This window comes from Lactiplantibacillus plantarum (assembly GCF_014131735.1).
In the GTDB taxonomy this organism is placed as follows: Bacteria; Bacillota; Bacilli; order Lactobacillales; family Lactobacillaceae; genus Lactiplantibacillus; species Lactiplantibacillus plantarum.
This window is the reverse complement of the sequence record NZ_CP039121.1, coordinates 634,385-1,557,130: the sequence shown is the minus strand read 5'-3', so window position 1 is coordinate 1,557,130 and position 922,746 is coordinate 634,385. Positions and strand designations below refer to the sequence as shown.

Sequence of the window (922,746 nt, the reverse complement as noted above, 5' to 3'; positions counted from 1 at the left end):
CCCATCGTGAGCACCACTGTCCCAACCACGCCACTCAGGGCAATCACAACTGCGCGCCACTGTTTTAACAACAATTTCAGATCCATCAACGTCCCCATATGAACCAATAAAACGGCTTGGGTAATTTGAATAAAGGCAGTGCCAAATGAAGCAGCAGGGACAATGTTTTTGGGAACAATTGTCCAAAAACCCACTAGAAATAAGAGTGCCGTAATAAATACGGATGGAACATAGGCCCGACTGCGCGTGGAAACCCACTCGCCAAGCATCATAAAACCCATGACAACCATTAGAGAAAGAATTGCTACCATTACCATCACTTCCATTAGCTTAATTTACGATCGGCTTTTTCTAATCGTATTATCATAATCTAACAGAAAGCCAATCGTAAAACGAGCCGTTCAATCAGATTTCGTTTAAATCTAATCTCATTCGCAACGACACAAACGATTCTAAAGTATCGCACCTAGTTCCGATAAGATTCCAAATACTAGATTGACTGAACTAACTAAGCAAATTTCAATCAAAATTTAAATCCATGGGACAATGGACTGGGCGTTCATAAATAAATTGACGCCCCAATCGACCATCTATGCGGCGATGCGTATCAGTGAAACCATGGGTCAGGTATAAATGTTGCGCCACATGATTGGCATGATTGACCGCTAATAATATTGTTTGAATCATCGGATAATGACTGGCAAGATAACGTGGTAATTCGGCAAGCGCGTCAGACGCAACCCGCTGATGCTTAAAGCGATCATCAACAGATAAAGCTCGCAACAAAATCGTATTCACTTCCGTTTCACCGTAACTGAGCGGTCCTTGACCAACATGCAAACAGAAAAAGCCCACTAATTGGTTGCCATTCATAATCATAACGGCCGTTCGTTCTAAATCAGATTTGCAAGCACGAATAACTTGTTGTGGCGTCGCCGTGTACATCACATTAACCAGTTGATACTGTTGTATTTGCTTCAGTGCTCCCCGTGTCGTCGAATAACGTACTAATTGAATCATGACCATCACACTTCCATTTGACCGATTTAGCACTTAGTGTAACAGTCCGTGGTCATGACTGGGAATTTTAATAATTCAATTGTTGAATTGACTAACTGGCGCTCGATTCAGCCTGCACTACTAATCCACCACAAAAACGGCATCGGAAAAACTGCCCGATGCCGTTTGGTGATATTCGATTAAACCAGTTAATTTCAAATACGATTCAAGTACTTCATGGGCGCAATAAAATCTTGCCAGCAACTTGCCCGGTCTCAAGGGCCCGGTGCGCAGCGGCTCCTTCTGCTAATGAATAGACTGTCGCTGGTCGTATCGTCACGCGATGCGTGAGCACATCATCAAACAATTGATTGGCACGGCACTGACGAGCAGCCGCGCTGTCCAAATAATCCCATAAATCACCAGTCATCAAACTCTTGGATTCGGACATTAGCTTGACTGGATCAATTACTGGTGGATTGCCAGCTGCCATGCCATAAAAAATGACCCGCCCACGGTGCTTGGTAGTCGCCAGACTAACTGGTAGTGTCTTACCGACCCCATCAAATACCGTATCAAAAAAATTATGATGGGTCGTGTCCCAAGGATCATGGCGCATAAAAACGGTGGTTGCGCCAGCTTGATAGGCCAATTCAGCTTTCGCCGGTGTTGACGCCACACCATAAACAGCCACCTCATTGGCCACGAGCAGTTGCGTTAATAGCTGCCCAACACCACCGCTGATGCCATGAATCAAGACTCGATCGTGCGGTTGGTTTTGTGCCAAGTCATGGACTAAGAACTCCGCAGTCATGCCCTGCAATCCAATGCTAGCGACCTGCTGATCATTGATTGCCCGTGGTACTTTAATCGCCTGATCAGCTGGAACCGCGACAAGGCTAGCGTTGGCAAACGGCACGTCAACGAATAACACCCGATCACCGCGTTTAAAATTCGCCACTTGCTTACCAACTGCCACAACCGTTCCCACGCCTTCATAACCATCAATGTACGGTTGATGCTTTTCCAAATGATAGGTACCACGACGACGATAAATGTCGGCAAAGTTGAGCCCGATATACGTTGTTTTAACCAATACAGTATTTGCAGTAACGATTGGGTCCGCCACCTCACCGTACTGTAGGACCGACGCATCGCCAAAATCATTAAAAAATAATGCTTTCAACTAATCACCCGTCTTTTCTAACAAATCGTCAATACGGCCCGATGCTGTTACCAACGTCAAGAAACGGTGGTTCCAAATCCGATCTTGATAAAAATCAATCGTTTGTTGCGCACTCATCATGGAATTGGCCGTCGTTGTCGTCAGCCCCCGAACCATTTCGAGGTGGTAGCCTAACCCATGAGCCATTTTAACCGTCGTATCCACACAAAACTCGACTTGCGCACCACAGATTTCAAGTGTTTGACATCCAATCACCGTCAATTGGGCTTGTAAATCCGTGTGATAAAAAGCGTTGGCGTGCGTTTTCTGGACCACAATATCGGTTGCTTCAATTGGCAACTCTGGTATCATCTGCCAATCGGCAGAACCAGTGACTAAGTCAGCATCGTGATGTTGCACAAACACGATTGGCTTATTTTGAGCCCGATAACTCGTAATGCGTTGTTGAATACCCGCAATCACGGTTGCCAAATTGGTAACCGGTTGGGACCCGCGACAGACACCAACTTGCATATCAATAATAATCAGTACATCCGCCATGTTGACCCCTCCGTAAATTAATTTAACTGGCTTGGTTAGCGTCAACTATTATTAACGACGCCCACAAAGCAGTAAGCTGTTTTTAGACTAGCACATTATCCGAGCGTTTCCCAGCATTTAATCGAAGTAGCCCGGCACAACAACATCGTAACAAATAAGATCAGTCAACTGTATCAGCCGTGCGACCATCCAATGCGCGCCGCATCCGTCGCGTATAGTCCCTTAAGACTGCTGTCGCTGGTTGGTGCGTCGCAATCAAATGCACGACTGCACTACCAACGATGACCCCGTCCGCAATTTGTGCCATGGCCTGGGCCTGAGCTGGCTCATGGATACCAAAACCAATTGCGACAGGTAACGTAGTCGCATGGCGAATCTTCGCCACCAGTGTTGCTAAATCAGTCGTGATGTGTCGCCGGGTCCCCGTGACACCTAGTGATGATACGACATAAATGAAGCCCCGCGCCTGCTGGGCAATCGCTGCGATGCGTGCATCATCACTCGTTGGCGCAATCAATGGAATCAAAGCAATACCATAGTGGTCTAAGGTTGGTCGAAGTTCACCAGAGGCTTCTAGTGGCATGTCGGGAATAATCAAGCCTGCGACATTCAAACTTTGACACTGCTGGGCAAAGGCAGCATAACCAAACTGATAAACAATGTTCGCATAGGTTAAAAACACGAGTGGAATAGTTGTCTTCTCTCGAATTGCCACCACCAATTCAAAAACGCGTTGGGGTGTGATGTGTTGGTCAAACGCACGGAGATCAGCGGCCTGAATTTCGGGACCATCAGCCACAGGGTCTGAGAACGGAATGCCAATCTCAACGAGATCACAACCCGCTTCTGCTAACGCAACAACTTGGTCAACTGTCGCTTCAAAATTAGGATCACCGGCCACTACAAAAGCAATAAACGCCTTATGATTTTTAAAAATTGTTGTTAAATCAGTCATCAATTGTCACCCCTCGATACTTTGCAATTGCCGCCACATCTTTATCTCCACGACCGGATAACGTACAAATAATAGTTTGGTCACGTCGCATCGTTGGTGCTAATTGTTGTACGTAGGCGACTGCATGGGCACTCTCAATCGCACAGATCACCCCTTCGACCTTAGCAATCAGTTCAAATGCTTGTACTGCTTGGTCATCGGTGATCCCCACATATTGCGCCCGGCCACTCGCAGCCAGGTAGGCATGTTCCGGTCCGACGCCCGGGTAATCCAGCCCAGCCGAGATTGAATAGACCGGGGCAATTTGTCCGGCTTTATCTTGTAAAAAGAGTGACTTCATGCCATGGAAGATACCAGTCCGACCACGTTCAATCGTCGCAGCCGTCAACGGCGTTTGAACACCCTTACCCGCTGCCTCACAGCCAATCAGCTCAACTGACGTATCATCAAGAAAAGCCGCAAAACTTCCAATGGCGTTACTGCCGCCCCCAACACAAGCCACGACGGCATCCGGCAAATGACCTGTTTGGTCCAGGATCTGCTGTCGGGCTTCTACACTGATGACACTTTGAAATTCATGTACCATCATTGGAAATGGGTGTGGTCCCGTTGCAGAGCCCATGATATAAGCTGTATCATCACAGCGCCGCGTCCACTCTTGTAAGGCCGCATTGATCGCATCCTTTAGCACCATTGAACCAGTCGTGACCGGGTGGACCTTGGCCCCTAATAGTTGCATCCGGTAAACATTCAATGCTTGACGATCCGTGTCTTTCTTACCCATAAAGACGTCGCATTCCATCCCGAACAAAGCAGCAATAGTTGCAGTTGCGACCCCGTGCTGTCCAGCCCCAGTTTCAGCAATCAATCGCTTTTTGCCCATCTTCTTTGCCAACAGTGCCTGCCCCAAGACATTGTTAATCTTGTGCGCACCCGTATGGTTCAAGTCCTCACGTTTAAAATAAATCTGAGCACCACCTAATTGATCTGATAATCGTTGTGCATGGTACAACAACGATGGCCGGTTCGCATAGTTATTCAACAAGTCAGTCAACTCTTCTTGAAACTGCGCGTCCTGTCGGTAATGTTGAAAGGCGCGATCCAACCGCTGTAGCTCGGTCATTAATGTTTCTGGAACGTACTGACCACCAAAGTCGCCGTAACGCCCCGCCTGTGATTGATTTTTAATCATACTAATTCCTCCTAATTTCTGTTAATAATGGTGTTGACACGCCCGTTTGGTGCGCCCGTTGGACCATCAGATTGATTTTTTCACGGTCTTTATTGCCCGCCGTCTCGACGCCACTAGCCACATCGACCATTGCCGGGCACACCTTGTTGATTGCCGTTACGATATTCGTCGGTGTTAAACCACCAGCCAAGATAAACGGCCGGACGGGACGCTGTGATTGTAATTGATTCCAATCCAACACCTGTCCACTACCTGGACGGGCATTATCCAATAATAAGTAATCCGCTTGACATTGCGTAGCATTCGCTGGCGTCATCGCTTGAATCACCGGCACATGGGCGGCCATTAAGGACGCAATCCGAGGATCATCGACGGTAGCGTGTAGCTGGACCACCTGAATAATGTGCTGTTGCACGAGAGCTAAAATTTCCGATAATTGATTAGTTGTAAACACGCCAACACGCCGGATACGCGGATCTAATTGCTGTGACAGTTGGCGCGCGGTCGCCATCGTAATCCGTCGTCGTCGACCGGGGGCAAATACCATCCCAATTGCGTCTGGGAGCGCTTGATTAACCATCACGACATCCGCTGGTTGCATCAAACCGCAAATTTTAATTTGTGTCATCCACGCACCCCCGCCCGCAGTTGTCTGACAGCTTGCTGCTTATCTGGCGCACGCATCAACGTTTCGCCGACTAAAATAGCGTCAAAGTCGGCGGCCGCCAACGTTTGTACTTGCGTCGACGTTTGAATGCCAGACTCGGCAATCACATAACACTCAGCCGGAACCGCTTGCCGCAACTGGCGACTCGTTGCAAAATTGACACTGAAATCTTTCAAATTCCGATTATTAATGCCAATAATCCGGGCCCCAGCCGCCACCGCTTGCTTAATCTCAGCCGTTGTATGGACTTCAACTAGCGCACTTAAATTCAGCTCATGAGCCAACGTAATGAAAGCCTGCAGTTGAACCGGTGTTAAAATAGCAACAATCAATAAAACCGCACTAGCACCAGCAATACGAGCACTCGCAATCTGACTAGCAGCTACAATAAAATCTTTACGTAATGTGGGTACCGAGACCGTTTGCGCAATGGCTTGTAAGTAAGACAACTGTCCTTTAAAATACCGGGGTTCGGTCAACACTGAGATGGCATCGATCCCAGCAGCAACATAGTCTTGCGCAATCTGTAAATAGTCAAACTCAGCCGCAATCAGCCCCTTAGAAGGTGACGCCCGCTTAACTTCACCAATAAGCTGTAAGCCCGGCTGGGCCAGCATTGCTTCAAATGATAAAACGGGGGTGGTCATTTTTCGAGCTTGTTGAATGCGCTTCACACGCTCCCTAACTGGTACCTTCTGAACCCGTTGCTGACTCGCCTGGACGAGTTGATCTAAAATCATGAGGCCATCACCGCCTGACTACTCTGAATTAATTGGGCCAACTTAGCCGCGGCCGCTCCTTGATCGATTGTTTGCTGGGCCAACTCAAAAGCGGCCGCTAGATCCAACTGTGGCTTGGCAATATGCAACGCCGCGGCGGCATTCATCAACACCACGTCACGAGGGGCCCCCGGTTCTCCAGCGAGTACTGCTCGCGTGATGGCGGCATTAACTTGGGCACTACCACCAATAAGAGCCGCATGGTCACAACGCGTCAGTCCAAACTGTTCAGGCGTCAGGGTTCGCGTTACTTGCTGCCCATGATTAATTACGATCACATCCGTAGGGGCTGCCGCTGAAATTTCATCTAAGCCGTCCCGGCTATGCACGACCATGGCATGTTTAACACCTAAACGCGTCAACACTTCGGCTAATGGGGCCATCAAAGCTTGCCGATATACCCCTAGTAGTTGCATCTCAGCATGAGCTGGATTGGCTAAGGGACCCAGTATATTAAAAATGGTTGGAATCTTGATTTGTTGCCGGGCCGGGGCGACGAATCGCATCGCCTGATGATATTCGCGCGCATACATAAAGGCAAAATTGGTCCGCTCTAGCAATGCTAGACTCTGAGCAGGTGTTAGATCGATTTTGATACCGAGTGCTTCTAAAACATCCGCCGCACCACTCTTGGACGACGCCGCACGATTGCCGTGCTTGGTCACTGGTACACCCGCAGCGGCGACCACTAGCGCAGTGGTCGTCGAAATATTAAACGAATTCGACCGGTCACCGCCCGTCCCAACGATTTCTAGCGTGGGCCGTTTAACTTTAAAAGGTAACGCCTGGGAACGCATCGCAGTTGCTGCACCAGCAATTTCATCGATAGTTGCCTTTTTGATGGCTAAGGCGGTCAAAAAGCTCCCAATCTGTGCGTCGGTGGCCTGACCTTTCATAATTTCCGTAATGACTTGTTGGCTCATTGTAAAGTCTAGATTTTCTTGGTTAGTGAGTTGTGCAATCGCTGTTTCAATCATAAGTATTCCTCCACTCTCGTCTGCTTAATGTTTAAGTGCTAAAAAATTACGGATCAGTTGCTCACCAACGGCGGCTGGCGTCATGATTGATTCTGGATGAAATTGAACGCCGTACAGCTGACGGCCCACATCTTCCACTGCCATGATTTCCTGATCATCGCTTGTCCCAATGATTCGAAAGTTAACGGGCAAACGGCCCGCATCAGCTACCAACGAGTGGTAGCGCGCTGCCATGAACTGCATCGGACAATCTTTAAATAGTGATGACGGCTGCACGTGCATTAACGTGGCTTGCCCGTGAACTAAATGCTGGGCGCCTTGCAGCGAACCGCCAAAAGCGGTGACCATCACTTCTAATCCCATACAAATCCCCAATATGGGGACCTGACCAGCTAATTGTTGCACGACTTGTGGACTAACTCCCGTGTGGGCTGGCGTCCCCGGCCCTGGTGATAAAATGATATGGTCAGGTTGTAATGCCTTGATTGCAGCAACCGTCAAATCGTCATTTTTAATGACCCGTACATCGGGCGTCAGACGACCAATTAGTTGATACAAGTTATAAGTAAAACTGTCATAGTTATCAATTAATAATTCCATCTTTAACTCGTCCTTTCGCGTCTTGTACTGCATTAACGATCACTCGTTGTTTATTCTGGCACTCCTTAAATTCTTGAGCGCCGATACTGTCAGCAACAATGCCCGCACCCGCTGGAATCACTAACCGTTCATTCATCCGGTAGGCCAGCCGGATGCCAATCGCCATGTCCAAATTACCGTTACAATCCAAGTAACCAAAACAACCACCATAAACACCCCGCGGCACCTGCTCATAATGATTAATCAGGGTCATTGCTTCAATCTTAGGCGCGCCAGCTAACGTCCCAGCTGGAAAAGTAGCGGCAAGCACTTGGAGTGCTGTAGTAGTCGGCGCCACTTCTGCGGCCACCCGAGACCCTAAGTGCATGACTTGCGAATAACGAATTAATCGCCGTAAATTAGTCACCCGGACACTTTTAAACTTTGCAACTTGTCCTAAATCGTTACGTCCCAAATCAACTAACATATTGTGCTCGGCAATCTCTTTAGGGCTGGTTTGTAATTCATGAGCCAACTGCTGATCCTCGGCAGGTGTTCGACCACGGCGTCTCGTCCCGGCCAATGGATACGTCGCGATTTGTTCCCCATCCTTCGTCACTAACGTTTCTGGTGAGGCCACCGTCATTTCGAAATTAGCCTGTTTAAAATAACAGGTATACGGGGCCGCTGTTTTTTGAAGTTGCTGATAAACTGCCAGCAATGACCCGCTCATGGTCCCCAAACATGGATTAGCATATATCATTTGGAAAATATCACCAGCGTAGATGTGTTGGCGAATTCGGTCAACCTGACGCGCATAGGTCGCTTGGTCCAGTTGCATGTGTAATGGTTGCTGCAAGTCAAATGGTGGCAAAGCTATTGATTGCTGCAATTGTTCAATAATGGCGGCTAACTGTTGCGTTAGAGCCGTTTGAGTCACGGCGTAAGTTGCCGCTAAATCCGCAGTTGGAATCAGCTGTGTCAACCCAAGCTCATGATGTCGATGATCATAGACGAGCACACTCGTAACTAAGAATAAACCTAAGTCATCGAGATCTGCGGTTGCTGGTGATTTCAAATGCAACTTGGGTACAAATTGTTGAACATACTCATAGCCGAAGTACCCTATCAAGCCCCCCGTAAATGGTGGTAATCCTTGAATTCGTGGTGTTCGATATTGGTTTAGAATGGCTTGGAGTGTCTCATTAGCTGGTCGTTTGTGCTTGGCTAGTTGCCGGCCCGTGAGACTTCGCTGTGGTTTAAAACTAAAATAGCTATATCGTTGGTGCCGATCAATCGTCAGCGCGAAACCGTTCCCCATCTGGTGGACAATTTTAGCAACCGCAATGGGGTCAAATGTGGCGAGTGGTCGTTTGACCATCACTGGTACGTAGGGATAACGATCCTGATAAGGAATCAAGGTTGGTAATGTTGGATTCATATTGAACCACTCCTCATTAATAAGATAGTTTTACTTGAGTTGTGGTTAATTGCCATCGTTGCTGCATTGAACTGCCCCCTATCAAAAAAATCCGTCCATGACTAATGACAGTCAAGGACGGATTTTTCCGCGGTACCACCTTGGTTGGACACCAAATTACCCCATTCAGGTTAGACTTGGGTCCCAGCTTAGCGAAATGCAAACACATTCCCGGGAATTGACGGCTCCCTATCGTCGCGAGGTAGTAGAACAAAGCTGTTCGTTAGTCGCGCCCTCAGTGGTCCATTTAATAATTTGCGTTCGATCGCACTCTCAGCAACGGCGACTCTCTTTACGGGCATCATTATCTTGATCTCCACTTCATCGGTTTCATGGACGAATATTAAGTTGTCATTAACATTAAAACTCAATGAGCAATTTGTCAACACTTTTATCTTAATTTAATATTATGTGACTGTGAAATTAACACTTATTAGTCAAGTTGCTGCCAAAAAGTCTTGTAGTAATGCCAGACCAAACCAGCAGAAATAATTCCGACGCCAACTAATACAATGATATTAATCAGCATAGCTGCCGCCGCGAACAGCTGAATCAGCACACTATAGATCACAATTGTCAGCACACCCACAATACTGCAGGCCAACAAGTTAAGCATCAAACCAAGATTACCGCCGCCCCGATTAAACAATTGGGTCACATTAGTCCAATTCGTCAGCCGTAGCTGATAATCACGCTTAAAGTAATGTTGGGCAGCTAGGTACGTCCCCCAAGCAGCGCCCAATATTAGAGCCAAATCTAGGGCTAATGGTGCTCGCCCAGCGATACCCACCACTAGAACCATCACGCCATTAATCATGATCTGGAACCAATAACCCAAGTAAAACTTTTGTCGTAAGTAACGGGACATTGGGATTGGCAGTGCACGCACAAAGTCAAAGTTCATTTTATCAAGTGAAATGAGATTACCGACTAATGAGGTTTGATTAACATTGACGATCGCACCGGCCATCCCACTGACAAACCAGACACCGAGCCAGTTCAGCGATAGCCGACTAAAATTAGGAGCGGTCCCCGAAAAGAAAACGGTCCCGACTAAAATCAATGGCAGCAGGATTGAATCTGTGAATAATTGTAAGGCTAAACTGGGTTCTTTCAGTAACTGAAACTGGTAGGTACGCAAAATTTTATTGCGGTTATGTTGTCGTGAATGTCGACGCGGTGGTGTTGCCACTAACACTGAATTGACTTGCGTAAGCTGTTCCGCTAAGTGGGTCAAAACAAACCGTCCTGTCAGTGCGAATAAAATCAGCGAGATGACAATTAAACTCGCCCAGGTTAGCAAACTCGTCATTGTCAACGGCGTCGTGAAAACTTTAAAAATCGGTATCAATAGGGGTAATGCTGCGCGGTCAACCTGCGTTCCGGTGTCAGATGATGAGCCGCGATTCATGAAGTAGAGCCCGACTAGCACTAAGACAGCGTTAAGGCCTAACATGACGTTCATCACCATTTTTTGATGGGCGCGAAACACGGTTAGCTTGGTTAAGCCAAAAACTATTAGGGCGCACAAGCATAGTAACAGACTCAGTATTAGGCCATACATCAAGACGGCCATCAGCACGCCTAACACCACAAAGATTCCTGCCCGTGTTGCGGTCATGATAAAAATTAAGAGTAACGGAATGGTAAAGGGTACCGTGTTGAATATCACGACCAAAATCTTACTCATAAAAATTTCTTGATTGCGGAAAGGTAACGGTAAGTATTCAACAAGATCATTGCCGGCAAAAAAGACGTTATAAATACCCGAGATACTCTGTGAAATTCCCAATAAGATAAATAACGCCACATAGAACGTAAACATGCCTGGCAACTTGCTAAAATCAAAGGCCAACATCGTCAAGCCATAAATGCCAAGAAACATCAAAGCATTCAAGTAAAATTGCCGCATTAGCTTCTTACTCAAGGCTGGCCCCGAAGCGCCCTTTTTACGTAGCCGATCCGTTAGTTGCGGATTCAACAACCTGAGATTAACAGCCAACAAAACACGCAACTGACTTTTATGCATCATGCTCACCCTCCAGCGCATCGACAAGGTGATCATCCGTCAACCGCCCGGCCATTTGTAAATATATCGCCTCAAGTGATTGTTGCGGATGTTGAGCTAGTAATTGTTCAACCGAACCGGTATAAATCAATTGCCCCTGCTTCAAAATTGCTAATCGGTCACATAACTGCTGCGCCGTATCCAGATTGTGGGTGGAAAAAATGACCGTCTTGCCTTTGGCAGCATGGGCCTTCATCAAATTTTTTAAATCAAAAGCAGCTTGGGGGTCTAACCCTTGCAGCGGCTCGTCTAAAATCCAAATATCTGGATCGGGAAGCAACGCCCCAATCAAAATGGCTTTTTGCCGCATCCCGTGTGAATAACTAGCCATGGGTTCGTCAACGTGTTCAGTCATATCGAACAGTGACACCAGCTGCTGTCGCCGTTGCTGAACGGCTTCCTCTGATTGCTGGTAAGCGGCAGCTATCAAGTCCCAATATTCCATCGCCGAAAGTTGAAGAAAAATATCGGGTGTGTCCGGTACGTAAGAGATCTTTTCTTTGACGGCTTGTCGTTGCTGTTCAAGGTCTAAGCCATCGACCGTAACCGTGCCACTCGTCGGTTTAATGATACTGACTAAGTTTTTGATCGTCGTTGATTTACCCGCCCCATTGTGGCCCAGCAAACCGAAGATTTGTCCTGATGCGATGGTTAAAGTAAGCTGATTCAATGCTGTCTTATCCCCATAACGTTTTGTTAATTCGTGAATTTCAATCATGTGATTATCCCCCTAGTCATCAGTTACGGTTTATTATACCGGAATCGTCTGAAAATTCGAAACCGGAGCGGTACGTTGCTCATTGATTAACGCTTCTGTCGCCAATGACTAGTTCCATCATGAAACTAACGATTTCACCGATCCAGAAGCATCAGTTAACCTCAACTTCTAGGGCAAGTTTCATCAGACTGTTGATTAAAAACATATTGCAACCAAGAACCGTTAAATCACCTGCCCCCAAGATACTTATGATTCTAGTTCGATCAGGGACCGTCTTATTTTTAATAATTGTCATATACAAGCAAATCATTTAGGAATTTTCATCGCCATAAATCAAGCACAATTTATCCGCTGGCATTCCCATGTTAGGCCTTTTTGTTACTTACAATTCTGAAAGAACTCCACTAAGTCCAATTAAGAAGCTGGTACCGTTGCTGTAACGCCAAAAAGTTCTTCTCTGACAAGGCATCAGGCCCTCTCAAGGAAGAACTTTAATTTACACTTTGTTATTTAAATAACGGTTTTCCATCGCCTGGCGGGCAAGAACAGCGTCCTCAAAGTGCTGAAACGGTTTGTGTAACAGGTAGCGCCCCTTGTAGAAAAATGTCGCCACCCATTTCTGAGTATTGCTATCCCAGCTGACACCGATGACACCACTCTTATTACGCTTAGACATAATCTTTGACGGTAAATCAGTGTGATGATCATGAATTTTCAGATTGCTTAACCGCCCCATACTGGCAGCCGTTTTGGGATTACGTCGAATTAACTGCGACCGACTTTCTCGTGTCAAACACCCACAGCTTCTTGCTCGCCCATGCCGCAACGCGTACGAATCAGCTTTGGTCTGATTGCCACAGCGACACTGACACAACCAGAGGGCATTGCCATTTTTGGCAGTTCCACAACGTCTAATGACTGTTAAGCGGCCAAACTTCTGACCCGTGATATCGATTAAAGTAGTCATATTAACGCCTCCATTTAACGGCTAATTATGACGTTTCTTCAAAATTGCACTCACACCAACTAGTAAGGTTGCTGCAGTCAAACCAAGTAGTTCCGCCGCAACACTAGCTTGCCGATCATCATTGGTTTGCGGTAAAGTCGCTTGTTTGTGGGTGGCTGATTGATGAGCCGCGGTTGGCTTAACGGATTTAGTCGTCTTCGCCAGTTTAACCGTTTTTACATTGGCTGGTCGTGTCTGAGCAGGCTGTTCAACAGCCTGTGCTTGTTTGAGATCCACTGACCGCTTGACGCTAGCTTGTTTAGCAGTTGTTGTTGCGACGGTCTGAGCCTTATCCGGCGTCTTGACCGTTGCGACTTTATCTGGCGTGTCAGTCGTCTTAATTTTATCCGACTTATTAACTGTCACCGTCTTCACTGGTGTTTTTGGTGTCTCACCGGTTGAAAGCCTATCGGTAACGTAACGAATCGTTTGAACATCATCCACGCTAGCTGGCGTAACCATGACTGCCTGAGTACCCGTTACCACCGCATGATAGCCCGGAATACTGAACGCCGCGACGCGCTCAAAAGTGTGATCCGCCTGATTAGTCGACCAATTGCTATACGTTACGTCCCCGGTGACCTGATCAACCCGTTTAGTACGAGTGAATGTCATCGCTCTGACCGTATCATCGTGCAACTGCGTGCCAGTCGTACTCTGATAATGTACGGTTTGCGTGATCGTCTTGGTCTCGGTTGTCGCAGTTGTCACATGTGCAAGCTGAACCAGATAGCTGTGAACAACACCATCATCATTGAAAATAGCTCCTGAAACTGGATAGCTATCGCGGACAAGCACGTAGCCCTGATTACTGTAATCAGCAATTGTGTTAGCCGTGCGGTAATCGGATGATGTCTGATAATCGCCAGTCAAACTGACGGTCGCGAGCGTTTTATCCGTGGTGACATCAACATAGGTGACCGTCGCCTTTTCTGCGTTAAGCGCATACGTCACAATAATGTTGGTCGGTTGCGCCGCACTAGTTACTGCATCGTTTCCCGTGACCCGCGCCCGGTCAGCCGTATAGCCAATAATAACGGGTGACGTCACGGTGGTATAACGACCAGTAGCTGAAGTCCCATCCAGCCAATCAGTATAAACTACGGTAGGCTCAACTTCATCAATCGTGGCATCCCGATTAAACGTAATCAGTTGAACGCTGTCAGTGCCAGCCGAAGCCCCATTTTGATACCGATACTTAATCGTTTGACTGACTTGTTTCGTCAGATCTTGGGCGGTCGTTCCTACTGGATACTTCGGTCCGTCTGGATTGTCTGGATCAATTGGTTGGCCCGGCGTACCCGGATTACCTGGTGTAACCGTGACTAACTTATGCTTCAGTGTCACGGTATAAGTTTTAGCAAAATCATCGACATCGAACAGCATCCCCGATACGGGATAATTATCACGTACCAGTTCATAACCGTTTTTAACATAACCTGCAATGGTTTCAGCGGTCCGATAATTGGATTGTGTCCGATAGTCACCAGTCAAATTGGCCGTAGCGAGCGTTTTACCCGCCGTGACATCCACATAAGTGACCGTTGCTTTTTCAGGTTTGGCCGCATAGGTGACGACCACCTGTGTGTCTGAATCTGTATTAGCAACTGAATCACGACCAGCAACCTGTGTTTTATCAGCCGTATAGCCAGTAATGACGGGTGACATCACGGTGGTATAACGACCGCTAGCTGAAGTGCCATTCAACCAATCAGTATAAACTGCGGTAGGATCAACTTCATCAATCGTGGCATCCCGATTAAACGTTATTAGTTGAACGTTATCAGTGCCAGCCGAAGCGCCATTTTGATACCGATACTTAATCGTTTGACTGACTTGTTTCGTCAGATCTTGAGCGGTCGTTCCTACTGGATATTTCGGTCCGTCTGGATTGTCTGGATCAATTGGTTGGCCCGGCGTACCCGGATTCTCTGGTGTAACCGTGGCTAACTTATGCTTCAGTGTCACGGTATAAGTTTTGGCAAAATTATCGACGTCGAACACCGCCCCTGAAGTGGGATAGTTATCACGTACGAGTTGATAGCCATTCTTGACATAGCTCGCAATCGTTTCAGCCGTCCGGTAACTGGACGTAGTCTGATAGTCACCAGTCAAGCTTTTTATAGCGAGCGTTTTACCCGTAGTGACGTCTACATACGTGACCGTGGCGTTCTCTGGCTTAGCCTGATACGTGACCACGATGTTCGTGTCAGCATCCGCATTGTGCACCTCGTCATTACCCGCAATACGCGTTGAATCAGCAACATAGCCTTTAATTTCCGGTGAATCGACTGGCATGTAACGACCAGTCGTTGCCGTACCAGTCAACCAATCGGTATAAGTTAGCTTATTGTTAACCTCATCGACCGTCACGCTGCGCTTGAAAGTGATTGTTTGCGTATTAGCGTCGGCAGCAGTACTTTTATCCTGATACTGATAGTGAATGGTTTGATCAACTTGCTTAATCAAGTCTTGCACAGCCGTACCCGCTGGATATGTGGGTCCGTTTGGATTATCAGGGTCGATCGGCTCGCCTGGCGTACCCGGGTTCTCTGGGGTGAGCGGCAGGAGTTTATGTTGCAATTTGACAGTATAAGCCTGAGTACTTCCGTCTTTATCAAACACAGCACCGGATGTTGGATAATCATCACTGACCAGTTCATAGCCCATATTAAGGTACTGAGCGATTCGATCTGCTGTCCGATAATTCGAGACGGTCTGATAATCACCAGTTATCGGATCTGTCGTCAGCACCGCTCCCGTTGTCATATCTTCATAGGTCACCGTGGCTTTTTCAGGATTAGCCTGATAATAAACTTGTACATCTGGACTGAGATCCGTCCCACTCACCGTATCACGACCCGCAACACTGGTTGGGTCAGCCGTATAACCAGTAATCGAAGGTGAATCAACAGCCTCAAAACGACCAGTCATGGTCCCATCATCAGTCAACCAATCCGTGTAGACGACTGTGCCATTAACTTCATCCACCGTGACGTTACGACTAAAATTAACCGCTTGAACATTGTTCGGTTTAGCAGTGCGACCATCCTTGTATAAATACTGAATGGTTTGACTGACTTGCTCAGTTAAATCCTCAAAGTCAGTCCCCACTGGATATGTGGGTCCGTTTGGATTATCGGGGTCGATCGGCTCGCCTGGCGTACCCGGATTATCTGGCGTGCGTGTTACAAATTTATGAACAAGTGTAACCTGGTACTTTTGAACACTGCCGTCTTGGTCATAGACTACCCCGGCTGTTGGATAGTCATCACGGTACAATTGATAGCCCGCATTCTCATATGCGGCAATCGTATCAGCTGTCCGATACGCATCCGTTGTCCCGTACGCTCCTTGTAAGGGTTCCGTCTTAATGACCTTGTTATCAGTTTGGTCAAAATACGTGACCGTCGCATACTCTTTGTTCACGGTATACGTCACAGGAATCGTCGTGTCATCATCCTGCCATACAACGGCGGGATTGCCGGCAATACTGGTTGAATCAGCCGTATAACCAGTAATCAAAGGTGAATCAACAGCCTCAAAACGACCAGTCACGGCCCCATCATCAGTCAACCAATCTGTGTAGACGACTGTGCCATTAACTTCATCCACCGTGACGTTACGACCAAAATTAACCGCTTGAACATTGTCCGGTTTAGCAGTGCGACCATCCTTGTATAAATACTGAATCGTTCGACTGACTTGCTCAGTTAAATCCTCAAAGTCAGTCCCCACTGGATATGTGGGTCCGTTTGGATTATCGGGGTCGATCGGCTCGCCTGGCGTACCCGGATTATCTGGCGTGCGTGTTACAAATTTATGAACAAGTGTAACCTGGTACTTTTGAACAATGCCGTCCTGGTCATAGACTCCCCCGGCTGTTGGATAGTCATCATCGACCAGGTCGTAGCCCGCATTCTCATACGCGGCAATCGTATCAGCCGTCCGATACGCATCCGTTGTCCCGTACGCTCCTTGTAAGGGTTCCGTCTTAATAACCTTGTTATCAGTTTGGTCAAAATACGTTACGATCGCCGTTTCAGTCTTGGCCAAATAACGATACGTCACGGTACCGCCCTGATCAGTTAACGTGCCATTATAGGCTAGTCCAGTATTGGGTGCTAACACATAGCCCGTCTTGGGTTTGGCTGCCGTCGTGTAGGTCAAATAGTCCGTGGCCGTTGCGTCCGTAGCATGTGTCGCCGTACCAGTTTCCGAAGCATCTACCTGAGTCTCACCATTAGCATCTACATGTTCGTAGAGGTACTTAACCGCAATATCACCAATTGTCAAGGTGCCAGGAATGACTGAAATGGTATAGTTTTTATTCACCGAATCATCAGCATCAGGAGTGGCCGTAATTGTCTTAGTTCCAACCGCACTCATGCCGTTGGTCACACGATACTTTAAGGTCTCACCATTAACTGTCCCAGTAACCACCGCCGCCAAATTCTTTTGCGTCCCATCCGACCAATAAATCTTGTTGGGAATCGTAATTGTTGCTTTGGCTGGATCAATTGTCAGCGTTCCATTGACATACGAAATTTTATAATTACTGGTATCGGCTGCCGTAGTCCCAGTCATTGCATAAGTGCCGACCGTAGTATAAGTCGTCGCACCACTGCCATCTGCTGCAACTGCGGTAAATACTAACTGATCATAATTGGTCCCGCTAGTAACAGTGGCAGTCGTGCCATGTGATCGGCCGTCATAAACTGCATTATCATCCTTGACCGTGACTGTCAGATCTGCTGGCGTGATCACCAACGTCCCATCCGTCGTGGTAACGGTATAGTTTTTAGCCAAAATCGCCGCTTGCGTGGGATCCGCTAACGCGTATGTCAGGTCGTCATAGGTACCGACGTTCGTGTCAGTCGTCGTGGTAAAGTCAAAATGATCATACACGGTTCCAGTCGTTACGGATGTCCCCTGAGGCTTGCCATTATAGGTCACTGTACCACTAGCTATCTTTAACTCGAGACCAGCAGCCTGCACCGCACCAGTCGTGGTGAAAACGGCCGCATCATCCAGAATATAATTCGACCCCAGCGCAGCTTGAACTGCCTTCCGACCAGCGTCATTAAGGGTGATTGCATATTTGCCAGTGTCCGCACCGGTCAAGTTAGTTTCGGTGCCTTGATACGTATAAGTAAAATCTGCCAACGTTAAAACACGTTGACCGACCTTGCCGGCTACGCCTGGTTTAGCATCGCCGATTTCGCCGTTACTAATTTGAAGGATATTTTGCTTTGTTGCATTTTTAACGGTGACTACCGGCAACATTGTCAATGATCCCGTATACAACTGTGAAGGCCGAAGTATAATTAGCCCATTCTTACCAGTGGTGGCTGTGATTTTTACAGGGACAATGTTAATTGTAAAGGTATAATCGGAGGCCCCAGTCGAAAAGGTTGGGACAAAGTCATCCAAATCACTGGTCGAGGTATCGTAAGCATTATAGTCTTGCATAACCCGGCTCATCCCAGCTTTACCCGCTGCATTGATCGTCACTGAGTAACTACCAATTTGGTCGAGCGTTGAAAAGTCCGTATCTCCGGAATATTTCGTGACCTGCCCATGTTCATCCGTATACACAACATCAACGTAATCATTGACATCAGCAGAGTCCAGAAAAAGTGCATATAGCAAATTGACCTTGTTGCCGTTTACATCTTCTAAGTAATTGCCCGCTGCATCTTGAATGTAGTAGGCGACGTCGTTAGCCGGCGTCTCATCTGGAGAACTAATATGAGATTCTAGATCCGCCAGCGACGCCTCGCCATAGTCCATCGACACGGTCCCCGTAGTTACTAACGATACGGTCGGCTTCGTTTCAGCTTCACTGGTGATAGCTGAAACCGCCTGTACTGCAGACTTAGTGACCGGCGTGTTTGCTGACCTGCTCGCTAGCGCACCCGTCAATGGGAGTGCCCGACTTGTCACTGCAGTCGTAATGGTCGGTGCTTCAGCAGTAGGTATGCTGGCTGTTTTCCCAGTTTCCGTACGCGTTTGGCTAGCTGTCGTAGCATCAGTGAGATCATTTGCCACTGATGAACTTGTCGTCTCAGTGTTTAGCACATCTGTGTCAGCACTCGTAGTAGCCGTTTTAGTTGCGGATGCTGATGTGGCTTCCGTGTTAGTAGATTTACTGGTGACACTTGGTGCACTAGCACTTGCGCCATCAGTACTTGATATGCTAGCACTTGAGTCAGCGCTACTTGAAGCAGTACCGACTTCGGCAGCTGGCTTCGTAGCTGCTGTCGACTGGCGATTACTGGAAGCTGAAGTTGCCCCAGTTGAATCAGTAGTCGCTTTAGTATCCTGAGTCGCGGCCGTTACATCAGTAGCAGCTTTTGCATCCTGAGTCGCGGTCTTAGTAGCTGTCGCCGTACTAGCTGATTTTAGTACGACGGCATTGCTCGGTTCTGCCATGTCGGAACTAACGCTAGCGCTATTGTCGGCCGTGTCAACCCCCGTACCCGTTGCGGCTTTCACTTGTTCAACTTGGCTAAAAGTCAAACCGATGCCAACTGAAAATACTGTGATACTAGCAGCCACCCAGCGCCGCCCCGATTTATAAAGCTTATAATGAGACTTACTTTCCAATCCCAACCTATTTAAACGATTCCGCATAATTCTGCCCTCCAAAGTTCAACCGTACCTGGAGCAATCAAGTTATTTAGCTGAGTAATATTTGGTGCGTTTCGTACCGTGCCGAAACGATTGTGTTAATCATCAAACTATCACCTAATTGACCCCTTCAATCATTAGTATACGTTCAAATAAGTTGAAATAACAAGTGCATAACAAAAAATAGACGAAATTATTTTTGAGATTATTTAATTGTAGTATCAGTTCACGCTATAACACTGCATTAAAATACTGATATAACCAACATATTGACACACTTATTTTGAATCTGGCTCATCCGCATCCCAGTTCGGTACTTATCAAACAATGTATAGCATTTGTTCTACGGCTGAAATCGTTTACCAGCTATTTAGCAGCACCAAACAATTTTTATCGCCCGCCAACCACATCACCTAATATTGTTAAGACGCGCAGATCATGAACTGTTTTTCCACACCAAAAAGCCCCTCTGAATGGGTTTCATTCAAAGGGGCACGGACATGCCGCACGATGTTCTCATTTAAGCTGTTATCAATACACTTCCGATGACGCCCGGCCGCTTACGTTCAAAAACCATCGTCAGCCGACTGGAGACGGTCTGGTTTCGCTAGTAACTTCATCACTGACACACCCTAATCTAAATAGGTACTATGCATCCCAATATAGCCTAAATTCGTTCCCATTGGTTTGGCCGCGACTAATATTGGATAAATCTGATCATAAAAGTTTGAAGCAGCCTTCGAGAGGCCCTTGTTGCGTAGCGCCTCCATTTGAAAACTGACCACTAATTTATTTAACACAGCAATTGAATAGCGATGATGCTCCAAATCGGCTTTGGCCATCAACCCGATCTTACGTTCACGGTCGGTAAGATTAGGGTCGAGAACGAAGTCAACCAATTGACTCAATAACGCCTGTTCATCGACCTGATGTTTCCCCGTACGTCCAAACATCGGCTTTCACCTAACTCTCTTTTATTTTATCGTGCTCGCTTTGAGCAATCTCCCGTTTAGTTAACCCGGCCGCCAGCTTAGCACTAGTTATACACGTCAGGTACGCGACAACCCTGTTCAAATAAATCAGTTTAGTCTGATATCAAGTGATTCATATTCAGCTAATTGACGCATCCCAAGAAGCATTGCGTACTCGTATTACTATCATAATACTTCAAATTAGGAATTACGAGCTATCTCGTAAGATTGTTAAATTATAAATCCAAGCACAGCATGCTCACATTGTGAACCGACCTAAATTGGTCGATGATTTGACGATTGAGCGTGTCACTAACTTCGCCAATAAAAAAAGCTAGCTAATCATTAAAAATGATTAACTAGCTTTCCATCATCAGCTCAGCCTAAGCTGCAACCGATGACTGTTGACGTTGTGATTTAGCCACGACGACGTTCTGGGATCCGAGCAGCCTTACCATGTAAGTTACGTAAGTAGTATAACTTGGCACGACGTACACGACCTTGACGAACGACATCAATTGCGGCAACGCGTGGTGTGTGTAATGGGAATGTCCGTTCCACACCAACACCGTTACTGATCTTACGAACAGTATAAGTTTCGCTGATACCGGAACCATGGCGCTTGATAACAACACCTTCAAATAATTGGATCCGTTCGCGAGTACCTTCAACAACTCGTGCATGAACACGAACTGTGTCTCCAGCACGGAAATCAGGGATGTCCGTACGAAGTTGTTCATTGGTGATCTTTTCGATCAATTGGTTTTGACGCATAATGTATTTCTTCCTTTCGCCGACATTCGTGACAACCTGGTCAGCGGAACATCGTTAATGGGCACAATAGCCAATAAATAGAATACCATATTCGAGGGTGGGCACGCAAGTTTTTTTGAACTCTTCACGACTAACTTGTCCTAATTAACGGCATAGCCTAGACTTCCGACTCATCCGCCTTGATATCTGCTAACATCTGTTTAGCTTTTCCTGACAATGATAGCCCCGTCAACATGTCCGGGCGCCGTTCATAGGTCCGTTTCAGTGCCTGTTCTAAGCGCCAATCATCAATTTTTCCATGATCACCACTCAGTAAGATATCTGGTACCTTCATACCACGAAAATCAGCAGGACGCGTATATTGTGGGTATTCCAGGAGACCGCTCGAAAAAGAATCCCCCGGAGCCGATTCCGAATTGCCAAGCACACCTGGTAAGAGCCGCACCGTCGCATCAATCATGACCATTGCACCCAGTTCACCACCAGTTAAAACGTAATCACCTAGCGAGACTTCATCGGTGACTAATGACCGAATCCGCTCATCATAACCCTCATAGTGGCCGCAAATAAAGGTCAAGTGTTCTTCCTGAGCAAAGTCTTCAGCAACGTGTTGATTGAACTGGACTCCCGCCGGATCCAATAAGATCACGCGACCGGGTGCCGGGTGTTTTTCCTGAACGCTGGCCAAAGCATCAAAAATTGGTTGTGGTTGGAGTAACATGCCCGCACCACCACCATACGGATAATCATCCACATGGTTATGCTTGTCGGTCGTAAAATCCCGAAAATTAGTGACATCAACATTGATGACGTCATTTTCAATGGCATTGCCAATCATCGACTCATGAAGCGGCCCCGCAAACATCTCTGGAAACAGGCTTAAAATATCGATTTGCATTAATCAATCAGCCCTTCCATTAGTTCAACAGTCACCACGCCCGCATCCAAGTCAACATCTTTAATGACCTGGGGAATCTTAGGTAGTAAGACGTCAGACTGACCATGATCCCGTTTGACCACCCAAACATCATTCGCACCAGGTGACAGAATCTCTTTAATAGTCCCTAAAGGCTCGTCAGCGGTCGTCACAACTTGTAGGCCGACAATTTGGTGATAGTAGTACTCACCCGCTGGTAAGGCATGTAATGCTTCAGCAGGAACTTTGATCGTCCACCCCTTATAGCGCTCCACATCATTGATGTTATCGAGCCCTTCAAAGGTAAGAAAGTACAGTCCCTTTTGCTCACGGGCCTTCGCGATTTTGACAGTAATCCCGCCAGTCGTTTCATCTGGGGTTTTAAATAAACTCAATTGTTGCCCTACTTTAAAGCGTTCTTCTGGAAAATCAGTCACGACAACGACTTTCACTTCACCACGAATGCCGTGGGTGTTAACTAGGGTGCCAACACGATAGTAATCCATTAGCTTCCTCCTCTTAATTAGCTTGATTGTTATTCGTTTTAAATGTCATCAACATGTTACAACTAATCTACTCAACGACGGTCATCGAGATACTTTGACTCGTCCTCAAAAACCGGAACAAGATATAAAAAAACTCTTAAACAAAACATCACTGCTTCGCTCAAGAGTTTTTTTGTTGTCCGTCTTCGATCGTAAGCCGGACACGTTTAGGTCCTGAAACTCGGACACTATACACAATTGTCCGAATTGCCGAAGCAACCCGTCCCTGCCGACCAATGACCCGGCCGATATCTTCGGGATTAACCGTTAAGTTGTATTCAAGATAACGCGTGGTTTCCTTAAAATCAACTTTAATATCGTCTGGATATTGAACTAACGGGGTGACAACCGTGGTGATTAAAGCTTTAATATCTGCCATGATCTATTACCGCTTTATTATTTAGTGAACTTAGCTTCGTGGTACTTCTTCATGATACCGGCCTTAGATAAGATATTCTTAACCGTATCTGAAGGTTGGGCACCATTGTTCAACCAACCGAGGATATCTTCCTCTTCAAGTTTAACTTGGGCTGGTTCTGTAAGTGGGTTGTATGTGCCGACTTGGGCGATAAAACGACCATCACGTGGTGAACGTGAATCTGCGACAACAATCCGGTAAAATGGATTTTTCTTAGAACCCATCCGCTTTAGACGAATCTTGACTGACATTTAAACACCTCCCGAATTCTTTAACAGGTAATAATATACCAGTAAATCAATAGCTTGTAAAGGACTTTTTCTTGACAGGCTAAAAAAACTTATAAATTAGCGTTTGCGACGCCGCATTGCTTTGGCTAAGCGCTTTTGTTTTTTCTTCTTAGTTTGACGAACCATTCGCTTCATGGCCATTTGTTGCATCTTACCACCGATACCACCACCGCCATTGGCACCACCCATGAGACCTTCCATACCAGCAAAGTTCCCTTTGGACATTTGATTCATCATCTTTTTGGTCTGGTTGAATTGCTTGATCATCCGGTTGACTTCATGAATTGGCCGCCCGGAACCAGCCGCAATCCGTCGACGCCGAGATGGGTTCAACAAATCCGGATCTGCTTTTTCGGCATTGGTCATCGAATAAACGATTGCCCGGATATGGGCAATGTCTTTCGGGTCCATGTTGATATTTTTCATCGCTGGATTGTTAGCCATGCCGGGAATCATCTTCATGATATCTTCCATGTTCCCCATCTTGTCAACTTGGTCTAATTGGTCGATAAAGTCATTGAAGTCAAAAGTGTTTTCCTGAATCTTCAGGTTCATTTCTTCGGCTTGTTTTTCGTCATATTGCTGTTGCGCCTTTTCAATCAGCGTCAGCATATCACCCATACCAAGAATCCGATCCGCCATCCGGTCTGGATGGAAGACATCAAGATCAGTCATCTTTTCGCCTTGACCGACAAACTTGATTGGCTTACCAGTGACGGCCCGGATTGATAGTGCAGCCCCACCACGAGTATCACCATCTAACTTCGTCAAGACGACCCCGGTCACATCCAGCTTATCGTTAAAGCCCTCCGCCGTATTAACGGCGTTTTGACCAGTCATCGCATCGATCACTAACAAAATTTCGTCAGGATGAACGAGATCTTTAATATTGGCCAACTCGTTCATCAACTGCTCATCGATTTGTAACCGACCAGCCGTATCAATAAACACGTAATCATTGTGGTTTTCTTGCGCCTGTGCCATCCCTTGACGCACAATCTCAACGGGATCGACATCGGTTCCTAGTTGGAAGACTGGAACGTCGATTTGGCGACCAACTTGTTGCAATTGTTCAATCGCGGCTGGCCGGTAAACGTCGGCCGCAATCATTAATGGTCGGGCATCCTGTTCGTTCTTTAATTTGAGGGCTAATTTTCCGACCGTCGTCGTTTTCCCGGCCCCTTGGAGCCCAGCCATCATGATGACCGTTGGAATCTTCGGCGATTTGTTCAGTGGAACTGCCTTTTCACCCATTGTTTTCGTTAATTCTTCATCAACGATTTTAACGATTTGTTGGGCTGGATTTAAACCTTCCAGCACCTTTGCGCCGAGCGCACGTTCGCGAACCGTTTTAACAAAATCCTTGACCACCGTAAAGTTAACGTCGGCTTCAAGTAATGCTAACCGAATTTCACGCATGGTTGCTCGAAGATCACTTTCCGAAATCTTCCCCTTGCGCCGTAAATTGGTCATTGCTTTTTGTAAACGTTCCGTTAGGCCTTCAAATGCCATTAGTGTCACCTAACCTTTATTATTATTCTGAGTCAGCTTCCAAGTTGACTAGTTGTTGAATCATCTTAATTAACTGGGTATCCCCATGGTAATTTTGCTTAATATAGTCAGAGATCGCGTCAACTTCGTGATTACGTTCCACAAAGTCGTGGTAGAGATGCAGCTTAGCCTCATAACCTTCTAAAATCTTTTCGGTCCGCTTGATGTTATCATAGACGGCCTGGCGCGAAACTGAGAACTCCGCTGCAATCTCGCCTAAGGAATAGTCATCAGCGTAGTACAGTTGAATATAGGCTTTTTGCTTATTCGTTAATAACGGTTCATAAAACTCGAATAACGAATTGATTCGATAATTTTTTTCAATTTCCATGTGGGGACTCCTCACGCTTATCATACAGACTACACACTAAATAAGAGTACCGATTTTATCGCCATTCGTCAACTATCAGTCGCTATTTGTGGTAAAAATAAATGGTAATCGTCCTCGTGCTGAGAACAATTACCATTCGTTAACTGGCTTTCAATTTAAGACCATCATCAACTGATTTAACCCGTGATAATATCTTTAAATAACCCGTAGACAAAGTCATTGGCATTGAATGGTCGTAAATCAGTCACCTTTTCACCTAAACCAACGTACTTTACAGCAAGATGCAATTCATTACGAATAGCTAAGACGATCCCACCACGTGCCGTACCATCAAGTTTAGTTAACACAATCCCACTGACATCCGTCGACTGTTTAAACAATTTGGCTTGGTTCAGCGCGTTTTGCCCAGTCGTGGCATCCAGCACCAGTAAGACCTCATGTGGTGCATCAGGGATTTCACGGGTGATGACCCGCTTGATCTTTTCCAATTCATTCATCAAGTTGACTTTGTTTTGAAGCCGACCAGCAGTGTCCACAAAGAGCACGTCATAATCTTCGGCCTTAGCCTTCTTAACCGCGTCAAAGCAAACGGCCGCTGGATCACTTTTTTCGGCCTTAGCGACCACGTCAACCCCGTCTCGTTGCCCCCAGACTTGCAACTGCTGGATTGCACCAGCTCTAAACGTATCACAAGCCGCCAACAAGACCTTCTTGCCTTGCTGCTTGTACATGTTCGCCATCTTACCGATTGTAGTGGTCTTACCAGCACCATTGACCCCGACAAATAAAATAACGGTTGGACCACTCTTAGCCATGTGAATCGAGTTATCCTCGCCTTCACCAGCTTCACCGTACATATCAACGAGCTTTTCGACGATGACGCTTGAGATTTCTTTCTTGCTCTTCGCGTTCTTTAATTTAACTTCGTCACGTAGCTCGTCACTAATTCGCATCGCGGTCTCATAACCCACATCAGATTCAATCAGCGTATCTTCCAAATCATCGAAGAACGCTTCGTCGACATGGCGGAAATTAGCCAAGAAGGCATTGATACGATCACCAAACGTTTTCCGCGACTTTTTCAGTCCTTCATCATAACGTTCTGCCTCAGTTGGCTCCGGCTCAGCCGATTCCGAATCAGCCGCCGCATTAACAGTCGGTGCGGCGGATTCAGTCGCAGTCGTCGCTGATGACTTGACTGCTGGCGCCGTACTGGCTACTGATTCTGACATAGCGTTGCCTTCAACTACCGCATCAGACTTAGTCGCTAACGCCACGTCGCTCGCGGCCGCTTGACTAACTTGTGCCGCACTCGCACTTAATGCAGCTAGTGACTGGGCAACCATTGCACTGGCTGTGAGTGGCGCTTCCGACACCGTCGCCGATTGCAGTGATGCTTGTGAACCAGACTGTGCACTCACTGCCGCCGTGCTATCGGCCGGGGCTTCACTAGTAGCTGCCGATTTTACTGTCGCTGGTTCGTCCGCAGTGCTTGTCGCTTCGCTTACGGCTGTACTGGACACCGGTGTCGCAGTTGATTCAGTTGTTGCGCCCTCCGAGCGAGCTGGCTGTTGTGACGAAGGGGCCCGGTCGTCACTGACCGGTGCGTTAGCTTGACTTGTCGTTGCTGGCGCTTCACTGGCAGCTGACGTTGTTTGAGCGTCATCTGATTCTGGTAAACTAAACGCTTTTTTTAACCGACTAAATAGTCCCATCTTCAACACTTCCTTTAATTATTTTTGTTCATCTTTTAAATCTGCCAAGGAGACTGAGACCATCTTGGAGACACCTGACTCTTCCATGGTTACCCCATAAAGTACGTCAGCGTGCATCATTGTTCCTTTTCGATGAGTAATGATCACAAACTGCGTTCCCGTTTGAAAATCATTCAAATACTGACTGAACCGATCCACGTTGGCATCGTCTAACGCAGCTTCGGCTTCATCTAAGATACTGAATGGCACGGGGCGCACTGCTAAAATGGCAAATAATAACGTAATAGCCGTTAACGCCCGTTCCCCACCAGAAAGTAAGCTTAATCGCTGAAATTTTTTGCCCGGTGGCTGGGCCATGATATCAACCCCACTGGTCAATAAATGTTCTGGGTCGGTCAAGATCAATTCAGCCTTACCGCCGCCAAACATCTGTTCAAAAATCGTACTAAATTCGCTAGCGACTTGATCAAATGCCGTTTTAAAGCGGGTGGCAACGGTCGTATCCAAATCAGCCATTGTTTGCAGTAAGTGTTCCTTGGCTTCAGTTAAATCGGAAGCTTGGTTATTGAGAAAGTCAAAGCGTTCCTTGACCCGCTCGAATTCGTCAATCGCGCCGAGGTTTACCGTTCCAATCTCATCCAAGCCCCGTTTAAGCAGTTTCAACTGTTCTGTAATCGCAGGTAACGCTAAGTCACTGACGTCAGCTTGTGCTGCGGCAACTGTCAACTGGTACTTTTCAGCCAGATCAGCCGTGGCGTGGTCGACTTCGCCAGTCAATTTTGTTTGGCTTAATTCCAAGCGACGGTAATCATCCGTTGCGGCCGCTGCGAGTTGTTGCAACCGAACTTGCTGGGTCGATAATTCTTCAACCTGATCATTAAGCGTTGCTAGCTGTTGTTCACACGTTTTCCGTTGTTCTTCAACCGCAGCCTGTTTAGCCTTAGCTGTTTTCAAGACCGTATCGCGTTCTGCGACCGACATTTGCTGGCTCGCTAACGTTGTTTTAATTGCTGTTAAATCCGCTTGAATTTGCTTTTTCGTCTCTTCATTTTGCGCCAAGGTCGCCTGACATTGTTCTAATTGTCGTTGCGTTTGTTTCACGTGTTCCTGCAACGTAATCAGTTGTTCACGCTGGGCTTGTAATTTCGTCGTTTGAGTCTGTTGATAACTTTCGTAATCCGTTTGCTGTTGTTGGACTGTTTTCATTTGGTCCTGATAGTCTTTAAGCTTAGCCGCATTAGCCGCTTGCGCTTGTTGATTACGAGCCACTAAGTCTTCATAGCTATCATCAGCTTGCGTCTGTTGCTGCTCATAAGTTAAAGCCTTAACTTGACGACTTAGCTGCGTTTGCTCGCTCTGTGCCGCCTGTAACTGGGCCTGTGTCTGACTAAGGCGATCCTTAAGTTCACTTAGTTGTTGGCGGGTCGTTTCAACCTGAACCGTCAAGTCTTGGTTAGCTTTTTTAAGGTCTGCTAGCCCTTGTTCATAGGTTACTAATTCAGACTGCATCTGGGCAACATTAGCTGCAATTTTTTCCGCGGATTGTTGCTGTTGGAGTAGCCCATTATCATCATGGCGAGTCGCACCACCGGTGATGGCCCCACTGGCCGCAATCGTTTCACCATCAATGGTTACCAATTTGCACCGAAAACGTCTGCTCCGTGAAATTGCCATCGCGTGGTCTAGCGTGTCCACAATCGCCGTTGTTCCTAACAAGTAACGTTTGATTGCCGTCAATCGTGATTCACAATCGACCAACTCGCTAGCCACGCCCAACACACCAGGTTGTTGTGATAAATCGCGCTCAGTGTTAACGGGAAGTTGACGAGCTGTGATCCGCTCGATAGGCAAAAAGGTTGCCCGACCGGCGTGATTTTGTTTTAAGAAATTAACAACAGTTTTAGCCGTCTGTTGTGTGTCACAAACAATATTTTGCAACTGTCCGCCCAGCGCAACTTCGACCGCCTTAGTATACTGATCAGGAACGGTCAGGAGTTCTGAAACGGCCCCGGCAACGCCACTAAACTGTTGGCGATGTTGTAAGACCATTCGAACGCCCGCATAAAAGTTCGTATAGCGTTCCTGAACAGCTTGCAACGCCTCTAGCCGTGACTTTTCACGCTGCATCAAGCCAGCCGCGTCTAACCAACGTTGCTGTTGCTCGTCGATCCGCTCTGCATTCGTTTTTACTTGGGCTTGTTGGGCTGTTAGCGTGGCCTGCTGCTGATTAACTTGATTTTCTAAATCACGTTGCTCACGATTGTGCACGTCTACGGTCGTCTGCACCCGTTTCAAGTTAGCCTGAGCCTGTGCTAGCCGTTCTGCTAACGCTGTGCTCTGACTGCCAGACTGTTGATGTTGCTTAACGAGGTTCTTCGCTTCGTTATTCAGTTCAGCCTGAACTTGTTTTTCATCAATATAAGCATTGCGTAATTTTTCCAGCTCATCAGCCAACTGCTGACGGCCGGCCGCACTCGTTGCCGTCGTTAACTCGGCAACTTGCGCTTTGACTGCCTTAACTTGGGCTTGCTGCTCAGATAATGTTTGTTCTAATTGGGTTTGTTGCTCGGTTTGCGTCGCAATCTGTTGCTCAGTTGCGGTCAAACTGGCCGTCAGCCGTTCCTGCTCAGACTGTTGGTTTTGCCGCCGTTCAGCGTCAACCCCTTGTTGTCCTTGCGTGTTTTCGATGGTCTTAATCAGCTCAAGATTTTGTGCTACCAGCTCATCTTTTTGCTTTAATTGAGCTGTCTGCTGGGTTTTTAAATTAGCTAGCTTGGTTGCACCAGCATCAACTTGTTGCTGATACTTAGCCACTAACGCCTTGGCACTAGCTAACTTTTCATTGACACCTTGTAGTTGATCACGAGCAATCGTCAACTTCTTAACGAGCCGCGAACGGTCCAAATAATCAAATTTTTGTTTTTGATCTTGATAATCCCGGGCAAGACTCGCCTGTTCTTCCAACGGCCCCTTTTGCTGATTCAATTCAGCAATGATATCGTTCACGCGGTCTAAATAATCCGTCGTTTCCGCTAATTTATTCTCCGTCGTGAACTTATCCTTTTTGTACTTTAAGACCCCAGCGACATCTTCGATAATGCTGCGGCGCTCTTCTGGTTTCGCATTAAAGACCGCCTCAACACGACCTTGAGAAATCACTGAAAATGAGTCTTTTCCCAGACCAGTATCAATCATCAAATTCGTAATATCTTTCAACCGGCAACTCTGATTATTAATTAAATAATCGCTGTCACCGTTACGAAAGAGTTTCCGCGTAATACTAACTTCTGCGTAATCCAAAGGTAAAAAGTGGTCACTGTTATCAAACGTGATCGTGACTTTAGCCATATTCAACGGTTTTCGATTAGCCGAGCCGGCAAAAATGACGTCGGTCATCTTAGTGCCGCGTAAACTTTTGACGGCCTGTTCTCCGAGGACCCAGCGAATAGCTTCAATAATGTTACTCTTACCACTACCGTTTGGGCCGACAATCCCCGTCATTCCGGCTTGAAAATCAATTTTGGTTTTATCAGCAAATGATTTAAATCCGCTGATTTCTAATGATTTAAGTTGCATTCGACACAAACTTCCTGTAATTATTAATGGTTACTTTTGCTGTAATTGTGAATAAGCTTGCCGAGCAGCGCTCTGTTCGGCTTCCTTCTTGGAATGCCCCCAGCCCTCACCGATTTTTTGACCATCGGCAAGTACGGCAATCTCATAAGACCGCTCATTGGCTGGACCATCTTGTTCAATTAATTGATAGTCGATTGCGACATCGCCATCCCGTTGCAAGTATTCTTGCAAGGTCGTCTTATAATCAAAAACGCCATCAAAACGACCCTCATCCAGCTTAGGAAAAATTACTTGATGAACGAACTTCAAAACAGGTTCCCGTCCTTGATCCAGGTACAGTGCCCCGACAAATGATTCAAAAATATCACATAAAAGTGAATCTCGTTCCCAAGCATGCGCTTTTTGTTCGCCCTTGCCTAACCGGATGTACTGAGGAAAGTCACATTCACGGGCAAAGCTTGCAAAACTTTCTTCACAAACCATGGCGGCCCGTAAACGAGTCAACTTACCTTGGGGCATGTCTTTATAACGTTTGTATAAATATTCGGACACCACTAACTCCAAGACGGCATCCCCCAAAAATTCGACCCGTTCGTAATACTTCAACTGTTGGTCCTGATGTTCATTGACATACGAGGCTTGTGTAAACGCCTCCGCCAATAAATCGGGATCGTTAAACACAATGCCAAACCGTTCCTTCAACATTGCAGCTAATTCTGTAATCATTTGAAACTTCCTTTCGTTATCATTCTATCGACTAACCCCATTGGATCAGCCAGTTATCACAATCTGTTACTGGTGGTGCCTAACTTAGCATGAATCATTATTTAAGGTGGTCATTCATCTGCCGTTCGAGTGCTTCCGACATGTATTCAGTGCTACTCTTACACGCAATGTTCAGTTTCACCCAGCCGTGGCAATCGACCGTGGATGATCAGAAGCCAACAATATAGAAACACAAGTTAAAAGTCCGCTTAAGTAAGGATTCATCTGATAATCAGTCAGTCAACAGGTCACACATTGCATATCATAACATTATACTATGATTTAGTGGTCAATAACAATGATATCGGTACTTTCGTAGTCAGACAAGCAAAAACAGGTAACCATGTTGGCTACCTGTTTTTGCTTGGTCAATTAACTTATTTTGCTTGGTGCGCTGCCACGTAATCGACGACTTCGCCGACCGTTGACAATTTTTCGGCATCTTCGTCTGAGATTTCGCTACCAAAGGTGTCTTCTAATTCCAGTACAAACTCAACAAAATCGATGGAATCAGCATCCAAATCGGTTTGCAAGTTCATTTCGTTGGTAATCGTTGCTTTATCAACTTCGAACCGATCAGCAATGATATCCGCAATTTTATCGAAAATTTCTTCTTTCGTCATGTAAAGATCCCTCACTAACTTGAATTCACTAAAGTATTCTAATCGTTTTCAGCAGGAATGTCTACACTTGCTTGCTGATTAGCTTGTTGATTAGCAAAATATTCCGCAACTCCTGGGACGATATCCGTACTGACCATCTGGCGAATTTGGCGGATAGTATTCACGATTGTTGGCGCTTTGCTGGAACCGTGCGTCTTAACGACCGGCGCCTTCAATCCTAGTAAGACCGCGCCACCGTACTGAGAATAGTCCATTTGAGACCGGATTTCATTAAACCCATTCTTAAGCAATAGGCCGCCTAACTTGCCACTGATACCGGTGTCATAGACGGCATCTTTCACTAAACCGAGCATGGAACGCGCCGTACCTTCAATGCTCTTCAAAACGGCGTTACCCGTAAAACCATCCGTTACGACGACATCAGCAACCCCGTTCAATAAGTCCCGGGATTCAACATTACCGACAAAATTGATACCGTCAGTCTGTGACAAGAGTTCAAACGCTGCCTTATGGACCTTATTTCCCTTGTCATCTTCCGTCCCGTTATTGAGTAAGGCAACCCGTGGATGCTTAGCTTGCATCATCCGTTCTGCATAGTACGTCCCTAACACACCGTATTGTTGCAAGTTCAGTGGCTTACTATCAGCATTAGCACCAATATCCATCATCACAAAGTTCGATTGGTTAGCATTGCGTACCACTGGCAATACCGTCACTAATCCCGGTCGGTCGATGCCTTTGATCCGGCCCACGATAAATAACCCGGCCGCCAGAACGGCCCCCGAATTACCGGCAGAAAAGAAGGCGTCCGCCTGGCCATCCTTCACGGCCTGAGCCGCCATTACGATTGATGAATGCTTCTTACGGCGAACGGCACGTACGGGTTCATCCTCCATCGTAATAACTTCATCAGCATTGATGATTTGAATCCGATCACGGTTCTTCAGTTGCGCGTTAATCACATCGCGTTGACCATATAATAAAAAGACCGTATCCTCAAATAAATCACGAGCCTGTTCGACCCCCTCGATCACAGCGTTAGGGGCGTAATCGCCACCCATGGCATCAATCGCAATTTTAATCATTGTGTCACCATTCCTCTCATCACAGTACTGTATTTAGGTTATTAATCGAGCGTCCCCACCGCAGCCAACTTCTGGCTCAAATAGGCGGCTAGTGCCCGATTATCCGGTTGACTTTGCCAATCCGGTTGCTGTACGATTGCGTGGGCATCTTGCTGGGCAACTTGTAGCACGGTCAAATCCGCAATCGGATCACCCACTTTAAATTCCGGCATTCCCGATTGCTTGACACCCAGCACATCACCGGCTCCTCGTAATTCTAAGTCTTTTTGTGCCAAAACAAAACCATTTGTTGTCTGCGTCATGATCTGCATCCGCTCAATCCCTTGCTGGTTCTTGGGATCAGCCACCAAAATACAGTATGAAGCCTTGGTCCCACGACCGACGCGTCCGCGTAATTGATGTAGTTGCGCCAAGCCAAAACGGTCAGCATCATAAATCATCATGATTGTGGCATTCTTGACGTCAACACCCACTTCAATCACGGTCGTGGAAACAAGTAACTGAATGTCTCCCGCCTTAAAAGCCGCCATGACCGCGTCTTTTTCCTCAGGTTTCATTCGACCGTGCAACAGTCCAACTTTAACACTCGCCCCAAAATACTCTTGTAAATTAGCTGACAGAGCCTCGGCGTTTTTAACATCCAGCGTCTCGGATTCCTCAATCAATGGTGTCACCACATAGGCTTGCGATCCATTGTCAATCTGTTGATGAACAAAGCTTAACGCCGAATTAGCTTGGTTGCTCCGTACCCAAGTGGTTTGAATCGGTTGCCGACCAGCCGGTAATTCATCAATTTCAGAAACGTCCATTTCACCATACGCCGTAATCGCCAATGTCCTTGGAATTGGTGTTGCCGTCATGGCTAGTGCATCAGGTTGCCCGCCTTTTTGACGAAAGGCGGCCCGTTGGTTAACCCCAAAGCGATGTTGCTCATCGGTAATAACTAATCCCAAATTAGCATAAGTCACCCCGTCCTGGATCAGGGCGTGCGTGCCAATCAATAAGTTGATCTCACCAGCAGCCAGCGCTGCTAACAATGTCTTGCGGGCAGCTGGCTTGGTCGCACCCGTTAACAGTGCGACGTTGACATCCGTGTCGGCAAAGACCTGGGCCAAGTTATTTGCGTGTTGTTCAGCCAAAATTTCGGTTGGCGTCATCAACGCGGCCTGATAACCAGCGGTAATCGCCGCATACATGACAATGGCAGCCACAATCGTTTTCCCGGACCCCACGTCACCTTGAAGCAACCGATTCATATGCTTCGGTGACTTCAAATCCAAACAAATTTCATTGACGACACGTTTTTGGGCGTGGGTCAATTCAAATGGCAGTGTTTTAATAAACGCCTTTAGTCGGTCATTGTCATAAGCGATCGCAATACCGTTCGTCGTCGCGTCCGTTTGCTTCAGAACTTGCATTTGCATTTGAAACAACAAGAACTCCTCGTAGGTCGCTGAGCGTCGAGCGGCCGTTGAATCGGCTTGACTAGCTGGGAAGTGCATATCATGAATCATTTGGCGCCGCGGTAACAGTCGGTATTTAGCACGTAAGTTAGCAGGCACAATGTCCGTAATGACTGGGGCATATAACTCATATGCTTGTTTGATCATCTTCTGAATCGTCCCCTGCTTGACCGTCTTGCTGGCCGGATAAATCGAACCAAACGCTGAATCCGCATTATTGGGATTGATGATCTTCATTCCCGTCAAGCTACTGCGCGTGGCGTCCCACTTGCCATAAACGGCTAAATCTTGGCCAGTCTCAATCTGTTTCATCAAGTATGGTTGATTAAAAAAAGTCACCATATAGACGTCATGGTCGATTAACAAGCGAAAATTCAGGCGATTCTTCTTACGGCCAAACCGTGCTAGCACAGGTTCAGAAGCCACAGTACCCTTTAGTGTCACCTTTTCTTGATCGGCGATTTCATTGACGTCTTTGACCTGTAGATCTTCATAGCGAAAGGGATAATAGGTCAATAGATCTGCAATCGTATTAATCCCAAGCTCCGCTAAACCTTTTTGGCGGGCTGGGCCGACACCACTTAAAGTTGCAACCGCGTCACTCAACTGTTGTCCCATGCCTGACCACCGCCCTTTCTAAAATAATTGCCTTTACCAATATTAATTATACCAAAAAAACGTTTCAATCCCGCGGGAAGTATCCGTCCGTACAAAAACAGGCCCCAGCATCACTGCTAAGCCCTATTTTTAACGGTTAGTCCTATTCAACTGACACAAGGAATGGGTAAACTGGTTGGTCACCTTCATGAATTTCAATTTCTAATTCATCATCCAACTCTTGCACCTTAGCTGCCAAATGATCAGCGTCAGTTTTAGTTGCATCCTTGCCGTAAATAATCGTTACGAGTTCGCTATCTTCGTCGAGCATGGCTTTGACCATATCCAAAGCAGCGGTATCGCGATCTGGATTCGTAATTACGATTTTGCCATCAACTAAGCCCATGTAATCATCTTTCTTGATTTCAAGGCCATCAATCGTCGTGTCGCGAACAGCATGTGTGACTTGACCACTAACAACCGTACTCAAGGTTTCTTCCATCGCGGCCTGATTATCGTCTAAATCAGCTTCAGCATTGAATGCCAACATTGCAGTCATGCCTTGCGAAATCGTCTGACTGTGGATAATTTTAACTGGGACATCGGCAACTTCCGCAGCTTGTTCAGCTGCCAAAAAGATGTTTTTGTTGTTTGGCAATACTAATGCTTGTTGGGCACCACTGTCATTAACAGCTTTGACGATATCCGCGGTACTTGGATTCATCGTTTGACCACCAGCAATGATGTCGGTGACACCCAAGCCCTTAAATAGCTTGCCGATCCCATCACCCGATGACACAGAGATGATCGCATAACCATGCATGTCAACTTGTGGTTGTGAAGGTAAGGCGGGCTCAGCAGCGGCTTGCGCTTCGTCTTCCTTATCATGTTCCATGATGGTTTCTTGTTGTAGACGCATATTATCAACTTTAACTTTGATCAACGCCCCAAAACGTTGGCCCCACGTCATGACATCGCCAGGATGTTCCGTATGAACGTGCACCTTAACGATTTCATCATCGTTGATGACAAGTAATGAATCGCCCAATTTTGCTAAGTACTCATAGAAAGTGTCATAGTCGAACTTGTGATCAACTAACTTACCATCGCCGATTCGCACCATAATTTCGGTACAGTAGCCATACTTGATATCATTCGGGTCTAATTGCCCCTGCACACTTTGATGGTGGGCAGCATCAATCATCGAATCCATTTCAGCATCGTCCGGAACATAGTCCTGTGATTCGTCGACCTTGCCGCTTAATGAGTCACTAAAGGCTTCCAGCACGAAGGTCAGCCCCTGACCACCGGAATCAACAACCCCAACTTGTTTTAAAACGGGTAACAAGTCCGGCGTGGACTTCAATGCAGCTTCAGCAGCCGTAACGACGGCATCCATAACTTCACAAATATCATCGGTCGTTTTAACAGCTTCCTTACCGGCACCAGCAGCTTTGCGGATGACAGTGAGGATAGTTCCTTCAGTCGGCTTCATAACGGCCTTGTAGGCGGTCTGAGCACCGGCTGCGAGGGCGGCTGCTAAATCGTTAGCGGTTAAGCTCTCCTTATCCGCTACGGCTTTAGAAAAGCCCCGAAAAATTTGTGATAGAATCACACCAGAATTACCACGGGCCCCCATCAAGAGTCCCTTGGCTAAGGCTGACGCTAGGTCGCCTACTTTTGTACTGGTTTCTTCACGTTCATATTTGGCACCGCTGGCCATCGATAAGCTCATATTAGTCCCGGTATCACCATCTGGTACCGGAAAGACGTTCAAAGAATTAATAAATTCAGCACGTTGGTTCAGCTTTTGTGAAGCAGCCTGCACCATTTTGCCAAATTCAAGATTAGTAATCGTGGTGATTTTCAATTTCAAAATTCCTCCTTGGCTTCCACCAACATCAATTTAGTCGTTCATTACCCGGACACCTTGGACAATGACGTTGACCGAATTGGCCGTAACGCCAAGCATGTTTTGTAAGTTATATTTGACCTTGGCTTGGACATTGCGTGAGACTTCTGAAATTTTGGTCCCATAACTGACGATAATGTTGACATCAATAGCCACCCCATTATCCTCTTGGCGAACAACCACACCGCGCGCATAGTTTTCGCGGCGTAAAATTTCATTAACATTATCACGAATCTGGTTCCGACTCGCCATACCGACAACCCCGTAGTTATCCGTTGCGGCGCCACCGACGACCGTCGCGATAACATCATTATCAATATCAATGGTTCCAAATTGCGTTTTGATTTTGACAGCCATGAAAATAGCCTCCTTGTTTTAACGCGTTCATTTACGATAGTTTATCATAGCACAACCACTCTTGAAAGAAAAATTAAGCGACTGCTTAACAGAAGCCCGGAAACTGGGAATTTAGCAGTAAAGTAAAATTACTTGATAGAAATGTATTGCAACCTTTATTAATCTATGATAAATTATTCTAGTGAATGATAAAGACGACCTTTTATCAATGAATTACCGAAGGAGGCAGATCAACATGGCAAAAGACTACGTTACAGGCAAACGGACGCACTTTGGTAACACGCGTTCTCACGCTTTAAACCACAGCCGCCGCAGCTGGAAAGCTAACTTGCAAAAAGTTCGCATTTTAGTTGATGGTAAACCAAAGAAGGTTTGGGTTTCAGCTCGGACTTTGAAATCAGGTAAAGTTACGCGCGTTTAGCGCAGCAAATCGCCAGCACATTTTTTTGTGGCTGGCGTTTTTTGTTGTCTAAAATTACTAATTTCTCGTCAACTTTTTATAAAGTTTATAATTCAGCCTTGACCAGCCCATTATGATGACCTGAATCATTGAGGGTGCTTGCCGTACCATCGTCGGAAACAACCAGCTGGGTCTGACCAAAAAGTTCTGCTTCAACATAAGCTTTCCGGTTAGGTCTACTAACGACCACCGACCTAAACATCAGCACGTTTCACCAACAAGCTCCCCGATGATACGTCGTTACTGCATATTAAAAGACCGGTTGATGAGTTTATGACTCACCGACCGGTCTTATTTTAGCTGAAACCTTTGGGTACCCTACGCATCCGCCATGCTGTCATCACGACTTTGAATAACAGCTAGAACCCCCGCATCAAAGCTAAAGTGACCAGTATTGCCACTGAATTCGTTACTGGCCCATGAAATCGGGTACGCATTATAAGCAGCGTCCAACTGATACTTCTCATCGGGTAACGTGAGATGCATCGGCATCAGCGGTACAAACGCCAAATAGCGTTTATCCGCTTCCTTCGTAATCTGGTAGTCCCCTGGTAGAAAGAACCGAACCGAATTTTGCTTATCAATCAGTTTGATCTGCGGAGCCCACTGACGAAATACCGGATCAAGTACTAACCACATATTGGCCAGTAAATGGTCTAACCGACCACCCGTGGCACCATATAGATGCACTTCATCCGGTTGCAACTGCTCGAAAATGGATTTAATCGCCAATTGTGTATCCGTATGGTCTTGGTCGGGTTTGACAACGACAGCGCCCACCAACGCATCTTTGACAGTCTGGAGTTCAGCCGCATCAATTGAATCAAAATCACCTACGACCATCACGGGCTGGATACCACGTTTCACCAAACGCAACGCGCCACGGTCAGCGCCGACCCATGGTCCTGGAATCGTCGTTAAATCTGCTGGATAATTAGCGGTCGGTCCGCCAACCAGTAAGTTTACGATGGTTGCCATTAATTGGTCGCCACCTTCAAATCTTGAATACGTTGCGCTGGGTCCGCACTGTCATAGACATACGAACCAGCAACAGCGACCGTAGCACCAGCGTCATAGCACGCCTTGACGGTCTGGTCGTTGATTCCACCATCAACTTCAATCTCAAATTGATAACCGTGTTGTTGCTTCAATTCGTTCAACGCCGCAATTTTAGCAACCATTTGGTCCAGAAAATGTTGACCACCAAAACCAGGATTGACGGTCATAATCAAAACTTGATCCACTAGTGGCAATAATTCACTAATCATGCTGAGTGGTGTTCCGGGGTTCACGACCACTTCGGCTTTCACACCAGCATCTTTGATTAATTGTAAGGCGTGATAAATGTGACGGGTACTTTCAACGTGCACACCAATCAAATCTGCACCGGCCTTTGCAAACTGCCCAACAAACCGCTCTGGGTCCATAATCATTAAATGACAATCTAACATTAATGACGTTACTGGCCGTAAATCCGCCACAGTACTCATTCCGAATGACAAGTTGGGGACAAACTGACCATCCATCACGTCAATATGCAACGCATCGGCACCGGCATTTTCAGCCATCTGAACGTCACGTTGAAGGTTCGCAAAATCTGCACTTAAAATTGAAGGGGCAACTTTAATCATTAGTCTCACTCACTTTTTCTTATTATAGATTACTCTTTTATTTTTAATGGTTTCATAGAATTGTAAATAATTATCATAGCGACTTGCTAACAGCTCCCCAGCTGCCAATGCCTGTTTAACCGCACATTGCGGTTCGTTAATATGCACACAGCCTCGGTATTTGCAATCAGCGCTAAGTCGCACAAACTCTGGAAAATAATGGGGCAACTCGTTAGCGGCAATATCGAAAACTTCATAGGATGAGAAACCCGGCGTATCAGCGACCAACCCATCCGCAATCGGGATCAAGCTGACTTTACGGGTCGTATGTTTCCCACGATTCAGCGCCTGCGAGATTTCACCAGTCGCTAACGCCAGCCCTGGTTGTAAATGATTTAGCAGTGTTGACTTACCAGCACCAGTTTGGCCCATGACAACCGCCACATGACCAGCCAGAGCCGTTTTAACTGCGGCTAAGGCGGCCGGTGAAAATGCGGTTCGTTCGCAGATGACCTGGTAACCAATCTGCCGATAAGCGTCCGCTAATGTTAATCGTTGTTGGTACACCTCATCGGTTAGTAAATCAGTCTTCGCAAAGTAGAGTAATGGTTCAATACCTGCCACTGCCAAAGCTACCAGTTGTCGATCCAATAAATTCGTTGAAAATTCTTGTTCCGTTGTAGCGGTTACCACGATACCTAAATCAACATTAGCCACTGGCGGCCGTACCAACTGGGTCTGTCGATCAAGAATATTTAACACGTAGCCCTCTTGTGGGGTCGCCGCATCAAACTCCACATTGTCGCCGACAAGTGGCGTAATCCGCCGCTTCCGGAAATTCCCGCGTGCACGGGTCCGATACATTTGGCCATCAGCATAAACGTCATAAAAGCCGCTTAGCGATTGCCGAATTTGTCCAATTTTCAAATTAGCACCACCTTTTATATTATTTGGTACGGTCCACTTTTCTCTATTGTACCAAAAAAGTCATGCATTGCGCATGACTTATCTTTATTTTGTTGCATTTTTGCTTGTAATATTCTTCTTTTCCATGATCGTAACCCCGTTACGCACGATTCGGTAATGCCCCTTCGTATTACCGGTCAGCTGAAACGGTAAACTAATCTTAGTCGACCGCATGATTGCAATATCGCGATAAACGGTCTCAATCATATGGGTATCATCATACAAATAAATCTTAACATCGTTGGCCTGGGCAGTGGTGGCCGATAACGCTTTGTATGGCACCGTTAGTTTAACATAAAAATTCTGTGGTGTCGTCACGTTATTATCACTGCCCCTTGACATGGTCACCGTAATAGTCGACCCAGTCCGGACATTGCCACCGCCATCTGGATCTTGATCATAGGAATAACCTGCCTTCTGTTCCGAAGAGTAGCCCTGCTTAAAGTTAACATTAAGATCATTTGCCTCAGCATAGTCCAGAATATCGCTCTTGCTCTCACCAGTTAAATCTTTTAGCTCGACGTAGCGGCTACCAGCGCTGACCGTAAACGTCACCGTCGTATCTGTCGGCATCACGCGACTACCAGCGACAACATCCTGACTGATGATTTGTCCTGCTGCAACCGACGACGTACTGTAAGTTTCCTTAACTTTGAATCCCGCCGATTTAAGCGTCTGTCGAACATCATGGTAATTATCATTGACATAATTACCAAAGCTCATAACCTTGGCACCGTTACTGATAACCAAATTAATGCGAGCACGTTCTTGGACCCGCGTCTTAACACTGGGCGTTGATTTGATCACCTGATTTTTGGCTACCTGATTACTTTTAGCATGTTGAACAGTCCCGACCGTGAGATGGTGTTTTTTGAGGACCTTAGTTGCGGCACGCTGACTTAAGCCCGTTACTTTCGGCACCGTCGTCATCTGTGGCCGACTTAATTCCAAACCGACGATCACGGCCACGACTAATAACAAAATAATACCGCCCCAAAAGAGGAGCCGACGCCGCAACGGATGTCGTTTGGACCAAGAACGTGTTGGTAACGGTTCTTCATCAGCATCTGTCTGACTCTCAGTCGTTTCAGCCGGGCGCTGGAGTGTTGGTTGCTTGCTTTTATGCGCCACGACCTGGGTCTTACCGTCTTGATTGGCCGCAATTGCTGCTTGAATATCCGCACTGGGCATGATCTTAGTCTCATCATTACCGACATCTTGCGGTACAAAGCGCTTTTCGCCCGCACGGTTACTAGCAAGCACCGTCAATAAGTCAGCGGCCATGTCCTCGACCGTAGCATAACGTTCCCGTGGATCTTTCGTTGTCGCCTGCAAGACGACGTTTTCAAGTGCCTGCGGAATATCCGCATCAAACTCTCGCACGGATGGCATTGCATTTTGAAAATGCTTTAACGCAATGGAAACTGCCGTCTCACCCTTGAAAGGAACTGAGCCTGTTAACATCTCATATAAAATAATCCCTAACGAATAGATATCCGATTGTTTTGTCGCCATGCTACCGCGGGCCTGTTCCGGTGACAAATAATGGACCGAACCTAAAATCGTGTTAGTCTGCGTCATGGTATGTTCAGATAACGCGACCGCAATGCCGAAATCAGTGATTTTAGCATTGCCCTGCTCATCAATTAAAATATTTTGTGGTTTTAAATCCCGATGAATAATATTATGCGCGTGGGCCGTTGCCACGGCACTTAATATCTGCTCCATGATGTCGATTACTTGCTGTAACGGTAACGGAAAGTTCTCTTTAATATAATTTTTAAGATCCATCCCTTTGACGTATTCCATGACCAAGTATTGCATGCCATTTTCTTCGCCAATATCGTACAAACTGACAATGTGGGGGTGAACAAGTTCCGTCGTTGCCAGTGCCTCACGTTGGAATCGCTTGATGGTCTTAGGATCATCACGTAAGTCTAACCGGAGCAGTTTGACCGCAACATCACGATCTAATATTAAGTCATGTGCCAAGTAAACGTTGGCCATCCCACCTTCACCTAAGGACCGAACGATCCGATATCGTCCGCTAAGGGTATAGTTGGGTGTCATTTACTGGCCACCTCACCATCAAGCGCCATCAGCAGCGCCGTAATGTTATCCTTACCACCAGCTGCATTGGCTAATTTGATCAACGTCTCACACTTCTGGGTCGAAGTCTGCGTCGTTGCCAAAACCGTCGCAAGCTGTTGGTCAGTCACCATATTCGTCAGCCCATCTGAACATAATAACAATTGGTCCCCAGGTTGTATCTGGTAAAGGTTCGTATCGATATCCGCATCTGGTGAGATGCCTAGTGTCCGCGTAATAATATTTTTCTGCGGATGTTGTCGGGCCTGTTCGGCTGAAATCTCTCCTCGCTTGACCAACTCATTGACTAAAGAATGATCCTCCGTCAGTTGGTGGAGTTGCCCATCGCGAAAAAGATAGCCCCGACTATCACCAATGTTAGCCATCAAAAACTTTTGATCAAAAAGCAAAGCGGCGACCATTGTCGTACCCATGCCGTTTAGATCTGAAAATTCACGGGCCTTTTCAATAATATGCTGATTTTCATCTTGAACTTCACTTGCTAGCCACTTGACGGCATCATTGGGTTCCTTGAATGTTGTATTTTCAAACCGAAAACCCATGTGCGAGACTGCCATCTCGGAAGCGACATCGCCCCCCTGGTGGCCACCAATACCGTCCGCAACAATTGCAAAATTGATGCCCGCTTTATTTTGAAAAAAGCCGACATAGTCCTCATTTTCTTCACGTTGTTGGCCAATATCCGACCGGTATGCAAAATCCATTGTTTACCACTCCACCATTATTTTTTTCGCAAACAAGCAATGAAAAAGCCGTCGGATAAATAATCATCGGGATAAATCGACAAAGTCTTTTCCGTTCGATCAGTTTTCAAGTCTCGTTCAGTTGGCGTTGTTTGCAGCTCAAAATCTGGGTGATCCGCTAAGAATTTGGTAATCACATCCTGATTTTCCTGTTGCAAAATCGTGCACGTACTATACGTCATGATACCACCTTTTTTCAAGGTTGGGGCGACCGCTGTCAAAATTGCCAGCTGAATTCGTTGCAAGTTCAAACTATCCTGCAACTGTTTCTCATAGCGAATCTCAGGCTTCCGGCGCATCAATCCCAGTCCCGAACACGGAGCATCGACTAAAATTCGATCAAAACTTTCAGCATTAAACTGCGTCTCAACTTTACGGGCATCGAGTTCGGTGGCCTCAACGCGATCAGCAACGTGCATGCGCGCCGCATTTTGACCGATCAGTTTCACTTTATTGGCATGAATATCAAGGGCAACGACTGTGCCACCCTGCTCAGCATCTAAACTAGCCGCAATCTGGGTCGTCTTGCCCCCGGGGGCCGCACAAGCATCCAAGACTCGATCATTCGGCTGCGGATTGAGTGCTGGCACAACTAATTGTGCACTTTCATCTTGAACTGTGAACATGCCATACCGCATCGCTTCAGTATTAATGGCCTGACCATCCGTTGCAATCAGCCCTAACGGTGAGATTTCACTCGGCGTAATTGTCAAACCATCATTAATCAGCGCCGTTGTCACATCTTCAACCGTCGACAAGGCCGGGTTGACACGTAAGGCTTGCTTAGCTGGTTGGTTCAATGATGATAAGATTCGCTCCATCTTTTCAGCACCTAATTGACGCCGCAATTCTTGAATCAACCATATTGGCATGCTATAAGTCACACTCAACCGTTCATCAGGATCTTTAATCGCATCAAAACTCGGTAGTCCTGAGCGATCCATTTGATGTAAGACGCCGGTTACAAACCGCCGAATGCCAGGGTGACCTTTGACCTTAGCAATTTCAATCGTTTCGTTGAAAACGGCCCGTTGTGGAATCTTATCCAGATACTGCCATTGATACAATGCGCTCAATAAGAGCTCCCGTACCCAGGGGTCAATCTGGTGCGGATGTCGAACAAACGGGGTCAACCAGTATTCGAGAGTCAACCGATGTTGAATGACACCGTAAACCATATTTGTCAGCAGATTAATGTCACGCCGATCCATCTGATGATCATTGATTAACTGGTTTAATTGCAAATTTGAATATGCACCGTTCTTAATCTTCGCTAAGGCGGCGACCGCTAACCAGCGGGGGGTATTACCAACTGTACTCATTTATTAATAACCTGCTCTCCGGTAGCGAACTTATCTGCCGCCCCATTTAAATAGTCTGTAATTGTCATCTTCGGTTTACCAGCTGGCTGCAACTGATTGATTGCAATCGCTGTGTGGTCAGCAGCTGCAATCACAAGCTCATGTTTCGTCTTGCGAACCACTTGTCCAGGAGCTTGCGTGACCACTTCGTCAGCTAAGGGGGTCACATCCCAGAACTTCGTGCGCTTTCCATCCAAGACCGCATAGGCGATTGGTGCTGGCCGCATGCCCCGAACTTGATTATCAATTTCAACGGCCGTTTTTGTAAAGAAGTCTAAAACCTCTTGTTCTGGCCGAATGTTCGGTGCAAAGGTCACTTGGGATTCATCCTGTGGCACCGCCGTAATTTCGCCAGCAATCAACTTGGGCAACGTTTCCAGTAACAAGTCGCGACCAACTAAGCTCAACTTATCAAACATCGTCCCGGTGTCATCGTTTTTTTCAATTGGAATCGCACGCTGCGCCAGCATATCGCCCGCATCCATCTTTTTAACCATGTAAATGATAGTAATTCCAGTTTCAGACTCACCGTTGATAATTGAATATTGAACAGGCGCGCCACCACGATACTTAGGCAACAACGAGCCATGGACATTAACGGCACCAATTTTGGCAGCTTTCAACAATTTTGTTGGTAAAAACTGTCCAAAGGCGGCCGTCACAATTAAATCGGGCTGCAAGTCAATAATCTGTTGCATTTCAGGACTACCACTAATCTTTTCCGGTTGGAAGACGGGAATATCATGGGCAACCGCGACTTCTTTGACTGGCGAAGCTGTTAAGACGTGTTTGCGACCAACTTTTCGGTCTGGCTGGGTCACAACGCCTAGTACCTGGTATTGTTCTTTAATTAAACTTTCGAGAATCGGTGCCGCAAACGCGGGCGTTCCCATAAAAACGATTGATGTCATTGTCAAACTTCCTCCTAATCCCATTACATGAAATGTAAGGGTTCCACGTCAATTCCAATCTGTAGCCCTTGTCGTTGTTGCGCCTGCGTCTCATGCAGTAGCGTTGTCAGCGTCTGAGCTAAATTGGGTTCTTGTTTATATTTAATCACGATTTGATAATAATAACGGCGATTGACTCGTGCGATCGGCTTGGGCGTTGGGCCTAATAGAATCGTTGACGGTGCCAACCGCGGGCGTAACCATTGCAGTAACTGATACATGCGCTTGGCTGCTACCCCTTCATCTAAGTCACTCGCTGTAATTTGAACCGTAAAGTAGTACGGCGGATAACCACCCCGGTGCCGCATCTGCATCTCATACTTGAAAAAGCCTTCGTAATCGTGGTGTTGTGCAAACCGAATCGCATAATGATCCGGATTAAATGTCTGAATATACACGTGACCACTCTTTTCCGCCCGTCCAGCTCGACCACTCACCTGGGTTAATAGTTGGAAGGTCCGTTCACTGGCGCGAAAATCCGGCAATCCTAGGGCCGTATCGGCATTCAAGACACCGACCAAGGTCACATTAGGAAAATCCAGTCCCTTCGCAATCATCTGGGTACCAATCAAAATATCAGCTTCACCACTCCCAAACTGTGCTAAAAGCTTGGCATGGGCGCCCTTTTTACGGGTCGTATCATTGTCCATCCGAATAATGTTAGCGTCCGGAAGCAAGTCTTGCAATTCTTCTTCGACTTTTTCAGTTCCCGTCCCATAATAACGGATCTGACGACTATGACAGTTCGGACAATTCCGCGGAATGGCTTCTTCGTGACCGCAGTAATGGCACTTCATCGTGTGCGTATCCATGTGTAGCGTGAGTGAAATATCACAATTAGGACACTTCAAGACAAAACCACAATCTCGGCACAACACAAACGATGAATAGCCCCGCCGATTGAGCATTAGAACACTCTGCTCATGACGTTCAAGCCGATCCTGCAAGGCAACTAACAGTGGTGCTGAGAAATTGCTTTCAGCGTGTTGTTGCATTTCCTTTTTCATATCAATAATTGAAACCTTAGGAAGGGGCCGTCGATTGACCCGATCCGCAAGCAGTAAGCGCTGATAAACGCCCTTTTCTGCGCGGGCGCGCGTTTCTAACGATGGGGTCGCCGAACCCAGTACGACTGGACAGTTATGGTAACGACTACGCCATAAAGCCACTTGCCGAGCATGATAACGCGGGGCATCATCCTGCTTATACGTGCTCTCATGTTCTTCATCCATCACGATTAAGCCAAGATTTTTTAGCGGGGCAAACACCGCTGAGCGTGCGCCAACCACCACCTGAGCCTCACCTCGTTGGATTCGCCGCCACTCATCATACTTCTCACCACTGGACAATCCACTGTGCAAAACGGCAACAGCTTTACCAAAGCGCCCCTTCACGCGTTGAACCATTTGGGGTGTCAGTGAAATCTCCGGCACTAACATCAACGCCGTTTTTCCTTGTGCCAATGCGGCCGCCATCGATTGCAAGTACACCTCAGTCTTACCGCTCCCCGTCACACCCTCTAACAAGAACGTGGTGGTTGCGGCTTGGTCAACGGCTTGCGTAATCTGATCGACGGCCACTTGCTGTTCATCATTCAATTGTAACGCCTTGGTAGTCTTAATATCACTAGTTGCGTAGGGATCACGATAAACCTCGACGGCCACTTTTTTAAGCCAGCCTTTCTGTACTGCTGTACGAATGGCACCGTCCGTGACATCAAAACGAGTACAAAACGCCTTTTGCGAGAGCTGTTCACCATTTAAAGTGAGCAACCCCTGGAGCACCGCCAATTGTTGTGTAGCCCCGGCGCGTACCTGGTCCACTGCAGCCTGTAGCGCTTCGTTAGTTAAGGCCGCTTTCACCGCCGTTTGCGTTTTACGCCGTGCTTGATTTTTAACTTGGTAGTACACATCGACTTGCCCAGCCGCCTGCAGCCGTAATAACTGGCTGACGATTGCCGGCGTCGTGGCGACGTCATCAAACGGCACCATCGATTGGTCCCCAAACAGCGTCGTTCGAATCGTCGCGGGCGTTGTTGCTGTTGTTCGCAACTGTTTTTCATACTTTGCACGCATGACCGCCGGCAGCATGGTCTGTGCACAGGTAATCTGAAATGAAAACGTGCTGGCAGCCAACCACTTGGTCAGTGCTAAGGCTTCAGTATTCAGAACCGGTGCTAGGTCAACGACCGCGTCGATTGGTTTCAGCTCACCATCAAAGTTAGTAACGTCATCAAGAGCTAACACAAACCCCTGCACCCGCCGTTTACCACGGCCGAACGGCACCACGACGCGCATGCCGGGTTGCACTTGTGATTGCCAGGCGGTTGGAATTCGATAACTATAAGGTCGATTTGTCTGCATAGTGGGCACATCGACTAATACTTGGGCAATTTGTGCCACACAACTCTTCCTCTCTACTTAATCATGCCTGTGTTCCTGCACCATCCGCAATTGCCGTCATCAAGATCTGTTTGGCAATTGCAGTTTTCGTTGTCAATTCCGTCGTAACTGGTTGTTGCTCAGGCCGCAACAGTGTGACCTGATTGGTATCACCATTGAACCCAACTCCCGGTTTGGAAACATCGTTAGCAACAATTAAATCTAATTTTTTACTAGTTAACTTACGATTGGCATTGGCCAGCAATGATTGAGTTTCAGCTGCAAAGCCAATCACATACTGTTGGTGCTTCCGGGCCGCTAACGTTTTTAAAATATCCGGTGTTTCTGTCAATCGTAACGTTAAGTCAGCATGGTCAGCTGGCTTTTTAATCTTCTGATCAGCTAATTCAGCCGGCCGATAATCAGATACGGCCGCCGCCATGACCAAGATATCCGTATCATCAAAAATATCACTGACTGCCGTCAATAAGGATTGAGCCGAATCAACCGTCACGACCTTAACACCACTAGGCGCTGCTAAATGAGTCGTGGCGCTGATCAGTGTCACAGTTGCACCTAACTCCCGTGCGACTTGAGCAACTGCGTAGCCCATCTTCCCCGATGAACGATTCGTGATAAATCGTACCGGATCTAAGGCTTCTCGGGTTCCGCCGGCAGTGACGACAACTCGCCGTCCTGCTAATGGCAAATCAGGTGTCAACTGAATCAGTTGATCTGTCAACCAGGCCAAAATCACCGCTGGTTCCGGCAAGCGTCCTTGACCACTGTAGCCTTCCGCCAACATACCCGTAGCAGGAGTTAAGACGTGTAACCCATCCGTCGTCAGCTGCTTCAAATTGCGCTGAGTTGCTGGATTAGCGTACATATGTGAATTCATTGCTGGCACCACAAACTTGGGTGCGGTCGTCGCTAAAATTGTCGTCGTTGCGGCATCATCGGCTAGACCGTTAGCCACCTTAGCAATCAAGTTGGCGGTAGCCGGAACGAGAATCATCACTTCAGTCCAGTCAGCTAACGCGACGTGGACGACGTGATGCGGGTCAGTCGTTGTGAATTCATCAATGACCACTGGCTGCTGCGTTAAAGTTTGAAAGGTCAATGGCGTGATAAACTTTGCCGCATGGGTCGTCATCGCAACTCGCACGACGGCGCCCTGTTTCATCAAACTACGAATCAATACTAACGCTTTATAACTCGCAATCCCACCACTAACGACTACCGTTACATGGCGTTTTGTCCATATACTCACTTCTTCACGTCCTTTGAAAAATCTCGCAACCGTGCCAGCGAGATTTTTACACTTTAATAAAACAATTGTATCAAGAATCGACAGTAACGTGAAGCTGAACGTCCGCGTCATTCTTCATAAAAAAAGTGCCAAGCCCCAGCTGGCTCAGCACACCGTTTTGTTACTAATCTTTGTCAGTTTCATCTGGATCGATCATTAAGTCACCGGCCGCAATTTCTTCCATGGCCCGACCAATCGTTTTAACCGATTTGTATTCGCTAAGCATTGGTGCTGCACCAGCGTCCAATTCATGGGCCCGCTTGCTAGCTAACATAATCAATGAGTAACGCGAATTAACTTGCTTCAGTAAGTCATCAACTGATGGATATAAGATCATGATTCCGCATCTCCTAACATTTCTTCATACTCGGGCATGACCCGTTTAACACTAAACCGTTCACTACGAATAATAGCCTTGATTCGTTCAGCAGCTAGCGGAACTTCATCATTGATAACCGCATAATCATAATTACGCATCATCTTGATTTCATCAACCGCTTTTGCCATCCGCTTGTTGATCACACTCATATCATCAGTCCCACGACCAATGATGCGGTGCTTCAATTCCATCAAATCCGGCGGCGTCAAGAAAATGAAGACGCCATCAGGCATTTTTTCGCGGACTTGCATGGCCCCGTTAACTTCAATTTCTAAGAAAACGTCTTTGCCAGCCGCCAACGACTGCTTAATATATTTTAAGGGCGTCCCATAGTAATTGTCAACATACTTGGCATATTCAAGCATACCGCCGCTCTTAATTTCATCCTCGAACTCTTCTTTGGACACAAAATAGTAGTCCTTGCCATCTACTTCGCCCGGACGCATTTGCCGCGTCGTCATCGAGACTGAATATTGAAAATCGTTATCATCTGAGTCAAAGATTTCCTTGCGGACGGTACCTTTACCGACACCCGAAGGACCTGATAAGACGATTAACATGCCTTGTTTCGCCATGATCACAAATTCCCCTTAATTAAAATATGTTTTAAAGTTTATTTTGCACTTTTTAACCCTATATTGCAAGTATTATCAAGGTTACACAGCTTTTTTTCATTTTTATTCGTGAATTTTCTCAAATTTTAGGCTTGCTTTTTAGAACGCCTGTTCGTATAATGGAAACACAAACAAATGTTCGAGGTGGCTAATATGCAAAATCAACAATCTAATTTGAAACTAATTTCCAAGAACTTACACGCTTCCTATCGCCAATTTATGGATGACTTTACTGCTGCCCCGACCGTCGTTGCGCCGTTACTGCCAATGATGCCGGCTTTCCAGCGGGATTTGTTCTTAGCTCAAGCGCACACGGAACACTATCAAATCATGCTCCAGATGCAGCCTCAGCTCACTGAGTCCCGACCATATAATATTCACGGAGTGTTAAAAAACCTCGCTAGTGGTCAGTTGGTTCTAGTTAATCGGCAGTTACACCTGACCCACTTGGTCGACCCGGACGCCATCCGTTATATCAAACGCGTTTAGTTTAATCATTAATACTTGCATCAAAAGGTGAAATCATGTTCAATACAACCTTGCGTATTCTCATGGTGTTTTTGATGCAAATCAAAAAGATTGATGTTACAGCTCCACTGACTTCCCTGAATGAGTGAGTACGGAGTACCTGTAAATCAATCTTTTTTAGTAACTTAATTTTTATATTGCTTCTTTTACTTGTCGCTCACTGACGTTATTTTTGAGTTGGATCAGCACGCTTTTCAATCCAAGCCAAGACCGTATCAGCAATGATTGCCATTAAAGCTGTTGGTAACGCCCCGGCCAAGATAATGGCACCACCATTCGTAGCATTGGTTCCTCGAATAATGATATCCCCTAAACCGCCGGCACCAACGAAGGTCCCAATGGCCGTAATCCCGATAGCCAACACTAATGCGTTCCGGAGTCCAGCCATAATGACGGAAAGTGACAGTGGCAACTCCACCATTCGTAACAGTTGCCAACGCGTCATCCCCATCCCCTTACCGGAATCTAAAATACTAGCACTCACATTTTGCATTCCAGTATAGGTATTCTTGATAATCGGTAGCAATGCGTATAAAAAGACCGTGACGATTACCGTGTTCACACCTAGTCCCAAACCAATCATGATGATTGATAACATCGCTAGTGACGGAATCGTTTGAATCACATTGGCAATCGCGATCACTGTCGCACTCAACCGACTATGATGGGCAATGAAAATGCCAATTGGAATCCCAACAATTGCCGCAAACAGCACGCCATAAATTGAAATCAAGAAGTGACGTGAGAACTGGCTTAACACGTACACACCGTTTTGTTGGTAATAATATATCAACTGTTGCAGCAAGTTCATCTGAGCCATTATTTGTCACTCCCTTCAAAGTAATTATGTTTTTCAAGGAACTGTTTAGCCACAACTTCCGGTTCCACTAAGTTATTATCAACTTGATAGTTCAAGTTTTGCATCGTCTTTAAGCTGATTTTACCGTTTAATCGATTCAAGATTGGCTTCAACTTCGGATGAGCTTTCAAGATCTTGTTCGTTGCAACCGCACTCGCATTGTATGGTGGGAAGAAATTCTTATCATCCTTTAAAATCTTCAGATCATAACTACCAATCCGACCATCAGTCGAGTATCCGAGGATGGCATCCATTTTACCTGATTCCAAGGCATCATAAACTAAACCAATTTGCATTGGATAAGTCTTCCCAAATTGAAAGCCATACAACTTCTTAAAGGCAGGATAACCGTCACCTTTTCGTTCAGTCCAGATTTGATCCAAACCGACCGTCAGCTTCGAGGCTACTTTTTTCATATCACTAACCGTATTTAGATGGTATTTTTTAGCCGTCGCTTTCGTCACCATAAAAGCATAGGTATCTGCGAACCCATAACTTGGGAAATAGGTCATTTGATACTTGCTGTTGAACTGTGAGCGAACTTTTTGGTCAATCGACTTGATATTACTCCGATCCATCTTTTCGCCCAGAATCGTCGTTAAGTCCGTCCCAGTGTAACGAATCGCTGAAATATCAGCCTGATCATTCTTCAAGGCATTGAAACTAACCGTCCCAGAACCTAAATTGTTAATGATCGTCGTATTCAAATTAGAATAATGCTTAATCATATCTTGAATCATGTACGCCATGATTTGTTGTTCAGTCGTGTTTTGTGACGCAATCCGGATCGTATCGGATGAAGTTCCTGACAAACCCGGAAAGCCACAGCCGGCCAATAATAACGCACTGGCGACCGTTGCGAAAACACCTAACAACCACTTTTTAATTTTCTTCATCTTTAATCCCCCTTACGCTTGTGTGGTTCTTGGGGTAACCGCTGCTTCTAGTTTACCCAACAGCCAATCAACGATGAGGGCTAAGATAATCACCGGAATTGAACCGCCTAAAATTAAGTCAGTTCGATAGAGGTTTAACCCATTAAAGATAAAGTCCCCAAGGCCACCGGCACCAATGTATGATGCTAACGCGGCCCAGGCAATAACGTACGTTGCGGATAATCGAATACCAGCCATAATAACTGGGGCTGCCATCGGTAACTCAACTTTAACAATTGACTGCCAACCGGTCATTCCCATTCCCTTAGCCGCATCGATCAAGGCTGGATCAACGTCTTCCAGTCCAAGATAGGTATTGCGGAGAATCGGTAATAAAGAATAGATGAACAGCGCAATGATAGCTGGAATTGCACCAATCCCGAAAAACGGGATCATCAATGCCAACAACGCTATCGCTGGGATCGTTTGTAACATACTAGCGATTGACATGACCACATTCGCAATCGGCTTCACCCGCGTAAGCAGAATTCCAATCGGAACCGCTACGATAATGCCTAAGAACAATGAAAACGCCGAAATATACAAGTGTTGCCACGTCTTAACCAGCAGCTGCATGCCGTAGTTTTGTAGGAAAGTTATCATGCCTGTTCACCGCCTTCAGCGGGCGCATCGTCCTCCCCATGATGAATATTATTTTCAGCTTCATCTTCGTCTTCATCACCCCAGAGAGCATCATAAACAATATCGACCAGGGTGGCCCGCGTTACAATTCCGACCAGGCGATGTTGTTCATCTACGACTGGAATGTTCTTCAAGCCGCGTTTCAAAATACGTTCGACCGTATCCCGAATCAATGAATTTGACTGAACATAGAACAAATCAGTCTTCATAATGTCGCCCACACTAGTAGCCGAGTTAAAGTTGTAATCAACGTCTTCAATGCCGATCACACCCTTCAAGATGCCGGCTTCATCGGTGACTAACAACGAGTCAACGCGTTTATCATGCATTTGTCGTAATGCGACCGTCAATGACTTTCCTGGTGTGGTGGCAATTGGGTCTTTCAACATCACTTGCCCAACAGTGGTAATACTTGGCCGTGCTTGAATCAAACGATCCTTACCAATTAAGTTCTCAACGAATTCATTAGCTGGATGACGTAAGATACCGTCTGGCGTATCCACTTGCATAATGTCGCCACCATCCATGATTACGATTCGGGTCGCTAATTTTAACGCCTCATCCATATCATGGGTTACAAAGACGAACGTCTTACCTAAGCGTTCCTGCAAATCCTTAACGAGATCTTGCAAAGATTCACGGGTAATCGGGTCTAACGCCCCAAATGGTTCATCCATCAATACTAAATCTTGGTCTGCTGCTAACGCCCGAACAACCCCGATCCGTTGTTGTTGCCCACCGGAAAGCTCCGACGGGTACCGATCCAAGTAATCTTCTGGCAATTCCACCAGCTTGATCATCTTCTTAGCACGTTCATTCATTTTATCTTGGGGCCACTTTAGCAATCGTGGTACCAAAGTGATATTGTCTCGAATCGTCATATGGGGCATTAGCCCAATGTTTTGAATCACATAACCGATTTGTCGCCGTAATTTAACCGGGTCAATCTGGCTAATATCCTTACCATTAAGTTTAATGGTACCGGAAGTCTGACTTAACATCCGATTAATCATCCGCATCGTGGTCGTTTTACCTGAACCAGACGTCCCGATGAAACAAACAAATTCACCTTTTTCGATTTCCAAATTAAAATCTTCAACGGCTACTTTGCCACCAGGATACGTTTTATTCAAATGTTCCATTGTCAGAAACAACCTCATCACTCCAATCATTTACTCAGTTTATTTCGTTGCCGAATAAACTGTACTGTAATTAAGCATAACTTATAACGAAAGCAAAATGCAAACGTCATGACATGTAAACTGAACATTTTATCGTTTTAACGGTATATTTTGGTAGTCGGAGCTTCAGATTAGCCACCCACTACCAACCAGCCCGACAGTTCATTAAAACGTGTCCGTTGACCCATATTTCGTCTATTTGCGTTTTATATTGTAAAGAATTATCGTCGCCTTGGCAATAATACCGAAACCTCACTCGACACCATCGTCACTAATTAACACCATCAAAAAAGGACCGACCATAGTTGTCCGTCCCTTGTGGTACCGATCAATTAAACTTAATCGTCTTTTTCCTCATCGGCCAGTCGCAATAACTCTTCCGCATGCTCAAGCGATAACTTAGTGACCTTAGTTCCCGCCAGCATGCGTGCCAATTCTTGAACCCGGGCCGCATTATCTAGCTTAGTCACACTCGTTTTCGTGCGCTTACCAGTAATCTTCTTGGCAATGAAGTAGTGGTGATCACTCATCGCCGCAACCTGTGGCAAATGGGTAATACAGAGCACTTGTGAAAAGTGTGCAATGCCGTTGATTTTCTCAGCAATCGCTTGAGCGACCCGACCGCTAACACCCGTATCAACTTCGTCAAAAATGATACTGGTAATTCCCTGTGATTCAGAAAAAATGGTTTTCAAAGCCAGCATCATCCGTGAGAGTTCCCCACCAGACGCAATTTTGGCCAATGGCCGCATGCGCTCGCCAGGATTAGTCTGAATATAAAATTCAACACTGTCCAGACCACTCCGATAGATCTGACCCTTAGTCGGTTTGAATCGTACTTCAAAGATTGCCTTATCCATATACAGATCTTTGAGTTCTTGATGGATCTGTCGTTGTAACACTTTCGCCGCAGCCCGCCGTTTATCGGACAACGCTTCGCCCGTCGTAAGTAGTTGTTGTTTCAGGTCGGCGACCCGCTGGGCCAGATCTTCACTATTTTCTTCAGAGTCAGTCATCTTAGCTAACTCAGCCGCGATTTTTTGGTAATAATCTAAGATTTGTTGTTCAGAGTCCCCATACTTACGTTTTAACTGGGCCAAGATGTCCAGCCGCTGTTCGATTTCATCCAAGCGACCCTCGTCGAATTCTTGCAAATCGAGCTGATTAGAAATCTGACCGGCCGCATCCTGCAGCCCATAAAAGGCATTCTTGACATTCACGGTAATCTCATTAAAGGCGGGGTCCAAATTGGCAATCGGTTCTAGTGCATTCATCGCCGTACCGACCATATCAACCGCACCAGTCGTCTCTTCGCCTGCAGCTAACAATGTGTAACTCTGTTGAAGCGCTTGATTGATCATTTGGTAATTATCCAAGCGGTCACGTTCCGCAGTCAAGCTGGCCTCTTCACCCACTTTGACTTGTGCTGCTGCGATTTCGTCCACTTGAAAGTTCAGCATATCTAAGCGTTGAGCCCACTCTTTTTCATTCGCATTCTTTTGCCGTAATTCAAGGTTTAACTGCTGATAACGATCATACTGTTGCTGGTAACGCTGCTTCAATTTACGAATTTTAGCGGCGGCAAACTCGTCCAGCAATCCCAGGTGTTTTTCAGGTTGCATCAACTCTTGATGTTCATTCTGACCATGAATATCAACAATTGTTTCACCAATCTGTTTCAAAGTCGTCGTATTGACCAGCATACCATTGATGCGACATGTATTACGGCCACTTTTAGTAATCTCGCGCTGTAGAATGACGGTATTATCCGCATGTTCGATCCCCGCTTCGTCCAACAATTGGGCCGTCACGCCGTCAGCCGGCAAAATAAACATGCCTTGCAAAACGGCTTTATCAGCACCGGTCCGAATAAACTCTGCCGAGCCGCGGCCACCCGCTAATAAACCGACTGCATCAATAATAATTGACTTACCAGCACCGGTCTCACCAGTTAAAACCGTCATGCCGGCTTCAAAAGCAATGTCTAAGTGTTCGATAATTGCAAAGTTCGTAATTGATAATTCTTGTAACACTGCAAGCCCTCCTTAAAAGCAATTGGTTACCAGCATCCGTTAGTTAATTTTGAAAAAAAGCGACCTGACACACATGTGAGCAGGTCGAAGATAGCTTACTAATTAGTGATCACTCAGTAAGCGTTGAATTTTTTGTTGTAGCTCTAAAGTCATCGCTAACGACTTGCAAATAATCAGAACGTGAGCATCATCGCCTAGCGTTCCAAAAATTTCGTCATAATGCATTGCTTCAATCAACGTTGCTAGTGCTGGTCCGTTACCCGGCAACACCTTGATGAGGACAAATTTATCCTGAGTCGCATACGAGACATAAGCATCTTTCAGTGTCCGCTTGAGCTTTTTCTCCGTATCCATTTGTTTCTGAACTGGCATACTATAGTGGTAACCGCCCGTTGCCGAGGGAACCTTGACCAGCTGCATATCTTTAATATCGCGCGAAATGGTTGCCTGTGTCACGTCAATATCTTCAGCACGTAACAGCTTGACAAAGTCTTCTTGACGTTCAATTTCGTTCGAACTCAATAATCGTTTAATGTAGCGTTGGCGCTCTTGCTTCTTCACCCGATCACCCCCGGTAGCTATTCATACTTATTTAAACACATCATAAGCCAAAATGCATAAATATGAAAGTCCGGATTTCAATTTTAAGCTTGATTTAATTGTTCATAAGCGGCCGCCTGAGTTTTTTCAATCGACACAGTCGGCGCAATCCGTGGTGTTTCATCGGTAGCTTGTAGATGAATTAGAAACTCAATATTACCTTCACCACCCTTGATTGGTGAATAATCAAGCCCTAGAACGTTATAACCATTCGCTTGCGCAAATTCCACGATATCTGTCAACACCGCCTGATGAACAGCAGGATCACGGACAATTCCGTGTTTGCCGACATTCTCACGACCAGCCTCAAATTGTGGCTTGATTAGGGCAACGACTGAACCACCGTTTTCAATAATCGCGTGTAATGGGGGCAAAATTAAGTGTAGTGAAATAAATGAAACGTCGATGGACGCAAAGTTAGGTTGCCCCTGCGTGAAATCTGCCAGTTTACTATACCGAAAGTTAGTATGTTCCATCACAACCACGCGCGGATCTTGGCGTAACTTCCAGACCAACTGATTACTACCGACATCCAAGGCGTAACTCATTTTTGCCCCATTTTGTAAAACCACGTCGGTAAAACCACCAGTCGACGAGCCAATATCTAGGACCGTTTTGTCGGTCACGTCAATTTCAAAACTTTTGAGTGCTTTTTCAAGTTTGAGACCGCCACGTGAAACGTAGGGCATCGGTTTGCCTTTCAAATGTAATTCAGTTGCCACTGGGATCTTCATGCCCGGCTTATCTAAGCGTTCTTCGTTGACACCTAAGATTTCACCGGCCATTACGGCACGCTTAGCCTTTTCGCGGGTATCAAATAATCCTTGTTGTACTAATAATACGTCAACTCGTTCTTTTTCCATCTAAATTTAAGTCCTTAATCTGTAAAATACGTTAGAAAAGCTGCAAGCAAGCCCATGCCTCGTTGACTAGCAGCACTAGCTTTTACTAACGCCGTTTGAGCAGCTGTTACCGCTTGTTCTAACGCTGTTCGTGCGCCTGCAAGCCCCAGCAAACCTGGATACGTATTCTTATGCTCATCGGCATCCTTATGCGTAGCTTTTCCTAACTGAGCAGGCGTACTCGTCACGTCTAAAATATCATCGTAAATTTGAAACGCCAATCCATAGGCATCAGCATATTGTAATAGCAATTCCTGCACGGCTGGTTGCACTTGAGCTTGAATCAACCCTGCCTGGACAGCGTAGTGAATTAACGCCCCCGTCTTCTCGCGATGCAGCTGTTGTAAGGCTGGCAAAGCCAGATGTTGTCCCGCTCCAAGGACATCAGCAATTTGACCAGCCACCATCCCGCGAGGTCCGGTGGCCTGCGCTAATGCTAAGGTTTGATTAGCGACGATCGATGCCGGTAACCCACTATCCGCAATCCATTCGAAAGTCAACGGTTGTAAAGCATCCCCTGCAAGAATGGCAACGTCTTCCCCAAACTTAACATGGTTAGTCGGTTCGCCACGTCGTAGCTGATCATTATCCATCGCCGGTAAATCATCGTGAATTAGCGAATAAGTATGCATCAACTCAACGGCCACACTTGCCCGCAAGTTTGCAGCCGTCGTTGTGATATCAAAAGTATCTAAAATGGCTAACGTCAATAACGGCCGTAACCGTTTGCCACCTGCTAGTACCGAATAACGCATGGCGTCAGTCAGGGTTGATTGGTCAGAACACGCTTGAAGCTGCTCATCTAAATACTGATTAATCTGAGGACGCCACTTGGATTCAAATTCAGTTAATAATTGCTTATTCATTGGCGTCAGCTTGCTCAAATGGAACTTCGTCGCCATTTTCATTCATCATCTTAGTGAGCGTCTTTTCAGCACCTTCAAGGGTTGCTTGCAACTGCTTGCTAAGTGCCACGCCCTTTTGAAATTGATCCAAGGCTTGTTCTAAAGGAACATCACCCTGCTCTAATTGGTTTACGATCGTCTCTAATTGTGATAAATTCTGTTCAAAAGTTGGTTGTTCAGCCATTATTTTCCTCCATCAATCTTCGTAATCTGTGCCTGAGCCTCACCATCAGCCATGTGAATTGCAACCGTTTGTTCTGGCTGCAATTGTTTGACCCCGTGAACCACCTGTTCATCCGCCGTCACAAAGGCGTAACCACGCGTCATGATTTTAAGCGGACTAAGTAGATCCAACGATTGGACGGTCTGCGTCAGTTGTTGCCGTTTTTGCCGCACGACTAACTGGGTACCCCGATTCAGCCGTTGCTGCAAGTTAAGCAGTTGCGTTTGTGCCTGGCGAACTTGGTGAATCGGCGTTTGCTGTCGTAATTGTTGAAAAACACGCTGGTAGTGCTGGCTTGCCAGATTAAAGTTATTTTGACCAGCCTGTTTAAGTCGCTCATTTAAGAAGTCTAACTTCTGCAAATACCCTTCGTACAAGCGGTTCGGCTGAGTAAACACGTACGACGTTTGTAATTTATTAAGTCGTTGTCGATCGCGTTGAACGAAATTCTGAAATGCATTGAACACGCGGGTCTGGTCTTGCTTTAATTGTAATAAAACATCGTTATATACTGGTACCGCTAATTCGGCAGCCGCAGTTGGGGTGGCCGCCCGCACATCTGCGACCAAGTCAGCAATTGTCGTATCCGTTTCATGCCCCACGGATGAAATAACTGGCAGTTGACTCTGTGCGATTGCACGCGCAACCACTTCTTCGTTGAATGGCCACAGATCTTCGATTGAACCACCACCACGCCCAATAATTAATGTATCAAAATCACCTTGCGCATTGGCACGTTCGATCTGCCGACTAATTTCGGCCGCAGCCGCATCACCTTGAACTTGAGATGGAAACAAAACGATCTGCGCAATCGGAAAACGGCGCCGAGTAGTCGTGATAATATCGCGAATCACTGCGCCACTGCGACTAGTGACCACTGCAATTCGCCTTGGAAAGCGCGGAAGCGGCTTTTTGGGTGCACTAAACAAGCCCTCAGCCGCTAATTTCTTTTTAAGTTGTTCGTAGGCTTGATACAACGCACCCACGCCGTCTGGTTCCATGCGTTCCACATAAATCTGGTAACTACCACTGGGCTCATACAGACCAATCCGGCCCACGACCAGAACCTTCATACCTTCTTCAGGCTGAAATTTGACCTTGGCAAACGCCGACTTGAACATAATGGCTGAAATCTTGGCATGGTCATCTTTCAAACTGAAATATTGATGCGTATTAGGCCGGGGACGATAATTAGAAACTTCCCCCGTTAGGTACACTTTACCTAAATATGGATCAACCTCGAATTTACGTTTTAAATACTGAGTTAAAGCTGTCACTGTCAAATATTGTTGACTTTCACTCACTTACATCACTCCACTTTGCAAGTTCCACCGTTGTCTGCATCAAGGTGGCAATCGTCATTGGGCCCACACCACCAGGAACGGGCGTAATCAACCCTGCGATGCCTTGAGCAGAATCAAAATCGACGTCACCCACTAGTTTACCATTTTCATCACGATCCATGCCAACATCAATGACCGTCGCGCCTGGTTTGATATCAGCACCAGTGATCAGGTGTGCAATCCCCGTTGCAACCACCAAGATATCCGCCGTCCGGGCGACCGCCTTTAGGTCAGCTGTTTTACTATGTGCAATCGTTACAGTTGCGTTAGCATTTGTTAACAAAGCGGCCATCGGCTTACCAACAATGGTACTCCGACCAATAACAACCGCCGTTTTACCAGCCGGATCAACCCCATAGTCAGCCAACATCGTCATAATACCGCGAGGCGTATTTGCTACAGGATAATTACCTGGAAAATTGGTGATCAACTTACCAACGTTCGTCGGGTGAAAACCATCGACGTCCTTTTTAGGATCAATGGCCATCGTGATCAATGGTTCATTAATTTGGGCTGGTAGTGGCGACTGCACCAAGATGCCATGAATGCTGTCATCCGCATTGTATGCCGCAATAATGGCTAACAGTTCGTCCTGACTAGTAGTCGCTGGCAACTGCCGCACCACGGAGTGCATCCCCAACTTAGTGGCTTTACGATTCTTATTTCGAACATAGATTTGACTGGCTGCATCGTCCCCAACAATAATTACAGCAATCCCTGGTTGAATTCCCTGAGCAGCCAATTCCGCTACTGCCGTTGCCGTCTGCGCGTTAACTTTCTTAGCTACTGCCTTACCATCAATAATCTTCGTCACAAGTGCCACACTCCTCTTTCTCTGTCTGGTCTTATTTTAGCATATCACCACAATGATTTATGACCGGTTTACTAATAAGTTATTAAAAAAAGTCTGGCAAATCGCCAGACTTTTACGGTAGAACATAAGATTGTTCGGTTTTAGACTAATTGGCTTGGTTTTTAACCACTTTACCAAGCACCCCGCTAACGAATTTCCGAGAGCGGTCATCACTGAACGCCTTTGTCAATTCAATTGCTTCATTAACCGCGACCTTAGCTGGAACGTCGTCAACAAATTGCAATTCAAAGAACGCGATGCGTAAGATAATCAAATCGGTCTTAGCCAGTCGGTTCAACGACCACTTCTGACTTAAATAAGGCTGAATTTGAGCGTCTAATTCAGCTTGATGTTCACGAACACCAGTTACTAACGTACTTAAATATGCGGGAATTTCAACTGCATCCGCTTCTTCAGGGTTGAGTAACTGTTGGAACAACTGATTTTCATCAGCGTCTGGGTTAGCATTCAACGCGAATAAAGCTTGAAATGCTTTTTCCCGGATTTCATGACGCGTTAAACTCACGATTCTTCACCATCTTCATTTTCATCGGTCTGGGTATCTTCATCACCAAACAAGTTGTTTGGATCAATGGCACTTTCAGTCTTCTCAGTCACGATACCAGTGATGTGGACATTGACTTCACTTAAGGCGAGGTCGGTCATAAATAAGATTTGTTGCTTGACCTTATCTTGAATCGCTAAAGCGACTTTTGGTACCGAAACACCATAGTCCAAGTATGCGAACACATCAACACTAATCTGATCATCGACGATTGTTAACTTGACACCCTTACCAAGATTCTTCTTGCGACCGAACAACTCATTTACACTGGAAGAAATCGTCCCTTGCATCCGGTTAACGCCATCAATTTGACTTACCGCGATACCAACGATTATTTCAAGCACTTCTGGTGCAATTTGAATTTGTCCTAAGCTGGGTTCTTTGCTTTGTAACGTAATATTGCTACTGTCAGCCATTTTGACATTCCTCCAATTCCATGTTTGCCGGTATTAGTTTTTCTAAAAATTAAGCCCGTGAAACGTAAGTGGAGTCAACGGTGTTAACAATCAGCTTGTCACCGGCCTTAACGAAGAATGGTACCTGAATAATTGCACCAGTTTCCAACGTAGCTGGCTTGGAGCCACCGGAAGCAGTATCACCCTTAATCCCTGGTTCAGTTTCAGCAACTTCCAAAGTAACCGTGTTTGGCAAATCGATTCCCAACACTTCACCCTTATAAAGCGTTACTTGAACTTCCATGTTTTCCTTCAAGAACTTCAATTCGTCTTGAATGTGGTCGCCAGGAATTTCAATTTGTTCATAAGTTTCCGTATTCATGAAGACATAGCTGTCACCATCGGCATAAAGGTATTGCATCGTACTCTTTTCAATTGGCGCTTGTTCCATCCGCGCACCGGCACGGAAAGTCTTGTCTTGAACGGCTCCTGTCCGTAAGTTCTTAAGCTTTGAACGAACAAACGCGCCACCCTTACCAGGCTTAACGTGCTGGAATTCCACGATGCGCCAAATTGCGTTGTCTACTTCAATCGTCAAACCATTTTTAAAATCTGCAGTTGAAATCATTTTTAAAAATCCTCCTCAAATATATCTTTATAACTATAACAAGACCGAGCCGCTGTGGCAACTGTCTTAACTATAAAATCAGTAAATCACGAGTTGCAGTCGTCAGTCGTTCATGGCCCTCAGCAGTCACTAAGACATCATCTTCGATCCGCATTCCGCCTAAATCTGGGAAATATACCCCGGGTTCAACAGTAATCACACTGTTTGCAACTAAGGTGCCAGTCGTGTTTTTTGAGATCAACGGGCCTTCATGAATGGCAAGACCAATGCCGTGACCCATACCATGATTGAAGGCGTCACCATAGCCCGCTTTTGTCAGCAAATCGCGGCCAACTGCATCCAGTTGAGCAGTGGCTGCTCCTGCTTGGACCTGATCGATCACAGCCTGTTGAGCGGCCTGCACCGCCTGGTAGGCCGTAACCAACTTATCATCCGGAGTACCTAAAGCAAACGTCCGTGTCATATCTGACGTGTACCCGTCCAAAAAGTAACCAAAATCAAGAGTAACAAGTTGCCCGGCCGTCAAGAGCGCTTTAGAAACCGTCCCATGCGGCAAAGCCGCTCGTGCACCACCAAGTACGATTGTCGTGAACGACGGCCCACTTGCACCGTGCGTCCGCATAAACGCGTCTAACAGGTTGCTAACGTCGATTTCACGCATGCCTGGTCGCACGATACTCGTTACGTATTCGAAACCAGCATCCGCCAAACGTGCACTCGCTCGTAGCCGGTCAATCTCATCAACACTCTTGGTGATGCGCAACTCATCGACCACGTCTGGTAACGCAACCAAATCACTGACCAAGTTCTCATCTAAGTAACTGTAGGCTGTATATGGAATCTCGGCCTCGAAGCCCATGACCCCAGTACCGGTTTTGGCAATAATATCACAAACGGCCCCCAGATAATCACGTGTAATGACTAGGTGCTGGTCATCATAGTGACCGGCAAAAGCTGTCTGATAACGGGCATCCGTAATCAGATAGGCTTCCTGTGCCAGTACTAGCAGATAACCATCGCCGGCCATATCAGCCATTCCTGTTAAATATTGAAGATTAGCTCCATCTGAAACTAAGAACGCATCAATTTTTAACTGATCAAACTTATTTTGTAACCGTTCAACTCGACTCATTATTTCGTCACTCCCATCATTACCTCACGCTTCATTATACCAAACTTTCCAAAAACTGAAGGTAATGATTTATTGAAGGCCATTCGTCAATCAATTACGTTTACGGCTAAGCGGCCCGTGAACCAATAATAGTCGCAGGTATCCCTAGATTGCTTCACAAAAAAAGAGCCTCCCTGCAGAGGCTCTTCAAAAATTATTTTGCTGGGTAAACAGATACTTGGCGCTTGTCGCGACCTTTGCGTTCAAAACGAACGACACCGTCAGCCATTGCAAATAATGTATCGTCGCCACCACGGCCAACGTTTACACCTGGGTAAATATGGGTTCCGCGTTGACGATAAAGAATGTTACCATTCTTAACAGTTTGGCCGTCAGCCCGCTTAGCGCCTAAACGCCGACCAGCTGAATCCCGACCGTTGGCAGTTGAACCGCCACCTTTATGGTGAGAGAAGAATTGCAAGTTCATTAACATAGTAAAGTCCACCTCCGAATGTGGTTATCGTGTTTGTTCACGAACTCGGATGTAATCTCCGTAATTCGTGGCCACATCGTTCAAACCAAGTGTGAAACTTTCAAGTAAGGTTTGTAATTGTGTGTTCGCCAAGTCCAGCTTAGTGAAATCTGCAATTAATAGCCCACCATTGGTTTCATCACTTTGTACTACGGGTTGCAAGCGGGCAACTTGTTCAATCCCATTGATTGTACTAATTGCTAACACCGAAACCGCTGCACAAACGATGTCTTGTCCATAAGCACCTGAATCAGCATGTCCCGTCAACTTAAAAGCGGTCACTTGACCGGTCGCATTACGAGAAATGGTTGCCTGAATCATAAAGAATGCCTACTTTCTTAATTATGCATTAATTGTGTCGATCGTTACCTTAGTGTATGGTTGGCGATGACCCTTCTTAGTATGTTGGCCCTTCTTGGCCTTGTACTTGAAAGTAACCACTTTACGGTCACGGCCTTGCTTTTCAACAGTACCTTCAACCGTCGCACCATCAACAGTCGGCGTTCCAACCTTAGTTGTGTCACCACCAACAAAGACTACTTGATCAAAAGTAACCTTGTCGCCAGCAGCAGCGTCAAGTTTTTCAACGTAAATTGCTTGGCCTGCTTCAACTTTATATTGTTTACCACCAGTTACAATAATTGCGTACACGTTTGTGCACCTCCTTAAATTATAAATCACTTAGACTCGCCGAATGTAAGTGCCATTGCTGAACTTAAGACTCAATCCGTGCGGTTGTAGCTGTAGAAGTCCACAAATACAACAGGAAAATATTATCAAATTTTTTCATAATAGTCAAGGATTGATTTCACTTCACAAAAAAGTCCGTGAAACTAATGCTCCCTACCGTCATCAAATGGTGCATTTTTTTAATACACTTGGTTAAGTAATGTGGCGTGTAGATCATATCATTAGCTAACCAATCAGTAATCAGGCCGACTGTCGCAGAAACGTAATACGCGATTTGAATGCTGACCGGTACTTCCAAATCAGCAAATTGATCCTGAAAATCACGGTGAAATTTCGTCATCCACGTCGTCATCTGCTGATTGATCCGTTGATTGACCGCTAACTGGCGCTGATCTAACAATAGCGTCTCAAAGGCTTCCGCGTGCTGACTGATGTAACCGAGTGCCTTTGATAAGGAAAAAACATGCACCCGCTGTAACGGGTCAGCCGGATTGGTTATAATATCATCCACTGAAACCGTCACGATGGCCGTTTCAAACAATTCACTTACCAAGTCATCTAGGGCCTGATCAACAAATGCTGGCTTGTCTTTATAGTGGAGATAAAATGTTCCGCGGGTAACTGCTGCCGTACTAGTCAGTTTTTGCACGGAAATGTTATCGACTGTTTCTGTCTGTAATAGTGTAATTAATGCTTGTCGCAAGCGCCGCCGAGTTTTATCGACACGCGGATCAACTTCATGACTCATATCTGCTCCCTACTTTCATTTCATAATTAATATAACATTAATTGCTAAGAGCGTCTAACAGATGATAATCAGCCGGACAAATAGTTAGATTACGTCTAAGATGGTTCTCAGTGATCTATCTGGCCCATTCATTCGACTGACACATGATTGATATGGGGCTCACCTATCTGCCACTATCATACTAGCTGGTTAGTCCTTACATGCCTTAGCATCAATTCAAAGCTAAATTGATCTTTAGGAACGCTGTAAAGGATTTTATCTTGACAACCGACCAAAATAACCGTTATACTAATAATGCAATTTTTGGGAAAAGTCTGGCTTTTCCTGTTAATTCGGTTGCAATGTACACTATTCTTGTTTAATATAGTCGTTATTGGACTAATCAAAGGAGGGACATACTCTTATGACTGTTGTTGCAAAACCATATAACACATGGGCATCACGTCGGCCAGTTGCTGGGAAGCAAAAGCGCATTCGTCGCGAAAAAGAAGTTGCTGCTATCCAACGTTGGGCTGCCGGCAAGACTGACACCATCGAAAAAACACCAAAAATCAAGTAATTAAAAAAGAACTGCTCATCTTGAATGAGCAGTTCTTTTTTAATTGATTGATTGTATAATGCCAATGTGCAAGATAAGAACTCCCGTTGACTAACGGTCATTACGGGAAGCAGTGAAATGCTTACTGCTTGCATTTTCTTTGGCAACAAAGTTTGAATAATATTGAATGCCACCAGCGATGGCGATGATACCGACGATTGCAAATACTGAACCCATAAGAATTCTCCTTCCTTGTTACATGATTATTATCGTTTTGTTACAGTAACATTTCAAGCGAAATAAACTATTTTAGTCAGTTTTGTTAGTTTCTTTATCTTTTCTTAAGTATTTTAGGAGATATTGGTTCTTCGCCGTCGCCATTTAACAACCCCGCCTTGCAAAGATTAAATTAATGATGACCGGACTTAGTTACCGCTATTACAGCGTTTATATTGTGTCGTTCTTCAAGCATTAATTGGTATTCATGAAAACAATTTCCTCGTTCACCAGGCTAACTTCATTTTTGACTTTCACCATAATGACCAATTATCTCAGCAAAATGTGCTTACTGTAATTTAGTGCTTTTTCATTACAAATATTACATTTTCAATTTCTGTTTACATATAACTGTACTAATGCCTAAAGATATTACGCGAGAATAACTGCGCGTTAATAATAACCTGCATTTTTCTATAGACAACAAAAAAATCCCTGTGAACAGGGATTTTTTGTGTCAAGCCTATTTCAAATATGTCACGAGTGAGACTTGAACTCACAACCCTCCGCTTAGAAGGCGGATGCTCTATCCAGTTGAGCTACCGTGACAACAACAAGACTAATTATAGATAAGAAGCTGAAGCGTGTCAATTTATTATTTAAAATTCGCACAATCAATCGCTATTCAGATTCGTTTAGGCGCCTGGTAAATAACCCGACATAATTTGATGTCCATCATTAAACAGGTAATAATTGAATAAGTTACTGAAAGGAGATTCCCACCGATGAAACAGAAAGCCTACTTTGTCAGTTGGCATCTATTTGTACTGCTGACAAATTATTATATCAACCAGTCTTATTTCCAATTGCCATGGTATCTCAACTCAACTATCAGCAGCTTGGTCACGCTAATTGTCGCATCCGACTTGCCGATTAAACACATCAAGCATACCAGTCAGCGCAAGCATCTGCACATGCTCAATCATTGGACCCTGCTCCCACTCTTAATGGCCGAGTTGATCATTAATTTTGACTTTTTGACCATTTCCAGCTTTGAAATGGTTAGTTTACTCTTTAAATTGATGAGCTGGTTGCTAGCTATATTCATCACTCATATCACCAGCCATTATTTTAATTATGAGTGCATTATTTAATTCCCCATAAATTGCGCACCAACCTGAACTTCGTGTTCATTCAACCAATTTACAATCAAGACACCGTCCAATCCACCACAACCTTGGTGTAGTACAATCAACGTATCTAATACTGTCTGGGGGAATCAACAATGCTTTTACGCCATGGCTTAACCAGTAACATTTATCTGAACGATTACTTAACGTTTATTCAGCAAGGGCGTGACACCTTTGAATTTCATCATAACTTATTAGTCGCACAGCACCATTACCACCTAGTCATCAACGCCCACCATGCCTTTAACGCTTTCTACGCTGAACAGAAGCGGCTGGCCGAGCAGCTGATGGACTAAATCAATTCTCGCATCCCATCCTAATAGTGCGTATAATATGTTTTGAGGTGAAACATATTGAAACTTGAAGCAATTGCCGGAAATATCGCGCATGCCATCAAAGATCGTTCAACTGACGGGCCCTACGTACTCGCGGTCGAGTTTACGGACAAAGCCACCAAGGGAAAGTCAGCCACTGGTTGTGTCATCGTCCGGATGCCAGATCACCAGCACTATACGATCACCAGCAATGACTTTCGGTATATGGATGCGGACAAAGATACTTTAGCTGAGGAACTCGGGGCCTTCTTTGAATGCGACGATGATCTTGATCAACGACAAACATTGATCGACCAAGTTAATGACTTAGTTGCACAAGACGCCGATAATGACGCGCAATTAATGACAGCCGCTTAAAAAATAACCTAGTTACGTGATCAAATCGCGCAATTAGGTTATTTTTTTAATAGTTATTTGCTTGTCGTTGCTCATTGACATGATTTTTGGCCGTAAACGCCGTTTGTATCTCGTCCTGAGTAAAACCAAAATCAACTAGCCCAATCTTCAAGAAAACGTGCCAAGCGTGCTGGTAGCTCTCCTGACGATGGTTAAAGTAAGCATCATAGAGGAGGTGCTTGATCGCCAAGTACTGTTTATTCAAATCAGTCGCCGGCTTAGCCGCAATCGTAGTCAATTGCTCAGGCGTTACTGGAATCAAATGCGTCCACTGTTGAATCGCTGAGACAAGGAATAAGAAGTCCATCGCATCTACGTATTCGTTCAGCAGCGTTTCGCGGTGTGTCTTATCAGGATCCGCTTTGCCACGATGAATCTTCCAAACTTTGAACCATTCCGACGTATTAGCCATTTCTGCCAATTCGACGTCCAGTGAGACCATCGCATTTTGCAACCGTTCTTGTGGCCGCCAATGAATCTGTTGACGGGCCGTAATATCGCGGTCTAAACGAATCGACTGTTGTAATAACGTTGTTAGTTCTAACATCTAATACCCCCGTTACTTAAGCAAATACTAATGGATCCGCTTTTATTTCTAGCGAATCGATATTTTCTAAGTACCAATCACGCATGAACCCAAAGTGTAACAACACGTCAAACCACGAAACTGCTTGATCAGGATCATGAACAGTCAGGACCCATTGTTGACTACCGCCAGCTTCAGCTGCATCAAAGATATCAACTGTCAAACCAGCCCGCAGTTCAATTTGGGCACCATGTCCTTGCTGTGAATTACGCAACATGTGCTCATTCTTAGCCGCACTGACAAACAATTTGTCAACGATTGCCCGATCTAAATTAGCCGACCGCAGTTCATATTTAGCCGCGTTAGCAACGTCCAAAATATTAAAGTCGACGTTAAAGCCAAAATCATCTTGTAAGCAATGTCCAAATTTAATTAGCGTTGCGAGAACCGTATTAATTTGGTCAACCCCAGTTCCCTTCAACAATAATTTATTAATAAATAAATTCGTAAACGCCGAACTATTAAACCGTAACAAGCGCCGTTCTAAATGAATATAAAACAAGTTTTCGCCAGTTGTTTGTTCACGATAATATGCACCACCGTTGCCGTTGTTCACCACTTGATACAAGAAGGTGTAATCATCCGTTAGCGCCCCGTAAACGTGATACAGCGCTTCAGTATGCCGTTGAGAATTCAGCACCGCTTGTTCATCACCATGCATGCCCAATAACCGACTCATGAAGATCAAATAATAATCGGCATTCTGATATTGATGGGGAAACGTCACGTAAGCCGTATCCAGTTTAAAGTCTGCTAGCTGTTGTGCCGCTGCTAACAGTGTCTCTCCGTCAGTTGTATCAATCAGTTGGTCCATCAAGGCCGTAAATTTTTCACCATTAGCGAGTCCTTTTTTTAAGCCCTCATTGAACGTACTCAGCTTACCGTGAGTGCTCAGTGTTGCCGTGTCCATCTGCTTGTCCGTATTATTCGCCATCAGCCGCTACCTGCGCCTTCCCAATCAGCGTGGTCAAGTAGTCAACATAAAGACTACGGTTACGCTCATTAAAATTCTCAAAACTCTTAAAGGCGTTTTCAATCGCTTGTTTCTCATAAGCTAAAATCGTATCTTCCTTAGAAAGCGTTAAAATCTTAGCTTCGTTATCCTTCATGGTTGCATGGGCATTATTAGCTTGTTCGTCTTCATCGGCCAACTTAGTTAACTGGTCAATAATTTGCTGCCGTTCTTCTTTGATCCGACCAGAATCAAATAGTGAGTTACGTTGCCCATTTTCCTTTAGTTGCTGCCGCAATTCTTCTTTTTGCGCATCACGGTCTGATTGCGCGTCAATCAGTTTCTGTAGCTGATCGCTACCAGCTGAGATCTGCTGAATACGATCTGTATTGAAACGTTTGTGCGCGGGAGCCAGTTCAAACGTCTTTTGTAATTTATTGTATTCTTCCGAACTAAATTCAAAGGCGACTTTCAAAACGTTCAATTTACCAAACCGGCGCCGATCCCACCAGTTACCAAAGTAAATCTGAAATTCGCCGAGTTGGGTTTCTTCATAATAAAAGAATGGGTACTCATGAGCCAAATAATCAATTAACTTGGTACTCAAGTAGTGACTGATTGCCGGATAGACATCCGTAATTAAATCCACTTGGGCGTTACGGGTTGGATCCGGTTCCTCGTTAAGTAAGGCTTGGTGATAGTGGTCACCATCGATCAATTCGTAGATCAACCGGTCGTCACCAGCCGTAATTGCTTGGCGCACCGTAGTTACATAGTCTAACTTTTGTTGAAGTCGCTTCGTAAGCGCGCGCGTAGGTTGATCTTGTTTTTCAAGATCAGGCTGATTTTGTTTTTCCATAATAATCTCCTTGCAATCAATAATAATTGAAAACTTGCTGAATTGCATTGCTGTTCCTAATGTTACCGAAAATTAGTGCATTAATAAAGGTTAACACCACTAATTTACCAATTTTATAACAAAAACGGCTAGTTCGCCATTTAAGGTGCCCTAACCGTCGTATTTTTATCTCAATTAATGGTTTAGTACAATTCCATGTACTGATCACGTTCCCATTCACTAACTTGTTGACGGTATGAAGCCCATTCAAGCCGTTTAGCTTCCAAGAAACTCTGATAAATATGTGGCCCTAACGCCTTCTTCATCGTCGGATCTGTCTGGAACTCTTTCAGCGCATTGTGTAACGTTGACGGTAAGTCAGCGATACCAGCTGCAGCCCGTTCATCTTCATCCATAACATAGATATTACGATCAACACTCTTTGGTGGTTCAATACCGTTCTTGATTCCGTCCAAGCCAGCTTCAAGAACCGCTGCAAAGGCCAAATATGGGTTAGTTGAAGCGTCCACACTCCGTAATTCAAGGCGCGTTGACAAGCCCCGTGCACTTGGAATCCGAATCATTGGTGACCGGTTAGATGCTGACCAGGCCACGTAAACGGGCGCTTCATATCCAGGAACCAAGCGTTTGTATGAGTTGACTGTCGGGTTAGTGACAGCAGTGTATGACCGGGCATGCTTCATCAAGCCACCTAAGAAGTGATAAGCGTCTGATGATAATTCTAAGCCATTCTTATCATTAGCATCATAAAAGGCATTGCCTTGATCATGGAACAAGGACATGTTCACATGCATCCCAGAACCATTGACACCGTTTAACGGCTTAGGCATAAAGGTTGCCCACAAATTGTATTTCCGTGCGATGGTCTTAACGACCAATTTGAACGTTTGGATATGATCGGCTGCAGATAAAGCATCCGCGTACTTAAAGTCAATTTCATGTTGACCAGGTGCAACTTCATGATGACTGGCTTCAACGTTAAAACCAAGTCGTTCAAGTTCAAGTGCAATGTCCCGGCGGCAATTTTCACCCAAGTCCATTGGTGATAAGTCGAAGTAACTTCCCTTATCATTCAATTCGGTCGTTGGTTCACCCTTTTCATTCATCTTGAATAAGAAGAATTCAGGCTCAGTCCCACAGTTAAATGACGTATAACCTGCTTCGCGCATATCGTTCAAGACACGAATTAAGTTGTTCCGTGGATCCCCTTCGAACGGCTTACGGTCAGACGTGTAAACTTCACAGATAATCCGTGCAATTTTACCATGTTCCGTGTTCCAAGGCATGATCAACCAAGTTGATAAGTCAGGATACAGGTACATGTCACTTTCTTCGATCCGAACAAACCCATCGATGGATGAACCGTCAAACATCAACTTGTTATCCAAGAGTTTGTCGAGTTGTGAAACTGGAACTTCAACGTTCTTAATTGTGCCGAATAGATCAGTAAACATTAACCGTAAAAAATTAACGTTTTCTTCTTTGACGATGCGGCGGATATCGTCTTTTGAGTAGGACTGTTTTGCCATGAAAATCGCTCCTTAAATTGATTGACTAACGAATGCAAACATCTTAGTGTGCCGGATAATTGGGGCCCTTGTCGGACTGCAAGCCTCCGAGATTCAGGAATTCATCATGAAGGATTCGGCGCACATCGCGATCAGTTAGCGGCTTAGCCAAGTCAGCTTGCTTCTGCTCAGCTCGCTGTTTTTGGAGCGCATATATTTCTTTGATTCCAGCCATATTGATGCCATCTGCTAAGTAATCCTTGATTTCAAGCAAACGATCAACATCATTCAACGAAAATATTCGCCGATTACCGGCATTTCGTTCCGGCGTAATCAATTCTTGCTCTTCATAGTAGCGAATTTGTCGCGCAGACAAATTGGTCAGCTTCATAACCGTACCAATTGGCAAGACGGCCAACGAGCGACGGAGTTCCTTTTCCTTCATAACGACCCTCCTCTTTAATACAGACTTAATATTAGCAATGTTATCATCGAATGTCAATCATTCATGTTAGAAAATATCACACGTTTTATCATAGGTATACCAATTTATAATTTAGCTTAACCAACTAGCTAGCCGTTGGTCAATCGAGGCCCGTAATTCAGGGTGTTCCAATAGATTGATCCAGTCGACCGACATCTTGTTACGGAACCAAGTCAACTGACGCTTCGCATAACGACGTGAGTCCTGTTTGATCTTAGCAATTGATTCGTCACGCGTCTGCTCCCCATTAAAGTAAGGGAACCATTCGTGATACCCGATCCCCTTACCAGCCGGTAACATGGCGCCACCTTGGTCAAATAGCCACCGCGCCTCTTGTTCCAATCCGGCCGCTACCATTTGATCGACACGTTGATTGATCCGAGTATACAGCAGCGCTCGCTCCGCGGTCAGACATAAGGTATAAGCATCCAGTGTGTCACCGTGCGTATCCGCCTGCTCAGAAAAAAGCTGACCAGTTGTATGCACGTACTCCAACGCCCGTACGACCCGTACCAAGTTAGCGGGCGCAATTGCGGTGGCCGCCTGCGGATCACGCTGTTTCAACGCCATCCACGCCACATCCGAACCTTCGACAGCGGCACGATCAAACCAAGCTTGACGATACGCCATATCAGGTTCATTATCCGCTGGTCCAAACTGATAGCCCGCCAACAAGGACTGCAAGTAAAAGCCAGTTCCACCCACAATAATAGGCAGTTTACCCCGAGCACTAATATCAATGATCAACGCCGTCGTCCGACTGACAAATTCAGCGACTGTAAAACGCTGATCAATATTTTTGATATCGATTAGATGGTGGGGAATGCCCGCCTGCTCTTCCGGCATTATTTTAGCCGTACCAATATCCAAGTGACGATAGACCTGCATTGAGTCTCCTGAAATGATTTCACCATTCAGCTGTTTAGCCAGCGCTAGCGATAATGCCGTCTTACCGACTGCTGTTGGTCCCGCGATTAGCAATACTTTATGTTTAGTTACTGTTGTCACTCGTTTAACCTCCTTGTACCTGCTTACGAATTCTTCGTGCTAATCCAGGGTAGTCGGTAATCAGTCCCGCAAACCGATGACGATAACAGAACCGCATATCGCGTTCCGTGTTGACCGTCCATGGCCGCAACTGCACTTTTGGCAATAAGAGCCAGTGAACTCGCACCCAACGAATATCCGGATGATAACCGAGAACAATGTGTTGCGCATGAAGCCGCTTCGCAGTTTGAACCTTAGTCTTGAACAGGCTATCCGATTCGACCTCGGGCTGTAAAATATGCAACCGTTCGATCGACTTTCCGTAGAAGCTCGAATAAATTAGCGTAAACGGAACTTGATGATGGTTAAAATAATCCGCTACCAAGTCTTCGATCCCCTCATAATGAATCTTATTAGTTTTGATTTCCAGATTAAAAATACCAGTAAAGTTGTATTGAATCAATAATTGAACCACTTCATCTAAAGTCGGAATACGCGTTCCCGCATAGGCTGATGCATACTTAACACCAGCGTCCAATTGCTTTAACTCGGCCAACGTGTGATCCACAATCCGACCCGTTCCGTTAGTCGTGCGGTCGACGAGCTCATCATGCATAATAATCAGTTGCCCGTCTCGCGACAAGTGTACGTCAGTCTCAATGCCATCCGCACCATCCTCGATAGCCGCAATAAACGCTGGTAACGTATTTTCCGGCCTGGTCCCCTTGCTACCACGATGAGCAATAATTTGAGTAAGCATTGCGTTTCACCCCACTTTTTTAAAAATTAGATTGAATTGATTGCTATCTCCGCATAAAACAAGCATAATAAAACTAACAATTGCTAGGAGGTTTTACTAATGAAATCATTTACCCGTGGCTTCTTGTTTGGGGTCGTCGCAACTGCTGGTGCCGTAATTGGCTCCGTCTTATCATTTAAGAAGCAAGTTGTTGATCCAATCGAAGACCAAGAAAACAAATTCGAAGAAAACCGGAAAAAGGCGATGCGCAAGAGCCGCTCAGCTCACAACGGTTAATTAAATAAAAAATGGTGGCCGAACAAGTTGTTGTTCTAGCCGCCATTTTTTAATACTTCGCTTTTTTCGTCTTACCTTCCCAACGTGCGTAACCGGGTTTTAAAATGTATAGCTGTGAATAACCATTCTTAGCTAATGTGACGACGGCCCGTGTACTTAACGTATGGGTTTGATCGTAAACGTAGATTGGCATATCCTTGCGAAGTTCGTTCATCCGAACTTTCAAACTGTTGAACGGAATATTCCGAGCCCCCAGAATATGACCAGCGTCAAACTCTTTCTTTTCACGCAAATCAATCACTTGCGCCTTACGCATTCCCGCCTGAAACGCTTCTTCGTCCAACATCGTGGACACCTGACGCCGTCGAATGTAACTATACAACTCATAAATAAAGTAGGCCGCGATTATGATAACTAACACGATGTTAACATACGCCATGCCGCTCAATGCACCTAAAACCACGTTATCCCTCCTAATTTCTACTTATCTATTTTACACAAAACCGCTTACTTTTACTAGGGGTAAGCAGGAAAAGCCGCGATTAAACTGCTGACTAATCCTGAAGTCCCACTGATTGCTTTATGGCCGTACTCACCCACAGTTTAAAGGCATCCATTAAAACGGTCGGGGGCCTGAGACCCGCATTTAACCACGCTGTTAATTCAAAACCAAGCATCGCGGTATCACATTTATGAATCCGAATCGATCATCTTAATCTGACTACCATGCACCAGTAATCCCTGATTGTTAGTCAACCGTTTGACCGTAACGCCCGTCTTATGTTCCCAGTCGGTGATCAACTGCGGCAATTGCGGCTTTACTTCACAATGAACATCATAATGCGGATAAATACGGATCGTCGTCGCATTGATGGCTGTTGTGCTTGCCAGTTGCTCGGTGTTGTCCTCCGGGTATAAATAGGCGTACAGGTCTAAATCCGGGCCTAACAAGATGGCCCCGGCGCTAATACCGTAGATTGGCTTGCCCGCCAGCGCGAGAGTCCTCAGTCGTTCCAGCACGTGCGTTTCACGCAGATTCTTCAACAGTAAAAACTCGTAGCCACCATTCAAAATAATGACCGTTGCCGTATTCAATGCGGCCAAATCATCCGTCAATACATCTAGGAGCTGCACGTGCGCATATCCAAGCTGCTGAACCGTTTGTTGTAGTGCCACCATTTGGGGGTGATTTTTACCCGTGCTGACCGAATTGACAATAATCACAATTCTCGCACTGTTCTTAGCCACCGGCGCCACTAAAGTGAAAAAGGCGTCCGTTACGGCCACAGTGCTAAACGCCCGTGAAGACAATAATAACTTTACCATCCTGCTTCTCCAATCAATTCTGTCATCTAATTCAATTCACGCTAGTCGATCCGTATCCCTTGCGCCAAATCGCGTAACAGTTCATACGCCGTTACAACAACATACCGACATGAAACTAAAATCGCGCATAGTCTGAGGACATGAGCCCAAATCAGCATCGGCAATTGGCGCTCAGTTTTTAACCACAACCTAATCAGCACAGTTTTTGGAGCTTAGTATAAAAAAGAAGCTCGGACATTACTTCCAAGCTTCTTGACGATTGATTTTAACTTAAATAAACCGTTGGGCCAATGAACCTGCTCCGATAACACCAGCGTCGTTACCTAAGACCGCTAACTTCAAAGCAGTCGTGTCGCGAATCGTTGGGAATGTGAATTGGTTAAAGTAACTGATGACTTGATCTAATAAGAAATCACCAGCAGCTGAAACCCCACCACCGATAATGATTGAAGATGGGTTCATCGTGTTCCCGACATTAGCTAATGCCAAGCCTAAGTAATAAGAAACCCGATCAACAACGCGTTTAGCCAAGACATCGCCTTCTTTAGCTAAATCGAAAGTGATCTTTGAACTAATTTCTTCACCGTTGTCTAATAATTGTTTCAACTTAGAAGCACCAGAGAATTCTTCTGCCATATCGCGAGCAACGTGAACGACACCAGTTGCAGAAGCGTATTGTTCCAAACAACCTTTCTTACCACAAGTACACATGTAGCCGTTTGGTTCAACCGTTACGTGACCAATTTCACCGGCACCACCGGCAATACCATGGAGTAAACGGCCATCGGCGATGATCCCACCGCCAACACCAGTTCCAAGCGTTACAAAGACAACGTCACTACCGTTTTCGCCAGCGCCCTTCCAACGTTCGCCAAGTGCAGCAACGTTAGCGTCGTTATCCAGCGTAAATTTGATGCCAGTTCCCTTTTCGATTTGAGCCTTAACTGGTTGTAAGGTCTTCCAGTTTAAGTTGTAGGCACCGATAACCGTACCATTATCCAAATCAACGGTCCCGGGAGTCCCCATTCCAATTCCGATAAATTGAGAACGGTCCATCTTATATAACTCAATGTGGTGGTTGATGGAATCGATGATGTTAGGCACAATGTGGGCCCCTTCATCTAAAATCGTGGTTTCAATACTCCACTTTTGTTGAATATCACCATTTTCTGTTAAAATGGCAAACTTAGTTGTCGTCCCACCAAGGTCGACTCCGATTAACTTACGCTCCATGTTGCTAAATCCCTCCATTAGTCATGCGCCGCGTCTTCACGGGCGCGTTCTGCTTCTATCCGGTGCTCATGGCTCAATACGAGCTTGACGCGGGCATACATCTTCGGGTCAATGACACCAGCTTGATAGAGATGATCGATCTCAATGGCCATTAACTCAATATCCCAAATTCGCTTGCCTACGTACACGTACACGCCAAATTTTTTAAGTAATTGTTGGACGTCGTAAAGTGTTTTCATGTGCATATCCTCGATTAATTATACAGTTAAATTAGCATTTGTAAAACCCATTTTTAATAAAGCTAACCAGCCAATGACTAGAATAACCGTTGCCACAATTCGTTTCAGCGGCGCAATCTTGCCAATTCGTGGTACACCCAGCAGATAGCCTAACAAAAAGCCACCAACTAGACCCCCGACATGTCCCCAGATATCAATGCCATTCGAGAACATATCGAATACTAAATTCAAAACGGTTAGTAGTAAAAATTGGTTCGTGAGCTGGCGAATCACTGGATTTTCCCAGAACGATTCCCCAATCGTCAAAAAGGCACCAAAGAGTGCGAAACACGCCGTACTGGCCCCTACTGACTGATTATTGGATAACGCGAAACTCATAATGTTACCACTAATGCCACCCAAAATATAAATTGCCAGCATCCGCCAATGACCATACATTGCTTCAATTTGCATGCCCATAAAATAAATAACGACACCATTCAGTGCAATATGGGTAAGTCCCATATGTAAAAACATCGGCGTCACCAATCGCCACCACTGGCCGGCCGCAATTGCTTGATTGTTCTTAGCACCTAGTGAATTAAAAACCAGCATGGCGCCGTCGCCCATCAGCCACTCGACTAAGAAGACTGCCACAGTAATTCCAAGTAGCACCTGCGTGATAGCCGGTTCAGTTTGCCACCAGCGTTTAATTCTCATCATGTTGTTCATCCCCTGCTACCAAGAGTTCGTCTAACAAGACGTCATATTGATCAACCGGCCATTCAGCGTGTTCAAAAGCCATCTCGTCATAAGCCAGTGTCAACTTCTTACCCGGATAATCAGCGAGGTAACGATCGTAGTAGCCACCACCAAATCCAATCCGGGCGTGCCGGTCACGGCTGTACCCAAGACCAGGAACTAAGATCAGATCGATCTGTTGCTTGGCGACTGGTTCACCCGTGACGGGCTCTGGGATTCCAAAAGACGTTCGCTCAAGTCGATCAGTCGCTTGGTAAGGATAAAAAGCCATTTGACGATGCGGCAGCGTTTTTGGAATAACCACCATTTTGCCCTCCGCCCAAGCTTGTTCAATAAGTGGGCGCGTCGCTACTTCGATGTCACTACTAATTGTCATGGCAATGACCTGGGCAGTTTGCCATGTTGGGCTTGCAAATAATTGAGTCTGTAACGCCTGGTTTTGCCGTTGCCGGTCAGCCGGCGTCATTTGGCTTAATCGCCCAAGCTGTTGCTTACGAAATGCTTTTTTCTCCACGTACGGCACCCCCGAAAATAAAATTGGTATAAAAAAATCTCATTCATTAACATGTCAAATTGAAAAATCAATTTGGCAGTTGCCAACAAATGAGAAACCCATTGTCTGATGACAATGTTACAGAAAAAACAACAGGAGTCCCCGTTGTTATTTTGTTTCACGATGTAATGTCACTTTGTGTTCCCGTGGACAATACTTCTTAAATTCAACCCGGTCCGGATTGTTCCGGCGGTTCTTTGAAGATAAGTAGTTGCGTTCATGGCATTCTGTACATTCAAGTGTAATGTGTACCCGCATGTTGTTGACCCTCCAAACTCATTCGCATATTACAGGGCCGGAACCCTTAACTTGAACTACTATACCATTAATGATTAAAAAATACCAGTATCAATTAAGATACTGGCACGAAAAAAGCTGATTTTTTACTTGTTATAATACTTCCAGAACGCTGCATAAATTTGCTTAGCAACGACCATATTATAATCACCACTAGTAGCAGTAATTCCTGGAAAGGCAACCGCTATCACTACTTTAGGGTTCTTATAAGGCGCATAAGTCACCAAACTTAACGTTTCAGTAGATGTCGTTCCGTGGAATGTCTCGGCAGTCCCGGACTTAGCTGCAACCGCTGGTGATAAACTAGCTAGTGCACTCCCCGTCCGCTGCGTCATACTCCCATGGACCACATCCCAATACCCTTGGTGTACGACATCAAAGTATGAGGATGGGACGTCAATGGTATTCAGGACACGTGGCTTAACATTAGTCTTAACAGCCCCTTGGGACCCGTTAGATTTAGTCCCAGTAATAGCGGAAACGATGTGTGGTGCAATGCGTTGCCCACCATTTGCCATTGTCGCAATGTATTGCGCCAGCTGAATAGTCGTGTAAGCATCGTAGTTCCCGTAGGACAAGTCTAACGCTTTACCAATATCCTTCTGTGCCGAAGAACCTTGGTAACCTGAGGCTTCACCCGGCAAGTCGATCCCGGTCTTAACACCTAAGCCAAACTCGTTAAAATAACCACGAAGTTTAGAGAAGACCGAATTAGACATCGTCAAGGCTTTCCCAGACGCATAGCTGAAGTTACCTTCCTTCATGGCTAATTGCATCATATAGGAGTTAGAAGAAACTTCCATGGCAGTCGAAGCGTTAAGACTCAGACTAGTTCCACCATTCTTGTTAAACCATGACGACTTGGTGGCCGTTCCGGCTAACTTGATCGGCGTATCGGTCAAAGTACTATTCGTGGGTGTAATCACACCATCTTGCAAGGCACCCATGACCGTAGCACCCTTAACGACCGACCCCATAACGAAGGATTGGTTGATGGTTCCCAACGCATTTTCAGTCACTTTACCAGTGGATAGATTCCGGCTGGCACCTGCTAACGCATAAATGGCACCAGTGCTAGGGTTCATTACAACAGCATAGGCTCCTGGCGAGTAGGCATTGCTACTCCCCACCGTTTTGGCTTCAGACATAATGATACTTTGAACCTTTTTCTGGAACTTCGAATTAATCGTCAGCTGAACGTTGTCACCCTTCTGGCCACCGTACTTCTTAATCTCCTTTTGAATGACCCCATCCTGCGTCTTGACCTCAGTCTGTGACTTGGTTCCACGAAGGACATTTTCGTACTGCTTTTCCAATTGGCTCTGACCAACCGAATCATCACGAGAATAGCCTTCTGCCAGCAAGGTTTTAATGCTATCACTCGGTAGCCCTTGCTTTTCGGTCGTAACTGTCCCGAGCACACTACTCAAGTCAGTCCCATTAGGATAACTCCGAGTCCAACTCGTTCCGACCTTAACTCCTGGCATTTCGGATTGGTGCTCACCGATTTCAGCAAGCTCCGTACTCGTCACACCAGTCGATTTGATATTGACCGTTGACAGCGAGTACGCCGAACTCATCTTATAATAAATCGCCGCCGCATTCTTTTGCGTAGACGTTAAATTATTAATGATATGTTTTTCCGCATAGGCGACTTCCCGTGCGTACAAAACATCATCGTCGCTAGACGTTTTAACCTTCTTAGCAACCGACTTTAAATTAGCCGCCCCCGCTAAGTAATAATCAGCCAAGTTCCGATCCGTTAATGTATCCGTTGGAATGGTTAAGTACTCACCTAACTTATTCGCCACTTCGTACATCTTAGTCGACGCAACTGACAGCCCCTTCGTGTATTGAATCGCTTGGTGGGATTTGTTTCCCACTAAGACCCGACCGGTTGAATCATAAATCGATCCCCGTTGAACGTTTCCCGTTGCCGTCGTATTATTGGCTGAATTCACTGTACTTCGGAACTTCTGTCCGTAGTCAACTTGTAAGTAAGCTAACTGCGCAATCAACGCAGCAAATAACAAGAAAACGATGAAAAACAAGAAGTTCAGCCGAAATGGAATATGCGACTTGTTGGGATCACGATTTATCGTAATTTTCTTAAACAATTTCAATTCTCAGGCGCTCCCATTCTTAATTTGGTAAACATTTCGCAAAAATTTACCAGATGATACTAGCAATCCTAGATAAATACCATACTTATGTTATTCTAAACGATAGACATAAAAATTTCAGCCGTTATTACGGATTTTAATGTTTTTTTGATTATTTTTCTGTTTGGCTGTGAATTATTAGAGATTGAGGTGGCAATTTTTGAAACTCCGTCGTTTTTTTGACAAGCGCACATGGCCATTATGGATCAGCTTTTGGTTACCTTTACTGATCATGACCGGTTATTTTATTTATCGGCACATGGCTCCCTTTGGATCAAGCAGTCTGTTAACGGTCGATTTAGGCCAACAATACGTTGACTTGTTTTCCTATTTCCGGCATACCCTACTGCACGATCCGAGTGCTTTCTTCTATTCCTTCTCCAAAACGATTGGTGGCGAGATGGTTGGGGTCTGGGCTTATTACTTAATGAGTCCCTTTAATTTAATCTACTTACTATTCCCTGGTCAATCAATCACTACCGGCATTTTTATCGTCACTGTACTAAAGTATGGTTTCGCAGGGCTATCCTTCGCCTGGCTACTAACTAAAACGCAGACGCAAAAGGGTTGGTTGGTGCCAACTTTCAGTACCGCATACGCACTGATGGGCTGGATGGTCGCCAATCAGCTCAACATGATCTGGTTAGACACGGTCGCCATTTTACCATTGGTCATTTTGGGACTGGAACGCTTGTTTACAACTGGTAAAGTCCGTTACTTCGCTGGCTGGCTGGCCGTCATGCTAATTGACAACTATTATATGGGCTACATGGTCATTTTATTCAGTTGTTTATACTGGTTGTATGGCGCAACTAAGTATTGGCAAAACGTGAAGACCTTAGCAACTCACGCCCTCAAATTTGCTTGGGGTGGTCTGCTAGGTGTCGCATTCTCCGCATGGTTGCTATTACCAACTTTCTGGGCGCTCATTCAAAGTAAGGCTCAATATAATGTGACCAAGGTTCATTGGAAACTTGAATACGCGCCCTGGAAAATGTTAGCTAAGTTCGTCACCGGTACTTTCAACTTCGATCAGATGCCATCCGGTCAACCGAACTTTTACGTGGCATGGTTAGCAGTTCTCGCCTTTGTGCTCTTCTTCTTACGGCGCCAGTTCAAATGGTCCGTGAAGTTGAGCGCCTTGATTGTAACCGCGACGCTTATCTTATCATTTTGTTACGAACCACTTGATTTATTGTGGCATGCGGGCCAATTTCCAGTTTGGTACCCTTACCGCTTCTCCTTTGTCTTTTGTTTCTGGGTCGTCTGGATTGGTGCCCAAGCACTGACAGACAAAATAACGATCAAACTGTGGCAAGCGCTAACGATGCTCGCATTGCTGGTCGGTTTGTTTACAACCATTTACTTGAACATTAAGAAAGTCACCTACGTCACCCAAGCTAATCTCTTAATTACAATTGGCTTGGCAGCAATTACATTGATTTTCTTAACGTTGCCTAAGGAACGACGTCTCATTTATCAAATCGTCGCGTTAATTTTAGTTGCGACTGATATGTCGATCAACGTGGTCGCTTCATTAAATAATATTTCCTACGTGTCACAAAGTGAGTTTGGTAAATACACGCAAGTCCTTGACAATGCCGTCAACAAAATTAAAGCTAGCAACAATCGTTTTTATCGAATTGGTAAGACGTTTACACGAACTAAAGACGATCCGATGCAGGCGGCCTATAACGGTGCTGATCATTTCAGTTCGACCTTCGAAAGTATTATCCCTAACTTTTTCGGTTCAATTGGTCAGCCGGATGGGGACGGTGTGGTCGCCTACACCAACGGGACCATGATTACCGATTCGTTACTGGACATGCAGTACTTTATGGATAAAACAGTACCGACATCCCAGACTGATAACGCGAACTATCGTAGCTACATTCCGGTCACCAGTACCAAGAAAGATCTGACGAATTACCAAAAATCGGCAAAGCTCAGCACTAACAAAGTCACGACCTACAAAAATCCATACGCCCTGGGTCTTGGTTTCGCAGCGTCTGACAAGATTACTAGCTTGAAAGTCTCCAAAACAACTGGCGATCCGATTGCCCGGCAAGAGTTGATTTACCAAACCTTAGCAAATCGTTCAACCAGCGGCTTGATCAGTGCCGAAAACTTTAACGAAGTGGTCTTCCAAAACGTTAAGAAGGTCACGACGTTAACTGGCGCCGTCTTGAACAAACAAAATTTAGCGAAAACGGGGTCGGTTTACTTTAAGTTCACGCCGACAACCAATGATTCCTACTACATCACACTCGGGCAAAATCTAACTACTTCGAATGCGAGTTACTACATTAACGGTAAGGAACTCAAGCAGTACCCAACTTACCGGCACACGATCGCTGTTAACGTTGCATCAAATAGCAAGGGCAAGACCGTGACCTTCGGGATTCAGATGAAGAAGACTTCTCTCTGGTTACAAAACTTCACCCTCTACAAGTTGGATAATACCCAATTCAAGAAGTCGGCGCAGAAACTCCAGCAATCCCCTTGGAACATTACGGCCCACTCAAGTCGTAAGATTACTGGTACAATCAACATCAAGCATCGTCACCAAGTTTTGATGACGACCATTCCTTACTCCAAGGGTTGGCATGCCACTGTTGATGGAAAATCCGTCGCAACTAAGAAAGTGATTAATACCTTTGTTGCTGTCCCATTAAGTAAGGGCAAGCATACGGTCACCTTGACGTATCGACCGCCATTCTTAATCACTGGTAGTCTGATTACTGGGATTAGTGCCCTCGCAACGGCTGGTTGGTTTATCGTCCGGCGTCGACGCCACCACGCCTAGCCCGGTTCACAGTCAAAGATGTGGTCAGCAAAAATCAGCGTTACCTGAATTGTTAATTCAGGTAACGCTGATTTTTTGTCCAAATATTAATCGCTATTGGCAAGCACTCACCAGAACTACTCGTTATTGGGCGTGTAGTCATACTTCGGGCCGTCATTTTGTTCATCATAATCAACTGTGAGATCATAGCCCTTAAAGAACCATTCATCACGGTCGTTGACATAGTAATTGACACCATCCTTTTCAACCATGGCAATCGGTTGATGGGGTTCGTCATCACGCATGATCCCGATTGAGAAGCCACTGTGAACTGCTGTCTTGCCATAAGTTTTGCCGTAAAAGCGCACCCCATTACCAGTGGTTACACCCATGTCATCATGAAACCACTTACTGGCCAAATCTGTAATTGTTATTTTCATTACTAACACCTCATCATTGAAATCGTTTACAGTAATTGTGCCCTTTTTGCCCATAAAACGCAACATTGACAGTCGATGAGCAAGCCAATGACCAGTTGCGTTCCTGAAATGACCGCTAAGGGAGTCTTTATTTACAGCGTCATTGTTTTGTGGTGTACTTAAACTACTTAAGGAGGTGAAACCCATGCAAGTGAACATTGAAACGGAGCCCGACACCTCAATTCCAACCGTCACACTGCATGTTCCAGTCGACTACCCCGAAACGGCCGCCCTCACTGCTGCTCTCAAAAATCTTTCAATTGAGGCCGCTACGTTAACCGTTTCACAACGTGGTCAACTCGTACAGTTACCGCTTACTTCGATCCTATTCATCGAAGCAACTGGTCACCAGGTCGCCGCCCATACGCTGGATAATGTTTATCGTGTTCCCAAGTCGCTGACCGCTGTGGGCACAGGCTTACCTGCTTACTTTCTTCGCGTCTCCAAATCTGCCATTGTCAATACCAAACAAGTCTATTCCTTAACCAAGACATTGACCGGGAACTTGATTGCGTTTCACCACTCACCTAAACAACTGTACGCTTCAAGACGCTACTATCGCCAACTCAAAATAAGTCTTGAACAGAAAGGACTGTTATAAATGCATAAAAATTGGTTTTGGCCCGTCTTCTTAATTGCCAGCGCCGTTGTTCTTATCGTTAGTCAACTCGGTCTCTTCACGCTCCACGTCAGCATCTGGAGTCTCTTGTTAACATTGATTCTAGTTGCGGCTTTAATTAGTAGCCTTCGTTACTTGAATATGCCGGGCGTCGTCTTCGCTATCGCATTCTTAACCATGATCTATGCGCAACCACTTGGAATCACTAAGCTCGTACCATGGACAATTTTAGGGGCTGCCGTATTACTCAGCATTGGTTTGGGTCTTTTGATTCATCCCCGTTATCAATATCATTATCGCTATCACAACCATGATCATGCTCATTACAATCATCATAACCACGATGACGTCCATGAATCAACGAGCACAATCAACGATGACCATGTTAATTTAGATCTCTCACTAGGCAACAGTATCCGCTACGTTCACAGCGAAAATTTTCGTTCTGCGGATCTGAACGTATCAATGGCTGGTGCCAAAATCTACTTCGATGACGCTGACATCAAAGAAGGCCGAGCAACCATCAATGTCGACGTTTCATTAGGTAGCCTTGAGTTATACCTCCCTCAAACTTGGCAGCTACAGGAAAATCTCAGCAACTCAATGGGCCACATCTCATCGACAGGTACACCGACCACTGCTGGCCCGGGTGTCATACTAACCGGCAGCGTCTCGCTTGGTGAATTACGAATTATCTATATCTAACCCTACTTTGCTGTCGGCCATATCCTGATCAATCTGTCATAAATCATGATTAAAACATGCCAGTTGGTTGGATTACTGTTCATCAGCACTTGCGCGTCCTATTCCGACCTCCGGGGCTGGGTGCCAATTGCTGGAACGCAGCCGACGTCGATTTGAGCTAACGCATAACCCGCGTCATCTCAAATACGAGTCTTATTCTAAGCCGGAAGCAACCCACTTCCAGCTAAGAATAATTTGGCTACTGAGCATTGTCACCCAGCCCCTCCGGTCTCAAGCCTGTGAGGGGTCACGGGTTGAAGCCGAGCATTGCCTAGCCATCGGATTAATGCGGTTTTGGCATTAGTCCGTTGGCGTAGCACGCACAGGCTTCAGTGGTACCGAGCACATTTCGGAAACCCGCTCGAATGGCTGATAAACGGCCACTTAACTTGGTGCAATTGGTCGTCGACTATTTTAATACTGGAACCTTAAGTACAATATCACTCTCAGTCTGACAGTTGATTGACAAAATTACCGTTTTTGAAAAGCAATGGCCAATTTATCAAAAGTTGGGTACCTCACCGTCTGCCATTCGAATACTATCCCGACTGGAAGGCGTTTCTGACAATGCCCAGTGGTGAAATTTCACTTAGCAAGCGTCCTTTGCTTGGTTAGTGAAAGGCCAGTATTTGAGACGTGGTGTTTCGGCTCAAATCTGTGCCCACCACGTTCCGGCAATTGGCAGAAATGCCTGGAGGTCGGCGTAGGACGAACCCACAACAAAAGTCTACGCGAGTTCGAGCTGTTTCCAGCGGGTCTAAGCTGGCTGTTTTCGAACCTACACAACTGGCATGTTTTAATCATAGTAAATGCTAAAAAAATGTAACACGTCCAATTTACTCACCCGTTTACCTGCTTTGTGCAGATAAGCGGGTGTTTTGCTTGAATTCCGAACTCACACGCAAACGTGCTTGTTCAGTAACGTTCGTTAAATAGTGGCTGGTAATCAGTAATCGCGCTTCTAAACCACCAAAAAAGACTGTTTCAAGGTATCCGCTACCTCAAAACAGTCTTAAGCATAAAATTACGCGTTTTCAACCTTCAAAATTTTAACCGTCATGGTACCGGCTGGAATGTTGATGGCAACTTCTTCATCAACGTGATGCCCAATCAAGCCCTTGGCGATCGGGGAATCATTAGAAATCTTGCCAACCATTGGATCAGCTTCGGCAGCACCAACAATGGTGTAGCTTTCTGGTTCTTCATCAGGTAATTCTTTGAACGTCACGATTTTACCAACGGAGACTTCCGTTTCGTCAATCTTGTCACTATCGATGATTTCAGCATATTGAAGCATGTGTTCAACCGTCTTAATCCGGTTTTCTAGCAAGCTTTGTTCATTCTTTGCTGATTCATACTCAGAGTTTTCTGATAAATCACCGTAGCTACGTGCGATCTTAATACGATTAATAATTTCTGGACGTTGATTAATTCGAAGGTCTTCAAGCTCTTTTTCCAGCTTGACCTTGCCTTCTTCTGTCATTGGATATGTCTTATCTTCAGCCAATGTGTTTCACTCCTCAAATACGCAATATAGTTATCAAAAACCAGCCTACCATTTCAGATTTTAAAAGTAAACTCTTAAATCTAAAATAGCGCTGGTTAAGACGTTATTTTTTATAAAATTGAACGAACTTTAGTTGTCAATAAATCAATGGCAACTTCATTTTCGCCACCTTCTGGCACAATTAGATCGGCATAACGTTTCGTTGGTTCCACAAACTGATGATACATTGGTTTGACCGTCGCCAAATATTGACCAATCACAGAGTCTAGTGTCCGGCCCCGCTCTTTGATATCACGCTGAATGCGCCGAATGATTCGAATATCATCGTCGGTATCGACGAACACCTTAATATCCATCAGGTCGCGTAAACGCTGATCATCTAGGATCAATACCCCTTCGACAATGATCACATCACGCGGTTCTTGATGAATGGTCTTGTCGCTACGCGTATACTGCTCGTAATCATAGACCGGCTTTTCAATTGGTTGATAGGCCAGCAACTGCTTGATTTGCTTAATCATCAAATCTGTATCGAAAGCCAGTGGGTGGTCGTAATTAACGGCATGGCGCTCAGCCATTGTCATTTCACTTTGATCATTGTAATAGGAATCCTGTTGTAAGATCAACAATGATTGACCAGATAATTGGTTGTAAATTGCATTGCTGACCGTAGTTTTACCACTACCGGAACCACCAGTTACCCCGATGACTACTGGTCGGCGATGTTTATTTTCAGTCATTTAAGTTACGCCTCATTCTTATTTTTCAGCGGCTTCGTTGTGCTTCGAAACCTTCTTGATGTTTGCCGCGTGACCCGCAGCATCCTTTGCATAATAGACATCACCAGTCTTCAAATCTGCTACGAAATACATGTAACCCTTGCTCCGTTGTGCAGGATCTAAGACTGCCTTGATCGATGTTAAACTAGGACTGTTGAACGGTCCGGGGCCGTAGCCTAAGTTCAACCGTAAGTTATACGGTGAATCAGTCTGCAAATCTTTATTCGTTAACGTTGACTTGTTAGAATTGATCGCATAGAACACTGAAATATCAGAATCCAAGCGCCACTTAGCATCTAACCGATTCAAGAAGACGCCAGCAATCAACCGCCGATCTTTCGTCGTACTGCCTTCACGTTCAACTAAGGACGCTAAGGTCATTACTTCTTGCACGGACATCTTCGACTTCTTAATTTGCGCGTAGTATGGTTCAAGCTCATCATTAGTCTTCGAAACCATCTGCGTTACTAATTGTTTCAAAGTTGTTTTCTTACCAACAACATAAGTTGCCGGGAACAAATAGCCTTCTAAACGATAGCGAACTTGCTTAGCACTCATCGCTGAATTCAACAATTGTGGATACTTCTTGGCCAATGATTTGATGAATGTTTGATCCTTCATTAAGGCTAGAAATTCTGCCGACGTGAAATCAGTTTGTTTTTGAACCGTCTTCGCAATCGTCTTAATCTGACTACCTTCAACGATTAGGACTTTACCACTAGAACTCTGAACCGGTTCCGATGAACCACCTTTATTCAAGGCCTTCGCGATTTGAGCAAGTGACATCGAAGGCTTCAACTGATAGTAGCCCGCGTGAAAGTTTGATAAGTTGTGTGCTTTCGTCCAGTATTCAAAGACAAAACCACTCTTGATCACCTTTTCGCGCTGTAAAATATCGGCAATTTTCTTACCATTAGCACCGTACGGGATATCAACTTGAACGACGCGATTGTCGCTACTGTCATATGGTTGCGTCGCATTATCAAAATATCGATAACCCAATACCCCCACAATAATTAAAAGTACGACTAAAATACCAACAACGCCACCAATAACGTGTTTCGAAAATGATTTCCGCTGTTTTTGTTCTGAACGATTAGGTTCATTTACCCCACGATCTTGTGAATCGTTTTGATCCTTCTGATCTTGGTTATCCTGGTTGTTATTCAAGACTCGCCCCTCCATTTATTGATTAATCTTATCAATTATACAAAACTGTTGCCCAGTTTGCACTAGTTCGCCATTAGTTTTATGGTTTTTTAGGATCTTGGACACACATTAAACGCCGAATGACTTCAAATCATTCGGCGTTTAACAAGACTATCAACAAACTAACGAATTTCAGCACCTAATTCATCCGTTAAGGCTGTCAGTACTTTTTCAAATGCTGTCGTAACATCATCATCGACTAACGTTGCGTTTTGGTCTTGATACGTTAACGTATAAGCTAGCGACTTTTTACCCGCTGGCACGTGACTCCCATTATAAACATCAAAGAGTTGAACGTGCCGTAAATGCGCGCCGCCCTTCTTGTTGATCAAGGCAACTACGGTTGCGTTGGTCACATCGTCATCAATCAACATCGCCACGTCCCGGGTGATACTTGGGAACTTGGAAATTGGTTGATACTGTTGACGCGCTTTTGGTAAGGCAATCAACGCCGTTAAATCCAGTTCAAAGACATAAGTTTCCCGAATCTTGTAGGCTTTGGCAGTCGTTGGATGAACTTCACCGACGAAACCGACTAACTGGTCACCAACGTAAATATCAGCTGTCCGACCAGGATGCATCTCTGGATGTTCGGCCGTGGCAACGTAACTAACGGCATCTTGCAACGCCAGACTCTTCAGATAACCAGCCACGATACCCTTAATCTGGAAGAAATCAACGGGTTGTTCGGCAACGCCCCAGCTCTTGGGAACCATGGAACCCGTAATAGCTCCGGCAATGTGTTCAATTTCCTTCGGCCGGACTTGTTCAGGTTGACTGTAAAAGACCCGTCCTTCTTCATACAATGCCACATTGTGTTCCTTACGAGCATTGTTATAAGCTAAATCATCCAGCAAACCAGAAACTAGACTCAAGCGTAGCGTGGTCCGTTCTGAACTCATTGGAAAGTCTAATTTAGTGACGTCACTAGCATGAAGCGCAAAGGCCTTCGACTTAGTCTCCGTGGTCAATGAGTAACTGATGGCTTGCGTGAGGCCAGCACTTTCCATTAACTTACGTGAGTCACGAATCACCTGTTGGATCTCATTAAGCTTACCGATTGTTGGTTGGCCCGTTGGTAGGGTCGCTGGTAAGTTATCATAACCGTATAGCCGGGCGATTTCTTCGATAAGGTCAGCCGGAATATGGATATCCCAACGCCGTGATGGCACCGTAACCGTGAACGTTTCATTAGCAACGACCGTTGGAAAGTCCAATCGTTTAAAAATATCACTGACCGTGTCCAATGACAACTCAGTTCCTAAGACGTGGTTGATCCGTGCTAAGTCAATGGTTACTGTCGTTGGTTGCACATCCTCGTCACGACCGATGACCATACCACTAGCAACTTGACCATCACCAAGTTCTGCAATCATGGCTGCGGCAGCGTCTAAGGCCGTTGCGGTCATGCCGTGGTCAATGCCCCGTTCGTAGCGCATTGAAGCTTCGCTGTGTAAGTCATGATTATGGGCAGTTTTACGAATCTTAACTGCATCAAAAACCGCACCTTCCAACGCAATGGTCGTAGTCTGATCAGTGACTTCGGTCGCTAGGCCACCCATCGTCCCAGCCAAACAAATTGGTTGATCGCCACTACAAATCAACAGATCACTCGTTAGTAATTCGCGATCTTCACCATCTAACGTCGTTAAATGCTCGCCAGCTTTCGCCAACCGGACGTTAATTTGACCGTCATTCAATTGATCAAAGTCAAAAGCATGTAGCGGTTGTCCATATTGCATCAAAATGTAGTTCGTTGCGTCAACGACGTTATTGATTGGCCGCATACCAGCATTCCAAATTCGAATTTGGAGCCATAACGGACTTGGCTTAATCGTAACGTTTTTAATTAGACGCATTTTGTACATTGGGACATCATGTTCGTCGGCAGCGACAGCCACATGTAGATCATCCGCAGCCACCGTCGTAGCATCTTCATGCAAATCAACTTTCGGCATCGTTGGTTGTTGGTCGTAAATGGCAGCAAGTTCATGCGCCGTACCATTCATACTAAGCATGTCACCACGGTTAGGGGTAACGGACATGTCAATAATTTCATCATCCATCCCTAGGTATGAAAAGACCGGATCACCTGGCGTGGCATCGTCAGGCAGAATGAAAATACCATCCGCAACTTCTTTTGGAACTAACTTTTCATCAAAACCAAGTTCGTCTAAGGCGCACAGCATCCCATTTGATGGAACTCCCCGCATCTTACTCTTCTTGATCTTAGTGTGACCACCAATCCATGAATTGGGTAACGCCACGATCACCTTTTCGCCAGCCGCAACGTTAGGTGCCCCACAAACGATTTGCAAGGGTTCTGATTCGCCTACGTCCACTTGACAAACGTGGAGATGATCAGAATCTGGATGTGGCTCACACGTTAAGACGTGCCCCACTACAACTTTTTTCAATCCTTCACTGGGACGAATAACACCGTCAACTTCAACGGCCGTCCGTTCAATCTTTTCTGCTAATTCATCGGCCGGAATGTCCAGCTTCAAATAATCGCGTAACCATGTCGTAGAAATTCTCATGTGGACGCCTAACCTTTCTTATAGAACTGTGACAAGAACCGCACGTCATTCAAGTAGAAGTTGCGGATATCGTCAACACCGTATTTCAACATTGCAAAGCGGTCTGGTCCTAACCCAAAGGCAAAACCACCATATTCTTCTGGATCAATGCCAGACATTTCTAACACGTGGGGGTGAACCATGCCGGCACCCAGTACTTCGATCCAACCCGTTTGCTTACAGATTGCACAGCCCTTGCCATTGCAATTAAAGCAAGTTACATCAGCTTCTACGGATGGTTCCGTGAATGGAAAGAAGCTTGGCCGTAGCCGAACATCGAATTGATCGCCAAACAAAGTCTTGGCAACCAGAATTAAGGTGCCCTTCAAATCAGCCATCGTAATATGCTTGTCCACGACTAACCCTTCAATTTGATGAAATTGATGGGAATGGGTTGCATCATCCGTATCACGCCGATAAACGCGGCCAGGTGACAAGACCTTCAGCGGTCCTTTAGAAAAATCGTGATTTTCAAGTGACCGCGGCTGATCAGCAGACGTCTGCGTGCGTAGTAGCACGTCTTTGGTAATATAGAACGTGTCTTGCATGTCACGGGCGGGATGGTCCTTCGGTAAGTTCAACCGTTCAAAGTTGTAGTAATCTTCTTCAACTTCATCACCATCAACAATTTGATAGCCCATTCCCATAAATAGATCTTCCAATTCAGTAATAATCTGGGTAATCACGTGAGGCTGACCTTGTGGAACTTCCCGACCCGGTAACGTCACGTCCAGTTTTTCGGCAGCCAATTGCTCATTAACGGCTGCTTGTTCCAGTTCTTCACGGCGTTCATCAATCGCAGCCTGAATCCGGTCACGAACTTCGTTGGCATAAGCGCCCACCTTTGGCCGTTCTTCCGGGCTTAAGTCGCGCATTCCGCGCAATACTTCTGTAATCGGACCCTTTTTGCCAAGTAAATCAACTTTGACTTGGTTAACCTTTTTCAAAACATCGGCGGATTTAATATCGGCCAAGCCTTGATCGCGTAATTCGGTTAATCGATCTTGTAAACTCATATGCTGCCTCCAATTTTTAGTTGCGTTGCGGACAAAAAAAGACCCCATCCCTGAAAAGGGACGAGGTCATCGCGGTACCACCCTTGTTTGCATAGCAGTCACTATGCACACTCACTACCCGTCATAACGGTCGGGATACCGGAAAATTATTTGTTTACACAAACGCCCAATTTCAGCTCAGAGAGTGAATTCGTCAATCTTGGTCGCCAGGGTGCTTTCAATCGGTGACACCCGTCCCTACGACGCCGTAACTAACTACTATTTCTCGTCAAGGCTTTTATCTACATTGTCAGTTTATGGCAAAGTGCCCTGCACGTCAACCCCGTATTAGGATTCGGCCGGGCTGAACCACTTATCAGACCAGTTATGGACCGTATCCATGACCTGTCGTAAATCTTGCCCCTTCGTAGTCAAGCGATACTCAATCAGGGCAGAGTCACAATGGGTTACCCGACTCACAATGCCGTTTTCTTCCAATTCCTTGAGACGAACGACCAGCACCCGATCACTGCACTTAGGAATCCGGCGTGCCAGATTCTTAAAGCGTTGGGGACCGTCTTCCAGTAAAACATCGATAATTAAACCGTTCCACTTTTTCCCTAGAATTGAGAACGTCTTTTCAAATTTTGGACACAGTTCGAAATCCACGTTGGATTCTGTTACCGTGTCAGCTAGCATTTCTGACATGCAATGACCCCCAATTATTGAATTAACCGGCGGAGACCTTGCCTCGGAACCGATCTAGTTGTTTGGCCACTTTCATACGTAATGGTCCAAAAAATTCATGTTCTGCTTCATAATCATCAACTAAAGAGACGAGCAAACTTTCACGATATTTAGGCACAGCTAAAGTTGCACCAAACATATGCTTCAAAATGATATCTTTTTCCATCGGCGTTAATTTCGTTAACTTTTCAGCGTTACGTAACGCTACCCGCGGATGAATAAATGCGTGCGAGCCGAGATCAAACTTGGTTTCACGCCAGTCATAATAAAACAAATCATGCAATAATCCACCACGCGCCACTGCCGTCGTATTTAGATGCCATTTCTTCGCTAAAACATAACTATCATATGAAACTGCAATCGAATGATCCAATCGATTTGAATGGTGGTGCTGTGTAAACTCAGCAAGCCGCTGAACGGCCGGCTGTGCTAATAAATCTTCGACGATCGCCACGTATTCAGAATCTTGTTGCCACGCATTATTAGTTTTCATCTAAAGCTCCCTTTGCTAATATCTACGGCTATTCTACTAAAAAGCCAGTCATTTTGAAAGTATTTTACCTGGATTTTAGCATTTTCTTACTAATTGTAAGTTAGCGATATAAACCGAACATTAAAACGCCAGCAGCCACGGCTACATTTAACGATTCTGCTTGCCCCTTGATGGGAATGTATAAGTTTTGGTCTGTCCGTGCCAATAATTCCCGACTCATTCCATTACCTTCGTTTCCCATGATCAAGCCAAAACTAGCCGGCGCGTCAATATCTAAATACCGGGCTGCCTGTGGATTTAACTCTGAACCGTAGACTGGTGAACCCTGCGCCTGCAATTGGTCAACCAACTTGTCGAGATCAGTACTAATCAGTTGTAAATGAAACTGACTCCCCTGCATAGCTCGTTCAACTTTGGGTTGATGGATGTCCACCGTCCCGGTACCGAAAGCGACGCCGGCAAAACCCGCAGCATCCGCAGTCCGTACCATGGTTCCAATATTTCCGGGATCTTGAACATTATCGAGCAGTAACCAAGGCCGCGTTAAATCTAATTGTGATAGATCTTCAATTGCAGCAGGCAGGGTCGCCAGCGCAAACACCCCCTGCGGCGTCACCGTCGCACTGATATGTTTGGCGACTTCATCAGAGATTTCAATGACCGCTGGAAAATGAGTCAAATCCGGTTCGGTCGCCAGTTGCTTGGCAGTAATGAGCAAGGTCTGAATCGCGACGTGTGCTTTAACTGCTTCGTTGACTAAATGCCAACCATCTAGCAAGTATTGTCCCTGTTGTTTGCGTCCCTTCTTTGTTTGGAGCTTTTTCCACGCCTTGACGTGCGCATTTTGTAATGAATTAATTTTTTCCATCGTCAACTTCCTTTAATTAATCGGTTGAAACATCAGCCGGTCTTGTCAATTCGGGGCACCCTGTATCATTCGAAAGTGTCCGTTTTATCCCAAGTATAGCATATCGCCCGTTGAACATTTCCATGCTATTATATAAGTAATACAGATTGTACTAATTATGCTAACACAATACAATCAAGATGCTAGTCACAGGTTAGACTAGCTGAACAAGTTAAGTAAGGAAGTGACACAATGCGTGCAGTAACATTAAAAGCAATCGGCCGGGTCCAGGGGGTGGGCTTCCGTTGGGCCACTAAAGTTGCCGCTGACAAATGCGGCGTGAACGGAATCGTTCGTAACCTGATGGACGGCTCAGTCTTTATTGAAGCCGAGGGTGAAGATCAACGAGTGCAAGTCTTTATCGACGTTGTTCGGCAGTCGCCAACCGATTTTGGCAAGGTCAAGCACCTCGAAGTGCATGAAGTTGAACCACAAAACTATCACGATTTTCGGATAACCAATTGAATTCCCCCGACATCTTTAGTATCATCATCATTATATGACTTTAACAAAGGGGATTATTAACTAGTGAAATCAAAAAAAGGCCTTACGCTCACCATCACCTTAGGAACGTTAGCACTGTTTCTAAGCGGTTGTGTGCAAACGACCAAAGCTGGTAAACCATACGGGTTTGTTTACGAGTACCTTGCAAAGCCAGGGCAAAACGTGATGGAATGGTTGTCACAACTATTCGGTAACAACTACGGTTGGGCAATCATCGGCTTGACGGTCATTGTGCGACTCGTTTTACTGCCAATGATGATTAATCAACAACGTAAATCAACCTACCAACAAGAAAAAATGTCCGCGGTTCGGCCACAGATGGAAAAAATCCAGGCACGGCAAAAAGCAGCGACGACTCAGGAAGAAAAAGCCGCAATCAGTAATGAGCTCATGCAACTTTACCGTGACAACGGTATTAGCATGACTGGTGGTATTGGCTGTTTACCACTACTGATTCAACTGCCAATTTTCTCCGCCTTGTACTACGCTATTCGCTATTCGCCTGAATTATCTAAGGCGACCTTTATGGGGATCTCCCTTGGGAAATCCAGTCTGATTCTAGCCATTTTAGCCTTTTTATCCTACTTGGCACAGGGTTACCTATCCATGATTGGTTTACCTGAAGAACAGAAGAAGACGATGCGTCTCATGCTCATTATGAGTCCGGTCATGATTTTATTTGTTTCCATGTCCGCTCCCGCAGGTTTAGGACTTTACTTCTTCGTTGGTGGTTTGTTTGCCTGCTTGCAAACACTGATCATCAACTTCTTCCGGCCACGTATTCGGCGTGAAGTTGAAGCAGAACTCAAAAAGCACCCCATCAAAACACCAACACCGACGCAACCAAAGCCGATTAATGCAACTGAATCCAAGCCTAGTCATCCTCGTCCGCAAAATAATGCGGGGCGTGGTCGGAATGCCGGTAAACAACAACGACACCGTAAATAACCACTGAAGCTTAATCAACACTAAAGCACCGTCATGAAAATTCTCATGGCGGTGCTTTTTACGTTGCACCTAACCGGCACACAGCCGTCACCTTAACTGATTTTGCAAACATTACCACGGGATGCCAATTAACGCTGCCAGGCCCGATCAGATTAATTTCTTACTTAACCGGTAGGAATAACCCACGGTCAAAATCACGACCAACACGATAATCGTAACAAAGGCATTGAGAAATGAGTCTGTTGACATCTTTCCCATCGCTACTAACAGCGGTCCTGAGATTCCAAATAATCTGCCTGCTAGCACGTTAGTCCGATGCCAGTTTTCTTCTGACAAATAGGTCCACGGAATCCGGATTCCAACCAAGCGATTACGAGAAGTATATGCCATCGGTAATGCGACAATCGAGATGATTATCGCAATCAGCGCAAAGCCAAGCGTGGAAATCCGGTTGAAATCAATAAGTAACAAATAAAATAAAACGGTCAAGTTAATATCAGCACCGAGATACGTTCCCTTGCGCCAGTTGGGATTCTGTTTACAGATCAAAATTAAACTAATCCCAATTAAAAATAACCCACCAACCACGGCCAACGGTGCATTACGAACTCGCCACACGGGCGCACCACTGGCCAGTTTGATCACTGCTAAGATGACCAAATTGATTAAATTTACCATGATAAACAATTTAACCCCAAGCGTCTGTTGCCATTTTTCTGGAATCATGAGTAAGCCCCCATTTTAAACTGCTAACCCAATGAGATTGCAGCACCATAATTATTCTAATACCGAGTCCGACGTTATGCGTGATGCGTGACTAAAACACGCAATCGCTGAGAGCAAGGATGACCAGCAAATCACTCACCCGTATGTTGCAATCAATAATTGCTCAACTAGTTAAGCGCAATTATAGCTGAATTGCATAATAAGGGGTAGAACTTGCCCACTTTCAAGTTTGTCCGCCAACATTCCAAACTAAATCAAACGTATTTCGTCAAAATTAATCTACTTTGGGCAGACGACACTTCGAGACCTGAAATTTTATGTAAATATGCGATAATGGAAATTAACAATTCAAACTCAAGGAGGAACTCCCATGAAGTTACTACATACAGCGGATTGGCACATCGGCCGGACGCTTAACGGTTATTCTTTGTTAGATGAACAGGAAGCAGCGTTCAAGCAAATTCTAACGATTGCATTGGCTGAAAAAGTTGATGGTATCGTGATTGCTGGGGACATCTACGACCGGGCCGTTCCGAGTACCGATGCGGTCACTTCACTCGACCACATGCTGCAGGCTATTAATATCGAGCATCACCTACCAATCTATGCCATTGCTGGCAACCATGATGGCGCCAAACGTCTCAACTACGGTCGTGAATGGCTAGCCTATAATAATTTTCATATCAATACGTTACTAGCCGAGGCCTTCACGCCCATCGAGACCCCAACGGCACAAATCTTTATGTTACCGTTTTTTGACCCCATTGACGCGCGGGTCTACTATCAGCAACAAGGTTTGCCCGAAAAACAAGTCAAGGCGATTCACACCATTCACGATGCGATGCAACGCGTGGTTAGTGACCTCGTTACCACCTTTGATCCTGAAAAACGGCACTTGTTGATTACTCATTTTACCGTTACACCCAAAGCAGATGACGACTTGGAATTAACAAGTGAAACAACTTCCAAAGTGGGCGGTTTGGCGACGCTGACCACCGATTTATTCGCAGACTTCGACTACGTGATGCTGGGCCATATTCACACTCGGTTAGCCTCACCCGACAAAGATCGAATTCGTTATGCCGGTAGCCCCGTCAAATTTAACGTCAAGGAAGCCAACCCTAAGTTCCATGGCAAAGGTGTTGAAATTGTGACAATCACACCCACTGCGATCACCCATGAATTCAAGCCAATTCAGCCGCAAACTGACTTGGTTACGTTGCGTGCGCCTTGGGAAACGTTACTTGATCCCAACTTTTATCAGCAACAGCCGTTAAAGCAGGCTTGGTTTGCGATCACCGTCCAGGAATTCGACCGTAGTAAGCATCTGAACGTCCGGGCGCAACTCGAACAAATCTACGGCACAATTGTCGAACTGGACTACGAATCGAACCACCAAGCCACCGCCATTAGTGGCCCAAAAAACATGAACGAACTGAGTCCTGATGCCATTGTTGGGCAATTTTTCCACGCGATTACTGGTAACCAGCTCTCAACGACACAACAACAACTCGTTGACCAGATTTTCGTCAACTTAAGAAAAGAGGATTAGCCGTGAAACCCGTTTATTTAGCCATGAACTATTTTGGCCCCCACGAACATTCAATTATTGATTTTAGCAAGCTAGAAAGTACCCCGATTTTTCTGATTAGTGGTGATACTGGGGCCGGTAAATCAACTATTTTCGATGCCATGACTTTTGCCCTCTTTGGCAGTACGACGAATGATGGGACGGATGGTCGGGCAGCCAAAGAGATGCGCAGTCAGTTCGCCCCCGCTGACCAACCGACAAGCGTCACCTTCTACTTTGAGCAAGGCAATCAACTCTATAAGATTGCGCGCTCCCCTGAACAATACTTAGCTAAGAAAAAAGGATCTGGACTGACGAAAAAGAATAGTACGGCCAAATTAGCTGTCGTTGATCACGTTGGTGGCGTGGAGATTGAGAGCATTGCAACCAAGCCGGCCGACGTTGGTCCCGAGATCACGACCATCTTGAATTTGACTGCTGATCAATTTAAAAAAATCATTCTACTCCCCCAAAATGACTTCTCGGAATTCTTAAAGTCAAAAACGACTGACAAGGAAAAAATCCTTAAAAAGATTTTTGGACCGCAACTTTATTCAGACTTTACTGCGGAACTTAAAGCGGAGTATCAAACCGCCAGCAAGACTGGTGATCAGTTTGTCGCCGATTTGCGGGTCGCACTAGCCTCAGCAACTTGGAATGATGCGGAACAGGCTCAACTTCAAGCAGTTCCGGACGATCAAAAAATTCCACTACTACGAGCATTTGTTACGACGCGTCAAAGTGTTTTTGACCAAGCACAGCAAACGACTAGTAAAATCAATCGGTCTGTTAAAGCGGCCGAAACGACCTACCAGCAAGCACGCGATCGCCAACAACAATTTGACCGGCTCACACAGGCGCAAGCTGATTATCAAACTAAAGTTGAAGAACAAACACCGGCAATTACCATAGCCAAGCAACAGTTGCACGCGTTAACTTGGGCCCAGCCCCTACAAGCCACCATGCAAGCCCTCACTCAACAAACACGTGACCAAAAGCAATTGACACTTGACCAGCAAGCAGCTATGGATAACGTGCAACAAGCGCAGGACGACTATCGCCAAGCGCAAGCTGCAGTTCAACAATTACATGACCAAAGTGAAGCTAACCATCAGCACCAGCAGCGCTTGGAACAATTGGCCACGTTGATTCCACAAGCGCAACGCGTTGAAAGTCTCATCGCACAGCTCGCAAAGCTCAAGCCGAGTGTCGCTGATCTGAAGGCGACTTTTGAACAGCACCAAACCGTAATAAAGACATTAACAGCCAAAATCACCACCCAACAAGCGAACTTGCCATCTATTGATGACTTACACGCCACTAAAGATTTGCTGATTAAACAACGAGAACAGTTCGTCGACACCCTGACACCACTTGATAGTCAATGGCGAGGTGCGCAACAAGAACAGCAGCGCGTCACCAAGCAACTGACTGATTTACGGGCGCAGCTTGCCCGCGATGAACAGAATCAGCACAATGCGCAAGTCCAATTTGAACAACAACGTGGTCAACGCCAAAGCTTAATGATTGCCCAATTACAACAAGAACTCGTTGACGGCCAGCCCTGCGTGGTCTGTGGATCAACCGATCATTCACAGATGCCGTTCACAACCATCGTTGCAAATGAAGCTGACTTACGACAATCCATGCAAGCCGTTGACGACGCTCAAAACGCGCTGGCGGCAGCCAACAAGCAAGTGGAAGCAACTCAACAACGTGTCGAACAGGCTGAAAAAGAAGTTGACCAGGCTACGCAGCAAGTAACCACCGCCCAAACGCAACTAACTTCAACTTACCAACAGTTGATTGAAACCAACGGACTAGCACTAAAGTCACCCTACGATTTGACCGCAGTCAGGGCTTTTTTCGCTGAGCAACTCGCCACAATTACGAAGAAGCTTGAGGCAGCCCAACGAGTGGTTCAAGCTATTGAGAAATATACTGCTGAACTGGAAGCACAACAAAAACAGGCCCAACAAACGGAGTTACAGTTAGGCGAACAACGGGCCTTATTGCGCAATAAAACAGCCGATTTGACGGTAGCTCAGGCAGCCATTGGTACGGACTTACAAGTCACAAGCGCTGACCTGCTGGCCGAAAAAGCGCATCTCAATCAGATCGTCGCGACCTACCAACAACGCCTAGAGGCCGCCCAAGCCACCGTTCAAACCAGTCAACTTACTTTATCAAAACATCAAACTAAGCTCGATGATTTAAACGACCGGTTGAAGACAACACAGGCCACGCGCACGCAGCTTGAGCAAACAATCGCACAGGCCTTAGCTGCTCCAGAAGCACCGACTCATGACCAAACTGTACTTGAAAATTGGTTAGAAGAACTCGCCAATGGTCGACTGACCGCCCTGCAAGTCCAAATTGCCACCTATCGGCAAGACAAGGAGCGTCTGACAACCGAAATCAAGCAACTGCAAACCGCCTTAACGAACGTTGAACGACCGAATATTACGGGTATCCAAGCTCAGCTGGCCGACCTGCAAGCTCATAAGGATCGGGCACTGCAATCCCAAACCGTGGCGGAACAAGCCTTAACCGACGCGCAAAGTTGTCTCGAAAAAGTCCAACAAATCATGCACCAGCAAGGCACATTTGCAAAGCGGTTCGCCGAAATTACAAGCCTGTATAATATCATGACTGGTAAAGATGGCAACGATCACAAGCTCAAGTTAGAGACCTACGTTGTCCAAAACTACTTGCAACGCGTCTTAAACTACGCCAATGATCACTTTATCAACCTGCTTTCCAATAACCGCTACACATTTGAACTAGCTGCCGAAGCGAGTGATAACCGCAGTGACCACGGCCTCGATATCAATGTTTACGATAATGAAACCGGCAACTCGCGTTCATCCAACACGTTGTCCGGTGGTGAAACCTTCATTGCTGCTCTGTCGATTGCACTCTCGCTCAGTGAGGTCGTTCAATCTTCGGCTAATGGCGTCCAAATCGACGCACTGTTTGTCGACGAAGGCTTCGGCTCTCTGGATGATGAAACTTTGGAAAAAGCGATGCAGGCACTCGAAACAATTGGTGAAAACCGAATGGTCGGTGTTATCAGTCACATTGAATCAATGAAACGAACGATTGGCCAACAAGTTCTCATCAAAAAGATGGGGGGTGGCCGCAGTACCGTGCGGTTGATCAGTAAATAGCCGCCGAAAACAACCGCAGTACATGACTAACAAGGTCTAAAAAACAGCGACACAAAAAATGGCGGCCGTCATTCAGCAATTATGCTGGATGACGGCCGCCGTTTTTGTGAACCATCCCAATTAATCAGACCGGATTAAAAGAAAATACCCAGGATCAGTCCAAGTAATTGCATGCCTTGAAACATCATCAAATTTTGTGGTGCCGTATTAAAGGTGGTTTCTTTCACTTGCACCGCGTTAAAGGCCCGAATATTCTTCAAAATTTTTGGTAAAACGAGCAACACTGCCAGCTGATAAATCGGTAGTATTTGTAAAACAACACTCATCAGCACTGGCAAATAACCTAACAGCGCTAGCGTATCGTAGACCCGTAGTGACCAACGATGACCAATATAGTACGGAACCGTATAACGTTCATTGCGAATATCCTGTTGTAAATCTGAAATATTATCAGCTAACATGATATTCGCAACCAAGAAAATCCCTGGTAGCCCCACTAAAATCATGACCAATATGTTCTCTAAGTTCCCCACAATCGCAAACTGCGGCCAAGCAAACTTAAAGCCCGCCAGTACGGGGGTCGCGACGTTCATATAAACACTCAGAAAGAAAACGCCAAATCCTTCGACACATCCTGACAGTAATTCACCCAACGGGAAGCGCGAAAACGGCACCGGGCCATAGGTATAGAAGATAGCCACACCAATCGCTGCAGCGCCCATGAACAGTAACAATAGGTTTGTTCTGACGACTAGCACTAATCCTAAAATAATTGCAGTTGCTAACATCGCTAGCATCAAATTCAATGATCGTCGTGGTGATAGGTGCTCACGGCCAACAATGTTATAAGTATCCCGATAATGTAAATCCTTAGCCAAGTAGTAATCCTGCACGTTATTAAACCCCGTCACAAACAATGCAATCGCTACTTGTGCAACTAAGTAAATTAACGAATTGATCCAATTAAACGCATGAAAATAATAGATTGAAAATAAAATACCAATAAAATACGGCACCACACTAGCTGCCTTGGCATTTAGCCGAATGAATTCCAAAAAAATTTTGAACGTCATTGGCCGATAAGTTGGTTCGTTCGTCAACAACTTCGCCCCCTGATTAAATTAACTACTCTTCCACTATACCAAAAAAGGTTACTTGTGAAAATGGTTTCATGATGAACATACCAACAAATATCGGTCAGCTTAAATATATTTCGAGTCGGATCAATCTGAATCAGGATTAAACCCAGCCTGCTGGTGTACAACCTATTCGTCGTTTAATCAGCATCTTACTGCGCCCTATCGAACTGTCAGTCGATGCTCAATATTGATCCAGGCCTCCCTCAAAATCACGATATGATCCCATAGGCCGCGGCTTTAAAATTCATTACAGCGCAATTATCCATACTGAAAACGCACATTCAAGTTAAATTAACTTGAATGTGCGTTTTAAATTCATAAATGACTCGATTACCTAGTGGTCGTGCTCATGATCATCCAAGGGCGCTTCATCTTCATCACGAGTAGCTGGTCGGATTCCGGCTGGCAGTTCCGACTTGGCAATCTTTTCAACATCATTCGTTTCAGCCTCGGCCTTAGCTAAGAGCTTCGCGTCCCGTAGAATCGGTAACTGGAACCGAAAGATCGAGCCCTGGCCCACCACAGATTCAACACTAATATGACCATGGTAACCTTCAACTAACCGTTGCGCAATGGATAATCCTAACCCGTTACCACCCTTATCACGGCTACGCGCCTTATCAACCCGATAGAAACGGTTGAAAACCCGATCGAGATTGTCCTTAGAAATACCCTCACCAAAGTCTTGGACGGCGACTTCAATGTAGCGATAATCCGTGGATAATGATAAATGGATTTCTTTACGTCGTGTCGAGTACTTGACCGCATTATCCAATAAAATAATCAGAATTTGCTCGAGGTGATTACGGTAAATCTGAGCATACACCGGCTTTTTAACATCATCATCAAACGTAAAATGAAAGTCGGGATGAATCATCGTAAAATCGTTAAATGCTTGCGTCACTAACTTCTGAACGTCCGACGTCTCATGGCTAAAATTGATTTCCAATTGTTCAGCACGCGATAAGTCCAACATTTCTTGAACTAAGCTCTGCATTCGCTTGGTTTCTGACAAACTAGCCGCCAATGATTCCGACAACACTTGTGGATCATCCTTGCCCCATCGATTCAGCAACTCCATATGGCCCTGGATAATTGCCACCGGGGTCCGTAATTCATGGGAAACGTCTTCAACAAATTGCTGCTGTTGATTAATATAGCGTTGCATCTGATCAAGCATATCATTGAATACAACTGCTAAATCCGACAATTCATCATTGCGTTTAAGATCGGGCACTCGCGAGTCAGTTTGCGGATCATCATTGACCGCATTAATCGTCTGTTTGATTTTACGCATTGGCCGTAATAGAAACGCAGCTAAGAAGTAGCCCAGTAGCGTGGCACCAAAAATAGTGATCATTGTCATTACAATAAAGATCCAGATCAAATTCTGAGTCGTTGAATGGTATTCCGCCAAATTATCAGTGACCTGGGTGTAACCGATCAAACGGTGATTGCTAGCCGCATAAATGGGCGCCCGCCCAACTAATTCAGCATCACTTCCTCGGCCAATCAACACCACCTGACGCGTCTTATTCTTAGAGAACTCATGTGCATCCTTGCGGGATAGATAGAGTGTGTTCCCGTGTGGATCATAAACCGTCACAGCTAAGTTTGTGCGGGATAAGGCTGTTAAATCGGAATCTGAAAAGATTTTACTTTGCAGCACACCATGCTTACGTTCACTCATGGTAGTTGCCGGTTCAACGCTCGCCTCGGGTTGCAATTTAGCGGCCACCGACTTAATGGTCAGCCCTTTCGACTCCGTTCGCAACGATTGTTGCACCGTTGTAACAGCACTAGCCACGTTCCGTTGTTCTTGGTGCAATAAGAGGTTCGTGAAACTCTTATAGACCAATAATGAAAAACAAATAAAAATGAGCGCGGACCCAATTGCGGTCCCGAGCGCCCATTTCCATTTTAATGACCAACGGCGCCGTGGTTTAGGCGTCACTTGATTCGTATCAGCGTCAGTCATTAAGAACGAATCACGTATCCAGTCCCACGAACAGTTTGGATGTAACTCTTTTCTCCTGGTCGGTCAATCTTGTTCCGTAAGTAACGAATATAAACGTCGACGACATTCGTTTCAACTTCTGATTCGTAACCCCATACTTTGTTTAGTAAGACATCACGAGCGAGGACAACGTTAATATTTTCCATTAAAGTTAATAACAGTTCATATTCACGCTTCGTCAAGTTGATGACTTCGTCGCCACGTTTAACGACTAAGTTTTCCTTTTCAATCGTCAAGTCTTTATAAGTGACGGTCGTTTGTTTAGTGCTTTGTTGTTCACTTTCCAAATCGATTCGCCGCAATAGTGCTCGTAAGCGGGCAAGTAATTCTTCGATAGCAAATGGCTTAACAATGTAATCATCTGCCCCATGATCCAGGCCGGAAACTCGATCAATCACGGAGTCACGGGCCGTCATCATAATGATCGGCGTGTTCTTGACTTCACGAACCCGCCGGCAGACTTCCAAACCGTTCAGTTCTGGTAACATCAGGTCTAATAGGATGGCATCAAAATCTTCAGCTAACGCTGCGTCTAACCCTTTACGGCCGTTATATTCGACTTGAATATCATAGCCTTCGTATTTTAATTCTAATTCAACGAAGCGTGCGAGGTTTTTTTCATCCTCAATAATTAATATTCGACTCATTTACTTTTAGTCACTCCTAATATTCAACTTATCTAAAAACCGTACGAATCAGTGATTTATCACCACTAACCTGCATTAAGCTAGTACAACATGTTATTTTAACATGAAAACGCTGAATTTCCTACACCCCAACCAGGGTCTGCTCCTCACCCAAATCTAATTTTAGTGAATTCTCATTAAATTGCAATCTTTATGTCTCATCATCTGACGGTTCGGTTTGCGGATGTTGCTGGTGCCACTGGCGAATAGCAGCTAGGCGCTGTTGCCAGGCTTTCTCCTGTCCCTGGCTAGTCGGCTCATAGTACCGGTGCTGTTTTAACTCAGGTGGCATCGTCGTCATCGTGGTTAATTTGGCCGCTGTATCATGGGCATATTTGTAATCAGAACCATAACCTAAATCTTTCATTAATTTTGTCGGTGCGTTGCGAATCTGTAAGGGGACCGGTAAATTACCCGTCGCTTTGATATCTGCTTGCGCTGCCGATTTAGCCGCGTATAATGCATTGGACTTCGGTGCTAAGGCTAAATAAGTCACTGCTTCCGTCAAATTCACGTCACACTCAGGCATACCGATCAACTGGCACGCCTGAAAGACTGCTACCGTCAGTGGCAATGCCTGCCGGTCAGCTAGCCCAATGTCCTCACTCGCAAACCGAATCAAACGCCGAGCGATATACAGCGGATCTTCACCGCCGGCTAGCATCCGCATCAACCAGTAAATCGCCGCGTCAACATCACTATTACGCATTGATTTATGTAACGCGGAGATAATATTATAATGCTCCTCGCCATGCTTATCGTAGCGCAACGACTTAGTATTGATCAGTTGCGATAACCCGGCCGTAGTAATCGTAACGTGCTTGCCATCGCGGTCACCGTTCAAAACAGCCATTTCTAACGTATTGAGCGCCATACGAGCATCACCATTAGCAAATTCTGCGATCAACCGTAGTGTATCAGGCTGCATCGTAATCTCAAGATCCGGAAACCCCTTCGGATTCTGCAAAGCGCCCTGTAAGACAGCTTCTAATGCATCAGGCGTCAATGCCTTTAAGACCAATACTTTGCACCGTGATAATAGGGCCGCGTTAATTTCAAATGAGGGATTTTCCGTCGTCGCACCAATTAACGTGATACTGCCGCGCTCAACATATGGCAAAAAGGCATCTTGTTGGGCTTTATTAAACCGGTGAATTTCATCAATAAAAACAATGGTCTTTTCACCAAAATCTCGATTAGCCTCCGCTTCATCCATGATTTGCCGAATTTCTTTAATGCCACTCGTCACCGCGCTAAACGTAATAAAGTGCGACTGGGTCTGTTGCGCAATAATTTCGGCCAGCGTGGTCTTACCGACTCCCGGTGGTCCCCAAAAAATCAGGGATGGTAACTGATCTTCTGCGATTAATTGTCGTAATAGTTTACCCGGGCCAAGTAGATGCTCTTGGCCCTTGAAATCCGCCAGCGTCACTGGCCGGACCCGGTAAGCCAACGGACTACTACTAGATTTATCCGGGTTAAATAATGATTCTTGTCGCATGGCGACCCCCACTTTCGCGTTTATTCATTACTCTCAATTTTAACGCAAACGTACGTTCTAATCCACTCAAACCAACGATCATTACCGCACAGCCACCCACAGCACAAAAAAACTGCGCCTAATCACGCGTAACGTCATTAGACACAGTTTAGTTCATTCAAAATGATTTTATTGTTCTTCGTACCAACTGTAATGGTATAACCCTTCACGGTCAGTCCGTTCATACGTATGCGCACCAAAGTAGTCCCGTTGCGCTTGCAACAAGTTAGCAGGTAACACTTCGGCCCGGTATGAGTCGTAGTATGACAATGCCGCACTAAATGATGGTACCGGTACACCAGCTTGGATTGCTAAGCTAAGCACTTCACGTGTTGATTGTTGATACTTGGCGGCGATGTCGGCAAAGTAGTCGTCCATCAATAAGTTATTTAAATCAGGCTTCTTATCAAAAGCATCCGTGATGTTTTGTAAGAATTGGGCCCGGATGATACAACCAGCACGCCAGATTTGGGCAAGTTCACCGAACTTCAAGTCCCAACCATAATGTTCAGAAGCGAAACGAAGTTGTTCGAAGCCTTGCGCATAACTCATAATCTTACTGAAGTAGAGGGCTTGACGAATCTTCTCAACCAATTCTTTCTTGGCTGGCAAGTCAACGTCAGCGGTTGGGCCAGCTAATTTCTTAGAAGCGGCAACCCGTTCGTTCTTCATCATTGAGATGTAACGCGCATAGACCGCTTCCGTAATAACGGATTGTGGCACTTGAACGTTCAAGGCATCTTCGGAACTCCACTTACCAGTTCCTTTGTTGTTCCCACGGTCTAAGATCATGTCAACGATTGGCTTAGTCTTATCCGCACCTAAATCATCCTTACGTGACAAAATGTCAGCGGTGATTTCGATCAAGTAACTGCTCAATTCGCCTTTGTTCCAGTCCGTAAAAATATCGGACATTTCATCAACGGACAAGCCCGCGACGTTGCGCATGATATTGTATGATTCATCGATTAACTCTTCATCACCGTATTCAATCCCGTTGTGGACCATCTTAACGTAGTGACCAGCACCGTTCGGGCCGATGTAAGTCACACATGGTGCACCGTCTTGAGGCGCTTTAGCAGAAATCTTTTCCAAGATTGGGGCAACTAAATCATAAGCTTCCTTTTGACCACCAGGCATCAATGAAGGGCCTTGTAAGGCACCTAATTCACCACCGGAAACACCCATACCAATAAAGTTGATTCCGGATTTATCTAAGCGGGCGTTACGCGCCATCGTGTCATTAAAGTTGGTGTTCCCACCATCAATCAAGACGTCGCCTTTATCTAATAGTGGTAATAATTCATCGATAACGGCATCGGTTGGCTTACCAGCCTTAACCATCATGATAATCCGTCGTGGCGTTTCAAGTGAAGCCACGAAGTCTTCGATCTTATAACTTGGTACTAATTGCTTGTCAGCATGGTCCTTAACGACCTTTTCAGTTTTGGCACCAGTCCGATTAAAAATCGCAACCTTGTAGCCGCGGCTTTCGATGTTCAACGCCAGGTTCTTACCCATGACGGCCATCCCAATGACACCAATTTGTGGTTTTTCATTACTCATTAGTTTATTGCCTCCCAATTTTTAATACGCAACTATCGTACCAAAAAACACGCTGTTAATAAAGTAAATGACCGCAAATTTTAAAATTAATTTCATATAATTTATCGCGGGAAGAAATTAATTTTCATAGAACCATCCAACAAGGTTACTTGCTTTTCAAACAGCACCAACTGACAAAGTTAAAAACACCGTGCTAGGCTTACAGTAAAATAAACGGATAACCTTCATAGATCGGTTCGTGGTGTTTAGGCTAGTGTCCTCATTGTTATTATGACGTTCCGCACTTTTTTTATTCGTACATGCCCGCTGGTGGCCACTTTTACCAGAGAGACACCCTAGCACCACTAATCCTGACCAGCAGTCCAATTCAAGATAAGTAAGGAGGCCCCTAATCATGTCTATCCAACGACTGCCAGATTGGCATCAAATTGAACAACCCGTTGTTATTTCGCTTAAAACGGCCCGTCACCATCTCTGGGGCAACGTGGCCGTTTATTTGGGCTTATTTATTATCGAGCTTCTAGGGGCACGCTGGGGCCACTCACAGGCCCTACGTGCGGATGCCTTTAATAATTTATCTGGAATTTTTTCGACCGGGCTACTCATGACTGGTCTATTCATCGCCAGTCGCACGCACGATGACGATTTATTTGGCGCACCCATCGCACCCACGGAGCAGCAGCAATTAGGACCCCGAATCCAGCAATCCCGCTTTCGTTTTGAGACGATTTTTAATTTACTAGCCGGCACCATCATGGCTGCCATTGGAATCGACATTATTATCAAAGGCGTAATGACATTCGCCACCCGTACCCCCTTCAAAAACCTCAGCAGTATCGCCGGCTTGGCCGCCGGGTTTTCCTTCGTGGTGCTACTGGTCTTATGGGCCTTCAATCATTATTGGAGTCGCAAACTTAACAATGCTGCCCTGACCGCAGCGAGCCGTGATACCTTCACGGACGCGTTGACCAGTCTGACTACCGTTCTTACGATCCTTGTCACGGTCAAGCTCCACCTTCAGTGGTTCGATAACCTGATTAGTATCGGCTTAGGGCTATACATCCTCAATACTGGCACCAAAATTTTTCGAGAAAGTAGTCTGAACCTAGTTGACTATTTCGACCCTTACCTTGAAGGTCGCTATCAACGGCGAATTGCTGATTTAACTAGTGTCCGCAAAGTCATTTTTCTCAAGGCTCATTATGATGGTAATCTCATCATGCTGCGAGCCACGATCGTTGTGCCACCTCGGATGACGGCGATTGAAATCACACGTCTGATTGAAACCATCAATCAAATCATGTGGCAAGAATTCGGTGTGATGGAAACGGACGTGATGATTACGACTAGCTATTGATCAAATCAGTGATTTACAAAATAGGCGATACGTTTAGCCGGCTGACCATTTCAAGACTAGTTGCTGACAAAATGAGGCTACATACCGCCCCTTTTCACCAGCAACCACGTGGTACTAATCGTCGTGCTCAGTTTCCAAAATATGACCTTCATAGGCATCAATCTTAATATCGACTTGCTGCTTTCCTTGATGTACCTGGACCTCCCAGTAAGTGGTGCCATTGTCCTTATCGAGCTTGAGTTCGCTAGCATAGCCACCGTTACGATCATGGATGGCAATCGCCACCGCTTTACTAGGACTGATTACCTTGTTAAGATTCAGCCGGTCACCCTCAGCGTCAGCTTGATCATCTTGATCCAGCATCTCAGACTGCTTACTGATGACCTTCCCGGTTCGCCCATTGAGTTGTAATTCATGTTCCTGGGTGCCGCCAACGCCTTCCAGCGTGTAAACCGGTCGACCGAGTTGGTCTTCTAACTCAATACTCGTCACACTGGCGTCCGGATATTGTTGCTGAAACTTTTTGATGGCTGCGGCTAATGACACTTTCGTTTTGGCTGTCACACTTTTGGTCGAATTACTTTGGCTGCTAGTTGATTGGCTTGTCGCCTTATTTTGCGTCGACTGTTGGGTGCCACATCCAGCTAACAGAACCACGGTGAGCAGTGCTAACCCGATCCCATATTTTTTGCTCATCATCTCCATAACCCCCTTGTCGCTGCGTCAGTAACACTTATTATGAAGCCGTACCCATTATTTGATAGTCTTAGTATACGGAAGGGAGACGCCTCATCGCAATCAATATGCAAGGCCACTCGCTTGACCGCGCTGGCAGCTCAGTCAAACCTTATTTCAAGAAGTGCTGGTCCCGACTCAAACTTAATTGAAGACAACAAAAAAAGCCCACCTAAGCGGGCTTTTTGATCGTATTATGGTAACGAAAAGTTCCATGCGCCATGGCCGCAATGCAACTTTTCACCAACTAACAATTAGTTGTTTACTTTTACGACTTGCTTGCCGTTGTAGTATCCACAACTTGGGCAAACACGGTGTGATACACGTAATTCGCCACAATTTGGGCATGGTGCCAAATTTGGTGTAGCCAATTTAATATGACCACGACGGTTGCGTTTACGCATCTTAGATGTTCTTCTTGCTGGTACAGCCATCAACCTACACCTCCTTCAAGTGAATTCACATAATGTGTGTTTTGATACGCCTAGCTAACTTAATCCTTGTCTTCCTGATCAGGGAACAGGTTTTTTAACTTAGCTAAACGCGGATCAACAGTTTTAAGTTCTGCAGCTTGCAACGCTTGGTCGTCCTCGGAGAGAACTTCCCAGCCCTTACCAGTTGGCATCGGGGCGCCGTCTTGTTCAGCTTCAGAAAGAATCTGCATGGGGATGTGAATTAAAATATTATCCTCCACAGCGACATCAAAATCTAAAATATCATCTTCAGGTAAAATAATTACCGTATCAGTTTCTTCGTCAAAACGACTCAGATCGGTTCCCTGAGGAACATAATATTCCGTCATTTGAAAAGCCAATGGGACATCCACTGGCGTCAGCGAGCGACTAGACGGCAATGTTAACATTGCGTCAATCTTCGCCGTGATTAACACATTATCCTTATCATAACTCGCTAACCCAGTTGCGTGAACTGACTTAACATCGATAATTTCTGGATAACGGCTCATCAAGGAGTGTTTTAAATCCAATGCTTCATCAAACTGAAGTGGCGTTTCACGGTATGTTTTAAGCTGTGAAAGTGACCATTTCATTTAAAAACCTCCTAATGCAACGTGATAAATTATACCTGTGTAAAAATCCTTTGTCAATGTTTTTTCCTTGACAGTCCAAAATGCCCGTCATTAGACCTAACCATATCAAGAAAGCCCGCCGCGGTCAACCAATTGTTACCGGTAACCGCCATGGTTGTCGATATAAATCTTGCGATTGCCCATTAATTAATTGATAGACGCGCCCCGCCCGATAATCGAGATTCAGAGCATGCTGGCGTAAGTCTTGATTGATTTTCGTATACAGCGGCAACGGGAGCTGTTTCTTCACTTGATGCAAATAAGCCTGCCCCTTAGGTGTGAAGCCTAAGACGCGCAGATAATTATGTGCCTGTGCTTTCTGGACTTCTGCCTGAGTAAGTTGTAGTAGTGCGGCTGTCGCCACCCGCTGCAATCGTGTATACGTATAGCGTTTTGACTTGACCTGATGAATAAAGTCATCAAAAGTCGTGGCGTGTTGGGCCATCGCCTGCATCCGGTATTCCAAGCCTTCCGCCATCTGATCATACTGTCCACTACGGGCAACGTCAACGGTCAGCAATTGATACTGTAAAAACGGCCAAAAGTCGCTCCAGCGCTGCAGTCGTTGCGTAGTCAGCGCCGTGAACGTGTCGGCCGGGACAACTGGTTTCAGCGCCGCCCAATCCTGTGCAAGTGCCGCTTGGCGCACCGCTGTCCCACTGGCGTAGCGACTATCGGCCGCAATTGTCGTCGTCGCGTGATCCGCTTGGCGACGCTTGATCGGCAGTAACTGCATCGGATGTGCCAGGGTCTGATTGGCAGCGTAATAACAGAAGCTCAGCATATCATTGGCTGCCGTCAACGTCACGCCCGTGGCAGCTTGCAAGGCCGCGTTAAACTGAGTGGCAAAAGTCTCATTATAATGGGTAAAGTCGCCCTGTTGCGCCGCAATTGCCGTGGCCAACCGTTGAAAGTCCAGCTCAGGATGTTCCGCACCAAAAACAACACTCGTACAGTCCAGTGCACTGAGTAGTTCAATACCACCCCGTGCAAATAAATGGGCAGGTTGGGTCGCAAAAAACACGGGCAGTTCAATTACTAGATCCGCCCCATTTTCCAAAGCCAGCTTCGCACGTGTCCACTTGTCTAAAATGGCCGGTTCACCGCGTTGCAGCCAATCACCACTCATCACAACAATAACACAGTCGGCATTGGTCAACTGTTGTGCTTGCCGCAAATGGTAGCGATGCCCATTATGCAACGGATTGTATTCAGTTATTAACCCGACTGCTTGCATTCTTGTTCCTCCTACTACTTACGACACTTGAAGAACCACCGCGTGGTCTGATCATCCGGTTGTTGGCGGCCAAAATCGGCGCTGACCGTGACATGATTAAAACCGGCTGCCTGCAGAGCTTGTTGATAATCAGCCAACACATAAGTTTGTTCTTGATGTAATTCACTGACCTCGTCGAAGGCCTGCTTATCATCATTATAAATAAAGAACGTTAAATCGTGCTCAGCACTGTGCGGCTGTTCACCGGCATAGCTTGTCCACATAAAAGCCCGATCCTCATCGCGATAATTGTACATATAACCAGGATAGACCTCATCCGTCTGATAAGGTGTAATGACGTCGAATAAAAATTCGCCGGCCGCTGTCAAATGTTGAGCCACTTGTTCAAATGCACGTTGGACTGTCGTAATATCGGGCAAATAGCAGAACGAATCAGCAAAACAGGTAACCGCATCAAAGGTCCCAACTTCAGATAAATCGAGCATATCCCCTTGTAATAGCGGTAAGGTCACGGCTGCCTCGTCCGCATGGCGCTGTGCCAGTGCTAACATGTTCTCCGACAAATCTAAACCGGTGACCTGATAGCCGGCTTGGGCTAACAACACCCCTAAGCGTCCCGTCCCACAAGCTAATTCGAGCAACTGACCATCTTGGTTAGGATACTCACGACGGACAAAATCCAGCCATTGCTGGTACATGGCTGGATCAAAAAGTTCGTCATAAAGTTCGGCAAACGTCTGATAAATCATGCGTTTACCCATTGTGCAACGTCGACGATGGGCGCATCAGACCATAATTTTTCCAAATTATAGTGTGCCCGCGCATCCTTTTGGAAGACGTGCACGATGACGTCACCGGCATCGATCAAGACCCATTCGCCCGAAGTCCGACCTTCGACGCTCTTAACGTCCGAACCGGCCTTGCGCACAAAGTCCACGATATTATCAGCAATCGCTTGAACTTGGCGCTTGGAATCCGCGGATAAGATGACAAAATAGTCCGCCATCAAACTGACTTCCGCGACGTCTAAGGCCACGATATCGTCGGCACGCTTATCGTCAGCGGCCTCAACAGTTAATTGTAAAAGTTCCTTGCTATCCATAAAACTCTCCCTTAAATTTAATTGGCAAATTGAGGGGCCACACCGCCGACCCACGCGTTATAGGTTGCTAACGTTTGTGGGTAGACTGGCGCACCCTTCTGAATCAGATAATCTAGTGTATGTTGAATCTGGAAACGAACACCGTCAGCCAACGACTTGGCCGTCGCTTCACGAGCCGCTTCAACACCGGGGAAGTCCCGGGCTGGTTCAATAAAATCGGCCATGAAGATGATTTGGTCCAGTTTAGTCATATAAGGCGCACCGACCGTGTGTAACCGCACCGCATTCAAAATTGGCTCATTGTAGATGTGCAACTCATCTTTGATCAGTTCAGCGCCAACATAGCCATGCCAGACCCCGTTCCCATACGAAACCAGGTTGGGGTCCATGCCATGCGTCTTAATGAGCTGAATAAATGTTTGATCATCGCGTTGCTTGGCGTAGTCGTGTAATAACCCCGCAATTCCAGCTAACTCGACATCAACACCGTTGTCAGCAGCTAACTGCCGCGCAGTCTCCTCGACCCGTAAGCAGTGTTGATAGCGTTTGTCAGTCAACTGGGCGGCAACTTTTGCCATTAGCTCCTCGTGACGATATGGAACAATCGCTTCAGTATACTCAATCGTTTTGCTCATACAAATGATGCTCCTTAATATAAGCGGCCACGGCTTCCGGAACCAGATAACGGACCGAATGCCCATGGCTGATTTTTTGACGAATCTGAGTGGAACTAATATCGATCAACGGTGCGTCGACCCAAATAACCGGATATTGACTCGTCGTTGGGTACCCGGTGCGTTTGATACCAACAAAGGTGACTAATTTAACTAGCTCGTCAATGTGATACCAAGTATGCAAATAATCGACCATGTCGCCGCCAATGATGAAATAGTACTGCGTGTCCGGATGCTTAGCTTTCAAAAACTTCATCGTTTCGTAAGTATAGCTTTTGCCACCCCGCTCGATTTCCGCCGTCTCCAACCGAAATAGTGGATTATCAACAATGGCTTCTTGGACCATATTCGCACGATCTTCCACCGCAATCGTCTTCTTTTCGTCGACATGCGGTGGTTGAGCGTCCGGCATAAAGCGAACTTCATCCAAACCCAGTTGATCACCAACTTGCTGGGCCATGATCAAATGTCCCAAATGCGGTGGGTTAAACGTGCCACCTAAAATACCAACACGGCGATGCGGAATTGCCGTCACCGTTTCCGTCAGAACTTTTGTCGCTGTTTGATTAACCGTCTGCACCCGTCATTCCTCCTATAACTTAGCAACTTCCAATGAATAGTGCTGGTCTTCTTCATGACTAGCTGGCAAGTATAAGACTAACACCCGGCCAATTGTTTGAACGACCGTAATCGCGGTTTTCTGTTCAATTGCAGCTTTAACTTCAGCCGTTGTCACATCAGCATTTTGTAAAATGTTGACTTTAATTAATTCTCGCTTATCCAGCGCACCCGTTAATTGGGTCAACCATTCGTCAGTCAAGCCGTTTTTCCCGACAGCAAATAGTGGCCGCATGTGGTGGGCTTCACCACGTAAATAGTGTTTTTGTTTTCCACGTAAGTTTTCCATTAAGTTTGATTTACTCCTATAATTTTCTGTTTGATAATCGCGAATCAGATTCTACTCCGACCACAACTCATCAACGCTTGTTGATCATAGCTGGGCGCGTCAAGACTGCAACACCCTTTGGTGCCCAGGCCGCTACACGCGTATCCGCAGCCACCGTGACCCATCCGAGGCCTTCAAAGACAATATCACTGATTTCCGTCACTTTGAATTCGTGGCGAACTAATGGTGGAAAGTCAGCGACAGCATCGCCAGTTGGGGGGGTAATCAGTTCACCCACATGCTTGGTATAAAAGTTGTCCGCATTCTCGGTCCGGGTTCGGTGCAAGGTCAAGTTATTATCAACGTAGACCGTCCCAGTTGCTTTTAACGTATCAACAATATCTAACCGTGCCACCCCACCTAAGAACAAAGTTTGACCGTTGCCTAATTGGAAACCCTTTGGGCGAATCTCGCGTTGTGGTGAGACTAACTTCAGGTCATCGCCTGATAACACGTGGGCCATCTGTTCAGGATGAATAATTCCGGGTGTATCAACCATCATATGACCATCATCCAACGGAATTTCAATCTTGTCTAACGTGGTCCCTGGGAACCGGGATGTCGTGATCAAGTCCTTCAAACCAGTATTATTGGCAATAATCCGATTGATCAACGTTGACTTACCAACGTTCGTGACCCCTACGACATAAACATCGCGGCCACGACGATATTTTTCAATCATCGCCAAGAGCTCATCAATGGAATGCCCCTTCTTGGCACTCGTTAACGCAACGTCAACCGGTTTGATTCCCTGTGCACGAACTTGTTGATTCATCCATTCCCGCAATTTCGTCCGGCGTAACTGACGTGGCAACACGTCTTCCTTATTACCGACTAACAAAACGGGATTATCCCCAACAAAGCGCTGGAGACCAGGAATGATGCTTCCATTCAAATCAAAAATGTCGACAACGTACACAACCAGTGCGTTCGCATCTCTAATCGTGGCTAACAAATGACGAAAATCATCATCCGTTAAGCCAACCGGCACGATTTCGTTATAGTGCCGAAGCCGAAAACAACGTTGACAGTATAAATCCTGTGCGTCACTAGCTAATGATTTTTGTAACGCACTGTTCGGTGTGTAGCCGGCCGCCTTAGGATCGGTCGTTTGAATCGCCGCACCACACCCAATACAGTATAAAGTTTCTTCTGATGTTTCACTCACTTATTAAGGTCCTCCTGAAAATGCATTTCTGGATAAACATGTGCTAATCGTAATTTGATAAATCGTTCAAAGAAACGGTTTATCCGGGTATTCCACGCGTCCGTCTTCACGATTGGCTGTACTAAGATACTGGGCACGCCCGCAAGATGGGCCGCCCACATGTCGGTGATATACTGATCGCCAACCATGACCACTTCATTTTTGTGTAAGCCCAGGTCATGACGCGCCTTACTGATCCCCAGCGGTAGTGGTTTCAGTGACCGCGAAACAAATGGCAGTTCCAGGCTTTGCAGCGCCTTAGCAATTCGCGCTTCGGAATTGTTCGACACCACCACTAACGGAATGCCCGCGTCTTGTAACGCGTGCAGCCACTTTTTCAGTTCCGGGGTGCCATCCGGATTGTCCCATGCGATCAACGTGTTATCAAGGTCGGTAAATACCGCCTTAATGCCCTGCGCTCGTAACTGCGCCGGTGTCACATTGTAGATTGCTGGTATCATCCAAGTTGGTTTAAATTGCTTAATCATCGTTATCCCCTTCGCTTCTCACTGGATTTTTTGGTTATTGGCATAACCCCACTAGCCCATTTTATCATACTATTGGTGAAATACCGGACTAAATCAGGTCTGGAGCCGGAGTTCACTAGGCAATTGTGCTAAATTTTAGTCATCATTATATAATAATTTGTTTTTTGAAAATAAGCAACGAAAATCCTTCCAAGTTGTCGTAACTTGATGACACCACCTGGATCAAATTTGACTAAGTTGATCGCACCCGCATTTATTTGATAGGTTGGGGCCCGAGTAAGACATTGAAAATAGCACTAAAAGTCGCCAGTAAATTCAGCGCTGTTTTGCCGGTTGCCCTTTTCTCGCCAGTTTATTTGCAATGGCTAAACCACAATCTGACATTCAATCGGCGCACTGACCGTTTTGTCAAATTAGATTAACAAAGTATCCCATTAAGTGTATATTAATTAAAGATACGTGGCTTTTACTTATATCATGATACTGATATGTATATTGATTGCACATCAATGCAATCCTCATGTAAGCTTATTGACATGGTTAAATGTTCAGATTGTTCTAAAACTGTTCATCGCAGTTAATGTTAGGCACCCTGGTGTTGTTCTATGTCGATAAACTGACAATATCAGTAATGATATAAACTATATGATCCGCACGATCACTAAACAATATGTCATCTCGGAGGTTCGTTTATGGAGAAAAAAGATGTTATGAAACAATACGTTACCGATAAATATTTTTCCAAGGAGCACTGGTGGACGAAACTTTGGCAAACCCTAGTCGCAATTATTACTTGGATCTGCGTTGCCGTACCTGTCTACTGGACTATCTCGTCAACGTTACTTGCGAATAATCCCCAGTTCATTCACGCCTGGAAATACGAAGAAGGTAAGACGCTGTTCTACTTTTTTGACCGGTTCTTTATTATTGCGTTTATCTTAATCGCCATTGTGGTCATTGTCTCCACGATTCACAATAATCACCGGGTCAAGCAGCATATCAGTAAAGAACGGCAATACAACGAAGACCTGTTAGATATTCGGAAGCGGCAACTAAATAACTTTTATACCCAACGATTCGGGCAGGCCACTTTCCGGCAACACGTCAAGCACTACACGGTTGACCCCGAACAAAATCTCGATGTTAACGAAATCCACAGATTGTATGAGGACTAGCCAATGGAAATAATGCAAACACTTAAGCCCTTCGAAAGTATCTGGAACTTTGTTCTATTATTATTAGTCTCCTACCCGATTCTCGGTGCGTTTGCCTGGTTTATCGGCGTTCTCTGCTACCAGCTGATTTACCGTCATCGCCACAAAGACGATATTGAATTTCAACCGCTAACGCCTGAAGAACAACCCTTTATCACGATCATGATTCCAGCGCATAACGAAGAAGTCATGATTGAACACACAATCAACTATTTAATGAACAATTTAAATTATGAAAAATATGAAGTGCTGGTCACAGACGATGGTTCGACTGATGAGACCCCAGCTATTTTAGAACGTCTCCAGAGCGTGTACGACAACCTACGCGTGGTAACAATCAAGAAAAATCAGGGTAAGGCCCACGCGTTCAACGTCGGTGTCGGCTTTGCCCGTGGTGAATTCATTTTAAGTAATGACGCTGATTCCATTCCAGAACCCGATGCACTGTGGAAATATATGAGTTACTTCATGGGCGAAGAACACGCCAATACGGCAGCGGTCACGGCCAACATGGACGTTCAGAACCGAAGCACGATCATCGCTAAGTCGCAAACCGTAGAATTTTCAAGTATCGTTGGTGTTATCAAGCGGAGCCAAGTCAGTGCTTTAGGTAACATGTATGCCTATAGTGGTGCCAATACAATGTACCGTCGTGACGCTCTGATTGACGTCGGCTTATTCCGGCAAGATCGCGCGACCGAAGATATCAGTATTGCTTGGGATCACCAGTTGAATGGTTGGACGACCGTTTTCTCGCCAGACATTCTATTCTATATGAACGTCCCCGAGAATCTAGACGCCCTTTATCATCAACGCAAACGTTGGGCCAAAGGTGGTACCGAAGTGCTGTTGACCAACTTTAAACGGGTTGTCAGTCATCCCGGTAAGTATTTGAAGCAATGGGCTTTTATTACTGATCAAACACTGAGCATCATCTGGTCCCTATTCTTCTTTGTCTCAACACTGATCTTCCTGATCTCGCTCGTCACCTTCTTCTTTACTGGCAATTACGAGCGCGTCTATCATATGTTCTGCATGGCCTTCATCTTCGTGACCTTCGAAATGTTCGCCGGCGTCTTGCAGCTATTGTCCGCATTGATCGTTGACGACCGTGGCCGCAAGTTTAAATATCTGATTTTCATGCCACTCTACATGCTGATTTACTGGCAGGTTAACGCCCTCGCTCTGGTCACTACGCTGATTCCAGCCGTTAAAACCATCCTGGGTTACGGCAGCGGCACCTGGGTCAGCCCAGTTCGGAAGCACCACACTGAATAATCGAGAACACAAAGCGAGCCTTCAATTGAAGGCTCGCTTTTTTGTTGTGCGGGACTGTGTGGAGACGGACCCAACCTTGCATGTGCGAGAATAGGCTAGTTAGCAACGATTTGAGCGCTTACAATTTTACTATTCTTCATGTATACGAAAGTGGTGTTATAACAGCTACAATCACACGTACTAAATAGATCAAAAATCATTTTTATCCAGTTACCTGCACCCTCCTACCGCCTAATCGATGGCCGCCGACGAAGTATCAACGCTGGCTTAGTTGCCTGTGCGCGTTGGACGGTTGCTCGAGCTAGTTCATACTGTGCGTCAATAATTCGTTCAGAATCATATGGCGCAGCATCCTGAGCCACCGACAATTCGGTGCAGCCGAGAATGACGGCGTCACAATCAGCAGCATTCAATAATTGATCAATTAAGCCATGAAATTTGACCCGATCTACAAAATCACGTTGCTTGATGTCGTCATAAATTAAGGTCATCACTTGAGCTTGCTGCTGCTTATTGGGTATCACAGGAATATGTCCATTAGACCGAATAAGTTGTTGATAAAGTTGCGACTCTAGTGTTCCCGTTGTCGCTAAAATACCGATTCGTAACGGTCGCGGTTGCTGTGATCGACAGGCTGCTGTTACCGCTAAGGCCGGCATATTCAAAATTGGCACGTTAGAAAGCGCCGTCAATGCGGGAATGAAGTAATGTGCTGTGTTACACGTCATCACAATAAACATGACCCCTAATTGATTAAGTAGCTGCACATCCGCTTCCAATGATGGTAACGGGTTGGCACAGTTATGATCCAAAATATATGCGGTGCGATCTGGTATCTCAGCATCATTTAAAATGACGTAGTTTAAATAATCCTGGTCACGATGGGTAACGGTCAGCCGGTTCACGGTATGCACAAAGTCCTCCGTCGCCATTGTTCCCATCCCACCAATGATTCCAAAGCAATTTTTCATAATGGCACCCCCATTTAGCGAACGAGATTCACGGCCATGCTGCACTTCATTAAGTTGTTAATAATTATCTAACATGCACCTCCTAACAAGCAACTAATCCACAACCTATCTCAGACTTAATACGGTATCATTGCTTACTGCAAACCCATGATTATTCAAGAAATGCTGCCAAACAGTGATCTATCGGTGTACTTTTTACATCAGACTCCCGTTTTATTAGATTAGAAAACAACTAGGCTAGTAAAAAATCACATCAATTCTTTACTAGCCTAGTTAAACAGTCACTATTAATGCGAGCAAGGCACCAAGCACAATCGCCCCTAACAAAACCGACAACAATTCCTTGAAACTCACACTATGCCCGTTCTCACATTCCTATTGACGAGGTTTTCCATTCACTGAATTATACTGTCGGCCCCACGTCTCCATAGCCATAATCACCGGTTTCAAGGTCTGACCAAATGGCGTGATCCAATACTCCGTTTTCGGTGGCACGACCGGATAAACTCGTTTTGCAATCACCCCGTCTTGAACCAATTCTTGTAACTGGCGAGCTAGCATCCGCCGCGAACAACCCGGCAGTCGTTTTTGCAAAATGCTGAACCGGCATGTTCCTGCCGTAAATAAATGATACAAAATCACGCTCTTCCACTTGCCGGCAATAACTTGCAAGGTACTTTCAACCGGACAACCCGGCGTACAATCGTATACTTGTCGCTGCATCTAACTTCCCCTACCTTAATTAAGTGTCTTGATTGTAGCACAACTTTGCCGTCAGACCGGACTAATAGGCGTGACAAATATGTCCCTATGTGGCAAATAATTCACGTCTTGTTTATTCCTCACTGGTAACCTATAGTAATGTCATGAAAGGGGTTTGATTAATAATGCATGCAATTGGTTTTACCGACCACTTACCTATTGAAGATCCTGCTAGTCTACGAGACGTGACGATTTCAAAACCTAGCGCTCAAGGTCATGACTTACTTGTTCAAGCTCAAGCCGTCGCTGTCAATCCTGTTGACGTTAGCGTTCGTAAAACGGGGCATGAGCACCTCATGCGACCCAAGATCCTCGGTTGGGACGCCACTGGTATTGTGACCGCTGTTGGAGAAGCTGTCACCCTGTTTCAACCCGGCGACCACGTCTTTTATGCTGGCTCATTTAGACGTCCCGGCTGCGACAGTGCTTATCACCTGGTTGATGAACGCCTTGTCGGTCACGCCCCCGCGACATTAACAACCGCTGCCCGTGCGGCCATGCCACTTACTTCGCTGACCGCATACGAGGCATTATTTGAACAACTTCACATTCCTTTTGACCCAGCTAAACCTAATTCCGAAAAATGCAATCAAACCATTCTCATCATCAATGGCGCTGGTGGTGTCGGTTCAATTGCTACTCAGTTAGCAAAATTAGCGGGACTCACAGTTATTAGTAGTGCTTCACGACCTGAAAGTATCGCTTGGACGCAGCAACACGGCGCCGATTTAGTCGTCGATCATCATCATGATTTGGTTAGTGAAGTACATGCTTTAGGTATTAAAGATGTCGATTACATCCTCGGATTAAGCGATCTTGACAGTCACTGGAATGAGATATGTACGCTCATTAAACCCGGTGGCCACATCGCATCAATTACCGAAAATCGGCGTCCAATCGACCTTAAAAAACTAACCAAGAAACGCGGGACATTTGCTTGGGAATGGATGTACTCAAAATCCTACTACCACACGGCCGACATGATTAGTCAGCACGATATCTTAGAAACCATTGCGGATTTACTTGACCGTGGCTTGCTTCAAAGCACGCTATCGCAGACACTACGGCCAATCAACGCGCTTAACTTGCGGCAGGCCCATCAACTTATCGAGCAACATCATATGATTGGCAAGGTAGTTATTGAAGGATGGAAATGAGTTGACGGGTATTACGGCTCGCGCGATAATGATCAACTTTAACTCGCCAAATACGCTGTCCTTTTCTGTCTTTTAGTGCTTACAACTGATGTTGCACTCCCCGGGATTCGTTTAATCTGTTTTCCGTATACACGGGGGGTAATTCCAAGCTATTAATCTCCCCAAGCTGACTCAATACCATCTACGAAACAATATCGCCTTTCTCATTCATCAACAAGCATGAAAACTTAAATCAATACGCCTTCAACCCATCACTCGAGCCAACGTCAAACCTATGGTATCAGACTCACTCATTTCAGCATCGTTCCCCGCTAACCTGCCAAACTTTCTTTTTCAGTTTCCAAAATATTAGTGCTATGATGATAGCATCAATTTGACTAAAACACTTAATCAGAAAGGACTTTGAAATTGGCATTTAAAACACCACTGGCTGATCAAATGCGCCCGCAATCACTGGAACAGATGGTCGGGCAACAGGATCTGTTGAAGGCAGGCCAGCCATTACGCCAGATTATTGATCAACATGTTAATATTCCCCTCATTCTGTGGGGGCCGCCGGGAACTGGCAAAACTAGTTTGGCGCAGATTATTGCGAGTCAAGACGATTATCCATTCGTGGCTTTTACTGCTTCGACCGAAAATAAGGCACAGCTGACGAAAGCCATCGCACAATACCCAGAGCAATCGTTTGTTCTATTAATTGACGAAATTCACCGAATGACTAAAACATTGCAGGATTTTTTGTTGCCCTACTTAGAGAATGGGCACGTGATGCTAATTGGCTCAACGACCGAAAATCCGATTATGTCAATCGTTCCGGCCATTCGTTCGCGCTGTCAAATTTTTGAGTTTCAACCACTGAGCGATACAGATATCGAGATTGCTTTACGCCGTGCGGTAACCGACATTTACAACCTAACCGACGATCAGGTGGATGCTAAAGCCCTCAACCTGATCGCTATTTCGGCCGAAGGGGATCTGCGAATTGCGTTAAATATCTTGGAAACGCTCCACGCTATTGACCAGAAGCAAATCACTGTTGCTGCGGTACAACACTTTGCCCAGCAACAGCATTTTAGCTACGACCGGAAGGCAACTAAGCATTATGACTATCTGTCGGCTTATTCGGATTCGATGGCTGGCTCAGATACTGACGCGGCGCTCTACTACTTAACCATTTTGTTAAAAAATGATGACTTACCCTCAGTGGTCCGCCGGCTACGTGAAATTCCATACACTTATATCGGCTTAGCTAACCCGGAACAGGTCACACAAATTGTGGTCGCTGCCAATCAAGCCGAAAAGATTGGCATGCCCAAAGCAAAATATCCACTAATGTTTGCCACCATGCTGATGTGCATTTCACCCAAGTCTGGTTCGTTTGACCAATCTTGGGAAAAACTAGACCAGGACACACAAAATCCAAGTCAGCACCCCATGCCCCGTGGATTGCGCGATATGCACTACAAACACTCCGAGAAAATTACAGGTGGTGGTCTGATCGATAATCCATTCCAAATGCCACATCAGATTGCCCAACAAAACTACATGCCTAAAGGATTGGCTGGTCGTCGTTATTATTACCCTAAAGATAATGAAAATGAACGCAAACTCGGTGCACAATACCTAAAACTGCATCGCTTTATTTATAACGAAGATTATCACGAATAGACAATGGCAGACTGGCTTAACCAATCAGAAATCACACTCGATTTTCATAAATCAGAGTCGCGCACTAAATGGCTCACTTAGGCCGTTATCCACGTATACTCCAAGCGGCATCAAAAAATGGACTCAGTCAAATGACCAAGTCCATTTTTATTTGGCATCATCTTTTATGAATCAGTGCACGCCAGAGACCAAGTCAATTCGCGTCACACTATTATGCCAAAGTTCTTGGGCCGTATAAACATCCTTTTCGAACAACACGACAGTGCCATCCGGTTCAATCCGAGCATTGGCACCCAACCATTCCCAAGATGGCATTAACCACAAATTGCGCCGCTTCCCCTTACCCTTTTTTGGTGACCACGCAGAAACATAGTCATCAATGAAATGTGTACGCATGTATCGAAACTCCCCATTATCAAACTCAATCTGCAAGATGTTGGCGCCCATCCAGACCTTAACTGCTTTAGGTAAAACTGTTGCCATGATGACACCCCTTCTCCAAAGCTCCCAGCCAAATAATTAATCAACACATAAGTAAGCGCTTACATCGTTACTATATCACAATAATGTGTCAAATCAATCTCAAGATTCAGTAAGGACGTCAACACACCGAACCATCTTGTCCAGGAATCGTGTTCCCTTAATCAAGCGTCAAAAAAACGGCCGCCACCCATACAGGATGACGGTCGTTCAAACATTAGAGCAAGCCCTAATTAAGTTTTAAATTAAGCAAGTGCCTTTTTAGCAGTGTCAACCAATGCCTTGAAAGCATCAGCATCGTTAACAGCTAAATCAGCTAACATCTTACGGTTAACGTCAACGTTAGCTAACTTTAAACCGTGCATTAATTGACTGTAGCTGATGTCGTTAATCCGGGCTGCCGCGTTGATCCGGGCAATCCAAAGACGACGGAAGTCACTCTTACGCCGGCGACGATCGCGGAAGGCGTATAGGTATGACTTCATTACTTGGTCCTTAGCAACCTTAAATTGGATGTGCTTAGCACCACGGTAACCTTTAGCTAATTTTAAAATCCGTTTGCGACGTTTACGTGTTACAGTTCCACCTTTTACTCGAGCCATGTTATTTCCTCCTAGATTTAACTAAAACGTTGTGAATTATTTTTGTAATAACTTGTGGTATGTCTTGACCATTGGCTTTTCGATAATAGCCGTACCACGTAATTGGCGACGTTGTTTCTTAGTCTTACCATGGAAACGATGACTAGTAAAAGCGTTGGCGCTCTTAATCTTACCCTTAGCAGTTACCTTGAAACGCTTTGCAGCAGCGCGGTTTGTCTTTTGTTTTGGCATAATCAATAATCCTCCTAGAAATTACTTATCTGTTTTTGGTGCTAGTACTAGGAACATACTCCGACCATCCATCTTAGGATAGGCTTCGACCGTAGAAAATTCCTTAGTAGCTTCAATCATTCGATTTAAGACTTGCCGACCAATATCCTTATGGGTAATAGCGCGGCCCTTAAACCGGATGGAGACGCGAACCTTGTCACCTTTTGACAAGAACTTTTCAGCATGTTTCAGCTTCGTGTTAAAGTCATTGGTGTCGATAGCTGGGCTCAAGCGGACCTCTTTGATGCTGACCACTTTTTGCTTCTTACGGGCTTCCCGATCCTTCTTTTGTTGCTCGAAACGGTACTTCCCATAATCCATAATTCTGGCCACGGGTGGTTTCGCTTTCGGCGCAACCAATACTAGATCTAAACTAGCGTCTTCAGCAATCTGCATTGCTTCTTGTCGTGACTTGACACCTAATTGTTCACCATCGCTGGCGATCAAACGTACTTCGCGAGCACGGATGCCGTCATTAACCATTGAATCTTTAGCTATGGTAATTCACCTCCGAAATATTTTAGAGAAATTCACAAAAAGAGCGGGCGCATAGTACGCCCGCTCAACCCCGTTAATGGGAATCAATTCATCGTTCATCTGCCCGATGACTCTGGTCACCAAGGCGAGAAGCGGGTGCTTCTGCTTTTTTTCTCAACTCCAATATATTAACAAGAACCACGGCCCTTGTCAACCCATCAATCAATATTGATGCCATTGGCTGTTAATTATTTGCTTGCACCACGACTGTAATGCTTGATTTCTTGCGTGATGGCACCAATGAACATGTCAACGGCTTCGGATTCAGTCCGTTCTTCACCGTACTTCCGAACTGAAACACTCCCGTTAGCAACTTCTTGATCACCGACAACTAACAAGTATGGAACCTTCTTCGTTTGTGATTCGCGAATCTTGTAACCCATCTTTTCGTTACGGTCATCGATACTTACCCGAACACCTTCAGCTGCCAAACGACGACGAACGGTTTCAGCGTAGGCACCGTGCGCACCATTGTTAACTGGGATGATTGTTACTTGCTTAGGTGCTAACCAGGTTGGGAAAGCACCCTTGTAAATTTCAGTTAAGTAAGCGACGAACCGTTCCATCGTTGAAACAAGACCACGGTGAATCATAACTGGACGATGTTCTTCACCATCAGCACCAACGTACTTCAAGTCAAAGCGTTCTGGTAACAAGAAGTCCAATTGGATAGTTGATAAGGTTTCTTCACCACCAAGGGCCGTCTTAGTTTGAACATCCAACTTAGGACCATAGAAAGCAGCTTCACCTTCAGCTTCGAAGTAATCCAAGCCCATATCATCCATAGCGGACTTCAACATCTTTTGACTGCGTTCCCACATAGCGTCATCATCGAAGTACTTTTCCTTGTTTTCAGGATCACGGTAGCTCAAACGGAACCGGTAATCAGAAATGTCAAAGTCTTCGTATACTTCAACCATCAAACTCAAGATCTTTTTGAATTCTTCTTCAATTTGATCCAACGCAACGAAGGTATGACCATCGTTCAAAGTCATTTCACGAACCCGTGATAATCCAGTTAAGGCGCCAGACTTTTCGTAACGGTGCATCATGCCGAGTTCAGCGATCCGCAATGGTAATTCACGGTATGAGCGAATGTGATGGTTGTAAATCTGGATATGTGATGGGCAGTTCATCGGCCGTAATTCCAATTGTTCGCCGTCACCCATGTCCATTGGTGGGAACATGTCCTCACGGTAGTGGTCCCAGTGACCAGATTGCTTGTAAACGTCCAAGTTAGCTAAAACTGGCGTGTATACATGTTGGTAGCCATTTGCAACTTCCTTGTCGATAATGTAACGTTCGATTTGGCGACGAATCGTTGCACCATTTGGCATCCAGTAAGGCAAGCCATTCCCGACCTTAGGATCAACGAAGAATAAGTCTAATTCGTTACCAATGACCCGGTGATCACGTTCGCGGGCTTCTTGACGCCGCTTGAGGTCAGCATCTAAGTCTTTTTGCTTTAAGAAGGCCGTCCCGTAGATCCGTTGTAACATTGGATTGCTGGACTTACCTTGCCAGTATGCACCGGCAACGGATAATAACTTGAAGACCTTGACTTTCCCCGTTGAAGCTAATTGGGCCCCGTCAGATAAATCAACGAAGTCCCCTTGCTTGTAAACAACGACTTGATCATTGTTGGCAGCGGCACGTTCGTTAACTAAGTCTTGTTGGTAAGGGTTGTCACCAACTAAAGCTAAAGCGTCAGCCTTTGATAAGACTTCGCGTTCGATTGGTAAATCTTGTTTGATAATTGCAGCCATCTTATCACTGATGGCTTCCAAATCATCTTCACTGACTTGTTTACCGTCTTCGTCAGGATTGTCGGTATCAAAGAAGAAACCGTTGGCATTCCCTTCACCACTCCCAAAATGAATGTTAGGGAATAATTGTTTAACCGCGTTAGCTAATACTTGGGCAGCCGTTTGCCGTAAAACATTGAGGCCGTCTTCACTATCAGCAGCGATAATTTCGATACTACCATCGGTTGTCAGTGGTTGGCGATAGTCCACGATCTGATCGTTGAACTTACCAGCAACCGACCGTTTAGCCAATGAAGGACTAATTGACTTTGCAATTGCTTCCGTCGTTACGCCGGCATCAAATTGCTTTTCAGCACCATCTGGGAACTTAACATTAATACTTGCCATATACTTGACACTCTCCTTAAAATTTACCCACTCACCAAAACACCGCGCCGGGACGACAAAAAAGTCCCTAATGCCAGACTGAACTAGCATTAGGGACGTCATTGACGTGGTTCCACCCGATTTTTCAGTGTCATCAAAGACACTGACTCATTAGCGCTAATAACGGAAGCGTTCCGGCTCAATTGAGCATGTTCACAAAAGTGGTATCTTCGTAAACCCGGTCCAAGACTTCCAGAACAAGGTCTTGGTCTCTGCAATCCATGGTAAACAAAGCGTGTCTTTTGCATCTGTTTTCATTAAACCACTTTTAAACTAAAAGTCAACTCTTGATTTTAAGCATCGGGATTGAGTCGTCGATTACGACCGACCATCTCAATCTCACTCGCAAGGTAACGTACCCGTTGCATGATTCGCTGCGCTTTGACTGGTTCTTCATCACCCTTTTGTGAGAGCGTCAAATAACCATCTTGCAATTCTTGCATCGAAAAATTAGACGAGAAACAAGTTGGCAGTTCCTCCTGCATTCGATACTCCAGAATAACCCCGAGCACATCGTCCCGAATCCAAGTCGACGAAGCATCCGCACCGATATCATCAATCATGAGAATCGGTGCCCGTTTAATCGCATCGACCTTATCCGCCGACGTATTGTTACTAATCGAGCGCTTCATCTCGACCGCAAAACTCGGAAAATGAATCAAGGTCGTATTGAAACCCTTAGCTGCCAACGCGTTCGCCATCCCACCGAGTAAATAAGTTTTACCGACACCAAATGAGCCGTAGAGATATAAGCCCCGGTGAAAACGCTTGGGCGCTTGTGTATAGGCATCAATAAAATCAAGTGCTGCCATTAATGCTGTCGCCCGGTCACCATCTTGATCATACATCTTTAAGTCCGCCGTCTGAATATTTTTCGGCATGCTGATTGATCGAACCCGCTGTTGCAATGCGTGAGCAGCTTGCTGTTCTTGCATTTGTGGTGTTGGCTGATAAGCAATGTCAATCAAGTGATTACTCATCACTAATGTCGGCTGATACCCAGGTGCTTGAGTTGGCTCGTGCCGCGCAATTTTACGTTTCTCTTCACAAAATTCATATAATTTAGCCGCTGAACGTTCTAGCGCATCCGAAGATAATTCGTTTTGATGAGCAGCTAAAAACTGGCGAACATCTGGATCTTGGTACACAGCTGTCATTAACGCCTCATACCGATGATTCAAGTTTTTCCGATTCATTAACGTCCGGAGTGTTTCTGAGATATTCTCCATGTTTTAGTCCTCCTTTTCCGAATTTGTCTCAAGCTTTGCTAGTCGATCAGCAAGCTGTTTGCGTTGGGCAGCAGTAATTTGTTTACCGGTCTGAGCTGGTTGCTTACCACTCTCAGTCTGTTGCTGTTGTTGGGCCCACTTTGGCATAATCTCCTTACGCGTCGGTCGATTGTTCTTGCGCCGTGTTGGTGTTGATTTCGGCTGTTTACGTTGCTTCAAATACATCAAAGCCGCTTCCGGCGTCGTAATGCCGTGTTGTTGCCAATCATTGGCGACTGTTTCTAGCAAATTACGATTAAGGGCAGCTAACTCCCGATTTTGCAATAAGTAGTAGATCACCATGTTGATGACGGCATTGGGTAATACCCCCCGACCAATTAAATCATGAACTAGTCGGTTCTCACCGCTCGTCACAAAACCATGTTTCTCCTGCTTCAAAGCTGATAAAAAGTCATACGGCGCTGTCTGCTTAGCATACGTCACGAGTTGCTGCTCAGCCGTTGAGAGCTGTGCTGAAGCCTTGTTATCCTTAGTGGTCGTCGTTGCAACCGTTGCTTCCGTAGCGACCTGCTGACTCGAAACTGCGGGCCGTTCATAGCGCCGCGCAATCAATAATTTCAATTGATTTTCATCAAACTGACCCGTTGTTAAACTAGCCACTTCACTGATTAACTTAGCCATCTCAATCTCACTGATGCCGTAGACCCGACTTTCCGTAATGATCAGTTGCCGTGAACTCGCAACCTGTTTGAGATCAACATAGTTCTGCTTCAAAATTTGCCCCAACAGTTGCCAGTCAAAGTCATCGTCACTGAGCACGGGCGAGTGATCCTCGGCCGGTTCATTGGCCGCCAATTGGGCGCGCACCTTTTGCACTGAAAGAGGTGGCGTCGTAACTTTTTGACTATCAACGTGAAACACATCTAAGATATTTGCCGTCACGTCTTTGGCAGCCGTCAAGTCAATCGGCTGTGCTGCAAAATCGCCAGCAAGTTGTTGATAACGTAACTCACCGACCGTATCTAACAATAGGACACTCAATAGATCATCCGCAAAGAATTGTAACGCCAGTAATGGTGCTTGTAATTGATAAATGTACATGGCACCCAATTCATCTTGTTGATAATAGCTGCGCAACAAGCCAGTTGCTTCAAGTTTACGCCGAGCCGCTAACACCGTCGGCAAGTCCACATTTAGGATGCCCAGCAGTTCCGCGTGACTGCGTCGATTGCTCAGCTCATTCTCGCTACTCTGTAAGCTACGTAACGCCGCGTACAAGCTATATGCCAATGGCCCCATCAGTGGCAAGTATAATTCCGCCAATACAGCTTGTTGCGCCGCACTGAGCGCTGGTGCTTGCGGGACCACTAACCCAGTTTTGGGTGTTAAGGGTTCATCATTTGGCATGTTGTTCACCATTCTTTTTAACTAATCTTTTTTTCGTTTAGGTGCGTGGGTCGTCTTCGCTGACGGTTTTGCCAGTTTGACCTTATCACGCTCCATCATATCTTGGAGTTCATTCAAGAAGACGTGCATATCCTTGAATTGCCGGTAAACACTGGCAAAACGAATGTACGAAATTTCGTCAATATCTGCCAATTGCTCCATGACATACTCGCCGATAACTTGGCTTGAAATTTCATTTTCGCCCAGTGACCGGACCTTATTTTCAACATCATCAACGACGCCCGTCATGGTTTCCATGCTAACGGGTCGTTTCTCGGCCGAGCGAATAATTCCGCGCAAGACTTTTTCACGATTGAATTCTTCGCGGGCACCATTTTTCTTAATGACTAATAATGGCGTGGCTTCGACCCGTTCAAATGTTGTGAACCGGAACCCACAGTTTTCGCATTCCCGGCGCCGTCGAATCACGCGACCATCATCAGTTGGTCGACTGTCAACCACGCGGGAGCCATTATGATGACAATGTGGACATTGCATAGACTTCTCACCCCTTGTAACAACTAACAATCAGTTTTTCTTTATTTAGTAATAGTTTTCAGCCATTTTAACACGGCTGCTTTAGTTTTATCAATGTTGGCCCCGTTATCAATGACAACGTCAGCCCTTGCGACCTTCTGTGCAAGTGGCATTTGGCTGTCAATTCGTGCCTGAGCCGCCTGTTGCGATAAGTGGTTACGCGCCATCAACCGCTGCAATACTACGGCGGGTGATGCCGTCACAACCAACACTTGATCACAAACATGTTGCCAGCCACTTTCAAATAACAACGGCACATCTAAAATAATTGCGTCGGGCTGTTGCTGGTTTGCCGCGACAATCGCTTCGAACATCGCGTACTGAATCGGTAACCGTGTAATTGCGGTTAAGTCTTGTAAAGCTTGAGCATCGTTAAAAACCAACTGGCCAAGCCATGGCCGATTCAGTCGCCCGTCTGCCAGCACTGCTTGCTGACCAAAGTGCGCCACAATCTTTTGGGTCGTCGGTTGGCCTGGCCCTTCAACCTGCCACGCGATTTTATCCGCATCAACGATTGGTAACTTAGTTGCCAGCAGCTTAGAAACAGTCGACTTACCAGTGGCAATGCCACCAGTCAATCCAATCAACTTTGTCATCTTGATCACCTACAACCGTTGTTCTAACGGGCAAAAATGGGTCCCTCGCTGTGCCACTTTGATTTTCTCAATAATTGTGCCACACCGTTCGCAAGGTTCCCCTTCACGACCATAGACGTGTAAGTGATTTTGAAACTGACCGGCTTCACCAAATGCCGTTGAAAATGAATGAACAGTGGTGCCGTGACCTTTAATTGCCATCGCCATTTCATCAATAATGTTTTGGCGCAATGTTGCAATCTCATCAGTAGTTAGTGAATTAGCAGGCCGCATTGGATGAATCTTACTCATCCATAGCGTTTCGTCCGCGTAAATATTCCCAATGCCCGCAATCTTACTTTGATCCAACAATAGTGGCTTGATCATCTTTTTCGACTTGCCAAAAGTGGCCGTCATATAAGCCAGTGTTAACTGTTCAGCAACGGGTTCCGGGCCAATTGTCCGCAATCCCGCCACCGTGTTTTCTTCACCGGTCGGCACGAGCGTCATTCGCCCGAACTTACGCGTATCGTTGTACAGCAAATCACGATCATCGGTCAGATGGAAGATCACGTGCGTGTGTTTACCTTGATCTTCACCACGCGGTACAACATTATACTTGCCTTCCATCCGCAAATGCGACACCATCGTCAGACCATTGCTAAAGCGAAACAACAAATACTTCCCCCGCCGATCAATGGTCTGGATCGTTTGGTTGGCTAAACGCTGTTTGAAACTATCGACATCATTATTAATAATTTTCGGCCAAAAAACCTCGATACTAGCAATCGTTGCCCCGCTAACCAGACGATTTAAGCCGCGACGAACAGTTTCAACTTCAGGTAATTCAGGCATGGTGGTTCCCCCTATTTTGCATCGTACCAAGTATCACCGTAGTGGCTCTCAACCTTTAACGGTACGGCTAACTGTACGGCGGAATCCATCACGCTTGGCACTAATTTTTCTAAAACTGGAATTTCTTCTTTTGGCGCTTCAAAAATCAATTCATCATGAACTTGTAACAGCATGGTTGCTTTCAAACCCGCAGCCTGTAACTTATCTTGCATCTTAATCATCGCAATCTTGATAATATCAGCCGCACTCCCTTGGATGGGGGTATTCATGGCTGTCCGTTCAGCGAATGAGCGTTGGTTGAAGCTCTTGGAATTAATATCTGGCAAGTACCGGCGTCGATGTGAAATGGTTTCCACATAACCTTGTTTTTTCGCCGTTTGGACAATTTCATCCATATACTTTTTGACACCCGGATATTCTTTGAAGTAAGCGTCAATAAAGCTGCGAGCCTGTTTACGCGTAATGCCGATATTTTGTGACAAGCCGTAATCACTAATTCCATAGACGATTCCAAAGTTAACCGCCTTGGCTTGCCGTCGAATATTTGGCGTCACCTCTTCAGCTGAGTTCAAATGAAAGATTCGCATGGCCGTTGCGGCATGAATATCATCACCCGCTTTAAAAGCGGCCTGCATATTTTCATCATCAGTAATATGCGCGAGAACCCGTAATTCGATTTGCGAATAATCAGACGAGAAAATCTGCCAACCTTCATGACTAGGAACAAAGGCTTGTCGAATCTTACGTCCTTCTTCCAAGCGCACCGGAATGTTTTGTAAGTTTGGATCAACGGACGATAACCGGCCAGTTTGGGTCAACGTTTGCAAGTAGCGCGTATGCACTTTTTGATCAGCAGAATGAATGGCATCTAACAAACCGATAACGTAGGTCGATTGAATCTTCGAGATCTGCCGATATTGTAAAATATTAGCGACGATTGGTGCTTCCGGTGCTAACTTTTCTAGAACGTCTACGGCGGTAGAATACCCTGTCTTGGTCTTCTTGATTACGGGTAATTTCATTTCTTCAAACAAGATGTGACCTAGTTGCTTAGGTGAATTAATATTGAACTCTTCACCGGCTTCTTGATAAATCGTCTGTTCAATTTCACTCAACCGTTCTGTAAACTGACTGCCCATGGCTTTAAGTCGACTGCTGTCGACCGTAATGCCGGCGATTTCCATCTGAGCTAAGACATTAGCCATCGGTTTTTCGATATCATCGTAAAGTTGATCCTGCTCATTGGCTGCCAATTCCTTTAATAACTGTGGCTTCAAACTAGCGATTGCGGCCAATTTCCGGGCGAGATGACTAAAGAAGACGTCATCATCTTCAGGAATGGCACGCTTAACGCCCTTACCATAAACGGTCTCGTCACTCGGCAAGTCAGTGTACCCGTGTTGCTCAGCTAAACTTCCCAAGTCGTTACTGTTATCATTTGTATCTAATAAGTATGAAACGAGTAAGAGATCAAAGTCGACTTTACCTAGCTGAATACCCAAACGATTAAGCCCGACCGTCGTGCGTTTCATATCAAAAACGTCCTTGGTAATCGTTGTGCTACTCAAGAGGTCAGCCACAGTCGGTTGCATTAATAATTCCACATCCCGACTGATGTACCAGTGATCATCCGCTCCGATGGCAAAGCCAGCAAAGGCCGACGTGTGGTAGTTTGGCGTTGGCATCTCCAAGTAAAAGTCCACGTGGTCGGTAAATTGTTGCAATTCCGTCAGGTTAGCTTTCGTCAAGACGGTATAATCAATGGGCGTTGCTGGTTCGTCCGACTGTAGGTGTAATTTCTTCAAAAATGATTGAAAGTCCATCTTCTGATAAAACGCGGCCAGCTGGTCAAGATCCGGGCCATCATAGGATAAATCAGCCAATTGAACATCAATCGGCGCATCCCGCTTGATTGTTGCTAGCACCTTAGCTTGCGCCGCTTGTTCGCGATCCTCAATCAGATGTTCCTTCATCTTGCTCTGCTTCATGGCATCGATGTTTTCATAAATGCCTTCCATCGTACCATACTGTTTGAGTAATTTAAGGGCGGTCTTCTCACCAACCTTGGTGACACCCGGATAGTTATCCGAGGTATCACCTGTCAACCCCTTCATATCAATAATTTGTGCCGGTGTGATGCCCAGCTTTTCTTCAACGTGCGCCGGCGTATAGCGTTCCACTTCAGAAACACCTTTAACGGTCACGGCCACCGTGGTATGCTCGGTCGTCAACTGCGTCAAATCACGGTCACCAGTGACGACCGTCGTGGTGTAGCCGGTTTGATCCGCTTGACCGGCCAGTGTACCAATAATGTCATCGGCTTCGTAGTCTTTTAATTCATAATGTTTGATACCATATGCGTCTAATAGCTGTTTGATATACGGCATTTGTTCAGAAAACTCACTGGGCGTCTTAGCCCGGCCACCCTTGTAATTATCGTACATGGCTGTTCGAAACGTGGTCTTACCCGCATCAAAAGCCACTAACATATCCGTGGGTTCGACTGCCTTGATCATGTGGTCAAGCATTGTGTTGAAGCCATAAATGGCGTTGGTATGCAGGCCGTCTGGATTTACGAACCGTTCCAGTTGACTATGCAACGCAAAGAACGCCCGAAATGCCACACTGTTACCATCAATCAGTAATAATTTTTTTGCCATTAGTTTGCTCCCCATCTCTTAATTTAAATCATCATTTTTATGAAAATCCGTCACTCAGACCATTAATACCACTCGATTGACGGTCTGATTCGCAGCGCCTGTCAGTACAGGCTGAACGACTAATTATTTACCCTTATAATTGTACCAAACAATTAAGTAAAACGGGAGTTCGGTCCACCGAAAACCCGTGAAATAACTCATTTTCGGTAAATTAAAAGGATTATGACATCTTGGTCATAATCCTTAATAATTATCTTAATGATTAGTCGCGGCTTGAGCCACCGAAGATTTGGACGAAGTAGAGGAACAAGTTAACGAAGTCCAAGTATAATTGTAAGGCCCCAGTAACGGCCAAACCAGTCGATGAAACCTGGTCACCATATTGTAAATACATGTTGCGCATCCGGTTAGCGTCCCACATGGATAAGCCGGCGAAGATCAATACACCAATGTATGAAAAGATGTAACTAATCATGGCACTTTGTAAGAACATATTGACCAGTGAAGCGACAAACAACCCGATTAAAGCTGCAATCAAGTGCGTCCCAATACGTGAAATATCACGCTTAGTCGTCGTCCCAATCACCGCCATGGTCGCAAATACAGCTCCAGCTGCAACGAACGCACCGGTGATAACGGCACCCGTGTATAAGGACAAGGTCACTGACATTTCAACCCCAAAGATGATGGCAAAGAGCATCAGTAAGGTGAAGCTCATCGCTGGATTGCGTGTCGCGTTGACTTGAATCCCACCAATCATCACAAACATGCTGACAATGAAGATCATCAAGAAGATGAATGGGTGTTGTGAAAAGGCGGCATTAATTTGTGCTTGGAACGTGGTCATCGCTAAGTAAACGGTAAAGGCCGAAACTAACACGGCGATTGTCATAAACCCATACATTTTAGTTAGGAAACTACGGAGGCCAACTTGTGTGTTGATGGTCCGTGGTTGTGGGTCATTTTGAAAATTGTTCATAAAATCCCTCTTTCACCTAAAAATTGACTACTCGTTACTTTTTCCGAGTTAAGATTAAAAATTGAGTTTGTGCATCGTTACTAACGCGGACTGCGCTAGTAACAACACCACACTAGTTTGTCAATCATTTGCCTATGACTAGCCATCTCAATCAGTCACCTCAACTTTCTTAACTTAAGTCTATCAAATTAGTCAAAGAAGGTAAAATAGTTTGTGCCTGTGAATTTAATAAGAATTTCTTATGTCTAAGTGAATTCCATTCAATCATTGTCTTTAATGGATTACCGCTACATTAGGATTTTCCGGAATGGGACACCATAAGCGTTTATAATAGAACTTCAATCGGTAGGACTTTTTGCGGGACATCCGGGGAAGATTTTTTAGGGGCGGGCGGCGTCATACATAACTTTCTAAATAAGAAGTCCCACACTAGTATTGACTTGCTAGTGTGGGACTTCTTATTATTTAATGTACAAAGCATTGATTAGTTTTAGCATGTTGGAAACTACAATAAAACACTAAATCTAGCCATTGTCTTGTTAATTGTTTTCTGAAGCAGAAATACCCTGCAAATATCGTTGTCGCAATGCAGCTACCTTAACCTCAACAACTTGATTATGATTAATCCGTGCAAAAGCTTCTGTTTCACTCATTAACCGCTTAATCAATTTATCCGAAAGTTGTTGCTTAACAGCATTCTCGGTCGCTAAGTATTTCAATCTTGGTAAGTAATACGTGACATGTTCATCTGAGCAAAGCGCTACCCCATCATCTATTAGACGATTACTTGTGACGAAATCACCACTAATTGCGTAATACTCTGCCGTATAAAAGATTAGGGTTAACAGCCGTAAGTAATCATTTGCATATCCTGATGAGCCAGCGTGCTCGACATAGTATCGTACTCTCCTGAAATAAAATTGAGCTTTCTCAGGCTCAGCTAACCGGCCATACATGACACCCAGACCGACATAAGCTAGCGGTGTGAAAATTGTTTGGTGAGCCCTATCCAAATCATCAACGATTTGCGAGAAGGAAAAACAAATATCACTGGCTGTTCCATTAATCAACGAACTTAGCATGCCACATAAATAGTAATATTGCATCCGTGAAGGTACCGCATCAATTTGCTCAACTTTCAGGTCTACCAATGATTGCAGGACTGATTGATAATCTTCCATCATCAGTCGTCGCTCAATCTCATCAAGTTGCTGTCGAATTTGGGTCACTGAATTAGCCTGGTTTTCACTTAGATCATCAACTGTCAATCCCAGACGAGCGCAGAGCTGATTTAAAATTGCTAATGCTGGTACTCGCCCACGCCGTTCAAACTTACTTAAAGTCGCCTGCGTACAAATTCCGTTTGATAATTTGACTTGTGAAATTTTTAAAGCTTTTCGCCGGGCAATAAACTTTTCAATATCCATCGCACACCACCTTGTCTCACCCGTTAGCCATGAATGCCAAGGGCAACCTTAGCAAAACGACTCATTTTATCAATTCCCCAAGCAGGTTCCCAGACCAAGTCAAGTTCACAATTCTTAACACCATCCACACTCATAATTGCTTGATTAATTTGACTTGCCAATAAATTTCCTAATGGGCACCCCATCGTCGTCAACGTCATCGTTACCGTGCAGCTACCATTATCGTCTACGTCAACACCATAGATCAAACCAAGGTTAACCATGTCAACGCCCAGTTCTGGATCAATCACCTGCTCTAACGACTTCATGACCGCGTCTTCAACGGGTGAGAGGGCCTTATCCTCGCCAAGTTCGTCTGCCATTCTGCCACACTCCTGTCTGTTTAAAACTGTTTTTAATTATACCATTGTTAGAATATACGTTAATAATCCTAATTTATAATAAAGTACGTCGCCAATATTAACGAAAAGGCGAATCAGCATGATAAAAACACTAACCGAGATACAATTTTAAATTACTACAATTATCAACCATCCTAGCTGGCACGATTATAATGGCTAACATTCATCAACAATCATTTAACCAAAAAACTCGAATCGCAATCTCGCATGCCACTCAAGTTTTATTTTAACATCAGCTTAACCAATCCCCCTTACTACCCGATTGAACCTTCCATCTCAAAGCTGATTAACCGGTTTAATTCAACAGCATATTCCATCGGTAATTGCTTCGTAAATGGTTCTACGAATCCCATGATAATCATTTCGGTTGCCTTAGCTTCTGAAATTCCTCGGCTCATCAAGTAGTAGAGCTGTTCTTCTGAGATTTTGGACACCTTAGCTTCGTGTTCCATCGCGACGTTAGCACTGTCGATTTCATTATACGGAATCGTGTTGGAAGACGACTGGTCATCCATGATGATCGTATCACACTCAACATGTGCTTTGGAACCGTCTGAATGCTTGGCAAAACGCACGGTTCCACGGTAATCAGTCGCACCACCAGTCTTAGCGATGGACTTCGAAACAATCGAACTGGAGGTATTCTTAGCATTATGAATCATCCGAGCACCAGAATCTTGGTGGATGCCATTGCTGGCAACCGCGATCGATAACATGGTCCCGCGGGCACCTTCCCCATTCAAATAAACGCTTGGGTACTTCATCGTAACCTTCGAACCTAAATTCCCATCGACCCATTCCATCGTGGCATTTTCGGCCGCTGCAGCTCGCTTAGTTTCCAGGCTATAAACATTGTCAGACCAGTTTTGAATCGTTGTATAACGGCAGTAAGCGTTGGGCTCAACATTGACTTCAACAACGGCCGCGTGCAAACTATCTGAAGAATAATTAGGGGCCGTACACCCTTCGACATAGTCGACACTGGCACCATCTTCCACGATAATCAAAGTCCGCTCAAACTGACCCGAGTTTTCAGCATTTAACCGGAAATATGACTGAATTGGCGTCTTCGTCTGGACACCCTTAGGCACATAAATGAAGGACCCACCTGACCAGACTGCCGCGTTTAAAGCCGCAAACTTGTTATCGGTTGGTTTGACGAGTTTCCCAAACCACTTCTTGAACAGTTCTGGATAATCGTGAAGCGCCGTATCGGTATCGGTAAAAATAATACCTAACTTTTCAAAATCTTTACGCATATTGTGATAAACGACTTCAGATTCATACTGCGCCGATGAACCGGCTAAGTATTTCCGTTCAGCTTCAGGCACACCTAACCGGTCGAACGTCCGCTTCAAGTCAGCTGGGACTTCTTTCCAGTCACGGAACTTTTTATCGGTCATCTTCTGATAATACAGCATGTCCTTCAAGTCGAGTTTCGTGAGATCCGGGCCAAACTTAGGCATCGGCATCTTTAAATACTCATGATAGGCATTTAACCGATAATCCAACATCCATTGTGGCTCATGTTTTGCCGCGGAAATTTCGCGCACCGTGGCTTCCGTTAATCCTCGCCCAGTTGAATATGCTGGTTTGACATCGTCATGAAATCCATATTCATAATCACGGTCATTTTTGACCACGTCAGGTACTTCACTCATACTTCTGATTCCTCCTCATTGCCATTTTCAGCAAGCAATGCCCGTTGCAAAGCCCACCAAGCTAGCGTGGCACATTTGATTCGTGCCGGAAATTGCATAATATTCGATAAAATTGCGGCGTCTTCTAAGGCATCCATATCGGCCTGCGGGTGTTGCTTGCCAATCGCCATATCCGAAAATGTCTTAGCCATTGCCAATGCCTGTTCTTTCGACTTACCCATCACCGCATCCGTCATCATACTGGCCGATGCTTGACTGATGGTACAGCCCTCACCCGTAAATCCAATATCTTCGATTTGATCATGCGCATCCAATTGAATAGCCAAATTGATGACGTCGCCACAAGTTGGATTTTTCAACGTAATGGCATGTGTTGCGTTTGGCAACGCATTTTTATGATGCGGATGATCACCATGATCTAAAATCACTTCGCGATATAAGCCACTTAATTTAGACAGTCCCATGTTCGAAAAACTCCTTTGTTGCTTGGAGTGACGTTAATAATTGATCAGCGTCCGCTTGTGTATTGTAAATGTAAAAACTAGCCCGTGCAGTTGCTACTAAGCCGAGCGCTGCCATCAGGGGTTGTGCACAGTGATGACCCGCGCGAACGGCGACACCTTCCATATCCAACGCGGTAGCCGCGTCGTGCGGGTGCAAACCGTCGATATTAAAGGCGATGACGCCCGTATGATGTTGGGGATCTTGGGGACCGTAGACCGTGACACCAGGCATTGCAATCAACTTAGGCAATAAGTAATTGACTAATTGCTGTTCGTGTTGCTGAACTTGATCCATACCGAGTTGCGTCAAATAATCAACCGCCGCGCCCAAGCCGATCGCACCGGCAATGTTCTGAGTGCCCGCTTCAAACTTCCACGGTAGTTCCGCCCAGGTACTGTCATCACGGTGAACAAAGCCAATCATCTCACCACCAAATTGATACGGTGGCATCGTAGCTAATAAATTCTCACGACCATATAGAACGCCAATGCCGGTTGGTCCCAGCATTTTATGCCCCGAAAATGCGTAAAAATCAACATCGAGTGCCTGGACATCGACCGGCATATGAGGGGCTGCTTGCGCCCCATCCGCAATCATCAGGGCACCGTGTTGATGCGCCAATCGTGCTAACGCCTTGATTGGATTGACCGTTCCCAATACATTACTAGCATGGGTCACTGAAACGATTTTTGTTCGATCCGTAATCTTGTTGGCAGCATCGGCCATGTCCAATTCACCAGTCGCCGTTAACTCAATATATTTCAAGGTGGCGTGCTTACGCAATGCTAACTGTTGCCACGGAATTAAATTACTATGGTGCTCCATAATGGAAATGACGATCTCATCACCCGCTTGAATATTGGCTTCGCCATAAGTACTGGCAATCAGATTGAGACTATCCGTCGTCCCTTTGGTGAAGACGATTTCATCCGTTTTTGCAGCATTGATGAACCGTTGCACCTTGGCGCGCGCAGCTTCGTATTGACTAGTGGCCCGCTCTGCTAAGGTGTGCACACCGCGATGAACATTGGCATTATCGTGTTGATAAAAGTGAACGAGCGCATCCACGACTTGGTTGGGGCGCTGAGCAGTCGCCGCATTATCCAGGTAGACAAGTCGTTCATCATTCACTTGTTGGTTTAGAATGGGAAAATCTGACCGTAACGTCTCAAAATTGGATTCCATCTTCAAGCTTCCTTTCAATCGTGTTCGTTAAGCGAGTCCGGACAGTCTTCGATGGGATCGCACCAATCACGGTACTTAAGAAGCCCCGAATAACCAACCGTTGGGCCTGTGGTTTATCAATCCCGCGACTCATCAAATAGTACGTTTGATTTTGATCAATTTGACCAACACTTGCTGCATGTCCAGCTAACACGTCATTTTCATCGATCAATAGAATCGGGTTCGCGTCACCATGGGCATCATCAGACATCATCAAAACCCGATTTTCCTGTTCAGCATGTGCACCGGAGGCCCCGTGAATAATGTGACCGATTCCGTTAAAAATCAGGTTAGACTTTTCCATAATGACCCCACGTTGTACGATATTGCCGTCAGTCTTCTTACCACGGTTAGTGACCCGCGTATTAACGCAGACATCCTGGGCCTTAGTCGTCACTGTGATGACCTTGGCATCGGATTTGGCGCCTTCACCGATCAGTTCCGAGTCAAAGTCCCCGAAAGTGTTACCATTATTCATCATCCCGATAGCCCAATCGACTTTGGCTCCCCGACTGATTGCGGCCCGCCGATTCAAATAAGCAGTCGTGTTGGCCCCGAGTTCATCGAACGCTGAAAAATGCACTTCACTGTCAGCCCGTGCCAAAATTTCTACAACACAGTTGGCGATATTATCGACGTCACCCTTCGTTGTCAGGTGCTGAGTTACTGCGAAATGACTGTCTTGTTCAGCCACAATCAAGACATGACTAATTAACGGTTGCACTCGGGTACTATCCTGGATCGTGGTGATCTCGATTGGTTCTTTGACAGTAACCCCTTTAGGAACATAGAGGAAGACCCCGGCGTTCAAAAACGCGGTATGGTAACTGGTCAATCGGTCCTCGTCAGTTTTGACGACTTTGTCCATAAAATGTTTTTCAGTTAGTTGCGGATGTTCGCGAAAGGCCGTGAACATATCGGTCAAAATGACGCCTTGATCATCTAGTTCATCAGGCAAATTGACGGTCACCGTTGTCTGCCCAACTTGTACGATTTGGATATGACCAGCTTCGGCCGTTACATCAGTTGCTAAAGTTCGATCCGAACGACTGAACTTTAGTGGTTGGTCGGTGGGCGTCAGTGGCCAGTCGCGAATACTAAAGCGATCAGCTTTGGGAACCGCTAGGCCTTGCATCGCATCTAAAGCCGCTAAACGGCGTTCAACGAGCCAGTGCGGTTCACCATGTTCGTTAGCAGCCGCAGCTAGCGTTGTTTTGATAGTTTCATAATCAGCAGTTGCTTCCATTACTGCCACCCCCTAATCTTCGTCGTCAACAAGTTTGACATCAATGTTCAAATCGTCACGTAAACCAGCATAACCTTCTTTTTCAAGGGTCTTTGCTAAGTCGGCGTTACCAGTCTTCACGATTCGACCACCCATCATCACGTGAACGACATCGGGCACAATGTAGTTTAACAGCCGTTGATAATGCGTGATAATCAATGAGCCGAAATTATCGCCCCGCATCGAATTAACACCCTTAGAAACCACTTGTAACGCATCGATATCAAGCCCGGAATCAATTTCGTCCAATAAGGCGAATGATGGCTTGATCATCAATAATTGCAAAATTTCGTTACGCTTCTTTTCACCACCGGAGAAACCTTCGTTTAGGTAACGTTCCGTCATGGATTCGCTCATATTAAGTAGTGCCAAGTTCTTGTCGAGTTCTTTAAGAAAGGCCATCACTGAGATTTGATCATCGGCTGGTCGGCGTGCGTTCATTGCTGCCCGTAAAAATTCAGCGTTGGTGACCCCTTGAATTTCAGCTGGATACTGCATGCCGAGGAAGAGTCCCTTACGTGCACGTTCATCAACTGGCATGTTTACGATACTTTCGCCGTTCAACAAGATATCACCCTGAGTAACGTGATAAGCCGGTTGGCCCATAATAGTTTGTGATAAAGTGGACTTACCAGTCCCATTTGGTCCCATAATGGCATGAATTTCACCAGTTTTCATAGATAAATTGACGCCTTTTAAAATCTCACGAGACTTTTTTTGCTCATCATCCGTCACTTCAACGTGTAAATCTTTAACTTCCAAGGTTGCCATTTAAATCATCCTCCAACAATTGAATTTATTACCCAAGCCGTTATTCCTTCCGTATATAATGATTAGTCAACGGCTTCAACAAAAATAGCGTAGCATCGGCCTTTTTGTATTCTATACTTAGAGTATAACCGTTTTCATTTCAAAAGAAAATAAGGCTTTTCCCCATATTAATAAAAGCCCTTTCATGCTATGATGTAGGTATAATATTTTTGATGAATTATTCACTATTGGAATATTCAGAAAGGACTGAGCCTTATGCTAAGTCAATCCGTTACTAATACATCACAACTACATATTCAACAATTCACAGGTTTGGATAATCAGACCGTTCAACGATTGCACAGCTTAGGGCTACATGTCGGCAGTCCGCTGGCCGTTGTCCGCTACTATCCGTTTCACGGACCAGTAATTGTTCAGATTGATCAACAACGGATTGGGATTCGGTACACCGTATTTCAAACGTTGATTGGAGGCCATTAAGATGACGACGGTTGCATTGCTCGGAAATCCCAATACTGGTAAGACCACGCTATTCAATGAACTGACGGATAAATACGCGTACGTCGGTAACTGGACCGGCGTGACCGTTGAGAAGAAGATGGGCCGGATTCGGCACTCTGAAGTTGAAATGGTCGATTTACCCGGAGTCTATTCACTTAATCCAATCACCAAAGATGAAGCAGTCGTCACCAACTATCTGCTACATAACCACCCTGATCTAATTCTGAACGTGACCAACGCGAGTCAGCTCAAGCGTAACTTACTACTGTCGATCGAAGTGTTGGAATTTGGCGCACCGGTGATTATCGCACTCAACATGATTGATGACCTCAAACGGACGGGCCATTATTATGATTTTGACACGCTAGCTGAACAACTTGGCTGTCAGATCAAAGCGACTAACGCCCGCAATAAAGAAGGGCTGCATCAGCTACGCGAAGACTTATTGGCAGGTCCCCATCCGGCCGCGACACCGCTCAAACTCAACTATCCTTTCATGATTGAGCAAGCCATTCGTCAGGCTAGCCAACAGCTCATCAAAAAATTTGATTTGACAGCAGACTTCGCACGGTGGCTGACGATTCAATTTATTAATCAAAATAAGCCAATTCGAGCCTACGCGAAACACATGGGATTGACACCACTCACTAGTCAAGCCGCTTATTACGACGCTCAAAAATTCGACGAGCAGATTTTCCAAACCCGACTAGACTTTATTGAGCAAACCTTAGCCAGCGCTAGTCAAAACTTGGCAAGCACCAGCCACGTCGAGATGACTGCTAAAATCGACAAGTGGGTCACCAATCCGTTCTTAGGGCTACCCGTCTTCGTGGGAATCTTCTACTTGATGTTCAAATTATCCTTTGATTGGGTCGGCACGCCCCTGTCAGATTTGTTAGATAGCTTCGTCTCCGGACCACTATCCACCACCGTGAGTCACTGGTTGACCATGGCTGGAGCCATCCCGGTCTTGCGCTCACTGATTGTTAACGGCCTAATTGCAGGGGTCGGTGGCGTGCTCGTCTTTATTCCCCAAATTTTTGTCTTGTTTGCCTGTATTTCAATCTTGGAAGATTCAGGTTACATGGCACGAGCAGCACTAGTTACGGACCGCTTGATGCAGATGATTGGACTCAACGGGAAGGCATTTATCCCCCTAATTATTGGATTTGGATGCAACGTCACTGGTATTATGGCCGCCCGGACAATTGAACAACCTAAAGAACGCTTAATTACAACGCTGATTTCCCCATTTATGAGTTGCTCCGCCCGTCTGCCAATCTACAGCCTATTTGTGGCCGCTTTTTTCCCGAAAAATCAGGCCCTAATTGTCTTGTCGATTTACTTTCTTGGCATTGCGGTCGCCCTCGGTATGGCTAAATTTTATCAACTGATTTTCAACGTCGATGATAGTTCCGTCTTCATCGTTGAGTTACCACAGTATCATATTCCCCGGGCTGACATTATTTGGCGTGGCACCTGGGATAAGGGTAAAGGGTTCATCAAAAAGGCAGGTACTATCATTTTTGCCGGTACGGTCTTGATTTGGTTACTTTCCTCATTCGGCACTAGCGGCTTAGTCAGCGACATCGACAACAGCTTTGCCGCGACACTTGGCAAAACACTATTACCGCTGTTCGCGCCACTCGGTGTGACTGCTTGGCAAGTTATCTCAGCCCTCTTTACTGGGATTCTAGCCAAAGAAGTCATCAGCTCTAGTATGATGGTAATGTTCCACAGCGCAAATCAGGCCGGCTTGATTGCCATGATGGGGCGCTTTTTCACACCGTTATCCGCATACGCGATGCTCGTCTTCATCTTGCTATATGTCCCGTGCTTCGCCACGATTGGGACCATCAAGTCCGAGACTGGATCGACCAAGTGGGCTGTTTACGCCGTCTGCTCGAGTTTGGTCATTGCTTACACCTTGGCCTTCGTCATTTACCAAGTTGGTCAATTATTTATCTGAAAGGAGTTTGATTCACATGGCATTATTCGTTAATTTCTTAATTATCGCACTAATTATTGGGGCTGCTGGCTATCAGATTTATCGCGTGGTCAAACGTGCTAAAAAGGGCAAATGTGCGGCCTGCGACTATGATTGTGAAGCTAAGAAAATGTTAAACAAAGCCCAGAAGCAACAAAACTAAGACTACTGCACCTGCCTCACTAACCACGTGGTTAATCCTTAGAAATCATACACACTAATAAAACACCAATGACGGAGATTCTAGTGAATTATCCTCATTGGTGCTTTATTTATCGACTGCATAAGTTCCATTAAAACTTGTAAGGTCAAAATAGGTCGCACAACTGTTGTCTAGCAATAATCTAACATCTCTCATAGGGTTTCATCTTGGATGCTAACGCCGGTTTACGCTAAATCAATTTAAAGACGGACTAAAAAAGCGGCCCTGCTGGGGCCGCTTTTTTAAGAATTATTTCATTTGGTCTTCATAAATTTTTTCGTACTTTTGAATGTCACCAGCACCCATAAAGACAGCGACGGCATTGTGGTAAGCCGTTAAAGCAGACATGTCATCGGTCGTGATAATTTCACCACCATTGGGTAACTTAGCAGCTAAGTCTTTGGAGGAAACATCACCAGATTTTTCACGGGCAGAACTGAAGATATTGGTCAAAAAGACGTGATCTGCCTTGCTTAAGCTGGCTGCAAAGCCATCCATCAATGCTTTCGTCCGTGAGAACGTATGTGGTTGGAATACGGCCAAGATTTCCTTATCCGGATACTTTTGGCGTGCAGCATCCAATGTTGCTTTAATTTCTGATGGATGATGTGCGTAGTCGTCGATCATGACCATATCGCCAACTTGATGTTCTGAGAAACGTCGTTTAACCCCACTAAAGTCGAGGAGTTCCCGCCGAATTTCGTCCAAGTTCACCTTTTCAAAGTAAGAAACCGCAATGACAGCCGTGCTGTTTAAGACATTGTGTTCACCAAACAATGGGATTTCAAATTCCCCTAACGATTCATCGTGATACTTCACTTCAAATGAAGACCCCTTAGTCGTTCGTTTGATATTAACCGCTTGAAAGTCGTCACGGTCATTCGTCCCGTAATAGTAAATTGGGGTATCAACATCGAGGTGTCGTAAACTTTCATCGTCACCCCAAGCAAAGATGCCCTTCTTCACTTGATTGCCAAATTGTTGGAAAGCGGATTGAACGTCAGCTAAATCCTTGTAGTAATCAGGATGGTCAAAGTCAACGTTCGTCATGATGGCATAATCGGGATGGTAAGCAACGAAGTGCCGCCGATATTCATCCGCTTCAAAAACGAAGAAACGCGCGTCAGGGGTGCCTTTACCGGTCCCATCACCAATCAAGTAACTGGTGGGAGCGATATGACTCAAAACGTGGGACAACAAACCAGTTGTCGACGTCTTCCCGTGAGTCCCGGCCACACCAATACTCGTGAAGCCTTCCATTAATTTTCCAAGAAATTCATGATAGCGATAAACGGGCAACCCCATTTCACGCGCCTTTTTGATTTCAGGATGGTCATCAGTAAATGAGTTCCCCGCAATCACTGTGAGGCCTTCGCGAATGTTATCTTCGGAAAACGGTAGCATCTTAATGCCAGCTGCAGCTAGACCTTTTTGCGTAAACGTATATTGTTCAATATCTGAGCCTTCAACTTGGTAACCCTTGTCATGTAAAATCAAGGCTAGTGAGCTCATCCCAGAGCCCTTGATCCCAACAAAATAATAAACCGTTGCTTTATCCATTATGCTAATAATCTCCCATATTCACAATTCATCAATCATGAGGTGAATCGCTTTATTTTTAATTATGAATTGGCTTGTAATTTAGTTAAATCTGACGCTGTGAAATAAACATCTCGTGGTTTGGAACCCTTAGCTGCTGAAACGTAGCCGCGACTTTCCAAATCATCAATAATATTGGCCGCCCGATTATAGCCAATCGAGAAGTTTCGTTGCAACTTCGATGTCGACATGGTATCTTCATCAGCAATGTAAGCCAATGCTTCAGGCATCAAGTCATCTTCATTGCGTGCTGCTTCCTCGTGCTTCACTAGGCTGTCTGGTTGAAATTCATAGTGCGGTGCTGCCTGATCACGGACAAACTGAGTGATACTGTCGATCTCACTGTCCACGAACGTCCCCTGCAACCGAATCGGTGCGGGTTGACCGTTGCCAAGATACAACATATCACCGCGTCCCAACAGACGTTCCGCCCCACTCGCGTCCAGAATCGTCCGCGAATCGATCTGGCTGGCAACCATGAAGGCCACCCGCGTTGGGATATTATTCTTGATCAAACCAGTGACCACATCAACACTTGGCCGCTGAGTCGCAACTAATAAATGAATCCCTGCCGCACGGGCTTTCTGGGTGATTCGGGCAATGTAATCCTGGACCTCACTAGAAGCAACCATCATCAAATCAGCTAATTCGTCGATTACAATCACGATATACGGCATTTTTAGAGCCGGCTCGTCATGTTCGTCGGCCAGTTTGTTGAATTGCTCAATGTTCCGGGCACCACCAGCGGCAAGTTTATCATACCGGTTGTCCATTTCATCAACGACCCATTTCAGCGCTGCCGAAGCGGCTTTGGGTTCTGAAATCACGGGTGCTAATAAATGTGGAATCTCGTTGTATGGTGCTAGTTCTACGGCCTTCGGATCAATTAACAACAATTTAACTTGTTGTGGGTTCGCTTTGTACAGAATCGAAACCAAGATACTATTGATGAAGACTGATTTTCCAGAACCCGTAGCCCCCGCAATCAAACCGTGCGGCATCTTCCGCAGGTCAGTGACTTGTGGTTGCCCGAATAAATCGACACCGAGTGCGACCGTCAATGGTGACTTACTGTCGCGGAATTTGTCAGAATCTAAAACTTCAGACAGCATCACCGGCCGCGATTTCGCATTTGGAATTTCAATCCCAATCGTATTACGGCCAGGGATCGGCGCTTCAATTCGAATATCTTTTGCAGCCAAGGCCAATTTCAAATCATCATTTAAGTTGGTAATCTTGCTGACCTTGACGCCACGAGCAGGTTTTACTTGGAACTGAGTCACAGTTGGTCCAATCGTCCAATCGACAACGTTGGCATTGACACCAAATGCGTCCAGAGATTCATCTAACGCACTGGCCTTCTGCTCGATCCAATCATCCATCTCAGATTCATTGGCCACGATCGGTGCTTTCAACAGATTCAGCGGTGGCAAATGATAAGCCGCTAATTCTTTATCCTCAAGGACGGGGGCCGCTGAACCGCCACTATGAACTAACTCAGGTTGTGAAGCCACTGCAGATGTCTCTGACAAAGCGGGACTAGTTGTAACTGCAGAAGTAGCCGCCTGTGACGGTGCCATAGTCACACTAGTCGCTTCCCCACTTTCTTGTGAAGGGACCGTGGATGATGCCACAACGCTGACTGGCGTGGCCGTTGCTGACGTCACAGCAGGACTTGTGCTAGTTGGCCGCATGCCAACCGGTTGATAAGGTTCTTCGTTAACGTGTGAACGAGTCTGCGCAGTACTTGACTGTGGTGCTGCAGAAGCCGCCGTTGTTGGCTGATCCTTAAATAACGCTAAGTCCGCCTGGGCATCGTGCTCAGCGGTCATAATATCCCCTAAGGATAGTCCTAGCCCATGTGCTGACTTGGGTGTCGCACTAGTCGCAGCAGATTCTATTTTATCATGATCAGCAGCCGCATTAACAGTTGCAGCAGATTCAGCAAGCGCGGGATCAGTTGGTTCAAACACTTCTGTCGGCCCTGCCGATACTGCCAAACTTACCGCGCTAGGCGCATTTATGGCGGCCGCCGACGCTGCTAAACTTGGGTCAGTGGGCTCAAATACTTCCGTGGGGCCTGCCGATACTGCCGAGCTTACCGCGCTAGGCGCATTTATGGCGGCCGCCGACGCTGCTAAGCTTGGGTCAGTGGGCTCAAATACTTCCGTGGGGCCTACCGATATTGCCGAACTTACCGCGCTAGGCGCATTTATGGCGGCTGCCGACGCTGCTAAACTTGGGTCAGTGGGCTCAAATACTTCCGTGGGAGCCGTCACTACCACTGAATCATCGGTTTTAGGCGTATTAATTGCCGCAGCCGACACAGCTAATTCAGGAGTGGTAGGTTCAAACACTTCCGTTGGTCGCACAACCGTCGCCGAAGCTGCGGACACCGTGGAATCACTGCCGGTCTGTGACGTGTTAGCCACGACCGTTTGAGCAGCCACGCTCGATGCTGCCTGACTAGTTACCGTTGTCGGGTCAACACTTGAAGCCATCTTCCGTTCCGCTTGACTAAGAACTGCCGAATCACTCGGGTGTTCAACTTGACTCGTGTCCGTCCCACTATCAGAAAGCGGTTGTTGCAAATCAACAGCCGGTAAATCATTAGCTGCTGCATCCGCAAACAATAAGAAGGTCTCGGGCCGCTTATGCAAGCTCGCTTCAATTTCTAAATAATTACGGTCATCGTGATCCTGAATGATACCGCCATTTGTCAGCGCCGCACTAAGCTGGGCTGGTACCCGGGATGGGTGAAAAGTCCCATGGGTGCCACCGTTAAAGAGGGTCGCACTAGTTGCAGCACTGCTACTCGAAGTAGTTGCCTGACTCGTCACCTGCTTGGCGCTAGTTTGACTGGCTGGCCGTTTTGGCGCCGCACTAGGTGCACCAGCAGTCGATTGTGGACTAGCCGATGCCGCTACAGGAGTTGATTGACTGGCCGCTGAATTATTCACTTGTGGTTTGTTAAATCGATATTTCCGGAAAAATGCCGGGCCATCATAATGGTTCATTTTCAATCATCCTAGTTTTTAATATCTGCAAATTAAGCGGTAAATAACGTCTGAGCGCGTTTGAAATCAAATGGCGCACCCACTGGCTGATAATCGGCGGGCAAAATCAAAGCCCCTGGCCGTTGTGGCGCGTTCGGTAATTGTAATTCTCGGCCTGAAACAATCATGCCATCACTCTCAACGCCCCGTAATTCGCCCGGCCAAATAATTAAGCCACTGGGCATCATTGCACCGACCTTGGCAACAACAACCACAATATCCGCCTGCATATTAGGTGAACCACTCACGATTTGAAGTGGTTGATCCAAACCAACATTCGTCTTGGTAATCTGTAAATGATCAGACTTCGGATGTGCTTCGGCTGATTCCACATAGCCGACCACAAACTTAGGGTCAGTGTCTAAAACTAATTCAGGTTCAAAATCATTGGTTTTTAATAAATTATTTAATTGCTCAACTTGTTCGGCCGTTAAGTGAACTTGACCATTGGCATCTAAGTCGCCTAACGTCTTGGAAACGTCAAAGAAATTATAGCCCAAGGTTTCCCCACTGTCAGCATCGCTAATACGCGTCACATTGGCATGTGTTTCAATCGTTTGGGTGGCCGCATCTGGTCGTAAAATGGTGATTAACGTGTCACCTAATTCGGATGGATTATAACTTGTAATTAACATGTGAAACCCCTTTACTCTCATTTTAGCGTTCAACACTATATTATAGCGTATTTTACTTAAATCATACTGATTAATTATGACTTTTCTTTGTATTCTCGTCAATCATTGGTATACTAAATTTAAATAAAACATTTCCTAGTCAAGTTAGCTGAAAGGAGACGCAACATCATGAATAAACAATTACAATATGGCGGCTTGTTAGCGGTTGGGATGGCTGGTATCGCCGGGGGCTTTTCCGTTGGCGGCCTGTTCAAGCGGTTGCGCCGCCCCACCCCTAACCAAATTCTTAGCCAAGTCAAGCGCGCGTTTTTGAAGGAAGCACCGATTGAAGGCTCGTGGATTGAAATGAAAAAATCCCCATTACAAAAGTTCGCATTGCGCACGGATGTCTACTATGGCGGCATTACCCGCTATGAAGATGGTCAGCTGGTACAGTACGAGTTTTTGGCCGATGCCAATACTGGTAGTATTTTAGACATTTACCGGCTTTAATAACTCACAATTGACTATCCGCATCAAAAATCAAAAATGAGCTTCTGGAATTAAAATTCTGGAAGCTCATTTTTGATGTTTCCGACAATTACACTCAATTAAAAAACAGCGATCGCCGACGCGTTTCGCTGTTCTCATTCAGTCTATTTTGCTGGGAAAGTTGCAATAATCTTATAAATTGGGCCCGCCGCACTGAACTTCTGTTCATATTCAGTCTCGACGTTATCCTCAGGTGTGGCAACTGCATGCAAGTCTAACCAAACTTGTTCAAATTGCATCCCAAAGTTATTCATGCTCGTTAATGAAAATTCGAATAGCCCCCGGTTATCAGTCTTAAATTCGATCTGACCGTTGGGTTTTAAGACTTCCCGGTAACTGCTCAAAAACGACTTGTAGGTCAAACGCCGCTTTTCATGACGCGACTTCGGCCACGGATCAGAGAAGTTCAGATATAAGCGATCAACTTCATGGGGTTCGAAAAAGGCAGTCACCGCTTGACCGTCCGCATGTGCCAATTGCAGGTTAGGCAACGGGGCCTCGACTAGCTTTTTCAAAATAATCGCAATCACCGAGGTCTGAATTTCAATGGCAACGTAATTTATCTCAGGATGACGCTTAGCCATTTCAATGATGAACTGGCCCTTTCCACTCCCCACTTCAATCTGGAGTGGCTGGGGTTTGGCAAAACGGCTTTGCCAGCGGCCTTTTAGCTGAGTTGGATCTTCGGTAATAAGTTCGGGATGGGCGGCAATTAACTTTGGCGCCCACGGTTTATTTCTGACACGCATCTTGATTGACTCCTTCTTCATTTGCTTACTCAACAAAATCGCCGCGAATTCCATCTGGGACTCGCGGCGATTTTGTTGCTCGTCGTTACACTTCGTACTGCGATAATTCTTCTAAAAAGATAATTTCATGGTTCATCTGATGGTACTGATTCCGATAATAATTATCTTTGATATTCAATAGTAAATTGATCTTAGCATACCAGACCACTCGCGTCCGTAAGGCGGTCGTCATAGTCTCACCGTATTCACTAAGCCACTGTTGCCAATCACTTAACGGGACATATTCGCATAGTAGCATACTAATATCTGACGCCGGATCCGCAAATCGTGCGGAATCCCAGTCAACCAAGTACAGTTGTTGGCGATCAGATAGTAACCAGTTCTTGTGGTTAAGATCACCGTGACAAACGCGATAATCAGTGGCCGGTAAAGTGGGTGCGGTTCCTCTTAATTCATCCAGAACCCGGGCCATTAACGGATGGTGCCGTAAATCATCTGGTAAATCTTGTAAGTATTGCTGAATAAAGTCTTGTGGGCGGACACTCTGACCACCGACTTTTCTTAACATCCGGTGAAGCAACTCGGAATTGTGCACACGTGCCAATAAATGCGCCACTTCAGGCAGCCGCATTTGTTGCTTCGTTAAAGTTTGACCATTCAACCACTCTTGGGCTGTCAGCGTATCCCCGCTTGAGATACGCTTCGTCCAGATTAATCGCGGGGTAATTTCTTCCATCGACAGCGCCGCTAGGAACGGCGAGGCGTTTCGCTTTAAGAACAATCGTTGGTGATTTTTTTTGCCCATGAAAGCTTTATTCGTATTCCCATAGATCGGGTAAACGTCCCAGCCATCATCAAGTTCGAAATCCATCAGCCCCACTCCTCTCAAAATTTATTTAATGACTCATTATTATTTGACTTAACAATCACATTTTATAGACGAAAGTTGAATCCGTCAAGTCCTTTTTAACCCTTGATACATCAAGGTTTTAAGCTAATCTTAATTTTAAATACCAAGTAACTAAGAGATAGATTTCAATCACGTTAATGATGAGCAAAATCCCAACTTGAGCTAACGGTGCGTTGCTTAACCAGAACGCAACTAAAAAGATTAATCCCGTCAAACTTAACACGTTTCGCAATAACCGCTGAAAGTTTTTCAACCGCTGTTTAGTTGCCAGCGGATAAATGTGCGTAAAAACTATATTATCGTATTGCTTGTAAAACGGCAACAATTGAAACCCAATCAAGTAAATAAATAAGGCGTCCAACGCCATCGCTAACCAACCGTGCCCACTAAAGTACAGTAGCACCGCACCAATAACTGTCAAACGAACCACTAACCCGCTAAATTCCGTGCCGCGCAACATGCCACGTGTATATAGGTAGCCAAACGCATGCTGCTGGTCCTTAGGTAACCACCGTAGTAACCAATCCAGGTACCGACGACGTTTGACACTGCCTTGCACCATTGGTACATCCGTAAATAAATTAAAGAATCGATAAATCCCTAACATACGGTTGGCTTCGGCTTTGATGTCGTCACGCCAAGCAATCACCGTGGTCGACCAAATTCGTTGGTGCAAATAACGTTGTCCCACCGCAATCGCGATGGCCATTGCGGCACTCAACCACGGCGTCACTAATAGTCCCACTGCCAACGTGACGAACGCGCCGGCCCAGTTCAGGGGGCGCAACCACCGCTTCATGCTTGGCTTCACTTGATAGAGATGCGTCACGCTCAGCGTTAACTGGGCATCCTTTAACGCCAACTGGGTGATGAGTAACGCCAGCAACGACCAGCCCGTCATCTGATCAACGATCATGAGCAACGGCACGGTCAAGCCAACAAAAATCACTTGGACTGCTTGCGCCAACCACCAACTGTAGCGCCACGCTTTCACGAAGTACGCATGCATATCCCGTTCACGTGGTAACAGGAAAACGGTATCGGCCGGTTCTAATAACGTTGCGATATGACTGACACTTAGGCCCGCCCATAATAAGAGACCGAGCACCCAGACGATCCACGTCTGCTGAGGGCCAAGCGTCTTGAGCCAATTGGAGTAAGCCAGCCCGAGTCCGCCGACAAAAAACATCAATGCAATGACAAAGTGATCATTGAACACCAATCTTAGGTAGCGCAACATCCGACGCAGATGCCGCTGCAACCGCGTTTGAAATAACTCATTCATCACGGGTCACCCCGGTCAATGAAAGATAAATATCGTTTAACGACTCACCCGCATCCGGATAATTCGCTTTGATTTCAGCAAAAGTCCCCTGTGTCTGTACTTCACCAGCATGCAATAATACAAACTTATCACAAGCTTTTTCAGCCGTGTCCAAAACGTGCGTCGACATAAGGACAGCGGCTCCCTGTGCTTTGACTGTCGCAATCAATGCCAACAAGTCGTGCACCGCCAAAGGATCCAGTCCTAAGAAAGGCTCATCAATAATGAACAACTTAGCGTTAGTGATGAACGCACAAACAATCATGACTTTCTGTTTCATTCCCTTTGAGAAGTTCGCGGGGAACCAATCCAACTTGTTAGCCAATCGGAAAGTTTTCAATAAGTCATGAGCCCGTTGCCAAGCCTGTTCTTGGTCTAAACCATACGCCAGCATCGTCATTTCTAGATGTTCTTTTAATGTTAACTCTTCATATAAGATAGGTGTTTCTGGAATGTACGCAATTTGGCTTTTATAGCTTTGAGGATCTTGTGCTAATGTCACGCCATTGAGCGCAATTGATCCTTTCATGGGCGTCAACAAACCGATAATATGATTAATGGTCGTTGACTTACCGGCCCCGTTAAGTCCGATCAAGCCCACTAATTCACCGGGCTCAACTTGAAAACTAATATCTTTTAAGACGGGAATTTGCGAATACCCACCAACTAAGTGTTGTACCGCTAATGTCATAACGTTAACCTCTTTCTGTGTTGGTATAAGTGCTCCCATTATAGCATAGCCATCACGACACCCTCTATTTGGTTGGCTCATTGATCCCCGACTTTACCGAAACTTCAGTAATTTGTCGTCAATCAAGCTACCTAGTTTTGATTGCCGCAACATCGATAGTGTATAATGAACCCAACTAATAAATAAAGAAGGTTATCACATGACAGCTTTTGAACCAAAACTCGATGACGATTGTATCTTTTGTAAAATAATTAAGGGCGATATTCCGAGCTATACCGTTTATGAAGACGACATGGTCAAAGCCTTTCTTGACATCTCGCAAGGTACTCCTGGTCACACCTTAGTCGTACCGAAGACGCACGTTGCCGATATTTTCGGTTACGATCGTGATCTTGCCAGCATCGTGTTTGCGCGGATTCCTGAAATCGCCCGCGCTATCAAAGCAACTGACGAGAATATCATTGGCATGAATATCGTTAACAATAATGGTGCGGTCGCTTATCAGTCCGTCTTCCACTCCCATTTTCACCTCATCCCCCGCTACAGCGATAAAGATGATTTTCGGATGATCTTTAAGGACAACGCCAAAAAATATGACGAAACCGACTACACTCGCTTACAGAACGCCATTAAAACTGAATTAGCTAATTAGGAGGTCTCCCATGGCAAAGTTTATTCGTAACAGCCTGATCGGTCTGGGTCTCAGTGCTGCTACCTACATGTTGATCAATCAGAAAACACCTAAAGCGCTCTACACAGACATCAAAAGTTACGTGCAAGACGTTTTAGATGCTGCTGATAACTTACAAGACGCACGTGAAGAGTTTAGCGATGCCCAGAGCAATCTCAGTGTTCAAATGGCCCACGCTGCGGAAGTTTTTGATGACATTCAGACTGAATTGGATAAATTTCAATTTAAGATTGAACCCCACGTAACCATCATGAAAAAACGTGCGGATCACTTACAAGACACTTTAGACCATTTAACCAAGACAACCGACTGAGCAAGTAATCGTGAGGTCGCATTAGGCCCACGATTCTTTTGTTTGCTATCTTAACAAGCTGATTTCGTTTAAATTCACTGACGCATTAGGTAGAATTTATGAAGAGGCTGTGAAATCTCTGAAAATTTTGTAAAGATTTCCATATGCATGCAGAAGCTTTAATAGATATGGTATAGTAGTCGTTGAAGTCTGCTAACGCAGAACGATTTCAAGAATAGGATGTGTTTTAGGAATGAAGAAATGGCTCATTGCCCTTGCTGGTGTCTTACTAACCTTCACCTTAGCTGGTTGTGGTAGCAAGACCGTTGCATCAACTTCCGGTGGTAAGATTACCGAAAGCCAATATTACAGTAGTATGAAGGGAACCTCTTCAGGTAAGCAAGTCTTGCAACAAATGATCCTGAATAAGGTGCTCGAAAAGGATTACGGCTCAAAAGTTTCGACTAAGCAAGTGACGAAGCAATATAATACTTACAAGTCACAATATGGTAGTTCTTTCTCAACCGTCTTATCGCAAAATGGTTTGACGACCAAGACCTTCAAGGAACAATTACGTTCTAACTTATTATTGAAGGAAGCCGTTAAAGACAAGGTCAAGATTACTGATAAAGCTTTGAAGAAGCAATGGAAGTCTTACGAACCTAAAGTCACGGTTCAACATATCCTAGTTGCCAAATCAGCAACTGCTGACAAAGTCTTAGACGCTTTGAAGAAGGATTCTAGCCAAGCCAACTTTACGAAGTTAGCCAAGAAGTATTCAACTGATACAACGACTAAGAATGATGGTGGTAAGTTATCAGCCTTTGATAACACTAACACGAGCTACTCATCTAAATTCTTAACGGCTGCTTTCAAGCTGAAGAACGGTGAATACACGACTTCCGCTGTTAAGACCAGCAACGGTTATGAAATCATCCGGATGATCAAGAACCCTGGTAAGGGTAAGATGTCTGATCACACCGCTGATTTGAAGAAACAAATTTGGGACAATGATATGAGCGACTCCACTGTCTTACAAAACGTTGTTTCTAAAGTGCTTAAGGGTGGGAACGTTTCAATCAAGGATAACGATTTGAAGGATATCTTATCGTCATACCTTTCAACCTCATCTTCATCAAGCTCTAACTAATTAAATTAATTAAGCCACCCTGACGTTTAACATGTCAGGGTGGCTTTTTTTGCGTCGTACTAAGTCTAGCGCGTCAAGCATGAATTATTATTGCGCTAGAAATATACGTCTCTATTTAGCAGATCAATCAGCTGACAAGTTAATTATGATTAATCATTTCACGCACACTTCGCTAGTCAGTCTAATTATTCAAAGTCATCAATAAAAATTTATGATTTTATTATCCCCTATCGCCAGCATTGGCGCAAATATCAGTGCTATCACAATAAATTCAGAACCCCCTCGGAACATAATAAGCTAAGACTAATTGCTAATCATTAAATATATGCATAAAAATAGCCGCAACCTAATAGATTATGCTAGCCTTATAGCAACGATAAACGCAAGACAATCTTCTGGCCAGGAGTTGATTATCGTTACCAAACATTTGTTGATCACCGCAGGCACGGACAACCAAAAAGGAGCGATCCATCATGAAAAAAACAGTGCTTACCGCGACCATGTTGTTAAGCTTACTAGGAATGCCCGCCGTCATGGCAACCGCCGATTCAACTGCGAACACAACTACTAATTTGGAATTGACAGAAAATACTGGACCAACTATCCCAGTAGATCCCACTAACCCGGCCAATCCACAAGTTCCAGAAGATCCAGACAATCCAGCTACTGGTAATACTGGTGCTCTAACATTAGACGTGGCTCCTCGAACTTTCGACTTCGGCTCCGTTCAAACTTATGCCGCCGAACACACTTATAAGGCCACGACGACCACTAATGGGCAACAATATTTACAGGTCACCGATAACCGTGGGACCGATGAACAGGGTTGGACCGTAACCGTCGAGCAAGATCAAGATTTAACCGAAACTAGTGGAAGTTCACCGCATGTTTTGACCGGTACCACCATCCACGTACCAGCCGGGATTGCACGTAATAGTCTGGCAACTGACCCTACGGCGGTCGATACCAACCTGACGACTACAGCTGCCGATGTTACCAATACGAGTGGTGCCGTGACCGTTTTTAATACAACGGCCACTACCGGCGCTGGTAAAGGCACTTCGGTTAAAGTTTGGGATCCAAGTGATGTCACTTTGACGATTCCCAAAAACACGGCCAAACCAGGAGCCTACAGCAACACTTTGACATGGACCTTGACCGCTGCTACCCCTAGCTAACCATAAGGAGGGATTGCCATGTTTAACCGCTTTTGTCTTAGTACGGGGTTAGCGATTTTAGGGTTAATGGCAACCAGTTTGACGGCTCTCGGGGCAACGACTAATGGTACCGTGACTTTTCAAGATGATACTAGTGCCACGGCCCCAGTTGATCCCACTAGTCCCAACGTCCCGTTGACAACCACCGATCCGAATAATCCGGCAACTAACAATACCGGAACATTGACCCTCGATGTAGCCCCAAAAACTATCGACTTTGGTACCGTCACTACGTCCAACGCAGCCAAAACTTACACTGCAATTGGCAACTACAATCAATATCTACAAGTCTCGGACAAACGCACCACTGCCAACGGCTGGCAAGTCAACGTTAAGCAAGACCGGACGTTAACTAACGCTAGTAATAATCACGTGCTGACTGGTGCGGTGATTCACCTACCCCAAGGAACTGCGCGTAATTCGCTAAACGAGCCCGCCTCAGTAGCCGATTCCAATTTAGTTGTTGCCCCCAGTGTAAGCGTCACCACCGCTGACCAAGTCGTTTTCAGTGCCCCCAACCGGGCGGGTGTTGGTAAAGCCACTTCCACAAACACTTGGAACGCGGGTGCCGTGACCCTTTCAATCCCCAAGCTGACAGCCCAAGTCGGTAACTACACGAACAACTTAGTTTGGACGTTAGTCGCCGCTACCACTAACTAGGAGGTAATCATGAAAAAATTGATGTGCTTATTCGGCGTAATTGGTGGCTTGGTTTTCATGAGTTGGACCTCACCAAGCGTCCAGGCCACCGCTACCAATGCCGAAGTTCAATATAGTGTTAACAAAATCAGTCCCGGCCAAGAAGTCGATGCTAGCAGTCCGTTTTTCGACCCTAAGGCCAAGGCGGGCACCACTCGTAAAATTCAGGCGCGGGTCTATAACCCGACTGACCAATCAATTACGGTCAAGACCCAGCTACTCACGACATTTACGAATGATTCAGGCCAAATCGCTTACACCCAAACAGCCAAACGATACGATGCCAGCTTAAAATATCGTTTTGATCAAATTGCGACTTTGGCAGCCGGTTCCGATAAAGTCACGGTCCCCGCCAAAAGTAACCGGGTCGTCAGCGCCACAATCAACATTCCCAAAGGATTCGATACCGGTGTAATCTTAGGCTCATGGTACTTCGAAAAAATGGGGCAAGGCGCGAAAAAAGCATCCAAGGGCGTCAATATTAACCAAAAATATAGTTATGCGTTAGCGGTTAAACTGACGGCCAAAGAAATTGCACAGCCTAAGTTGACTTTGGGGACGGTCACTCCCGGATTACGCAACTATCGCAAAGTCGTGCTCGCGACCATTCGGAACCCAGAACCAGCAGTGGTCTCGCAATTAAAACTGACCACTAAGGTCACGAGAAAAGGCAGTTCCAAGGTACTCTATCAGAACAGTAGCGACAACTTGATCATGGCCCCCAATTCGAACTTCACTTACCCCACTTTTTTAGACGATCAAGTCATGTGGGCGGGTGATTATACCTTATCCGTCACCGCAACGACTAACGACTCCAAATGGGCCAAAAAAACTTGGCATTGGTCCCGGGACTTTAAGATTACGACTGAACAAGCACGTCAAAATAATCAAAAAGCCAAGAATGACCCGGCCGCCCCCATCAGTATCTGGTGGTACGTCCTAATCGTCATTGTAATTGCTGGCTTATCCGCCGGAATCGTTTATCTAATTATGAAACGACACAATCGCAGAACCTAAATAAGCAGTTAATTTTAGATTATCTTCTAACTTGGTACTCAAACAAGGAGGTTATCGTTATGGCTAAATTCAGGCGGCTAGTTTTACTATCATTAAGCCTTGGACTAGCCCTCGCTGGTGGCTGTCGGAGTCCCGATGCCCTAGCGGCTACCCCAACTGACACTAGTGTGACATTGACCGACTGGCAAGCCGGGACGGACCTGACAAACTTCCAGCACCCCCGTCCCTATCAATATCTAGCGGTGCCCAACATCATCGCCACTGCTAATCAACAGGCTTCGACTCAGACACCATCATCCGCGGCAATACGTCCAGATAAATCAGTGCTACCACAAACGAATGAAGCCCGCCAACTGTTAGTCTGGTTAGGTCTGTTGACAGCTGTCTTAGCCGGTTGGCTCGTGTGGCTCATGCAACGCCGAAGGGAGTGAGCAATTTGCAACGACCACGAAGATTAATAACGGCTTGGCTCGGGTTACTCGTTCTCTTAATGAGTCTACTCGTTGTCAACGGCGGTGCCATTTATGCGACAGCGACCACCACGGCCACACCAATCAAATTCGAGGAACCACCCACGGAATTAGTGATTGGGCAACCTTTTACACTTCAGTTGGCCGTACAAGGTTCCCAGGAACACCAAGTCATGGTCGCTATTCCTGAGGCCCTCACCGTTGACCAAACTAAAACCCGGCAAGCCAACAGAGCGAGCCTCGCTGAGCTGGATTTTGATGCTGACAACCGGAAACTAACTTTGACGCCATCTGATCCGACAGCCAGTACCACGTTCGATTTGGTATTGAGTGCCAGTGAAGCGAAAACCTACAAAGTGACCGCGGAAGCACTGATTACTGGGCCAGCATTAGCGACCACTACCGCTTCAGCTGTCGCCAGTAGTGAAAAACCGACGACCCACACCATGACCGCTGAACCAATAACTTTCACCGTGGCCGCGGGCTCCGCAGTCGACTCACCTCCTGAAGAAGCCGGCACTGAATCAGCACGTGAGGTCAGCAATGATGCCGAAAGCACCTCTTCGGCCAGTCAAGACCCGACCACTGACGATTCGTCAGCAACAGCAACACAAGCGGCTACCACGAAACGTGATGACAACAATGCCACAAGCAAATCGTCCGAACAGTCGTCTAGTACCACCGCGACATCGGACCCGACTGCTGACAACGACACTGCTACTAGTCGCACAGCGCAGGCTGATTCGGAAGTAGAACGGACACCGAAAGCGACTGCCACCAAAGCCGCTAATGATATCACGACCGCCGCAATCGTGGTCAATCCAGATGGTAGCACGACCGTCTCAACTTACGATGATTTAAAATCAGCGTATACCAATACCGCCGTCACGACGATTAAATTGGGGGCCAACATTACCCACACGTCAACAAGTGCTACAGAATTAGGCACTCGTACCACCAGCCTGACCATCGACGGGCAAAATCACAGCCTTGATCTCGGCATCGGTAACTTCACATTGGGTTCCACAACCACGGCCCAGACAATGACAGTAAAAAACTTCAGTAGTATTCGTGGCGCAATTGCGAGTGGAACAAGTAGTGGTGGCGCCGCCGGAATCATTCAAAGTGGGACCGATGGTGGGGCTAATGCTGGTGGAGCTCGTTGGACGATTACAGTGACCGATTTAATCACTACCAGCGACGTTTACCGCCTCGTCAACGCTCCTGGTAATCAAGTCAATGTCAGTGGCGCAGTCACCGCAACAACCGTCGCTGAAAACATGATTACTGGTGGAATGACCTTTGCCGCCAGCAGTACCTACATCGGTCGCAAGGCGAATAACAGTGCCGCCAACAAAGCTTTCTTCAACTTCACGGCAACTAGTACAGTTGGGACTGGAGACCGTAAAGTCACTATTGGTAGCGCTGCTAATGTTAACTTGCTAGGTAGCGCATCAGACGCGACTCGGGGTATTTTCTATGACCAGTATGATGCCGTCACGGTGGATACCAACGCTATCCTAACCGCCAAGATGTACGGTAACGTCTATCGGGCAGAAACAGCAAACACGTTTACCGCCAACGTTGGCAGTAAGGTCACGTTTGAGAACTTAGCCACAACTAGTAGTAATGCGCTCTACTACACTACCCCGTTGATTCCGCTTGGCAACAACAGTACGTTTACCGTGACGGGTGGTGAGTTGTATATCACTAGTAGTGGCTCAGCCCCCATTTTTGGTGGCTACATGTCCGGTTTGAGCGTCTTGCTAGATTCTCCTAAGGCCTACGACATTAAAAATACGAACTTTGCAATTCTCGTTCAAACGGGGTCAATCGTCGAGACGACCATTAAAAGTTTCAAAATCACGAACAGTAACCTGAGTATGTGGTCATTGTCCTTATTGAACCTGTTGAGCGCCAGTGTGACCTATCAAGGGATCACCGCCATCGAACAGAACGGGGTCCTGATTACCAACAGCGGTAGCGTCTTACCGGGACTACTCACCTTCTCGGCTGCGCGCCGAATTGCGAACACCCTCTCACTGCCGACTGTGCAATTCAGCTCACCGTATACGAGTGACTTGAACGCCCAGCTCGTCACCAATGCCGACAAGAAGGTCCGCGTTCGCGTTATCACCGGTTATACAGAATCGAATGGCACACAAACGCCGATTTACGCCGGAACGGGCACGGCAACCGTCAAGTTAACAGATGATCAAGGCGCAACGCAAAGTGGTACGACTGACAGCAGCGGTTACGTTAATTTCACGTTAGATCATTTTCCAACGGCCGGCGCGACTATGACAGCTCAAGCAACGACCACCTATACTTCAGATCCTGTCACCATAACCGTCCAGGATAAGACGCCACCGACGCCGGTAACCGTTAAAGATGGAAAAATCGTTGCCGACCAAAAAACGATTGCCAGCGGTTCCACGACGACGGCTGGTAACACACTTCGTTACACGGTTAACGGGACCTCCGCAGCTGATAGCAACGGCAATGCCATCACCGCAACCGCTGCCAGTGATGGGAGTTGGTCCCTTGCGATGCCAGCCACCAAATTAAAAGCTAATGACGTCATTCAGATTTTTGTGAAAGATAGTGCGGGGAACGAGAATCCGGTCACCAGTACAACTTATCATGATGCCACGTTTGCCGCCGCTACCCAATACACTGTCGCACCGGCAATCGGCCCGACAGCACCAACTGAGCCCGAGCACCCTGGTACGACCAATACCAGTGGGAGCGAAAACACTGGGACCGGTAATACGGGCGAACTTCGTTTAGACTACGCGCCCAGCCAATTTAACTTTGGCAGTGTCACAACAAGTATGCAGCCTAAAACTTACGCCGCCCAGACAATCAACGGTGTCGCGAAACAGTGGCTCCAAGTTTCGGATAATCGGTTAGCAACTCACGGTTGGACCGTCACCGCCCGCCAGAACAGTCCTTTTACTAGTACTAGTGGCGCCCAACTCACCGGCGCGAAGTTACACATTCCTGCCGGGCAGACCTATAATGAACGCGCTACGGGCCAGCTCAAAAGCTACGCGGTCGATCTCACAACCGCCGAACAACCCGTCTTTGCAGCCCCAGCAACGGCCAACGTGGGGAAAGACCTTTCAACCAACGTCTGGCAACCCACCCAAGTTCAATTGACCGTTCCTGGCAACACCGCCCAAGCGGGCCAAACCTATAACACAACCGTAACTTGGACGCTAACGGCTAACGTGACGAACTAACAATTAAATGTGCCAAACTGAGGCTCCTCGGCCGTACACCTTAAGTACTGGCCCCAACTCTAGCAATTGGAAGCGCGACTTCAAAGCACCATTAGACCACCACAATAATTGTCGATTTCATCACTTAAATTTGACCGTCGCTGGATTGCCCATCATTATTGATGACGCGACGGTTTTTTCCTGTGAGTTCCTAATGAGCTAATCATCAGTAACCACTAGTTTTCCATGTCATATACTGAGCTTAAGCAACACATCAACTTAAAATTGCCAAGTCCGTATAATGGGCTTGGCAATAATCAACCTAGTTAGTGGCTAAAGTTTGTAACGCCTGTAAACTAGCCGTACTGAGTACATCCACCGGCTGGCTTAATCCCGGTTGAAAGAAAAAGTCACCATAGGCTAATTGCTCGAGCGTTGCTCCCATCTGGATTGCGAGCGAAACGGTATTGATGACCGCCGTTAATTCTGCTGTAGACATTATTTGTGCACCTAGTATCCGATGAGTTTTATCATAAAACAACTTAAAATGAACGGTCGCATTCAATCGAGCTGGTGCGGATGCCACCAATCGGGGAACCGCGATGTAAGTTGCTAACACCGGTTGTTGCATACGGACAGCTAGTTGCGTGTTTAGGCCCGTAGCAGCAAAGTAATATCCCGCCGCATTAAGCGCGGACGTTGCCTGAACGCCGGGAAACACAATTCGCTGATCCGTTAACAAGTTATGCGCTAATAACCGACCGGCATGACTGGCCGCGCTGCCTAAAGTGATCCGCTCTTTAGTACCCGTGGGCGTAAACCGAACTTTAGTCGCATCGCCAATCGCGTAAATATCTGGAACACTTGTTTGAAAATAATCATCCGTCTCAATTAATCCCTCAGAATCTAGCGCCAAAGTTCCCCGTAGCCATGCAGTATTCGGTCGATTGCCGACTGCGACAAGGACTAAGTCGGCAGCATACTGACCACGATTCGTTTGTACCGCTGTCACGTGTGTTGAACCTAATACGGCCGTCACCCGCTCTTCCATCTTTAATTGCAGCCCATTCTCAACACTCGCTGCAGCTAAAATTTGCGTAAATTCTGAATCAAGATTGTGACTGAATGGCCGAGCGTTCACATCAATAACAGTTACTTGCTTGCCGGTTTGTTTAAATAAGGCTGCAAAATTCATCCCAATATAGCCGCCTCCAATCACGACCACGTTTTTAATGGCTGCTGACTTAGCGGCCAATTTTAACTCATTGATGCTGGCACGGTTTTGAATCGATCGAACACCAGATAATTCGGCTCCGGGAATCGGTAACTGGATTGGTAACGATCCAACGCTCAATACCAATCGATCGTAATGATCAGTCTGTAATTGCCCCCGTTGATTACGAGCAGTAATCGTGTGGGTCGCTGGGGTAATTCTTGTGACCGTCGTTTGGTCGAATAGAGTCACCTGCTGGGACAAGGCCAACCGCTCTTTTTCAGCATCCGCCGGAGCCCAATCCAAAGCCGTCGCGAATTGCCCGTGCTCGTACCAATGAATCTCATTATCCGTATTAGCTGCTAATAAGCCATTGACCGTTTCGCGGCCGCCATGTGCAGCCCCGACAATAATAATTTTTGCCATATTTTCCGCCTCTGATTACTTAAATTATTGTTAACAACGCTATTTAAGATACACGTTGTCTTTAACTACAACAATCGTTTGGCTACGGAAATCACTATTATTAAGGCACAAAAAGCAGTAAACTGTTTCTAAAACCAATTAGGAGATCTTTTTGTGACCCAACTCAATCAACGTCGACGTGGCAACCGACTGGAAAACGCGATTTATGACACCACCTATACCCTGCTTAGTCAATACGGCCTCGACCAGGTCACTTTTTCACGAGTAGCCACTGCGGCCGCTACCAGCCGCAGTGTTCTTTATCGCTACTGGGATTCGACCTTTGACCTCATCTTTCATACTATTATTCATCAAATACAAAAGACTCCCATTGCACTTACGACCACGCCATTAGATACTGGCAGTCTTCGTACCGATCTCATTCTGTTAGCGCAACGCTTTATCCAACAAACTAGTACGGGGCCCTTCCGCTATTTTCGGCTATTGTTTGCCACAGCCTTGAACGCGCAGAACCAGCGCGATCTCACGCAGTTAGTGACTCAAATTGATCATGCCAACTTGACCTTGATCGAGCCACTTCTGACGAATGCACAAAACCACGGTGAACTTCAGATTTGGCCTAACCAAGCCGCACAATTAGTATTGTTTCAACAATTACGGTACTGCGACATCATCAACCAACCGATGAACACTGATCAGCAACTCACCAATCTCATTGATCAAGTCGTTTTGCCGGCATTGCGAGCAAGTGGCGTTGCTAACCGGCATTTTCATCATTAAAGAACCTCTTCCTCACAAGTCAAATAAAGTCTGATTTCCTAGCCCATACTGCGTTGGAAATCAGACTTTATTTTTAATATTGAACCAGCGTCACCCTTAACTAGCCAAAACCAGGCGACGCCCCCCTTTACCCGTCTAACAAATTGTAATCTGGCGCTTATTGACGATAATCTGCCCTTCAGCCGCCAATTGTTTAAACTGACGACTCAGGGTTTCGGGAGTAATCCCCAAAATATTCGCCAATTCCTTCTTCTTCAACGGCAATTCAAATTCGATTTGTCCGGATTCAACGGCACAATCGCGCAAATACGCCATCAAACGCGCTTTAGCATCCAGCAAATCTCGTCGCAATTGATTCTTCTCAGCTTCAATCAATTGGTTCCCAAAATTATTGATCATTGCTAATGATAAACTGGCTGATTCACCTAATAATCGCTGAAAATCATCATATTGAATGGAACAGACCCACGCATCACTCGTGGCTTGAATAAATCCCTGATTCTCATGCGGTGCAAATAGCCAGTGTTGTCCGACGACATCACCACTACGCAACAACTCAATAATTTTCTCCTTACCATTAGCAGCTAAGGCATAAATTTTAGCCATTCCCTCATCTAAAATGAGCATGCCTTCCTGATGGTCGAGTGGCTGACGAATCAACTGCCCTTTTTGATAAAATTTCCGGTGATGGGTCACCGTGATTAATTTGGCTTTCACCGCTGGCGCTAGCGGTGAAAATAATGGTGAACGACTCACACAATCCATTTTTGAATGCATAATTTCTCCTTTTCTTGATCTATGTCAATTTTTATATGATTAGACTAGCATATACTGACCATATAATGAAGAACTGGAGGAATTATTCATGACTAAAAAATACGTTGCTAACATCGTCCCGCTGAACGCCGAAGGAATCGGTACTGCCCCACACGGCACAGCGACTTTCACTGAAACTGGTAACCAATTACACGTCACCATTGAAATGTTCGATACCCCGGCCAACACGCAACACTGGGAACATTTCCACGGCTTTCCAGATGGCAAAGCGGCACAGATTGCTACTATGGCCCAAGATGTCAATCACGACGGCTTTGTAGACTTGCCTGAAACTGAACCTGTTTCTGGGACGACGATGGTCCCATTTGATAATGCGCCCCATCATATGGACGTACCAAATGATAATTACCCAGTTGCCGACGCGCAGGGCCACTTCGCTTATGAAATCGATGTGCCCTTAGGCGACCTACAGGCTAAGTTCAAAGAAGTCTTCGGTACCGATGACTTAGAACTAGACAAGCGGGTCATTTATATTCACGGCGTCCCACAAGACTTAGCCCTACCTGCATCAGTCGCTGGTGAAGTGGGCATGTATGATGCTCACGTAACCCTACCAATTGCAGTTGGTAAGATTGAGGTTACGGAAGACTAGGCAATTATTACTTAAACTCACAACCAAAAACTAAGACCGCTTACCACTATCAGTTAGTAGTGGTAAGCGGCCTTAATTTTTTATGAAATCAGCAAAAGCAAATCCTTTATTTGAATTGCACGATATCATTACTATGTTAGACTATTTTTAACCAACATTAAATTGAGGTGTTTTCAATGACCAACGAACAACGAGTTATTCATATTATTAAAACAACTCCTGCTTTAATGACGATTCTTCAATTAATTCAAGACTGTCATTTAAAACAAGGCGCATTGGCGGCTGGTAGCATCCGTAATACTGTTTGGCAAGTACTCAGCGGGCAGCCAGTGATGTTCAACAGTGATATTGACGTCGTCTTTTTTGACCCTGAGCGACCAGCCAGCGATGATTTAAAAATCTATCAGCAACTTACTGATAAAGCCCCACAATACCAATGGCAAATAAAAAATGAGGTCTATATGGCACATTATAATTTTGATAAGGATCCCGAATTCACTTCCGTTACCGATGCAATTGGTCACTTTGTCGAAGTTCCAACTTGTATTGGCGCCTTTTTAGACGAAAATCAAATCAAGCTAATCGCCCCATACGGTGTAGACGATTTGATAAACTTTCGCTGTTCCCCAATCCCCTACTATCGCCAGGATGCCAAGCACATGGCAATCTATCAGCAGCGAATGGCACAGAAGCAGTGGCATCAACAATGGCCCAAGTTACAAATTGATGGTATTTGAAATATTATGCATACCCTTAATTTACGTCATTTAGGCCAAGTCAGCTTTTAATATTGCCCGCTGCACGTCCAACGTTTCTAACAAACTGACCGCACAGTCAGCACCCTTATTGCCACTCTTAAAGCCAGCGCGATCCATAGCTTGTTCAATGGTATCCGTGGTTAAAACGCCGAACATTATGGGCGTATCGGTTGCCAAACTGACGGTCGCAATCCCCGTCGTCACGCCACGACAAACATAGTCAAAGTGCGCGGTTGCACCCCGAATGACTGCCCCAAGTGCAATCACGCCATCATAGCGCTTGGTTGTAATCATTTTTTGAACCGTCAGTGGAATCTCAAAAGCTCCCGGTACCCAGGCCACGTCAATATCGGTTTCATTGACCCCATGCTGTACCAAACTTTCTTGTGCCCCAGTTAAAAGCTGCTGCGTTACAAACGCATTGAAACGCGCCACGACAATCCCAATCTTAAGCCCGTTGCCATTAATTTTGCCGTTAAAAGTTGTCATTCGTGTCCCTCCGTTAGTGTGAGTTGATGATGAAATCGATCACGTTTTGTTTTTAAGTAAGCTTGATCGTACTGATTGGCTGGTATTTCTAAGGGGACCCGTTCAACAACATCAATCCCCGCTGCACGTAACTGCTCAACCTTGTCAAGATTATTAGTCAGCAAACGAACCCGTGTAATCCCCATTTGGCGTAGAATTAATGCCGCAATATCATACCGGCGCTCATCCGGTTGAAAGCCCAACTGCACGTTCGCATCATACGTATCAACCCCGTGTTCTTGAAGTGCGTAAGCTGCTAGTTTGTTAGCCAAGCCAATGCCGCGACCCTCTTGCCGTAAATAGACGAAAACACCGCGCTGAGCTTGACTGATCTTTTGGAGTGCGGCGTGTAATTGATCACCACAGTCACACCGCCGCGATCCTAAAACATCGCCCGTAAAGCATTCAGAGTGTAACCGCACTAACACTGGTTCATCGCCACTGATATCACCAGCTTGCAGTGCCACTGGCAACGCCGTATGACCGGGGGCTTCGAAACCAGTCATCGTGAACTTACCATCCTTGGTCGGTAAGTTGACACTCGGGGTCGTTGTCAGCTGGGCGGCACCCGTTTGAATCACGTAGGTGGTAATATCTTCAATGGTGATTAGCGGTAATTGTAAGCCCTCTGCCAAAGCTTTGAGATCACGGCGCCGCGCCATTAAGCCATTTTTCTTGATAACTTCACAAATATAGGCCGCGGGGGTCACACCTGCTAATTGTGCTAACGTGACGGCCGCTTCAGTATGACCACGCCGCGCTAACAATCCACCAGTCCGCGCAATCAATGGAAAAACGTGCCCGGGATGATAGAAATCAGCGGCCTGACTATTGGGATTGGCTAACGCTTGAATCGTGGTCGCCCGATCAGCTGCCGAGATTCCCGTGGACGTCGTATGGTGATCCGTTGAGACTGTAAATGCCGTTCCAAACGCATCGTGTTCACTAGTCATCGGTGTCAAATGTAGTCGCGTGGCGATACTTGGCGCCATCGGAACACAGAGTAGCCCCCGCGCTGATGTAATCATCCGATTCACTGTCGCAGTGGTTGCTTTAGCGGCTAGGCCAACCATGTCTCCTTCCGCTTCACGCGTCTCATCATCCGCAACAATAATCAATTCGCCCCGTTTTAATGCGGCCAAGGCCGCTGCTACCTTTTTCATTGTATCCATCTTAATGACTCCCCTCTAATGCTAATTGCCGGGCCAAGTACTTGCCCAGAATATCCGTTTCTACATTCACCAGCGTTCCAACTTGTAACTTAGACAAGGTCGTCACCGCTTGTGAATGCGGAATTAAATCGACTTCAAACGTTGTCTCCGTGACCGCTACGACCGTCAAACTAACCCCATCAACTGCCACCGAGCCTTTAGTGACTACTAGTGCGCGATATTCTGACGGTAAACTGATCAACAGACGCAACGCGTGCGCATCAGATTGTCGCTGCATCACTTGACCACAGTAATCGATGTGCCCCTGAACAATGTGCCCATCTAAGTGCGCGTTCACTTGTAACGCACGTTCTAGGTTCACCAATGAACCGACCACAAGGATCTTTAAGTTCGTTCGACGCACCGTTTCAGGCATCACCACTACACTGAAAGCATCCGCTTGTCGGGTCGTTACCGTTAAACAAATGCCGTTCACCGCTATACTGTCACCAATCTTAAGACTCGGTGTCATCAGCGACGGTGCGGTAATCGTAAGGGTCATTTCCAACCCTTGTTGGTGCACTTGGCTGACACGGCCCTTGGTTTGAATAATTCCAGAAAACATTTACTTAACTTCCTTTCGAACGGCCCGTAGCCGGATATTCGTCCCTAAACAAGTTACCGTTGGTTGTTCAAATGTCAACGGTGTCATCGCAGCGGCCCCGGTAACGGCTGGCAAACCCGTCCCACCAATCATCATTGGTGCGATGTAGCTGACCCATTCGTCAATCAATTCAGCCGCAACAAATTCAGCTTGCAGATGAGCCCCACCTTCAACTAAGAGTGACTGCCAGCCTTGTTCGACACATAGTTGACTGATTGCAGCGGGTGTCCAGTTGCCAATCAGGACGTGTACATTGGGACTGTTTCGAAGTTGGTCGTCACTAGCCGCAGCCTGACGACAAAGTAACCAGGTTGGTGCCTGACCGTCCTGAACAAGCCGGTGGTTTAACGCCACGGTACTCGTATTCAACACCACCAATCGAACCGGTGGCTGCACCATTGCCGTCAGTCGGACGGCTAATTGTGGATCATCAATCGTTAGCGTCCGTTCACCAATCAGAATCGCTTGAAACTGTGACCGTAAGCACTGACTATCGATATAACTAGCATGATTGGAAACCAGCGTCCGAGTCGGCGTTTCAGTATTAATTTTGCCATCAAGCGTTATCGCCGTTTTTAGGGTGATCCATGGTCGCTGCTGCACATAAAAATGATTGTAGTGGGGGTTCAACGCGCGAACTTTGTCCGTTAAACAGCCCGTCACCACATCAACTCCGTGGTTCAAAAGATACTGACGTCCCTTACCACCCACGATTGGATGGGGATCTAATTGACCAATCACGACTTGCCGAATTCCAGCCGCGACGATTCGCGCACTACACGGCGGCGTCTTCCCATAGTGTGAACAAGGTTCCAGTGTGACAAATAACGTGGCCCCACGCGCCTGTTCTGGTGTGACCTGCCGCAGCACATCCACCTCAGCATGGTCACCGCCAAAATAATGATGATAACCTTGAGCTAACACGTGGCCGTCTTTGACTAATACCGCACCGACCTGGGGATTTTGGTACGTCGCCACCCCCGCCAATTTGGCTTGATCGATAGCCATTTGCATAAAATCAGTTAACATTGGTTCACCTCCAACAAGATAAAAAAACACCCAATTATCAAATCATCGATAATCGGGTGTGAAGTGTTCGCCAAATAGATTTCACCAGTAGGATCCAGCTAAATAAACCTACTTAAAGGTTGCCAATAGCCACTACTGCCTAGTAAAATTCAAGCAATAATTTTCTTCTCCCATCCAGACTATACTGTCGGTCCCAGACTTGCACTGGGTCCACCGCTCACGCGGGTCACGGACTTCAACTTACGTTGTTACCGTCGGTCGGGAATTGCACCCTGCCCCGAAGAAATCGTATTCAGTTTTCACCTTTTATAAAAACACTTTCTTAATCAATTGTCAATCACCCCTTTTAGTTTAACCTCGTGAACTGCTGTGTTAAACTGCTAGCAAACTTTATAAAAATGATAATGACTAACACTAATTCTTAACTTTTTTCAGAAAATTGTTCGCTTTTCTTAACTAGTTTTCAAGTTTCAGTACGGTACAATGAAATCATTCATAATATCGGAGTTGAATAAAATGTGGCCTAATTATCAAACAAGCCGCTGGCAAGTGGCAGTGACAGCTGGATTACTGTCCCTTGCTATCATGGGGATTGTCTTCGCAATTTGGGGGATCACGCCCTTCGGTAACCATAACTTATTAATTAGTGATATGGGTGGCCAATACTTATCATTTTTCACCGCGTATCGGCATGCCATTTTAACGCATAGTTTTCAATTATATTCATTTTCACAGTCATTAGGCGGTAACGCACTACCCACGATTGCTTACTATCTATTAAGCCCATTTAACATTTTGATGTTGTTGTTTCCGGCGGCCAATTTGCCAACCGGACTTAGTCTACTCATCATGTTAAAAATCAGCTTGATTGCGGTCACTATGACGGCTTTTTTACAAACGCATTTTCAAACAAAGCGGTGGTCGACTGCCATTTTTGGTGTTGCTTTCAGCCTCTCTGGCTTCGTTGCCCTCAACTATTTTACGATCATGTGGTTGGATACATTAATTTGGTTACCACTGGTCATTCAAGGACTCGACCACTTAATTGCAACTAGTCATCCCGGGCGCTTTTTCGGCTGGTTATGGGTCAGTATCGTCACCAATTACTACTTAGGCTATATGACTTGCCTATTTGTGATTTACTATTTTATTTATCAACTATTTGAACGCAAACGCCCTCAGGACAGTCTTTGGCAAACTGTTCGTCATCAATTTTCGTTAATTCGGCACGTCGTGGTCACCATGCTACTCAGTGGGTTAAGCACGATGTTTGTCCTGATCCCCACTGGTTTAGGCATGCTGACCACGGCTAAATCTGCGGTCAAATTATCGAGCTACTTACCGGTCCCACAATTCGGTTTAGCTGTTTTGAGTCAATTTGGCTTAGGTGCCGCCAATTTTACGACTCGGCTCGTACACGCACCAACCGTCTTCAGCAGTAGTCTGGTCGTCTTGCTGGCCCTAAGTTTCTGGGTGCAGCCCAACTTGACTAAAGCTCACAAATGGCATAGCTTCGGACTATTACTTGCACTCTTCTTGAGTATGAACATTCGTACCTTAGATACGATTTGGCACATGTTTCAAACGCCCGCTGGCTTTCCATACCGCAATGCTTTTTTCTTTAGCTTTGTCTTGATCATGATCGCTTTTGAAGCCTGGTTAGCAGGCCCCCGGCGGATCGCCTTGCGCTGGCAATGGTTGTTACCGACACTCATGGTCAGTGCGCTGATATTAGGCTGGTTTGCCCAACGAACTGCTAAGCACCCCTTAACAACTTCAACGCTGGCGCTCAGCTTAGTCGCTGTCATCTTAACCGCAATTGCCTTATTCGCAACGGCGAAGCGGTGGCAAACGCTCAGCTTGGCAGGTATCGTCGCCTTAGAATTAGGGACTAACAGTACCCTCATGATGGCGAAGTCACCACTAGGGAATCAGGCTAAATTTGTAACTGCCTATCGAACCGAATACCGCCAAATGCAAGCCGTCAACGATCCTGATGGTCAATTATATCGCGTTGAAAATCAAAATACGCTAATCAATCAGGCCTACAATTATGATAGCAAGTATCGTAATTACAACGACCCGATGTTATTTAACTTTCACGATATTACCTACTACAGTTCAACTTTTGCGAACCAAACACGTCTCATGTTGAAGTCACTTGGGCTATTTTCTAAAAACGCCCGGCGTGTCAGTTCAGAAGGCCTAAATCCGGTCACTGATTTACTCTTAGATGTAAAATACGCTGTGCAATTAAACGCCGTGGGTCAAGCGACAACGCGGCTCCGTAGTCAAAACGGGTTAGGGTTTGCCGTGCCAATAGCATTTAGACAGTTAAAGCTTCGTCAGAATAGTGCCATTATCAATCAAGAACGCCTCTTACAAAGTTTGCGGCCATCGAAACGCGCCTATTTTGGCAATGCCACGACGCTCTCAGATCACGTCGTCCAAGATTCACAGGCCAAACGCTATCCGTATTTGCATACAGTTAAATTAAGGATGACACGCACCGGGACGCTGTATTATAACGACACGACTCGTCAAACAAAGTACACCACGATGCGGGTCAACGGTCACTTAGTCCCGACTAAGTTCAATGCCAACGGTGAGTTAGTGCTCCGATCGCTAGGTTATTTTGACAAAGGCGCTGTCATCACGTTAACGGTCAAACGTACCCAACCAACGCTTGGCACCCATGTCCACATCGCCAGCCTGGATCAAGCCCGGTTCAACCAAGTCAAACAGCAACTGCTATCCACGCGCTTTACACCGACTTACCACGTCTCGGGCATTCATACCGTGGTCAGTGGTCAAGTCACCAATCGCTCCAAACAAAAATGGCTCTACGTTGCTATTCCAGCCGATAAGGGGTGGCGCGCAACGGTCAACGGCGTCAAAGTTACTCCTAAAACGGTCATTGGCGGGATGTTAGCCCTGCCGATTCAGTCCGGTAAGAATCAGATCCAGCTAACTTACCACGTCCCGGGATTGCTGGGTGGACTACTGATCTCAATCATAAGTGGATTTAGCTTCATCCTTTGGCGTCAACGATATCGCCACCATTAGAATCGTGTCAATCAAAACAATCGGACTGCCAAGCTATTCTGCTAGGCAGTCCGATTGTTGTTTTAATGGTCGCGGTAACTGCTAGACCAGTCGCGTTAATATTGGTTTTAGATAGGGCACAATTCTTATATTAGTCAAAATCAATTCAGGTTTCATCCAAAGAAAGGCCATATGTTCAGTAAGATCTAAGTTGACTGTCGGTCTAGTAACGAATGCCTGTGCGCTATACACTAAACGCGTGTACACCTGATTTTTAGCCTTGTCAAAGGTGGAATCTTCCCAAATAACGCGCTCAGTTTGAACTTTCAGCCCAGTCTCTTCCCAACATTCGCGTTTGGCCGCTACTTGCGGTAATTCATTAGCTAATGCACACCCACCGGGCAGATCCCAATAGCTGGCATCAACATTCGGCCGCCCATGCTCAACCTGATTGCGTTTTAAAATTAAAATGTCGTGCCCGGCAGTCACTAAAGTATGCGCAATAATTTGAACCATTTGAATTCACCTCACCTTGATAAGTCACCCAAATTAACGGCTATTATATTTCGTTTAACCACAAACAAAAGTCCCAACACTGGCAACACCAGTTATTAAGACTTTCGATTCAAGTTTTATTATTCAGTTTCTGGCCGTAACCGACCTAACGATAAAATGGTCGCCAGCGCCACACAGCCGACAACTGCTAGACTGGCGGCACCCGTCGTTAACGCGTGCGGCTTAATAAACTGCTGTTTTATCACGACTTGTAAGTATGCGTGCTGCTTAGCCGTCACCCGGCCTGTTAACGGACTGTAGTTGGCCGCCATCACACCATACCGGACGGGCGTCTGACCAGTATTTTTAATCGCTAATCGCAGGTTGCCCGCCGCTGTCAACGGATAATTCAAAGTGGTCAACTCATTGGCCGAGCCCCGCCACCGTTTGACGACATGCGCCCCCCTAGTCAAGGTAATTGTTACGCGCTCATGCGTCGCAACTGGCTTCAACCGTAAAACATTACTCTTACCACTAACGGCTAGCGGCGACGTAACAGCGTGACCCGGTCTAATTTTTTGAACCGTGGACACAACATAACGCCCATTGCCCTGATTGCCACGTACCACATCAGTAATCCGCGTCGCCTGACTCGTCTGCCACAAACTGACCACACTGATTGCCGCCAGTACAACGACCAACCACGTCAGTTGGCGCCGTATTACTCGATTAAGGTGCCACACCGGCAACTCACGACCACCCACAATACTGAGGAGCATCAATCCCGGTAATAGTGGCAACGCATAGCGCCCTTCTACTTCCCAAAGTCCGACATGAAAAACCGTTAAACCGAGAATTGCCAGGGCAACGAACGTCACGGCCCACTCGCGCCGCCTCATCAAAGTCACGATTGCTTGCACCAGCATCGTCAGGTAGATTGTTTGCGTCATTAGAACCAGCCAAAATTGAAGCTGGCGTTGATGATTCAAATACCAGCGGGGCGCACGAATCCACTGGGTGGTCAACTTAAAGCTATCAAAATCGCCAGTCGCCCAGAAGACCCGCATCTTTTTGAGTAAATGTACGAGGGTCCCCGTAACGCCCATCTGATGTAACCGCTGCTGAATCATTTGCTGGGTCTGTTGGCGCTTGGCCGCCACAGTTTGCATCTGATTAACGCGCGCAAAATCGTCATGTCGGTACTCACCCGAGCTTTGGGGGTTCAAGCTCATCGCAATCCAGCTGGTTGCCGGTAAGGCGGCATCAGCTTGGCGCGTATAACCCGCTTGCTGTTGGGCAGTCCGCATCACCGCAAACATCACCCCGAGTGTCATCACTAAACTGACGAGCCAGCCTAACATTTGCCGACCACTGAATTGTCGTTGCCACCACAAGATGATCCCCATCAATACGAGAGTGAGCCAGAGCACAATTAGATTAGTCTTCATCACCACGCCCACGGCCACCAATAACCCATCACCAATCAAAACGCCCCAACGACGCCAGCCGGTTAAACTTAGTCCGAGTGTGAGCAAGGCCAAGCTGTCTGGAACTAGTGGCAAAACGAGGGCGTCCGTATATGCAAATAGTCCAAATGCGGCCACGGGAACACTGACGAGCCACAACAAACTAAATGAGACCGCCCCCGGTTGCCAGTAACGCCAACGGTTTAGTAAATATAACCCACTGATTAGTCCGGTATCGATCCAGATAAATCGGATGACATTTAATAATACCCAGGGCGTCTGCGTCAGTTTCAATAATGGCTTGAGCAGATTCGCAACTAATAACGTAAAATTCACATTATTGGGATAAATCATAAAATAATGTTGCCAATGATGGCTGCCCCGCGCTAATAACAGTGCCTGCTGCCGAACGAAAAACGGGTCGGCCCGCGCCACGTCAACAAAACTAGTGGCAATCAACATTTGCACGATGGCGATTAAGCCGACCAGCCCAATCAACAGCCAACGATACTGACGAGATGATAACTGTTTGAGCACCTGCCGGCCAGCCATCGTCATGACCAATAATCCCAGAACCATGGCTAATTGAACGATCGGTGACGCCCAGTCCGGGTTGCCGAAGAAGTGAATCGGTTGCAACCACGCCATGCCGACTGCGACGACCAATACCGCGGCCGCCAGCCAATTGACGCTCTTAACCACGGCCTTCATCCGTGCACCCGTTGCGAATTCACAATAGCTGGCTGTTGAGTTGCCGTATAATCATCCGTTTCAATAATATAGCGGGGCCGGTGCTTGACTTCCGCAAAAATTTTTCCTACATACTCGCCAACAATACTAATACCTATCAATTGCATCCCACCTAAAAACCATAGACTTGTCATGAGTGAGGACCAGCCACTCGTTGCGGTCCCTAGTAATCCTTGTATTAACGCATATAGCATCATCATCAAACTACCGCCACTAATCACCATGCCAAACAATAAAATTACTTTAATCGGTGCGATTGAAAATGACGTGATCCCATCAAAAGCAAAAGCCACCATCTTACGTAATGGATACTTTGAAACACTCGCAAAACGTGGTTGGCGATGATAATAAAGTTTAGTTGTTGGAAAACCTAGTCGTGGTACGATTCCACGCAAGAATAAATTGGTTTCCTCATAGGTTAACAGTGCCTGAACTGCCCGTTGACTTAGCAATCGGAAATCGGCGTGATTAGGTACTAATTGCACACCAATACGCTCCATTAGCCGATAAAAACCGTCCGCGGTCCATCGTTTGAAAAGTGAATCACTACTTCGATCATTGCGGACACCTAATACGATATCGCTACCAGCACGATAGCGCGCCACCATTTCTGGGATTACCTGTGGATCATCTTGCAAATCAGCATCAATCGTAATGACTATCTCAGCAGTCGGACTGGCGACCTGCATCCCAGCCATCAACGCGTTTTGATGACCAAAATTACGACTAAACTTAAGACCCGTCACGGTTGAGTACTGTTTTTCCAACGACTTAATCAGTTTCCAAGTCTTATCTTGACTACCATCGTCAACAAATAATAACTTACTTGCCGCATTGACCTGTTTGTGTTGGATCAGATCCGTCAAGATACCATCCAAGATGTGTGCAGACTTAGGTAACACCGCTTCTTCATTGTAGCAAGGCACAATAATGGTTAACCGTGGATTTTGCATGCTAATTCCCCCAATATGACTCAAATAGTTTTACGAAATAACAATTATAATTGGTACCTTTCAGTAACAACAAGACTTCTTGTGCTACTAGTAGTCTGAATGCGCCATCCACTGAAAAAAGCTCGGCTAACATCTCAAATCATCAATAACGTGTCCATATGCCCCCACAGATAGACACACACGACAATTGTTTTTCTCACCATCACGACCCTCGAAAAGAGTGGCTTACAACCATAATAATTGGCAATATCAATATAATTATTTTGGGCCAAGGAATGCGGCCATTGACATAAATAATTGTCAGTAATCGCGCCACTTACCGGGTCAAATTGATAGTACCAATATCTTACGCACAATTCAAACAAAGCAACAGTTTCAACGCTGATCATTAACAAATTAGCCGAACTTAGCCGACCGCTAGCATCTCACGATTATGCTCAATAACTACAAAACCTGACGCACCAACTTCACGGCGCTTTCGTCCCCAGTACTGTCCAGAACTGCCATTTCTAATTTAATGTTCAATTTTTTACCACTTTCATTACGATTAAAATCCAGTAATTATTTTATAAGCCGTTATCATCGAATCAGCCGATGATAAATATCAAGGCCATAACTAGTGGCCTTAGGCGCAGCAGGCAACATATGATAGCTACGATTGCCATTCGCTTGCCGTTGCGCCACTAGAAAGTATGGCCGGCAATGATAGCGTTGAACAAGTTGTGTATATTCAAATTGATGGGACACCGCAATGACAGTCACTCCGGCTTCCAGTAAGCCGTGGGTAATTTGAAAATTGATTTGCGACCCCGCATGCTCATTAGTTGATGCAAACGACTCGTTCATTAATACCAAGCTAGACGTACTCATAACGTGGATAAGTTGATCCATTCGCTGTAATTCGTCATCCAGCTTACCGTGCCGTTCACCTTGGTCTTCCTCACGTTTAAAATGTGTCAACACCATCTCAAAGGGCGGTGTCTGGTAACAAGTTGCCATGACAAACATCCCCGCCTGAGCCATTAATTCCCCCAGCCCCACGGCGCGTAAAAAAGTGGTTTTACCACCTTGATTTGCTCCCGTGATAACGGTCAATGCCGTTTGAACTGGCAAGAAGTCGTTTGCAACTGCTGGTTGGTTGAGCAATAAAGAAATCAAGGGATTAATCAACTGTTGTGCTTCCATTGATGACGCCAACGTCGCATAGCACCGTGGTGCCGCTGGTAGTCGTCGGCTTAATTGAATTACACCCACTAACCAACCTGTTTCCAATCGCAACTCTTGGAACCAATTGACGACTTCCTGATAAACATTCACTAAAATGGTGGCTAATTTCATCACTGCTTGATTCTTGTAGTGTTCAAGTGCTTTAGCACTATGATCATCCCGTTCTGCAATTTCAAATCCCTGCGCATGTATCTTTAACTTAGTAAACACCTTTTGAAACCGATGTGGTGGTACGACATCAATCACCTCATCAACTGTTGTATCCAGATTGGTGGCCAAGTGCGCTGGTAAAACATAACCATGATCAAATAATACCTGTCGCAAAAATGTTTTCATCGGCTCTAGTTGACCGTTGAACAGTGTATCTAGCGATTGATACCACTGTTGAAGTGCTGGCGCCGGATGGTCAGGTAATGGTTTGTCCAATATCGTGCCAATTGCCTGCAAATATTGCGTTAATAGACGACTTTTGTTGTATAGATGATAACTAGCCGACTCGTGACCAAGCTCCCAAAAATTTTGCCGGACCGTTTCAATGGTTGTCGTTGTAAACTGATACAACCATTCGTAATAGTCCGGGTGCATCAGGGCATGTTTAACCGTTGCTTGACGCCAAGTCAACGCCCGGCTAGTTGTTAATGGTGTAAAAAATAATCTGGTCGCAATTTTTGCGATAACGTGATCATCCGCTGCCATAATATCAACAATTGGTTGTAATTCTAAATCAGCCATCACGGCTTTTTGACTAGTTGTTAACGACCATTCGTCAAGATACTGCTGTTTTTCAAGCGTGATTAGATTGACTTGCATGCTTTAACCGCCTTTCAATTGCCTTAGTTGTCAGTTGATACTTGTTTAATAAACTAGTCGCATATGTCCCAACCGTCTCCGAACAACGATATATTTTATAAGCGCGGATCGTCGTACCAGCAATAATTTGAGCCTGCATCGGTACCATATGTGGAAGCTTAGCAAGACTTTCTAAAAATGTGACGTAGACACCATGGGCCTGCTTTGCTGTCAAATGTGTTAACACTAATTGACCCAACTTTTCGGCATCAACCGTTGTTGTTGAAGAGAATAGCTCATTCATCAAAACAATACTATGCTCATCGACCGTTTGATAGAGCGCGGCCAATCGTTCAATATCGTGCTGGAGCAGTCCCGTCAACTGGGTTGCCTTTTCTTGACGCTCGAAATGTGTCAGAACATGACTTGCTAGGTGTAATGTTGCCCGTGAGCCAGGGATGGGCATTCCGAGGGCTGCTAAATAATAGGCCTGACCAATCATTCGAATATACGTTGTCTTACCACCTTGATTGGGTCCGGCCACAATTAGAAACTGCTCATTTGGATTCAAGACATAGTCATTGGGCACGACTGCTGTTTGTTTGCCAGCCTGAACATAAGCCAACTCCAGATCAAATCCTGCTTCAATCCGCTCTGGTGCTCCTAATTCAACAAGGGTCGGAAGCACAAAGTTAAGCTGGTTCATCCGGGCAAGGCGCTGCGTATAACGTTGCACCGCTAAATACCAATTCAACTCAGTCACGACTTGTTCATAACCTGGAACGGTATACTGCTGATATTGTTGGTAAAATGTCGTTAATTGTGCAAATACTGCTGGATACAACTTATGGAGTTGAACAACAATATTTGCTTGCAGACTAGTATCCCCATTAACTGCTTCGGCAGTCTTAATACTGGCATTGGGACGGTATAACTCGCTTAGATCTGTCATGATGGGTCCAAACAACTTCGTGGCAACCTCAGCACTATTTGACGCAGCCAACTGATTAGTCGTCACACGGACATACCGCCCATTGATTGTTAAATAAAACTGAACTTGTACTAATGCGCTCGTTAATGTGCGCATCATTGTCAGCAACTGCTGTGTCGCAGGCGCCTGCAAATAAGTATCGAGGTCAGCCTGTAACTTTTGTAGTCCTAAACTTTGGGGCTGAAAATGTGCTAACGCCTCTGTAAGCTTTTCAAGTTGCTCATGTTGCTCATATAATGCCGTTAACAGATCGGCGGCCTGTTGATCAGCCGTCCAATCATGGTGAGCCTGCTTGATTTTGGCGGCCGTTTCTGCGGCAGCCGTCACAAAATGTGCCATTAATTGATACCCCGCTGGTCGCAACAAATCTCTAAAAATAGCCTGACGACGCTGCACCGCTTCAATTGTCGTTAATGGTTGATAAAAAATGTCTTTGATTGGTACCGGACAGTCCTGCTGAATTTGTTCGAAAATCAAATTCAAATTTAGATCTTGGAAACAACTTGCAGTAGCGGGACGAGCGACTGGTGGTTGCCCTAAAAATAACAGACTCATCTGCATTATGACTCAACTCTTTTCACTAATTCTAATCAATAAAAAATGGCGACACCTACTTAGACTTAAATCCAAGTAGGTGTCGTCATTAGCATTACTGCTTGTTCGGTGAACACCATCACCGCTAGAATGATTTCAGTATAGCACGCGCACTGACCTTCGTTAACCACTTTGCTTTTATTAAAAATTTAATTAACTAAACATCACGCAAATTGTTTTCAACCAGGCCCATTACCAGCAGATACTATGAGCCAGTCCAAGCACTGGCATGACGAGGTTTCCGAGATTGGATGTTGGTTGTAGAAAAAATCGGTTATACGTTGAATTTCTTTCCTAGTCAACCGTGACGCTTCAAAGACGAGACCAGCTATATTGTCTAACAAACAGCGGTATTACAATCATCATTATTATTTGAACAGGTAGTTTTTAATTTAGATGATTATATTGCAAGCAAAGGCACCGCTGCTCGCCATTTTTATACAACTAGTGCCGTTGCTTAACTTGATTAACATTTCGCATCTGCGAATTATCAAGGGTTTTAAACTTATGGTTGAAAAACGCTTGTGTTTATTTTTCAAGCGCGGTATGCTGTAACCGTTAAAAATAAATGGTGATGACGTTCGCCGTAACTAATTGACTATCAATTTGATGACGTCTACTTTCAATCGGACCTTAGCGGGGCCTTTGAAAGTAGACGTCTTTTTTTATCAACTTGGTCGTAAAATTTGAAAGGGGTTTTCAAAATGTCAGTTGTAATTGATGTTGTTAAAGCACGCGAGGTTTTTGATTCACGAGGTAATCCAACGGTTGAAGCCGACGTTATTTTATCCGATGGAACGTTAGGACGTGCTGAAGTACCTTCTGGTGCCTCAACTGGTACTAACGAAGCGGTTGAATTACGCGATGGTGGTCAACGGCTGCAAGGCAAAGGAACTTCCAAGGCTGTCAATAATGTCAACACAGAAATTAATGGCGCGTTACATGGCGTCAGTCCGTTCAATCAAGCTAAAGTTGATCAAATCATGATTGATTTAGACGGGACTCCTAACAAAGGCCGTTTAGGGGCCAACGCAATTCTTGGGGTTTCCATGGCAACTTGCCGAGCAGCGGCTGCTGAGACACATCAACCGTTGTACCGCTACCTCGGTGGCACTGACTTAGAATTACCACAAACATTCCATAATGTCATCAACGGAGGTGAACATGCCGATAACGGCATCGACATTCAAGAGTTCATGATTACTGCCGTAGATCGCACCAGTTTTCGGGACGGATTTGAGAAGATCGTGAATACTTATCATACGTTAAAAAAGGTCATTGAAAAAGCAGGCTATACAACTGGCTTAGGCGACGAAGGTGGGTTCGCACCCGACTTAGATAACTCCGAGGCCGCACTACAGATGTTGCATAACGCAATTGTACAGGCCGGCTACGTTCCCGGCAAGGAAATTGCGATTGCTTTTGACGCCGCTGCTTCTTACTTCTACAATACCCAAACTAAGCAATACGATTTTGAAGGTCGGCACCTCTCACCAGAAGCATTAAGTGATTATTATGCCACCTTATTGAGCCAATTTCCCGAGATTATTTCTATCGAAGATCCTTACAGTGAAGATGACTGGGAAAACTTTGTTAAGTTCACCCAAAAATATGGTGATCGGGTTCAAATCGTGACAGACGATAACGTCTGCACCAACCCTACACTCTTCGCCAAAGCTATCAAGATGGGGATGGCCAACACATTTCTGATTAAATTAAATCAAATTGGAACGGTCACTGAAACCCTGACAGCAATTCGCTTAGCACGCAAAAATGGCTACGCAACAATGATGTCCCATCGTTCTGGAGAGACTGGTGATACCTTCCTCGCTGATTTTACTGTTGCAACCCGCACCGCACAACTCAAATCTGGGGCCCCTGCTCGTTCAGAACGTGTTGAAAAGTACAATCAACTGTTACGAATCGAAGAAGCACTTGGTACAGAAGGCACCCGGTTAGCGCATTTTCCAGATGACGTCGATCACGACCTCTAAAATCGCAATTGACGGAGCAACCAAACAGAGGTGATTATCATGCAAGCACCCACAAACATACTAATGGGGCTCACAACAACTGAAGTACAAGAACGTTTGCAGAAATACGGGCCCAACGTGGTTCCTCAACGCCAGTTTAGCTTTCGTCACGCCGTTATTACTCGGCTATGGGAACCATCCGCGTGGATTCTTGAAGCTGCCCTACTCGTTGAAATCCTGTTGGGTAAAACGATTCAAGCTGGTTTTATTGTTTTGATGCTCCTATTTGCTGCTGTCACGGGCGCTATTCAAGCATGGCGCTCTGACAAAGTTCTTAAAACATTAACGAATCAATTGACCTTAACGGTTGCTGTCAAACGAAATAATCACTGGCAACACGTTTCAGCAACCCAAATCGTCCCTAACGATGTTATTAGTTTGAACAATGGCGATCTACTACCCGCGGATGTTCAATTGTTAGATGGCACACTAGAAGTCGATGAAAGTAGTATCAGTGGTGAATCACGTGCAATTCGTCATCAAGCTGGGGAACTAGTATATGCTGGCACTGAAATCAAGAGTGGGCACGGATTAGCAGTCGTCGTTAGTACGGGAAAGCATAGTCGGTCTGGCAAAACAATTAGTTTGATCAACCAGTCATCCGCACCCGGTCAGCTTCAAAAGCTACTCAGCAAAATTATTGGTTATCTGGCCATTTTGGACACCGTGCTGGCGATTGTCTTGGTTCTCACCGCAATAATACGTGGTGCTAACTTGATTACAATGTTGCCATTTCTGGCGATGCTGTTTATCGCGACAATTCCGATCGCAATGCCTTCCAGCTTTGCAGTGGCCAACTCAGTGGAGGCCAAACAGTTAGGTCAAACACACATCTTAGTCAGTGATTTATCTGGTATCCAAGCTGCGGCCAATCTGAATTTGCTACTGATCGACAAAACCGGAACGATTACTGCCAATCAGCCAACGGTCGTCGCAATGCATAACTTTTCCCAATATTCTGACCGCGAACTAATCTGCTGGGCTACTAGTGCTACTAATCAACAAAATGCAAGTGTCATTGACGCTGCCATTCTCAACTATGCCCGTCAGCAAGCTGTGAATGTACAAGTGCCCGCACACTTCGAGCCTTTTAATTCACAGCGTGGTTATTCTGAAGGAACGGTGCTGGCCGATCAGCCCATTAATATCAAGCTAGGCGCTTACCAACGCCTGTATCAGCTTGATCAAGATGCTTCAAAATTGACGAACCAAATTGACTTTAGCCGCGGTCGTACCGTTGCATTACTAGTCAACGATAAGTTAGTCGCTTTATTCATCGTTGAAGACCAGCCACGGCCAGACAGTCTGCAAGCAATCAAAAAGATTACTGATCGCGGTGTCAAAGTCATTATGTTGACTGGGGATAACCAGAAGACAGCGGCAACGGTCGCACAGCAAGTGGGCCTAACCGGTAATGTCATGCCATTCAACACATTGACGGCCGATACGGACCCCCAACAATTGGCTGGAATTACAGAAGTTATTCCAGAACATAAATTAGCGATTGTTCAGCGTTTTCAAAAGTTAGGTTACGTCGTGGGCATGACCGGCGATGGTGTCAACGATGCCCCAGCTTTAAAACAGGCTGACGTGGGCATCGCCGTTCAAAATGCCGTAGATCTCGCCAAGCGTTCTGCCAAACTCGTCTTGCTGAAACCCGGATTGACACCAATCATTCAGATTCTTGATAGCGGTCATCGTGTTTACCAACGCATGATGACTTGGACAATTACCAAGTTGTCACGAACAGCCGAATTAACCATGCTACTCACATTGGGCTTCTTGATTTGGCAACTGATTCCGTTAAGTCTGAATGCCATGATTCTGGTAGCTATCTTAAACGACTGTGTCACCCTCGTCTTAGGGACCGACCGCACTCACATTACGTACCATCCTGAGCGCTGGGACCTACGCCGTTTGAGTAAAATTGCTGGTGTTTTAGCGATTGGATGGACGACCCTTGGAATGGGTGTTTTATACGAAGCACTTCATCGAGGATTGACGCCAGGTCAAATTAGCACCGTACTATATTGTTATCTAATCTTTAGTGCGATGCTCACGATTCTAATGACACGCACTACCAAACCATTTTGGCAACAACGCCCCAGCAATTCCGTAATCATTGCCATCACGATCAACTGCCTGATTACGGCTGGTCTGGCTCTGACCGGCCTAGGCATTGCCAAAATCAGTTTATCGTACCTATTAGTCACGTTGGCAATTGTTCTAGTCATGGGGGGGTTACTCACAATTATTCAACCACGTCAAGATTAACTCGACAGAACGCTATAAACGCTGGAACTTCTTTGAATACCAGCCAATTAAAAAGTGTGCCGGGGCAAGGTTGGGTTATGTCTATCGCACTATTGCTCAGTGACACTAGTGTTGGGAGGATTTTGTTCATGTCGTTGAACTAGTCACATTGAACTAGTTTGGTCGTTACAATTAAATTCAAGAATCGAGTAGGAGGTAATTGATTATTTCAATTACCGACCTCTCACACCACCGTACGTACGGTTCCGTATACGGCGGTTCAATAATTTAAGCACTCTGTGTATTTGCTGGAGTGTCTTGGACAGGTTTATTAGTCCAAGACGCTCCAGCTTTTGATTTGTATACGTATAGGTTAGTGTTTTACTATGGGCAGTTTTCCAATATTCCTTGCGGGTATTGGCATTAGTCTTGGCCTGTTCCGGTGTCATTCCTAGCTTAATTAGCTCACGATATCGGGTTTTGATTTTCTTCCACCGTTTCCATATCAACTGTCTAATCCTACTTCGCAACCATTGGTCCAGTTGTTGAATAAACGTCTTCATCTTGCCAATCCCATAGTACTGTAGCCATCCTCGCATTTTCTGTTTAATTTCCTTCATCAACATTAACCAACTAATTCCGCTACTTCGCCCAGTCATTATCTTAAGGGCTTGTTTGATTCGCTGTTTCACGACCTTGTGCGGTCGTGCATATGCCCCATTACGGTCTACACCGAGCGTAAATCCTAGAAACTTTAGTCGGAGTGGTGGGCCAACCGTCGTTTTATGACGGTTAATTGTTAGTTACAACTTAATTTCAAGAAAGATTGTGACATTGTGTAAGACTCGTTCTCCCGCTCGCTTACTTCTGACATAAATATTACAGTCATCGGCATAGCGCACAAATTGGTGGCCCCGCTGGGTCAATAGCTTGTCCAACTCGTTGAGATAAATATTGGCCAGTAGCGGCGACAGGTTCCCACCTTGTGGTATTCCCTTCGTCGTCTTTCGAAAAAGCTCGCCATTCATGACCCCGCTTGTTAGGAAGCGCCGAATTAGGTGGAGTAGCCATGGATCAGTTACTCGTTGTTTGATGAAGTTCATTAGTAAGTCGTGGTTAACCGTATCAAAGTATGCCTTGATTGCAGAGTTCGGTGACACTTTGAATCGCGTCATGCGCACTCCGACCTGGTCGGAATCCATAGCTATTGTCGGAAAATACTTGTTCGTATATCGGCGAAAGCACCTGTACCACAGCTTGTTGGATCATACGATCAACAACTGTAGGCACTCCCAGTTTTCTGGTTGAGCCATCGGGTTTTGGTATCTCTACCCGTCTGACTGGTTGCGGCCGATATGTTCCATTACGTAAACTCTCTAGGAGTTCTTCCCGGTTCTTGTAAATATATTCGGCCAGTTGGTCAACGGTCATGCCGTCAATTCCAGCTGCACCCTTATTCCTCCGAACACGCTTAAACGCTAGGTTCAGATTACTACTTGCAAGGAAGGACCCGGTCTACAAATTGAATGCCATCCTGCGCCGTACTTTCACCGTTAGTAGTACTATGCGCCCCAAGATACTCTTTGTCTTCCAGACTATTCATCCCTTGGCGGTCAGCTTATTCTGTTTTCTGTAATCTTCGCACTACCAACACCTCCAGTATCGGTGAGAATTATTATTGTTCAGTCCTTCATCTGCCATACGGCAGATTACTATGACCTCGGCTGACTAGTTTACTCCTGTAAACCCATATTGGCGTCCTTGTTGGGAGCTTATCCGACAGGCCTCCCCGGGTAAGAATGATAGCTTTCATACCATGCAACCGTTGGCTTTACTAACTTCGACTTCGAGTAGTGTAGGACTTCAGTTTGTGAAGCAACTTCATCCAGTCTAATCAGCCTTGTAGCCACTCCTTGTACATCGGTTCGGTATTTTGTCTTAGGCTTCCTTCAGACTCCGTCTCACGGCGGACGCCCTTGCCCTCAACTCGTGGTTCCGACTACTACGGCCCACAGCGGACTTACACCGCCTAGTTATCACCCATGCCGGGCGCACTTCAAAGATGGATTTCCAGAATTTCTGGAAGCCTATTTTGATGCTAATCTCAATCTTAGTCAGTACTTATTTCAAATAGCCAATTAACGAAACGGCACCCACACAACGGCTAAAAATAAAATGAGCCCTAACACGATCATCATTAAGTGCTGCTGGCCTTCATTCGTTTGCGGTAACGTTGCCGCCTTCGAAGTTTGGGCATTCGGCGCTGTGGATTCGCCTAACGCATACCTTGCCGTGGTACCGGTTTGTGTGCCTGGAGCCATGATTTCATGAATAGCCCAAGCCATCATTTGCGTGATCTGAGTCGTATTTGCTGACGGTGTACCAGGGACTGGCATCCCCCGCTGTTTCGGTTCAGTTGTTCCCGGCTGCTCCGGTTCGGTCGGCTGCGCCTATCGATCAGTCGCCGTTACTGTCACTACCGCCGTCTGACCATTCACAATTGTGAAGTCTAGCGGCGTTTGATTTAAGTCATAACTCGCTGGAGCCTTAGTTTCAACAAATTGATATCGGCCAGGGATTAGCTTATCCACACGGATTTGACCCAGAGCATTGGTGACCAGCCCCTGCTGAATCGTCAGCCCGGTAGCGTCAATCAGCCGATAAGTTGCCCCCAGCCAGCGCTCGGCCATTGCTAGCATCGGTTTTAGTCAGCACAACTGCCCCAGTGACCGCCACCTTTTCATCAAATTGGGCAACTTCAACTGGTGTCGCAATTGTATCGACATCAACTGTGAAGTTGATTGGTGTTGGGTTCAAAGCGTAGCCCAATGGTGCTTTGGTTTCGACAAACCGATAATGTCCCGGAACTAAGCCAGCCACATTAATGGCACCCTCTTCATTAGTCGTCAATCCAGATTGAATCACTTCACCATGCTGATCCTGTAACTGATATTCAGCCTCACTCAACTCACACTTAATCGTAGCATCGCGTTTGACCAAGGTTACGCTGCCAAGTTGATTATCACCGTTACCAGTCCCATTACCACCATAACTAACATTGCCACTAACGGTCGTGCCATTCATAGATGCGAAATTATTCCAGTTATTACTACTTCCCGAAACCTTCGTCAACTTGCTGTTATAAACTATGTTAACGGCAGTCGTAACATTGCTAAAAGTGAAGAGGCTGTGACATAAGTCTCTAGAAACAAAGCAGGTCTGGAAAAATCTTCGGATTTTTCCAGACCTGCTTTTGATATAATAGAAAATAAAAAAAGAGCATCGGTCGCACCCGATACTCTACGAAATTATCCTCGAAAGGACATTCCTAATATGCAAGATTATTATAACATGAATCAAACCACTTTGAGTATTGCCTTGGATTACCAACCAGAAGATCATCATTCTGCTCGTTACATCAACCAGCTTGTTGAGAGTTTAAAACTAAAATATGATTACCAGTTTGGCCGTCCGCGGGAATATAACCTCGGTGCCATGTTAAAACTGGTCCTTTTAGCGTACAGCTATGGCATTTTCAGCAGTCGTAAAATTGAACGGTTTGCCCGTGAAAACAAGCCAGCTGGGTGGTTAATTGCCGACCAAATTCCGTCCTACCGGACGATTTGTCGCTTTAGAATTTCTGATGAACTGGCCACTTTGACAACCGATAGCTTATCACAGCTAACCCAATATCTTCGTCAAAATGGCATGATTGATGATGTTTCATTTATTGATGGAACTAAGATCCTAGCCGACGCCAACAAGTATAGCTTTGTTTGGAAGAAGAATACGATACGATTTGACAAGATGAATCGCGAAAAACTCGTTGACCTGTTAGGCGAGCTTCATGAAGCTAAAATTGTCGGTGAAATTCCGGCAGGATCAGAGCTGACTCCCGAACTATTGGATATCATGATTAGCAAGGTTGAGGATCACTTAGTGGTCCTTAATGAAACCGTGGAAGCAACTAAGCAGGTTTCCCCGAACCCAGCCAAACAGCAACGCCGGACTGTTAAATCACAAAAACGTAAGTTGGATAAACGACGTGATAAAATGCGTGAACACCAAGCACAGCAAGCAATCTATGGTCAGCGTAACAGCTACTCTAAGACGGATCACGATGCCACCTTTATGCGGGTCAAGGAAGATCCGATGCAAAACGGTCAATTAAAACCTGCCTACAACGTTCAAATCGCCACGAGTAATCAGTTCATTACGGGATATCGGCTTTTCCAAAATCCAACCGACACACGAACCTTACAACCGTTTATTGAACATTTAAAGGCCAACAATGTGTTAGGTCACACCATCGTTACCGATGCCGGATACGGTTCCGAAAGTAATTATCGGTACTTGGAAGATGAATTCGGTCAGCATACCGTTTTGATTCCCTACGGCACAATGCTTAAAGAGAATAGTCGAAAATGGCAAAGTGATGACCGTAAGGTTATGAACTGGGACTATCATGAAAAAGATGATTATTTTATCAATCCGCAAAACGTCCGGTTTAATTTTAATGCTTATCGTCGACGGACTGATAAGTATGGTTTTACCCGTGACTTTAAAGAATACATTGCCGAAAAGTATGATGAAAATCATCAACTAATTGCCGCGGCACTAACACCAAAAGGATATCTTAAAAGGATTTCCGTGAACGAAAATTGGGAATATTTCAAATCGAAACAACGAGAATTACTTTCAGCTCCAGAAACTGGTCAGATTTACGCTCAACGTAAGATCGATGTTGAGCCAGTTTTTGGCAAGATGAAGGCTTCTTTACATTTCAATCGATTCTCGGTGCGAGGTTTCGACAAGGTCACCAAGGAAGCCGGAATCGTAATACTGGCGTTAAACATTATGAAACTGGTCACGGTAGGGACCAACTTTAAAAATCAAAGGCGTAAGCAAATGGGACGAGAAACCAAAATTCGGTTTCTCGTCCCATTTGCTTATACAGAGGCTAGTTATGTCACAGCCTCCTTGTGGCACAATCGTCCCGACTGCACAAAATTACCGGCATCGTTGTAGGCGCCCGTTTGCGCAATTACTGAATCGGAGAGGTAACTTTGATTGGAACCCAATGTGTCATTGACAACAACTGTTCCAAGCTTCTTACCGCTTGGATTGAATGCAATATTCCATGTTAAAGTTGCAGGCAGGCCATGCTCATCATAGCTTCCAATCAAAATATACATCAGAATCAGCCGTGCCTTTCACGTAAAACTGGAGGGTACTCGCGCGATTCGTCCCCATTTGTGATAAGGCATCGTTGAAAGTAATCAGTCCAGCGGTTTCACCCGCTTTAATTTTAAAATGACCAGCAACTCGACCATTATCGTCTTTCAATGGAAACCCCAAATCAACGGGTGCAACCGTCCCATTCGGCAATTCTGTATCACCGGCCGCAATTGGTTGACCATTGCGAATAGCCCAGTCATACTCGACTGTAAAATCCTCCCATTTGCTTAATTGACTTGTATCTGTGATGACATTGCCATACCGATCAGTCACTCTGGCCTCATTCCCCGTTAGGCCAGCCGTCGACACATCATCCGCTTGTCCAATCCGTCCTAATACTATGACTGTCACTAAAACTGTTAACAGACCTAGTAGGACTGAAAACAATTTATTTCGCATAAAACTGCCCCCATTCTCTGCCAAACACAACCAACTTTGATACTTAGAATATCCATTGGAATTACCAATAGTTCTACGATCACTTTATAATAAGCCCATCTTTTTCATCAGTGTTATTAATAAGTTGTCATTGGTAGATTTACAAACAAGTTGATGATTAATCAATCGCTACCCACGTTACTTATTTAGCCTTCCAATGGCCAACGTCACCGTATTTTTTACCAACCTGACATGACACGTCTCCACTCAGACCATCCATTAAAAACTGTTTGACGTTAGCGCCTAAAATCTCTAAAATGAACCCATTGGTCTTTATTATCAAATTAATTTTAAGGAGTGTCTTCATGGCGCAAATCTATATTGCTAGTCCGTTTTTCAGTCCCGAACAAGTGACGCGGGTCACACAACTTGAGGAAGCTTTAGCAAAAAATCCAACGGTCACGGATTTTTATTCACCACGTCTACACCAGGACGCTCAAGCCGAACAGTTCACCAAAACTTGGGCGACCGAAATTTTCCACCGTGACATGGCCCAAATTGCGGCCGCGCAAGTCATCGTGACTGTCTTAGACTTTGAAGCCAAAAACTTAGATTCTGGTACCGCCTACGAGCTAGGTGTGGCTACCATGCGCGACTTGCCCATCATCGCCTTGCAGGAAAAAGATGAGGCCGTCAACCTGATGATTACCGAAAGCTTACACTGGTATACCAAACAAGTGAGTGATTTTGAAACTTACGACTTCCAACAATTACCTAAAGGCGACTTTATCGGTGAAATTTTATAATAAAAAACGAAGCCAGACTTTCGACTATTATCGAAAGTCTGGCTTCATATTTTGTAGTTCTTAATTTTACTTACCAGTGGGCCCCAATCGTCTGTTGCCAAGCAAAGTACGGGGTGCCCTTTGTCAATGCTTCAAATTGATCAGCCGTCAAATTGGGCCAGTCGATGTCACTGGTTGCCAATTGTAACGAATCGGTTAAGTGAAGATGAAAGTCGGTGATCCAAGCCAACAGCGGTTTCAACACTGACAAATCGGTATTTAACATCTGATAAGTAGCGGTATCGCTGGTCAACGTCACCGCCAATGTGTAACGGGCCTTCATTCGTACGCCATTACCAAGTTGCCGCACGATTGAGCGATACAATCCCAGCTCGACGTCCGTGATGACTGTGGGTATTGGCGCCAAGGTTTGAAAGACTGTGCCGCGCTCATCGGCCAAACTCAGCCGACTAGGCGTGATCGTCAAACGCCCATGAGCAGCCGCGCCCTCATTCAACGCTTTCAAGATAAACGGCGTCTTTTTGCGCGCGGTCGAATACTTGTGATCATTTAAAACAATCGTCATATAAGCTGGTTGGTGCGTAATATTGTCCGCAATGTTCGTCACCGCGACTGGCATTGGTTTTTGCATGTGATAATCTCCCTTGTCGATCTGCTTCTCTCTACGGTCGATTATACACTAACACGACTCAACCAACGTAGCGACTTAATAATTGCCTTAGGCCGTCACCGGATCAACGTGCTCAGCAACAGCATGAGCCGCCGCGATTCGACCGAACGTAAAGATATCACTAAGCGAGTTACCACCCAGCCGGTTACCCGCGTGAATTCCACCGGCTACTTCTCCCGCCGCGTATAGCCCGTCGATAATCTGACCGTCCGTATTTAAAACGTGAGCATCCGGATCAATCTTCAAGCCCCCCATCGTGTGGTGGGTTGCTGGTTTACGCGGCGTTGCGTAAAATGGTGCCACGGCAACTTTCAAATCAAAGGCCGTCTTATGAAATTCAGGATCCTCGCCAGCATCAACGTAACGATTGTAGTCCGCAATCGTCTTGGTCAGGGCTGCCGGGTCCATGCCAATTTGGTGCGCTAAATCTGTCAAAGTATCAGCACGGAACAAGGTCCCATTCGCCACCTGCTGGTCAATTTTAGCTTGTGTCGTGTTGTAAGCCGTCTTTTTAATTTCATCATCGGCAATTAGATAGAAGAGACTCCCATTATCAATGGCCGCCTGAGTTAACTCATCACGACTGCCGTACTCATTGACGAACCGTTTTCCTTGCTGGTTTACCATCACAAAGTTTGCCGGTGGCACTTGGAGCCCACTGAATAATTCGCCGGTCTCCGGATCAGATACCGGCATCATTTGTGAGAAGCCCATCCCAACTAATGCTGCACCAACACTAGTCCCTAGCCGAATTCCATCACCAGTCATTGCGGGTGAATTAGTCGTCTTGACATCATCGTCGATGGCCGTCCAGTACGTATTGTACTTTTGTAACATTTTAGTATTCGCTGCGAAACCACCAGAAGCTAAAATCACCGCATCAGCATGGACAATAACTTTCTCATGAGCCGCATTAGTCGCAATGACGCCACGAACTTGCCCATCCGTCACCAGTAATTCTTTTACCGGCGTTTCCGTCATAATCGTACCACCCTGTTGTTCAACAAAGGCCCGTAAAGTCTTGATGTAAGCAAACCCTAGATCGCCCATTGGCTTATGCCCGCGCCGCCAGATGGCTCCAACTGGCATTGTCACTTGGCTTTCATCAAATTTCACACCAATCGATTGTAACCACTTGACTGAATCCAGGGCGTTATCCGTCAATTCTTTTACCAAATCATACTGACCGTGAATCTCTTGACCGTTCAAATCAGTCCGTTGACCACCTAAATAAGTTTGAATCCGATGTAACAAGGTTGAATCAAATAAGGTGCCCTTTTGATTGGTATTGGCAGTCAGGTATGCGTCAATCTGCTGTTTCAATTTACGGAAATCAGCCCGATATTCAGGTGCAATTGTACTTTCATCACGCTCACTCAGATCCTTCAACGTTTGCTTTTCACCTGGCAAAGCTGCAAACTGTCGTTGCCAATCCGGATCAGCCGCATTCATGGGCCCCCCAGCGCGAACGGTATTACCACCGACAGCTGGGAATTTTTCTAGGACAACGGCTTGATGACCAGCCTGTAACACTTTGGCCGCTGCCGTCATACCAGCCCCACCAGCACCAACCACTACGACATCAGTCGTCACTTCTTTGACAGCAGGTTGAGCGACCTGCTTAGTCGCACGCCGTTTCTTCAAATCATCAGGATTGGCACCAGCTTCTTTGACCGCACGAGCGACCCCATCGATAACACCATGACTGGTAATTGAAGCCCCGGAAATCGCATCAACAGCGAGCGTTTGGCCCGCAATAATCTCCTTGGGAATGCGTTCAAAAGCCACATCGGCAATCCCCTGCGTTTCACTACTGGTATCAATTTCAATATTTTCAATCCGGTCAGCGGAGAGGGTCACTCGCATTGGCAATTCGCCATTATGTCCAGTGGCCGTCACCTGATAAGTACCCGGGGCAAAGCTAAGCGCTTCTGGTGCCCGCATCTCGGCGACGATGGTCGCAAACTTCTGAAACTTTGCAAAACAACTGTCCAGAAAATCAACCGTCCCTTGCACCTTTAAATTACCTTGATCGTCAAAAGCCGTTTGGGCACGACCTAATAAGAATTCTGAACCGGGCATGACACTGGCGTTAACACCGGGAGCGTCTAAAATCTGGCGCAGGTGTAGTTGCGCGCGTGACGATCCTTGGACGCTGTATGAAGCCCCAACAATCATTACTGCTTGACCATCTAATGGGTGAATTTTGAATGATAACCATTCAATAATGCTTTTCAACGCGGAAGGCACGGAATGATTGTGTTCCGGTGAGGCAATGATAACCCCGTCAGCCGTCGCAATTTTAGTGGCAAAGTTTTGAATGATGGTACTGTCAGTTTGATCATTCGATTCATCAAACATCGGGACATCAGTCAATTCTAAAATTTCGATTTCGGCTTGTGTCGCAAAATGTCGTTGCATAAATTCCAGCAACATCCGATTGTACGAATGCTGAGCATTCGTTCCAACAATTCCAACAAATTTCATGTTTATTCCTCCCCAGTCACTTGCCGCCACGAGAACTGCTTACTCTTTTCGAAAAACTGACTCGACGGCATGATTTTATTCGTTAAATCTACAAAATCAATGAATTCGCCAAACGCATTGTCTAATTCCTGAACTTTATCCGGATAAGTCAGGTCGCCCTGATCATCAAAAGCTTGTAGTGAACGGCCTAGTAAGTATTCAATATTTGGCATCACCAGTGCTTTTAATTCCGGCGCCTCTAAAATCTGGCGTAAGTGCGCTTGAGCGCGTGAGGTTCCCAGTGAGCCGTTCGAGGCCCCAACAATCATAACTGGTTTATTAATTAACGGCCGCGTGGTATATGACAGCCATTCGATTGCACTTTTTAGTACGGCCGGAATTGAATGATCATACTCCGGCGTGGCAAAGATCACGCCATCTGCTGCGGTGATCTTATCACTGAGCTGTTGAATTGCTACTGGTGCTGTTCGGTCTTCCGGTTCATTAAAAGCCGGTAAATCTTTTATTTCACAAATTTCAATCGTGGCTTGTTGCTGAAAATGCCGTTGCATATATTGCAGTAACTGCCGGTTGGTCGATTTGGTTGCATTCGTCCCAACAATCCCAACAAATTTCATAATTTCAGATCCTTTCAGGATGATTTAAACAGTCGTTTTCGACGAGTAGCTATTGAATGATTGGCCACTCTTAATACTGATTAGTGTACGTGAAAGCGCTCTGCTTGTGAAATATTTATTTATCTATACCCCGATAACAAATTTACTATGTCGACGATTCGCGTTAAAATTAATCATGTTAAAATGGTTGGTCATAATGCTATTTAGCCACTATCGCCAGGATGTTGACAGAACTTATTGAACATGTTTTGAACGTCCTTATGGCGATGCAACTAACTCAACATGACCAAATCAGCAATCAAACGAATACTCACCTAATCACAATGCGAGAGGAAGGCGCTTTATGCCAAAATCAGATTCTAGCGAAATGCGACGGTTTTTAGATGTGTTGCTCAAGCACGGCAATTTTACCCGGGCGGCTAAAGATCTCTACATTTCACAACCTTACCTCACCCAAAGCATCCGCAATGTTGAAAAAGAATTGGGCGTCACCATCATCAATCGTGAAGTCACGCCACTGCGACTGACCACGGCTGGGCGGACTTATTATCAATATTTGACGGCGCTCGAAAACGAGAAGGATTACTTTAATAAGCAAATTAGGCAATACACACATGCCAACCAGCAAGTAATTCGGCTGGGCGTCTTATCTAGCCTCGGCTATTACTTATTGCCCCTATTTTTACCTGCTTTTTTGAAAGCCCACCCGGCCACTAAGATCGAATTAACCGAAGATATCGCTAGTCGCAACGAACAGCGCGTGCTCCACGGTGAACTGGACTTCTTAATTGGTCAAAATCCGGAAACCATCGCGCCGGGGCTTGAAAGTTATGACCGCGGTCGGGACGGGTATTACGCGATTATCCCGAACACCGTCAACTGGTACCAACCACATCAGGCCTTCATTAATCCGGGAGCGCTCCCCCTTAACGACCTGCTACAAGCGCCTCTAGTCTTGTCTCCCCACGGGTCATCGATTCGACGCCAAGTTGACTACTTATTACAAAAGCACAACGTGACACCGAATATCGTAATTGAGAGCACGAATACCGCCACCATCACCAAACTAGCCACTGCTGGACTGGGTATTACCTTTTTACCAGACAGTGTGCATACCCAACCTGATCCAGAACGCTATAACATCTTACCTTTGCCCCAAGCGTTAATGTCCCTGAATTATTTCATTGCCTTTCCAGCCGAGCATTCACTGAACCAGGTGGAAAAAGACTTGGTGACGATCTTCTTAACCCAGTTAGAAGCCGATCTGGCACAATCGTCAACAATTTCATGATACAACAAATACCCATCTGCTTAGCCGTTAAGACGGCCAATGTAGATGGGTATTTTAACAGTAACCATTATTTCAAAGACGCACCAGTTAAGATATGCTTTTCGTTGCGAAATTTTGACGCCACGCCTACACTTTAGCTAACCAATACATGCTAATCTAGTCACGAAAAGTAAGGATGGCTTATCATGATAACGAATAAATGCCGTTACGGACTGGTAGGTCTAATTTCGATAGTCCTAACGTTTGGTCTTTCCGCTTCTAATCGGCTCCGTGCGTCCTTCAACGCTATGCCGGCTATCACCTACATGTCAAAATATGGCATTATCAACCATCGAACGCATTGGCAAGCCATGCTACATGCGACTGATCATGGTCGCAAAATCACGTCACTGACCCAACCCAATCAAATTCTGCGCGCTGCAAATTTACATTCATTCGCCGTCGCCAATCTCCGCCAAGTCGAACATGCCACCCGTCCGACCAAGACAATGAGTGCCGGCCTCACCATCATCAATGTGCCAGCATTTTACAGCAGTCAGCACCAATTACAAAAACAGTATTGGACACAACTCCAGCACCTGATTAAACAAACTAAGCCGACAACCGATTTAATCTTAAACTTCGCAGCAAATACTGGTGGTAGTTCGGCACCGATGATTGCTGGCCTGGCCGCCATCATTCCAGACGGCACCCTCTACACCGGCATCACGAACCATCATCGCAACCGGCCACGTATGATGTACCATGGCCGAATCACTGGTGGACTCGGTCAAGATGACTTTAACTTTTCGCAACCAACAGCGGCCCACTTTCGTCATATTTATGCCATTATTGGTAACCAGACAGCGAGTGCCGCGGAGGTGACCATCATGGCGCTAAAACGTAACCCGCACGTTACTTTAGTTGGGCGTTCTTCCGCTGGATATACTAGTCTCAATGGTGGCGTCTTTTTAAATACCGCCGTGGCCGTCATGACGATTGGAACGCTCAAAGCGACCGTCAAAATCCATGGTCAGCAATACTTCAATAACCAGCCGTTAAAGCCAGACATACCAACGTTATATCAGCCATTGGCACCATTACAATTAGGACAATCGCCCCATTTAGATGCCGACTTTCTGTCCGAGTTACAAACCATCATGAAGCACTACCACTGACGCCCCGTCCTTTCAGCTTCAACTACTGGATTCACAAACTTCAGCCTAGTCAATCGGCACTATTGTGATTCAGTTGGCCGTTCAGCTGCACTAAAAAATCAGCTTACGCAGCCACCGCCATCCCCAAATTACAATTGTAATCAGAATAGCTGTGACCAGCCAAGCAACTAACACGATACCAATACTGACGGTAGCTGCCAGTGCACGGTTCGCCATCTTCACAGTTGCCATACCAGGCACACTCTCAGGCCGCAGTACACCGTAAGCGACTAAGCGCATTGCAATCAAAACGGTACTATAACTCGCACCAAGTTGCCAAGCTGGCCGAGCCATCTTCTTTACTCTCGTCTTCATCTTCTTCATAGTCGTCCGCCGGATCAAACCGTCGGGCCCACTGTTCAGTTGTCAACGGATCTGCTAAATCCCAGTGTTGCCAGGCATCCGCCCAGTTGGCTGTCGTCTCATCATTGAGCGTGTCATCGAGCGTGCGTTGCATCAATTTATTCTGCAAAGTTGCCTTGGCAGTCAAATCACCGTCCCACTCAAGCTGATCAAAGAACTCAATAGCTAACGACAAGCCCTGCATGAGCGTAATTGCGGCCGGATCAATCTGACTTTTCGCCACAAGCTGTGACCATTGCGCGTCCAAATCTCGATCAGCACTTTTTTGCCATTGTTCAAGTTGGCTAACCAATTCAAAAATCTCAAAAGAGTCCTCAGTATCCTGGTACTTATCGAAAAAGGCCCACATCACGGCTGGTAATTGCTCAGCAGTCAACGTCAGCGGGGCGGCAGACTCCGGATGCATGCTCTGGCGATGTGCACGCCACACTTGCCACCCGGCACCACTGACCTGAGTGGCCGCCCGTTTACCAATTTCTTGCAGATATTCCTGATCTTGTGCCTGCAAAAACGCGTTCATCGCTGCATAGGCTTGAACTTCTTCTAATTGACGTTCTGGTCGTACCCCAGCTGGCAGCACTAATTCATCCTCTCCGTCGGTCTCATCAACTTCATGTTCAGCATGATCATTGGGCGTAAGCACGGCCCTAACTGCCCGCTTCCATGCTTGCCACATTGGATCATCCGCCGTTACCTCATAAATTGCCCCGGCTTGCATCCGATTTAGTAGTGACTTGACGGCGTCATCGATTTCATCGTCGTCAAATTCATCCTCAAGTCCCAGATAGCTAGTTTCCAACCAACAATCCGCGAGCCAATAAAATGTCGTTACATATGCTTCTTGTTCGTTCATCCCGATAATCTCCCCTAATGCGTGCAATTTTAAATCATTTGTCTCTGTGACGGTCCCGTCACGTGCCACAGTTGCCGGATTATCGTTTAATCAATCAGTCTGGCCGCTAGATTACGCGCATCGTGCACGCCAATACTGCTCAACATGCCCTAATTCAACACGTATGCAATGGTCAACGATAACAACTAATCACTCGTAGTAACTTATCATGTCAGGATATTAATTGCAATTAAAATTTTTATTTTATCTTTAATGACGGCCCACGCTAATTAATGGTGCACCGTCTCACCCACCCCAATGGAATTCGTCATCAAAAATAAAGGTCACAAAAAAACTGTTAAAATCATTGATTTCAACAGTTCTTTCAAACACCGTATCGATTTAGTTAGTTTTGTTCGTCTGGTAATTCGCCCTTCGTTTGATCACCAGTTGGCCGGTAAAAGTTACGACCATCCATAGCAAAGATCCGCTCCGTATACGTGCCCGGCTCTGCATGTCCAAGTGAAGTCTGCATCATTTGAATCGACGCGTCCAACTCGTCCAAGTCATGTAAGATTTCAGCTTCCATAATATGGGGCCGAACGGGTGACCCATATTCTAACAAACCATGGTGCGCAAGAATCGTATGCCGCAAGACTAAAACAGATTCCGACTGCTCGTCAATTTTCAACTGTTGACAAGTCTCCACGATTTGTTCATCGATCAGGACAATGTGACCGACCAAGTTCCCTGCCAACGTATAAGTCGTCGAGACCGGCCCCGACATTTCAATCGTCTTACCCATGTCGTGCAAAATCGCACCGGCGTATAGTAAGGCCCGGTTAACGTGGGGATACTGATCGGCAACTGCCTTAGCTAAGCGCAAAATTGATAACGTGTGATAGGCTAAGCCACCGGCGAACGCGTGATGATTTTTCTTCGCCGCGGGATAGCTAAAGAACCGGTCATGAAATGTCGTTAACATGTGGCGAACAATTCGATTCCAATTAGGTTCAGTAATTTCAAAGACAAACTGATTGATTTCGTCCGCCATCGTGTCGGTCTTTAGTGGTGCGTGTTCCACAAATTGTTGCACTTCTTGCGGTTCGCCACTATGAGTGAGCCGCATTTGTTGAATTTTGATTTGCGGATTACCCTGATAGTTTTCGCGTTTACCTTTCAAATGAACGATCCGACCTGCCTGAAAGTTTTCGACATCTGTATCGCTTGCATCCCAAAACTTCCCGGAAATCTCGCCGGAAGTATCCTGAAAATTAATGGCTAAAAACTTCTTGCCGTTCTTGGCGATGCGAACTTCCGAATCTTTCAACAAAAAATAGCCATCCACGGTTTCATCTAATTGATAATCAAATAACTTCTTTGCCATGTTATCCCCCCTAGGTTAACTGCTGTACAGTCGCTGTCTTCAGTTGGGTCAGTGCCGCTGTCTCATTCGTAAAGTAGAGCACTTGATGATGCTGAGCAACTGCTGCTAAGACTTGCCAAGCAGCTTGCTTACGTTGCTCATCAAAATTCACCAAGCCATCATCAATCATTAGTGGTAGCTGAGCTGCTTGGCCCAAATGATTGATCAACGCTAGCCGTAAAGCCAAGTACAACTGTTCCTTAGTCGCCGTTGAAAGTTCCGCGACCATGAACTGCGTTGTTGCCGTCTTCACAACCATTTCATCACCGTCTAAGTCAATCTTATTATACCGCTGTGCCGTTAATTGCGCGAAAATCGTGGTTGCTGCGGCCAAAACAGTTGGTAATTGCTGTTGTGTCAATGCCTGCAGCGCCGTATCGATCCAGTTCGCACCCAACTGCCGCGTTAGCCATTGACGTGCCATGACTGTGATTTCCGTTTGTAGATCCGCCTGTTGCTGACGTAGCGTAGCGTACTGGCCATCCGCCGTCAACTCTTGGAGTTGTGCTTGCGCCGTGGCAATGTCCGTAGCTAACTGTGTCAGTTGCTGCGCCGTTTGGGTACGTTGTTGCTGTCTTTCAGCCAGTACCGCTTGCAACGCTTCAAGCGACGTATACTGCTTTAACGCCGATAGCTCAGCAGAACTGAGTTGTTGCTGTAATTGTTGACGACTCGTGGCGTTGGCCGTTTGCTTTTCGGCATCACTAACCGCTTGCGTCAACGCGTCTACATCCGCTAAACCGTTGGTCGTTGCTAACGCCTGTAGCTGCTCGGTCAGATCACGGACCTGCTGCGTCAACTGCTGGACCTGCCGCTGGACAAAGGCAAAGTCGGGGCCGGACATGGTCTGCTGTTGCATCACTTGATGGACTTGATCATAGAATTGGGCAATTCGAGTAACACTTGTCGTTAAATGATCCTGATCAACAGGAATCCATCCTGCCGCAAATTGATAAGGCTGAATCAATTGCCAGAGTTTGGCAGCCTGTGTTGCTAATGCTTGATCAGCAGTCGTGACCGCAGCTTGTGCGCGTTGCAGTGCCGCGACTAGTTCCAATTGCTGTAAGGCTTCACTGGCAGTCAGATTCGGTGCCAGACCAGCAGCCACTAATTGGTCTGATAAGTGGTCGGTTGCTTGCACCGGTTTACCCTGACTACGGGTCATCCCAAACCAACCAAGTAGGGCCACACCTGCTAACATCAAGATCCATTTAAAGCCGCCTAATGGTAGCAATAATCCCGCGACAATCCCGATTGCACCACCAATCAAGCGCCAATCAAGCGATGGACTATTCGGGGCCGGATATTGGCGACGCGTGTTCGCCGTCGCTGCCAACGTCGCCTTCAAGGTCTCGATTGCGGCCTGTTTGTGCGGAGAGAGGCAACCTAACAGCTCAGGATGTGCATTACTTTGCGCTTGAAAATCAGCCTTGGCAGCACTTCCCTGCTGGGTCAACGTTTGGTATTGGCCTAAGGTTTGTTGCAGGGTTGGTAACTGAGCTTCTAATTGGTCAAACTGGTCTTGATGTTGGACGTAGAAGCCAACTAGTCCTTGAGATTGTGTATCAACTGGTTGCTGACTTAATTGCTGACGTGCACTCGCCAAGGCGTGTTGCAATTCCGTTCGCTGTTGGCTTAATTGTTGATAGCGTGTCCTAGTCGCCGTAGTTAGTGTCGTCGTCATATTAGTGGCTTGCAGTTGCTGCAATTGTTGATAGACCGGCCACTGATTTCGTAAATTGGCGAGCTGTTGTTGTTCATGATCCAACTTGGTTAAATCACGTTGGGTACTTGTCCGTTGTGCCTGCAAATCCAGCAATCGATTTTGTAATGTTTCGTATTCTGGGTACCGTTGCTTGGCCGCCTTGACCTGTTCTGTCAACATGCGATAGTGCTGCAATGCTTGATTCAACCTGGGTTTGCGGCCGCGGGGCTTATATAACGCCTCCGCATCTGTCCGTAACGTAGTCGCCGTTTCTCGCCATGGTGCACTGCCCACCAATCCGACTTGTTGTAATTGCACGTTCAAATCGCTGGCGTGCATAGTTTTGAGCGCCGTCAATTCAGCCTGGTTAAACGTAAACAATCGCAAATACTGGTCACGATCATAAGGCGCTAACCACTTGTCAAGTAAGGCCAGCGGTTGAGCGGCCTGCGTCTGCACGTTCACCAAGGTAGCGGGTTGATCACCTAACCGGGTCAACCGGTATGTCGTCTCGTCAACCACTAGCTCTATCGAACCACCGTACTGATTCGTACCTTGTGGTTCATGGCGTTCAAGTGGGTGACGGCGGGAGGGAAAACCAAATAACATGCCGAGAATAAAGGCCCGCATTGTTGATTTACCACTTTCATTGAGGCCGTAAATCACTTGAAGCCCATCACCAAACTCGAACTGCTGCTGTTGAAATTTGCCAAAGCCCGCAATTTCAAGACGCTTAATCTGCATCATCATTCACCCCCGTCGTTAAATGGTACTGATCATTTAAGAGTCGCACCACTTGTTGTTGCCAAGCAGTGGGTGACATATCTTCCAGCAACGCGGTGTTCAGAAAGTCTTCATCCAAGAGTTTGCCTGCAAGTTCAGCGACTGCTTGATCGGTCACGACCTGCTCACCAACTTGTTGCCAGGTCGTCGCGTTAATACCAAACAAGAGGGTCATCGTATCCGTCGTTGCTTGCTCAATCGCAACCGGCCACCAATGTTCATTTGCCTGTTCCTGCAACTGGGCTAGAATGGCCCCCTGATTTAAGGCTAATTCCGCCATCGCACTCAGTTGAAGACTAGCTGGTAACGTAATCGTTACTAATTTTAAGCCGGTAACCATCTTCAATGATAATTGATCAGCTAACTGATGGACGATATGTGAACGGGACATGGGTTCTGGACTAGTGAGCGTTGGCGTCCAATCCGCCCATTCAATATCAGTCAAGGCGTGAAATACTGGTTGCAAGGTCTGATCGGCCTGGCTATTCACAATGAGGCACCCCTTCGCCCCAGTTTCACCGCGATGGCGCCCCTGCGTGTTGCCGGCATATACGATTGGTGGTTGCGAATTGAGCGTTTGCCGCTGATGAATATGACCAAGTGCCCAATAATCATAATGTTTCGTTAATAATTCACTAACGTTGAACGGGGCGTAGTGGTCACCCGCCACACCAATCTGACCGTGCAAGGTACCAATCTGATAATCAACGCCCGTGGCTTTAACAGGATAATCATCAACGGGGTCCGTCGTCACCCACCGCTGCGCATAGCTAAACCCACTAATCGCGACCCGTTCTTGTGCCTCAGTCGTTAAGGTAGCCGTTGTTACCTGCGGGCCAAAAACGTGCACATTGGCCGGAAAGTGCCAGCGACTTAAATCCGCCTGAAAATCATGGTTACCGAACGATAGCAGCACCGGAATCGCAGCCGTATTCAACCGCGCTAGCGCCGTCATCAGTGCCGCCTGGGCCTGAACACTTTGGCCCTGTTGGTCAAACAAGTCACCAACGAGCAGGACGAAATCGACTTGCTCAGCCACCGCCAAATCGACTAGTCGGCTGAGTGCCCTCAGTGGTGCCGTCACTAACCGTTCCTGCAAAGCTGGTGTTAAGCCACTCAGTCCTTGAAACGGTGTATCTAAATGTAAATCTGCCGCGTGTAGAAATTTCATGATAACCCCCACTAAAAAAGGGGCAATCACGGAACAGATTCCGTCATTGCCCCTCGATCCTTAATTTACTTAGTTCTGGTATAATTCTTGAACTGGTTTAGTGATAATTTGATTTAAATCATTCATCAATTGGTTCAAGTTACGTTCTTTACCCATTAAGGACTTAATTTCGTCAACGTTGCCAACCTTATCAGCTAAATCATGGGCCTTTTGAACTTCGTCATCCGTCAATTCTTCCCCATTCATCTGCTTTTGTGACAATTGCATCTGAACTTCTTGAAAGTCCTTAAACAGTGAAAAGGCACTGTCATTGGTCTTCATCGTGTCATAAGCGACCTTTAATTCCTTGAATTCTTTAGTCTGACGTAATTCTTGTTCCAATTGGTTCGCAGTATCGTAAATATTTACGGCCATCGTGAGTTCCTCCTCGAAGTATGTGTCGTCATTATTTTAGCATTTTTAACGGAACTTGAATAGCATTAGTACGTTCAGAAGCTAGCTTTACTAGTTGCCAAGGAAACTTTTGGCTTTGGAGAACCAGTCTTTAGCCTTGTTCTTAACTGCATTAGCGCCCTTCTCAACGTTTTCCCATACGGATGATCCACTATCAGAACTATCCGAATCACTACTATTAGATTCGGTTGCCAGCGTCGCAGCATCCTTCGTACCAAAACTAGTATTATTCGTATTCGGCAAAATATTTTGTAATTCATTCTTGAATAACGAGGAAAGTTGATTTTCAGATAAACTCTTCAAATAATGAGTACTGTTCGTCGTATCAAATCCGATCCAGGTCGTGACCACAATGTCCGGGGTATAAGCAATCATCCACTGATCCTTCGTTCCCGAACCCGTACTGTAATCAGCCTGCGTACTCCCAGTCTTACCAGCAACCGAGTATCCATACGGCTTGGCCGCAGCCCCGGTCCCACTATTGTACGTGCCAAGCATCATACTGGTCATTTCTTTAGCAACGCTGGCGGACATAATTTTCTTCGTCTTAGTCTTCGTATTATCGACAACGACATTGCCACTAGCATCGACAATTTTCGTAATAAAGTGGGCCGTCGTTTTCTTACCACCATTCGCAAACGCTGTATAGGCACTGGTCATTTGAGCGGGTGATACCCCTGTCGTCAAACCACCTAAGGCAAGTGCCAGGTTATCATCCGACTTGGTAACTGGTAAGCCAAACTTTTTCACCGATTGATACCCTTTATTCACACCAATCTTATTCAATAACCAAACCGCCGGAATATTCATACTTTGCGATAACGCGGTATACATTGGGACCGATTTACTATAAACATTATCATAGTTTTTGGGCGCATATTTATTGGCCCCAAAAGTTTGCTTCTTATTAGAAAGGTTCGAATCATACGTATAACCATTTTGTAGTGCTGGTGTATACACTGCCAACGGTTTGATCGTCGAACCCGGCTGCCGCTTAATCTGAGTCGCACGGTTAAAGCCCCGGAAGACGTGTTTGCCCCGACCACCGACTACGGCTAACACACCACCCGTCGACGGATCAACCGCAATTGAGGCCCCTTGGACCTTCGTACCATCGTCCGCGTTGGCCGGGAACAACGTACTATCCTTAAAAGAATCTTGCATCTGTGTCTGATCATCTTGATCAAGCGACGTATAAATCTTATAGCCCCGATTCATAATGTCAGATTCCGTTAGCCCGTACTTATTAATTGCTTCATCAATCACCGCATCGAAATAATATGGATAATTATAACCACTTTCATAATGGTAGTTATTCGTCAGCGTCATCGCCTTTTGCGAATAAAGCTTATACTCACTTTTGGAAAGCTTATTATTAGCGACCATGTTATTCAAGACGACGTTTCGACGAGCCGTAGACGCTTTCGGATGATTGATTGGATCATAACCACTGGGCGAGCTCAGCATTCCGGCCAAGGTCGCCGCCTGGTCAACAGACAACTCTGACGCGTGTACGCCAAAATATCGTTCAGACGCATCCTCAGCTCCCCAGACACCGTGGCCGAAATAAGCGTTATTCAAATACATCGCTAAAATTTGGCCCTTAGAATAGACATTTTCAGTTTCAATCGCCAAAAAGATTTCCCGAAACTTACGTGAGAAGGTCTGTTGTTGTGTTAGGTAGGCGTTTTTGACCAATTGTTGCGTCAACGTACTCCCACCACCACTAATGTAGTCACGGCCAAGTATCTTATTGATAACGAGCAGGACAAATGCCCGCCCGATTCCTTTGACTGAGAAACCATGTTCTTTATAGAAATTACGGTCTTCAGTCGAAATTACCGCGTTCTGTAAGTTTTTTGAAATACTACTCAAATGGACATAGGTTCCCTTTTGTGAATAGAGTGAACCGGCCTTTTTATTGTCCTTATCATAGATTTCAGTTGTCTTTTCTAGCTCCGCCTGTAAATTACCAACTTTAGCCGTCTTGGCTTCATAAGTTAAATAGGCACTCCCAATTAAGATGACGGTCAAGACGAGTACAATTAGCCACCGTGTGATTTGTCGCCGGTGCCATTGGTAGCCGACGACGGCAGCGAATCGCTGCCAATAGGGTGCTAACCAATTGCCAATGACTCGTAAGCCGTCTTTGATCGTGGCCCAAAAACCATTTTTTTGCATAATCTTCCCCTTGTTCAGCCGACGCACCTGTCACAACGTCCGCGTTACTTGTTAGCTTTTACAATTGTATCATAAATTTTCCGATGCTCAGTAATTGACCACAACCTTGAAAAAATCTTCAACAATCAAACGCAACTCATTTTGTAGATAACCCGATGTTTGCCAGTTGTTGCCGAAATCACTGATTTAGGCCACGTGTTGTAACCAGATTAAAGGTCACTACGATAAAACGGCCATAAACAAAAAAAGCTTCCGAGCCGTCCATATGACATACTTGAAAGCTAGCTCAGCCATTACTTGCGCCGGACACCCCGGCGGTTAGCGTTGAGCTCATTTTGTTGTTGTTTAAATTTATCGAAGGTCGCATCGCGTTGTTTTTGATTCTTTCGAGGCGCCCGTTTCTTCGTATATTTCATATCTCACACCTCTTTTGATGACAATAATCATACCGTGAACGACGGCTTAGTGCAACCAATTAGACTGCTCACCACAGTCAGTCTTCATTACTAATGTGACTAGCAAAGGATTCGTATAGCTGCTTTGCCACCGTCGTATTCGGACTCACGACAAAGATCGTGTCGTGACCAGCCAAGGTCCCACTCACTTCTGGCAAGTTCAAATCATCAATGATCGCCGCCAATAGATTCCCATTACTCGGTAGCGTATGAATAATATTCATGAATTCAACACGGTCAATGCTCGTCACCACATCGTGTAGCGTTTCAAATAGCCGGTCCTGTTCATTTTTGTTAGTTGTTTTAAAAATCGCGTACCGCGTCTGACCGTGCTCATCCGGCGTCTTAACGATCTGCATCTCTCGGATATCGCGCGAAATCGTCGCTTGCGTCGCAGCAATGCCCTCTGCTTTAAGCTTAGCCATCAATTCTTCCTGGGTAGCGATCGGATATTCACTAATTAATTGTTCGATAACTGCTTGGCGCTCTGACTTTTTCATGTCGCGAAACCTCCCCAAATCTTGTAATGAATACATTATAGCAAATATTCACTTGGCAAACTACGCACAGAACTTCAAAAAGCACATTTTCCGCCACTATTAGGAAAATGTGCTTAAACAAATTTGTATAATTATTTAAAAGTAATGAGTCAACCACGGTTACCAGTCCACTAGTAACTAATCAAAGCGGCGTAAATATTGCCCTAATAAATCCAGACCCCGTTGTAACGTCGGCGTATCCGTACAGTAACCTAAGCGGGCGTGCCCCGGAATATCGAAACGTGAACCAGGCACTAATAAAACACCGGTATCCCGCAGTAATTGTTGACAGAACGTCTCATCATCGATCGGTACTATTAGTTTAATACACGACACTGAAATGCCATGTGGCGTAATCAATTCGACCCGCGGTTCCTGTGCGACCCACTCTGTCAGAATTTTGAGGTTGCGACTGACTAGCTCCCGATTTCGCGCCAGAACGCGTTGGCGGTGCGCTAAAATTCTAACGGCCAGTTGGTCATTCAAAACGCCCCCACAGATCATCGTATAATCACGATACTTCCGAAAAATATCAGCAATGGCTTGACTAGGTGTCGCCGTCCACCCGATCCGGATACCAGGCGCTGAATAGGTCTTGGATAAACTGTTGACCGCAATTCCACGCTCGTATAAATCGGCAATTGAGACGAACGGGGTTTCATCCAGTGGTTCGTAGACCTCATCGGCCAAAACGTAAGCTCCAACTGAGCGAGCTAATGTGACGACCTGTTCTAACAGTGTTCGATCTAGTAAACTCCCAGTCGGATTGATGGCATTATTGAGTAAAATCATCTTTGTTTCCGGCCGGATCAAGCGTTGCAGTTCCATAATATCCGGCAACCAGCCCGCTGACTCATGAATATGCCAATAATCAACCGTAGCGCCCAATGACTTGGGAATATCATACAGCTGCTGATAACTCGGGTACAGTGCAATCACGTGATCGCCGGGTTCCACCAAACTATAGATTGCTAAATGATTAGCCCCGGTCGCCCCATTTGTTTGGAGAACATTGGCTGCTGGCACTTGCTCGTATAACTGACTAACGAGTTCTTTAAATCGTGGTGAGCCCTCGATCCAGCCATAATCCAGCCGGGCCGCCCCTAGTTCTTCGTAAAAATCCTGTGGTGCTTGTTGGTCCTCTAAAGCCGCAATTTCTGCCATCGTTAAGGCTGCGATTGAGCTTTGACTAATATCGGTGGTTGCTTCACGCTCATGTGCGTTTAACCAGGCCTCCACTCCGAAACCAGCAATCTTCATGCGTATCGTCCCTCTCATAAAAAGTCCAATACGACTAGCATACCGATTGTCAGAGGTAACCGCAACTATATTTTCGTGATGAAGGTTGCTAGCAACTTCACGCCGTATAGAATAATGATGCCACCACAGATTCGATTGATCCAGAGTAGGACTCGTGGTTGCATGAGATGTTTAAACTTACTGATCAAGCTGGTCAGACCGATGAACCAAATAATGGATGCTAGGATGACCCCCAACATAAAGAAATGGGTCAGTGCCGCCGGGATTGACACCCGAAACGCCGCCAGCAACACGGAACCATCAATCAGTGCTTGCGGATTCAGCCATGCTACCGAAAAAGCGGTCAGAATCGCTGCTTTATATGAAAAGTCCGCGTCGAGGGTCCCCATTGCCGTGGTCTTTTGCCGCAACAGATTCCAGCCAATGTAAAAGACCAATAAACTCCCAATCAACAACACCCCTAATTCGAGCCAGGGAGTGGTCTGCAACAATCGGCCCACCCCATAAAAGCAAGCCAGGGAAAGCGACGTATCGAACGCAATTACAATTAAAGCCACCCGCAATGCCCGTTGCAATGGTTGTTCAATAGCTGTCGAAACCACAAATAAGTTTTGCATCCCGATTGGTGCAATGTAAACAATTCCAAATAATAATCCTTGTAAAAACACTTGCATGTTTTGACCTCCTTAAGACCAGCCAATTCGATTCTTTTACCAACCAATTATCGTTCAATCAATTGGTCATATCCGACTAGCTTTTAATTCAGAGATGATTATAATAGAGATAATTTCATTTGTAGCCAACCAATTTAACAATTTTCACCCAACCACCTGAATCAATCATCAAACTTCTGGCTAGTAGAATGACAGCTTAATTCGCCCGCATGGGCACTCAGGAGGCGTTTGCCATGGCAATTTTAACGATCAACTGGCAACCAAATAAACAGGTCAGCACACCAATTTACCAACAAATTACTAACTATTTTCAAGAACAAATCGCTAAAGGCAATTGGGCCGTTGGGGCTAAGCTTCCTGCGCAGCGTAAACTGGCCGAACAATTCGGCGTGAATCGTAGCACCCTAATTACGGCACTTGATGAACTAATGGCAGTCGGCTTAATTACGAGCAATCCAGGCTCTGGGATGGTTATTTCCGGTAACCATTGGTCCAGCTTATTGGCGGAACACGTCAACTGGTCGCAATATGTTAAAGCAGGCCAATTCAAGCCCAATTCCCACGCGCTCCAAAAAATCAACCAATTTGAAACCGATGCGGTTATTCGTTTAAGTACGGGTGAACCCGCACCAGAACAATTTCCCCGTCCACTTTTTCAACGGGCCTTTGCACATCTAGGCGAACAGTTAACGAGTTTGAACTATACCGAGCCTGCGGGCATTTTGGCTTTGCGACAACAAATTGCACGTCACTTGGAAAAAGTTGGGATTCATACCCATCCGGAAAACATTCTGATTACTTCCGGATCATTACAAGCGCTCCAACTGGTCTCAATGTCACTATTTCCCAAAGATGCCACCATCTACACGGAAGCACCTACTTATGTCAAATCTTTACACGTCTTTCAATCGGCCCACACCCATCTCGCTGGCATCCCGATGGACAGTCAGGGCTTGGCGTACTGGCAGATGAACGCCCCCATTCAGGGACACCATGCCATTCTTTACACGATTCCGACATTCAATAACCCGACTGGAATCGTCATGAGTGCCGAGCGACGTCAACAGGTCTTACAAACCGCACAAGAACACCGCTTACCAATCTTAGAAGACGCCGCTTATCAAGATGTCTGGTTCGATCAGCAGCCGCCACAGCCACTGAAGGCACTCGATAAGACTGGCAACGTTATTTATTTTGGTAGCATCTCAAAGTCCCTTGCACCGGGATTACGCATCGGCTGGACGGTGGCCGCCAAACCGGTCATCGATCGCTTGACTGACGTGCGCATGCAAACCGATTACGGCGCTAGCTCACTGTCACAACTTGTACTGGCAGAAATCTTAGCTGATCCTGAATATGAAACGTATCAAGCTGATTTCCGGTCCGTACTTGTCAAGAAGGCCGCGGCGGCAGAACAAATTCTGCATCATTACTGGGACGATTTTGCGACTTGGCAGACGCCCACGGGTGGCTTTTATCTGTGGGTCCGCTTAGCCGACAACATTAATATTCCCAAATTATTCGACCTTGCCACTGCGCACAACGTTCTCTTCAACCCTGGTAGTATCTACGATTTCCAGCCGAATCAGTACATTCGTCTGAGCTTTTCTTATGAATCCAGCGACCGCTTTGAACAGGGGATTAAAATTCTAACTGATTTAATTCACGCCAATTTTAACGTTTAATCAAGTAAAGATTTCGTTAATACACCTGATTAACCATCATCGATGATAAAACTATGCTAGAATGAAGACTGAATAATTCACAATAATGATAAGGGGCGTATTTTGATCATGGATGATGTTAAAGCAACGGTACTATCGATCTTGCAAGATTTAACTGGGGAAGATGTTTCAAACAATATGGATGCCAATTTATTTGATGAAGGTATCTTAGATTCCATGGGTTCCGTACAACTGTTACTAGAACTTCAAAATCAGCTTGGTATTGAAGTGCCCGTTTCCGAATTTGAACGTTCTGAATGGGAAACGCCTGCTAAAATCGTAGCTAAGGTCGCTAGTTTACAATAAATAAAAATTCAAATCGCCGTTAAGTACGCTGCTTAATGGCGATTTTTTAATTAGCTGGAAAAATTGTCTAATTAACAACTGATTTACTGCAAATAACTTTAATTTGCCGATTTCCGAATTACCCGTGGCACCAGCAATAATGGCTATCACAACTCATTTTGGGAAATTTTACGAAAATGATATGCAAAGTTTACACAATTTTGATAAACAAACGTTCGCTAACTGAGTAAACTAAAATCACTAAAATCATTTTTGTAAGGGATGGTATTTTGAAAATCAGTGTTCATCAGCTCATCTGGGTCACGATTGGCGCAATTAGCTTAACTATTTTTACCGGATTCGGACACCTATTTGCCCGGCACCACCAGGCTATTGCCAGTAATCGGCCAATCACTAAAGTTAGTCATTCAGCAACTAAGGTAACCACGCCAGTCCCGGAGACCGTTGACTGGCACAAGCCCTCCCTGTCACGGCCGTATCCCAAACTGGCTAAATACGATGACATCAACATTCAGGTTTCAATCAAAAAACAGCGAATCTACTTAAAAAACCACGATCAGACCCTTTATACCATGCTTGCTTCTACGGGCAAACATGGCTCTGATACCCCCAAAGGACACTTTGAAATCCAAGCCGAACGAGGACAACACTTTTTTAACACGCAATCGGGTGAAGGCGCCAATTACTGGGTCTCATTCAAGGATCATGGGATTTACCTATTTCACTCAGTCCCAGTCGATGCTAACGATCAATACATCGTTAAAGAAGCCCAGCAACTTGGTAAAGTCGCCAATTCACATGGTTGTATTCGCCTGACGATTGCTGATGCCAAATGGCTCTATGAAAACATCTCAACCCATACACCGGTGGTTGTCAGTTAATGAAAAAAGAATTTAGGCCACATCCTAACGACCGCCATAATCTACTCTGCTATCTCAGCAGCATGTTAATTACCTTTTTTGGCTTCTATAGCTTTACTTACCTAGTCACCTGGTTAACGATTGAAAAGACCGGTGATCCCCAGTTACTCGGCAACGTCATGGCGATGACAATGCTGCCGGCAATCGGTCTGAACCTAGTAGCTGGTCGGGTACTTAAATACTACTCAGCCAAACAAATGATGTTCATTACGGATATTTTGACGGGAATACTCTTCATTGGTGCCTATTACGCACTAAATACGGTTAGTTGGCAAATCACTTGCTTAGTTTAGTCATCGTCGCCGTTCTTAATAAATCAATTGGGGTCTTTTATAAGCTCAGTAACAAAACGATTTTGCCAGACCTTTTTGCGCCCGTAAATATTCAAATCGTCAACGGCTATCAAACTCAGATTCGCCAGTTGGCCATCGTTAGCGCGACAATGCTCGTCACGATGGCATTACTATGGGTAACACCGGCTACCCTAATCTTAATAATGGGGATAGCGTTCTTGGTTTCAGCCGGCCTCGATTGGCAATTCCGAACACGTTCCAATCTCTCCTCGGATTCGGTTGTCACCGTCAAGCTAGACCGCCATCGATCATGGCCGACATGGTCGTTACTGTACGCCGTTCTCGGTTATCTGGTCGACGCGACGATTGCAGTAGCCGTTCCTTGGCTCGTCGTCAGCAAGTTGCATAGTCACTGGCCACTTAGCTGGTTCTTAACAGCTAACGCCACAGGTATCTTATTGGCACCACTATTGCTAAAACGATGGTCAAAGCAATCCCTGCTAACTTTGACGGCCTTCACCGGTGGGTGCTTACTACTTATGTGGCCGACCTTTGCCAGTCTTATGATTACCATGTTCTTAATTGGTGCATTACGCGGACAGATCAACATTAGTTTTTTCACCACTATCCAACAAATCCCCACAAACAATCGTAATATTCTAATGACGGGGGTCTTAACCGTCATCGACACCACTACCGTTATTGGTAGTTTGCTAGCACCCCGTTTGATCTTAATGCTCGGTTCTTGGACCCTCCCCTTGCTTGGTGGTGGTATCCTCTTGTTTTGTTTGACGCGGCTAATTATCTTATTGAACAACCAAAAGCAGTCTTCATCCGATATCGACGAAAACTGCTGAGCAACACTCATTTAATTTGAGGCCGAGGGACCCAGATCTTGACCATTGGATGCAATCACTCGCTGATACCAGTAGAAAGAGTCCTTCGGGATTCGGGCCAGAGTTCCACTACCATCGTCTTGACGATCCACATAAATCAATCCGTATCGTTTAGACATTTGCCCTGTACCTGCAGAAACTAAATCAATACAGCCCCAACTGGTATAACCAATCAGTTTGACGCCATGGTGAATTGCCGTTGCCATTGCTTGAATATGTTTACGTAGATAGCTAATCCGGTATACATCATGGATTTGACCATCTACTGTCAAATAATCCTTGGCACCCAATCCATTTTCAACAACCATTAGTGGTAAATGATATCGATCATTCATCAGCTCCAAATAATATTGTAGACCAGCCGGGTCATCCGCCCACTCCCATTCAGAGTATTGTAGATATGGGTTACGCGCGCCCATCGAAAAATTACCGCCAACAGTTGCACTGACCTCATGTGTTGTAACTGCCGTTGACATGTAATACGAAAAGGTATACCAGTCAACCGTACCGGCTTTCAAGGCTTCTAAATCACTGTCCGTAATGTCTAAATCAACTTGATGCTCATTCCATAAACGTCGTGCATAGGTTGGATACTGTCCCTGGCACTGCACATCACCACAGTAATAGATGTTTTGTTCCCAGACGTACCGATTCTGCAAGACATCCGCCGGATCACAGGTTAACGGATAAGACGTGATACCGCAAATCATGCAACCAACTTTATTTTCGCCATCAATCGCATGTGCTTGCTGTACGGCTAAAGCACTAGCGACAAATTGATAATGTAATTGTTGATAAGCGCGTTGGTAATCTGCATCACCGGCTTTGGCACGCAATGCCAGAAACATGATCGTATTATTAATTTCATTGAAGGTAATCCAGTGCTTTACCAGCCCACGATACGCCGTAAATAGCGTTTCCGCATAATGCTGGTAAAAACCAATCATCCGACGGTCATTCCAGCCACCATACGTTTCCTCCAGATACAGTGGCATATCGAAGTGTGAAATCGTCACCAATGGTTCAATTTCATATTTTTTCAAAGTTTCGAACACCTGGCGATAAAAATCCAACCCTGCTTGATTAGGTTCATTTTCATCGCCGCGTGGGAAAATCCGTGACCAGGAAATCGACATTCGATACATTTTGAAACCCATCTCTGCAAACAGCGCAACATCTTCTTGATATCGATGATAGAAGTCAATACTAGTCTGATTAGGATAATAGTCATCTGGCAGTACCGCTCCGTGTGCTCCAGCAGGAATTGAATCCCCTTTTCCAGGAGTACCATCCGCTTGCAAATAAGTGACTTGCCGTCGCTGATTAAGGCCTCCCATTGTCGTAATATCCTTCATAGTCAGGCCCCGACCATCAACATCATAAGCACCTTCGCATTGATTAGCGGCAGTAGCCCCACCCCAGTAAAAATCAGCCGGAAATTGCATATTCACACCTCTTTCTCAGGCTTCACAGGTTGCATGGGCGCATTACCTTGATTCGAAACTGCCGCCCGCTTTTCTTCAGCTTCAACTGCCGCCTCTTTGGCAATCAGTTGCTTTTCATAAACTTTAAAGAAGGGATACCAGATAAGCGCTGACGGAATCAGCATCAAATAGTCAGTCAATGCGTTGCGCCAACTGAGCGTACTGAGATAACTTCCAAAACCCATGGGTAAAATCGCGGTAATTACAATCCACCCCGGTGTTAAAAATCCAATCTTGTATAGTACGAGTGCACACAACATAACTACCGGAATATTCAGGACAAACGGGATACTCATAATCGGATTATACATAATTGGAATACCAAAAGTCATGGGTTCATTAATTTTGAACCAGCCGGGGATAATTGACAGCTTACCAACGGCACTCAGCTGTTTAGATTTAGAACGCATCGCCATTAGCGCTAACGGCAGGGTATTCCCAGTTCCACCTGCTACGGTCATAAATGAGAACAACATCACAGGTGCAAACACCACCGGCTTCCCAGCTGCCTGCAATGCGGCATTTTCAGAAACCGCTTGAATCACTAACGGCATCACAATTGGGACTAAAATCATCGTACCATGAATGCCAAAGGTCCATAATAAAGCACCCAAGATACACAGGACAAAAATACCTATGGTTGAAGTCAGTGCACTCAGTGGAATTGCCAGTAATTCCATAAAACCCGAACAAATATTATACTTACCGGCTGTTCCAACCGTGACTAATAACGATGCGCCCAAGAAAATCACGGCGTTAAACAATAATGGCACAATGGATGCAAAACCGTCTTGGAGAAATTGGGGGACTGCATCTGGCATGTTGATTCGAATATTCTTGTCTGTACATAATTTCTCAACGCGGACGGAAATCCAAACTACGACGAAGCCAATAAACATTCCCTGAGCACCTAAATAGGTTGTATCAATGCTAACTGTTCCAGTCTTACTGACAATCAACCCACCGGCCACAATCCAAAAACCAAATAATGCGTCAATCGCATTCATGATTGGGGCCGTCATTTTTAAATTCTTGGCGTAATGGAATCCCAAGAATAAAACAACCCAAATTGATAAAGAATTCATTGAGAATTGGAATGGAATCTTCAAGTAGGCTAACAGAATACTCTTTGCTGATAACACGCCAAACATCGTCGGTCCAAGTACTGACATCGTGATTTGAAAGATCGCGCCAACCATTAGAATACCCATCAAAGACATCATAGCTGCCTGTAATGCGGTAATAAACTTATTATTGCCAAGTCCCTGGCCGGCGCGTTGTAAGCCGACCATCAGTTTACTATTAAAAAAGCGTTCCATCGTCCTTCACCCCCGAATACTAATCCCTCGTCATCACACCAAGTTCTCGGCCAGTTTGAAAATATGGGCACTGTCACCCACCGCATAGTCCAATGGTGGAATAGCAGCGACGGGCAACCCAGTTGCCGCCTCAACTTCACCCTGCCGATAAGCCACTTGCGGCCCCATTAAAATAACGTCATAGTCCTGATAGACATCTTCATACGCGGACAAGCCTACTGCCTGGATTTGCCCTGCAACACCTTGTTCGTCACGATATTGCTGTAACTTTTTCATTAAAATGCTGGTTGACATACCGCCCGCACAAACTAATAACACGTTGATTGCCTTCATAAATCGACCATCCTTTCAAATTTTTGAGACATCTTTAACATCTCAGCGATTAACTCGTTAGCTAACAGACTCGTCATAAAATGATCTTGAGCATGAATTAGTAAAATATCAATGGAAACCTGTTGACCATTCGCCTCAGCCACCAGTAGTTGGGTTTGAACATCATGTGCTTTCCCCAGTGCTTCACTAGATTGCTTCAATAACATCTTAGATTCGGAGAAAGCATCGCGATGCATCGCATCTAACGCATTAAAAGCCAGCGTACGACCTTCACCAGAATACGCGATAAGTGTCATTGCAATATCTTGAGTTTCAGTATTATTGGCTAATGTCATTATCCGGTTACCTACTTTCTGTATTTGTCGACAAACATATCGTAACAAGTTTTGTCATTAACCACAAAAGCGCTTACATATGCTTGTGTATAGATTTAAGGTCCATGAATTAGCAGTATCAACACACACGTGGCGTCATAATAGCTGAATTAGACTAAATATCCAACTTCATCACTATTAGTGTATAGGTTTAATGACCAATTTATGTATTGTGTATAGCTGATTCATCGGGTTGTATAGCTTACTCATTTTAACGCGTTTTTTTCAGCCTTGAACTGTCGAAAATGTCTCGCTATAATCGAATCATGAAAATCATTCGCACACTTGCCGTCACAAACACGGAATTTTATGACTGGTTAGAAAAACAACTACTCATAGAGATTCAAGCCGCTACTGGTGAAATACTCACAGCAACGTCAATCAAGAAAGGACTGACATATACAAAAACGACCGCCAAAACGGCCGCTCAGATTAAAATTACGATTGACGATTATCAGCGTGGGATTAAGTACCAAATGACAGCTATTTCACCACTGGATACCGTAACCGTGACCTATTCGACCATTGCTGAAGGCACCAAAACAACCGTGACCTTTCTAGAAGATGTTGACAGTTATCGGCCACAACAACACCATTGGCTACTCAGAAATTTTAGTCAAGCACTGCTACTCGGACGGATGTCTGACAAGTTATTGCAACTCGAACAACAAATCATTGCTCACCGAACAACAACTTGCAAACCGAGCCAACCATAGATACTTTGTCAACGGTTAGGCCTTTAAATTCATACGAATCGCTGACCATCTAAATAGTCGCTTCAAGCAATCGCCACTGCTTGAAGCGACTTATTTAAGTCTCATTTAAAAACTGCTCCGTCAATGCTAGAACCAACCATCATCTCCCCATCAAAATCAAAGCTGACACCTTCCTGATATCAATCTCAAACGATTATCCGTGGCACTTAAGATTAGTGTAATTGCTTTAAGATGACCAGTAACGTCCCAATCATCTCATCATTCACAATCAGTTTAAATGTCTGCTCGACCGGCCGTAGACACCGTCGTAATTGCTGATAATCTTGCGAATACTGGGTCACTAATTTCCGCGTTTGCGCCGTTGTCGTCACAATCTTGCCAGCCAAAATACGGTCAATCATGCTACCCAAGTGAACAAACAGGCCAATTTGTTGATCCTCAGTTAGTTGGTATAAGGTTGTCAAATCATCCATGAGTGGTGGTAACACACGCTGCAACTTAGCAACTTCTGCGTATTCGAACTGCGTCTTAAAATACTGATAGATCTGATTATAAGTATCCCAGCGACCAGCTTCCGGCCGAAACATCAGCACTTGATCTAACTGCTGATGTGAATGTTCAAAAATTGCTGCCATCGAAATAAACGGAATGCCGAATAATTGAGGATCAAAGGTGCCGACAAATGCATGAATCTGATAAACCTGTTGTAGTCTAAGTACGGTTGCCACCAACTCATCACGATGCCCAATTGCCAACGCTTTGACGCGCATCTGTAACCGTGAATATTGGTCAATATAATCTTTTAATTGCGCAGCACCCCCCTCACCCGTATGACACAGCGTAATAATCAATTCATCTTTTGTTGTCTTTTCGGCGTTCAGTTGGTTTAGATCGACTTGCACTAGATGATAAACATCGTCCACGTCCATTACGCGCGCACTCTTTCGAGCAGCATCGACTCCGACTAAAGTCACTGGGACTTGAATCATCCGAATTTTGGTCGCGAGTTCGCCTTGAATGGTCGTCAACATCCATTTGATTGCCCCCATATCATAAATGACTAGCACACCTGCACCGCAATCAATCTCGCTGATTTTATGCTTCAGTGCCTTCATCACCATCGTGCTATCGGCTGATAAGTCAACATCATAAGCATAAGTATTGCTGACAGCGCTGAGCGTGTTCGTTGTTCGCATCAGGGCCTGGGCAGTCCCCATTCCTTGCATGACGTAAAGCACAACCGGGTGATGACGCGTCACTGGTGATTGTGCAACTAAAAACGTTGCTAATAAAGCAACTTCAGCCGGTGAAATGGTCAAATCTAGTTTTGTCGCTAAGACCTGTGCTAATTTAACAGCAGCCTCATATTCGGCCACATGTTGTGACTGTAATTGCGTGATCATTGTCGCTGATGCAGGTTTGGTCGTTGGCATTTGGCGATACATCCCATTAATGTGTAAACATAATCCATTAAACACACTCTCGGTCAACGGCCGTGCCAATAACCGTTCACAATCTGGTTGCCAGTCTTTGACAATCTTAATAATTAGTGGCGCAACGATTTGTGCTAAATTTTGCGTATTGGACGCACGCTGTTGGACGATACTCGGTTTTATCACTGACGGTGATTGTTCAACTGACCTTGGCACTTGGACACTGCGAGGACTTGTTCCCGGCTCAACTTGTTGCCGACTCGCTTGCAATGAATCTGAGCTCAAACCCGAAGACGACTTGGCCGCAAACGATAAATCAGCTGCTGCCAACACGGCCGCCAATTCTTGTTGATAGTCCCGTTCGTGCGCTAACGCTTGTTGAACGGCGGGCGATAGATCCGCAAGGTACACGCGAACTTCACGGTCAGCATCAGCCATAAATCGGACATAAGCCTGCGCACAGGCCATCGTGATGGTCGCTTTCATCGTTTTCAAATTCTGATCATAATTTGCCAGCATGAGCGCCTGGGCAACGGCTAGTTCCAATCGAATCGTCCGCTTGGATTGTTGAGCTTCAATCGTCAAAAAACGACGAATCAACGCCCATCTTTCTGACCACGGTCGTTGCTTAAAATCAGGTAATTCAATTTTCATTATCAATTGCTGCGTCCTAAGAATTTCCTGATCAATCCCGCTCACTAAAATGATTAACGGTGGTTGCTTATGGGACGCCACGGCTTCCATGACACTCGTCAATTGTGCGCGTTGCGGGCCATCTAAATAGTCGTAATGGTCAATCACAACAATACCGCCCTCGGAGTGTGCCCAAAGACTGTGCGCTAGCTGGCCATGCTCACCAAATAATTGACTATCAAGTTGGTGAATATCGTCTGCATAATCACGACACTTAACAATGATGGGGCTGCTAGCTGCCGTTAATATACCCCGTTGCTCAACAAAATTCTGAATTTCGTGTACAAACGTGGTACTGCCCGCCCCACCGTTTGCCACAATGTGAATATTCAAAGGACCACTCGGATACAAAACAGCCGCTTTTGCTAGTTTGATCGCATGTTGCAAGCTATTTAAACGACCAATTAGTCCCGTAAATGGCTCTTGGAGGTGGGACGCAGCTAATAAAAATTGAACTGGCCGCGTCTTAGTCTTGACCAATTTTTGTTTGCGCACTAAGGCATTCAAAGCCGCGCTAACATTTGTGCGTTGCATTTTCAATTGTGTAGCAATGACCATTGCTGTCACACCATCGTGATACCGCGTATCCGTTAAAACCAATTTGCGTACCGTATCATAAATAAGCTCTCGTGTCGTTTCCATTAGATTTCCCCCACAAAATTCGCATCACTACATTTATACCAGATTTGTACATATTTCGCTGTGATTGGCATCCGCAAAAAAAGCACCCGTTGCTCATCACAGCGCGTGTCGTTTTGATCAATAATTAGCCATAATTACGCCACAAGTTTGGTTAAAATTTGCGTGGCATCCGCCAAAACTTTTTCTGGGTGCTGGCGGGCGTCAGTCAACATACCCAATGGCTCTAAATTCATTGCAGCAAATTCTGCGTGCCGAGTTTGAAATTGACGATGGAATGGGAGTAAGTCACTGGCCGTCATCGCTGACCTAACAGCTACTGGTGCTGGATAACGATTCAACACGGTGTAGATTTTAGGATTGGTCAGTGTGTATTCCATGCTAAACTGTAAGGCCCCTAAATCTTGATACAACAACGTGTTGACATCCGTTTCAGTCGAATAGGTTAAAATAATTTGTTGCGCTAATGGCAACCAGCACTCGTTGAGTAACCAAGTATAGTTATCGTGTTTCGGACCCGTAGAATCAAGATCTATCAATAAATAATCCGTCTGGACACCCTGCAACGCTATCCAAAAGTTGTTGAGCTCGTTAGCCGTTCGAATATCTGACTGCCACTCATGGCAGTGATGCTTTTGAATGGTCCGCCACGTAACGGTTTGATAATTGCAACTAACGATGGTGACCGTCATTTTCCAATTAGTCAATACGTTCGCTAACGCCAGTGTCAACAAGCTCTTGCCACTAGCAACCTGCGTTCCACCAATGACTAGTGTCTGTGGTTGTTTCCTCAAAACAAAACCCTCCTTAGCTTAATTTACACCAACAGCATACCCGGACAGTCGCTGAATTACTAGTGTTTTGCATGTATAACAGGGGGGACTTTGGGCTTTTTATGAGAAGTCACTGATAAGTTTGTTGGCGAATTAATTCACTCGTTGAATAAGTCAAGTGGGCGATGGATTAATTCTGCATAGGGTTGACAAGACACGGTTTTGGCCATAAAAAGTAAGCGCCAGCATGTATAGCAATCAATTTAAACGGATACAATTGAATTTCACCATTGCTACTTATCTTCTCAAAAATTAGTTTTTACTAATAATGTTTAGTTATGTCAATTAACTAACTAGCACCCGGTTTGTAAAGAACCATCATCGACGTCTCAAGTACACGCTAACTGCCAAATAACCATTCCCAGTTACCTACGACCAGAAGATATTAATCAAAATTAGCTCGACTAGTAATGCAGAACCTAGCCGAGCTAATTTACTTTTCTCAATCAGAAGTTTCTACGTACCCTGGGCGAGCCAATATTAGAACAGGCTGCTGTCGTTAATACCAGCCCTAATGAATTAATGACCCCCACCCCTGAATAAAACGACTATTTTGCGACATCCCGCACAGTTTTTAACCACTCCTTCAAACAAGTTGACTGGTTAACATAACTTTTCCATCACGATAATTATCCAATCACTTGTTATTCAGCGGCCAAGGCTTTGATCGGATTAGCCCGCGCAGCCCGCCTTGCTGGTAAAATAGCCGCAAGCCAGGCGATAATAATTGCGATTATAAAAATTGCAATTACATTGTTGAGCTGAATCTGAACTAGCGCATACCCGCCAGTTAGCTTAGCCAGACCATGATTGAGCCCTCGTTCAGCTAAATAAGACAGCCCAGTCGCTAACGTGGCACTGATAATGCCTAACATCAGCGCTTCACTAGTAAATAGCCGGCGAATATCACGCCGGCGCTCCCCCAACGACCGCAGAATACCAATTTCTCGCATCCGAGCACTGACCGACATGAACATCGTTACAATAATCATTAGTGCGGAAACGATTAATGAAATCCCCGCAATCGCCGCCAACACTTTAGTGGCAATATTAACGTAAGTATTGAACGAATCCAAAGTGGCCGCAATACTAGTCGCGGCAAATGGATGCTTGCCATTAATTGATAAGTGGTTAATTTCATTGACCACGACCTGATTCTGCACCCGACTCTTAATTCTAACGGTCACAAACGTTGGCTGTGTTGAGACATGTGCTGCTGAACGCATCGACTGCATCGTGGTGTAGTTAACTGCATTCAAACCGACCTCAGAGGTACTATCTACTATTCCGGCAACCGTCAACACACGCGCCACGGTCACGGGTTGCCCTTTTTGATTGAAGGTTTGATAACTCACAGTCACAGCCCGACCCACTAACTGACGCCAGCGCGTTGCCGACCATTTCTGCGCAATTGAAGACTTATCTAATACGATTTGATTGTCACCCGCCACGTGGCCTGCTTTCAACTGCCGGGTCGGGTCACTACTCGTCCAGGTCGTCAGTTCAGGTGCGGCATACTTTTGTTGTCCAATCGCAATCGTTGCGTTTGTAGCTGAAATCCCGGGTTCCACGTTGGTCACGTGCTTAAGGTCACGCAACGCTGTGAGTTGTGAGTCGGTGAACACCGGCATCCGGGCTGCGATACCGCCGGCTACAGCTGGATCATAGACGGCCGCAGCCTGTTCATCACGATCCTTCGCGTTATCCGCTTGGTGCATGACCATAATTGATTGTGGGTCCACCAACGCATTCATTTCGTGATTAATATACCCTTTTATGCCGGTCCCCAGACCATTGAAAAGCATGACGGCGAATAATCCAATCGCTGTGCCAACGACAATTAGCGTATTCCAGATCCACGTATGCCGCATATGCTTGAAGGCCATCATGACTGATACCCAATACGATAGTGGCCGCGCAGGTAGTGACGCAACTGTTTGCGTGGTGCCGACATTTTGGGTGGTCACTGGTTGTGACTTAATTCGTCCATTCACCAACTCGGCAATCCGGGTCGCCGCACCCGCCACGCGCTGTGAATGGGTCACACAAATCACCAAGCGCCCTTCCCGTGCGATTTTTTGAAGCATGGCCATGACATCGGCGGTATTGTCTGCATCCAGCGCACCAGTCGGCTCATCCGCAATCAAAATTTTAGGATCACCGGCTAATGCCCGAGCGATTGCCACCCGTTGTTTTTGACCACCTGATAATTGTTGCGGGTATTTTTTTATTTGTGCCGTCAAGCCAACGTTTGCTAGGAGCTCGTGTGCCCGCCGCAATCGGTCACCATGGCTTAATTTAGTCATATCTAAGGCTAGCATGACATTCTCAAGCACGGTCAAATGACCGATTAGATTGTAGGTCTGTGAGATATAGCCAATGACTTCGCGCCGGTACTGATCTAGCTGGCGCTCATGATGATAATCAAGTGGGTGTCCAGCGATACTGACGGTTCCCGTGAAATCATGGTCTAGTCCTCCAATAATATTCATCAAGGTTGTCTTACCACCACCTGATTCACCGACAATCGCCACAAACTCACCGAGTTCAAACTGCAAGTTAATGTCCTTCAAGACGTTGAATGTTTGTTTGCCAACCTGATAGTTCTTACAAATATTTGTTAGTTCTAAGTAGCTCATCACCAAGCCCCCAATATGGCATTTTGAATTAGTTTTCAGAATACCACCCCGGACGACTAAACAGGTCATTAAAATTTTAGTATTGGAAGTTGCCTTATTAAGATTTTAATGTTTGTTTCGATCATCACACCGACTTATAATCAGACATAAATCATGCTTGGTTTCACTAACTCGGATGGGCGGTCATTTGTAAGCATCACGACGCCCGCAACCCAGTTTGAGCATTTATCTGAAGAAAACACAGCCAAGCCTCAAACGGAGGGATAACCATGAAAAAGGCTTTCAGCTTAATCGGTTCCGACTATATTCGTTGCGCGATTTTTTTCGTGATTGCTTTTTATGCCGTCACCGCAGACCCCAGCGGCCGGTTTCACCTACATTGGACGTTAACCAACCTCTATCTGACTTCCGCATACTTATTCGGCCATCCACTCCTAATGTGCCTATTGCCACGACTTGCCCATAACCCCTTTCGAATGACTTCAGTCGCTTCACGTGCCCTGAATGATGCGACAGGTCAACATCAAACAATCACTCAAATTTATCATAACGCCGTCAATCCCGTCAGTAGCCGTGATATGTTGCTCTCTCAAAATGAATATCGTGACGATATGATATCGATCAGTGTTTCCTTTGTCATTCATGGTTGCCTATTGTTACTATCTTGGCCGTTGATCGGGATCATTTTACTCGGCCGGGGCGGTAAAGCCTTGATCCGTCGACTGATAATCCACTTCACACGATAAGTCTGGTTCCAGTTACAATAGTGGGCCTCCGCTACCTACTTGCGATTTCTGCGATTGGTTCACAACTTGCATTGAGTTCTGTGCCGCTATGACCGCAACCAAAAAAACGCCACGCATGCTAACTCGGCTTTAACGGCCGTTTTATAGCATGCGTGGCGTTCAAACTTGAACAGTTAATTCGAATTACATTTCATCGGGAGCCTTAACGCCAAGTAAGCGAAGGGCTTCCTTCAGGACGATGCTGACACTCTTGACCAAAGCCAGACGAGCGTTTAATTCATCATCTTCAACTAAGATTTTGGTGTTAGCATAATACTTGTTGTATGCCTTGGCTAAGTGGATCGCATACTTAGCAATAACGGATGGTTCGTATTCCGTGCTGGCACGTACTACAGTCGCTGGGAATTCACTCAATAACTTCAAGGTATCCCAAGCGGCTGGGTCGCTTAACGTTTGCTCGGTTGCCGCAATTTCTGGGCTACCAGCTTTACGTAAGATACTTTCAGCGCGTGCATGGGCGTACTGCACGTATGGCCCAGTTTCACCCTCGAAACGAACAACTTCTTCCAAGTTAAAGTCAAAGCTGTTCATCCGTTCGTTCTTCAAATCATGGAAGACCACAGCGCCAATCCCAACCGCATCCGCAACTTCATCCTTGTTAGGCAAGTCCGGATTCTTGGCTTCGATTTGTTCATGAGCTAACGCAACCGCATCGTCCAAGACCTTATCAAGCAGGATGACCCGGCCACTCCGAGTTGACAACTTCTTACCACCAGAAGTAATCAAACCAAATGGAATGTGGTGGATCTGGTCAGCCCAGTCAAAGCCCATCTCGGTCAACACAGCCTTTAATTGCTTAAAGTGGTTGGTCTGTTCATTCCCAACGACGTAGAGGGACTGCACGAAATCATAAGTCCGTTTCCGGTAGATCGCAGCGGCCAAGTCCCGCGTGATGTATAAAGTCGCGCCATCTGATTTCTTAATCAATGCCGGATTCAAGTCATATTTGCTTAAGTCCACCACTTCGGCGCCTTGACTTTCTTGCAAGAGGTGCTTGTCTTCCAAGATGTCGACAACTTCTTGCATCTTATCATTGTAGAAGGCCTCACCCTTGAAGGAATCAAAGTCGATATCCAAGCGTTGGTAAATCTTCTTGAACGCTTTCAATGATTCTGAGCGGAACCATGACCACAGATGGGTGGCTTCTTCATCACCATTTTCCAATTTCTTGAACCATTCACGCGCCTCGTCATCCATTTCAGGATGATCGACGTCTTCTTTATGGAAACGTACATAGTATTTTAATAAGTTATTGATTGGATCAGCTTTGACCTCAGCTTCGCTTCCCCACATTTTGTAGGCCGTGATCAACTTACCGAACTGCGTGCCCCAGTCACCTAAGTGGTTGATCTTAACGGGTTGGTAATCCAACTTACTTAAAATATTTGCCAAAGAATTCCCAATCACTGTTGACCGCAAATGCCCCATTGAGATTGGTTTGGCAATATTTGGCGATGACATATCGATGGGAACTTGACCCGCTTCACCGAGCTTAGCATCACCAAAATGGCCACCATTCGACAATACTTGATTTAAAATATCGGCTGCAAACGCATCTTTCTTGAAGAAGAAGTTAACGTACGGGCCCATTGCAACAACTTTTTCAAAGTCACTGCCATCGACTTTTTCGACGATGTCGCTGGCAATCATTTGAGGTGCCTTGTGTAACGTTTTTGCTAAGGTGAAGGTCGGAAAGGCCAAGTCCCCCTGCTTAGACGTCTTTGGTTGTTCGATCTTATCTAGAATCGCTTCCTGCGTTAAATCTGGTAGTGCTGGCGCTAAGGCCGCTGCGACGAGTTGTTTATAATCCATATTGTCCTCCTTGACTGTCTTACGGGACAAAAAAAGTCCCTCACATATTTAAAAACATGTAAGAGACGAGACGTGCCCGCGGTACCACTCTAATTGATATGACATCCACTTATTATCGAATTGTCGTCTTCAAAAGCGCGCTTCCAATAATGTTTAGATTCGGCTCCCATCATCCCGAACTCGCTGGTCTAAACGTTCATCGTACTATTCTTTCTCATTAGACGTATATATTTTTACCATGCGTTAGTATAACAGAATTCAGCCGTTTTGACTAGTTCAACGTTAAAATCATATTCTGATGCGGAATCCCATCTTCTAAATAAACGCCAGAGACTGGTTGAAAACCAAATCCACGGTAGAAGCGATCTAAGTAATGCTGGGCCTGAATATTGATTTGCGTCGTGGAAGGCCACAACGCTTGAATCTGCACAATCGCCTGTTGGAGCAACTGCTGCCCGTAGCCGTGCCCCCGTACTATCGGATTAGTGATCACCCGGCCGATACGGGCCTGCTGGTTGGCTTCACGCATTAATCGCGCATATACTAGCAGCTGTCCCGTTGAATCCATCCCCCGTAAATGCCAAGCCATCAAGTCCGTATCGTCGACTTCTTGATACGGACAGGCCTGTTCGACGACAAAAACCGCCACTCGTAACTTGTAAATCTGTTGTAACTGCCGAACAGTTAACTCATCGAAAGATGTTGTTATAAATTGCATTTGCGCTCCTTAACGATTACTGTTGATCACCCATTCGGTCAACTATTTAGTCATCTTGATTTTTACTCAATAAAAAAGAACGGGTCATTGCTGACTAACGTTCTTGATTATCATCATCTATTGACGGTCCGTACGAGACTCGAACTCGTGATCTCCTGCGTGACAGGCAGGCGTCCTAAACCAACTAGACCAACGGACCATGCGCTCAAGGAGCTTGAGAATACAATGACTACTAACCGAAATGATTAATAGCAAAGCGGGTGACGGGAATCGGACCCGCGACGCAAGCTTGGGAAGCTTGAATTTTACCACTAAACTACACCCGCATTTGACAACAGAAATTAGTATAGCATACATTTTTTCTGTTGTCATGGTTATTTATAAATTTTTAGTCTTCTTTTTCTGGGACGACTTTCGGCTTTGGCGCCGCTTTAATGAGCTTAGCATCATCCTTACGAACAACTGCACGGTGGTTATACTCGTTAACAATTGGTTCGTCAGCTTTTTGAAATTCCTTAATTAAGATCAAGACTGAATTTTCATACACTTTTTCAATTTCACCCTTGAAATCATGTTCCAACGAAGCAAACTTCTTACCAGCGACGTAATCGCCAATTTTTAATTCTACGGCCATTTGTAAACTCCTTAACGTTTTTCAATTCATGCCCCGTCCACAGGTGTCCGGGAGATTATATGAGTGACTTTAAAATAAAATTGATAACAAATATTATCAAATAATCCACTTGGTTGCAAGCCTTAATTACAATTTTTCCGAATCGTTTAATATTGGTTCGGCCCCTTCTGCGACCGTGTTTGTCATGCGGGCCTGTTGTCGTAAATCGTGGACTGATTTAATATAAGCAGGCAAAAGCACGGCACACGACCCTAACCAAGCTAACGGTTCCGAACTACAAGCACCGGCGTAATCGAAGATCCGAACTAAGATCAGTGCTGCAAACACCCGCATAAAGAGTTCCGCCGCGCCTGCCAAAGTTGGAATTGCGCTGCGTCCAAGCCCTTGCAAGGTATTACGCATAATAAATAACATTGATAATAGGATATACGTGCTCCCGATGACGTTAAAATACGTCTGGGATAAGTTCAATACCGCCATGTCCTGATGACCGACGAAGAACCCCACAAGCTGTTTACCCCAGATAATTTCAATCAAACCAGCAGCCACACTAAAGCTCCCCGACAGCCACATGGTCTGTTTGACTCCCGTGATAATCCGTTCATACTGATGAGCACCATAATTCTGAGCCGCGAAAGTCGCCATGGTGACCCCAAAAGACATTAATGGCTGAGTCGCGACTTGGTCGATTTTCTGAGCGGCAGTCGTCGCCGCCACTGAATTAGTGCCAAGACTATTCAGTGCCGCTTGTAACACAATCGTTCCAATCGCAATGATCGACATCTGAAAAGCCATGGGTAACCCAACATTCAGGTGAGCCTTCACTTCCGACCAAACTAACTTGAAGTGGCGCCGTCCAATGTGCAAGATGGGTACTTTGACGATGATGTAAACCACACACATGAGCGTTGCAATGGTTTGTGCTAAAATGGTTGCCCAGCTCGCCCCGGCAATGCCCCATTTGAAAACCAAAATGAATAACAATTCCAAGCCAATATTAATTAACGCGCTGATAATCAAAAACCATAAAGGCGTGCGACTATCACCGAGTGCGCGAATGATGTTTGACAACAGGTTGAACGCAATTGGTGCCAGCATCCCGCCAAGCATAATTTGTAAGAATGTCCGCGCATCCGCAATGATATCCGTTGGCGTTTGCATTAACAACAAGATATGGTCAACGAAGATCAACGACAGAATCGTCAAAATGATCCCAACAATTAGACTAACTACGATACTAATCGCAAAACTGCGCCGCACTGCTTTAAAATCACGTGCCCCAAAATGTTGGGCTGTTAATATGGATAAGCCAGCGGTTAACCCCTGCGCAAAGCCAATGATCAAAAACTGAACACTCCCAGTTGATCCAACCGCCGCTAGGGCTTTAACCCCTAACGTCTGACCAACGATCAACGTGTCCGATAAACTATAAAATTGCTGAAAAATGTTACCGATTAGTAACGGAATCGTAAACCAAAAAATTAATTTTAGCGGTTTTCCCTTTGTTAAATCGTTCATTTTCGCACTCCTTTCATTAATTAAGATGACGCACTTGTAATCGTTTTCTTGGTGCTTTGCCAGACAAGCAAACTTTGCTAGTATATCAACTTTAGATTTATAATACTAGTCCTTTGTTCGTAAATATTAAATATTTTATTTTAATTAGTGAATTGGCCGTCTTGATTTATTTTTTAAGGTTATTTCACTGTGCTAAGCTGTCACCGATTTACTAACCAACACAAAAAAACTTGTCAGCAGCCGCTCACAAGTCTTTTAGATTCGATTAAGTCACATCACAGCACCATATAATAGTAATAGGACACAAACACACAAACGACCATACAAATCAAATTTAACGGAATTCCGACTTTAAAGTAGTCCGTGAACTTATAATGTCCAGGGCCGTAAACAATCAAGTTTGTTTGGTACCCGATTGGCGTTGAAAAGTCCGCCGTCGCAGCAATCGTAATCAACATAACAAGCATCATCACGGGTAGGTTTTCCAACTTCGCTGCGGAAACGACCACTGGAAACATCAGTGATAACGCCGCCGCATTGGACAAGATGGCCGTTAAGAAATTGGTCACGAAATAAATCAGGAACATATAGATGATTGGTGACGCATTCCCGGTAATTGCTACCAATGACTTCGCGATAAACTTATCAGCACCCACGTTCGACATCGCAAGCCCAAGTCCATAACTACTAGCCACTAAAAACAACACGTTCATATCGACAGCCTTCACAATATCGCTGATTGAAACGCATTTCGTCAAGAAAAGTACCACGCACGAGGCCGCCAGACCAACGAACAAATCAATCACGCCCATAGTCGACACGATGATCGTTGCAACCAATAAAACAATCGGTAAAACATCCTTATAAGTATGTTTCCGGGACTTCACTGGTTGTGAATTAAAGACGTGTAAGTCTTTGAGACTTGCCAGCTCGTCTGGTTCACCAGTGGTAATCATGACCAAGTTGTCCCCGCCTTTTAAGCGAATACTTCCGAGATGCCCTTCGAGGTTGACATCGTTGCGTCGAATTGCGACGACGACACTCCCAAAGACATTGCGAAAACGCGCTGATTTGACCGTTTGGTTCACCAAACTGGACGTGTCCGGAATGGAGACTTCGACGAGCCGAACCCGTTCATTGGTGATATCAGTCATATTGATTTTCTGAGTGCTTGGTATTAGACCTTTAATATTCATAAGATCATTAATACAATCAAAATTTCCAGTGAAGTAAAGACGGTCACCTAACTGTAGAATCGTCTCATCCGTCACCGGCACGATCGACTGACCACTCCGATTAATCGCCACTAAGAAAGAGCGCGGTAAATTACGAAGTTTGGCGGCGACCACCGTTTGATTGAGGTGTTCAAAATCATCGCCGATCGTCATTTCAATCAAGTAATCATTCGGTTCAGCAACAACATCGTCAACACTACTCCCATAATAGGTCGGTAACATGCGGTACCCGATCGTCAGTAAGTAAATCAACCCAATAATCGTGATGGGAATCCCGATGACGGCCAAGTCAAAGGTACCAAATTGTGCTAATTTGTACTTAGACAATAATCCTTGTGCCACTAGATTGGTCGAAGTCCCTAGAACGGTCAACAACCCACTCAGAATCGTGGCGTAGGATAGTGGGATCAAGAACTTTGAGATTGCCATCCCTTTCTGCTTCGTCCAACGCTGGACCATCGGTGTCAAAGTGGACACAATCGGGGTATTATTCATAAACGGTGAAATCACACTCACGCTCGCTAACAACCGTAATAAGGAACGCTTTTCGCTGTGACCATCGCCGAGAATCCGGTCAAATAAGCGGGTAATAATATTACTTTTGGCAATGGCATAGGCAATAATATACATCAGGGCAATTGTCGCTAACCCGTCGTTAGCAAAACCTGACAGTGCGTCCGTTGGCGACAAGATACCGACAAACATCAAGAACGCTAAGGCACACAAGATTACGGCGTTCGGGGTCGTAACTTCCATGGCCATTAATATAAATGATACTAATAACGTGATTAAAACAATTGCAATATTTAAGGTCATCGTCATCGCTCCGCTTCAACTAATTTTCATCTTGCTGAGTCTTGCGCCACTGCTCATAATCAACCTATATCCGTCGCGCCGTTCAACATAAGAACCATTGTAGACTTGGAATGTGAACATAAATGCGACATGGTATGAAATTATTCTAGCTTTGCGGATGATTTTGCGACCAAATTGTGACTTTTTCATTAACGTTCAGTCACAACTTTGAAAACGACCTTTTCGGGCCGACAACTGGTTTAAGAACGGACGCGCTTGAAGTCGTGTGGATGACGAAATATTGATTATCAAGCATTCAAAAGTGACGCCTAGCTAGTCAACCGGCAATCATTATCCGCAGTTATTGATCAACCGATATTATGACTAGTCCGCCATTGAGCCATATTTTCATACCGGGCTACTAACGACCATCGCGCCATCAGTATCTTGGTTAGCGCAACACGCAAATAGGCGCCCCCGACCAGATGAGCCATCTAGTCAGGGGCGCCCGTTTTACATTCAATTCTTATTCATTAATACCATACGTGTGCTTCGTCGGATACAACGAGAAGCGTTCGGCCCGGTAGACATAACCACCGCTTGGAAGACCCGTTAATTCAACGTTAAACACCTGTTGCTTGCTCTTCAAATCGTATTCAATAATATTAGCTGATTTACCATTATTCAACCAACCAAAATCAATTAGCCGATTCGAAGCACTCAAGTAACGATTAGAACCAATAATATTGGCAAAGTTCTTCTTACCTAATGACTTACCGTAACTGCCAACTTGAGAAATCGTCTTCGTCTTTTCATTAATATGATATTCGACACCTTCTGAATATTTACCAGAAGAGTCCGCCAACGATTTCTTGGTCGTACCAACTGCCACGTTATTGTTGAAGATCATCACGTTGAGCGAGTTCTTCTTGCCCAAGGTGCTTGGATCAACGATGGCGGCATGTTGCCCACCCGGCCAAGCAATCTTACCACTAGCCTTCAGCAAGTACTTGCGGTACGATTTCGGCCAAGCTGAAGTCTTCTTACCAGACAAGATCCACTTGATCTTTTCAGTCTTGTAATCGATCTTCATCACTAAGTTCTGGTTGCGACTTGAAATAATCAAGCTCTTATCCTTCTTATCATAATAGACGGAGTTCTGATGGAACCAGTCCTTCTTACCCATATATTTACTGGACTTCGTCGCGTTGTACTTCGTATAGAACTTCGCAGGTAGGATATTCTTCATGTTGATGACCTTGGTGATCTTACCCGTCTTATGCGATATAACGATCATCGTGTCTTCGACATAGGTCCGGCCGCCATCGGAAACGGTCGCAATCAGATCACCGTTTGGCAATTCCGTTACGTCATGGTGGACCTGATTATGGTTCTGCTTCTTAGAACCCTTAGCCTTACCCCAGGCCTTATGATTAAATTTATAAGTCTTATAAACTTTACCCGTATAATCCATTTCAACTAACTCATCAAAATATGAATTCTTAGCATTCGATTTGGTCCAAATCAATAAATGCCCATTGTTAAGTTGTTTGAAAATGTGGGAAGTTGGCCGCGTTGTATACCACCGAATATTACCATCCGCATCCATCCCGAACGATAAGTTTTTAGACTGCTTGCTCCCAGAGATCGTCGTCCGAACCATAAATGTCAGCTTCGAATTACCAGTCCCTAAGACCATTTTTTGTTTGTTAGCCTTCTTAACGTTGATCTTAAAATCGGTCAACGCCGATGGTAACTTCGCCGTTTTCAGTCGGATCGTCTTGGTCGTCGACGTGCCATCCTTATAAGTCACCTTAATCTTGACCTGGTTATTCGTGTTGGCGTATAACCCCAGCACGGTCAAATCATGACTCGTTGTGTACTTATTGACCGTATTAGAAATTGAAGTCTTACTACTCTTGCCGACCACCGTATAACTGACCTTGGCCGCCTTGCTCGTCTGGAAAATCACCTTGGCGGATAACGGAGACACCCCGTATGGGTTAACCTTCGTGTACATGTTATTAACGGTATAATTCTTATTGGCGACCGCCTTCTTCAGCGTCGCCGTCTCACTCGACTGGGCCTTAATCTCAGTCTTGACTAGCCGCGTGTTGATGTCCTTCTTCGTTGCACTCGCCGAACGTACCTTACTAGTGGTCGTTGTCGTTGCAGTTGACTGATGATATTTGTAATACCCAAAACCACCGCCAATCGCGACAATCACAACGACAATTAGTGCAATCAACCAATTTCGCTTTTTCATTTACCTTTCACCGACCCTATCTCACTATTTTTTCTGACGCCAATCAATTCCTCACGACTGCTACTCCAACGATATGCCCGTTTTGTCAGCCAGAATATTAGGCTCATACCGCTGATACTGGCGGTCTAACCTTCCCGTGGCAACCCACGTGACCGACACAGAATGACTAACAATTGCCATGTCAAACCGAATCAGTGCAGTTTATATTAAATTTATTATACTCAATCTACGGCCGTCGCAGCTAATATTTGCGCCTGCATTTGCTCAATGACTTGTCCAACTGTCGCTAGGTCAGGAACAAATGCCCCACTTGCTAACGGATGACCGCCGCCATTGAACGCTTTTGCGACCGCATTGACATTGATTGCTTTCGACCGAAAATGTACGCGGTATTGCCCCTGTGGGGTTTCAATGAAGAACAACCAAACTTTGACCGTCGTCAGGTTACCGGGCAACGGGACAAGCGCATCCTCATCGCCATATTCCAGACTCAAGTCACTAAATATCCGTTGTGGTAAGACAACGTGTGCCAGACCACTTGGCTCAATAGTTTGTTCACTCAGGACGTACCCATACAACTTGCTGAGTGCTGGCGTTAAGTCCATTTCGTGGTGACTAATAGTGGCAATATCAATGTCCGTTGCCGCGAGTGCACTAGCAATCTTCAGAGTTCGAGTGGACGTCTCGGGAGTTGAAAAGCGCACCGTATCGCCGATAATTCCGGCATATAGCTTGGTTGCAACGGCCGCCGTCACTGTAAAACACCCCGCTTGCGCCAACTCATAAATCATCTCCGAGCAACTGCTATAAGTTTCATCGACCCAGTTCAGTTGCCCATAGGGATCGTGATTCGGGTGATGGTCGATTTTAATCACAAAGGCACCTGTTGGCAACTCCCCAGCTAGGCGCTCATGGTTAGCACAATCTACGGCAATGACTAAGTCCGTTGCTTGGGGGGGCACTAACTGCTCATCGGTTGTATCGATCCACGCCAAATGGCCCGGAACTGGGGCCATCGCCACAACAAGTTTCTCCGGGTAAGCCGCTTTGAGCAAGGCGACTAGTCCAAATTGTGCCCCGATTGCATCGGGATCCGGATTCGTATGACGATAGACCAAGATTCGGTCCATTTTCACAATCGATTTTGTGATGTCAGTAATGATTGCATTAGTTTTCATTTGCAGTAACCAAACTGACATAATGGTGTTCCGCCAAGTAATTCAATACTTGTTGGACGGAAGCGGTCAGTGGTTGTTTGGACGTGTCAATCGTAATCTCAGGATCGATAGGTGCTTCGTATGGTGCATCGATGCCTGTAAAGCCCGTGATTTCACCACGACGCGCCTTCGCGTACAATTGTTTCACATCTCGTTGTTCACAAACTTCAAGCGGCGTGTCGACGAACACTTCAATAAACTCATCGACCTCAAGGTTCGCCCGCACTTTATCACGGTCGGCCCGATATGGTGAAATGAAAGCCGTCAACGTAATCACGCCAGCATCGACAAATAGTTTGGCAACTTCGCCGATTCGGCGAATATTTTCTTCACGGTCTTCAGCTGAGAAGCCTAAATTCTTATTCAAGCCAAAACGCATATTGTCGCCGTCTAAAACGTAACTACCAACTTGTTGGTCAAATAATGCTTTTTCAACGGCATTCGCAATCGTCGACTTACCGGAGCCGGACAGGCCAGTAAACCATAAAACCACACTCTTATGATGGTTCAGCGCTTGCCGTTCGGCCTTGCTAACTTGCGATTGATGCCAAGTAATATTATCTGATTTTACCATGCTTAGACCTCCTGTTGCTGTTCACGTTTACGCTTCAACCCATCAATGAGAACCCGGGCAACTTCGGGACGTGAAACTTCCTTTGGTGGTACAACACCATCAGCCAGCATCTTACGCACCTTCGTCCCGCTTAATGAAATGTGATCTTCGGCACCGTGTGGACAAGTCTTCTGCGTTGCCATTGAACCACACTTTTTGCAGTAGAAGGAATTATCGAATTTGAAGAAGTGCATGCCCATCTCATCTTCGACCGAAGTGATTAATTCTTGGGCTTCATAGGTCCCGTAATAGTCACCCACACCAGCATGGTCACGACCGACGATAAAATCAGTACAACCATAGTTTTTACGAACGATTGCGTGTAAGATGGCTTCCTTAGGGCCAGCATACCGCATCGCGGCTGGATAAATGACCAACCGAACACGGTCTTCTGGATAGTAATACTTCAGAATCGTCTTATAGCTTTCCATCCGAACGTCTGCTGGAATATCATCCGCCTTGGTCTCACCAACCAATGGATTTAAGAATAACCCATCGACGTTTTCCAAAGCTAATTTTTGAATATATTCATGCGCCCGATGAATTGGATTCCGTGTCTGGAACCCAACGATCCGCTTCCAGCCGAGGTCATGGAACATCTTCCGAGTTTCTAATGGTTCCATATAATAATCACTAAAAGCACCATGATCTGGCTTATGCAACAATTTAATTGCGCCACCCAAGTAGACGTCACCATTGGCATACAAGCGTTTAACACCTGGATGGGCTTCGTCGGTGGTCTTGTAGACGTTTTGGGCTTCCAATTGCTTGTCCGGAACAAACTTATCTTCAACTTGCATCGTGCCATAAATGACGCCGTCAGCGCCCCTCAAAGCAATCTTAGTATTCAATTCAATCTTATCAGCATCCGCTTGGGACACACCCAGCGTAATTGGTACACTCCAGATAACGCCACTCTTCAAGTGCATCGTGTTGACCACTGAATGGTAATCATCACTGACCATGAAGCCAGTCAGGGGGCTAAAACCACCAATCCCAATTAATTCCAAGTCTGAGATATTCCAATTATTGATGGTTAAACTTGGCAGCTGCTCAGCAGCCTGACGCGTTGCTTCACTAAAATCTTTTAAATTAACTAACTTACCACCATGAGCTTTAATTCCGTACACTGTTTGCATATTGATCACCTTTCACGTTTAAAATTTCATCATAATTAAGACTTACAAAATGGTTCAATGCGGCTTGTTGTTGCTCATCCTGACTCGCACGTCGACACAACGCTGTTAAAGTTGCCGCCACCTCATCCATGTCTAGCGGGGTCCGCAGCTTGAACGTTTCGTCCGGCTGTTCGTCTCGTAATGGTGCTGCCTTAGTCGGTTCAGCAGCAATAAAAGCCGTCACCGCACTTTGCGACGCAGGGGTTCCCAGTTCGTCAGCCATCAGGACCAAGTATGGTGGCTGTTCAACCGCGTGCAACGTCCGTACTAAATGTTGAATCGCTAATCGGCGCTCACGTTCATCAATGATGGCTGTTAAGTCATCTGCAATCACCACGTTGTGCGTATCCGCACCTAACTCGGCACTGACCGTCGTTAACATTTCAACGATTTCATTGTTTTTAGCATCCCCAATCCCCCATAACGTCTCGCGTTTCGCGTTTTTACGGAGATAATTATTCAGGGCTTCCTTTTGCTCGACCACTAAATAGTCCAAGGGGTACGTCTGAATGGCAATCGTATTATTATTCAACCGTTCGCTCAAATCTTCAGCAACCTCATGACTGTCAGCTTCTGTGCCGACCATCTTGACTTGACCATTTCGTAAAGTCGTGTTGACCTGATCAACTTGGGCCTGATCTTCGCCGAATACAAAGAACGTTTTGCTATTGATCTTGACGTTAAAGTCCCGATATAAAGCGCCATACTTGGCTAAATACTCGTCAGTCATCTCGTCGATGCGCTGTTGAAATTCAGCCGAGGCAAAGTAATCCGGGTCAGCCGCAGCTTGACGGCCTAGTAAGTAAAGTGCCTTAACATCGGGTTCCACGTCCGTTCGAGCTTCAAAATCAGCTAAATTTTCACCGCTATCACTCTTTTGGAGTGCTGGATCGATGAAGTCATCGATTTGCGCTTGGAGGGCCGCCTCGTCGCTCGTCCACGGTAAGTTAAATTGGGTCGCGATTCGTTTCAACGTCGTCAACGTCTGACCAAACAAATCTTCGTACGTGACTAAAATGCGGTGCTCACGGTCGGTATCACGTAATGAAAGCAACGTCCGGACTTGCCACTGACGCATTGCGAGCGTGGTATCGCGGTGCCAGGCGCGCTCATTCGAATTGACCACGTCCATCGGATTACGTAGCAAGACGATTTCAGCCGGCTGAACCTCAACGTCAGCCAAAACACGTTGCCACAATTCAATATAATCATTCATCCGTGGGTCTTTAATCGCCAGATATTGTTCATTCTCAAAAAAGTTTCGTAGATACGTGGTTAACGCCGCCCGGTCCTTTTTAATCTTCGGGCTATCATAGTAACCCTTGAAGGCTGGCCGGTACCGGATGCGACTTCCAAGTGACTTGTGAATATTGATGACATCTTTATTTTCAAAATAGCCTTTCGGATTGATCCGCTTACTAGGTGCCAGCAGGTTATCAGTCCCGAGAGAAATGCCCATCAAATTAACACACTTAGTCATTACCGATGTTCCGGAACGGCCACTCCCAAGAATTAATACGGCCTGCTTCGTTTGTTGACGGTGATTAAACAATCGTTGCCATAAGCTTTGACTCATTCTTCATCATCCTAATCATTATTATTTATTCGATCTTTGGTGCTTCGCTAGTGGGCTCACCAAATATACTAGCAAGTTAATTGTGAAAATAAGTACCCTTAACTCGAAAAAAATATGATGATTTCATGAAATTTAGTGCTTTTAGCAAGTACGCACCCGGTAATCTGCTGGGTGTAGATTAGGACATCTCCCCACAGTTTTGATGAAATATTCAAATTTTAGGACTATTAAAATCCCTTTATACCAGTGCATTGATTACCAAAGCACCTGATTTCACTCAATATCGTCAGCACCCTTAACCAACTTAATCCTTAATTGAATGCTTAGCGCAACGCCCCTGTTATGAAGACCTAAAATGTCAACCCAACCATGTGGGAGCTGCGTTTCAACCCTATTCACCAGCTCAAGTGGTCGAAATCCGACAACGGTTGCTGGCAAAGACTAGTGGCTGTTCACACTACGTTTCCTACTTGCCTGGCTCCAAATAGCGTGTGCGTCACATTACGCCTTGAATATGTTCAAAAGATTAAAAAATAATTTGACTAAATTAGAAATTGGTGGTATTTTCTAATCAATCATAAAACATGTAAACGTCCTGAAGAGGAAAGTAATCATCGCTACCCGTGCAGTGAGTTTGGAATAGTGCAAACCAAACCGGAAGACGATTGATGAAAAATGGCCTCCAAACGGCACCACTGAGCTTTTGCCAGGTGATGACAGTTAGCTACTGTTAATAAGCTTCCGTATGAAACGTACGGATTGAGGTCAATATCGTGAGGTGTTGACAAATTAAGGTGGTACCGCGAACGACAACTTCGTCCTTTAATCAGGATGAGGTTGTCGTTTTTTCGTTTAAAATAATTTGCTAAATATAAGGAGTGGGTTTTAATGACAATTATTAATAGTAACTTGGGGTATCCACGTTTAGGTGAACATCGTGAATGGAAGCACTTATTGGAACACTTTTGGAAAGGACAATTAGACAACGTGACCTTTCACGCCACTGCTAAAAAATTACGCCTAGCTAACTTGAAAAAGCAACGCGACTTGGGAGTGGACTATATTCCGGTCGCAGACAATTCGGATTACGATCACGTTTTAGATACACTAGTCGCATTCAACGCGATTCCAAGTCGCTTTGGTCACTTCGATCACCAGTTGGACTTGCCCGACTACTATGCAATTGCCCGTGGAACTGATACCGCCGTGGCGGCCGAAATGACAAAGTGGTTCAATATCAACTATCACTACATTGTTCCTGAATTCGATGACGTGTCCTTTAAGTTATTAGATAATCGCTGGCTACGCTACTACCAAGAAGCTAAGCAAGAACTTGGCATTGATGGTAAACCAGTCATTCTGGGTCCCATCTCTTTCCTTAAACTGGGTAAACGTCACGGACAGTACTTGGATGACGCCGCCGTCAACGAACTATTACCGCAGTTATTACCGCTTTACCAACAAGTGTTTGAAGAATTAGCGACAGCTGGCGCAAAATGGATTCAATTGGATGAGCCGACCCTAGTCAAAACAACGACGGTTGCGGAACTCGCACCTTATCAAACTGCACTTGAACATTTGCATGCGGCTGTCCCATCCTTAAAAATCGAACTCCAAACTTATTTTGACAGTCTTGATCAGTACGACCAAATCGTGACCTGGCCAATCCAAGGACTTGGACTGGACCTAGTACACGACCATGGTGAAAACCTGGCGCACTTGGTCGACCACGGCTTCCCAACCGACAAAATTCTCGCAGCTGGCATTATTGATGGACATAACGTCTGGGCTAGTGATCTACAAGCAAAACTTGCATTAGTTCAACAGTTACGGCAAATCGTGACCGATGATCAGTTATGGCTCCAACCCGCCAACTCATTATTACACGTTCCCATTACCACCAAAAATGAAACCAAGGCTGACCCCGTCTTACTGGGCGGCCTGGCCTTTGCGGACCAGAAATTGGCAGAATTGCATACCTTAACCGTGGCAGCCAATCAGGGGGTTGCCGCTGTTCAAGCAGTGTTTGACCATAATCAGGCCAACTTGACCGCCCTCAACCAGTCCAGTCACCGCAACAACCAGTCGGTTCGCGCCGCTGAAGCGCAACTGAGTAATCAAAAATTCGAACGCCAGGCGCCATTTGCGACCCGGATTAAGTTACAGCACGACCGGTTACACCTACCCCTCCTGCCAACAACAACGATTGGGAGCTTTCCGCAAAGTGCGCAAGTCCGAGCAAAGCGAGCAGCATGGCGCAAGGGTAATTTAACCGATGCCGATTACCAGGCATTCCTGCATGCTGAAACCAAACGATGGATCAAGCTGCAAGAAGACCTCGGCCTCGACGTCCTGGTTCACGGTGAATTTGAACGCACTGACATGGTCGAATACTTTGGTCAAAAACTGACTGGCTTCTATGCGACCCAAAATGGTTGGGTCCAATCATACGGTTCACGAGGCGTCCGGCCACCCGTTATCTTTGGGGATGTCGCTTACACGGAACCAATCACCGTTGCTGAGTCCGTTTACGCGCAAAGTCTAACCGACCAGCCGGTTAAAGGCATGTTGACAGCACCACTGACCATTATCAACTGGAGTTTTGTTCGCGACGATATCCCTAGGGCGCAGGTTCAAAATCAGATTGCTTTGGCCCTCCGGCAAGAAGTTCAAAACTTGGAAAAAGCTGGTATTAAGATTATTCAAGTTGATGAACCAGCACTTAGGGAAGGTTTGCCACTCAAGCAGCGCCATTGGCAAGCCTATTTGGATGAAGCAGTGTACTCATTTAAGATCACCACGACCGGCGTGCAAAACGACACTCAGATTCATACCCATATGTGCTACTCTAACTTTGCCGATATCATCAATACCATCAAAGCCCTTGACGCAGATGTCATTTCGATTGAAACGTCCCGTAGCCATGGGGAGATTATCAGTGCTTTTGAACAAACCGGGTACGATCAAGAAATCGGTCTGGGGGTCTATGACATTCACAGTCCACGCGTACCGAGCGTTGCGGAAATTGAAGCCAACATCCAACGCGCATTACGCGTTATCGACGCCCGGCAATTCTGGATCAATCCTGACTGTGGTCTCAAAACCCGGCAAGAATCAGAAACCCTAGCAGCCTTAAAGAACATGATTGCTGCGCGCAACGCGATCCAGGCCCAACTGACCACTAGCATCCACTAAGGAGGTGGCTTGAATGAAGTTTAAACAAGCACTCCAGCAACGGGTCCTCGTTGCCGATGGCGCAATGGGCACCCTTTTATATGGTAATTATGGCATCAATTCGGCTTTTGAAAACCTGAATTTGACGCATCCCGACACGATTTTACGCGTTCACCGATCGTACATTCGGGCTGGTGCCGATATTATTCAAACCAACACCTACGCTGCGAACCGCCTAAAGTTGACCCGGTATGATTTACAAGACCAAGTCACCACCATCAATCAGGCCGCTGTGAAAATTGCAGCGACCGCACGGGAACACGTGGATCACCCCGTTTACATTCTGGGAACGATCGGTGGACTAGCCGGCGATACCGATGCAACTGTTCAACGGGCGACCCCAGCAACGATTGCTGCCAACGTGACTGAACAACTTACCGCCCTTCTAGCCACCAACCAGTTAGATGGCATCTTGCTCGAAACATATTATGATTTGCCAGAACTACTCGCCGCGTTAAAAATCGTGAAGGCCCATACTGACTTGCCCGTCATCACGAATGTTTCAATGTTAGCCCCCGGCGTCTTACGAAACGGTACGAGCTTCACTGATGCCATCGTCCAACTCAACGCTGCCGGCGCCGACGTAATCGGCACGAACTGTCGCCTGGGACCTTACTATTTAGCTCAGTCATTTGAAAACTTGGCGATTCCAGCTAACGTCAAACTAGCCGTTTACCCAAACGCTGGCTTGCCTGGCACTGATCAGGACGGTGCGGTGGTCTACGATGGTGAACCAAGCTATTTCGAAGAATATGCCGAACGCTTTCGTCAGCTCGGTCTGAACATTATTGGTGGTTGTTGTGGGACCACACCTTTGCATACCAGCGCAAGCGTCCGCGGTCTAAGTAATCGCAGCATCGTTGCTCATGACCAGCCGGCTACAAAACCACAGCCACCAACGCTCGTCACGACAAAGAGTCAGCACCGGTTTCTGCAAAAAGTTGCGACCCAAAAAACGGCGTTAGTCGAACTCGATCCACCCCGCGATTTTGATACGACTAAATTTTTCCGGGGTGCTGAACGATTAAAAGCCGCTGGTGTCGATGGCATTACACTGTCTGACAATTCGTTAGCAACGGTCCGGATTGCTAATACGACGATTGCGGCGCAGCTCAAGTTGAACTACGGCATCACGCCGATCGTGCACTTGACGACCCGCGACCACAATCTAATCGGCTTACAATCAGAGATCATGGGTCTACACAGCCTGGGTATTGAGGACATCTTAGCTATCACTGGCGATCCGGCCAAACTCGGTGATTTTCCGGGAGCCACTTCGGTCAGCGATGTGCGCTCCGTTGAACTGATGAAGTTGATCAAGCAATTCAATAGCGGCATCGGACCAACGGGTAAGTCGCTTAAAGAAGCCAGTGACTTTCGGGTCGCAGGCGCCTTTAATCCTAACGCTTATCGCACTTCCATATCGACCAAGTCAATCAGTCGGAAGTTAAGTTATGGTTGTGACTACATTATCACCCAACCCGTGTATGATCTTGCAAATGTTGACGCTTTGGCGGATGCTCTAGCGGCTAATCACGTGAACGTGCCAGTGTTCATTGGTGTTATGCCACTCGTCTCACGGCGTAATGCTGAATTCCTACACCATGAAGTCCATGGCATTCGGATTCCAGAACCTATCTTGACACGCATGGCAGAAGCCGAACAAACCGGAAACGAACGGGCAGTGGGCATTGCCATTGCAAAGGAATTGATTGATGGTATCTGTGCGCGCTTCAACGGCGTTCACATCGTCACACCGTTTAACCGCTTTAAAACGGTCATTGAATTAGTCGATTACATCCAACAGAAAAACTTAATTAAAGTACAATAAAAGAAACCGCCGCCAACACCTACTTTCATGCTAAAATTAGACATGAATTGTAAATGTGGAGGCGGTTTTGTCATGTACTTATTAGGGCACATTATTGGTTGGCTATGGCTCATGCTGACGGTTGCGATTGGTCTCAGTCGTCACTCAGTCAAATCAGCCAATCGCTTTTTGATTCTTAGTCGCATCGGGTACCTGCTAATTATCATCACTGGGGTGGCTTTGGCAATCAGAACCTTATCAGGCAACTGGTGGTTGACCTTGCTAAAAGTGATACTCGGTCTTGGCACGATTGGCCTCATTGAAGTGGCCTTTGCCCGCAAGCAGGAAAGTCATTTGAACTCTGGACTTGTCACCCTACTCGTCTGCGGCACCTTACTAACGATTATTTGTGGCATCGGCTTGCACTGGCAATTGACGGGAAACTTGATTTAAACCATCAATGTCGTTGAAATTACTGCCTAACGATCCAAAGTGATGCTATCAAAAAAAGCAAGTCGTCCGTTAGGGGACGACTTGCTTGCCTGATGCCAATTAATTGTTACGATCACTCAAACGTTTCATGATTTGCTGGCGCATTCGCATTTTCTGGTTGCTTTCCATAAAAATCAGCCGCGACGTTCCATAGTTAAAGAGTCCCACGAGAACCTGGTCGATGATTTTAACAAGTAGGGGTGCCCAGAACAACAACGAAATGCCGACGAACATGAGGAAAGTATCGAAAAAATATGATAAGCCTCGTGTCAACATGAAACTAATGAACTCGCGACACCAGTGCCAAAAGTCTTGCGATTTGGACTGAAAGACCACCGCTTTGTTGGTAAAAAAACTAAACAAAGTTGCTAGCACCCATGCGATTGTGTTGGAAAATAAATAGTGTTCCGCCAAGACTGAGTGTAGCACCCAGAATACCAAGACGTTCACCAGCGCGGCCATAAAGCCAAACAGTGCGTATTTCCAAAAATATTGATATTGATGGTAGATTTTAATCAACCACTGCACGCCGTTCGCCACCGTTTCTTCTAGCTCAAAAATATTATACAATAGCAATATCATACCTTGTTATCGGCCCCCTGACAAGCTCAGCCGTTAAATTGGCGCTTAGTGGGCTGGTCGCTTATACTTAAACTAATCTGCAATTCTTTTTGGAGTGAATTATTTATGAGAACTTATTTATTTATTGCCGGGCTGATCTTAGCCTGTCTAATTTTAATCATTATCTTAATTGCGGTGTTAGTCCATCTCCACCATGTCAATCAGGCGGCGGATAAACAGGCCGCGTTGCTTAAATCAATTCGGCAGCGCCTCGTTCATCAAACTTTGACCAATCAGGAACAAGACCGTCAAATTACCAAGTTGCAGACTCAAAATAACGGTTTTCGGAATCGCTTGAATCAAGCCGTTCCCCATCCGGTGGCGGTTCCTCAGACGCGCCGGATCAACGCTAATTCGCGTGCAATTTTCCGCTCATACGTCATTGGTTTAGATTACTACCAAAAAGAATTTGAAGCCGCGCTGGCCGATGCGAGTGCCCGAGGTTACTTTAAACCTTATGGTGGCTATAATGATTCTGGTCTGAAAGCAGATTATCTCTATGCCAAGAAGTACCGTGTCGACGCTAACGCTAACATCGGTGAAATTCAGTTAGTTGAAGAAGTTGATGGTGCTGAGCGATCCGTACGGGTTGAACTAAAAGTTGCGGAGCATGGCTATACCATCGGCTATCTGCCGAAAAAGCAGGTCGACGAAGCCTTCAACGTGATCGACATTTACGCTAACTCGGTCATGACCCTCTCCTCCAAAACTAATTTAACTGGTGGTGAATGGAAGATGGCGATCGATGCTGTCGATGAAATGCAGTACCTGAATGATCCCAACGCTCAAAATCGGGCCCTTCCCGATTACGGTGCCATTGACACCCCCTTAAAAATCAAGACCGGTAAAAAGTCCTACTTCCTCCAATTCACCTTATATGAAATGGAAATCAGCAATGATGAGATTCCATTGTATAGTTTAGTCGACACCGTCGACGGTCAACGTGGCTCAATTGTTGAAGTTGATGCTGGTCCGATCTCATATGTGATCGACGTCCAAGCTGGGCCACAGACTGGGTCCAAGATTACGGTCATTCCTGAACAAATCGACCGCGTCATTTGGGTCCCTAACTGGAAATAGGTCAATCACCGTTATCAAGTGAGGTTATTTTAATGAAAAAATTAATCTTAGTGATCCTGTTACTTCTGTCAATCGGTGTGATGACCATCGTTGATTCGAACATCATCCGACAAGCCCCTTATCCGAGCTTGTCCCAAGAACAAACGAAATAAGGAGGTCCGAACGTGACCCGGGCAATTTTAATCAGTTTCTGCGCCCTATTCCTTTTAACGGGCTGCACTTCCCAAGCTGAGCCAAGTATTTCCACTAAGCAAGCGAACTCAGTTGCAGCCGCTAACCGCGCGGAGCAAACTAGTCGTGCCAATGCGGCGGCTGATGCTAGTGCTAAGAAGCAATCTGGTGACCATTATCAAGCTGCTGACGACCATATCACTAGCGCAACTAGTGCAGTGGCCGCCGTCGGGCAAGTGCTCAACGATCCCAAGCAACAAACCTTTGGTGTCGTACCAACTGCCAATCAAGATGCACACGGCCACCACTATTATCAGGTCGATGCTTATCAGAAAACGGCTAATGGCGGCCGGGGGCATTATCTGAATAGTTACTTTGTTTATTTAGATGGTAGTATCACGACCAAACAAGCAAATTAATAAACAGACAAGTTGTCACCCATTCAAGCAGTGTCGTTGAACCTGCTGGGATGGGTGACTTTTTGGATGCATTTTTTGCCGGTAGTAATTTCAGTATTTCGGCGTACAGTTATTCCATGCTAATTAAGGCCAGCCCCAGTAACTAAGCAACCAATTTACAATTACAATTAATATCAACTGCATAAATATAGAAAAAGGTTTATTTTTTTGTTACTTTTCGCTATAATGGATATTGTTGTTAAAGCAACTGCCCCAGTGGCGGAACTGGCAGACGCGCAGCGTTCAGGTCGCTGTATTGGAAACAATGTACAGGTTCGAATCCTGCCTGGGGCATAATTAGTCTATGAGCAATAAAAGAGCCACGGTAAACACTTATTTACTGGGCTCTTTTATTTTGTGAATTTTAACAAAGTAGTGCCTTTGCAAAGATTTTTACGCATTTCTTCAATAAGGATGAATTCATAATAATTTTGCTCAACCGATAAGTGCTGGTCCACCTCACCTATCCGTTAGACACACTAACCACGGCAAACGGGCCGTAGCTCCCATTGTTAGGGGAACTATGGCCTTTTACTAACGGTTAAATAATTGTTGGTCACAGTAGAACCTTCACCAACGCTTCAGAAACTGAGGCGATTAATTTCTGAAAATCCACAAAAAGTCCTATGCAACCCACGATTTTAGTGTATACTAGATATGTTGACGAAAAGTTAACGTGATGGCGGTAGTGGCGAAGTGGTTAACGCACCGGATTGTGGCTCCGGCACGCGTGGGTTCGATTCCCACCTACCGCCCTTCTAAAAAAGCACGTGCAATTGCACGTGCTTTTTATTTAATCAAATTTTCTAATCACGCCTTCAGCCAAGCCTTCAAAGCGGCTCCAGTGCGTGAAGTGGGCACGTCAACTGCTGCTCGTGGGGTTCCGCTATACTGAATTCGGCCGCCATACTGACCAGCATCCGGCCCCACATCGATCAACCAATCGGCCTGGCTAATTACCGCTAGATTATGTTCGATAATAATCAACGAGTTACCAGCGGCCACTAAGGCATCGAATAATTTTAATAAGCGTTGTGTGTCTTGCAAATGCAGACCGGCAGTCGGTTCATCTAACAAGTACACCGTTCCCTGCTTGCCTAGCTCAACCGCCAGCTTCAACCGTTGCAGTTCACCACCCGACAAAGTGGTGAGCGGTTGCGCCAATGTTAGGTAACCCAAACCGACCCGGTCTAAATTCTTCAATGGCTGAGCCACTTTGTCCATCGTGGCAAAAAAAGCTAACGCCGCTGTGACTGACATCTGGAGCACGTCGGCAATCGTCTTACCCTGGTAAGCATAGCTGAGCGCCGTTTCATTATACCGCAGCCCATGACACAATTCACATGTCTGCACAACGGGATCCATAAAGGCCATATTCGTGATGGTCACGCCTTTACCCTTACACCGCGGACAAGCACCCTTACCATTATAGCTGAACCAACTAGTTGCCACGCCATTGGCTTTCGCGAATAGTTGTCGGATTTGGTCGAGCACTCCTAAGTAAGTCGCCGGTGTTGAGCGAATATTCAGGCCCACTGGTGTCTGGGCTAAATCAATATAAGCCGTCTTTAATTGCCGTTTTAGCGCGGTAACCAGCGAACTCTTCCCTGAACCGGCCACCCCCGAGACGACCGTCATCACACCGAGGGGCATGTCGACACTGACATCGTGCAGGTTATTTTCATTAATATGGTGTAATGCCAAGTGGGCCTGGACTGGTCGTTCTTGACCCCATTTATGCGATTGTCGCAACCACCGGCCCGTCAACGTATCAGAAGCCAGTAACTCGTCATAAGTCCCGGTAAAGGTCACGTTTCCACCAGTGCGACCAGCTGCAGGCCCCATCTCGACAACATAGTCGGCTAACGTAAACATGGCTGGATTGTGTTCAACAATCAGAATTGTGTTACCCTTATCCTTCAGCTTCGTTAACGCTTGCTTGATTAACTGAATATCATGTGGGTGCAGCCCAACGCTTGGCTCGTCCAAAATGTAGACCATATCTACTAAGGCGCTGGTCAAGTATTTGGCAATCTTAATCCGTTGCGCTTCACCACCAGATAAAGAACTGGTCCCACGATCCAATGTCAGATAGCCCAGGCCAATATCGACCAACGATTGGATCTTGGTCGTCAGCTCCCGCACAATATCTTGGGCTAACGGCGCATCAATCGCTTGTAAAAATGCCAGAACATGCTTTAAATCCATAGCCGTCACCTGAGCAATGTTGACCCCGTTAATATGATTGGTCAACACGACCGGTTTGAGTCGTGTGCCATCACACGTTGGGCACGGTTTGCGCGTGACGATCGCCGCAATCGCATCGCGATGGTGTTCGGCTTCCTTCTTACCAATAATCGAGCGCTTGATCCGCGGAACAACACCTTCATACAGGGCCGTTCTAGGAAAACCTTCTCCAGGATGGGCTAATTTCTGTTGCGGTGCGTGCATCAGTAAATCGTATTCCGCAGCACTATAATCCTTGATGGGTTTATCATTGTCAAACAAACCACTCGTCGCATAACGGCGCCAACGCCACGTATCCGGTGCAAAACTCACAAACGTGATGGCCCCCTCATTTAATGATTTCTCAGGATCAATCAATTGCTGCTCATCAATATCGTCAACATAACCTAAACCTTGGCAGGTTGGGCACATGCCTTGGGGTAAGTTAAACGAAAAACTGTCCGAATACCCGATAAACGGTTCCCCAACCCGTGAAAACAAGAGCCGCAGTAACGAATAAATCCCAGTATAGGTTGCCAAGGTTGAACGCGCATTCTTGCCGAGGCGTTGTTGAGCAATCACAATCGCAACGGGCAAGTGCTCGATATGCCCGACGTGTGGTTGACCATACTTCGGTAAATATTGTTGCGTAAAACTGGGAAACGTTTCATTCAGTTCGCGCCGTGACGCCGCTGCAATCGTATCAAAAACGAGTGACGACTTACCGGAACCTGACAAGCCCACGAACACCGTGGTTGCATATTTAGGAACGCGAAGACTAACGTGCTTTAAATTGTTTTGGGTAGCGTCGTATACGTCAATGGCGCCATGTGGAAATGAATAACTGGTCATCAAACCTTCCTTTCTATCACTTGTTTGCTATCAAAAAAGGACCTGAAAATTCAGATCCTAAGTATCAGACTGATTCATCAACGAGCTTGACGACCGTCCCATAGCCGGTTACGATCAAAAACCGTGGTGCAACACTCATCTGAGCGACTTCAGTATTGAAGTTCACATAAATTAACCCGTCGCCACCTTGATCCTCTGCCTTTTGTAGCAGTAGTGGCTTGACTTGCTCGATTAAATCGTCAAACCGTTCAAACTGATCAACACCATCAGATTCAAACATCAGGTGTTTTGTGACGGAGACGACGCCCTTAATCATATGGGAGCGCTGTAAATCACCAGTTGTCATAAACATTTTTCCAACCCCCTATCACTTTAATTTTACTTGAAAACGACGTCACTCGCAAACGTAACCAATTATTTGACCACAAGTTTTTAAAGGACTAAATTAATCGTAGGGAGTGATAGTTTGAAAACAGCAACACAACTTTTACAACAATATACCTTTGAGCCCGTTAAGGATAAAATGCGGGTCGAACAACACGCCTTAGCCGTCCAACATCAGGATCGCGCCATTCCATTCGGACACTTCAAGATCCGGTTGAAAAATATTGATAATCAACAAACTTATTTATTGGAATTAAAGCAAGCGTTACAGTTGACCACCACGTCTGGGTTCCAGTTACGTTCCCGACTACACGGGGTGCATGTCAAACATGCACAACACATGATGCCGACCGGTTATCACGTATTGGCATCACTGACGATTAAGGCCGCCCCACGTGACGCTCATGAATTTGTACATGACAAAACAAAAATCGCCTGCCTGATTCCAGTTGGTGATCACGCGGCCAAAACATTGCCAGCACAAGTTCCACTTTATGCGTTCACGGACAACCATCAACTTGCCATCAATCAGCAGGCCATGGCCCAGTTATTCCTGACATGCATTAAGTCCCAACAACGCCAACAGGTCAATTAATTAACCCGCTTTTATAAATAAATCGTTCGAAAACAATGTATTTGCGCAATATTAATTGCATTTGGCGAATTAATTGCGTACAATGTACTAAAATAGATAGTAAAGGAGGCGGTTTGATGGCAACCCCAACAAAAAACATTTTGCTCGACGAACAGCTCTGTTTTGCGCTCTACACCGCCAGCAAACGATATAATCATTTTTATTCCGAAGCTTTAGCACCTTTCAAGCTGACTTATCCGCAGTACATCACTTTATTGGCACTCTGGGAAAAGAGTCCGATGACGGTCCGGGAACTTGGTTCACACGTTAACCTTGATAGCGGGACTCTGCCCCCGTTATTGAAACGGATGCAAACCCAAGGCTGGGTCGAACGCAAGCGCGATACGGACGATGAACGCCAAGTCAACATCTCGTTGTCGCAAAAAGCCATCGATGCTAAACCAGAGATTTTTGCCCACGTTAATTCTTGCATGGATTTACTTGGTTTAGATGAAGCAACCTATAACCAGATTCGCGAAACGGTTAACTTTGCTTCCGAACACATCAAAAATGCCGATCCTAAAAAGGTCGACTATTCTGGTGAAGCATTCTAACTGACTGCTTAACTAGGTCGAGGTTTTTCTAACCTCGGCCTTTTTTGTTGCGATTAAACCAATTGATTTTTGACACTAGCGTCACTTTGTTTTGAGACTAGCCCGTTCAAGGCTAATATGAACAATCGTTAGCTAGCACCAATCAAATAATTATGGGTGTTTGCAGCCACATTAATTCCGCAAAAAATAAATCAAATGATAAAACCCAGTTGAATTTGATAGTTTAGACCGCTAAAAATAATTTAAGTATGTATTAAGGGACGATTTTTTGCAGGTACTGTATTCGGTGACTTTGGGGACGTGCAACAAAAAAATGACTCTACCGCTTAGTAGCAGTAGGGCCAAAGAGTTAGGTTTAAGTACAATATGGGGGATTGTACTTGCTCGTCCATCCACTTTGGGGGAGTAAAATGAACAAGTGTATAACTATTAGGTACAAGTATATACTATTACATAATTGTGAAGAAAGTGTGAAGATTTGTCCGAATTATGCTTTTTTATTCTTTATTTTTATAGAGCATCAACCATTATTTCTACAATTATTATATTTTTAGCATTCAACCAGATTAATATCATCCGCTTGTGCCTGGCATCGATGCCTTTCTCAGATTTGCAAATCCGTGTCGAAACCTGAACACTGCGGTAAAATCAACCATGGGAGGTGAAGTCCGATGGAAATTATTGACCGCGGCTTGGGGTGGCTCGGACGCGTGTTGCTCACTGCTGGCCTAATTGTTGGGGTCGTGATCCCACCAATGTTACTTAAATTAATTAACCAATTATATCGCCAGCATCAGCTCACAGCCTGGCAGATCACCCTGGCAGGTGTCTATCTGTTAATTTTTGTGATCCTAGCACTGGCGGCAACCGCCCTAATGCGGCACTATACCGGCAACTATCAATCAGAAAACTTACAACACCATGACTGGCAAATTATTGGAATGGCCTATCTCACCATCTTAATTTTTGAGGGCGGCTTTCAATTTATAAACCAGCTTCTGTATCACCAGAATCAAACACAAAATAACGCCGCCATTAAAAATTTAATGCCGGCAGTCCTCTGTCGCTTTGGCTTATGGCGTTGAGCGCCGTTTTTTTGACTCCAATTGTTGAAGAGTTAGTTTTTCGTGGCGTTCTGACTAACCTTTTCTTTCAACAAGAATGGCTCAAGGTCGGGCTCAGCGGGATTGTTTTCGGTAGTCTCCATAGTAGTTCAACCTTACCGAGCTTCCTCATATACGTCACCATGGGACTCGTGCTAGCTATTGTTTATCGGCTGACCCGTAAAATTCGCGCGGCCATTGCGCTCCACTTTGTGATCAATAGCCTAGCAATTACCATCATGTTACTGCATTGACGACCTTCACGCACAACTTCGTCACGGCACTGGCCACCCTAACTTTTATAACTCCCCTGCCAGACTAATAACACGTCAAAAATCAAAAATAGCACATTAAAATGTAATAGCCACCAATTCATCAGGCCTTTCTCACGCACCATTCCCAGAATTGCCAAGCCAATGCCAATAACGGGAATCAAACCTCCTTGTAACAACCGATAAATCGGCAAGTAGGCCCATTCTGATAGCAGGATTGGTCCCGTTAACTGACCCAATAAAATAAACAACAAAAATACCCCGATATTCAACAATGAGCAGGCAAACGCCGTCTCGGTAATGGTGCCCATCGCGAGGCGAAAGTGAAATTGAAATCGTAAAACCAGTGTCCCGATGATTCCAATCACCAAAATAATGCCAACCACTAACATACAGCCACGACTCCTTTTCTTGTCATTGTTACTGTACGCTAAAATCAACAATGCGCCTAGCGCAAAACTAGAAGCTTAATGATTTTTTAGCAACCCCGTAACGCGACTAACAACTAAATAAATTCGAGTAGTTCACCGTAGCTTTTATATGGCACGCTGTCCTAGTCATTAACCATCAAAAAAGAGCCGGCAACTTGCCCGCTCACCCATCTAACTCTTTGTCCCGGTTGGTACTGTTAGTACTTTGGCTTTTAGCCCCACGACTTTAATTGTAATTCGCTTATGAACTGGCATTTTAACATAGAATTGACCACTCTGCTTATTCGAAATAACCTGACGGACATGTTTCCCACTCTTTAAGGTGACAATGACACCGTGCTTGGTACGGCCACTGATTGTTGCAGAGGTAGCATTTTGATGGTAAACCACCTTTGACACAGTGAGCCGATGAATTCGTCGATGATAATCACCTTGCAAGCTGTATTCCGAACCAAATATTAACAAACAACCGGCCAAAATCATTAAGATTAGTGACCAGAACTGCTTCATGACGCCACCTCCAGACCAGCTCCCACAGCTGGCATTTAATAGTCTAAGCATACATGCAAATTAATCTAAAAAGCCAAAAAAGGTGCAAAGCTCATAATAGCCTGCACCAACGTCATTAAAATTCACTTTTGATTAACGATTTTGTTACATTAGAGTCTTAAGCGAAGCTAGCTAAACGTGACTGCCAGTTCGGAACGCTTGATTAATGCGATTAAATCATGCATTTTACGAATCGCAATATCGACCGACTCGCCATTTTCAAAGTAGCCAAGCTGATGTTGCTTATCAATTCGTACTAGCATTTGCGGGTTCACCAAGAAACTCTTATGAACCCGGAATAACTCTGGGTGGGCCACGGTTTCATCACTAATCTTACCATTGTATTGAACAATTCGATCTGTTAAATGGAGAACCAGCTTGTTACGAACTGCTCCAGTCTCGATAAATAACACCTGATCTAATGGAACATTGAAGAGCTGACCACCCTTAGAGTAAGAAAACATGGCCTTGCTGGTGACTGCTTGCTTGGTATAACGTTCATAAGCAACCCGAATATCTGTCTCCACTTTGGCTTTGACCGTTTCTTGACCCAAATCTTTCACAATAAAGTCCAGTGGTTCGATTCGTCGTTCAAAGGTCAAAAAGGCCATTTCAGAATGGGTCGACACGAAGACAATCCGCGCATTAACATCCGCCTCGCGAATTCGAGTCGCCAGTGCTAGGCCATTTAAGTCTTGCCCAGGATATTCAATATCTAAAAAGTAGAGTCCCTCAAGATCGGAATTGGTCTCGACATAGTCCAACAACGTTTGTGCTTGTCCGGTTGCTAAGGTCAGTTCCATATCAAAATCATTAATCATAATATGATTCTTAATGATTTGCTTTAAGGTTGCTAATTGTTCAGGATCGTCTTCCACAACAAAGGTCTTTAACACGCTGCTCACTCACTTTCAATACTAATAATAAATTCGAATCGTTGATGGGAGCTCACTTCATAAGTCACGTTAGCTAATGGATCTAACAACTCACGAACGGTTGCTAACCCTTGCCCATGACCAGCACCTTTCGAAGTATGCCCAGCAACCATCAGCTCATCCAGGCGCTCAATCGGATGATTCAATGAATTGGCAAAAATCAACTCCACCATGCGGGGATACTTAACAAGTGCGACCGCAATCTGACCACCACTCTGACCCTTCACCGCTTCGATGGCATTGTCTAACAAGATGCCACTCACCCGTGATAACGTCACTGAATCAATTGCAATTGCCGCAATCGGGTCGTTGGCTTCCAAGCGTACTTGAATTCCAGCTTGGCGCGCAACGGAAAACTTACTCTGAATAATGGCTTTCAATGGTTTGTCCTTGATTTGTTCTAAATTGTCAAAGTGTCCAAAATCACGATTTAGACTTTGCTTAGACTTGGTCACAACTTGACGAAAATATTGTTGTAATTCAGGATCATCAGCTGTCTGAATATACTCACCCAAGGACAGTAAGATGTTTTGATAATCATGGCGAAACTTACGTAAATTTTGATAACTATTTTCCAAATTTTTGACATAAATATCATATTGTTGCCGTTCCAAAGCTTGCCGGTTATTTTGAACCCGCAATGTATAACTATAGAACAGGTAAAGAAACGTTCCGGCGTTGATCAGCAAGATAGCCACTAGAATCAACATTAGAATCCCCAAAAATCCTGAGCCAATATTATAATTATCCGCCGCAGTCGTGATGGTAAAAAACGCGACCGCAACTACAGCCAAAGCACTGACAATCACGTTCAACGTTAGCCCGTCTACAAATTGCCGCGGATAACGCTTCTTTAAGACCTTGAAACTAGCGGCGACTGCCAACATACAAGCTGTGACAATTGTTTCACCGATGGCTTCAAATAGCCAGCCACTCCAGTCATTCAAACCCAAGTTGAATAAGTGAAAAATCGACTCCGTCGCATAATTGCCAAAGAAACTAAAAAGAATGTAGGCGAGTGTGGCCGTTAGACTCGTCACAATAAAGTACTTTTTGCGCCGTACAAACGCCAGTAACCCCATGTTCACAATGAACGTGATGATATCCGAATAGTCGTCATACAACATGTAGATCACAGTTAGAAGTACGGTCATAACCGCAACAGTCGCATAGACTCGCTTCTGTCGAAGCTCACGATTGATTAATATCTGCAGTAAAAAAACCAGCATGACCGAGTACCAATGCTCAAAAGCTGCAATATACCAATAGACGTAAACGATAACTGCTCCCCTCCCCGCATGATGCTCAATACTACCATTGTAGCGAAATACGGCCAGTTTGTATATTTGTGCGATAAAAACTTAACAATCTTTACCAAATCGCTGACTGACCAATTAATACCCGTAACCGTCTTCAAAACTTGCTATACTCGCCTTTATTATCTTAAAAGACACACATGATCGACGGTATAAAAAAAGCGACCCCCGTTCATTAACGGTGCCGCTCACAGATCATTATTAGTGAAAATCACCCGGCATAAAACTCTCGATAACCGCGGTTGTATTAAAGGTTTCAAAACTATGGAAACTGGCCTCATCAATTTCAGCGTAGCGAATGGCAATTTGTGGGCGCTTGGCAAGATCGAACATATCAACATAATTAAATTCAATATATTTCTTATGTTCACTATGAATAAAGCCAGCATAGCTGTCACCATGTTTTTTGATTCGACCAGATAGTTGAATCACTTGATCGTGGTGAAAAGCTTGCTTCAACAATGTTTTTAAGAGCGAATGTTTAGTCTTATTCTGCTTCTTCAGCAGCTTATTCATCAATCGTTCAGTGTTCCAAACATCATAATAGCCCCGTTGCTTAGCCAGCGCAATGATCGTCGCCATGCTCTTCAAATAATCAGTGTCACTAATTACGCGGGCTAACGATGCCTTACGAAAGACCACTAACCCATCTAGTTCACCATCGACATTAACGGCTTGGACCAGCACAAACTTCTCATCCTGCTGAATCACATAGCCAACACTAAATTGCTCATTGGTTCCCTTGGAATAGATTTCAACGAGGTTGGTATTCTTAATCGCTTTAGCTAAATCGTCGCGAATCGCACTCATGCGTGTTCCCCCATTCAGTAATTTGTAACAAATAATTTATTTCATACTACCACATTTTCAATTATCATGATACCACTTGTAAAAGTTGAACGCCAAATGGCAACTTTCATTTTCTAAATAAAATTTGTACTATAAAATAAACTTGTTAATAACCTCTGCTAACGCGTCATGGTTGTTATCAGCGACCGTCACGTACTTAGCTGCGGCCTTGACTGCATCGATACCATTGGCGACACTCACAGGCAATCCGACCGCCTTCAGCATGGGGAGATCATTGCTGTTATCGCCAGCTGCAATAATTTCATCCGCCGTAATTCCCAGTAGCTTTCCTAATTGAACCGCTGCGGTCCCCTTGTCAACGCCAGCCGGATTAAACTCAACGTAACGGTCGGACGAATAAGTGACGGCTAATTTGCTTGGATCAACAATAGCTTCAACGTCTGCGCGCATTTGCTTGCGGTCAGTCATCGTTGGCAAGGCCATAATAATCTTCATGACGTTCATCGTTTTGAATTGTTCAAAGTCCGGCGTCGTCATAGTTGTGAACGTCACGCCCCGGTTTTGTAGATAATCTGAATCACTTGGAACCGGATTGTAAATATATAACGTATCCTGCGTGTACACATGCGTCGCCGCCTGCTGATTCGCAATTCCCGCTTCAAACACCCCTTTAGCAACCTCATATGGCATGGCATTCACCGCCAATGGCCGATTATCCTTATTCTCTAAAATCAAACCACCATTATAAGAAATCGAATATTGATGTGGTTGGTCCCGCAATCCCATCGTCTCCAAATCGTTCTGAAACGAGGTATAACTACGACCAGAATTCGGCACAAAATAAACACCCTTAGCCGCCGCAGCTTGAATTGCCGCCGCATTCTTTTCTGACAACGTACCATTGTCATTCATCAGGGTCTCATCCAAGTCACAAACAATCATTTTATACATATTAAAGTTCCCTCTCATCCGCTTGACCATCTGAAACTTGGTCATTTTAGGTTTACTATTCCACTCTAGCGAAAGACGTGCGGAAATGCAACCGCTTTATTTTTGCGTTGAAATCTCAATGTTTATCCATACATACGCGCAGTTTTTAGCACAGCGTGCAATTATAGGTGCTACAGCCATTTGTGAAATTTAACTTAGTCGTTTGTTAAGACATTTCAAAAATGCGACCTGCTAAGAATCAATTTCTAAAACTGAAACAATCAATTACTGTGCTCAATGACCCAACTTTCAAAAAACAATAGCTTTATATGATTACGAAAAGGTAATCGCAGTACCGATGTTTTAATTGGCAGTATTTCTTCAATATGTTGTTAAAGCCAGTACTTTTGATATTATTGATTGCTTATCATTCCCTACTGATTAGGCATCGTACATTGACAGGGTTTGCTGGGAACAGGTGCCGTGATATGGTGAGGTAAATTCAGTATCATAATTGCACCCACAACCAATATAATACCAACCAAGGCCTGAGGAACTAAGATTTGGTGCAAGAATAACATGCCAAAAAGTACGGAACTTATTGGTTCAAATAGTCCAGTCATAGTTGCCAGAAATCCGTCTATTAGCTTTAAACTTTCTAAATAAAGATCATACGCAACAACGGTGGCTAGAATAACAATGATAAGAACCGCTAAAAGCTGCGTTTTTGAAAATCTAACTAAATTTGGTAACGGTGTGTGAATCAACGCTATCACACCGCCAATAACTAGTGCCCATCCCAAAATATCCACTGCGGCAATTTGGTTTAACAATGGAACAGGTAGTTTGGTGTATAAGATAACCCCGATAGCCGCAATCAGGCCAAAAATAATTGCTTCCGGTTTTATTAATCCGGTCTTAAATCCGGATTCAACAATAAGCCAGATTCCCATCAATGCGCTTATTAAGCTCATTCCTGCTAATAAACTGGGAAGTCTTTTCGCTTTCAGCGCGGTAAATACAAGCAGAATAAACGGACTAGTGGACTGAAAGACAGTTGCAACTGCTGCATTACTGTAATTAATCGCAGAAAAAAAGGCAATTTGTGCCGTGCACAAGCCGGCGATGCCGTATATCATAATTCGTGTTAAAATTCGCCAATGTGTCCAAATCTTTTTCGTGCTTTTTCTAGCCTGCTTGAAAAACAAGTTACGATATAGCAACAACATTGCCCCACCGATTAACAGCCGTAACAATACAATCTGTTGCGGAGTCAGAACTTGCTCACTTAACAAAGGCTGTGCTAGTATTCCACCTAGCCCAAATAAAGCGGCACTAATAATACCGCACAGAGTTCCAACTAAACGCTTCATACAAAAGTTTCTCCTCTATAATAGTTCACCATTAGAAATAGCAACACTTTGATTGTGGTAGTCATCATTAAATAAGGCATTGGCTGCTGCCCTAGCAAACGTATCTCGATTAATTGCAAATTCAGACTCCGGTATCGCTCTAAATTCAGGACCGTGCGTAATAATTTTTGTTTCGGGTCCATTCTGAATTAGTCCTGGTCTAAAGATTGTAAAGGGAATACCACTATTTGCAAATAACAACGGTTTGTCTAACTGATCATGGGTATACTGAGGATGTTGCGTGCGAACAGCCGATAAATAGGGTAAATTACCAGACAAATATTCACCGTAAATACCGCCTGCCGAAATATCGACTATTCGTTTAATTGTTGCCTGTGTTTCCTTAATTGCACGTAACAATAACTTAACGTACGGACCAGTGCTCAGCCCACCAACGGAATCATAAATATAATCGACATCCTCGAGTGCCGCTACATAATCAGTATATTTCGCTGCATCTCCCAGAAAAATAACATGTTCTCGTTTCTGATAGGCAGGGACCTTTTTGCGATTACGAACAAATAATTTTAAAGTCATTTCTGGATAATCACGTTCCATTAATTTAATGAAGGCCTGGGCAGTTGGCGAAGTTGCACCAATAACTAAAACTGTATTCATCGTTCATCGGACTCCTTTTCCATTTGCTGATATGTTTTAATAAACCCGTTCATGAATGCGACCTGTTTCTTAAGTTCAGCCTGTTTTTTCTCTAATTCTTTCAGATGATGTTCAACAATCGCTTGACGCTTTTCCGCTGTTGCTTGCTTGCCTTGAACAACTAAATCAGTTAGTTGACGAATATCCTTCAACGGCATTTCGGAATCAATAAAAATCTTCAAATTTTTCATCCAAATCAGATTCTTTTCCGTAAAAACACGATACCCATTCTCAGATCGTCTTAGATTAGGAATTAGGCCCAGGCGATCATAGTAATGGACCTGAGAGACACTCATCCCAACTAATACTGAAATCTCTTGGGTTGTATATTTGGCGACTTCATCATCCAATTTTAGTTCCTCCTTTTTTCGCATGCGATTCATTATAAACTATCAACCATACTTCATAGCAAGCTTTTCCAATCAAATTGGACTTGGGTGAATAATACCCACAATAATAGCCGCCATTTTTGACGTCGGCCAAACGGTGCTTATAACTAAGATGCAACTAACGATCACATCAATATCATCTGGTTGCATTTCTTGTTAGAGTAGCTTACGACAGGGTGATAGAAAACAAATCATAACATTATGTGCTACCAAAGCACCGTGCTAAAATCAAATCAGCCAAAATGCAAGTACGTGCTAATACTCGGCAAATAAGCCAGTTAAGGAGACACCATGAAAACAAAACCTGAAGCCTTAATGCGCGACTTATACAATTTAATCATCAACCCGGCGACGCGTGACTGGGAACGCCATTTACTAGTCCAGGCCAAGAATAATCGGCAACAGCTATCGCCGACTGGGCAACTAAAACAGCTCGAAGCTGATTTGCGACCATTAGCTATGCGGAATAACTTGACCCCGGATGTTATGGACTTTTATCTTGCCATCACTGGCAACGCACCCATGCCGACTAAAAACAATGTATCGGCTTACCCACCCCTTAGTTCGCCTTATGAAGAACGGGCAGTCTTTGCTGGTGGGTGCTTTTGGTGCATGGTTGAGCCCTTTGATCAGCGTCCCGGTATTAATAATGTGATTTCTGGTTATACCGGTGGTTCGTGGGCCCAACCGACCTATGAACAAGTTAGTGGTCAATATACGGGGCACGTTGAAGCCGTGGAAATCAGATACGATTCCCGTAAAATCTCGTATCAAAATCTTGTCGATATTTATTGGCAACTAATTGATCCGACCGACCGCTTTGGACAAATCAATGATCGCGGTAGCCAATACCGGCCAGTCATTTTTTATGCTAATCAACATCAATTGACCATTGCGCAAGCATCCAAACAAGCGCTTGTGGACTCGCAACGTTATCAAAAACCAATTGTCGTGGCCATTGAGCCCTTACAGCAATTTTGGCCAGCAGAAAATTATCATCAGGATTTTTACCGCAAACAACCCCGGCGCTACCGACAACTGAAAAAAGCCCATGATCACTATCTAAATTGGTTGAAATTCAAAAACAAATTCTAGCTTGGCGGTTCAGTCACAACTTATGACTTTGCCTGCTTCTGGAATCAATTGGTCAAGCACTAATCGCTGTGCCATACTTAATTGTTATGGAGGCGCATAAACATGCGGCAAAAATCGCAATGGGCCCTAATCAGCTTGTGGCTGATTATATTAGGAAGTTTCATCCACATGGCTTAACAGTGATGCCGGTAATTGCTTATAATCTCCTGCAAAGACCGTTTGGTTGATCATTTCTGATATTGCTATTATTATCAATTGACCAAGTGTTTTATGACCACTTGATCAATCTCGTTAGTCATTCAATCATCAAACATTAATTTTAAAAAACAGGATATTGACCCGCCATACGAATGACGGCCGTCCATTGTCCTGTTTTTATTGCGGTATTTTGCAGCATGTCAGCTTTCAGTTTGACATAACGGTCTCAATCAGGACAAACCACAACTGCCTACTTCGATATGGTATATTATTACTGTCTACATCAGATTTGCCAATCTGTCTGAGTGCTATGGCCTTTTTCTAGCCACCTCACGCAAACACTAAAAACAACGAGGTTCTCACCATGCAAACAATTCAGTTAAGCAACATCTTTAAACAACAAGCACACCAAACGATTTTAAAAGATTTCACACTCACCATTCCAGCGCAAAGTAACATCGGCATTCAGATGAGCCACGTTGAGGCAACGACCCTCTTTAACCTATTACGCCAAACGACACCCCAAACTAGTGGCGTGATGACTGGCCTCACTCCCGCACGTATCCAAGCCATCTTTCATGATGACGGCTTTTATCCGCAATTAACAGTCTCGACTTATTTGAAGACCTTTCAACACATCAGCACCTTTGAGACGGACCTGGATGACATTTTGCAGTATTTCGCACTCAAAGACGTCGCCCATACTAAGATCAAGCACTTATCCTTTGATCAACAACAACGTCTGGCCTTACTGCGGGCATTCATCCTACAACCGGACTTGTTGCTAATTGAAAGTCCCCTGACCAACTTGACCAACGCTGGCATTGAGCTGTACTTAGCAGCCTTAGCCTATACTCGCGAACACGGCGTCACCGTACTGCTGACCTCCTACTCATTAGAAGAACTTGTCCTAACCAGTACGACTATCTTTCGTTATCGACCAAACCAGGGCCTCGAGTTGACTGATTTGGCGACCGAAAGCAGTTCCGATTCCGCACACACTTCAGAAGATACACCTAGACCAATTTTTAAAATTGCAAGCAAGGTTGAAGATAAAACAGTCTTTTTCAGCCCTAACGAGATCGATTTTATTGAAAGTGTCAACGGGGTCAGTCAACTGAACGTCAGTGGCGAACAATTCACATCATCGCAAACAATGAGCGAATTAGAACAACAATTGACGACGCTCGGCTTCTTTCGCTGTCATCGTTCTTACTTGGTTAATTTACAACAAATCGCGGAACTAATCAGTTACTCCCGAAATAGTTACACGTTAATCTTGAAAAACAAAAGTAAACTGCCCCTCTCTCGCGGTAAACTCACTGATTTAAAAGCTTTGATCAATTTTTAGGACACCATTCAGCCTAAATAATGCACCATTCGGCCCCAATATGCCCCATTACACCTTGATTTAATCACATTCGACGATTGCTCCAGTAAACTAGATTTTGTAGAAGCCACTACGCTTCCAAATCAAATTTAAAGGAGTCAGCGATCAACGATGACAATAAAAAATGCAATCGAAGTGATTAACATTGCCAAATCATTTCAAAATACGACCGCGCTGGACCAAGTTAGTTTTACCGTCCAGCCAGGTGAAATTTTTGGCTTTTTAGGTCCCTCGGGATCGGGAAAAACAACCACCATTAAAATTCTAACCGGACAATTATTACCAACGAACGGTGAAGCCTACGTCCTGGGTCAGTCTGTCCAAGCATACGACGAACACCGCTATGAAAAAATCGGCATCGTCACGCATCAAAGTGGGCTTTACGACAAATTATCGGTATACCAAAACCTACTATTCTTCGCGAAAATGTTTGGTGTCCCGGTTGCACGTGTTGATAAGTTACTTGAACGAGTTGGTCTCAGTCAACATAAGAAAAAACTCGCTGGTAAGTTATCTCAAGGTATGCGTCAACGGCTAGTTCTGGCCCGAGCAATTCTTCACCAACCGCAAGTCTTGTTCCTCGATGAGCCAACCAGTGGTTTAGATCCCCGCACGACCCAAGCAATTCACGCACTGATTAGGGAATTACGCGACCAGGGTACAGCGATTCTGCTAACGACTCATGATATGCTGGAAGCCACTCGTCTCTGCAATCGTGTCGCCTTACTCAACGCTGGCCGCATCGCAGAATGTGCAGCCCCACAAGCATTGCAATTAAAATATAATCGCGACCAGCAGTATCGCGTCCACATTGCATCGGCAGCGCAAGATTTGTTACTCCCCGCATCTCCTGAGACGACCTATCAGATTAATCAGTGGATGCTTTCTGGGCAACTTGAGACGATTCACTCGTGCGAGCCGACCCTTGAAGATGTCTTTTTAACCGTAACTGGAAGGAGCCTAAAATGAGTTTATCAGTAACCAAAATAAAAGCCTTATTCGGTCTTAAATTAAGACTGATCATTTCAAATATGAGTCTAATGACTGCCCCAATCATGGCCATTTTGTACGTCGTTTTCATGAAGAGTATTATGCAAAGTAAAGCACCATCACACGTCGCTCTGATTTCCCTATTACTGGGAATGGGACTATGCTTTAATATCGTTATGGGTGGCATCATGATGACGAGTTATCCCTTAGCCGAAGAAAAAGAACACCATACGTTACGTGTCCTAATGACCTCTTCCATTACCGGGCCCGAATTTTTTATCGGTAGTTTATTGCCACCACTAGCTATTATGACTGTAACCAATTTGATACTGGTCCCCCTAAGCGGCGCCAGTTGGTCGCAAATTCACTTAGGAAACTTTTTATTGATTACTATTATCACTAGTTTAACGAGTCTCGTGCTCGGATACATTATTGGTCTGATTGCTAATAGTCAAACTCAAGCAGGCGTCTACAGTATTCCAATGATGCTGATTTTAAGCCTGATACCGAATTTCGAACAGTTCAATACCACCCTTAAATCCTTTAGCAGTTATCTGTATAGCAGCACGCTTAATCACTATATTACCGCCTCGTATACCACTGGTGGCTTTTCATGGACGCTTCGTGAGGTACTGACGCAACTCGGATGGCTCGTGATTACCTGTGGCATCTTCTTCTATGCCTACCGTCGTCACGGCCTTGATAATGACTAAAATTTAGGAGGTTTTCAATCATGTCAACTTTAAAAATCGGAACGACCGTCAAGTTACCAAAACCATATTTGGGAATTGTGGGAACGATCATTGCCTACTACGCAGCTAAAGATCAATACTTAGTTCGGTTTGGTGTTAGCCAACAACTCTACTTCAAACCAGATGAACTAATTGTCTGGAAATCTTAACTGCTTATCTCATACCAAGCCCCTTACTTTGAAATATCATGGTAAGGGGCTTCTTTTCCACGTTCGGACAATCCCGCAGCCGAATCGACGTTGGCTATGTTATAGCAATTGCCGCTCAGCCTAGAAGGTGTATGTAGGACGCACATTTACTGATGACCAGTAACCTAACTAACACATTTTTATCATAATTGATGACAGCTCAATTCATGCTATGTATACCCATAATATTTTTAAAATCATAACTTACCCTTAATTTTAAACCCCACTTGCACTCAAAATGGGGTTTAAACCCCACATGCTGTCTTGATGATGTGGTGCTATTTCTGAAACCTGTTATCCTCTTTAATGCACACACGGGGTTTCATACAAAATAGACAATTAAGGGAGCGCAAGTAAAGATGATTAAAGCAGAATGGGCGTATATGCGCAAACACAAACTAATGATTATCGTCATGGCAATCATTATGTTCATTCCATCAATTTATGCCGTGACATTTTTACGATCAATGTGGGATCCATACGGTCGGTTAAATAATTTACCTGTAGCCGTCGTCAATCATGATCAGCCAGTCACGTACCAAGGGAAGCATCTCAGTGTTGGGCGCAATTTAACAACGAATTTAAAAAAATCTAGCGCTTTGAAGTTTCAACAAGTCAACGCAAGTCAGGCACAAGCTGGCTTGAAAAATGGTCGCTATTATATGGTGCTCACGATTCCAACCAATTTTTCGCGCCACGCGACCACCTTACTCAATCACCAACCACAAGCCATGGTGCTACATTATGATACAAGTGCTGGACATAACTTCGTCGCTAGCAAGATGGCCGATTCGGCGGTCACTTCGATTCGGTCATCCGTCGCCCAAACGATTACAACGAGCTATGCCAAAACGATGTTTGCCGCTATCAAACAACTTGACAGTGGCCTCAAAACAGCTGCTACTAATAATCAAAAGCTAGCCACCGGTGGTCAGCAGCTCCAAACTGCCAACCAAAAAATCGCCACCAACCTGGACACCCTCGCAACTAGTTCGCTGAAACTAAAACAAGGGAGTCAAACACTGACGGTCGGTTTAAACCAATATCTTAATGGCATTTCACAACTACAGGTGGGTAACCAAAAAGTAGTTGCCGGTCTAACACAACTGCTCGTCAAAAGTAATCAGTTAGTTGCTGGCATGGCTCAACTCAACACCGGGGTTCAAACTTTAAATCAAGGTGTTGATCAATACGTTGCTGGCGCCCAGCGAGTGAATACTGGGACTGTCAAAGTCAATACTGGTGCCCATCAGGTGGCCAGTGGCACGCAACAATTCAGTAGTGGTACCGCTCAACTGGCGACTGGTACGCAACAACTTAGTTCCGGTTTAAACGCTTATGCGGCCGGTGTCGGCAAGGTCAACACTGGTGCCAACAAGCTTAGTCAAGGTGCTAATCAACTACAAGCACAGACCGCTCAGTTAACGGCTAAAACGACGGCCCTAACGAGCGGCTCAAGTCAGCTAACTACTGGCATCCAGACACTAGGTCAGAACAGTCAGTCCCTCACCATCGACTTGCAAAAATTGCAGACGCAACTTAAGCAACCAACCAACAATCAAGCCACGATTAGCGCAACCGTGGCAGCGCTGAAAAAGCAGGCTGCTGGTACCGACTTATCGTCCGTTAAAACCGCGCTAAGTGCGCTGACATCGGCTATTAAAACTAGTGCGGCGCTTCACGACAATGTCGCCGCAACCGCTAACAGTCAAAATTTGACTGCGGCACAAAAATCAGCCATTTTGACAACGGTTGATCAATCCGCTAACCGTGACGCCATCAACGCCGCCCTTGCGAGTTTAACCACGGCCATCGCCCAGTCGACGCAACCGGCTCTAGATACGACTGCTTTGACTAGGGCCCTCAGCGCCACGACTCAACAGCAGGCTGACCTTGTCTCCACGGTCACCCAACTCACTACCGGTGCGCAATCACTGACGACCGGTATTCAATCTGCTGGTAACGCGGCTAACAAACTGAGGACTAGTCTAACCCAGCTGAACACGGTCCTACCTAATCTCACTAATGGCATTGGGGCCGTCACTACTGGTGCGACAAACTTGGCTAGCGGAACAACAACGCTCACAACTAATAGCCAGCAGCTCACCCAAGGCTTTAAAACACTGGATGCTAACACCAACTTGCTCAATCAGAGAAGTCACCAACTGGCTACGGGTGCGGGGCAAGTTGCCGCGGGTTCTCAACAGCTGACCGCGGGCACGCGTCAACTCAGCACCCAGGGCAACCAGCTAACACAAGGTGCCAGCCGCGTGGCTACGGGTCTTCAATCTGCACAGACCAACCTACCCAGCTTAACAACTGGCATCTCACAGTTAGTTACGGGCAGTCAACAAGTCACCACTGGCTTACATCGACTCGGCACAACGGGTATTGCACTCGCTAATGGCAGTCAGCAACTCACTAGTGGCAATGGGCAATTAGCCACCGGAGCTCAGCAACTAGCCGTGGGTGCTAACCAAGTTACAACCGCTGGTAATAAGATTCAAACTGGTAACCAAGCATTAGCGACCAAATTAGGAACGGCCGCAAGCAAGGGGAATCTCAATCCATCAAAACTGACGTATCAACAAGTTGCCAAACCCGTCACTACAACTCACCAGGACCGTGATGATGTACCAAACAACGGTACTGGTATGGCGCCGTATATGTTAAGTGTCTCGTTATTTGTCGGCGCGCTCGCCCTCAATATGATGTTTGATATGTATACCCCACGCAAACACCCGCAATCGGCACTGGATTGGTGGAGTAGCAAGGCCAGCATCATGCTCGTCTTTTCAATCATGGAAAGTACGATTATGCTCGGCTTGATGATGTTAATCAACGGACTCAGCCCGATTCATCCGTTTGCCACTTGGTTGTTACTCACGCTAACGGCGCTACTCTTCATGACGATCGTCGCTTGGCTTAACCTTGTCTTCAGCAAAGCTGGCGCCTTCTTCAGTATGGTACTACTAGTCTTACAGCTCGGTGGTTCAGCCGGAACGTATCCAATTCAGCTGTCAGGTCACTTTTTCCAAACAATCCACCCGTGGTTACCAATGAGTTACAGCGTCAACGGCTTGCGGCAGACCTTAATGACTGGTAATTCTGCTCTTCCTGAGATGGGCGTCTTAGCACTGATTCTAATGCTGTTTATTGCTCTGACCTGGTTGTTCTTTATCCGTCGTTACCCTCGGCTGGCTCAAATTGACTTTGAAGACCCCGTCGCCGTCAAAGCCACTCAGAGTAAGTTAGCCACGTTGGTTCGGCGAAAGGCTCAAGCTAAAGCATCTGACAATAAGACGAATTAGTTATTTGGATTTATGATCTCGAAACACTGCCAAAACGACTTTCTCTATATCAGAGAGAGTCGTTTTTAGCAGCTAACTAAGTTGACGACTTTACCCAAATGGTGCTGTTAATTCTGATTCGCTGGTCAACACCTTAACCTACTACCATATTATTAGTATTCGTGAAAATCCCTACTAATATTGAAACGACTTCCCCATCACTTGAGACTGCTTTTCACAGACTCATTTTGACCGGATGTCACACACGCTAAGTCACCTAACTTGTCAGTCAACAGCCCAACTAGCTAAAACCATTAACTAGTCTCAAATGCACCACAACAATCATTCAGAACAACATTAAGTCACTATCCAAACAAAACTAATCATGATACCACCTCAAATTAGTATGGGTATGCTTTAGTTAGGGACAAGCTTACGGTTAAATTAGATTGGTATATTGATTGAGTCAGCGTTTGATTTTGGCTATACTGTTAACAGTCAATTAATAAAGGAGTGCGAGTCGCATGATCAAAGAATTCAAGGAATTTATTGCCCGCGGTAACGTGATTGATTTGGCCGTTGGGGTTATTATTGGGTCCGCTTTTACGGCCATTGTTAAATCGTTGACAGACAACTTAATTAATCCACTGATTGGGATTTTCTTAGGCAAAGTTGATTTATCCAATCTAAAGTTCAGTATCGGTGATGCTACTTTTAAGTACGGGTCCTTTCTAAATGCCATCATTAATTTCTTCATCGTCGCCATCGTCGTTTTCATTCTGGTGAAAATTATTAATAAAGTGGTTAAAAATGAACCAGAAGAACCCGAGGAAGAAGAAGTCGATGTTTCCGCGCAATATCTAGAAGAAATTCGTGATTTATTAAAGGAACAGGCTAAAAAATAAATGAAAATAGCTCCCAAGCAAATTTTTCATTAAAAGTCTATATGGTATTAAAACTTTTTTTGAGATACAATATATTGTGCAATTTTTTATAAAGAGGGGCTATCATGGTGATAATAACAGCAGGAATGATTGGGGTCGGCAAAACCACGTTAACGGGGTTAATTGCTGACCACCTTGGAACTAAGGCATTTTACGAACCGGTTGGCGACAACCCCGTATTGCCACTTTATTATTCGGATCCTAAGAATTACGGGTTCCTATTACAAATCTATTTCCTCAACAAACGTTTTGCAATGATCAAGAAGGCATTGGCCGACGATAACAACGTCCTCGACCGCTCCATCTATGAAGATGCCCTCTTCACCAAAGAAAACAACGCTGAAGGAAACATCTCTGATACTGAATTGAATGTTTACTTGCAACTACTAGACAATATGATGACCGAATTGACTGAACTGCCTAAGAAGGCACCAGACTTGATGGTCTACTCTGAAACTGACTTCGATACGATTCTTTACCGGATCAAGAAGCGTGGTCGCGACTACGAACAGTTCGACCACAACCCTGAACTGGAATCTTATTACTATAAGATGTGGACCGCTTATCGGAAATGGTACGATGAATACGATGCTAGCCCTAAAATGAAGATTGATTTACAACAGTACGACTTGGAAAAACCTGCTAACCAACAAGCAGTGCTAGCTCAAATCGATTCTGAATTAGGTAAGATTCGCAATCCAACCACAGTTTAATTAATCATGCTAAAAGCGCCAGTCCCCATTATCGGGACTAGCGCTTTTATTGCGCACAATCTAGCGAGCAAACAATACAGAAACTTCTTAATGACTCGCGACCAGCTAACTAGGTAGCGCGGGTAGTGTCGCATTACCAAACGACAATCTTTGAATGCCGCACTAGCACAATTGCGCTCGATTACATGGCTGCCCGGACTTGTTGGGCTAACTCAAAGTTATTGGTAATCACCGCATTGACCGAGGCTGCGAACAATTGTTGCATTACGCTTGGCTCATCCACTGTCCAAACCCGTTCAGCAACATGGTGTACAGGTTGATAGTGTTCAAGATGCACCCCTTCTAAGTGTTCGTGAGTCGCAAACTCATCCGGATTACCCAGACGCGCTGAAGTCAAAAAAGCATATTTCTGGCTGGCATCAATGGCGTAGGCCCGCTGTAAGCTCTTCAGATTAAACGACGAAAAAACGACCGGATAAATTAAGTCAGTCTGCCGGACCATCCGTAGCACAATCCGCTCGATATCAAGATAATAGTGTCGATCAGTCTTCAACTCAAGGTTCAAGTGAACGGGCTCCCCACTCACTAAGTTTAAAAATTCTTGTAAGGATGGGACGGGCTCTCCATTTGCTAATTCAAATCTACGCAACTGTTCGAAGGTCAGATCCGCAATAGCCCCTTGCCCATTAGTAGTTCGATCGATTCGTTCGTCATGCATAATCACTGGTATTTGATCCTGGGTAAGATGGACGTCAAACTCTAAGCCATCGATATGATGACTGATGGCATACGCAAACCCAGCTAGCGAATTCTCAGGAAACTTAACGGGAACGCCCCGATGACCATAAATCAACGACATATTTGGCACAATTCTTCAACTCTTTCCAATTAATGACGACCGTTTGCACGGTTATTTGATTCTAACACTTTATTGTACGTATTTTCAGCCGTTTGCAACGATTGTCGAATATCTTGGCCTGCAAAAATCTGCTGCATCGCCGTTTGAATCGCCGTCCGTGCGGGAACCCAACCATCGACAAAGACACCTGAGTTCGTATTATTAGGCTTCGTTCGTAGCATCTGATTACCAGAAACTTCTAGGACCGGCGACTTCTTGAATAGTTTTTTCAGCGTTGGCTCGTCCTTAGCCCCCTTATTAACGGCTAAATAACCAGTCTTGGCTTGCCAATCGGCTTGCGTCTGTGCGCTAGCGAGAAACTTAGTGAATTCCCACGCGCCATCTTGGACCGCGCTTGGTTTATCGTTCGCAATCCAAAGTGCCGCCCCACCAACTGCGATTCCGTTGGCTCTCTGACCATTCGGCCGTGGGAAATATGTGACACCTAGATCATTTTTGAGCACTTGATACAACTGACCCGTGTTCGCGGACGATTGCATGAAGATACCCAAATGGCCTGCCAAGAAAGAAGCTGCTTCATTTGCAGCAGCATTACCACCCGAACCAAAGTTCATAAAGTCACCATAGTCAATATTTTCTTTAACCCACTTCATCGCATTGATCGCCGCGGGACTCGTAAAGTCGACCTTAGTCGCATTGCCAGTATGACCATTATCATGATTGGCAACGGGAACACCTGCGTTAGCGACTAGCTGCTCGAATAGCCACGAATAGGCCTCCATTGTCATTCCCTTGACTTTGCCGTGGGATTTGTCGTGGATGGCCTTAGCGACTCGCGTGATATCATCGTAAGTCGGATCCACTGGTGGCGGCGTAATCCCGTACTGACGCAAGACCCTCTTATTATAATAAAGCGCCGTTTGCGATGCATTAAACGGCATTGCTAGCAATTGATTGTCGCGCATCACGATCGCCTTGGCGCCCGGAATGATTTGATCAGCATCGTAATGGTCACGGTCAATAAATTTCTGCATCGGTGTCGTGAAACCACTGTGATACATCTGACTGGTGGAAATATCCATCGATTGAAATAGCGCTGGTGACGCGGCCGTCCCATGCGTATTCAAGATTTTTTGAATGACGCCATTATAGCCACCCTCAAACTCGGCTACAACTTCATACTTGGACTGTTGGTGATTAAACGCTTTAACGTAGGCGTCAATCGCTTGTTGACCAGGACCTTTCATCTCATGCCAAAACACCACTTTAATGCGACTACTATCCGCATGGACACGGGTCCGACTATAAGCGACCCCACCCACTACCAAGAGGACAACCATCATACCGGCTAGCCACTGCCACTTTCGCGTTATCTTCATCATTTCACCGAACCTTCATTCAATCCAGATTTAAAGTAGTGTTGCCCCCAGAAAAGGACAATCAATGTTGGAATCACCACGATGGCGGCACTCGCCTGAACGAGTCCCCAATTCGTAGCGGTTTCCTCCGAATGCAATTGCCGCAATCCATCTTGGACCGGACGTAGCCGATTTGAAAACGTGGTCAGCATTGGCCATAAATATTGGTTCCAGCTTCCTAAAAAGCTGTAAGCAGCTAGCGTCAATAAACTAATCCGTGAGTATGGTAAGGCAACGCGACAGTAAAATTGCCAGTGTGAGAGACCATCAACATCAGCGGCTTCCTTTAAGTCTCGTGGAATTTGCAGAAAGGCTTGACGTAACATGAAGATACCAAAGGCCGAAGTTAAGAACGGGATAACCATCACCGCATAGTGATTCAACAAGTGCATCGCACGGACCGTGTGAAAGTTCGGAATCACTTCAGCTTCAAATGGTAGCATCATAGTTGCCAAGACCAAGTAGAACAACGCATCCCGATACTTAAATTCTAAAAACACAAAGGCGTAGGCGGCAATTGATGCAAAAAACAGATGAGCAATCATCTGAATGATCGAAATCACTAAACTGTTAAATAAGTAGCGAAGAATGGGTGTTTTGGTAAACGCATCCTGATAGTTCTGCCAAGAAAGGGTTCCGCTCAGTGATCCTTTCGCAATAGTCGTCGTTGGTAAAAAGCTGGTCCACAACCCTAAAACAAACGGTAAAATAATGACTAACGTTAATGTAATTAATAACAAGTACCGGAATCCGATACCGATTCGATGTCGAATCAGGGCTTGAGTAGCCATTGTATTTTCCATTAGTAATGCACCCGCTTTGCTAAAAGTTTGAATTGGATTACCGTAATCGCTGCAATAATGATTGCTAGTATGATCGATTCCGTGCTAGCAAGCGCATAGTTACCATCAACGAAGGCATCCCGATAAATACGGTAAACTAATAAGTTGGTGGCGTTCGTAGGCCCACCCGCAGTCATCAAGTCAATCAATCCGAAACTCTTGAACGCTGAGATCAACGTAATCACCGCCGCAAAGAAGAGTGTGGGGGAAATCATTGGCAACGTGATATGGATGAACTGATAACGCCGACTGGTCCCCGCCACATCGGCCGCATCATATAAGGTTTTAGGCACAACTTGCAATGCCCCAAAAAAGATCAGAAAAGTAAATCCGAGGTGCATCCAAACGCTCGTCATAATAATCGCCACCATGGCCCAGTGTGGCTCCGTTAACCAATTAATTGCCGGTAAGTGCATCCAGATGGCCACCTTATTCAACAAGCCCACGGATGGATTAAACATGAATAACCAGAAAATTGCGGAGACCGAGACAGACACTCCCATAGTCGAGGTAAACATAGTTCGAAATAGCTCGATACCCCGAACCCTTTGATTGGCAGCGGCCGCTAACAGTAACCCTCCAATTAACGTGAACACCGTCACACCCACGACATAGATTCCAGTGGCTTGCAGACTAGCAAGATAACTCTTAGTCGTCAGCAAATTAAGGTAATTTTGCAAACCAACAAAGACGGTTGGTTCACCAAGACTATTAGTCAAGAAAAAGCTTAGATACAAGGTGCGTAACATTGGATAGAAAACAAAAACACTGAGGGCGAGTATTGAGGGCCCAAGAAATAGCCAAGCATAATATTTATCATTACGCTTTAATTCAAAACTGTCGGTCTGCACAGTTGCTTGGTCATGCGCATCTGGCGATTGTTTCGGCTTAAGGCGTCGCTTAATCGACGGAAACGAGTTGATCACTAGTAACACCCTCCTCTTCAGCAATCAATTGTTCGTGCTCATCAAAAATGAAGATCTTACCATTAACGGTTACATTCACCCGCTGCTCAAGTGGTAATTGGACCTGACCAGATTGTGCAATTCGCAATGCCGTCCCGTTATCAGCCTGCACTTCGATAATCGTCATCTCGCCCAGTGTCTCGACATTCGTAACCTTGCCATTACCGCGCTCATCAGTAACTGGTACTGCGTTTAGCTGATTAGGTCGGATACCAATCGTATAGCTCCCCGCGTTTAATGGTTGGTTAAGCGCAATCTGAAAGCCCTCCGCGACGTGTAAATTACGAGCGGTTTTCGTCACCACTGGCAGTAAATTAATCTGTGGCGTACCGAAAAATTCAGCGACGAAATGATTAGCAGGATGATTATAAATATCTAACGGTGTATCAATCTGCTGCACGTGACGCTCATTTAACACCATTACGTGATCGGCCATGGTCATCGCTTCAGTTTGGTCATGGGTGACATAAATCAATGTCAATCCGAGCTTACGTTGCAGTTCGCGAATTTCGGTCCGCATTTGCACGCGTAGTTGCGCATCAAGGTTTGATAACGGTTCGTCCATCAGGCAAACCTTAGCATCACTGGCAATCGCCCGAGCCAAAGCCACTCGTTGCCGTTGACCACCAGATAGTTCGCGCGGCTTGCGGTCACGATAAGCCGTCAAATTGACCATCTTCAACGCGGCATTGACCCGACGCTCGACTTCCGCGGCCGGCATTTTTCGTGCTTGTAAACCAAACGCAACGTTGGCAGCCACGTCCAAAAAAGGGTACAAGGCATAACTTTGAAAAACCATTGACAGCTTTCGATCTTTTGGTGGGACTGCATTCATGATCTGACCATTGATGGCCAGCTTTCCACTAGTAATTGGAATAATACCGGCAATCATCCGCAGCAGCGTACTTTTACCACAACCGGATGGCCCAACAATCACGAATAACTCTCCGTCTTGAATCTCGGCATTTACATCGTTTAAAACTGGCTGTTTCGCCTTATCATACGTCTTTGTGATGTTCTGCAAGGTAATTCCCATATTCATATCCCCTCGACCTTTTATTTGTAATTTATTAGATTACTCTTTAATCATGCCAGACCAACGTATCGGGAATGTTGGCATAATGTAAAAATAACGTATGGGTTATGTATTTTTTTCATAAACAGCGCCCCACCAACAAATTCGGAGTGAATAAAAAATAGTTGTTTCGAGAATTTGTACATTCTCGAAACAACTATTTAGTCTGTGTCCTACCAGTTAATCTGTCATGGATGATAACGGTCCACCTTGAGTCGGTTTTCTCTGTGTCCGATATCGAGCTTGAAAAAGCCGCTCAAATGTTTATCTGGACACACTATCGGATGTCCTAAAAATTTCAATTAAAGCCGACGAGTGGTATGCTTTGGCAGTTTGACTGGCTGTTGATCAGCATCTGTGCGCACCACCAACGTGTCACAGGTAGCATTGCGAATCACATAAGCAGCATTAGAGCCAATTAACACCCGTGCCACGTTGTTAAGACCTGTGGCCCCAACAACGATCAAGTCAGTGCCATAGCGGTCTGGTAAAGTCGTCGCTAACAATAACTTCGAATTACCTGAATGTAAGTGAACCCGCACATCGCTGACACCCGCGGCCATCGCTTGTTGGCGAGCCTTAGCGAGATTCGCTTTAAGACCGGCCGTCAATTCGTTCAATGCCTGCGGTGTCGTTGCGCCAAAACCCATCGGCCCTTGAGTCACACCAATAAATTTCTCAGTATTAATGACCGTCACAATATCCAAAGCGGCATTTTGCTCGACCGCGATCTTAATTGCTTTCGTTAAAGCTAATTGGGACTGAGGACTCGTATCGATGCCGACTAAAATGCGTTTAACCATCGTCATAACCATCACCCTCCATTAAAGGATCACTATTTGTCGGTTGCTAACACGGCAATTGATTCAGCGTAAATCGCCATTGCAGCCATTAATTCGTCAATTGGTTGGAATTCATTGGCTTGGTGCATCGTATCTTCGGTATCTGGGAAGAGTGCCCCAAAGGCAACCCCACGAGCCATCATCCGGCCATAAGTCCCACCACCAACAATTTGTGGTTGTGAGGCCGTGTCACCAGTTTGACGCCGGTAAACGTCCATCAAATCCTTGACGATCGGGTCTTCAGGGTCAACGTAATGTGGCACCATGAAGTCACCCTGCGTGACCGTGGCACCAGCTGGTAACTGTGCTTGGACTTTCGCCGTTAAATCAGCAGGTTCGATTCCCTTCGGATAACGGAAGTTCAACGTTAACGCACCACCCTTTTGATGGTCGAAGCTGAGTAACCCGACATTCATCGTCAAATCACCCATAACGTCATCCTTGTAAGCTAAGCCTAACTGGTTCGCCCGTGAATCATCGTGTAGCTTATTAGCCACGAAGTCTAAGAAAGCAGCGGCATCATCAGCAAAGGCATAGTTAGTCAAGAACGTTGCAAGGTAGGTTCCGGCATTGATCCCGTTACGTGGTTCCATCCCATGGGCGGCCTTTCCAACAACTTCCAGCTTAACGCCTTCAGGAACGACCGTTAATTCACCAGTTACTGGTTGCTGGTCCAGAAACGCTGTGAAGTCGGCCGCCAACTGCTCGTTGTCATCCGTCGCGACCACGGCTTCGGCATCACGCGGCACCATATTTTCACGCAAGCCAGAATCAAAAGAAACAAGGTTAAAGTCGCCATTATCTTCATGACCGAAGTGTAATTGCAGACTCACATTTCCCTTTTCACCATTGATCAACGGGAACATGGCATCTGGAGAGAAGCCCAAGGTTGGCGCTGGTTCAACTTCAAAGTAGCGTTTCATTCCAGTCCAATTACTTTCCTCATCTGTCCCAACGATAAAGCGAATCTTCTTATTGAGCTTCAAGCCAAGTTCTTTGACAATCTTTAAGCCATAGTAGGCCGCCATTCCCGGGCCTTTATCGTCGGAAACGCCGCGGGCATACATCTTGCCATCCTTGATGGTTGGTTCGAAGGGGTCCGTATCCCAGCCGTTACCAGCAGGCATTTCATCCACATGGGCTAAAATTGCCAAGGTTTCATCCCCCTCACCAATTTCAGCATAACCGACCAAGTTATCAATGTTCTTGGTCTTAAAGCCATCGCGTTCCGCAATCGCTAAAAACGTGGTTAACGCTTGCTTAGGACCAGGGCCTAAGGGTGCATCATCCGTCGCCTGGCTATCGTCACGAAAGCTCGGTACGCGGAGCATGGTGGTTAAATCTGCTAAATAATCATCTTGATGCTTAGTTGCTTCATTTTTCCAATCAACTGACATGTTAAATTCCTCCCACATATTGTTACCTCAATTTTATCATAGCTGTCGTCAACTTAATAATCGTAAGTAACCGCTTTTGGAAAATGGTATACTCAAAGTAAATTAACTTAGAAAGCTGGTCATTTTATGCAACCTATTACAACTGAAATTGTTAGCCGAACGATTATCAAACGACCGGCTGATTCTCACAAAGGCAATTACGGCCGAATCATGCTGATTGGGGGTAATCAAAATTTTGGTGGTGCTATCATCATGGCCGCAACGGCCGCAACATATAGTGGTGCCGGTCTGGTGACGGTCGCTACCGACCCGTCTAATTTCACGAGTCTACATGCTCGGCTACCCGAAGCCATGGTCATTGACTATCATCAAACGGACACCTTATTAAACCTGCTAGCAGGAATGGACGTTATCGTCATCGGTCCAGGCCTTGGAACAGATACCATCGCTGATCAGTTACTGACCGCCGTTCTCGCCGCGACGCACGTCCCACAACGATTGGTCATCGATGGTTCGGCGCTAACCTTGCTTGCACAGCAGGCCCGCCCCTTACCCGCCACGGACATTGTGGTCACGCCACACCAAATGGAATGGCAACGACTTAGCGGCATCGCGATCAAAGATCAAACCCCAACTGCCAATCATGACGCGCAACAACGGTTAGGTGTTATGGCCGTGGTCAAAGCTCATCGCACGACCGTCTACACTGACGAACGAGTCTGGTTCAACCCCGGTGGCACTTCGGCCATGGCGACCGGCGGCATGGGTGACACGTTGGCTGGTATGATTGGTGGCTTCGTAAGTCAATTTCATAATTTCACCGATGCCGTTCTCAGCGCGGTCTACTTGCACAGTGCCATTGCCGATGACCTCGCTGCAACGCGGTATGTCGTCTTGCCGCATCAAATCAGTACCCGCATTCCGACTTACATGCACCGCTTTAGTCAGATTGAACGCCCTTAGCTAGCTGGACCATAATGAACACGAACAAGCCAACGACATTATGCTAAAAAAGCCTCAACTAACCATGCTTGAATTCATAGTTAGTTGGGGCTTAATGATTTAGTTTAAACCAGAGTGGCCGAATTCGTAACACGCACTATTCGCCTACGGGTTGGTTCGCATCCGCCTTCAACGCTGTTAGTTCGTCATCAGTCAGCGCACGATAGTTCCCCGCTAATAAGCCAACGGGTAGCGTTAACGAACCAAACTTGATTCGCCGTAACCCGACGACCCGTTCACCTAACGTTCCGACCATCCGCTTAACTTGGTGATACTTGCCTTCATGGATCATGATTCGAATCGTGGTAAAGTTCTCGATTTCATGGAATTGAACAATCTCAGCCTGAGCCGGTTGCAATTCAGTCCCGTCCTTTAACGTGATCCCATCATTAAAATTAGCCAATTGAGCTGCAGTGATTTCCCCCGTTACTTCAGCCTCATAGACCTTCGTAACATGGTGGTTCGGCGACAATAGGTCGTGCGATAGGGCCCCATCGTTCGTAATGACCAAGATTCCCTCAGTATCTTTATCGAGACGACCCACGGGAAATAGATCGTCACGAAAATCCGTCGTATTGAACAGGTCCATCACCGTTTTCGCAGCGGAATCCGTCGTTGCCGTGATGACCCCGACTGGCTTATTCATCACATAATAGAAGTATTGTTGGTAACGGACCTGCACGTCATCTAAAAAGACGGTATCACTGCCAGGGTTAATCTGTTGTTTGCCAGAGATTACTGGCTCACCATTGGCAGTGATATGACCATCTTTAATCAGACGACGTACTTGAGTCCGCGTGCCAATTCGCATCGCATGTAAAAATTTATCTACTCGCATAATTCACCTATTTAATCCGTAATTTCCGTCGTAACCCAGCAGCTTTCGTTCCAATCATCAAATCAGCCATCCGTGAACGGAGTGCTAAGTAAACGTAAACCGCACCACCAGCGATAACTGCTAGGGCCACGATCAAGAACGATTGCGTCTTACTGTGCTCATTCAACACAAAGTTCAGCCCATAAACAACTAATCGTGCCGTGACGTACGTTAAAATCGAATAAACTAAAATTCGATTGATTTTTGGTAATAACTTCACGTACCGAATTCCAAAGTTGACTTCCAAATCATACATCGCCATCAGACTCGCAACCATCATCCCAATCGCGGTCGCAACCAGGGGCCCCGCCGTTGATAGGAAATAGATACATGGTAACTGAATCACGATTTTGACCAGTAAGCCGATCAAGTAATAGCGAATAATATCGCGGTTGCGTGATAGGCCTTGCATCAGCGCCGAAATCACCGTAAAAAAGCCTAAAGCAATCGCGGTAAATGCTGAGATCTGCAGAATCAAGGTCCCAATTTGATCATAACTATAAAAGAGCGTGTTAAGTGGTTGTGCCACTGCGGCCATCCCCAGCGCTCCGGGAATCATGATAAATAGGAATAAAATAATCGAATCTTCCAATTGTTTACGAATATTACGCATATTATGACTGGCCAATGATTCAGATAAAATCGGCACGACCGTCACGGCAATCGCAGACGCCAATGACACAATGATCATCACCAATTTGTTCGCATTAAATGCAAAGTAAGCATACAACGTATCGATCTGCTTAGTACCCAAATGGTAAACCAGCCGCATCATCGGTTGGAACGTTGCTTGATCCAACAGGTTGAAGACTGTCGTCGCGGTATCGATCACAATAAATGGAATCGCCTGAATAATAATATCGCGGAACAATTGCCAGACTGGAATAACTAGTTTGTTCTCACTCTGAGCAGCTAAGGCATTTAGCTCGGGCCGTTTGCGGAAATAATACCAACCGAGTAATAAGAAGCTGGCAGCCGCCCCGACGAATGCTGCGAATGTCGATTGGGTCACGGCATTCACCCAATCGCCGTGAGCGACGCGCATGATGAAATACGTCGCACCCAACATATAGATGACCCGAAAAACTTGTTCCACGAACTGTGAGATTGCGGACGGCGCCATCTGTTGATACCCTTGGAAGAATCCCCGGGTCAAAGACATCGATGGCAGAATCACCAAGGCAATAGCCAACGCATGCAAGACGGGAATCAGATTGGCATCATAGCCCCCAAAAGCTGTTGAAATCAAGCCAGCACCAAACCATAAAATAATGGCACCAATAATCCCAAAGGCTGACGTCAACAACAAGCCCCGCTTGAATAAGCGCTGTCCAACGGCATATTCATTCATCGCATTATATTCGGAAAGTTGTTTAGAAATTGCGGACGGAATTCCCCCGATCGCAATTAGCAGGAAAAAACTATAAATATTATATCCCTTGGCATAAAGCGCGTTACCTTGCGTATAATCAGCGCCCATCCAGATAACCCACGGGATAATATAAATCGCCCCGAGCACCCGTGAAAAGAGACTCCCAGCCGTCATCCAAGCCGACCCGCGCACCATCTTCTGGTGCGCTTCGGCTTCAGAATTCACGTGTGCATTCTGGGGCTGATTAGCTTTTGATTCCTCAGACATGTTCGTAACCCACTTTCTTAATTCAATCCTAATCATTTTAGATGAAAAACAAACAAGTTGCAATTCAATTCCGGCCTTATGCGTGAGTTTAACCGAACTTTAATGATAAGGTCTTGACAACTGCACCAGCTATTGGCGAACCGTACCGCCGTCCGATACCCTATGGCTGATACAGAAAAAAGGCCAATCCGTACGCTTTACCAGCGGCCACGATGCGGTCTCAAATTCGATTACAGCAGAGTGCCGCCATGATATCCATTTCCGCTGATTAAACCACGTTACTGCTAGTTTTAAGTTAAGCATAGGTGGTTGCACACACTCTGCCCACCAAAAACACGTGTGATTTGTCTCCCAAACCGAACCAGAACGTCCTCAGAATCTTTATTCACTTAACCAAATCAATCGTAACCGCACTAATTAGTTCTGTGAGTAGTTAAAAAATCGTGATAGCAACCAACAATTGTCAGTCACCATCACGATTAATTTAAGCGATATTCATTTAAGTTGATACTGGTCGTGGTACTTAGTTGGCAACCACGTTAACCAGTTTACCAGGAATGGCAATCACTTTACGAACTGTCTTGCCGGCCGTAAATTCCTGGATTTTTTCATCCGCCAGGGCTAGTTTTTCAAGTTCATCCTTGCCCATATCCTTAGCGACTTCGGCGTGCGAGCGAACCTTACCATTAACTTGAAGCACGATTTGGACCGTGTCTTCTACTAACTTAGATTCGTCATACGTTGGCCAAGTGGCGTAGGTGATCGTGTCATCATGGCCTAATAATGACCATAGTTCTTCCGACAAATGTGGTGCAATCGGTGACAGTAACTTCACAAAGCCTTCGATATAAATGATTGGTAAATCGTCGACCTTGTATGCTTCGTTTACGAAGACCATCATTTGTGAAATCGCAATGTTAAAGCGCATAGCTTCATAGTCTTCCGTGACTTTCTTAACGGTTTCGTTGTAGATTTTCGTCAACTTACCATCATTGATAGTCGTGATTCGATCGCGAACACGATTGTTTTCATCGATCATTAAGCGCCAAACCCGTTCGATCCACTTATTGGCACCATGTAACCCATCGGTACTCCACGGAATCGAAGCTTCCAATGGTCCCATGAACATTTCGTATAACCGCAACGTATCGGCACCATATTGGTCAACAATATCATCGGGGTTAACCACGTTCCCCCGCGACTTAGACATCTTTTCGTGATTATCACCCAAAATCATCCCTTGGTTAACTAACTTCTGGAATGGCTCCTTGGTTGGCACAACGCCTAAGTCATATAAGAACTTGTGCCAGAAACGTGCGTAAAGCAGATGTAAGACCGCGTGTTCTGCACCGCCCACGTATAAGTCAACGGGTGACCAGTACTTCAACTTGTCATAATCGGCCAAAGCTTCACGGTTGTGCGGATCAACGTAACGCAAGAAGTACCATGAACTCCCGGCCCATTGTGGCATCGTGTTGGTTTCACGCTTCCCCTTACGACCGTTTTCATCGACGACATTTACCCAGTCGTCGATATTCGCTAACGGGCTTTCACCAGTTCCTGATGGTTCCAGGTTCTTAGTTGCTGGTAACCGCAATGGTAGTTCATCTTCAGGAACCAACGTCGTTTCGCCGTCTTCCCAGTGAATAACTGGAATCGGTTCGCCCCAGTACCGTTGCCGTGAGAAGATCCAATCACGTAACCGATAGTTGACCTTCTTTTCACCGGCATGGTGTTCACCTAACCAGTCAATCATCTTATCAATAGCTGGTTGCTTAGCTAAACCGTCAACAAAACCTGAGTTGATGTGTTCCCCGTCGCCAGTGTAAGCTTGTTGGTCATAATCATTATCACCCGCAATGACAGGTTTGATTGGCAAATCAAATTTTTGTGCAAATTCAAAGTCCCGATCATCATGAGCAGGCACTGCCATGATGGCCCCAGTTCCATATGAAGCCAGAACATAATCGGCAATCCAGATTGGCAGTTTTTCACCATTAACCGGGTTGATGCCGTAGCTACCAGTGAAGACCCCGGTCTTGTCCTTATTCAAATCAGTCCGTTCAAGGTCTGACTTGCTGGCGATTTTAGCTTTGTATGCTTTGATAGCGTCCGCTTGTTCGGGTGTCGTCAATTGTTCAACTAAGTCGTGTTCAGGTGCCAAGACCATGTAACTTGCGCCAAACAGCGTGTCTGGCCGCGTTGAGAACACTTCAATCTCGGTATCGTCAGGTTGACCAGCAACCTTGAAACGAATGGATGCGCCAACTGAGCGGCCAATCCAGTTACGTTGTTGCTCTTTGATGTTTTCTGGCCAATCAATATCGTCCAGGTCATCAATCAACCGGTCCGCATAGGCCGTGATTTTGAGGCTCCATTGCTTCATTGGCACCCGGTAAACATCATAGCCACCGCGTTCCGTCTTACCATCAACCACTTCTTCATTAGAAACAACCGTTCCACCCATCATATCAGGAGCCCAGTTGACCAACGTTTCAGATTCGTAAGCCAAGCCCTTCTTATAGAGCTGTTCAAAGATCCACTGCGTCCACTTGTAGTAACTTGGATCAGTCGTATTCACTTCACGGTCCCAGTCATATGAAAAACCTAATGACCGAATCTGACGTTTGAAGTTTTTGATGTTCTTGGCCGTAAAGTCCTTCGGGTTATGCCCCGTCTTGAGCGCATATTGTTCAGCGGGTAAACCGAATGCGTCCCAACCCATTGGATGTAAGACATTGTACCCTTGCATCCGCTTGAACCGTGACATAATATCCGTGGCCGTATACCCTTCAGGATGTCCAACGTGTAATCCTTGACCAGATGGGTATGGGAACATGTCTAAGGCGTAATACTTCTTCTTATCCGTCGTATCTAATGTTTTGAAGGTTTTGTTTTCCTTCCAATAATGTTGCCATTTGCGTTCAATGACTTTATGGTTGTATGCCATAGTAGTGCCCCTTTCTTGCTGCCTTGTATGTAAAAGCTAGCATTGCGACTTTCCAACTGACTATTCAAGATGGCATTTTCATGCTTCAACTCAGTAAAAGCGGTTAAAAAACAAAAAAATCCTATAAGCCAATTAAGCTTATAGGACGAAAACGGGTTCCGCGGTACCACCTATGATTCCACGTTACCGTGGCCTCTTGGGAATCTTAACGCGAAACCACGTCCGTACCTACAATCTTGTTCAGCCGGAAGACTCGAAGGTGAGTTCATGATTGGTGAATCCCCGTTTGCAACTACCACGGAGTTTCTGCAAAACACCAGCCACTACTATTCCTTCTCAGAGTCGTAAAGTTATTGTTTTCATAGTAGCAAACCAGCACGTTTTTTTCAAGGGCCCAAGCCCCGCTGGCGATAAATTTTATCATCGGCATTAATCGGACCCCTGATAAAAATGCTATAATAATGGCAATAATTTATTTATCGGAGGAATCAGTATTGAAGCAACGATCCTGGCAACGTTCGGACAGTTTGATTCTACTTATATTTATAGGATGGTTAGGCTGGACGGCCGCGGTATGGCAACGGGCGCCTTGGTTAACACACTTTGACACCACGGTTGCTAATTTTTGGCATCATAGTCCCCAGTGGTTTCAACACGCGATGGTCACGTATACGCAGCTTGGCAATCCCCACACCATCACCATAATCACGTTAATTATCGGCCTGGCACTCTGGCTGGGCCATAACCCACGCGGCGCAGTCTTCTTTTGGGTCACCACCTGGCTGATTGCCGGCTACGGTAATTATCTCATCAAACAGGTCATCATGCGGCCACGGCCAACCGCTTGGCGACTTGTCCAAATTGGGGGGTATAGTTACCCCAGCGGGCACTCAACAACAACGACCGTCCTTATCGGTAGTCTGCTCGTGTTGGCATTTGACTACTGGCACCGCAATGCCTTGACTGGCTGGCTCACTGCCCTCGGCATAACGGCCATCTTGTTAATGATGATCAGCCGGGTCATCGTGGGCGTCCACTATCCCAGCGATACAATCGGTGGCCTTTTACTTGGAAGTGTTTTACTATATATAAGTGCGCGTTTTAGTATGCGTTATCGGCACGGACCGCTTCGATTGCGGCCCTAATTCATGAATTCAACAAGGGGGTAACACTCATTCAACTCAGTTCGGCATTAGCTTATAGCCACGCGCTAATGAACCAAGTCGTCAATCCCGGTGACCACGTGATTGACGCGACGGTTGGCAACGGCCATGATACCGTCTACCTCGCCAATCTGGTCGGGACTACTGGTCACGTCGACGGGTTCGACATTCAATCAGCGGCCATTGAAGCGACGACAACTGCCTTAGATAAAGCAGCGCTCACCCATCAAGTCACTCTGTGGCAAACGGGCCATGAACACATCGCAGATAAGATTGCCGCTGATCAACCTATCAAGTGTGCCGTCTTTAACCTGGGCTATTTACCAGGTGGCGATAAACAAATTATTACGAAACCAACGACAACGTTAACGGCCATAAAAGCCATTCAGGAACGCCTCGTCACCAACGGACTCATTATCCTGCTAGTCTATGCTGGTCATCCCGGTGGTGCGACAGAAGCACAAGCCGTTTTGGATTACGTAACGAATTTAGACCAGCATCAATTCCAAGTCCTACAATATCAGTTTATTAATCAAGTCCATGTGCCGCCATATTTGTTGGCCATTCAGAAACGTTAATTTAACGATAAATTAGCCGAAAAGACCTGTCAGACGATTAGCTTCGTCTGACAGGTCTTTTCAATTAGATACTTAACTTAAAAACCAATGGTACCTTACTTCTCCCACGGATACTTACCGTTCTCATCCTTAGGGGTATTACGCATGATCCGCTTAGTTCCCTCGTCCATCTCGTTACGCCGCTTCTTACGATTATGGTGACGAACAATTAGGACAAGACCACCGATGCCACAGTACACGATCATTCGGGTAAACATCTTAACGGTCCCATAAATGGTCATAATCATTAACATTTTGCGCCCTCCCTTGCCGTCAAATCTACTTAAGCCGTGACCTTAGCAGGCTTAAAGTAATCTAACAATGCTTGCCACTGCTTGAAAACGGCTTCCGTACCGGCCCGAAGGTAAATAATCATGATTAACTTACCACGTTCCATGACTTGAATCTGATTATCCTTTCGGGTCTTGATAGCATCGGCTGGCACTTCAAAGTCGGCCAAATCAAACCTTTGACGCTTGACCGACTGACTACCACAAAAGAAGTCAAAAAGATTAACAAAATCAGCATCGGCAATGTTGGCCCCTTCAAGCACATCGTGCAAATTCATTGCGAATACGCGGGTCACGATTTTAGCGGCCACATGGTGCTTCTTGAATAAAGTCAGTCGGTTGATTTCCGCCTGTTCGATTCCTGATTTTGAAAATTGCATGTTATCGTTTAAGAAATAATACATATGCGCCCTCCTACTTAATACCCAGTAATTGTTGCCAACGGTGCCAAACTTTTAAGTCAGTTTGTGACGTATGAAGCTTCTTAAAGGCGGCTTCGCTGAATGCCGTCAACTTCTTCGTATCCGTCATTAATTCGATGACCCGGTCACGCAGCGCCAATTGATTGCCAGGATCAACGATGAAACCGTCATGACCGTCATCAATCCAATCTTTAGGCCCATAATTAAAGCGATAACTAATCACTGGAATTCCGTGACTCATGGCTTCCGGCATACTCATTGGACCACCATCAACAATATCGGTATTGAGCAACAGCTGATAATCATCATAACGTGTTTCTAAATCAGGATGATAATCTAATAAATGCACATTATTCGTCAATTTTAATTCTTCAACCAGCTTATTCAGCGTCTTAAGATACTCTGGATCGCCGTAGCCGTAAAAGTCACACTGAATTTCTTTGACCTGTTGCTTAACTAACGCAATGGTCCGAATTAACTGATTCAGTTGCCGATCCGGCGCCAGCCGCCCAACGTATAGCAATTGCTTGGGGCGGGCCGTGATTGGCTGTAGTTTACTCTGCGCCAACGGACTCGTAGTTACAGTTGGTAACACTGTCACCTTAGCTTTAGGGAACCGCGTCCGCAGATGCTGAGCCTGACTTTCAGTAGCTGTAATGAAACCATCAAAGTGTTGCAGATTATCGAAGGCCGGTGTTAAGAACCCGTCCAACGGGGAATGAATTGGGTCATTAATATCCTTCGCCTGATAAATTGGAACCGTCACATACTTGTGAGAATCATCCTGAAGTTCCAACAACGGCTTCACACTGGTACCTGGGCGATCACTAATAAAGGTCGTCGTTTGCTTGTCCAAATGACTGAGTTCGGCCAAGAAGAAACGAAATAAATGGTTCGCGTCCTGGAAGAAGCGCTCTGCTTGATCACGATAATTCTTTAAAATCAAACGTGACGCTAGCGGATTACCGTTAGTGTCAGGTACATAGTACTGCTCAATAACGGTCTCGCCTTGTAGATTATAAAACCGTTCCAAAACCAGTTTACCGTTCTGACCAAAATATTGTGTACTGGACTTGAAGCCTCGCCAATCCCACAGGTCAGTTGAAGATAAGTTACCTTGATTGTCGAAGAATTCTTGGTAAAAGACGCGCCCAATCGTTCCAGGAATAAAGCCGACGTTGCTAACGTGTTCATCACCATTAAAAATTTTGCTAAAGTTGGCACCCACTTCTACCGCATATTCAACTGGCAGATGCATGTCATCAGTATGCAGAACTTTAGTTGGCACATCCGTGGTTTGTTGAAAGTAATCAAACATATTCAGCACTTGCTGGTTTGCTAACTGAAAAGTTCCCATGGTCTGATGTAGCAAACGGTCATACATCTTAGTCACAATCTGGGCTGGCGCTTTATAGTGGTTAAATAATTTCACCCGGTTGATTGCCGCGTGCTCAACACTCGAATTCTTGCCTAAAATATATTCATTAATGAAGTAAAACATACAGTCACCCTTTCTGTTACCTAGTATTATGCTTGTCGATATGTGTAGTTATAATAGTTGATCAACCCAGATAAGAAGTGTTCACAATCGTCAATCCGTGTCCGGAAATTGTCATGACGTGCATAGAACCCACCAATGAACTTCTGTGGATTATAGAGATACATTGCAATCTCAGGTAGAAAACACCCAGTAGTAATCTCATACAACGCACGATACCGCAATACCTGCCGTAAACGAACCAAGTCATAAGGTGCTATCAAGTCTTCATTACCTGAACGTTTAATCATATCGGTCATTTTGACGGCCGCATCAACTAACTCAAGTAATGTTGGATACGTGGTATCACGCTCTTCAATGAATTTTAGATGACTGAATACATTTTTCAAACCCAGTTTCATATAATCATGATTGTCTGGGAATACCAGTAATGCTTCATTGATTGCATAAGAAATCCAGTGATCATGGTATTTACCATAGTCATTAGCCACCATGTAATCCAAGATTTGCTTCACCAGATCCATCACATTCTTATCATGTGTTAACTCATATAGTCGGGAAAGCGCAAATGCGACTTCTCCTTCATAATAGATAATTCGATAAGCTGCTTTGACCGTTAAATCTGGATTTAGGACATGAATTAACTTACCAGACGGTTCTTGGAAGAAATGGACGCCTTTAAAAGCTTTCATTAAAACTGGCACGAAAGTATCATCCTTGGTAACGTCTTGATATTTACTCAATGCAAGTATTAACAAGGCCTGTCCACCCAACTTTAGCTCGCCATTATCATCGACGAAGATTGCGCCCTCTTTTTCAATCGTGGCGTTTTTTAAGCCCCACTGAATCGCTAACTTAACTTTTGCAAAATCTTCAGTACGCTTTGTGAATGGAATGGCTTCCAGCAAGGCATATAAGGACGAAAAATGCCGCACAACATTGTAATTGCTAAGAACTCTTTGACGAGCCGGAAAATAACCGTAGACAAATTTTCCATTGCCTTTTAACTGATTAATTAGGAAAGTTTCACCATGTTCAATAGCTGATTGCAGCTCGCTCTGCTCGTCAGTCACCACCCGAACGCCCTTACCACAATCCTCTTGCTCAGATAGATTCCAGATTTTCTGCCCGTCAGTAAATACACCAGCGGTTGTAAAGACCCAAACATTTTCTGTCTTTCGAATATCGACTGGTAGCGCTCCTTCACGCTTGTTAAGATACGGCTCTACTCGATCATAGTCGACCCAAGAACCCGAACGATTCTTACCAATTCGATGCGCTTTGCTAGGACGGAAAAATGCTTGTCCATTACTTTCCATCTCCAATAAGGCTGTCTTGAAATCTGCATCAAAACTAATACCGTATCGCCAATAGTTCATCCGAAAAGTAGCTGCCAATCGCTTTTCAAAAGTTTCTCTTGGTAACTTCTGTGTTGATTGAACTGCTTCTAATCGAACCCAACTCGCTTGAGGGGTTTTGGCTAATTGTTGTGCAACTGCTATCCAAGCTTGCTTGAAAGAATCGCAACGATAGAATCGCACTTGGGCCCGATGTCGATGATCCGATACCGAAAGTGCCAAGGTTACGGTACTTGTACCGTAATCTTTCAAATTTCCAGTTGCAATCAGTGCTTGCTTAAGCTTGGTGACAGTAGATTTTTGCATCTTAGTCTTACCTCTTTCAATTTTCTTTTATGTACGCCAAAACGGGCTTCACGCCCGTTTTGGTTAATAGTCTTATTTTACAACGTATATCGTTAGCAGTACTAACAAATCAGCTTTAAATTTTAACTATTTTTGATTCTCGTCATCTTCATCATCATCTTTACGACGACGACCGAACAAGAAGAACCACCAGCCGAGTCCAGCAGCTGCAGCCGCGGTCAACAAGCCACCGAAAATCGTTCCGGCATTATTACTTGTATCAGATGCAGTCTTACCATTCTCGTCAGTATTACTTGAGCCAACCTTATCATCAGCACTATCAGTATCAGCTGACTTCTTATCCTTATCAGAATCATTACTACTCTTCGAATCTGAATCAGTCTGATCAGAAGTTGCATCAACGTCTTGAGCGCTAGCAGCGGCATAAACCACTGATGTAGCAGCAGTTGCTGACGTTGTTGCAGCACCGTCACTGGATGGTGTCGTAACCGCCAACGTTGCGGCTGTGGCCGAGACACCACTTGTTGCTGCAGCACTCAAGCTAGTCGTACTTGTCGAAGCAGCACCGTTGTTAGAAGCAGTCGATGAAGTTGTCGTACCAGTGCCAGTACCTGAATTATTTCCAGTAGAGCCCGTCGTATTGCCCGAACCTGATCCAGTATTTGAACTGGAACTTCCATCTGAGCCAGAATTACTACCATTGTCAGAATTGGTTCCATCATTTGAATCTGAATCTGTGATTGTATCGGAGTCACTGTCGTTATTCGAATCACTGTCTGAGTCTGAGTCGTTGTCGGAACCTGAGTCGCTGTCTGAGTCAGCGTCACTGTCGGAATCCGAGTCGCTGTCCGAATCGGAATCACTGTCGGAATCCGAATCACTATCCGAGTCGGAATCGCTGTCTGAGTCGGAATCACTATCTGAGTCCGAGTCACTGTCGGAATCTGAATCACTATCTGAGTCCGAGTCACTGTCGCTATCCGAATCGCTGTCCGAGTCTGAGTCACTATCGGAATCCGAATCACTATCCGAGTCCGAATCACTATCGGAATCCGAGTCGCTGTCGGAATCCGAATCGCTATCCGAATCCGAATCACTGTCGGAATCTGAGTCGCTGTCGGAATCAGAATCACTATCCGAGTCCGAATCGCTGTCCGAGTCCGAATCGCTGTCCGAGTCCGAATCACTGTCCGAGTCCGAATCACTGTCGGAATCCGAATCGCTGTCGGAATCCGAATCGCTGTCCGAATCGGAATCACTATCCGAGTCCGAATCGGAGTCACTATCGGAATCGCTGTCTGAGTCGGAATCACTATCCGAGTCGGAATCACTATCCGAATCCGAATCACTGTCGGAATCTGAGTCGCTGTCGGAATCAGAATCACTATCCGAGTCCGAATCGCTGTCGGAGTCTGAGTCGCTGTCGCTATCTGAATCACTGTCAGAGTCAGAATCACTATCCGAGTCTGAGTCGCTGTCAGAATCGGAATCGCTGTCGCTATCTGAGTCACTGTCCGAGTCTGAGTCGCTGTCGCTATCCGAATCACTGTCAGAATCGGAATCGCTATCAGAGTCTGAATCGCTGTCGGAGTCTGAGTCGGAATCACTGTCAGAATCGGAATCACTGTCGCTATCCGAATCACTGTCAGAATCGGAATCACTATCAGAGTCTGAGTCACTGTCACTGTCCGAATCGGAATCACTGTCGGAGTCGGAATCGCTGTCGGAATCGGAGTCGCTATCAGAGTCGGAATCACTATCAGAGTCTGAGTCACTGTCGGAATCTGAATCACTATCAGAGTCAGAATCACTATCGGAATCTGAGTCACTGTCGGAGTCGGAATCACTGTCTGAGTCTGAATCGCTGTCGGAATCCGAATCACTATCGGAATCGGAGTCGCTATCGGAGTCGCTATCGGAGTCGGAATCACTGTCTGAGTCTGAGTCACTATCGGAATCGGAATCGCTATCAGAGTCTGAATCGCTGTCGCTATCTGAATCACTATCAGAGTCCGAATTACTGTCGGAATCCGAATCACTATCCGAGTCGGAGTCACTATCAGAGTCCGAATCACTGTCGCTGTCCGAATCATTATCGGAATCGGAGTCACTATCAGAGTCGGAATCACTGTCGGAATCTGAATCACTGTCAGAGTCTGAGTCGCTGTCCGAGTCGGAATCGCTATCGGAGTCTGAGTCACTGTCGCTATCCGAATCACTGTCTGAGTCCGAATCACTGTCGGAATCGGAGTCACTGTCGCTATCCGAATCACTGTCTGAGTCAGAATCACTATCGGAATCTGAATCACTATCCGAATCGGAATCACTATCCGAATCCGAATCGCTGTCGGAATCTGAATCACTGTCGGAATCCGAGTCGCTATCAGAGTCAGAATCACTATCGGAATCTGAGTCACTGTCTGAGTCAGAATCACTGTCGGAATCCGAGTCACTGTCAGAATCGGAATCACTGTCTGAGTCGGAATCGCTGTCGCTATCTGAATCACTATCCGAATCGGAATCACTGTCGGAATCGCTGTCAGAATCACTATCCGAGTCGGAGTCACTGTCGCTGTCCGAATCCGAGTCACTGTCTGAATCGGAATCGCTGTCCGAGTCTGAATCACTATCCGAATCCGAGTCGCTGTCCGAGTCCGAATCACTATCCGAATCCGAGTCGCTGTCCGAGTCTGAATCACTATCGGAATCCGAATCGCTGTCGGAGTCCGAATCACTGTCTGAATCGGAATCACTATCGGAGTCGGAGTCACTGTCGCTATCCGAATCACTGTCTGAATCGGAGTCGCTGTCGGAATCCGAATCACTGTCTGAATCTGAGTCGCTATCGGAGTCCGAATCACTATCAGAGTCTGAGTCACTGTCTGAATCCGAATCACTATCCGAATCCGAGTCACTGTCGGAGTCCGAATCACTATCCGAATCCGAGTCGCTGTCCGAGTCCGAATCACTGTCTGAGTCGGAGTCACTGTCGCTGTCCGAATCACTATCGGAATCTGAGTCGGAATCGCTGTCGGAGTCGGAATCACTATCCGAATCTGAGTCACTGTCGCTGTCCGAATCACTATCGGAATCTGAGTCACTATCCGAGTCGGAATCACTGTCCGAGTCGGAATCGCTATCGGAATCCGAATCGCTGTCGGAGTCTGAATCACTGTCAGAATCGGAGTCACTATCCGAGTCGGAATCACTATCGGAATCCGAATCGCTGTCGGAGTCCGAATCACTGTCTGAATCGGAATCACTGTCTGAATCGGAATCACTATCGGAGTCGGAGTCACTGTCGCTATCCGAATCACTGTCGGAGTCCGAATCACTGTCTGAATCGGAGTCGCTGTCCGAGTCCGAATCGCTGTCGGAGTCCGAATCACTGTCGGAATCGGAGTCGCTATCGGAGTCGGAATCACTGTCGGAATCTGAGTCGCTATCAGAGTCGGAATCACTGTCAGAATCGGAGTCGCTATCCGAATCGGAATCACTGTCCGAGTCAGAATCACCATCCGAGTCAGAATCACTATCCGAGTCAGAATCACTGTCAGAATCGGAGTCGCTATCCGAATCGGAATCACTGTCCGAGTCGGAGTCACTGTCGGAGTCGGAATCACTGTCCGAATCTGAGTCACTGTCGCTGTCCGAATCACTATCGGAATCTGAGTCACTATCCGAGTCGGAATCGCTGTCGGAGTCGGAATCACTGTCGCTATCTGAATCACTGTCAGAGTCGGAATCACTATCCGAGTCGGAATCACTGTCGCTATCTGAATCGCTGTCCGAGTCACTGTCAGAATCGGAGTCGCTATCGGAGTCGGAGTCGCTGTCCGAGTCCGAGTCGCTATCGGAATCCGAATCACTGTCAGAGTCGGAATCACTGTCGGAATCTGAGTCGCTGTCGCTATCCGAATCACTATCAGAATCCGAGTCACTGTCGGAATCCGAATCACTATCAGAATCCGAATCACTATCAGAATCCGAGTCGCTGTCTGAGTCAGAATCACTGTCGGAATCCGAATCACTGTCAGAGTCGGAATCACTGTCGCTATCCGAATCACTGTCGCCGTCAGAATCACTATCCGAGTCATCTTCACTAACATTAGCAGCTAAATCAGCATAGTAACCTGCATCATCAGCGGCACTTGAAGCTTTCTTTTTAGCTTCAGATGCTTCGGACGCTTTCTTTTTAGCTTCCTCTGCATAACTGGAAGCAGCCGAGTTTTCGCCAGCAGCTTCCGCAGAATCTGCATTTGATTGGGCGGCTGCCGCATTAGAGGCTGCAGTTGAAGCAGCTGTTGCGGCTGACTGTGCATCAGAAGCTGCTGCCGTTGCTTGTTCTGCGTAGGAGCTTGCTTCTGAGTTTTTACTTGCATATTCGCCCGCAATGTTCGCATAAGAACTAGCAACTGAACCATATTCCGTCGCTTGATTTGCGTAGTTAGCTGCTTCGCTAGCTGCAGAATCTGCCGCTTCAGTTGAAACAGCATTAACAGTCAAGTAAGCCCGGCCTAAAGTTACAGTTGTCGTGGTAGTAGTCCCGTTAGTCGTATTGGATCCAGTAATAACTAGGTAGTAATAACCGGATTGCCCTACTGTCAGATCCGACAGATTAAGTGTCGTACCAGTCTGACCACTCAGCGCTGTTCCAGTACCGTCCGCTGTTGAAGAATAATACCATTGATAAGTAACATTAGTCCCAGTACCCGTAGTCGAGCCATCTGGAACCCACGTCAAATCACTTCCTGCATCAACAGTTGCATCCTCAAGGCCACTACCAATTGTAATTGTCTTTGAAGATGAATAGCTAGTTCCGTCTGCATTTGTAATTGTTGCTGTGATTGTCACCGTTCCATTAGACACAACGGTCAAAAGGCCAGAATCATCAATTGTCGCAATGCTTGAATCACTTGTCGTCCAGGTAATCGTTCCCGTAGCATTCTCAGGGTTAGTCGTTGATGTAAACTGGCTAGTAACCTTATCGTTTGAGCCACTCGAACTGTTCGTTGGATTAATGACGTAATCATCACCAGCTATGGAAATGTTTGTTGCTGGAATATTGCTACTATAAACATCTACTTCCGCTAAATTACTTGCAAATGTATAAACTGTAGCCAAGTTTAATAAGTCCCAAGAAAACCCTTGTACGGCTTGGAATAGTAATGATCCAGTATAGCCCGCTTTGATAGTAACTGTTAATGAGCTACTGGTTGACAGTAAACCAGCACTGTCAACTGCATCATATGATTCAATATAAGCGCTGGCCTTATCTAAGGTCATCCAAGTGCCGTTGACTTGAACATACCAAGTTGTTTTTGATGATAGTGCAACCCCACCTAGTCCTAATGCTGACGAAGCTGACAAGGTAAAGGTCCCACCAGAAACGGTCGACGTCACTGCTGCGGGTTGAGAAGTCATCCCACCAGAAATAACAATCCCTAGAATTGTCGTTGCATTACCCGTATTAGTGCTTTTATATGAATTCGTATTGTTTGAATAATTCGTCGCGTTGCTAGCCGCCGTACTACCTAAAGCCGCATTGGATGTAGACAATGCCGCATATGAGGTTGCTTCACTAGCTGCTGCTGAGGCATTGGTCACATATGAGCTGGCCATAGCATAATCGCCCGCAGCTACTGCCGATGAAGCCTGGCTTGTATACTGAGCTGCCATTTCCGCAGCTGAAGTTGCGGCCGCCGCTGCACCCAAAGTTGTCACGGCATAATTATTAGTTTGTGCAACGTATGAGCTACCCAACGTGGTGTTTGACGCATACTTTGCACTTAATGAACTCGCGACACTGATTGCGTTCCCGGCTGCCGATTCAGCTGCTGACGCTGCGCTAGAAGCAGCCGTTGCAATCGAATTATAATAACTGGATTGTGCTTGCACGACCGTTTGGGTAATCGCACTCGCCGCACTCGAAGCAGCATTCAATTGATCTGTGGCATAGGTTAAACGCAAAGCCGCGTAGCTTTGTTGCAAGGCAGCCGAATTATAATTCCCGTCCGCTGCATATGAAGCAGCAAGACTTGCTGCTTCACTAGCTGCCGCAGCGTATGAACTAGCCGCTACAGCTGCAGAACTTGCCGCTGCATTATAACTGCTAGTTGCAGTGGTATTAAATGAAGAACCAGCAACGTTATATGCATTAGCAGCGTTGGCCGCATAGGATGCAGCTAACGAGGCTTGGTCACCGGCCACATTTGCCGATGACGCAGCCATACTGGCATAACTTGATGCTAAATAATCAGCAGCGGTATCACCACCATCTTCATTAACCGCATTTTTCAAAGCAGTATCGAGACTAGCTGCTGCCTCAGATGCCGCACTACTTGCAGAACTAGCATATTCAGTTGCAACACTCGCATAACTCGATGCCATTCCTGCCCAGATATTAGCACTGGTATACGCCCCTTCGGCTTCATAAGAAGCGGCCGAAGTACTGGCCATAGTTGCAATACTTGCCGCCTCCGAAGCCACACTCGCATATGAGCTAGCTGCGTTGTATGAAGAATTAGCCTGTGATGTGTAGTAGCTAGCTAATGAGCCCGTCAAGTTAGCTGAAGAACTGGCCAAACTGATCGCACTACTTGCAGCGGCAGCTTGAGAGGTTGCCACTGAGGCTGCGCTGTTGGCTTGGCTGGCATAACTGCTGGCAATTTCAGTGTAGGTCCCTTCTGGATTGGTAACAACAATGGTAATCACATTACCAGCTGCTTCAAAATTTGAAGTCAAGATTAATGCTGTAACCCGCTTACCACTAACGACTGCTTGATAATAATACGTCCCTGAAGTAGTTGCAGTTGTTGTATACGTTGCCGATGTTGCACCACTAATGGTCGTCCAAGTTGCTCCATCCGTTGAGACATACCAAACATAAGTTGGTGTACCACTTACTGAATATCCTGAATCCAAACCCACCTTGTTGGTAATTGTCACAGTATCTCCAGTCGAGACACTTTGCGTTGCCGTACTCGTCGTTAAAGTCGCATTGGAACTAACGGTTTGTTCATTGGCGACATTCGTCGAAAACTTAGCAGCTAAAGTCGCGTTAGACTCAGCAGTTGCAGCGTAACTAGCAGCCAATGAAGATGCCGATTGGGCCACCCGAGCGTATGAGTCCGCGGTGGCAGGATCACTAGCACTGACAGCAGATTTTGCAGCCGTGCTGGCGACGGCGTAGGCTGACGAAGCAGAGCTAGCGGCCGTTGCAGCACTTGAAGCATAAGCTGACGCTTGAGTACCAGTTTGCGTTGCCGCCACACTGGCCGCACTTGAAGCCGTACTCTTTGACGTATTCGCCACGTTTGCACTTGAAGAAGCCGCACTCGCCAAATCACTAATTGCAGTACTATTGGCAAAAATGGCTGCCGAACTAGCGGTGCTAGTAGCTGTGCTCCCGGCGGCGTATTGACTAAGCGCCTCCGTTGCGGCGGAGGAAGTAACTGCATAGGCAGTACTAGTGGCTTCATAGTCATTATTTGCCGCATTACTACTTACAGCGGCATATGCTGAAGATGCTGCCATCGCAGCGGTCGTTGCGTTAACCGCGGCCGTTGAAGCCGCAGCTGCCGTGCTAGAAGCGACGGCGTAAGCTGAGGTAACGGCCGTATTATTTTTGTCGTATTGCATGGCTAAGTATGCACTGTTGGCTGCTTCAGCTGCCGAGCTGGCTGCTACCGTGGCTGCAGATGCCGCACTAGATGCGGCGGAATAATTGCTACTTGCTAAATTAATTAAGCCTTGGGTAGCAGCACTGCTGGCCGTTGAGGTGGCCGTTGAAGCCAGGGCTGCGTATGAACTGGCCGCACTGGCTGCACTAAATGCTAAAGAGTTGGCATTAGCGTATGCCAATGTATTATCTACATTGGACCCCACACCATTTGTCATTGCGTCTAAGTACATGTTTGCAATACTATTGTAGTGCCGTGACAAATCAGCCGCGTTAAGCGCTTCTTGATAGGCACTTTGGGCCGCACTCACTGCTGCTTGCGTCGTTAGGTTATTGACCAAACTAGCATAACTGCTGGCAAGTGTGGCGTATGAACCGGCTAATGAAGCTGACGATGAAGCCGCCTTAGCTGCGGTACTATCGGTATTTGAGCTGGCAGCCGATTCCGACGAGTAAGCTGCAATGGCTGCCGTTGAAGCCGCCGTACTTGCAGACTTAGTCGTGCTGGCAACACTGCTTGCTGTCGAGACAGTACTTGCCGCTACGCTAGCACTGCTTGACAAACTCGTCGTACTTGAGCTAGCTGCGGAAGAACTGCTGCTATCAGTTAAACTCGATGAAGTAGCGCTTGACGAGCTCGAACTACTACTTGAACTTGCGCTGGATGCGCTCGAACTAGCCGTTGAAACACTGCTACTACTAGTACTTGATGTACTTGTCGCATTAGTCGTACTTGTTTCGCTCGCAGAACTTGCGTCTGAAGCACTGTCATCGCTGCTTGAACTATCCGATGAAGATTCGGAATTACTGTTCGAGGCAGTTTCGCTCGAAGAAGATGCCGTAGACGAGTCACTGGTAGTACTAGTTGACGTACTACTTGCCGTTGCAGCAGCTAGTGCCGCCGCACTCGCTGCTGCAGAAGACGTATCCGCCCCCGAGCTGGCACTACTAGTGGCACTACTTGCCGTATCGCTACTAGTATCCGCCGAAACCGTATCTGCATGAGATACTAACTGAGGTGCAGCAGTCAATACAAATGATGCCATCGCCGTAAATACCCAAGTACGGCCGACTTTAAACATCTTGTAGTGAACTTGCGGATCTCCCCTAAAAGATTTATGTCTCAGAAATTTCATGGTTTTGCCTTCCTTCTCTAACCTAATCAAACCCGTTTATATATGATACAAAAAACACATATATAGCATCATTGGTATACACCATCAATCGTTAGGCTATGCACTCATAATACTATGATTATGTTTTGTTAGCAATAGTTGATACCGTCAATCTTGTTACACGTTTTCCATTAATTTTCCTAAAATAGTTACCAAATAAATAATATTAATGAAAACGAGTGTAATAGGCCTCATAAAGCCCATTACACTCGTCTAACAACTTAAAATTTATTTATAACACTTATGGAAATTTTATTGAAAATTTTTCGGATTTTTTTACGTCAATATCAAATAAACGACAAATTATGAGTCACTTTGACAATTAATTTGTTGATACTAAGCCGACTAATCCTGATTTTGGTTTAAATCAGCCGCGTGTTGTGCTGCCGTTTTTTGTGGTCCGCGATCCAAACTATTCACAATAAAGGCTAGAATAACCAAACCAAGGCCAATCAGGTAGACCCAATGTAAGCCCGTATATAAGATACGATGAAGTGTCGGCAACAAATGAGACGGTAATTGCGTTGCTGTCTGTGGATTGATCAACTTGTTCATCATCGCCATGTTCGTTCCTGCATGGTGCTGAATACCTTGGTTCATCCCAACGTTCAACGCAATTCCAAAGATTGAAATCATCAACGTTTGGCCAATCGTTCGACTCAACGTATTGAAGGACGTTGCGACGCCCACGTTCTCAGCTGGCACAAGGTGTTGCGACGTGACGGTCGTTGCTGTAATTGTAATTCCGAAGCCCACGCCACCAATCGCTGTGATCAGGAAGAACCATGGGAAAGCAGTATTAACTGGCAACCACGCTAAGCAAATGCTTGTCACGAGGATGAAAGCCAAACTCAGATACAAAATCCGTCGCGGCGCCCACTTTGCCAATAACCGCCCCGTCACGAATGACCCGACGATCCACATTAACGAGCTCGGTGTCACTGCGAATCCCGCCAAAGAAGCCGGTACACCCAGTATCCCCTGAGTCCAAGTTGGAATATAAACTTCAACGGCCATTAGGAAACCACTGACTAAGGCCGCCACGGCATTCTGAATAATAAACGTGTGGTTTTTGAATAAATCCATCGAAATCACTGGTTCATCCGTGCGACTTTCACGACGAATAAATAGCCACAAACTGAGCGCACTAATGATCCAAGCAGTCCCAACGGCCACCCAACTGATAGTGGCGTTTCCCAATAGTTGGAAGCTTAGCATCAAGCACAGCAAGAAGAGCATCAGCCAAAAGCTACCCAAGTAGTCGATTTTCACGTTATTGTGACGTTTGGGTTCTCGTAAATAAAATTGAAATAGGAAAAGGGTGATCAACCCAACTGGCACATTAATGAAGAAAATCCAATGCCAGCTGAGCTTATCGACAATTAGTCCACCAATCAACGGTGCCAGCACTGAAGCAATGCCCCACGCTGAACTATTGAAGCCTAGCACTTTGGCCCGGCGTTCGAATGAATAAATATCTGCGATAATTGTCATTGAGACTGGCATTAGCGCCCCGGCACCGATCCCCTGAATGGCCCGCCAAAAAATTAGCACCGGCATCGAATTAGACAAACCGCTCATCATAGACCCGATAATAAAAATAATTAGTCCGGCTTGCATCACTGGTTTTCGGCCGACCAAGTCAGTCAGCTTTCCATAAATTGGCGTCATCATCGCATTAGTCAATAAATAAATTGAGAAAACCCAATTCATCAATGAAACCCCGTGTAAATCACCAACAATCGTTGGCAAGGCGGTCGACACAATTGTCCCTTCAATCGCACTCATAAACGTCGCGACGTAAATGGCAACCGTAACCGCCATTACGTTAGTTTTACGCTGTTGCATCTTAGTAATTCTCCTTCTCTATCAATCATTTTAAAACCCCGTGCATCTAAAATAGCCCGCAAAAAAAAGCGACCTTGAAAAAAGGTCGCTTTTAGCGTCGAGTACCTACAGACCGTAACGAATCAACGTTACCGCATTATTTAAATGCTGCTTTTAAAGCATCCACTTTATCAGTATGTTCCCATGGCAAATCAATATCGGTCCGACCAAAGTGGCCGTATGCCGCAGTTTGCCGATAAATTGGCCGTTGCAAATCGAGCATTTTGATAATCCCAGCTGGGCGTAAATCAAAGTTTTCGCGAATGGCGTTAATCAACGCTTCATCACTAACCTTCCCGGTCCCGGCAGTATCCACTGCAATCGAAACTGGTTCGGCAACCCCGATGGCATATGCCAATTGCACTTCGACCTGATCAGCTAAACCGGCAGCCACAACGTTTTTGGCAATGTAACGAGCAGCGTAACTTGCAGAACGATCAACCTTGGTCGCGTCCTTACCAGAAAAGGCACCACCACCATGATGGGCAAAACCACCGTACGTATCCACGATGACTTTCCGACCAGTCAAACCGGCATCCCCTTGAGGACCACCAATAACAAAACGACCAGTTGGGTTCACAAGATACTTAGTTTGGTCATCTAATAAATCAGCTGGTAACACAGCCTTGATGACTTGATCAATGACCGTTTGCCGAATTGTATCCAAATCAACATCAGGATCATGCTGAGTAGACAAGACCACTGTGTCGATTCGCTTAGGTTGGTTGTCTTCGTCATATTCGACCGTGACTTGGGCCTTAGCATCTGGACGTAACCACTTAATGGTACCATCCTTACGTAGCGCTGCAATTTTACGCATCAACCGATGGCTCAATGCGATTGGCAGTGGCATTAATTCAGGGGTTTCGTTGATGGCATAACCAAACATCATCCCTTGATCACCAGCACCGATTTGATCTAATGGGTCAGCATCGCCAGAACGCGTCTCCAAGGAATCATCGACCCCTTGCGCGATATCTGGTGATTGTTCATCCAATGAGACAAGGACGGCACAGTTGTCACCGTCAAAGCCGTATTGACCGTCAACATAGCCAATCGACTTGATCGTGTCACGCACGACCTTTTGAATATCAACGTAGGCCTTGGTCGAAACTTCACCGAAGACCAGCACTAATCCAGTCGTCACTGAAGTTTCAACAGCGACCCGTGCTTGTGGATCCTGGGCTAACATTGCGTCCAAGATAGCGTCACTGATTTGGTCAGCAATCTTATCAGGATGACCTTCAGAGACAGATTCAGATGTAAATAAGTGTCTTTCACTCACAATAAATTCCCCCTTGATAATTTCGGTTACAAGGCATCTAAGCATCACTTATTCTTCATTGAACAAGCTAAACTTATCCTTTCGGGAACGGCTCATAACTATATAAGGTTATCACAATCACCATTTTTTTTAAAGATTTCTGTCAAATTATTGACGGGAACTGCCCCGACCGGTACGATTAACTCATTATCCTAATTAGAGAGTGTTGACAATATGATTCGAATCGGAAAATTACATATTAAACGCGATTACATCGCCTTGGCGATCTTTACCATCGTTCAAAGCATCATTAGTTGGTGGGCCGCCCTCGATTACGGGCGCTCATTTCAAACGGCCTCATTTTCAGCCGCGCAGTTACCACTGATTGGCTACACCTTAGCCGTGGCCGCCGCGGTCTTCATTATCTTAGATCGGCGGATTGCTCCCCAGTGGAGCCTCATTGCAATTGGAATTACCGTGGCCTTTGCATTTACCAACATTATTGCCAAGGAATCCGAACTACTGTACCTGCTATTAACGTGCAGTGCGTGGTTGCTCGTGATGGCTGTTCCACGCTTCGGTATGCAAAACTACTTTGGTCTAGTCGTTTTCGGCGTCATCATGACGTTCACGATCCCAGTGGCCGTCTTCGATTTACAAAATAACTATTTATCAACTACTTTTCTCTGGAAGCTGACCCCCATGCTGGCTAGTTATGTCTTCCTATATGTTCCGAGCTTCAGCCGTCAACGCCAAATCAATCAACTGATTTCGGCCATCACCGGCCTGCTACTTGTTATCACCATCTTCCTGCAGCCGTTGACCTGGCAAACGATCGTTGCAATTCTCATCACGATTGCTGTCTGGTTCAGTCAACAGTCCTTTGGCCGTACTCGGTTACATCTCATGATCAACGTAGCCGTTCAGTTGGCACTGATTTTATTACTTTATTAATATCTAGATAACAACAAGGCGTCTACCTAGTCTCTCAAACTAGGTAGACGCCTTGTTTGCCCCTATCACCAGTTCTTAAAGTGCTGCTATTAACTGGCGCCACTTTTCAATAATCGTCTGCTTGCTGTAACGAGTTGCTGAATTGTAGGCATTCGTAATCAGTTGTGCTTGTCGTTCAGGGTGCTGTAAATACTGACGAACTTTCATTGTCAACTCATCAACATCATTGGGTGTCACTAAGTACCCGTTAACGCCATCTTCGATAATATCTTCCGGCCCGTACGCAATTCGATAGCCAATAACCGGCACGCCATAGCTTTCAGCTTCCATTGTGGCTAGCGAAAAGCCCTCTTCCACACTCGTCATTAAGGCGAGGCTTGCCCGCTGGTACTCTTCTGCCAGATTGGGCAAGAAACCCCGAATAACGATATTTTTTTCTAGATGATTGGCCTGAATAAATTGACGCATTTGCATTTCAATCTTTTGCCCATGCCCAAACAACTGCAAAGTCAGGTCGGGAAATTCACCAACTAACCGACGAACCACTTCCAGTTGATGTGGTAATTGCTTTTCTGGCGAATAGCGCGCCACACTAATAATCCGGTGCGGGTCACGACCATCAATTTTAACCGGATGAACCGTTGTATAGCCGACTGGAATCACGACAACTGGTGGTAAATTATCATAGCGTGCCAATAAATCACGCTTTTGATGCTCGGTCGACACAATAATTCGGTGAAATTGGTCTGGATGGGCTAGGACATACCGATAGACCGATTTCAAATGCCCACTTACCACGTCCTCACCAATCCGTAGATGCGTGCTATGTAAGACTGAACACACGCGAGTTGCGGGGCGCGTATGACCTAAGGCCGCCGCCGTTTGTCGGTTACGATCACAGAAATAGACGTCATCAGCAGTGGCCAATTCATTGAAGAAGAATGTCTGAAAAGCCTGTTCGGTATTGAAGAAAAAGTCTCTTTGTTGATAGTTCTTCAACGTAATCAGTCGTAGTTTTGGCTCTGGCCCGGTAATATCATACTGTTTGATAATTTTGACTTGCCCTTGTAAATCATAATACACTTCTGTGTGCACTTCCTGATGTTTCACTAAAAAGCTTGTCCGGCTCAGGAAGCCCCGGTTATCATAAAATTCGCGTCGGACTTTAACACCCTGATTATCAAAATAATTTACATAATCCAATTGTTGTCGCCCGGCGTCCACAAAATGAACGTACATCAAATATTGACCATCGGTATCCAGGACGCGAAAATCCGTCGTATTTGGAACCTGAATCACCTTAAAGTGACAAACAGCTTGCCAATAGTGCATCCAATCATGATGGATTTTAGTCACTGCTTCAGGCATCGTCCCCTGAAAGAAATCATACAAACTAAAGCATTTTCCTTCCGCACCAAAGCGGGCCGCATGCTCATGTAAACGCGGATTATAAGTGACATAGACGCATCGAGCCTGATAACCAGCGGCGTCAAATAGCGCCAGTCGGTTCAACTGTGCCTTTTCAATTCCCGTCAATTTCAATCCTAAACCAGTACCCACAAAATAATACATCACCTAGCCGTTCCCTTCTCAATCTGAAAAATCAACTCATCCTGTCACCGAGTTCAAAAACTTCGAGTACGCACGGACGATTGACCACTTCATCTGTTATATCTATACACTATCTTTACCCTACCATATTTTACGTTACTCGACCAAGATATGAACAGTTTTATTGACATACAAAAATCGCTAGTCGTGAACAACTACCGTATCAGCAGTGCCCGACTAGTGATTTTTCACCAGTTTCAATTAAATTGCTAGCCATACCTAGTGACGCTCAGCACGCTAGGTATTGTTTTGCTCAAATATAATTAAATCAATAATTAGTGTGTAACGAACACCCCAAGACAACTTAGATCTCGGAGACACGCCCACCATGAACTAAAACACCGTCATTTCTTAACATTTTTCAAAGCTTGGCGGAATCCGAAACACTGAGAGCCCGTGCCACCGTCGCAATATCCTTCGGCGTTGTGCGACAACAGCCGCCGATAATGCGGGCCCCGGCGGCTAACCACTGGGGGACAAAGGATGCAAATTGATGACTCAAATGAGTTTCTTGCCAAGTCTTCGTCACGGGATCATATTGATCACCAGAATTAGGATAAACGATCAACGGAACCGCTACAGCAGCCTTCAAAGTGGTTAACGCTGGTGCAATGTTTTCCAGCGTAGTGCAATTGACCCCCACAGCGACCACGTTCGGCTGGGCCGCCACCCACTTTGCGGCCACAGCTAATGACGTCCCATCACATAATGTCTGTGGATCCTTGATACTAAAGCTTACCCAGTATGGTTGTTGCGTCCAAGTGGTTGTGATTAGTTGTACCAAAGCCTGTACTTCGTCTAAACGTGGCATCGTTTCTAATGCAAGCACGTCCACCCCGGCGGCCATGATCAACGCCAGGCGTTCGCGGTGAAAGTCTTGATAGGCACTCGGCGTTAACTGATATGCACCCGTGTACTCACTACCATCCGCTAAGTAAGCACCGTACGGGCCAATACTACCAGCAATCACAGCATCCGTGACATGACTAGCATCACGCGCCGTATGAGCAATTGTCACCGCCTGTTGTATCAATTGACGCGCTTGTGCGGCAGCAATACCAGCCTGCTCAAATGCAGGCACGTTGGCCTGGTATGTATTAGTTGTCATGATTTTTGCGCCCGCATCCAGATAGCTCTGATGGACCGCTTGAATCGCATCCGGGTGGTCCAACATTGCCGTGGCTGACCACAGTGCGCTATTGGTTGCCACGCCCCGTTTTTCTAATTCCGTAGCCATCGCACCGTCCGAGACGACTGGGCCCCGGTTCAATTGTTCAGTTAATGAAAGCATTGCAATAATTGCCTTCCTTTCTACTTATAAATTATGTTATTCTAATAGCATTGTTGATTTTTTAATCATAGTCTAATCATATTAATTCTGCAAGTAAGGAAGGCCGGTACATTATGTCAAAACAAACCCACCTCAGTCGCCAGATGGAATCACGGCACGTACTGATGATTTCGCTCGGTGGCGTGATTGGGACCGGATTATTTTTAAGTTCCGGTTACACGATTCATCAAGCGGGGCCAATTGGGACCCTGCTCGCCTATACCATTGGAGCCATCCTCGTCTATCTCGTCATGCTCTGTCTAGGTGAGCTGTCAGTTGCAATGCCCTACACCGGGGCGTTTCACGTCTATGCGAAAAAATATATTGGTCCTGGCACAGGCTTTACGGTTGCCATCCTATATTGGTTGACTTGGACGATTGCCCTCGGTTCAGAATTTACAGCAGCGGGGCTCATCATGCAAACGTGGTTTCCGCACATTGCGACCTGGATCTGGAGCCTCGTCTTTATGGTGGTCATCTTCACCGTTAACGCCCTCTCCGTACGCTGGTTTGCGGAAGCGGAATTCTGGTTTGCCAGTATCAAAGTCATCGCGATCATTGCTTTTATTGTGTTAGGCGGACTGGCAATGGTCGGTATCCTGCCACTTCACGGTCATACCAGTGCCCCGTTTCTGAGCAACTATACGCGTAACGGTTGGTTCCCCAATGGTTTTGGTGGCGTCTTTACGACTATGCTAACGGTCAACTTTGCCTTTTCCGGAACTGAGCTAATTGGAATTACAGCTGGTGAGACTAAGGATCCGGCCCACACCATTCCGACCGCAATCAAAACGACCCTCTGGCGCCTGATTATTTTCTTCATCGGTAGCATGTCCGTCATGGCCGCACTGATTCCTTACAAACAAGCAGGTGTGACGCAAAGTCCATTCGTGCTCGTCTTCAAAGCGATTGGGATTCCCTACGCCGCTGATTTAATGAATTTCGTCGTATTGACCGCCATTATGTCGGCCGCTAATTCTGGCCTCTACGCGTCTACCCGCATGCTGTGGTCACTTGCGAACGAGGGAACCATTCCAAAGGTTTTCAAACGAACCACGAAGCGTGATGTGCCGTTAGTCGCCCTAATTACTAGCATGCTGGGTGGCATTCTGGCCCTATTGTCGAGTGTCTATGCCGCCGGTTCGGTGTACCTGGTCTTAGTATCCATTTCAGGACTTGCCGTCGTCATTGTTTGGATGGCAATTGCCCTTTCGGAGATCAACTTCCGCAAAACCTACCTGAAAAGTGGGCAGTCGCTTGATCAATTGACCTTTAAAACGCCCGGCTACCCGGTCGTCCCGTGGCTGGCCTTTATCTTAAGTGGGCTCTCTTGTATCTTGATTTGGTTTGACCCTAACCAGCGGATTGCCTTGTATTACACCATTCCCTTCGTGGCGATTTGCTATCTAGGCTACTATCTCAATCAACGTTATCGACGGACCCACGCCGCAAAGTAAGCCCGTTAGTCAGCTCAACTCACCAAGTCCACCCAGCAATCGTCTTTTGATGCTGACGACCTGAAAACGAACATGGTCATGGCTTTTGCTGGCATTTCTGAATCTACTTTTAAAGTACGATCCAGCCGACGACACCGATTTTTGAACTGCAACAAAACCAAATATCAATTTCAGATCTCTTGCTAGCCCGGCCAGTTGCTAGCAAGAGATTTTATTTATTTCAGCAGTAAATTGATTATCACTAGATAATCGAACAAATAAACCATTAACCCCGTATACAAGCTGACGATTATGCTATGATTAATTTATCAAGAGCATTGGAGGGGTTTCTATGCACCCAGGATTATTACTCGTCAATTTAGGCTCCCCAGCATCCCCACGGACTAAGGATGTCAAAACATACTTACAAGAATTCTTAAGTGATCCAAGCGTCATCGAGATGCCAGCCGCACTCTGGCAACCGCTGTTGCGTGGTATTATCTTACCGACCCGTTCTTGGCGTTCGGCCACCTTTTATCAGGATAGTTGGCTCCCACAAGGCTCACCATTAATCGTCTACAGTCAAGCCATCTGCCAACAAGTACAAGCAGCATTACCCGATTGGGACGTCCGACTAGCAATGACGTACGGTCAACCCGATATCGGTGCGACCTTGAAAGCCATGGTTGCTGATGGGTGTGAAAAGCCAATTATTTTACCACTTTTTCCGCAATACACCCAGAGCACGCACGGCGGCATCCATCGTCAAGTTGAAGCAACTGGATTACCACACACCTTTATCGACAGTTTCTACGACCAACCGACCTACATTCACTTACTAGCAACCAAAGTCTGGCAAAGCTATCAGGCGCATCATTATGATGCGGTCATCTTCAGCTACCACAGCATCCCCACTGCAATGGTCCGCCATGGTGATCCCTATCAACGCGAATGCGAGGCCACGACCAAAGCTGTGTTGGCGGAGCGACCAGAATTACCAGCTGATAAGGTCATTACGGCGTATCAGTCCAAGTTCGGACCGATGCCGTGGTTGAAGCCTTACTTAAAAAATGAGCTCATGCAGTTGGTCGAACTTGGCAAACGCAACGTATTAGTAGTTACGCCATCCTTTGTCGTGGACTGCTTGGAAACCCTCGAGGAAGACTACGTTCAAAATTATCAAACCTTTCGGGCAAGCGGTGGTGATCGGTTTGACTTAGTACCACCGATGAATAAGGATACCAGCTTCAGCCAATTTCTGGCTGACCTCGCTATCCAAAAGCAGGAGGCGTCGAACCATGCAATCACATCGTCATCAAAGTCTTGAAGAAATCAATCAGAGCGTCGCGGTTCCCGACGTTCATCAGACGGCCTTTTGGCGCAAATTTTTAGCCTATAGCGGTCCCGGTGCACTAGTGGCAGTCGGCTATATGGATCCCGGCAACTGGTTGACATCCCTAGCCGGTGGCGGTCAGTTTCAGTACCGGCTTTTAGCCGTGCTCGCATTAGCCATCATTGTCGCCATGTTCATGCAAGGCCTGGCAATCAGGCTAGGCGTTGTAGCCCGGCAAGACTTAGCACAAGCCATCGCTAGCAAGCTGCCCTGGCCCGTGCGTTACGCCGCGTGGATTTTAAACGAAGTCGCGATGATGGCGACTGATATGACGGGCGTAATTGGAACCGCAATCGCCTTAAAAATGTTATTCGGCTTACCACTACTTGCAGGAATTTTACTGACGATTGCGGACGTCTTAGTTGTCTTGTTGTTTTTGAGATTTGGCATTCGGCGTGTCGAAGTAATCGTCCTCGTCGCTATTTTGACCGTCGGCATTATTTTTGGTATCGAGGTGGGACGGGCCCACGTTCAATTTGGCAACGTGTTGCTCGGCTTAGTTCCAACACCATTGATCGTCAAAAATCATACCGCACTAGTCCTCAGTCTCGGAATCTTGGGCGCAACCATCATGCCACATAACTTATACTTACACTCATCGCTTGCACAAAGCCGGCGTTATGATTATCATAATCCAGCCCAAGTCACAGAAGCACTGCGCTTCGCCAATTGGGACTCAACAGTGCACTTGATTGCGGCTTTTCTCATCAACGCACTTTTGCTCGTCCTTGGTGGGACGCTTTTCTTCGGTCACACCAACGCGTTAGCGAGTCTGCAGGCCGTCTTCGATGGGTTAAAAAGTACCACCGTGGTTGGCGCCCTTGCTAGCCCGGTCATGAGCTGGTTATTTGCATTAGCCCTACTAATTACCGGCCTAATTTCATCCATCACTAGCACCTTAGCTGGTCAGATCGTCATGGAAGGTTATTTACACATCCGCTTACCGCTATGGCAACGCCGGCTGCTTACTCGCGCTGTCACGCTAATTCCGATTCTGATTATCGGTATGTTAGTCGGCTTTAGTGACGCTGCCTTTGAAAACTTGATCATTTACGCGCAAGTGGCACTCAGCATCGCCCTCCCCTTTACCTTGTTGCCACTAGTTGCGCTGACAAATGACGCCAGCCTGATGAAGGCCCACGTTAATCGCCCGGCGGTAACGTGGGTGGGATATGGACTGGCCGGAATTATTACGGTGTTGAATATTTATTTGGTGTATAGCTTGTTTTGAGATGAGATCCATTCACATAGCTACTTTGACTTCAGCACTAAACTAAAGGCCGTCAACCGCGAAGCATATACGCAGATTGATGGCCTTTTGATACTCCAACTCAATTATCGTGGATACTAATTTCCCAATTTTTAGCGATAAATAGTCATACCCCGCAATGTATCTTCTATCAGACAGTATCGCAACGTTATCACTAGTTGCTATGCTAGGTAAAAATTCCCCAGTACAACCCGCACCCATGAATCGCAACAGTCCCAATTGCTAAAATGACCATTTTAGCCAAGCTACATGCCCAATATCAATGGTGCTGGCTCGAATCATATTACTAAATAACATTGAAAAGACAACAAGACACTAGTCAAATTAATTGCCAGCTTTAGTCGAGGCGCATCCGTTACGTTAACTTTTTTGTAAGGTGTCATCATTTATCCAAAACCTCTTTCACAAACAATTAGTTTAACCACTATATTTAGAAGCAATCCATTCAGCTTAAACAATATCACACCATATGTAAGTCACCTTGAACTCTGGGCAATTACATGTGTGGTAACCCACCCGCATTCCATGTACTGATACAATTAAATGACACCAACCAAACTAATCATAAGGCACTATGGTAAAATAAAAACCGTGATTATCGCAAGGATAACCACGGCACGAAACGAATTGGCTTGAATATACGTGCTATATATTACTTCGTTTCATACCCATTATAACAGATAAAAGTTACGATGGCTTTTCATAGTGGTTACATTCATAAATTTTTAAAACCCACGTTTACCAGAATAAAACATCTCACCAGAGTTTAGATTACATAGTAGAAAGGAAGCATCTCAACATGGTAAAAATTGCAGTCCTATCTGACGTTCACGGTAACGCTACTGCACTCGAAGCAGTCTTAGCAGACGCCCAGAAACAACACGTTGACGAATACTGGACAGTAGGCGACATGACCGTTCGCGGGCCAGAATCGGAGCGCTGTCTCACCTTACTAGACCGCGTTCACCCCACCGCCTACGTTCTCGGAAATCACGAGGAAAACTACCAAAAAGTAATGGCAGCCAATCCCAACACGTTTACTAAACCCAAACAAATTATGGCAACGGTTCTCACCGCTTTTGATCGGCGCCAGCTGAGTTCGACACACTTTGAACGGTTACTGAACTTACCAATGACAGTCATCAAACACGTCGGCCCGTTAACCATCCGTCTCCAACACGTTTTACCGACCGTCGCTAGTGGACACGCGCTCGCACCAACTGCCAGTCAGGCCAACTTTGACCAAGCCGCTGAAGGCGATGTCGATATCGTCATCTACGCGCACACACACCAGCCCATCATGCGCTACGCAACCACGGGACAGTTGATTCTAAACGCCGGGACAGTTGGTCTTCCGACTGCCATTAATCCCCACCTACGCCAACCACGAGCAAACTACTTGCTTCTGACAATTGATGAGACTGGCCTCCAGCATGCTGATTACCGCGCCGTAGATTTCGATTGGCAGCGTGCTATCACGATTGCGCAAAATACCCACTTACCCTACTTCGAATTCTATGAACAAACTTTGCGGACTAATACTTACCAATATGCACCGAGTGCGGTCGCTGCTTATAATACGCAACATGACATGGCCCAAGAAGCGCGCAAGATTTTACTTGAAAATCGTCACTGAAAATCTCCTAAGAATCGGGAGAAAATAGTTTCATTTTTCTAAAAATTCTGTATACTTTTAAAAGTCGATTACTGCTTCGGCAGTCAATCGCTGTTCAAGAGAGGAGCTAGAATTATGTACTTTAAAAAAGCGACCCTCGATGATCTCGATACGATCATCGACATTCTGAGTGACGGCCGTAATCAACTTGCTGAAGCTGGGGTCAACCAGTGGCAAGGCGACTACCCGTCTCGCAAACAAATCACGGCCGACATCATGCAAGGATCAGCATACTTATTCAATGCCGACGACAACGCAACGGTCGGCGCTGTCGCTGTCGTGCCTTCACCAGACGAAACTTACGATACTGCGAAGGCCGAATGGTTAAATACCACGGCACCTTACGTCGTGATTCACCGAGTCGCGATTCATTCTAGCCATGCAGGTCATGGTTATGCCACTCAATTATTCGAAAAAATCATTGCTCATATTGCTGCGGATCATCCTGAAATCAAGAGCATCCGTATCGATACTCATGCCGACAATCAAGCGATGCAACATCTGATTGCAAAGATGAACTTCAAGCGAGTTGGCGAAATGGTCGGTGTATACCATGTCGATGACGTTTGCTACGTCTATGAAAAAATGCTCTAATTAATCTGAGAACCTGACCACTTGTGGCAGGTTCTTTTTTTACGATCAAATCCAATCAGTCATGCTAAATGACTACTCGTTTGCGGCAGTTGTCACAGCTAAGTCCTTTTGCTCAGCAAATACACAACGAGTGGCTGTTTGATTCTTATAACCGGCGCACTAGTTGCAGCCCGATTAAGACAAGCTTGGCTTCATTTTTGTAACAAAGTCGCCAGTGCTGCATACCGTTTGCGCCAGTCCAAAATAGTTAGCGACTCACAGGGTTGCGTTAATAGCCAATCCAACTGTGCTTGCCGGTCAGGCTGATCTAAGAAGACGTAACTCCGCGGCGTAACAAAGTTTTCAAACTGACGACGTAACTGTGCCAACGGAATGTTAGGTAAGGTTGTAAAAGCCGTAATCGGTAACGCCAATCCGACTTTAGCTCCTTCAAAATAAGCCGCGGTGGTTGTGGGCGCGTCATGCTGTAACAATGCGCCCACAAGCGCTAATTGTTCAGGCACGAGTTGCATGCCCTGATCACAACGCAAAAAGAGTTGAATTCCCCCATTAGCCCCTGTCGTATAGACAAATGCTTGAAACGGACGTGCAAAAAAACGCCGACGATATTCCAGAATCTTGGTGCCATTGATAATCGCTTGTGTTGGTTCTGGATGCAACGAAAATAATAATGTTGGCCGCTTTGGCAAGTAATAATCTTTAATCGTTGGCATGGTGCCACCCCTCCTTCACTAATTAGCACTAAGTATACCCCATTTGCGAGCGTGCGCCAACTAATCGTGATTCGTGAAAACACGAACTATAAATAGTTAGCAAACAATATTATTCTGACTTTGTCCTAAATTTGCTGGATTTAAACCCTAATCAGTCGTATATTATTCGTATAAACAAAAAAGGCGGTATTAATATGCATTGGTTGGCGGATCTATTGGCAGCAATCGGGGTCGTTTTAAACGGGATCCCACAAGGAATTATGGCGATGAGTCTCGGTTTTGCGGTCTTTCCGACTGCATTTTCATTCGGATTAGTTGGTTTAATCAACGGCGTGGCTAGTTCAGTTGCACCGGTTTCATTTCAAGCGGAATCCCTCGCACTAGTCGGGCACCTGGGACACGATTTACGCGAACGGTCGTCGATTATCTTTTTAGGTGCGAGTCTGATGTTCGTGATTGGCTTGACCGGTACTCTGCCGCTCATCGTTCATAGTCTGGGCAATCAGCTTATGGCAGCGATGATGGCAGGAGTTGGCCTGATGTTGGCTAAAATCGCGTTGCAAATGGCGCACGAACAACCCCAATTTGGGTGGCTGTCAATCGGCTTGGCGGGTGTGACTTATTTGATCAGTAAAGATTTAGTATGGACAATTGCCGTTTCAGTGATTGGAACCAGCTGTTACGCAGCGATGACACATTATCGCGTCGCACTACCGGAACATGTGACGACCCGCAAATTACAATTTGTCAGGCCACAGTTCAGTTTTAAAATCCTGCGAGGTGCTCTGAGTCTAGCTTGTCTTAATATCGGTGCTAACCTCTCGTACGGCTTAATTACTGGCCAAATGACGGGACAACACCCCAACCCGGTCAATCTAAATCTACTGACTAGTAGTCAGGCATTAGCAGACCTGGGAACTAGCCTTCTGGGTGGTGCGCCAGTAGAAACGATTATTTCCGCGACAGCCAGCGCGCCTGAACCAGTAATCGCGGGTATCCTAATGATGTTGATCATGATGCTGATTCTATTACTGGGATGGCTGCCAAAGCTGGGAAAAGTTGTGCCTAGCACTGCAATCGCCGGTTTTTTGTTTATCTTAGGGACCATTGTCATTTTCCCGGAAAATGCAACCACCGCTTTGCACGGCTCGTTAAGTACGGTTGCAGGCGTAACGCTCGTCGTGACCGCCCTTGTCGATCCATTCGCGGGGCTAATGACCGGGGCACTCCTAAAATTTGGTTTACCATTAATTGGATTGGGGTTATAAATATGCAAACTTATCAGTTAACATTAGGATCGCTGACACGGCAGTTACCATTGATTCGATTAAATGCCACGACTAGCATCGCCTCTTTCGTTCTATTGGGCGACGCTGAGCTGACCGGCTATGCTGCCCGTCAGCTCAGTCAACGGCTAACTACCACTAAATTTGATTATTTAGTCACGATGGAAAGTAAGGGCATTCCGCTAGCCCAGGCACTAAGCCAGGCCACAAACCACCCTCGCTTTATCGTTTTACGTAAGAATCGTAAGGATTACATGCAGCACCCGCTTATCGAACCGGTAAGCGCAATTACGACCAGCACCCCACAACAGCTAGTTTTAGACGGTACTGACGCCGCACTAATCAATCATAAGCGCGTTATCATTATCGACGACGTCATTAGCAGTGGGGGCTCGTTGACAGCTGCCAACGCCCTCCTACACCAAGCTGGCGCCCAAGTGGTCAAGCAGATGGCAATTTTAGCAGAAGGCGCCGCCAGCGAACGAACAGATATCGATTTTTTGGCACCGTTACCATTATTTGACTAGCTGCGGTTCAGAAACACATTACAACTCACTAGCGAGTCACAAAGCAGAACAAGCACCATGGACTTAAACCAACTACTTCAGTTATCACCGAGTGCAACGAGCAAGTTTTAGATGGATGGATTCGTTTTAAAGACCTACCATAATATGAAAAGCCCTATGTTAGCATGATTTATGCTAATACAGGGCTTTTCGATGCTTACGAGACTATTTCTACGTTCATATTCATGCAATGCTAATATTGTAAATTTATTCTTTGCAATTGGAAAATTCACCCAAAAATCATTTTGCCTATTTTCGCATGATTCTAAGAATACAAAAAAGCCGTTATATCAACGATATAACGACTTCTTAAAGGTACTTAGAGCTTCCTGAAAACCTCTTAGTACCGGCGATCGGGGTCGAACCGATACTCCCTCAACGGGAACTGGATTTTGAGTCCAGCGCGTCTGCCAATTCCGCCACGCCGGCAAAATAATAACTAGATGGAACATAAATCTGATCAGGATTATAACCTTTTCAGGAAAGGCGGTAACCGGATTTGAACCGGTGATGAAGGTTTTGCAGACCTCTGCCTTACCACTTGGCTATACCGCCATCATTTATTGCCCAAACCCAACTGGGTTAGCTGGATTCGAACCAGCGCATGATGGAGTCAAAGTCCATTGCCTTACCACTTGGCTATAACCCAATCAAAGGGCGGTAGGTGGGAATCGAACCCACGCGTGCCGGAGCCACAATCCGGTGCGTTAACCACTTCGCCACTACCGCCATCATGGCAGGGATAGTAGGAGTTGAACCCACACCGACGGTTTTGGAGACCGTTGTTCTACCATTAAACTATATCCCTATAAAGAATGGAGGGGAGTGGATTCGAACCACCGAACCCGAAGGAGCGGATTTACAGTCCGCCGCGTTTAGCCAGATTTCGCTACCCCTCCATAAATGGCGCGGGACGGAATCGAACCGCCGACACATGGAGCTTCAATCCATTGCTCTACCGACTGAGCTACCGAGCCATATCATTCTTCATGATGGAGTCTATTAAATTATTGATGAGTAACTCTCATCAGATGGAGGATACAGGGCTCGAACCTGTGACCCTCTGCTTGTAAGGCAGACGCTCTCCCAACTGAGCTAATCCTCCATAATGACCCCTACGGGATTCGAACCCATGTTACTGCCGTGAAAGGGCAGTGTCTTAAACCACTTGACCAAGGGGTCATATTTATTATATCTAACTAACGGAGAGTAAGGGATTCGAACCCTTGAAACAGGTATAACCCGTTTACAGCATTTCCAATGCTGCTCCTTCAGCCACTCGGACAACTCTCCATGGCTTACCGTAGATAACTCCGACAGGCGGGCTCGAACCGTCGACATCTTGATTAACAGTCAAGCGCTCTACCAACTGAGCTATGTCGGAATAATCGCATGGCAACGTCCTACCCTCGCAGGGAGCGATCCCCCAACTACTCTCGGCGCTAAGAAGCTTAACTTCTGTGTTCGACATGGGAACAGGTGTATCCTTCTCGCCATCGTCACCACACTATTGAGAAACTTGTGCTCTCAAAACTAGCTAATATCAAATATCTTCATATGCACCGGAACACCAATTACTTGGTTAAGTCCTCGACCGATTAGTATTAGTCCGCTTCATGCGTCACCGCACTGCCACTTCTAACCTATCTACCTGATCATCTTTCAGGGGTCTTACTTCCATAAAGGAATGGGAAATCTCATCTCGAGGTGTGTTTCACACTTAGATGCTTTCAGCGTTTATCACATCCATACGTAGCTACCCAGCGATGCGCCTGGCGGCACAACTGGTACACCAGAGGTATGTCCATCCCGGTCCTCTCGTACTAAGGACAGGTCCTCTCAAATTTCCTACGCCCGCGACGGATAGGGACCGAACTGTCTCACGACGTTCTGAACCCAGCTCGCGTACCGCTTTAATGGGCGAACAGCCCAACCCTTGGGACCGACTACAGCCCCAGGATGCGATGAGCCGACATCGAGGTGCCAAACCTCCCCGTCGATGTGGACTCTTGGGGGAGATAAGCCTGTTATCCCCAGGGTAGCTTTTATCCGTTGAGCGATGGCCCTTCCATACGGTACCACCGGATCACTAAGCCCGACTTTCGTCCCTGCTCGACCTGTCTGTCTCGCAGTCAAGCTCCCTTGTGCCTTTACACTCTGCGAATGATTTCCAACCATTCTGAGGGAACCTTTGGGCGCCTCCGTTACTTTTTAGGAGGCGACCGCCCCAGTCAAACTGCCCACCTGACACTGTCTCCCACCACGATTAGTGGTGCGGGTTAGAGTGGTCATACAGCGAGGGTAGTATCCCACCAACGCCTCCACCGAAACTAGCGTTCCGGTTTCTATGGCTCCTACCTATCCTGTACAAGCTGTACAAACACTCAATATCAAGCTACAGTAAAGCTCCATGGGGTCTTTCCGTCCTGTCGCGGGTAGTCCGCATCTTCACGGACAATATAATTTCACCGAGTCTCTCGTTGAGACAGTGCCCAGATCGTTACGCCTTTCGTGCGGGTCGGAACTTACCCGACAAGGAATTTCGCTACCTTAGGACCGTTATAGTTACGGCCGCCGTTTACTGGGGCTTCAATTCTGAGCTTCGCCGAAGCTAACCCATCCTTTTAACCTTCCAGCACCGGGCAGGCGTCAGCCCCTATACGTCATCTTACGATTTTGCAGAGACCTGTGTTTTTGATAAACAGTCGCCTGGGCCTATTCACTGCGGCTGATCTTGCGATCAGCACCCCTTCTCCCGAAGTTACGGGGTCATTTTGCCGAGTTCCTTAACGAGAGTTCACTCGCTCACCTTAGGATTCTCTCCTCGACTACCTGTGTCGGTTTGCGGTACGGGTAGTTAAGTACTCACTAGAAGCTTTTCTCGGCAGTGTGACATCAGACGCTTCGCTACTAAATTTCGCTCCCCATCACAGCTTGTCCTTAAAGTGAAAAGCATTTGACTCTTCACAAGACTTACTGCTTGGACATTCTAATCCAACAGAATGCACATCTTAGCCTCCTGCGTCCCTCCATTGCTCAAACGCACTTAACTAGTACAGGAATCTCAACCTGTTATCCATCGTCTACGCCTCTCGGCCTCGACTTAGGTCCCGACTAACCCTGGGAGGACGAGCCTTCCCCAGGAAACCTTAGTCATTCGGTGGATAGGATTCTCACCTATCTTTCGCTACTCATACCGGCATTCTCACTTCTAAGCGCTCCACAAGTCCTCACGATCTTGCTTCACCGCCCTTAGAACGCTCTCCTATCACGCGACCTAATGGTCGCATCCATGGTTTCGGTAGTATGCTTAGCCCCGGTACATTTTCGGCGCAGGATCACTCGACTAGTGAGCTATTACGCACTCTTTAAATGGTGGCTGCTTCTGAGCCAACATCCTAGTTGTCTATGCAACTCCACATCCTTTTCCACTTAGCATACATTTAGGGACCTTAACTGATGGTCTGGGCTGTTCCCCTTTCGACGGTGGATCTTATCACTCATCGTCTGACTCCCGGATATGAATCAATGGCATTCGGAGTTTATCTGAATTCAGTAACCCAAGACGGGCCCCTAGTCCAAATAGTGCTCTACCTCCATGATCCTAATTCCGAGGCTAGCCCTAAAGCTATTTCGGAGAGAACCAGCTATCTCCAAGTTCGTTTGGAATTTCACCGCTATCCACACCTCATCCCAGCAATTTTCAACTTACACGGGTTCGGTCCTCCAGTGCGTTTTACCGCACCTTCAACCTGGACATGGATAGGTCACCTGGTTTCGGGTCTATAACCTCGTACTCAAAACGCCCATTTCAGACTCGCTTTCGCTACGGCTCCGACTTTTTAGTCTTAACCTTGCACGGGATCATAACTCGCCGGTTCATTCTACAAAAGGCACGCCATCACGCATTAACGCGCTCTGACTTATTGTAGGCACATGGTTTCAGGAACTATTTCACTCCCCTCCCGGGGTGCTTTTCACCTTTCCCTCACGGTACTGGTTCACTATCGGTCACTAGGTAGTATTTAGCCTTGGGAGATGGTCCTCCCGGATTCCGACGGAATTTCACGTGTTCCGCCGTACTCAGGATCCTGAACTGAGAGAATTTGATTTAATCTACTGGGCTATCACCATCTATGGCGGATTTTCCCAAATCCTTCGACTATCAAGTTCTTTGGTAACTCAAATGTTCAGTCCTACAACCCCAAAGTGCAAGCACTTTGGTTTGGGCTGTTCCCCGTTCGCTCGCCGCTACTTAGGGAATCGAAATTTCTTTATATTCCTGCTGCTAATGAGATGTTTCAGTTCACAGCGTTTACCTCCAACTAGACTATGAATTCATCTAGTGGTAACAGTTGATTAAAACTGCTGGGTTGCCCCATTCGGAAATCTCCGGATCATAGCTTACGTACAGCTCCCCGAAGCATATCGGTGTTAGTCCCGTCCTTCATCGGCTCCTAGTGCCAAGGCATTCACCATGCGCCCTTGTTAACTTAACCTCATTTACCTAACGGTAAATGCGATTAATGAGTTTAGCGATAATTAAACTTCAATAAAAAACTCAAAAAACGCGGTGTTCTCGGTTTCATTATGAAAAAATATATTTGATATTATCTAGTTTTCAAAGAACAAGTTTCAATGACGACTAACGTCGTCAATGGAGAATAGCGGGATCGAACCGCTGACCCCCTGCTTGCAAAGCAGGTGCTCTCCCAGCTGAGCTAATTCCCCATGAGGTATTCAACTTATGGAACCAACTGGTTCGGTTCCAATGGGCCTAAATGGACTTGAACCATCGACCTCACGCTTATCAGGCGTGCGCTCTAAACCAGCTGAGCTATAGGCCCAAAAAACGCTTATTAAATTGAGAGTTAGACCTCTCAAAACTAAACAAAGTTTCGACGCGTGTGTAGGTTTCCGTAATATTCCTTAGAAAGGAGGTGATCCAGCCGCAGGTTCTCCTACGGCTACCTTGTTACGACTTCACCCTAATCATCTGTCCCACCTTAGGCGGCTGGTTCCTAAAAGGTTACCCCACCGACTTTGGGTGTTACAAACTCTCATGGTGTGACGGGCGGTGTGTACAAGGCCCGGGAACGTATTCACCGCGGCATGCTGATCCGCGATTACTAGCGATTCCGACTTCATGTAGGCGAGTTGCAGCCTACAATCCGAACTGAGAATGGCTTTAAGAGATTAGCTTACTCTCGCGAGTTCGCAACTCGTTGTACCATCCATTGTAGCACGTGTGTAGCCCAGGTCATAAGGGGCATGATGATTTGACGTCATCCCCACCTTCCTCCGGTTTGTCACCGGCAGTCTCACCAGAGTGCCCAACTTAATGCTGGCAACTGATAATAAGGGTTGCGCTCGTTGCGGGACTTAACCCAACATCTCACGACACGAGCTGACGACAACCATGCACCACCTGTATCCATGTCCCCGAAGGGAACGTCTAATCTCTTAGATTTGCATAGTATGTCAAGACCTGGTAAGGTTCTTCGCGTAGCTTCGAATTAAACCACATGCTCCACCGCTTGTGCGGGCCCCCGTCAATTCCTTTGAGTTTCAGCCTTGCGGCCGTACTCCCCAGGCGGAATGCTTAATGCGTTAGCTGCAGCACTGAAGGGCGGAAACCCTCCAACACTTAGCATTCATCGTTTACGGTATGGACTACCAGGGTATCTAATCCTGTTTGCTACCCATACTTTCGAGCCTCAGCGTCAGTTACAGACCAGACAGCCGCCTTCGCCACTGGTGTTCTTCCATATATCTACGCATTTCACCGCTACACATGGAGTTCCACTGTCCTCTTCTGCACTCAAGTTTCCCAGTTTCCGATGCACTTCTTCGGTTGAGCCGAAGGCTTTCACATCAGACTTAAAAAACCGCCTGCGCTCGCTTTACGCCCAATAAATCCGGACAACGCTTGCCACCTACGTATTACCGCGGCTGCTGGCACGTAGTTAGCCGTGGCTTTCTGGTTAAATACCGTCAATACCTGAACAGTTACTCTCAGATATGTTCTTCTTTAACAACAGAGTTTTACGAGCCGAAACCCTTCTTCACTCACGCGGCGTTGCTCCATCAGACTTTCGTCCATTGTGGAAGATTCCCTACTGCTGCCTCCCGTAGGAGTTTGGGCCGTGTCTCAGTCCCAATGTGGCCGATTACCCTCTCAGGTCGGCTACGTATCATTGCCATGGTGAGCCGTTACCCCACCATCTAGCTAATACGCCGCGGGACCATCCAAAAGTGATAGCCGAAGCCATCTTTCAAGCTCGGACCATGCGGTCCAAGTTGTTATGCGGTATTAGCATCTGTTTCCAGGTGTTATCCCCCGCTTCTGGGCAGGTTTCCCACGTGTTACTCACCAGTTCGCCACTCACTCAAATGTAAATCATGATGCAAGCACCAATCAATACCAGAGTTCGTTCGACTTGCATGTATTAGGCACGCCGCCAGCGTTCGTCCTGAGCCAGGATCAAACTCTCAAATTAATGATGAGTTCTAAAAAGCTCATTTAATGTTGTACTAAAATTTATTTGCTAGCGAATTGACTTCGCAAATGTTTTGCTCTTGATTCAAAATCAAGAGACCCTACACATTTGATTCGTCGAAACTTTGTTCAGTTTTCAAAGGTCTAAATCGTTCGTTGATTACCTCAACGCAACTATTAAAGTTTATCATCATCAGAACAAGCTGTCAACATCTTTTTATAAATTATTTTGAATAACTATTCAATGTAAATGCTCACATCAATTTGAATATTCATAATAATGAGTAATGTTGCATATCGCTCTTAACGACAAGAAATATAATACCAAGAATAACGACCCGGGTCAACCCTTTTTATGAATTAATTTCAGAAAAGTTTTAAACACCGATTAATGTCGCAATAGACTATATTTTACGGGGTTTTTATTAAGATAGCAAGCAAAAGTTCAATAAATCTCCCTTTAATTTTCAACGACTGTTTTTCAAAGTAAACCAACGCTAGCATAATGAATATTATTTCGCTGACAATCTACCAAATCAAGACAACCAATCAGTCAGCATTCCCCACCTCATCACCGTACTTTATCGGTTCACAACATCCGCGACGCGCCTACCATTCCAACTTTGCATTTACTTGGGACTCCAAAATTGGTAATACTTCATCGTTCACCATCAGTGTCAATTCACACTGCGCAACAATCGGCTTAATAATAGTGTACCGCGCTGTGGTCAAAACAAGTGACAGCTTACTTCCGCAACCAAAAAGGGATAACGCCGTCAGCGTTATCCCTTAGTTGATACGAGTTCGATTAATCAGAACTACTGCTTGAACTACTACTACTGTCACTTGAGCTAGACAGTTCTGGTGCATCCGTCTTATACAGACTCTCCGTTGATTTGCCCTTATGCTTCGAGAGAACACTCGTCTTCTTCTCAGCTTGGATCTCTTTCAATGATTTGAGGGTCTTAGTCAGCTTATAACTATAGTCCGACTTATTGACCTTCTTAAAGCCCTTAGGCGTGTAGAACCGTAGTAAGTCACCCTGGATGACCCGATCAGAGAGTGAGAGTTCCGTCGTCACATGATTTTGCATCTGTTTGACAGTATCCTTCTGCTTCGTCGTCATATCCGTTAGCTTCTTACCGGTCTTCGAATCATAGACTGTCCCACTGATCTTCGTATATGTCGGTGAGACAAAATCCCCGTTCCGGAAAGCCACTGTCTGGTTATGCTGTTTCGACAGTAAGTCCGTTCCGAACTGGATGTAACCCTTGTTCTTGATCCCTAACAGGTCAAAAATCGTTGGCAACGCATCAATTTCACCACCATACGTGTGGTTAATACCACCCTTGATTCCTTCAGAATGAATCATAAATGGTACTTTCTGGAATTGAGCCAAGTCGAAACTCGTTACCGACTTTTTACCCAATAACTGTGCAATGGCAGCCTTATGGTTGTTTGAAATCCCATAATGATCTCCATAAAGCACAATCATACTATTCTTATATAAGCCGGCCTTCTTCAAGTAACTAATGAATTCGGCAAAGGCTTGATCAAGATAATGGGCCGTTTGAACGTAGCCATCAACGGTTGAATCCCCGGTCGTCGTCTTATCGATCGACTGGTTCTTCTTATCCAATTCGTATGGATAGTGGTTCGTCAACGTAATCAGCTTTGCGTAGAATGGTTGTGGTAATTGCTCCAAATACTTAACAGAGTCTTTGAAGAAGATTTTATCCTTCAAGCCATAACCAATATTGTAGTCTGACTTCTCTTTATAGTAAGAAGAGTAGAAGAAGTAGTTATACCCCCACGACTTATACGCGTTATCCCGATTCCAGAAACTAGCCACATCACCGTGGAAAGCCGCAGTCGTATAGCCCTTTTGTGACAGGATTGCTGGCGCTGCCTGGAACGTATTCGACGTCCCATACTGCGTCATCGCTGACCCGGTTGGTAAACCAAACAAGGAGTTTTCCATCATCATTTCAGCATCAGAGGTCTTCCCTTGCGCCACTTGATGGTAGAAATTATCAAAACTCAAAGTACTCTTATCATGATAGAACTTGTTCAGGTTCGGGGTAACTTCCTTACCATCGACCTTATAATCAATTAAAAATTGCTGGAAACTTTCCAAATGAATCACGAAGACGTTCTTGCCCTTCGCTTTACCAAAGTATTTGACGTTCTCGCCAGCCTGGTTTTTCTTGAGGTAGGCTAGCACACTCTTCATATCACTACTACTTGCTTGGGCGCGCGTCGCACTTTCCTTTTCGGTCTGATAGAAGCTATACCCTGCATATGTGTTGAGTCCCAAGTACTTAACGATGTAGTTGTTATCAAAAGTCCGCGTCAATAAATCTGAACGGTCATGTTCAGACATGCCGAGGTCAACAGCAAACAACGCCACCCCAATCATGGTCAGTGTTGCAGCATACCGAATTTTGAAAGGCCGTGGATCGATCCGAATGACCTTGAAGGCTAATAACAGAATCAGCAACACGACATCTGCATAAACTAGGAAGTCGGTTCCATGAATGATCTGTCCCAAACTCTTTCCGAGGTTATTACTAGCAGCACCGGAACTCTTAATTACCCCCGCCGACATGAAATCAGAGAATTCCCGGTAATACAAGATATTGGCAAATAACCACGTCGTCTGTAGGGCGTCAATGATCATCATAATCCAATACTTTAAGCGACCACGGAAATATAGGGCAATACCGAGCAGCACGATCGCTGTCGGAAATGGATTCAAGAACAAGATAAATTCCTGAACGGGTCCCTTAACCCCTAAAGTAAACTCGCTCTTATAAGCGATATATGTCTTTAGCCAAAATAAGACCACGGTTAGGAGGTAAAAGCCCAACGTTGTGTTGACCTTCCCAACCGTGTTTTTTATAAATTTAGGCATGGTAATTTCTTCCTCCGTTATTGCTATTAACAAATCCATATTATAACGGTTGCGTACTAGTTAGCAATATCTTGAAGATTTCTTCAAAAATTCTTCAACATTACAACGCGTCATAATATGGATCTATCGAAAATCTATCTGGATTTTGGGGGAATCTAGTTATCCGTTAGCAAATCGTATAATTCAATTGCCACGAGGTCAATGTTATCAAATTCAAACGTTTGGTCTGGATTGAATTCTTGTAACGTGTACGTCGAGGTAGCGGGATCATACGCTACTTGCCCACGTTGAACGCCTTCCTTTTCGAACCGCCGTGATTGCACTTCGGTTGCTTCAGTTGTGCGCATGGCTTCTAGTCGTTTGAGAATTGCTGATAGTTCAGATTTATCCATTATACTAATCTCGCTCCTTCAAGTTTTGTTTACATTCTAGCAAAAAATAGGACTAATAACACGTTTTTTTAGTAGAAAGCCCATTTTTACCACAAATTTTCACACTTATAATTATACCCTAACTTCCTGCTAAGACGGTGAGAAGTTGTGCTAAAATTAGAACAACTTATAAATTAAAGGAGTTCGGATATATGACACTATTTAGAGACGATCTCAATGAAACCATCAGTCACATTCAAGTTTCAACCATCCGCCAGTTTGACGAAGAAGTTAGTGCGATACCTGATATGGTCAAGTTAACGCTCGGTGAACCCGATTTCAACACGCCTGAGCACGTTAAAGCGGCTGCTAAAAAGGCGATTGATGACAACTACTCCCACTATACTGGCATGGCAGGTCTGTTGGAGCTACGCCAAGCGGCCGCCCACTTTCAAGAGACAAAGTACGGCGTCCACTATGATGCTGAAGACCAAGTCTTAGTGACCGTGGGAGCGACTGAAGCTATCGCAACTGCATTAACGACGATCTGTAATCCTGGCGACGCCATTATCATTCCGTCCCCAATCTTTCCAGCGTACATCCCCATCATTCAAGAAGCACACGCCAAGCCCCTCTTCATGGATACAGGCGTTAACGATTTTGTCATTACGCCTAAGATGGTCGACGATTTTATTGCTGCTCATCCTGACGAGAACTTCAAGGGAATCGTGTTAAACTACCCGAATAACCCCACTGGTGTCACCTATGTTGAAGATGAAATCAAAGCGCTCGCCGACTGTTTCCATCGCCATAACTTGTGGGTCGTATCCGATGAAATTTACAGTGAACTGACTTACGGTAGCGACCACGTCTCAATTGCTAAATTCATTCCTGACGAAGTGATCCTGATCAATGGCTTATCGAAGTCTCATGCTATGACTGGCTGGCGAATCGGCTTCCTGTTTGCCTCTAAGGAAATGACGGCCCAACTTAAAAAAGTCCACCAATACTACGTCACTGCAGCAACCACGATTGCTCAGAAGGCCGGTGTTGAAGCCCTCACCAACGGAATCGATGATGCGCAACCAATGCGGCAAGAATACCAAGCTCGGCGTGATTTCGTTTATCAAACGATGTCGAAGCTCGGTTTCAAAATCGCACGTCCTACCGGAGCCTTTTATATCTTCGCGAAAATTCCAGCTGGCTTTGAACAAGACTCGATGGCATTCTGTAAAGACTTAGCACGCAAGAATCAGCTCGCGATTATTCCAGGGACTGGTTTTGGTGCCGAGGGGGAAGGCTACGTGCGTCTAAGTTACGCTGCTAGCATGGAAAAGCTCCACCAGGCCATGGATCGCCTCACTGCATATATGCAGGAACCTGCTAACTGTATCAACTAAGCAACGACAGTCCACCAACTAACTGTCCTAGTTCATCACTGTTAGTCATTTCAATGACTGAATTGGATTCAACTCAAAAAGGTGCGCCAACTACTCGTAAATTACGATAGTTGGCGCACCTTTATTTGTCTTCAGCATCACACGATCTATTAAGCGAGCATCACTTTGCGAACGCATACGTGCCCGTGGTGGTCCGTTTCGCGGGCGCCGTTGCCCATTGAAGTGGTCCAAGCATCGTCAGCGCTTCAGGCGTCCGATAAATGACTTCCTTCGTCGTTCCTGACAATGGATCCGTCAATCGCAATTTAAGAACGGCCGTATTAGCAGCCAGATAATTTGGCGCTGTCCGATGTAATGGCCACAAAGCAATTTTGGTCTGCGTTATTGGCTGCTTACTATTCACCCACAGTTTTGAATTGTACTTCGTCACCAGACGCACTTTGGTCTGCGTCCCCGGAATCTGATAATTGATGCTCTTAGGTACAACCTGTTTATACTGCTCGGTCGTTTTGAGCATCAGCCGCAAGTTGTTGTTCGCCGTAAACTGCCACGCACCGCCAAGTGTTGTTGCAATCATCCGGTGGCCGTTCTGCCGGTATGTAGCGACTAAGCAAGCACCGGCCTGATTCGTATAACCGGTCTTCAGTCCATCGACTGGCACGCGGGGATCATAGTACTCGGCGCCCTTCAGGATCTCCACCGAAGTTGGGACCGTATACTTATGAATTTTGACTGAACGTTGATTAGCAACTTGAATAACATCGGGGTAAGCATCAATCAAATGTTGCGCAATGGTCGTCACAGCCCTTGCTGACACCAGATTTTGGTCCTGATCGCTGGTTCCCTTAATTTTTAAATCGTAATTTTTCAAATCAGTATTATCAAGTCCCGAAGCGCTAATAAAACTCGCATCCAAATGCCATTTGGATGCTTGTTGATTCATTAATTTAATGAACTTATCATTACTGCCAGCAACATACTCCCCCAGCGCAATGGCACCACTATTCGAAGACCCTACCAAGGTAGCTGCGAATAACTCCCTAACCGTAAACGTCTCCTTGGCGGGCATCGGCATTACGGATAAAGTTGCACTGGTTGCCATCTTACGGACATTTTTGCGAATTGGGACTGCATCCGTCCACTTGATCTGACCATGCTCGATGGCCCGTTCAACTAAATACAGCGTCATGAGCTTACTCAAGGACGCAATTGGTAATTTCTGATCGGCATTCTGCGCATAAACGACCTGACCAGACTTGGCATCCATCACGTAGGCGGCTTTGACCTCATCCGCCTTACTACTGGTCGCGTGTGCCGCTACATTGCAGCTCAACACCCCGCTGACTGTCGCTGTCAACACTAGTCCCCATACCAACCGTTGTTTGATTAACTTTAACATAGTACCTTCCTTTAATTCGTAACCGCGAAAAATGGGTCGAACAATGATGTCGGCCCATTAAAATTACTGTTCTTGTGAATCCGACCGGCTAGGTGCCGCAATCGGAATTTCTTCTGCTTTTTCAGGCCGCATCGCCATGGCGATCATCCCTAAGAATAGTCCTAAATAATACGTTAAGATCCGCCAGATCAGCATCGCTAAAATCAGCTTACTGTGGCTGGGAATGAACTTAGCAAACAACGCCGTGAAACCAAATTCAGCACCACCGGCCCCACCTGGAATCGGGAATAGTGATGTCACTAAGAAGATCAACACGTTCAAACTAGTCACCATAATCAAATTAACATCATCGATTCCCATTGCCCGCATAATAAAATACGGAATCAGGTAGTAAAACAGTAGCTGTAAGAAGGTGACGATACAAACTTCGACCAGCATCCGCCAGTCCTTGGTCATTCGAACGCTTTCTTCGTAGAACGAATCGATTTTTTCACTAATATTGTTTTCAAACTTGGCAAATCGCTCAGCTTTCATAAACCAGCTGACCGGGATCAAGACGATCTTCACCGCTCGTTTTGTAAAGTTATACCAGTACATCACCAGCAACAGACCAACAATCACCGCAAAGTGAATCAGAAAACCTAACAAAACGTATAGTGACAGGTAACTTAACTTTTCAGCTAAGTAATGAAAACCAATTAACATGGCGAATAAGAAATTCAATACCACCATGGCCTGAAAAACAACAAACTTCATCAATGCAACTGAACTTGCCCGCCCAGCATCAATCCCTGATTGTGCCATCACGAAGATTTGGGCAGGTTGGCCACCCGAAGAAAACGGCGTGATACCGTTGAATAGTTGCTCGGCTAAAGGAACGCGCAGGGCACTCTTAAAGCGATAGTTCCGATAACGGTGCCTGACAAACTTTTGCACCACCACGGCTTCCAGACCGAAGTATAGTCCGACACACCCTAACGCAACTAATAACCACCACCAATTCAAAGTGAGAATATCGTCCATTAGATTGCTTAGTTTGACATTGCGCAGTGAGTACCACGAAATACCGACGCCTAACGCAACCATTACGAGTAATGACCAGATATTTTTTCTTGTCATTGACTACCCCTCTTTTGCCTGTTGCAAATAAAAATCATGCCAAACTTTGGCAAGGCGCTCTTCCGAATAATCCTGAGCAGCCAAAACCGCCTTGTCATGCAAGAATTGCAACCCGGCTGGATTATGGCGTAACTGGTCGATCTGTCGTTGCATATCATCAACATCACTGGCTGCTTGATAGTAGCCATCAATGATTGCCCGGTACAAATCTAAATCCCGGAGCAATACTGGTGTCCCACAACTGAAGGCTTCCAACACGGACATCGGAAATAACTCGTTATAAGAAGGCAGTAAGAAAAGATCCGCCATATTATAATAGTCCACCAATTTCTCACGAGGAACGATGCCTGGAAACGACAGATTAGCTGGCGGGTTATCCACCACCTGCTTCAACTCCTGATAACCATCCGTAATTCGGCCAAACGAGAACCCACCGGCCCATACAAACTGGATATCTGGATTCTGCTTTGCAAGCGTAATAAAATCAGGAACACCTTTCCGATCCTGAATCTGACCGGTCCCGATAATCATGAATTTATTTTGATCATAGCCGTATTGTTGGCGCAAGCGCAACTGTTTAGCCTTAGTCATTTCGTAAAATTCACGTTTGCTGACAAAATTCGGAATATACGTTACATCTGCTCTTTTGATATGGTATGCTTCCAATTTTGGAATGAAAGTCGGGTTCACCACCACAATGTGGTCCATCCGCTTATAAAATGAGATTAAATAACGATTGAAAATCATTTGGAATGGTCGTGGCAACTTCAAGCTACCCTCGAGCGTCTCTGGTAAGAAATGCACGTAACCGATTTTACGGCCTCGATTAGGCATAAACGTAGACAGGTAAAACATTGGATTAACCGTATGGTAATGTGAAACGGCGGAGCGCCCATATCGATTGACTTTAATATTAAATTCATCCTGCCAATGGGTCCGCAACAACCGCATCAATTCTAAATAGGCGCTGCCGACTCCCTGACCCTTGACGGAGTCAGCTTTTGAAAACATGGTAATGTCTAACATAATTCGTCCCCTTACGCGTCATACGTCGAATAAGCATCCCCGGTTTGGCGGTGCTCATTGACGATTTGACACACGTTAATTACTAATATTCGCCGATTTATCCGCTGATTCAGAATACGCCAGCTGTACGTCTTGATAGTAGTTGATCACTTGCTTGCCGAAATACTCTGCGGAAATTTGGTAAAGCTTCTTCTGCCGTGGCTTGGGATCGTTAAAAGTATTGGGATGTTGTAAATAACGCACAACATCCTTGATCAGATCGGTCTCACTTGTAAAGGTCGTCCCCAGTGACGGATCATCAAGTAATTGATCCGTGTACGGACTAGCAGCCACTACCGTTTTAAGGCCCGCAGCCATTGCTTCAATGTACGTCAGCCCCTGTGATTCTGAGTTCGAAGCCGAAACGAACAGGTCAGCCATCTGGTAATAGTTATAAACTTCATCATTATCAATTTCACCGGTAAATTGTACGTGCGCCGTTAAGCCGGCGTCTTGAACCTGATTTTCCAGTGTTTCACGTGCCGGACCATCACCTACAATCAGGAGTTGGGCATTCGGCACCTGTTCTAAGATCGCCGGTAGGGCTGCAATGACTTCGTGAATGTTTTTCTCGTAGGCCAAACGACTCAAGGAAAGTAATACTGGCGTATCAGACTGATAGCCGAGTCTTTGCCGATAATCCACCGTCGACTGCTGCTCGTACTGATTAATGTCGATTCCAGTCGGAATAATGCGAATTGGCGCTTTAACGCCGTAGCCCGTCAGTGTATTTGCAACCCGCTCACTTGGTGCTACAATCCCGTTCAGATGATAACAATACGCCCGTGTGGCCTCCTTAACGTGGTATGGCTTTAACAACTTACCATTCGCAATATAATGTAGATAATCCTCATACATCGTGTGGTACGTATGGATACATGGGACTTTTAATTGTTTGGCAACAAACTTACCAATCATCCCCATGGAGAATTCTGTCTGCGTATGAACAATATCCAGGCCAAGATCCTTAGCAACCTGGTAAGCCTTAAAAAGCCCGCGAACGGCGATGCGCCGATCCGTGAACGAAACAAATGGAATACTCGTAAACCGAAAAATATTGCGTTCATAAATATTCTTATCAACATGGGGATCCGTGGTCGTAAAGATATAGACTTGATGACCAGCCCGTTCGAGTTGATTGCGTAACACTTTGATTGACGTTGCGACCCCACTCACTTGTGGATAGTATGTGTCTGTAAATATCCCGATATTCACGTAGATTCTCCCCTTATTTCCATCAATTAACCGTGCTGCTAATCGATGTTGCTTAACCGCGCTTAGATCATTATTTCATGATCATCACGAATTCGACTTAATGCCTATATTATAAACATTATATTGGTTAAATATCCGAGTTGCAAATAATCTTAATATAAATTAAGAGTTCATGACAAAATCTATCTGACCAGCTACACCTATAGAAAATGAATTCGAAATGATGAATTGTAATCGCTAGGCATCACTCAACACCGCCATTACATCGTTTCCACTACACCAACTCTTCACCGTCAACAGCGAGTAGCAATGTGCCCTGTGTCCATCATTGACTAGCGCGGTCGCAACTATGGACAATTGTCACAATGCCTAAATGTCCAGTCAATTCGCGTCATGCACTGTGCCAGCTCTCATCATACCGGTGCGGGTAGTCCACTCCCCCGTCGTGCTAAACCCGGGGCTAGTACCAACTGGTTAATGACCCGCATTTACCCACAAAAAAAGAGCAAATCCGCAGATTTGCTCTTAGTTTGATTGTTTATTTACCGAAGACGTTCTTTTCAACTAATTCTTTGACTTCTTCGTTAGTAACACACTCGTTAAGTGCCTTATCAGCTAATTTAGCCATTTCCTTAGTATCAAGTTTCTTCATTAATGAACGTGTCTTAAGCACGGAAGTTGAACTCATTGAGAATTCATCCAAACCTAAGCCCATCAATAATGGCACCGCAATCTGATCCCCAGCAACTTCACCACACATACCCGTGAAGCGGCCGTTCGCGTGAGCAGCGTCAATAACATGCTTGATCAAACGCAACAACGATGGGTTGTATGGTTGATACAAGTATGACACTTGTTCGTTACCACGATCAGCAGCAAATGAGTATTGAATCAAGTCGTTAGTCCCAATACTAAAGAAGTCGACTTCCTTAGCAAACTGGTCAGCTAAAATAGCTGCCGCTGGGATTTCAATCATGATACCAAGCTTGATGTCGTCAGCAACAGGCGTACCAGCTGCAACCAACTTGGCTTTTTCTTCCTCAAAGATAGCTTTGGCTTTACGGAATTCGTCAAGCGTTGCAATCATTGGGAACATAATCCGTAATTGACCGTAATGTGACGCACGTAATAACGCACGTAACTGGGTCCGGAAGATGTCATCACGATCGAGGGAAATCCGAATAGCCCGATAACCCAAGAATGGGTTCATTTCATCAGGTAATGGCAAGTAAGGTAATTCCTTGTCACCACCGATATCCATGGTCCGAACAATAACGGGTTTGCCGTTCATCCCTTCGACAACCTTCTTGTAAGCTTCGAATTGGGTATCTTCGTCAGGTAATTCTGAACTGTTCATGTACAAGAATTCTGAACGGAATAATCCAATGGCTTCAGAGCCAGCATCCAAAACCCCATCCATATCGTCAGGTGTCCCGATGTTAGAAGCTAATTCAAAGTGCTTGCCGTCCTTAGAAACGGTGGCCTCGTTCTTCAACTTAGCCCATTCAGCCTTTTGCGCAACAAAGTCTTTAGCCTTTTGTTGGTAATCAGCAACTTCAGCATCCGTTGGGGCTACTAAAGCGTCACCGTTGATACCATCCAAGACGACCGTATCGCCTTCTTTGATATCAGTCGTGGCAGATTCAGATCCAACGACCGCTGGAATTTCAAGCGTCCGTGACATGATGGCTGAATGACTAGTCCGACCACCAATGTCAGTAATGAAGCCCTTAACATACTTACGATCAAGTTGAGCTGTATCACTAGGTGTTAAATCGTGGGCAACCACGATTACTTCGGAGTCAATTAAAGCTGGACTTGGTAAGGTTACCCCTAACAAGTGGCTTAAGACCCGCTTCGTTACGTCGCGAATATCACCGGCTCGTTCTTGCATATATGCATTATCCGTCATCGCTTCAAACATTGAAATGAAAGTATCAGTAACTTCCTTCAAAGCTTCTTCAGCATTGACTTTATCATCCTTGATTTTACCTTCAATTTGTCCGAGCATTTCTGGGTCAGACAAAATGGTGATATGAGCTTCAAAAACTTCTGCTTCTTCTTCACCCAAGTTTTCAACCGCTTTGTCTTTAATGACCTTTAGTTCAGCCTTGGAAGCATCGAAAGCGTCATGTAACCGTGCAACTTCAGTATCCGTATCGGAAACTGTTGTCTTTTCGAATGATAAATCTGGATCAACTAGCATATAGGCCTTAGCAATTGCAACACCATCACTGGCCGCAATTCCTTTTAGTACCTTTTCAGCCATTATTCAGATAATCCTTCTTTCTTCATCGTTTCAGTTAAAGCTGCGATAGCGTCGGCTTCGTCGGCACCTTCAGCAGAAATGGTAACGTCAGCGTCTTTACCAACACCGAGTGACATAACACCCATGATGGACTTTAAGTTAACGGACTTGTCTTGGTATTGCAACGTAATTTCTGAGTTGAACTTACTTGCTGATTGTACCAATAAAGTTGCGGGACGTGCGTGGATACCAGTGTCTGCGATAACGTGAAATTCTTTCTTTTCCATAACTATTCGATCTCCTTCAAGATAAATAAATTTAAAATTGGTTCCGAGTCAATTCGAGTTGCCGCCAACACGTATACTCAAGAGCCCTTAATAATGATGATAGCAATTATCCAATTAAAATACAAGCCCTTTCATTCAAGCTAGGCCTATTAATTGGTTGTCTTACCATCCTTCTCGAAATGGTAAACAATGCGGCCATCTAAGTCCGCCGTACCAATGACTCGTTTACGATACTCATACTTCATATAGGCGTCGTGAAAAGCCATAAATTCATCCGGCGTTACGGTAAAACTGTCGCGTTCGCCATGACGCAACGCTTCCATTAACTGGGTATAATCCGTTGCCAAACAATTACCGCCTCCTCAAAGTTAGGTTGACACATTACTGCATCATTATTCTGATATTTACGAACAAAGTTCTCCGCCGCTCACTGGCTGTTGACGGTCACCAATGAAAAACGATGCGCTGCAAACATCAAAACTGGTCAGGCTCGATACATGCAAAAAAACCGCTTTGTACTATAATATAGACAGACAGTTACATCATCACTTATCCTAACCAGATAATTAATATACAACGAATCCGGTTACATGACAAGCTATGAGTTGCGACTATCCAGACTATTCAGAAATAATTGAATCAATCAACCATTGCGAATTATCCCGGCCGCACGTCCAGTTTTGACCCTGAGGCTTTTCACTTGCAACAGTCCGTAAATTCGCTATACTAATAGTCAAAGGTCAACAAAGGTCAAAGAGCCGATGAACCTTTAACTATGATCCTAATCGATTTAGTTATATTTCTGATGCGAAAGGTGTGTGACAGCATAATGCTTTGTGACAATTGCCATAAGAACGAAGCGACGATCCATTTATATACGAGCGTCAACGGTCAGCGGCGACAAATCAACCTTTGTCAAAATTGCTATCAACTGCTAAAGAATCAGGAACAGCAACCAAATAACGGAGTTGGAGGTGCTGATATGGCACAAGATCCATTCGGTTTTGGTGGTCTTGACGACATTTTCCGTGCAATGCAGGGTGGCGTTGATCCTAATAACGCTTACCGGCAACAACAGACCCCACCGACCCAGCCAGCTGGTCCTAATGGCGGCAATCGTCGTGGCAATAACAACGGCGGTGGCCTCCTTGGCCAATACGGCTTCAACTTAACAGCGCAAGCTAAACAGGGCAAAATCGATCCAGTGATTGGTCGCGATACCGAAATTAATCGGGTTATCGAGATTTTGAATCGCCGGACCAAGAATAACCCCGTTTTAATTGGTGAAGCTGGGGTTGGTAAAACGGCGGTCGTGGAAGGACTAGCACAGAAAATCGTTTCTGGTCAAGTTCCACAAAAACTGTTAGATAAAGAAATTATTCGTTTGGACGTGGCTTCCCTTGTTCAAGGTACCGGTATTCGAGGTCAATTTGAACAACGAATGCAACAATTAATGAAGGAAGTTCAAAGCAATCCGAATATCATCCTCTTCATTGACGAAATCCATGAAATCATGGGTGCCGGTAATGCTGAAGGTGGTATGGATGCTGGGAACGTCCTGAAACCCGCCCTTGCCCGTGGTGATTTCCAATTAGTTGGGGCCACGACATTAAACGAATACCGTGACATCGAAAAGGATGCCGCCCTCGCTCGCCGGTTCCAACCGGTCACGGTCAACGAACCGAGCGTGGAAGAATCTATCAAGATTCTCGAAGGCATTCAGAAGAAGTACGAAGACTATCATCACGTTAAATACGATCAAGATGCCATTGTGGCAGCCGTCAAGTTGTCAAATCGTTACATTCAAGATCGTTTCTTACCTGATAAGGCCATCGATTTACTCGATGAAGCTGGTTCACGTAAGAACTTGACGTTGAAGACGGTCGATCCAAAGACGATTCAAGAAAAGATCGACGAGGCGGAAAAGCAGAAACAGGACGCCTTGAAGAAGGAAGACTACGAAAAAGCCGCCTACTATCGCGATCAAGTTGCTAAGTTAGAAAAAGCTAAGCCCGATGAAAGTTCAGACCAGCCTAATAACGATACTGCCACTGTAACAGTCAAGGACATGGAACAAATTGTCGAAGAAAAGACAAGTATTCCAGTTGGTGACTTGCAGGCTAAGGAACAGGCTCAAATGAAGACCTTAGCACCCGACCTTAAGAGTACGGTTATTGGTCAAGACCAAGCGGTTGAAGCAGTTGCCCGGGCCATCCGGCGTAATCGAATCGGTCTGAACGGAACTGGCCGGCCAATTGGTTCCTTCATGTTTGTCGGCCCAACCGGGGTTGGTAAAACTGAATTGGCTAAACAACTTGCTAAGGAACTGTTTGGTTCTCAAGATGCCATGATTCGGTTTGACATGAGTGAATACATGGAACCACATTCAGTGGCTAAGTTGATCGGTTCACCGCCTGGCTATGTCGGCTATGAAGAAGCCGGTCAGTTAACTGAACAGGTTCGTCGTCATCCATATAGCCTAGTCTTACTAGACGAAGTTGAAAAGGCTCATCCGGATGTCATGCACATGTTCTTGCAAATCCTCGATGATGGCCGGCTGACCGACTCACAAGGTCGGACTGTCAGCTTCAAAGATACGATCATCATCATGACTTCCAACGCTGGGACTGGCGACAGTGAAGCTAATGTCGGTTTTGGTGCCGCTGCTGAAGGCAAGACGCACGATATCACTAGCCGGTTGACGGACTACTTCAAGCCAGAATTCTTAAACCGGTTCGATGACATCATTCAATTCAACGCTTTATCTAAGGAAAACTTGATGAAAATTGTTGGTTTGATGATCGAAGATGTCAACGGCATGTTAGCTAACCAAGGCTTACACGTCCACGTCACAGAACCTGTCGAGGAAAAACTCGTTGAACTAGGTTACAACCCTCAGATGGGGGCTCGCCCACTCCGGCGTGTTATCCAGGAACAAATCGAAGATCGCATCGCCGATTTCTATTTGGACCACGGCGACGTTAAGAACATGGTTGCAAAAGTTGAAGACGGCAAGATTGTTTTGGCGGCTGAGACGAAGTCCGAATAAGATAATTAAATTTAGAGCCAGAAGCGTAAACAATCGTTTACACTTCTGGCTCTTTTTTGTGCCTACCTCAAATCCTCATTGAGTCGCTATGAATAGCCCGCGTCTCTGCCATAATTAAACGCCTAATTTAAAGTCCCATAATTGTCGTTCCAAATTATCACGCTCAATGCCAATATAGCGTTTTGTCACCTGCTCGCTCGAATGATTGAAAATCATCATCAATCCGGCAATGTCACGAGTCTTTTGATAATAATGATAGCCAAATGTCTTGCGCAACGTGTGCGTACCAATATCATCCCGCTCCAGGTACTCACCGGCCGTCTGAAAGACTCGATAGACACCATTAACGGTTAAAGCTCCGCCCCGACCACTACAGAATAACGGTTCATTTGCCCCCCGATACCGCGTAAAGTGGGCTAATTCCGTTTTGAGGTTTTTCAAAAACAACCAGCGCTTCTTGCCCGTTTTTTGTTCCATGATCATAACACGATCTTTGCCACGTACTTGCCCAACCTTCAGTCGTAAAATATCACTCATTCGTAATCCCGTGTTAATTCCAACCAAAACAATCATGCGATTACGCTCCCCATAACGCGCTTGTGAAACAGCCCATAAAAAATCATCGATTTCTTGGTCCGTTCTTAGCGGTTCAACATTATAATGCATACGCTCCATTACACCTCAATCAATCTTATTAAGTTTAAATTACTTAACCTAGAGTAAACTAAACAAAGTAATTGTTAACCTATAATGCTCCCCACTATTAAGTGCTAAAACAAAAGCGCGGGACAAAGAGTCTCCCCTTTATCCCGCGTTAAGGATATTACTTCACTTAATATCCGTGAACGTGTACATCTGCCTATAATTGCAAAGCTGATAATTGATCCGCTAACTGTGTTGCTGGTGTCGTGTCAAGTGATTTAGTCAATTGTGCATCAACATCCTTCATTCGATCCTGACCAGCCTTCGTAAGCGTTAAGACCCGTAAACGCCGGTCTTGTTTAATTGGTTGACTTTTCAACCATCCTTGGGTTATCAAGGTGCCAATATTTTGTGCCAACGAGGCTTTCGCCACATTCAACGCATTTGCCACATCACCAATCTGGATACCAGGATGTTGTTCGACATAAACTAAGATCCGTAACTCGTTCAAACTAAGCCCTGTGGCGGACGACCAGTTCGACGTAAGTCGTTTTAAGTCCCGTTCAAGGTGCATGATATTCATAATATAATTAATTGGTTGTTGCATACTAACAGCATCCTTCCCGAAATTTGTACTTTTTTCATTAACCGTTCAAAACAAGCCATTGTCCCTTCGCATGATTTTTAAAAAAATATTGCGAGTGAACGTTGACTTAATTGAGTCGTCAGGATACGGTTATCGAGCGCATGACGAATCGTATCAAAATATTGATTAACAGGATCAATTCGCAATATTTTTTTAAAAATGGTGCGAATCAATTATTAAGACGAATAGTTATATTTGTTAACAAACTTTATTAACAATATTATTATTGCATAATTACAAAATTTACACAAATAACTTTGACTACCGGTCACAGTTTAGCTGGTCAAAAATAGCCGTCTATCCCCGATTTAATCGGCTTTTTGACAATTGATTCCATCAATATTTTTTACATATTAAATTTATATGTCAAGTTAACATGAGTTAATTATAATGGTTATTAATTAATAAACTTATCTAAACAGTTAATTAAATATTCTACTGAATAATAAAACAGACGTCGAGTATTCGCACTCGCCGTCTGTTTTATTAGCCGTTACTCAGAAAATTCCGTAATTAACCCCGCGTCAACAGCCCGCTTGGTGTATATCGGGATTTCGTCTTCAGTTGCCCGGACAAAGTGCCCTGGTGCAATTTCGACCATTCGCCGCTTCTTACCGTCATGTTCGGTCGTTTCGTCATAAGGAACCTGCTTACGGTTACGTTCAAACTCTGGATCAGGTACCGGCACCGCCGAGATCAAACTCTCGGTGTACTTGTGTAACGGATGATTATACACTTCATCCGCAGGCCCAATTTCCAGAATCTTACCGTAATGCATAACGCCGATCCGGTCACTGATATACTTAACCATTGACAAATCATGCGCAATAAATAAATAAGTCAAGTTCTGCTTAACTTGTAATTCCTTCATCAAGTTAACCACTTGGGCTTGAATCGAAACATCCAGCGCAGAAATTGGTTCATCAGCAATGATGAATTTAGGCTCTACCGCTAACGCCCGGGCAATCCCGATCCGTTGACGTTGACCACCTGAAAATTCATGTGGATAACGACTAGAGTGGTCCTTGTTAAGACCAACCGTCTCCAATAAGTCTTCAACTTGCTTGGTTCGGTCTGCATCATCCTTGGCTAAACCGTGAATATCAATCCCTTCCGCCACGATATCCTTGACTTTCATTCGTGGATTCAATGAGGCGTATGGGTCCTGGAAAATCATTTGGATCTCCCGGCGAAATTCATGGCGTTCCTTCTTAGTGTGTAATTTGGAAACGTCCTTACCGTCAAAAATGATTTCACCATCAGTTGGTTCATATAAGTGAATGATGGAACGTCCGGTCGTGGTCTTTCCTGAACCAGATTCACCAACTAACCCAAATGTTTCACCTTCATAAATGTCAAAGGAGACGTCATCAACGGCCCGGACTTCATCTTTTTTGCCGACATTAAAATACTGCTTTAAATGGCGAACTTCTAGAATTTTTTTACGTTCATCAGGCATGTCTACTTACTCCTTTGCTACGGGATTTGAAATTGGTGCTTGCGGTTTTTGCATGGCCGCAAACTTTTGCTGACGCCGAACGATTTCAGCAGGTGGCGTTACCTTGGGGGCATCTGGATGTAGTAACCAGGTCGCCGCGTAATGGGTATCAGAAACCTTAAAGAATGGGGGTTCCTTCTCCGTATCAATCTTCATCGCGTAATCGCTCCGCGCTGCAAAGGCGTCACCAACTGGTGGTTCCAACAAATCTGGTGGGGTCCCTGGAATCGCTGATAATGAGCCACTTTCAGTATCCAAGGTTGGCATCGAATTGAGTAACCCCCAGGTATAAGGATGTTGTGGATTGAAGAAGATCTCATCGACTGTCCCGTATTCCACGATTTTACCGGCATACATCACTGCGACCCGATCAGCCATTCCGGCCACGACACCTAAGTCATGGGTGATAAAGATAATCGACGTATCAATTCGATTTTGTAAATCCTTCATCAAGTCCAGAATCTGGGCTTGAATCGTCACGTCCAAGGCAGTCGTTGGTTCATCAGCAATCAGGACTTCAGGATAGCAGACCAATGCAATCGCAATCACAATCCGTTGCCGCATCCCGCCTGAGAATTGGTATGGATAATCATTGATTCGGCCTTCAGGATTAGTAATCCCAACCAATTTCAACATCTCTAGCGCTTGGGCGATCGCTTCTTTTTTCTTCAAACCCTTATGTTTCATCAAAGGTTCCGCAATCTGCATCCCAATCCGCATTGTTGGGTCCAATGATGTCATTGGATCTTGGAAGATCATGGCAATATCCTTACCACGAATGTGTTGCATGTCTTTTTCGGACTTTTTAATAATATCTTCACCGTGGAACATAATGCTCCCACGTTTAATTTCAGCATTAGGTGCTAACAGGCCCATCAGTGAACGTGTCGTCACTGACTTACCAGACCCTGATTCACCAACAATTGCCAAGGTTTCACCCTTACGTAAATCAAAGCTAACGTCACGGATGGCTTTAACTTCGCCCGCATAAGTATGGAAATTGATTTCCAAGTTGCGGACCTCAATCACATTTTCTGGTTTTTCCATAGTGCTGCCGTCCTCCTAACGTTTTGACTTTGGATCAAACGCATCGCGCATCCCGTCACCTAACAAGTTAAAGGCGAGCATCAAGATGATCAGCACGATGGCTGGGTACCACATCTGATATGGCAAGAATTGGAAGTTCTTCTGCCCATCAGAGATCAACGTCCCCAATGAAGCTTGGGGTGAACTGATCCCAATCCCGATATAACTCAAGAACGCTTCGAAGAAGATCGCACTTGGAATCGTGAACATCGTTTGAATAATAATGACACTTGAAAGGTTTGGTAACAAATGTTTCCAAGCAATCTTGACGGGTGATTCACCCAGTGTCCGCGCAGCCAAAATAAAGTCTTGGTTCTTCAATTGCAAGGTCTGTGCCCGAGTCAGCCGGGCCATCGTGGTCCAACCAGTGATCGCGATGGCCGCAATGATTGAGGCCATCCCAGTCTTCGTGAAGGCCGTGGCCATCAACACCATGATAACCAATTGTGGGATGGACGAGAGGATTTCAATCACACGTTGCATGAATAAATCGACGCGCCCACCTTTCCAACCGGAGAGTATCCCGAATCCGACCCCAATCGTCAGGTCAATCAAAGTAGCAATCAACGCAATTTCAAGTGAGATCCGGGTCCCATACATAATCCGCGCCAGTAAGTCCCGGCCCAGATAATCAGTCCCGAGAAGATAATGCACGTCAGACTTTGCACCGGCCGCCGCATATGCATCAACGTCCTTACCAGATTGAGTCAAGTGACCATTCAAGCCATGGATACTAACACCCGGAATCTTCGGAGGGAGGTTCGCATACCGTGGCGACTGTGCATTAGGATCAACATGGTAGACTGCCCGTCCACCAAATGCCACTAAGAATAAGAATACTAACACGATAAAGCTGATAAAAGCGGTCTTGTTAGACTTCAATCGCCGCCATACATCTTGGCCGAACGTTAAGGAAGGTGCTGCGATCCGTTCATTATCAGGACCCGCTTGTTTATCTAACGGCTCGAAGTCGCCGGGCTTAATATCGATACTACTTGGATTTTCTGCCATTAACTAGTCCCCATTTCCATTTAAACGAATCCGCGGATCAATAATTCCGTAGACAATATCGGTCAACAATAATAGTAAGCAAAGGAGTGCTGAATAGAAAATCGTCACACCCATGATGGTTGGGTAGTCGTTAACCAGAATTGATTTAACGAATTGTTCCCCAATCCCAGGTACTGAGAAGATATTTTCAACAACCATTGAACCCGTCATCAAGGCGGCGGCCAATGGTCCAATCAGCGTAACCATTGGAATCAAACTGTTCCGCAACGCATGGTGATACACGATGCCAAACTTCGACAACCCTTTGGCTTTAGCTAGCTCAATATAATCCGAACTCAGCACGTCCACCATGTCGGTTCGGATAAACCGAGCCGTTTCGGCCAGCGGACTGGCGGCCAAAGCTAACGTTGGTAAGATCGTGTAAGCGAAGCCTTCCCAACCAGCAACAGGGAACCAACCAGCCTTTAAGCCGAGGTAGTATTGTAACAGGATGGCTAACACGAAACTCGGAACTGCGATCCCTAAGATCGATAAGATGGTTGCTAAACGGTCGGCCCAAGTATCCTTCTTGATGGCCCCAACGGCCCCTAGGATAATCCCAAAGACGATTCCGACGACCATCGCTTGACCACCTAACTGCATCGATGGTCCCATCCGGCTACCAATCAGGTAACTGACAGCTTGATCAGAGAACTGGAAGGATAACCCTAAGCTCCCCTTGAAGATCCCGCCAATGTAAATGAAGTATTGCAACCAAACAGGTTTGTCCAACCCGTATTGGGCCAAGATCGACGCCTTTTCGCTAGGGGTCAATTTAGCTTCATTTTGCAGCGGTGTTCCGGGCATTAACTTCATTAAGAAGAACGTGGCGGTCGCCACAATGAATAATGTCAGGAACAAGTAAAATATCCGCTTTAAAAGATACTTTCTCATGAGAATTCCTCGCATTCTATTAAAATCAACTTAAAAAATAATGACATCCCTCATTATAAAACAAAATGGTAAGGATTAACAATGTGTCAATCCTTACCCCTTTGCTTCACATTCATTCAGTTAAAGCACACACACTTTTTTCTGTGGATTTACATCATTATTTTACGGACATGTACTTGAAGTTGTAGTTTGAGCCCGCAGTGTTGTAGATGATGCCCTTCAGATTGCTCCGAGTCAACGTTGCTGAGGCTTGTTGATAGATTGGGATGACCCCTTGATCATTCATCAATTGCTTTTCAGCAGCGACCATGTCAGCCCAACGTGCAGTCTTGTTATTGGCATCGGCACCTTCCGCCTTCTTCACAGCATCGTCGTATGCGGCACTGTCATACTTCCCATTGTTGTATGAGTTGTCGGACGTGAAGAGTGACAAGAAGGAAATTGGGTCGGTAAAGTCAGCATTCCAGGCAGAGATAACCGTATCGAAGTTCCCGTTTTGTGACCGTTGAAGACGGGTCTTGAATGGGACGTTCTGGTTAGTAACGGTCAGACCAGGTAATTTCTCCCAAGCACCTTGAATAAATTCAGTAGACTTCTTACCACCATCAGTATCGTCAGAAAGAAGCTTGATGTTCAGCTTAGTTTCACCAATTTCTTTCATCCCTTCTTTCCACAACTTCTTAGCTTTCGTTAAGTTGTAGTCAACTGCAGAAGGAACGGCAGCGTCAGTCGTAAAGTCCTTACCAGTTGTCGGGTTTTTAGCTAAGTCTTCAGAAACGTAACCTTTAGAAACGGTCGAACCGTTACCTAACGTATTATTAACGTAGGACTTCCGGTTAATTGCTAATGACAAGGCCTGACGAATCTTCTTGTTCTGGAAAGCTTTGGCTAAAGTCTTATCGCTATCCTTACGATTAAATTCAACGTAGAAAGTTGAAGCCGTCTTCCGAACTAAGTAGTTCTTATCATTCTTATAATTCTTAACTTGTTCGTTGGAAAGTGTCGTAAAGTCGAGCTTATTGGAATTAAATAAGTTCAAGCCAGTTGAAGGATCCTTAACGACTTGGTACTTGATGCTGTCCATCTTAACAGCTTTCTTATCCCAATAATCGTTATTCTTCTTCAAGGTCCATGACAAGTTTGTCCCAGTCCAACCAGTCATCTTGTAAGGGCCGTTATAAACCATGGCCTTACTGCTCGTCCCATACTTAGAACCGTACTTCTTAACCACTTTTTCATTTTGTGGGAAGAAGTTGACAAAGCCCATCAGCTTGTCAAAGTAAGCAATTGGCTTATCCAAAGTGACCGTCAACTTGTAATCGCCATCAGCCTTGATCCCTAAACTAGAAACGGGCTTCTTGCCATTGACGATAGCGTCAGCGTTCTTAATCCCTGAATATAAGTATGCGTATTGTGACGCAGTCTTTGGATTAACGGTCCGTTGCCAACCATAAACAAAGTCTTTGGCAGTAACTTTATCCCCGTTACTCCATTTTGCGTTCTTCCGTAAAGTGAACGTATATGTCTTCCCACCATTAGTAACCTTAGTGGATTTCGCAATTCCGGGTGTGACCTTCCCGTTCTTACCGAGACGGTATAACCCTTCATTGGTGTTATTCAACGCGTTAGAACTAACCACATCGGTGGACTTAGAAATGTCCATCGTTGGTAATTCGGCTGATTCGGTCCAATTGGCCGTTTGCTTAGAACTTGAAGAACTCTTGCTTGAGCCACAAGCAGCTAAGAATAGTACGGATGCGCCGGCAACGACGGTTACTTTTGCAGCTGTTTTGAAATTCATATAACCCAACCCCTAACTTTAAAATAGTTTGTGTGTGCTTTTCCCTCGAAAAGTTAAAGTAATTGTATATTATAAATAAATTAAAATCAATCCTAAACTCTAATTTTTATCATTATTTCGTCATAATCGTCTTAATTATTTCATTTTGCGATTATTATCCATACTGATAAACATGCCTGAAATTACTGATATATAAGCAATTATATTCTCACATCAGTGTTCAATTATCAAGTGAACACAATCGGCAATTTTTCTTAATAAATAATTCAAATAACGATAAAAATGACGATATTAGGTCTTTTTTACGTTAGTCAAAACAGCTAAAAGTGCACAAATAAAAAAGAATGCTGATTTTTTATCAGCATTCTCTTATTATTAAACAATATTGGCTAGTTAAGTACTCGTACATCGGCATAAAACACACCAGCCCGTGAATTTACACCAACTTAGATTCTTTCCACATTAACCTCGAAACAAGCTGGTAGCCATTTTAGATGTGCGCCCATTTTAATCACGACTCAACCTGATTAATCAGCTCCGTCTAGCCTAGTTACCGAGATACCCAATAACCGAAGCAACAATCAAGATGATGAGAACAATCGTCGTAATCCAAACATATAAGTGATCTTTTTCCACTGCAAAGGCGTAGATAGAGACCGCAACCCGCAAAGTTGGCGTTAAAATCAATAGAAATAAACCTAACATAATCACGGCATATGGTTTAAGTGCCACAATGCCGGCTAGAATATCAGCGACCGTATGGGGTTCCATACCATTTGCATAACCACCATTGCCCTGAATCAACATCAGAAGCATCCCAATAATAATCACGATTGCAGAAACAATGACGCCAATTCGTAGAATATACCCAATCATCATTTCAACGGCGTGCATCTCTTGCGCTTTAGTTGTTTTTTGCTTATCCATTAGATGGTCACCCCGAATCCTTTAGCAATCATTTGAATTCCCAGATAGAGCATCACGGGCACAAAGATCATGCGAATCAAGCGTGGCTTGAGCCGCGTCATGATTCGTGAGCCGATTAAGGCACCGACGATAATCCCGATAGCTAATGGGGCCGCGATTCCGGGTTTGATTGACCCATTAAAGAAGTAGACCATCGCACTCGCTGCCGCCGTCACCCCCATCATCAGGTTAGAAGTTGCTGATGACGGTTTAAGCGGCATATGCATAATCGTATCCATGGCTAGCACTTTGAACGCGCCACTCCCGATCCCCAACAAGCCACTGGCGAAACCAGCACCAAACATCATGGAAAAACCACCCGGCACGTTTTCAACCTGATAATCAACTTGCTTATTCAATGCTTTATCATAATAAGTACCATTTAAGTTCAACTGTGTCGCCAGCTTGTCATCTTTGACTGACGGTAATTCACCGTTCTTACTCATTAATTTACGAATCATATTATACGTCGTGAAAACTAACAGCGCCCCAAATAGGAAGTACAGGAATGTTGCATTAAGCACCCCCGTCAACACTGCCCCGAGGACGGCCCCGACCGTCGTCGCAATTTCAAGAAACATCGCGACGCGTAAGTTCAACATCTCATCACGTAAATATGCAATGGTAGAGCCCGAACTCGTGGCAATCACGGCGATAATACTGGCCCCAATCGCATACTTAATATCTAATCCCAAACCAAGTGTCAGGATTGGTGTGACGATCATGCCACCACCGATACCTAAAATAGCACCGAAAATTCCGGCAATTACCCCAACGCCGAGCATTAGCCCTAACGAATAAATCATTTCCTTCACCTTCACCCTTTAAATTTCAATTGTTAGTGTACCATTTAAACCGATTGATATCTAATTATTAAATGAAGGTTAGCGTATCCCCAGTACGACAGTCATTAGGCTTATTTTGCGTCTGAAAACACCACTTCAATTTCTAGCTAGTGTAATCGGTAACAACCCGATTAAATCAGCAATTCACCCTTAACCGCGATTAAATTTTTAGATATCAAACTGATTAAACTAGTCTAGCGACTGCGCTTGCTGGAATTGTGCCATCAAACCGGCAACTAATGGGGTCGCTAAGGCTTCCGGGGTCGTTGCTAGGGCCAGTTGAGTCTGAAAACGATGATCCGCCAATGATCGAATCAGCACGTCACCACCGTCATAGGTTTCAGCCAATGACCGTGGCACCAGGGCCACTCCCAATTGGTGATTAGCCCAGTGCATCGCCGTGCGGGCATCATCACAAGTCATGATGTAAGTCGGCGTAACCGACGCTTCCAGAAAGGCAACGTGGAATAATTCATTAAAACGACGGTACTTGATCAATGGTAACGTAGCGAGGTCACTTAGTTGTAACTGGCGCCGCTTTTCAAACCGTGAATATCGCTTCGGAATGACTGCTGCCATCCGTTCTGCGGGAAAGTAACGACAGACTAGATGTTGCGCGTTGAACGGTGTTCGTAACACCGCCACGTCTAGCAACCGTTTATGCAGATCGTCTAACAACTCATACGTATTGCCTTCCGTAATCGCAAGCTGAACATCGGGATGTTGCCCTAACCACTTTAGTAATGCCGTATTCGGCATGACCCCTGCCGAGGATGAAACTGTCCCCAGATTAATGGTCCCCGTCACGCCGTGTGCCAGGGCCCGGACCTTGTTCTCCGCAGTCGCCGACAACTGCGTGAGCTGTTGGGCATACCCCACCAGTAGCTTGCCAGCTTCAGTAACAGTCACACCCTGAGGCAAGCGATTGAAGAGGGTGACGCCTAGTTCAAGTTCTAATTGCTTAATCTGATAGCTCAGTGGTGGCTGCGCCACGTGCAAGCGTTTGGCGGCCGCTGTCATCTGACCTTCCTCTGCCACGGCCAAAAAATATTGTAATTGTTTTAGATTCATCCGTTAACGCCCCCTGTTATTAAATATTAGTATACACGACTGACAAAGCGGGAATTTTACAATTTATTTAAGACGTGCCAGAACCCTTGTGAATGCGTTATACTAGTGATAATTAATTTATTAATGAAAGGAGTGGTCACGTGTCGTTTCTTGACCGACTTAAAGGAATGCTTCAGGCACTAAACAGCACGGAAGCCGCCACAAGCGCTACTGAGGCACCACGTTCCATTGCCGCACAAACTGCCGCAGCACCTACAGTTAACCAAACAGAAGCATTAGTTCTCGTTCACCACCTAGATCAGGATGGCAATGAACTGCAGGCTGCTGATATGATTGCTGGCACCATTGGCGAAGAGATTCACTTGCCAGCCGTCAGCATCACCGGCTACCACCTCGTCCATATCGAAGGCTTGACTCGCTGGTTTACGACCCCACAGGCTAGCATCACGTTGACTTACGAACGCCAAGCTGGCCAACCAGTCTGGATGTACGCCTATGACATTGACCGCCGCGAACTAATTGGCCGGCCGACCATGTACCGGGGGAAATTAGGAACCCCTTACGAAGTCAGTGCGCCGACCGTCGCCGGTTTTAAGCTCCTCCGTTCCGTAGGCGACGTGACTGGGGAATACACGACCACTTCCAAGACGGTCCTTTTTTTCTACCGCAATCAAAATTGGCAACAAACTGACCTCAGTACTGGTTTTGTCCAAGTCAACAAGTTGACCGCCGTTTATCCGTATCCTGGGGCAACTACGACCAACTATTTAACTAAGCTCCAGCCCGGTAGCACTTATAAAACGTACATGCGCGTTCGCTTAGTCACTCACGAGACCTGGTATGCGATTGGCGATGATCAGTGGATTCCGGAGACGCACCTCCAATTAACTACCGGTGACACACTGTTACTCAAGTTGCCAGCCGGCTACCGCGTCCAAAATAAACGGCCTGTTCGCCAAACCGGCGTCGTCAGTTTTGTCCCTGGCAAACAGGTCCACACATACATCGAACCATATGGCCGCTATTTAACTACCGTCACTCATGGTGACACGGTCAATTTGATTGAGCGAATGGCCGACGACAACGGGGTCGTCTGGTATCGCCTGCAAGATCAAGGTTACTTGCCGGGCCGTTATTTAACGAAATTAGATCCACCGTTTGCTTAAACAAGACTTTTGTTCGATTAACGCGAACCATGCTAAAATGCGCCACTCGCTAGCTTCAATCTAATCTAGCGAGTGGTGCATTTTAATATCTACTTATCAACAATTATGCGCATCAACTCGATGCCCCGATTCGTCAGCAAGAAACCTTCCTGGCTGTGGTGCATGAAGACTAACCCTTCAAACTCGCGATCACCAGCAAAGTTCGCCTCACCGACCTGACTAGTCGTCAAGTGTCCCAGTTTAGCCGCTGGAAGTGACGTAATACTCTCATCGGAGACCAGGTAGAGCCGACCAGTAACCTCGTTATATCCAATCGATTGAGCGAAGAAACCCGGATTATTAGCTAACCCCTGCGCGAGTTGTTCAAAATGTACACCAGTCGTCGAACTGATTGTGCCACGATAAAGCGTGACATTGCCATTTCTGAGCTGACTCGCATGCGTCCAATAATAGGCCTGCCCAGCGCGATCAAAAGTCAGTTCATCACCTAGACGCCCGCTACCAGTAGTAAAGGCAATTTTAAGATCCGGCGTCAGGGATTGCGGATTTAGTCGCGCAACACTTGCAAGCTGATCACGTGCCGTCGATGAAATAAACCACAGCTCGTTCGTCTTAGGATTTAAAGCTAGTGACTGAACGTGTCCCGCCGTAAACTCCGGCCCCACTTCAATGGCGGCCAGCACCCGACGGTCAAAAGCCGTCATCTTCCCGTCGAATTGGTGAGCTGCTGCTACTCGGACCATCGCCATCTTCCCTGATTGCCCAGCCCCTAAAGCCATCAGGCGTTGCCAATCATAGCGAACGACCCAGCCAGTCTGGTCGGCGCCACCCAACTGTTGATCATTGACGTACATGACGTACAAGTACCGATTGTCAGCTGAAAACGTCGCACTCTGTGGGTCATTCAACAAGCGGCTCCCTAACTGTTGCGGTAAATACAGTGCTGTTTTGAAATGATAATGGTCGCGATAGCCACTACTCTGGCGCAACGTGTCTGGCTGATTTTGTAGCCCTTGAGTCGCTAGATACGCGGCGGTAGGACGAAACAAAATATGCTCAGTGGTGTACCGTCCCGCCCCTTTTAAGGGCAAATAACTCAGCTTATTGGCCGCGCGCGTCACCCCGTGTTCCTGTTGATCCGTTGTCACCACGCGCATCGGTTGCCGCGTGGGCGTCTTAATATCAGTGACCCTGGTTCCGACAACCCGTACGGTGTCCGCCAACGCCCAACTCAGTCGCCCAGCAGTCCCGTGACGCACCTGCCAATAAGTCACTAACCGCTTGTTTTGTGTCACCATCACCTGACCAACCCGTTGCCAGTGACTAGTCGTCCGGGCCGTCCCACGTGGCGTTAATTGCATCGTTGCACGATTTAATTGATATAAGCGCGTTTGTTTCGATTCAAGTTCACAATTCCGGGGCGCTAAGCTTTGCACCGCTGGCCACCGTACCAAGTTCGTCGCCGCGTGCACCGTCATCGGGCCCCACAACCCCATTCCTAACATCAATCCCAGCATCCAGCGTCCCCTTATTTTCAATCTCATCGCCCCCTACAATCTAAATTGCAGATTGATTGTATCGTAATTCTCTCACCTTAGCAGTGCTACAACGTTGGTTTACATGGTGAATTTACATGGACCGATAAGCATGTTAGAAGAACCTCTCATATCACTTCTATCCGGTCCCGCCACACAAAAAATGATGAGACCGCCAAATCAACTTGGCAGCCCCATCATTTTATGAATTATTCGCATATTTGTTCGTGCTTTTGCTTGAGACACGTTGTAATTTTTCTATCCGTTAAATCAAGAGCAGCCAGCTTAGGCCCACTGGGAAAAGTTCGAGTTAGCGTAAACTTTTTTGGTAGGTGCGTCCTACACCGACTTCCAGGCATTTCTGCCAATTGCTGGAACGCGGTGGACACAGATTTAAGCCGAAGACCACGTCTTAAATACTGACTGGTCTTCCACTAACCAAGCCAAAGACGCTTGCTAAGTGGAATTTCACCGCTGAGCATTGGCAGAAACGCCTTCCAGTCGGGATAGTATTCGAATAGCAGACGGTGAGGGGCCCAATTTTTGATGAATTGGTCGTTGTTTTTCATAAACGGTAATTTTGCTAAGCAACTATCAGACTGAAAATGATATTGGAATAGCTCACTATCTTAAGCCGCTGTAGTCAAAATTGAATGTGCGACAAAGTCGTTTATGCACCCTGATGTTTTATTCAAAGTTCCAGTATCAAAATAGTTAGCGCCCAATTGCACCAAGTTAAGTGGCCGTTCATCAGCCATTCGAGCGGGTTCCCGAAACGTGCTCGGTGCCACTGAAGCCTGTGCTTGCTACGCCAACGGACTAATGCCAAAACCGCATTAATCCGTTGGCTAGGCAATGCTCAGTAGCCAAATTATTCTTAGCTGGAAGTGATTTTCTTCCGGCTTAGAATAAGACTCGTATTTGAGCTAACGCGGGTTGTGCGTTAACTCAAATTGATGTCGGCTTACGTTCCAGCAATAGTCACCCAGCCCCGGAGGTCGAAATAGGACGCACATCGACTGACGAACAGTAATCTAACTAGATTGGTCAGCTAAGTGTAAACCACAATATAAATCCTAGAGCTTCGAGGTCAGCTTGACATCCGGATACTTATCCGCAAACCAGCGTTCGGCAAAGGCATTTTCGAATAAGAAGAGCGGTGCCCCGTAACGGTCCTTGACCAATAGATTCCGCGAACTAGACATCTTTTCATCCAATTGTTCGGGATCGATCCAACGGGCAGTCTTGCTACCCATTGGTTCCATGACAACTTCCGAATTATATTCATTTTGCATCCGGAATTTGAAGACTTCAAATTGAAGTTGACCGACTGCACCGAGAATATAGTCACCCGTTGAATATGAAGTGTACAACTGAACGGCACCTTCTTGAACCAGTTGTTCAATACCTTTATGGAAGGACTTCTGTTTCATGACGTTCTTGGCTGTAACGCGCATGAAGAGCTCCGGCGTAAATTGCGGTAACTTTTCGAATTGAACCGCATTTTTGCCAGCGTAAATCGTATCTCCAATTTGGAAGTTACCTGTGTCGTAGAGGCCGACGATATCGCCAGCAACGGCAGTTTCCACCGTTTCACGGGTATCGGCCATGAATTGCGTAGAGTTGTTTAAGCGCATCTTCTTACCAGTCCGCTGCAAGACCACGTCCATCCCCCGGTCAAATTCACCAGAACAAATGCGGACAAAGGCGATCCGATCACGATGGTTCGGGTTCATGTTGGCTTGGATCTTGAACACAAAACCGGCAAATTCATCGTCGGTTGGCTGAACGACTTGGTCATCACGAGTCTTATGAGCAGCGGGTTTAGGCGCATACTGCAGATACGTCTTCAAGAACGTTTCGACCCCGAAATTGGTGAGGGCGGACCCAAAAAATACTGGCGTCATGTCTCCCGCCATTACTTTAGCTTCGTCAAAATCATTACCAGCTTCGTTGATCAATTCGACTTCATCCAACGTGTCACGATAAATACTGTCCTTGGTCAATTCATTACTAGGATCAAGCTCACCGTTCTCGTCTAGTGGTAAGAACGTTTCGCCATGAGCTTCATTATGATAAAGTTCCACACGGTGATTGTAACGATCGTATAAGCCCTTTAAGCCCTTACCCATACCCATTGGCCAGTTCATTGGATAAGTTTCGATTCCGAGGACTTCTTCGACTTCGTTCAACAAGTCCAATGGTTCGCGACCATCACGGTCCAACTTGTTCATGAACGTAAAGATCGGAATGCCCCGCATCTTACAAATTTGGAATAACTTCTTCGTTTGTGGTTCGATCCCCTTAGCCGAGTCAATGACCATGACAGCGGAATCAACCGCCATCAAAGTCCGATAAGTGTCTTCCGAGAAATCCTCATGTCCGGGCGTGTCCAAGATGTTGATCCGTTTGCCATCGTAATCGAATTGCATCACGGAACTCGTTACTGAGATTCCCCGCTTCTTTTCAATTTCCATCCAGTCAGACTTGGCAAAGTTCCCACTTTTACGGGCTTTAACCGTTCCGGCCTGACGAACAACGCCACCAAACAATAACATTTGTTCCGTAATGGTGGTTTTCCCGGCATCCGGGTGAGAAATAATCGCAAAGGTACGCCGGGTATTGACCGCGGCGGTTAATTCTGTCTTATTCATTAAAAATTCCTTTCATCATAACCTGTATATTCAACGTGCACGGTGGTACCGTCCCACCGTAAAAAAACATAGCCTTACATATTTTACTGATATTTGACCAAAAAATCCAGTACCACCGACTATCTTGCACCGATTCGGTGGAAATTCACTTAACAAAGTCATGACAGACCAGTTGCAATCGATTTCAGGGCCATACTTTTAAATTAAGGCCGCGTTTTATTTGGCATGTTAAATTAAGTTGTGTACAATGTATTTGTTTTTAAATAACTGTGATTTGGGAACGAGGAGGATTTTAATATGTCAGAAAAATTTGACGTTGTATATCTAGGTAGCGGTCACGGAACGTTTGACGGGGCCATTCCGTTAGCGGCTCGTGGCAAAAAAGTAGCCGTCATTGAAGCTGATTTGATTGGTGGTACCTGTCCTAATCGGGGTTGCAACGCTAAAATCACCTTAGACCAGCCGGTAGCATTAAAAAATCAAGTTGCTAACTTCCAAGGATACGGTCTGCGTGGTGAACCGACGATTGATTGGCAAGCCAACTTCGACCACGAACGCGACGTCATCGCCGGCTTACCAGATATGATTGCTGGCTTAATGACTAGTGCCGGCGTGACCCTCATCAATGGCCGCGGAACGTTCGTCGACGACCATACGATTCAGGTGGCGGACAAGACGTACACCGCCGATAAAATTGTCATCGCAACAGGTCAGCATCCACATCGTTTGGACATTCCCGGAACCGAACTCGCCCATGACAGTAACGACTTTTTGAATCTAACCACTTTGCCACACCACATCACCGTGATTGGTGCCGGCTACATCGGACTCGAATTCGCCAACATGGCACTAACAGCCGGCAGTCAGGTCACCCTACTCATGCGTGGTGATCAAGCGCTTCGTCAATTCCACCAACCATTCGTTGAACGATTATTGGCCATTCTCGTGGAACAAGGTTTAGTCCTAAAACGTGAATGGGTGCCAACTGCGATCAAGTCGACTGGTGACCACTTCGAAGTCCTCAGTGCGGATGACAAGGTTACAACGGACTGGATCTTAGATGCGACGGGCCGCCAGCCAAACACCGCAAACTTAGGACTTGAAAAAATCGGTGTGGACTACACAGCAGCGGGAATCACCGTCGATGACCACTTGCAAACGAGTGTCGCTGGCATCTACGCATCCGGTGACGTTCTCGCCAAGGATCAACCAAAATTAACACCCACTGCTATCTTTGAGTCGCAATACCTGACCCACCTATTCATGGGTGACACCAATGCCCCCATCAAGTATCCGGCCATTCCATCGGTCGTCTTCACGTCCCCACGATTGGCCCAAGTTGGTACACTTCCAACCAGTGACACTCATGATATCAAAGTTACCGTCAATGATTTAAAGGATGACTGGTTCCGGCAGACAACGCGCGATGTCACCGGCCATAACTTACTCGTGACGGATGACCAGCACCGGTTGATTGGTGCAGCTGAACTCGGTGAACAGGCCGAAAATACCATTAACACGTTGCTACCAGCGATCCAATATCAATTGACACCGGCGCAACGTGAACAACTCGTGACCCTCTTCCCAAGTATCGGCGCAGCCGTTTGGTCAGCAATTTAACAAATTTTTTCTTGGCAATCAGGCCTGTAAAACCGGGCTTGGTTGCCATTATTTTCAGTCTAATGAAAATAATTTACAAATATATGGTTGATTTATGTAAATAGTTTTATTACAATGTAAGCGAATACAAAAAGCACTTAATATTTTTCATATAAAAGAGGGGTTTCATCATGAAATTAGGATTGATTGGCTTAGGTAAAATGGGAATGAACTTAGCGTTGAACATGCAGGATAACGGGCACACGCCAGTGGGAATGGATCTTAACCCCACTAATCTTAGTACCGCCAGTGCTCACGGGTTGGCGACGGCCACGGATCTCACCAATTTGCTTGACCAGTTGCCAACACCACGGATCGTGTGGATCATGGTACCCGCTGGTAAGGCAACCAACAGCGTTATCGAACAGTTAGCCCAGACTTTAAGTGCAGGTGACATCGTCCTCGATGGCGGTAATTCGCACTATCAAGATAGTATCCGCCACGGCGAATTACTGGCAAGTCACCACATCAACTTCTTAGACGTCGGGACGTCGGGCGGTCAAGCTGGTGCACGCCACGACGGCAATTTTATGATTGGTGGCGACCCCGCCACTTTCCAAGTCGTCGAACCACTATTTAAAGCGATTGCCGCTCCCGATGGGTATTTGTACACCGGCCCTGTTGGCAGTGGTCATTACCTGAAGATGGTCCACAACGGAATTGAGTATGGTATGATGGCAGCAATAGGTGAAGGCTTTGACGTTTTACAGCATAGTCAGTTCACTTACGACAACGCGGCCGTCGCCAAAATGTGGAATAACGGCTCAGTCATTCGCAGCTGGTTAATGGGCTTAGCTCAAGATGCATTCAGCAAGGATGGTAATCTAGATGACATCAAGGGTGTTATGCATTCATCCGGTGAAGGTCGCTGGACCTTAGACACGGCCCTAGACCAACAAGTCGCCACCCCGGTCATTGCGATGGCCTTGATGATGCGCTACCGTTCAGAAACCGATGACACATTCACTGGTAAAGTTGTTGCCGCCCTACGTAACGAGTTTGGTGGCCACGCTGTCGATCACGAATAGGAGGAACGAAGCACCATGACTTACCTTATTGGAACTGATTTAGGAACGACAAGTACCAAATCCGTCTTGTACGACCACCAGGGTCACGTAATTGCGAGTGCCAACGTTGGCTACCCACTCTATCATGATACCGTGACCACGGCCGAAGAGGACCCGCAAGAAATCTGGCAGGCAGTCCAAGCGACCATCCATCAAGTAAGTGCTGGCATTGATCCCGAAGACATCGAAGGAATCGCCTTTTCATCCGCAATGCACAGTTTGATCCTACTTGACAGTCAGAAACAGCCGCTGACCCGGGTCATCACTTGGGCAGATAACCGGGCCGCACAAGACGCCGCTGAATTGAAAAGTCAACCCCTGGGCGATCGCCTATATCACCTTACGGGAACGCCGATTCACCCGATGAGTCCCCTGGTTAAGCTTCACTGGCTTGCCCATCATTCACCGGAATTACTAGCACAAACCTGTCACGTGGTCGGAATTAAAGAATACTTGATTTACAAAATGACGGGCCAACTTCAAATGGATTATTCAATGGCCAACGCCACTGGCCTATTCAATCTTTATAACTTCGATTGGGAACCTGTCGCGCTCGACTATGCACACATCACCCGCACGCAGCTACCACCATTGGTCGATACCGACGCCGTGATCGATGGACTGACACCAGTCGCAGCATCAACCCTGGGACTCGCACCCACAACGAAAATTATCATGGGTGCAAGTGACGGTGCCCTTTCAAACTTGGGGGTGGGGGCTGATGAACCAGGAGTTGCGGCCATTACGATTGGCACTTCCGGTGCTGTACGGGTGATGACGAAACAACCATACTTGGATCCTGAAGGTCGACTATTTTGTTACTACGTCGCGCCGCACCACTGGATTGTTGGTGGGCCGATCAATAACGGTGGTCAAGTCTTCCGGTGGGTCCGCGATGAGCTCTTCACTACTGAAAGCCAAACCGCCCGTGCGAATCAACAAGATCCATACGACCAATTGACAGCGCTTGCCGCAACCGTTCCCGTCGGTGCCCACGGACTCTTATTTCACCCCTACTTAAGTGGTGAACGCGCGCCTCTCTGGAATGCGGATGCCCGCGGCTCACTGCTGGGCGTCACCACGACCACGACCAAAGCCGATATTGCGCGTGCGGTCTTAGAGGGTATCGTGATGAACCTGAATACCGTCCTACAATTGACGGCAGCTGCCGAACCAGTTCATGCGATTCGGGCCACTGGTGGCTTTGCCCGTTCAAGTTTATGGCGGCAAATTTTGACTGACGTATTGGGACAACCCATTACGATTCCAGCAAGCTTCGAAAGTTCCTGTCTAGCAGCGGCCGTGATTGGACTCAAGGCACTGGGGCATATTGATGATTTAACCGCGATTCACGCCATGATTGGTGCAACCGAGACTTATCAACCCAACGCCGCCAACCACCAGTTATATCATCAACACCAAGTCGTTTTTGACCACGTAACGGCGCAATTGGCACCGTTATATCACGAAATTGCTACTCTAAATCGTTAGGAGTGTCCACTATGCCATTTGTTGTTCTTACACTCGGCATCCTACTACTATTACTATTAATTATTAAATTCAAGCTGAATACCTATATTGCACTGATTGTTACGGCCGTCGTCGTCGGAATCGGACTAGGGATGCCATTAACTAAGATTGCTACTAGTATTCAGAACGGGATTGGCAGTCAACTGGGTGAGTTAGCACTAGTCTTCGGCTTCGGTGCCATGCTCGGCCGCTTAGTGGCCGATGCTGGTGGTGCTTACACGATTTCCACGACACTACTGGATATTTTTGGGCGCAAACGGCTACAAATTGCCATCGTAGTCGCCTCATTTATCATCGGGATTGCCCTCTTCTTCGAAGTCGGGATCGTCTTGTTGATTCCAATCGTCTTTGCCATTGCGATCGAAGCACAAGTTCCCGTTCTCTATCTGGGGATTCCCATGGGCGCCGCATTATCTGTCACTCACGGGTTCTTACCACCGCACCCGGCACCAACTGCAATTGCGACGACGCTAAATGCGAACGTGGGTCATGTGCTACTATTCGGGATCATTATTGCGATTCCAACTGTTTATATCGCAGGCCCGCTCTTTTCACGCTGGGCGCAAAAGATGGTTCCTGACGCATTCACCGGTAAACCACACCTGCCACTTAGCAGTAACAAACGTCAATTCAAAGTATCTGAAGCACCCGGGTTTGGACTCAGTGTCTTAACGGCGCTCTTCCCCGTGATTCTGATGACAATTACCACCGTCTACGAATTGGTCGTTGATCACGGTGTGACACCTAAAAACCCGTCAACCCTTGACCAAATCATTCGTTTGATTGGGGCACCCGGAATTGCCATGTTAATTTCACTATTATTCGCCCTCTGGTCAATGGGGATTCACCAACACAAGACCAATAAGGCCATCACGGCCACCATCGAAGATGCCACTAAGTCAATTGCCATGTTATTACTAATCATCGGTGGGGGTGGCGCCTTCAAACAGATCTTAATTGATGGGGGTGTTGGTAAGGCCGTGGCCCAGTTGTTCAGTGGCAGCAGCATCTCACCACTGATTCTTGGCTGGCTAGTCGCTGTCATCTTACGGGTCTCACTCGGCTCCGCTACCGTAGCGGCCCTCACGGCAGCCGGCCTAGTTGCGCCGTTAATGACGCAAGCTGGTATCGACCCCGCCCTGATGGTAATTGCCATCGGCTCTGGGAGTGTCGCCGCTTCTCACGTGAACGACGCTGGTTTCTGGATGTTCCGGGAATACTTCGACCTGACCGTCAAGCAAACGCTGCTTACATGGACGATGTTAGAAACGATCATCGCTGTCTGCGGTCTCGGAGGCGTGTTGGCGCTCAACGCCATCTTCCATTAAGCCCTTTGAACTGGCTGAATGCTAACTATAATCCGCATCGAACCAGTCCATGGTCATTTAGGCGTGACTTACTAATAACTGTTAATTAAAACACCGCTGTTACGCAGCTTGAAGTTGCGGGTAACGGCGGTGTTTTGTGACTGATAAATCATCTAGCTTAGTGGTTAATCCTTGGATTGCATCCCTAAATCGTGCTTGATACGCGTCGATGAGATGCCTTCAGTACGGGGCAAATAGACCACCTCGCAGTAGTCTTTTAGAAAATCAAACTTGCCGCGCCAATCGTCACCCATCACGAAAATATCAATATCGTTATCAACGACATCCCGGATTTTTTGATCCCAGCTTTTCTCAGGTAACACTTCATCGACATAGCGAATGGCTTGCAAAATATACTTACGATCCTCATACGAGGTGTACGCATGCTTACCCTTCTCAGCATTGAATTCGTCGGTCGAGACGCAAACGGTCAAATGATCGCCCAAGGCCCGTGCACGCTTAAGCAACCGAATATGGCCTTTATGCAACAAATCGAATGTCCCATACGTAATTACTTTCTTCAAAAAATCACTCCTTATGCCACGTTCAAGCTTAATTCACCAATTATAGCACAGACTACTTTTTTGATTTAGTGGTCGTCGTCAAGTCTGCTTTAGTCGCCTTAGCAGGTTGCGGCTGATAGACCGTCGTTTGCTTACGCAAGTGCTCCTCATTTCGTAACTCGACAATATTATAGAGGTAAATAACCACGGTCCGGACCACAGCATAGAACGGAATCGCTAAAATCATGCCAAGAATTCCGGCAATATTTCCCGCTGCTAGTAATAAAATAATGATCGTTAACGGGTGGATTTTGAGTGTCCGCCCAATAATGTTGGGATAGATTAAGTTCCCATCAACCTGTTGAACAATCACGACTACGATAATCACGTACACTACCTGCATCGGTGACTTGGTGAAGGCCACGATGAGTGATGGCGCGATCCCAATGTAAGGTCCTACGTACGGAATAATGTTCGTCAATCCAGCAATCACGCCAAGCAATAACCCGTATGGTTGCGAGATCAACATGTAGCCAATCGCCGTAAACGTCCCCACGAAGAGACACTCAATAACCTGACCACTGATATAACTAGAAATCGTGTCGCCCATCTTTTGTAGTAAACCAATGACTTCAGGCCGCTGTTTCTTCGGTAAGAACCGACTGATAGCTGGAATGAATTTCTCACTATCCTTCAACATATAGAACAATACGACTGGAATCGTAATTGCCATAATCGTCACACTCGTAATCGTGGAAATCACCGTAACAACACTACTTGATAATGATGACAAAAAGTTCTGAGAATACTTACTGATTTCACCATTGAATTGCTTGGTGTACGAGCTAATGTCAATTCTTTTCAGTACCGAACTATTATTGATCAGCTTAGTAGCGGCTTTTTGCATCTCAGTGGCAATACTTGGTAGGTTATAAATCAGTTGTGTCACCTGACTGACTAACCGTGGCAATAGGGAAACCGCTCCCCACACCAGTAACCCGAATAATAGCACAAATACGATAGCCACAGCTCCGGTTCGAGAAATCCGAAACTTCTTGTAATGAACCTTAGTCAACAACTTGACCAAGGGATTCAACATATAAAATAAAAATCCTGAAATCAAAATTGGCATGAACACGACACTTAAAAACGTGCCGATTGGCTGAAACAAAAAACCAATGTTCGTGCAGACCCAGATCAAGGTCGCCACAATCAAAATTTCAAGTGACCAAAATAACAAGGCCGAATCTTTTAGGCGCTTAAACACTCGCGCTCCTCCCTTTCTTGGTGCAACTATTAATGCGTTAATTATACCCTATTTCACTTAGTCCGAATACGATTTCGATATTTCTCACAAAATCTATTTAAAATCAATGAGAATAATGGTAATTTAATTAATGAACGATAAACTTTCAAAGGAGCGCTACATTATGTCACGTAAAATTGCCATTATCGGAATGGGACACGTCGGTTCAACCGCCGCTCACTACATCGTCGCCAATGGCTTTGCCGATGACCTTGTCCTCATCGATACGAACACCAGCAAAGTTGAAGCAGACGCGCTTGATTTTCAGGATGCAATGCCTAATTTACCTTATCACACGAATATCATTATCAATGACTATAGCAGTCTCATTGATGCCGATGTCATTATCTCAGCTATCGGGAATATTAAGTTACAAGATTCACCAACTAATGACCGCTTCCTAGAATTACCCTTTACCAGCACACAAGTCAAAGACGTCGCTGCTAAAATCAAAGCCAGTGGTTTCAACGGAATTCTAGTCGTCATTACTAATCCCGTGGACGTCATCACGTCGATCTACCAAGCGGTTACCGGGTTGCCAAAGAATCATGTGATTGGGACAGGAACACTACTGGACTCTGCACGAATGAAACGAGCGGTCGCCAGTGCACTACACCTGGATTCACGGTCCGTGGCCGGCTACAACCTGGGTGAACACGGCAATTCCCAATTTACAGCTTGGTCAACGGTACGCGTGTTAGGTCAACCAATTACCAAATTAGCCGCTGACCGCGGTTTAGATTTAACCAAACTAGACGCCGAATCACGCGACGGTGGCTTCCGGGTCTTCCATGGCAAAAAATATACGAGTTATGGCGTGGCAACGGCCGCGGTGCGCTTAGCCAACACGGTCTTGAATGACGCCCTCACCGAACTCCCCGTTTCAAATTTCCGGGAAGAATACGGTGTATACCTTTCATATCCAGCCGTCGTTGGTCGTGACGGGATCGTCGAACAAGTTCAATTGGATCTCACAGACGAAGAATTGAAAAAATTACAAGTTTCAGCTGATTATATCAAGACCCAGTACGCTGAAAGTCAGACCGACTAATCAGCACTCAAATGTCAACGAACTAAAAATCATTATGCTAACCGGTTAATACGTATACAACGTATTAACCGGTTTTTATTTATCTACTCTGTCAAAACAACGTTAACTTAAAAAACACCGTATCTTGCCAAACCATGTTAGGAAGTTTAACGCCGATTCGAAAAACCGTGCAATTGTCGGATTACCGTTTTATATTAATGAGCAGCTAAAAGGGGGAATTAATTTGACGTTCAAAAAACGGGTATCCGCAACCACCATGCTGGCCTTGATCAGCTTCAGTAGTCTGGCACTTGCTCAACCGGCCACCGCCACAACTAGACCAGTTGACGGTCGTCTACGTACCAGCCACGGAGTCACAATCTATCCGCAATTGCCAACTAATCAACACCAATTACGGCGCGGCTACTTCACCCGCCAACCCATAAACACGGCTTTCAAAATCACTCAGCAGCATCGTGGCCTTGGTGGATTTTACTTTCACATCATCGGCAATCGTTTTAATGGTTGGATCGCCGCACGCACAGTAATGCCGCTCACTAAGCATTTGACAAGACAACAATTTAAAACGCCCGTCAACCGGGCAGCAAAATTGAGTATCCACACCACGACGCTGCCAATTTTAACCAACCGGCAGCTGCAACTGATCATGACTCATCAATTAAGTACGCGTTAAATGAATCAACTTCATCTACGTGTGGGCAAGCCCATCCGGACAACTCGTGGGCAATACATTCAAATCCTAGGACCACAGGGTCGGCATATCCGGGTTTCAGTCAACAAGATGCCATTAAGATTCACGCTGCCTACTTCGCACCAAAGTCAACATTTAATCACTCCAACCAAAACAGTTATGCCCCTTCACGCCAAGACTGGGAACACTTTAACAACGTCCAAGTCAGGCACGACTACTACGGGACAGTCCCAGAATCCTAACAACACTGTTAAATTTCGACACGCCGAGAACAACCCAGCACTAGCGCACCCCAACAGCCCAGCCGGACATCCCCAACATGTGAATGCACCAACACCAGTTACACCACCGAACCAGAAATCCACTTCAACACCTCAGGGAAATCATTCTATGGGAACACCAGTCAAACCATTAGCTAAGTTGAACGATCATCAAACCGTTCAAGGACCAGCGATAACCCAACCACACGTGACGATTCGGTTACATTCAAGTGCTGCCACGGCACCGACCCATCAAGCTCCAGTCAGTTCGGTAGCTACTCCGGCTAATGCTGCTTCCTCAGCCACCACAACTCAACCGGCAACCACAGCGGGGACGGTGCTTAGGCATCAGCAGATCCACACTAACCAGATTGCAACCGCTACGCGACCAGCAAGTCAACCTAGTACCAGCATAAGCCCTGTAAGTCAGGTGCCAATTAGGACCAGTGCAAACAGCACGTCAACACAAGTTAGTCAGGCCACTTCCACACAAACTGACCACAAAACTGTGACATCAGCGACTACAACACAATCGGTCGCCGTGACATCAAGTAAACCGACTGCAACTGGAACGTCTGTTGTTAGTCAGAACAGTGCCACACAACCTGCCAGGCACACCACAACGTCGGCGGTCACACCAGAGACAGTCGTAACCCCGACATCAAGCGCAGCGACTTTAACCGCAACATCGAGCACGTCGACTGTAACGGGCGCCCCCGGTACGACGCCAGTCAATACCGCACCCGTCACGAAATACACGGCCCAGCAAGCATTACAAGCCATCAATCAGCTCATGACCACTAATCATTTCATGGGCACCCTACTCCTGACTAACAATGGACCAGCGGGAGTCAAAACTTTGACTTTGGGCTCAGCTGATTTGAATCAGCACCTAGCCAATACCGTTGACGAGTCGTACCCACTAGCCTCACTAGAAAAATCAGTGACTGGTGCAATTATTCAGCATTTGATCAATGCAGGAAAACTGACAATGAACACAACTTTAGCTCACTTTTACCCGCAAGTACCCTATGCACAGTCGATTACGATTCGCCAATTACTCGACCACACTTCGGGGATTCAGATGGGCGAACCTGTCCCAGATCAGGCCTTGAGCACTGATCAACAAGCCATCGACTTCACATTGCAACATTTGACGTCTACTAACCAACACCAGTGGTCGTATTCCAACGCCAACTTCACCCTCTTAGCAGGTATCGTTGACCAATTAACGGGCCAATCGTTTAGTGCCAACCTCGAAGCTGATATTTTGCAACCACTCAACATGCAGCACACGTTCGTTTATAACCAAATACCAGCCACCGCTGTTCATCCGCTCCCATACACCTTCAGTAAAGGGGCCTCAACTCCCCGGTCAATTTCGACTAACTTACTGTCAAGCGAGCTTGGTTGTGGCAACCTCTATGCCAGTGTGGGTGACTTTTACACCTTCATTCATAATCTGCTCACTTCGGCTGGATTCCGAGAACTGGCCGCCAACTTACAACCCACCTATTCTGGCGGAATCTACTACCGTGACGATGGGACAATTCGCATTGGTGGTGCCGACAACAGTTTATATAGCCTCTATATCGGCTCCAACGACAGCAAAATTGCCATGGTCTTCTTTGCCAACCAGGCAAAATGGGCGACCATGAACACAGTCGGCGTTCAAATTGAGAAAATCTTAGCACAATCCGCACTATTATAGGTACTACGACTTGCAAAAAAAGGCACCACCGACATGACTATGTTGGTGGTGCCTTTAGCTTATTGGACTAAGCGAACCTTGACTGGCACGATTAGTTCTTTGTTATTATTTAACTGAATTCCATGTCATGATGATTCGTTTTGGCTAATTGACTGACAATCTGCAACCAGTCTTTCATACTAACCATTACCGCTGAATCTTGGGTGCTGGGATTTTCCACCTCAATGGTATCGTGGCCTTGATTAACAATCGTTAACAACTGGTTGATATTCTTTTTTGCTAATGCGGTAGTAACTTTTTTCATACGCCCATCTCCCAATCCGTTCCATAATTGTTGCCATTGTGCACCATTCATTCAAACCCGTCAAGCGCTGCTAGCAATTATTCAAGTAACTGAGCAATATTTTACACTAAGCAGGTCCCAGTTGCACCTAAAAGAACCGAGTTTTACTTAAAATTAAAGTCGCGGGGTCTTAAACATCGACTTCAAGACGTTTCTGATAATTTTCATCTGTTCATTAGTAATCGGCTGGCCGTCGTATTCAAACTGGTTTTTCTTGTTTTCAATCACTTTTTTAAGATCAACAGCAGCGGCATTGGTCGCCTTAGCTGTCGGTCCTTTATCCTTACCAACCAATTTGGTATAACTCGTACCGAGCACTTGAGCAACTTCCTTAAGCGTACCGACTGACGGCGTGTGCTTTTTCCAACTATAGATGGCACTCGCACTTAAGCCTGCTAAGGTCGCTACTTCCGCTAAGGTCAATCCATTTTTCTTGGCAAATTGCCGAATATTCTTAAGTAATTCACCGTTATCAATCTTCAAAAAAGCCAAGTTCGTCACTCCTATCGGTCAAGATCTAATCAATTATTGTTAATCCACTCAAGCTGTAGACATTACTTAATCGAACCGCAACTCATTTGCAACAACTTTGTTATAATGAGCGCTTATGATGGGGTCAGCGTTATTGAATGAGATGGACATGGGGATTTTCGGGGAGGAAATACATATGAAACAACGTCTTATCACACTGATTGTTGCTATTTTAGGCCTCACGGTGGAGCTTTGGCAAGCACCAAACGTCGATGCCAGCTCAACGAATCGCGTCATTAAAACCACTAATCTTACTAAAAGCGCCTACCTGACGAAGAATACTCAGGGCGGCTTCTATAACATGAGTGGTGCCGCAAATAATCTTAAAATCCAGAGTCGGGGAACGCTTCGACAATATGGTAATACCACTTGGTTTGTCACCCAACAACGGCAAATTCGTTTAGCTAATAATACCACGGCTAATTATTATTTTATAACGAGTGCTAATACCCGTGTTCGTGGCTGGGTCAAGACCGGCTCCCTCAAGAAGAGCACCAGATCTTTCACCAACCTCTATAACGTGGCCAAATCAAAACTTGGCCATCGCTATGTCTATGGTGCGGTCGGTCCGAACACGTTCGACTGTTCCGGTTACACTAAGTATGTCTTCCAGCAAGCTGCGCAGAAAACCTTACCACGTGTGGCCCAAGCTCAGTACCGACAATATCCCAAAATTTCCAAACAGCGCGCCCAAAAAGGCGATTTAGTCTTCTTTGGTAGTGGCACAGGTTCGATATCACACGTCGGTATTTATGTTGGTGGTGGAAAGATGATTGACGCTCAGGACAATGGTGTCAAAAATGAAAAAGTCTACGTTCCGTGGTGGCACGCGGTTGGCTATTCGCGGCCAGTCAACTTTGGCGCTTAAAAGTGTAATTCCTATTTTCACCCGACCCACAGAGGCGACTTGTGGGCCGCTTTTTATTGTCCTAATTATCATGACTTGTGTCAACCATGACGGCTGGTAATCATCTCTTATTATTCAATGTCGAGACGCAACCAGAACACAAAAGGGAGCACCCCAGCACGGAGTCACTCCCTTTGTACTTTAATTACGCCGCTGACAGACCGTCAGCAGAGCTATTGCCGACGTGATAATTCTTGATAGCGACTATACCAGATATCAATGTAGTCTTGTGAAAACGGGCCTTTTTTGTTTTTGATCCAATCAACTAAGACTTTCACATTTGCTTTTAAAATGCGATCAGTATCAGCCGAATAACGCCATTGGGCACCGTGTTCTTCGTACTCATCAACATCCAACAACCGCCGCTCACCATCGGGAAAGACTTTGACATCCAAATCATAGTCGATGTACTTCAAAGCCTCTTTATCTAACACGTATGGTGATGCTAAGTTGCAATAGTATGAAACGCCGTTATCGCGAATCATCGCCACGATATTAAACCAATAATGCTTATGAAAATAAACGATTGCAGGTTCCCGCGTCACCCACCGGCGACCATCATCCTCGGTGACTAGTGTGTGATCGTTACAACCAATTAGTACGTTCTCGCTTGTTTTGAGTACCATTGTATCGCGCCAAGTTCGATGTAAACTTCCGTCGTGCTTATAGCTTTTGATCGTAATGAAGTCGCCTTCCTTAGGTCCCTTAGCCTCGCGCGCCATATTAACCCAACTTTCTAAAATGAGGGTAAATTTTCATCGAATTTCATTAAACATTATACCAGATTTTTATGGCGTGCGGGCAGGTAATTCAACCTTTTCATTCATCAGCAACTTGTTCGTCGATAAATCGATTGATATCGTCCATCATGAAGCCCTTTTGAAACAGGCTGCGTTTCGTGCGCATCATGCGTTCACGAAACGCATACTTGCGATTGCGTTGCCACAACTTTGCCCCCTGTGCAACGAGGGCTTCCCACTGTTCATCTTCGTCGGGTTCTAATGCCAAACTCGCAATCGCGGCCGTAATCGTGTCATTATCAAAGCCCTTCGTCATCATACCTTGGCGAACTTTCTGTTGCATGGTCTTAAAAGCTTGGCGGTGATACCGTTTTGCCAGTTTACGCGCAAGTTCACTGGCATTATCGATCTGCTCTTCAGCACTAAACTGCCCGGCCAGCGCGTCATCAATCAGCTGCTCTCCCACACCCTTTTGTCGTAAGTTCTGCCGAATCACCCGTGGCCCCTTGTCACTGGTCCGTTTGGCCGTCCGCACAAAGGCATCCGCATACTGTTGGTCGTTCAATAACCGCAACTCACGTAATTGTTGCATCGTCGCGTCGATAACCGACTCGTCAATTTCTTCATCCCGTAACTTGTCATGAACTTCTTTTTCGGTACGCAACTGATGTGAGAGATAATCCAGCGCGCGCGTATACGCCTTGGAGACATCGTCCGCCGCAATCATCGCTGCTTGCAGTTGTTCATCAACTTCCATGCCCTTAAAAACGCGGAACTTGATCATCACCGACTCACTGATTGGAAAAGCGTACTGCTCGTCTAAATAAATGTTATAACGTCCAGCTCGCTTTTGCGCGACAATCTTCGTGACCTTCTTAGTCAACGACACCAACTCCCATCATTTAATCTTTACTCCTATAGTTTACCGAAAAATCGCCGCGTCAAACAACTAATTTCTCCAGGAAGTGCTAAGATGCCAAAGTGCTTTAAGACTTGGTCAGTATACGACTGCATCATCTCGTGATCCGTGTCCGCCATTGAAGGTACCGATTGATCGGGCACTAATCGCCGACGATGATGTTCCTGGAGCGCCGCTTGTAATTGACCAGCCTTCACAAGTTGGCGAGTGGCCACGCGCTCGCTCATATCCACTTGAATCGTAATTTGACCATCATAAACTAAGGCCGTCATAAATCCTTGAGCCTCGATATGATTCAAATAATGCCGATTGTACCAGCTGGTTGTTCCCCGTTTGGCCGTACTTAACGGCATCAGGATCGCATCACCGTGAATCACAGGTAACTTGTGTTTCGATAAACCGAGTTCACCGGCGAGTTGCTTGATCAACTGTGTCCCAGATAACCCCAGACGGCCAGCGTAATTCATCATGATCTGGCGCGTCGTCAGTTTTGTCTTGATCAATCCCCGTTGACGATCAAAGATTAGCGTATTTTCAACACATGTCAGGTGTTTTATGTCAAGTAGAAAAAGTGTCTCCAGCACGTCGATTGTGGCAAGTTCTGAGCGTTGCGCGATGACTAATAATCGTTGTGGCTGTCGGGTGTCCCAAGTACCAGCGTGGCACTGCCAAAAAGTGTTAACGTGATGTGGAACGTCAATATTTTGGTTCATAGATGGTAAATCCCCCTCAAAGTCGGTATTTCTCTCTAACATTCACCAGCCGAGCCCCCGCTGTCCGCGGTTATTTTAGATTAATCACATCATAACAATTACGTACAATCTAGGAAAGTGGTTGGTCTGTAATCTATCCAAATCTCATTGGAACATTAATAATGAAAATAAATCGTCACTTTTCAGTCCATTTTCACGACCTGCGTCAGTTGCGACCGCTCGCTACACTGGTATCAACCTTGGCCAAGGAAATCGCTCATAAATGGGGTTATTTAGATGCACGCTGACCGTTTTGATAATCAAATGGCTTTCGATTTACTCGCCCGACCCGAGCACCAACGTTTACTATACGGCGCTTTAAAAGCCGCCCAAGTCACCAAATACCACCCGCAATTCGAAGATTGTGTAACCGTGGCCCACCTGACTTGGCTGTCTGCTTACCAGAACTACGCGCCCGAATTGCCCGCTAATTTACCAGATTTTCGTAAATTTGCATTTCGCCGTATCAAGTGGCGAACTGTCGACTATCTACGTAAACAAACTTTGCGCACCCAGTCGCAAGTCAACTTGGAACACGCACTGCCCATTACCATTGATCCCATGACCGAACAAGAGACCCATTGGCAATTAACCGCCCTCTTAACAGAACTCCTTGTTCAATGTCGGCCAGGTGAGCGGATTTATCTCACCGAATTTTTTTTCGAGGAACAGACCGTTAGCAGTATCATGCGGCGCCACCAGGTCAGCCGCCGAACAGTCTACAACTGGCGGGCCAGTCTGCTCGTCAAGGCCCACAAGCTTTACCAGCAACAAACCACCAATTAACTAACAAGACTGTCGCAGTCTGAAAGGAACTCACGATGTATATTTGGATGAACACACATGTACTGCTCACAGTAACTAATTCTAACCAACGCCAGTTCCACCAACACTGGTTAGCAGGTCGCGAACTGACCGACAGCGACCTTACTAGCTTGATTACCATTCTGACCCCACTATTCGCTGAGAAGCTCATCAGTATTACCGTTCGAACCATCACCGAGTTTGCGGATTAAATGGGTGCTAGTCAAAAAAGTTTGGGCAAACCTTGCACAAATCGTCAGGCTCAACCGTCTGTATTAATGTAAGCTGGCCAGCCTACCACCACAAAATTCAAGGAGGAACTCATCATGACTAAAACTTGGTTAAAAGCAACCCTGACTGTTCAAACAACTACGGAATTGGACGAACAACGTAAGCAAACCTTTAACGCAATCGCCCAAGACGCAACTGACGAACAACTTGCCGCTTTTGGCAAGATCGTCGAAGTCTTGACGGGCGACCAGTTCACTGCCGCTAACTTGGCCAACGCCTACCGCTACGATCTACAACCCATCGCTTAACACACCCATAATAATAGGAGGAAGCGCCCATGAAAACTTTAGACTTAAGCTTTAAGACTAGCACAAACAAGGTTCACCACTTGAAGTTACACTACGCCAACGACAACTTGAGTAAAGACGTTGTTAGCAAGGCAATGGCGGACCTCGCTGCCACCAAGCTATTCGTGAAGGATGGCGAAAACTTAGTCGCCGAACCGCTTGCCGCTAAGTACGTCGAAACCATCGAGACACCAATCGTCACTGCACCAAAGGCTTAACCTCGCGTTACCTGCAATTACAAGAATCCCCGGTCAGTAATTGACCGGGGATTCTTTGGTTATCATTTAAAGTCGTCTTACTCTTGGCAATCACTTCAGAGCTAAATATCACAAGATAGCCGCATTGCCTTCGTCTCTTGACGGTCGACAGGGTAAATCTCGATAATAATACTGTTACCGACCGGATGCCAATCAATTGCTTTAACCAGTGCCCGCATAAACGTCCGCGTGATCTGAGTCTTGATTGAAATACCGCTACGCTCAATGTCATCATAGAAAATGACCCGTTGATCTAGCTTATCAACCTTAAAGTAGTAGTACGCATAATGGGCCGTCCCCCGTTTCAAAATTAAGTGGTACGAATTATTATAATCCGCGGGAAAAACCGTGATCCAATCGTCATTCATATCGGACATCCTTTTCACTTGAATTTGAGCTCTAATCTAATTGTACCTTGAACGGTGGTGAAAACCTAGAGGGAATGTGTGAGAAATCACGCGAGAAAGCCACCGTAGCAACCTAAAATTTGCCAGCTTACTTTCGAACGATGGGCCAATATCAGCAGCCATTGTAACCATAGCCACAAAAAGATTCATTAATTTGGACTATCTTCTACTTAATGACCGTGATAAGAACGAGCTCTTTACGCTTCATTCAGCTTATAACTTATTCTAACCGTATGTCTTAAATTACGCGATTGCTAGGTTAACACATAGTTAATGCTTAGCAAATATTTATTCACCAATTGGCAGAGTCATCACTATCATACCGTTTTTAGTACTATAATCACCTCAATTATTTTTTCATAGATTGATTCACTTTCCCCTCATATTTTATCCCGGTCACAATTATTAGGCCTAAACCCATAACTCATTAGAATACGTAGCTGATATTTTTTCTGTTCATTAACTAATTTTACGACGCACCACTTTTACTAACAGTTGCGCGCTTTTAAGTTGCTAATAATTGCAACTGGGTGAAATGCTGGTAAATTATAGTTAACCAAAGTTCAATTAGTCAAATCTAACCCTCAAAGAATTACAGCTTAAATATTGGTTTATTCCAGTACAATATTTGCTATAATGAGATTAGCAAGGCTGCAAAGTTAATCGTATCAAGCATATTTACTTGATAGCTATTTTGTACTATAATCATTAGGTTGTATCAATATGGTTCATACATAGTCAGTTTGTGGTAACCCGAACAGTAGTAATAGATTAACCTGGCTGTGATTTACGGGGGAAAATATTTAAAGGAAGCATAGGGTGTTACTTATGGAATTGAAGGAACGAGAAATCAGACCGATTACGATTGACGCCGGGCGTCAGCATCGTCGTTATGGTTATCGGTTCATTAAACGCGTGTTTGACTTTGTCGCTAGCCTCTTAGGCCTCATCATCTTATCACCACTCTTCTTGCTAATTGCAATTGCGATTAAAGTTGAAGATCCTAAAGGCGCCGTCTTCTACTCGCAGACACGGTTAGGTCGTGGCGAAGTCCCATTCAAGATGTATAAATTTCGCTCGATGGTTTCCAACGCCGATGAATTGTTGGAAAAATTACTTAAAGATAACGAGATTGATGGTGCCATGTTCAAAATGCAGGATGATCCCCGCGTAACTAAGATTGGGCGATTCATCCGTAAGTATAGCATTGATGAACTACCACAATTGCTAAACGTCCTTCAAGGCTCGATGAGCTTAGTTGGACCCCGGCCGCCATTGCCACGGGAAGTCGAAGAATATTCCGACTATGACAAACAACGGTTAGCCGTCAAGCCAGGTTGTACCGGTCTATGGCAAGCAACCGTTCGTAACAGTGTCGGTTTTGATGAAATGGTTAAGTTAGACTTAACTTACATTTCTAAACGGAGTGTCGCATTTGATGTCTACATTCTGTTCAAGACCGTGGTCATTATGTTCAAGCCTAATGGCGCTTATTAAACATAAAAAACAAAACGCGCAACCAAACTCAAGGGGGAATTTGGTTGCGCGTTTTTGTAACCCATTGATTTGAACACACCACGCACCATTCGCTCGCCATACCATCAAAATCATCTCCCCTCTCCTGCAATCATCATTGATTCCACGACCCTACCGGCCAAATTTTCAGTCCTTGATCATAAGTGCACACGAACACAACTCACTGGGGTGCTCCAAGTATTACGCCAGTCTCCCAATTTAATTATCGTTGATATAACTATGTCACTCCGCAGTTAATTAACAATAAAAATACTTTCTAATTTATAAAATAATAAGTTTGTTAATAACCAACCCTAGCCAGTTAAAACCACTATCAACCGGCTAATTGGCTGTGATACAATGAATTGAATGTTGAGAAATTCGACGTTAGACTGCTTAACTGCCACAAGGAGCCACTCATGCGAATCATAAGGAATTACTTTTATACAGCGGGGTATAACCTCTTAATTTTACTAACGCCCCTCCTAACCGTCCCGTATATCTCACGGGTCTTAGGGCCGACCGGCGTCGGTATCAATGCAACGACCAATTCGATCATTACTTACTTTCTATTGTTCGGAACGGTCGGTATTACAATTTATGGTAATCGCGAAATTGCCTTTATTCGCGATAATCGGGGGCAACGCTCACAAACTTTTTGGGAAATTGAAATATTACAGTTATTGACCATCAGTTGTGCTTATCTCGCCTTTTTAGTTTTTCTTTTTTTTGAGCACCAATTGCAAATTTATTTTTTCTATCAATCATTTTATATTATTGCGGGTGCTGTTGATATTTCTTGGTACTTTATGGGTCTCGAGGATTTCAAGAAAACCGTGCTCCGTAACATGCTCGTCAAGATTGCTTCTGTGATTGCGATTTTCATATTCGTGAAGACTCGGCAAGATACCGGAATCTACATTTTGATTTTAGCGGGCTCACAAGTTTTGGGCAATCTGACACTGTGGCCATACTTACGACATAGTGTCGAACGGCCCAACTGGCGTCAATTGAATCTCTTTCGGCATCTGCGGCCCTCATTAGCATTATTCGTGCCACAAATCGCCACGACGGTTTACCTTGCCTTGAATAAGACCATGTTATGGCAAATGGATTCGCTAACCGCCGCCGGATTTTATGATTACTCCGACAAGTTGATCAAGCTCGTTTTAGCGCTCGTGACAGCGACTGGAACAGTCATGTTACCCCACATTGCCAACCTCTTCATGAAGCAACAACTTGAACGCGTCAAACAATACTTATACATGTCCTTTGACTTTGTGCTCGCGATTGCGATTCCAATGGCTCTCGGCGTGGCAGCGGTCGCAACGACGCTCGCACCCCTATTTTTTGGACGGGCATTTGGGGCAGTCGACCGACTGTTGATGATTGAGGCACCCGTCATCATCCTAATTGGGATGAGCAACGTGCTTGGTCAGCAGTTTCTGCTACCGACTAAGCAGACTAAGACCTATACGATTTCCGTCACTATCGGGGCCCTCGTCAACATCGCTTGCAACATCCCACTTATTTGGTTTTGGGGCGTGGCCGGTGCCATGTGCGCCACTTTGATTTCGGAAGTTTGTGTCACTGGCTACCAACTATTCATCACTCGACATGTCTTGCATGCGCAATCTCTATTTACTGGAATTTGGAAATACACACTTGCTGGTGGATTAATGTTTACATTTGTATTTCGCCTAAACGTCACCATGACAGCTTCCTACTTAAACCTTTGTTTACAAATTGGTGTAGGTGTCTTATTGTATCTTGGACTGATATTACTATTACAACCGCCTGTATTACGCAACGCTATCAAATTACGCAACAATCTTCATTAACTTCATATGTCGTCTCTATACATCAATTACAAAGGCCCAACAAAGTTAAATAAGTTATTGGGTCTTTGAGATTAAAGTGCCCCATAAATTGGAGTAAATCCAATTTATGGGGCACTTTAGGGTTGCTTTTTAGTTGTTTAGTATAATTAACTGTTGCTTTAAGTATCTGAGCTGTTTCATTAATGTAGCCAGTTCGTGATTACAATCAAAAGCTTGTAGATTTGCCTGTATTTGCCGAGCAACTTTCCCAATAGTTTCTTGACCAGTAGTAGTCAATGACAACCAAACTATTCGTCGATCGCTTTGATCAATTTGTGGCTGAATCAAATTATCTTGAATGAGATGCCAAGTATTCCTAGAAATTAGTGTGCGAGTGACCTTGAATACTTTTGCTAACTCACTAGCACTAGCTTGTTCATGTTGCTCAAGATAGACTAATACTTCCCACTCACGCATGGAAATCCCGGTTGTTACAAGTCCTTGTATTGACATTTGGTGCACTTGCTTCTGAATAGATTGTAGTGTTTCTAAACTTTCAAACTGGGCTTTGATTTGTTGATGATTTAGCATATACTTCTGCCCTACTCTTTGTGCTGTCGCTTAGCCATACCAAGGAGACCTAATAGGCCACTCATGGCTAATAACAATAAACCACTAAGCGTCATATGTTGTTGATCCGTTTCATTAGTTTGTGGTAATCGTTGACCCACAAACTTAATGGTTATTGTTTGAACCGACTTATCAGATGTCATCGGTTGATCTGGTTTTGCTGGTGTCGTTAGCTGTCCTGGTTTAACCGGTTGTGTCGATGTTGTTGGTTGACCTGGTTTAACCGGTTCTGTCGGTGTTGTTGGTTGACCTGGTTTAACCGGTTCTGTCGGTGTTGTTGGTATCGTTGGTTGTTCTGGTTTAACCGGTTTTGTTGATGTGCTATCAGCCTTATAAACTACCGTAAATTCAAGGTCACTGGAATCACCAGTAACGGTCTGCGTACTAATTTTGCTCTGATCTGGTGTGTAGCCCTTAATTGCTGGACTATCCACGGCCGCAAATTGTTGCGCTGCCGACCAACCCCCATATGTCTTTTCACCCGTGACAGCATCTGTAGATACAGTCCGTGTAAACGTGATGGGCTGGGCCACATAATCATCATGGGCTATAGTTCCATCCGTATAAACATAATGAATAGTCTCATTGACCGTTTTACTTTCCGTTGTCACGGTTGGAGCATTCTTGGTGTACACGATGGTAAATTCAAGGTCACTGGAATCGCCAGTAACGGTCTGCGTACTAATTTTGCTCTGATCTGGTGTGTAGCCCTTAATTGCTGGACTATCCACGGCCGCAAATTGTTGCGCTGCCGACCAACCCCCATATGTCTTTTCACCCGTGACAGCATCTGTAAATATAGTCCGTGTAAACGTGATGGGCTGGGCCACATAGTCATCGTGGGCTGTAGTTCCATCCGTATAAACATAATGAATAGTCTCATTGACCGTTTTACTTTCCGTTGCCACGATTGGGACATTCTTGGTGTACACGACGGTAAATTCAAGGTCACCAGAATCACCAGTAACCGTCTGCGCTGACACATGCTGCAAATCTGAATTAGGCGCATCAGTACTTGTTACTGTATAGCCCTTGATTTGTGGATTTGTAACTGCATCGAAATCTTGACTATTACCCAATACCCATCCAGAATCGACTGGTCTACCAGTTGTCGCATCTAGTTCTATCGATGTTGTAATTGTTGAATAGTAGGTTGTCGTCGTTCCATCCACCGGATTCGTCACGGTCAATATATGGATGGGATTGGCGGTGTAGCTAGTGGTCAACGCATGACCATTTTCATCAACATAATTAATAGTTTCGTTAACTGTCTTGACAATAGCCATATATTCAGGCACATATACATAGATAACAGTACCATTGTCACCCGATTGGATTAAGGTTCCATTGGCATCTAAACTTTTTGTGCCGGTAACTGAGCCATCATCCATCTTAATAAATCTATAATTGGGAATTATTAATTGTTTAGTGGTGTACCGACCATTGACATACGCTCCATCTGGATAATTAGCTGTTCCTTGAGCTAGCTGATGTCCAGTAGTATCAACATATTTTACATTCACAGTCGCTGCTTCTTGAAAATCGAAGCTAGTCAACTTAAATTGTTGTAAATTTTTAGCTGCACCAGTTGATGCACTGACAACCATGGCCATTGCTTGATAAGAACTGGCAACAGTCGTCTTCCAAGCTAATACTTTACCACTAGCTTGCGTATAACTAACGGTTAACGTTCTTGTAGCACCATCATAGTTAACTACAAAATCATGAAAGTTACCATCAATATCCGCTTTACTTAACGCCTGCGACTCTCCTGTATCTTGAGCCCACCATCGCTGTACCTTAGAACCATTCGCAGTCGAAATTTCTTGGTTACTCGTCTTGACAAAGGTGCCATATGGTGCGTTGGCTGAGTCACCATTCCAACCAAAGCCATTAGAATTTGTTGATGAGATTTCACTCCCATTTTTATCTGATGATGGTGCTTGGTAGCTATTAAACCATGTGTCTAGCTTGAACCCGATAGCGTCTTGCAATCCACCAATACCTAAATTACCACCAGCATTTCCCACGTCAGTTGTATTGCCACTGTGAAAAGCAAACCCAATTCCATCCGCACCATTCGGGTTAGACCCCAGATTTACCTGACCAGTTAATGTAAAGCTTTTATTCATATCAATCTTACTGGTTAATGAAAAATTACCAACTTGATTATTTTGATTGGGCGTAATAGTTACAATTCCCGTCTTGGCATCATATGTTGCAGATCCGTTCAAACTAAAATACTTTAGGAAATTGTCCTTGTCTACATGAGTCAAGGCCGCTTCATCAGAGATCAACGCTTTACTTGTACGAAGCTGCTGTAACAATGTGCTATATGACACTTTTGTCTTGGTGGAGTACTTTTTAACACTAGTCGAGGTAGCACGAACCGCTTTGCCCGTAGTCGTAGTTGTTAATGATTGGGCTTGGCTTTTAGTGCTATTAATCTTCCGACTACTTGTACTGGTTGTCTGACTAGTATTTTTCGCACTACTGGATTCTTGATTGCTTGTACGGGTCGCTTGATTAATACTCTTGGCACTGTTAGCTTCTTGATTGCTTGTACTGGTTGTCTGACTAGTATTTTTCGTACTACTGGATTCTTGATTGCTTGTACGGGTCGCTTGATTAATACTCTTGGCACTGTTAGCTTCTTGATTGCTTGTACTGGTTGCCTGACTAGTATTTTTCGCACTACTGGATTCTTGTTTGCTTGTACTGGTTGCCTGACTAGTATTTTGAACGCTACTATTTTCTTGGCTAGTTGCGCTGACCGCCTTATTGACAACACTCGCGCTAGCGTCTTGATTAATTGATGCACTAACACTTTTATCATCATTTGTAAGAATCACATTACTAGACGTATGCTGATTTTTAGACGCATCAGTAGAGATGCTCGTCACATGTTGAGATGCTGAATCGTTCGTCACTTCGGAATCTGCTGCGGCGGCCCGTGTCATAGTAACAGTACCTACCCCCAATGAAACCAACGTAATCCCCATAATAGCCCAGTTTTTTCCACATTTATAAAGCTTATAGTGTGTTTTATGCTCTCCAAAATTATCCTTTTTTAACATAAAAATCTATCCTTTCGCACGATTTTGTAAAAAATCATGCGAAAGGATAGGTGTAAAATGGGACATTATAATTAAAGTTTCTCAGTTAAATTCACGATAAGTATAGCATTACCTATTTGATAACGCAGAATATATAGCACGATTTTTTACAAAAGCATGCTAAAGTTACCTTGTTGCCTTAATTAATCATAATGGTAACATCTTTCTACTACAAAATAAATTACATTTAATAATTTTTGTGTTGTCCATGAATGATTTGTATTGCAAAATATCAAATTTAATAATTATGATGGAAGGTCTCTAATTATGAACATTGCACGCTTTACTCCCTTGCGTATCTCATCATCCGAGCAAGAATTCATTTTAAATTTTTCATTATTGGAACATGATCTGATACACTTTTTTAAAATACGTGATTTCGATCACGCAATTAGTCGCATCAATAAATTCAAGGAAGTTCATCCTATAAATTGTATCGATGCAGAAATACTTAATCAACTTCTACTGGGCTTAATTGGTAGCTTAACAGCAGCTAGTTATACCCACAATCTCAACCTAAATGACTTCCTAAAATTGCGATTATATTTCTTTAATTTTATTAAAAAATCACCTTGTACATCATCGACATTTTGGCCATTAAGCAATGATATCATTACTACTTATTTCAATTTATTAGACAACTTCGACTTTCATGTTTCTTACCAGAATCTATCAAAACAAGTGGCTTTAACGGCTTATTACATCAGTGCCCATCCACAAGAACTTACTAACAGTCATGGAGTTCTGCATACTTTAAACTTGAACAATGATTACACCCAAAAACTGTTCAAAAAAGAACTAGGATTTTCAATTAATGCGTATATTCAGCATATTAAATTATCAGAAGCCAAGCGTTTGTTACTACAACGTAGCTATCTGTCGGTAAAATCGCATCTTTATTGCACTTTTATGACACCCCTACGTTCTCAAAAACATTCAAAAAGACTGTAGGTTTGTCACCACTCAAGTATCGTGAACTAAACTATCTGTCGTTAACAAGTCAGTCCTATTAATATGACCTGGTCACTATTAAACGCGTACTGGTGGTTATCGATACACGTTACTTGATGTTCATGGTACACCAGGATCACCTACTCAACACTTCAATTTGTCTGCATTAAATTGAAATGTCAAACGTTAAAAATGGGTCCGCTTGGCAGCTTGTGGAAAGAACTTACGTTTCAACAGATTATACGCTTTCGCCGGTAACTGTTGCTTTTCCATGTACATTACCGGGACTTCCACGTACTTAAGTTGGTTATGGTTGATCCACACGTCCAATAGGAACTCAGATAAGTACCCGAAAACGCGAGCTTCTTGGACATCGTAATCCGCAATATCGATCCGGTCACACACAGCAAACAGAATATCAAAGACCCATTTGGCATAGTCGTCAAACTTAGGACCCGCCATAATCATCATGTTAAACATGTGCGCCGACGTTTGATGCATCAACTGATCAAAATCATCTAAGTAGGCGGCATGACGTTCACTAATAACCGTTCGCATCATGTCCAGTGGTTCCCGATGATGTGCGTGAACGTAATGTGAATAATTCGATTCAATATAATAATGGCGCTTTTTTGGTACGATGACATCATATTGCTGCAATAAACTTTCAATTTCGGTCATTGATAAAATACCGGCTAATTTGCGTTTAGGTGCCTCAGACAAGTAGCGTCGATATTGATTCAAACCCTTAACATCCGCATGACAGTTCTTCCAGATCCAGTACATCGCCGTTAGCTCGTTAAAGTTCGGGTTGCTTGCCGAAATGTTGTCACCGACGTTATCAGGTTGATAATTTTGTGGTGCACCCCCATGGATCGCAGCACCAACAAAAATAGGTCGGTAAGTTGGATCCTGTGGCATTTGATACGGCTTATGAGCCGCTACATAAATTTGTACTTTCATTTGCCAGTCCCCCTCTGGTATGAAATTTGTGCTTCAAATCATGATAAATTTTCCATCATTTAATAATGCAAGTATTTGCACGTGACTGTTAGGTCAATTAATTATCTCGGTATTTGCCGGATTATACACAGTAATTTAACGACGTTGTAGCCGGCGAAATAGATACTGCCGAGGTAAAAAACAAGCTCGAATTCCCGGAAGATGCGGAATTGCCAGCATGGCAACCGTCACGAAGCCAATCCGGTAACTGATTGCGATGATCGTCGTCACGAGTGGTCCCATATGGGTAATCAAATGATTCGTCAACCATCCTTCAATGCCAATCACGTTTAGATCGATCAAATGAAAACACAGAACCACTAGCGATAACTGACCGTAGCGTTTTAACCACTTAATCGGCCGCGCATTCGGATAATGACTAAGCCAGTCACTGACGCGAATGATACACAAACTGCCAGCAACGCCCCCCATGACGCTAATCAACAGATTAGGCGATGTTGGAACTGTCAACGCAAAATAACCCTGAAAAGCACTCACTAACCACATGAACGTGAATAATAAATACCAAGCTGATGATATCCGACTTAGCAGGGCTGTTTGTTTAACGAGGTAACCAGCATATAAAAAGAGCTGTGCTAACAACGCGGCGTTAACGGCCCACGGTAAATAAGCGGCATGACCGAGCCAACCACCTAAGATTGCGAAAATAGCGAACACCCCGCCCCGTACAATGGCCTGACGCCAGCGCTGATGACGTCGGGCCGTTAGTAGCATCACACCATTGAACAGTTGCAGCGCAATAAACATACTGAGCAAGAACCACACGGCCCCAATCGGTTGAACTTGCCAGTGCCACGGATTGAACACTGCCGAACCGGCCCCGTATGCCGTGGCAATTAGTCCTTGTCGCCAGCTTGGAAAATACGCATTAAGGAGCGGATTCGGTAATAATCGGGCTATCGCACTTACGACTAAGAGCACAACTGCCGTTGCGAGATACGGTAGTAATAGGTTAATGATGCCACGCTGACATTCTTGTCGTGCCGGGCGTGAGCGATACAAATAACCGCTCAACATGAAGAAAATCGGCATGTGAAAGGCGAAGATCAAACTACCGAAGAATTGCCCGTTATAGGGGCCCAAGGTATGACCAATCACGACCGCTAAAATTGCGATTCCCTTTGCAATATCGATCCACTCAATTCTTTTGCGCATTAACAGAGCCTCCTATTAACTGGGAGCCACCAAATAAATCTGGTAATAACCGTTGCAACCAGCGGACATGTCGTAATAACCATACTAGTTCAACGCTAACGATCAGCACCGCGATACTCCAGAGCCAACCAGACCACCACGCACCAATAATTGGTGTCAGCAACCGATTAATGACCATAAATGGTGTAATCAGTAGACCGGCCACCAGCATATCACCATAACCCGTTTGAACAAAGTTATGCCGGCGTACTGCTTTGGACCGTGGCCGGTTCATCATCCAGGTGGCAATCGTCACCCACAGCGTCAAACATGGAATTGCCTGAAAGGTTTGGGCAAATGGCTGGCTGCTGATAAGGTCAAAATTCTTTTCCAGATTCACTTGATACATCGTGACCGACACCATCACGGCATAGCACCCACATGTCAGCAGCCACGCCACTAAGAGATGTTCTCGCGTAATCCGGTGTAACACCTCCGTTTGGCTCAACCAATACCCCATCAATGCAAAAAAGCAACCGGCCGTAATCGCGAGCGGCGAATTAACACTGATCGTCGTCAAACCAGTGAAATAGGCCAAGATTGGTACCATGCCAATAAATACGAGCTCCGCCCAAAATAGGTATTGCTGAATCGCAACACTCGCATGGTGTGCAATCACCCTTAACAACGGCAAGGTGACAAAGAAGCCCAACAGCTCATACAAAATGTCATAAAAGCCCACGGGCGCTTGGGCTAACGCGGTTAAAAAGCCGGCAATGTTAAAACTATTTAAACTGCCTTGGGTCACCAAGTCTTCAAGATAGAAGGCCAGTGAGAATAAGGTAATTCCGCCTATTATCCATAAGACTCGGCGAATCAACTGTGGCACGGTCAATGCCGTGCGCCGCAATTGATAGGCGCCCAGGGCCATCAACAATAAGTTGGGGCCCGCTGCCGTTATTAATGCAATGACGAGCTGCGGATAGAACCAGATACTTTGTGGTTGGTGGCTAAAACTAAATACCGCGTTCATCCCGGTATCACCGAATAGAATTAACATCAGGGCGATGATCAGGATCAACCGCTGGACCCGATAAGCCTGTTGATGATTCATCGGCACGACGCCCCCCTTCGAATAACGACAGGTTGGTCAAATGCGGGGCCGACTGCCGTTTGATAATTTGGTAAATCAGCGAATAACATCAGAATAAAGACGTTATACGTTACTTCTAAGAAGTGCTGATCAAACATACTACTGATGGCAATGGCCACAAAGATTACCGGCAACAAATAATCGTGTTGCCGCGTACGTTGATACAAAAACCAGGTCATACCGATAATTATAATCAGCGTTAATAGTAATCCGTATGAAATCAACATATTTAAGAATGACGAGTCAATGAAGAAATACGTTGCATCACCAACACCATTGGTAAACGTTTCAAACCGATCGCCGCCCCAACCATTAATTGGAATCGGGGCTTGGCCGAATAATTTAACGCCATATGCTAATAACGCGTTATTCCCTAGCGCGAGTCGCGTGGACAAGGTATTATTGAGCGCTACCAGCAACCGGTCTTGATAATTAAAAATATTCGACAACCCAATAATTAGCCCACTAGCAAGTGGTAACATCAAAAAGCTATACCGAATCATCGGCCGAAGCCACCGAAGCTGACGGCGATAGATATAGACCAAGTACAAGCTGATCAAAACGAGTAAAGCAATCACATCCGTCATCGTTTTCGTAAACTGGTAAATCATTGCCAGGCCAAACAACACGGGTAATAGCGCTACTAATCGAAAACGACGGGCCAATAAATACAAATACGCCGCACACAGATAGAAAATATGGGCCGCAAAATCAGTGGTATACACGACACCAAACGACTGACGTAACCCATCGGCAGTTGCAAACGTAATATTTTTAATCAGTCCGACTTCCGCAGCAACTAGCGCTAACAAGAGAATCGTCCCCACGACGCCCAGATAAACTTGAATGATCTGCCGAAACGAAACTTCCCGGGCTGCAATCACCAACATGATTGTCGGCATCAAATAATGCGCACCCGATGTGAGTGTCACGACAGTCACCAGTACAAGTAAACTGACTTCTCCAATAATTTGGCCGGGGGTCAAGGTATCTAAGCAAACCACGAGGCCCAGTAATGCGGCCAAAGTCGCTAATTCAATCAAAACGCCCACTCGATGCGGTATCATCTCGTTAAAGGTCGTCGTCTGTAGTGTGACTGAGGCTAAGTAGATTCCGAAGATAATCAGATAGAGCACATTACGGTGCTGCTGCATACTTGCTCCCCTACGTCTCATCATCGTGCCGCCCCCAACCCTGACCATATTTCACGAGGTACGGACTCAGCAACGCCAAGCCGCCCCCAACAACTAATATTAACTTCCAAAGCGCCCCGCGAATCACGTTCGTCTCACGCGTTACGGTACGTTTAACTGTCTTCACTCGATAATTTTTTAAGCCCGTCAGATTAGCTTTAATCGCCACATTGAACGCCTGAACATTCTGCTGGGCCACTTGCCGTGAACTACTCGTTGCTGTCACTCGCAAGACCGGTCGCCGCGCAACTGGTGCCGCTTGGACCGACTCACTCAGTTCCTGAATCGGTTGCCAAATGCCATAATGCGCATAGGCATAAGTGCTGGCTCGAGTCAGCACTGCACTCTGGTGTGGCATCACGTTGAACTGCGTGATAGCTTTGATATCCTGGCGTCGCTGACGTTTTAGACGGGCTGTTGACAGCCCTGAACGCGGCGTTTGCGCAATCTGAATATCAACAGATGCTTGATACACCGGCTTAGGTAGCCATCGATTGCCCGCCCATCCAAGGCCGACGCTTAGCATAATGATCAGCAATTCGAGCGGCAACCACCGCCACGCTAGACTAAAGCGTTCCTTTGGCTGTACCTTCATGTGCCTCACTCACTCCCACGTAGACTAATTTGAAATTGGCTCCAGAGATAATCAGTGACCAATAGATGCTGCTGCCCCACTGCTTTAAATCGCCGATCAAGTAACCGATAACGTGGCTGTTTCTGAACTTTTTCAGCTGTCGTCAAGTCAAATATTAACCGGTAGCGATGCTTGGTGGTCGGTATCAAATTCACCGCGGTCACTCGTTGTGACTGCGCATGATTTAGCTTAACGCGACCAACCAACCTGACCGGACGCGTCAACCGATTGGCACGATAAATGGCCAACTGCGTACCGCGCTGACGAAACAGGTATAAGTGTTGATCAATCAAGCTCATTCCAGCGACTTGGCGCGCTGGGAGCTTTCCTAGTTGTAACGCGTGCCAAGCTTTGATCCGTCCAGTCTTCGTGAGCTGTCCATAATAGAGTTTGGCGCGACTGCTTTGGCGATCAATGCCGCGAACCATAACAACCGCTGAACGAGTCGTACCTGGAAAGACGGCCTGAACCCGACCTTGCTTAAAATCAGCCCCGTTAAAGTTCAACCGTTGATGTTGCCAATCTTTAAAATTAGTCGTCCAGTAACGGTCTTGCCCATCTATCAACGTCAAGCGGCCATTCGCGTACCAGACACTCGGCCGTGACAATTGCACATGCGGATAACTAATGGGTAGTTTCGTCCATATCCGGCCGTCTTGGCTGGTACTGATACGACCGTACGTTGTCGCATCACCTCGCTGCTGTCGATTTTGAAAGACCGGCGTGGCGGTATTCTGAGTACCGGCTTGTAAATACCGTGCTTGACGTAGCGTCTTGCGTAGCTCCGCCGTCGTCTGTGCAGAACGATACTTTAGATGCACTGTTTGATTACGGCGCGGCAACAAAGTCGACAATGGATCGCGAGTCGTTAAGACATAGCCATTAATGCCAGATTGAAATAAATTGCGGTGATTGACCTTACCTACTAAGGTAATTGGTCCGGGTGAAATAATCGGCGTCCCATTTTGATCAGTTTGATAAATCCGCGTGACCGTGTCTTGACCGCGCTGAATACTCAGGGCGTAGCAAGCATATCCCAATAATAGTGCGAGCAATGCTAGGCTCCCCCACACAATTGCTAGCCGTTTTCTCATCTTCAATCATCACACATTCTTTTATTTGGTCGTTGCAAATTCCGACGCGACTGTCACTAAGGCCGCGTGAATCACTTGGTGCATGTCATAGTAGCGATACTGGCCTAGTCGACCACCAAAGATGACTTGGGGTTCAGCCGCGGCGAGCTTCGCATACTGTTTGTAGAGCGTATTGTTGGTTTGATTATTGACCGGATAATACGGCTCGTCACCCCGCTGCCAGTTCGCTGGAAATTCACGTGTAATTACAGTTTGATCCGCATCGCCCTTACCGAACTCAAAGTGTTTGTGTTCGATAACACGGGTATACGGCGTCTCAGCATCAGTGTAATTGACTACGGCATTACCTTGATAATTATCCACGGGCACGGTTTCAGTCTCAAAACGTAGTGAACGGTAGGCTAATTCCCCTAACTGATATTCAAAGAATTGGTCAATCATCCCGGTAAAGACGACTTTCGGGTATTGGGCAAGATACTCAGCCTTATGCGCAAAGAAGTCGGTGTTCGTTTCCACGGTAATTTCAGGATGAGCTAACATCTTCTCAACAATCTGCGTATAACCACCGATGGGAATACCTTGATAAGTATCGTTAAAGTAATTGTTATCGTAAGTGTAGCGTACCGGTAACCGCCGAATAATGAACGCTGGTAAATCCGTAGCCTTTTGTCCCCACTGCTTTTCCGTATAACCCTTGATCAGCTTTTCGTAAATATCGGTCCCAATCAACGCAATTGCTTGTTCCTCCAAGTTGCGTGGTTGGTGATCACCGAGATTCGCCGCCGCGCGTTGTTCCGCAATCTTAGCGGCTGCTTCTGCCGGTGTCCGAACGCCCCAGAGTTCACTGAACGTATTCATGTTGAACGGCAGGTTGTACATGTGACCCTTGTAATTAGCGACTGGGCTATTCGTATAACGGTTAAATTCCGCAAATTGATTAACGTAATCCCAAATTTCACGATCCGAAGTGTGGAAGATATGAGCCCCGTATTGGTGGACTTGAATCCCCGCCACTTCCTTAGTGTAGATATTACCAGCAATGTGGTCGCGCTTTTCAATCACTTTGACCCGTTTACCGCGTAAGGCTGCTTCATGAGCAAAGACGGCACCAAATAGTCCCGCACCAACTACCAAATAATCGTATTGTTCGTTCATGTGAATTCCCCCAAAATTAACTTGTTCTTGGTGAATTATAACAAACATTACGTGATAAACAATCGCTCAACATACGGATATAATGGGTTTTAATCAAATATTGGGGCTTGCTAAATTAAGTTTACTATCTAAATAACAAATAATATTATGATTACCGGTTTCAACCATTGCGACTAAATACAAGCAATCATCTGAATGCTTTCTGGTGGTCACTGGTCAAAAGACCAATAAACGTTGCTGTAAAAACAGTAAAATTATCCATTCGAATTACAAAATAAATCTAAAAATTAAATTTTGCTTTTCCGTCTAAAATGTCACCAAAACACAAAACTAGTTGTGCCAAGAAGTTTTTTCTCAGCACAACTAGCTTTTAATTCGTTGTTAATAATGATGAAGCTGATGTCCAAAATTGAGTCGGCCTGGTTTAGTAATCTGACCTTAAATTGCAATAATCACTGGTTTCGCCTGTATACGGTTCCCATGTCATCAGACAGCTCACGATCAGGCCCACACTAAAACTTCTGTCCCGGCATGAAGTTGGGATTCAAGCCCTCACGCTCGCGACTCGCATCACGTAACGCCTCCAAGTAAACTCTGATAACCATTTTGCGATAGCCACGATAAAACGGTCCACAGAGTTTAATGGCCAATCGGGCGTAGAATCCAAGCAACCATCCGAGACTGACCAATGAGTTTGCACGCCACCGCTTGATCGTAATCAAGCGATTGCGTTGCCCGTAATAGAGTCGCCAATCGGGTACGAATTTAGACTTGAAGTCCAGGGACGGTAAAGCCGTCTTGTGAATTAATTTAGCCGCACTCACGTTGACCGGTCGACTTAGCTTGGCCGTCCGTACCGCGTACTCACAGTCATCCCACCAGATAAAGTAGCCAGCGTCTGCCACCCCCACTTGCTTGATCACGGCCACACTCATGAAAACGCCGCAGAAAGTGTACTGGTCAAACTCAAAATTACCGTGATATTCACGTTCAGGGACCGCCTGCGCTTGAAAGGTACTCCAGTTGGTGAACCGGTTCCGCTGATCCGCTTGCAAACGGCCATCCTCAATATACACACTCCCCGTCAGGATTTGGCGATTTGGATGATCTTGCTGATAAGCAATTAGTTTTTCAAAATAGTCTGGTTCAAAAATTGCATCATCATCGGACATTGAAACCCAATCCAAGTTCGGATCCGCCGCCACAATCTGCATCCCCCGAGCAAAGCCCCCAGCACCACCGATATTTTTGGTCAAATACCGGTAATCAACACTTGGATTAGCCAAAATATCAGCTGTTTGTAATTCAGCTTTTGTACCATCCGTCGAATGATTATCAATAATAATAATTTTCGCGGGTGGGACCGTCTGATTCAGTAGTGCCGTAATTGATTCGATTAGTAATTGTTTGCGGTTGAAAGTTACCACAATCGCCCCATATTGCATGTTTGTCCACTCCTTGTCTTAGCCTAACGTCCTTTATGGTAAATAATCTTGATTGCGCCCAAGCCGGTCATGCCAACCATCACGGTAACCTTGAACATACGCTTTTATCAGTGGCTCCGCTTGGCCCCATCTATCCCGAAAAAGCAAGATGGCGAATAATTTGCGCGCTAAAAAGCGACGGGCATACCAGCAGGTAACCCGAGTTTGCCCACGGTGTTTGAATAATGATGCCAGCCGATTACGCATCACGTAATATTCCTTCCACGGCGCTATAGCAGTACGAGTATACGTCGTTTTGTGTAGGACCAACGCGTCGTGGACATTTAGAAACTGACCATACTTGCGAGCCCGGAGCGCATATTCAAAGTCATCAAACCGAATAAAGTAATCCTGTTCAGGTAGCCCAATTCGTTCAACAATGCCGCGACTCATTAAGATACCCACAAACGAAAAAATATCATACTTAAAGTCCTGCGCATAGTCGGCTTCGGCTATGGGCTTAACCGTCAGTGTTTGCGAATTGGTAATCATTTCACGATGCATCGCATCATGGTGTCCATTTGGTAATAACACCGATCCTGAAAATACGCCTTGTTGCGGCTGAGTCACAATCGCTCGCCGCATCGCCGCAAAGTAGCCGGTCTGAAAAATCGCATCATCATCAGAAATCGAGATCCAATCACAGTCAGTCTGCAATGCTAGCCGGATTCCAGTTGCAAAACCAGCGGAACCACCAAGATTTTGCTGACAACGAACGTAAACCAAGTGTTGATCATCAAAGTCAAATTGTTGCTGAATAAACGCCTCCGTCCCATCCGTCGATGCGTTATCGATGACGAAGACATATTCTGGCGCTTCCGGCTGCGTCAAGACACTCTCAATAGCCTCCGCAAGTAGCGCTTTACGATTAAAAGTCACAATCACACACGCAATTTTTGTCATAAGCTTCCCCCAAATTGTTATGATCACTTAAAACTAATCCGAATTAGTCAGTTAAGCTGACTAGCCGTTTCAAGTAATTTTTCATTATACTAGTCTAGTTTGATTATAGCTAGACGTGGTGGTTAGGATAAAATATTTAAACCTGATTTTTAAGGGGATTAAACGTATTTGGAGGTTAGTTTGGAAAGATGCCTATCATTAACTGTGTCGTTATCAAAAACATGCCTTGATTTCAGAGTAATTTAAAAACACATCACAAAATTAGTTACCGAAGCTAATTTTGTGATGCACACTTTCTTAATTCTTTTTGATTTTCTATGCAATCCAGTCGTCGAATACATCCATCAATTCTCTTTCCTCAGGATAATCAAGATAAATAATTAACCTCGACCCTATACTTCAGTAGGCAAATCAATTGATCATACTGCTTAATCATTTAAATCAATCGTAATTGTTCACCCTCTAAATTTAAAAACTCATGGAACCTTAGAATTAAAATCTTACAATTTGTGTATGAATCTTGAGGCATATATTCAATAAAAGTATTCATATCTTCAGGATAGCCTTGGTTGTCATAAAATTTTTCAATTTCATCCAATAATTTCTTGTCATCAGTTACTTCATCATTGAGCTTGGACAGATAGACAAACCTAAGTTTTCTATTCTCTAGTTTATACTCATCATTGTTTTTTTCAGATACTAAGTTAAAATGACACTTTATTTCAAATAATATTCGTGATGAGTCCTCGTCTTCAACTCCCCATGCCAGTTGATTGATAAATTCATCATTAATTCCGCCTTCCATTGGTTCAACAGCATAATCTGAAATAGCTTGAATGGTAAAATACGCCATTTCCATGCCAACATAAATTGTTTCCCAATTATAGGCTAACCTTTTTGCTCTCAAATCTTTTAACGTTATTAAATTCATAATAAGTTCCTTTATTTGTCGTGTGTTTAGTTAGACCTCAAAGTTGTTTGGCCTCTAATAATAAATCTTCGATGACTTGCGTTTAACTAAGTTCCTAGCCGCACAGTTCATCGTCATATTTAGTTGATTGAACATCTTTTTACCCAGTGACCTTCCTCATAACTTTCTTAACAGTTGCCAAAACATTCGCACCTTTGTTAACTTAGCAAATTTATAACATGTTCGGGATCATTCAGTATTCTTCCTGATAGCAACATCATTGGGCCCACCTCTACACCTAATTTAGTCACTACATTAATTACTATATCACTACCTGTAATCGTCCTAATATTTAGAATATGCTAGGTTCATCAATATTCTAAAAACCAACCGATATCTGGCAAATGGTTTTCGTCGAATATCGGTTGGTTTATCTGATTAATTGATATTGCCTATTCGCATGATGCTTAATCTAAATTAATCAGCCATAGTAAATTAGACTAACCAGCAAGGCTACTGACCAATAACAACACTAGTTCCTGTGTCATATTTTCCACCATCATGGCTATAACTGACCATCCAGATTAACATATATCCGGACCTTTATCTCAGTTTGTTTTTTACTCTAATTCTCCTTCTACTATATCTAGCAAAAAATCACCAAAACTATTATATAAGACTTCATTTTTTTGAACGCTTTCAGCAAATCCTGGAAAATAGGAAGTAATTTTAGGCTCTTGATTTGTATTTAATTCTCTATAATTTAAACAAAGAATTTCACCCATCTCTGTATTATAAATCATCACTAAGTTTGTGGGCATCTTTACCACCCTACGTTCATCCAAAGTTGCCCAAACTGCATCGGGAACTCCTGAATTTTCAAAATCCTCAGTAAAAACACCATAGATTTCAGCTGCACCGAATGTTAAGGCGCCATATTCCAATAAGAACTTCCTATAATCAGACGGAAACTGTACACCTAGTTTTGTTTCTCCCATTGCTATTAATTCACTTGAAGCCCCACCAAAATGATCTACTAAATCTTTGTTTTCATGTATTAAAATTTTTGCTTGGCTATAACTGCTCACTATGCAATCTCCATTTGTTTATAATCCTTTGCACTATTCTTCTAGGAATTCCTTTTTCAACTTTCCTGGCTGACGTTTATTCAATTCTTCAGTCGTTCCTTTATTGCTGTCCTAACAATCTTCCATATGATTAAACTACCCGAATTTTTCAGCAATTCATGGTGATACTTCAACATCAACCACATTTTTATAAGGTTGCACTTGCTTTGGCAATTCAGTAGGTTAATTTCTCGTCTGCTTCATGGTTATCTTTATGATAGTTTTAAATTAGAGAGCTTGTTCCCTTAAATATGAATTAACTTGATCTCTATTTGCTGGAAGTATTTCTTCATCAGTCTGAACAAATTTTCCATCTATTTCAGTAGACAAACACTCATCACAAAACTTAATAAGCTTCTCTCTACCAATTGATGATGCTAATCTTAAATTACTATCGTGACAAATTGGACAAATTTCGTCTATCATATAACCACTTAAATCCCATATTAGCAACGAAACTTGTCTACAGATATTTTCTTTATCCAACCCTTGCTCTATCAGATTTCTATAATATGAGATACCAATTTCAAAGTTATTATCAGAATGTCCCAAAATAAAATACTTTGCTTCAAATTTTTCCATTGCTTCTAAATAATCTTTAGATACATACTTCGTAAATTCATAGTGATATCTATTTATAAAAAGTATCAGCTCATCAAAAAAAATACTCAAACTTACATTTTGAAAATTCTCATAAACAGTTAGAATTTTTTGATTCATTTTTCCTCCCATAATTTGAAACAAGATATGCCGTAATGATATCGCCCACTTTATTGGCGATGACTTTTATCCAAGTTGTTGATCATTCACCTAAACTAGGTTCAAATCTCCAACAATTTTCCCGGATTCACAATTCTTTCACCTAGTTCTTTGACAGATATCTTGATAACCGGCTCAAATTGTAAAATTTTTCCACTTATATTTCGCTAATAGTAAACTATCCTGCATTTTTTGACGAATTAATGGAACTGCCTCTTCAAACGTAATTCCATTAAAAAAGCAATATTTCGAATATTATCGTATAAGTAATTGTCAAATTTACAATTTTCTGTCTTTACTTTAAAGTAATTATAAATATCATTTAACTAGATCTGAGCAATTTAAATCACGTCGCCGGGAACACTAGTTACACTAACTTACTGATTGATATTACTTATTAAATTGATACTTTTCTAAAACAGATCAGTTATTATAACTGACAACAACCTACTGAATAATGCTGGCCTATGTATCATATTTTGCCCTAATTATGGCGAAAGCATACACTAGTTTGTCTTCGCCTAGCATCTAATTAATCGGTATATTTATTAAATCAGACAATTGCTATGCCAACTATACAACATGCTTATTTATTTTGTAGTCTTAGTTAACAAGATAAACTTTAAAGACTCTAGTTTTGCCTCCCACTACAAACTTCAAAACATCCTTCTCCCAAAACGGCAAAATATCATCTTTAAAAAGTTCAATCGAGTCCTTTCTCGCTTTAGAATCTTTTCTTAAAAAGGAACTATAATCATCAATAATCACGCAAATTCGTCGATTAGGTATCCAACTTAGATCTTTCATCCAATCCGCGTAAGCATCCCACCCTTGATAGTCAGGCATGGAGAACTTTTCGCCCATAAAGTCAAGGAAACTTCGCTTTGTTTGAATTTTTGCTCCTGGAACTTCTACCATATAATAATTCAACGTTTTCATCCGATTTCTGAGTTTTTTAATATCAATACTATTAATATATGAAATCACATTATTTTCCACGATTATTACCTCGCTTCACTTTAATAAAAGCAGCATGGTAGTCATTCGGACAGTATATCTGCTCGTCACTACTTTTGATAATCAGTTCCCATTCCTACTTTGATTTAGCCTCCAGTTATTAATCTCAAATTTTTTTGCACTTTTTACTAATTACCCATTACAATCCCCATGGGTAATTAAAAATAACCTTTCCCATACCTTGCGCCATCAGTAGGTTTCATACCTTTGCATATTAATACTTAGGCAGCTGTGACCTAGTACAATAGCATCACTTGACCGATTGTTCATATATTTGACTTTTTTTATAAGCCTCTGCAATCTTAAATTGATGATTCAAAGTTCAGACTATTCAAACCGTACCTTCCAAACGCAAACTTTTCTTACTGGTAATAGCGTATTTTTCGGCACTGTTTTACGCTTTGATTAGAAAAATTCCGAGCGCATTACTTTTACTGATGTTCTGAAATCCAAACGGACTATTTATTACTGAATCAATATTTCCAAACAACATGACATGAATAAAAGTAATCATTAAACTAGCAAACAACCTTCGAATGGCTACAATCGCTTTCCTTTTAAACTTTCATTCATTCTTCACCACTCTCAAATTCCTTTACAATATCTAAAAAATCACCATCTACAAATGTTTTTTGCGCATATTCAATTTTTTAAAATAAGGGATTCCATTTGGCTTACCAACTTCAATTACGACAATGCGCGGCAATTACAGCACTAACTTCAGCCATATGTTTTATTAAAAGAACTTTGACTACCATATTCTTATATAGATTTTAATACCCATCACCTATATAAGATAAAAGATTTTTTGGAAGACAATTTTAGTGAAAACATTGCATATATTAAATGCTATAAATCTATTTATCTTCAAACTTCACCGAAAAAACTTTGCCAAAAGTCACACATAATTCGACACTTTCGCTACTAATAAAGTATAATTGGTCTTCATTTTTTCTTAATTCAGAAATATTGTCTAGCTCAATGGATAATATATCTTCGTCTTTATAACTCAAAAAAACATTACATTTCATTTCATACGAATATATGAACAACGTTAATTTAAAATCGCCGATTGCTCTTCTATATAAAACTTCTCCGTCACCCATTTCTCCCGTTAAACTTTCAGCCTCTGACCAAAATAACTCTAGCAAATCCAAATTATTATATTTTGTAAACAATTTTGAACCTCTCCTATTTAGGAATGATAGTAACAACACCAGCTTTATCGAGAAACTGATATTTGGCAATTCATGACAAGCATCATTTTTTGATTCTCTTAATCAAAATGGATTAAGAATCCTACGTTTTTTCCGAGACAAATAGACCATAGTAAATTAGATCAAATAGCAAGCTACTAACTAATACCGATACTGATCCATACGTCATACAATGCATCGTCATGGCCAAGACAATTTGCGTATTTTTCCAACAAGAAGCGCCAATGGGACTACCATCCAAACAATTTGAATAGTTTCCCTCTTTCAATTAATTTTTAATTATCTTCAATATAATCTTCCGCATCATCAATAAAGGATGTTAATTTCAAATCAGGATACTTTTTATCTAATTTTCTCAAACAAGATATAAACTTCTTACTTTGTAAATTCTCAGAAACATAGTCAAAAACAGAACTAATCAATAATACATCATCTTCAGAGCAATTCATCAAGTACTTAATTGCTTCATCCTCATTCTTTGATAAAATATTTGTTAATTCTTCCCAGCTTCGTTCCAGTCCAAAATCATCATCTTGATTTATACGTCTTCGTTTTTTAAGTTTTCTTCGGACTTCATCTGAAATACTCATAAACTTACCTCCTTCTAATTATATACCAAATTAAGGCTGTCCAGTTTTATGGCAGCCATGATTGCCGGGTACACTTGCGTTTAGGAGTTTTTTTACGCAAAACTACGTTATCAATCTTAACATTGTTTAGACAATCTTTCGTTATTCATTTCTACCCCACTTTCTTAAAAAGTCATTATTATCTTGTCTATATTCTCTCATTTTATTCTTAAGATCATATTTTTCTTCTTAGCTTCATTGGCTTACCTGGGAGTTATAACTGAGTTTTTAAACTAAAACGGCACAAAGCACAAGATCTTTCAAGAATGGTCGATCCACACCTGACAAGTGTGATTGCCGCCGTGATCAATCCAGCAAAAGTTAATCCCAATATGTGTTGTTTCTTCCCTCATAACTCAACTTGTCTAAACTTTTCTATAAAAATAACCGATACTCGGCAATTAATCCTTGTCGAATATCGGTTATCTTAATCTGACTAACTCATATTACTTATTGACGCAGTGCTTCCCCCAGCAAATACGCCATAGTAAATCAAACTGAATAACAAGCTACCGACTAATGACGATACTAGCCCATGTGTCGTAGTTTGTGTCATCACAGCTAAGATTGCTCGAACGGCAAAGTAAGCTACTGGAATAACAGTGCCAACAAAATTAGATTGATTCCTTTTTCCTAGTAAATAACTCCAGTATCCTAAACCTAGCGTAACCACTAATAGCAATAAACCAATTATTAAAATAATGAACACCGTACCCCTCTTCTGAATATGTGTATGACACACTATATTTTATATAAACTAGTAAATACCGCTTTAATAGTCAAGATACAGGTTTCCACTGTTAAGACTGTTGACTTGTATCAAATCTAACCGCGAATACTCAAACATAAAACTCTCCATCGACTCATAACCTGGTACGTTCTTCTGACTAATATAATAAATATCCTGCTCTGCCTCGACTTCCAAGAACAATCTAACACCTATTTTCACATTAGCCTTAAGAATATTAAATTTTCTCCATTTACCAACATGCCTTTGCTTCATACTACCAAACAAAGCCAACTTACAGTCATATGTTTTACCAATCTCCATAAACTCAAAAGTCTCACCTTCATTTATTAGGTCTGAGTCATCAAAAACCTTTTCAACCGTATTCGTCTCGGTATTCTGAAGCATCAAATTCCTCGTGACAGCAGCAGCATCTATTGATAGCAACTTATACACTATATTCACTCCTCGTATTACTTATTCTCACATTGGATAAAACGATACGACGAAGCCGTTGTCCCCATATGCGACTCGATATACTTTTCCATTAATGCGATAGTCCACATATAGATTTTTTTACTAACGCCCATTTTATTGTCTTTGATCTTAAAGTTTTATCTAACAACTTAGGAATATTTTCTTTGTCCGCACCTCTATCAACAAAATTGGCTTCATGATTCTTTTTAACATATGTTTCAGTCCAGCATGATCATTTTCCTTAACGTTAATGATTCAAAGTTTCCCCGCCTCTTTTAAATTTCCAACCAAAGTGTTCCAGTCCTCATCATTAAAATTGGCTATTTGCGCCCCAACTATATCATTCTCACTATTTAAAAAAGCAAAAAAGTGATTTGAAATCATAATCATGGAAGAAATTTCTTCATTATCAAGTATAAAGAATATTTTTTTCTCCCCCATATAAAATTCAAAACTACTATTGTTAGTAATGACAGCCTCATATTCAAACTCATATATGTCAATAATAGGGTTAGCTTTGGATATGCTTCCATTAAAAATAAAATCACCGTTTTGAATATCATTGATAGAAGTAACTGTTACATTCACAATTTTCTTACTAACTGAATTAATTTTAAATTCAATAAAAGAATATTCCTTATTAATAAATCTATAGTAATAAAGCCCTTCTTCTTCCAAATCGTTTTCCGGAAAACTAATTGACACTGGCACATAGTAGTCTATTTCTATTTTCTCTTTAGAAACATTATTTTCAAACTCTTCTATTTTCATATTTTCCTCTTTATTTTAAGGTATATATTGAGTATATTTTAGACCGGTAGTTAGTCCGCCTTTCTTGGAGAACTAAAAAACAATTTCTAGTTTGCAATCTTGATTAATACTTCATAAATCTACCTGATTGCCAACAAGTCTGTCATAGAACTAGTAGCCCAATACATTATTTCAAAAAGATTATCTGTTACATTATACTTATTTTCAGTTTCTCGCTCACTATACACAAAATAATACCTCTGACCATCCGAATAAATATAAAAACCATCTTCACACACTTCTATGATTATTTGTTACAAAATTTTACGCTTAATAACATTAATATTTTTCAGTCTGGGAATTCTTTCTAATATATAACTTCCGTTGATATTTTAAACATTAACTCTTATTTTGTTATTAACTCAATATATTCCCCTTCAACAAGTCCTTCAATAGACATGGAAAGGTTATTTTAAATTTTCTCAAATAGCATAATAAAAGGTCCCTTAAAATTGACAAATTAATTATATTATTTCATCTGACAACCTTAGAAGGACTGTAGCTATTTCTCGTTGAATATCATTTATTTTATCTGACTAATTCCTATATTTATTAGCCCGTCACTTACCTCAAATAAATAAATTGAATGACAAGCTACCGACCATAACGATACTAGTTCATGCGTCATCACAGCTAAAGAAGCAAGCTGTTGGGATGAATGATAATGCCAACAAAATTGGATTAATTCTTTTTTCCTAACAAAAAGTTCCAGCACTTCAAGTCTAAAGTACCCATCAACAATAATCCAATAACCACAATAACTAGCACTAATTTATCCGCCAAAATGGTTGTTTTTAATGACATTGTCACTTACTCCATTACTTGGTGAACTGCCGTTAACCAATTCTGCCAAACCTCAGTCTGAATACGTTGGCTGTGTGGCAGATACGCTGCCTTCCAGAGATTACAACTCAATTTACGTACAGGATGCGTATGCAGTGCATTATCCGGAAATTCAATTTCAAAATAATCCTTTATCATTAAAAACACTTTTAAAATATCAAGTAATGTTTTATTACCTGAACTCTCCGAAAATCCCTCTTTCCAATAGCGATATTCTTCATTATTTTCACTAATAACTCTATTTTGCTGCAAAAAATTACCCAATTCACTATCATCACTAACCTGATAATAATGCTGTAAAAATTTCACAAACGCATAATACGACTGTGTCAAGTCCACCTTTTCCAGACTGGTCCCCATCGGAATTTCTGGTCGTGGCGCTGGCAAAACCTTGGCGCTTGGAAATTGATTTTTCCGAAAACCCTTTTCCTTTGGATTAGGCAATGATTGCCCCGTTTTAAGAAAGGGCGATTCATTGACTGGCACAACATTAGGATTCGTAATCCAATTAACAGCTGCGACCCAATTTTGCCACACGGGTTCCTGATTTCGTTGAGATTCTGTCATCTCACAAATTATTCTAATGTTATACGTCAAGCTTCCTGATACTGGTGTCGTTTCTGCGATATCCGGCAAATATTCATTCACAAACTGCTTGACGGCTTGAAAGCTCTCAAACACAGTGTGATTTTCGTTGCTCACGTCGCTAAAGAAAGCATGCCAGTCTTCCGCAATTGCCTGATCAAACAATTCCCCATCATCACTCCAAAGTGTGACACTCCCCAATAGACTTCCAAGATCATCGTCTTTACTAGCCCAATAGTAGGATTCCAAAAACTCAGACATTGAAAAGTAACTTTCCTGTTCACTTAATCTTTTTGTCAAGGTAACTTCACTCCATTCTTGATATACCAAGAAACTTTATGCATTCCATCTTTCATAACAGGAGCTGGTCGACTGTTAATACCACCATCAGTTATTTTACCATCGCGGACTCTAACCCAAATTTGCTTATGTGTTTTAGTAGTCTCCGCATACCAATCATTACCATGGGTATCCATACGTTTAAAATTAGATTTACGCCGCACGACTCTATGCAAAGTCTCATCGTGTTCCTGTGACCAAGTTGTAACCGGTAGCGGCATCTTTCCCTGTAATTATGGTTAAATATCATTATACCCAACTAGATCCGTTAGAAATGAAATGATACCCTTTATTAATACCGGTAACAGTCTAAAAAGTCCAGAACGCGCAATTTCATCAACGTTCTGGATCTTCAACCGAATTATTTCGTTTGCTTCTGCTTACTGAATCGTTGTCGTCCCCAAACAAACAGCAGGACATAAATAACGATAATCACCAAATTATAAACTAAACTAATTATCAGTTTCCGAACGCCTTTACCCGGTACCAGTACAAAGACTAATCAGACAATAAAGTAACCAACTGGTATAACACTACCGACTAATGACAATATTAGTCCATGTGTCGTAGTTTGTGTCATCACAGCTAAAATTGCCCGAACGACAAAGTAAGCTATTGGAATGATAGTGCCAACAAAATTAGATTGATTCCTTTTCCCAGTAAATAACTCCAGATTCTTAAGCCAACATAATGACCATTGCTAATACGCGAATAGTTGCAATAATTAACAACGATACACCCTACTAATATTGATGCTTTTTCTTAAGATGACTTCATACCGATGATAGACTCACATTTCAATCTTCAGACGTTTGTTCAACCTAACTATCCGAAATTAAGATTTTTATCTAAACTGAAGCTCAAATAAAGTATTATTTTACAATATAAACTTCAAAAATTCTTGGCTTACCGCCAACCATAATCCTGATAACATCCTTTTCCCAAAAGGGTAAAATAACATCCGTAAAACTTTCAGTTACTATTTCTTTTGCCCTGAGATCCTTATTCAAAAAAGACTCGTAATCATCTATGATTACACCAATCCTATGGTTAGGAATCCAACTCAAATCAGTCATCCAATCTGAATAAGCGTCAAAGCCTGCATAATCCGGCATTTTAAACTCTTTTCCCATAAAATTCAAATATTGTCGAGCGGTATGAATTTTATTACCAGGAACTTCAACGACAAAATAGTTCAAAGCCTTCAAATCTTTTTTCAAAGATAAAAGTTTGTTTTTATCAACATAAGAAATCGTATTTTTTTTCATTGTTATTACCCCATTTAACTTTCACAAAAGAAGCATAGTGATTATTCGTGTAATATACATGCCCTTTGCTATCTATCCAAAACCGGTTCAACATCGCTCTTACGCTGGCTATAAGCCTGACCGATTTCTGAAGCAGAACCAAAAGCAAGGTACGTTGTTTAGCTTTGGGGTATTCCCAATTTTCATTACAGAAATCCTTTTGAGATTTATTTAGTTATACACCAAAAGGGACAGTTTTACGACGAAAAGGTTATATTCCCGCGGGCGATTAAACTGGTAATCATATCTTATTTTTAAATTTTAATGCAACTGATTAATGCAACGAGCTGGGTGATTTTCTTCTGGTTGGTAATCTAAAGCGATACTCAAGGTAATTTGATTCATTTGTAATAGTCTTGCACATTAGGTATGTCTTGTCGGGATAGTTTCGTAGTGTACTAGGTGCGACCGATGCCTTTGTGGTCATGAAGATTTATATCAAACATCCAAATATCACAGAGCCTTTTTTCTACAGTTTGGCATACTGAGTGAAATCATTGAAGCTGGATCTTGATGTGACTAACAGTTATGCCAATAGTGTCCTCAAAATAACTGTTGAATATGGTGATTAAATGACATTTAGATCTTTTGCTACGAAAAATTTACAATTAAAGTGCAACAAATGATCAAAAAAAGATCCACAACCCGAGTTCTTGTGAACTATAATTACCATAACATACTTACAAGAGAGGCTCAGACCATGAGCCTATATCATCTTGACTGTGAATACCTATTGGTTAGACTAACTTTAAAATAGTCTTATCACGACATTGTCCAACGCGTTGGTTATTCTAGCACATGAGATTAGTTTCACTCTAGATATTCCGTGGTTAACGCACAACTGAATTATGAACTCAATGCTTGAATAGTCGACGACCACGAATTTTATCGCAACTTGATATCCAGGTGTTTGTCATTAATTGTATTACTCCCCAAAACAAATCGCAGAATGTTTTAATTTTGAACATAGTAACTAGAAGATCAGCTACAACACAATTTTTCGTAGGATCACTTTGAATAATCTTGTTGAAAAGCATAAAAATTTTGGTGCCCATGGGCTTGGCCGTCTACTAACACACCATGGTAAAATGCATAAAGTTACAGGGGCCATCAGGGAACTACGTGGCTGTTTTGACAATGTCCCTTCAATTCGTGAACGTTCACTTTCAACTGAAAATAGGACGCATTATAAGCATTGGTAACATTAGTCAACTGTAAATCACAACATTTACCAGCCGAACGGGTAAGTAACATCGCACAAGCTATGATGGATTGGCTGAATAGCGTCACATGCCAATATGCTCACATCCCATCGTGGGACCGAGTTTGCCAATTATCAAGACGTCATCAAAATCTTTAGAATTGCCATTTTCCTTAAATCCACACGCGCCACAACAACGTGGAACTAACAAAACCACAACAGTCTGATTTATGAATGTTTCCTTTAAAGGAAGTGATTTAAACGACCTCATTGACAAGAAATTATCGTATTCGTCACAGATTTAAACAAACGATCATGCAAGCTTTGGGAATGGCAAAGTCTAAGTGAAATTTTCTTCGGTAAAACGTTGCGCTTGACCTGACAAGTCGTCACAGAAGAGCAATTAAATTCGTTATAAACAATTCACATTATACCCTATTTTACTACTTACTAATCAACATATTACCTATGTAATTTTGGACCATACATAGTGCTGATATTACGGTTTCTGCCTGCATACAACTCTATCTCTTGAATAAATGTACAATACTTGAAATACGTAAACTGTTGTAATCTTTCGGAAAAGCAATCAAAACTGTAATATAATGAAAAAACAATAATGCAATTAGTCCAACTGTAATCGATACTAATCCTGATTCAACAATATTTATCCGTGTAAGATCCAAATTGAATTGCAATAGTGCAATTAATCCCCCTCCTGATATTAGGCTTACTAAATAAAATTTGATATACTTTCTAAAAGTTATGCCGATTGCTACACGAAACACAATCAATGGTTCCCACCAGGAATTAACAAGTAAATTAGATAACAAAGTTCCTAAAACTACTGCAGCAATACCTAAATTAGTATATTTTATTAAAAACAATGAAATGATAAAATTTGTCCCAGCTTCAACTAATGACTTGTAGCGCATCTCCCAATAAGTCCCATATGCATTCATAAAATTTAAATTGGAATATCTGAGACTTGATACAAAGAATCCAAAAATAATTAAGTACGTAAGTATTGGAGAAAGCATGTATTTTTTACCAACCCAAAAAATAATAAAAGAAGGAAAAAATAATGCTGCAGTTATAGATATAAAAAAAGCAACATAATTTACTAATTGTGAATATTGAAAGAAAATTTCTGCTTGCTTTTTCTTGGTTCCAGTAATGCGCAAGTTTCCAATAGATGCTGTAACAGCACTCAAGCCTTGATTAATTACTGTAGTAATACCATTAATAATCAATGTATAGTTTGAATATTTTCCAACTGCAGCCAACCCAATAAATCCTGATAATAAAAGATTGTCTGTACCAAAAACAACCACTCCACCTATCTTCGAAGAAATCATACCTATAACGTTTCGTTTTAAATAGCTTAATGTTTTCTTTTCAACACGTTCGGTTACTCGTTCTTTGAGATATGGATATCTCTTATTAGCCAATTTTGAAATCTGCCAATTACTTAAAACAGTAAAGACGATCTGTATGACTAAATATACATAATAAGACTTATACATAACTAAGAAAATTATCTGTATAGATTGCATCACCACATTGAAAATAAGCTGATTGAAAGAATTGATATACCCTTCCTGATTTGCAACAAAAATGGATCTTTTATAACTCCAGAAATAAGATAACACCGAGTTCAATAAATATAAAAGAAAAGCAATATAAATATTTCCGACATCGTACTTTCCAGCGATTAAGTATGGTAGAAATATTAATATAACCGCGCCACCAAACATTAATATTAGGGCAATAATATGGTAACACCTTTTATAAAGAAACATTAACGCTTTAATTTGTGGTATGTCATGTTCGCTTAAGGGTCTGTACATAGAAAATACAATTGCTGAACCTATTCCCAGTTCTGCAAATGACAATATATTCAAAAGATTTGTGAATAATCCATTTAATCCTAAATATTGCTCTCCCAATACCCTAATAAAAATGGTACGAGAAACAAATGAAAAAAGCAGGCTTAAGAATTGTCCAATTATCGCTACAGTTGAATTAATTACTGATGCTTTTCTTCTGTTCTTCACTTTTTACCTCCTCAGTATTCCAACATCAATCGAATTCGAAAATATATTATAGCAAGACTAGCCTGCCCATGTTCAAACACCATAGACAATCTGAATTTACGTAAAAAGACATCATTGAACACTTGTACCGCATAATTTTTATATTCTATTTTCCTTAACATAGATACTTGACGAATATAGTTCATTAAGAATATTAGAACATTAACGATCATTGCCGAATAAGCTTTACTGTACCCCTCTTTATGAGCCCACTCAATAAAGTCCAATTGATGATTCACCAATTTAATTCTTCCTTCATCAAAGGTCATATTCGTATTTCCATCTCGATTTTCACGATAAAAGTATCTATCCTCATCAATTATTTTACATTTTATTATATTTTGAAATGCATGCATAAAGAAAAGAATTTCTTCATGAACTTCCCCTTCAGGAAAAAAAACTCCACATAAAGTCTTTCTGCGAAAGACTTTATTCCAGACCACCGTACCTATTCTACCCAAAAACATCTCAGAAATAAAAGAATCAATCGAAACATCTCCACCGCTTAAACGTTTTTTTTGTTTCGGAAATAAATATGATATCAGGTCTGTATCATCATCAAATCTTAAAACAGCATCATATAAAAATAACGGATCGTAAATATCATCTGGATCCAGAAATGCAATTAAATCTCCAGTAGCTTTTTTTAATCCAACATTTCTTGCATGTGATTGTCCAAAATTAGCCGTTTGGATTAAAATAAATCTATCGTCATCCTGAGTATATCTTTTTGCTAACTGATAAGACATGTCAGTTGAACCGTCGTCAACCAATATTGCCTCAAAATTTGTATACTTTTGTTTTATAATACTCTCAATTGATTGACGGATATATCCTTCCACATTATAAATCGGAACAATTATAGTTACTTTTAGTGTGTTATCCATTAGTTTTTCTCTTTATCTTTTCTACTTTCAAAAATTGCGAATCTTTACTTAATAGCATTAGCAGTAGGATTCCTGAAAAAAACACAATATGATTATTAGCAATTCCAAAAAATGAAAAAATCACTAACATATTTTGCAGTACCAGAGACACTGGCTGATACATAGACCGCATAGATTTCCAGAAGTATAAATACACAACTACCAAACCAATAATGCCGATATCCAAAAAGGTAGCAAGCATTTGGTTATCCACAGTATTCTCAGTAAAGCTCTTCACTATCGCGTCATATTGATACCCTTTTCCAAAAAGATACGAAACTATATTTTGCTGATAATAATTCTCGAAAAATATCAAACCTCTAAATCTCGCACGTAGAGTTCCAAAAAAAGCACTTTGAAAAAAAGTAAGTGTGTTTAACACATTGGCTATCTCGACTGTAACTGCTTGCATTATAATACCAACAATAAAAAGAATATTTTTCATCTTGTTACTATTAACAAAACGAAGAAACATTAACAATACAAACAAAAAATATATGTTTCGAGTCAGAGTCATAATAAGTGCAATAATAAATAATGTTCCTAGAGGAAGCTTAGCATATCTATTAATTTTCAACTTGCCAAAAAACAACACTGCTAACCCTAATAATAGAAATAGACCAAGTGTCATTCCGCTATCAAATAGTCCAAATGCACGATAACCACCATTACTACCGAGAATTCCCAGAGAAGAAACATCATTTAATTGTGTACTTGCAACAGATGCATCACCATTTTGATTTACAATTGGCACAATCGATTGGCCCGTTATGTATTGAACAATTCCCAGAAGAGCATTAGGAACTGTATACACGACGATCCCCCAATACATCGCAGACAACGACAATGTAAACCTGTTATACTTAAAAATCGACAATGCCATAACAACAATTAAAATGAAGTATCCTGACATACGCCACGAAACGGGTTGTGAATTGATTCTAGATGTAATTACCAAAACAATAATCAGCACAATAAAATATAGAAAACCTGATACACTAATTTTCAAGTTATTTAAAGTAAATTCATTGGAATATGCAGCTGCAGAAATTATAAAAAAAATAATTAAAACAAACACAAATAATAGTTTAATAAAATAACCAGCTAACTGTTCATTTATCCCGATCATATCTGATAATCTTGCAATCACACTTGGCACCATTTGTATTAATATCAGAATAGTTAACACAAAACTAATAAACTTCTTCATAATATAAGTTTCCTCAAATTCTTGAGTTATTCTTTCAACAAAATTTCTTCAAATAATTTGGCACTTTTTTCAAATGTAAACTTCGAAACCTTACTTTCACCAGCGTACCCCATTCTAATACGTTTAGAGTCATTTTTAAGAAGTGTCACAATATTTCGAGCCAAAGCTTCAACATCACCGGGGCGACTCAATAGTGCTGTTTGTTCATGTATACCGAAATCATCTACTCCCCCATTTTTAGTGGATACTAAAGCTGCTCCACACGCCATGGCTTCAGTTGCTGTTAAACCCCATCCTTCAAGATAACTTGTTAATATATAGATTGACGACCTGTTATATATAAGATTTCTCAATGTATCCTCATTTACATTTTCATAATAAGTATAATAATTTGGTAGTTGGTATAGAGGCTTATGGGTTCCAAACATAATTACTTGAAGATCAGGGATATTTTTTTTTACAATTTTTAGTGCTTCAATACCAACTATTGTTCCTTTAGATGGATTTGGATGTTGAATTAAGCTCACAATATGGCTTCTGCTTTCAATAGGAACCGTAACAAAAAAATCATTTGTATCTACATAATTACGAACCAAGTACACATTAGAATCGTATTTTTTCACCTTGTTATAAAGCCATGTACTTATAACTATTTTTTTATAAGGAAGCTTCCAGGCTTGACGGACAATCTTTTTATCATAGTAAACTTTTTCATCATGCTGAATTAAATAAAAGCAGTGCGTAAAATCATCAAGTTGTTCTCCCAAGCTCAAGGCAATTCCGTAATCGAACGCTAAGAGAATCTCATTTGCCCTTTTTGATATTTTCTTCGTTGAAAAACAATAATTTACTTTGATAGTTTTATTTAATTTGAACCAATCTATATGATTTTGAAACTTTTTCCTTAACAAAAATGTCCGAAAATGTTTTATTGTTGCCAATTGATTCCATTTTCTCGCACGAAATGGCGTATCGGCAACAAATGTAATACATATCTGATGCCCCCTCTCTGCAAGATAATTGGCATATTCATATAGAATTTTTCTCCCACCAGAAGGCGTATCATCATGAAAGCGCAAAACAAAATGTATTAGCACTATTTTCCCTCCCTTCGAGTTTTTTCTATCCACTGTGCTTTACCCAAAACACCTTTAACTCCCTGTCTCATCGCTTTTTTTAGCAATAAAAACTTCTTAATTCCATTGATATTTTTAGGCATGTAATCAATGAACATCCAAAGCTGTAAGAAATAATAATTCATCCAAAATATCAAGTTATTACTTTTTAATTCTATATAACTAATATAAAGTTCATTTCTGTAAGTATATAATGGCCTATATATCTCATCAGTTGTAAAAAATGCGCCCCTATTGGTTTTTTTTATGGAATTAATTTCTTGCCATGCTATGCCCTGATCATATGACTTTGCCTCTTTATATTGGTAAATTTGATAACCATTTCTCGTAATCCTCAAAGTGAAATCTATATCATCAGAATACAAGTAAAAATCCTTATTGGGTAACCCCACCTCATCAAGCAGTTTTACTGGAAATATCAACCCGGAGTATGGAGCAGTTATCAAACGATTCACTTCAGCATATTTTCGCGGAATCATTTTGTAGTTTTTAAACAAAACATGTAGTAATGTAAATCCATTAATTGTGTTGAAGATAGAGTCAATGGTCTTTTCAAATTCTTCCGAGAATGCCAAATCACTTTGAACTTCAGGTCTAAACAATGACCAGATATGCTTGTTCTCATAAGAATATAAATGTTCCGCACAATTTAGTGCTTTGAAAGCATTGTCATCTATAATATTATCATCGTCCATAATTAAGACATTAAAATTATGCTCCGATTTATTTTTCAAATATTTCAATCCGACATAAAACCCGCCTGCAGATCCTTCATTCTTTTCATTTATTATAAGTTTCAGTTTTGGAAAAGAGCTAATTTTAGATTGCAAATCATATTCCAACCCATTTTGTACAATAATCACTTCATCTATTCGCTTATGTTTCATAATCGAATCTAACGTTTTTTTCAGCAAAGGCCATCTTTCTCCGTAAGTAACAACTACGACCTTTGTCACTAAATTTTCGAAGTCCATAGGAATTTACTTTTTCTCCTTACTCTGATTCCTTACTAACTTTAAATAAACCTCTGTTGAATTTACCATATTGTCTAATTGGAATTTTTGTCTACTAATCACATTATTAAAGGTTTCACGTGTAGCAGTATTTTGATGATGCAATACGCAGATTGAAGGATCAAATTTCGATATTAAATGCCGTTTTTTTAAATTCAAGCTCATAATTTCAGTTTCAAAATAAAAAAACGTATTTTCATCAAATGGAAACTTAACATGATCAATAAACCCTTTTGAGAAAACCAAAATTGAACCATGCAAAACAACATTTGTTGCAGGTTGTAGGTTCACGTTTGATTTTCTACTGTCTAATTTAACCTTTAAAGATCGAAGTAATAATATATTCTTTAAGCTTGCTCTAAGGGCAAATTTAAATTTACTTTGATTTAATAATTTTTTATTTTTTCTATTTATACTTAAGACTTGATCATAAGTGTAAATACCATATTTTTTAGGATTTTGGTGCACACCCGTTTCTGGGACTAAAATATCTGGGCCTAAGACATCAAAATATTCATCTGTAAAAGACTGTTGTATCTGCTGAATAAATTTTTTGTTAGTAAATTCTATATCATTATTCAATAAAACATAAAAGTCAGCATTATATCTATGTGCAAATTCATATCCAACATTACATCCTCGTGCGAAACCAAAATTTTCCTTATTTAAGAGTACATCTACACAATCAATATTAGCAAAATGCGAAAACAGTTTTTTCCCGGATTCATTTGGGGAATGATTATCAACAATAATTATCCGCTTGCTTCCATAAAGATCGTTCAAAATATGATTTACTGCGTTGAGGGTTGAATCAATTGCCATATAATGTAATATTATAAAAATTGTCATTACTGTATCCTTTTATCCTTTAAATGACTTTTTTTGTAGGCTGGTTCTTCAGACGCATAATTATTTCCATATAATTGTTTTAAATACTTGTCATACTGTTCAGGAATACGAAATTGTGTATCTTCGAAATTGACTACTTTCCCTTTTCCCCATACCTTTTGTGGGAAAAGTTCTTTATCAAATAATGAACCCGTTATAGTTCCTTTCCATGCAGTTCTACCCCAATTTTTACGATAAATTTTATCTAACTTATCGTAAACTTGATTTTGCGTGTAGAATTTCTGAATTCCTGTCCACTTAATCATCTTGATAGCCCTCTGTCGAAAACTCGAGTGAATCATTATTGTATCCTTAATATCTACGGTCCAAACAGCTCCCAAAGCACGAAGTATACCAACCCGATATTTGAAAATTTTTCTACCAATCCAAGTATTCGGTACATTATCTAATGGTAAAATATCAATTATTGAAAAACCTAAATGATTATTTTTAGGTAATCCTTCCTTAATGCGTAAATCTTCTTTGATTAAAAGTCTTGGAAAATATGCATGAATTTGGTCACCATAAGTATAACTTGCAATCCAAAAATTTTGAGACCACTCTTCTGAGAAAACTTTCAAAAGCTTTTCATAATCATCCCTAGGAACTGCAATATCCATATCATCATCCCAAGGGATAAATCCACCATATTTTACGGCTCCCATTACTGAACCACCACGTAGAAAAAAAGAAATATTATGCTCATGTGCTACCTCTCTAAATTCCTTAAGCGCCATTAATTCAATTTTTTGAATTGATGTCATAATTAAAAATTTCACTCCTTATTTTCTATATTTAATAATTTTTGCAGGAACTCCGCCCACCACACTTAATTTTGGAACATCATCCGTTACAACTGCTCCCGCGGCAATTACTGCCCCAGTATGTATCGTAACTCCATCAAGAATTGTTACCTTTGCTCCAATCCAAACATTATCCTCAATCGTTACACCTTTTCTACTTGTACCTTGATTCCTAATAATCTCTTTTTGATTCTTAAAGTTATGGTTTTCAGCATGTAATGAAAAATACGGTCCAATAATAACATCATTACCTATGCAAACTGACCCACGAATCGAAAGCATTGAATTCGCAGAAATACCTACATTATCTCCAACAATCAATTCCACACCTAAATCTTGCAGCACTCCAAATCCCTCAATCATACTATTTCTACCCAAAGTAAAATTCTTTCCAAGCTCAATATTATGCTTCACCCTGGCATCAATAAACGAGCCACTGCCAAGATTTAACGTGCCATGCGTAATAATATTTTGTGGCGAAATAACCGTTACTTTTTTGTCACGAAAAATAACACCGTATCCTTTAATACGAAATCTTAAAAACATTCCCCGTATAATCATAAATCCTCTTATTATCACCGTACTTAATAACTGTATCTGAGTCATATCCTTATCAATTAAATACTTCGACCCTTTTAATTTATATATAATATTTTCAATCAGCTTTTTTAGCATTTTTAATCACCCATTTGTAAAATCAATTTAACATTACTAGGGTCTTCTAAATAATTGTAGTTGCTATCTTGTGATGGCATATTTTTGTAGGTGACCTTTTGTATTGGAAATTCATTAAAAGCCTGCTTTATAGCTTCTGGGTTTTGCTTATCTCGCAACTGATACATTAACATCAGTGGCAAACTATTGGGAATTTTCTTAATATTGAGCATTTCCTCAGGATGATATTTTAAAACCAAGTGTAAAAATATATGAAACAAAAAATAATCAACAATATACCTGTTTTTCTTCCAGTACTTCATCAGTAATTCATATGTTTGTTTTAATACCGGCTCATTTTTGCGTGCAGATAACAACCAACTAGATAGCCAAATAGCATTTCCTGATTGACCTGGTCTCAAATTTTGAAAAAAGAATAATCCCTTATCAATTTCTTTCAGTATATCTGCCGGAACTTTTTTAATAAATACAGTAGCATCTACCCAAACACCACCATATTCAATTAAGAGATACAATCTTAACAGATCGGAAAAATGCGTGTTACTAATCAATCCTTTATTCCATTTTTCCATAACAAAATCTGGAAGATGGACATATGATGTCAAATTTTCGTTATCAATTAAAATCACTTTTCTGTTTGGAAAGTTTTTTCGAACAGACTTTATTGCTTGTTGAACTATAATAGGCGCGTTTTCTTCGCCTTGTAACCAACTCATCCAAACTATATTTCCAGTAGAAGTTTCCGTAGGACTTTCCAAAGGCTTTTCTAAACTATTTTTATACTTTTTCTCCAACTTTTTCTTTACTTTATTTCGTCTGCCCATTTGTACCAGCTCAAGGGATGTCTTATCTGTACCATTAATAAGTACGGATATACCGGTATATAAAAAGGTTCTTGAATAAAAAGACTCCTCCATAAATTTCTTCACATCGTCAGATCGCAATTTCATAAATTATCTGCACCTCATAATATTCTTTTTCTGCATTCATACACTACTTATAAAAACTAATTCAATTTCGGTTTATTAGCAGAAGCCAGCGAAGAATCAACTTTTTGAGGTCTAAAGGGTAGTCCATTTACTGCTAAACTTTGTTTAAAAAAAAGATTTACGGCTGTTGATAAATCTAATCCCATATCGTTAAATAATGCCTTTAATTTGTTCTTTTCATCTTTATTGATACGCATTGCAAACATAGTTTTTTCATCTTTACCTAGAGCCATAATTATATTTCCCTCACATATTAAGATTATTCTTTTTTTCTACTAAACTTCTATTAAACATCGATAAAGCTTCTTGCCAGGTCAAAATTTGATAACCAGTTGCTTTAGCTTTATCCAAATTCATCACTGAATGCTGTGGCCGATAAGCCTTTTGTGGGAACTGTTCAGAAGTAACTGGCGCTACTTCAACATCAGTATCCTTCAAAATTTCCTTCGCAAAGTCATACCAAGTGGCTGTATTATCGTTACTTAATTGATAGGTCCCTGAAGCGGCTTCAGTTTTCACCAGGTGGGCCATAAATTCTGCTAATGTTCGCGTCCAGGTTGGTCGTCCAAGTTGATCATTGACGACTGTCAACTTGTCATGCGTCTTTGCTAAATTCTGCATTGTGAAGACAAAGTTATGCCCAAATTCACCGAAAACCCAGCTAGTCCGAACAATATAGTAATCAGCACCGCTATGACGAACGGCTTCTTCACCAGCCCACTTAGCACGCCCGTACTCATTCTTGGGGTTGGCTGGGTCATCTTCTAAATATTCACCTTTATTGGTGCCATCAAAAATGTAGTCAGTAGAAACATAAACCAATTTAACACCCTGTTCAGCTGCTACTTGGGCTAAATTTTTTGTTCCATCAACATTGACCAGCCAATTGAGGGCTTTGCCTTCATCTTCGGCCTTATCAACTGCTGTGTAAGCCGCGCAATCATATAAGACCGCTGGTTGTAACTCTGCAATCTTAGCTTTGACTGCGTCTAAGTCTGTAATATCCAATTCTTTTTCAGTCAGCGCGTCAAATACCATCCCTTGTTCATTTAATAGTCGTTGCAACTCATGACCTAACTGACCATTGGCACCAACAATCATTACTTTAGCCATTTTTATTTTCTCTCCTAGAAAATAAGCGAACTGTCCATTGACACTCCGCCTATTTAAAACATTTGATATTTTATTGCCCGTTCTTGGCGTAGTTTGATTCAACCTTGTTCTTATCTGCTTGCCACCAGTCTTGATGGTCCGTATACCAATCAATCGTTGCTTTCAAACCAGACCGGAAGTCAGTAAACTCTGGCTGCCAACCTAATTCCGTGCGCAACTTAGTTGAATCGATTGCATAACGTAAATCATGGCCGGGACGGTCCTTAACAACATCATAGGCATCTTTAGGCTGACCCATTAATTCAAGAATCATTTCCAAGACGTCCTTATTGTTCATTTCGCCATCGGCACCAATCAGGTAGGTCTCACCAATCTTACCCTTGGTTAAAATATCCCAAACGGCCGCAGAATGGTCGTTCGTGTGAATCCAGTCACGAACGTTTTTACCACTACCATATAATTTTGGCCGAATACCACTTAAAATATTGGTAATTTGGCGTGGAATAAATTTCTCAATATATTGATAAGGACCATAATTATTTGAGCAGTTTGAAATAGTGGCTTGTAAGCCAAACGAACGCACCCAAGCCCGAACTAAGAGATCACTGCTGGCCTTAGATGAAGAGTATGGGCTGGAAGGCTTATACCGACTAGTTGGTGTAAACTTCTCGCCAACACCCTCACCATGGCCCGGTAAATCTTCCCGTAATGGTAAATCACCGTATACTTCATCAGTGGAAACATGGTGGAAGCGTTTGTTGAACTTATGTGCGGATTGAATCAGCGTATAAGTCCCAATAATATTCGTTTCGATGAATGGCCATGGATCCTTCAATGAATTATCATTGTGGCTTTCAGCGGCGTAATGGACAACCGCGTCAGTTTGTTGCATTAATTCATCAACTAAGGGCGCATCACAAATGTCACCCACAACTAATTTAACCCGGTCGCCTAGAATTTCTTCCAAGTTGGCCCGATTACCAGCATAAGTTAACTTATCTAACACGGTAATCTTGACTTCGGGATGATGATTATAAACATAGTGAACAAAGTTAGAGCCAATAAAGCCGGCACCACCGGTAACTAATAAGTTTTCCATGACGTCTCCTCAAATTTCGCCGTAAGCAAACGGATTGTTCTGTTCAAATTCTTTGAAGGTCTGTTGTTTAGCATCCTTTTCAGAAGTAATAGCTTGATCGTAGTCAATAGGCCAGTTAATGTTTAAATCTTTATCCATAAAGGTGATTCCACCATCAGCTTCAGCATTGTAGTAGTTATCACACTTGTATAAGAAATTAACATTATCAGTCAATGTCACAAAGCCATGGGCAAAGCCACGGGGGACTAACAATTGACGGTGGTTACTTTCAGAGATAATATAGCCTTCCCATTCCCCGTACGTAGGTGAGCCAGCACGAACGTCCACAATAACATCAAGCACGGCACCAGTCACCACGCGAATCAATTTAGTTTGCGCTGCCTTGCCACGTTGAAAATGCAGTCCCCGCAAAACACCCGCTTCAGCTGACAATGATTGATTATCCTGAATGAAATCAAAATCAATTCCAGCTTCTTTGAAATCACGGTCAGAGTAAGTTTCCGTAAAGAACCCGCGCTTGTCACCAAAAACTGCTGGTTCAATAATCTTAACATCTTGTAACTTAGTCGTTGTTACCTTTAATTTGCCCAAAATTTAAGCCCTCCCAATTAATCTTAATAAGTATTGACCGTAATCATTCTTCTTCAATGGTTGCGCCAATTCATACACTTTATCAGCATCGATATAGCCCATCCGATAGGCCACTTCTTCGAGACAAGCCACTTTTAGGTTCTCACGTCTTTCAACAGTTGCAATAAAACTACTTGCTTCTTGTAATGAATCATGGGTCCCAGTATCAAGCCAGGCAAAACCACGACCCATGAGTTCAACATCTAACTCATTATGTTCTAAGTAAACTTTGTTGATATCCGTAATCTCCAATTCACCACGTGGTGATGGTTGAATATTCTTCGCAATATCAACGACTTGATTATCATAAAAATACATTCCCGTGACGGCATAATTACTAGCTGGATGGTCTGGCTTTTCAACAATGGACTTTGCATGCATATTTTCATCAAAGTCAACGACACCAAACCGCTCCGGATCATTGACATGGTAACCAAAGACCGTGGCCCCCTTCGGCTTAGCGCTAGCATGTTGAAGCATCTTGGATAAGCCGCCACCATAATAAATATTATCACCTAAAATAAGGCAAACTGAGTCGTCACCAATAAAATCAGCACCCAAAATAAACGCTTCAGCCAGACCATTAGGATTTTCTTGGACTGTATAAGATAACTTCAAGCCCAAATCATGTCCATCCCCCAGTAACTCTTTGAATCTTGGTGTATCTTTTGGTGTTGAAATGATTAATATATCCCGAATACCTGCCAACATCAGTGTTGACAGTGGATAATAAATCATAGGCTTATCATAAATGGAAATTAACTGTTTTGAAATGGCCCGGGTAATTGGATATAGTCTCGTTCCCGACCCTCCAGCTAAAATAATGCCTTTCATTCATATTTCCTCCTCGTATAACACACGTACTAGACTAGTAGTTTCCACTAAATACTTTCTCGTATTTATTAATGATAATTGACCAATCGAACTGTTTAAGTATCCGATTCTTGGCTAAGAAGCTTAACCGATTTATTCCGTCACAATCTAACTGCTCAGTACGTTTGATTAAAGAACTTAAAGAACCATTGTCCTTTGTCCAGTAATATGCCCCCGACATTCCGACTTCACGATTAAACCCAACATCTAACAACAAATTAACTTTGGTACTACCTAACGCCTCTAAAAGTGAAGGATTGGTTCCCCCCACCTCATGACCATGCAAGTACGCGAACGCATTCTCACGAATAAATTTCAAGATTTGATTGTCATAAACAGTTCCCACAAACTTAATACGCTGATCATTTAAGAAATGATTTGACTTCTCCAAATCATCATAAAACTTGTCCTTTTTAACATTAGTAATAATAATCAAATCTTTGTTGGTATCAGACTTCATAAATTCTTTAATCATCGTTGCATAATTATTTTCAGGTACAAAACGACCAACGATTAAATAATAATTATTGGGCTTCACATTAAATTTTGCGTACCATTCTTTAACCTTTTGATTGCGTAAACTGACCTCAGATTTTTTAATATCAGAACCATATGCTATGTATCGAGTTTGCGGCTGATATTTTGAGTAATCTGTTTTGATGTATTTCTCAATGCTTTGACTATCACAAATTAAAAGGTCGGCATGCTTTACCATTAATTGTTCAGACAATTTCCAGTATTTGCGTACAGGAAGGCTCCATTTAGCACGTAACCATTCGTGTCCATCAGGATTAACTAGCAATTCACCATTGAACAGTTTCAATTGCTTCTTAAAGTGATTAATAAATGGTCCCATTCGACATGCCAAGACGTAAACAATTGGATGTGCAATTTTTTTCCGACGAATAATTTTCAAAGCTTCTTTAAACGCTTTAACATCATACATAATTGCTTTAGCCGGACCAATATTGGGAACATCTACATTAAAACAAGTTGCATCATTATATTCATATAAATCAGCTTTATTCTCAGATAGATCACGTCGGCAAGCTACATAGTAATGAATTCGATTTGTTTGTTTCCGGGCTGTTAATTGATCCACAAAGGATTCAAAGCCACCATATCTAGCCGGAATTCCCTTTGCGCCTACGATAAATACCTCTCTTTTTTGCACTTTCTAAAATTCCGCCCTTTCGATGATTAAAACAACTAATACAAATTGTTTAATACGCTCCATTTGGTCTAAACATGATTTTAACCGTTCTAAATATAATCCATAAATCAAATTTCAAACTGCGTTTCTGAACATAAATCAAATCCAGTCTAACCATTTCATCAAAACCAACACTATTGCGAACCGTGGCCTGCCACAATCCAGTGCATCCAGGCTTAACATACAAGCGTTGCTTATCATAGTCTGTATATTCTTTAACTTCTCGTTCCAGTGGCGGTCGTGGTCCAACTAAACTCATATTCCCCTTCAAAACATTAACAAGCTGTGGTAATTCATCAATACTGTATTTTCTGATGAATGAACCAACTTTAGTTACACGAGGATCTAATTTCATCTTGAACATGGCACCATCAACGTCATTTTCTGAAATAAGTGTCTTCAAGAGTTCATCAGCATTCGATACCATTGATCGAAACTTATACATTTTAAATCGTTTACCGCCTTTTCCAACTCTTATTTGCGAATAAAAAACTTTGCCTTGGGAGTCCTCAGCCTTGATTGCAATTGCCACTACTAAAAACATAGGTGACAATAGAACAAGCGCCGTGAAACTAGCACACACATCAAATAATCGCTTTATTAATCGATATCCATACCGCTCTCGTTGAACAATCGGATCAATAATAATTGTTTTTGAATTATCCCCACTGTATTCCATCACAGCCACACCTTTTATTAATTGATAAAGCTAACTTTCTTAACCTACTAAAATAGCCAAAACTTCCGCTGCCTTTTAGGTAAACATATATTTGAAATGTCAATCAACTCACCATTCAACAAATCCCGAGCATTGGCTGCAAAACGTTCAGGATATTGAGAATCCATATCATTTAAGACTTGATAGGCCTTAGTCATAGCAAAGCCCCGATTTTTCAGCGTATGCGCATCTGATGCGACCACTTGAACCAAACCACACTTAACGAATTCTTTTGCAGTTCGCTGTACTTGTTCCCCAAAAGCGCCAACTAAACTCGTGGCCGTAACCTGTGCCAAGACCCCATTCTCGGCCAACTTGTATAATCGCTGCGGTTCGGCAATAATTTGAGCATTCCGTTCAGGGTGTGCAATGACCGGGGTAATCCCCTCACAAGACAATTGAAAAATCATCTCATCCAAGTAACTTGGTACCATCTCGTGGGGAAGTTCTAACAGTAAATAGTGTCTACTGGTATCTATTCCCAACAAATCATCAATATTTTCCATCAGCTGACCATTCAGATGTACCTCTTGACCAGGAAAAATGGTTAACGGAATATCATTTGCATCTAGCTCTGCTTGAAATACCTTAACCGCCGCTGCCACATCACCGGCATGATTGAGGTAGTGCCGATCCATATGATGTGGTGTCGCTAAAATATAGCGAATCCCGTCAGCCACCGCCTGCCGTGCCAATTCCAATGACGCTTCTAAGGAAGGTGAACCATCATCAATGGCTGGTAAGATATGGCAATGTAAGTCAACTAAATTATTTATCTTCATCGCTGTAGTACCCGTAGCCACTGTTATAGCCGTAGTATCCGTGATGAGAGCCATCACGAACATCGTTCAGCACCGCACCCAAAATGTTAGCTTGCGATTTCTTTAATGAATTAACAGCATCACGGACCGCTGCTTTTTGGGCCACACCTTGGCGAACAACTAAGACCGTGCCATCAACTTTATTAGCAAGCAACTGTGAGTCAGTCACTGGCAAAATTGGTGGTGCGTCAACGATCACCAAATCTAATTTACGCGTTGCCGAAGTCAAAAATTCGGTCATTTTATTACTACCCAATAGTTCAGCAGGATTAGGCGGCTTAGGACCACTCGTCATCACAAATAGATTGCCAATGACGGGATGAATTGCATCATTCACGTCGTCCAACTGATTAGCTAACCATGAGCTCAATCCCTTATGATTTTTAAGCCCAAACGTTTTATGAATCGTCGGTCGTCGCAAGTCAGCATCGACCAATAAAACTTGCATCCCTTCCTTGGCATACTCCACTGCTAAGTTGCCACTTACTTTCGATTTGCCCTCGCCAAGCATGGCTGAAGTCACCATCAAAGTTCGTAACTTATGGTCAGTAGCCGTAAAATTGATATTGGTTCGAATTGTTTTAATCTGCTCAGTAATGACCGACATGGGTTCATTAATCGTGGTGAGATTAATTGGTGCCGTAGTCGCTATATTCTTTTCTTTACGTTTAAACATCTAGCACCCTCCTAAACTCGTTTCATCGCTTGTGACGATGTTCGATCGTTATGCGTATGATAGCCGCCATTCAGATTCAAGGCCTGTTTCTTCATTGAATGGTGATGTTGATGGTTAACCAAGCCTAAACTAGTCAATCCTAATTCATCAGTTAAGAAATCGGCGTCGTGAACGCGGCGATCAGTGAGCATCCGAATCGCTGCATAAACAAATCCTAATAGTAAGCCGACAACTAACCCAATCAACATATTCAGTGGCTTCTTCGGCGATACTGTGCCACTTGGCGTTTCGGCCGGAGCAACAATCGTGACGTTGTTAACTTTAATAATCTTTTGCACTTGGTTCTTAAAACTACGAGCAATTTGATTAGCAATCGTCGCACTAGCTTTCGCATTAGCATCAGTCACGGCAATTGAGAAAACCTGTGAGTTGGTCGTGCTTGTCACACTCACTTCACTTTTCAATGAGTTCAGTGAGCGCTCAATACCATAACGTTTACTTAATTGTTGCTTAGCTGGGTTTAAAACCACCTGTCCAGCAATTAATTCCTTGTAGGTCGTAATCATCTGAACATCGGCCTGCTGCCCAACATACTCAGTAGCGGCATTAGTATTCTTACGGTTAACCAAAATCTGAACACTCGATTGGTACTTAGGCGTAATTACAAAGAAGGTCAATCCTGCGGCAACTATCAATCCCACCAACGTAAAACTGACAATTGCGCGCCAGTACTTACGGATAAGCCGGATAAAAAAGTCAAAACTTACTGCTTGATCCATCATTCACTCTCCAAATTAACTAGATTAAAACTACATTTTATGTAACGTCATTAAAATAAAAAGAAAGATTCCTTTTACATCAATGCTTCACGTTAATTTTTATAAAATGAGTTTAAGATTGTATGAATTGAACTAATAACAACCATTTTTATACAAAAAAATTCACATTATATTGACAAATGTTTATGTGATGTTATATTTAACTACAGATTATGGATAAACGGCACTATTTTTTTTAAAATAGTGCCGTTTATTCGTTTAATCGAGTATTGTACTAGATGTTTGATTATATTTATTAATTAATATAGTTTATAATTAATGCTTAATAGTCATAATTAGTATGTCCCACGAAAGGGTGTGATTAATATTTACTACAATGTTGAGCCCTTACGTTCCAATGAAGAAATCACTGACTTCGTTAATAAGGCTCGGAACGGTACACACGGTGAACGTAACACGCTGTTAATTCTAATTGGTTTAAATACTGGACTTCGAATGAGCGATATTCTTAACTTAAAGGTCGGACAGATTCGCTATCACGATATTGTCCACATTACTGAAAAAAAGACAAAAAAAAGGCGTGTGATTTTACTCACACGCCTACGTCCACAAATCAATCACTATATTAAAGATTTACCAGATAATGAATATCTTTTTACCAATCGACAGCATCAGCCACTAAGTGTTAATGCCGTTTATAAGCTTTTCCAGACCATCGCCCGTAAAATGCACCGAACGGATATCGGTACCCATACGCTTCGTAAAACTTTTGGCTACCATTATTATCAGCAAACCCACGATATTGGAACTTTGATGATGATTTTCAATCATTCTAGTGAAGCAATTACAAAACGGTATATTGGGCTCAATCAGGATGTTATTTTGAAGCAGATGGCTGGGTTTTCATTAGGGATTGATACTCAAAATAAAGCCACCTCCCCTAATCAAAAGACTGGTTAAACTATTACGATTAGTTTAACCAGTCTTTTTTATAATGATATCAGACAAACCCATTATTTATTGATTGTTACGAGCATAGGTCATCTCAACTTTATTTTTATCCATCTGCCACCAATCTTGGTGATCCACATACCAATTAATGGTCTCCTGCAATCCAGATTGAAAATCAGTGTATAGCGATTGCCATCCCAATTCATCACGAATCTTTGATGCATCAATTGCATAACGTAAATCGTGACCAGGACGGTCTTTAACAATATCATATGCATTTTGGGGTTGCTTCATTAACTTTAGAATCATTTCTAAAACAGCTTTATTACTCATTTCACCGTTTACACCAATGAAATATGTTTCACCAATTTTTCCTTTAGTTAAAATATCCCAAATAGCCGCAGAATGATCGTTCACATGAATCCAATCACGTATGTTACTGCCACTTCCATATAATTTTGGGCGTCGTCCGCTCAGAATATTAGTAATTTGACGTGGAATAAATTTCTCAATATGTTGATATGGACCATAATTATTTGAACAATTCGAGATTGTCGCCTGTAAGCCAAATGACCGAATCCAGGCTCTAACTAACATATCACTACTTGCCTTAGATGCAGAATATGGGCTTGACGGTTGATAAGGACTGGTTGGAGTGAACTTTTCATTACTTCCAGATAAAGGTAAATCACCATAAACCTCATCCGTTGAAACATGGTGAAATCGTTTATGGTATTTACTAGCTGCTTGAATTAGCGTATACGTACCAACAATATTAGTCCGAATGAATGGCCACGGATCAATCAGTGAATTATCATTATGACTTTCTGCTGCAAAATGAACAATCATATCTGTCTGACGAACTAATTTAGCAACCAACGGACCATCACAAATATCTCCTATAACCAATTTAACACGATTCCCCAGTAAGCTGGCAATGTTCGCTCGATTACCAGCATAAGTTAGCTTGTCTAGAATAGTAACTTCTACTTCTGAATGATGCTGTAACACATATGTGACAAAGTTAGCTCCAATAAAACCTGCGCCACCAGTTACAAGTAACCGTATCATACTCATAATACCTCCTTACCATATATTTCTTCTATTATAACAAAGGCCACATCCATCATAACCGGTTCTATGATATTTGGTGTTGATAGATTTCATCCATCAACACTATTTTTGTGCACAACAAAAGGACATACCGTTCTGTGCTACAATCAAGGCGACCAAAACCGGTTCTATAATATCTGTTGTTGGTAATTAAGTGAAAGCTTGATTACTGGCAGCAGATATTTTTGTATGTATTTTAATCATGGTATATTAAGAAAGTGCAAAAAAAAGAGATATAGTCAGCAGACTTATATCTATCCACTACCACATTTCAAGAGAAAGAAGCGACTATACCCCTATGAGTAAGGATACTAAATTCTTGTTAGGAATTAAAGACCCTAACATAAAAAAAGTAAGAATTATCAGCGATAGTCAAAAAAAGGGCCCCTTAAGGCCCAAGCAGTTTTGGACTATCGTCCCAAAGCCTGTCTAAAATGTGGTGTCGTGAACAGGAAAACAATTATTCGATATGGTTGGCGGCAAGTACAAGTTAAACTGCTCAGGAGTAGTGAGCGCGACGTCATCCTGCATCTAAAGAAACGCAACTTTAAGTGTAAAGCCTGCCAGAGCTATTTCTTAGCAGCAACTACACTAACACAACGGCATCATACGATTTCTAACAATGTTCGTTTCGCTTGCTTAGAGAAACTGAGCGAACCAGTCACGATGACGCATGTTGCTCAGGAGCTAAACATTTCAAACAGTACGGTGGTCTCAGTTTTAAAGACCTATGAACGAGATTTATTAACCCACTATGATTGGTTACCAAGTATCATTTGTATGGACGAAGTCAAGTCAACTAAGGACGCCAATGGTTCAATGAGTTTCGTCTTTATGGATGGGAAAACCCATCAATTTATAGATATCTTAGAATCAAGAACACTTGTGAGTCTTGAAAAATATTTTAATCGTTATACGAAAGCAGCCAGAATGAGTGTCAAGGTTATTGTGACGGATATGAATTATACGTATCCAGAGCTAGTCTCAGTATTTCCAAAGGCGATAATCGTTACTGACCGATTCCATGTCGTGAAATCAGCGGTAGTGGGCTTTAATCAAACTCGGATTCGTGTCATGAAACAACTTGCCACATCAAATGTTAAGTATAAGGCTCTGAAACGATATTGAAAATTACTATTGAAGCCTAATGAAAAACTTGATATTAAAAACTATCAGCACTATTTCTTTATTAATGAGTCGCATATTCAAAAACAAGTCGTCGAAGAGATGCTAGATTTCGATCCAGAACTAAGACAAGTTCTGGATCCTAGCCATCAATTTTCAGAAGAAATTGAGAAACATTTTGTCAGACTAAGAGATAGTCAAGCATCGATTGAGAACGCACTTAAATATCAACACTCAAATGGTCCTTTGGAAGGGACAAATAATAAAATCAAAGTCTTAAAACACACCGCCTATGGTTTTGACAACTTCAATAACTTCAGATTACAGATACATTTAATGTTCAAATTGAAATAGGTGCTTAGCCGTTGCGCGGCTAAGCACCTATAAAAAGATTACCAACAACAGTTGACAGAGAACCAGTAATCTGGTGTTTTTCTATTAATTATGCCGACAATTCAATCAAACATCTAATCTTCGAACAGTTGTTCAAGGCATATCTGTAGTCAATATCCCACTCTCTGTAACTATCATACAAGTTGTAGTTACTTTCTCAAGTAAATTAGTGAGGTGTGGTGGGCTTGACCAGCCTTTTGGGGTACGGCCTTTAGTCATCATTGGTTATGGTTGTGCGTACGTCTGTTCAACTTGCACTTTGGTTGTCTCCCACCAGCTACGATGGATCGTATACCACGCAATCGTATCCTGGAGACCCGCTTCAAAGTTGGTGTAGCGTGGCCGCCAACCAAGCATTTTGAAGCGTCAATTTCATAACGTAGATCGTGTCCTGGACGGTCTTGGACAATATCATAAGCGTCTTGTGGCTGCTCCATCAATTGTAAAATCATTTCGAGGACGGCCTTATTGCTCATTTCCCCATTAGCGCCAATTAGATACGTTTCACAAATTCGGCCCTTTGTTAAAATATCCCATATTGCAATCGAATGATCGTTTGTATGAATCCAGTCACGAATATTATTACCAATTCCATATAATTTTGGGCGTCGCCTACTCAAAATATTAGTAATCTGGCGTGGAATAAACTTTTCGATATGTTGATAAGGACCATAGTTATTTGAACGATTTGAAATCGTCGCCTGTAGACCAAATGACGTGTCCAAGCTCTCACCAACATATCACTACTAGCTTTAGACGCCGAGTATGGACTTGAAGGTTGATAAGGGCTTGTTGGAGTAAATTTACTTTCATCGCCACTGCCATGCTCAGTCAACGGCAAATCACCATAGACTTCATCAGTGGACACATGATGAAATCGCTTGTGATACTTAGTTGCTGCCTGTATTAACGTGTACGTGCCACCAATGTTCGTCTGAATAAACGGCCATGGATTGATTAAGGACTTATCATTATGACTTTCTGCAGCAAAATGCACGATTGCGTCAGCTTTGGAAACTAATCTATCTACTAACGGCGCATCACAGATATCGCCAACTACTAGTTTAACTCGGTTACCAAGAATGTCAGTTAGGTTGGCGCGATTACCGGCGTAAGTTAGCTTGTCCAATATGATTGTTTGTACTTTGGGATGTGAATCATAAACATATCTAGCAAAATTGGCACCGATGAATCCAGCACCGCCTGTAATTAGTAGATGATTCATATTAATAACACCTTTCTTAACTACATTTTGAATGTATGTAATCAGATTTTAAATTATTCTGTCAACACCTCCAATTTAGTAGATCAAACACTAATTATACATATATACTTACTAAAAAGCATGCTCGTACAAGTACTTTATCTATATTATACCTTTTATATCTGGATAACTACTTTATACTTGAACAAAGTTATACTTCGAGATGTTTTCATGAAACAGAATAGTTTCAGAATTACTTGCTATGAACTAAGCATCACTGTGATAGCTGTTAAGTTGCATCGAACGATTTGTAGAAACGCCCTTGAACAGTCAATAAATATGCTATAATTATTCAGTCGCATTTTATTTATTAATACAACAACTGTGAGGAATTATATGACAATTGTAAAAAACTATCTTTATAACGTCGGTTACAATATTTTGATTCTACTTACCCCGTTGCTAACAGTTCCCTATATTTCTCGAGTACTTGGTCCCTCAGGAGTCGGAATCAACGCAACAACTAATTCAGTAATTACATACTTTTTACTTGCTGGAACAGTCGGAATAACAATCTATGGTAATCGTGAAATTGCCTTTATCAGAGAAGATGATAGAAAAAGATCTCAAACGTTTTGGGAAATTGAAATTCTGCAAATTATAACAATATCAATAGCATACTTAGCATTTTGCATTTTTCTATACTTGCAGAATCAACTCAAAATATATTTCTTTTACCAATCCTTTTTGATTATTGCAGGCGCTTTTGATATCTCCTGGTTTTTTATGGGGCTTGAGGATTTTAAAAAAACAGTTATCAGAAATATGATTGTTAAGTTATTATCCTTAGCTTCAATATTTGTGTTTGTAAAAAATAGTCATGATGTGGGTATTTATATTTTAATTCTATCATTGTCGCAACTGTTAGGTAATATTACTCTATGGCCATATTTGCCTAAACTTGTCTATGCCCCCAAGACAAGCGAACTACGAATATTTCGGCATTTAAAACCTTCGCTATCTTTATTTGTTCCACAGGTTGCCACAACTATTTACCTTGCCGTAAATAAAACAATGCTTTGGAAATTGGACTCAGTTACTGCCTCTGGATACTATGATTACTCAGACAAGCTGGTAAAACTCGTGCTTGCTATCGTCACTTCTACAGGTACAGTCATGCTTCCCCATGTGGCTAACCTTTACGCCAAGAAACAGATCAACAAAGTGAAACAATACTTATATACTTCGTTCGATTTTGTTCTTTCAATTTCAATACCAATGGCTTTTGGAATTGCGAGCATTGCAACCGCATTAGCACCGTGGTTTTTCGGAAAAGCATTTACTTCTGTAAATATTCTTTTGATAATTGAAGCGCCAGTTATCGTTCTAATTGGTCTAAGTAACGTGATCGGACAACAATATTTACTACCTACAAAACAAATGCGTACTTATACAACTTCTGTAGTACTCGGCGCGATCACTAACATCATCATCGATATTCCGCTAATTCTGCATTGGGGTGTTTACGGTGCCATGTTTGCAACATTGCTTTCTGAGTTGGCAGTTACACTGTATCAACTAATCATGGTTAGAAAGTCACTAAAGGTTAATTTGCTATTTACCAATTCACTTAAGTATCTTTTCGCTGGAATCATGATGTTTATTCCTATATACATTTTGAATGTAACAATGAATATCTCCACAGTTAATCTCATCTTACAGATACTAACTGGTTTACTTGTTTATGTCGGGTTCTTGCTTATTCTACAACCTTCCATTATCTTTAAGCTAAAATCACTCAGGAAAATGTAAGTAGAAAATGAGGGCGCAAAATTAAGCGCTGATTCTTTCTAAATTATTCAGGAAAAGAGTGTTCTAAACTTCTCAAAAGCCGGGAAGTTTAGAACACTCTTTTCCATTAGAAATAAGCTAAAATTTCATGCTAATCGACACCTACTTAAGTAGTCTTGAGAGAGACACTAGTATGAATGAACTTTCGGGTTACTACTTATGCTTAACTTTTCCCGATGGAAATAAAACTCTTTTACTTTTCTATCCGTTGACCAATAAACAATTTTTGATTTATAGCCATTTCTATACAAGAAGACATAAGTGTTCTTTTCCGTTTTCAGGCGTTTATAAAAGCTATATCCATGTAATTGCTTCAGCATACGACGAATATCTTTTCCAGAACTATTCAATGTTCCATTTTTATTCTCAATTGACCAAGTGTGATCAGTCGAATCCGCAGTCCATAAAACAATCTGTTTAGCACCAAGGGCATCTAAGATTAATATTTCTCGCCTTAGATAGCTACTTTGCTGTTGCCGAGTATAATTGCCATTAAAATTTTTGGGGGTCCCAAATCCTAGTTCTGTTGCTGATATGTCTGAAGCTCTCACTTGATTTAGAGTCCTAAAAAACTTCTTGTAATATTTATTTGTTAGTAGCTGTTCCGGTCGTCCATAAATGTATGGATGAAAGCTAACATGTTTATTCTTTAATGGCATACCCGCGAAAACGGATAATTCAAAAGAATCAATTGTTTGCTTACCCATAAAAGTATAATTTCCGGTTAGAAGTACGGGCTTCTTGGCATACTGCATCAAGCAACTAGAGATATATTTATCTAGTTTAATATAATCTTTCGCTTGTGTAAGCGAAACTGGTTGATTAAACCAATAATTTCCTCCATAGTTCGCCTCATTCACACTCTCCCAAATGATATTTTCCCGGGAGTAGCGTTTAATGGTATTTCTTACTACTAACCTATAGTGCTTCTGGGCTACTTTATAATCTTCAAAATGATTGGTATGTGACATTCCATCAACTGCATTATTATCTCCCAGAGCAAAGAAAGAAAATATTGGTATAATATGCCCATCCTTACATTTTTCTACTATATAATCCAACATCTGGTTATTCAATTTAGTGTTATCAAATGACCCCACAGAGACTCTCAAATAGCTCGGTGAAAATTGCTTGATACCCACAAAATCTTTATCCACCATTGCCTTAAATGTCTCATAATTACTATTCGAGGCAGTTATCTGCCATGACCAATAATTTACACCTATTTTTTTATTAATAGGTGTATCTTGTTTTTTTAGTTTCCCAATTTTAGAGTATTGTATAAGTAGTAATCCGATGCCTAAAATGAATACAACAAATACAAATATAACAGTAATTATTGTAATCTTTTTTTTATTCAAGTAAAATTCTCCCGCTACATACATTCTTGTCAACACATCATAGATACTTTTTCACAGGTGGAATCAATCTCACAACATTTATCGTAAGTGCTGCTAGACTAACAACTACTAACACCCAAATCCAACATGCAATAAAAGAGCCTACTAATGGTAATAACCATGTAAATACTGGCAACAGTAAGATTCTATACATTTCTTCTAACAAATAGACTCCAAGAACAGCTGGTGCAAAAAAATTAATGAATAAATGTTGTTTCCGTGATTTTAACTTTTGTTCATGATTTTGAAAAAACAGAAAAATTGCCCCAGCTGGCAATACGGTAAACAACATGAAAAAGGTCTGGGAGCTTTGTTCGGACAAAACATGCGTTAAGTGAAACTGATACAACACCATAGCAATAGTTATAACTAGACCTAAGAAAGCCAATATCCACACGGTTCGTACTATTGACTTATTAGCTGCTATATCAGGCCTACGAACATGCAAGTAGTACCCTAAAAGCATATAAAAAATTACATCGGTTGATACGAAAGGAACACTCAGGTCTACTGACCCCATTCTAAAAACATATTGCATAATGGGCAGTATGCCTGTTAAAATCAATTGCAAATATATTAAGTATTTGAATTCTTGCTCTGACAATTTAGTAGCTAACGCACGTAAAAAAGGCAACATAATCAGAGCGGCTAGATAAGTATATAGAAGCCAATAAGGGATTTCCATAGGGGCAGCATATATATATCTAAAAAAGCCAAGTAGCGTAAAACTATTCCAATTATTATAATACTGTAAGTCAAACAAATATCTAATGAACGAAAAGACAATAACAATAATTGTATATCTGAGTATTCGCTTTTTCCAAAGTACTCCTAAGCTTTCCTTTTTATTCAATAACAGAGCCCCAGATACCATGAATAGTAAAGGAACTGCAACTTTACAAATTAACGAAACAAGCAGATAAAAATAGAATAACGGACTATTCATTTGCTGAGAAAATAAAAAGAAACCTCTGGCATTAGTGTGGTTAAAGACAACGAATATGATAGCAAATATCTTTATACAATCTAAGTAGTAGTACCTTCTAGTATTAGCCATGATAATTCTCCAGAATGATTGACTGATTTTTCAACAACTTTGTAAAAGCTTCTCTAATATACAATCCCTGTTGCATTCTTTGTGCAACAACCCGTGCATTTTCTGTGTATATTTGATACTGATGATCTGTAACGCCGCTTATTATGTCACCTAATTCAGCAAGTGATGATACAGAAAGCCCTAAGTCATTTTTTTGAACCCAATCACTCATTGCAGAATCATCCCAGACAATTACCGGTAAACCACTCCGAATATATAGCGATACTTTATGTGGATTATTAATTTTTAGATACTCACCATAAACACCAGAACATGTTGTAATACTATCTCCATCCCAAGCCAACCCGTATCCCGAAACAAATTGCTCACTTAGTTGTTCAGGCGAATATATACCCTTATAAGCTAAAGCTGTAGAGTATTTTTGGGGATTTGGACCATAGATATGATATTTGACATCTGTGCTTGTTATTTTTGTTAAAAAAGAAGACTTTGCGAGATTACCCGCAAAATTCACTACATTACCAGATTTACGCTGAATTGGAACACTGAAATCAGATAAATAATCAAATGCACCCAACACTTCACTTGGAATCGTCAGACCATTTTCAATCAGCCAGGACTTCATTTTAGTATTATGCACAATTAGAAAGTCAAATCCATTCAATAAATCAATTTCTGTATTAATCGCATCCTCATGATTGACATCAATGCGTAACGATTCAATGTCATGAACAATTGCCACGATCTTAACATTTGGCCTCTTGCCTGCTTCCTTCACTAGTTGCTTGGTAATAACTTTGGAGTACAGCGGGTATTGCACTACAATTAATCCTTCATTCAGACCGTTGAATACTTTCTTCCAAATTCTGATGGCATACAATACTCGCCCGACACGATTAGTTGGGATGACCAATGACAATTTTTCTAGCCCAGCCTTAAACAGAATTGCTTCAATATCCTGCTTTGCCTTGCTACCAGCATTATTATTTTTTTCCAATTTTGTAGAAACTAAGTAACCCTTCATAACCGATACTCCTTGTATTTTCTCTTACCATTCTTTTAACTCTGCATACTTAACATACGACATTTCATTTTGATGTTTCGCTGTTCTATTCATAAACTCAGCACAAATTCCGAGCAAAAATACATTATATTGCACTTCTAGTAAATGCTGATCAACAGCAGAAACAAGCAGAATAGACAACCAGACAAACATATATAAAGCATCTTCTGCTTTAATACGGGAATATAGATTTACAGAAATGGCACCAAGTGTTATCACCGTAAAAATTACACCATAACATAGCAGCATTCCAATATACGATGAATCAATAAAAAAATACGTAAGATTTCCAATTGAATTATTGAACATCTCGCTACTAGTTCCTCCCCACCCACTTTGAATAATATTCTGACCAAACATTTTTAACCCATTGACCAGATATGCATGATTTCCGAGCGCTAAACGATTAGTTAATAAGCCGTTCAGTCGAACAAAAAAACCATTTTGGTAATTGAATGTAAACGTTAATATGCACATCAAAAAGAATATGATTACCGGTGAAAAAAACAAATTTTGTTCTGTATGTTTATAAATCTTTCCCAACTGTTTTTTCCTTTTTATCTTATTCTGGAAAGCAAATAGTATTGTTAAAAAAAACAACATCCCGATTCCAATCATATCTGCCTGAGTACTGGTCAGAATTGAAACTCCTATGAACCCCACTCCAATAATACTCAAATCAATTAAATTTATTCTTTCTGCCTTTAAATATACGTATGCACATAACAAATAGAAAATATGCGAAGCAAAGTCTGTTGGATAAATTGTCCCCATTGCATATCGTACATTGCCGGCATCAGAAAAAACCAGATTAGTCGTAAAACCAGTCAGAGTAGACAGATACGCAATGACTAATATCGGTACAACAATCATCAAATAGCCCTTGATAATTTTCTTAAACGGAATTTCTGAGCAACCCAGAACTAACAATACCGTTGGAATAATTCCATGTGATCCTGATGTATGTGCTGCAATTAGAGTTACAAAAACGGTTATAAACATTAATACGGCACGAGTATTAGTTATTCGGTCCAAAAAAAACATCTTACTAACCAGTAGTATGCTGGCTATACCAGTTAATCCGCTAAGGAAAAATCCAGGAATATATGACGTTAGTACAGTAGTCTGAACTGTCCGAGTGGCTAACAACATAACAAATGAAATCCAAAAAACTATCCTAGACACCTTAATTCTATTCTTAATTTCTCTTTGATTCACTGTGGTCGTCATGCTGTTCATTTAATCCTCCAAACTCTATGCCAAGCGCTACCATACACATTATAAAGACTCCTACGACACCACTATAGAAAATTACATCTGTATTTCCGTACTGTACTGAGTATCCGGGAATGATTCTGAATGACACGTTCATCGATTCATCAGCATCCTTAATTCTCATTTTTATTATACGTGCCATTGTCCGAACACCATATCGCGACAGTTCTTTGGATGACGAGATACAATTAATAGTCAGTGACTGTCCATCAACAGCAACTGAGGAGTCAAACATTTGTCCCAGATCAACATTATTTATCCAAACACCATAATAATAATGTAAGGAATCATTGACTGCCTGGATAGTATCATATGACTTCACAACTACTGAATATTTAGAGAGATCATTCAACTCTGATTTTTTTTGCTTAATATAAGCTTGTTTAGACATGCTTTTTGATTTTAAGTGATATACTTGCAACGCTACACTTGATTTGTATACAGTTTTCGATCCAAACTGCCTTAAACCACTCCCAAATAGTAAACCACCAACAAGTCCAATTGCGAGTAGCCACCACCATCTTCTCAAAAAAGCAATTCTATCTGAAAAAAAGAACAATTTCGATTTCAACTTATTCAACCCTCAATTCACACTGTCATCGTACAGAAAAGTCATGTGTAGTTAAGTCTATATCTGCTTTTTTTTGCTTTGACAAACTGCTATTGTTTTTCAAGAACGAACGATACATCATGCCATTAGAAAATCCCGTTTTTCGATCAACTAATGTATAGCACATTAGTAACCTATTTTTCGTACTAATAATTTGTGCTGCCTGGTAAGAATAGCGTTTACTAGTTAATTCTATTCCACTCTGCTTCAAATCATCTAAAGATGTTGTTGATGTAAATACCTTCACTCTCCCTTGACTATCGATACCAGTCAAGTAATACGTATTATCCTGATAATTAACTGAAATATCCTCTAATTTAGCCGGTAGCTTTGAATCGATAATCCTATTCCATTTTGATTTCACAGCACCATCTTTGGTATCGATCCGTGCATAATATACCCTATTTTCTTTGTTCTTGCTTGTATTACCCAATATCAACATATAGGTTCTTCCCTTAACAGAGAAAACATGTTGTTTCTTGATTCTTCCCTTATTGAAATGAGAGCTCCATCTCAAAATTTTCCAGCTCTGGAAGTCGTTGGTATACATGGCTTTCTTACCAAAATACACATATAGATCATGTCCATTCCATAGTGGGGTGGTATTACGCATCTGAATATTTGGATAATCAATATTCAACCTTTGCCAACTAGTACCATTACCACTGGTCAATATTCTTAGTCTTGCAACAGAAGATGAACTGTAGTTAGCTTTTTGGCTACCACCTAAACTCGTTGTACTTAATTCTTGTGCCATACTTAGCACCAAATGACTCTTATTCAGAGTATTTGCCACATGTTTAGTATTCAGATTTGAATTATATTTAAGGGTTAAATTTTGATTTTTTCTAGTAAAGTTGCTCGGCAGATCATTACTGTTAGTTAAGTCATAGTCCTGTATTTGGGGATTAAAATCATAATTGTGTAGAAACTTCCCTGCTAAAATGATTGGTGAATTAATTAGTGTTCCATTCCTATCTACCTGTTTTATTTTTATTACAGTATCTTGACCTGTTCCAATTAGGTATGTATAACTACCATATGCAATTAACGCAATAAAAATGCCAGCAATAATTAAATTAATTTTCTTTTTCATTATCTAATTTCCTAGTTTGACTGTCTGAATATTTCAGTTAGTGCCATAACAAAGTGATTATCATATTCTTGACTTGAAAACTTATCAGTAGTGTGCATGATTTTATCAACATTTTCAAAAGAATCTAACCGATTCTTTAATGTCGTTAACTTCTTTGTAAAATCTTGGACATTGTTCTGGGAAAATAGATATCCATTTTCACCATTAACTACCTCATCTTCTGGCCCAGTCGCACAGTTACTTGTAACTACAGGAATTCCACGCTGGAGGGCTTCTAGAATCACCATTGGAAGTCCTTCATAATTGGAGGTTAACAGCAACGCATCAACTGCTTTCATCTGCGCCCACGGATCTGCCACCCACCCTTGCCAAACAATTTTATCATCCAATTTCAGCTTTTTAGCATACATTTTACACAGGGATAAATCTTTCCCGTCACCAAAAAAATCCATTCGCCATGCAAATTTCAACTGTGCTAGTCCATCCAGCATAAACTTTAAATTTTTTTGGCCTATATAATCAATCCTTCCAACGTATACAAACCTAACTTCATCTGTTTTTGACCTTGTGATAACCTGATCCACATTTTGAATGGGGTTGTAAATCAGATATATTTTGCGTTCATCAATTCCAGCACTCATTAACTGTTTTTTTATACCAGAACTAATTGCAAAATGTGCATCCGCATATTTGAGGAGTTTAGGCTTTGAGAAACTCGTACCAACCATCGTGAAATGTATCCAAGAAACTATTTTATAGTGTCTTCGAAAAATGAAACGCATCACATATGCGATTAAAATTGATCTCACACCCAAAATCAATAGTACATCTGCACGACTTGATGCGTAGAAAAAAAACTTCTGTAACAAGTTTTGAAACCGATTGTTCTTCGCTAATGTTAACTTCTTTAGGCTTGGCTCAATGCTCCGCAACCAGCTCTGGTTCTGAACATGGTCTGGAGTAAATAATGAAAACTCTATTGTCGAATTTAGTTTTGATGAGTTCAAAACATGATTAACAACTGTTTCAGTACCACCTTGACCAGAAAGGTTGGGTGCAACTATGGTTACAGTCAGCTTATTACTCATTTATATATATCCTTTCCCTCCATAATTGCCTTAAAAACATCTTGCATCCCCAAGGCATCACTGCCGATACTTAGCCCCTTTAAAGCAAATAGTTGTTCTGTTTGCTTTAAAGTATACTTGCTGCGTCGGAAGTTCTGATTCAAAATGACCTCCATCCAATCATTTATATCTAGCGATTCAAATTTAATATTTCCAGTAATATCAATAGCTCTGGGAACTTTCTCGCTTACAAGGCAAGGTAATCCATTGGCCTGAGCTTCAGCAGCAACAATTCCAAAGCTTTCATACAGTGAAGGAAAGATAAACTGATCGGCTGCTGAATAATAAGATCCAGTTTCACTTTGAGATCCGACAAAGTGCACATATCTCTGTATCCCATTCTGTTCACAATATTCCTTCATGCTTTCTAAAAGCGGCCCAACCCCAACGGCAATCAAATGCACTACTTTATGACTATCCTTCAATTTTTTTATAAGACGCATCGTGAATGGATAATTCTTTTGTTCTGTGAAAGACCCCACTTGGATTAATACTTTAGCTTCTTCTGGAATACCTAACGATTCTCTTATTTTTGTCCCTTCACTCTGTGAAAATTCAAAGTCCGAGCTATCAATTCCGTTCTTAATTACCAGAAACTGGCGTTTTCGATACAGCCACTCACCTGCCTCGGTTCCTGCCGCAAAAGCATAGTCGTAATGCTTAGCAAAATATGGATAGAGTAGTTCGTGTAAGACTGGATGTTCCGTCTTAACATTGTGTGCGTGCACTATAGTCGTAATACCACATTTATGGGCTGCATATAGTTCTGCTGACATAGTTGCTGAATTACCATGTATATACACGATATCATACTGATTTCTAATCATAATCTTTGATAACCATTTAATATATCTCAACGGGTGGGAATTGCGGCTTGGAAAAATATATACTTTGCCTCCCTGATCAATAATTTCATTTTTATAATCATCTTCGATATACTTATTTACAATAAAATCACATTGAACTACTTTGTGATCAAAATGAGTATAATAGTTCATCATCATCATCGACATACCATTTCTATTAAATGGAATAGTATTTATCATTAGAATCTTAATTATTTTCACTACTCCTTACTCTTTTGAACATGTATTCTGGCCCTGTAAAAAAGCACAGAAAAATGAGCTTTAACAAAAGAAATCACTTTGCCAATTGCTAATACTGTTGTCACCATCCTGAGACGATAAGGAATCATAAACACCCCGATAAGCCCTTTGTTGCTCTTTCCCTTTTTAAAGGCTGATTGCGTGAGTGGATCTGACAAAATCTTTTTAACATAGCTCTTTTTTTTGCTAATATGCATGTTATTATCTGCAATCTCCTGTGTTAGCTGGATCATTCTCAATGCATAATAATTATAGACATACATTAAAATTACATTATCCGAAATTTTCCAATCATCATACACAGCGAGAATATGCTTGAATTGCTGTATTCTATTTGCAAAAAGCTTTTCATTGAAAACTTTTGTCGTTTCTGAACCTGGTCGAGAGCGGAAGAAATGGTATTCAGCAATATCTAATACACCCACACGTTCAATATTCCTGATAACTTCCATATTAAAATGTAAATCATCCCACTTCACCTGCGGAAATTCAAGATGATGATTTTTAAGGTAACTAGTCTTATACAACTTGTTCCATGGTACCGCAAGAAAAGTATTATTTAAATACTCATGCGCATGCAATCGAAAGTCATTTTGTGTTGCAAAGATACGCTTTGACATTACATTTTTTACAGAGAAGGCTTTTTCCTTCTCATAATATTCGTTGACAAAACCAGTAATAGTCAATTGTAATTGATGTTCTTCTGCAAAGTCATACATCTTCTGTAGCATAGTTTTTTCCAACCAGTCGTCCGGATCCAAAAAATACAAATACTTTCCCTGAGCCCGTTTGATTCCCGTATTTCTAGCTGCGGCGGCACCTGCATTAACCTGATGGAGTCCTATAACACGATTATCCTTTGCAGCAAAATCACCAATAATTGCTCCCGAAGCATCTGAAGATCCATCATCAACTAAAATTACTTCAATATCCTTCAAAGTCTGTTCTAATATACTTGAGACGGATTTCTCCAAGTATTCTTCTACGTTATATACCGGTGCTATCACTGTTATTTTTGGTTTCATTTATACACTACATTCCTTTTGATAATTCTGACTTTACACAGACTAATGCTGCATGAATCACTTGGTGCATATCATAGTACCGATATTGCCCTAAGCGCCCACCAAAAATCACGTTGCCCTCCTGCTTTGCAAGTTCAGCGTATTGCTTATACAACGTATTATTGCGAGTATTATTAACTGGATAATATGGTTCGTCTCCGCGTTTCCAGTTAGCTGGATATTCACGAGTAATAATTGTCTTACCCTTGTCACCTTTTCCAAATTCAAAATGCTTATGTTCGATGATTCGAGTATACGGTGTTTCCGCATCCGTATAATTAATAACAGCATTTCCTTGGTAGTTGTCAACGTCACGTTCTTCCGTTTCAAATCGTAAAGAACGATATTCCAATTCTCCTAATTGATAATTGAAGTATTGATCAATCATCCCAGTAAATATGATCTTCGGAAAGTCGGCTAAATACTGATTTTTATTGGCGAAGAAATCCACACCGGTCTCAACATCAATTTCTGGGTGATCCAACATTTTTTCGACGATTTGCGTGTAACCACCGATTGGAATCCCTTGATAAGTATCATTGAAGTAGTTGTTATCGTATGTGTAGCGGACTGGCAGTCGACGAATGATAAATGCTGGTAAGTCGGTCGCCTTTTGGCCCCATTGTTTTTCGGTGTAGCCCTTAATCAATTTTTCATAAATATCAGTACCAATCAACGATATTGCTTGTTCTTCAAGATTCTTAGGTTCGCCGCTTAACTGAGCAGCGTCTTTTTGTTCCTGAATTTTTGCTTGTGCCTCTGCAGGTGTCCGAACTCCCCACAGTTCACTAAACGTATTCATATTGAAGGGTAAGTTATACATATGTCCTTTATAATTTGCGACTGGACTGTTTGTATAACGATTAAATTCGGCAAATTGATTAACATACTCCCAAATCTGTTTATCAGAAGTATGGAAGATATGAGCACCATATTGGTGAACTTGAATTCCATCTACTTCTTTGGTATAGATATTTCCGGCAATGTGATCCCGCTTTTCAATCACCTTGACGTGTTTACCACGCAATGCTGCTTCATGGGCAAAGACTGCACCGAAAAGTCCGGCACCAACAACCAAATAATCATACTTACTCAATTTAATTTCCTCCAAGAATATAAAGTCTCATCATGCCATTATATCAAAAAAATTTTAATGTAAAAGGGCAATCGTTATATTGTTGTATAAACATCGATAAAAAAGACGACTATTTTTACAATAGCCGTCCAAAATAATTATAGTATTATCTACCCAATCCCAAAGAACCCATGCATAAACAACGCCGCACAAGCAGCCCCAACGAAAGGTGCAATCCCAGGAACAATGATCCCGTATTGCCAGTCGCTGTCAGCCTTGTTCTTAATTGGTAAGATGGCGTGGGCGATCCGTGGGCCCATGTCCCGTGCAAGGTTCATGGCGAATCCAGTTGGGCCACCTAGCCCCATCCCAATGGCCCAGACTAAGAGCCCAACACCAATCGGCACGATCCCCGGCGTCTTCACTTCAGAAATAGCTAAAATCCCAGAAATAAAAATAAATGTATCGAAGAATTCGACGAAGAAGTTCCGTGGTAAGTTCCGCACAGCGGGTGCGGTTGAGAATAAGTTCCGAATCGTAATTGGGGAAATCTCATCAGCAGAAGCGGCAAAATGGTCCGCATACATGATCCAGACGATCACGGCACCAACAACCCCACCCAAAACTTCTGCAACTGAATACGGGATAAACAATGACCATGAAAGGTTCCCTAAAATACATTGGGCTAATACCATGGCCGGGTTAATGCAGACATTGCCGAAAATGAAGAGAGCAATTGTAATCCCAAACCCCCATGTTGTAATTGCGAAGATATGGCCGGAACCGCGATACTTGGTCCCCTTTAAAACCTCACTACAATGTACACCGACACCAAAAATAATCATCAAGGCGGTTCCCATGAACTCTGCCAAAAGCTGATGAATCACTATCTTTCTCCTCCTGTGGCGTTGTTACGCCTGTTTATTTTGAAATAGACGCCACTTACTTTCAGAAAGCACCGGCACTTTTTTCACACGAACACCATTATACACAAAATCCGAATCGTTTAATATGTAAATCGCAAAAAATCTTGATTTTACAGGATTAAACGTTCGGATTCAATTAAAAGGTTCTGATTATTCTTTTTTAGTTGTTTTTTTGCGTTTGAAGAATTGTCGACGAATGCGGCGAATCATCCGTGGAGACTTTGGCTCAATCTTATGCTCAAACCATTCCTGCACCGACGCATTGACGACACCACCAAACATCAAGAGAATCCCGGAAAAATTCAACCAGAACATCAGTACAATTAAACTCCCAATCGTTTGGTAAGTCGTAATCCGTTTAGCAAATAATTCGATGTACACCCGGAACCCTTGCGAGATCACGATCCAACCAATCGTCGTGACTAACGCCCCCGTCCAAATGTAACGCAATTTTACCTTGGCGTTCGGTACAAAGTAATACAACAACATGGCGACGACGAACATCCCAACAAAGGTAATCAAGTTTTTGTTTTCCAACAACTGATTGATCCAATTCGGAATGATGGCACGCGTGAGATTCGTCAAATTCAAGATTACGTCTAGAATCAACTGACTCAACGTGAAGAAAATCGCCAGCCCTACGATGAGGAGTAATAGTCCCAACGTTAAGAAAAAGGCAATAATTCGCGTCCATACGGCATTTTGGGCATCCGTGACCCCGTACGCCTCATTTAGACTCCTGCGAATTGCCGCAATGATTTTAGACGCCGACCAGACTGTCACCAAAATCCCAATTGACAAACTACTGCTGCTGCCACTAGACAGAAATGAAACTAAAATCGGCTTAAACGTCTGGTAGACATTACTAGGAATAACTTCCTGAGCGTACGCTAAAATCTGTCCAGACTTCAAATCAAACCGGGCTATGAGGTTTCCGGCAATCAAGATTATCGGGGCAATCGACATTAACGCGTAGTAGGCCAGCACAATCGCATTATTGCTGACATTGGCTTGTCCATACCGCCGAATAATAATTTCCAGGCTTTTCGTAATTTTAGGGTAACGGGCTTTTAAATTCATTCATTTATCCTCAACGCTCACTTATAGTATTTACAATTATACAATGGAATGCCGCGGGAAACACCTTTTATACTAGGATTAGTGCTTTCGGCGAATAGACTAGTCGGTCCAATCAGATCAATTGATGGCAATACCTGGCCGCTGACGAGTAAAATCCGCTTATCTCCCAGCCGTCAGCCACTTTGACAAAATCAAGTAGCTGCCTAGACGCTCAGTAGTACTGGGCCCATCCAAATTTTAACGCAAAAAAATAACCGGTATTGATACCCCCGCGGCATCCATATCCGGCTCTTTCACATCTTTACGGAAGAAATGAAAATTTTTATCACTATGTCAGTGCTTAATATTACACTGTTTATACAAAAATGTAAATAAATTAATGTGTACCAATTTTTTTCATAATCGCTTGTAAGATGTATTCCGCAGCATGACCATCGCCATAAGGATTTTTAGCGCCTGCCATCCGTTGGTACGCTGCGGAATCATCTAACAGACTGGTCATTGCTGCCGCAACCTGCTGACCATCAGTGCCGACTAATCGTAACGTCCCCGCGGTGACCCCTTCCGGTCGTTCAGTAGTATCACGCAATACGAGCACCGGTTTATTCAGTGACGGGGCCTCTTCCTGCACCCCACCCGAATCCGTCATAATGAAGTAACTGCGCGCCGCCATGTTGTGAAAATCAAGCACGTCGAGCGGGTCAATGAGGTGAATGCGATCGGTATGGCCGAGGATACGTTTGGCGACTGTCTGCACTGCCGGACTCAAGTGTACTGGGTAGACCACTTCGACATCGGGATGCTGAGCAACCACTCGTTTGATGGCGACAAAGACCGCTTCCATCGGGGCGCCCTGATTCTCACGCCGATGCATCGTGAGTAAGATCATCCGGTGCCCAGGCTGAATCAAATCAAGCGCAGCGTGTTGATAGTCCATCGAAACCGTCTGTTTTAAGGCATCGATGGCCGTATTGCCCGTTACCGTGATGGCCGTATCCGGATGGTTTTCCTTCAATAGATTCTGCCGACTTAATTCGGTCGGTGCAAAGTACATGTCGGCCAGCACGTCGGTCAGCTGCCGATTCATCTCTTCAGGATATGGCGAGTACTTCTGCCATGTCCGCAACCCCGCTTCCACGTGTCCGACTGGGATTTGATGATAGAAAGCACTCACACTAGCTGCAAACGTCGTGGTTGTATCGCCATGCACCAGCACGATATCAGGCTTGACTGTATCCATAATTGCATCTAGCTTCGTCAGTACCCGGCTGGTGATACCAGCTAACGTCTGATTAGGCTTCATGATATTCAAATCATAGTCCGGCGTAATGTGAAAAATCGTGAGCACCTGGTCTAACATCTCGCGGTGTTGAGCCGTCACCACCGTTACCGGTTCAAATTGTGGCTGTTGCTGCAACTGCAACACGATGGGCGCCATCTTAATTGCTTCTGGCCGCGTGCCGAAAATCGTCATTACCTTAATTGGTTTTGTCATTAACTTTCACCTGCATCATTTAGTTTCTAATCTCATCATAGCGTTAGTTACGTCGTGGCGCCATCATTTCGAGTAAAAGTTTAGTTATTTTCAAGGATTCAGCCAAACGGACGGGTAAGCAAAAACACCACCTTAATCGCAGACACACGTTCTCCTGCAATTAAGATGATGTTCAGCCCGGACCGTTTCTAAAAAGGTACCGTCTTCAATAAAATATCACGAATCTTATACGCTACCTGGTTGTCACCACCAAAAACACCCTGATTTTCAAATAAGACTAAGGCGACTTTGGCATTTCGCGACCCCATATAGTAGCTATGAAAATTATTGTCATTGCCACCCACTCGAATCAACTGGCCTGCCTGGTAATAAACGCCTGCCGAATATTTAATTTGAAAATTATCCGCAAGTGACTTTAAACCGGCTTCGCCAACTAGCTGGCCGCTTTGAAGCCCATACATAAATTTATAATAATCCCCCACACTCATATATAGACTACCACAGCCTAATTCACTAGATTGTAACGGCTTAGAAATGATGCCACTCTGACCAAACCCATTAGCCAAGCGATACGAAGTCGGGTTGATCACATTGCCCGGAATATCGTTATATTCATAGGTATGTTTTAATCCCAATGGCCGAATGATGTCATTAGTCAAAGCCGCCTGATAGGATTTATGCGTCACTTTGCGAATAACCCCTGCCAATAAGGTAAAGTTCGCGTTGGAATAGGCATAAGCATGATTATTCGTCGACCGTAAATGTTGCAGTGTAAAGTTCAGCCGCGCCGTCTCCGTTGGTAAAATCGTCTTTGGTGTTATCTCAGTCATCCGAATACCGGAACGATGGTCTAATAGTTCACGTATCGTAATCTGATTGGCGTACGGAATTTCCGGGTAAAAGTGACTCAGCTTCGTCGTCAGACTCAACTTACCCTGATTGATCAGTTTTTGAATCATCACGCCAGTCACAGCTTTTTGTAATGACGCTAATGGATAAGCCTCCGTCGCAGTATTGCGGACTTGATTGGCATCATCCGCATAACCATACGTTCGAACCCGGACCCCCGCCGGACCGTTCGTGGTCAGTAATAGTGTCCCCATAATATGATGACTTTTGATCAACTGATCGATTTGCTTGATTGCCTGGGCCTCAGTAAGCTGGCCGGGCTTCAATTTAGGCTTAGTCGTCGTTTGCTTTTTCGTCGCGGATTTGATTTTTGACGCTGCCTGCTGTACTTTAATTGTCTTTGGTGTCACTTGCTGTGCTCCTTGACCTAATTGCTGTGATCCCCACACACCCACACCAATCAACCCCAGTAAGATTGGCAATAAACTTAATAACCAACGCCGTTTGTTCATCATGATCCCCCCTGTTCCTGATGAGTCGCCCGTCAAATCTGACTTGACTACTATTTAATTGTCACAAGCATACGCCCTCACTTCTGACTTTGCATTAAAATGCGAATTATTGTTAGTCCGCCGAACCAAATCGAAAGCGCTATCAACAGCACGGTTTTACCACAATCACTAAAAATTCATCAAAATTTAGTTAATTTAACTCGTGCAATTTCCGAACGTGACCATTAAAATGAAGATTATAGTTAACTTATTCAAGGAAGGATGATCATATTGAGTCAAGCAACTGATTATGTCCAACACGTTTACCAAGTCATTGAACACCGTGATCCGAACCAAACCGAATTTTTAGAGGCCATCAACGACGTCTTCAAAACGATCACGCCAGTCCTCGAACAACATCCAGAATATATCGAAGCCAATATTTTGGAACGTTTGACCGAACCAGAACGGATTATTCAATTCCGGGTTCCTTGGCTCGACGATGCTGGTCATGCACGAGTCAACCGTGGGTTCCGAGTACAATTTAACTCAGCAATCGGTCCATACAAGGGCGGCTTACGGTTACACCCATCCGTTAATCTGAGTATCGTCAAATTCTTGGGCTTTGAACAGATCTTCAAAAATGCCCTGACCGGCCTACCAATTGGCGGTGGTAAAGGGGGCTCTGATTTCGACCCTAAGGGCAAATCAGACAACGAAATTATGCGCTTCTGTCAGAGTTTCATGACCGAACTGAGCAAGTACATTGGTCTCGATACCGACGTTCCTGCTGGTGATATCGGTGTTGGTGGCCGCGAAATCGGCTTTTTATACGGCCAATACAAGCGACTCCGTGGCGCTGACCGCGGCGTACTCACCGGTAAAGGTTTGAACTATGGCGGTTCGTTAGCCCGGACTGAAGCTACCGGTTATGGGCTCGCCTACTATACCAACGAAATGCTCAAGGCCAACCAACTTTCCTTCCCTGGTCAACGCGTTGCCATTTCTGGTGCTGGTAATGTCGCCATCTACGCGATTCAAAAGGTTGAAGAACTCGGTGGCAAGGTGATTACTTGCTCCGACTCAAACGGTTACGTTATTGACGAAAACGGTATCGACTTCAAGATCGTTAAGCAGATCAAGGAAGTTGAACGCGGTCGTATCAAAGACTATGCCGACCGTGTAGCCAGTGCCAGCTATTACGAAGGTTCCGTCTGGGACGCCCAAGTAGCTTATGATATCGCGTTACCTTGCGCCACCCAAAACGAAATCAGCGGTGATCAAGCCAAGAACTTGATTGCCAATGGTGCCAAGGTCGTTGCCGAAGGGGCTAACATGCCTAGCAGTCCAGAAGCCATTGCGACATACCAAGCTGCCAGCTTGCTATATGGTCCGGCCAAAGCTGCCAATGCTGGTGGCGTTGCCGTTTCCGCCCTTGAAATGAGCCAAAATAGTATGCGTTTGAGCTGGACTTTTGAAGAAGTCGATAATCGCCTCAAGCAAATCATGCAAGATATCTTTGCACACTCCGTTGCCGCTGCCGACGAATACCACGTTAGCGGTGATTACCTGAGTGGTGCTAACATTGCTGGCTTCACAAAAGTTGCTGACGCCATGTTAGCGCAAGGCTTAGTTTAAGCCAACTACATTTAATCGCATCAAAAAAACGGATTGTCATTATCGACAGTCCGTTTTTCATTATTATTAATCATAAAATCAAGTTAAACCTTATCAGCCGGATAACCCGTGTGCGCAACCAGTTGCGCGTAGGTTTCATGTAACGTCACGGCCGCGACCCGCCAGCCGACCTTCAAAAGCGGAATCAACCGCAGTGGGTCTTCTACCGGCACTTGATGTTCATGGGCGAACTTACAAATCGCCGGTAAAACTTCCATATCAGAATTAGCAAAATAATAATTACCGCTATCAGTCAGCACAAAGATCGTCGCCCGAAATGCGTGGCGTGGGTCGAGTCCTTCCGTTACGTGACATCGAATCGCACCGATCTGAATTCGCCGCGCCGCACTCAGTGGCATTTCACCCAGATTGCGTCCTTCTGGTGACCACAAAACGACCTTTGTCGGGGTCAGTTCGACCATTGCGTACTTCTCGCTCGACGTCCCCGATAAGCGCCGTAACCAGTTACGTTCTGGTTTTGGCTTTGGATACTCCTGTCCCTGAATCTCAAAATGAAATGGAACCACGCACTTTTGCGCCCGCTCAATGGCCCGATAATGACCCGCAATTTGATGGTTCGTAAAAACAGATGCCATTGGTTTAAACATAACACTCACCCCTCTCACCGTCAGTATACGCTTTCATGTGACAATTTACAGTGATTTCATCACGACAGTTTTCATTTTTTGTCGCAGTGTTCGGCTGAAAATAAGATAAAAATAGCGGCCAAATTACAGCGTAACTTGGCCACCACGATACTTACCAGCTTGGCTCAAACTATGTGTCAATATTCACTGCCCCTATGTGTGCTAACCGACTTGCGGTCACCCCCGCTTTGAACCATTCCGATAAGCCTGGATCAAAGTAATAATTGCTGAAGTCACCAATCAGACCTTCTGACCTCGTCATTGCAACCGCAGTTGCCTAGTCAACTCTGACCATCATTATTATAGCACCTTTGTTAACGGTTACACAACGCTAGAACTCATTCCTTAAGTCATCAAAAAAAGCTTGCCAGTTTGACAAGCTCTTGGATTACGCTTATTCAGCATCATTGGGCTGGCTATCATCAAAGTCAGCTGGCATGATGGCAAAGTTGCTAGCTTCAGTTGACAATAATGCTGCATAGGCCCGGACTTTGGCAGACAACGCTGGAATGATGGCACCATTCAAATTGTTCAACATTTCTTGTTCGTCGTCTTCAATTGATTTGTTGTCAGATTGACGTTCAATAATTCCCACCATCTCACCACTTAGGCGTACAATCGCAAAAACGGTCGCGGATAAGTCGAACATTTCTTCTTTATAGGTCACTTGTAATTGAGCCTGCACAACGTCATCGCCAAACGTCTTCTTAACATCTGGATTGGCGGTCGTATAGCTGAATTGCCCCTGACCAGGATTGTCATCGTCTTCAGAACGATCATAAACGATTTGGAAATGTAAGTCTTGGATTGCTGAGTTTAAGATTTCAATATTCATTTAGCCAAACTCCCTTTTATATATTACTCCCACCATAAAGGAAAACTTGGCAAAATACAATCAAATTTGCCGGCTTTTTGTGAATAATCCGTTAATATGCCGTTAACGTTTTGTAAAGTCAGTAACGGACCTTAGGTTGACGCTGACTCGAATTACTTATACACTAAATAAGGATTTTAGTTAAGGGGGGGCGTTCTATCATGTCGATCCACCGAGGATTACCAGTGCTCGTCATCCTGGCCGTCTGTGGCGGTTTACTGACCCTGCCGGCAACCAATGCACAAGCCTTGCGAGTTCGGGGAACCCGTGTCACAATGCGAGTCAAGCACCGGGCGAAGCCGTCGAAGCACCACTACTCGAAACGGTCAGCCCGCTCACACAACGCCAGGCATCATCATTAATTTATTGCAAATCTAACTAAAAAACGATTAGCGTCCCGGTTACGAGACGCTAATCGTTTTTGTCGTTCTATTCACTGCATGTATAACTTTCTTAACCAGATCGCTCACCAGTGTTGTCTTAACAGCAGTATCACTGCCACACAACGTAACTAATTTTGTACCCGTTGTGCGTTTTTTTGACGAACCTTGTCAGGCATCGTTTCAGCCAGTAAGTACTGTCGAATCAGGCTGACGATTTGCTTATTCTGTGGTAGATCGGAGTGCGCCGTATTCGCCCCCGTTACAGTAATCTCCGTAAAATGCTTGACCTGATCTTGAAAGATGTACTTACCGTAGTTAACGCTGTTATACGGCACCGTCCCATCACTGGTATAGTTTTCCGTCCCCGCAATCGAGTAAACGGTTAACGATTCCGGCAAACCAGTCCGATAACGGTAAAGTTCCTTGAACATGCTCGTCTTGGCGGTCGTACTTGTCGATTCCATATTGTACGGCGAGGCAATCGTCATTAACCGGTCAATATGAACCTTCGGACTTTCCTTTAGATAGCGCTCTAAAAAGAGGGTCCAAATGAGGCCACCATTGGAATGACCTAGCGCATAAAAGTGATTAAAGTGATACGTTTTGACCAACGCCTTAAATGCCGTATTCAACCAGACAGCTTGCTTATCAATATTAGCTTTACCATCACGATTATTCGCGAAGCCAATCACGATGAACGGCTCATTATCATTAGCAGCAATCGAACCACTATACTTAATTGTCCCATCCGTCTGAACTGTCAGCTTCAATACACTGTGTTTTTTCGGCGTTTCCTTCCCCAACTCGGTAATCAAACTATCAAACCGGTTCTGTGACGCACTCGATCCGGGGACCATAATAACTGGTGCCATCCGCGTCCGACCAGTGTTTTTCAGCGTCTTGATATTCGCTTGACTCCACGTGTAGGCCGGCCAACAGATCCCGACTAACAAACCGATTCCAAGAAGCCACCGCCACCAATATCGTTTAAGCATCCGCCTGCGCCTCCTCCTCAACCTGGTTTGCCAATAGGACAAATGGCAAGTAGACTGCTGTGGCTACCGCTATATTGATCAGACTAACGATGAAGGCCCGCCAGTCGCCACCAGTTCCCAGCCAACCGGTCAAGAAGCCCGGCATCGTTCTACCAACCGGATAAACGACCGGCGGCATCCATTGAAGCTTCAACGCGCACCACGTGATGACCATGCTAGCCAGTGGCGCTAATAGAAACGGAATCGCTAAAATCGGACTATAAGCAATCGGTAAGCCGACGAGCAACGGTTGGTTGATATTAAACAGTACTGGCAAGGCACTGGTCTTGGCCACCGTTCGATAATTACGGTTACGTGAACGCCACAAAATTGCAATCAATAACGCTAACGTCATTCCGGGACCACCTACGTTCGCAAACGCATCAAATAACGTATGGAGCGTTACTGGATTTGGCGCGCCCCACGCCGAACCGTGTTGCAACGCATATTCCAAATTTTGAACCGTACTTGTAGTACTGTTACCACTAAAGTCAACCGGACCGATAATCCCGATTAACCAGTATAAATTGCTGAGCGATGCCACGCCAATTATCGCTAGTAGCGACGCCCCCGGATTACTGAATGGTAAGGTGAAGACCGCGTAAAACAGGCCGTTTAATCCCCCTTTACTGACAAAACTAATACCATACCCGATGGCACTGAACACCAGCAAAGCAGCGACTATCGGTAACCAGTTCGCGTGTGCCCGCGCTAGCAAGTGGGTCTGGGTCTCGATCTCCTGGTGGATGTGTGGATACCGTGTCAAATGACTGAACAACCAACCAGTCAACAGGCCCACCAATAGTGCGAGGAAGATGCCCTGAGTTCCCAAATTATCTTCTAAAAACCGACTGCCAGCAGGCTGACCCTGGGTACTAAAAAAATTATAATTGATATTAAGCATGATAAAACTAATTGCCGCCGTCAATCCCGCTAACAGATTATCACGCTGGGCACTCCGCGCGACAAAATTAGCGGCTGAAAAAGCCGCAATCACGGCAAGGATGCCGTTGATACTCAGATTAAGCATCGTCGTGTAAGTTGCCAAATGTTTAAACCCCGGCAGCCAGTGACTGAGATAATAAATATGATTCAAAAAACCATTGCGCTGAAAGATTGCCTGGTTCATAAAACTAACGTACGCCCCAACTAATGCGAATGGAAAAAGCAGCGTCAACGTATCACGTAAGGCGCGCCAATAACGTTGCCGCTCAACGACCCGTTCAAAGGTCAATAGGCTGTTCTGTACATGCTTTAACATACCTAACCCCCAAAAGAAATTTACTGTCTATAATATACGCTAGTTTATCGGCCTTGCCCACTAGGTGCGTTTAATTTTATTGCCCGACACTAATCCATTATAATTATCGTAAAGATAACTGGAGGTGGTTATAATGCCAAGCCGTTACACAAATATTTTAGTACCCGTTGACAGTTCCGATGCTGCACAAGCCGCTTTTACCGAAGCGGTCAACATTGCCCAGCGGCACCAAGCAAACCTGACTGCGCTCTACGTGGTGGATGACAGCGCCTACCACACCCCCGCACTCGACCCGGTTCTATCTGAATTACTAGACGCGGAAGCCGCTCACGCAAAAGATGCCATGCGGCAGCGACAACAATTCGTCGCCACCACGTCCGCACCGAATTTAAAAACTGAAATCAGCTACGGGATTCCAAAACACACCATTGAGGACTATGCCAAGCAACATCCCGAAATTGACTTGATCGTGCTCGGCGCCACTGGTACCAACTCGCCCCATCGCGTAGCCGTTGGTTCAACGACCAGCTACGTCGTGGATCACGCCCCTTGCAACGTCATCGTCATTCGTTAATCGCAACGCCCGCTACTAGTCATTTGGACTGGTAGCGGGCGTTTAGACTAATACAGTATTCATTTCGATTTCATATCATTTGTGGCTACTTAAACCCAAAGCACCGTTCCAAGGTAACGTCACTAAAACGCTGCCCTGAAACGGTGCTTTCTAATATTCAACTGACCCCACCCGGAGTAGTATACGGTGGTTAGACACCAACATAGCAACGTTTTGTTTCACGACGTGCACCAAATGTGCACCAAAATTCCTAGGCGGGTAATACATAAAAAAATTCCCCACGCCGAAGCGCAGGGGAATTAATCAAGTTATAACTATCATCTAGAAACTACACTAGAGACAATTAATATTATACTTATTACTTGCTATTCTGTAAAGTCTTGTAGTTATCTAATTAGCTATATTGACAGCTAATAATGCTAAATCTAAACTCTCACTAACAAAATATACAGGCAAGCAACACAAAAAAATCTTCCACCCATCAAGCAGAAGATTATCCTCATCACTTCCGGCACCACTAACCGACAATCTTGGGGGGATTTGAAAGCTGTGATACTAATAGCAGGACAAGGGACATAATAACACTTGTCGGTTTATATCACAATACCGAAAGTAATCTATAGAAAAATATTAATAAGTCCTTGTTATATTAATCAGGTTTAATGTATAATAACTGTGTTCTTTATTATCTTAGGAGAAACAGAACACCCATTTTATTTATTTAAACATTGGGCCAGTCTTGACTGGCTCTTTTTTATATATTTTGTTAACAAAAAATCCCCCACGCCGAAACGCAGGGGATTAGCAAATTCAATATTTAATTATACTACTATTTACCTGCTTGTGAGGCGGATTCTGACGACTTTTCAGCGTCAGATGATGCAGAACTATCCGCTACAGCAGCTGTGGACGCTGGCCCTTGCACTTCATCAGCAACCTTATTAGTCGTTGCTTCGACTTGGATTTTCTCATTACTATCAACTGTTGGCGCTGCCACCGTTTGAACGTCAGTAATAACACCCAGCATCCCGAGGATCGTTAATACAGTATTAATAACGGCGACAATGGCTGACCAGTCACCAGTAAACTTAATGCCAAACATGGCAAAGATTTGTTGAATCAAAACGATCAGTAACGAAATAATCCCAGCAATCAACTTACCATTTAAACTTCCGTCGGCATTCTTAAAACTAATTTTTTTCATTTCCTTTGGCTTCCTTTTCATATAGATGTTTAAATTCAATGTCATGACCATCTAGCCGGCCTTCTACCTTAATGACCCGATTTTCAATCGCATTCATTGCTTCAGCATTTTGCTGCCTCACTTTTAAACTTTCATCGGTAAAATGGCTCAGCCGCTTGCCTAAATCGTTAAGCGGAATACGAACCGTTTTATTTAAAATCCAATTAGCCAATACACAAATACTAGTGACAATGGCAACAATGGATCCCCATTCATCCCAACCTAATCCTAATAGTGTATGCAATTACCGCACCACCAATCGCTGACCAGGATAGATAGTGGTGTAAATCGTTTTGCCGTTCTGACTAGCTAATGTAGTTATACTTAGGCCGTTGCGCTGAGCGATTGACCACCAGCTGTCGCCAGACTTGACTGTGTAATACGTATGAGTTGCACCACTCTTTACGTATTCCAGCGTATTGCTTGCCGGGCCGGTTGCTAGATAACCATAACCATTAAATCGTGGCTGACGTACCCAGCGATAACCATTCTGAATGATAGCTTGGTCAGTTTTGACCGTAGTCCCAGCTGGCAAGATAGCAATCACACTTGATGCCGTTGACGTGCCAGTGCGCAGCTTAACCGCCGTCTTGAGCGTATAGTTTTTTGACTCCTTGACCCACTTGACCGAATTAGATGGCTTGGAAGTGTTTTTGTTGGCCTCCTGGTTGTTATCATTAACGGCATCTGGATCGGTTGGCTTGACCGTTGATTTCTGACCAGCTGTGTAGTAATCAGTATAAAGTTGACTGACGTCAAAGCCACCGTAGCTAATCCGGAAACGAGCTGCCCCGGACCATTGCCAGGCATTGTTATTCGTATACCACTTCTGACCAGACATGACATAGGGGTAACCAGCAACCCAACCTGTTTTGCCCTTGATGGTCATCTTGTTGTTAGCCCATGATCCAGACGTATAAATGTCGGCCCGATAACCAAACTTCTGAATCTCTTTCATGAAGGCAGCATTGTTGCGGTCGTTGGCCGCTTGTGACAAGATTCCTTGTTCCTCAGCCGATTCTACGTCCGTTGCCAATACTGCGCCCACTGGTAGTCTGGCCGCTTTGGCTGCCTGACCAGCAAAGTCAGCTTCGGCAATTGCTTGAGCCTTAGTTTTATAATGGGCAAAGTGATAGCCGTTGACGTATAAGCCAGCTGCTTGACCATTAGCGATATTGCTAGCAGCATAGCCATCTTTGAAGGTTGTACCTTCACTAATCTTTACGGTAAGGGCCTTAACACCAAATTCATTACGCATCGAAACATACTCTGTCGTTGACATGTAGCCGTTGTTATTAGACACATCGACCATATCCATACGAGCAGCCTGACTGGTAACGTTGATCATTAAAAAGGCCATAAAAATGGCGCCCATCATTAAGATGAGTGCCTTTAATTTACGTTTATTCAATTGTCTACCTCCTATTTGTCATTCCTGATTGAACGGTCAAAAGCATCCTAAAATACACTGGCCTAGTCGTTTTAACTTATTAATTTTCAATTCACCATCTCTTCAAAGTTCATCTTTCACTTAATATTTATGATGTTGGCAATTCATTCTTAAGAATGGATTGCAGCACGCTCTGCGCCTCCGACATTGTAACATCGTCTAACTTCTTATCTGAAAAATCTGATTCAGTGGCAGTAACATTCGCATTCACATATGTGCCAGTTTCAGACTGATTAAATTGAGTGGATACAGATGAAATCCTGCCAGCAGTAAAACTCCACCCACCATTAACTGCAATTAGAGAGTCAATTATTGATGGAATCTTATTCATCGCACGTTTGGATAATTCTTTTTTTGTTAGATCATCGAAAGTTTCATCTTTAGCTAAGTCTGTCGGATAAATAGTGACATTTGCCGTAATAGTTACTCGACCTTCTACTTCGCCACGAAGACCTGCAATTACAGAACTCGTATTTCCAGTTCCATCGATATTATAAGAGATGCTAGTGTTTAATAGTTCCATTTTTATTCCCCTTTTCCATATGCTTTATCAAACTGTTCAAATACTAATGCGTATACTAAAGCTGTTTGCCCTTCCAGCTCATACGGGTAATCCTCAAGTGCATTAAATAAAGCTTTCATTCGTGCAGAATATGAGCTAATTTCAATACTTACTGGTTCTTCTACTAATTGGTCAAACTCTTTTTGAGCTTCTTCCATAGTATATCCATCTTTAAGAATAAGCGTCTTTTTGTCTTCCTTATAGACAAATTCCCCATCTTCATCGGTTTTAAAAAAGTTCTTTTGCGTTGCTAATTGGTCAGCATTAAACTGCTTGTTCAGGTCCTCAAGTCGATTAATTAACCATGTCCGCCCGAGAGAAGCTCGACCTTTAAGCTTAAACTCTGCCATAGTGTTTCCAATTGATACTAGTTGCCCATTTTTGAATGTTAATACTTCTTTTCTTGCTGTCATAATTGACTATACCTCTTTCGTTTGTTTGATTTTGTTTTCCAATACAGTTATGCGATCTCGATAGTTACGAATTAATGGAATAAGAGCCAATGCTACCCGGTCATACTGAATACCATTGACCTCCCCTTTATCATTGTACTCAACAAGTTCGTTCAGACCAGCATCATCCAGATCATCAGCAATCATTCCGAAATAAGTTTCCGGGTCTTTAGCATCAGGATTGCGAGTCTTTGCTAATACTTCTTCTTTGTCTTTCCAATGTGCAACTGGAACTTCTAGGAGTTTATCCCCCATCTCGGTTTCAAATGTTCGAACAATCTCAGTCTTATACTTAGCGGCGGAAGTTGACATAACTAATGCACCATCACCTGCCAAGTATGCATTTGCAGCATGAGATGACGTATGAGGGGACTTTAGATAAATGTAGTTGGCCTGCATACTGATGTTAGAACCATTCATGCCCGTACCTGCATGACCAGTATCACCGACTTTTATATACGGCGATATGCCTATACCATCGGTGAACTCTTTGCCGCCAGATATAAGAACGCCTCGCTCTGCTCCACCAATCTTGGTTGCTTGCCATCCGCTGGTTGCATGGCCTCCAGAAATACCTGCAAACTTTTCTTCCCCCATTGGTGAAGTAAATATGTTGCCGTCATTAGCTCGGTTAGTAACCACAAAATAGTCACGCCCCCAGAAAGTTGCACCACCCCAAGACGCCCCCGCCTGAGCGTTACTGATACGAACATATGGTGTAGCTTGACTTGAGAATAATGTTGGTTGGATCATTTGAATTTCCCCACCAGATATAAATACACGATTATCCTTATTCGCAACTGAAATGTACTTGTTATTAATATTAATATCAATTCCATTATCAGATGAGTGGATACGGCCCGCCTGGAATTCAACATTACCACTATTCAGATTAATTGATAAGTTACTACCTTTAATTGTACCAGTGGTTATATTGTTCGCATTCAAATTGATTACATTTATATTCGCAGCGTTGATAGTACCTGCAGTAAGTTTATTGGCACTTAGGTTCTCAATCATGGCGTCCTTAATGACCGCCTTATCAATATAGGTATCAGCTGTGATATGCAATTTGCTACCGTATATCTGAATTCCTTCAGGAGAGATATTAATTGCATTAATAACCCCAGCCTTTTCGACACGAAGATTGATCCGGTCATTAGTTTGATTGATATAAGAATATGCCTTCTCAAGTTCAGCATTAGTTGAAATATCAGGAACAAAGGAAGCAGCTTTATCTCCTTGATTAAGCATTGGACATATCATAGCAATATGCCCACCACCATGGACTCGAAATGAAAGACAAACTGTTTCAGTTCCAGCCGGAGGAACAGCGTTTTCAACTTTAATTAATTCTAGTCCACCGCTGCTTTTATGCGTTTCCTTATACCCAATACGAGCACCTTTAGTGTCGTAAAATTCCACAATGATCATCGCAGCAATTCCAACGGTATCAACATTCACATAAGCACTAGCAGACCATGGAGTTGAGATATCTTGTCCAATAACAATTTTTCTTGAGAACAAATTATACCAACTACTGTTGTCCGTTGTTACTGGCTGATTAATACAGATTCCTTGATAACCGTTAACCCATGCCCAAGCATAATCTGACTTATACCACATAGTAGTTGTCCCGCCGGTCCAAGAGGTTCCATCCATATAGTCGTACTGGAACTGTGCATTAGTGACCATATTCCGCTTGCCAAAAGTATTGACTTGTCCTACCACAGAGGTTATCTGATTATTCAATTGAGTTACTTTAGACTGGTAAATGTCATTATCAACCTTTCCACGCACTGTTGTTTGAATTGCATCGACTGTTTGAGAGATGCTTGAAAGTGCTGTGATTGTCGCATTGTCCAACGGACTAGTGGAATAGTCAGTCGCATTAACTCCAACTTCAAGTTTCATTCTCCGGAATCGGAATACAGTCGTTGAATCGAAGTTGAATACTTGCCAGCTCAGGTAAAATGCGGTTGCATTCGCAGGTATTGTGAATGTGTACTTAACTTTTACAAACCCAGAGGTATTAGTAGCTAGGCCCCCAGACTCGTTACCGGAGTAATTCGCCCAACCACCATTTGATTGATATTGTGATCTAAAATGAACGGAGCCTTTGCTTACATATACTTCACCCTGAATGGTATAAGTTTGTCCAGGCTTAAGATTATGCATACTAGCGTCAATTGCACAGAAACGGTAGTACATTTCGGAGCCCGTAGGTTTTGTCATTTCAATGTAGCTGTCATTTCTTGTCATAGAAGCATTGTACACAGGGCTGGAAGTATCACCTTGGACTGATACAGGTCCAACACCATTGTCTGCAGTATTGGCAAGTAAATTAGTTCCCACAGCACTATCCGTCACCTGTTGCTGAACTGTCATTAAAGTGCTATTAAATTCCGTAGCACTTGCCTGCAACTGACTAATATTATGTTCATTAACAGCATTGGAAGCATTTAAAGAATCAAAGCTAGCAACTAAAGACTTGTTCGTTGCCTGCAGGGTTCCAATGTCCTTAGTTTGCTTACTCAAAGTATCATTGACGGTAACAAATTGAGCTTTAAGCCCACTGGAATCAGCTTTCAAATCATTAAGACTTGTCGTCTGTCCATCAACCGTAGTTTTAACACTTGACAAAGTTACACTAAGACTATCTGAAGTTAGCTTAATCTGATTCTGTGTCCATGTCTGGGTGGCGTATCCGTCAAGATCTTTTTGCTCAATTTTCTTAGAAATATCGAGTTGCATACCGTCCACAGTTTGCGAAAGCTTGGAGAAAGCACTCACGGTTGCTGTGTCTTCTGGATTTACTGAGAAATCAGTCGCCACTGACCCCTTTTCAAGTTTCATCCTCCGGAATCTCAAAATCGTAGTCGAGTCATATCCATCAACCTGCCAACTAGTGTAAATAGCTGAAGCGTTATCAGGGACAGTGAAAGTATGGCTGACATGAACAAAATCGTCACTATCGGAAACTAAGATTTCGGATATTCCGGTGTCATAGTTTGCCCATCCTCCAGTGGTCATACGTTGCGATCTAAACCTGACAGCACCTTTGGAGACTGACACATCTCCCTGAATGGTGTATGTTTGACCTCGTTCCAAACCGTGCATTTCATTTGTTATTGGTCCACCGAAACGGTAATACATTTCAGGAGAAGTGGACGGCGGAGCAGTTACTTGGCTGTAGTCTTCAGTTCTAGATAAGAACCCAGATACAGACATGTCACCGATACTCATTTTAACAGGATGACTTGCATCATTATCGTCACCGGTGTTCAGTAACAGGTTAGTTCCAACAGCACTGTCTTGGACTTGTGTCTTGACAGTCATCATCGTGCTATTAAGTTCTGTGGCCGTTTGACGAAGCTGGCTAATATCATTCTTATTAGTCGCATTATCAGTAGTAAGTGTATTGAACCCACTGGTCAATTCTTTGGATGTAGCTTGCAAGGAACTAATATCAGTAGTGTGCTTACCGAGAGTATTATTGACAGTCGTAAACTGGCTCTTAAAAGAACTTGAGTCAGCCTTGAGGTCATTAATACTGATAGTCTGACCGTCAACAGTCGTTTTGACACTGGACAGGGTCGCATTTATTCCATCAGCAGTAACTTTAATCTGGTTTTGCGTCCAAGTCTCAGTAGCGTAACCATCCAAATCAGTCTTAGTCAGTTTTGTAGCTAGACCATTCTCTAACTCTGCAATGGTCATAGTTGAACCATCAGTTAGAGTCTTGTAACTCTGGCTGACCGCTCCGGCTATTTGCTTGGCATCTTTAGAATCAGCTGCAGCAGAAGAGGCCTGTTTAACGGCAACACTAGCATCACTTTGAGCGCCAAGTGCACTAGCTAAGGCACTCTCTGCCTTTTGGTCAACTTTTCCGAATTCCGAGGCTGTAGAGTTTGCTTTAGCAGCTGCGGAACTAGCGTCGCTTTGTGCACCTACTGCTTTATCCATAGCTTGATTAGCTAATGCATTTGTATCATCGTACTTAGCCGCAAGCTGGGCAGCTTTATCAATGGCCGCTTTAGCTGTATCTATACCAGCCTTAGCTTCCAGTTCCACTTGGTCAACTTTCGCTTTCACTTCTTCCCCAGTAGTGTCCGACACAGTAAGTACCCATTTACCAGTTCCATCTGTCTGACGCTCGTAAGTCCACAATTCAACTTTATTACCGTTCTGCTTGTACCAGATATCGTTAAATTTAGCTCCGTATGGCGGTTCAGTTGTATCTGTACCATAGATATAGTTACCCGAAGCACCTTGTCGTCCACCTAAGTCAGCAACATATTGTGATAGCTCACCTCGCCAAGCATAGCTGCTACTAGAGGTTGAGGTCTGATCTGCTTTAGAAACAGCAGACAAACTGCCATCAAACGTCATAGTATAACCATTATTAGGCACGTTGAACTTGTTGCCTTTAGTATCCTGTAGTGTTAGCCAATCGCCAGCTTCTATTGCAGGATTGCCAAACCAATTCAAACTGAAAGGGTAGAAGGTCAAGCTTTGTAACTGTTGCCATATTGATGCTAAACGATCCATTGTCATCAAATTGTTGGTGAGTTTAATCTGTGATCCTGACGTTGCCCCTACTTGAAGCGTGTTTGTAGTTTCGGTACTCTGACCTGTTGAATCCGTAGTAGTCGTTGTGACCTCACACTGAATACCGCCAATTTTGTATGGTGCTTCATTTTTTGTTAAGCCACCTTGTTCGTATTGGCTCGGATCTAATGTATAATCTGACTCTGCAATCGTGCGAATTGTTAATTTGCCGTCCCTATCAAACGTTGCAAATCCAGCATAAAATTGAGCAATCATACCAATTGCATTTCGATACGTTTGACCGGTAATAGCACTGGGTAAGTTAACTTGTACAGGCAAATGACTAATGTCAGTTGTATTAAGTAACACGCCAGCCAAATTTGCAATTTCTGCAATCACACTGGTCATTTTCGCAGGGTAAGTTAACTTAGAAGTGTAGGTACCCTCCAATAGACACATCTGGTCATATGCCTTAATTGTTGTCTCATCGTTGTTTCGGTCCATTTGAATGTCATCTGATACGATAAAAAGGCCAAGCGAGCTATACTCATAGCCATTAGATGTTTTTATACCAATCTTAGGCAATACCGTCATGCCAGGTTTAAGTCCTTCAATTAAGTGTGAAAACTTAATTGTCACGCTGTTTTCATAATTCGAGCCAATACCAAACGTATCTCCAGTATAGCCACCTGCGTCATATGAAATGGATGCAATATCTGTCGTTTTATAGTCAATCTTGTTAATTGTGACAACTGAATCCAACGTCCGTTCAGTTGCCTTCCATGCAGCGAGGGCTAAATCAGATTGCTTAATCATTAATTTTCACCCTCCTACTGTTCAATGAAGTCCATTGAAACATTCTGCCAAATATAATCTGATGTTACTGGATTAAGTGTATAAACCGGCGCAGTCCGATCACCAACATAAAATGTTTTGGTCACTACTGCACCTTCTTGTGGGTCTAAATAACTGCAAGAAAAAAACTGTCCAGAGACAGCTTTTAGTATTGTGCTATTCTCGGCCAGTGTTAGCGGCCCCCATTTTACTGTTAACTTGCGTTTGATTGCGACACGGTCTCGATGCAAAAGTCCATTCGCGTCACGCGATGCTCTTGCATCGATATCTTGAATTGCAACTTCTAGGGACTGTGGTGCTTTAACCACTGTCCCACCAATCTTCAGTGAATATGTCAATCGTAATCATCTCCTATAGTCTCAACATGTTTTTACCATTCTTCTGATTTACCGCGTTAATGCCTTTAATAGCAGCATTACCGAACTTCTCATCGCCAACTTGCAACGTCAAGTTCACATTGATTGGTTGATTGTTCATGCTGCCGCCAACATTTGTCATTTGTAAGCCCTGTACAAGCGCATTAACGATGCTTGTTCCGAGCTCGTTAATGCCGCCACTATTCACGCTCTGTGTACTTGTACTACTTGGCTGACTAGCCAGGTTGCTCATATCCATCGACTGAGTTAAAGCTGTGGGCATTTGTAGGCCATCACTGAACGTTTGTCCCATGAAGCTTAGTGCCTGCTTAATCAATTGCATTGACCGTGGAATGTTAGTTAAAGGTAAAACCATTTCCGGCTTATTCTGTTCAGCCACTTCGATCATTTGATGAGCATCAACAAGACCACCATTAGCAAAACGGCGGTGCCCAATCGGTCCACTGTGCAACCAATCAAATTTAGGCGTGCCCCAAATGACTGTATGACCAGCAGCATTGTAATAGTCTGAGTTATTCAGATAAGCCAATACTTGGTCAAATGATGATCTGAAGTTATGATGTCCAGGAAAAGCAAATGCATCAAATGTTGACTTGACATACTGTAGTGGTCCACCTGCAGGATTACCAGCTAGCGAGTTCACATCAGTAATTGTCTGCGTAATATTTCGATTCCCGGTCTCTGACTTAGCCACTTCAATGATATCGTGTTGCATCTTTGACCACCGCGATTTAGGAACTTTAGTCATCTCGAGTGCGCGACTAATCATTGAATGAGTGATTGCACCACCATTTGGTCCTTCGCTCTCGCCGTATTCTTTGAGAATCTTACCGACCCAACTTTTAGCACTATCAACACTAAAATCCACCATACTTTTAGCAACATCTAGCGGATAGCCGCCTAAGCCGGTAAATTTAACAAACTTGTTCATAGCAGCTTTCAATACTTTTTCAGGGTGCGTGACATCGTCCCAGATATCACTTGCCGTATCTTTCACACCATTGGCAAAACTGCCTACACTGTCCCCTATACCACTGAACAAATCACCAAAATTCGGCATGCTAAAGTTGAAACTTGGCAAATTGAAGTTACCAATACTTGAAAAGTCAAAATCAAAGTCTCCAATACCACCAGCATAGTGTGGCACCATTGCTGTTGCTTTACGAGCCGTTTGAGCCGCATTGAGAATTTGAGTACCTCTCGGAAGATTGACCATCATATTGCGAACTGCTGGGAAAAGACCTGTTCGTCCATTTGGTAACTTGTATGCTTCGCGATACTTATCACCAACCTGATCATTAACGATTGCTGGACCACCTTTATGGCGACCACCAGTTGCAAATGACGGAACACTCCAGTGGCTCAATGACTTTGCTTTGCTGGAGGCACCTACGTGATTGAGAATCCATTTAATGCCATCGATAACGCCATTAACGGCTTTTCCAATCGTACCAATAATTGCATTAGCAACATCCGCAGAACCCTTTTTTACAGACTTCCAACCAGATGAAAGACCGCCACCAATTTTACCGCCTAAACCACCGGCCCATTTTGCAATTGTTTTACCCGTGCCAGTTCTAAACGAGGCAACCCAATTACCTAACTGAGTACCGGCTCTTAACGCAGCCGTCCTAGAACTCCCCATTCCAGAACTAGTCTTCGAGCCTAAACTTCCAGCCCAACTAGAGACAGTCTTACTTGCGCCAGTTCTAAAGTTATTAACCCATGAACCTAACTTACTACCCGCATTCTTGGCTAATCGTTTGCCATCTTCGACTTTAGTATTAACATTACTACCGATATTTGATGCCCATTTTCGAATACCGACGATTGCACCTTTAGATTTGCTCGTAAACTCAGACGTCCAGTTACCAATCTTTTTACCCGCTTCTTGAGCGGCCTTTTTACCATCAGAAACTTTCTTATGAACACCGCTGCCAATATTCGACGCCCAAGTATTAACGGTTCTTTTAGCGCCGCCAACAAAGCCAGTAGTCCAATTACCAATGTTCTTTCCTGCTTGTTGAAAATCCTTCTTGGCATTTGTTATATGAGTTCCAACTTTTTTACCAACACTCTTAGCCCAATCGGAGGCTTTACCCGGTAATTTCGATGCCCATTTAAGAATATTCTTACCTGTTTTTGTATCTTTAAGGAACCAGGAAGCAATCGTGCCAACCGGATTAATAATAAAACCAATTATTTTAGTCCAATTTTTAGAAATCCAATCGATTGAATCACCAAACCATTTGGTTATATTCTTCCAAACAGAATTACAAAAATCTCTAAATTTCTTATTATGTTTGTATAGCGCGACGAATCCAGCAACTAATGCAGCGATAGCCAATACCACTAATGCTACTGGATTCGCGTCCATAACTACATTCAATGCAGCTTGACCAACAGCAGCCAGTTTAGACCACACAGACCAACTCTTGAGCGCCTTCCAACCATCTGCTAATGCAGTAGCATAATCTGACCACTTCATTTTTGCAAGCGACCATAATGTCTTCACGTTGCCAACAGCTTCTTCTAGCTTATCAATTCCAGTAATCCCTTTAAAAAAGTCTCTGAGAACATGCCCTTTACCACCAATAGTAGCCGCTTTGTCAGCTAATTTTCCAAGTAGTCCTATTCCATTACTTAGCCCCGTCATTGTTACTTTAAATGCAAACATAGTTACTAAGACTTTCGCCATTGCTTCAACGGCCGTATGGTGTTTATCTACCCAACTGGAAATCCCACCTAATGCATCTGCTAACTTCTTAAGCATGCCAACGATAACTCCACCAGTCCACTTTGCTAATGGCTCAAGGAACGAATCCCATATCCATTTAAAGGCTGGCTGTGAAGCTTGAATAATGCGGTGAAGCAACTTAAGCGCCGCAGCTAATGCATCGAAGAAAGTTGGGATTAAATTAGTAATCGTGTATTTGGCCAATGGTAACAGGATATTTTGATATCCCCAATCCAGGCCGTCCCATACATCTTTGACTACTGGTCTAATCGCTTTTAGCAATCCATCAATCGATTGTAGTAAGGGTGTGAAATTAAGCTTAGAAGCCCACTTAACGGTTGCTCCTGTCATGTCGTTTAACGCACCCAAAATGTCATTAACCATACCGAGCAGCGTTTTAAAAATAGATGTACCAACGCCGCCATGTTGCCAAGCCTTGTCAAATTGGCCGCCAAGTGCACTAACAGTATTAAAGATGTTTGTGAATATCTTGTAGAGATTTGATGCAATTTTCTCACCCGCACCACTATTCCAAGCATTACGAAATGCTACTGCAATATTATTAAGCACTTTTACTACAGCGTTCAATGCATTTAAAATTAATTGAATAAGCTTGGTACCAGTGTTGCCATGATTCCATGCATTATCAAACGCCTTAGCGATATCACCAATCAGCCCGACTAAATTTGTCACCAACGTAATGAGATTGGCAAAAATCCGTTCGCCCAGATTGCCGCCATTCCATGCACTACGGAATGAAGTGGCAATATCGTGGATCAGTTTCAATACATTATTCAGCGAATTGAAAATAGTTTGGACTAGCTTAGTACCACGACCGCCGCCACCTTCCCATGCTTGTGAGAACGCTTTGGCAATATCACCAATAATGTTAAGCATGTCTGCTAACAGCTGTAAGATAGCTTCTACTGTCTTCTGACCAGTACCGTTGTCCCATACATGCATAAACGATCGTCCAACATCGCTGAGCGCTCGTTCAACCTCTTTCCAAGCATACTTAGCAGCATCCACTACTGAGTTACCCTTGGCGTCCCAAGCTGCCTTCATTGGGTCGAACAGCTCACCTAAAATTTTTTGCAGTTTTTTAGCTGCATCAGTTGCGCTGTTGAATGGCTGACCTAATGGTACGCCGAAATTGACACCATCATCACCAGCTCCAGCATCAGTACCATCCGTCGATTGCAGTGGCGTACTTTCCGGTGCGTTTTGTGTTGGCGTTGAATCTGGTGCCGTTTGTGTTTCCTGCGGAGTAAAAGTCTCCTTTGGCTTTTTATCATAAGAGTAGTCTTCATCATCATTGCTCTTATCAAGAACATTCAGTTCATCAAAGCCCATCAAAGATTGCATGAGCTCTTTATTCTTTTTCTTGGTTGCTTCCATTGAGGCCTGGGACCGTTTATTTGCAGCCTCAATTGCTGCATTAGCAGCACGAACTTTGGCTGCACCTTGCTTATTAGACTCCGCAATTTGTCGATTTGCTTCACGAACTGAGGCTGCTTGAGCTTGATTTTGAGCGCGTATTTGTGCATTAGCCTCACGAACCGACTTTGCCTGGGCAGCGTTTTGTTTTCGAATCTCTTCGTTAGCCTTCTTAACAGAAGCAGAAGCTTTACTAGAAGCTGAGGCCGTGTCATTCAGTGCCTTAGACTGCTCATAAAGGCCCTGCGCACCTTGTCGAGCTTTGGAGTAACTCATACCCGTTAGTGCTGACGTGAACTGTGCCAACCATGATGTGGCTTTAGATAATGATGACATTAACGCATTCACGGCCGGAAGAACAAAGTTATAAATCGGATAGAATGCTGTCAGTAAATTGACCTTGATTTGATTCAGACTACTTGCAAACTGCGCGTTCGTCTTAAATGCTGTCATCATCCCAGTAGCAAGTTGCGTCAAGCCTTGGTACAGCAACCCAAATACGATTAATTGTGATGGGAGGTACTTCAACTGCTGGGCAATGCCGCCCAGGGCCCCACTGGTCCGTCTAGCACTAGAAGAGGCTTTGTTCATTGAAGAACTACTACTATTTCCAAAATTGCGTATCCGACTTGTTGCACTTTGAATACCGTTGCTAATGCGACTGAACCAATTAGAAGGCCCCTTACCGGAACCTGATCCTTTATTCATTGCGCTACTTGCCGCACTGCCGAAACGATTATACGAACCTGCCGCTCGTGTAGCAGCCGTCCCGGATTCACCCATCTCAGTATTGAGCTTACCAATTACAGATTTAAGTTCGTCACCACGATCAGAAACATAAGCATAGCTCTTGTTCAGACTATCATTGGAATTAATGAGCTTGTTCATCTTATCGCGTGTGCTCATGATGCTCTTTTCAAGTGCCGTGCTTTGCTTGGTCAGCCGGTCGCTGGCACCCATCGTCTTCATAGAATCCTGAACATCACGATAGGAGCCCTGCAACGCCTTCAACTGACGCCGATAGGTTTCAATTTTAACTTCGTTTTGATCCATAGCTTTAGAAATCTGCCGCAGTGAGTCCGGCACCGCTTTAAATTCTTGTCGCATTGATTGGGCTAGAGCTTTAGCTTGGTTTTGATAACGCGTCATCTGAGCTTGAGCGGACGCAACCTGATTATCAATTTTAATTCCTTGCGTCCCATTCTGTTGAGCGGTATTCAAGGACGTTTTTTGATTCATTAAGTCACGCATCTTGGCTTGAGCAGCTCGGGCCTGATCCATCTTTGCATTGATATCACTCAGCATGGCCTGTAAGTCCTGTTTTACCTTAACCCGGCTACCGGTAAACATCTTGCCAGCATTCTGGTTGACCTTGCTAGCCCCGGTAGATGTCGAGCTACTCATTCGTTCGAATGCAGTTTTGATAGTCTCGTTCAAACCGGACAACTGGTCTTGCAACTTTTGAACACCTTTAGAAACATCCATCGACTGCTCGGTCTTGTCCATACCGGACCTCGCACTATCAGCGGTCTTCCCCATCAATTTATCAATCATCGGTTGAACCTTGGCAAATTGTTGTTCCATTTGTTCAGTGTTCACTTTGAATAGCAGTTCAATTTCTTCAAGTTCCACGTTGTTTCCCCCTTCCTATGTAGTTTTTTTGAATTTTCGGGCTGTCTTAATCTTTTGCGATTGCTGCATTAGAAGCAACTGGTCCCGTTTCCATTCAGGAACAGAATCCGACGATGTACTAGTCGCTGTTTTGATAAATGGATAAGCCTCTTCAACCGATGGCATTTTGCTAGGGTCGTTCAAAGCAAATGCCATCATCTCAGCTTGCTTGTGATCCATTACCGCTCTCATTCGCATATCATCTATACGGTTACGATTATTTGCGATTACTTGAACCATGAGTTCACCAAAATCAAGTTCCCAAAAGTGGTCAGAATCAATCCCAGATTGCACGGCCAATGGGTAAATAGCACTTAGCAACTCAGAAACAGTCTGGTAATTATTGCTTAAAGTGTCGTCTCGGTCGTTGGTTCGTTGTCCAGAGTGACTTCCGATTCCGTATTCGTCTTCGAAGCCGAAGCTGTCTTGCCGAAAAAACCAGATTCCTGGAATAAGTCTGTTAGCACTGTAAATAAATCCATTGGGGCATGACCTTCATCAAAATATTTTTCAAAGGCAGCAAAAATGTCGTTATCAGTAACGCCGTGAGTTTGGTTCGAACCTTGCAATACGATAAGCATTTCATTCAATGGTGGCAATTTCATTCCGCCATCCGCACTCATAAAGAGCGACATCATAGATTTACCCAAGCGTTTTTCAATATTCAAAATATCACGGCCTGTTAACTTTAATTCAAGTTGTAATCCACCCATTTCAAACTTCTTAGTTGCTTTCTTTACTGTCATAACGTAGTTCCTCCATTTTTATTATTCGTCTCATATCAGCCTGCTGGCCTACTCGTCTCTTACTCAAGTTAATTATTATCTGGATAAAATGTGACGGTTCTAAGCTCCGGCGCTACTACTGGCCGTTGCAAAGTCCGGTCCGTCCGATACGATAATCGAAATCGTGTATTCAAGTGCTCCGTTGACAGCAACGTTACCCATTTTGACGGTATATGAGCCAGTGAAAGAAGCTGTCATCCCATCAGGATAAGTGACCTTCCATTTATATTGCTTATTGTCACCATTGTGCGTTAAAGCCGTTGCAAAGTTGCTGCCCTTGTACACAAAGGTAAAAGCTAACGTTGATGTATTTTCAATCCCAGGAACTGACTTCTTTTTCGTATCTGATAAATCAGTCACATCAATATTTTCTGGGTCTGAACCCATGTCAGGAACGGTCTTAATACCGCCAATTTCATCAAACTTAGTGCCATCCACTGACATTTCAAGCTTGGTCCCTGTTCCGGCAAGCCCGGCACTAGCGTCTGCAGCAAATCGTTGTAAATCAAATACTGTTAAATTCTTTTTCAATTTCAATCATCCTTTCAACTTTCAAATACGCGGTGACTAGTGTTATCAACAACACCAGTAAATCGTAATACAGTGCGATTCACACCCGCTAAATTGCTATCACCAACATCGCTTGAAAAGCCCATATCACCAAATGATGACATGAGCTTATTCGTGATTGCCGTTGTGCTACCTTCTTTTAAGAAGAGGTCAATTGTGATCGTCCATTCCGTTTGCAACTCTTGCTGATTAGCATCACGAAAATAGGCTTTATGTGCCGTGTTGTATACAGCGATTGGGAACACCGTTAAATTATCTGGGTACGTGGTTGAGACCTGTTTAATTTCCGGTATAGCCGTTAGTGCTTGATACACTACTGACTTCACATTAATAATTACCATCAACTACCCCCTAATTTGTTATGGAGTGCGGCCTCCACACTCTGCTTAATCATCTCTGGTGCCTCACGACTGGCTTGTTTGACGGCGGGGGTTAAAAACTGGCGGGCGGGTTGACCGCTTGTCCGATAGAATGTGTGTCCGTCGATTTCGATTTTAGGCATACCATACAGTTCACTCAGGTCAGTATCAACGTCATCAGCAGGAATGAACCAAGGCGTTTGCCTGTACACTGGTGTAAATCCATCGGGTAAATCTTTTTGCGACTCCTCACCCACTCGTCCAGTACCGAGCTCACGAAATAGCGCTACTGGGTCATCGGACCAGACACGACCGACAATCTTGCCATCACTATCGACAACCTCATATTTAATACTTCGAGCTAACTCACCATTTCCATACTTAACGCTGGATTGAAGTTCTTTGACTGCATAGCCCTCTGCTTTCTCAACAACATCAAAAGTAGCATCCCAGATGGCATCGTGAACCACACTGGGCATTTTTTTGAGCTGAGCTTTCAGCTTATCACTGCCACGCCATTCAACTTTAGCCATCCTATTCGCCTCGTTTACGTTGCTCTAAAGTGATATTTTTATGGGTGCTGAATGTTTGTATCGAATTGATAACGTAATCTGGCTCGCTATCTTTAGTAACATTGACACAAACACCCCAATTTTCTTGTTGACCTTCATTGATCTGATTACCTTGATACTTACCAGATTTAATGTACTTAAGGTCTTTGCCCCAGATTTGCGCATTCACTGAACCGCCAGCAGCTTGAATGTTCATCCTCACTGCAATTGGATTGCTCCATCCCGCCGTAATGACATTACCTTCATCATCGTGACCTGATTGTTGTTGTCGTAAATAAACAGTTGTCAGGTCTGTTGGTCTAAGGCGCATTAGAATCGCCTCGTTTTCGCGACTCGGTAAGGTGCTAGCGCGGTTTTAATTATGTTAGGTAGTCCCAGTTCAAACGATTGAGAAACGCCGCCTTCTGACCTCGATGCTTCGCCTTCTGTTCCTTGCTCGTTGTACATGATAATGGCAAGCCGTTTTGCCTGAATTAGAATCGGTGTCGAGAGTGAAGACCGGGTATAATCCAAGCACGTTTGAACAGCGTCATCAAAGATGTCATCAACCACCGCAGCATCCGGTGTGTCTTTCTCAACACCTAATCGCGTATATAGTCTTGTCAATTGTCCCTCCTTATCTGGTGGGCTTGGTTTAGCCATACGATCATCCTCTATTCTTCGTCGTCTGTTTCTAACTGAGCATTATCGGCAGTTTTCTCGTCCTTCTGCTTATCAAGACAAACAAAAAGCTCATCATTGAACGCGTCTTGCGTAATGCTGAGCTCATCACCTTTTTTATACCGAGTATCTTTATACCGAATTGGGTAATCTTTAACGCGAACCTTCATTCTCAATCACCTCTAGGCTAAAACCTGAGCTTGAAATACCTCATCCGCCGCGGCAAACGCTGGAAGCGCAACTGCTGAGGCTTTTTCCCAAGTCCCAATTGGATCATTAGTTTCGGTATAAATCATATCGTAAACATTACCCACAGCGTTAATTTGCGCTGGGCCACTGAATTGTGCTAACTCTTCTGGAGTTGGTCCAAACACTTTATTACCAATCGGGTCATCGTTCATTAAGACAAGTCGATTTTCTGGGAAGTAACGACTCTTGGTAATCTTGCCATCTTTTCCGACTTGGGTATATTTTTGATCATAAGTCCGAAAAATTGGTAAACCTTGTGCCTGCATGAAGGTGTCAAAGTCGGCTTGTCCAAGTGCCCGAGTAGAGTTACCATACACGGCTTGTAGAACTTTGGTATTAGTCGTAATCAGTCGATAAATCTTCCGACTAGTTAGCGCCCGGGTTGGTGTAATATCCATCTTATCGCACCAGCGCGTAATATCACCAAGGATATCCGCGTCGCCGTTATCCCATGTAGCAGCTCCAGTCAAAGCTTCCTGATGTTCAGTCGGAACTTGATAATCAAGTTGGACAGCAAGTTTACCACTTTCATCTGGCAAAATAGTCTTACCTGTTGCTAAAACGTCCATAGCGGTCTTTTCAATTCGTGCTAAAACGCCTTGATTGAGCACATCAAAGTCGTTATAAACGTGTTGTTGCAAGTAGCTAGCTTCTGCAGGCGTCCGCGGATTGAGCATCGCATACAAATCTTTTTCTTTAATCTGCATCTTGCGCTTAATCAAAGCCAGTTCGATGGCAGCGCCCGAGGCAGACCGACTGCCAATTTCGGCTTCACTATCAAAAGCCGCATAGGATGCAATCACTGGAATTCGATTTTGACGTTTCAAGATATCAACAGTTAGTGAGTTGACTTTGATTGCTGGGAATAGTTCATCACCTTGCATCGCTGGATACTGCCGATTCAATGAAAAATCGATTAAATCATGTTGCGTGAATAAATCTGAAATTTGAGCCATTTGTTTTCTCCTCCTTTAATTAGGCTTGTGATTTGGCGGCGGCGTCCGTATCAGTGAAAGTAATCTTCTTTAATGCCGTGATAGCCTCAGCTGTTGGCGCCACTGGTAAGCGTTGGCCAAATAAATAGCCTTCAACAATCACGCCAACCATTTGAGGGCCACGTGTAACGTCCACTTCGTTAATCGTGATTCCTTCCGCCTTAGCGTCATTAGTTGGATAAATCGTGCCGGCTGGAATAACTTTATGTCCAAAAGCATCCGTCTTCACCGCGTAACTGGTGTCATCAACCTGCCGTGAGAATGATACGAACTTTTCAGATGCCATGAAATTCTTTTGTTCTACTGTTCCTTTATCAAATACATAAGCCATAATCTAGTACCTCCCTATTTTGTCGCCCATAAACTGGACTTTGCTGGCTTTTGCGAGTTATTTAATTTTTCAGCTGCTGTTGCACCTTCAGATTTATTTGCGGATGTATCAGCACCCGGCAATGTGGTCCCACTGCTTGCGATTCGCTTATCGATTGCTTGCTGTAAACTCTCTGTAAATGCCTTGCTGATTGCAGTGTAAGCCGCTTCAATGCCTTTATCATCTGCTAAAACATCATCACCAAAAGCCGCAATCAGTGCTGTCGGCAAATCGTCTGCACCCAGTCGAGCCGTCACTTTGGCTTTATTTTCAACAATAGTTCCATGACGCTGTGATTCAGCAAGTTGCTTGGTTAATTGGTCTTTATCATAGTTGGCCTTTTCCAGGTCAGTCATCTTGTCGTAATCTTTTTGCTGCTGAGCTTCACTAGCCTGTTTTTCATCATGTGTTTTAATTGCCGAAGCAATCAGCTTATCAACACTTGATTGCCAGTCCTTTTCACTAGCAAACGATTTAAACGGCGTATCTGCCTGATTGTCTTGGTCAGAGTCGTCATTGTTGCTATTTTGATTGGCGTCGATTGTGTTAGGCGTGCTATCAGCCGTCTGATTGCTACCTTCATCCCCGCCAGTTCCATTATCACCGTCAGCAAACATCTGTAAATTCATCTTTAGTTTGAGTAGCTTTTTCATAATTAAATTCCTCCACGCCCACGCATTTCCGATAACTCAGGCCACAAAAAAAGCACCCCGTGCATTACTCTAAGAGCCCCACACATTGTGCTAAATTGACCGTGGCGTCATTATCAGACCCACGCATGCTATTTAGTTTGAGTAGTTTAGAGACGTGCTCAGGTCATCCATGCTAATCCTGATGGAACATTGTCGAAAGGATCATCGTGGCGGTTTGTATTGCTGTTACTTGATCATATCCTTTATTAAGTGCTTCCTCATAACATGTTAGAAATGCATCCGTCATGAGCTTAAAGCCTTGCTCCGTGTCAGCGTCAAACGTCAAGCCCTTCATTGCCATCTCGGTGTAACGCATTAAATCCGAATTATCTTTACTCATCGTGTTCTCCTCGTCGTACTAAAAAACGCCCAATCAAAATGATTGAACGCCCTACATTGCAACAATAACGATATCTTGCCATTGGTCACGGATTTTCTTGCCATCAATTACATAATCAAGAATCTCATCAACGTCGTCAGTATCTTTGAAGTGATAATCAAAATCACCATTATCTTTAGAAATGATACGTTTGCCCTCACTGTCAAAGCCAATGTACCACTCAACATCATTGATTTTGATTTGAACCTCCATACGAACATCTAACGCAAATCGAAGTTGCTCCAAAGACTCTAAGTGATCCGAATCAGCTTTTACTCGTCTTACCACCATCTTTATTCACAATCCTTTCTGCAATCGTTAATTTCCGCCCAGGTTCTTCACGCCGGGGAACAATCTTGCCATTTTTCTTTGTAACGCGTAACCAGGGATGCGCGTGTGGCACAATCGTGTGCATTTTAGCATTACCATGGTCGGTAAAATCAATGTCCAGCCGGGCCTTTCCTGTCTTACCATAATATCTTCGTGTAACTAGTTGTCCATCGACATAACGGTCAAAAACTGAGTTGGCTTCCTGTTGATACGGAACACCGTGCACTTCACCAAAATTGTGTACATTGTTCAACGCAAATTGTTCGCGCCGAACCTCGCGCGCTACTTTCAACAGGTTCTGATAACTATCACTGTCATTATACTTCATCGTTTGAAAATCTTCGAATGTTTCGGGTACGTTATCTCCACCTAAAATCCGTTTGTATTCATCATACTGGGTAGTATCATACCGACGATTGCCAACCCGATTATCTAAACTATCGAAAGCCTGCGGACCATGCTTTAAGATTACTGCCTGGCGCCAATCCTGATAAGTAGCATCCGGCTTCAGCTTGAGCTTTTCACCAGTAATTGGATCATTCGCTGTCCGTTGCATCATGTACTGGCTATCTGACAAATAGATGATTGCGACAGTTCGGCAAAATGGATGTAACGGCGGAAAATTAACATTCACTTCCGCTTCATCTACGTTAAATACACGGCCGTCAATACTACGACAGATTTTTGAAGTCCGCATATCCAGCACGGCAACCAGTTGGTACTTTTTAACCCCGCGTCGTTTCCATTCATTGAGCTTCGTTTGATTATGAAAGTAGTTGGCTTCTGTTCTAATCAATCGTCGCGTATTGTAACTGCTAGTTCCAAACTCCTTAGCTAAAGCTTGTACCATGTCACGCTCACGCATACCACTCATCTGCTGAGCCGTGAATAGTTCACTGAGTCGGTCGGCTAGTTGGTCCGTGTTATGCCAAATCCGTTTAGAGTAGTTCTTGCCTTTAAACGGCGCATCTAATATAGCCTTAACGTACTTCCCTGACAACTCTTTAAACCGTGTTATTGGTTCGTCTGGGTTCACTTTAACTGTTACCATCTCTTTACCCGTTTTAGGGTCAAAGATAGTTCTAGTGTGCATTTTAGGCTGACTATCAGCGCTCACGCCCGGAAGAATGACGTCTTTATCAAAGCCACCTATAATACTCTCGTTAGTTGCCTGATCAAGTGCTTCTTGAATTACCTTGGTATAAAGGTTCGTGGACTTCTCAATCTCAACAGATGCCGCTTGTTTCACCGCAATGTAGCTCTTAGCCTTGAGCTCTTCCAATCTGGTAATACGGCCCTTAGCTGCCATCTGTGATAAGTAGTTAGTCACTTGCTTCTTTGACTCCTTATCACTGACATTATCAGCCAGGGCCCGTAACGTTACTAACTCAGTCGGACTAACATTGGTGTTTAAAATCTGTTGTGCCTCGGCCTCCGTCGCTTTACCGTCCGTAAAATATCGTTTGTATATCTGTGATACCTCACCAGTCAAATAGTTCTGAGCACGCATGTACGCCCTTGCAATGATAGTCGCTTGTTTGGTTGCAGCATCATGTGATTTCTGTTCGCTCTGAACGGCTCGCAGTTGCCAGTAACTTAACTTGCGTTTGTCATCCGCCACTCCTACACCTCCGAGCTTATAAAATCAAATACAGCAAAATTAAAATGCCTGTAATTGGCTTCCATCCAAGCGAAACTAATCCAAGCATTTTAATTATCACGATCACAAATACACCAATCGTTTTAATGATTTTATTCAATTCTGAGTTAATTACCCTTCACCACCACTTGCAAATTCTGAGGATATTGTGCTGAAATATCTTGTAGTCCGTGTAATAAGGTCTCACACAGAACTTTGTTATCAGCACTGGGCTCAATCAATCCAATAAACAAGCCACCATTTTCTTTAATAGTGGCGTTAGATAGCTCATTAGTGATGGCTTGGCCGAGCACCGAAACAGCAGCACAAACTAGGTCATGGCCCTTAATAGCACTATTCGCGTGGCCCGTTATCTGATAACTCACTACCTGCTTTTTGTTTAATTGAAACGTTGCCAGAATCATCCGCAGTTACCTCCTCGTTATCTGTGGCAGGCTCGCCGCCCATAGCTTTCTGCTGTAGCTTGAGTGCTTTCTCCTTTTCCTGATCCAGCATCTTAATTAACTCTTGTGGGTCATTTGTCCCAGGCAACCACCCGAGTGATACCAATTGCGGAATGACACCTTCAGCATTCTTGATATTGCTAATGACATCCGCCATGTTGACTGGAATATCAGGAACAATATTAATTGTCGCTCCGGAGGCATCTACTGACTGGCCTTTAAACGCTAAAATGTTCTGCATCAGTTGTAGACGCTGGCGAATTCCACGTGTTAAGTATCGCTGCTTAGTCGCTAACAATTGGAGTAAACCGAATAGCTTGTATTTCATAGCTTCACCGCTAATCGTCCCTGCAAAGTTTTCGTCATTCATGTTAGGGACGTAAGACGTTTGATGAATGTCATCCTTAATCGACTTAACAAGTACTTGTAGCTGTGATTCGTCAAAGCTCTTGGTCAACCATTCAACGCTAGCACCCTGGTCGCCTTTACCAGGCGCTTCTAGAATACCGTCCTTCAAGTTAGCTCCTTCACCGTCCTCGCCCTCATCTAGGGTAAAGCCATAGACTACCAGCAAGGCATCCACGAAGTTCTTTTTATCGGTGATACGGTCTGACTGTAATTCGTTATAGGCGTTGATTAGGCTAATCGTTTGCTCAAAATCACCTTGACGCTCTTCGTTATTACGATACTCAATAAGTGGGACACCATTAAAATAATGTTGAATGGCCTTAGATTTGCTTGCCAAATTAGCATCTGATAGCACTCGTCCTGTCTTGGTTCGATACTGAATAATCCAGTGGGCCGTATAGACAGTAATCAAACAACCCTTAGCATTACCAAGCAGGTCCTTCTTTTCCACGTAGTAAATACCAAACAGCGGATTTTTATCCAACGTGTCATCCGTTACCAGCACACAGCCGCGCGGATCAATTTTTTCAATTGCCAACTCGGTAGTTGCGTCTGACACCTTTTTGATGTATAGCAGCTCATAGGCACACCCAAACACGCTTAAATCTTTCTCCATCTCCGTATTATGCGAATCAATATCCATTTGCTCCTGAGCATCCGTAATGGCTTTAATATCCTTGCCGTTCGCCGGTGAAATGGATACCGGATTACCAGTTGTAAAGCCGGTAATCATGTCAGTAATGTATTTGGCGTGGTTCGTCATTACCTTTTCATCTGCACGATCCAACTTAGCCGCCATCTCAAGATTTCGGCTTAAGATGTGCTGATTACCCTCATAGTAGTGTTCCAACATGTTATAACGGTCAATACGTTGCTGTTGTTGATTGATAGCATAGTTAATTACATCAAAGCTAGGGTTTTCAATATTGCCAGCCAATTCACGGTCAATCGCAACGTTGGACCCGCGCTTCTTGTTCAAATCATACTGCATCCGCTCACCTCCTATCCTCTTAATCCCTTTGGCTTCTTAATTGTCCGTGCCTTGAGCCGTTCGTGTGTGTTATAGACGGCATACCGTAACGCGTCCATTACGTCATCGTTAAGCTTGACGGGTAAGCCCGTAGCCTCATCCCAGACATACTGATAGATTTCATCTAAGAACGCATCAATTGCTTCTTTGATAACAAAAAAGTGGCCTTGCTTCATGCACTTAGCCACCGACTCGATTCCTGATAAAACCGATTTTTTAGCATTGAACGCCTTGAGCCCTTCACGTTGGAAGCGTGCAACGTGTTCGGGTCTCGCGCTATCAGCCCAAAACTTAACATTTCGGCCATAGCGACGCTGAATATCTTTTGCAATCTCTACCCAGTAATCAATCTCTTCAAACTGACGTGTATGTTCTTCAATCAAATAAGTATTGCCAACTCGATCATCAGCCATGACAACAATCGTTCCTTTATGTTCATAGCCCCAGTCGACTCCCGCATAGTAAGTTAAGTCTGCTGGCAATTGAGCCCGTGGAATAATCATTTCGTCCTTATTAAAATCTTTATACACCATACCTTCACCAGATACCCATAGACCGAGTATTGCACGGTCGTAAAACATTCCGGACGGCGTACCCGCTTTTTGATGTTCAACGTATTGTGGGGGCAAAAAGGTATTATCATCGATTGTAAAATGGAAACTAACGGTTCCTGCTTTAGGATCATCGTTATCAATATAGCTGGCTTTCAAGTAGTGAGTCGGAACGTCTGGGTTCGTATCGCAAATAATTCGCGCACCTTGTGCTGAGCACCGATTAAGGATTTCATTGAATACCTCTTCATTAGCAAGGCTAGCTTCGTTAATATACGCCCCAAACGAGGTCATCCCACGAATGGCCCCCAGCCCTGCAATAGACCCGGTAAACGTCTGCACAATTTTCACGCCAAACAGTGTGAAAGAGTTATGCTTGTCGAACTGAAAGTTAATGTCATATTTATTCGTCAGTTCCTGTAATACGTTGTTTTGTAGCGACTTGCTTGAATACCCCGCTAAAATGTACATTGGTTCCTTGACCCCTAATTTGTCAGCAACCTGACGAACACGCCGCAGTTCCATCAAGAAGGCGTCATTATCAACGACAGTTTTACCAGACCGAACAGCACCATAGTTTATCAGTAGTCGCCAGTCCGTCCGCCGCAAGGTTTTCAGCACTTGAACTTGTTTCGGCGTATATAGCTCACTAATTGCCATCGCTATCACCACCTAGGACGTCATCCAATTTATCCAGATATTCAGAAACTTTTGCTTCAGTACTATCGGTTGAGGCATTCATAATGCGAGCTTTAGCCTCCGCAATATCCGCGTCAGCTTTAAGCTTGCGGATTTTCTGTTCGTTGGCATTACCATCGTCAGCACCAATCAATTTAGACAAGCTATCCAATGCCTTTTGCTTATCGTACAACTTGACCACCAAGCCATCCTTACCGCGATGAATATCCTGCACCAGTGACCAATCAATCTGATTACTCGGTTTCAAGTATATATCAGCAACGTGTTTTTTGACTGGGTTATCATCAGTATCAAGGAACACGTTGCCATCGGTGTCTGTCACTAATTCTTCGTGTACCTTGTAATCTAGTACATCACCAAGGCTAGCAAACGCCTGCTTAGCGTACTCGTGAGTGATGTTATCAATCGTTATTAGTAGCTCGGAACGCTGCTGCTGCTTCAGCTCCGCAAGTTGATTCTTAATCTCAACATTTCTCAACAGTCTACTTCCTGAACGCATGGCAGTATCATAATCACATTTATAAGCTTTCATGTAAGCCCATGTTGCATTAAAACGTTGCAAATAAAAGAGGCAGAACAGTTTCTGCTTATCTGTAAGCTTACTATTTGCCTCTAGTTCATCGATTATTTTAGGTGCACCCTTTTTGGCTTTTGTGTGCACCATTTTTGACTTAGTGGGTGCATTCTTTTTAGCACTGCCACGTTGCCAGCCATAACGGCCCTTCCACGACTTGACAGTATTTAAGCTAACATCATACTTAGTAGCAATGTCCTTGTACTTCATACCAGCCATATAGTCTTGTTCAGCCTGCTCATACTTTTCTGTCATTACATACCACCACACCTCCGTTAATTGGAATTAGTCATCGTTATTCGACCACGACCCAGTCATCAGCTAGCATATCAGTTTGACTAGCTAACCATGGAACTCGATCCATAGGTGCATTCGGATTGTTCGTGCGTAGCCCAGTCGTGTCAATATAAATGAAATCGTGAGTCATAACCTCATTAAAACGATTATTGGGAGTGTTCAAAGGTTCTCCCTTTTTCAATTTAATGAAGATGCCTTTGCCGTTCCAACCCTTACGTGCAACACGCTTACCCAATTTCAACGCCTTAATTGCTTCACCAAAATTCATAATTGCTTCCTCATTATTTTTATCCAAACGAAAAGCGCCATGCTGTTTAGCACGACGCTTCTTATCCTTGTACCACCTATCTAGCCGAGCATCAGCCTGCACCCATTCAGGCGGCTCGTACCCATATTTGCTGTGAATCATTACTACCATGACACCACTCCTAAATTTACGTAAAATAAAAACGTCCCAAGGGACGTTGATTTCTATTTAACATTATTTCTCAAAAAAGAAACTATTCTCGAATTTTACCAATATAAAGTTAAACATTAGTGATATAAATTACATTACCCTCGACTTGTACCTCATACATAAAATCCTTTTTAGCAGAATAATACATATATCCGCTAATTCCCTTTTTACCTGTTTCTATTGCATCATTTTCCATATAATCTCGCATATGTTCAGACATAAACTCTTGATCTGAACTAGCATCGACCCATTTCGGCAAGGTAACAACCGCCTGATAAATAACATTACAATTCTTGAATACTGTAAATTCAGTTCCTGTACCCAAAGAAGCGTTATCGTCTAATTTATAGGTAACAAAACTATCGTCTTCACGAAGCTTTGTCATTCCCTTAGGATCAATAACAGAATGTACCGCATTTCTCTTTAAAGAATGTGTTTTATTGAATAAAAGATCCAATAAAGTCAAAGTTATATCTTCTGCTGCAAATATAACAAATCTAGCCTCAACAGATGTTACAGATTCTGTTCGTACAGATGATCCATGAGATACAGATGTCGAATTTCTAAGACTTCCTATCTCAACAATCGTGGCAATCAATTTATTGAATATCTTAGTTATGTGTTCTTGCGAGGATAATTCAGATTCTAATACATGCAACGTTATTTGAGCAAGTTCAGGTAATAGATGATACCTATCCTTATCAATTTCGTAGCCTTTAATTGTTTTAAAAATCCATTTACAAGTTGATTCCACCATACTTCGAGCATAATTAACCGACTCACCATATTTCTTTTCGTTATAGCTATCATTCATCTCCGAATAACGTTCGTCGATTGCTTCAACACCAAAACTATCAACCTCCGGCCTTAAGATTTTACTAGGATGTCTCATATACTTCACCACATTCTTAATTAATTTACTCTAACTATACAAAAACTCCCGCTAAAAAGCGAGAGCAGTTTGAAGGATTTTAGTTTGAGCAATCAAAGAAATTCGTGAGTATCTAGGCTGCTAAACTAATAAACTACACCGGCGGCAGAGAGGAGCGCATCACCCCTTATAAATCCGCCGGCTACACAGATAGCTGGATTTGAACCAACATAGACGGTTTTGGAGACCGCCATCTTGCCAATTAGATCATATCTGCTTAATAGACGGGCCATCATATCAACTTAATCAAGGAGGCAACACAAATTGTACACCTGTGCCCGTCTAAAGTGGCGATATGGAATCGAACAACATACAGCATAATAAATACCATATTTACCTTAATCCGCCATATAAAACGGCTAGGGCTATCAGAAAAACGTTTATTTGTCGCCCTAACCAATTATCGATAATACTAATTTACCACCAATTTATTGCTATGAAGTCCGGCTTGAGTTCGGAAAAAGTTCGGTTAAAGTCCGGTCTGAGTCCGGTTTTGATAAATATTCAGGTCTTCTAGGTAATAGCTCTGTGCAAACTGCAGCATTGCCAATGGCTTCCAGCGATCAAAATACTGAGTCTTGCTGTAGCCAATATCCATGTAGCACATCGTGTCGCTGTAACCTTGTAAATATAGCCGATCTAATATCTCCTGGCACTCATGATCACAGCGAGCCATGGCCTGAATAGTCTGTCGGACAATTTGCTCAGCGTACAGGCGGCGTGTAATCCGATCCTCGGCCGAGTTACCAGCTGGGGCCGACTTAGGCATGCCATCCATGCTAGGCGATTTTAGATCAGCGACCGAATGGCCGGACGCCCGAACTGCTTGCGGTAACTTCTTATCCAGGAACCGCCGCACCTGTTTAATTGTTTTCTCCTGGTCAATTGGTGGAAAAATTTCATCTGAAATAACTTGCTGTTCGCCCATCATGCGCCCCTCCGCTTTCGTATGCTATAATTAACTTATTCGGAATTAGTTGTAGCGCGGTCAGCGATGGCAGCGCTTTTTTATGTTATACTTACAACGGTCATTCGAGTGGTCCCGTGACTGGTCGCCTTAACGGGCGGCTTTTTGTTTGCTTCGGCGTGTTCCTTCATGCGCCGGTGCTTCCGTTTAATCGTTGAACGCTTCTTAGTGTGTTTAGGCATAACTCACAATCCTTCCGGTACGCGCTCTTTAATGTACGCATCAAACTGCCGTTCAATTCTTTGGCTCTCTCTGGCTAACTGATCCACTGTTGTAATGCGTTCACTACCGGTCCGGATTTAAATACCCACGAAGCCAGTGCAATGCGTCATCGACGTTTTTACAGTGTGCTAGGGGTACTTCTACCAGCCGATTAATACCAGACTTTTCATCGTAGCTAGTTACCGGATGCCCATGGCTGTCTAATGACATCCTGTTAACCTTAACTTCGTATTTGTCACTAGTCAGATGATACTGGTCAATTTTCATATCAATCATGTTTATTCGTCCTCCGTAATTTCATCTATTTCTACTCGCGGATTTCGTTTATCAACTGCAAATTCGTCCTGAAACCCCGTGATATGCTTGCGGTTGTCATTACCTAGGAGCCCAGCTTTCATGAAGCCGTCAAGCACAAACTTTTTAGCAAACGCGATATTGTCCGCATCTTTTCGGTTGTTCTTTGTGTACCACGTAAATTTAAGCTTGCAAGGCCAACTGAATTCAACTCCGGAATTCCGACTTGCTCGCGCATATACACTACATAAGGCCGTGTACCGCTTCTTTAGTTTAGCTGCGGCGTATCTGTTGGCCCGTTCAGCCTTGATGTACTCATTTAAGCTAGGTAGTTCGCCCTTAATCACGACTTTGCTCATACTTTCGGCACCCGGCTAATGTAATAGCCATTAACGACCCCGTTAGACATACTGGCCTGTCTAATCGAAAACTCTGGAGCATCAATCCTCTTACATAATCGCGCCAGTGTTTGATAGGCGATTACTTCATCAGGATTGTTATACTTCTCAGCACGCCAGTAATCGTTAGTCAGTGGCAGGCTGTATTTATGGACTAAATCCTTTACCCGATTTAATTCAATTGCCGTACTATCAGCTAGTTCTCTAAGCGTATGTTTGCCATGCTTATGTGCTTGCCGAATGGCTTTAATATCTTCACGTTCTCCCTGCTTCGGATCTTGTTTCATACTGGCTAGGTAGGCCGCATCACTGCTTACCTTAGTTCCAGGCTTCACAAGTCTAACTGGAAACGGCCATTCACCAGATTTGTAGTTATGTTGCGCGAGCTTAAACATTTCCGGTTCGGGCCCGATTGCTAGTGGGTGATCGATATCGGGTAGATCAGCGTTAATTACTAGCACCTGTGTTTCAGTCATGCGCTCACCTCCGTTTGCAATCCTTGTCTAGCTTGCTCTAAATCAATAAAATACTCGGCTGGCTTACCCCAACATTGGGTCAAATCAAAATTTAAGCCATCCCGCTGATATTCAATAATTAAAACCTCGAGTGCAAATAGCTTGTACTCATGAGCGCACACTTCATCTTGCGCGCTACCGCCAGCCTTTAAATGCCGCTTCATACGCTGCTTAGTCCAATGCAACGCGGCCGGTTCATAGGCATGGTTAGCGGCTAAATTGACTAATTGATTACCCCAATTCATTTAGCTTCCTCCTGACTGTTCATGAGCGCTAGAAAATCATCGTCACTCATATCGTCCTGCTGGTTATCACTTGAATTTGGCTTAGAATCCGCCTGAGAAGCGCCGTTTTGCATCCACTTTGGCGTAACTTCTTTACGGCGTGGTTTTGAATAGCCACTAGGTTTTCTTTCGCTCTTCATGCGGTCGTCATGATTAGCAGCAGCCTTTTTAGCCTGCTCTAACGTCGTAATATTTCGTTTCTTCCAACCCGCAACAATTGCACGAACGTATTTCAAACATGCATTAGATCCAATCTGATGTTCTCCAGCAACCCAAATTGCATAGGCAATCACCTCAGGCTTGAACTCTTCCAGCCATTCATCAATCTCAGGTCGGGCAATACCATTTGGAAATCCCCACAGGTTGGTCCAATCGTTAATGACCTGCTCGCGCGTGACACCCGCGTCATCATCATAAGAGTCAGTATCAGTCAAGTCAGGGTCAGTACTAGTAAGTTCTTTATGTTCTACTGGTTGACCTCCACCTTGCCCAACCGGTTGACCTACTTTATCTAAACCAGTTGGCCTACTTTTATGACTTGTAGTTGGGTTACTGGTTGGGTAACCAGCTGACCTACTATATAAATTAATAATGCGATATTCAGGCGGTTTCACATTTTTCTTGCCTCTAACGTATTTAATTAGTCCTAGTTGCACTAATGAGTTGCGTGCTTTATCGAGGCCGGGTTCGGATAGTCCTGTCAGACTGAGTAATGCCGAATTTTTCATGCGAAACTGAACGTCCAACTTGCCTTCATCGTTCGCATAGTCTAATAACTCGCGATACAGATTATTTTGGCCGTTAGAGACACTCGCTTCATACATTTTAAAATTGCGGTACGCTCGTCGTTGCTTGAAGTAATCCAAATTCGTCCCTCCTTTACTAATGGGCCTTTCACCCGTTCGGTGGATTCAGTCACTGCTGTTCAAGCCAATTCTGTTTAGTCAATCTATGAGTAAGTCGTCTGCACTAACGACGCTCTCTAACTTTTTGGTACTACGACAATAAGCACAATGTCCGCATTGGATAGGATCTGCTTCGCCTTTAATGACATCTTGAATATGCTGTTGAGAGTCCAATATCTGGTTCATAGCATTAGTAAGTCGGTACTCCGGTAAATCAATAGCCTGCTTGTCTGGTGGATCCTGTTTGCTTACTGCCACGATGTACGGTTTACACATCACACCGAATTGCTGCTTAATCAGTTCCTGATACACGGCCATTTGAAGCTGATAGTTATACGCATAAACAAATGGTTCCCGTTCACGGCTTTCTTCATTCCAATAACCCTTATAAATATCAGCGGTCGTCTTTAGATCAACGAAGTAACCTTGTTTCAAATTGAGGCAATCAATCTTGCCCTTCCAGGGATAACCACCGATTTCACCAGTTACAATCACTTCTTTATCGCCTTGATAAAGAAGATTAAAATCATGATCGTCAGATAAGGCTTCAATCATGGATTCAGCAATTTTGAAGTCCTTTTTTAGGTAGCCCTTGCTTGGGCCCCGGCTTGAAATTGCCTCTGGATGTTCATCAACAAACTTGGCATGAGCTTTCTCGCTTTCGAAGTAGCTGTGAAGCCAATTTCCAACGACTAGCGCCGTTGAGTTCATAACTGGCTCCCATTTACCCTGCAACTTGGCTAACGCTTCTGCTTCACATGCTAGAAACCGTTTAAACACCGTCGGCGACATGTAGGCCCGATCAGTCCAGTTCTCATAATAATTATTCGGCGTCAGCTTCTGATCCAACATCATTGAGGTTGTCGAAGAGGTTTTGCTGGTTTGCCCCGTCTTTGGCAGGTTCTTGATCATTGCTTGGTGCCTCCTTTACAGCTGTTTTAACGGGTTCTTTGACTGGTTCGACAGACTCTACCTTCTCGGCTTTATTCTCCTCTACGTCAGCCACCAATGACCTTTTAGTCGGTGTTACATCCTTCGGATCATCATTTTCGTACTCGGAACTCGTCGTGTCGTTAACTGCTTGCACGAACAAATCGTTGTCGCTTGAACTGTTAATGTAGAACTTGGCAGCTCGATTAATTACAGTCCGTTTAGCCATCTCTTCTGGGAACTCGTTTTGAACCTTCTTCGTCTTAGCATGGCTCCAACTGGTGTCGATGTCCTTCTTTGTCATAACCGTGTATGTCCGGTTGCCGTTCAGATCTTCGACCCATGCGAATGCCCCAATGATTGGCTTGTCTAGGTTCTCAAAGCTTGGCTCGAACTCTTTAACCACCAATACTCCATTTTCACCACCAATCTTGAACGTGTCGTCTTTGTGGACAACCTGTGCCTGAATATCCTTAACGTTTGAAAGACGCTTTACAACGCTAATTGAGCCAAAATAGGAGCGCTGCATGACTAACTGGTTGCCATAAGGAATGAAATAGCATTGGTTTTTAGCTGGGCTCAATCCTTGAATTGCCATGTTCATCAATGCCTTGATAACTGATCCTTGGTCACACTTATCAAGTAATGGTTGGCCCTTAGACGTATCACTCAAAATCAAGTAAGCACTGTTTAATGCATTCCCTACTGAATAATCAGGTGGTAATGACAAGCCTTCATTATTCTTCATATCCTCAATATTGTTATTAACCATCGTAACTAACTCATTACTCATGCTTCTTCCTCCTCTGATACCCAGTTATAGCCCAGACGTGTCATCATCGTGTCTGTGTCGATGTGTGCCAGTAGCTCGTCCCATAGACGGGACTGACCAAACACATCAATCAACCATTGCCAATTTGGCTCCTCACCTTGATCTGGATATAACACGCTAACGTCAGTCGAACCGAAAGTGACGATACAAATGGCGCTCAACATATCGGCCTGCATATCAGTCGCCCACTGCTCAAAGTCATTGTTATCGATGTAATCTTGAAACAACTGTGCCTTGTCGAACTCATCACCATCGTAGCAATAGTTATCTGCGTCAAGTACCCAGTCACGTGAGTCGTTACGTTGCTGCCAATGCTCGTTTAAATCTGCCTGTGTTGGTATCATTTCGCCCACCTCCGTACCAAACGTTGTCTTAGTGACAGTTTCGGAGTACAATAGAACTCGAAAATAAATTTATTAAGCGTCTTAGCTGCACGGGTACTCCCAATACTCGAGCAGCTTTTTTCGTACTCAAATTTAGGCTTTGACGATACTTTGCGTACTTCCAATTCGTTCAACCTCCTTAAACGTATTAAAAAGACTATCTAACTCCTGAATCGTGATCTGTTTGTAAAGCACGTTTCCGATCCGGAATGTAAATTTCATCGTCTTCATCTCCTTAAATTCCAAACCAACTAGCAACTTCATGACGCTTGAACCACAATGCAGTTAACGCGCAGCCTACTAATGCTCCTTCAATCATTGCTATTTCCTCCTAGCCATTTTCTTGGTTGACTTTATCGATTACTTCCTGCAATTTATCCATTGGGATACCGGCATACTCAGCTTTCTTAGCCAAATCAGTTATCTCGGCGCTAATCTCTTCTGCATATTCACGTGGATAACGTTCAATAACTAGCTGCTGCGCCGGTGTCCGATCATTTGGGTTAATCGCAATAGCGTTCTCAAACTCGGCTTCCATTGCCTCTCGTTCTTGCTGCTCTTTCTTCTGACGCATTAGGGCTGAGAACATATCACCCTTTAGACGCCTGTCATTCTGAAATGACAGCACTCCGAAATTCTCACGAGCACCAGAATAATTAAGCCAAAAATCGTTAATTACATTTGCTAACGACTTCCTAATTTGTGGATCAGTGCTTCTTGATCCACTCTTCAACCGGGACAATTGTCCGGGAGAAACATGCGTCCTATCTGCAATCTGCTGCTGTGTTAGTGTTTTATTTTTACCTAATGCCAATGACAATTGCTCTGCAAACTTGTTCTTCATACCTACACCTCTGTATTTTGGAAAGGGCTTTATATAGCCTTTCCATGTAATTCACTTATAATTTAAATTAATCGGGATGATCTAATAGGTAATCGATCATCTCAGCTGCTGGAATCTGCCAGCCGTTATGGGTATTCACATAATCAATGAAGCCACCCTGTTCAATGTCCAAATCATGACGATGCTTGGTTAAATATCGTGAGGCTCGTTCGGTTGATTTAGTTCCGTATTTATACTTGGCCAAATCTTTAAGCTTCCAAGTACGAATACCACGTTGTGCTTGCTTCCAGGCTTGGAACTTCTCGTATTCTTCTTCGCTAATGAATTGGAATCCCTTTGGAGCCTCATGCCGAATCAATATCGTATCTGACATGTTCGCACCTCCTAATATGAAACTGACATAAGTTGGCTAGCTTGCTCGTTATACTCGGCCGTTACTGCTCGAAATTCAGCATCTAGTGCTTTATCGCTTAGTGCCTCAAACATTACCCTTGGTGTTTCTGGTTTAACCTTTGCTAGTGCATTGATTAATGTAGTTCGTGATAGATGTGTCATTTTGTTTCCTCCGTTCTTTGAAAATTAAATATTTGCTTTTAGTAACTCGAATATTCGACGCGCTTCATCAATGTTGCTCTCGTTAATTTGATATACGTTAGACACACCTAAATGGAACCTAATGATCGTTTTAACTGCGTCTGACAATGAATAAGCTTTTGGATTCTTACCGTACTTCTCGTTGACAAATTTCGAAATATCGTTTTTAAGCTCCATCCAAGCAGTGTTTCTTGCTTTGACTGGTGCTAGGCTTTTGGCGGCAATAGCTGCGTTTACCTCTGATTGGACCATTTCGTGCAATTGTTCTTGTGTGACTTCCATTACTTGGCCACCTCCTTTGGTTCTAATAAGTCATCCACAGTTACACCCATTGCTTTTGCAAGTAAATTTAGTGTTACAGCATCAGGATGCTTTGTTCGGTTCTCAAGAGTATTTACAGTACTCTGTGATACGCCCGCAGCATCAGCTAGCTTTGCTTGTGTCCAGCCAAGCTTGGAACGAATTTTTTTAATTTCTGAGCCAATCATGTTTTCATCTCCTTAGAGTTAACGCATTTGCGTAACTATGCTTTTATTATAACGCCATTGCGTAAAATGTCAACGCAACAGCGTAACTTTTTTAAATGAATTTGTTTTACGATTAACGCAAACACGTTTGGAGGATCTTTTATGACTGAATCAGAATTAATAATTCAACGCTTGTATGATCTTATGCGCGAGCGTAATTTAACCGTTAATCGTTTGGCCACGTTAGCAGGAGTTACTCAATCAACGGTGAGTTCTTTCATTTACCGGCAGAGTGTTCCAAAAGTAGATCTATTGCATTCACTTTGTTCTGCCCTCGGTATCAGTGTCCACGACTTCTTCGACTTTCCGCCTTACAACGAGGTGGAAAAATGAATCTAATGGCATCTGCTTCAATTGCATTAGTGAAGATAGTATCTGCCAGTATTCCTTTGTTTGCCGTTGCAATATCCTATTTCTTTGGTTTAAACACACAAGCACACCAACGAAAATATGATGTGTTACGTGAGCGGTACCAAAAGCTTTATGTGCCATATTTCAATTTACTTTTAATAACACCCCCGGAAGATATATTGCCTAGTGAGTTGTCTTTAAGCGCTCGCGGTAAGTATTTAGATTTGATTTCAAGTCACACACATTTGTTGGGATCAAAAAGTGCTGAGATTTTTCCTAAGTTCTTTCGTGCTTTTATGGACTTGCTTGAATTAGAAGATGACAATACTGATTTTGAGGACGCAGATACAGAATACGATGACGCTTTTATCACAATGGAAGATATCCTTTTACAAGAAGGGTCAAAGTTAGCAAAGCAGCTAAAATACCCAGACTTAGCAAAAACCATTTCAACCATTCGAGATAAACGGTTGCGTGAATAATAACCAAATAAAGCCCAATAAGTGCCATGATCATACTAATCACGCTCTCACCTCCTTTCACTGCCCCCTGCGATATAATGATTGCAAGGAGGTGATATTAATGAATAACTATTTAGTAACTTTTAATCCAGAAAAAGATCTAAACTCTGAATTTGCAGTGGCCATTCGAACAACTTTAGAGAATCTATCTCCAGATAAATGAGTTCAAATATTTCCCTTTCAGATTGCAATTCAATCAGAATTAACAATCACTGAACTGAAACAAGAACTTAGTAAGATAGAAAAATCACAACGTGTTTCAATTGTTCGCTTTGATGCATGGTCTACTAACGAAGAACGCAGTAGCCAGTTCCTTTCTGAATACGGATATTAGTTGCTACATCTCTTTACGTATTCACCATAATGTTTTACAAACTCTTCTTTTGATACCGGGGCAGCTTTAAAAGCAATCCCTGGGAAAATATCATGGCTTACTTCTTTGCACTCAAGACTACTTACGATAGTTTTGATCGTTTTATTAAGTTCGTGTAACTCGACCAACAATTGTGTTAAAGGTGGTTAAAAAATGTTAACAGCTACGATTCATTTTTTAGATGGTGAAACACTAACGCTAAACGTACATGACTTTGTTTGGGGTATTCGCACTGCGCCAATTAATGATCGTCCTAAAAAAATTTCTAAAAAGAACTGGGAAAAGATAACGTACGATTTTCCTAACAAAGACGAAATTAATGGTCCGTTTGAACTGAACGAACATATTAAGCTAGGATTAGTGCCAAGTATCACCAAACTTCTAAACAACTACACTTTCTTTTTCACTGATGATGACCCTGGCACCGTGTTTGCCAGCTCCAAAGTGGTAAAGATTGTCAGTCATTAACGTTTAATCCGAAGAGTTGCTATTTGCGATAGCGGCTCTTTTACTTGTTATTGGCTTCATTTTGGCATCTCCCTTTAATTACTCGAATTGTGTACTTTATCTTCAAAAAAATAAGTCCATTTAACACGTTTTTTTTTCGATATATCATTCATTCTTACAGCCATTTTCTTAGCTCTACCAACACTTGGTGTTCTATGCCCTTGTTCGTAAGACGCTAAAGTTGTCTCTGGCATATCGAGAAATTCAGCAGCCTTTTTTTGCGTTAGTCCGTTGATGTCTCTCCACTCTTTTAACCAATGACGCATGTTAACACCTCCTAACTAAGTAATACGTTTCGCGTACCTTTGATGCTTACTAATATAATACAATTCGCGTACTTAGTCAACACATGAATACTCTAAACGAGTATTTTTTGTATTTTTGTACAAAATACGCATTATGCGTAGTAATCTTATAATTAACGAAGGAGGCCTATCAATGTTTGCTGAACGCCTTAAAGAATTACGAAAAAAAGAAGCTGGTCTAACGCAAGAGAGATTAGCAATGCAATTAGGCATGGCCAAAACAACACTGGCTTCCTATGAACAAGGAAAACGACAGCCAGATCTTGAAACACTTTCTAAAATTGCAGATCGTTTTTCCGTGACAACTGACTACTTGCTTGGAAAAAATGGCACGCCAAAATGGGCAACCAAGAAAGATACCATTGACCTGAAGGATTTTCTTGAAGCAAATGAGGGTTCGATGACCTATGGGGGTGAAGATCTTACTGAAGAAGAAAAACAACAAGTGCGTGTGGCAATGGCAACAATATTCTGGAAACGCCACAAGCATGATTAGGAGTTGTACTTATGGATAGAGTAAAAGATATTGTTAAAGCTATTGTCAATCGTTATCACACAGCGGACCCGTTTGTAATTGCGGAAAAGCTTAACATACAAGTGGAATGGTGTGATTTTGGGGCAATGCCTCTGGGTAAAAATGCTTATGACAACCAAGAGCCTATCATACTACTCAATAATTCTATTAAACACACGCCTACACAGTATTTCATACTCGGTCACGAACTAGGACACGTTATATTCCATGAGGGGCTGATTGGGTACTACACTTCCGTTAAACATGGACATTCTAAGTTTGAACGTGAAGCTGATGAATTTTCAGTTGGATTGATGGGAATGTTGTTTATTGAGGAGAATGGCCATATTCCCTATTCATACAGAGAACTGTCCTATCAATACGGGGTACCATTCGACGGAGATTAGTATAAATTAATTTGGAGGAATTATGGAAACTTTTGCCGAGATAATGTTCTTCATCTCATTGTTGATATTTATATATTTTATATGTCGGGGAATTTTCAAACTTATTAAAGGAGCTAGCTCAAAACAATCTTTTAAATACGGCTTGATTGCTCTCGCTGCATCTTTTCTATTTGTTGTTGTAGGATTGATAGCTAATCCAGTTAAAAACACAGCAAGCAGTAAGGACACGATAGCACACTCGAAAAAAACCAGTACGTCAACGATTGAAAGTGCCGATAAAAATTCTAACAAAAAGCATTCGAACAAATCAAGCAGCAAAAGAAGTAATTCGAAGAAGGCTGCCTCAAAAAAAACAAGTAGCATCAAAAAGAAGTCTTCCAAGAATAATAGTGACACTAAGAAGACTGTAGCTAAAAAAGCTTCAAGCGAAAATAAAGCTAGCGCTAAAAAAACAAAGAAAAAAGTATACAGTTTTAATAAAATTAAGCTTGGCATGACAAAGTCACAAGTAATTTCCATTATGGGGAAGCCCACAGACGAGAGCTCAAGTACGCTTATGTATGGATCTGATGACTTAGATTTTGAAAATGATAAATTGTTTGATGGATCTCCTGATAAAATTCATAAAGCTGCTATAAAAAAAGATAAGGCTGAAGCTAAGGAATCTAGCAAGAAAAGAGTAAACGAAGGTGAACTAAAATCATTTGCTAAGGTTTTTGGGCAAAAAGACGTCGAAACTTTACAAAAATACGTTGGCTCTGCATATTCGTCTATAGAAACTTCACAGGGAATGGCTTATGGGTGGAAAACCGATTACGGTATGCTTTACAGATTAGATGATAGTAGCACCGGCATCACTCACGTATATAAAGATGGTCTTGGAGACTCTGGTACACAACTGTATGTCGGTCAGACCATCAAACAAAAACAACGTAGAAATTATTATTACTATAACTAGGAGGAAGATATGTCTATTATTCTCACATGGTTAATAATTATTATCGCTATTATGTACTGGATTTTAAATAAGTTCGTTAAATTCATGACAGTGGGACATCTCAAACTAAAGGATTTAATTCGTGCAGGCCTTTGGTCAATGATTGGAATTTTCATCTGGAAAAAGTTACACCCAAATGAAGATATACCAGACCGTTTTAACTCAGAAATTAATAAGTATAAGGAACTTCTCGCACAGACACAGAAAAATCACGATAAGAATTAATATTGCTAGGGAATACTAAAAAGCTATGTCCAATAAGCTGATCGACATTAAAAGCTGTTAAAAGAGGAGGAATTTCAGCATGAAGACAAAGAATTTAGCGCTTACCAACGGAATCGTGGGATTAGTTGGCGGAATCATCTTATTATTTGGGGGCTGGTTTGTCGCTGGTGGCGCCCTAAGCGATGCGGCAACTGGATCAGCAACAAGCACATCAGGTACAGTGGCTTTATTAAACATTTTGAAAATTGCCATTTTAGCACTAGGCATCATTGCATTAATTTATTATAAAGGCGATTCAAGAGTAAATACTGCACCAGGTGTTTTACTAATTGTCGGCGGCGCAATCGCACTTATTCCATTCTTAGGTTGGATTGGCGGAATTATCGCAATTATTGGTGGTTCTTTATATTTAGCTTCCCTAAAGAACTTTAATCAACCACAACAATAACACAATGCACTATTTTGAAGGATATACCTCAGGTGTCAAAGGCGTATTAGGTGCGAACTTTAACGTTACTTTCACCAATGGAACATTGAGTGGTAAAACTCAATCTGGTATGAAATAGCAATTTATAACTGGCCCTTGATTGGGCTTTCACGCGAGCGTAGTTCAACGGTAGAATGGTTCCTTTAATTCAAATATAGCCTACCTTCCAATGCAGGTTCGACTCCTGCCGCTCGCATAGAGATTCCTAACTCAATCAAACACAGGAGAATCACCAATGTTCAATTCTTTAACTTATTTTTTAAAAAGCATGTCCTCTATTAAGTGGAGCACTGAGCTATTATTTGTGGCAATTATATCAGCATTAGTTGCATATTTTCTCTATAAAAAGCTTCATCACTAAATTATTACAAACGTGGGTGTAGTTCAACGGCAGAACAGCAACTTCTTATGGGATACCCTTCCTTTATTTCTTATTGCCATGCGGGTTCAACTCCTGCCACTCACATTGACCAGTCAGGATGTCATTAAAAGCTAGGAGTTGGGACTACTTATAATTCGGGGAATTATTGTTATTGGGGAATAACATATTTTGGAGGGATTACTTTGGATATATTTTTTACATTTATGTTTCTTGTATCTTTAATTGCGTTAGCTTACTTTTCAATTCGTGGGGGAATTCATCATTTCACAAAAACAGGTGTTAATCGTCCATACAAAAAATACACCTTAATCTCAGTAGGACTAACAATCCTATTCTTAGCATTAACGGTTTGGGCCGCCCCTTCTGGCACAGCAAGATCGAGTGCATCACAGTCAGATACAGCCTCAAGTAGCAAAGCAAAGAAAAGTTCAGCAAAAGATGCATCGAAAAGAAAGGCTAGTATCAGTAAAGCTAACTCTATTAAGGAGAAGGAGTCATCTGAAAGCGCCCTATCAAGTAGCAAAGAAGAATCTGAAAGTATTGCTGCCTCCAAGTCTGAATCCAAAGAGAATTCAGAGAGTATGGCTAGTTCTGAATCCGAATCAAGCAAAAAGCAGTCTGAGGCAGAAAGCTCTTCAATAGCTAAAGCCAGTTCAGAATCATTAGTTGCTAGCTCGTCATCAGCTAAAAAAGCGAGCGAAACAAGTAAAACAGACAATGCTTCCTATACACAAAATGGTGGTTGGACTACTGCTGCTTCTGGTATGGTTTTTGTATCAGACTCCAATAAGTACTACACCAGCGTTAAAAATCCAGGTAATTACCAATATATGACCCAGAGTGCTGCTGATAATTCTGGTGCCAAGCCAGCACCACGGGGCAATCAATACGCAAGACCATAACAGGTCCAAGCCCTCATCGGGGCTTTCACGCGAGCGTAGTTCAACGGTAGAACGGTGCTCCTTTGAATTGCTAACTAGATACTAACAGATGCAGGTTCGACTCCTGCCACTCGCATTGACCAGTCAGGATGTCATGAAAAGCTAAGGGTCGGGATTACTTATAATTTATTTCTCATTACTGAGGAATAAATTATTATTACTACAACTAAGAGGTGGACAAAATGGGATTGTTGAAACGAAAACCAGAATTCATCATTACTGGTCAAACCCCAGACGACTATGTTCCAATTGGAATTGTCACAGGAATTGCTAATGCAGGAACATTAGGTAAAGGCGAGATTAGATCAGCAATAGAAAAAGCCCAAAAAGATTTGTGGTCAGAAGCTATTAAACTTGGCGGTACGGCAATCTCTAACTATCGTATTTCCCGAGCTCCCAGTGGTAACGCATCGCTATCTGCACAAAGTATCATAGTTTACGGCGACGCAATTAAAAAAGTATAACAGCAACCCCATATTGGGCTTTCACGCGAGTGTAGTTCAACGGTAGAACAATTATTTGCACACTTCTCATAGGTCTCACATCCTATATTGATGTAGGTTCGACTCCTGCCGCTCGCATTGTAACAAATAACCCATACTACCGCTTACTTTAGTACCTACATCACGTGGGCGTAATTCAATGGTAGAATAACGATTTCAGCCCTTCTCTCTCGTTTGAAATTGTTATGTAGGTTCAATCCCTGCCACCCACTTTTAAAAGAAAGAAGGTAAGATTATGGATAAAGATATGTCGAAATATGAACTCATAGATAACATTACTAATGACTTAACCTCTTTTATTAATCTGTATGCTTTCGTTTATCTTACAAAAGATAGCTACTCAAGGAAAGAATGTGGCCGCATAATCCAAGGAATGGAAAGAGATATGGTTGATCGTCTTAAGCAAAAATAATTGTAGGTACATTCTAATTAACTGTTGAGCCGACCAAAACCCATTGTTGGCTCTTATGCGAGTGTAGTTTAGTGGTAAAACGACAGCCTTCCAAGCTGTAGTCGCGGGTTCGATTCCCGTCACTCGCTTTGTATTTGTATTCAAAATATAATTGCAAAAACAATCAGTATTTAACGAAACTAATCAGAAGGAATTGTGCTTAAAATGAATATTAACGAACTAACTGACACAGAAGTCAACCAATTAATTCATTCCGTAAAAAAATGTGAACGTCAAATTCCCGGAGAAACGCCATTTATTGGTAGAATTAAAGATGATACACCAGTAATCGACTTTGAAAATCATATCAAGTACACGTTGCACCGATATAGACATCCGTTAGACGTTTCTAGATTCAGTCTTCATATTAGATTTACGGATACAAATGACATGCTTATACGAATTGATATACAGAATGGCAAGCACAAAAATCCAGATGGTGAAATAATTGGTCAAAATCATATGCACATTTACCATGAACAGAAGGGCTTACGAAAAGATGCAACAGCAATCCCCTTGCCTAATGAAATTCATAATATTTCAACCCTTTTTTTAGCCTTAGATGACTTTTTAAATTATACTAATACCAAATTATATAAATAACTACCTCAATAAGAAGCATTGACTCTGCTAAGAAAGGAGCTTTTTAAATGGTAACTATCCAACAATTAAAAAAATCAGCTGATGAATTTTATAAAAAAAGCACTAAATGGTTGCCTATTCAAACCGGGATAACACGAATTGATACTCCTTTCTTAGATAGGCATAATGATGCAATCATTCTGTATGCTGTCAGCCAACAGAACGGCTTAATAAAGCTGACTGATGGAGGCTACATTTTTGATGATTTAGAAGGCGATGGAATTTACCTTTCTAGATCAAAACAACGCATGCATATCTTGACTGAACAATTAAACAGTTATTCCGTTAAGATAGATAAAAGCCAACATGAATTATTCATTACTACAACACTTAATGACTATCCAGTCAAACAGAACCTTCTAATACAAGCAATGTTGTTTACTAACGATATGTTTATGCTATCAAATAAAAAAGTATCATCTATATTTATTAATGAAGTTGCAAAATTTTTTGAAGATCAAAATATTCGTGTTACAGACGGGCCAAATATCATTGGCCGTACTGGTATGATTCATCATTATGATTTCTCAATCCCTGGAATACGGGATATTCCAGAAAAGCTTATACGTACGATGAACAATGCTAAGAACGAATACTATGCAAAATCAATTGCGATGGATAAACGTCAAACACAAGATGTAAGACCTAACACTGATTTTTACACAATTATTAACGACGAAGAAAGTGTTGATGACAATATAATTAATCTATTTGATTCAGAAGGTATTACACCAATACTATTTTCAAAACGTAATAATTACATTGAACAGCTAGCAAAATAATCGTTTATATGTACCCCACAATGGGGTATATATTTTAAAGTGAAAAGAACATACGTTTGCCAATGTCAACTTATTGTTATTTCCAGTTAGGAGGAATAAAACATGTCAGTAACCAAACTTAATAATGGTAAATGGCAAGCCCGTGTCTCTTATAAAGATGATGACGGTAACTATAAGTCAGTTACTCATTTAGAAAAGCGCAAAACTGACGCCGTTGAGTGGGAAACTAAAACTAAAAATGCTCTGCTGGAAGGTGCTGACTTATCACGTAGCACCGAGAGTCTAAAGCACTACTTTCTTGATTGGATCAGAATATATAAAACTGACGGCGTATCGCGTCATACTCACGAGCTATATATGGGCAACTGGCGTCACGTCTCTGCATATTTTAAGGATCAACCTATGAGCGCAATTAAACGGCCAGATTATCAGAAATTCCTGAATGAATTTGGTCGCAGTCATGGAATTGCCACATCTCACAAACTTCATCAACAAGTACACACCGCAATCAAGGACGCTGTAGCCGATGGTATTCTAAAACGTGACTTTGCTTACAAGGCACACGTCACTGGACGCCCTCCTAAGCCCGTAGAGGAAAAGTATTTAACGTTGTCCGATTATAAGAAACTGCGTAAATATCTCATTAAAACGGCTGATTATGACCACATGACTATGCTGATGATGCTGTTTCAATTAGAAACTGGGACCAGGTTCGAGGAAGCTGCTGGTCTGACGTGGGATAATTTGGATTTGAATAATGGAATAGTTCACATTAAACAGCAGTGGGACGCCCGTAGACAGACTTTTCGTCCAACTAAGGGAAATGGACAGGCCGATGGAGATATAACCATAGGGCCCGCCTACTGTCGTTTTATGAGGAGCTATCGTAGCACGCAGAAAGATTATTTAGAATTGCACGAAATGAAGAATCCTAAGAACCTCGTATTTTGGTCTAAACTAGGAAAAATCGTGGGCAATGGGAATGCAAACGAAGAGCTAGGACGTATTTGTAACCGTCTAAATATCAATAAAGTTACAACACACGCCATGAGGCATACACACGCTTCGATTCTTATCTTAAATCATGAGTCCCTTCCCTATGTTCAACATCGCCTTCGACATCAGAAACTAGAAACGACCGTTAACACCTACGTCCATCTTATTGAAGAAGAAAACGGCGTATCAGATAAGAAGGCCACTGAGCTAATGGATGAAGGATTTTAGAAAATGATAATTTTGTGATTGCTGTATTCCTTGTTCCGCAAGGGATTACAAAATCATTTGTTAATTTTTCTTCCAAAAACTGCTATATTTTGGCTACTTTTTTCGTTTTTGGAAGAATCGTGGAAGAACATATCGTGTTTGAGTGGTTTTCGAGTGTAAAACAAAAGCACCAAAACGCCTTTATATCAGCGTTTTGGTGCTTTGCCGTTTCTCTATATTTGTCGACTTATCACCCGCACGGGGATCGAACCCGTAACTCCGCCTTGAGAGGGCGACGTCTTAACCAATTTGACCAGCGGGCACAAATTCATTTATTATCTTACCGAATGATAAGCGGCTTGTCAAATATAATTAAGATTTTTGCCACCTAAAAATCGTCACAACAACTAAACCAACGAATAAGAGCAAACAGTAGGCCACACTACACCAAAAAACGAAAGTCAATAATTGGGGTAACAAAAAGCTGCGCATAACTGCTAATCCGATGGCCGTGACCGCCCATACGATCAATTGTTGTCGCAGATGATCGAATAAATGATCTAATTCTGACTTCGACATACACTCACCTTCCATTTAACTAGTTTAGCCACCAACTGATACGATATTCAAGCAAAAATGCAAAAAATAGACACAAAGTTTCAGCAAAGTCTTGACAGTATTTGCTGGAAAAGTTACTATTAAATAGTTGTTATTGGGTATTCGCCAAATTGGTAAGGCAGCGGACTCTGAATCCGTAATTTACTGGTTCGAGCCCAGTATACCCAATCAGAAGTACGGATAAAGCCACGCAGGTAAGATCAAATTTACCTGCGTGGCTTTTTATGAATTGTCACACCCTTGCCAGTGCAATTTTATCTTTTTTCACTCAAAACGGTTTACGGACTTGATTAGGGGTTTATAATAGATAGTGTAGACTGTCTGTGAAGCCTTGTAAAATTGTCACTATTTTAAATTCAATCCAAAGGAGATAATGTTGTTGGTATACAAAGATGTTTTTGGTATCGATCACAATGATTGTCACATTGTTCAGACGCGGCACGAGTTTAACCGGATCTTCATTATCGAAAATGAAGTTGGCTCTCGCTTTACTTGCATCAAAGATGATGCCCCACTCGAAAAGAAGATGTCTGGGCACTGGAAGTATGCAAAAGCTAGCGACGCCCCTAAGAACTATGCCGTTCCTTATAAGGCCCAGAAAAACTAAACAACCGTTGAAAAGAGGATTACGATGCGGCGCTATCAACCGTTAACCAAATCAAATGGCCGGGTCCCCCACTCGCTCAATCATAACACCAACCCCTACTATGGTCAGCATGGTGCTGATTGGGTCAAAGACACGAATGCTTCGCTATTTAATGCCCAACATGAGCATCTTCAATCAAAGAGCCATGTTGAGCGACGCGTGCGGCACAACGTCCGTCAAGTGCTGTGGGTGGTCGTGGCGATTCTTGCCATGTTACTTGGTGGTTTTATCTTGTTCTCATTAGCGATCAATATTTAACACTAAAAAGAGTCATTCAGCTTATACAAGTTGAATGACTCTTTTTTACTAGCCTTTAATTTCCTTGGTATCCACTAAAACTTTGCTGACCATCCGAAGCTCATCAGTTAATTCAGAGGTTCGAATCCGGCCAAATTCGTCGAGGAACTTGCCAAGGCGTTCTTCGTTAACTTTTTCAATGACCCGTGCTAACTTCTCACCTTTGGCGGTCAACGTTAGATAACGGTACCGACGATCATAAGGATCGATGTTCAACACAATCAAGTCATTGTTGATCAAGTAGGTCAGTTTCCTTGAAATCGCTGAAGAAGAGACGTGGCGGTCAGCGGCTAGCTCTTTCACCGTAATCCGGTGATCAGTGCTATGGTCAAGATAGTAGAGAATCAAGAACTGTTCGAACGACACGTCCGCATCAGTCACCATCGTTTGAATAATCTCGCGAAGATGGCTTTCAAGCCATGACATGCCCACTAAGACTTTTTCGAACAATTCCGCATCGTCGTACTTGGCCTTCTTAGTATTAGTCTTCATCATTATTTAAAACCCCATTCATGCGTCACGTTCAAGGCATCATCAACAACCCCGTGATTACGCACGGACTTCTGCAGCTGGCATAACGGTGATTTCAAGATCACGTGTCATTTGTTTCTCAATCGCAGTCTGAACATCACGATCCGTTACAACTAAGCTCGACAACTTACTCTTTCCGTTGATAATATCTTGGACGTGTTGATTATCCAAATCATCAGCAGAGACGATTGGTAAGAGATGGAAATTATCATTCGTTGCTTGTAAGCATTGGTCGAACAATGGGGCGTTAACTCCCATAACCAACACACTGTTTTGTTGTTGTAAGACTGATGCCAACCACCAGTTCAATAATTGTGCTTCAGAATGGAAGACATTCGTGATGGCTTCTTCCTTATTCACTAATTGAATTGATAATTCGTGGTTACTACCATATTGCTTGACCATTGCTAAAGAGTGGTCTGGACGATAGAAGTTTTCTAGTGTCACTTGTGAGTTATTCGTCCGGTCAAGGTACTGAGTGACTGACAAGAACCCGGCAGCATCGTACACATCCCGACGAGTTGCTAATGACCCATTGAAGTAAGTCATGTACCAAATGGCACCATTCTTACGGTACTTCAACGTCATAATTGGGTTACCGCCATCATCGGCAATTGACACAATCTGCTTATCAGCATTGCGCTTATATTGCCATGCAGGATTATCAGGTAATTCTGGTTTAGTCTTCGCAACGGCACCCGGTACCTTTGCCTGAATCGTGTAGTACATGTTGTACAAGCCAGTTCGTTTATCAACTAAGCCAGCTGATTGGTAACTGTTCCAAATTTCTGGCAAGCTGTCATTATAGTTAACCGTAATAACATTAGCTTTATCCTTAACTTCACTCTTCAATAAGCCCATGATCATTTCCATCGAAGCCTTTTCATCACCAGACAATGATTGAATCAGATCGGTGCTGAACAAGAAGTACTTTGCAGACTGGTCAAATTCGACGGGCGATACTAAGTGAGTCGTCCCGTAATCCGATTTTAACTTGGCATCAATGCTTTCAATCTTTTGTTGGAGCCCCTTAACAATCGTGGCATTTTGATCATAATCATGTTGTAATCGATTGATTTTCTGATTAATCAAGTTGAGTGAACGTTCTTGTTCGTCTTGAGCACTCTTCTTCTTACGATCATAAGCAACTAACGCATCTTGAGCGGTATGTAAGTCTTTTTCCGCACTCGTAATCGCGTGTTCCTTCCGCGAACGTTCACGGGTTTCAGTCTGTTCACGCTTCTGGAGTTTCACGAGTTCACTGTTGATTGCGTCACTCTTTTGATACAGATCCTGTGCTTGCTTCTCCTGTTGCTTCATCAACACGAATAACTTCTTAAGATCCTGTTCGCCCTGAATTGCTTTACGCATATCAGCTTCATTTTGCTTCAAATCAGCTAATGATTGTTCAGACTGCGTAATCTTCTTTTCCAACGATTTGATGGTTTGATCGCTCTTAGCAAGAGCTTTCTTAGCATCATCATAACGTTTTTGAGCAGCATTGATGGTCTTGACCATTCCCTGCCGTTCGCTATCGTTCGTGTTAACGACTTTGTCCTGTTTAGACAGAGTAACCTTAGCGTCCTTTAACTGTTGTTCTAAGTTTAACTGTTCGGCAACTAAAGTTTCATACTGTTGCTTTTCGTGCTTACGATCCTGAACTAATTGGACCTTAAGCTCCCCACGTAAAGTTTGGTATTGCTTGTTTAAGTCAGCCATTTCGCGTTCAATGGCCACACTGTTTTTGGCTGCTGTTTGGGTAGCACGCCGTTGGTTGACCCGGTTTTGGCCCTTAACTGGGGCACTAGTTGAAGCAGTCACGCTGCTACTAGTTGGCCGGACACCAGCAGATGACCGCACATTGGGGGTCGTACTACTTTGAGTCGCCTTTGGTTTTGGCTTTTGAGCAGCAACGGTTGAAGTCGCCGTTGCACGCTCAGAATGATTACGGTAATCCTCATTCTTATCTCTGCGCTTTTTATTGAACATCTTCATAATGCAACTCCTCCATAAACTTGATTGTTTGCTCAAAGAGTAGAAAGGTCATCGCTGACCTTTCTATCCGTTCAGCAAATAATCAAGCTATTCTAATTATTATGCTTCATGCTTCCGACGAGAAACGCCAAAGTATAGCGCTGAACCCATCAATAAGGTTGAAAGACCCAAGACAGCCAAGGCAGTCCCGTTTTCGTCTTCATCCGTTTGTGGTAACGTCTTTGCGTCTGAAGTCGTCGTCTTAGTCGTAACTACTGGCTTCAATGAGGCTGATGCAGGAACAACCCCACTAGTCCCATTGTTAGTAGTAGCCGTCGTCGTTGGCGTTACTTCATCATCAGAAACCGTGGTTGCTGGTGCCGTTGAAGTCGTCGTTGATGAACCGTTGTTTGATGAACCATTACCATTATCAACAGTATCGTCACTTGGCGTCGTAACAGGAGCAGTTGTAGTTGTACCAGTACCGCCACCGTTGACGTTGTCACCAGTGCCAGGTGCAGTCGTAGGTGCGGTTGTCGTCGTGCCACCACCGTTATTACCATTGTCACCGGTACCAGGTGCGGTGGTAGGTGCAGTCGTTGAGCCGCCGTTATCATTCTTAGCATAAGTTAAGGTGATCGTCGCGTCATCAGCCACCGTACCACTCAAAGCACCATCAGCTGACTTGTAAGTGTAACCATCGATTGAAGGTGTTGCGACCGTGTAAGTGTCCCCAACTTTGTAAGTTGTGGTCGTCGCACTCTTGATCGTATTACCATCTGCGTCAACATAGTTAACTGTGATCGTCTTAGTTTGTTCAGTTGGAGTAGTGCCACCGTTCTTCGTGTAAACAAGGGTAACTGTGTTACCGTTGTAGGCAATCGTTCCGGCAATGGCATCACCAGTGGCATGGTCATAAGTGTAACCAGCAATTTCTGGTTGACCAACCGTGTAAGCTTGACCAACGATATATTCAGTTACGCTGGATGCTTTGATGGTGTTACCATCAGCGTCAACATAATTGATCGTCAAGTTAGCTTTATTTTCAACTGGTGTCGTTGAATCCTTGGTGTAAGTTAAGGTAATCGTCTTATTACCATCAACCGTACCAGTCAAAGCGGCATCAGCTGACTTGTAAGTGTAACCATCGATCGTTGGCGTTTCAACCGTATAAGTTGAGCCGTTATCCAAAGTTTGGGTCGTAGCGGCCTTGATCGTGTTACCATCAGCATCAACGTAGTTTACCGTAACCGTTGATTGTTCAACTGGGGCTGCATCCTTCGTATAAGTGAAGGTAACCGTGTTACCACCAGAAACAAAAGTCCCAGTTTGGGTTGCATCACCCGTTAAGGTATAACCGTCAATCGAAGCGGCATTTACACTGTAAGCACCGCCAACTTCAGCTGCAGTACCATCAGCACCTTCTGTATAAGTCTTAGAAGGTAAGATCGTATTGCCATCAGCATCAACGTAGTTAACAGTCAAGTTTGAAGCTTCGGTATTTTGTGAGTAGACTAACGTCAATTCAGTACCAGCAGCCGTCACATTACCATCAGAATCAGTAGTGTCAGCGGCAACTGTTCCAGTCAAAGCACTGGACTTAGTCGTATCTAACGTGTAATTACTGAAAGTAGCAGGTGTAACGGTGTAAGTATTGTCAACATCGCCTTGAACAGTCGTGTCATCCGCAATCTTATTGCCGTTTTCATCAACGTAATGGACAACGACCGTACCAGCGGCAACAGAAGTATCCATTACTTGGGTTGCATAGCTCCAAGCCTCAATCTGCTGATTGGCATCAGTGTTGTTAGTATTAGTTGATAACTTATTAACTGAGGTAGTCCCTGTAAATTCCAAATATGCAGCCCGGCTACCCGTCGTCGCGTCGTCGTTAGCTTTGAAAGTATAGAGAACAGTGACATAACTATCAGCATCAGTTAGCTTCGTGATGTCCACAGTGGCAGTTGAAGCACCAGCTGCGTAACTGTATTCCTTACCGGATTCAGTTGCGTATTCAACGGCAGTCCAAGTGCCATTACTGTTGGAACCATTTGGCGCAATTGAAACTTGACCAGAAGCATTAGCCCAATCAAGCGCTTGGCTCTTGGTTAACCGGATGGCAACTGCGTACGTATGCCCGGCAGTAACTTTGATGTTCGTGCCATCAACATTTTCCTGAATGTATTGTGCTTGGTCTTGTAAGTTGCCCGAACCACCCGACTGAGTAGCACTCGTCAATGTTCCAGCGTCAACTGAGCCAGCAGCAGTTTGATTAGCAGCTTCAGAAGCTGGTGCCGTTACTGTTGGGGCTGTAGTCGCAGCCGTGGTCGTAGCAGTTGTGGTTGCCGTTGCTGCAGCAGAAGCTGGTGTTGCAACTGATGCCTTAGCAGCCGTTGCTGCAACAGTTGCCGTTGAAGTCGATGTCGCATCACTGCTTGCTGGTGTAGTCGCACTGACAGTTGCAGCTGAAGAACTAGCCGCACTCGTTGTTGACGTAGCAGCTGAAGAAGCAGTCGAGCTGGCAGCACTACTTGAAGTAGTAGCAGTTGAGCTAGCCGTACTTGACGTTGAAGTTGCAGTTGAAGATGCAGAACTGGCATCCGTAGCAGCTGATGAAGTCGCCGTTGAACTAGTTGCAGCAGAGCTGGCAGCACTAGAAACTTGTTCCGTGGTTGCGTCTGAGCTAGCAGCAGTATCAGCAGAAGCATTAACGTTGGCAAATACTAAACCTGCAGCCAAAGCTAACGTGGTTGCGCCGGCATAAACCCAACGCTTGCCATCTTTATACATCTTTACCCGATAAACCGAATCACCGGTCATTTTTTGATTATCTTTTGACATATGGAATCCTCCCCGAGCACCCACGATTTTCTGCATTTATGTAAAATGATGGGCGACAAATCGCTTGCCAGCCCATCATCTTAGTCGTGCTTATCGTGTCGTGCTTAATAACACCATAACGATTTTGTTGGCATTTCAGTTATATTTAACGAATTAGCCCTTGAATGCGGCAATTACGTTTAAGATAAAACTGTGTAATCCACCAAAGATGTCGTTGGAAACACTTGATGTATATGATGATGTGTGTGTACCTGGTAAAATATGAAAATCATTGAAAAAACTCATGAGATTAATCCCCTTTAATTGTTAATTAATTAGCCTTTGAATGCAGCAATTACGTTCAATACGAATTGGTAGAAAGTACCAAGTGGTTGGTTGCTAACGTAGCTGGTGTGTGATGAAGTATGCGTACCTGGTAAAAAGTGTAAATCTGAAAAGAAACTCATAATGTATATCCTCCCTCATTATCTAAATAATATCAAGACATTAATTAATATATTAATTAATTAGTTTATCGAAATAGATTATCCCTTGATCGCTTTAATAACGTTCAAGATGAAGCTGTGCAAGCCACCAAAGATATCATTTGAAACACTTGATGTGTATGATGACGTATGCGTACCTGGTAATACGTGAAAATCGTTAAAGAAACTCATAATATAAATCCTCCTAAAAGATTAGTTTTGATTACTTGCTGAATAAGCTCTTGATTGCAGGAATCAAGTTTAAGATAAAGCTATGGAAACCACCGAAAATGTCGTTTGAAACACTTGATGTGTATGATGACGTATGTGTACCTGGTAATACATGGAAATCGTTAAAGAAACTCATAATGTAAATCCTCCTATGATTGTTTGACTAAATTACTTTTTGAATGCAGCAATCAAGTTCAAGACGAAGCTATGGAAACCACCGAAGATGTCGTTTGAAACACTTGATGTGTATGATGACGTATGCGTACCTGGTAATACGTGGAAATCGTTAAAGAAACTCATAATGTAAATCCTCCTATAATTGTTTGACTAAATTACTTTTTGAATGCAGCGATCAAGTTCAAGACGAAGCTGTGGAAGCCACCAAAGATATCGTTTGAAACACTTGATGTGTATGATGACGTATGTGTACCTGGTAATACGTGGAAATCGTTAAAGAAACTCATAATGTAAATCCTCCTATGATTGTTTGACTAAATTACTTTTTGAATGCAGCAATCAAGTTCAAGACGAAGCTGTGGAAACCACCGAAGATATCGTTTGAAACACTTGATGTGTATGATGACGTATGCGTACCTGGTAATACGTGGAAATCGTTAAAGAAACTCATGTTGAAATCCTCCTATAAAATTAACTATGATTATTTGCTGAACAAACTCTTGATTGCAGGAATCAAGTTTAAGATGAAGCTGTGGAAGCCACCGAAGATGTCATTTGAAACACTTGATGTGTATGATGACGTGTGGGTTCCCGGTAAGAAGTGCAAATCAGTAAAGAAACTCATGAATAACTCCTCCTTTTAAGTTAGTTAATGGTTAAATCCCCAAGCCTAGCCACTTGTATGGCAAGACTTGAGAGTTTGGAAAACAAATTAAATTCCGACAAACTTGATTAAACAGTTAGAAAATTCAACTAATTAATCATTGAATTCCCTAACACCCGTCTCTAGCAACGCTTAACCTTTGATTGCGGCAATCACGTTCAACACAAACTGATAGAAAGTACCAAGTGGTTGGTTGCTGACATAACTAGTATGTGATGATGTGTGGGTCCCTGGTAAGAGATGTAAATCACTGAAGAAACTCATGTTAATATCCTCCTTAGAAAATTTACAAATTGTTCACAAATTAGCAGCTCAATAATCATTAATTTAATTTAGTCTGTTAAATAACTAATATTGATTACTAATGCGAACGTTAAACAAGTAACCTCGTTTACGATTTAAATATTAACTAATTCGCCCCACAATCGTCAATAAAATTACTAATATTTGAATAAATACAGGGCAGTATCATATTCAATCAGTAAATGTGTATACTATGGACAACTTACGCGTTTCATTAACGGTCAAAATTTGTGTCCAATATCAATATTATTTATATTTATCACCAGTTAACTATGCCAGCAGAAAGCGTTTAAACCCCTGATAATATCAGCATTTCAGCGTAGTTGCTTGCTGCGACATCCCCTCTTTTTTTCCGAATTATGAACCATACCATCGGGAAATTTATTCCCTAAAAAATAATTATAAATATCGCTTTTTTCGACTTATTATTAAAATTATTAATACTTTTTATATTTTTTACGGCGGTTTTATTTCATGCCTTAACCCACGTTATCCAGTTGAATACATATTTTGGGATCAAAAAAGTGGCTATTGCCAACACTCAGCAATAACCACTTACTAATTTTAATAATCAAACAATATTTCACTAAGGCCTTTTTAACCGTGTTGATACTGCAGCCGATAAAAGTCACGATAACGTTCATGGGTTGCTAATAAGGACTCATGATTGCCATCACCCGTAATCTGACCATCCTCCATGAAGAGAATTCGCGGATAAGCTTCGATCTGGTTTAACCGATGGACAATCGTAATAGTCGTCAGGTCAGCTGGTAACGTCGCCAAGAGCTGGGTCACCCGTTCTTGGTTCTGATTATCAAGACTAGCCGTCGCTTCGTCTAAAATCAATAACGACGGGTGGCGGACGAGTGCCCGGACGATGGCCAAACGTTGCCGCTGTCCACCAGAAACATTCAAGCCCCGTTCACCGACGTCCGTATCAAGACCAGCTGACAGTTCAGCTAGCCAGTCCGCTAAGCCGACTTGTGTCAACAACGCACTCAATTGTTCATCAGAGACCGGTTCCGTCGAACCTAACAGGAGATTATCGCGAATCGTCCCGGGCATCAAGTCTACTTCTTGACTCACGTAGCCGATCTGATTACGAATCGAGGGAATCGTATAACTGGCCATTGTCTCGCCATTCACGTCCAGCTCACCACGAGTTGGCGTATAGTAAGCCTCTAAGAGCGAAACTAAGGTCGTTTTCCCGCTACCACTCTCACCAATCAAGGCAATCCGCTCACCGCGATGAATTGTCAAATCAATGTCCTTAAGCACCGGTTTATCACTTTCGTAGCCAAAATCGACGTGATCAAAGTCGACCGTATCGATTGTTGACAGCGTTTCGCCTGACAACCGCTTATCTTCTTCCGGACTATCTAAAATGTTGTCGATTCGCTCAGTTGCCCCGACCGTTTGTTGCAAGGCAGTCACTAAGCCCGTTACGCTACTCAGTGGTGAAATCATTTGAACGGCATACATTAAGAAAGCTACTAAACTTCCAATTGTCAACGCGTTCGTTTGTACCAAGATCCCACCATAAACAATGATAATGAAAATTGCGGCCAGTAACATGATGTTTAGCACTGGATTAAGCACCGAGATCAGCTTGATTTGACGGACACTGAAGCCTTTGATCCGATCAACTTGATCTTTTCCCTGTTTTTTCAGTGCCTTTTCAGCAACCATTGCTTTCACTAACCGATTTTGACCAATCATTTGTACTGCTGCACTATTTAAGTTGGCCGTTTCTTTTTGAATCGCTTTGGAGATCCGCGCTAACACTTGACCCATTGGCACAATGATCACGGCCATCAATGGAACCACAATTAAAATAATAATCGTTAAGCGGAAGTTTAATAACAACATTAACGTCAAGGAACCCACAATTGAGATGATCCCATTAATGGCATTCGAAAACTGACTTGAAATCAATTCAAAAATCGTCGATGTATCGTTAACTACCCGACTAGACAGTTCCCCCGTCCGGTTATGGTCAAAATACGGAATCGGCAAGTCCACGATATGTTGCCATAACGCGCTCCGCAACGTCGAAACGGCGTCGACCCCCGTATAACTAAGTAGAAAACTCGACGCAACACTTGCAAATAGCTGCACGACAATCACAGCGCCTAACCGAAGCAACAGTTGACCCGAAGTACCATGGTTAAAGGCGTCGATAAACTCCTTCAACATCAACGTAATGCCAAGACTACAAATCGTTGCGACAAACGACAACAGGATTCCAATCACAAAGAGTCCCTTCTTCGGGTGAGCATGGGTCATGATCAATCTCAATAAATCACGGGTCCCATACTTGGCATGTGGTTGTTTAGCCGATGACGTGATATGCGTTTCCATTGGTTGTAACTCCCCTCATTGCTTGAATATCAGGCTGAATGACATGATCATTCCACCGTTGCCAAATCATAGCCTCAGAAAAACGGCTACTGTTGCCATATGCCCGTTCACTCATCTTCGCCAACTGTTTAGGGTGTTGTAAGAGCGTTAAAATCACCTTGCCCAATTCAACTAAATTATTGGGGGTGATCAATCGCCCATTTTCACCATCCGTAATCATCGTTGCCGGACCATACTTAATGTCATAGGCAACCACCGGAACGCCATGACTTAACCCTTCTAAAATACCTAAGTTAAAGCCCTCATATTGGCTAGTAAGGACCATCAGTTGTGCTTGGTTATAGACCGGTGTCAAATCGCGCTCAAAGCCCTTAAACGTGATAAATGACTGCCAACGTTGCGAACTGACCAAGGCTCGCAACCGATTTTCTTCTTTAAATCCAGTCCATGAATCACCATAACCATAAATATCTAAGGTCACATTCGACTGTTTTTCATGAACATAGGCGACCGCCTTAATCAATTGTTCCAAATTTTTCTCTGCCGATAAGCGAGCAACGGCAATCACCTTGCCCTCAATCCGATCCTTAAAGTCAACCGGACGAGCTGCTAATTGTTCGTCACTTACACTACCAACTGGAATCGCTAAAGTTGGAATCACATTATGAATGTGGTTCGTCATATCATCACACTCTTCTTGCGTGGACATGATCAAACCAGCCATTTGACTGGCGTGATCTAACCCGATTTGAGTGTACGGCACAATTGGTGAGTTCACAACGTCAAGTGGGTCCAGCGTGAAATTACTGTGTAAGAACTCATACTTGCGCGCTGCTGTGGACATTTTAACAATCGGATTCATTCCAGCATCACTACGATCCACGATCATGGTTCCGTGACCGCCATACTCAGTATTTAACGCGTCTAAGAAAAAGGCAGTCAGCTGATCCCAGTCCTCAAATTCGTAATTATGCCCGTGATAGTTTAACAGCCGTTGATGAGTGGCAACTGGTTGTTGCTTCTCATTTGGCCGGAAAAACGTCTCTAAGACAGGCTGTTGTTGTAAATTACAGTGTTGCTCTAACACAATATTCTGCTTGTCATCAAAGTACTGGGCCACCGTTAAGAAGCCCCGCGTATCATAATAGTCTCGACGGCTGACCGCGCCCTGTGGATTGAGAATATCGACGTAATCAATATTCCCCTGCGCATTTAACATCAGTGCTTTTTGCCGTTGTTCCCGTTGAATGACGTCAAATTCATTAGCGCTGACCCGTTCCAGCGTTTCACCCGTCACCCGTGGATAATTGGCCGCAGTTAACGGTTCGCCTTCGTAATTCGTAGTGCCTTGAAAATAATCATACATATTGACCTGGAACTCATCATCATACCCAATGAGTTGCATATTATGATGTAAATCGCGTACAAAGTTACGGGTCACGATCAACGCAGGTACCCGGTGCTTTGTGAATAATTTTTGACGCTGAATCATGGCTAACTCAATAGCTGATGGCGTCGAATCAATTTTGCTCGTAATAAAGAAATACATTTGCTACGCCCCCGCTTTTATTCATGTGATAAACTCTCGACTGGATCCAACCGTGCCGCCATATGTGCCGGTGCCAAAGCAGCCAATAAACTGATGACAACACTGACTGTAATGCCGCCCAGCATTGCTGCCCCGGAGATTCGAACGATTGGATACTTAATTAAGCTATAGATGGCCATATTGCCTAAGAATTGCCAACCTTCTCCAAACAGTAACCCCATAACGGCGGCTAATACCCCGATAGTTAAGGCCTCAGCAAAGAACAAATGACTAATATCGCGTTTGCGGGCGCCAAGTGCGCGCAAAACCCCAATTTCACGAGTCCGTTCAGAAACGCTGACGTACAGGACAACAATGATCATAATTGCTGAGACTAATAACGCAATACCAGCCACCCCGGTCAATACGTTAGTGGCTAAACGAATATAGGTATTCAATGAATCAATTAAATCACCGATTCCGGTATAGTTATACTGTTGCTTCTTATTCGTTCCCTTGATTGCCTTGATTTGGTGTTCGACTTGCTTAACATTCGCCAATTTATCTATTTGAACAATGGCAAAATTTGGTCGATAAGCCACATTCTTAGCAGTTAACATCTTTTTGACGGTTTGTGGTAAGACCACGACGCTAGTATCATCGCTACCCGTAATTCCGCTGACGGTCAGCGTCTGACTGACCGTTACGGACTGATTCTTGCGATTAACCGTTGCCAATTTAACGGTCAACTTCTTATTGAGCGCTTGTTGATAATTTTTCTTACCCACCATCTTCTTAGCTAACTTACGACCAATCAAAACTTGACCATTTTCAGGACGTGAACCGTCCTTAATTGTCTTACTCAAAATTGTGGGGTTATCCGTCTGGAGACTGGCCGTCACGGTTGTTTTTTTATAACTCGCTTGTGTGCTCGTGTAATAGCCCAGCTTAGCAGACTTAACATGTTTGATAGCCGCTAATTGTTTGACGTTTGCAGTCGTCACTTCGGCATTCTTCGCGGCTGTGACTTGTTCTTGGTTAACCGCTGCTTTGTAAGCTGCTGCACTGGTTGCTTTTTTACGCGCAGCCGTGCTGACTTTCCCCGTCTTCTTTGATACTTGGACAGCGGTTGGATTAACTTGAGACGTAATCTGGTGATTCATATAATTTTGAATCCCTGATCCCAAGCCCAGCATTACGACGATACTACTGATCCCGATCGACGATCCAAAGATAATCAGCAGGTAACGAAGCCACATTCGACGCATATGTTGCATGGACATCCGGAACATCTGCCGAAAGCCAAGTGTTCGGTAACGCGTCGGTTGCTTATCGACCACGTCGAAAGGCGCCCCGATCACTAATTCGTCATGAATCTGGCCGTCATCCAAATGAACGATCCGCGTCCCGTAGTCAGCCACTTCCTGCGAATGGGTCACGGTGATCACAAGTTTACCTTCCGCAGCGATTGAGTATAAAATATCCATTACTTCTTGGGTATTTTCACTATCCAACGCCCCGGTCGGCTCATCTGCGATAATAATATCGGGGTCACTGGCTAGTGCGCGAGCGATGGCGACCCGTTGCTTTTGACCACCGGATAGTTCATTTGGATACTGGTGCGTCTGCTGCTCAAGTCCCACCCGCTTGAGTAGGTCCTGTGCTTGCTGGACTTGTTGCGCATGGGACGTCTTAGTCATCTTTAATGAAAGCATGACGTTATCCAAGACAGTTAGGTAACTTACCAAGTTAAAGTTCTGAAAGATAAACCCGATTGTCTCCCGACGATACCGGTCCATTTGCCGCACATTCATTGAACGCAAGGATTGGCCGTCTAACAAGACATCTCCATCATAATGATGATCCAAGCCACCAATAATATTCATTAACGTTGACTTACCACCACCAGACTCCCCAAGAATGGAAATAAACTCCCCCCGTTCGAAGTTTAGATTAATGCCCTTCAAGATGACATTCTCTTGGTGATTTAAGGTATAGGCCTTACGAATATCGTGTAATTCTAAAAAGCTCATATATGTACCTCCACTATTTTATTAACTACATTCCCCACAATGTATTTCCTCATTAATAACATTGCGATTTTTGGTGAATGATGTAAAGTGTTATTGAATACCTGTGGTCATCATTCATAATTAAAATTATAATCATCCTAAATCCTAATAAACCGCCTACTTGGTAGTTACAATTTGTAAAATATCACCCATTTTGCTGATTTTTACAATAAAATTTTTTCTATTTCGAACTTATTTTATGACGGCAATCACGACTTAACCGTCAGCAGAGATAAATCCAAGCACCCCACACATTCAAGGCATGAACTAAAAAGCGTCCATTACTAGGCACACTGACTGCCAGTAACGGACGCTTCATCGTATTAAATTACACCTAATGACTCCAACTTCAATCAGCAGGATTCCTACTTAAAAAAGGACCGCTTCGTGACCACGCGGTAAATCGCATCCGCTAAACCAGTCACAAATACGACAATCAGCCCTGCAAATTGCAACCATGGCAATTGTTGCCTGATTACTGTCACTTCACTCCCCAGCCAAAAGACTAGTAACCCGAGAACAATAATGATACTTTCGATAATGTTTAATTTACGCATCTCAAACTCCTCACGTACATCACACATCGTTGCGAGCAACTACCATGCATGACTATATTTGTCCTTTAACACCTAATCTATTATAACCCGTCTGCTGTTAAATCACATGCCAACCACTCACGATTAAACTCGAGATAGGTCGGCAGATTTTTCATTGCGTGATGTCATTCAAAGTTAGTGCGACCAGTGCGGTCAAAAATTACGAGCGTCACCATGTTAAATTAGGGTCATCTTGCGGACGTAGCGATTCATTTCGCCAACAACGTTGTGATTCATAAATTTTAGATTAGCGACGACGCTCAATAACAGCTACGAACACAGCGTCAGAAAGACAAGCAAAAAGCCCCCAAAACAAGCAGCCTATCAGCCAGCTGATAGTTGTTTGTTTTAGGAGCTTCCATCTTAATTTCTAAAGTGCTAGCACCTTAGTCACTAAGACGTGCGGTTAACTTCTTAGTTAATTCTTCGTAACCAGGCTTGCCAAGTAAGGCGAACATGTTGTTCTTGTAAGCTTCAACACCAGGTTGGTTGAATGGGTTGATCCCGTTCAAGTAACCAGAAATGGCAACTGCAGCTTCAAAGAAGTACATCGTGTAACCTAACGTATAGGCATCCTGTGAAGGAATGTTAACGACCATGTTAGGAACACCGCCATCAACGTGGGCCATAATAACCCCTTCGAAAGCTTTGGTGTTAACTTGAGCCATCGTCTTGCCTTCAAGATACTTCAACCCATCAAGGTTTTCGGTTTCCTTAGGAATGTCAACATCACTAGTAGCGTTGTCAACTTTAACGACCGTTTCCATCAAGTTACGACGGCCTTCTTGGATATATTGACCCAATGAGTGTAAGTCAGTCGTAAAGTTAGCTGATGATGGGTAGATCCCCTTTTGGTCTTTCCCTTCAGATTCACCCATTAATTGCTTCCACCATTCTGAGAACATCGCCATGTTTGGTTCGTAGTTTTCAAGAATTTCAGTGGTGTAGCCCTTCCGGTACAAGATGTTCCGGTAAGCAGCGTATTGGTAAGCTTCGTTCTTAGATAAATCGGCATCTTTGTATTCATTTTGGGCATCCGCAGCACCCTTCATTAATGAATCGATGTCGCCGCCTGATACCGCAATTGGTAACAAACCAACTGGTGTCAAAACAGTGAAACGACCACCAACATCATCAGGAATAACAAAGGTTTCGTAGCCTTCAGCGTCAGCTTCTTGCTTCAACGCACCGCGCTTGCGGTCAGTTGTGGCATAGATCCGGCCCTTAGCAGCTTCTTCACCATACTTCGCGATTAAACGTTCCTTGAAGACCCGGAATGCAATTGAAGGTTCCGTCGTAGTCCCTGACTTCGAAATGATGTTAACAGAGAAGTCACGGTCGCCGATTAAGTGAATTAAATCGTTGACGTATGAAGATGAGATTGAGTTCCCAGCAAAGACAACTTGTGGGAATTTACGGTCTTCACGTGAAAGTGATGACCAGAAAGTTTCGTGTAAGAATTCAATGGCTGCCCGTGCACCGAGGTATGAACCACCAATCCCGATTACAACGAGGACGTCTGAATCGTCTTGAATCTTCTTTGCAGCGGTTTTAATCCGTGCAAATTCTTCCTTATCGTAATCTGTTGGTAAATTTAACCAGCCACGGAAATCATTACCGGCGCCGGTTCCTTCACGCAGCTCCTTATCAGCAGCTGTGACCATAGCTTGCATTTCGCCAAGTTCGTTATTATGGACGAACTTAGTTAAATTAGAGCTGTCAAATGAAATGTGTGCCATTTACTATTACCTCTTTCTATACGTATTTACATGTCATATTATACAATAGCTCGCCTAATAATGAAAAGCGCTTCCTCCCTTTTTTCGTAAATTTTCGTCATTTGTGTAAAAAATAAATACAATTATTAACAAAAAAGGTGCTGATAACTTACCGTTACCGCACCTTCAACAGATTTTTTTAATCTGTAAATCAAATAATTAATTTTTTAGTAAAGCTTTACTAAGCCTTCATTAAGGATAACGCGACCCCACCAACAATGACCAGGATCGAGCCAATCACCACGTAAACCATTTCTCGCTTCGTCTTGTGCTCTCCTAAGAGGTAGATACTCCCAAACGTCGAAATAACAATTCCCATTTGCGAAAGGGAGTATGCGACAGCTTGTCCGATTTGGGCCATTGCCATAAACATGAAGAGATTCCCAATACCCCAGACCAGACCAGTGACGATATTACGATAAGTTGCTTTAACAACCCATGGCTTATCCTTAAAGGACCAGATCAAAGCACCCAGCAACATCCCAACAGCTTGAGGCATTACAACTGCCTGTGCATTGACGTTACCATAATGGACCACAATCGTATAGCCAGCGTATCCAATCGTTGATAAGATCAAGGCACGAATCCCAACACCCCAATTTTCAGAAGCACTACGGTTCGGATCAGTCTTATCAGTTAAGGAAGTTAAAACAGCCCCGGCAATCAACACAATTACAGAAGCGGAGCCAATCCAATACATGTTTCCGTGCCATTCATTGAATAACAGCACACCGGCCAACGCATTAGCAACCAGTTGCATCCCAGTTGAAATCGGCGTAGTCCGTGAAATACCAACCGCCTTCATTGACGTAAATTGTTGACCTTGACCAATACTCCAGAATAACCCAGAGACAATCCCAATCAACCAAATTTTGCTTGTTAAAGTTGGCTGTTCTACGGCCCAGAGTGCCAAGCCAAATACCAAGGCTCCCATGGTCATCCCAAGGGTCTGTTGCCGAGCGGTACCGCCCATTCGGCCACTAATTAAGCCGATACTGCCCCACGCAATCGCAGGAATCAGTGCAATTAGAATTCCCATTACTAATAATCCTCATTTCTATGTTTTCTCTCTTGCCTAACGACAAGGAATTATTTTACCAGTTAAGTAACCGTTTTACCAGTCACAATCAGGGATTCAGGGTTAAATATAATTATTTTTATATTTTCATGAATTCGTTTTCTTAGCGATAGGGACCGTTTTCAATTAATGAAAACGGTCCCCGAAATACCCTTTAAAATTTTTTTCTATTCCACTTAAATTATGGCGCACACACTACTTATCGAGTGTCAAAACCAGAACCTTCAAATAGTTGCTTGCCAAGTAAGCCTTGCGCGTCACGAAGTCTGCTGGTAACCGGAACGTCTCACTAAGTGTGAAGTGCCGATCACTGCCGACAAAGGCCGCCGTGACCGCGGCTTTAAACTTCTTCATTGAAAAATTATTCGCAGTCGTTGCAATCACTAATTGCCCATCACGCCGAACAACTGGTAAGGTCGCTGTCAATAAGTCAGTTAAATCAGTTGCAACTTGGAACTTCTGCTTTTTCACCCGCGCAAAAGTCGGTGCCGTTACGACAACAACGTCATAACTTAGTCGGTGCTTCTGGGCGTAATCTAGATAGCTGTTCACTTCGATTGCTCGAATTTCCTGCTTATCAGGGTCAATATTATTGACCGCCAATTGATCAGCGGTCTCTTTGGCACCCTTCTTACTTGTTTCAATGGAAATCGTCTTGGCAGCACCCGCAACGGCAGCAGCAGCCGTAACCCCATTTTCCTGGCTAAACAAGTTCAAGACCGTCTTACCTTGCAATTCGGCTCCGGCCAACCATTCCCGGATGGGACGCATATCTAATAGTAACCCGGTCGTTAAATCATCAGCAAGGTGTAATGGATACGTCACCGCGCCTTCAGTCACTAATAACGGCTCTGGTGCTGCTTCACCCGTGACGAGTTGACTCTTTAAGTTAGCTTCTTCGACATTAAATCGTAATTTCGCATAGATGCCTTTAAATTGATGTTCAGTAGCCGCTTCAAAAGCCGCATAGATCATTTCGCGTTGCTGGTAAACACCTTGTGCGTACCATGTAAAGACATAGTAATCTTGATAACGATCGATTGTTAACCCGCCGAGACCGTCGCCATCCGCATTGAAGACCCGTTGTGGTAACTGTGGATCCATGCTCGTTGCTCGCCGGACCAACGCCTGTTTGAATAACTTACGAAAGTAATCGGTCGTTGGCGTCTCACTTTCATCCAAGCTCAAGACCCAGCCTAGTTGCCGACGATGCTTCGCAATCAGCGCGTAGCCCATAAATTGAGAACTTGCCATTAACGCCACAAAAGAGCCATCGGTTAGTTTCATACTCGGATCCTTGAGATCATCTTGTACGAGTAAAGGATAGCCGTCCTTGACTTTACGTTGCGAATTTCCCGTAATCTGTACTCTTTGCATAGTTGTTGTTTCTCCTATTCATTTCAAATCTTATCTAAACTATTGATAAATCGCTGTTTGCAGCCTTGTTAAGGGTAACATATTTAGCCTCAGAGTGCGAGGTAGAACAGTGTCAATCGCTGAAAAGTATTAGGCTTAAGGTCCGCAATCGATTACTATTAAACGTCCGTTCCTACTATTAATGATGGGTTATTGCTATGGCCCACCGTTACCCCGCATTAGCAAAACCGGGCCTCGAGATCATTACGATCCCCAAGCCCGGTCCGTACGGATTTACCCGCTTTAAACTATCACGTTAATCATCAATAATCGGTTTATCAAAACCTTCATCTGGGAAAGTAACGGTAAAGCACGTCCCTTCGTTCTCCACACTGTCAACCTTGATCGAACCACCATGTTGTTGGACTAATTGATGTGAAATCGCTAGCCCTAAACCTGATTCACCATACTTCGTATTCTTTCGTGATGGGTCAGCCTTATAATACCGTTCCCAAATATTTTTGACTTGGTCCGGTGTCATCCCAATCCCATGGTCTTGAATCGCGACAACCGTCGCATGATCCGTACGGCTACCCGTTACTTCGATCACGTTAGCTTGTGAAAACTGAATGGCATTCTGCATGATGTTAAACAAGACCTGAACAAAGCGATCATAATCGGCCCATACTGGCAGTTTCTCGGGAACCGTCAGCTTGAATTCATCATCCGCGGCGGCCGCTTTCTTTGTGAGCTGTTCAACTAAGTTATGCAAAACCTCGGCGCCATCAAAATTGGTCTTGTTCAAAGCAATCTGTCCGGTTCGAATTTTTTCGTAATCCAAGTTCTCATTGACTAGTCGAATCAACCGTTTCGTCTCATTTTGCATCAGTTCAATTGAATGACCCTTGTCTTCTTCTGGAATAGCATCGTACGCTAACCCTTCCAAAATACCATTGATCGTAGTCAACGGCGTTCGCATCTCGTGGGCCGCATCGGCCATAAACTCCCGACGCCGCTTTTCCTGTCGCTTAATTTCTTCATTGGAAGTTCGCAGGGAGTTGACCATGCCGTTGAAATCATCCGCCAAGTCATCAATCTCATCCTTATGATTACTGTCAACTTGAATGTCAAAATCACCATTTGCGACCGAATGCGTCGCGTACCGCAATCGATTAATACGACGAACGGAATAACGTGCCAAAATGTAACTTAACAACAGAGCCGCAATCCCTGAGACTAACAGTGCAATGAACAGATTTTTTTCGATCTGCTGTTCATTGGCCTGCAAGGTCTGTTCAAACGACCCAATCGAGATGGCCCCAACAAACTTCTTCGTTGCTCCATTCTTATAGAAAAGTGGCACTAAAACGTCAATGGTTCGCAACGACGGTGTATTCACGGGTTGATCACGATTGCGTGTTCTGAACGTGACGTGGGGCGACTGCGTAATAATCTTATTCCGCTTCAGCTTCTTCCAATCTTTGGCTGAGATCTTGGGATCATAAATCGAGCCACCGGGGGTCCCGCTCATTGTTGTCCCCATACCACTTGGATAGACCAACTTTTTGTTAGCATCATATACCGAAAAGTGAATATGTTGATCTCGTAAGATGACGGTCCCATCATTTAGAAATTGTTGATTAAACCCGACAACTTGATTAGTCTTCGTATTATACCGAATAGCTTCCTTTTCAATACTCGCGGCGTACTGCTGCAATTGTTGCCATGAGTTTTGATAAAGCATCGTTCTAGTCGTTCGAATAAATGAAAATCCGAGGACGACGATTACCGTAATAATGACGGCAAAGAACGCTAGCATTTGTTGATAAATCAGTTTCATTGAGCGTCAACTCCACTATCATCAAACTTGTAGCCGACCCCCCAAACCGTCTGAATAATTTGTGGCCCAGCTTTTTCAATCTTTTGGCGCAATTTTTTGATATGTGCATCCACAGTACGTTCGTCACCATAATATTCATAGTCCCAGACCAGTTGCAAAAGTTGTTCGCGTGAGAAAACTTGCCGCGGCTTTTGAGCTAAGGTCTTCAATAAATCAAATTCTTTGGGGGTCAAGTCTCGAATTTGTTTGTCTGCTAAATAGGCTTCCCGCGTCTTGGTATTCAGTTTAAAATGGTCCGTCTGAACATCAAAGGAACTCACCGTGCTGGCAGGTTGGTCAGCCAGCGTGGTCTTAGCCAAATCTGCTCGGCGATGAAGGGCCTTGATCCGAGCAATCAGTGTAATCGGTGAAAACGGCTTGGTGACATAATCATCAGCGCCCATCTCTAAGCCGAGTACCTGGTCACTTTCCGAATCACGGGCCGTCAACATAATAATTGGTACAGTTGGGGAAGCCTTGCGAATATCCGCACTAACTTGCATGCCATCCTTGCCTGGCAAGTTCAAGTCGAGCGTCACCATATCCCAGCCATCGACATCTTCATTGAACATTTCGACAGCTTCATTGCCATCATAAGCAAAATGGGCATCCCACTTTTCCTTCTTAAAAAACATGGCCATCATTTCAGAGACCGATTTATTATCTTCAATCATTAATAATTTCATAGTGCAACGTCCTCCAAGTTAATTACGATTGCTAACTTTGTTGATTAATCATCATTTATTAACCTATCTATTATCATACCCTACTTCGCGCTAGGATTCAGGATTAGTATAACAACAAATTAATAACAAAGCGTGCACGATTTGTGAAATAACTGTGTCATCCCATCATTGAGGGACACTTAATAATCTTGGCACATCAGTCACACATCATACCAGAGTCATGCTCACTGACATAAAAAGCACGATTTTCTGCCGTTCATACCGACCAGGAAATCGTGCATCATTCAGTTACATTTCACGAGTTGCGAGCGTGAAGTCACCATTTAAGTTCAGGATGACTGCCGGTTCGCCCCTTCACAACGTCCACTGTGCCTAATTCTTAAAGGAGTGGATTGGTGCCGGAATATGACCCCCACGCTTAATGAACGTCGTTGGTTGATTGGTGTTGACCGGCATAACTGGTGCTTGACCGAACAAGCCCCCAAATTCAACCGCATCACCAACACCTTTGCCGGTAGCTGGTATGACGCGCACCGCCGTTGTTTTGTTGTTGATCATCCCAATCGCAGCTTCATCGGCAATCATCCCACTGATAGTCGCGGCACTAGTATCACCAGGTACTGCAATCATATCCAGACCAACTGAACACACTGCTGTCATCGCTTCAAGTTTTTCAATATTCAAACGACCAGCACTGACCGCCCGAATCATCTCAGCATCTTCAGAAACCGGAATAAAGGCACCCGACAGTCCACCGACATGTTCGCAGGCCATCACGCCACCCTTCTTCACGGCATCATTCAGTAAGGCCAACGCCGCCGTTGTTCCCGGCGCACCGACACTTTCCAACCCGATTTCTTCCAGGATCTCAGCAACCGAATCGCCTTCGTTAGGCGTTGGTGCCAGTGATAGATCAACAATCCCAAATGGGACGTGCAACCGTTCTGACGCGATGGACCCAACAAATTGCCCCATCCGTGTCACTTTAAACGCCGTCTTCTTAATTTGTTCCGACACAATGTCGATCGACTGACCGCGAACTTCTTCTAAGGCTCGTTTTACGACACCAGGGCCACTGATCCCAACGTTAATAACTCGATCAGCTTCACCAACACCGTGAAAAGCGCCCGCCATGAACGGATTATCGTCGACCGCATTGGCAAATACCACTAAACTCATGCAATTGACCGGATCGTCAGCCGCAATCTGCTTTATAATACGACCCATTTCACCGACCGCGTCCAAGTTGATTCCAGCCCGTGTCGACCCGACATTTACCGAACTGCAAACACGGCTAGTTGCAGCTAACGCGGCGGGAATCGATGCAATCAATTTGCGGTCCCCACTCTGATACCCCTTCTGAACCAGGGCGGAGAAACCACCAATGAGATCGACACCTAGCGCTTGAGCTGCCCGTTCCATGGTTACTGCGTACGCGACATAGTCTTGATCCTGACTCGCAGCCGCAATCAATGCAATCGGCGTTACCGCAATTCGCTTATTGATGATAGGAATACCGTACTCTTCTTGAATTTGAGCGGCCACTTTGACCAGGTCCTTCGCGCTAGTCGTGATCTTATCATAGATTTTTTGCCGGGCCCGCTCACCATCACTATCAACACAATCAAAGAGCGAAATGCCCATTGTGATTGTACGAATATCAAGATTTTCCTCGGCCACCATCTGAATTGTTTCTAAAATTGAACGACTTTCCATGGCCGCCTCCTATAACTTCTGAATTGCGTCAAAAACCGCTTGCCGTTGAATTCGAATCGTTAACTCTGATGCCTCACCGAGCGATTCTAACGCCTCTTTGGCCGCCGCAAAACTTAATTGCTGGTCATCCCATTCCGCCGATAGCATCATGGTAAAATTATGATCCATCAAGGTTTGCGAAATATCGACAATATTGATTTTTAAACGTGCTAACTCGTTCGCTACTTTTGCGACAATTCCCACTTGGTCCTGTCCCACAACGGTAATAATTGCTTTCATCTTTATAGCCTCCGTTAGACGCATCATTATTCGCGTTTGATTGTTCATATCATAGCATGAGTTCTTCTGAAACGCACCCGTTACTTTTGATGAAGTAACCCATGAGAATAATAAGAGATTCCTCATAAACATAGGTTCCCAGACGCACCTTTGCTATAATGAAAATTGCTTATTATTTTCAGAAAGGAGTCGTAATTTGACACAACAAAATCATTTACGGGGCGTCTTACTCGCTAGTAGTGCCTGTATTCTGTGGGGTATCTCAGGGGTGGCTGCGAGTACCCTCTTCATCAATAATCCGCATCTAACCGCAATGTGGCTAACGCAGGTCCGCATGATCAGTGCAGGCTTGATTTTACTCGTCTGGGGGATGGTGGCTGGTAAACATCCCTTTAAAATCTGGCATCACCGCCATGCCGCTTGGACAGCGGTGAGTTACGGTTTGCTGGGGCTGATTCCGGTTCAACTTTGCTATTTCGAAGCGGTTCGCGTTGGTAATGCCCCGATTGCCACGATTATCCAATTTCTTGGCCCATTCATTATCAGCATCTATTACTTCTTATTTAAGCACGTGACACCCAGTCGTATCGAACTGATTGGTATGATCATGGCCTTTATCGGGACACTATTGATCGTGACACACGGTCACTTAAACAGTCTAGCAATTTCACCCGTCATCTTGTTCTGGGGCGGCTTATCCGCCATCGGGGTCGCCACGAACACCTTGATTCCGCGAACCATTTTACCAAAGTATGGCGCATTAACCGTCACTGGCTGGGGGTTACTGATTGCGGGTCTGTTTCTAACCTTGTTACAACCCATGTGGCGTGTCCACCTGACGATTACCTGGCCCCAATTAGGCTTGTTAATCGTCATTATTCTCTTAGGAACGGTGGCCCCCTTCCTGATGTTTGCGCGTAGTTTAAGCGATATTCTACCGACAACGGCCAGTTTGATGGACGCCTTCGAGCCCTTAGCCGCGACGATTTTCTCGATTACTTTTCTAAACGTTCAACTCACTAGCTTCGATTTTATCGGCGGCTTACTGATTATCTTGGCAGTCATGGCACTTTCACTGAACACACATAAAATGTTGCACTTTTTGCGGCGCCGCCGAGCACACTCTTCATCTTAAACTGCTGTAATGATTGTCATGACCAGTAGACAGATTAGTTGGCAGAACAGTTGAGCTGTGCTAAACTAGGATTGTTGAATTTGGGGATGTTCTGGATTCGACAGGTATAGTTTGAGTTCGGATTGCGCTTCGTAGGTTGCGTCTACGTAAAAACGCTCAGTTTAAATTATAACTGCAAAAAATAATAACAATTCTTACGCTTTAGCTGCCTAATAAGCGCTTAACGTAGATCCTCCCAGGATCGTCCATGTTCTGGATCTGGGTCCTAAATTTAGTGGACTTACGCTCAAAGCTTCCACCTGGAGTTGCGAGAAGAGACTAATCAGGTTAGTCATTGCTGGGTGCCCTGTCATACGGCGTTTGCAATGATGAAATTTAAATAGTATGAATATGAGCGTAGATATCCGAGGGGCAATATGCTTGGACGCGAGTTCGACTCTCGCCATCTCCATTACTGAGTTTCAAAGTGATGTAATAAGCTCCAGAACACTTGTTATATCAATATTCATTAAAGCTATCCTAACGGGATAGCTTTTTTTGTCCTATTTTGATTAGCGTGCTACTTCAGTAAAAAGCCCTTTTCCAAATTGGAAAGGGCTTTTTTTACCGATAATACAACCATGGTTAACCTGATCAACCGAAATCTGTCCAATAATTATAAACGCCACAGCCAACGGTGTTAAAGTGGATTGCAACCAGTCTGTTAAAATAATAAGTGCTCACGGCACTAATCCAGCTGCGTTAGCATGCGGCCATTTAGACCGTACCGACCCGCTGGCGGTTAAACCCAACCTGTACTAAGATCCGATACAATAACGGCACAATGATGACACATGCCACCGCATTAATGGTCGCTGCTAATAAACTCGTGAAGGACCCAATCATGGCGACCTTGAGCGTTGTCCCCACCATTAAGGCTTCAATCACGCCTGTACACCACGAAGTGACGATTTTTGTGAGCCCTGCGACTAACGATACCCAGTAAAGCCGGCCAATACGATCTTCACGATAGCCGATTGACTTGAAACTCAGGTTGACCATCGCGGCCAGAATAATTGCTTCAATAATTGTTAACCACGAAGTTGCGGCATACCCATTCAGAATATCAAACAAGCCAAGCCCCACTGCACCAGCCGTAGCACCATAGCCAAAACCAAGCAGCATCACTGCGAGCACTGTCAAAATATTACCAAAATGAATAAATGGCCGCCCAACAATCGCGGGCAACGGAATTCGTAATACACTGATGCCAATAAAAATAATGGCGGCAAATAACCCTGCCAAGACGAGTTTTTTTAATTGTTCAGACCTTCCCATTCAATTCCCTCCAATTTCGCACATCTATTTATCATTATATTCTAATATAAGTGTGAATCAATTGATAGTCCTAGTCTATTTTTTTCGTGACGGTAACTGAATAATAGTCGCTCGTGTGGGCGTCTCAACACTTACTTCATACGCAACTGCTAACAAATCATAAGCAGCTCGGGGCATTTTGTATTGATGACACACTAAATAATAACCTAGATCAACAGCGATTTGGTGCGCGATAGCAATACTGTCACCACTACGATTAAGCCGGCGACGAGCCCGCGCAACTAACCTGGTCAACACAACATCGCTTCGAATCTCAATTGCCATGCTGGCAAGTGCTAGTTGGGCACTTAATCGTTCATTCGGTTGGGTCGTACGTGCTTTTGCCTTTGCCATTTTTTTCAACTCCTCAGTGTAATCATAGGAGTTTCGCTTTGGCTTCGCAACGAATGACACCCTCAAAGCCGCGTCATCACTGAGCTCGTTTAACTTTCACAAAAAATATTATTGAATCATTTCAATTCAAATTCAGCAACAGCGCCCACATCACTAGTCCATTCCATATAAGTAATTTTAACTTACGATTTAATTTATATCTGCCACCGATACTTAATCATCCGTCTCTTGATTCGGTAACCCGAATAGCAATACCCCAACACCGAGTAAGAGTACGGCCACGAACACCATAAAAATTGCCGGAATGCCAAATCCAATTGCCATCAGCGCACCAACTAAAAATGGGCCGATGGTTGCGCCAATGCGACCAATTGACTGGGCAACGCCCATACCAATTCCCCGTACCGCGGGCGCAAATTGCCCCGGTGTGAAAGCAATCATAATTCCCCACGCCCCTAGCGTAAAGAACGACAACCATGCACCACTAATCAGAATCATCGTTGGATTATTGGCCGTCCCAAAAGCTGCGGCACTGACGACCGTCCCAATCAGATAAGTTGCCAATACCGCCTTACGCTTGACGACGCCGATCAACCACGCAGCTAGATAATAGCCGGGAAGTTGCGCCAAGCTCATCAACATCGTATAGCCAAACCCATGTACTAATGAAAATCCGCGCAACACCAAAACGCTTGGAAGCCATAAAAACATACCGTAATAGGCAAACATAATCACAAACCATAGAATGCTGAGGCAAATCGTAGCTCGTCGATATTTAGCGGACCACACTTGCCGCAATGCCTGTCTAAAATCAACTTTTTGTGGCCGATTAGCCTCCTGTTCTGCAGGTAAGTGTCGGCGTAACAGCAACGCATACAACCCCATTAAGGCGGTGATTAAGACCGTCATCCGCCAACCAATGTGTGGCATCACTAAAAAGGCCAATAACGATGCTGCAATCCAACCAAACGCCCAAAAACTATCTACCAGGACTAGCATGCGTGAGCGCTGTGTTCCCGTATAATGATCAGCAATCATTGTCGCAGCAACCGGTAGTTCACCCCCCAGACCAATGCCAGTCAACAACCGAACGACTAAGAACCACTCGACGTTCGGGGTAATCGTCAATAACAAATTACCAAGCGAAAAGAGCAGTAGCGTCCCAATGAGGACCGGCTTACGCCCCAATTTATCTGCTAAATAGCCGCATACCAAGGCCCCAATCATCATGCCAAGCGTGGTGATCGCACTGACTGCTCCCAACTGTCCTGCAGTTAGCTGCCAACTTTCTTTAATAACCGGCATCACAAATGATAGCAGGGCCACGTCTAACGCATCAAAAAGCCAGGCCGTCCCGATGACCCATAATAGCTTAGCACTATTTCTTTTACTTTCGACCATTCCAATACTCCCCCAAATTTCCTAATTAGCCTTCCGCTGATTTAGGTATTTTTTACCTTTATGGTGCTATAAAAGTAGCATACCGACTTGGACGTGTCAAATGAACTACTTTAGCCGGTATACCTTAGCGGGGCGTCCAGAAGAGCCAGGTCGGGCTGTCCCCACCTCTGTAAATAAATGAACGTGGGTTTTACGAAAGTTTGAATTGTCGATAGTTGCCACTGGCTGCCGCCACAAAATCGCATACAGCTGGCGCGCCTGTTTGAGTGTGAACTGCTCACCTAACACTAATAAGATCGTAGGAGCATAGTCCAGGCGATTGCGCACACGTTGTAGGGCGTTTCTTAAGATCAGGCCATGATCGGCGGTTAACAACTGCTTGGCGATTCGTTGATAAAACTCCCGCTCCGTCTGCGAATCGGGAACACCAGCAAATGCCAAACCATCAGCGACCAGATCATCACGATCCACCCGCGGCGTAATGGCAAACCACTTGACATCGCGCGCACCATACCCCGGAACTAGTTCCGGCTTGACTGGCAAATAAACCATATACGTCAACGCCAGTGAGCGTTCACCCGGCACGCGATCGACCGCGGTAAACGTCCCTAACTGTTCTGTATGGAATTGGGCAAGCTGGACGCCCAACTTCTCACGAACTAATCGCAATGCGGCTTCATCCGCACTCTCATCCGTTCTCAAATACGTCGTCGGTAATCCCCAGGTATTCTCAAAAGGAGCGTGATCACGCTGAATAAGCAGGACCAGCAGTTGCTTGGTCACTGCATCGAAACTCCAGATTACGTTCGTAATACTGATTAATGGCCGATAACTGACTTCATGCGCCATTCAAATCGTCCTCCTACAAAAACGGCCACTGGCAAATGCCGTGGCCGTTGTTTATTTTTTAATTCATTGCTTGTAGCGCTTGAACCGTCCACCCGTTAATGGCTGACTTTTCAATAATTGCTTTTTTTATTTCCCAGACATCCGCTTTGATATAGCGATGTCGGGCGGTCATTAAGGGAATATCAGTGTAGACCTCTTGACCGCGATTAATGGTAACGCGCATTGAATTACATCCTTTCCTAATGCTCAGGAAATCTGTAAATAATTCTAATACTCAATACTGGGGCAAGTACATGATACTAAAAATTAATTTATCCAAAATCTGAGGTAAATTTAATCCGGCAGCGTGAAGTCCACCGAACTAACAATTAACTTTATCATATTTTTGAAGTTATCGCTAACAGAATGCTCTTTCTTTGACTTAATTTAAATTTAGCCCTAATAATGAAGGCGTTTGCATTGTGTAAAAACAGATTCCGATTTACACTAAAGGTAATTTTATAAGGGAGGTTTTTACATGCGCAATTATAAATATGCCGTATATGGCGGTATCTCAGTTGTTTATTTAATTACCCTATATGCGTTGTACCACCTTATTCGAACGGCTTATATTCTATTCTTTCTCTAGCCCAGACCAACCCGCTGACTTCAGGATAACGATCATCAAACAAGCTCATCTGACCTGACTAAGGCCGGATGAGCTTGTTTGATTTTGATTCTAATTGCGTAACGTGACTGACTCACAGTCCCAAACCAACTATTGATTAGCAGAGCCCCGGTCATATCATCGATGCCATAAAAAGCGGTCAACTGCCAGTGCTACCTTAGCATTTTCATGTAACTGGCTGTGCTGCGCATGGGCCCCATAAAAGTCTTTTTCGGTGTAATCAACATCCCGCCCACGCAATAAATACTTGATGGAACGGGCCGACACGTTGGTGACCAAGCTGTCCGAATGACTACCATCGTTCAAGGTTCCCACGATATTCAATAGTTGCACATTTTTAGGAAAATTGCTCCGCTTGGCTGCCAATAATTCATAGGCTGCATGTAAATATTTCGGTTGCCCAGAAGTCAGAAACGAGTTCTGATTAGCAACATCATCTTCCCCGACCCCCCCATCAAACGGGCCAGCGATCGTCACTAACTTATTGATCTTCGGAAAAGTCGTCGTTTGTTGCGTCATCAGCATATTAACGCTAGCGACACAGCCCGCAGAATGGGCGACGATATTATAATGTTTAAACGCGTGCTGTTGTTGAACCGTGGTAATCACCTTAGCCAGCCAAGCACTCTGTTGGTCATACTGGGCCAGATTGTTCTTGAACACGACTTGAATTATCGGGTTACGCACCCGACCACGCCATTTACCCGTCAACGTCACTTGACCACTGGTACTGACCGTTGCCACCAAAACTTTGTGAGCATGAGCAGTCTTTTCAGCATGCGCAATCAGGGTATTCGTTGATTTCGCACTCCCCTGAAACCCGTGGACGTAAAATGTGGGGGTCTGTTGATTCACATACGGCGATATTTTTTTAGTACTTGCCGCCCGTTGCGTTGCTTGTTGCTTAGTGGTTTGAGAACCACAACCGGTTAAGCCAACGACTAATAAGACTGCCACCAGCCACCATTTAATTTGTTTCACTTTATCCGCCCCATTAATATTTTGAAATATTCTACTTTAATTAAATCTAAGTCAATTGAACTCACATTACCAATTTCGTTTGACAGCGACCAACTCATCTTGTAAATAAGTGCTTGCTAACTGCAAGTATGTCACGTGTTTGCCAGGCGTGGGTGCATGTAATAGCCAGCCATCACCGGCATATAGGGCAACGTGGTGTACCGCACCGTTCCCATGATTATGAGCAAAGAAACACAGATCCCCAAGCTGGGCATTTGCTATGTCGACCGCCACTCCTTGCTTGATCTGATCCTGAGCATCGCGCGGTAAGCGAATACCTAGACTGCGATGCAAGGTATAGACGAATCCAGAACAATCGAAACCATAAGCACTGATGCCACCCCATAGGTAGCGTAAATCCAAGAATTCTTCACCGAGTCGAACGAGTGTCGCTCCCGGTGTCAAGCGCGCGGTTCTAAATGCAAACTGCGTCGCACGTTTTGCAATTTTGCCCGTTCCGAGTGGGGTCTGGACCGTATAATAACGATGATCTTTGCTACTAATAACGGGTAGTTCCGTTCCAAGGCTAAGATTTAAGAACGTACGGCCATCTAAGCATAGTAACGGCGTAAAGCCACGCCGTATCGTAATCATCGGCCCAGTTTGAACCGGCAATGGGACGGTCGACAATTGCGCCGCCCATACCCATCCTGGATACCCCTGTGGATGCCGGGAGTCGGCCTGATTAACAACGTAACCATAGGCCCAGCCATTGACAAACTGTTCGACTAAAAAGACGTCGTTAAATAACGCCTGCGTCACGATGCGATTGTCGCGTTCCAAAGCCACAGTATCTTCATCTGATAACTGCGCCAACCATGGTTGTAAGCCGACATTTGCTAGTGCCGGAGTATCGATGGACGTATTGTTTGGCTGCCGCCACACGTTCGCAACGGCCGCAATAATCCGTGTTGATTGCATTCTAGTCACCTCATTTTTTCAGTTTACCATATCTCCGGAACCACGTCTGGCTTCCTGGTCAAGCCTTGAAGTGATTTTAACTTTAATCGATCGCCCCCCACCGCCGTGGCACCTCGGCACGTTAAGAAGCTATCCTTTCAGTAGAAACTTTACACTAAATATTAAAAATCACTGTGAAAGTATGCTATGATACTAATAATTACTTAGGAGGCGTTTTAACGATGGATAAAACCGATTTGAAGATTTTGAACGCCTTGCAGGCCGACGCGCGAATCTCCTTAAAAGCGCTCGCCGATCAATGCTTCATTTCTTCGCCCGCAATTTCCGCTCGCATCACTCGTCTGAAAAAGAGTGGCATCATTCGTGACTATCAAGCAAATCTTAACTTTGAAAAGCTCAATTACCACATAAAAGCCTATATTCAACTCCAACTTGAACCAACGCAAAAGGAGCGCTTTTACCCATTTGTTGCCGGCATTCCTAATATTCTGGAATGTGACTGTATCACGGGTGAATACTCTCAAATTTTGAAAGTGATTTTCGAATCAACGCAGGCATTAGACGAGTTTGTCAACCAATTACAAACATTTGGAAAAACGAGTACTCAGATCGTCTTTTCAACAAGTGTCCCTAACCGTGGCCTCACGTTGCCCGATGATCACGACATGTCTAAAATTAATCATTAATCCGCATGCACAGGGAAACTGTAGCTTAATAGGCGCACCGAGAAACCATGTTAGTTTCTCGATGCGCCTATTTAATGAATTCCAATTGCAATGTCAGAGATCGGTAGCCCGCTTCAAATCAAACCCAACTATCAGTTATGGGCACCTCAGGACCAATTCAATAACCTAAAAATCGCTTGTGGTGTCGTCACTTGATAATGACGCTTGAGAACTTCTAAGCCAATATTACAGCCTACCAATAGACTCCCACCTAAAGCCACGCCCACCCATAATTGTGGTCCCAACCAATGAATGGCAACTAAACTACACAAAAATAACACCGCACCAACAATCATTCCTAGCGTGTAACTCACAAACCATCGTCTCATTGGGCACCTCCACGACACAAACTAATTACGCGAATCGGTTCATCACATAAATTGCACCAAGTCCAATTCCCCATAAAACTAACAGCGGTAGTAAAACGAGCATGCCGAACTGGTACCAACCTAATACCATCATAAATAAAATCTCAACACTATGGCCGAACACTAATAATTGAAAGTATTCACGAAAATACCACTGCACGCCGATACCAATCAAGAAACTAATCAAGATCACACCATAGAACGTTCCATGCAGCATTTTACAAACTCCTTTTTATTGCGTTTGCTATCTAACCTTACATGGTAAGTATGCCGTATTGAGGCCTAAATCATCATCATATTTATGTAAAGACTAGGTTATTTTTCAGTAAAGACTGTTTGATGATTTTTAAATTATTGCAAACTGCTGTTAACAGTTACCTGCGTAACGTGTTATGATTAAAGGACAAATTAATTAAACGCAACAATTATGGGGGCGCACTGTGTTACATCTACTTACGCTATCGAGCTTAGGCCGAGATCTTTTTAATATCAAAATGCTAATTGTCATTCTCATTACAATTGGCCTGATCACCCTAATGACCATTCTGACCTACCTCCTAGAGCAACAGGTCCATCGTCGTCAAAATCGATATTGGACTATTGGGGCCCATGGTGCCGAGGCTTTAAGTGTCCTCATTAGTATGATCCTATTACGACAAATATTCATTACGCTGAATTCAGGTAGCATTATCAGTTGGACCTACGCAACGGTTCAATTAACGATTCTTCTGTTCAGCCTTAACACCATGCGCAACCTGGCCGTTGAAATTATTAACCTGTTAATGCCATTGTTCATTTATGGTCAGGCCATCTGGTTGGGCCACAGCACGCAGTACCTGCCAGTTTTTCTGGCCATGGCCATTATCTTGATTAGTACAGTCGTCTATATTACTCATAACTATCAAGAATTACACGCTACTCAATGGAAGTATCTCCTGTTCCAAATACTATATAGTGGCACTTGGTGGGGCGTTATTTGGTCAGTTCATCCGTTCAAATTGAGCCATACACTCGTCATCATTCTAGCCTTTGTCCTTTACATGTGGTTGATTCGTTTAGCAGTCAATCGCGTCCAAAAGTTTTTCAATGAAGTGCTCACCTTTGATCAACAAGTCAATTACGATGAATTAACCGGTATTCGTAACCGCGCCAGCTTTGACACGCATGCGCGTGAAGTGTTTGCCGCGTATCAGCACCATCAAATGGGGCCCGTCACTATGGTCATGTTCGATATTGACCACTTTAAAGCCTTTAACGATCAGTACGGCCATCTGGCTGGCGACGCCGTACTCCGACACGTGGCGCATTTTGTTGAACTTGAACTTAATCAGCGCAGCACTCACGGTCAGATCTTCCGCTATGGCGGTGAAGAATTCGTCATCATTTTTCGTGGCATCTCAGCGCTTGAAGCTGGTCAAATAATGCGTACGATTCAGCGTAAACTGAAAACAGTACCAATCAAATTTAACGTTCAAACGTTGAACGTGACCGTTTCAATTGGCATTTCAGAATTGCAACCAACTGACCAGACTTTCACTGATTGGTTCGTCCGCGTTGACGACTACCTCTATCAGTCCAAGCAGGCCGGTCGCGACCAGACCACGGTTGAAAGTCAATTACTAACGGATTAATAATTGTTCCCAAAAGGCCGTTAATTTGTAAATTCGTTCCCGATTTACAAATTAACGGCCTTTTTGGGTTTAGCGATTACCGATGGGGACAATGGCGCGCTGACGGTCCAATAATTACTGAATCGCCAGCAGTCCATTTTCAAATTAACTAGTCAGCTAACAATAATTTTCTCCTAATCAGGACATCCAAAAACAGTCCATGCTTGAATGTCTATCCACAGACAAGCCCAAGCATGGACTGCTATTAAAAAGGATAAGAATTAGCCTTGTCGTTCTTTCAAACTGAGTTTCTCGACGTTCAATTCCTTGTCAACCCAGCCATTCACAAAACTGCTCTCATGACTAACCAAGATTAGATTACCTTGGAAAGCCTGTAATGCACGCTTGAGGCCTTCTTTAGTTTCATCGTCCAAATGGTTCGTTGGTTCATCCATAATTAAGAAGTTACTTGGAACCAATTCAAGCAAGGCTAATTTAACCTTAGTCTGTTCGCCCCCACTGAGTAAGTGCATTGGCTTCATCGCATTCGCCGCATTAATCCCACACTTAGCCAACTTAGTCCGAATTGTCTTCGGTAACATCGTAGGGTATTCATTTTGAATCGTCTGTAACGGTGTCAACTGTGGGTTATCCCATTCCAAATCTTGATTGAAATAATTGATTTTAGCAGATGGCGAAAAATCTGACTTACCACTTAACGCTGGAATTACACCTAAAATTGACTTGATCAAAGTTGATTTACCAACCCCATTAAAGCCCTTAAACGCTAATTTTTCACCGTTGGTCATCGTAAAAGTTACGGGTTCCAACAACGGCTTTCCGTACCCAACAGACAGCTTCGTCACACTCAATGCATTTTGAGAACCCGTATCAAGGTATGGAAAGGCAAACTTGGCGTGTTCATTTTCACTCGGTGGATCAACCCGATCCAAATGCGATAGCATCTTTTCCCGTGACTTCGCCATCGTTGACTTTGAACCGGCCTTGTTCTTGCGAATGAACTTTTCGGCTTTTTCAATCACAACTTGTTGCTTTTCAAACGCCTTCAGTTGGGCTTCCTTACGCGCTTCTTTTTGCCGCATAGCCGCTTTAAAATCGCCCCGGTACTTAATAATTTTACCGAATGCCACGTCACAAATACAGTTTGTGACCTGTTGCAAGAAATCATAGTCATGAGAGATCACCATAACGGCCCCTTCAAAGCCGTTCAAATAATCTTCCAACCAACTGATATGCGCCGTATCGAGGTAGTTCGTCGGTTCATCAAGAATAATCACATCCGGGTTTTCCAGCAATAGTTTAGCCAAGATGATCTTCGACCGTTGACCACCAGACATCTCACTGATGACGTGATCCCGACCGATTTCATCTAATCCTAGTCCGGTAATTACCCGTTCCATTTCTGTCTCAACATCATAAAAATTATTGGCTTCCAAGGTCTCCTGAATCCGACCTGCACGTTCCAATAACTGGTCATCCATCTTTTCAGCATAATCCGCATAAAGTTGTTGCATCTGCGCATCTAAATCATACAAGCGTTGAAAAGCCGTTTTCAAAAAGGCGTATAGCGTCATGCCGGCTGGAATATCGGCGTATTGATCCAGATAGCCAGTTCGAACGTTGCGCTGCCACTTGATCTGACCAGATAATGGTAAGATCTGGCCAGTTAAAATCTTAATTAGGGTACTCTTACCCGCCCCATTTTGACCAACGATACCCATATGATCCGCTCGTTCCAGCGTAAAATTCGCATCGTCATATAATTTACGGTCCGCAAAGCTTTGCGATAAATCCGTTACTTCTAGTAAAGCCATGTTGTTTTCAACCTACACTTTCATTTTGACCCGTATTAAAACGGGCCCCGTCATATCACGAGGCCCGTTGCGATAGCCCTGATACTAAGCTAGCACCAAGTCTTTATCTAGTTCATATTGCATATGGAAGTACATCCGATCACCGATAGGCTTAATTCCTACCGATTCGTAATGATAACGGTCATAGAGCTTCTTAGCTCCTAAATTAGCCATGTCAACGTTCAAACCAATCCGCTTTTGACCAGCTTGTCGCGCGTATCTTGGCAGGGCGGCGAGTAACTTCCCGCCAATCCCATGACCCTGATAATTCGGGTCGACCGCAATCGAATCCAGGTACCATTCGTGCTCATAACTTTCAGCTTCAGCTTCAAATGCTGAACCAAACGCATCATTATTCGCAGTAACTCGTGCTAACACGTCGTCCACCGCGTCCTCATTTTTGTCAGGATAACCAAACGCTACCCCGACCACTTGACCATCGGCCTCGGCCACTACCGTCGTTGCCTTACCAGACAAATAATCAGGTGTCCGGTAAGCGGCAGTAATGGCCTGCTCTAAGTCAGGTTCAGGAATATCGTCTAGTTCCTCAAGTTGCATTTCATCAAAAATCATATTAATTAGCGGTGCTATCTGGCCCGCGTCGTCTTGATCGGCTGGTCGAATTGTTATCACGAATAGCCCTCCTTCTTATAGTAACACCTACATTACTATGAAAAGCAAGCATTGTCAAAAGTCGCGTTCGGTGTGAACGGTTACAGTTGTTGTTTTTTGAGTTGCTTCCTAAATACTGTCACATCCGTCCCATTATCAATCGTGGTATACTGAATAACACCGTCTTATACTCATTATTATTGGCATGAATCATGATTAAAACGTACCAGTTGTGTCAGTTCAAAAGCAGCCAGCTTAGGCCCGCTGGAAAAAGATCTATTTAGCGTAAACTTGCTTAGTTAGCGACGTCCTACACCGACTTCCAGGCATTTCTGCCAATTGCTGGAACGCGGTGGACACAGATTTAAGCCGCAGATCACGTCTTAAATACTGGTCTTCCACTAACCAAGCCAAGGACGCTTGCTAAGTGGAATTTCACCGCTGAGCATTGGCCGAAACGCCTTCCAGTCGGGACAGTATTCGAATGGCTGACGAAGATGTACCCAACCTTTGATGGACTTATCATTGTTCCTCATAAACGGTAATTTTGTTAATTACCTGTCAGTCTGAAAGTGATATTGTGGGAGCTCACTATTCCTCAAGTGGCATAGTAATAATCGAACGTCTCGACAAAGTGGTTAATGGAACCCTGACGTTTCGTTTAAGGTTCCGGTGTCAAAATAGTCAGCGACAAATTTTACCAAGTTAAGTGGCCGTTAATCTGCCATTCGAGGGGGTTCCAAAAACGTGTTCGGTGCCGCTAAAGCCTGTGCTTGCTACGCCAACGGACTAATGCCCAAACCGCATTAATCCGTTGGCTAGACAATGCTCGGCTTCAACCCGTGGCCTCTCACAGGCTTGAGACTGGAGGGGCTGGGTGACAATGCTCAGTAGCCAAATTATTCTAAGCTGGAAGTGGTCTGCTTCCGGCTTAGAATAAGACTCGTATTTGAGATGACGCGGGTTATGCGTTAGCTCAAATCGATGTCGGCTGCGTTCCAGCAATTGGCACCCAGCCCCGGAGGTCGGCATAGGACGCGCAACGGCTGACGAACAGCAATCTAACTGGTACATTTTAATCATGGTTCATGCCAAATCTGATGAGTACGACACGTTTAATAATGAATTATTTTTGAAGGGATTTGAGCTTGTGAATATTCGCGATATCGATCATTTGACCCTAACCGTTACTGACATTGCACGGTCATTACGGTTTTACCATGAAGTATTTGACCTTCCCATTGTGACCTTCGATGGTGACCGTCAAGCTGTCTTAGTGGGTAAACAAAAAATTAACTTTCAGACCACTAACCAGCCACACCAACCCATTGCGGCTAAGCCGACACCCGGCAGTGCAGATCTTTGCTTGATTGCGAAGGATAATATTGATGATATTCAGCATCACTTAAAGAGTTATTTCGTGGATGTGATTGCCGGGCCGGTTGAAAGAACTGGTGCCCACGGAAAGTTGACGTCACTGTATGTTCGTGATCCTGATAACAACTTGATTGAAATTAGTAACTATCATTAAAAAACACCACAAAGACTAATCATTAAAAACGCCCAGGGCAACTGTTCAGTAACTTGCGAACAACTGCCCTGGGCGTTTTTTGATCGTTATCTGGATATTTTAGTCAATCGTTGATCAATCTGCACTGCTAGCTGTGTCATTCCAGCGGCTGTCAGTCCCGTTGCTTCTGGATAAATCAGAACTCGCGCACTAGCTTGTAAGTCCAACACGGCTGCCACTGGTCGACTGACGACCAGCAATTGGTGGTCGGTCACCGGTAAGTCGTCCGCGGTTGCAACCCTGACCTTAAGCATCGATTGAGTTAGCGCCTGCATTAGTCGCTTGACTAGTCGTGCATCAAGTGCCGCGTCAATCACCATGCTTCCTGAAACTGAATTCTGTAAAATCCCCGTTGGCGTTGAGTTCAATACTAATACTTCGTCAATCATGTTACCGCCCCCCTATAATGCCAATAGTATATCGTGGGAGTCAGTGGGAAGCAATCAAACGCACTGTCCCCGCATCAAGTTGTTCATTTGCTGTCATCCGTTGCCTCGATAACCAATGCGACAAAAAAAGTTCCGCCTAAATCGAAAAGATTTAGACGAAACTTTTTCAATAAACCCAACGTCGACAGCGCGTAACTTATTCAGCTGCGCCAATCAAATCACCGCTAGTCACATGACCAGTTGGATTAAGGGTTAGTTTGTTAACGTGATCCATATTGGTGATAACGACCATCATGGTTGTCGCTTTACCGGCTGACTTGATAGCAGCCAAGTCAACCGTCGCTACCGCAGTACCGGCCGCAATTTCATCACCCGTTGCCACGTGTAACTTGAACGGCGTACCATTCATTTCCACGGTATTGATCCCCATGTGTAATAAGACTTCTAAACCACTCGTCGTCTTCAAACCGATAGCGTGTTTGGTCGGAAAGACACTTGTCACTGTCCCACTAACCGGAGCAACGACTTCACCATCTTCGGGTTCAACAGCGTAACCATCACCTAAGAGTTTACCAGCAAACGTCTCATCCGCAACCGCACTAATCGGCATTAATTGTCCCGTTGCCGGTGCCCGCAAAATCGTTGTCACCGGCGCTTCCGTTACAGTAGCAGTTTGCGGTTCAAGCGGGGCCTTTGATTCAGCATCAGATGCCGGGGTCGTCGCCACCTGACCAGAAAATAATTTTTGTAAAGCCTCCGCAACGAACTGGACTTCCGTACCGATCACAATGTGGATGTTATGAACATCCAGTACGTTCAAACCAGGCACGCCAGCAGCCATTACGGCCGGCTGATCAACTTTTTCCGTATCCTTAAGTTGTAACCGCAGCCGCGTCGTACAATTGTTGATCACACTAATATTGTCATGACCACCAATAGCCGCATAAATTTGCTTTGCTTGGCGCATATATTTATCATCCGTTGCTGCAACGGCCACCGCTGGACTAGCAGGTGCACCCACCCCATCGACATCTGCAGACACAACTTCACGACCAGGCGTCTTCAAATTAAACCGCTTGATTGCAAAGTCAAAACCAAAGTAATAAATGACGGCCATCACCAGCCCTTGAACCAGTAACATATAGGGTTGGTTGGCTAACGGCATCCGAAAACTCAATAAATAATCGACTAACCCGCCACTAAACGAAAAGCTGGCGGTCCAGTGCATTAACGCGGCGAATCCTAATGATAGTCCCATAAAAACGGCATGTAATAAGTAGAGCGGCCATGCCACGAACATGAATGAAAATTCAAGCGGTTCGGTCACCCCCGTAAAGAACGACGCAAACGCACCCGCTAACATCAATGAACCCACTTCTTTTTTTCGTTCCGGTCGTGCATTACGATAAATTGCATACGCACCAGCTGGCAAGCCAAACATCATAATTGGGAAGAATCCAGCTTCATACATCCCTGTGATTCCTTTAACACCATGGCTGGCCCAGAAATTGCCAATATCATTGATACCAGCAACGTTATACCAGAATACGGAATTTAAGGCGTGGTGCAAACCAGTTGGAATCAATAAACGATTGAAAAAGCCATATAGACCAGCCCCCACGAAACCTAATTTTGAAATCCCCGTTGCAAAGAGGACAATGGCATCGTAGACAAACGGCCAAACAAGGTACAATACCGCCGTCACAATCAGCATCACAAAAGCAGCCATAATTGGCACTAGGCGTTTACCACTAAAGAATGAGAGCGCCATTGGTAATTTTACTTCGTGGAACCGATTATAGAGCGCAGCCGCAATCAGTCCAGCACTGATCCCAATCAGCACATTGTTATCTAACGCGCTAAATGCTGGATTGATCTGACTCACTTTAACATTCAGCATCGTCGCTAATGTCGCTGGTTTTAACACCATCACCGGAACTTCAAACGCGATCAAACCAGCAATAGCTGCCGCGCCGTCCTTATTGACTGACATCCCGATAGCTAAGCCGACTGCAAACAGCAAGGCTAAGTTATTCAGGACAACGTTACCACCCTGAATCAAGTAATTTGCAAACAGCCACTGTTTTGGCAGGTAATTACCAATCCCAACCAAAATCGCTGCTGCGGGCAACGTTGCAATCGGCAGCATCAATGACTGACCGATTTTCTGAAAATATGTCTTCATACCAATTTCTCCTCATTCTCTTTTTAAGCACGTTATAAATCCTATCACAACATGTTTTCATTGCAAGTTTACAAGGTTATCTAAGTGTATAGACCAATGTCAAAGAAACCGATTTCAACCTTACTAAATTAAGTTTTTCCGCCCACAAAAAAAGTTCTGAAAATACTCAGAACTTTTTCATTAATAATCTTATTTTTCAGCAACGGGGATTTCCGGGTGCCGGTATTGCCGCATCATTTCTGCTAAATGGACTTCGTGAGTCACAAACTCATGCACGCGACAAACGTAGTCATGTTCCCGCCCAATCCTAGCAATATAGCCATTAATATAATCAACTTCGGTTGGCCGTCCCTTTGAGAAGTCTTGATACATTGATGGATAATGGTACTTATAGGCTCGACTGACCGTTTCAACCGAGTCGATTTCTTCTTGCCGCGTCTCAATGAGTTTGATGCCTGCCCTTTCGCAAGCATCATAGGCTTCGTTGAACATTTGAGTCGCCATATCCTTGACGCCCGGATATTCGATGAATTGGCCCATCTGAATCTCGAACATCGTGCACAAACTATTGGTGACCGCGTTAAACACAACTTTGGAAATGCACATGCCCATAAAATTATCAGACCAAATCGGATTTAAATCAGCCGCCTTAAAATCGGCCATCACTTGCTTAGTAGTCGTATCAATGGGACCTGCATACTTACTCATATGCATCGCCTCACTACCCTTAGGCCCCATAAAATCAACCGCACCCGGACCATTCAAGACCGTTGCAATCATCGCCGTACCACCAATAATGTGATTTTCCGGGAAATATTGTGCAATCTTTTCAAAGTGCCCCATCCCGTTCATTGCGGCGAAAACGTACTGGTCCTCATGAAATAACGACGCATCGCGCTTGAGCTCATCGGCTAACTGCATTTGCTTCTTAAAAACAATCCAAACATCTGGATGACCCTGATATTCTTCAGGATAATAAATATTAATTGGAACGACATGGTGATTTTGATGATCACGCGCCACATCAACGCCGCCCTGCTCACGGACCTTTGCGACGTTTGGTTCCCACGTGTCGATAAAATCAACGTCAACACCGGCGTTTTCTTGTAACATTACACCATACCGATATCCCATTGCGCCTGCGCCAATAATGCCATATTTCATAAGTAAAACCATCCTTTCGTCTTGCCCACTATGTGTATATGTTCCCCGCTCGCTTCAGTGCTTTTCCAATAAACGGGCCCGTGCTTACGATCTACTATGTGCTGTCACGTGATGTCGAACAACTATGTGTTTACGATGATTAACCGCGATGCGCGACCTAAATAATGACTACTATGTGTTAACTAAAAAATAATGCTATGTGTCACTTGACGAAAAAGCGCCCTTTGAATAATCGATCAAATTATCCAAAGGGCGCTTACGCGCGGTACCACCTTATTGCTAACCGAACTCACATCCGGCTACTCATCGCGTTCACAACAACTAAACGCGTGCACAATAATGGGTGCTACCAGTGAATCTCGTAAAATTCACGCCAATCCTTTAACTTTTACTCACTTGTCATCACACCTTCACAGCAACGGCGCTTTCTGAGCATCACAAGTCAGTTACTCCTTAAAGCATTATAGCTTTTTATCAAGTTTTAATGTTATAACCATAATATCATTTTAGTAAAATGTCAACCTTCGATGCAAAACTTTTTTAAAACCCAGCTGCCTGTATACGACAGTATCATCAGCAAACCGCACACGGGCAACCCCAACGGCCTATTGTTTTTGCTCCTGATTGAGGGTCGTCAACAATGGCTTCCAATCTAATGACCAGATCATTCCGAGCGCATGGTCTCCAGTCAAGACGCCTAAAACTGGACCGATAACCCCAGTCTTGACCCGGACTGCTGGAAACTGATAACGTAGTTCGCTCGCCCAATCTTCGGCAATCTGCGCGTCATTAGCGCTGATGACGTCCAGCCGAACTGGTAATTGACTGTTCATCACAAACTGACTAAATTCATCTTGAACAGCCTGTTGTGCATTTTTAAGCGTCCGTTCCTTACCTAAAAGTTGAATCTTCCCATGCCCATTGAACGTAATAATCGGCTTATTGCGCAACACCATCGTTCCGGCCAGACTACTATTGTTATAAATCCGGCCATTTTTAACTAGATGGCGCATCGAGTTAACGATTAAGACCGTCGTCGTAGCCGCCCGCAAGCGCGTCAGTTGCGCAATAATTTCATCTAAGGTATAGTCCGCCAATGCCATGGCCGCAGCCAGCTTCACCATGTTCGCCGTCCCCGCGCAAGCAGTTCGTGAATCAAACACCCGCACGTCAATACCGTCAACTGACGGCGCATAGGTCTTCAAATTATTGATCCAGCCACTGATACCACTACTCAACCCAATAACTAGAATTTGGTCATAGCCCGCCGCTTGCAGCTGATCAAAAACGACTTGCATCTCTGGCATTGAAATTTGAGAAATCGTTGGAATTTCTTTTTCAACTTTTAGTAATCGGTAAAATTGATCCGTCGTGATATCTACGTTCTCGTGGTAAACATGATTACCGAACATAATCGGGTCGTTCACCACCGTAATTTGGTAGTCTTTCACCGCCTGCGCTTTTAAATTAGCAGAACTTTCGGTCACCACCGCAATTTTCATAATTTCACTCCTCATCGTGTCAGTCAACCAACTGCCACGTCTCGCTAACTCATTTCAATTAGCTCATCCACTTAGCCATGGATATCCCATGGGAACTTAGCATCAAAAAAAGACGCTCAGATACAGTATACTGTACCTGAGCATTCTTTTTCAAATTGCAACATTTATGGGAGATGTTATTGAATTTTCGGTCACTTGCTTCCAGTCCGTTGTACCGGCAATTGGTATCAAAGTCAGTGGCAAGTTCGCACGCAGCTTTTTGCGTTTCACCGCACTTAATCCAGTAATCTGATAACAATCATCGGCAATCGTTTTTACTGAGAAATCAGCTTCATTAGCGTAATATTTCACGGCTTCTGGTGCGACCGGACCAATGCCTAAGTATGTTTGTGGTAACTGGTCAAATCGAGTGACCGTTAACGAGACACTTCTTTTCTGGTTACGAATCATTCGATAACCATTGATAAGGTGCTTGGCCGCTACTAAGACGTCATTTAGAACACTATTAGCCGTCGCCGTACTTCCCGCACCCGGTCCGGTATACAAGCTGGTACCAATGGCTTCACTTTGAACAGCTACAGCGTTTTGGACCCCATTGATCTGACTCAGGGGTTGATCAACCGGCACGGCCACTGGCGCCACACGACAATACAAACCAGATCCGTGTCGCTGAATCTGCGCGAGCAATTTAATCTGCCAGCCATTTTCAGCTGCTAATCGACAAACCGAAGCGCTTAAATGCGTGATTCCCGTGGGTGCAATCTGCGGCAGGCTCAACTCTTGCCCAAAAGCAAAGCGACTGAGGATCATCAATTTGTATGCCGCATCAATGCCCGCAACATCATTAGTCGGATCAGCTTCGGCGTACCCGGCTGCTTGTGCAGTAGCTAAAGCTTGTTCGTACGATTGCCCGGTTGCCATTGCACTTAGCATATAATTAGCCGTCCCGTTGATGATTCCGCTGACCGCCTGCACATTGTCCGTCACGTAACTATCTGTTAATGTCCGCAAGATCGGAATCCCCCCCGCAACACTAGCCTCGTAAAATAAATCACAGCCCTGTTTTTTGGCTAACGCAGCCAATTCAGGTCCCGCCGTTGCAATTAAGTCTTTATTAGCGGTCACGACAGCCTTACCCTGATTAAGTGCTGCCACAATGGCCTTTTTAGCAATTGCGACCGTCCCCATGACTTCAATGACTAGTTGGATTTTTCGGTCACAAACAACGTTCGTTAATGAATCGGTCAAGCGCGTCCCAATCGGTAACTGAACAGTCCGAGGCGCGTTCAAATGATTAACGGCAACTGCTGCTAGGTGCAACCGAATACCCTGCGTTTGTTCAATTTTGGCAGCCGAGCGGGTCAACCGTTCAACCACCCCACTACCCACAGTTCCTAACCCTAACATGCCCACTTCAATTGTCGTTGTCATTGTCGCACCCTCCGTTTCACATACTTTCAATCATCGACCATTCCGACCTATTAAACCTGTGCCAATGCTTGATCCAAATCAGCAATTAAATCATCGGCATTTTCGACACCTACTGAAATTCGAATCAAGTCAGGCGTTACACCAGCTGCTAACAATTCCTGTTCATTTAATTGCGCATGCGTGGTGGAAGCGGGATGGATAATTAATGATTTAGCATCAGCGACGTTTGCTAACAATGAAAAGAGTTGTAGATGTTCAATTAATGCCTTACCAGCAGCCTCGCCACCAGTCAAGCCCAGGGTGAAGATCGAACCAACCCCATTCGGGAAGTACTTAGTTGCTAAGTCATGGTACGGGCTATCTTCCAGTTCTGGATAATTGATCCAGGCAACTTTTGGATGTGCTTTTAAGAAGGCAACAATCTTGCGTGTATTGGTCACGTGTCGTTCTACTCGCAATGACAAGGATTCTAGACCTTGCAACAACAAGAAGGAATTAAAGGGACTGATAGTTGCACCGGTATCTCGCAGCGTTTCCGCCCGGACCTTAGTCGTAAAGGCTGCCCCGCCCAAATCGGCAAAAACGAGGCCGTTATATTGCGGATCTGGCGTTGTGAAATCTGGATACTTGCCACTCGCACGCCAGTCAAATTGGCCGCCTTCAACAATAACGCCACCCATGGTCGTCCCGTGACCACCGATAAACTTAGTTGCTGAATGTACGACCACGTCGGCCCCATGTTCAAGTGGCCGAACTAGGTATGGTGTCCCAAAGGTATTATCAACAATAAAAATAATGCCATGATCATGAGCGATTTTTCCAATGGCTTCAAAATCAACTAAGTTAATGCCAGGATTACCGATACTTTCAACGTACAAGGCCTTAGTATGATCGTTAATTGCCGTCTCAAAATTTGCCGGTTCGTCAGGATCAACAAAGTGCGTTGTGATGCCCAACTTCTTTAACGTCACGCTAAACAGGTCATAGGTCCCACCATACAAGGTGTTGGCCGCCACAATTTCATCCCCCTGTTGCGCAATGTTTAAAATTGCCGCGGTTATCGCAGCAGAACCCGTTGCGAGCGTTACCCCAGCCGTCCCGTGCTCCAAGGCGGCCACTCGTTTGTCGACCACGTCCGTCGTTGGGTTCGTCAGTCGTGTATAAATATTGCCGGCATCAGTCAGGGCAAAGCGACCCGCGGCTTGCTTGGCATCCTTAAAGACGTATGAAGTCGTTTGATAGATTGGCACGGCCCGTGCGCCCGTTTCATCAACCGTCTGGCCCGCATGGACTTGTAACGTTTCAAAGTGATAATTTTCAGGATTCGTTGTTGTCATAATTAATAACCTACTTTCGTTAAATTCAAAGTTGCTAACCAGTTTTGATACAGTTGATTGCTTGAAGTTTGCCAACTATAATCAACTGTTGTTAATTGTTCAGTAGCAAAGTAATGTTCAGGTAACTGAATCGGCAAGTGCTTACGTCGGTCGCGCAAATATTCATCGGCAAGTGTGCGGCGTTCGTATTCAGGATGACCGGTCACATAGACCGCGTGCAGCTTGGGGGCAGATAAGACGAGCGGTCCCACCTTCGGATTGTCAGCGACAACCTGCAATCCAGCGGGTAAGCGTTCCGGCATCACTAGTGCTGTATGCCGTGACTGTGGCATTTTTAGTAAGCCTCCAGCATTCAGTCCGCTAATCAGCGGTGACTTAACATCAGTACTAGTCGCACTATAAATACCGAATATCTTGTGAGCAACGTCACGCTTTGCGATTCCAAACTGTGCGTATAGCCCTGCTTGTGCTGCCCAGCATTCAAATAAAGTCTGGCTAACGTGCTGTCGTGACCAATCAATGATTGTTAACAATTCGTTCCAGTAATCGACTGCTTCAAACGGTAACGTCTCAACTGGCGCGCCGGTGACGATCAAGCCATCAAAATACTGATCTTGAATATCAGCCAACGTCACGTAATGTGCCGCGACCACTGCTTGTGGCAGGCTCTTGAAATGGTGACTAGCGGGATACATAAACGTCACAGCCACATCTGTGTTACCGGCTGCAAAACGCTTTAGGAACTGCCGCTCCGTCGTTACCTTAGTCGGCATCAAGTTTAAAATTAAAATCTGTTGTGCCTGATGACTTTCTTGACACGTTGCGTTCGCCCATTCTCCACGGGCCGCTAATAATCCATTATTTGCTGTGACTGTCATCTAACCGCTCCCTCTCACCTGTATTGAAACAAAAAAAAGCTCCCATCCATTAGTCTCTAATATGTTAGAAACTAACGGACGAAAGCTTTCGCGTTACCACCGTTGTTCGCTGCCATCTCACGATCACAACCTCGACGAGTACCCTGAAAAATCTAGGAAACCCCGCAATATATCGGTTGCCACCGCATGCGTAGCCACTACGACCCGCATCATGACTCCAAGCTCATCTTCACCGCACTCCTGAATACTTCTCTCACCATTACGAAGCTCTCTGCAAATCAGTGATGCGATTACTCTTCTCTTCAACGTCTTAATCTGTTTTTAATTTAAAACTAATTTAACACCACCTTTATTCATTGTCAACTCATTTTATTGTTTTTTCGTTATGTTTTACTTGAATGCTTATTCAAAACTTGCTGAATAACTAAAATCAAAAGCAGCCAGCTTAGGCCCGCTGGAAAACGTGCGAGTTAGCGTAAACATGCTTTGCTGGTTCGTCCTAAGCCAACTTACAGGCATTTCTGCCAATTGCCGGAACGTCTTCCAGTCGGGATAGTATTCGAATGGCGGACAAAGATGTACTCAACTTTTGATGAATTCGTCGTTGCTTTTTATAAACAGTTATTTTGTCAATCAACTGTCAGACTGAAAGTGATATTGAGATAGCTCACTAATCCTGAATCGGTGTAGTAAGATTTAATCTCTCAACAGAATGCTTTAATGAACCTAACGCTTTGTTTAAAGTGCCAGTATCAAAATAGGCACCGATAAGTTGCGCTAAGCTCGGTGGTCGTTCATCAGCCATTCGAGCGGTTTCCCGAAACGTGTTCGGTACCACTAAATTCTGTGCTTGCTACGCCAACAGACTAATGTCAAAACCGTATTAATCCGTTACTAGACAATGTTCGGCTTCAACCGTGGCCCCTCACAGGATTGAGACCAGGCGGGTTTTGCTCGGGCTTAAATCGACGTCGGCTGCGTTCCAGCCATTGGCCCCCCGCCCCGGAGGTCGGACTAGAACGAACAAATGCCGACGACCAAGCATCCGCATCTCACAAGATTTTCACCACAAATTTTAATATTTGGTGAAATTTATCCTTGACACTTTTTTCGACTTTGCCTATACTGAACTCATTCAATAACGAAAGCGAGGAACCAAGCATGTCAAAGTCAGTTACTAACTTGAACAGTTCATGGCAAAGCCGGCCGTTCAGATTGTAATGCCGTCCACACGGATACAATCTGGCAAACAGTTTGTATCTGTGCCGGCTCACTTTGATATTCAAAGAAGTCTGCATGGGTTTTAACACAGCAGGCTTCGGTTCCGTAAAGGGCAAACCAGAGCTTACTGGTTTGCCCTTTTTTATTGGCTTTGAACTTGCCCGAGCTTAAGAAATTTTTTGAGGTGATTAGATTGAAACGTATGATTGCATTCATTAGTGCCTTGATCGTCTTTCTGGGAGTGGCCTTTGTCATGACAGGCAAAACCACCGCCACGAAGACGACCAGTACAAAGAAAGTGCCGACGGTCGGCATTCTTCAACTCCAGACCCACCCCGCACTCGACGCGATTCATCGTGGCGTGGTCGCTGGTCTAAAGGAATATGGTTATGTCGATGGCAAGACGGTCAAAATCGACTATCAAAATGCCCAGGGCGATCAAAGTAACTTGAAAACCATGAGCCAAAAATTCATGAACGAAAACGCCGCGTTAACAGTCGGAATTGCCACCCCCGCCGCGCAGGCCCTCGCTTCTGCGGCTAACAAGCAAACCCCTGTTATGTTAGCAGGTATTACTGATCCATCGGGTAGCGGCCTAATTAAAAGCGACCAACATCCCGGTGCCAATATTACGGGGACTTCTGGTGAATCTCCATTGAAATCCCACTTAGACTTGTTGCGGAAGCTCGTTCCCAGCGCTAAAACAATCGGAATTATTTACACCACTTCAGATCATGGTGGTGAATATAACGCCAAAAAGTTTGCACGGATTTGTAAACAAGAAGGTGTGAAATACAAGTTATATACTATCTCTAACACCAACGATATGCAGCAAGTGGCTGAAACCATGGCCGCCAATGTCGACGCCGTTTATGCGCCGCAAGATAATGGCGTCGCAAGTGCCATGAAAACGCTAGTCTCCGTTACAAATAAGGCTAAGGTACCAGTCATTCCAGCCGTTGATACGATGGTTAAAGCGGGCGGGCTCGCAACCTTATCCGTTGACCAATATCAACTTGGTAAACTAACTGGTGAAATGGCAGCCCAAGTTTTAAAGGGCAAAGCAACTAGCGACTACCCAATCAAAGTCATCACTAAGGGTAAGATGACCATCAATTTAAGTGAAGCTAAAAAGCTCGGCATCAAGTTCCCAGCAAGTGTCCTTAAAGAAGCCAAAGCGAAAGGGGTTATTTACAAATGAGTATGATCGTATCGAGTATCGGCCAAGGCCTCTTGTGGGCAACCTTAGGCGTCGCATTATTTTTGACATTTCGAATTCTTGATTTTCCTGATATGACCGTCGAAGGGACGTTTCCACTCGGTGCGGCCACTGCTGTCATGGCGATTAGCCATGGAATGGGCCCCGTTACCGCTTCCCTGTTAGCCTTCGTTGCGGGCGCGATTACCGGCCTGGTCACCGGTCTACTTTATACCAAGGGTAAAGTGCCCATTCTCTTAGCCGGGATTCTAGTGATGACCGCGTGCTTATCAATCAATTTGCGCATTATGGGCGGCAGTTCCAACGTTTCATTGCTAGGCAAACAAACTATTTTTTCTAATCACTTTTTGGAATCACTGCCTAAATATTTTGACAGCGTCTTTGTTGGCCTAGTAGTGATCAGTATCATTACCGTGCTTCTGATTGTCTTCTTGCAAACTAACCTCGGCCAAGCCTTCATTGTCACTGGTGACAATCGTGAAATGGCACGTTCAATTGGTATTAACACCGATAACATGACCATCATGGGATTGATGGTCTCTAACGGTATCATTGGCCTGGGCGGCGCATTAATTGCGCAAAATAACGGTTATGCCGATGTCAGCATGGGAATCGGAATCATCGTAATTGCGCTAGCCTCGATCATCATCGGTGAAGTTGTCTTTGGTGAATTAACGTTGAATCAACGACTCGTTGCGGTTACCCTCGGCAGTATTTTGTATCAGTTCGTGCGCCTGTTAGTCCTCCAACTGGGCTTCAACACCAACGACATGAACCTGTTATCCGCATTAATTCTGGCAATCTGCTTAATGTTACCGCAATTCAGTAAAGTTCTACATCTTAATCACGTTTTAAAGAAGGGAGTGGCCCGTTATGACGAACAGTAGTGCCCCATTATTATCATTAAAAAATATCGTGACCAAAGTTAATTCGGGAACCCCGAATGAGGTCAAAATTTTGCGGGGCCTGAACTTAGACGTCTATGATGGTGATTTTATTACCGTACTTGGTTCAAATGGTGCTGGTAAGTCGACCCTCTTCAACACGATCAGTGGCGAGTTACCGGTTGATAGTGGCACCATCCAGTTACGTGACCAGGACATCACCCGACTATCCGTTGAAAAGCGGACCGCTTTCCTGGCGCGCGTTTTCCAAGACCCCAAGATGGGCACCGCACCCCGGATGACCGTTGCCGAAAACTTACTGCTTGCCAGCCAACGTGGTAAGCGACGTACGTTAAAATTACGCCAATTGAAAAAGCACCTGCCCCACTTTCAAGCCTTAACGGAAACGATGGATGGCAACGGTCTTTCAGCTCGGCTCAACACGGCAACAGAAAATTTATCTGGGGGGCAGCGCCAGGCTCTGAGCTTTTTAATGGCTACCGAGCAGCGCCCTGATCTCTTGTTACTAGATGAACACACAGCCGCACTCGATCCTAAGACCAGCGCTCAACTAATGACACAAACGAATCAACGGGTCACGGAGGAAAAGTTAACGTGTCTGATGATCACCCACCATTTAGACGATGCGCTTCGCTATGGTAATCGCCTGATTGTCCTTGATCAGGGCCAGATTAAGTATGATGTTCGTGATGAGGAAAAAGCCCAATTGACCAAAGAAAAGTTGCTAAGTTTCTTCGATATTATTGAATAATCATTAAGTCCATCCCTATTAATACTGACACCCAGTCATCAATTTTTTGATGATTGGGTGTTTTTTGCAGCTAATTGTAACCGTTTTAGTTGTGAACAATTTATTTTAGTGCTATATTCTAACTAGAATATTTCTAAACTAAATGGTGTCGACGGGCACAGCTATTTTTCACTGATAATTTAGAATAATTACAAACTACCCTTGCCGACAAACTTAGTTCGTGTTATATTCTATTTAGAACAGTTCTAAACTAAAATTTGGAGGCTTTACAATTATGAAAGTTATTGTCGTTGGTTCTTCTCATGGTGGTTATGAAACGGTTCGCGGTATTTTAGCCGCTCAACCAGATACTGAAATTCAATGGTATGAAAAAGGTAATTTTCTGTCATTCCTCTCATGTGGGATGCAATTATACCTCGAAGGTGCCGTTAAAGACGTTAACTCCGTCAGCTATGCCACTCCTGCTGGCATGCAAGCCCAAGGCGTTCACGTCTTTGTAAATAGTGAAATTAGTAAGGTCGACCCTGCTAGTCACAGTGTGCACGTCATTGACCACGCCACTGGTGACGAACGTGATGAAGCTTATGACAAGCTAGTCCTAAGTGTCGGCGCGGTACCATTTGACCTACCAGTACCCGGCCATGACTTAGCCAACATCTACGCAATGCGTGGACGCGACTGGGCCATCAAATTAAAGGCCAAGACCGTTGACCCTAGCGTTAAGAATGTGGTTGTCATTGGCTCCGGTTATATTGGGATTGAAGCGGCTGAAGTCTTTGCCAAAGCTGGCATGCACGTCACGGTTATCGACCTATTACCACGTTTACTTAGTCTTTACCTTGATCAAGAATTCACGGATATCTTGACTAAGACGATGGCCGATCACGGCATCTATGCTGCAGTTGGCCAAGGTATTAAAGCGTATGAAGGTGTTGACGGCCACGTCACCAAAGTAGTGACCGATCAAGGCGAATATCCAGCTGACCTGGTCGTAACTGCCGCCGGGATTCGGCCAGCAACTGGCTTCTTGAAGGGCGTTGTCGACTTAGATGATCACGGTTTGATCAAGATCAACGACCACCTCCAAACGAGTGACACTGACATTTACGCCGTCGGGGACGCGACCTTAGTCCCATTTGCCCCAACTGGCAAGGATAACCGCATTGCGTTAGCCACTAACGCTCGTCGGCAAGGTCGGATTGCCGCTAAGAACTTACTTGGCGAAAACGTACCAATGCCTGCTGTTTCTGGTTCATCCGCACTTTCCGTCTTTGACTACCACTTTGCTTCCACTGGTGTTAAAGAAGGCACGGCTGACAAGCTGGGCGTTAAGACGGCATCCGTGTTAGTCACCGATACCATTCGGCCTAAGTTTGTCTCTGAAGATGCTGGCAACACCAAAGTTTGGTTCAAACTAACCTTTGACCCAACTGATGGTCGCGTGCTTGGTGCGCAAATCATGTCGAAGTACGATGTTACTGCTAACATCAACGCTATCTCAGTGGCTATTCAAGCTAAACTGACTGTTGCTGACTTAGCTTACACGGACTTCTTCTTCCAACCAGGCTTCGACCGTCCTTGGAACATTATCAACGTCGCTGCCCAAAAAGCAGCCGCAACCTTAAACTAAATCAATTAGGCCTTAATTAAGCCATGAAACATCAAACGGATTCCTCAGCCACACATCGTTGAAGAATCCGTTTTTTAATGCATCAAAATGCTAGTCATCAAGATTGACAGTATACCAAGTTTATTTTTAGATATCGTTTCATAAAATACCATGCTAGACGTTGTACTAGTTATTACTCAGCATGAATCGTGATTAAAACGTGCCAGTTAAATTACTGTTCGTCAGCCGGTGCGCGTCCTATGCCTACCTCCGGGGCTGGGTGCCAATTGCTGGAACGCAGCCGACGTCGATTTGAGCTAACGCATAACCCGCGTCATCTCAAATACGAGTCTTATTCTAAGCCGGAAGAAAAACACTTCCAGCTAAGAATAATTTGGCTACTGAGCATTGTCACCCAGCCCCTCCAGTCGGGAAGCCGCTCAAATGGCAAATGAACAGCCACTTAACTTGGTACAATTAGTCGCTGACTATATTTTTTACTGGAAATTTAAACATAATGTTAGGGTGGCGTTAACCACTTTGTCGAGACGTTTAATTATTACTATGGTGATTTGGGAATAGTAAATTATTACAATATCATTTTCTGTCTGACCCGAGCACGTTTCACCAATATGGCATTAAAGCGTGGAAGACCAGTATTTAAGACGTGGTCTGCGGCTTAAATCTGTGTCCACCGCGTTCCAGCAATTGGCAGAAATGCCTGGAAGTCGGCGTAGGACGCGCCAACTAAGTAATTTTACGCTAACTCGAACTTTTTTCCAGCAGGCCTAAGCTGGCTGCTTTTGAACTGACATAACTGGCACGTTTTAATCACGATTCATGACAAATTACCTCGCATAATGCGTATCATGTTAATAAAAGACGGGGATTCAGAAAGATTAAACTCGCTGAATTCCCGCCTTGATAACTATTATTTCAATAAATATATGATGTTTGAGCGACTTTCATCAAGTCAGCCACGTGCTAATAAATATTAATCAATCCCTGAGTTCCTTGATCACCCAAGCCTTTGACATCGACCATTACTTCATAAAGTCGTTTAGCCTGCGCCGTCGCAACCAGATTAAGTCCCATCGCATCCGCCTCACTCAAAGCAATCCGCAAATCTTTAAGAAAATGGCGGGCAAAAAAGCCGGGCGTGTAATCGTCCTTCAGAATCCGGGGCACGTAATTATCCATGCTCCAGTTGTCAGCACCACCGCTAGATAACGTTGCCAAGACTTTTTCCGGATCAAGACCGGCTGCCTTGGTATACAATAACATTTCAGTTAACCCAGTCATCGTCCCTGCAATCATGATCTGATTGGCCATCTTGGCATGTTGACCAGTACCAGCATCCCCAAAATGATTGACCTTGTGACCAAGCACATTAAATAATGGTAACATCGCCTCGTACGTATCGGCATCGCCACCGACCATCACCGTCAAAGTGGCGTTTTTGGCGCCAATATCACCGCCGGACACGGGCGCATCCAAAGCGTGCATGTCATGTTCACGCGCGTACGTCGCAATTTTAACGGCTAACTTGGGTTGGCTCGTCGTCATGTCAATTACCGTTTTTCCAGCGGCCAATCCACTGAAAATCCCGTGATCACCAAAATAAACTTGTTCGACGTCCCGTGGGAACCCAACCATGGTGAAAATCACGTCACTCGTTTCTGCCACGGCAGCCGGTGTATCAGCCCAAGTGGCCCCCGCCGCAACTAGCGCATCCGCCTTACTTTTTGTTCGATTATAAACCGTCACGTCATAGCCGGCCGTCATCAGGTTACGGACAATCGCTGCCCCCATGACGCCGGTACCAATCCAACCTAATTTCATCATTTACGCACCTTTCCTTCCACGCACTGTTCATTGCGGCGCCGACGCCAAAAATGAATCAGCAACGTAATAATAAATGCTACTAATACGATACCACCAAAAGCCGTTGCGGGAATATCCCAACCAATGGCAGGAATTGAAATAAATAATTTGATGGCAATCAAGACAATCAAGCAATACGCCATGGTTTCCAACTCGGGAATCTTGCGCATTAAGCGCATAATGACCTCGGCAATGCCCCGCATGCAGGCAATCCCAATCATCCCACCAATCAAAACAATCACCGGATTATCCGAAATTGCCAATGACGCCAATACAGAATCAATTGAGAAAATGATATCCATCATTTCAATCTGAATGACGACCGACCAGAAGTTGCTTAGTCCGAAGAAGCGTCGTTGTTGCTTGGGTTTCTGTGCCACCTTGGCCCCATTTTTCGGCTGACTAAAGTATCGATACACCAAGTACCCAAGGTAAGCCGCACCTAACACTTTGATCTCCCAAAAACTGATCAAATACGTGCCAATCCCAATGATTAAAAACCGAAAGATATAGGCCCCCCACAAGCCATAGAATAACGATTTTTCCCGCTCTTGTAAATTATCTAAACTCTGGGTCTGAGCAGCTAAGACAACGGCATTATCAACTGATAGTAAACACTCAATAATTGCTAACGATAAAATGATTAACCAGTCATTAGCAGATGTGATGACGTTACCCCAGTTAGTCGCACTGAAGAAGGGTCCATACAACTGTTCGATTAAATGTAACAAACGGCATCCTCTTTCTCTTAATATTAGTTTGTTAATCTAAGTATACCTGTAAAAATAATTGGTGCCGCTTACGTGGACTAATTTTCAAAAATAAACCTTATTTTCGTCGTATTTACGACTCATCATGCCAATGAGTAAAATAAGTGCCCAAAAAGCTAGCCAATTGCGACCTTTCTTATTCTAATTGTCGAATAACTTTGGCTGGTACCCCGGCCACCAACGTATTATCAGGCATGTCATGAGTAACGACTGCTCCAGCCGCAATCACAACATTATTACCAATCGTCACGCCGGGCGTAATCACCGCTCTCCCCCCAATCCAAACATCATGACCAATCGTGACTGGATGACCCTGGGCCAAGCTAGCACGTCGACCACTAGCCGTCAACGGGTGATTGACCGTATAAATATCAACATTGGGGCCAATCATCACGTTATCCCCTATATGAACTGGCGCGATATCCAAAATAGTTAAGTTATAATTACTAAGAAAATTATCACCAACATGAATATTACGACCATTATCACAATTAAAGTCTGCTTGAACGGAAAGATTGCGACCGTAACTACCAAGAATCTCTTGAATCTTGGCAGTTTGCGCATCTGGATTTGTTGCATCGATCTGATTGAACTCTTGACATAACTTGGCAGCCCGCGCTTTTTGAGCGGCCACCTCAGCATCTTTAAATTGATACCATTCCCCAGCTGCTAATTTATCTAATTCTGACATTGTTGTCCCTCCTGTATTTTATCACCCTAATTTTACTGCTTAGAGTGGCGTCGAAGTCAACACTTGAGTTAATGGTTTAGCAGGTGTTATTGACAACTATCCTTGCGGACCAGCTGCCTCGAATTTATTCAGCAGTTAGGGCAACAAAAAAAGAAACCGATTACTCAGGTTTCTTTGCGCCAATTCTAGGCCTTAAACTCACGAATTAATTGTTGGAGTTGCTGATTATCGTTAGCCGTTCCGACCGTTAGTCGTAACCACCCTGGCCGTAAGCCAGTGCGAATCAGATACCCATGGTGCACTAAATAGTCAGCCAGTTGCGTGGCACTCGGATACTTAAAGAAAATGAAGTTCGCGCCAGATTGATCGTAAGTGACACCCTGATCATCAAAGAATGCCATCCACTTAGCACGTTCCGTCGCATTTTTTTGGACCGTTTGTTTCACAAAATTAGGATCATCGATTGCCGCCAGGGCTGCCACTTGAGCCAAGGAATTCACATTGTATGGAAGCCGAATAGTTTGCATCGTTGCGGCATATTTGGTATTAAAAACGGCGTACCCGATTCGAAAGTTAGCTAACCCATATGCTTTGGAGAATGTCCGCATGACTACTACATTCGGGTACTTGGCTGGTAACTGCATGGCCGTTACTTGAGCCGCGCCCGGTGTAAAATCAATGTAGGCTTCATCAATCAGGACCATCGTCTCCGGGGGTACTTGCTGGACGAACGCTTCAATTGCCGCTAATGATTCCACGGTGCCCGTCGGATTGTTCGGATTGCACAGCCAAACCATCTTCACGTGGGGCGTAATGGCCTTCATTAAGCCTTCGAAGTTCACATGGTCATTAGGCAACGTTGGCACACTGATTAATTGCCCCCCCTCGATCTCAGCATGTAGTCCATATTCTGAAAACGTCGGTGCGGACACTAGCACCTGGTCGTTGGTGGCTAAGAACGTCCGTGATAACATCACGATCATCTCATCAAGACCCACACTAAAAACGATGCTATTCGGGTCGATTCCCTGTTGCTGGGCCACTGCTTGTCGTAACTTCTGTGCGTCGGCATCGGGATAACGATTACTCTGGGTGAAGTCCCAATTCTTCACAGCGGTCGCCACTTTTGGCGAGGTGCCATACGGGTTCTCGTTAGCTGATAACCGGACTAATTCTGTCAATCCTAACTCAGCTTGGAGGGTCGCCAACGGCTTTTCGGGCACATAGGGTTCTAACTGTTCAATACTAGCTTTCATTCGGCTACCTCCTATAGGTTCTTAATTTCGGGCCGATCCTTATAGTCACTCATCTTACCTTCACGTTTAGCCAATTCTTGCTTAATCTGGTCAAAACTAACACCACGTTCGACCAATAACACTAAAACGTGATACAACAAGTCGGCTGTCTCATAGGTTAATTCGTCGTCACCGGGATTTTTGGCCGCCACAATAACTTCGGTTGATTCCTCACCAACCTTTTTTAAAATCTTATCCAGTCCCTTAGTAAATAAATAATCTGTGTAGGAGCCCTTCTTAGGCGTTGCCTTCCGTTGTTTGATCAGTTCGTATAATTCTTCCATATTTTGCATATTCGACACCACTTTCTTCTATAATATATTCATCAATTTAATACGGGTTAAAAACAATCCTGCTTATCGACCGTTGGGACCGCATTTTCCAACCAATCAGCCATCTAACTCCCAACTCATGCGGCTATCGTCATCAATCCTTAGGCGCCCGGTTCTAGTTCAACCGAGTTAAAGAAACAACTCGTATGTCCCGTATGACAAGCAGGACCATGCGGATGAACTGCGACCAATAGTGTATCTTGATCGCAATCCAGCGTCATACTAACGACATCTTGTAAATTGCCGCTCGTAGCGCCTTTGTGCCAAAGTTCTTGCCGAGACCGTGACCAAAACCACGTCTGGCCCGACGCCAATGTCCGTTGATAGCTTTCCGCGTTCATCCACGCGACCATTAAGACATCCTTCGTATCCGCGTCGGTGACGACCGTTGTCAGTAAGCCGTCACCCTTTTCAAAGTCTGGTTTCATCTTACGACCACTCCTTGTTTTCTTAATGTCGCTTTGACATCTGCAATCGTTAACTCGCCAAAGTGAAAGACGGAAGCCGCCAATGCACCATCAACCGGGGTTGTGCTAAAAACATCCACAAAGTCTTGTAAGTTACCCGCACCGCCGCTGGCAATGATTGGCACATTGACCGCTGCTCCCAGGGCCTGATATAACTTGGTATCAAACCCCGCCTTAGTGCCATCGCGATCCATGCTAGTGACCAATAACTCGCCAGCCCCTAAGGCGACCGCTTGCTTGGCCCACGCCACTGCATCGAGGTCGGTCGCTTGCTGACCCCCATGTGTATAGACACGATATTGACCAGCTGCCGCATCCCACGCCGCGTCAATCGCAACAACAATGCACTGGTTGCCAAATTTTTCAGCACCGGCACGAATCAGTTCAGGGTTGGCAACTGCAGCCGAATTAATAGCCGTCTTATCAGCACCCGCACGTAAGATTCGTTGCATATCAGCAACGCTTGTAATTCCGCCACCAATCGTCAGTGGCATGAAGACCTGAGCTGAGACTTGTTCGACCATGGCGGCCATCGTCTCGCGGTGCTCATTGGTGGCTGCAATATCTAAAAAGACAAGTTCATCCGCGCCCTGTTGCTGATAGGCAGCTGCAATCGCCACCGGATCTCCGACATCCGTCAAGTTGACGAAATTAACGCCCTTCTTGACCCGACCATCCGCCACATCCAAGCACGGAATAATCCGCTTTGCTAACATTCAGTCACCCCCGCTAATTCGGCCAGTGTCACACCGCCTTCAGCTAACGCCTTGCCAATAATAACATCCTTGAACCCACTGGCTTGTAACACTTGAACATCGGTCAAATTCCGAACGCCACCGCTGGCAATCAGGTTGGCCGTGGGCACCTGTGCTTGTAGTTCTTGGTATAACGCAAGGTTAGGGCCTTGCATCGTGCCATCACGGGCGACATCGGTCACGATAAAGTGCTTGGCACCACTCGTAGTCATTGTCTTCATTAATGTACTCATCTTGGTCTGTGACTGCTCCAACCAGCCTTTAATTGCCACATAACCATTGGTTCCGTCTAACCCAATCACAATTCGCTCACCACCAAACTCACTTAACAGTCGTTTGACCAGTCGTGGATCAGTCAACGCAACTGACCCCAAGATTAAGCGATCGATTCCTAATTCGAGATAACGAGTCGCCAGCTCGTAGGTTCGAATACCTCCACCGAGCTCGATCGTCCCGGTAAATGCTTGCCGGATCGCCGTGATTGTCGCGAAGTTTTCTGGGCGCCCTGACTTGGCACCGTCCAAATCGACCATGTGTAATTGCTGCAAGCCCGCTGCGTTAATTTGTTGGGCTTGAACGACAGGATCAGGATTAATCAATGTCGCCTGTTTAAAATCACCTTGGTAGAGCCGGACACTCTGACCGGCTCGTAAATCAATTGCTGGAAAAATCATTTGCACTCACCATTTCCTTAAAAGCTGCTAGTTGTTGTAATCCGACTCGACCACTCTTCTCCGGGTGAAACTGCATCCCAATCACATTTTGATGCTGAACAATACTTGGAACCTGGACGCCGTGTTGAACTGTCGCCACGATTTCAGTTGCCGGACATACCGCATAGTACGAATGAACGAAGTAAGTATAGGCCGCGTCAATACTGGCAAAGGGACTATCAGGACGCCGAAGCTCGTTCTGATTCCACCCCATCTGTGGGACTTTGACATTCAAGTCCGTTGGCAAAGCGCTAACCCGGCCGCTTAACAAGCCTAGCCCAGCATGCTCGCCGTACTCGGAACTACTTTCAAACAAGAGCTGCATGCCTAAGCAAATACCGAGAACGGGTTTGCCACTCCGCGCCAATGCTTGTAACACGCCGACTAACTGGCGTTCTTTTAAAGCGGCCATTGCAGCTGCGAAAGCTCCCACACCGGGTAAAATAACTGCGTCAGCGGCCGCTAATTGTTGCGGGTCAGCCGTTAAGATGGTTGACACTTGCAGGTAGTCAAAAGCTTTCTTCAAATTACGGGTATTACCCGTATCATAATCGACGATTGCAAACATTTAAATCACGCCTTTCGTAGAGTTGACCCCCTGAATATCTGGATTAATCGTGACAGCCGCGCGCATTGCCCGCCCAAACGCTTTGAACAAACTTTCAACTTTGTGGTGAGTGTTACGGCCGTACAGGATGCGTGCGTGCAAATTCATTTCAGCAGCAAAGGCCACGGCTTGGAAGAAATCTTCGACTGTCTCCGTATCTAAGCCACCGAGCCGCGGATTCGTGAGCTCGGCATCAAAAACTAAGTATGACCGTCCACTTAGGTCGACACTGACCTGACCTAAAGTCTCATCCATTGGCACAAATTCTGTCCCGTACCGTTCAATTCCCTGCTTATCACCCAACGCCTGCTTAAAGCATTCGCCAAGCACGATTCCCGTATCTTCAGTAGTGTGGTGCGGGTCAACGTCGAGGTCGCCGTGACACTTCACGACCAACCCGAAGCGCCCGTGCTTCGCAAATAAGTTCAACATGTGGTTCAAAAAGCCTATCCCGGTATCGATTTCGATACCGCTCTGTTCGTCTAAATTCAAACTGATTTCAATCTGGGTTTCTTTCGTTTCACGTTTAATCGTTGCTTGTCGCATGTTCATTTCCTCCTCATCTGCTAAAACGACTACCGGCTGTAATCACAATCAGTATCAACTACTAATTACGCCCTAATCGTAATAGGTGTCAAAACGACTCTCAATCGCACGAGCATGGCCTTCCAGACCTTCGACCCGTGCCAACGTGGTAATCGCCGGAGCTTCCTTAGCCAAAGCGTCCTTAGTGTATTGGATAAAGGACGTTCGCTTAACGAAATCATAGACGCCAAGTGGTGATGAGAAACGGGCCGTGCCACTCGTTGGTAAGATGTGGTTCGGACCAGCAACGTAGTCACCGAGTGGTTCAGAGGCGTAGCGTCCTAAGAAGACCGACCCGGCATTTTTGATTAAATTCAAGTACTGAGTTGGATTCTTCAATTGCACTTCCAAGTGTTCTGGTGCCACCGTATTCATCAAGTCAAACATTTCTTCAACCTTTGCGACAACGGCAATGAAGCCTTTTTCGTTAACAGCGTCGGTAGCGATCGCTTCTCGTGGCAAAACTTTCAACTGTGACGTCACGTTGTCACTGACGGCCTGCGCTAAGTCGGCACTATCCGTAATTAGGATTGGCCGGGCTCGACGGTCATGTTCTGCTTGACTCAATAAGTCAGCCGCTAATTGCCGAGGATCAGCTGAATCATCCGCTAAAATACCAATTTCTGACGGGCCGGCCACCATGTCGATCGCCACCTGACCAAAGACCTGCTTCTTAGCAGTCGCCACAAAAATGTTCCCAGGACCAATAATCTTGTCGACCGCTGGAATCGACTCAGTCCCATAAGCTAACGCAGCAATTGCTTGAGCGCCTCCCACTTGATAGATGGCGTCGACGCCAGCGATTTTGGCTGCAGCAAGAACGGCTGGATTGATGCCATCGACTTGTGGTGGCGTCACCATAATGACTTCATTAACGCCGGCAATCTTAGCGGGCAAGGCACTCATCAGTAAAGTCGATGGATAGGCTGCCGTGCCACCTGGAACGTATAAGCCAACCCGATTAAGCGGCATTAACTTCTGCCCTCGTAGAACGCCAGGCTGTTCAGCATCAATAAAGCCAGTCGCCTTTTCCTTTTCGTGAAAACTCGTGATATTGCGTTTAGCTAACAACAAGGCGTCCTTCACTTGCGGGTCCAGATTGTTATAAGCATCATCAATAACAGTTTGTGACAACTTAAAGTCGGTCAAGGTGACCTTATCGAATTGGGTTTCGTAATCCTTGACGGCGGCATCCCCGTTTTTAATCACATTGGCAATAATTTCGCGAACCGCTGATTCAACCTTTAAGTCAGTCAATTGTTGGGTCTTCGTTTGAACTAAGCGTTTTAAACTAGCTAAATCTTCATTAATAATTTTCATTAGACAAACTCCTTTGGATTATTCGTATCAACAACTGTGGCCAACCGATCAACTAAATCAAAGATGGCGGCTTGTTGCTGTTTTAAGGCTAACCGGTTGACCACTAGGCGGGTCGAGACTGGTTGTAAATAGTCATAAATTTGTAAATGGTTCTCACGAATCGTGGTCCCCGTCTCGGTGATATCTACGATGGCGTCGGCTAAGCCAGTCAGTGGTGCTAATTCAACCGAGCCTTCAATCTTAATAATTTCAACATCTTGGCCCAAGCGATCAAAATACCGTTGGGTAATCAATGGGTACTTGGTGCCGATGATTTTGCGTCGTGGTGCAACGGGATCAAAGTCGGCCGTGGATGCTAGCACAAATTGGCACTTACCAACCCCCAAGTCTAACAGTTCATATTGGGTACTCTCGTGTTCAGTCAAAATATCGCTACCAACGATGCCGATATCAGCAGCACCCCGTTCGAGGAAGGTCGTCACGTCCGGCCCTTTCGCTAAAATAAACTCATATGGTTGCGTCTCAGAATCAAAAATCAACCGCCGTTGCTTGTTGCGGACTTGCGAACAATCCAGTCCAGCTTCTTCCAGCAACGGCAGGACTTGTTGTTCGACGCGGCCCTTAGTCAAGGCAATCTTTAAACGTGGTTCAGTCATTGGTCATACCTCCAGTTAAATCAATCAGTTGGGCATTCAAACGTTGTGCTTCGATGCGCGCACCTGCTAAGTCATCCGCCAAACTCAAAATGGCGTGCGGTTGTTTCGCTAAGTATGCCTCCGCTTGTGACCACTGTTCAGGCTCAAAGTAAATCAATTGTTCAGCATAAGCGGTCTGTTGGTCGGTGGCTAAAGTTGTTAACAAGTCAACGTTTAACCCCATTCCCACAGCCGGTTCTGCTTCAGCTTGAAAGTTCGTTAACAGTTTGTCGTAACGGCCGCCGCTGAACAGGTAGCCAGCCCCCGCTTGTGAATAACCCCGAAAAGTCAGGCCGGTATAGTATTTTTGTGGTGCTTGGCTACTCAAATCCACCGAGATGACTTGCTCCGGCATCGTTTGTTGCATCCAGGCCACCACCGTTTGAAGCCGTTTCAGACTTGGTTGGACTGTTTCAGGTAGTGGTGCTGCCGCTAATTCTTTGAAGATACATTCTGGACGCCCGAACAAACGCGGCCATGCTTTGAGAAAATCGTATAAAGGCTGTGCGCGGTACTTGGCAATCAATTTCGTGTAGCGTGGTACTTGCTTATCGAACAGTGCGGTTAAAATGGCTTGTTGTTCGCCTTCGTCACCAGTCAAGCTGGCCACGACCCGTTGTGCAAATTGGGCATCTCCTAATTCGATTTCAACAGCATCGGCAATCAGCTCACTTGAAAGCTGGTTGGCAATCGTTAAACATTCAAATTCGGCTTTCAGCGATGCGTAACCGACTAATTCGACTCCCGCTTGTGTGATTTGGTTATATGAACCTGATAATTGACGGCTTACTCGAAAGATATCGCCGACATAACCAAACTTTTGCGGTAAGGGGACATTCGTCGCGCTAATGAAGCGAGCAACTGGTAAGGTCATGTCCGGCCGTAAGACCAAGGTGCGACCATCGTTGCCAAATAAGCGGTATAGTTGGTAGTTACCCATCTGATATGGATCAAACACCGCTTCGTTTTCTAATAACGGCGTTGCAATTGGCGCGAACCCGCGTTGTTTAAAATGGGCTTGGATCACCGCGATCAAGTGTTGTTTGGTACGTGCCCGCCGACCAAATTCATCCCGGGTTCCTAGTGGTAATAAGTGTTTCAACATAATTTACGCCTCCTAAAACGTCGTTATTTAAAACTAATCAGTTTAATTCATATCGTTACTTATCAACGTGCTTAATCAATTGCTTACATGCTAACCGGAGCGACTTGCGATTCCGTCACGCAAACTTACCGCATGGATCGGTGAAACTAAAAAACGCCCCCTTAGCAATTTGCTAAAAGGACGTTTACGCGTGGTTCCACCTTATTTCATCTACCGTTCGCACGGTAGACCTCATGTTGATCAAGTCAACTTGGATAACGAAACCAATTCGGCTAAGGCTAATGAGACTGGTTCACCTTAGCAGTTCATAGATGTGTGTTCGTTAAGCCTGTCTGTCCGGTTCTCAGCTACCCGGGCTCTCTGGATGAGGAAGACTTAATTACTTGTTCTAATCACAACCGTTTATTAAAATTTGATTAGTCGTTTAATTTATAATTCATTGTAATCACTAAACTGACGGCTGTCAACCCTCAATTAATTTTTTTATAAGATGATAGCCACGCCCCACACTGGCTATGTCATGGGCATCAGAGCCATAAACCAGCGGAATGTCAAGCTTTTGAGCGCGTTGTAGAATCTGTTCACCGGGATAAAAATCATTACAATACGGTTTGTAGAGACCAGCCAAATTCAAATCTAACTGCCGCCGTTGCTGCTTCACTAACGCCAACGTCTGATCTACTAATTGAAGATTATGGACATCCAAGGGTTCAGTCAAGCCAAAGTAATCCTGATATTTGCGGACGAGACTCATGTGGCCGATCCGTTGTGGTGCGTAAGGGCCCAGATCTGCTTGTACTGATGCCAAGACCGTCTGATAATACTGTTCAAAAACACGTTGGGGCGTCTTAAGCCACTGCCCAAAACCGGCTGCAAAATCATCCGTTGACATGTCAACACACCAGAAATGCTGCCGTAACCCCCGCATGAAATGGACTGACAAAATACTTTCCTGCGTCCGAGGACCATAGGTATTCAGAAAATCACGCGTCCAAGCAACATGCTCTGGTAAGAAATCAACTTCAAAACCCACTGAGATCTCGATTTGCCCGGCATATTTGGTCTTCAGTCCGTTAGCCAGTGCCAAATAATCGGCTACTTGGTTCTCACGCAACGACGCCTCAGTATAACCGGCCGGCGTCCCTTCATACTGGTCACGAAATGCCGGTGGTAACGGTGCGTGCTCCGTGATACAATACCGCTGAAAACCTAGCTGTATCGCCCGTTGAATCATTTTTTCCGTTGCTTCACCACTCCCATGCGGACATAGTTCCGTGTGGGTATGCCCATCCATTAGCATATCCTCATCACCCTCTCATAATTTATGCTTATTCAATCATATTTTTTTTAGATAAGCAAGTATGGTCGAAACGGTCATTCGCGACAATACGCTAGCAGTCACGGCGAAAGTCTAACAATTTACTTATTTATTTATATTAATCGTCACAATTTCTTTATACCATGATATAGTCAACATTAGTTAAAGAACAGCGCTATTCCCAAAAAAGGGGGGACCGGCCATGCACGAACTCATTACAAAACTTTATCAACTCGCACTTTCCAGTCACATTGTCAGTACGTTGCTGGAACCCGTGCACATCGTTATCTTAGCTTTACCCATCATGACCTTACTACTCGCCATGATTATCCTGACTATCCAGCTCCGAACACGTCAAACACTGAGTGAGCGTAACTTGATCAGTACCTATTCGTTTATTTGGTACTTGGCAGCAGCCTACTTACTAATTATTCTGCCACTCCCGACTCGCTCATCCGTGGCTAGCCTAACAACTGCTGAGTATAATTTACAACCCTTCTACTTTCTCACCCAGTTGAAGGCACTCACGCCGTTTGAACTCGGGGACCCCAGTACTTGGTTAGCCGCCTTCAAATCTGACACGTTCTTCCAGCCGTTCTTCAATATTCTATTATTTATGCCGATTGGTGCCTACTTAAAGTGGCGGCACCGCTGGCCGCTCTGGTTGATCACCCTGACGAGCTTCTCGATTTCATTGTTCTTCGAAACCACGCAGTTAACCGGATTATACGGCTACTACTCACGAGCCTACCGGATGTTCGATGTCGACGATTTAATGATGAACACACTTGGTGGGATTGTCGGTGCTGGGTGTCTACATCTGATTCCTAAACAGTGGCGCAATCGCGACCACAGTACCCGGTTGAATTGGCAGGAACACCCCATCAATTGGCGCCGCATTGGGGCGTTGGTCATCGATTGGCTCGCAATTGCCGCCTTTGACACCGTCTACTTCGTCTTAGTCAAACATTTTAATTGGCCATTACCACATGATTTTCGCTGGCTATACCTGGCCGATATCATCCTCTTCTTCATTGGGCCCGCCTGGTGTTGGCATGGTAAAACCATTGGTGGTCGCCTGCTCAATAGTCAGATCGTAACCATCAGTGGTCACCAGGCCAATCTCTGGCAACTGCTTATCCATTACAGTGGGCTCTACCTAATCGGCCTGCCACTTTTATTCTTGGATTTATGGTTATTCAATCGTCTAGGCAACGTTCCTAGTGCCACCCTTAACCGCCTGGATGTCTACCTTGTCGTCGTTTCAGTCATTTTACTGATTATCAGTTATGATTTATTGTTAGCGCTTTTCAGTCGCAGTCACCAGTTATGGTGTGAAAAGTTAAGTAGAACAACTGTTAAATAATTAGGTGGCCTTAAAACTTCCTTTGCGTTGTCTCGCAACTCATGTTAAATTGAAGATATCTCAAAACGCTGGAAGTAAAAACAATGATAAAAGTCCATGAACTAAGCGACGATTTTCGCTGGGTCGCTGTTAATAATTACACTGAAAATGATTATCATCAACTCGTAAGTGAGGAACACGTTACCGACGAAATGTTAGGCTACGCAACCGATCAACACGAACGAGGCCGGTTGGAATATGACGCCAAAAGTGCCATCACGACCATTATTTTTGACGTGGTCACAGAAGACGTTGAGGAAGGTACTTATACCGCCCAAGTCAGTTTCATGTTGATTGACCACACCCTACTGACTTTTACGACCGATAACACAATATTCGTTGAGGATATGTTGGCAGACGAAATCGATGCCGATTGGGAAGATGTCCTGCATCCATACGACCATATCTTTAACATCTTGTACAAGCTATCACGGCAATATTTTTCGGCCATCAACAAGATCAATAAACAACGCCAAGACATTCAGATGAAGATGAAAAAGCAAATTCAGCGTTCAGTCATTATTCAATTGATGGACTTAGAAACAACGCTAGTCTATTTCCTCACGTCCCTTAAAAGTAATAACGACATGTTGCAGTCACTCAAACGGTTTGTACCGGTCAAATTCTCGGCGGCCCAATTAGAACGGCTCGACGATATTATTGTCGAGGCACAACAAGGATTGGAAATGGCCAACATTGCCTCAGACATCATCGGCCGGGTGTCGAACGCCTACTCGAACATTCTAGACAACAGTTTGAACAACACGATGTGGGTGCTGACGATTTTCTCCATCGTCCTGACAATGCCCAACATTGTCTTCGGTTTTTTCGGGCAAAACGTCGACTTACCGTTCATGAAGAATCCATTCGGTTGGGAGATTACGGTATTCATCGCCGTTGCACTATGTGCCCTAACCATTTGGTTGCTACGACGCAATTCATTTCGTAAATAAAGGAGGTTTTAAAAATGCCTAGTCGAGTTAAAGTCACGGACACCAACGATTACATCAATAAAGCTGCAATCGCTGCACAACCAATCTTGAGCACCCTTGCCCAACTGATTACATCGGAATTGCTTGACTTTACTGCTAAAATCAAGTGGAATTTGCCGTTCTATGAACATGACAAACAATACGTTAGCATTGCTGCTTATCAGGCCCACGTCAGTCTAAGTATTTCAGCCGACCTTGACGATGCGACCCTCACTGCTGCTAAAACTGCTGGTTACGCAACCGGTCAAAAGCGGCTGAACATTGGCCTGGATCAACCCGTACCAGTGGCGCTAGTTAGACAAGTCTTACAACTAATTGCTTAAATATACGCTGCTTTTAATTTCAAAAGGTTCCGAACTGTCAAACAACTGACAATTCAGAACCTTTTATTTTGGTTATTCTTATCCAATATCCAAGCTATCAAAACCAGTTTTTCTGTACAGTTTCATCGATTAAACTGAAACTGCTAAGGACTATCGCTTGCGCAACCGATAATCCTTTACATTAGCAAATCGAGACAGCTCAACCAGTTGACCGGTCGCCTTCAAATACGCATCATATTCCTGGTCAAGACCGGGAAGAACTTCATTAGTACCCGGTACAAAATGAATATCCTCATGTCCGGCAGCCGTAGCGGTCTCATAATACCACTCCTTAAACTTCAAATAACTCATCGTATCCTGTAAGTCGGTAATCCGCTGTTGTAATTCCTGCTCATGCGTTTTGAGTAATTGGTAACGATCGTTTAATGTCGTATCACCTTCGAGTCTGAGCGCAATAAAAGTAGCAATGTCAGCTACTGACACACCCGCATTTTTGAGACATACAATGGTCCTCATCAAATGTAGATCATTATCAGTAAATTCACGCCGGCCAATTGAATTACGCTTCACGAATGGCAGTAATCCCGACTTATCATAGTAACGAATGGTATCAATCGTCACTCCTAACTTATCAGCTACTTGTCCGATTGAATAACTCATACTGAACTGAACCTCCTCGATTGTCGTTTAACCACTATCTTAACGCAGCTAATCGTCTGTCGATAATGAAAGGTCCTCACGTGACTTAATTTCACTAACAATGCTTTGTAAATTAGCGAGTCCACCTTGATAGGCAAATTCACCTAATGGCAAGTGTGCCGGTACTTCTACCAAATTGGCCTGATCAAACATAACCTGAGCAATTCGGTGCGGATTGCCCGGTGCCTGAGTAACCGAGTCCGATACCGTCGTAATCGCGTCACTAAACGCGGCGTAATCTGCAATTGTCGGTACCATCTTTTGGGATGACCGCCCTGACCACTGCGTTCGAGCGCCACTTGGTTCAACCGTCATAATTTGAATCCCCAAGTCTTTTACTTCTTGCCGCAAGGTATCACTATACCCCTCAACTGCATACTTTGTCGCACTGTAAAAGCCCATAGTTGGTAGTGTCGTCAATGCCAACGCCGATGATAAATTAATAATTATCCCAGCATGGTGTGCCCGCATGGTCGGTAAAACGGTCCTAGTCACGTTAGCGAGTCCCATAACGTTAACTTCAAACATGTAGCGAACTTTCGCCATATCACTTTCTTCAATTGTTGAAAAATAGCCTAAGCCAGCATTGTTCACTAAAACATCAATAGTTCCAAAACGTTGAATCGCTTGAGCGACCCCAGTTTTAATTTGTGATTCATTTGTCACATCAATGCTTACTTTCTCAATACGCGTCGCGTCAAAAACATCTAGGTAGGCTAAATCATCGGTGTGGCGGGCAGCCGCAATCAGCTGAGTGTCAGACTGACGTGCAACAATTGTCGCGAGTTCCTTTCCAAAACCACTTGAAGTTCCTGTAATAAACCATGTTTTCATCTTTTAATCACTCCTATTAATCTTGCTGAGCTACTACTTTACTCAGTCATAGTCCTTTTAGCAGCCTTGACTAACCCATCTAACCAGCTTTGGTGACCATTTAGCATCGGATTGGGTGTTTGATTAGCTAAGTCTTTAGCAGGCTGTCCAACTTGCGATTCTTGTGTTAATAATCGAATCCGGCCATCTGTCAATTTTTCAATTAAGAAAGCGTGATAGACATCAAATTGAGTATCTGCATCACCATTTTGCCAGCCATGCCATGCTAGTCGTGCTGTTTCACCATCCGTCGGTTCAACGAGTTCCATGACCTGGGCATCGATAGGAAAACCAAATGTATCAAATCGGAAATGTTCCGCAAACTTTAGTTCAGTATTCGTTTGATCATCCAAAATAATGTTAGTCGCATTGTCATAATACGTCGTCCACTTCGATGTATCGACTAAATTTTTCCAAACAGCCGCTAAAGTCACACCGTCTGTAATGACCTCGTTTGACACGAAATTATCAGTATGCCCTGGTAAATAGTCCGTTGACCAATTAATTGATTTCATTATTAATTCCTCCATATTCGCGTTAAAATTTTATTCTAGCTAGCAAATTAACATCATGACATCTCATTGACCATTCACTAACTTTGAATAAACTTAGCTTATATGCTGGAGCTGACTCCAGGACAAGGATAAAGGACACTCATCAGTTTTAGCTTAACAAATTCTTAATATTGCTTTCTAAAACGAACCTAATTTCAACATGACGCTTATTATATTTTATCTGACTCTAACGCTCGAATAATTCGACATCAAAAAAAGCTGGTCGCCAGAATATTGATTCTAGCGATCAGCTTTTCATTACCCTTAACAAATTAGTTTTATTGCATGTGCAATAAACCCATCTTGTCCATGGTTTCCGCAATCTGAACTGAGTTCCAAGCAGCACCCTTTAAGAGGTTGTCGGAAACGTTCCACATGTGGAAGGCTTGTGGCGTTTCTTGGTCAGGACGAACCCGACCAACGAACGTGTCTTTAGAACCTTCCGCATTATGCGCTTGCGGATAAATTTGGTTATCAGGGTCGTCTTGTAAGACCACGCCTGGTGCAGCTGCCAAAGCATCTTGAATGCCCTTGACGGTTGCCTTAGGATCTTCAACTTCAAAGTAAACTGATTCGGAGTGACTCACTGGCACCGGAATCCGCACACAAGTTGCCGTTACTTTGATATCCTTACTGTCCATGTCGCCGCCACACATAATCTTTTTGGTTTCATGGATCATCTTCCATTCTTCATGGGTGTAGCCATCTTCTTCAAACACGTCAATTTGTGGTAACGCATTGAAGGCAATTGGATAATGCTTTTTGTCGCCCGCAACAGGTAAGATATGAGCTTCCATCTCTTCACCTTTTAAGTAGGCTTCCGTCTCATCATGCAATTCCTTCAAGGCCCGGTTACCAGCACCACCAACGGCTTGATAGGTTGAAACAATGACCCGCTTCAAACCAAATGCCTTGCGCACTGGTTCCAAAGCAACGACCATTTGGATGGTTGAGCAGTTCGGGTTAGCCACGATTCCATGATGAAGCTTCAATGCTTCAGGGTTAACTTCAGGAACAACTAACGGAATCTTTGGGTCCATCCGGAAAGCACTTGTATTATCAACAACTACGGCACCCCGTTTGACTGCTTCAGGGGCGAACTTCTTAGATACTGAGCCACCCGCTGAGAAGAGGGCTAAATCAATTCCTTCGAATGATTCAGGAACGGTCTCTTCAACAGTTAAGGCTTGACCATTGAACTGTAATTGTTTACCGGCTGAACGGCTTGATGCCAAAAGTTTAACTGAGTTGACAGGTAAACTCGTCTGTTCCACCATTTTGATCATCCGCGCGCCAACTGCACCAGTTGCACCGACAATCGCGACGTTATATCCACTCACTATGAAGACCTCGCTTTGATAGTTATTGAAACCTCATTATAGCACGTTTGTAAAGATTAGAAAATAATGAGTTCCATCCGACCATAAATTAATCTGTCACTGATTGCACTGCCAGCTGTTTTGCACACGCAGATCATCAAAAAAAGTAACCGTTACCATCGTTAATTAAACAGTCATTTAGCTGTCGCCTATTTTGACGTATAATGAACCTAATTCAAAGGAGGCCGCGCCATGTGTACCAGCTTAACTTATCTTGATACTGACAATCACCGCTACTTCGCCCGCACCATGGACTTTCCAACAACGACACCTTGGCGGCCAATTTTTTTGCCGCGCCGTTATCCGTGGCCAACTGGGTTAGCGACGACGCGTATGACGCAGTATGCCATTCTCGGTGGTGGTCGGCTACCTGACCACTTTAAGGCTTGTTTGATGGCTGACGGCATTAACGAAGCTGGTTTGATGTGTGCTGAACTGTACTTGCCCCACGCCGTTGAATACGCCACTCAACCACAAGTCAACCAAATTAATTTAACACCCCAAGCCTTCATCAACTGGGCTTTAGGTGAACACCAATCAGTCGCAGCCGTGATCGCCGATCTGCCAAGTGTTAACCTGGTCGGTGCGTCCTGGGGTGATGACACTGGTGAAGTCTATCCCTTTCACTGGTATCTCAGTGATGCACACACCAGTGCCGTCATCGAACCCACTGGTGGCCCACTGACGGCGCAACCGAATCCAGCCGGCGTCCTGACCAATACACCAGTCCTAAGCGACCATCAGCGCCGACTAAATCGTTATTTAGCAGTATCTGGCAACCAGATTACAACTGCCACTCGTCAGGCTGCTCAGCACGTGATTCAGACTAAGCAACCATTACCGAGCGGGCCGATTCCCACTGATCGTTTCATTCACATGGCACTTCGACGACTGGGAACACCGCAGCTAGCACCGCAACAAGTGCCGACCACTTTATTCCGCTGGTTACAAGAAGTAAGCTTGCCATACCACGCCGACCGTCGCCATCTCATCAGCCACAACTACACGCACTATCGTTGTTTGATCACGTTAGCGACTCGTACTTACCGCTTTATTCCACGCACGACTGGTCACGAACAACGACTGACACTAACACCTGAAATGGCAACAACCTGGCGAACCCCGTACCTCTTTCCTGCCGATTGAAACTAAAAAATCACGATGTTGAGACTGAACTCACATCGTGATTTTTAATTAATGACGCTGCTTCAAAAAATGATCAAATTCCTGATTGATTGCTGCTCGTACTTGGGGCTCATGTAAATCAGCTTGCGCTGCATTCGGACCACCCGTAACTTGACTAACCACTTGCAAATAGCCGAACAAGACCTGGCTGGGGTCAAGATGATACTGCTTGGCTAACGTCACGGCGAGATCATAACGATCAGGTCCTAATAAACTTGAATAATCCATTATGCCGTCCCTCCCTTCGCCTGTTCTAGCTGGCGACTCATCCGTAAGTAGGCCAAAAAGTGAAAAATGATGCCACCTGCTAGTAAGATTGCACCTAACCATACCGACCAAAACGTTGCCACGATGGCTAAGCCATAAATCGTGACACTTCGAACCGGATCAAACTTAATTGCGGTATAAAAAGCCATTGAGATTCCCGGCTTCTTTAGATCCTGGTGATGATGCAGATAAGCGTACATGAAATAAAATGTCGCCGAAATAAACAGGGCAACCAAATCATAAACGATAAATGCCGTTTGCATATCCTGTCGATTACCAGTTGTCAACGCATCTGCCACTAATGACATCGGGTAATCCAATAAGGTGATACTAAAGAGCATTAATAAGTTTAGCATATTAACGTTGCGATCAATTCGTTGTAGCATGTTGAAATAATCATGATGAAATAACCACAGCGTGCCAACGTAGAAATACGAAAAGACATACGACAAGATCAACGGCCATTGCGCTAATAGTGCCGCCAGTAAATGTCCCGGTTGGTAATCAGGAATGTGAAATTCTAAGACTAAAATTGTAATTAAAATGGCAAAAATACCATCACTGAACGCCTGAAATCGATCTGTTTTCAAAATCAGCACCTCCCACAGCGTTTTAGGATACCATAACTCACAAGTAATTACTGTAATTAACTTTTCAAACTGACGACCAAACTGCTTCTCTAACACCTGATATGGTAAGATTAAGTCAAAATAAAGTAATTGATGTGGGGGCGTCAAGACGAATGCGAAAATTATTAAAACCAAAGTGGTTGTTCTTATTTTTCTGGGGAATCGTGGTGTTTGCAAGTATTCTGATTTTACCGAACATTACCACGTTTGTGAATGAACAAACCGCAATGCCACAAGATGCAACAACGAGTCCTAAATATCAACAACAATGGGGTCACGGGTTAACCAACAGCCAGTCCTTAACGTTAGTCTTCAACAATTCAAATGGTAAATTATCCAAACAGCAACGCCAACAAATCTCCACGACCCTAGCCAAACTTAATCGCCGAGCCGATGATTATGGCATTAACCAGCTTCGAACGCCAACCGGTATGACTAATGACTGGCACTTATTACGTTCCAATGATGGTTCCACCGAATTAGCCCTTGTCGCCGTTCAGACATCCCGGGCTGACCTATCTGTGATTGCAAATCAACTTAATAATGCGATTGCAATCGCCGACCTCAATACGAGTGTCACCAGTACGGACTTGATCTACCAACAACACGTGCAACAACAACGTCGCAACTTGCTGATTAGCATGCTTGTCGGTAGTCTGCTCAGTTTAATCATTCTCGGCCTCATCTTCCGCTCACTGTTAGTGCCATTACTGAACTTACTGTGTCAAGTGGTCACTCTGATCACAACGATTAGCTTTATCACTAACGCGCGTTTAGCTTGGCATTGGCCACTGACGGCTAATGCGCTGAGCCTTGCTGGTCTAATCAGTTTAATACTGACTAGTCTATTGACATGGCACTTTATGTACGCGTATTGGCAATCGAGCGCACCAACCGCACCGACCACTGTCAGTCTCAAAATTCTGACACTTCAATATCGACAGTGGGCACTTGTTTTTATCCCATTAATACTCATAACCATCACTTTACACTGGACTGCCTTCATCTCATTAGCCGCTGCTTGGGCCATTACTGTAGCGCTTGGAATCACCTTACTGGCGGTACCGCCGCTCAATTACGCCTTTACCGCTTGGCTCGGTGATAATTTATTTTGGCCAGGAACAACGGCTTGGCCGACCCGTCCACGCAATCTATGGGGCCAATTGAGCAAGTTCGGCTACTGGCAGCCAGCGCTTGGGAGCTTGGCCGTCGCACTGTTACTACTCCCCGGCCTCATTCTTGCTAACGGCCAGTTTGCCGATGACAACTTACGACCCTGGCGCCAAAATCAGCTTAGTAATGCTGAATTAGGTCAGCAATTAGTCCAAGCTCACTTCGGTACCGGTGCCACGGCGCCAATCACAATTACACTACGAGCACCGCAGAATTTAACGCAGCAGCAATCATTACAAACAATCGATCACCTGACGACTAAACTGCGGGCCGTACCAAATGTGGCTCAAGTCATCTCAGTGACCCAGCCCACCGGCCAACCACTAAGTAATTTCTACGTTAACCAGCAACTTGCGACTATCAACATTGATTTGGCTGGTAAACTGACGAGTATGGCGAAACTCAAGAGCCAACTCACGACTGACCAACAAAGTCTGGAACAAGCAGCGACTAGTCGCCATACCAAGTCGGTCGACCAGTTGTCCGACCGCATCAATGATTTGGCTGAACTGAATGATCAAGTGCAACGGCAATTACAGGCTATTGACACGACGCTAACGACATCAGCTGAGGCTGAACCCGATTTAACCAAAGTCAATCAGCAGGTCACCAAGTTAGATCACCTGACTGACCGCATGACAACCGCACTAAATCACGTGGTAACGGCCCAAACTACGGTCGCAACCGAAGCTGGACACGTTGATCAGCGTGTTCACCACGTCAACCAATCATTGAAGCAGACCGTTCAACCCTTAACCACCTTACTCGCTTCACTGAAAAATACGAAGACCTATCTACATGATTTAGCCGCTAGTCAAGTTGGCCGGAGTTTTTACCTGCCTGCTAACGCGGCTACTAATCAGGCCTATCAAAACAGTCTTTTTACTAATATTAGTAGTGATTTAAGCATGACACAGCTAACGGTCACTTTGAAATCAGCGCCGGCTAGTGCGGCTAGTCGCAGGACCCTGCAACGACTTCAGGCAGTCACCCACGACAGCCTACTCGCCCCGCCCTTAGCGCACGCCAAAATCCTAACAACCGGGGTAACACAGCAACAGCACTATCAGCATACCCTGATTGCGACCCACGCACTGAGATGGCTCACACTCGGATTAATCATCGGCATAGTTGTTTTATGGTTCGGCCTGCGTTCATTGACCTTCAGTCTGTTAATGACCGCGTGCTTAACTGGCGTGACGTTAACTAGTTGGGGTTGGACCCAGTTAATATTAACACGCTGGTTGCAAACCGGGCCGCTCAGTAGCAGTGTCTTGCTTGGTAGCTTGATGTTGTTGACACTGCACTGGCTAATGATTACCACCGCAACCAGTTACCGTCAAAGTTGGTTACGACACTTGGAACCCACTCAACTGCAGCAACACTTTTATACTAGTGGACGATTTGTTTGCCCGGTAACAATGATTGAATTGACCTACTTACTGCCACTGCTTTTGACGACCGCACCAACCTTAAAGGGGCTTGCACTCATGAGTCTCATTGGGATTACGATAAGTAACCTCATCGTTCCATTGGGATTTTCAGGGTGGACACGTTGGGCTAATGAGCCACCAGCTATAGCCACGCTTTGGCAGCACTTTCGCCCATCATCTACCAACCGCTAGCAATTGATTAGCCTAATCTTTGAGTAAAAAAAGTTGCTTTTCCAGACGTCAAATCTGGAAAAGCAACTTTTTTACAATACTAAATTGAATCGTAGCAAACTGCCAGTCGTTTATACTTAATGATTGTGTGAGCACCGGTAATCTGATAGTCACCGCTGACTAACTCAATATCGTCATACTAGCAACGACAAAGACTAATAAGGTCATCGCCATCCGCCATTCACTGTGCCAAAGATTTTGCGTGTGCCACCACACAGCTAACAATCTCCACATCAGCTAGCTAGACCATATTGCTTAATCGTAACTCACACGATGATTCAAATTTATTGATTGAAATTCTGAACTGACCCCGTAAACAATGTTAGCTCTACACATAACCAAAACAATGCCCCAGAAACCATAAAATTTCTGGGGCATCATCAATCCCTACATGATACTTTAATAAATCAATTCATGCGTCTTCAAGCACGACGGCGATAACCGATTCCCACCGCGGCAATTAACAAGCCCAAAAGCCCGGCAAAAATCACCCAAATCGGCGACTGCTTCTCGCTGGTTTGCGGCAAAGTTCCGTGGTTATAGCCAGCTGATGTGCTTTGGTCACTACCAGTTGGCGTTCCAAAGCCGTTCATACCAGTTGTCACACCATTACCCACAGTGCCACCAGCACCATTGACACCCGTGCTTGGTTGCTTGATCAGTCCTGGTAATGCCGGTTGACCTAATCCAGATTGTCCCGGTTTAGGTGCAGCGGGTTGGCTTGGACCGGGTACAGCTGGTCGTTCCGGTTGTGGCGCGGTTGGCCCCGTGGTTCCAGGGTTACCTGGCTCAGTCGTTCCTGGTTCGCCTGGTTTGCCTGGTTGGCTTGGTTCAGTCGTTCCTGGTTCACCCGGTTTACTTGGCTCAGTCGTCCCTGGCTCACCTGGTTTACTTGGTTCAGTTGTTCCTGGTTCACCTGGTTTACTTGGTTCAGTCGTCCCTGGTTCACCTGGTTGGCTTGGTTCAGTTGTTCCTGGTTCACCTGGTTGGCTTGGTTCAGTTGTTCCTGGTTCACCCGGTTTGCCTGGTTCAGTTGTTCCTGGTTCAGTGACCGGTTCATCAGTTGCTGCTACCGTTACCACTGCCGTTTGATTCGGCTTGATTGTAAATGATAACGGTGCCGCATTAAGCTGATAACCACTAGGCGCTTTAGTTTCAACAAATTGATAATTGCCAGCGGTCAGACCTGATACGGTAAGTTGACCAGTGGTATCCGTCGTTAATCCCATCTTGAGCACTTTGCCAGTGGCATCTTGCAATTCATAAACGGCCCCAGCCAATGCCGCCTTGGTCGTGGCATCAGTCTTGGTTAACGTGACATCACCAGTTGTCGGCACAACTGGTTGCTTGACATCATCCTGACTTACCTGAAAAGCAACCTCTGGCTTAATACCGCCGAGAGTAAATTTTACTGGGGTGGTATTAAGTTCATACCCAAGCGGAGCCTTGGTTTCAACGAACTGATAATCACCAGCACGTAGATTTTTGACAATCAATTGTCCCTGCGAATCAGTCGTCAACCCAGTTTGGATTACCTTGCCCGTACTATCTTGCAATTCATAAACGGCTCCAGCCAACACGGACTTGGTTGCCGCATCATGCTTCGTTAATTCGATGGTATAGGTCATCCCTGCTGTTCCATTGCCACCATAGGTAATATCGGCCGTCGCATCAACGCCTAGTCCGTCCAGTGCAGCCGTATTATGCCATTTAGCTGTGTCAGCCGGATTAAAATTCTCAACCTTAGTGTTATAAGTAATCACAAACGGCGAATGAATGTTGTTAAACGTAAAAGTAATCACGTTACCATTAGTTGCAACAGTCGGTGTTAACGGTTGCTGTGGCACTTGGATACCATTGATAATTTGCACGGCCTGTGCCGCAACCGAATCTGGAATGAATGTCTGATTGGGCCCTAGCGTATCTGTAACCACAACCGTCGAGTTATTGCCCGGTGTCACGGTAATGTGCCACCCCAATACCGTTGGCGCACCATCACTTCCCGACGAAACAACCAAGCCACTTTTAGCAATTTCGGCTGATCCTTCCGTCGCCGTCGCATTGCCCTTCGCATTCATGCTCAATGTGCCAGCCCGACTATTGAGTGTACCCAACGCATCCGTAAACGTGATCGTCCCAGTACTGGCACCTTTCGTATACGTAAACGTGCCCAAGGTTTGCCCGGCAGAATCTGTTAACGGCATCACAACATCATGATCGATACTGACGTACGTTGGAATCTCAACGGTTGCTGTATCGCCGGCTTTAATCACTTCAGAATCTGGAATACTCCAATGATACGTTAATTGGTAGCCAGCCTTATCATTCAACGTACTTGTGTCAGTAACGGGTTTGCCATTCGCATCAAGCACGATGGCATTGCCAGCCGTTAAACCCGTAACACTGATTTCTTTAGCATGTGCAGTACTCCCCAGCATAAATAGCGCTAATATTACCGTCAACATGCTTAGCATATACCCAACTAGCTTTCTTCGCATACGCTCCTCCCCCATTCAAAAAAAGCTTTGTTTTTGTCATTCTCACAACCCAACACACCCTCACAGTCGCGTATGATTGTCAGGGTCGGCCACCAGTTAGTGATTCACGCTAATCAGCTCCACATGTACAATACTGCAACCAACTAGTTTACTACGAATCAAAACTTTTATTTGCGAACTATCCGAACTAATCGTTTAGCAAAAAAGGCCCCTAGAACTATGCCTAGAAGTCTACCGGAAATTCCATTTACATTGTCTCGCTAAAAAATAACCACAAAGCTAAGCCTTAAGCTGAAGGCCCCTTTATTCTGGAATATGACTCGAATCAACAACCTAACCAACTGAAAGTTACGCCAATATGCTTACGACAATGTCAATATCATCGTCTGATGTCGCAAACCCGCCTCCATAAACGGGCGCCCTTGTGGCTGATACCCTAATTGTGTATAAAACCCTTGTGCAGTGACTTGAGCGCCTAGTACCAACTGTCGCCAACCACGGCTCAGCCCATCCGCTGCAATCCGTTGAAGCAATTGTCGTGCATAGCCCTGCCCTCGCGCCGCTTTCAACGTAGCAACTCGTTGAACATGCCCCGTCCATTGGTCGCTAGGTGTCACTCGCGCTGTGGCTACCGCCTGCTTTTGATCATCATACAAGACGTAGTGCCACGTCGCTGGAGTGACCGTATCAATTTCCAAAGTTTCATCGATATGTTGTTCCTGCACAAAGACTGCCCGCCGGATTGCAATGGCATCCGCATAAACTGATGAATCAACCTGGTTACTCATTTTTATCTGCATCACGTTATCACCCGTTCTTCTGAAATACTTTGAGAATACGCGTTTCACCGGTTATCGTCAAACTAACTCGAAACGAAATTAACGCATTCTTAAAATTGTTAGCGATTACGAGTTCCGATGTTATGTTAAAATGATTTGATGACTGGTTATCGAGTCATATCCAAATTTGTTAAAAATGAGGTCTTTATCGATGTTTACCAAATTTCGCCAATACGTTAACACGCGAATTGGATTTTTTTGGCTACTAGTCTTCTTATTCTGGGCCAAAACGATCTATGCGTACTTAACCGAATTTTCACTAGGCGTTGCCGATCCACTCCAGGCATTCCTGATGCTCGTGAACCCGATTGCAACGACGGTCTTTCTGTTTAGTCTGGCGTTCTACATTCGTAAAACCGGTGTATATTACTATATTTTGCTATTCATTGATGCACTCGACACCATTTTACTGTATGCCAACGTTATCTACCATCGTGAATTCACGGATTTCATGACTGTTAGTACGATTACCGGCGTGTCCAAGGTCAGTCAGGGACTTACCGGCTCATCGTTAGCCCTAGCGAGTTGGGGCGATGTTCTTTACTGGGCGGATATTATTGTCATTCTGGCCTTGGTCATTCTTCATCGGATTGAGCAAGACACACGACCAATTAAGAAACACACGGCCTTTGCGTACACCTCTGCCGCGATTGCAGGTTTCAGTCTTAACTTGACCTTAGCAGAATCCAACCGACCACAACTACTAACCAGAACGTTTGACCGCACTTATATCGTCAAATATCTTGGTATAGATGCTTTTACAGTCTATGATGGTATCAAGGATGAACAGACCAATCATCAACGCGCCAGCGCAAAGAAATCAGAATTAGATACCGTTAAAGATTATACTGAATCACACTATGCCGCGCCAAACGCTAAGATGTACGGTCTGGCGAAGGGTCGCAACGTCATTGTGATTCATCTAGAAAGTTTTCAACAATTTCTTATTGATCAGAAAGTCAACGGTAAGGAAGTTACGCCGTTCTTAAATAAACTGTATCATAGCAACTCAACTTACAGTTTTAAGAACTTTTTCCACCAAGTTGGTCAAGGGAAAACTTCTGATGCCGAAAATATGCTTGAAACTAGTACTTACGGGCTCTCAACTGGATCATTGTTCTCCCAATTAGGCTCAGATAATACGTTCCAGGCCGCTCCCGCGATTCTAAACCAACGGGCCAATTATTCCTCCGCCGTCTTCCACGGTAACGTGGCCAGTTTCTGGAATCGAAATAACACGTATAAGAATATGGGGTACCAATATTTCTTTGATGCCAGTTATTTCGATACGACTGGTGATAAATCAACTGGATATGGTCTAAAGGATAAGCTGTTATTTAAGAATTCAGTTCAGTATCTTGAACGGCTACAACAACCGTTCTACGTCAAATACATCACGGTAACGAACCACTTCCCATTCACACTTGATAAGGAAGACACGACGTTTAAGACAACGGATACTAGTGATTCCGCCATTAACGGTTACTTCCAGACCGCCCACTACCTCGATCAATCCGTCAAAGAATTCTATACCTACTTGCAAAAGGCTGGTTTATTAAAGAATTCGATGCTCGTACTCTATGGTGACCACTACGGCTTATCCAACAGTGAAAACTCGACCTTGGCACCTATTCTCGGTAAATCTGCGGACGATTGGACTTCCTTTGATAGCGCCCAGCTTCAACGTGTGCCATTCATGATCAATATTCCAGGAATCAAGAGTGGTAAAGTCGAATCGACTTATGGCGGTGAAATTGACGTCCTACCAACGATTCTGCACTTACTAGGGATTTCAAGCAAACGTTATATTCAGTTTGGGACCGACCTCTTCTCTAAACAACACGATAGTACCGTTGCGTTTAGAAATCGCGATTTCGTCACGTCTAAATACACCGTCCTTAGCGGCAAAATTTATGACAACGCAACTGGCGAAACGATTGATGATGATGAGGCAGTTCAGAAGACTGTTGATAAAGATCAGAAGAAAGTCGACAAAGAATTAAGCCTCTCTGATTCACTTAACAATAAAAATTTGTTACGTTTCTACACCCCTAAGGGCTTCAAGAAAGTCGACGCTTCTAATTACAATTACGCCGATGGCCTTGAAAAAGAAATTCAGATTCAAAATAAATTAGCTGGCAAGTCAACCAGTCTCTACTCGAAGAATGGTAATAAGTCAACGGACTCGTTGTATACGACCGACGCACCGGAAGCTTCGCATAAGAAGACTGATTCTACTCGTATCAAGATTACCAACCCTGATGATACGGATAGTACCACGACTAGCTCTAGCAGTTCCAAATAGCAACAAGCATTCCATTTACAATGCAAGGCGCGACGGCAATTTATTTGCCATCGCGCCTTTTTATGATCTCCTTTAAATATGACGCTGCCCTCATCCATCTGGCATCGGTTGCATGATAAAATACTAATTGTGGTTTGTCTCATGCTTGCGCATTACGATGATTAACACGTGCCATCTCTTAAGTTCAGTGCCGTTCATCAGCCATTCGCGCGGGTTACCGAAACGTGCTCGGTAGCCCCATTATGCTTAGTTGAAAGTGGTTTCCTAGAGTGACTAATCTAAGCAATTATTTAGATAAAAATAACTAACACAATGCGTGTTACAATAAAATTAATAATGACTTGATTCGTCAATGCCGGATCAAGGGAGGAGGCACCACGCATGGGCGCTTGGCGTTTTTGGTGGGATAGTACCCGCCGTTTTTATAAGAACTGGGGCAGTTACGTTGCCCTGATATTTAGTACCAATTTGGTCATTAGTTACCTAGCAATTCCTTTTTTTAATTGGGTGCTAGAAATGTTACTCAAGTGGCAACGGGTCAGTTATGTCTCGTACACGAATATCGGTAGTATTATTATTCACCAACCACTGGCCGCACTCGGTATGGTGGCGATCTTATTAGCCATTATTATTTTAGTTTATTGGCAATTTGCCTTTCTGCTACTGGGTATTATGAATATCTTTCGTGGCCGACCACAAACTGTGCGCGCGGTCTTGCGGTCAACGGTCACTAGTCTGACTGGCACCTCACCCAGCACTTTCTTATTCTTTATCGGCTACTTTATTGTGATTTTGCCATTTGGAAGTTTCATCTTTACAACACCATTACTCAACAAGGCCAAAATTCCAGCCTTCATTGTCAGCTATCTCATGGAAAACCCGTGGATGACGCTCGGCTTGGGGTGCTTCTACTTACTGGCTGGTTACCTTGGAATTCGCCTAATTAGCCTATTACCGCTAATGATTGTCGATCGGCTTCCATGGAAAACGGCCGTTACTCGTAGTTGGCAACAAACGCGCCACCATCTTTGGCGCTACTTGTGGACCATGATTGTGACCTTATTCATGATTTTTCTGATCGTCACGACCATTTATACGTTGATTTACGTAGCCCAGCTTCAATTCGATAAAACAAGTTTTGCCATGGCCGCTGCCACTGTTAATCTCTTTATCATGGAAGCAATCACCGAAATTATTATTTGTTATACCACGGCCATCTTCATGATGTTAATTATTGTTTGCTATCGTCAAGACTTTACACTCCTCCGCCAACAACCGCAATACTTTAACGAGGCACCACGGTTGCGCAAATTGACCCGGGCGAGTGTTGCAATTGGCTTGCTGTTAGCGACAAGTTTGCTAGTTGCCGTTAATTTAGTCTACTTAAATGGACTAGTGATTACCAAGCCAATCATGATTTCCCACCGCGGCGTCGATAACGGAAACGGCGTGCAAAACACAATTCCTGCACTGATCAAGACCAGCAAGGAACATCCGGATTACGTTGAGATGGACATCCAAGTCACCAAGGACCATCAATTCGTTGTCATGCATGATCCAACCTTAAAAGCCTTAGCTGGCGTTAAGAAAAAGCCATCTCAATTAACATTAAAACAACTAGAAAAAATTACTGTTCGTGAAAATGGCTATCAGGCAAAGATTCCAAGTTTCGATGCTTACCTGAAAGCGGCTCACAAGCATCATCAAAAACTATTAGTCGAAATCAAGACCAGCTCGGCTTACACCGCCGCCGATACTAAACGGTTCATCGATCGTTATGGTGCGACCCTACTGGCTCATCATGACCAAGTCCATACGCTTAGTTTCAAAGTCATGCGTGACTTGAAACGCTTAGATCAAAAACAATTCGTTAGTTACATCTTGCCTTATAATCTCACGTTCCCGCATACAGTCGCGAACGGCTACACCATGGAGGTCACCACATTAAACGACCAATTCGTTGACAAGGCTGACCGCAATCACAAGACGGTTTACGCCTGGGACATTGATAATACGGACCAAATGGATCAAATGATGTTCATGGGCGTCACCGGCGTAGTCACTGATAATCTAACGGAAATGCAGCAAGAAGTTAAGAGCAACACCGACCATCCCAGCTATGCCAAACTCTTATTGACTTTTATGAATGAATTAAGTCTAACTAGCAACGAGTAATCCACATTATTTCAAAGTTGCTGTCACAGCGAGTGCATAAATCATTCAGCAACCACGAAAATTCTGAATGATGTCGTTGCTGAAAAAGTGACTTCCAGCTGATGACGAATCGTAAGCGCCATCTGAATGCATAAGTGCATTTGGATAGCGCTTTTTTTGATCTGATTAGCCGTCGCGGTGATTGAGATGTTGGTAAAAAACTGTATTAAAGTGCTCAGCGCTCCGGGTTATCTGCCATTTTAATTTCTAAAGCGCACGAATGCCGATAGTTGATCAGCCACTGATTTTTAATACTTTTACCGCCAATTAGGTGCTCATATGGAATGACCCAGAAACAGGGTCTGAACCATGAAGTCCTTTGATGACAGTACGTTATCAGGGACGTCAATATTAGATAAAAACCAGAAAGAGCCATGAGTTATCATGACTCCGTAAGCAACAGATTGGTAGCAGTTCGTCCTACTTTTGCTTGTGTCTCAACACAACAACCGAAATACCTAAAATTCCAAGAACTATTGGAACATCGATTGCGGTAACCGGCAATCCAAATTGCGATAAAATGTAAATGAAGCATACTATTAATAAAACACCACCGTATTTTTAAAAAAAACCGATAATTACATTGTCTGGATAACGCTTTTTTAAATACAGTAATAGAAAAATAAAACACAAATAAAGTATCGTATGCTTCACAACACTTAGTGACATATAAAATCTAATCATCTAAACTAACACACCATCAATAATGGAACCTTTTGCCATAAACAGAATCATCCTCTCAAATTCTACGTTAACAACAGGCAGTATGTTACGAATTTATCTTAACAACAGCGTTTCTTTATCGTTATCAATTTTCAGTAAATTTTGTGTATTTTTTTGTACAAACTTATACATTGTAAAAGTTTAGTCGGAGCGACCGGTTGTTTTTTTATTTTAAGACACACCAAAGCTATCTAGATTGAAAAAAACATTTGCCTTTCTACCACTTCATGGTACAACAGGCCGCCAATAAAGCGGGTTCTTAAAGGAACAAGCAAATAGGACGAGAAGCCAAGATTCGGTTTCTCGTCCCATTTGCTTGTATAGCGCCAGTTATATCGCAGCTCTTTTAAACTTACATTTTTTCAAACACGGTCGTACTATGCAGTGGACTCCGTCGTTCGGGATACAAGGTCATCATTAACTGATTGACCGCGTTAGGAGCTTCCCCGAAGCCACTGGCAATCAAGCCTAACTTGCCCGCGTAAGTCACCGTATCACCAATAGCCGCAATCCCAGGTACGTCGGTATTCATCTCCGTATCAACGGTGATGAGTCGGTGGGCCATGGTTGGGGTCACGTGCCAGTTTCGGATGACTTTATTATCCGCGATAAAGCCATAGTTAACAATCAAATCATCAACGGCCAATGTTTCTTCAGTTGTGCCGCGAACCTCTTTCATCGTCAGCTGTAACTGTCCGGTAGCCGTCTCTGCAAGTTGCTTAATCAAAAATGGCGTCTTGATTTCAACGGAAGACGCTTTTAACAAGTCCACATTGTGTTCCATCCCACGGAACCGATCACGCCGATGCATGATATAAACGTGCTTAGCAACGGGTTCAAGCATCAAGGCCATATCGATGGCTGAGTCGCCACCACCCGCAACTAGTACCGTTCGATCCGCAAATTGCTTGACACTTGGAATGTGGTAGAATAATTGCTTATTCTCAAATTCAGCCGCATTATCGACTGCTAAGCGCCGGGGTTCAAAAGCCCCACTCCCAGTCGCTACGATAATCGCTTTGGAATGTGACTGCTGTCCACTCGCCGTGGTAATCGTGAAATCACCCATCGCTCCCGTGACATCCGTCACCGGGCTCGCCAATTGAATGTCAATTGGAAATTGTGTGAGTTGCTTTTCAAGTTGTGCCACCAGTTCGCGGCCCTTGATTGCCGGATATCCCGCAACGTCATGAATGATCTTCTCAGGATACAAAGCCTGAACCTGACCCCCTAATTCGGGGAGACTTTCTAATAACTGAACCCGTGCATTACGCATACCAGCATAGAAGGCTGCAAACATGCCGACCGGGCCACCACCAATAATTGTTAAATCATATTCTGCACTCATCGTTTCCCAGCTCTCTTCTATGTAGACTTATTGCTTCTCATTCTAGTGGATTCGGCGAAGGTTTGCAAAAGCAATTTTTACTAATTCGACTATAATAGGATTCAAAGGCGAGGTGGATCAGTGATGCGACGAATTAAAATTATTAAAATCATGGCCATTATTAGTGCGACCCTGGTCGTAGGGATTGGATCCTATTGGCAACATCGCTTGACCCCATTACGAAAAACGCGGGTCGCCCAAACGAGTATTCCGACCATCTTCGTCGGTGGCGATTACGCGCGCGCATTTTCTACCGACGGCTTTGTGCACCGCTTAACCGCGGCACACCTGATGACGAAAGGATTGGTCGTCCATGTTAGTCACGCCGGCCACGTGACCGTCCAACAGTTCGGACCACTAAAAAACAACCCAACGATTCAGGTTATCTTTGCCGATAATCATCATGCGAAACGTCAAGCTCGGCAGTTTGCTACTGTCATGCAAGGGCTCGCAAAACGCTACCACGTGACCCGCTACAATGCTGTCGGTCACTCATCTGGAGGTAATATCATCTTTGATTATCTGACAGCGCAAGTCCCCCAGCGCGCACAAATCAATAAGTTTGTGACCATTGGCTCGACCTATCCGGGCTTGACCACTCAGCAGTTAAACCGGTTACCACGGTCCTTGCCGATATTGAATATTGCCGGCCATGTTTGGCATACAAGTGGTGATGGCGGCGTCAATTTACAAGCCGTACTTAAATTCAGCCATCAATTATTGGCAGCTGGTTGGTCACCAAAAACCCAAATCATTCACGGTAGTCCCCTGACCGCCAGCCACTCAATGTTGCATATCAATCCACAGGTCGACTTACTCATCATCCAGTTCTTGTACGGCAACTGATCAATTCATCGAGGCGTGCTGCCAATCAACCTGAAGCACGCCACACTTCTAATTTAACAGGATTCGGACACCCTTACGTCCCTTGGATGGGATGGCAAATGGTGTCTTTTCTGGTATCCTAAAACATCACATATCAGTTAATAACGCAATCACAAAAAAGTCTGCTAAATCTGGCCGCATACCGTTAGTTAAGCTAGCAAACGGTGTTTTGTCAGCGATTTTTATGTACAACGGTGGTAATGTATGGGTATATCTTAAATGGAGGCGATTACCATGCGCAAAAAATGGCGATGGTTATTATTAGCACTTACTGGAATTTTCTTTTTGATGTTCGGGCCACCCTTAGTTAGTCAGGCCCGCAACGTAATTGAAGCAACGGGCAACGATGTTAATAGTGCGGTTATCAAAGATAGTAAGGGCAAGATAATGGCTCACGATGCACAATTGCCAGAAGACCAAGAATACACAGTCAATTACAACTGGCGCATCCCTGATAACCTCAAGATCAAGGCGGGCGACACGATGGCTTTCCAAGTCCCCGAAAACGTTCGTATTCCGCATGACGAGGCTTTTCCAATGAAAGGAATCACTGCAGGTACCATCGGAACCTTCTTCATTGCTGCCGGCGCACATACGGGTCTCGTCACATTTAATCAGGCCTATCAAACCAGACCACGTAATCGGAAAGGGTTTGTTCAATTGGACGCCTTCGGAACCGTTCCTAGTCATCCTGGTAACTTAGCCCCAATTTTATTAGAGAAATCAGCTGAATGGGCTGACGAAGCTAATCCACGGCGGATCAACTGGACAATTCGTGTCTTGCCTAATAACAATCAGCTCGTCGATCCCACCTTTGTTGATACGTTGAGTCCGAACCAAACGTATGTCAATGGCAGCGCCGTCCTACGCGATGAGACAGGTAATATTATTCCCGTCAATACGAGCGTGAATGGTAATCAATTGACGTTTAATGCCACAGGGTCGTTTACGTCAGAGTTAGCTTTGACCTACCAAACTAAGACTAACGAACCCACTGGCGACGCAACTTTTGAAAATAATGTCACCTATACTGACAAGAACGGCAACAAGGGATCCGCGACAGCCACGATTTCACGGCCAGTCACCGAACCGGACGTTCCCGAAAATCCAGGTATTTCGGAACCAACAGATCCCGATGAAGATGAGGAACCAGGAGTTACTGAACCGGAAAAACCTGGGACTACCGAACCCGAGAAACCCGGAGTCACCGAACCAGAGAAACCTGGGACTACCGAACCCGAGAAACCCGGAGTCACCGAACCAGAAAAACCTGGGACTACCGAACCCGAGAAACCCGGAGTCACCGAACCAGAGAAACCTGGGACTACCGAACCCGAGAAACCCGGAGTCACCGAACCAGAAAAACCTGGGACTACTGAACCGGAGAAACCCGGGGTCACTGAACCAGAAAAACCTGGGACTACTGAACCGGAGAAACCCGGGGTCACTGAACCAGAAAAACCTGGGACTACTGAACCGGAGAAACCCGGGGTCACTGAACCAGAAAAACCTGGGACTACTGAACCGGAGAAACCCGGAATCACTGAACCAGAAAAGCCGGGTACCGTCTCACCAGAACAGCCGAGTGGTCCTAAGCCCACCAATCCAGGAACCGTAACACCTGAAAAACCAACGGCCGTCACTCCAGCCGTTCCAAATGAGTCGTCTCCATCGACCCCCGAACCAAGCGTCAGTGGTAATCTGTCAGCACCTGCCAATCCAGCGACAAATTCGACTAACACGACCGCCACAACGGTTCCGGCAACTAATCCCTTACCAGCATCGGCAGCTACAGCTTTTGCAGGCTCAGCACCGATGAATAAGTCGTTGCCACAAACTAACGAACACTCGGCAAGTTGGTCAGTAGCTATCGGTCTCGCCTTATTGATTGGATTACTCGGTAGCGCTTTTGTCCTGACACGCCGAACTAAGCATCGGCATTCATAATTAGCTTGTCACACCGTCAAAAAAATGAGCTGCTCACGTCGCGTTGAACTGACGATCAACGGTGTGAGTAGCTCATTTTTTATAATTTCAACTTGCTGCTAGTAACACTGCGCGATACTTTGTTAGTCGGTCTCACGATCTAGTTGCTCCAGCGCCGTTTTTAATTGTGCTTGCGCACTCGCATCCAGTGAGGGATACGCTAATGGCAATTCCGACAGGCGTTGATTGATGATTTCCGAAACACAGAGCCGCGAATACCACTTACTATCCGACGGAATGACGTACCACGGTGTCGCTTTAGTAGCCGTCTTGGTGATAGCATCATCATAAGCACGCTGATAATCATCCCAATACTGCCGTTCCTGAATATCGGCAGCTGAGAATTTCCAGTTGTGACTTGGAATTTCAATACGGCGAATAAAACGTTGCTTCTGTTCCGCCTTTGACATGTGTAAGAAGAACTTGAGCACTAAGTAGCCGTTGTGTTGCAAGTAATCTTCAAAGTACCGAAGATCGTTAAAACGACGTTCAAAAAAAGCATCATCCACTTGTTTCTTATCGTTAATCTCACCGACGTGCTCATTCACAATAATTTCCGGATGGACTCGACTAACAAGTACGTCTTCATAATACGACCGATTGAAGATCCCAATCATGCCGCGTTTGGGGACCCGATCATGAATTCGCCATAAATAATCATGCGCAATTTCTTTAGTAGTTGGTTGCTTGAACGATGTGACTTCACAGCCTTGGGGGTTGACCCCACTCATGATATGGCGAATCATACTGTCCTTACCCGCCGCATCCATCGCCTGAAAAATGACTAAAACACCAAATCGGTCTTGTGCATATAACTTACCTTGCAGTTCAGTCAGTTGCTTAATATTCTTGGCGATTTGCGCCTTGATGACCTTTTCGTCTTCAAATTCTGGATCAACCGCCGTTGCTAATTTAGTTAATCCTAATTTTTGCTTTCCAGTATATCGGTAGTGCTTTTCAAAATTCACGTTCTAGCTTCCCCTCAATATTATCGATAATCAACTAATGTCGCTAGCGGTTGATGATCTGCTGGCTTGCCAGCAACGGCCGCTTTGCCAATTGAAACGAGCAATAGTGGCCGATACCGCTGGGCGTCAAGTTCCAAAATAGACGTGAATCCGGCAGCATCAAACCCGGTCATCGGATTCGTATCAAAGCCATGATCTTTAGCCACTAACATAAATTGCATCGCAATCAGGCCAGCATCTAGGGCGCCAATGGTCTCGTCACCAGTATCAAATTGTTGCCCCTGACTGGCCTGAAACGCTGGCGCTTGATGTTGATTTTCACGATCCAGCACAAATAAGACGACGGCACTGGCCGTAGTTAACTGACTGGTATTACCAGTCGCGGCACACAACCATTGTCGCAAGGCTGCATCCTCAATCACCAACGCCCGAATCGGTTGTTGATTCAATGCGGTTGGTGCCAAAAATGCGGTCTGTAACATCGCGCCCATTTCTTCACGCCCAATTTTAGTTTGGCCGTCATATTGCCGAACCGAATGGCGCGCATTCATGATTGCTTCTAATGGACTATTCGTCGTCATCAGCTTCACCTTCCTTAATTGTCAGTATAAAACAGCCTTCAACATTTCGCCAGTAAGCGTGGTCGTGAAATATTTCCGAACATTTTTCTGTTCAATGTTAATTTAATTCGCCGCTAGCCGTTGTCAGCATCAGCTGAAACGTTTACAATTAAAACATAGCTTTATAGCGCTTCAGACCTAATCAGGGAGGATGTTTTACATGGCAAAACGTAAAATGATTTTAGACTTAGACACCGGGATTGACGACGCAATGGCCATTGCCTACGCAGTCGGTGCACCCGACGTTGATTTAATTGGGATTATCAGTTCTTATGGGAACTGCCTAGTGGATCAGGCGGCGATTAACAGTTTACAAATTCTAGAACTACTAGGTGCCACTGACGTACCCGTCTTTCTAGGTGAACCCCACTCCAGTACGACGGAACACTTTGACGTTATGCCGATTTCACAGCAGATTCATGGCATGAACGGTATCGGCGACGTGAACCTTCCTGAACCGAAACGCGCCGTGGAAAAGCAGTCCGGTGTCGACTTCTTAATTGATGCCGTTCACCAATATGGCGCCGATCTGACCCTAGTGCCAACCGGTCCCTTAACCAACTTGGCCGAAGCACTCGAAAAAGCACCAGACATTGCCAGCACCATTGGTAATGTGACCTTAATGGGTGGTGCACTGACTGTTCCAGGTAATGTCAGTCACTACGCTGAAGCCAATATTAATCAAGATGCCGAAGCGGCCAACGCCGTCTTCACCAGTACGATGCCTCTTACGATGGTCGGACTCGACGTAACGTTACGGACATTATTAACCAAGACTGAAACACAACAATGGCGGGACTTAAAGACAACTGCGGGCGAAAAATTTGCTGACATTGTTGACTATTACATTGCGGCTTACGATATTACGAGTCCTGACTTACACGGTTGTGCCTTACACGATCCACTGGCAGTCGGCGTTTCACTCGATCCAAGTTTTGTCACCACGTTAGACCTGAATATGTACGTCCAGGCTAGTGGTGAAGATTATGGCCGGACAATTGGTGACCCTGCGCGACTCAATGACCCAACTAACGTCACGGTTGCGTTAACGGTCGACAAGGATCGTTATTTGAAGACATTCATGAATTACCTGACGACATTATTTAAAGCCCATTAGTTATATTTCATCATGGCAACCGGATCACAGAAGTTCGCTTCCGTGATCCGGTTGTTATTATTTATTTACAAGTCTGCTAATTTTTCATTTTTCCCCGGCAATTTATGTTAAATTAGCAGTATCACCATTCAGAAAGTAGGTATCGCCATGGCACAAAAATATTACGCTGTTCGTAAGGGACGCCAACCTGGTATTTACCGCACCTGGCCCGAAACTCAAAAGCAAGTTAGCGGTTATCCACAAGCACAGTACAAGAGCTTCACAAGCGAGAAAGACGCTCAGGATTTTATGGCTGGTAAGGCCAGTCCAACCCGACTAGCTCACTCAAAATCAATATCTAATCAAACGCCGGTCAACGCAGCCATTACTGTTTATACTGATGGCGGTTCGCGAAATACCGGAAACGTTGCCGGTCAGCACGTGCACCAAGATGATAAGGCTGCCTGGGCTTATCGGATTGAAATGCCCGACCAACTCGTCACTGACTCTGCCGGCGAATGGGGTGCCACCAATAATCGCATGGAAATCATGGCCTTCTTACGAGCTCTTGAACAATTGCAACAGCTTGGCCAAACTAAGACTGGGATTCTGTTCGTACTTGATTCACAGTATGTCCTCAACGCAGTCACTAAGGGCTGGCTGGCTGGTTGGAAACGACGCGGCTGGAAACGCAGCAATGGTCCGTTAGTTAACGCTGAGTTATGGCGTGAAGTCGACCGGTTGCTTCCAGCATTCACTGCACTTAATTACCGCTGGACTAAGGGCCACGCTACCAATCAGGGCAATGTCTTTGTCGATCATTTGTTGAATCAAACTATGGATCAAATGCACGCTGGTCAGCCGGCCCAAGCCTCGACTGGTGCTAAAATTAGTCCACAGCCAGCTAAAACTAGTGTGCCACAGCCGACTATGTCGAACCCAACACCAACTAAGTCTAATCAATCGGCCACTGTACGCTCGACACCAGCTGAAAAAAAGCCAGTTGATCCCGAACAAGTCGCCCGTTCAGTAGCGGCAATCAAGAAGATGCTACGCGATAACTAATCAAAAACTGTGACCCCAACATACTGATTGCTGGAACCGAATTCCGCAAGTCAACTGTTTGGATCACAGTTTTATTTCATTAAAATTTATAGCCAACCAATTTTTTTTAGTCCATTGGCGATGCCATCGTGATCACAATCGGTCGTCGTAATGTCTGCTAATGCTTTAATCTCAGCTTTCGCGTTACCCATAGCGACCCCAATACCGGCGCTCTGAATCATCTCTCGGTCATTATCATTATCACCAAAGGCCGCAACGTTACTCGAATCGACATTAAGTGCCGCTGCCAGTTTTGCAATTCCTTGCGCCTTAGATCCCACTTTGGGAATGATATCAACCCCGCGTTCATGAAAACGAACAAAGGAAAACTCATCTGGATGCGGCAACAATCGATTTTGGACATCCGGGTAAAACATCATGGCCTGATACACATCATGGTGCTGATAGTAATCAGGGGCATAATCCAACTCAGGTGCCCGAAACGTGTTCAACACCTGGCGCGTCGTGGTGGACGGATGTGTGTGGATATGTAGCCCATCCAGTGATTCGACCACAATATCAATATTCTGTTTATCCGCCGCCGCAACCAATTTGCCAACATTGTCTTTAGATAAGGTGTGTTGATGAATTTGTTGGCGACCAGCAAACGCTGCTGAACCATTGCACAGTACATAATCTTGTAATTGTAAGGCATTAATAACTGGCCGGGCCATCGCTAAATTGCGACCCGTGGCGATGGCTACATGAATCCCATCATCTCTAAGTGCTTGAATACTTTCAATGGTGCTCGGTAATAATTGCTTATTGCGAGCCAATAGTGTGTCATCAATGTCAAAAACTGCTAATCTTGCTACCATATTAATTGCTCCTCCAAGTTATCGCGGGATAAATTCTGATTTAATCAATTCATGGGTACGGCTCTTGCCGATTGCCAATCGAAATGCTGACTGACCCAATGATTCTAGATGATGGTCGATCGTCGAAAACTTTAATAGTCGACTCGTCAGCAAGTTCTCCTGCCCAATCACTGGAATGGGGGCTAACCCGTGATCCATAAAATATTGATAGGCGCCCGCCCCAATATCATCGCCATTTGCAAAAATCGCGGCCACGCGAGACGCTTGATTGGCAAAATACTTACCAGCGTGGTAACCGTCTTCATAAGTGGCAGCACCGGTATAGAGTCGCTCGTCATCCAACTGACCATATACTTCGTGGTAGGCTCGCCGCGTAACCCGTGTACTAGCACTAATGACGTTATTACGGCTCAAAATAACGCCCATCGTCGCATAACCTTGTTGCTTCGCCCACCGTAATGCCGTAACATATGAAGCCATGCGGTCCGTATAAGCTGCGGCCAATGCCCGGTCATCACCTGGATCTTCACAACAGACGATTTGACCATACTTGCGGTAACGTTCCAGTGTATCCAGTGAACTACTACGTGACGTAAAAATCAGCGCATCATAGGCTTTACTTCTTAAGTCTTCTAAATAATGGCGTTCAATCGTCATATCATAATTAGTCGGTAGCAACATGATTTTATAACCCGCCGCAAAGCCTGCACTGACGATACCATCAACTACCCGTGCGAAATACGGGTGATTCGCATACGGTAGTACCACGCCAATTGTCTTCGTCCGCCCCCGACTTAAATCACGAGCGACCCGGTTAGGTACGTAATCCAGTTCTTGCATAATAGCCTCAACTTTGGCCCGTTTATCATCCGCAACGTACTTCTGATGGTTAATTACCCGCGAGACTGTCGAGACGGAATAACCCGATAGTCGCGCAATATCATGTATATTCGTCATCACAGAACTTCCTCTCTCAATTGATGATACCACGTTGTTTCATATAATTACCATAATTTATGAAACCGGTACCAGGTCAAGCTGATTTTACTCAGTTTTATGATAATCGTCGCTTTTTTCCAATATTAACCGTATGATACTAACTATGGAGGTCGATGACATGTCAATATTAATTGCCTTGCAACAACAGTCAGACTTTACTAGTACTGAACAGCGGATCAGTAGCTATATTCTGGCACATCTAGATCAAATGCCAACTATTCTGATCAAAGACCTAGCCGCTAAGACGTACACATCCCATTCAGCAATCATTAGGTTGGCCCAAAAATTGAACTACCGGGGCTTTCGCGATTTCCAACGGAAATTGACTGCCGAAAGCATTGCCCAGGCACATCAAGCCGCCACTGTGGATGCCAATTTTCCGTTCTCGGCGACAGATTCGGTCGCCACAATCAGCCAAAAGATGGCCGCCTTGAATATTCGGGCCATTCAGACAGCCCAGCAGCAACTTGATACGAACCAATTAGCCCAAGCTGCTGACTTATTGACGCGATCAAAACGAATCTTTATCTTCTCGCAAGGTGACTCACAACTACGGGCCCGTAGTTTTCAAAATAAACTCGTCAAAATCAATCGTTTTGCTATAATCGCCGAAGAATATGCTGACGAATCCTGGAACGCAGCCAACTTAACAGCTGATGATTGTGCTCTGATTATTTCATATGCTGGTACTACTAAAATCCATCAGCAAGTTGCCACCTATTTTCACGCTCATCAAATTCCCATGATTGTCCTAACAGGTAATCCACAATCACCACTCATCAGTCAAGCGACCCAGCACTTGCTCACCGTTCAGAGTGAATATAATTTTGCCAAAATCGGTACTTTTGCATCCCAAGCGGCGTTTGAATACGTCTTAGACAGTCTTTTCGCAGTCATGTATGCACATGATTTTCATCACCATTTACAAGACCTGCGACAAAAACAGCACCTAATCCAGGACGGCCCGCTCACCACAAAATAACACATCTAACGACTCAAAAGCGCGTCCTACAGTTTCTAGGACACGCTTTTTACAATATCTTCTATTTATTGTGCAGCCACGTTAGCAACGACGCATTAGCCCAATTGCAATCCCGCGCTCGCTAACGCTTGGTCAACAACTTCCATGACCGCTTGGGAATGATCTAATTGCCGCTTAACGGTTACCATATCGTGATTAGCAATAAGACGTTCAAACGCCACAAACTCAGCATACATCCGATGCTCAGCTTGATTAAGCGCTAAATCAGTTGTCGTTACATCATGTGCAATTTCAGTGATACTTTCGACCGTATTAGTAGGACCGTTGACAATGATCGAACCAGTCGTCCCCTGAATCGTGGAACGTACCGGTGAAGTCGAATCCTTGGCACCGATACAAACGACTTTAACATTCGGATAGGTCAACACTAAGATGCCTGATGTATCAATATTTCGTTCAACATTAGCTAAATACTGCACGTGCGTTGGTGCGCCTAACAAGCCAACCACAAAATGAATATTATAAATATTCAAGTCCATCAGGGCGCCCCCACCAAGCTTAGGATTAAAAGCTGGTAAGATCGTTCCGGCTTTAAACTGATCATAACGTGATGAATACTGCGAATAGTTGCATTCGATAATTTTCAAGTCGCCCAACTTGGTCAAATCACGTTTGATTGCCTGATAGTTTTCCAAATACTGATTCGTAATTGCTTCGATTAACACTAAGTCTTGGCGACCTGCCAATTCGATTAGTTCCGTTAACTGGGATGCCACTAACGTAAACGGCTTCTCACAAATGACGTTCTTCCCCGCTTGCAATGCCCGCTTCGCATAGCCATAATGTAACGAATTCGGCAAAGCGACGTACACTGTATCAATTGTCGTATCGGCTAGCAAAGCTGCATAATCTGTGTAGACCGTTCCAATACGATACGTGGCTTGCAGCTCGCGTGCTCGCGCCACACTCCGCGGCGTTGACAGCAATCCCACCAATTCAATCGCGGGAATGCTCTTCACCATTGGCAAGAAGTCCTGAACAATCTTGCCTGTTCCTAAAATTCCTAATCGCATCATAATCCTCCTCATAATTTATATTAACGAATTAATACCGGCCAAATGCAACCAGCTAAGGCCCACTGAAAAAAGCTCAAGTTTACGTAAACATGCTTAGCCAGCGTCGGCTTGCGCCGACCGCCAACAATTGGCACCAACCTCCTAGGACGCGCACCGGTAGCCGAACAACAATCTAAAGCTGACACGTACCAATAGCTGGGCTAGTGCAACACGCAAGAAGCGCTAATGTCGGCATTGTTGAATACCAGTTTCTAACATTTTCACTTGCAACAACGTTTCCTCATCTTTGACTAACTTGGGTTGTCCATTGATGATGCTGTCGTAAACGCCGGCGTAAACCCGACTGTAGTCACCAACTTCCGAAACGACTGCCTCTTCGTGATACTGACCCGCATCGTCGATATAAGTTAACGTGCCATAGTTTTCAGGTTGATCAATGCCAAAGTCAGCGTGATTCGGCATGTAAAAATGTTTCAGATCGTATTCCTGACGATCCTTAGTCGCCTTTACGAACATGCCCTTTTTGCCATAAACCACGAAGCTCGGCCGTGATTTAATGCGGAAATAGCTAGATTTTACAGAGACTTTCAAGGCACCGTAATACAGATCGATATCAAAATAATCATTCATCCGGTCACTTCCCAATAGTTGCCGAACATCATAGTGCACGTCATCCGGCTCCCCGAAGTATGCAATCACTTGGTCTAAAGTATGGCAAGCATGACCATATAAATAACTCGTATCTAATGAAAAATGGTCAACATTGGTTGGAACCTCTGGCCGGAAATAATCAAAGTGCATTTCGACTTCCAGCAAGTCACCGAGGACGCCGCTTTCAATGACCTTTTGTGTCGTCAAATAGTCCGAATCAAAGCGCCGATTCTGGTAACACTGAATAAACAAATGCTTTTGCTTAGCCAATTCAAAAAGTTCGCGGGCTTCCGCTGATGTTTCCGTAAATGGTTTTTCCACCAAGACATTCTTACCATGGTTCAAGACATCCTTAGCTACCGAATAGTGCGTATGACTAGGTGTTGAAACAACTACGAGCTGAATATCAGGGTCCTCATAAATATCTGCTAACGTAGTCGTGTAATGCACGTCCGCAATTGGTTGCCAATTCTGACGTCCTGAACGTGAATAGATGGTCTTCACCTTAATTTGATCTTTGAGTTTCAGTGCAAATGGTAAGTGATAGCGGTTAGCACTCTTACCGTTGCCGATATAAGCAATTGTTAACATCGCGATGTCCTCCAGTTAAGTTGATAATTTCATTATACTGACTTAGAACGTCACGCCAAGCTAATGACATACCTTAGGTCAAAACGTTCAATAATTAACTTCTAATCGGTCTGTTTTTAAACATTAGGTCCAGCCCCAAATTAATCATTGCAGATAATACTTTTATTCATATGATTGCGTTAAAATTAAACTACTTTACAAAATCTAGGAGGAAATTTGGTTTGCAAACCGTTTTCTTAGTCTTATTACTCGTCGCGGCTGTCGTCGTTGCTAACGCCGTCTACGCACGTTTCAATCAAATTCCAGTCGCCTTTTTACAAATTGGGGCTGGGTTAATCTTGTCTCTGATTCCATTGTATCGAAATTTTGAATTGGAACCTGAAATTTTCCTATTCGTCATTATTTCGATTTTAATGTTTAACGATGGCCAAAACACCAACATTCGCAAGCTCAGTCACCAGTTTGGCACGACCCTTTCGCTTTCGGTAGTGTTAGCCATCGTGACCATCCTAATTGTTGGTACGGTCACTCACTTACTGATTCCCGAGTTTTCGCTGGCACTTGCTTTTGCCCTTGGCGCTATTATTACGCCAACCGATGCCGTCGCGGTCTCATCGATTACGACTAAAGTTGCGATTCCAGGTGAGGTCATGACGACCCTTGAAAATGAATCACTGTTCAATGACGCTTCCGGAATCGTGGCCTTTAACTTAGCGATTGCTGCGATCGTCACTGGTAAGTTTTCGGTCTGGCACGGAGTCACTAACTTTTTATATGTTTTTGCCGGTGGAATCTTCGTCGGCCTAATCATCGGTTATATCATTGTTGCTGTCAGGATCATGCTGATTCGCATGCGGGTCGATACACCTTCTGTGATCGTCCCCTACACATTACTGACACCGTTTGTCGTCTATTTCTTAGCTGAATCATTAGGCGTTTCCGGTATCTTGGCTGTTGTTGCCACCGGTCTCATTCATGGTGTCCAGTCCGATCAATTACGGTTGACCACTTCCCGGCTACAAATCGTGATGACAACGACTTGGTCAATCGTGGCTAGTATTTTGAACGGTATTGTCTTTGTGTTATTAGGTGTGTCGTTGCCAAGTGTCATCAACCACTTACAGCAACGTGATACTAGTTCAGTCGCGGTATTAGTCGGTCTGGGAATCTTGCTCTACCTAATCATGACGTTCGCCCGTTTTCTCTGGACGCGCTTCGACTTAGCCCGTATTCGCGCGTGGGATAATCATGAAAAGACCCGTAATGCATTCGTGATGGGTCTGAGCGGCGTTCACGGCACGATTACGCTGGCGATGGCCTTTTCATTACCACTAACACTCAATGGCAGTGCTTTTCCTTATCGCAACGATATTATTTTCGTTGCCGCAGTGGTCATTCTAACTAGTCTGCTGGTGCCAACACTTTTGTTACCGTTGACGTTGCCAAAACAAGTTGTTAAGGTCACTGAAGATGAATTGGCAACCGCCAAAGCTGACATGGTAACTCACGCTATTGATCTCATGCAAGCACGCCATGGTAATAATGCTGGCACTAGTAAAGTGATTGCGATTCTGTCCGGCCAACGAGTACTAGATGGTCGTCCTAAGCGCTCGCAACTGGCGAGCTTGTTCGACGCCACTTTCAAAGTTGAACAAACCACTATTGATGAAATGGTTGCCAACAATGAAATCACGCCCCATGCCGCCGAAAAGTACATGCGCGTCGCTAGTCAGACGCGTCTGCAGAATCAACAAACTTTCTTCGAACGCTTGAAATTATTTTTCCAGTTTACACTCAGCAAATGGTCGCTCAGCAAAAAAGCTCGTGCCCGACGTAAAATGTTCCGACAATACCGGCCCCGTGGTGGTCAGAGTCGAACTGAGCTCATGACTCGTAATCGGCAAATGTGGCAACAAATGCGACAGATCGAACAAAAGCCGTATGAGGCCGTGTTAGCTTATTTAGCCGACACGATTACTGCTGACAATCAGCAAGCTATCGGGATTGTTCGCCGCGCCTATGATGAACGTCATCGCCGCCTATCTGGTGAACGGGATTTCCAGGAAACTCAAAATGAGCTTCTAATTGAAGCATTCCAGTTGGAATATAACTTCATTCAGACCCAATTAGCCAATAAAACATTCAGCTCAGAACTTGGTAACCAACTCTATGAACAAATTTCAACTGATCAGTTAGTTTACTTGCAATCGATCAATACCGACTAAATTCGTTTAGTAATGTCAATAACGTGACCAACTGTCCACACCACTATTTGGGCATCGGGTCCGTTACACTAACGTTGTACCATTGGTCGAACTGCCAACTGAACGTCTCAACAAGCCCCCCAATCTTGTGACCATGGTAACCTAATGACGCCTGACAACTTGTCGGCGTCATTTTTTATGATATTTTTGAAACAAAACACTTGTCTTAGAGTGGCTCTAAGGTGCTAATCTATAAAAGTATTCATGAATGAGAAAGTGAGCGATAGATAATGGAAACACCGATTTTAGCACGCATTGATCAGCCGGCCGATCTGAAACAATTATCCTTGCCGGAATTAACACAACTCGCAAGCAAGTTACGTCACGTCCTACTCAATAAAGTTAGTCAAACTGGTGGTCACGTTGGCCCTAACTTGGGCGTAGTCGAATTAACCATTGCCTTTCACACCATTTTTAATTCACCAGTTGATAAGGTTGTATGGGATGTTTCACACCAATCCTACACACACAAGATTCTAACGGGCCGAAAGCAAGCTTGGCTTGACCTCGCTCATTATAATGATGTCAGCGGCTACACTGCCCCAGAAGAAAGCCCCCACGACTATTTCAATATTGGTCATACTTCAACCTCGATTGCCTTGGCAACTGGCATGGCTGTTGCTCGTGACCTTGAGGGCAAAACAGGCAATGTCATGGCAGTGATTGGTGACGGCTCATTATCCGGTGGTTTAGCATTGGAAGGTCTAAACATCGCGGCCACCTTAAAGTCTAACCTCATTATTCTGGTTAACGATAATGGCATGGCAATTGCAGAAGACCATGGTGGCATTTACCAAAATCTCCGTGAACTCCGCGAAACTAACGGCACGAGTTCCCATAACTTGTTCAAAGATTTTGGCCTCGATTATCGCTACGTTGATGATGGTAACGACCTTGAGACCATGCTAACGACTTTTAAGGAAATTAAGGATGTTGACCACCCAATCGTGTTGCACGTCCATACCGAAAAGGGTCACGGCTATCAACCCGCGATCACTAATAAAGAAGCTTTCCACTGGCACGTGCCGTTTGACCTAGCGACCGGTCAGACGTTGCATCCCAACACCAAGGAAACGTATACGGATGTCATTCATGCCACGTTAGCCGATGAGTTAGCAGCCAAGACGCCTATCACGGCAATTACGGCGGCTGTTCCAGGAACTTATGACCTCAAACGCTTTGCTCGCCAATATCCAGACCGGTACTTTGACGTCGGCATTGCCGAACAAGAATCGATTACATTTGCTGCCGGACAGGCCCAACAAGGCTTACGGCCAATCGTCTTCCATTCTGGTACCTTCTTGCAACGGGCCTATGATCAACTATCCCATGATCTTGGCATCAATAAATTGCCCGTTACGATCATGGTTGCCGGTGGCCGCATTAACGCAGGCGATCCAACTCATCAAGGTATCTTTGACGTTGCCATGCTCAGTAATATTCCTAACTTAACTTACTTAGCGCCAACGACCAAGGAAGAACTTCAAGCCATGATGCACTGGGCTCTCCATCAAAATAACGGTCCGGTTGCCATCCGGGTACCAAGTAATGACGTCCAGTCAGTACCTCTAGCGCCTGATTTTGACGCAACTAAGATGCACACATTACACGCTGGTCAGCAAGTTGCTTTACTCGGTGTAGGCAGTCTCCTGCCTTTAGCAACAGCCGTGCAACAACAATTAGCTGAGCAACACATTGACGCGACGCTCATTGATCCCCGGGACATTTCTGACCCCGATACGACGACTTTGGCCAACTTAAAGGCCGACCATCAGTTAGTTGTCACGGTTGAGGAAGCCAGTCTCAGCGGTGGTTTTGGTGAAAAAGTCAGTCGCTACTATGGCAACAGCGCTATGCACGTTCTGAACTTTGGTGCTGCCAAACGCTTTAATGACCGTGAAACAACTAATGAACTGCGACATGAATTTAAGCTGACCCCTGACCAAATTGTCACGGCAATTACTGATCAACTAGCAGAATAATCATCAGGCCAGCGACTCAACTTTCGTTTACCCATCAAAAGTCTAACCAGCATGTTGTCGAACTCAACACGCTGGCTAGACTTTTTATATTTAACTGACAATAACCCAATCTCAGTTTAACGATTGGGAAAACAGGACGGCGGCTACTGTGCCAATTTGGGGCAAAAATCAGCAATTAGCAAACAGAACGCCGGCTAATAAGTCGCCATTCGCAATTATTTATATTAACGCCCAATACCTGGCGCCTTGGTCGGCCACAAAATATTATTAATATTTTATTGTTCAGAAAAGACTTTCAGCAAGCTGCTGTCCTTATAGCTCCAAATCTCATTAATATAATTATTTAGTCAATCCAACGCTAGTTAAACAATTGACAGTCCCATCAGAGTTGTTTACAGTAAAACCAATCTCAAACCTAATATTGGAGGCCTTTATTATGGCAAGTCACCAAGCCTTACTGATTATTGATTATACGAATGATTTTGTGGCTGACGGCGGGGCACTCACTTGTGGGCAACCTGGCCAAGCGCTCGCACCAACGATCGTCAAACTCGCCAACCAAATGGCTACGGCAAGCGACTGGGTCTTACTGCCAACCGATGTCCATACCCCGCATGATCCTTACCATCCCGAAAGCAAGTTGTTTCCACCTCATAATGTTCGGGGTACCTGGGGTCGTGAACTCTATGGGCCACTCAAAGATTGGTACGCTGATCATCAAGCCGCCGATAATGTTTGGGCATTCGACAAGACGCGTTACAGTTCATTTGCGGGTACTGATTTGGATTTACGTCTGCGAGAACGCCATGTTGACACCCTGCACTTAGTCGGTGTTTGTACCGACATTTGTGTCCTTCACACGGCTGTTGACGCCTATAATTTGGGTTACCAACTCGTCATTCATCAGGATGCCGTTGCTAGTTTTGACGCCGCTGGTCACGAATGGGCGTTGCGTCACTTCAAAAACAGCTTAGGTGCAACCATCGTTTAAAAAATGCGCAATAAAAATCACTCATTCAATACGAATGAGTGATTTTTTAGGATTACTAAATTAATTCAAGGTTGGCTCAACCCATTTTTGCAACATCAAGGTATTTAACACACCTTCAACTAAGATAACTGCCAACATGACGAGACTACCGACCCATAAAGAATCGATTTGTCCCTGGTTGACTAGCTGACTGGAGAGAAAGCTGACCATGCTAATCAACAAATTAGCTAAGCGGAAAGCTACGTAAATGACCACCACCGTGATAATCACATTGACGAACCGTTGCCGAAATCGTGGTAAAAAGCCCTTGGTCGCATTCGTAACAAAATGGCAAAGCGTTATCGTGCTCCAAATCAGAATCGTCACAAGAACCAAGACTAGCAACGTTCCGAGTGCGAACTGCACGGCACTACCCGCATCAAACTGGCTAAAGAACAGCGACGCTGATGTTAAGCCTCCCATCAGTTCATTCCAACCAATCCACAGAGTTAAGCAGAATAAAATCACTTGGACCAACCAAACATAAACAATATCAACCAACGAAACGACTAAATTAATCGTATAGCGTCGCCAATCGCTAATTGGCAATAACCAGAACGTCCCCGCCCGGAAGAATTTTTCATTTGAAACTGCCAATAAGATAAACCCAACGATTAAAGGTAACGCCATCCAAGCACATAAATTATAGAATAATGTGGCAGCTGTGAAGTTTCCTTTGATGGCAGTCCACAAACTAGTGACAATCACCGCCAAAGCTTCGATACCAATCAATAAACTCATTTGCTTAAAGCGTGGCCAACTGAGGGCCTTAAATAGTGACCAACTACTTGTCATCCGTCACACCTCCCATATATAAGCTCTCATAATAATCTTCAAGTTCCATGCCATGTTCGTCGCGAATCTCATCTGCACCCTGATGAACAACAATTGTTTGGTCCTTAACGACCACGATTTCATCAAGAATCGGCGCGATTTCAGTGACATAATGATCACTAATCAATAATGTCGCTTCGGCAGGCGTCCACTTGATAATACTGTTAATAATTTTTTTGCGGCTCATACTGTCGATCCCACTAAACGGTTCATCTAATAAGTACAAAGCCACTTTGCGACTCAGGGTCAGCGCAATGATTAATTTCTCGCGGGTCCCCTTAGACAACTCACCCAATTTTTGTTGTTGGTTGAGTTCCAGAAAGTCAACCAGCTCTTGATAGCGTTTGGCGTCAAAATCAGGATAAACAAGTTGATAAAATTGCGCGATTTGTTGTAATTTCATACCGGCACTAAAACCAGTCAAATGATCCGTGAAACTTACCTGCTGCTTACGGGCTACGGCAGTTGTCGCGCCATTGATCACAATACTGCCCTGACCCTTGGCACTACCCGTAATTAGTCGCATCAAGGTCGTTTTTCCCGCCCCATTTTCACCTAATAAACCGACAATCTTGCTGGGCGCCAGGGTTAATTGAACATTTTGTAAAATCATTCGTTGATTATGTTTATAACGTAAATCCTTAATCGTCAATGCTGTCATGATTGTGCTCCTCTCGTTGGGCAATGTATTGTTGCAGACTCGCCACGATTTCGGCGTCACTTAAATTTAGTGCGTGCAATTGGTCGTACGCTAATGCTAATTGCTCGTTCACCAGTGTAGTCCTCAATTGCATAATATGCGCCTGATCTTCCGTTACGAAATTCCCCTTACCTCGTTGGGACGTCAGAGTGCCTTCCGTAATCATCTCACTGAGTGCCCGCTGAACTGTATTAACATTAACCGTCAAGTCCAACGCAAGCTGCCGGACTGCGGGCAACTTTGCCCCTGGTGGTAACGTTCCGTCAATCATTTTATGATAAATATACTGTTTGATTTGATAATAAATCGGAACCTTGTCATCAAATTTCAATTTAACGGCCTCCTTGGTGTCCTATTTTCCTATTACAATATAACACAGCTGATACCAAAAGTACAATAATGACCTACTGTTACTTGTGATAGCGGTTACATTTGTAACTTGAATCTCAATTTAGGAGCGCTATACTTAAATTAGGACGCGGACTAAGTTCGCCACATCACAGGAGAGGGATGGTAGCATGTTAAAAAACGAAAACGCCATTGCGCTAATTCGCGCCATCGATGTCGCTTATAGTGACCCCGAAGTACGCGCAATTCCCGAATTACAACAAGCCTTAGCTAAGGCCGCACAAGACTTAGACTGTGTTGCGGACCACCATCAAGTCGCTAGCCGCCTAAACCAGTTGCTAACTACTTGGGGGGCTCGTCATTCACAAGGCCCCGCCGTACTTGACCAGTTATACCTGATCACACTCAAAGATGGCGTCGATGTACCTTGCCAGGTCCCATACCGGGCATAATTATCTTAATATCACAAAAGCTCCCAGATCGAATCAATTTGGGAGCTTTTGTGATATTAAGAGGCCGTTTGTTTGATTCCTGTTTGTCAGCAATGATCATCCGATTCCGACCTCCGGGGCTGGGTGACAATTGCTGGAACGTAAGCCGACGTCGATTTGAGCCCGTGCACAACCCGCCCGGTCTCAAATACGAGTCTTATTCTAAGCCGAAAGCACCCCACTTCCGACTAAGAATAATTTGGCTACTGAGCATTGTCACCCAGCGCCTCCAGTCGGTAAGCCGCTCGAATGGCAGATGAACGGCCACTGAACTCGGTACAATTTGTCGTTGGCTATTTTGGCAAAGGAACCTCCAACGAAAATTTAAGGTTACAGTAACCGCTTTGTCTAGACGGTCAATTATTACTATGTTGATTGAGAAAATTACCGTTTATGAAAAGCAACGACAAATCCAGCAAAAGTTGGGTATATCCCTGTCCGCCATTCGAATACTCTCCCGACTGGAAGGCGTTTCTGACAATGCCCAGTGGTGAAATTTCACTTAGCAAGCGTCCTGTGCTTGGTTAGTGAAAGGCTAGTATTTGAGACGTGGTTTTTCGGCTCAAATCTGTGCCCGCCACGTTCCGGCAATTGGCAGAAATGCCTGGAAGTCGGCGTAGGACGAACTAACTAAGCAAGGTTACGCTAACTCGCACTTCTTCCAGTGGTCCATAGCTGGCTGCTTTTGTCCTTGAAAGTTAGCATCCTAATATCACGATTCATGACAAATCAGTGCTAATTCAAGCAAGCTAACATTACTGCACGTATTGTTCCAAGAATGCGGCGACGTGACGCTTGTAACGTTGGTAATTCTGAGTAATGGCCGTGGTGTGGCCGGCTCCCTTCACCAACCATAAAGACTTGGGTTGGTGAGCATTGCGGTACAGCGTCTTGCCCATGCTAGTCGGGACAAAATCATCCCGGGTGCCGCTGATAATCATGATAGGCAAGTGGTTTTTACGAATCTGAGCGACTGCATCCGCCTCTTTGAAGCTATAACCAGCACGTAATTTAGTAATGAGACTGGTTACGTTGACTAACGGAAACGCGGGTAAATGATAGAGTTGCCCCGCTTGATAACTAATAATCGCATCAGCACTCGTAAACGGACTATCGACGACGTACGCTTTGATCTGTGGCAACTGCCGTTCACCACTGGCCATCGTCATCCCGGCTGCACCCATACTGATACCGCTCATCACGATTTGAGTTGTGGCCGTTTTATGTACGACGGTTTTGGCCCACTGCAAGTCGTCGCGGCGCTCCAGCCAGCCGTAGCCGACCGCTTTTCCCTGGCTCGCACCACTTGCTCGGGAATCAGGAACCAGCACGTTGTAGCCGAGTTCATGATACATCCCCGCCCACGCACCCATCAAACCCTTATTCCCAGCAAATCCGTGTGCCAAAACAACAGTCCTCTTAGAATTTTTAACTGGAATATACCAAGCAACCAACCGTAAATGATCCGATGACTCAATAGTCCAAGTTTGCTTACGCGCATGTAAATACCAATACTTTTGGTGATAAACCGAACTTTTTTTCGATAGCTTTGTACTCTGCGTAACAAATGACTTATCACCACGGGCAATTGCCACGTGGTAAAAATAACTGCCAGCACCAATCACAGCTCCCGCTACCAGAACAACGAGTACCCCCAGTGTGATCCACCATTTCTTCATTAAAATTCACTCCTTGATGAGACAAAAATCTGTTTTGAGCGGGAAAATTTCGCCACTACTTCATAATAACCGTTATAATTAAAGATAACTAGACCAGATTGAGGAGGCTTCTTTTTATGCACTATTCCAAAACGTGGGATTTGGACAGTATCTTTGCTGGTGGCATTGATTCCCCAGCACTAACTGCAAAAATGTCCACGATTAAACAGCAGTTGACCACGACAGCAGACACCTTAGTTCACTGGCGTGCTGCCGCTGACACACCAGACGCCGACTGGTTTACCCAACTCGTCAACAGTCTGCAAGCCATTCAAGCCGGTATTGACCAAGCTACCGTTTTCGTGGTTGCTTATCAATCCGCACATGCGGACGACACCAAAGCCGCCCCACTACTGAACCAAATTTATCAACTTGATAATCAGTTAAACAATTTATTAACCCGCTTCAAGAAGCAGCTCGTTAAGTTAGATCAAGCCACCTTTGACACGCTCGTGCAACAACCGGCACTACAAGCCATCGCCTTTAACTTAACCGAAATGCGTCAGCAAGGCTTAGCGCTCCTAGATGACGACACTGAAGCCCTAATCAATGACTTAGCACTCGACGGTTTTCAGGGTTGGAGTGACCACTACGACACGTTAGTTAGCCAAATTCAAGTGCCCTATACCGATGAAAACGGAATAACCCAGCAACTATCCGCGGGTCAAGCTCAAAACATGTTAGCAGCCGCCATGCCGAACGCCCAACGCGCCGAATTAATGCGCAACTGGGAGCACGCTTGGCAAACTCACGCCGCTCCCTTTGCTGATACGTTGAACCACTTGGCGGGCTTCCGACTTGCCAATTATCGTGCGCATGGTACGACGAACTTCCTACAGAAACCACTAGAACTCAACCGCATGAGTCAAGCGACACTAGACACAATGTACCAAGTTGTCGCTGACAGCAAGGACATTTTACTAAGTTACCTGAAGCGTAAGGCCCAGTTACTCGGTAAAGATCAACTAGATTGGCAAGATATTAAAGCCCCACTAACCTTGGGACAACTTCCTAACCAAACTTACGATCAAGCTGCCGATTTTGTCATTAACAACTTTCGCCAATTTAGTCCAAAGATGGGCGCTTTAGCCCAACACGCCCTTGAACATCGTTGGGTCGAAGCTGAGAATCGCCCTAATAAGCGGCCTGGTGGCTATATGGAAAATCTACCAGAGACCCACGAATCCCGAATTTTCATGACGTTTACGGGTTCACCTAATGACACAGCCACCCTCGCCCACGAATTAGGGCACGCCTTTCATGGCAGCGTCATTCAAGATCTGCCACTTTGGCGTCAAGATTACGCGATGAACGTGGCCGAAACCGCCTCAACATTCGCCGAACTGATTGTCGCTGACGCCAGTGTCAAAGCGGCCGATGATGCCAAAACCAAATTAACTTTATTGGATGCTAAAATGCAAAATCCGTTAGCCATGTTTCTGGATATTCGAGCTCGCTTCCTGTTTGAGACGCGCTTCTATACCGCCCGTCAGCACGGGATCGTCACTCCTGATACTTTGTCAGACTTGATGCTAACCGCCCAAAAAGACGCCTATGGTAATGCCTTAAATACTTACCACCCGATGTTTTGGGCTAGCAAGTTGCACTTTTACATTGACGACGTCCCGTTTTATAACTTTCCATACACATTTGGCTACCTTTTCAGTCTCGGTATCTATGCTCAAGCTAAAACACAATCGGACTTTGAAGACCGCTACATTGCCCTATTGCGAGACACCGCCAACATGTCGACCGAAGCCCTAGCTGCCAAACACCTCGGTGTTGATCTGACCAAACCGGCCTTCTGGCAAGCTGGTGTGGCTTTGATCAAGCGGGACATCGATGAATTCATGGCGTTATCCGCACCGTTAATCTAAGGAATGGAAGTGAGCACATGTTTCCAGAACGTTTAAGAGCACTACGTCGGGGGCAAAAAATGACCCTCGCTCAACTCGCGGCGGCCCTCAATCAAATGCCGACCGCAGACAAGACGACTCGTCAAAATACCGCGGCTCAAATCGGTAACTGGGAGCGGGACTTACGGACCCCGTCCTACCTAGAAGTTCGTAAATTAGCCGAATTTTTCAACGTCACGACCGATTACTTGTCAGGTAAATCAGACCAAGAAGAGTATGACCTCGGTCGCATCTTTTTATCGGGCAAGCCGTTGACGTTTAATCAAGAACAATTATCCAGTGAAGACCGCTATGAACTGTTTCAGTTGATGGATGGTTACTTACATGGTCGCCAGCATCGAGTTTCAACGGATGCGACCGGCCAAGAAGAATTAGACTTACACTTTGATGACTAGGAGTTTTTTATGAATCCCAAGAAGTTAAAACAATTAAAAAAGCGGGTCAAAAAGCAAGCCGGTGCCCCGTATATTCAACAGTTAATGAAGTACCGCGACTTATTTAAGGATGATCCCCAAATTCTAGTACTGATCAATAATGTCTTGGAAAGTGACCGCTTGCTGGCAGCCGGCTTAGCTCCCCAACAATTGCCAGTCTTAGAAGTCCCTGATGATTTTCAGGACCATCTCTTTGAGCGCATCAATCAGCAATATGCCATGGGTGATCCTGCTGGTGATGCGGCTTGGAATCAACTATCAGCCGCTCTCCCAAAAGTTGACCAACTTCTACGCAACTTTCGAGACTATATCGAAGATCAGTATGGGATGTGGGCCTACATCAGTGCGCCATTTCTGAAAGACCTAGCTGACTTCACCGGCAGCGCACCAGTTCTGGAAGTCATGGCCGGTAACGGCTATATTTCCAAGGGCCTCAAACGTCTCCATCCTGGTCAGCCAATTTATACCACGGATTCAAAGGATTGGACACACGAAACTGGCAATCAGACAGGACGCCACCCAGTCACGACGATTGAAGCGTTGGATGCCGTCAGTGCCTTCAATAAGTACGCCGCAACTATTAAATACGTCATTATGGCCTGGTCACCGGACAAATTGACTATTGATTGGGACTTGTTACAAGCTATGCGGCAAAGTCCTTACGATATCCCATTGATCGTCATTGGCGAAAAATACGGCGCCACGGGTTCCAAACAATTTTGGGACCACGCTAATTATCAGGATAACGAGGCCGTTACCAAGTTAAATGCTCATTTCCGACCATTCGACCTGATTCACGACCACGTCTATGTGGTCCGATAATTGAACACGCGTTAAATTAAAGTCGTGCTTTCAGGATTAAATTCTGAGAGCACGACTTTTAATTTTTCCGTCATAGCTGAATCTCTTTTTTGCCAAATTCATTCGTGATTTGCTTAAATCTTAGCATCACATTTTCAATTGTTGCAGTTGTTCCAATCCCGCCACCAACGATGTTCGTGAAATTCCCCCGGCAGCGAGACTTTGGTCGTCAAATTGATTAAGCGTCGCATAAAGCCAAATTCCGAGCTGCAAGAATTCAGCTTCCGTCATTGCGAACTGCAACGCTAACAACCGCTGAGCGGCTTGAGCATAGGCCCTTCTGTCAATTAGTTGTGCCAATTCGACTTGATGTGGCAACGGCTGATCTTGATCTTGCGGAAACACCACCTCAGTTGTGCCTCCCTTATGACGACTAAGCGTGTACCCTAACCCCGTTGCGAACGCATGTAACTGCCGCATTAACCAATCACTTTCATCTTGCATTAGCATTAATCCCCCTAATTGTGTGCCATCCAATAAATCGCTAAAATTGTCAAAATGACTGATAACGTACACATATACCAGTAAAATTGTTTTTCCGGTACTGTTCGACCATGATTTCCCTGATAGGCATCCGCCATACTAGTGATAAACGTCGCCAAAATTGTATATAAGATCAATAACGTAAACGCGTAGGCCGTCCAAGCCGTCCCCATCGGTTGGTGCATTGCTTGCAAGCCCCAGCCAATCAACCATCCCACCAATAAAAGACCCGTAGGCGCTGCAATTAACCGTCGCTTCATCCTCATCACTCCCCCTAGAATTAGCTTCATTATCCGCTTTTAAAACTCCCAGACCAAGCAGAATGACGCCCTAAAATTATATCCGCATAATACCAAGCCTTTTCTGCACGAAATATTGTTAAAAGGTTCCGGTTAACTCGATTCCTGTTCGTCAGCCGGTGCGCGTCCTATGCCGACCTCCGGGGCTGGGTGACAATTGCTGGAACGCAGCCGACGTCGATTTGAGCTAACGCCCAACCCGCGTCATCTCAAATACGAGTCTTATTCTAAGCCGGAAGCAACCCACTTCCGACTAAGAATAATTTGGCTACTGAGCATTGTCACCCAGCCCCTCCAGTCGGGAAGCCGCTCGAATGGCTGATGAACAGCCACTTAACTTGGTACAATTAGTCGCTGACTATTTTTTATTGGAACTTTTAGTGAAATATCAGTGTGTATTCTCTACTTTGTCGAAATATTCAACTATTACTACGGTAATTCAGAAATGGTAAGTTATCACAATAGCATCTTCAACCTGACAGTTAATTGACAAATTACTGTTTGTAAAAAACAATGACAAGTCCAGCAAAAGTTGGGTACGCACATGTCCGCCATTCGAACACTATCCCGACTGGAAGGCGTTTCGGTCAATGCTCAGCGGTGAAATTTCACTTAGCAAGCGTCCTTTGCTTGGTTAGTGGAAGACCAGTATTTAAGACGTGGGTTGCGGCTTAAATCTGTGTCCACCGCGTTCCAGCAATTGACGGAAATGCCTGGAAGTCGGCGTAGGACGCGTTTAACCAAGCATGTTTACGCTGATTCGAACTTTTTCCAGCGGGCCTAGCTGGTTACTTTTGATCTTAAACCGGAACCTTTTAACAATCATTCCTGACCTATCCTAGAACAAAAAAGCCTGCAATCAATTGATTGCAGGCTCGTTCACACTGACTATTCGACGTTGAACTCCTTGAAATAACTGGTTAGTGGTTTCAATTCGTTCGCGTCATATTTTTCTTTGAAGGCACTGACAGAAGCATCCGATGTCTTGGCTGGATCAACATTAAGGATTTCAACTGGTAACCCCCGTTTGTCCGTAATCTTGGCATCAATTAGGACCGGACGACCAGCCTTTAATTCGGTCATCGCAGTTTCGAAGGCTGCGTGCAGTTGATCAAAATGTTCAACACGGATACCTTTGACGCCCATTCCTTCAGCTATCTTAGCAAAATCAGCATCAATCAAGTCGATACCATAATATGGTTGCGGCACATCTTCTTGTTCTGATTTAATAAAGTTCAACGTTTGGTTAGACGTGACAATATTAAAGATTGGCAAGTGATACTTAACTTCGGTCAACAAGTCTTGCATGACCATTGAGAAGGCCCCGTCGCCAGCAATGTTGAAGGCTTGCCGATCAGGATAACTCATCTTCGCCGCAATCGCACCGGGAACACCGGCACCCATCGTGGCAAATAGTGCTGAAGTCAATAATTTTTGCTTGGGATTCATCTTTAGGAAACGGAAACTATTAATCGTATTGTCGCCAACATCCATTGAGAAAACTGCATCATCGGCAGCGACCCGGTTGATTTCTTGGTAGACTTGTTCGTATTCAAGTGGATCGGTCGTCCGTTCACTCAGCTTCTTCAAATACTGTTTCCAGTCAGCCATATCTGCTTTAGCCGCTTGGTAGTATGGCGACGGTGACGCTGGTTCACTTAATGCCAAGGCCCGTTTGATGAAGACTTTAGCATCGCCATTAACCCCGAAATCCAAATGATGGTGCCGACCAAACTTGCCAGGATCCAGTTCAATTTGCACATATTTGAAGTCGTGAGTCGTGTACATAATCTGTGCGAACGAATAATCCGCGCCAACTGAAACGACCAAATCGGTAATCCCCATCAGTTCATCCGCCGCTTTCGAGGCTGCCCGATAAGCGCTTCCCATATTACCATCAAAGCTATCAGGAATGACGCCCTTGGCTAACCCAGTGATAATAATCGGTACTTGCAGACGCTCCGCTAACGCCATCATGTCCTCGGTTGCACCACGCGTCCCTTGACCAACGTGGAAGACGGGGTACTTGGCGTTCTTGATCATCGTTAACACCGTCTTAACTTGTTCATCATCAATAGTAGGAATGCCGGTCAGTTTAGCAGGGACACTTGCTGAATCGTAATTAAGATCAGGAATTTCAACATATCCAAAATCATTAGGAATTGTCACCACCGCAACCCCATTTTCACGATAAGCCGTCCGAATGGCCTTATCGACGACGTATGGTAAGCTTTCTGGTGTCATGACGGTTCGATTAAAGACCGCCACATCACTAAAAATCGGTTCTTCAGCGAATTCTTGGAAATAATCATAGTTCATATTAGTATGAGCAACTTGGCCCACCAAGGCAAGTACGGGCACGTGATCTTCCTTAGCATCATACAACCCGTTGAGTAAATTAACGGCACCAGGACCGGCCGACCCAAAGGCGACCCCGATTTTACCCGTCAACTTTGCATCCGCTGCCGCAGCGAGGGCCCCCACTTGTTCGTGACGTACCTGCACATATTGGAGCCGTTCTTGCTCAACATCCAACGCGTGCATGGTTGAGTTAAACGATCCACCAGCATAGCCGTAAATCTGTTTAACATCCCAAGCTTCAATAACTTTTAACATTGCAACAGACGCTTCAATCATCTTTGCCATAGTAAATGCCTTCTTTTTAAAATTATTGTATACGTTTTCATTTACGGTTATCAGAATACATCTAAATTGTTCAAAATTCAATTGTAAACAATCATTATTTTATAAATATTTTCTTAACTAACCAAATTCGATGACCTGACACTGGTCCGAAATCGTGTTAGCCTGCCGTTGTTCTGGAAAATATTGAACGCTTATCCATCGGCTTAATCTAACCAATCAGCAAGGTGAAATAATGATGAAAGATAAAGCAATTAATATTCTGACTGCCGAACTGTCAGCACTCCCCGTTTTAATAATGACGTACTATGCGCTTACCGCGAAACCGACTGGACAGTGGCAGCTGACCTTTAGTCTCCCTGTTTATTGGCTGATCAGTTCCGACCTGTTGGCCTATCCCTGGCTCCTCACCCGGATTCCCTGCTTGCGCCACAACCCCCTTAAAATGAATTCACTGGCTCTAAAGGCAAGCTCAAGATACAACTGCCGGCTCAACGAACGGGTCGCGCGCTGGGATGATGAGATGAATCTCGCGATTTTCTTACTGGAACGCGGCTGTCTAATGTTACTGTCAGAACCACTACTTTTAGGCGATTTAGGCTATCATAGTGTCCGACGGTTATGGTATTGATGGCAATAAAAAGCACCCATGCTGTTCAGTTTTATGAACAGTGTGGGTGCTGTGTGCATTATTTAAGAATGTTGGTCTCCAAGAAGGCGACAGCAGCTTCTTGAATCTTGTGAGGTACATGGTGAACGCCACCTTCAGCGCGTTTAAAGACAGTTGCCTTCAGGGCTGGCTCATCTTTAAAACGGTGCTTAAAATCACGAATATACTGATAAGGTACCATTTGATCGGCCGTACCGTTGAAAAAGAACATTGGTCGTCCCGCCAGTGCTTCTGGGTGTTCAGATAAGTCAAACTTTGCCAATTGTTGATAAGTTTGTTCAATTAGTTCTGCTGGGAGCTTAGCTTGTAATGCCGCTGGTAATTGTGCAACTTGATCGGTTGCAAAGGCCACCGGTTCTGGTGAACCAATTAACGAGACACCAGCAACTACCGTGGGCTGCGTTGCCATAATACCGGCAGCGGTAATGCCGCCCATCGAAGTTCCCATGACACCGATTTTATTAGCATCACTAATTCCAGCAGCCACTAAGGCCGCGACTAATTGTGGAAATTCCGCAACTGAATGTCCAACAATCGACCAAAAATGTTCAGGATGCCGATCGAGATCAGTCCCATCATTTCGACTGCCATGTAAATACGCTGTCGGGAGAATGACTCGAAAACCCGCGCGTACTAACTGATAAGCCGTACCCAGTTCAGTCGCTGTCTGATTTGTCCAACCATGATAATCGATGATCGTTGGTAACTTAGTTTGTGCTTGACTAGCTGCAAACACGTGTAATACGGGCAAGTCACCAAATTTGGTCGTCCGCACCACCACATCTTCAAATAAATTTGTTGTCATGTTTATCACCGTTTCCAAAATTAATAGTTAATAGTGTAGCAGAAGCCCAAACGAAAACCAACCCAAACGCGTCCATCGTGGTTAAAGCTTAACCATCATGGACGCACTCGAGTTGGCTCGTTTTAACACGGTTAGTTATCAGCTAACGTCATGCCTTTCAAAACTACTTTTCAAGTGTATCTAAGAAATCTTCAACTTGCTTTTGGGTCTTACGGAATTTGTCAACATATCGACCAATTTCTTGACCATCTTCAATCCCAACGAAACTAGGAATCCCCATCACACCCATGTCTTGGGCAATTTCAATGTTGGCGTCACGATCAACCGTGATCCAGTCATATTGATCGTACTTCGCTTCGATTTGGGGCATTACTGGTTTAATAAAAGCGCAATCCGGGCACCAGTCCGCCGTAAAGAATAACATGTGTTTACCCGTCTTGATACGTTCGCGAATTTCTTCGTCGCTTAAAGTTGCAGTTGCCATGAAAAATGCCTCCAATATCTTTATAATAATTATAGTTTACCACATACTAAAAGTAAGTAAAGTCTTTTGCTTTATTTTGTTGCTCGGATCAGCGCTTGCTTGAGATCCGCTGCTAAATCAGCACTATTTTCGATCCCAACGGATAGCCGCAATAAGTTAGCGGTGATCCCCTTTGATTGTCGTTGCTCTTCCGTTAAATCTGCGTGTGTCTGAACTGCCGGAACTGTTAACAGGCTCTCGACACCGCCAAGACTTTCCGCAAACGAGATTACGTTCAATGCTCGTAAAAAGGTATCGACGTCGGTACCCGTAGCGAGATAAAAACTAATCATTCCACCACGTCCTGGATATAAGACGCGTTCAACGTGTTCATCTGCCTCAAGGACCGTAACGAGTTCCTGCGCATTAGCCTCCTGCTGATGCAAACGTAATGGCAAAGTCTTCAAGCTCCGTAAGAGTAGCCAAGCGTCGAACGGGTCAAGGACCGCACCAGTCGTCACCAGATTAAATTCAAGCGCATCAGCATCCGCCTGCGACTTGACTACCACTGCACCGGCTAAAACATCATTATGACCGGCTAAATACTTAGTTGCGGAATGAACGACGATGTCTGCGCCTAGATCCAGTGGCTTTTGAATCAATGGTGTATAGAAAGTATTATCAACGATTAACTTGAGGTCATGGGCGTGTGCGGTAGCCGCTGTGGCCGTAATATCTATGACCTTCATGGTTGGATTCGATGGCGTTTCCAACCACAGGGCAACGGTTTGATCGTCTGCCAGTGCTGCCAATGTCGCTTGATCCTGCCCATCCCAGACAGTAAAATCCAAATGATAATGGTCGTGTAAGAGGTCAAAGAAGCGGTACGAACCCCCATATAAGTCATCAGACACAATAATTTTGTCACCACTATTGAAAAGCGTGAAAACGAGCTGGATTGCCGCCATGCCAGAAGTCAGCGCATACGCAGCGATGCCGTGTTCCATCTCTGCCAGCACTCGTTCCAAAATACAGCGGGTCGGTTGGGCCTCGCGCGGGTAGTCAAATCCTGTAGATTGTCCTAAACCAGCATGTCGATATGCTGTCGACAAGTAGATGGGCGCCGAAATTGCCCCGGTCTTCTCATCATCACTCCGATTACCAGCTTGTGCTAACCGCGTTTCAATGTGTAATTTCTCAGCTTGTTTTGTCATAATCTCAATCCCATCCAATCTAGTTATGGTCGGGCAGTCTACAGAGACGCCAGTGTAAAAATGACTACAAAAAAAGCCGCCATCTTCAAGGGACGCCGGTCGCGTGTTACCACCCAAGTTCAATTACGGGTCACCCCGTTAAACTCATCAAGTCATTATTGACTCACTGGAGTATCGGCCAGTCCCGCCAGTACAGCCTTGCGACCGCAACTGGGCATTCCGAGTTCATCTTCATCAGGCGCTACCTTACCGCTTTACACTCCCCACGGCTCCCTGTCAAAGGTATAACCTGACTACTCTTCTCATCAACATGTTATTTAATGATATTTTCATCTTACTCTCATAATAATAGGAGCGCAAGCCCCAATCTTATTTCAGCACAATAAAAAATGGTGCCAGCATTATCCTGACCACCATTTTTACAGAAACGCATTCGACACTGCCTAGCTATCCCAATAATTTCAAGACAATCACAAAATATCCTAAAATCAAAATACTCAACCCCAGCGTCTTCAAGAGGGCTAACCACTGGCCCCCTGCAGTTCGACCTTTAGGGCCCAGACAAATCGCAACGCCGCCACAAATCACGGCCAAGGTTCCTAGCTCACGGCCCCAGTTTGCATTCAATAAGTAAATGAACGGTCCCACTAAGCCGCTGACAATCGCGACGATCCCCAGTATTTTCAGAATCAAGCGGCCCAGTCGCTTATCCTGTTCGTCATAAATTTCATGTTTCTCTTTTGCCATCAAACCAGCCACCAATCTTTATGAACTACTTTCAGTATGCCGTATTTGGTCACAATGAGCAAGAAGGCGGTTACAATATCCTGGTCAAATTACTGAGGCATCACTAGGCTAGCTTGTCATACCTTACCTTGGGCCTTGCCGGCACTTACCCGTGATAACAGCTGAATCAAGCTACCAAATTGACCATGATGATACTAAAAATTAGGTGTTCAAAATTGACACCCGCTGAACACCCAATTGGCAATAACTATTTTTCAATTATAACCTGCTAAACGACGCCATTATGGCTGTGTTGCAACAACTTGCCATACGTTCCCCTTAGCCAACTGCTGTTGTTCCAATTGACCTTGGGCGTTAATCCGAAAACGACCCGCTAAGTGTGCGACATCGGCGTTGGTATTTTCATAAACTTCCACGTAAACTAAACCACCGCTTTGATACTGATTAAACACAAAGTTTTGCTTATTGGCGGTTGTTTGTTGATAGTCCTTAGCCACTTGTTGCCAAGCCCAATCATTAATCTGACTAGCTGTTAACTGCTGTGGATTGGTCGTCTGCTGGCCGCTAGTTGATGATGAGGTCGCGGATGCAGACTGCCCGGTAGTTGTTTGACTAGTTGCAGTGGTATTTGAATGTCCCTGCGAGCTAGCTGCAGTAGCTGTCTTACTACCCTGACTAGTCGTTGCACTAGCTTCGGATTGTGACTCATTAGCTGAAGTTGTGGAAACTGACGATGCTTTAGTTGACGACGATTTAGTTGACGACGATTTAGCAGCTGTCGATTGCTTCGTCGACTTTGCTGAAGATGACGCGTCTTTTTTAGCCTTAGTCTTTGACACAACTGATTGTGTTTCACTAACCCGCGACTGACTAGACTGATGGTCGGCTTCTAAGTAATAACCGCCTCCCAGCGCAATGATCCCAGCAATCACGGCTGAACTAACTAACATTTTTTTCAAGATAATCAACTCCCCAAAGATTAATTGTCTGATGCTAACTACAGCATACGCTATGTTGTCTCACTTTACCAACGTTTACCTGTTCTGGATCGAAATTTAACTTTAAATTATATTTGGCTCAGTTGGTCCATTTTTGGGCACCTAAGATTCATTGTGCCATCCTTTTCTTGACTACGTATCTCCTCAACAACAACCGTGGCATCAGCAGAAATGAATTTTGTTAACTTGAAAGCTGTTTCCACAACCTTATTTCTTTAAAGTTCATTTTGCCATCATACTGCCCCTTATAAGTATATCGTAAATGACACCCGACTACGGCCCAAAACAGGCTAACAATGTAACCGTTTCATAATTTGTCATCAAATTGTTACTTATGTGAGGCCCCCTTCGCATGCTATAGTAATCAACCGATACAAAAAAACTAGGAGTGTGTGAATAGAATGCCACGTAATTTAAAAGAAGAAGTTGTCTTTACCGCCATTATGGCCGGTTTAATGGTCTTTGTGATGACCGCCTATAACGTTACCCTTGCTCAAGGTTTCAGCAATGGGTTAGTAATGGCAATCCTTAGTGGCTACCCACTCGGTTTATTCGTTGCCATCATTTTAGACTTATTGGTCGTGGGACCAATTGCCAAACGATTAGCTTTCAAATATATCATTAATGATTACATGCGCAAACGGGTTGTCTTGATTGGGATTACCATCTCCGTCTTGATGGTTCTTGGCATGGTAACTTGCATGTCCCTCTTCGGGATTGCAGTGGAAGGTGAATTGTCCGGAAGTCACGTTTTAGCGACTTACGGTCACACTTGGATCTTTAACTTGATTGTTGCATTACCACTCCAACTCATCATCGTCGGCCCAATCGCCCGCGGTGTGCTTGGAAAAATGCAACGGGCAACTGCTAACACCGAGTCAGCAGCTGCAATGAACGAAGAGGACTAATCTTTCAGTCCATTGACGGACGGTCGCCGGGATAATCTTATCCTGATGGCCGTCCGTTTTATTTTACGACTATCCAGTCGACCACCGCTTTTGCCGAATAGTCCACCCTATGAAAGTCTTATGCGTGATCTGTACGCAAAAAAAAACGCGTGTCAGCCATCCGAAAATGGTTAACACGCGTTCATCGCGGCACTGGTAAAACCAGCGGGAGTGACACTCCACAATGTCAGTGACCCAGACACTCTGAAATACGTCAGAGAAACGTGCCCCGCTATCAATATTAGTCACTAGCCGCTCGCGCGGAACCGTTATTGCTAACGATCTGACTCTATCGACTCATCGCATGGACTACCATATCATCTTCATTGATAAAATGCAAGTCGCACCGCCACAAAATTCGTGGCTCCTACTCACCACAGTTGGGCCGCAGTACTTAACTTTTCGCAACCAAAAAAATTGAGTATCCCGTTCGATTTAATGAACGACACACTCAATTCCATTGGTATTTTGATTTTGGCTTGGCTCCAATATCAATTCTTACCTTACCATAGTCATGTAAAGATTTAGTAATTAACTCGTAAAGATTACGTTTAAGCTTCCGCCGCCGTGATCTGATCTAAGCGATCAGTCTGAGCCGTCAGCCAATCGGTTAATAACTTTTCAGCGTTGGCTTGATCAGCGAGCACGTCGGCAACGCTTCCCAGCTCATCAATTCGCAATCCTGATGGTAACGCATCGGATTCTGCAATCATGTAAACGTTGATTGGCAGCGTATCCTCTGCCGCCGTAACCTTTCCAATTTCGGTCAGATTAGCCAGTGGCAAATTAATAACACTCGTCTCCAACCGAAAGCTGATAGCTGGCTCATGCTTAGCCGTCAGCGTCACTTGGGCAAGCTGGTCGGCATTGAGTGCCGCTACCAGCTTCGCCAGCCAAGGCTTAACCTTGGTCGCTAGTTTGGCATAGGTACCAGTCAAGCTATCCTGCGTAACCTTGTCAGCCGTAACATCATCAATAAAAGCTTGTACGTTTCGTTGCATAAAACATTATCCCTCATTCATTATTCAATTTCGTTAATTTGCACGTCGCCAGCGAGTCAGTAACACCAACGTATAAAAGTTGATCCCCAATCCAATCACACCCATAACTTCTAACGCCAGTTTAATTTCCATGCCAGCCGTACTCTGATAGCCCGACATTAAGGCGCTGACAAGTCCCAAGCTATATATCAGTACAACTAACCCTAGGACGTAAAAACCCAGCATACGATTAATATACACTGCTAGAACGCCTAGAAAATATAAGACTAGGGCAATCAGCAACCCCTGCCACATTTCCGCTACCGAAATATTTTTTGCCTGCAGGTGAAAATGGCTAGTCGACATCATCCAATTGACGATACCGTAACAAAAAAAGGACACAAACGCAAATGCAACTAAGCGAGTCAGTTTCAACAAATCACTCCTATTATTGGGCAATTAAGTCAATAACGGCTGACCGTTCAATTCCCGTGAAGTACTGATTTAAATCAATATCTGCCAGCGCTTTAGCGATGGCCTCATGGTCGTACCGCACACCTTTAAGGGCGGCTTCAATATCTTGAACGTTGCCACTACCAAAGAAATCACCATAAAATTTAATGTTATTGATCAAGCCGTCATCAACCGAGATCCGCGCATCAATGGTTCCCATATCAAAGTGTTGACGCCGCTTAACCGAGAATTCCGGTGATTTACCGTAAACCCAATCCCAATTAGCATAATAGTCTTCGTAAATTTTATCAATAGCTTTTTGTTGTTCAGGTGTCACGTGATATTCCTTATCCGCAATCTGATCCAACGAATCAACATGGAACAACTCTTTTAACAGGGCATCCTGAAATTCTGGCACCGTGATATTCTGATATTCTGGCGCTAAATAAGGCCGTAAATTCGTGACCCGACTCCGAACGGACTTAATACCTTTGGAAGCAATCTTGTCGGTCGGGACTGTTAGCGCCTGTGGGACAACGTTTAAATCAACATTCAACATCAAAGTGCCATGGGAGAACGTCTTGCCATTCCGTGAATACATGGCGTTACCGGAGAATTTCTTACCATCAACGAGCAAATCATTGCGACCACTGACCGTCGCTGTCGTCGCCCCCATATCGTGAAGCGCATCAATGATTGGCTTGGTAAATGTCTTAAAGTCGCCAAACTCTTGACTGTCACTATCCACCACAAAGCTGAAGCAGAGGTTACCAAGATCTTGATACACAGCCCCACCACCAGAGAGACGCCGCGTTACGGTAATGTGATGTTCCCGGACATAGTCGGCATTAATTTCTTCAAGGGTGTTCTGGTTCCGACCAACAATGATGCACGGTTCTTCATAGTAGAACAAAACTAATGGTTCATCGAAATCCACGTTATTCATTAAATATTGTTCGGTTGCCAAGTTACGGCCAATCTCATGATCTTTCATTGCGACATAATACATGTTTTAAAATCTCCTTCAGCTTTAGGTTACTTTAATCATACAGCAAGATGAAAAAAGGACCCACAATGTGAGCCCATTTTTTGGAAGAATCATACAAAAAGTTTGGCGTGGCATTCTTCACACCACAAGATGACTGATTCACTATCCACATCCGTGAACGTTTGATTGGCGGCAATCCGTTCTCCGTGGACATAACCGTGCCATCAATAGATGGAGGTTGGGCCAGTCAGTTATCCGAAATTAGCGGAAACGCTGCTATACTGCACTAGCTATCACTTGACGGGTTTGTTACAACAATTGGGTAACAGTTTGATACTGACCTGTGACTCTTCCGATAAATCCAATATAGCATACAATGTAAGCGATTGCAAACCGAGTAAAAAAACAACCTAGTCAGCCGAAGCCAACTAGGTTGCCGAAACATTAATAGCGGTCGTAATCGCTATTCCATTTCAATATCCTTAGTATAAAGCCATTTGGACGCCGGAACAACTAATATGCCTAGCCTTCAAGCTTAGCAACATAGTGCGTTGCACCGGAGCGACTCAGATATCGGAGCCACGTGTAACCCTCAGCTTGAACCGTCCCATTGTAATAAACCGTTTCACCTGGGTTATATTCACCGACAACGCTTGCGCGCGTACTTGGCGCCGTACGAATATTAGTCGTCGTTACGAAGCGGAACGCCCCTTGACTGTTTGTTACCGGCTTAGACGTCGTATTTCCGGTAGCGGCATTACCACTAATCGCTACGTAATGTTGGGCGCCCGAATAAGACAAATACCGTAACCAAGTCTGGCCGTTAGCCGTTACCTTAGCGTTGTAGTAGACTGTATCACCAGCACTATAGGTACCGACACTTGGGGCATTTCCGGCCGGTGTATTCTTAATCGCCGTTGTTTGCGTAAAGCGATAACTACCACTTTGAGGCGTTACTTGCGGTTTATCAACATTGGTCGACGTACTCTCACCACTAATTTGCACATAATGCTGGGCACCTGAGTAAGACATGTAACGTAACCAAGTCTGACCATTTGTCGTCACCTTACCATTGTAATAGACCGTATCGCCAGCATTATAAGACCCAACCGTTGTCGCACTAGTTGCAGGTGAACTCTTGATTGCTGTCGTTTTCGTGAAACGATACGACCCACTGGTTGCAACCACGTCCGGTTTAGCCACAGCACCAACCTCATCACCACTCATAGCCACGTAATGCTGAGCGCCTGAATAGGATAAATACCGTAACCAAGTTGTCCCACCCGTGGTAATCTTGCCATTATAGTAAACCGTCTCACCAGCATTATAAGTGCCGACCACTTGAGCCGTTTTGCTTGCGGCTGATCGAATGTTGGTCTTTGCGGTAAACTTATACGACCCACTAGCTGGCGTAACTGTCGCCTGGTTATTATTATCATTAGTTGTTGTTTGACTAATCATCACATACCGTGATACGCCAGAATAGGACTGATAGCGTAACCAAGTTGCATTACCGACCGTTAACTTACCATTGTAATTGACTGTTTCACCAGCGTTGTAAGTACCCACTACGGCACTCGTGGCGTCCGGCGCATTGTGAATTGTCGTTGTCTTAGTAAACTTATGTGTACCACTGGTTGGGGTGACGTCTTGATCAGGCTGAACTTGGTTATTATCATTTCCGCCACTTGCCTGACCACTGAGCGCTTCTTGATCCCACTCGTGTAGCTTGTTATATTCAATGATGCTGATCAGCGAACTCGCGTACGTTGGCGCGGTTGCGTAACCGTCTTGTTGCAAGAGACTGGCAACGCGCCGATAATCGGTAACCCCAATTAAATTGCTGTAACGCGGATTGACAACCAAAAAGGCGCCATGATCTTCAACACTAGCTGACCAATTCGGGTACTTCCGAAAAGCGTCTTGAATCGTAATGTATTGTGAGCCATTCCATTCCTGGGTTGGGAAGTAGATTGATTGCCCTTGATAACTTCCCTTGATACCGAATAAGTTATTTCCCTCAGTTGCTAGTTGTGACTGTCCCCAGCCACTTTCCAGAATCGCCTGTGCGGCCGTGACTGATGGCAAGACTTGATACTTGTTCCAACCAGAGATTGCCCCCGCTTTAATCTGACTCAGGAAGATTTCCTGACTAGTCATTGCCCGCGTGGACCGTGCCATCATCGCTGATGACTGGACCGCATCAGCCGCCACAGCCGTCTCAATCTTTGGTGAGATTTTCGCGGCTACCGCCTGCTCAGTCGCTTGCTTAGGTGCGGCTGACGATGCGGCTGATTTGGCTACTTCACTCGTCACAGTCGCGCTGGATTGGTCCGTAGTGACATGACTATCCTGACTTGCGGCCGCGCTGGCTTTAGCCGTCTCATTAGTCGTACTGTGACTGGCTTGGCTCGTGGCTGCACTAGCTTTGGCCGTTTTATCAAGTTGATCAACAGCACTAGTTGTGGAGTCCGCCGTAGCACTAGCAGCCGCGTTATCCTTGGCAGCTTCACTGGCGGAGGACTGGCTTTGCAGTCCTGTACTGTCAGCTTTAGCGGCTTGGCTGGCTGCCCGCACTGTGACACGACTTGCCGCACTGGTAGTAGACGTCGTCGTACTGGTTGATTCAGCTTGATCGTCAGTCTTGGCACCGTCACTGGCAACTGATTGGTCAGTCGCACCAGCCGCTGTCGTTTCCGTCTGACTGCCAGCACTTAAGGTCACTTGTTGGCTTGCAGCTGAAGCAGCGCTGTTTCCCTTAGTCGCAGCTGCCGGTTTTTGATTTTCACTTGCCGTATCAGCTTTACTACTCAACATCGGCAGCAAAGCGGTACTTAGCAATAATGAAGTTACTACTTTTTTTGTCATTCCAATTTTCAATTTTAAAATCCCCAAACTTTCCGTGAGTTAGCTGTTAGCACAACCGATTTAATTCCCCTGTAGCACCTGCTATTACAGAATAATATTAGCATGTCGAAGAGGGACATTCAAACGAGATCGCTTCGAATTATTTTATTAATATCAATTGATTGACACCGTTATCATTTTAACTGATTGATCAGTTAACAATTTGTTATCGTTGACCGAATTGACAATCGCTGCAAGACGTTATGACCAGGGGCTTTTCCAAAATCACCTTGCTTCTCAATTACTGTATTTAAATTAAATGTGACTGATTGATCGATTAACGACCTTGAAGAATATTATTTTTCAATGACTAGTACCGACTGAAAAAAATTAGTCATTTTTCAGTCCATTAAAATAATTATCCTTACAAACTCAAGTTATCAAATAAATCAATCGATTTTAAATGCTTACATTGCTGAAAATTAATGCTAAAATATAGTTATTAACTAGCCATATCAAACGGGGGTAACCATTATGTTACAACAATATCAAAATATCCTGGTACCAGTTGATGGCTCCAAGGCTACCGACGAAGTTCTTCGGCGGGGCATCGAAGTCGCTAAGCGTAACAAGACCCATCTCGACATTTTAAACGTGTTGGAAGTCAACCAATTTAGTGACACGTACGGCGGTGCGGTCAGTGGTGATGTCATCTACAAGTTGTCGGAAGACGTTCAAAAGCGCTTGGAAGAACTCAAGCAACAAACAATTGACGCTGGGGTGACCGACGTTGATGTCCATGTTCGTTTTGGTAATCCCAAAACGGTTATCGCGCGTGAATTTCCCGCTGACCACCATAATGAATTAATTATGATTGGTTCAACCGGCTTATCTGCCGTTGAACGTTTGATGGTCGGTTCCGTAACCACCTACGTCAGTCGCAACGCAATTTGTGACGTTTTGATCGTTAAGCCGACCGCTAAAAAAGAAGACTAACAAAAAAGTCTGGATACGTTCCAGACTTTTTTAGTGGTTTCCGTGCGTTGCCCCGTCTTCCCCGTTATAAAGGAGCTTTATTCATGACCTGGACTTATCAACTCACTATCCCGTCTAGCTTGAATCAACAGTCGATTCGGGCTTGCCTTCGGACCTGGCTGATTCCTAAGCGGATTCAGGGCCAGTTACGCCAAACGCGGCGGATTCAGCTGAACGGTGCACCAACGTCGATTGCACAACTCGTCAATACTGGTGATTGCCTGACGCTGACGTTTATCCCCAGTGACTTTCGGACTCCGACCTCAAACTATATTGCGGCTGCCACGGCCCCAGCCACGATTTTATATCAAAACAGCGATCTGTTAGTCGTTGATAAACCCGCTGGCGTGAAATCGCATCCTAATCAACCAGGTGAAACCGGATCAATTTTAAATGACCTAGCAGCCACACTCCAACCAACTCAGCAGGTACCATACATGGTTCACCGGCTCGATCAGATGACTTCTGGTGCGATGCTAGTCGCATTGAACCCGGTCGTCGTCCCGATTTTAGACCGCTTAATCAGTGACAAGCAAATTCGCCGGACTTATTATGCCTGGGTACGTGGTCACTTTACCACGCCAACTGGGCATTTCACCGCGCCAATCGGTCACGATGCTACCGACAAACGCAAACGCTGGGTCAACACGGCCGATGCCCAGCCAGCACTCACCGACTACGAAGTATGTGCAACAACCGCCCATCAGAGTTTAGTTAAACTGACCCTGCATACTGGCCGTACCCATCAGCTACGGGTCCACTTGGCCGCCAGTGACCACCCGATTATCGGTGATCCACTTTACGACTCGCAAGCGGAGTCGGCGCCTCGGCTGATGTTACATGCCCAATTGTTGGATCTACAACTTCCATTTAGCACCACACGGGTGACGGTACCGGCCCCATTGCCAAGTTTATTTAATAGTCCGCATTTAATCGAGCGCTACTGACTAAGCAAGTTCAACTTCATTCAGATGGCTACCGGCGCTTGCCATCAAACTGTTGTGAAAGTATCTATCTTGAAGGGTCCAAAAAGGAAGCTCAGTGAGCTTCCTTTTTTTGACACCTGCATATTTATCTTAGCCAAAAAGAGCTTAATTATGCCTCTAAACTGTTAATTTGAGCGATAATAAATCTTATCACTTGGAATGTTTTGGGGATCATTTTGCGTTCCTAACGCTACGATACGGTCCCGACTACTATCACCATTATTTAGGTCAGCATTATTTCCACCGGGCATAAATACCACATCATAAAGTCCGCCAGATGAGCCTGATATTGAAAAACTGCCTTGAAGCATGCTGGCACCATTTGAGGTTTGATAAGTTAATTGTTGATGATACTTCAATCCATCAACCGTCTTAGAATTTCCTTGCTGATCATCTAATGATGGCACATCCATTTTGAGTTTAGTAATCGTCCCCGGAGTAGCGTCTTGCGTCAGGCCAAAATCGCTAAATTTCATCCGCTGATTATGAATCTTGATTTGATTTCCTTGTCCATTTTGCCAAGTCCCATTCAAACTTGAATAATCACCAGTTTTAATCTGGCCGAGCGCCATTGTCGACTTGCGGTTTCCCGTATTGGCGGCGGTCGTTTGACGTTCAAAAACTTTTACATAAGAATTATTACTTGTGCGCGTTATGATTCGCTCAGTATCCGTCTTAATGGTGGCAGGAACGTTATCACCCCAGCCACTGATTGCAACTCCCTTTGGATAAAACCAGTACGTGACGGCAGCTGCACCGATATCACCATCAATATGCAGTGCGCCTTTTTCCTGTTTGATGGTAGTAGTAACAGCCTCTTCATCACCATTCGCATCTTCAAATTTCCCACTTGCTAAGGCTATTTCACCGTCACTGATTTTCGTGTCTTTTACGGTTAATTTAGCGCCAGCCTCGGGAGATTGCCAAACATCGCCCTTAGTATCATGCTTATTGACACTACTAGCAACTTCCTTCCAGTCACCTAACAAACTCCCATAGGAGCCCTGACTGATCTCATTAAGATTCATAGTCGTAGCCCCCCGTTGTTGAGACGTTGTTTTTGTCGACTGAGAACTTGCGTTGACTGACGTACTCGTTGCCTTAGTTGCATCATTTGTTTTGTGCGCCTTATCAGTAATCACTTTGGGCTTCACTTTGACCACACTAACGCCATGCTTCTTATCCGCATGTGACGCTTGCGAGGCCTGCTGTGAGCTACCACAACCGCTAATAAATAACAGTAACAGCAGACTGATACAGACAGTTTCACTTTTTTTCAAAATCTGGTCCCCTTTTTTTCCGCTCTGAATCCATGGCATCGTCTCTTTAAAAATTAACTAATCCGTCACGGCGGTAATCCGACGGTACTAACGCTTACGAAAATAGTGACGATAGTTGTGAGAAAAGCATATTGCCACCTAAAACGGCTAATATCATGACATAAACAGATAGTGCAAAACCTAATGCGATTTCAGCAATGATTAACGCATAAAATTTGTCAATATGGGGCTTCACAACATTATCAATAATGATATAAATAAATGCCAGATTCATAATCCCGATGGTTGGGATCATAAAGAAGAACAATCCAGTCATGCCAGAAAAATTACCAGTTCCAGTGAGAATCGTCAAAAGCAACGTGAGTAGATTAAAGATTAGAATCAAATTCGTAATTGCTGCAAATTGATTGATAAAATCACTAAATTGCATCGAACCAGTATTAACAACGCGGCGAAAGGCATAGGCAATGCTAACATAAATCGCATATATCCCAAGAACCATGAAAAACACCAGCATACTCGTTTTTAGGATAAAGCTGCCAGCATGAATCGCAGCTTCCGAACTACCACCAGTCAATGAACTAGTAAAATCATTGGCGACATTTTGTGCCTTACGTAAGATTAACGCAATTGATAAAACCAGTAAAAAGGCCTCAAGACCGATCGAAGTTAGTCCAAAGTACCGATTAGTCGGTTCAATCGGATGACCGGGATGCCGGATCGTCATCTTAAACCACGAAAAGTAGCTTCCAGAGAACTTTTTGACATGTTGGACGGTATCTGTGGTCAAAATTTTATTGACGGTATCATCACTACTACGTTCAACCGTATTCTCGGATTCGGCAACTGACTGCCCTTGATCCGGAATTTCCTGGTTTGGGGCAACCACAGCACCACATTTCGGGCAAAACTTCGCCCCGGCTTTCAGTTGATTGCCACACTGCGAGCAAAAAAGTGCCTGCTTATTCATTTAAACATCCTCCAAATTAATCATAAATTTCTCGTTAATCATTTGAATCTACCGTTTCAAACTTACCGGTACTCGTGTTGTAGCGCGCTAGAATATCATTAACATCATCATATCGATAAGTATCTGCTAAATCATTAGTACCACTAACATAGCATTTAATTTCATACACATCCGTGTGTGGTTCACTCGCCGTATAATCATAATCACTAATATCCCCACCGGTAGCCGCGGCAATTTCTGACACAGCTGTCTGAGCTGAACTAGACAAATCATCATAAGCACTGCCCGTACCACTCTGCGATTCACTCTCGCTGTTGATTAAACTCGAGTCTGATTCATCACTGGCAGTGGTAGCTTTGGTGTCAGTATTCGCCGTTGACGTTGTCGCTGCCTTTTTATTCGCAACTAACGAAATTAATTCATGGACGTTCGCGTGCCCCATCAGATTAACCTTGTGCGTGATTGTCGTGTCAGAATTACTTAGTTTAAACATATAGGTCCCCGGAAACAGCGGACCAACCTTATAAGTGGTATGCGCACTTTCGGTGGTCACCAATTCGATGTCATTTGCTTCCAGTGTGGCATTTTTTAGATTGGTCGTGATTAACGGCTGCATCGTGGTGACGCGTAATTTGTAAGTTGGGAATAGTGTCCACTTAGTTCCGATTTGCTTAACAACAAACGTGTGATCACTAGAATAACCGTTATGTTGTAAGTCTGTTTTCAGATCTTGTGCGTACTGGGGATGTTTTTGGATATAGGTCATTAAGGGCTTTACGGACTGTTTTGTGATTTTTAACCCAGTATTATCGCTAACTAAGTGTTTCGACAATGTCGTGGGCTTATTACTAGTCATCATTTCGACTTCCGCGGCAATCTGCTGATTTTTACCAGTGTGATATTGATAAAACCCAAATCCACCTCCCACAATAATGACGACTGCGAGCACGCTTCCACTGATTCGCAACCACCTTGATTGCTGCGTCTTAGCTGGTTTATGAGCTTGATATTGCCTTGAATCCCCGAGTTTCTGCTCCGTTCCACTGGCTTGCGTTCGTTCAGCACTGTCAATATGAGTCAGATCCGCTCCGCAATTTTCGCAAAAAACATTATCAGCCTCATTTTCATGCTGACAATTTGGACATATTTTCATTTTTGGTACACTCCTCCATTAATTTGACATCCGATGAAATAAGCTCCTCCCAACACTCTGATTTCTATTCTGCTTTGCAAGCTATACTAATTATTTAATAGCGTTATAACAAAGCTTTAATAACATTATATACGACTAAAAGAAGTATTTAAAGACCTTTATAGTATGTTGCTATTTTATCATTAACCGTAACCTAATAATTGCTTTGTCACATTCAACGGATCACAAATTCAGCATGAGTTCGATAACTGAAAGCAAAGTAACGTGATTTAATTAGCATCACGTATCAAAAGCTTTAATGACCTTATAACGGTACTTATAAGGTACTTACAGCTCTGTTTCAAGCATAGCGAAACCTCTAAAATTAGTGCTAAGACGCTTAATGGATTAAGGAGGATTCCCATGTTAACCGAGATAGGCAAAATCATTCGGCAACGCCGACAGCAACACGGCATCACCATCGAGCAATTGGCCGAACAATCGAATGTTTCAATCTCGCTAATTTCTCGACTCGAACGTGGTAAGGTCGATAACATTAAACTACAAAGTTTGACCGCAATCGCTGAAACTCTGAATTTAAAAATAGCGGACTTCTTTCGCGACGAGCTTCTCCAATCACCTAATGTTGTTGCATTACTCGACTACCTGAGTGATCTGCCAGCCCATCAACGTGAAGAACTTGCCGGTACGTTACTCAAACTACTCCGACTATCCAAATCGTGAGCATTTGCGCAACGCACTCCGGACAGTTAGTTCACCATTGAACCCCGTGATTCATCTACACTAAAAAATGATTCACCTTCCTCTGACAAGAAGGCGAATCATTTTTAATTTATCAAGCTTGTTAACGGTCGGCTAAGCGCCCTTAAAGCCAGCATACAGTTCTTAATGGTGCGTTGTCACTAATAACCCACTCATCACTGCCAATATGATACCCACCGCCATGGCTTTGAATGGTTCACGAACGATGGGGGTGGCGGTCAAAGCCTCGACCATCGCCCCACCTAAATACGTTACAACGAGCCCCAATACGGCGCCCCAAAAGATTGTGACTAGTAAACTAGCCAGCCACGTTGTCTTCAATAGCAAGCTCCTCCAATGCGGTCAGGCACGGCTGACCTTTTGATTGAGTGTATCAAAGTCGTCACGCGTTTGCAAATTGATTAATAGAATTCATAACTTTTATATAATAGTTCTATCCAAAGAAAATCCCCACCATCAATGACAAAAAAGCTCAGCACCGACCATTCAGGTCCTAAGTACTGAGCGATTATCATGACCGCTATGACAGGCTAATGTCCCCCACTACTCAAATCCGCAGGCCAATTTGATTCGACGACCGTTTGCGGAACATATTGGCGATTCAATAGTGCCAGCCACTGCCGGACAATCTTGCTCAAGGTAAAGTCATGACTGCGTTGCCGAGCGCGCGCGGCATATTCAGCGCGACAGTCAAAATCAGTTAACAGTGGCATTAAGCCAGTAATCAGAGCATTAACATCGCGGGCCGGAGTCAACACACCGTACTGGCCACCCTGCAAGTACTCGGCTGAGCCAGTATTCCACATTGAGACGATCGGTAACCCCATCGTCATCGCTTCCCCCATAACTAATGGCATCCCTTCCCAACGCGAAGTCATCATGAAGACACTCGCCTGTTGATAATGCGCCCGTAACTCAGTATCTTTCAGCGCACCCCGATAAATAATGCGGTCACGAACATCGAGTTCAGCCATCAACCGATTGAACGTCGCTAATTGGTCTTCGGGACCAGTCCCTGCGACTGCAATTTGCCAATCATCGGGCAAGGCTCGCGCAACTGTCAACAAATAATCGAGCCCCTTATGTTGCAGGTCAATACGACCAGTGTAGGCAATGATATGTTGCGCCAAGTCGGCCTGCTGACCATGAGCTTGCATGGTCGGTGGATTATAGAACTTGACCGTATGGGCGTTAAAACGTGAGTAGCCTTCCCAATCATAATCGGTCAATGTCACGACCGTATCAGCCGCTAAGAGCCCTGCGACCAGTTCATCTTGCATTTGGACGTAATACTGATTGAGGTAGATATCAACATTATTGTGCATCCACGCAATGACATTGACCCGTGGAAAACGCTGTTTGATTGCCGGAGCAAAACTCGTCAGTAAACCTCCCGGGAGAATAACGGCATCGTAAGCTCCCGACCCAATCGTCGTGAGTAAATCATCTATTTGAGGCGCATAAACGGTCAACGGATCAGCGCCAAAGTAATTAAGTACCGTCGCACTTGCAGGCCGGCGCGCCGTGATAAGCGGTGCGCTCAGTTCATAGAAAGACCGGGGTTGGGCCAAGGAGTAAAAAGCAACCTCGGCTTGCGAGGTCAACGCATTGCCGAGGACCGTCGCCGCTCGTTTGACACCATCCATCACTAAATTCTCGACTGTTATCAAAATTTTCATTAGCATCGTTGACTGGCGATTAAACAACCAGTCGCTCCTTTCCACATAAACTCGGTTCATGGAACCGGAATCGACGATGTTAGGCTGAGCTGATTGCGTCAGACCCGTTCATCCTTAACTAATCACCATCACTAGTATCAGCTTAGGTAGCGTTATTATAACAGGAATAATTAAAAACCAATTAAAATATGCTCACAATTCACATTATGCTAGTCATTGCAAGTTGCTTCTTGATTAAACGTCAGTTAGCTAGGTTCTGATTAAGACGTCATAGGCTACATTCCAGCACCAATCAGCACTTGTTGACATACCACTAGTATTGCTTGATATACACGCAATCTGAAATAAGTCGCCCATGCTGAGTTGACAGTATCCAATCGACACAATTAATAGCGCACAAAAATAGCGTTGCTACTGGAGGCACAAGCCAGTAGCAACGCTATTTTCAAATTAAGATTTTAACTGCTTATTTTAAACCCTTCCATTGCCAATCATTAACTTCTGGCAAGTCAGTTCCGGCATCCCGGATATAGGCATTGTGTTTAGCAAGCATATTATCCATGGATTGAACGAAGGCCGCACCAGTGTTTTCCATTGCTGGTTGCGCCGCAATTGCCGACTTAGCTAAGTCGAAGCGGTCCATCTGGTTCATGACCCGTACGTCGAATGGTGTGGTAATATCACCATTTTCACGGTAACCGTGGACGTATAAGTTATGGTTGTGACGATCAAAGAAGATGTCACGAACTAAGTCTTCGTAACCGTGGAAAGCAAAGACCACTGGTTTGTCCTTAGTAAAGTAATGGTCAAACTCAGCATCTGACAAGCCCCGCGGATCCTTTTCAGGACTACGTAACTTCAAGATGTCGACCACGTTCACGAAACGAATCTTCATCTCTGGGAAACTGTCGTGTAGTAATTGGATGGCAGCCAACGTTTCAAGCGTTGGTTCCGTCCCAGCAGCTGCAAAGACAATGTCTGGTTCGCTACCTTGGTCCGTACTTGCCCAATCAATGATACCAAGACCATTGTCAACTAATTGCTTAGCTTCTTCAATGCTGAACCATTGTTGACGTGGGTGTTTTGACGTAACCACGTAGTTGATCTTTTCTTGGCTCCGGAAAATGACGTCACCGACAGCTAATAACGTGTTGGCATCGGCTGGTAAATATTCGCGAATGTATTCTGGTTTCTTTTCGGCCAAATGAGTTAATGCACCTGGATCTTGGTGGGTATAACCATTATGGTCTTGTTGGAATACAGTTGAAGCCGCGATAATGTTAAGTGATGGGTACTTTTTACGCCAATCAAGTTCATTGGCTTTACGTAACCACTTGAAGTGTTGCGTCAACATTGAGTCCACAACGCGTAGGAAGGCTTCATAACTGGCAAATAACCCATGACGTCCAGTTAAGACGTAACCTTCTAACCAACCTTCAGCTTGGTGTTCAGATAACTGAGCATCTAAGACCCGGCCAGCTGGTGCTTCATATTGGTCACTATCTGGATGAATGTCTTCCATCCATTGACGATTAGTGGTTTCGAAGACACCATATAAGCGGTTAGACATGGTTTCATCAGGTCCGAACAACCGGAAGTTATCAGGATTCTTCTTGATGACATCCCGCAAATAGTCTGACCAAACGATCATATCTTGCTTAACATTCGCGCCTTCTTTGGACGTATCGACCGCATAATCACGGAAGTTTGGTAAGTTCAAGGCTTTCGGATCGACCCCACCATTGGTGATTGGGTTAGCAGCCATCCGACTGTCCCCAGTAGGAATAATTTCTTTAATATCATCCTTCAAAGAGCCATCTTCATTGAAGAGTTCTTTTGGTTGATATGATTCGAGCCAATCAACTAAAGCATCCGCATGTTCCATGTCATTTTGATCAACAGGAATCGGAATTTGATGAGCACGGAATGAACCTTCGATCTTATCACCGTCCCATGACTTCGGACCAGTCCAGCCCTTAGGTGCGCGGAAGACGATCATTGGCCATACTGGCAATGTCGCATCGTCATTTTCGCGAGCATGCTTCTGGATTGCCTTGATCTTTTCAACGGCTTCATCCATGGCCTTAGCTAAGGCTGGGTGAACCTTTTCAGGATCGTCACCTTCAACGAAGATTGGTTCCCAATTCATGCTTTCGAAGTATTCCTTAATCTTAGCATCAGAAGTCCGACCAAAAATCGTTGGGTTAGAAATCTTAAAACCATTTAAGTTCAAGATTGGTAAAACAGCCCCGTCGTTGATTGGGTTAATGAACTTCGTTGATTGCCATGAAGTTGCTAATGGACCCGTTTCGGATTCCCCATCACCAACAACAACCGCGGCGATCTCGTCAGGATTGTCAAGAATTGCCCCAACCCCGTGTGAAATTGAGTAACCAAGTTCGCCACCTTCATGGATTGAACCGGGTGTTTCAGGTGCCGCATGGGAAGCAACCCCACCTGGGAATGAGAATTGCTTAAAGAGCTTTTGCATCCCTTCAACATCCTGCGTAATTTCTGGATAAATATCGGTGTAAGTACCGTCAAGGTAAGAGTTTGAAACCATCACTTGACCACCATGACCTGGACCTTCAACGTAGAACATCTTCAAACCGTACTTGTTGATGACCCGGTTAAGATGGGCATAGATAAAGTTTTGACCGGCAATCGTCCCCCAGTGACCAATTGGATGAACCTTAACGTCACTGGCCTTCAATGGCCGTTGTAATAGTGGATTATCTTTTAAATAAAGTTGACCAACTGATAAGTAGTTGGCAGCACGCCAGTACTTATCAACTTTTTGCAAATATGCTGGTGATGAGTAATCTGTTGTCATTTCAAAAACACTCCTTAATTTGCTTTTCACTTGAACGCTAACTGTTTAAATGTTTTCGTTTACAAGTTCTATTTTAACAACTCATTTCAAAAAATCAACCTTTTTGTTAATTGGAACGGTCCAATTTTATAAATTAAAACAAAAAAACAAGGCTCATCCCTTGGGACACCCTGCTTTTAGATTAATATATTTTTTAATAATTTGTACACAGAATGATTGAAGCAGCCCATCAATTAGCTTTAATATGCCCAGAATTAACACCGGCGCCCTGATTAGTTAGTGGCAACCAGTTCAGTGCTTTTAATAGATAGCGGTCCCAGAAATCCCACTCGTGCGCTCCAGAACCGACCAAATATTCATGCGAAACTTTTTTGGTCGTTAGAAAATGATCAAATTCATCATTCGCTGACTTTAAGCCGTCCTGATCGCCAATCGCCATAAAAATCGCGGGTAAAACGACGTGAGCTGCCAGTAAATTAGTTACGAGCACTTGCAGGTTTAATTCCGAATGACCAGCAGCTGCTAGATCTGGGCCAAAAACGCCATGCTGATATGCGACTGTTTCCGCAAACCACTGAGGCTTTGCCGGTAACTTTTCCATTCCGGGTCGCACATTCAGTCCGGCTGATAAACTCACAATGGCCCCAAAAGTATCGTGAAATTTTAGTCCGTTATACAGCGCCCCGTAACCACCCATTGATAATCCGCCAATAAAAGTTTGGTCACGCTGGTGTGATAGTGGAAACGTCCGGCGTGTAAAATCAATCAATTCCTGACCAATAAATTGACTATACGTCTCCCCAGACCAAGGATGATCAGTATAGAAACTATTCTCGCCCGCTGGCATCACGACAGCCAGGTTCCGTTCGTCGGCCCAGCGCTGGATTCGTGTGCCACTAATCCAGTCGACTTCACTACCTAAGATACCGTGCAATAAGTACAGGGTGGCAAACGGACCCTGAATCGGGCGCGGCACGCCCTGCTCATCTGGGACCAATTTATCAGTTGGTAAACACACCATCAGGGGAACGGTCCGGTGTAAACTAGCCGCCATAAAATTAATACGAATCAGTGCCATGACACCTCAGACTCCTAACTATTCGTTGACACAAACGTTGTATACTTCATATATTGATAATGTAATCGCATATTAGACACTTCAAAGGGTGTCCCATCATCTAAAAAGAAGATCCCACTCATCAGGCCCACCGGTTCATTCGGCTGCAAATGTAGCAACTCTTGATCAGTCGTATTGGACGCATCGGCCGCAATCGATAAGAATGATTTGGTCACTGCGGCGTGCAAGGTCTTTTGCACGTAATTAAAGATCGATCCACTGACCACTTGTCGGTTCAACTGGGGCACAAGCTTGATTGGAATATAGCCACTTTCAATCATGAAAGGCTGGTCATCCAGTAATCGCAGCCGTTTGATTTCATAAACAAACTCGTCAGCAGTTAAAAATAAGTCTTGTTGCAACTCTTGACTTGCAGGAATGACGCGAAAGTCTAATAATTGAATACTGGGCTTAGCACCCTCAGTATTTAAACTGTCCGTAATTCCTAGGTTAGTTCCTTCATACTTAAACGAAGATTGATTTTTAAGATATAATGGATTAATGAACGTTCCCGAACCCCGCTTCTTGAAAATCAGGCCCTTATTGGCTAGCACGTTAAGCGCGCGCTTAATCGAGCTACGACTTACCTGATACTGTTCGCTAAGACTACGTTCATCTGGAAGCTTCTTATCAACAAATTCATTCGCCATGATCCGTTTATTGAGATCATTGATGACTTGTTGATAAACTAGGTCAGCCATTGTAATCCCTCCTTTGAGGTTATTTCATACCTCAAGTATAGCAGAATTAATGGCGTTTGGGTGAATTGTTCCGGTCCATTTATAAAATTGGACCGTATTTTTAATAAATGTGAGGTTAACAATAATGTCAAAAAAGAAGAAAAAAGATCAATTAGGTAAAACACTTGTTGAAAAGATTTTGGATAAAGCAAATATCAGCTATCAACAATATGAATTCCCAACCGAAACGGAAGGCGACGTTCAACAATTACAAGTCGACCACCTCGGTGTTGACGAACATCATATCTACAAGACCTTAGCGCTGATTGGTAACAAGACCGGTCCCGTCGTCGGCGTCTTGCCGTTAGATGAGCACCTCAGCTATAAAAAATTGGCTAAGCTATCCGGCAACAAAAAAGTTGGCATGATTCCATTAAAGGACTTGGAACGGACTACCGGATACCAACACGGCGCCAACACACCAGTTGGTATTTGGGAAACTAAGAAGTTTCCCATCTACTTAGACGAGACCGCTAAGCAGCAAGGTAAGATTCTCGTATCTTCGGGTAAAATCGGGCGTTCAATTGAAATCGACGCTGATGATCTACGCAAGCTCGTGCACGGCACTTTTGGTCCAATAACGGAGTAGCCCCGTGGATAACTTGATCAAGAATAACGGCATCGTCTTGCTGGTCATCATTGGTTTACCCGGACTATTTGCTTGGTCACTGACGATTATCAACCGACAAACCAAAGCGAATCTGGTCAACCACTACGGTATTAACAGTCAGGTCTACTGTGGCTTTCTGGGCATCATCATCCACGAGCTTAGCCATCTAATCCTCGCACTGATTTTTCGCCACGGCATCCAATCGGTCCGGCTGCTCAAACGCCCTCACCTCCATCCTGAAGATGAGTCGGCGGATGATCTGGCACTAGGCTATGTTAACCATACTTGGAATCGGCACAGCCGGTATCAAGTCATTGGTAACCTGTTCATTGGTGTCGCCCCCATCTTCGGATGCACAGCGGCACTCCTTGGACTAGACTGGCTACTCGCTCCTGGCCTATTTCAAGCCATCTTCAAATTAGCTGATACACCCGAACAACCACAATGGGCTGCAAGTTTTCACGCGTTAACCAGTACGCCAACGAGTTGGTGGCAACTATTAATGTTGCTCTTTCTAACCCTCGTCATTGTGATTGGTGGCTTCGATCTAAGTCCCGCTGACTATCAGAATAGTGCGATCGGGTTGTATAGCACCATCGGCATCATTATCGTGCTGACTACCTTACTGACGTTCATCGGTATCACCGGTTGGATCCATACGTTAGTTACTTGGGGACTAATGGTCGCCATTATCTTGGGCTACTCACTACTCGTGTCCCTACTAGTCATGTTGGTAACCCATCTTCTGACCAACCGTGCCTGATTTGGATTGCCAGCTTTAAAACCAGAATAAGGGCTAAAAAGGCCATCACAAGAATTCACGATACATTCTTGTGATGGCCTTTTTCGTTAGCCAATATAAATGGTAATTGCATCATCTGATAACATGATCTCAGCTCAAAGAACTAGTGATTCAACTAGACGTAGGGATGCCATTACGCCTTATCATCCGCCGTCCACTCAGCCTTAAATTGGTCAACAAACTCGTGCATCACCGCTGTCCGGTGGGCTGCCAGTGCTTTGGCAGTATCCGTATTCATGAGAGCTGCTAACTTGAACAACTTTTCATAGAAGTGATTGATAGCCGTGCCGGGCTGGTGTCGATATTGTTCACGCGTCATATGTTCACGTGGCGCAATTGCCGGGTCATAGATTTTTTCACCGACATGACCTGAATAATACAACGCCCGGGCGATCCCGATAGCGCCAATCGCGTCTAACCGATCCGCATCCTGAACGACTTGCCCTTCAAGACTTAATTTTTGAGGGCCGTTGAAGGATTTGCTGAATGACATGTGATCAATAATTGCAAAAATAGCCGTTTGATCGGCAGCCGTAACATTTTGCGCGTTCAATTGATCAATCAAATCTTGATGCGCCTTCGCTGGGTCGGCCATCAATTTATCGTCGATCACATCATGAAGCCAAGCTGCCGCTAAAGTCAGATTTAAATTCGCCCCTTCGGCTTTTGCCAGCCGGCGTGCTAGCCGGTTGACCCGCTGCAAATGATCGCGACCATGCCCACTATGATCGTGAGCAAGCTTTTGCAAAGCATACGTTTGAATTGCCGTTAATTGTGTTTCAGTTATCATACACTCATCCTATCCCTGGGTCTGGTAGTACGCCCGTAACTTCTTGATCGTTCCCCGGCTAAAGGTCAAGTGATCATGATTGTCCATACTAATCACGCCCTTATTAAAATCAACCGTAATCACATGGTCAAGGTTGAGGGCATAACTTTGAAACTCATTAAAAAAATGCATCGCTGTCAGTTGTTCCTTAATCGTATTTAAATTCTTATGTACGACATAGGACTGGGTCGTCGTCACGATTCGCGTGGTCCGCAGCCCATGTTCCTTCTCACAGTAGATGATATCTTTAAGCTTCAGCGTTAATAATAACGCACCACTTCGAATCGTTAAAGTCGGTTCAGCAGATTGCTGTAACATACCTAACCGTTTTTTTACGACTTGTAGGACTCTTTGTACTTCTGGCACAAACTTTGCCTTATCGAACATATTTGTTTTTGAAATAAACCCGGTTGGTGTTGTCATCGCACTCAACGTATCCGGGATCATGTCATCACGCACCGTCACATAGACAATAAACCCATCAGGATCATAATCACGAATCTTAGAGGCCAATTGAATGCCATTGATTTCGCGTTGTAAAACGATATCTAAAAAATAAAGATTTGGTCCGCCGCCATCCTTTACCGCCGCTAACACATCGGTCGGCTGCCATACTGAGACTAACTCATAATTAAAGTGCAATGCCTCCAGCTGTGCCGTAATGATGTCGTTTAACCAGAGACGCTGTTGTTCTTGATCGTCACTGATAAACACCTTCATATCAATCACTCTTCCCAATGTAAAGCAGATTAACAAACAAACCACTGTTGATCCACTCTATCCCAATTTAAATTGCTTACAATCATTTTATATGATACTAAAGCCCCGCCATTCCAGCAACCAAAAAAACGCGTATGGACCAAATAACTGACATTACTTGGTCCACCGCATTCAGCTTATTTTTCAATTTGTTGTGGCTTGGTCTGTACTTGATTAAGTCGCAATAATTCATCCGTGCGCAATTTATTAACAATCAGTTGAGCCGCTGCGGTTGTTAAACTGTGACTGAGATCCTGATCAGAAATCGTAATTGGATCATCGGGATGATGAAGTTGATTCGTTAATACCGTAATAAAATTGTCGTAAGCTCGCTTGGGATAGCCAGTCGCAGTCACTTGGTCGATTCCCTGACGAATTTTATCCAGTGGATAACTCGGTTTTAGTAAGCTAATGACAATAATATCCGCCAATTGCATAATTTGATATTTCTTCTTGACTGGTGACAAGATCACTTTATGTTTGACATAATTATTGATCATTGCGGCAGTAACTGGATCAGCACCTAATGGCTGCAACGTTTCATTAATTAATAATAGGACCTGATCCATATATAAGTCAAAGTTCGGTAACTCGATCCACTTCGGCAGAATCACCTTTGCCATGCGGGCTTGCCAATCTGCATAAGTCTCATTAGCTGCCATGCTGCGTCCTCCTCTGATAAATAGGTTACATTAATTATACCTAGATTAACTAGTCTTGTAAACTAGATGACATTGTAAATCACATTAATTTCTGAATATGGTATCATTTATGGGTTAATGCAAATACAAATGAAAAGTAGGTTATGTAGTATGTATGAAATGACCAAAAAGCTCCGTGTCGGTGATGATGTTAAAGAATTGATTCCACAAGCAGTGATTGCCGGACTTTGGGACCGTCTCAAAGCGATGCGCAAAGAGAAATTATTGATTGATAGCACGATGGCCATCATGTTCAGTGACGACTACGAAGACAATAAAATTTTCTTCATGACACTTCAAAAATCCGGCTCATTCGCCAATGAATATGAAATGGCCTATGATGGGCCCAAAGACTTCCTCGGCCATGGGACGATTGTTATTATCAAAGACCGTCCCCGTACGATTCAAATGAGCATCTCGGACGCTAATAAAGCTGAAGACACCAATGACGATGCGACTGATGAGCAAAAGTAGGCTCGCACTTTAAATCACATCATGATTGCTAATAAGCTGCTCAGGTGGTGACCGATGTTCACTGACTACCCCGCGCTGAATTGGTACCTGGTTATGCTACAGACTTTCAGATTCGTGCTCACTAGGTTGTCACGACTGATTGCTAGCTCTGTCAACTAGTTGAGACAGCACCTTGCTAACAGCACCCCTAAGTGTGCAAAAAAATCCGTTGCCATCAATGTGTATGTATCGAATAAAAGCACCGTCAGAATTCGCTGACGATGCTTTTATTTATTGTATTTCTATCTTACCTTCGCTATCCGCAACGGTTTTTGGCAACGTCACGGTCAGCAGTCCTGCTTGATAATGCGCTTGAATCTCTTCGCGCACGACATTCGTTAGATGAAACTTCCGGGTAAAGTCCGCGTCCATCCGTTCGCGATGGAGTACGCGCCCGTCATCGTTACGATCGTCTTGCGACCGGTGCGCCCGAATAGTTAGCCATTCGTCAGCATACTTCACCGTAATAGCGTCCTTATCAAAACCGGGTAATTCTGCCGTTACGGTGTAATCATCGTCATGTTCAACCACGTCCGTTTTCATCCCAACGTGTGCGTTTAAGACGTTCTCTGCTTCCCGGTGAGCCCGCTTCAATAATTTGGTGGGCTTTAGTAGATCATCCAGATGATGACCGAATAATTGCTGGCGCATGTCAATAACCTCCGTATCAAATCAATTATTAGTAAGCCTGTTGGTGAATGGCTTCAGCAAGTAAATCTAAGGCATGGTCACGCGTGCCAACTTGGTCCATATCAAAGATGATCGAATCAATGTCGCCACCCTTGAAATCAAATTGTTCGAAGTAGATGTACGGGTCTTCGCCTTCAACTTTTAGGAAAGCGGCTTCAATCTTTTGATCAAAACCGGCCGCCCAATCCGCATCGTCCATCTGATTGAAATCTGCACGGGTCACGTAACCACGGTCACGAATTAAATCCATCGCTTTTTTGACATCACTATCTTGATAAACCAATTTCTTCGAATCCTCATGAATCTTAGTTTTCGTTTCTACTGGCATCATTAAAGATCTCCCTTTACTTGGTATACCCTTAGTTTAGCACCATTCATTGGAAACGTTAACCATCTTTCTCGCAATCGCATTATTTGGGCTTAAAGGGTTGCCAGTAGGCCCGCTGACTACGATAGACCAATTAATTAACCGTCGCGGGGGCTGACAAAACGGGTGATAAGCCTTATAATATTAGCTACTTCGCGTTATACTTAAAGTAACTAATATTATGAAATGAGGAATGTTTCTTTGGACAGTGGCCAGATAATTTTAAATTTAGTCATTATTGTCATTACGTTCTTCGTCGCGGCTTTCTTTGTGGCCTGTGAATTTGCACTCGTTCAGACCCGCCCTAGCGCTCTCGAAGAAGAACAAAAAAAACGTGATAAACCGTCAAAACGGATCGCAACTTCTTTGCACATGGTCCGCAACCTTAACGAGTATCTTTCAACCACCCAAGTGGGGGTCTCGTTAGCTGGTATCATTTTAGGTTGGATTGGTGAACAAACAACTGAACACTTTGTGCTTGATTTCTTATCCCTCTTCAACCTATCCGTCTCAACCGCGGTATTACGAGGTATTAGTATCGTCATTGGGGTTTTCCTACTGACCTACTTAGAAGTGGTCTTAACCGAAATCGTGCCTAAAAATATCGCAATCGACATGCCACTCAAAGTAATGGCGGTCATTACGACACCATTACGGTGGTTCCACGTGATGTTCTACCCCTTTGTATGGTTGTTGAATGTCTCATCAGCTGGCGTCGTCAAAATGTTAGGCATTCCAGTTGCGAATGAAGATAACGATGTTTATTCACAAGCCGAAATTCTTAACCTATCACGAAATGCCGTAACTGGCGGTGAGCTTGAACGTAACGATTACCTTTACATGGAGCGGGCATTTGAGTTCAATGACAAGATCGCTAAGGATATCATGATCGACCGTACTCAGCTAGTTGTGATTGATATCAACGATACCGTCAAGCAAGCCATTCGCGTTTATTTACAGAAACGCTTTAGCCGCTTACCCGTCGTAGCTAACAATGATAAGGACAAGATTCTGGGTTACGTTTATAACTATGACTTAATTCGCCAAGGTGAAGTTGACGATGATATTCGGGTCAATAAGTTATTGCGTAATATCATTACAATTCCTGAAACTACACCGATTCAAGCCATTCTCCAAAAGATGATCGACAAACAAACGCCGATCGTCGTCGTGGTTGATGAATATGGTGGGACCAGTGGGATCGTCACTGATAAGGATATTTACGAAGAACTTTTCGGAACCGTCAATGACGAAATCGACAATGTTTCTAACGAATACATCGAAAAGCAGGCCGATGGCACTTACCGCATCAGTGGTAAGATGACCATCTACGACTTTGAACGCTACTTCAAGACCGACTTACAAGAATTTGAAGATTCCGATGTTGTCACTTTGACCGGTTATATTTTGGATAATTTTCCTAAAATCCAAGCCGGTGATACGATTCAAATCGGTAACTTCAATTTCAAAGCGCTTGATTTTGAAAATGCTTATATCAATTGGTTTGAGGTTAGCGCCCAGACGGATAGCACACCTGACGATCATAATGACGATCAAACACAAGACTAAATATTTACACGCACTACTTAAAATGGCACTTAAGGAAGTTGATTTCTTAGGGGCCATTTTTTTGTATCCGGCGAACTTCAACTGGTCAACTTTGGTACTTTTATATGATAAGTCGTGTGAATTGCCACTAACCTGTTGTACATAAATTGGATGCGGTTGATTTAAGGGAAAGCCTACTAAAAATTAAGTTTGTCTTAAGCCGGCCGTTATCACGACAAACTGCGACGATTCGGAGCCGTAGTCGTTTGCAATTAAGTAGTGCCCAGCGTAAACTAAAACTAATGTAAAACAGAAATGAGGAACTGCTGTGAGTGAATCAACAATCAATATCATTTATATCTCCATTGAAGGCAATACCCGCTCATTTGTCACCGGTATGCAGGATTACGCCAAGACCCAGCATGCAGCTGATGATAGCAACCCGTTAATTACCTTAAAAGAAATCACCGAACAGTCAGACTTTGCCATTGAGACTGAACCCTACTTCGCCTTTGTCCCAACCTACCTTGACGGTGGTAACGGCATTGACAATGGGGTTAAGGAATTGATGACCAACGTGTTAGGTGAATATCTTAACTACGATCAAAACTCACGGTTCTGTCTCGGAGTTGTTGGTTCTGGTAACCGTAACTTTAACGATCAGTACTGTCTAACCGCTCGGCGTTATGCTGAACAACTTGACACGGACATGATTGCGGATTATGAGCTTCGCGGGACTGCCGTTGATACTGAACGCGTCTATAACGTGATGAAAGACCGTTTGGCCGCCTATTTAGACAATCAAACCTTTTAATCGAATTAACCAAACAATCAAGGTCCAAGTTAGTTTTCGCTAACTTGGACCTTGATTGCGTTCACAGCACGAAGTTGACCAATCGCCTCAGTAACGACGATTTCACGCTATTCCGTTGCCTTATCCTTATCAAATATTGTGGGGCCGATGACTAGTGATTCCGCTAATAAGGTTTCATTGTACAATTTAAAAACGTACTTCTGATACTTGACCTCTCGTTGTGAAATCATATCCAAATATTGCCGTTCTTGTTCGAGTGCATTCATAAATGCTCGCATCTCTAATTCTTTTTCTGCACCAGTAAATTCCGGTCGCCGAACAACGTCAACCCAGGCACGCGCAAAATCACGAGTCCTAGTCCGTTGTTTCTGGGTCATCAAATCAAAAATGACGGATTCTTTCACATTCGACGGCAAATACATTTTCTGAACTGTATCAATCGCGTGGTGAACCATCGCCACCCGAATCTGATCAATCTCACTAGTTGCCTCATCATCAGTCAACGCCGGCTTTAGCAACCAGCGAAAAATAATCGTCGGCACGACCATACTCAGAATAATCAACGTACTGGCAGCCATTAGAACCAAGTTAAAGTCACCACGTCCGACCGCAGTATCGGTTAACGTATAGGCTAAGGCCAGCGTTACCGCACCGTGCACGCCACCTAACGCAAAAATCCATGCGGGCCGATTTTTGAAACTCAACCGCAACCGACCATAGCTGTAACGCACCAGCACATTGCTAATATACAGAACAAGCCCAATCAACAAAAAGTTCAAGGACCCATGCCCGAATTGTTCGTTAACAAGAATTTTGATAAACATGAATCCAAGAACCACAAACACCATGCTATTAAAGATTTCAGTAATCATGCTCACCAAGTCAAAAGCAAAATGAACTTGTTGTGCATTAATTAACCGGCTTCGTTGGGCTTCCGCATTATGCACTAATCCCGCAACCACAACCGTAATGATTCCAGAAACGTGAATCGCCTCAGCAGCATAATACAAAATAAAGGGCGTAATCACGTACATCAACAGCGACGCATTCAACGAATTATACGAAGAGCGTAACAATACTTGCCGAAACAGAACCATGATCCAGGCACTGACAAAACCAAAGAGTACCCCACCCACAGCTGAAATAATAAAATCAATAATCGTTTGCCCATAGTTAATATAGCCATTAGCATACCAGAGAACCGCCATGTTCAATAAGATGATGCCAGAAGCATCATTAAACAACGACTCCATTTTTAAAAAAGTTCCCTCAGTTGATGGCATCTCCAAACCGTTCGTCACCGATTCCATTGCCGTGGCGTCGGTCGGCGTACTGATAGCCGCTAGAATAAAAGCTAACGGCAAGCCGACTAATCCCAGCCCTGCCAAGCTAAATCCCGCGACAATTAAGGCAAGAATGACTAGTCCAACTGTCGTTTGGATAATGTGCTTTAATTCCTTACCAACGGCATTCAGTCGAGTGGCTTGTCCTTCAAAAAACAGGAGTGGCGCAACAATCAGGCCAATAAAGATTTCAGAATTGAAGTTTTCAATATGATTGCTCAAAACTGGAATAAAAAACAAGCCAATACCGACGATCAGACTCAAGTAGTTCACAGATATTTGCGGCATTACCCGGGAAATAAAAATACTAACAACCGCAGCCAACACCAGAATAAAACTGGAAACCATCAAATTCACGTACTCACCTCATTTTATTAATTAATTCATTTATTCTATCCGATAATGCTCAAATTGTATCGTCAATCGTCTCCATCATCACTTTCAAAGAATCAAAAAAGCTTTCAAGGCATTTGACCTTAAAAGCTTTGTTAATATCACGGGGCCCACCTGCTCCTTAACCATTTAATAAGTGTTCTCGCCGGGCGCGCCACAAGACTAACGCCAAACTACCTAACATTAAGATAGTCACCGTAATAAACAATAACGAGTAGGAGAACTGAGCCACCATCATGCCACCGAACAATGGTCCCACAGCTCGTCCCAATGACAAAGCCATGTTGTATCGGCCTTGATATTTTCCGCGCTGATCATCAGCCGCCATATCATCGACCCAGGCGGGTGCAATCGGTAAGCCAATGACCTCACCGATCGTTAAAACCACCATGATAAAAATAAAATCAACGTATTGCCGGGCAAATACTAATCCCAAGAATGATAAGGCAAATAGCGTAATGCCCAAGCCAATCTGAGTGCCAATCTTAAATCGTTCGTTGAATAACGCCACGATCGGCTGACTCACAATAATTAATAGCCCGTTAATCGTCCAAACTTCACTATACCGGCGGAACGGAATCCCCAAGTTGGTCATGTGCACGGAAAGAATACTTTCCCATAAGGCATAACTCAGATAAATGGTGAAAATCATCAAACAAATCATCCAGATTAATTGACAGTGATTTTTAGGCGTCACATCCCGCTTCTGTGGCGCAGCTTTCTCTGTCCGAACAGTCGGTGTGACGTTAAAGGTACTTAGCGTAATCGTCATAAGACCAAGGTAGCAAACTGTTGCCACCATGAACACCACATTGATACCTAGTTCCAACAAGTAACCGACCAATAATGTCCCAATAACGACCCCAACGTTGAGTGCTAAATAAAGCATGTTAAAAACATACCGGTTGGATCTAGTCGTTACCGTTGCGGCATAGGCATTGACGACTGTCATGCTGATACCATCACCAAAGCCGACAATGATCAAGCCAATCGCGTAAGGCCACAAACTATGCCAGAAAATCAACGTTGTTAAAATTGCGGTCGAAATACCACCACCAAGTAGCGCTGTATAATATGGTCGCCAGTGATCAAACAAGCGCCCGCCAATAAAGTTACCAGCAATCATAGCCAACGACATCAAAAAAAGAATAATTCCCGAAAACGTCAAGCTTTGTTTGAGATAATTATGCATGTAGACCGTTGTTAATGGCCACATAAAAGCGGCACCCGCATTATTCAGCAAATTGGCTAGAAACAGCCACCGTAACCGAACTTCTTTTTGCATCTCCTCACCACATTTCTGATTTAAGTTTATTCATTGAGAAAACAATACCCTAAATAGTATACGCCGCCTGACCGTTTTTACCTACCAATCAGGTCGCAAAAGGTGCTGAGTAGTCTACGAAATCATTTTTACTTAAGCCGCGCTTAGCATCAAGTCTTACACTGCATGTTGTTTACAATCGCAACGCTGTAGTCGCAGCCTAGGCCCGTGCTTTGACCATTTGGTGCATTCTAAATGCGGCCCCCACTCCGCGGATCCGTTTCATCCGTTTTAGTATTGTTCCGAGAAGCACTGACCACGTGTATACTAAAGTCAAAAAGGAGCAATTGACATGAGACTTTTCACCATTCCAGCCGAACAAACGGCATTTAGTACCAAAGAGGTTGTCGTCATCACCGGTATGACCAAGGACGCCCTCCGTTATTATGAACAACAACAGTTGATTGGGCCCGTACCACGCAACCACAACAACTACCGACAGTATTCACGTCAAAATTTAGAGCGTCTACAATTCGTTGCCACTTTTCGGCAATTAGGCCTTGATCTAAAACTACTCAGCGGTGACGGCCACATTCCAAACCGGGCCCAGCGAATCCAAGAACTGAGCTCATATCGTGCTACTGTGAAAAAGCAAATCGCTCAATTACAGGCAACTGATCAGTTTTTAGCACATAAGATTGCTTACTTTGAAGCTTCTCCAAATCATTAACCAACTTTTTTACTTTTTACTTGCTATCGTGTGGACACCATAGTTTATACTAACGGCACACTTAATCAAAGAAGGTTACGATATTATGAAAACAATTGCTATTAACCAATACGGTTCCGCAGATGAATTTACGATGGTCGACATGCCCACGACCGAACCACAAGCTGATGAAGTTCAAGTTGCGATTCACGCCTTTAGTCTCAATCCCATGGATATTGCTGGCCGGATGGGAGCCCTATCCTCACCCTTTACTGACTTATGGGCCTTTCCATTGGTCTTAGGTTGGGATTTCGCTGGTGTCATTACCAAAATGGGCAAGGCCATCACTGGTTTTAACATCGGTGACGCTGTGTTTGGTTCCGCCGCGCCTGCCCACGCAGCTAATAACGGCACTTATGGTGAATTTATTACTGTTAATACTAAAGAATTAGCCCATCTCCCAGCAGGCTTATCATTTGATCAAGCTGCTGCTTTGCCAATCGCTGGACTAACCGCTTATTACGGCATGAAGCACAATCTTAAGCTGCAATCCGGACAGAAGATTCTGGTGCAGGGTGGAGCTGGTGGTGTTGGCCTCTTTGCAATTCAAATTGCTAAAGCCTTTGGCGCTTACGTCGCGACCACCGCTAGTGCTAATCACCGTGACTTGTTAACTCGCCTAGGGGCCGATGAAGTCATTGATTACCACGAAACCGATCCTGCCGCCGTCTTGCACGACTATGATGCCGTTTTTGACACCGTTGGTGATATTGATACTGGTCTCAAGGTCCTAAAAGCTGACGGCCAGCTCGCAACCATTGCCGGCCAACCGACGGACGAGCAGCAACATGATCAACAGAAAAAAGTTGCCTTTCAGTTCACCCAAGGCTCATCACAAGACCTAGCCGACTTAGCCCAATTAGTTGTCAGCGGTCAAGTGAAGCTAACCGTTGCGACATTACCGTTCTCCGTAGCCAATGTCATTAAGGGTCATCGATCCATCGAAAGTCGCCATACGACGGGTAAAATCGTCATTCACGTGACGGATTAACCAATCCTGCTACTCGATAAATATCTTCCGGCACCATTCTTAGTAGCTAGTCCCACTGTAAAAATGAACGTTCAGAGTTCGAAGGACTTCTGAACGTTCATTTTTATTTTAGCGGCCCAATTAGCCATGGCACACTTGGTAGCAAACCAACCAATTTAATTTAATGAATCACTTTAAACTTCGCAGCACACTTAACAACCAGTTATAATTCACGATGCCATGATGAATTTGGACTAAGTTCAAACTGTCTCAACCAGGTCGTACTAATATTAATTCGACAATCCATAAAAATTAATATTGAAATGTCCGGTTTTTGAACCTGATTGTCGACTACCACCCCTGATGATTGTTATAATATAATTAAACACTGCCAACCGGTGTAATCTTTCAACAATTGAGGTGACAACATGGCGAATAACAACTTTGGCTTGGCGTTAGGCTTCCTAGTGATTCTGTTGCTCTGGATCTATCAACGCGTGCGAATGCCTAAGATGCGCTCACTCGCTGGCTACATGTCGCGACGCGCGATTGAAAATGAGGAAACATGGCGGTTCGCACAACGCTTCTATTCAATGTTTGGCATCGAAATCTTTTCCATTTTGTTAATCGGCGCGATTATTGGTGGTCTGTTCAAGATTCCGCTATTGCAAAGCTTTAATTTTCAAGCCATCGCCTTAGCGGTTGGTTTGATCATGCAAAACGTTGCAACTGAGCGTGAACTGAAACACCAGTTCCCAAAATCTCCGCAACATTAGTACTTTATAATTGACCATCACCACGTATGGTTTAATATTAATACGGTAGTTTAATCTGAATTAATGCTTATGAACAAGTACTTGGTTTAAAATATTCTTAGTAAAGAAGTGAAATTGATGAGTAACGAAAAAATTGCCTTATTCACCATCTTTGGCGGTACTGGTGACCTCGCACAGCGTAAACTGTACCCGTCACTATTTAAGCTCTATCAAAAGGGCTATCTCAAGGACCACTTTGCCGTTATTGGGACGGCTCGGCGTCCTTGGACTGATGATCACTATCATGAAGTTATTAGTGACTCCCTAGCTGATCTGAATGCTGATCAGGAAACGGTGACGCAATTTGCGAGCCATTTTTATTATCAATCGCATGACGTTACTGATGCTGAACATTACCGAACTTTGAAAAAATTATCAGAAAAGCTGGACGCCCAATATGGTTTACAAGGCAACCGGATCTTCTACTTAGCAATGGCACCAAACTTCTTCGGTACGATTGCCCAACACTTACGTTCCGAAAATATTCTGACAGATAACGGTTTTAACCGCGTCATTATCGAAAAGCCTTTTGGTCATGATTATGAAAGTGCCAAGGAACTTAACGACCAATTAACGGCTACTTTTAACGAAAATCAGATTTATCGAATTGACCACTACCTTGGTAAAGAAATGATTCAAAATATCACGGCCATTCGTTTTGGCAATAATATTTGGGAATCATTATGGAACAACCGTTACATCGACAATGTCCAAATTACGTTAAGTGAAAAACTGGGTGTCGAAGAACGGGCCGTTTACTATGATAACAGCGGTGCCTTGCGGGATATGGTCCAAAATCACATTTTGCAAATTTTGAGTCTGTTAACAATGGATCAACCAGTTGAATTCACTGAAAATGATATCGACGTGGAAAAGGTCAAGGCTTTACGGAGCTTACGACCACTTAAACCAGAAGAAGTCGCAACCAACTTTGTCCGTGGTCAATACGGTGCCGGCGATGATGCTAAAGCTTACCGCGACGAAGATAAGATTTCATCAGATTCTAACACCGATACTTTCGTCGCTGGTAAAGTCATGATCGATAATTATCGGTGGTCCGGAGTGCCGTTTTACATCCGGACTGGGAAACGCTTAGCCGATAAGTTCACGCGAATCGACGTGGTGTTCAAACGGCCAGTCGTCAATATCTTCAATCATGAAGACGTCCGAGCTAATGACGACGCAGCAACCAGTCTCGATCCAAACATCTTGACAATCAACGTTGAACCGACTGAAGGCTTCGAGCTCCGCATGAATGCTAAAGCAATCGGCCAAGGCTTCGTAACCACCCCGGTCAAGTTGAATTATTCTCACGATGCTGAAGCCACGGCTGGTAGCCCAGAAGCTTACGAACGTTTGCTTCACGATGCCTTAAATGGCGACGCAACCAACTTTACCCACTGGCAAGAGGTTGCCGATTCGTGGAAATTCGTTGACGTCATTCAAAAATACTGGGATGAACATCAACCCGAATTTCCAAACTACCGCCCTGGTACAATGGGACCAGATGCGGCCGATGAATTATTACGTCAAGATGGTCACCGCTGGGTCTACCGCAACTAGCCGTCCTAGCGTATTCACTTAAATGGCTTAATTAAAAGAACCAGTTACCAACACTTGCCTAACAACGTGTTGATAACTGGTCCTTTTTATATCGCTTTAACAATTGGATGGGTTGCTGCCCATCGGCAATACACGTTTATTTTGCTCTTCGGGATTGCGCCTGCGGATTAGCTTAACTAGCGTCGCAATAATCCCTAACACCACCCATTCCGCTTATAAACGCCTACCCTACCAGTTGTTCACAAACTTGAATCAACCGTTTGACACCGGTCGTCAACTCTGACAGTGTCAGCCCGGCAAACCCTAACAAGTAATAGTCCGCCGTGGGCATGTCGCGCCAATTGGAGTTAAGCGGATAAATCCGAACCTGTTGCCGTTCTAGGGCTTCTAATAATTTAGCCTGTGCAATGCCTGGAATCTGAACAACTAAGTGTACCCCCGCGCCGGTTGCAATTGGTCGGATCTGCTTAGTTTGCGCTAACTGGTGACAAAGTACCCGATACTTTTGTCGATTAGCAGCTCGGTTTCGACTAAGGTGCCGATAATACGCCCCATCTTCAAAATAATTAGCCATTGCTTGTTGTAACAGGCCGGCCACCATTTCAGCCCGATATTGATACCGTTGATGATAAGTTGCCACCAGTTGTGGTGGTAAGACCAAATATCCCATCCGTAATGTCGGATCAATTCCCCGCGAAAATGTCCCCAAATAAGCCACCTGATTAGCCGTTGCTAGCGACTGTAGCGCGGGTAATGGGTGCGCACTGTATCGGTATTCACTATCATAATCATCCTCAATGATGAGATGCTGAGTCCCCGCCCATTGTAACAACGCTAATCGTTTCTCGATGGGCAAGACGACTCCTAATGGAAATTGATGGCCAGGGGTCGTATAAATGATCTGAGGATTACGCGCACGAACTTGTGTCAAATCGAGCCCATCTTCCGTCACTCTGATGGGGACCGCCGTCTGTCCATAACTAGCCGCCAATTCGGATAAACCGCGGTAGCCTGGATTCTCAATTCCGACCGTTCCGCGTGGCAAGATACTAAGTAGAATACTGAGACCTGCCTTAGCCCCACTCGTGATGACAATCTGGTCCGCTGTGCACCGCACACCACGAGTCGTTTTCAAAAATCGAACCAAGTTTTCACGTAAAGCCGGTAAGCCCTGCGCATCCGGATAAACGGCCGTTGGTTGCTGCTCAGTCTGACGCAACGCTAGTCGGACAGCCCGTTTCCAAGCGTTCCAACTTGGCGATAACAACTGAGTCACACCATACCGAAAATCATAAGTGAACGCCCTGGGTTTAGTGGGCTGTGGCACAGTCTCCAGCGCCTGTTTAGCTGCTGGCCAGTGTGTCCGATCGCGATAAAAGTAGCCACTCCCGGGAACGGTATAAACATAGCCCTCTGCTAGCAACTGATCGTAAGCTTGTTCGACAGTGGTCTTGGAAACTCCCAAATTTTGTGCCATTTTACGAATTGACCATAACTGGTGGTTGGCTTGAGTAGCATCATAGTCATCACGCATCTGCTGGTATAACTGAATATATAACGGTGTCGTTGACTGACGATTTAATGGCATCACACAACTGTCCTTTCATTTTTATCAAAATTGTCTATTTCTAACCGGACGATTGTTGTTTATTATAAACGGTAATCACGTTGAGAGGAAGGTCCTAATGATGAATACAAATATTCGGATCCAACAAATTCAAGTCTCTGGCATCCGACGCTTCGATGAAGCAATCAGTCAAATTCCCGATATTATCAGATTAACGGTCGGCGAACCTGACTTACCCACCCCAAGTCACGTAAAAAAAGCGGCAATTCAAGCTATTCATAATGATTGGACACACTACTCGCCACTAATGGGATTTGCCGCTTTGCAAGATGCTGCGAGTCACTACTTTCAACAGAAATACCAACTCACCTATGCACCTGAGCAAATCATTGCAACAGTCGGCGCTAGTGAAGCCGTTGCAACGACCCTGCTCACTTTACTTAATCCTGGCGATACCGTCTTATTGCCAACACCGGCTTACACGAGCTATCAACCCGTCGTTGACATCGCAAACGCAAAATTAGCTCCCATTGACACAACCGCAACGGGTTATAAATTAACACCCAGTGCGTTACAAGCTGCGCTAGATGATCACCGTCGCGACCACGTCAAGGCCTTAATTTTAAACTACCCGACCAACCCCACCGGCGTCACGTACACTGATGATGAATTACGGGCTTTGCAAGCCGTCATTGCTACCGCTGGAATCTACGTTATTAGCGATGAGATTTACAGTGAACTAACCTATGAACAGCCCCATACTGCTTTTGCCACACTATATCCAAGCAAAACGATCACAATCAATGGCCTCTCCAAATCGCATGCCATGACTGGTTGGCGACTGGGATTCATCATGGCCCCAAGTAACTTGATTACCGAGATGAAGAAGACCCACCAGTACCTCGTTACTTCAACGAGTTCAATCACCCAAGCGGCTGGTATCGAAGCACTTACCCATGGTCTGGATGATGGCTCAGAAATGCGTGACGTCTATCAAACACGCCGCGATTACGTCGTCAAACGTCTGAGTGAAATTGGATTCAATTATATTTATCCGACGGGCGCATTCTATATCTTTGTCCAGCTACCACAGGATTTCCAAGGCACCAGCTGGGACTTTGCGACCCGACTCGCACACGAGGCCCAAGTTGCTGTCGTTCCTGGCTCAGCATTTGGTACGAGTGGCGAGGGTTGGTTCCGGATAAGTTATGCAGCCAGTCAATCGGCACTACGCGAAGGGCTAAATCGTTTAGCCTTATGGCGCGCCCAAACTACCACACAGGAGGATTAGCCACATGAATTTAGCATCCGCACACCTGATTACCGCCATGGTCACCCCATTTGATGACCAACAACACATTGATTTCCACCGCTTAGAGCAACTGATCGAACACTTACTTGCAACTGGCACGGACGGCTTATTAGTCGGGGGCACGACTGGCGAAGGCCCCACGTTGAGCATCGCTGAGAAACGAGATTTATACACGCAGACAGCTAGGATCGTTGCTGGGCGAGTTCCAATCATCGCTAATACGGGGACCAATGACACTGCCGCCACAATTCATTTCACCCACATTGTCAGTCAAATCGAGGGCATCGACGCCGCCCTCGTCGTTGTCCCGCCTTATAACAAACCCAACCAAACCGGGATGATGGCGCATTTTACAGCCATTGCCGAAAAATCAGACTTGCCCATTATAATTTATAATATTCCCGGTCGCGTAGGCGTTAAGATGACGGTCACGACGATTCTCACGTTGGCCCACAACCCCAACATTATTGGGATCAAACAATGTGGTTCCGATGAAGAACTGGCCGCAATTGTTGAAAAGGCGCCTAAAGATTTTCTCGTTTACACGGGCGAAGATGCTCAGAGCTTGACCACCCTCGTCTTGGGTGGTCAGGGAACGATTTCAGTGGCGAGTCATTTATTTGGAAATGAAATGGCGACGATGCGCCGCGCCTTGAACCACGGCGATATCACCCAAGCAGGGCAAATTCAACGACGTTTAATGCCGAAGATGGCAGCACTATTCACACAACCCTCACCGGCACCCGTCAAAGCGGCGCTGAACGCCCAACACTGGTTAGTCGGAAGCACGCGCCTACCAATTTTACCGTTAACCACCAATGAACAAAGTCAACTACTCAACAGCTTAAAATAATGCAGAACGGTTGGTAGTACCTGGCAAAAGCGCGTATACTGAACCTAAAATAATTAGGAAAGTGGTGACCATGATGTGCGGTTGGGCTTTTACTGGCGGTATGCCCTTTATGTGGATGGGTGGCGGCTTGGGCATTATCAGCTTACTGATTCTGTTAGCCGTTGGTGCTTACTTTTTAGGGACACGTTCACGCCATCACGATTAAAGTTCTCATTGGGATAATCAAAAAAGACTTTCAAGGCACGGCTTGAAAGTCTTTTTTGTTTCATCATCAGGGATCAGACAACCGGGTCAACCCCTCCCCATTTCAGGTGACCTGCAGTTTTGCCTGATAGTATCAGTCCAAACGCTGATTTAGACCCAATGACTTAATTTCAAGATCGTAACGTAAGTAAGTTTACCAGCCTTAACATTTCTATTGAGTTTGTCCCCACTAACTTCATTTTCACTCACAATCCATAAGCCGATTTGAACAAACTGGCCGCCAGTCCCAATGCCCCGATTCCAATCACAATTTTAAGTAATCTGGCAGGTAAGTGGCGTACAATTCGTGGTCCTAAGCTACCACCAATCAGAAACCCAATGCCTAAGGGTAATACATAGCGCCACTGAATTGGCGTTTGCAAGCCATAAACGACGGCTGAAACAATATTGGCTAATCCCAACGCCAGATTTTTCTGAGCATTATAGACGACGAATGGTGCGGCACTCGTGAAAGACAGGATCGACAACATCAAGACACCACCCGCAGCACCAAAATACCCCGTATAAGCCCCGACTAAAAAGATGCCCAACCAAGCTAAAGCCGTCATCCATTTAGGTGTCACAACAATTTCACCGGGCTGTTTAATATGAATATGACGAGGAATCAGTACTAAAATTCCCGCAATCAAAATAAAAAATGGGACGACCTTCGCAAAGGTCGCTGCCGGGATAATAAATAACAGAATTGCCCCAACAATACTCCCAACTAAAGTCAGTGGGATGAGCGTCTTCAATTCCTGACCATGCCCCCGTAGTTCCCGGCGTGAGGCTGGCACGGCTCCAAAGCTAGTAAAGACTAAGCCCACGGTGTTAGTGACATTAGCCGTAACGGGCGGCAGTCCCAGCGCCAGTAGGACCGGGTACGAAACCAGCGACGCTAACCCCGCTGCAGTGCTAACGATACCCGCAACAATCCCAACAACGACTAAAATAACGATTAACTCTCCGAACGTAAACATGTGCAACGTTCCCTTCTCTCTTAATAGCCCTACAATAGCCACAACGATTACCATAGTCAAATAACCATGTTATAATAACAAATCATAATACTAACAATTAAGCATTAATTAAATAAGGACTTTAAGATGAATATTAAAGATTTGCAATATTATGTTTCGTTAACTCAGCTGAAAAATTTTTCATTAGTTGCAGCCCAATTTCACGTTAGTCAACCGACCATTTCGGCTGCTATTCGGCGCTTGGAGACCGAACTGAAAACACAATTACTAATTCGGGCTAATCCCCACTTACCCGTGGCACTCACCACGACCGGGATTCAAGTCCAACGACACGCCAATCAGATCCTATTAGAGCACCAACTGATGTGCCAAGAAGTTGCCCACACCACAACCGATCAACTTGTCATCGGGATGCCGCCAATCATTGAAATCAACTACTTTCCCCGGATTGCAAGCCAATTACCACAAGCTTTATTCAGCCAGATTCAACCTATCAGTCAAGGTTCACTCGCGGCGCTCAAAGGATTAAAAAACGGACAATTAGACTTAGCCGTACTTGCTTACCTCAATGAATTCACGGATACGACCATTCAACTCACGACGTTTGACACCCAGTCATTTAGTATTGTTGTACCAACTGACGATCCGCTAGCAACCAACTCACAACTTCAGTTCAGATCGTTGCGTCATCAGCATTTTGTGGCGCTCAAAGATAACTTTGTCCACCGCCAGGCGTTTCGTCAACTCAGTCATCAAAATCATGTTCGGCCAACGATTGTCTTTGAATCCAATGAAATCGGCAGTATCTTAAACATGGTTCGTCAGCATGTGGGCATTGCCTTATTGAGTAACGCCGTCCAATTACCGGCGGGATTACAGCGGCTCCCCCTAACTGACGCGCAAGCGCCCACGTTCAATGTCGGCGTTGCGTACCGCCACTCAATGACGTTTAGTCCAACCCAAGCCGACCTGATCCAACGACTGACCGCTGCTTTTCAATCCGTCGATTGGCACGCATACTAACCAGCACCTAAAAATCCACCGTGTAAGTTTATCAATATGATAAGCTCACACGGTGGATTTTATAACGACTGTACGTCAAGTTAGGTCGCCAAATGCAGGTCATTAAACAGACAAGTTTTAGTAACCTATCATGGTCGCTAACCCGTCTCAACCTCAGATTAAGCTTGTTGAACAGCCTTCGAGATTGGGGTATCGCCATTGATCAACGCAATGGTTTTACCGACCGTTGCAGGGGTGTGTAGCGTTTGAACTGTAAAAGTTGCGACATCATCACGCGTAATCTCACCGCCAACGTCAGGGTTAACGGTTACTTTGCCAGTACCGGCATCATTGATCAGCGTACCTGGTTGTAAAATGGTGTAATCCAATTGGGTTCTGTTTTTTAACCATTCGTCAGCATAATACTTTGCCACGTAGTACGGTTGTAATGCTCGTGGCCAACGACTCCGATCCGGTGTAAATTCAGCACTAATAATTACGTAGCGTTTAACGCCGGCAATTTTGGCTGCGACCATTGATTTGACAGCCCCATCCAAGTCAATCATTAAAGTCATATCATAACCCGTTTGACCACCTGATCCGGCTGCAAAAACAATGGCATCCATACCATTAAAAGCCAACGCTAAATCTTCAGGCTGAGCCATCAAATTGAATTGTACTGGCTGCGCACCAGCATCCTCGAAAGCCTCAGCCTGTTCTGGTTGGCGAATACCCGCGTACACTTGGTCACCTTGGGCAACTAACTTGGAAACGATTTTCTTACCAATCTGCCCATGGGCACCAATCACAAAGATTTTCATCTGGGTCACTCCTGTCCTTTAGTTAAGTTTCATTATAAAGCTTACCAGGACAAAAAAGTATCATTCTGTTCCTGATTTGTCCAGTTTACAAAATTGGCTTATAATATGAGCATCTAAACGAGAGTAGTGATAATTCATGTCAAAATATATTCGTCAAGCTACTAGTGCTGACTTACCAGCCATGATGGCTATTATCGAACAGGGCAAACACGCCTTGGCTGCCGATCAGATTCCCCAATGGCAAGATGGTTACCCGTTAGCTGCTGATATTCAGGCTGACATTGATGCTAGAATTGCCTGGGTACTCATTGTCGATGATCAGATTGCTGGGACGGCTGCACTGCTAACAACACCTGACCCCAATTACGCTATTATTTATGATGGCAGCTGGGCGCCTACTGAGAACCACCGCTATGCCTCGATTCACCGTATTGCTATTGCCAATGGTTACCACGGACAACATCTGACTGACTTTTACTTTAGCAATCTCATTACCATGAGTTACCAACTCGGCTTTCGTCAACTCCGAATTGATACGCACTTGTTAAACAAGCGAATGCAACACATTATTACCAAAGCTGGCTTCGAATACCGTGGTATCGTCTACATGAATCATGACAACAACGATCAACGGAATGCTTATCAGTTACTACTATCCTAATATTTGTCAGCCACGCGGCATTTGGCTTTAAACATCACGAACGCTTTAATTAAGACCAAACTCAACAAAAAGCACGCCAGATTATTCTGACGTGCTTTTTCCAACTTTGTAAGCACCACCTGACAGCCAAACTTAATTAACTGGCACAAACACCTGTTGTGGCAGTGAGTACAAATACTGTTTAGTCACCTTTCCTGGATACATCGACGCTAGCGCTGCTGCATATAGTTTAACTTGACCAGCGTAGCGCGTCTTCAATTCTTCAGGCCGCTTGACGTGGTCCGTCTTATAATCAAACAAGGTTAACCCATCAGCCGTTTCTAAATAGCCGTCAATAATTCCATGAATCAGGACTTTTCCCGTCTCATGTTCATCAACATCGAAAATCTGACGTGCTGGAATCAGTAACGAGAATGGCACTTCGCGGTGCACCTTCGCCGGATTATCCAAAATTTGACTGCCCAGCGCACTCTGGTAAAAAGCCACGATGGTGTCAACTGCAATCAATTTCGCGACATTGGTCGTTAAGACCCGGTTAGCCACTAACCCATCAATCGTACTTTGAACCGTCGTTTCATTGACCGGTTTGGTCAAATCAAGTTGTTCTAAAACTAAGTGGGTCGCACTCCCAACTTCCGCACTGGTTGGCGCCTGCATAGTTTGTAAAAATTGTGGTAACTCCAGTGACCCTGTCACAAACCGGGATGTCGGTCGTGAACGCCGCTGACTAACAGTCGGGTTCGCATTCATCAGCGGAGTATCCGGATCTTCAAAGATTCGTTTCACTTCTGATACCGATTGATATGCCGTCGTCGTCGTGGAAGCCTGGTGTGGATAATGAAAATTCAGTAACGTGGTCAGATAATCACGCGTTACTTGATCAACATCGATGGTGACTTGCTGTTCAACTAGTTCAAGCGCATCAGGTTGAGTACCCGATACCGCTTCACTTTGCTCCGCCAGGACGGTGGTGGCATCTCCCAATTCAACGGCTAGCTTGGTCGGATCATCCGTCAATTCGTAATTGGGCCATTCATCTCCCCAATATGCCTTCATGGCCGGATGCCGTATCACGGCCATACCGACCCAATCTAATTGATTAGTCGCCGCAATCCGTGCTTGGGCACTTAAGACGCGCCCGTCGCTAGCAAAGGCCTGCCGCCATTTTTCGGTCGCGGTATCAATATCCTTGATTGTTCCAACCAAATAGAGCTGTTGCTGAGCTCGCGTCATCGCGACATATAGTTTCCGCATCTCTTCAGCGCGCATCTTCTTGCTGACTACCTGCTTAGTCACAACTTGTGGCAAGGTCGGGTACTTCACACGCGTTTCTGGGTCCAAATAAGTAATCCCAATCCCCGCTTCTCGGTCCAATAGCGCGCTTGAGCGCGTATCAGTCTGATTGAACTGCTTATCCATATCCATCACAAAAATCACGGGGTATTCAAGCCCCTTGCTACCATGAATCGTCATTACGTTGACCGCTTCCGCATCAGTCTCGGCCACGGCAGCTGCCAAGTCCTGATCCTTTTCCTGCATCCGGCGAATAAAACGAACGAACTGAAATAAGCCCTTAAAACTGCCCTGTTCATACGTATAAGCACGTTCATATAAAGCGTGGAGATTAGCCTGACGCTGTTTACCAGCCGGCATGCCGCCAACGTAGTCTAAAAAGCCAGTTCGTTCATAGATTTGCCAAATCAGGGTTACGATTTGATTACGTCGTGCCAGATCTCGAAATTCAGTCAATTGTGTCAAGAAGGTCTCGATCTTAGCATAAACTTGATCACCATATTCAGTCGCCGGACCAGTCGGATAATGATGATAAAAGTCCTGGACGGCTTGAAAATAATCACTCGTTTTATTCTGGATACGCAAATAAACTAATTGATTTTCGTCTAATCCGACAATTGGCGAGCGTAGAACCGCCACTAACGGAATATCTTGATATGGATTATCGATAATACTGAGTAGTGCCATCATGATTCGAATCTCAGTGGTTTGAAAATAATTCTGGGCATCATTGACCACAACGGGAATGTGATACCGTTTGAAAACATCAATAATTGTTAAATTATGATTACGTGTTGGTACTAGTAACGCCACGTCGCTGTATCGAAACGGCCGGTATTCCCCATTAGCACGTTCATAGATTGGCTTATCTTGGGCCTTAAGTGCCAAAATCTTTTGGGCGACCATCGTGATACTCCCAACGGCAGGATCATCAATTGAAAAATTGGTTTCATCCGTGGAGACATCTTCTGTCGACTTGTCAGTTTCCGTCTGGTAAAGTAATAGATTCGTCGTTTGTGGCATATCGGCCGGATAATCCTTGGGCCCATACTTGAGGTAAGCCGCTTCATCATAATCAATTTGCCCGACCGGCGCGTCCATCAGCTGACTAAAGATTAGGTTAGTCAAATGATCGACATTCGCCACCGACCGGAAGTTTTCAGCTAATACGATTCGTTCCCCGTGTTCGGGATTCGTCCCAAAATCGTGATACTTGTGCAAAAACAATAACGGATCAGCTAATCGGAACTGGTAAATCGACTGTTTGACGTCTCCCACCATGAACATATTTCCTGGCTGGTCGCGCGCCAACAGCTGCAAAATACTTTCTTGCAAAGAGTTAATATCTTGATATTCATCAACCATAACTTCTTCAAATTGGGCCCGTAACTGCGCCAAAGCTGCCTGACTACTTTCATTGTCACTCGTTAAGATTTGCAACGTTAGGTGTTCCAAATCCGAAAAGTCCAGGACGTGTCGCCGCCGTTTTTCAGCTGCAAAAGCCGTCTTAAACTGCTTGGTCGCATCCACTAGCTCAGTCACAATTGACTTTGCCCCTACCATAATATCTAAGACTTGCTGCTCATCGGCCGCAAAATAGGTCTCGCTAAGGGTGGTCATTTGTTTCTTGACACCGTCCACAAATGTGCCCATAGTTTTGGCCCGCGCAGTCTTCTCCGGCTCGTCCTTATAAGTTTTTTTGAGAGCTCCAATCTTGAAAGTAGCGACTTGAGTACGTAACTCATTCCAACTTGCCGTTGCCAATTGTTCACGGAGCGTCGTCAGCGTTTTTTGTGCTGTAGCGAGTACCTCAAGCGTTTTCGGGACTAAGTCAGCATCCGTCGCAACTTTTTGTGCCTGTCGTAATTTCATTTGCATCCCATCGACTTCATTAATGAGCAATGGTAATAATTGTTGTTGATAAAAGGCACTGGCCGTTAACGCTTCCTCATCCACCTGATAAGGTTCCGGTAACTTGCTCAGCCAGCCTTCCGGATCCGGGGTCGACTGGGCAAAATCAAATAACCGAAAAATCAATCGACTGAGACCATCATCACTTCGATCATTAGAAAAATTCGCTGTTAATAAGTCAAATAACGTACCATCTTCATCATATAATTGTTCACGAACACTGTCCCAAACCTGATCACGAATGAGTAACCCCTCAGTGTTGTCCGTCAATAGGCGAAAAACAGGATCCAAATCAATAACGTAGTAATAACGCTGAATCACGCGGAGACAAAAAGCATCCAACGTACTAATGTTGGCTACCCCGAGCAAATTTAATTGCTGCCGTAATTGCCGAATCGCTGGTGACGCCGTGGTTTGCGCCGGATTGTCCGTCATTAACTGTGAGATTCGCTTATTGATTTGCGATTCCAGCTTTTGTTTCATATGCTTGGCAGCTAAGTTTGTAAACGTCACCACGAGTAACTGGTCAATATTCGTGCCGGCCAATATCTTGCGCATAATACGTTCGATCAATACGGTCGTCTTTCCAGAACCAGCCGAAGCTGAAACTAACAAGTTATTTCCCTGCTGTGCGATAACAGCTTGCTGGCTAGGTGTATAGTTTGTACCCTCACTCATGGTTTTCTCCACCTTTCTGTGTCTTCAGTAAATCAAGAACCTGTTTGGCTGATAATGGCGGTAGATCCCGATAAGCATTTTCTGCCAACATTGCATCAAACTGCATAATTGATAGATACGGCGAATATTGTAAAGCAGTCGTCTTATCGTTCAGCCGAATTGGATTTAGTTGAATTTCTCCAGCGAAAATCGCTTCAGCAGCTGCAATAATCAATTGACTATTATGCTGTAATAATCGTTCTAACTGGTCATTCGTCACCAGTGAAGCTGCACGCCCCCCACTATACGACCCATCCTTTTTACGTGCGAATGGGTAAACTTTCGAGGTCCCGTTACCTTGTTGTAGTTCGCTATCTAAATGTTCCAATAACTGCGGATCATCGAGCAAAATTCCCTTATACTTGTTCTTCTTTAGGAGTGCTGCTTCAAAACCGCCCTGAATATCTTTTGGTTTCAGAGTTGGATTTTGAATGTGCATGTAAAGTGCGCCAGCTAATTTAACCGCAGCTTGATCAGAACCGACTAAAGCTTGCTCGTTATGCAGCACAGCGTCCAAATAAGTTAACATTTGCATTGCGAGACCATAGTAAGCCTCTTGAAAATCAAATTTATGTTGGGATGACTTATAATCGACGATTCCCAGGTAACTTTGATCTGCCACTTGAATTTGGTCGAGACGGTCAATCTTCCCCCGCACGTGCACACTATGCGTTGCATCAATTTGAAAATCGAGCGCTTTTAATCCGTGTTCCTTGCCAACGTTACCAAATAAGACCTCGGTTTGCTTCGGTTCAGCGGCTGACAGTTTACTTTGATTGCGAATCGCAAATGCAATCTGCCGGACTGTGTTGATTAACTGCCGTTGCAAGTAAGCCATCCGGTTAGAACTCGTCAAAATTGTAAACTGTGGTTGATCTAAGATTTGACGGGTCACAGTCTCTAAATACTGTCCTAACTGCTGATCACTGGCTTGGGCCAATGGGATTTGATCAGACCGTAACGCCTTGATGAGCCCATCTAAGACAGCGTGGAAAAACTCCCCAGTACTAGCAGCTGATAACTCGAACACATCACGCTCACGCAGTTTGAGCCCATATTTCAAGAAATAAGCGTACTGATTACGATAAAATTCTTCTAGTTTTGAAATTGACGTATAAATTTGATGCCCATACAAAGCCTCAACGCTGGCTGGTGTCAGCTTGACAGGTTGATTGCGATAGCTTAATCCAGCCATCAATTGACGTGCTAGCTCACCGAATTGGGGATCACGCGTCAATTGTTGCCGTAACCACACCCACACCGGAGCAGGTTGTAATGGTGCGCCAACACGATTACGGTCAGTATTCGTCGTTAACACATCGCGGTAAACCTGAATCACATGACTAATCGTCCGGCGCTTAGTCCCAACAAATGGCCGCGCATCGGCATTAGTCGGATCAGGCGTCCCAAGATAAGTATGTTCTCGCAAATTGAACTGGCGTTGAATTCGCCGCACATAGTTGGACCAATTTAAATCTGTTTCTTGATCATCTTTTAACGGGGCGCTGAAAAACAAGTGTCGACGGGCACTTAAAAAGGCCAAATAATTCAGACAACTTTCATCACCGAGCTGAACGACAGCTGAATCATTTAAATAGTGGTCACCATCTAACGAACTGAGCGTTGGTTGCAAATTTTCTTTATCCACATCACTCAATAAGTTGTTCGTCATAATCCGGTCAGGCATCACTAAATCGGTTGCCCCAACCATGAAGACAACTTTATGGTCCTGACTTTGAACCATTCCGCTCTCTGAAATTAACACCTGGTCCAACGTCGACGGAATTTGCGAGTAACTAGCACCTTCAAAGCCCGCTTGTAATAGTGCCAAAAAGTCCGTAATTTCAAATGGCTCTGCACCTAAAATCGTCACGTATTCATCTAGCATCCCACAGAAAGTTTGCCAGGTCTGCTCAGGCTCGGCAGCTGCCCGGACATCTTGGCGATCCAAGGCTTGATCACGCCAAGCTAATAGCTGGTCCGTAACGCCCTGGCTTGTCAAAAAGTTGACCAGCAATGTCACGGCCGCTTTGCCATCCGGTGCTTGCCGCATTTTTTTAAAAAACGGTGGTAACGTTTCAGCAACAAAGTGATGAATCAAGTTGATTTGTCGCGAAATTTCAGCATTTTGGTCCGTCTCGACCCCGGCATCACCCTCGGTTAATTGAAAGTATTGCCAATCTTCCCTTTGTACCCACCGCTGGCCGTGATAACCACTTTTAAGGATAAAGTTTTCGGTCAGATCTACTGCTTGGCGGTAGGCTTGCCGATCCATCGGTTGCCCATTGATATTTGGCATCAACAGCTCGGTTTTCAACACTCGCATAACATCACGATATTGATACTGCTGTGCGTCGATATCAAACAACGCGTTAATCAACTCAACTAACGGATGGTCGGCCATTGAACGCTGTAAATCAACAAAGTATGGTATTTCTAATTCATGAAAAGTCGGCGCTAACATCGTTTGGTAGGCATCTAAGTGCCGTGTCATGATCAAGAAGTCCCGATAATGATAATCGTCGGCGGGATCGGCATGTTTTTTCGCGACCATTGCCCGAATCATGCGGCCAACTTGTGCCAATTCGGTCTGTCGACTATCGGTCCGGAATAAATGCACATTCGTATTCGGCTCCTCGTAACCGGTAGCCGCTTGGGGCTGACCACGCCAAAAATCATCGAGAGCCACTAAGCCGGGAGCCACGCGCGGCGTTTCAGCATAAATATCTTGGCTAACCGGAATCTGACGAATACGGGCATACTGATAAAGCCGATAATAAAGCCGACCAGATTGATAAAACAGCGTGCCATTTTCTGGCGCCCGGTCAACGACTTTGTGATCGAGCATCAAACTGATTGTCACGTCCGCGCCCTGTTCCAGCATAGTCGTGACGATTCCCTGTTCCTGGGCCGGTAATTGGGCAAAGCCAGCGAGTTCCACATAAACGTGCGTTCCGTGCAAGTCTTGACGCCGTAAGTAAGCATTCAATTGAACGAGAATATCAGCGGGCTTAAGATACTTATCTGCAGTCGCCGCCACGAAGTCTTTGTAAACGATCGCCAGATCATGTAGCTTAGCCTGCAAGTCACCCGCCTGAGCATTCGCTGCCAATTGAACCACATCTTCTGGTTGCAAATTAGCGGTCTGTAACTCATTAATTTCACGAGCTAGTTGAGTCACAAAACCCGTTTGCGAGATTTCACCACCAAACAATCGCAGCTCATCGGCATGTCGTTGTAGAATGCGATATAATAGCATGTCAATCCCAGCAGCGGAGAGTCGTGGTACTTGATAAGCTGCTTCGTTCTTCATCAAGTACCAAGCAAGACGGGTAAATGAAAAGACCTGAACCTGAGTCTGGGCATACAAATCTGGTTGCCCAAATGCCTGTGCCAAGCGGTTCAACACGTCAACTTCAGTATCGAACTTAATATGGTTCGGTACCAAATAAAAAAACTGATCTTGTGGCTTAGCCATCAAGGTTGCCACTAACTGCGCCACCATAGTACGGCGATGGTCCATCTTGGCTGGTCCCAATACAAATTGTAAGCTCACCACTAATTCCTCCTCTGAACTGAACAAACGTTCTCATTAAGTTAGTCTCATTATCGCATATTTAACCGGCTAAAAAAACACCTAACCCGTAAGTTAGATGTTTATTATCGCGTCCATTAAATACCACGTTATTCAGCCAGGCGACCCGTGTGCTGCACGTCTTAATTCTCAACGTTGACGGCCACTGCTGCCAGATGTGCGTCGGATTTATAATGGCTTATCGTGCCCGGCATCCAGTACCGTTTTGTCATCCTGATTTGAAATTTTAGAAGCTTTAACGAACGTGGTCACGGCTTAATGTGGTCAACTCGCACGGTCGCTTATTCATCCGGCTGCAAGTCTCGACCTCAAAACACCTTACCGATCACCCGGTGACACTCGCCAATCCTCAGAGTGCTTAAAAGACGCGAATTAGCACAACCCCCACAATCATGACGAGCAAGCCCATCAACTGGACCCCCGAAATTGGGTTCTTTTTTGAAGCAAACCAGCCAAATTGGTCAATCATTAAACTACCGGCCATCAGTCCGACTAAAACAATGACGACCGCTAAACCAGTGCCAACGACCGGAACCAAGTAAACATTACCCAAAACATACAGCGCGCCAATCATGCCACCAATCCACACCCACCAAGGATTAGGCGTCTTAGTTGGCCTAATCAATTTGAATTGAGGTCGCAAGACTAACACGATGACGATCAGCCCCAGAGTACCAACTAAAAAAGAAACAAATGCCGCGTGCACTGTGGAGCCAAGCACCCGACCTAGGTGCCCATTGACCGCAGTTTGCATCGCACTGAGCATTCCGGCAACCACACCTAGTGCACGCCAAATTCCAAGGCCACTTTGGTCAGTGTCAGTAGCTGTATCTTTTTCCGCTGTTTCAGTGATTCGATTATGCCGCTGTTCGAGCCACCCCTGAGCCGCAACGGTGATGATGACTCCCGCCAAGACTAAAATTGCACCCAAAAATCGGGTCATCGTCAATGTACTTTGGGGTGAGTCGAACCAACCAAAATTATCAATCAATAGCCCGGCCAAAATTTGACCAAGCACGGGCATAATAACGGTTTGAACACTACCCAGCTTCGGAAACAACAAGATATTGCCAGTTAAGTAGACGACCCCCAACAGCCCACCCAGCCAAATCCAAACCGGTTGACTCGTAAATAACGTCGTCGAAAATCCTAAAGTATGGACATCAATTAGTGTCATTATCGCCAAAAACAACGTCCCCACAGCAAAAGATATTAGGGAGGCACCAAATGGAGATCCCACTGAATTGCGCAATCGCGAATTAATACTCGTTTGCATTGGTAACCCAATCCCGATTGCTAAGCCAACTAAAATTGCTAACATCGAATATTCCCTCATTTCTTTATCTTGTCTTAACAATCTGTCACAGGTTAATATTAGCACGAGCCGGTAACTAAAATAGTCATGAAAATCGTCTGGATAATCCAGCTTAATTTTCATGACTATTTTAAATATGCCAGCCATTTATGGCGCGTAATCCTAATCAGTCACTCCCCAGTGTTCTGGGTCCTGACGCCACGTATGCAGCGAAGCTAATTCCTCGTCATCAATGTAATCTGCTTGGCGAGCAACTTTGATTAGTTCAGGATAGTTGGACAAACTGAACAGCGGTAATGACACAGCGGCAAAATTTTGCGTTGCCGCATCCAAGGCATAACTGAAGATTGCCCCAACAGCCTGAATATCGCCACCTGCTGCTTGAACGGCCTTGGCCGCCTGTAACACACTGCCACCCGTCGAAATCAGATCATCCAGCATGACAACTTTTTGACCGGGCTTTAACACTCCTTCGATTTGGCGTCCAGCACCGTGATCCTTGGGTTTAGCACGAACGTAGATCAATGGTAGATTTAACAATTCCGCCACCCAGGCTGCATGGGGAATGCCAGCCGTTGCGACCCCCGCAATCACTTCGGTCGCCGGGTATTCACGCTTGATGATGGCGGCGATTCCGTGCGCGATATGCTGACGGACCGCCGGATAAGAAATCGTCAGCCGATTGTCCGTATAAATTGGACTTTTAATGCCACTGGCCCAGGTGAACGGGTCGTTTGGTCGTAGTGTAACGGCTTTAATCGTCAACAAATCAGTGGCGATAGTTGCTGCAATTTCACTCATATTAGTTACTCCATTCTGTCATAATATCTCGGTAAGCTTGAACTGGTTCTGCAGCCTGCGTAATTGGCCGCCCGATGACGAGACCGTTGCTCCCAGCCTTAGCAGCGGCAGCCGGTGTCATCACCCGTTGCTGGTCATCTGACTGCGCCGACGCTGGCCGAATTCCCGGCGTAATTCCGAGAAAATCAGCACCGACGGCCGTATGAATCGCCTGAACTTCTTGGGCGGAACAAATGACGCCATCACAGTCACTCGCCCGTGCTAGTTTGGCATAATGCACGACACTCGCCCGAACCGTTCCCATGATTTGCTGGTCCTGATTCAAAATAGCTTGATTAGTCGAAGTTAACTGCGTAATCGCTAATAACTTGGGGGCAGTGACTCCAGCGGCCATTGCACCCGCGACCAATCCTCGTTTGGCGGCTGAAAGCATCACGTGCCCACCCGCAGCATGAACCGTCGTATAGGTTACCCCTAACCGCCCGATCACCCGCATTGCGGATTCGACGGTATTGGGAATATCATGTAGTTTCAAATCTAAGAAAACCGCATGGCCGCGAGCTTGCACGTCCGTCACAATACTCGGTCCCGCTGCATAAAATAACTCCATGCCGATTTTGACAGTGACATGTAAATCAGCCGGAAATTGGTCTAAAAAAGCTAAGGCCCGTTCGGCGGTGGGAAAATCTAACGCAATGATAATTGGTCGCTTCATCCTTGGACCTCCTGAATCAACGCTTGCAAGCTGGTGATCCCGTACTGATCCATTGCCGCCGGTAATCCAGCAATAATGTCTGTACAAGCAGTCGGGTGACCATACGTTGCGGCCCCAACTTGAACAGCATTTGCACCAGCCAGGTAAAATTCCAACACATCAACCGGCGTGAACACGCCACCAACGCCAATAATCGGCAACTTGGTATGTTGACGCACGTCATGGATCATCCGAACAGCAAGTGGATGAATGGCTTTTCCAGATAAACCGCCCGTACCATGCGCTAAGATCGGTTGACGTGTGGCTAAATCGATGCCCATACCCGTTAACGTGTTAATCATCGTCAGTCCAGCCGCTCCACCAGCTTCGGCAGCGAGTGCAATTGGGACAATATCAGTGACATTCGGGGTCAGCTTCATGAAAACTGGTTTATCGACCGCGGCAACAATCGCCTTAGTCAACGCCGTTACCGTCGCTGGATCAGTTCCAAATGCTAGGCCGCCATGGTCGACGTTTGGACATGAAATATTGATTTCCAATAATTTGACGTTAGGTGCCGACGCCATTTTTCGTGCGACTGCCACGTATTCATCAAAGCTCGCCCCCGCGACACTCCCAATAATCGGTAAATCCGGATAATGAGTCGCTAACCACGGTAATTTATCGGCCAGCACATTGTCAATTCCGGGATTTTTGAGTCCAATTGCATTGAGCCACCCCGCGGTTGTTTCCGCGGTCGTTGGTCGTGGGTTGCCCGCTTTCGGTTCGGCGGTGGTCGACTTGATGACCAAGCCCCCCAACGCACTCAGGTCTAACTGTTGAGCCATCTGTTGACCATATGCCGCCGTACCACTAGCCGGCATAACCGGATTTTTGAACGTGACACCGGCTAAATTTACTGTTAATCGTCCCATCGTTTTCCTCCTATGATCAAGCTTATCGGCGGGTGTCCTGATTTAGAGCGCCTGCGTTACAAATGACTGTGATTCTCGTACTTGCAAAATTGCCGCGACCGTATCTAAGGCCGTAAACAATGGAATACCGTGCATAATTGACGTGTTTCGAATCAGGGTACCATCATTTTCAGCCTGTTCTTCATCCGAAACCGTATTAATGACGACTTGAATTTCGCCAGCTTCCATGCGATGCAGTAAATCATGCTCGCCACTATCGATCTTGTCGACGGTCGTAACGGGTAACCCGTGTGTGGTCAGAGCAGTCGCCGTTCCCCGAGTCGCTAGCAATTGGTAGCCCAACGCATGGAACCGCTTGGCTAACGCCACTGTTTCTGGCTTGTCTTCATCCCGGACAGTCAAAAGTACGTTACCATGGCTCGGCACGTGTAGCTTAGCCGCTTCAAAGGCTTTGTAAAGCGCCTTTGCCATCGTGACATCGCTGCCCATGACTTCACCCGTTGACTTCATTTCTGGTCCCAACAAACTATCCACACGATTCAACTTTGAAAATGAAAAGACCGGCGCTTTGACGTGTACTAAGGGACCCGGTGTGACCAAGCCAGTCTGATAACCTTGTTCAGCCAATGACTGGCCAAGGATTGCCCGAGTCGCAACTTGAGCCATCGGAATGTTCGTGACCTTGCTTAAGAATGGCACCGTCCGGCTCGCGCGCGGATTGACTTCAATCACATAAACTTGGTCGTCGTGGATTACGAATTGAATGTTCATCATCCCGACACAGTTGAGCGCAATGGCTAATTTTTCAGTATAATCCACAATTTGTGCTTGGACCGCCGCCGAAAGTGACTGTGGCGGATAAACGGCCATCGAATCGCCAGAATGGACACCCGCCCGTTCGATGTGTTCCATAATTCCCGGAATCAAGACTGTTTGACCGTCACAAATGGCATCAACTTCACATTCCTTCCCGACCAAATAACTGTCCACTAAAACGGGGTGGTCATGCGACACCTTGACCGCGTTATGCATGTAATAGTCTAAGTCGGTCCGCTTCTTGACAATTTCCATCGCCCGGCCACCAAGGACATAACTGGGCCGGACAAGGACGGGATAGCCCAACTTATCCGCAATAGCTAGCGCGGTTGCTTCATCACTTGCCGTATCACCAGCCGGTTGTGGAATAGCTAAAGCTTTGATGACCTTATCAAATTCGTCACGGTCTTCCGCACGGTTGACATCCGCCACACTCGTCCCTAATATTTTGATACCATGGTCAGCCAATGGTTTCGCTAAGTTAATCGCTGTTTGACCACCAAATTGCACAATCACGCCCACTGGTTTTTCAAGTTCGATCACGTTTAAGACATCTTCAATCGTCAGTGGCTCGAAGTACAATTTGTCTGATACTGAGAAATCGGTCGAGACGGTTTCCGGATTACTATTCATGATAATCGCTTCATAGCCAGCTTTTTGAATGGCTTTAACGGAGTGAACGGTAGCATAGTCGAATTCCACCCCTTGCCCAATGCGAATCGGCCCTGACCCTAACACTAAAACGGATGGACGTTTCGTGACAATACTCTCATTTTCAAACTCATAAGTGCCGTAGTAATAAGGTGTCTCCGAAGCAAACTCACCGGCACAAGTATCGACCATCTTATAAACGGGCGCTAGTTTGTGCGCTAAGCGGAAGTCGCGAACCTGATCGATTGTTTCGTGCCAATAGTCAGCTACCGTTTGATCGGCGAAGCCATTGCGTTTAGCAACAGTTAGTGTCTCTATGTCATCCGTATGGGTACGCAAAGCTTGTTCGATTTCAATAATGTGTAATAGTTTATCCAGGAAGAACACGTTGATCTTGGTGAGTTCGGCTAATTCATCAATCGGGTAACCGCGGCGAATTGCTTCCGTTAAGTAGAATAACCGATCATCCTGCGCATGAATGAGCTTATCGCTGAGTACATCATCATCAACACTACGCAAAGCGGGTTCTTCAACGTGGTGCACCCCAATTTCTAGTGATCGGACCGCCTTTAGTGTGGCTTCTTCAATATTGCGCCCAATCGCCATGACTTCGCCGGTCGCCTTCATCTGAGTGCCCAAACGACGATCAGCATGGGTGAACTTATCAAACGGCCAGCGAGGAATCTTGCAAACTACATAGTCCAACGCTGGCTCGAATTCAGCGTAAGTGGTTCCCGTCACCGGATTTTTAATTTCATCCAAATGCAAGCCGACTGCAATCTTGGCAGCCATCTTAGCAATTGGGTAACCAGTCGCTTTGGAGGCTAACGCTGATGAGCGACTGACCCGCGGATTTACTTCAATGATATAGTAATTAAAACTATTCGGATCGAGGGCCAACTGAACGTTACAGCCCCCCTCAATCTTCAACGCCCGAATAATCTTCAAAGCAGCATCCCGTAATAATTGCACTTCGCGATCTGCTAACGTTTGAACAGGTGCATAGACGATTGAATCACCGGTATGAATCCCCACGGGGTCAAAATTTTCCATATTGCAGACGACCATCGCATTATCCGCAGCATCACGCATAACTTCAAACTCAATTTCTTTGTACCCGGCAATACTTTGTTCGATCAGAACTTGGGTCACTGGTGATAACGCCAACCCATTTTCGGTAATGTCGTGTAACTGTTGGGGCGTCTCGGCGATGCCACCGCCAGTCCCCCCCATCGTAAAGGCTGGTCGCACGATGACCGGATAACCAGCTTGCTCAGCGAAAGCCAACGCTTCGTCAACCGTCCGCGCAATACCAGAAGCTGGCACGGGTTCGCCCAATTCTTCCATCAGTGCCTTAAACTGTTCCCGGTCTTCCGCCTGATCAATTGCGCTGAGCTTCGTTCCTAACAGTTCAATGTGCAACTCATCGAGAATACCCGATTTAGATAATTCCATCGCCATATTCAAGCCCTGCTGGCCGCCTAAAGTTGGCAAAATCGCATCCGGATGTTCTTTGCGGAGAATCTGTGAAACAAATTCAAGTGTAATTGGTTCCAAGTAGACCTGGTCCGCAATTTCTTTGTCCGTCATAATCGTTGCGGGGTTAGAATTGACCAAGACCACTTCATAATCGAGTTCTTTTAATGCCAGGCAAGCTTGTGTCCCAGAATAATCAAATTCTGCGGCCTGACCAATAATAATTGGTCCTGAACCAATTACCATAATTTTATGAATATCTGTCCGTTTAGGCATTGAATTGGCTTCCTTTCTGGGTTGCTTGATTAGCCGCCATCAAATCAATAAATTCGTCAAAAATATGATCAGCATCGTGAGGACCCGGCGCTGCGTCCGGATGATATTGCACGGAAAAGGCCGCGTAGTCGCGATGCCGCAAGCCTTCCACGGTACCATCATTAATCTCCTCATGGGTGATTAACAAGTCAGTCTGCGCTAATGAATCCCGATCCACCGCGTAACCATGGTTTTGCGACGTAAAATCAATCCGCCCAGTTGCAATCTCACGAACGGGATGGTTAAACCCACGATGTCCGAACTTCATCTTGAACGTGTCCGCACCGTTTGCTAGCGCAAAAAGTTGATGTCCGAGACAAATTCCAAATAGCGGCACATGTTTTTCCACTTCTCTGATCATCTCTAAGGCTCCCGGAATATCTTTGGGATCACCAGGGCCGTTCGTCAACATCACACCATCCGGATTCAAAGCCATGATTTCACTCGCCGTGGTATTGTACGGCAACACCGTCAAGTTGCATTGACGCTTTGCTAATTCGCGTAAAATCGAATGCTTCAACCCAAAGTCGACGACGACCACGTTGGGGCCTGTCGCTGGGTTGGGATAGGCGTTATTCGTTGAGCTCTGGGCAACAACGGCCCGATTTAATTCCGTGACTTTGAGCCGGTCAACCGTATCTGGTAAGACGTTATCGACGATGGTGGCCTTCATCGCGCCCTTCGTTCGGATATGTTTAGTAACCGCCCGCGTATCAATATCCATAATGCCAGGAATCGCATTCTGTTTTAGATAATCGTCCAACGACTGAGCATTACGCCAATTACTGGCTCGTCGGGCAACTTCGTGAACAACAACGCCCTTACAAGTTGGCTTGATTGACTCATGGTCATCCCGATTAATGCCGTAATTTCCAATCAAAGGATACGTAAACATCAAGATTTCGCCATTATAAGACTGGTCTGTGATCGACTCTTGATAACCACTCATGCCGGTATTAAAGACTAATTCACCAACCGTGGCCGTTGTCGCACCAAACCCCGTGCCGGGGTAAATCGTACCATCTTCAAGTACTAAGTATCGTTTCATGCTTGCGTTTCCTTTCCATATGCCAACTTACCGTCAACTAGTGTCATTAAGACGTTGCCATAAACGGGCCAACCGATAAACGGGGAATTGTGCCCCTTCGATAACATGGTGGCCGCTTCGATTTCATATTGATGATCTAAATCAATAATGGTTAGATCAGCCGGTGCCCCCACTACCAACCGGCCGGCTGTATTTAAGCCAAATAGTTCAGCCGGACGCGTGCTCATCAGTTCAATTAAACGACCGAGCGTCAGTAACCGGGTCTTGACCAGCGCCGTATATAGCGTGGCAAAGGCAGTCTCAATCCCAGTAATCCCGAAGGCTGCCGTCTTCATGCTGCCCTGTTTTTCGGCATCAGTATGCGGCGCATGGTCCGTCGCAATCATGTCGATCGTGCCATCCAACAATCCCGCAACTAACGCTGCGCGATCCTTGGCTGAACGCAACGGTGGATTCATCTTTAACATCGGGTTATCCATCGTAATATCTTCATCACAAAGGAGTAAATGATGGGGCGATACTTCACAAGTCACGTTGATGCCAGCTGCTTTCGCATTGCGAATCACGCGTAAACTTTCCGCCGTTGAGACGTGACAAACATGGTAGTGAACCCCACTCGCTTCCGCCAACATGACATCACGAGCCACTTGGGCCGCTTCTGAAACATTATTGATACCAGGCAATCCTAGCCGATCAGCAACGGGCCCCGCGTTCATCACGCCATGATGATAAAGCGAATCATCCTCAACGTGTGCCGCTAATGGCAACCCAACTTTAGCAGCACCTTGCATGGCTGCAAACATGGTTCCGGCCGTTTGAACACCGGAACCATCGTTACTGACGGCAAAGGCCCCCGCAGCTTTGATGCCGGCAAAGTCAACGAGCTGTTCACTAGTCCGCCCAGTCGTAATGCTGGCATATTGTGCGACGTGAACATGTGCTTCCTGCTGATTACGCGCCACCATCGTCGCGACCCGCTCAGATGTATCGGGTACCGGATCCACATTAGGCATTGCTCCGACCGTTGTGAAACCGCCATGCGCCGCGGCTAACGTTCCGGTCGCAATCGTTTCCTTCGCTGTTTGACCAGGATCGCGTAAATGGACGTGTACGTCGACAAAGCCCGGACTAACAAAGTGCTGATCGGCACAAATGACGTGATCCGCCGGTCCAAACTGATCGTGCAGTTGATGCCCGATCGCCTTAATTCGGCCCTCGGCAATCAGGATATCCGTTGTTTGTAACTGCCCTGCTTGCCACACTTGAGCATTCTTAATTAATGTTGTCATGCGTTAAACCTCCACTTGAGTTGCTGAAATTAATCCTTGATGAGCGAGGACGCTCGCCACCATTGCCATCCGAATATAAACACCATTCGTCATCTGCTGAAAAATTCGTGATTGCGGCGCTTCAACTAAGTCACTCGCTAGCTCAACACCTCGATTAACGGGGGCCGGATGCATGATAATCGCATGCTTGGGCATTCGTGCGGCGCGCTCAGCTGTTAAACCATACTGTTGATGGTAGGCAGACGCATCGAAGGTCTGATTGTTCACTTGCGATAATCGTTCGTGTTGGACACGTAATAACATCATGACGTCCATCGTTGCGACTAACTGGTCCATCGTCTGATATTCGCCGTATGCTTCAAAGTCACGGCCATACCATTCTTTGGGGCCGCCAAAGTAAACCTGGGCTCCTAGTTGCGTCAGTAACGCCATATTGGAACGGGCCACACGTGAATGGGCCAAGTCACCCACAATAGCTATCTTTAAACCATCAAAATGACCAAATTCTTCATAAATAGTTAGCATATCCAACAACGATTGTGACGGATGTTGCCCACTACCATCACCAGCATTGATCAAACTCATGTCAAACCCGGCGTCGAGAAGTGGTTGATAATAACGATCGCGTTGATGCCGAACCACTGCCAAGTTGACGCCAATGGCTTCAATCGTTTTCAAAGTATCCAGCAAGCTTTCGCCCTTAGTCACGGAACTAGTCTTTGGGTCAAACGGAATCACCTGTAATCCTAATCGTCGTTCGGCCATCTCAAAACTTGTATGTGTGCGGGTGCTATTCTCAAAAAATAAGTTCATCGCAAACGTTGGCTGTGACAGTTGTACCGTTTTCCCATTCTTGAAAGCTTGGGCCAACTTCAAGTAGGCCATCACGTCCTGATTACTAAATTGTTCAACACTAACTAGGTTTTGACTCGTTTTCATGGCTATTGCCGTCTCCTTTGTATATAAAAAAAGTCTAGCTTCCGCAAAAATGTTTGCAAAGAGGCTAGACTCCGATTAAGTGGTCACGCATGGCCAAACCGTTTCGTTCCTCTCTGGAAACAATTAAATGGTTTTATTCAATTAAATCATTCTTCTAATTTTTCAATACTAATTCCATCATGTCCGTCGTGTTCTTCAAGGGCGACACTGACTTGTTCATCCAAGGCCGTTGGAATATTTTTACCAATAAAATCAGGCCGGATCGGTAATTCACGATGTCCACGATCGACTAAGACCGCTAACGAAATCTTTGCGGGACGTCCATGGTCCATCAAGGCATCTAGCGCAGCCCGAACTGTCCGACCTGTAAATAAGACATCATCGACCAAGATAACGTGTTTGCCATTGATATCAACCGGAATATCAGCACCATTTAGCTTCGCTTGACCGGCAACATCAACCGCATGATGATCATCCCGATATAACGTGATATCTAACGAACCAACTGGCACGTCAACGCCTTCCAACTGTTTCAATCGTTGCGCTAACCGCTGGGCCAAAAAAATCCCACGAGTCTTGATACCGATAAATACCAGGTTACCAACACCCTTATTCTGCTCAATAATCTCATAAGTGATCCGCGTCAGCGCGCGGCGCATGGTCATTGCATCAACGACTTCTCGTGCCATTAGTTTGTCAGCTCCATTTCTGTAATTTCACCTTAATCCACGGGGTAAAAAAAGAGTCACCCCGTTTTCCTGCGAAAAGCGTGGGAGACCCTACATGACCGTTCCCCTTGTTAGCCTCACAGGACTAAGTTAAAGGTGCTTGTTTAATTGGACTAAGTGTAACGAACTCCACCACAACTGTCAAGGACTAATCAACTTAAGTCGCGTTAATTATCTGACGACTTTGGTCATTTGCCCTTTATGTTGACAAGCATCATTCAGGAACCTGACGAGTTCAATAGATTTCCAATCGTGACACGTGATCGTCTTATTCCGGCCTCTAAGAATAAATGATGAGCGGTCGCCTAATATTAGTACCATTGGTCGTTGAATCCGTTGATATTAGAACTTCAATTAAAGCTGGGAGACCATCAATTCACTTTAATGACTGTTTCAATCTTAACGTGCTAATTTAGCAACAAATGGTCTATCAAAATATCATTATATGCGAAATCTACCCTTTATGAGCAACAACAAACTCAGCAAAAGTTAAGTCCACCCATCACTTGAACACCACCTCGACTGAAAGGCGTTGCTGACAATACTCAGCACTGGAAGCCGGTGAAGTTCAGACGGGTTGAAACTGAAGATTATCTCAGCGGCAACGTTGAGGGGTGAACTTTCACTTAGCTAACTGGAAGTCTCAACCCGAGCGAATCCCGTTTCTGTATGTCGGCATCCAACGCCCTAACCAGGTGAATTTACACTAAACAAAACTTTCTTCAGCAGTCCTGCGCCGGCTACTCCTGCGCTTAGGATAAACCTTTCCAATACTTAAATTCCTTAACCCATAACACTGGTTCGACGCTTCATTTGTTTTTAATCTATTTTTCATTTAATTATAGTCAAACTGCCAAATTATCGGTATACTACTTGTTAAAGATAACTAATTTTAGGGGGACTTACCATGCGTTTACAAACACTATTACAAACACCATCAATGCAACATATGCGGGTAATTGCGGGTGAACGCGGTCTCAAACGCGAAATTAGTAATATCGGAATGATCGAGTCACCTGACATTGCTGACTACCTTGCTAATGGTCAGTTTTTGATTACGAACGGCTATCCCTTCGTCAATACAACCACCGACCCACTAACTTTGATCAAGGCGATGCACAATGCCAACTGTGCTGGTCTCGGATTTAAGGATCATCGTTACGTTGACCATTTACCAAAAAAAGTGATTGAATTAGCGAACGAACTCGCTTTTCCAATCATTATTACGCCCGGTGATGAGTTGATTTCTGAAACCATGCGCAAAATGCTGAGCATCATCTTAAAGTCACAAACTAATGAGCTCAGTCGCATCGTCAAGGCAAACCAAACACTAGCGGATTTGTTGCTCAAAGACCCAACCAACACCACGGTCTTGAATAAATGTAGCGAGCTAATTCATCATCCTCTCTTCTTAATGGATAGTCATTTTCGGGTGGTCAGTGCTTCCCAAGATTTACCGATGACCCGCAATACCTTGACTGATTTTTTACGCAATCAAACCGATATCGACTATTTCAACCTCAATACCCGCGTCATTCTCCCTTACCAAACAAATGACCTGACCATCATGCCACTATTTTCGGCTTATAAGGAAAATAAGGCCTTTGTAGGCGTCGTCGACTTGGACCCGGCCAACTCAACTGATCAGATGCTGACGCAAGTCGTCTTAAACACCTTGAGTTTCGTCAATGGTCGGGTGGACATGTTAAACGAATCCGCATTCCGCAACCAAAGTGGTTTCTACTTAAACGTAATGGATGGCGGTATTTCAAACGACCTCGTGAATAAGACTCTGAAAGCCCGCAATATTGATCCGAGTACGAAGTTCCACTGCGCCACCATTTTAGTCACGACTAATCACCAGGCCCTCTTAAGTAACCATCTCTTGGAACAGGTTCAGCAACTGACACTGTGGTTTATTAAAGAATACCAAGCATCCGTCATTGTTTTTTCATTAAAGCAGCAATTGGTCTTATTAATCAATGACCAGCAAAATGCCCAGCACTTTCTGACCGCCCTCGTTCAATTTATTCAGCCAAAGTTGGACAGACAGGCGCGTTTGATTGCTGGTTACAGTTATTCGACTCTACCACTAACCGAACTCGCAACAACCTATAATGAAGCGACAGAAGCCTTGGCACTCAGCAAAAACAGTCCCCACGCAGTCACGATCTATCGGCCCAAGTACGTCAAGGAACTAATTTCACTGATTCCACAAAATGAAGCGCGATCGTTTGTCGAACGGGTTTTAGGTGGACTCGTCAGTGGTGTCAGTGCGAATGAACAACTTAATCTACTCACGACCCTGTATGGCTATTTTTATTACCATCAAAACATTGCCGAAGTGGCCGGCCACCTAGATATTCACCGCAATACGGTGATTTACCGCCTTAAAAAGATCGAAAAAATGCTAACGTTGAACTTGGACGATCCTGAACAGACCCAAACACTAGAAATGGCAGTGCTACTTTGGCATAATCAACAATCACAAAAGTGAACGTTTTCATTTTCATCTTCCAAAAAAATATCGTTTTCACGAACATTAATTTATTCGGCTACATTTGTATTCGGTTTTCATCTGTGCTAGAATAAGTCTCATTCAAATAAGTGGTAATTGCCTATATAATGTCATGATATGGTTGACGAGTTTCTACCCAACCCCGTAAAGGTTGGACTATAAGCAAACGAGGTCATCCCGTTTGCCGGGGTGACTTTTTTTATAGGCAAATCAGCTTAATCGAGAGAGGAAGATTGATTTGAAGGAAGTATCCGCAGCACCTAAAATTACCAATGTTAAGGCGGCCATTTTAGGGTTTCAACATCTGTTAGCTATGTATTCGGGTGATGTGCTCGTGCCATTATTGATTGGCGCGGCCTTGCATTTCAGCCAAGAACAATTAACTTACCTAGTCTCAATCGACATTTTCATGTGTGGGATCGCAACGTTCCTACAATTAAAACGTACACCACTAACAGGAATCGGGCTTCCCGTCGTGCTTGGCTGTGCCGTTCAAGCCGTCAATCCGTTGATTCAAATCGGTAAAACATATGGGCTGGGGACCATGTATGGCTCAATCATTGGTGCTGGTATTTTTATTTTTCTGATTGCCGGCTTATTTTCAAAGATCAAGAACCTCTTTCCACCAGTCGTTACGGGATCGCTAATCACAATTATTGGATTCACGCTGATTCCGGTCGCCTTCCAAAATCTTGGTGGCGGCGACACCAGTGCCAAGGATTTCGGTAACTTGCAAGCACTTGGCATTGGTTTTCTCACCATCGCAATTATTTTATTAATTAGCGTGTTTGCACGTGGCTTCATGAAATCCGTTTCGATTCTGATTGGTATTTTAGTTGGGACTTTGATTGCCGGGGCAATGGGGATGGTTTCTTTAAAACCCGTCGCTGAAGCTAGCTGGTTCCATTTACCGACCCTCTTTTACTTTGGGACCCCGCACTTTGAATGGTCATCCATTTTGACCATGATCCTTGTCTCCTTAACAACGATGGTTGAATCGACCGGGGTCTTCTTTGCCCTTGGCGACATTACCGGTCGTAAAATTGAAGGCGACGATTTAAAACGTGGTTACCGGGCAGAAGGAATTGCCGTCATCCTCGGTGGCTTGTTCAGTACCTTCCCCTATTCAACGTTTTCTGAAAATGTCGGCGTCGTTCAATTATCTGGTGTCAAGACGCGAAAGCCAATTTACTTTTCCGCTGCGTTCTTAGTTGTATTGGGCCTACTGCCTAAGATTGGTGCGCTAGCGACGATTATCCCCGACCCAGTACTTGGTGGCGCCATGGTCGTCATGTTCGGGATCGTTGGCATTCAAGGGATTCGAATGTTAGCTCAAGTCGATTTCCGCAATAACAATAATTTACTCGTGGCAGCCGTTTCGATTGGTCTTGGTTTGGGCGTCACGGTGCAAACCAATATCTTCCAATTCTTACCTGGTGCACTTCAAATCATGTTGAGCAACGGGGTGGTCGTTGGTAGTGTAGCCGCAGTTGGCCTTAACTTACTCTTCAACCGCCACGCAGCCGAAAACACGATTGATGATGAATCAGTCGGTCTCAATGAAACAGAACAACCTTAATTATGACGCTTAATAACAGCGGTTCACGGTCCTAATCTGGCAGTGAACCGCTGTTTTTTTGTTCTGCTACTTAATAGCCGCTCTCATTCTATTGATTGCTTTATACTGCCATTTTTTGCTGAATGTCAAGCGTCGTACCGATGAAGACTTTTTTTAAAGTAACTTTCTTTCGACTTGGCATAAAACTTGCCCATGCTGCCGAAGAGTCATCTAAACCTGGTCCATTCCAAAAACAAGCCATCGTGAGGCAATAAACTGATTAATCCCCTGTTACCCTAAAAATCAGTATGTTATACTAGACAATTGTTGAATTGTTAGTTTTTTATTAATTTTAGGAGTGGGTCATTATTCTAGAACAATTATTTCATTTGCGTGAAAACCGCACTTCAGTCCGCCGCGAGTTGATTGGTGGTCTGACGACCTTTTTAGCCATGTCATATATTTTGGCCGTAAATCCCGAACTATTGGGAAGTACTGGTATGAGTAAGACCGCCGTCTTCACCGCAACGATTTTAGCGGCCATCGTTGGTTGTCTCTTGATGGGGCTAGTTGCCAATTTTCCCGTAGCATTAGCACCGGGGATGGGGCTGAATGCCTTCTTTACTTATACAGTTGTCCAGGAATGGCACATTCCTTGGCAAACCGCTTTGGCGGGAGTCTTTGTTGCCGGAATTCTTTTCATCCTACTAACGCTCTCCAAGTTACGCGATAAACTGATCAACTTGATTCCAAGTGCGCTAAAATACGCCGTATCTGCCGGAATTGGCTTGTTCATTGCTTTTTCAGGACTACAAACCTCTGGGATTATCGTTGCGAATAAGTCCAACGCGGTCGCCCTGGGTAACTTGCACAGTCCCACCGTTTTGTTGGCGATTTTCGGGATTATCGTCGGCATCATGCTAGTCACCGCTAATGTAACTGGTGGTATTTTCTGGGGCATGTTCATCACCGCCGCAGTCGGAATGATCTTCGGGATTATTCCCCTACCAACTGGGATTATCAGTGGGGTTCCGAGCGTTCAACCGATTTTTGGTCAAGCCGTGACACACCTTGGTAATATTAATTCGTTTCAAATGATCATTGTCATCCTGACGTTCTTCATCATTGGCCTTTTCGATACGTCGGGAACCTTGGTTGGGGTGGCAACCGAAGCCGGCATGGTGGACAAAGAATCCGGCGAAGTCAAAGGCGTTGGTAAAGCGCTCTTTAGTGGTGCACTCGCCACAACTTTAGGAGCAGTCTTTGGCACGTCACCGACAACGGCTTATGTTGAATCGACTTCCGGCGTTGCCGTGGGGGCCCGTACTGGGTTATCTTCCGTCTTCGTTGCCCTCTTGTTTGCCATCGCCGCCTTTTTCTCTCCAATTTTGACGGTGATTACGTCCGCGGTGACCGCTTCAGCCCTGATTATCGTTGGTATTTTAATGTTATCAAACGTTCAATATATTGATTGGACCAAGTTTGAAATCGCCGTCCCAGCCTTTTTCACCATGATTATGATGCTACTAACTTACAGTATCTCAGAAGGTTTGGCCGTTGGCTTTATCTTCTACCCAATCACCATGACGGTCAAAGGCCGTTGGCGTGAAGTAAACGCCCTCATGTGGACGATGATGGTCGTCTTCATTCTCTACTTTGCATTTGTCGCTTAGAACTGATGGTTCGCTAAGCAATGATGGCAGTCTAAAACACCCCTGAGTCTTTAACTCAGGGGTGTTTTTTAGTAGGCACGGCTGCATCTAACGCCTACTAGTGTTTAAGAACTTGTTGATTATGGTAATCTTCAGCGTAGACTTGGGCAAAGTCAGCAAGTTTAACATCGCCTAATCGAGGTTGATGTGCTCGATAATCCGCGTAAAAATCGTGGTCACGCTGGTAAGCGACCGTTTTAACATATTCCCGTGCAAATGCGACCGGGGTTCCGGCAGTCACTAAATGATCTTGCATGACCTCATCAGGCACTTGTGAAACGCGCAAATCCGGCATTTTAAGAGCCTGTGACAGTGCGGAAGCAACTTCCAAATAAGTTTTCTCATCACTCGCAACATATGTCACCGTTTGCCCCGGTGTCGGTTCGGTCAGCGCCTTAATCAGTACAGTTGTAACGTCGACCGGCGCAACCCACACGTTCTTAACAGCCAAATTGGCATTTGTGTAGATTCGATGACTCTTTTTAACGGTTGGCACACTGCTCAGTAAATTATAGTACATTGCCGTTGGGCGGATAAACGTTAAGTCCACGTCTGGTAAAGCGGTTGTTAACGTTTGTTCGATAATATGATACATGTAAAGTGCACCGACTTCTGGTCCCAAGTCGGCCCCCACGCTACTCAGATTCACCACTCGTTTTACGCCGGCTGCCTTGATCGCGGCGGCATAGATGTCCGCTTGTCGTTTGGCAGCGGTATAAAGATCATCACTCGCCGCTATACCAGTTACCATGAGGTATACCACGTCAGCGCCCATGAACGTCTTGGTCAAAAACGCTTCGTCATCAAGTCGACCAATGGCAGGGGTTGCGCGAAAAACCTTTATCAAACTACTGCGAGTTGCTTGATGACTGATGACCGTCACTTCATGACCAGCATGGGTCAGCTTAGGTACCAAGGTCTGGTTAATACGACCGATTGAACCCGTTAAAACAATTTTCATTTTATGATAACCCTCTTCTATACTTATTAAATTATCCGTCAAAGTCATTATCGATTATAAGCGACCACTAAAACCCCGTCAATCACTGGTGGTTTAGTTGGCTAAACAGTGTTGATGTGCGGTTGCGTGATTCGTTCATAAGACAGGACTGATTAACGTTAATCAAAAATCATTTCTATTTATCAAGAGATAATTTTTGTTGAAACTGTGCAAAATTAGGCCTATAATGTCAAAATGTTTGACACTGTCAACTACGACGGTTAGTCGTCTTTCCTGTTACCATAAGTTTTTCTTACGGAGATTATATTAGATGAGTCTAGCACAATTAGAAATAGGATTACTGTGGTTGACAGGCTCAATTGCGGTCATCTTCATCCTGACGATTGGTACTTATTATTGGTACTCCCGCAAACGTTCCAACAATTACCTTGAAAATGATGATTTTAATCTACGCTACTTTATTCAAAAACAAGTCGATTTTCGTGGCCGCACTACCGGCTATGAATGTCTCCTGCGTCAACAAAATACTGATGGTTCGTGGTCATTACCACCACAACTTGACTCACTTCCACTTCAGCGGGTGATCTTCCTGCTTGAAGATACCTTTAAGGCGCTACCTGATGAAGCGATTACGTTATCAATCAATTTAGAATACGAACAAATCATCAGTCCCGAATTCCGTTATTTTGTTCGCTGGGCAATTGCGAACATCGAACCGATGCACTTGGCAATTGAGTACACACCTCAATACCAACCGCGTCGTATCAATAAACGCCTATTTCGGCGACGAATTCGTGAAGCCCGCGGTTACGGCATGCAGTTTGGAATCGATAACGTCGGTGCAAGTCTAGCCAATCTTAAAAACATTCAGTGGCTTTTAAAAGATATCGACACGCTCAAATGCTCAATGCGCTCATTTCGCAAGGAAGACCCATCCGTCTGGCTGGACCTGAACCTCCAATTCTGGAATCAGCTCTCTAAGGAAAACAATATTGATCTAATTCTAATGGGAATCGAAAATGAGGCCGATGAACAACTCGCCGAGCAACTGCAAATCAGCATTCGCCAAGGCTACTTATTCGGCCATCCAATCAATCCCCAGCAATCAACCACAAAGGAGAACCACGATGCCTAAACCAACCACTGATGATGTTAATCGGCAACAACTATACTCTGATGCGTACTTTGACACTGGCCATTGGGGACTCAAGATTCGCCAAACGATCGTTGGTATCGTGGGTTGGATCGCAGTGATTGTGCCCATCACCGTGACAGTCCTTTCCATTTGGTCAAGTTATAATCCACACATTCCGCGTTTCTGGCACTACCATGAAGGTCTTTTCGAATTTAAGTTCATCGGTATCTTACTGGCCTTTTGCTTTGCACTCGCATCCCTTTTTGCAGTGACCATGACCATTATACAGAATCGTAAGCGTGAACGTGTCGTTGAACAGTGGCCAACCTTTAATCCCATTAATCAGAAAAAACGGCAGCAACTGCTCGCTCAGTTCATGGCGGACCGTTTCGGCAATGCCGAATTTCGTGAACATACCCGCCACTACCGGGTCAAGCCAGAACAAAATCTCGATACTAATCAGATTCAGCAACTTTATCAACAAAATAATTTAGACGATATTAACGATTAACCAGGGGGCGCCATGACAAATATTTTTATTGACCACATATTCGCCGCAACCTTATTTAAATCGGTAATCAACATCGCACTCCTGATTTTATGCCTCTACCCCATCGTTGGCTCTTTTTTCTGGTTCGCCGGCGCGCTATCCTACCGCTTTATCAAGACCAATAAGCGTGATGATGACTGGCAGTACATTCCGGCTGAACAGCAACCAATGATTACCATCATGATCCCGGCGCACAACGAAGAAGTCATGATTGAAGAAACCATCACATACTTATTTACCCAGCTCAATTATACGAACTACGAGGTCCTAGTCATGAACGATGGTTCGACTGACAAGACGGCCACCATTATTCAACGGTTGCAGTCCGTCTATCCACGGCTACGAACCGTTGAAATTGAGAAAAACAAGGGCAAGGCCCACGCCTTCAATATTGGCATGTACTTTGCCCAGGGTGAGTATATTCTCAGCAACGACGCTGATACGATTCCAGAAAAGGACGCCCTGATGAAGTATATGAATTTCTTCATCCATGACCGCGATATGAATACATCCGCCGTCACCGCCAATATGGATGTTCAAAATCGAACGTCGCTTTTAGGTAAATCTCAAACCGTTGAATTCTCTAGTATCGTCGGTGTTATCAAGCGGAGTCAAACTTCCATCAACGACTCTATGTACGCGTATAGCGGGGCAAATACCCTCTACCGCAAACAATTTCTAATTGACGTTGGTGGCTTTCGACAAAATCGCGCGACGGAAGATATCAGTATTGCCTGGGATCACCAAATGGTGGGCGCCGTCCCGCGGTTTGCCCCTAACATCGTCTTCCATATGAACGTCCCCACCACAATCCGAGACCTTTATCATCAACGCAAACGTTGGGCACAGGGTGGCACGGAAGTGTGGTTAACGAACATTAAGAAATTCATTTTCCACCCAATCGTTCATCGCTATCAACTATCAATGTTCGTCGATTCGACGTTGTCAATCATCTGGTCCTTTTTCTTCGTCATCACTTCCTTGATGTTTTTGATTCTGATGGGTTACTTCCTGATAACCGGCAATTTTGAACGAGTCTACCACGGCTTGATGTTGTCATTTGTCTTTGTTAGTTTTGAACTATTGGCCGGGTTCATGCAACTGTTAGCGGCACTCCTGTTGGACCATCATGGTGCGAAACTAAAGTACTGGTTCTTCGCCCCACTCTACATGTTATTTTACTGGATGATCAATCCTATCACCGTCGTTGCAACGTTTATTCCTGCACTCAAAACCATTCTGGGCTTTGGCTCCGGAACGTGGGTCAGCCCGAAGCGACAGTCATTGCAGGGTAAAAAGTAAAACGGTGTCGCTATTAACGCTTTCAATAATCGATAACGGGTCTACTGGTGCGAGAACTTGCAACCAGCCCAACCAAAAACGTGCACTTACCTGAGTGATAACTGACTCAGGTAAGTGCACGTTTTAATATTAATCCCTTTTGATCGTTTTCTTAGCTATGCAAACGGAGCTGCCCAGGCCACCCTGTGACTAGCTACGCTGAGTAACAGGTCCCATGTGTCACGTGCCACTGAACACAGAGATCGGCAGGTAAATCACGAACGGCCTCACGACTTACCTGTGTGCCAAGTTCAGTAATTGATCGCCCTTGCTGACTGCCGAGGCCCTGGCGATTCAGCTGAATCGTCCGCGCACCAACTCGATACAAGTCACTCATGATCTGGTGGTAGGCTGCGGCCAAGTCATGCACCATTTCCGTATCTGATTGATAGACTCGATTAAGTGCGCGCGCATTATCGGACCGTTTGAGTTCTGCCAAGCACAGCTCGGGAGCAGGCAAGATTTGTTTATCCACAGTTCCACCACTGATTTGATTGCGCATGAATTCAAAATGCGCAACGGCAGGATGGTTGAAGCCACTGATTTTACCGGTCAACGCGAGCGCCGGTACCGAACCTATCCCGGATTGGGTGATGCCTTGTAGCCCCCAGAAAAAGTTAAAGTGCCACCAATTTAGATTATGCGGCTTATCAACCGGTTTCCGAATATGATGCATAAAAGCAGCGTCCTCCATCCGTTTAAGTCCCGCCGCATTAATATTCAGCGTTGTTGTGCCCCGATGCAACCCTTTTTGAGACCGCATTGCCATTTGCCAACCATGTACACGGTGCCTAACCATCATCATCAATGTGCCAAATTCCATGCCCGTTTAGCCTCCAAATTAATTGCATTCTGCCAATATAAAAATCGTCCCCTACTGCTTAAAAAGGACGATTTCAACGTTTGGGTCAGCCTTTAACTGCCAACACCAACCATTATTCTTTTATGACGAATTTAAGTAATGTTTCCAGCATAGAATGGTGCTCACCGAATGTCAAGCGCTAATCGTGGGACGCTGTCATCCCCTTAACGCCAATATCAGTTCGGTACACTAGATCACCGACTCTGAGTTGGTCGATTTGTTGATAAACAGCCCGCTGTGCTGCGACCAAGCTCGGGGCACTTGCGGTAACCATCATCACCCGGCCACCCGCACTGACCAATTGATCCGGGGTACCCGCAACGCTAGCATAATCCGCACCAGCAACCGTCGGAACCGGTACACCGGCTTCAGTTGGTCCCGGATAACCGGGAGCAGCTAGTACGACGCCAAGATAAGTTGCCGTCGTTTGCCACTGCGCGTGTGGTTGCCGATGTTGCAATAAATCGACGATGACTTGATAAAAATCACTCTGTAGTTGTGGTAATAAGATCTGCGTTTCAGGATCACCCAGTCGCAAATTATATTCAATAACTTGAACACCGGTCGCAGTCAGGATTCCCCCAACATAGATAACCCCTTCAAAGCTTAACCCATCGGCTTTGAGACCTGCAATCGTCGGTTCAATAATTGTCGCAATCGTTTGATCGATAACCGCGGGCGTGATTTGCGGTACTGGTGAATAGGCCCCCATACCACCCGTGTTCGGTCCCCGGTCATGGTCCTGTAACCGTTTATGATCTTGGGCGGTCGGTAATAACGCATAGTGCTCACCACCAACCAAAACCATTTGGGAAAACTCAAAGCCAGCAACGTAGTCCTCGATCAAGACCGTCGAACTAGTTTTAAAGGCCGTCTTAATCGCTGCCGCGGCTTGTTCATAACTCGTCGCAACCGTCACCCCTTTACCAGCTGCCAGCCCATCGACTTTGATAACTTGCGGCACCGCTTGTTCATGACTATAAGCTAGTGCCGAATCCAATTCATGAAATTGCCGGTAGTCGGCCGTCGGAATGTGATGGCGACTCATGAAGGCCTTCGCGAATACCTTAGAACTTTCCAACTGTGCCGCAGCTTGGTTGGGGCCAAAGATAGCCAGGCCGGCTGCTTGAAAGTAATCAACAATGCCCGCGGCTAGCGGTACTTCGGGCCCGACGAAGGTCAGGGTAACCGTATTGGCCCGTGCAAAGTTGACCAACCCCGCAAAGTCCATTTCGTCAATCGCTAGTGTCCGAATACCATCCCGGATCATGCCTGGATTACCGGGTGCACAATAGACGGTACTGACTTGCGGACTTGCCATCATTGCCTTGGCAATGGCATGTTCGCGACCGCCACCACCAACTACTAATACGTTTGCCATGCACGCACCCATCCTTTCATTAATGCCGGAAGTGTCGAACACCAGTGGTGACCATCGCAATACCATAACGGTCGGCCATGGCAATCGAATCCTTATCACGAATACTACCACCTGGTTGCACGATTGCACGAATGCCGTGCTGCGCAGCATATTCGACGCAATCATCCATTGGGAAGAACGCATCCGAAGCTAGGATAGCATTTTCGTAGCCAGCTTGTTGCATCGCCTTACCGATGGCAATCTTAGTTGAATCGATTCGATTCATCTGACCAGAACCGATTCCCAATGTCCGATCTGCGGTGGTTACAACGACCGCATTGCTCTTAACGTGCTTCACAACTTGTTGGCCGAAAGCAAGTGCTTTTAGCTGCGCAGGTGTCGGTTGGGTTGCGGTGACTACGGTAAAATCAGCTGGCGTTTCGAAGGCCGCGTCGACCTCCTGACGTAGTAAGCCCCCACCGACTGAAATCGTTTCAAACTTATCGGCCGTGTGCGTTTGCTCAAAGTCAACCGTCATCAAGCGCAGATTCTTCTTCTTGGCCAAAATAGCAAAGGCATCGTCATCAAAACTCGGGGCAATAATAATTTCCAAGAAGAGTGCGTGCATCTTCTCAGCCGTTGCGAGATCGACTGGGCGATTTAAGGCAATGATTCCCCCAAAGATTGAAATCGAATCGGCTTCATAGGCTTTATCCCAAGCAGCCTCAATCGTCGTACCCAAGCCAACCCCACACGGATTCATGTGCTTCATTGCAACTACGGCCGGCTGCTGATATTCACAGACCATCCGCAAGGCGGCATCCGCATCCTTGATGTTATTGTAAGAAAGCTCTTTCCCATGAATTTGCTTGGCACCCGTAATCGAGAAGTGCGCTGGTAAGGCATTTTCGTAAAAGGCAGCCTTTTGATGGCTGTTCTCACCATAACGCAGGGCCTGCTTCTTATCATAAGTAAGGGTCAACTTTTCTGGAAATTCTTCAGTCGTTAAATATTGGGCAATCAAGGCATCATAGGCCGCAGTATGTTGAAAAACTTTGGCCGCTAACCGTTGACGGAGTGCCGGTGTGACCGCGTCCGTCTGCAAATCAGCCAGAATCTGCTCATAATCAGCAGGATCAACAATTGGCAGTACCGCGGCAAAGTTCTTAGCTGCGGAACGCAGCATCGACGGACCACCAATATCGATTTGTTCAATAGCTTCAGCTTGTGTGACGTCTGGTTGTTGAATGGTTGCTTTGAATGGGTACAGGTTAACCACGACCATGTCAATCGGTTGAATACCAGCTTCTTTTAATTGCGCCATGTGCGCTGGCAGGTCACGTCGTGCTAATAGTCCGGCGTGAACCTTAGGATGGAGCGTTTTGACCCGACCGTCAAGCATTTCAGGAAAACCGGTCACTTCTTCGATTCCGATGACTGGAATATCAGCTGCTTCCAGTGCCTTTTTGGTCCCACCTGTTGAAATCAATTCATAGTCAAGGGCAACGAGGCCCTTCGCAAAATCAGTTAATCCCTGTTTATCAGAAACACTTAACAACGCACGTTTTGTCATCTTAAATTGCTCCTTCATTAATGAGTGTCTGTAATACATCTGGATAAAATTGGTGTTCACAATCATGAATCCGGGTCGCCAGGCTGGCTAGCGTATCGTCTGGTGCAACCGGAACGACCCGCTGGGCAATAATTTGCCCGGTATCGATTCCGGCATCGATATAGTGAATGGTAACGCCCGTCTCAGTCACACCAGCGTCAAAAGCATCCTCGATACCGTGACGACCTGGAAATTTCGGTAACAATGCTGGGTGGATGTTGATAATTTTATGCGAATACGCATTCAAGAGGGTCGGACCGATAATACGCATGTACCCGGCCAATAAGACCAGTTTAATTTGTCGCGCTTGCAAGGCCGTCAAAATGATGGCTTCCGCGGCCGCTTTATTCGCATAATCATGAAAATCAACAATCAATATCGGTATGTTAGCTGCCCGGGCTTTATCAATGACCGGCGCCGTGGGTTGATCACAGACGAGTAACCCAATCACCACCGGTAACTGCCGTTCAATAATCGCTTGGTGGAGTGCAACAAAGTTGGTGCCGTTCCCCGAAGCAAATACCGCAATCTTATTAGGCATGTTCAGCCTCCTCGAAAACGACGGGGGCCGTCCCAGTTTGGACTGTTCCGACGCGATAATAGGACTGCGCGTTGGCCGTCAAATTAGCCGTCACAGCCGCCACTTGGTCGGGGTGAACGACCAAAACCATTCCCAGGCCTAAGTTAAAGGTCGACCGAAGATCCGTGGCAGTCAGCCCACCGAGTTCGGCCAATAACGTCATAATTGGCGGCACCGGCCATTGACCCAATTCAAGGTGCGCACTCAAGCCCGCCGGTAACGCTCTGGCGACGTTCTCAATCAAGCCGCCCCCAGTAATGTGGGCGATACTCGTCACTAATTTCTGCTGTAATAATGGTTGAACTGCATCAACGTAAATGGTCGTTGGTCGTAAAAGTTCCGTTTGTAAATCATGACCAAGTTCGTCAAAAACCGTGGTCAATTGGTAGTCGTGTTGTTTGAATAAAATATCACGAACTAGACTAAACCCATTCGAGTGGAGGCCATTAGACGGCAACCCAATCAAGACGTCCCCAGCCCGAACATTTGCTGGTGATAACAGGTCCGCGCGGTTCGCAATTCCGACCGCAAAACCAGCGAGGTCGTAATGGTCCTGACCATACATATCGGGCATCTCCGCAGTCTCGCCACCAATCAACGCTGTATGGGCCTGCTGACAGCCCGTGACGACGCCAGTCAAAATGGCTTTGACCCGCTTCTGATCCGTATGTCCAAGACCTAAGTAATCTAAAAAGAACTGGGGGGTCGCGCCTTGTGCCAAAATATCATTCACACACATTGCGACCAAGTCAATTCCAATCGTGGTATGTTGATCAGCAGCGATTGCGACTAAGAGCTTAGTCCCCACACCATCCGTCCCCGCTACTAACACGGGATCGTTGGCAGTTGCATCCGAACTAAGTGGAAACGCCCCCCCAAACGCGCCTAATTGCTGATTGCCACTCATTTGTTTGACCGTCTTTAAGACGTCGTAACCAGCGTTGATATCAACGCCAGCCCGCTTATACGCATCGCTCACTTGATCACCCCTTCATGATTGGCTTGTAATTGCGCAATTTCCGCATCATACTCGGCTTGGTAATCATACAGGGCCGTTGGATAATCCCCATTAAAATAGGCCATGCATAGTCCACCATACGGTTCGGTGGTCGACAAGCCAACTGCATCAACGACGCCCTGTTCACTGAGAAAACCAAGTGAGTCCGCACCAAACGTCTGACACATCTCCCGAATCGTTTGCTGAGCCGCAATCAATTCATTAGTCGATTGAATATCGATACCGTAAAAACATGGATAGCGTAATGGTGGCGATGCAATTCGTAAATGAACTGACTTTGCACCCGCATCTTTCAATAATTTGACGATCCGCCGACTGGTGGTACCACGTACAATCGAATCATCGATTAAGACGACTCGTTTACCAGCGACAACACCTTTGACCGCTGAAAGCTTCATCCGAACCCCCTGTTCTCGCAATGCTTGGGTCGGCTGAATAAAGGTCCGTGACGAATATTGATTTTTAATTAATCCCATCTCGTAAGGCAGGCCACTCGCTTCCGCATAGCCGGTCGCCGCTGATAAAGATGAATTGGGTACCCCGACAACAATGTCGGCGTCCACGGGCTGTTCAACAGCGAGCTGAGCACCCATTCGTTTACGTGCAGAATGGACGTTGACGCCGTGAATATCAGAATCTGGACGTGCAAAGTAGATAAACTCCATTGAACAAATCGCCAACTGTGTATCAGTCGTATAATGGTCGATCGTCAAACCATGATCATCGATCGTTAACAATTCTCCCGGCTGAACATCTTGAACAAACGTCGCACCAATCGTATCAAGCGCGCAAGTTTCACTACAAACGACGTACCCGCCCGTGGGTAACTGACCGACGACTAATGGTCGTAACCCGTTAGGATCCAAAGCGGCAATCAAACAATCATTCGTTAGTAGTAAGTAAGCAAAGCCTCCGTGGACTTGACGTAAAGCATCCTTAACCTGTTCCGTTAACGTTGCTGCGGGGCTGCGTCGAATCAGATGCATTAAAATCTCACTATCAGAACTAGCATGAAAAATGGCACCATGCTGTTCCAACCGTCGCCGCAGTGTCACCGCGTTCGTCAAATTGCCGTTATGTGCGAGTGCAAACTGTGAGTCGCTAAAATTAAAACTCAAGGGTTGAATGTTTTCCAATCCATGATTACCAGCCGTGGCATAACGTACATGGCCGACTGCAGCTTGACCCGTCAAACGTGCCAACCGCCGTGGGTCCCGAAAGACATCAGCCAACAACCCTAGTCCGCGTTCCGTCTGCAGTTTGCCGTGATCATTCGCCGTGATACCGGCTCCTTCTTGCCCCCGGTGTTGTAACGCATGGAGCCCAAAGTACGTTAATTGGGCGGCGTCCGGCGAGCCCCAAACCCCAAAGACGCCACATTCTTCATTCAGACTTCTTACTTCAGTAGGCATGGTAAGGCCCCTTCCCACAACTGTTTGGCGAAACTAACCTTAATATCAAACGCCTGATCAGCAGTTTGAACGTGTAGCCGATCCGTTGCAGTTGTTCGTCCTAAATAGGTCACATATGGTTCCATTAAACTTTCAAACGCGGCTTGCTGTGCTGGTGTCACCGAGATAACAAATCGTGACTGCGTTTCCGCAAAGAAGTTGGCAGCGGGCAAGTCACTGGCCAGTTCCACCCCGATATTTTGTGGAAAACATGATTCGGCAATCGTCGTAATCAAGCCACCTTCAGAAACGTCGTGGGCACTAGCAACTAGTCCTTTTTGAATCGCAGTTAACAATAGACGCTGATTACGATTTTCAGTCACAAGGTCAAAATCAAACAGCTCGCCACTGATTGTTCCCGTCAACATCTTTTGCAGCTCACTACCATTGAAATTGGCTTCTGTGGTACCTAACACGTAGACTGCATCGCCAGCGTGTTTAAAATCGCTAGTCGTAATATCTTTCTGATGCTTAATTAACCCGACCATCCCAATCATTGGGGTGGGATAGATGGCTTCCCCGTTCGATTCATTGTTCAACGAGACATTGCCAGAAATCACGGGCGTATTGAATAATTGGCAGGCACGAGCGATGCCCATCGCCGATTCGTCCAAATCGTAAAATTGTTCAGGTTTCTCTGGATTACCATAGTTCAAGCAATCAGTGATGCCTAAAGGTTGCCCACCGGAAGCGACAATGTTTCGAGCAGCTTCCGCAACGGCGATTTCTCCACCGACACGGGGGTTTAAGTATAAGTATCGCCCGTTAACATCGGTGGTGACCGCCAACGCCTTATCCGTATGTCGAATCCGTATGACCCCCGCATCGGAACCCGGCTTGACGACCGTATTCGTTTGGACCTGCGAGTCATACGTTCCATATAACGACGCTTTGGAAGCAATCGTTGGCTGTTGGAGCATCTTCTTCAATGTGCCAGTTGCATCAACTAGTCGTGGCATAAATTGATGATGGCTCTGATGGTTCAAGCGCGTTGGTCGTTTCTTTTCGCGTTCATAGACCGGCGCTTTGGTCGCAAGTGCATCGACGGGAACATCTGCAACTAACTTACCATGATGGAATAATTGATACTGGTGGCCGGCTGTCACTTTACCAATTGTGACAGCATCAAGACCGTACTTTTCAAAGACTTGATAAATTTCTGCTTCGGCACCAGCTTTGACACATAGTAACATCCGCTCCTGTGATTCAGAGAGCATCAGTTCAAACGGCGTCATGCCAGTTTCACGTTGTGGTACCAAGTCAAGATTCAGTGACAACCCACTGCCTGCTTTGGACGCCATTTCGGCTGAGGAGGAAACTAGGCCCGCCGCGCCCATATCTTGAATCCCGATTAAAACATCACGATGTTCATGAATAACCTCGAGACACGCCTCCATCAATAATTTTTCCATAAAGGGATCACCAACTTGAACCGCGGAACGCTGGGTTTCATTGGCGTCATTAAATTCAGCAGAGGCAAAGGACGCACCGTTAATGCCGTCACGCCCCGTTTTTGCGCCGACATAAATAACGGCGTTGCCAATTCCTGTTGCTTGGCCCTTCTGAATATCAGCTTGATCCAAGATTCCAACACACATGGCGTTCACCAACGGGTTCTTCTGATAACTCGCATCAAATACCGTATCACCACCGATTGTCGGAATTCCAATACAGTTGCCATAACCGCCAATGCCGGCGACTACTTGCGAAATCAAGTATTTCGTATGAGCATCAGTCGGTTCCCCAAAGCGAAGACTGTCCAGCAGCGCAATCGGCCGGGCCCCCATCGAAAAGATGTCCCGAATGATACCACCCACACCCGTTGCCGCACCCTCATAAGGTTCAACTGCAGACGGATGATTATGACTTTCAGCTTTAAAGACCACGGCCTGACCATCACCGATGTCGATAATACCGGCGCCTTCACCAGGCCCTTCAAGTACCTGTTCACCCTGCGTCCAAAATTTTTTCAAGACTGGTTTTGAATTCTTGTAGGAGCAATGTTCGCTCCACATGCCGGAAAACAACCCGGTTTCAGTCTCGTTAGGTAAGCGTTGAAGGACCTTATCCGTTAATAATTGATACTCAGCATCGGTTAAGCCCCAATCCCGATAGACCTTAGAATCGCGAACATCTGTAGGTGATAATGGTTGCTTTTTAAGCATGGGTGACCTCCTCTTGACTCGCAATGACCGATTGAAAAATTCCGAGACCGTCCGTGGAACCTAAGATCATCTCCACGGCCCGTTCCGGATGGGGCATCATCCCAAGCACATTTCCCGCTTCATTTGTAATGCCAGCAATATTAGCCGTGCTGCCATTTGGATTCTCGACGTATTCGAAGATGATTTGATGATTAGCACGTAATTGCGCCAAGGTGGCCTCATCACAATAATAATTGCCTTCGCCGTGGGCAATCGGTAAACTAATTTGATCTGTCGATCCGTATGCGGTGGTAAAAATCGTCTCATGATTGGCAATTCGTAATGGGCTGTCCTGACAAATAAACTTCGCTGAGCGATTGGCCTGCAATGCACCAGGTAATAATCCGGCTTCGGTCAAGACTTGAAAGCCATTGCAGATTCCGATGACTGGTTTACCAGCGTTAGCAAATGCAATAACGGCCGGCATGATGGGCGCAAAGCGGGCAATCGCACCACTCCGTAAATAATCACCGTACGAAAAGCCACCAGGTAACACCACCGCGTCATAATCTGCTAATGAGGTCGCTGTCGCCGGAATCAAATCAGCCGTAACGTGTAAAATATCGCGCAAGGCATTCACCATGTCATGATCACAATTAGAACCAGGAAAGACTGGTACGGCAAATTTCATCATTACAAAGCCTCCATCTCAGTAATTTCGTAACGATAAGTTTCCATATTAACGTTGGCTAACAAGCGATCACACATCTCGTCGATTTCAGCGGCAACTGGCCGATCATCCGCGTGAATTTTCACCTCAAAATACTTACCTAATTCAACGGCATCGACATTCGTATATCCAAGTCGGTGTAAGGCATCATGAATCGCCTCACCCTTGGGGTCTAGAATTGATTGCTTATAAGTCACATAGATTTTAACTAAGTACATGTTAGGCCTCCTCAACGGTTGCTAGCCGCGTCAATACTTCCTGATAAACACTAGTCAAGTCGCCTAGATCCTTGCGGAAGACATCCTTATCAAGCGATGCACCGGTCTTTAGGTCGACTAACCGACAACTATCTGGTGAGATTTCATCAGCCAGCAAGACTTTACCGGTGGTCGTCAACCCAAATTCGATTTTAAAATCAACGAGCTGTACCCCCATCGCCGCAAAAATTGCCGTCAAACGCTGGTTAACCTGTAAGGCCTGCCGTTTAATTTCCGCCACGATTGCCGGTGTTGCAACATTTAGCGCGTGGATTTGTGAATCATTGATAAATGGATCATCCAGCTGATCACTCTTATAGAAAAATTCCAGTACTGGTTCTGCAAATTTGGTTAAGTGTGGCACGGCAAATTTACGCTCAAAACTACCCGAAGCCGCATTCCGAACAACTGTCTCCAAGGGAATCATGGTCACGCGACGGACAAGTTGCACATAGTCTGAAGGTTGCTCAATAAAATGGTTGGCAATGCCGTGATTGGCTAAGTCTTTGAAAATCAAACTCGCGATGCGATTATTCAATCGGCCTTTCTGGTCAATGGGAACCTTCCGCTTACCATTTAGCGCTGTTGCTTGATCTAAGTATTCGACCCATAGAATTTCAGGATCATTAGTGGCATACATCGCTTTCGCTTTACCCGTGTAAAGCAAAGCTTGTTTCTCAATCGCTGCCGTCATTATTATTGTTCCCCTTTCAAATTTGCCACCGACGCTAATGCTGCGTCAATATCGTGATTTAATACGGTGACATGACCCATCTTGCGCTGGGGCTTAATGGCCGCCTTACCGTAGTCGTGAAAATGCCATTCTGGGTGTTCAACCAACTGTTGACGTGCCACTGTTAAGTCATCACCTAGCAGATTACGCATCACTGCCGGACTGGTCTGCGTAATGGCCGGAATCGGTAAGCCACAGATACTTCGAATATGGGCCTCAAACTGCGAGATGTTGCAGGCCTCAATCGTATAGTGACCAGAATTATGTGGGCGTGGTGCCAGTTCATTGACTAATAAAGTATCATCCGGTAAAACAAAGAATTCGATTCCTAGCACGCCGCGTAGTTCCAGAGATTCAGCAATCGAAACCGCAATTTTGCGGGCCGCACTATGAACACTGGGCTGAACATTAGCTGGGGCAATCGTTGTGTGTAAGATATGATGTTGATGCTGATTTTCAACTAACGGAAAAGTCGTAACAACACCAGCAGCACTACGCGTCACCATCATGGAAACTTCTGTTCGAAATTTCTGCCGCGCCTCTAGAATGCACGGCTGTGTCAATAAGACACTAGCGGCTTTTGTCACCACTGCTGTGTCTAGATCCGTTTGTCCGTGACCATCGTAGCCACCTGCCGCCGTTTTGAGAATTGCCGGCGTACCAACACGGTTGAGGGCGTAATTTAATGACTGTAAATCCGTCACCGGTGCGAAAGATGTGACTGGGATGCCATGATCATGAAGAAATTGCTTCTCATTAAGACGATCTCCAGTAATATGCAGGAGTGCAGTGCCCTGCGGTAACTTTGCATAGGCTTGCGCAGCAATCAAAGCATTCTCATCAACGTTTTCAAACTCGTAGGTCAAGACATCACTACGGCGCGCTAGATCAAGTAAAGCCGCCTGATCATCATAAGCCGCAACAATCTGAAAATCTGCGACCTGGGCTGCCGGTGCTTTGGGTGTCGGGTCAAGGACACCTACCCGATAGCCCATCGCCTTCGCGCTAAGCGTCATCATCTGACCGAGTTGACCGCCACCAACGATTCCGATCGTTGCGGGTGGTAAGAGTGCTTCCTTAAAATTGGCGTTCACTTTGTTCAGCCTCCTGACGTTGACGAGCACGAAATTCTCCAATTGCATGTTGTACTTGTGGTTCCCGTAAACCGATAATTTGGGCGGCCATTAGCGCACCATTCTTAGCCCCCGCATCACCAATCGCCATCGTCGCCACGGGTACGCCAGCTGGCATCTGTACGATTGACAATAACGAATCAACTCCGTTCAACGTATGGGTCTTAATGGGCACCCCAATTACCGGGAGTAGTGTATTGGCAGCTAGCATCCCGGGTAAATGGGCAGCGCCCCCCGCACCCGCAATAATAACTTGAATTCCCCGTGACGCTGCTTCTTCACCATAGGATTGTAATGTCTGGGGCATTCGGTGGGCCGAAATAACGTGACGCTCATAAGAGACTCCCAGTGCCGTTAACTGTTCTGCCGCTAATTGCATGGTTGGCCAATCAGAAATTGACCCCATAATCAAACCAACTTTCGCCATCATGATCCCTCTTTCCCTGTTTTCACCATTAGTTTAGCAATCAGGCGGGACGCTGTCAACGAATTTCTTAACTTTATCTATTAATTAACGTTTTAATGTTCGTGTTAATTAAATTGATAATTAGATTAATGCTACCTCAACATGTACGAATTACCTCACTGTTTGCAGGTTTTCGGTGTCTGAAAAAGGTTATCAACTGATTTCAAGCGACTATCTTGATAATATTATTAATATTGAAATTTCCGAACAATCCGTCATCATCTAAGTTTCACCATAACAAACTTACTGCTACCATTATCAACAACTATCCGTTGAAACGGGCCATTAACTTTTGTCGGTGCGCACCAACAATTGACAGCAATGACTGGGAATCGGCGTAGGACGAGCAACTAAGCATGTTTATGCTAACTCAGACTATTTATAGCGGGGCTAAACTGACTGCCGCTGAACTTAAAAACAATCAACAACTTAATTTGCGAACGCTTTCCTAAAGGATCGGATTGAAGTGACCAAAATAACGCAAAAAAAGTCTCAAGGAAGCGATTCCTCGAGACTTTTTTAAGGTACTAATTATTTTGCTGAAGCGCCGGAAACACTATCGACATCAGGCGCTTCAGGCTTGGTTGGTGCTTCTGGTGCGGCTTCCGTATCGGCTGAAGCGCCGGAGACATCATCCACCGCTGGGGCAGCATCAGGCTTCGTTTCCTTCGCCTTCGATGAAGCTCCTGAAACGGCGTCCGTCTTAGCATCTGGATCAGGTGCTAACATCTGGCCCGTCTGCTTCAGGTAATACTTCACGATTGGTAAGAGGTCGAGCACAAACTCGTTGATACCTTTGTACTCACCCTTATCGTCATGCAAAGCTTGATAATAGTGCATCACATACTTATTAGGGATACCAGGTACCGGTAACTTGAAGAGATCAGTCTCACCGGTTCGTAGCATGTGTACCGCTCGCTTAACACCAGGTACGGCCCGCTTTGGATGACAGTCAGCTAGTGGATTACCGGCTTGAGCAGGTGTCCGTGAAGCTAACATCTTGTCGCCATCCATTTGATGGTTATAGTATAAAAATTGGTTGTTGGCATCGGCATACGTCAATTCCATTGGCATCGAGTTGAGGAACCAATTTAATTGGTTGACGGTCAGCACACCCCGATCGAGCTTAACGTAGTCGTCACCCTCAGCCGCATGGGTCTTAGCAGCCGCTTGTTCGACCCAATCAGCCGCATGCATGTTGACGCCCTTGATTGTCGTTTCAACTTCGCCCTTAGCCTCAAGGTCTTCATTCTTCCAATCATCAGCGTGTGCTTCCGCATCCATCGCGTTGACCATCTTGACAAACTTCAGAAACTTGCCTAACGTTTCTTGTAAGAACGAGACAGTCCGAGCATCCTTCAGATTGTTTTGGTCATCGAAAGCCTGCTTAACTTCGCCGAGCAAAAATTCATTACCAGGCATGACCACAGCATCAACACCCGGTGACTCTAAAATCTGGCGTAGATTCAACTGTGCCCGCGACGAACCTTGATCATAGTAAGAAGCGCCAACGATCAATACGGGTTTCCCTGACATCGGGTGAATTTTAAACGACAACCATTCGATCACGCTTTTAAGTGCAGCAGTAATTGTATGATTATGTTCAGGTGTCGCAATAATGACCCCGTCCGCCTGCATGATCTTTCGTTTCAAATATTGAACGGCTTCACCTTCTGTTTGATCATCACTCTGATTAAACATTGGTACATCTTGAATATCCAAAATTTCAATATCAACCATGTCACTAAAATGATTAGCAATAAACTTTAACAGTAACCGATTATAAGACTTATCTTCAATTGAACCCGCAATTCCAACTAATTTCATCGTCGTCGCCCTCTCTATAATTTTTCCCAATCCATTTCACGAACTTCTTCATACGTCGTCGCGTTGGCATTCTTTAATTTTTTCGTGATTTCGACAAAGACTTGGAAATCCTTGAACAACCCATCGAGCTTCGTCGCTTTCTGTTGGTCCGTTAAATTCCCCTGGTCATCAAAGGCTTGCAATGAATGACCAAGCATAAATTCTGAACTTGGCATGATCCGCGCCCGTAATTCTGGTGAATCCAAAACTTGCCGCAGATGTGCTTGAGCCCGTGATGTGCCGAGTGCCCCGTATGAGGCCCCAATAATCATGACGGGTTTGTCCACGAAGGGCTGGATATGGAATGATAACCATTCGAGAGCATTCAGTAATGCCGCGGGAGCCGAATGATCATACTCTGGTGTACTAATAATCACACCATCAGCTTGTTCGATCTTATCCGCCATTGCTTGCGCCTGTGCCGGAATTTCATGATTTTCGGGCTTATTGAAGATTGGTAGACCCTTGATTTCCATTAATTCAATCTCTGCTTGATCCGCATAGTGGGACTGCATATATTGCAACAACTTACGGTTGGTCGACTCATCTGAATTGGTTCCAACCATCGCGATAAATTTGTGCATTGAGAACAACTCCTTCTATGATCAAATAGTCAAATATTATATAATTTCTTAGTCAATAACTATATTGTAGTGGATTTCACTAAAGAAAGCAAAACAATTTTAAGCGCTTTCAGTTTTGTTATGCAAACAACTGAACTCACTGATATTAGGCTTATCCGTGCAATCAAGTAAATTCAGTATCCGCGCAACGTTACCGTAATTATATCTGCTTAACAAATTTTTTCACAAAGCTACGACGCTACGATCAAATCAATCAAATCCGCCGGGGCAATTCGACCAAAGTAATGGGTTAAGTCCAACGGTGCTAGCGCCGTCATAATCGCCTGCCGTTCATATTTCACACCAGTCAACCGTGCAACGACGGGAGCAATCGGTTCTGCACCGAAGAAATCGCCATAAATCGTAACTGCTTCGATGCGCCCTGCCACCACGTTTAACTGAAACTCGACGGTCCCAGCATCAAAATGCCGGCGCTGCTTAACTGTAAACGCTGGTGACTGACCGTAAATCCAATCCCAGTTGGTAAAATATTGTTGGTTCAGTGCTGCTACCCCTGCCAGTGCCGTTTCATCTAACTGATACGTCTTAGCTTGACTCAAATCAGCCACGCCCAGGATTTCACGGGCCAACGTATCGCGAAATTCCTCAATCGTCAAGTGCTGATAAGCCGGCGCCATGTACGGTTTCAAGTTCGTGACTCGACTTCGGACCGACTTGATACCCTTAGAGACCAACTTATCGGTCGGCACCGTAAGAGCTTTCGCAATTTGCGTCTGGTCGACATCATACATCAGCGTTCCATGGGAGAACATCCGGCCATTCTCAACGTGCATGGCATTTCCTGAGAACTTCTTGCCATCAATCAATAAATCATTGCGGCCACTCATCGTCGCACCAGTGGCCCCCATCGCGTGTAAAGCCTTTAGAACTGGTGCTGTGAACCGCTTAAAGTTACCAAAACCGTCCCCGTCGTCCTTAGTAATAAAACTAAAACTGACATTTCCAAGGTCATCATAAACCGCTCCACCACCAGAAGTTCGCCGCGTCAATGTAATGTGGTGTGCGTCAACATAGTCCTGGTTAATCTCTGCCTTGACATTTTGGTAACGGCCAACAATGATGCAGGGGGCGTTAATGTAAAAGTATAGAATCGGTTCCGTCAAATCGGCATGTTCCATCAAGTAAGTCTCAATGGCAAGATTCGTGCGAATATCATGGCTGGAGCTTGCAAGATAGCGCATCGTCACACTTCCTATTCTAAATAAATCCGTTGCAAATCATTGATTTCATTGTTAGTTAATTTAAGCTCAGTGTGTAAATAGTGGTTTAAATTACCCGATTGTCGTTTAATTTCGGTCATAGCGGCGTCCAAATAAGCCGCATCAACTGACCAGAGGGCCCGAATACTTTCGACCGTTGCATCTGATGCGCCCTGAGCACGTGCTTCGGCCATCGCACCATTGATCCGGCCAATCGAAGCCTGATTAGTTAAGAGATAATCCTGCTTGATCGTTTCAAAATCGACTCCGAGTGCGGTTAACAGGTATACCGCCCCCATTCCGGTCCGATCTTTTCCCGCAGTGCAGTGAAATAGTAACGTCGAATCGGGTTGATCATTTGCAAGTAGATTATCAAAGAACCGGCGATACTCGTCCTTGGCATGTTGCTCGTCGGCCACCATCTGATAGACCTTTAGCATGTGCTTGAATCCACTATCTGGATGCTTCTCCAAGTTAGCCGTCATCTTGTCAGTACCGTCAGAATTCCGCGTTTCGTCCACATTGAACACTGGTGCGTACACGTACTTAGCATTGGCAGGAATTCGATCTGGCGCATCTAAGACTTCTTGTGGTGAACGAAAGTCAATATCGTAGCGGACGCCATAATCATCCAGCAAAGCTTGGCCGGCTGACGTTAATTGATCAAGCCCACCAGTCCGAATGACCTTATGCCACTTGATTTTTCGACCGTCTTTAGTCGAGTAACCACCGAGTTCACGGAAATTAATGCCACCTGGTACAGTTAATACACGTTGATTTGTCATTTTTGAAACCACCTATCTGTTAACTTTTCATTTTCTATTCTAACATTATCGGTCAGTTTAACGGTGCCCCAATCACCGAATCAGTCGCTTTATTTCCAAGATAATTCGTTAGCACCATCGACACCAACCGACATCAACGCGTGCTATAATGTAAGTTACATAGCCAGCGACGGCCCGTCAAATCCAGAACACGTTTGCTGACAAACAGCATCACAACCTTGGACCGATTAGCCATAAATTTCCATACTGGCACTAAATAAAAAATATTCACTGAATAATATAACGGAGGATCTTTCGATGACATTTGATTATGCACACCAAACTGATTGGCCCATGACTAGTGGTCAACATCAGTCACCAATCGATATTCAAACACAACACGTTCAGTCTTCACAGCTATCCGCCATCAACTGGCGAGGCTTGTACCAAGCCAAAACGATTACGGGCGAAGCGACGACTTTGAAGGCTAGTGGAATTGGTGCCGCTTATTTGAACGACCGCGACTTTGCCTTTCAACAGATTCACTTTCATACGCCGGCAGAACACTTAATCGATGGGCAAGCCGCACCAATCGAATGGCATCTCGTTCATCAAAGTGCTACCGGCCAGCTCGCCGTCGTCGCCGTTTTTGGACGGATTGGCAAGCCTAATTCTAGTTTACAAGGCTTACTTGACCAGTTCACAGCCCAAACGAGCCATGAACTGACAACACCGGTCAACTTAACTGAGCTCCTCCCAGATACCGGGACGGTCTATCACTACTTGGGCTCATTGACGACGCCGCCACTAAGTGAAACCGTTGAATGGTATGTCTGTGCCGATACTGTCATGATTGGTGAACAACAATTAGCTGCTTATCAGCAATTATTTGCCGCTAATAACCGCAAGATTCAACCGTTAAACGATCGGCCAATCATTGCCGAACGTTTCTAAATAATTTTAATGGGGTGAGCTGATGCCTAAGAAAGTAATCTGGGGCTTGATTGCAAGTGGCCTATTTCTTTTATTGATCGTCGGTCTCGGACTGACAACACAAATCCATCAAGATAAAGTCAGTCACGTGATTACTGCGCAAAAACGGCCATTGATCATGATTGGAGGTAGTAGCAGCACGCGGACTGACTTTGATGACATCATCCGTTCACTTAATGAGCAACAGCACCATCCGCTCATCACCCTGACTGTTAAGGCGAACCAAAAATTGGCGTTTAAAGAAAAACGCGTCGAGAACACCAACCTTAACGATGCCCTCATCGTGATCTTTTTCGAAGATAGCACGGACTCAACAGAGAACATTATGACCCAAACGAACGGCTTAGCCAAAGCTATTCGTTATTTGCAACGTCACCAACATCTCACCACGGCCAACGCACTCGGTTATTCAAATGGTGGCCTGATCTGGAGTCGCTATCTAGCAGGTTTGAGCTCGTCCAAACCATTAGCAGTCCACGATTTGATGTTGATTGGCACCCCATTCTTGGGTACTGATGCTGCACATCCTGATAAGACGCTCTATACATCACTTCTTGATCACAAGAACCAATTCAAGAAATTGCATGCGGTCATCAACATTGCCGGTGACACTGGCGAGGGTAACGACGATATCGTACCGCTCAGCAGTGTGAACGCTGGTGGCAACTTATTTATGAACAATGTTACCCGCTACACCGCCATGACTGTTAACCAAAAATCAATTAGTCACGGTGACCTGCTTCACGAAGCATATGTTGCCCGGCTCATTCGTCAAAATCTGATCAATCAATAATATTTTTAGCTTTAGCTGATAAAAAACTGAGCCACCCTTCATGATGATGAAGGGATGGCTCAGTTTTTTTATGATTGATTGTCCGCTATGACTACTGGCGATCAAACTATCCAACAATTTAGTGTCACGAGTAGCCCACACACGGGTTGCATAGGGCTCAAAGGGGCGCCACGTCGATTATGAATTGGCAGTCGCTACAAATCGAGCTAGCTCATCGGTCGACATACCGGCACTGACACCCACCAGTAACTTAATCCGGGCTTTTTGTCCATTCAATCCCTGACAAAAAATCACACCCATTTGTTTCAATTGAACACCGCCACCTTCATAAGCATAGACATCCTGAGCGATACCGTTGAAGCACCGGGAAACCAGTACAACCGGAATCTGCATGTCTAATAATTTTTGCACAGCTGGTAACGTCGCCGGTGGCAAATTCCCCGCTCCCAATGCTTCAATGACTACGCCATGAGTCGTGGGTTGTGCAATGGCGTCAAATAGTTCTGGTCCCATCCCGGCATATGCTTTGATCAGAAAAACATTATCCGTGACCGTTTGAATCGGGCAAACCGTTGACCGTAGTAATGATTCAAAAAAGACAATGCCTTTATTAGCGACTAACCCAATCGGGCCAAAAGTCGGTGTTCTAAAAGTGGCCACGTTGGTCGTATGCGTCTTAGTGACGTAGCGGGCCGAGTGGATTTCATCATTCATAACCACTAAAACACCTTTTTCGGCCGCATCCGGTGTACTAGCCGTTTGAATCGCCGTTTCGAGATTATGCAGACCATCCGACCCAATCTCATTGGCGGACCGCATTGCGCCGGTAATCACAACGGGGAGCTCATTCGGTAAAGTAAGATCTAGAAAATACGCCGTTTCTTCTAGCGTATCCGTACCGTGAGTCACAACCACCCCATCGACCCCTTCGTGTGCGGCCTTATCGATCCGTTGCTTTAACTGCAACATCCGTGCCGGGGTGATGTGCGGCGACGGCACGTTAAAGACGTCCTCAGTCTCTAACTCAATATCCGTGCCAAATGAACTCTGATAATTGTCTAAAGGATTTTCATCTCCGGGGGTCACATTGCCGGATTCATCGGCCGACATCGCAATGGTGCCACCAGTGTGTAATACCAAAATCTTCTTCAAGAATACTCCTCCTCATCTTTTCACGTGCCTACGCACATCTAACAGTAAAATTATTTTAGGCTTGCCATCGCCTAATTGCAATCCACCCTCACTGGTTCTTCATGACAACTTCCTTAGATTCTCATACAAGTGATATCAACTAAAAAAACTAGCAACCATTCAAACAATTTACAAAACCTAGCAACCAGATCAGTACGTTTTATTAGCCTACATAGTGCTAGTCACTCGGTTAGTTCACTTATCAACTAGTTCGTTAATCGGTTCGTCGGTTAGTTACCCCTTCAGGACGAAGTCACTAACCTCAGTGCACCTTATTACTCAATTTCAGTCTCGGGGCTAACCGATTGGCCACTCGCTAGACGTTGATAAGTCAGCGTTTGACGTCCCAATGACTATCAAGCGAGAAAATAATGATTGACACTCGCGTTAGTTGCCTTTATAGTTAGTTACATAAGTAATTAACCAAATAACAAACCAACTAACTTAAGAGAGGTATTTAAAATGACAACCACACCAATCATGACCGTCAGCGACCTGCACAAAACGTATGGTAAGGCGGGCAGCAAACAATACGAAGCGTTAAAAGGCATTAATTTCAATGTGCAACCAGGGGAATTTGTCGGAATCATGGGCGCATCTGGTTCAGGGAAAACCACCTTGCTCAATATGCTGGCCACACTGGACCAACCAACTAGCGGTGAAGTAACGATTCATCAACAACCGATTACACATCTGAAAGGCAATCAACTTGCTGATTTCCGGGCCAAAGAGATTGGGTTTATCTTCCAAGATTTCAACTTATTAGAAACTATGACTGCTTACGAGAATATCGCCCTACCATTGTCGCTGCAAAATACGCCAGTCAAAAAGATCAAGCCAGCTGTCGAAAAAGTCGCACACCAATTGGGAATTGAAGAATTCCTATCAAACTATCCTAATGAATTATCTGGTGGTCAAAAGCAACGTGTGGCAGCCGCACGAGCCTTAATCAATGACCCCGCTATTCTATTTGGTGATGAACCAACTGGTGCCCTTGATTCTAAGTCAGCGCGTGAATTACTCGACCTGTTCACCAAAATCAACCAAGAACGGGCTGTCTCTATCTTGCTGGTGACCCATGACCCATTTTCAGCTAGCTTCTGTCAACGAATCTTATTCATCAAAGATGGCCGGATTGGGCAAGAACTTAAACGTGGGGATTTAAGCCGCAGTGATTTTTATCAACAAGTCCTCGACAACCTAGGGACGTTTGAACAGTAAGCCGAAACAGTAAAAGGAGTCCTTTAAACTATGTTAACTAAACTTGCCATGACCGGCTTCAAACACCGTTGGCGCGACTACCTCGTTCTCTTTTCAGGACTGATCATGTCTAGCGCAATCTTCTATATGTTTGAAGCACTGGCCACTAACCAAGATTTCTTAAAACAAAATACGAGTATTAGTATGGTCGGCCTCATCTTCCAATTTGGTTCCGTACTACTCACAATCATCACATTAGTCTACATTGGCTATGCTAACTCATTCTTATTAAGTATGCGTAAGCGAGACTACGGGCTCTTCATGCTCGTTGGTGCACGCAAAAGTAAGATTGGTCAATTAATTTGGCTGGAAACACTACTTGTCGGTATCACTGCAACCATTGTCGGCATTCTTGTGGGAACAGCCTTAACTGTCGGTGTAAGCCAGATTCTGATTAACAGTCTAGGCCTGACGCTTCACCATTTTGCAGCCTGGTACACGCCAGCTGCCATTGCGACACTGTTACTCTACGTTGGATTGTTCTTAATTGCCGGTTTATTCAACCTGCTATCCCTGACCAAGACACCAGCCTTGAAATTACTACACAGTAATGATCAACCTAACCGGCCACAACTAAAACCAGCCCGTCAACTCATCGAAATTGTCGTCGGTGTCATTTCAATTGCAATTGGTTACTGGTCAATGGCTAACCTGAAAATTTTGCAACTGATGGGAATTGGAATTGCGCTCGTCACAATTGTTCTTGGAACTTATCTGCTGTTTAACGCTATTTTTGTCTGGTTAATGGTCGCACTCAAACGATTCTCATTTGCCCAACGTGGTTTGAATGGCTTCACCTTATCACAGCTAAGCTTTAGAATTCGTAATTACACTAAGATGCTGTCAATTGTCGCAATGCTATTCGCACTAGCTCTCGGCGCAATTACAGTTGGAATGGGCTTTCACAGTCAAATTCCATCAATGGCTAATATTAATAACGCTTATGATATGGGACTGGTCAACGCTAGTACCGCTGAAAAAGCACAAATTGCAGCGATGAAGCCCAAGACAACGGCGACCTATCATTTCAAAGCAACCAAGAAAGTCGTTTATTTCCAAGCTGCTGAATTCAATCGGCAACCATTCACGACTATTCATACTCGCAATAAGAATCAACTGACTTTTAATACCGTTCATAATAATGCGGCTAAATTACAAAAATCAGAAGATAATTATCAACTGATGCAGCTTCAGAGTGGTGTCATGGCAACCGCAACACCCGTATTTTTATCAAAAACGGCGTACGCGAAACTTGCCCAGCCTGAACAGCGACTAACTGTGTTTACTACCAACAACGTTATCGAACATCGCGTTGCATTGAACAAACTGGCCAAACATCACTTTCACACTACCAGCCCTGAACAATTTGGAGGTCGCTATGCGATGTATCTAATGGTTAACGGCATGTACTCCGGGCTGGAATTTATGGGTATGTTCCTCGGTATCGCCTTTCTTGCAATGCTAGCTAGTTGCCTGATGTTCAAGATTCTGTCTGGTGCCGATGCCGATCAACACCGTTACAAAATGCTCGATAAAGTTGGAACCACTAGACGCCAGCTCAACGGTGCCATTAACAAAGAAATTGCTGTGCTCTTTATTCTTCCTGGAATCGTTGGTATTGTACACGTCTTGTTTGGGTTACAAATGTTCAAAATCATAATGGTTACCTCACCATATACCGGAATTTGGTTACCATTCTTGATTTTTGCCGGTCTCTACCTACTTTACTATCTCATTACGATCACCATCTATCGGCGAATCGTTTTACAATAACCTTTCGGAGGAGGGAAAAATCATGGTATACTTTGGATTAGTCGCTTTATTAATCGTTATTACACCATTACACCGTTACGTGCTCGCAAGTCGTCGTCAATTCTGGTTAGGGGCGCTCATGCCGCTTCTGTGGCTGAGCGTTAACTTCGGTTTAGCCACCCAGATTATCTTTGAACATCAAGACATTCTACTGGCCGTACTGGGCACCCTCCTCCTACTCTCTAGTTGGATTGCTGCCCGGATCGATCGTACCGAACGACAACTGCACCAGCCGCAACAAAAGGCCACAACGAAATAGGGCAATCACTGCAATGAGGTGAATAAAATGCAGTTCAACTTTAATAGCACGGAACCAATCTACTTGCAGGTTGCCGACCAAATTGAAGAAGCTATCTTTACGGAAACCTTCGCTGAAGGTGAACAAATTCCTTCGACAACCGAGATTTCTAAAGAATTTCATATTAATCCTGCGACCGTGCTTAAGGGCATGAATATTCTAGTTGATGCCCAATTGATTGAAAAACGGCGTGGGGTCGGGATGTTTGTCATCGCCGGTGCACAACAACGAATCGTTGAAAAGCGCCGGGATCAGTTCTACACCGACTACGTTAAAAAACTAGTCGCTGAAGCACAAAAGCTCCACATTACGCAAGATGAATTAGCTAAATTAATTGAACGGGGGTTTTCCGAATCATGAGTATTCAAGTTCAGGCTGTCCAGCAGGCCTTTCGCGGTCAAACCGTCCTGGATAATCTTAACCTAACGATCAAACCAAACACGATTTACGGTTTGCTAGGCCGCAATGGTGCTGGTAAAAGTACCTTGCTGAACATTATCAGCAATCGTATCTTTGCTGACAGCGGAACGGTCACCATGGACAACGAATCCATGTGTGATAACGACCGCACGTTAGGAAAGGTTTACTTGATGAGTGAAGTTAACCTCTATTCTGAGCGTTCCCGGGTCAAACAACTGTTTAAAACCACCGCACTACTCTATGGTGATTTTAATGACACTTATGCTAAAAAACTAGCACAAACCTTTGGCCTCGATTTAAACGCGCGATTTGGCAAATTATCGACGGGTTACCGAACAATTTTTAAACTGATTATTGCGTTATGTGTACCGGCTGAATACATCTTTTTAGATGAACCAGTCCTCGGTCTGGATGCTAATCACCGCGAAATTTTCTATCAAGAACTGATTGAAACCTATAGTGACCATCCCCGCACATTCGTGATTTCGACTCATCTCATTGAAGAAATTACGAACTTGATTGAACATGTCTTTGTGCTGGACCATCATCATATTATTGTTGATGGTGATGTCACCGACATCCTAGGGCAATCTTACGCGGTAACTGGTCCACAAACTGATGTCAGCACTTATACGGATGGTTTAAATATTATCGGCAAGGATCATCTTGGCGGAATTACGGCCCACTACGTTTACGGGCCATTAGATAACGACCGACCAATTCCTGATACGGTCACGGTCGAGCATCTGGACCTACAAAAACTATTTGTTAACCTGACTAATACCAAGGAGGAGGCCGCCGCTCATGTCAATTAAGGTTCGCAACACCACCCGTTATTTATTAACGGAACAATTGAAAATGACGGGGTGGTCGGTACTCGCTTTATTCGTCGTATTCGGAATACTACCGCTACTATTTGCAGTTATTACGGGTAATATTCGGCAGTATTCTCCACTTGGTAATTTTGCTAGCCTAAGCCTCGGGCCACTCTTCTTCATGCTTATCTTTATTGTGGGGTCACTCACTTACGACAACTTTAAGCTCTTAATCCAAAATGGGATTTCCCGACAAACCTACTTTCAAGCTCGAGTATTCGCATTACTCATGCTTAGTGGTTTGCTTGTCATCATCAATGCCATTTATTACTACGGTATTCATGCTCCGTATTTACACTGGAGCACCAACACCGCGTTGATGAGAACGGGCTATTCGCTGTATAGCCATGCGCTGGGAAGTCAGGTCTGGCTAAACATTTTAGCTAGCTTATGCTTTAACTGGATTTTCTACATTGGTGTTGGCCTTACCGGCATCGCTTGTGGGACCTTACTCGCGTTATTTGGTAAATGGGCCAAAACGATTTTAATCATTGGCACCCCCATCATTGGCATGCTTATTATTTGGATAATGGTCATCATTATGACTCGCAATCAATCGAATTATAATTACACGGGACTTGAAAACTTCTTGAAATTTATTATTGGTTATCCCAGCCACGGTGAAGCGACAACTGGTTACTTTAACCCAACCATGCCATTCATCACAATGCTGGTAGGTTGCGGTATCATCGGTGGTCTCGCTTATCTGTTCAACCGTAAGTTAAGAATCAGAAATTAAGCTGATAATCTAAAAAATGAAGCAGGTCGTGAAGTTATTGACTTCACGACCTGCTTCATTTTTTAATGGTTAATACAAACGTCACACCATTCGAGAAGTGGTTTTCCCACTAACGCTACTTTTCAACCTGCGTATTTTGCAAATCCGTCTTAACCACGATTACATCAGTCAACGCATTACGCTGCACATACGTTGTAACCGAGCCTTCCAGCACGCGTTCAACGGCATTTAACCCGGTTGCCCCCATCATGATCAAGTCATTATGATGATCCTTGACGAAGTCCTGTGAAATAATTGGTTTCGGACTTCCCATTCGAATGTGGAAGGCAATGTCCGTAAAGCCATCCTTTTTGACTTGATCAACCGTTTCTTTTAAATAAGCTTCAGAATCCTGAACCAATTGATACGTAATATCACCATCCGCCAAACCAGCTAAATTATACCCAAACTGACCGGGATCAATGACTGCTAACACGTCGATATGTGCCTCATTACGTTTAGCGACTGCAACTGCTTTATCAAGCGCAATCTCAGCTTGTTGTGAGCCATCGAGGGGAACTAAAATATTCGAATATTCTTGTACCATTGACGTCACGCCCTTTCCATCTGTTAATTCTATTTTACCATTTATCAGCGTTGGTTGCGTTATCATTTATATAAACTAACTACCAGTTATGCACAGCAGCTCGCCGGCTAGCAGTGTCGGGTTTACATAATATTTACAACAACGACATCTGATATTTACAGTTACCCCTTACAATTGGAGTTAATCCACTTGGGGGTGAATAGTATGCTTTCTTTAGGTATTCGACCAGGCCTAATCGCCAGCCATACAATTGTAATCAACGATGCCCTTTCATATCAAATCCGGTTAAGCAAATTGCGTCTCGGACCCGATGTCTATCGGCTAGACATCCGTGCAACCACTACACTGGGCCGCTTGACCGTGTCCCACGCACATTACCATAACTTTGCCACGGCCCAGCAAGCCTTTAATCATCAGCGCCACCAACTTGAATCGCACTAAAAATATCCAACACGCAGCCATTTAATTATGATAGGATGGTACCTAGTAATAATCAGCTAAAGTGAGGGTATTCATCTGTGGGACAACTTATCAAACAACTCTGGCAACGCTATCAAAGCGTCCTTTCCTATTTAATCTTTGGGGGCTTAACCACCCTAATTAATATTATTGTTTTTGGAATTTTCAACCAATTCTGGCCCTACTGGATAGCCAATACGATTGCCTGGCTCATCTCAGTGCTATTCGCCTATATCACGAATAAAATTTGGGTATTTGACTCACAAACACCTACTTTCCGTGCTGTTTTAATTGAAATGACATCATTCTTCGGATTCCGCCTACTCAGTTACTTTATTGACCAGGGGATTATGATTGTCGGTATTTCGGTTCTGCACGGAAACGACCTTATCGTCAAATTAATTGATCAAATTATTGTGGTATTACTCAATTGGTTCTTCAGTAAACTATTTATTTTCAAGGACCGTGGTCATTAAAGCGAACCAACTTAAACATCAAAACAAGCGTCGTAGGAATGTCCGAAAATTCCTGCGACGCTTATTTTATTCATAATAATTACCGCCCCATCTTTTTTTCTGATACTTAACTTAGCTACTATTTTAGCAACCATATTTTCACCCAAACTGGCGTTGCACCGTATGTAACGTCGCTAACTTTGTGACCACATCATCAATATTGACCCCATCCCAATTATAAAAAATATATTGGCGACCACAGCGCATCTTAATCACCAAATGACGTGCTGATGAAGCATAACCATTGCGAACTTCGGCCTGATCCGTCGTCAATGCATAGTATTGAATGTCATCCGTATTTAAAGCTAACTCTCCAATTCGTATCATGACTTGTTGACTGACCTCAGTCGGCGGTCGAACTGACAAACAAGTCCCATCATGGTGCTGATACCGTAACTCTACCGCAACTAAACCGGCCGCGGTTAGCTGCGGTCTAAAATAAAACTCCGCGCCAATATGCAACGCACTTGACGGCCAAACTGCGGTTAGCCGAAATTTAAAATGCCGGCCATGAAAATCAGTCAGGATGCCTTGGTCGTAATCTGGTTGCATTACCGTAATATGCCCAATCATGACGATTCACTCCCTTCACTTAGTTATTGATAATGTATCACGCTTCACAAGCATAGTTGTGTTTAAAACCCATAATCAGTCGTTTTTACCATTTTTTATTAAAATAGTAATTAAATTATCCTTACTCATACTAATATTTGAGTTAACCAACTTTATTGATCGGAGGTCCCGTTTTGATGACATTTACAAATCAAGAAACTGACTATCTTATGAACCTACTAACCAACCAGTTAATGGCCCTACTAAGCCGCGTCACGCGCTGGCAGACGCACAGTCTGAGTCAACACCAATATAACCAACAAGTACACGAAACGCTCCAACCCGAACTGAACATGCTCACGCAAATCACTGCTAAACTCCAGGGACAAGCCCGTGACAAAACTCAGCTAGGGGCCATTCAAACTGGTTTGAAGAAACTTCAAGTTGCCACCACCTATCAGCTAACTGCCGACCAACTTGCACACGCTAATGAACGCCGGCTGAATCGCCGATACCGCGATTAACTTTTACAACATCAGCATATTTACCAGGAGATTCAAAACTATTTCGCAATCCTTAACAGAAAATTCAAATTTCAATCACGAGTTAGCTACTTTTTCTCGGTACAATGGTTTTATCAACTCATACAACCACTTGACTGAAGGAGGGCTTCCATGTTCTTAATTGTTTACTGTACGTTCGCTATTGCAGTTTTTTTCTGGATATTCGGTTACGTTAAAACCGCCGTCATCATTGGTATACTGGCACTGAGCTTGATTGCTTACTCCTTCATTCGCCGAGAGATTACTCGACGACGTTTGCTCAAGCGACGCACGGTTACCAATAAAAGTCGTTAAAAAAATTCCAACACGCCGGTGTCGGAATTTTTTGGTTATTTTTGCATTTGTGATAAACAAGTGACGATCCGCTGAGCCGCCTCACGCACATTTTGCGGATTAGTCGCTAAGTTCAAGCGAACAAACCCCTGATCATCAGGACTAAACCACTCACCAAAGTCAACTGCGAGCTGACATTGATCTTGAATAAACGCTTTCGTTGCAGCTGGCTGAACGTACGCACGTAAATCTAGCCACGTCAAATACGTCCCCTGCAAATCGGCTAAAACCAACTTAGGCGCGTGGGCGGCAAAGGTGGTGCATAAATAATGATAATTATCACGGACGATTGCCAAAATCTGGTCTAACCAGGCCGCGCCCGATTCATAAGCCGTTTGGCCGGCAACCTGGCCTAAGACGCTGATCTCAGTCTGGCTGAAGCGCCCGATTTGTGCATCATAGCGTTGTCGTAATTTTGGATTAGGAATTACTAGATGTGAGTTCAAAAGCGCCGCCAGATTAAACGTCTTAGACGGTGCATTGACGACAATCACCCGGTTACTAAACCGCCCATTGGCTACCGTTAACGCCGATTTGAACGGATGGTTGGTCCGATCAATTTCTAAATCCTGGTGAATTTCATCTGAAATAACAAGCACATGATACTGTTCACATAATGCTAACAGCCGTGTCTCTTCATCTTCAGACCAGATCCGCCCCACAGGATTATGTGGCGAACATTGAATGAACAACCGCACCTCGTTCGCCTTAATTTGCTGTTCCACATCTTCAAAGTCAATCGTATAGTGACCACGATCATTGCGTAACTCAGATGTGACCAGCTGACGATGATTATCCCGCACCGCGTTGAAAAATGGATAGTACACGGGCGTCAGAATCAAAACGCCATCACCTGGTTGCGTTAAAATATTAACGAGCGCGTACAACGAATTGACCACGCCACTACCAAATCGAATCCAATCGCGTTTCAATGTCAGACCATGGCGTGCCTGTTCCCAATCGATAAAGGCTTGATAATAACGATCAGGCGTAATGGAATAACCATAAATGCCATGCGCCACTCGTTCTTGTAGTGCTTGCGTAACTTGTTCTGGCACTTTGAATTCCATGTCAGCGACCCACATTGCCAACAAATCAGGATTGCCATACCGAGCTTGTAGTGCGTCCCACTTCAATGAATCCGTATGCTGGCGCGTTGTTGCGTACTTCTTAATAAATGCTGCTTGTTCCATCTTAAAGGCCTTCTTTCTCAACAAAAAAACTTCGTCCTTAACTTACTAAGGACGAAGTTTATACTCCGCGGTACCACCTATTATTACAGTCTTGCTGTCGCTCACGCAACGTACTCGTTACGTTCAACCCAATTATCGGTGGTCAATCCGGGCTAATAGCATCAACCATTAGCCAACTCCGAGTTCATCTTCACAATAAGCTGATGGTCAAATTACACCACTACTTTGACTCGCTAGGCATCAACTTATTGTTACTCTTCTCATCAACATTTAATCTTCACGTTGCTTCTAAGTTACAACGTGAAGATTAAAAAGTCAACAACGTCTTTAAAATTGCGCTTGCTCTAAAACCTGGTAGCCATCGATTCGTTGGTCAGCGGTAGGAAACGCCCCGGTCTGTAAGAAACGCTTGGCCTGCATGACCCGCGGCGAACTATTCGACCAATTTAATTGATCAAGTGGCACTCGAGCGGCCCCCGCCGACATTGATTCGGTGTAATGCGGTCGTTTGAGCAACAAATGGCCCCCCACCGGTTCCAGTAAATAATAAATATTAATTAACGTTGCTGGCAATTCTAATGTTGTTAAGGCTGGAATCGTAAGCTGGACGGTCCCAAGTTGCTTTGAAATAACAGTTTGTAGTCCTGTTTGAAGTTGTGCAATCTGACTAACGGCCTCACTCAACGTGGCCCGTGTCGTCACTGGTGCGGTTACTAAATCATAACGGTTCTTGAACGGCCCGGTTAAGGATTTATTAAGGACCATGGCCGTCGAATCACCAATGATACCACAAACAAATAGTGGACTAATTGCTGGTTCGTTAATCATCAATCTTTTCCTTCTCTCAGTCATACGATTAAATAGATAAATTAATTAGCCTATAAAAATATAACAGTTACATTTTACCTTAGAATTATGATAAGGTTCCTAAAAAAAGCATGCGAATATGAATATTTAACAACTTTTAATAATTCTATGAAAAAAACCGAATCTTGGCTACTAAAACGCACAAGGTTCGATTACTTTTTTTGTTATTTAGTTAGATTGCACATCGGTCGTATTAATAAATGACTGGGCTGGCACACGAATTAACCACCGCGTCATGGCTTGATGCCCCACATGGACACCTAAGCCATTCCAGAATGACGGCTGATAAGTGGCTGTCAGCTTCACTGCGTAGGCTTTTTCGTGCTGCCGGTCTTCTTTAACCAGCTGCTTTTGTGACCACGGAATACCAGCATCCGCCACTTTAACTTGTGAAAGATTAGTCACCACGGTCGCCTTGTTACTTGAAACAGTATATTTCGCACCATTAACCCAGTAATTATAAATATGCACGGGTTTTTGGGTCGTGCCTCGATCCACCGCGACATAGTAGGAACCATTAGTTCCAACTCGCAAAACCAGTGGTTCAACTTGATACGTTACCTTAACGTCCTTAGCATCTGACAGGTCGACCTGGTGATTGAAAGTCACGTATCCCATGCCAACTAGTAATCCGAGACTAACGATTAATTCAACGGTGGTTATGATAAGATTTCCCCACTCAAACGTATGCTTACGTTCCACGATCATCTTGATGCGTCGTACGCGAATATGATGAAATACCCACACGACTAACGCCAAAACAATGATCCACGCAATGATCCCAATCCAATTCCATGCAGAAGTCATTGATTGCCAACCCTTTCTCAATTACATTATTATGTTCTAATTGTAAATAATCCAACCTTAAATAACAAGTAATCCAGCAAATTCAACACAATCATTCAGAAGCAGATTGTGAAAATAATCACTGAAACGGTGCCAATGTAATCGAATTCATGGTAAAATAAAGTTATTAACTTGTAGAAAGAAGGAGTACACATGATCGCGTCACTAATTTATTGGGTCGTCGTTGTTGGCTTGATTGTTTGGGGTGTTTGGATGGCCATCCTTTCCGCATATTGGGCCAGCCAAAAACAAAACGGCAACATTTTCTTTATTGCAATTATGAATACATTAGGTGCCTTGGCCGGCCTCTTAGTATGGTGGGTCTTCAACAATCAAGACTGGCAGTACTACTGGTTATCCAGCACCGTTAAGACAACCAACCTCTTAGGCATCGTCCTAATCTGCTACGTTGTCTTGATTGTCATCGAATTCATCCAAGGCCGGGGCATCAAGCCTGAGACAGCTAAATAATGATTATTTTAAACGCCAAGCAAGTTGCTAGGCGTTTTTTATTGTCAAATGCGGCAACAATCTTGCTCTTCAGTGTTTGTTACGGTGATAACATTTGATTTGTCATGCTGCATGCTTCATCATGATTAATAAAAAAAACGATTCTCAAAGACATTGAGAATCGTTTTTTGATAAGCGACTGTCCTAATGGCGGCTATCGGTCTTGAAGATTTCAACTGGGAAACACACAGAACGCTCCACCAGTCGACTTGTGACACTACTTCACAACTAAGCCACGGTTAATTCAAAGCCTCCCGGTGCCATCTCATTTGCGGTAATACCCGCTGTTAAGATTGGCGATACGCCACTTACTGTTGAGACTGCCTGTGCACCTAAATTAAAGCGGCCTTGAATCGTCTGTTCAACATCCGTCCGCGTTAAGATTAAGCAGTGACCATCAATCGTCCATGTCAATTGGCTAGTTGCTAAAAAGTCGGCCTGTTGCCGGCGAAACTTGATCAAACGCGTGACAAATTGTCGAACTTGTTGTTCTTGCTCGTCTGGTTGCCAGTTCATGCACCGACGATTGTCAGGGTCGGCACCACCGGCCATGGCCACTTCCGTTCCATAATAAATACACGGGCTCCCCGGCAATAGCATCAGTAGCGTGAGTGCAGATTTAAATTTAGTTAACTGACCATGCAACGTGGTCAGTAGCCGTGGCGTATCATGCGTATCCAACGCGTTGAACATCGCCTGTTGATTAGGTTGACGATACATCATTAATTCCAGATTGGTTTTACCAACGTAATCTTCAAGGTTGAGTTGACCATTAAACAACGCCAGAATTGGTTGTGTCAGTGGATAATTCATAACCGCGTTAAACTGGCCGTTACCGACTAACGATTGACTACTATGCCAAGACTCACCTAATAGGTACACATCAGGTTTGATTGCCCGCAAGGCACCACATAACGCTCGCCAGAAACCATGGTCGACCTCATCAGCAACATCAAAACGCCAAGCGTCAATCCCGAATTGTTCGATCCAATATTTGGTCACATCAATCAAGTAAGCTTGTACCGCGGGGTTCTGGGTGTTAACTTTCGGCATCGCTGCTCCCGTCGCAAAGGTTTCATAATTAAGCCGCTTCGTCTTCGGATCACGTCCCACCGGCCAGCCATGAATATGAAACCAATCAGCAAACCGTGACTGCTCGCCATTTTTAATCACATCTTGCCACTGTGGTGACTGCTCGCCAAAATGATTAAAGACGGCGTCTAACATCACGCGCATACCGCGCGCATGGGCGCCATCGACTAGCGCCTGAAAATCGGCTTTCGTACCAAAGTGGGGATCGATTTCAAAATGATCGATCGTATCATACTTATGATTAGATGGTGACGTGAAAATGGGACACAAGTACAGGCCATTGACCCCCAGTGCAGCCAAATCATCTAAATGCGCTGTAATTCCGGGCAAATCCCCACCATAAAATGAATCACGGTGAACACGCCCAGCACCCCACGGTTGAACATTAGCCGGGTCATTTTGCCGCACACCATTTGCAAACCGTTCAGGAAAGATCTGGTACCAGACCGTCTCCTTAACCCATGCCGGTGGCAGCTCCGCATCACTGACGTGCATATATGGCATGTGAAAATAGTTGCCCACTGTTTGCCAGTTAGTGGCAACGTCGTCAAAGAAGCCACCCTCACCATAGCCAACCGTCGCACCGGTCGTATCCGTGATCAGAAAGGCATAGACCACCCGGTTAGTCGGTACGGTCAGCGTCGTCTGCCAGTACTGGTTGCCCTGCGTCGCTAATCCGGGCTGCATTATCCGCCGCTCTAGCGCTGTTGTTCCTTCTTGCCATAAGTAAGAATCGGCAAATAAAATCTCCACTTGGGCAACATCGTCACGCGCAGTTTGTAGTCGTACCTGTAGTTGATGTGCGGCTAAGACGGCTATATCTTCACTTTCAGGGCGGTGCCTAATTCCAGCTAGTTGCATTGTAAGATCTCCTTTTATGTAAACGATTACATTATTAACTAGACCATTTACGTCAATTATCCTCATGATTTTGGTGAAAACGTCCCCGTTCGCCTCGATTTTAGTGTATCATTTAGTCAAAATCAGTTGAAAGGACGTTATCCATGAAAACACTTTATCGCAGTACCCGCGAAACTGCAAGTCACACCATGACGTCATCACAAGCCGTACTTCAAGGCCTGACGCCGGATGGTGGTCTCTTTGTGCCCGTAACGCTACCGACCGCTAATTTTGACTTCGACCAGCTCGCCACGATGAGCTACCAAGAAGTTGCTTACGAGGTCCTTAAACTCTTCTTCACGGATTATACCGCTGATGAATTACACGCCTGCATTGACGCGGCTTATGGTGATCAGTTTGATGACTCCCAAATTGCGCCGGTCACCAAGCATGGTCAGCAGTATTACCTTGAACTTTTTCATGGACCGACCATTGCATTCAAAGACTTGGCCCTTCAAATCCTACCGCATTTGATGACAACGGCAGTTAAAAAGAACCATTTACAAGCCGAAGTCGTTATTTTAGCGGCCACCTCGGGCGATACTGGTAAAGCTGCCATGGCCGGGTTTGCCAATGTTGATCAGACTCGCATCATCGTCTTCTATCCAAAAGATGGTGTCAGCGCAATCCAAAAACAGCAGATGGTGACCCAAACCGGAGCCAATACTAGTGTTGTTGCGATCAATGGTAACTTCGATGAGGCCCAAACAACGGTTAAAAAACTGTTAAACGACCACCAACTACACGCGGAATTAGCCGCCCACCAGTTCCAATTTTCAAGCGCTAATTCCATCAATATTGGTCGTTTATTCCCACAAGTGGCCTATTATGTCTACACCTACGCTCAACTTATCAAGCAGGGGCAAATCAAGAACGGTGATGAGATTAACTTTAGTGTTCCAACTGGGAACTTTGGGGATATTTTAGCTGGCTACTATGCCAAACAACTGGGCACGCCCATTCATAAACTGATCTGTGCTTCCAATCGCAATAACGTTCTCACCGATTTCTTTAATACCGGGACTTATGATAAAAACCGTGAATTCTTCTTGACGAGTTCACCGTCCATGGACATCTTAGTCTCAAGTAACTTGGAACGGCTCCTCTTCTACTTGACAGGATCAGACGCCACGGCGACTGCTAAACTAATGACTGATTTGCAAACGACCGGCCGTTATACGATTACACCGGCAATGCGTGCCAACTTAGCTGATTTTTGGGCCGGCTTCGTGACTGAAAGCCAAGATCAAGCTGAAATTCATCACCTGAACCATGCCCATCACTACACAATCGATCCACATACGGCCGTGGCCTCGGCGGTTGCCAAACAGTATCAAGCCGCAACCAGAGATCAGCGGCCCATGGTGGTTGTTTCAACCGCTAGTCCGTATAAATTCCCACAGGCCGTCCTAACGGCAATTACTGGTGAGCTTAGTGCGGTAGATGGCCTAGCCGCAGTTGATCAGTTACATGAGTTGATTCAAACGCCCATTCCAGCAACGGTCACAGCCCTCCGTACTGCGCCCGTGCGCCATAAGCGGGTTGCGGATGTTGATGATATGGGAACGACCATTAAAACAATTTTAAATCTTAACTAGAAAGTGTGACCAAGATGATTACGACCATTGCGTTAGACCTAGATAATACGTTACTAACTTCTGAGAAGACGATTTCTCCGCGAACTGAAGCAGTTCTCAAACAGCTGCATTCGGCCGGCAAACGGATCGTACTGTGTACTGGGCGACCAATTAAGGCGATTCAACCATACTTACAACAACTTGAACTCAACCAACCAACTGACTACGCGATTACCTTTAATGGTGGGCTCGTTCAGCAAAACACGACTGGTGACGTCCTTGCTCGTACTAGTGTGACCAAACAAGATTTACAACCCTTATTTGAGCAAGCCCAGCGCGATCATTTCTACTTAGACGTGATTGATTTGAAGCAAGTCTACTCCATTACGGATCTAGGCAAGTCACCGTACGAAGAATTCTTGCAAGGCTTAATGCCATTTAAGAATGTTCGTTTTGCCGACCTGCCTGCTGATGATCTATTCGGTAAAGTCGTTAGTGCTGGTCAAGATGCTAAAACAGTCCAGGCCAAATTACCAAGTCAAATTACCGATTTCTTCCACGTGGTCCCATCCCGGCGGACTTTGTTGGAATTCTTACCACCGCATACTGATAAGGCCAGTGGTTTGAAACAACTCCTCGGTCACTTTAATGAAGACTATGACAACTTGATGGCCTTTGGGGACGAAGAAAACGACCTAGGAATGCTAACCGCCGCCAAAGTTGGCGTAGCGATGGCGAATGCGATTCCTGCGGTCAAGGCTGCAACCACCCATGCCACCCTGAGTAATGACGCGGACGGGGTCGCCGTTTTCCTAGAAAATTACTTCAACTGATCCCCAACTGAAGCCTGTAACGGGCTTCTTTTTTAGCACAACCACTCAAAATCAAACTAACGAGGTGTCCCATGCAAGATCCCCGCATTATCCCAGCAGAATTAACGACTGGCGCTTTTTTCGATATTTTAGCAGATGAGGACCACAGCTTAAGTTATATTCAGGTTAGTGAAGAAGACGTGAGTCACCAGCACATCGAGCACCCCATGCTGGATCACGTGCACTTCGAAAATGTCCGGTTTACGGCCAGTCAATTTGAACGGCTTGACTTGACCGATGCCATCTTTATCAATTGTGACTTTTCTAATTGCCAGTTTGAAAAAGCCAGCTGGCTACGCGTTCAATTCAAAGATTGTAAGCTCGTCGGTGTCGACTTGAACGAGGCTGCCCTCAATAACGTCGCCTTTGACCACTGTCAGCTCGACTTAGCCATGCTGTGCGACATGCGGTTCAAAACCGTGACCTTTGATCACTGTCGGCTGAATGGGGCCAGCTTTATGAACAATCGACTAACGACCGTCAAGTTTAACGAAACCAGCCTTGACCAAGTCGCTTTCAACGATACCGCCCTCAAAAATATTGACCTAAGCACCTGTCAATTCGAGCGTCTCGAACTTGATACTGCCGCAGCACGCGGTATGATCGTCAATATTGATCAGGCTGCTTATTTGGCTGCTGCTTTAAACGGCATCAAAGTTAAACCCTGATACCGGTGGAACAGTCACCGTATGAGTGACCAACTCACAATGCCAAGGACGATTAAGCTGCTGGCTGGTAAATCTTCTAATAACACTGCACGTATCTGTCAGAATACTTTTCACGCGCTGAACACAAAAATACCACCTCCGTCAGGTAACAACCTGCGAAGGTGGTATTTTGTCGTTCATCATGACAATTCGAATTGCGCCCCGGTGTAACCAGTGCGGTCGGCCGCCGTGATTGGTCGAATAACTTGGCAAGGGTTGCCAGCCGCAATCACGTTAGCTGGAATATCGTGGGTTACCACGCTCCCACCACCAATAATCGTGTTAGCACCAATGGTCACTCCTGGTAATACGGTGACGTTAGCGGCTAGCCAACAACCATCACCAATTGTGATTGGTCGGGCGATGCAGCCGCCCCTAATTCGTTCGGTTGCATCAAACAAGTGGTTGCTCGTGTAAAGGCCGACTTTTGGCCCCAACAAGACCTGACTGCCGATCGTAATTGGCGCCCCATCTAACATTACACAATCATAGTTGGCATAAAAGTTATCACCTAGATGAATGTTCCGTCCAAATTCAACGCGAAAATTAGGATTTACAAATGGCTTGCGACCAGCTGAACCAACCAATTGTCGCAATAAAGTTTCTTTAGTCTCTGGATCAGCAGTCGCATTGACCGCGTTCGTTGTCAACGTCGCTTGGTCACGCAACGCCGTTAGTTCTGCATCCGTATCTCGATACGGCTGACCAGTCGCCATATACGCAAACTTCTCATCTAAATTCATTCCGCACCCCACTTCTATCGAATAAAATTCAAGTACCATGTTATTGCGCAGATTCCTTGTGCTGAACGAATCTGGCCATTCTTTAATAGGTCAATCACTTTACTGAGCGGGACAAGTTGCGTATTCACGTATTCGTCCGCGTCAAAATGTCGTTCGCCATGTTCTTGCGGATCAATGTGAGTCAAAATCAAGCTGACCGTTTCGTCCGTGAAACCTTCCGACGAGCTAATTTGCGTCATAATTTGTGGTTCATGGGCAATGTAGCCCGTCTCCTCTTGTAATTCACGGGCCGCGGCCGTTAACGGATCTTCCCCCGCATTAATGAGGCCAGCAGGTAAACTAATCGTCTCGGCATTGCGACCGACCCGGTACTCTGAACCTAGCACGACTTGATCATCCGCAGTGATGGCTAAAATCGTGACGGCGTTCCCATGCTGAATCAAATCGCGTTTTACTTCTAATCCATCAGGTGTTTGAATCGTTTGTTTGACCAAATCAAAAATCGGCCCATGATACACCGGTGTCGTTGATAGGACCTTACCAGGCCGGCCAACTTTCTCAAATAAATCTGCCATACACATTCACTACTCCTTAATCTATCTCAAATCCGGTACACCATCCGGCAGCATCTTACGAATGCCACCCGCGGGGTCTGGCACGTCACCTTGATATCGCGGTATCAGATGGAGATGACAATGCATTACGGTTTGGCCCGCAGCCGGATCAACGTTAATGCCAATATTATAGCCATCCGGATGATTGTGCGCATCTAGGTACGCTTTTGCTTGGGTCAGTAAGGCGAGCATCGCATTCCTGGTCGCCGTGGGCACATCAAAATACGTGGCATAATGTGCTTTCGGAATAATCAACAAATGCCCCGGACTCACCGGCTTTTTATCGAAGAAGGCCGCTGCTAGGTCATTCTCCAAAATATACGGCAACGGCTGACAAAAAATACAAGCCATACCAAAGTCCCCTTCCTATTTTGCTAACCAACCACCATCAATTGGAACCACCGTCCCATGAATATAATCAGCGTGCTGACTCGCTAAGAATAGCGTCAGATCTGCAACTTCCTGCGGTTGGGCCCACCGTTTTGCGGGCGTCTCACTGGCAACCCATTTCGCCATCTTACCATCGCCAGCAAAATCAGCGGCATTCATCGGGGTATCGATAGCCCCCGGCGCAATGCAGTTGGCGCGAATTCCCTGAGCCGCATAGTCCAAGTCAAGTTGTTTCGTATAACCAATGATGGCGTGTTTGGCTGCGGTATACGCTGCGCCGCCTCCGCCACCCACCAGTCCAGCGATCGATGCCATATTCACGAAAACGCCGTGTTGTGCGGCTAACATTGCAGGTAGCACCGCATTAGTCACGATAAACTGGCTTGTCAGATCCGTCGCCAAAATATCTTGCCACGTTTTCAGATCCGTTGCTAAAGTTGGTTGATAACCGTCTAACTTACCGGCCGTATTGCACACGACGGTTGGCTTGCCGAGTACGTTAACTCCTGATTTAATCGCCGCGACGAGCGCATTAGTGTCGGTCACATCAGCAATTTCATAGCGCAGGGCTGACGTCGTTACTAGCGCTGATGGCTGTGGTTGCCGATCAATGGCAATCACGTCAGCCCCCTGGGCTAGGAAACTCTGGACCTGGGCTAAGCCAATCCCGGAGGCAGCTCCAGTAACCAAGACAGTCTGTCCACGATATTCATCAAATTGCATTAGTCAACCAACTGCCAGTCCGTCGCTAAAATATCACAATCTGTTGGTGACCACATACTATAGGCTTCATCGGCCGTTTTGATTAAAAAGTACGGGTTCAGCGGGTCGCCGTTGAAAGTGGTTGCCGTCTGTAATTCGACGAACAATTCGGTCCCTTCCCAACCAGTCCGAACAGCGCGCTTACCAGCTTTTAATTCAGGTAAAATAGCTTCAAATGTCATCACGATACCTCCAATTATTAATACCCAAATCGTATCATAATCCCGCGTGGAGTGACAGGCAAAAATTGGTACCAACAAATTGTCTATTTTACTGGTACGGACCAATTATTTGTGCGATAATGTAAGCGAATACAGAAACTAATTATTATTTGGAGGAATTTTAAATGAGTAAACTCGGTGTTTCCGTTTATCCCGAACGATCAACCTTTGAAAAGGATGCGGCGTACCTCGATTTAGCCGCAAAATATGGCTATCAACGGGTATTCACTTCACTGCTTGAAATCAAAGGGGACCAAGCCGCAGTGGTTGCCAACTTTAAAAAAGTGATCACTTACGCGAACCAATTAGGCTTGCAAGTAATGGTCGACGTCAATCCTGACCTCTTCAAACAACTTGGCGTGTCCTATGACGACTTGTCATTCTTCCACGACCTCGGTGCCTGGGGTGTCCGCCTCGACCTAGGATTCACTGGTCAAGAAGAAGCCCGGATGACGCACAACGAATTCGGCATTAAGATTGAAGTCAACATGTCCAAAGGGACTCACTATGTTGACACGATTATGGATTATTCACCTGAAAAAGATAACTTACTAGGCTCACATAACTTCTACCCACAACAATACACTGGTCTTGGTTATGATTATTTTGTTCAGACTTCTGAACAATACCGTCAGTATGGCATCAACACCGCCGCGTTTGTTTCATCAAATGATGCGACTTATGGGCCTTGGCCCATGCAAGACGGGTTATGTACCCTTGAAGATCATCGGGGGTTACCGATTGCGGCACAAGTTCAACATTTGAAAATGACGGGGCTGATCGACGACGTTTTAATTGGTAACGCCTACGCGAGTGAAGCCGAACTAAAAGCGGCTGCTGAAGTGTTCTTTAGTCCTTACCCACTGCTACACGTCGAAACCGTTGCTGATCTATCGGCAGTTGAAGAAAAAGTACTCTTTGCGCAACCACAGACTTATCGCGGTGATTTTTCAGATTACGTCATTCGTTCTTCTCAGACCCGGGTCATCTACAAAGACGAAGCCTTTCCTGCTCATCACCTAGATGCCATTCATACCGGTGATGTCTTGATCGATAACGATGAGTTTGGGCAATACAAAGGTGAATTGCAGATTGCACGCCAAAATCTTGAAAATACTGGCCGAATCAATGTGGTTGGTCATATTACTAAGAGTGACTTACCTTGCCTTAACTTGCTACAACCATGGGCCGACTTTAAATTTGTCGCTGCCAAATAGTACTCAACGAATGGAGGGGTCGCAGTAATGACAACTGATTACCGTTTAACTAGCGATGCTGACCGCGAAGCTTTCTACCAACTTTACCAATACGCGTTCAATAATCACGATACCCCCGCGCGGCGGCGATTTTTCATGGATCGCTACCAACATGGCTGGATCTACGGCCGTCACGATCATGGTCAACTGGTTAGTGGGCTATACAGTCTGCCACTAGCAGTCAACTTTCATGGCGTCACCTACCGGATGAATGGTATTGGCGATGTGATGAGTGCGCCTGAATATGCCGGTCAGGGTGGCGCGGGACAGCTGTTAACGACGGCGCTGACAGAAATGGCAGCCAACCACGTGACGCTGTCCTACCTTGCCCCCTTCGCGTACGGTTACTATCGTCGTTTTGGCTATGAACACGTCTTCGACCACGCGCACCAAGTCATGGCCGCTCCAGACCTACCACGTGTCAAACCGACGGACTGGTCTGGTACGATCACCCGCTATGGCAATGACGGGCTGGCCCAAATCAACGATTTTTATGCACGACAACCGCAAAATCAGCGTGGTGGTCTGATTCGACCAGCCTGGTGGCAACATTACCTGACTCTCAAACATCATTGGTCGGTCGCAATTTACCGCAATGCGGCTGCCAATATCGAGGGCTATTTGATCTATGAACGGCAGGCCACTAACTTTGCGATTCAAGAATGGGTGACTAGCACGCCGACCGCTTTCGAACGATTGGCTAACTTTATCACTAAGCATGGCACCACCTTTGAAACGTTTAGTTATGATAGCCCAAGTGCGACCAACGGCTTGGACCTACTAGCCGACCCATACCGTTTAAAAGTGACTGTCCAGCCGTACATGATGGCCCGCATTGTTGATTTATATGACTTTATCAAGCGCTATCCGTTTCTCACGGACATCCAACCAATTCGCCTAGCAGTCAGTGACGCTACCCTCCCTGCTAATCAAGGAATCTGGTCATTGACGCGGCACAACGGGCAAGTAACGCTCAATCGGGTTAGCGACCAATTAACTGGACCGGCTGACATTCAGTTAACGATTCAGCAATTAACCACTGCTTGCTTTGGCACCCAGAGCTTAGCCCGGGCGTACCAACACGGATTAATCACCGGTGATGTGAATGCGATCAACCGACTTGACACTAGTCTAGTGAAAGAACGACCAGCACTTATTGACTACTTTTAAGTGCTTGATTTAGATAAGCAGCATGACTGACTCAAAGTGGGCCGCCAGAATGATTATTCTGGCGGCCCACTTTTTTAAAGATTCGTATTTCCCGTTCAAACAGTTTTTGTCACATATCCAGTATTTTTAACAATAAGATTACAGCTAATTCTTGGGACGTTTCTTTTACGGCAAATAGTCATTCTCATCTTAGTCTATTCAAAAAAGATGTTTGAAGATCCGACTAGATCTCCAAACATCTTTTTACTGACATTATCCTGGTTAATCACCAGCATCGTGCGTAAATAAAACTAACGAATATCAATTGATTACCAATGTAATATTAACCATGTCTTGACATTAATTTTCATACAAATAACCCGCATCCCGTAAAGCTGCCTTGATGGCTGTTAATTGTTCCGGGGTCTGATAAGCAACCGTATGGCTATGGACGCCATCTGTTAATTCTGATAATAAATGGCCTTGTAATTTCTTGAGCCGGCCCATAAACAGATTAACATCACCAACTGAGCGAATCTCTAATTCACCCCGGAGCCGGCCATACAATGGGTGTTCGACTTCAACATCCTTGATTATGCCCCCTGCGTGAATGATCAAGGCCATTTCCTGCATCGCTTCGTTTGGAAAATGACGGCAAACTAGGACAGCAGTTGGCTGATCCGCTTTTTCTAATTCATACCCTTGAAGAGTAGCAACAATGGCCGTTCCGTGAGCCCTCAATAATGAAATATCCCCAACAATGGTCTGACGACTAACGTTAAACTGCTTCGCTAGCGTTGTTGCACTTACGGGGACCTGCGTTTGCGATAATTTTGATCGAATTTGTTCACGCCGTTCTGATCCTGTCATGACTCACCCTTCTTACTCTTTCAATAGAATCATTCTACCAGAAAACCAGTAGAATAGCTTTCATCAAATACTAAATTATGATAAACTAAGTTCATTTACCATAGGTGTCAAGACACCTAAATCTTAATAACGGGATTGATTAGCAATGCGCAATTTATCTTTATTAACCGACTTATACGAACTCTCAATGGCAAATGGATTTCATCACGACTTACCTCAGACCAACGCCACCTTCGACCTTTTTTATCGCCGGGTTCCTGACAATGGTAGCTTTGTCATTGCGGCCGGCCTCCAGCAAGTTGTCGAAGCTTTACAAGATTTTCATTTTACCAACAGTGACCTCGACTACTTCCGTCAACTTAACCTATGGGATGAATCCTTCTTAGCCATGCTGGCAAATTTTAAGTTAACTTGCCAAATTAAGGCACTACCAGAAGGAACCCCGGTCTTTCCTCGTGAACCACTATTGACAATCACTGGACCACTTGAGCAAGCGCAATTACTTGAAACACTCGTCTTAAATATCGTCAATCACCAATCACTGATTGCCACTAAAGCTCGTCGACTGAGTTATGCTGCGGCAGGACGTCCAATTATGGAATTCGGTGCGCGCCGTGCGCAAGGCCCGGACAGCGCGCTTTACGGCACCCGGGCAGCCATTATTGGTGGCGCCAATAGTACTTCAAACGTTCTCGCTGCGAAGCTGTTTGATATTCCCGTTGCTGGTACCATGGCCCACAGTTGGATTGAGGCCTTCCCGGATGAACTAACGGCGTTTCGCAAGTGGGCCGAACAATATCCTGACAATAGTGCGCTACTAGTCGATACTTATGACGTGCTTAACTCTGGGATTCCTAACGCGGTGACGGTCTTTAAGGAGCTACGAGCAGCTGGGCATGAACCCGTCGGTATTCGAATCGATTCGGGGGACGTCACGACTTTATCACAAGCTGCCCGGACACAATTGGACGCGGCTGGCTTTCCCAATGCCAAAATCACTATTTCTAACGCATTGGATGAACACATCATTACTTCGCTGTTGCACGAAGGCGCACCGATCGATAATTTTGGTGTCGGTGAAAAGCTCATCACTAGCGCGTCCGCACCGGTTCTAAGTGGCGTCTACAAGCTTGCGGCAACTGAGAGCAATGGTCAGAGCACCCCCAAGATCAAGGTCAGTGCCAGTCGCGAAAAACTAACGATTCCTGGTGATAAGCAAGTCTATCGTCTGTACGAACCAGGAACTCAGCGGGCCTTTGCTGACTTGATTGCACTAGCTACCGAGACGATCGTCGATGCAACCAGCCTAACCGTCGTCAACAGTGACCCACTCAGTGTCGACCGCCAACAGCGACTCACCCATTTTGAAGCCCGGCCCTTACTCGCGCCGGTAGATTTGTCCAACACCACGTCAATTCCGGTTACAACCATTCAGGCAACGACCCAGGCTAAACTTGCCGAGCTCCCACGAACAACCCAGCGGCTCGTCAACCCAGATCTTTACCCGGTCTACATGACAACCACACTCAGCCAGTTACAAACTAGTTTGTTGAATAAAATGACGATACTAGCAGATTAACAAACGAACACGCGTAGCAACGACTAAAGCCACTTCTGATCAGCGTTCAAATGACCGCTTAGTACAGAAGTGGCTTTAGTTTATAACAAGTAACAGTTAGCTCACTGACCAGTAATTTGATCATGTTCACCCGGGGTCAATATTTTGGTCATCACCGTAATCAAATACGCTTGTTCGCGCTCAATTTCAGTTCCCGGCAATTCCAGCATTAACCGCGCTAGGTAACCGAATAGCTGCGATAACAAACTTTGCAGTATCAAATCATTCGGCCAATCCACAATCAAATGATCTGCTTTTAGTTGATTTATGACACTTCCCATCTGCTTGACCATCTTAGGCGCAATCTGGCTAAGAATCTGTTCGCGTCGTTCGGCGTCAAAAGCTGCCATTTCAAAAATGACCTTTAACTCTTTCACGTTAGCTTTAGCAAATGCAACTCGGTCCGTAAAAATTGCTGTGACGAATGCCTGTAGACTGGGATAACGCTGCCGTAATTCATCCTCTGAAAAATCACTCGCTAAAATTGGCACAATGTGTGCGGCAATTGGTGCTAAGATGGCATCCCGTAAGGCAGCCTTAGTCTTATACCGCCGATAGACCGTCCCCTCCGCAACGCCGGCCCGTTGTGCAATATCACTAGTACTAGTCTGGTCAAAACCCTTTTCAGCAAACAAATCGAGACTTGCCTGGAGGATGGCCCGTTGCTTAGGTGTAATCGTTTCATTCTGACTTAGATCATGTTGAAAATAATCCCGTATCCGTGGTCGTTCCATATCCTCACACCTTCCGATAACGTTTCATTCCAACAATATTCAACATTGTTAGTACGACCATAAACCCTACTAATATTAACAAATTGACACCAATATCGCCAAGCCCAGCACCCTTTGTCACAACAGCCGTCAACGCATTAGCACCATAGTATAACGGCATGATGTGGGCAATTGCTTGCAACCAACTCGCCATGCCATCGACTGGAATCAACCCAGCAAAAAAGATTTGTGGTACAACAATCAGTGGAATAAACTGAATCATTTGAAATTCTGAGTTAGCAAAGGTGGAAATAAAGATACCCAAGGTCAAAGCCACTAACGCTAATAATAAGTTAGTCAGAAAGACCAGCCAAATACTACCAACTAAGTGAATCTTGAAGACCGTAATTGCAAAAACAACGGTCAGGACAGTCTGAATGATGGCAAAGCCCCCATAACCAATTAGATAGCCCATAATAATTTCACTCCGTCGAATTGGAGTTGCAAGTAGCCGGCTTAGGGTTCCAGTAGTGCGCTCATTCAAAAGTGAAACGCCAGAAATCAAGAACACAAAGAAGAAGACAAAGAAACCGAGAAAGATTGGCAAAAAGTTTTCAAAGAACGTTGAATCACTACTACCATAAATATAATGACTGCTAGTGGTATAGGTCGTCGTTTGTGATTGACTATTTGTTGGCGCCGCAGCACTCGCTGTAGCCTGCCTCAATTGCTTTTGAATTTTAGCCGCAGCAGCAGTATTCCCACTTGCCTGTGCTTGGGCCAAGGCAGTCTTTAGCTTGCTAACCGTTGCCTGTTTTTGCGCCGCGGTCAACTTTTGTAGTGCCACCTGTTGCGTTTGCAACACCTTTTTTTGTGCTTTAGTAGCCGTGACCAACGTTTGAATTTTTAATTTGACCAGTCCGCTTTGCAAAGAAGCTTTGATCAATGACGTATTGGTCGGATTACTATTAGAATACGTGATCGTTAAGTTGCCATCTTTTTGCGTCAAATATCCATCCAAATCATGCTGCTTAATCATCGCTTTTGCCTGGTTACTACTGTAATGGTGAATATCGACATGCTTCGTATTAATGGCTTTGACCACCTGATGATCAACATTGTGAACACCTAAAGTCGCCACTTGAGTCGTGTTATTTTGAAACAAAAAATACATCAACGCCATAATTAAGAGTGGTGCCAAAAACATCAGCGCCAAGGTACGCTTATCACGTAACATTTGCTTAAAAACTCGTCTAACGATTGCCATCGTTCGCATCTTGCATCCGCCCCGCTTTCAAAAAGACCTGTTCGATCGTATCTACTGCATACTGTTGTTTCAGTGCCGCGGGTGTCCCCTCAGCAAGCGCAATCCCGTGCCGAATCAACATGAGATAATCACACCGTTCTGCTTCGTCCATGACATGCGTTGTCACGAGCATCGACTTACCAGTATCCTTGAGCTTATTTAGTTCGGTCCAAATTTGTTGCCGTAATTCTGGATCAATCCCAACGGTCGGTTCATCTAAAATCAATAATTGGGGATCCTGAATCAGGGCGATTGCCAACGACAAGCGCCGTTTCATCCCACCCGAATAGCCACTGACCCGCTTGTCTAATTGGGACGTCAAGTCAACTAATCCGGCTGCATAATCAATCATCTGTGCTAACTTTATTTTTGGAACACTCATTAATTGCCCAAAAAAGGTCAGGTTTTCACGGGCCGTTAGTGTCTCATACAAGGCGTCACTTTGGGCCATATACCCTACTTGTGCCATTACCGCCCTATTGGGCATCACCGTATCCATAACTTTAACAGTGCCACTATCCACAGCTTCCATCCCTAAAATACTCTTGATCAAGGTGGTCTTCCCAGCTCCCGATGGCCCAATCAAGCCATAAATCATTCCAGCCGGCAGTGTCAAATCAATCTGATTGAGCACTTGCTGATGACCAAAGTGCTTGCTGACCTGCTTGGCGATGACATAATCCGTTGCCATTTTAATAACCCTCTTTCTCGAAGTGAGTGCATACTCACTCACTTAATGGCTTTAGTATAATCAGTACATCTCGGTTTGTCAACAGCAAAAATGAGTTGTCACTCACTTACTTTATTTCCAGCCCATTTGTCACCGCACTGCAAACAAAAATGCGCCACCCCGTTGTTGGGATGTCGCATTTTAATTAAATATCAGCACTGATATAAGCGTTAGCAATGTTTTAACGATTGTTAATCTTGGTCAGCAATTTTTGTCCTAGCTCATAATCCAACTGACGCTCCGATTCCGGCATCATGTCGCCGCCAGTTGCCCAGACAATGTGGGTGACGTCTTTGCCAGCAAGCGTGGGAAATTGGGCCATGATGGGGGCGATCGCGGTAAAGCCGGCTGCAGCGGATGGTTCGACCATTACATCTTCAGTATCGACGAGCTTCGTCAAATAACGATATAAATCATCATCTTCAAATGTTGCTGTTCCGAGTAATAGCGTTTGCATCACCTTGCCTGCCAACCGTGATGGCCGGCTAACGGCTAACCCATCAGCGGCAGTCAGGCCATCTAAACCAATGTCTTGAACAGCAATTTTTTCATTCAGCTTGGTCATCATCCCTAAGGTCACGGACGGCACGTGGGTCGGTTCACAAAAGACGGGGTAAATATTGGCTCCCATAATCATCTTGAGGCCAAAAGCGACGCCACTAGGACTGCCACCGACCCCGGCCGGTAAATAAACGACGACCGGGTGCGCAGCATCCATCTTGATGCCTTGTACTTTTAATTGATGTTGTAACCGTACCCCAGCAACAGCGTACCCGAGGAATAAGTCACGTGAACCTTCATCATCAACAAAGTGCGTATGGTCATCCTTGGCCGCGGCGGCACGGGCCACCGGAATCACACTTGAAAAGTCGGTATTTAGTTCCTCAACGGTGACGCCATTTGCCCGCAGTTTGTCCTTCTTCCACTGACGAGCATCGTGAGACATATAAACGGTCGTCTTAAATCCAAACGTTGCGGCCATGATGCCCACACTGAGTGCCAAGTTTCCCGTCGATGCAACGATGACGCCGTATTGTGCAAATAACTCGTGATACTTAGCCGTTGCCAAGACACTGTAATCATCCATATACGTTAAATCCGTATGGGCCATGGCTACCTGTTCAGCAAACTTGAGCACTTCGTAAATCCCACCACGTGACTTGATCGAACCCGAAATCGGCAACTGACTATCAGCTTTTAAATAAAGCTGCCCCGCCAATGACTGGTGGTTGAGAGCCTCCCATGCTGGTTTCATCTGCTCAAGTGGTAACAATGGTGACTCAATAATCCCATTCATAGCTGCCGTTTCTGGAAAAGCAACGGCCAAAAATGGTGCGAAACGTTCCCAACGTGCGACCGCGTCAAAAATATCGGCCCGCGTTAACGGCAGGTCCGCCCGCTTCCCATAATCTGGGTTCTGCCAAACAATTGGTCGTTTTGCCATCAATTCCTTAATCTGTGGGTGTTCTTCAATCATTACCGTTGTATCCATACTTTCAGGTCCTTTTCATTTAATTGCATCATATTACGTATCGTGAGTTAAAATTATCAGTTTTCGATGGCCGTCTGCATGCGTTCAGCCTATTCCGACCTTCCGAGACTAGGTAACATACTGAAACGTCACCACGATCAGCACAAATGCCGATAAGTCGATATAACACGCACTGAGCCAACAAGCCTCCCCCAACCCGACCCTTTCAACCGAACCTAAGTTAGTGGCTTTTCTCTGAATCTAACGATTTTTAATCACAACTCATGTTAGATAATATGACATCACCTTCGTCCATCATTTAACCATATTTGATACTTAGAAACAATCTTTAGGCACTGATTAACAATAATTGTTGATTAGCCAATCAAACAAGCTAATAAGGCAATCGAAAAACGACGTTCAAAGTTCACTCACTTTGAACGTCGTCTTCAATTAGTGGTTATTAATTGACTAATAATCGTCGTTCGAACTGCATAATCATTCAGTAGTCTTCTAGCACAACGAGTTTCCTACTTCAAATCGGCCCCATTCGTCCGAATCACTTTTTGATACCAGTAGAACGAATCCTTCTTCGAGCGCTCTAGTGTCCCGTTACCTTCATCGTCCTTGTCGACGTAGATAAAACCGTAACGTTTCGACATCTGACCAGTTCCAGCTGAGACCAAATCGATACACCCCCACGGCGTATAGCCAATCAAGTCGACCCCATCTTCGGTAACGGCCTTGATCATTTCACTGATATGAGCGCGTAAATAGTCAATCCGGTAAGGATCATGAATACTACCATCGGCTTCGACTTTGTCGCGGGCACCCAACCCATTCTCAACAATCATCATTGGCTTGTGATAGCGGTCTTGTAACCAATTCAAAGAATACCGCAAACCTTCTGGATCGATTGGCCAGTCCCATTCGCTCGTCTTCAAATATGGATTATCAACGGCTTCGGTCCCGACAAAGTGGTAACTTGGGTTATCATCCTGAGCGGCGACCGTGTTGGAATTATAGTAACTAAAGCCAATATAATCAACGGTGCCTTCCTTCAAGACTTGGCGGTCTTCGGCCGTGATATCAGGGCGGAAACCAGTCTGTTTGAAGTAAGCTTCCATATTATTTGGATAATAGCCCCATGACTGTACGTCTGCAAACCAATAACGCCGCTGCATAGCCTTTTCAGCTTGCATGATATCTTGTGGCTTAGCAGTTGCAGGATAAATCGGTGTCATGTTGATCATATTGCCAATCTGGAAGTCGGGATTAATGGCATGGCCAATCTTAACGGCTAGCGCACTGGCAACGACTTCATAATGAGCAGCTTGATACATCAACGCTTCAGCGTCAGGATCATCGGGCTTCAACACTAAACCAGAATCCGTCGCCATCAGGAATTGGTTCGTATAAGTCGTCTGATTATTAATTTCATTGAAGGTCATCCAGTACTTAACCTTGTTCTTATAGCGCTTGAAGACCGTTTCAGCATAGTGCACAAAAAAGTCAATAACTTTCCGCGAACGCCAGCCACCATATTCCTTAACTAAGTGGTACGGCATTTCAAAGTGGGCCAGCGTGATCACTGGTTCGATACCATATTGCCGGCAAGTATCGAACATATCATCATAGAACTTCAAACCCGCTTCATTGGGTTCTTCTTCATCACCATTTGGAAAAATCCGCGTCCAGGCGATCGATGTCCGAAAACACTTGAAGCCCATCTCAGCAAATAGCTTGATATCTTCCTTATAGTGACCATAAAAGTCGATGCCTTCATGGTTCGGGTAATTCTTACCCGCAATCACACCATCCGTGATTTCACGAGGAACACCGTTGGCACCGGCAGTCATGACATCAGCCACACTGACCCCTTTGCCACCAGCTTGCCAGCCGCCTTCTAGTTGATGGGCTGCGACCGCCCCACCCCATAAGAAATCAGATCGTAAACCACTCGTTGTTGCCATGCATTATCATCCTTTCACTATAAATCTTTACCATCACTCGCAATAACTTGTTGGAACCAGTTAAAGGAGTCTTTCTTAGAACGGTCAAAACTGCCTTGACCATTATCATCGGCGTCAACATAAATGAATCCATACCGTTTCGCCATTTCACCAGTACTTGCTGAGACCAAATCAATACAGCCCCACGGTGTATAGCCAATCAGATCAACACCATCTAATACGACCGCTTGTTCCATCGCCAAGATGTGATCACGGAAGTAACTGATCCGGTAGTCGTCATGTACACTCCCGTCGGCTTCCTTCTTATCGTAAGCACCAAAGCCATTTTCAACAATGAATTGTGGTAAGTGCCACCGATCTTGCATCCAGTTCATCGCATAGCGCAACCCAGTTGGATCAATTTGCCAGCCCCAATCAGACTTCTCAACGTAGGGGTTCTCAACAAAGTCATCGGGTTCCTTGAAATCGTAATCACTGTCACCGTCACGACCCTTTGTAACAAATGACATGTAATAACTGAAACCAACGTAATCCACCGTACCAGCCTTTAAAGTTGCCAAGTCAGCAGCGGTAATATCCATATCGAAGCCCTTGCGTTCAAAGTACTTCGGTAACCACTTTGGATATTCACCGAGACAGTGGACATCCCCGAACCAATACCGTTTTTGCATGGCCCGTTCTGCCATCATCACATCCGCTGGTTTAGCTGTTAACGGATAGATTGGACACATCGCGACCATACAGCCGATTTGAAAATCAGGATTGATTGCGTGGCCCGCTTGCACAGCTAGGGCACTCGCTACTAATTCATAATGAGCTGCTTGATACATCGCCTGTTCCCAATTGTCATCCTTGCTAAGTTGTAGGCCGGAATTTTGTAACAATGGGTGCGGATCACTCCAAGCTGTTTGGTTATTGATTTCGTTGAAGGTCATCCAATACTTGACCTTATCCTGATAGCGCTTGAAGACAGTCTTCGCAAAATGAACAAAGAAGTCGATCATCTTACGGTTGCTGAAACCACCATAAACCTTCACTAAGTGGTATGGAATTTCAAAGTGTGACAGGGTCACAACGGGTTGGATGCCATGCGATAATAAATCATCGAATAAGTCATCGTAAAACTTCAAACCAGCTTCGTTAGGCTCGCTCTCGTCACCATTCGGGAAAATCCGGGTCCACGCGATTGACGTCCGGAAACACTTAAAGCCCATTTCTTCAAATAATCGATCATCTTCTGGATAGCGATGATAAAAATCATTGCCCCAGTGATTAGGATAGATTTCACCATCTTTGACGCCATCAGTGACTTTACGGGGAACCCCGTTACGTCCGGCTGTCATTACATCGGCAATGCTAACGCCCTTGCCATCAACATCCCAAGCGCCTTCTAATTGATGGGCCGCGACCGCGCCACCCCACAGAAAATCTTTGGGCATTTTGTATCCTTTTGTCATGAACTAATTCCCTCCATTAATGCTGCTCAGGCTATCCCTGAGTTACAGTCTTTGTTACCTTAACTAACGAAAAGCGTGTAACCGCCACGTCACCGTTGTTAAGCTGTCTGCCATTATAAGCGACCACGGCATGAATGAAAAAACAAGCCCAGACCAACACCAGCAGGTATTTGCCTAGGCTCAAATTAATTAACTACTTCGCCTCATCGGCAACTAAACGCCGATAAACGTCTACAACTTCACCAGCTAAGTCGCGGAAGGTGATGGCATTCATGATGTGATCTTGTGAATGTACTAATAACAATGACACGTGGGTATGTTCCCCTTGTGCTTCCGCCGTTAACATTGAGGTTTGTGAATTGTGTGCTTCGGTTAGAAAGTTATCTGCTTCCTTTAACTTGGCATCAGCGGTTTCAAAGTCGCCTTCCTTAGCAGCTTTAATTGCTTCGAAAGCGGAACTCTTTGCATTACCACCATTAACGATCAAACCCATAATGGTTTCGAGACTTGCTTCAACTTCTTTTGTTTGTTCTTCTGCCATTTACCCTCATCCTTTTAGCATTTATTCGTGTGCATCACAATCAAAATGCCACCGGCCGCGATTGATCTACCGTGGGCTGGTAGCACTTACAATTTAATGATTAGTTTGCTTTTGCAATTGATGCTTCGGCTTCCTTTAAAACTTTTTCGCCGTTCATCATGCCGTAGTCTTGCATGTTGATAACTTCAACTGGAATATCAACGCGCTTTTGGAAATCACTTAACATATAACGAACTTGTGGTCCAAGCATTAAAATGTCAGGATTCTTTTCAGCTAACTTCGCATCAGCATCACTGGCAGCGGTTGCAAAAATATCTGCATCAATGCCTTCTGCTTCCGCAGCCTTTTGCATCTTTGAGACTAATAATGACGTTGACATCCCAGCGGCACATACCAACATAATTGTTCTTTCAGCCATAATAAACACGCTCCTAGATTGTTTTAAATTTATATGTTACAGCGGTTGCTTTAATAAACCGCTTTCATTACAATTAGAATTATAAGTCATGGGTACAAATTTGACAAGCCTTATTAATCAGATATCTGCAATTTATTTGATTTGTACCCACAAATTATTAAATAACAACTTAATATTCGAAAGAAGTGAACACCATGTATCGTGACATTGCAACCAAACTCGTTGCCGCCATTCAAGACGGCATTTTTACCGTCAAACTCCCCACGGAAGCCCAATTAATGGAACGTTACCAAGCTAGCCGCAACACCATTCGCAAAGCGATTGACTTGGTGTACCAGCAGGGGCTCCTGCGTCGGGTTCAAGGCAGTGGCTATTATATTACTAATATTCAGCTTCAACATAAAACGGTAGTGAATCTGTCAGCACGCTCACTCTTCAATAGTCATGTCCACCCACGGACTTTAACTTCGAAGATTCTGACTTTTGATACGATCCACGGCGATAGTGCCCTGAGCCGCAAACTCAACATTCCCGTCGACGAAGAACTGTATCGTATCATTCGCCTCCGCTACTGGCACGACCAACTGTATTGTTTGGAAAAGGCCTACTACTTACGCTCTGTCGTCCCCTATCTATCGACCGAAGCTGTCAATACGTCAATTTGGGACTTCATCAACGAAGCTTACGGCATCGGGATTGCTAACAGTGATGATTATCTTTCACTCACCAATCTTAACAAGGAAGAGGCCGAACTAATGAATTTGGCACAGGGCGCAACTCACTTGGCCTTGGATTCTTGTAACTATTATAAGAATAATGGCTTACTAGATTTTTCTCACACCATCTTTGTTTATCCCGACCTCGCATTGTATTTTCATACGACAAATCTTGCAAATAATTAATTTATGGCTAAAAAAAGACGATTCACTATAATTTCATCACAATTTATGGGTATACTAGTAACAGTATCCAAATTTACGATGGAGGAATTAGCGTGTCAGCACCCCTTTTTTCAGTGGTTGTACCAGCTTACAACCAGCACAAATTTATAGATAGCTGCTTGACTAGTCTACAACGCCAAACCTTGACAGACTTTGAAGTCTTCGTGGTTGATGATTGTTCGACTGATGACACTGGTGAACAGATTGCCGCGTTAATCAAAGGCGACGACCGGTTCCACGTGATCACTCACGCCCATAACCGGGGCGTCTCCGCAGCTCGTAACTCCGGTATGGCTGCTGCTAAGGGTAAGTACCTTTGCTTTGTCGATGGCGACGATTGGGTCGAACCAGACTTTCTGGCAACCTTCCTAGCCGCCTACCGGTCAGCACCCGATACCCAGCTCGTTGTATGCGGTCACTACGGTTACTTAGCCGTTCCGAGTCCTGCCAAAACATACAACCAAAAAGACTTGATTGCCAACATCAACTTTGGCACGGTTGGCGGTTTTTCGTGGAATAAAGCATTCATTCGCAGTATTATTACCACGCACCACCTCAAGTTCAACGAAGATATTGATTTTCTTGAAGACCAGTTGTTTGCCTTTCGTTACGCTAACTACGTACAGTCCTCCGAATACGTACCGGACCGGACTTACCATTACCGTTGGCGTTTTCGAAGCAACCTTGCTCACATTGGAATTCCATTCTTCACCGCTCGTCGTAAGATGATGAAGATTCTCAAGCAGGAAAACAAGCAAGTTTTGAACGAAGATTGGAATAATCAGTAGCAACGTTACGTTGCCATCGCCCCTAAAGGTCGGTAGCTGAAATAGCTATCACCCTTTAGGGGATTTTTTGATACCTAGCATAATCGGCTACGATGACCAGAAGATGCGCAATTATTCGAGGCTAGTAGCCATCCACTCGCAGTCTCAAATGCGCTTTCGCCGCCGATTAAACCGACCGTGGCGCGAAACAAGCTAGCTGCTCAAGCTCTTTTTGATATCAGCGACAAAATAAAGTGGCAATTAACAATTAAAGACTTGTTGAATGACGAGTAACGCTTTACAATTGGACTATATTAATTAATTTGATGGGAGGGTTAGCGATGGCTACGATTCACTTATACTTAGTCCGTCATGGACAAACCAAGCTCAACGCGGCCGGCCGTTTACAAGGCATCTATGATTCGGAACTCACACATACCGGTGTGCGCTCCGCTCAACGGTTAGCCCGCATGCTAGCAGATGTTCATTTCGACGCTGCTTACGTCAGTGACTTGGGCCGAGCACAACAAACGAGTCGCATTATCACCGCACTCCATCCTGAAATAAAAAAGCCGACGATTGACGTCGGCTTACGCGAATTTAACTTCGGTGGGCTTGAAGGTACCAGAAACATGTGGATCGTCAAGCAAGTCCAAAAACAATTGGGCATTGGAACGTTTGTTAAGTTGATGTTGAGTCGTGAACGCTTCGCCACCCTACTATGGGTCTTTAACTCCCTCGACCAGACTCGTGGCGCCGAGACTTTGGTCGGTGTCACGGATCGAATCAGTAGCGCGCTACGACGAATCTGTTTGTATGAATCTCAGGATAGTCAGCATGACAAGAATATTCTTATCGTTTCTCACGGGCTGGTTCTCAGTGCATTCCTATACCAAATCAGCCCCCGTGAGCTTCCCACCCGACTCCTGAAAAATACAAGTGTTAGTCGCGTGGACTACCAAAATCGGCAATTCAAGTTGATCGACATTAATATCACCCCTAAGAAGCGGGCCTAGTTGTCTCGATGCTAACAGGTTGCGTGGTACAACTCGGAAATTGCAAGCGCGCCTGAATACCAAAAAAGGCTTTGATTTTGCGTTGTAATTCTTGACCAGTTGCATGCACTGAAGCTTCACTTGCATCTGGATCGCCAACTACAATTAAAATGCGACTGCTTTTACTATCCAAATTAGGCCTGATTGGGGTGGTAGCATCCGCTGAAAGACTGGCCCCTTGTGCCGTTAAATGAAGCTGAACCTGCTCAGTGCCAAGCGTATTCATATCCCACGCATTGATCTGCACTGGATGGCGCGCGTGAATCACTTGAAGCAAGTCTGCCAAAGCATTCTGCGGCTGAGCAACGGCAAGCCCTTGTGCAGCTAATTGTTTTTCAATTGCTGGATTCAACTCACGGTTATCAAGATTGCTCATCGACAAAATTGCTAGTGGAATTTCCGTGGTAGTCGTCGGTAAGATTTCAATTTTCAACAGTTATCACTTCCTAAAAACACTTCAATACTAAGTGTGCCAAATTTGACGTAAAAGTCAATTACCACCACTTAAGTCATAGCGAAATTTTAATAATACCACAAAAGCGATTCCCACACACGTGAGAATCGCTTTTTTAATGGCCTTATTGTCCTCGTCGATACACCGATACGCTTGTAAGCTGACCTTACTTAGTCGTTGATAATGGGTGGGCCGCAAAGTATTTTTCTAAGAATAGTGCCAAACCATCATTATAATTCATATCAGTTACATAGTTCGCAACTTTCTTAACTTGTGGCAAGGCGTTGCCCATTGCCACCGATAAGTCAGCTTCTGCCATCATCCCAACGTCATTCAAACCATCCCCAAAGACAAACGTGTGGGCGGCATCGACATGTTGCTCACGTTGAATTTGTTTGACCGCCGTCCCCTTATCCGTATTCAGAGGAATCATCTCAATATTATTCGGGTTCGATGATGAAAGTCGCAACAATTTACTATTAGTGAGCTTTTCGCGGGCAGAATCCAGCCGTGACATGTCTTCACGACTGAGAATGACGCCGTTCGTAATCTGGTCCTCAATCGTGGCTAATTGCGTAAAGCTCTTCACTTCTTCATAGCCAATCGAGACTTCATCCGCATCAAAGTTAGCCGCATTACGAGCAACGAACCGTGGGATTTGTTCCGTATAGTAGGCCATGTCTGGCGTGAACAACATCATTGGTAAGTTATCACGACGTGCAATCAGATAGGCAAGCTCAACCGCAGCACCCCCGAGTTTGGTTAGCTCACGGCCCTGGGCACCATCGAACACCGCCCCGTTAGACGTCACCAAACGAACGTCAGCGTTTACTTTGTCTCGAACAATCTTCGCCAGTTCGTACATGCGCCCCGTAGCGATGTAAAATAACACGTCCTGCTTCTGAAACCGTTCAATCGTCGCTCGAGTTCGCTCCGAGACATATTGGTGATCCGTTAATAATGTTCCGTCAATGTCCATAAAGACTAAATATTTTGGCATAGTTGAACTCCTCCTACGTATTTACCTATATGTTGTGCTAGCTAACTGATCATCTGTGACATTCAGCTTGACTGCTTTTGCTGGGTTTGCCAATCAGTCGGTACCATCCTGCCATCGTCAGTAAATACGCAAATTGGCGTATCCGCACTGATGAGTAAGCCGGTTGGCCGGACTTGAATGGGCTTAAATTAAAAAGATGACGCACCGCCGCCTTTTTTAGCAATCATAATTAGCACAAGGCTTATTTACACTCCCAATTGTACGCTATTCCCTCCTATAATGGAAATCGCTTTCAAAACCGAACTAGCCACCGCATTTTCACCACGTAAGGCTAAACAATCTTAAGTTTAGAAGCTATTTAGAGCATTATTTGCCCTCATCAGCTTTATATACCAAAGAATTCAATCTCACTACTTGACATTCACCAGTCTAGCCGCTAAATTAGAGAACAATTAATAAATGATGATAAAAAGCATTGAACAGTTCAGTAGTTGCCGGTCGTTAGCCTTAGCGAGTCTGAGATGGTGTGAGCAGACCTAATCCGGTATCACGAATATCGACTGTGAGTTGTATGGGTGAAATCAAGTAACCCGTACTGGTTAACACCCACTAACGTGTAGTACATCTTTCATGATGTGCTTAAGGTCAGTAATGTAAATTGCTGATGAATACCGGTGGTAACCCGCGCTCGCGTCCGGCAGACGACTTCGTCTGTCGGACGTTTTTATTTTCATTTATTAATAAATCATTTTAAAGGATGGTCATACATATGCATTTTACAGTACTCGGCGCAGGCGCCATGGGATTACGTTACGGTGTGTTATTACAAGAAGCAGGCAATCAAGTTGATTTTGTGGATACTTGGCAAGCAAATGTTGATCAAATTCATCGTCAAGGTGGCGTCTACGTGTCGCGCGATCACCAGAATCGACACTTAGTTCCCGTCAAAGTCTCAACTCCCGAAGATTATCACGATGATCCCGACGTGTGGGTCGTATTTACTAAACAGATGCAACTTGCTGATTTTTTGACTCGGACGGCCCACGCTTTTAATGGTCGCCAGTACGTGCTCACTTGCATGAATGGGATGGGTCACGTTGAAAAATTATTACACTACTTCAAACCCGAAAAATTATTAGCTGGGACCGCACTAGTCGCTACGGTCTTAAACGGCCCTGGTGATGTCGACTTCATTGGAGCTCGCGGCGCCGGCACCATGAATCTCGCCAATTATACGGAACACCCTGACGAAATGACCCACCGAATCGTGACAGAATTAGATAAATGCCAATTCCACCCTAATTTAACAACGAACTTCCGCGGCACCTTGCTGGCTAAAGTCGTCTTCAACTCAGTGGTCAACACCCTCTGTACCCTCTTTGAAATTACGATGGGCGAATTCGCGGCCTATCCAGGGGCTGATGAGCTGAGTCGTCAATTGATCGATGAAGCCTATGATGTCTGTGAGCGTGATGGTGTCACCATGTTGAATACCCGCGCGGAAGAGCTCGCCTCTGTCAACTACGTCAGCAAAGTGGCTAATCCCCTCCACTACCCATCGATGTATCAAGATATGTCTCATAATCGGCCAACTGAAGTCGACTATATCAATGGCTACCTCGTCAAGCTCGGCCAAAAGTACCATTACCAAGCAAAAACGCACGCGTTTCTGACCCATCTGGTTCACTTAGCCGAAACCACCCGCCAAACCAGTGCCACAACTGAACACACTACTGAACAAAATGCTCAGAACGCGACCGAACAGGCTAGTCAACAAGCAAGTGCGTAACCGATTCCCCTTTTCTCAGCAAAATCATGTACAATGGAGGTTAAGTTGATTTTACTGAGGAGGCGGTTTGCTGTGCAAGTCAGTCGGGAATTCAAAGGTATCTTTCTTGCTAGTATCAGTGCGACCTTCTGGGGGATTTCCGGAGCCGTCGCACAAACACTTTTTGATACGACCGATATTAATTCTATTTGGTTAACGGGAATTCGCATGCTGGGTGCCGGAATCGCACTATTACTGGTCAGTTTGCTGACCCATGTTGATTTGTGGTCGATTTGGCGTCAACCCCGCGATCTCCTACAGATCGTGGCCTACACACTATTGGGTCTAATGCCGGTTCAGTTCACCTACTTTTTAGCAGTTGAAGCTAGTAACGCGGCGACCGGAACAATTCTACAATTCATGGGACCCGTGTTCATTGCTCTGTGGATGCTAGTCGCTCATCGGCAATTGCCGACCCGTGCAGAAGGCCTTGCAATTATTTGTGCACTACTGGGCTCATTCTTGCTCGTGACTCACGGCAACCCTCAGACCCTAGTCATCTCCGTCTGGGCGTTGATCTGGGGACTCTTATCGGGGGTCTCGTCCGCTACGAATACCTTGCTACCAACCAAACTACTTACTAAGTACGACCCAATGACCGTCAACACCTGGTCAATGTTGTTAGGGGGTATCTTGTTTAACATCGTTCAGCCAGTCTGGTCAATCCATATTCCACTGACTATGCTTAATATCAGCAAGTTGACCTTTGTTGTGCTGTTTGGAACATTGTTAGCTTTCCTATTCTTCTTGCAAAGTTTGCAATATATCCGGCCAACCGTTGTCAGTCTACTAGACGCTTTTGAACCTTTATCCGCAACCATCATTGCGGTGGTTCTACTCGGTGTCAGCTTCGGTTGGCTCGACATTCTGGGCAGTGTCCTGATTATTAGTACCGTCTTTATTTTGGCTATTGGGCAGGGTCCCAATGATCGCACGGCAGAGAATTTCAAGCAACCATAAACGATGACTCATAATTATGAAACCAGTAAAAGCCGGTTGTGACTAAGTCCTAGTCACAACCGGCTTTTACATTGCCGCTACCGTTACATATATTCAATTAATAACCACGATTCAGATCCACTTGGTTACGTACCAGCGTGCCATCTTTGACAAACTGTGCAAAGTTCGCCGCAAAGATTGGAAAAACGGTCGCCCGAAAGTGGGCAATTTGACCTGAAATATGTGGCGTAATCAGCACGTCATCTCGTTGCCACAACGGGTGGTCCGTCGGTAATGGCTCTGGTTCAGTAACGTCCAACGCTGCCATACTGAGTTGATGATGATCCAGGGCGGTCATTAACGCTGTAGTATCAACCGCCGGACCACGCCCAATATTAATCAACATCGGTTGCTGTTTGGTCTGCTGAAATAATTCAGTACTAAACAAATGATGCGTTGTTGGCGTTAATGGCAAAGCGTTGACAATAAAGTTAGCCGTTGCTAACGCGTCAGCCGTCGCGGTAAATGCCACTGTTTCATGAAAATGATCAGCGGGGTGACCGGTCGTATTGACCCCAATCACGTGCATGCCTAACGCACTAGCCTTAGCCGCTAACGATTGCCCAATTTGGCCCGTGCCATATATCAACAACTGTTGCCCGGTCAAGGTAGATGTCGTCATTGGCAAGGCCCATTGCCGTGCCCCGCGCTGATTCAGCCAGGCCGCATGGTACCCCCGGACTACGCTTAACATCGCGGCTAAGACCGATTCACTAATCGCATCGGCGTGAATACCACTCGTGTTCGCAACCACCACCCCGGCCGCTTGCAATGCCTTTAATGGCAAATAATCGACGCCAGCTGAAATGACCTGTACAAACTTTAACTGATTGGTTGGCCGCGCTAGGATCGTCTTTAATAACGGATGATTACCATACATGACTTCAATTTGGTCGTAATCGGCCGCCGTGACCGCCGCCGCATCCTTGAACGTCCAGTCCGGATAAGTGGTTTGTAACTGTTGCAGCTGTTCAGGTTTGGTTGCTTGAGCCATCAATACCATTGGCATAACTTATTACCCCATTTCTAATTTCTTGATCAATACTTTTATCATACCACTATCATTCACTTGAACCGTAATGATCCACAACCGGATATTAGCTAAGATTGGCCAGTAAGTTAGGCTGACCCTTTTTTAGCCCACAGTTTGGTTTAAATCACAATGTTTGACGCTACTGCTGACAAACGGCTCACAAAATACCAACAAAAAAGCGATGTTCGAAAGTCGCACTCCCGAGCATCGCCAATCGGTAACTAACCTAATTGGGTTTAATCGTTGACCAATTATTTAACAACCGCAAAGCCACCGGTCCAGCCGATTTGTTCACTGGCTGCTAATGTCATTTGCATAAACCCCATCGCTTCAAGCTCACGGGCCCGCTTTAACTTACCTGCATCCTTCACTTCTAACGGACTGTCAGCCAAGGCGCGGGTGAAGCGTTGCTTGGCGCTATCGTCATTACCAGCAACTAACACGGTTGTTGGTTCCTTACCATTGACCTGCCCACTCTGAAGCGTCGCCGCAAAAGTCGTATTGAAAGCCTTGAGCACCTGACTATCTGGTAGTTGCTGCTGTAATTCTTGGGCAGCCGAACTATCAGCTGGAACAACCAAGTCATCCCACGTGTCAAAATTCAAGGGGTTCGTGATATCAACGACGATTTTGCCCTTCAACTGAGTCGCGTACTGTTTAGCCAGCGCAGCTAAAGCGGGATAAGGTACCGCCATGATCACGATTTCACCGAGCGTTGTGGCTTGGTCCTTGGAACCATAATAAGTGACCTCGTGCCCAGCGATTTCAAAATTATGACCAATTGCTTGCCCCATGTTGCCCTTACCAAAAATTGTGATTTCCATATCAAAACACGCCTCTCTCACTTTATAATTAATTTTATATTTACATTCTAACATTGATGTCCCGTTTACATCACTTTTGTGTCTGCCAGTTACCGCAAACCGGTCGTCATTCGCCCCAGATAATGGACACTCCTTGAATGGTAACAATTAGTGGAACTAATGGCTAACCAGCTCGGATATTCACCTGCCTGCACGCTTCCCAGGTTATTGACACGAGTCGATCAGTCACTAACGACCAAAAACCGACCAACTTAATTATGAATTAATTAAGCTGGCCGGTTTTTAAATTTTCAGACGATCATCAAGTTTACTGGTCTTGTTTACCCAGAAAAATTAATTATTGCCCGTTGCCGTACTATAACCATCTGTAGAAGAAGCAGTGCCACCGGTCGTTGTTGAAGACGTATCTCCATAATTCGTCGTTGAGCTACTATCGGTGTTTGCACTATAACTGTAGCTAGGCGTACTTGAGCTCGACGTTGCCGAGCTCGTGTCCGTATCGTTGCTATAACTATGCGTTGAAGCCGAACTACTGTTGTCACTACTTTCACTATAAGTCGAATATGATGAACTCGACGATGATTCTGGTTCACTATAGCTATACGTGCTCGAACTTGAGGCTGAAGACGATGCGTTATTCGCTTTCGCCAACTTCTTGCGATCCGTAATCAACTTCTGGTAATCATTGGCCGCTAACTGCGACTTTTTGCGATAAGCTTTCAGGTTTGCAAGTACTTTATCGACTGTCGTTGACGGGGTCGAAGCCTTGAGCTTATTTTTCTTGTTATATAATTTTTGGAAATCAGCATCATAGCTGACCACTTTCTTAACCGTTTTTCCCGTTGTCGTAAACAACTTATCATACTTCTTAGCAAAGTACGGCTTACTAGTCGTTAAGCCAGCAGTTGTCAACCGTTGCTGACCCTTAGTAATGGTGTCCATGGTCACGTCGGTCTTAAGTAACCCCTTAGCGTTGCGTAAATCTTGGTAACTAGTCCGGACCGTCAACATCTTAGCAGCCGTATCATGCTGTTTCTGCAAACGGGTCTTTTCACTTGAATCCTTCATATTATCAATATTATTTTGCAACTTGGTCAAAGTCGAGCTTGAGGCACTCGCCCGCAAGTCCCGTTGGGCTGATGATGTATAAACTTGGTCCACGATCTTTTCCGCATTGGTTCGTGCCGCAGCTTGAGTGGCTTGCCCATGGTTCCACATGAAGAAAGCTCCACCAGCAGCAACAACCAGAATCGCAACACCAGCCAACATCAACTTCCAGTTATAGCGCCGAGCTGGCTTCTTAAGATGTGGATTCTTTTCATCCGTTTCTAACTCAGAAAAGTCACGGTCGTCATCCGGCTGATCATCATGTGGTACCCGCTGTTCTTCGTGCCGAGCGACCCGTGACATGGTTGGCTTATTGGGCTGCTTGCCACCGTTGGGCTGCTGATCACCATACAACTCTTCACGTGATAATGGTAACTCAGGCTGCGTGTCATCATCCGCTTGTTCCGTCCCCTTGACCGCAATCCGCGGTTGCTGTTTACGAGCAACCGGTGGAATATGATCAGCTGGGATGCGCCTTTCGACCTTCGGCTGTTTAGCAGCAGTCGCTTGCGGATCCTTAGCGGTTGTGGCCGTGGCCTGAGATACAGCAGCCTTTGATGTCGCTGACTTGGGGGCTGTGGACTTCGGGGCCGTGGATTGTGCTACCGCAGATGCGGCGGCCGCGGCACTCGATGTCGAAGCACTAGACTGTTGACTGTGCGTCTTGGCCTGACTGGCAGCTTCCTGACTAGCACGCCGGGCCATCCGCGTCATTGGAACTTCCGACGTTGCCGCCGACTGATGAACCTTGGTACTTGCTGTTGTTTTAGCCACACGCTTCTGATCAGACACTGCGGTGCTGGTTGCTTGTGACGCTTCCTTAGCGGCCCGCGCTGGTGCCGATTGAGCCGCACTAGCTGTCGTCGAAGCTGCGTGCTTGGAACGCTGGTCACTTACTGCCTGTGATGAGACCGCGCTGGCCGTCTTTGGCGCCGCCTGACTTGCTGTTGAGGCCGGTTTAGTTGCGGCGGACTTTTTAGTTATTTGCGCGGATTCCGCCTTTGCCGACGACTGAGAACCAGCCGAGCCTTTTTGCTTAACCGCACTAGTCGCCCCATGCTTGACGGGTGCCGCCGATTGTTTTACAGCCTGGCGATCGTCTCCGGAATGGCGCGCTTTTTTAGCCACCTTTTCTGGTTCAATTACTGCGTCAACAGGTTGCTTTTCGGCACTGTTATTCGCCGTCGAGCGGGGAATATTGACCGTTGATTTTGCTTCGGCTTCGTCCGCCTTTGATGCGGCCGAGTCTTTCAGATCATAGGCCAAGGGGATCTGTTCATTATCTTGTTCAGTACTATCATCGTCGGGAATTGGCTCAGTAATCGAATTCCAGAGCCGTCTACCCAATCCTTCTTTTTTATTTTTTCTAGACAAAACCAACGCTCCTCGCCAATTTATAATTTACATTAGATTCCTGGTTAAGCGCCGACCAAAAATTTTTATCAATTTCGGTAAAATAACCATTAATAGTTAAATTATAGCATGGAATTGGCTACTGAGAAACCACTGGTCAAGCGGATTTGTGAATAACTGCCCAATACCTTAAATTAAGGTTAAAACTCTGCTATAATCGGCTTATCAAGATATTTGAAAGCGAGGAGTTCATATGGCTACTGCGAAAGTTATTTTTGCTACCATTACCGGTAACAACGAAGACGTTGCCGATATTATTACTGAAAAATTCGAAAAACTTGGGGTCGATGTTGCCAAAGAAGAAATCTCGCAAGCCGACGCAACTGAATTCAACGATGTTGATATTTGTGTTGTCGTCCCTTACACCTACGATGAGGGCGCCCTCCCTGAAGAGGGACTCGACTTCTACGAGGACTTACAGGATTTGGATTTAACCGGTAAGATTTACGGCTGTGCCGGCTCTGGCGATACTTTCTATGATGATGATTATTGCCGTGCCGTCACCGATTTCAGTAACGCGTTAAAGAAGGCTGGAGCTACTCAGGGTGCCAAGGACGTGTTCGTTAACCTTGCACCAGAAGCTGATGATGTAAAAGCCCTGGATGCATTTACTGAACAACTCGTTGCTAAAGTTCAGTAACCTGACTAGTTTGATTGAGTGAATAACAAAGAAACGCTTCAAGAATTCATGACTAATTCTTGAAGCGTTTCTTTTATTAACTGTTATCGACACATCATCCTGACGCTGATACCGAAAATCACAATCACCGTAATCACTTTTATTCAGTCCTTACGATTTCGAGCACGTTGTTTAATGGCGTTTCACACGCCGAAATCCGAGCCAACTACCGAACATGGTCAACCCCAATAGCACTGTTCCCATCACATTTGCACGACTTGGCGCTTCACCAGTTTGCGGTAAAGCCGATGTGCCGAGTTTGGCCGTTGCGGGCTGAACAGCTACCGAAGCTGATTCAGTCGGCCGTGATTCTTGATGATGACCGGCAACGATAGTTTGCGCGTGTTGTGAACTAACTGTGTTGGACGTCTGGCTCCGATGCGGCCATGAAGTGACTACTGATTTAGCCCCATTAGCCGTCGTTTGCATGCCAGAATTACGATCCGCACCCTTTCCATGATTCGTGCCAACCGCGGGTGTTGCGTCATCAATAACTGCATTTGCATCAACGTCAGCCGCATCACCCTCCATCTGGTCAGCATCATCCGTAGGTATTTCTGCTTGATCATCACCATCGATACTTCCAGTCGAGCCGCCGTTCACATCGTCATTGGTATTGGTAGCGCCTGGCTGTTCAGTATTCGTATCGCCATCGCTCGCCGCAACGACCGTGACTGTTGCCACGCGAGTGAAAACTTGACCACTCGCATCCGTATACTGATAAGTCACCTGGTAAACACCGGCTTGATTAGTATCGACCGTGCCAGTTACGACTAGGTCAGCAAGCGACAATTCACCGCCATTAACATCCGTAGCCAAGACTAAATTATCGCTTGGTTGCCACGACTCACCGACAGTAATAGTTGAATCATGAATCTGTAAATCGCTTTGGGATTCCGCCTGTTCGTCGGCCTCCTCGATAACCACCGTTACCGTCATCGTTGCCGTCACCAACTGACCAGTCTTGTCAGTAAATTGATACGTCAACCGATAGTCCCCGGCTGTAGTCCAATCTGGCGTTCCAACGACCTCAATGGCCGACCAGTCTAACGTTTGACCATCACTATCAGTGGCATTCTGAAAATTGCTTTGGGGCTGCCAAGTACTGGTTCCCTGCCCATCCGTATGCACCGTTGCGTGGTTTTGATATAAGTTCAAACTGGCTTGGTTTTCCTTAACAGTTACAGTAATCGTCTGCGTCTGACTACCATACGTGTAAGTAATCTGGTAATCACCCGGAACCATGGTGTTCACTTCACCTGTTATCGTCACATCGTTAAAGTCGATGGCGTGACCGTCTTTATCCGTCGCCCCGTCAAAACCGTCCTGCGCATGCCAAGTGCCACCAGCGTGTAACTCTGTATCATGGACAGTCAAACTTGTCTGGTCAGCTTTCACGATCACCAAAGCAGTGACCGTCTTACCTGCATACTTGAAAGTGACCTGGTAAGTACCCGGCTGACTTGTATTTACTCGGTCACCCGATAGTTTCACAGCCTGGGGATTAGCCACATAGAGGGCCTGAACATCGACTTTTTGACCAAATTGGTCGGTTAAACTCTCGATACTGTCCGTCCAGTTCCAATCATCGCCAACTTCCAGGGTAATGTCGTTGGCATCGATAACTGCTTGGTTTGCTTCCCAGATGTAGGTTCCAATCGGCGTATTTTTTCCTGAATACAGATTCATCAGTTCAGCACTAGTTAACCGTTGCTGGGGATTGGCTACATTTATCCAGTAACCGGTATATTGGTCATTAGCTTCAATGTCCATTAGCCCAACCGACTCGATTTTGGCTGGCGTCAAATCAGTATCCGGACCAAGTGTAATTTTTTGTAGACGCTCACATCCCGCAAACATGTCGAGATTTTGTTCAACGCGATGCAAATTAAAACCAGATAGATCCACCTCAGTTAAATTGGAACATCCTGAAAATAGCAAATGAATCCAAGTAACCTGATCTGTTTTGAACTGAGACCCGAATTTAACACTGGTTAAGTTGTGCATGTCCATAAACCAAGCAGCCATATTGTCAAGGCTATCAGTCTTCCATTTGGATAAGTCTAGCTCCGACAACCCCGTTTTGATAAACAAACCGCCTGCTTCTTTTAGGCTTTCAAAGTTCAAATTCTCGATACCAATAATACGAGTTAACTTTTCATTGGGACCAAACATGTAGTCCGCTTCACTTACTCGACGAGTGTCCCACCCTGAAATATTGATTGTCGTTAGTTGGCTAGTCCCTGGAGAATTGAAAAACAGGCAAGACATATCAGTCACATTTCCCACCTGCCAGCTGCTCAAATCTAGCTCCTTAACATGCGTATTTTCTGAAAAGAAATATCTTAAATCCGTCGCAGAACTAACATCAATTTTTTCAAGCCCTTCATAGTGTTCAACATTCGTCAAATTTTCAAAGAAGCCCCCACTATCACCTATAATGCGAATTGGCTTTGAAATCACAACTTTAACTATTTGTAACACCCACGATTTTGATTGCCACGGACTATCCCCATAGCAATCGTAAATATCGCCACCGTCCAACACTAACACACCAGAATCCGCGTCAAAATGCCATTTAATGCCATCGGCGTTGTAACCAGCACCCCAGATGCCGGCCATCGAGTCATCGTCTTCCATATCATCGTTGCGATAACCATCCGTGAGATGTGGGCGTTCTGGATTTCGAATCACGCCAGCCAAATCACCGCTTCCCCGCTCATTGATGGTTTCTGTTTTATGCTGCGACGACAAGACTTTTGCAGTACTATCCGTGTCAATATCTTGCGACTGCTCGTCGGCACTAACTGGCTGTTCAGAATCATCAGTTGTCGATTGGTTCGGATGCGTATCAAGTGTTGCAGTATGTTCGTCTGACGGAACGGGGGTCTCACTGTCAACTTGATCCGTGACCGGTACACTGACCTGATCAGAATTCGCATGCTCATCATCAGATTGATTGACAATCTCATCAGTATACTGTTCTTCAGCGGCCTGCACTGGCATCAAAGTGCCAATCAACGCCAAAGTTACCAGACATTTCATCCTCATCCGCCCTAGTCACAGCACGAGTATCAACGTGCTGTGACTCCACCTTAAGGTCATCTACCAGCTGATGCTGCTCAACATGTTGCAAGTCAGCGGCGGGTTTACGTTCTGACGCGTCAGCAGTATCGAGTAATAACTGTTCACTCGCTTCAGGCTGTTGTTCACTAACAGTCGATTCTGCGGCATTACTGAACAGATCGTCAGTCCGTGATGCTTCATAACTGTTCGTCGCGGGCGCTACCGTGTTTAGTCCGTTCACTGCTGCCATCGAATCAGCGGCTACCTCACTATTGGGCGCGCCAGATGTCCCGTTCAACGCAGCCGTTGATGCAGCGGATTGCGGCTCGTCATTAGTAGCTGGCTGTGCATCGATTACCGTCTGATTAGTAATCGAAGCGTTCTCATCATTAGCCACGACAACGTTATCCGTTTTAGAAACCGAACTTGCCAGTGTTTGATTGCTGCTACCTTGATTTTGAATTGACACACCGTTAGTCGCTACGACACTCGTTTCGCTAGTCGATGCAGATGTTGGTTCATCCGCATGTGCGGTTAACAGTTGAGTATTCAACAATAATAGTGAAGCGCTCGCAAGCAACCACATCTTGCCACTTTTATACATTTTATAACATTTCACTTCTGATTCACGGTAATTGATAGTAATTCCCCATTTCTTCAAAAACAACCTAACTGACCTAACGATTAATCTCATTAAATAAAGTGTTCTTACTATATTTGATTATCGTGTTTAACTAGTACATCATTTACGGTTTTTAAATATACCATGGTACCCTCATAATGCTCAACTGATTATCACAATTCTAATTAACCTGTTATCATTATGATTAATCCGCTTGTTTATCGCAAAAATATAATTATCAACTCCCTATTTCTGCAATCGTTTTCATCGTGGTGATTCATTAATTCTGGTCGTTTTAGTATTCGACCACCACTATTCGTTCACCATACTGACAGTTGCATCATGCACCGGTCAGCTGTCACCATGGCGACTGACCAGTGTCTTCCAGTAATCCCCGGCCATCAAAAAAGCCTTGAGCAATATTACTGCTCAAGACCTGGTTTACCCATTCTAATAGCGTATTTCCCTAATTTGAATCGAAAGACTCCCCCCGCGTAATCATGAGCTAGTAGATACGATAATTGTCACTCGGCCCCGAGTCATTTGGATCGTCGTTTCACAACGATTTGTCGAATCGCATTATAAACTAGCTCAACGATGACAAACAGCACCGTGATACCCACAATATCAATTAAATACGAACTAAGTCGATAGCCCACCTTGCCGATCCACAAATCATACGGCCCTTGAATCAGTAAGAAATAGATGACTAACGTTTCAAAAATCGTCCGGGTATGCCGCCAAAACGATCGCCATTGCATTGATTTCACGCCCCTTCAAGTGGTGCCAACATTTGTAACGCCTGTTTGACCTGACTCACTGCTAATTGACTTTGATCACCGACCCGGCCGACGTGTCCAAAGGCAACTGCCGACCCCGTCAACTGACTACAGACACTGTTATAACGACCAAACTTGCCCGTCGCCGTTGCCACGATTGGCACAACTAATTGCTGCCGTGCTTGCTCAGTTGCCGCCATTAATGCCAACACCGTCTGTGCATCATGTCCAGCCACTGTCACCCGCACGACATCAGCACCAGTTGCTGCTAATTCGTGATAAGTCGCCAATAAATCGTCAGTTGTTGCTGTCGTGACGGTCTGGCTCGCAATTAACCGAATTTCGTTGGCACGCATCTGTTTGGTCAACGTCATAAAATCTGGCTGATTGACCATGGCTAAGTCAATATCCACGCCAGCCACGCTTCGATTATTCACTAATGTTTGATAAGTTTGATAATATTCGGTCACTTCAGCTGGATCGTTTGCCAGCCCAAACATGGCAATTAATGGAATCGTCCCCAAAACTTGTTGCAATTGGGCCGCTGTATTGACTAACTCCGCACGGTTATCCAATTCCTGATAAGGATCTAACCGCCAAACAACAATTTGTGCCACCGAAGTTAAAATCTGCCCCGCTTTACGCAAGAGGTCCTCCCGTGTGGCCCCCGCTAAAACAACACCAATCTTAGGCATCCCTGTCGCTAACGTTAACTCCCCAACTGTAACTTCTTTCAAGACCATTCCTGCTTTCATTTTCATTCGAACAATGCGCGTCCGTTGCCGTTAAATTTTATCTACTCTTAACAATAGCAAATTTTCGCTGTTTTGACACTCAAAATTCATTTTTCGACTTAAAATTTAAAGCGCTTTTAATATTAACTTGTTAATACTGGCATCGCTTTCAGTTTGGCCTTACAATTAAGCATACTTTAGCTCACAAAGGAGTTCAACATGGCAAACGAAAAACAACTTCGATGGTCCAACATTGCTTTAATTGCATTCGTGGCGGTCTGGGGCCTAGGTAACGTTGTCAATAATTTTGCGTTACAAGGGCTTTCAGTCGTCACTTCTTGGATTTTGATCATGATTATTTATTTTATTCCCTACACCTTGATTGTGGGTCAACTGGGTTCGACCTTTAAGGATGCTGAGGGGGGCGTCTCATCTTGGATTCGAGCAACGAGTACCAAGCGCCTAGCTTACTATGCTGCCTGGACTTATTGGATCGTGCACATTCCGTACTTAGCACAAAAACCCCAAGGGATTCTAATTGCATTCAGCTGGCTGTTCCGCGGTAATGGGAACTTCGTCAACACGACACCTGCGTTAGTCGTTCAAGCCATTTGTTTAGTGCTATTCTTATTCTTCCTCTGGATTGCTTCATTGGGACTAACGACACTGAAACGCATCGGGAGCGTTGCTGGTACGGGGATGTTCATCATGTCGATTTTATTCATCATCTTGGCCGTATCAGCACCGTTTATGACCAAGGCGACTGTTCAGACACCGAACATGTTTTCACTCAAGTCCTACTTACCTAAGTTTGACTTTACCTACTTTACGACCGTTTCAATGTTAGTCTTCGCGGTCGGGGGATCTGAAAAGATTTCGCCGTACGTTAATAAAACCAAAAATCCGGGACGTGAGTTTCCGTTAGGCATGTTAGTGCTCGCAGGTATGGTCGCAATCTGTGCCCTGCTGGGTTCATTTGCCATGGGGATTCTGTTTAACTCCAAGCACATTCCCGCTGATTTGATGGCCAACGGTGCTTACTACGCGTTTCAACGACTAGGTGCCTTCTACCACGTGGGCAATCTGTTCTTGATCCTCTACGCAATTGCCAATGTGCTTGCCCAAATCTCCGCCTTAGCGTTCTCAATCGATGCGCCATTGAAGATTTTGCTTGGTGATGCCGACCCTGAATTTATTCCCAAAAAATTAAGTAAAATGAACAAGAAGGATGTGCCCGTCAACGGTTACATCTTAACTGGGGTTTTGGTCAGCATTCTCATTATCATTCCTGCATTAGGGATTGGAAACATGAATGAACTCTTTAATTGGTTATTGAACTTAAATTCGGTCGTAATGCCGATGCGCTACCTGTGGGTCTTTCTAGCTTACATGCTACTCAACAAGCACTTAAAGGAATTCAAGAGTGATTACAAGTTCCTGAAAAACCCAGTCGCTGGCCGTTTGGTCGGTGCTTGGTGCTTCCTGTTTACAGCATTTGCTTGCATCCTCGGAATGGTTCCAAAGACTTCCTACGCTAGCAATCCTAGCAGTTGGCTCTTCCAACTGACTTTAAATATTCTAACGCCAATTATCTTTGTTGCCTTAGGGATGATTTTGCCGATGATTGCTCGTCGTCATCGCACTAAAACCGCTTAGTGCGTCACCGATCTTTACGCCCGCATCGTCGCTCTACGCCTGCGGACTCACTGACTTTTTTGTAACGTTGATCGATAATCTATTCGCCACCGCTGACAGCGCAAAAAACTGTCAGCGGTGGTTTTGGTATTACCAACCGTTGCTAGTAGGCATGCGTGTTCACGTAACATTTCAGTCACTAATTTGCGGCTCACAATCTTACACTTTTTACACGTTTAGCGGTATGATTCTTAGTGAATATAGTCAATCCAAATTTACCAAGCAGTCGCTCTTCAAGGAGGTTCTTATTATGGCTACCGTCGACGCTCTCGACATGTTTTTGACCGATTATGCCAATATCTCTCGTTACCTGAATACTCGCTTAAATTCACTACTGGCCACGCAACATCTTACCTTTGACGCTTTTTTAATCATGCATGAAATAGGTCAAAGCCCCCAGCCACTATTATTAATGGAGATCGCACATCAGCACCATGTCTCACGCAGCGCAATCTCACGCCAAATCGGAGTCCTCCTCAAACATCGATACATTGAGCAACAGGCTAATGCCACTGATCGCCGCCAAAAAGGACTTTCCTTAACGGCTACCGGCCGTCACCTAGATCAGCAACTAATGGCCACCATGCACAAAACGGTTCACCAGTGGACGACTCAATTGGGCCCGCAACGGGTGAAGACCCTGCTAGGCATCTTCACTGACTTTAACGAGCAAATTATCAATAATGAGGTTCCCGCCAGCGATTAATAACCAGCCATCCTCAGCTTCATCATTCGGCATTAGTCGTAACGTGCCCCATTTTAGTAAGCTGATTTTTATTCGTCGCCATTTCAAGTTACGGCTTTTAAAGGCCTTAATCAAAAAACGGCGCCATGGATGCTAGTGATTCTAGCGTCCATGGCGTCGTTAATTTTCAGTTACAATCAAAGCAGCTTACACTACGGTACGTTCGTCCGCGACTTGGCCGGCTCTGCCGCTAGTCATCTGCATGCACGTCAAAGGCATGCAACAACTGTTCTGAAACCCCTGGCGCATCTGGGTCGTGGTGACCTTTACCGGTATCTAAAGCTCGTAATTGGGCCATCTCAGTCGAAGTTAATTCAAAGTCGAAGATATCCCGATTACTCTTGATCCGTGCACTGTGCACTGATTTAGGAAAGACGATCACGCCTTCTTGATGTTCAAATCTAAGAATGATTTGACCAGCATCCTTATGATACTTAATAGCCAATTGTTGAATGATTGGTTCTTTGAATAATGCTTGATTGCCCTGACCCAAGGGCGCCCAAGCTTCTAATTTAACATCTTGTGCCGCGAGTAATTGGCGCAAGGGTTGTTGCTGAAAGTACGGGTTAAATTCAACCTGATTGACTGCAGGGATCGTTTCAAATTGTGGCACAAATTTTTGCCACAACGTTGGTGTCATATTGGAAACACCGATCGACTTTAATTTCCCGGCCTTTTGGGCTGCTTCCATTGCTTGCCATGCACCCGGAACATCGCCATAAGGTTGATGAATTAAGTACAAGTCAATATAGTCTAGTCGCAACTTAGTTAACGAACGATCGATGGCGCGACTGGCTGCGTCAAAGCCGTAGTCTTGGAGCCAAAGTTTACTCGTCACCCAGATTTGGTCCCGTGGAATCCCACTATCCTTAATAGCTTGACCAACTTCGTCTTCGTTAAAATAGGCCACGGCTGTGTCAATGTGTCGATAACCAATCGCCAATGCTTCTTTGACTGCTTGATAAGTGGAACCGTCGTCTGGAATCTGGAAAGTGCCAAACCCAATTGCTGGAATCGCGCGGCCATCATTTAGCGTAATAGTTGGTGTTTTTGTCATTAATAATCACTCCTTAACTTATTCATGTAATTGTCGTAAACTAGCGCCAAAAATCTGTTCAATTGTCACAGGATCACGATGATCAAAGAACTGACTGACGCCCTGATCAAGTTCGGCCATTGCTGACATTTCTGCAGCTGTTAATTCAAAATCAAAAACAGCGATATTCTCAGCCATACGTTCAGGATGCACTGATTTTGGAATCACCGTAATCCCGCGTTGCAACAGCCAACGTAAGATGACTTGTCCGGTCGTCTTACCATGGGCCTGTGCGATAGTTTGAATACTTGGATTACTGAAAATCGCATGCTTACCTTCTGCAAACGGTGCCCAAGCTTCAACCCGTACGTGTTCATCTTGATTAAAGCGGACCTCGTCTGCTTGCTGGTACCATGGATTGACCTCGATTTGATTGACAGCTGGTTGCACGGACATGGTCAGTTCCAAGTTCTTTAGCTGATCCGCATAAAAATTGGAAACACCAATTGCGCGAATCTTACCAGCATGGTAAGCCTCTTCTAAAGCACGCCAAGCACCCATCACATCGCCATAAGGTTGGTGCAAAAGATACAAGTCCAAGTAGTCTACGCCTAAACGTTGTAATGACGCATCAATACCTTGCTTTGCACGTTCATAGGTGAATTCTGAGACCCACAGCTTGGAAGTGACAAAGAGTTCATCACGTCTAAGACCACTCTTTTGAATTGCCCGCCCCACTGCGGTTTCATTTTGGTATGCCGTTGCCGTATCAATTAAACGGTAACCAGCCTTTAAGGCCGCGGTCACCGCTGCTTCACATTCATTCAGGTCAGGGACTTGGAACACGCCGAATCCCAATTGGGGCATAACCACACCATTGTTTAATTTCGTTGTTGGAACCATCACGCATCAACCTTTCACTATTTGATTACAATAACAAGCATACCCGCAAACCTAATACTTGAAAATTACTACTTATTCATACTAGTATACATATAGTGCATACTAGTAACGGAGGTTCCTGATGATTGAAAATTATTTATTAGAAGAGCTGATCACATTCGCCCACGAGCACACGCTGGCTAAGACCGCGGCCGCATTAAACGTGACGCAACCAACTATCACTCGCGGCATGCAGAAATTGGAAACAATGCTCGCTGTTCGCTTATTTGATCGTCAACCCAATCGAATTACACTGACGCCCACTGGCCAGTTAGCCGCTCAGGAAGCTGAACAATTATTGACACAACAACGGACTTTTGTAACCAAAATACAAAACTACGAGCAAAGCTTAGTCACACGTACCGTCGAAACCACCCTACCTGGTCCACTTGCCTTACTCACCCATCTCAAAACGGTATTACCTAATTCGCTGCGAGTAAGGCAACCACTGATTGCCGACGACCAAATCACTGAGCATCTCATTAACCGCCAGGCAAGTTTCATTTTCTCTAATCAGGAAATTCTGACGGCCGGCATTGAATCTCGCTTCATCGGTACTGAAAATCTCGTGGTCCATTTACAGCGATTCATGTACCGTGCGAACCAACCTAGCATCACGTTCGCCGAACTTAAGGGAATTAGCTTCGTGGTTCTAAGCGCAATCGGTATTTGGAAAGATATTATTCAGCAGGCCATCCCAGATGCTAAATTCTTATACCAACCCCAACGCACGGCCTTTACAGAAATCACTAAATACTCTGATTTTCCGTACTTCAGTACTAACTTTACCGCATTGGCGCCTCACCAGCTGGATAGCCAAGCCGATGATGACAATCGAGTCGCTATCCCGATTAGCGATACTCGTGCTCACATGCCAATCTATGTCAATTATCTTGTTAGCAATCGACAATCATTAATGCCCCTATTCAAGCAATTTGAAGCCGCGTGGCCAGCCAATCTCAAGCATACTTCCACGTCCTAGCAGCTAACATAATTAAGCCGTTCGGTCTAAAACTGCAAAATGAAGTGTTACGCTCAATCACAGGGGGTATATACTGGTTGAAGCTCGCCCTCCCAGTTCTTGATAGCAAAAGAGGTCCACACGCTCGCTTAGCTAATCTAATGCGAGCGTGTGGACCTCTTTTCATATTAAGTTTGGTTCGTTCAAGTCTTAATCTTAAACATGGACCCTAATGTGATGATTAGTTGCAGAAAAAACAGTTAAACAAGCATTCCACGCCAATCATCTTCTAACAGCAAGCCGTTTAGCAGATTTGAACTGCCGACCTCTTCCTTACCATGGAAGTGCTCTACCTGCTGAGCTAAAACGGCGTTAATTGACCCTATCCAGTATACCAAAAGCATGTTTAAATTCAAACTGTACTGGTTGACATTCAACGTAAAAAAAAGGAACCGAATTAACGATTCCTTAGGTTGCATGGCAACGTCCTACCCTCGCAGGGAGCGATCCCCCAACTACTCTCGGCGCTAAGAAGCTTAACTTCTGTGTTCGACATGGGAACAGGTGTATCCTTCTCGCCATCGTCACCACACTATTGAGAAACTTGTGCTCTCAAAACTAGCTAATATCAAATATCTTCATATGAACCGGAACACCAATTACTTGGTTAAGTCCTCGACCGATTAGTATTAGTCCGCTTCATGCGTCACCGCACTGCCACTTCTAACCTATCTACCTGATCATCTTTCAGGGGTCTTACTTCCATAAAGGAATGGGAAATCTCATCTCGAGGTGTGTTTCACACTTAGATGCTTTCAGCGTTTATCACATCCATACGTAGCTACCCAGCGATGCGCCTGGCGGCACAACTGGTACACCAGAGGTATGTCCATCCCGGTCCTCTCGTACTAAGGACAGGTCCTCTCAAATTTCCTACGCCCGCGACGGATAGGGACCGAACTGTCTCACGACGTTCTGAACCCAGCTCGCGTACCGCTTTAATGGGCGAACAGCCCAACCCTTGGGACCGACTACAGCCCCAGGATGCGATGAGCCGACATCGAGGTGCCAAACCTCCCCGTCGATGTGGACTCTTGGGGGAGATAAGCCTGTTATCCCCAGGGTAGCTTTTATCCGTTGAGCGATGGCCCTTCCATACGGTACCACCGGATCACTAAGCCCGACTTTCGTCCCTGCTCGACCTGTCTGTCTCGCAGTCAAGCTCCCTTGTGCCTTTACACTCTGCGAATGATTTCCAACCATTCTGAGGGAACCTTTGGGCGCCTCCGTTACTTTTTAGGAGGCGACCGCCCCAGTCAAACTGCCCACCTGACACTGTCTCCCACCACGATTAGTGGTGCGGGTTAGAGTGGTCATACAGCGAGGGTAGTATCCCACCAACGCCTCCACCGAAACTAGCGTTCCGGTTTCTATGGCTCCTACCTATCCTGTACAAGCTGTACAAACACTCAATATCAAGCTACAGTAAAGCTCCATGGGGTCTTTCCGTCCTGTCGCGGGTAGTCCGCATCTTCACGGACAATATAATTTCACCGAGTCTCTCGTTGAGACAGTGCCCAGATCGTTACGCCTTTCGTGCGGGTCGGAACTTACCCGACAAGGAATTTCGCTACCTTAGGACCGTTATAGTTACGGCCGCCGTTTACTGGGGCTTCAATTCTGAGCTTCGCCGAAGCTAACCCATCCTTTTAACCTTCCAGCACCGGGCAGGCGTCAGCCCCTATACGTCATCTTACGATTTTGCAGAGACCTGTGTTTTTGATAAACAGTCGCCTGGGCCTATTCACTGCGGCTGATCTTGCGATCAGCACCCCTTCTCCCGAAGTTACGGGGTCATTTTGCCGAGTTCCTTAACGAGAGTTCACTCGCTCACCTTAGGATTCTCTCCTCGACTACCTGTGTCGGTTTGCGGTACGGGTAGTTAAGTACTCACTAGAAGCTTTTCTCGGCAGTGTGACATCAGACGCTTCGCTACTAAATTTCGCTCCCCATCACAGCTTGTCCTTAAAGTGAAAAGCATTTGACTCTTCACCAGACTTACTGCTTGGACATTCTAATCCAACAGAATGCACATCTTAGCCTCCTGCGTCCCTCCATTGCTCAAACGCACTTAACTAGTACAGGAATCTCAACCTGTTATCCATCGTCTACGCCTCTCGGCCTCGACTTAGGTCCCGACTAACCCTGGGAGGACGAGCCTTCCCCAGGAAACCTTAGTCATTCGGTGGATAGGATTCTCACCTATCTTTCGCTACTCATACCGGCATTCTCACTTCTAAGCGCTCCACAAGTCCTCACGATCTTGCTTCACCGCCCTTAGAACGCTCTCCTATCACGCGACCTAATGGTCGCATCCATGGTTTCGGTAGTATGCTTAGCCCCGGTACATTTTCGGCGCAGGATCACTCGACTAGTGAGCTATTACGCACTCTTTAAATGGTGGCTGCTTCTGAGCCAACATCCTAGTTGTCTATGCAACTCCACATCCTTTTCCACTTAGCATACATTTAGGGACCTTAACTGATGGTCTGGGCTGTTCCCCTTTCGACGGTGGATCTTATCACTCATCGTCTGACTCCCGGATATGAATCAATGGCATTCGGAGTTTATCTGAATTCAGTAACCCAAGACGGGCCCCTAGTCCAAATAGTGCTCTACCTCCATGATCCTAATTCCGAGGCTAGCCCTAAAGCTATTTCGGAGAGAACCAGCTATCTCCAAGTTCGTTTGGAATTTCACCGCTATCCACACCTCATCCCAGCAATTTTCAACTTACACGGGTTCGGTCCTCCAGTGCGTTTTACCGCACCTTCAACCTGGACATGGATAGGTCACCTGGTTTCGGGTCTATAACCTCGTACTCAAAACGCCCATTTCAGACTCGCTTTCGCTACGGCTCCGACTTTTTAGTCTTAACCTTGCACGGGATCATAACTCGCCGGTTCATTCTACAAAAGGCACGCCATCACGCATTAACGCGCTCTGACTTATTGTAGGCACATGGTTTCAGGAACTATTTCACTCCCCTCCCGGGGTGCTTTTCACCTTTCCCTCACGGTACTGGTTCACTATCGGTCACTAGGTAGTATTTAGCCTTGGGAGATGGTCCTCCCGGATTCCGACGGAATTTCACGTGTTCCGCCGTACTCAGGATCCTGAACTGAGAGAATTTGATTTAATCTACTGGGCTATCACCATCTATGGCGGATTTTCCCAAATCCTTCGACTATCAAGTTCTTTGGTAACTCAAATGTTCAGTCCTACAACCCCAAAGTGCAAGCACTTTGGTTTGGGCTGTTCCCCGTTCGCTCGCCGCTACTTAGGGAATCGAAATTTCTTTATATTCCTGCTGCTAATGAGATGTTTCAGTTCACAGCGTTTACCTCCAACTAGACTATGAATTCATCTAGTGGTAACAGTTGATTAAAACTGCTGGGTTGCCCCATTCGGAAATCTCCGGATCATAGCTTACGTACAGCTCCCCGAAGCATATCGGTGTTAGTCCCGTCCTTCATCGGCTCCTAGTGCCAAGGCATTCACCATGCGCCCTTGTTAACTTAACCTCATTTACCTAACGGTAAATGCGATTAATGAGTTTAGCGATAATTAAACTTCAATAAAAAACTCAAAAAACGCGGTGTTCTCGGTTTCATTATGAAAAAATATATTTGATATTATCTAGTTTTCAAAGAACAAGTTTTGAGAGTTAAATCTCTCAAAACTAAACAAAGTTTCGAAGAATGTGTAGGTTTCCGTAATATTCCTTAGAAAGGAGGTGATCCAGCCGCAGGTTCTCCTACGGCTACCTTGTTACGACTTCACCCTAATCATCTGTCCCACCTTAGGCGGCTGGTTCCTAAAAGGTTACCCCACCGACTTTGGGTGTTACAAACTCTCATGGTGTGACGGGCGGTGTGTACAAGGCCCGGGAACGTATTCACCGCGGCATGCTGATCCGCGATTACTAGCGATTCCGACTTCATGTAGGCGAGTTGCAGCCTACAATCCGAACTGAGAATGGCTTTAAGAGATTAGCTTACTCTCGCGAGTTCGCAACTCGTTGTACCATCCATTGTAGCACGTGTGTAGCCCAGGTCATAAGGGGCATGATGATTTGACGTCATCCCCACCTTCCTCCGGTTTGTCACCGGCAGTCTCACCAGAGTGCCCAACTTAATGCTGGCAACTGATAATAAGGGTTGCGCTCGTTGCGGGACTTAACCCAACATCTCACGACACGAGCTGACGACAACCATGCACCACCTGTATCCATGTCCCCGAAGGGAACGTCTAATCTCTTAGATTTGCATAGTATGTCAAGACCTGGTAAGGTTCTTCGCGTAGCTTCGAATTAAACCACATGCTCCACCGCTTGTGCGGGCCCCCGTCAATTCCTTTGAGTTTCAGCCTTGCGGCCGTACTCCCCAGGCGGAATGCTTAATGCGTTAGCTGCAGCACTGAAGGGCGGAAACCCTCCAACACTTAGCATTCATCGTTTACGGTATGGACTACCAGGGTATCTAATCCTGTTTGCTACCCATACTTTCGAGCCTCAGCGTCAGTTACAGACCAGACAGCCGCCTTCGCCACTGGTGTTCTTCCATATATCTACGCATTTCACCGCTACACATGGAGTTCCACTGTCCTCTTCTGCACTCAAGTTTCCCAGTTTCCGATGCACTTCTTCGGTTGAGCCGAAGGCTTTCACATCAGACTTAAAAAACCGCCTGCGCTCGCTTTACGCCCAATAAATCCGGACAACGCTTGCCACCTACGTATTACCGCGGCTGCTGGCACGTAGTTAGCCGTGGCTTTCTGGTTAAATACCGTCAATACCTGAACAGTTACTCTCAGATATGTTCTTCTTTAACAACAGAGTTTTACGAGCCGAAACCCTTCTTCACTCACGCGGCGTTGCTCCATCAGACTTTCGTCCATTGTGGAAGATTCCCTACTGCTGCCTCCCGTAGGAGTTTGGGCCGTGTCTCAGTCCCAATGTGGCCGATTACCCTCTCAGGTCGGCTACGTATCATTGCCATGGTGAGCCGTTACCCCACCATCTAGCTAATACGCCGCGGGACCATCCAAAAGTGATAGCCGAAGCCATCTTTCAAGCTCGGACCATGCGGTCCAAGTTGTTATGCGGTATTAGCATCTGTTTCCAGGTGTTATCCCCCGCTTCTGGGCAGGTTTCCCACGTGTTACTCACCAGTTCGCCACTCACTCAAATGTAAATCATGATGCAAGCACCAATCAATACCAGAGTTCGTTCGACTTGCATGTATTAGGCACGCCGCCAGCGTTCGTCCTGAGCCAGGATCAAACTCTCAAATTAATGATGAGTTCTAAAAAGCTCATTTAATGTTGTACTAAAATTTATTTGCTAGCGAATTGACTTCGCAAATGTTTTGCTCTTGATTCAAAATCAAGAGACCCTACACATTTGATTCGTCGAAACTTTGTTCAGTTTTCAAAGATCTAATTCCGTGTGTTAATCGCTTAACACAACTTAATCATCATAACATCTTAATCAATATCTTGTCAACAACTTTTTTTTTAAGAAGTAACTTGATTAATTTGTCATAGTTGCCGTTGCGACAACAGAAACTATCTTACCAATTACTGAAGAAATTGTCAACAACTAATTTCAATAATTATTTGGTGGTGAGATGCATCTGCCGTAGCAGCAACGTTTACTAATAAGCCAGTTATGAAACTGTCAACAATTAATCCAATGTTTTTTCACTTTTATGAAAAGAACGGCACAAAACTGTCGTCAATTACACAATTACTACATTATATGTCATCGATTAACATCATTGTGAGATGGCACTATGTTTTCCAATTTAAGGATTCCCTTTAGACAGCAAAAAAGCGCCCGTAAAAGCACGACGAACGCTTATCTTAAGCCAGCACATCTAATTTTAAAAATTCAAATGACGTTTAACGATTGGTCGAATTCCCGCAACAATTGGGAATGCCAAGATACCACCAACCACAGCTTGAACTAAATTAGTCGGTACACCAACCAATCCAGTTGCCATCGTATACAACAGCGAATCTGACAAAAAGTATCCGACCACCATCACCACTACCGCAGTAATTATCGCTGCAATCTGTCGACCATGTGATTTGCTAGCACCAAGATATCCTGCTATTCCGCCCTCTAAACCATGAACGAGTAGTGAGAAAAACATATACTGTGGATACCCTAGCAATAAATCTAGTAATAGTCCGCTAGCACCGCCAACAATGACCCCACCACGCCAGCCAAAAATCAGTGCTGCAATAAAGATTCCCGCATCACATAAGTTAATATAACCGTGTGTCATCGGGATTGGGATATGGAAAAAGATAGAAATAACAACATTAAGTGCGATCAACATCCCCAGGATTGCAATCGTCCGTGTATTAAATTTAACCCCCACCAAAACTTTCATCTCCTCAATTGATTTTCATCTGGCAATGATCACACATTATTAATGTGACCTAAATAAATTTTACACCAGTTCTTACTTGTAATAATAATAAAAAGACTGGGCCACAACGGGTCCAGTCCACCTGCTAAATTAACTTACTTAACATGTGCCAAGAAGTAACGTTTCTTACCACGACGTACAATGACAAATTTACCATTAAAGGCTGCGGACGGATCAATCTCGGCCTCGACATCCGTCACCTTTTCACCATTGATTCGAATCGCACCGTTTTTAATATCTTCACGTGCTTGACGCCGAGAAGGTTCGAATTTCGTAGCATCAACCAGCCACAAGACAATGTTTTGCTTTTCAGCTGAGACGTCTGCTGATGGCACACCCTTGAAACCTTGTTCAATTTCGTCCGCCGTTAAACTTTGAACATCACCAGTAAACAACGCCTTAGTAATATTTTCAGCTTCAACTACCGCCTGCTTGCCATGAACAAATTCCGTGACTTCTTCAGCTAAGCGCCGTTGTGCTTCCCGTTTTTCAGGTGCAGTCTTCACCGTTTCGGCCAATCGATCGATTTCTTCATGACTTAAGAACGTGAAGTACTTGAGGTATTTGACGACGTCTCGATCATCCTGGTTGATCCAGAATTGATAGAATTCATACGGTGATGTCCGTTCAGGGTTTAACCATACGGCCCCACCAGCAGTCTTACCAAACTTAGTCCCATCCGCCTTCAACAATAATGGAATTGTTAATCCGTAAGCCTTAGCGTCATTGCCTTCTAAGCGGTGGATCAAATCGGTCCCCGCGGTGATATTGCCCCACTGATCAGCCCCACCAATCTGGAGTTGCACATGTTCAGCACGGTACAAGTGTAAGAAGTCAACTGATTGTAAGATTTGGTATGTGAATTCAGTGTATGAAATGCCCACTTCCAACCGGCTTGCAACAACTTCCTTGTTCAGCATCGTGTTCACACTGAACAACTTACCATAATCGCGTAAGAAATCTAGTAATGAAATTTTTGATAACCAATCGTAGTTATTCACAATCGAAAAGTTTTCGTCATGACCAAACAACTTGTACATCTGAGCACTTAAGCCATCCTGATTATGCTTCACTTGATCCATGGTCTGTAACTTACGTTCTGAGTTCTTACCAGATGGATCACCGATAGCACCCGTCCCACCACCAACTACAACGTAGGGATGATGACCAGCCAATTGGAATCGTTTGAGAATCATGAAAGGAATCAAATGCCCAATATGCATACTATCCCCGGTTGGATCAATCCCACAGTATAGTGAGACTGATTGGTTTTCGGTAAGTTCCTTTAACCCGGCCTCATCCGTTTGTTGGTTAATGGCACCACGCCATTTTAAATCATCGATAATGTTCATGTTAGTCCTCCTCGTTATTGTCGCTGGACAAAAAAACTCGCCCCTGTCATCAAAACAGGGACGAGTTTTCCGCGTTACCACCCAAGTTATCACCAAATGTGATCGCTCATTGATTAGTAACGGATATCATCCGGCCAATGGCAGTTCACGTTATGTAATTCATCTTTGACCACAGCTCGGTTCGCACCACCCACCGAGTCGCTAGACTGTTGGGTCAACGACTACTAATTAACGATCACTACTTTTTAATTATTACCTAACATCATAAGCACTCCACTGCCAAAAGTCAATCCTATTTTCGGTCAAAACATCGCATTAAACCCACTAATCTAACCATAGTGTCTGGCTTGTGAATGCGGTTGACGTCGACACAGTGATATAACCAGACTACTGGCACTCATTTATTGAGCTCCCAGGTAAAAACTTAATCTTTAGCATCCGCCGCAATTTTGACAACGGTATTGGCTTGCTGGCCTTGAACCTTAGCAACCTGTTTGCCATTTTGCCATTGAACTGAGTTTGCCTGTCCGTTTTGTGGGGTATCGTACACGGTAACGGCACCACTCGTGACATTTTTACTCGTCAAATCTTGCTTTTGAATCTGATTATTGACCTGATTAGCAAACTTGGTTGGATTACCAGCAACGTCCTGTGTATTGGCAATCGTTGTCACTGACCAACTACCCGTGTTCCAATGAACATACACTTTGCCCATCGTCCCTTGAACCGTTGCCGCTGTACCTGAATTAAGTGTCGTACGCTGACCCTGCGTATTCGCTAAGTAATCGACTTGGCTGCTGGCATCACTTTTCGTATTGTAGTTCGTCTGTTGATACGTCGCAGTCGTCGAACTAGTCCCAGCTTTGGCGTACTTCACCCGGTAGTTTCCCTTGGTCCCACTTGCACTGATGGCCTTGACTGTTTGATTGGTTGCCTTGACGGTCGTAGGCGCTGCCGTCTGACTAACCAAACTAACACTGTCTGAAGCCGCGTGTAATACATTCGTTACTGAAGGTACGGCAACAATTCCGACCACCAACATCCCAGTTGCAGTGGCGATTCCTAATTGAATTTTGCGCTTAAAGTTCATGAAAAATATCCTCCTAATTTCTACAACAAATGACCGATTTTACTTAACCATAATTACCTTTTCTACCATGATAATGAGAACTGAGCGACAGCCATGCAATCAGCTAAGTCCTCGCTTGTCCCGAGAAGTGTTATGTACGGGACGTATTTGTGTTCGTTGCCGACGTGGTGCACGACGAATCGTCGACCCTCGCCGCTGCACCGTTACTCGTAGTGCGCGGCGGCGGGATTGCCTGTTTTTCGTTACTCGCTGCCTCAGTGACGGTTGACGTCGCGTAAGTCGCTGCCGCGTTCGCCCTTTTGAACGAGTCACCGGTTTTGTTCGAATACTCTTACCGGGCCGCCGAAGTTTAGTTGCTTTGGACGTATTCAGTTTAAACTGTGTTCCTGTACGTCGCGTCGCTTTAAGTTTTATCACTTTGGGCTGAGTCGCTCGGCGTCGAATGGCGCGATGCTGAGTTATTTTGCCATGATGGCTGTTAACACTGATCGTTTGCAATGACCGCCGTTTGACGCGCGCCACGGTCTGCGAACGCGACTTATTGCTTACCACTTTCTGCTGCACCGGCCGAGTCTTCACAGCTGGCTGAACTGCTGGCCTCTTAATGGCGACAACTGCTTGGCCCGCCCGTCCATGCTGTTGATTGTGGGCCGGCATAGTCAAATGGCGATCGTGCACAACTTTCAGTCTTGGTTGAGCTTTAATCGCAACACCGGGTGTGCCACGGGTCGTCCCCAACCACCACGAAACGGGATGAACACTAGTAATGACCCGACTATTATCAACCGGTGCCGCTAGCCCAGCTAAATGATAGCGATTGGTATACTGCCATAATGCCGCCGAAATGATTGGTGGGTTAGGCGTTAGCGCACCAATCCACTGGGCATCAAACCGTTGCCGCGCTTGGTTGGCATACGTCAGTGCGAACGAAGCATACGAATAGAAGATCAGTTTTTTGTTAGTCAATGCGCGCATTTCACAATACCAAGCCGCAACTGCCGCATTAGTTGATCCTGAACGTACCGTATTAACTTCAAAATCCAAAGCATAAAAACGCGCAGCTTTATTGGAGCGCGCATAAAACGCTTGGGCTTCACGGCGCGCGCTAGCGGCATCCGTAAATTGCGAAAAATCATACTCACCAAATGGAATCCCATAACGAACATATAATGCCGTATTATTCGCTGCGTCCCGGTCAACATAATTTAAACCATACTGACGACGATTGATCACAAATAGCACTTGCGACTTCATCGCCTGCACCTGACTTGGGCTGAGCTGTCCTTGCCACTCGGAAATATCGACCACCGCGTGTCCCTGTGCTTGAACCGTAATTTGCCTGCCAAGTGTGGCGACCACCGCCGTTCCAACTAACCAACTGAGCCTTTTAATCCCCATCATGCGGTCCCTCTCCCCATACTGTGCTCCGCAATTAAAAAAATTATCATCATAAGTTGTTGGTGATTCCCACAATCACCAACAACTAAACTATCAAGGACAGTTTATGACATACCCATAACTTTAACATTCTTATACTACCAATAATAGGCCATTTTTAATGGGCTGGGGCGTCAATTCGATTTCAATTCAGTTACAGCTTGTTAACAAAGCGTCGCCCCTTTATGGTTAATATTATGAACAACTCTGGAAAGGCTGATATTTGAATTACAGTTTGGTTACAATCATGATATTGTTAGCAGTTTCTCACCCGCTTTCCGGTGCCCGAACTACCCATACCACGGGATATTACAACCGTTTCATTCGAAAATACCGCCACAAAAAAACAACTAACCCTCATCAAGATTTTGGCTCATCTTGACCAAGATTAGTTGCTTAAACTAATTGGTTCACAATAGCATGTTGTTAACTAACTAATGTGGTAACGTCAGAACAATGGCTTGCTTGCCCATCTGATTATAAGCAGCCTCAAAATTCTTCCAGCTGACTGCCTGCTGTTTTTCTCCGTACGGATTGTTAATATAAATCAACTTTTTAGTCCGGTTAAAGCCAACAATGACCACGCTGTGCATATCATAAGTCACTTTAACGGAGCCCTGTGGTGTCTGCCAAGTTTGCATCGTGCTGACCGGTGCAAACGAAGCCGTCGTAATTGTCCAAACGGGCCGTCCTTGTTCTAACTGTTCAATCACAGTATCAAAGTTTGCCCCCGTTAAGTCCTTCACCTGACTAGTCTCAGTTTTCGCCAATTTATAGATTGGCTTATGATAGACACCTAACCCAGGATCGTTACCAGTAATATCCCCAACAAACCCATACTCTGGATTCCCATGTTCGCCGTCACTATAAGTGAGTGGCACACTCGTAATCTTTGCCGCTAATTCATTTTTAGTGACATTGATATGCGCGTAATTCATCAACATCGTTAACGATGTGACTTCACAACCATTGTATAAACGTGGTGTTGTCATTTGATTCACTAGCGGGACGTCCAACTTGACCTGATTGACCGACTTGGGCTTCGTTTGGGAACTAGACTTAGCTGCATCCGTTTGTTTAGTTGTAAACGATGCATCAATCCAGTCAGAAACTTGTGTGCTTGTAAATCCAATGACCCCCAAAAGCACCATGGCAATTATGATCAGCGTCCAGGACCGGCGCCGTTTCCGTAAATGTCTTGGCATTTGTTACCATCCGTTTCTCTTTTAATTTGATTGACTACTTTCCTAACATACTATGTAGTATCATACCATGGACGAATCAATAATACACCTTTACAATCTTAAAAAAAAGGCTTGTATAATCAGCCGTAAGTCAATGCTGACAAGGATTAAGGTTAGCCTGGTTAATCATTAAGCAGCACACTGCTTTAATCAGTTTATTGATATATTAGTAACCTTATTATCAATTTGTTGAATTAGCCCTGACCGTTACTTAGATTATAATTGAGATTATCTGGCCGAGGCTGGCTTTTCCCAAAATGGCCTTGAATATTCGTTATTTGCCGATGAAGTCAATTTTCCTAATTCTGGGCACCTTCGTTATTTTATGAAGCACTGAGTCCTTGTTTTCAAAACAGCATTAAATTGGCCCCGGCAAATCCGTTGCGTCCTTAGATTATCTGTCATCCGTTTCAAGCCTAGTGGCATCCAAAGTTTTAACTTCTGATCAGCTTTAGAAAATTTTATGTTGATTAAAGCGCTTTCTTTATTACAATAGTAGTAAAAGCAGTTAAATTTTATGGTTAATTGTGAAAGGACCTGACTGGCATGGCTAATTCTGAAGACCAAATGGATAAACACTTACAATCCGCAATATTCGGGGCCCCCGTACTACATCCGGATGAACAACACCGTAACCTTGGCACGTTTCACGAACGAATCGATGTGGGCATTACTTTCACCCAAGCACTCATGCGTGACTACTCAACCGAACTAAAAAGTGAAATGGCGGCCCATCCTGATTACCAGCTACTCCTACATGGCTTGCTAGATGAAGACATCCTGAATCGCTACGTTAAACTAGCCAACCAGCAGCACATCAGGTTTGCGATTCGAAATGACCTCATGTACCAGCACACACCTACGAGCCTCGCCATCGCCCTAGTCGCCAACTGTGCCATCACGCCACCGACAATCGATATCGATGAACGTTTTCCCGTTCCGCCACTTAACACAACTACCGATTGGTCGCACGACGTCCTCATCGATCACATTCACCGTCATCTGGAACGCAATCGTCAACTCTTCAGCATCAAACACCACTTAATCTAACCAGTGTCTTACTTTGACATCTATTGTGCGTGTTGACATGAATTATGGTTAAAACAAACTGTTTAACTGCATTATTTTCCGTCAGCCGGTGCGCGTCCTATGCCGACCTCCGGGGCTGGGTGACAATTGCTGGAACGCAGCCGACGTCGATTTGAGCTAACGCCCAACCCGCGTCATCTCAAATACGAGTCTTATTCTAAGCCGGAAGCAACCCACTTCCAGCTAAGAATAATTTGGCTACTGAGCATTGTCACCCAGCCCCTCCAGTCTCAAGCCTGTGAGGGGCCACGGGTTGAAGCCGCTCGAATGGCTGATGAACGACCACCGAACTTAGCACAATCTATCGTTGGCTATTTTGATACTGGAACTTCAAACAAAGTGTTAGGTGCATTAGCACTTTGTCGAGAGATTACATCTTACTACACCAATTCAGGATTAGTGAGCTATCTCAATATCACTTTCAGTCTGACAGTTGATTAACAAAATTATCGTTTATGAAAAGCAACGACGAATTCATCAAAAGCTTAGGTACATCTTTGTCCGCCATTCGAACACTATCCCGACTGGAAGGCATTTCGGCCAATGCTCAGCGGTGAAATTCCACTTAGCAAGCGTCCTTGGCTTGGTTAGTGGAAGACCAGTATTTAAGACGTGGTTTGCGGCTTAAATCTGTGTCCACCGCGTTCCAGCAATTGGCCGAAATGCCTGGAAGTCGGTGTAGGACGCGCCAACTAAGCAATTTTACGCTTACTCGACTTTTTTCCAGCGGGCCTAAGCTGGTTGCTTTTGATTTAAAAAACAGTCCGTTTTAACCATATTTAATGCCAATCTCTCAAATCGATGCATTATACACAAAGCCACCAACTTAAAATGATCAGCTTTCACTGATTGTCCTAAATTGGTGGCTTTTACTTTATCAATCAAAAGACTCAATTGACTTCACCATTGGCCCACTAGTTAAAATAATTGCATCACGCTAATTACGATTGGTGGCACTAGCAAGGCTGGTAATAGGTTCAACGTACTGAATTGCTTGATTTTCAACATACCTAAGCCGGATGCTAGAATCAAGATACCACCAACAATGGTAATTTCATTCAGTAACGCTGCACTCAACGCACCTTTCAAAATTAATGCTAAAACATACAGGCTCCCCTGCCAACAAAACAAGACGCCCGCCGCAATCGCGATGCCAAATCCGAAAGTGGATGCTAATACGATCGACGTGATGCCATCTAACATGCCATTCGTAAACAAAAAGGTGTAATCATGCTTTAAGGCTGCCTCAATCGGCCCCAAAATCGATAACGATCCAATACAGTACAGTAACACCGCAGTCGCTAGGCCTTCCGCTAAGTTGCCACCCGCCAAACGGCCCACCCAGCGGTCAAAATGCCCTTGAATATCCAAAGCTTGACCAATTAATCCACCAATCGCCAAGCTCACAATAAAAAGCACCGGGTACTTACTCTGCGGCATCCGTTGCACGACCGCATTAATGCCGATGACACAAGCCGCTAGCCCTAACGCTTGTAATAATATCGCATGGTAAGCTGGCTTGATTCCTTTTTTAAAGATACTGCCGACCAAGCAACCAGCTAAAATCATGCTCGTATTAAAAATCGTTCCAATCATATCGCCACTCCTAATCAATAGCTTAATCTCTAGCGCTTATTTCAATTTAAAATAATTAATTATCATTTAGTATAAAGTCTAAAGTTACTTGAGGGTCAAGTCTTGATTGGTAATTGTATCTGCGTCACCGACTGTGCAACCTGATCTGTAATCCCATAATCAATCAGTGCTGTCTCAATAGCTGTTCCCGCCACGTGCCAGCCGCGAGCACGACAATCCGCTAACAATTGTCGATACTGCATCGGGGCATCCAAATGAGTGCCGTGAAAAATCCGCTGCGCATAGCTACCAGCCGCCAAGTGTTCTTGATGGGGTGGCACCGTATCACCCGGTTCAAATAATAAACAAATTCCCGCATAGCGGTCAAAATGTCCGGCTTGGATGGCTTGCTGGTCGAGCATCAGCGCAACCTTGCCGAGAAAGATTTCGTTCGTCGCGCCGGTCTGTGCGCGTAGCTTAGCAATAACAAGTTCAATATCATCTTGAGGGCGATAAGGCTGACGTAAAGCCACCATCGCTCTTTCAGGTAACGTCACGCATTCAGTCACATCAAAATTGGCACTTTGGGCCGTTTTAATCTGGGCCAAGCGTGTATTGATCCGTTGTTGTACCGCCGTTAATAATCGCAATTGCGCCTCAACCTGCTGCTGTTGGGTCGTTAACATACTCGTCAGCTTGGACAGTTCACGGGCCGCAAAAAAATCGGCAATCGTAGCCAATGGTAAGCCGAGTGCTCGCAAATATTTAATGGTACTCAACCGTTCGAACTGAGGCGTCCCATAATATCGGTAGTGACTATGCGGATTGACTCGTGCCGGCGTCAATAACCCAATCTCGTCATAATAGCGTAAAGTCGCCACTGGGATATCAAATAACTGTGCGAGTTGCCCAATCGAAAAATCAGTTGTCATCCGATCGCCATCCTCCCCTATAGGTCTTATCATAACTTAATCGCTGAAGTAATTGCTGTAACCAGAATAAGATATCATAAAAAAAGTTGCATTTCAGAAATTAATTTCTGAAATACAACTTTTGGGCCTATCAATCATCAGTGATCATCGCCATCGCATTATTAATGCAGAACTAACTGACAGAGCTGTTTTCAATTATTTCGTAATTGCGCGCGCATGCCCCGCCCGAATCTCAGCTAAATACTGATCACTTTTGGCCGTATCAAATTCATGTTCTGACTTACCGATAATTACCGCAGCTAATGAATTGCCGACCACGTTAACCACGGTTCGTCCCATGTCAACTAGCCGGTCGATTCCCGCAATAAAAGCGAGTCCTTGTACTGGCACGCCAATCGTTGAAATCGTCGCCAATAAGACAACAAACGAAGCCCCCGGCACACCAGCAATCCCCTTTGACGTAATCATAAGTACAATCAATAAAGTGATCTGCTGGCTGAGTGACAGGTGAATCCCATAAGCCTGAGCTAAGAAAAGCGCCGCTAACGATTGATAAATTGCGGAGCCATCCAAGTTAAACGTATACCCAGTTGGGATCACAAATGAGACAATTCCTTCACTAACACCGTATTTCCCCATCTTATCGATAATGCGGGGCAGGGCCGCTTCAGAACTCGCCGTTGAAAAGCCAAGCACCATTTCATCACGAATGACCCGTAGTAGGTGCCAAATATTTAAACCGAATAACTTACCAACAATGCCCATCACAACCACAATAAAGATTGCCATGGTAATATAAGCAAGAATAATGAAATAGCCTAACGGGGCCAGCGCCTTCAAGCCCATTTCAGCGACCGTGACCCCAATTAAGGCACAGACGCCAATCGGAGCCGTGTGCATGACCCAGTTCGTCACTTTGAACATAGCTTCGGCGACAGCGTTCATAAAGTCCAGAATAATTTTGCCTTGTTCGCCAATAGCCGCCGTCCCTAAACCAAAGAAAACGGCAAAAAAGATGACTGGAATCATGTCACCAGCTGACAATGATTTAAAGACGTTAGTCGGGATAATACCCATGACCGTCGACCAAATACCATTGTGTGAGACCGTCTTAGCGGTTTGCACATACTGACTAATATTCGACGCATGTAGTTGATGAATATCGATATAGTCACCAGGGTGAAAAATGTTACCCATTAACAACCCTAAGGCGATCGCAATCGTCGTCATGATTTCGAAATAGATAATGGTTTTACCACCAATCCGACCTAACTTTTTGAGGTCGCCCATATTAGCAATCCCGGTAATCAGACATGCCACCACGATTGGTAAAACGATCATTTGAATCAGACTGATGAACATCGTCCCGATGTTTTGCATCGCAGTAATCGCCGTTTTATTGCCATAAAAGACGACCCCTAATACAATTCCAAGCACTAGCCCAATTAAGATCTGCCAGCCCAAGCTCAATCGGAACTGGCGATACCGCTTCATCTTTCCCTGCTTTTCCAAGCTACTTCCGCCCCATTCTCATTTATGGATGTTTTTATGAAATATTGCACACAATATTAATATTTTAGCACATTTTCAGTCAATATGAGAATTAAATTAAAAAATCAATCATTAAAATCAAATGGTCCCATTGTAATAGACGTTAATCTCAGTTGCTTTCCTCATAATCACGTAATTGTCGCGGTGAATCACTATTTCCGTTACCATCAGAATCCGAACATTAACCAAAATAGCGACAATTAAAACTAGCTTGGTTAGCAGTTGTAATCATTCCTAACCAAGCTAGTTTTTCAAGCAACAACTTTATTCAACGGCTGCGGCTACAACACCTCATCATGTCGTCACTCACTAACCGATTTAAACCGCTATTTGGAACGGGTCATCCGGTCATAGACAGCGGCACTAACCCAATCAGCGGTCCACATCCATAAAACATGCCCAATGGCTTCTGACACGTGTTCGGTCATTGGTTGATCCTTCGCAGCGGGAACGGTCCCCAGTGCTGGCAAGATACCATGGTGAAAGGCTGTCCAGATACCTAACCCATACAACGCGCTGCTGCCACCTTTTGCCCGGGGGTGCTTGCGAGCCCATAAACTATAGGCCACAGCAAACGTCGTTGAGAATCCGAAATGCATGACATAGCTGACACCTGGTAAATCATGACCAGAATATGAATACGTTGCATGCGTAACGCTGGCGGGAATCCCAATTTGTTGCAATAATTGTTGTGGGGGATTCGTTTGATCCCGCTGTGGCGTTCGTGGCGGTAGGATATTCTCCCACCCTAACTTAACTAAACCAGAAATCACACCACCAGTCACACCAGCAATAACTGCGGCCCGATGATTGAACTGCTTGTTCACCATTAATAATTACCTGCCTCTCTATTCAATAAATTAATCATACCAGCCTTGGTACCCATTTCGAAATAATTTAGCCTGGTAATTAAATAAAAAATTTGATTTACAAAAATGAACGTGATACGATTACCACATTGATTTATCACTTGATAAATGAAATTAAAAGGGAGGAATTGACATGTATTTAGGCTTAAAAGAAATGGCCCACGAAAAACTCAGATATGGGCTACTTAGCGGGGTTTTGCTACTAATTGCCCTCGTCGTCTTTATGTTAGCGGGCCTTGCTAACGGGTTATCCAATGGTAATCGTCAGGCTGTTGACCAGTGGCATGCTCAAACAGTTTATTTGAACGAAGATGCGAATCAGACACTGTCAGCATCCCAATTAAAACTAGCAGACCAAGATCGAATCAAAGGTCAGGACGTCGCACCCTTAGCTAGTCTGTCCGGTACTTTACGAACTGCCAGTAATGGTCAAAAAACTAACGCTAGCGCTTTTGGGACCACTCGCGATAGTTTTCTGATGCCAAAAGTCATCTCAGGACACCGAATCAACGGCAAGAATCAATTATTGATTTCCGCGGGATTAAAAGACAAAGGCTATCGGATTGGTCAGAAAGTTCGCATTGGGACCACTGATCAAAAGGTAACGATCGTCGGTACTTTCAAAGCTAGTACCTATAGTATTGCGCCAACGGTCTACACGGACGTTGCCACGCTCAATCGTCTCAAAGGTAATCCCATCACCAGTGGCGATCAACAACCGGTCAACGCCTTTGTGACTAAAAAGAGTCATTTCAAGACTCAACATCATGGCAACATGCAACGTTTATCAATTGCCACGTTTATTGAAAAATTACCAGGATACAGCGCTGAGCAGTTGACACTCAACACGATGATTTACTTCTTGTTCGCAATTGCCCTAGCCGTGATTGGAATTTTCATGTTCGTTCTGACCCTTCAAAAACAAGCCTTGTTCGGGGTCTTAAAAGTACAAGGTATTGGTACCAAACACATCTTGGCTGCCCTACTCACCCAAAGTGTCGTCATGGCAATCATTGGTATCGGCATCGGCCTTCTAATTACGTTAGGCCTCGCGCAAATCATGCCCGCCGGATTACCATTCGCCATTGACTGGCCACAATTTGGTATTTATAGTGTGGCTCTCTTGTTAGCTGCAGTCGTCGGTGCCTTACTCTCATGGCGGACTGTCGCCAAGATTGACCCCGTCGTTGCCATTGGATAAGGAGGATGATATCAATGAGTCAACCAGTTTTAGCCTTACAAAATATTAATAAACAATTTGGTCACGGTCATACCGCTGTTAACGCTTTGACTGATGCCAATTTCGAAGTCAGTGCTGGCCAATTCGTCGCGATTATCGGCCCCTCTGGCTCGGGTAAATCCACCTTTTTGACGATTGCTGCCGGTTTACAAACGCCAACAAGTGGTCAAGTTATTCTGAACGGACAACCACTATCGAATCAAACGGAAAAACAGCGCTTAGCCTACCGTTTCAATGAAATTGGCTTTATCTTGCAGAGTTCCAATCTGATTCCATTCCTGACGGTTCGTGAACAGTTCAAGCTCGTCGATAAAATGGCCCGGCGCAAATTTGATCAAGCAGGCACCGATGAATTACTAGCAGAGTTAGCCCTTACTGAAGTTCGGGATGCCTACCCAAGTGACCTCTCCGGTGGTGAACGCCAACGTGTTGCCATCGCCCGCGCTCTTTACAATGATCCAAGCGTCATTCTTGCAGATGAACCGACCGCTAGCCTGGACACGCCCCGCTCCATCGACGTCGTCAAGCGCCTCGCCAACGAAGCTCATCAGCACCAAAAGGCCATCGTAATGGTGACCCATGACCAACGGCTGATTGATGACTGTGACGTGGTCTATCAAATTGAAGATGGTAAGATGAGTCGCCGCGACTCGTAGTGCTACTGACCACTGCACTTTAACCTCATAACAGTAAAAATGACCTCGCCAGGAATGTTCCTGTGAGGTCATTTTTACTGTTCATATTCACACGACTCATCAGATACTACGAATCGAAAACTAGAATTTGCCAAGCTCAAAGACAGCCAGCTTCGGCCCGCTGGAAAAAGTGCGAGTTAGCGTAAACATGCTTAGATTGGTCATCCGACACCAAGTCATCCGTTCGACTAATTAGCTTGCGGCAATTTATATCGCAACGCGCGGTAAACAAGTGCGACCACGTACACCGTGATAAACCGATCTAGATAATCCGTTCCCACTTGTATCAAGAAGACGGCCATCGTTTTGCCCATACCGGTACCTAATAATAATTGGACTAGCATGCTCGAACCAGACGACGTGATGCCATGAAATAAGATGACCGTAATCGCCGTGGATAAAAGTGTTCCGGGAAGTGAAATAACACCAGCTAACCACCAATTTGACCGCCACGTGCCCGGCTTGATTCGCCGATATAGCAGACCAGCAACTAACCCAGTCAGCAGTTGAACGGGCATAAAGAACAGCGAGTACAGGTCTGTCGTCGCACCCACGATAACTCCGGTGGCACCCCCGGCCAACATCCCACCCAGTGGTCCAAACACAGCAGCAGCCAAAACGGTACCAATTGAATCTAAATAAATCGGTAATTTTAACATCAAGGCAATGTTACTGCCAACAATATTCAGGGCAATGCAGAGCGCCAATAACGTAATTGCCCGCGTCTTTATTCTCTTCATGCACTCACCAATTGGTGCAAGACTTGCGTTAAATCAGGATCAGCCGCACCGACCACAGTCGTTAAGAACAACCGCCAAAAAGCTACGACGTCAACCTTCGTCATGATTTGACTATTGGGTGTGTTGTGCCAGAAATCATGATCATCCACGATTGACTGCCCACGCGCGACACCATCCGTCACAACCGTCGTGTAGCTTTCAAAGCCACTCAGAATCGTTGGGTCAAGCATTCCGGCCACGGCCAACGGATCATTGATCACACAACCAATAACCCGTTCATATTTCCAATGAAAGTCAAAATAAAAGGTTGTAATTTTCTCAACAAAAGCCCCCATTGCTGGATTGACGTCTTTAATATACGTTAATAAACTGGGTGTCAACACGATGTTACGCGTGACGTCTAAACCAACCATCTGAATGGGAACAGGCATCAAGTCAAAGACGACCTTGGCCGCATCCGGGTCACACCAGAAGTTGTATTCAGCCACTGGCGAACAATTACCGTGACTCCGATAACTTCCACCCATCAGTGTAAATTGATCGACTTGTTCAAATAAGTGTGGATCACGTTGCAGTACCGTTGCAATGTTCGTCAACGGTCCCAACGCTAAAATCGAAGTATCAGGTGCTTCAATCAGCGTCTCTTCAATAAAACCAGCGGCATCTTGAATCGGTCGTACCGCCGTTACCGCTGGAATCTGACTATTCCCTAAGCCATCATCGCCGTGGGTGTCTTGCGCACTCGTGTAGGCGACTTCCAATGGGCGATTAGCGCCCAAATAGACTGGAATATCCAATCGGTCAGCCAAATCTAAAATTTTCAGTGCATTTTCCGCACCGATATGGGTTGGCACGTTCCCACAAACAATTGTAATCCCAATCACATTAAGTGCCGGTGATTTAAGCGCCAATAATAGTGCTAAACTATCATCGATCCCGGGATCACAGTCAATAATAACGTTACGCGTCGCATTCATTCTCTTACCTCCGATAACTGAAGTTCTTGGTTTTTTATCCTGGGAAGTTTACGAACCAGGCCAGCTCGCCTAATTAGGTCAAACTGTATGTGATGAAATGCTAATCCAATTATAGCGGACGGTGGGGCCCTTGAAAACCACCAATCGTTACTTCAACTCACATCTTGATTGCCCGTATGCTACTTCTCCGACAATGATCACCACGACCTGCTCAACCCGCTGTGGATACTCATTCTCATTAGCCCCACAACATCATTATTTGCAGCATTCACACGCTCCCAGCGACACCTTAAGTAGTTTCCCACCTCCCATTTCGAACCAATTATTTAATTATGTTACTGAACTTTTACCGGAGTTCAGCAAGTGAATGACCGGAAAACATGGTACAATATGACTACTAAAGATAAAGTAGGTGTCGAATCATGCGTAAAGTTCAGTTTTATGGGGCCATTTCAATTGACGGTTGTTTAGCCACTAAGGATAATCGGCTGGACTGGCTGTTCAAAACAGCTGGTGCCAACGATGCCCCCACCGAAGCATTTATGCAGCAAGTTGATACCGCCATCATGGGCCGCCATACTTACGAATACACGATGGAACAAACCACTGATCAACTCATTAATCCATATAATCCGGCGACCCACAATATTGTCATGACTTCCCACCCCCACACCGGCGATGAACGCACCCAGTTCACCAATACCCCCGTCACGAAGATCGTCGAAGACTTGCGCCGTACCGCTGGCAAAAATATTTGGATTGTTGGCGGTGCTGGCGTCTTAATGCCGCTGTTAGCTGCGGATTTAGTTGATGAGCTCTACATCCAGATTGCACCAGTCATTTTGGGTGATGGTATTCCCTTATTTAAAGCAATTGACCAGCAACAGCGCTTTGAATTAGTTGACACCAATCGATATGGTCAGCTCGCCGAAGTCCACTATCAACGTTTAACAACTGAATAATGTCGTGATTAAAAAATCCCAGCCCGTTTGCAACACGCAAACAAGTTGGGATTTTCAATTGCTTTAAGCTTCACGTTGGCGTTTAACCGCCTGACGAAGTAATAGTGGTGCAATCAGCGTCGTTAAAATGATTGCCGTGATGACTGCCGAATAACGATCAGCTGATAGTAATTTGCCTTGATAACCAATCTGTGCAATGATCAGGGCCATCTCCCCACGTGACACCATGCCGGCGCCAATCTCATAGCCGCTTAACCAATTAAAACCCGCCAACCGTGCGCCGACCCCGGCACCAATGAGCTTAGTGGCAATTGCCGCAACGGTAATCACAGCGATGAACCAAAAATCGTTCAGGAAACCATTGAATGACATATTCAGCCCAATACTAACGAAAAAGACTGGGATAAATACAGCATTACCAATGGGTTGAATATGCTCATCGATAACTTCATGATAGTCCGTCTGACCAACGGCGATACCGGCAAAGAACGCGCCAATCACAGCACTTAAACCGATTGCGTCCGCTAAGTATGAGAGTCCAAAACAAATCACTAGTGACATCAGCGTGATGGAGGTTGGAACCAGTAGGGCATTCCCCACGGCCATTAAATGTGGCACCACCCACTTGACCACAAAGTACAGCGCCACAAAGAACGCCAACTGAATCGCCAGCGAGAGTCCCAAGTTGGTTGAGGCATGACTACCGCCACCACTGACTTCACTGCCAAATAAGCTGATCATCAAACTCAGAATCAAAACAGCCAGGACGTCATCAACGACCGCTGCACCTAAAATCGTCGTCCCTTCTTTACCATCGAGGGCGCCTAACTCTTTGAGAACCGCGACTGAAATCGAAACCGATGTGGCCGCGAAGGTTACGCCCAAGAACAAACTTTCAGTGGCGTTAAGGTGAAATAGTTGGCTACACCAGTCAATCACCGCAACGGGTAGAATGACCCCCAGGACCGCAACTAACAAACTAGGACGCCAATACTTCTTCAGCAATTTTAAATCGCTCTCTAAGCCGGCCATGAACATTAAAATAATCACGCCAAGCTCCGCGAAGTCTTTGATAAAACTTGTTGCTGAGACCCAACCTAATACGGCTGGACCAAGTATAATTCCACTTAACAATTGGCCAATCACCGCGGGTAGGCCCATTCGGACACTCAGGTGACCCGCAACCGCCGTAACAATTAAAATCAACGCTAAACTACCAACGTAATCCATTAAAAACCTCCTAAAAAAGGGCACTGCAAGCTCTGACTACCCAACCCAAAAGTAGCCCGAATTCTTGAAGTGTCCTTCAACCGTAAAATCTATCGTGCAATTAGTATAGCATATTTTTATGAGTCTAGCCGTGACATCCACTTATGAAAGCGGTTATAATAACTCATATACTGTTAACTGAAAGGTCGCTTAGTCGTGTTGAACATTCCTGATTTTCGTCAACGTTTTGGTTTTTTAGTCTTTTCCATTATTCTGAATTCTGCTGCCAACGCGCTCACCATCGCCACCAGCCTAGGCAGCGCCGTCTGGACTGGCTCCAGCGTTAATCTAGCTGACTGGACCCATATTTCATTAGGAACCACCTTATTACTGTACGGTGTGGTTGTCACGATTCTCAACCAACTTCTGTTAGGTCACTTTGATCGGCGTCGGTTTATCTCCAACTTGCTCTATATCGTGCCCTTTAGTTACCTGGTCCAATTTATCGGCTACTTTTGGGATTGGCTACAGATTCCCGCCCTGCCCCTGTTACCACGCTTGATTCTAAACGTGCTTGGGCTATTAGGCGTTGCGGCCGCCGTCTCGATTTACCAGCGTTGTAATTTAATTCAGCATCCGAACGATGATTTATCGTATATCTTACGCTTTCGGTTTTTACATGGTTCCGCTATTATTGCCCAGTGGACTAGTTATTTGCCACCTCTGACGATTATCGTCGTTTCATTCTTCGCCACAGGTCATTTGCGCGCCATTGGCTTCGGGACGGCCTTTGCCTTAATTGCTCAAGGTGCCATCATGGGGTGGTCTGATCATCATGTTTTTCCCCATCTCAAACATCACGTGGATATTGTCCAGGCGCATCATCCGGCCTAAATGAATCTTGACAAAGTTCAGGCCAAACCTCAATAATGAGAGTATTCTAATTTATTGGACTGAAGTAAATGAATTTAACGCAACTAACTAGTCAAATCATTTTGATGTTCATTCTCATGCTCGTCGGCCTGCTCGTTAACAAGCTCGGCTTCATGCATGCCCAGACTTCAACTGATTTAACCAACATCCTGTTATACATTGTGTCACCTTGCTTGATTATTCAAGCCTTTGAAAAGACATTTTCAGCCGACCGCTTACAAATGTTAGCCCGGGTCATTGCTGGAATTGTGATCATTTATGTGCTCATGATCATTGTGACGCAATTACTATTCAAACGTGTCTCTGACCAGAATTTGCGTCGCATTATGCGTTACGGTGCCGTATATTCTAATGCCGGTTTTATGGGGATTCCATTAACCAGCTCCCTATTCGGTGCAACTGGCGTATTCTATGCTGTTGCCTCGTTAGCGGCCTTCAATATTTTTAGCTGGACTCACGGTATCACCCTCTTCACCGGACAACAGGGCAATCGGCGGGATAATCTTAAACAGATCGTCTTTAATCCGAATATCATCGCCATTGTTGTTGGGCTACTGATCTTCGTAACCTCGCTGCAACTGCCAACGATTGCCAATAGCGCTATTAAATATGTCAGTTCGGTCAACACACCCCTGTCCATGATCGTTATTGGGAATAGTTTGGCAGACGTTAAACTTAACCGTGCAACACTCGATAAACGTCTTTGGTTAGTCATCTTATTGCGCAATTTATTGTTTCCATACTTGGCGATTGTTGTCCTCCAGCTAATGGGTATCACTGGGCAAGCAGCCATTATTCACCACAGTGTTAATGGCTGCTTGCCCAGTCGCCGGAATCGTCGTCTTGTTCTCGCTCAAAGTCCACGGTGATCCCGGGCCAGCCGTTGCCCTAATGAGCATCTCAACGATTTTAAGTGTCGTTACCATTCCAATCGTTTTTGCTTTGGTCAACTTACACTAATGTGTCTCACTGCTTTTAGCTAAGACTAAGTAAACGACAACTAAAAATGAGCCATCAGAATTTTTCATTCTGGTGACTCATTTTTAATGACTAGCATTTGAGATACGGCTTAAACTTGGATCCACTGCGTTTTAGTAATTGGCAGAAAGCGCGCTAACTTTAGTTTGTGCTAAGTCGTGCGACGTCCATTGGCTTTAAACTGGCTGGTGTCAACCTTCAGCACTAGCCTATCTCAGCCATAAATTGCACTGCAAAACAGTGGCTACTTTGCAACCGCTCGTAGTTGTTCAATAACCTCTGGGCGTGGCTGAGTTAGTCCGGCCGGCGAAAACAGCTGCTCGACCAAAGCATCGCTAAGCAAGCGACGTCGATGTAATAATTCAGGAATTGCTTGGTTAGTGGTGAGCGCTTCTTTAATCAGCGCGGTAGTCGTCTCGTAACCAAGGTATGGCGCCAAAACAGTTGCCGTAATGGCCGAATGTGCCACTTGATCTGCACAGCGTTGGCGATTGACCGTCAATTGCCGCACACAGTGATCGACTAATGTAGTCAAGGCCTGCTGTAAATGCTGCTCACTGGTTAGCAATGCCCGTAACATAATCGGCTCGAAAGCGTTTAATTCCAATTGGCCTGCTTCCGCTGCCATTGTTACCGTCGTGTCGTGACCAATCACTTCAAACGCAACTTGGTTAACAACCTCCGGAATAACCGGATTGATTTTACCTGGCATAATAGAAGAACCAGCTTGCTGCGCGGGCAAATTCAATTCACCAAAGCCAGCTTGTGGGCCGCTCGCCAGCAATCTTAAGTCATTGCTAAACTTGGAAAGGTCAACGGCTAACGTCTTCATGGCCGCAGAGAATTCCACGAACAAATCGCAGTTTTGCGTTGCATCGATCAAGTCTGGTGCGGCTACTAAATCTAAATCAGTATTTTGATTTAATTTCACTAAAATCTGTTGTTGATACGTGTGAGTCGCGTTGATGCCGGTACCGATTGCAGTCCCACCCAAATTTACGATTCGGAGATGTTCGCCCGCCTGCCGTACACGGGTCAAATCACGCTTGAATAATTGGTAATAAGCATGAAAGGTCCGCCCGTACGTCGTCGGTACCGCATCTTCAAGCTGAGTTCGGCCAACTTTGATGGCATCTTGATAACGCTGCGATTTAACCAGTAACGTTTGTACCAACCGGCTGAGTGCCGTTAATAGTCCTGGGAGTTGCATGCAAAGCGCCATTTTACCGGCCGTTGGAAAAGTATCATTGGTTGATTGTGATTGATTAACATCATCGTTGGGATGAACGGCAACTGCCGGCATCAATCGGTGAGCCAAATTAGCCACCACTTCATTGACGTTCATGTTAGCCGAGGTCCCAGCACCCCCCTGAATCGCTGGCACAATGAAGTTATCCGCGTAACGCCCCAGTAGTAACTGATTACATGCCGCAATAATGGCGTGTGCCTTATCATTAGACAAAGTTCCGGCAGCCGCATTCACACTGGCCGCCGCTTTCTTGATTTGAACAAGGCTTTGCATGATCAGTGGATGCATCAATTCCGTCGTAATCGGAAAATTATGAACGGCACGTAACGTATGAATTCCATACAAAGCATCATCCGGAACAGCTAACTTACCAATACAATCAGCTTCAATTCGCATAGCAAAACCCTCTTATTTAGATTTCATGTTACATCTTCTAACATGAATAATTAGAGTTTAGACCATTTTCTCTGAAATACAATCCTTTTAATTGATTTACGACTAATATTAAGTTCAACGCCGATTATGGTTAATATTCATTAAGCTCATCATCAGCATACTTCATATTAATTAACTGTCCCCTACTGCCAGCGCCTATACCAATCATTAAGTTATTACACAAACATCAACAGCCTACTTAACAACAGGTATCGTGCTAGTCATTTTAGGATTAATCATGATTAAAACGTGTCGTTTTTTAAGTTCAAAAACGGCCAGCTAAAAACCGCTGGAAACAGGTGCGAGTGGGCGTAAACATGCTTTTCAAGTTCGTCCTACGCCGACTTCCAGGCATTTCGGCCAATTGCTAGAACGCGGTGGACACAGATTTAAGCCGAAGCCCACGTCTTAAATACTGGTCTTCCACGCTTTAATGCCATATTGGTGAAACGTGTTCGGGTCAGACTGAGACTTGCGGTTAGCTACGCTATGACGCCAAGCGGAAATTCACCGCTTAACGCCCTAGCTAGGCTAATCCTCAGTCTCAACTCGTCTGAACCTCACACTCTTGCAGTGCTGAGTATTGGCCGAAACGCCTTCCAGTCGGGACAGTGTTCGAATGGCGGACATGTGCGGACCCAACTTTTGGTGAATTCGTCATTGTTTTTCATAAACAATAATTTTATCAATCAACTGTCAGGGTGAAAATGATATTAGGATGTCTCACTATTCCTCAATCAACATCGTAATAATTGGCCGTCTCGACAAAGTGGTTAATACAACCCTAACGTTTCGTTTAAAGTTCCCGTATCAAAATAGCCAACAACAGATTGTGCTAAGTTAAGTGGCCGTTCATTAGCCATTCGAGCGGGTTCCCGAAACGTGCTCGGTGCCACTGAATCCTGTGCTTGCTACGCCAACGGACTAATGCCAAAACCGCATTAATCCGATGGCTAGGCAATGCTCGGCTTCAACCCGTGGCCCCTCACAGGCTGAGACTGGAGGGGCTGGGTGACAATGCTCAGTAGCCAAATTATTCTTAGTCGGAAGTGATTTTCTTCCGGCTTAGAATAAGACTCGTATTTGAGATGACGCGGGTTATGCGTTAGCTCAAATCGACGTCGGCTGCGTTCCAGCAATTGTCACCCAGCCCCGGAGGTCGGAATAGGACGCACACCGGCTGACGAACAACAATCTAAACTTGACACGTTTTAATCATGATTCATGACCGATTAACTAATACACTGCTAATGTTGCACTTGTCGTGTCACCACCCGTGGATAATGAACAAAGTGGGCATAAAAGCCAATCATTAACACGACGACCGCTAACCCGCAGACGCCGTTCCAACCAGCTAAATACCATAAGACGTTGCCACAAAATGAACCTAGGGCGCCACCCATGAAGTAGCCAAACATGAATACCGAATTGAAACGGCTACTGGCATGGACATCGATACTTTGAATCCGTGTCTGATTCGCGACCTGCCCGAATTGAGTACCTAAATCAAGAATGACGATACCAATAATTAACCCCACCAAATGCGTACCACTCAGCCAAAACACTACGTAGGCTAATGTTGATAACACTAGACCCAAGCCGATAATCGTTCGGGGCCGAAAACGATCGGCTAGGCGGCCAATTAAAGGGGCTGCTAACACACCGGTAACACCTAGCAACGCAAGCAGACCAGCTTCACGACTTCCCCACCCGTATTGATGCTGCAAGTAAAAGACGAGTGTTGCCCAGAAAATATTAGAAACACCAAACAAGACAAATCCGTTAACAGCCGACGCTCGCAAAACCGGATAGCGTTTTACTAACTGAGGTACTGTCTGAATCATGGCTTTATAATTCGTGGTATGTGTCGTCACGGGATCATGCGGTAATTTTCGCCACAAGACGAGCCACAATCCTGCAATCAAGATAGCGGCAATCAGATAGACCATCTGCCAAGACAAATAGCTCGCAAGTACCCCACTGACAGTTCGTGACAAGAGAACCCCCACGAGCAAGCCACTCAGGACGTTGCCCAAGACTTGACCACGCTGATTACGAGGTGCGAGAAAGCCAGCGTACGGAATAATAACTTGTGGTGCCACAGAGGTTATCCCAATCAGTAAACTTGCCAAGGCGTACACCCAAATATTGGGAGCCACGAAGGCTAGTAACGCTGAAATGATTGCGAGTACCAGTAAGCGCATAATCAACATTCGGCGATTCATGATATCACCCATGGGTACAATTAAGAGCAACCCAAAGGCATAGCCTAACTGCGTCAGCATTGCCACCGCGCCAATAACGGCGTTTGGGAGATTAAACTGTTGCGCAATGTCCGCCTCAATCGGTTGAATATAATTAATATTAGCCACTACAATGGCCGCGGAGATCGCCATTAATAGGACCGTACTTTTATTTAAAGATTTTGAATTCACGTTAATTTCCTTTCTAATTTTGAGATTTAACAGCTTAGTCAAAATTAGAAAGCTTGTTCAACCCTGATGATCAACCAGTGTTTTAACTGTTGATCAACGGGGACACTACCGCGCACGCCTAGTTAACCCACTGCTTAACAGCGGCCAAATCAGTAACCATATGGGTCGGCCGTTCAGAACTAGTCGGTTGTCGCTGATCACGATTAATCCAAATCATCGGCCACTGCATAGCACTGGCTGGAACAACATCGGATTCATAGCCACGTGCAATATGCCAATGATTATCTGCCGTTAACTTAAAACGCTCTTGAACCGTTTCAAAGAAAGCTAACGCTGGTTTGTAAGCTTGAATGTCTTCAGCCGTAACAACCGCTGTGAACGACACCTTTAAAGCAGCAATGTTGGCCGGCATGATATCCCAGGAAGAATTCGACATAATAATCAATTGATAGCCCAATTGCTGCCACGCTGTTAAGGTCGGTATAACATCGGCGTATGGTAATAGGTGTCGTTGCACTTCCAAGCATTCAACGTAATGACTTTCAAAGAAGTGTCTCTGTTCAAACAATCGATCTAAATGCTTAAGATCAGCCCGGACTAATGTTGAATAATCTAGATAAGGATTGACACTGGCAGGATCGTCCTCATAAGTCGCGTAGGCTTTGCGAACCGTTAGTGGGTCTAAACCAACCGCCAATCCTAAATTAGCCACCCATTGATACAGCGGCTCAGTATTAATTAACGTCCCGTAACAATCAAATGTTAAATATTTTTTGGTCATATTTTTTAGCTTCCTTACTGAATGTCGATGAATTGTGCTGGCTATCATTAGCACGACTCACCACAAATTAACTAATATTATCTATTTTATTTTACCACGACACCGAACACTCAGCAGACCGCCCCAGTACCAATTAATAGGCCTAGGACTTGCATCGTGATATACTTATTGATTGTGCATTATTACAGAATTTATAAAAGAAAGGACGGTATTATGCCAACTCAAAATTCAACGTTGCCGCTTGATGCCAACGGCCAGCCCTATCACCGGACTTGGCTTGTATTGACTTTACTTGTCGGGACGTTCACTACCTTCATTACCCAAACACTATTAACGACAGCTTTTCCAACGTTAATGGCCGATTTTCATATTTCAGCAACCGCCGTTCAGTGGTTGACCACTGGTTTCATGTTAATCATGGGAATCATGATTCCCGTCAGTGCCTGGTTGCTGACCCGAATCAATTCCAAGTATTTGTACTTAACAGCCATGCTTATTTTTGGTCTGGGAACTACGCTGGCGTACTTTGCCGTCAACTTTCAGATGTTGCTGATTGCCCGAATGATTCAAGCAATGGGCGTCGGAATTTCCGCCCCAGTGTTTCAAACAATCATGTCTTCAGTTTATCCACCCGAAAAACGGGGTTCCGCAATGGGGACAGCCGGAATTGTTATTGGCTTAGCACCCGCCATCGGACCGACACTCTCTGGCTGGATTATTGATAACTATTCCTGGCGGGCACTCTTCTTATTCATCCTGCCAATCAATATTCTAGTCATCATCGTTTCATTCTTCACTTTACGGAAAGTCTTACCAACTTCCAAACAACCAATTGATTGGTGGTCAGTCTTGATCTCAACAATTGGTTTTGGCAGTATGTTATACGGTTTTTCATCCGTTGGTAATGCTGGTTGGGGCGACCCAGTCGTCCTCACAACTTTAGTCATTGGTCTGATTTTCATTGGTCTATTCGTCTGGCGGCAACTTCACATGGATCAGCCATTATTGGAATTACGTGTCTTTAAGATTCCGGCTTTCACCCTATCCGCAATCCTGACCGCCCTCGCTTACATGGCTATGATGGGCGTCGAAATGATTTTGCCAATGTATATTCAAACGGTCCTCGGTCGTTCAGCAATGGACTCTGGATTGATTTTATTACCTGGCGCAATCATGATGGGAATTATGAGCCCCATTACTGGTCGCATCTTTGACCATATCGGTGCCCGCAGACTAGCAATGACGGGGATGTTACTCCTAACGCTTGGAACTGCTTTCTTCCTATCAATTAGCGCCACGACCCCAATCTTATGGATCATCGTTGTTTACGCCATTCGGATGTTTGGCCTGACCATGGTTACCATGCCCGTCACAACGACCGGGATCAATGCGTTACCTTTCCGGCTGATTTCCCATGGGACCGCCGCCAACAACACCCTACGTCAAGTCGCAGCTTCAATGGGGACGGCCGTTTTAATCAGTGTCTACTCCAGCGTCGCTAAGTGGCAAATGCCGGGACATCAATTACTGACACAGGCACCTTTGAAATACCGTCAGGACGGAATCACCGCAACCTTAACTGGTTATCACATGGCGTTCGTTGTCTCACTCATTTTTTGTGCGATTGGCTTTGGGATTACCTTCTTCTTAAAAACCAATCATTCAAAAACCATTAGTCAGGAGGATGATGCCGCATGATCATTGTCTTACTAATTCTTGCAACCCTTGTCTTTGCTGGCACGATGATTTTTTCACCAGCAGGCCGCAACCGTCTCATTGCCATTATTATTAGTGGCCTGATTATTGCCGCTAGCCTCATCGCCCTCGTCCTAAACGACAATTACCATTGGGGCATGCACGAAGTCACCCGCACGCAAATTCAAGATTTAGCCCCGCTAAAATCCAAACAAGCGGCGTTGCGGGTCCAGCAACTCGGAACGGGGTCTGAACGCGTCATCAGTTACCGAGTTGCAGCCGCCACTAAAGTCAGTCACACGGTGACCGCAACCACCACAACAACTAAACTGACTAGCGGTTCACCCGCGCAGGTTCAACTAAAGACCACGACTTGGCAGTTTAAAAATCACCTGACACACGTGTTATTCAGCCTAGGAAATACCAAGACAAAAATTGTTCAACGCCAATATTTGTTTACAATTCCTAAGACGTGGCAAGTGGTGACAGTTAAAAATTAGACGTTAATAAAACTGACTAACCATCTTGGCTAGTCAGTTTTATTTTTGTTTAATCGTCATCACTTGTGGCGCTTCGCCAGCCAATCAACCGCTGAAACCTGATACACATTCTCATCATGATCGCCATCCAATAAGTGCTGACCACCTGGATGCTGAATCAAAAAGTCAAAGCCCGCCCGTTGCGCCACCGCATTGCTTGCCTGATTGTCCACCGCCGCACGAATCCGCAAACATTGCCGATGATACTGATTAAAACCCAAATCACAAACGCCACGGACGGCTGCCGTCATGACGCCGCGTCCCTGAAATGGTCGTCCCAACCAATAGCCGATGTTGGCACTGTGGTCGTTATCATCGAAGTGGTCACAGCTAACCATTCCCGCAACCCGTTGTTCAACGACAATGACTAGGTTGAGCGCTTGCGCTTGTTGTAACTGAGCTTGTGCAAAAGTTAAAAAGCGTTGTTCATCCGCCACCGTTTGAATTTTAGCCACCCATGGCAAATAATACTGATACTGCGCACGATCAGCGGTTAATAATGCTAGTAATGCCGGCGCATCGCTTTGGGGTAGCGGTTCTCGCAATTCAATCGCTGGTGTGACTTGATAAGTTAGCATGAACATTCCTACTCTCTTAGATGAAAAATCGCAATCATGATTAATTGAATGATTAACCATGATTGCGATTTAAGTGTCTCAAAACCCAATTAATGTTGCAGTAATAACGTAATTAAAATCAAGGCGCTGACGACCTGAATCGTCCCCACGCCTAAACCATACAGTGCTAAGCGCTTGCCAGCTTTCATAAAGTTAACAAGATTCAAACGTAACCCGATAGCTGCTAACGCAATGATTTCAAACCAACTACTGATTGTATGAGCCGTTGCGCCAATAATTGCTGGTAACGAAATCAAGCTATTCAATGCACATAAGATTAAGAACCCGGCCACGTACCATGGTAACCAATGACCGTTCCCATTACCACTGACGACAGCATCCTCAGCCAATTCATTTTCAATCGTGCGTTGGTGTAACCGGCCAAAAATCAAAACAACGACGACTAGCATCATAATCCGCATAATTTTGAAAATCGTTGCAAATTGAACCGTTGTTTGATTAATCATACTAGCTGCGGCCACTACCTGCCCAACTGATTGTAAAGTTCCCCCAATCAACGCCCCTTTAAGAATGACACTGCCACCAAACACGGCCATTCCTAAGACCGGTAACGTTAACATCAGCACTGTCCCCATCAAGTTAACTAAGGTAATGACAGTCCCCTTATCATCTTCATCCGCGTCAATAACGGGGGCGATTGATGCAATCGCCGACGACCCACACACGGCGTTACCGCCGGCCATCAGCATACGTACCGACTGGCTGAAACCCAGCTTACGCCCCAACCACAAAGCCCCAACGATCGTAATCGTCATTTGGCAAAGAATAAAGAGCACGCCGAACCCACCAATTTTGCCGATTGTCTGTACCGTCATCGTCGCACCGAGCAACATCACGGAATATTCCAACAGCTTACTTTCTGCGAACTTAGTCCCCCGACCAAGTTGCGGTTGTTTCAGAAACGTATTGCCACCAATGATTCCTAATAGAATCGCGATAGTAGCCGCACCTAACGCTGGCACAAATTGCGCCAATCCTTGACTAATAATTGCAATGACCAGACTGGTCACTAACCCCGGTAAAATCCCTTTGACCTTCATTCGCTTTCTCCCATCTCTATCTCGATGCTTTTAAGTATACGAAAGTTATTTACATTTGAGAAATAAATTATTATGATAGTTACTATTAATAAAAATAATAGTTAGGGGTGAACACAATGTTTAAACAATTGGAAACGTTCTGTGCGGTATACGAAACTCGCAACTTCTCCCATGCCGCCGAGCAACTTTTTATTTCCCAGCCGACCGTCTCAACACAAATCAAACAACTTGAAGCCGATTTACAAACCACGCTCTTAACACGTAACGGGCGCCAAGAAATCGTTCCTACTGCCAGTGGTCAGCTCCTCTATCAACAGGCTCAAAAGCTGTTAACAACTTGGGCCGCTACCAAAACAGCGGTACAATCACCACGCCACTTAGTGAAAGTTCCTTGCCGGATTGGTGCCTCACACACAACCGGGCGTCTGATTCTACCCACCTTATTAGCCAATTTGAGTGCCGTCAGTGATCGCTTTGACTTTCAAGTGACGCTTGCCAATTCGGCCGAAATTTTGACCGCTATGTCCCAACACAAACTGGACTTTGGTTTAGTTGAAAAGCCACTCGTTACTGACCAGCTCAATCGCTTGCCATTTGGTCACGATGAGCTCGTCCATGCGGGCGACTTTGCCAGTCCCCTCTGGCTGCTACGTGAACCTAATTCCGGTGTGCGTCATTATACCAACGCCTTTTTAAAAGCCCGCAACATTCAGCCAGCACAAGTCATGGTCATCCACAGTAACCAAATCATCGCGGACCTCCTCGCTCATGGTATCGGCCAAACAATTATTTCACGTCACGTTTTAAGCAACGAGATTCCCATCGAACAGCTAAGTGCCCATTACCAACGCCAATTCTTTTTACTGACTAACACGCAACCGGCAGCGGCACTGCGCCCCGTACAGACTGCAATTACCCAGTACCTAACAACGTGGTCAGATTAGCGATCCCCGCCGTTGTTATTAGGTCTTTTTGACATTAGCGTTTAAAAAATGGTCTGACCACTAAAGCCAGACCATTTTTGATATTCACTGAACAACCGGCTGCCACTGTTGCCAAACTTGTTCATCACTATATTGTTCACTACTCCGATAGGCCCCCTTGCTAAGTCGTTGCTGACGTTGCGGACTTTCAAGTGTTCGGGTCAGCGCTCTGACTAGTTGGTTGACGGCACCATCCGTGACCAGATAACCATTCTTGCCATCCTTCAAAACATCCTTAGGGCCATAGTTAATATCATAAGCAATTGCTGGCACACCATGACTAAGGGCTTCAATTAACGATAATGGCTGCGCATCACTTTCACCAGTATAAACGTAAGCACCGGCCTGATCATAAGCCATTGTTAAGTTCGGTTGATACCCAGCAAAAGTCACGGCGGTCTCTAGGTGCAACTGGGACACTTGCTGTTTTAGACGGTCAAGCTCACCACCATACCCGTAAATCACTAAGGTCGCATCCGTAATCTTATGGTGCACTTGGTCAAAAGCTGTCACTAGCTGATCGACGCGCCGTTCCGCATCCAAACGGCCGGTATAAATAATTTCATGCGCATGACGTTCACTGATCGAAATTGGTGCGTGTTGAGCTTGCTGTTTGGAAACAATGGCTGCTGAAATCGTCAGGATTGGGACACTCGGTTGACCACCGAGCCACTGCGTCAAATCTTGCTTCTGTTGTTCGGTACTCGTAATCACACCGTCCCAAGCACTCAGAAACTCGTGCAGGCCATAAACATACGCGTTATTCAAATTAGAATAGACTTGATCACGCGGATCGACTGCATGTGGCGTGGGTAACCACAAATATTTTTTAGCCGCCGTCTGCATGTTCACCACCGGCCACTGAGCAGCTAACGGCCGATCCGCAATAAAGACGTTGTTTTCATCATATTGCTTGTTCAGTTCATCTAAGAAGAACCGGTACCATTCTTGTTCACCATTAAAGTAGTAGTCACGGCCATGATAATTGATAAGATGGCACAACGAAACATAATTAGTCCCATTATTATCATGCGTATAATACTGTTCGGCCATCCGACTACCATCTGGTCGATAGAAAATATCCGTGATTGGTTCCCCGGCTGACGAGAAGAATTCATCACGGGCCTTAAAGCCCCGTTCATCATAATCAGTACGCTGAACAAGATTATTGAAGTGATCAAAAATTTCAATGAAGTACACATGCCCCACCGTGCTGGGGACAAAGTGGACCTTAGCAACCAGCCGATCACCAGCTCGCACCTCACTGACATTGGGGTCCGGCTTAATGTCATAGGCAGTTGGCCAGTTCAAATCAGCCATCTTGATGACCCGACTGGAAAAGCTGGTCGTTTCACGAAAAAAGTCAAACAAGTTGGCCATCTGATCATCGGCAATATTGAAGCGCCGCATATTCTGATGTAACAAACCATCAAATTGACGCGTTACTAGTTTAGCCGGTGCCTGATGATCTTTAAACAACTGGAGCCGTTTGAATTCGGCATGTTCCACACCAGAATTTAACGCCATTAAATATTGGTTCACAAAAAAATTCATCGCTGTGTTGCCCCCTCAACTTGATAAAAATCGGCTGCGGCTTTCATGAGTGGTTGCCACTGTTGCCAAACAGCCGTTGTGCTAAAGCGTTGGGCATCTTGATAAGCCTGTTGACTATACATGGCTAACTTTTTCGGCTGCGTTAACAAGTCGATCATCGCCGTAGCCAACGCATTTTCATCATTGACCGGCACCAATTGACCATCGTGACCGTCCCGAATAATATCACGTGGCCCATATTTGACATCATAGGCAATCTGGGGCACCCCATGGGCCTGACCTTCAAGCAAGGCAAGTGCAAAACCTTCTGCCCGCGACGTTAACATCGCCAACTGCGCATCATTATAGACAGCTGTTAAATCGGTCGTATAATCATTAAACGTAACTGCCGCTTTCAGTCCCAGCTGTTCCACAAGTTGATGCAGTTGTTTGCCGGTATCACCATTTGCATAGCCCCAGAAATCAAGGGTCGCATTCGGCACTTGGGCCAATACCTTTTTGAATGCCCGGATCACCTGATCTTGTTGCTTTTCTTCGGCTAAACGCGCCACAAAAATAATCTTGCCTGCGGTGCGCTGATCAAAAGATGGCTTGGGCGCATTCAAAGTCGCGTCATCGACAATCCCAACTGGAATCGTATAAACGGCGGGTTGATTGCCAAAGCGGGCTTGAAAGTCAGCAGTTTGTTGCTTAGTCGACGCAATGACGCCGTTCCATTGGTCTAGGTTATTGAGCGCGTAAGCATAATTAAAGTTGAGACTAGCCGTCTTCGGATGGGCTGGATCATTAACGTGATTACTGTGTAAATGCATGACTTTAAACGCTTTAGTTCGCATGTGAAGTGCGGCGTAAGCCAACTCATACGTCCGATCAATGACAAAGACCGCATGCGGCGTCCTCCGATTAAGTTCATCGAGGAAAAAGGTTGTCATTGCCGTTTCACCAGCAAATGACCAGTCTTGCCCCTCATAATTAATGAATCGATAAAGTGAATTTTGGACCTGATTTTGTCGATCTGCCATATGAAATGTCTGATAGACAACCTCCCCGTCCGGATTAAAGACTTGTTCACTTGCTACTTGTCCATCAGCGGCATAGAACTGTTCAAGCCCTTTAAATCCCCGGGTATCGTACCAATCGGTCTTCACTAACTTACCATTTTGATCATAATATTGGACATTGTTCAGTTGTTTTTGAGTGTTCAGAAATGTATTGACCTTCATTAATAATTGGTCATTTTGATAAACTTCATAATGACGCCCAACGGATTGCACCCGCAAGTCCGGTGCTAGATGCAGATCTTCAATCGTCATCTTAGTCGTTGGCCGTTCACTGGAATGCTGAATGAAATCAAACAGATTAATTTGATTTTCAGCCGCAATCCCTGCTGCTGTCAGTGTCTGGTGTAACGATAATGAAAAAAATCGCGTGACCATCTTAGCAGGAACGTGATGCTGGTTAAAAAGTGCCAGCCGTTTCATCTCAGCATGTTCAATTCCCGATTTTTTCGGGTTAATGCTGGTATTCACAAAATAATACATTATTACTCGCTCCCTTACACGACGTTCTGCTTAACGGTCTCGATTATAACAAATTTTACTGAATTAATAAGAATATCGCTCACAGCTTTAAACCATTTTTTAAGTTACCTTCTGAATTTTACCGCGAGTGTGATGATAATGTGGCGAAAACATGATGAAAGTGTTAACTTGTTACACCATGTTACTTTATTACAAAATTGGCTCAAACCGTAATCTGTTATTTATTGCTTTGCAATCTGCGGTCGGTATACTAATCATCATTCAATCGAAATAACAACACAACTTTTATAGGAGTGACTGATTAACTTATGAAAATTAAAAATGCCCTATTAACTTCATTGGCAGCTACCGGTCTGTTAGCTTTAGGTACTACCGTTGCTAATGCCGATACCGTTGTCGTTAAAGCTGGCGATACTGTCAGTGAAATTGCTTTAACGCATAAGACGACCATCAAAGCGATTCAAAAAGCCAACCATTTAAAGAACGTTAACTTGATCTATATCGGTGACAAACTGGAAGTCAACGGCAAACACCACGCAACCACGGTTACTACCCAAGTACCAACTAGTGCTGCTTCAAGTACGGCTAGTTCGACCAGTACTGCCAGTTCAACGGCCAACAGTACTAGCACCCAAAGTGCCAGCAGCGCATCCGTTAGCAGCAGTACAAGTACGTCAGCAGCTAGCACGGCTACCAGTTCGTCAACGACAAGTGTCGCCTCAAGTAGTGCTGCCAGCTCATCAAGCACAAGTGCTGCTTCAAGTAGCGTGACCAGCACGTCAACCGCCAGCGCGGCCTCAAGTAGTGCCGCCAGTTCGTCAACTAGCAGTGCCACTTCAAGCTCTGCAACGAGCCAAGCTAGCACGGCGTCAAGTTCAACCGCCACTTCCGCATCTATGACGAAGTTGAGCAACACCACTGCTTCCAGTGCCGCCAGCACAAGTACGGCAGCCAGCAGTAGTGCTACCACTTCAAGCAGCACCACAACGAGTACTAGCAGCAGTTCATCAACAACTAGCACATCAAGTAGTGCTGAAGCTGCCGCAAAAGCCTGGATTGCCAACAAGGAATCCGGTGGCTCCTATACCGCATCTAACGGGAACTATTATGGTAAGTATCAACTCAGCAAGTCACTTCTAAACGGTGACTACTCAGCTTCTAATCAGGAAACCGTCGCTGACGAATACGTGGCTTCACGCTACGGTTCATGGGTAGCGGCCAAGGCCTTCTGGGAAGCCAACGGTTATTACTAAACACATTCATGCACAACTGAACATACAATCAGCGCGGTCCTATATGGGGGCCGCGTTTTTCTGTTGCCATATAGGTGCATCGGACTTGCCTGACTGCAAACTGGCAATCCCCCCATGATCGGCCCTTATTGCAGTCCTTCATCAACCACTATGCAAATGGTCTGCTGGTAAAGTCGAACACGTGCAAGCCGCAGTCAATTTGGGAGGGCTTTTCAAAAGTCCAATTCTACCATGCCCCCCACCGTCAACGTAATCACGTTACGCAGGTCACTACATTGACACACTCGTCACTAAGATTGCATTGCAAATTAGCGGTAATGTAAGCGTTAATCTGTTACACTATGTCTTAATCGGGCATGTTTTATTTTCTAAAAAGTCCGTCAGTAAGCAAATTGCGCTTAACGAACCGCTTACATGATGGTAAACTTTAAGGGAAGTCTAATCTAGTTTGGGAGTGAATCAATTATATGAAAATTAAACACCTATTATTATCCTCATTAGCAACAACTGGTGCCATTGCCCTTGGTGCAACTGCTGCTAAGGCCGATACGGTGACGGTCAAGGCTGGTGACACTGTCAGTGAAATCGCAGACACTCACAAAACAACCGTTGCCGCCGTTCAAAAGTTGAACCATTTGAAGAACGTCAACTTAATCTACGTCGGGGACAAACTACAAGTTAACAAACACCAGACAGTTAAAATGACACGGGCCACCACCTCAGTAGCCACGCCAAGCACGACGACTACAATAACTAGTGCCGCCGTTCAAAATCCTACTAGCACCGTTACCGCCACGTCAACGGTTAGTCAAAGCACAGCGAGTCAAGCCAGTGCCAGCTCAGTTACCAGTGCAGCCAGTCAAAGCAGCACATCAGCCGTTAGCCAGAGCAGCACGAGTCAAAACAGCGCCAGCTCAGTTACCAGTGCAACGAGCCAAAGCGCGACGTCGGCCGTTAGCCAAAGCAGTACTAGTCAAGCTAGTGCTAGTTCAGTCACTAGTACGACGAGCCAGAGTGCAACGTCGGCCACTAGCCAAAGTAGTACTAGTCAAGCCAGTGCTAGTTCAGTCACTAGCACGACGAGCCAGAGTGCAACGTCGGCCGCTAGCCAAAGCAGTACTAGTCAAGCCAGTGCTAGTTCAGTAAAAAGTGCGGCTAGTCAAAGTACAACGGTAACCAGTCAAAGCACGACGACCACCGCTAGTTCAGCCGCAACTAGTAGTGCAAGTACTAGCAGCACAACTGCCAGTCAAGCTAGCTCAAGCACGGCCAGTTCAACAACAAGCACGACAACCAGCTCGACTAGTACATCTGAGGCTGCTGCCAAGGCCTGGATTGCTGCTCGCGAATCTGGTGGCTCCTACACCGTAACCAACGGTATTTACTATGGTAAATATCAACTTGGTCAATCCCTCTTAAATGGCGATTATTCTGCCGCCAACCAAGAAGCGACTGCCGACGCATACGTCGCTGGCCGTTACGGCTCATGGACTGCTGCTAAAGCGTTCTGGCAAGCAAACGGCTGGTACTAATCAGCATCTGCAATTATCAAATTCAAGCTTTATCATTGACATCAAAGCCAGCGCGGACGACTCATCGTTCGCACTGGCTTTTTTCATTAAGATATAGCAGTGATGTTCTGATTTAATCAGGTCGTCACACCACCAATTCTGTTATACTAACGCTATCCTAATTGAGACGGAGGGCTCACACATGCACTTAACATTGACCCAAACAACCATTAACCAGCAAACTTACTGGCTGGGCACAACGCCCACCGGCTTAGCCTTTGTCGGCCGTGCCAACGGTCCACGCGACGAATGGCAAGCCTTCTTCAAATCCGCTAATATTCATTATGATCAACAAGCTAATCAACAGGCCTGTCAAGAATTACATGATTACCTAACTGGTCAACGCCAGCATTTTGACATACCCCTCGACCAAACGACGGGCACCCCTTTACAACACCAAGTTTGGCAAGCTTTAACCCGTATTCCATACGGTCAAACTGCAACTTATTCACAACTCGCCACAATGATCAATCACCCTACCGCAGTCCGAGCTGTCGCCAGCGCCGTTGGTAAAAATCCACTCCTTATTGTGATCCCCTGCCATCGTATCCGCCGCAAAGACGGTCAACTTGGCGGCTATCGTGGTGGTTTGCCAATGAAACGCGCCCTATTAGCTCTTGAAAACGCCCGCTTGCCCAAATAAGCTTCACTTAGAACCAAGCGCACGCCCTTGTCACACCGAATCAACTATGTCATCATAAAATCAAACAATGATTGCTAATTGTGCCAATAGTTATTAGGCCTAATTAGGATTAAAACGTGCCAAGTTGTGTAAGTTCAAAAGCAGCCAGCTTAGGCCCGCTGGAAAAAGTTCGAGTTAGCGTAAAATTACTTAGTTGGCGCGTCCTATGCCGACTTCCAGGCATTTCGGCCAATTGCTGGAACGCGGTGGACACAGATTTAAGCCGCAGACCACGTCTTAAATACTGGTCTTCCACTAACCAAGCCAAGGGCGCTTGCTAAGTGGAATTTCACCGCTGAGCATTGGCCGAAACGCCTTCCAGTCGGGACAGTGTTCGAATGGCGGACATGTGCGGACCCAACTTTTGGTGAATTCGTCATTGTTTTTCATAAATAGTAATTTCTCTCAGCAACTATCAGACTGAAAATGATATTGGAATAGCTCAACATCTTAAGCCGCTGTAGTCAAAATTGAATGTTGCGACAAAGTAGGTTATGCACCCTGATGTTTTATTTAAAGTTCCCGTATCAAAATAGCCAACGACAAATTTCATCAAGTTAAGTAGCCGTTCATCAGCCATTCGAGCGGGTTCCCGACTGGAGGGGCTGGGTGACAATGCTCAGTAGCCAAATTATTCTTAGCTGGAAGTGGGTTGCTTCCGGCTTAGAATAAGACTCGTATTTGAGATGACGCGGGTTGGGCGTTAGCTCAAATCGACGTCGGCTACGTTCCAGCAATTGTCACCCAGCCCCGGAGGTCGGCATAGAACGCACACCGGCTGACGAATAACAATCTAAACTTGGCACGTTTTGATCCTATTTCATGACTATTAGCTCGCACAACACGTAATGACTTTATTTCAAGAATTTGGGGGACAAACTAATGCTATCCATCGCACATATTCAGAAGCGTTTCGGGACTGTTCAAGCATTAAATGACGTGTCATTTGATGTCCATGACGGAGAAATCATGGGATTGATTGGTCAAAATGGCGCGGGGAAATCAACCACGTTTCACAGCATCTTAAATTTTCTATCATTCGACGGTCAAATTACTTGGAATGGGCAACCGTTGACCGCTGATGACTACGATCAAATCGGCTATTTACCCGAAGAACGTAGCCTAATGTCCAAATTAACCATCACACAACAAATCGTGTACTTGGCCCGTTTGAAAAATCAGCCGGCACGGGTGACCAAGGGCAAAATTGCCGCATGGATGAAGCGCTTTGCGGTCAAGGGGCAGCCGACCGATAAGATTGATAAGTTATCTAAAGGGAACCAACAAAAGGTCCAGCTGATTTGTACTTTAATTCATGATCCCAAACTGATTATCTTAGACGAACCGTTCAGTGGTTTGGACCCGGTCAACGCCGACCTGCTCAAGCAAGCTATTTTAGATGCTAAGCAACGGGGCGCCGCGATTATTTTTTCCAGTCATGATATGAGTAATGTCGAAGCGATCTGTGACTCACTCGTTATGCTACGTAATGGTGAAGCAGTCCTTAAGGGTACCGTTGAAGATGTTCGCGCCCAGTTTGGCCGGACCCGTCTCTTCTTGACGACTGACTGGTCACAAGCGCAACTGGCCGATCTACCAGGAGTCACCACCGTTACTCAACAAGGTGCCCGTCGATTCCGACTCGAACTTGCAGATGCTTCAGTTGGCCCAGCGATTTTTGATCAAGTCACTGCTGGTCATTACATTGAAGAGTTCAGTCAGCAGCCACCAACGCTGGATGAGATTTTCCGAACTGAAGCGGGAGGTGTTAACCATGAATAAGACTTGGATTGTGACTTTTGAAACCTACTTGCGGCAGATCAAGTCCTGGAGCTTTTTGTCACTCGTCTTTATGCCCTTCTTGTTCTTCGGGTTCGTGGCCGCCTTTTCTTATTTTGCTGCACCCAGCGCTAGTAAGAATGACATCGCGGTCGTTAGCACTAGCCCACAATTACGCACAAGTTTCATTAAGCAGAGTCATGTGGCTACCGCTAATAAATACCAAACACTCGCCAGCGCTAAGGCGGCGACGAAGCGCAATGACATCGCCGGCTACCTCGTTTTAACAACCAAAAATCAACAGTTGCAAGCGCAGTTCACTGGTCCTAATGCTGTCAGCAGCGGTGACAAGGCTAAGATTCAGCAGTTCTTAGCCACTGCCCAAAGCCAACGTAACGTACAGCGCGCACAACTAAGTGCCAAGCAGACCCAGGCGTTGGCTGTACAGCCAAAATTTACTGAACAATTACAGAAACACGCTGCTTCAGATAAAACAGCTAAAACGGTCTCCTTCTATATTGTCGTCTTCTTTGTCTACTTGATTTTGACCACTTATTCAGCAATCACAGCCCAAGAAATTGCCGCAGACAAAGGCACCAAGATTATGGAAGTCATCTTCTCGAGTACGACACCGCGGAAATACTTCAATGGTAAAATTTACGGTGTCTTACTAGTCATTGTGACTCAGCTGCTCGTCTACTTAGTGGGTGGCTTTGCCGTCATGCAATTCGTTAAACGTAGCTCACTCACAATTGATTTTTGGCAACAGAATACCGATTTGATCAATCAAGTGATTCACAACTTGGTCTCAATCAACTTGTTGTTTGCATTACTGGCCGTACTACTCTACACCGTAGCGTCGGCCTTCTGTGGTGCTTTGGTGACCCGGGTCGCGGATGCTAGCAAGGCAGCACAACCGGTCATCTATCTGAGTATGCTAGCGTTTTTCATGGCCCTAGCCTTTCAGAACACACCCACCAATCTCTTCGTTAAGATTTTCTCATATATTCCGTTCTTCTCATCATACTTCATGCCATTACGCCTCATTAACGGCATGGCAACGATGCCCGCTGCAATCGTGTCACTCCTGATTCTCATTGCAACAATCATTGGAAGTATGATCTACATCGGCCGAATCTATGGCGGGCTAATGTTACAAACGGATGAACTCGGTTTCTGGGGCAACTTAAAGCGCGGCTTACGGTTGAAGTAGGCCCACTAGTTGAATATTTATAACAACAGCAAGCACCCGGTCTAGCAACGCCATTATGCGCTAGACCGGGTGCTTGTATTTTTTGAATTCAAATTTTCGACTTATCGGCAACTAGCTCAAACAACCGTTAACAACAGCTAAATCAAGTTAAGCCTGCTTCGTCGGATAAATCGTAAATTCATTAACGTTAACATCTTCTGGTTGGTCAATGGCAAAGTTGACCACGTTCGCAACGGCTGCTGGACTGATTCCCACTTGTTGATAAAAATCAGTCATATTCTGTTTGGCCGTCTTATCCGTAATCGTGTGCAGTAATTCCGTATTGATGGCCGCTGGATATAAGCTGACCGTTCGAATATTGGTACCTTCTTGGGCACTTTCCATCCGAATGACTTCCATCAAATTACGAACCGCAAACTTCGTAGCACCGTACACGCCGGAGCCAGCAAAGGACTTAATCCCAGCCACTGAAGATGTCGTAATAATCTGACCAGATTTTTGAGCGGTAAAGATTGGCATGACCGCTGCCACCCCGTTCAAGACGCCTTTGATGTTAATATCAACCATCTGGTCCCATTCATCCGTGTGCAAGGCACTGATTGGCGATGTCGGCATAATCCCAGCATTATTGAGAATCACGTCAAGCCCACCGAATTGCGTTTGCGCTAGCTTAACCAGTGCTTGTACATCGGCCGACTTCGTTACATCCGTCACCTGATAGGCCGCTTGTCCACCAGCTGCCTTGATTTCATCAACTAAAGCAGCCAGGCGTTCTTCACGCCGTGCGCCCAATACGACTTTAGCACCATTACTGGCTAATTGCTTAGCGGTCGTCGCCCCAATTCCGGACGAGGCCCCCGTAATCACAACGACTTTGTTTTTAACTGTCATCTAACTGTTCCTCCTACTCACCGTAAACTTCTTTGATCAGTGCCATTGCTGACCACGCCTTAGGCCATCCCGCATAGAAAGCCAAGTGGGTAACAATTTCAACGGCTTCATCCTTTGAGATACCATGATCTTTGCCCATCTTAAAATGCGCCTTTAATTGTGGAAAATCACCACTGGTCATTAAGCACGCAATGGTAATCATGCTCCGATCATGTAAACTTAGTGCGCTTTCGCGTGCCCAGACTTCACCAAATAACACATCATCATTTAATGCGGCAAACTGTGGTGCTAATTTGCCTAAGTTGTCGCGTCCTGCGGTTTGTTTAACTGTCATATTAGTTTCCTCCTTCGATAACTACTTTAACTTTTATAATTTTGCGTAGGCTTCATCATCAACTGGTTCGAGCCATTCGCTAGTTCCCTTAGTAATCGCGATGTGGGCAAACCAACTATCCTTTGTTGCACCATGCCAATGCTTCACACCAGGATGAATTGTGACCACGTCGCCGGGATGCAATAACTGGACTGGTTTACCAGCCTCTTGATACCAACCTTCACCACTCGTTACCAATAAGATTTGGTATCCGTTATGATGGATATGCCAATTATTCCGACAGCCAGGTTCAAACGTCACGTTGGAAACATTCACGTCGACCTGCTCATCACCGGCTAAGGCATTCAGGTAACTTTGACCGATAAAGTATTGTTGGTAGGCCTCATTCTTTACACCTAATCCAAATAGGCCGCTATTATTAGTTGTTGTCATATTAAAAACACTCCTTAATTATTTGCTTGCTAACTGATTGATGAATACAGCTTACAACTTAAAGTGCACTTTAAGTCAACAATAAAGTTTAAACTTGCTAAAATAGGATTTCGTGGTATTGTTATTGCTAAAGTTACTTCAAATAAAAGTTAGAATAAGGAGAATTTTAAAATTGGTAAGGACTACTACAGAACGTTATTCAATCGGTGACTTCGCTAAAGCCGTTGGTCTCAGCGCCCCCACACTACGCTACTACGAAAAAGCGGGCTTGATTGAACCACATCGCTTAGACAATGGCCGGCGCTATTATGAGACTGCCGATATTAACTGGGTCAAATTCTTATTGCATCTTAAAGGAACGGGTATGAGTATTAGCGAATTGCAACAATACGTTACCTGGCGCGCAGCCGGCGACAACACGATTCCCCAGCGATTAGCACTACTCAAACACGTTAAAGAAGACTTTCTCGTCCAGTTCAACGAAGTTCAGCATCATCTACAGATTCTCAACGACAAAATTAATTGGTATGAAGAAAAGGAAGCTGGTATTACCCAGGATCACGAAGATTTTTCGAGTTACTTGCAACGGTTTGGGCATCACGAATAACCTGAATAACGCACAACCGTCACCACAATCATTATTAAGTTAGATACACCGAGATTCAGTCGCCTTGCTCAAAAAAAGTAATAGTCATTTCAAGAATCAATTCTTGAAACGACTATTACTTTTTTTGAAACCTTTTCCGGCACAATTAAATTCACACTTATTGACGTTTCCGTTAAGCCAGCAATTCCGTAATCATTTTTTGATAAATCTCGATGAAGCGCCCATACATATCCAAATCAACATATTCATTAACTTGGTGCGCTGTAATATTGCCGGGTCCGAAGACAATCACTTGCATATCAGGACTCTTTACAATATAAGACGATGCGTCCGTCCCACCAGGAGCACCAAAGTACGGGAGCCGTTGCTGTAAAACTTGTTCCCCAACCTTCTTCGCCAACTGGACCAACTGGCTATCTTCCGGCGTATGCACTGGGTAGAACGAACTTGCGATGTCCATCGTTAGATTGGCACCATCTGCATTGCATTCAGCAATGATGGCTTCCAAATCCTTAATCAAGCGGTCATTCCGTAATTCTGGAATCGTCCGAATTTTTACTGACATTTCGGCACTGGCTGGGACGGTGTTGACCTGTTCGCCACCACTAATTAACGTCACGACAGGCACGGTTGGGCCCAATACGGGATTAACAATAGTCTTGAAACTGTCAAAATAGGCAGTTTGTTTCTGATAGTAAGTCATCAACATATCGATGGCGTTTTGACCAATCGCTGGCATCGAACTGTGGGCCGCCACCCCTTGCGCTTTAATCGTATAAGTCAGTGAACCCTTATGCGCTAATTCGATGAAGTGTTGTTCGGTCGTCGGATTCGCATCCGCCATCCGTTGCGCCGTATCGCCGTCAACACCTAACATGGCTTGAATCGACTTGGTCAGTAAAAGTTGTTTGTCCGCACCGCTTGGTTCCGCACAGATCAACGTTTGAATATCATCGGCGTAACCGAGTTCCGTCAATTGTTCAGCGCCTAAATGGTCGACTTCTTCTCCCACAGTTGCGAGTAACCTCACCGTGCCATGGAGTGGGGCGTCCTGATCGTGCAATGCAATCATCGCGAAGACTTCAGCCATTAGTCCAGCCTTCATGTCCGTCACACCGCGACCATACAACCGATTATCTTTGATAGTTGCTGCCAACGGGTCCGTGTGCCATTTATCTGCATCACCCAACGCCACCGTATCTTCATGACCATCCAACGCGACGACTGGGCCGTGACCATCACCAATTTCGGCCACCAAGTTCACCCGCCCGGGAGCGTACTCGATTGATTGTGCTTCAATACCATGTTGCTTTAAAAGTGTGACCAAATAATCCGCCACCAATTGCTCATGGTTATTTACCGTATTCATTTTTACAATATCGCTTAATGCCTGTACAGCAGCTTCTAACTGTGCCGTTTCTGCCATGCCATTCATCCCCTAGTCATCCTTAATTAAACTGTTCCAATCAATTTAATTATACCACTTCGGCTACCGTTGGCCGTTGTCAGACACGTTTAATCGACAGATTTCAGTGCATCCAGCATATTGACTCGCTTTAACTTACGATGCATCATTCCCATGACTAATAAACTAAAGGCCAGGGTCAATAATGCCGCGTAAACGTAACTCAACGGATGAATCGTTGGTGAAAACATTAACGCGTTCGTTTCAGCCGTTTGCAAGATATATGCGTGCAACCAGTTGCCCAAGAAACAACCGGCAATAATGCCTAAAACCGTCAATATCAGATTTTCACGGAAAATATACATCGTCACTTCACCATCGTAAAAGCCCAACACTTTGATTGTCGACAATTCCCGGATCCGTTCAGAAACATTAATATTCGTTAAGTTATAGAGCACTACTAGCGCTAGTGCCCCCGCCGAGATGACAAAGATCAATACGACTAAGTTCATGCTATCTAGCATTTTAAAATTAGTGGCTTTCTCTGTACTCATCAGTGTCACGTTCTGAACCCCCGCCTGTTTCAATAGCCGGTCCGCATAAGCATTTTCTTGCTTTTTCGTTGCCTGCTTAAACCGGACATAGTTCGTGTTATATACTGGTGCCTGCTTGAAGACACGTCGATAATAAGTCGGACTCATATAGATAAAGTGATTGACGTAATTTTCAGCCACCGCACTGATGTGAATCCGCTTGGTGGTTTGCCCGGCCAACTTGATCGTTAAATCATCGCCCGCCTGAACGCCATATAACTTAGCTAATTTTTCATCGATGACCGCACCGCGATCACCAATATGAATGGCCTGATGACTTTGTCGGTGCCGTAATACCACGAACTTGCTTAGCGATTGGTGGGGTGCCGGTATACCGAGCGTAGCCGTCTGTTCTGCTACCCCGGACTGTTTGACCGTCACCTGCTTGGCCTGTAATTTCAAACTAGCCTGGTAAAGTTGACCACGACTGAGTGCTTGCCGTTGTTGGTCCGTTTCGTTCCCACTACGCGTCACCACAGCATCGTAGTGCCACAATTCGTTAAATTGCTTGACGCTAATATCACCAATGGAATCCTTTAAGCCAAACCCCGTAATCATCATTGCCATGCAGCCCGCAATACCGAGCACGGTCATCAGCAACCGTTGCTTATACCGAAATAGATTACGAAGTGTGATTTTATGATTAAAACTCAGCCGATGCCATAGCCATTGCCAGCGTTCTAATAGCAAAGTCTTACCGGCCTTAGGTGATCGTGGCTGTAAGAGTTGCGCGGGTAAACTGTTTAAATCCACGCGGAGCACGACCAGTGCCGTCCCCAACGTGCACAACAACGCAATGGCTAAGGCGATACCAATGTCCATCCAAATGTATTGAACGTTGATTGCGGGCAAATTATACATACTACCATAGGCCTGCGCGATAAACCGCGGGAAAAAATTGACGCCGAACAGGACACCTAGCGCGGTCCCAATCAGCGCGGCTAAACCACCATAAATCATAAACTCGCTACCGACCGCGGTATTCGTATACCCGAGGGCCTTTAACGTCCCCATCTGTAGCCGCAATTCTTCAACCATCCGCGTCATCGTCGTTAGACAAATTAACGCGGCAATCGCAATAAAGAACAGCGGAAAGACAGTCGACAGTGCCACGACTCGTTGCGTATTTTCGTGATATTCTGTGTAACCCGGATTATCCGTACGGTCAGTGTACAAATAAGTCGGCATTGTGATGGCCGCGACCTGGGCCTGCGCGCGTTTTAATTGGCTTTGTAACTTGACTAGTTGTGCCGTTCCCGCTGGTACTTGACTAGCAAGTTGCTGGGTCGCCTGTTGCAATGGTTTCAGCTTAGCCTGGGCCTGGGCTTGTAATGCCTGCTGCCGCTTACGCGCTTGTGGTTTTAACCAGCGTTTGAGTTGCGCGGTGTTCTCGCGATTCAAGCGCCGATACTTCGCCGTGTAGGGGGTGACGCCCCGCAAATTTTTGAATTGCACGTCAATGCGCGTTATCACACTGGACTTAATCACCTGCGGACGGACATAGACCAAGTAGTCCAAAGTCCCTTTACCAACGTTGGTGACGCCACGATTCGTATTTTCAACATACGTTGGTGAATTGACAAACCCCACGACCTTGAATGTTCGCCGCGTGAACTGTGCATTGCGCTTAGCCGTACTGCTAATTCGATACGTTGAACCGACTTTTAGCTTCGGCTGCAATCGCTGTGCTTGCGCGTCTAACACGATCTCATTGGCATGCCGCGGTAACCGTCCCTTAACGATCCGTAACCGATTCAGTCGTTGGGTTGTCGGTAACGCCATCACCCGCACGACTTGACTATTGTTCAACTGATTAACATCAGCATAGCGTGTCGCTTGGTAAGTGAGCTGTGAGCGGTGTTGATTCAGTACTCGTGTATCGGCCTTAGTCAGCCCCATTGTCGACTGGACACTATTGGTCGCCAGCTTTTGCTTCGCATAATAATCATTAGCTGCCTGTGACATATCCGGACCAGTCGCCCGAATTCCCGTATAAAAAGCAACCCCTAAGAAAATGATCAGTAATATTGAAGCAAAACGGGCTTTCGACGACCAAATCTCACGCATAATTGTTTTAAAATAAGCTGCTGTCATCGCTGCACCTACCATTCAATCTCAGCCAAAGGCGTTGGATGAGCATTATGCTCAACCGACTGCACTTGAGCATCATTGATACGAATGACTTGGTCACCCAGCTGCGCAATCGCACTATTATGCGTCACAATGATGACCGTTGTCTGCGTCTGCTTAGCTGCATCTTGAATCACCTGTAAGACTTGCTTCCCCGTCTGATAGTCGAGCGCGCCAGTGGGTTCATCACAGAGTAATAATTTGGGATTCTTCGCAACTGCCCGCGCAATTGCGACCCGCTGTTGTTCACCACCGGACAACTGGGCTGGAAAGTTATCTGACCGGTGCGTCAGTCCTACCAAGGTCAACGTCTCATCAACGTCGCGTGCGTCCTTGGTAATTTGCGACGCCAACTCGACGTTTTCACGCGCCGTCAAGTTCGGAACCAGGTTGTAGAATTGAAAAACGAACCCGACCGCTTGCCGGCGATAGGTTGTTAATTGCCGTGAGTTGAATTGCGCAATGTCCACACCATCCACCAGTACACGGCCGCTCGTAGGACTGTCCATGCCACCTAAAATATTGAGTAACGTGGACTTTCCCGCACCACTCGGGCCTAAAATCACAACGACCGCACCCTGGTCAACTTCAAATGAAATATCACGATTAGCAACGGTGACCTGCTCACCATTTTTAAACTGGCGCGTTGCCTGCTGCACTTCGATGTATGCCATAATTTAGCCTCCTATATGTAATCGGTTACTATTATCATACCGTATTTTCAAGATTCACGGTTAGCATTTAAGCCACCGCTTGCATTTTGCCTCGCATTGCCCGTACAATGACAACAGTCACTGACACTGATAATTCCAGTGTTATCACCCGTTATCCGAGGAGGTCCAACTATGATTGCCCAAGCCATTGCGACTGTTTTAATGCTAATTGTTTTTATGTTCGGTTTTACTTACTTTCTGAATAGCCTATTTTTCAGACGCATCGAAAAACACGACCGTGAACAAACTAAAAAACGCGAACATCAAGACCACCACTCGTCTTAATGCTCACGTCAGTACGTATTATGTTAAAAATAGGACTGCCAGTTAAGATCAAGGGCAGCCAACTTCGGCCTGTCGGAAAAGAGGTTGTTTAGCGTAACCTGGCTTTGATTACACGTCTAGCAAGACTTACAGGCAGTTCTACCAATGGCTAAAATATGCTCGCTGTCGCCCCACACTACTAGATCAACGCTTCATTTTCCTCATTCAACTTGTCACAGTCAATGATCAATTGACAAACTTCTTTGTCTGGCGTCAACTTCATCGAATACTTCCGCCCATATTCAATCATCGTGTGATGGGCTTGATGTAATTCTGCCGGTGCCAACACACTCACGATTTTTTGTTCAACTTGTAACGGCGTCGCGGTCTGAGCGACAAAGTGCAAGCGTTTCGAGATTGCCGAGACGTGTGTATCGACAGCAAACGTCGGTTGTTCAAAAACGTCACTCAATACCACGTTGGCAGTTTTGCGGCCCGCACCTGGTAACGCCATGATGCCTTTACGATCGGTAGGCACGACATCGGCTAATTCTTCATGGACAATGCGCGCCGTTTTAATGATGTTGCGGGCCTTATTATGAAATAATCCGACGCTCTTGATAATTGCTTCCACATCCGCAACATCGGCAGCCATCAAGTCCTTTGGTTCTGGATACTTCTCAAACAGCACCGGCGTCACCTTGTTAACCGAGACGTCGGTCGCCTGAGCGCTCAGAATTACTGAAATCAAATACTGAAACGGCGTCCGCGAGTCCAGGGAAGGCCCCACTGGTCCGATGTCTGCTTCCATTTGGTGAATTGCCCACACGATCTGATCATCTTTTAGCATTGCGCTTACCGCCTCTTTCTTATCCTGTTTCTAAGTTAATTTTAAGGCTGAGGGGGTGTAATGTCTATTATTAAAAATATCGCGGCCTTATTTCTAATCCAAACTCTAATGACATGAACACAGTACCATTAATTTCTATCAATCATCATCACGATCAGCAAAATAGGCGGCCCGTTGCCGAGCCCAATATTCATGGTCGGCGGTGGTGATTTCTCGTAAGACATGGCAAGGATTGCCGACCGCAACCACGTTATCCGGGATATCATGAGTAACCACGGAACCAGACCCAATCACGACGTTACTCCCAATCGTGACACCCGGATTAACGACCACGTTGCCCCCAAACCAAACATCGTGTCCAATCGTAATTGGCCAACCATATTCGAGTTGTTCAGCACGAATGGCGGCGTCAATGGGGTGACCCGCCGTATATAAGCCGACCCGCGGCCCCATAAAGACGTTGTCCCCAATCGTAATCCGACCCACATCAATAAAAATCGCATCGTAATTGGCGTAAAAGTGCTTGCCAATTGTCGTGTTACTTCCATAGTCGGTATGAAATGGCGGTTCGATATAGCCCCCGTCACCAATTTTGTTGAACATTGCCGTTAACAATCGTTGCCGTTCTTCTGGTTGGGCTTCGGTTGTTTGATTAAATTCCCGTACTAACCGTTTGGCACGATGATTTTCACGTCCTAATTCTGGATCATCAGCAACGTACAACTCACCCGCCAGCATTCGTTCTTTCTGTGTTTTCATACTCCCAGTTCCTCCCATCAATCGCATTTCACTTTCACCAGCATAGCACGCAATTATCACCATGAACACGCATTCTCGAAAGCAACCGCCCCCATTTTGAGTATCGTTGAACTTTTAAGCTTTTTTATACTGCGAAAAAATCATTATCGTTTATAATGAGAGGTATACACACAATTAAGGGAGTTTTAACCATTGAAAACATTTAAAAGCATTATGAGCTGGGTGGTTCCGATTGCGATTGGCTTGATCATCGCCCTACTGATTCGTCAGTTCTGGTTTACTATGGTCAAAGTCGATGGGACTTCGATGCAACCGAATTTACAAAATAACGAACGCGTCGTAGCTTTTAAGACTAGCAAAATCAAAGCAGGTTCCGTCGTCGTCTTCAACGCCTACGGACTCGATCCGAACCAGACCGACAAAAACGCCGTTTATGTTAAGCGGGTCATTGGGATGCCTGGGGATACGGTCCGCTACACAAGTTCCGGTAAACTTTACGTGAACAACAAATTAGTCAAGCAAACCTACCTCAAAAATAAGTATCAACAAACGACTGGGTCCTTCATGGCTAATAGTCACAGTAAGTTCACTGGTTGGACACTCAATAGTTTGAGCCATGATCAAGGCTGGGCCAAGTCCGTGACCAACAATACGGTGCCGAAGGGTTACTACTTTGTCCTTGGTGATCACCGGAGCGTCTCTAACGATGGCCGTTACTGGGGGCTCGTTCCTAAGAGCAAGATGATTGGGGTCGTCAAAGCATGGCCATGGCAGAACCGCAAACAATATATTAATAACTACCAACCTTAAGATTTGAACACCTTATCAGCAAGTCGTTAACTGCGACTTGCTTTTTTGTTATACAGATGACTCGTCTGTATTTGCATTGTCCTCATTTATGGCCGATGCAAAGTCATTGGCGTCATTAGACAGAACCGGCAACAATACATCAATCATTTTCAAAACTAACAAATAAACGAATCAACAAAGTTATGAACAACTTGTTGATTCGTTTATTTGTTAACCAGACTTTTATCCACAGTTAATAACTTAATGCCGTTATCCACAGTATCTGCATAAGTCTTCAATTGATTTGATCAGTTTTCTGAACAGATTATCAGCTCCGACTATTTTTGGCGCTGACGCCAATCCTGGACCCCAAAATACCCACAAATAATTGGGCTTAAAGGAACCAAAATCACTGCCATCAAAATATTCTTAAAGAAGTTGATAAAGCCATCCATGAAGTCACTCTTAGCCTCGACTTGCGGCGTTAATGCGGTTGGAACAGGTTTGGGCTTTGTCCGCTTGGCTGCTACTGACCATGGTCGGCCAGAGTCCTGAATGATTTGCTCATCGTCTGGTCGCGTTGACAGTGTTTCCTTGGGTTGTTTACGCCAGACTTGAAACACCCGCGGCCAACGATACTTCACAATTGGAAACAGCACGAGCGCACAAATAATACTGTAAATGACGAACGGATTAAATTCTAACACGATCCGATTGACTTCCTGACGGGCCGTAAAAAACATGATAATGAAGACGGCGATTGCACCGTAAAACCAACTAATTATTAAATGACTCGTTTTCCACACGTTGTGCCACCTCCCCGGTTGTTGACATACTCAATCGCACCATACTTTTACACTGCAAGCCAGCTTCATAGATCGGGTCTGGATAGTTATCCACAAAAAAGTTGACCCACACTTCAATCATCTCAAAACCAGCGTGTTGATAAATCGCTAGTTGCCGCAACGATGAATTACCAGTGCCAATTTGCAGTTCATCACAGGTTGGCGCTGCTTGGCAGACTGCAATTGCCGTTGCTAGTAAGGCCTTAGCAATGCCGCGATGTTGATAGGCGGGCGCCACCGCAATATTTTTAACTTCCCACACCCCTGTTTTGAACGTTGTCAACACGACAACACCCACCACTTGTCCATCTTGTTGATAACCATAACATTGGCCTGTCGATAAGTACGCTGTGACCTGTGCCCAAGATGGATCAGCTAATAACAGTAAATCCCGTGGAATTTGAGCTGCCGCTATCGGTTGGATTTTCATGACTGTCGCCTCTGATGCCGTTGATAGCCGTTACCCCAACAAACATAAGGAATGATGACCGCAATAATTGCTAAAGCATACTCGCGCACCGTTAAGTTCATGGCATTGACCACGACAAGGTACGCCAAAAAAGCCGTCCATAAAACCGGAACGATACCGCCGACCCAAAAGTAGCGACTGGCCGTAAACAGGTACTCTTCTAAGATAAAGATAACAATTGCAATAACACCTAAAATTAGTAATTGCATAATGCCACTTCCTAACTTGTGATTAACGCAGTGCCTACTGCTTGTTTAACTGTTGTAGCATATCCACAAAACGTCCGATTGTTAAGTTAGCCACATCTTCATCAGAATAGAAGATGATCATTTGGGACCGTTGTTCTGGGGATAAGTTCGCTTGGGAGCCAAAATAAACTAGGTAAACGTCCGCGCTGTGGTCCGTCAAACTCTGACCATAATCTGTATCTAACGTGAAGTTGAAATCTGCACCCAATTGTTTTTCCATGGCGGCCATGAAAGCTTGCACATCCGCAGTTGCGACCGTCTCTTGGCCGGCCACCGTACTCGTAATAACATTAACTTGCATTTTAAAAGCTCCTCGTTAAAATTTTTAAACTCAATTTTCACAGTAGCGCACTTTTGTATAAACCGCAAGCCACTAGTTGTCCACAGTGGATAACTTATTCCGTGACCGGTACAGTCAACTTATCCCCAGTGTAAACCATCGTTGTCACCACACTTGGTGCCAATTCTTGTCTCGTTGCCGCACGACCAGTTGCGACGTAATGCATCATTCGCAACGTTGCGCCGTCCACAATCAACAAGACCTGACCATGATCAGGCGTTGCCGCCATAACCTGTTGTAACCCCTTTTGATAGCGATCCCAGAACTCCTGCCCACTTTCCGCCAATCCATCCGCATCGTGATCGTGCAACAATGTCTGTAGCTCACTGGGGGTCTGATCTGCGGCAAAAGCGGCCACACTCTGATAACCTAGCTTAGTCGCAAATCCTGACCAAACCGCCGCGCGTTCAGTGCCTTCAAAGCCGCCATAGAATGGCGCACGTAACGCGACTACCGTTCGCAACTTAACGGGTTGTGCTCGTGAGTCTAAGATAATGCGCGCAGTCTGAATCGCCCGACTCGTATCACTAGCGAAGGCGGTATCAAACGTTGTCGACGCCAACTGCTGCGCAACCTTGGCCGTCGCCTGTTCGCCAGTCGCCGTCAACGGCGTGCCGCTCCAACCCTGGAACCGGTCAAGTTGATTAAAGTACGTTGCTCCAGCAACGACTAAGTGTAAGGTGATTGATTTCATGGTTAATTCTCCGTTAGTTTTTTTAGATTATTCAACTATTTTAGCATAAAAACTTGGCCGGACAAACGGACTCTAGGACTTGTTTAATATGAATTTGAGTAGAATTGTCATCAAGCATGAAACAACTCTCATTTTAAAACATACAGCTGGCAAACAAAAAATCAGGATAAGAATCAGATGTGCATCCTTATCCTGACTTTAATTATTGTGCGGCAACAGCTCGTTCATTTTGGCTAACCGAGAATTAGCGAAAAATCGCCATGCCAAATACTCATCAAGTCACGACACGTCTTTTGATGGTAAGCTTAACACCATCATTGTGTATTTCTCTTCATTAGTAGCATTAAATGTATAATATCGAACATTGTTATATGCCACAGTCATCAGAAATTAAAGGTATTATAGTTCGCTTAATATATTCTATTCAGAAATTGTCACAAAGCACGGGCGTGTTGCCTTTAGTTGACAGTCTAGCCAAGCCAACAAATACTATTTTCCTAATGCGACCGTTTTACTGACCACTAATCACTAGTCGCTTTAGTAGGTACTGGCTTTCTGCGCACTAATGACCCAATCACCATTCTTCTTCTCATAAAACATCTGCATCTGCAACCGCCAAGTATGCGTACCACCACCCCAAATTCTTGCTTGAACTTGGTTCTGACCAATTAAGCTTGCCCGGTTACCTTCAATCTGAATAGCTTTGATGGTATCTTCTTTTGAAGCAAAATATTGCATTTCTTCATTTTGAATTTGGTCAATCCACTCCAATTTAGACTGCACATACCCCGTCATGTGGGTTAACTTCATAGTTGGTGCCAAAATTTCATTTAACCGACTGAGGTTTTTCTGAACCATAGCAATATTTTCATCACGATACAATTTAATAATCATTTCTTTATCCGTCATTCTTACCACGCTTTCTTTACTTACATCAAGCATGATACCAACTTTTCTATGCCAAAACCATTCAGAAATCAAGGGTCATTCATAAGTAAAAATTATGCAAAGGTTTGTTTCAATAATTCAGCAAAAGTTTCGATATAATAACCTGAATTATTAGCTTGCCAATAAGCGTAATAGTTCTGAACCAATTTTCGGTTTCCTTTAACCAAGGAAATCATTTTAACAATATCTTTATCTAATTGTGTTCTCATCCGCTGATTGATGATCAAATACCCCTGATTAGACGCGATCAACATTTGTGCCTCGTCATAGCTTTTAGCAATCACAAACTCACTTTTGACACCTAAAACATTGCGATAATACTCCTCTTCTGAGACTTGCTGATTGCCATCAATAATCAAAATACAAGGAATATCCACTAAGTCGGCAACATCGATTTTTTGTGTCTCAACTGGCAACGAATTGTTAACGGCAACCATAAACTCACTAGCAGTCAAAAATTCATTTTGATATTCATTGGATAAGGCCCGCCGTTGATCAGAAAAATTCAAATCAATTTTTCCTGTCTGTAATAATTCATAGAGTTCTTCGTGCGTGCCACTACTAATTTTGATTTTCACTTTAGGAAACTCCTGAGTAAACTTCGAAACAGTTTGTAAAAACTCAGCAGTCCCAAAACTTCTTAAATAGCCAACCCGCAACTCGACCTCATCATTCTTTTCAATTTTGATGGTTTTCTTTATAAGTTGGTCCACATCCGCCAAAATATCCTGACTATGAATATAAAAGTACTGACCCGCTTCAGTAACTTCAAAGCTGCGTCCTTTCCGATTCAATAACTTCACACCAAGTTGACTTTCCAACTCCTTCATTTGCTGAGAAATCGCTGACTGCGAAATGTGGCAGTCCACGGCCGCTTGAGTAAAACTATGATTATTAACGATTGCGATAAAATACTGCATCTGTTGAAACATTACCGGCACCTCAACCTTTACAAAATTATCTTTGAATGTTCAAATTTGTCATATTATTTTAATTAGTATAACCTTAATCAACAATTTGAGAAATGTTTTGCAGCAGAACCTGAACCGATTCCCTGCCATGCTTATAAACGAAAAAAGTCACTAGCTATCTAGCTAATGACCTTTTGAATATTATTTTGCATTTAGTCCAACACTATCATGTGCATAATAATCATTATCGACAATCGCATTCTTGACAAAATCCGCAATTGAATTGATTGAGACATCATGCCCACCAAATGGTTCGCCTTTTTTCGTGATTTCATAATCAACAGGACCACCAGTAAACCAGCCCGGACGAATCAGGGTGTAGTTCAAATCAGAAGCTTCAACAACATCGGCGGCTTCCCGATAAGTGCGTAGCACTGGATTATTACTTAAATTTCCACTAGCACCAACCGAAGCGGGAATTTCATCATAAATACCCATTGAAGTAATAAACAGCAATCGTGAAACCTTATTCCGGTCCATTGCCGCAACAATTTTTTGGGCAAAGCGACCTAAAGAACCACTCAAGGCAACAAAAACAACGTCTTGTCCTGCAATCGCCTTGTCTAAGTCACTATCTTTAGTAACATCGCCAGCGATAACACTTTCACGCTCACTAGTCTTTAATCGATTGGCACTTCTAGCAAACAACGTTAACTGATTATCGGTTTCATTCAAAAGCGTTTGTCGAACTGCACCGCCAATAGTCCCCGTTGCACCAACAATTAAAACTTTCTTCATGTTTCCCTCCTATTTATCACTGACAATGACCAATGACTTAATCGCATTCCGTTGGTCCATTGCTTCGTACGCAGCTTGAATATCATCTAACATAAACCGTTTCGTAAAGACTTGGCCGGGCTGAATTTTCCCCGTCAAAACAGCATCTAACAAAACTTGCTTGTCATCCGTCGTTACAGCAGCAATCCCACCACGTAAGCCAATGTTCTTCCAAAAAAGATTATTAGTATTCATTTCAGCCTTTTGTGGGACCCCAACGCGACCAACAACCGCACCAGGACGGCCGACTTTAACTGCTGTGTCAACGGATTGTTCAGTACCTACACATTCAAGTACCGCGTCAGCCCCAGTTTCGGTCAAAGCCATCACTTTGGCAACTGCTTCATCACCACGTTCAGCGATAATGTCCGTGGCGCCAAATGCTTTTGCTAACTTTTGCCGATCTTCATGGCGACTCATTGCGATGATCCGCTTAGCGCCAAGCAATTTTGCGGAAAGCACCCCGCTCAAACCAACGGCACCATCACCCATCACAACAACGGTATCATCTTTTTTGACTTCTGCGCTAGTTGCGGCGTGGAAACCCGTTGCCATCACGTCAGCTAAGGCTAAAAAGTTGTTCAGCATGTCGTCAGAATAATCTTCGGGTTGTCCAGGAATCTTAACTAACGCCCAGTTTGCATTGGTAAAGCGTAAGTATTCACCTTGATAGCCACCGTTACCGCCGGCTTCTTGGTTTAAGCAATCCCCATCAAAACCGGCTAAACAAGCGGCACAGTGCCCACAACCATGGGTGAACGGTGCAATCACGAAATCGCCTGCTTGTACATCTTTAACGGCTGAACCAACAGATTCAACAATTCCAATTGCTTCATGACCAACGGTTGAACCTGCTTGGCGTTGTGAAATCCCGCGGAACCACCACAAATCCGACCCACATACACAGGCCCGGAGCACCCGAATAATTGCATCGGTTGGCTTTTGAATAGTTGGTTTGTCGTATTCTTTAACTTCGACTTTTCCTGGTTCAATAAAAGTTGCTGCTTTCATAATAAACTCTCCTTAAAATTCTATTTCTGGACGCCATTGTTACGAACTTCTGAAACATTACCATACCAATATTGTGCGGTAATTCCGCCATCAACCAAGAAATCACTCCCTGTGATAAAGGCACCACGGCGATCCATTAAGAGTTCCGCCAAATTGGCAATTTCATCAGGTGTTCCTGGACGTTTCGTAACCATTGACTCGAACATCTTTTTGTATCCCGCACCACGAGGCCCGTTCAATTCGTCAACGGCTAATGGTGTCATGATAATACCGGGACTGATCGTGTTGATCCGTGCACTGCGAGCTTGCCACTTAACCGATTCAGCAGCGACCCGTAAAACATTGGTTCTTTTCGCATATTGATAAGCCGCTAATGAATCCTTGATCACATCCGGTTGTAAAATTGGTAAATCCAATAATTCTTCAGTCGGTGTCATGGCTAGGGCTTGATTATCTGCTTGTGATAAGGCGGGTAATCGGTGTCCCGATTGCGACGAAATTACGATTCCCGCACTACCGGGAGCCATGACTTGACCAAATTCTTCTAACAATACGGCAGTCCCGTAAAGGTCCACTTTGAGCACTTGTTCTGGGCTCGCTTGGGATGGTGAAACGCCAGCCGCGTTGACCAATCCCATAATCTTACCAAGCGATTGTGCCTTAGAAACCACTGTCTTAATAGATTCCCGTGATGAAAGATCCGCTTGGATGGTCTCAACGTTAAATCCAGCTTCCGTCAAGTGTTGTTTCATTTCAACTAATTTTGCTTCATTATAGTCTGCCAACAATAAATTTCTACCGGCAGCAACACGTCGAACAATTGCTTTACCAATTGAGCCGGCACCGAAAAGCACAATTACTTCGTTATTCATATTCATTGACCTCTTTACTTGTTTTGATTCACCTTAACTTACAAGTCATATCTTACAAGCAAACGTCTTTTAGACCAATTTCAAATTCAGCCCACATTGATAAGTTTTACTTATCAATGAAAACACCCGTCACTCAAAAACAAGGGACGGGTGTTTTGGTTTAATGTTTTCTAAACTGTAGTCAATTATCGGTCAATGTATTAATCATTACACTTCCAAACGGCGACCTGCCATCCACTTGATCATTTTAGGATCAGCATGTGAGAAGAACTGGCTTTCGCCATCATTAAGAGTCGCAATTTGTGCTTTGTCGTCATCGGTTAATTCAAAATCAAAGACGTCCAAATTTTGACGCATCCGTTCTGGTTTAACCGACTTAGCTAAGACAACAATATCTTGTTCAATCAGCCAGCGTAGAATAACTTGCGCAACGGATTTACCATATTTGTCCCCAATCTTAGTTAATACCGGATTGTTGAAAATATCATTCTTACCTTCTGCGAATGGGGCCCAAGCTTCCAAGGAAATGCCTTCATCACGTAAAGCTTGAATATTATTCGTCTGTTGTTGGAACGGATTGATTTCGATTTGATTAATTTGTGGTGTAACGTCATTAAATTCAGCCAAGTTCACCGCCTGTTCAACACTAAAGTTAGAAATACCGATTGCACGAACTTTACCCTGTTTTTGTAATTCTTCCAATGCACGCCAAGCCCCAAAGGTATCGTTGTATGGTTGATGCAACAGTAATAAATCCACGTACTTTAAGCCTAACCGATCAAGTGAACGTTGAAACGAGCTCATGACACCTTTATAACTAGTATTTTCAACCCAAATCTTAGTCGTCACAAACAATTCCTTGCGGTCAACACCCGAGGTTGCAATACCACGACCCACGGCCCCTTCATTTTCATAACTTTGTGCCGTATCAATATGCCGATAACCGGCTTGAATCGCATCACGCACCGCATCTTCAGCTTCTTCAGGATCAGTAATTTGGAATGTCCCAAATCCTAATATCGGTACTTCAACACCATTGTTTAACTTAATTGTTTTCATTAATAGCGCCCCTTAGTTTAATTTAACTTGGCGATTAGTCGTCATGCTAATGCTCAGCACCAAACCCGCAATAAAAATGGAATAGATCATCGCTTGTGGATAAATAGTGATTGCTAAAATTAGCCCAATCAATTTAATTCCTAGATCGAGCAATACGACCCACGTTGGCGTCTTATATAACAATCCAAATTTGGCGCGTGGATTGAGACGACCTAGATTCAGCGATAGACCAACGTTCAATAACGAAATCGCAATAATAATAATCCCATAAAGCGCTTGGGCAGTCGCATTATCAAAACTGTTCGCAACCAGGCTCGTTGTGTATGGGAATAACGATGCGAAAAACAACAACACTAGCGTTAAGAGCACGGTTGTCATATTAATTGTCCGAACTGCTTGCCAACTATTATGATGTGACATCCACATTAATCCAATCCAGAAAAACGACAGCGCATAGGCGAAAAAGCTCGCATGCAATGCCCATAATCCGGTCCAACTAACGGGATTTGGTTTACTCAAGTCAAGAACCAAAATTGTCATAATAATAGCTAGAATCGCATCTTCAAATGCGGTCAGTCGTTCATTATTCATTAAAAGATCCTCCAATTTATTAATTAACTTAATTATAATTCAGCATTACATTAAGCTAACTAAAAGTGACTTACCAAGTCACGCCAATGACTGTCAGTCACGTTGCGTAACACGGTGTATCCATTGATTGATCTGTTTAACTTCACGATCAACTTTATTACCGTCAATGACTAGAGCTGTCTCATATCGGTTAGTACTCGAACCGTCGACTTTTAACATGCCTTTGAGACGTTCCACGCTATCCCCCTGACCATAACCACCCTCTGTCATAAACGGTGCAATCTGCTTATGCTGAAGTTGACTACCATACTGGATTAAAAAAGCAGTCATCGGATGCGATAAAGTCATCGCCCATACAGGATAACCCAGATAGATAGTTTGATACTGGCTCAAATCAGGAACCTGCATATTCAATTCCGGATAATTAGCAGTTTCGCGCTCCGAATTAGCACGCGCTAACGTTTGCTGATAATTACGGTCATAAGGTGATTTGACCACAATCTCCAAAATATCAGCCTGAGTCTCTTTAGCAATTTGGCTAGCAAGCAATTCAGTGCTTCCGGACCGTGAAAAATAAATAATGATGCTTCGAGCCTGCTTTGTTAATCGTCTAGTAGGCTGATTGCTAGCATTCGTATCCATTCCATCAGATTTAGTTCCCGCACCATGTTGCCAGACACTGGCCGTTTTCCCTAACTGATAAGCCACTACTGGCTGATCACTGATTTGATTGTCCATTACTGCTGATGCTAACTTAACGTCCATACGTTCTTTAAGCGCCATTAACTACTTACCTCCAATTAAATCAAAGTACTGCCGATGTAACGTCACCATTACTACTTATTCACTAGTGATAATTATCCTTGACCATCCTTAAATGCAGGATAAAGTGTCATACCGCCATCAATAAATAAAGTAATTCCCGTGACATAACTTGATTCGCTGGAGGCCAGCCAAGCAGCTCCGGCTGCAACCTCTTCTGGCGTCCCGATTCGGTTCATTGGCACCATGTTAACGGTCTGGTCATACTGCTGTGGATCGGCAAACTTTTCAGCATTAATTGGTGTGTTGATTGCACCAGGGCCGATTGCATTCACACGAATATTGTCCTGCGCATATTCCATAGCAATCGTCTGAGTAAAGAGTTTGACACTCCCCTTAGCAGCTGCATAGCTCGCAAAAGTTGGCCAAGGAATCCGTTCGTGTACGGATGACATGTTGATAATATTGCCTGGCTTTTGATGCGCTTTAAAGTACGCAAGGGCTGTCCGTGAACCAAGGAACACACCGGTCTGATCAATAGCCGTCACCTTATTCCAATCATCCAATGAGACTTCATGAGTTGGTGACTTAATTTCCATACCAGCATTGTTAACCCAAACATCTAGGTCACCGAAATGGTCAATGGCCGCAGCTAATAATGCATCCACACCAGCTTCGCTCGCAATATTAGCTTGGACAATAACAGCGTCACCACCAGCTACTTTTACAGTATCAGCTGCTTTTTGCGCACCGGCGGGATCACTATTATAGTTAATGACCACTTTCATTTTTTCTTCACCAAATCTTTTGGCGATTGCCGAACCAATTCCTTTAGAGCCACCTGTAATGACTGCTACCTTACCATTTAAATCTTCATACATTTTTACTTCACTCCTTTAACAATAACTATTTGTTTACGAAGCGCCGCTATTTATCGCTCCGATTGAATGTCTATATATTAATGCTAAAAAGACACTTTGAAAATTACTTGATAAACATGCTAGCATTCGTTTAACGTATGGCATAACTGTGTGACCTTTAGCTCGGTCAGTGACACACGCCAACATTGCTACACCAGTGATATATCACTGATGATTAGTCGTTTCTAAACACAGGTACAACTCCACAATCATTCCTAAAAGTATAACTTGCTCATTCAACATACTAACTTGAAGTCAATCAATGCCACTAGCACGACTAACCAAAATCAGCGGTACTTAAGAATAAAGGTATTCTTGAACACCGCTGATTACTGATCAGACATCATAATACTAACGGGACTAAAATTGCATTAGCGCCGCTCATTTTATGGCTAATTTTTCATTAGTTCGTCTTTTGTAAAGAAACCAGCTCAATTATTCCGTCGCAAGTTGATCATATGACGTTTCAGTTTAAATTAAAGTAGTGACGACTGCACCGATCACAATCAAGACTAAGCCACTCAAAGTTAAAACTAATTCACGTTTGGATTTACGCTCGTGTAAAAATACCATGCCACCTAATGTTGACAACACAACGGATAACTGCGAAACCACAAAGGCCGTATTGACCCCATTCTGGCTAACTGAAACAATGTATGTCAACGAAGCTACTGAAAAAACTAACCCACCAATAATGTTCAACCAACTAGCCCGTTCTGCCACAATTCGACCTTGACCACTTACTAACATATAAACAATAACGGCTACCATCATTCCCACTGATTCTGGTAAAAAGATCGCAATACCAGACGCAGATAACGCCTTTGGAATCGCATTAAAGACAATAAATCCAATGGTCGTCACAATCAACATCACAATCGTTCGTCGCTGATTACTGCCAGTCACTTCTTGGCGATCTTGAATTGAAGTCATGATGACACCAATCACAAGTAACAAGACCCCTAAGCCGCCCACAAGTTTTGCAATTGTCGTTGACCATTCACCAAACAAGAAAACACCAACTAACGATGTCCCAACTAACTGTAATCCAGTTGAAATCGGCATCGTCTTAGAAACACCTACATTGGCGTATCCCGTATATTGTCCCAACTGACCAATAATCCAAAAGGCACCAGCAATCATGGCCATAATAAATGAAATCACGTTAATGGCTGGGTGAACGATTAGCTGAACGACTAAACTAGCAATTAATGTTCCAACGGCCGTACCAAAAATTTGATTAACTGGTCGCCCGCCTAATTGGCTCACAATTAGTGGTAACACGCCCCACGCAATCGCAGGTAATAACATCCAAACAATATTCATTATGCTTTCCTTCATTCCTTTAAAATTTTGTGGTGCGCACTGATTGCAAGCAATGTTCACCAATTAATTAATAAAAACTTGGTTTTGAAAATTCAGTCTGCGGTTCTCCTAAGCCTAGGCTTTCACGATGATAGTCACCTTTACCAGCCAACAAATTAACGACGAATTGTGCCACAGCTTGCCGCGTCACTTGGGCCGAAGTAAATGGTTCACCCTTCTTAGTTACCGCAACTGCCGTATTACCAGTTTGGTTATACAGCCACGTAATCCGTAACAACACATAGTCGAGGTCACTTGCTTCAATCAAATCAGCTGCCTGTTTACGGTCTGACTGCCAAACGATACCGGTATGTTCACGATACCATTGCTGAAACGGGCCACTGACTTCTTGATAAAGATCTGGAATACTGGCAACAATGAGTCGTTTAACCCCCGTCGCATCCAAAACCTTAATCAAACCGGCAATAATATCCGGGCCAGCAACAAAGCTCAGATAGACCGCGTCTACTCCGTTTAATGCGGTTTGAACCTTATCAAATTCAAGAAAATCTCCGTCCACAAATGTCACTCGTATCGAATCAAACGCTGTCAATCGTTGTGATACATTATGTCCATACAATACCAACTGATCATCGGTTTGCGCCAACAGCTGCTGTGTGACCATTTGACCAATTTGGCCCGCTGCACCTAAAATCATCACTTTCATTAATAATTCCTCCGTTCAATTCAAAATAAACTTTATCAATTTGTTTCTTAACAACTATCCTGCTAAACGATACTAATCAAGCCCTGATGGCATGCGACTCTTCTGAATACTGGTGCCAAAAATCTGATCAATTGTTAACGGATCATGATGATCAAAGAACTGACTACGATGTTGATCAAGTTGGGTAATCCGTTGCATATCTTCGTCAGTAAGTTCAAAATCACAAACATTTAGATTCGCAACCATCCGTTCCACATGAATCGTCTTGGAAATTACCACAATATCACGTTGTAATAACCAACGTAAAATAACCTGACTAGCAGTCTTGCCATATCGTTGACCAATGGCGACTAATACTGAATTTTCAAAAATCGCTTGTTTACCTTCCGCAAATGGTGCCCACGTTTCAACTTGAATACCTTCAGACTGTGCAAAATCAATGGCTTCTTGTTGTTGATACCATGGATTGACTTCAATCTGGTTGACCACCGGTTTGATTGTCGTCGTTAATTCCAGATTTTTAAGTTGATCAGCAGAAAAGTTCGATACCCCGATAGCCCGAATTAATCCTGCTTGATTAGCTTCTTCCAACGCTCGCCAAGCACCCACAACGTCACCATAAGGTTGGTGTAATAAATATAAGTCCAAGTAATCTAGTCCCAAGTGCTGAAGCGAAGCCTGAATGCCTGCTTTAGCACGTTCGTATGACGCATCCGCCACCCACAGTTTAGAAGTAACAAAGAGTGATTCACGTCGAATCCCACTATTTTTTATCGCACGCCCGACTGCAACTTCATTCTGATAAGCCGTCGCGGTGTCAATTGAAAGATAACCCGCATGTAACGCCTGCGTTACCGCACGTTCACATTGTTGTTCATCTACAATTTGGAAAACGCCGAAACCAACTTGCGGCATTTCAATCCCACTACTTAGTCGGACCGTTTGCGTCATGACCATTTTGTTTCACACCTTTCTGATTGAATGACACTATCATAAGGCGAGATGGATTGTTTGAAAATTACTAGATAAACATGCTACCATACGTTTAATGTATGCTTAGGAGTGAATTATATGATTGAAAGCTATTTATTAGAAGAACTTAGCGTCTTCGCGCAAACCGGGACACTAACAAAAACTGCAACACAGTTGAATGTGACTCAGCCTTCCGTCACTCGTGGTATGCAAAAATTGGAAGACGAGTTTGGGGTTCAGTTATTTGAGCGCCAGGCCAATCACATTCAGCTTACCCCCACAGGCGTTCTTGCAGCTGAAGAAGCGACAAAACTACTGAAGCTCAACACGGCCATGATTACGAAGGTGCAGAACTATGATCAAGGTCAACACTTAACTGCGATTGCAGCGACTGTTCCAGGTCCATTAATCCTCCTTGGTGAGCTACAGCCCACGCTTAGCAGGCATATCCAAATTGACACTAATGCCATTTCCAATCAGCAAATTACTGACGCACTCAATAATAACCAATACACCGTGATTTTTTCTGATCAGGAGATTTTTACGGATGAGATTGAATCTCAATACATTGGTGAAGAACGACTACAAGTTAACTTGGATCAATTTACTTACTTAGCCAATCAACCAACCGTAACCTTTGAGGAACTGCAAGGTATGAGTTTCATTGTGATGCGTGCCATTGGCCCATGGAGTGCAATTATTCAAGATAATATTCCAGAGGCGAAGTTTATGTATCAAGATGACCGTGACGCTTTTGCTGAAATCACTAAATACTCACGTTTTCCATTCTTCACGACTAACCTATCGCAAAGCGACCCGTTCTTTAATGAGCAGGTTAAAAACGATAAGGACCGGGTAACTGTTCCAATCAGTGATGACAGCGCCAAAATGGTCGTATATGCTAACTACTTGATTGCCCAAAAGAAACACCTAGCTCCCATGCTTAGCGAAATCCAACAACAGTGGCCCAAGGCACTACAAAGTAAGTAACTATTACAGAAACCTAGCGTGATGGTAAACATTCAACCATCACGCTAGGTTTCTGTAAATTAATTATTCAATCCTACCGATACGCATGTCATACCAGCGACGCAACCTAGCAATCCGCTAATGTTTGCTACGACACACACTAACCTCATAAACATCAATTAGAAGTTACACATTCAGCAACACTATTGCCACTATCCCTAATGTTGTCATGAGTAACGGCGACAACGGTTTGTTGATTTGCCCATGCCCCGTTCTTCGGCTCAGCTTTGAGTACTAACCAGATGCCAATTAACATCAAACTACCAATACCAATTAATCCTAGCCCGACCTTTTTTATTTTCATCATCCCCTTAAATCAAAGCTTATCCATTAATACTCAACTTATAACAGGTCTTTAAAATACTGTTTAATCACGTTAGTTTGATTAGCAGTAAACCCTGCTTTTAAATCAACGTTTTTTCGTTCGGTCAATGAAGCTAATACTTTGGCACTTGCCGTAATTGAACTACTAGCACTGGTAGTGAACGGTACAATCGTTTGTCCAGAAAATTGATATTCAGCAAAAAAAGTATGAATCACCATTGGTGGCTGATACCACCAAGTCGGAAAGCCTAAATAAATCGTCTCATAATCATTCAATTGATGGTTAAGTGGTCTTAATTCTGGTATTATTTGCTGGTCTTTTTCCTGCTCCGCACGTTTAGCAGCTTCAGTATAATCGTCTGAATAAGGTTCTTCTAAACGAAGTATCTCAATATCAGCGCCCGTTATCTCAGCAACCGTATTAGCAGCCCGTTTAGTATTATCCGTGAGTGAAAAATACAACACTAATGCGTTACTTGAATTTTTCATTCAATCACTCCTCTCATCCAAAAATTTCCTACCATTCAGGATATATTGGATTATCTTAAATCATTATGGTACTGCAATAGATCAGTCCTCAGCGTTGTGACTATCATCAATAATTTTGTTGCTTTGTTGTGGAAATAGTTGTGCTGCCTCACTGCTTAAAATATGTTCTTGGAAATGATCGATTTTATAGGACAAATATGCAATTGTTTGTCGTGTCTCTCTCAACTGTTGCACTAATTCATCACGTTGATCGATCAGTAAGTCTCGTCGTACTTCTGGTGAAGTATCCGGTTGATGAAGTAGTTTCATATACTCAATCAATGATTCAATCAACATTCCGGCCTGGCGTAATGACCGGACATAGTAGATCCAATTCAAATCACGCTCACAATAATCACGATTGCAACGACAATACCAATTCCCCATCTTTTCAACTTAATCATACCTTTCTTGATTTTTAACAAACATCATGTTAAACCCTGGTGTGAACTCCAAGGCAAGAGAAAAGTCTCATTCGAACTAACTGCCAAATGGCTAACTCTTAAATTCTCAACTTGACACCACCAGCGATTTCCACATAGCCACGCTCAATCTGAATCGTGTTCGAATGGCCCCCAAAATGTTAAAGCGGCCTAAAGTTTTATTTTCTTGCAGCAAAATAACAGTTGGCAACCGAAAAGTAAGTTGTCACAAATCCGACAATCAATATAAACAGCCCCTGAAACCAGTCCAAAAACGATTGGTTCAGGGGCTATTTATCACTTAACAAACTAGGTAACTAGGAGTTAGCTACCTAAGCAGTACGCTCAAATTTTCCAGTCTTTTTGGACTAGCCCATTTGGTTTGTTGGTCGAATAATAACTTCATTCCAAGCAGCATCGGCGGGCATATCAATAGCTTCTTTAATTGTTAACGCTACTCGATCAACTGAAATACCAAACGATTCATAAAACTTCTCCATACCAGCTTTAACCTCAGGATCAGTTACAGAAGAAAGCAAGTCAGTGTTGATAGCACCCGGTGAGATAACCGTTACCCGAACATTATTCTTGGCTTCTACCATTTCTTGACGGAGCGATTCACTGATAGCGCAGACTGCATATTTGGTTGCTGAATAGACGGCACTACCTGAATGAGCAGTGTGTCCAGCAACAGAAGAAACGTTGATAATGTGTCCTGCCTTTTGTTTATCCATATACGGAATCGCTGCACCAATACCGTAAAGCGTTCCCTTGATATTGATATCAATCATATTGTTCCAATCATTGATTTTCTTTTCAGAAAGGATCGATTGAGGCATAATACCAGCATTATTCAGCCAAACGTCAATCCGACCAAATTTATCTATCGCTAATTTAGCGAGTGCTTCAACCTGATTATCATCAGTAACATCGGTTGCTTGATAAGCAGCTTCGCCACCTAACTTCTCAATCCCATCAGCAATTTTCTTTAACTTATTCTCGCGCCGAGCTCCCAAGATAACCTTTGCACCATCTTTAGCCACTAATTTAGCTGTCGCTTCCCCAATACCACTTGACGCACCGGTAATAACGATTACTTTCGATTCACTCATTAATAAAACACTCCTAGTCTACTTTTCAGTACTAAAGTCTAACGCCATCGTGGCATATTTTTCTTCATTTTCAGCTGACGGTGTGTAATACCGAATATTCTTCTTTACAGCAGCAATTTGAGCCATTTCTTCATCAGTCAGTGTAAAGTCAAAGATGTCATGATTATCACGAATATGATCCGGATTAGTTGATCCAGGAATCACAATGAATCCCATCTGTGTGTGCCAACGTAAAATAACTTGCGCACTCGTTTTATGATACTTCCGACCCAGCTCAGCAAAAATGGGTTCTTGAATCAGACTCTTGTCGCCATGACCTAATGGGAACCAAGCCATCAATCTTGTCCCAAACGGTTTCAAAATTGTTCTAACTTCATCTTCAGTAAAGTATGGATGTGCTTCGGCTTGAATCACATGCGGTTTAATTTCAACATTATCCAATAACTGTTGTAATTTTTCGCCTTGAAAATTTGAGATACCAATTGCCTTGACCTTGCCATCTTTATAAGCTTTTTCAAGTTGATGGTATCCAGTGAGAAAGTCACCAGCTGGTTGGTGTAAAAACATCAAATCAACATAGTCAGTTCCTAAGCGTTGCAGCGTATCATCAACCGCATTATTGTCTGTATAGACAGATGGCCAAAGCTTCGTACTCAAGAATACATCTGAACGACTAACGCCGGAACGTTTAATACCACGCCCCACACCAGTTTCGTTCATATAAGCATTAGCAGTGTCCACCAAGCGATAACCAGCTTTCAAAGCGTCAACTACAGCTTGCTCAGCATCATCAACTGACATTTGAAAAGTACCAATACCCATTTCTGGAATCTTCACACCATTATTTAGTTTAAAAGTTGCTTCTGACATATTTATCTACCCCTTTATTATTTTAATTGTGCCAAACTTGCTCCAAAAATTTGTTCAATAACTCTTGGATCACGATGATCAAAAAACTGACTTTCGCCTTTGTCCAAGTTATTCAGCGCATTCATTTCGTCACTTTTTAACTCAAAATCAAAAACATTAATATTTTCCGCCATTCGATTCTTATGCACTGATTTAGGAATAACAACAATTCCTCGTTGAAGTAGCCATCTAAGAATCACTTGACCATTAGACTTGCCATATTTGTTAGCAATTTCAGCAATAACTTTATTAGTGAAAATTTCGTGCTTACCTTCTGCAAACGGTGCCCAAGCCTCTACTTGAATATCATCGCTTTGTGCGAAGTCAACTTCTGATTTTTGTTGGTACCATGGATTAACTTCGATTTGATTGATTGCTGGTTTGACTTCATTTGATAATTCCAAGTTTTTTAATTGGTCACCATAGAAGTTAGAGACTCCGATGGCACGGATTTTACCAGCTTTGTAAGCCTCTTCCAACGCGCGCCAAGCACCTACAACATCTCCATATGGCTGGTGTAGTAGGTACAAATCCAAATAATCCAAGCCCAGATTATTTAATGATTGCTCAATGCCCTTCTGTGCACGTTCATAATTAGCATCTGAAACCCAAAGTTTAGAGGTAATGAAGAGTTCCTTACGATCAACCCCGCTCCGTTTAATCGCCCGTCCGACCGCTGCTTCGTTTTGATAGGCAGCCGCAGTGTCAATCAAGCGGTAACCAGAATCAATTGCATCAACAACCGCTTGTTCACATTGGTCTAAATCTGTAACTTGAAACACACCAAACCCTAATTTGGGCATCTCAACACCATTATTTAATTTAACTGTTTCCATTATGTGATCTCCTCTTTATTTAATTGATGAATTCATTATAAGGTCGATTTAACTCGCTGAAAATTACTATCTAAGCATGCCAGCATACGTCAGACGTATGGTAATGCTTTTTATTGCTTTTTCCTCTGAATTCCAAGCGATGCAATGAAGCTCAAAATAAAAATCACAGCAATAATCAACAATTGATAGTGATAGCTTGTCGCTGGATTATTGAAGCCGCTAGTCATGGCGACAACAATTGACATTCCAACCGATTGTCCAAATTGATGAACTGTATTGACGACACCCGAAGCGGCGCCCGCAATATCAGCATCCGTATTGGCAACTCCCGCGATAGTCAGCGGGCTTAATCCAAGCCCTTGTCCAACACCAAAGAAAATCATTGGAATACCAACTGCTAGCCAGTATCCATGACTAAGACCAAGCACGGCTGAAAGTAGGACACCAATAATTCCTGATATGATAGAAACTAGAATCAAACGATCATTGCCAATCTTCATTGAAACTCTAGAAACCTGGGTTGCACTGAAGAATTGTGGTAATGTCGCTGGTAAAAAGGCTAGTCCAGCCATCAATGGTGTAAATCCATACACTCGCTGCAAAGCTTGTGGTGTCACAAAGAAGTAGGCAAATGCCGCACCGATGAAGAAGAAACGTGCGATGTAAGCACTGCTACGTTCTCTATCCATAAATAATTTCAATGGCATAATTGGATTCTTGATGCGCTTCTCCGCATAAACAAACAGAATCAAAGCAACAATCGCAACGATCAAGGCCAAAATTTGATGACTGGTACCATCAATGCTGTATACCAAAGCGGATAAACCGATAACTGATAACAGCGTCCCCACAAAGTCTAGATGTCGTGAACCTTCAGTCTTACTGTCATGTACAAAGAATATCGTCAAGACAAACATCAGAATTCCCACTGGCACATTCAAGAAAAAACCGTACCGCCATGAGAACACGCTGGTGATGATGCCACCCAAAATCAGACCAAAGCTAGCACCCAAGCCAGCAGTTGCACCGTATGCCGCAATTGCTCGCGTGCGCATTGTGCCTTGATAGCTATCCAATAACAGTGCCAAAGTAGTTGGTGCTAAAATGGCTGAGCCGATGCCTTGAAATGCCCTCATTGAGATAATCATGGCGGCGTTGGTCGATAGCCCCACCATTAATGAACCAAATGAGAATAAAACCAAACCAATCAAGAACACTCGCTTACGACCAAAAACATCACCGATACGGCCACCAAATAACTGAAAGCCGCCAAATGTTAACGTATAAGCACTGCTTACCCACGCTAACGTCTGAGAATTTAAATGTAGCTCTTGCGCAATCTTTACCGTACTAGTAAAGATAATGGAATTATCTAATAAAATCATGAAATAACTTAATAAAATAATTGGCAATACAATGCCAAATTTTTCTTTGCTCTTACTCATTACAAACTCCTAACTTTAAAGTACTAATTTGGTAAAAGACAAACCTGCAAATGCTTTCTGAGCATTCACAGGTTTGTCTCTTACATAAAGCTCGGCTTAGTGAATTGAGTATCAGGTTCACCCAATCCTAAGTTGGCTTGATGATAATCAGCTTTGCCGGTCAAAAGATCAACAACAAATTGAGCGACCGCTTGACGTGTGACTTGGGCTTCCGTTAAAGGTTCACCTTTCTCGGAAACATGAATCTTAGTATTATTTACTTGGTTGTACAGCCAAGTAATACGTAAAATAACGTAATCCAAATCACTATTTTCCACTAAGTCGGCCGACTTTTTGAGATCAGTTTGCCATGTCAGCCCAGTATTTTGCCGATACCATGTTTGGAATGGCCCACTAACTTCTTGATACAAATCAGGAACATTAGCTACGATAAACCTCTTTACCCCGGCCTTATCTAATGCGTCAATGACTCCCGTAATAATAGCTGGCTTAGCAACAAAACTTAAATATACCGCATCAACACCTTCGGCAGCTTGTCGTACCTTGTCAAATTCCAAAAAATCACCATCAACAAACGTCACTCGTGCTGAATCAAGTTCCGCCAACCGTTGTGAGACGTTATGACCGAATAGCACTAAGTTGTCATCTGTTTGTGCCAACAAATCACCAGTTACCATTTGACCAATTTGACCTGCTGCGCCTAAAATCAAGACTTTCATAAATAAATCCTCCGTGATTATTAAATATTTCTCTAATCAGTCTAATGAGCTTATGTAACCTACTTGTCCAACTGATTGAATGACACTATCATAAACCGATTCTTATTCACTGAAAAATACCGAATAAACATGCTACCATACGTTTTTCGTATAGTATTTCACTCGATTACCTATGGCATACTTATACCGTCACCCTGAAACACCTCTTAAAGCTGAATGAAAAGACAACTTTCAGCCATAACTTAAATATATTTGTCTAACTATAAAGCCCCTACCACTGGTATTTGGTATTCCTCAAGACACAACAAAAAAAGCCCTCCATAACCGGAAGGCCTGATTAATCAAAATTCATCTTATCACTATCGAATCACCAGTACTGAAATCGGTGCATGTTTTGCCATATATGCGGCTTGCGAACCGAAGTACTTACGAACACCATGCTTGGCAACTGAGCCAATGACTAGTAAGTCGGGCTTTAACGCTGGAATCACCGTCTTCACGATGGTTTCACCAGGGTCACCTTCATCAACGACCGCGTTAACATCCGTCACCCCGAAGTCACGGGCCAACTTCTGATACTGCTGAACGTGTTCTTCCAAATCCTTGCGTTGACCATGAACAAAGTCCTTGCTCATCGCTTCATACACATTCATATTATCCTGTTCCAAAATCGAGACGATGGTTAACTTAGCACCGTCACTCTTGGCCCGGTTAATGGCGTACCGAAACGCTAACTGCGCGTCATCCGAATCATCAACCCCGACTAAGATGTGCTTAAATTCCTTAGGACTCATCTCTGACATATGGCTCCACTCCCCATTCTCTGATAATCTGACTACACCCTTATTTTCATCAATTTAGGCGTAATTGTCAATTATGACTGCGGTGCATTTTGTTTCAAGACACGCGCCGGATTACCGACTACGATGACGTTATCTGGAAATGAATGTGTTACGACAGCACCGGCACCAACAATCACGTTGTTGCCCAACGTCACCCCGGGTAAGATCACGGCACTACCACCAATCCAAACATCATTACCAATCGTAATCGGTGCAGTCCGTTCCGCTTCAGTCCGCCGCACAGTTGGGTCTAATGGATGAGCAGGCGTGTACAAGCCAACTTTAGGACCAAATTTGCAATCATTACCAATCGTAATAAGTCCTTCATCACATAACGTGACCCCATGGTTAGCATAAAAATGATTGCCGATACGAATATTGACGCCATAACTAAATTCAAAGGTCGGTTCAACGAAGAACCGGTCACCGGCTGAACGTAAGAGACTTTTCATCTTAGTATTCCGTTCATCATTATCAGCAATCTGATTATATTGCATTAACTTCGTCCGCACGTCTCGCCGACGTTGCTGTAGGATTGGTGATTCTAAGTACAATTCACCATTAATCATTTGTTGATACGCTGGGTCATTATCGATTTCCATGTTTAACTTCCTTTTAAGTATGATACTTTAAGCATACCACACCATTCAAAATTGCTGTATGATGGTTTAAATAAACCTATTGAAAGTAGTGGTTCCATGCAATACGCAATTTTTGATCTCGATAATACCATCCTTGACTTTGACCGCGCTGAAGCGGCTAACCTCGCAGCCGTCTTTCAGCATCATGGCGTCACTGATATTCGCCGTGCAGAAAATGAGTATCAGGCCTATAACGAAACTGTTTGGCAACAAATCGAACAAGGTGCCGATCGTGATAGCTTGTTAGACCAACGATTTCAAGTCTTTCTAGGCACACTGGGCATCACCGTTGACGGTCCTGCGGTTCAACAAGAATACGACCAATTATTAGCGCACAGTTATCAGGTAATTCCCGGCGCCCACGAACTTTTGCGCACGCTGACCAACGCTGGGCTGACCTTACTCGTCGGCACTAACGGTATCAAACACACCCAGCTCAGTCGCTTGGCAGGTGCCCATATGACGCCCTATTTTGATCATATCTTCATCTCTGAAAGTATCGGTTATGCCAAGCCGAACCCACACTTTTTCAGCGCTATTCATGACCAATACCCAGACATGAATGCCACGAATACCGTCATGATTGGTGATAGCCTGCGTTCAGACATCGTGGGAGCGACCACCGCCCATTTACCTAGTATCTGGTACAATCCACAGCATGTGCATAACGACACAACAATTGCCCCAACTTACACTGTGGATAACTTTAAGCAACTGCAAAAACTGTTATTAACAGTTTAAACGCAAAAATAATCAGCAAACTCTGCGCGCAGGCCTAACGTATCTTAAAAACTGAACTATTTAACATATTAGGTATTATGCGGAGTAGTTGTATCGACGGCTTTTAACTCAATAACCTGCTTACCTTGATTTCCAATCAACAAAAAGACCAATTGACGAATCAGCAAGAAAAGCAATTTATATAAAACAGTCGTCGTTGCTTAATTCAAGATTCGGCCGTGAAACAATGCTAATAACAGTTCATCTGGGTAAGCTGTCAAAACGTGCCCTTTCTTCTCAGGTGATAAGATTTGCAGATTTAATCCACTTGACGCTTGCTATCAATTAACGTGCGAGAAGAATAGCTAAAGGAACGGACTAAAAAACAAGTTAGATGCAAATTCTCATAAAATGAAAACACCGTTGCGCTAATAGTCGACGCTTAAATTTAAAAGAATTATAAGCGCGGGTACTTTTAATACTTGATATAATATCAGCATCCATCTAATTTTTTTAAAGATTGTCACCGTTAATACCTTTTTATCACTGTCTAAAGTATCACTGCTTTGTGCGCCGACAATCAACTGCTGTATCTCCTTTATTGGACCTAAACTATCCACAAACGCGATTGCAAAAGAAGTGAAAGTAGCAAGCTTCATAACATAAATAACCAAAAGTATGTACTGATCATCAGGATTTAGAACAAATGTACTAACAACTAAGACCAGTATTGATACTATTAGGAACAGTTGCATTATCAATCGTATTTTTTCCCACCTTGTCTTATTTCTTTTTTTGAGCTTAACTAGACCTAATTTCAATAAGAATTGTTTTTGATGCTGGATTTTCTTATCCATAAAGTACGTTACCAAATAGTACAAACCACTGTAGGCAAAAAATATGAGCACTTGTTTGCATAGCGTCGATTGGAAAATCAGCATGAGAAGCTCATTCGAATATGAAGACATTAATTTAGATAGTCCTTTCTAAAATTACCTAAGTATTTTAGCTTAGATAGCAGTATTTAATAAAAAACGTTGTGTCTAGATTTCTCATTGAAATGAAGCACAACGCTTTTGGTATTAAAAAATAAATGATTATACGCATGAAGAATAACACTATTATGATTCATCAGGTCAGACAAGGGTCATTGCCCATGCACCTACTTTGACAGCGGAGATTAAATTCAGGCGCTGTAAGTGGAAAACCTGCATTATTCCAATAAATTTCGATAATAGTTGAAAGTATCATTGCATGATCTAGTATATAGATAGCTGGGAACTAAGAACACCCGTGGCTAAATATAATAATATGTATTGTGCGTATAGTCGAAATTCATTAACATAATCTGCAAAGCCTATTGAATGGGCACACTGCATCTCATACGATATAAAGCAGGTAATGTTCACACTTTTATTTAACCAAAATAGCGTAAAGACATAAGAATTTTCACGTTCCTCTTATTGTGCCTATCGGATATTTCCGTAGCTAAGTGGGCGGAGTTGATTGACTAGACTCGTATCAATACCATTGTCCTCATCAAACCGTATAAACAATAATTAACCTCAATTAAAAAAAGCCATGCAGCCCCATTCTTACAGTTACGACACAGTAAGAATTAGGCTTCATGACCCATAACACGATTCAAATTTAACCACGCGGCGACGATTGGCAGGAACACCTGTCAATTGATGCCCACCGCACGGCCCAATCAAAGTGACACTAGCCACACCTTTTCTTACAAGGTCAGCACTAGCTATTTTGGTCCAAAAGTGAACCCCTTTTTACAATCCACTATTCTTCAATCTGAACAAAGTGTGTATTACCTAGTCCACCGCCAACTTGCATGACACTGCCGCCATGCCGAAGCTTGCCCAAGTTAACGGGGCGGAAATTCAACGGCCGGACGAGCGCAGCGAATTCTTTCTTGGCAGCAACGTCATCGCCCGCATAGAACAAGACCCGCTTTCCAGGCCCATCAACGTGCCCATCCATAAACTCCGGTGGAATCGTATTGAAGGCTTTAATGACCCGGGCATTGTTAGCTGCACGAGCAATGACTTCACTTCCAGTCAACGGGGCCGTCTTAATTTTCTTAAAGTCAGCCGTAAACTGGTTCGTCACGTCCACCACGATCCGTTGCTTATAATCGGCGACCTGCGCTAATACTGCCGGCGCCTGTTCAAACGGCACTGCAAGAATGACTAACGGCTGTTGTAAGGCTTCAGCAACTTCTACAAAAGCCACATTGGCAGCAAACTCGGCGCGCCGTGTTGCTAAACTAGCCGCACCACTGTGCCGACTTAATTTGATTTGATGATCACCGCGCGCAAAGGTCTTGGCTAATACTGTGCCGACCGTACCGGCACCAATAATTCCAATTTTCATAACTATCCTCCACCTCATCTTTTAATAATGGTTTGAATTAACCGACTTATCTGGTCCGTTATCACGGACTGTCAGCGGTCATCTAGACCAAACCAGCTTATCTTAATGATAGCGAAATCATTATGGAATTGCACCTCATACGCGTCAACTATGCTTGAACTTGTTGGTAAGCCGTAATACCAGCTTTTAATCGTGCCAATCCATCCGTCAGGGTAGTCGTTGGACAAGCCACATTCAGTCGCAAGAAGCGGTTGCCATCACCACGGTAAGCATCTCCCGCTGATAAAAACAACCCGGTTCGTTGGCGAATAAAAGCAGCCAAAGCCGCACTGTCGGTTGTCACTTGACGCACATCCAACCATAATAGATAAGTCGCTTGGGCTTCCACCAACTTGACTTGCGGCAACTCAGCAGTCAAGTAAGTCTGAACTTGACGTTGATTGGCAGCTAGTTTGGTTCGCAATGCAGCTACCCAGTCATGGCCTTCAGTATAGGCCGCAATGCTGGCTGGAATCGCAAACGAATTGGGCTCAGCCAATTCATCATTGTTGATGCCCCGGCTCACTAATGCGCGGACGTGTGCATCGGGAATAATCAACGTTGCCGCGTGTAAGGCTGCCACGTTGAAAGTCTTGCTTGGCGAGATACAGCTGATACTGTTATGTGCTACTGGCGCAGTCAATGATGAAAATGGGGTGTACGTGTGACCGTTAAGGGTCAAGTCACAATGAATCTCATCGGCAACGACTAGCACATGGTATTTCAAGCACAGCTCGCCAAGGCGTTGCAACGTCGCACGCGACCAGACGATGCCGATCGGATTCTGCGGATTGCATAAAATCATCATCGTGGTCAACGGATCAGCTAGTTTCGTCGTCAAATCGTCCCAATCAATCGCGTACGACGCGTCACGTGCCACTAAGTCACTACTCAAGGTATGCCGGCCATTGTTTTCAATTGAATGATAGAAGATATTATAAACCGGAGCCTGAACTAACACGTTATCGCCAGCCGCTGTCATTTTACGAACAATTGATGAAATCGCCGGAACGACGCCGGTGCAGAACATCAACCACTCAATTTGCGGACGGAAGTTGTGTTCCGTTGCCCACCAGTCTGCCACGGCTTCATAGTAAGCCATGGGGACTTCTTCGTAACCGAAGACGCCAAACTGGGCGCGTTTTATCAACGCTTGCTTGATAACTGGTGCCGTTTCAAAGTCCATGTCAGCGACCCACATCGGCAACTCATCATCCGCGACGTCCCACTTAACGGCATTTGTGTGCCGCCGATTAAGCACGGTCTCAAAATCAAACGGCATGGGGTGCACGGCTTTCATGGTCAACACTAATCAGGGTCTGATGAGGATCTACTTCAGGATCATCCATGATGATTTCACCAATGGCTTGCGCATGAATCCGACCACTAAGCGGATTTTTAACGCTATCAATCGTTGAAACCACGTCAGCGTCAATGTTACGACAATATTCAAAAGCTAAGTCCGTATTGAGTAATGTACAGTTTTCCAACTTAACATTATCCATGTAACACAGGCCCTGATCGCTCTCAATCGTACAGTTGACGAACCGAATATTCTTCGAATTCCAGCCCAGGTACTCACCAATGATTTGTGAATCATAAACGGTAACATTTTCACAATTCCATAGCGCATCCTTGGTCATCAGCGTTGCATGATGAATTTCAACGTTCTTAGCACCGTCAAAGGCGTAATTACCGACGAGGCTGAAGCCATCAATGCGAATATTCTGGCTATTCATTCCAAAATAATCACCAGCTGCTTGAACATCATTCAACGTAATATCTTGGCAGTTCCATAACGTTTCTTCCGCATCTGAAAAGTGAACGTGCGCTAACTTAACTTGGCTGGCCCGCCGAAATAGCTTAGGTGCCTGTAGCGTACTATTCGTAATTGTAATATCCTTGGTGTACCAGATGCCAGAGCGAGACATTGTCTCAAACAAGCCTTGATCCACAGTCACATGTTGACTGTACCACAAGGGATATTTCCACTTAAAGATTGGCTGCTTCAACGTGACATTGCGACTTTCCTTCAGTGGTGATTCACCATCAGCAAACGTTGTAGTGTCGATTTCAAGGTCGTGAGCTTTAAAGAGTGCCCGCTCGCCCGTTAAATACTGTTGTGTGATTGTTTTCAATTTAATCTCAATAACTCCTTTATACTGAAACGTGGACCTTTAGTCGCACGATAGGATCAGTGTATTACTTCAACTGCACGTTAAGTCAACTAACTTGTTCGCTTACTGTCCGGAATACTGATTCCAATTATTAGTTCGTGACCGGTTAAGTGCCATCACGCCCTCCAAGTCATGGGGTTGGTAAGGGGTTTCCAAGTACTGTATTTCCGAAGCGGTTAACGCCAACCCCGCTGCCTCAGCCACTGCATCTAAATGATGCGGCTTAGTTGCCCCAATAATCGGCGCCGTTACTCGTTGTTGTAGCCAGGCCAAATTAATGGCCGCCATTGAAACATGATGTTGGTGGGCCAGTTCCTCAACGCGATCAATAATTGGTTTATCCATCTCGCTGGTAGCTTGGTATTTGGTATCAGCAAACGTATCTTGTTGTCGCCGAGTAGTCTGGGTGCCAAAAGGATGTGCCAACCGGCCACTAGCTAATGGACTATACGGCGTCGTTGCCAAACCGTTCTCATGAGCATAACTGAACAGTTCCCGTTCATCCTCGCGATAGACCAAATTATAATGACTCTGGATCGAGACAAATTGTGGGTAACCATAACGAACCGCTAGCGCATTGATCTGCGCAATCTGCCAGGAATAGGCGTTAGAAATCCCAATGTAACGAACCTTACCGGCCTGAACAGCTTCATTAAGTCCAGCCATGATTTCAGCCATTGGTGTTAACCAGTCCCAGATATGATAAATATATAAATCAACATAGTCTGTCTGTAAATTCTGTAGACTCTGGTCGAGGGACCGCAAGACGTGTTCACGCCCACTGACATGATTTTCGATTTCTTGGGTTGTCCGATTCGTAAACTTGGTTGCCAGTACCAATTGATCTCGCTGAAATTTCTTTAGTCCTTGTCCCAAGACACGTTCACTCGCACCCGCTTGATAGACCGGCGCCGTATCAAAAAAGTTAATCCCCAGTGATATCGCGCGATCAAGTACCTGGTTCGCCTGCATTTGACCAACTGCCCACGAGCGCTGATTAAGTGCCGTTCCAGTCCCCGCACCAAAGCCCATACACCCAAGTGCGATCGACGAGACTTTTAAATCGGATGTTCCTAACTGTCGATATTGCATTGCATCACAACTCCCTTCGTTAACTCATTACCCTCTTTATTAAAACGCGATCCGTTGGCAGAGTAAAATACCTAGTTCAAATAATCAATTATAACCATTCCGTATAGTTATCCGTCATCCAGTCGTTTTAGGAATTAATGACCGTTATTAGTCACCAATCATTATTTTCAATGTGCCTGGCGACATCCAAGCGTGGCACCGTACTCCAGGTGTTGGGCCAAAAATGAACAGCACGTTTGCAACCATACCAGGCCACATCCTGCAGTGAGTGTCACCGACCGATTTTAAGGTCGAACCACTGATAAACCGGTTTTGTGGGCACCACCACAACTCACCGTGACCACCTCCGCCAACTCAATTTTCCAACACAAAACCGACCATTCTGGAAGTTACACCTTTTCCAGAACGGTCGGTCATGACAACTGATTGAATCGCCGTAAGCATCGCTACCGACACGACGACAATGTTTATTTCAGTTTTACCTTAATTTTTAACTTTTTAGGCGCTTGATGGCGCGCTAAGATTAATTGCCAGCCCACTTTAACCAGCGTACTAATAACAGTCATCACGACCATTAACGATAATTTTCGACGCATTCGGCATCACCTCAATTAATTTAAATCGAGCATACCACACTTTAATCGACGTGAGCGGAATTTTGCAACTGAATCATATCATAGTAGTAACCATGCTGTTGCAATAGCTCGTCGTTGGACCCGCGTTCAACGATTTGCCCCTGATTTAAGACCAGGATCAAATCAGCATTTTGAATCGTGGACAAGCGGTGGGCAATCGCAATCGTCGTGCGGTTCTCCTGAATCCGATCCAAACCAGTCTGAATCATCTCTTCGGTCTCAGTATCGACGTTCGCCGTGGCTTCGTCCAAGATTAAAATCTTAGGGTCAGTCACAATCGTCCGCGCAAATGAAATCAATTGCCGCTGTCCTGAAGAATAACTGGCCCCGCGCTCAATGACGCGTGACTGATAATTCTCAGGTAAATCGTTGATGAAGTCATCGGCCTTTACAAACCGTGCCGCTGCTTGAACTTGTTCATCTGAAATCTGATCGTTAAACATTCGGATGTTGGAATTAATATCACCATAAAACATAAACGGTTCTTGCAAGACCAACCCCATCTTCTGTCGCAATTCCTCAGCCGGATACTCACGAATGTCGCGATCATCAATTAAAACTTCTCCTGACTGAAACTCATAAAACCGCATCAAAACATTAATCGTCGACGTTTTTCCACTCCCCGTCTGACCAACTAGTGCCACCGTTTGGCCTGGTTCAGCCACGAATGAAACGTCTTTTAAGACCGGATGCTGGCCGTCATAGGCAAAGGTGACGTGCCGAAATTCAATCTTACCGCGCGTAATCTTAGCCGTAGGATCGACGTGTTGGGCCGGGGCAATCGTTGGATCATCCATGACCCGTAAAACCCGTGATCCGGCGACGACGCCATCTTGAAAGTCTGACAAATTATCCATCATCGACGTCATCGGATTATAGAAGTTATTCAGGTACGTGATGAACGCATAAACGACCCCGGCAGCCACATAACCATTGAGTCCACGAACCCCGAAGATTCCCAGAACCATGACCGTCCCTAACGCATAAAACAAGTCGATCAGTGGACTTAATAATAATGAGTTCGTCCGGATCATCGCTTGGCGGGTCTTAAAATAGGCATCATTGGTATGATCAAATTCACCATTGATACGGTGTTCTTGTCGAAATTGCTGAATTACACTAATTCCAGTGATTGCTTCACTTAACTTGGTATTCAACTCACTGAGCCGTTCCCGCATTCGCCGGTAAACCCGTGAGCTATACCGTTGATAATACCAAATCGTTACAGCCAAAAAAGGCATGAAAACCAATAACCACAAGGCAATCTGCGCATCGGTGAGATACATCGCGACAAACGACGAAATCACCGCAAAAAAGGCGGTAAATAATGTATTAAACAACGCCCAAAAATTGGAAAACGACATCGTATCGTTAGTCAGGCGTGACAAAATTGAGCCACCAGGGACTTGATCAAAGTAGCGCATGCCCATCCGATGCAACTTGGCGAACATTTGTCGGCGGACATTTTCAAGCATATATTCTGCCCCCATCGTACTACTGAAGTTCTGTACGAACTGCATCAACGCGCGCACAACCATGCCGAAGAAATAGAGGCCCGCAAAGTACCACATGACCGGTACCGTGGCGTGTCCTGTTTTGAGATAATGATCAATAAAGGTCTGTAATACACGCGGTAGATAGATATTAACCACACTAATCAGACCGGAAAAAACGATGGCCGCAATAAAAAAACATTTGAACGGTTTCGCATACGGCAATAGTCGCCGAATAACCGTGAGTTGTTCCTTAACAGGCATGGAACGTGCCCATACCGATTGACGTGCTGCCATTATTGCACCGCTCCTTCCACTTTGGTCTCCAATTGTTGGCGCGTAAACATCTTCTGATACCACCCGTGTTGCGTCATTAATTGCGCGTGGGTCCCTCGTTCAACAACGTGACCGGCATCCAACACAATGATTTCATCAGCGTTCATCACCGAACTTAACCGGTGGGCCGCGATAATCGTCGTTTTGTCTGCTCGTTCTGCCTTTAGATTAGCTAAAATTTCTGCCTCAGTTTCGGCATCAACCGCGGATAACGCATCATCTAAGATCAGCAATTCAGGATTGATGAGTAAGGCCCGCGCAATGGCTAGTCGTTGGCGTTGCCCTCCAGATAGCGAGATACCTTCCTCACCAACTTGGGTATCGTAACCAGCGGGCATGCTGGCAATCTGACCACTCAAATCACTCTTGGTGGCGACCGCTTCCACAACGGCTTGACTCACAGTCGGATCGGCAAAACGAATATTTTCACGAATCGTATTCGAGAACAGAAAACTATCTTGGGGCACATAACCAAGGGCTGGTAAGTAACTATCAAGCGCATACTGCTTAATATCGTGACCACCATAAGTAATGTGGCCCTCGTACTGATCAAATTCACGCAAAATCAGTTTCATAATCGTTGATTTACCAGCACCAACCCGCCCGACAATTCCGAGCGTCTGTCCCGCCTTCAAAGTAAAGTCCACGTTACTCAGACTGGTTCCTGCATCGTTGGGATAATTGAACTGCTTGATTTGATACTGAATATCACCATGCGGGCGCTGTTCAATGCCCCGTTTGGCATCAATAATGGCACTTTGCTGATTCAATAATTCCATGACCCGATCATACGAGGCGTTTCCCCGTTCCATCGTGTTGAATAACATCCCGACCGCAAACATCGGCCAGACCATCATTCCCAAATAAGTGACGAACGAGACCAAGTTACCGATTGTAATGACACCGTGGGTCACGTACAACCCGCCCAAAATAATTGTGGCGCCGTAAGATAACGCAATAATCATGGTAATCGCGGGATCAAATAGCGAGTCGAGTACGTTGACATGCCGATTGATCTTAATCGTCTGATCAATCTGTTGATTAAAATCAGCAACATCGGCCTTTTCCTGACCTAGCGCTTTGATCACTTTGATTCCACTGATACTCTCCTGCGCCTTATTATTCAGTCGCGAAAAGGCGGCTTGGGAGGCACGAAACGCGACGTGAATTTTTTTACCCAAATACCGTGACACGATCGCTAATAATGGGAAAGGCACCACCGCAATCAGCGTCAGTCGCCAGTCGATTAGTGTCATCATCGCAATCAGCGTTGTCCCACCAGTAATAATGGAATCCGCAAATTGGAGAATGCCACCACCAGCGACCCGTTCAACCGCCGTGAGATCATTGGTCGCATGGGCCATCAAGTCCCCGGTACGGTATTGCTGATAAAACGTCGCATCCATCTTCATAAAATGCCAAAAGAGTCGTTCCCGCAGCGTTCGTTCAAGGCCGGCTGCACCACCCCAGATGGCATTCCGCCATAAATAACGCGCCAGGTACTGACCAACGGCGGCCACACCAATAATAACTAAATAGACCGTCAGCGTGTGCGCCGTCAAGCTGTGCTGATTAATCCCATCAACGACGTCCCCAATAATCCGGGGTGGCACAATGCCGATAATGGCAGTCAAAACTAGTCCAAGCACCCCCGCGAGGTACAACTTCCATTCACGCCGAAAATACCAGCCTAATTTCAAAAATATACTCACAGCGCACCTCCAATAATTTGATTAAAATTTAATTAGACAACTTTTTATAATACCATACCTCGCGCAAACCCCTTAATGATAAGTTCCATCCCGAATGCAAAGTGATTGCACCAGATTGAAAATAAGCTTAAACTGGGGACGTTAGTGGGACGGTCATTACGATCGTCCCTTTCAATCGTAAAAATTCAGATTACTGATTTTTACCACCGACTATTGGGCTTGGTGAGCTGTCCAAAATACGCCAATTATTTTTATAAGGAGTGTTGATTGTGTCCCAACCAAGTACCGTCACTTTAAAAACCAAACTGGCAATCTTATCCGTTGGTTTACTCTCATTTGTCGGGATTCTCGTGGAAACATCGATGAATGTGACGTTCCCCACGCTGATTAAAACAATGAGGGTTTCACTAGATACCGTCCAGTGGCTGACGACCGGTTACCTATTACTGACAACCATTGTCATGAGTACCACGGCCTATGTTCTAAAGCGGTTTAACCCCAAGCCCTTATTCTTATTTGCCGCCCTCGTGTGTCTGCTTGGGGGCATTCTTTGTTGGTTAGCGCCGAATTTCTCCGTATTATTAACTGGCCGCCTTTTACAGGCCGTAGCCACTGGGATTTCGATTCCACTGATGTTCCAGTTGATTTTCACTTACGTCCCTCGCAATCAACTAGGAACTTATACCGGTTTAGCTAGTGTCATCGTGTCTCTAGCCCCGGCTCTCGGACCAACTTATGGCGGGATTTTAACTAGCGTCTGGTCATGGCGGGCAATTTTCGTTGGTATCGTACCGTTATTGGCATTACTGGCAATCTTAGGGGCGTTCAACATTTCGGGGAAGGCCTTAGGTGTTGGCGATAAAAAATTCGACTATCTGGGCGCAATCCTTTTAGCCATCACCTTCACTAGTCTGTTGTTCACGTTTAACAACGCGGGAACTCACGGCTGGCTGTCGCCGAACTTCGGCCTCTGGTGTCTATGGAGCATCGTGATGATTGGTGCAATGGTGACGTACGCCATCAAGGGGCGTCGCCAACTGATTGATTATTCAATTCTCAAATTGCCAATCTTGCGACTTCGGCTATTTAATTACTTTGGTTTACAATTCATTAATATCGGGTTGTCGTTCGTTCTGCCACTTTTCGCCCAAACCGTCCTTGGGGCTTCGGCCATGACGGCGGGGCTCATGATGCTTCCCGGCGCAATCGTCGGCGCCATCACTGGGCCAATCGCCGGTCGAATTTACGATAAACAAGGCCCAACGACCTTATTAACATTTAGTGCCATCATGGCGAGCGCCGCCTTACTATTATTCTGGCTGACAACCGATTACTTCACAGTCATCATCATGGCTGTCATTTACGCGCTACTACGCGTCGGCTTTAATACTGGTTTTGGGACTGCGATTTCGGATGGTAGCACCCGCGTCCCTCTGCCTCAAAAATCCGATCAAAACTCGATGTTCAGTATGATGCAACAGTACGCCGGTTCAATCGGGACCAGTATTATGTCCGCTGTAATTGCCGGCTATGAAATTCATCACCCGACCGTAACTGGAACAATTATGGGAAGCAAGTTGGATTTCTTGCTATTATTCGTGTTGGCGATCGCCATTTTGATTAATGTTCTGCATGTTAAACGACTTGAAGCGGGGCAAAACTAGGATTGACTGATAGCATCGTTAGTCTTGAAAGTGGATTGATTGCTGCATTTTTGGAGATTAATTATTTAAATGCTTTAAATCTACATCGAAAAGGCTCAGGTTTTCTTTGACCTGGGCCTTTTCGCGTACTCTAGCGTCAATAAACACACTATTAAGCAAATTACTATCTCAATGCTTTCTCAAATAGAGTTTCCATATTATGATGACATAATTGAAAGCTAGTGACATTACAAAATAAATAATGGAAATACCCAAAACATTAGCACAGTATTCTGTAAACCAATATTTGTATTGTGTGAGAAAATCATATCCACCATGTAAAACAAAAAAATAAATAACTGATATTCCAAAAACAATCATGCTTTGTTTGAAACTTGATTTAAAAACAGCCATCATATCCTACTCCCATCTATTGAAACCGGTTTCGTTTTGTCTTATTATACATACGCAATTCAAAAATGTACACTACCGGAATAAGGAGGAAGTTCAATGAATTATACCAGTCAAGCTAACATTCACAAATTTACTTTGGTCATTATTTTATTGAGCAGTATCCTAATATCTACTACCATAACTTTGGAAATTTCTGCCAATACAACATCATCGTCACAACAAGCCATAGATTGTATCTCTCAAGAATTAGCAGATGTATCAAATAGCATTCAGTATGATCCCCAGACTGGATTAGCAACAAACTTAGATGTGAACACTTTAGTATCAAAATACGGTTCCAATAACCAGAACCAATTGCAGCATATCAACGAGATAATGAAATATGAATACAAGCTAAATAGTATTCAAACTAGAAGTTTTTGGTCCTGTATGAAAAATCAATTATTGGACATGATTGGCTATCAAACTTTCCAAGCATTATTACGCGGAGGCATTCAAGGATTAATCCAAAGAAAGACGTGGAAGGCAGCGGCTAAATTACTAATCAGATACCTTGGAGATGGCATCGGAGTCGGGTTTATCGCCGCACAATTGGCCTGGTACGCGATTAGATGTGCCTAGTTATTCATTAGTTGCGCTCACTCGTAGAAAAAAGTAATGTCTTCGAATTATGGTATCAGTAAAATTAAAATTTAACCCTTTTCGAGAAAAAAACCGCGCCCCCAAGACGCGGTTTTTCGTCTTGGAAGCGCGATAATATGATTACCAGTAATTACTTACCAGCTTTCATCTGAATTTCAGCCTCGGCTGGAACTTGCATATCGTGTTGCTTGAGGAAGACCATGGAAGCCCACAGTAATCCCAGCGACACAATCGTAATTCCTGCTAAGACAACGATTGATGACCAGAAAATACCACTACCCCAACCACCAGTTAAGGCTTGCCGGAACGCTTGAATCGAGTACGTTAATGGCAAATACGGGTGAATAGCGTTGAAGAACTTGTTGGTAATTTCCATTGGGAAGGTCCCACCAGAACCACCAAGTTGTAGCATCAAGATAACCATTGCGACGAACCGTCCTGGGTTATCGAATAGCATCGATAAGAACATGACTAGGAACATTGACGCTAAGGCAATCATGATTGCCGTCAAGTAGTATTCAGGTACACTGATTGGTTTCAAACCAGCAACTAATAACACTGTCGCTTCGATGACCGCCATCGCAAGTGCTACGGGACCACCAACAGCAACTTTACTCCAGAACCATTGTGTTGGCGTGCCGTCGTCATCCGCAATCCGTCGAATTGGATAAGCGAAGTTGAAGACGATTGCCCCAACATACAAAGCCAGTGACAAGACGTAAGGTGCTAACGCATGACCATAGTTTGGCACGTGCGTGTAGTCTTTATAGGACGTCTTAGTTGGCGCCGCCATCATTTTCGCATTCGCGTTCTTTAATGGTGTCGCGTTAACTTGATCCGCACCTTCTTGTAAGGAAGTCGCGAGTGTCTTGTTACCGTTCTTGATCTGCTTTGTCCCGGATAGGAGTTTGGCAGAGTTGTTGTCAAGCTGGGTGGCCCCGTCATTTAATTGACTGACACCAGCCATTAAGGCCGGCACTTGTCCATTTAGTGTGTTCAGCCCACTAGTAACTTGCCTCGAGCCACTAAATAGTTGTTGTACAGCACTAACCAGAACGGGAATCTGCCCATTAAGTGTTGATAAGCCATTTGTAACCTGTGCAGAACCATTCTTGAGTTTCGTAACTCCAGTTGCTAATTCGCCAGTCTTACTGTTCAATTGACCTAGTCCATTAGTTACTTTAGATGAACCACTTGTAACTTGACTTGAACCTTTAAATAGCGCATCCACACCAGAAACAAGCACTGGTATCTGGCTATTCAGTTGTGCATTTCCGTCTGCCACTTGACTTGCACCAGCATTCAATTGTCCAGACTTGGCAGCAATTTGTTCGCTACCATTAGTTATTTGATCAATTGAAGATACAAGTGTTGGCACGGCCGAACTAATTACGCCAAGTTTTTCATTGATAAGCGCAGAACCGCCATTTAAACTATCATTATTTTGTATTAATTTGTTCGTCCCTCCTGAAATTCCAGCAGCAAGCTGTGACTCACCATTAATTCCAGCTACTAGTGTGGGAACATTTTCATTGAGACTTGTGAGTCCCGCACTCAATTTGGATGTTTTTGTCTTCAATTGGTTTAACTCAGACGTAAAGTTTGTCGAAGATGTTTCTAGCTCGGAAACCGAATCACTCATACTACTGAGGTCACTTATCAGGCTGTCAACACCATCTTGCAAATCACTAAATTTAGTAACTAAATCCGTTTGTTGTGAGGTTGCAGCCGCATTACTTTTCAGCATCGATTGTAATTTCGAAGCATCACTAGCTAATGCTGTCTTAGTACTTTCATTTGAGGCTGTACTTGTAGTTGCGCCAACATCACTTAGTTTCGCTTCCAAAGCGGCAACTTGTTCATCTGTTAATCCATTCGAACTTTGAACTTCCTTGATTCGGCTATTAATTTTAGCTGTTAAGTCGGTATTATTAGTTGTCGTTGAGCTAGAAATCTTAGAGATATTCGTTTGCATATCGCTAACAACAGTTGCAATATCACTATTATTAGATTGACTTTGCTGAGTCGAAAGTTGCTTTTGAAAGCTCTGTAAAGCTAATTTCATATCTGCCATGCCTTGCTGTAAATTAGCAATCTTTTGTTGATTGGCAGGATCTTTCAATGCTTGTCCTTTTTCACTAATTTCTGACGTCATACTGCCACTTGCTGTAGAAAACTGACCAACAGCACCATCAATTTTCCTTGCTCCATCAGCTAACTCAGCAGCCTGTGTTGGCAAGTCTTTTGTACTCTTTTTTAATTCTGTCGCAACAGTATTTGCTTGAGAGGCATAGCCATTAACGGTAGCGACACCATTAGTATAGCCACTGATACCTTTTTGAAGCGTATCTGCTCCGGTGGCTAATTCACCAACACCACTGAACTGCTTAGCACCTTGATTCAACTGTTTCAAATAATTGGTCACAGTATAAACGCCACCAGTATACTGGGCTACCCCCACTCTCAATGTTTCAGAGCCATTCGCTAATTGATTGACACCACTTGCTAATTTAGTACTATTGCCCGCGAGCGTCCCTAAGCCAGTAGTTACTTGACTTGAGCCAGAAGTCACTTGACCTGAACCACTGAACAGCTGAGTAACAGCACCGCTGAGCGCCGGAATTTGATTATCTAATGTCACTAAGCCATTTGTAACCTGTCCTGACCCATTTTCCAGTTGTGAAACACCACTGGAAAGTGTCCCCGTTTTGCTATTCAATTGTCCAAGACCATTCGTTACTTTATTGGAACCATCCGCTAACTTGGAAACACCATTTGATAACGGTGTCACACTGGTTTTAAGCTCGACCGTCCCGTTCTTCAACGTATGAACACCCGTCGTATACGTCGTCAAGCCATCCTGCAGTTCGACGCCACCATCTTTAAGCTTGGTAGCCCCATCGGCGGCTTTTTGATAGCCCTTACCGGCAGTCCGAATCTGCTTGAAGATTGCTAATGCGTAGGCCTTAGTGACTTGCGCCCGAATACTCTTATTAACTCGTGAAACACCAGTATCGGTAATGACCTTAGCAATATAATTCAACGATTCGTTGGTCTCATAATGCAAGTTCATCTTTTTCGGATTGGTATCCGTCATCGTTGTGGCATTTTTTGAGAAATTGCTAGGAATCGTGACGACCGTGTAATATTTCCGGTCTTTCAATCCCTGCTTGGCTTTTTTAGCCGACACAAAGTGCCAATCCAAATCGTTATTTTTCTTTAAATTCGTCACGACTTGCTTACCAACTGCAAACTTTTCGCCTTGATAGTTCACTGACTTATCTTCATTAACGACAGCCACTGGTAAGTTTTGCGTATCCCCGTATGGATCCCACACCGACTTCAAGAAGAAGATGCTGTATAAAAACGGGATCAAAATCATGACTGAAACTGAAATCCATAGTATTTTGCTATGACGAATTGACCGCCATTCGTCGCGTATCATTTTCACAACCTGAAACCTTCCTTCAAATAATTAAACTGTGTGTTGCTCAAGTGAAAACACCGTCGCAAGCGTCCCCTGAATCATCACCTGCGTGCTGGCCGCCTGACCATCACGATGACCGTTATTGAGCCACTGGACAATACTTGTGACGACCCCACTGACTAAGTACGCCGTCAAATCGGGATGCTGCGACTGGCGAATCATCGCAAAAACCCGATCATCCGCCCCCGTCTCGGCGACCGTGACAAAACAGTCATTGATCACTTGTTGAGAACGGGTATTGTCACCCTCATTGTTCGTCACTAATAAATGTCGTAAAACTTGCGTGTGCGCCCCGATAAACGTCGACATAATTGCCGAACCAACCGTATCAGTTCGCTCAGCAGCCAATAGTTCATCTAACGTGTGCATCACCATCTGCCTGAGCAAATCAAATTTATCCGTATAATAACGATAAAAACTACTGCGATGTATAAATGCTTGCTTACAGATCTGCTCAACCGTAATTTGTGAGATTGAACGTTGCTCCAACAATTGGTACATCGCCCGCTGTAAATCCAGCTCCGTACGAATTGAAATTACCATCACCCCGTTTTTAAATTCTTATATTCGAATAGAAGAATATATTTGCCATAAAAACACCGCTGCATCCCCGTGCAACGATTGCTGGTGTTCATGCAGTTTAGTGCAAGTACGGTTTCAATTCCAAGTCCGCCTTAAGCGTGTGAATCAAATGCTCAACTTGCGTTAGTGGCGCGTCAAACGTCACCCGATAATAGTTACGGGTCCCCTGATGTTCAACTGCGACAAAGTGTCGTTCCTTTAACGTCTTCAATTGATGCGAAACGGCCGGTTGCGAAATATGCATCCGTTCAGTTAATTCACCAACAGTCATGCCCTGCGCGTGTTGCGAAAGTTCAATCATGATTTGTTGACGCCGTTCATCGGCTAAGACTTCAAAGATCGGAATTGTTTCTCGAAATTCTTGCAGTGCTTCTTCACTACTGACCATGCGATTAGCCTCCTATATTCTTATATTCTAATGTTCGAATGTATCAATGATAAAGCTTTTTGAATCCGTTTGCAACACCTAAATCCACTTTGTCGGCAAACGCGACAAATTATTATTTTTGTCGCATTTGACGCAAAAAAAGACGCCTGACCACGCAGTCAGACGTCTCCAAGGGTAATTAGTACTAGCAATCAAAACGATTGATAGCAACGTCCGGTTGGGAGCCGGAGCCGTTGTATGGAAAATCATAGGTGTTTGGGAAGGCCCCATGATCTAAGACATCGCGTTACTTGTTAATAATGACAGAAACATCAGCAAATTAACGGCGGTTAAGTAACTCGAATAACTACAGTATAATCGCTCAGTGAAACTTTGCTAGTCCTACTTTGAACCTTTTGTCGTAAAACAGGACATTTAGATTAAATTGTTGTATGAAACAACGACATTTAACAGCCGACCGTGCCCATTATGCTGACCTAGATGACTGTCTTGCCGCTTAATTCAACGCCTTCTTCACATATTTGTAACCATACTTAACCAACTCGCGCTCGACTTGCTTACTAGTGGTCGTCGATTGAGACGAGCGACTCGCACTCGTATTCTGACTACTGCTGACTTTGTCAGCCCCAGCAACCTGCATCGTCGAATCCGCTTTCCCACGACCAGTAGCATAGTCGAAACTAACGCCAGGTTCAACGTTCCAAATATAGACGTTGAAATTGACACTGCCATCGGTTGAGACTGCTTGCGACCAGTAACCACGAGGCATCAATTCGTTGCCACGGAAAACCGTTGTCACACGATAAATGACTTTTTTACCTTGTTCTAACGCCGTACGCACCTGATCTTCATAAATCTGCATCGTTTTTTGATTCGAGTAGGCCGTCTGAGTTGCCAAGTTTTTCGGGTTATCTAAGCTACCATCTTCACCAGCGCGATACTGCCCATTAGACGTCAAGTTAAAGGATAACGTGTAAGCAATCAAGTGCCCACGATTTTGCGGATAGACCCGCTTACCATTAACGGTAAGCGGTTGATTATGCCAGCCAGTTGGGCTCCACGTTTGCGCCGTCCGTCCTTCAGACCGTCCTAAATTGGCCTTGCTCAAGTAAGCCGTGTCCGTGGTTGTCCGATTCAATGAATCTAAATTACCGTAATCAATCTTAGAATTTTTCCACTGACTCGCTGCCAGCGTACTCTTACCGCTATTAACTTTGATGGCCGCAGCACTGCCCGATTGATAAGTCATTTTTGCCAGTTGTTTGTAAGTTTGTTGCGTATTACCAGTCGCACTGGTCGTTTGATTACGACTGGATTCAGACTGCTGACTAGTCGTCGAACTCGTCGTATCCGTACCAGACGTTAACAAGCTACAACCACCCAACAGCAAGCTCAAACTCAAGAGACCCGCTATGCCAACGCGTCGCATTAATTTCACCATGATTCTCTTCCACCCCATCTTTTTTAAGTACGGTTCTATCATACCGTACTTTTACAAGGGGAACAAACGTTTTCTTTTAATCTTTTTGTACTTGCCAGTCGTTCCTTAGAATCCCATACTTGACCGAGTCATAATACTGCCCTTGCCAATAACGAACTTGTGGAATCCAGGCCTCCTGCTTTAATCCCACGGCTTCCGCTAACTGCATCATCCGCATATTCCCCGACCACGTTGTCAATCCAATGTGCGGCAAAGTCGTCTCCTCTTGGAATAAGTGGGTCAACCATTTAGTCAACGCGGTGCGCCCAATATGCTCACCCCAATGCTCCTGATTATAGATAATGATGCCTACCTCTAACCAGCGTTTGAGGGAACCATCCACAAAGTGCCAATTAACACTGCCGACAATCACACCATCCCGTGTGATGACCCAGTTACGCGGTCGAATCAACCAATCACGGGGGCCAATAATTGTCTCAAAGTCTGTTTGAGTCGGTAGTTGGTCATGAAAATACGGTCCATTCCAGCGCGTCCACTCCGCATTTGGATCACTAAAACCTAGTTGCCATAGCGTCGTTAATTCTGCGCGCTGAAGCGGTCGAATTGTAATTGTTGCCGTCATTTGATCACGCCCTCTCAATTCATAGGTCTACTATATCGAAAAACCACCCTAACAACAATCACATTCGTGGACATATAAACTTACATTAAACGGCCCCTTTTCCAGCGAACCGAAGCTGGCCGTCCTTGACTTTAGCTCACTTAGGGACAACGACAGCTAAAAAAACCACCATTCTGGCTGAAAGAATGGTGGTCATAAGTCTTAAGCGTGTGTTGCAAGCTGTCGCAACAATTTTAGTATAGCTGCTGAAACGCGTTTCAGGTCAAGCACTAAGTTGGCGCCAGGTTGCTTTGGTCAGTAAGTACCGCATGACGTGGATCACTTCACCTTTATCACTGGTAAACGTGTGCAGTTCTCCAGCCGCTTGCATGCCCATCTTAGCCATCACTCGGCCAGAATTAGGGTTGGCACTCGCATAGTGAGCCTCGATGGTCTCATAGTTCAGCGTTTCAAACCCATAATGCATCAAACAATTGCCGGCTTCCGCAACATAACCGTGCCCCCACGCAGCTGGGCTTAAAGCGTACGTCAATTCACCAGTCGCACCACTACCATGAAACTCATAAAACCCAATCAGTTGATGATCACGGCGACGTTCAATGCCAAAAACAGTGGTCGTGTCTGCCAAAAAGTGCGTCGTAAACAGTTGCTCGAACGCGGCCGGACTCTGAACCCGTCGGTAACGTAAATAAGCGACAACCTGCGGATCAAAAATCATGTCCGCTAACGCATCATGATCCGCCGCTGTCATTGGTCGTAATATCAACCGTTCCGTTTCAAACTGAGTCAAATTGCCATCTCCAAATTATTATTGATTCGTTAATTATAATAATCTACTGGCAAATGTAAATTATTTCGTTCCACTCTCAATGATTTGGCAAAGTCACCTGTGCCAGCATCGCAGTTCCTACCGCTTCAAATCGGGCGCAGTTCTAAATCCAATTCTCGCAAATTTTAACCACAATAAAAGGGCCGGTAACCAACCGTCCCTTTCTCTGATCGACTTGCAAACCCCAAGCTTGCCATTGTGTATGTGCCTCGTCATGGACCCAGCCCATCCCGAGAGGTATAAATGCTTGTCAAACGTTATGATTCAGCTAACTGAGCTACTTATCACTATCAATAATTGCTTATTAACAATGTCCTGACAAAGTAAATCGATCCGGCTCCCAACCTAAATCCGCTGACAAAGCGTATGTATTGCTTCATAACTTTGTCTTTAGTATAGCGAGCCAGCATTGCGTTTAGATAACACGAAGATTACAAAAATGTTACAACTGGTCTAAACCAACTAAAAGTTAGCCTGGTATTGCTTAATCGTCTCTGGCTACGGACACCCAGTTTATCTTTAACGAACAAAGTCGCCCACTATGGTCTTAACAGTCGGCCTTTATTGAGCTGAAAGCCGTTGATTGACATGTACTTGAATAACTTGTCGCCGAGAACCGGTCAAGAAATAAATCGTTATGCCAACAAAAATAATGACGGTAGCACCGATTGTTTGCCATTCGAACACATCCGGCTTAACCATTGTCTGGCTACCTGATGCCATCATGCTCAAAATATCAATAGCAGCATGGATCACCATCGGCAGCAAGATACTACCTGAGTATAGGTACGTCGAGGCTAAAAACCAGCCTAGTGTCGCTGCAAAAATGATTTGCTCAACCGTGGCTGACAAGGGTTGGCCCGCAAAAACGTTTGTAATATGCCACATTCCAAATAGGCCACCGCTTAGCCACACTGCCCAGTCGATCTGGTAACGCCGATGCCGAAAAGCTTGTAATAACAAGGTTAAAACGGCAAAACGATACAACCATTCCTCCGCGATTCCCGGTTCTAACCCACTCAAAAACATTTTCCAAGTCGCTGACCGTAGCTGGAAGTCCCAATGTGTGAATGTCGTCGCCCATGAACCACCTGCACTAAAGGCATTCCATAGACTAAAAGCCGTTCCCACCACGATCAGCCCAACCACTAAACTAGTTTGAGCCTGACGATTAAACCGCCACGATGGGCCCGTCAATCCCCATCCCCGCAGTAAGACCCCAACAGCAATCACAAAGCCCAGGGCGCCTAAAATACCAGTATCACTGACCATCTCGAATACTGATGGTGCTTGCAGATTCGGTAAAATCAAAAAAGTCTGCTGCGCACTGACGACACCACTAAAAATAGCCGTAATTAGGACCGCAATCCGGCCAATCACAGATTCGATCGGTTTAGTGACCACCACTGCCACCGGTACGAATGCGACCATTAAATAAGCCATCCCCACAGCAATCAATCCCTGCTCGTCTAACCATGACAGCTGACTTAACCAAGCCACGAGGTTCGCCAGTAAAATCGGCAAGAGTGTGAACTGCAGTACTGTTTGGACATAATAATTAACATGTCGCAAACGCCGCCACTGTGCTTGGTCCTCCTCGGCAGCTGGCCACCAGGCTAACAGTCCCCATATCAGCAACTGCATACCACCAACTGGGAAAAACACACCACCATCAAACGTAAATAGTTGAATAAAGGCCGCGCCAAATAACACGATGAGCTGCCCCATGTACCAGCGTCGTAATAATTGTTCGGTTTCCGGCGTCATAAAAAAATCCCCCAATCTGATATGCATTAATCATACCAGATTGGGGGACGCTCACACGTGATTTTGTTTAGATTTATCGGATTCCACGACTAACTAATAAAGATCTTGCACCCGGCCCTGTGTTGCTTCATGGGCCAAGTATTCATCATAAGTCGTATCACCACGATCAACAACGCCTTTCGCACTCACTTCGACAATGTGGTCGGCAATCGTTTGAATAAATTCATGGTCATGAGAAGTAAAGACGATGGCGCCTTTAAAATCAATCAGACTATCATTCAGTGCGGTAATGGATTCCAGGTCCAAATGGTTGGTCGGATCATCTAATAATAAGACGTTAGCCCGACTAAGCATCATCTTTGATAACATTCCCCGTACTTTTTCACCACCAGATAGCACGTTCACTGGTCGTTCAACATCGCTACCAGAGAACAACATTTTACCCAGGAAACCTCGCAAGAAAGTATTGTCACTTTCTTCTTTCGATGCAAACTGGCGTAACCAATCAATAATTGGCAATTCACTACCCGCGTATTCTTCATTAATATCTTTAGGCAAATAAGTCCGCGAAGTCGTTTGTCCCCAGGTCACCGTGCCACTATCTGGTGCCATCGACCCAGCAATAATTTGCATCAGTGTTGTCGTTGCCAAATCGTTGCGGCTGATCAACGCCGTTTTTTCATTGGGACGGAGCGTGAAGCTAATGTTATCAAGAATCTTAACGCCTTCAATCGACTTGGAGACATTCTCGACCTTCACAAGGTCATTACCGATTTCACGGTCTGGCGTGAACTTAATGAACGGATATTTACGTGATGATGGTTTGATATCATCCAACGTAATTTTCTCCAATTGTTTCTTCCGTGAGGTGGCTTGCTTAGATTTCGAAGCATTGGCACTGAATCGCGCCACGAATTCTTGCAACTCTTTAATTTGGTCAGCTTTCTTGGCATTGGCATTCGCTTGCAACTTGGCCGCTAACTGGCTAGATTCCACCCAAAAATCATAATTCCCAACAAATAGTGTGATCTTGCCAAAGTCGACGTCACACATGTGGGTACAAACTTGATTTAGAAAATGCCGGTCATGAGAAACGACAATGACCGTCTTTTCGTAACCAGCCAAAAAGTCTTCCAACCAGCTAATTGATTGGACGTCCAACCCGTTCGTCGGTTCATCCAGTAATAGCACGTCGGGGCTTCCAAACAGCGCTTGACCTAATAAGACTTTCACCTTTTGCGGTTCAGTTAACTCGCTCATCTTCAAGTGTTGCATCGATTCATCGATACCAAGGTTTTGTAACAACTGGTCCGCTTCCGACTCTGCGTTCCAGCCATCCATTTCGGCAAATTCGCCTTCTAATTCAGCAGCCCGAATCCCATCTTCATCGCTAAAATCAGGCTTGGCATACAACGCATCTTTTTCAGTCATGATTTCGTATAACTTTTCGTGACCACGAATAACAGTTGCTAACACTTCTTCATCTTCAAAAGCAAAGTGATTTTGATTCAAGCTAGACATCCGCTCGTTAGGCCCCATCGAGACCGTCCCAGTAGTCGGTTGTAATTTACCTTCCAAGATTTTTAAGAACGTCGACTTACCAGCACCATTGGCACCAATAACGCCGTAGCAGTTTCCCGGCGTGAATTTTAAATTGACATCTTCATAAAGCTTACGTGTTGAAAACTGCATACTAACATTATTTACGGTGAGCATTCCATTACCTCTTCTTTTTTAAAGTGAAATTGTCCGATAGAAAAGAGGTCGGAATTAAACAAACCTTCCAGACCTCTGTGTCGTTAATTATATAACTTTAATTTTAGCATGCTTTCAGCTCGTTTGGCAATCAAAACCATACGTGATTTTCTGAAAGCATCTCATCATTTTCATAAACAATCCAAATTAACCCCACCCGTAAACACCAGTTTTAACCATGTCTAGTGAACAGGCTTGCGCGACCAAAGCCCCGTCTGACGATCATCACGCACACCAAGTAACCCAAGTTAGCAAAATACTGGTCTCACAAAGTTAACTCAAAATATGTTGTTCAATATAATCCAATACACCATTGTCCACATTGGTACCTGTCACCGCTGTCGCATTGGCTTGGACATTTTCAGGCGCGTTTTGCATGGCAACCGCATGGGTCGCATAGTGAAACATCTCAAGATCATTGGTGCCGTCGCCAAAAACTAACATCTCATCCGGCAGAATACCCAACTGTTCACCAAGCTGTTTGAGGGCGCGGCCTTTGTGCATTCCCGGCTGAATCAAGTCCATACTGCCCTGACCACCTGAAGCGGGTACGGCAATGCCAGCGAGCTTAGGGGTAAGTTCATATACTAACTGCTCCGTCATTGCCGCGGGACAAATAACGTCGAACTTCACAACCGGATCAGTAACTGTGGTTAAATCCGCACATGTCTCTAATTGGTAATAGTAGTCACGCATATTAGCTACAAACTGCGGGTTCGCGTGCGCCAACACATGGACCGTTTGGGTGCCACACAATGCCACTTGTAATTCAGGATACGGTGCCAGGGCCGCTAACACTTGCTGAGTTGCTTGGGGACTGAACGTCGCAGCTTTGAGTCCCGCTTCTCGTTGCCACAGTTCCGCGCCGTTACCACCAATCAACCACATTTCAGGGTAAGCACTAAAGGTCGTGGCTAGTTCCGACGCTTGGTGACCACTGGCAATCACAAACTGAATACCGCGCTGCTGTAGCGCCGCATAGTCGTTGGCAAACCGCTCCTGGTCATAATCACCATAATCATTTAAAAACGTCCCATCCATATCCGTTGCTATTAATTTAATCGTCATTACTAATCATCCATTTCATGTAAGCCTTTTCTACCCCTTAGCCTACCGATTATGCCCGCAAAGTACAAGTCTTTTCTGATACTTTGTTAGAAGGCACCACCACCGGAGCCACCGCCAAAGCCACCAGAACTACCGCCGGAGAAGCCTCCTGAACCACCCGACGCCGAACTAGCGCTTCCAGAGGCATCTAAGGCGCCACTAAAACTATCGTTGATTGCACCGGACAAATCGAAGTCCAGCCCACCATTCGCATAGAAGAGTGGGTAATACACGAGCATCCCCGTAGCCAATGCTTCCGTACCAAAATCAATCGCCAATTGCTTAGTCACTTGATTGGCTAGTCCAAAAGCCGCGGCGTATGGCAAGATTTGTTCCCACAAAATCAAATCACCGACTTGGGCCGTATTAAAGTGCCCAATATCCTTAAGCATGCGGCGTAGTCCATTGATTTGATTACGTAATTCCAAGCCTGCGTCAGTATTGATGGCAATCCGCCGCCGTTGAATTATCCAGCCAATCCAGAAAGCCACCGCGGCCACTACCGCTGGAATCACCATCAGGGTCACGACCTTCGGACTAACTAATAACCCAGCACCCGTGGCAATCATCCCCATAACACTCACGACAACTGCTGCCATCAGCCATTGATTACGAAGCCGATAATTAGTTTCGTCTTGATAGACCGCCACGTCTTGGTCTACTTCGGTCTGCCAGCGGCTAAACCATTTGCCCAACCGACCAGCTTTATCACGCTTCCCGTATTTTTTGAGATCCGTTAACATGAACTGCCCGTCAACCGCGATTTTATCAAAACAGTGAGCCAAAAATGAGTTAGTCACTGGTTTCAATTGCGTTAACCGCACATCCGGTTTTCGGTGACCCGCAACCGTTTCAATCGTTATTTCTTGATTAGCTGCTGCTCGCAAAATCTCAGCCGTTAAAGCATCCGTATTCGGCGACCGCTGTGCCCACAATGACTCAGCAACTGCTGGTGTTACTGGTGGCACGTCAAATGAATGATTGATGGGAATCGGCTGCTGATGTGGCTTAGCCGGATGACGAGCCAGCCACCAAAGATAGCCAATCATGACCAATAACCAACCAGCCACCGCGGCACCAAAGATAACGCGACGCAGTAACTGATTACGTCGCCGTTTTTCATTAGCTTCCTGTGCCAACTTAGCTTCTTGTTTTTGGACCGTCGCTTTTCGCTTGGCAGTATTCGTCCGCGTATTCGTCGCCGTGACCGTGGTTGGAAATAGTAGGTGACTTTCAACGAATTGGTTCGCGGGATTATGTCCCAACGTCATCGTCACCCGGCCTGCCGCGCGCTCAACTTTTGTCTGACCACTCAACGGTCCGTGCGTCCAGGCTTGTAACGCGCTCACATTCTTGGCAGGTAACTGAATCACGATTTTGACATTATTCAGTGGTACATCCCAGCCACTACCAATCACTTTCCAATTCAGTTCGGCCGTGTCTGCATAGTTCGTTACGACCCCTTTAAGCCGATACCGATAGACAACCCGTAACTTATCATCTTCTTGAACTTGCCGGTAGAGCTTGACACGCATCCGGTCAGCATTTTGGGTCAACTGATACGTGTTGTTGGCCCCCGTTTCACTTGGCGCCGCCGTCACCGTGGTCCCACCATTCAGTTGCGTCGTGACCCCTTCCAACTGGGCCCCCTGAATACCTTTCAAATCTTGAACATTAAATACCCCGTGATAATCATCATCAAATTGATAAGTCATCGCTTGCGTTACATTCGCACTACCATCACGTTGAATGGCTACATTGACTTGATATTGGTCAATATCATAATCCGCAGCCGCGCGCATTGCTAAGCTAAACCACCAACAAAATCCTGCCAATAGTCCGAGCACGCTCAGCCAACTTAATCGTCGCTTCTTCGACATCTCACCATCGCCCCCTCCAATAATCGTTAGCCCTAGTTTATCATACTCCCCCGGTCGTGGGGCGCGAGATACTGCCACCGCTTTCTTAGGCAAAGCCGTCCTTTTGTTGTAGCATATAAAGTGACACGAAAGGGGTTTTAGTCATGCCACAAACCACGTTACCGACTCACATTCAAGTGCGAGGCGCACACGTCAATAATTTAAAAAATATCGATATCGACATTCCACTCAACGAATTTGTTGCGATTACTGGTCGCAGTGGGTCCGGTAAGTCATCACTCGCAATGGGCGTCCTGTACGCTGAGGGGGCCCGCCGCTACTTAAACGCCCTGTCAACCTTTACCCGCCGCCGAATCAATCAGGTCGGCAAAGCCAGTGTTGATTCAGTACAATACTTACCATCTGCATTAGCGCTACGCCAACGCCCCCAGGTTCCCGGCGTCCGTTCAACCGTCGGCACCATGTCTGAAAGCTTAAATATCTTAAGGCTAGCCTTCTCACGACTCAGCTCAGCAGTTTGCCCCAATGGTCACCGCATGCCACCAACGCTCGATGTGGCTGAAAATGATGGTTACGTCACCTGTCCGACTTGTGGCGCCAAATTCAGAGCGCCCGGCGCCGAAGATTTCGCCTTCAATTCAGGTGGGGCCTGTCCGACTTGCGGTGGCCTAGGCCAAGTTCGCCAAATTGACCCGGCACTCATTATTGCGGATGAAAATCAAACTATCGAAGAAGGGGCCGTTGCTTCTTGGCACCTACCTGGACGTAACTTTATGCCGATCGTTGCGCGCGAAATTGGGATTCCCATCGACATTCCATATAAAGACCTTAGTGAAGCCGATAAAGCACGCGTATTACATGGTCCTAAGCAAACCGTTGCCATCAACATTCCAAGCGCTAAAGGTAAAATCTTTCACATGGACAACGCTGTCTACGAGAACGCCTTTGCCGCCGTTGAAGATAGTATGGCGACGACCAAAAATGAACGGGCAATTACTCGGCTGAATCGCTTTTACAAGTTTGATACTTGTCCAGATTGTCACGGATCACGCTTCAATCCTCAGTTGTTTAACTACGAATTAAATGGTCAAAACATTGCGACGGTTAGTGATATGACTGTCGCCGCCTTGCATGATTTTGCGGCCACGATTGTCCCGTGGCTACCTACTAAGATGCATCATCTTGGACAATCCCTTGTTGATGAATTGCTACTCAGCCTGCAACCCATGGAAGAACTTGGACTCGACTACCTCACACTCAGTCGCCCCGGCGCGACCCTGTCAACTGGTGAATTACAACGCATTCAGCTTGGACGCACTTTGCGTAGCGCCACGACTGGCGTGTTATATGTCCTTGATGAACCTTCCGTTGGACTTCATCCAGCTAACGTGGCGGGCCTAATCAAAGCTTTCCGCGGGCTAGTCGCCCAAGGAAATTCCGTCGTGGTGGTTGACCACGACACTAGTATTATCAGTGCAGCTGATGATGTTATTGAGATTGGTCCGGGGGCTGGTAAGCACGGCGGTACCGTTGTCGGACAAGGCACTGTCGCAGCCATCAAGCAGGACAAAGAGTCCTTAATTGCGCCATTTCTCACCGGTACTGCCACGCTGCGTGAACGCCCCGTATTAACCGACGATGCGCTCTGGAAAAAGGGGGCCCTTGCTATTGAAGTGGCTCATCACTTTAACATCCAAGACATTACGGCGCGCATTCCCAAAAACCGTTTCACGACCGTCACGGGTATGAGCGGCGCTGGTAAAACGACTCTGGTACTAGATAGTTTGATTCCAGCACTGATTGCCACAGCTAAAAAGCGACCACTCCCAACCCACGTTAAGGCCTTTGACAATGGTCACATTCGGCACGTTGTTACCGTCGACTCAGTGCCCGTTGGTAAGAATGTACGGTCAACGGTCGCCACTTATACCAACATTCTCGACCATCTACGCCAATTATTCGCCGCCACCCCAGCAGCACAAGCAAACGGTTGGACCGCTAGCCAATTTTCATATAACGTCGCTGCGGGTGCTTGCCCAACTTGTGGTGGTACGGGCCAAATCTCTTTAGATGTGCAATACCTGCCAGACATCACCGAAGTCTGCCCCCAATGCCACGGCAAGCGCTACAATAAACAGACGCTGACCGTCAAATGGCATGGCTATTCGATTGCGGATATTTTAGATCTCGCGGTTGACGAGGCACTACCAATTTTCAAAGCGCAATCCGCCATCGCTAATACACTCCAGATTCTGCATGATATGGGACTAGGCTACTTACTATTAGGTGAAAGTACGCCGGCACTCTCGGGTGGCGAAGCTCAGCGCCTGAAGCTCACCTCCCGCATTGGCAAACGCCAAACGGGAACGCTCTTTGTCTTCGATGAGCCTTCAGTCGGTTTGCACCCGCTCGACATTCAGCAACTCGTCAAAGTCTTTGACCAACTGATTCAGCAAGGGGCAACCGTCATTGCCATCGAACACGATCTCGACGTAATCGCCAACGCTGATTACGTTATCGATATGGGACCCGCGGGCGGTATCAACGGTGGTAACATTGTCGCCACCGGTACCCCATTAGCCGTTAGTCAAAATCCAACTAGTGTAACAGGGCAATATTTGAAGACGCATTTGGCCCTATTCCACGTTTAACCAATGAACTGCTGACCGACCTCATTCATCACAACGCTCTTATCGAATATTTAATCCAAAAGCGTGTCTAACCCCCAGCTAGTTAACTTGCTAGGGGTTAGACACGCTTTTGTTGTGCTGCGATGGTGCCAATGAAGCGGACGAAACTTACGTCCTTTTCCTTAATGTACCATTTCAGTTAGTCAGCCGTCCCAAGATGTCTTTTTGAGCACTGCATTTCACTAAATCCATTCGTAAGTCATCACAAAGCTGATAGCCACATCCTAACGCCAAATTGAAATATCAATAACAAAAGATTAACAATTAATCACTGCCGGTGCGCCATCACTGCCCAGATCAACGCCAGCGCACTCACACCAATCATCACCGAACACGCCGCCGTCGCACCAACTAAGTTATATAATAAAACGATGCCGACGCTACCAACGGGTGCCGCCAACGTCACAATCGAACTGATGGTACCAAAGACCGTCCCTGTTAAGTGCGGGTCAATTTGTGGCATCATGATGGCGAACATCTTCGGGTCCAGTTTGCCACTCATGAAGCCCACTGCAAACATGCCCCCAAGAATCAAGATTAGTTGTGGAACGACTAGTAAAATCACATAGGTCAGCATCGGCGCTAGCATCGCTGCCAGTAACAATTGAAACAATGAGAGCCGATCAAACCAAGTATTTTTAGTAATGCCACCCAATACGCTTCCGGTAACAAAGACCACGTTGAACATTAAAATTGCGACCGAATAGCTCACGGGCATGCGGGACGCCAAGTCAATAAACATTAAGTTCAAAATCGCATCAATGCTCATCGTTGCGACGTTTAAAATCATCAGAATACCCAGATAACTGACTGCACCCATTCTAGTCGTCGTCAGCATCACTCGCTGAATCACGGGCCAGGCCTCAATATGTCGTGGTCGTCCAGCAACTTTGGGAGTCGACTGAATCGCTGAACGTCCGGCCAACAAGCAGCTAGCGGCCCCAATAAAAGTCAACGCATTCACTATTCCAGCTAACGCATAATCATGCCACTGGGCGATAATCAAGACCCCTAGTGTTTGACCCAGTGGCTCAACAAGCGTACTTATGCTCGCATTAAGCCCCATCACTTGTTGGCGATCGTCAGGATCAATCCGGTCTTGAATAACAATTGTCAAAATACTGCCACCATATCGACCTAGTAGATCCGAAATAAAATTAATCGCAACGACCACGTAGAAAACAACCACCGTTTGCTGAGTAATCACTTGGGCCAAGACGAGATATAACCCCGCTTGAACGACCTTAGTACCAATCAGCCAGTTAGTTTTTCGGCGCGTCTGATCAGCGAGTCGCCCCGTTAATCCCCCGAAAACGTACGGCACAACTGTCACCACCGAAACGATGGCAACAAACCAATGTGGATTTGGAAAATTCTTTGCGTACGTGAGTAAAATGATATTGAACAAACTCACCCCCAGCGTCGTAAAAAAATTTGCACTAGCAATCGTTTGGAGGGTCCGATTTTTTAATAAAGTCAGCATTAACCCATCTCCCATTAAGATAATGGACTTAGCTTACTCGTCATTACCGTGGTACAATCAGCAAGTAGGTTGCATATATGCCACATTAAGGAGTGCTAGATGACAAACATCGGAGAAACTATTCATCAGATTCGATTAAGTAAGGGCTTAACTCAACAAGAAGTGTATAGCGGTATTATCTCGCGCTCATTCGCCTCACGCTTTGAGAGTGGTGCCAACGATATTGGCGCCAGTAAACTCTTTGCAATTCTGGATAACTTAGCAATTTCAGCCGACGAGTTACGATTCATACACCAAAACTACCAGCCATCAGCATATGACCAGGCCCTTTGGACAATTCGTCACGCTTATGAAACGCTAAATTTTCCCGCCCTAGCCACTTGGATTCGCGAACATCGACACAGCCCCCACGCCTACGAACAACTCATCGCCAGTTATGCCAGCATCTTGATGCTATCCTATGACCATCGTTCAGTCGGCGTGACAACCACGACCCAGCCCGCTTTTGATCACCTGCTCCAAGCCAAGACTTGGACCCTGCAGGAACTAAAATTAGTGCCCGTTCTAATTCCAATTATTGCATCCATCGACGGCTTGGCCGCACTAACACCACTGACAACCCGTATGGCCGCCAATTGTGCCAGTTATCAAACGGGTTGGGGCGATCCCTTTCACGTCAGCAACGACTTACTCGATTTTTATGGATCACTATTTCAAACTAAATTGAACTTTCATGATTTTCAATCCGCTCAAAATCTGAAAACCAAGTTCACTGCCATCGACAGTCACCAGTTAAACTGGGATGGGCGGTTGAGCCAACAATTCTGGCTTGGCATCTGGAATCTCTACTTTGGCGACTGGCAAATTGGCAACCAATTGCTTGATGAAGTCAGCGTCTTAGAAACACATCATCACCCCCGGATTGATAATACGTTATTTGCAATTCGTAACGTTCGCACTAAGCAAGCCCAGACTTATCGCCAATCGCATCAGTCTCACAAGCATCTTTAACACCGAAAGCCTGTTCTAGCCTGGCAATAAATTACGCCGGACAGGAACAGGCTTTTTCTTAATCACACATACTGATTAACTGGCCTAAGGCTTACTGATAGCTACGCCTTTCAGATTGTTATAATTAGCGCGTATTGTGTTGGTTTATCATTTATTATGTATTACAGCGGAATACGGAAATGAATTTATAACTCATGATGGTCTGAGCTTGATCAACGTAAAAAGAACTTCTCCAAATTAGAAGAAGTTCTTTTTGCATGATATTAAACAAACCCTGGCTTAAACCGACTTTGTCTGGTTCAAATGCGGTAGAGCCAAGAAAATCACTAATCCAACAACAAATAAAATACTTAAAGAAGCAGCACCAATCGTTGACTTCCCCGTCATTTGGGTCACGATTCCAACTAGGACGGGGCCCATCACGGCTGAGAACTTACCGAGAATATTGTAAAAGCCGAAAAACTCACTCCCACTAGTCTTAGGAATCAAACGACCGAAGTACGACCGACTAAGCGCTTGAATCCCACCCTGACTGGTTCCAACTAGTATGGCTAAAATCCAAAAATCCGTCGTACTATTCAACCGCAACGCGTACAAGCAGATACCTAAATAAATAATAATGCCAAGCAAGATGCCCGTCCGGGTCGACGTTTTATTCGCTAACCACCCGTAAAGCAGTGAAAACGGAAACGCGACTAGCTGAACAACCAGCAAGACAATCATCAACGTGGTCGTCGTAATTCCCATATCCATCCCAATCGAAGTTGCCATTGTAAAGATCGTGTCGACTCCATCAATGTAGAAGAAGTACGCCACCAAGAACCACGCCGCAGCGCGATAATTCCGGATGTGTTTCAAAGTCGACCATACCCGTTGGAAACTTGAACGCACCGGATGCGCACTGGGTGCTAACGCGTACTTTTGGTGAACGTTTTTCAACAAAGGAATGTAAAAGATAATCCACCACGCAGCGGCTAAGACAAAACTCCACCGCGCGACCCCATAGCTTGATAATTGACCAAAACCACTGGTTAATTGTAAGACCAAGAATAAGATAAACGCCAAGACACCACCGAGATAGCCAAACCCATAACCATATGACGACAATCGATCCATCTGATCGTTTGGTGCCACGTCAGTCAGAAAACTGTCATAAAACAGATTACCACCGGAATAACCGATAATTGATAAATATAAATACCTAATAGCCACTTCCAGGCACTAGTCGGGGCAACACTCAGCCCTAGCGTCATCACCATTCCGAGTATCGAAAAGATGTTGAGCATTCGTTTCTTGGCATGGGGATAGTCTGCTAGTGCACCTAGGACGGGCGCCAAAATCGAAACTAGTAAGGTCCCAATACTATTGGCATAACCCCAGTAAGCCGTTGCATTAGCCGGTGTCACACCGCTACTTTGGGCAACTGCCTTAAAGTAAACGGGTAGCACCGCCGTTGTGACAATAATGCCATAGCCCGAGTTGGCCCAATCGTAAAAGATCCAACCCCACTGCTGTTTATTAAATTTCATTAAGTTACTTCGCGGGAACCTCTGATCGCAATCGGAGGCGGAACGAGCATTAACCACAATATTAGTGGTGCTGATGTCCGCCCGCTTTTCCTCTCTCTCTTTTTTGTCTAGTCTTTGAAAATACCATCGAGGCAATGTCCCGGCATGGGGCCATCGAAACTCAATCCGAGTAACCGCGCAAATGTCGGCGCTTCATCGACTAAGTTAGCTGCTTCAATCGTCCCACCAGCTTTAACTGCTGGTCCATTGAATAACAGGGTCGTTTGATAGTCAGGCTTCGTCGGGTCATATCCATGAACCCCGTGGTAACGGTCTGGTTGACCGAGTGTCGCTGGATGGACGGGTTCAACCACAGTTGGCCGTCGACTTTCATCAGTAAAATAATAACCTTCCTGGGCTTCAACCATCAACGCACAAGCGGGGTCCGCACCACGACGTGCAGCCGCCTCTCCAGTAATGATGGTCTCAACACCTTCAACCTGACTAACCAATGCCTTCAATTCATCCAACTGGTCAAATTCCGGTCGCGTATAAATGTACGTTGAGCCGTCCGCCGTCTTCGCCATCACGGACCAGTCATCTTCAAACGTCTGATCTTGACGTGCGGTCAACCAGCCCTGCTGAGCGAATAACGTATTTAAATGAATCATGTGATCCACATTGATTTGATAGTGATCACCTAAAATAACAAAGTTGGTATCCGCAAACGTGCCCGCAGCTTTAGTCGCGTCAATCAACTGGCCCACGTGCCGGTCTAGCCGGTGTAAAGCTGCCATGGCCTCACTGGATCGCACACCATAGCGATGGCGCATACTATCCATGTCGACTAAGTGAATCATCGTTAGGTTCGGCTTCTTATTCGTTAACGTATCGACTGCACAAGCCGTGATGAATTCATCTAGTTGGGGCTGCTTAATCCCATTACGAAGATGCCCATACTTATGATTCATCGCGAGTAAGAAGAGCGGTGAACTCGCCTTCAACGAGACGAGAACTTGGTTCGTCCAAATACGGTTAGGAAAGATCTCGGCAAGGTTATATGTAATCTTGCTGCCAGCCGTCACTGGCCATAAAAAAGCCGCCGTTGTTAGCTTCTTTTGCCGTGCCAAATCATATAGTGTTGGTACTTGAACGTCCTTTTGATACCAATACCAATCTGGTGAACGGCGTATCGGTTGTAACTTAGTATTATTAACGATTCCATGCACGCTGGGATACTGTCCCGTAATAATCGTGGTATGTGACGGATATGTCAGTGTTGGATAAATGCCCGTCACCGACTTGACCCAAGTACCACCGGTCATCAATCCACTCAGAACGGGTAATTCTGCTTGATGTTCGCGTAAATCACGAAATCCTAACGCATCTAAGGAAATAATGACCAAGTGTTGATTTGTTGCCATCTCAATCGCTCCTTCTTACTTAATAAGCTTATTCGTATTATTATACCGCAGAAAATTAATTGGTGTCAGGATCGTTGACAAAAAACGGGCGATCAGTGAAGCACGACTGATCGCCCAGATTTATTTTCAATAATTACCAGCTAACAATCCCTGTTCTTGTAACCACCGCAATGCTAATTGTGGCCATATTGCAGCCTGGTCATTCAAATACTTGTCCTTGCCAGGTTTTTGCGTCACATGATTGGCTAACGCTAACCCATGAATCCCACTACCAAATAAATGATACGCAGTTGCGACCTGATGTTGTAGCATGGCCTGCACATATTTTAACGAATTGATTGGCGGGACCAACTCATCCGTCGCCGTTTGCCAGACAAAAGCGGGTTTACTAGCTGGTGTGACTAGGCGCTGGGCTGCCCACAACCGGGCATCCGTGGTAATCTGATTACGCGCCGCCGAAGTCGTGGGAAACCCCGCTGTCAAATCAATGACTGGATAGCCTAAAATAATGGCAGCATGCTGGCCTTGATAATGATCCAAATGATACCGTGTGCGCAATTCTGGTTGGGTCGCAACACCATTATAAGTCGCAACCACGTGGCCGCCAGCCGAAAACCCGGCAAGAATAATCCGCTGACAATCAACATGGTGCGCGGACGCCTGGGTCGTAATCCAATCAATTGTTGCACCTAATTGCTGCAACGCCCAAGGATAGACGGACTGATCTCCCACAATTAATTGGTAATTCAAGACCACCGTATGCATTCCGGCGGCCATCATCCGGGTTGCAATTGGCGCTTCTTCCCGCCCAGAATGATAAGTAAAGCCACCTCCCGGGCAGATAATCATGATTGGATAATCAACAGCTGTTTCAAAATCACTAATTTGGTCTAACCAATACGCCGTGATCTGAAATGGGTGTGCCGCAGTATTTAATGTGCGCTGTTCAACTTGCATATGTTCCCCCTCCTACTCCCGTATTACCGACTTGATTTCGCTTTCATTATAGAAGGTCACATGATTGCTTGTCAATTTTTATTCGAATAAATATCGATATTTATTCGCTTATTTACTCGCTAATGACTATTATTTGCTATAATTAAATTAATTATATGATGAGCGGGGGTATTAAAATGGGGAAACAAACATTCAGCGACATCTATCACGTTTTAAAGGACCGCATTCTCGCGGGACACTACAGCGTTAAGATGCGATTACCCATTGAAGACGAATTAATTACAGAATTTGATAGCAGTCGCTATGCTGTTCGTAAGGCAATCGCACAACTAGCCAAAGACGGCCTAGTTTACAGCGTTAAGGGGCGCGGGGTGGTCTTATTGGAGCACACGCCACAAACCCAGCAATTCAATCTGGCTTTAAATAATCTCAACGGTCTGCAGAGCCTCAACGCGGAGCGCCACCTCGATTATCAGACCGAGGTCGTGGCCTTTCAGCAACGAATCGTTGACCAGCCGCTTAGCACACATACCGCTTTTGAAGTGGGTATTCCAGTGTATGCTATTCAACGGGTTCGGATCGTAGACGGTATTCGGGCAGTGCTGGACATTAACTATTTTAACGCCCAGCGCACTCCCACTCTGACTAAGACCATCGCCCAACACTCAATTTATCAACACTTCAAAAAAAATGGTCTGAAAATTGCTGTCGTTAAAAGAATGCTACGAGTCGAATCCGCCACCGAACTCGACAAAGCTCAGCTAGCGCTCGGTGATAATAATTGCGTCGGTAATATGATTAGCATCGCATTTAACGATGAAGGACGCCAGGTTGAATACACTGAATCCCACTTTATTCCGAACGAATTTAACTTCAATGAATTAATTCGTAATTAAACCTTACCAACATTACTTAGCTGAATGGTCATCCGGACCATCCAGCTTTTTATTATGGTTACTTACTTTAGACCAATTCAGTCGGTGAATTAAATTTATCTGTGAATAAGTTTCAACATAAATTAAAAATATATTCGAATAAAAGTTGACTAATGTGCTGAATTATTTATAATAAATATCATAAATGCTAATGGGGGTTAGCATTTATACCACGTTTCACTAGTGGCGCATTTGGGGTCAAGAGATTAGGTCGGTCATGGAGTAGAGAGAATTGAGCGTCACTAGACCAATTTGGTTTAGTGACTTTTTTATGCAAAAAAACTGTTGATTCGCAAGATTAAACTTGCCGAATCAACAGTTGCTTCAAAATACAATTTTAAGCTTAATACCGACGCTTCCGCCGGCTAACCGCTGCAGCACCTAATACTAATGTACTTGCTAATGCGATTCCCGCTAAACTAATCATCTGACTTGGCGCTTCATCAGTCCGTGGTAATGCTTGCCCCTTAGCCACTGCCAATGCGCTAGCCACCTTAGTTCGTAGAGCTTGTAATTGCGCTACTAACGCCGTATTATGATGCGCTTTAGCTTGTGCGATTGCCCGGTCAATCAAGTTGATCAGTGTTTCCTCATCCTTAATCTGATCGCCAACCACTGCTTCTTTTTGAACTTCCTCAAACGCCGTTTCCAATTCAGTCGCAGTTTCGTCCGTGACCCAGTCAGCTGTAATTTCATTGTCGACTTCTTCTTCGATTTGGTCGACAACTTCGTCTGGCGTCACACCAGCTTCGATTTCATCCTCAATATCGTCTTCAAATTCTTCTTCTGCGTCTTCAGCTTCTTCTTCGTCCTCAATCTCGTCAAAGTCAGGCATTTCAACATCGATGCTTGGATGAACTGGTTTGTCGTACTCTTCTTCTTCTTCGCCATTATCTGGCATTTCGATATCAATACTTGGATGTACCGGTTTGTCGTATTCTGGTTCTTCTTCTTCGCCATCGTCTGGCATCTCGATATCGATACTTGGATGTACCGGTTTGTCGTATTCTGGTTCTTCCCCCTCGCCGTCATCTGGCATTTCAATGTCGATACTTGGATGTACCGGTTTGTCGTATTCTGGCTCTTCGCCCTCGCCACCATCTGGTAATTCGGCATCAATACTTGGATGTACCGGTTTCTCATAGTCCGGAACTGGTTCTGGATCATTTTCATTATCAACATTATCCTGTAAATCCCAACGATGGGTCTCCGCCTTCACGTTGACTTTATTAGCAATGATGTTGCCATCAATATTTTGATTTGCATCAATTTCCGCCGCTGGGGCTAAAATACTGCCTTGAAATGGCCGGTCGACACTAATGACACCAGTTGCTAACTTGTCACTCGCGGTTGAATCATAGAAGTTCCAAAGCAAATGGTTATCACCAAAGTCTTCAGTTTCTTTATTATTCCGCTCCGTACCGTCATCATAAATGATTTTGATCTGCGAGTTAACTTGATAGTTGGTCGCACCTGCCGTATCAACATTAATAATGACCGTATTACCATCCGCATCTGCCGATAGTCCCTTGATTGTCAGCGGCGTACTCGTGTTTAAAACATCCGCTGACAGATTGATCACAATGTGTCCATCCGCATCAGGTTGCATATCCGTCACATCGATGACCCGCTGATTCATATCTTCAAAACTGTCACTCGTATAGGTGGCGTTCGCGGACGCTTCGCTAAGACTAGCGCTCAATTTTTCCAACTTAGCAAACTCTTTGTCAAAATCAATATAGACGTTACCATCTTTGTCTTGATAAACTTCAGAGGCAAGTAAATGGTCGATATAGACCCCGTTGACCATCGGCCGATTAGGATTCGAAACATCAATCTCAATATTTTCGCCAAAGATAACTTTATTGCTCCGCGTCTCACCAGCCGAAACAAACGAACTCCCAGCAATATTACTGATATTTTGAATATACGAAATATCTTTATCTAATAATTCTTCAATAATGTTCGTACCAAAGTTAACGTTGCCCACTAAGTTTTGCACCGCAACGTTCCCATTCGTATGGGCATGTAGTTCCGCTTCCCGTGCAAAAATATGGAATTGGGACGAAACCCCGAGCATGTTATGTAGATCCGGATAATCGTCCGTCACATTACCACCATCGGCAACGGCATCGTTTGCATGGGTCACAGCTTGACTAAGCGCCACCGCGACGGTCTGGGGCGTTGCAGTTGTCGTCGACTGGTCTTTAGTTGTCGTCGTTTGCTGGGCTACACTATCACTAGTCGTCGTACCGGCAATCTTAGCACTAGCATCGGTAGTTTTAGCAGCCGTTGCCGCGGTATCATTGCTGGTAGCTGAGTCAGTAGTCGCACCTTTATTAGAACTGGTTGTTGTCCGCGCAGCCGTTGCAGTGGCAGAATCAGTTGTGGTCGACGTCTCTTTTGTCGACTCTGAACCGGTTGTCGCATTCGTCTCTTTTGCCGTCTTTGAACCAGCTGTCGTATCTGAACCAGTTTCAGTATTGGCACTAGTTGTCTCATCCAAATTGGTGGTAGCGTTTGTATCAGTATCCGTTGCCGCCTTAGTTCCAGCCACTGTGCCAGCAGCAGTCTTTGAATTCGAACCATCGGTATCTAAAACCGGCTGATTTTGGTTAGTCACATCCGCTTCAGTTGTGGCCGCAGTCTTCAAAGTTTGTGTCTTAGCCGTGACTGATTTGGTTGTGCTTGAACTGGTTGATGCCGTATCAGTCCCCGTTGCAGTCGTTCCATCATCAGCCCGAGCCACCAGCGTTGTTGTGCCCATCGTCAAGATAACGGCACATGCAAACGCCCAGCGACGGCCAATTTTGTACATTTTAAAATTCGTCCGTTTTCGCTCCATCATTTACCCACCTAAAATATAGTTTATTAACTTTCCTTTAATTCAATTCTATTTTCACGCTTTTTCATACAACATTCAACTCTTTATATAATTTATTTTGTATTGTTATATAAACAGTGGATGACTGTCAATAGACGTGCCAGCAACCATTACAGGTCTTAACTAATCATAAGTTAGTATTTTTGTTATCTATTCGTTTACTTGGAATATCGATTATCATCACGCACTTATTTTACACAATGTCTCAAACCCACAAACAGCCGCCTAAAATTGGTCAATACTTGCCTCGCAGTACGAAAAATTTTGGTGTGAAAGCTCGTTTAAGCAATCACAACAGCCGCCTATCCACACAAAAAAAGACTGGTCACAATCAACCAGTCTTCAATAATTTAATTAGTCACGTATTGACCAACGACGGTCAGTCCCGTTAACACTTTACGTCCATGTGGTGATTTGGTGTCGATGACTGCAGTTAATTCTTGCCCCGCAAGATTACCATGATGCTTACCGCCAGCCCATGCTGCAACCCCCGTTACATCATAAACGACACCATCAACCGCCACGTATGCGGGTTGACCATCCTGACCATTATATTTTGCTAATTCAGTTTGATTAAATGTCGCTGAATTCATGCCGAATCACTCCTTCACAATTTACCGTCATGATAAACTGGACTGCCAAGTAAAAGCAAGTGATCCGTTCTTAAACCAAATAATTGACCTATCTTGAACATAACACGACATCAAACGATCGCCGAAGTAGTTATACCCCCACAACCATCTCGGTAATACCGGCCTAACCTTTGACCGACGAAACTTAATTAACTAGGTAACCATACTTACGTTAGCACCCAATTAATCGTACCCGTGATAGCAGTTGTGCTTATAAGTCTGCCAAAACTTAATCGCTGACCAATTACTGCTACCCACAACTACTTAATCTTAATACCTTATAACATCAGCGACGTCGTACCTCCTAGTACGGCGACCTTGTGAACCAGTACTGTTCATGCGTCCAGCACTGCCCCTAACTGCGTTATTAAAACGCACACCTCAGCCACTACTGCCCATTCAATGGGCTGCGTCGAAGCGTGACGTCTAGACACACCCCGTATCTAGGACGTCGATTGCTTATTGTCAAACAATTAATTACCTTGGGGTGGCCCGATCGTTGCGACCCGATGATTACCAGCCATACTGGTCGTAATACCTGAGATAACAGTTCCCATCGGATCGACTTGATTACTTGCTGCCAGCAACCGTTCTCGAGCACGAACAACCGCATGTCTAATCGTCAATACCACCGTCGTTTTAACTGGTTGGAGCCGTTGTGTCAGTAGTGAAATCACTTCAACCAACATCTGCCCAGCAACCACCCAGTCACCCGGTTTAACGTTGAACTTAAATGTAGGCGATTCCAAAGCACTGGTTAATTGACCAATCCGTAGCCAGCCCACCAGACCGTTGGCCGCTCGAAAGCCAATTAACCGTTGATTGGCTGCCACGGCTGTGATAACCCCAGCAAAGGGCGCAACAATTTGATCCGTTGCCGGTATAATTTGCTGCTTAAATCCTAGTAACCCATATAAGTGAACCGTATTTGCAAGGGTCGTCACATTGATCACTTGGCGTTTAACCGGCGCAACTACGGGAATTAATGAGCTAATGACCACTGGCACACTTCTCACTTCCTTACTTTATAAATTGGCAACCATTCGTATTTAAATAACCTTAACAAACGTAACGTAAAAAACTTGTTTTCTTTAATATGTAAGTCAATTAGTTTAAGTCATTGACTGTTATCTTTACAACATAAACCATACCATAATTAAACTAGAATGCCAGCATAATTAACGGTTTCGATTAAGGTTTACATCTGTTAGCGTTAATTCGTAAACTCAATTAACGAACGATGCTACTAAATAGCTGAAATTGGCCACCATAACCCCAATGTCGCACTCAAGCAATCTTGTAGATTTGACATCATGTTTCCCCAATACGTCAATCAGGCAATGACGGTTAGGCCTACAATTTCAGTCAGACCGATTGCGAGCAAAAAAGAGCTTCCGGCTTTTATTCCGGGAGCTCAACAAGTCAACGTTATTTATTTTTAATCTCAGCCACTATTCAACCGTAACACGCATCCGCCCGTGCCGCTTTGAAAAATAGAGGTTCTGATCAACACGGTTGTACAAATCAATCGGACTACCATCGGCTTGATGCAGTGTCGAGACACCAACCGAAATCGACACATTGATTTCCTCGTCTTCATACTTAACAACGAGATGATTGACTGCTTCAAAGACCTGACGGACAATCACTTTGGTACTAGCCAGATCATAACCGGGAAACAGGACATTGAATTCTTCACCACCGGTGCGATACAGCTTGACCTTCTCGTCATTGGCGGCCAAGACCGTTGTGACCGTGGCGGCAACTTCTTGCAAAACGCGGTCCCCTGCAAGGTGCCCGTACGTGTCATTAACGTGCTTAAAGTGATCAATATCGAACATCATCATCGATAAGTTGAGATTGTTCTTGGCACTATCATCGAATAAATATTTGATATGTTCCGTGTAAGCGGCAAAGTTCTCAGTCTCAGTCAAAGCGTCGTGACTCGCAAACTGGGCCAACCGTAATTTAATCTCACTATCTTGGGTCAGCATATTAACGTAGGCGTACAATAATCCTGCAAAAATCATTAAGTAGCCATATTCTTGTAAAGTATTGTCCCAATCCAGCGAATATTTAAGCTTGATCAGGCCCCACAAGATTCCGCCGTAAAAAGCGACCGCGCCATAGTAATATAGCCAAGGATACCGATGCTTAGGTACCCACAGCCGTAGATAATTCATGCTCCAGAAAAATAGCACGAACACGACGGCGTAACTCCACGATTCCCAGTAAAAAATCGACTGGTCGAAAACCATGTACACTATGACCACAGGTAACAATGAATAATACGGCATTCGAATATTCAAAAAAAACGAGCAGAACACGACGGCAATCAAGTGAAAGTTAACAAACTCCCAACTATCTGCTTTACCGACGACCGACAGTTGCATGACAAACACAAAGACCAACATGTAAATCACACCGTGCCAAGCATTGACGGTATCATCGTCAATGTTAATGTGACGGGCATGAAACCACGTCGTAATCCAATTAAAGAGGACCCAGTAAAGTGTTAGAACACCTAATATAAAGAAAATACTCGTTACGAACGGCGAAATTCGCCAATTAGACCATGTCATCGTAAGGATCCTTTCTCAGCATCCGCCGTTGACCAATTGCCGACCATCATCGACTAACCGCGGTTTCCCATAATAGTAACCCTGGTGCCATTCAATACCTTGTTGTTCAGCCATCTTTTGATCACCCTGGTCTTCGACACCTTCCAGAATAAATTCCAGATGGTAAGACTGAGCAATATCACGCCAAAATGCTAATTCATGAGGAATGCGCTCCGCTTGCCCACTCATCCGTAAGTTTTGCATCGCAAACTTGATTTGATCAACAAACGGTAGTGCGTGGCGAATATTCTCAAACGTGTTCGAGCCCGTCCCCACGTCATCAATGCTTAATTTAATATCATGTTGGTGGAAAAAGAGACTATATTTTTGAATCTCGTTTAATGAAGGACATTCTGTCAACTCAATCGTCAGCGCGGCCGGATTCAACCTTTTTTTTAGGTAAATGATCGTCCCTAACATCAGGTCGTCCTCAGCTTGTTGCCGGTTTAAATTAAGGGCTAACACCTGATTAGTCGCTTTCGTCTGCAATTGACTAGCAAGTTGTTCTAATAATTCAGCTTGTTTATCTAATGATAATTCAGTGAACGACTTCGGAACGGCCCAGTGACCATTCATCTCTTTACGTAACAGTAATTCATAACCAAAAACAGCTCGATGGCTGTGATCAACTTGGGGTTGAACAAAAAAACGATACATTCATGAAGCCTCGCTTTTAATGATTTCTTTATGTCAATATAAATTGACAACTCCTGTAAAGTATAACCGCTTTTAACTAAAATATCGAGACATAGTTACAGACTTTAATTAAAAAAATTATTAAGGGTTATATGTAACCGTTATATTGACCGTAACAAAAAAGAACGTCGTGACGACCTCGTCATAACGCTCTTTTTACCAGTCTTAATTTCACTTAACCAACTTATCCCAGATGACGACTTTACCAGCTGTTAGCGACTTAGGAACGTCGATAATACGTTGATTGGAACTCCCCCGAAATTGTAGCGAGAGATCCATCTTATCTTGTAAAAAGCGCCCATCTACCAAGATATCAATTAATGATAGCATCTTCAGTTTATCCTCAGAGTCTTGTTGCAATTCTTCCCAAGTATAACCTGACCACGACCAAATATCCTTCGTGTTTCCAAATTCGGAGCGAATGCGTTCACAAATCCGAATGCCGACTTGAGTATTTAGAAACGGTTCACCACCTAGCAACGTCAACCCTTGCACATAATCTTGCCCAAGGTCTTCAATAATCTGATCTTCCAATTCTTGTGAATACGGTTGTCCATAATGAAAATTTTGTGCCGCCACATTATAACAGCCTGGACAGTGGAATGGGCAGCCGCTCAAGTACAAGCTACAGCGGACCCCTTCCCCATCAACAAAGTTAAATGCCTTATAATCAGCAACATATTGTTCACTTAAGTCCTCTGCCAGCCATTCTTTGGGCATCGGATTGTTTGGTCCTTTCGTAGCGCGCGGCATTCTTAATCATCTCCGGAGACATATTTTTAGCACGGGACGCGATTTCAACGTGGCGACCATGTACCATTGGTCGTTGTTGTGGGTTACCTAGATACCCACACGTCCGCTTAACAACATCACAGTATTTAGGGTCGTGATTGCCACATTCTGGACAGACGAACCCACGGGCAGTGGCCTTGAACTCACCCTTAAACCCACACTTAAAACACTGGTCGATCGACGTATTCGTTCCCAAATAGCCGACATGATCATAGCCCCAGTCCCAGACGGCCTCCAAGGCTTTAGGATTCTGAGTCAAATTAGGATATTCACAATAATGAATAAAGCCGCCTGACGCATATTGTGGAAAACGTTCCTCCAAAGTTAATTTATCGAAGGGCGTCGGGTGCTTACGGACATCATAATGAAAACTATTCGTGTAATATTCCTTATCCGTAATATCTGCGATCCGGCCAAACTTCGCAATATCGTCACGACAGAACGTATCCGTCAACGATTCAGCCGGCGTTGAATACAGACTATAATGATAGCCACTTTCAGCCGCCCACTGCGCACACTTATCCCGTAACGCTTTCACCACGGTCTCCGCAAAAGCTAACGCGTGCTCGTCTTGTTCCCAGTTCGGACCAAAGAAGGTCGTGCAGACTTCATAAATTCCAATGTATCCCAGTGAAATAGTCGCCCGCTGATTTTTGAAGAGCTCATCGACATTACCACCTGCTGGTAGCCGCTTACCAAACGCCCCATACATGTATAAGAGTGGGGCATTTTCCGGCTTAGCTTCCTTCGTTCGTTCGATACGGTACGCGAGTGCTTCATGACAAGTCGCCATCCGTTCCTCGAAGATTTCCCAGAACAACTGTTGGTCCCCATGTGCGGCTAACGCGATTCGTGGCAGGTTGACTGTCACCACGCCCAAATTCATCCGGCCCGAGTTTACCTCGACACCATTTTCATCACGCCAACCTTGTAAGAAGGACCGGCACCCCATCGGCGTCTTAAAACTCCCCGTTAATGCCTTGATCTTGTCATACATTAAAAGGTCGGGATACATCCGCTTGGTCGAACACTCAATCGCGAGCATTTTAATATCATAATTGGGATCATTCGGACTTAAATTTAACCCCCGCTTCATCGTGAAGATCAATTTAGGAAAAATCGCAGTTCGGTGCTCCTTACCGAGTCCCTTGATTCGAATCTGGAGAATCGCCTTTTGAATTTCTCGTTCAATCCAACTAGTTCCTAGACCAAAATTGACCGTGGTAAACGGCGTCTGGCCCTGTGACGAATATAACGTATTGATTTCATACTCAAGGGCTTGCATCGCGTCATAGATATCTTTTTTAGTTTTGGCTTTCGCATAAGCTTCCCGCTGATCAGCAGGGACCCACTTTTTCGCATCAGTCATATGTTTTTGATAGTTGATTGCCGCATAGGGAGCCAATAATTGGTCGACCCGGTTAGCGGAACAGCCACCATACTGTAATGAAGCCACGTTGGCAATGATCTGCGCCATTTGCGCTGTGGCCGTTTGAATCGACCGGGGTGAGGCAACTTCGGCGTTCCCAATCTTATACCCATTTTTGAACATGCCGTCAAAATCAATCAAGCAACAGTTCGTTTCAGGCGTGACTGGTGAATAATCGAGATCATGCCAATGGATATCGCCACGCAGATGCGCCTTAGCCACGACATCTGGTAGCATCTTCAAGCCCATGGCGCGACTTGCAGCACCGGCTTCTAAGTCGCGTTGCGTGTTAAAAATCGTACTATCCTTATTTGCATTTTCATGCACAACGCTGGCATCGCGCTCAAACAACTTTTCAATCCGTCCTTGAACATTAGTTGCTGCCGCAAACCGCTGCTGTTCAGCTTCAAAGTAATCCTGATATGCCTTAGCTGCCGCGGTCAGGCCTTGCGCATTCAAAATCTGCATCATGGTACTACGTAGCTCCCGAGTATCAATGTTGTCAGCATCTTGATACTGGGCAACAAGGGCCTGCTTGACGACCCGTACCTCGTCATCAGTCGCTAACAACCGTCGTAAGACAAAGTCAATTTTATACGGATGAAATTTCGTTTGTGCGCCACCCCGCTTTGTGACGGTCAGTGGCCGTAATTGGTCTAATATATCGTTAGTTGTCGTTGTTAGCATCTTAATTCCCCACTTTTCAAAGTCATTGATTGAATACAATTGATAGTGCGTTCTGTTTGAATCAATACTATATATAGTAGCTCATTTCCATTAACTTGCCCATTGCCAAAATTAACTGTCACCTTCAGTTGTGTACACCAAATCGCTTTAATCGTCCGGTTAGTGCGTCTTTGGAATATTTAAAAAATATTTTTTATACTGTTTTTTATCTAATATCAGAATATTTAATCAATCTCGTTAACTACCGAACCAACCTTGATACGGCTTGCTTTCAATATTTTTCACACGCCATAAACCGAATTTTAATTCGTTAAAAATTAAGCTGAACACAACCAAGTTGTTGTAAACTGATTAACTTATGACTATTTTGTTTAACTCATGCGGCGGATTCGCTATAATGAAATTAAGTCCTCATTGAGGGATGTGGACATTGGAGGAGAGAATAATTATGCAAAAAAGCAGGGGAATAATCGTTGGCTTGTTGTTGACAGGGCTACTGACAGGATGCCATTCTGCCACTGACACACAAACGCCCACCGTTCAACCAGCAACATCAAAAGTCAGCGCCGTTCGCTCAGTCACGACTCGGGATTTCTTAGGTCGCTGGGTCAGCGCTAGACCAGCAATGAGTCTGTACCTCAGTACCAATCATCAAGTTGCTTGGTTCCGACGCGGACATACGCCCATTCGTAGTCGCGCAACGTTAACGTTAAGTGATACACGTGCCACGTTCACAATCGATCACAATGTTGCAAAACTGACCCTCAACGACGCTAATCAAATGACCATGAATTATCAAGGGACTAATATCGCACTGATTAAAGATCCAAATTGGCAGCCTGAACACAACCAGGTTCCCACCACAACTAATGACGCCTTAAAGGCGGGCACCTTAACGCCAACATTTAAATTGTCGTACTAATTGAAGGCCACACCACATTTGCACGTTGACTTGTGTGAGTGTGGTGTGTTTTTTAGGGCCTGACAACTAGCGAACGGCTTGCTTCTGTCAACCGTGCTCTCTATAATTAAATTAATATGACTAATCAATGGAGGAACATCAAATGATTCGACCAATTGTGCATGATCCCGCCGCGCTTAGTGTCCCTGCTGACTTAGCAACCCCTGCAGACACTCAAGTCTTGACTGATTTACTGGATACCCTCGCCGCACACACCGATAATTGCGTTGGAATGGCCGCGAATATGATTGGGGTCAACAAACAAATTATTGTCGTGCAACTCGGTCCCTTTGCAATTGCAATGATCAATCCGAAGATCATTGATCATCACGGCACTTACGAGACTAAGGAAGGCTGCCTGTCCTTACCTGGTGAACGTCCGACTAGCCGCTATCACCAAATCACGGTGAAATATAAAGATCAACACTTTAAACCGCAACAACAACGATTCAACGACTTCACAGCACAAATTATTCAACACGAATTAGATCACTGTGCAGGGAAACTGATTTAATTGTGCCTACTTCTAACTGAGCGGGAATAAATGTTCAGTTTGCTGAACTCGTTGATATTTATGAAAGATAGGACTGGTTTTATGACAACTTTAGCTTATAATGGCGAGACAGCAATTCCTGCACTCGCTCAGCAGCGTCGACACCAAGCTCATCACGCGCTCGGTACCGACATTGATTTGACCCTTTTTGGTAGTGATAGTGACCAGTACCTACAAGCTGCTTGCGATCTTATCGACCAATATGAAGACCGCTTGACTGTCAACCGGACTGTTTCTGAGGTCATGGCAATCAACCAGGCGGCGGGCCAACACCCCGTTCAAGTGAGCGCCGCCACCTATACACTCGTTCGGCAAGCTGTCGAACTCAGTCGACAACATTTTGGTTTCAATGCGTTGATTGGTCCGCTCGTGAAACTCTGGCACATTGGTTTTACTAACGCGCACGTCCCTGAACAGTCTGCAATTAACGAACGATTGGCCTTGATCGACCCCGAAGCCGTCATTTGTAATGACGCTGATTTCAGTGTGCTTCTCAAGGTCACGGGAATGGAGCTGGATCTAGGCGCAATTGCCAAGGGCTACATTGCCGACCGCATTCAAGATTACTGGGAAGCATTTGGACAGCGGGCCGGAATGATCAACCTAGGTGGTAATCTGTTAATGGTGGGGACGTCCCCACTTCATCCGGATGGGCAATGGCGCGTTGGTATCCAAGATCCCACCACTGACCGCGGTAACGCGATTGCCAGCGTTACGATTGGCCCCTGCTCGGCCGTGACCAGCGGTATTTACGAGCGGCACCTTGAATTTAACGGCCAGTCCTACCACCACATCTTAGATTCGCAAACGGGTTATCCCCGACAAAACGACCTTGAAAGTGTCACCGTTTTCTCGAAAGCTTCCATTGATGGTGAAATCGAAACGACGCGGCTCTTCTTTGCGGGCCAACCGATTCCCGATTGGGCAACTCAGCGACCCGATATTTACGGCGCCATTTTTGTGACTAAACAGCGTGAGCTTCAAATCGTTGGCTTATCACCTGAACAAGTTACCTTACTCGATGACCGGTTTACAATAATTTAGACCACAAAATAAGCTAGGTCCTCCAAGAAATTAACTTCTTGAAGGACCTAGCTTATTTTATGGTCCACTTACAGGCTAGCATTTAATTTGCAGTTGACTTTAGATGCGGTACGTTCGACATTAAAACCATTTTAATCAAGCACAGCTAAATGGCAAAAATATAGCCGTTTTAGTTAAAATAACGCGACCTAATCCGCTGGTAGCTTAGCCTCTAAGCGATCAATAATCGCACGGACATCATCCGTTGTCTTCGTCTGCATTAATTCATTGCGCAATTCGGCCGCATGACGCATACCGCGAACATAAATCTTAAAGAAGCGTTGAAGCGGTGCGAAATGCCCTTGTAGACCTAAGCCAATAAATTGATCATACAGATCTACTTGATACCGTAACAATTCTAGCATGTCACGCGTTGAATGAGGCTGGGGAATCGGTTCAAAAGCGTATGGGTTCTGAAAAATACCGCGGCCAATCATGATACCATCGACTCCTGGATGGGCTTTGGCAAGCTTCAGACCAGCCTGATAATCCAGGATATCCCCGTTAATTTGTAATAGCGTCGCTGGTGCCAAAGTATCACGCATTTGAACTAAATTATCAATTAACTCATAATGCGCTGGTACCTTGCTCATCTCCATCTTCGTGCGCACGTGAACCGTTAACACGGGAACCTGCTGTTGCAACAAAAATGGAATCCAAGTCTCGTACTCATGCACATCGTCAAAGCCCAACCGCGTCTTAACACTAACGGGAAGCTCTGCTTGACGTGCGCCCTCAATCACTTCTTTGGCACGATCAAAATGTCGGATTAAATCACTACCACTATGATTTTTAATGACCGCCATATCTGGGCAGCCCATATTAAGATCAATGGCTTGATAACCTTGATTCTTCACTTCATGGGCCGCTTTCGTAAAGTCCTCACCACTATTGCCCCAAAGTTGAACGATTGGTCGGGGCGACTCGGCCTCATCAACATATAGTCGTCCCCGCGTTGTAAACTTAGCCTTCGGGTGGGTAATGCTTAACGCATTCGTAAATTCAGTATAAAAGACATCGGGGGCCGCAGCGCGCATCACGACCCGGCGAAAAACGGAGCCGGTCACGGCTTCCATCGGTGCTAAACTAAAAAACGGTCGCTGGGCGGCCTGAGCTTTGGCCGCGATCCGTTGCCAATATGGCGACTGCGTCATAGTTATTCATTCCCTTCTAGATAATAATCACTTATCCATAATAGCGGTGTTCCACGTTGAAGCGCAAGTATTTTGGCGGCCGCACTGATATAATTCGTCAATCACAAGCCAAAATAAAAGTCCGGCGTTAACCGGACTCGCAATAATAGCTAAGTTGATAAGTTTAATTGTCGCTTTAACGAATTAAAACCAGTGCCCACAGCAATAGTCCAATAACGAGTACCAAGTTTAACAATTCCATCCGCAAATCAGCGAACTTCAGTGAGCTGAATGAGATACCGGCAGTTGTATCCATATATCGGAAGAAAATCCCACTTAAAACTAAACCAACTAACAATACAAATAGAACCATCATTCCCGTCATCATCATCACAAACTCAACTCCTTATTTAGTAAAATTCTTGGGCTCTTTGAAACCATGTTTATAGTAGTTCAGCAGCTACTTTCAAGCAAGTATTTCCGGCCGAAAAACTGGCGTTCTTAGCATATTATTATTAACTAAACGATACCAATCATTCCCAGCAAAAAAGTTCTTTCAGGAACAACTAAAACTCCGAAAGAACTTTTTTAAATCGCCATTAATTCCGCCGTCAACTTAGTCGCTCAGACTAAAGTAACCGATTGGACTAGTCTTGCACTTCGAAATAATCATTGAGAAATCGAATTGTGCCCACACACTTGTTAATTAATCAGTTGTTTTATGGCGCCGTTGTTGCTTGCTAAAACCAAATAAGCTAGTTGCGGCCAATAATACGAAGCCCAATACGGTCAAAACTCGATTGGTTTGTTCACCAGTCTGTGGTAACGTGGCCGTTTTAGTTGCGGTCGTTGGCACCGTCTGCTGGGTCACTGGCTTAGCCATTGCCGGACTCGTCGTCGTCCGCAATACCGTTGTGGCTTGTCGTGGCTGCGTCGTAACAACCCGCTGCGCTGTTGGGACGGAAGCTGAACTTGACTGATTAAGAGTGGGCTTGGCCGGGGTCGCTTGTGGTGCCGCCGACTGATTAGTGCTGGTTGACGTGCCAGTTGAATGACTAACGACTGGTCGTTCGCCCACAGGTTTTTCAGTCATTGGCTTTTCGGCCGCTGCTGTTAAGGTTGCCAAGGTCCGGGCGCGCACGGTCGTTAATCCAGCTTGAGCTTGGGACAATTCCCGCTGTGCAGTAACGACCTGATCTTGAGTACCCGCAACGCGCTGCAACTTAGCTGTCACCGCTGCTTTCGCCTGATTAACTGCTGCTTGGGGCTGAACAATATCATAATCTCTTTGTGCCATTTGGAAGTCGCGGCTCGTGCCACTGACTTCAATTTTGGCGTTGGCTAATTCTTCTTCTGCCATCATCACGTGCTCATTAGTCTTATCAAGGTTAGCTTGTGCCGCTGTTAACGTCTCTTGCACCGTTTTCAGCTTTGCCTGAGTAGTTTGTAACGTGACTTTGTTGGCCGCACTGTTATCCTTATCGAAGTTGCTCTGGGCTACTTGAACAGCAGCTTGTGACTTAGTCACTGCCGCTTGCGCCGTCGTTACCGCAGTTTGGCTTGTCTTTTTAGTTGCCAATTGTTCATCAAGTGCTTTCGTTGCCTTGACGTGCCGGTCAGTGGCTGCTTGCTTAAGTACGCCCATATGCGTCTGAATCTTTTGATTCTTGGCTAACATTTTGTTGGCAGCGTCTAACGTGGTTTGCGCCGCTTGCAGATCACTCATAGCCGTTTTGACTGCCGTAGTAGCCATGGTTAATGCTTGCACCGCTTGCGTTACCTGGTAGTGGGCCGCCTTAACAGCTGGGTTATTTTCGACCTGACTTGCTAAACTGACCGTGCCATTCATCCTTACTGCCTGACCGGTTCGAGTGTTAGATTCGGCTGCATGTACCGTCATTTTCTGGGCCATGATGCCCCCTGTTAACATGGTGATTCCCATCACTATCTTAAGCGCTTTTGACATACTAAACTAATCCCCTTTTAAAAAGTATTGCCCAGCCATGACCAGCATGATGATCAATATGAAACTGCTGGAACTATTTCATTTTGCCGGATTCAATTTCAAAAGCAAGGAAAGCTAGTGATTCAGCGTATTTGTAATCACCAACCACTCAACAACTTTCATCCACATCACCAAAATAATTATATCTAGATGTCATTACTGCCTCCCTCAACACGAGTCCCCATCCACAATTAAACGGTAACGAATAATCATCACCGCTAACAAATGTTAACCCGCACCATGATTTTATTAGTGACCCATTCTCAATAAAAAAAATAACTAATATTTCGATTACCGTAGCGGCCTCACAATATTGATACTAATTTATACCGTTACTTAATTAGGCGGGCCTCGCCATCGGTGTTAGAATAGAATTTAACCTAAAGAAAAGTGTGACTGCTATGACCATTAATGACCTCCAAGCATTCGTGATGGTGTACGATTTACGCCACATTTCTAACGCTGCCGTAGAACTCCACTTATCACAATCGGAATTGTCCAAACGAATGCGAGCCCTTGAGAACGAACTGAACATTAAACTACTAGATACACACAACAAGCGCCGTCTACAAATCACGCCAGCTGGTGAAACGTTCTATCATCATGCGCATAAAATGATTACAGACTATGAGACCATGATGCACGATTTGGCACCGAATCGGCCAACGACATTTGCCAAGCTCATCATTGGCGCCATTCCAATCTCAGGTCAATATAACATTGCCAAAAAGATCGCCACTTTTGATACTCAGCATCCTGATACTGAAATCAAAATCATCGAGGATGAGGGCGACCAAATCGTCAAACGGTTACTGAGTGGTGAGCTGCAAGCGGCCATCATTCGCGATACTCAGACGACCCAATTGCAACCCACCGAATTTCAAAAACAACCACTACTCGCTGACGAACTCAAAATTATTTTACCGCGTGATCACCCCCTAGCTACCCAGCCAGTCATTCGGATTCAAGACTTAGCGCGGCAGAAAATTGCAACGTTACCACCGGGCTCCGGTGTTTACGAACCGATCAACGCACTCTTTGCTCAGCAAGGCATGACGCCCCAATTCTTCTTTGAAAGTACGCATATTGAAACGCTCCTGGGCATTCTCAATCAAAATAACGTGACTTTCTTATTTAAACAATCGGTACTTCCGTTCATGACTGAACACGTGGTCATGCGCTCACTCGCCATCCCGTTCATCAGTCAACTGAACTTTGTATATCCCCAGCGAACGGGGAACCAGTTACTCACCGACTTAATTGACTACTTGACGGTGACTGCCCAGGAAAATCAACAAGTTTAAAAAACACCCTTTCCATCCGACCAACCGGCCGTTTGAAAAGGGTATTTTTTAAACTTATCCGCTTATGCCAACCCAACGAGGTGGAACCAGAACATCTCAACTAACGCAACGACAAAGACAACCGCCGTCAGTGGGATTCCTAACCGCATCACGTCTTTTTGTGTGTAACCCCCACCAGTATCGGGGTCGCTTCCAACTAAGACAGCGAGGTTGTGGAACGGTAAAATATAATGCAAGTTTGTCACCGAGAAGACTAGTAACGATACGGCCAAGGGTGAAATTCCCATATGAGCCGTGGCCGCTACGAAGGCCGGAATCGTAATCCCCATCACCGCAATGACAGAACCCATGAACATGTGGATAATCATGGCAAAAACAGTAATCACAATCGCTAATAAATAAATATTAGTTGGCAAGTTGCTTGGAATCAAGGTCTTCGCAATCCAATTATTCATGCCAGTCACACCACCGACATTCCCGATTGCGATTGCCGAAGTCAAGAACACGAGCACGTTCACGGGAACACCTTCCCATGATTTGGCCGTCAAGATCCCGCCAACTACCGGGAGACTCATCATCAGCGCAACGATCAACGTCAACCAACCAACGTCCAAACCGGTGATCCCACTCGTTAACCAGAGTGCAATCGCAATGATCAGCCAAATAATTGTTCGAACTTCCTTCCCCGTCATACCACCCAACTGGGCTTGTTGTTGCTTTAACGCTTCCACATCGATGTGGACTTCCTGACTAGGCTTGAAGAGGAATAAGAACAGAAACATGGTTAAGATGGCCGCAATGATCATGGGCACGCCCATGTAGATAAAGTAAGAGACAAAGTTGACGCTTTGACCAGAGGCCTGTACTGCCAACGGATTTAGTGACGTGTCACCAGTATAAAAGACCCCGGATAGTGGACAGGACGCAGCAAAGACAGCGAGGCCTAGCTTAGCCAAATCGCGTTTGGGCATCTTCGCCGTTTCCGCGACCACCGTAATGACGGACATAATCATGAACGCCCGAGGCCATGGATGGGGAATCAGGAGTGCGAGGATAAAGGTCAGGGCAAAAATCGAAATCACAATCCCTTTCCAACTCCGCACAAACTTGATAATGAATGCGTACGCGATGCGTTGACCCAAACCAGATTCATTAACCGCTCCCGCAATCAAGTACGCCCCAATCACGAGCCACATAATTGAACCAGTCCACGCCGACGAGAAGACCTGTGACGGTGTCGCCACGTTCATAATAATGAGCAACATTAAGTAAATCCCACCAACGAACGCGGGTTGCGCGATTTGGGTGGCCCACCAGACGACCGTCATCAAACTAAGTGCCAAGTCCATCTGACCCTTAGCTGACAAGCCGGCAATCGGCAAGAAGTAAATAATGGCAAATACGGCGATTCCGCTGAAAAAGCCAATCGTTTTCTTGTTCACGAGCTACATGCTCCCTTCAATTTTGACAGCAAAAAGCCCCCCGACCAGCACACTTCCGTTGGTCTGGCGGCTCTTTGTAAGATTAAATTTTGGTTCAATGCGATAAAAATACGCTCATCAAGTGCAATGGATGACGTTACTTCAAATACTTCTCCCAGTCAGCCACTTTCATGAATTGGGCCCGTTCAAATTGGTCCTTCATATCGAATGGTACGGTGCCATCAATCACTAGTTTAGAACTCATCCCACGGAAACGAATCGACTTTGGATCATATTGTGGGCGTTCCGATGGGTCCAACGGATGATTCCGCATGCCTGATAAGACCATCAAGTCCTGATCGGCTTGGAAACGGGTATTCATCGTCCAAATCACATCATTCATATCAAAAATATCAACATCTTCATCAACCAGGATAACAGTCTTCAATTCCTTAAAGGCTGAGAACGCAAGCAAGGCAGCTTGCCGTTGAATTCCTTCATCCGCTTCATTATCCTTGTGAATCTGCATGATGGTCATCAACTTACCACCACCAGCCGGCGGATTATAAACATTCGTCACTTTACCAGGAATGGCACGGTTAACCAATTGTAAGATACTAGCTTCAGTTGGAATTCCCGCCATGCTGACATGTTCTTCGGATGGTCCAATCACGCTTTGCATGATGGCATTCTTCCGATGAGTCACCGCCGTCACCTTAATCACTTGTAAAGCTGGGTTGGCGTCACCATCATAACCCGGGAATTCAGGCATCGCCTTGCCCGTATGCGTATTGATATCTTCCTGAATACGTTCGTTAGGCATAATGTACCCCTCAAGCGTATATTCAGAACGCGCAATCGCCTTTTCATCGACGGTCACCCCGTCAACTAATTGAACAGCTTGGTTCCGAATCGCACCAGCAACACCTAATTCGTTATAACCGAATGGCGTGGTCGGTGGTTCGAAAGTTGCACCAATCGTAATGGCTGGATCCAAACCAATATTAATTGTAATTGGCATTGGCTTGTTAGCTTTCTCATACTCTTCCGCAAACGCACCAATGTGCCGACCGCCAGGCATGATATAAATCCCTAACTTATCCTTATCTTCAAGGACCATTCGGTGAATCGTCACATCACTCTTAGACTTGTCCATGCTTGAGCCAAACACCACACCGACCGTAATATATGGTCCAGCATCTTGGGGCGTATTCGTTGGTGCTGCCACTAACTTACGAATATCAAAGCCTTCATCCGTCGCTTTATAAACGACATCGTGAGCTGGCGCATCCGCTTCAGCAACCGTTTCTGGCGCCACTGGATTAGAGACTGCTTCGTTCAAGTATTGCCCTAACGTCTGATAATCGTGGTGGAACATCTTACCAACGCGCCGGCGACTCGCCATCAATCCAGTCAAGACCCGCGTATCAGGAAACCCCTTAACGTTGTTAAACATCATTGCTGGACCCTCTTGCGTTGGCCGTTGAACGGTCCCACCAGCACCGATATACCGATAAACACCAGAAAGTTCCGCATTTGGATCAACTTCGACGTCAGTTTCATGATAGTTCTTTGGATCATCCTTGATCTCATCAAGCACGCGACGCAAATCCCATGGTTGTTCTGCCATTTCATTCATCTCCCTTAAAGTTTACAAGACCATCATACGGCCACTCGTAAGCGGGTTCAATTCGGATTGCGCAGATATGTTATTCGTGAATGGAATAATACAACTAAACGCATTAGGTCGATGATTGTTATGTATTAATTATGATTGAAACGTGCCAAGTTTAGATTGTTATTCGTCAGCCGGTGCGCGTCCTATTCCGACCTCCGGGGCTGGGTGACAATTGCTGGAACGTAGCCGACGTCGATTTGAGCTAACGCCCAACCCGCGTCATCTCAAATACGAGTCTTATTCTAAGCCGGAAGTACCCCACTTCCGACTAAGAATAATTTGGCTACTGAGCATTGTCCACCCAGCCCCTCCGGTCGGGAAGTCGCTCGAATGGCTAATGAACGACCACCGAACTCGGTACAATTTGTCGTTGGCTATTTTGATTAAACAAAGCATTAGGTGTATTAAGCCCTCTGTCAAGAGCTTAAATCTCACTACACCAATTCAGGATTAGTGAGCTATCTCAATATCATTTTCACCCTGACAGTTGATTGACAAAGTTATTGTTTATGAAAAACAATGACGAATTCACCAAAAGTTGGGTACGCACATGTCCGCCATTCGAACACTGTTCCGACTGGAAGGCGTTTCAGCCAATGCTCAGCGGTGAAATTCCACTTAGCAAGCGTCCTTGGCTTGGTTAGTGGAAGACCAGTATTTAAGACGTGGGTTGCGGCTTAAATCTGTGTCCACCGCGTTCCAGCAATTGGCAGAAATGCCTGGAAGTCGGCGTAAGACGCGCCAACTAAGCAATTTTACGCTAACTCGAACTTTTTCCAGCGGGCCTAAGCTGGCTGCTTTTGACTTTGGAAATCAGCACGTTTCAATCATAATTCATGACTAACGAACCGGCACAGCATTTAGCCGAGTCGTATTTTTAATGCGTGACATGTCGTTTATTGTGCAAACTGGGGCATTACTAAATAAATACGCCGTGTAAACATTGATAAACAGTTTAATCATGTTTATACTTTAAAATATGTTAATAATTTTTAGACTTTCTTAAGTTATTAACGATGATTAGTCATCAATAGCCTTATTCATCGATTAGCACTTATTATTCATATTCAAGTGACACGTCTTATTCAGAATTTTAACTCGATTGATAGTAGCGGCTATTTACTGTGAAGACTCCAGTAAATAGTTTTTTATTGTCGACTAATCAATCTATTTTTGGAGGAGCATCGGGGAATGTATAAACAGCACCAATTTTTTAAAGCCGCTGACGATCGTCGCGGCCAAGCATCGTTTTGTCCTAACTGTGGGCAAGCGGTGGCCGCAACGGATGAATTTTGTCCTAATTGCGGTTTTAAGTTGCACGCAACCACTGATCAGCCATCGCCATCAGTAAACACCGCGCAGTCAACAACAAGTTCGACGCGCAAGGTTCGACAACAACCCCAACGCCATATGCCAACTTGGGGTTGGGGTCTGATTGCCGTTATCGTTGTCATTCTGATTGGCGGCTATCTGTATGGACAGAATTATTATCAACCGCTCAATCAGCTCGACCGTGACTTAACCGCACTCAAGACTGGAAAAGGTTTAGCGAAGCAAGTAACTAGCACTGACCCATCACTCAAGATTACAAATGATAGCGTCAAGCCGATGGTCACTTACTTTAAAAACAATCGAAAATCATTAGCATCACTGGCTAGTTCGCTTAAAAGTCGTTCTGCGACTAATGATTACGGTATCCAGTTCGTTAAAACCGGTAAAGACTGGTTGTTTTTCGATAAGTATCAACTACAAGTCACTTCCGTTTATGCCACACTGGCGACGAACCACCGTAACGTTGCACTCAGCGTTAATGGTAAGCACGTCGCAACATCTAATAAAGCAACTTACGAGCATAAAATCGGGCCGTATGTTCCTGGTTCATACACCTTGACTGCCAAGGGAACGGTTAGCGGCCATCAGATTACCAATAAGGGCACCTATTACCTCCGGGCAAACGGCCAAACTTACGACTTAGATTTACGTACAATTTCCTTCACCGTTAATGGTACACCGAATACCACCGTTTATATCAATGGCGAAAATGAAGGAACGATTAACAGCAGTGGCACACTGGCGCTGAATGATATTCCCTGGTCTAATCGCATGATGTTGACTGGTAAATACAAAGCCGGTTCACAAACATTGACTGCCAAACAGACTAACGTTAGTGACGCTGAGGGTCAAGACGTGGACCTCAAATTTGCTGGTGTGATGAGTAAAGATACTGCCTCGGACTACCTGAACGGTATCTTCACCGCTGTCAGCAGTTATACGTCCACCGGTGACCTATCGGATGCTTCGGATTACGATGACCGCACTTTGGACGACTACTTCGTCAACGGTACCGATAACACTGACTACAAAGAACTGGTCCAAATGGCGAAGGGCTACTACGACAATGATGACGTCCTCGATGTCACCTATGAACCGACTGTCTTATCAACGGTTCCAGCAGCTAAGCAACAAAGCCAGATCACTTATGACGTCAAATATGACTTTACCAACTCTGAAGATGAACGCATTCAGGTCTTTCGTTACACCGCGACGGTCGAGAAAACCGGGGGGCACTACAAGATTGTTAAAATCACGCCGGCCCAAAAAATTCGGTCGTACACTAAATCCGATGATTCTGATGATTAATGAAGGAGAATTTAACTTATGAAAAAATGTCCCAACTGCGGCACTGAGATTGCTGCCAATGCAAAGTTCTGTACCCACTGTGGTTACGATCTAACCAAAGCGACACCGGCCTCGGCAACGGCCAACGCCACTTCAGCCACAGCTACCCAAACAACGACTGCAACGACGCAAGCAGCTGTCCATACCAGCACAGCTTCAGCCAATCAACAACAATCGGCCAGCGCTGAAAAACAAGCAGCATCACGTTCAGCAGCTGCTGATACGACACGGACGGCTACTAACCAACAAGTCCAACAGCTGCAATCATCTGCTAAGAATTATTTTAGTTGGCTCTTGGCTAGCTGGAAAAATCCTAGCTGTGAAGTCCGAACTGAAAGTTATTTTAGTTACATTTCCTTTGTCATTGAAGCACTATTCATGACGTTGGCCGCTGTAACCATTAGCAATAAGTTTCTGACCACTGCCAATGACAGTCAAAGCTATTTCCATATTAGTAAATTAGCTTTTTCCACCGACTTAAAGATTTTCTTATGTCTCCTAATCGGCATGTGCTTCTACCTGGCTGTCGGCTATGTCACTTGCTTACTTGGCAGTCGTGGGACCAAAGTCGGCTTTACGACCTATATGAAACGCTTCGGTCAGTTAACCAATTACGCAATTATTGTGAACCTATTATTATGGTTTGCTTCGTCCCTAGTTAACTTCAGTGTTGATAACTTCTTTACCATTGCGGCTAGCTTCAGATGGTCGATTATCCTGTTGAGTGTCAGTGTCCTTGTCTGGCAATTAGGTTTGATCTTCGTCATTAACAAGTCGGTGACCCAACCATTAATTAGCCGCGTCTACCTAGCCCTTATTGCGGTTCTAGTCGTTAGCCTGCTGTTCTACTTTATGGATAAAATTATTCTGCAGGATTTACAGACTGCACTTCTCAGTCACGCAACTGACTTTGCCAATCAAATTGGTAACTTGTTCGGTAGTCAATACTAGTTGTTCGAAGGTATCACAAATAAAGCCTCGTAAATTAACGCTTATGATAATGCGTTAATTTACGAGGTTTTTTATATTCATTAGATTGAGCAAATTAATTTGTAACCGATAACAGGGTGCTACTCGAATAGTGTCCGCTTGAGCTGACGGCTAACACCGTAACCCACCAGAATAATCGTTATTAACCATCCGGCCGTCACTAGTGCTTTCCCGATTGCGATGATTCGGCGCATCGTCCCACCTCCAAAATGAGTCGCTGGTTCAGCCATTACGCACTCAACCGATGACTGACCGATAGTAACTCACTAACCAATAAGTTTTCAGTTGGCGTCAAGCGCAACTGTTTAGTAAAAATATTATAAGTCACGTCATTCGTTAACCGCTTAATTAGCGCATGATCAAGCTGGGGCGCCTGTTTCAATTGTTGGTGTGCCTTCAATAGTGCTGCCCGAATTTCTTGATTCGCCGCAGTTGGTGCTAATTCTTGATATAAATCTTGAATGATTCCCTGTACTTCACTTTTCACGTTGCACACCTTACTTTCAGAAAACTAACTACTCTTAGTATAGGCGTCTTCCGGTAAAAGATTAAGGTTATTTTCATTGAACATTAAACTAATTTATCCGCACCGCCTTTAAACTCACCAACGTTAACTAACCTAACATTATATTAATTGGCGTAAGTCATCATTTAAACGCGGCCAGTGCTAATTGGATCGCGGTAGCGCGCGCATCGCCGCTAAAGCGATGGCCACCGTCCTGAACCCAATGCAACTGACTGTGCTGATAGACCTCATGATACTTTTCAGAAGCCTGTGGCGAGACCACCGTGTCGGCCGTAACGTGAATCAATGTCACCGAACCGTCATACTGCTGAGCTACCTCATAAATCGGCAACTGTTGCGCGGTCCGCAAATAAAAGCCACCAACTTTAAGGCCATCACGAATATTCAAATAGGCCGGAATATGTTGTGGATCATAGGTCGCACCTTGTAGAACACCTTGTTGCGCATCGGACTTTAACGTTGCGGCCGGCGCCATCAAGATCAGTTTGTCGACCACGTCTGGATAATATCCTGCTAACATGCTGGCTACCACCCCGCCTTGCGAATGCCCTGCCAAGACAATGTGGTCATAATGTAAGGTCAACGCTTCATCTAAAACTGCTTTAGCGTCCGCAATCTCATTAATCACTGTCATATCTTGAAACCGACCTTCACTACAGCCATGACCATTGAAGTCAAAACGCAGAACTGCCAAGCCGTGAGCAACTAATGCTTGCGCCAATTGCGGCACAAATTGGGTCGTATCATATCCCATATCGGCCGTAAACCCATGCATTAAGATGACTAGCGTTGAGCTCGGTGCCGCCGGAGTCTCCAACCTTGCCTGTAACGCCAGCCCATCCCGTTTAATCTTAAATTCCATCGATGTCATCTCACTTATTCATTATTCATACCTTTAATATAGTGGATTTACGTCCCATTTCATAGTCCTGAGCACTCACCCTATCCTGAACAAACAGCTAACACTATACAAAAAACCTGTTTCCATGACCTTCACATCAGTCATAGAAACAGGCTCTTAATATCGGCTGGACATCAAACGATTTCCAACTGTAGCTGCTGCGATTCGACCCACTTTGCCGCAACTAGAATTCGGTACAGCACGATTGAAATAACTGCTGGCATCAGCACCCCAGTCAAGAGATAGACCATAAAACTGTTAAAGTTCGTCGATGCTAACGAAATCGGTGCAATTAACGAATTCAATCCTAAGCCGGCCAGCTTGTAACTGGTTGAAAAATGAAAGGCAATCGTCGCCACCGGGGCGGCAATAACCGCAGCAACCATTGGTGGAATCGCTAACCGTGGATTCACCAGCAAGTTTGGAAATTGGACTTTAGGCGTGATAATCCCCTGCGCGATATTGGCCCCCAAGTTATTTTGGCGAAAAGACATAATCGTAAAGCCCACGAACTGGGCGGTTGTTCCAATTAAGGCCGCACCCGATGAGACGGGATCTAACATGACCGCCACCGCCAATGCGGCCGAAGACGCAGGTGTCATTAAAAATAACGCCCAGGCAAGTGAAACGGCCATCGAACCGATCAACGGGTTGACCTTCATTGAAGTCGCGATGAACTTGCTCAGCCAGACCAACGCGGGCGTCGTTACGGCTGCTAACCCGAGACCAACCACCGCACCGACAAAAGTGGCCGCTAACGGGACCAACATCATATCAAGCGGCGTCTTACCAGTTAAATAATTACCGATCAGAACCGCGACTAACCCAGCCGCAACGGCCGAAATCGGTTGACCGGTGGTAAAAATCGAGCTCTGAGCTGCTTGGGCCAACGTATGCCCCGTCGCTGTGACGCCGTTAGTTGCGGACTGAGAGAAAAAGACAGCGTTCGCCCCGATCGTCGACGAAATCATGGCGCTAAACGTAACTAACGTGTTGCTGTTGAGCATCGTGGCAATCGCGACTCCAAATGCCGGTCCCAATAACACTTGCGCAATCGCACCGACTTGGTATAATGCCGTCCAGTGAACAAAATTCGCGAGTGACTGCAATAACAATCCAATCCCTAAACAAACTAAAATAGCATTAGAAACACCTGCCGAAACTTTATAAACGTAATCCATGGTACTCATCTTATGTGTCGCGGTAGCCGCGGTCGTAGTTGCTTCCATATGTAGGCCTCCATTTAAATTAATAAGAATATGATTAGATAAAAATGAGAATAGCTACATTTAACCACGTGTTTTGAAAATTGTCAACGTATTTTCATCACATTATCGTTGCCAACTAAACGAAAAGACCAGCCAGGCACGATGCCCTCGCTGGTCGCTTTCACTCATCGTATTCAAATCATTGGCACAAGCCATCAATCCAGGAAAATAAATCGCCTAAATCATAGTCACCACTGTGGGGAATATCCCACGGTAGCGCAAAATCAATGCCATAACCATGATTTTCTAACATTATTGCTAGAATAATCGGGATTGCAAAACTCGTATCTCGGTCGGCCGCACCGTGGCGAATCCGCCAGTGCTTAGCAACTTGTGACGAAGTTGTCGTTAAGTAACTGAGCGGATTAATCGCCTGAATCAGCTCAGCGTCCGCTAGTTGTGCAGTCACCGTACTTCGCGTCTGTGCCAAGGCCGTAAAGTGCTTGGCTTTCGCCGTTGCATCGCCAAATAAATTATTCTCTGGACTCGTCAAATCTAATTGGTCAAACGCCGGGACGGCTTTCATGCGAGTTAACGACTTCAAATAAGCTGATAAATCCAAGTCCGTCACCTGATTTCCAGTAACGGCAAAGCCTGCGTACTTATGAATATCCGTCCCTTGATCGAATGCCGTCTGAGCAGATGATATCAATAATTGGCGAACAACATCACGAAATGAACCCATTCCCGCCTCATTAAGCGTCAAGTGCGTCCCGTCACTGGCCGTGAGTTTCAACTGGTTCAAGTAAGTACTGAACTGGGCTTTTAACGCCAACGAAAGGGCCTGTTCTTCAACTGTGAGCTGACCACTAACCGGTTCAAATTTTGGTCGCCCATTCTTGGTCGTCCCCGCAACAGGCTGATAACGGTGCCAGTCATTAATACCATTAAACTGCCACTCGTAGGCCATGTCTGCGTGTTCCAGATTATGAATCGGGCAGTAAGCTGACACCGCAAAGATATCGTCAGTCGCCGGTGCTGCCCCGAGCGCAGTTAAGGCTGGTTCAAAATAAGCCGAATTGCCACTCGCACCCGCTAAAGCCGAAGTGGCACCCCCAGCACTCGTTCCATTCGTGATGATCCGGTTCGCGTCACCTGGCAGCCGGCCCTGATTATACTTAACGTAACGGATTGCCGCCTTCATATCTACGATAAAAGCCGGCGCTTGCCCGACCCGTTGCCCAGACTTATCAACCGTCGTACGACCGCGAATTCCAGCGGCCACCACAACGTAACCGCGTTTAAGTGCCTGTTGAATCGTCCCTGCATTCGTCGGCCAAGTGACACGTTGCGGATCATCCGCCGGTCCTGGCAAATAACCGCCGACCGTATTCGGCATCAGAATTGGCGCCGTTGCCCGCTGATAACCATTGACTGAACTGCCATGCAAGTATGCGGCTGGTACAAAAACGTTTAGGACCTGAATCGCTGCGACTGGATGCTGAACGTACTGAATATTACGGGCAGCATAATATTGAATAGCCTGCCCGGCAACTTGGACCTGTTCCGGCACCAGCCAGTCAGCATCAAAAATCAATCGGTTACTCATCTTGTGACCTCCATTTCTATCTATTCGTTACTTTACCCCCATTATCCAGTTAAAATCAAATCGAATTGCGCAACCAGTTATGCCAATTGCGACTAATAACGATTAACGTAGTCAGCAGCCGCTTGTGAACCCGTCGTAAACTAATGTTGCCGTGCGTTAACCAGTGAGCCCTTCTAACGACCATGGTCGCCATTGCTAACTAATCTAACTATTTCAAGTTAGCTATTAAATGACCGCTAACTAAAAACGGCTTTCTGAATTAACAGAAGGCCGTTTTAAAAAATAACATTATATGTGCATCATTTTAGGGCTATCAGTTAGCCTTAAAACCAATGACGGATAAGTGCACCGGCACCTAGCGTTAATACACCTAACAAAATGCCGACTGAACGAAGCGCTTGACTGTCCATCTTAGCTTCGTTAGTTTGTGGCAATTTAGCAACTTGGTTAGGCGTTGATGGGGTCAACGCGTCACTTTCAGATACCGTTGTCTTAGCACTAGACTTTTTAGTATCCGCTGCTGGCGTTTGATCAGCACCATCTTGGCCCGTCGTTGTGTTAGCGGGCGTACTCGTAAAGACACTCGAAGTTGAATCTTTCAATGGTTTTGACGAATTAGTACTGTTGGAAGTCGTACTCCCATCGTAGTTACTATCGAACCCACCATCAACATCGATGGTCCCAGTATCTTCATCGATATCTGGATAAACCGCCGTATTATCTTCGGGATCTTCAATGTCACCAGTCTGATGGCCATTGTCTGGTTCCGTAGTCGTATTGTCAGAACTCTCAGAACTAGTATTTACATCACTCGAGCTTTCAGAACCGGAGTGGTCGGAACTGGAGTCCACAGCGCTCGAACTTTCCGAACTAGAGTGGTCGGAACTGGAGTCCACAGCGCTCGAACTTTCCGAACTAGAATGGTCGGAACTGGAATCCACAGCGCTCGAACTTTCTGAGCTAGAATGGTCGGAACTGGAGTCCACAGCGCTTGAACTTTCCGAACTAGAGTGGTCGGAACTGGAGTCCACAGCGCTCGAGCTTTCCGAACTAGAATGGTCGGAACTGGAATCGACGTCGCTCGAATTATTTGAGCTAGAATCGTCGGAACTGGAGTCCACAGCGCTTGAACTTTCTGAGCTAGAATGGTCGGAACTGGAATCGACGTCGCTCGAATTATTTGAGCTAGAACTGTTCGAACTCGAGCTGGAACTTAAGTCGCCAGTACCGCTCCCACCGTTAACGACTTTTTCGTAGACCTTACCGTTAGCTTCTTCGCTGTTCTTGCCACCGGACGTACCGCCGCCCCATTCCATTACAGCTTTATTTTTAAAATGATAATTTTGATCAATTAATTCTGTATCCGTAATTTTAGTATAGTAATCGATGACAACTAGGTTGCTGACTGTATCGTTGAATTTCAAGTCAAAACCATTATCGCTGTAGTTAACTTGATAAGCATCGTCACTAAGCTTATCACGCCGCTTGTAAGTGTTGGCACTCGACCATTCACCATTGTAGACTTCAATACCTTTGATCATTTGCTGATGATCACCAATGGTATCGGCAATCGATAAGTTTTTCATGGTAATTTCACGCCGATCAACAAGTAAGGTCCACTTAATCGTGCCATTTTCTTTATCAATGGTGCCTTTTTTAGACATATTAGCTTCATTAGCAACCATATTGATCACTGATGTATCTTGACCGTCCTGGGTATCAAACACAACGTCTTGTTCCCCTAAGTCATCATAACGGTACTTCATTCCCAGGTTAACATCAATCTTTACATTAGTTTTACCTTCAATCGCCGAATTCATGGTCAGTACGACCTGACCATCCCCGCCGACGACACCCGTACCAATCACAGTACCAGTCACAGCATCAGTCACATCAAAAGTAGCCCCAACGGTCCGTGGTTCCAAATTAGCTGGCATATCAATAGTGACTGTGTCCCCAGCTTTGAAAGCCGTATCCCCAAAACTCATTTGATACTGAATTTGAATGGTATCAGCGTGCTTAAAATCAGGACCATTGATGACCGATGCGGCAGTTGTGTAATCCTTCGCATGATAATTAGTTGCGGCTTGGGCCCCTAGTGGCTGACTAAATAGTAGTAAAATTGCAAAACTTACTAACCCAAGTAGCCAGAATAGTCCCCGCTTACTTAACTTCATAAAAAAATCCCCCTCGTAACATAATATCCTTCATCGAAAAGTATACGCTAGCAAGATGGATTTTCAATAGAATTTGTGAATAAAACGATTAATATGTTCATATATTGTTTGGTCCCCATCTATACCAATCAATGCTCACTTAGAGACAAACTGATTGGCGCGTGTCGCTGCAAATTGCAAAATAGTTACCCCGACAATCATTATCGCCCCAATCAGTCCGACCCAGTTAAAGTGAACGTGCAAAAATAAGACGCTTAAAATGGTTGCTGCTAGGGGTTCAATAGCTCCCAGAACACTAGCAGTCGTTGGTAGAATGTATTCCAAGCTCTGTAAAAAGAACAAGTAGGCCAGCATCGTGCCAAAAATCACGACGAAGCCGACTTGCCCCCACGCCACCCAGGTTAGCTGTGGCGAATGGTGCCAAGCACCTGTTCCGACTAGCACCAAGCCACCACCAATCAGCATTGACCAACCAACAATGGGTGTGGCGCCATACACTTTTAATAATTTTGTTGGCATTAATGTGTAGATGGTTGCACCAACCGCGGCCAACAATCCCCAGATAATTGCAATTACTGGCAAAGCCAGCGAGTCAGTGTGCCCCTCCGTGACGATTAGAACCGTCCCAGCGATTGCGGAGACCACAGAAATGACATCCACTTTCCCTGGAAGCTGCCAAGTCGTGGCGGTGATAAAGATAATAATCATCACCGGTGACAAGAATTGCAAAATTGCGGCCATCGCCGCATTACCAGTACTGATTGCCATAAAATAAGTCAATTGAACGCCAGCCATCCCGAACAGGCTGAACACAATCAGACGCACCGTTGCCCGCCAGTCATGAAACACGGCCATGACCGGTAACCGGCGACTAAATCCATATAAAATTAACAGACCTCCAGATACTAGCATCCGCACCGCCACTAACCACAACGGCGAAATCGTTGTGGTGTCAAATAGATGTTGTGCCACCGTTCCCGAGCTTCCCCACAAAAAAGGCCCGGCACTGGCTAATAACAGTCCCACCGTTTTCTTTTGCATTTAACCACCTCCAAAAGCACTAGCCTTAGTCTAACAAGCACCAATTAACTTTCCAATGGTCTTTTCAAATTCAACTTAGACAGTCCGACTGACAAACCTGCCATCACACCACTTTAAGCACCTTATGATAAATTTCATAATTGACACTGTAATGGTGGTAAGCTAATCTTATAGCGGGGTATGGAGGTGCCAAATGAAACATCAAAAATTAATTTATTGGTTGGTCGGAATCTTTGCTGTCGTCTTCATTGGTGGCGCATTAATCATTCCAACACCAACCATTAAGCAACAGGTTGTCAGTATTGGCAACGCCATTACGGGGAATACTAAAACTAAGGGCGCTACACACGCCGTTTCGGATAGTGCCCTTGGTGAAAAATATCAATTATCCACTAGTGAAATTCACGTCCTGCGCAAACTTAAAGTGACGGGGATCGGTGATTCAATCATGGTCCGCACCACGAGTGACTTAAAACAAATCTTTGACCATTTTAACGTTAACGCCAAGGTTGGTCGCCAAGTGTCGGAAGCACCAGCCGTCATTAGCCAATTAAAAGCTGATAATGCAATTCAGAAAAACGTGCTGATCAACTTGGGGACGAACGGTCCAACGAGTGCCGCCGAAATCGATGGGATCATTGATCAGATTGGCAGCAACCACCAGATTTACTGGGTCAACACCCGCGTTCCAGGCAAAGATTGGCAAGACCCTAACAATCAATTGATTGCCGCGGCCGCTAAAAAATATAACAATGTGCATCTCATTGATTGGCTATACGTTGCGCAAGACAACGACAACTGGTTTGTCAAAGATAATTTACATCCCAACAGTCTTGGTGAACGTGAATATACCGCAACAGTCGGTCAGACAATGGCTAAAACAGCAACACCATAGCCACTTTATTTTTAGACGAGGGTTCTGATTACTTGCATTACCCGTACAGCAGATTAGCCCAACTAATTATGCTAACAATAACGTAAAAAAGCCGGAACACCAGTAATTAACAGGTGTTCCGGTTTTTAATATTGGTCACGTCAAAAATTCAACAGTTATCCTAACATCACTTACTCAGTCAGTAAGCGATGGGCGTTATCGTAAAAGATCGCTTGTTTCTGCTCATTTGTTAATAGATCAGTCGTTGTTAAAGCGTGACCTAATTGCCGCGAGCCATCTAACGGCGTATATGGAATATCACTCCCGTAAAGTAGGTGCTCAGGCTGAGCCAAGCTCATTAAAGTTGGCAACTGCCTTGGTAGCACGGCTCCAGCTACATCAAAATAAACGTGGCGCATCACATCGTAAACATCCACTTGATAAACCTTCTGAGCATATTGTGCGATTCGATCATCAACAATTCCCAAAAAAGCACCAGCATGCGGTATAATCACCTTGATATTAGGATATTTTTCAAAGAAATGATATTTCAACATATTAATAAACGTCATCGTGGTATCCATGAAGAATCCCAACAATGGCACTGGTAAATCAATATCAACGTTTTTAGGCAAGATTGCTGGTTCATTTGGATGCAAAGCCACAATCGCTTGGCGAGCATCTAGTTCTTGGTAGACCCGTTCCAAGACTGGTGATCCAAAGTAAAGTCCACGTGAGTTGGTTGGCACTGTGACGCCTAAAGCACCATCCTGGTCCAAAGCCTGTTGCACCGTTTTGACAGCATCCAGTTCATAAGGGATTGGTAGACTCGCCAAGTATCCTAATTGATCTGGATATTGCTGGGCCAAGCTTTTACCATCGTCGTTAGCCGCTTCAACTAAGCGTATGGTTTCCGCCTTATCACCGAAGTTCACGTGTGGGGATGATAGCGATAAAATCGAGTAACTAATATCATTATCACGCATAAAGTTAAGCGTAAGCTGTGGTGTCCACTCAGGTGTCGGCCAGCCATCAGGATCACCTGGAACATGACGCTTTAGTGCCTCAACGTAACTCGTTGGTAAATAGTGGGTATGAAAATCAATTTTTGACATTAGCTGCACCTCGTTTTTTAGAATAACCATAGTCTAAGACCAAACGAGTGCGTTGGAAATGTACAATTGATGTCAAATTGACCATTTACAGGAGGTGACATGATGACAACTAACTATCCGCTTGCCGTACAGAAAATGTTCGCAACTGTCCCAACACTACTGACAGCGACACCCATCTTTAAATTGACTGTCACCATGGTCGTCAAAGCAGCCCACGTTAGTCGTGGGAGTTTTTACAGTCACTTTCAAGATATTTACGACTTCATTCACGCTTTCGAACATGCTTTAATCGAACAAGCAACCGTTTCAAAGCAAGTCCTTAACCAAGGGATTCAAGCTGCCTTGGTTCATCCTGACCCGCGGAATGCTTATCCAACCTATCTGGAATTAACAACGAATATCAACACCCAATTAGCTAGTTTTCAGGCCTTGCTTGGCCCCCATGGTGATCCACAGTTTCTTGATCAGTTTCAGGCCGGTCTCATTGATAATTTACTCGCCACTACTGAGCAGGCGCCCTTAAATCATCAATATTTCCAGTCGATTCCGGCTGACTACGCCATGCCAATCTACTTTAGTGGCGTGCTGGCAATTATTCAGCACTGGCTGACCAAGGCCCATCCGGAGCCACCTGAAGTGGTTGCCAACATTATCGTTCAGAGCCGCTACACCGCAGCTTACCATCTCTTTTCCGATCGTCCGCTTGGGGCCGATAATAACTAGAAACCAAACTAAAAACTGGTCATAATCCCATAATTGTGGATTACGACCAGCTTTTAGTCACGACAGTCAATACTTATTATATTCAGTGCATGGCCACGATCATTTGATCGCCCCACACTTCCAACTGATGCAGTTGCTTTTGAAAACTAATGCCCGCAGTCGTCAACTGAAATTGATAGTTCCCTGCAGTCGCAACTAATCCTAATTCGGTTAATTTAGCTAAAACATTCAGTAGTTTAAGCGTGCTAAGACCCCTAACTCGCTGGCGCAAATTCATAATCTCAGTTGGCGCCGCCTTCAGGTTGATCAGTACTAACGCGGCCCACCGGTCATTGAGCACGCCTAACCCGACTTTCGTGCCAATATTTAGATCACGCATTACCATCAGTCCATACTTCCTTACTTAGAATTTATAATCATTATGACTATTCTAAGTAAGTTGGCGTTGGAATGCGAATAACTTGCTTGCCATCGACTTTTCAGACTTTTATTTTTGAATGTCCAGATACGTCTGACAAAAGTCAACGACCGCTCCCCGTAAATTAGCTTCATCGGTGAAATGACAAGCCACAACATCTGGTTTTATAGAAGCAATTTTGACCGTTGCCCGCAATTTTTCAATTTCAGCATTGATTGCTGGGAGTAGGTGCGGATTATTTGAGACCGCCCCGCCCATCACGATCAATTCCGGGTCAAAGCTGTATTGTAAGTTGTAGATGGCCCGCGCTAAGGCCCGAACCATAACTTGAACTTCGGCTTGAGCATCAGTATCACCCTTGACAGCCAGTTCAAACACGGCTTGCCCGTCTAGCTCAGGTTGAGCTGGATGGCTCGCGTTGTACCGCTTTGCAACAGCTACCGCGGTGCCTAACTCACTTAAGATCTGATGGTCATTCATGAGCGTGAATCCAAACTCACCACCGAATAAGTGCGCGCCGTGCCAAATTTGATGATTCACAATGACCGACCCACCAACACCGGTTCCCACAATTAAGAAGCACAGGCTAGCAACCTGTTTCCCAGCCCCATCCGCCAATTCAGCCAACGCCGCACAATTGGCGTCATTTTCCATACTGACCGGTAATTCAAAACGTCGTTGTAATTCCGGCTGAATCCTAAAATTATGAATATACGGCAGTGCGCTGGCACCCTCAATAATTCCAGTTGCCTTGTTGACAGCCCCGGGCGAACTAATGCCTACACCAGCAATTTGATAATCGCGTTTCATCTGCGCGACCTGCGTGGTTAGCAAAGTGTAAAATTCAGCTAGCGTTGTGGGCGTCGTAACTTTGGTCTTAGCAACTAATTGCTGATCTTGCCACACGGCAAACTTAATGGTCGTTCCACCAATATCAATAACTCCTAATGACTGCATCGTTTTATCATTCCTTTATCAATTAAACTAGTTATCATAACAATGATAGCGTTTAATTCAGAAAATGTATATTCTTTTATAATAACAATCCATCCCGACATATTTCATCAAATTATGCTTTTCTGACCGATACTAGACAACAAAAACAGTTGATTGCCACGTGCCCACGTCATGGTAACCAACTGTTTTTAGTTAATCTTTAAATTGAATTTTAACGTAATCCCGATAGAGTGGGACGTTCGCCATTAGCTCTTGATGCGTACCTGAACCACTCACATGCCCATCTTCAATGAAGTAAATCTGATCCGCATCCACGATTGTACTCAGCCGATGGGCGATCACTAGGGTCGTCCGGCCCTTCATTAATTCGCCGAGGGCTTGTTGTACCATCGCTTCTGATTCAGAATCCAGACTAGCAGTGGCTTCATCGAGCATTAGAATCTTGGGGTCCCGTAGAAAGGCCCGGGCAATGGCTAACCGTTGCCGTTGACCACCACTGACTTTAACCCCACGTTCGCCAACTTGCGTCTCAAGGCCATCTGCCATGGCGCGTACAAAGTCAGCCGCGGAAGCTAATTCTAAGACGTGCCACAACTCATTGTCGGAGTATAACCGATCAGCACCGTACGTTAAGTTTTGACGAATCGTACCGGCCATGATTGCCGAGTCCTGACTGACATACCCGATTTGTGACCGCCAACTATTGAGACTTAGTTCATTAACATCTTGCCCGCCAATACTAATTTCACCAGCAGTTGGTTGATAATAACGTTCCAGAAGGCCAAAGATAGTCGACTTACCACCACCAGACGGTCCCGCAAACGCCACCACCGTATTTGGTTTAGCTTCAAAACTGACATCGTGTAAAATTTGTTGATCATCATCATAGGCAAAGTCAACATGGTGCATCGCCAAAGTCTCATTGGCGACTGCGTGTTCAACACCAACCGTCAATTGTTCTTCTGGTTCATTCAACAACTCCCGAATCCGGGCCGTCGAGCCACTGGCCTTTGCTAACGTGGTGAAGAACTGACCAAGCATCCCAGCTGGGCCAATGATTTGGAACAGATACATTAGAAATGAGACCAAAGTCCCCATCGTCATCGTTCCACTGGCAACCCGCGCAGACGCATACAATAGTACCCCAACGAATAACGCCATCATCGTTGCCGTCATCACTGGACTTGAGATGGAATCATAAATGGCTTCGCGTAGTCCAATTCGATACAACGTCTTAATCTGATGTGCACCAGTCGTTGTTTCCACTGGTTCAGCATTGGACGATTTCACTAAGCGAATCTCACTCAGCGTTTCTTCTGCCGTCCCGCTAAAATTAGCTAAAGCATCTTGGCGTTCATGACCAATCTTGCCCGTCTGCCGCATGATTGGAAACATGACTAATAAGACAACTGGAATCGCCAAGACCATAATCAAGGTCATTCGCCAGTCCATTAAGACCATGATTGCGATGGCCCCAACCAGTTGCATCAGTGACGTCACGACTTGTGGAAATGCGTTAGCGAGCAAGTCTTTGATCTGCGTCGAATCATTCACCAACCGCGACGTCATCTCACCCGTCTTAACGTTGTCAAAGTAGCGAACCGGGAGCCGGACTAATTTATGCCATAAAGTCCCCCGTAAATTAGCGACAACATTTTCACCAAAAATCCCCAATAAGGAACCTGATAACGCGCTAATGACTGCACTGATCAAGAATAAGCCAATCACACCAATTAGTAAGGTCTGATTAACGCCGTGACTAAACCCATTAATCAACGTTTGGGCAAACTTGGGCACCATCAACTGCGCACCAGTCGCCAATAAGCCTAATGCCAAGCCCAACCAGAGTTGCCAATAACGAGGGCTAGCGTGCCGAATCAATTGTAAGAATTGTTTTAAATCAAATTTACCACCCGCTGGACGCGAGTATGCTGCTTGTGGTCGTTCCATCTGCTCTTATGCCTCGTGTTTCTAAAATTTAATTAAACCAATGATGCCCATGACCCCAACCGGGACGTGGGCCAAAACCGTGTTGTTGACCAAATTGCATTAAATCTTGAATATCGATGTCATCCGCATTGGCCCGCAACTTATCTAATAAATGTTGTAACTGATCGCGCTCATCATCCGTCAGATTACCAAATAACTGATCCGCCAGATCACTCGTTCCTTGCGCGCGATGGTCCGCCATCTCACGACCACGGTCACTTAACCGCACGATGACCACGCGTTTGTCATGAGCACTAGGTTCACGTTCGATCAAGCCGCCATCTTCCAAACGGTTCAATGTGGCGCTGACTGAACTCGGCCGAATATCTAAGATCTCAGCAATCTCAGCATTGGTTAAACCAGCGGGTGCATCCGCCAATACCCGTAAAATGCCCATTTGACCACGCCCGCTACGCTCAGAACCATGGTCGCCAAAATGAAATTGTTGCGCAACCGCCATGACGAAGGCCCGATTTTGAAATAACTTCCCAAAACTACTAAATAAATCACGATTATTAACTGTCATGAATTTTTGTCCTCCTTGATTTGAATGATGCTTATGTTAGCACGATAGTTAGATAAATACAACAAAAACTAACTAAAATTCTAACCAAAAGTTCAAAAAATATCTCAAGCCCTATTAAATCAAGGTTTGAGATATCAAAAGGTTAACTCAATTAAATGAATTCGGTAACCTGCGTGCCAGCGTAACGCGTTGTCGTGATTGGTTCGCTAGCTGCCTTGCCAAGTGCAATAGCCATCACTGGTACATAGCGCTTGGCATCCAAGCCAAAGGTCGTCGCGACTTTATCTGCCGCATAACCCGCAATTGGATTAGCATCATAGCCATGTGCGCGGGCAATCAATAGTAATTGCATTGCGGCCATACTACTATCAATCATCGCATCAGCTTGTAGAAATTCTGGACTCGCATTTTCATACATTGGTAAGAACGTCTTGAAGATTTGATCCCGCTTTTCCGGGGTAATGCGTCCTTCTTCACAAGCTTTATTCCACACGTCCCGATAGACCAAATGCGATTGCGTATCGCCCAGGACAAAAATCATGGCTGAACAAGAATCAATTTGTGGATAATTAAATGGCATTAAAACCGACTTCGCCTTTGCCTTACCGTCCGCACTATCGGCAACCACAAAATGCCAGGATTGCAAGTTGCATGCTGATGGTGCGCTGATTGTCTCATCAATAATCGTTTGCAATTCTTCACGCTCAATTTTGACAGTCGGATCAAACTGCCGTACTGATTGGCGGTTAAACACCACGTCTTTAAAATCATTATTTTTAATATTAGTAGTCATGGTTGTTGGCATCCTAAACAACTCCTTTTTTAAAAGTAACAAATTCATTAATCAATCTTATTATAACTGATTTTGTATTTGTTTTCACAATTATTTTGAAATCGCTATCATTAGCACCTATTATTCCGACCAATATTTATTTTTTATGCTCATTACCTGGGGTCATCGTTTATACCAGTATTACTTATGCTTGTCGGACTTGTAGTTCCGTATTTGTATTTATATTAGACCACTCCCAATTGTACTGTTAATCTTATTAAACCAATGGACTATACCAATAAAAAGCGGTTGTAATAGCGCTTTCAGCACCGTACAATAATGATTGCACTTATTCAAAACTATCTTTTTAGGGGGATTTTGTACATGAAGAATTATTTGCAACGTATGGGCCGTTCACTGCAATTACCCGTTGCCGTTCTACCCGCAGCAGCTTTACTTGTGGGAATTGGTAACTGGTGGGCATCTGCTAGTAACGACATCGTCGCACACTTCTTACAAGCCGGTGGTAACGCTGTTCTGAGCCAATTACCACTACTCTTTGCAGTTGGTTTGGCACTCGGTATGTCAAAAGATAAAGATGGCGCAGCCGCTCTTGCTGGTTTAGTTGCCTTTGAATTACCAACTAACGTTTTAAAACCAGAATCGGTCGCCACACTCTTGAATATCAAGGTAGCCACTGTTAATCCAGCGTTTGGTCAAATTGGCAACGTCTTCATTGGGATCATCTCTGGTCTGATTGCCGCAGCTCTTTACAATCGCTTCCACGAGACCAAACTACCGATGGCTCTTTCATTTTTCAGTGGTAAACGTCTAGTCCCAATCTTAGCCGCGCTGACCATGTTATTAGTCAGCGTCGCGCTTCTCATTGTTTGGCCGCCCGTCTATGATGCGTTAGTTACCTTTGGCAAATTCATCGTGGGTCTCGGTGCCGTTGGGGCCGGTCTCTATGGCTTCTTCAACCGCCTATTGATTCCAACTGGGTTGCACCAAGCACTCAACTCCGTTTTCTGGTTTGACGTTGCTGGCATCAATGATATTGGTAAATTCTTAGCACACAAGGGGATCAAGGGTGTGACTGGGATGTACCAAGCTGGTTTCTTCCCAGTCATGATGTTTGGTTTACCAGCTGGGGCCTACGCGATTTACCGCAATGCGCTACCAGAACGTAAAGTTGAAACGGCATCCCTGATGATGGCCGGTGCGTTTGCGTCCTTCTTTACCGGTGTGACCGAACCATTAGAGTTCTCATTTATGTTCGTAGCTTGGCCACTCTATGTTTTACACGCAATCTTCACTGGTTTATCGCTAGCCTTTGCTGCCTTCATGCACTGGACAGCCGGTTTTGCCTTCTCCGCCGGGTTAGTTGACTACATTTTAAGCCTTAAAAACCCGATTGCTAATCAACCTTTAATGTTAATCTTACAAGGATTGGTTCTAGCCGTCATTTACTACTTTGGCTTTGACTTCGCAATCAAGAAGTTCCATTTGATGACACCGGGCCGCGAACCAGTGACAGCCGATGACGCCGATGATTTAGCCATCGCCACTGATGCGGATGATGACAAATACACACGTCAAGCCAAGCAAATTTACGCTGCGCTCGGTGGTGCCGATAATTTAACGGTTGTCGATAACTGCACGACCCGTCTCCGATTGCAATTAGCCGATACGTCAACCATTAATGAAGCCGCTATCAAACACAGTGGTGCTGCTGGTATTAACAAATTAGACGACCATAATCTACAAATCATTATTGGGACCGAAGTCCAATTCGTCGCCGACGCGTTGAGCCACTTAAAGCTCACGAACGCACCCATTACTAAGACCACGACTAGCAATGAAGCTGTTGCGACAGCACCAACTGCGACTAATATCACTAGTGGTGTGACCACCGACTTTTACAGCGTCGCTAACGGTCAGTACGTAGATATTGAAAACGTCGACGACGACACATTTGCTAAGAAGATGCTGGGCGATGGCTTCGCAATTGATCCCGCAGACGGGACGATTACGGCGCCGGTCGACGGGACGGTCAGCACCGTCTTTCCTACCAAGCATGCAATCGGTTTTAAAACCGATTCAGGGTTAGAAATTCTGCTGCATATGGGTATTGATACCGTTGAGTTGAACGGTGCTCCCTTTGAAGTACTAGTCCAAACCGATCAACCCGTTCACCATGGCGAAGTAGTTGCCAAAGCTGACCTGGCAGCGATTAAGGCTGCTGGTAAGGCCACAACCATGATGGTTATCATCACTAACATGGATGCTGTCAATTTGATGAAATTCAAGATGTTGACCAACCAAGTCAAAGTCAGTGATGAGATTATGTTGGTCACGACGAAATAACTTGTTACATGCGCCAATTATATGAACAGCCCCCTACGTATTTGATACGCAGGGGGCTGTTTTCGATAATCAAATCGCCGGACAATTCCTTAAATTTTCCTTAACGTAACTCATTCGCCATTTAGCAACGTTTACCGGCAATTATGGATTATTCAATTAACTGATCTTTCCAGAATTATACGTCATATGAATATTATCGCCACGAAACTAATATGGTATGCTAAAACGATTGTCACCTAGCCTCGGAAGTCGGACGAACACGTGTTGATGAACTGCAATCTAAACTAACAGCACGCCTTAATCATGATTTGCACGAAGCGGTGACTAACCGAACCTACAATAATTATATTTTGGTATTGCTCAGCATGCGCTAAGCTAGAAAGGAAAACCAATGTATTTTGGCGATTTAATTTTCATTATATCTATCATCGGTGGTCTCATCAGTTTAGGACTGATCATTTATTTGATTGCGAAATTCGTTAAGTAAGATAATGACCTGCTAATTGATCATCGGCCGTTGCAAGTCGTTTTTTGCAACGACAGCCTCACACCTCAGCTGCGAACATCGTCACCAAGTCATCCGTCCGCAATGCTTGCTTCTCGGCACCACGCACGTCCAACTTGATTTGCCCATCCTGCACCATCACCAGCCGGTTGCCATACGCCAACGCGTCGCTCATCTTATGCGTAATCATCATCGTTGTCAGATGATTGGCCGTCACGATTTGTTGGGTCAGTGCCATCACTTCCGCACTCGTCTTCGGGTCAAGCGCCGCTGTATGCTCATCCAGCAACAACAGCTCTGGTTGGCTCAAGGTGGCCATCAGTAAGGATAGGGCTTGCCGTTGCCCCCCGGATAAATACTTCACTTGCGTATTCAGTCGCGCTTCTAACCCCATATTAAGACTAGCCAGCAACCTTAAGTATCGTTCTTCCTGTCCACGTTGGCGATAACGGCGCAGACTCAAGCTCCCCGTATGACGTTGGGCTAACGTGAGATTCTGGGCCACACTTAGTTCGCCAGCGGTACCCAACTTAGGATCTTGGAACACCCGGGCCACCCACCGTGACCGATACGCAACGGGACGATTGGTCACACGATGATCAGCAAGTGTGATTTCGCCAGCATCAGAGTTCAGTGTTCCCGCAATCGTATTGAGCAAGGTCGACTTACCGGCGCCATTGTTCCCAATAACCGCCACAAATTCGCCAGGCTCAATCGTTAGATTTACGTCCTTTAAGACGTGCCGCTCGTTGCTGGTTCCGGGAAAGAAGACTTTTTGTAAGTGTTGGACGTTCAGAATAGTTGGTTGTGGCATGTTGATCGACTCCAATCTCTTTAAGGTACCGGTGTAACTGCCGTTTTGTCCGGTATTTATTTTGTAATAGTGGCAAGCAGATGACGATAACAAGAATCGCCGCTGATAAAATCTTTAAGTCATTGACGGGGAAACCTAAACCCATTGCCAAAGTCAATAAGTAACGATAGATAATGGCGCCCACGACCATTCCAGTCAAACGGACCCAGATTTGACGACCATGTAAGAAGATTTCACCAACTAGCACTGAAGCCAGCCCGATGACAATCGTCCCAATGCCCATCCCAATATCCGCGTAGCCGTTACTCTGTGCAATCAGACCACCCGATAAAGCAATCAAACCGTTAGATAACATATAGCCAATAATGACCATCCGATCGGTATAGATTCCATTCGCAGCACTCATCGCAGGATTATTACCCGTTGCCATCAAAGACAGTCCCAAACGCGTCTGAAACAACCAGATCAACCCGGCCAGGACGACCAGCGTGACCATCGCACCAATCACGATAGTTTGTAAATTCAAAGACCAACTCGCTGGTAACCAGCCCATCAACGTTTTCTGGTCAAGCAAGGGAATATTCGCTTTGCCCATAATGTGCATGTTGATGGAATATAGTCCCGTCATCGTCAGAATTCCGGCCAATAATGACGGCATTTTAAGCTTAGTATCTAATACCCCCGTGACCCAGCCGGCCAAACATCCGGCGACAAATCCTAATAAACTCGCCACGATAGCTGACTGTCCGGCCAACATGCTACTAATCGTCACGGCAGCCCCTAATGGAAAACTACCCTCGGTGGTCAAATCAGGGATGTTTAAAATTCTGAAAGTGAGGAACACCCCGATGACCAGTGGCGCCCATAATAAACCTTGTCCAATACTCGTGATTAACATATTACCTCGCTCCCCTCTTATGGTTGCTTGATTGTACTTGGTTGTAAGCCGATTGCCTTAGCATTCGCTTTATTGACGTAGAGGTGTAACTTGTCAGCTGTTTGAACCGCCATTGTTTGCGGCTTCTGCTTCTTGATTAAGACTTGGTAAGCCATTTTTCCAGTCTGTTCACCTAATTCGTAATAGTTAAGACCATACGTCGCGGTCCCGCCATCTTCAGCCATTTCAATCGAACCCGTTACCACTGGTAGCTTTGCAGCCTTGGTCTTCTGACCAATCGTCTTCATCGCACTCGCCATCAAATTATCGGTTGGTAAGTAAAGGCCAGATATCTTACCCGTCAAACCGGCCAAAACACTGGCAACGTCATTAGTACTCGTTGCGCTAACGACCTTTAAGTTGATACCGTGCTTTTTCGCGTAAGCCTTCGCCAACTTGACTTGTAGCACTGAATTTTCTTCTGACGAGTTATACATAATCCCCAACGGTTTATTACCTGTACTCATATTCTTCAATAACTGTAATTGTTTGCCGACGGGCATTAAATCGCTCGTGCCGCTCACATTAGTTTGGGGCTTCGTATCACTTTTCACCAATCCCGCCGCTTTCAAATCAGTTACGGCCGTAACCAAGGTCGGCACCGTCGTCGTTTTCTTGGCTAATGCCTGAGCAGCTGGCGTTGCGATGCCAACTAACAAATCATTTTTCTGTTGGACGAGTTGTTGGCTCATTGTATTCAAATTACTCTGATCACCCTGTGCATTTAGATAGTGATACTTGACCGTTACTTTACTGTTATGCGCTTTTAATTCTTTTTGTAATCCGGCTTTGAACCCCTTGCGCGCTTGGTCTAGTGAACCATGTTGAACCACCTGTAAGATGCCCACCGACACGCTTTGCTGACCACTCGTTGCTTGTTTGCCACAACCAGCTAATAGTAACCCAGCACCTAAAATTAATACCCCTAAAGTTGTTTTTTTCATCTTGAAACGCTCCTTAAAAATTGTCTGGTTCGCCCAACGTTCATCAACGTCTTGATGAACCGGACTGAAAACAAAAAACACCAGTTAGATTCTGGGAAGAATCTAACTGGTGTTTTATCGGGCCCGATATTTTTCCAGATAGATTGTCCCTGCATCTACCTGGCGTTTAAGTCATGTTGAATAACTTTAGCTCTCGATAGATACAAACGCGTTGCGTGCGCTTGTATCCATCAAACGAATACAAACGCTATCTAAAGAAAAAGCTAAAGGCAAATTGATTATTTAATTGAAGGTTAGTTGCTAATGACATATTAGTCATCCTCCGTTTCAATTTATAGCTAATAGTAAACCATGACGACACCTAACTTGTCAACTGCGAACCAGTAAAAAATTCAAGTGTAACTGGTCAAAGTCCCCGTCACCCAACTGATACACGCTAACTTATTTATCTGGCGTATCACTCAGAGTCCAACTCAAGGTACCTTGATAAGTATCAGCGTAAATACCTGGTTGCGCTGATAATCCGATTCCCTTCGTTGTCGACCAATCATCAGTGACTACCGTATCGGTCGTCCCCGCGACTTTTTGTCCCTGTTGGACCAACGTCGCTTGATTCGTTAAGACGGTCTGTGCACTACCATCACGGTAAACCAAATCGCCCTTCAACGTCCGTCCACTGACCGTTGTCGATGTCAGCGGCGTGGCACTAACGTACAAATACCACTTAGCCCCGGTCGCCCGGGTATCAGTCACACTGATGGCTAGTGGATTAGTCGGTTGATAGACTTGTGGTGTCAACGGCACCTTTAAATCGCCGAAGCTCATATTGGTCGTTAATTGACCAAACGACAGCGTCCCTGCTAACTTAGTTACTTGTAGTGCAATTTTATCAGATGTTAAGCCGCTGGCGCTCGTCGCATAGATGTGGACCGTGGTACTCTGATTATCAGCGAGCCCCTTGAATAACGCGACCAGACCGCTCTCACTCGCATGATAAGTCATCGTATCATTAGCATTACTAGGATTCGTCGCAACCACGCCAGCCTGCTTAACTAACCAATTAACAGCATCGCTATCAGACGTTAACGCCGCTAGATCACTCACGGACAAATTCACCGCTGTGCTGCTACTTTTGATTGTCAGCGGTGGTATCGTCACGTCCTTAGTCACCGATTCAGATTCGCCATAATCGGCTTCTCCCGTCTGCGTTACTGTGACTGAAGTGACCCCACTGAGGCCATCATTTAACTTAATTTCATATTTACCATCACTACCGATTGTCGCCGTGTACGACTTACCATTAATTGTCGTGCTGACGGTATTACCGGCAATCCCAGTTCCTGTCAGAGTGGTATCCGTCGTTGTTGGCGTATTCAGCGTCGTATTAAGGCTAATCCGATTAAACACTGCCAAGCGGTACGTGGATGTCTCACCCTTTACTGTAGTTAATCGAAACCCAATATATACTGGCAAATTATCCTTTAACTTACTCATATCGACTGTCAAAGTCTTGCTAGTATTCATCGATACCGTACTAGAACCAGTCGCCATATTTGTCGGAGTCTTGGTCACTAGTGAAGTTCCAAATTCTTCGGTTGCTTGCTTATAAAAGACATCGTAATATAGCGTTTTAATCTCCGAACTATTCGCAAACAACGAACCACTAAAGGTCAACGTTATTGTGGTAGTCTTAGTCGATATACGTCCCTGATCCGCATAGTTGGCCGTCACTTTGGTTAAGCTTGGATATATCCCAATTCCACCCGAGATATTGAACCCAACGACATCACCGCTATTAAAGTAAGTGTAGTACTTATTACTCGAATTAGCGATTGTCGTTGTCGCAGACGTCACGGGCGCCGCTGCCTGACTCGTAATCGCTAGCATGCTGATAAACGCTAAGCAGCTCAGTAACAGCATGCCTAGCTTAATATGCCGCAGTCGTTTCACGTGTTCGCCCCCCTTTCACGCATTAACTTAAGCACCTGCCACCCTAATAAGAGTGCCATTAAGGTCAGGAACCCGAGCCACTGATAATAGTGATTCGCTTGGACCCCGGTTTGGGGCAAACGGCCCGTTGCTAGTACCTGTTGCCACTGACCGACAAAGCGATTGGGCGCGGCTTTGACAGCCTTCGTTGCGTACACAACGTCGCCCTGCGGAATTTGTTGCACCGTCGTAGGCGTTTGTTTGTCCGCTGAACGTGACGTATAGAACTGTATTTGTGTCGACGAAGTGCCCACCGTCTGAGCAGCTCCCCCGATGGATGGTCCTAGGCCGATTAATAAGCCCAGTAAGCCCAGTAAGCCCCGTATCAACAGCCATCGCATCATTTGTCAGTCCCCCTTTTTTGCCCAGCTACTAATTGTTCATGACGCTTAGCGGCCCCAAACTAAACACCGAGCCGATTGCTGTTAGTCTTGGGATTGCCGCCGCTTCTTCAAGAAAAGCACTAACCACAAAATCAGTAAGACTACAATCAACATGCCCAGTGCGCCCAGACCAATCAACCACCAGATACTGATGCCGTTATCATCAACCGTATCCTGGTTATACGTCTTAGCCGTGGCAGCACTAATCTTGAAATCGCGGTCAAAAGTCCACTTATGAGCGCTATTGTGCGCAACCAAGTGTAAATGATACGTCCCCGCTTGAAGCTTCTGTTTGTTGAGTAACAATGGGTAATTAAACGTCGTATTAGGTGCCAACATCACGCCTTGTTTGGTCGCCTTTACGACGGTTTTGCCACTATCTTTGGCTGTGACCGTCGTCTTCATGGTAACCCGTGGTATCATCACTGCTGCAGTATTGCGTAACGTCACCACGATACTCCGGTGATAATTAACCATTCCAGCAGCGACATCGCTTAGTTTCAAGACGGGCGTGGCCGCAGTCCCTAAGCTGTACTTGATGCCCACCACATAAGAATATTCACTGCTAATATTCGTAGCACCCTTCACTTCACCAGTGACCTTTTGATCGACGCGTTTAAAATACCAACCACCTAACAGGGCACCGTTAAAATCCTTAGTCGGCATGGTCGTTTGGGCACTGACCAGCTTAGAACCGTTGGCTGGAACTGTCACCGTCGTTGGCCCCTTGATTTTAGTCAATTGGTCGACCCGATACTGCAGTGAGGCATCATACTTTTTCGCCGGGGTCACGTATTCAATGGCGCCACCACTGTTGGTATATGCCGTATGAATCCCCATCGCAACGCGGATATCCCGGTTAGTCGTATTATAGATTCGCGTCTGCAACGTTTGGGTCTGCCCTGCCGTCATTTTGAGGTCAAAAAACGTTGCCTGTTTATCAATTTGGTTTCTCGGCGTTTGGGCCGCGACACTAAAACCAATATTATTACTGGTGTCCGTATTGGCTGCCTGTGCTGGAACCACCGCGGCCAAGCCGCTGATCATCACTAAGATGGCCCCTAACCACCGCATCATTTTCTTCATTATTGCGTCCCCCCGTCGATTATTATGTAAAAGAGACGCCCACTATTACGTGGTCATCTCCAAGTTCATTAATTTAATTATCTGCTGATGATGTTAATGTCCAATTTAGGACGCCCTTGTAAGTCGTAGCGGCCGCCGTGTTAGCCACGACGTTCAACTTAACTGCAGCCGGATCAAGCAAGTCCGACGTAATCCCCGCCCCACTCTTATCCGCTGCTGTCATAACATTCCCAGAAGTTGTCCCCGTAAAGGACGCCCCGGCACTAGTCGAAGCTTGACTACCTAAGTCAAGTTCAACAGCTTGTCCGACCGCACCATTACCACCGGTACTGCCGTTGCTAGCTTCCGATCCGGAAGAAATGACCGTCCCTGCAGGTAAGGAGACCGTGGCCCCCTTAAGCGTACTTAAGTTACCATCCGTGCCATCCGCAGCGGCAACACTCAATGTCCAACCCGCATTCGTCCCGCGTTGATCAGAGACTTGTAAACCAACTTTACTCGTTGACCCCATGGTGACCGTGCTACCATCGCTACCTGTTAATGCTTTATAGCTTTGGTTATTGATCACGTCAATTTCATGTGAACCGAAATCAAGTTTACCGGGCGCATAGATCAGTGACAAACCAGCACCGGAATTGGCACCGTTATCGCCATCACCAGGCTTAGGGTCAAGTGGTTTCGTTGGGTCAGTCGGATCGACCGGATCAACTGGATTAGTGGTATTTGCCGTAAACGTTGCCGTTGCATTCGTCGTCCCACTCCGATTTTCACCATCGGCCGCGTGACCAACGATTGGCGTTAAGGCCCCCAATAAAATGGTACTGGTCATGAGTAAACTGCCTACTACTTTTTTCATATCGTGCATCCCCTTTAGTTTGCCTAATTCATTAACTGCACTAATAATTTACCACACTTCCCAACAATTACAACCCCTTAATCTTTGAGTTGCTTCTTTGTTAACTCGTGAAAATCAACCAGGTCAACTGTTCCGGCCGTATTTTGTATGTGGCATTAATTTTTTGTTTCATCATTTTTGCATTAAAAAACGTTCTATCCGCTGTTTTTCTAATACTTGTACAACATTAATAAAACAACAGATAGGGATTTAATCCAATTAATAATAATTTTTTTTATTGTCACGTTCAGGTCAGTATCGTTCTTCTTGATCAGTCTCGGTTTGCTATCAATTTTATTATCCGGTCTTAAATTTGTGTGTACCGCTCAAAACCGCATGGTAATAACGAACTCAATCAGTTATCACTACTCCTCACAAGTACTAGTTAGTTGCCGTAATTTCCCATCAGCTAGCGAATGTCCTGTCTATAAAACATTCAGTCGACCGCAGTCTTAAGTAACAATACGTCAAAAAAAAAGACTCAGGATTGAATCATCCTGAATCTTTTTTGTGCCCACACACTTTCACCACGCCCTATAACTTTGTACAACGCGATGTCTTTAGCCACCTAATCTCCAATAATAGACAATAGCCGCCAGAGCTAATCACTGACCGGTTGTACTTCAAAACCTGCTGCTGTCAAGACTTGGTTAACATCGGCGGCCTGTTCACTATTCACGTGGAGCTCAATCACTTTTTCAGCCTGGTGATTTACGACCATTAACGTCTGAATACTTAAATCGTGTTCTGTTAAGACCTTTCCGATGGCAAAAATTACGCCGACATGGTCATGATGGACCACCACCCGAGTTACGATTCCCGGCTGGCCGTAACCAGCAATATTTAAGAACGCATCCAAGATATCATTATTAGTAATGATGCCCACAACTTGGTCGCCCGTCATGACTGGTAGTACGCCGATCTTATTTTTCCGCATCGTTGCAATCGCTGTTTCTAACTGAGCGGTTGCTGCGACAGTTTGAACCGCCGTTTCCATGATTTGATCCACCGTCGTCTTAGTAAGTAAGTAATTTAATTCATACACCGACAAACTCGTGGCCTGTGATGGCATCGCACGCTGAATGATACCATGCGTGATCAAGCCGACCATTCGATTACCTGCCATGACAGGTAACCGATGAATCGCATTTTTCTTCATTAATTCGACCGCCACACTGATCGTCGTTTTAGGACTAACAACGACCAGGCGTGGTGTCATATAATCTGCAACACTCATACTTAACCCCCTAGATAAGCTTTCTGAACTTCTGAATTAGCTAATAATTCGGAACCCCGACCACTAAGCTTGACTTGTCCACTAGCTAAGACATAGCCGTGGTCAGCGATTTTCAGGGCTTGATTGGCATTTTGTTCAATTAGTAAAACCGTCGTTCCAGCCTGATTGATTGCCTTGATGATCTCAAAGATCTCATTAATAAAGATGGGCGCTAATCCCATTGAAGGTTCGTCAAGCAACATCAGCTTGGGCTGCGCCATCAGTGCGCGGCCCATCGCCAACATTTGTTGTTCACCACCTGAGAGCGTCGCGGCATCTTGATGCCGACGTTTCTTCAAAATTGGAAAGTAGTCGTAAACTTGCTGATAAGTCTGAGCCAATTGACCCCGATCCTGCCGTAAAAAAGCACCCATTTGTAGATTTTCTTGAACAGACAGGCCGGGAAAAATATGGCGTCCTTCAGGAACTTGCGAGATACCCGCCCGCACAATTTTAGGAGCGGCCGTCTTTTGGATGGGTTGATCCAAATAGTGAATAGAACCACTGACCGGACGCATCAAGCCAGATATCGTGTGCAACAACGTAGATTTCCCGGCGCCGTTAGCACCAATCAACGTAACGATTTCACCCTGTTGCACGTCAAAACTAACACCTTTGACTGCCTGAATCGCGCCGTAATTAACGACTAAATCACGTACTTTAAGCATTTACACCCCTCCTAGATAGGCCTTGATAACGGCCGGATCATGTTGAATGGCTTTTGGCGTCCCAGTTGCCAGTAACGCCCCGTGCTCCAACACGTAGAGCCGCTCGACTACGTTCAT

General features: G+C 44.8%; 845 protein-coding genes, 28 tRNA genes, 6 rRNA genes, 1 other RNA gene, 11 pseudogenes, 5 riboswitches and 7 other annotated features (2 of these 903 only partly in view). Of the genes and pseudogenes, 241 read left to right on the top strand and 650 right to left on the bottom strand.

Translation table 11 applies throughout. The features are described 5' to 3' along the window. From E5260_RS07155 to E5260_RS07005, 31 genes are all read right to left on the bottom strand, one after another. Positions 1-311: the 5' end (the start) of a hypothetical protein gene (locus E5260_RS07155; RefSeq protein ID WP_003644330.1), read on the bottom strand. 928 nt of this gene lie to the left of the window's left edge; the window shows 311 of its 1,239 coding nt (coding positions 1-311); its start codon is at positions 309-311; its stop codon lies beyond the left edge, outside the window. 208 nt (positions 312-519) lie between these two features. Beyond that, complete coding sequence (locus E5260_RS07150; protein ID WP_003644329.1) at positions 520-1,020, bottom strand: GNAT family N-acetyltransferase; 501 nt, start codon at positions 1,018-1,020, stop codon at positions 520-522. A gap of 214 nt (positions 1,021-1,234) precedes the next feature. Further along, on the bottom strand, positions 1,235-2,185 hold the full coding sequence (locus E5260_RS07145; protein ID WP_003640400.1) for an alcohol dehydrogenase catalytic domain-containing protein: 951 nt from the start codon (positions 2,183-2,185) through the stop codon (positions 1,235-1,237). Further along, entirely contained in the window at positions 2,186-2,725 is a 540-nt protein-coding gene (locus tag E5260_RS07140; RefSeq protein ID WP_003640399.1) for a cysteine hydrolase family protein, read from the bottom strand. A gap of 160 nt (positions 2,726-2,885) precedes the next feature. Next, positions 2,886-3,680: a tryptophan synthase subunit alpha gene (gene trpA, locus E5260_RS07135; protein WP_003640398.1), complete on the bottom strand. Its 795-nt coding sequence runs from the start codon at positions 3,678-3,680 to the stop codon at positions 2,886-2,888. Continuing rightward, a complete protein-coding gene (gene trpB / locus E5260_RS07130; RefSeq protein WP_003640397.1) occupies positions 3,673-4,872 on the bottom strand; it encodes a tryptophan synthase subunit beta in 1,200 nt (399 codons plus the stop codon). The genes trpA and trpB overlap by 8 nt, the downstream gene beginning before the upstream one ends. A 1-nt stretch (position 4,873) precedes the next feature. Beyond that, positions 4,874-5,500 (bottom strand): phosphoribosylanthranilate isomerase, encoded by a 627-nt coding sequence (locus E5260_RS07125; RefSeq protein WP_003640396.1) that lies wholly within the window; start codon positions 5,498-5,500, stop codon positions 4,874-4,876. Beyond that, positions 5,497-6,279 (bottom strand): indole-3-glycerol phosphate synthase TrpC, encoded by a 783-nt coding sequence (gene trpC, locus E5260_RS07120; protein ID WP_003640395.1) that lies wholly within the window; start codon positions 6,277-6,279, stop codon positions 5,497-5,499. The genes E5260_RS07125 and trpC overlap by 4 nt, the downstream gene beginning before the upstream one ends. Next, on the bottom strand, positions 6,276-7,295 hold the full coding sequence (trpD, locus tag E5260_RS07115) for an anthranilate phosphoribosyltransferase (RefSeq protein WP_003640394.1): 1,020 nt from the start codon (positions 7,293-7,295) through the stop codon (positions 6,276-6,278). Before trpD ends, trpC begins: the two co-directional genes overlap by 4 nt. Positions 7,296-7,319: 24 nt before the next feature. Beyond that, a complete protein-coding gene (locus E5260_RS07110) occupies positions 7,320-7,895 on the bottom strand; it encodes an anthranilate synthase component II (protein WP_003640393.1) in 576 nt (191 codons plus the stop codon). After that, positions 7,879-9,315 (bottom strand): anthranilate synthase component I family protein, encoded by a 1,437-nt coding sequence (locus E5260_RS07105; protein ID WP_003640392.1) that lies wholly within the window; start codon positions 9,313-9,315, stop codon positions 7,879-7,881. Before E5260_RS07105 ends, E5260_RS07110 begins: the two co-directional genes overlap by 17 nt. 472 nt (positions 9,316-9,787) lie before the next feature. Further along, positions 9,788-11,383: a hypothetical protein gene (locus E5260_RS07100; RefSeq protein ID WP_022638009.1), complete on the bottom strand. Its 1,596-nt coding sequence runs from the start codon at positions 11,381-11,383 to the stop codon at positions 9,788-9,790. Further along, positions 11,376-12,140 (bottom strand): ABC transporter ATP-binding protein, encoded by a 765-nt coding sequence (locus tag E5260_RS07095; RefSeq protein ID WP_003640390.1) that lies wholly within the window; start codon positions 12,138-12,140, stop codon positions 11,376-11,378. Before E5260_RS07095 ends, E5260_RS07100 begins: the two co-directional genes overlap by 8 nt. Before the next feature lie 496 nt (positions 12,141-12,636). Continuing rightward, the gene (locus E5260_RS07090; protein WP_003640388.1) at positions 12,637-13,107 is read right to left on the bottom strand and encodes an alcohol dehydrogenase; all 471 of its coding nucleotides are present in this window, start codon (positions 13,105-13,107) and stop codon (positions 12,637-12,639) included. Positions 13,108-13,128: 21 nt separating this feature from the next. Then, positions 13,129-19,782, bottom strand: coding sequence for a mucin-binding protein (locus E5260_RS07085; RefSeq protein ID WP_003640387.1), 6,654 nt, complete (start codon positions 19,780-19,782; stop codon positions 13,129-13,131). Positions 19,783-20,411: 629 nt separating this feature from the next. Continuing rightward, on the bottom strand, positions 20,412-20,732 hold the full coding sequence (locus E5260_RS07080) for a bacteriocin immunity protein (RefSeq protein ID WP_003640386.1): 321 nt from the start codon (positions 20,730-20,732) through the stop codon (positions 20,412-20,414). 435 nt (positions 20,733-21,167) lie between these two features. Then, complete coding sequence (gene rplS, locus E5260_RS07075; protein WP_003640385.1) at positions 21,168-21,524, bottom strand: 50S ribosomal protein L19; 357 nt, start codon at positions 21,522-21,524, stop codon at positions 21,168-21,170. Between the two features lie 157 nt (positions 21,525-21,681). After that, the gene (trmD, locus tag E5260_RS07070; RefSeq protein WP_003640384.1) at positions 21,682-22,422 is read right to left on the bottom strand and encodes a tRNA (guanosine(37)-N1)-methyltransferase TrmD; all 741 of its coding nucleotides are present in this window, start codon (positions 22,420-22,422) and stop codon (positions 21,682-21,684) included. After that, the gene (rimM, locus tag E5260_RS07065; RefSeq protein WP_003640383.1) at positions 22,422-22,946 is read right to left on the bottom strand and encodes a ribosome maturation factor RimM; all 525 of its coding nucleotides are present in this window, start codon (positions 22,944-22,946) and stop codon (positions 22,422-22,424) included. The genes trmD and rimM overlap by 1 nt, the downstream gene beginning before the upstream one ends. Positions 22,947-23,106: 160 nt before the next feature. After that, positions 23,107-23,364 carry a KH domain-containing protein gene (locus E5260_RS07060; RefSeq protein ID WP_003640382.1) on the bottom strand — a complete coding sequence of 86 codons (258 nt, stop codon included), beginning with the start codon at positions 23,362-23,364 and terminating at the stop codon, positions 23,107-23,109. A gap of 17 nt (positions 23,365-23,381) precedes the next feature. Beyond that, positions 23,382-23,654, bottom strand: a complete 273-nt coding sequence (gene rpsP, locus E5260_RS07055) for a 30S ribosomal protein S16 (RefSeq protein ID WP_003638633.1) — start codon at positions 23,652-23,654, stop codon at positions 23,382-23,384. 96 nt (positions 23,655-23,750) lie between these two features. Further along, a complete protein-coding gene (gene ffh, locus E5260_RS07050; protein ID WP_003640381.1) occupies positions 23,751-25,205 on the bottom strand; it encodes a signal recognition particle protein in 1,455 nt (484 codons plus the stop codon). 22 nt (positions 25,206-25,227) lie between these two features. Continuing rightward, entirely contained in the window at positions 25,228-25,575 is a 348-nt protein-coding gene (locus E5260_RS07045; RefSeq protein WP_003640380.1) for a putative DNA-binding protein, read from the bottom strand. Between the two features lie 176 nt (positions 25,576-25,751). After that, entirely contained in the window at positions 25,752-27,290 is a 1,539-nt protein-coding gene (ftsY, locus tag E5260_RS07040; RefSeq protein ID WP_003640379.1) for a signal recognition particle-docking protein FtsY, read from the bottom strand. 18 nt (positions 27,291-27,308) lie between these two features. Further along, positions 27,309-30,866 carry a chromosome segregation protein SMC gene (smc, locus tag E5260_RS07035; RefSeq protein ID WP_003640378.1) on the bottom strand — a complete coding sequence of 1,186 codons (3,558 nt, stop codon included), beginning with the start codon at positions 30,864-30,866 and terminating at the stop codon, positions 27,309-27,311. A 30-nt stretch (positions 30,867-30,896) separates the two neighbouring features. Next, entirely contained in the window at positions 30,897-31,592 is a 696-nt protein-coding gene (gene rnc, locus E5260_RS07030; protein WP_003640377.1) for a ribonuclease III, read from the bottom strand. Positions 31,593-32,008: 416 nt separating this feature from the next. Continuing rightward, positions 32,009-32,254, bottom strand: coding sequence for an acyl carrier protein (gene acpP, locus E5260_RS07025; protein ID WP_003640376.1), 246 nt, complete (start codon positions 32,252-32,254; stop codon positions 32,009-32,011). A gap of 38 nt (positions 32,255-32,292) precedes the next feature. Beyond that, positions 32,293-33,339 (bottom strand): phosphate acyltransferase PlsX, encoded by a 1,047-nt coding sequence (gene plsX / locus E5260_RS07020; protein WP_003640375.1) that lies wholly within the window; start codon positions 33,337-33,339, stop codon positions 32,293-32,295. Positions 33,340-33,380: 41 nt separating this feature from the next. Continuing rightward, entirely contained in the window at positions 33,381-35,420 is a 2,040-nt protein-coding gene (gene recG, locus E5260_RS07015) for an ATP-dependent DNA helicase RecG (protein ID WP_003640374.1), read from the bottom strand. A gap of 142 nt (positions 35,421-35,562) precedes the next feature. Beyond that, positions 35,563-37,269: a DAK2 domain-containing protein gene (locus tag E5260_RS07010; protein WP_003644321.1), complete on the bottom strand. Its 1,707-nt coding sequence runs from the start codon at positions 37,267-37,269 to the stop codon at positions 35,563-35,565. 36 nt (positions 37,270-37,305) lie between these two features. After that, positions 37,306-37,668, bottom strand: a complete 363-nt coding sequence (locus tag E5260_RS07005; RefSeq protein ID WP_003638623.1) for an Asp23/Gls24 family envelope stress response protein — start codon at positions 37,666-37,668, stop codon at positions 37,306-37,308. Between the two features lie 235 nt (positions 37,669-37,903). Here E5260_RS07005 and rpmB point away from each other — a divergent pair, with 235 nt between their 5' ends. Then, positions 37,904-38,089 carry a 50S ribosomal protein L28 gene (rpmB, locus tag E5260_RS07000; RefSeq protein ID WP_003638622.1) on the top strand — a complete coding sequence of 62 codons (186 nt, stop codon included), beginning with the start codon at positions 37,904-37,906 and terminating at the stop codon, positions 38,087-38,089. Between the two features lie 85 nt (positions 38,090-38,174). On the opposite strand, the gene E5260_RS06995 is transcribed toward rpmB, so the two are convergent. The 12 genes from E5260_RS06995 to gmk form a co-directional block, all read right to left on the bottom strand. Continuing rightward, positions 38,175-38,336 carry a hypothetical protein gene (locus E5260_RS06995; RefSeq protein ID WP_162531550.1) on the bottom strand — a complete coding sequence of 54 codons (162 nt, stop codon included), beginning with the start codon at positions 38,334-38,336 and terminating at the stop codon, positions 38,175-38,177. Between the two features lie 110 nt (positions 38,337-38,446). Then, positions 38,447-39,106: a thiamine diphosphokinase gene (locus E5260_RS06990; RefSeq protein ID WP_003640371.1), complete on the bottom strand. Its 660-nt coding sequence runs from the start codon at positions 39,104-39,106 to the stop codon at positions 38,447-38,449. Further along, positions 39,106-39,759 (bottom strand): ribulose-phosphate 3-epimerase, encoded by a 654-nt coding sequence (rpe, locus tag E5260_RS06985; protein ID WP_003640370.1) that lies wholly within the window; start codon positions 39,757-39,759, stop codon positions 39,106-39,108. The genes E5260_RS06990 and rpe overlap by 1 nt, the downstream gene beginning before the upstream one ends. 9 nt (positions 39,760-39,768) lie before the next feature. After that, entirely contained in the window at positions 39,769-40,665 is an 897-nt protein-coding gene (rsgA, locus tag E5260_RS06980) for a ribosome small subunit-dependent GTPase A (protein ID WP_003640369.1), read from the bottom strand. An 84-nt stretch (positions 40,666-40,749) separates the two neighbouring features. After that, positions 40,750-42,774 carry a Stk1 family PASTA domain-containing Ser/Thr kinase gene (gene pknB / locus E5260_RS06975; protein ID WP_003640368.1) on the bottom strand — a complete coding sequence of 675 codons (2,025 nt, stop codon included), beginning with the start codon at positions 42,772-42,774 and terminating at the stop codon, positions 40,750-40,752. Further along, positions 42,771-43,517 (bottom strand): Stp1/IreP family PP2C-type Ser/Thr phosphatase, encoded by a 747-nt coding sequence (locus tag E5260_RS06970; protein ID WP_003640367.1) that lies wholly within the window; start codon positions 43,515-43,517, stop codon positions 42,771-42,773. The genes pknB and E5260_RS06970 overlap by 4 nt, the downstream gene beginning before the upstream one ends. Positions 43,518-43,534: 17 nt before the next feature. Beyond that, positions 43,535-44,878: a 16S rRNA (cytosine(967)-C(5))-methyltransferase RsmB gene (gene rsmB, locus E5260_RS06965; RefSeq protein WP_003640366.1), complete on the bottom strand. Its 1,344-nt coding sequence runs from the start codon at positions 44,876-44,878 to the stop codon at positions 43,535-43,537. After that, the gene (fmt, locus tag E5260_RS06960) at positions 44,875-45,828 is read right to left on the bottom strand and encodes a methionyl-tRNA formyltransferase (RefSeq protein ID WP_003644319.1); all 954 of its coding nucleotides are present in this window, start codon (positions 45,826-45,828) and stop codon (positions 44,875-44,877) included. Before fmt ends, rsmB begins: the two co-directional genes overlap by 4 nt. A gap of 23 nt (positions 45,829-45,851) precedes the next feature. Then, on the bottom strand, positions 45,852-48,269 hold the full coding sequence (gene priA / locus E5260_RS06955) for a primosomal protein N' (protein ID WP_003640364.1): 2,418 nt from the start codon (positions 48,267-48,269) through the stop codon (positions 45,852-45,854). Between the two features lie 22 nt (positions 48,270-48,291). After that, the gene (coaBC, locus tag E5260_RS06950; RefSeq protein ID WP_003640363.1) at positions 48,292-49,629 is read right to left on the bottom strand and encodes a bifunctional phosphopantothenoylcysteine decarboxylase/phosphopantothenate--cysteine ligase CoaBC; all 1,338 of its coding nucleotides are present in this window, start codon (positions 49,627-49,629) and stop codon (positions 48,292-48,294) included. A gap of 52 nt (positions 49,630-49,681) precedes the next feature. Next, positions 49,682-49,894, bottom strand: coding sequence for a DNA-directed RNA polymerase subunit omega (gene rpoZ / locus E5260_RS06945; protein WP_003640362.1), 213 nt, complete (start codon positions 49,892-49,894; stop codon positions 49,682-49,684). Continuing rightward, positions 49,891-50,511, bottom strand: a complete 621-nt coding sequence (gene gmk, locus E5260_RS06940) for a guanylate kinase (RefSeq protein ID WP_003640361.1) — start codon at positions 50,509-50,511, stop codon at positions 49,891-49,893. The genes rpoZ and gmk overlap by 4 nt, the downstream gene beginning before the upstream one ends. 192 nt (positions 50,512-50,703) lie before the next feature. On the opposite strand from gmk, the gene E5260_RS06935 reads away from it, so the two are divergent. After that, positions 50,704-51,039: a hypothetical protein gene (locus E5260_RS06935; RefSeq protein ID WP_022638014.1), complete on the top strand. Its 336-nt coding sequence runs from the start codon at positions 50,704-50,706 to the stop codon at positions 51,037-51,039. Positions 51,040-51,244: 205 nt separating this feature from the next. On the opposite strand, the gene E5260_RS06930 is transcribed toward E5260_RS06935, so the two are convergent. From E5260_RS06930 to E5260_RS06840, 19 genes are all read right to left on the bottom strand, one after another. After that, on the bottom strand, positions 51,245-51,898 hold the full coding sequence (locus E5260_RS06930; RefSeq protein WP_003640359.1) for an ABC transporter permease: 654 nt from the start codon (positions 51,896-51,898) through the stop codon (positions 51,245-51,247). Further along, positions 51,898-52,833, bottom strand: a complete 936-nt coding sequence (locus E5260_RS06925) for an osmoprotectant ABC transporter substrate-binding protein (protein WP_003640358.1) — start codon at positions 52,831-52,833, stop codon at positions 51,898-51,900. Before E5260_RS06925 ends, E5260_RS06930 begins: the two co-directional genes overlap by 1 nt. Before the next feature lie 12 nt (positions 52,834-52,845). Next, a complete protein-coding gene (locus E5260_RS06920; RefSeq protein ID WP_003640357.1) occupies positions 52,846-53,475 on the bottom strand; it encodes an ABC transporter permease in 630 nt (209 codons plus the stop codon). Beyond that, on the bottom strand, positions 53,472-54,656 hold the full coding sequence (locus tag E5260_RS06915; RefSeq protein WP_003645157.1) for a betaine/proline/choline family ABC transporter ATP-binding protein: 1,185 nt from the start codon (positions 54,654-54,656) through the stop codon (positions 53,472-53,474). Before E5260_RS06915 ends, E5260_RS06920 begins: the two co-directional genes overlap by 4 nt. Positions 54,657-55,033: 377 nt before the next feature. Continuing rightward, a complete protein-coding gene (gene recN, locus E5260_RS06910; protein ID WP_003640355.1) occupies positions 55,034-56,728 on the bottom strand; it encodes a DNA repair protein RecN in 1,695 nt (564 codons plus the stop codon). 102 nt (positions 56,729-56,830) lie between these two features. Further along, positions 56,831-57,289, bottom strand: a complete 459-nt coding sequence (locus E5260_RS06905) for an arginine repressor (protein ID WP_003640354.1) — start codon at positions 57,287-57,289, stop codon at positions 56,831-56,833. Positions 57,290-57,372: 83 nt separating this feature from the next. Then, positions 57,373-58,191 carry a TlyA family rRNA (cytidine-2'-O)-methyltransferase gene (locus E5260_RS06900; protein WP_003640353.1) on the bottom strand — a complete coding sequence of 273 codons (819 nt, stop codon included), beginning with the start codon at positions 58,189-58,191 and terminating at the stop codon, positions 57,373-57,375. Positions 58,192-58,205: 14 nt separating this feature from the next. Next, positions 58,206-59,096: a polyprenyl synthetase family protein gene (locus tag E5260_RS06895; RefSeq protein WP_003644314.1), complete on the bottom strand. Its 891-nt coding sequence runs from the start codon at positions 59,094-59,096 to the stop codon at positions 58,206-58,208. Then, positions 59,089-59,319, bottom strand: a complete 231-nt coding sequence (locus E5260_RS06890; RefSeq protein ID WP_003640351.1) for an exodeoxyribonuclease VII small subunit — start codon at positions 59,317-59,319, stop codon at positions 59,089-59,091. The genes E5260_RS06895 and E5260_RS06890 overlap by 8 nt, the downstream gene beginning before the upstream one ends. Further along, positions 59,319-60,662, bottom strand: coding sequence for an exodeoxyribonuclease VII large subunit (gene xseA, locus E5260_RS06885; protein WP_003640350.1), 1,344 nt, complete (start codon positions 60,660-60,662; stop codon positions 59,319-59,321). The genes E5260_RS06890 and xseA overlap by 1 nt, the downstream gene beginning before the upstream one ends. Further along, positions 60,655-61,515 (bottom strand): bifunctional 5,10-methylenetetrahydrofolate dehydrogenase/5,10-methenyltetrahydrofolate cyclohydrolase, encoded by an 861-nt coding sequence (locus tag E5260_RS06880; protein ID WP_003645162.1) that lies wholly within the window; start codon positions 61,513-61,515, stop codon positions 60,655-60,657. Before E5260_RS06880 ends, xseA begins: the two co-directional genes overlap by 8 nt. Before the next feature lie 145 nt (positions 61,516-61,660). After that, entirely contained in the window at positions 61,661-62,080 is a 420-nt protein-coding gene (gene nusB, locus E5260_RS06875) for a transcription antitermination factor NusB (RefSeq protein WP_003640348.1), read from the bottom strand. Then, a complete protein-coding gene (locus E5260_RS06870) occupies positions 62,077-62,535 on the bottom strand; it encodes an Asp23/Gls24 family envelope stress response protein (RefSeq protein ID WP_003640347.1) in 459 nt (152 codons plus the stop codon). Before E5260_RS06870 ends, nusB begins: the two co-directional genes overlap by 4 nt. Positions 62,536-62,584: 49 nt before the next feature. Beyond that, positions 62,585-63,142, bottom strand: a complete 558-nt coding sequence (efp, locus tag E5260_RS06865) for an elongation factor P (protein ID WP_003640346.1) — start codon at positions 63,140-63,142, stop codon at positions 62,585-62,587. 70 nt (positions 63,143-63,212) lie between these two features. Next, positions 63,213-64,274, bottom strand: coding sequence for a M24 family metallopeptidase (locus E5260_RS06860; protein WP_003640345.1), 1,062 nt, complete (start codon positions 64,272-64,274; stop codon positions 63,213-63,215). 193 nt (positions 64,275-64,467) lie between these two features. After that, a complete protein-coding gene (gene rpmA, locus E5260_RS06855; RefSeq protein WP_003638594.1) occupies positions 64,468-64,746 on the bottom strand; it encodes a 50S ribosomal protein L27 in 279 nt (92 codons plus the stop codon). Positions 64,747-64,770: 24 nt separating this feature from the next. Then, a complete protein-coding gene (locus tag E5260_RS06850) occupies positions 64,771-65,106 on the bottom strand; it encodes a ribosomal-processing cysteine protease Prp (protein ID WP_003640344.1) in 336 nt (111 codons plus the stop codon). 21 nt (positions 65,107-65,127) lie between these two features. Beyond that, positions 65,128-65,436 (bottom strand): 50S ribosomal protein L21, encoded by a 309-nt coding sequence (gene rplU, locus E5260_RS06845; protein ID WP_003640343.1) that lies wholly within the window; start codon positions 65,434-65,436, stop codon positions 65,128-65,130. Positions 65,437-65,458: 22 nt separating this feature from the next. Next, positions 65,459-65,532: a sequence feature (ribosomal protein L21 leader region), on the bottom strand. A gap of 61 nt (positions 65,533-65,593) precedes the next feature. After that, positions 65,594-66,223, bottom strand: a complete 630-nt coding sequence (locus E5260_RS06840; RefSeq protein ID WP_003640342.1) for a TetR/AcrR family transcriptional regulator — start codon at positions 66,221-66,223, stop codon at positions 65,594-65,596. A gap of 403 nt (positions 66,224-66,626) precedes the next feature. Here E5260_RS06840 and E5260_RS06835 point away from each other — a divergent pair, with 403 nt between their 5' ends. Continuing rightward, positions 66,627-66,782, top strand: a complete 156-nt coding sequence (locus E5260_RS06835; protein WP_003640341.1) for a hypothetical protein — start codon at positions 66,627-66,629, stop codon at positions 66,780-66,782. Between the two features lie 90 nt (positions 66,783-66,872). Here the strand turns inward: E5260_RS06835 and E5260_RS15495 are convergent, their stop codons facing one another. Both E5260_RS15495 and E5260_RS06830 read right to left on the bottom strand, forming a co-directional pair. Continuing rightward, positions 66,873-66,998 carry a hypothetical protein gene (locus E5260_RS15495; protein WP_015380266.1) on the bottom strand — a complete coding sequence of 42 codons (126 nt, stop codon included), beginning with the start codon at positions 66,996-66,998 and terminating at the stop codon, positions 66,873-66,875. A gap of 514 nt (positions 66,999-67,512) precedes the next feature. After that, positions 67,513-67,586: transfer RNA gene (locus E5260_RS06830), tRNA-Arg, on the bottom strand. Positions 67,587-67,762: 176 nt separating this feature from the next. Here E5260_RS06830 and E5260_RS06825 point away from each other — a divergent pair. The 3 genes from E5260_RS06825 (at position 67,763) to E5260_RS06815 (ending at position 68,859) form a co-directional block, all read left to right on the top strand. Next, entirely contained in the window at positions 67,763-68,131 is a 369-nt protein-coding gene (locus E5260_RS06825; protein WP_003640339.1) for a hypothetical protein, read from the top strand. A 131-nt stretch (positions 68,132-68,262) separates the two neighbouring features. After that, the gene (locus E5260_RS06820; RefSeq protein WP_003640338.1) at positions 68,263-68,463 is read left to right on the top strand and encodes a hypothetical protein; all 201 of its coding nucleotides are present in this window, start codon (positions 68,263-68,265) and stop codon (positions 68,461-68,463) included. A gap of 57 nt (positions 68,464-68,520) precedes the next feature. Next, positions 68,521-68,859 (top strand): hypothetical protein, encoded by a 339-nt coding sequence (locus E5260_RS06815; protein WP_003640337.1) that lies wholly within the window; start codon positions 68,521-68,523, stop codon positions 68,857-68,859. Between the two features lie 46 nt (positions 68,860-68,905). On the opposite strand, the gene E5260_RS06810 is transcribed toward E5260_RS06815, so the two are convergent. From E5260_RS06810 to E5260_RS06780, 7 genes are all read right to left on the bottom strand, one after another. Continuing rightward, the gene (locus E5260_RS06810) at positions 68,906-69,445 is read right to left on the bottom strand and encodes a dUTP diphosphatase (protein WP_003640336.1); all 540 of its coding nucleotides are present in this window, start codon (positions 69,443-69,445) and stop codon (positions 68,906-68,908) included. A 16-nt stretch (positions 69,446-69,461) separates the two neighbouring features. Continuing rightward, positions 69,462-70,418, bottom strand: a complete 957-nt coding sequence (locus E5260_RS06805) for a hypothetical protein (protein WP_003640335.1) — start codon at positions 70,416-70,418, stop codon at positions 69,462-69,464. Beyond that, entirely contained in the window at positions 70,408-71,343 is a 936-nt protein-coding gene (locus E5260_RS06800) for a hypothetical protein (RefSeq protein ID WP_003640334.1), read from the bottom strand. Before E5260_RS06800 ends, E5260_RS06805 begins: the two co-directional genes overlap by 11 nt. A gap of 134 nt (positions 71,344-71,477) precedes the next feature. Further along, the gene (gene glnA, locus E5260_RS06795) at positions 71,478-72,824 is read right to left on the bottom strand and encodes a type I glutamate--ammonia ligase (protein ID WP_003640333.1); all 1,347 of its coding nucleotides are present in this window, start codon (positions 72,822-72,824) and stop codon (positions 71,478-71,480) included. A gap of 43 nt (positions 72,825-72,867) precedes the next feature. After that, positions 72,868-73,248, bottom strand: coding sequence for a MerR family transcriptional regulator (locus E5260_RS06790; RefSeq protein WP_025015671.1), 381 nt, complete (start codon positions 73,246-73,248; stop codon positions 72,868-72,870). 111 nt (positions 73,249-73,359) lie between these two features. Further along, positions 73,360-74,295 carry a tRNA (adenosine(37)-N6)-dimethylallyltransferase MiaA gene (gene miaA / locus E5260_RS06785; protein WP_003640331.1) on the bottom strand — a complete coding sequence of 312 codons (936 nt, stop codon included), beginning with the start codon at positions 74,293-74,295 and terminating at the stop codon, positions 73,360-73,362. Between the two features lie 4 nt (positions 74,296-74,299). Further along, complete coding sequence (locus tag E5260_RS06780; RefSeq protein WP_003640330.1) at positions 74,300-75,034, bottom strand: glycerophosphodiester phosphodiesterase; 735 nt, start codon at positions 75,032-75,034, stop codon at positions 74,300-74,302. Positions 75,035-75,133: 99 nt separating this feature from the next. Between E5260_RS06780 and E5260_RS06775 the strand changes: the two genes are divergently transcribed. Beyond that, the gene (locus E5260_RS06775; protein ID WP_003640329.1) at positions 75,134-75,310 is read left to right on the top strand and encodes a DUF3042 family protein; all 177 of its coding nucleotides are present in this window, start codon (positions 75,134-75,136) and stop codon (positions 75,308-75,310) included. 49 nt (positions 75,311-75,359) lie between these two features. Here the strand turns inward: E5260_RS06775 and E5260_RS06770 are convergent, their stop codons facing one another. The 8 genes from E5260_RS06770 to E5260_RS06735 all read right to left on the bottom strand — a co-directional run bounded on the left by E5260_RS06770 (position 75,360) and on the right by E5260_RS06735 (position 81,822). Further along, positions 75,360-75,773 carry a rhodanese-like domain-containing protein gene (locus E5260_RS06770; RefSeq protein WP_003640328.1) on the bottom strand — a complete coding sequence of 138 codons (414 nt, stop codon included), beginning with the start codon at positions 75,771-75,773 and terminating at the stop codon, positions 75,360-75,362. A gap of 227 nt (positions 75,774-76,000) precedes the next feature. After that, a complete protein-coding gene (locus tag E5260_RS06765) occupies positions 76,001-76,636 on the bottom strand; it encodes a Type 1 glutamine amidotransferase-like domain-containing protein (RefSeq protein WP_003640326.1) in 636 nt (211 codons plus the stop codon). 270 nt (positions 76,637-76,906) lie between these two features. Next, entirely contained in the window at positions 76,907-77,869 is a 963-nt protein-coding gene (locus E5260_RS06760; RefSeq protein WP_003644304.1) for an ROK family glucokinase, read from the bottom strand. Between the two features lie 17 nt (positions 77,870-77,886). Then, positions 77,887-78,108 (bottom strand): YqgQ family protein, encoded by a 222-nt coding sequence (locus tag E5260_RS06755; RefSeq protein ID WP_003644303.1) that lies wholly within the window; start codon positions 78,106-78,108, stop codon positions 77,887-77,889. Between the two features lie 18 nt (positions 78,109-78,126). Further along, complete coding sequence (locus E5260_RS06750) at positions 78,127-78,810, bottom strand: rhomboid family intramembrane serine protease (RefSeq protein WP_003640323.1); 684 nt, start codon at positions 78,808-78,810, stop codon at positions 78,127-78,129. Then, positions 78,797-79,363, bottom strand: coding sequence for a 5-formyltetrahydrofolate cyclo-ligase (locus E5260_RS06745; RefSeq protein WP_003640322.1), 567 nt, complete (start codon positions 79,361-79,363; stop codon positions 78,797-78,799). Before E5260_RS06745 ends, E5260_RS06750 begins: the two co-directional genes overlap by 14 nt. 147 nt (positions 79,364-79,510) lie before the next feature. After that, positions 79,511-79,660, bottom strand: a complete 150-nt coding sequence (rpmG, locus tag E5260_RS06740; RefSeq protein WP_003638573.1) for a 50S ribosomal protein L33 — start codon at positions 79,658-79,660, stop codon at positions 79,511-79,513. 125 nt (positions 79,661-79,785) lie between these two features. After that, positions 79,786-81,822: a peptidoglycan D,D-transpeptidase FtsI family protein gene (locus E5260_RS06735; RefSeq protein WP_003640321.1), complete on the bottom strand. Its 2,037-nt coding sequence runs from the start codon at positions 81,820-81,822 to the stop codon at positions 79,786-79,788. A 199-nt stretch (positions 81,823-82,021) separates the two neighbouring features. Between E5260_RS06735 and E5260_RS06730 the strand changes: the two genes are divergently transcribed. Further along, positions 82,022-84,667 carry a YfhO family protein gene (locus tag E5260_RS06730; protein ID WP_003640320.1) on the top strand — a complete coding sequence of 882 codons (2,646 nt, stop codon included), beginning with the start codon at positions 82,022-82,024 and terminating at the stop codon, positions 84,665-84,667. 116 nt (positions 84,668-84,783) lie between these two features. Here E5260_RS06730 and E5260_RS06725 read toward each other — a convergent pair whose 3' ends face one another. Beyond that, a complete protein-coding gene (locus E5260_RS06725) occupies positions 84,784-85,086 on the bottom strand; it encodes a HesB/YadR/YfhF family protein (RefSeq protein ID WP_003644301.1) in 303 nt (100 codons plus the stop codon). Between the two features lie 184 nt (positions 85,087-85,270). Between E5260_RS06725 and E5260_RS06720 the strand changes: the two genes are divergently transcribed. Further along, the gene (locus E5260_RS06720) at positions 85,271-85,726 is read left to right on the top strand and encodes a LytTR family DNA-binding domain-containing protein (RefSeq protein WP_003640318.1); all 456 of its coding nucleotides are present in this window, start codon (positions 85,271-85,273) and stop codon (positions 85,724-85,726) included. Further along, positions 85,727-86,449, top strand: a complete 723-nt coding sequence (locus E5260_RS06715; RefSeq protein WP_003640317.1) for a LiaF transmembrane domain-containing protein — start codon at positions 85,727-85,729, stop codon at positions 86,447-86,449. Positions 86,450-87,512: 1,063 nt separating this feature from the next. Here the strand turns inward: E5260_RS06715 and greA are convergent. From greA to E5260_RS06675, 8 genes are all read right to left on the bottom strand, one after another. Continuing rightward, complete coding sequence (gene greA, locus E5260_RS06710; protein ID WP_003640314.1) at positions 87,513-87,995, bottom strand: transcription elongation factor GreA; 483 nt, start codon at positions 87,993-87,995, stop codon at positions 87,513-87,515. A 110-nt stretch (positions 87,996-88,105) separates the two neighbouring features. Beyond that, positions 88,106-88,735, bottom strand: coding sequence for a uridine kinase (udk, locus tag E5260_RS06705; protein ID WP_003640313.1), 630 nt, complete (start codon positions 88,733-88,735; stop codon positions 88,106-88,108). Positions 88,736-88,753: 18 nt separating this feature from the next. Continuing rightward, on the bottom strand, positions 88,754-89,959 hold the full coding sequence (gene mltG / locus E5260_RS06700; RefSeq protein ID WP_003640312.1) for an endolytic transglycosylase MltG: 1,206 nt from the start codon (positions 89,957-89,959) through the stop codon (positions 88,754-88,756). 146 nt (positions 89,960-90,105) lie between these two features. After that, on the bottom strand, positions 90,106-92,523 hold the full coding sequence (gene pheT / locus E5260_RS06695) for a phenylalanine--tRNA ligase subunit beta (RefSeq protein ID WP_003640311.1): 2,418 nt from the start codon (positions 92,521-92,523) through the stop codon (positions 90,106-90,108). A gap of 8 nt (positions 92,524-92,531) precedes the next feature. Beyond that, a complete protein-coding gene (locus E5260_RS06690) occupies positions 92,532-93,578 on the bottom strand; it encodes a phenylalanine--tRNA ligase subunit alpha (RefSeq protein WP_003644299.1) in 1,047 nt (348 codons plus the stop codon). A gap of 53 nt (positions 93,579-93,631) precedes the next feature. After that, positions 93,632-93,859 (bottom strand) — a binding site (T-box leader). 46 nt (positions 93,860-93,905) lie between these two features. Continuing rightward, positions 93,906-94,265 (bottom strand): winged helix-turn-helix transcriptional regulator, encoded by a 360-nt coding sequence (locus E5260_RS06685; protein ID WP_003638562.1) that lies wholly within the window; start codon positions 94,263-94,265, stop codon positions 93,906-93,908. A gap of 22 nt (positions 94,266-94,287) precedes the next feature. Next, positions 94,288-94,797: an HD domain-containing protein gene (locus E5260_RS06680; RefSeq protein ID WP_003640309.1), complete on the bottom strand. Its 510-nt coding sequence runs from the start codon at positions 94,795-94,797 to the stop codon at positions 94,288-94,290. 100 nt (positions 94,798-94,897) lie between these two features. Further along, a complete protein-coding gene (locus E5260_RS06675) occupies positions 94,898-95,665 on the bottom strand; it encodes a TrmH family RNA methyltransferase (RefSeq protein WP_003640308.1) in 768 nt (255 codons plus the stop codon). Between the two features lie 231 nt (positions 95,666-95,896). On the opposite strand from E5260_RS06675, the gene E5260_RS06670 reads away from it, so the two are divergent. Then, positions 95,897-96,169, top strand: coding sequence for an acylphosphatase (locus E5260_RS06670; RefSeq protein ID WP_003640307.1), 273 nt, complete (start codon positions 95,897-95,899; stop codon positions 96,167-96,169). A gap of 63 nt (positions 96,170-96,232) precedes the next feature. Next, a complete protein-coding gene (gene yidC / locus E5260_RS06665; protein ID WP_003640306.1) occupies positions 96,233-97,156 on the top strand; it encodes a membrane protein insertase YidC in 924 nt (307 codons plus the stop codon). Between the two features lie 147 nt (positions 97,157-97,303). On the opposite strand, the gene E5260_RS06660 is transcribed toward yidC, so the two are convergent. Next, on the bottom strand, positions 97,304-97,882 hold the full coding sequence (locus E5260_RS06660; RefSeq protein WP_003640305.1) for an SdpI family protein: 579 nt from the start codon (positions 97,880-97,882) through the stop codon (positions 97,304-97,306). 370 nt (positions 97,883-98,252) lie between these two features. Here E5260_RS06660 and E5260_RS06655 point away from each other — a divergent pair, with 370 nt between their 5' ends. Together E5260_RS06655 and E5260_RS06650 are read left to right on the top strand one after the other, a co-directional pair. Continuing rightward, positions 98,253-99,434 carry an exonuclease SbcCD subunit D gene (locus E5260_RS06655; RefSeq protein WP_003640304.1) on the top strand — a complete coding sequence of 394 codons (1,182 nt, stop codon included), beginning with the start codon at positions 98,253-98,255 and terminating at the stop codon, positions 99,432-99,434. Positions 99,435-99,436: 2 nt separating this feature from the next. Further along, on the top strand, positions 99,437-102,622 hold the full coding sequence (locus E5260_RS06650; protein ID WP_003640303.1) for an AAA family ATPase: 3,186 nt from the start codon (positions 99,437-99,439) through the stop codon (positions 102,620-102,622). A 134-nt stretch (positions 102,623-102,756) separates the two neighbouring features. On the opposite strand, the gene E5260_RS06645 is transcribed toward E5260_RS06650, so the two are convergent. The 5 genes from E5260_RS06645 to gndA all read right to left on the bottom strand — a co-directional run bounded on the left by E5260_RS06645 (position 102,757) and on the right by gndA (position 109,570). Beyond that, entirely contained in the window at positions 102,757-103,725 is a 969-nt protein-coding gene (locus E5260_RS06645; protein WP_003640302.1) for a UbiA family prenyltransferase, read from the bottom strand. Positions 103,726-104,095: 370 nt separating this feature from the next. Continuing rightward, the gene (locus E5260_RS06640) at positions 104,096-105,739 is read right to left on the bottom strand and encodes a HAMP domain-containing sensor histidine kinase (RefSeq protein WP_003640301.1); all 1,644 of its coding nucleotides are present in this window, start codon (positions 105,737-105,739) and stop codon (positions 104,096-104,098) included. After that, on the bottom strand, positions 105,739-106,425 hold the full coding sequence (locus E5260_RS06635) for a response regulator transcription factor (protein ID WP_003640300.1): 687 nt from the start codon (positions 106,423-106,425) through the stop codon (positions 105,739-105,741). Before E5260_RS06635 ends, E5260_RS06640 begins: the two co-directional genes overlap by 1 nt. A gap of 190 nt (positions 106,426-106,615) precedes the next feature. Beyond that, positions 106,616-107,965: a replication-associated recombination protein A gene (locus tag E5260_RS06630; RefSeq protein ID WP_003640299.1), complete on the bottom strand. Its 1,350-nt coding sequence runs from the start codon at positions 107,963-107,965 to the stop codon at positions 106,616-106,618. 168 nt (positions 107,966-108,133) lie between these two features. Then, a complete protein-coding gene (gndA, locus tag E5260_RS06625; protein ID WP_003640298.1) occupies positions 108,134-109,570 on the bottom strand; it encodes an NADP-dependent phosphogluconate dehydrogenase in 1,437 nt (478 codons plus the stop codon). Positions 109,571-109,964: 394 nt separating this feature from the next. Between gndA and E5260_RS06620 the strand changes: the two genes are divergently transcribed. After that, complete coding sequence (locus tag E5260_RS06620) at positions 109,965-110,927, top strand: cation diffusion facilitator family transporter (protein WP_003640297.1); 963 nt, start codon at positions 109,965-109,967, stop codon at positions 110,925-110,927. Positions 110,928-111,041: 114 nt separating this feature from the next. Here the strand turns inward: E5260_RS06620 and E5260_RS06615 are convergent, their stop codons facing one another. From E5260_RS06615 to E5260_RS06565, 11 genes are all read right to left on the bottom strand, one after another. Continuing rightward, on the bottom strand, positions 111,042-111,626 hold the full coding sequence (locus E5260_RS06615) for a PepSY domain-containing protein (RefSeq protein ID WP_003644295.1): 585 nt from the start codon (positions 111,624-111,626) through the stop codon (positions 111,042-111,044). Positions 111,627-111,916: 290 nt separating this feature from the next. Beyond that, entirely contained in the window at positions 111,917-112,096 is a 180-nt protein-coding gene (gene rpmF, locus E5260_RS06610; protein WP_003638547.1) for a 50S ribosomal protein L32, read from the bottom strand. A 59-nt stretch (positions 112,097-112,155) separates the two neighbouring features. Then, positions 112,156-112,710: a YceD family protein gene (locus E5260_RS06605; RefSeq protein ID WP_003640295.1), complete on the bottom strand. Its 555-nt coding sequence runs from the start codon at positions 112,708-112,710 to the stop codon at positions 112,156-112,158. Between the two features lie 124 nt (positions 112,711-112,834). After that, positions 112,835-113,986, bottom strand: a complete 1,152-nt coding sequence (locus tag E5260_RS06600) for a nucleotidyltransferase (RefSeq protein ID WP_003640294.1) — start codon at positions 113,984-113,986, stop codon at positions 112,835-112,837. A 14-nt stretch (positions 113,987-114,000) separates the two neighbouring features. Then, positions 114,001-114,735, bottom strand: coding sequence for a class I SAM-dependent DNA methyltransferase (locus E5260_RS06595; protein WP_003640293.1), 735 nt, complete (start codon positions 114,733-114,735; stop codon positions 114,001-114,003). Beyond that, complete coding sequence (gene rsfS / locus E5260_RS06590; protein ID WP_003640292.1) at positions 114,732-115,088, bottom strand: ribosome silencing factor; 357 nt, start codon at positions 115,086-115,088, stop codon at positions 114,732-114,734. Before rsfS ends, E5260_RS06595 begins: the two co-directional genes overlap by 4 nt. A gap of 17 nt (positions 115,089-115,105) precedes the next feature. After that, a complete protein-coding gene (gene yqeK / locus E5260_RS06585) occupies positions 115,106-115,723 on the bottom strand; it encodes a bis(5'-nucleosyl)-tetraphosphatase (symmetrical) YqeK (RefSeq protein WP_003640291.1) in 618 nt (205 codons plus the stop codon). Beyond that, on the bottom strand, positions 115,707-116,342 hold the full coding sequence (locus E5260_RS06580; RefSeq protein ID WP_003640290.1) for a nicotinate-nucleotide adenylyltransferase: 636 nt from the start codon (positions 116,340-116,342) through the stop codon (positions 115,707-115,709). The genes yqeK and E5260_RS06580 overlap by 17 nt, the downstream gene beginning before the upstream one ends. A 12-nt stretch (positions 116,343-116,354) precedes the next feature. Further along, positions 116,355-116,669, bottom strand: a complete 315-nt coding sequence (gene yhbY, locus E5260_RS06575) for a ribosome assembly RNA-binding protein YhbY (RefSeq protein ID WP_003640289.1) — start codon at positions 116,667-116,669, stop codon at positions 116,355-116,357. Between the two features lie 70 nt (positions 116,670-116,739). Next, a complete protein-coding gene (gene yqeH, locus E5260_RS06570; protein WP_003640288.1) occupies positions 116,740-117,876 on the bottom strand; it encodes a ribosome biogenesis GTPase YqeH in 1,137 nt (378 codons plus the stop codon). Beyond that, complete coding sequence (locus E5260_RS06565; protein ID WP_003640287.1) at positions 117,873-118,403, bottom strand: YqeG family HAD IIIA-type phosphatase; 531 nt, start codon at positions 118,401-118,403, stop codon at positions 117,873-117,875. The genes yqeH and E5260_RS06565 overlap by 4 nt, the downstream gene beginning before the upstream one ends. A gap of 692 nt (positions 118,404-119,095) precedes the next feature. Between E5260_RS06565 and E5260_RS06560 the strand changes: the two genes are divergently transcribed. Then, on the top strand, positions 119,096-119,578 hold the full coding sequence (locus E5260_RS06560) for a hypothetical protein (protein WP_003640286.1): 483 nt from the start codon (positions 119,096-119,098) through the stop codon (positions 119,576-119,578). 3 nt (positions 119,579-119,581) lie between these two features. Further along, positions 119,582-120,895 (top strand): glycosyltransferase family 2 protein, encoded by a 1,314-nt coding sequence (locus tag E5260_RS06555; RefSeq protein WP_003640285.1) that lies wholly within the window; start codon positions 119,582-119,584, stop codon positions 120,893-120,895. A gap of 224 nt (positions 120,896-121,119) precedes the next feature. Here the strand turns inward: E5260_RS06555 and E5260_RS06550 are convergent, their stop codons facing one another. After that, positions 121,120-121,866, bottom strand: coding sequence for an aspartate/glutamate racemase family protein (locus tag E5260_RS06550; protein WP_003640284.1), 747 nt, complete (start codon positions 121,864-121,866; stop codon positions 121,120-121,122). Between the two features lie 375 nt (positions 121,867-122,241). After that, complete coding sequence (locus E5260_RS06545) at positions 122,242-122,589, bottom strand: winged helix-turn-helix transcriptional regulator (RefSeq protein ID WP_003644291.1); 348 nt, start codon at positions 122,587-122,589, stop codon at positions 122,242-122,244. Positions 122,590-122,753: 164 nt separating this feature from the next. Here E5260_RS06545 and E5260_RS06540 point away from each other — a divergent pair, with 164 nt between their 5' ends. Further along, a complete protein-coding gene (locus tag E5260_RS06540) occupies positions 122,754-123,785 on the top strand; it encodes a zinc-binding alcohol dehydrogenase family protein (RefSeq protein WP_003640282.1) in 1,032 nt (343 codons plus the stop codon). Between the two features lie 408 nt (positions 123,786-124,193). Further along, on the top strand, positions 124,194-125,456 hold the full coding sequence (locus E5260_RS06535) for a replication-associated recombination protein A (protein WP_013355487.1): 1,263 nt from the start codon (positions 124,194-124,196) through the stop codon (positions 125,454-125,456). A 171-nt stretch (positions 125,457-125,627) separates the two neighbouring features. Here the strand turns inward: E5260_RS06535 and E5260_RS06530 are convergent, their stop codons facing one another. The 19 genes from E5260_RS06530 to sufC all read right to left on the bottom strand — a co-directional run bounded on the left by E5260_RS06530 (position 125,628) and on the right by sufC (position 145,091). After that, positions 125,628-125,939, bottom strand: a complete 312-nt coding sequence (locus E5260_RS06530; RefSeq protein ID WP_003640280.1) for a hypothetical protein — start codon at positions 125,937-125,939, stop codon at positions 125,628-125,630. A 242-nt stretch (positions 125,940-126,181) separates the two neighbouring features. Then, positions 126,182-126,538, bottom strand: coding sequence for a 50S ribosomal protein L20 (gene rplT / locus E5260_RS06525; RefSeq protein ID WP_003640279.1), 357 nt, complete (start codon positions 126,536-126,538; stop codon positions 126,182-126,184). 36 nt (positions 126,539-126,574) lie between these two features. Next, entirely contained in the window at positions 126,575-126,769 is a 195-nt protein-coding gene (gene rpmI / locus E5260_RS06520; protein ID WP_003638526.1) for a 50S ribosomal protein L35, read from the bottom strand. 21 nt (positions 126,770-126,790) lie between these two features. Beyond that, positions 126,791-127,291 (bottom strand): translation initiation factor IF-3, encoded by a 501-nt coding sequence (gene infC / locus E5260_RS06515; protein ID WP_003640278.1) that lies wholly within the window; start codon positions 127,289-127,291, stop codon positions 126,791-126,793. A gap of 44 nt (positions 127,292-127,335) precedes the next feature. Then, positions 127,336-127,459 (bottom strand) — a sequence feature (ribosomal protein L20 leader region). A 74-nt stretch (positions 127,460-127,533) separates the two neighbouring features. Beyond that, positions 127,534-129,498: a threonine--tRNA ligase gene (gene thrS, locus E5260_RS06510; protein WP_003644287.1), complete on the bottom strand. Its 1,965-nt coding sequence runs from the start codon at positions 129,496-129,498 to the stop codon at positions 127,534-127,536. Positions 129,499-129,830: 332 nt separating this feature from the next. Further along, the gene (dnaI, locus tag E5260_RS06505) at positions 129,831-130,766 is read right to left on the bottom strand and encodes a primosomal protein DnaI (RefSeq protein ID WP_003640276.1); all 936 of its coding nucleotides are present in this window, start codon (positions 130,764-130,766) and stop codon (positions 129,831-129,833) included. Between the two features lie 3 nt (positions 130,767-130,769). After that, positions 130,770-132,173: a replication initiation and membrane attachment family protein gene (locus E5260_RS06500; protein ID WP_003644285.1), complete on the bottom strand. Its 1,404-nt coding sequence runs from the start codon at positions 132,171-132,173 to the stop codon at positions 130,770-130,772. Between the two features lie 21 nt (positions 132,174-132,194). After that, positions 132,195-132,710 (bottom strand): transcriptional regulator NrdR, encoded by a 516-nt coding sequence (gene nrdR, locus E5260_RS06495; RefSeq protein WP_003640274.1) that lies wholly within the window; start codon positions 132,708-132,710, stop codon positions 132,195-132,197. Between the two features lie 41 nt (positions 132,711-132,751). Beyond that, entirely contained in the window at positions 132,752-133,345 is a 594-nt protein-coding gene (coaE, locus tag E5260_RS06490; RefSeq protein ID WP_022638675.1) for a dephospho-CoA kinase, read from the bottom strand. A 9-nt stretch (positions 133,346-133,354) separates the two neighbouring features. Continuing rightward, entirely contained in the window at positions 133,355-134,179 is an 825-nt protein-coding gene (gene mutM / locus E5260_RS06485; protein WP_003640272.1) for a bifunctional DNA-formamidopyrimidine glycosylase/DNA-(apurinic or apyrimidinic site) lyase, read from the bottom strand. Positions 134,180-134,190: 11 nt separating this feature from the next. Then, entirely contained in the window at positions 134,191-136,839 is a 2,649-nt protein-coding gene (gene polA, locus E5260_RS06480) for a DNA polymerase I (RefSeq protein ID WP_003644284.1), read from the bottom strand. A 262-nt stretch (positions 136,840-137,101) separates the two neighbouring features. Next, the gene (locus E5260_RS06475) at positions 137,102-137,818 is read right to left on the bottom strand and encodes a Bax inhibitor-1/YccA family protein (RefSeq protein ID WP_003640270.1); all 717 of its coding nucleotides are present in this window, start codon (positions 137,816-137,818) and stop codon (positions 137,102-137,104) included. A 539-nt stretch (positions 137,819-138,357) separates the two neighbouring features. Beyond that, the gene (locus E5260_RS06470; RefSeq protein ID WP_003640269.1) at positions 138,358-139,245 is read right to left on the bottom strand and encodes a helix-turn-helix domain-containing protein; all 888 of its coding nucleotides are present in this window, start codon (positions 139,243-139,245) and stop codon (positions 138,358-138,360) included. 23 nt (positions 139,246-139,268) lie between these two features. Further along, complete coding sequence (locus E5260_RS06465) at positions 139,269-139,607, bottom strand: metal-sulfur cluster assembly factor (protein WP_003640268.1); 339 nt, start codon at positions 139,605-139,607, stop codon at positions 139,269-139,271. 293 nt (positions 139,608-139,900) lie between these two features. After that, entirely contained in the window at positions 139,901-141,307 is a 1,407-nt protein-coding gene (gene sufB / locus E5260_RS06460) for a Fe-S cluster assembly protein SufB (protein WP_003640267.1), read from the bottom strand. Continuing rightward, positions 141,304-141,771: a Fe-S cluster assembly sulfur transfer protein SufU gene (gene sufU, locus E5260_RS06455; protein WP_003640266.1), complete on the bottom strand. Its 468-nt coding sequence runs from the start codon at positions 141,769-141,771 to the stop codon at positions 141,304-141,306. The genes sufB and sufU overlap by 4 nt, the downstream gene beginning before the upstream one ends. After that, positions 141,758-142,996 carry a cysteine desulfurase gene (locus tag E5260_RS06450; RefSeq protein ID WP_003640265.1) on the bottom strand — a complete coding sequence of 413 codons (1,239 nt, stop codon included), beginning with the start codon at positions 142,994-142,996 and terminating at the stop codon, positions 141,758-141,760. Before E5260_RS06450 ends, sufU begins: the two co-directional genes overlap by 14 nt. After that, the gene (gene sufD, locus E5260_RS06445) at positions 142,980-144,281 is read right to left on the bottom strand and encodes a Fe-S cluster assembly protein SufD (protein WP_003640264.1); all 1,302 of its coding nucleotides are present in this window, start codon (positions 144,279-144,281) and stop codon (positions 142,980-142,982) included. The genes E5260_RS06450 and sufD overlap by 17 nt, the downstream gene beginning before the upstream one ends. A gap of 12 nt (positions 144,282-144,293) precedes the next feature. After that, positions 144,294-145,091, bottom strand: coding sequence for a Fe-S cluster assembly ATPase SufC (gene sufC / locus E5260_RS06440; protein WP_003640263.1), 798 nt, complete (start codon positions 145,089-145,091; stop codon positions 144,294-144,296). A 255-nt stretch (positions 145,092-145,346) separates the two neighbouring features. Between sufC and E5260_RS06435 the strand changes: the two genes are divergently transcribed. Genes E5260_RS06435 through E5260_RS06425 form a run of 3 tightly spaced genes read left to right on the top strand, consistent with a single transcriptional unit; the run spans position 145,347 to position 147,742 of the window. Beyond that, positions 145,347-145,571, top strand: a complete 225-nt coding sequence (locus E5260_RS06435) for a FeoA family protein (RefSeq protein ID WP_003640262.1) — start codon at positions 145,347-145,349, stop codon at positions 145,569-145,571. Between the two features lies 1 nt (position 145,572). After that, positions 145,573-147,561: a ferrous iron transport protein B gene (gene feoB, locus E5260_RS06430; RefSeq protein ID WP_003640261.1), complete on the top strand. Its 1,989-nt coding sequence runs from the start codon at positions 145,573-145,575 to the stop codon at positions 147,559-147,561. A 16-nt stretch (positions 147,562-147,577) separates the two neighbouring features. Continuing rightward, entirely contained in the window at positions 147,578-147,742 is a 165-nt protein-coding gene (locus E5260_RS06425) for a FeoB-associated Cys-rich membrane protein (protein WP_003640260.1), read from the top strand. 288 nt (positions 147,743-148,030) lie between these two features. Here E5260_RS06425 and murC read toward each other — a convergent pair whose 3' ends face one another. The 3 genes from murC to ytpR all read right to left on the bottom strand — a co-directional run bounded on the left by murC (position 148,031) and on the right by ytpR (position 153,071). Further along, positions 148,031-149,341: a UDP-N-acetylmuramate--L-alanine ligase gene (gene murC / locus E5260_RS06420; protein ID WP_003640259.1), complete on the bottom strand. Its 1,311-nt coding sequence runs from the start codon at positions 149,339-149,341 to the stop codon at positions 148,031-148,033. Between the two features lie 62 nt (positions 149,342-149,403). Then, positions 149,404-152,397, bottom strand: a complete 2,994-nt coding sequence (locus E5260_RS06415; RefSeq protein ID WP_003640258.1) for a DNA translocase FtsK — start codon at positions 152,395-152,397, stop codon at positions 149,404-149,406. A 32-nt stretch (positions 152,398-152,429) separates the two neighbouring features. Beyond that, entirely contained in the window at positions 152,430-153,071 is a 642-nt protein-coding gene (gene ytpR, locus E5260_RS06410) for a YtpR family tRNA-binding protein (protein WP_003644280.1), read from the bottom strand. A 168-nt stretch (positions 153,072-153,239) separates the two neighbouring features. Between ytpR and E5260_RS06405 the strand changes: the two genes are divergently transcribed. Continuing rightward, positions 153,240-153,563, top strand: a complete 324-nt coding sequence (locus E5260_RS06405; protein ID WP_003640256.1) for a PepSY domain-containing protein — start codon at positions 153,240-153,242, stop codon at positions 153,561-153,563. A 143-nt stretch (positions 153,564-153,706) separates the two neighbouring features. On the opposite strand, the gene trmB is transcribed toward E5260_RS06405, so the two are convergent. From trmB to E5260_RS06385, 4 genes are all read right to left on the bottom strand, one after another. After that, on the bottom strand, positions 153,707-154,351 hold the full coding sequence (gene trmB / locus E5260_RS06400; protein ID WP_003644279.1) for a tRNA (guanosine(46)-N7)-methyltransferase TrmB: 645 nt from the start codon (positions 154,349-154,351) through the stop codon (positions 153,707-153,709). Between the two features lie 85 nt (positions 154,352-154,436). Then, positions 154,437-155,222 carry a phosphotransferase family protein gene (locus E5260_RS06395; RefSeq protein ID WP_003640254.1) on the bottom strand — a complete coding sequence of 262 codons (786 nt, stop codon included), beginning with the start codon at positions 155,220-155,222 and terminating at the stop codon, positions 154,437-154,439. A 118-nt stretch (positions 155,223-155,340) separates the two neighbouring features. Then, entirely contained in the window at positions 155,341-156,546 is a 1,206-nt protein-coding gene (locus tag E5260_RS06390; RefSeq protein ID WP_003640253.1) for an ABC transporter permease, read from the bottom strand. Next, positions 156,539-157,276: an ABC transporter ATP-binding protein gene (locus E5260_RS06385; RefSeq protein ID WP_003644277.1), complete on the bottom strand. Its 738-nt coding sequence runs from the start codon at positions 157,274-157,276 to the stop codon at positions 156,539-156,541. Before E5260_RS06385 ends, E5260_RS06390 begins: the two co-directional genes overlap by 8 nt. Positions 157,277-157,475: 199 nt before the next feature. Between E5260_RS06385 and E5260_RS06380 the strand changes: the two genes are divergently transcribed. The 8 genes from E5260_RS06380 (at position 157,476) to E5260_RS06345 (ending at position 166,057) form a co-directional block, all read left to right on the top strand. Beyond that, the gene (locus E5260_RS06380) at positions 157,476-157,928 is read left to right on the top strand and encodes an HIT family protein (RefSeq protein ID WP_003640251.1); all 453 of its coding nucleotides are present in this window, start codon (positions 157,476-157,478) and stop codon (positions 157,926-157,928) included. Positions 157,929-157,938: 10 nt separating this feature from the next. Next, complete coding sequence (locus E5260_RS06375) at positions 157,939-158,280, top strand: YtxH domain-containing protein (protein WP_003640250.1); 342 nt, start codon at positions 157,939-157,941, stop codon at positions 158,278-158,280. 232 nt (positions 158,281-158,512) lie between these two features. After that, positions 158,513-159,409, top strand: a complete 897-nt coding sequence (locus tag E5260_RS06370; protein WP_003640249.1) for a peptidylprolyl isomerase PrsA — start codon at positions 158,513-158,515, stop codon at positions 159,407-159,409. A 473-nt stretch (positions 159,410-159,882) separates the two neighbouring features. Further along, complete coding sequence (locus E5260_RS06365) at positions 159,883-160,587, top strand: WxL domain-containing protein (RefSeq protein ID WP_003640248.1); 705 nt, start codon at positions 159,883-159,885, stop codon at positions 160,585-160,587. 18 nt (positions 160,588-160,605) lie between these two features. Continuing rightward, complete coding sequence (locus E5260_RS06360) at positions 160,606-161,286, top strand: WxL domain-containing protein (protein ID WP_003640247.1); 681 nt, start codon at positions 160,606-160,608, stop codon at positions 161,284-161,286. 9 nt (positions 161,287-161,295) lie between these two features. Beyond that, the gene (locus tag E5260_RS06355; protein ID WP_003640246.1) at positions 161,296-162,342 is read left to right on the top strand and encodes a DUF916 and DUF3324 domain-containing protein; all 1,047 of its coding nucleotides are present in this window, start codon (positions 161,296-161,298) and stop codon (positions 162,340-162,342) included. A 59-nt stretch (positions 162,343-162,401) separates the two neighbouring features. Then, positions 162,402-162,773, top strand: a complete 372-nt coding sequence (locus E5260_RS06350) for an LPXTG cell wall anchor domain-containing protein (protein WP_003640245.1) — start codon at positions 162,402-162,404, stop codon at positions 162,771-162,773. A gap of 5 nt (positions 162,774-162,778) precedes the next feature. After that, the gene (locus tag E5260_RS06345) at positions 162,779-166,057 is read left to right on the top strand and encodes a WxL domain-containing protein (RefSeq protein ID WP_003640244.1); all 3,279 of its coding nucleotides are present in this window, start codon (positions 162,779-162,781) and stop codon (positions 166,055-166,057) included. Between the two features lie 301 nt (positions 166,058-166,358). On the opposite strand, the gene E5260_RS06340 is transcribed toward E5260_RS06345, so the two are convergent. Beyond that, positions 166,359-167,675, bottom strand: coding sequence for an FAD-dependent oxidoreductase (locus E5260_RS06340; RefSeq protein ID WP_003640243.1), 1,317 nt, complete (start codon positions 167,673-167,675; stop codon positions 166,359-166,361). Positions 167,676-167,828: 153 nt separating this feature from the next. Between E5260_RS06340 and E5260_RS06335 the strand changes: the two genes are divergently transcribed. Next, complete coding sequence (locus E5260_RS06335) at positions 167,829-168,455, top strand: TetR family transcriptional regulator (protein ID WP_003640242.1); 627 nt, start codon at positions 167,829-167,831, stop codon at positions 168,453-168,455. A gap of 135 nt (positions 168,456-168,590) precedes the next feature. Here E5260_RS06335 and E5260_RS06330 read toward each other — a convergent pair whose 3' ends face one another. Next, positions 168,591-169,232: a Crp/Fnr family transcriptional regulator gene (locus tag E5260_RS06330; protein WP_003640241.1), complete on the bottom strand. Its 642-nt coding sequence runs from the start codon at positions 169,230-169,232 to the stop codon at positions 168,591-168,593. An 88-nt stretch (positions 169,233-169,320) separates the two neighbouring features. Here E5260_RS06330 and E5260_RS06325 point away from each other — a divergent pair, with 88 nt between their 5' ends. Both E5260_RS06325 and E5260_RS06320 read left to right on the top strand, forming a co-directional pair. After that, positions 169,321-169,884: a hypothetical protein gene (locus E5260_RS06325; protein WP_003640240.1), complete on the top strand. Its 564-nt coding sequence runs from the start codon at positions 169,321-169,323 to the stop codon at positions 169,882-169,884. 176 nt (positions 169,885-170,060) lie between these two features. Then, positions 170,061-170,621: a nucleotidyltransferase family protein gene (locus tag E5260_RS06320; RefSeq protein WP_003640239.1), complete on the top strand. Its 561-nt coding sequence runs from the start codon at positions 170,061-170,063 to the stop codon at positions 170,619-170,621. 30 nt (positions 170,622-170,651) lie between these two features. Here the strand turns inward: E5260_RS06320 and ribH are convergent, their stop codons facing one another. Genes ribH through ribD form a run of 4 tightly spaced genes read right to left on the bottom strand, consistent with a single transcriptional unit; the run spans position 170,652 to position 174,014 of the window. Next, positions 170,652-171,131: a 6,7-dimethyl-8-ribityllumazine synthase gene (gene ribH / locus E5260_RS06315; protein WP_003640238.1), complete on the bottom strand. Its 480-nt coding sequence runs from the start codon at positions 171,129-171,131 to the stop codon at positions 170,652-170,654. Beyond that, complete coding sequence (locus E5260_RS06310) at positions 171,128-172,342, bottom strand: bifunctional 3,4-dihydroxy-2-butanone-4-phosphate synthase/GTP cyclohydrolase II (RefSeq protein WP_003640237.1); 1,215 nt, start codon at positions 172,340-172,342, stop codon at positions 171,128-171,130. Before E5260_RS06310 ends, ribH begins: the two co-directional genes overlap by 4 nt. Position 172,343: 1 nt before the next feature. After that, positions 172,344-172,946, bottom strand: a complete 603-nt coding sequence (locus E5260_RS06305; protein ID WP_003640236.1) for a riboflavin synthase — start codon at positions 172,944-172,946, stop codon at positions 172,344-172,346. Then, the gene (gene ribD, locus E5260_RS06300; protein ID WP_003640235.1) at positions 172,947-174,014 is read right to left on the bottom strand and encodes a bifunctional diaminohydroxyphosphoribosylaminopyrimidine deaminase/5-amino-6-(5-phosphoribosylamino)uracil reductase RibD; all 1,068 of its coding nucleotides are present in this window, start codon (positions 174,012-174,014) and stop codon (positions 172,947-172,949) included. A 158-nt stretch (positions 174,015-174,172) separates the two neighbouring features. After that, a riboswitch (FMN riboswitch) is annotated at positions 174,173-174,303 on the bottom strand. A gap of 227 nt (positions 174,304-174,530) precedes the next feature. Between ribD and E5260_RS06295 the strand changes: the two genes are divergently transcribed. After that, positions 174,531-177,080, top strand: coding sequence for a YfhO family protein (locus E5260_RS06295; RefSeq protein ID WP_003644272.1), 2,550 nt, complete (start codon positions 174,531-174,533; stop codon positions 177,078-177,080). A gap of 81 nt (positions 177,081-177,161) precedes the next feature. On the opposite strand, the gene E5260_RS06290 is transcribed toward E5260_RS06295, so the two are convergent. From E5260_RS06290 to E5260_RS06270, 5 genes are all read right to left on the bottom strand, one after another. Next, positions 177,162-177,575 (bottom strand): NUDIX hydrolase, encoded by a 414-nt coding sequence (locus E5260_RS06290; protein ID WP_003640233.1) that lies wholly within the window; start codon positions 177,573-177,575, stop codon positions 177,162-177,164. 119 nt (positions 177,576-177,694) lie between these two features. Further along, entirely contained in the window at positions 177,695-179,731 is a 2,037-nt protein-coding gene (locus E5260_RS06285; protein WP_003640232.1) for a hypothetical protein, read from the bottom strand. Continuing rightward, complete coding sequence (locus tag E5260_RS06280) at positions 179,728-180,723, bottom strand: glycosyltransferase family 2 protein (RefSeq protein ID WP_003640231.1); 996 nt, start codon at positions 180,721-180,723, stop codon at positions 179,728-179,730. The genes E5260_RS06285 and E5260_RS06280 overlap by 4 nt, the downstream gene beginning before the upstream one ends. A gap of 579 nt (positions 180,724-181,302) precedes the next feature. Continuing rightward, the gene (locus E5260_RS06275) at positions 181,303-182,760 is read right to left on the bottom strand and encodes a MutS-related protein (protein WP_003640230.1); all 1,458 of its coding nucleotides are present in this window, start codon (positions 182,758-182,760) and stop codon (positions 181,303-181,305) included. After that, positions 182,735-184,291 carry a MutS-related protein gene (locus E5260_RS06270; RefSeq protein ID WP_003640229.1) on the bottom strand — a complete coding sequence of 519 codons (1,557 nt, stop codon included), beginning with the start codon at positions 184,289-184,291 and terminating at the stop codon, positions 182,735-182,737. The genes E5260_RS06275 and E5260_RS06270 overlap by 26 nt, the downstream gene beginning before the upstream one ends. A 594-nt stretch (positions 184,292-184,885) precedes the next feature. Continuing rightward, positions 184,886-184,950: riboswitch (Fluoride riboswitch) on the top strand. Positions 184,951-185,028: 78 nt separating this feature from the next. Here E5260_RS06270 and eno point away from each other — a divergent pair. Then, positions 185,029-186,318, top strand: a complete 1,290-nt coding sequence (eno, locus tag E5260_RS06265; protein WP_003640227.1) for a phosphopyruvate hydratase — start codon at positions 185,029-185,031, stop codon at positions 186,316-186,318. A gap of 39 nt (positions 186,319-186,357) precedes the next feature. Further along, positions 186,358-188,631 (top strand): HAD-IC family P-type ATPase, encoded by a 2,274-nt coding sequence (locus E5260_RS06260; protein WP_003640226.1) that lies wholly within the window; start codon positions 186,358-186,360, stop codon positions 188,629-188,631. 212 nt (positions 188,632-188,843) lie between these two features. Here the strand turns inward: E5260_RS06260 and ltrA are convergent. The 4 genes and pseudogenes from ltrA to E5260_RS06240 all read right to left on the bottom strand — a co-directional run bounded on the left by ltrA (position 188,844) and on the right by E5260_RS06240 (position 191,742). Next, positions 188,844-190,213, bottom strand: a pseudogene (gene ltrA / locus E5260_RS06255) (group II intron reverse transcriptase/maturase). Positions 190,214-190,748: 535 nt separating this feature from the next. Beyond that, positions 190,749-191,006: an LPXTG cell wall anchor domain-containing protein gene (locus tag E5260_RS06250; RefSeq protein WP_024971408.1), complete on the bottom strand. Its 258-nt coding sequence runs from the start codon at positions 191,004-191,006 to the stop codon at positions 190,749-190,751. A gap of 54 nt (positions 191,007-191,060) precedes the next feature. After that, on the bottom strand, positions 191,061-191,309 hold the full coding sequence (locus tag E5260_RS06245; RefSeq protein ID WP_024971409.1) for a prealbumin-like fold domain-containing protein: 249 nt from the start codon (positions 191,307-191,309) through the stop codon (positions 191,061-191,063). Further along, positions 191,260-191,742, bottom strand: coding sequence for an MSCRAMM family protein (locus E5260_RS06240; RefSeq protein WP_134915524.1), 483 nt, complete (start codon positions 191,740-191,742; stop codon positions 191,260-191,262). The genes E5260_RS06245 and E5260_RS06240 overlap by 50 nt, the downstream gene beginning before the upstream one ends. Before the next feature lie 201 nt (positions 191,743-191,943). Here E5260_RS06240 and E5260_RS06235 point away from each other — a divergent pair, with 201 nt between their 5' ends. Further along, a complete protein-coding gene (locus E5260_RS06235; RefSeq protein ID WP_054605159.1) occupies positions 191,944-193,638 on the top strand; it encodes an IS1182 family transposase in 1,695 nt (564 codons plus the stop codon). Here E5260_RS06235 and E5260_RS15635 read toward each other — a convergent pair. Together E5260_RS15635 and E5260_RS06225 are read right to left on the bottom strand one after the other, a co-directional pair. After that, positions 193,575-193,805: a collagen binding domain-containing protein gene (locus E5260_RS15635; protein ID WP_003643091.1), complete on the bottom strand. Its 231-nt coding sequence runs from the start codon at positions 193,803-193,805 to the stop codon at positions 193,575-193,577. The genes E5260_RS06235 and E5260_RS15635 overlap by 64 nt on opposite strands. Further along, positions 193,780-194,247 (bottom strand): Ig-like domain-containing protein, encoded by a 468-nt coding sequence (locus E5260_RS06225; protein WP_003643092.1) that lies wholly within the window; start codon positions 194,245-194,247, stop codon positions 193,780-193,782. The genes E5260_RS15635 and E5260_RS06225 overlap by 26 nt, the downstream gene beginning before the upstream one ends. A 344-nt stretch (positions 194,248-194,591) precedes the next feature. Here E5260_RS06225 and E5260_RS06220 point away from each other — a divergent pair, with 344 nt between their 5' ends. Then, complete coding sequence (locus E5260_RS06220; protein WP_003643094.1) at positions 194,592-195,032, top strand: nucleoside 2-deoxyribosyltransferase; 441 nt, start codon at positions 194,592-194,594, stop codon at positions 195,030-195,032. Between the two features lie 70 nt (positions 195,033-195,102). On the opposite strand, the gene E5260_RS06215 is transcribed toward E5260_RS06220, so the two are convergent. The 3 genes from E5260_RS06215 to E5260_RS06205 all read right to left on the bottom strand — a co-directional run bounded on the left by E5260_RS06215 (position 195,103) and on the right by E5260_RS06205 (position 198,806). Beyond that, positions 195,103-195,663, bottom strand: coding sequence for a hypothetical protein (locus tag E5260_RS06215; RefSeq protein ID WP_003643095.1), 561 nt, complete (start codon positions 195,661-195,663; stop codon positions 195,103-195,105). A gap of 87 nt (positions 195,664-195,750) precedes the next feature. Then, positions 195,751-198,189, bottom strand: a complete 2,439-nt coding sequence (locus E5260_RS06210) for a flavocytochrome c (protein WP_003643096.1) — start codon at positions 198,187-198,189, stop codon at positions 195,751-195,753. Positions 198,190-198,191: 2 nt separating this feature from the next. After that, positions 198,192-198,806, bottom strand: a complete 615-nt coding sequence (locus E5260_RS06205; RefSeq protein ID WP_003643097.1) for an NADPH-dependent FMN reductase — start codon at positions 198,804-198,806, stop codon at positions 198,192-198,194. A gap of 343 nt (positions 198,807-199,149) precedes the next feature. On the opposite strand from E5260_RS06205, the gene E5260_RS06200 reads away from it, so the two are divergent. Both E5260_RS06200 and E5260_RS06195 read left to right on the top strand, forming a co-directional pair. Beyond that, positions 199,150-200,097, top strand: coding sequence for a LysR family transcriptional regulator (locus tag E5260_RS06200; RefSeq protein ID WP_003643099.1), 948 nt, complete (start codon positions 199,150-199,152; stop codon positions 200,095-200,097). A 185-nt stretch (positions 200,098-200,282) separates the two neighbouring features. Then, positions 200,283-201,254, top strand: a complete 972-nt coding sequence (locus E5260_RS06195) for a S41 family peptidase (protein WP_003643100.1) — start codon at positions 200,283-200,285, stop codon at positions 201,252-201,254. Between the two features lie 90 nt (positions 201,255-201,344). On the opposite strand, the pseudogene E5260_RS06190 reads toward E5260_RS06195, so the two are convergent. The 10 genes and pseudogenes from E5260_RS06190 to E5260_RS06150 form a co-directional block, all read right to left on the bottom strand. After that, positions 201,345-202,578: pseudogene (locus tag E5260_RS06190) on the bottom strand (hypothetical protein). A 316-nt stretch (positions 202,579-202,894) separates the two neighbouring features. Continuing rightward, complete coding sequence (locus tag E5260_RS06185) at positions 202,895-203,875, bottom strand: 3'-5' exoribonuclease YhaM family protein (protein ID WP_003643103.1); 981 nt, start codon at positions 203,873-203,875, stop codon at positions 202,895-202,897. 10 nt (positions 203,876-203,885) lie between these two features. After that, entirely contained in the window at positions 203,886-206,366 is a 2,481-nt protein-coding gene (locus E5260_RS06180) for an ATP-binding protein (RefSeq protein ID WP_003644268.1), read from the bottom strand. Beyond that, positions 206,353-207,573: a metallophosphoesterase family protein gene (locus E5260_RS06175; protein ID WP_003644267.1), complete on the bottom strand. Its 1,221-nt coding sequence runs from the start codon at positions 207,571-207,573 to the stop codon at positions 206,353-206,355. Before E5260_RS06175 ends, E5260_RS06180 begins: the two co-directional genes overlap by 14 nt. Positions 207,574-207,642: 69 nt before the next feature. After that, a complete protein-coding gene (locus tag E5260_RS06170; protein WP_003643106.1) occupies positions 207,643-207,987 on the bottom strand; it encodes a YlbF family regulator in 345 nt (114 codons plus the stop codon). Positions 207,988-208,077: 90 nt separating this feature from the next. Continuing rightward, complete coding sequence (locus E5260_RS06165) at positions 208,078-210,207, bottom strand: transglycosylase domain-containing protein (protein ID WP_003643108.1); 2,130 nt, start codon at positions 210,205-210,207, stop codon at positions 208,078-208,080. Between the two features lie 293 nt (positions 210,208-210,500). Further along, positions 210,501-210,623 (bottom strand): hypothetical protein, encoded by a 123-nt coding sequence (locus E5260_RS15485; RefSeq protein ID WP_003643109.1) that lies wholly within the window; start codon positions 210,621-210,623, stop codon positions 210,501-210,503. 77 nt (positions 210,624-210,700) lie between these two features. After that, positions 210,701-211,162: an arginine repressor gene (gene argR, locus E5260_RS06160; protein WP_003644266.1), complete on the bottom strand. Its 462-nt coding sequence runs from the start codon at positions 211,160-211,162 to the stop codon at positions 210,701-210,703. 177 nt (positions 211,163-211,339) lie between these two features. Then, a complete protein-coding gene (locus tag E5260_RS06155) occupies positions 211,340-212,461 on the bottom strand; it encodes an aminotransferase (RefSeq protein ID WP_003644265.1) in 1,122 nt (373 codons plus the stop codon). 65 nt (positions 212,462-212,526) lie between these two features. Next, entirely contained in the window at positions 212,527-213,135 is a 609-nt protein-coding gene (locus E5260_RS06150; RefSeq protein WP_003643112.1) for a LysE/ArgO family amino acid transporter, read from the bottom strand. Positions 213,136-213,368: 233 nt separating this feature from the next. Between E5260_RS06150 and E5260_RS06145 the strand changes: the two genes are divergently transcribed. The 5 genes from E5260_RS06145 to E5260_RS06130 all read left to right on the top strand — a co-directional run bounded on the left by E5260_RS06145 (position 213,369) and on the right by E5260_RS06130 (position 217,235). Beyond that, on the top strand, positions 213,369-214,820 hold the full coding sequence (locus E5260_RS06145) for an aminotransferase-like domain-containing protein (RefSeq protein WP_003644264.1): 1,452 nt from the start codon (positions 213,369-213,371) through the stop codon (positions 214,818-214,820). Positions 214,821-214,922: 102 nt separating this feature from the next. Beyond that, on the top strand, positions 214,923-215,165 hold the full coding sequence (gene dltC, locus E5260_RS06140) for a D-alanine--poly(phosphoribitol) ligase subunit DltC (protein WP_003644263.1): 243 nt from the start codon (positions 214,923-214,925) through the stop codon (positions 215,163-215,165). A gap of 269 nt (positions 215,166-215,434) precedes the next feature. Continuing rightward, positions 215,435-216,046 (top strand): L,D-transpeptidase, encoded by a 612-nt coding sequence (locus E5260_RS06135; protein WP_003643116.1) that lies wholly within the window; start codon positions 215,435-215,437, stop codon positions 216,044-216,046. Next, complete coding sequence (locus E5260_RS15480; RefSeq protein WP_003643117.1) at positions 216,046-216,378, top strand: MFS transporter; 333 nt, start codon at positions 216,046-216,048, stop codon at positions 216,376-216,378. The genes E5260_RS06135 and E5260_RS15480 overlap by 1 nt, the downstream gene beginning before the upstream one ends. Beyond that, on the top strand, positions 216,354-217,235 hold the full coding sequence (locus tag E5260_RS06130; RefSeq protein WP_225867888.1) for an MFS transporter: 882 nt from the start codon (positions 216,354-216,356) through the stop codon (positions 217,233-217,235). Before E5260_RS15480 ends, E5260_RS06130 begins: the two co-directional genes overlap by 25 nt. Before the next feature lie 11 nt (positions 217,236-217,246). Here E5260_RS06130 and E5260_RS06125 read toward each other — a convergent pair whose 3' ends face one another. Genes E5260_RS06125 through E5260_RS06110 form a run of 4 tightly spaced genes read right to left on the bottom strand, consistent with a single transcriptional unit; the run spans position 217,247 to position 220,745 of the window. Then, entirely contained in the window at positions 217,247-218,719 is a 1,473-nt protein-coding gene (locus E5260_RS06125; protein ID WP_003643119.1) for a glycoside hydrolase family 1 protein, read from the bottom strand. A 2-nt stretch (positions 218,720-218,721) separates the two neighbouring features. Next, entirely contained in the window at positions 218,722-220,077 is a 1,356-nt protein-coding gene (locus E5260_RS06120) for a PTS sugar transporter subunit IIC (protein ID WP_003643120.1), read from the bottom strand. Positions 220,078-220,110: 33 nt separating this feature from the next. Beyond that, complete coding sequence (locus tag E5260_RS06115; RefSeq protein WP_003643121.1) at positions 220,111-220,410, bottom strand: PTS sugar transporter subunit IIB; 300 nt, start codon at positions 220,408-220,410, stop codon at positions 220,111-220,113. Beyond that, the gene (locus tag E5260_RS06110) at positions 220,407-220,745 is read right to left on the bottom strand and encodes a PTS lactose/cellobiose transporter subunit IIA (RefSeq protein WP_003643122.1); all 339 of its coding nucleotides are present in this window, start codon (positions 220,743-220,745) and stop codon (positions 220,407-220,409) included. Before E5260_RS06110 ends, E5260_RS06115 begins: the two co-directional genes overlap by 4 nt. Positions 220,746-221,050: 305 nt before the next feature. On the opposite strand from E5260_RS06110, the gene E5260_RS06105 reads away from it, so the two are divergent. Further along, complete coding sequence (locus E5260_RS06105) at positions 221,051-221,500, top strand: DUF3284 domain-containing protein (protein ID WP_015380211.1); 450 nt, start codon at positions 221,051-221,053, stop codon at positions 221,498-221,500. A gap of 212 nt (positions 221,501-221,712) precedes the next feature. On the opposite strand, the gene E5260_RS06100 is transcribed toward E5260_RS06105, so the two are convergent. From E5260_RS06100 to E5260_RS06090, 3 genes are all read right to left on the bottom strand, one after another. Further along, on the bottom strand, positions 221,713-224,268 hold the full coding sequence (locus E5260_RS06100) for a PRD domain-containing protein (RefSeq protein ID WP_003643124.1): 2,556 nt from the start codon (positions 224,266-224,268) through the stop codon (positions 221,713-221,715). 134 nt (positions 224,269-224,402) lie between these two features. Then, positions 224,403-225,059, bottom strand: coding sequence for a hypothetical protein (locus E5260_RS06095; RefSeq protein ID WP_003643125.1), 657 nt, complete (start codon positions 225,057-225,059; stop codon positions 224,403-224,405). A gap of 683 nt (positions 225,060-225,742) precedes the next feature. After that, positions 225,743-227,737 (bottom strand): ABC transporter ATP-binding protein/permease, encoded by a 1,995-nt coding sequence (locus E5260_RS06090; protein WP_003644261.1) that lies wholly within the window; start codon positions 227,735-227,737, stop codon positions 225,743-225,745. Positions 227,738-228,006: 269 nt separating this feature from the next. On the opposite strand from E5260_RS06090, the gene E5260_RS06085 reads away from it, so the two are divergent. Further along, a complete protein-coding gene (locus E5260_RS06085) occupies positions 228,007-228,483 on the top strand; it encodes a hypothetical protein (protein ID WP_003643127.1) in 477 nt (158 codons plus the stop codon). 183 nt (positions 228,484-228,666) lie between these two features. Here E5260_RS06085 and argS read toward each other — a convergent pair whose 3' ends face one another. The 12 genes from argS to E5260_RS06025 all read right to left on the bottom strand — a co-directional run bounded on the left by argS (position 228,667) and on the right by E5260_RS06025 (position 242,105). Beyond that, complete coding sequence (argS, locus tag E5260_RS06080; RefSeq protein WP_003643128.1) at positions 228,667-230,355, bottom strand: arginine--tRNA ligase; 1,689 nt, start codon at positions 230,353-230,355, stop codon at positions 228,667-228,669. 271 nt (positions 230,356-230,626) lie between these two features. Beyond that, positions 230,627-231,073, bottom strand: coding sequence for a GNAT family N-acetyltransferase (locus E5260_RS06075; protein WP_003643129.1), 447 nt, complete (start codon positions 231,071-231,073; stop codon positions 230,627-230,629). Positions 231,074-231,197: 124 nt separating this feature from the next. Further along, positions 231,198-231,272 (bottom strand) — tRNA-Asp (locus tag E5260_RS06070). A gap of 56 nt (positions 231,273-231,328) precedes the next feature. Then, positions 231,329-231,399: transfer RNA gene (locus E5260_RS06065), tRNA-Gly, on the bottom strand. A gap of 62 nt (positions 231,400-231,461) precedes the next feature. After that, positions 231,462-231,707, bottom strand: coding sequence for a hypothetical protein (locus tag E5260_RS06060; protein WP_003643130.1), 246 nt, complete (start codon positions 231,705-231,707; stop codon positions 231,462-231,464). A gap of 126 nt (positions 231,708-231,833) precedes the next feature. Continuing rightward, the gene (locus E5260_RS06055; RefSeq protein WP_003643131.1) at positions 231,834-233,225 is read right to left on the bottom strand and encodes an MATE family efflux transporter; all 1,392 of its coding nucleotides are present in this window, start codon (positions 233,223-233,225) and stop codon (positions 231,834-231,836) included. 275 nt (positions 233,226-233,500) lie between these two features. After that, the gene (locus E5260_RS06050) at positions 233,501-235,276 is read right to left on the bottom strand and encodes an SLC13 family permease (RefSeq protein ID WP_003644260.1); all 1,776 of its coding nucleotides are present in this window, start codon (positions 235,274-235,276) and stop codon (positions 233,501-233,503) included. Positions 235,277-235,781: 505 nt separating this feature from the next. Next, positions 235,782-237,521 (bottom strand): aryl-sulfate sulfotransferase, encoded by a 1,740-nt coding sequence (locus E5260_RS06045; RefSeq protein WP_003643134.1) that lies wholly within the window; start codon positions 237,519-237,521, stop codon positions 235,782-235,784. A gap of 221 nt (positions 237,522-237,742) precedes the next feature. Beyond that, complete coding sequence (locus E5260_RS06040) at positions 237,743-238,699, bottom strand: DHH family phosphoesterase (RefSeq protein WP_024971593.1); 957 nt, start codon at positions 238,697-238,699, stop codon at positions 237,743-237,745. Next, positions 238,689-239,312 carry an adenylyl-sulfate kinase gene (cysC, locus tag E5260_RS06035; protein WP_003643136.1) on the bottom strand — a complete coding sequence of 208 codons (624 nt, stop codon included), beginning with the start codon at positions 239,310-239,312 and terminating at the stop codon, positions 238,689-238,691. Before cysC ends, E5260_RS06040 begins: the two co-directional genes overlap by 11 nt. Positions 239,313-239,314: 2 nt before the next feature. Further along, positions 239,315-240,490, bottom strand: a complete 1,176-nt coding sequence (gene sat, locus E5260_RS06030; protein ID WP_003643137.1) for a sulfate adenylyltransferase — start codon at positions 240,488-240,490, stop codon at positions 239,315-239,317. Then, complete coding sequence (locus E5260_RS06025; protein ID WP_003643138.1) at positions 240,468-242,105, bottom strand: sulfotransferase family protein; 1,638 nt, start codon at positions 242,103-242,105, stop codon at positions 240,468-240,470. The genes sat and E5260_RS06025 overlap by 23 nt, the downstream gene beginning before the upstream one ends. 586 nt (positions 242,106-242,691) lie before the next feature. Next, positions 242,692-242,931, top strand: a binding site (T-box leader). A 62-nt stretch (positions 242,932-242,993) separates the two neighbouring features. Between E5260_RS06025 and metE the strand changes: the two genes are divergently transcribed. The 3 genes from metE to E5260_RS06010 all read left to right on the top strand — a co-directional run bounded on the left by metE (position 242,994) and on the right by E5260_RS06010 (position 247,602). Beyond that, positions 242,994-245,300 carry a 5-methyltetrahydropteroyltriglutamate--homocysteine S-methyltransferase gene (gene metE / locus E5260_RS06020; protein WP_003643139.1) on the top strand — a complete coding sequence of 769 codons (2,307 nt, stop codon included), beginning with the start codon at positions 242,994-242,996 and terminating at the stop codon, positions 245,298-245,300. 13 nt (positions 245,301-245,313) lie between these two features. After that, on the top strand, positions 245,314-247,170 hold the full coding sequence (locus E5260_RS06015) for a bifunctional homocysteine S-methyltransferase/methylenetetrahydrofolate reductase (RefSeq protein ID WP_003643140.1): 1,857 nt from the start codon (positions 245,314-245,316) through the stop codon (positions 247,168-247,170). 72 nt (positions 247,171-247,242) lie between these two features. Next, positions 247,243-247,602 carry a YisL family protein gene (locus E5260_RS06010; protein ID WP_003645248.1) on the top strand — a complete coding sequence of 120 codons (360 nt, stop codon included), beginning with the start codon at positions 247,243-247,245 and terminating at the stop codon, positions 247,600-247,602. Positions 247,603-247,701: 99 nt separating this feature from the next. On the opposite strand, the gene E5260_RS06005 is transcribed toward E5260_RS06010, so the two are convergent. After that, positions 247,702-248,223, bottom strand: coding sequence for a GtrA family protein (locus E5260_RS06005; RefSeq protein WP_003643142.1), 522 nt, complete (start codon positions 248,221-248,223; stop codon positions 247,702-247,704). A 105-nt stretch (positions 248,224-248,328) separates the two neighbouring features. Between E5260_RS06005 and E5260_RS06000 the strand changes: the two genes are divergently transcribed. The 4 genes from E5260_RS06000 to E5260_RS05985 all read left to right on the top strand — a co-directional run bounded on the left by E5260_RS06000 (position 248,329) and on the right by E5260_RS05985 (position 250,726). Then, complete coding sequence (locus E5260_RS06000; RefSeq protein WP_003643143.1) at positions 248,329-249,342, top strand: hypothetical protein; 1,014 nt, start codon at positions 248,329-248,331, stop codon at positions 249,340-249,342. Positions 249,343-249,506: 164 nt separating this feature from the next. Beyond that, on the top strand, positions 249,507-249,932 hold the full coding sequence (locus E5260_RS05995; protein WP_003643145.1) for a hypothetical protein: 426 nt from the start codon (positions 249,507-249,509) through the stop codon (positions 249,930-249,932). Positions 249,933-250,181: 249 nt separating this feature from the next. Next, positions 250,182-250,265 (top strand) — tRNA-Leu (locus E5260_RS05990). A gap of 388 nt (positions 250,266-250,653) precedes the next feature. Continuing rightward, positions 250,654-250,726: transfer RNA gene (locus E5260_RS05985), tRNA-His, on the top strand. A gap of 55 nt (positions 250,727-250,781) precedes the next feature. Here the strand turns inward: E5260_RS05985 and E5260_RS05980 are convergent. Together E5260_RS05980 and E5260_RS05975 are read right to left on the bottom strand one after the other, a co-directional pair. Continuing rightward, on the bottom strand, positions 250,782-253,049 hold the full coding sequence (locus E5260_RS05980) for an ATP-binding cassette domain-containing protein (RefSeq protein ID WP_003643146.1): 2,268 nt from the start codon (positions 253,047-253,049) through the stop codon (positions 250,782-250,784). Between the two features lie 64 nt (positions 253,050-253,113). Beyond that, positions 253,114-253,401 (bottom strand): hypothetical protein, encoded by a 288-nt coding sequence (locus E5260_RS05975; RefSeq protein ID WP_003643147.1) that lies wholly within the window; start codon positions 253,399-253,401, stop codon positions 253,114-253,116. A 114-nt stretch (positions 253,402-253,515) separates the two neighbouring features. On the opposite strand from E5260_RS05975, the gene E5260_RS05970 reads away from it, so the two are divergent. The 4 genes from E5260_RS05970 (at position 253,516) to E5260_RS15470 (ending at position 255,978) form a co-directional block, all read left to right on the top strand. Next, complete coding sequence (locus E5260_RS05970; RefSeq protein ID WP_003643148.1) at positions 253,516-254,028, top strand: hypothetical protein; 513 nt, start codon at positions 253,516-253,518, stop codon at positions 254,026-254,028. 116 nt (positions 254,029-254,144) lie between these two features. Continuing rightward, the gene (locus E5260_RS05965; protein WP_069710524.1) at positions 254,145-254,621 is read left to right on the top strand and encodes a MarR family winged helix-turn-helix transcriptional regulator; all 477 of its coding nucleotides are present in this window, start codon (positions 254,145-254,147) and stop codon (positions 254,619-254,621) included. Positions 254,622-255,292: 671 nt separating this feature from the next. Beyond that, positions 255,293-255,706: a hypothetical protein gene (locus tag E5260_RS15475; protein ID WP_003643150.1), complete on the top strand. Its 414-nt coding sequence runs from the start codon at positions 255,293-255,295 to the stop codon at positions 255,704-255,706. Positions 255,707-255,717: 11 nt separating this feature from the next. Continuing rightward, entirely contained in the window at positions 255,718-255,978 is a 261-nt protein-coding gene (locus E5260_RS15470) for a CPBP family intramembrane glutamic endopeptidase (protein WP_232180135.1), read from the top strand. 38 nt (positions 255,979-256,016) lie between these two features. Here E5260_RS15470 and E5260_RS05955 read toward each other — a convergent pair whose 3' ends face one another. The 9 genes from E5260_RS05955 to E5260_RS05915 form a co-directional block, all read right to left on the bottom strand. Continuing rightward, positions 256,017-256,388 carry a hypothetical protein gene (locus tag E5260_RS05955; protein WP_003643152.1) on the bottom strand — a complete coding sequence of 124 codons (372 nt, stop codon included), beginning with the start codon at positions 256,386-256,388 and terminating at the stop codon, positions 256,017-256,019. Positions 256,389-256,598: 210 nt separating this feature from the next. Beyond that, positions 256,599-256,937, bottom strand: a complete 339-nt coding sequence (locus tag E5260_RS05950) for a membrane protein (protein WP_003644251.1) — start codon at positions 256,935-256,937, stop codon at positions 256,599-256,601. A gap of 167 nt (positions 256,938-257,104) precedes the next feature. Next, entirely contained in the window at positions 257,105-257,872 is a 768-nt protein-coding gene (locus E5260_RS05945) for a LytR/AlgR family response regulator transcription factor (protein ID WP_003645252.1), read from the bottom strand. 5 nt (positions 257,873-257,877) lie between these two features. Continuing rightward, complete coding sequence (locus tag E5260_RS05940) at positions 257,878-259,065, bottom strand: sensor histidine kinase (RefSeq protein ID WP_225442994.1); 1,188 nt, start codon at positions 259,063-259,065, stop codon at positions 257,878-257,880. A 363-nt stretch (positions 259,066-259,428) separates the two neighbouring features. Beyond that, positions 259,429-260,037 carry a hypothetical protein gene (locus E5260_RS05935; protein ID WP_003643156.1) on the bottom strand — a complete coding sequence of 203 codons (609 nt, stop codon included), beginning with the start codon at positions 260,035-260,037 and terminating at the stop codon, positions 259,429-259,431. A gap of 129 nt (positions 260,038-260,166) precedes the next feature. Continuing rightward, complete coding sequence (locus E5260_RS05930) at positions 260,167-260,988, bottom strand: Cof-type HAD-IIB family hydrolase (RefSeq protein ID WP_003645254.1); 822 nt, start codon at positions 260,986-260,988, stop codon at positions 260,167-260,169. 413 nt (positions 260,989-261,401) lie between these two features. After that, positions 261,402-262,340, bottom strand: coding sequence for an EamA family transporter (locus E5260_RS05925; protein ID WP_003643158.1), 939 nt, complete (start codon positions 262,338-262,340; stop codon positions 261,402-261,404). 15 nt (positions 262,341-262,355) lie between these two features. After that, the gene (locus E5260_RS05920; protein ID WP_003643159.1) at positions 262,356-262,997 is read right to left on the bottom strand and encodes an NAD(P)-dependent oxidoreductase; all 642 of its coding nucleotides are present in this window, start codon (positions 262,995-262,997) and stop codon (positions 262,356-262,358) included. Continuing rightward, positions 262,994-263,386, bottom strand: coding sequence for a MerR family transcriptional regulator (locus E5260_RS05915; RefSeq protein ID WP_003644245.1), 393 nt, complete (start codon positions 263,384-263,386; stop codon positions 262,994-262,996). The genes E5260_RS05920 and E5260_RS05915 overlap by 4 nt, the downstream gene beginning before the upstream one ends. A gap of 330 nt (positions 263,387-263,716) precedes the next feature. Here E5260_RS05915 and msrA point away from each other — a divergent pair, with 330 nt between their 5' ends. The 8 genes from msrA (at position 263,717) to E5260_RS05875 (ending at position 272,985) form a co-directional block, all read left to right on the top strand. Further along, complete coding sequence (gene msrA / locus E5260_RS05910) at positions 263,717-264,520, top strand: peptide-methionine (S)-S-oxide reductase MsrA (RefSeq protein ID WP_003643161.1); 804 nt, start codon at positions 263,717-263,719, stop codon at positions 264,518-264,520. Between the two features lie 562 nt (positions 264,521-265,082). Continuing rightward, positions 265,083-266,069, top strand: a complete 987-nt coding sequence (locus E5260_RS05905) for a LytTR family transcriptional regulator DNA-binding domain-containing protein (protein ID WP_003643163.1) — start codon at positions 265,083-265,085, stop codon at positions 266,067-266,069. 150 nt (positions 266,070-266,219) lie between these two features. Further along, on the top strand, positions 266,220-267,077 hold the full coding sequence (locus tag E5260_RS05900) for an ABC transporter ATP-binding protein (protein WP_003643164.1): 858 nt from the start codon (positions 266,220-266,222) through the stop codon (positions 267,075-267,077). Continuing rightward, positions 267,074-267,811, top strand: a complete 738-nt coding sequence (locus E5260_RS05895; protein WP_003643165.1) for an ABC transporter permease — start codon at positions 267,074-267,076, stop codon at positions 267,809-267,811. The genes E5260_RS05900 and E5260_RS05895 overlap by 4 nt, the downstream gene beginning before the upstream one ends. Positions 267,812-267,831: 20 nt before the next feature. Further along, positions 267,832-267,999, top strand: coding sequence for a hypothetical protein (locus tag E5260_RS05890; protein ID WP_003643166.1), 168 nt, complete (start codon positions 267,832-267,834; stop codon positions 267,997-267,999). 398 nt (positions 268,000-268,397) lie between these two features. Next, the gene (locus E5260_RS05885) at positions 268,398-271,349 is read left to right on the top strand and encodes a YhgE/Pip domain-containing protein (protein WP_003643167.1); all 2,952 of its coding nucleotides are present in this window, start codon (positions 268,398-268,400) and stop codon (positions 271,347-271,349) included. A gap of 503 nt (positions 271,350-271,852) precedes the next feature. Continuing rightward, the gene (mscL, locus tag E5260_RS05880) at positions 271,853-272,233 is read left to right on the top strand and encodes a large-conductance mechanosensitive channel protein MscL (RefSeq protein ID WP_003643168.1); all 381 of its coding nucleotides are present in this window, start codon (positions 271,853-271,855) and stop codon (positions 272,231-272,233) included. Positions 272,234-272,337: 104 nt separating this feature from the next. After that, entirely contained in the window at positions 272,338-272,985 is a 648-nt protein-coding gene (locus tag E5260_RS05875; protein ID WP_003643169.1) for a deoxynucleoside kinase, read from the top strand. A gap of 181 nt (positions 272,986-273,166) precedes the next feature. On the opposite strand, the gene E5260_RS05870 is transcribed toward E5260_RS05875, so the two are convergent. From E5260_RS05870 to pepV, 7 genes are all read right to left on the bottom strand, one after another. Next, positions 273,167-273,853, bottom strand: coding sequence for a glycerophosphodiester phosphodiesterase (locus tag E5260_RS05870; RefSeq protein ID WP_024971601.1), 687 nt, complete (start codon positions 273,851-273,853; stop codon positions 273,167-273,169). A 20-nt stretch (positions 273,854-273,873) separates the two neighbouring features. Then, positions 273,874-275,226, bottom strand: coding sequence for an ABC transporter substrate-binding protein (locus tag E5260_RS05865; protein WP_003643171.1), 1,353 nt, complete (start codon positions 275,224-275,226; stop codon positions 273,874-273,876). Continuing rightward, entirely contained in the window at positions 275,223-276,065 is an 843-nt protein-coding gene (locus E5260_RS05860; protein ID WP_003643172.1) for a carbohydrate ABC transporter permease, read from the bottom strand. The genes E5260_RS05865 and E5260_RS05860 overlap by 4 nt, the downstream gene beginning before the upstream one ends. After that, positions 276,065-277,030 (bottom strand): carbohydrate ABC transporter permease, encoded by a 966-nt coding sequence (locus E5260_RS05855; protein WP_003643173.1) that lies wholly within the window; start codon positions 277,028-277,030, stop codon positions 276,065-276,067. The genes E5260_RS05860 and E5260_RS05855 overlap by 1 nt, the downstream gene beginning before the upstream one ends. Next, entirely contained in the window at positions 277,005-278,105 is a 1,101-nt protein-coding gene (locus E5260_RS05850) for an ABC transporter ATP-binding protein (protein WP_024971603.1), read from the bottom strand. The genes E5260_RS05855 and E5260_RS05850 overlap by 26 nt, the downstream gene beginning before the upstream one ends. Positions 278,106-278,446: 341 nt before the next feature. Continuing rightward, entirely contained in the window at positions 278,447-278,953 is a 507-nt protein-coding gene (locus E5260_RS05845; RefSeq protein ID WP_003644234.1) for a universal stress protein, read from the bottom strand. A gap of 26 nt (positions 278,954-278,979) precedes the next feature. Continuing rightward, on the bottom strand, positions 278,980-280,383 hold the full coding sequence (gene pepV / locus E5260_RS05840; RefSeq protein WP_003645262.1) for a dipeptidase PepV: 1,404 nt from the start codon (positions 280,381-280,383) through the stop codon (positions 278,980-278,982). A 126-nt stretch (positions 280,384-280,509) separates the two neighbouring features. Between pepV and E5260_RS05835 the strand changes: the two genes are divergently transcribed. Beyond that, entirely contained in the window at positions 280,510-281,346 is an 837-nt protein-coding gene (locus tag E5260_RS05835) for an NAD(P)H-hydrate dehydratase (protein WP_003643177.1), read from the top strand. A 136-nt stretch (positions 281,347-281,482) separates the two neighbouring features. On the opposite strand, the gene E5260_RS05830 is transcribed toward E5260_RS05835, so the two are convergent. The 3 genes from E5260_RS05830 to leuS all read right to left on the bottom strand — a co-directional run bounded on the left by E5260_RS05830 (position 281,483) and on the right by leuS (position 286,851). After that, entirely contained in the window at positions 281,483-282,223 is a 741-nt protein-coding gene (locus tag E5260_RS05830; RefSeq protein ID WP_003643178.1) for a 16S rRNA pseudouridine(516) synthase, read from the bottom strand. Positions 282,224-282,230: 7 nt separating this feature from the next. Further along, complete coding sequence (locus E5260_RS05825) at positions 282,231-283,901, bottom strand: putative polysaccharide biosynthesis protein (RefSeq protein WP_011101352.1); 1,671 nt, start codon at positions 283,899-283,901, stop codon at positions 282,231-282,233. A 523-nt stretch (positions 283,902-284,424) separates the two neighbouring features. Further along, the gene (leuS, locus tag E5260_RS05820) at positions 284,425-286,851 is read right to left on the bottom strand and encodes a leucine--tRNA ligase (RefSeq protein WP_003643180.1); all 2,427 of its coding nucleotides are present in this window, start codon (positions 286,849-286,851) and stop codon (positions 284,425-284,427) included. Between the two features lie 138 nt (positions 286,852-286,989). Next, positions 286,990-287,200: a binding site (T-box leader), on the bottom strand. 112 nt (positions 287,201-287,312) lie between these two features. Here leuS and E5260_RS05815 point away from each other — a divergent pair. Both E5260_RS05815 and E5260_RS05810 read left to right on the top strand, forming a co-directional pair. Next, positions 287,313-287,996, top strand: coding sequence for a phosphatase PAP2 family protein (locus E5260_RS05815; RefSeq protein WP_003643181.1), 684 nt, complete (start codon positions 287,313-287,315; stop codon positions 287,994-287,996). A gap of 68 nt (positions 287,997-288,064) precedes the next feature. Continuing rightward, positions 288,065-288,592 (top strand): tRNA (mnm(5)s(2)U34)-methyltransferase, encoded by a 528-nt coding sequence (locus E5260_RS05810; protein ID WP_003643182.1) that lies wholly within the window; start codon positions 288,065-288,067, stop codon positions 288,590-288,592. A 95-nt stretch (positions 288,593-288,687) separates the two neighbouring features. On the opposite strand, the gene E5260_RS05805 is transcribed toward E5260_RS05810, so the two are convergent. From E5260_RS05805 to metK, 7 genes and pseudogenes are all read right to left on the bottom strand, one after another. Continuing rightward, entirely contained in the window at positions 288,688-288,885 is a 198-nt protein-coding gene (locus E5260_RS05805) for a hypothetical protein (protein ID WP_003643183.1), read from the bottom strand. An 86-nt stretch (positions 288,886-288,971) separates the two neighbouring features. Continuing rightward, positions 288,972-289,325 (bottom strand): annotated as a pseudogene (locus tag E5260_RS05800) (poly(glycerol-phosphate) alpha-glucosyltransferase); the annotation flags it as partial. Between the two features lie 10 nt (positions 289,326-289,335). Next, positions 289,336-290,844 (bottom strand): glycosyltransferase, encoded by a 1,509-nt coding sequence (locus tag E5260_RS05795; protein ID WP_003643185.1) that lies wholly within the window; start codon positions 290,842-290,844, stop codon positions 289,336-289,338. A 26-nt stretch (positions 290,845-290,870) separates the two neighbouring features. Further along, entirely contained in the window at positions 290,871-292,505 is a 1,635-nt protein-coding gene (locus E5260_RS05790; RefSeq protein ID WP_003643186.1) for a hypothetical protein, read from the bottom strand. Positions 292,506-292,631: 126 nt separating this feature from the next. Then, the gene (locus E5260_RS05785) at positions 292,632-301,322 is read right to left on the bottom strand and encodes a KxYKxGKxW signal peptide domain-containing protein (protein WP_080004361.1); all 8,691 of its coding nucleotides are present in this window, start codon (positions 301,320-301,322) and stop codon (positions 292,632-292,634) included. 384 nt (positions 301,323-301,706) lie between these two features. Then, positions 301,707-303,209, bottom strand: coding sequence for an MDR family MFS transporter (locus tag E5260_RS05780; RefSeq protein WP_003643189.1), 1,503 nt, complete (start codon positions 303,207-303,209; stop codon positions 301,707-301,709). Between the two features lie 136 nt (positions 303,210-303,345). Further along, positions 303,346-304,533, bottom strand: coding sequence for a methionine adenosyltransferase (metK, locus tag E5260_RS05775; protein WP_003644222.1), 1,188 nt, complete (start codon positions 304,531-304,533; stop codon positions 303,346-303,348). Beyond that, a riboswitch (SMK box riboswitch) is annotated at positions 304,531-304,636 on the bottom strand. Its footprint overlaps the gene before it by 3 nt. Before the next feature lie 110 nt (positions 304,637-304,746). Between metK and E5260_RS05770 the strand changes: the two genes are divergently transcribed. Next, positions 304,747-305,466 carry a hypothetical protein gene (locus E5260_RS05770; RefSeq protein ID WP_003643191.1) on the top strand — a complete coding sequence of 240 codons (720 nt, stop codon included), beginning with the start codon at positions 304,747-304,749 and terminating at the stop codon, positions 305,464-305,466. Positions 305,467-305,541: 75 nt separating this feature from the next. Here the strand turns inward: E5260_RS05770 and E5260_RS05765 are convergent, their stop codons facing one another. Beyond that, positions 305,542-307,038: a glycosyltransferase gene (locus E5260_RS05765; RefSeq protein ID WP_003643192.1), complete on the bottom strand. Its 1,497-nt coding sequence runs from the start codon at positions 307,036-307,038 to the stop codon at positions 305,542-305,544. A 400-nt stretch (positions 307,039-307,438) separates the two neighbouring features. Further along, positions 307,439-308,368, bottom strand: a complete 930-nt coding sequence (mmuM, locus tag E5260_RS05760; RefSeq protein ID WP_003643193.1) for a homocysteine S-methyltransferase — start codon at positions 308,366-308,368, stop codon at positions 307,439-307,441. Positions 308,369-308,481: 113 nt separating this feature from the next. Between mmuM and E5260_RS05755 the strand changes: the two genes are divergently transcribed. From E5260_RS05755 to E5260_RS05735, 5 genes are all read left to right on the top strand, one after another. Next, positions 308,482-309,864, top strand: coding sequence for an amino acid permease (locus tag E5260_RS05755; RefSeq protein ID WP_003643194.1), 1,383 nt, complete (start codon positions 308,482-308,484; stop codon positions 309,862-309,864). A gap of 331 nt (positions 309,865-310,195) precedes the next feature. Further along, on the top strand, positions 310,196-311,170 hold the full coding sequence (hemH, locus tag E5260_RS05750) for a ferrochelatase (RefSeq protein WP_003643195.1): 975 nt from the start codon (positions 310,196-310,198) through the stop codon (positions 311,168-311,170). Beyond that, positions 311,142-312,467, top strand: coding sequence for an Nramp family divalent metal transporter (locus E5260_RS05745; RefSeq protein ID WP_003643196.1), 1,326 nt, complete (start codon positions 311,142-311,144; stop codon positions 312,465-312,467). Before hemH ends, E5260_RS05745 begins: the two co-directional genes overlap by 29 nt. Before the next feature lie 838 nt (positions 312,468-313,305). Beyond that, the gene (locus tag E5260_RS05740) at positions 313,306-314,142 is read left to right on the top strand and encodes a metallophosphoesterase family protein (protein ID WP_003643198.1); all 837 of its coding nucleotides are present in this window, start codon (positions 313,306-313,308) and stop codon (positions 314,140-314,142) included. A 114-nt stretch (positions 314,143-314,256) separates the two neighbouring features. Beyond that, a complete protein-coding gene (locus E5260_RS05735) occupies positions 314,257-314,775 on the top strand; it encodes a GNAT family N-acetyltransferase (protein WP_003643199.1) in 519 nt (172 codons plus the stop codon). 191 nt (positions 314,776-314,966) lie between these two features. On the opposite strand, the gene E5260_RS05730 is transcribed toward E5260_RS05735, so the two are convergent. Further along, positions 314,967-315,488, bottom strand: a complete 522-nt coding sequence (locus E5260_RS05730) for a hypothetical protein (protein WP_003643200.1) — start codon at positions 315,486-315,488, stop codon at positions 314,967-314,969. A 194-nt stretch (positions 315,489-315,682) separates the two neighbouring features. Here E5260_RS05730 and E5260_RS05725 point away from each other — a divergent pair, with 194 nt between their 5' ends. Both E5260_RS05725 and E5260_RS05720 read left to right on the top strand, forming a co-directional pair. After that, positions 315,683-316,756, top strand: a complete 1,074-nt coding sequence (locus E5260_RS05725) for a hypothetical protein (RefSeq protein ID WP_003643201.1) — start codon at positions 315,683-315,685, stop codon at positions 316,754-316,756. A 2-nt stretch (positions 316,757-316,758) separates the two neighbouring features. After that, complete coding sequence (locus E5260_RS05720) at positions 316,759-317,301, top strand: phosphoribosyltransferase family protein (protein WP_003643202.1); 543 nt, start codon at positions 316,759-316,761, stop codon at positions 317,299-317,301. Positions 317,302-317,684: 383 nt separating this feature from the next. On the opposite strand, the gene E5260_RS05715 is transcribed toward E5260_RS05720, so the two are convergent. The 18 genes from E5260_RS05715 to E5260_RS05630 all read right to left on the bottom strand — a co-directional run bounded on the left by E5260_RS05715 (position 317,685) and on the right by E5260_RS05630 (position 327,145). Further along, positions 317,685-317,769 (bottom strand) — tRNA-Leu (locus tag E5260_RS05715). Positions 317,770-317,824: 55 nt separating this feature from the next. Further along, positions 317,825-317,895: transfer RNA gene (locus E5260_RS05710), tRNA-Cys, on the bottom strand. A 22-nt stretch (positions 317,896-317,917) separates the two neighbouring features. Beyond that, a tRNA-Gln gene (locus E5260_RS05705) sits at positions 317,918-317,989 on the bottom strand. A 7-nt stretch (positions 317,990-317,996) separates the two neighbouring features. Continuing rightward, positions 317,997-318,069: transfer RNA gene (locus tag E5260_RS05700), tRNA-His, on the bottom strand. A gap of 5 nt (positions 318,070-318,074) precedes the next feature. Continuing rightward, positions 318,075-318,148 (bottom strand) — tRNA-Trp (locus E5260_RS05695). Between the two features lie 8 nt (positions 318,149-318,156). Then, a tRNA-Tyr gene (locus tag E5260_RS05690) sits at positions 318,157-318,239 on the bottom strand. Positions 318,240-318,244: 5 nt separating this feature from the next. Continuing rightward, positions 318,245-318,317, bottom strand: a tRNA-Phe gene (locus E5260_RS05685). 55 nt (positions 318,318-318,372) lie between these two features. Then, positions 318,373-318,445, bottom strand: a tRNA-Val gene (locus E5260_RS05680). Positions 318,446-318,449: 4 nt separating this feature from the next. Continuing rightward, positions 318,450-318,522 (bottom strand) — tRNA-Glu (locus tag E5260_RS05675). A gap of 21 nt (positions 318,523-318,543) precedes the next feature. After that, positions 318,544-318,633 (bottom strand) — tRNA-Ser (locus tag E5260_RS05670). Between the two features lie 18 nt (positions 318,634-318,651). Then, positions 318,652-318,724, bottom strand: a tRNA-Asn gene (locus tag E5260_RS05665). A 6-nt stretch (positions 318,725-318,730) separates the two neighbouring features. Beyond that, positions 318,731-318,847 (bottom strand): 5S ribosomal RNA (gene rrf / locus E5260_RS05660). Between the two features lie 71 nt (positions 318,848-318,918). Beyond that, positions 318,919-321,839 (bottom strand): 23S ribosomal RNA (locus E5260_RS05655). 159 nt (positions 321,840-321,998) lie between these two features. After that, positions 321,999-322,071 (bottom strand) — tRNA-Ala (locus E5260_RS05650). 41 nt (positions 322,072-322,112) lie between these two features. Next, positions 322,113-322,187: transfer RNA gene (locus tag E5260_RS05645), tRNA-Ile, on the bottom strand. An 86-nt stretch (positions 322,188-322,273) separates the two neighbouring features. Then, positions 322,274-323,840, bottom strand: a 16S ribosomal RNA gene (locus E5260_RS05640). Together the 16S, 23S and 5S rRNA genes with 13 tRNA genes alongside form the textbook arrangement of a ribosomal RNA operon. An 807-nt stretch (positions 323,841-324,647) precedes the next feature. Further along, a complete protein-coding gene (locus E5260_RS05635; protein ID WP_003644210.1) occupies positions 324,648-326,753 on the bottom strand; it encodes an LTA synthase family protein in 2,106 nt (701 codons plus the stop codon). 155 nt (positions 326,754-326,908) lie between these two features. Continuing rightward, positions 326,909-327,145 carry a YkuJ family protein gene (locus tag E5260_RS05630; protein WP_003643297.1) on the bottom strand — a complete coding sequence of 79 codons (237 nt, stop codon included), beginning with the start codon at positions 327,143-327,145 and terminating at the stop codon, positions 326,909-326,911. Positions 327,146-327,336: 191 nt separating this feature from the next. Between E5260_RS05630 and E5260_RS05625 the strand changes: the two genes are divergently transcribed. Continuing rightward, positions 327,337-328,524, top strand: a complete 1,188-nt coding sequence (locus E5260_RS05625; protein ID WP_003643296.1) for a pyridoxal phosphate-dependent aminotransferase — start codon at positions 327,337-327,339, stop codon at positions 328,522-328,524. 160 nt (positions 328,525-328,684) lie between these two features. Here the strand turns inward: E5260_RS05625 and E5260_RS05620 are convergent, their stop codons facing one another. From E5260_RS05620 to E5260_RS05590, 7 genes are all read right to left on the bottom strand, one after another. Continuing rightward, the gene (locus tag E5260_RS05620; RefSeq protein ID WP_003643295.1) at positions 328,685-329,923 is read right to left on the bottom strand and encodes a D-alanyl-D-alanine carboxypeptidase family protein; all 1,239 of its coding nucleotides are present in this window, start codon (positions 329,921-329,923) and stop codon (positions 328,685-328,687) included. Between the two features lie 63 nt (positions 329,924-329,986). After that, positions 329,987-331,042 (bottom strand): lysylphosphatidylglycerol synthase transmembrane domain-containing protein, encoded by a 1,056-nt coding sequence (locus E5260_RS05615; protein WP_003643294.1) that lies wholly within the window; start codon positions 331,040-331,042, stop codon positions 329,987-329,989. 3 nt (positions 331,043-331,045) lie between these two features. Further along, complete coding sequence (locus E5260_RS05610; protein WP_003643293.1) at positions 331,046-332,068, bottom strand: glycosyltransferase family 4 protein; 1,023 nt, start codon at positions 332,066-332,068, stop codon at positions 331,046-331,048. A gap of 75 nt (positions 332,069-332,143) precedes the next feature. Beyond that, positions 332,144-333,322 (bottom strand): glycosyltransferase family 4 protein, encoded by a 1,179-nt coding sequence (locus E5260_RS05605; RefSeq protein WP_003643292.1) that lies wholly within the window; start codon positions 333,320-333,322, stop codon positions 332,144-332,146. Positions 333,323-333,860: 538 nt separating this feature from the next. Beyond that, on the bottom strand, positions 333,861-335,591 hold the full coding sequence (gene ptsP, locus E5260_RS05600; RefSeq protein ID WP_003643291.1) for a phosphoenolpyruvate--protein phosphotransferase: 1,731 nt from the start codon (positions 335,589-335,591) through the stop codon (positions 333,861-333,863). After that, positions 335,591-335,857, bottom strand: a complete 267-nt coding sequence (locus E5260_RS05595; protein WP_003638282.1) for a phosphocarrier protein HPr — start codon at positions 335,855-335,857, stop codon at positions 335,591-335,593. Before E5260_RS05595 ends, ptsP begins: the two co-directional genes overlap by 1 nt. Positions 335,858-336,006: 149 nt before the next feature. Beyond that, positions 336,007-336,204 carry a hypothetical protein gene (locus E5260_RS05590; RefSeq protein ID WP_003646540.1) on the bottom strand — a complete coding sequence of 66 codons (198 nt, stop codon included), beginning with the start codon at positions 336,202-336,204 and terminating at the stop codon, positions 336,007-336,009. 482 nt (positions 336,205-336,686) lie between these two features. Here E5260_RS05590 and E5260_RS05585 point away from each other — a divergent pair, with 482 nt between their 5' ends. Continuing rightward, complete coding sequence (locus E5260_RS05585) at positions 336,687-338,906, top strand: ATP-dependent Clp protease ATP-binding subunit (RefSeq protein WP_003644206.1); 2,220 nt, start codon at positions 336,687-336,689, stop codon at positions 338,904-338,906. Between the two features lie 114 nt (positions 338,907-339,020). On the opposite strand, the gene E5260_RS05580 is transcribed toward E5260_RS05585, so the two are convergent. From E5260_RS05580 to E5260_RS05535, 10 genes are all read right to left on the bottom strand, one after another. Continuing rightward, entirely contained in the window at positions 339,021-339,572 is a 552-nt protein-coding gene (locus tag E5260_RS05580; protein ID WP_003646539.1) for a tyrosine-type recombinase/integrase, read from the bottom strand. 193 nt (positions 339,573-339,765) lie between these two features. Then, positions 339,766-340,155, bottom strand: coding sequence for a MarR family winged helix-turn-helix transcriptional regulator (locus E5260_RS05575; RefSeq protein WP_003643287.1), 390 nt, complete (start codon positions 340,153-340,155; stop codon positions 339,766-339,768). A gap of 532 nt (positions 340,156-340,687) precedes the next feature. After that, positions 340,688-341,653 (bottom strand): ABC transporter ATP-binding protein, encoded by a 966-nt coding sequence (locus tag E5260_RS05570; protein ID WP_003643241.1) that lies wholly within the window; start codon positions 341,651-341,653, stop codon positions 340,688-340,690. A gap of 6 nt (positions 341,654-341,659) precedes the next feature. Next, positions 341,660-342,739 (bottom strand): ABC transporter ATP-binding protein, encoded by a 1,080-nt coding sequence (locus E5260_RS05565; protein WP_003643240.1) that lies wholly within the window; start codon positions 342,737-342,739, stop codon positions 341,660-341,662. Positions 342,740-342,754: 15 nt separating this feature from the next. Then, a complete protein-coding gene (locus tag E5260_RS05560; RefSeq protein WP_003643239.1) occupies positions 342,755-343,789 on the bottom strand; it encodes an ABC transporter permease in 1,035 nt (344 codons plus the stop codon). Positions 343,790-343,792: 3 nt separating this feature from the next. Continuing rightward, the gene (opp3b, locus tag E5260_RS05555) at positions 343,793-344,722 is read right to left on the bottom strand and encodes an oligopeptide ABC transporter permease (protein ID WP_003644204.1); all 930 of its coding nucleotides are present in this window, start codon (positions 344,720-344,722) and stop codon (positions 343,793-343,795) included. A gap of 157 nt (positions 344,723-344,879) precedes the next feature. Beyond that, positions 344,880-346,523 carry a peptide ABC transporter substrate-binding protein gene (locus E5260_RS05550; RefSeq protein ID WP_003643237.1) on the bottom strand — a complete coding sequence of 548 codons (1,644 nt, stop codon included), beginning with the start codon at positions 346,521-346,523 and terminating at the stop codon, positions 344,880-344,882. Positions 346,524-347,069: 546 nt separating this feature from the next. Further along, positions 347,070-347,450 (bottom strand): DUF1634 domain-containing protein, encoded by a 381-nt coding sequence (locus E5260_RS05545; protein ID WP_003643236.1) that lies wholly within the window; start codon positions 347,448-347,450, stop codon positions 347,070-347,072. Continuing rightward, positions 347,450-348,295 (bottom strand): sulfite exporter TauE/SafE family protein, encoded by an 846-nt coding sequence (locus E5260_RS05540; protein ID WP_003644203.1) that lies wholly within the window; start codon positions 348,293-348,295, stop codon positions 347,450-347,452. Before E5260_RS05540 ends, E5260_RS05545 begins: the two co-directional genes overlap by 1 nt. A gap of 228 nt (positions 348,296-348,523) precedes the next feature. Next, positions 348,524-349,405, bottom strand: a complete 882-nt coding sequence (locus E5260_RS05535; protein ID WP_003643233.1) for a LysR family transcriptional regulator — start codon at positions 349,403-349,405, stop codon at positions 348,524-348,526. A gap of 140 nt (positions 349,406-349,545) precedes the next feature. Here E5260_RS05535 and E5260_RS05530 point away from each other — a divergent pair, with 140 nt between their 5' ends. Further along, entirely contained in the window at positions 349,546-350,571 is a 1,026-nt protein-coding gene (locus E5260_RS05530; protein WP_003643232.1) for a MucBP domain-containing protein, read from the top strand. Between the two features lie 89 nt (positions 350,572-350,660). Here E5260_RS05530 and E5260_RS05525 read toward each other — a convergent pair whose 3' ends face one another. Both E5260_RS05525 and E5260_RS05520 read right to left on the bottom strand, forming a co-directional pair. After that, a complete protein-coding gene (locus tag E5260_RS05525; protein ID WP_003643231.1) occupies positions 350,661-352,115 on the bottom strand; it encodes a hypothetical protein in 1,455 nt (484 codons plus the stop codon). 1,067 nt (positions 352,116-353,182) lie between these two features. Next, positions 353,183-354,760 carry a peptide chain release factor 3 gene (locus E5260_RS05520; RefSeq protein WP_003643227.1) on the bottom strand — a complete coding sequence of 526 codons (1,578 nt, stop codon included), beginning with the start codon at positions 354,758-354,760 and terminating at the stop codon, positions 353,183-353,185. A gap of 297 nt (positions 354,761-355,057) precedes the next feature. On the opposite strand from E5260_RS05520, the gene E5260_RS05515 reads away from it, so the two are divergent. The 4 genes from E5260_RS05515 (at position 355,058) to E5260_RS05500 (ending at position 360,344) form a co-directional block, all read left to right on the top strand. Continuing rightward, positions 355,058-356,380, top strand: coding sequence for a dihydrolipoyl dehydrogenase family protein (locus E5260_RS05515; RefSeq protein ID WP_003643226.1), 1,323 nt, complete (start codon positions 355,058-355,060; stop codon positions 356,378-356,380). Positions 356,381-356,550: 170 nt separating this feature from the next. Then, on the top strand, positions 356,551-357,447 hold the full coding sequence (gnd, locus tag E5260_RS05510; protein WP_003643225.1) for a phosphogluconate dehydrogenase (NAD(+)-dependent, decarboxylating): 897 nt from the start codon (positions 356,551-356,553) through the stop codon (positions 357,445-357,447). Between the two features lie 15 nt (positions 357,448-357,462). Further along, complete coding sequence (locus E5260_RS05505; RefSeq protein WP_003643224.1) at positions 357,463-358,977, top strand: gluconokinase; 1,515 nt, start codon at positions 357,463-357,465, stop codon at positions 358,975-358,977. Between the two features lie 11 nt (positions 358,978-358,988). Continuing rightward, positions 358,989-360,344 (top strand): gluconate:H+ symporter, encoded by a 1,356-nt coding sequence (locus E5260_RS05500; protein ID WP_003643223.1) that lies wholly within the window; start codon positions 358,989-358,991, stop codon positions 360,342-360,344. 164 nt (positions 360,345-360,508) lie between these two features. On the opposite strand, the gene tagD is transcribed toward E5260_RS05500, so the two are convergent. Both tagD and E5260_RS05490 read right to left on the bottom strand, forming a co-directional pair. Then, entirely contained in the window at positions 360,509-360,907 is a 399-nt protein-coding gene (tagD, locus tag E5260_RS05495; protein WP_003643222.1) for a glycerol-3-phosphate cytidylyltransferase, read from the bottom strand. 52 nt (positions 360,908-360,959) lie between these two features. After that, positions 360,960-362,153 (bottom strand): AI-2E family transporter, encoded by a 1,194-nt coding sequence (locus E5260_RS05490; protein ID WP_003643221.1) that lies wholly within the window; start codon positions 362,151-362,153, stop codon positions 360,960-360,962. A gap of 163 nt (positions 362,154-362,316) precedes the next feature. Here E5260_RS05490 and E5260_RS05485 point away from each other — a divergent pair, with 163 nt between their 5' ends. The 3 genes from E5260_RS05485 (at position 362,317) to E5260_RS05480 (ending at position 365,905) form a co-directional block, all read left to right on the top strand. Continuing rightward, positions 362,317-363,243, top strand: a complete 927-nt coding sequence (locus E5260_RS05485; protein ID WP_024971708.1) for an L-lactate dehydrogenase — start codon at positions 362,317-362,319, stop codon at positions 363,241-363,243. Positions 363,244-363,466: 223 nt separating this feature from the next. Then, positions 363,467-363,916, top strand: a complete 450-nt coding sequence (locus E5260_RS15465) for a hypothetical protein (RefSeq protein WP_033607709.1) — start codon at positions 363,467-363,469, stop codon at positions 363,914-363,916. Further along, positions 363,917-365,905 (top strand): serine hydrolase domain-containing protein, encoded by a 1,989-nt coding sequence (locus tag E5260_RS05480; protein WP_003643218.1) that lies wholly within the window; start codon positions 363,917-363,919, stop codon positions 365,903-365,905. It begins immediately after the preceding gene. Between the two features lie 109 nt (positions 365,906-366,014). Here the strand turns inward: E5260_RS05480 and E5260_RS05475 are convergent, their stop codons facing one another. Together E5260_RS05475 and E5260_RS05470 are read right to left on the bottom strand one after the other, a co-directional pair. Then, complete coding sequence (locus E5260_RS05475) at positions 366,015-366,209, bottom strand: type II toxin-antitoxin system Phd/YefM family antitoxin (RefSeq protein ID WP_003645953.1); 195 nt, start codon at positions 366,207-366,209, stop codon at positions 366,015-366,017. A gap of 153 nt (positions 366,210-366,362) precedes the next feature. Then, positions 366,363-366,740 (bottom strand): helix-turn-helix domain-containing protein, encoded by a 378-nt coding sequence (locus tag E5260_RS05470; protein ID WP_025015710.1) that lies wholly within the window; start codon positions 366,738-366,740, stop codon positions 366,363-366,365. Positions 366,741-366,915: 175 nt separating this feature from the next. Between E5260_RS05470 and E5260_RS05465 the strand changes: the two genes are divergently transcribed. Next, positions 366,916-367,647: a C40 family peptidase gene (locus E5260_RS05465; protein ID WP_003643215.1), complete on the top strand. Its 732-nt coding sequence runs from the start codon at positions 366,916-366,918 to the stop codon at positions 367,645-367,647. 212 nt (positions 367,648-367,859) lie between these two features. On the opposite strand, the gene ntdP is transcribed toward E5260_RS05465, so the two are convergent. From ntdP to E5260_RS05450, 3 genes are all read right to left on the bottom strand, one after another. Beyond that, positions 367,860-368,408: a nucleoside tri-diphosphate phosphatase gene (gene ntdP / locus E5260_RS05460; RefSeq protein ID WP_003643214.1), complete on the bottom strand. Its 549-nt coding sequence runs from the start codon at positions 368,406-368,408 to the stop codon at positions 367,860-367,862. 97 nt (positions 368,409-368,505) lie between these two features. Further along, positions 368,506-369,309, bottom strand: a complete 804-nt coding sequence (gene recX, locus E5260_RS05455; protein ID WP_003645955.1) for a recombination regulator RecX — start codon at positions 369,307-369,309, stop codon at positions 368,506-368,508. Positions 369,310-369,341: 32 nt separating this feature from the next. Beyond that, a complete protein-coding gene (locus E5260_RS05450; RefSeq protein ID WP_003643212.1) occupies positions 369,342-370,100 on the bottom strand; it encodes a competence protein ComK in 759 nt (252 codons plus the stop codon). 234 nt (positions 370,101-370,334) lie between these two features. On the opposite strand from E5260_RS05450, the gene E5260_RS05445 reads away from it, so the two are divergent. The 4 genes from E5260_RS05445 to E5260_RS05430 all read left to right on the top strand — a co-directional run bounded on the left by E5260_RS05445 (position 370,335) and on the right by E5260_RS05430 (position 371,697). Then, positions 370,335-370,883, top strand: coding sequence for a sigma-70 family RNA polymerase sigma factor (locus E5260_RS05445; protein WP_003643211.1), 549 nt, complete (start codon positions 370,335-370,337; stop codon positions 370,881-370,883). Between the two features lie 47 nt (positions 370,884-370,930). Then, the gene (locus E5260_RS05440) at positions 370,931-371,113 is read left to right on the top strand and encodes a hypothetical protein (protein ID WP_225442998.1); all 183 of its coding nucleotides are present in this window, start codon (positions 370,931-370,933) and stop codon (positions 371,111-371,113) included. Positions 371,114-371,227: 114 nt separating this feature from the next. Next, complete coding sequence (locus E5260_RS05435; RefSeq protein WP_003643209.1) at positions 371,228-371,440, top strand: DUF1659 domain-containing protein; 213 nt, start codon at positions 371,228-371,230, stop codon at positions 371,438-371,440. A 29-nt stretch (positions 371,441-371,469) separates the two neighbouring features. Next, positions 371,470-371,697, top strand: coding sequence for a DUF2922 domain-containing protein (locus E5260_RS05430; RefSeq protein ID WP_003643208.1), 228 nt, complete (start codon positions 371,470-371,472; stop codon positions 371,695-371,697). Between the two features lie 101 nt (positions 371,698-371,798). Here the strand turns inward: E5260_RS05430 and E5260_RS05425 are convergent, their stop codons facing one another. Beyond that, a complete protein-coding gene (locus E5260_RS05425; RefSeq protein ID WP_011101326.1) occupies positions 371,799-372,104 on the bottom strand; it encodes a hypothetical protein in 306 nt (101 codons plus the stop codon). A gap of 867 nt (positions 372,105-372,971) precedes the next feature. On the opposite strand from E5260_RS05425, the gene E5260_RS05420 reads away from it, so the two are divergent. Beyond that, a complete protein-coding gene (locus E5260_RS05420) occupies positions 372,972-373,640 on the top strand; it encodes a sugar transferase (RefSeq protein ID WP_003643206.1) in 669 nt (222 codons plus the stop codon). A 437-nt stretch (positions 373,641-374,077) separates the two neighbouring features. After that, positions 374,078-375,499: a flippase gene (locus tag E5260_RS05415; RefSeq protein WP_013355414.1), complete on the top strand. Its 1,422-nt coding sequence runs from the start codon at positions 374,078-374,080 to the stop codon at positions 375,497-375,499. A 129-nt stretch (positions 375,500-375,628) separates the two neighbouring features. Here E5260_RS05415 and E5260_RS05410 read toward each other — a convergent pair whose 3' ends face one another. Further along, positions 375,629-376,069: a MarR family transcriptional regulator gene (locus E5260_RS05410; protein ID WP_003643204.1), complete on the bottom strand. Its 441-nt coding sequence runs from the start codon at positions 376,067-376,069 to the stop codon at positions 375,629-375,631. An 11-nt stretch (positions 376,070-376,080) separates the two neighbouring features. Further along, positions 376,081-379,185: a lectin-like domain-containing protein gene (locus E5260_RS05405; protein ID WP_054605158.1), complete on the bottom strand. Its 3,105-nt coding sequence runs from the start codon at positions 379,183-379,185 to the stop codon at positions 376,081-376,083. A gap of 306 nt (positions 379,186-379,491) precedes the next feature. On the opposite strand from E5260_RS05405, the gene E5260_RS05400 reads away from it, so the two are divergent. Both E5260_RS05400 and E5260_RS15460 read left to right on the top strand, forming a co-directional pair. Further along, entirely contained in the window at positions 379,492-380,175 is a 684-nt protein-coding gene (locus E5260_RS05400) for an AraC family transcriptional regulator (RefSeq protein ID WP_003643286.1), read from the top strand. Then, positions 380,124-380,237, top strand: a complete 114-nt coding sequence (locus E5260_RS15460) for a hypothetical protein (RefSeq protein WP_225867891.1) — start codon at positions 380,124-380,126, stop codon at positions 380,235-380,237. Before E5260_RS05400 ends, E5260_RS15460 begins: the two co-directional genes overlap by 52 nt. A gap of 124 nt (positions 380,238-380,361) precedes the next feature. Here the strand turns inward: E5260_RS15460 and E5260_RS05395 are convergent, their stop codons facing one another. The 42 genes and pseudogenes from E5260_RS05395 to E5260_RS05205 all read right to left on the bottom strand — a co-directional run bounded on the left by E5260_RS05395 (position 380,362) and on the right by E5260_RS05205 (position 419,557). After that, positions 380,362-381,138 carry a DUF4422 domain-containing protein gene (locus E5260_RS05395; RefSeq protein WP_003643285.1) on the bottom strand — a complete coding sequence of 259 codons (777 nt, stop codon included), beginning with the start codon at positions 381,136-381,138 and terminating at the stop codon, positions 380,362-380,364. Between the two features lie 135 nt (positions 381,139-381,273). Beyond that, positions 381,274-382,353, bottom strand: a complete 1,080-nt coding sequence (locus tag E5260_RS05390) for an acyltransferase family protein (RefSeq protein ID WP_003643284.1) — start codon at positions 382,351-382,353, stop codon at positions 381,274-381,276. Further along, positions 382,337-383,446 (bottom strand): polysaccharide biosynthesis protein, encoded by a 1,110-nt coding sequence (locus tag E5260_RS05385; protein WP_003643283.1) that lies wholly within the window; start codon positions 383,444-383,446, stop codon positions 382,337-382,339. Before E5260_RS05385 ends, E5260_RS05390 begins: the two co-directional genes overlap by 17 nt. Further along, positions 383,443-384,663: a hypothetical protein gene (locus E5260_RS05380; protein WP_003643282.1), complete on the bottom strand. Its 1,221-nt coding sequence runs from the start codon at positions 384,661-384,663 to the stop codon at positions 383,443-383,445. The genes E5260_RS05385 and E5260_RS05380 overlap by 4 nt, the downstream gene beginning before the upstream one ends. After that, on the bottom strand, positions 384,650-385,273 hold the full coding sequence (locus tag E5260_RS05375) for a YveK family protein (protein WP_003643281.1): 624 nt from the start codon (positions 385,271-385,273) through the stop codon (positions 384,650-384,652). Before E5260_RS05375 ends, E5260_RS05380 begins: the two co-directional genes overlap by 14 nt. A 5-nt stretch (positions 385,274-385,278) precedes the next feature. Continuing rightward, the gene (locus E5260_RS05370; protein WP_003643280.1) at positions 385,279-386,406 is read right to left on the bottom strand and encodes a hypothetical protein; all 1,128 of its coding nucleotides are present in this window, start codon (positions 386,404-386,406) and stop codon (positions 385,279-385,281) included. A 21-nt stretch (positions 386,407-386,427) separates the two neighbouring features. Then, entirely contained in the window at positions 386,428-387,561 is a 1,134-nt protein-coding gene (gene glf, locus E5260_RS05365) for a UDP-galactopyranose mutase (RefSeq protein WP_013355410.1), read from the bottom strand. A gap of 512 nt (positions 387,562-388,073) precedes the next feature. After that, positions 388,074-389,006: a glycosyltransferase family 2 protein gene (locus E5260_RS05360; RefSeq protein WP_003643278.1), complete on the bottom strand. Its 933-nt coding sequence runs from the start codon at positions 389,004-389,006 to the stop codon at positions 388,074-388,076. 33 nt (positions 389,007-389,039) lie between these two features. Beyond that, on the bottom strand, positions 389,040-389,948 hold the full coding sequence (locus tag E5260_RS05355; RefSeq protein WP_024971744.1) for a glycosyltransferase family 2 protein: 909 nt from the start codon (positions 389,946-389,948) through the stop codon (positions 389,040-389,042). Between the two features lie 436 nt (positions 389,949-390,384). Continuing rightward, complete coding sequence (locus E5260_RS05350; protein ID WP_003643276.1) at positions 390,385-390,879, bottom strand: DUF2247 family protein; 495 nt, start codon at positions 390,877-390,879, stop codon at positions 390,385-390,387. Between the two features lie 599 nt (positions 390,880-391,478). Beyond that, entirely contained in the window at positions 391,479-391,946 is a 468-nt protein-coding gene (locus E5260_RS05345; RefSeq protein WP_003643275.1) for an SMI1/KNR4 family protein, read from the bottom strand. A 267-nt stretch (positions 391,947-392,213) separates the two neighbouring features. Beyond that, positions 392,214-392,705 (bottom strand): hypothetical protein, encoded by a 492-nt coding sequence (locus E5260_RS05340; RefSeq protein WP_024971742.1) that lies wholly within the window; start codon positions 392,703-392,705, stop codon positions 392,214-392,216. A 642-nt stretch (positions 392,706-393,347) separates the two neighbouring features. Continuing rightward, a complete protein-coding gene (locus E5260_RS05335; RefSeq protein ID WP_003643273.1) occupies positions 393,348-393,743 on the bottom strand; it encodes a barstar family protein in 396 nt (131 codons plus the stop codon). A gap of 875 nt (positions 393,744-394,618) precedes the next feature. After that, positions 394,619-394,939, bottom strand: a complete 321-nt coding sequence (locus E5260_RS05330; RefSeq protein WP_003643271.1) for a hypothetical protein — start codon at positions 394,937-394,939, stop codon at positions 394,619-394,621. A gap of 314 nt (positions 394,940-395,253) precedes the next feature. Next, complete coding sequence (locus E5260_RS05325; RefSeq protein WP_003643270.1) at positions 395,254-395,568, bottom strand: hypothetical protein; 315 nt, start codon at positions 395,566-395,568, stop codon at positions 395,254-395,256. 485 nt (positions 395,569-396,053) lie between these two features. Then, positions 396,054-396,316 (bottom strand): annotated as a pseudogene (locus tag E5260_RS15615) (hypothetical protein). Between the two features lie 63 nt (positions 396,317-396,379). Next, complete coding sequence (locus E5260_RS05320; RefSeq protein ID WP_225867890.1) at positions 396,380-396,790, bottom strand: hypothetical protein; 411 nt, start codon at positions 396,788-396,790, stop codon at positions 396,380-396,382. A 276-nt stretch (positions 396,791-397,066) separates the two neighbouring features. Beyond that, entirely contained in the window at positions 397,067-397,582 is a 516-nt protein-coding gene (locus E5260_RS05315) for a hypothetical protein (protein ID WP_003643267.1), read from the bottom strand. Between the two features lie 119 nt (positions 397,583-397,701). Next, entirely contained in the window at positions 397,702-397,809 is a 108-nt protein-coding gene (locus E5260_RS15455; RefSeq protein ID WP_225867892.1) for an immunity 63 family protein, read from the bottom strand. 622 nt (positions 397,810-398,431) lie between these two features. Beyond that, complete coding sequence (locus E5260_RS05305) at positions 398,432-399,349, bottom strand: hypothetical protein (RefSeq protein WP_003643264.1); 918 nt, start codon at positions 399,347-399,349, stop codon at positions 398,432-398,434. A 541-nt stretch (positions 399,350-399,890) separates the two neighbouring features. Beyond that, a pseudogene (locus E5260_RS15610) lies at positions 399,891-400,093 on the bottom strand (hypothetical protein). A gap of 167 nt (positions 400,094-400,260) precedes the next feature. After that, entirely contained in the window at positions 400,261-400,656 is a 396-nt protein-coding gene (locus E5260_RS05300; protein WP_003643262.1) for a barstar family protein, read from the bottom strand. 213 nt (positions 400,657-400,869) lie between these two features. Then, positions 400,870-401,057: pseudogene (locus E5260_RS15450) on the bottom strand (IS1182 family transposase); the annotation flags it as partial. A gap of 1,363 nt (positions 401,058-402,420) precedes the next feature. After that, a complete protein-coding gene (locus E5260_RS05295; protein WP_003643260.1) occupies positions 402,421-403,953 on the bottom strand; it encodes a lipopolysaccharide biosynthesis protein in 1,533 nt (510 codons plus the stop codon). 11 nt (positions 403,954-403,964) lie between these two features. Beyond that, on the bottom strand, positions 403,965-404,879 hold the full coding sequence (locus tag E5260_RS05290) for a glycosyltransferase family 2 protein (RefSeq protein ID WP_003643259.1): 915 nt from the start codon (positions 404,877-404,879) through the stop codon (positions 403,965-403,967). Beyond that, the gene (locus tag E5260_RS05285) at positions 404,872-406,128 is read right to left on the bottom strand and encodes a hypothetical protein (RefSeq protein WP_003643258.1); all 1,257 of its coding nucleotides are present in this window, start codon (positions 406,126-406,128) and stop codon (positions 404,872-404,874) included. The genes E5260_RS05290 and E5260_RS05285 overlap by 8 nt, the downstream gene beginning before the upstream one ends. A gap of 26 nt (positions 406,129-406,154) precedes the next feature. Beyond that, positions 406,155-407,225, bottom strand: coding sequence for a glycosyltransferase family 4 protein (locus E5260_RS05280; RefSeq protein ID WP_025015707.1), 1,071 nt, complete (start codon positions 407,223-407,225; stop codon positions 406,155-406,157). Beyond that, positions 407,225-408,220, bottom strand: coding sequence for a glycosyltransferase (locus E5260_RS05275; RefSeq protein WP_158071021.1), 996 nt, complete (start codon positions 408,218-408,220; stop codon positions 407,225-407,227). The genes E5260_RS05280 and E5260_RS05275 overlap by 1 nt, the downstream gene beginning before the upstream one ends. Positions 408,221-408,244: 24 nt before the next feature. Then, the gene (locus E5260_RS05270; RefSeq protein ID WP_161803153.1) at positions 408,245-409,099 is read right to left on the bottom strand and encodes a glycosyltransferase; all 855 of its coding nucleotides are present in this window, start codon (positions 409,097-409,099) and stop codon (positions 408,245-408,247) included. A 26-nt stretch (positions 409,100-409,125) separates the two neighbouring features. Further along, a complete protein-coding gene (locus E5260_RS05265; RefSeq protein WP_003643254.1) occupies positions 409,126-409,929 on the bottom strand; it encodes a LicD family protein in 804 nt (267 codons plus the stop codon). A gap of 18 nt (positions 409,930-409,947) precedes the next feature. After that, a complete protein-coding gene (locus E5260_RS15605; protein WP_003643253.1) occupies positions 409,948-410,643 on the bottom strand; it encodes an acyltransferase in 696 nt (231 codons plus the stop codon). Positions 410,644-410,645: 2 nt separating this feature from the next. Then, positions 410,646-411,572, bottom strand: a complete 927-nt coding sequence (locus E5260_RS05255; protein ID WP_161808382.1) for a capsular polysaccharide synthesis protein — start codon at positions 411,570-411,572, stop codon at positions 410,646-410,648. A 77-nt stretch (positions 411,573-411,649) separates the two neighbouring features. Then, positions 411,650-411,865: a type II toxin-antitoxin system RelB/DinJ family antitoxin gene (locus E5260_RS05250; protein ID WP_003643251.1), complete on the bottom strand. Its 216-nt coding sequence runs from the start codon at positions 411,863-411,865 to the stop codon at positions 411,650-411,652. A 13-nt stretch (positions 411,866-411,878) separates the two neighbouring features. Next, positions 411,879-412,745 carry a dTDP-4-dehydrorhamnose reductase gene (gene rfbD / locus E5260_RS05245; RefSeq protein WP_003643250.1) on the bottom strand — a complete coding sequence of 289 codons (867 nt, stop codon included), beginning with the start codon at positions 412,743-412,745 and terminating at the stop codon, positions 411,879-411,881. A 70-nt stretch (positions 412,746-412,815) separates the two neighbouring features. Next, the gene (rfbB, locus tag E5260_RS05240) at positions 412,816-413,844 is read right to left on the bottom strand and encodes a dTDP-glucose 4,6-dehydratase (protein ID WP_003643249.1); all 1,029 of its coding nucleotides are present in this window, start codon (positions 413,842-413,844) and stop codon (positions 412,816-412,818) included. 9 nt (positions 413,845-413,853) lie between these two features. Beyond that, positions 413,854-414,435: a dTDP-4-dehydrorhamnose 3,5-epimerase gene (rfbC, locus tag E5260_RS05235; protein ID WP_003643248.1), complete on the bottom strand. Its 582-nt coding sequence runs from the start codon at positions 414,433-414,435 to the stop codon at positions 413,854-413,856. A 3-nt stretch (positions 414,436-414,438) separates the two neighbouring features. Continuing rightward, positions 414,439-415,308 (bottom strand): glucose-1-phosphate thymidylyltransferase RfbA, encoded by an 870-nt coding sequence (gene rfbA / locus E5260_RS05230; protein ID WP_003643247.1) that lies wholly within the window; start codon positions 415,306-415,308, stop codon positions 414,439-414,441. Between the two features lie 34 nt (positions 415,309-415,342). After that, entirely contained in the window at positions 415,343-416,521 is a 1,179-nt protein-coding gene (cps2T, locus tag E5260_RS05225) for a beta 1-4 rhamnosyltransferase Cps2T (protein WP_003643246.1), read from the bottom strand. A 49-nt stretch (positions 416,522-416,570) separates the two neighbouring features. After that, the gene (locus tag E5260_RS05220; protein WP_003643245.1) at positions 416,571-417,239 is read right to left on the bottom strand and encodes a sugar transferase; all 669 of its coding nucleotides are present in this window, start codon (positions 417,237-417,239) and stop codon (positions 416,571-416,573) included. Between the two features lie 47 nt (positions 417,240-417,286). Continuing rightward, positions 417,287-418,060: a tyrosine-protein phosphatase gene (locus E5260_RS05215; protein ID WP_003643244.1), complete on the bottom strand. Its 774-nt coding sequence runs from the start codon at positions 418,058-418,060 to the stop codon at positions 417,287-417,289. Beyond that, positions 418,047-418,775, bottom strand: a complete 729-nt coding sequence (locus tag E5260_RS05210; protein WP_003643243.1) for a CpsD/CapB family tyrosine-protein kinase — start codon at positions 418,773-418,775, stop codon at positions 418,047-418,049. The genes E5260_RS05215 and E5260_RS05210 overlap by 14 nt, the downstream gene beginning before the upstream one ends. Positions 418,776-418,786: 11 nt before the next feature. Further along, on the bottom strand, positions 418,787-419,557 hold the full coding sequence (locus E5260_RS05205) for a YveK family protein (protein ID WP_003643242.1): 771 nt from the start codon (positions 419,555-419,557) through the stop codon (positions 418,787-418,789). A 354-nt stretch (positions 419,558-419,911) separates the two neighbouring features. On the opposite strand from E5260_RS05205, the gene E5260_RS05200 reads away from it, so the two are divergent. Beyond that, a complete protein-coding gene (locus tag E5260_RS05200) occupies positions 419,912-420,514 on the top strand; it encodes a tyrosine-type recombinase/integrase (protein ID WP_003643334.1) in 603 nt (200 codons plus the stop codon). Between the two features lie 57 nt (positions 420,515-420,571). Here E5260_RS05200 and rfbB (E5260_RS05195) read toward each other — a convergent pair whose 3' ends face one another. Beyond that, a complete protein-coding gene (gene rfbB / locus E5260_RS05195) occupies positions 420,572-421,576 on the bottom strand; it encodes a dTDP-glucose 4,6-dehydratase (RefSeq protein WP_025015690.1) in 1,005 nt (334 codons plus the stop codon). Between the two features lie 486 nt (positions 421,577-422,062). On the opposite strand from rfbB (E5260_RS05195), the gene E5260_RS05190 reads away from it, so the two are divergent. Continuing rightward, positions 422,063-422,746, top strand: a complete 684-nt coding sequence (locus tag E5260_RS05190) for a transposase (RefSeq protein WP_003643331.1) — start codon at positions 422,063-422,065, stop codon at positions 422,744-422,746. A gap of 99 nt (positions 422,747-422,845) precedes the next feature. After that, positions 422,846-423,097, top strand: coding sequence for a transposase (locus E5260_RS05185; RefSeq protein ID WP_350028494.1), 252 nt, complete (start codon positions 422,846-422,848; stop codon positions 423,095-423,097). Positions 423,098-423,361: 264 nt separating this feature from the next. Here E5260_RS05185 and rfbB (E5260_RS05180) read toward each other — a convergent pair. After that, positions 423,362-424,361: pseudogene (rfbB, locus tag E5260_RS05180) on the bottom strand (dTDP-glucose 4,6-dehydratase). A gap of 375 nt (positions 424,362-424,736) precedes the next feature. Between rfbB (E5260_RS05180) and E5260_RS05175 the strand changes: the two are divergent. Next, positions 424,737-426,152 carry an oligosaccharide flippase family protein gene (locus tag E5260_RS05175; protein WP_003643326.1) on the top strand — a complete coding sequence of 472 codons (1,416 nt, stop codon included), beginning with the start codon at positions 424,737-424,739 and terminating at the stop codon, positions 426,150-426,152. A gap of 167 nt (positions 426,153-426,319) precedes the next feature. Here the strand turns inward: E5260_RS05175 and E5260_RS05170 are convergent, their stop codons facing one another. The 14 genes from E5260_RS05170 to E5260_RS05105 form a co-directional block, all read right to left on the bottom strand. Then, the gene (locus tag E5260_RS05170; RefSeq protein ID WP_128531241.1) at positions 426,320-427,552 is read right to left on the bottom strand and encodes a hypothetical protein; all 1,233 of its coding nucleotides are present in this window, start codon (positions 427,550-427,552) and stop codon (positions 426,320-426,322) included. 37 nt (positions 427,553-427,589) lie between these two features. Then, entirely contained in the window at positions 427,590-428,648 is a 1,059-nt protein-coding gene (locus E5260_RS05165; RefSeq protein ID WP_003643324.1) for an acyltransferase, read from the bottom strand. Continuing rightward, entirely contained in the window at positions 428,641-429,672 is a 1,032-nt protein-coding gene (locus tag E5260_RS05160) for a hypothetical protein (protein ID WP_003643323.1), read from the bottom strand. The genes E5260_RS05165 and E5260_RS05160 overlap by 8 nt, the downstream gene beginning before the upstream one ends. A 24-nt stretch (positions 429,673-429,696) precedes the next feature. Further along, positions 429,697-430,950 carry a hypothetical protein gene (locus E5260_RS05155; protein ID WP_025015691.1) on the bottom strand — a complete coding sequence of 418 codons (1,254 nt, stop codon included), beginning with the start codon at positions 430,948-430,950 and terminating at the stop codon, positions 429,697-429,699. Then, positions 430,910-431,557 carry a YveK family protein gene (locus tag E5260_RS05150; RefSeq protein WP_025015692.1) on the bottom strand — a complete coding sequence of 216 codons (648 nt, stop codon included), beginning with the start codon at positions 431,555-431,557 and terminating at the stop codon, positions 430,910-430,912. Before E5260_RS05150 ends, E5260_RS05155 begins: the two co-directional genes overlap by 41 nt. A gap of 25 nt (positions 431,558-431,582) precedes the next feature. Next, positions 431,583-432,692, bottom strand: a complete 1,110-nt coding sequence (locus tag E5260_RS05145) for a hypothetical protein (RefSeq protein WP_003643320.1) — start codon at positions 432,690-432,692, stop codon at positions 431,583-431,585. Between the two features lie 11 nt (positions 432,693-432,703). After that, positions 432,704-433,780: a glycosyltransferase gene (locus E5260_RS05140; protein WP_003643319.1), complete on the bottom strand. Its 1,077-nt coding sequence runs from the start codon at positions 433,778-433,780 to the stop codon at positions 432,704-432,706. Continuing rightward, complete coding sequence (locus tag E5260_RS05135) at positions 433,777-434,886, bottom strand: glycosyltransferase (protein WP_003643318.1); 1,110 nt, start codon at positions 434,884-434,886, stop codon at positions 433,777-433,779. Before E5260_RS05135 ends, E5260_RS05140 begins: the two co-directional genes overlap by 4 nt. Further along, positions 434,886-435,950, bottom strand: coding sequence for a glycosyltransferase family 2 protein (locus tag E5260_RS05130; RefSeq protein ID WP_003643317.1), 1,065 nt, complete (start codon positions 435,948-435,950; stop codon positions 434,886-434,888). The genes E5260_RS05135 and E5260_RS05130 overlap by 1 nt, the downstream gene beginning before the upstream one ends. 7 nt (positions 435,951-435,957) lie before the next feature. Next, complete coding sequence (gene glf / locus E5260_RS05125) at positions 435,958-437,085, bottom strand: UDP-galactopyranose mutase (RefSeq protein ID WP_024971398.1); 1,128 nt, start codon at positions 437,083-437,085, stop codon at positions 435,958-435,960. 149 nt (positions 437,086-437,234) lie between these two features. Next, the gene (gene larD, locus E5260_RS05120; protein ID WP_003643315.1) at positions 437,235-437,951 is read right to left on the bottom strand and encodes a D/L-lactic acid transporter LarD; all 717 of its coding nucleotides are present in this window, start codon (positions 437,949-437,951) and stop codon (positions 437,235-437,237) included. Between the two features lie 189 nt (positions 437,952-438,140). Further along, on the bottom strand, positions 438,141-439,070 hold the full coding sequence (locus tag E5260_RS05115; RefSeq protein ID WP_003643314.1) for a YihY/virulence factor BrkB family protein: 930 nt from the start codon (positions 439,068-439,070) through the stop codon (positions 438,141-438,143). A gap of 376 nt (positions 439,071-439,446) precedes the next feature. Then, positions 439,447-440,565, bottom strand: a complete 1,119-nt coding sequence (gene wecB / locus E5260_RS05110) for a non-hydrolyzing UDP-N-acetylglucosamine 2-epimerase (protein WP_003643313.1) — start codon at positions 440,563-440,565, stop codon at positions 439,447-439,449. 188 nt (positions 440,566-440,753) lie between these two features. Further along, a complete protein-coding gene (locus E5260_RS05105) occupies positions 440,754-441,929 on the bottom strand; it encodes a serine hydrolase domain-containing protein (protein WP_003643312.1) in 1,176 nt (391 codons plus the stop codon). A 258-nt stretch (positions 441,930-442,187) separates the two neighbouring features. Here E5260_RS05105 and gdhA point away from each other — a divergent pair, with 258 nt between their 5' ends. Further along, positions 442,188-443,543 (top strand): NADP-specific glutamate dehydrogenase, encoded by a 1,356-nt coding sequence (gene gdhA, locus E5260_RS05100; protein WP_003643310.1) that lies wholly within the window; start codon positions 442,188-442,190, stop codon positions 443,541-443,543. A gap of 83 nt (positions 443,544-443,626) precedes the next feature. Here the strand turns inward: gdhA and E5260_RS05095 are convergent, their stop codons facing one another. From E5260_RS05095 to E5260_RS05090, 3 genes are all read right to left on the bottom strand, one after another. Next, the gene (locus E5260_RS05095; RefSeq protein WP_003643308.1) at positions 443,627-444,190 is read right to left on the bottom strand and encodes a hypothetical protein; all 564 of its coding nucleotides are present in this window, start codon (positions 444,188-444,190) and stop codon (positions 443,627-443,629) included. A 169-nt stretch (positions 444,191-444,359) separates the two neighbouring features. Continuing rightward, entirely contained in the window at positions 444,360-444,491 is a 132-nt protein-coding gene (locus tag E5260_RS15435) for a hypothetical protein (protein ID WP_003643307.1), read from the bottom strand. A gap of 132 nt (positions 444,492-444,623) precedes the next feature. After that, a complete protein-coding gene (locus tag E5260_RS05090) occupies positions 444,624-445,064 on the bottom strand; it encodes a hypothetical protein (RefSeq protein ID WP_003643305.1) in 441 nt (146 codons plus the stop codon). Between the two features lie 200 nt (positions 445,065-445,264). Here E5260_RS05090 and E5260_RS05085 point away from each other — a divergent pair, with 200 nt between their 5' ends. Continuing rightward, entirely contained in the window at positions 445,265-445,465 is a 201-nt protein-coding gene (locus E5260_RS05085) for a hypothetical protein (protein ID WP_003643304.1), read from the top strand. Positions 445,466-445,614: 149 nt separating this feature from the next. On the opposite strand, the gene E5260_RS05080 is transcribed toward E5260_RS05085, so the two are convergent. Together E5260_RS05080 and E5260_RS05075 are read right to left on the bottom strand one after the other, a co-directional pair. Beyond that, the gene (locus E5260_RS05080; RefSeq protein ID WP_003643303.1) at positions 445,615-446,481 is read right to left on the bottom strand and encodes an alpha/beta hydrolase; all 867 of its coding nucleotides are present in this window, start codon (positions 446,479-446,481) and stop codon (positions 445,615-445,617) included. Continuing rightward, positions 446,474-447,781, bottom strand: a complete 1,308-nt coding sequence (locus tag E5260_RS05075; RefSeq protein WP_003643302.1) for a PTS sugar transporter subunit IIC — start codon at positions 447,779-447,781, stop codon at positions 446,474-446,476. Before E5260_RS05075 ends, E5260_RS05080 begins: the two co-directional genes overlap by 8 nt. Before the next feature lie 133 nt (positions 447,782-447,914). On the opposite strand from E5260_RS05075, the gene E5260_RS05070 reads away from it, so the two are divergent. Further along, entirely contained in the window at positions 447,915-448,355 is a 441-nt protein-coding gene (locus E5260_RS05070; protein ID WP_003643301.1) for a universal stress protein, read from the top strand. Positions 448,356-449,184: 829 nt separating this feature from the next. Here E5260_RS05070 and E5260_RS05065 read toward each other — a convergent pair. From E5260_RS05065 to E5260_RS04850, 45 genes are all read right to left on the bottom strand, one after another. Next, positions 449,185-449,559: a phage holin gene (locus E5260_RS05065; protein WP_025015693.1), complete on the bottom strand. Its 375-nt coding sequence runs from the start codon at positions 449,557-449,559 to the stop codon at positions 449,185-449,187. After that, on the bottom strand, positions 449,546-449,842 hold the full coding sequence (locus E5260_RS05060; protein ID WP_025015694.1) for a hypothetical protein: 297 nt from the start codon (positions 449,840-449,842) through the stop codon (positions 449,546-449,548). The genes E5260_RS05065 and E5260_RS05060 overlap by 14 nt, the downstream gene beginning before the upstream one ends. Continuing rightward, on the bottom strand, positions 449,843-451,009 hold the full coding sequence (locus E5260_RS05055) for a LysM peptidoglycan-binding domain-containing protein (protein ID WP_021356215.1): 1,167 nt from the start codon (positions 451,007-451,009) through the stop codon (positions 449,843-449,845). Between the two features lie 127 nt (positions 451,010-451,136). Continuing rightward, a complete protein-coding gene (locus tag E5260_RS05050; RefSeq protein ID WP_003642832.1) occupies positions 451,137-451,571 on the bottom strand; it encodes a hypothetical protein in 435 nt (144 codons plus the stop codon). A 2-nt stretch (positions 451,572-451,573) separates the two neighbouring features. Further along, on the bottom strand, positions 451,574-452,023 hold the full coding sequence (locus tag E5260_RS05045) for a DUF1617 family protein (RefSeq protein ID WP_003642831.1): 450 nt from the start codon (positions 452,021-452,023) through the stop codon (positions 451,574-451,576). A gap of 6 nt (positions 452,024-452,029) precedes the next feature. Then, the gene (locus E5260_RS05040; protein WP_003642830.1) at positions 452,030-457,429 is read right to left on the bottom strand and encodes a hypothetical protein; all 5,400 of its coding nucleotides are present in this window, start codon (positions 457,427-457,429) and stop codon (positions 452,030-452,032) included. A gap of 14 nt (positions 457,430-457,443) precedes the next feature. Beyond that, a complete protein-coding gene (locus E5260_RS05035; protein ID WP_025015695.1) occupies positions 457,444-457,806 on the bottom strand; it encodes a DUF6711 family protein in 363 nt (120 codons plus the stop codon). Between the two features lie 13 nt (positions 457,807-457,819). Next, positions 457,820-463,651 (bottom strand): hypothetical protein, encoded by a 5,832-nt coding sequence (locus E5260_RS05030; RefSeq protein WP_003642828.1) that lies wholly within the window; start codon positions 463,649-463,651, stop codon positions 457,820-457,822. Between the two features lie 15 nt (positions 463,652-463,666). Then, complete coding sequence (locus tag E5260_RS05025) at positions 463,667-463,984, bottom strand: hypothetical protein (protein WP_003642827.1); 318 nt, start codon at positions 463,982-463,984, stop codon at positions 463,667-463,669. 53 nt (positions 463,985-464,037) lie between these two features. Further along, a complete protein-coding gene (locus tag E5260_RS05020; protein WP_003642826.1) occupies positions 464,038-464,436 on the bottom strand; it encodes a DUF6096 family protein in 399 nt (132 codons plus the stop codon). 99 nt (positions 464,437-464,535) lie between these two features. Continuing rightward, a complete protein-coding gene (locus tag E5260_RS05015) occupies positions 464,536-465,012 on the bottom strand; it encodes a phage tail tube protein (RefSeq protein ID WP_003642825.1) in 477 nt (158 codons plus the stop codon). 8 nt (positions 465,013-465,020) lie between these two features. Next, positions 465,021-465,386, bottom strand: coding sequence for a hypothetical protein (locus E5260_RS05010; RefSeq protein WP_003642824.1), 366 nt, complete (start codon positions 465,384-465,386; stop codon positions 465,021-465,023). Continuing rightward, complete coding sequence (locus E5260_RS05005) at positions 465,386-465,937, bottom strand: HK97 gp10 family phage protein (RefSeq protein ID WP_003642823.1); 552 nt, start codon at positions 465,935-465,937, stop codon at positions 465,386-465,388. The genes E5260_RS05010 and E5260_RS05005 overlap by 1 nt, the downstream gene beginning before the upstream one ends. A 1-nt stretch (position 465,938) precedes the next feature. Further along, positions 465,939-466,286, bottom strand: a complete 348-nt coding sequence (locus tag E5260_RS05000; protein WP_003642822.1) for a hypothetical protein — start codon at positions 466,284-466,286, stop codon at positions 465,939-465,941. After that, positions 466,286-466,618, bottom strand: coding sequence for a phage head-tail connector protein (locus E5260_RS04995; protein ID WP_003642821.1), 333 nt, complete (start codon positions 466,616-466,618; stop codon positions 466,286-466,288). The genes E5260_RS05000 and E5260_RS04995 overlap by 1 nt, the downstream gene beginning before the upstream one ends. A gap of 11 nt (positions 466,619-466,629) precedes the next feature. Next, positions 466,630-466,806, bottom strand: coding sequence for a hypothetical protein (locus tag E5260_RS04990; RefSeq protein WP_003642820.1), 177 nt, complete (start codon positions 466,804-466,806; stop codon positions 466,630-466,632). A 12-nt stretch (positions 466,807-466,818) separates the two neighbouring features. Continuing rightward, complete coding sequence (locus E5260_RS04985; RefSeq protein WP_003642819.1) at positions 466,819-467,841, bottom strand: major capsid protein; 1,023 nt, start codon at positions 467,839-467,841, stop codon at positions 466,819-466,821. Positions 467,842-467,860: 19 nt separating this feature from the next. Then, positions 467,861-468,211, bottom strand: a complete 351-nt coding sequence (locus E5260_RS04980) for a hypothetical protein (protein WP_003642818.1) — start codon at positions 468,209-468,211, stop codon at positions 467,861-467,863. Between the two features lie 14 nt (positions 468,212-468,225). Further along, positions 468,226-468,903 carry a capsid assembly scaffolding protein Gp46 family protein gene (locus tag E5260_RS04975; RefSeq protein WP_003642817.1) on the bottom strand — a complete coding sequence of 226 codons (678 nt, stop codon included), beginning with the start codon at positions 468,901-468,903 and terminating at the stop codon, positions 468,226-468,228. Between the two features lie 172 nt (positions 468,904-469,075). Then, the gene (locus tag E5260_RS04970) at positions 469,076-469,282 is read right to left on the bottom strand and encodes a hypothetical protein (RefSeq protein ID WP_003642816.1); all 207 of its coding nucleotides are present in this window, start codon (positions 469,280-469,282) and stop codon (positions 469,076-469,078) included. A 51-nt stretch (positions 469,283-469,333) separates the two neighbouring features. After that, positions 469,334-469,612, bottom strand: coding sequence for a hypothetical protein (locus E5260_RS04965; protein ID WP_003642815.1), 279 nt, complete (start codon positions 469,610-469,612; stop codon positions 469,334-469,336). Then, positions 469,587-471,272 carry a minor capsid protein gene (locus tag E5260_RS04960; RefSeq protein ID WP_003642814.1) on the bottom strand — a complete coding sequence of 562 codons (1,686 nt, stop codon included), beginning with the start codon at positions 471,270-471,272 and terminating at the stop codon, positions 469,587-469,589. Before E5260_RS04960 ends, E5260_RS04965 begins: the two co-directional genes overlap by 26 nt. Positions 471,273-471,418: 146 nt before the next feature. Continuing rightward, complete coding sequence (locus E5260_RS04955) at positions 471,419-471,676, bottom strand: ribosomal-processing cysteine protease Prp (protein ID WP_013355737.1); 258 nt, start codon at positions 471,674-471,676, stop codon at positions 471,419-471,421. Continuing rightward, entirely contained in the window at positions 471,645-473,153 is a 1,509-nt protein-coding gene (locus E5260_RS04950) for a phage portal protein (protein ID WP_003642810.1), read from the bottom strand. The genes E5260_RS04955 and E5260_RS04950 overlap by 32 nt, the downstream gene beginning before the upstream one ends. Before the next feature lie 11 nt (positions 473,154-473,164). Beyond that, complete coding sequence (locus E5260_RS04945; protein WP_003642809.1) at positions 473,165-474,403, bottom strand: PBSX family phage terminase large subunit; 1,239 nt, start codon at positions 474,401-474,403, stop codon at positions 473,165-473,167. Then, on the bottom strand, positions 474,393-475,271 hold the full coding sequence (locus E5260_RS04940; protein ID WP_003642808.1) for a terminase small subunit: 879 nt from the start codon (positions 475,269-475,271) through the stop codon (positions 474,393-474,395). The genes E5260_RS04945 and E5260_RS04940 overlap by 11 nt, the downstream gene beginning before the upstream one ends. Before the next feature lie 40 nt (positions 475,272-475,311). Further along, a complete protein-coding gene (locus E5260_RS15630; RefSeq protein ID WP_003642807.1) occupies positions 475,312-475,731 on the bottom strand; it encodes a DUF2829 domain-containing protein in 420 nt (139 codons plus the stop codon). A 109-nt stretch (positions 475,732-475,840) separates the two neighbouring features. After that, on the bottom strand, positions 475,841-476,662 hold the full coding sequence (locus E5260_RS04930; RefSeq protein ID WP_003642806.1) for an abortive infection family protein: 822 nt from the start codon (positions 476,660-476,662) through the stop codon (positions 475,841-475,843). 184 nt (positions 476,663-476,846) lie between these two features. After that, positions 476,847-476,918: transfer RNA gene (locus E5260_RS04925), tRNA-Trp, on the bottom strand. A gap of 252 nt (positions 476,919-477,170) precedes the next feature. After that, a complete protein-coding gene (locus tag E5260_RS04920) occupies positions 477,171-477,632 on the bottom strand; it encodes an ArpU family phage packaging/lysis transcriptional regulator (RefSeq protein WP_003642805.1) in 462 nt (153 codons plus the stop codon). A 77-nt stretch (positions 477,633-477,709) separates the two neighbouring features. Next, complete coding sequence (locus E5260_RS04915; protein ID WP_003642804.1) at positions 477,710-477,850, bottom strand: hypothetical protein; 141 nt, start codon at positions 477,848-477,850, stop codon at positions 477,710-477,712. 103 nt (positions 477,851-477,953) lie between these two features. Further along, the gene (locus tag E5260_RS04910) at positions 477,954-478,166 is read right to left on the bottom strand and encodes a hypothetical protein (protein WP_003642803.1); all 213 of its coding nucleotides are present in this window, start codon (positions 478,164-478,166) and stop codon (positions 477,954-477,956) included. 2 nt (positions 478,167-478,168) lie between these two features. Then, positions 478,169-478,543, bottom strand: a complete 375-nt coding sequence (locus tag E5260_RS04905; RefSeq protein WP_003642802.1) for a hypothetical protein — start codon at positions 478,541-478,543, stop codon at positions 478,169-478,171. Continuing rightward, entirely contained in the window at positions 478,540-479,058 is a 519-nt protein-coding gene (locus E5260_RS04900; RefSeq protein WP_003642801.1) for a hypothetical protein, read from the bottom strand. Before E5260_RS04900 ends, E5260_RS04905 begins: the two co-directional genes overlap by 4 nt. Then, positions 479,055-479,342 (bottom strand): hypothetical protein, encoded by a 288-nt coding sequence (locus E5260_RS04895; RefSeq protein WP_003642800.1) that lies wholly within the window; start codon positions 479,340-479,342, stop codon positions 479,055-479,057. The genes E5260_RS04900 and E5260_RS04895 overlap by 4 nt, the downstream gene beginning before the upstream one ends. Then, positions 479,339-480,247, bottom strand: coding sequence for a DnaD domain-containing protein (locus tag E5260_RS04890; protein WP_003642799.1), 909 nt, complete (start codon positions 480,245-480,247; stop codon positions 479,339-479,341). Before E5260_RS04890 ends, E5260_RS04895 begins: the two co-directional genes overlap by 4 nt. 78 nt (positions 480,248-480,325) lie before the next feature. Then, complete coding sequence (locus tag E5260_RS04885; RefSeq protein ID WP_003642798.1) at positions 480,326-481,198, bottom strand: PD-(D/E)XK nuclease-like domain-containing protein; 873 nt, start codon at positions 481,196-481,198, stop codon at positions 480,326-480,328. Next, positions 481,110-482,009 (bottom strand): recombinase RecT, encoded by a 900-nt coding sequence (locus E5260_RS04880; protein WP_003642797.1) that lies wholly within the window; start codon positions 482,007-482,009, stop codon positions 481,110-481,112. Before E5260_RS04880 ends, E5260_RS04885 begins: the two co-directional genes overlap by 89 nt. Then, positions 482,006-482,392, bottom strand: coding sequence for a recombination system host exonuclease inhibitor (locus tag E5260_RS04875; protein ID WP_080004359.1), 387 nt, complete (start codon positions 482,390-482,392; stop codon positions 482,006-482,008). The genes E5260_RS04880 and E5260_RS04875 overlap by 4 nt, the downstream gene beginning before the upstream one ends. 132 nt (positions 482,393-482,524) lie before the next feature. Further along, the gene (locus E5260_RS15425) at positions 482,525-482,653 is read right to left on the bottom strand and encodes a hypothetical protein (protein WP_257790191.1); all 129 of its coding nucleotides are present in this window, start codon (positions 482,651-482,653) and stop codon (positions 482,525-482,527) included. A gap of 109 nt (positions 482,654-482,762) precedes the next feature. Next, entirely contained in the window at positions 482,763-483,275 is a 513-nt protein-coding gene (locus E5260_RS04870; RefSeq protein ID WP_003642794.1) for a helix-turn-helix domain-containing protein, read from the bottom strand. A 67-nt stretch (positions 483,276-483,342) separates the two neighbouring features. Then, on the bottom strand, positions 483,343-483,648 hold the full coding sequence (locus E5260_RS04865) for a DUF771 domain-containing protein (protein WP_003642793.1): 306 nt from the start codon (positions 483,646-483,648) through the stop codon (positions 483,343-483,345). A gap of 11 nt (positions 483,649-483,659) precedes the next feature. Further along, positions 483,660-483,830 carry a hypothetical protein gene (locus E5260_RS04860; protein ID WP_003642792.1) on the bottom strand — a complete coding sequence of 57 codons (171 nt, stop codon included), beginning with the start codon at positions 483,828-483,830 and terminating at the stop codon, positions 483,660-483,662. A 24-nt stretch (positions 483,831-483,854) separates the two neighbouring features. Continuing rightward, a complete protein-coding gene (locus E5260_RS04855; RefSeq protein ID WP_003642791.1) occupies positions 483,855-484,151 on the bottom strand; it encodes a hypothetical protein in 297 nt (98 codons plus the stop codon). After that, a complete protein-coding gene (locus E5260_RS04850; RefSeq protein WP_003642790.1) occupies positions 484,151-484,357 on the bottom strand; it encodes a helix-turn-helix transcriptional regulator in 207 nt (68 codons plus the stop codon). The genes E5260_RS04855 and E5260_RS04850 overlap by 1 nt, the downstream gene beginning before the upstream one ends. A 141-nt stretch (positions 484,358-484,498) precedes the next feature. Between E5260_RS04850 and E5260_RS04845 the strand changes: the two genes are divergently transcribed. The 3 genes from E5260_RS04845 to E5260_RS04835 all read left to right on the top strand — a co-directional run bounded on the left by E5260_RS04845 (position 484,499) and on the right by E5260_RS04835 (position 486,109). Further along, entirely contained in the window at positions 484,499-484,729 is a 231-nt protein-coding gene (locus E5260_RS04845; protein WP_003642789.1) for a helix-turn-helix domain-containing protein, read from the top strand. After that, positions 484,726-485,229: a hypothetical protein gene (locus E5260_RS04840; RefSeq protein WP_003642788.1), complete on the top strand. Its 504-nt coding sequence runs from the start codon at positions 484,726-484,728 to the stop codon at positions 485,227-485,229. Before E5260_RS04845 ends, E5260_RS04840 begins: the two co-directional genes overlap by 4 nt. 565 nt (positions 485,230-485,794) lie before the next feature. Then, entirely contained in the window at positions 485,795-486,109 is a 315-nt protein-coding gene (locus E5260_RS04835) for a hypothetical protein (protein WP_003642787.1), read from the top strand. Positions 486,110-486,183: 74 nt separating this feature from the next. On the opposite strand, the gene E5260_RS04830 is transcribed toward E5260_RS04835, so the two are convergent. Continuing rightward, on the bottom strand, positions 486,184-486,414 hold the full coding sequence (locus E5260_RS04830; protein WP_003642786.1) for a helix-turn-helix domain-containing protein: 231 nt from the start codon (positions 486,412-486,414) through the stop codon (positions 486,184-486,186). 172 nt (positions 486,415-486,586) lie between these two features. Here E5260_RS04830 and E5260_RS04825 point away from each other — a divergent pair, with 172 nt between their 5' ends. The 18 genes and pseudogenes from E5260_RS04825 to E5260_RS04745 all read left to right on the top strand — a co-directional run bounded on the left by E5260_RS04825 (position 486,587) and on the right by E5260_RS04745 (position 494,008). Next, the gene (locus E5260_RS04825; protein ID WP_016511202.1) at positions 486,587-486,949 is read left to right on the top strand and encodes a helix-turn-helix domain-containing protein; all 363 of its coding nucleotides are present in this window, start codon (positions 486,587-486,589) and stop codon (positions 486,947-486,949) included. Positions 486,950-486,960: 11 nt separating this feature from the next. Then, complete coding sequence (locus E5260_RS04820; RefSeq protein ID WP_003642784.1) at positions 486,961-487,374, top strand: ImmA/IrrE family metallo-endopeptidase; 414 nt, start codon at positions 486,961-486,963, stop codon at positions 487,372-487,374. A gap of 22 nt (positions 487,375-487,396) precedes the next feature. Beyond that, entirely contained in the window at positions 487,397-488,332 is a 936-nt protein-coding gene (locus tag E5260_RS04815; RefSeq protein ID WP_003642783.1) for a hypothetical protein, read from the top strand. Between the two features lie 9 nt (positions 488,333-488,341). Next, entirely contained in the window at positions 488,342-488,596 is a 255-nt protein-coding gene (locus E5260_RS04810; protein ID WP_003642782.1) for a hypothetical protein, read from the top strand. Positions 488,597-488,675: 79 nt separating this feature from the next. Further along, positions 488,676-489,044 (top strand): hypothetical protein, encoded by a 369-nt coding sequence (locus E5260_RS04805; protein WP_003642781.1) that lies wholly within the window; start codon positions 488,676-488,678, stop codon positions 489,042-489,044. 19 nt (positions 489,045-489,063) lie between these two features. Beyond that, positions 489,064-489,162, top strand: a pseudogene (locus E5260_RS15420) (DUF3862 domain-containing protein); the annotation flags it as partial. 33 nt (positions 489,163-489,195) lie between these two features. Then, positions 489,196-489,279, top strand: a tRNA-OTHER gene (locus E5260_RS04800). A gap of 177 nt (positions 489,280-489,456) precedes the next feature. Further along, positions 489,457-489,549, top strand: a tRNA-OTHER gene (locus E5260_RS04795). A 98-nt stretch (positions 489,550-489,647) separates the two neighbouring features. Beyond that, positions 489,648-490,367, top strand: coding sequence for a hypothetical protein (locus E5260_RS04790; protein ID WP_003642780.1), 720 nt, complete (start codon positions 489,648-489,650; stop codon positions 490,365-490,367). Between the two features lie 29 nt (positions 490,368-490,396). Further along, positions 490,397-490,482: transfer RNA gene (locus tag E5260_RS04785), tRNA-OTHER, on the top strand. Between the two features lie 106 nt (positions 490,483-490,588). Beyond that, positions 490,589-490,870 carry a hypothetical protein gene (locus E5260_RS04780; RefSeq protein ID WP_003642779.1) on the top strand — a complete coding sequence of 94 codons (282 nt, stop codon included), beginning with the start codon at positions 490,589-490,591 and terminating at the stop codon, positions 490,868-490,870. A 25-nt stretch (positions 490,871-490,895) separates the two neighbouring features. Then, positions 490,896-490,987: transfer RNA gene (locus E5260_RS04775), tRNA-OTHER, on the top strand. A 47-nt stretch (positions 490,988-491,034) separates the two neighbouring features. Then, positions 491,035-491,121 (top strand) — tRNA-OTHER (locus E5260_RS04770). A 23-nt stretch (positions 491,122-491,144) separates the two neighbouring features. Continuing rightward, entirely contained in the window at positions 491,145-491,321 is a 177-nt protein-coding gene (locus E5260_RS04765) for a hypothetical protein (RefSeq protein WP_003642778.1), read from the top strand. Positions 491,322-491,378: 57 nt separating this feature from the next. Then, positions 491,379-491,449 (top strand) — tRNA-Gly (locus E5260_RS04760). A 76-nt stretch (positions 491,450-491,525) separates the two neighbouring features. Next, entirely contained in the window at positions 491,526-491,963 is a 438-nt protein-coding gene (locus E5260_RS04755; RefSeq protein ID WP_003642777.1) for a DUF6978 family protein, read from the top strand. A 47-nt stretch (positions 491,964-492,010) separates the two neighbouring features. Then, positions 492,011-492,784, top strand: coding sequence for a DUF1828 domain-containing protein (locus tag E5260_RS04750; protein WP_003642776.1), 774 nt, complete (start codon positions 492,011-492,013; stop codon positions 492,782-492,784). 102 nt (positions 492,785-492,886) lie between these two features. Continuing rightward, positions 492,887-494,008: a tyrosine-type recombinase/integrase gene (locus tag E5260_RS04745; protein WP_003642775.1), complete on the top strand. Its 1,122-nt coding sequence runs from the start codon at positions 492,887-492,889 to the stop codon at positions 494,006-494,008. A gap of 229 nt (positions 494,009-494,237) precedes the next feature. On the opposite strand, the gene E5260_RS04740 is transcribed toward E5260_RS04745, so the two are convergent. Then, positions 494,238-494,310: transfer RNA gene (locus E5260_RS04740), tRNA-Glu, on the bottom strand. A 49-nt stretch (positions 494,311-494,359) separates the two neighbouring features. Next, on the bottom strand, positions 494,360-494,566 hold the full coding sequence (locus tag E5260_RS04735; protein WP_003642774.1) for a hypothetical protein: 207 nt from the start codon (positions 494,564-494,566) through the stop codon (positions 494,360-494,362). Between the two features lie 134 nt (positions 494,567-494,700). Here E5260_RS04735 and E5260_RS04730 point away from each other — a divergent pair. From E5260_RS04730 to E5260_RS04720, 3 genes are all read left to right on the top strand, one after another. After that, a tRNA-Gln gene (locus E5260_RS04730) sits at positions 494,701-494,773 on the top strand. A gap of 205 nt (positions 494,774-494,978) precedes the next feature. Next, the gene (locus E5260_RS04725; protein ID WP_003642773.1) at positions 494,979-495,212 is read left to right on the top strand and encodes a hypothetical protein; all 234 of its coding nucleotides are present in this window, start codon (positions 494,979-494,981) and stop codon (positions 495,210-495,212) included. 24 nt (positions 495,213-495,236) lie between these two features. Continuing rightward, complete coding sequence (locus E5260_RS04720) at positions 495,237-495,509, top strand: hypothetical protein (protein WP_003642772.1); 273 nt, start codon at positions 495,237-495,239, stop codon at positions 495,507-495,509. A 48-nt stretch (positions 495,510-495,557) separates the two neighbouring features. On the opposite strand, the gene E5260_RS04715 is transcribed toward E5260_RS04720, so the two are convergent. From E5260_RS04715 to E5260_RS04640, 22 genes are all read right to left on the bottom strand, one after another. Next, the gene (locus E5260_RS04715; protein WP_003642771.1) at positions 495,558-496,043 is read right to left on the bottom strand and encodes a MarR family winged helix-turn-helix transcriptional regulator; all 486 of its coding nucleotides are present in this window, start codon (positions 496,041-496,043) and stop codon (positions 495,558-495,560) included. Positions 496,044-496,097: 54 nt separating this feature from the next. Then, entirely contained in the window at positions 496,098-498,074 is a 1,977-nt protein-coding gene (locus E5260_RS04710; protein WP_003642770.1) for a coiled-coil domain-containing protein, read from the bottom strand. 99 nt (positions 498,075-498,173) lie between these two features. Continuing rightward, positions 498,174-500,894: a MucBP domain-containing protein gene (locus E5260_RS04705; protein ID WP_003642769.1), complete on the bottom strand. Its 2,721-nt coding sequence runs from the start codon at positions 500,892-500,894 to the stop codon at positions 498,174-498,176. A gap of 314 nt (positions 500,895-501,208) precedes the next feature. Then, positions 501,209-501,340 (bottom strand): hypothetical protein, encoded by a 132-nt coding sequence (locus E5260_RS15415; RefSeq protein WP_003642767.1) that lies wholly within the window; start codon positions 501,338-501,340, stop codon positions 501,209-501,211. Between the two features lie 78 nt (positions 501,341-501,418). Then, positions 501,419-501,550 carry a hypothetical protein gene (locus E5260_RS15410; protein ID WP_003642766.1) on the bottom strand — a complete coding sequence of 44 codons (132 nt, stop codon included), beginning with the start codon at positions 501,548-501,550 and terminating at the stop codon, positions 501,419-501,421. A gap of 31 nt (positions 501,551-501,581) precedes the next feature. Further along, the gene (locus tag E5260_RS04700; protein ID WP_011101805.1) at positions 501,582-501,725 is read right to left on the bottom strand and encodes a hypothetical protein; all 144 of its coding nucleotides are present in this window, start codon (positions 501,723-501,725) and stop codon (positions 501,582-501,584) included. A 32-nt stretch (positions 501,726-501,757) separates the two neighbouring features. Continuing rightward, positions 501,758-501,889, bottom strand: a complete 132-nt coding sequence (locus E5260_RS15405) for a hypothetical protein (RefSeq protein ID WP_011101806.1) — start codon at positions 501,887-501,889, stop codon at positions 501,758-501,760. A gap of 32 nt (positions 501,890-501,921) precedes the next feature. Beyond that, positions 501,922-502,053 (bottom strand): hypothetical protein, encoded by a 132-nt coding sequence (locus E5260_RS15400; RefSeq protein WP_011101806.1) that lies wholly within the window; start codon positions 502,051-502,053, stop codon positions 501,922-501,924. A 32-nt stretch (positions 502,054-502,085) separates the two neighbouring features. After that, the gene (locus E5260_RS15395) at positions 502,086-502,217 is read right to left on the bottom strand and encodes a hypothetical protein (RefSeq protein ID WP_011101806.1); all 132 of its coding nucleotides are present in this window, start codon (positions 502,215-502,217) and stop codon (positions 502,086-502,088) included. A 30-nt stretch (positions 502,218-502,247) separates the two neighbouring features. Beyond that, positions 502,248-502,391: a hypothetical protein gene (locus E5260_RS04695; RefSeq protein ID WP_003639252.1), complete on the bottom strand. Its 144-nt coding sequence runs from the start codon at positions 502,389-502,391 to the stop codon at positions 502,248-502,250. A gap of 171 nt (positions 502,392-502,562) precedes the next feature. After that, positions 502,563-502,694 carry a hypothetical protein gene (locus E5260_RS15390; RefSeq protein ID WP_003642764.1) on the bottom strand — a complete coding sequence of 44 codons (132 nt, stop codon included), beginning with the start codon at positions 502,692-502,694 and terminating at the stop codon, positions 502,563-502,565. A 636-nt stretch (positions 502,695-503,330) separates the two neighbouring features. After that, on the bottom strand, positions 503,331-505,094 hold the full coding sequence (locus E5260_RS04690) for an ABC transporter ATP-binding protein (RefSeq protein ID WP_003642763.1): 1,764 nt from the start codon (positions 505,092-505,094) through the stop codon (positions 503,331-503,333). After that, positions 505,066-506,643 (bottom strand): glycosyltransferase, encoded by a 1,578-nt coding sequence (locus E5260_RS04685; protein WP_003642762.1) that lies wholly within the window; start codon positions 506,641-506,643, stop codon positions 505,066-505,068. Before E5260_RS04685 ends, E5260_RS04690 begins: the two co-directional genes overlap by 29 nt. Before the next feature lie 17 nt (positions 506,644-506,660). Beyond that, positions 506,661-508,655: an ABC transporter ATP-binding protein/permease gene (locus E5260_RS04680; protein ID WP_003642761.1), complete on the bottom strand. Its 1,995-nt coding sequence runs from the start codon at positions 508,653-508,655 to the stop codon at positions 506,661-506,663. Positions 508,656-509,059: 404 nt separating this feature from the next. Further along, the gene (locus E5260_RS04675; protein WP_003646619.1) at positions 509,060-509,251 is read right to left on the bottom strand and encodes a hypothetical protein; all 192 of its coding nucleotides are present in this window, start codon (positions 509,249-509,251) and stop codon (positions 509,060-509,062) included. Positions 509,252-509,676: 425 nt separating this feature from the next. Next, positions 509,677-511,029 (bottom strand): glucose-6-phosphate isomerase, encoded by a 1,353-nt coding sequence (locus E5260_RS04670; protein ID WP_003642759.1) that lies wholly within the window; start codon positions 511,027-511,029, stop codon positions 509,677-509,679. 220 nt (positions 511,030-511,249) lie between these two features. Next, entirely contained in the window at positions 511,250-512,107 is an 858-nt protein-coding gene (locus tag E5260_RS04665; RefSeq protein WP_003642758.1) for a GRP family sugar transporter, read from the bottom strand. Between the two features lie 234 nt (positions 512,108-512,341). Next, positions 512,342-513,523 carry a class I SAM-dependent methyltransferase gene (locus tag E5260_RS04660; protein WP_003642757.1) on the bottom strand — a complete coding sequence of 394 codons (1,182 nt, stop codon included), beginning with the start codon at positions 513,521-513,523 and terminating at the stop codon, positions 512,342-512,344. Between the two features lie 295 nt (positions 513,524-513,818). Then, complete coding sequence (locus E5260_RS04655; RefSeq protein WP_003642756.1) at positions 513,819-515,342, bottom strand: sensor histidine kinase; 1,524 nt, start codon at positions 515,340-515,342, stop codon at positions 513,819-513,821. Continuing rightward, on the bottom strand, positions 515,339-516,067 hold the full coding sequence (locus tag E5260_RS04650; RefSeq protein WP_003642755.1) for a response regulator transcription factor: 729 nt from the start codon (positions 516,065-516,067) through the stop codon (positions 515,339-515,341). Before E5260_RS04650 ends, E5260_RS04655 begins: the two co-directional genes overlap by 4 nt. A gap of 372 nt (positions 516,068-516,439) precedes the next feature. Further along, entirely contained in the window at positions 516,440-517,783 is a 1,344-nt protein-coding gene (locus E5260_RS04645; protein WP_003642754.1) for a PFL family protein, read from the bottom strand. A 9-nt stretch (positions 517,784-517,792) separates the two neighbouring features. Further along, a complete protein-coding gene (locus tag E5260_RS04640; protein WP_015380652.1) occupies positions 517,793-518,062 on the bottom strand; it encodes an ACT domain-containing protein in 270 nt (89 codons plus the stop codon). A gap of 196 nt (positions 518,063-518,258) precedes the next feature. Between E5260_RS04640 and E5260_RS04635 the strand changes: the two genes are divergently transcribed. Then, a complete protein-coding gene (locus E5260_RS04635; RefSeq protein WP_003642752.1) occupies positions 518,259-519,197 on the top strand; it encodes a DMT family transporter in 939 nt (312 codons plus the stop codon). An 82-nt stretch (positions 519,198-519,279) separates the two neighbouring features. Then, positions 519,280-519,651, top strand: a transfer-messenger RNA (tmRNA) gene (gene ssrA, locus E5260_RS04630). A 302-nt stretch (positions 519,652-519,953) separates the two neighbouring features. Here ssrA and E5260_RS04625 read toward each other — a convergent pair. The 7 genes from E5260_RS04625 to E5260_RS04595 form a co-directional block, all read right to left on the bottom strand. Then, the gene (locus E5260_RS04625; RefSeq protein ID WP_003642750.1) at positions 519,954-520,514 is read right to left on the bottom strand and encodes an ECF transporter S component; all 561 of its coding nucleotides are present in this window, start codon (positions 520,512-520,514) and stop codon (positions 519,954-519,956) included. Between the two features lie 75 nt (positions 520,515-520,589). Next, the gene (locus E5260_RS04620; protein WP_003644671.1) at positions 520,590-520,907 is read right to left on the bottom strand and encodes a hypothetical protein; all 318 of its coding nucleotides are present in this window, start codon (positions 520,905-520,907) and stop codon (positions 520,590-520,592) included. Between the two features lie 213 nt (positions 520,908-521,120). Further along, positions 521,121-522,308 carry an MFS transporter gene (locus tag E5260_RS04615; RefSeq protein ID WP_003642748.1) on the bottom strand — a complete coding sequence of 396 codons (1,188 nt, stop codon included), beginning with the start codon at positions 522,306-522,308 and terminating at the stop codon, positions 521,121-521,123. 105 nt (positions 522,309-522,413) lie between these two features. Further along, positions 522,414-523,157 (bottom strand): NUDIX hydrolase, encoded by a 744-nt coding sequence (locus E5260_RS04610; protein ID WP_003642747.1) that lies wholly within the window; start codon positions 523,155-523,157, stop codon positions 522,414-522,416. A gap of 58 nt (positions 523,158-523,215) precedes the next feature. Continuing rightward, entirely contained in the window at positions 523,216-523,380 is a 165-nt protein-coding gene (locus E5260_RS04605) for a hypothetical protein (RefSeq protein ID WP_003642746.1), read from the bottom strand. Positions 523,381-523,941: 561 nt separating this feature from the next. Beyond that, positions 523,942-524,805, bottom strand: a complete 864-nt coding sequence (locus E5260_RS04600) for an alpha/beta hydrolase (protein ID WP_003642745.1) — start codon at positions 524,803-524,805, stop codon at positions 523,942-523,944. A gap of 66 nt (positions 524,806-524,871) precedes the next feature. Beyond that, positions 524,872-525,765, bottom strand: coding sequence for a C40 family peptidase (locus E5260_RS04595; RefSeq protein ID WP_003642744.1), 894 nt, complete (start codon positions 525,763-525,765; stop codon positions 524,872-524,874). Positions 525,766-525,986: 221 nt separating this feature from the next. On the opposite strand from E5260_RS04595, the gene E5260_RS04590 reads away from it, so the two are divergent. Next, a complete protein-coding gene (locus E5260_RS04590; RefSeq protein WP_003642743.1) occupies positions 525,987-526,451 on the top strand; it encodes an Lrp/AsnC family transcriptional regulator in 465 nt (154 codons plus the stop codon). Positions 526,452-526,597: 146 nt separating this feature from the next. Here the strand turns inward: E5260_RS04590 and E5260_RS04585 are convergent, their stop codons facing one another. After that, entirely contained in the window at positions 526,598-526,819 is a 222-nt protein-coding gene (locus E5260_RS04585; RefSeq protein ID WP_003642742.1) for a hypothetical protein, read from the bottom strand. A gap of 25 nt (positions 526,820-526,844) precedes the next feature. Beyond that, positions 526,845-527,075 (bottom strand): hypothetical protein, encoded by a 231-nt coding sequence (locus E5260_RS04580; RefSeq protein ID WP_003642741.1) that lies wholly within the window; start codon positions 527,073-527,075, stop codon positions 526,845-526,847. A gap of 223 nt (positions 527,076-527,298) precedes the next feature. Between E5260_RS04580 and E5260_RS04575 the strand changes: the two genes are divergently transcribed. Next, the gene (locus E5260_RS04575; RefSeq protein WP_003644673.1) at positions 527,299-528,489 is read left to right on the top strand and encodes a GGDEF domain-containing protein; all 1,191 of its coding nucleotides are present in this window, start codon (positions 527,299-527,301) and stop codon (positions 528,487-528,489) included. 260 nt (positions 528,490-528,749) lie between these two features. Here the strand turns inward: E5260_RS04575 and E5260_RS04570 are convergent, their stop codons facing one another. Then, positions 528,750-530,303, bottom strand: coding sequence for an ABC-F family ATP-binding cassette domain-containing protein (locus E5260_RS04570; protein WP_003642739.1), 1,554 nt, complete (start codon positions 530,301-530,303; stop codon positions 528,750-528,752). Between the two features lie 84 nt (positions 530,304-530,387). Continuing rightward, a complete protein-coding gene (locus E5260_RS04565) occupies positions 530,388-530,975 on the bottom strand; it encodes a GNAT family N-acetyltransferase (protein ID WP_003642738.1) in 588 nt (195 codons plus the stop codon). Between the two features lie 1,060 nt (positions 530,976-532,035). On the opposite strand from E5260_RS04565, the gene E5260_RS04560 reads away from it, so the two are divergent. Next, positions 532,036-532,485, top strand: coding sequence for a VOC family protein (locus E5260_RS04560; protein ID WP_003644674.1), 450 nt, complete (start codon positions 532,036-532,038; stop codon positions 532,483-532,485). Positions 532,486-532,571: 86 nt separating this feature from the next. On the opposite strand, the gene E5260_RS04555 is transcribed toward E5260_RS04560, so the two are convergent. The 8 genes from E5260_RS04555 to E5260_RS15385 form a co-directional block, all read right to left on the bottom strand. Then, positions 532,572-532,913, bottom strand: coding sequence for a hypothetical protein (locus E5260_RS04555; protein WP_003642737.1), 342 nt, complete (start codon positions 532,911-532,913; stop codon positions 532,572-532,574). Between the two features lie 196 nt (positions 532,914-533,109). Next, positions 533,110-535,098, bottom strand: a complete 1,989-nt coding sequence (gene nagE / locus E5260_RS04550) for an N-acetylglucosamine-specific PTS transporter subunit IIBC (RefSeq protein WP_003644675.1) — start codon at positions 535,096-535,098, stop codon at positions 533,110-533,112. Between the two features lie 189 nt (positions 535,099-535,287). Beyond that, positions 535,288-536,262, bottom strand: a complete 975-nt coding sequence (locus E5260_RS04545) for a ketopantoate reductase family protein (protein WP_003644676.1) — start codon at positions 536,260-536,262, stop codon at positions 535,288-535,290. 605 nt (positions 536,263-536,867) lie between these two features. After that, positions 536,868-537,764, bottom strand: coding sequence for a DegV family protein (locus E5260_RS04540; RefSeq protein WP_003644677.1), 897 nt, complete (start codon positions 537,762-537,764; stop codon positions 536,868-536,870). 150 nt (positions 537,765-537,914) lie between these two features. Then, positions 537,915-539,195, bottom strand: a complete 1,281-nt coding sequence (locus tag E5260_RS04535; RefSeq protein WP_003642733.1) for a homoserine dehydrogenase — start codon at positions 539,193-539,195, stop codon at positions 537,915-537,917. A gap of 50 nt (positions 539,196-539,245) precedes the next feature. Then, a complete protein-coding gene (locus E5260_RS04530) occupies positions 539,246-540,532 on the bottom strand; it encodes an O-acetylhomoserine aminocarboxypropyltransferase/cysteine synthase family protein (RefSeq protein WP_003642732.1) in 1,287 nt (428 codons plus the stop codon). A 2-nt stretch (positions 540,533-540,534) separates the two neighbouring features. Then, complete coding sequence (locus tag E5260_RS04525) at positions 540,535-541,410, bottom strand: homoserine O-acetyltransferase/O-succinyltransferase family protein (RefSeq protein WP_003642731.1); 876 nt, start codon at positions 541,408-541,410, stop codon at positions 540,535-540,537. A 670-nt stretch (positions 541,411-542,080) separates the two neighbouring features. Beyond that, positions 542,081-542,215, bottom strand: coding sequence for a hypothetical protein (locus E5260_RS15385; RefSeq protein ID WP_003642730.1), 135 nt, complete (start codon positions 542,213-542,215; stop codon positions 542,081-542,083). A gap of 618 nt (positions 542,216-542,833) precedes the next feature. Between E5260_RS15385 and trpX the strand changes: the two genes are divergently transcribed. The 4 genes from trpX to E5260_RS04505 all read left to right on the top strand — a co-directional run bounded on the left by trpX (position 542,834) and on the right by E5260_RS04505 (position 547,136). Beyond that, positions 542,834-543,832 carry a tryptophan ABC transporter substrate-binding protein gene (gene trpX / locus E5260_RS04520; protein ID WP_003644679.1) on the top strand — a complete coding sequence of 333 codons (999 nt, stop codon included), beginning with the start codon at positions 542,834-542,836 and terminating at the stop codon, positions 543,830-543,832. Beyond that, positions 543,829-544,737: an ABC transporter permease gene (locus tag E5260_RS04515; RefSeq protein WP_003642727.1), complete on the top strand. Its 909-nt coding sequence runs from the start codon at positions 543,829-543,831 to the stop codon at positions 544,735-544,737. Before trpX ends, E5260_RS04515 begins: the two co-directional genes overlap by 4 nt. Next, positions 544,724-545,506: an ABC transporter ATP-binding protein gene (locus E5260_RS04510; RefSeq protein WP_003642726.1), complete on the top strand. Its 783-nt coding sequence runs from the start codon at positions 544,724-544,726 to the stop codon at positions 545,504-545,506. Before E5260_RS04515 ends, E5260_RS04510 begins: the two co-directional genes overlap by 14 nt. Before the next feature lie 274 nt (positions 545,507-545,780). After that, a complete protein-coding gene (locus E5260_RS04505; RefSeq protein WP_003642725.1) occupies positions 545,781-547,136 on the top strand; it encodes an FAD-dependent oxidoreductase in 1,356 nt (451 codons plus the stop codon). 963 nt (positions 547,137-548,099) lie between these two features. On the opposite strand, the gene E5260_RS04500 is transcribed toward E5260_RS04505, so the two are convergent. The 14 genes from E5260_RS04500 to hisJ form a co-directional block, all read right to left on the bottom strand. Further along, on the bottom strand, positions 548,100-548,960 hold the full coding sequence (locus E5260_RS04500; RefSeq protein WP_003642723.1) for an NAD(P)-dependent oxidoreductase: 861 nt from the start codon (positions 548,958-548,960) through the stop codon (positions 548,100-548,102). Further along, on the bottom strand, positions 548,957-549,730 hold the full coding sequence (locus E5260_RS04495; protein WP_003642722.1) for a TerC family protein: 774 nt from the start codon (positions 549,728-549,730) through the stop codon (positions 548,957-548,959). Before E5260_RS04495 ends, E5260_RS04500 begins: the two co-directional genes overlap by 4 nt. A 175-nt stretch (positions 549,731-549,905) precedes the next feature. Beyond that, a complete protein-coding gene (locus tag E5260_RS04490; protein WP_003642721.1) occupies positions 549,906-550,460 on the bottom strand; it encodes a sugar O-acetyltransferase in 555 nt (184 codons plus the stop codon). A 185-nt stretch (positions 550,461-550,645) separates the two neighbouring features. Further along, the gene (gene hisC / locus E5260_RS04485) at positions 550,646-551,716 is read right to left on the bottom strand and encodes a histidinol-phosphate transaminase (RefSeq protein ID WP_003642720.1); all 1,071 of its coding nucleotides are present in this window, start codon (positions 551,714-551,716) and stop codon (positions 550,646-550,648) included. Positions 551,717-551,727: 11 nt separating this feature from the next. Beyond that, positions 551,728-552,048 carry a phosphoribosyl-ATP diphosphatase gene (hisE, locus tag E5260_RS04480; protein WP_003642719.1) on the bottom strand — a complete coding sequence of 107 codons (321 nt, stop codon included), beginning with the start codon at positions 552,046-552,048 and terminating at the stop codon, positions 551,728-551,730. 140 nt (positions 552,049-552,188) lie between these two features. Beyond that, a complete protein-coding gene (hisI, locus tag E5260_RS04475) occupies positions 552,189-552,515 on the bottom strand; it encodes a phosphoribosyl-AMP cyclohydrolase (RefSeq protein WP_003642718.1) in 327 nt (108 codons plus the stop codon). After that, positions 552,512-553,270: an imidazole glycerol phosphate synthase subunit HisF gene (gene hisF / locus E5260_RS04470; RefSeq protein ID WP_003642717.1), complete on the bottom strand. Its 759-nt coding sequence runs from the start codon at positions 553,268-553,270 to the stop codon at positions 552,512-552,514. The genes hisI and hisF overlap by 4 nt, the downstream gene beginning before the upstream one ends. Further along, positions 553,264-553,983 carry a 1-(5-phosphoribosyl)-5-[(5-phosphoribosylamino)methylideneamino]imidazole-4-carboxamide isomerase gene (hisA, locus tag E5260_RS04465; RefSeq protein WP_003642716.1) on the bottom strand — a complete coding sequence of 240 codons (720 nt, stop codon included), beginning with the start codon at positions 553,981-553,983 and terminating at the stop codon, positions 553,264-553,266. The genes hisF and hisA overlap by 7 nt, the downstream gene beginning before the upstream one ends. Then, positions 553,964-554,590: an imidazole glycerol phosphate synthase subunit HisH gene (hisH, locus tag E5260_RS04460; RefSeq protein WP_003642715.1), complete on the bottom strand. Its 627-nt coding sequence runs from the start codon at positions 554,588-554,590 to the stop codon at positions 553,964-553,966. Before hisH ends, hisA begins: the two co-directional genes overlap by 20 nt. Next, positions 554,591-555,175, bottom strand: coding sequence for an imidazoleglycerol-phosphate dehydratase HisB (hisB, locus tag E5260_RS04455; RefSeq protein ID WP_003644682.1), 585 nt, complete (start codon positions 555,173-555,175; stop codon positions 554,591-554,593). Positions 555,176-555,247: 72 nt separating this feature from the next. After that, positions 555,248-556,534, bottom strand: coding sequence for a histidinol dehydrogenase (hisD, locus tag E5260_RS04450; RefSeq protein ID WP_003642713.1), 1,287 nt, complete (start codon positions 556,532-556,534; stop codon positions 555,248-555,250). Then, positions 556,534-557,190, bottom strand: coding sequence for an ATP phosphoribosyltransferase (hisG, locus tag E5260_RS04445; RefSeq protein ID WP_003642712.1), 657 nt, complete (start codon positions 557,188-557,190; stop codon positions 556,534-556,536). The genes hisD and hisG overlap by 1 nt, the downstream gene beginning before the upstream one ends. Further along, positions 557,183-558,334: an ATP phosphoribosyltransferase regulatory subunit gene (gene hisZ / locus E5260_RS04440; protein ID WP_003642711.1), complete on the bottom strand. Its 1,152-nt coding sequence runs from the start codon at positions 558,332-558,334 to the stop codon at positions 557,183-557,185. The genes hisG and hisZ overlap by 8 nt, the downstream gene beginning before the upstream one ends. A gap of 173 nt (positions 558,335-558,507) precedes the next feature. Continuing rightward, positions 558,508-558,739: a binding site (T-box leader), on the bottom strand. A gap of 58 nt (positions 558,740-558,797) precedes the next feature. Continuing rightward, the gene (gene hisJ / locus E5260_RS04435; RefSeq protein ID WP_003642710.1) at positions 558,798-559,634 is read right to left on the bottom strand and encodes a histidinol-phosphatase HisJ; all 837 of its coding nucleotides are present in this window, start codon (positions 559,632-559,634) and stop codon (positions 558,798-558,800) included. Between the two features lie 220 nt (positions 559,635-559,854). Here hisJ and E5260_RS04430 point away from each other — a divergent pair, with 220 nt between their 5' ends. The 3 genes from E5260_RS04430 (at position 559,855) to E5260_RS04420 (ending at position 562,372) form a co-directional block, all read left to right on the top strand. Continuing rightward, on the top strand, positions 559,855-561,018 hold the full coding sequence (locus E5260_RS04430; protein WP_003642709.1) for a VanZ family protein: 1,164 nt from the start codon (positions 559,855-559,857) through the stop codon (positions 561,016-561,018). An 83-nt stretch (positions 561,019-561,101) separates the two neighbouring features. Then, the gene (locus tag E5260_RS04425; protein ID WP_003642708.1) at positions 561,102-562,010 is read left to right on the top strand and encodes a magnesium transporter CorA family protein; all 909 of its coding nucleotides are present in this window, start codon (positions 561,102-561,104) and stop codon (positions 562,008-562,010) included. A 14-nt stretch (positions 562,011-562,024) separates the two neighbouring features. Further along, positions 562,025-562,372 carry a DUF1801 domain-containing protein gene (locus E5260_RS04420; RefSeq protein WP_003642707.1) on the top strand — a complete coding sequence of 116 codons (348 nt, stop codon included), beginning with the start codon at positions 562,025-562,027 and terminating at the stop codon, positions 562,370-562,372. A gap of 150 nt (positions 562,373-562,522) precedes the next feature. Here the strand turns inward: E5260_RS04420 and E5260_RS04415 are convergent, their stop codons facing one another. From E5260_RS04415 to E5260_RS04400, 4 genes are all read right to left on the bottom strand, one after another. Then, positions 562,523-563,032 carry a MerR family transcriptional regulator gene (locus E5260_RS04415; RefSeq protein WP_003642706.1) on the bottom strand — a complete coding sequence of 170 codons (510 nt, stop codon included), beginning with the start codon at positions 563,030-563,032 and terminating at the stop codon, positions 562,523-562,525. Between the two features lie 48 nt (positions 563,033-563,080). Further along, on the bottom strand, positions 563,081-563,905 hold the full coding sequence (locus E5260_RS04410) for an SDR family oxidoreductase (RefSeq protein WP_003642705.1): 825 nt from the start codon (positions 563,903-563,905) through the stop codon (positions 563,081-563,083). Positions 563,906-563,943: 38 nt separating this feature from the next. After that, complete coding sequence (locus E5260_RS04405) at positions 563,944-564,459, bottom strand: SRPBCC family protein (protein WP_003644685.1); 516 nt, start codon at positions 564,457-564,459, stop codon at positions 563,944-563,946. Between the two features lie 317 nt (positions 564,460-564,776). Beyond that, positions 564,777-565,838, bottom strand: coding sequence for an aspartate-semialdehyde dehydrogenase (locus tag E5260_RS04400; protein ID WP_003642703.1), 1,062 nt, complete (start codon positions 565,836-565,838; stop codon positions 564,777-564,779). 231 nt (positions 565,839-566,069) lie between these two features. On the opposite strand from E5260_RS04400, the gene E5260_RS04395 reads away from it, so the two are divergent. Continuing rightward, complete coding sequence (locus E5260_RS04395) at positions 566,070-567,023, top strand: linear amide C-N hydrolase (RefSeq protein ID WP_003642702.1); 954 nt, start codon at positions 566,070-566,072, stop codon at positions 567,021-567,023. Between the two features lie 48 nt (positions 567,024-567,071). Here the strand turns inward: E5260_RS04395 and E5260_RS04390 are convergent, their stop codons facing one another. Together E5260_RS04390 and E5260_RS04385 are read right to left on the bottom strand one after the other, a co-directional pair. Then, positions 567,072-567,290 carry a hypothetical protein gene (locus E5260_RS04390; RefSeq protein WP_003642701.1) on the bottom strand — a complete coding sequence of 73 codons (219 nt, stop codon included), beginning with the start codon at positions 567,288-567,290 and terminating at the stop codon, positions 567,072-567,074. Next, entirely contained in the window at positions 567,290-568,066 is a 777-nt protein-coding gene (locus E5260_RS04385; RefSeq protein ID WP_003642700.1) for a TMEM175 family protein, read from the bottom strand. Before E5260_RS04385 ends, E5260_RS04390 begins: the two co-directional genes overlap by 1 nt. A 5-nt stretch (positions 568,067-568,071) precedes the next feature. Here E5260_RS04385 and E5260_RS04380 point away from each other — a divergent pair, with 5 nt between their 5' ends. After that, positions 568,072-570,756: an MMPL family transporter gene (locus tag E5260_RS04380; RefSeq protein WP_003644687.1), complete on the top strand. Its 2,685-nt coding sequence runs from the start codon at positions 568,072-568,074 to the stop codon at positions 570,754-570,756. A 461-nt stretch (positions 570,757-571,217) separates the two neighbouring features. On the opposite strand, the gene E5260_RS04375 is transcribed toward E5260_RS04380, so the two are convergent. Both E5260_RS04375 and E5260_RS04370 read right to left on the bottom strand, forming a co-directional pair. Next, positions 571,218-573,293: a SpaA isopeptide-forming pilin-related protein gene (locus tag E5260_RS04375; RefSeq protein ID WP_024971627.1), complete on the bottom strand. Its 2,076-nt coding sequence runs from the start codon at positions 573,291-573,293 to the stop codon at positions 571,218-571,220. Between the two features lie 362 nt (positions 573,294-573,655). Then, positions 573,656-574,093 (bottom strand): GNAT family N-acetyltransferase, encoded by a 438-nt coding sequence (locus E5260_RS04370; RefSeq protein WP_003642697.1) that lies wholly within the window; start codon positions 574,091-574,093, stop codon positions 573,656-573,658. Between the two features lie 190 nt (positions 574,094-574,283). Between E5260_RS04370 and E5260_RS04365 the strand changes: the two genes are divergently transcribed. Together E5260_RS04365 and E5260_RS04360 are read left to right on the top strand one after the other, a co-directional pair. After that, positions 574,284-576,437: an LTA synthase family protein gene (locus E5260_RS04365; protein WP_003642696.1), complete on the top strand. Its 2,154-nt coding sequence runs from the start codon at positions 574,284-574,286 to the stop codon at positions 576,435-576,437. 381 nt (positions 576,438-576,818) lie between these two features. Further along, positions 576,819-578,612: a glycerophosphodiester phosphodiesterase gene (locus E5260_RS04360; RefSeq protein WP_003642695.1), complete on the top strand. Its 1,794-nt coding sequence runs from the start codon at positions 576,819-576,821 to the stop codon at positions 578,610-578,612. Between the two features lie 1,114 nt (positions 578,613-579,726). Here the strand turns inward: E5260_RS04360 and E5260_RS04355 are convergent. Beyond that, the gene (locus E5260_RS04355) at positions 579,727-580,722 is read right to left on the bottom strand and encodes an NAD(P)/FAD-dependent oxidoreductase (RefSeq protein WP_003642692.1); all 996 of its coding nucleotides are present in this window, start codon (positions 580,720-580,722) and stop codon (positions 579,727-579,729) included. 123 nt (positions 580,723-580,845) lie between these two features. Here E5260_RS04355 and E5260_RS04350 point away from each other — a divergent pair, with 123 nt between their 5' ends. Together E5260_RS04350 and E5260_RS15600 are read left to right on the top strand one after the other, a co-directional pair. Beyond that, a complete protein-coding gene (locus tag E5260_RS04350) occupies positions 580,846-581,607 on the top strand; it encodes an alpha/beta hydrolase (protein WP_003642691.1) in 762 nt (253 codons plus the stop codon). Between the two features lie 273 nt (positions 581,608-581,880). Next, positions 581,881-583,593, top strand: coding sequence for an Ig-like domain-containing protein (locus E5260_RS15600; protein WP_182482029.1), 1,713 nt, complete (start codon positions 581,881-581,883; stop codon positions 583,591-583,593). Positions 583,594-583,715: 122 nt separating this feature from the next. Here the strand turns inward: E5260_RS15600 and E5260_RS04340 are convergent, their stop codons facing one another. Beyond that, entirely contained in the window at positions 583,716-584,600 is an 885-nt protein-coding gene (locus tag E5260_RS04340) for a polyphosphate kinase 2 family protein (RefSeq protein WP_003642687.1), read from the bottom strand. A gap of 20 nt (positions 584,601-584,620) precedes the next feature. Continuing rightward, entirely contained in the window at positions 584,621-585,181 is a 561-nt protein-coding gene (locus tag E5260_RS04335; protein ID WP_003642686.1) for a nitroreductase family protein, read from the bottom strand. 199 nt (positions 585,182-585,380) lie between these two features. Between E5260_RS04335 and E5260_RS04330 the strand changes: the two genes are divergently transcribed. Further along, complete coding sequence (locus tag E5260_RS04330) at positions 585,381-586,337, top strand: nucleoside hydrolase (protein WP_003644692.1); 957 nt, start codon at positions 585,381-585,383, stop codon at positions 586,335-586,337. A gap of 147 nt (positions 586,338-586,484) precedes the next feature. Further along, positions 586,485-587,381, top strand: coding sequence for a ribonuclease H family protein (locus E5260_RS04325; protein ID WP_003642684.1), 897 nt, complete (start codon positions 586,485-586,487; stop codon positions 587,379-587,381). 86 nt (positions 587,382-587,467) lie between these two features. Here the strand turns inward: E5260_RS04325 and E5260_RS04320 are convergent, their stop codons facing one another. Continuing rightward, positions 587,468-588,238, bottom strand: coding sequence for a Cof-type HAD-IIB family hydrolase (locus tag E5260_RS04320; protein ID WP_003642683.1), 771 nt, complete (start codon positions 588,236-588,238; stop codon positions 587,468-587,470). Between the two features lie 18 nt (positions 588,239-588,256). Beyond that, positions 588,257-589,195, bottom strand: a complete 939-nt coding sequence (locus tag E5260_RS04315) for a LacI family DNA-binding transcriptional regulator (RefSeq protein WP_003642682.1) — start codon at positions 589,193-589,195, stop codon at positions 588,257-588,259. A gap of 160 nt (positions 589,196-589,355) precedes the next feature. Between E5260_RS04315 and E5260_RS04310 the strand changes: the two genes are divergently transcribed. Continuing rightward, positions 589,356-590,219, top strand: a complete 864-nt coding sequence (locus E5260_RS04310; protein ID WP_003644694.1) for a MurR/RpiR family transcriptional regulator — start codon at positions 589,356-589,358, stop codon at positions 590,217-590,219. A 95-nt stretch (positions 590,220-590,314) separates the two neighbouring features. Here the strand turns inward: E5260_RS04310 and E5260_RS04305 are convergent, their stop codons facing one another. After that, complete coding sequence (locus E5260_RS04305; RefSeq protein ID WP_024971624.1) at positions 590,315-591,292, bottom strand: Gfo/Idh/MocA family protein; 978 nt, start codon at positions 591,290-591,292, stop codon at positions 590,315-590,317. A 225-nt stretch (positions 591,293-591,517) separates the two neighbouring features. Next, the gene (locus E5260_RS04300) at positions 591,518-592,537 is read right to left on the bottom strand and encodes a Gfo/Idh/MocA family oxidoreductase (RefSeq protein ID WP_003642679.1); all 1,020 of its coding nucleotides are present in this window, start codon (positions 592,535-592,537) and stop codon (positions 591,518-591,520) included. Between the two features lie 221 nt (positions 592,538-592,758). Here E5260_RS04300 and E5260_RS04295 point away from each other — a divergent pair, with 221 nt between their 5' ends. The 3 genes from E5260_RS04295 (at position 592,759) to E5260_RS04285 (ending at position 597,774) form a co-directional block, all read left to right on the top strand. After that, positions 592,759-594,762, top strand: coding sequence for a Na+/H+ antiporter (locus E5260_RS04295; RefSeq protein ID WP_025015667.1), 2,004 nt, complete (start codon positions 592,759-592,761; stop codon positions 594,760-594,762). Positions 594,763-595,031: 269 nt separating this feature from the next. Then, complete coding sequence (locus E5260_RS04290) at positions 595,032-596,783, top strand: 1-deoxy-D-xylulose-5-phosphate synthase (RefSeq protein ID WP_003642676.1); 1,752 nt, start codon at positions 595,032-595,034, stop codon at positions 596,781-596,783. 436 nt (positions 596,784-597,219) lie between these two features. Continuing rightward, a complete protein-coding gene (locus E5260_RS04285; protein ID WP_003642674.1) occupies positions 597,220-597,774 on the top strand; it encodes a cysteine hydrolase family protein in 555 nt (184 codons plus the stop codon). A gap of 60 nt (positions 597,775-597,834) precedes the next feature. Here the strand turns inward: E5260_RS04285 and E5260_RS04280 are convergent, their stop codons facing one another. Genes E5260_RS04280 through E5260_RS04270 form a run of 3 tightly spaced genes read right to left on the bottom strand, consistent with a single transcriptional unit; the run spans position 597,835 to position 599,678 of the window. Then, the gene (locus tag E5260_RS04280) at positions 597,835-598,608 is read right to left on the bottom strand and encodes an ABC transporter permease (protein ID WP_003642673.1); all 774 of its coding nucleotides are present in this window, start codon (positions 598,606-598,608) and stop codon (positions 597,835-597,837) included. Continuing rightward, positions 598,598-599,308 (bottom strand): ATP-binding cassette domain-containing protein, encoded by a 711-nt coding sequence (locus E5260_RS04275; protein WP_003642672.1) that lies wholly within the window; start codon positions 599,306-599,308, stop codon positions 598,598-598,600. The genes E5260_RS04280 and E5260_RS04275 overlap by 11 nt, the downstream gene beginning before the upstream one ends. Further along, positions 599,289-599,678 carry a GntR family transcriptional regulator gene (locus tag E5260_RS04270; RefSeq protein ID WP_003642671.1) on the bottom strand — a complete coding sequence of 130 codons (390 nt, stop codon included), beginning with the start codon at positions 599,676-599,678 and terminating at the stop codon, positions 599,289-599,291. The genes E5260_RS04275 and E5260_RS04270 overlap by 20 nt, the downstream gene beginning before the upstream one ends. A gap of 187 nt (positions 599,679-599,865) precedes the next feature. Between E5260_RS04270 and E5260_RS04265 the strand changes: the two genes are divergently transcribed. Then, a complete protein-coding gene (locus E5260_RS04265; protein WP_003642670.1) occupies positions 599,866-600,147 on the top strand; it encodes a bacteriocin immunity protein in 282 nt (93 codons plus the stop codon). A gap of 794 nt (positions 600,148-600,941) precedes the next feature. Here E5260_RS04265 and E5260_RS04260 read toward each other — a convergent pair. After that, on the bottom strand, positions 600,942-601,865 hold the full coding sequence (locus E5260_RS04260; RefSeq protein ID WP_003642667.1) for an alpha/beta hydrolase: 924 nt from the start codon (positions 601,863-601,865) through the stop codon (positions 600,942-600,944). A gap of 116 nt (positions 601,866-601,981) precedes the next feature. Between E5260_RS04260 and E5260_RS04255 the strand changes: the two genes are divergently transcribed. The 3 genes from E5260_RS04255 to E5260_RS04245 are packed head-to-tail and all read left to right on the top strand — an operon-like array spanning position 601,982 to position 605,076. Then, a complete protein-coding gene (locus E5260_RS04255; protein ID WP_003642666.1) occupies positions 601,982-603,781 on the top strand; it encodes a M3 family oligoendopeptidase in 1,800 nt (599 codons plus the stop codon). A 17-nt stretch (positions 603,782-603,798) separates the two neighbouring features. After that, positions 603,799-604,215, top strand: coding sequence for a helix-turn-helix domain-containing protein (locus tag E5260_RS04250; RefSeq protein ID WP_003642665.1), 417 nt, complete (start codon positions 603,799-603,801; stop codon positions 604,213-604,215). Positions 604,216-604,224: 9 nt separating this feature from the next. Next, positions 604,225-605,076: a hypothetical protein gene (locus E5260_RS04245; RefSeq protein WP_003642664.1), complete on the top strand. Its 852-nt coding sequence runs from the start codon at positions 604,225-604,227 to the stop codon at positions 605,074-605,076. Between the two features lie 126 nt (positions 605,077-605,202). Here E5260_RS04245 and E5260_RS04240 read toward each other — a convergent pair whose 3' ends face one another. From E5260_RS04240 to spxB, 3 genes are all read right to left on the bottom strand, one after another. Further along, positions 605,203-605,559, bottom strand: coding sequence for a DUF6483 family protein (locus E5260_RS04240; RefSeq protein ID WP_003644700.1), 357 nt, complete (start codon positions 605,557-605,559; stop codon positions 605,203-605,205). Between the two features lie 14 nt (positions 605,560-605,573). After that, a complete protein-coding gene (locus E5260_RS04235) occupies positions 605,574-605,888 on the bottom strand; it encodes a LasU family protein (RefSeq protein ID WP_003642662.1) in 315 nt (104 codons plus the stop codon). A gap of 897 nt (positions 605,889-606,785) precedes the next feature. Then, positions 606,786-608,543 (bottom strand): pyruvate oxidase, encoded by a 1,758-nt coding sequence (spxB, locus tag E5260_RS04230; RefSeq protein WP_003644701.1) that lies wholly within the window; start codon positions 608,541-608,543, stop codon positions 606,786-606,788. 235 nt (positions 608,544-608,778) lie between these two features. Here spxB and E5260_RS04225 point away from each other — a divergent pair, with 235 nt between their 5' ends. After that, on the top strand, positions 608,779-609,171 hold the full coding sequence (locus E5260_RS04225; RefSeq protein WP_224272114.1) for a hypothetical protein: 393 nt from the start codon (positions 608,779-608,781) through the stop codon (positions 609,169-609,171). Between the two features lie 58 nt (positions 609,172-609,229). On the opposite strand, the gene E5260_RS04220 is transcribed toward E5260_RS04225, so the two are convergent. From E5260_RS04220 to E5260_RS04200, 5 genes are all read right to left on the bottom strand, one after another. Beyond that, a complete protein-coding gene (locus tag E5260_RS04220) occupies positions 609,230-610,015 on the bottom strand; it encodes an alpha/beta fold hydrolase (protein WP_003642658.1) in 786 nt (261 codons plus the stop codon). 163 nt (positions 610,016-610,178) lie between these two features. Then, positions 610,179-610,499, bottom strand: coding sequence for a thioredoxin family protein (locus E5260_RS04215; RefSeq protein WP_003642657.1), 321 nt, complete (start codon positions 610,497-610,499; stop codon positions 610,179-610,181). A gap of 71 nt (positions 610,500-610,570) precedes the next feature. After that, complete coding sequence (locus E5260_RS04210) at positions 610,571-611,692, bottom strand: PLP-dependent transferase (protein ID WP_003642656.1); 1,122 nt, start codon at positions 611,690-611,692, stop codon at positions 610,571-610,573. Between the two features lie 447 nt (positions 611,693-612,139). Continuing rightward, positions 612,140-612,439: a hypothetical protein gene (locus tag E5260_RS04205; RefSeq protein ID WP_003642655.1), complete on the bottom strand. Its 300-nt coding sequence runs from the start codon at positions 612,437-612,439 to the stop codon at positions 612,140-612,142. Between the two features lie 281 nt (positions 612,440-612,720). Continuing rightward, positions 612,721-613,398 (bottom strand): hypothetical protein, encoded by a 678-nt coding sequence (locus tag E5260_RS04200; protein ID WP_003642654.1) that lies wholly within the window; start codon positions 613,396-613,398, stop codon positions 612,721-612,723. A 440-nt stretch (positions 613,399-613,838) separates the two neighbouring features. On the opposite strand from E5260_RS04200, the gene E5260_RS04195 reads away from it, so the two are divergent. Next, positions 613,839-614,345 (top strand): DUF2798 domain-containing protein, encoded by a 507-nt coding sequence (locus E5260_RS04195; RefSeq protein WP_003642653.1) that lies wholly within the window; start codon positions 613,839-613,841, stop codon positions 614,343-614,345. Between the two features lie 590 nt (positions 614,346-614,935). Here E5260_RS04195 and E5260_RS04190 read toward each other — a convergent pair. The 4 genes from E5260_RS04190 to E5260_RS04175 form a co-directional block, all read right to left on the bottom strand. Beyond that, on the bottom strand, positions 614,936-615,385 hold the full coding sequence (locus E5260_RS04190; RefSeq protein ID WP_003642652.1) for a hypothetical protein: 450 nt from the start codon (positions 615,383-615,385) through the stop codon (positions 614,936-614,938). Positions 615,386-615,418: 33 nt separating this feature from the next. Beyond that, a complete protein-coding gene (locus E5260_RS04185) occupies positions 615,419-615,799 on the bottom strand; it encodes a hypothetical protein (protein WP_003642651.1) in 381 nt (126 codons plus the stop codon). 13 nt (positions 615,800-615,812) lie between these two features. Beyond that, positions 615,813-616,826, bottom strand: a complete 1,014-nt coding sequence (locus E5260_RS04180) for a lipoate--protein ligase (protein ID WP_003642650.1) — start codon at positions 616,824-616,826, stop codon at positions 615,813-615,815. 501 nt (positions 616,827-617,327) lie between these two features. Next, positions 617,328-619,685 (bottom strand): SH3 domain-containing protein, encoded by a 2,358-nt coding sequence (locus tag E5260_RS04175; protein ID WP_003644705.1) that lies wholly within the window; start codon positions 619,683-619,685, stop codon positions 617,328-617,330. Between the two features lie 501 nt (positions 619,686-620,186). Here E5260_RS04175 and E5260_RS04170 point away from each other — a divergent pair. Next, on the top strand, positions 620,187-620,648 hold the full coding sequence (locus E5260_RS04170; protein ID WP_003642648.1) for a universal stress protein: 462 nt from the start codon (positions 620,187-620,189) through the stop codon (positions 620,646-620,648). 83 nt (positions 620,649-620,731) lie between these two features. Beyond that, on the top strand, positions 620,732-621,634 hold the full coding sequence (locus E5260_RS04165; RefSeq protein WP_003642647.1) for an RluA family pseudouridine synthase: 903 nt from the start codon (positions 620,732-620,734) through the stop codon (positions 621,632-621,634). Positions 621,635-621,798: 164 nt separating this feature from the next. Here E5260_RS04165 and E5260_RS04160 read toward each other — a convergent pair whose 3' ends face one another. From E5260_RS04160 to E5260_RS04150, 3 genes are all read right to left on the bottom strand, one after another. Further along, positions 621,799-622,953 carry a DUF6287 domain-containing protein gene (locus E5260_RS04160; protein ID WP_024971435.1) on the bottom strand — a complete coding sequence of 385 codons (1,155 nt, stop codon included), beginning with the start codon at positions 622,951-622,953 and terminating at the stop codon, positions 621,799-621,801. Between the two features lie 94 nt (positions 622,954-623,047). Then, on the bottom strand, positions 623,048-623,923 hold the full coding sequence (locus E5260_RS04155; RefSeq protein WP_003642645.1) for a zinc ribbon domain-containing protein: 876 nt from the start codon (positions 623,921-623,923) through the stop codon (positions 623,048-623,050). 34 nt (positions 623,924-623,957) lie between these two features. Continuing rightward, positions 623,958-625,076 carry a zinc ribbon domain-containing protein gene (locus tag E5260_RS04150; protein ID WP_003642644.1) on the bottom strand — a complete coding sequence of 373 codons (1,119 nt, stop codon included), beginning with the start codon at positions 625,074-625,076 and terminating at the stop codon, positions 623,958-623,960. Between the two features lie 402 nt (positions 625,077-625,478). Here E5260_RS04150 and E5260_RS04145 point away from each other — a divergent pair, with 402 nt between their 5' ends. Next, a complete protein-coding gene (locus E5260_RS04145) occupies positions 625,479-625,799 on the top strand; it encodes a helix-turn-helix domain-containing protein (RefSeq protein ID WP_003642643.1) in 321 nt (106 codons plus the stop codon). 162 nt (positions 625,800-625,961) lie between these two features. Here E5260_RS04145 and E5260_RS04140 read toward each other — a convergent pair whose 3' ends face one another. From E5260_RS04140 to E5260_RS04120, 5 genes are all read right to left on the bottom strand, one after another. Further along, on the bottom strand, positions 625,962-626,159 hold the full coding sequence (locus tag E5260_RS04140; RefSeq protein WP_003644707.1) for a DUF2929 family protein: 198 nt from the start codon (positions 626,157-626,159) through the stop codon (positions 625,962-625,964). 209 nt (positions 626,160-626,368) lie between these two features. Continuing rightward, on the bottom strand, positions 626,369-627,517 hold the full coding sequence (locus E5260_RS04135) for a glycosyltransferase (protein ID WP_044432928.1): 1,149 nt from the start codon (positions 627,515-627,517) through the stop codon (positions 626,369-626,371). Between the two features lie 466 nt (positions 627,518-627,983). After that, complete coding sequence (locus E5260_RS04130; RefSeq protein WP_003642640.1) at positions 627,984-630,350, bottom strand: phosphoketolase family protein; 2,367 nt, start codon at positions 630,348-630,350, stop codon at positions 627,984-627,986. A gap of 229 nt (positions 630,351-630,579) precedes the next feature. Continuing rightward, a complete protein-coding gene (locus E5260_RS04125; protein WP_003642639.1) occupies positions 630,580-631,428 on the bottom strand; it encodes an alpha/beta hydrolase in 849 nt (282 codons plus the stop codon). A 14-nt stretch (positions 631,429-631,442) separates the two neighbouring features. Continuing rightward, the gene (locus E5260_RS04120; protein WP_003642638.1) at positions 631,443-632,168 is read right to left on the bottom strand and encodes a GntR family transcriptional regulator; all 726 of its coding nucleotides are present in this window, start codon (positions 632,166-632,168) and stop codon (positions 631,443-631,445) included. 124 nt (positions 632,169-632,292) lie between these two features. Here E5260_RS04120 and ybaK point away from each other — a divergent pair, with 124 nt between their 5' ends. Together ybaK and E5260_RS04110 are read left to right on the top strand one after the other, a co-directional pair. Then, entirely contained in the window at positions 632,293-632,796 is a 504-nt protein-coding gene (gene ybaK, locus E5260_RS04115) for a Cys-tRNA(Pro) deacylase (RefSeq protein ID WP_003642637.1), read from the top strand. Between the two features lie 4 nt (positions 632,797-632,800). Further along, positions 632,801-633,580, top strand: coding sequence for a hypothetical protein (locus tag E5260_RS04110; protein WP_003642636.1), 780 nt, complete (start codon positions 632,801-632,803; stop codon positions 633,578-633,580). Between the two features lie 172 nt (positions 633,581-633,752). Here the strand turns inward: E5260_RS04110 and E5260_RS04105 are convergent, their stop codons facing one another. From E5260_RS04105 to E5260_RS04095, 3 genes are all read right to left on the bottom strand, one after another. Then, the gene (locus E5260_RS04105; protein WP_003642635.1) at positions 633,753-634,409 is read right to left on the bottom strand and encodes an HD domain-containing protein; all 657 of its coding nucleotides are present in this window, start codon (positions 634,407-634,409) and stop codon (positions 633,753-633,755) included. A gap of 9 nt (positions 634,410-634,418) precedes the next feature. Beyond that, positions 634,419-635,168, bottom strand: a complete 750-nt coding sequence (locus E5260_RS04100; protein WP_003642634.1) for a LytR/AlgR family response regulator transcription factor — start codon at positions 635,166-635,168, stop codon at positions 634,419-634,421. Positions 635,169-635,344: 176 nt separating this feature from the next. After that, positions 635,345-635,869, bottom strand: coding sequence for a DUF1836 domain-containing protein (locus tag E5260_RS04095; protein WP_003642633.1), 525 nt, complete (start codon positions 635,867-635,869; stop codon positions 635,345-635,347). A gap of 150 nt (positions 635,870-636,019) precedes the next feature. Between E5260_RS04095 and E5260_RS04090 the strand changes: the two genes are divergently transcribed. Beyond that, the gene (locus E5260_RS04090; protein ID WP_003644709.1) at positions 636,020-636,382 is read left to right on the top strand and encodes a hypothetical protein; all 363 of its coding nucleotides are present in this window, start codon (positions 636,020-636,022) and stop codon (positions 636,380-636,382) included. 270 nt (positions 636,383-636,652) lie between these two features. Here E5260_RS04090 and E5260_RS04085 read toward each other — a convergent pair whose 3' ends face one another. Next, positions 636,653-637,072, bottom strand: a complete 420-nt coding sequence (locus tag E5260_RS04085) for an Hsp20/alpha crystallin family protein (RefSeq protein ID WP_003642631.1) — start codon at positions 637,070-637,072, stop codon at positions 636,653-636,655. Positions 637,073-637,100: 28 nt separating this feature from the next. Further along, entirely contained in the window at positions 637,101-637,442 is a 342-nt protein-coding gene (locus E5260_RS04080) for a hypothetical protein (protein WP_003642630.1), read from the bottom strand. 237 nt (positions 637,443-637,679) lie between these two features. Here E5260_RS04080 and E5260_RS04075 point away from each other — a divergent pair, with 237 nt between their 5' ends. After that, positions 637,680-639,047 (top strand): hemolysin family protein, encoded by a 1,368-nt coding sequence (locus E5260_RS04075; protein ID WP_003644710.1) that lies wholly within the window; start codon positions 637,680-637,682, stop codon positions 639,045-639,047. 307 nt (positions 639,048-639,354) lie between these two features. After that, positions 639,355-639,840 carry a class Ib ribonucleoside-diphosphate reductase assembly flavoprotein NrdI gene (nrdI, locus tag E5260_RS04070; RefSeq protein WP_003642628.1) on the top strand — a complete coding sequence of 162 codons (486 nt, stop codon included), beginning with the start codon at positions 639,355-639,357 and terminating at the stop codon, positions 639,838-639,840. 107 nt (positions 639,841-639,947) lie between these two features. On the opposite strand, the gene E5260_RS04065 is transcribed toward nrdI, so the two are convergent. Together E5260_RS04065 and E5260_RS04060 are read right to left on the bottom strand one after the other, a co-directional pair. Continuing rightward, positions 639,948-641,540 carry a cation:proton antiporter gene (locus E5260_RS04065; RefSeq protein WP_003642627.1) on the bottom strand — a complete coding sequence of 531 codons (1,593 nt, stop codon included), beginning with the start codon at positions 641,538-641,540 and terminating at the stop codon, positions 639,948-639,950. A gap of 157 nt (positions 641,541-641,697) precedes the next feature. Continuing rightward, on the bottom strand, positions 641,698-642,861 hold the full coding sequence (locus tag E5260_RS04060) for an MDR family MFS transporter (protein WP_003642626.1): 1,164 nt from the start codon (positions 642,859-642,861) through the stop codon (positions 641,698-641,700). 331 nt (positions 642,862-643,192) lie between these two features. Between E5260_RS04060 and E5260_RS04055 the strand changes: the two genes are divergently transcribed. The 4 genes from E5260_RS04055 to zwf all read left to right on the top strand — a co-directional run bounded on the left by E5260_RS04055 (position 643,193) and on the right by zwf (position 646,957). Then, positions 643,193-643,570 (top strand): MerR family transcriptional regulator, encoded by a 378-nt coding sequence (locus E5260_RS04055; RefSeq protein WP_003642625.1) that lies wholly within the window; start codon positions 643,193-643,195, stop codon positions 643,568-643,570. A gap of 85 nt (positions 643,571-643,655) precedes the next feature. Beyond that, the gene (locus E5260_RS04050) at positions 643,656-644,600 is read left to right on the top strand and encodes an NADP-dependent oxidoreductase (protein ID WP_003642624.1); all 945 of its coding nucleotides are present in this window, start codon (positions 643,656-643,658) and stop codon (positions 644,598-644,600) included. A 407-nt stretch (positions 644,601-645,007) separates the two neighbouring features. Further along, a complete protein-coding gene (locus tag E5260_RS04045; protein WP_003642623.1) occupies positions 645,008-645,355 on the top strand; it encodes an SdpI family protein in 348 nt (115 codons plus the stop codon). Positions 645,356-645,472: 117 nt separating this feature from the next. Then, a complete protein-coding gene (zwf, locus tag E5260_RS04040; RefSeq protein WP_003642622.1) occupies positions 645,473-646,957 on the top strand; it encodes a glucose-6-phosphate dehydrogenase in 1,485 nt (494 codons plus the stop codon). Positions 646,958-647,180: 223 nt separating this feature from the next. On the opposite strand, the gene pdxR is transcribed toward zwf, so the two are convergent. Further along, on the bottom strand, positions 647,181-648,545 hold the full coding sequence (gene pdxR / locus E5260_RS04035; protein WP_003642621.1) for a MocR-like pyridoxine biosynthesis transcription factor PdxR: 1,365 nt from the start codon (positions 648,543-648,545) through the stop codon (positions 647,181-647,183). 97 nt (positions 648,546-648,642) lie between these two features. On the opposite strand from pdxR, the gene E5260_RS04030 reads away from it, so the two are divergent. Beyond that, positions 648,643-649,815, top strand: coding sequence for an aminotransferase class I/II-fold pyridoxal phosphate-dependent enzyme (locus E5260_RS04030; RefSeq protein WP_003642620.1), 1,173 nt, complete (start codon positions 648,643-648,645; stop codon positions 649,813-649,815). Between the two features lie 4 nt (positions 649,816-649,819). Further along, entirely contained in the window at positions 649,820-650,689 is an 870-nt protein-coding gene (gene dapA, locus E5260_RS04025; RefSeq protein ID WP_003642619.1) for a 4-hydroxy-tetrahydrodipicolinate synthase, read from the top strand. 449 nt (positions 650,690-651,138) lie between these two features. On the opposite strand, the gene E5260_RS04020 is transcribed toward dapA, so the two are convergent. Further along, on the bottom strand, positions 651,139-651,912 hold the full coding sequence (locus E5260_RS04020) for a sulfite exporter TauE/SafE family protein (RefSeq protein WP_003644715.1): 774 nt from the start codon (positions 651,910-651,912) through the stop codon (positions 651,139-651,141). 126 nt (positions 651,913-652,038) lie between these two features. Here E5260_RS04020 and E5260_RS04015 point away from each other — a divergent pair, with 126 nt between their 5' ends. Beyond that, positions 652,039-652,935, top strand: coding sequence for a LysR family transcriptional regulator (locus E5260_RS04015; RefSeq protein ID WP_003642617.1), 897 nt, complete (start codon positions 652,039-652,041; stop codon positions 652,933-652,935). A 158-nt stretch (positions 652,936-653,093) separates the two neighbouring features. On the opposite strand, the gene E5260_RS04010 is transcribed toward E5260_RS04015, so the two are convergent. Then, the gene (locus tag E5260_RS04010) at positions 653,094-653,735 is read right to left on the bottom strand and encodes an SDR family oxidoreductase (RefSeq protein WP_003642616.1); all 642 of its coding nucleotides are present in this window, start codon (positions 653,733-653,735) and stop codon (positions 653,094-653,096) included. A gap of 136 nt (positions 653,736-653,871) precedes the next feature. Here E5260_RS04010 and E5260_RS04005 point away from each other — a divergent pair, with 136 nt between their 5' ends. Next, a complete protein-coding gene (locus E5260_RS04005) occupies positions 653,872-654,396 on the top strand; it encodes a GNAT family N-acetyltransferase (RefSeq protein WP_003642615.1) in 525 nt (174 codons plus the stop codon). 132 nt (positions 654,397-654,528) lie between these two features. Here E5260_RS04005 and addA read toward each other — a convergent pair whose 3' ends face one another. The 11 genes from addA to pyrR all read right to left on the bottom strand — a co-directional run bounded on the left by addA (position 654,529) and on the right by pyrR (position 672,880). Continuing rightward, complete coding sequence (gene addA, locus E5260_RS04000; protein WP_003642614.1) at positions 654,529-658,278, bottom strand: helicase-exonuclease AddAB subunit AddA; 3,750 nt, start codon at positions 658,276-658,278, stop codon at positions 654,529-654,531. After that, complete coding sequence (locus E5260_RS03995; protein WP_021356094.1) at positions 658,271-661,873, bottom strand: PD-(D/E)XK nuclease family protein; 3,603 nt, start codon at positions 661,871-661,873, stop codon at positions 658,271-658,273. Before E5260_RS03995 ends, addA begins: the two co-directional genes overlap by 8 nt. A gap of 397 nt (positions 661,874-662,270) precedes the next feature. Beyond that, a complete protein-coding gene (locus E5260_RS03990) occupies positions 662,271-663,374 on the bottom strand; it encodes a DMT family transporter (protein ID WP_003644717.1) in 1,104 nt (367 codons plus the stop codon). 15 nt (positions 663,375-663,389) lie between these two features. Then, positions 663,390-664,028 carry an orotate phosphoribosyltransferase gene (pyrE, locus tag E5260_RS03985; protein ID WP_003642611.1) on the bottom strand — a complete coding sequence of 213 codons (639 nt, stop codon included), beginning with the start codon at positions 664,026-664,028 and terminating at the stop codon, positions 663,390-663,392. Between the two features lies 1 nt (position 664,029). Further along, a complete protein-coding gene (gene pyrF / locus E5260_RS03980; RefSeq protein WP_003642610.1) occupies positions 664,030-664,743 on the bottom strand; it encodes an orotidine-5'-phosphate decarboxylase in 714 nt (237 codons plus the stop codon). Further along, a complete protein-coding gene (locus E5260_RS03975) occupies positions 664,740-665,657 on the bottom strand; it encodes a dihydroorotate dehydrogenase (RefSeq protein ID WP_003642609.1) in 918 nt (305 codons plus the stop codon). The genes pyrF and E5260_RS03975 overlap by 4 nt, the downstream gene beginning before the upstream one ends. Positions 665,658-665,699: 42 nt before the next feature. Beyond that, entirely contained in the window at positions 665,700-668,876 is a 3,177-nt protein-coding gene (gene carB / locus E5260_RS03970) for a carbamoyl-phosphate synthase large subunit (protein ID WP_003642608.1), read from the bottom strand. Beyond that, positions 668,869-669,963, bottom strand: coding sequence for a carbamoyl phosphate synthase small subunit (locus tag E5260_RS03965; RefSeq protein ID WP_003642607.1), 1,095 nt, complete (start codon positions 669,961-669,963; stop codon positions 668,869-668,871). Before E5260_RS03965 ends, carB begins: the two co-directional genes overlap by 8 nt. Continuing rightward, positions 669,960-671,252: a dihydroorotase gene (locus tag E5260_RS03960; RefSeq protein WP_003642606.1), complete on the bottom strand. Its 1,293-nt coding sequence runs from the start codon at positions 671,250-671,252 to the stop codon at positions 669,960-669,962. The genes E5260_RS03965 and E5260_RS03960 overlap by 4 nt, the downstream gene beginning before the upstream one ends. Before the next feature lie 3 nt (positions 671,253-671,255). After that, positions 671,256-672,191: an aspartate carbamoyltransferase catalytic subunit gene (locus E5260_RS03955; protein WP_003642605.1), complete on the bottom strand. Its 936-nt coding sequence runs from the start codon at positions 672,189-672,191 to the stop codon at positions 671,256-671,258. A gap of 146 nt (positions 672,192-672,337) precedes the next feature. Next, a complete protein-coding gene (gene pyrR / locus E5260_RS03950) occupies positions 672,338-672,880 on the bottom strand; it encodes a bifunctional pyr operon transcriptional regulator/uracil phosphoribosyltransferase PyrR (RefSeq protein ID WP_003639428.1) in 543 nt (180 codons plus the stop codon). 946 nt (positions 672,881-673,826) lie between these two features. Here pyrR and E5260_RS03945 point away from each other — a divergent pair. From E5260_RS03945 to E5260_RS03935, 3 genes are all read left to right on the top strand, one after another. After that, positions 673,827-675,416 (top strand): PucR family transcriptional regulator, encoded by a 1,590-nt coding sequence (locus tag E5260_RS03945; protein ID WP_003642604.1) that lies wholly within the window; start codon positions 673,827-673,829, stop codon positions 675,414-675,416. Positions 675,417-675,517: 101 nt separating this feature from the next. Further along, a riboswitch (purine riboswitch) is annotated at positions 675,518-675,616 on the top strand. A gap of 59 nt (positions 675,617-675,675) precedes the next feature. Continuing rightward, positions 675,676-677,016, top strand: coding sequence for a nucleobase:cation symporter-2 family protein (locus E5260_RS03940; protein WP_003642603.1), 1,341 nt, complete (start codon positions 675,676-675,678; stop codon positions 677,014-677,016). A gap of 344 nt (positions 677,017-677,360) precedes the next feature. Continuing rightward, a complete protein-coding gene (locus E5260_RS03935; RefSeq protein WP_003644722.1) occupies positions 677,361-678,668 on the top strand; it encodes an NCS2 family permease in 1,308 nt (435 codons plus the stop codon). A gap of 97 nt (positions 678,669-678,765) precedes the next feature. Here E5260_RS03935 and E5260_RS03930 read toward each other — a convergent pair whose 3' ends face one another. Continuing rightward, the gene (locus E5260_RS03930) at positions 678,766-679,668 is read right to left on the bottom strand and encodes an NmrA family NAD(P)-binding protein (protein WP_003644723.1); all 903 of its coding nucleotides are present in this window, start codon (positions 679,666-679,668) and stop codon (positions 678,766-678,768) included. Positions 679,669-679,978: 310 nt separating this feature from the next. Here E5260_RS03930 and E5260_RS03925 point away from each other — a divergent pair, with 310 nt between their 5' ends. From E5260_RS03925 to E5260_RS03915, 3 genes are read left to right on the top strand one after another with little or no spacing between them, the layout of a single operon-like run. After that, entirely contained in the window at positions 679,979-680,803 is an 825-nt protein-coding gene (locus tag E5260_RS03925; RefSeq protein ID WP_003642599.1) for an EAL domain-containing protein, read from the top strand. Further along, a complete protein-coding gene (locus E5260_RS03920; protein ID WP_003642598.1) occupies positions 680,796-681,314 on the top strand; it encodes a hypothetical protein in 519 nt (172 codons plus the stop codon). The genes E5260_RS03925 and E5260_RS03920 overlap by 8 nt, the downstream gene beginning before the upstream one ends. Before the next feature lie 12 nt (positions 681,315-681,326). Beyond that, positions 681,327-682,655: a glycosyltransferase family 2 protein gene (locus E5260_RS03915; RefSeq protein ID WP_003642597.1), complete on the top strand. Its 1,329-nt coding sequence runs from the start codon at positions 681,327-681,329 to the stop codon at positions 682,653-682,655. Between the two features lie 193 nt (positions 682,656-682,848). On the opposite strand, the gene E5260_RS03910 is transcribed toward E5260_RS03915, so the two are convergent. The 16 genes from E5260_RS03910 to E5260_RS03835 all read right to left on the bottom strand — a co-directional run bounded on the left by E5260_RS03910 (position 682,849) and on the right by E5260_RS03835 (position 699,534). Further along, positions 682,849-683,517 (bottom strand): uroporphyrinogen decarboxylase/cobalamine-independent methonine synthase family protein, encoded by a 669-nt coding sequence (locus tag E5260_RS03910; protein WP_003642596.1) that lies wholly within the window; start codon positions 683,515-683,517, stop codon positions 682,849-682,851. 178 nt (positions 683,518-683,695) lie between these two features. Then, positions 683,696-684,937, bottom strand: a complete 1,242-nt coding sequence (gene purD, locus E5260_RS03905; protein ID WP_003644724.1) for a phosphoribosylamine--glycine ligase — start codon at positions 684,935-684,937, stop codon at positions 683,696-683,698. Positions 684,938-684,956: 19 nt separating this feature from the next. Then, on the bottom strand, positions 684,957-686,489 hold the full coding sequence (gene purH / locus E5260_RS03900) for a bifunctional phosphoribosylaminoimidazolecarboxamide formyltransferase/IMP cyclohydrolase (protein ID WP_003644725.1): 1,533 nt from the start codon (positions 686,487-686,489) through the stop codon (positions 684,957-684,959). Between the two features lies 1 nt (position 686,490). Further along, a complete protein-coding gene (gene purN / locus E5260_RS03895; RefSeq protein WP_003642593.1) occupies positions 686,491-687,069 on the bottom strand; it encodes a phosphoribosylglycinamide formyltransferase in 579 nt (192 codons plus the stop codon). Beyond that, complete coding sequence (purM, locus tag E5260_RS03890) at positions 687,062-688,087, bottom strand: phosphoribosylformylglycinamidine cyclo-ligase (protein WP_003642592.1); 1,026 nt, start codon at positions 688,085-688,087, stop codon at positions 687,062-687,064. Before purM ends, purN begins: the two co-directional genes overlap by 8 nt. After that, entirely contained in the window at positions 688,084-689,538 is a 1,455-nt protein-coding gene (gene purF, locus E5260_RS03885; protein WP_003642591.1) for an amidophosphoribosyltransferase, read from the bottom strand. Before purF ends, purM begins: the two co-directional genes overlap by 4 nt. Continuing rightward, entirely contained in the window at positions 689,523-691,742 is a 2,220-nt protein-coding gene (gene purL / locus E5260_RS03880) for a phosphoribosylformylglycinamidine synthase subunit PurL (RefSeq protein WP_003642590.1), read from the bottom strand. The genes purF and purL overlap by 16 nt, the downstream gene beginning before the upstream one ends. Then, a complete protein-coding gene (gene purQ / locus E5260_RS03875) occupies positions 691,735-692,415 on the bottom strand; it encodes a phosphoribosylformylglycinamidine synthase subunit PurQ (protein WP_003642589.1) in 681 nt (226 codons plus the stop codon). The genes purL and purQ overlap by 8 nt, the downstream gene beginning before the upstream one ends. Next, complete coding sequence (gene purS / locus E5260_RS03870) at positions 692,415-692,669, bottom strand: phosphoribosylformylglycinamidine synthase subunit PurS (protein ID WP_003642588.1); 255 nt, start codon at positions 692,667-692,669, stop codon at positions 692,415-692,417. The genes purQ and purS overlap by 1 nt, the downstream gene beginning before the upstream one ends. A 1-nt stretch (position 692,670) precedes the next feature. Then, on the bottom strand, positions 692,671-693,402 hold the full coding sequence (gene purC / locus E5260_RS03865) for a phosphoribosylaminoimidazolesuccinocarboxamide synthase (protein WP_003642587.1): 732 nt from the start codon (positions 693,400-693,402) through the stop codon (positions 692,671-692,673). A gap of 2 nt (positions 693,403-693,404) precedes the next feature. Further along, positions 693,405-694,535 carry a 5-(carboxyamino)imidazole ribonucleotide synthase gene (gene purK, locus E5260_RS03860; protein ID WP_003642586.1) on the bottom strand — a complete coding sequence of 377 codons (1,131 nt, stop codon included), beginning with the start codon at positions 694,533-694,535 and terminating at the stop codon, positions 693,405-693,407. Further along, positions 694,519-695,001 carry a 5-(carboxyamino)imidazole ribonucleotide mutase gene (purE, locus tag E5260_RS03855; RefSeq protein ID WP_003645861.1) on the bottom strand — a complete coding sequence of 161 codons (483 nt, stop codon included), beginning with the start codon at positions 694,999-695,001 and terminating at the stop codon, positions 694,519-694,521. Before purE ends, purK begins: the two co-directional genes overlap by 17 nt. Before the next feature lie 570 nt (positions 695,002-695,571). Next, positions 695,572-696,867 (bottom strand): NADPH-dependent oxidoreductase, encoded by a 1,296-nt coding sequence (locus E5260_RS03850; protein ID WP_003644728.1) that lies wholly within the window; start codon positions 696,865-696,867, stop codon positions 695,572-695,574. Positions 696,868-696,881: 14 nt separating this feature from the next. After that, entirely contained in the window at positions 696,882-697,490 is a 609-nt protein-coding gene (locus E5260_RS03845) for an NADPH-dependent FMN reductase (protein WP_003642583.1), read from the bottom strand. Positions 697,491-697,720: 230 nt separating this feature from the next. Next, on the bottom strand, positions 697,721-698,731 hold the full coding sequence (locus E5260_RS03840; RefSeq protein WP_024002690.1) for a lipoate--protein ligase: 1,011 nt from the start codon (positions 698,729-698,731) through the stop codon (positions 697,721-697,723). Between the two features lie 11 nt (positions 698,732-698,742). Then, a complete protein-coding gene (locus tag E5260_RS03835) occupies positions 698,743-699,534 on the bottom strand; it encodes a tyrosine-protein phosphatase (protein ID WP_003642581.1) in 792 nt (263 codons plus the stop codon). Positions 699,535-699,831: 297 nt separating this feature from the next. Between E5260_RS03835 and E5260_RS03830 the strand changes: the two genes are divergently transcribed. Together E5260_RS03830 and E5260_RS03825 are read left to right on the top strand one after the other, a co-directional pair. Then, a complete protein-coding gene (locus E5260_RS03830; protein ID WP_003642580.1) occupies positions 699,832-700,467 on the top strand; it encodes a carbonic anhydrase family protein in 636 nt (211 codons plus the stop codon). Between the two features lie 22 nt (positions 700,468-700,489). Continuing rightward, the gene (locus tag E5260_RS03825; protein WP_003642579.1) at positions 700,490-701,299 is read left to right on the top strand and encodes an alpha/beta hydrolase; all 810 of its coding nucleotides are present in this window, start codon (positions 700,490-700,492) and stop codon (positions 701,297-701,299) included. Positions 701,300-701,476: 177 nt separating this feature from the next. On the opposite strand, the gene E5260_RS03820 is transcribed toward E5260_RS03825, so the two are convergent. Beyond that, positions 701,477-702,451, bottom strand: coding sequence for an asparaginase (locus E5260_RS03820; RefSeq protein WP_003642578.1), 975 nt, complete (start codon positions 702,449-702,451; stop codon positions 701,477-701,479). Between the two features lie 501 nt (positions 702,452-702,952). Between E5260_RS03820 and E5260_RS03815 the strand changes: the two genes are divergently transcribed. From E5260_RS03815 to E5260_RS03790, 6 genes are read left to right on the top strand one after another with little or no spacing between them, the layout of a single operon-like run. Further along, on the top strand, positions 702,953-703,711 hold the full coding sequence (locus E5260_RS03815) for an ABC transporter ATP-binding protein (RefSeq protein ID WP_003642577.1): 759 nt from the start codon (positions 702,953-702,955) through the stop codon (positions 703,709-703,711). Positions 703,712-703,741: 30 nt separating this feature from the next. Next, positions 703,742-705,523 carry an FtsX-like permease family protein gene (locus tag E5260_RS03810; RefSeq protein ID WP_003642576.1) on the top strand — a complete coding sequence of 594 codons (1,782 nt, stop codon included), beginning with the start codon at positions 703,742-703,744 and terminating at the stop codon, positions 705,521-705,523. 22 nt (positions 705,524-705,545) lie between these two features. Beyond that, entirely contained in the window at positions 705,546-705,821 is a 276-nt protein-coding gene (locus tag E5260_RS03805; RefSeq protein WP_003642575.1) for a hypothetical protein, read from the top strand. A gap of 27 nt (positions 705,822-705,848) precedes the next feature. Beyond that, positions 705,849-706,220: a GntR family transcriptional regulator gene (locus E5260_RS03800; protein ID WP_003642574.1), complete on the top strand. Its 372-nt coding sequence runs from the start codon at positions 705,849-705,851 to the stop codon at positions 706,218-706,220. Further along, on the top strand, positions 706,217-707,095 hold the full coding sequence (locus tag E5260_RS03795; RefSeq protein WP_003642573.1) for an ATP-binding cassette domain-containing protein: 879 nt from the start codon (positions 706,217-706,219) through the stop codon (positions 707,093-707,095). The genes E5260_RS03800 and E5260_RS03795 overlap by 4 nt, the downstream gene beginning before the upstream one ends. Further along, on the top strand, positions 707,085-707,894 hold the full coding sequence (locus tag E5260_RS03790; protein ID WP_003642572.1) for a hypothetical protein: 810 nt from the start codon (positions 707,085-707,087) through the stop codon (positions 707,892-707,894). The genes E5260_RS03795 and E5260_RS03790 overlap by 11 nt, the downstream gene beginning before the upstream one ends. Before the next feature lie 115 nt (positions 707,895-708,009). Here E5260_RS03790 and E5260_RS03785 read toward each other — a convergent pair whose 3' ends face one another. After that, a complete protein-coding gene (locus E5260_RS03785; protein WP_003644733.1) occupies positions 708,010-708,480 on the bottom strand; it encodes a universal stress protein in 471 nt (156 codons plus the stop codon). A gap of 204 nt (positions 708,481-708,684) precedes the next feature. Between E5260_RS03785 and E5260_RS03780 the strand changes: the two genes are divergently transcribed. Both E5260_RS03780 and E5260_RS03775 read left to right on the top strand, forming a co-directional pair. Continuing rightward, positions 708,685-708,921 carry a hypothetical protein gene (locus tag E5260_RS03780; RefSeq protein WP_003642570.1) on the top strand — a complete coding sequence of 79 codons (237 nt, stop codon included), beginning with the start codon at positions 708,685-708,687 and terminating at the stop codon, positions 708,919-708,921. 77 nt (positions 708,922-708,998) lie between these two features. Then, positions 708,999-709,415 (top strand): GtrA family protein, encoded by a 417-nt coding sequence (locus tag E5260_RS03775; protein ID WP_003642569.1) that lies wholly within the window; start codon positions 708,999-709,001, stop codon positions 709,413-709,415. A 138-nt stretch (positions 709,416-709,553) separates the two neighbouring features. On the opposite strand, the gene E5260_RS03770 is transcribed toward E5260_RS03775, so the two are convergent. After that, positions 709,554-710,027 carry a hypothetical protein gene (locus E5260_RS03770; RefSeq protein WP_003642567.1) on the bottom strand — a complete coding sequence of 158 codons (474 nt, stop codon included), beginning with the start codon at positions 710,025-710,027 and terminating at the stop codon, positions 709,554-709,556. A 176-nt stretch (positions 710,028-710,203) separates the two neighbouring features. Between E5260_RS03770 and E5260_RS03765 the strand changes: the two genes are divergently transcribed. After that, positions 710,204-710,530, top strand: a complete 327-nt coding sequence (locus E5260_RS03765; RefSeq protein ID WP_003642566.1) for a hypothetical protein — start codon at positions 710,204-710,206, stop codon at positions 710,528-710,530. A gap of 368 nt (positions 710,531-710,898) precedes the next feature. On the opposite strand, the gene E5260_RS03760 is transcribed toward E5260_RS03765, so the two are convergent. From E5260_RS03760 to E5260_RS03750, 3 genes are all read right to left on the bottom strand, one after another. Beyond that, positions 710,899-712,095 carry a MalY/PatB family protein gene (locus E5260_RS03760; RefSeq protein WP_003642565.1) on the bottom strand — a complete coding sequence of 399 codons (1,197 nt, stop codon included), beginning with the start codon at positions 712,093-712,095 and terminating at the stop codon, positions 710,899-710,901. A gap of 327 nt (positions 712,096-712,422) precedes the next feature. After that, a complete protein-coding gene (locus E5260_RS03755) occupies positions 712,423-712,923 on the bottom strand; it encodes a hypothetical protein (RefSeq protein WP_003645850.1) in 501 nt (166 codons plus the stop codon). 207 nt (positions 712,924-713,130) lie between these two features. Beyond that, complete coding sequence (locus E5260_RS03750; protein ID WP_003642563.1) at positions 713,131-713,769, bottom strand: LVIS_2131 family protein; 639 nt, start codon at positions 713,767-713,769, stop codon at positions 713,131-713,133. A 192-nt stretch (positions 713,770-713,961) separates the two neighbouring features. Here E5260_RS03750 and E5260_RS03745 point away from each other — a divergent pair, with 192 nt between their 5' ends. Continuing rightward, positions 713,962-714,279 (top strand): hypothetical protein, encoded by a 318-nt coding sequence (locus tag E5260_RS03745; RefSeq protein ID WP_003642562.1) that lies wholly within the window; start codon positions 713,962-713,964, stop codon positions 714,277-714,279. Between the two features lie 267 nt (positions 714,280-714,546). Here E5260_RS03745 and E5260_RS03740 read toward each other — a convergent pair whose 3' ends face one another. After that, complete coding sequence (locus tag E5260_RS03740; protein ID WP_003644735.1) at positions 714,547-716,271, bottom strand: glycoside hydrolase family 13 protein; 1,725 nt, start codon at positions 716,269-716,271, stop codon at positions 714,547-714,549. A gap of 143 nt (positions 716,272-716,414) precedes the next feature. Between E5260_RS03740 and thrC the strand changes: the two genes are divergently transcribed. From thrC to E5260_RS03725, 3 genes are all read left to right on the top strand, one after another. Further along, positions 716,415-717,908: a threonine synthase gene (gene thrC / locus E5260_RS03735; RefSeq protein ID WP_003642560.1), complete on the top strand. Its 1,494-nt coding sequence runs from the start codon at positions 716,415-716,417 to the stop codon at positions 717,906-717,908. A 14-nt stretch (positions 717,909-717,922) separates the two neighbouring features. After that, positions 717,923-718,720: a Cof-type HAD-IIB family hydrolase gene (locus E5260_RS03730; RefSeq protein ID WP_003642559.1), complete on the top strand. Its 798-nt coding sequence runs from the start codon at positions 717,923-717,925 to the stop codon at positions 718,718-718,720. 71 nt (positions 718,721-718,791) lie between these two features. Then, complete coding sequence (locus tag E5260_RS03725) at positions 718,792-719,427, top strand: pentapeptide repeat-containing protein (protein ID WP_003642558.1); 636 nt, start codon at positions 718,792-718,794, stop codon at positions 719,425-719,427. A 179-nt stretch (positions 719,428-719,606) separates the two neighbouring features. Here E5260_RS03725 and E5260_RS03720 read toward each other — a convergent pair whose 3' ends face one another. The 5 genes from E5260_RS03720 to E5260_RS03700 are packed head-to-tail and all read right to left on the bottom strand — an operon-like array spanning position 719,607 to position 722,157. Continuing rightward, positions 719,607-720,209, bottom strand: coding sequence for a sugar O-acetyltransferase (locus E5260_RS03720; protein ID WP_003644736.1), 603 nt, complete (start codon positions 720,207-720,209; stop codon positions 719,607-719,609). A gap of 14 nt (positions 720,210-720,223) precedes the next feature. Continuing rightward, on the bottom strand, positions 720,224-720,790 hold the full coding sequence (locus tag E5260_RS03715) for an NUDIX hydrolase (protein WP_003642556.1): 567 nt from the start codon (positions 720,788-720,790) through the stop codon (positions 720,224-720,226). 15 nt (positions 720,791-720,805) lie between these two features. Continuing rightward, on the bottom strand, positions 720,806-721,174 hold the full coding sequence (locus tag E5260_RS03710; RefSeq protein ID WP_003642555.1) for an HIT family protein: 369 nt from the start codon (positions 721,172-721,174) through the stop codon (positions 720,806-720,808). A gap of 15 nt (positions 721,175-721,189) precedes the next feature. Then, positions 721,190-721,936 (bottom strand): 3-oxoacyl-ACP reductase, encoded by a 747-nt coding sequence (locus E5260_RS03705; protein ID WP_003642554.1) that lies wholly within the window; start codon positions 721,934-721,936, stop codon positions 721,190-721,192. Beyond that, complete coding sequence (locus E5260_RS03700) at positions 721,936-722,157, bottom strand: DUF2829 domain-containing protein (protein WP_003642553.1); 222 nt, start codon at positions 722,155-722,157, stop codon at positions 721,936-721,938. The genes E5260_RS03705 and E5260_RS03700 overlap by 1 nt, the downstream gene beginning before the upstream one ends. A 164-nt stretch (positions 722,158-722,321) precedes the next feature. On the opposite strand from E5260_RS03700, the gene E5260_RS03695 reads away from it, so the two are divergent. Together E5260_RS03695 and E5260_RS03690 are read left to right on the top strand one after the other, a co-directional pair. Further along, positions 722,322-723,413 carry a DUF871 domain-containing protein gene (locus E5260_RS03695; RefSeq protein ID WP_003642552.1) on the top strand — a complete coding sequence of 364 codons (1,092 nt, stop codon included), beginning with the start codon at positions 722,322-722,324 and terminating at the stop codon, positions 723,411-723,413. Between the two features lie 27 nt (positions 723,414-723,440). Further along, the gene (locus E5260_RS03690; RefSeq protein WP_003642551.1) at positions 723,441-724,622 is read left to right on the top strand and encodes a GNAT family N-acetyltransferase; all 1,182 of its coding nucleotides are present in this window, start codon (positions 723,441-723,443) and stop codon (positions 724,620-724,622) included. Positions 724,623-724,961: 339 nt separating this feature from the next. On the opposite strand, the gene E5260_RS03685 is transcribed toward E5260_RS03690, so the two are convergent. Further along, positions 724,962-725,471: a transcription repressor NadR gene (locus E5260_RS03685; RefSeq protein WP_003642550.1), complete on the bottom strand. Its 510-nt coding sequence runs from the start codon at positions 725,469-725,471 to the stop codon at positions 724,962-724,964. Positions 725,472-725,616: 145 nt separating this feature from the next. Between E5260_RS03685 and E5260_RS03680 the strand changes: the two genes are divergently transcribed. After that, on the top strand, positions 725,617-727,050 hold the full coding sequence (locus E5260_RS03680; protein WP_003642549.1) for a nicotinate phosphoribosyltransferase: 1,434 nt from the start codon (positions 725,617-725,619) through the stop codon (positions 727,048-727,050). 101 nt (positions 727,051-727,151) lie between these two features. Here the strand turns inward: E5260_RS03680 and E5260_RS03675 are convergent, their stop codons facing one another. The 8 genes from E5260_RS03675 to E5260_RS03640 form a co-directional block, all read right to left on the bottom strand. After that, complete coding sequence (locus E5260_RS03675; protein ID WP_003642548.1) at positions 727,152-727,823, bottom strand: TetR/AcrR family transcriptional regulator; 672 nt, start codon at positions 727,821-727,823, stop codon at positions 727,152-727,154. A gap of 4 nt (positions 727,824-727,827) precedes the next feature. Then, positions 727,828-729,078, bottom strand: a complete 1,251-nt coding sequence (locus tag E5260_RS03670; RefSeq protein ID WP_016511800.1) for an ABC transporter permease — start codon at positions 729,076-729,078, stop codon at positions 727,828-727,830. Further along, positions 729,056-729,799: an ABC transporter ATP-binding protein gene (locus tag E5260_RS03665; protein ID WP_003642546.1), complete on the bottom strand. Its 744-nt coding sequence runs from the start codon at positions 729,797-729,799 to the stop codon at positions 729,056-729,058. Before E5260_RS03665 ends, E5260_RS03670 begins: the two co-directional genes overlap by 23 nt. Positions 729,800-730,019: 220 nt before the next feature. Further along, positions 730,020-731,330: a D-serine ammonia-lyase gene (locus E5260_RS03660; protein ID WP_003642545.1), complete on the bottom strand. Its 1,311-nt coding sequence runs from the start codon at positions 731,328-731,330 to the stop codon at positions 730,020-730,022. Positions 731,331-731,839: 509 nt separating this feature from the next. Next, positions 731,840-733,282: a 6-phospho-beta-glucosidase gene (locus tag E5260_RS03655; RefSeq protein ID WP_003642544.1), complete on the bottom strand. Its 1,443-nt coding sequence runs from the start codon at positions 733,280-733,282 to the stop codon at positions 731,840-731,842. Between the two features lie 17 nt (positions 733,283-733,299). Next, entirely contained in the window at positions 733,300-734,739 is a 1,440-nt protein-coding gene (locus E5260_RS03650) for a 6-phospho-beta-glucosidase (protein ID WP_003642543.1), read from the bottom strand. A 193-nt stretch (positions 734,740-734,932) separates the two neighbouring features. Further along, entirely contained in the window at positions 734,933-735,280 is a 348-nt protein-coding gene (locus E5260_RS03645) for a PTS lactose/cellobiose transporter subunit IIA (RefSeq protein ID WP_003642542.1), read from the bottom strand. Positions 735,281-735,380: 100 nt separating this feature from the next. Further along, positions 735,381-735,698, bottom strand: a complete 318-nt coding sequence (locus E5260_RS03640) for a PTS sugar transporter subunit IIB (protein WP_003639490.1) — start codon at positions 735,696-735,698, stop codon at positions 735,381-735,383. Positions 735,699-735,892: 194 nt separating this feature from the next. On the opposite strand from E5260_RS03640, the gene E5260_RS03635 reads away from it, so the two are divergent. From E5260_RS03635 to E5260_RS03625, 3 genes are all read left to right on the top strand, one after another. Then, the gene (locus E5260_RS03635; RefSeq protein WP_003642541.1) at positions 735,893-736,600 is read left to right on the top strand and encodes a GntR family transcriptional regulator; all 708 of its coding nucleotides are present in this window, start codon (positions 735,893-735,895) and stop codon (positions 736,598-736,600) included. A gap of 92 nt (positions 736,601-736,692) precedes the next feature. Next, positions 736,693-737,427 carry a glycosyltransferase family 2 protein gene (locus E5260_RS03630; protein WP_003642540.1) on the top strand — a complete coding sequence of 245 codons (735 nt, stop codon included), beginning with the start codon at positions 736,693-736,695 and terminating at the stop codon, positions 737,425-737,427. A gap of 320 nt (positions 737,428-737,747) precedes the next feature. Beyond that, the gene (locus E5260_RS03625; RefSeq protein WP_003645837.1) at positions 737,748-738,422 is read left to right on the top strand and encodes a histidine phosphatase family protein; all 675 of its coding nucleotides are present in this window, start codon (positions 737,748-737,750) and stop codon (positions 738,420-738,422) included. Here E5260_RS03625 and E5260_RS03620 read toward each other — a convergent pair. Further along, positions 738,406-738,894, bottom strand: coding sequence for a hypothetical protein (locus tag E5260_RS03620; RefSeq protein ID WP_003642538.1), 489 nt, complete (start codon positions 738,892-738,894; stop codon positions 738,406-738,408). The two genes, E5260_RS03625 and E5260_RS03620, sit on opposite strands and share 17 nt — an antisense overlap. A 187-nt stretch (positions 738,895-739,081) precedes the next feature. Next, positions 739,082-739,915 carry an HAD family hydrolase gene (locus E5260_RS03615; RefSeq protein WP_003642537.1) on the bottom strand — a complete coding sequence of 278 codons (834 nt, stop codon included), beginning with the start codon at positions 739,913-739,915 and terminating at the stop codon, positions 739,082-739,084. 769 nt (positions 739,916-740,684) lie between these two features. Here E5260_RS03615 and E5260_RS03610 point away from each other — a divergent pair. Together E5260_RS03610 and E5260_RS03605 are read left to right on the top strand one after the other, a co-directional pair. Continuing rightward, positions 740,685-741,704 (top strand): ketopantoate reductase family protein, encoded by a 1,020-nt coding sequence (locus E5260_RS03610; protein WP_003644739.1) that lies wholly within the window; start codon positions 740,685-740,687, stop codon positions 741,702-741,704. A 72-nt stretch (positions 741,705-741,776) separates the two neighbouring features. Next, the gene (locus E5260_RS03605) at positions 741,777-742,703 is read left to right on the top strand and encodes a DMT family transporter (protein ID WP_011101916.1); all 927 of its coding nucleotides are present in this window, start codon (positions 741,777-741,779) and stop codon (positions 742,701-742,703) included. Between the two features lie 97 nt (positions 742,704-742,800). On the opposite strand, the gene E5260_RS03600 is transcribed toward E5260_RS03605, so the two are convergent. From E5260_RS03600 to E5260_RS03590, 3 genes are all read right to left on the bottom strand, one after another. After that, positions 742,801-743,751 (bottom strand): phosphoglycerate dehydrogenase, encoded by a 951-nt coding sequence (locus tag E5260_RS03600; RefSeq protein WP_003642534.1) that lies wholly within the window; start codon positions 743,749-743,751, stop codon positions 742,801-742,803. A gap of 275 nt (positions 743,752-744,026) precedes the next feature. After that, positions 744,027-744,599, bottom strand: a complete 573-nt coding sequence (locus E5260_RS03595) for an NADPH-dependent F420 reductase (RefSeq protein WP_003644741.1) — start codon at positions 744,597-744,599, stop codon at positions 744,027-744,029. 333 nt (positions 744,600-744,932) lie between these two features. Then, positions 744,933-747,086 (bottom strand): hypothetical protein, encoded by a 2,154-nt coding sequence (locus E5260_RS03590; protein WP_003642532.1) that lies wholly within the window; start codon positions 747,084-747,086, stop codon positions 744,933-744,935. A gap of 226 nt (positions 747,087-747,312) precedes the next feature. Here E5260_RS03590 and E5260_RS03585 point away from each other — a divergent pair, with 226 nt between their 5' ends. Then, the gene (locus E5260_RS03585) at positions 747,313-747,759 is read left to right on the top strand and encodes a flavodoxin (RefSeq protein WP_003642531.1); all 447 of its coding nucleotides are present in this window, start codon (positions 747,313-747,315) and stop codon (positions 747,757-747,759) included. A gap of 171 nt (positions 747,760-747,930) precedes the next feature. Here E5260_RS03585 and E5260_RS03580 read toward each other — a convergent pair whose 3' ends face one another. The 4 genes and pseudogenes from E5260_RS03580 to E5260_RS03565 form a co-directional block, all read right to left on the bottom strand. After that, positions 747,931-750,843: a bacterial Ig-like domain-containing protein gene (locus E5260_RS03580; protein WP_050430870.1), complete on the bottom strand. Its 2,913-nt coding sequence runs from the start codon at positions 750,841-750,843 to the stop codon at positions 747,931-747,933. Further along, positions 750,791-751,468 (bottom strand): annotated as a pseudogene (locus E5260_RS03575) (KxYKxGKxW signal peptide domain-containing protein); the annotation flags it as partial. The pseudogene E5260_RS03575 and the gene E5260_RS03580, both read right to left, overlap by 53 nt. A 557-nt stretch (positions 751,469-752,025) precedes the next feature. Next, positions 752,026-752,247: a hypothetical protein gene (locus E5260_RS03570; RefSeq protein WP_003642528.1), complete on the bottom strand. Its 222-nt coding sequence runs from the start codon at positions 752,245-752,247 to the stop codon at positions 752,026-752,028. A 5-nt stretch (positions 752,248-752,252) separates the two neighbouring features. Then, positions 752,253-753,026, bottom strand: coding sequence for a type I 3-dehydroquinate dehydratase (locus E5260_RS03565; protein ID WP_003642527.1), 774 nt, complete (start codon positions 753,024-753,026; stop codon positions 752,253-752,255). Positions 753,027-753,218: 192 nt separating this feature from the next. Here E5260_RS03565 and E5260_RS03560 point away from each other — a divergent pair, with 192 nt between their 5' ends. Both E5260_RS03560 and E5260_RS03555 read left to right on the top strand, forming a co-directional pair. Next, on the top strand, positions 753,219-754,655 hold the full coding sequence (locus E5260_RS03560) for an APC family permease (protein WP_003642526.1): 1,437 nt from the start codon (positions 753,219-753,221) through the stop codon (positions 754,653-754,655). A gap of 289 nt (positions 754,656-754,944) precedes the next feature. Then, positions 754,945-755,400: a MarR family winged helix-turn-helix transcriptional regulator gene (locus E5260_RS03555; protein ID WP_015380772.1), complete on the top strand. Its 456-nt coding sequence runs from the start codon at positions 754,945-754,947 to the stop codon at positions 755,398-755,400. Positions 755,401-755,629: 229 nt separating this feature from the next. On the opposite strand, the gene E5260_RS03550 is transcribed toward E5260_RS03555, so the two are convergent. Together E5260_RS03550 and E5260_RS03545 are read right to left on the bottom strand one after the other, a co-directional pair. Continuing rightward, on the bottom strand, positions 755,630-756,496 hold the full coding sequence (locus E5260_RS03550) for an aldo/keto reductase (RefSeq protein ID WP_003642523.1): 867 nt from the start codon (positions 756,494-756,496) through the stop codon (positions 755,630-755,632). An 18-nt stretch (positions 756,497-756,514) separates the two neighbouring features. Further along, the gene (locus tag E5260_RS03545; protein WP_003642522.1) at positions 756,515-757,378 is read right to left on the bottom strand and encodes an aldo/keto reductase; all 864 of its coding nucleotides are present in this window, start codon (positions 757,376-757,378) and stop codon (positions 756,515-756,517) included. A 121-nt stretch (positions 757,379-757,499) separates the two neighbouring features. Between E5260_RS03545 and E5260_RS03540 the strand changes: the two genes are divergently transcribed. Next, the gene (locus tag E5260_RS03540) at positions 757,500-758,399 is read left to right on the top strand and encodes a LysR family transcriptional regulator (protein WP_003642521.1); all 900 of its coding nucleotides are present in this window, start codon (positions 757,500-757,502) and stop codon (positions 758,397-758,399) included. 277 nt (positions 758,400-758,676) lie between these two features. Here the strand turns inward: E5260_RS03540 and E5260_RS03535 are convergent. The 9 genes from E5260_RS03535 to E5260_RS03495 all read right to left on the bottom strand — a co-directional run bounded on the left by E5260_RS03535 (position 758,677) and on the right by E5260_RS03495 (position 769,962). Continuing rightward, positions 758,677-758,749, bottom strand: a tRNA-Thr gene (locus tag E5260_RS03535). 104 nt (positions 758,750-758,853) lie between these two features. After that, positions 758,854-758,970: ribosomal RNA gene (rrf, locus tag E5260_RS03530) — 5S ribosomal RNA — on the bottom strand. A gap of 71 nt (positions 758,971-759,041) precedes the next feature. Continuing rightward, a 23S ribosomal RNA gene (locus E5260_RS03525) occupies positions 759,042-761,962 on the bottom strand. A 205-nt stretch (positions 761,963-762,167) separates the two neighbouring features. Further along, positions 762,168-763,734 (bottom strand): 16S ribosomal RNA (locus E5260_RS03520). Positions 763,735-764,323: 589 nt separating this feature from the next. Next, positions 764,324-764,839 carry an ECF transporter S component gene (locus E5260_RS03515; RefSeq protein WP_003642092.1) on the bottom strand — a complete coding sequence of 172 codons (516 nt, stop codon included), beginning with the start codon at positions 764,837-764,839 and terminating at the stop codon, positions 764,324-764,326. Between the two features lie 134 nt (positions 764,840-764,973). Beyond that, positions 764,974-766,230 carry a tyrosine--tRNA ligase gene (gene tyrS, locus E5260_RS03510; RefSeq protein ID WP_003642093.1) on the bottom strand — a complete coding sequence of 419 codons (1,257 nt, stop codon included), beginning with the start codon at positions 766,228-766,230 and terminating at the stop codon, positions 764,974-764,976. 53 nt (positions 766,231-766,283) lie between these two features. Further along, positions 766,284-766,478 (bottom strand) — a binding site (T-box leader). A 176-nt stretch (positions 766,479-766,654) separates the two neighbouring features. Beyond that, positions 766,655-767,320: a hypothetical protein gene (locus E5260_RS03505; RefSeq protein WP_003642094.1), complete on the bottom strand. Its 666-nt coding sequence runs from the start codon at positions 767,318-767,320 to the stop codon at positions 766,655-766,657. A 99-nt stretch (positions 767,321-767,419) separates the two neighbouring features. Continuing rightward, positions 767,420-768,718 (bottom strand): GH25 family lysozyme, encoded by a 1,299-nt coding sequence (locus E5260_RS03500; RefSeq protein ID WP_003644749.1) that lies wholly within the window; start codon positions 768,716-768,718, stop codon positions 767,420-767,422. A 473-nt stretch (positions 768,719-769,191) separates the two neighbouring features. Continuing rightward, positions 769,192-769,962, bottom strand: coding sequence for a C39 family peptidase (locus tag E5260_RS03495; RefSeq protein WP_003642096.1), 771 nt, complete (start codon positions 769,960-769,962; stop codon positions 769,192-769,194). 585 nt (positions 769,963-770,547) lie between these two features. On the opposite strand from E5260_RS03495, the gene E5260_RS03490 reads away from it, so the two are divergent. Both E5260_RS03490 and E5260_RS15365 read left to right on the top strand, forming a co-directional pair. Beyond that, the gene (locus E5260_RS03490; RefSeq protein ID WP_003642097.1) at positions 770,548-771,051 is read left to right on the top strand and encodes a YueI family protein; all 504 of its coding nucleotides are present in this window, start codon (positions 770,548-770,550) and stop codon (positions 771,049-771,051) included. 306 nt (positions 771,052-771,357) lie between these two features. Further along, a complete protein-coding gene (locus E5260_RS15365) occupies positions 771,358-771,531 on the top strand; it encodes a hypothetical protein (protein WP_003642098.1) in 174 nt (57 codons plus the stop codon). Between the two features lie 477 nt (positions 771,532-772,008). On the opposite strand, the gene E5260_RS03480 is transcribed toward E5260_RS15365, so the two are convergent. The 4 genes from E5260_RS03480 to E5260_RS03465 all read right to left on the bottom strand — a co-directional run bounded on the left by E5260_RS03480 (position 772,009) and on the right by E5260_RS03465 (position 775,978). After that, positions 772,009-772,686: a DUF554 domain-containing protein gene (locus tag E5260_RS03480; protein ID WP_003642100.1), complete on the bottom strand. Its 678-nt coding sequence runs from the start codon at positions 772,684-772,686 to the stop codon at positions 772,009-772,011. Between the two features lie 95 nt (positions 772,687-772,781). Next, complete coding sequence (locus E5260_RS03475; protein ID WP_003642101.1) at positions 772,782-773,597, bottom strand: MerR family transcriptional regulator; 816 nt, start codon at positions 773,595-773,597, stop codon at positions 772,782-772,784. A gap of 195 nt (positions 773,598-773,792) precedes the next feature. Then, entirely contained in the window at positions 773,793-775,091 is a 1,299-nt protein-coding gene (locus tag E5260_RS03470) for a cation:dicarboxylate symporter family transporter (protein ID WP_003644750.1), read from the bottom strand. Positions 775,092-775,474: 383 nt separating this feature from the next. Beyond that, positions 775,475-775,978: a YagU family protein gene (locus tag E5260_RS03465; RefSeq protein WP_003642103.1), complete on the bottom strand. Its 504-nt coding sequence runs from the start codon at positions 775,976-775,978 to the stop codon at positions 775,475-775,477. A 172-nt stretch (positions 775,979-776,150) separates the two neighbouring features. Between E5260_RS03465 and E5260_RS03460 the strand changes: the two genes are divergently transcribed. Together E5260_RS03460 and E5260_RS03455 are read left to right on the top strand one after the other, a co-directional pair. Next, positions 776,151-777,218: an ABC transporter permease gene (locus tag E5260_RS03460; RefSeq protein WP_003642104.1), complete on the top strand. Its 1,068-nt coding sequence runs from the start codon at positions 776,151-776,153 to the stop codon at positions 777,216-777,218. Between the two features lie 14 nt (positions 777,219-777,232). After that, positions 777,233-777,913, top strand: coding sequence for an ABC transporter ATP-binding protein (locus tag E5260_RS03455; protein WP_003642105.1), 681 nt, complete (start codon positions 777,233-777,235; stop codon positions 777,911-777,913). Positions 777,914-778,140: 227 nt separating this feature from the next. Here E5260_RS03455 and E5260_RS03450 read toward each other — a convergent pair whose 3' ends face one another. Both E5260_RS03450 and E5260_RS03445 read right to left on the bottom strand, forming a co-directional pair. Continuing rightward, on the bottom strand, positions 778,141-778,692 hold the full coding sequence (locus tag E5260_RS03450; RefSeq protein ID WP_003642106.1) for an ECF transporter S component: 552 nt from the start codon (positions 778,690-778,692) through the stop codon (positions 778,141-778,143). Continuing rightward, positions 778,689-779,669, bottom strand: a complete 981-nt coding sequence (locus E5260_RS03445) for a nucleoside hydrolase (protein WP_003642107.1) — start codon at positions 779,667-779,669, stop codon at positions 778,689-778,691. The genes E5260_RS03450 and E5260_RS03445 overlap by 4 nt, the downstream gene beginning before the upstream one ends. A gap of 20 nt (positions 779,670-779,689) precedes the next feature. Further along, a riboswitch (PreQ1 riboswitch) is annotated at positions 779,690-779,734 on the bottom strand. 357 nt (positions 779,735-780,091) lie between these two features. Here E5260_RS03445 and E5260_RS03440 point away from each other — a divergent pair. Continuing rightward, positions 780,092-780,631, top strand: a complete 540-nt coding sequence (locus E5260_RS03440; protein ID WP_003642108.1) for a dihydrofolate reductase family protein — start codon at positions 780,092-780,094, stop codon at positions 780,629-780,631. Between the two features lie 63 nt (positions 780,632-780,694). Here the strand turns inward: E5260_RS03440 and E5260_RS03435 are convergent, their stop codons facing one another. Beyond that, positions 780,695-781,861, bottom strand: coding sequence for a cation:proton antiporter (locus tag E5260_RS03435; RefSeq protein WP_003642109.1), 1,167 nt, complete (start codon positions 781,859-781,861; stop codon positions 780,695-780,697). A gap of 195 nt (positions 781,862-782,056) precedes the next feature. Here E5260_RS03435 and E5260_RS03430 point away from each other — a divergent pair, with 195 nt between their 5' ends. Both E5260_RS03430 and E5260_RS03425 read left to right on the top strand, forming a co-directional pair. Beyond that, a complete protein-coding gene (locus tag E5260_RS03430) occupies positions 782,057-782,734 on the top strand; it encodes a YczE/YyaS/YitT family protein (RefSeq protein WP_003642110.1) in 678 nt (225 codons plus the stop codon). Between the two features lie 68 nt (positions 782,735-782,802). Further along, a pseudogene (locus E5260_RS03425) lies at positions 782,803-783,733 on the top strand (AEC family transporter). A gap of 262 nt (positions 783,734-783,995) precedes the next feature. On the opposite strand, the gene E5260_RS03420 reads toward E5260_RS03425, so the two are convergent. The 3 genes from E5260_RS03420 to E5260_RS03410 all read right to left on the bottom strand — a co-directional run bounded on the left by E5260_RS03420 (position 783,996) and on the right by E5260_RS03410 (position 788,651). Beyond that, positions 783,996-785,396 (bottom strand): aspartate ammonia-lyase, encoded by a 1,401-nt coding sequence (locus tag E5260_RS03420; RefSeq protein WP_003642112.1) that lies wholly within the window; start codon positions 785,394-785,396, stop codon positions 783,996-783,998. A 1,286-nt stretch (positions 785,397-786,682) separates the two neighbouring features. Further along, a complete protein-coding gene (locus E5260_RS03415; protein ID WP_003644752.1) occupies positions 786,683-787,870 on the bottom strand; it encodes an MFS transporter in 1,188 nt (395 codons plus the stop codon). A 118-nt stretch (positions 787,871-787,988) separates the two neighbouring features. Further along, a complete protein-coding gene (locus E5260_RS03410) occupies positions 787,989-788,651 on the bottom strand; it encodes an HAD family hydrolase (RefSeq protein WP_003644753.1) in 663 nt (220 codons plus the stop codon). A 213-nt stretch (positions 788,652-788,864) separates the two neighbouring features. On the opposite strand from E5260_RS03410, the gene E5260_RS03405 reads away from it, so the two are divergent. Together E5260_RS03405 and E5260_RS03400 are read left to right on the top strand one after the other, a co-directional pair. Next, positions 788,865-790,349 (top strand): MDR family MFS transporter, encoded by a 1,485-nt coding sequence (locus tag E5260_RS03405; RefSeq protein ID WP_003642115.1) that lies wholly within the window; start codon positions 788,865-788,867, stop codon positions 790,347-790,349. Continuing rightward, complete coding sequence (locus E5260_RS03400; protein ID WP_003642116.1) at positions 790,346-790,846, top strand: DUF4811 domain-containing protein; 501 nt, start codon at positions 790,346-790,348, stop codon at positions 790,844-790,846. Before E5260_RS03405 ends, E5260_RS03400 begins: the two co-directional genes overlap by 4 nt. A gap of 59 nt (positions 790,847-790,905) precedes the next feature. On the opposite strand, the gene E5260_RS03395 is transcribed toward E5260_RS03400, so the two are convergent. After that, a complete protein-coding gene (locus E5260_RS03395) occupies positions 790,906-791,469 on the bottom strand; it encodes a GNAT family N-acetyltransferase (RefSeq protein ID WP_003642117.1) in 564 nt (187 codons plus the stop codon). A gap of 83 nt (positions 791,470-791,552) precedes the next feature. Then, positions 791,553-792,563: a YeiH family protein gene (locus E5260_RS03390; protein WP_003642118.1), complete on the bottom strand. Its 1,011-nt coding sequence runs from the start codon at positions 792,561-792,563 to the stop codon at positions 791,553-791,555. Between the two features lie 116 nt (positions 792,564-792,679). Between E5260_RS03390 and E5260_RS03385 the strand changes: the two genes are divergently transcribed. After that, positions 792,680-793,507, top strand: a complete 828-nt coding sequence (locus E5260_RS03385; RefSeq protein WP_003642119.1) for a LysR family transcriptional regulator — start codon at positions 792,680-792,682, stop codon at positions 793,505-793,507. Positions 793,508-793,591: 84 nt separating this feature from the next. On the opposite strand, the gene asp1 is transcribed toward E5260_RS03385, so the two are convergent. Both asp1 and E5260_RS03375 read right to left on the bottom strand, forming a co-directional pair. Next, positions 793,592-795,100, bottom strand: coding sequence for an accessory Sec system glycosyltransferase Asp1 (gene asp1, locus E5260_RS03380; protein ID WP_003642120.1), 1,509 nt, complete (start codon positions 795,098-795,100; stop codon positions 793,592-793,594). Beyond that, positions 795,097-796,641: a glycosyltransferase gene (locus E5260_RS03375; RefSeq protein WP_003642121.1), complete on the bottom strand. Its 1,545-nt coding sequence runs from the start codon at positions 796,639-796,641 to the stop codon at positions 795,097-795,099. The genes asp1 and E5260_RS03375 overlap by 4 nt, the downstream gene beginning before the upstream one ends. Positions 796,642-796,949: 308 nt before the next feature. Between E5260_RS03375 and apf (E5260_RS03370) the strand changes: the two genes are divergently transcribed. The 5 genes from apf (E5260_RS03370) (at position 796,950) to E5260_RS03350 (ending at position 803,139) form a co-directional block, all read left to right on the top strand. Continuing rightward, positions 796,950-797,894: an aggregation-promoting factor gene (apf, locus tag E5260_RS03370; protein WP_003642122.1), complete on the top strand. Its 945-nt coding sequence runs from the start codon at positions 796,950-796,952 to the stop codon at positions 797,892-797,894. Positions 797,895-798,361: 467 nt separating this feature from the next. Then, positions 798,362-799,426, top strand: a complete 1,065-nt coding sequence (gene apf, locus E5260_RS03365) for an aggregation-promoting factor (protein ID WP_003642123.1) — start codon at positions 798,362-798,364, stop codon at positions 799,424-799,426. Positions 799,427-799,607: 181 nt separating this feature from the next. Then, positions 799,608-800,108, top strand: coding sequence for a methylated-DNA--[protein]-cysteine S-methyltransferase (locus tag E5260_RS03360; RefSeq protein ID WP_003642124.1), 501 nt, complete (start codon positions 799,608-799,610; stop codon positions 800,106-800,108). A 921-nt stretch (positions 800,109-801,029) separates the two neighbouring features. Next, positions 801,030-801,929 (top strand): ABC transporter ATP-binding protein, encoded by a 900-nt coding sequence (locus tag E5260_RS03355; RefSeq protein WP_003642126.1) that lies wholly within the window; start codon positions 801,030-801,032, stop codon positions 801,927-801,929. Continuing rightward, positions 801,922-803,139: an ABC transporter permease gene (locus E5260_RS03350; protein ID WP_003642127.1), complete on the top strand. Its 1,218-nt coding sequence runs from the start codon at positions 801,922-801,924 to the stop codon at positions 803,137-803,139. The genes E5260_RS03355 and E5260_RS03350 overlap by 8 nt, the downstream gene beginning before the upstream one ends. Positions 803,140-803,286: 147 nt before the next feature. Here E5260_RS03350 and E5260_RS03345 read toward each other — a convergent pair whose 3' ends face one another. The 3 genes from E5260_RS03345 to E5260_RS03335 are packed head-to-tail and all read right to left on the bottom strand — an operon-like array spanning position 803,287 to position 804,796. After that, positions 803,287-804,030 carry an SDR family oxidoreductase gene (locus E5260_RS03345; protein ID WP_003642128.1) on the bottom strand — a complete coding sequence of 248 codons (744 nt, stop codon included), beginning with the start codon at positions 804,028-804,030 and terminating at the stop codon, positions 803,287-803,289. A 13-nt stretch (positions 804,031-804,043) separates the two neighbouring features. Continuing rightward, positions 804,044-804,364 carry a carboxymuconolactone decarboxylase family protein gene (locus E5260_RS03340; protein ID WP_003642129.1) on the bottom strand — a complete coding sequence of 107 codons (321 nt, stop codon included), beginning with the start codon at positions 804,362-804,364 and terminating at the stop codon, positions 804,044-804,046. A gap of 33 nt (positions 804,365-804,397) precedes the next feature. Beyond that, positions 804,398-804,796, bottom strand: coding sequence for a cupin domain-containing protein (locus E5260_RS03335; protein WP_003642130.1), 399 nt, complete (start codon positions 804,794-804,796; stop codon positions 804,398-804,400). A gap of 172 nt (positions 804,797-804,968) precedes the next feature. Between E5260_RS03335 and E5260_RS03330 the strand changes: the two genes are divergently transcribed. Further along, positions 804,969-805,403: a MerR family transcriptional regulator gene (locus E5260_RS03330; RefSeq protein ID WP_021356835.1), complete on the top strand. Its 435-nt coding sequence runs from the start codon at positions 804,969-804,971 to the stop codon at positions 805,401-805,403. A gap of 172 nt (positions 805,404-805,575) precedes the next feature. Here the strand turns inward: E5260_RS03330 and E5260_RS03325 are convergent, their stop codons facing one another. The 3 genes from E5260_RS03325 to E5260_RS03315 all read right to left on the bottom strand — a co-directional run bounded on the left by E5260_RS03325 (position 805,576) and on the right by E5260_RS03315 (position 810,205). Continuing rightward, positions 805,576-806,838, bottom strand: a complete 1,263-nt coding sequence (locus tag E5260_RS03325; RefSeq protein ID WP_003642132.1) for an ArgE/DapE family deacylase — start codon at positions 806,836-806,838, stop codon at positions 805,576-805,578. Between the two features lie 80 nt (positions 806,839-806,918). Then, positions 806,919-809,510, bottom strand: a complete 2,592-nt coding sequence (locus tag E5260_RS03320; protein ID WP_003642133.1) for an ABC transporter permease — start codon at positions 809,508-809,510, stop codon at positions 806,919-806,921. Beyond that, entirely contained in the window at positions 809,504-810,205 is a 702-nt protein-coding gene (locus E5260_RS03315) for an ABC transporter ATP-binding protein (protein ID WP_003642134.1), read from the bottom strand. The genes E5260_RS03320 and E5260_RS03315 overlap by 7 nt, the downstream gene beginning before the upstream one ends. 171 nt (positions 810,206-810,376) lie before the next feature. On the opposite strand from E5260_RS03315, the gene E5260_RS03310 reads away from it, so the two are divergent. Further along, positions 810,377-810,529, top strand: a complete 153-nt coding sequence (locus E5260_RS03310; RefSeq protein ID WP_003642135.1) for a hypothetical protein — start codon at positions 810,377-810,379, stop codon at positions 810,527-810,529. Positions 810,530-810,707: 178 nt separating this feature from the next. Here E5260_RS03310 and E5260_RS03305 read toward each other — a convergent pair whose 3' ends face one another. Together E5260_RS03305 and E5260_RS03300 are read right to left on the bottom strand one after the other, a co-directional pair. Then, the gene (locus E5260_RS03305; RefSeq protein ID WP_003642136.1) at positions 810,708-811,358 is read right to left on the bottom strand and encodes an endonuclease III domain-containing protein; all 651 of its coding nucleotides are present in this window, start codon (positions 811,356-811,358) and stop codon (positions 810,708-810,710) included. A 138-nt stretch (positions 811,359-811,496) separates the two neighbouring features. Beyond that, positions 811,497-812,117 carry a sugar O-acetyltransferase gene (locus E5260_RS03300; protein WP_003644763.1) on the bottom strand — a complete coding sequence of 207 codons (621 nt, stop codon included), beginning with the start codon at positions 812,115-812,117 and terminating at the stop codon, positions 811,497-811,499. Positions 812,118-812,309: 192 nt separating this feature from the next. Between E5260_RS03300 and lepB the strand changes: the two genes are divergently transcribed. Further along, positions 812,310-812,927, top strand: a complete 618-nt coding sequence (gene lepB, locus E5260_RS03295; RefSeq protein ID WP_003642138.1) for a signal peptidase I — start codon at positions 812,310-812,312, stop codon at positions 812,925-812,927. 317 nt (positions 812,928-813,244) lie between these two features. On the opposite strand, the gene E5260_RS03290 is transcribed toward lepB, so the two are convergent. The 17 genes from E5260_RS03290 to E5260_RS03210 form a co-directional block, all read right to left on the bottom strand. Next, positions 813,245-813,712 carry a hypothetical protein gene (locus tag E5260_RS03290; protein WP_003642139.1) on the bottom strand — a complete coding sequence of 156 codons (468 nt, stop codon included), beginning with the start codon at positions 813,710-813,712 and terminating at the stop codon, positions 813,245-813,247. Beyond that, a complete protein-coding gene (locus E5260_RS03285) occupies positions 813,684-814,181 on the bottom strand; it encodes a GNAT family N-acetyltransferase (protein ID WP_003642140.1) in 498 nt (165 codons plus the stop codon). The genes E5260_RS03290 and E5260_RS03285 overlap by 29 nt, the downstream gene beginning before the upstream one ends. Further along, complete coding sequence (locus tag E5260_RS03280) at positions 814,178-814,429, bottom strand: hypothetical protein (RefSeq protein WP_003642141.1); 252 nt, start codon at positions 814,427-814,429, stop codon at positions 814,178-814,180. Before E5260_RS03280 ends, E5260_RS03285 begins: the two co-directional genes overlap by 4 nt. Before the next feature lie 34 nt (positions 814,430-814,463). Further along, positions 814,464-814,769, bottom strand: coding sequence for a hypothetical protein (locus E5260_RS03275; RefSeq protein WP_003642142.1), 306 nt, complete (start codon positions 814,767-814,769; stop codon positions 814,464-814,466). A gap of 94 nt (positions 814,770-814,863) precedes the next feature. Next, a complete protein-coding gene (locus E5260_RS03270) occupies positions 814,864-815,502 on the bottom strand; it encodes a histidine phosphatase family protein (protein ID WP_003642143.1) in 639 nt (212 codons plus the stop codon). Between the two features lie 537 nt (positions 815,503-816,039). Next, positions 816,040-816,444: a nuclear transport factor 2 family protein gene (locus E5260_RS03265; protein ID WP_003642144.1), complete on the bottom strand. Its 405-nt coding sequence runs from the start codon at positions 816,442-816,444 to the stop codon at positions 816,040-816,042. A 59-nt stretch (positions 816,445-816,503) separates the two neighbouring features. Next, positions 816,504-817,382 carry a LysR family transcriptional regulator gene (locus E5260_RS03260; protein ID WP_003642145.1) on the bottom strand — a complete coding sequence of 293 codons (879 nt, stop codon included), beginning with the start codon at positions 817,380-817,382 and terminating at the stop codon, positions 816,504-816,506. Positions 817,383-817,562: 180 nt separating this feature from the next. Beyond that, positions 817,563-818,159, bottom strand: coding sequence for an NAD(P)H-binding protein (locus tag E5260_RS03255; RefSeq protein ID WP_003642146.1), 597 nt, complete (start codon positions 818,157-818,159; stop codon positions 817,563-817,565). Between the two features lie 9 nt (positions 818,160-818,168). Beyond that, complete coding sequence (locus tag E5260_RS03250) at positions 818,169-819,209, bottom strand: zinc-dependent alcohol dehydrogenase family protein (protein ID WP_003642147.1); 1,041 nt, start codon at positions 819,207-819,209, stop codon at positions 818,169-818,171. A gap of 20 nt (positions 819,210-819,229) precedes the next feature. Continuing rightward, positions 819,230-820,087 carry an SDR family oxidoreductase gene (locus E5260_RS03245; RefSeq protein ID WP_003642148.1) on the bottom strand — a complete coding sequence of 286 codons (858 nt, stop codon included), beginning with the start codon at positions 820,085-820,087 and terminating at the stop codon, positions 819,230-819,232. 201 nt (positions 820,088-820,288) lie between these two features. Then, on the bottom strand, positions 820,289-821,140 hold the full coding sequence (locus E5260_RS03240; RefSeq protein ID WP_003642149.1) for an aldo/keto reductase: 852 nt from the start codon (positions 821,138-821,140) through the stop codon (positions 820,289-820,291). Between the two features lie 12 nt (positions 821,141-821,152). After that, on the bottom strand, positions 821,153-821,731 hold the full coding sequence (locus E5260_RS03235; RefSeq protein ID WP_003642150.1) for a TMEM175 family protein: 579 nt from the start codon (positions 821,729-821,731) through the stop codon (positions 821,153-821,155). Positions 821,732-821,824: 93 nt separating this feature from the next. Then, a complete protein-coding gene (locus E5260_RS03230; RefSeq protein ID WP_003642151.1) occupies positions 821,825-822,514 on the bottom strand; it encodes a flavodoxin in 690 nt (229 codons plus the stop codon). 74 nt (positions 822,515-822,588) lie between these two features. Next, the gene (locus E5260_RS03225) at positions 822,589-823,374 is read right to left on the bottom strand and encodes a glucose-1-dehydrogenase (protein WP_003642152.1); all 786 of its coding nucleotides are present in this window, start codon (positions 823,372-823,374) and stop codon (positions 822,589-822,591) included. Positions 823,375-823,884: 510 nt separating this feature from the next. Continuing rightward, complete coding sequence (locus E5260_RS03220) at positions 823,885-824,739, bottom strand: GRP family sugar transporter (RefSeq protein WP_003644766.1); 855 nt, start codon at positions 824,737-824,739, stop codon at positions 823,885-823,887. Between the two features lie 67 nt (positions 824,740-824,806). Further along, entirely contained in the window at positions 824,807-825,445 is a 639-nt protein-coding gene (locus E5260_RS03215; protein WP_003642154.1) for an NAD(P)H-binding protein, read from the bottom strand. A 72-nt stretch (positions 825,446-825,517) separates the two neighbouring features. Beyond that, positions 825,518-826,402, bottom strand: a complete 885-nt coding sequence (locus E5260_RS03210; protein ID WP_003642155.1) for an aldo/keto reductase — start codon at positions 826,400-826,402, stop codon at positions 825,518-825,520. 114 nt (positions 826,403-826,516) lie between these two features. On the opposite strand from E5260_RS03210, the gene E5260_RS03205 reads away from it, so the two are divergent. Beyond that, complete coding sequence (locus E5260_RS03205) at positions 826,517-827,407, top strand: LysR family transcriptional regulator (protein ID WP_003642156.1); 891 nt, start codon at positions 826,517-826,519, stop codon at positions 827,405-827,407. Between the two features lie 154 nt (positions 827,408-827,561). Here E5260_RS03205 and E5260_RS03200 read toward each other — a convergent pair whose 3' ends face one another. From E5260_RS03200 to E5260_RS03155, 10 genes are all read right to left on the bottom strand, one after another. After that, positions 827,562-827,753 carry a hypothetical protein gene (locus E5260_RS03200; protein WP_003642157.1) on the bottom strand — a complete coding sequence of 64 codons (192 nt, stop codon included), beginning with the start codon at positions 827,751-827,753 and terminating at the stop codon, positions 827,562-827,564. Positions 827,754-827,788: 35 nt separating this feature from the next. Further along, entirely contained in the window at positions 827,789-828,259 is a 471-nt protein-coding gene (locus E5260_RS03195) for a flavodoxin (RefSeq protein WP_003642158.1), read from the bottom strand. An 81-nt stretch (positions 828,260-828,340) separates the two neighbouring features. Continuing rightward, complete coding sequence (locus E5260_RS03190) at positions 828,341-828,685, bottom strand: MerR family transcriptional regulator (RefSeq protein ID WP_225867878.1); 345 nt, start codon at positions 828,683-828,685, stop codon at positions 828,341-828,343. 403 nt (positions 828,686-829,088) lie between these two features. Further along, positions 829,089-829,832, bottom strand: a complete 744-nt coding sequence (locus E5260_RS03185) for an SDR family oxidoreductase (protein WP_003642160.1) — start codon at positions 829,830-829,832, stop codon at positions 829,089-829,091. Positions 829,833-829,850: 18 nt separating this feature from the next. Next, complete coding sequence (locus E5260_RS03180) at positions 829,851-830,702, bottom strand: aldo/keto reductase (protein WP_003642161.1); 852 nt, start codon at positions 830,700-830,702, stop codon at positions 829,851-829,853. A gap of 17 nt (positions 830,703-830,719) precedes the next feature. Continuing rightward, positions 830,720-831,577, bottom strand: a complete 858-nt coding sequence (locus E5260_RS03175; RefSeq protein ID WP_003642162.1) for an aldo/keto reductase — start codon at positions 831,575-831,577, stop codon at positions 830,720-830,722. A 110-nt stretch (positions 831,578-831,687) separates the two neighbouring features. Further along, positions 831,688-833,022, bottom strand: a complete 1,335-nt coding sequence (locus E5260_RS03170; protein WP_003642163.1) for an MFS transporter — start codon at positions 833,020-833,022, stop codon at positions 831,688-831,690. A gap of 80 nt (positions 833,023-833,102) precedes the next feature. Further along, complete coding sequence (locus tag E5260_RS03165; protein ID WP_003642164.1) at positions 833,103-833,741, bottom strand: NAD(P)H-binding protein; 639 nt, start codon at positions 833,739-833,741, stop codon at positions 833,103-833,105. Between the two features lie 359 nt (positions 833,742-834,100). Beyond that, a complete protein-coding gene (locus E5260_RS03160) occupies positions 834,101-834,544 on the bottom strand; it encodes a universal stress protein (RefSeq protein ID WP_003642165.1) in 444 nt (147 codons plus the stop codon). A gap of 71 nt (positions 834,545-834,615) precedes the next feature. Then, on the bottom strand, positions 834,616-835,185 hold the full coding sequence (locus E5260_RS03155) for a sugar O-acetyltransferase (RefSeq protein ID WP_003642166.1): 570 nt from the start codon (positions 835,183-835,185) through the stop codon (positions 834,616-834,618). A gap of 96 nt (positions 835,186-835,281) precedes the next feature. Between E5260_RS03155 and E5260_RS03150 the strand changes: the two genes are divergently transcribed. Beyond that, positions 835,282-835,965 (top strand): YjjG family noncanonical pyrimidine nucleotidase, encoded by a 684-nt coding sequence (locus E5260_RS03150; protein ID WP_003642167.1) that lies wholly within the window; start codon positions 835,282-835,284, stop codon positions 835,963-835,965. 1,773 nt (positions 835,966-837,738) lie between these two features. On the opposite strand, the gene E5260_RS03145 is transcribed toward E5260_RS03150, so the two are convergent. From E5260_RS03145 to E5260_RS03120, 7 genes are all read right to left on the bottom strand, one after another. Next, positions 837,739-838,332, bottom strand: a complete 594-nt coding sequence (locus E5260_RS03145) for an NADPH-dependent F420 reductase (RefSeq protein ID WP_003642169.1) — start codon at positions 838,330-838,332, stop codon at positions 837,739-837,741. Positions 838,333-838,480: 148 nt separating this feature from the next. Next, the gene (locus tag E5260_RS03140; protein ID WP_003642170.1) at positions 838,481-839,653 is read right to left on the bottom strand and encodes a MalY/PatB family protein; all 1,173 of its coding nucleotides are present in this window, start codon (positions 839,651-839,653) and stop codon (positions 838,481-838,483) included. Then, positions 839,643-840,509 (bottom strand): DUF3737 family protein, encoded by an 867-nt coding sequence (locus E5260_RS03135; RefSeq protein WP_003642171.1) that lies wholly within the window; start codon positions 840,507-840,509, stop codon positions 839,643-839,645. The genes E5260_RS03140 and E5260_RS03135 overlap by 11 nt, the downstream gene beginning before the upstream one ends. Before the next feature lie 102 nt (positions 840,510-840,611). Further along, positions 840,612-841,640, bottom strand: a complete 1,029-nt coding sequence (locus E5260_RS03130; RefSeq protein ID WP_003642172.1) for an aldo/keto reductase — start codon at positions 841,638-841,640, stop codon at positions 840,612-840,614. 467 nt (positions 841,641-842,107) lie between these two features. Then, complete coding sequence (locus tag E5260_RS15360; RefSeq protein ID WP_003642173.1) at positions 842,108-842,236, bottom strand: hypothetical protein; 129 nt, start codon at positions 842,234-842,236, stop codon at positions 842,108-842,110. Positions 842,237-842,277: 41 nt separating this feature from the next. Next, positions 842,278-844,065, bottom strand: a complete 1,788-nt coding sequence (locus tag E5260_RS03125; RefSeq protein WP_003642174.1) for an ABC transporter ATP-binding protein — start codon at positions 844,063-844,065, stop codon at positions 842,278-842,280. Beyond that, complete coding sequence (locus E5260_RS03120; RefSeq protein ID WP_003642175.1) at positions 844,065-845,816, bottom strand: ABC transporter ATP-binding protein; 1,752 nt, start codon at positions 845,814-845,816, stop codon at positions 844,065-844,067. Before E5260_RS03120 ends, E5260_RS03125 begins: the two co-directional genes overlap by 1 nt. A 269-nt stretch (positions 845,817-846,085) precedes the next feature. Between E5260_RS03120 and E5260_RS03115 the strand changes: the two genes are divergently transcribed. Next, entirely contained in the window at positions 846,086-847,480 is a 1,395-nt protein-coding gene (locus E5260_RS03115; protein WP_003642176.1) for an MFS transporter, read from the top strand. Between the two features lie 489 nt (positions 847,481-847,969). Then, entirely contained in the window at positions 847,970-848,494 is a 525-nt protein-coding gene (locus tag E5260_RS03110) for a hypothetical protein (RefSeq protein WP_003642178.1), read from the top strand. Between the two features lie 151 nt (positions 848,495-848,645). Here E5260_RS03110 and E5260_RS03105 read toward each other — a convergent pair whose 3' ends face one another. The 10 genes from E5260_RS03105 to E5260_RS03060 all read right to left on the bottom strand — a co-directional run bounded on the left by E5260_RS03105 (position 848,646) and on the right by E5260_RS03060 (position 862,373). Next, positions 848,646-851,966, bottom strand: a complete 3,321-nt coding sequence (locus E5260_RS03105; RefSeq protein WP_003644775.1) for a YhgE/Pip domain-containing protein — start codon at positions 851,964-851,966, stop codon at positions 848,646-848,648. A gap of 24 nt (positions 851,967-851,990) precedes the next feature. After that, positions 851,991-852,545 (bottom strand): TetR/AcrR family transcriptional regulator, encoded by a 555-nt coding sequence (locus E5260_RS03100; protein ID WP_003642180.1) that lies wholly within the window; start codon positions 852,543-852,545, stop codon positions 851,991-851,993. Positions 852,546-852,642: 97 nt separating this feature from the next. Beyond that, positions 852,643-852,972: an ArsR/SmtB family transcription factor gene (locus E5260_RS03095; protein ID WP_003642181.1), complete on the bottom strand. Its 330-nt coding sequence runs from the start codon at positions 852,970-852,972 to the stop codon at positions 852,643-852,645. A 496-nt stretch (positions 852,973-853,468) separates the two neighbouring features. Further along, positions 853,469-854,413, bottom strand: a complete 945-nt coding sequence (locus E5260_RS03090; RefSeq protein WP_003644776.1) for a DNA/RNA non-specific endonuclease — start codon at positions 854,411-854,413, stop codon at positions 853,469-853,471. A gap of 76 nt (positions 854,414-854,489) precedes the next feature. Further along, entirely contained in the window at positions 854,490-855,035 is a 546-nt protein-coding gene (locus tag E5260_RS03085; RefSeq protein WP_003642183.1) for a GNAT family N-acetyltransferase, read from the bottom strand. A gap of 262 nt (positions 855,036-855,297) precedes the next feature. Continuing rightward, the gene (locus E5260_RS03080; RefSeq protein ID WP_003642184.1) at positions 855,298-855,825 is read right to left on the bottom strand and encodes a GNAT family N-acetyltransferase; all 528 of its coding nucleotides are present in this window, start codon (positions 855,823-855,825) and stop codon (positions 855,298-855,300) included. A gap of 600 nt (positions 855,826-856,425) precedes the next feature. Beyond that, entirely contained in the window at positions 856,426-857,631 is a 1,206-nt protein-coding gene (locus E5260_RS03075; protein ID WP_003644777.1) for a CPBP family intramembrane glutamic endopeptidase, read from the bottom strand. 93 nt (positions 857,632-857,724) lie between these two features. Continuing rightward, positions 857,725-859,347 carry an ABC-F family ATP-binding cassette domain-containing protein gene (locus E5260_RS03070; protein WP_003642187.1) on the bottom strand — a complete coding sequence of 541 codons (1,623 nt, stop codon included), beginning with the start codon at positions 859,345-859,347 and terminating at the stop codon, positions 857,725-857,727. Positions 859,348-859,659: 312 nt separating this feature from the next. Further along, positions 859,660-860,454: a Cof-type HAD-IIB family hydrolase gene (locus tag E5260_RS03065; RefSeq protein ID WP_003642188.1), complete on the bottom strand. Its 795-nt coding sequence runs from the start codon at positions 860,452-860,454 to the stop codon at positions 859,660-859,662. An 86-nt stretch (positions 860,455-860,540) separates the two neighbouring features. Continuing rightward, a complete protein-coding gene (locus tag E5260_RS03060) occupies positions 860,541-862,373 on the bottom strand; it encodes a DUF2207 domain-containing protein (protein WP_021356587.1) in 1,833 nt (610 codons plus the stop codon). Between the two features lie 143 nt (positions 862,374-862,516). On the opposite strand from E5260_RS03060, the gene E5260_RS03055 reads away from it, so the two are divergent. Beyond that, positions 862,517-865,024, top strand: a complete 2,508-nt coding sequence (locus E5260_RS03055; RefSeq protein WP_003642190.1) for an excinuclease ABC subunit UvrA — start codon at positions 862,517-862,519, stop codon at positions 865,022-865,024. A gap of 307 nt (positions 865,025-865,331) precedes the next feature. Here E5260_RS03055 and E5260_RS03050 read toward each other — a convergent pair whose 3' ends face one another. Further along, positions 865,332-866,546 (bottom strand): MFS transporter, encoded by a 1,215-nt coding sequence (locus tag E5260_RS03050; RefSeq protein WP_003644781.1) that lies wholly within the window; start codon positions 866,544-866,546, stop codon positions 865,332-865,334. A 99-nt stretch (positions 866,547-866,645) separates the two neighbouring features. On the opposite strand from E5260_RS03050, the gene E5260_RS03045 reads away from it, so the two are divergent. Continuing rightward, entirely contained in the window at positions 866,646-867,557 is a 912-nt protein-coding gene (locus tag E5260_RS03045; RefSeq protein ID WP_003642192.1) for a helix-turn-helix domain-containing protein, read from the top strand. A gap of 279 nt (positions 867,558-867,836) precedes the next feature. Here E5260_RS03045 and E5260_RS03040 read toward each other — a convergent pair. The 3 genes and pseudogenes from E5260_RS03040 to E5260_RS03030 all read right to left on the bottom strand — a co-directional run bounded on the left by E5260_RS03040 (position 867,837) and on the right by E5260_RS03030 (position 871,446). After that, positions 867,837-869,221: pseudogene (locus E5260_RS03040) on the bottom strand (MFS transporter). Continuing rightward, positions 869,194-870,489 (bottom strand): alkaline phosphatase family protein, encoded by a 1,296-nt coding sequence (locus E5260_RS03035; protein ID WP_003642195.1) that lies wholly within the window; start codon positions 870,487-870,489, stop codon positions 869,194-869,196. Before E5260_RS03035 ends, E5260_RS03040 begins: the two are co-directional and overlap by 28 nt. Before the next feature lie 126 nt (positions 870,490-870,615). After that, complete coding sequence (locus E5260_RS03030; protein WP_003642196.1) at positions 870,616-871,446, bottom strand: alpha/beta hydrolase; 831 nt, start codon at positions 871,444-871,446, stop codon at positions 870,616-870,618. Between the two features lie 176 nt (positions 871,447-871,622). Between E5260_RS03030 and E5260_RS03025 the strand changes: the two genes are divergently transcribed. After that, positions 871,623-872,342, top strand: a complete 720-nt coding sequence (locus E5260_RS03025; RefSeq protein WP_003644867.1) for a UTRA domain-containing protein — start codon at positions 871,623-871,625, stop codon at positions 872,340-872,342. Positions 872,343-872,724: 382 nt separating this feature from the next. On the opposite strand, the gene E5260_RS03020 is transcribed toward E5260_RS03025, so the two are convergent. From E5260_RS03020 to nrdD, 7 genes are all read right to left on the bottom strand, one after another. Continuing rightward, positions 872,725-875,226 carry a collagen-binding domain-containing protein gene (locus tag E5260_RS03020; protein WP_024002900.1) on the bottom strand — a complete coding sequence of 834 codons (2,502 nt, stop codon included), beginning with the start codon at positions 875,224-875,226 and terminating at the stop codon, positions 872,725-872,727. A 389-nt stretch (positions 875,227-875,615) separates the two neighbouring features. Continuing rightward, on the bottom strand, positions 875,616-875,858 hold the full coding sequence (locus E5260_RS03015) for a cytochrome b5 domain-containing protein (RefSeq protein WP_003642199.1): 243 nt from the start codon (positions 875,856-875,858) through the stop codon (positions 875,616-875,618). Between the two features lie 512 nt (positions 875,859-876,370). Beyond that, positions 876,371-876,904, bottom strand: a complete 534-nt coding sequence (locus tag E5260_RS03010) for a PTS sugar transporter subunit IIA (RefSeq protein WP_003642200.1) — start codon at positions 876,902-876,904, stop codon at positions 876,371-876,373. Positions 876,905-877,348: 444 nt separating this feature from the next. Further along, complete coding sequence (locus E5260_RS03005; RefSeq protein ID WP_003642201.1) at positions 877,349-878,479, bottom strand: GGDEF domain-containing protein; 1,131 nt, start codon at positions 878,477-878,479, stop codon at positions 877,349-877,351. A 15-nt stretch (positions 878,480-878,494) separates the two neighbouring features. Next, the gene (locus E5260_RS03000) at positions 878,495-879,175 is read right to left on the bottom strand and encodes an EAL domain-containing protein (RefSeq protein ID WP_003642202.1); all 681 of its coding nucleotides are present in this window, start codon (positions 879,173-879,175) and stop codon (positions 878,495-878,497) included. Between the two features lie 210 nt (positions 879,176-879,385). Then, complete coding sequence (gene nrdG / locus E5260_RS02995; protein ID WP_003642203.1) at positions 879,386-879,934, bottom strand: anaerobic ribonucleoside-triphosphate reductase activating protein; 549 nt, start codon at positions 879,932-879,934, stop codon at positions 879,386-879,388. After that, positions 879,900-882,122: an anaerobic ribonucleoside-triphosphate reductase gene (gene nrdD, locus E5260_RS02990; RefSeq protein WP_024971370.1), complete on the bottom strand. Its 2,223-nt coding sequence runs from the start codon at positions 882,120-882,122 to the stop codon at positions 879,900-879,902. The genes nrdG and nrdD overlap by 35 nt, the downstream gene beginning before the upstream one ends. A 448-nt stretch (positions 882,123-882,570) precedes the next feature. Here nrdD and E5260_RS02985 point away from each other — a divergent pair, with 448 nt between their 5' ends. From E5260_RS02985 to E5260_RS02975, 3 genes are all read left to right on the top strand, one after another. After that, entirely contained in the window at positions 882,571-883,044 is a 474-nt protein-coding gene (locus tag E5260_RS02985) for a lipoprotein (protein ID WP_003644789.1), read from the top strand. Between the two features lie 142 nt (positions 883,045-883,186). Continuing rightward, positions 883,187-883,597, top strand: coding sequence for a peptide deformylase (locus E5260_RS02980; protein ID WP_003644790.1), 411 nt, complete (start codon positions 883,187-883,189; stop codon positions 883,595-883,597). Positions 883,598-883,678: 81 nt separating this feature from the next. Further along, positions 883,679-884,680, top strand: coding sequence for an FAD:protein FMN transferase (locus tag E5260_RS02975; protein ID WP_011101977.1), 1,002 nt, complete (start codon positions 883,679-883,681; stop codon positions 884,678-884,680). A gap of 188 nt (positions 884,681-884,868) precedes the next feature. Here E5260_RS02975 and E5260_RS02970 read toward each other — a convergent pair whose 3' ends face one another. The 3 genes from E5260_RS02970 to E5260_RS02960 form a co-directional block, all read right to left on the bottom strand. Further along, the gene (locus E5260_RS02970; RefSeq protein WP_003642208.1) at positions 884,869-885,873 is read right to left on the bottom strand and encodes a tRNA dihydrouridine synthase; all 1,005 of its coding nucleotides are present in this window, start codon (positions 885,871-885,873) and stop codon (positions 884,869-884,871) included. 175 nt (positions 885,874-886,048) lie between these two features. Continuing rightward, positions 886,049-886,243 carry a hypothetical protein gene (locus tag E5260_RS02965; RefSeq protein WP_003642209.1) on the bottom strand — a complete coding sequence of 65 codons (195 nt, stop codon included), beginning with the start codon at positions 886,241-886,243 and terminating at the stop codon, positions 886,049-886,051. A gap of 315 nt (positions 886,244-886,558) precedes the next feature. After that, the gene (locus E5260_RS02960) at positions 886,559-887,818 is read right to left on the bottom strand and encodes an LPXTG cell wall anchor domain-containing protein (protein ID WP_003642210.1); all 1,260 of its coding nucleotides are present in this window, start codon (positions 887,816-887,818) and stop codon (positions 886,559-886,561) included. A gap of 440 nt (positions 887,819-888,258) precedes the next feature. Here E5260_RS02960 and E5260_RS02955 point away from each other — a divergent pair, with 440 nt between their 5' ends. Next, positions 888,259-889,161 (top strand): LysR family transcriptional regulator, encoded by a 903-nt coding sequence (locus E5260_RS02955; protein ID WP_003642212.1) that lies wholly within the window; start codon positions 888,259-888,261, stop codon positions 889,159-889,161. A gap of 62 nt (positions 889,162-889,223) precedes the next feature. Here the strand turns inward: E5260_RS02955 and E5260_RS02950 are convergent, their stop codons facing one another. Both E5260_RS02950 and E5260_RS02945 read right to left on the bottom strand, forming a co-directional pair. Continuing rightward, positions 889,224-890,603, bottom strand: coding sequence for an SLC13 family permease (locus E5260_RS02950; protein ID WP_003642213.1), 1,380 nt, complete (start codon positions 890,601-890,603; stop codon positions 889,224-889,226). Between the two features lie 136 nt (positions 890,604-890,739). Continuing rightward, a complete protein-coding gene (locus E5260_RS02945; protein WP_003644796.1) occupies positions 890,740-892,212 on the bottom strand; it encodes a UbiD family decarboxylase in 1,473 nt (490 codons plus the stop codon). Between the two features lie 1,239 nt (positions 892,213-893,451). Between E5260_RS02945 and E5260_RS02940 the strand changes: the two genes are divergently transcribed. Together E5260_RS02940 and E5260_RS02935 are read left to right on the top strand one after the other, a co-directional pair. After that, entirely contained in the window at positions 893,452-894,900 is a 1,449-nt protein-coding gene (locus E5260_RS02940) for a zinc ribbon domain-containing protein (protein WP_003642216.1), read from the top strand. An 18-nt stretch (positions 894,901-894,918) separates the two neighbouring features. Further along, positions 894,919-895,890 carry a zinc ribbon domain-containing protein gene (locus E5260_RS02935; RefSeq protein ID WP_003642217.1) on the top strand — a complete coding sequence of 324 codons (972 nt, stop codon included), beginning with the start codon at positions 894,919-894,921 and terminating at the stop codon, positions 895,888-895,890. A gap of 119 nt (positions 895,891-896,009) precedes the next feature. Here E5260_RS02935 and E5260_RS02930 read toward each other — a convergent pair whose 3' ends face one another. From E5260_RS02930 to E5260_RS02900, 7 genes are all read right to left on the bottom strand, one after another. Continuing rightward, a complete protein-coding gene (locus tag E5260_RS02930) occupies positions 896,010-896,159 on the bottom strand; it encodes a hypothetical protein (RefSeq protein WP_003642218.1) in 150 nt (49 codons plus the stop codon). Continuing rightward, positions 896,159-896,416, bottom strand: a complete 258-nt coding sequence (locus tag E5260_RS02925; protein WP_003642219.1) for a bacteriocin immunity protein — start codon at positions 896,414-896,416, stop codon at positions 896,159-896,161. Before E5260_RS02925 ends, E5260_RS02930 begins: the two co-directional genes overlap by 1 nt. 160 nt (positions 896,417-896,576) lie before the next feature. Further along, positions 896,577-897,317, bottom strand: coding sequence for an alpha/beta hydrolase (locus E5260_RS02920; RefSeq protein ID WP_003642220.1), 741 nt, complete (start codon positions 897,315-897,317; stop codon positions 896,577-896,579). A 173-nt stretch (positions 897,318-897,490) separates the two neighbouring features. Continuing rightward, positions 897,491-898,585 (bottom strand): PTS transporter subunit IIC, encoded by a 1,095-nt coding sequence (locus tag E5260_RS02915; protein ID WP_003642221.1) that lies wholly within the window; start codon positions 898,583-898,585, stop codon positions 897,491-897,493. 178 nt (positions 898,586-898,763) lie between these two features. Beyond that, positions 898,764-900,173: a subtype B tannase gene (locus E5260_RS02910; RefSeq protein WP_003642222.1), complete on the bottom strand. Its 1,410-nt coding sequence runs from the start codon at positions 900,171-900,173 to the stop codon at positions 898,764-898,766. Between the two features lie 323 nt (positions 900,174-900,496). Then, entirely contained in the window at positions 900,497-902,350 is a 1,854-nt protein-coding gene (locus tag E5260_RS02905; protein WP_003642224.1) for a collagen binding domain-containing protein, read from the bottom strand. Positions 902,351-902,485: 135 nt separating this feature from the next. Next, the gene (locus E5260_RS02900; RefSeq protein ID WP_003642225.1) at positions 902,486-903,391 is read right to left on the bottom strand and encodes a DMT family transporter; all 906 of its coding nucleotides are present in this window, start codon (positions 903,389-903,391) and stop codon (positions 902,486-902,488) included. Between the two features lie 193 nt (positions 903,392-903,584). Between E5260_RS02900 and E5260_RS02895 the strand changes: the two genes are divergently transcribed. Then, on the top strand, positions 903,585-904,286 hold the full coding sequence (locus tag E5260_RS02895; protein WP_003642226.1) for an SGNH/GDSL hydrolase family protein: 702 nt from the start codon (positions 903,585-903,587) through the stop codon (positions 904,284-904,286). Positions 904,287-904,456: 170 nt separating this feature from the next. Here E5260_RS02895 and E5260_RS02890 read toward each other — a convergent pair whose 3' ends face one another. After that, complete coding sequence (locus tag E5260_RS02890) at positions 904,457-905,380, bottom strand: amidohydrolase family protein (protein WP_024971366.1); 924 nt, start codon at positions 905,378-905,380, stop codon at positions 904,457-904,459. 99 nt (positions 905,381-905,479) lie between these two features. Between E5260_RS02890 and E5260_RS02885 the strand changes: the two genes are divergently transcribed. Further along, positions 905,480-906,103: a TetR/AcrR family transcriptional regulator gene (locus E5260_RS02885; protein WP_003642228.1), complete on the top strand. Its 624-nt coding sequence runs from the start codon at positions 905,480-905,482 to the stop codon at positions 906,101-906,103. Positions 906,104-906,185: 82 nt separating this feature from the next. On the opposite strand, the gene E5260_RS02880 is transcribed toward E5260_RS02885, so the two are convergent. The 5 genes from E5260_RS02880 to E5260_RS02860 all read right to left on the bottom strand — a co-directional run bounded on the left by E5260_RS02880 (position 906,186) and on the right by E5260_RS02860 (position 910,798). Next, on the bottom strand, positions 906,186-906,482 hold the full coding sequence (locus tag E5260_RS02880; RefSeq protein WP_225867880.1) for a winged helix-turn-helix transcriptional regulator: 297 nt from the start codon (positions 906,480-906,482) through the stop codon (positions 906,186-906,188). A 108-nt stretch (positions 906,483-906,590) separates the two neighbouring features. Continuing rightward, on the bottom strand, positions 906,591-907,478 hold the full coding sequence (locus E5260_RS02875; protein WP_003642230.1) for an ROK family protein: 888 nt from the start codon (positions 907,476-907,478) through the stop codon (positions 906,591-906,593). 192 nt (positions 907,479-907,670) lie between these two features. Next, complete coding sequence (locus tag E5260_RS02870; RefSeq protein ID WP_003642231.1) at positions 907,671-909,428, bottom strand: ABC transporter ATP-binding protein; 1,758 nt, start codon at positions 909,426-909,428, stop codon at positions 907,671-907,673. Between the two features lie 28 nt (positions 909,429-909,456). After that, positions 909,457-909,993: a MarR family winged helix-turn-helix transcriptional regulator gene (locus E5260_RS02865; RefSeq protein ID WP_003642232.1), complete on the bottom strand. Its 537-nt coding sequence runs from the start codon at positions 909,991-909,993 to the stop codon at positions 909,457-909,459. 151 nt (positions 909,994-910,144) lie between these two features. Further along, positions 910,145-910,798 (bottom strand): nitroreductase family protein, encoded by a 654-nt coding sequence (locus E5260_RS02860; RefSeq protein WP_003643347.1) that lies wholly within the window; start codon positions 910,796-910,798, stop codon positions 910,145-910,147. A 351-nt stretch (positions 910,799-911,149) separates the two neighbouring features. Between E5260_RS02860 and nagE (E5260_RS02855) the strand changes: the two genes are divergently transcribed. Continuing rightward, positions 911,150-913,132 (top strand): N-acetylglucosamine-specific PTS transporter subunit IIBC, encoded by a 1,983-nt coding sequence (gene nagE / locus E5260_RS02855; RefSeq protein ID WP_024971365.1) that lies wholly within the window; start codon positions 911,150-911,152, stop codon positions 913,130-913,132. A gap of 545 nt (positions 913,133-913,677) precedes the next feature. Here the strand turns inward: nagE (E5260_RS02855) and E5260_RS02850 are convergent. From E5260_RS02850 to E5260_RS02805, 10 genes are all read right to left on the bottom strand, one after another. Then, positions 913,678-914,451: an ABC transporter ATP-binding protein gene (locus E5260_RS02850; RefSeq protein ID WP_003642235.1), complete on the bottom strand. Its 774-nt coding sequence runs from the start codon at positions 914,449-914,451 to the stop codon at positions 913,678-913,680. Then, entirely contained in the window at positions 914,348-915,349 is a 1,002-nt protein-coding gene (locus E5260_RS02845) for an ABC transporter permease (protein ID WP_003642236.1), read from the bottom strand. The genes E5260_RS02850 and E5260_RS02845 overlap by 104 nt, the downstream gene beginning before the upstream one ends. A gap of 17 nt (positions 915,350-915,366) precedes the next feature. Then, positions 915,367-916,332, bottom strand: coding sequence for an ABC transporter substrate-binding protein (locus tag E5260_RS02840; RefSeq protein WP_011101988.1), 966 nt, complete (start codon positions 916,330-916,332; stop codon positions 915,367-915,369). 441 nt (positions 916,333-916,773) lie between these two features. After that, positions 916,774-918,282, bottom strand: a complete 1,509-nt coding sequence (locus E5260_RS02835; RefSeq protein ID WP_003642238.1) for a WxL domain-containing protein — start codon at positions 918,280-918,282, stop codon at positions 916,774-916,776. Continuing rightward, positions 918,279-918,665 carry an LPXTG cell wall anchor domain-containing protein gene (locus E5260_RS02830; RefSeq protein ID WP_003642239.1) on the bottom strand — a complete coding sequence of 129 codons (387 nt, stop codon included), beginning with the start codon at positions 918,663-918,665 and terminating at the stop codon, positions 918,279-918,281. The genes E5260_RS02835 and E5260_RS02830 overlap by 4 nt, the downstream gene beginning before the upstream one ends. A gap of 81 nt (positions 918,666-918,746) precedes the next feature. Further along, positions 918,747-919,790: a DUF916 and DUF3324 domain-containing protein gene (locus E5260_RS02825; RefSeq protein WP_003642240.1), complete on the bottom strand. Its 1,044-nt coding sequence runs from the start codon at positions 919,788-919,790 to the stop codon at positions 918,747-918,749. A 73-nt stretch (positions 919,791-919,863) separates the two neighbouring features. Further along, positions 919,864-920,646, bottom strand: a complete 783-nt coding sequence (locus E5260_RS02820; protein ID WP_011101992.1) for a WxL domain-containing protein — start codon at positions 920,644-920,646, stop codon at positions 919,864-919,866. A gap of 640 nt (positions 920,647-921,286) precedes the next feature. Continuing rightward, positions 921,287-921,922, bottom strand: coding sequence for a CBS domain-containing protein (locus E5260_RS02815; RefSeq protein WP_003642242.1), 636 nt, complete (start codon positions 921,920-921,922; stop codon positions 921,287-921,289). 2 nt (positions 921,923-921,924) lie between these two features. Next, on the bottom strand, positions 921,925-922,629 hold the full coding sequence (locus E5260_RS02810) for an ABC transporter ATP-binding protein (RefSeq protein WP_003642243.1): 705 nt from the start codon (positions 922,627-922,629) through the stop codon (positions 921,925-921,927). After that, positions 922,630-922,746: the 3' end of an ABC transporter ATP-binding protein gene (locus E5260_RS02805; RefSeq protein WP_003642244.1), read on the bottom strand. Its footprint extends 663 nt past the window's final position; only the last 117 of its 780 coding nucleotides appear in the window; its start codon lies off the right edge, out of view; the stop codon is at positions 922,630-922,632. It lies immediately after the preceding gene.

Excerpts from the sequence above, each read along its gene's own strand:
- E5260_RS06435 (WP_003640262.1), top strand. The coding sequence starts at position 145,347 with ATGCTAAGTCAATCCGTTACTAATACATCACAACTACATATTCAACAA.
- E5260_RS03475 (WP_003642101.1), bottom strand. The coding sequence starts at position 773,597 with ATGACAACTGATTTTTCGATTGGGCAACTCGCACAGTTATTTGATATC.
- E5260_RS03500 (WP_003644749.1), bottom strand. The coding sequence starts at position 768,718 with ATGGGGATTAAAAGGCTCAGTTGGTTAGTTGGAACGGCGGTGGTCGCC.
- E5260_RS04610 (WP_003642747.1), bottom strand. The coding sequence starts at position 523,157 with ATGGCGCATGAAGTCAGTTATCGGCCATTAATCAGTATTACGAACGTA.
- E5260_RS04585 (WP_003642742.1), bottom strand. The coding sequence starts at position 526,819 with ATGAGACGATGGTTTGTGAGTTACACGCTAGGAATGATTGTTGGTGCG.
- nrdD (WP_024971370.1), bottom strand. The coding sequence starts at position 882,122 with ATGCTAACAACGACAACTAACGATATATTAGACCAATTACGGCCACTG.
- ribH (WP_003640238.1), bottom strand. The coding sequence starts at position 171,131 with ATGACAACTTTTAACGGCAAAATTAATGGCAACGGGCTTAAGATTGGG.
- E5260_RS05070 (WP_003643301.1), top strand. The coding sequence starts at position 447,915 with ATGCCAAGCCGTTACACAAATATTTTAGTACCCGTTGACAGTTCCGAT.
- E5260_RS04705 (WP_003642769.1), bottom strand. The coding sequence starts at position 500,894 with ATGTCAAAAGATAATCAAAAAATGACCGGTGATTCGGTTTATCGGGTA.
- pheT (WP_003640311.1), bottom strand. The coding sequence starts at position 92,523 with ATGAGAATTTCTACGACATGGTTACGCGATTATTTGAAGCTGGACATT.
- ribD (WP_003640235.1), bottom strand. The coding sequence starts at position 174,014 with ATGTTAACTGATTTTATGCAAATGGCTATCGATCAAGCCAAATTGGCG.
- E5260_RS04570 (WP_003642739.1), bottom strand. The coding sequence starts at position 530,303 with ATGGCTTTACTAGAAGTAACGGATTTATCGCAAAGCTTTGCGGACCGT.
- E5260_RS03320 (WP_003642133.1), bottom strand. The coding sequence starts at position 809,510 with ATGGTAGGTGCAGCGATGACAGCAGCTTATTTTAAAACAATTATGCGT.
- E5260_RS05300 (WP_003643262.1), bottom strand. The coding sequence starts at position 400,656 with ATGAAAAAAAATACGATTTCTTATGTTGATAAAAACAAACTTTTATCT.
- E5260_RS03050 (WP_003644781.1), bottom strand. The coding sequence starts at position 866,546 with ATGCTGACTTTATTAAAAAATCGGACCCTCCAAACGATTGCTAGTGCA.
- E5260_RS03145 (WP_003642169.1), bottom strand. The coding sequence starts at position 838,332 with ATGAAAATTGGAATTATTGGTGCCGGTACGGTCGGCACAGTATTAGCC.
- E5260_RS06890 (WP_003640351.1), bottom strand. The coding sequence starts at position 59,319 with ATGGCTGAACAACCAACTTTTGAACAGAATTTATCACAATTAGAGACG.
- E5260_RS03195 (WP_003642158.1), bottom strand. The coding sequence starts at position 828,259 with ATGAAAAATTCAAGTAACGCATTAGTGTTGTATTTTTCACTCACGGAT.
- E5260_RS06250 (WP_024971408.1), bottom strand. The coding sequence starts at position 191,006 with ATGCCAGTCCCTGGTACACCGTCAGCAAATACGACTCAGATCACGCAA.
- E5260_RS05540 (WP_003644203.1), bottom strand. The coding sequence starts at position 348,295 with ATGATTTATTCGTTAGGGCTAATGCTCGGCGTTGGGGTAATTGCCGGA.
- E5260_RS05020 (WP_003642826.1), bottom strand. The coding sequence starts at position 464,436 with ATGACAGTAAAGAAAGCAACTAAGAAGTTTGAAATGGGTGGATTACAA.
- E5260_RS05270 (WP_161803153.1), bottom strand. The coding sequence starts at position 409,099 with ATGGCAATTGATTCAACCCTCAACGCAGTAAATCATATTTTGAACGAT.
- E5260_RS04100 (WP_003642634.1), bottom strand. The coding sequence starts at position 635,168 with ATGAAGGTGTTTATCAGTGACGATCAAGAACAACAGCGTCTCTGGTTA.
- E5260_RS05830 (WP_003643178.1), bottom strand. The coding sequence starts at position 282,223 with ATGCGAGTAGATAAATTTTTACATGCGATGCGAATTGGCACGCGGACT.
- E5260_RS05105 (WP_003643312.1), bottom strand. The coding sequence starts at position 441,929 with ATGATGAACAAACGGCGTTGGTTATTAAGTTTATTGCCAATCTTACTG.
- E5260_RS05370 (WP_003643280.1), bottom strand. The coding sequence starts at position 386,406 with ATGAGAAAACGGCTAGCAATTGTGTGGGGGAGCCTAGCATTGCTCGCA.
- E5260_RS02810 (WP_003642243.1), bottom strand. The coding sequence starts at position 922,629 with ATGCTTAAAGTACGTGATTTAGTCGTTAATTACGGCGCGATTCAGGCA.
- E5260_RS05635 (WP_003644210.1), bottom strand. The coding sequence starts at position 326,753 with ATGCCTAAATTTATAAAAAACACGGTTGGGAAGGTCAACACAACGTTG.
- E5260_RS05885 (WP_003643167.1), top strand. The coding sequence starts at position 268,398 with ATGATTAAAGCAGAATGGGCGTATATGCGCAAACACAAACTAATGATT.
- rsfS (WP_003640292.1), bottom strand. The coding sequence starts at position 115,088 with ATGGATAGCAAGGAACTTTTACAATTAACTGTTGAGGCCGCTGACGAT.
- hisI (WP_003642718.1), bottom strand. The coding sequence starts at position 552,515 with ATGAAACCAGACTTTGAAAAGGGTGACGGCTTACTGACAACGGTCGTC.
- E5260_RS06060 (WP_003643130.1), bottom strand. The coding sequence starts at position 231,707 with ATGGCCGTAGAATTAAAAATTGGCGATTACGTCGCTGGTAAGAAGTTT.
- E5260_RS07150 (WP_003644329.1), bottom strand. The coding sequence starts at position 1,020 with ATGATTCAATTAGTACGTTATTCGACGACACGGGGAGCACTGAAGCAA.
- E5260_RS06245 (WP_024971409.1), bottom strand. The coding sequence starts at position 191,309 with ATGCTAGCAATGGCCGAGCGCTGGCTGGGGGCAACTTATCGGCTGATT.
- E5260_RS15475 (WP_003643150.1), top strand. The coding sequence starts at position 255,293 with ATGGAAATTATTGACCGCGGCTTGGGGTGGCTCGGACGCGTGTTGCTC.
- trpA (WP_003640398.1), bottom strand. The coding sequence starts at position 3,680 with ATGACTGATTTAACAACAATTTTTAAAAATCATAAGGCGTTTATTGCT.
- E5260_RS03375 (WP_003642121.1), bottom strand. The coding sequence starts at position 796,641 with ATGTATTATTTTGTGAATACCAGCATTAACCCGAAAAAATCGGGAATT.
- E5260_RS03385 (WP_003642119.1), top strand. The coding sequence starts at position 792,680 with ATGTTTAAACAATTGGAAACGTTCTGTGCGGTATACGAAACTCGCAAC.
- gmk (WP_003640361.1), bottom strand. The coding sequence starts at position 50,511 with ATGGCGAAACAAGGCATGTTAATCGTCTTATCAGGTCCTTCGGGTGTC.
- E5260_RS03355 (WP_003642126.1), top strand. The coding sequence starts at position 801,030 with ATGCTATCCATCGCACATATTCAGAAGCGTTTCGGGACTGTTCAAGCA.
- E5260_RS05595 (WP_003638282.1), bottom strand. The coding sequence starts at position 335,857 with ATGGAAAAGAAAGAATTTCACGTTATCGCAGACACTGGTATCCACGCA.
- argS (WP_003643128.1), bottom strand. The coding sequence starts at position 230,355 with ATGGATTATAAACAACTCGTCGCAGCGGCCTTAGCGCCAGCACTACCA.
- E5260_RS04250 (WP_003642665.1), top strand. The coding sequence starts at position 603,799 with ATGTTTCCAGAACGTTTAAGAGCACTACGTCGGGGGCAAAAAATGACC.
- E5260_RS04660 (WP_003642757.1), bottom strand. The coding sequence starts at position 513,523 with ATGCAAAGAGTACAGATTACGGGAAATTCGCAACGTAAAGTCAAGGAC.
- E5260_RS05010 (WP_003642824.1), bottom strand. The coding sequence starts at position 465,386 with ATGGTAATTATTAATGTGAAGTCAGTAGTGTATCAAGCACTAACGGCT.
- E5260_RS15635 (WP_003643091.1), bottom strand. The coding sequence starts at position 193,805 with ATGTATATTTTGATTGGAAGCTATGATGAGCATGGCCTGCCTGCAACT.
- E5260_RS15495 (WP_015380266.1), bottom strand. The coding sequence starts at position 66,998 with ATGGGTTCAGTATTTGCAATCGTCGGTATCATCGCCATCGCTGGTGGC.
- E5260_RS02930 (WP_003642218.1), bottom strand. The coding sequence starts at position 896,159 with ATGGCTGAACCAGCGACTCATTTTGGAGGTGGGACGATGCGCCGAATC.
- E5260_RS04370 (WP_003642697.1), bottom strand. The coding sequence starts at position 574,093 with ATGCAGATAAAAATGAGTAACCAGGTTGATTCATCAGTTTATGCGGAT.
- E5260_RS06380 (WP_003640251.1), top strand. The coding sequence starts at position 157,476 with ATGACAGCTTTTGAACCAAAACTCGATGACGATTGTATCTTTTGTAAA.
- E5260_RS05250 (WP_003643251.1), bottom strand. The coding sequence starts at position 411,865 with ATGGCTCTAGGTAAAGATGAAAAAACTATGTTTGCAATGCGTATCAAT.
- E5260_RS05790 (WP_003643186.1), bottom strand. The coding sequence starts at position 292,505 with ATGCAAAAATCTACTGTCACCAAGCTTAAGCAAGCACTGATTGCAACT.
- E5260_RS05115 (WP_003643314.1), bottom strand. The coding sequence starts at position 439,070 with ATGAATTTAAAAGCCCGTTACCCTAAAATTACGAAAAGCCTGGAAATT.
- E5260_RS05220 (WP_003643245.1), bottom strand. The coding sequence starts at position 417,239 with ATGGAATACAGTGGGGATAATTCAAAAACAATTATTATTGATCCGATT.
- E5260_RS03815 (WP_003642577.1), top strand. The coding sequence starts at position 702,953 with ATGACAACCACACCAATCATGACCGTCAGCGACCTGCACAAAACGTAT.
- E5260_RS04420 (WP_003642707.1), top strand. The coding sequence starts at position 562,025 with ATGCCTAGTCGAGTTAAAGTCACGGACACCAACGATTACATCAATAAA.
- E5260_RS05445 (WP_003643211.1), top strand. The coding sequence starts at position 370,335 with ATGCACGCTGACCGTTTTGATAATCAAATGGCTTTCGATTTACTCGCC.
- E5260_RS04425 (WP_003642708.1), top strand. The coding sequence starts at position 561,102 with ATGATAAAAGTCCATGAACTAAGCGACGATTTTCGCTGGGTCGCTGTT.
- rpe (WP_003640370.1), bottom strand. The coding sequence starts at position 39,759 with ATGATTAAAGTTGCCCCTTCAATTTTAAGTGCAGATTTTGCGAACCTT.
- E5260_RS03675 (WP_003642548.1), bottom strand. The coding sequence starts at position 727,823 with ATGGAACGACCACGGATACGGGATTATTTTCAACATGATCTAAGTCAG.
- E5260_RS15400 (WP_011101806.1), bottom strand. The coding sequence starts at position 502,053 with ATGAGTTTCTTTAACGATTTCCACGTATTACCAGGTACACATACGTCA.
- E5260_RS04555 (WP_003642737.1), bottom strand. The coding sequence starts at position 532,913 with ATGATTGACGAAGTATTAGTATTGAACTCAACGCCAACGGGGATTTTA.
- E5260_RS06210 (WP_003643096.1), bottom strand. The coding sequence starts at position 198,189 with ATGAAATTTGTTGGAATTGTTGGAACGAATGCTCAGCATTCGTACAAT.
- hisB (WP_003644682.1), bottom strand. The coding sequence starts at position 555,175 with ATGCGACAAGCAACGATTAAACGTGAAACGAAAGAAACCCAGATTGAA.
- E5260_RS05575 (WP_003643287.1), bottom strand. The coding sequence starts at position 340,155 with ATGCAACAACCAATTAATTATATTATGAATATCATGCACCTTGAACGG.
- E5260_RS05130 (WP_003643317.1), bottom strand. The coding sequence starts at position 435,950 with ATGAAACCAAAAATAACAGTGATAGCACCGGTATATAACGTAGAAGAA.
- E5260_RS05340 (WP_024971742.1), bottom strand. The coding sequence starts at position 392,705 with ATGAATCAAAAAATTCTAACTGTTTATGAGAATTTTCAAAATGTAAGT.
- E5260_RS04810 (WP_003642782.1), top strand. The coding sequence starts at position 488,342 with ATGTCTATTATTCTCACATGGTTAATAATTATTATCGCTATTATGTAC.
- leuS (WP_003643180.1), bottom strand. The coding sequence starts at position 286,851 with ATGGCATACAACCATAAAGTCATTGAACGCAAATGGCAACATTATTGG.
- E5260_RS03130 (WP_003642172.1), bottom strand. The coding sequence starts at position 841,640 with ATGCAATATCGACAGTTAGGAACATCCGATTTAAAAGTCTCGTCGATC.
- E5260_RS05780 (WP_003643189.1), bottom strand. The coding sequence starts at position 303,209 with ATGCAACAGCGTAAAACTAACGTAATGGCGGTTACGGTTGCCATTTAC.
- E5260_RS04020 (WP_003644715.1), bottom strand. The coding sequence starts at position 651,912 with ATGTTTACGTTCGGAGAGTTAATCGTTATTTTAGTCGTTGTTGGGATT.
- E5260_RS03730 (WP_003642559.1), top strand. The coding sequence starts at position 717,923 with ATGATTACGACCATTGCGTTAGACCTAGATAATACGTTACTAACTTCT.
- E5260_RS05065 (WP_025015693.1), bottom strand. The coding sequence starts at position 449,559 with ATGAAAAAAATTAGTTTTAAGAATGCCGACGGAAGTTTAAATGGTAAG.
- E5260_RS04980 (WP_003642818.1), bottom strand. The coding sequence starts at position 468,211 with ATGGCTTATGTATTTGATAAAGGAACAGTAGAACAAAAGAATTTCATG.
- E5260_RS03990 (WP_003644717.1), bottom strand. The coding sequence starts at position 663,374 with ATGGCTGGCATATTTAAAATAGTCATGAAAATTAAGCTGGATTATCCA.
- E5260_RS04920 (WP_003642805.1), bottom strand. The coding sequence starts at position 477,632 with ATGATGGGCGAACAGCAAGTTATTTCAGATGAAATTTTTCCACCAATT.
- E5260_RS04405 (WP_003644685.1), bottom strand. The coding sequence starts at position 564,459 with ATGAAATCAATTAATTGGTCAACGGACTATTTACCAGGGCATACTGAT.
- E5260_RS15405 (WP_011101806.1), bottom strand. The coding sequence starts at position 501,889 with ATGAGTTTCTTTAACGATTTCCACGTATTACCAGGTACGCATACGTCA.
- E5260_RS03570 (WP_003642528.1), bottom strand. The coding sequence starts at position 752,247 with ATGCAATGGCGATCGTTTTGGCGGCATACCCGGACGATTTTTGAAACG.
- E5260_RS06325 (WP_003640240.1), top strand. The coding sequence starts at position 169,321 with ATGACTAAAAAATACGTTGCTAACATCGTCCCGCTGAACGCCGAAGGA.
- E5260_RS03280 (WP_003642141.1), bottom strand. The coding sequence starts at position 814,429 with ATGCAATTACTAATTTTAGGTGTTATTGCAATTGTTATCTTTATCTTA.
- E5260_RS03595 (WP_003644741.1), bottom strand. The coding sequence starts at position 744,599 with ATGGAAATCACAATTTTTGGTAAGGGCAACATGGGGCAAGCAATTGGT.
- E5260_RS06320 (WP_003640239.1), top strand. The coding sequence starts at position 170,061 with ATGACCAACGAACAACGAGTTATTCATATTATTAAAACAACTCCTGCT.
- E5260_RS03845 (WP_003642583.1), bottom strand. The coding sequence starts at position 697,490 with ATGCACAAATTTATCGCGATGGTTGGAACCAATTCAGATGAGTCGACC.
- E5260_RS04840 (WP_003642788.1), top strand. The coding sequence starts at position 484,726 with ATGAATCTAATGGCATCTGCTTCAATTGCATTAGTGAAGATAGTATCT.
- yhbY (WP_003640289.1), bottom strand. The coding sequence starts at position 116,669 with ATGGAAAACTTACGTGGAAAACAAAAACACTATTTACGTGGTGAAGCC.
- E5260_RS04220 (WP_003642658.1), bottom strand. The coding sequence starts at position 610,015 with ATGACAACAAATTTATTTGAAGATGTGGTGGTGCGGACGACCAAATTT.
- E5260_RS03070 (WP_003642187.1), bottom strand. The coding sequence starts at position 859,347 with ATGCTCACCGTAAATAATGTTAGTATGCAGTTTTCAACACGTAAGCTT.
- E5260_RS05435 (WP_003643209.1), top strand. The coding sequence starts at position 371,228 with ATGACTAAAACTTGGTTAAAAGCAACCCTGACTGTTCAAACAACTACG.
- E5260_RS04225 (WP_224272114.1), top strand. The coding sequence starts at position 608,779 with ATGAAAGATAAAGCAATTAATATTCTGACTGCCGAACTGTCAGCACTC.
- E5260_RS05765 (WP_003643192.1), bottom strand. The coding sequence starts at position 307,038 with ATGTATTATTTTGTGGGTACTGGTTTAGGATTGAAATTGACGGGAATT.
- purH (WP_003644725.1), bottom strand. The coding sequence starts at position 686,489 with ATGACAAAACGTGCGTTGTTAAGTGTTTCTGATAAACAGGGATTAACT.
- E5260_RS03225 (WP_003642152.1), bottom strand. The coding sequence starts at position 823,374 with ATGTATGAAGATTTAAATGGTAAGGTAGCAGTCATTACAGGTGGCTCT.
- E5260_RS04325 (WP_003642684.1), top strand. The coding sequence starts at position 586,485 with ATGGCACAAAAATATTACGCTGTTCGTAAGGGACGCCAACCTGGTATT.
- E5260_RS03350 (WP_003642127.1), top strand. The coding sequence starts at position 801,922 with ATGAATAAGACTTGGATTGTGACTTTTGAAACCTACTTGCGGCAGATC.
- E5260_RS03660 (WP_003642545.1), bottom strand. The coding sequence starts at position 731,330 with ATGGATACAACGGTAATGATTGAAGAACACCCACAGATTAAGGAATTG.
- E5260_RS04005 (WP_003642615.1), top strand. The coding sequence starts at position 653,872 with ATGTCAAAATATATTCGTCAAGCTACTAGTGCTGACTTACCAGCCATG.
- E5260_RS06720 (WP_003640318.1), top strand. The coding sequence starts at position 85,271 with ATGCAAGTGAACATTGAAACGGAGCCCGACACCTCAATTCCAACCGTC.
- E5260_RS05770 (WP_003643191.1), top strand. The coding sequence starts at position 304,747 with ATGATTCGAATCGGAAAATTACATATTAAACGCGATTACATCGCCTTG.
- E5260_RS06920 (WP_003640357.1), bottom strand. The coding sequence starts at position 53,475 with ATGATAACTTTCCTACAAAACTACGGCATGCAGCTGCTGGTTAAGACG.
- E5260_RS03160 (WP_003642165.1), bottom strand. The coding sequence starts at position 834,544 with ATGTCAGAGATGAGTCCTAAGGAATTTAAGCACATCTTAGTCGGGGTT.
- eno (WP_003640227.1), top strand. The coding sequence starts at position 185,029 with ATGTCAGTTGTAATTGATGTTGTTAAAGCACGCGAGGTTTTTGATTCA.
- E5260_RS04605 (WP_003642746.1), bottom strand. The coding sequence starts at position 523,380 with ATGCGCGTTACCATTAATCGCGGTCAAGAGGTCTACACTGATATTCCC.
- E5260_RS06175 (WP_003644267.1), bottom strand. The coding sequence starts at position 207,573 with ATGAAATTTCTACACGCGGCAGATTTACATTTAGATACACCGTTTCAA.
- E5260_RS06750 (WP_003640323.1), bottom strand. The coding sequence starts at position 78,810 with ATGATGAGAATTAAACGCTGGTGGCAAACTGAACCGGCTATCACGCAG.
- E5260_RS03465 (WP_003642103.1), bottom strand. The coding sequence starts at position 775,978 with ATGGTGAACAAGCAGTTCAATCATCGGGCCGCAGTTATTGCTGGTGTG.
- E5260_RS04125 (WP_003642639.1), bottom strand. The coding sequence starts at position 631,428 with ATGGCACTGATTCGTATTAATTTTATGGCGGCTAGTTTACACCGGACC.
- E5260_RS04335 (WP_003642686.1), bottom strand. The coding sequence starts at position 585,181 with ATGACGACGAATAGTCCATTAGAAGCAATCATGAATGCGCGCCATTCG.
- E5260_RS03260 (WP_003642145.1), bottom strand. The coding sequence starts at position 817,382 with ATGTTTCAACAGATGCAGTATTTTATCGCAATCGTTAATAATCATAGT.
- E5260_RS04985 (WP_003642819.1), bottom strand. The coding sequence starts at position 467,841 with ATGGCTCAAATTTCAGATTTATTCACGCAACATGATTTAATCGATTTT.
- E5260_RS15360 (WP_003642173.1), bottom strand. The coding sequence starts at position 842,236 with ATGCGTCGAAAATTATCGTTAATGGTCGTGATGACTGTTATTAGTACG.
- E5260_RS04830 (WP_003642786.1), bottom strand. The coding sequence starts at position 486,414 with ATGCGTCATTGGTTAAAAGAGTGGAGAGACATCAACGGACTAACGCAA.
- rfbB (WP_003643249.1), bottom strand. The coding sequence starts at position 413,844 with ATGGAAAACTTATTAGTTACCGGTGGTGCCGGCTTTATTGGCTCTAAC.
- E5260_RS03305 (WP_003642136.1), bottom strand. The coding sequence starts at position 811,358 with ATGCTAAAAGATGATCAGATCGTGTGGGCAATTCACCAAATGGAAGCA.
- E5260_RS04750 (WP_003642776.1), top strand. The coding sequence starts at position 492,011 with ATGGTAACTATCCAACAATTAAAAAAATCAGCTGATGAATTTTATAAA.
- E5260_RS06110 (WP_003643122.1), bottom strand. The coding sequence starts at position 220,745 with ATGACATTAGCCAATAATACTGAAACTCAAGATATTGCAATGACACTT.
- E5260_RS02975 (WP_011101977.1), top strand. The coding sequence starts at position 883,679 with ATGACAACTTTAGCTTATAATGGCGAGACAGCAATTCCTGCACTCGCT.
- E5260_RS04350 (WP_003642691.1), top strand. The coding sequence starts at position 580,846 with ATGCGACGAATTAAAATTATTAAAATCATGGCCATTATTAGTGCGACC.
- coaE (WP_022638675.1), bottom strand. The coding sequence starts at position 133,345 with ATGACAAAGTTGATTGGATTGACTGGTGGCATTGCCACTGGTAAGTCG.
- udk (WP_003640313.1), bottom strand. The coding sequence starts at position 88,735 with ATGACTGAAAATAAACATCGCCGACCAGTAGTCATCGGGGTAACTGGT.
- E5260_RS06805 (WP_003640335.1), bottom strand. The coding sequence starts at position 70,418 with ATGGCGAATAATACGGACAAGCAGATGGACACGGCAACACTGAGCACT.
- rplS (WP_003640385.1), bottom strand. The coding sequence starts at position 21,524 with ATGCGTCAAAACCAATTGATCGAAAAGATCACCAATGAACAACTTCGT.
- E5260_RS03645 (WP_003642542.1), bottom strand. The coding sequence starts at position 735,280 with ATGGCAGAAGAACAAACAAAAGAAGTTGAAGCAAGTCTCGAAACCATT.
- E5260_RS05405 (WP_054605158.1), bottom strand. The coding sequence starts at position 379,185 with ATGTTAAAAAAGGATAATTTTGGAGAGCATAAAACACACTATAAGCTT.
- hisE (WP_003642719.1), bottom strand. The coding sequence starts at position 552,048 with ATGCAAAATATGGAAGAATTATACGAACTGATCAAACAACGGAAGGCA.
- E5260_RS03435 (WP_003642109.1), bottom strand. The coding sequence starts at position 781,861 with ATGGATTACGTTGGTAGTTTAGCGTTGATTTTAATTGTTACGGCGGTT.
- wecB (WP_003643313.1), bottom strand. The coding sequence starts at position 440,565 with ATGACAAAACCAATTAAGGTAATGACGATTTTCGGCACGCGGCCAGAA.
- E5260_RS04180 (WP_003642650.1), bottom strand. The coding sequence starts at position 616,826 with ATGTATTATGTCGCAATGAAAGATCATGAGATTGGCCGTAACTTGGCA.
- E5260_RS06835 (WP_003640341.1), top strand. The coding sequence starts at position 66,627 with ATGACTGTTGTTGCAAAACCATATAACACATGGGCATCACGTCGGCCA.
- E5260_RS05085 (WP_003643304.1), top strand. The coding sequence starts at position 445,265 with ATGTCGATCCACCGAGGATTACCAGTGCTCGTCATCCTGGCCGTCTGT.
- E5260_RS04355 (WP_003642692.1), bottom strand. The coding sequence starts at position 580,722 with ATGAGTGCAGAATATGATTTAACAATTATTGGTGGTGGCCCGGTCGGC.
- purF (WP_003642591.1), bottom strand. The coding sequence starts at position 689,538 with ATGCCTACTGAAGTAAGAAGTCTGAATGAAGAATGTGGCGTCTTTGGG.
- E5260_RS04410 (WP_003642705.1), bottom strand. The coding sequence starts at position 563,905 with ATGAAAACATGGTTTATTACAGGAACTTCAAGTGGTTTTGGAAAGGAA.
- E5260_RS06765 (WP_003640326.1), bottom strand. The coding sequence starts at position 76,636 with ATGGTAAAGTTATTATTGTCTTCACGGGCGTTTAGCACTGTGGCCGTA.
- E5260_RS06800 (WP_003640334.1), bottom strand. The coding sequence starts at position 71,343 with ATGCAATTCAGCAAGTTTTCAATTATTATTGATTGCAAGGAGATTATT.
- tyrS (WP_003642093.1), bottom strand. The coding sequence starts at position 766,230 with ATGAACATTATCGATGATTTAAAATGGCGTGGTGCCATTAACCAACAA.
- E5260_RS03170 (WP_003642163.1), bottom strand. The coding sequence starts at position 833,022 with ATGAGTAAGAGCAAAGAAAAATTTGGCATTGTATTGCCAATTATTTTA.
- E5260_RS06040 (WP_024971593.1), bottom strand. The coding sequence starts at position 238,699 with ATGAAAACTAATGCAATCATTACTGACATCACAAAATCGATTGTGAAA.
- E5260_RS06635 (WP_003640300.1), bottom strand. The coding sequence starts at position 106,425 with ATGAGTCGAATATTAATTATTGAGGATGAAAAAAACCTCGCACGCTTC.
- E5260_RS06820 (WP_003640338.1), top strand. The coding sequence starts at position 68,263 with ATGCTTTTACGCCATGGCTTAACCAGTAACATTTATCTGAACGATTAC.
- E5260_RS02880 (WP_225867880.1), bottom strand. The coding sequence starts at position 906,482 with ATGCGTGATCTAAATATTGGCACGAAAGTCGGGTTAGGCGTGCTCAAT.
- E5260_RS06560 (WP_003640286.1), top strand. The coding sequence starts at position 119,096 with ATGGAGAAAAAAGATGTTATGAAACAATACGTTACCGATAAATATTTT.
- E5260_RS03185 (WP_003642160.1), bottom strand. The coding sequence starts at position 829,832 with ATGAGTGAATCGAAAGTAATCGTTATTACCGGTGCGTCAAGTGGTATT.
- E5260_RS03410 (WP_003644753.1), bottom strand. The coding sequence starts at position 788,651 with ATGACCAAAAAATATTTAACATTTGATTGTTACGGGACGTTAATTAAT.
- E5260_RS05385 (WP_003643283.1), bottom strand. The coding sequence starts at position 383,446 with ATGAATCATCAACAGGCTTATCGGGTCCAGCGGTTGATCCTGATCATC.
- E5260_RS05360 (WP_003643278.1), bottom strand. The coding sequence starts at position 389,006 with ATGCAATATGGGGCGATTGTGGTAACTTTCAACCGCAAACAATTACTA.
- E5260_RS06475 (WP_003640270.1), bottom strand. The coding sequence starts at position 137,818 with ATGAACAATTTTCAAAATGACCCACAACCACGGACCATCAACACACAA.
- E5260_RS04285 (WP_003642674.1), top strand. The coding sequence starts at position 597,220 with ATGGCAAGTCACCAAGCCTTACTGATTATTGATTATACGAATGATTTT.
- E5260_RS03420 (WP_003642112.1), bottom strand. The coding sequence starts at position 785,396 with ATGCGAATTGAAGCTGATTGTATTGGTAAGTTAGCTGTTCCGGATGAT.
- infC (WP_003640278.1), bottom strand. The coding sequence starts at position 127,291 with ATGGTTAATGACGGCATCCGTGCTCGCGAAGTACGTTTGATCGCCAGC.
- E5260_RS03085 (WP_003642183.1), bottom strand. The coding sequence starts at position 855,035 with ATGACGGCAACAATTACAATTCGACCGCTTCAGCGCGCAGAATTAACG.
- E5260_RS06640 (WP_003640301.1), bottom strand. The coding sequence starts at position 105,739 with ATGACTGACGCTGATACGAATCAAGTGACGCCTAAACCACGGCGCCGT.
- sufB (WP_003640267.1), bottom strand. The coding sequence starts at position 141,307 with ATGAGTGAAGTACCTGACGTGGTCAAAAATGACCGTGATTATGAATAT.
- apf (WP_003642122.1), top strand. The coding sequence starts at position 796,950 with ATGAAAATTAAAAATGCCCTATTAACTTCATTGGCAGCTACCGGTCTG.
- E5260_RS03045 (WP_003642192.1), top strand. The coding sequence starts at position 866,646 with ATGACAAACATCGGAGAAACTATTCATCAGATTCGATTAAGTAAGGGC.
- E5260_RS05845 (WP_003644234.1), bottom strand. The coding sequence starts at position 278,953 with ATGACGATGGTTAAACGCATTTTAGTCGGCATCGATACGAGTCCTCAG.
- E5260_RS06220 (WP_003643094.1), top strand. The coding sequence starts at position 194,592 with ATGGCGCAAATCTATATTGCTAGTCCGTTTTTCAGTCCCGAACAAGTG.
- E5260_RS03155 (WP_003642166.1), bottom strand. The coding sequence starts at position 835,185 with ATGGAAATCGATAATGACCCAGCGTATCAACAAATGATTAATGGTGAA.
- E5260_RS05420 (WP_003643206.1), top strand. The coding sequence starts at position 372,972 with ATGGAATTGAAGGAACGAGAAATCAGACCGATTACGATTGACGCCGGG.
- E5260_RS04670 (WP_003642759.1), bottom strand. The coding sequence starts at position 511,029 with ATGGCACACATTTCATTTGACAGCTCTAATTTAACTAAGTTCGTCCAT.
- E5260_RS05050 (WP_003642832.1), bottom strand. The coding sequence starts at position 451,571 with ATGGAACTATTAAACACTAGCATCTCTTATAATATCGATGGAACTGGA.
- E5260_RS06285 (WP_003640232.1), bottom strand. The coding sequence starts at position 179,731 with ATGAAGGCCGTGGTTAAGAGCGTCAATTGGCTGGCGGCCGCGGTATTG.
- E5260_RS04190 (WP_003642652.1), bottom strand. The coding sequence starts at position 615,385 with ATGCAACGAAACGTACAAGCTTTTATTGATGATGTTACGGCTGACAAG.
- E5260_RS05895 (WP_003643165.1), top strand. The coding sequence starts at position 267,074 with ATGAGTTTATCAGTAACCAAAATAAAAGCCTTATTCGGTCTTAAATTA.
- E5260_RS02895 (WP_003642226.1), top strand. The coding sequence starts at position 903,585 with ATGAAACATCAAAAATTAATTTATTGGTTGGTCGGAATCTTTGCTGTC.
- E5260_RS03760 (WP_003642565.1), bottom strand. The coding sequence starts at position 712,095 with ATGGAACAAGCAGCATTTATTAAGAAGTACGCAACAACGCGCCAGCAT.
- E5260_RS07140 (WP_003640399.1), bottom strand. The coding sequence starts at position 2,725 with ATGGCGGATGTACTGATTATTATTGATATGCAAGTTGGTGTCTGTCGC.
- E5260_RS03175 (WP_003642162.1), bottom strand. The coding sequence starts at position 831,577 with ATGGAAACAGTTAAATTAAATAATGGTGTTGAGATGCCCAAATTAGGG.
- E5260_RS03755 (WP_003645850.1), bottom strand. The coding sequence starts at position 712,923 with ATGATTAACGAACCAGCAATTAGTCCACTATTTGTTTGTGGTATCATT.
- E5260_RS03955 (WP_003642605.1), bottom strand. The coding sequence starts at position 672,191 with ATGAAAACGAGTCAAAACCTAGTTAGTGTTGAACAATTTAGTAATCAG.
- E5260_RS03300 (WP_003644763.1), bottom strand. The coding sequence starts at position 812,117 with ATGAAAACACAGAAAGAACGAATGCTGGCGGGTGAGTTGTACGTTGCT.
- E5260_RS03165 (WP_003642164.1), bottom strand. The coding sequence starts at position 833,741 with ATGAAAGTCTTGATTTTAGGCGCAGCAGGTCAAATTGGTCAAATGGTA.
- E5260_RS06415 (WP_003640258.1), bottom strand. The coding sequence starts at position 152,397 with ATGAACCATTATGATGGCCCGGCATTTTTCCGGAAATATCGATTTAAC.
- E5260_RS05480 (WP_003643218.1), top strand. The coding sequence starts at position 363,917 with ATGAATCAACTTCATCTACGTGTGGGCAAGCCCATCCGGACAACTCGT.
- E5260_RS04915 (WP_003642804.1), bottom strand. The coding sequence starts at position 477,850 with ATGCCTAAACACACTAAGAAGCGTTCAACGATTAAACGGAAGCACCGG.
- E5260_RS05815 (WP_003643181.1), top strand. The coding sequence starts at position 287,313 with ATGGCAATAATTTATTTATCGGAGGAATCAGTATTGAAGCAACGATCC.
- E5260_RS04655 (WP_003642756.1), bottom strand. The coding sequence starts at position 515,342 with ATGAAACTGATTTATCAACAAATGCTAGCGTTCTTTGCCGTCATTATT.
- E5260_RS03200 (WP_003642157.1), bottom strand. The coding sequence starts at position 827,753 with ATGATGAAAATAAAAAAGGTCGGGCTAGGATTAATTGGTATTGGTAGT.
- E5260_RS06280 (WP_003640231.1), bottom strand. The coding sequence starts at position 180,723 with ATGCAAAATCCACGGTTAACCATTATTGTGCCTTGCTACAATGAAGAA.
- E5260_RS06970 (WP_003640367.1), bottom strand. The coding sequence starts at position 43,517 with ATGGATTTTGCATACCGGTCGGATATTGGCCAACAACGTGAAGAAAAT.
- E5260_RS03100 (WP_003642180.1), bottom strand. The coding sequence starts at position 852,545 with ATGGTAATTTCAATTCGTACGGAGCTGGATTTACAGCGGGCGATGTAC.
- efp (WP_003640346.1), bottom strand. The coding sequence starts at position 63,142 with ATGATTTCAACTGCAGATTTTAAAAATGGTTTGACGATTGAAGTAGAC.
- E5260_RS05515 (WP_003643226.1), top strand. The coding sequence starts at position 355,058 with ATGTCAGAAAAATTTGACGTTGTATATCTAGGTAGCGGTCACGGAACG.
- E5260_RS06125 (WP_003643119.1), bottom strand. The coding sequence starts at position 218,719 with ATGCAATTTCCGGCTGATTTTTACTGGGGTGGGGCTACTGCCGCTAAT.
- E5260_RS06755 (WP_003644303.1), bottom strand. The coding sequence starts at position 78,108 with ATGAAAACACTTTACGACGTCCAACAATTACTTAAAAAATTTGGCGTG.
- E5260_RS04825 (WP_016511202.1), top strand. The coding sequence starts at position 486,587 with ATGTTTGCTGAACGCCTTAAAGAATTACGAAAAAAAGAAGCTGGTCTA.
- E5260_RS06760 (WP_003644304.1), bottom strand. The coding sequence starts at position 77,869 with ATGGAGCGTAAGTTAATCGGAGTCGACCTTGGTGGGACGACAACTAAG.
- E5260_RS06100 (WP_003643124.1), bottom strand. The coding sequence starts at position 224,268 with ATGGAAACGACACGAGAGCTTATTTATGATACGGTACGCAAATTGGTT.
- E5260_RS06680 (WP_003640309.1), bottom strand. The coding sequence starts at position 94,797 with ATGAAAACTAATAATGCGTGGCAACAAGATTCTGAATACGTGGCGATC.
- E5260_RS03455 (WP_003642105.1), top strand. The coding sequence starts at position 777,233 with ATGAGTCAACCAGTTTTAGCCTTACAAAATATTAATAAACAATTTGGT.
- E5260_RS03585 (WP_003642531.1), top strand. The coding sequence starts at position 747,313 with ATGGCTACTGCGAAAGTTATTTTTGCTACCATTACCGGTAACAACGAA.
- E5260_RS06045 (WP_003643134.1), bottom strand. The coding sequence starts at position 237,521 with ATGAAAAAGCGAAATTGGTTGATTGCACTAATTGTCGTTGTGATTGTC.
- E5260_RS05630 (WP_003643297.1), bottom strand. The coding sequence starts at position 327,145 with ATGGATAAATCTGAACTATCAGCAATTCTCAAACGACTAGAAGCCATG.
- gdhA (WP_003643310.1), top strand. The coding sequence starts at position 442,188 with ATGATCATATTGAGTCAAGCAACTGATTATGTCCAACACGTTTACCAA.
- E5260_RS04015 (WP_003642617.1), top strand. The coding sequence starts at position 652,039 with ATGAATATTAAAGATTTGCAATATTATGTTTCGTTAACTCAGCTGAAA.
- rnc (WP_003640377.1), bottom strand. The coding sequence starts at position 31,592 with ATGATTACAGAATTAGCTGCAATGTTGAAGGAACGGTTTGGCATTGTG.
- E5260_RS05175 (WP_003643326.1), top strand. The coding sequence starts at position 424,737 with ATGACAATTGTAAAAAACTATCTTTATAACGTCGGTTACAATATTTTG.
- E5260_RS03315 (WP_003642134.1), bottom strand. The coding sequence starts at position 810,205 with ATGGCATACATCGAAGTGCAGCAGGCAACGCGCCAGTTTAAAAATGGT.
- E5260_RS02970 (WP_003642208.1), bottom strand. The coding sequence starts at position 885,873 with ATGACGCAGTCGCCATATTGGCAACGGATCGCGGCCAAAGCTCAGGCC.
- E5260_RS03945 (WP_003642604.1), top strand. The coding sequence starts at position 673,827 with ATGCGTTTACAAACACTATTACAAACACCATCAATGCAACATATGCGG.
- hisC (WP_003642720.1), bottom strand. The coding sequence starts at position 551,716 with ATGAAAGCTAGTATTGAACAGTTAGAACCCTATGTGCCCGAAAAGCCG.
- E5260_RS03035 (WP_003642195.1), bottom strand. The coding sequence starts at position 870,489 with ATGGCAACAAATCAACACTTGGTCATTATTTCCTTAGATGCGTTAGGA.
- E5260_RS02885 (WP_003642228.1), top strand. The coding sequence starts at position 905,480 with ATGATGACAACTAACTATCCGCTTGCCGTACAGAAAATGTTCGCAACT.
- trpC (WP_003640395.1), bottom strand. The coding sequence starts at position 6,279 with ATGATTTTAGATCAACTCGTCCAGGCGAGTCAGCAACGGGTTCAGAAG.
- argR (WP_003644266.1), bottom strand. The coding sequence starts at position 211,162 with ATGAAAAAGTCAGAGCGCCAAGCAGTTATCGAACAATTAATTAGTGAA.
- E5260_RS15480 (WP_003643117.1), top strand. The coding sequence starts at position 216,046 with ATGAAAAAAGAATTTAGGCCACATCCTAACGACCGCCATAATCTACTC.
- nagE (WP_003644675.1), bottom strand. The coding sequence starts at position 535,098 with ATGAAGACATATTTTCAGAAAATCGGTCAGTCATTGATGCTGCCGATT.
- E5260_RS15395 (WP_011101806.1), bottom strand. The coding sequence starts at position 502,217 with ATGAGTTTCTTTAACGATTTCCACGTATTACCAGGTACGCATACGTCA.
- E5260_RS06350 (WP_003640245.1), top strand. The coding sequence starts at position 162,402 with ATGGCTAAATTCAGGCGGCTAGTTTTACTATCATTAAGCCTTGGACTA.
- E5260_RS04205 (WP_003642655.1), bottom strand. The coding sequence starts at position 612,439 with ATGGCAAAAGAGAAACATGAAATTTATGACGAACAGGATAAGCGACTG.
- E5260_RS15385 (WP_003642730.1), bottom strand. The coding sequence starts at position 542,215 with ATGGCTGATGAACGACCACCGAGCTTAGCGCAACTTATCGGTGCCTAT.
- E5260_RS03505 (WP_003642094.1), bottom strand. The coding sequence starts at position 767,320 with ATGAACTTTAAGCGCAAAATTCAATTAGGAATCGCCACTGCAACTGGG.
- E5260_RS03400 (WP_003642116.1), top strand. The coding sequence starts at position 790,346 with ATGATCATTGTCTTACTAATTCTTGCAACCCTTGTCTTTGCTGGCACG.
- E5260_RS06200 (WP_003643099.1), top strand. The coding sequence starts at position 199,150 with ATGCCAAAATCAGATTCTAGCGAAATGCGACGGTTTTTAGATGTGTTG.
- E5260_RS04645 (WP_003642754.1), bottom strand. The coding sequence starts at position 517,783 with ATGGAAAGTCGTTCAATTTTAGAAACAATTCAGATGGTGGCCGAGGAA.
- E5260_RS03685 (WP_003642550.1), bottom strand. The coding sequence starts at position 725,471 with ATGACAGGATCAGAACGGCGTGAACAAATTCGATCAAAATTATCGCAA.
- E5260_RS04870 (WP_003642794.1), bottom strand. The coding sequence starts at position 483,275 with ATGAAGAACAAGTTTGCAGAGCAATTGTCATTGGCATTAGGTAAAAAT.
- E5260_RS02945 (WP_003644796.1), bottom strand. The coding sequence starts at position 892,212 with ATGGCAGAACAACCATGGGATTTGCGTCGCGTGCTTGATGAGATCAAG.
- E5260_RS03540 (WP_003642521.1), top strand. The coding sequence starts at position 757,500 with ATGATTGAAAATTATTTATTAGAAGAGCTGATCACATTCGCCCACGAG.
- E5260_RS04715 (WP_003642771.1), bottom strand. The coding sequence starts at position 496,043 with ATGATGAAGACTAATACTAAGAAGGCCAAGTACGACGATGCGGAATTG.
- E5260_RS06825 (WP_003640339.1), top strand. The coding sequence starts at position 67,763 with ATGAAACAGAAAGCCTACTTTGTCAGTTGGCATCTATTTGTACTGCTG.
- E5260_RS04305 (WP_024971624.1), bottom strand. The coding sequence starts at position 591,292 with ATGCGATTAGGAATTTTAGGAACAGGCAAGATTGTTCAGGACTTCTTG.
- E5260_RS05210 (WP_003643243.1), bottom strand. The coding sequence starts at position 418,775 with ATGTTTAAACGTAAAGAAAAGAATATAGCGACTACGGCACCAATTAAT.
- E5260_RS04885 (WP_003642798.1), bottom strand. The coding sequence starts at position 481,198 with ATGATCAAGAACCTGCCAAAGACGGGGCAAACCAGCAAAACCTCTTCG.
- E5260_RS15410 (WP_003642766.1), bottom strand. The coding sequence starts at position 501,550 with ATGAGTTTCTTTAACGATTTTCACGTATTACCAGGTACGCATACGTCA.
- trpD (WP_003640394.1), bottom strand. The coding sequence starts at position 7,295 with ATGATTGAAACAGCGATTGCACAACTCACTAACCAAGAAAATCTAGAC.
- E5260_RS05745 (WP_003643196.1), top strand. The coding sequence starts at position 311,142 with ATGCAATCACATCGTCATCAAAGTCTTGAAGAAATCAATCAGAGCGTC.
- E5260_RS06275 (WP_003640230.1), bottom strand. The coding sequence starts at position 182,760 with ATGCAAGTCAATCTAATCACGCTTGAAAAACAGCAGTATCTTGACGAA.
- spxB (WP_003644701.1), bottom strand. The coding sequence starts at position 608,543 with ATGGCAAAGATGATTGAAGCGTCTGTTGCAATGTTAAAAGTTATTGAA.
- E5260_RS06870 (WP_003640347.1), bottom strand. The coding sequence starts at position 62,535 with ATGGCTGACAGTAGCAATATTACGTTACAAAGCAAAGAACCCAGCTTA.
- E5260_RS03090 (WP_003644776.1), bottom strand. The coding sequence starts at position 854,413 with ATGGTGAAATTAATGCGACGCGTTGGCATAGCGGGTCTCTTGAGTTTG.
- E5260_RS04120 (WP_003642638.1), bottom strand. The coding sequence starts at position 632,168 with ATGGCTGACCTAGTTTATCAACAAGTCATCAATGATCTCAATAAACGG.
- E5260_RS06470 (WP_003640269.1), bottom strand. The coding sequence starts at position 139,245 with ATGGATATTGAAAAGTTTATTGCCCGGCGAAAAGCTTTAAAAATTTCA.
- E5260_RS03695 (WP_003642552.1), top strand. The coding sequence starts at position 722,322 with ATGAGTAAACTCGGTGTTTCCGTTTATCCCGAACGATCAACCTTTGAA.
- E5260_RS03405 (WP_003642115.1), top strand. The coding sequence starts at position 788,865 with ATGCCAACTCAAAATTCAACGTTGCCGCTTGATGCCAACGGCCAGCCC.
- E5260_RS03015 (WP_003642199.1), bottom strand. The coding sequence starts at position 875,858 with ATGAATTCAGCGACATTTAATCAAACTGAATTAGCAAAATATAATGGT.
- E5260_RS04315 (WP_003642682.1), bottom strand. The coding sequence starts at position 589,195 with ATGACGAATATACATGATATTGCGCGACTATCGGGTTATTCCGTCTCG.
- E5260_RS03615 (WP_003642537.1), bottom strand. The coding sequence starts at position 739,915 with ATGCCAAAATATTTAGTCTTTATGGACATTGACGGAACATTATTAACG.
- E5260_RS04545 (WP_003644676.1), bottom strand. The coding sequence starts at position 536,262 with ATGAAATATGGCATTATTGGCGCAGGCGCAATGGGATATCGGTATGGT.
- E5260_RS04580 (WP_003642741.1), bottom strand. The coding sequence starts at position 527,075 with ATGCTGCATGGAACGTTCTATGGTGTGATCTTGATTAGTTTCTTGATT.
- E5260_RS03600 (WP_003642534.1), bottom strand. The coding sequence starts at position 743,751 with ATGCCAATGGTATTGATGGCTCAAGCAACCAAACCTGAACAGCTGCAA.
- E5260_RS05560 (WP_003643239.1), bottom strand. The coding sequence starts at position 343,789 with ATGGCAGAAAATCCAAGTAGTATCGATATTAAGCCCGGCGACTTCGAG.
- E5260_RS02965 (WP_003642209.1), bottom strand. The coding sequence starts at position 886,243 with ATGATGATGACGGGAATGATGGTTCTATTTGTATTGTTAGTTGGTTTA.
- E5260_RS04135 (WP_044432928.1), bottom strand. The coding sequence starts at position 627,517 with ATGAAAATTTTGATAACAGTCGAGAATTTAGTGATGGATGGTGTCAAA.
- E5260_RS05465 (WP_003643215.1), top strand. The coding sequence starts at position 366,916 with ATGAAACAACGTCTTATCACACTGATTGTTGCTATTTTAGGCCTCACG.
- mutM (WP_003640272.1), bottom strand. The coding sequence starts at position 134,179 with ATGCCTGAATTACCTGAAGTTGAAACTGTTCGTCGCGGCTTAAATCGT.
- E5260_RS06085 (WP_003643127.1), top strand. The coding sequence starts at position 228,007 with ATGAAAAAGGCTTTCAGCTTAATCGGTTCCGACTATATTCGTTGCGCG.
- E5260_RS06395 (WP_003640254.1), bottom strand. The coding sequence starts at position 155,222 with ATGGATTTCGAACTTGATGATGGCTGGGACGTTTACCCGATCTATGGG.
- E5260_RS03310 (WP_003642135.1), top strand. The coding sequence starts at position 810,377 with ATGATTGCCCAAGCCATTGCGACTGTTTTAATGCTAATTGTTTTTATG.
- E5260_RS05375 (WP_003643281.1), bottom strand. The coding sequence starts at position 385,273 with ATGAAGGTACAGCCAAAGGAACGCTTTAGTCTAGCGTGGCGGTGGTTG.
- E5260_RS06165 (WP_003643108.1), bottom strand. The coding sequence starts at position 210,207 with ATGCAAAAAAATGGTTTTTGGGCCACGATCAAAGACGGCTTACGAGTC.
- E5260_RS03800 (WP_003642574.1), top strand. The coding sequence starts at position 705,849 with ATGCAGTTCAACTTTAATAGCACGGAACCAATCTACTTGCAGGTTGCC.
- E5260_RS07110 (WP_003640393.1), bottom strand. The coding sequence starts at position 7,895 with ATGGAATTATTAATTGATAACTATGACAGTTTTACTTATAACTTGTAT.
- E5260_RS06270 (WP_003640229.1), bottom strand. The coding sequence starts at position 184,291 with ATGCAGATGAGTCTGTTATTTTTAGGGCAACCACCAGTCGCTCGTCCC.
- E5260_RS06340 (WP_003640243.1), bottom strand. The coding sequence starts at position 167,675 with ATGGCAAAAATTATTATTGTCGGGGCTGCACATGGCGGCCGCGAAACG.
- sat (WP_003643137.1), bottom strand. The coding sequence starts at position 240,490 with ATGCAAACAGTGTACGGAATTAAAGCTCATGGTGGTAAGTTAGTTAAT.
- E5260_RS05835 (WP_003643177.1), top strand. The coding sequence starts at position 280,510 with ATGCAACCTATTACAACTGAAATTGTTAGCCGAACGATTATCAAACGA.
- rfbD (WP_003643250.1), bottom strand. The coding sequence starts at position 412,745 with ATGGCTAAAGTAATGATTGTTGGTGCCAATGGTCAGTTAGGTCATGAG.
- E5260_RS06365 (WP_003640248.1), top strand. The coding sequence starts at position 159,883 with ATGAAAAAAACAGTGCTTACCGCGACCATGTTGTTAAGCTTACTAGGA.
- E5260_RS03480 (WP_003642100.1), bottom strand. The coding sequence starts at position 772,686 with ATGATTGGAACGATTTTTAATACGAGCATGATTTTAGCTGGTTGCTTG.
- msrA (WP_003643161.1), top strand. The coding sequence starts at position 263,717 with ATGAAAACAAAACCTGAAGCCTTAATGCGCGACTTATACAATTTAATC.
- E5260_RS06675 (WP_003640308.1), bottom strand. The coding sequence starts at position 95,665 with ATGGAAAAAATTAATTCATTACAAAATGCGCACGTCAAGGCGTGGAAA.
- nrdR (WP_003640274.1), bottom strand. The coding sequence starts at position 132,710 with ATGCAATGTCCACATTGTCATCATAATGGCTCCCGCGTGGTTGACAGT.
- E5260_RS06780 (WP_003640330.1), bottom strand. The coding sequence starts at position 75,034 with ATGCTTACTCAAATTATTGCTCATCGTGGTAGCAAGGGGACCAGGCCG.
- E5260_RS04745 (WP_003642775.1), top strand. The coding sequence starts at position 492,887 with ATGTCAGTAACCAAACTTAATAATGGTAAATGGCAAGCCCGTGTCTCT.
- E5260_RS05380 (WP_003643282.1), bottom strand. The coding sequence starts at position 384,663 with ATGATGAGACGTAGGGGAGCAAGTATGCAGCAGCACCGTAATGTGCTC.
- E5260_RS03005 (WP_003642201.1), bottom strand. The coding sequence starts at position 878,479 with ATGACATGGTCTAATTGGCGAATTTCGCCGTTCGTAACGAGTATTTTC.
- E5260_RS06155 (WP_003644265.1), bottom strand. The coding sequence starts at position 212,461 with ATGAAGATTGCTGGTTTCGGAGTGGAGGCCTGGTTAAACGCACATGAG.
- E5260_RS03265 (WP_003642144.1), bottom strand. The coding sequence starts at position 816,444 with ATGCTTGATGTAAGTAAAGAAAGCGTGGTAAGAATGACGGATAAAGAA.
- E5260_RS03470 (WP_003644750.1), bottom strand. The coding sequence starts at position 775,091 with ATGAAGCGGTATCGCCAGTTCCGATTGAGCTTGGGCTGGCAGATCTTA.
- E5260_RS06615 (WP_003644295.1), bottom strand. The coding sequence starts at position 111,626 with ATGATGAGCAAAAAATATGGGATCGGGTTAGCACTGCTCACCGTGGTT.
- E5260_RS04260 (WP_003642667.1), bottom strand. The coding sequence starts at position 601,865 with ATGAAGAAATGGTGGATCACACTGGGGGTACTCGTTGTTCTGGTAGCG.
- E5260_RS03830 (WP_003642580.1), top strand. The coding sequence starts at position 699,832 with ATGACATTTGATTATGCACACCAAACTGATTGGCCCATGACTAGTGGT.
- E5260_RS02960 (WP_003642210.1), bottom strand. The coding sequence starts at position 887,818 with ATGTCAAAAGCGCTTAAGATAGTGATGGGAATCACCATGTTAACAGGG.
- E5260_RS03000 (WP_003642202.1), bottom strand. The coding sequence starts at position 879,175 with ATGTATCGTTTTTTTGTTCAACCCCAAGTTGATCACAGCCATCGAGCT.
- E5260_RS02840 (WP_011101988.1), bottom strand. The coding sequence starts at position 916,332 with ATGAAAAAAACAACTTTAGGGGTATTAATTTTAGGTGCTGGGTTACTA.
- E5260_RS05000 (WP_003642822.1), bottom strand. The coding sequence starts at position 466,286 with ATGCGCCTTAGACCAACAGACCTGACAACTGTTTATTTACGACAACAA.
- feoB (WP_003640261.1), top strand. The coding sequence starts at position 145,573 with ATGACGACGGTTGCATTGCTCGGAAATCCCAATACTGGTAAGACCACG.
- thrS (WP_003644287.1), bottom strand. The coding sequence starts at position 129,498 with ATGGCAAGTATTAATGTTAAGTTCCCAGATGGTGCTGAAAAGCAATTT.
- E5260_RS06015 (WP_003643140.1), top strand. The coding sequence starts at position 245,314 with ATGAAGTTTAAACAAGCACTCCAGCAACGGGTCCTCGTTGCCGATGGC.
- E5260_RS06205 (WP_003643097.1), bottom strand. The coding sequence starts at position 198,806 with ATGAAATTTGTTGGGATTGTTGGGACGAATGCAACCAAATCGACCAAC.
- nrdG (WP_003642203.1), bottom strand. The coding sequence starts at position 879,934 with ATGCCCAAAGAATGGCTGGCAGAGGACTTAAGTGAACAATATGTTGCT.
- E5260_RS03960 (WP_003642606.1), bottom strand. The coding sequence starts at position 671,252 with ATGACAACATTAATTAAGAATGCTCAAGTGTGGCAAGCAGGGCAGTTA.
- E5260_RS04820 (WP_003642784.1), top strand. The coding sequence starts at position 486,961 with ATGGATAGAGTAAAAGATATTGTTAAAGCTATTGTCAATCGTTATCAC.
- E5260_RS05450 (WP_003643212.1), bottom strand. The coding sequence starts at position 370,100 with ATGTTAGAGAGAAATACCGACTTTGAGGGGGATTTACCATCTATGAAC.
- E5260_RS06810 (WP_003640336.1), bottom strand. The coding sequence starts at position 69,445 with ATGTTAGAACTAACAACGTTATTACAACAGTCGATTCGTTTAGACCGC.
- hemH (WP_003643195.1), top strand. The coding sequence starts at position 310,196 with ATGCACCCAGGATTATTACTCGTCAATTTAGGCTCCCCAGCATCCCCA.
- E5260_RS05160 (WP_003643323.1), bottom strand. The coding sequence starts at position 429,672 with ATGAAGGGTTACTTAGTTTCTACAAAATTGGAAAAAAATAATAATGCT.
- E5260_RS05475 (WP_003645953.1), bottom strand. The coding sequence starts at position 366,209 with ATGAAAAAAGTTACTACCGCATTAGCAAAAAAGAATATCAACCAGTTG.
- E5260_RS05095 (WP_003643308.1), bottom strand. The coding sequence starts at position 444,190 with ATGTTTAAACCAATGGCATCTGTTTTTACGAACCATCAAATTGCGGGT.
- E5260_RS04965 (WP_003642815.1), bottom strand. The coding sequence starts at position 469,612 with ATGGTGGTAAGACGAGTAAAAGCTGATTCGGATCACTTAGAGTCTTTG.
- E5260_RS05400 (WP_003643286.1), top strand. The coding sequence starts at position 379,492 with ATGAACATTGCACGCTTTACTCCCTTGCGTATCTCATCATCCGAGCAA.
- E5260_RS03250 (WP_003642147.1), bottom strand. The coding sequence starts at position 819,209 with ATGAAAGCAGCAACTTTTATTGAACCAGGAAAAGTCGAAGTTAAAGAA.
- murC (WP_003640259.1), bottom strand. The coding sequence starts at position 149,341 with ATGGATAAAGCAACGGTTTATTATTTTGTTGGGATCAAGGGCTCTGGG.
- E5260_RS05185 (WP_350028494.1), top strand. The coding sequence starts at position 422,846 with ATGCTAGATTTCGATCCAGAACTAAGACAAGTTCTGGATCCTAGCCAT.
- E5260_RS07045 (WP_003640380.1), bottom strand. The coding sequence starts at position 25,575 with ATGGAAATTGAAAAAAATTATCGAATCAATTCGTTATTCGAGTTTTAT.
- E5260_RS03975 (WP_003642609.1), bottom strand. The coding sequence starts at position 665,657 with ATGGGACGATTAACAGTAAATTTAGCCGGTGTCACGTTCAAAAATCCG.
- E5260_RS02900 (WP_003642225.1), bottom strand. The coding sequence starts at position 903,391 with ATGCAAAAGAAAACGGTGGGACTGTTATTAGCCAGTGCCGGGCCTTTT.
- E5260_RS03785 (WP_003644733.1), bottom strand. The coding sequence starts at position 708,480 with ATGGTACAAGAATATTCGAATATTTTAGTTCCCCTCGATGGCTCACAA.
- cysC (WP_003643136.1), bottom strand. The coding sequence starts at position 239,312 with ATGGTAAAATCAGATAATATTACTTGGCATCAATCGCAAGTTAGCAAG.
- E5260_RS02825 (WP_003642240.1), bottom strand. The coding sequence starts at position 919,790 with ATGAAGAAAATGATGCGGTGGTTAGGGGCCATCTTAGTGATGATCAGC.
- E5260_RS03835 (WP_003642581.1), bottom strand. The coding sequence starts at position 699,534 with ATGACAAATCAACGTGTATTAACTGTACCAGGTGGCATTAATTTCCGT.
- E5260_RS03715 (WP_003642556.1), bottom strand. The coding sequence starts at position 720,790 with ATGTGTATGGCAGATTTATTTGAGAAAGTTGGCCGGCCTGGTAAGGTC.
- E5260_RS05620 (WP_003643295.1), bottom strand. The coding sequence starts at position 329,923 with ATGTTAAAGTTAATCAAACAACGGTTGGTATGGGGACTAGTGTTGACA.
- E5260_RS03335 (WP_003642130.1), bottom strand. The coding sequence starts at position 804,796 with ATGACAACAACTAATAATAGCGGCCTATTTGGATTAGGTGTAAAGAAT.
- E5260_RS04695 (WP_003639252.1), bottom strand. The coding sequence starts at position 502,391 with ATGAGTTTCTTTACTGATTTGCACTTCTTACCGGGAACCCACACGTCA.
- dapA (WP_003642619.1), top strand. The coding sequence starts at position 649,820 with ATGAATTTAGCATCCGCACACCTGATTACCGCCATGGTCACCCCATTT.
- E5260_RS06225 (WP_003643092.1), bottom strand. The coding sequence starts at position 194,247 with ATGCGAAATAAATTGTTTTCAGTCCTACTAGGTCTGTTAACAGTTTTA.
- E5260_RS05720 (WP_003643202.1), top strand. The coding sequence starts at position 316,759 with ATGCAAACTTATCAGTTAACATTAGGATCGCTGACACGGCAGTTACCA.
- E5260_RS05535 (WP_003643233.1), bottom strand. The coding sequence starts at position 349,405 with ATGAATCTAAAACAATTACAATATTTTTTGGCCGTGGCAGAGGAAGGT.
- E5260_RS04415 (WP_003642706.1), bottom strand. The coding sequence starts at position 563,032 with ATGAGTTATTCAATCGGACAAGTAGCTGATAAGTTAGGAGTGACGATT.
- E5260_RS03745 (WP_003642562.1), top strand. The coding sequence starts at position 713,962 with ATGATCGCGTCACTAATTTATTGGGTCGTCGTTGTTGGCTTGATTGTT.
- E5260_RS05525 (WP_003643231.1), bottom strand. The coding sequence starts at position 352,115 with ATGAGATTGAAAATAAGGGGACGCTGGATGCTGGGATTGATGTTAGGA.
- E5260_RS02905 (WP_003642224.1), bottom strand. The coding sequence starts at position 902,350 with ATGAAGTTAAGTAAGCGGGGACTATTCTGGCTACTTGGGTTAGTAAGT.
- E5260_RS03395 (WP_003642117.1), bottom strand. The coding sequence starts at position 791,469 with ATGTTCATGCTAACTTATCAAGTCACACCAGCGATTGAATTGCGAGAA.
- E5260_RS07060 (WP_003640382.1), bottom strand. The coding sequence starts at position 23,364 with ATGGCAGATATTAAAGCTTTAATCACCACGGTTGTCACCCCGTTAGTT.
- rfbB (WP_025015690.1), bottom strand. The coding sequence starts at position 421,576 with ATGATACGGTTACTTGTAACTGGTGGCGCAGGTTTTATTGGAGCTAAC.
- E5260_RS06145 (WP_003644264.1), top strand. The coding sequence starts at position 213,369 with ATGGCAATTTTAACGATCAACTGGCAACCAAATAAACAGGTCAGCACA.
- E5260_RS03020 (WP_024002900.1), bottom strand. The coding sequence starts at position 875,226 with ATGGAGCGAAAACGGACGAATTTTAAAATGTACAAAATTGGCCGTCGC.
- E5260_RS03150 (WP_003642167.1), top strand. The coding sequence starts at position 835,282 with ATGCAATACGCAATTTTTGATCTCGATAATACCATCCTTGACTTTGAC.
- E5260_RS04990 (WP_003642820.1), bottom strand. The coding sequence starts at position 466,806 with ATGAAGGTTCGCGTTAAAGATTACCCAATTCGGTATAAAGATACTCGG.
- E5260_RS06180 (WP_003644268.1), bottom strand. The coding sequence starts at position 206,366 with ATGATGCAGATTAAGCGTCTTGAAATTGCGGGCTTTGGCAAATTTCAA.
- E5260_RS06390 (WP_003640253.1), bottom strand. The coding sequence starts at position 156,546 with ATGAATGAGTTATTTCAAACGCGGTTGCAGCGGCATCTGCGTCGGATG.
- E5260_RS02870 (WP_003642231.1), bottom strand. The coding sequence starts at position 909,428 with ATGGAACGACCACAAGCAGCATACTCGCGTCCAGCGGGTGGTAAATTT.
- E5260_RS06655 (WP_003640304.1), top strand. The coding sequence starts at position 98,253 with ATGAAGTTACTACATACAGCGGATTGGCACATCGGCCGGACGCTTAAC.
- E5260_RS15485 (WP_003643109.1), bottom strand. The coding sequence starts at position 210,623 with ATGAAATATACGAAGAAACGGGCGCCTCGAAAGAATCAAAAACAACGC.
- purN (WP_003642593.1), bottom strand. The coding sequence starts at position 687,069 with ATGCCTAATAAGATTGCGGTATTTGCTTCGGGGAACGGCACCAACTTT.
- E5260_RS05860 (WP_003643172.1), bottom strand. The coding sequence starts at position 276,065 with ATGGAAAATACAATGGCTACTCAAGCCCTGATTCGACATCGAATCGGT.
- E5260_RS03325 (WP_003642132.1), bottom strand. The coding sequence starts at position 806,838 with ATGAATGGCATGGCAGAAACGGCACAGTTAGAAGCTGCTGTACAGGCA.
- E5260_RS05935 (WP_003643156.1), bottom strand. The coding sequence starts at position 260,037 with ATGAGTGCGATTCGCGACGATTTAGCTAAAGCGATTAAGAATACCAAC.
- E5260_RS06235 (WP_054605159.1), top strand. The coding sequence starts at position 191,944 with ATGCAAGATTATTATAACATGAATCAAACCACTTTGAGTATTGCCTTG.
- asp1 (WP_003642120.1), bottom strand. The coding sequence starts at position 795,100 with ATGAATTTTTTTGTGAACCAATATTTAATGGCGTTAAATTCTGGTGTG.
- E5260_RS04945 (WP_003642809.1), bottom strand. The coding sequence starts at position 474,403 with ATGGCAATTAGTGAGCTATATACGCCGAAACAAGTTCAAGTGCTGAAA.
- E5260_RS02865 (WP_003642232.1), bottom strand. The coding sequence starts at position 909,993 with ATGACAGTTAATAATCGTGATTTATTTAGTAGTTTTGGGAAGTTATTT.
- E5260_RS06330 (WP_003640241.1), bottom strand. The coding sequence starts at position 169,232 with ATGCATTCAAAAATGGATTGTGTGAGTCGTTCACCATTATTTTCACCG.
- E5260_RS03360 (WP_003642124.1), top strand. The coding sequence starts at position 799,608 with ATGCACTTAACATTGACCCAAACAACCATTAACCAGCAAACTTACTGG.
- E5260_RS07125 (WP_003640396.1), bottom strand. The coding sequence starts at position 5,500 with ATGACACAAATTAAAATTTGCGGTTTGATGCAACCAGCGGATGTCGTG.
- thrC (WP_003642560.1), top strand. The coding sequence starts at position 716,415 with ATGAAAACACTTTATCGCAGTACCCGCGAAACTGCAAGTCACACCATG.
- E5260_RS06370 (WP_003640249.1), top strand. The coding sequence starts at position 158,513 with ATGAAGAAATGGCTCATTGCCCTTGCTGGTGTCTTACTAACCTTCACC.
- E5260_RS03560 (WP_003642526.1), top strand. The coding sequence starts at position 753,219 with ATGGCAAACGAAAAACAACTTCGATGGTCCAACATTGCTTTAATTGCA.
- E5260_RS04170 (WP_003642648.1), top strand. The coding sequence starts at position 620,187 with ATGTTACAACAATATCAAAATATCCTGGTACCAGTTGATGGCTCCAAG.
- E5260_RS02830 (WP_003642239.1), bottom strand. The coding sequence starts at position 918,665 with ATGATGCGATGGCTGTTGATACGGGGCTTACTGGGCTTACTGGGCTTA.
- E5260_RS05415 (WP_013355414.1), top strand. The coding sequence starts at position 374,078 with ATGCGAATCATAAGGAATTACTTTTATACAGCGGGGTATAACCTCTTA.
- zwf (WP_003642622.1), top strand. The coding sequence starts at position 645,473 with ATGAGTAACGAAAAAATTGCCTTATTCACCATCTTTGGCGGTACTGGT.
- rsmB (WP_003640366.1), bottom strand. The coding sequence starts at position 44,878 with ATGAGTACAGTTGGTAATACCCCCCGCTGGTTAGCGGTCGCCGCCTTA.
- E5260_RS03340 (WP_003642129.1), bottom strand. The coding sequence starts at position 804,364 with ATGACAGTTAAACAAACCGCAGGACGCGACAACTTAGGCAAATTAGCA.
- E5260_RS04395 (WP_003642702.1), top strand. The coding sequence starts at position 566,070 with ATGTGTACCAGCTTAACTTATCTTGATACTGACAATCACCGCTACTTC.
- E5260_RS04905 (WP_003642802.1), bottom strand. The coding sequence starts at position 478,543 with ATGAGCAAAGTCGTGATTAAGGGCGAACTACCTAGCTTAAATGAGTAC.
- E5260_RS04530 (WP_003642732.1), bottom strand. The coding sequence starts at position 540,532 with ATGACAACAACGAATCCTGAAAATTATCACTTTGAAACGTTACAAGTC.
- E5260_RS06595 (WP_003640293.1), bottom strand. The coding sequence starts at position 114,735 with ATGATTTATCAGACGTTTGCCGAACTTTATGACGAACTTTTTGATCCA.
- E5260_RS05545 (WP_003643236.1), bottom strand. The coding sequence starts at position 347,450 with ATGGATAAGCAAAAAACAACTAAAGCGCAAGAGATGCACGCCGTTGAA.
- E5260_RS04780 (WP_003642779.1), top strand. The coding sequence starts at position 490,589 with ATGGGATTGTTGAAACGAAAACCAGAATTCATCATTACTGGTCAAACC.
- E5260_RS04105 (WP_003642635.1), bottom strand. The coding sequence starts at position 634,409 with ATGATAACTGAAACACAATTAACGGCAATTCAAACGTATGCTTTGCAA.
- E5260_RS02875 (WP_003642230.1), bottom strand. The coding sequence starts at position 907,478 with ATGCAGTCATTAGGAGTTATTGATATTGGTGGAACGACCATTAAGTTT.
- E5260_RS06075 (WP_003643129.1), bottom strand. The coding sequence starts at position 231,073 with ATGCAATTTATAACAACATCTTTCGATGAGTTAACTGTTCGGCAGTTA.
- E5260_RS02820 (WP_011101992.1), bottom strand. The coding sequence starts at position 920,646 with ATGAAAAAAGTAGTAGGCAGTTTACTCATGACCAGTACCATTTTATTG.
- E5260_RS05350 (WP_003643276.1), bottom strand. The coding sequence starts at position 390,879 with ATGAATTTAATAACGTTAAAAGATTTGAGAGCAAAAAGGTTAGCCTAT.
- nagE (WP_024971365.1), top strand. The coding sequence starts at position 911,150 with ATGAAGAATTATTTGCAACGTATGGGCCGTTCACTGCAATTACCCGTT.
- E5260_RS05410 (WP_003643204.1), bottom strand. The coding sequence starts at position 376,069 with ATGCTAAATCATCAACAAATCAAAGCCCAGTTTGAAAGTTTAGAAACA.
- E5260_RS03850 (WP_003644728.1), bottom strand. The coding sequence starts at position 696,867 with ATGAAATTAGTTGGAATTGCGGGTTCAATTGAAGATAAGTCTTATAAT.
- yqeK (WP_003640291.1), bottom strand. The coding sequence starts at position 115,723 with ATGAGCAAAACGATTGAGTATACTGAAGCGATTGTTCCATATCGTCAC.
- E5260_RS04510 (WP_003642726.1), top strand. The coding sequence starts at position 544,724 with ATGACGAACAGTAGTGCCCCATTATTATCATTAAAAAATATCGTGACC.
- E5260_RS06545 (WP_003644291.1), bottom strand. The coding sequence starts at position 122,589 with ATGCAGCGACAAGTATACGATTGTACGCCGGGTTGTCCGGTTGAAAGT.
- E5260_RS04815 (WP_003642783.1), top strand. The coding sequence starts at position 487,397 with ATGGAAACTTTTGCCGAGATAATGTTCTTCATCTCATTGTTGATATTT.
- E5260_RS05785 (WP_080004361.1), bottom strand. The coding sequence starts at position 301,322 with ATGAAATTTCTGAGACATAAATCTTTTAGGGGAGATCCGCAAGTTCAC.
- E5260_RS06360 (WP_003640247.1), top strand. The coding sequence starts at position 160,606 with ATGTTTAACCGCTTTTGTCTTAGTACGGGGTTAGCGATTTTAGGGTTA.
- E5260_RS03285 (WP_003642140.1), bottom strand. The coding sequence starts at position 814,181 with ATGAAAATCCAACCGATAGCGGCAGCTCAAATTCCACGGGATTTACTG.
- E5260_RS03725 (WP_003642558.1), top strand. The coding sequence starts at position 718,792 with ATGCAAGATCCCCGCATTATCCCAGCAGAATTAACGACTGGCGCTTTT.
- E5260_RS04390 (WP_003642701.1), bottom strand. The coding sequence starts at position 567,290 with ATGGATTATTCAAGTTTATTAGGACCTGATCGTTATGATCTCGCCGTG.
- hisJ (WP_003642710.1), bottom strand. The coding sequence starts at position 559,634 with ATGCTAATGGATGGGCATACCCACACGGAACTATGTCCGCATGGGAGT.
- E5260_RS04245 (WP_003642664.1), top strand. The coding sequence starts at position 604,225 with ATGAATCCCAAGAAGTTAAAACAATTAAAAAAGCGGGTCAAAAAGCAA.
- E5260_RS03495 (WP_003642096.1), bottom strand. The coding sequence starts at position 769,962 with ATGCCAAGACATTTACGGAAACGGCGCCGGTCCTGGACGCTGATCATA.
- E5260_RS05145 (WP_003643320.1), bottom strand. The coding sequence starts at position 432,692 with ATGAAAAAGAAAATTAATTTAATTATTGCTGGCATTTTTATTGCGTTA.
- trpX (WP_003644679.1), top strand. The coding sequence starts at position 542,834 with ATGATTGCATTCATTAGTGCCTTGATCGTCTTTCTGGGAGTGGCCTTT.
- E5260_RS03515 (WP_003642092.1), bottom strand. The coding sequence starts at position 764,839 with ATGAAAGTTTTGGTGGGGGTTAAATTTAATACACGGACGATTGCAATC.
- E5260_RS05615 (WP_003643294.1), bottom strand. The coding sequence starts at position 331,042 with ATGACAAGAAAAAATATCTGGTCATTACTCGTAATGGTTGCGTTAGGC.
- E5260_RS06005 (WP_003643142.1), bottom strand. The coding sequence starts at position 248,223 with ATGATATTGCTATTGTATAATATTTTTGAGCTAGAAGAAACGGTGGCG.
- mltG (WP_003640312.1), bottom strand. The coding sequence starts at position 89,959 with ATGGAGGGGCGAGTCTTGAATAACAACCAGGATAACCAAGATCAGAAG.
- E5260_RS03750 (WP_003642563.1), bottom strand. The coding sequence starts at position 713,769 with ATGACTTCTGCATGGAATTGGATTGGGATCATTGCGTGGATCATTGTT.
- E5260_RS03920 (WP_003642598.1), top strand. The coding sequence starts at position 680,796 with ATGCCTAAACCAACCACTGATGATGTTAATCGGCAACAACTATACTCT.
- E5260_RS05075 (WP_003643302.1), bottom strand. The coding sequence starts at position 447,781 with ATGTTAAAGCATGTACAGAACAGCCTATTGACCTTTGAACGGGTCGTT.
- E5260_RS04375 (WP_024971627.1), bottom strand. The coding sequence starts at position 573,293 with ATGCGAAGAAAGCTAGTTGGGTATATGCTAAGCATGTTGACGGTAATA.
- E5260_RS06600 (WP_003640294.1), bottom strand. The coding sequence starts at position 113,986 with ATGCAAGCAGTCGGGTTAATAACTGAATACAATCCGTTGCATAATGGG.
- E5260_RS06105 (WP_015380211.1), top strand. The coding sequence starts at position 221,051 with ATGAAAATCATTCGCACACTTGCCGTCACAAACACGGAATTTTATGAC.
- E5260_RS05865 (WP_003643171.1), bottom strand. The coding sequence starts at position 275,226 with ATGATGAAGATAACGCGAAAGTGGCAGTGGCTAGCCGGTATGATGGTT.
- E5260_RS04700 (WP_011101805.1), bottom strand. The coding sequence starts at position 501,725 with ATGAGTTTCTTTAACGATTTCCATGTATTACCAGGTACACATACGTCA.
- E5260_RS07005 (WP_003638623.1), bottom strand. The coding sequence starts at position 37,668 with ATGGCTGTCAAAATCAAAACGCAATTTGGAACCATTGATATTGATAAT.
- E5260_RS06900 (WP_003640353.1), bottom strand. The coding sequence starts at position 58,191 with ATGGAAAAAGAACGAGTTGACGTATTATTAGTACAACAAGGATTATTT.
- rpmG (WP_003638573.1), bottom strand. The coding sequence starts at position 79,660 with ATGCGGGTACACATTACACTTGAATGTACAGAATGCCATGAACGCAAC.
- rpmA (WP_003638594.1), bottom strand. The coding sequence starts at position 64,746 with ATGTTAATGAACTTGCAATTCTTCTCTCACCATAAAGGTGGCGGTTCA.
- E5260_RS06055 (WP_003643131.1), bottom strand. The coding sequence starts at position 233,225 with ATGAACGATTTAACAAAGGGAAAACCGCTAAAATTAATTTTTTGGTTT.
- E5260_RS06450 (WP_003640265.1), bottom strand. The coding sequence starts at position 142,996 with ATGGAATCCAATTTTGAGACGTTACGGTCAGATTTTCCCATTCTAAAC.
- E5260_RS06630 (WP_003640299.1), bottom strand. The coding sequence starts at position 107,965 with ATGCGACAAGAATCATTATTTAACCCGGATAAATCTAGTAGTAGTCCG.
- E5260_RS03910 (WP_003642596.1), bottom strand. The coding sequence starts at position 683,517 with ATGGAATTTGGCACATTGATGATGATGGTTAGGCACCGTGTACATGGT.
- E5260_RS05610 (WP_003643293.1), bottom strand. The coding sequence starts at position 332,068 with ATGTTAGACATTACCATGTTTTCAAAAGCTGACTCCGTCAAGGGTCAG.
- E5260_RS03240 (WP_003642149.1), bottom strand. The coding sequence starts at position 821,140 with ATGAAAACAATTAAGTTAAACAATGGTGTTGAAGTACCGATATTAGGA.
- E5260_RS05215 (WP_003643244.1), bottom strand. The coding sequence starts at position 418,060 with ATGAAGATAAATAATTTAGTTGACTTACATTGCCATATCTTACCAGCC.
- E5260_RS04880 (WP_003642797.1), bottom strand. The coding sequence starts at position 482,009 with ATGAGTAATGAGTTAGTTACGATGGTTAATAACAATATTGAGGATATG.
- E5260_RS05740 (WP_003643198.1), top strand. The coding sequence starts at position 313,306 with ATGGTAAAAATTGCAGTCCTATCTGACGTTCACGGTAACGCTACTGCA.
- pyrF (WP_003642610.1), bottom strand. The coding sequence starts at position 664,743 with ATGAAGCGACCAATTATCATTGCGTTAGATTTTCCCACCGCCGAACGG.
- E5260_RS05565 (WP_003643240.1), bottom strand. The coding sequence starts at position 342,739 with ATGGAAAAACCAGAAAATGTGATTGAGGTCCGCAACTTGGAAATCAAT.
- trmD (WP_003640384.1), bottom strand. The coding sequence starts at position 22,422 with ATGCAAATCGATATTTTAAGCCTGTTTCCAGAGATGTTTGCGGGGCCG.
- E5260_RS06465 (WP_003640268.1), bottom strand. The coding sequence starts at position 139,607 with ATGGCAGACGAACTTGGCGAGGATAAGGCCCTCTCACCCGTTGAAGAC.
- E5260_RS06025 (WP_003643138.1), bottom strand. The coding sequence starts at position 242,105 with ATGAGTCAAAGCTTATGGCAACGATTGTTTAATCACCGTCAACAAACG.
- E5260_RS05940 (WP_225442994.1), bottom strand. The coding sequence starts at position 259,065 with ATGACCGTACTTCTAACTGTGATCTACATGTTGTATGACGACTATTCG.
- dnaI (WP_003640276.1), bottom strand. The coding sequence starts at position 130,766 with ATGGAGAATATCTCAGAAACACTCCGGACGTTAATGAATCGGAAAAAC.
- E5260_RS06010 (WP_003645248.1), top strand. The coding sequence starts at position 247,243 with ATGTACTTATTAGGGCACATTATTGGTTGGCTATGGCTCATGCTGACG.
- E5260_RS03440 (WP_003642108.1), top strand. The coding sequence starts at position 780,092 with ATGCGTAAAGTTCAGTTTTATGGGGCCATTTCAATTGACGGTTGTTTA.
- E5260_RS04085 (WP_003642631.1), bottom strand. The coding sequence starts at position 637,072 with ATGCGCCAGCAATTATTCGGTCATCATCTGGATGATCTACTAAAGCCC.
- E5260_RS05080 (WP_003643303.1), bottom strand. The coding sequence starts at position 446,481 with ATGCTTAAACGATATTGGTGGCGGTGGCTTCTTGGAATCGGTTTGTTA.
- ftsY (WP_003640379.1), bottom strand. The coding sequence starts at position 27,290 with ATGGGACTATTTAGTCGGTTAAAAAAAGCGTTTAGTTTACCAGAATCA.
- E5260_RS03180 (WP_003642161.1), bottom strand. The coding sequence starts at position 830,702 with ATGTCAGAAGCAACTTTTAAACTAAATAATGGTGTGAAGATTCCAGAA.
- E5260_RS03625 (WP_003645837.1), top strand. The coding sequence starts at position 737,748 with ATGGCTACGATTCACTTATACTTAGTCCGTCATGGACAAACCAAGCTC.
- E5260_RS05550 (WP_003643237.1), bottom strand. The coding sequence starts at position 346,523 with ATGAATTTCAAAACAGCTGCAAAAGTAACCGTCGTTGCCGGCGCATCC.
- E5260_RS06930 (WP_003640359.1), bottom strand. The coding sequence starts at position 51,898 with ATGGCTCAGATGAACTTGCTGCAACAGTTGATATATTATTACCAACAA.
- E5260_RS05730 (WP_003643200.1), bottom strand. The coding sequence starts at position 315,488 with ATGCCAACGATTAAAGATTATTACTTGCCAAAGCGGCCAACATTATTA.
- E5260_RS03795 (WP_003642573.1), top strand. The coding sequence starts at position 706,217 with ATGAGTATTCAAGTTCAGGCTGTCCAGCAGGCCTTTCGCGGTCAAACC.
- E5260_RS04805 (WP_003642781.1), top strand. The coding sequence starts at position 488,676 with ATGAAGACAAAGAATTTAGCGCTTACCAACGGAATCGTGGGATTAGTT.
- E5260_RS03545 (WP_003642522.1), bottom strand. The coding sequence starts at position 757,378 with ATGGTTCCAACAACGAAATTAAACAATGGTGTGGTTATGCCCCAATTG.
- E5260_RS06660 (WP_003640305.1), bottom strand. The coding sequence starts at position 97,882 with ATGATTCCAGAAAAATGGCAACAGACGCTTGGGGTTAAATTGTTTATC.
- E5260_RS03095 (WP_003642181.1), bottom strand. The coding sequence starts at position 852,972 with ATGGTCAGTAGTGAAGAAGCACTGCAAGAATTTCGAGAAACAATTCCG.
- E5260_RS03740 (WP_003644735.1), bottom strand. The coding sequence starts at position 716,271 with ATGCAACTAGCTGGAATTAGGCACCGCCCTGAAAGTGAAGATATAGCC.
- E5260_RS04090 (WP_003644709.1), top strand. The coding sequence starts at position 636,020 with ATGTATGAAATGACCAAAAAGCTCCGTGTCGGTGATGATGTTAAAGAA.
- E5260_RS04620 (WP_003644671.1), bottom strand. The coding sequence starts at position 520,907 with ATGGCAAAGGCAAAAGCACGTACGACCCAACCGAATGAACGATTAAGT.
- ntdP (WP_003643214.1), bottom strand. The coding sequence starts at position 368,408 with ATGGCGCGCGAGGCTAAGGGACCTAAGGAAGGCGACTTCATTACGATC.
- E5260_RS04310 (WP_003644694.1), top strand. The coding sequence starts at position 589,356 with ATGTCAATATTAATTGCCTTGCAACAACAGTCAGACTTTACTAGTACT.
- rpmF (WP_003638547.1), bottom strand. The coding sequence starts at position 112,096 with ATGGCTGTACCAGCAAGAAGAACATCTAAGATGCGTAAACGCAACCGT.
- E5260_RS03205 (WP_003642156.1), top strand. The coding sequence starts at position 826,517 with ATGATTGAAAGCTATTTATTAGAAGAACTTAGCGTCTTCGCGCAAACC.
- E5260_RS03680 (WP_003642549.1), top strand. The coding sequence starts at position 725,617 with ATGCGCAATTTATCTTTATTAACCGACTTATACGAACTCTCAATGGCA.
- E5260_RS04265 (WP_003642670.1), top strand. The coding sequence starts at position 599,866 with ATGTTAAAAAACGAAAACGCCATTGCGCTAATTCGCGCCATCGATGTC.
- pdxR (WP_003642621.1), bottom strand. The coding sequence starts at position 648,545 with ATGCCATTAAATCGTCAGTCAACGACACCGTTATATATTCAGTTATAC.
- E5260_RS04360 (WP_003642695.1), top strand. The coding sequence starts at position 576,819 with ATGGGCGCTTGGCGTTTTTGGTGGGATAGTACCCGCCGTTTTTATAAG.
- E5260_RS03055 (WP_003642190.1), top strand. The coding sequence starts at position 862,517 with ATGCCACAAACCACGTTACCGACTCACATTCAAGTGCGAGGCGCACAC.
- E5260_RS04690 (WP_003642763.1), bottom strand. The coding sequence starts at position 505,094 with ATGGAAACGCATATCACGTCATCGGCTAAACAACCACATGCCAAGTAT.
- E5260_RS04320 (WP_003642683.1), bottom strand. The coding sequence starts at position 588,238 with ATGGTAGCAAGATTAGCAGTTTTTGACATTGATGACACACTATTGGCT.
- rpsP (WP_003638633.1), bottom strand. The coding sequence starts at position 23,654 with ATGTCAGTCAAGATTCGTCTAAAGCGGATGGGTTCTAAGAAAAATCCA.
- E5260_RS05805 (WP_003643183.1), bottom strand. The coding sequence starts at position 288,885 with ATGTTAATGATTATGACCATTTATGGGACCGTTAAGATGTTTACCCGA.
- E5260_RS04430 (WP_003642709.1), top strand. The coding sequence starts at position 559,855 with ATGCACGAACTCATTACAAAACTTTATCAACTCGCACTTTCCAGTCAC.
- E5260_RS03665 (WP_003642546.1), bottom strand. The coding sequence starts at position 729,799 with ATGGCAACGGATTATGTCATCGCCAAGCAGGTCAGCAAGCACTTTGGT.
- E5260_RS04950 (WP_003642810.1), bottom strand. The coding sequence starts at position 473,153 with ATGCAGTATGATTTGAACAAGAAGCGCGGGTCCAACGTTGCGATTGAC.
- E5260_RS03110 (WP_003642178.1), top strand. The coding sequence starts at position 847,970 with ATGAATTATACCAGTCAAGCTAACATTCACAAATTTACTTTGGTCATT.
- E5260_RS02845 (WP_003642236.1), bottom strand. The coding sequence starts at position 915,349 with ATGTTAATCACGAGTATTGGACAAGGTTTATTATGGGCGCCACTGGTC.
- E5260_RS04640 (WP_015380652.1), bottom strand. The coding sequence starts at position 518,062 with ATGAAAGCAATTATTACCGTTGTGGGACAGGACCAAGTGGGAATTGTC.
- E5260_RS04055 (WP_003642625.1), top strand. The coding sequence starts at position 643,193 with ATGAGACTTTTCACCATTCCAGCCGAACAAACGGCATTTAGTACCAAA.
- purL (WP_003642590.1), bottom strand. The coding sequence starts at position 691,742 with ATGCTTAAAAAGCAACCATTATCACCTACAGATGTTCGCGATTCTAAG.
- E5260_RS06690 (WP_003644299.1), bottom strand. The coding sequence starts at position 93,578 with ATGAGTTTACAAGATCGATTAACCGAATTACGCGATCAAGGCTTGGCC.
- E5260_RS04300 (WP_003642679.1), bottom strand. The coding sequence starts at position 592,537 with ATGTTAACAATTGCTTATATCGGCAACGGTAAGAGTGCTAACCGCTAT.
- E5260_RS03840 (WP_024002690.1), bottom strand. The coding sequence starts at position 698,731 with ATGCGCTATCTTGCAAGCTCCAGCCATGATATTCGCACGAATCTTGCC.
- E5260_RS04235 (WP_003642662.1), bottom strand. The coding sequence starts at position 605,888 with ATGAAGCTAATTCTAGGGGGAGTGATGAGGATGAAGCGACGGTTAATT.
- E5260_RS04680 (WP_003642761.1), bottom strand. The coding sequence starts at position 508,655 with ATGAGCTTTTTAGAATTACACGATATTCGTAAGGCCTATACCTTAAAT.
- E5260_RS03915 (WP_003642597.1), top strand. The coding sequence starts at position 681,327 with ATGACAAATATTTTTATTGACCACATATTCGCCGCAACCTTATTTAAA.
- E5260_RS06425 (WP_003640260.1), top strand. The coding sequence starts at position 147,578 with ATGGCATTATTCGTTAATTTCTTAATTATCGCACTAATTATTGGGGCT.
- glnA (WP_003640333.1), bottom strand. The coding sequence starts at position 72,824 with ATGGCAAAACAGTCCTACTCAAAAGACGATATCCGCCGCATCGTCAAA.
- E5260_RS06290 (WP_003640233.1), bottom strand. The coding sequence starts at position 177,575 with ATGGTTCAAATTATTGCGCATACTTTAGTGACTGCCGGGCACGACATT.
- E5260_RS03030 (WP_003642196.1), bottom strand. The coding sequence starts at position 871,446 with ATGCAAGTTGAACAGCGCACATTAAATACTGCGGCACACCCATTTCAG.
- smc (WP_003640378.1), bottom strand. The coding sequence starts at position 30,866 with ATGCAACTTAAATCATTAGAAATCAGCGGATTTAAATCATTTGCTGAT.
- E5260_RS05290 (WP_003643259.1), bottom strand. The coding sequence starts at position 404,879 with ATGGATAACACACTAAAAGTAACTATAATTGTTCCGATTTATAATGTG.
- E5260_RS03640 (WP_003639490.1), bottom strand. The coding sequence starts at position 735,698 with ATGGCTGAAAGAACAATTATGTTGGTATGTGCCGCTGGGATGTCAACG.
- E5260_RS04910 (WP_003642803.1), bottom strand. The coding sequence starts at position 478,166 with ATGATTGATATGAAAATTGACCAGTATCATCTGACTAGTGACAAATAC.
- E5260_RS05485 (WP_024971708.1), top strand. The coding sequence starts at position 362,317 with ATGTCACGTAAAATTGCCATTATCGGAATGGGACACGTCGGTTCAACC.
- E5260_RS06195 (WP_003643100.1), top strand. The coding sequence starts at position 200,283 with ATGATAACGAATAAATGCCGTTACGGACTGGTAGGTCTAATTTCGATA.
- carB (WP_003642608.1), bottom strand. The coding sequence starts at position 668,876 with ATGCCTAAACGGACAGATATTCATAAAATTATGGTAATTGGTTCAGGA.
- E5260_RS02955 (WP_003642212.1), top strand. The coding sequence starts at position 888,259 with ATGACCATTAATGACCTCCAAGCATTCGTGATGGTGTACGATTTACGC.
- E5260_RS05155 (WP_025015691.1), bottom strand. The coding sequence starts at position 430,950 with ATGAACAGCATGACGACCACAGTGAATCAAAGAGAAATTAAGAATAGA.
- E5260_RS03060 (WP_021356587.1), bottom strand. The coding sequence starts at position 862,373 with ATGTCGAAGAAGCGACGATTAAGTTGGCTGAGCGTGCTCGGACTATTG.
- metE (WP_003643139.1), top strand. The coding sequence starts at position 242,994 with ATGACAATTATTAATAGTAACTTGGGGTATCCACGTTTAGGTGAACAT.
- E5260_RS06000 (WP_003643143.1), top strand. The coding sequence starts at position 248,329 with ATGAGAACTTATTTATTTATTGCCGGGCTGATCTTAGCCTGTCTAATT.
- E5260_RS05975 (WP_003643147.1), bottom strand. The coding sequence starts at position 253,401 with ATGTTTATGACAACTGGTGATTTACAGCGCTCCCATATGATTAAGGGC.
- ytpR (WP_003644280.1), bottom strand. The coding sequence starts at position 153,071 with ATGTTAATTACAAGTTATAATCCATCCGAATTAGGTGACACGTTAATC.
- E5260_RS07095 (WP_003640390.1), bottom strand. The coding sequence starts at position 12,140 with ATGATTGAAATTCACGAATTAACAAAACGTTATGGGGATAAGACAGCA.
- E5260_RS03810 (WP_003642576.1), top strand. The coding sequence starts at position 703,742 with ATGTTAACTAAACTTGCCATGACCGGCTTCAAACACCGTTGGCGCGAC.
- E5260_RS07100 (WP_022638009.1), bottom strand. The coding sequence starts at position 11,383 with ATGCATAAAAGTCAGTTGCGTGTTTTGTTGGCTGTTAATCTCAGGTTG.
- E5260_RS03235 (WP_003642150.1), bottom strand. The coding sequence starts at position 821,731 with ATGAATAATGAACGACTGACCGCATTTGAAGATGCGATTCTAGCTATT.
- E5260_RS05795 (WP_003643185.1), bottom strand. The coding sequence starts at position 290,844 with ATGTTTTACTTCATTAATGAATATATTTTAGGCAAGAATTCGAGTGTT.
- E5260_RS04535 (WP_003642733.1), bottom strand. The coding sequence starts at position 539,195 with ATGACAACGACAATTGAAGTGGGCATGTTAGGGTTAGGAACTGTGGGT.
- E5260_RS06260 (WP_003640226.1), top strand. The coding sequence starts at position 186,358 with ATGCAAGCACCCACAAACATACTAATGGGGCTCACAACAACTGAAGTA.
- E5260_RS05850 (WP_024971603.1), bottom strand. The coding sequence starts at position 278,105 with ATGGGAATTACCTTGCAGAACATCACAAAGACGTATGATAAGGCGAAA.
- E5260_RS03490 (WP_003642097.1), top strand. The coding sequence starts at position 770,548 with ATGGCTAATTCTGAAGACCAAATGGATAAACACTTACAATCCGCAATA.
- E5260_RS03065 (WP_003642188.1), bottom strand. The coding sequence starts at position 860,454 with ATGACGATTAAATTAATAGCAACGGATATGGATGGGACGTTTTTAAAT.
- E5260_RS06215 (WP_003643095.1), bottom strand. The coding sequence starts at position 195,663 with ATGCAAAAACCAATGCCAGTCGCGGTGACGAACATTGCGGACAATATT.
- E5260_RS05625 (WP_003643296.1), top strand. The coding sequence starts at position 327,337 with ATGACACTATTTAGAGACGATCTCAATGAAACCATCAGTCACATTCAA.
- E5260_RS06990 (WP_003640371.1), bottom strand. The coding sequence starts at position 39,106 with ATGGCAACCATCGTAAACTTACTGGTTGGCGGACCGACCGCTAATTAT.
- E5260_RS05205 (WP_003643242.1), bottom strand. The coding sequence starts at position 419,557 with ATGATGGATCAAGCAGTAAGTTTTGACTTTTTTATCCGGCTTATCCGT.
- E5260_RS03445 (WP_003642107.1), bottom strand. The coding sequence starts at position 779,669 with ATGAATGCGACGCGTAACGTTATTATTGACTGTGATCCCGGGATCGAT.
- E5260_RS03550 (WP_003642523.1), bottom strand. The coding sequence starts at position 756,496 with ATGACAAAAACACCAACTATTACGCTAAATGATGGCCGCGCGATTCCA.
- E5260_RS05355 (WP_024971744.1), bottom strand. The coding sequence starts at position 389,948 with ATGACAAAAATTGCGTGTGTGATTGTGACTTTTAATCGTAAAGCGCTA.
- apf (WP_003642123.1), top strand. The coding sequence starts at position 798,362 with ATGAAAATTAAACACCTATTATTATCCTCATTAGCAACAACTGGTGCC.
- E5260_RS06725 (WP_003644301.1), bottom strand. The coding sequence starts at position 85,086 with ATGAAAATAACAATTACAGATTTGGCCAGTAAGTGGTTTCATGATGAC.
- E5260_RS03215 (WP_003642154.1), bottom strand. The coding sequence starts at position 825,445 with ATGAAAGTGATGATTTTAGGTGCAGCGGGCCAAATTGGTCAAATGGTC.
- E5260_RS04625 (WP_003642750.1), bottom strand. The coding sequence starts at position 520,514 with ATGGGAAGGTCTGAACAATTAAAAAAACTCGTCTTGGCAGGGTTATTT.
- pepV (WP_003645262.1), bottom strand. The coding sequence starts at position 280,383 with ATGTCAGTTGATTGGAAAAATGAAGCAACTAAGCATCAAGATGATTAT.
- E5260_RS05875 (WP_003643169.1), top strand. The coding sequence starts at position 272,338 with ATGGTGATAATAACAGCAGGAATGATTGGGGTCGGCAAAACCACGTTA.
- hisZ (WP_003642711.1), bottom strand. The coding sequence starts at position 558,334 with ATGTTGAAACACTTATTACCACTAGGAACCCGGGATGAATTTGGTCGG.
- coaBC (WP_003640363.1), bottom strand. The coding sequence starts at position 49,629 with ATGACGCGGACGTTCAGCTTCACGTTACTGTCGATTCTTGATACAATT.
- E5260_RS03210 (WP_003642155.1), bottom strand. The coding sequence starts at position 826,402 with ATGGTCATGACGCAAACGGTCCGACTAAGTAGTGGGATTGAAATGCCG.
- E5260_RS03790 (WP_003642572.1), top strand. The coding sequence starts at position 707,085 with ATGTCAATTAAGGTTCGCAACACCACCCGTTATTTATTAACGGAACAA.
- rpoZ (WP_003640362.1), bottom strand. The coding sequence starts at position 49,894 with ATGATCTTATATCCATCAGTTGATGACTTACTGAAGCAAGTTAATTCG.
- mmuM (WP_003643193.1), bottom strand. The coding sequence starts at position 308,368 with ATGCTTTCATTAACTGAACAATTGAACCGGGGCCCAGTCGTCTCGGAC.
- E5260_RS04685 (WP_003642762.1), bottom strand. The coding sequence starts at position 506,643 with ATGTATTTCTTTATTACGAGCAAAATTGATTCGACGCCATCAGCTATT.
- E5260_RS05925 (WP_003643158.1), bottom strand. The coding sequence starts at position 262,340 with ATGAAGCGTTTAGTTGGAACTCTGTGCGGTATTATTAGTGCCGCTTTA.
- rpmI (WP_003638526.1), bottom strand. The coding sequence starts at position 126,769 with ATGCCAAAACAAAAGACAAACCGCGCTGCTGCAAAGCGTTTCAAGGTA.
- E5260_RS04860 (WP_003642792.1), bottom strand. The coding sequence starts at position 483,830 with ATGACACATCTATCACGAACTACATTAATCAATGCACTAGCAAAGGTT.
- E5260_RS07085 (WP_003640387.1), bottom strand. The coding sequence starts at position 19,782 with ATGCGGAATCGTTTAAATAGGTTGGGATTGGAAAGTAAGTCTCATTAT.
- E5260_RS04060 (WP_003642626.1), bottom strand. The coding sequence starts at position 642,861 with ATGCAAAAAGAAGTTCGGTTACGGTGGCTGTTTCTAGCCAATTTGCTG.
- E5260_RS04970 (WP_003642816.1), bottom strand. The coding sequence starts at position 469,282 with ATGAGTAAAGATAATTCGGATTTAATGCGTTACACCGAGATGGCAATG.
- E5260_RS06840 (WP_003640342.1), bottom strand. The coding sequence starts at position 66,223 with ATGAGTCATGAAGTTGATCCGCGTGTCGATAAAACTCGGCGGCGCTTG.
- E5260_RS03190 (WP_225867878.1), bottom strand. The coding sequence starts at position 828,685 with ATGGGGAATTGGTATTGTCGTTGCAATCGTGATTATTGTGAGCGTGAT.
- gndA (WP_003640298.1), bottom strand. The coding sequence starts at position 109,570 with ATGAGTAATGAAAAACCACAAATTGGTGTCATTGGGATGGCCGTCATG.
- E5260_RS04855 (WP_003642791.1), bottom strand. The coding sequence starts at position 484,151 with ATGGAAGTCACACAAGAACAATTGCACGAAATGGTCCAATCAGAGGTA.
- E5260_RS04735 (WP_003642774.1), bottom strand. The coding sequence starts at position 494,566 with ATGTCGAAGTCAGAATTAGATCATTTATTCGATCATCTGCGACAACAA.
- E5260_RS06115 (WP_003643121.1), bottom strand. The coding sequence starts at position 220,410 with ATGAAGGCAATCAACGTGTTATTAGTTTGTGCGGGCGGTATGTCAACC.
- E5260_RS03220 (WP_003644766.1), bottom strand. The coding sequence starts at position 824,739 with ATGAATATTGTTTGGATGTTATTACCTGCGATTGCGTGGGGCGTGTTA.
- E5260_RS04540 (WP_003644677.1), bottom strand. The coding sequence starts at position 537,764 with ATGAAAATTGCGGTGGTGACCGAAAGTTCTGCTAATTTAAAAGCGCAG.
- E5260_RS06620 (WP_003640297.1), top strand. The coding sequence starts at position 109,965 with ATGTCTATCCAACGACTGCCAGATTGGCATCAAATTGAACAACCCGTT.
- E5260_RS03705 (WP_003642554.1), bottom strand. The coding sequence starts at position 721,936 with ATGCAATTTGATGAATATCGTGGACAGACTGTCTTGGTTACTGGAGCT.
- E5260_RS05950 (WP_003644251.1), bottom strand. The coding sequence starts at position 256,937 with ATGAAGCAGTTCTGGTCACTAATCTTAATGATTTTGGCCGGTTGTTTG.
- E5260_RS04615 (WP_003642748.1), bottom strand. The coding sequence starts at position 522,308 with ATGGTCGAAAGTAAAAGAAATAGTGCTAAGCTATTATGGGTCATCGGG.
- E5260_RS15630 (WP_003642807.1), bottom strand. The coding sequence starts at position 475,731 with ATGGTAGTAATGATTCACAGCAAATATGGGTACGAGCCGCCTGAATGG.
- E5260_RS04095 (WP_003642633.1), bottom strand. The coding sequence starts at position 635,869 with ATGGCAGCTAATGAGACTTATGCAGATTGGCAAGCCCGCATGGCAAAG.
- E5260_RS03125 (WP_003642174.1), bottom strand. The coding sequence starts at position 844,065 with ATGGCAGCACGTCAATCGGTATGGGCACGTTCCATGCCTGTTAAGGAA.
- purC (WP_003642587.1), bottom strand. The coding sequence starts at position 693,402 with ATGACGGCAGCGATTGAGAAACAAGCTTTGCTTTACACGGGTAAAGCG.
- E5260_RS03270 (WP_003642143.1), bottom strand. The coding sequence starts at position 815,502 with ATGAAATCAATCACCTTACACTTAGTCGTTGCTGGAGCAACGTACTTT.
- E5260_RS03580 (WP_050430870.1), bottom strand. The coding sequence starts at position 750,843 with ATGAAATGTCTGGTAACTTTGGCGTTGATTGGCACTTTGATGCCAGTG.
- E5260_RS04975 (WP_003642817.1), bottom strand. The coding sequence starts at position 468,903 with ATGAAAAAGCTACTCAAACTAAAGATGAATTTACAGATGTTTGCTGAC.
- E5260_RS05140 (WP_003643319.1), bottom strand. The coding sequence starts at position 433,780 with ATGAGTAATAAGCTGACTGTAACCATAGTTGCACCCAACCTTTCTGGT.
- E5260_RS05725 (WP_003643201.1), top strand. The coding sequence starts at position 315,683 with ATGCATTGGTTGGCGGATCTATTGGCAGCAATCGGGGTCGTTTTAAAC.
- E5260_RS05430 (WP_003643208.1), top strand. The coding sequence starts at position 371,470 with ATGAAAACTTTAGACTTAAGCTTTAAGACTAGCACAAACAAGGTTCAC.
- E5260_RS03345 (WP_003642128.1), bottom strand. The coding sequence starts at position 804,030 with ATGACAGTTAAAAACAAAGTCGTTGTGATTACGGGGGCCTCGTCCGGA.
- E5260_RS05905 (WP_003643163.1), top strand. The coding sequence starts at position 265,083 with ATGCAAACAATTCAGTTAAGCAACATCTTTAAACAACAAGCACACCAA.
- E5260_RS04675 (WP_003646619.1), bottom strand. The coding sequence starts at position 509,251 with ATGCGTAAATTAAACATTATCGAAAGTATCATTATTGTTCTCGGGTTA.
- E5260_RS04240 (WP_003644700.1), bottom strand. The coding sequence starts at position 605,559 with ATGCAAGATGAAAGTGATTGGTTAATGCGGCAGTTACATGCGTTCGCA.
- E5260_RS02815 (WP_003642242.1), bottom strand. The coding sequence starts at position 921,922 with ATGAGTGTTGCAGATTATATGACACCACGCCTGGTCGTTGTTAGTCCT.
- E5260_RS06500 (WP_003644285.1), bottom strand. The coding sequence starts at position 132,173 with ATGCCAAATGATGAACCCTTAACACCCAAAACTGGGTTAGTGGTCCCG.
- E5260_RS15415 (WP_003642767.1), bottom strand. The coding sequence starts at position 501,340 with ATGAGTTTCTTTTCAGATTTACACTTTTTACCAGGTACGCATACTTCA.
- E5260_RS04150 (WP_003642644.1), bottom strand. The coding sequence starts at position 625,076 with ATGAAAATATGTCCAAATTGTCAGCATGAAAATGAGGCTGATAATGTT.
- E5260_RS04255 (WP_003642666.1), top strand. The coding sequence starts at position 601,982 with ATGCACTATTCCAAAACGTGGGATTTGGACAGTATCTTTGCTGGTGGC.
- rfbA (WP_003643247.1), bottom strand. The coding sequence starts at position 415,308 with ATGAAAGGCATTATTTTAGCTGGAGGGTCGGGAACGAGACTATATCCA.
- E5260_RS05090 (WP_003643305.1), bottom strand. The coding sequence starts at position 445,064 with ATGAATATTGAAATCTTAAACTCAGCAATCCAAGACTTACATTTCCAA.
- E5260_RS03925 (WP_003642599.1), top strand. The coding sequence starts at position 679,979 with ATGAGTCTAGCACAATTAGAAATAGGATTACTGTGGTTGACAGGCTCA.
- sufU (WP_003640266.1), bottom strand. The coding sequence starts at position 141,771 with ATGGGACTGTCTAAATTAAGTGGCTTATATCGCGAAGTGATTTTAGAT.
- E5260_RS03930 (WP_003644723.1), bottom strand. The coding sequence starts at position 679,668 with ATGAAAATTGTTTTAACGGGTTCAATCGGTCGTATTAACCAGACCTTG.
- E5260_RS05315 (WP_003643267.1), bottom strand. The coding sequence starts at position 397,582 with ATGAAAATAGAAGAGTTTGAAAATAATGTTTCTAAAGAGAAAATAGAA.
- E5260_RS05395 (WP_003643285.1), bottom strand. The coding sequence starts at position 381,138 with ATGAAAGTACAAATTTATGTAGCGGCTCATAAGCCGTATCAAATGCCA.
- E5260_RS06375 (WP_003640250.1), top strand. The coding sequence starts at position 157,939 with ATGGCAAAGTTTATTCGTAACAGCCTGATCGGTCTGGGTCTCAGTGCT.
- recG (WP_003640374.1), bottom strand. The coding sequence starts at position 35,420 with ATGGGACAACAGTTGAGTGACGCGGTTGCAACTTTAAGTGGTGTCGGC.
- E5260_RS02890 (WP_024971366.1), bottom strand. The coding sequence starts at position 905,380 with ATGTCAAAAATTGATTTTCATACCCACTATTTACCAACGAGTTACGTT.
- E5260_RS04595 (WP_003642744.1), bottom strand. The coding sequence starts at position 525,765 with ATGCAATCAACACGGATTATTGCGGCCGTTGCGAACGTGTGGCGGCAG.
- E5260_RS03555 (WP_015380772.1), top strand. The coding sequence starts at position 754,945 with ATGGCTACCGTCGACGCTCTCGACATGTTTTTGACCGATTATGCCAAT.
- E5260_RS06120 (WP_003643120.1), bottom strand. The coding sequence starts at position 220,077 with ATGGAACGCTTTTTTAATAGTAAACTGATGGTCGGCTTACAACGCGCC.
- ybaK (WP_003642637.1), top strand. The coding sequence starts at position 632,293 with ATGTCAAAAAAGAAGAAAAAAGATCAATTAGGTAAAACACTTGTTGAA.
- sufD (WP_003640264.1), bottom strand. The coding sequence starts at position 144,281 with ATGGAAGCAACTGCTGATTATGAAACTATCAAAACAACGCTAGCTGCG.
- E5260_RS15435 (WP_003643307.1), bottom strand. The coding sequence starts at position 444,491 with ATGACGAGGTCAGAAGGTCTGATTGGTGACTTCAGCAATTATTACTTT.
- E5260_RS06405 (WP_003640256.1), top strand. The coding sequence starts at position 153,240 with ATGAATAAACAATTACAATATGGCGGCTTGTTAGCGGTTGGGATGGCT.
- E5260_RS03460 (WP_003642104.1), top strand. The coding sequence starts at position 776,151 with ATGTATTTAGGCTTAAAAGAAATGGCCCACGAAAAACTCAGATATGGG.
- E5260_RS05325 (WP_003643270.1), bottom strand. The coding sequence starts at position 395,568 with ATGAGTATTTCAGATGAAGTCCGAAGAAAACTTAAAAAACGAAGACGT.
- gnd (WP_003643225.1), top strand. The coding sequence starts at position 356,551 with ATGAAATTAGGATTGATTGGCTTAGGTAAAATGGGAATGAACTTAGCG.
- E5260_RS06540 (WP_003640282.1), top strand. The coding sequence starts at position 122,754 with ATGCATGCAATTGGTTTTACCGACCACTTACCTATTGAAGATCCTGCT.
- E5260_RS06605 (WP_003640295.1), bottom strand. The coding sequence starts at position 112,710 with ATGAAATGGTCACTTTCACAGCTTAAAACATACCGTGAAACGCCACTT.
- E5260_RS06850 (WP_003640344.1), bottom strand. The coding sequence starts at position 65,106 with ATGATTCAGGCAACCATTTCTCGTAATGCGACCGGTCAAGTGACCGCT.
- E5260_RS02980 (WP_003644790.1), top strand. The coding sequence starts at position 883,187 with ATGATTCGACCAATTGTGCATGATCCCGCCGCGCTTAGTGTCCCTGCT.
- trmB (WP_003644279.1), bottom strand. The coding sequence starts at position 154,351 with ATGCGTGTCAGAAATAAACCGTGGGCGCCAAAGTTAATTGCCGCCCAT.
- E5260_RS05755 (WP_003643194.1), top strand. The coding sequence starts at position 308,482 with ATGTCAAAACAAACCCACCTCAGTCGCCAGATGGAATCACGGCACGTA.
- ffh (WP_003640381.1), bottom strand. The coding sequence starts at position 25,205 with ATGGCATTTGAAGGCCTAACGGAACGTTTACAAAAAGCAATGACCAAT.
- E5260_RS15600 (WP_182482029.1), top strand. The coding sequence starts at position 581,881 with ATGCGCAAAAAATGGCGATGGTTATTATTAGCACTTACTGGAATTTTC.
- E5260_RS05265 (WP_003643254.1), bottom strand. The coding sequence starts at position 409,929 with ATGACATCAATTCAAAAAATTGAATTAATGGCGCTTAAGGAATTTAGA.
- hisG (WP_003642712.1), bottom strand. The coding sequence starts at position 557,190 with ATGACTGAACCACGTTTAAAGATTGCCTTGACTAAGGGCCGCGTCGAA.
- E5260_RS05165 (WP_003643324.1), bottom strand. The coding sequence starts at position 428,648 with ATGGCTAATACTAGAAGGTACTACTACTTAGATTGTATAAAGATATTT.
- E5260_RS06310 (WP_003640237.1), bottom strand. The coding sequence starts at position 172,342 with ATGGATACAATGAAAAAGGTAGCAGCGGCCTTGGCCGCATTAAAACGG.
- E5260_RS04500 (WP_003642723.1), bottom strand. The coding sequence starts at position 548,960 with ATGATGAAATTAGGTTGGATTGGTACCGGCGTCATGGGGGCAGCGATT.
- E5260_RS02935 (WP_003642217.1), top strand. The coding sequence starts at position 894,919 with ATGAAAAAATGTCCCAACTGCGGCACTGAGATTGCTGCCAATGCAAAG.
- E5260_RS07090 (WP_003640388.1), bottom strand. The coding sequence starts at position 13,107 with ATGACTACTTTAATCGATATCACGGGTCAGAAGTTTGGCCGCTTAACA.
- E5260_RS05425 (WP_011101326.1), bottom strand. The coding sequence starts at position 372,104 with ATGAATGACGATTGGATCACGGTTTTTCCCGCGGATTATAATAATTCG.
- purD (WP_003644724.1), bottom strand. The coding sequence starts at position 684,937 with ATGGCAAACGTATTAGTAGTTGGTGGTGGCGGTCGCGAACATGCCATT.
- rplT (WP_003640279.1), bottom strand. The coding sequence starts at position 126,538 with ATGGCTCGAGTAAAAGGTGGAACTGTAACACGTAAACGTCGCAAACGG.
- E5260_RS02860 (WP_003643347.1), bottom strand. The coding sequence starts at position 910,798 with ATGCCAACAACCATGACTACTAATATTAAAAATAATGATTTTAAAGAC.
- E5260_RS05040 (WP_003642830.1), bottom strand. The coding sequence starts at position 457,429 with ATGATTAAGCAATCTGATTTAGCCCTCGCTGCATGGAAGGCAACTGAA.
- E5260_RS05580 (WP_003646539.1), bottom strand. The coding sequence starts at position 339,572 with ATGCATTATAATGTTGAACCGCTAAGAACGGACCAAGAAATCGATGAT.
- E5260_RS04515 (WP_003642727.1), top strand. The coding sequence starts at position 543,829 with ATGAGTATGATCGTATCGAGTATCGGCCAAGGCCTCTTGTGGGCAACC.
- E5260_RS04835 (WP_003642787.1), top strand. The coding sequence starts at position 485,795 with ATGTTAACAGCTACGATTCATTTTTTAGATGGTGAAACACTAACGCTA.
- E5260_RS03650 (WP_003642543.1), bottom strand. The coding sequence starts at position 734,739 with ATGACAAAAGGATACAAAATGCCCAAAGATTTTCTGTGGGGTGGCGCG.
- E5260_RS06775 (WP_003640329.1), top strand. The coding sequence starts at position 75,134 with ATGAAATCATTTACCCGTGGCTTCTTGTTTGGGGTCGTCGCAACTGCT.
- E5260_RS05520 (WP_003643227.1), bottom strand. The coding sequence starts at position 354,760 with ATGAATAAGACAGAATTAACCGCCGCGGTCAATACCCGGCGTACCTTT.
- E5260_RS02920 (WP_003642220.1), bottom strand. The coding sequence starts at position 897,317 with ATGGAATTTAAGATTAAACGGGATGGGCTGGCGTTACAGGCAAGGTTG.
- E5260_RS04130 (WP_003642640.1), bottom strand. The coding sequence starts at position 630,350 with ATGACAACAGATTACTCATCACCAGCATATTTGCAAAAAGTTGATAAG.
- E5260_RS05585 (WP_003644206.1), top strand. The coding sequence starts at position 336,687 with ATGCTTTGTGACAATTGCCATAAGAACGAAGCGACGATCCATTTATAT.
- E5260_RS05500 (WP_003643223.1), top strand. The coding sequence starts at position 358,989 with ATGCCATTTGTTGTTCTTACACTCGGCATCCTACTACTATTACTATTA.
- E5260_RS04995 (WP_003642821.1), bottom strand. The coding sequence starts at position 466,618 with ATGGCTAAACCAAGCCCACCAGATAAGGAGGGACAATTGACAAGACTA.
- E5260_RS03255 (WP_003642146.1), bottom strand. The coding sequence starts at position 818,159 with ATGAAGAAAGTTTTAATTGTTGGTGCAACGGGGACTATTGGCGGTGCA.
- E5260_RS05505 (WP_003643224.1), top strand. The coding sequence starts at position 357,463 with ATGACTTACCTTATTGGAACTGATTTAGGAACGACAAGTACCAAATCC.
- E5260_RS04755 (WP_003642777.1), top strand. The coding sequence starts at position 491,526 with ATGAATATTAACGAACTAACTGACACAGAAGTCAACCAATTAATTCAT.
- purE (WP_003645861.1), bottom strand. The coding sequence starts at position 695,001 with ATGGCGAAAGTTGGTTTGATTATGGGGTCAATTTCTGATTGGCCAACC.
- E5260_RS04210 (WP_003642656.1), bottom strand. The coding sequence starts at position 611,692 with ATGACAAAACAAGCTGAGAAATTACACATTGAAACGCGGTTAGCACAA.
- E5260_RS06150 (WP_003643112.1), bottom strand. The coding sequence starts at position 213,135 with ATGCAAGTGTTTTTACAAGGATTATTATTTGGAATTGTTTACATTGCA.
- E5260_RS04165 (WP_003642647.1), top strand. The coding sequence starts at position 620,732 with ATGACCTGGACTTATCAACTCACTATCCCGTCTAGCTTGAATCAACAG.
- purQ (WP_003642589.1), bottom strand. The coding sequence starts at position 692,415 with ATGATGAAATTTGCCGTACCAGTCTTTCCTGGTTCTAATTGTGATCAT.
- E5260_RS05045 (WP_003642831.1), bottom strand. The coding sequence starts at position 452,023 with ATGACAGCAAGAAAAGAAGTATTAACATTCAAAAATGGGCAACTAGTA.
- rpmB (WP_003638622.1), top strand. The coding sequence starts at position 37,904 with ATGGCAAAAGACTACGTTACAGGCAAACGGACGCACTTTGGTAACACG.
- E5260_RS03965 (WP_003642607.1), bottom strand. The coding sequence starts at position 669,963 with ATGAAACGATACTTAGTACTTGAAGATGGTACGATTTACCCCGGCACG.
- E5260_RS06530 (WP_003640280.1), bottom strand. The coding sequence starts at position 125,939 with ATGGCAACAGTTTTACCTAAAGCAGTTAAGGTCTGGATGGGCGCCAAC.
- E5260_RS04045 (WP_003642623.1), top strand. The coding sequence starts at position 645,008 with ATGGCGAATAACAACTTTGGCTTGGCGTTAGGCTTCCTAGTGATTCTG.
- E5260_RS04010 (WP_003642616.1), bottom strand. The coding sequence starts at position 653,735 with ATGAAAATCTTTGTGATTGGTGCCCATGGGCAGATTGGTAAGAAAATC.
- E5260_RS04380 (WP_003644687.1), top strand. The coding sequence starts at position 568,072 with ATGCGAAAATTATTAAAACCAAAGTGGTTGTTCTTATTTTTCTGGGGA.
- E5260_RS06915 (WP_003645157.1), bottom strand. The coding sequence starts at position 54,656 with ATGGAACATTTGAATAAAACGTATCCTGGTGGCAAAGTAGCCGTTGAA.
- E5260_RS06295 (WP_003644272.1), top strand. The coding sequence starts at position 174,531 with ATGTGGCCTAATTATCAAACAAGCCGCTGGCAAGTGGCAGTGACAGCT.
- E5260_RS03770 (WP_003642567.1), bottom strand. The coding sequence starts at position 710,027 with ATGATTGGGCATATTACGGTAATGCAACCAGATTACGACCAAGGCATC.
- E5260_RS05930 (WP_003645254.1), bottom strand. The coding sequence starts at position 260,988 with ATGTATAAAATGATTGTTTGTGACTTGGATGAGACCCTGATGAATGAC.
- fmt (WP_003644319.1), bottom strand. The coding sequence starts at position 45,828 with ATGACATCAATCGTTTTTATGGGAACGCCCGCGTTTGCGGCACCGATT.
- E5260_RS02910 (WP_003642222.1), bottom strand. The coding sequence starts at position 900,173 with ATGAGTAACCGATTGATTTTTGATGCTGACTGGCTGGTGCCGGAACAG.
- E5260_RS05285 (WP_003643258.1), bottom strand. The coding sequence starts at position 406,128 with ATGAAGAAGTTTATTAGTTTTGTGTTAACTATTCTGATATTAATACAA.
- E5260_RS04590 (WP_003642743.1), top strand. The coding sequence starts at position 525,987 with ATGGATAAAACCGATTTGAAGATTTTGAACGCCTTGCAGGCCGACGCG.
- pknB (WP_003640368.1), bottom strand. The coding sequence starts at position 42,774 with ATGACACCCAACTATACCCTTAGCGGACGATATCGGATCGTTCGGTCC.
- E5260_RS03825 (WP_003642579.1), top strand. The coding sequence starts at position 700,490 with ATGCCTAAGAAAGTAATCTGGGGCTTGATTGCAAGTGGCCTATTTCTT.
- E5260_RS03390 (WP_003642118.1), bottom strand. The coding sequence starts at position 792,563 with ATGAAGGTCAAAGGGATTTTACCGGGGTTAGTGACCAGTCTGGTCATT.
- glf (WP_013355410.1), bottom strand. The coding sequence starts at position 387,561 with ATGAACGAACAATACGATTATTTGGTAGTTGGTGCGGGACTATTTGGT.
- E5260_RS07105 (WP_003640392.1), bottom strand. The coding sequence starts at position 9,315 with ATGAATCCAACATTACCAACCTTGATTCCTTATCAGGATCGTTATCCC.
- E5260_RS03075 (WP_003644777.1), bottom strand. The coding sequence starts at position 857,631 with ATGACGCCGGAAACCGAACAATTATTACGACGCTGGTACATGGGGCAG.
- E5260_RS03655 (WP_003642544.1), bottom strand. The coding sequence starts at position 733,282 with ATGGCAACAACGAGTGGTTTACGATCTGATTTCTTATGGGGTGGGGCG.
- E5260_RS04215 (WP_003642657.1), bottom strand. The coding sequence starts at position 610,499 with ATGGCAACTGCAACTTTAAGCGACGAAGAAATTCGCGAACGTATCAAG.
- sufC (WP_003640263.1), bottom strand. The coding sequence starts at position 145,091 with ATGGCAACCTTGGAAGTTAAAGATTTACACGTTGAAGTGACGGATGAT.
- E5260_RS04895 (WP_003642800.1), bottom strand. The coding sequence starts at position 479,342 with ATGAATTGGGGTAATCAATTAGTCAATTTAGCCGCTAACCATGCCTAT.
- E5260_RS04195 (WP_003642653.1), top strand. The coding sequence starts at position 613,839 with ATGCCACGTAATTTAAAAGAAGAAGTTGTCTTTACCGCCATTATGGCC.
- E5260_RS05920 (WP_003643159.1), bottom strand. The coding sequence starts at position 262,997 with ATGAATACAGTTTTAGTTATTGGTGCAACTTCGCCAACTGCCCAGGCC.
- E5260_RS15390 (WP_003642764.1), bottom strand. The coding sequence starts at position 502,694 with ATGAGTTTCTTCAGTGATTTACATCTCTTACCAGGGACCCACACATCA.
- E5260_RS02985 (WP_003644789.1), top strand. The coding sequence starts at position 882,571 with ATGCAAAAAAGCAGGGGAATAATCGTTGGCTTGTTGTTGACAGGGCTA.
- E5260_RS06685 (WP_003638562.1), bottom strand. The coding sequence starts at position 94,265 with ATGTCAGAAATGCTAGCTGACACGGTAACAGAATCCAACGTGGATTTC.
- E5260_RS05825 (WP_011101352.1), bottom strand. The coding sequence starts at position 283,901 with ATGTCTGAGGAATCAAAAGCTAATCAGCCCCAGAATGCACACGTGAAT.
- E5260_RS03670 (WP_016511800.1), bottom strand. The coding sequence starts at position 729,078 with ATGCGAACGATGGCAATCGTTAGACGAGTTTTTAAGCAAATGTTACGT.
- E5260_RS05005 (WP_003642823.1), bottom strand. The coding sequence starts at position 465,937 with ATGGCTAAAGTTGAATGGCGTGGCAGTGATAAGCTGAAAGCTCAGCTC.
- E5260_RS06090 (WP_003644261.1), bottom strand. The coding sequence starts at position 227,737 with ATGAGCTACTTAGAACTAACAAATATTTGTAAGAACTATCAGGTTGGC.
- E5260_RS04765 (WP_003642778.1), top strand. The coding sequence starts at position 491,145 with ATGGATAAAGATATGTCGAAATATGAACTCATAGATAACATTACTAAT.
- E5260_RS05955 (WP_003643152.1), bottom strand. The coding sequence starts at position 256,388 with ATGTTAGTGGTTGGCATTATTTTGGTGATTGGAATCATCGGGACACTG.
- E5260_RS03720 (WP_003644736.1), bottom strand. The coding sequence starts at position 720,209 with ATGAATTTAGATGAGAAGTTTGCGTATATGGCGACTGGTCAGCCGTAT.
- E5260_RS03610 (WP_003644739.1), top strand. The coding sequence starts at position 740,685 with ATGCATTTTACAGTACTCGGCGCAGGCGCCATGGGATTACGTTACGGT.
- E5260_RS07080 (WP_003640386.1), bottom strand. The coding sequence starts at position 20,732 with ATGTTTGGACGTACGGGGAAACATCAGGTCGATGAACAGGCGTTATTG.
- pyrE (WP_003642611.1), bottom strand. The coding sequence starts at position 664,028 with ATGAGTGAAATTGCAGCAACTATCGCCACTGATTTGTTGACGATTAAA.
- E5260_RS04145 (WP_003642643.1), top strand. The coding sequence starts at position 625,479 with ATGTTAACCGAGATAGGCAAAATCATTCGGCAACGCCGACAGCAACAC.
- E5260_RS06170 (WP_003643106.1), bottom strand. The coding sequence starts at position 207,987 with ATGGCCGTAAATATTTACGATACTGCGAACCAATTGGAACAAGAATTA.
- E5260_RS02850 (WP_003642235.1), bottom strand. The coding sequence starts at position 914,451 with ATGCCACAACCAACTATTCTGAACGTCCAACACTTACAAAAAGTCTTC.
- E5260_RS03780 (WP_003642570.1), top strand. The coding sequence starts at position 708,685 with ATGCTTTCTTTAGGTATTCGACCAGGCCTAATCGCCAGCCATACAATT.
- E5260_RS05900 (WP_003643164.1), top strand. The coding sequence starts at position 266,220 with ATGACAATAAAAAATGCAATCGAAGTGATTAACATTGCCAAATCATTT.
- E5260_RS06860 (WP_003640345.1), bottom strand. The coding sequence starts at position 64,274 with ATGAGTCGAGTTGAACGGTTACAAAATAAGTTTGATCAGTTAAAAATT.
- E5260_RS03140 (WP_003642170.1), bottom strand. The coding sequence starts at position 839,653 with ATGCCGTTTGATTTTGAGACCGTGCTTAATCGGCGGCACACAAATGCC.
- E5260_RS04875 (WP_080004359.1), bottom strand. The coding sequence starts at position 482,392 with ATGATACCAACACAGGCAGATTTAAACGAGCATTGGCAGCAACGTAAC.
- E5260_RS04155 (WP_003642645.1), bottom strand. The coding sequence starts at position 623,923 with ATGAATAAGCAGGCACTTTTTTGCTCGCAGTGTGGCAATCAACTGAAA.
- E5260_RS06305 (WP_003640236.1), bottom strand. The coding sequence starts at position 172,946 with ATGTTTTCTGGAATTATTCAAACCAAGGGCCGTGTCAGCCAAGTGCAC.
- E5260_RS06355 (WP_003640246.1), top strand. The coding sequence starts at position 161,296 with ATGAAAAAATTGATGTGCTTATTCGGCGTAATTGGTGGCTTGGTTTTC.
- E5260_RS03275 (WP_003642142.1), bottom strand. The coding sequence starts at position 814,769 with ATGCAAGTTAATGTTATTACGAGTACGGTGGCCGGCCAAGAGACGGTC.
- E5260_RS06185 (WP_003643103.1), bottom strand. The coding sequence starts at position 203,875 with ATGGCAAAGAAGTTATTTGATTATCAATTAGATGAAACCGTGGATGGC.
- E5260_RS04560 (WP_003644674.1), top strand. The coding sequence starts at position 532,036 with ATGGTTCATGCCAAATCTGATGAGTACGACACGTTTAATAATGAATTA.
- E5260_RS02940 (WP_003642216.1), top strand. The coding sequence starts at position 893,452 with ATGTATAAACAGCACCAATTTTTTAAAGCCGCTGACGATCGTCGCGGC.
- E5260_RS06050 (WP_003644260.1), bottom strand. The coding sequence starts at position 235,276 with ATGACCTTAAATATTGCAATTGTTTTAATCACGTTATTAGTATCATTT.
- pyrR (WP_003639428.1), bottom strand. The coding sequence starts at position 672,880 with ATGGCACGAGAAGTCGTTGATGCAATGACCATGCGCCGCGCGCTGACG.
- E5260_RS05890 (WP_003643166.1), top strand. The coding sequence starts at position 267,832 with ATGTCAACTTTAAAAATCGGAACGACCGTCAAGTTACCAAAACCATAT.
- E5260_RS04865 (WP_003642793.1), bottom strand. The coding sequence starts at position 483,648 with ATGTCAGATACGATATTGATTCGGCATGAGGCTCCAAAGGGATTCCAA.
- purS (WP_003642588.1), bottom strand. The coding sequence starts at position 692,669 with ATGTACTTAGTTAAAATCTATGTGACTTATAAGCAATCAATTCTAGAC.
- E5260_RS06565 (WP_003640287.1), bottom strand. The coding sequence starts at position 118,403 with ATGATTAAGCAATTTAAACCAACTTGGATGATACCAGCAATCTACAAT.
- E5260_RS04940 (WP_003642808.1), bottom strand. The coding sequence starts at position 475,271 with ATGACAGAAAAGTATGAGCAGGCTGAACAAGACTATATGGCTGGTATG.
- E5260_RS04280 (WP_003642673.1), bottom strand. The coding sequence starts at position 598,608 with ATGACAAGTAGTTGGTCACTATTTAAGGCCCTCAGTTGGCCACGCTTT.
- E5260_RS06925 (WP_003640358.1), bottom strand. The coding sequence starts at position 52,833 with ATGAAGAAAATTAAAAAGTGGTTGTTAGGTGTTTTCGCAACGGTCGCC.
- E5260_RS04030 (WP_003642620.1), top strand. The coding sequence starts at position 648,643 with ATGATGAATACAAATATTCGGATCCAACAAATTCAAGTCTCTGGCATC.
- E5260_RS04930 (WP_003642806.1), bottom strand. The coding sequence starts at position 476,662 with ATGAGACATCCTAGTAAAATCTTAAGGCCGGAGGTTGATAGTTTTGGT.
- hisA (WP_003642716.1), bottom strand. The coding sequence starts at position 553,983 with ATGATTTTTCCAGCAATTGATTTACGAGCCGGTCAGAGTGTCCGGCTC.
- E5260_RS03690 (WP_003642551.1), top strand. The coding sequence starts at position 723,441 with ATGACAACTGATTACCGTTTAACTAGCGATGCTGACCGCGAAGCTTTC.
- E5260_RS04490 (WP_003642721.1), bottom strand. The coding sequence starts at position 550,460 with ATGTCAGAATTAGATAAATTAGCAGCTGGGGAATGGTATCAATTTAAA.
- E5260_RS04665 (WP_003642758.1), bottom strand. The coding sequence starts at position 512,107 with ATGGGAATTCTAATTGCACTGATTCCTGCGATTGCGTGGGGCAGTATC.
- hisD (WP_003642713.1), bottom strand. The coding sequence starts at position 556,534 with ATGAAAATTATTAATGAAGATTTAGCTAGTTTAAAACGCTTAGTTCAA.
- E5260_RS04725 (WP_003642773.1), top strand. The coding sequence starts at position 494,979 with ATGTTGTTGGTATACAAAGATGTTTTTGGTATCGATCACAATGATTGT.
- hisF (WP_003642717.1), bottom strand. The coding sequence starts at position 553,270 with ATGTTAGCAAAGCGGATTATTCCGTGCTTGGATGTGGCGGATGGTCGG.
- polA (WP_003644284.1), bottom strand. The coding sequence starts at position 136,839 with ATGGCAAAAAAATTATTACTGATTGATGGTAACAGTGTGGCATTTCGG.
- E5260_RS06670 (WP_003640307.1), top strand. The coding sequence starts at position 95,897 with ATGCGTGCAGTAACATTAAAAGCAATCGGCCGGGTCCAGGGGGTGGGC.
- E5260_RS03230 (WP_003642151.1), bottom strand. The coding sequence starts at position 822,514 with ATGGCGCTTAAAGAACGTATGGACGTTAAGTTAGCATCAGCAGTAATG.
- E5260_RS04650 (WP_003642755.1), bottom strand. The coding sequence starts at position 516,067 with ATGAAATTATTAATGATTGAAGATAATAAATCGGTCTCTGAAATGATG.
- E5260_RS04720 (WP_003642772.1), top strand. The coding sequence starts at position 495,237 with ATGCGGCGCTATCAACCGTTAACCAAATCAAATGGCCGGGTCCCCCAC.
- E5260_RS05440 (WP_225442998.1), top strand. The coding sequence starts at position 370,931 with ATGAACACACATGTACTGCTCACAGTAACTAATTCTAACCAACGCCAG.
- mscL (WP_003643168.1), top strand. The coding sequence starts at position 271,853 with ATGATCAAAGAATTCAAGGAATTTATTGCCCGCGGTAACGTGATTGAT.
- opp3b (WP_003644204.1), bottom strand. The coding sequence starts at position 344,722 with ATGAGAAAGTATCTTTTAAAGCGGATATTTTACTTGTTCCTGACATTA.
- E5260_RS03025 (WP_003644867.1), top strand. The coding sequence starts at position 871,623 with ATGGGGAAACAAACATTCAGCGACATCTATCACGTTTTAAAGGACCGC.
- E5260_RS04365 (WP_003642696.1), top strand. The coding sequence starts at position 574,284 with ATGTTTACCAAATTTCGCCAATACGTTAACACGCGAATTGGATTTTTT.
- E5260_RS02915 (WP_003642221.1), bottom strand. The coding sequence starts at position 898,585 with ATGGAAGCAACTACGACCGCGGCTACCGCGACACATAAGATGAGTACC.
- E5260_RS06895 (WP_003644314.1), bottom strand. The coding sequence starts at position 59,096 with ATGAATAAGCAATTATTAACTGAATTTGAATCCAAGTGGCGTCCTCAG.
- E5260_RS04290 (WP_003642676.1), top strand. The coding sequence starts at position 595,032 with ATGGAAACACCGATTTTAGCACGCATTGATCAGCCGGCCGATCTGAAA.
- E5260_RS03805 (WP_003642575.1), top strand. The coding sequence starts at position 705,546 with ATGGTATACTTTGGATTAGTCGCTTTATTAATCGTTATTACACCATTA.
- E5260_RS03710 (WP_003642555.1), bottom strand. The coding sequence starts at position 721,174 with ATGGCTTGTATTTTTTGTCAGCCGTTGCCGTATATTTTGGAGAATGAC.
- E5260_RS06550 (WP_003640284.1), bottom strand. The coding sequence starts at position 121,866 with ATGAAAAATTGCTTTGGAATCATTGGTGGGATGGGAACAATGGCGACG.
- trpB (WP_003640397.1), bottom strand. The coding sequence starts at position 4,872 with ATGATTAAAAATCAATCACAGGCGGGGCGTTACGGCGACTTTGGTGGT.
- E5260_RS15605 (WP_003643253.1), bottom strand. The coding sequence starts at position 410,643 with ATGCTAAAAAAGCTGATTGAAAATATTATATATAAATTAAAAGGGTCG.
- E5260_RS06790 (WP_025015671.1), bottom strand. The coding sequence starts at position 73,248 with ATGAAGGAAAAGGAACTCCGTCGCTCGTTGGCCGTCTTGCCAATTGGT.
- E5260_RS06715 (WP_003640317.1), top strand. The coding sequence starts at position 85,727 with ATGCATAAAAATTGGTTTTGGCCCGTCTTCTTAATTGCCAGCGCCGTT.
- E5260_RS05570 (WP_003643241.1), bottom strand. The coding sequence starts at position 341,653 with ATGCCTGATGAACGTAAAAAAATTCTAGAAGTTCGCCATTTAAAGCAG.
- E5260_RS05390 (WP_003643284.1), bottom strand. The coding sequence starts at position 382,353 with ATGCGCAAAAGAATTGAGTGGATCGATATTGCAAAGGGAATCGCAATT.
- E5260_RS03700 (WP_003642553.1), bottom strand. The coding sequence starts at position 722,157 with ATGACATTTGAAGCTATTTTACCTGAATTAAAAGCTGGTAAGCGCGCT.
- E5260_RS06555 (WP_003640285.1), top strand. The coding sequence starts at position 119,582 with ATGGAAATAATGCAAACACTTAAGCCCTTCGAAAGTATCTGGAACTTT.
- E5260_RS05810 (WP_003643182.1), top strand. The coding sequence starts at position 288,065 with ATGAACCAAGTCGTCAATCCCGGTGACCACGTGATTGACGCGACGGTT.
- E5260_RS04525 (WP_003642731.1), bottom strand. The coding sequence starts at position 541,410 with ATGACAGTCACAGCAAATAATGGATTATTAGCGGCCCGTGGAGAATGG.
- E5260_RS03450 (WP_003642106.1), bottom strand. The coding sequence starts at position 778,692 with ATGAAGAGAATAAAGACGCGGGCAATTACGTTATTGGCGCTCTGCATT.
- E5260_RS04330 (WP_003644692.1), top strand. The coding sequence starts at position 585,381 with ATGGCAAAACGTAAAATGATTTTAGACTTAGACACCGGGATTGACGAC.
- acpP (WP_003640376.1), bottom strand. The coding sequence starts at position 32,254 with ATGACGAAAGAAGAAATTTTCGATAAAATTGCGGATATCATTGCTGAT.
- E5260_RS03765 (WP_003642566.1), top strand. The coding sequence starts at position 710,204 with ATGACATTTACAAATCAAGAAACTGACTATCTTATGAACCTACTAACC.
- E5260_RS05735 (WP_003643199.1), top strand. The coding sequence starts at position 314,257 with ATGTACTTTAAAAAAGCGACCCTCGATGATCTCGATACGATCATCGAC.
- E5260_RS04845 (WP_003642789.1), top strand. The coding sequence starts at position 484,499 with ATGACTGAATCAGAATTAATAATTCAACGCTTGTATGATCTTATGCGC.
- ptsP (WP_003643291.1), bottom strand. The coding sequence starts at position 335,591 with ATGGCTGAAAAGGTACTAAAAGGAATTGCGGCCAGTGATGGTGTTGCA.
- E5260_RS03245 (WP_003642148.1), bottom strand. The coding sequence starts at position 820,087 with ATGAATATGAATAACGAAGTAATTGTGCTTTTCGGTGCCGGCTCAATT.
- E5260_RS04505 (WP_003642725.1), top strand. The coding sequence starts at position 545,781 with ATGAAAGTTATTGTCGTTGGTTCTTCTCATGGTGGTTATGAAACGGTT.
- E5260_RS04050 (WP_003642624.1), top strand. The coding sequence starts at position 643,656 with ATGAAAACAATTGCTATTAACCAATACGGTTCCGCAGATGAATTTACG.
- E5260_RS04275 (WP_003642672.1), bottom strand. The coding sequence starts at position 599,308 with ATGACAGCATTGACGATTAAGGATTTACGTTATAAACATAATCAACGA.
- plsX (WP_003640375.1), bottom strand. The coding sequence starts at position 33,339 with ATGATTAAAATTGCGATTGATGCCATGGGTGGCGATTACGCCCCTAAC.
- E5260_RS05965 (WP_069710524.1), top strand. The coding sequence starts at position 254,145 with ATGGCAACCCCAACAAAAAACATTTTGCTCGACGAACAGCTCTGTTTT.
- E5260_RS04900 (WP_003642801.1), bottom strand. The coding sequence starts at position 479,058 with ATGACTGAAACACAGGTGCTAGTAATTAACGCTGATCTACCCGATATC.
- addA (WP_003642614.1), bottom strand. The coding sequence starts at position 658,278 with ATGAGTGAGGGTACAAACTATACACCTAGCCAGCAAGCTGTTATCGCA.
- E5260_RS04080 (WP_003642630.1), bottom strand. The coding sequence starts at position 637,442 with ATGATGCCAGTAGAAACGAAAACTAAGATTCATGAGGATTCGAAGAAA.
- E5260_RS03565 (WP_003642527.1), bottom strand. The coding sequence starts at position 753,026 with ATGAAAATGAAAGCAGGAATGGTCTTGAAAGAAGTTACAGTTGGGGAG.
- E5260_RS04850 (WP_003642790.1), bottom strand. The coding sequence starts at position 484,357 with ATGATTGGCTCAGAAATTAAAAAAATTCGTTCCAAGCTTGGCTGGACA.
- E5260_RS03635 (WP_003642541.1), top strand. The coding sequence starts at position 735,893 with ATGTATCGTGACATTGCAACCAAACTCGTTGCCGCCATTCAAGACGGC.
- E5260_RS15425 (WP_257790191.1), bottom strand. The coding sequence starts at position 482,653 with ATGAAATTTACATTCCGGATCGGAAACGTGCTTTACAAACAGATCACG.
- rimM (WP_003640383.1), bottom strand. The coding sequence starts at position 22,946 with ATGGATTACTATCGTGTTGGCACCCTAGTTAACACCCACGGCATTCGT.
- E5260_RS06385 (WP_003644277.1), bottom strand. The coding sequence starts at position 157,276 with ATGACATTAGCGGTACAACACTTAGTTGGTGGGTATTCGCAAATTCCC.
- E5260_RS15365 (WP_003642098.1), top strand. The coding sequence starts at position 771,358 with ATGGCTGATGAACGACCACCGAACTTAGCACAATCTATCGTTGGCTAT.
- E5260_RS04710 (WP_003642770.1), bottom strand. The coding sequence starts at position 498,074 with ATGAAGATGTTCAATAAAAAGCGCAGAGATAAGAATGAGGATTACCGT.
- E5260_RS06935 (WP_022638014.1), top strand. The coding sequence starts at position 50,704 with ATGCAAAATCAACAATCTAATTTGAAACTAATTTCCAAGAACTTACAC.
- hisH (WP_003642715.1), bottom strand. The coding sequence starts at position 554,590 with ATGTTTGCAATCGTCGATTATGATACGGGTAATACCCGTAATTTGAAG.
- E5260_RS05980 (WP_003643146.1), bottom strand. The coding sequence starts at position 253,049 with ATGACCAGTTATTCATTTCCACATGGCGCCATTGACGTATACGACGCT.